This is a genomic window from Actinoalloteichus sp. AHMU CJ021 (assembly GCF_002895405.1).
Lineage (GTDB): Bacteria > Actinomycetota > Actinomycetes > Mycobacteriales > Pseudonocardiaceae > Actinoalloteichus_B > Actinoalloteichus_B caeruleus.
Window position 1 is genome coordinate 5,007,667 of record NZ_CP025990.1, and the last position, 922,746, is coordinate 5,930,412.

Annotated in this window: 703 protein-coding genes, 1 tRNA gene, 4 pseudogenes, 4 CRISPR repeat arrays and 3 riboswitches (1 of these 715 only partly in view); of the genes and pseudogenes, 422 read left to right on the forward strand and 286 right to left on the reverse strand. The window is 72.8% G+C overall.

The genetic code is table 11. The features are described from left to right. From C1701_RS21310 to secA2, 3 genes are all read right to left on the reverse strand, one after another. Window positions 1-434, reverse strand: partial view of a cytochrome P450 gene (locus C1701_RS21310; RefSeq protein WP_081715399.1) — the start only. Its footprint begins 913 nt before the window's first position; only the first 434 of its 1,347 coding nucleotides appear in the window; the start codon lies at window positions 432-434; its stop codon lies beyond the left edge, outside the window. Between the two features lie 122 nt (window positions 435-556). Beyond that, window positions 557-1,117: a GNAT family N-acetyltransferase gene (locus C1701_RS21315; protein ID WP_081715400.1), complete on the reverse strand. Its 561-nt coding sequence runs from the start codon at window positions 1,115-1,117 to the stop codon at window positions 557-559. Between the two features lie 72 nt (window positions 1,118-1,189). Further along, window positions 1,190-3,553 (reverse strand): accessory Sec system translocase SecA2, encoded by a 2,364-nt coding sequence (gene secA2, locus C1701_RS21320; protein WP_026418662.1) that lies wholly within the window; start codon window positions 3,551-3,553, stop codon window positions 1,190-1,192. A 426-nt stretch (window positions 3,554-3,979) separates the two neighbouring features. Between secA2 and C1701_RS21325 the strand changes: the two genes are divergently transcribed. Together C1701_RS21325 and C1701_RS21330 are read left to right on the forward strand one after the other, a co-directional pair. Then, entirely contained in the window at window positions 3,980-4,504 is a 525-nt protein-coding gene (locus C1701_RS21325; protein WP_245588775.1) for a GNAT family N-acetyltransferase, read from the forward strand. Window positions 4,505-4,706: 202 nt separating this feature from the next. Next, window positions 4,707-5,831 (forward strand): hypothetical protein, encoded by a 1,125-nt coding sequence (locus C1701_RS21330; protein ID WP_103056498.1) that lies wholly within the window; start codon window positions 4,707-4,709, stop codon window positions 5,829-5,831. A 190-nt stretch (window positions 5,832-6,021) separates the two neighbouring features. Here the strand turns inward: C1701_RS21330 and C1701_RS21335 are convergent, their stop codons facing one another. From C1701_RS21335 to C1701_RS21390, 12 genes are all read right to left on the reverse strand, one after another. Continuing rightward, complete coding sequence (locus C1701_RS21335) at window positions 6,022-6,645, reverse strand: nucleotidyltransferase domain-containing protein (RefSeq protein WP_030106110.1); 624 nt, start codon at window positions 6,643-6,645, stop codon at window positions 6,022-6,024. Window positions 6,646-6,714: 69 nt separating this feature from the next. After that, window positions 6,715-8,601 (reverse strand): hypothetical protein, encoded by a 1,887-nt coding sequence (locus tag C1701_RS21340; protein ID WP_026418666.1) that lies wholly within the window; start codon window positions 8,599-8,601, stop codon window positions 6,715-6,717. A gap of 537 nt (window positions 8,602-9,138) precedes the next feature. Then, window positions 9,139-10,101: an aldo/keto reductase gene (locus C1701_RS21345; RefSeq protein ID WP_337661869.1), complete on the reverse strand. Its 963-nt coding sequence runs from the start codon at window positions 10,099-10,101 to the stop codon at window positions 9,139-9,141. A 7-nt stretch (window positions 10,102-10,108) separates the two neighbouring features. After that, the gene (locus C1701_RS21350) at window positions 10,109-11,308 is read right to left on the reverse strand and encodes a glycosyltransferase family 4 protein (RefSeq protein ID WP_103056499.1); all 1,200 of its coding nucleotides are present in this window, start codon (window positions 11,306-11,308) and stop codon (window positions 10,109-10,111) included. Continuing rightward, window positions 11,305-12,486 carry a lysylphosphatidylglycerol synthase domain-containing protein gene (locus C1701_RS21355; protein WP_337661870.1) on the reverse strand — a complete coding sequence of 394 codons (1,182 nt, stop codon included), beginning with the start codon at window positions 12,484-12,486 and terminating at the stop codon, window positions 11,305-11,307. Before C1701_RS21355 ends, C1701_RS21350 begins: the two co-directional genes overlap by 4 nt. Further along, entirely contained in the window at window positions 12,483-13,568 is a 1,086-nt protein-coding gene (locus C1701_RS27765; RefSeq protein WP_337661871.1) for an endonuclease/exonuclease/phosphatase family protein, read from the reverse strand. The genes C1701_RS21355 and C1701_RS27765 overlap by 4 nt, the downstream gene beginning before the upstream one ends. After that, the gene (locus C1701_RS21360; protein ID WP_103056501.1) at window positions 13,561-14,592 is read right to left on the reverse strand and encodes a glycosyltransferase; all 1,032 of its coding nucleotides are present in this window, start codon (window positions 14,590-14,592) and stop codon (window positions 13,561-13,563) included. Before C1701_RS21360 ends, C1701_RS27765 begins: the two co-directional genes overlap by 8 nt. Window positions 14,593-14,666: 74 nt before the next feature. Further along, window positions 14,667-15,683: a UbiA prenyltransferase family protein gene (locus tag C1701_RS21365; RefSeq protein ID WP_051313909.1), complete on the reverse strand. Its 1,017-nt coding sequence runs from the start codon at window positions 15,681-15,683 to the stop codon at window positions 14,667-14,669. Between the two features lie 195 nt (window positions 15,684-15,878). Further along, entirely contained in the window at window positions 15,879-16,997 is a 1,119-nt protein-coding gene (locus tag C1701_RS21370; protein ID WP_030106101.1) for an NAD-dependent epimerase/dehydratase family protein, read from the reverse strand. Between the two features lie 885 nt (window positions 16,998-17,882). Further along, on the reverse strand, window positions 17,883-19,058 hold the full coding sequence (locus C1701_RS21380) for a lysylphosphatidylglycerol synthase domain-containing protein (RefSeq protein WP_103056503.1): 1,176 nt from the start codon (window positions 19,056-19,058) through the stop codon (window positions 17,883-17,885). A 1,496-nt stretch (window positions 19,059-20,554) separates the two neighbouring features. Continuing rightward, window positions 20,555-20,758: a cold-shock protein gene (locus C1701_RS21385; RefSeq protein WP_016698275.1), complete on the reverse strand. Its 204-nt coding sequence runs from the start codon at window positions 20,756-20,758 to the stop codon at window positions 20,555-20,557. A 296-nt stretch (window positions 20,759-21,054) separates the two neighbouring features. Then, window positions 21,055-24,513 (reverse strand): lamin tail domain-containing protein, encoded by a 3,459-nt coding sequence (locus C1701_RS21390; protein WP_103056504.1) that lies wholly within the window; start codon window positions 24,511-24,513, stop codon window positions 21,055-21,057. A 224-nt stretch (window positions 24,514-24,737) separates the two neighbouring features. Here C1701_RS21390 and C1701_RS21395 point away from each other — a divergent pair, with 224 nt between their 5' ends. The 13 genes from C1701_RS21395 (at window position 24,738) to C1701_RS27770 (ending at window position 38,119) form a co-directional block, all read left to right on the forward strand. Next, complete coding sequence (locus tag C1701_RS21395) at window positions 24,738-25,073, forward strand: hypothetical protein (RefSeq protein ID WP_051313911.1); 336 nt, start codon at window positions 24,738-24,740, stop codon at window positions 25,071-25,073. Between the two features lie 517 nt (window positions 25,074-25,590). Next, window positions 25,591-26,589, forward strand: coding sequence for a substrate-binding domain-containing protein (locus C1701_RS21400; protein WP_030106098.1), 999 nt, complete (start codon window positions 25,591-25,593; stop codon window positions 26,587-26,589). 49 nt (window positions 26,590-26,638) lie between these two features. After that, window positions 26,639-28,156 (forward strand): sugar ABC transporter ATP-binding protein, encoded by a 1,518-nt coding sequence (locus tag C1701_RS21405; protein ID WP_030106097.1) that lies wholly within the window; start codon window positions 26,639-26,641, stop codon window positions 28,154-28,156. Next, entirely contained in the window at window positions 28,156-29,178 is a 1,023-nt protein-coding gene (locus C1701_RS21410; protein ID WP_026418675.1) for an ABC transporter permease, read from the forward strand. The genes C1701_RS21405 and C1701_RS21410 overlap by 1 nt, the downstream gene beginning before the upstream one ends. A 46-nt stretch (window positions 29,179-29,224) precedes the next feature. Continuing rightward, the gene (locus C1701_RS21415; protein ID WP_026418676.1) at window positions 29,225-30,310 is read left to right on the forward strand and encodes a zinc-dependent alcohol dehydrogenase family protein; all 1,086 of its coding nucleotides are present in this window, start codon (window positions 29,225-29,227) and stop codon (window positions 30,308-30,310) included. Next, window positions 30,307-31,617 carry a DUF4380 domain-containing protein gene (locus C1701_RS21420; protein WP_051313912.1) on the forward strand — a complete coding sequence of 437 codons (1,311 nt, stop codon included), beginning with the start codon at window positions 30,307-30,309 and terminating at the stop codon, window positions 31,615-31,617. Before C1701_RS21415 ends, C1701_RS21420 begins: the two co-directional genes overlap by 4 nt. A 69-nt stretch (window positions 31,618-31,686) precedes the next feature. After that, entirely contained in the window at window positions 31,687-32,475 is a 789-nt protein-coding gene (locus tag C1701_RS21425; RefSeq protein ID WP_051313948.1) for an SDR family NAD(P)-dependent oxidoreductase, read from the forward strand. A 46-nt stretch (window positions 32,476-32,521) separates the two neighbouring features. Further along, complete coding sequence (locus tag C1701_RS21430) at window positions 32,522-33,337, forward strand: FadR/GntR family transcriptional regulator (protein WP_026418678.1); 816 nt, start codon at window positions 32,522-32,524, stop codon at window positions 33,335-33,337. Continuing rightward, on the forward strand, window positions 33,334-34,479 hold the full coding sequence (dgoD, locus tag C1701_RS21435) for a galactonate dehydratase (RefSeq protein WP_026418679.1): 1,146 nt from the start codon (window positions 33,334-33,336) through the stop codon (window positions 34,477-34,479). The genes C1701_RS21430 and dgoD overlap by 4 nt, the downstream gene beginning before the upstream one ends. A 65-nt stretch (window positions 34,480-34,544) precedes the next feature. Further along, complete coding sequence (locus C1701_RS21440) at window positions 34,545-35,192, forward strand: bifunctional 4-hydroxy-2-oxoglutarate aldolase/2-dehydro-3-deoxy-phosphogluconate aldolase (protein ID WP_026418680.1); 648 nt, start codon at window positions 34,545-34,547, stop codon at window positions 35,190-35,192. After that, complete coding sequence (locus C1701_RS21445) at window positions 35,189-36,133, forward strand: sugar kinase (protein ID WP_026418681.1); 945 nt, start codon at window positions 35,189-35,191, stop codon at window positions 36,131-36,133. The genes C1701_RS21440 and C1701_RS21445 overlap by 4 nt, the downstream gene beginning before the upstream one ends. Before the next feature lie 552 nt (window positions 36,134-36,685). Beyond that, complete coding sequence (locus tag C1701_RS21450; RefSeq protein WP_030106089.1) at window positions 36,686-37,726, forward strand: polyprenyl synthetase family protein; 1,041 nt, start codon at window positions 36,686-36,688, stop codon at window positions 37,724-37,726. Window positions 37,727-37,966: 240 nt separating this feature from the next. Next, window positions 37,967-38,119 carry a hypothetical protein gene (locus C1701_RS27770; RefSeq protein WP_337661872.1) on the forward strand — a complete coding sequence of 51 codons (153 nt, stop codon included), beginning with the start codon at window positions 37,967-37,969 and terminating at the stop codon, window positions 38,117-38,119. A gap of 203 nt (window positions 38,120-38,322) precedes the next feature. Here C1701_RS27770 and C1701_RS21455 read toward each other — a convergent pair whose 3' ends face one another. The 4 genes from C1701_RS21455 to C1701_RS21470 all read right to left on the reverse strand — a co-directional run bounded on the left by C1701_RS21455 (window position 38,323) and on the right by C1701_RS21470 (window position 42,573). After that, entirely contained in the window at window positions 38,323-38,652 is a 330-nt protein-coding gene (locus C1701_RS21455; protein WP_026418683.1) for an FKBP-type peptidyl-prolyl cis-trans isomerase, read from the reverse strand. 132 nt (window positions 38,653-38,784) lie between these two features. Beyond that, window positions 38,785-39,825 (reverse strand): MBL fold metallo-hydrolase, encoded by a 1,041-nt coding sequence (locus C1701_RS21460; protein WP_337661873.1) that lies wholly within the window; start codon window positions 39,823-39,825, stop codon window positions 38,785-38,787. A gap of 422 nt (window positions 39,826-40,247) precedes the next feature. After that, the gene (locus C1701_RS21465) at window positions 40,248-41,447 is read right to left on the reverse strand and encodes a cytochrome P450 family protein (protein WP_103056506.1); all 1,200 of its coding nucleotides are present in this window, start codon (window positions 41,445-41,447) and stop codon (window positions 40,248-40,250) included. An 85-nt stretch (window positions 41,448-41,532) separates the two neighbouring features. Next, entirely contained in the window at window positions 41,533-42,573 is a 1,041-nt protein-coding gene (locus C1701_RS21470; protein ID WP_026418685.1) for a LacI family DNA-binding transcriptional regulator, read from the reverse strand. 455 nt (window positions 42,574-43,028) lie between these two features. Here C1701_RS21470 and C1701_RS21475 point away from each other — a divergent pair, with 455 nt between their 5' ends. After that, the gene (locus tag C1701_RS21475) at window positions 43,029-43,334 is read left to right on the forward strand and encodes an HPr family phosphocarrier protein (RefSeq protein WP_026418686.1); all 306 of its coding nucleotides are present in this window, start codon (window positions 43,029-43,031) and stop codon (window positions 43,332-43,334) included. 132 nt (window positions 43,335-43,466) lie between these two features. Here C1701_RS21475 and C1701_RS21480 read toward each other — a convergent pair whose 3' ends face one another. Both C1701_RS21480 and C1701_RS21485 read right to left on the reverse strand, forming a co-directional pair. Next, window positions 43,467-43,934, reverse strand: coding sequence for an STAS domain-containing protein (locus C1701_RS21480; protein WP_051313913.1), 468 nt, complete (start codon window positions 43,932-43,934; stop codon window positions 43,467-43,469). Between the two features lie 284 nt (window positions 43,935-44,218). Next, on the reverse strand, window positions 44,219-45,148 hold the full coding sequence (locus C1701_RS21485; protein ID WP_035292028.1) for a glycosyltransferase family 9 protein: 930 nt from the start codon (window positions 45,146-45,148) through the stop codon (window positions 44,219-44,221). Between the two features lie 349 nt (window positions 45,149-45,497). Between C1701_RS21485 and C1701_RS21490 the strand changes: the two genes are divergently transcribed. From C1701_RS21490 to C1701_RS21535, 10 genes and pseudogenes are all read left to right on the forward strand, one after another. Next, window positions 45,498-46,190: a D-glycero-alpha-D-manno-heptose-1,7-bisphosphate 7-phosphatase gene (locus C1701_RS21490; RefSeq protein WP_026418687.1), complete on the forward strand. Its 693-nt coding sequence runs from the start codon at window positions 45,498-45,500 to the stop codon at window positions 46,188-46,190. Between the two features lie 89 nt (window positions 46,191-46,279). Further along, entirely contained in the window at window positions 46,280-47,335 is a 1,056-nt protein-coding gene (locus C1701_RS21495) for a glycosyltransferase (RefSeq protein ID WP_337662310.1), read from the forward strand. Between the two features lie 39 nt (window positions 47,336-47,374). Then, window positions 47,375-48,604, forward strand: a complete 1,230-nt coding sequence (locus tag C1701_RS21500; RefSeq protein ID WP_030106080.1) for a glycosyltransferase — start codon at window positions 47,375-47,377, stop codon at window positions 48,602-48,604. Between the two features lie 125 nt (window positions 48,605-48,729). After that, window positions 48,730-49,251: pseudogene (locus tag C1701_RS27775) on the forward strand (D-sedoheptulose-7-phosphate isomerase); the annotation flags it as partial. Between the two features lie 347 nt (window positions 49,252-49,598). After that, window positions 49,599-51,005, forward strand: a complete 1,407-nt coding sequence (locus tag C1701_RS21510) for a PfkB family carbohydrate kinase (protein WP_337661874.1) — start codon at window positions 49,599-49,601, stop codon at window positions 51,003-51,005. A gap of 146 nt (window positions 51,006-51,151) precedes the next feature. Continuing rightward, entirely contained in the window at window positions 51,152-51,907 is a 756-nt protein-coding gene (locus C1701_RS21515) for an SDR family oxidoreductase (RefSeq protein ID WP_103056509.1), read from the forward strand. A 137-nt stretch (window positions 51,908-52,044) separates the two neighbouring features. Further along, entirely contained in the window at window positions 52,045-53,115 is a 1,071-nt protein-coding gene (locus C1701_RS21520; RefSeq protein ID WP_337661875.1) for a glycosyltransferase family 9 protein, read from the forward strand. After that, complete coding sequence (locus tag C1701_RS21525) at window positions 53,108-53,950, forward strand: SDR family oxidoreductase (protein ID WP_051313917.1); 843 nt, start codon at window positions 53,108-53,110, stop codon at window positions 53,948-53,950. Before C1701_RS21520 ends, C1701_RS21525 begins: the two co-directional genes overlap by 8 nt. Window positions 53,951-54,085: 135 nt before the next feature. Next, a complete protein-coding gene (locus C1701_RS21530) occupies window positions 54,086-55,267 on the forward strand; it encodes an alcohol dehydrogenase catalytic domain-containing protein (RefSeq protein ID WP_026418690.1) in 1,182 nt (393 codons plus the stop codon). A gap of 29 nt (window positions 55,268-55,296) precedes the next feature. Next, window positions 55,297-55,911 (forward strand): flavodoxin family protein, encoded by a 615-nt coding sequence (locus tag C1701_RS21535; RefSeq protein WP_103056511.1) that lies wholly within the window; start codon window positions 55,297-55,299, stop codon window positions 55,909-55,911. A gap of 155 nt (window positions 55,912-56,066) precedes the next feature. Here C1701_RS21535 and C1701_RS27780 read toward each other — a convergent pair whose 3' ends face one another. Beyond that, a complete protein-coding gene (locus C1701_RS27780; RefSeq protein WP_156038503.1) occupies window positions 56,067-56,213 on the reverse strand; it encodes a hypothetical protein in 147 nt (48 codons plus the stop codon). Window positions 56,214-56,285: 72 nt separating this feature from the next. Between C1701_RS27780 and C1701_RS21540 the strand changes: the two genes are divergently transcribed. Next, entirely contained in the window at window positions 56,286-56,681 is a 396-nt protein-coding gene (locus C1701_RS21540; RefSeq protein WP_155886111.1) for a hypothetical protein, read from the forward strand. Here C1701_RS21540 and C1701_RS21545 read toward each other — a convergent pair. Then, entirely contained in the window at window positions 56,573-57,850 is a 1,278-nt protein-coding gene (locus C1701_RS21545) for a glycosyltransferase family 9 protein (RefSeq protein WP_211256616.1), read from the reverse strand. The two genes, C1701_RS21540 and C1701_RS21545, sit on opposite strands and share 109 nt — an antisense overlap. Window positions 57,851-58,014: 164 nt before the next feature. On the opposite strand from C1701_RS21545, the gene C1701_RS21550 reads away from it, so the two are divergent. The 3 genes from C1701_RS21550 to C1701_RS21560 all read left to right on the forward strand — a co-directional run bounded on the left by C1701_RS21550 (window position 58,015) and on the right by C1701_RS21560 (window position 62,075). Beyond that, window positions 58,015-59,478: an aldehyde dehydrogenase family protein gene (locus tag C1701_RS21550; protein ID WP_103056512.1), complete on the forward strand. Its 1,464-nt coding sequence runs from the start codon at window positions 58,015-58,017 to the stop codon at window positions 59,476-59,478. A gap of 180 nt (window positions 59,479-59,658) precedes the next feature. After that, window positions 59,659-61,158 carry a D-glycero-beta-D-manno-heptose 1-phosphate adenylyltransferase gene (gene rfaE2 / locus C1701_RS21555; RefSeq protein ID WP_051713092.1) on the forward strand — a complete coding sequence of 500 codons (1,500 nt, stop codon included), beginning with the start codon at window positions 59,659-59,661 and terminating at the stop codon, window positions 61,156-61,158. Beyond that, the gene (locus C1701_RS21560; protein ID WP_081715407.1) at window positions 61,158-62,075 is read left to right on the forward strand and encodes a glycosyltransferase family A protein; all 918 of its coding nucleotides are present in this window, start codon (window positions 61,158-61,160) and stop codon (window positions 62,073-62,075) included. The genes rfaE2 and C1701_RS21560 overlap by 1 nt, the downstream gene beginning before the upstream one ends. A 781-nt stretch (window positions 62,076-62,856) precedes the next feature. Here the strand turns inward: C1701_RS21560 and C1701_RS21565 are convergent. From C1701_RS21565 to C1701_RS21580, 4 genes are all read right to left on the reverse strand, one after another. After that, window positions 62,857-63,738: a Rieske 2Fe-2S domain-containing protein gene (locus C1701_RS21565; protein WP_035292030.1), complete on the reverse strand. Its 882-nt coding sequence runs from the start codon at window positions 63,736-63,738 to the stop codon at window positions 62,857-62,859. Window positions 63,739-63,832: 94 nt separating this feature from the next. Beyond that, window positions 63,833-64,027 carry a DUF2795 domain-containing protein gene (locus tag C1701_RS21570; protein ID WP_016698370.1) on the reverse strand — a complete coding sequence of 65 codons (195 nt, stop codon included), beginning with the start codon at window positions 64,025-64,027 and terminating at the stop codon, window positions 63,833-63,835. Between the two features lie 172 nt (window positions 64,028-64,199). Next, window positions 64,200-65,348 carry a glycosyltransferase family 9 protein gene (locus tag C1701_RS21575; RefSeq protein WP_211237523.1) on the reverse strand — a complete coding sequence of 383 codons (1,149 nt, stop codon included), beginning with the start codon at window positions 65,346-65,348 and terminating at the stop codon, window positions 64,200-64,202. Further along, on the reverse strand, window positions 65,345-66,526 hold the full coding sequence (locus C1701_RS21580) for a glycosyltransferase (protein ID WP_337661876.1): 1,182 nt from the start codon (window positions 66,524-66,526) through the stop codon (window positions 65,345-65,347). Before C1701_RS21580 ends, C1701_RS21575 begins: the two co-directional genes overlap by 4 nt. A gap of 406 nt (window positions 66,527-66,932) precedes the next feature. On the opposite strand from C1701_RS21580, the gene C1701_RS21585 reads away from it, so the two are divergent. The 3 genes from C1701_RS21585 to C1701_RS21595 all read left to right on the forward strand — a co-directional run bounded on the left by C1701_RS21585 (window position 66,933) and on the right by C1701_RS21595 (window position 70,019). Continuing rightward, a complete protein-coding gene (locus C1701_RS21585; protein WP_103057139.1) occupies window positions 66,933-67,592 on the forward strand; it encodes a UdgX family uracil-DNA binding protein in 660 nt (219 codons plus the stop codon). A 97-nt stretch (window positions 67,593-67,689) separates the two neighbouring features. After that, window positions 67,690-68,979 (forward strand): zinc-dependent alcohol dehydrogenase, encoded by a 1,290-nt coding sequence (locus tag C1701_RS21590; RefSeq protein WP_103056514.1) that lies wholly within the window; start codon window positions 67,690-67,692, stop codon window positions 68,977-68,979. Then, window positions 68,976-70,019 carry an NAD-dependent epimerase/dehydratase family protein gene (locus C1701_RS21595; protein ID WP_026418697.1) on the forward strand — a complete coding sequence of 348 codons (1,044 nt, stop codon included), beginning with the start codon at window positions 68,976-68,978 and terminating at the stop codon, window positions 70,017-70,019. Before C1701_RS21590 ends, C1701_RS21595 begins: the two co-directional genes overlap by 4 nt. A gap of 106 nt (window positions 70,020-70,125) precedes the next feature. Here C1701_RS21595 and C1701_RS21600 read toward each other — a convergent pair whose 3' ends face one another. From C1701_RS21600 to sigK, 4 genes are all read right to left on the reverse strand, one after another. Then, window positions 70,126-70,602 (reverse strand): SRPBCC family protein, encoded by a 477-nt coding sequence (locus C1701_RS21600; protein ID WP_026418698.1) that lies wholly within the window; start codon window positions 70,600-70,602, stop codon window positions 70,126-70,128. Window positions 70,603-70,883: 281 nt separating this feature from the next. Next, window positions 70,884-71,528, reverse strand: coding sequence for a hypothetical protein (locus C1701_RS21605; RefSeq protein WP_051313919.1), 645 nt, complete (start codon window positions 71,526-71,528; stop codon window positions 70,884-70,886). Window positions 71,529-71,758: 230 nt separating this feature from the next. Then, window positions 71,759-72,523 carry an anti-sigma factor domain-containing protein gene (locus tag C1701_RS21610; protein ID WP_026418700.1) on the reverse strand — a complete coding sequence of 255 codons (765 nt, stop codon included), beginning with the start codon at window positions 72,521-72,523 and terminating at the stop codon, window positions 71,759-71,761. Next, on the reverse strand, window positions 72,523-73,134 hold the full coding sequence (sigK, locus tag C1701_RS21615; protein ID WP_103057141.1) for an ECF RNA polymerase sigma factor SigK: 612 nt from the start codon (window positions 73,132-73,134) through the stop codon (window positions 72,523-72,525). Before sigK ends, C1701_RS21610 begins: the two co-directional genes overlap by 1 nt. 546 nt (window positions 73,135-73,680) lie before the next feature. On the opposite strand from sigK, the gene C1701_RS21620 reads away from it, so the two are divergent. From C1701_RS21620 to C1701_RS21645, 6 genes are read left to right on the forward strand one after another with little or no spacing between them, the layout of a single operon-like run. Then, window positions 73,681-75,288: an ABC transporter substrate-binding protein gene (locus C1701_RS21620; RefSeq protein WP_026418701.1), complete on the forward strand. Its 1,608-nt coding sequence runs from the start codon at window positions 73,681-73,683 to the stop codon at window positions 75,286-75,288. 5 nt (window positions 75,289-75,293) lie between these two features. Beyond that, the gene (locus C1701_RS21625) at window positions 75,294-76,256 is read left to right on the forward strand and encodes an ABC transporter permease (protein WP_026418702.1); all 963 of its coding nucleotides are present in this window, start codon (window positions 75,294-75,296) and stop codon (window positions 76,254-76,256) included. After that, entirely contained in the window at window positions 76,253-77,137 is an 885-nt protein-coding gene (locus C1701_RS21630) for an ABC transporter permease (protein WP_026418703.1), read from the forward strand. Before C1701_RS21625 ends, C1701_RS21630 begins: the two co-directional genes overlap by 4 nt. After that, window positions 77,134-78,957, forward strand: coding sequence for a dipeptide ABC transporter ATP-binding protein (locus C1701_RS21635; protein WP_103056516.1), 1,824 nt, complete (start codon window positions 77,134-77,136; stop codon window positions 78,955-78,957). Before C1701_RS21630 ends, C1701_RS21635 begins: the two co-directional genes overlap by 4 nt. Continuing rightward, window positions 78,954-80,978, forward strand: a complete 2,025-nt coding sequence (locus C1701_RS21640; protein ID WP_026418705.1) for a CocE/NonD family hydrolase — start codon at window positions 78,954-78,956, stop codon at window positions 80,976-80,978. The genes C1701_RS21635 and C1701_RS21640 overlap by 4 nt, the downstream gene beginning before the upstream one ends. Further along, complete coding sequence (locus C1701_RS21645) at window positions 80,975-81,898, forward strand: TetR/AcrR family transcriptional regulator (RefSeq protein ID WP_245588778.1); 924 nt, start codon at window positions 80,975-80,977, stop codon at window positions 81,896-81,898. The genes C1701_RS21640 and C1701_RS21645 overlap by 4 nt, the downstream gene beginning before the upstream one ends. Before the next feature lie 588 nt (window positions 81,899-82,486). On the opposite strand, the gene C1701_RS21650 is transcribed toward C1701_RS21645, so the two are convergent. From C1701_RS21650 to C1701_RS21660, 3 genes are read right to left on the reverse strand one after another with little or no spacing between them, the layout of a single operon-like run. Beyond that, window positions 82,487-82,879 (reverse strand): hypothetical protein, encoded by a 393-nt coding sequence (locus tag C1701_RS21650; protein ID WP_156038500.1) that lies wholly within the window; start codon window positions 82,877-82,879, stop codon window positions 82,487-82,489. Next, complete coding sequence (locus C1701_RS21655) at window positions 82,876-83,316, reverse strand: hypothetical protein (protein WP_155886115.1); 441 nt, start codon at window positions 83,314-83,316, stop codon at window positions 82,876-82,878. Before C1701_RS21655 ends, C1701_RS21650 begins: the two co-directional genes overlap by 4 nt. 29 nt (window positions 83,317-83,345) lie before the next feature. After that, on the reverse strand, window positions 83,346-83,531 hold the full coding sequence (locus C1701_RS21660; RefSeq protein WP_026418709.1) for a hypothetical protein: 186 nt from the start codon (window positions 83,529-83,531) through the stop codon (window positions 83,346-83,348). Window positions 83,532-83,843: 312 nt separating this feature from the next. Here C1701_RS21660 and C1701_RS21665 point away from each other — a divergent pair, with 312 nt between their 5' ends. Together C1701_RS21665 and C1701_RS21670 are read left to right on the forward strand one after the other, a co-directional pair. Then, entirely contained in the window at window positions 83,844-84,710 is an 867-nt protein-coding gene (locus tag C1701_RS21665; protein ID WP_103056517.1) for a helix-turn-helix domain-containing protein, read from the forward strand. Then, window positions 84,688-84,870: a DUF397 domain-containing protein gene (locus C1701_RS21670; protein WP_081715410.1), complete on the forward strand. Its 183-nt coding sequence runs from the start codon at window positions 84,688-84,690 to the stop codon at window positions 84,868-84,870. The genes C1701_RS21665 and C1701_RS21670 overlap by 23 nt, the downstream gene beginning before the upstream one ends. Window positions 84,871-84,930: 60 nt before the next feature. Here the strand turns inward: C1701_RS21670 and C1701_RS21675 are convergent, their stop codons facing one another. Both C1701_RS21675 and C1701_RS27785 read right to left on the reverse strand, forming a co-directional pair. Beyond that, window positions 84,931-85,245 carry a hypothetical protein gene (locus C1701_RS21675; RefSeq protein WP_035292033.1) on the reverse strand — a complete coding sequence of 105 codons (315 nt, stop codon included), beginning with the start codon at window positions 85,243-85,245 and terminating at the stop codon, window positions 84,931-84,933. Between the two features lie 5 nt (window positions 85,246-85,250). Further along, window positions 85,251-85,940: a hypothetical protein gene (locus tag C1701_RS27785; RefSeq protein ID WP_155886116.1), complete on the reverse strand. Its 690-nt coding sequence runs from the start codon at window positions 85,938-85,940 to the stop codon at window positions 85,251-85,253. A 465-nt stretch (window positions 85,941-86,405) separates the two neighbouring features. Between C1701_RS27785 and C1701_RS21680 the strand changes: the two genes are divergently transcribed. Then, window positions 86,406-86,543 carry a TetR family transcriptional regulator C-terminal domain-containing protein gene (locus C1701_RS21680; protein WP_337661877.1) on the forward strand — a complete coding sequence of 46 codons (138 nt, stop codon included), beginning with the start codon at window positions 86,406-86,408 and terminating at the stop codon, window positions 86,541-86,543. A 46-nt stretch (window positions 86,544-86,589) separates the two neighbouring features. Here the strand turns inward: C1701_RS21680 and C1701_RS21685 are convergent, their stop codons facing one another. Continuing rightward, window positions 86,590-87,075 (reverse strand): MarR family winged helix-turn-helix transcriptional regulator, encoded by a 486-nt coding sequence (locus tag C1701_RS21685; protein ID WP_026418711.1) that lies wholly within the window; start codon window positions 87,073-87,075, stop codon window positions 86,590-86,592. Window positions 87,076-87,151: 76 nt separating this feature from the next. Between C1701_RS21685 and C1701_RS21690 the strand changes: the two genes are divergently transcribed. Then, on the forward strand, window positions 87,152-88,645 hold the full coding sequence (locus C1701_RS21690; protein WP_103056519.1) for an MFS transporter: 1,494 nt from the start codon (window positions 87,152-87,154) through the stop codon (window positions 88,643-88,645). A gap of 306 nt (window positions 88,646-88,951) precedes the next feature. After that, window positions 88,952-89,338: a hypothetical protein gene (locus C1701_RS21695; RefSeq protein ID WP_030106049.1), complete on the forward strand. Its 387-nt coding sequence runs from the start codon at window positions 88,952-88,954 to the stop codon at window positions 89,336-89,338. A gap of 310 nt (window positions 89,339-89,648) precedes the next feature. Here the strand turns inward: C1701_RS21695 and C1701_RS21700 are convergent, their stop codons facing one another. Further along, window positions 89,649-90,518 carry a DUF72 domain-containing protein gene (locus tag C1701_RS21700; RefSeq protein ID WP_103056520.1) on the reverse strand — a complete coding sequence of 290 codons (870 nt, stop codon included), beginning with the start codon at window positions 90,516-90,518 and terminating at the stop codon, window positions 89,649-89,651. Window positions 90,519-90,828: 310 nt separating this feature from the next. Between C1701_RS21700 and C1701_RS21705 the strand changes: the two genes are divergently transcribed. Both C1701_RS21705 and C1701_RS21710 read left to right on the forward strand, forming a co-directional pair. Beyond that, the gene (locus C1701_RS21705) at window positions 90,829-91,644 is read left to right on the forward strand and encodes a ThuA domain-containing protein (RefSeq protein ID WP_245588780.1); all 816 of its coding nucleotides are present in this window, start codon (window positions 90,829-90,831) and stop codon (window positions 91,642-91,644) included. After that, a complete protein-coding gene (locus C1701_RS21710; protein WP_103056521.1) occupies window positions 91,629-92,744 on the forward strand; it encodes a Gfo/Idh/MocA family protein in 1,116 nt (371 codons plus the stop codon). The genes C1701_RS21705 and C1701_RS21710 overlap by 16 nt, the downstream gene beginning before the upstream one ends. Before the next feature lie 17 nt (window positions 92,745-92,761). Here the strand turns inward: C1701_RS21710 and C1701_RS21715 are convergent, their stop codons facing one another. Continuing rightward, complete coding sequence (locus C1701_RS21715) at window positions 92,762-93,724, reverse strand: glycosyl hydrolase (RefSeq protein WP_026418716.1); 963 nt, start codon at window positions 93,722-93,724, stop codon at window positions 92,762-92,764. 509 nt (window positions 93,725-94,233) lie between these two features. On the opposite strand from C1701_RS21715, the gene C1701_RS21720 reads away from it, so the two are divergent. Continuing rightward, on the forward strand, window positions 94,234-95,508 hold the full coding sequence (locus C1701_RS21720) for an ABC transporter substrate-binding protein (RefSeq protein WP_026418717.1): 1,275 nt from the start codon (window positions 94,234-94,236) through the stop codon (window positions 95,506-95,508). An 81-nt stretch (window positions 95,509-95,589) separates the two neighbouring features. Then, window positions 95,590-96,894, forward strand: a complete 1,305-nt coding sequence (locus C1701_RS21725) for an alpha-L-fucosidase (protein ID WP_103056522.1) — start codon at window positions 95,590-95,592, stop codon at window positions 96,892-96,894. A 65-nt stretch (window positions 96,895-96,959) separates the two neighbouring features. Here C1701_RS21725 and C1701_RS21730 read toward each other — a convergent pair whose 3' ends face one another. After that, window positions 96,960-98,402: a glutamate decarboxylase gene (locus C1701_RS21730; protein ID WP_103056523.1), complete on the reverse strand. Its 1,443-nt coding sequence runs from the start codon at window positions 98,400-98,402 to the stop codon at window positions 96,960-96,962. Between the two features lie 77 nt (window positions 98,403-98,479). After that, on the reverse strand, window positions 98,480-100,783 hold the full coding sequence (locus tag C1701_RS21735) for a SulP family inorganic anion transporter (protein ID WP_026418719.1): 2,304 nt from the start codon (window positions 100,781-100,783) through the stop codon (window positions 98,480-98,482). Between the two features lie 678 nt (window positions 100,784-101,461). On the opposite strand from C1701_RS21735, the gene C1701_RS21740 reads away from it, so the two are divergent. The 3 genes from C1701_RS21740 to C1701_RS21750 all read left to right on the forward strand — a co-directional run bounded on the left by C1701_RS21740 (window position 101,462) and on the right by C1701_RS21750 (window position 105,497). Then, on the forward strand, window positions 101,462-102,187 hold the full coding sequence (locus C1701_RS21740; protein WP_337662312.1) for a DedA family protein: 726 nt from the start codon (window positions 101,462-101,464) through the stop codon (window positions 102,185-102,187). 464 nt (window positions 102,188-102,651) lie between these two features. Continuing rightward, complete coding sequence (locus C1701_RS21745) at window positions 102,652-104,700, forward strand: transglycosylase domain-containing protein (RefSeq protein WP_245588781.1); 2,049 nt, start codon at window positions 102,652-102,654, stop codon at window positions 104,698-104,700. A 305-nt stretch (window positions 104,701-105,005) separates the two neighbouring features. Continuing rightward, window positions 105,006-105,497, forward strand: coding sequence for an ATP-binding protein (locus tag C1701_RS21750; protein ID WP_051313922.1), 492 nt, complete (start codon window positions 105,006-105,008; stop codon window positions 105,495-105,497). A 309-nt stretch (window positions 105,498-105,806) separates the two neighbouring features. Here C1701_RS21750 and C1701_RS21755 read toward each other — a convergent pair whose 3' ends face one another. The 4 genes from C1701_RS21755 to C1701_RS21770 form a co-directional block, all read right to left on the reverse strand. Next, window positions 105,807-106,202, reverse strand: a complete 396-nt coding sequence (locus C1701_RS21755; RefSeq protein ID WP_103056525.1) for an STAS domain-containing protein — start codon at window positions 106,200-106,202, stop codon at window positions 105,807-105,809. Window positions 106,203-106,332: 130 nt separating this feature from the next. Then, window positions 106,333-108,072, reverse strand: coding sequence for a PP2C family protein-serine/threonine phosphatase (locus C1701_RS21760; RefSeq protein WP_051313923.1), 1,740 nt, complete (start codon window positions 108,070-108,072; stop codon window positions 106,333-106,335). A 143-nt stretch (window positions 108,073-108,215) separates the two neighbouring features. Beyond that, window positions 108,216-108,644 (reverse strand): STAS domain-containing protein, encoded by a 429-nt coding sequence (locus tag C1701_RS21765; RefSeq protein WP_211237524.1) that lies wholly within the window; start codon window positions 108,642-108,644, stop codon window positions 108,216-108,218. A 576-nt stretch (window positions 108,645-109,220) separates the two neighbouring features. Then, window positions 109,221-110,621, reverse strand: coding sequence for a pentapeptide repeat-containing protein (locus C1701_RS21770; protein WP_051713050.1), 1,401 nt, complete (start codon window positions 110,619-110,621; stop codon window positions 109,221-109,223). Window positions 110,622-112,107: 1,486 nt separating this feature from the next. Between C1701_RS21770 and C1701_RS21775 the strand changes: the two genes are divergently transcribed. The 3 genes from C1701_RS21775 (at window position 112,108) to C1701_RS21785 (ending at window position 114,050) form a co-directional block, all read left to right on the forward strand. Further along, a complete protein-coding gene (locus tag C1701_RS21775; RefSeq protein WP_337661878.1) occupies window positions 112,108-112,962 on the forward strand; it encodes a M23 family metallopeptidase in 855 nt (284 codons plus the stop codon). A 249-nt stretch (window positions 112,963-113,211) separates the two neighbouring features. After that, window positions 113,212-113,709 (forward strand): hypothetical protein, encoded by a 498-nt coding sequence (locus C1701_RS21780; protein WP_051313926.1) that lies wholly within the window; start codon window positions 113,212-113,214, stop codon window positions 113,707-113,709. Beyond that, window positions 113,706-114,050 carry a DUF3817 domain-containing protein gene (locus tag C1701_RS21785; protein ID WP_026418723.1) on the forward strand — a complete coding sequence of 115 codons (345 nt, stop codon included), beginning with the start codon at window positions 113,706-113,708 and terminating at the stop codon, window positions 114,048-114,050. Before C1701_RS21780 ends, C1701_RS21785 begins: the two co-directional genes overlap by 4 nt. Before the next feature lie 109 nt (window positions 114,051-114,159). On the opposite strand, the gene C1701_RS21790 is transcribed toward C1701_RS21785, so the two are convergent. Continuing rightward, on the reverse strand, window positions 114,160-115,353 hold the full coding sequence (locus tag C1701_RS21790) for a glycosyltransferase (protein WP_162183673.1): 1,194 nt from the start codon (window positions 115,351-115,353) through the stop codon (window positions 114,160-114,162). Window positions 115,354-116,119: 766 nt separating this feature from the next. Between C1701_RS21790 and C1701_RS21795 the strand changes: the two genes are divergently transcribed. Then, a complete protein-coding gene (locus C1701_RS21795) occupies window positions 116,120-116,836 on the forward strand; it encodes a M50 family metallopeptidase (RefSeq protein WP_026418725.1) in 717 nt (238 codons plus the stop codon). 438 nt (window positions 116,837-117,274) lie between these two features. Then, window positions 117,275-118,876 (forward strand): glutamine-hydrolyzing GMP synthase, encoded by a 1,602-nt coding sequence (guaA, locus tag C1701_RS21800; protein WP_103056527.1) that lies wholly within the window; start codon window positions 117,275-117,277, stop codon window positions 118,874-118,876. Between the two features lie 89 nt (window positions 118,877-118,965). Here the strand turns inward: guaA and C1701_RS21805 are convergent, their stop codons facing one another. Then, entirely contained in the window at window positions 118,966-119,301 is a 336-nt protein-coding gene (locus C1701_RS21805; protein ID WP_016701163.1) for a hypothetical protein, read from the reverse strand. Window positions 119,302-119,907: 606 nt separating this feature from the next. Between C1701_RS21805 and C1701_RS21810 the strand changes: the two genes are divergently transcribed. Further along, window positions 119,908-121,434, forward strand: a complete 1,527-nt coding sequence (locus C1701_RS21810; protein WP_337661879.1) for a putative glycoside hydrolase — start codon at window positions 119,908-119,910, stop codon at window positions 121,432-121,434. Window positions 121,435-122,291: 857 nt separating this feature from the next. Here the strand turns inward: C1701_RS21810 and C1701_RS21815 are convergent. Together C1701_RS21815 and C1701_RS21820 are read right to left on the reverse strand one after the other, a co-directional pair. Further along, window positions 122,292-123,020 (reverse strand): PIG-L deacetylase family protein, encoded by a 729-nt coding sequence (locus tag C1701_RS21815; RefSeq protein WP_026418728.1) that lies wholly within the window; start codon window positions 123,018-123,020, stop codon window positions 122,292-122,294. 96 nt (window positions 123,021-123,116) lie between these two features. After that, entirely contained in the window at window positions 123,117-123,689 is a 573-nt protein-coding gene (locus tag C1701_RS21820; protein WP_030105600.1) for a type 1 glutamine amidotransferase domain-containing protein, read from the reverse strand. Between the two features lie 189 nt (window positions 123,690-123,878). Between C1701_RS21820 and C1701_RS21825 the strand changes: the two genes are divergently transcribed. The 5 genes from C1701_RS21825 (at window position 123,879) to C1701_RS21845 (ending at window position 129,657) form a co-directional block, all read left to right on the forward strand. Continuing rightward, complete coding sequence (locus C1701_RS21825) at window positions 123,879-125,777, forward strand: hypothetical protein (protein ID WP_103056529.1); 1,899 nt, start codon at window positions 123,879-123,881, stop codon at window positions 125,775-125,777. Window positions 125,778-126,047: 270 nt separating this feature from the next. Beyond that, on the forward strand, window positions 126,048-126,305 hold the full coding sequence (locus tag C1701_RS21830; RefSeq protein ID WP_026418730.1) for a hypothetical protein: 258 nt from the start codon (window positions 126,048-126,050) through the stop codon (window positions 126,303-126,305). 262 nt (window positions 126,306-126,567) lie between these two features. Next, window positions 126,568-127,908, forward strand: coding sequence for an MFS transporter (locus tag C1701_RS21835; protein ID WP_026418731.1), 1,341 nt, complete (start codon window positions 126,568-126,570; stop codon window positions 127,906-127,908). Window positions 127,909-128,071: 163 nt separating this feature from the next. After that, window positions 128,072-128,830, forward strand: a complete 759-nt coding sequence (locus C1701_RS21840) for a hypothetical protein (RefSeq protein ID WP_337661880.1) — start codon at window positions 128,072-128,074, stop codon at window positions 128,828-128,830. 530 nt (window positions 128,831-129,360) lie between these two features. Continuing rightward, window positions 129,361-129,657 carry an iron-sulfur cluster biosynthesis protein gene (locus C1701_RS21845; RefSeq protein WP_026418733.1) on the forward strand — a complete coding sequence of 99 codons (297 nt, stop codon included), beginning with the start codon at window positions 129,361-129,363 and terminating at the stop codon, window positions 129,655-129,657. 57 nt (window positions 129,658-129,714) lie between these two features. On the opposite strand, the gene C1701_RS21850 is transcribed toward C1701_RS21845, so the two are convergent. Then, window positions 129,715-130,221, reverse strand: coding sequence for a MarR family winged helix-turn-helix transcriptional regulator (locus C1701_RS21850; RefSeq protein WP_051313927.1), 507 nt, complete (start codon window positions 130,219-130,221; stop codon window positions 129,715-129,717). 136 nt (window positions 130,222-130,357) lie between these two features. Between C1701_RS21850 and C1701_RS21855 the strand changes: the two genes are divergently transcribed. Both C1701_RS21855 and C1701_RS21860 read left to right on the forward strand, forming a co-directional pair. Continuing rightward, window positions 130,358-133,522, forward strand: a complete 3,165-nt coding sequence (locus C1701_RS21855) for an efflux RND transporter permease subunit (RefSeq protein WP_103056531.1) — start codon at window positions 130,358-130,360, stop codon at window positions 133,520-133,522. Between the two features lie 297 nt (window positions 133,523-133,819). After that, window positions 133,820-134,707 carry a hypothetical protein gene (locus tag C1701_RS21860; RefSeq protein WP_155886120.1) on the forward strand — a complete coding sequence of 296 codons (888 nt, stop codon included), beginning with the start codon at window positions 133,820-133,822 and terminating at the stop codon, window positions 134,705-134,707. 274 nt (window positions 134,708-134,981) lie between these two features. On the opposite strand, the gene C1701_RS21865 is transcribed toward C1701_RS21860, so the two are convergent. Next, a complete protein-coding gene (locus tag C1701_RS21865) occupies window positions 134,982-135,821 on the reverse strand; it encodes an isoprenyl transferase (protein ID WP_051313930.1) in 840 nt (279 codons plus the stop codon). 419 nt (window positions 135,822-136,240) lie between these two features. Between C1701_RS21865 and C1701_RS21870 the strand changes: the two genes are divergently transcribed. Together C1701_RS21870 and C1701_RS21875 are read left to right on the forward strand one after the other, a co-directional pair. After that, window positions 136,241-138,064, forward strand: a complete 1,824-nt coding sequence (locus tag C1701_RS21870) for a P-loop domain-containing protein (RefSeq protein WP_051313931.1) — start codon at window positions 136,241-136,243, stop codon at window positions 138,062-138,064. 170 nt (window positions 138,065-138,234) lie between these two features. After that, window positions 138,235-138,885, forward strand: a complete 651-nt coding sequence (locus tag C1701_RS21875; RefSeq protein ID WP_103056532.1) for a hypothetical protein — start codon at window positions 138,235-138,237, stop codon at window positions 138,883-138,885. Between the two features lie 161 nt (window positions 138,886-139,046). On the opposite strand, the gene C1701_RS21880 is transcribed toward C1701_RS21875, so the two are convergent. Together C1701_RS21880 and C1701_RS21885 are read right to left on the reverse strand one after the other, a co-directional pair. Then, a complete protein-coding gene (locus C1701_RS21880; RefSeq protein ID WP_016700898.1) occupies window positions 139,047-140,126 on the reverse strand; it encodes a ribonucleotide-diphosphate reductase subunit beta in 1,080 nt (359 codons plus the stop codon). Window positions 140,127-140,220: 94 nt separating this feature from the next. Next, entirely contained in the window at window positions 140,221-142,773 is a 2,553-nt protein-coding gene (locus C1701_RS21885) for a ribonucleoside-diphosphate reductase subunit alpha (protein ID WP_337662313.1), read from the reverse strand. Between the two features lie 161 nt (window positions 142,774-142,934). After that, window positions 142,935-143,193: riboswitch (cobalamin riboswitch) on the reverse strand. A 215-nt stretch (window positions 143,194-143,408) separates the two neighbouring features. Here C1701_RS21885 and C1701_RS21890 point away from each other — a divergent pair. Genes C1701_RS21890 through C1701_RS21905 form a run of 4 tightly spaced genes read left to right on the forward strand, consistent with a single transcriptional unit; the run spans window position 143,409 to window position 147,203 of the window. Beyond that, window positions 143,409-144,473 (forward strand): metal ABC transporter solute-binding protein, Zn/Mn family, encoded by a 1,065-nt coding sequence (locus C1701_RS21890; protein ID WP_081715416.1) that lies wholly within the window; start codon window positions 143,409-143,411, stop codon window positions 144,471-144,473. Continuing rightward, window positions 144,470-145,345: a metal ABC transporter ATP-binding protein gene (locus C1701_RS21895; RefSeq protein WP_443098130.1), complete on the forward strand. Its 876-nt coding sequence runs from the start codon at window positions 144,470-144,472 to the stop codon at window positions 145,343-145,345. Before C1701_RS21890 ends, C1701_RS21895 begins: the two co-directional genes overlap by 4 nt. Next, window positions 145,342-146,280, forward strand: coding sequence for a metal ABC transporter permease (locus C1701_RS21900; protein ID WP_103056533.1), 939 nt, complete (start codon window positions 145,342-145,344; stop codon window positions 146,278-146,280). Before C1701_RS21895 ends, C1701_RS21900 begins: the two co-directional genes overlap by 4 nt. Next, window positions 146,277-147,203, forward strand: coding sequence for a metal ABC transporter permease (locus C1701_RS21905; RefSeq protein ID WP_103056534.1), 927 nt, complete (start codon window positions 146,277-146,279; stop codon window positions 147,201-147,203). Before C1701_RS21900 ends, C1701_RS21905 begins: the two co-directional genes overlap by 4 nt. Window positions 147,204-147,221: 18 nt before the next feature. Here the strand turns inward: C1701_RS21905 and C1701_RS21910 are convergent, their stop codons facing one another. Then, complete coding sequence (locus tag C1701_RS21910; protein WP_026418741.1) at window positions 147,222-147,764, reverse strand: acyl-CoA thioesterase; 543 nt, start codon at window positions 147,762-147,764, stop codon at window positions 147,222-147,224. Window positions 147,765-147,875: 111 nt separating this feature from the next. After that, window positions 147,876-148,129: riboswitch (cobalamin riboswitch) on the forward strand. A 135-nt stretch (window positions 148,130-148,264) separates the two neighbouring features. Between C1701_RS21910 and metE the strand changes: the two genes are divergently transcribed. From metE to C1701_RS21945, 7 genes are all read left to right on the forward strand, one after another. Beyond that, window positions 148,265-150,589 carry a 5-methyltetrahydropteroyltriglutamate--homocysteine S-methyltransferase gene (metE, locus tag C1701_RS21915; protein ID WP_103056535.1) on the forward strand — a complete coding sequence of 775 codons (2,325 nt, stop codon included), beginning with the start codon at window positions 148,265-148,267 and terminating at the stop codon, window positions 150,587-150,589. A 152-nt stretch (window positions 150,590-150,741) separates the two neighbouring features. Continuing rightward, window positions 150,742-151,827, forward strand: coding sequence for an S-(hydroxymethyl)mycothiol dehydrogenase (locus tag C1701_RS21920; RefSeq protein ID WP_035292035.1), 1,086 nt, complete (start codon window positions 150,742-150,744; stop codon window positions 151,825-151,827). Next, window positions 151,827-152,456, forward strand: coding sequence for an MBL fold metallo-hydrolase (locus C1701_RS21925; protein ID WP_026418744.1), 630 nt, complete (start codon window positions 151,827-151,829; stop codon window positions 152,454-152,456). The genes C1701_RS21920 and C1701_RS21925 overlap by 1 nt, the downstream gene beginning before the upstream one ends. Before the next feature lie 729 nt (window positions 152,457-153,185). Next, window positions 153,186-153,650: a helix-turn-helix domain-containing protein gene (locus tag C1701_RS21930; protein ID WP_030226867.1), complete on the forward strand. Its 465-nt coding sequence runs from the start codon at window positions 153,186-153,188 to the stop codon at window positions 153,648-153,650. Window positions 153,651-154,123: 473 nt separating this feature from the next. Beyond that, window positions 154,124-154,696 (forward strand): hypothetical protein, encoded by a 573-nt coding sequence (locus C1701_RS21935; protein WP_211237525.1) that lies wholly within the window; start codon window positions 154,124-154,126, stop codon window positions 154,694-154,696. After that, window positions 154,697-155,965: an MAB_1171c family putative transporter gene (locus C1701_RS21940; RefSeq protein WP_026418746.1), complete on the forward strand. Its 1,269-nt coding sequence runs from the start codon at window positions 154,697-154,699 to the stop codon at window positions 155,963-155,965. Between the two features lie 5 nt (window positions 155,966-155,970). After that, window positions 155,971-157,323 carry a cytochrome P450 family protein gene (locus tag C1701_RS21945; RefSeq protein ID WP_248783889.1) on the forward strand — a complete coding sequence of 451 codons (1,353 nt, stop codon included), beginning with the start codon at window positions 155,971-155,973 and terminating at the stop codon, window positions 157,321-157,323. A gap of 94 nt (window positions 157,324-157,417) precedes the next feature. Here the strand turns inward: C1701_RS21945 and C1701_RS21950 are convergent, their stop codons facing one another. Next, window positions 157,418-158,032, reverse strand: a complete 615-nt coding sequence (locus tag C1701_RS21950) for a superoxide dismutase (protein ID WP_026418747.1) — start codon at window positions 158,030-158,032, stop codon at window positions 157,418-157,420. Between the two features lie 351 nt (window positions 158,033-158,383). Between C1701_RS21950 and C1701_RS21955 the strand changes: the two genes are divergently transcribed. The 9 genes from C1701_RS21955 (at window position 158,384) to C1701_RS21995 (ending at window position 167,344) form a co-directional block, all read left to right on the forward strand. Beyond that, window positions 158,384-158,593, forward strand: coding sequence for a hypothetical protein (locus C1701_RS21955; protein ID WP_026418748.1), 210 nt, complete (start codon window positions 158,384-158,386; stop codon window positions 158,591-158,593). Between the two features lie 92 nt (window positions 158,594-158,685). Next, window positions 158,686-159,384 (forward strand): CDP-alcohol phosphatidyltransferase family protein, encoded by a 699-nt coding sequence (locus tag C1701_RS21960; RefSeq protein WP_245588795.1) that lies wholly within the window; start codon window positions 158,686-158,688, stop codon window positions 159,382-159,384. A gap of 66 nt (window positions 159,385-159,450) precedes the next feature. Continuing rightward, the gene (gcvH, locus tag C1701_RS21965; protein ID WP_026418750.1) at window positions 159,451-159,840 is read left to right on the forward strand and encodes a glycine cleavage system protein GcvH; all 390 of its coding nucleotides are present in this window, start codon (window positions 159,451-159,453) and stop codon (window positions 159,838-159,840) included. Between the two features lie 147 nt (window positions 159,841-159,987). Then, the gene (gene garA, locus C1701_RS21970; protein ID WP_026418751.1) at window positions 159,988-160,449 is read left to right on the forward strand and encodes a glycogen accumulation regulator GarA; all 462 of its coding nucleotides are present in this window, start codon (window positions 159,988-159,990) and stop codon (window positions 160,447-160,449) included. Next, window positions 160,446-161,153, forward strand: a complete 708-nt coding sequence (gene ftsR, locus C1701_RS21975) for a transcriptional regulator FtsR (RefSeq protein WP_026418752.1) — start codon at window positions 160,446-160,448, stop codon at window positions 161,151-161,153. Before garA ends, ftsR begins: the two co-directional genes overlap by 4 nt. Window positions 161,154-161,303: 150 nt before the next feature. Beyond that, complete coding sequence (locus C1701_RS21980) at window positions 161,304-161,780, forward strand: bifunctional nuclease family protein (RefSeq protein ID WP_016698100.1); 477 nt, start codon at window positions 161,304-161,306, stop codon at window positions 161,778-161,780. Window positions 161,781-162,106: 326 nt separating this feature from the next. Then, window positions 162,107-162,670 carry a MerR family transcriptional regulator gene (locus C1701_RS21985; RefSeq protein WP_026418753.1) on the forward strand — a complete coding sequence of 188 codons (564 nt, stop codon included), beginning with the start codon at window positions 162,107-162,109 and terminating at the stop codon, window positions 162,668-162,670. A 188-nt stretch (window positions 162,671-162,858) separates the two neighbouring features. Further along, a riboswitch (glycine riboswitch) is annotated at window positions 162,859-162,955 on the forward strand. 191 nt (window positions 162,956-163,146) lie between these two features. Then, window positions 163,147-166,068, forward strand: a complete 2,922-nt coding sequence (gcvP, locus tag C1701_RS21990; protein ID WP_103057146.1) for an aminomethyl-transferring glycine dehydrogenase — start codon at window positions 163,147-163,149, stop codon at window positions 166,066-166,068. A 25-nt stretch (window positions 166,069-166,093) separates the two neighbouring features. After that, complete coding sequence (locus C1701_RS21995; protein WP_103056536.1) at window positions 166,094-167,344, forward strand: aminoacyl--tRNA ligase-related protein; 1,251 nt, start codon at window positions 166,094-166,096, stop codon at window positions 167,342-167,344. A gap of 73 nt (window positions 167,345-167,417) precedes the next feature. Here C1701_RS21995 and C1701_RS22000 read toward each other — a convergent pair whose 3' ends face one another. The 3 genes from C1701_RS22000 to C1701_RS22010 form a co-directional block, all read right to left on the reverse strand. Continuing rightward, on the reverse strand, window positions 167,418-168,623 hold the full coding sequence (locus C1701_RS22000) for a substrate-binding domain-containing protein (protein ID WP_051313935.1): 1,206 nt from the start codon (window positions 168,621-168,623) through the stop codon (window positions 167,418-167,420). Between the two features lie 317 nt (window positions 168,624-168,940). Then, window positions 168,941-169,987: a hemolysin family protein gene (locus tag C1701_RS22005; protein ID WP_026418756.1), complete on the reverse strand. Its 1,047-nt coding sequence runs from the start codon at window positions 169,985-169,987 to the stop codon at window positions 168,941-168,943. After that, complete coding sequence (locus C1701_RS22010; protein WP_026418757.1) at window positions 169,984-171,351, reverse strand: hemolysin family protein; 1,368 nt, start codon at window positions 171,349-171,351, stop codon at window positions 169,984-169,986. Before C1701_RS22010 ends, C1701_RS22005 begins: the two co-directional genes overlap by 4 nt. A 353-nt stretch (window positions 171,352-171,704) precedes the next feature. Here C1701_RS22010 and C1701_RS22015 point away from each other — a divergent pair, with 353 nt between their 5' ends. Beyond that, on the forward strand, window positions 171,705-173,177 hold the full coding sequence (locus C1701_RS22015; protein ID WP_026418758.1) for a peptide MFS transporter: 1,473 nt from the start codon (window positions 171,705-171,707) through the stop codon (window positions 173,175-173,177). Window positions 173,178-173,219: 42 nt separating this feature from the next. On the opposite strand, the gene C1701_RS22020 is transcribed toward C1701_RS22015, so the two are convergent. Next, the gene (locus C1701_RS22020) at window positions 173,220-173,816 is read right to left on the reverse strand and encodes a TetR/AcrR family transcriptional regulator (RefSeq protein ID WP_026418759.1); all 597 of its coding nucleotides are present in this window, start codon (window positions 173,814-173,816) and stop codon (window positions 173,220-173,222) included. A gap of 155 nt (window positions 173,817-173,971) precedes the next feature. Between C1701_RS22020 and C1701_RS22025 the strand changes: the two genes are divergently transcribed. The 4 genes from C1701_RS22025 to egtD are packed head-to-tail and all read left to right on the forward strand — an operon-like array spanning window position 173,972 to window position 178,350. Further along, a complete protein-coding gene (locus C1701_RS22025; protein ID WP_030105998.1) occupies window positions 173,972-175,237 on the forward strand; it encodes a glutamate-cysteine ligase family protein in 1,266 nt (421 codons plus the stop codon). Window positions 175,238-175,253: 16 nt separating this feature from the next. Then, window positions 175,254-176,612, forward strand: coding sequence for an ergothioneine biosynthesis protein EgtB (gene egtB / locus C1701_RS22030; RefSeq protein ID WP_051713044.1), 1,359 nt, complete (start codon window positions 175,254-175,256; stop codon window positions 176,610-176,612). A gap of 2 nt (window positions 176,613-176,614) precedes the next feature. Further along, window positions 176,615-177,382, forward strand: a complete 768-nt coding sequence (gene egtC, locus C1701_RS22035; RefSeq protein WP_026418762.1) for an ergothioneine biosynthesis protein EgtC — start codon at window positions 176,615-176,617, stop codon at window positions 177,380-177,382. Continuing rightward, the gene (egtD, locus tag C1701_RS22040; protein WP_026418763.1) at window positions 177,379-178,350 is read left to right on the forward strand and encodes an L-histidine N(alpha)-methyltransferase; all 972 of its coding nucleotides are present in this window, start codon (window positions 177,379-177,381) and stop codon (window positions 178,348-178,350) included. Before egtC ends, egtD begins: the two co-directional genes overlap by 4 nt. A gap of 90 nt (window positions 178,351-178,440) precedes the next feature. Here the strand turns inward: egtD and C1701_RS22045 are convergent, their stop codons facing one another. Both C1701_RS22045 and C1701_RS22055 read right to left on the reverse strand, forming a co-directional pair. Next, complete coding sequence (locus tag C1701_RS22045; protein WP_026418764.1) at window positions 178,441-179,148, reverse strand: HNH endonuclease family protein; 708 nt, start codon at window positions 179,146-179,148, stop codon at window positions 178,441-178,443. 332 nt (window positions 179,149-179,480) lie between these two features. Then, entirely contained in the window at window positions 179,481-180,200 is a 720-nt protein-coding gene (locus C1701_RS22055; RefSeq protein ID WP_103056538.1) for a sulfite exporter TauE/SafE family protein, read from the reverse strand. A 585-nt stretch (window positions 180,201-180,785) separates the two neighbouring features. Between C1701_RS22055 and dacB the strand changes: the two genes are divergently transcribed. Next, window positions 180,786-182,384: a D-alanyl-D-alanine carboxypeptidase/D-alanyl-D-alanine endopeptidase gene (gene dacB / locus C1701_RS22060; RefSeq protein ID WP_026418767.1), complete on the forward strand. Its 1,599-nt coding sequence runs from the start codon at window positions 180,786-180,788 to the stop codon at window positions 182,382-182,384. A 133-nt stretch (window positions 182,385-182,517) separates the two neighbouring features. On the opposite strand, the gene C1701_RS22065 is transcribed toward dacB, so the two are convergent. The 3 genes from C1701_RS22065 to C1701_RS22075 all read right to left on the reverse strand — a co-directional run bounded on the left by C1701_RS22065 (window position 182,518) and on the right by C1701_RS22075 (window position 187,386). Continuing rightward, window positions 182,518-185,319, reverse strand: coding sequence for an aconitate hydratase (locus C1701_RS22065; RefSeq protein WP_030106003.1), 2,802 nt, complete (start codon window positions 185,317-185,319; stop codon window positions 182,518-182,520). A 194-nt stretch (window positions 185,320-185,513) separates the two neighbouring features. Further along, window positions 185,514-186,959, reverse strand: coding sequence for a hypothetical protein (locus C1701_RS22070; protein ID WP_035292037.1), 1,446 nt, complete (start codon window positions 186,957-186,959; stop codon window positions 185,514-185,516). Window position 186,960: 1 nt separating this feature from the next. Beyond that, window positions 186,961-187,386, reverse strand: coding sequence for a hypothetical protein (locus C1701_RS22075; RefSeq protein ID WP_155886124.1), 426 nt, complete (start codon window positions 187,384-187,386; stop codon window positions 186,961-186,963). A 211-nt stretch (window positions 187,387-187,597) separates the two neighbouring features. On the opposite strand from C1701_RS22075, the gene C1701_RS22080 reads away from it, so the two are divergent. The 11 genes from C1701_RS22080 to C1701_RS22130 all read left to right on the forward strand — a co-directional run bounded on the left by C1701_RS22080 (window position 187,598) and on the right by C1701_RS22130 (window position 200,934). Next, a complete protein-coding gene (locus C1701_RS22080; protein ID WP_103056539.1) occupies window positions 187,598-188,998 on the forward strand; it encodes an NlpC/P60 family protein in 1,401 nt (466 codons plus the stop codon). A 740-nt stretch (window positions 188,999-189,738) separates the two neighbouring features. Next, window positions 189,739-190,149 (forward strand): VOC family protein, encoded by a 411-nt coding sequence (locus tag C1701_RS22085; RefSeq protein WP_026418771.1) that lies wholly within the window; start codon window positions 189,739-189,741, stop codon window positions 190,147-190,149. A gap of 352 nt (window positions 190,150-190,501) precedes the next feature. Then, window positions 190,502-192,892, forward strand: a complete 2,391-nt coding sequence (locus C1701_RS22090) for an ATP-binding cassette domain-containing protein (RefSeq protein WP_026418772.1) — start codon at window positions 190,502-190,504, stop codon at window positions 192,890-192,892. Between the two features lie 79 nt (window positions 192,893-192,971). Next, window positions 192,972-193,325: a hypothetical protein gene (locus C1701_RS22095; RefSeq protein ID WP_026418773.1), complete on the forward strand. Its 354-nt coding sequence runs from the start codon at window positions 192,972-192,974 to the stop codon at window positions 193,323-193,325. Between the two features lie 433 nt (window positions 193,326-193,758). Beyond that, complete coding sequence (gene mobA / locus C1701_RS22100; protein ID WP_030226842.1) at window positions 193,759-194,352, forward strand: molybdenum cofactor guanylyltransferase; 594 nt, start codon at window positions 193,759-193,761, stop codon at window positions 194,350-194,352. 855 nt (window positions 194,353-195,207) lie between these two features. After that, a complete protein-coding gene (locus tag C1701_RS22105) occupies window positions 195,208-196,203 on the forward strand; it encodes an AAA family ATPase (protein ID WP_245588797.1) in 996 nt (331 codons plus the stop codon). After that, entirely contained in the window at window positions 196,200-197,153 is a 954-nt protein-coding gene (locus tag C1701_RS22110) for a DUF58 domain-containing protein (protein ID WP_026418775.1), read from the forward strand. Before C1701_RS22105 ends, C1701_RS22110 begins: the two co-directional genes overlap by 4 nt. A gap of 8 nt (window positions 197,154-197,161) precedes the next feature. After that, entirely contained in the window at window positions 197,162-198,124 is a 963-nt protein-coding gene (locus C1701_RS22115) for a VWA domain-containing protein (RefSeq protein ID WP_026418776.1), read from the forward strand. 142 nt (window positions 198,125-198,266) lie between these two features. Then, window positions 198,267-198,971: a 3-oxoacyl-[acyl-carrier-protein] reductase gene (gene fabG / locus C1701_RS22120; RefSeq protein WP_026418777.1), complete on the forward strand. Its 705-nt coding sequence runs from the start codon at window positions 198,267-198,269 to the stop codon at window positions 198,969-198,971. Between the two features lie 49 nt (window positions 198,972-199,020). Then, window positions 199,021-199,788 (forward strand): enoyl-ACP reductase FabI, encoded by a 768-nt coding sequence (fabI, locus tag C1701_RS22125; protein ID WP_026418778.1) that lies wholly within the window; start codon window positions 199,021-199,023, stop codon window positions 199,786-199,788. Between the two features lie 99 nt (window positions 199,789-199,887). Next, complete coding sequence (locus C1701_RS22130; RefSeq protein WP_026418779.1) at window positions 199,888-200,934, forward strand: ferrochelatase; 1,047 nt, start codon at window positions 199,888-199,890, stop codon at window positions 200,932-200,934. 167 nt (window positions 200,935-201,101) lie between these two features. On the opposite strand, the gene C1701_RS22135 is transcribed toward C1701_RS22130, so the two are convergent. Then, window positions 201,102-201,962, reverse strand: coding sequence for a hypothetical protein (locus tag C1701_RS22135; protein WP_155886125.1), 861 nt, complete (start codon window positions 201,960-201,962; stop codon window positions 201,102-201,104). A 156-nt stretch (window positions 201,963-202,118) separates the two neighbouring features. Continuing rightward, window positions 202,119-202,913: a hypothetical protein gene (locus C1701_RS22140; RefSeq protein ID WP_103056540.1), complete on the reverse strand. Its 795-nt coding sequence runs from the start codon at window positions 202,911-202,913 to the stop codon at window positions 202,119-202,121. A gap of 118 nt (window positions 202,914-203,031) precedes the next feature. Between C1701_RS22140 and C1701_RS22145 the strand changes: the two genes are divergently transcribed. From C1701_RS22145 to C1701_RS22165, 5 genes are all read left to right on the forward strand, one after another. Continuing rightward, the gene (locus C1701_RS22145; RefSeq protein WP_103057147.1) at window positions 203,032-203,874 is read left to right on the forward strand and encodes a DUF3097 family protein; all 843 of its coding nucleotides are present in this window, start codon (window positions 203,032-203,034) and stop codon (window positions 203,872-203,874) included. A gap of 90 nt (window positions 203,875-203,964) precedes the next feature. Then, window positions 203,965-204,408, forward strand: coding sequence for an NfeD family protein (locus C1701_RS22150; protein ID WP_026418783.1), 444 nt, complete (start codon window positions 203,965-203,967; stop codon window positions 204,406-204,408). Window positions 204,409-204,460: 52 nt separating this feature from the next. After that, a complete protein-coding gene (locus tag C1701_RS22155) occupies window positions 204,461-205,714 on the forward strand; it encodes an SPFH domain-containing protein (protein WP_026418784.1) in 1,254 nt (417 codons plus the stop codon). A gap of 263 nt (window positions 205,715-205,977) precedes the next feature. Continuing rightward, on the forward strand, window positions 205,978-206,406 hold the full coding sequence (locus C1701_RS22160) for a hypothetical protein (RefSeq protein ID WP_026418785.1): 429 nt from the start codon (window positions 205,978-205,980) through the stop codon (window positions 206,404-206,406). Window positions 206,407-206,495: 89 nt separating this feature from the next. Further along, the gene (locus tag C1701_RS22165; RefSeq protein ID WP_248783890.1) at window positions 206,496-207,926 is read left to right on the forward strand and encodes an aldehyde dehydrogenase family protein; all 1,431 of its coding nucleotides are present in this window, start codon (window positions 206,496-206,498) and stop codon (window positions 207,924-207,926) included. Window positions 207,927-208,035: 109 nt separating this feature from the next. On the opposite strand, the gene C1701_RS22170 is transcribed toward C1701_RS22165, so the two are convergent. Together C1701_RS22170 and C1701_RS22175 are read right to left on the reverse strand one after the other, a co-directional pair. After that, window positions 208,036-209,403 (reverse strand): amidase, encoded by a 1,368-nt coding sequence (locus C1701_RS22170; RefSeq protein WP_051313957.1) that lies wholly within the window; start codon window positions 209,401-209,403, stop codon window positions 208,036-208,038. 45 nt (window positions 209,404-209,448) lie between these two features. Then, window positions 209,449-210,426, reverse strand: a complete 978-nt coding sequence (locus C1701_RS22175; protein WP_026418788.1) for a D-2-hydroxyacid dehydrogenase — start codon at window positions 210,424-210,426, stop codon at window positions 209,449-209,451. Between the two features lie 257 nt (window positions 210,427-210,683). Between C1701_RS22175 and C1701_RS22180 the strand changes: the two genes are divergently transcribed. The 4 genes from C1701_RS22180 (at window position 210,684) to C1701_RS22195 (ending at window position 213,547) form a co-directional block, all read left to right on the forward strand. Then, entirely contained in the window at window positions 210,684-211,178 is a 495-nt protein-coding gene (locus C1701_RS22180) for a DUF3830 family protein (protein WP_026418789.1), read from the forward strand. Window positions 211,179-211,191: 13 nt separating this feature from the next. Next, entirely contained in the window at window positions 211,192-211,950 is a 759-nt protein-coding gene (locus tag C1701_RS22185; protein WP_026418790.1) for a maleate cis-trans isomerase family protein, read from the forward strand. Window positions 211,951-212,095: 145 nt separating this feature from the next. Further along, entirely contained in the window at window positions 212,096-212,824 is a 729-nt protein-coding gene (locus tag C1701_RS22190; RefSeq protein ID WP_026418791.1) for a maleate cis-trans isomerase family protein, read from the forward strand. 42 nt (window positions 212,825-212,866) lie between these two features. After that, entirely contained in the window at window positions 212,867-213,547 is a 681-nt protein-coding gene (locus C1701_RS22195; RefSeq protein WP_026418792.1) for a GntR family transcriptional regulator, read from the forward strand. A 165-nt stretch (window positions 213,548-213,712) separates the two neighbouring features. Here the strand turns inward: C1701_RS22195 and C1701_RS22200 are convergent, their stop codons facing one another. After that, on the reverse strand, window positions 213,713-215,203 hold the full coding sequence (locus C1701_RS22200) for an NAD-dependent succinate-semialdehyde dehydrogenase (protein WP_026418793.1): 1,491 nt from the start codon (window positions 215,201-215,203) through the stop codon (window positions 213,713-213,715). Between the two features lie 94 nt (window positions 215,204-215,297). On the opposite strand from C1701_RS22200, the gene C1701_RS22205 reads away from it, so the two are divergent. The 8 genes from C1701_RS22205 (at window position 215,298) to C1701_RS27795 (ending at window position 227,572) form a co-directional block, all read left to right on the forward strand. Continuing rightward, window positions 215,298-216,554 carry an aspartate aminotransferase family protein gene (locus C1701_RS22205; RefSeq protein ID WP_026418794.1) on the forward strand — a complete coding sequence of 419 codons (1,257 nt, stop codon included), beginning with the start codon at window positions 215,298-215,300 and terminating at the stop codon, window positions 216,552-216,554. Between the two features lie 238 nt (window positions 216,555-216,792). Continuing rightward, complete coding sequence (locus tag C1701_RS22210; protein WP_051313941.1) at window positions 216,793-218,160, forward strand: hypothetical protein; 1,368 nt, start codon at window positions 216,793-216,795, stop codon at window positions 218,158-218,160. Continuing rightward, on the forward strand, window positions 218,157-219,176 hold the full coding sequence (locus tag C1701_RS22215; protein WP_103056541.1) for a glutamate ABC transporter substrate-binding protein: 1,020 nt from the start codon (window positions 218,157-218,159) through the stop codon (window positions 219,174-219,176). Before C1701_RS22210 ends, C1701_RS22215 begins: the two co-directional genes overlap by 4 nt. 109 nt (window positions 219,177-219,285) lie before the next feature. Next, window positions 219,286-221,880: a serine/threonine-protein kinase gene (locus tag C1701_RS22220; RefSeq protein WP_103056542.1), complete on the forward strand. Its 2,595-nt coding sequence runs from the start codon at window positions 219,286-219,288 to the stop codon at window positions 221,878-221,880. Window positions 221,881-222,014: 134 nt separating this feature from the next. Then, window positions 222,015-223,076: a protein phosphatase 2C domain-containing protein gene (locus C1701_RS22225; protein ID WP_051313942.1), complete on the forward strand. Its 1,062-nt coding sequence runs from the start codon at window positions 222,015-222,017 to the stop codon at window positions 223,074-223,076. An 11-nt stretch (window positions 223,077-223,087) separates the two neighbouring features. After that, the gene (locus tag C1701_RS22230; protein WP_035292039.1) at window positions 223,088-224,419 is read left to right on the forward strand and encodes a vWA domain-containing protein; all 1,332 of its coding nucleotides are present in this window, start codon (window positions 223,088-223,090) and stop codon (window positions 224,417-224,419) included. A 346-nt stretch (window positions 224,420-224,765) separates the two neighbouring features. Further along, complete coding sequence (locus tag C1701_RS27790; protein ID WP_162147301.1) at window positions 224,766-225,158, forward strand: FHA domain-containing protein; 393 nt, start codon at window positions 224,766-224,768, stop codon at window positions 225,156-225,158. Window positions 225,159-225,319: 161 nt separating this feature from the next. After that, entirely contained in the window at window positions 225,320-227,572 is a 2,253-nt protein-coding gene (locus C1701_RS27795) for a serine/threonine-protein kinase (RefSeq protein ID WP_337661881.1), read from the forward strand. Window positions 227,573-227,655: 83 nt separating this feature from the next. Here the strand turns inward: C1701_RS27795 and C1701_RS22245 are convergent, their stop codons facing one another. The 3 genes from C1701_RS22245 to C1701_RS22255 form a co-directional block, all read right to left on the reverse strand. After that, a complete protein-coding gene (locus C1701_RS22245; protein WP_103056544.1) occupies window positions 227,656-228,282 on the reverse strand; it encodes a uridine kinase in 627 nt (208 codons plus the stop codon). Window positions 228,283-228,381: 99 nt separating this feature from the next. Next, entirely contained in the window at window positions 228,382-229,353 is a 972-nt protein-coding gene (locus C1701_RS22250) for a quinone oxidoreductase family protein (protein ID WP_026418799.1), read from the reverse strand. 67 nt (window positions 229,354-229,420) lie between these two features. After that, window positions 229,421-231,049: a DUF885 domain-containing protein gene (locus C1701_RS22255; RefSeq protein WP_026418800.1), complete on the reverse strand. Its 1,629-nt coding sequence runs from the start codon at window positions 231,047-231,049 to the stop codon at window positions 229,421-229,423. 112 nt (window positions 231,050-231,161) lie between these two features. On the opposite strand from C1701_RS22255, the gene C1701_RS22260 reads away from it, so the two are divergent. Then, the gene (locus tag C1701_RS22260) at window positions 231,162-231,476 is read left to right on the forward strand and encodes a hypothetical protein (RefSeq protein ID WP_026418801.1); all 315 of its coding nucleotides are present in this window, start codon (window positions 231,162-231,164) and stop codon (window positions 231,474-231,476) included. Continuing rightward, on the forward strand, window positions 231,473-232,360 hold the full coding sequence (locus C1701_RS22265) for an ATP-grasp domain-containing protein (protein ID WP_103056545.1): 888 nt from the start codon (window positions 231,473-231,475) through the stop codon (window positions 232,358-232,360). Before C1701_RS22260 ends, C1701_RS22265 begins: the two co-directional genes overlap by 4 nt. A gap of 93 nt (window positions 232,361-232,453) precedes the next feature. Here the strand turns inward: C1701_RS22265 and C1701_RS22270 are convergent, their stop codons facing one another. Beyond that, window positions 232,454-232,882, reverse strand: a complete 429-nt coding sequence (locus C1701_RS22270) for a hypothetical protein (RefSeq protein WP_026418803.1) — start codon at window positions 232,880-232,882, stop codon at window positions 232,454-232,456. A 128-nt stretch (window positions 232,883-233,010) separates the two neighbouring features. On the opposite strand from C1701_RS22270, the gene C1701_RS22275 reads away from it, so the two are divergent. Continuing rightward, window positions 233,011-233,490: a GbsR/MarR family transcriptional regulator gene (locus tag C1701_RS22275; protein WP_026418804.1), complete on the forward strand. Its 480-nt coding sequence runs from the start codon at window positions 233,011-233,013 to the stop codon at window positions 233,488-233,490. Window positions 233,491-233,510: 20 nt separating this feature from the next. Here the strand turns inward: C1701_RS22275 and C1701_RS22280 are convergent, their stop codons facing one another. From C1701_RS22280 to mptB, 4 genes are read right to left on the reverse strand one after another with little or no spacing between them, the layout of a single operon-like run. Further along, complete coding sequence (locus C1701_RS22280) at window positions 233,511-234,524, reverse strand: COX15/CtaA family protein (protein ID WP_103056546.1); 1,014 nt, start codon at window positions 234,522-234,524, stop codon at window positions 233,511-233,513. Between the two features lie 25 nt (window positions 234,525-234,549). Beyond that, window positions 234,550-235,347: an ABC transporter permease gene (locus C1701_RS22285; RefSeq protein WP_026418806.1), complete on the reverse strand. Its 798-nt coding sequence runs from the start codon at window positions 235,345-235,347 to the stop codon at window positions 234,550-234,552. Next, window positions 235,344-236,276 carry an ABC transporter ATP-binding protein gene (locus tag C1701_RS22290; protein WP_026418807.1) on the reverse strand — a complete coding sequence of 311 codons (933 nt, stop codon included), beginning with the start codon at window positions 236,274-236,276 and terminating at the stop codon, window positions 235,344-235,346. The genes C1701_RS22285 and C1701_RS22290 overlap by 4 nt, the downstream gene beginning before the upstream one ends. Before the next feature lie 23 nt (window positions 236,277-236,299). Continuing rightward, window positions 236,300-237,934 (reverse strand): polyprenol phosphomannose-dependent alpha 1,6 mannosyltransferase MptB, encoded by a 1,635-nt coding sequence (gene mptB, locus C1701_RS22295; RefSeq protein WP_026418808.1) that lies wholly within the window; start codon window positions 237,932-237,934, stop codon window positions 236,300-236,302. A gap of 202 nt (window positions 237,935-238,136) precedes the next feature. Between mptB and C1701_RS22300 the strand changes: the two genes are divergently transcribed. The 8 genes from C1701_RS22300 to C1701_RS22335 all read left to right on the forward strand — a co-directional run bounded on the left by C1701_RS22300 (window position 238,137) and on the right by C1701_RS22335 (window position 245,031). After that, the gene (locus tag C1701_RS22300; RefSeq protein ID WP_026418809.1) at window positions 238,137-238,874 is read left to right on the forward strand and encodes a helix-turn-helix transcriptional regulator; all 738 of its coding nucleotides are present in this window, start codon (window positions 238,137-238,139) and stop codon (window positions 238,872-238,874) included. A gap of 105 nt (window positions 238,875-238,979) precedes the next feature. Then, on the forward strand, window positions 238,980-240,434 hold the full coding sequence (gene sufB, locus C1701_RS22305) for a Fe-S cluster assembly protein SufB (protein WP_026418810.1): 1,455 nt from the start codon (window positions 238,980-238,982) through the stop codon (window positions 240,432-240,434). Between the two features lies 1 nt (window position 240,435). Then, window positions 240,436-241,629, forward strand: coding sequence for a Fe-S cluster assembly protein SufD (sufD, locus tag C1701_RS22310; protein WP_337661882.1), 1,194 nt, complete (start codon window positions 240,436-240,438; stop codon window positions 241,627-241,629). Next, entirely contained in the window at window positions 241,626-241,952 is a 327-nt protein-coding gene (locus tag C1701_RS22315) for a Rieske (2Fe-2S) protein (RefSeq protein WP_026418812.1), read from the forward strand. The genes sufD and C1701_RS22315 overlap by 4 nt, the downstream gene beginning before the upstream one ends. Before the next feature lie 71 nt (window positions 241,953-242,023). Then, entirely contained in the window at window positions 242,024-242,794 is a 771-nt protein-coding gene (sufC, locus tag C1701_RS22320; protein ID WP_026418813.1) for a Fe-S cluster assembly ATPase SufC, read from the forward strand. Window positions 242,795-242,855: 61 nt separating this feature from the next. Continuing rightward, on the forward strand, window positions 242,856-244,133 hold the full coding sequence (locus C1701_RS22325; RefSeq protein ID WP_026418814.1) for a cysteine desulfurase: 1,278 nt from the start codon (window positions 242,856-242,858) through the stop codon (window positions 244,131-244,133). Between the two features lie 11 nt (window positions 244,134-244,144). Next, window positions 244,145-244,615, forward strand: a complete 471-nt coding sequence (gene sufU, locus C1701_RS22330; RefSeq protein ID WP_026418815.1) for a Fe-S cluster assembly sulfur transfer protein SufU — start codon at window positions 244,145-244,147, stop codon at window positions 244,613-244,615. Then, window positions 244,612-245,031 (forward strand): metal-sulfur cluster assembly factor, encoded by a 420-nt coding sequence (locus tag C1701_RS22335; protein ID WP_026418816.1) that lies wholly within the window; start codon window positions 244,612-244,614, stop codon window positions 245,029-245,031. Before sufU ends, C1701_RS22335 begins: the two co-directional genes overlap by 4 nt. A 64-nt stretch (window positions 245,032-245,095) precedes the next feature. On the opposite strand, the gene C1701_RS22340 is transcribed toward C1701_RS22335, so the two are convergent. From C1701_RS22340 to C1701_RS22350, 3 genes are all read right to left on the reverse strand, one after another. Continuing rightward, on the reverse strand, window positions 245,096-246,874 hold the full coding sequence (locus tag C1701_RS22340) for an ABC transporter ATP-binding protein (protein ID WP_103056547.1): 1,779 nt from the start codon (window positions 246,872-246,874) through the stop codon (window positions 245,096-245,098). A 258-nt stretch (window positions 246,875-247,132) separates the two neighbouring features. Then, window positions 247,133-248,299, reverse strand: a complete 1,167-nt coding sequence (locus C1701_RS22345; protein ID WP_035292041.1) for a lycopene cyclase family protein — start codon at window positions 248,297-248,299, stop codon at window positions 247,133-247,135. Between the two features lie 159 nt (window positions 248,300-248,458). Then, window positions 248,459-249,688 (reverse strand): right-handed parallel beta-helix repeat-containing protein, encoded by a 1,230-nt coding sequence (locus C1701_RS22350; protein WP_030105260.1) that lies wholly within the window; start codon window positions 249,686-249,688, stop codon window positions 248,459-248,461. A 259-nt stretch (window positions 249,689-249,947) separates the two neighbouring features. On the opposite strand from C1701_RS22350, the gene C1701_RS22355 reads away from it, so the two are divergent. From C1701_RS22355 to C1701_RS22375, 5 genes are all read left to right on the forward strand, one after another. Further along, window positions 249,948-251,513, forward strand: coding sequence for a deoxyguanosinetriphosphate triphosphohydrolase family protein (locus C1701_RS22355; protein WP_030226790.1), 1,566 nt, complete (start codon window positions 249,948-249,950; stop codon window positions 251,511-251,513). Between the two features lie 374 nt (window positions 251,514-251,887). Next, complete coding sequence (locus C1701_RS22360; protein WP_026418820.1) at window positions 251,888-252,559, forward strand: acVLRF1 family peptidyl-tRNA hydrolase; 672 nt, start codon at window positions 251,888-251,890, stop codon at window positions 252,557-252,559. 141 nt (window positions 252,560-252,700) lie between these two features. Then, window positions 252,701-254,329 carry an ABC-F family ATP-binding cassette domain-containing protein gene (locus C1701_RS22365; protein ID WP_026418821.1) on the forward strand — a complete coding sequence of 543 codons (1,629 nt, stop codon included), beginning with the start codon at window positions 252,701-252,703 and terminating at the stop codon, window positions 254,327-254,329. 182 nt (window positions 254,330-254,511) lie between these two features. Next, entirely contained in the window at window positions 254,512-254,721 is a 210-nt protein-coding gene (locus C1701_RS22370; RefSeq protein ID WP_016699280.1) for a helix-turn-helix domain-containing protein, read from the forward strand. Window positions 254,722-254,955: 234 nt separating this feature from the next. Further along, complete coding sequence (locus C1701_RS22375) at window positions 254,956-255,789, forward strand: phosphotransferase (protein ID WP_103056548.1); 834 nt, start codon at window positions 254,956-254,958, stop codon at window positions 255,787-255,789. A 58-nt stretch (window positions 255,790-255,847) separates the two neighbouring features. On the opposite strand, the gene C1701_RS22380 is transcribed toward C1701_RS22375, so the two are convergent. After that, window positions 255,848-256,579, reverse strand: coding sequence for a 3-keto-disaccharide hydrolase (locus tag C1701_RS22380; protein WP_026418823.1), 732 nt, complete (start codon window positions 256,577-256,579; stop codon window positions 255,848-255,850). 109 nt (window positions 256,580-256,688) lie between these two features. Next, the gene (locus tag C1701_RS22385; protein ID WP_337661883.1) at window positions 256,689-260,894 is read right to left on the reverse strand and encodes a PQQ-dependent sugar dehydrogenase; all 4,206 of its coding nucleotides are present in this window, start codon (window positions 260,892-260,894) and stop codon (window positions 256,689-256,691) included. Window positions 260,895-261,313: 419 nt separating this feature from the next. Between C1701_RS22385 and C1701_RS22390 the strand changes: the two genes are divergently transcribed. Then, complete coding sequence (locus tag C1701_RS22390) at window positions 261,314-261,922, forward strand: TetR/AcrR family transcriptional regulator (RefSeq protein ID WP_026418825.1); 609 nt, start codon at window positions 261,314-261,316, stop codon at window positions 261,920-261,922. A 54-nt stretch (window positions 261,923-261,976) separates the two neighbouring features. Here the strand turns inward: C1701_RS22390 and secD are convergent, their stop codons facing one another. Together secD and C1701_RS22400 are read right to left on the reverse strand one after the other, a co-directional pair. Continuing rightward, window positions 261,977-264,325: a protein translocase subunit SecD gene (secD, locus tag C1701_RS22395; RefSeq protein WP_026418826.1), complete on the reverse strand. Its 2,349-nt coding sequence runs from the start codon at window positions 264,323-264,325 to the stop codon at window positions 261,977-261,979. Between the two features lie 90 nt (window positions 264,326-264,415). Further along, window positions 264,416-264,859: a hypothetical protein gene (locus C1701_RS22400; RefSeq protein WP_026418827.1), complete on the reverse strand. Its 444-nt coding sequence runs from the start codon at window positions 264,857-264,859 to the stop codon at window positions 264,416-264,418. A gap of 232 nt (window positions 264,860-265,091) precedes the next feature. Here C1701_RS22400 and C1701_RS22405 point away from each other — a divergent pair, with 232 nt between their 5' ends. Continuing rightward, on the forward strand, window positions 265,092-268,400 hold the full coding sequence (locus tag C1701_RS22405) for a UvrD-helicase domain-containing protein (protein ID WP_103056550.1): 3,309 nt from the start codon (window positions 265,092-265,094) through the stop codon (window positions 268,398-268,400). On the opposite strand, the gene C1701_RS22410 is transcribed toward C1701_RS22405, so the two are convergent. Continuing rightward, window positions 268,382-268,942 (reverse strand): GNAT family N-acetyltransferase, encoded by a 561-nt coding sequence (locus C1701_RS22410; protein ID WP_026418829.1) that lies wholly within the window; start codon window positions 268,940-268,942, stop codon window positions 268,382-268,384. The two genes, C1701_RS22405 and C1701_RS22410, sit on opposite strands and share 19 nt — an antisense overlap. 446 nt (window positions 268,943-269,388) lie before the next feature. Between C1701_RS22410 and C1701_RS22415 the strand changes: the two genes are divergently transcribed. The 4 genes from C1701_RS22415 (at window position 269,389) to C1701_RS22430 (ending at window position 271,438) form a co-directional block, all read left to right on the forward strand. Then, complete coding sequence (locus C1701_RS22415) at window positions 269,389-269,592, forward strand: cold-shock protein (protein WP_026418830.1); 204 nt, start codon at window positions 269,389-269,391, stop codon at window positions 269,590-269,592. 112 nt (window positions 269,593-269,704) lie between these two features. Continuing rightward, on the forward strand, window positions 269,705-270,136 hold the full coding sequence (locus C1701_RS22420; RefSeq protein WP_156038808.1) for a hypothetical protein: 432 nt from the start codon (window positions 269,705-269,707) through the stop codon (window positions 270,134-270,136). Between the two features lie 261 nt (window positions 270,137-270,397). Further along, entirely contained in the window at window positions 270,398-270,961 is a 564-nt protein-coding gene (locus C1701_RS22425) for a TIGR03086 family metal-binding protein (protein WP_026418832.1), read from the forward strand. A 39-nt stretch (window positions 270,962-271,000) separates the two neighbouring features. After that, window positions 271,001-271,438, forward strand: a complete 438-nt coding sequence (locus tag C1701_RS22430) for an ester cyclase (protein ID WP_026419822.1) — start codon at window positions 271,001-271,003, stop codon at window positions 271,436-271,438. Window positions 271,439-271,520: 82 nt separating this feature from the next. Here C1701_RS22430 and C1701_RS22435 read toward each other — a convergent pair whose 3' ends face one another. Both C1701_RS22435 and C1701_RS22440 read right to left on the reverse strand, forming a co-directional pair. After that, window positions 271,521-272,450 (reverse strand): S66 peptidase family protein, encoded by a 930-nt coding sequence (locus C1701_RS22435; protein WP_103056551.1) that lies wholly within the window; start codon window positions 272,448-272,450, stop codon window positions 271,521-271,523. Beyond that, a complete protein-coding gene (locus C1701_RS22440) occupies window positions 272,447-274,426 on the reverse strand; it encodes a S9 family peptidase (protein WP_103056552.1) in 1,980 nt (659 codons plus the stop codon). Before C1701_RS22440 ends, C1701_RS22435 begins: the two co-directional genes overlap by 4 nt. A gap of 118 nt (window positions 274,427-274,544) precedes the next feature. On the opposite strand from C1701_RS22440, the gene C1701_RS22445 reads away from it, so the two are divergent. Then, a complete protein-coding gene (locus tag C1701_RS22445; protein ID WP_026066394.1) occupies window positions 274,545-275,123 on the forward strand; it encodes a DUF3090 domain-containing protein in 579 nt (192 codons plus the stop codon). A 14-nt stretch (window positions 275,124-275,137) separates the two neighbouring features. Continuing rightward, window positions 275,138-275,932 carry an SCO1664 family protein gene (locus C1701_RS22450; RefSeq protein ID WP_026419819.1) on the forward strand — a complete coding sequence of 265 codons (795 nt, stop codon included), beginning with the start codon at window positions 275,138-275,140 and terminating at the stop codon, window positions 275,930-275,932. Window positions 275,933-276,003: 71 nt separating this feature from the next. Here the strand turns inward: C1701_RS22450 and C1701_RS22455 are convergent, their stop codons facing one another. After that, window positions 276,004-276,504, reverse strand: coding sequence for a MarR family winged helix-turn-helix transcriptional regulator (locus C1701_RS22455; RefSeq protein WP_081715599.1), 501 nt, complete (start codon window positions 276,502-276,504; stop codon window positions 276,004-276,006). A 206-nt stretch (window positions 276,505-276,710) separates the two neighbouring features. Here C1701_RS22455 and C1701_RS22460 point away from each other — a divergent pair, with 206 nt between their 5' ends. Next, window positions 276,711-278,897 (forward strand): MMPL family transporter, encoded by a 2,187-nt coding sequence (locus C1701_RS22460; protein ID WP_051314196.1) that lies wholly within the window; start codon window positions 276,711-276,713, stop codon window positions 278,895-278,897. 128 nt (window positions 278,898-279,025) lie between these two features. Then, complete coding sequence (mshC, locus tag C1701_RS22465; protein ID WP_103056553.1) at window positions 279,026-280,270, forward strand: cysteine--1-D-myo-inosityl 2-amino-2-deoxy-alpha-D-glucopyranoside ligase; 1,245 nt, start codon at window positions 279,026-279,028, stop codon at window positions 280,268-280,270. Window positions 280,271-280,291: 21 nt separating this feature from the next. On the opposite strand, the gene C1701_RS22470 is transcribed toward mshC, so the two are convergent. Further along, window positions 280,292-280,951 (reverse strand): SanA/YdcF family protein, encoded by a 660-nt coding sequence (locus C1701_RS22470; protein WP_337661884.1) that lies wholly within the window; start codon window positions 280,949-280,951, stop codon window positions 280,292-280,294. A gap of 256 nt (window positions 280,952-281,207) precedes the next feature. Continuing rightward, complete coding sequence (locus tag C1701_RS22475; protein WP_026419816.1) at window positions 281,208-282,104, reverse strand: PAC2 family protein; 897 nt, start codon at window positions 282,102-282,104, stop codon at window positions 281,208-281,210. A 49-nt stretch (window positions 282,105-282,153) separates the two neighbouring features. Here C1701_RS22475 and metH point away from each other — a divergent pair, with 49 nt between their 5' ends. Both metH and C1701_RS22485 read left to right on the forward strand, forming a co-directional pair. After that, the gene (gene metH / locus C1701_RS22480; protein WP_026419815.1) at window positions 282,154-285,714 is read left to right on the forward strand and encodes a methionine synthase; all 3,561 of its coding nucleotides are present in this window, start codon (window positions 282,154-282,156) and stop codon (window positions 285,712-285,714) included. Between the two features lie 57 nt (window positions 285,715-285,771). Further along, window positions 285,772-286,452 (forward strand): HAD family hydrolase, encoded by a 681-nt coding sequence (locus C1701_RS22485; protein WP_026419814.1) that lies wholly within the window; start codon window positions 285,772-285,774, stop codon window positions 286,450-286,452. A gap of 6 nt (window positions 286,453-286,458) precedes the next feature. Here the strand turns inward: C1701_RS22485 and C1701_RS22490 are convergent, their stop codons facing one another. Then, the gene (locus tag C1701_RS22490; RefSeq protein ID WP_103056555.1) at window positions 286,459-286,854 is read right to left on the reverse strand and encodes a GNAT family N-acetyltransferase; all 396 of its coding nucleotides are present in this window, start codon (window positions 286,852-286,854) and stop codon (window positions 286,459-286,461) included. Window positions 286,855-287,190: 336 nt separating this feature from the next. On the opposite strand from C1701_RS22490, the gene C1701_RS22500 reads away from it, so the two are divergent. Then, entirely contained in the window at window positions 287,191-287,454 is a 264-nt protein-coding gene (locus tag C1701_RS22500; RefSeq protein WP_016698532.1) for a phosphoribosyl-ATP diphosphatase, read from the forward strand. A 19-nt stretch (window positions 287,455-287,473) separates the two neighbouring features. Beyond that, complete coding sequence (hisG, locus tag C1701_RS22505; RefSeq protein WP_026419812.1) at window positions 287,474-288,319, forward strand: ATP phosphoribosyltransferase; 846 nt, start codon at window positions 287,474-287,476, stop codon at window positions 288,317-288,319. 22 nt (window positions 288,320-288,341) lie between these two features. On the opposite strand, the gene C1701_RS22510 is transcribed toward hisG, so the two are convergent. Next, window positions 288,342-289,271 (reverse strand): RecB family exonuclease, encoded by a 930-nt coding sequence (locus C1701_RS22510; RefSeq protein ID WP_337661885.1) that lies wholly within the window; start codon window positions 289,269-289,271, stop codon window positions 288,342-288,344. Between the two features lie 113 nt (window positions 289,272-289,384). Between C1701_RS22510 and C1701_RS22515 the strand changes: the two genes are divergently transcribed. Both C1701_RS22515 and C1701_RS22520 read left to right on the forward strand, forming a co-directional pair. Continuing rightward, the gene (locus C1701_RS22515) at window positions 289,385-290,530 is read left to right on the forward strand and encodes a M50 family metallopeptidase (RefSeq protein ID WP_245588893.1); all 1,146 of its coding nucleotides are present in this window, start codon (window positions 289,385-289,387) and stop codon (window positions 290,528-290,530) included. Between the two features lie 195 nt (window positions 290,531-290,725). Further along, complete coding sequence (locus tag C1701_RS22520; RefSeq protein ID WP_026419809.1) at window positions 290,726-291,556, forward strand: tRNA (adenine-N1)-methyltransferase; 831 nt, start codon at window positions 290,726-290,728, stop codon at window positions 291,554-291,556. Window positions 291,557-291,568: 12 nt separating this feature from the next. Here C1701_RS22520 and C1701_RS22525 read toward each other — a convergent pair whose 3' ends face one another. Then, window positions 291,569-292,114: a hypothetical protein gene (locus C1701_RS22525; protein ID WP_026419808.1), complete on the reverse strand. Its 546-nt coding sequence runs from the start codon at window positions 292,112-292,114 to the stop codon at window positions 291,569-291,571. 96 nt (window positions 292,115-292,210) lie between these two features. On the opposite strand from C1701_RS22525, the gene C1701_RS22530 reads away from it, so the two are divergent. Next, the gene (locus tag C1701_RS22530) at window positions 292,211-292,546 is read left to right on the forward strand and encodes a hypothetical protein (protein ID WP_155886218.1); all 336 of its coding nucleotides are present in this window, start codon (window positions 292,211-292,213) and stop codon (window positions 292,544-292,546) included. 190 nt (window positions 292,547-292,736) lie between these two features. On the opposite strand, the gene C1701_RS22535 is transcribed toward C1701_RS22530, so the two are convergent. Beyond that, window positions 292,737-293,657, reverse strand: coding sequence for an Rv0361 family membrane protein (locus C1701_RS22535; RefSeq protein WP_103056557.1), 921 nt, complete (start codon window positions 293,655-293,657; stop codon window positions 292,737-292,739). Between the two features lie 280 nt (window positions 293,658-293,937). Between C1701_RS22535 and arc the strand changes: the two genes are divergently transcribed. The 3 genes from arc (at window position 293,938) to C1701_RS22550 (ending at window position 298,123) form a co-directional block, all read left to right on the forward strand. Continuing rightward, complete coding sequence (gene arc / locus C1701_RS22540; RefSeq protein ID WP_026419805.1) at window positions 293,938-295,734, forward strand: proteasome ATPase; 1,797 nt, start codon at window positions 293,938-293,940, stop codon at window positions 295,732-295,734. An 835-nt stretch (window positions 295,735-296,569) separates the two neighbouring features. After that, window positions 296,570-297,112, forward strand: coding sequence for a DUF3558 family protein (locus C1701_RS22545; RefSeq protein ID WP_026419804.1), 543 nt, complete (start codon window positions 296,570-296,572; stop codon window positions 297,110-297,112). Window positions 297,113-297,157: 45 nt separating this feature from the next. After that, complete coding sequence (locus C1701_RS22550) at window positions 297,158-298,123, forward strand: aldo/keto reductase (RefSeq protein ID WP_030226756.1); 966 nt, start codon at window positions 297,158-297,160, stop codon at window positions 298,121-298,123. Window positions 298,124-298,129: 6 nt separating this feature from the next. On the opposite strand, the gene C1701_RS22555 is transcribed toward C1701_RS22550, so the two are convergent. Next, window positions 298,130-298,672, reverse strand: a complete 543-nt coding sequence (locus C1701_RS22555; protein ID WP_026419802.1) for an NUDIX hydrolase — start codon at window positions 298,670-298,672, stop codon at window positions 298,130-298,132. Window positions 298,673-298,873: 201 nt separating this feature from the next. Between C1701_RS22555 and dop the strand changes: the two genes are divergently transcribed. From dop to prcA, 4 genes are all read left to right on the forward strand, one after another. Next, on the forward strand, window positions 298,874-300,373 hold the full coding sequence (gene dop / locus C1701_RS22560; RefSeq protein ID WP_026419801.1) for a depupylase/deamidase Dop: 1,500 nt from the start codon (window positions 298,874-298,876) through the stop codon (window positions 300,371-300,373). A 96-nt stretch (window positions 300,374-300,469) separates the two neighbouring features. Next, the gene (locus C1701_RS22565) at window positions 300,470-300,664 is read left to right on the forward strand and encodes a ubiquitin-like protein Pup (protein ID WP_016697490.1); all 195 of its coding nucleotides are present in this window, start codon (window positions 300,470-300,472) and stop codon (window positions 300,662-300,664) included. A 54-nt stretch (window positions 300,665-300,718) separates the two neighbouring features. Continuing rightward, window positions 300,719-301,567, forward strand: a complete 849-nt coding sequence (gene prcB, locus C1701_RS22570; protein ID WP_026419800.1) for a proteasome subunit beta — start codon at window positions 300,719-300,721, stop codon at window positions 301,565-301,567. Between the two features lie 58 nt (window positions 301,568-301,625). Continuing rightward, complete coding sequence (prcA, locus tag C1701_RS22575; RefSeq protein WP_026419799.1) at window positions 301,626-302,384, forward strand: proteasome subunit alpha; 759 nt, start codon at window positions 301,626-301,628, stop codon at window positions 302,382-302,384. A gap of 24 nt (window positions 302,385-302,408) precedes the next feature. On the opposite strand, the gene C1701_RS22580 is transcribed toward prcA, so the two are convergent. The 3 genes from C1701_RS22580 to C1701_RS22590 form a co-directional block, all read right to left on the reverse strand. After that, complete coding sequence (locus C1701_RS22580) at window positions 302,409-302,846, reverse strand: universal stress protein (RefSeq protein WP_026419798.1); 438 nt, start codon at window positions 302,844-302,846, stop codon at window positions 302,409-302,411. A 36-nt stretch (window positions 302,847-302,882) separates the two neighbouring features. After that, complete coding sequence (locus C1701_RS22585; RefSeq protein WP_162147325.1) at window positions 302,883-303,029, reverse strand: hypothetical protein; 147 nt, start codon at window positions 303,027-303,029, stop codon at window positions 302,883-302,885. A 191-nt stretch (window positions 303,030-303,220) separates the two neighbouring features. Then, window positions 303,221-304,726 carry a bifunctional phosphatase PAP2/diacylglycerol kinase family protein gene (locus tag C1701_RS22590; RefSeq protein ID WP_026419796.1) on the reverse strand — a complete coding sequence of 502 codons (1,506 nt, stop codon included), beginning with the start codon at window positions 304,724-304,726 and terminating at the stop codon, window positions 303,221-303,223. A 66-nt stretch (window positions 304,727-304,792) separates the two neighbouring features. On the opposite strand from C1701_RS22590, the gene pafA reads away from it, so the two are divergent. The 9 genes from pafA to C1701_RS22635 all read left to right on the forward strand — a co-directional run bounded on the left by pafA (window position 304,793) and on the right by C1701_RS22635 (window position 314,436). Beyond that, window positions 304,793-306,151 carry a Pup--protein ligase gene (gene pafA / locus C1701_RS22595; RefSeq protein ID WP_026419795.1) on the forward strand — a complete coding sequence of 453 codons (1,359 nt, stop codon included), beginning with the start codon at window positions 304,793-304,795 and terminating at the stop codon, window positions 306,149-306,151. Window positions 306,152-306,240: 89 nt separating this feature from the next. After that, window positions 306,241-307,221 carry a helix-turn-helix transcriptional regulator gene (locus C1701_RS22600; protein WP_026419794.1) on the forward strand — a complete coding sequence of 327 codons (981 nt, stop codon included), beginning with the start codon at window positions 306,241-306,243 and terminating at the stop codon, window positions 307,219-307,221. Next, complete coding sequence (locus tag C1701_RS22605; protein ID WP_026419793.1) at window positions 307,218-308,192, forward strand: helix-turn-helix transcriptional regulator; 975 nt, start codon at window positions 307,218-307,220, stop codon at window positions 308,190-308,192. The genes C1701_RS22600 and C1701_RS22605 overlap by 4 nt, the downstream gene beginning before the upstream one ends. A gap of 23 nt (window positions 308,193-308,215) precedes the next feature. Next, on the forward strand, window positions 308,216-308,467 hold the full coding sequence (locus C1701_RS22610; protein WP_245588892.1) for a hypothetical protein: 252 nt from the start codon (window positions 308,216-308,218) through the stop codon (window positions 308,465-308,467). A 59-nt stretch (window positions 308,468-308,526) separates the two neighbouring features. After that, entirely contained in the window at window positions 308,527-308,835 is a 309-nt protein-coding gene (tatA, locus tag C1701_RS22615) for a Sec-independent protein translocase subunit TatA (RefSeq protein WP_026419792.1), read from the forward strand. Window positions 308,836-308,871: 36 nt separating this feature from the next. Beyond that, window positions 308,872-311,655 carry a DEAD/DEAH box helicase gene (locus C1701_RS22620; protein WP_026419791.1) on the forward strand — a complete coding sequence of 928 codons (2,784 nt, stop codon included), beginning with the start codon at window positions 308,872-308,874 and terminating at the stop codon, window positions 311,653-311,655. A gap of 191 nt (window positions 311,656-311,846) precedes the next feature. Then, entirely contained in the window at window positions 311,847-312,527 is a 681-nt protein-coding gene (locus C1701_RS22625; RefSeq protein WP_030105313.1) for a DUF4333 domain-containing protein, read from the forward strand. A gap of 161 nt (window positions 312,528-312,688) precedes the next feature. Next, window positions 312,689-313,900, forward strand: coding sequence for a GNAT family N-acetyltransferase (locus tag C1701_RS22630; protein WP_026419789.1), 1,212 nt, complete (start codon window positions 312,689-312,691; stop codon window positions 313,898-313,900). A 158-nt stretch (window positions 313,901-314,058) separates the two neighbouring features. Continuing rightward, window positions 314,059-314,436 carry a phage holin family protein gene (locus C1701_RS22635; RefSeq protein WP_026419788.1) on the forward strand — a complete coding sequence of 126 codons (378 nt, stop codon included), beginning with the start codon at window positions 314,059-314,061 and terminating at the stop codon, window positions 314,434-314,436. A gap of 58 nt (window positions 314,437-314,494) precedes the next feature. Here C1701_RS22635 and C1701_RS22640 read toward each other — a convergent pair whose 3' ends face one another. Beyond that, on the reverse strand, window positions 314,495-315,442 hold the full coding sequence (locus C1701_RS22640; RefSeq protein WP_103056560.1) for a 5'-3' exonuclease: 948 nt from the start codon (window positions 315,440-315,442) through the stop codon (window positions 314,495-314,497). Between the two features lie 164 nt (window positions 315,443-315,606). Between C1701_RS22640 and C1701_RS22645 the strand changes: the two genes are divergently transcribed. Both C1701_RS22645 and C1701_RS22650 read left to right on the forward strand, forming a co-directional pair. Beyond that, on the forward strand, window positions 315,607-316,761 hold the full coding sequence (locus C1701_RS22645) for a M24 family metallopeptidase (RefSeq protein WP_026419786.1): 1,155 nt from the start codon (window positions 315,607-315,609) through the stop codon (window positions 316,759-316,761). Further along, window positions 316,758-317,210, forward strand: coding sequence for an Lrp/AsnC family transcriptional regulator (locus tag C1701_RS22650; RefSeq protein ID WP_016697474.1), 453 nt, complete (start codon window positions 316,758-316,760; stop codon window positions 317,208-317,210). The genes C1701_RS22645 and C1701_RS22650 overlap by 4 nt, the downstream gene beginning before the upstream one ends. Window positions 317,211-317,344: 134 nt before the next feature. Here the strand turns inward: C1701_RS22650 and C1701_RS22655 are convergent, their stop codons facing one another. From C1701_RS22655 to C1701_RS22675, 5 genes are all read right to left on the reverse strand, one after another. Continuing rightward, window positions 317,345-318,418, reverse strand: a complete 1,074-nt coding sequence (locus tag C1701_RS22655) for a GDSL-type esterase/lipase family protein (protein ID WP_026419785.1) — start codon at window positions 318,416-318,418, stop codon at window positions 317,345-317,347. A gap of 54 nt (window positions 318,419-318,472) precedes the next feature. After that, window positions 318,473-319,192 carry an ABC transporter ATP-binding protein gene (locus C1701_RS22660; protein ID WP_026419784.1) on the reverse strand — a complete coding sequence of 240 codons (720 nt, stop codon included), beginning with the start codon at window positions 319,190-319,192 and terminating at the stop codon, window positions 318,473-318,475. Next, window positions 319,189-319,911: an ABC transporter ATP-binding protein gene (locus C1701_RS22665; RefSeq protein ID WP_103056561.1), complete on the reverse strand. Its 723-nt coding sequence runs from the start codon at window positions 319,909-319,911 to the stop codon at window positions 319,189-319,191. Before C1701_RS22665 ends, C1701_RS22660 begins: the two co-directional genes overlap by 4 nt. Next, window positions 319,904-322,537, reverse strand: coding sequence for an ABC transporter permease (locus C1701_RS22670; protein ID WP_337661886.1), 2,634 nt, complete (start codon window positions 322,535-322,537; stop codon window positions 319,904-319,906). Before C1701_RS22670 ends, C1701_RS22665 begins: the two co-directional genes overlap by 8 nt. Window positions 322,538-322,644: 107 nt before the next feature. After that, entirely contained in the window at window positions 322,645-324,078 is a 1,434-nt protein-coding gene (locus C1701_RS22675) for a lysine 2,3-aminomutase (RefSeq protein ID WP_026419782.1), read from the reverse strand. A 192-nt stretch (window positions 324,079-324,270) separates the two neighbouring features. Between C1701_RS22675 and C1701_RS22680 the strand changes: the two genes are divergently transcribed. The 5 genes from C1701_RS22680 (at window position 324,271) to C1701_RS22700 (ending at window position 329,998) form a co-directional block, all read left to right on the forward strand. After that, a complete protein-coding gene (locus tag C1701_RS22680; RefSeq protein ID WP_051314193.1) occupies window positions 324,271-324,804 on the forward strand; it encodes an FxsA family protein in 534 nt (177 codons plus the stop codon). A gap of 79 nt (window positions 324,805-324,883) precedes the next feature. Beyond that, window positions 324,884-326,530: an amidohydrolase gene (locus C1701_RS22685; protein ID WP_103056563.1), complete on the forward strand. Its 1,647-nt coding sequence runs from the start codon at window positions 324,884-324,886 to the stop codon at window positions 326,528-326,530. A 191-nt stretch (window positions 326,531-326,721) separates the two neighbouring features. Beyond that, window positions 326,722-327,351 carry a DUF1707 SHOCT-like domain-containing protein gene (locus tag C1701_RS22690; protein ID WP_026419780.1) on the forward strand — a complete coding sequence of 210 codons (630 nt, stop codon included), beginning with the start codon at window positions 326,722-326,724 and terminating at the stop codon, window positions 327,349-327,351. 75 nt (window positions 327,352-327,426) lie between these two features. Further along, on the forward strand, window positions 327,427-329,148 hold the full coding sequence (lnt, locus tag C1701_RS22695; RefSeq protein WP_337661887.1) for an apolipoprotein N-acyltransferase: 1,722 nt from the start codon (window positions 327,427-327,429) through the stop codon (window positions 329,146-329,148). A 52-nt stretch (window positions 329,149-329,200) separates the two neighbouring features. After that, window positions 329,201-329,998: a polyprenol monophosphomannose synthase gene (locus C1701_RS22700; protein WP_026419779.1), complete on the forward strand. Its 798-nt coding sequence runs from the start codon at window positions 329,201-329,203 to the stop codon at window positions 329,996-329,998. 111 nt (window positions 329,999-330,109) lie between these two features. On the opposite strand, the gene C1701_RS22705 is transcribed toward C1701_RS22700, so the two are convergent. Further along, window positions 330,110-330,454, reverse strand: coding sequence for an RNA polymerase-binding protein RbpA (locus tag C1701_RS22705; protein ID WP_016700176.1), 345 nt, complete (start codon window positions 330,452-330,454; stop codon window positions 330,110-330,112). A gap of 240 nt (window positions 330,455-330,694) precedes the next feature. Then, window positions 330,695-331,456: a thymidine kinase gene (locus C1701_RS22710; protein ID WP_026419778.1), complete on the reverse strand. Its 762-nt coding sequence runs from the start codon at window positions 331,454-331,456 to the stop codon at window positions 330,695-330,697. A gap of 106 nt (window positions 331,457-331,562) precedes the next feature. Here C1701_RS22710 and C1701_RS22715 point away from each other — a divergent pair, with 106 nt between their 5' ends. From C1701_RS22715 to C1701_RS22725, 3 genes are all read left to right on the forward strand, one after another. Continuing rightward, on the forward strand, window positions 331,563-331,925 hold the full coding sequence (locus C1701_RS22715) for a hypothetical protein (protein ID WP_026419777.1): 363 nt from the start codon (window positions 331,563-331,565) through the stop codon (window positions 331,923-331,925). A gap of 114 nt (window positions 331,926-332,039) precedes the next feature. After that, window positions 332,040-333,995: a putative bifunctional diguanylate cyclase/phosphodiesterase gene (locus tag C1701_RS22720; protein WP_026419776.1), complete on the forward strand. Its 1,956-nt coding sequence runs from the start codon at window positions 332,040-332,042 to the stop codon at window positions 333,993-333,995. Between the two features lie 86 nt (window positions 333,996-334,081). Next, complete coding sequence (locus tag C1701_RS22725; protein WP_026419775.1) at window positions 334,082-334,741, forward strand: VOC family protein; 660 nt, start codon at window positions 334,082-334,084, stop codon at window positions 334,739-334,741. A gap of 278 nt (window positions 334,742-335,019) precedes the next feature. Here the strand turns inward: C1701_RS22725 and C1701_RS22730 are convergent, their stop codons facing one another. Then, window positions 335,020-336,069: a tyrosine-type recombinase/integrase gene (locus C1701_RS22730; RefSeq protein ID WP_081715597.1), complete on the reverse strand. Its 1,050-nt coding sequence runs from the start codon at window positions 336,067-336,069 to the stop codon at window positions 335,020-335,022. A 109-nt stretch (window positions 336,070-336,178) separates the two neighbouring features. Beyond that, window positions 336,179-336,409, reverse strand: a complete 231-nt coding sequence (locus tag C1701_RS22735; protein WP_026419774.1) for a hypothetical protein — start codon at window positions 336,407-336,409, stop codon at window positions 336,179-336,181. Window positions 336,410-336,588: 179 nt separating this feature from the next. On the opposite strand from C1701_RS22735, the gene C1701_RS22740 reads away from it, so the two are divergent. From C1701_RS22740 to C1701_RS22750, 3 genes are all read left to right on the forward strand, one after another. Next, complete coding sequence (locus C1701_RS22740; protein WP_026419773.1) at window positions 336,589-337,728, forward strand: sensor histidine kinase; 1,140 nt, start codon at window positions 336,589-336,591, stop codon at window positions 337,726-337,728. Then, window positions 337,725-338,411 carry a response regulator transcription factor gene (locus tag C1701_RS22745; RefSeq protein WP_035292773.1) on the forward strand — a complete coding sequence of 229 codons (687 nt, stop codon included), beginning with the start codon at window positions 337,725-337,727 and terminating at the stop codon, window positions 338,409-338,411. Before C1701_RS22740 ends, C1701_RS22745 begins: the two co-directional genes overlap by 4 nt. Before the next feature lie 218 nt (window positions 338,412-338,629). Continuing rightward, entirely contained in the window at window positions 338,630-340,282 is a 1,653-nt protein-coding gene (locus C1701_RS22750; RefSeq protein ID WP_103056564.1) for an NAD-dependent malic enzyme, read from the forward strand. Window positions 340,283-340,327: 45 nt separating this feature from the next. Here C1701_RS22750 and C1701_RS22755 read toward each other — a convergent pair whose 3' ends face one another. From C1701_RS22755 to C1701_RS22770, 3 genes and pseudogenes are all read right to left on the reverse strand, one after another. Further along, on the reverse strand, window positions 340,328-340,963 hold the full coding sequence (locus C1701_RS22755; protein WP_026419770.1) for a DNA-3-methyladenine glycosylase I: 636 nt from the start codon (window positions 340,961-340,963) through the stop codon (window positions 340,328-340,330). 1,047 nt (window positions 340,964-342,010) lie between these two features. Then, the gene (locus C1701_RS22765; RefSeq protein ID WP_051314191.1) at window positions 342,011-343,477 is read right to left on the reverse strand and encodes a hypothetical protein; all 1,467 of its coding nucleotides are present in this window, start codon (window positions 343,475-343,477) and stop codon (window positions 342,011-342,013) included. Window positions 343,478-343,998: 521 nt separating this feature from the next. Continuing rightward, window positions 343,999-344,355: pseudogene (locus C1701_RS22770) on the reverse strand (transposase); the annotation flags it as partial. A gap of 1,001 nt (window positions 344,356-345,356) precedes the next feature. Here C1701_RS22770 and C1701_RS22775 point away from each other — a divergent pair. The 5 genes from C1701_RS22775 (at window position 345,357) to C1701_RS22795 (ending at window position 360,601) form a co-directional block, all read left to right on the forward strand. Continuing rightward, a complete protein-coding gene (locus tag C1701_RS22775) occupies window positions 345,357-354,731 on the forward strand; it encodes a non-ribosomal peptide synthetase/type I polyketide synthase (RefSeq protein ID WP_103056565.1) in 9,375 nt (3,124 codons plus the stop codon). Then, a complete protein-coding gene (locus C1701_RS22780) occupies window positions 354,721-356,388 on the forward strand; it encodes a phytoene desaturase family protein (RefSeq protein ID WP_026419766.1) in 1,668 nt (555 codons plus the stop codon). The genes C1701_RS22775 and C1701_RS22780 overlap by 11 nt, the downstream gene beginning before the upstream one ends. A gap of 32 nt (window positions 356,389-356,420) precedes the next feature. Then, entirely contained in the window at window positions 356,421-358,145 is a 1,725-nt protein-coding gene (locus tag C1701_RS22785; RefSeq protein ID WP_030105330.1) for a phytoene desaturase family protein, read from the forward strand. After that, window positions 358,142-359,197, forward strand: coding sequence for an MDR family NADP-dependent oxidoreductase (locus C1701_RS22790; protein ID WP_026419764.1), 1,056 nt, complete (start codon window positions 358,142-358,144; stop codon window positions 359,195-359,197). The genes C1701_RS22785 and C1701_RS22790 overlap by 4 nt, the downstream gene beginning before the upstream one ends. Window positions 359,198-359,806: 609 nt before the next feature. Then, on the forward strand, window positions 359,807-360,601 hold the full coding sequence (locus C1701_RS22795) for an SDR family NAD(P)-dependent oxidoreductase (protein WP_103057153.1): 795 nt from the start codon (window positions 359,807-359,809) through the stop codon (window positions 360,599-360,601). A gap of 85 nt (window positions 360,602-360,686) precedes the next feature. On the opposite strand, the gene C1701_RS22800 is transcribed toward C1701_RS22795, so the two are convergent. Then, window positions 360,687-361,586 (reverse strand): LysR family transcriptional regulator, encoded by a 900-nt coding sequence (locus C1701_RS22800; RefSeq protein WP_026419762.1) that lies wholly within the window; start codon window positions 361,584-361,586, stop codon window positions 360,687-360,689. An 89-nt stretch (window positions 361,587-361,675) separates the two neighbouring features. On the opposite strand from C1701_RS22800, the gene C1701_RS22805 reads away from it, so the two are divergent. The 9 genes from C1701_RS22805 (at window position 361,676) to C1701_RS22845 (ending at window position 372,278) form a co-directional block, all read left to right on the forward strand. Next, window positions 361,676-362,671 (forward strand): YeiH family protein, encoded by a 996-nt coding sequence (locus tag C1701_RS22805; protein WP_372493003.1) that lies wholly within the window; start codon window positions 361,676-361,678, stop codon window positions 362,669-362,671. Between the two features lie 558 nt (window positions 362,672-363,229). Next, window positions 363,230-363,931 (forward strand): phosphoadenylyl-sulfate reductase, encoded by a 702-nt coding sequence (locus tag C1701_RS22810; RefSeq protein ID WP_035292695.1) that lies wholly within the window; start codon window positions 363,230-363,232, stop codon window positions 363,929-363,931. A gap of 9 nt (window positions 363,932-363,940) precedes the next feature. Then, on the forward strand, window positions 363,941-364,882 hold the full coding sequence (cysD, locus tag C1701_RS22815; protein WP_103056567.1) for a sulfate adenylyltransferase subunit CysD: 942 nt from the start codon (window positions 363,941-363,943) through the stop codon (window positions 364,880-364,882). Then, on the forward strand, window positions 364,882-366,204 hold the full coding sequence (locus C1701_RS22820; protein ID WP_103056568.1) for a sulfate adenylyltransferase subunit 1: 1,323 nt from the start codon (window positions 364,882-364,884) through the stop codon (window positions 366,202-366,204). Before cysD ends, C1701_RS22820 begins: the two co-directional genes overlap by 1 nt. Next, window positions 366,201-367,274: an ABC transporter substrate-binding protein gene (locus C1701_RS22825; RefSeq protein ID WP_103056569.1), complete on the forward strand. Its 1,074-nt coding sequence runs from the start codon at window positions 366,201-366,203 to the stop codon at window positions 367,272-367,274. Before C1701_RS22820 ends, C1701_RS22825 begins: the two co-directional genes overlap by 4 nt. A gap of 86 nt (window positions 367,275-367,360) precedes the next feature. Continuing rightward, window positions 367,361-368,176, forward strand: coding sequence for an ABC transporter ATP-binding protein (locus C1701_RS22830; RefSeq protein WP_026420701.1), 816 nt, complete (start codon window positions 367,361-367,363; stop codon window positions 368,174-368,176). Next, entirely contained in the window at window positions 368,163-369,056 is an 894-nt protein-coding gene (locus C1701_RS22835; protein ID WP_103056570.1) for an ABC transporter permease, read from the forward strand. Before C1701_RS22830 ends, C1701_RS22835 begins: the two co-directional genes overlap by 14 nt. A 309-nt stretch (window positions 369,057-369,365) precedes the next feature. Then, a complete protein-coding gene (locus tag C1701_RS22840) occupies window positions 369,366-371,159 on the forward strand; it encodes a thiamine pyrophosphate-requiring protein (protein WP_026420699.1) in 1,794 nt (597 codons plus the stop codon). A gap of 198 nt (window positions 371,160-371,357) precedes the next feature. After that, complete coding sequence (locus tag C1701_RS22845; protein WP_103056571.1) at window positions 371,358-372,278, forward strand: alpha/beta fold hydrolase; 921 nt, start codon at window positions 371,358-371,360, stop codon at window positions 372,276-372,278. Window positions 372,279-372,309: 31 nt separating this feature from the next. On the opposite strand, the gene C1701_RS22850 is transcribed toward C1701_RS22845, so the two are convergent. Next, complete coding sequence (locus C1701_RS22850; RefSeq protein ID WP_051314410.1) at window positions 372,310-372,879, reverse strand: hypothetical protein; 570 nt, start codon at window positions 372,877-372,879, stop codon at window positions 372,310-372,312. A 436-nt stretch (window positions 372,880-373,315) separates the two neighbouring features. Here C1701_RS22850 and C1701_RS22855 point away from each other — a divergent pair, with 436 nt between their 5' ends. Then, complete coding sequence (locus tag C1701_RS22855) at window positions 373,316-373,780, forward strand: Zeta toxin (protein ID WP_245588986.1); 465 nt, start codon at window positions 373,316-373,318, stop codon at window positions 373,778-373,780. Window positions 373,781-374,778: 998 nt separating this feature from the next. Here the strand turns inward: C1701_RS22855 and C1701_RS22860 are convergent. From C1701_RS22860 to C1701_RS22870, 3 genes are all read right to left on the reverse strand, one after another. After that, window positions 374,779-375,723, reverse strand: coding sequence for a ribokinase (locus C1701_RS22860; protein ID WP_103057154.1), 945 nt, complete (start codon window positions 375,721-375,723; stop codon window positions 374,779-374,781). Window positions 375,724-375,849: 126 nt separating this feature from the next. After that, the gene (gene htpG / locus C1701_RS22865) at window positions 375,850-377,763 is read right to left on the reverse strand and encodes a molecular chaperone HtpG (protein ID WP_026420695.1); all 1,914 of its coding nucleotides are present in this window, start codon (window positions 377,761-377,763) and stop codon (window positions 375,850-375,852) included. Between the two features lie 159 nt (window positions 377,764-377,922). After that, a complete protein-coding gene (locus C1701_RS22870; RefSeq protein WP_103056572.1) occupies window positions 377,923-379,071 on the reverse strand; it encodes a TetR/AcrR family transcriptional regulator in 1,149 nt (382 codons plus the stop codon). A gap of 278 nt (window positions 379,072-379,349) precedes the next feature. Between C1701_RS22870 and clpX the strand changes: the two genes are divergently transcribed. Further along, a complete protein-coding gene (gene clpX, locus C1701_RS22875) occupies window positions 379,350-380,666 on the forward strand; it encodes an ATP-dependent Clp protease ATP-binding subunit ClpX (RefSeq protein WP_026420694.1) in 1,317 nt (438 codons plus the stop codon). Window positions 380,667-380,705: 39 nt separating this feature from the next. Here clpX and C1701_RS22880 read toward each other — a convergent pair whose 3' ends face one another. Further along, window positions 380,706-382,424, reverse strand: a complete 1,719-nt coding sequence (locus C1701_RS22880; protein WP_051314406.1) for an IlvD/Edd family dehydratase — start codon at window positions 382,422-382,424, stop codon at window positions 380,706-380,708. Window positions 382,425-382,597: 173 nt separating this feature from the next. Between C1701_RS22880 and C1701_RS22885 the strand changes: the two genes are divergently transcribed. Further along, window positions 382,598-383,617: a zinc-dependent alcohol dehydrogenase gene (locus C1701_RS22885; RefSeq protein ID WP_026420692.1), complete on the forward strand. Its 1,020-nt coding sequence runs from the start codon at window positions 382,598-382,600 to the stop codon at window positions 383,615-383,617. Window positions 383,618-383,638: 21 nt separating this feature from the next. Here C1701_RS22885 and C1701_RS22890 read toward each other — a convergent pair whose 3' ends face one another. The 5 genes from C1701_RS22890 to C1701_RS22910 all read right to left on the reverse strand — a co-directional run bounded on the left by C1701_RS22890 (window position 383,639) and on the right by C1701_RS22910 (window position 393,099). Beyond that, the gene (locus C1701_RS22890; protein WP_337661888.1) at window positions 383,639-384,394 is read right to left on the reverse strand and encodes a thioesterase II family protein; all 756 of its coding nucleotides are present in this window, start codon (window positions 384,392-384,394) and stop codon (window positions 383,639-383,641) included. 2 nt (window positions 384,395-384,396) lie between these two features. Beyond that, the gene (locus C1701_RS22895) at window positions 384,397-385,128 is read right to left on the reverse strand and encodes an FMN-binding negative transcriptional regulator (RefSeq protein ID WP_103056574.1); all 732 of its coding nucleotides are present in this window, start codon (window positions 385,126-385,128) and stop codon (window positions 384,397-384,399) included. Between the two features lie 68 nt (window positions 385,129-385,196). Continuing rightward, a complete protein-coding gene (locus C1701_RS22900) occupies window positions 385,197-386,501 on the reverse strand; it encodes a lysine N(6)-hydroxylase/L-ornithine N(5)-oxygenase family protein (RefSeq protein ID WP_035293191.1) in 1,305 nt (434 codons plus the stop codon). A 362-nt stretch (window positions 386,502-386,863) separates the two neighbouring features. Beyond that, window positions 386,864-391,894, reverse strand: coding sequence for a non-ribosomal peptide synthetase (locus C1701_RS22905; RefSeq protein ID WP_103056575.1), 5,031 nt, complete (start codon window positions 391,892-391,894; stop codon window positions 386,864-386,866). An 11-nt stretch (window positions 391,895-391,905) separates the two neighbouring features. Further along, window positions 391,906-393,099, reverse strand: a complete 1,194-nt coding sequence (locus C1701_RS22910; RefSeq protein ID WP_051314402.1) for a cytochrome P450 — start codon at window positions 393,097-393,099, stop codon at window positions 391,906-391,908. A 470-nt stretch (window positions 393,100-393,569) separates the two neighbouring features. Here C1701_RS22910 and C1701_RS22915 point away from each other — a divergent pair, with 470 nt between their 5' ends. Genes C1701_RS22915 through C1701_RS27800 form a run of 3 tightly spaced genes read left to right on the forward strand, consistent with a single transcriptional unit; the run spans window position 393,570 to window position 399,422 of the window. Continuing rightward, the gene (locus C1701_RS22915) at window positions 393,570-396,701 is read left to right on the forward strand and encodes a non-ribosomal peptide synthetase (RefSeq protein ID WP_026420689.1); all 3,132 of its coding nucleotides are present in this window, start codon (window positions 393,570-393,572) and stop codon (window positions 396,699-396,701) included. 7 nt (window positions 396,702-396,708) lie between these two features. Beyond that, window positions 396,709-399,153, forward strand: a complete 2,445-nt coding sequence (locus tag C1701_RS22920) for a class I adenylate-forming enzyme family protein (RefSeq protein ID WP_337661889.1) — start codon at window positions 396,709-396,711, stop codon at window positions 399,151-399,153. After that, window positions 399,150-399,422 carry an acyl carrier protein gene (locus tag C1701_RS27800; RefSeq protein WP_035293188.1) on the forward strand — a complete coding sequence of 91 codons (273 nt, stop codon included), beginning with the start codon at window positions 399,150-399,152 and terminating at the stop codon, window positions 399,420-399,422. Before C1701_RS22920 ends, C1701_RS27800 begins: the two co-directional genes overlap by 4 nt. A gap of 364 nt (window positions 399,423-399,786) precedes the next feature. On the opposite strand, the gene C1701_RS22930 is transcribed toward C1701_RS27800, so the two are convergent. Beyond that, a complete protein-coding gene (locus tag C1701_RS22930) occupies window positions 399,787-400,866 on the reverse strand; it encodes a beta family protein (protein ID WP_337661890.1) in 1,080 nt (359 codons plus the stop codon). A 276-nt stretch (window positions 400,867-401,142) separates the two neighbouring features. Then, entirely contained in the window at window positions 401,143-404,340 is a 3,198-nt protein-coding gene (locus C1701_RS22935; protein WP_051314400.1) for a non-ribosomal peptide synthetase, read from the reverse strand. Window positions 404,341-404,788: 448 nt separating this feature from the next. Between C1701_RS22935 and C1701_RS22940 the strand changes: the two genes are divergently transcribed. Together C1701_RS22940 and hutH are read left to right on the forward strand one after the other, a co-directional pair. Further along, window positions 404,789-406,279: a condensation domain-containing protein gene (locus C1701_RS22940; RefSeq protein ID WP_103056578.1), complete on the forward strand. Its 1,491-nt coding sequence runs from the start codon at window positions 404,789-404,791 to the stop codon at window positions 406,277-406,279. 85 nt (window positions 406,280-406,364) lie between these two features. After that, window positions 406,365-407,900 carry a histidine ammonia-lyase gene (hutH, locus tag C1701_RS22945; protein WP_026420684.1) on the forward strand — a complete coding sequence of 512 codons (1,536 nt, stop codon included), beginning with the start codon at window positions 406,365-406,367 and terminating at the stop codon, window positions 407,898-407,900. 197 nt (window positions 407,901-408,097) lie between these two features. On the opposite strand, the gene C1701_RS22950 is transcribed toward hutH, so the two are convergent. Together C1701_RS22950 and C1701_RS22955 are read right to left on the reverse strand one after the other, a co-directional pair. Continuing rightward, the gene (locus C1701_RS22950) at window positions 408,098-408,763 is read right to left on the reverse strand and encodes an LmbU family transcriptional regulator (protein ID WP_337661891.1); all 666 of its coding nucleotides are present in this window, start codon (window positions 408,761-408,763) and stop codon (window positions 408,098-408,100) included. Window positions 408,764-408,994: 231 nt separating this feature from the next. Beyond that, a complete protein-coding gene (locus C1701_RS22955; protein WP_026420683.1) occupies window positions 408,995-410,251 on the reverse strand; it encodes an MFS transporter in 1,257 nt (418 codons plus the stop codon). A 562-nt stretch (window positions 410,252-410,813) separates the two neighbouring features. Between C1701_RS22955 and C1701_RS22960 the strand changes: the two genes are divergently transcribed. Next, on the forward strand, window positions 410,814-411,647 hold the full coding sequence (locus tag C1701_RS22960) for an arylamine N-acetyltransferase family protein (RefSeq protein ID WP_026420682.1): 834 nt from the start codon (window positions 410,814-410,816) through the stop codon (window positions 411,645-411,647). A 437-nt stretch (window positions 411,648-412,084) separates the two neighbouring features. After that, window positions 412,085-412,987 carry an aminoglycoside phosphotransferase family protein gene (locus tag C1701_RS22970; RefSeq protein WP_103056580.1) on the forward strand — a complete coding sequence of 301 codons (903 nt, stop codon included), beginning with the start codon at window positions 412,085-412,087 and terminating at the stop codon, window positions 412,985-412,987. Between the two features lie 74 nt (window positions 412,988-413,061). Here the strand turns inward: C1701_RS22970 and C1701_RS22975 are convergent, their stop codons facing one another. Beyond that, the gene (locus C1701_RS22975) at window positions 413,062-413,895 is read right to left on the reverse strand and encodes a helix-turn-helix transcriptional regulator (protein WP_026420679.1); all 834 of its coding nucleotides are present in this window, start codon (window positions 413,893-413,895) and stop codon (window positions 413,062-413,064) included. Window positions 413,896-414,046: 151 nt separating this feature from the next. On the opposite strand from C1701_RS22975, the gene C1701_RS22980 reads away from it, so the two are divergent. Together C1701_RS22980 and C1701_RS22985 are read left to right on the forward strand one after the other, a co-directional pair. Next, entirely contained in the window at window positions 414,047-414,313 is a 267-nt protein-coding gene (locus C1701_RS22980; protein WP_026420678.1) for an Atu4866 domain-containing protein, read from the forward strand. Beyond that, window positions 414,310-415,044 (forward strand): SDR family oxidoreductase, encoded by a 735-nt coding sequence (locus C1701_RS22985; protein ID WP_103056581.1) that lies wholly within the window; start codon window positions 414,310-414,312, stop codon window positions 415,042-415,044. Before C1701_RS22980 ends, C1701_RS22985 begins: the two co-directional genes overlap by 4 nt. A gap of 120 nt (window positions 415,045-415,164) precedes the next feature. On the opposite strand, the gene C1701_RS22990 is transcribed toward C1701_RS22985, so the two are convergent. Further along, on the reverse strand, window positions 415,165-415,737 hold the full coding sequence (locus C1701_RS22990; protein ID WP_026420676.1) for a TetR/AcrR family transcriptional regulator: 573 nt from the start codon (window positions 415,735-415,737) through the stop codon (window positions 415,165-415,167). A 102-nt stretch (window positions 415,738-415,839) separates the two neighbouring features. Here C1701_RS22990 and C1701_RS22995 point away from each other — a divergent pair, with 102 nt between their 5' ends. The 3 genes from C1701_RS22995 (at window position 415,840) to C1701_RS23005 (ending at window position 420,053) form a co-directional block, all read left to right on the forward strand. Continuing rightward, a complete protein-coding gene (locus tag C1701_RS22995) occupies window positions 415,840-416,277 on the forward strand; it encodes a DoxX family protein (RefSeq protein ID WP_026420675.1) in 438 nt (145 codons plus the stop codon). 585 nt (window positions 416,278-416,862) lie between these two features. After that, entirely contained in the window at window positions 416,863-419,355 is a 2,493-nt protein-coding gene (locus C1701_RS23000; RefSeq protein WP_162147344.1) for a glycoside hydrolase family 95 protein, read from the forward strand. Window positions 419,356-419,546: 191 nt separating this feature from the next. After that, window positions 419,547-420,053: a GNAT family N-acetyltransferase gene (locus C1701_RS23005; RefSeq protein ID WP_245588983.1), complete on the forward strand. Its 507-nt coding sequence runs from the start codon at window positions 419,547-419,549 to the stop codon at window positions 420,051-420,053. Between the two features lie 133 nt (window positions 420,054-420,186). Here C1701_RS23005 and C1701_RS23010 read toward each other — a convergent pair whose 3' ends face one another. Both C1701_RS23010 and C1701_RS23015 read right to left on the reverse strand, forming a co-directional pair. Then, entirely contained in the window at window positions 420,187-422,730 is a 2,544-nt protein-coding gene (locus C1701_RS23010; RefSeq protein WP_103057157.1) for an alpha-L-arabinofuranosidase C-terminal domain-containing protein, read from the reverse strand. Window positions 422,731-422,808: 78 nt separating this feature from the next. Continuing rightward, complete coding sequence (locus C1701_RS23015; RefSeq protein ID WP_337661892.1) at window positions 422,809-425,799, reverse strand: family 43 glycosylhydrolase; 2,991 nt, start codon at window positions 425,797-425,799, stop codon at window positions 422,809-422,811. A 469-nt stretch (window positions 425,800-426,268) separates the two neighbouring features. On the opposite strand from C1701_RS23015, the gene C1701_RS23020 reads away from it, so the two are divergent. Continuing rightward, on the forward strand, window positions 426,269-427,255 hold the full coding sequence (locus C1701_RS23020; RefSeq protein WP_103057159.1) for a LacI family DNA-binding transcriptional regulator: 987 nt from the start codon (window positions 426,269-426,271) through the stop codon (window positions 427,253-427,255). A gap of 78 nt (window positions 427,256-427,333) precedes the next feature. On the opposite strand, the gene C1701_RS23025 is transcribed toward C1701_RS23020, so the two are convergent. After that, complete coding sequence (locus tag C1701_RS23025) at window positions 427,334-427,891, reverse strand: TIGR03086 family metal-binding protein (RefSeq protein WP_026420671.1); 558 nt, start codon at window positions 427,889-427,891, stop codon at window positions 427,334-427,336. Between the two features lie 487 nt (window positions 427,892-428,378). On the opposite strand from C1701_RS23025, the gene C1701_RS23030 reads away from it, so the two are divergent. The 7 genes from C1701_RS23030 to cas2 are packed head-to-tail and all read left to right on the forward strand — an operon-like array spanning window position 428,379 to window position 435,986. Further along, complete coding sequence (locus tag C1701_RS23030; RefSeq protein ID WP_103056582.1) at window positions 428,379-430,610, forward strand: CRISPR-associated helicase/endonuclease Cas3; 2,232 nt, start codon at window positions 428,379-428,381, stop codon at window positions 430,608-430,610. Beyond that, a complete protein-coding gene (gene cas5c, locus C1701_RS23035) occupies window positions 430,607-431,290 on the forward strand; it encodes a type I-C CRISPR-associated protein Cas5c (protein WP_245588981.1) in 684 nt (227 codons plus the stop codon). Before C1701_RS23030 ends, cas5c begins: the two co-directional genes overlap by 4 nt. Continuing rightward, window positions 431,290-433,065 carry a type I-C CRISPR-associated protein Cas8c/Csd1 gene (gene cas8c / locus C1701_RS23040; protein ID WP_103056583.1) on the forward strand — a complete coding sequence of 592 codons (1,776 nt, stop codon included), beginning with the start codon at window positions 431,290-431,292 and terminating at the stop codon, window positions 433,063-433,065. The genes cas5c and cas8c overlap by 1 nt, the downstream gene beginning before the upstream one ends. A 57-nt stretch (window positions 433,066-433,122) precedes the next feature. After that, window positions 433,123-434,022 carry a type I-C CRISPR-associated protein Cas7/Csd2 gene (gene cas7c, locus C1701_RS23045; protein WP_026420667.1) on the forward strand — a complete coding sequence of 300 codons (900 nt, stop codon included), beginning with the start codon at window positions 433,123-433,125 and terminating at the stop codon, window positions 434,020-434,022. Window positions 434,023-434,026: 4 nt separating this feature from the next. Next, window positions 434,027-434,683 carry a CRISPR-associated protein Cas4 gene (gene cas4 / locus C1701_RS23050; RefSeq protein ID WP_103057160.1) on the forward strand — a complete coding sequence of 219 codons (657 nt, stop codon included), beginning with the start codon at window positions 434,027-434,029 and terminating at the stop codon, window positions 434,681-434,683. Continuing rightward, window positions 434,676-435,692, forward strand: a complete 1,017-nt coding sequence (gene cas1 / locus C1701_RS23055; protein ID WP_026420665.1) for a CRISPR-associated endonuclease Cas1 — start codon at window positions 434,676-434,678, stop codon at window positions 435,690-435,692. Before cas4 ends, cas1 begins: the two co-directional genes overlap by 8 nt. A gap of 3 nt (window positions 435,693-435,695) precedes the next feature. Further along, complete coding sequence (cas2, locus tag C1701_RS23060; RefSeq protein WP_016696754.1) at window positions 435,696-435,986, forward strand: CRISPR-associated endonuclease Cas2; 291 nt, start codon at window positions 435,696-435,698, stop codon at window positions 435,984-435,986. Window positions 435,987-436,236: 250 nt separating this feature from the next. Further along, a CRISPR array of direct repeats spans window positions 436,237-437,672; the repeat unit is 37 nt; unit sequence GTTGCACCGGGCCTCCGGGCCCGGTGAGGATCGCAAC. A gap of 140 nt (window positions 437,673-437,812) precedes the next feature. Here the strand turns inward: cas2 and C1701_RS23065 are convergent. From C1701_RS23065 to C1701_RS23075, 3 genes are all read right to left on the reverse strand, one after another. Beyond that, complete coding sequence (locus C1701_RS23065) at window positions 437,813-438,028, reverse strand: hypothetical protein (protein ID WP_103056584.1); 216 nt, start codon at window positions 438,026-438,028, stop codon at window positions 437,813-437,815. Next, on the reverse strand, window positions 438,025-438,249 hold the full coding sequence (locus C1701_RS23070; RefSeq protein ID WP_103056585.1) for a hypothetical protein: 225 nt from the start codon (window positions 438,247-438,249) through the stop codon (window positions 438,025-438,027). Before C1701_RS23070 ends, C1701_RS23065 begins: the two co-directional genes overlap by 4 nt. A 139-nt stretch (window positions 438,250-438,388) precedes the next feature. Continuing rightward, on the reverse strand, window positions 438,389-438,796 hold the full coding sequence (locus C1701_RS23075; protein ID WP_103056586.1) for a hypothetical protein: 408 nt from the start codon (window positions 438,794-438,796) through the stop codon (window positions 438,389-438,391). Between the two features lie 584 nt (window positions 438,797-439,380). Here C1701_RS23075 and C1701_RS23085 point away from each other — a divergent pair. The 3 genes from C1701_RS23085 to C1701_RS23095 all read left to right on the forward strand — a co-directional run bounded on the left by C1701_RS23085 (window position 439,381) and on the right by C1701_RS23095 (window position 440,883). Further along, window positions 439,381-440,274, forward strand: a complete 894-nt coding sequence (locus C1701_RS23085; RefSeq protein WP_026420660.1) for a helix-turn-helix domain-containing protein — start codon at window positions 439,381-439,383, stop codon at window positions 440,272-440,274. Then, window positions 440,271-440,462 (forward strand): DUF397 domain-containing protein, encoded by a 192-nt coding sequence (locus tag C1701_RS23090; protein WP_443098131.1) that lies wholly within the window; start codon window positions 440,271-440,273, stop codon window positions 440,460-440,462. The genes C1701_RS23085 and C1701_RS23090 overlap by 4 nt, the downstream gene beginning before the upstream one ends. Before the next feature lie 229 nt (window positions 440,463-440,691). Continuing rightward, window positions 440,692-440,883 carry a DUF397 domain-containing protein gene (locus tag C1701_RS23095; RefSeq protein ID WP_026420658.1) on the forward strand — a complete coding sequence of 64 codons (192 nt, stop codon included), beginning with the start codon at window positions 440,692-440,694 and terminating at the stop codon, window positions 440,881-440,883. 370 nt (window positions 440,884-441,253) lie between these two features. Here C1701_RS23095 and serS read toward each other — a convergent pair whose 3' ends face one another. The 3 genes from serS to C1701_RS23110 all read right to left on the reverse strand — a co-directional run bounded on the left by serS (window position 441,254) and on the right by C1701_RS23110 (window position 447,569). After that, window positions 441,254-442,540: a serine--tRNA ligase gene (serS, locus tag C1701_RS23100; protein ID WP_026420657.1), complete on the reverse strand. Its 1,287-nt coding sequence runs from the start codon at window positions 442,538-442,540 to the stop codon at window positions 441,254-441,256. Window positions 442,541-442,873: 333 nt separating this feature from the next. Next, entirely contained in the window at window positions 442,874-443,662 is a 789-nt protein-coding gene (locus C1701_RS23105) for an alpha/beta fold hydrolase (RefSeq protein ID WP_026420656.1), read from the reverse strand. A 313-nt stretch (window positions 443,663-443,975) separates the two neighbouring features. Continuing rightward, the gene (locus C1701_RS23110; RefSeq protein ID WP_026420655.1) at window positions 443,976-447,569 is read right to left on the reverse strand and encodes an ATP-binding protein; all 3,594 of its coding nucleotides are present in this window, start codon (window positions 447,567-447,569) and stop codon (window positions 443,976-443,978) included. A gap of 195 nt (window positions 447,570-447,764) precedes the next feature. On the opposite strand from C1701_RS23110, the gene C1701_RS23115 reads away from it, so the two are divergent. Then, window positions 447,765-448,652 (forward strand): NAD(P)-dependent oxidoreductase, encoded by an 888-nt coding sequence (locus C1701_RS23115; RefSeq protein WP_026420654.1) that lies wholly within the window; start codon window positions 447,765-447,767, stop codon window positions 448,650-448,652. 51 nt (window positions 448,653-448,703) lie between these two features. On the opposite strand, the gene C1701_RS23120 is transcribed toward C1701_RS23115, so the two are convergent. Next, on the reverse strand, window positions 448,704-449,963 hold the full coding sequence (locus C1701_RS23120) for a phosphatase PAP2 family protein (protein ID WP_103056589.1): 1,260 nt from the start codon (window positions 449,961-449,963) through the stop codon (window positions 448,704-448,706). A gap of 457 nt (window positions 449,964-450,420) precedes the next feature. Beyond that, window positions 450,421-450,687 (reverse strand): hypothetical protein, encoded by a 267-nt coding sequence (locus tag C1701_RS23125; protein ID WP_103056590.1) that lies wholly within the window; start codon window positions 450,685-450,687, stop codon window positions 450,421-450,423. A 688-nt stretch (window positions 450,688-451,375) separates the two neighbouring features. On the opposite strand from C1701_RS23125, the gene C1701_RS23130 reads away from it, so the two are divergent. Beyond that, window positions 451,376-452,281: an alpha/beta hydrolase gene (locus C1701_RS23130; protein ID WP_245588980.1), complete on the forward strand. Its 906-nt coding sequence runs from the start codon at window positions 451,376-451,378 to the stop codon at window positions 452,279-452,281. Between the two features lie 1,135 nt (window positions 452,282-453,416). Further along, the gene (locus C1701_RS23135) at window positions 453,417-454,058 is read left to right on the forward strand and encodes a helix-turn-helix transcriptional regulator (RefSeq protein WP_337661894.1); all 642 of its coding nucleotides are present in this window, start codon (window positions 453,417-453,419) and stop codon (window positions 454,056-454,058) included. Between the two features lie 51 nt (window positions 454,059-454,109). Here the strand turns inward: C1701_RS23135 and C1701_RS27805 are convergent, their stop codons facing one another. Then, a complete protein-coding gene (locus tag C1701_RS27805) occupies window positions 454,110-455,069 on the reverse strand; it encodes a glycosyltransferase family A protein (RefSeq protein ID WP_051314393.1) in 960 nt (319 codons plus the stop codon). Between the two features lie 180 nt (window positions 455,070-455,249). Here C1701_RS27805 and C1701_RS23145 point away from each other — a divergent pair, with 180 nt between their 5' ends. Beyond that, window positions 455,250-455,945, forward strand: coding sequence for an HAD-IA family hydrolase (locus tag C1701_RS23145; protein WP_337661895.1), 696 nt, complete (start codon window positions 455,250-455,252; stop codon window positions 455,943-455,945). A gap of 10 nt (window positions 455,946-455,955) precedes the next feature. After that, window positions 455,956-456,762 (forward strand): amino acid kinase family protein, encoded by an 807-nt coding sequence (locus C1701_RS23150; protein WP_026420650.1) that lies wholly within the window; start codon window positions 455,956-455,958, stop codon window positions 456,760-456,762. A 234-nt stretch (window positions 456,763-456,996) separates the two neighbouring features. Here the strand turns inward: C1701_RS23150 and C1701_RS23155 are convergent, their stop codons facing one another. From C1701_RS23155 to aepX, 10 genes are all read right to left on the reverse strand, one after another. Then, window positions 456,997-457,704 carry a thymidylate kinase gene (locus C1701_RS23155; protein ID WP_103056593.1) on the reverse strand — a complete coding sequence of 236 codons (708 nt, stop codon included), beginning with the start codon at window positions 457,702-457,704 and terminating at the stop codon, window positions 456,997-456,999. A 14-nt stretch (window positions 457,705-457,718) separates the two neighbouring features. Next, complete coding sequence (locus C1701_RS23160) at window positions 457,719-458,492, reverse strand: maleylpyruvate isomerase family mycothiol-dependent enzyme (protein WP_103056594.1); 774 nt, start codon at window positions 458,490-458,492, stop codon at window positions 457,719-457,721. A 417-nt stretch (window positions 458,493-458,909) separates the two neighbouring features. Beyond that, complete coding sequence (locus C1701_RS23165) at window positions 458,910-460,211, reverse strand: MFS transporter (protein WP_051314391.1); 1,302 nt, start codon at window positions 460,209-460,211, stop codon at window positions 458,910-458,912. Beyond that, entirely contained in the window at window positions 460,211-461,788 is a 1,578-nt protein-coding gene (locus C1701_RS23170) for a nucleotidyltransferase family protein (RefSeq protein WP_337661896.1), read from the reverse strand. The genes C1701_RS23165 and C1701_RS23170 overlap by 1 nt, the downstream gene beginning before the upstream one ends. Before the next feature lie 84 nt (window positions 461,789-461,872). Further along, window positions 461,873-462,994: an iron-containing alcohol dehydrogenase gene (locus tag C1701_RS23175; RefSeq protein WP_016699876.1), complete on the reverse strand. Its 1,122-nt coding sequence runs from the start codon at window positions 462,992-462,994 to the stop codon at window positions 461,873-461,875. A gap of 1 nt (window position 462,995) precedes the next feature. Further along, window positions 462,996-464,228: a phosphoglycerate kinase gene (gene pgk / locus C1701_RS23180; protein ID WP_103056596.1), complete on the reverse strand. Its 1,233-nt coding sequence runs from the start codon at window positions 464,226-464,228 to the stop codon at window positions 462,996-462,998. After that, window positions 464,225-465,325 (reverse strand): N-acetyl-gamma-glutamyl-phosphate reductase, encoded by a 1,101-nt coding sequence (argC, locus tag C1701_RS23185; RefSeq protein WP_026420646.1) that lies wholly within the window; start codon window positions 465,323-465,325, stop codon window positions 464,225-464,227. Before argC ends, pgk begins: the two co-directional genes overlap by 4 nt. A gap of 7 nt (window positions 465,326-465,332) precedes the next feature. Beyond that, entirely contained in the window at window positions 465,333-466,370 is a 1,038-nt protein-coding gene (locus C1701_RS23190; RefSeq protein WP_337661897.1) for a zinc-dependent alcohol dehydrogenase, read from the reverse strand. Further along, window positions 466,367-467,386, reverse strand: coding sequence for an NAD(P)-dependent oxidoreductase (locus C1701_RS23195; RefSeq protein WP_026420644.1), 1,020 nt, complete (start codon window positions 467,384-467,386; stop codon window positions 466,367-466,369). The genes C1701_RS23190 and C1701_RS23195 overlap by 4 nt, the downstream gene beginning before the upstream one ends. 12 nt (window positions 467,387-467,398) lie before the next feature. Continuing rightward, complete coding sequence (gene aepX / locus C1701_RS23200) at window positions 467,399-468,211, reverse strand: phosphoenolpyruvate mutase (RefSeq protein ID WP_026420643.1); 813 nt, start codon at window positions 468,209-468,211, stop codon at window positions 467,399-467,401. A 386-nt stretch (window positions 468,212-468,597) separates the two neighbouring features. Here aepX and C1701_RS23205 point away from each other — a divergent pair, with 386 nt between their 5' ends. Continuing rightward, window positions 468,598-469,779: a pyridoxal-phosphate-dependent aminotransferase family protein gene (locus C1701_RS23205; RefSeq protein ID WP_103056597.1), complete on the forward strand. Its 1,182-nt coding sequence runs from the start codon at window positions 468,598-468,600 to the stop codon at window positions 469,777-469,779. A gap of 29 nt (window positions 469,780-469,808) precedes the next feature. Further along, on the forward strand, window positions 469,809-472,046 hold the full coding sequence (locus C1701_RS23210) for an FAD/NAD(P)-binding protein (protein WP_026420641.1): 2,238 nt from the start codon (window positions 469,809-469,811) through the stop codon (window positions 472,044-472,046). Between the two features lie 663 nt (window positions 472,047-472,709). On the opposite strand, the gene C1701_RS27810 is transcribed toward C1701_RS23210, so the two are convergent. Next, window positions 472,710-473,120 (reverse strand): peptidase inhibitor family I36 protein, encoded by a 411-nt coding sequence (locus tag C1701_RS27810; protein WP_337661898.1) that lies wholly within the window; start codon window positions 473,118-473,120, stop codon window positions 472,710-472,712. Window positions 473,121-473,578: 458 nt separating this feature from the next. Beyond that, a complete protein-coding gene (gene phzG, locus C1701_RS23220; RefSeq protein WP_103056599.1) occupies window positions 473,579-474,247 on the reverse strand; it encodes a phenazine biosynthesis FMN-dependent oxidase PhzG in 669 nt (222 codons plus the stop codon). Between the two features lie 543 nt (window positions 474,248-474,790). Between phzG and C1701_RS23225 the strand changes: the two genes are divergently transcribed. Further along, a complete protein-coding gene (locus C1701_RS23225; protein ID WP_103056600.1) occupies window positions 474,791-476,197 on the forward strand; it encodes an NAD(P)/FAD-dependent oxidoreductase in 1,407 nt (468 codons plus the stop codon). A gap of 29 nt (window positions 476,198-476,226) precedes the next feature. On the opposite strand, the gene C1701_RS27815 is transcribed toward C1701_RS23225, so the two are convergent. The 3 genes from C1701_RS27815 to C1701_RS23240 form a co-directional block, all read right to left on the reverse strand. Continuing rightward, on the reverse strand, window positions 476,227-476,982 hold the full coding sequence (locus tag C1701_RS27815; RefSeq protein ID WP_337661899.1) for a metallophosphoesterase: 756 nt from the start codon (window positions 476,980-476,982) through the stop codon (window positions 476,227-476,229). A 563-nt stretch (window positions 476,983-477,545) separates the two neighbouring features. Next, the gene (locus C1701_RS23235) at window positions 477,546-478,763 is read right to left on the reverse strand and encodes a M20 metallopeptidase family protein (RefSeq protein ID WP_026420636.1); all 1,218 of its coding nucleotides are present in this window, start codon (window positions 478,761-478,763) and stop codon (window positions 477,546-477,548) included. A gap of 301 nt (window positions 478,764-479,064) precedes the next feature. Then, window positions 479,065-480,063 (reverse strand): aldo/keto reductase, encoded by a 999-nt coding sequence (locus tag C1701_RS23240; RefSeq protein ID WP_030227238.1) that lies wholly within the window; start codon window positions 480,061-480,063, stop codon window positions 479,065-479,067. Between the two features lie 201 nt (window positions 480,064-480,264). Between C1701_RS23240 and C1701_RS23245 the strand changes: the two genes are divergently transcribed. Further along, on the forward strand, window positions 480,265-481,089 hold the full coding sequence (locus tag C1701_RS23245; protein ID WP_103056602.1) for a helix-turn-helix domain-containing protein: 825 nt from the start codon (window positions 480,265-480,267) through the stop codon (window positions 481,087-481,089). Between the two features lie 303 nt (window positions 481,090-481,392). Here the strand turns inward: C1701_RS23245 and C1701_RS23250 are convergent, their stop codons facing one another. Then, on the reverse strand, window positions 481,393-482,085 hold the full coding sequence (locus C1701_RS23250; protein ID WP_103056603.1) for an O-methyltransferase: 693 nt from the start codon (window positions 482,083-482,085) through the stop codon (window positions 481,393-481,395). 507 nt (window positions 482,086-482,592) lie between these two features. Then, window positions 482,593-483,540: an SDR family NAD(P)-dependent oxidoreductase gene (locus C1701_RS23255; RefSeq protein ID WP_103056604.1), complete on the reverse strand. Its 948-nt coding sequence runs from the start codon at window positions 483,538-483,540 to the stop codon at window positions 482,593-482,595. An 843-nt stretch (window positions 483,541-484,383) separates the two neighbouring features. On the opposite strand from C1701_RS23255, the gene C1701_RS23260 reads away from it, so the two are divergent. Both C1701_RS23260 and C1701_RS23265 read left to right on the forward strand, forming a co-directional pair. Then, the gene (locus C1701_RS23260; protein WP_103056605.1) at window positions 484,384-485,952 is read left to right on the forward strand and encodes a molybdopterin-dependent oxidoreductase; all 1,569 of its coding nucleotides are present in this window, start codon (window positions 484,384-484,386) and stop codon (window positions 485,950-485,952) included. 97 nt (window positions 485,953-486,049) lie between these two features. Next, window positions 486,050-486,745: a fasciclin domain-containing protein gene (locus C1701_RS23265; RefSeq protein WP_030106157.1), complete on the forward strand. Its 696-nt coding sequence runs from the start codon at window positions 486,050-486,052 to the stop codon at window positions 486,743-486,745. 120 nt (window positions 486,746-486,865) lie between these two features. On the opposite strand, the gene aztD is transcribed toward C1701_RS23265, so the two are convergent. From aztD to aztB, 4 genes are all read right to left on the reverse strand, one after another. Further along, a complete protein-coding gene (gene aztD / locus C1701_RS23270) occupies window positions 486,866-488,065 on the reverse strand; it encodes a zinc metallochaperone AztD (protein ID WP_026420627.1) in 1,200 nt (399 codons plus the stop codon). A 73-nt stretch (window positions 488,066-488,138) separates the two neighbouring features. Then, window positions 488,139-489,089 (reverse strand): zinc ABC transporter substrate-binding protein AztC, encoded by a 951-nt coding sequence (aztC, locus tag C1701_RS23275; protein ID WP_026420626.1) that lies wholly within the window; start codon window positions 489,087-489,089, stop codon window positions 488,139-488,141. After that, on the reverse strand, window positions 489,086-490,321 hold the full coding sequence (locus C1701_RS23280) for a hypothetical protein (protein WP_103056606.1): 1,236 nt from the start codon (window positions 490,319-490,321) through the stop codon (window positions 489,086-489,088). Before C1701_RS23280 ends, aztC begins: the two co-directional genes overlap by 4 nt. Beyond that, a complete protein-coding gene (gene aztB, locus C1701_RS23285) occupies window positions 490,318-491,187 on the reverse strand; it encodes a zinc ABC transporter permease AztB (protein ID WP_026420624.1) in 870 nt (289 codons plus the stop codon). Before aztB ends, C1701_RS23280 begins: the two co-directional genes overlap by 4 nt. Window positions 491,188-491,239: 52 nt before the next feature. Here aztB and aztA point away from each other — a divergent pair, with 52 nt between their 5' ends. Continuing rightward, complete coding sequence (aztA, locus tag C1701_RS23290; protein WP_030106160.1) at window positions 491,240-491,983, forward strand: zinc ABC transporter ATP-binding protein AztA; 744 nt, start codon at window positions 491,240-491,242, stop codon at window positions 491,981-491,983. A 567-nt stretch (window positions 491,984-492,550) separates the two neighbouring features. Here aztA and C1701_RS23295 read toward each other — a convergent pair. From C1701_RS23295 to C1701_RS23325, 7 genes are all read right to left on the reverse strand, one after another. Continuing rightward, the gene (locus C1701_RS23295) at window positions 492,551-493,768 is read right to left on the reverse strand and encodes a M50 family metallopeptidase (RefSeq protein ID WP_026420622.1); all 1,218 of its coding nucleotides are present in this window, start codon (window positions 493,766-493,768) and stop codon (window positions 492,551-492,553) included. 160 nt (window positions 493,769-493,928) lie between these two features. Then, window positions 493,929-495,065, reverse strand: coding sequence for a mandelate racemase/muconate lactonizing enzyme family protein (locus C1701_RS23300; RefSeq protein WP_026420621.1), 1,137 nt, complete (start codon window positions 495,063-495,065; stop codon window positions 493,929-493,931). A gap of 13 nt (window positions 495,066-495,078) precedes the next feature. After that, window positions 495,079-496,002, reverse strand: a complete 924-nt coding sequence (locus tag C1701_RS23305) for a dihydrodipicolinate synthase family protein (protein ID WP_030227248.1) — start codon at window positions 496,000-496,002, stop codon at window positions 495,079-495,081. Between the two features lie 8 nt (window positions 496,003-496,010). Continuing rightward, window positions 496,011-497,375, reverse strand: coding sequence for an MFS transporter (locus C1701_RS23310; protein ID WP_051314387.1), 1,365 nt, complete (start codon window positions 497,373-497,375; stop codon window positions 496,011-496,013). 111 nt (window positions 497,376-497,486) lie between these two features. Then, a complete protein-coding gene (locus tag C1701_RS23315) occupies window positions 497,487-498,143 on the reverse strand; it encodes a GntR family transcriptional regulator (RefSeq protein ID WP_335334192.1) in 657 nt (218 codons plus the stop codon). Window positions 498,144-498,404: 261 nt separating this feature from the next. Further along, window positions 498,405-500,006, reverse strand: coding sequence for a hypothetical protein (locus tag C1701_RS23320; protein WP_103056608.1), 1,602 nt, complete (start codon window positions 500,004-500,006; stop codon window positions 498,405-498,407). Beyond that, window positions 500,003-501,817 carry a flavin-containing monooxygenase gene (locus tag C1701_RS23325; RefSeq protein ID WP_103056609.1) on the reverse strand — a complete coding sequence of 605 codons (1,815 nt, stop codon included), beginning with the start codon at window positions 501,815-501,817 and terminating at the stop codon, window positions 500,003-500,005. Before C1701_RS23325 ends, C1701_RS23320 begins: the two co-directional genes overlap by 4 nt. A gap of 161 nt (window positions 501,818-501,978) precedes the next feature. Here C1701_RS23325 and C1701_RS23330 point away from each other — a divergent pair, with 161 nt between their 5' ends. From C1701_RS23330 to C1701_RS23340, 3 genes and pseudogenes are all read left to right on the forward strand, one after another. Next, window positions 501,979-502,278 carry a hypothetical protein gene (locus C1701_RS23330; RefSeq protein WP_337661901.1) on the forward strand — a complete coding sequence of 100 codons (300 nt, stop codon included), beginning with the start codon at window positions 501,979-501,981 and terminating at the stop codon, window positions 502,276-502,278. Between the two features lie 663 nt (window positions 502,279-502,941). After that, window positions 502,942-504,045: an HAD-IIIC family phosphatase gene (locus C1701_RS23335; protein WP_103056611.1), complete on the forward strand. Its 1,104-nt coding sequence runs from the start codon at window positions 502,942-502,944 to the stop codon at window positions 504,043-504,045. Between the two features lie 282 nt (window positions 504,046-504,327). Continuing rightward, a pseudogene (locus C1701_RS23340) lies at window positions 504,328-504,981 on the forward strand (IS110 family transposase); the annotation flags it as partial. A 673-nt stretch (window positions 504,982-505,654) separates the two neighbouring features. Here the strand turns inward: C1701_RS23340 and C1701_RS23355 are convergent. Then, complete coding sequence (locus tag C1701_RS23355) at window positions 505,655-506,362, reverse strand: NAD(P)-binding protein (protein WP_337661902.1); 708 nt, start codon at window positions 506,360-506,362, stop codon at window positions 505,655-505,657. A gap of 161 nt (window positions 506,363-506,523) precedes the next feature. On the opposite strand from C1701_RS23355, the gene C1701_RS23360 reads away from it, so the two are divergent. Then, window positions 506,524-507,537: an SDR family NAD(P)-dependent oxidoreductase gene (locus C1701_RS23360; RefSeq protein ID WP_103056612.1), complete on the forward strand. Its 1,014-nt coding sequence runs from the start codon at window positions 506,524-506,526 to the stop codon at window positions 507,535-507,537. 18 nt (window positions 507,538-507,555) lie between these two features. Continuing rightward, the gene (locus tag C1701_RS23365; protein WP_030106170.1) at window positions 507,556-508,500 is read left to right on the forward strand and encodes an alpha/beta hydrolase; all 945 of its coding nucleotides are present in this window, start codon (window positions 507,556-507,558) and stop codon (window positions 508,498-508,500) included. Window positions 508,501-509,226: 726 nt separating this feature from the next. On the opposite strand, the gene fxlM is transcribed toward C1701_RS23365, so the two are convergent. After that, complete coding sequence (gene fxlM, locus C1701_RS23370; protein WP_103056613.1) at window positions 509,227-510,453, reverse strand: methyltransferase, FxLD system; 1,227 nt, start codon at window positions 510,451-510,453, stop codon at window positions 509,227-509,229. Window positions 510,454-511,170: 717 nt separating this feature from the next. Here fxlM and C1701_RS23375 point away from each other — a divergent pair. The 3 genes from C1701_RS23375 to C1701_RS23385 all read left to right on the forward strand — a co-directional run bounded on the left by C1701_RS23375 (window position 511,171) and on the right by C1701_RS23385 (window position 513,389). Beyond that, a complete protein-coding gene (locus C1701_RS23375) occupies window positions 511,171-512,193 on the forward strand; it encodes a helix-turn-helix domain-containing protein (RefSeq protein WP_337661903.1) in 1,023 nt (340 codons plus the stop codon). Between the two features lie 55 nt (window positions 512,194-512,248). Beyond that, window positions 512,249-512,485 (forward strand): hypothetical protein, encoded by a 237-nt coding sequence (locus C1701_RS23380; protein ID WP_103056615.1) that lies wholly within the window; start codon window positions 512,249-512,251, stop codon window positions 512,483-512,485. A 73-nt stretch (window positions 512,486-512,558) separates the two neighbouring features. Continuing rightward, the gene (locus C1701_RS23385) at window positions 512,559-513,389 is read left to right on the forward strand and encodes a phosphotransferase enzyme family protein (RefSeq protein ID WP_337661904.1); all 831 of its coding nucleotides are present in this window, start codon (window positions 512,559-512,561) and stop codon (window positions 513,387-513,389) included. A 137-nt stretch (window positions 513,390-513,526) separates the two neighbouring features. Here the strand turns inward: C1701_RS23385 and C1701_RS23390 are convergent, their stop codons facing one another. The 4 genes from C1701_RS23390 to C1701_RS23405 are packed head-to-tail and all read right to left on the reverse strand — an operon-like array spanning window position 513,527 to window position 531,525. Beyond that, window positions 513,527-514,102: a GNAT family N-acetyltransferase gene (locus C1701_RS23390; protein WP_051713191.1), complete on the reverse strand. Its 576-nt coding sequence runs from the start codon at window positions 514,100-514,102 to the stop codon at window positions 513,527-513,529. Between the two features lie 7 nt (window positions 514,103-514,109). Continuing rightward, window positions 514,110-515,030, reverse strand: a complete 921-nt coding sequence (locus tag C1701_RS23395) for a class I SAM-dependent methyltransferase (protein ID WP_103056616.1) — start codon at window positions 515,028-515,030, stop codon at window positions 514,110-514,112. Further along, window positions 515,027-520,792, reverse strand: coding sequence for a non-ribosomal peptide synthetase (locus C1701_RS23400; RefSeq protein ID WP_103056617.1), 5,766 nt, complete (start codon window positions 520,790-520,792; stop codon window positions 515,027-515,029). The genes C1701_RS23395 and C1701_RS23400 overlap by 4 nt, the downstream gene beginning before the upstream one ends. Continuing rightward, window positions 520,789-531,525 (reverse strand): non-ribosomal peptide synthetase, encoded by a 10,737-nt coding sequence (locus tag C1701_RS23405; protein ID WP_103056618.1) that lies wholly within the window; start codon window positions 531,523-531,525, stop codon window positions 520,789-520,791. Before C1701_RS23405 ends, C1701_RS23400 begins: the two co-directional genes overlap by 4 nt. 130 nt (window positions 531,526-531,655) lie before the next feature. Between C1701_RS23405 and hppD the strand changes: the two genes are divergently transcribed. Both hppD and C1701_RS23415 read left to right on the forward strand, forming a co-directional pair. Beyond that, the gene (gene hppD / locus C1701_RS23410; protein WP_030106185.1) at window positions 531,656-532,708 is read left to right on the forward strand and encodes a 4-hydroxyphenylpyruvate dioxygenase; all 1,053 of its coding nucleotides are present in this window, start codon (window positions 531,656-531,658) and stop codon (window positions 532,706-532,708) included. 40 nt (window positions 532,709-532,748) lie between these two features. Further along, entirely contained in the window at window positions 532,749-534,068 is a 1,320-nt protein-coding gene (locus tag C1701_RS23415) for an aminotransferase-like domain-containing protein (protein ID WP_026420606.1), read from the forward strand. Window positions 534,069-534,101: 33 nt separating this feature from the next. Here the strand turns inward: C1701_RS23415 and C1701_RS23420 are convergent, their stop codons facing one another. Next, on the reverse strand, window positions 534,102-535,364 hold the full coding sequence (locus tag C1701_RS23420) for an MFS transporter (protein WP_337661905.1): 1,263 nt from the start codon (window positions 535,362-535,364) through the stop codon (window positions 534,102-534,104). 84 nt (window positions 535,365-535,448) lie between these two features. On the opposite strand from C1701_RS23420, the gene C1701_RS23425 reads away from it, so the two are divergent. Further along, window positions 535,449-535,685 (forward strand): MbtH family protein, encoded by a 237-nt coding sequence (locus tag C1701_RS23425; RefSeq protein ID WP_211237626.1) that lies wholly within the window; start codon window positions 535,449-535,451, stop codon window positions 535,683-535,685. After that, window positions 535,682-536,689, forward strand: a complete 1,008-nt coding sequence (locus C1701_RS23430; protein WP_245588973.1) for a 1-aminocyclopropane-1-carboxylate deaminase/D-cysteine desulfhydrase — start codon at window positions 535,682-535,684, stop codon at window positions 536,687-536,689. The genes C1701_RS23425 and C1701_RS23430 overlap by 4 nt, the downstream gene beginning before the upstream one ends. 888 nt (window positions 536,690-537,577) lie before the next feature. Here the strand turns inward: C1701_RS23430 and C1701_RS23435 are convergent. From C1701_RS23435 to C1701_RS23455, 5 genes are all read right to left on the reverse strand, one after another. Continuing rightward, window positions 537,578-538,774, reverse strand: coding sequence for a cytochrome P450 (locus C1701_RS23435; RefSeq protein ID WP_103056619.1), 1,197 nt, complete (start codon window positions 538,772-538,774; stop codon window positions 537,578-537,580). Window positions 538,775-539,220: 446 nt separating this feature from the next. Continuing rightward, window positions 539,221-540,897, reverse strand: coding sequence for an AfsR/SARP family transcriptional regulator (locus tag C1701_RS23440; RefSeq protein WP_245588972.1), 1,677 nt, complete (start codon window positions 540,895-540,897; stop codon window positions 539,221-539,223). A gap of 50 nt (window positions 540,898-540,947) precedes the next feature. Beyond that, window positions 540,948-542,054: an alpha-hydroxy acid oxidase gene (locus C1701_RS23445; RefSeq protein ID WP_103056620.1), complete on the reverse strand. Its 1,107-nt coding sequence runs from the start codon at window positions 542,052-542,054 to the stop codon at window positions 540,948-540,950. A 1,461-nt stretch (window positions 542,055-543,515) separates the two neighbouring features. Next, window positions 543,516-544,109 (reverse strand): TetR/AcrR family transcriptional regulator, encoded by a 594-nt coding sequence (locus tag C1701_RS23450; protein WP_026420599.1) that lies wholly within the window; start codon window positions 544,107-544,109, stop codon window positions 543,516-543,518. 39 nt (window positions 544,110-544,148) lie between these two features. Continuing rightward, entirely contained in the window at window positions 544,149-544,736 is a 588-nt protein-coding gene (locus tag C1701_RS23455) for a GNAT family N-acetyltransferase (RefSeq protein WP_337661906.1), read from the reverse strand. 1,422 nt (window positions 544,737-546,158) lie between these two features. Between C1701_RS23455 and C1701_RS23460 the strand changes: the two genes are divergently transcribed. The 5 genes from C1701_RS23460 (at window position 546,159) to C1701_RS23480 (ending at window position 556,209) form a co-directional block, all read left to right on the forward strand. Next, window positions 546,159-546,983: an SDR family NAD(P)-dependent oxidoreductase gene (locus tag C1701_RS23460; RefSeq protein WP_211237625.1), complete on the forward strand. Its 825-nt coding sequence runs from the start codon at window positions 546,159-546,161 to the stop codon at window positions 546,981-546,983. Between the two features lie 22 nt (window positions 546,984-547,005). Next, on the forward strand, window positions 547,006-548,358 hold the full coding sequence (locus C1701_RS23465) for an acyltransferase domain-containing protein (protein ID WP_103056622.1): 1,353 nt from the start codon (window positions 547,006-547,008) through the stop codon (window positions 548,356-548,358). Next, the gene (locus C1701_RS23470) at window positions 548,355-554,009 is read left to right on the forward strand and encodes an SDR family oxidoreductase (RefSeq protein WP_337661907.1); all 5,655 of its coding nucleotides are present in this window, start codon (window positions 548,355-548,357) and stop codon (window positions 554,007-554,009) included. Before C1701_RS23465 ends, C1701_RS23470 begins: the two co-directional genes overlap by 4 nt. Further along, window positions 553,993-555,732, forward strand: coding sequence for an acyl-CoA dehydrogenase family protein (locus C1701_RS23475; RefSeq protein WP_051314382.1), 1,740 nt, complete (start codon window positions 553,993-553,995; stop codon window positions 555,730-555,732). Before C1701_RS23470 ends, C1701_RS23475 begins: the two co-directional genes overlap by 17 nt. A 105-nt stretch (window positions 555,733-555,837) precedes the next feature. After that, window positions 555,838-556,209 (forward strand): helix-turn-helix domain-containing protein, encoded by a 372-nt coding sequence (locus C1701_RS23480; protein ID WP_103056624.1) that lies wholly within the window; start codon window positions 555,838-555,840, stop codon window positions 556,207-556,209. Window positions 556,210-556,254: 45 nt separating this feature from the next. Here C1701_RS23480 and C1701_RS23485 read toward each other — a convergent pair whose 3' ends face one another. Beyond that, window positions 556,255-556,662: a hypothetical protein gene (locus C1701_RS23485; protein ID WP_051314381.1), complete on the reverse strand. Its 408-nt coding sequence runs from the start codon at window positions 556,660-556,662 to the stop codon at window positions 556,255-556,257. Window positions 556,663-556,901: 239 nt separating this feature from the next. Here C1701_RS23485 and C1701_RS23490 point away from each other — a divergent pair, with 239 nt between their 5' ends. Next, a complete protein-coding gene (locus C1701_RS23490; RefSeq protein WP_026420596.1) occupies window positions 556,902-557,717 on the forward strand; it encodes a TIGR03619 family F420-dependent LLM class oxidoreductase in 816 nt (271 codons plus the stop codon). 218 nt (window positions 557,718-557,935) lie between these two features. Here the strand turns inward: C1701_RS23490 and C1701_RS23495 are convergent, their stop codons facing one another. Beyond that, entirely contained in the window at window positions 557,936-559,486 is a 1,551-nt protein-coding gene (locus tag C1701_RS23495; RefSeq protein WP_337661908.1) for an MFS transporter, read from the reverse strand. 130 nt (window positions 559,487-559,616) lie between these two features. Between C1701_RS23495 and C1701_RS23500 the strand changes: the two genes are divergently transcribed. After that, window positions 559,617-560,009, forward strand: coding sequence for a MerR family transcriptional regulator (locus C1701_RS23500; protein WP_103056625.1), 393 nt, complete (start codon window positions 559,617-559,619; stop codon window positions 560,007-560,009). Window positions 560,010-560,732: 723 nt separating this feature from the next. Here the strand turns inward: C1701_RS23500 and C1701_RS23510 are convergent. Continuing rightward, complete coding sequence (locus C1701_RS23510) at window positions 560,733-561,065, reverse strand: hypothetical protein (protein ID WP_030106203.1); 333 nt, start codon at window positions 561,063-561,065, stop codon at window positions 560,733-560,735. A 263-nt stretch (window positions 561,066-561,328) separates the two neighbouring features. On the opposite strand from C1701_RS23510, the gene tenA reads away from it, so the two are divergent. Together tenA and C1701_RS23520 are read left to right on the forward strand one after the other, a co-directional pair. Then, a complete protein-coding gene (tenA, locus tag C1701_RS23515) occupies window positions 561,329-562,042 on the forward strand; it encodes a thiaminase II (RefSeq protein ID WP_103056626.1) in 714 nt (237 codons plus the stop codon). A 247-nt stretch (window positions 562,043-562,289) separates the two neighbouring features. Then, the gene (locus tag C1701_RS23520) at window positions 562,290-563,054 is read left to right on the forward strand and encodes an SDR family NAD(P)-dependent oxidoreductase (protein ID WP_103056627.1); all 765 of its coding nucleotides are present in this window, start codon (window positions 562,290-562,292) and stop codon (window positions 563,052-563,054) included. A gap of 495 nt (window positions 563,055-563,549) precedes the next feature. Here the strand turns inward: C1701_RS23520 and C1701_RS23525 are convergent, their stop codons facing one another. Continuing rightward, window positions 563,550-564,557, reverse strand: a complete 1,008-nt coding sequence (locus C1701_RS23525) for a GlxA family transcriptional regulator (RefSeq protein WP_026420590.1) — start codon at window positions 564,555-564,557, stop codon at window positions 563,550-563,552. Between the two features lie 403 nt (window positions 564,558-564,960). On the opposite strand from C1701_RS23525, the gene C1701_RS23530 reads away from it, so the two are divergent. After that, on the forward strand, window positions 564,961-566,238 hold the full coding sequence (locus tag C1701_RS23530; protein ID WP_030106208.1) for an MFS transporter: 1,278 nt from the start codon (window positions 564,961-564,963) through the stop codon (window positions 566,236-566,238). A 156-nt stretch (window positions 566,239-566,394) separates the two neighbouring features. Beyond that, a CRISPR array of direct repeats spans window positions 566,395-566,971; the repeat unit is 29 nt; unit sequence CGGCTCACCCCCGCTCGCGCGGGGCAGAC. A 224-nt stretch (window positions 566,972-567,195) separates the two neighbouring features. Here C1701_RS23530 and C1701_RS23535 read toward each other — a convergent pair. The 6 genes from C1701_RS23535 to C1701_RS23565 all read right to left on the reverse strand — a co-directional run bounded on the left by C1701_RS23535 (window position 567,196) and on the right by C1701_RS23565 (window position 573,055). After that, window positions 567,196-567,969, reverse strand: coding sequence for a 5-formyltetrahydrofolate cyclo-ligase (locus tag C1701_RS23535; protein ID WP_103056628.1), 774 nt, complete (start codon window positions 567,967-567,969; stop codon window positions 567,196-567,198). Window positions 567,970-569,055: 1,086 nt separating this feature from the next. After that, window positions 569,056-569,568 (reverse strand): AAA family ATPase, encoded by a 513-nt coding sequence (locus tag C1701_RS23545; RefSeq protein WP_081893579.1) that lies wholly within the window; start codon window positions 569,566-569,568, stop codon window positions 569,056-569,058. Between the two features lie 243 nt (window positions 569,569-569,811). Continuing rightward, on the reverse strand, window positions 569,812-570,204 hold the full coding sequence (locus tag C1701_RS23550; RefSeq protein WP_035293198.1) for a MerR family transcriptional regulator: 393 nt from the start codon (window positions 570,202-570,204) through the stop codon (window positions 569,812-569,814). 42 nt (window positions 570,205-570,246) lie between these two features. Then, window positions 570,247-570,759, reverse strand: coding sequence for a nitroreductase/quinone reductase family protein (locus C1701_RS23555; RefSeq protein WP_026420587.1), 513 nt, complete (start codon window positions 570,757-570,759; stop codon window positions 570,247-570,249). A 545-nt stretch (window positions 570,760-571,304) separates the two neighbouring features. After that, complete coding sequence (locus tag C1701_RS23560; RefSeq protein WP_103056629.1) at window positions 571,305-571,910, reverse strand: response regulator transcription factor; 606 nt, start codon at window positions 571,908-571,910, stop codon at window positions 571,305-571,307. Next, window positions 571,907-573,055 (reverse strand): sensor histidine kinase, encoded by a 1,149-nt coding sequence (locus C1701_RS23565; protein WP_051713204.1) that lies wholly within the window; start codon window positions 573,053-573,055, stop codon window positions 571,907-571,909. Before C1701_RS23565 ends, C1701_RS23560 begins: the two co-directional genes overlap by 4 nt. Window positions 573,056-573,442: 387 nt before the next feature. On the opposite strand from C1701_RS23565, the gene C1701_RS23570 reads away from it, so the two are divergent. Then, complete coding sequence (locus C1701_RS23570) at window positions 573,443-573,976, forward strand: hypothetical protein (protein WP_272500002.1); 534 nt, start codon at window positions 573,443-573,445, stop codon at window positions 573,974-573,976. A 162-nt stretch (window positions 573,977-574,138) separates the two neighbouring features. Here C1701_RS23570 and C1701_RS23575 read toward each other — a convergent pair whose 3' ends face one another. After that, window positions 574,139-576,616, reverse strand: coding sequence for a DNA gyrase/topoisomerase IV subunit A (locus C1701_RS23575; protein WP_026420584.1), 2,478 nt, complete (start codon window positions 576,614-576,616; stop codon window positions 574,139-574,141). Window positions 576,617-576,695: 79 nt separating this feature from the next. Further along, window positions 576,696-578,759 (reverse strand): DNA gyrase/topoisomerase IV subunit B, encoded by a 2,064-nt coding sequence (locus tag C1701_RS23580; protein ID WP_026420583.1) that lies wholly within the window; start codon window positions 578,757-578,759, stop codon window positions 576,696-576,698. Window positions 578,760-579,130: 371 nt separating this feature from the next. Between C1701_RS23580 and C1701_RS23585 the strand changes: the two genes are divergently transcribed. Continuing rightward, entirely contained in the window at window positions 579,131-579,865 is a 735-nt protein-coding gene (locus C1701_RS23585) for a TetR/AcrR family transcriptional regulator (protein ID WP_051314377.1), read from the forward strand. A gap of 10 nt (window positions 579,866-579,875) precedes the next feature. Further along, window positions 579,876-582,728, forward strand: a complete 2,853-nt coding sequence (locus tag C1701_RS23590; protein WP_103056631.1) for a PEP/pyruvate-binding domain-containing protein — start codon at window positions 579,876-579,878, stop codon at window positions 582,726-582,728. Between the two features lie 170 nt (window positions 582,729-582,898). Here the strand turns inward: C1701_RS23590 and C1701_RS23595 are convergent, their stop codons facing one another. From C1701_RS23595 to C1701_RS23615, 5 genes and pseudogenes are all read right to left on the reverse strand, one after another. Then, the gene (locus C1701_RS23595) at window positions 582,899-583,873 is read right to left on the reverse strand and encodes a helix-turn-helix transcriptional regulator (protein WP_103056632.1); all 975 of its coding nucleotides are present in this window, start codon (window positions 583,871-583,873) and stop codon (window positions 582,899-582,901) included. A gap of 874 nt (window positions 583,874-584,747) precedes the next feature. Further along, on the reverse strand, window positions 584,748-585,599 hold the full coding sequence (locus tag C1701_RS23600) for an IS3 family transposase (protein ID WP_081715524.1): 852 nt from the start codon (window positions 585,597-585,599) through the stop codon (window positions 584,748-584,750). A 35-nt stretch (window positions 585,600-585,634) separates the two neighbouring features. Beyond that, window positions 585,635-585,967: a transposase gene (locus C1701_RS23605; protein WP_030106222.1), complete on the reverse strand. Its 333-nt coding sequence runs from the start codon at window positions 585,965-585,967 to the stop codon at window positions 585,635-585,637. Between the two features lie 68 nt (window positions 585,968-586,035). Beyond that, window positions 586,036-586,675: direct repeats of the CRISPR family, unit length 28 nt; unit sequence GTCGTCCCCGCGCACGCGGGGCTGTTCC. A 273-nt stretch (window positions 586,676-586,948) separates the two neighbouring features. Further along, window positions 586,949-587,179 (reverse strand): annotated as a pseudogene (locus tag C1701_RS28245) (hydroxyurea phosphotransferase); the annotation flags it as partial. Between the two features lie 121 nt (window positions 587,180-587,300). Further along, on the reverse strand, window positions 587,301-588,119 hold the full coding sequence (locus C1701_RS23615; protein WP_026418185.1) for a hypothetical protein: 819 nt from the start codon (window positions 588,117-588,119) through the stop codon (window positions 587,301-587,303). A 161-nt stretch (window positions 588,120-588,280) separates the two neighbouring features. On the opposite strand from C1701_RS23615, the gene C1701_RS23620 reads away from it, so the two are divergent. From C1701_RS23620 to C1701_RS23630, 3 genes are read left to right on the forward strand one after another with little or no spacing between them, the layout of a single operon-like run. After that, window positions 588,281-590,062: a carbon starvation CstA family protein gene (locus tag C1701_RS23620; RefSeq protein ID WP_103056633.1), complete on the forward strand. Its 1,782-nt coding sequence runs from the start codon at window positions 588,281-588,283 to the stop codon at window positions 590,060-590,062. Next, window positions 590,059-590,424 (forward strand): cory-CC-star protein, encoded by a 366-nt coding sequence (locus C1701_RS23625; protein ID WP_245588736.1) that lies wholly within the window; start codon window positions 590,059-590,061, stop codon window positions 590,422-590,424. Before C1701_RS23620 ends, C1701_RS23625 begins: the two co-directional genes overlap by 4 nt. Beyond that, window positions 590,415-591,308, forward strand: coding sequence for an ArsA family ATPase (locus C1701_RS23630; protein WP_103056634.1), 894 nt, complete (start codon window positions 590,415-590,417; stop codon window positions 591,306-591,308). The genes C1701_RS23625 and C1701_RS23630 overlap by 10 nt, the downstream gene beginning before the upstream one ends. A gap of 136 nt (window positions 591,309-591,444) precedes the next feature. On the opposite strand, the gene C1701_RS23635 is transcribed toward C1701_RS23630, so the two are convergent. The 3 genes from C1701_RS23635 to C1701_RS23645 all read right to left on the reverse strand — a co-directional run bounded on the left by C1701_RS23635 (window position 591,445) and on the right by C1701_RS23645 (window position 594,970). Beyond that, a complete protein-coding gene (locus tag C1701_RS23635) occupies window positions 591,445-592,503 on the reverse strand; it encodes a phosphatidylinositol-specific phospholipase C domain-containing protein (protein WP_051713209.1) in 1,059 nt (352 codons plus the stop codon). A 375-nt stretch (window positions 592,504-592,878) separates the two neighbouring features. After that, window positions 592,879-593,214: a CRISPR direct-repeat array (repeat unit 29 nt; unit sequence GGTCGTCCCCGCGCACGCGGGGCTGTTCC). 336 nt (window positions 593,215-593,550) lie between these two features. Then, window positions 593,551-593,979, reverse strand: a complete 429-nt coding sequence (locus C1701_RS23640) for a pyridoxamine 5'-phosphate oxidase family protein (RefSeq protein WP_103056635.1) — start codon at window positions 593,977-593,979, stop codon at window positions 593,551-593,553. A gap of 154 nt (window positions 593,980-594,133) precedes the next feature. Continuing rightward, entirely contained in the window at window positions 594,134-594,970 is an 837-nt protein-coding gene (locus C1701_RS23645; protein ID WP_026418180.1) for an NAD(P)H-binding protein, read from the reverse strand. 80 nt (window positions 594,971-595,050) lie between these two features. Between C1701_RS23645 and C1701_RS23650 the strand changes: the two genes are divergently transcribed. Beyond that, window positions 595,051-596,049 carry an AraC family transcriptional regulator gene (locus C1701_RS23650; protein ID WP_026418179.1) on the forward strand — a complete coding sequence of 333 codons (999 nt, stop codon included), beginning with the start codon at window positions 595,051-595,053 and terminating at the stop codon, window positions 596,047-596,049. 6 nt (window positions 596,050-596,055) lie between these two features. Here the strand turns inward: C1701_RS23650 and C1701_RS23655 are convergent, their stop codons facing one another. After that, on the reverse strand, window positions 596,056-596,298 hold the full coding sequence (locus C1701_RS23655; RefSeq protein ID WP_103056636.1) for a hypothetical protein: 243 nt from the start codon (window positions 596,296-596,298) through the stop codon (window positions 596,056-596,058). A 477-nt stretch (window positions 596,299-596,775) separates the two neighbouring features. Between C1701_RS23655 and C1701_RS23665 the strand changes: the two genes are divergently transcribed. The 4 genes from C1701_RS23665 to C1701_RS23680 all read left to right on the forward strand — a co-directional run bounded on the left by C1701_RS23665 (window position 596,776) and on the right by C1701_RS23680 (window position 601,515). Further along, window positions 596,776-597,576, forward strand: coding sequence for a hypothetical protein (locus tag C1701_RS23665; RefSeq protein ID WP_211256624.1), 801 nt, complete (start codon window positions 596,776-596,778; stop codon window positions 597,574-597,576). Between the two features lie 292 nt (window positions 597,577-597,868). Next, entirely contained in the window at window positions 597,869-599,509 is a 1,641-nt protein-coding gene (locus C1701_RS23670) for a sugar ABC transporter ATP-binding protein (protein WP_103056638.1), read from the forward strand. Continuing rightward, a complete protein-coding gene (locus C1701_RS23675; protein WP_103056639.1) occupies window positions 599,506-600,516 on the forward strand; it encodes an ABC transporter permease in 1,011 nt (336 codons plus the stop codon). The genes C1701_RS23670 and C1701_RS23675 overlap by 4 nt, the downstream gene beginning before the upstream one ends. Before the next feature lie 45 nt (window positions 600,517-600,561). Beyond that, on the forward strand, window positions 600,562-601,515 hold the full coding sequence (locus tag C1701_RS23680; RefSeq protein ID WP_026418175.1) for an ABC transporter substrate-binding protein: 954 nt from the start codon (window positions 600,562-600,564) through the stop codon (window positions 601,513-601,515). Window positions 601,516-601,980: 465 nt separating this feature from the next. Here the strand turns inward: C1701_RS23680 and C1701_RS23685 are convergent, their stop codons facing one another. Further along, window positions 601,981-603,648 (reverse strand): hypothetical protein, encoded by a 1,668-nt coding sequence (locus C1701_RS23685; protein WP_337661909.1) that lies wholly within the window; start codon window positions 603,646-603,648, stop codon window positions 601,981-601,983. An 846-nt stretch (window positions 603,649-604,494) separates the two neighbouring features. Between C1701_RS23685 and C1701_RS27820 the strand changes: the two genes are divergently transcribed. From C1701_RS27820 to C1701_RS27830, 6 genes are all read left to right on the forward strand, one after another. After that, window positions 604,495-604,833, forward strand: coding sequence for a hypothetical protein (locus C1701_RS27820; RefSeq protein WP_337661910.1), 339 nt, complete (start codon window positions 604,495-604,497; stop codon window positions 604,831-604,833). 362 nt (window positions 604,834-605,195) lie between these two features. Further along, the gene (locus tag C1701_RS23695; RefSeq protein ID WP_103056642.1) at window positions 605,196-606,989 is read left to right on the forward strand and encodes a non-ribosomal peptide synthetase; all 1,794 of its coding nucleotides are present in this window, start codon (window positions 605,196-605,198) and stop codon (window positions 606,987-606,989) included. Window positions 606,990-607,012: 23 nt separating this feature from the next. After that, a complete protein-coding gene (locus tag C1701_RS27825; RefSeq protein WP_337661911.1) occupies window positions 607,013-613,723 on the forward strand; it encodes an amino acid adenylation domain-containing protein in 6,711 nt (2,236 codons plus the stop codon). Further along, the gene (locus C1701_RS23740; protein ID WP_337661912.1) at window positions 613,720-625,824 is read left to right on the forward strand and encodes an amino acid adenylation domain-containing protein; all 12,105 of its coding nucleotides are present in this window, start codon (window positions 613,720-613,722) and stop codon (window positions 625,822-625,824) included. The genes C1701_RS27825 and C1701_RS23740 overlap by 4 nt, the downstream gene beginning before the upstream one ends. Window positions 625,825-626,045: 221 nt before the next feature. Next, the gene (locus C1701_RS23745) at window positions 626,046-626,483 is read left to right on the forward strand and encodes a nitroreductase family deazaflavin-dependent oxidoreductase (RefSeq protein ID WP_026418173.1); all 438 of its coding nucleotides are present in this window, start codon (window positions 626,046-626,048) and stop codon (window positions 626,481-626,483) included. Between the two features lie 260 nt (window positions 626,484-626,743). After that, a complete protein-coding gene (locus C1701_RS27830; RefSeq protein WP_026418172.1) occupies window positions 626,744-626,950 on the forward strand; it encodes a hypothetical protein in 207 nt (68 codons plus the stop codon). A 504-nt stretch (window positions 626,951-627,454) separates the two neighbouring features. On the opposite strand, the gene C1701_RS23755 is transcribed toward C1701_RS27830, so the two are convergent. From C1701_RS23755 to C1701_RS23765, 3 genes are read right to left on the reverse strand one after another with little or no spacing between them, the layout of a single operon-like run. Next, the gene (locus C1701_RS23755; protein ID WP_337661913.1) at window positions 627,455-628,405 is read right to left on the reverse strand and encodes a hypothetical protein; all 951 of its coding nucleotides are present in this window, start codon (window positions 628,403-628,405) and stop codon (window positions 627,455-627,457) included. Further along, window positions 628,402-629,781, reverse strand: a complete 1,380-nt coding sequence (locus C1701_RS23760; RefSeq protein WP_337661914.1) for a hypothetical protein — start codon at window positions 629,779-629,781, stop codon at window positions 628,402-628,404. Before C1701_RS23760 ends, C1701_RS23755 begins: the two co-directional genes overlap by 4 nt. After that, window positions 629,774-630,079, reverse strand: a complete 306-nt coding sequence (locus C1701_RS23765) for a DUF6403 family protein (RefSeq protein ID WP_026418169.1) — start codon at window positions 630,077-630,079, stop codon at window positions 629,774-629,776. Before C1701_RS23765 ends, C1701_RS23760 begins: the two co-directional genes overlap by 8 nt. 377 nt (window positions 630,080-630,456) lie before the next feature. Between C1701_RS23765 and C1701_RS23770 the strand changes: the two genes are divergently transcribed. Beyond that, window positions 630,457-630,783, forward strand: a complete 327-nt coding sequence (locus C1701_RS23770; protein WP_035291667.1) for an ArsR/SmtB family transcription factor — start codon at window positions 630,457-630,459, stop codon at window positions 630,781-630,783. Window positions 630,784-631,015: 232 nt separating this feature from the next. On the opposite strand, the gene C1701_RS23775 is transcribed toward C1701_RS23770, so the two are convergent. Continuing rightward, the gene (locus tag C1701_RS23775; RefSeq protein WP_103056648.1) at window positions 631,016-631,396 is read right to left on the reverse strand and encodes a GatB/YqeY domain-containing protein; all 381 of its coding nucleotides are present in this window, start codon (window positions 631,394-631,396) and stop codon (window positions 631,016-631,018) included. Window positions 631,397-631,497: 101 nt separating this feature from the next. Between C1701_RS23775 and C1701_RS23780 the strand changes: the two genes are divergently transcribed. From C1701_RS23780 to C1701_RS23790, 3 genes are all read left to right on the forward strand, one after another. Beyond that, window positions 631,498-632,151, forward strand: a complete 654-nt coding sequence (locus tag C1701_RS23780) for a TetR/AcrR family transcriptional regulator (RefSeq protein ID WP_051313745.1) — start codon at window positions 631,498-631,500, stop codon at window positions 632,149-632,151. A gap of 151 nt (window positions 632,152-632,302) precedes the next feature. After that, window positions 632,303-633,808 carry a carboxylesterase/lipase family protein gene (locus tag C1701_RS23785; RefSeq protein WP_103056649.1) on the forward strand — a complete coding sequence of 502 codons (1,506 nt, stop codon included), beginning with the start codon at window positions 632,303-632,305 and terminating at the stop codon, window positions 633,806-633,808. A 379-nt stretch (window positions 633,809-634,187) separates the two neighbouring features. Further along, window positions 634,188-636,110 (forward strand): S9 family peptidase, encoded by a 1,923-nt coding sequence (locus C1701_RS23790; protein WP_103057165.1) that lies wholly within the window; start codon window positions 634,188-634,190, stop codon window positions 636,108-636,110. Between the two features lie 418 nt (window positions 636,111-636,528). Here the strand turns inward: C1701_RS23790 and C1701_RS23795 are convergent, their stop codons facing one another. The 3 genes from C1701_RS23795 to kdgD all read right to left on the reverse strand — a co-directional run bounded on the left by C1701_RS23795 (window position 636,529) and on the right by kdgD (window position 639,861). Continuing rightward, window positions 636,529-637,482: a 2-hydroxyacid dehydrogenase gene (locus C1701_RS23795; RefSeq protein ID WP_030228106.1), complete on the reverse strand. Its 954-nt coding sequence runs from the start codon at window positions 637,480-637,482 to the stop codon at window positions 636,529-636,531. A gap of 62 nt (window positions 637,483-637,544) precedes the next feature. Further along, window positions 637,545-638,870 carry an enolase C-terminal domain-like protein gene (locus tag C1701_RS23800; RefSeq protein WP_245588735.1) on the reverse strand — a complete coding sequence of 442 codons (1,326 nt, stop codon included), beginning with the start codon at window positions 638,868-638,870 and terminating at the stop codon, window positions 637,545-637,547. 70 nt (window positions 638,871-638,940) lie between these two features. Beyond that, a complete protein-coding gene (kdgD, locus tag C1701_RS23805) occupies window positions 638,941-639,861 on the reverse strand; it encodes a 5-dehydro-4-deoxyglucarate dehydratase (protein ID WP_026418163.1) in 921 nt (306 codons plus the stop codon). Between the two features lie 104 nt (window positions 639,862-639,965). Between kdgD and C1701_RS23810 the strand changes: the two genes are divergently transcribed. The 7 genes from C1701_RS23810 to C1701_RS23840 all read left to right on the forward strand — a co-directional run bounded on the left by C1701_RS23810 (window position 639,966) and on the right by C1701_RS23840 (window position 647,271). Beyond that, window positions 639,966-640,871: a LysR family transcriptional regulator gene (locus C1701_RS23810; RefSeq protein ID WP_103056650.1), complete on the forward strand. Its 906-nt coding sequence runs from the start codon at window positions 639,966-639,968 to the stop codon at window positions 640,869-640,871. 146 nt (window positions 640,872-641,017) lie between these two features. Next, window positions 641,018-642,601 carry an ABC transporter substrate-binding protein gene (locus C1701_RS23815; protein ID WP_103056651.1) on the forward strand — a complete coding sequence of 528 codons (1,584 nt, stop codon included), beginning with the start codon at window positions 641,018-641,020 and terminating at the stop codon, window positions 642,599-642,601. A 1-nt stretch (window position 642,602) separates the two neighbouring features. Continuing rightward, window positions 642,603-643,532 (forward strand): ABC transporter permease, encoded by a 930-nt coding sequence (locus C1701_RS23820; RefSeq protein ID WP_026418160.1) that lies wholly within the window; start codon window positions 642,603-642,605, stop codon window positions 643,530-643,532. 14 nt (window positions 643,533-643,546) lie between these two features. Beyond that, the gene (locus C1701_RS23825; protein ID WP_103056652.1) at window positions 643,547-644,506 is read left to right on the forward strand and encodes an ABC transporter permease; all 960 of its coding nucleotides are present in this window, start codon (window positions 643,547-643,549) and stop codon (window positions 644,504-644,506) included. Then, complete coding sequence (locus C1701_RS23830) at window positions 644,503-645,528, forward strand: ABC transporter ATP-binding protein (protein WP_026418159.1); 1,026 nt, start codon at window positions 644,503-644,505, stop codon at window positions 645,526-645,528. Before C1701_RS23825 ends, C1701_RS23830 begins: the two co-directional genes overlap by 4 nt. Further along, window positions 645,521-646,558, forward strand: a complete 1,038-nt coding sequence (locus C1701_RS23835; protein WP_337661915.1) for an ABC transporter ATP-binding protein — start codon at window positions 645,521-645,523, stop codon at window positions 646,556-646,558. Before C1701_RS23830 ends, C1701_RS23835 begins: the two co-directional genes overlap by 8 nt. Beyond that, entirely contained in the window at window positions 646,555-647,271 is a 717-nt protein-coding gene (locus C1701_RS23840) for a sulfite exporter TauE/SafE family protein (RefSeq protein WP_103057166.1), read from the forward strand. The genes C1701_RS23835 and C1701_RS23840 overlap by 4 nt, the downstream gene beginning before the upstream one ends. Before the next feature lie 233 nt (window positions 647,272-647,504). On the opposite strand, the gene C1701_RS23845 is transcribed toward C1701_RS23840, so the two are convergent. The 4 genes from C1701_RS23845 to C1701_RS23860 form a co-directional block, all read right to left on the reverse strand. Beyond that, window positions 647,505-648,710, reverse strand: a complete 1,206-nt coding sequence (locus C1701_RS23845; protein WP_103056654.1) for an erythromycin esterase family protein — start codon at window positions 648,708-648,710, stop codon at window positions 647,505-647,507. 423 nt (window positions 648,711-649,133) lie between these two features. Then, window positions 649,134-650,135: a 2-hydroxyacid dehydrogenase gene (locus tag C1701_RS23850; RefSeq protein WP_103056655.1), complete on the reverse strand. Its 1,002-nt coding sequence runs from the start codon at window positions 650,133-650,135 to the stop codon at window positions 649,134-649,136. Window positions 650,136-650,188: 53 nt separating this feature from the next. Then, window positions 650,189-651,475 (reverse strand): enolase C-terminal domain-like protein, encoded by a 1,287-nt coding sequence (locus C1701_RS23855; protein WP_030106251.1) that lies wholly within the window; start codon window positions 651,473-651,475, stop codon window positions 650,189-650,191. Between the two features lie 134 nt (window positions 651,476-651,609). Further along, window positions 651,610-652,461 (reverse strand): IclR family transcriptional regulator, encoded by an 852-nt coding sequence (locus C1701_RS23860; protein WP_051313741.1) that lies wholly within the window; start codon window positions 652,459-652,461, stop codon window positions 651,610-651,612. 606 nt (window positions 652,462-653,067) lie between these two features. Here C1701_RS23860 and C1701_RS23865 point away from each other — a divergent pair. After that, window positions 653,068-653,625: a dihydrofolate reductase family protein gene (locus C1701_RS23865; RefSeq protein ID WP_103056656.1), complete on the forward strand. Its 558-nt coding sequence runs from the start codon at window positions 653,068-653,070 to the stop codon at window positions 653,623-653,625. A gap of 147 nt (window positions 653,626-653,772) precedes the next feature. Here the strand turns inward: C1701_RS23865 and C1701_RS23870 are convergent, their stop codons facing one another. Then, window positions 653,773-654,525: a LysR family transcriptional regulator substrate-binding protein gene (locus C1701_RS23870; protein ID WP_103056657.1), complete on the reverse strand. Its 753-nt coding sequence runs from the start codon at window positions 654,523-654,525 to the stop codon at window positions 653,773-653,775. 58 nt (window positions 654,526-654,583) lie between these two features. Between C1701_RS23870 and C1701_RS23875 the strand changes: the two genes are divergently transcribed. Beyond that, on the forward strand, window positions 654,584-654,973 hold the full coding sequence (locus tag C1701_RS23875; protein WP_103056658.1) for a DUF5997 family protein: 390 nt from the start codon (window positions 654,584-654,586) through the stop codon (window positions 654,971-654,973). A 154-nt stretch (window positions 654,974-655,127) separates the two neighbouring features. Next, entirely contained in the window at window positions 655,128-657,779 is a 2,652-nt protein-coding gene (locus C1701_RS23880; RefSeq protein ID WP_337661916.1) for a molybdopterin-dependent oxidoreductase, read from the forward strand. Window positions 657,780-658,280: 501 nt separating this feature from the next. Here the strand turns inward: C1701_RS23880 and C1701_RS23885 are convergent. Both C1701_RS23885 and C1701_RS23890 read right to left on the reverse strand, forming a co-directional pair. Further along, entirely contained in the window at window positions 658,281-658,748 is a 468-nt protein-coding gene (locus C1701_RS23885) for a VOC family protein (protein WP_337661917.1), read from the reverse strand. 103 nt (window positions 658,749-658,851) lie between these two features. Continuing rightward, entirely contained in the window at window positions 658,852-659,433 is a 582-nt protein-coding gene (locus C1701_RS23890; protein WP_337661918.1) for a GNAT family N-acetyltransferase, read from the reverse strand. Window positions 659,434-659,734: 301 nt separating this feature from the next. On the opposite strand from C1701_RS23890, the gene C1701_RS23895 reads away from it, so the two are divergent. The 7 genes from C1701_RS23895 to C1701_RS23930 all read left to right on the forward strand — a co-directional run bounded on the left by C1701_RS23895 (window position 659,735) and on the right by C1701_RS23930 (window position 672,208). After that, window positions 659,735-661,789 carry a penicillin acylase family protein gene (locus C1701_RS23895; protein WP_337661919.1) on the forward strand — a complete coding sequence of 685 codons (2,055 nt, stop codon included), beginning with the start codon at window positions 659,735-659,737 and terminating at the stop codon, window positions 661,787-661,789. Between the two features lie 104 nt (window positions 661,790-661,893). Further along, a complete protein-coding gene (locus C1701_RS23900; protein ID WP_103056662.1) occupies window positions 661,894-663,486 on the forward strand; it encodes a pyridoxal phosphate-dependent decarboxylase family protein in 1,593 nt (530 codons plus the stop codon). A gap of 277 nt (window positions 663,487-663,763) precedes the next feature. Further along, window positions 663,764-664,339, forward strand: coding sequence for a GNAT family N-acetyltransferase (locus tag C1701_RS23905; protein WP_103056663.1), 576 nt, complete (start codon window positions 663,764-663,766; stop codon window positions 664,337-664,339). Continuing rightward, window positions 664,336-666,126: an IucA/IucC family protein gene (locus tag C1701_RS23910; RefSeq protein WP_103056664.1), complete on the forward strand. Its 1,791-nt coding sequence runs from the start codon at window positions 664,336-664,338 to the stop codon at window positions 666,124-666,126. Before C1701_RS23905 ends, C1701_RS23910 begins: the two co-directional genes overlap by 4 nt. 200 nt (window positions 666,127-666,326) lie before the next feature. Then, window positions 666,327-668,219, forward strand: coding sequence for an ATP-binding cassette domain-containing protein (locus C1701_RS23920; protein WP_103056665.1), 1,893 nt, complete (start codon window positions 666,327-666,329; stop codon window positions 668,217-668,219). Beyond that, window positions 668,216-670,000: an ABC transporter ATP-binding protein gene (locus C1701_RS23925; protein ID WP_103056666.1), complete on the forward strand. Its 1,785-nt coding sequence runs from the start codon at window positions 668,216-668,218 to the stop codon at window positions 669,998-670,000. Before C1701_RS23920 ends, C1701_RS23925 begins: the two co-directional genes overlap by 4 nt. 381 nt (window positions 670,001-670,381) lie before the next feature. Then, window positions 670,382-672,208, forward strand: coding sequence for a condensation domain-containing protein (locus tag C1701_RS23930; protein WP_103056667.1), 1,827 nt, complete (start codon window positions 670,382-670,384; stop codon window positions 672,206-672,208). A 116-nt stretch (window positions 672,209-672,324) separates the two neighbouring features. On the opposite strand, the gene C1701_RS23935 is transcribed toward C1701_RS23930, so the two are convergent. Then, window positions 672,325-673,599 carry a decarboxylase gene (locus C1701_RS23935; protein ID WP_103057168.1) on the reverse strand — a complete coding sequence of 425 codons (1,275 nt, stop codon included), beginning with the start codon at window positions 673,597-673,599 and terminating at the stop codon, window positions 672,325-672,327. A gap of 140 nt (window positions 673,600-673,739) precedes the next feature. Here C1701_RS23935 and C1701_RS23940 point away from each other — a divergent pair, with 140 nt between their 5' ends. The 6 genes from C1701_RS23940 (at window position 673,740) to C1701_RS23965 (ending at window position 679,679) form a co-directional block, all read left to right on the forward strand. After that, a complete protein-coding gene (locus tag C1701_RS23940) occupies window positions 673,740-674,687 on the forward strand; it encodes a nucleoside-diphosphate kinase (protein ID WP_030106277.1) in 948 nt (315 codons plus the stop codon). 524 nt (window positions 674,688-675,211) lie between these two features. Then, window positions 675,212-676,273 (forward strand): radical SAM protein, encoded by a 1,062-nt coding sequence (locus tag C1701_RS23945; protein WP_162147288.1) that lies wholly within the window; start codon window positions 675,212-675,214, stop codon window positions 676,271-676,273. A gap of 74 nt (window positions 676,274-676,347) precedes the next feature. Continuing rightward, window positions 676,348-677,139: a hypothetical protein gene (locus C1701_RS23950; RefSeq protein WP_103056668.1), complete on the forward strand. Its 792-nt coding sequence runs from the start codon at window positions 676,348-676,350 to the stop codon at window positions 677,137-677,139. Continuing rightward, complete coding sequence (locus C1701_RS23955; protein ID WP_103056669.1) at window positions 677,136-678,866, forward strand: carbamoyltransferase family protein; 1,731 nt, start codon at window positions 677,136-677,138, stop codon at window positions 678,864-678,866. Before C1701_RS23950 ends, C1701_RS23955 begins: the two co-directional genes overlap by 4 nt. Then, a complete protein-coding gene (locus C1701_RS23960) occupies window positions 678,856-679,233 on the forward strand; it encodes a hypothetical protein (protein ID WP_103056670.1) in 378 nt (125 codons plus the stop codon). The genes C1701_RS23955 and C1701_RS23960 overlap by 11 nt, the downstream gene beginning before the upstream one ends. Further along, a complete protein-coding gene (locus C1701_RS23965) occupies window positions 679,230-679,679 on the forward strand; it encodes an NUDIX domain-containing protein (protein ID WP_051713400.1) in 450 nt (149 codons plus the stop codon). The genes C1701_RS23960 and C1701_RS23965 overlap by 4 nt, the downstream gene beginning before the upstream one ends. Window positions 679,680-679,682: 3 nt before the next feature. Here the strand turns inward: C1701_RS23965 and C1701_RS23970 are convergent, their stop codons facing one another. The 3 genes from C1701_RS23970 to C1701_RS23980 are packed head-to-tail and all read right to left on the reverse strand — an operon-like array spanning window position 679,683 to window position 685,972. After that, the gene (locus C1701_RS23970) at window positions 679,683-681,959 is read right to left on the reverse strand and encodes an FkbM family methyltransferase (protein WP_337661920.1); all 2,277 of its coding nucleotides are present in this window, start codon (window positions 681,957-681,959) and stop codon (window positions 679,683-679,685) included. A gap of 31 nt (window positions 681,960-681,990) precedes the next feature. Further along, on the reverse strand, window positions 681,991-684,087 hold the full coding sequence (locus C1701_RS23975) for an HAD-IIIC family phosphatase (RefSeq protein ID WP_103056672.1): 2,097 nt from the start codon (window positions 684,085-684,087) through the stop codon (window positions 681,991-681,993). Continuing rightward, a complete protein-coding gene (locus C1701_RS23980; RefSeq protein WP_103056673.1) occupies window positions 684,080-685,972 on the reverse strand; it encodes a hypothetical protein in 1,893 nt (630 codons plus the stop codon). Before C1701_RS23980 ends, C1701_RS23975 begins: the two co-directional genes overlap by 8 nt. 365 nt (window positions 685,973-686,337) lie before the next feature. Here C1701_RS23980 and C1701_RS23985 point away from each other — a divergent pair, with 365 nt between their 5' ends. Beyond that, window positions 686,338-687,024 (forward strand): histidine phosphatase family protein, encoded by a 687-nt coding sequence (locus tag C1701_RS23985; RefSeq protein ID WP_337661921.1) that lies wholly within the window; start codon window positions 686,338-686,340, stop codon window positions 687,022-687,024. Here C1701_RS23985 and C1701_RS23990 read toward each other — a convergent pair. Then, window positions 686,973-688,121: a nucleotidyltransferase family protein gene (locus C1701_RS23990; protein ID WP_103056675.1), complete on the reverse strand. Its 1,149-nt coding sequence runs from the start codon at window positions 688,119-688,121 to the stop codon at window positions 686,973-686,975. The genes C1701_RS23985 and C1701_RS23990 overlap by 52 nt on opposite strands. Window positions 688,122-688,801: 680 nt before the next feature. On the opposite strand from C1701_RS23990, the gene C1701_RS23995 reads away from it, so the two are divergent. Further along, window positions 688,802-690,256 carry a class I adenylate-forming enzyme family protein gene (locus tag C1701_RS23995; protein ID WP_337661922.1) on the forward strand — a complete coding sequence of 485 codons (1,455 nt, stop codon included), beginning with the start codon at window positions 688,802-688,804 and terminating at the stop codon, window positions 690,254-690,256. Window positions 690,257-690,596: 340 nt separating this feature from the next. Here C1701_RS23995 and C1701_RS24000 read toward each other — a convergent pair. The 5 genes from C1701_RS24000 to C1701_RS27835 form a co-directional block, all read right to left on the reverse strand. Beyond that, a tRNA-Leu gene (locus tag C1701_RS24000) sits at window positions 690,597-690,670 on the reverse strand. Between the two features lie 300 nt (window positions 690,671-690,970). After that, window positions 690,971-692,185, reverse strand: coding sequence for a cytochrome P450 (locus tag C1701_RS24005; protein ID WP_103056676.1), 1,215 nt, complete (start codon window positions 692,183-692,185; stop codon window positions 690,971-690,973). Window positions 692,186-692,567: 382 nt separating this feature from the next. Next, a complete protein-coding gene (locus C1701_RS24010; RefSeq protein WP_026418129.1) occupies window positions 692,568-693,785 on the reverse strand; it encodes a cytochrome P450 in 1,218 nt (405 codons plus the stop codon). 46 nt (window positions 693,786-693,831) lie between these two features. Next, window positions 693,832-695,085, reverse strand: a complete 1,254-nt coding sequence (locus tag C1701_RS24015; protein ID WP_245588733.1) for a cytochrome P450 — start codon at window positions 695,083-695,085, stop codon at window positions 693,832-693,834. A 14-nt stretch (window positions 695,086-695,099) separates the two neighbouring features. Beyond that, complete coding sequence (locus C1701_RS27835; RefSeq protein WP_051313724.1) at window positions 695,100-695,828, reverse strand: methyltransferase domain-containing protein; 729 nt, start codon at window positions 695,826-695,828, stop codon at window positions 695,100-695,102. Between the two features lie 582 nt (window positions 695,829-696,410). On the opposite strand from C1701_RS27835, the gene C1701_RS24025 reads away from it, so the two are divergent. Then, complete coding sequence (locus C1701_RS24025; RefSeq protein ID WP_051313722.1) at window positions 696,411-697,193, forward strand: class I SAM-dependent methyltransferase; 783 nt, start codon at window positions 696,411-696,413, stop codon at window positions 697,191-697,193. 35 nt (window positions 697,194-697,228) lie between these two features. Here C1701_RS24025 and C1701_RS24030 read toward each other — a convergent pair whose 3' ends face one another. Genes C1701_RS24030 through C1701_RS24045 form a run of 4 tightly spaced genes read right to left on the reverse strand, consistent with a single transcriptional unit; the run spans window position 697,229 to window position 702,503 of the window. Next, window positions 697,229-698,260: a methyltransferase gene (locus tag C1701_RS24030; protein ID WP_337661923.1), complete on the reverse strand. Its 1,032-nt coding sequence runs from the start codon at window positions 698,258-698,260 to the stop codon at window positions 697,229-697,231. A gap of 47 nt (window positions 698,261-698,307) precedes the next feature. Then, a complete protein-coding gene (locus C1701_RS24035; protein ID WP_030106296.1) occupies window positions 698,308-699,999 on the reverse strand; it encodes a hypothetical protein in 1,692 nt (563 codons plus the stop codon). 20 nt (window positions 700,000-700,019) lie between these two features. Continuing rightward, window positions 700,020-700,964 (reverse strand): DUF3830 family protein, encoded by a 945-nt coding sequence (locus tag C1701_RS24040; protein ID WP_103056679.1) that lies wholly within the window; start codon window positions 700,962-700,964, stop codon window positions 700,020-700,022. Window positions 700,965-700,994: 30 nt separating this feature from the next. Further along, complete coding sequence (locus C1701_RS24045; protein WP_337661924.1) at window positions 700,995-702,503, reverse strand: class I adenylate-forming enzyme family protein; 1,509 nt, start codon at window positions 702,501-702,503, stop codon at window positions 700,995-700,997. 436 nt (window positions 702,504-702,939) lie between these two features. Between C1701_RS24045 and C1701_RS24050 the strand changes: the two genes are divergently transcribed. The 8 genes from C1701_RS24050 (at window position 702,940) to C1701_RS24085 (ending at window position 711,686) form a co-directional block, all read left to right on the forward strand. Next, a complete protein-coding gene (locus C1701_RS24050) occupies window positions 702,940-703,554 on the forward strand; it encodes an ANTAR domain-containing response regulator (RefSeq protein ID WP_026418122.1) in 615 nt (204 codons plus the stop codon). A 262-nt stretch (window positions 703,555-703,816) separates the two neighbouring features. Next, window positions 703,817-705,034, forward strand: coding sequence for a branched-chain amino acid ABC transporter substrate-binding protein (locus C1701_RS24055; RefSeq protein WP_026418121.1), 1,218 nt, complete (start codon window positions 703,817-703,819; stop codon window positions 705,032-705,034). A gap of 105 nt (window positions 705,035-705,139) precedes the next feature. Next, window positions 705,140-706,150, forward strand: coding sequence for a branched-chain amino acid ABC transporter permease (locus C1701_RS24060; protein ID WP_026418120.1), 1,011 nt, complete (start codon window positions 705,140-705,142; stop codon window positions 706,148-706,150). Then, complete coding sequence (locus C1701_RS24065; RefSeq protein ID WP_026418119.1) at window positions 706,147-707,298, forward strand: branched-chain amino acid ABC transporter permease; 1,152 nt, start codon at window positions 706,147-706,149, stop codon at window positions 707,296-707,298. The genes C1701_RS24060 and C1701_RS24065 overlap by 4 nt, the downstream gene beginning before the upstream one ends. A gap of 26 nt (window positions 707,299-707,324) precedes the next feature. Then, window positions 707,325-708,248, forward strand: coding sequence for an ABC transporter ATP-binding protein (locus tag C1701_RS24070; RefSeq protein WP_103057170.1), 924 nt, complete (start codon window positions 707,325-707,327; stop codon window positions 708,246-708,248). Next, window positions 708,235-708,948 carry an ABC transporter ATP-binding protein gene (locus tag C1701_RS24075; RefSeq protein ID WP_103056681.1) on the forward strand — a complete coding sequence of 238 codons (714 nt, stop codon included), beginning with the start codon at window positions 708,235-708,237 and terminating at the stop codon, window positions 708,946-708,948. Before C1701_RS24070 ends, C1701_RS24075 begins: the two co-directional genes overlap by 14 nt. A gap of 157 nt (window positions 708,949-709,105) precedes the next feature. After that, window positions 709,106-710,464: a cryptochrome/photolyase family protein gene (locus tag C1701_RS24080; RefSeq protein WP_026418116.1), complete on the forward strand. Its 1,359-nt coding sequence runs from the start codon at window positions 709,106-709,108 to the stop codon at window positions 710,462-710,464. Between the two features lie 178 nt (window positions 710,465-710,642). Next, window positions 710,643-711,686 (forward strand): DUF5914 domain-containing protein, encoded by a 1,044-nt coding sequence (locus C1701_RS24085; RefSeq protein ID WP_337661925.1) that lies wholly within the window; start codon window positions 710,643-710,645, stop codon window positions 711,684-711,686. On the opposite strand, the gene C1701_RS24090 is transcribed toward C1701_RS24085, so the two are convergent. The 3 genes from C1701_RS24090 to crtI are packed head-to-tail and all read right to left on the reverse strand — an operon-like array spanning window position 711,650 to window position 716,047. Beyond that, the gene (locus C1701_RS24090) at window positions 711,650-713,362 is read right to left on the reverse strand and encodes an FAD-dependent oxidoreductase (protein ID WP_443098132.1); all 1,713 of its coding nucleotides are present in this window, start codon (window positions 713,360-713,362) and stop codon (window positions 711,650-711,652) included. The genes C1701_RS24085 and C1701_RS24090 overlap by 37 nt on opposite strands. A 28-nt stretch (window positions 713,363-713,390) precedes the next feature. Then, window positions 713,391-714,458, reverse strand: coding sequence for a phytoene/squalene synthase family protein (locus C1701_RS24095; protein ID WP_030105627.1), 1,068 nt, complete (start codon window positions 714,456-714,458; stop codon window positions 713,391-713,393). Beyond that, window positions 714,455-716,047 (reverse strand): phytoene desaturase family protein, encoded by a 1,593-nt coding sequence (crtI, locus tag C1701_RS24100; RefSeq protein ID WP_081715334.1) that lies wholly within the window; start codon window positions 716,045-716,047, stop codon window positions 714,455-714,457. The genes C1701_RS24095 and crtI overlap by 4 nt, the downstream gene beginning before the upstream one ends. Before the next feature lie 673 nt (window positions 716,048-716,720). Between crtI and C1701_RS24105 the strand changes: the two genes are divergently transcribed. From C1701_RS24105 to C1701_RS24135, 8 genes are all read left to right on the forward strand, one after another. Further along, window positions 716,721-717,680, forward strand: a complete 960-nt coding sequence (locus tag C1701_RS24105) for an NBR1-Ig-like domain-containing protein (protein ID WP_051313718.1) — start codon at window positions 716,721-716,723, stop codon at window positions 717,678-717,680. Between the two features lie 227 nt (window positions 717,681-717,907). Further along, complete coding sequence (locus C1701_RS27840; protein ID WP_155886066.1) at window positions 717,908-718,138, forward strand: hypothetical protein; 231 nt, start codon at window positions 717,908-717,910, stop codon at window positions 718,136-718,138. 971 nt (window positions 718,139-719,109) lie between these two features. Then, entirely contained in the window at window positions 719,110-722,028 is a 2,919-nt protein-coding gene (locus tag C1701_RS24110) for a glycoside hydrolase family 3 C-terminal domain-containing protein (RefSeq protein ID WP_103056682.1), read from the forward strand. 172 nt (window positions 722,029-722,200) lie between these two features. After that, entirely contained in the window at window positions 722,201-723,214 is a 1,014-nt protein-coding gene (locus C1701_RS24115; protein ID WP_103056683.1) for a LacI family DNA-binding transcriptional regulator, read from the forward strand. A gap of 145 nt (window positions 723,215-723,359) precedes the next feature. Next, window positions 723,360-725,009: an extracellular solute-binding protein gene (locus tag C1701_RS24120; RefSeq protein WP_026418112.1), complete on the forward strand. Its 1,650-nt coding sequence runs from the start codon at window positions 723,360-723,362 to the stop codon at window positions 725,007-725,009. An 11-nt stretch (window positions 725,010-725,020) separates the two neighbouring features. After that, window positions 725,021-725,986, forward strand: coding sequence for an ABC transporter permease (locus C1701_RS24125; RefSeq protein WP_026418111.1), 966 nt, complete (start codon window positions 725,021-725,023; stop codon window positions 725,984-725,986). After that, window positions 725,983-726,921: a carbohydrate ABC transporter permease gene (locus C1701_RS24130; protein WP_030105634.1), complete on the forward strand. Its 939-nt coding sequence runs from the start codon at window positions 725,983-725,985 to the stop codon at window positions 726,919-726,921. Before C1701_RS24125 ends, C1701_RS24130 begins: the two co-directional genes overlap by 4 nt. Window positions 726,922-726,939: 18 nt before the next feature. Continuing rightward, complete coding sequence (locus C1701_RS24135; protein WP_103056684.1) at window positions 726,940-728,964, forward strand: beta-galactosidase; 2,025 nt, start codon at window positions 726,940-726,942, stop codon at window positions 728,962-728,964. On the opposite strand, the gene C1701_RS24140 is transcribed toward C1701_RS24135, so the two are convergent. Then, the gene (locus tag C1701_RS24140) at window positions 728,957-729,583 is read right to left on the reverse strand and encodes an RNA polymerase sigma factor (RefSeq protein WP_026418108.1); all 627 of its coding nucleotides are present in this window, start codon (window positions 729,581-729,583) and stop codon (window positions 728,957-728,959) included. The genes C1701_RS24135 and C1701_RS24140 overlap by 8 nt on opposite strands. 707 nt (window positions 729,584-730,290) lie before the next feature. On the opposite strand from C1701_RS24140, the gene C1701_RS24145 reads away from it, so the two are divergent. From C1701_RS24145 to C1701_RS24180, 8 genes are all read left to right on the forward strand, one after another. Further along, window positions 730,291-731,577 (forward strand): FAD-dependent oxidoreductase, encoded by a 1,287-nt coding sequence (locus tag C1701_RS24145; protein WP_337661927.1) that lies wholly within the window; start codon window positions 730,291-730,293, stop codon window positions 731,575-731,577. A 32-nt stretch (window positions 731,578-731,609) separates the two neighbouring features. Further along, window positions 731,610-731,918, forward strand: a complete 309-nt coding sequence (locus tag C1701_RS24150) for an acyl carrier protein (protein ID WP_051313714.1) — start codon at window positions 731,610-731,612, stop codon at window positions 731,916-731,918. Further along, a complete protein-coding gene (locus C1701_RS24155; protein ID WP_103056686.1) occupies window positions 731,902-732,810 on the forward strand; it encodes a hypothetical protein in 909 nt (302 codons plus the stop codon). Before C1701_RS24150 ends, C1701_RS24155 begins: the two co-directional genes overlap by 17 nt. Beyond that, complete coding sequence (locus tag C1701_RS24160) at window positions 732,807-739,253, forward strand: type I polyketide synthase (RefSeq protein ID WP_103056687.1); 6,447 nt, start codon at window positions 732,807-732,809, stop codon at window positions 739,251-739,253. Before C1701_RS24155 ends, C1701_RS24160 begins: the two co-directional genes overlap by 4 nt. A gap of 67 nt (window positions 739,254-739,320) precedes the next feature. Further along, window positions 739,321-746,793 (forward strand): type I polyketide synthase, encoded by a 7,473-nt coding sequence (locus C1701_RS24165; RefSeq protein ID WP_103056688.1) that lies wholly within the window; start codon window positions 739,321-739,323, stop codon window positions 746,791-746,793. Continuing rightward, window positions 746,790-748,400 carry a PfaD family polyunsaturated fatty acid/polyketide biosynthesis protein gene (locus C1701_RS24170; RefSeq protein ID WP_051313710.1) on the forward strand — a complete coding sequence of 537 codons (1,611 nt, stop codon included), beginning with the start codon at window positions 746,790-746,792 and terminating at the stop codon, window positions 748,398-748,400. The genes C1701_RS24165 and C1701_RS24170 overlap by 4 nt, the downstream gene beginning before the upstream one ends. 149 nt (window positions 748,401-748,549) lie before the next feature. Beyond that, the gene (locus C1701_RS24175; RefSeq protein ID WP_337661928.1) at window positions 748,550-750,220 is read left to right on the forward strand and encodes an acyl-CoA dehydrogenase family protein; all 1,671 of its coding nucleotides are present in this window, start codon (window positions 748,550-748,552) and stop codon (window positions 750,218-750,220) included. Window positions 750,221-750,665: 445 nt separating this feature from the next. Next, window positions 750,666-751,085, forward strand: a complete 420-nt coding sequence (locus C1701_RS24180; RefSeq protein ID WP_026418103.1) for a CBS domain-containing protein — start codon at window positions 750,666-750,668, stop codon at window positions 751,083-751,085. 1,549 nt (window positions 751,086-752,634) lie between these two features. Here C1701_RS24180 and C1701_RS24185 read toward each other — a convergent pair. Further along, a complete protein-coding gene (locus C1701_RS24185; protein ID WP_026418102.1) occupies window positions 752,635-754,965 on the reverse strand; it encodes an ATP-binding protein in 2,331 nt (776 codons plus the stop codon). A gap of 91 nt (window positions 754,966-755,056) precedes the next feature. Beyond that, window positions 755,057-756,049 carry a YncE family protein gene (locus tag C1701_RS24190; RefSeq protein WP_051313708.1) on the reverse strand — a complete coding sequence of 331 codons (993 nt, stop codon included), beginning with the start codon at window positions 756,047-756,049 and terminating at the stop codon, window positions 755,057-755,059. Between the two features lie 1,070 nt (window positions 756,050-757,119). On the opposite strand from C1701_RS24190, the gene C1701_RS24195 reads away from it, so the two are divergent. From C1701_RS24195 to C1701_RS24205, 3 genes are all read left to right on the forward strand, one after another. Further along, window positions 757,120-758,355 carry a YcaO-like family protein gene (locus tag C1701_RS24195; RefSeq protein ID WP_026418100.1) on the forward strand — a complete coding sequence of 412 codons (1,236 nt, stop codon included), beginning with the start codon at window positions 757,120-757,122 and terminating at the stop codon, window positions 758,353-758,355. A 573-nt stretch (window positions 758,356-758,928) separates the two neighbouring features. Beyond that, window positions 758,929-759,903 (forward strand): Gfo/Idh/MocA family protein, encoded by a 975-nt coding sequence (locus C1701_RS24200; RefSeq protein ID WP_051313706.1) that lies wholly within the window; start codon window positions 758,929-758,931, stop codon window positions 759,901-759,903. Next, entirely contained in the window at window positions 759,893-760,978 is a 1,086-nt protein-coding gene (locus tag C1701_RS24205; RefSeq protein ID WP_026418099.1) for a zinc-dependent alcohol dehydrogenase, read from the forward strand. Before C1701_RS24200 ends, C1701_RS24205 begins: the two co-directional genes overlap by 11 nt. Before the next feature lie 241 nt (window positions 760,979-761,219). Here the strand turns inward: C1701_RS24205 and C1701_RS24210 are convergent, their stop codons facing one another. Beyond that, a complete protein-coding gene (locus C1701_RS24210) occupies window positions 761,220-763,526 on the reverse strand; it encodes a HelD family protein (protein ID WP_026418098.1) in 2,307 nt (768 codons plus the stop codon). A gap of 248 nt (window positions 763,527-763,774) precedes the next feature. Here C1701_RS24210 and C1701_RS24215 point away from each other — a divergent pair, with 248 nt between their 5' ends. From C1701_RS24215 to C1701_RS24225, 3 genes are all read left to right on the forward strand, one after another. Beyond that, window positions 763,775-764,185, forward strand: a complete 411-nt coding sequence (locus tag C1701_RS24215; protein ID WP_026418097.1) for a DUF2267 domain-containing protein — start codon at window positions 763,775-763,777, stop codon at window positions 764,183-764,185. A gap of 126 nt (window positions 764,186-764,311) precedes the next feature. Then, on the forward strand, window positions 764,312-764,980 hold the full coding sequence (locus C1701_RS24220) for a GOLPH3/VPS74 family protein (protein ID WP_051313704.1): 669 nt from the start codon (window positions 764,312-764,314) through the stop codon (window positions 764,978-764,980). 235 nt (window positions 764,981-765,215) lie between these two features. Beyond that, a complete protein-coding gene (locus C1701_RS24225) occupies window positions 765,216-767,723 on the forward strand; it encodes a DEAD/DEAH box helicase (protein ID WP_030105660.1) in 2,508 nt (835 codons plus the stop codon). Window positions 767,724-767,908: 185 nt separating this feature from the next. On the opposite strand, the gene C1701_RS24230 is transcribed toward C1701_RS24225, so the two are convergent. After that, entirely contained in the window at window positions 767,909-768,628 is a 720-nt protein-coding gene (locus C1701_RS24230) for a GntR family transcriptional regulator (protein WP_248783864.1), read from the reverse strand. Between the two features lie 128 nt (window positions 768,629-768,756). On the opposite strand from C1701_RS24230, the gene C1701_RS24235 reads away from it, so the two are divergent. The 7 genes from C1701_RS24235 to C1701_RS24265 all read left to right on the forward strand — a co-directional run bounded on the left by C1701_RS24235 (window position 768,757) and on the right by C1701_RS24265 (window position 775,688). Then, window positions 768,757-769,590, forward strand: a complete 834-nt coding sequence (locus C1701_RS24235; RefSeq protein ID WP_337661929.1) for a sugar phosphate isomerase/epimerase family protein — start codon at window positions 768,757-768,759, stop codon at window positions 769,588-769,590. A gap of 57 nt (window positions 769,591-769,647) precedes the next feature. Further along, on the forward strand, window positions 769,648-770,415 hold the full coding sequence (locus C1701_RS24240) for an SDR family NAD(P)-dependent oxidoreductase (protein ID WP_026418092.1): 768 nt from the start codon (window positions 769,648-769,650) through the stop codon (window positions 770,413-770,415). A 134-nt stretch (window positions 770,416-770,549) separates the two neighbouring features. Next, the gene (locus C1701_RS24245) at window positions 770,550-771,584 is read left to right on the forward strand and encodes a TRAP transporter substrate-binding protein (protein ID WP_211237478.1); all 1,035 of its coding nucleotides are present in this window, start codon (window positions 770,550-770,552) and stop codon (window positions 771,582-771,584) included. Next, entirely contained in the window at window positions 771,577-772,179 is a 603-nt protein-coding gene (locus C1701_RS24250) for a TRAP transporter small permease (protein WP_026418090.1), read from the forward strand. The genes C1701_RS24245 and C1701_RS24250 overlap by 8 nt, the downstream gene beginning before the upstream one ends. Then, entirely contained in the window at window positions 772,176-773,447 is a 1,272-nt protein-coding gene (locus tag C1701_RS24255) for a TRAP transporter large permease (protein WP_051313701.1), read from the forward strand. The genes C1701_RS24250 and C1701_RS24255 overlap by 4 nt, the downstream gene beginning before the upstream one ends. 19 nt (window positions 773,448-773,466) lie before the next feature. Beyond that, complete coding sequence (locus C1701_RS24260; protein WP_103056691.1) at window positions 773,467-775,215, forward strand: dihydroxyacetone kinase family protein; 1,749 nt, start codon at window positions 773,467-773,469, stop codon at window positions 775,213-775,215. Continuing rightward, entirely contained in the window at window positions 775,212-775,688 is a 477-nt protein-coding gene (locus C1701_RS24265) for a ribose-5-phosphate isomerase (protein ID WP_026418087.1), read from the forward strand. Before C1701_RS24260 ends, C1701_RS24265 begins: the two co-directional genes overlap by 4 nt. A 76-nt stretch (window positions 775,689-775,764) precedes the next feature. On the opposite strand, the gene C1701_RS24270 is transcribed toward C1701_RS24265, so the two are convergent. Together C1701_RS24270 and C1701_RS24275 are read right to left on the reverse strand one after the other, a co-directional pair. Further along, window positions 775,765-777,636, reverse strand: a complete 1,872-nt coding sequence (locus tag C1701_RS24270; RefSeq protein ID WP_103056692.1) for a hypothetical protein — start codon at window positions 777,634-777,636, stop codon at window positions 775,765-775,767. Between the two features lie 138 nt (window positions 777,637-777,774). Further along, entirely contained in the window at window positions 777,775-778,005 is a 231-nt protein-coding gene (locus tag C1701_RS24275; RefSeq protein WP_155886064.1) for a hypothetical protein, read from the reverse strand. A gap of 377 nt (window positions 778,006-778,382) precedes the next feature. On the opposite strand from C1701_RS24275, the gene C1701_RS24280 reads away from it, so the two are divergent. From C1701_RS24280 to C1701_RS24305, 6 genes are all read left to right on the forward strand, one after another. Then, entirely contained in the window at window positions 778,383-779,999 is a 1,617-nt protein-coding gene (locus C1701_RS24280; RefSeq protein WP_103056693.1) for an N-acyl-D-amino-acid deacylase family protein, read from the forward strand. 477 nt (window positions 780,000-780,476) lie between these two features. Next, a complete protein-coding gene (locus tag C1701_RS24285) occupies window positions 780,477-781,676 on the forward strand; it encodes a lactonase family protein (RefSeq protein ID WP_103056694.1) in 1,200 nt (399 codons plus the stop codon). 241 nt (window positions 781,677-781,917) lie between these two features. Further along, the gene (locus C1701_RS24290; RefSeq protein ID WP_030228041.1) at window positions 781,918-783,210 is read left to right on the forward strand and encodes an extracellular solute-binding protein; all 1,293 of its coding nucleotides are present in this window, start codon (window positions 781,918-781,920) and stop codon (window positions 783,208-783,210) included. Window positions 783,211-783,212: 2 nt separating this feature from the next. Beyond that, window positions 783,213-784,184, forward strand: coding sequence for a carbohydrate ABC transporter permease (locus C1701_RS24295; RefSeq protein ID WP_337661930.1), 972 nt, complete (start codon window positions 783,213-783,215; stop codon window positions 784,182-784,184). Further along, the gene (locus tag C1701_RS24300) at window positions 784,181-785,062 is read left to right on the forward strand and encodes a carbohydrate ABC transporter permease (RefSeq protein WP_030105672.1); all 882 of its coding nucleotides are present in this window, start codon (window positions 784,181-784,183) and stop codon (window positions 785,060-785,062) included. The genes C1701_RS24295 and C1701_RS24300 overlap by 4 nt, the downstream gene beginning before the upstream one ends. Before the next feature lie 5 nt (window positions 785,063-785,067). Then, complete coding sequence (locus C1701_RS24305; RefSeq protein ID WP_035291728.1) at window positions 785,068-786,651, forward strand: beta-N-acetylhexosaminidase; 1,584 nt, start codon at window positions 785,068-785,070, stop codon at window positions 786,649-786,651. A 63-nt stretch (window positions 786,652-786,714) separates the two neighbouring features. Here C1701_RS24305 and C1701_RS24310 read toward each other — a convergent pair whose 3' ends face one another. Together C1701_RS24310 and C1701_RS24315 are read right to left on the reverse strand one after the other, a co-directional pair. Further along, a complete protein-coding gene (locus C1701_RS24310; RefSeq protein WP_030228035.1) occupies window positions 786,715-787,206 on the reverse strand; it encodes a peptidylprolyl isomerase in 492 nt (163 codons plus the stop codon). Window positions 787,207-787,438: 232 nt separating this feature from the next. Further along, complete coding sequence (locus tag C1701_RS24315; RefSeq protein ID WP_016701301.1) at window positions 787,439-788,326, reverse strand: helix-turn-helix domain-containing protein; 888 nt, start codon at window positions 788,324-788,326, stop codon at window positions 787,439-787,441. Window positions 788,327-788,709: 383 nt separating this feature from the next. Between C1701_RS24315 and C1701_RS24320 the strand changes: the two genes are divergently transcribed. The 3 genes from C1701_RS24320 (at window position 788,710) to C1701_RS24330 (ending at window position 793,825) form a co-directional block, all read left to right on the forward strand. After that, window positions 788,710-789,675 (forward strand): hypothetical protein, encoded by a 966-nt coding sequence (locus C1701_RS24320; RefSeq protein ID WP_026418077.1) that lies wholly within the window; start codon window positions 788,710-788,712, stop codon window positions 789,673-789,675. Window positions 789,676-790,070: 395 nt separating this feature from the next. Continuing rightward, window positions 790,071-791,099 (forward strand): CobW family GTP-binding protein, encoded by a 1,029-nt coding sequence (locus C1701_RS24325; RefSeq protein WP_026418076.1) that lies wholly within the window; start codon window positions 790,071-790,073, stop codon window positions 791,097-791,099. A gap of 425 nt (window positions 791,100-791,524) precedes the next feature. Continuing rightward, the gene (locus C1701_RS24330; protein WP_337661931.1) at window positions 791,525-793,825 is read left to right on the forward strand and encodes a xyloglucanase; all 2,301 of its coding nucleotides are present in this window, start codon (window positions 791,525-791,527) and stop codon (window positions 793,823-793,825) included. Window positions 793,826-794,130: 305 nt separating this feature from the next. On the opposite strand, the gene C1701_RS24335 is transcribed toward C1701_RS24330, so the two are convergent. Then, entirely contained in the window at window positions 794,131-794,796 is a 666-nt protein-coding gene (locus tag C1701_RS24335) for an HAD family hydrolase (protein WP_337661932.1), read from the reverse strand. Between the two features lie 82 nt (window positions 794,797-794,878). Between C1701_RS24335 and C1701_RS27845 the strand changes: the two genes are divergently transcribed. The 17 genes from C1701_RS27845 to C1701_RS24420 all read left to right on the forward strand — a co-directional run bounded on the left by C1701_RS27845 (window position 794,879) and on the right by C1701_RS24420 (window position 812,358). Then, the gene (locus C1701_RS27845) at window positions 794,879-795,541 is read left to right on the forward strand and encodes a TetR/AcrR family transcriptional regulator (protein WP_051713378.1); all 663 of its coding nucleotides are present in this window, start codon (window positions 794,879-794,881) and stop codon (window positions 795,539-795,541) included. Between the two features lie 572 nt (window positions 795,542-796,113). After that, window positions 796,114-796,482 carry a hypothetical protein gene (locus C1701_RS24345; RefSeq protein WP_030105685.1) on the forward strand — a complete coding sequence of 123 codons (369 nt, stop codon included), beginning with the start codon at window positions 796,114-796,116 and terminating at the stop codon, window positions 796,480-796,482. Further along, on the forward strand, window positions 796,479-796,778 hold the full coding sequence (locus C1701_RS24350; RefSeq protein ID WP_016698267.1) for a hypothetical protein: 300 nt from the start codon (window positions 796,479-796,481) through the stop codon (window positions 796,776-796,778). Before C1701_RS24345 ends, C1701_RS24350 begins: the two co-directional genes overlap by 4 nt. A 249-nt stretch (window positions 796,779-797,027) precedes the next feature. Beyond that, window positions 797,028-797,387 carry a hypothetical protein gene (locus tag C1701_RS24355; RefSeq protein WP_016698266.1) on the forward strand — a complete coding sequence of 120 codons (360 nt, stop codon included), beginning with the start codon at window positions 797,028-797,030 and terminating at the stop codon, window positions 797,385-797,387. Then, entirely contained in the window at window positions 797,384-797,689 is a 306-nt protein-coding gene (locus C1701_RS24360) for a hypothetical protein (protein ID WP_030105686.1), read from the forward strand. The genes C1701_RS24355 and C1701_RS24360 overlap by 4 nt, the downstream gene beginning before the upstream one ends. A 491-nt stretch (window positions 797,690-798,180) precedes the next feature. Continuing rightward, on the forward strand, window positions 798,181-798,735 hold the full coding sequence (locus C1701_RS24365) for a hypothetical protein (protein ID WP_103056696.1): 555 nt from the start codon (window positions 798,181-798,183) through the stop codon (window positions 798,733-798,735). Window positions 798,736-799,443: 708 nt separating this feature from the next. Then, window positions 799,444-800,766: a cytosine permease gene (codB, locus tag C1701_RS24370; protein ID WP_337661933.1), complete on the forward strand. Its 1,323-nt coding sequence runs from the start codon at window positions 799,444-799,446 to the stop codon at window positions 800,764-800,766. A gap of 49 nt (window positions 800,767-800,815) precedes the next feature. Continuing rightward, a complete protein-coding gene (locus C1701_RS24375) occupies window positions 800,816-802,339 on the forward strand; it encodes an amidohydrolase family protein (RefSeq protein WP_103056698.1) in 1,524 nt (507 codons plus the stop codon). A gap of 179 nt (window positions 802,340-802,518) precedes the next feature. Then, entirely contained in the window at window positions 802,519-803,181 is a 663-nt protein-coding gene (locus C1701_RS24380) for a lytic polysaccharide monooxygenase (RefSeq protein ID WP_026418074.1), read from the forward strand. A 49-nt stretch (window positions 803,182-803,230) separates the two neighbouring features. After that, on the forward strand, window positions 803,231-803,878 hold the full coding sequence (locus C1701_RS24385) for a hypothetical protein (RefSeq protein WP_103056699.1): 648 nt from the start codon (window positions 803,231-803,233) through the stop codon (window positions 803,876-803,878). 804 nt (window positions 803,879-804,682) lie between these two features. Beyond that, entirely contained in the window at window positions 804,683-805,045 is a 363-nt protein-coding gene (locus C1701_RS24390) for an ArsR/SmtB family transcription factor (protein WP_211215291.1), read from the forward strand. Beyond that, window positions 805,042-805,275, forward strand: a complete 234-nt coding sequence (locus C1701_RS24395) for a hypothetical protein (protein WP_016698257.1) — start codon at window positions 805,042-805,044, stop codon at window positions 805,273-805,275. The genes C1701_RS24390 and C1701_RS24395 overlap by 4 nt, the downstream gene beginning before the upstream one ends. Further along, on the forward strand, window positions 805,272-806,018 hold the full coding sequence (locus C1701_RS24400; RefSeq protein WP_337661934.1) for a sensor domain-containing protein: 747 nt from the start codon (window positions 805,272-805,274) through the stop codon (window positions 806,016-806,018). The genes C1701_RS24395 and C1701_RS24400 overlap by 4 nt, the downstream gene beginning before the upstream one ends. 456 nt (window positions 806,019-806,474) lie before the next feature. After that, a complete protein-coding gene (locus tag C1701_RS24405; protein WP_026418072.1) occupies window positions 806,475-807,554 on the forward strand; it encodes a fatty acid desaturase family protein in 1,080 nt (359 codons plus the stop codon). A gap of 136 nt (window positions 807,555-807,690) precedes the next feature. Next, window positions 807,691-808,725, forward strand: a complete 1,035-nt coding sequence (locus C1701_RS24410; RefSeq protein ID WP_026418071.1) for a TRM11 family SAM-dependent methyltransferase — start codon at window positions 807,691-807,693, stop codon at window positions 808,723-808,725. A 437-nt stretch (window positions 808,726-809,162) separates the two neighbouring features. After that, complete coding sequence (locus C1701_RS24415; RefSeq protein ID WP_337661935.1) at window positions 809,163-811,112, forward strand: rhamnogalacturonan lyase; 1,950 nt, start codon at window positions 809,163-809,165, stop codon at window positions 811,110-811,112. A gap of 355 nt (window positions 811,113-811,467) precedes the next feature. Further along, complete coding sequence (locus C1701_RS24420) at window positions 811,468-812,358, forward strand: aminoglycoside phosphotransferase family protein (protein ID WP_337661936.1); 891 nt, start codon at window positions 811,468-811,470, stop codon at window positions 812,356-812,358. A 199-nt stretch (window positions 812,359-812,557) separates the two neighbouring features. Here C1701_RS24420 and C1701_RS24425 read toward each other — a convergent pair whose 3' ends face one another. Together C1701_RS24425 and C1701_RS24430 are read right to left on the reverse strand one after the other, a co-directional pair. Continuing rightward, window positions 812,558-812,896, reverse strand: a complete 339-nt coding sequence (locus C1701_RS24425; RefSeq protein WP_026418069.1) for a DUF3140 domain-containing protein — start codon at window positions 812,894-812,896, stop codon at window positions 812,558-812,560. A 122-nt stretch (window positions 812,897-813,018) separates the two neighbouring features. Beyond that, window positions 813,019-813,390, reverse strand: coding sequence for a DoxX family protein (locus C1701_RS24430; RefSeq protein ID WP_026418068.1), 372 nt, complete (start codon window positions 813,388-813,390; stop codon window positions 813,019-813,021). 799 nt (window positions 813,391-814,189) lie between these two features. On the opposite strand from C1701_RS24430, the gene C1701_RS24435 reads away from it, so the two are divergent. Then, on the forward strand, window positions 814,190-814,540 hold the full coding sequence (locus C1701_RS24435) for a hypothetical protein (RefSeq protein ID WP_026418067.1): 351 nt from the start codon (window positions 814,190-814,192) through the stop codon (window positions 814,538-814,540). 40 nt (window positions 814,541-814,580) lie between these two features. On the opposite strand, the gene C1701_RS24440 is transcribed toward C1701_RS24435, so the two are convergent. Then, window positions 814,581-815,573 carry a LysR substrate-binding domain-containing protein gene (locus C1701_RS24440; RefSeq protein WP_030228277.1) on the reverse strand — a complete coding sequence of 331 codons (993 nt, stop codon included), beginning with the start codon at window positions 815,571-815,573 and terminating at the stop codon, window positions 814,581-814,583. Window positions 815,574-815,618: 45 nt separating this feature from the next. Between C1701_RS24440 and C1701_RS24445 the strand changes: the two genes are divergently transcribed. Continuing rightward, window positions 815,619-816,986, forward strand: a complete 1,368-nt coding sequence (locus C1701_RS24445; RefSeq protein WP_162147282.1) for an MFS transporter — start codon at window positions 815,619-815,621, stop codon at window positions 816,984-816,986. A 187-nt stretch (window positions 816,987-817,173) separates the two neighbouring features. Here the strand turns inward: C1701_RS24445 and C1701_RS24450 are convergent, their stop codons facing one another. Further along, entirely contained in the window at window positions 817,174-817,740 is a 567-nt protein-coding gene (locus C1701_RS24450; RefSeq protein ID WP_103056703.1) for a PadR family transcriptional regulator, read from the reverse strand. A 54-nt stretch (window positions 817,741-817,794) separates the two neighbouring features. Here C1701_RS24450 and C1701_RS24455 point away from each other — a divergent pair, with 54 nt between their 5' ends. From C1701_RS24455 to C1701_RS27855, 4 genes are all read left to right on the forward strand, one after another. Beyond that, complete coding sequence (locus tag C1701_RS24455) at window positions 817,795-818,043, forward strand: hypothetical protein (RefSeq protein ID WP_337661937.1); 249 nt, start codon at window positions 817,795-817,797, stop codon at window positions 818,041-818,043. 118 nt (window positions 818,044-818,161) lie between these two features. Next, window positions 818,162-820,636, forward strand: a complete 2,475-nt coding sequence (gene uvrA / locus C1701_RS24460) for an excinuclease ABC subunit UvrA (RefSeq protein ID WP_443098167.1) — start codon at window positions 818,162-818,164, stop codon at window positions 820,634-820,636. Between the two features lie 31 nt (window positions 820,637-820,667). Continuing rightward, window positions 820,668-821,285, forward strand: coding sequence for an aminoglycoside phosphotransferase family protein (locus C1701_RS27850; RefSeq protein WP_308208820.1), 618 nt, complete (start codon window positions 820,668-820,670; stop codon window positions 821,283-821,285). Further along, window positions 821,171-821,614 carry a phosphotransferase gene (locus C1701_RS27855; RefSeq protein WP_308208821.1) on the forward strand — a complete coding sequence of 148 codons (444 nt, stop codon included), beginning with the start codon at window positions 821,171-821,173 and terminating at the stop codon, window positions 821,612-821,614. Before C1701_RS27850 ends, C1701_RS27855 begins: the two co-directional genes overlap by 115 nt. A 145-nt stretch (window positions 821,615-821,759) precedes the next feature. On the opposite strand, the gene C1701_RS24470 is transcribed toward C1701_RS27855, so the two are convergent. Then, window positions 821,760-822,485: an SDR family NAD(P)-dependent oxidoreductase gene (locus C1701_RS24470; protein ID WP_211237476.1), complete on the reverse strand. Its 726-nt coding sequence runs from the start codon at window positions 822,483-822,485 to the stop codon at window positions 821,760-821,762. Window positions 822,486-822,514: 29 nt separating this feature from the next. Here C1701_RS24470 and C1701_RS24475 point away from each other — a divergent pair, with 29 nt between their 5' ends. After that, entirely contained in the window at window positions 822,515-823,141 is a 627-nt protein-coding gene (locus tag C1701_RS24475) for a MarR family winged helix-turn-helix transcriptional regulator (RefSeq protein WP_103056705.1), read from the forward strand. 39 nt (window positions 823,142-823,180) lie between these two features. On the opposite strand, the gene C1701_RS24480 is transcribed toward C1701_RS24475, so the two are convergent. From C1701_RS24480 to C1701_RS24495, 4 genes are all read right to left on the reverse strand, one after another. Further along, entirely contained in the window at window positions 823,181-824,425 is a 1,245-nt protein-coding gene (locus tag C1701_RS24480) for a DNA sulfur modification protein DndB (protein WP_103056706.1), read from the reverse strand. Window positions 824,426-824,616: 191 nt separating this feature from the next. Next, window positions 824,617-825,405: a TetR/AcrR family transcriptional regulator gene (locus C1701_RS24485; RefSeq protein WP_030106950.1), complete on the reverse strand. Its 789-nt coding sequence runs from the start codon at window positions 825,403-825,405 to the stop codon at window positions 824,617-824,619. A gap of 37 nt (window positions 825,406-825,442) precedes the next feature. Then, on the reverse strand, window positions 825,443-827,317 hold the full coding sequence (locus C1701_RS24490) for an ABC transporter ATP-binding protein (RefSeq protein WP_337662314.1): 1,875 nt from the start codon (window positions 827,315-827,317) through the stop codon (window positions 825,443-825,445). A gap of 31 nt (window positions 827,318-827,348) precedes the next feature. Next, window positions 827,349-828,887, reverse strand: a complete 1,539-nt coding sequence (locus C1701_RS24495; protein ID WP_103056708.1) for an MFS transporter — start codon at window positions 828,885-828,887, stop codon at window positions 827,349-827,351. A gap of 104 nt (window positions 828,888-828,991) precedes the next feature. Between C1701_RS24495 and soxR the strand changes: the two genes are divergently transcribed. Then, window positions 828,992-829,495: a redox-sensitive transcriptional activator SoxR gene (gene soxR, locus C1701_RS24500; protein WP_272481004.1), complete on the forward strand. Its 504-nt coding sequence runs from the start codon at window positions 828,992-828,994 to the stop codon at window positions 829,493-829,495. Between the two features lie 249 nt (window positions 829,496-829,744). Here the strand turns inward: soxR and C1701_RS24505 are convergent, their stop codons facing one another. The 3 genes from C1701_RS24505 to C1701_RS24515 form a co-directional block, all read right to left on the reverse strand. Beyond that, window positions 829,745-830,539: a putative protein N(5)-glutamine methyltransferase gene (locus C1701_RS24505; RefSeq protein WP_030106943.1), complete on the reverse strand. Its 795-nt coding sequence runs from the start codon at window positions 830,537-830,539 to the stop codon at window positions 829,745-829,747. A 375-nt stretch (window positions 830,540-830,914) separates the two neighbouring features. Continuing rightward, window positions 830,915-831,760 (reverse strand): pentapeptide repeat-containing protein, encoded by an 846-nt coding sequence (locus C1701_RS24510; protein WP_026418056.1) that lies wholly within the window; start codon window positions 831,758-831,760, stop codon window positions 830,915-830,917. Window positions 831,761-831,887: 127 nt separating this feature from the next. Next, the gene (locus C1701_RS24515; protein ID WP_016697946.1) at window positions 831,888-832,727 is read right to left on the reverse strand and encodes a nitroreductase/quinone reductase family protein; all 840 of its coding nucleotides are present in this window, start codon (window positions 832,725-832,727) and stop codon (window positions 831,888-831,890) included. Window positions 832,728-833,301: 574 nt separating this feature from the next. On the opposite strand from C1701_RS24515, the gene C1701_RS24520 reads away from it, so the two are divergent. Beyond that, the gene (locus tag C1701_RS24520) at window positions 833,302-833,853 is read left to right on the forward strand and encodes a DinB family protein (protein WP_016697945.1); all 552 of its coding nucleotides are present in this window, start codon (window positions 833,302-833,304) and stop codon (window positions 833,851-833,853) included. Window positions 833,854-833,878: 25 nt separating this feature from the next. Here C1701_RS24520 and C1701_RS24525 read toward each other — a convergent pair whose 3' ends face one another. After that, entirely contained in the window at window positions 833,879-834,637 is a 759-nt protein-coding gene (locus C1701_RS24525; protein ID WP_030106939.1) for an SDR family NAD(P)-dependent oxidoreductase, read from the reverse strand. Window positions 834,638-834,698: 61 nt separating this feature from the next. Here C1701_RS24525 and C1701_RS24530 point away from each other — a divergent pair, with 61 nt between their 5' ends. The 4 genes from C1701_RS24530 (at window position 834,699) to C1701_RS24545 (ending at window position 838,123) form a co-directional block, all read left to right on the forward strand. After that, window positions 834,699-835,160 (forward strand): MarR family winged helix-turn-helix transcriptional regulator, encoded by a 462-nt coding sequence (locus C1701_RS24530; RefSeq protein ID WP_030106938.1) that lies wholly within the window; start codon window positions 834,699-834,701, stop codon window positions 835,158-835,160. 160 nt (window positions 835,161-835,320) lie between these two features. Beyond that, window positions 835,321-835,707 (forward strand): VOC family protein, encoded by a 387-nt coding sequence (locus C1701_RS24535; protein ID WP_016697942.1) that lies wholly within the window; start codon window positions 835,321-835,323, stop codon window positions 835,705-835,707. A 679-nt stretch (window positions 835,708-836,386) separates the two neighbouring features. Then, complete coding sequence (locus C1701_RS24540; protein ID WP_103056709.1) at window positions 836,387-836,746, forward strand: hypothetical protein; 360 nt, start codon at window positions 836,387-836,389, stop codon at window positions 836,744-836,746. Between the two features lie 162 nt (window positions 836,747-836,908). Further along, window positions 836,909-838,123, forward strand: coding sequence for a GDSL-type esterase/lipase family protein (locus C1701_RS24545; protein ID WP_103056710.1), 1,215 nt, complete (start codon window positions 836,909-836,911; stop codon window positions 838,121-838,123). Window positions 838,124-838,288: 165 nt separating this feature from the next. Here C1701_RS24545 and C1701_RS24550 read toward each other — a convergent pair whose 3' ends face one another. Further along, complete coding sequence (locus C1701_RS24550; protein WP_051713440.1) at window positions 838,289-838,864, reverse strand: helix-turn-helix domain-containing protein; 576 nt, start codon at window positions 838,862-838,864, stop codon at window positions 838,289-838,291. A gap of 169 nt (window positions 838,865-839,033) precedes the next feature. On the opposite strand from C1701_RS24550, the gene def reads away from it, so the two are divergent. Continuing rightward, window positions 839,034-839,633, forward strand: a complete 600-nt coding sequence (def, locus tag C1701_RS24555) for a peptide deformylase (RefSeq protein ID WP_016697937.1) — start codon at window positions 839,034-839,036, stop codon at window positions 839,631-839,633. A gap of 263 nt (window positions 839,634-839,896) precedes the next feature. Here the strand turns inward: def and C1701_RS24560 are convergent, their stop codons facing one another. Then, window positions 839,897-840,523, reverse strand: a complete 627-nt coding sequence (locus tag C1701_RS24560) for an NAD(P)-dependent oxidoreductase (RefSeq protein WP_103056711.1) — start codon at window positions 840,521-840,523, stop codon at window positions 839,897-839,899. Further along, window positions 840,520-841,446 carry an EamA family transporter gene (locus C1701_RS24565; RefSeq protein WP_081895392.1) on the reverse strand — a complete coding sequence of 309 codons (927 nt, stop codon included), beginning with the start codon at window positions 841,444-841,446 and terminating at the stop codon, window positions 840,520-840,522. The genes C1701_RS24560 and C1701_RS24565 overlap by 4 nt, the downstream gene beginning before the upstream one ends. Window positions 841,447-841,514: 68 nt before the next feature. Here C1701_RS24565 and C1701_RS24570 point away from each other — a divergent pair, with 68 nt between their 5' ends. Beyond that, the gene (locus C1701_RS24570) at window positions 841,515-842,405 is read left to right on the forward strand and encodes a LysR family transcriptional regulator (RefSeq protein WP_103057175.1); all 891 of its coding nucleotides are present in this window, start codon (window positions 841,515-841,517) and stop codon (window positions 842,403-842,405) included. A 122-nt stretch (window positions 842,406-842,527) separates the two neighbouring features. Here C1701_RS24570 and C1701_RS24575 read toward each other — a convergent pair whose 3' ends face one another. The 6 genes from C1701_RS24575 to C1701_RS24600 all read right to left on the reverse strand — a co-directional run bounded on the left by C1701_RS24575 (window position 842,528) and on the right by C1701_RS24600 (window position 848,663). Beyond that, the gene (locus C1701_RS24575; RefSeq protein WP_026418049.1) at window positions 842,528-843,076 is read right to left on the reverse strand and encodes a GNAT family N-acetyltransferase; all 549 of its coding nucleotides are present in this window, start codon (window positions 843,074-843,076) and stop codon (window positions 842,528-842,530) included. Window positions 843,077-843,246: 170 nt separating this feature from the next. Continuing rightward, window positions 843,247-843,546 carry a hypothetical protein gene (locus C1701_RS24580; RefSeq protein ID WP_026418048.1) on the reverse strand — a complete coding sequence of 100 codons (300 nt, stop codon included), beginning with the start codon at window positions 843,544-843,546 and terminating at the stop codon, window positions 843,247-843,249. 449 nt (window positions 843,547-843,995) lie between these two features. After that, on the reverse strand, window positions 843,996-844,403 hold the full coding sequence (locus C1701_RS24585; protein WP_026418047.1) for a YciI family protein: 408 nt from the start codon (window positions 844,401-844,403) through the stop codon (window positions 843,996-843,998). Between the two features lie 1,436 nt (window positions 844,404-845,839). Further along, window positions 845,840-846,610, reverse strand: coding sequence for an SDR family NAD(P)-dependent oxidoreductase (locus C1701_RS24590; protein WP_026418046.1), 771 nt, complete (start codon window positions 846,608-846,610; stop codon window positions 845,840-845,842). A 133-nt stretch (window positions 846,611-846,743) separates the two neighbouring features. After that, window positions 846,744-847,856: a winged helix DNA-binding domain-containing protein gene (locus C1701_RS24595; RefSeq protein WP_103056712.1), complete on the reverse strand. Its 1,113-nt coding sequence runs from the start codon at window positions 847,854-847,856 to the stop codon at window positions 846,744-846,746. 195 nt (window positions 847,857-848,051) lie between these two features. Then, window positions 848,052-848,663 carry a DinB family protein gene (locus tag C1701_RS24600; protein WP_372492946.1) on the reverse strand — a complete coding sequence of 204 codons (612 nt, stop codon included), beginning with the start codon at window positions 848,661-848,663 and terminating at the stop codon, window positions 848,052-848,054. Between the two features lie 63 nt (window positions 848,664-848,726). On the opposite strand from C1701_RS24600, the gene C1701_RS24605 reads away from it, so the two are divergent. From C1701_RS24605 to C1701_RS24620, 4 genes are all read left to right on the forward strand, one after another. Beyond that, entirely contained in the window at window positions 848,727-849,716 is a 990-nt protein-coding gene (locus C1701_RS24605; RefSeq protein WP_026418043.1) for a WYL domain-containing protein, read from the forward strand. Window positions 849,717-849,967: 251 nt separating this feature from the next. Beyond that, the gene (locus C1701_RS24610) at window positions 849,968-851,026 is read left to right on the forward strand and encodes an NAD(P)/FAD-dependent oxidoreductase (protein WP_103056713.1); all 1,059 of its coding nucleotides are present in this window, start codon (window positions 849,968-849,970) and stop codon (window positions 851,024-851,026) included. Between the two features lie 147 nt (window positions 851,027-851,173). Further along, a complete protein-coding gene (locus C1701_RS24615) occupies window positions 851,174-851,809 on the forward strand; it encodes a class I SAM-dependent methyltransferase (RefSeq protein ID WP_026418041.1) in 636 nt (211 codons plus the stop codon). A 287-nt stretch (window positions 851,810-852,096) separates the two neighbouring features. Further along, on the forward strand, window positions 852,097-853,734 hold the full coding sequence (locus C1701_RS24620; RefSeq protein WP_103056714.1) for an ABC-F family ATP-binding cassette domain-containing protein: 1,638 nt from the start codon (window positions 852,097-852,099) through the stop codon (window positions 853,732-853,734). 391 nt (window positions 853,735-854,125) lie between these two features. On the opposite strand, the gene C1701_RS27860 is transcribed toward C1701_RS24620, so the two are convergent. Together C1701_RS27860 and C1701_RS24625 are read right to left on the reverse strand one after the other, a co-directional pair. Continuing rightward, window positions 854,126-854,299 (reverse strand): hypothetical protein, encoded by a 174-nt coding sequence (locus C1701_RS27860; RefSeq protein ID WP_169731683.1) that lies wholly within the window; start codon window positions 854,297-854,299, stop codon window positions 854,126-854,128. Between the two features lie 251 nt (window positions 854,300-854,550). Next, window positions 854,551-854,868, reverse strand: a complete 318-nt coding sequence (locus tag C1701_RS24625; protein WP_245588730.1) for an STAS domain-containing protein — start codon at window positions 854,866-854,868, stop codon at window positions 854,551-854,553. A gap of 372 nt (window positions 854,869-855,240) precedes the next feature. Here C1701_RS24625 and C1701_RS24630 point away from each other — a divergent pair, with 372 nt between their 5' ends. After that, on the forward strand, window positions 855,241-856,026 hold the full coding sequence (locus C1701_RS24630) for a GAF and ANTAR domain-containing protein (RefSeq protein ID WP_103056715.1): 786 nt from the start codon (window positions 855,241-855,243) through the stop codon (window positions 856,024-856,026). Window positions 856,027-856,095: 69 nt separating this feature from the next. Here the strand turns inward: C1701_RS24630 and C1701_RS24635 are convergent, their stop codons facing one another. Further along, complete coding sequence (locus tag C1701_RS24635; protein WP_035291711.1) at window positions 856,096-856,998, reverse strand: DMT family transporter; 903 nt, start codon at window positions 856,996-856,998, stop codon at window positions 856,096-856,098. A gap of 137 nt (window positions 856,999-857,135) precedes the next feature. On the opposite strand from C1701_RS24635, the gene C1701_RS24640 reads away from it, so the two are divergent. After that, complete coding sequence (locus C1701_RS24640; RefSeq protein ID WP_026418038.1) at window positions 857,136-858,050, forward strand: LysR family transcriptional regulator; 915 nt, start codon at window positions 857,136-857,138, stop codon at window positions 858,048-858,050. A 116-nt stretch (window positions 858,051-858,166) separates the two neighbouring features. Here the strand turns inward: C1701_RS24640 and C1701_RS27865 are convergent, their stop codons facing one another. From C1701_RS27865 to C1701_RS24650, 3 genes are all read right to left on the reverse strand, one after another. Continuing rightward, window positions 858,167-858,463 (reverse strand): alpha/beta hydrolase-fold protein, encoded by a 297-nt coding sequence (locus C1701_RS27865; protein WP_337661939.1) that lies wholly within the window; start codon window positions 858,461-858,463, stop codon window positions 858,167-858,169. After that, entirely contained in the window at window positions 858,354-859,106 is a 753-nt protein-coding gene (locus tag C1701_RS24645; RefSeq protein WP_337661940.1) for an alpha/beta hydrolase, read from the reverse strand. Before C1701_RS24645 ends, C1701_RS27865 begins: the two co-directional genes overlap by 110 nt. Before the next feature lie 304 nt (window positions 859,107-859,410). Further along, window positions 859,411-860,334, reverse strand: a complete 924-nt coding sequence (locus tag C1701_RS24650; protein ID WP_051313765.1) for a helix-turn-helix domain-containing protein — start codon at window positions 860,332-860,334, stop codon at window positions 859,411-859,413. 166 nt (window positions 860,335-860,500) lie between these two features. On the opposite strand from C1701_RS24650, the gene C1701_RS24655 reads away from it, so the two are divergent. After that, entirely contained in the window at window positions 860,501-861,277 is a 777-nt protein-coding gene (locus tag C1701_RS24655; RefSeq protein ID WP_103056716.1) for an NAD(P)H-dependent oxidoreductase, read from the forward strand. A gap of 337 nt (window positions 861,278-861,614) precedes the next feature. Here C1701_RS24655 and C1701_RS24660 read toward each other — a convergent pair whose 3' ends face one another. Further along, window positions 861,615-862,193, reverse strand: a complete 579-nt coding sequence (locus C1701_RS24660; protein ID WP_026418034.1) for a sugar O-acetyltransferase — start codon at window positions 862,191-862,193, stop codon at window positions 861,615-861,617. A gap of 221 nt (window positions 862,194-862,414) precedes the next feature. Between C1701_RS24660 and C1701_RS24665 the strand changes: the two genes are divergently transcribed. The 4 genes from C1701_RS24665 to C1701_RS24680 all read left to right on the forward strand — a co-directional run bounded on the left by C1701_RS24665 (window position 862,415) and on the right by C1701_RS24680 (window position 866,228). Next, the gene (locus tag C1701_RS24665) at window positions 862,415-862,573 is read left to right on the forward strand and encodes a hypothetical protein (RefSeq protein ID WP_417853764.1); all 159 of its coding nucleotides are present in this window, start codon (window positions 862,415-862,417) and stop codon (window positions 862,571-862,573) included. Window positions 862,574-863,012: 439 nt separating this feature from the next. Next, entirely contained in the window at window positions 863,013-864,092 is a 1,080-nt protein-coding gene (locus tag C1701_RS24670) for a tyrosine-type recombinase/integrase (RefSeq protein ID WP_103056717.1), read from the forward strand. Window positions 864,093-864,238: 146 nt separating this feature from the next. Then, window positions 864,239-865,441: an ATP synthase F0 subunit B gene (locus C1701_RS24675; RefSeq protein ID WP_337661941.1), complete on the forward strand. Its 1,203-nt coding sequence runs from the start codon at window positions 864,239-864,241 to the stop codon at window positions 865,439-865,441. Window positions 865,442-865,598: 157 nt separating this feature from the next. After that, the gene (locus tag C1701_RS24680) at window positions 865,599-866,228 is read left to right on the forward strand and encodes a YigZ family protein (RefSeq protein ID WP_051313685.1); all 630 of its coding nucleotides are present in this window, start codon (window positions 865,599-865,601) and stop codon (window positions 866,226-866,228) included. A 66-nt stretch (window positions 866,229-866,294) separates the two neighbouring features. On the opposite strand, the gene C1701_RS24685 is transcribed toward C1701_RS24680, so the two are convergent. Together C1701_RS24685 and C1701_RS24690 are read right to left on the reverse strand one after the other, a co-directional pair. Beyond that, window positions 866,295-867,122, reverse strand: a complete 828-nt coding sequence (locus C1701_RS24685) for a M55 family metallopeptidase (RefSeq protein WP_026418031.1) — start codon at window positions 867,120-867,122, stop codon at window positions 866,295-866,297. Between the two features lie 110 nt (window positions 867,123-867,232). Beyond that, complete coding sequence (locus C1701_RS24690) at window positions 867,233-868,519, reverse strand: M20/M25/M40 family metallo-hydrolase (RefSeq protein WP_026418030.1); 1,287 nt, start codon at window positions 868,517-868,519, stop codon at window positions 867,233-867,235. A 185-nt stretch (window positions 868,520-868,704) separates the two neighbouring features. Here C1701_RS24690 and C1701_RS24695 point away from each other — a divergent pair, with 185 nt between their 5' ends. From C1701_RS24695 to C1701_RS24710, 4 genes are all read left to right on the forward strand, one after another. Beyond that, entirely contained in the window at window positions 868,705-870,528 is a 1,824-nt protein-coding gene (locus C1701_RS24695) for an ABC transporter substrate-binding protein (RefSeq protein WP_245588728.1), read from the forward strand. Window positions 870,529-870,532: 4 nt separating this feature from the next. After that, window positions 870,533-871,585, forward strand: coding sequence for an ABC transporter permease (locus C1701_RS24700; RefSeq protein ID WP_026418028.1), 1,053 nt, complete (start codon window positions 870,533-870,535; stop codon window positions 871,583-871,585). Continuing rightward, complete coding sequence (locus tag C1701_RS24705; protein WP_103056718.1) at window positions 871,582-872,484, forward strand: ABC transporter permease; 903 nt, start codon at window positions 871,582-871,584, stop codon at window positions 872,482-872,484. Before C1701_RS24700 ends, C1701_RS24705 begins: the two co-directional genes overlap by 4 nt. Before the next feature lie 109 nt (window positions 872,485-872,593). Further along, window positions 872,594-874,309 carry a dipeptide ABC transporter ATP-binding protein gene (locus C1701_RS24710; protein WP_030228331.1) on the forward strand — a complete coding sequence of 572 codons (1,716 nt, stop codon included), beginning with the start codon at window positions 872,594-872,596 and terminating at the stop codon, window positions 874,307-874,309. A 112-nt stretch (window positions 874,310-874,421) separates the two neighbouring features. Here the strand turns inward: C1701_RS24710 and C1701_RS24715 are convergent, their stop codons facing one another. After that, window positions 874,422-874,964 carry an acyl-CoA thioesterase gene (locus C1701_RS24715; protein WP_026418026.1) on the reverse strand — a complete coding sequence of 181 codons (543 nt, stop codon included), beginning with the start codon at window positions 874,962-874,964 and terminating at the stop codon, window positions 874,422-874,424. Window positions 874,965-875,179: 215 nt separating this feature from the next. On the opposite strand from C1701_RS24715, the gene C1701_RS24720 reads away from it, so the two are divergent. The 5 genes from C1701_RS24720 (at window position 875,180) to C1701_RS24740 (ending at window position 879,922) form a co-directional block, all read left to right on the forward strand. Further along, a complete protein-coding gene (locus C1701_RS24720) occupies window positions 875,180-876,130 on the forward strand; it encodes a sigma-70 family RNA polymerase sigma factor (protein WP_030228334.1) in 951 nt (316 codons plus the stop codon). 145 nt (window positions 876,131-876,275) lie between these two features. Next, window positions 876,276-876,836: a dihydrofolate reductase family protein gene (locus C1701_RS24725; RefSeq protein ID WP_026418024.1), complete on the forward strand. Its 561-nt coding sequence runs from the start codon at window positions 876,276-876,278 to the stop codon at window positions 876,834-876,836. Between the two features lie 52 nt (window positions 876,837-876,888). After that, the gene (locus tag C1701_RS24730; RefSeq protein WP_103056719.1) at window positions 876,889-877,677 is read left to right on the forward strand and encodes a serine hydrolase domain-containing protein; all 789 of its coding nucleotides are present in this window, start codon (window positions 876,889-876,891) and stop codon (window positions 877,675-877,677) included. Between the two features lie 6 nt (window positions 877,678-877,683). Beyond that, the gene (locus tag C1701_RS24735; RefSeq protein ID WP_103056720.1) at window positions 877,684-878,826 is read left to right on the forward strand and encodes a serine hydrolase; all 1,143 of its coding nucleotides are present in this window, start codon (window positions 877,684-877,686) and stop codon (window positions 878,824-878,826) included. A gap of 661 nt (window positions 878,827-879,487) precedes the next feature. Next, a complete protein-coding gene (locus C1701_RS24740; RefSeq protein WP_103056721.1) occupies window positions 879,488-879,922 on the forward strand; it encodes a lactococcin 972 family bacteriocin in 435 nt (144 codons plus the stop codon). A gap of 1,210 nt (window positions 879,923-881,132) precedes the next feature. Here C1701_RS24740 and C1701_RS24745 read toward each other — a convergent pair. Together C1701_RS24745 and C1701_RS24750 are read right to left on the reverse strand one after the other, a co-directional pair. Beyond that, window positions 881,133-882,587 (reverse strand): phytoene desaturase family protein, encoded by a 1,455-nt coding sequence (locus tag C1701_RS24745; RefSeq protein ID WP_026418022.1) that lies wholly within the window; start codon window positions 882,585-882,587, stop codon window positions 881,133-881,135. A gap of 214 nt (window positions 882,588-882,801) precedes the next feature. Further along, entirely contained in the window at window positions 882,802-884,439 is a 1,638-nt protein-coding gene (locus C1701_RS24750; protein WP_103056722.1) for a carboxylesterase/lipase family protein, read from the reverse strand. A 1,421-nt stretch (window positions 884,440-885,860) separates the two neighbouring features. Between C1701_RS24750 and C1701_RS24755 the strand changes: the two genes are divergently transcribed. Continuing rightward, window positions 885,861-886,409 (forward strand): GNAT family N-acetyltransferase, encoded by a 549-nt coding sequence (locus C1701_RS24755; protein WP_081715327.1) that lies wholly within the window; start codon window positions 885,861-885,863, stop codon window positions 886,407-886,409. Between the two features lie 73 nt (window positions 886,410-886,482). On the opposite strand, the gene C1701_RS24760 is transcribed toward C1701_RS24755, so the two are convergent. Then, window positions 886,483-886,956 (reverse strand): OsmC family protein, encoded by a 474-nt coding sequence (locus C1701_RS24760; RefSeq protein WP_026418021.1) that lies wholly within the window; start codon window positions 886,954-886,956, stop codon window positions 886,483-886,485. Between the two features lie 221 nt (window positions 886,957-887,177). Between C1701_RS24760 and C1701_RS24770 the strand changes: the two genes are divergently transcribed. Continuing rightward, complete coding sequence (locus C1701_RS24770; protein ID WP_155886058.1) at window positions 887,178-887,516, forward strand: hypothetical protein; 339 nt, start codon at window positions 887,178-887,180, stop codon at window positions 887,514-887,516. Window positions 887,517-887,969: 453 nt separating this feature from the next. Next, a complete protein-coding gene (locus C1701_RS24775) occupies window positions 887,970-888,878 on the forward strand; it encodes a class I SAM-dependent methyltransferase (RefSeq protein ID WP_081715306.1) in 909 nt (302 codons plus the stop codon). Between the two features lie 29 nt (window positions 888,879-888,907). Here C1701_RS24775 and C1701_RS24780 read toward each other — a convergent pair whose 3' ends face one another. The 6 genes from C1701_RS24780 to C1701_RS24805 all read right to left on the reverse strand — a co-directional run bounded on the left by C1701_RS24780 (window position 888,908) and on the right by C1701_RS24805 (window position 897,529). Then, entirely contained in the window at window positions 888,908-889,534 is a 627-nt protein-coding gene (locus C1701_RS24780) for a helix-turn-helix domain-containing protein (RefSeq protein ID WP_035291632.1), read from the reverse strand. 40 nt (window positions 889,535-889,574) lie between these two features. Further along, on the reverse strand, window positions 889,575-890,732 hold the full coding sequence (locus C1701_RS24785; RefSeq protein WP_103056723.1) for a CapA family protein: 1,158 nt from the start codon (window positions 890,730-890,732) through the stop codon (window positions 889,575-889,577). Between the two features lie 29 nt (window positions 890,733-890,761). Then, window positions 890,762-892,084 (reverse strand): phosphoribosyltransferase family protein, encoded by a 1,323-nt coding sequence (locus C1701_RS24790; RefSeq protein WP_103056724.1) that lies wholly within the window; start codon window positions 892,082-892,084, stop codon window positions 890,762-890,764. Window positions 892,085-892,235: 151 nt separating this feature from the next. Beyond that, window positions 892,236-893,966, reverse strand: a complete 1,731-nt coding sequence (polX, locus tag C1701_RS24795; RefSeq protein ID WP_103056725.1) for a DNA polymerase/3'-5' exonuclease PolX — start codon at window positions 893,964-893,966, stop codon at window positions 892,236-892,238. A gap of 62 nt (window positions 893,967-894,028) precedes the next feature. Beyond that, the gene (gene guaD, locus C1701_RS24800) at window positions 894,029-895,408 is read right to left on the reverse strand and encodes a guanine deaminase (protein WP_081715305.1); all 1,380 of its coding nucleotides are present in this window, start codon (window positions 895,406-895,408) and stop codon (window positions 894,029-894,031) included. A gap of 267 nt (window positions 895,409-895,675) precedes the next feature. Further along, window positions 895,676-897,529 (reverse strand): N-6 DNA methylase, encoded by a 1,854-nt coding sequence (locus tag C1701_RS24805; RefSeq protein WP_103056726.1) that lies wholly within the window; start codon window positions 897,527-897,529, stop codon window positions 895,676-895,678. A gap of 83 nt (window positions 897,530-897,612) precedes the next feature. Between C1701_RS24805 and C1701_RS24810 the strand changes: the two genes are divergently transcribed. Together C1701_RS24810 and C1701_RS24815 are read left to right on the forward strand one after the other, a co-directional pair. Beyond that, window positions 897,613-898,494 carry a PP2C family protein-serine/threonine phosphatase gene (locus C1701_RS24810; RefSeq protein ID WP_103056727.1) on the forward strand — a complete coding sequence of 294 codons (882 nt, stop codon included), beginning with the start codon at window positions 897,613-897,615 and terminating at the stop codon, window positions 898,492-898,494. A 322-nt stretch (window positions 898,495-898,816) separates the two neighbouring features. Beyond that, on the forward strand, window positions 898,817-899,188 hold the full coding sequence (locus tag C1701_RS24815) for a DUF488 domain-containing protein (protein ID WP_026418014.1): 372 nt from the start codon (window positions 898,817-898,819) through the stop codon (window positions 899,186-899,188). Between the two features lie 133 nt (window positions 899,189-899,321). On the opposite strand, the gene C1701_RS24820 is transcribed toward C1701_RS24815, so the two are convergent. After that, window positions 899,322-900,782, reverse strand: a complete 1,461-nt coding sequence (locus C1701_RS24820; RefSeq protein ID WP_103056728.1) for a four-carbon acid sugar kinase family protein — start codon at window positions 900,780-900,782, stop codon at window positions 899,322-899,324. 288 nt (window positions 900,783-901,070) lie between these two features. Between C1701_RS24820 and C1701_RS24825 the strand changes: the two genes are divergently transcribed. The 16 genes from C1701_RS24825 to C1701_RS24900 all read left to right on the forward strand — a co-directional run bounded on the left by C1701_RS24825 (window position 901,071) and on the right by C1701_RS24900 (window position 920,209). Continuing rightward, entirely contained in the window at window positions 901,071-902,246 is a 1,176-nt protein-coding gene (locus C1701_RS24825) for a cytochrome P450 (protein ID WP_051313674.1), read from the forward strand. Window positions 902,247-902,719: 473 nt separating this feature from the next. Next, the gene (locus tag C1701_RS24830; RefSeq protein ID WP_026418011.1) at window positions 902,720-903,325 is read left to right on the forward strand and encodes a hypothetical protein; all 606 of its coding nucleotides are present in this window, start codon (window positions 902,720-902,722) and stop codon (window positions 903,323-903,325) included. Window positions 903,326-903,507: 182 nt separating this feature from the next. Beyond that, window positions 903,508-904,539, forward strand: coding sequence for a BMP family ABC transporter substrate-binding protein (locus C1701_RS24835; protein ID WP_030107397.1), 1,032 nt, complete (start codon window positions 903,508-903,510; stop codon window positions 904,537-904,539). A gap of 32 nt (window positions 904,540-904,571) precedes the next feature. After that, the gene (locus C1701_RS24840; protein ID WP_103056729.1) at window positions 904,572-906,119 is read left to right on the forward strand and encodes an ABC transporter ATP-binding protein; all 1,548 of its coding nucleotides are present in this window, start codon (window positions 904,572-904,574) and stop codon (window positions 906,117-906,119) included. Beyond that, window positions 906,116-907,189 carry an ABC transporter permease gene (locus C1701_RS24845; RefSeq protein WP_081715302.1) on the forward strand — a complete coding sequence of 358 codons (1,074 nt, stop codon included), beginning with the start codon at window positions 906,116-906,118 and terminating at the stop codon, window positions 907,187-907,189. Before C1701_RS24840 ends, C1701_RS24845 begins: the two co-directional genes overlap by 4 nt. Beyond that, window positions 907,186-908,100 carry an ABC transporter permease gene (locus C1701_RS24850; RefSeq protein ID WP_026418008.1) on the forward strand — a complete coding sequence of 305 codons (915 nt, stop codon included), beginning with the start codon at window positions 907,186-907,188 and terminating at the stop codon, window positions 908,098-908,100. The genes C1701_RS24845 and C1701_RS24850 overlap by 4 nt, the downstream gene beginning before the upstream one ends. Beyond that, complete coding sequence (locus C1701_RS24855) at window positions 908,097-908,846, forward strand: nucleoside phosphorylase (protein ID WP_026418007.1); 750 nt, start codon at window positions 908,097-908,099, stop codon at window positions 908,844-908,846. Before C1701_RS24850 ends, C1701_RS24855 begins: the two co-directional genes overlap by 4 nt. Beyond that, complete coding sequence (locus C1701_RS24860; RefSeq protein ID WP_026418006.1) at window positions 908,843-910,048, forward strand: acyl-CoA dehydrogenase family protein; 1,206 nt, start codon at window positions 908,843-908,845, stop codon at window positions 910,046-910,048. Before C1701_RS24855 ends, C1701_RS24860 begins: the two co-directional genes overlap by 4 nt. A 10-nt stretch (window positions 910,049-910,058) precedes the next feature. After that, window positions 910,059-911,207, forward strand: a complete 1,149-nt coding sequence (locus C1701_RS24865) for a methylthioribose-1-phosphate isomerase (protein WP_337661942.1) — start codon at window positions 910,059-910,061, stop codon at window positions 911,205-911,207. Then, window positions 911,204-911,929 (forward strand): acireductone synthase, encoded by a 726-nt coding sequence (gene mtnC / locus C1701_RS24870; protein WP_103056730.1) that lies wholly within the window; start codon window positions 911,204-911,206, stop codon window positions 911,927-911,929. Before C1701_RS24865 ends, mtnC begins: the two co-directional genes overlap by 4 nt. Continuing rightward, on the forward strand, window positions 911,922-912,605 hold the full coding sequence (gene mtnB, locus C1701_RS24875) for a methylthioribulose 1-phosphate dehydratase (RefSeq protein WP_051713510.1): 684 nt from the start codon (window positions 911,922-911,924) through the stop codon (window positions 912,603-912,605). Before mtnC ends, mtnB begins: the two co-directional genes overlap by 8 nt. Next, window positions 912,602-913,180 carry a 1,2-dihydroxy-3-keto-5-methylthiopentene dioxygenase gene (locus C1701_RS24880; protein WP_026418002.1) on the forward strand — a complete coding sequence of 193 codons (579 nt, stop codon included), beginning with the start codon at window positions 912,602-912,604 and terminating at the stop codon, window positions 913,178-913,180. The genes mtnB and C1701_RS24880 overlap by 4 nt, the downstream gene beginning before the upstream one ends. A gap of 142 nt (window positions 913,181-913,322) precedes the next feature. Then, complete coding sequence (locus tag C1701_RS24885) at window positions 913,323-915,161, forward strand: beta-L-arabinofuranosidase domain-containing protein (RefSeq protein WP_035291629.1); 1,839 nt, start codon at window positions 913,323-913,325, stop codon at window positions 915,159-915,161. 932 nt (window positions 915,162-916,093) lie between these two features. Beyond that, a complete protein-coding gene (locus tag C1701_RS24890) occupies window positions 916,094-917,485 on the forward strand; it encodes a glycoside hydrolase family 6 protein (protein ID WP_026418000.1) in 1,392 nt (463 codons plus the stop codon). A 176-nt stretch (window positions 917,486-917,661) separates the two neighbouring features. After that, window positions 917,662-917,850, forward strand: a complete 189-nt coding sequence (locus tag C1701_RS24895) for a hypothetical protein (RefSeq protein ID WP_026417999.1) — start codon at window positions 917,662-917,664, stop codon at window positions 917,848-917,850. Window positions 917,851-917,887: 37 nt separating this feature from the next. After that, window positions 917,888-920,209 (forward strand): heavy metal translocating P-type ATPase, encoded by a 2,322-nt coding sequence (locus C1701_RS24900; protein ID WP_103056731.1) that lies wholly within the window; start codon window positions 917,888-917,890, stop codon window positions 920,207-920,209. Window positions 920,210-921,176: 967 nt separating this feature from the next. On the opposite strand, the gene C1701_RS24905 is transcribed toward C1701_RS24900, so the two are convergent. Continuing rightward, entirely contained in the window at window positions 921,177-922,565 is a 1,389-nt protein-coding gene (locus C1701_RS24905; RefSeq protein ID WP_103056732.1) for an endo-1,4-beta-xylanase, read from the reverse strand. Window positions 922,566-922,746 lie beyond the last annotated feature (181 nt).

The following is a 922,746-nucleotide window of genomic DNA, read 5'->3' on the forward strand; positions in this document are numbered from 1 at the left end:
GCCCGCCGGAACGTGGCGTACACGTCGACGACCTGCCCGGGCCGCCAGTCCGCCACCGCCTCGTCCGCGCTGGCGGCCATGGTGGTGACGTATCGCGCGACCTGGCGGTGGTGCATCGCCGGCGCGACGAGGCGTCGCCGGCGGCGGTGCTCGGCGCCGTCGCTGACGATCAGCGCGGTGGGCCCGTCCACCGGCACGAGGCTCTGGAAGGCCTCCCGCCACCGGAACAGGTGTGAGTTCGCGAAGACGAACCGGTTGGCCTCGGGGCCGAGGAGGAAGGCGACGTCGCGCGACCCCACCCGCAGGCGGGTGACGGGACCGCGCCTGGCGCGCAGCGCCAACAACGCGTCGCCGGGGCGGTAGCGCACCGTGCGGTTCCGGAACCGCCACACCGTGTGCCGCGTCCCGGACCTCTGGAGGACTCCCCCCGACATCCGCGCCTCCCTGCCGCCGCCACCAGGACGCCGAGGTTAGCGATCAAGGCGGCCAGCGGGAAGGGAACGAGCCGCGCACCCTGGTCGGCGGGCCGGGACCGGGTCCAGCCGTGGCCGACCTGTCACGGGACCGCCCGATCCGCCGTTCCCCGGCCGACCGGGGCCGTGACGGCTGGCTCGTCGGAGACCCGGCGGGTCAGGACCTGGCCGGGCCAGCCGTTCCGTTCGAAGCGGTGGGACGGGGTGAACCCGGTGCTCCGGTAGTAGTCCACGAGCGCGCCCCCGCCACCGGCCCAGCAGTCCACCCGGACCAGGTCGATCCCCCGGTCGCGGGCCTGCCCGACGGCGTGGTCGAGCAGGGCCCGCCCCAACCCCCGAGGAGCCGACTCGCGGTCGGTGATCAGCAGGTGCACGTACAGCTCGCGTTCCTCCACCGGCTCCACGTACTCCGGCGGCACCTCCCTGGTCGACAGCGCCCCGGTCGGTGTTCCGCCGGTCTCCGCGATGAGCAACCCACCCGCCGTGGCGATGCCCCGGAGCCGGTCCACCGCCTCCGGCCGCTCGGACCAGGGCACGCTGCCCCACTGGGCCTCCCGCCCTCGGGCGGTCAACCAGCGGACGGCCCCGTCGAACAGGGTGAGCAGCACGGGCAGGTCCCGTTCGGTGCCCTCCCGAACCAGCATGGCGTCTCCTCCTCGCGGGCGTGCTTCGAGGTCACCCGAGTCCGACCAGGACGCGGGGCATCAAAGCGGCGGTCAGTCCTCGTCGTCCGCGCGTCCGCGCCGGCCGTCCAACATGCGCCTGATCCCCCGGAACGCCCGGTCGAGCTCGGAACCGAACGGGTTGTCCTGGACCAGGTACGTCCAGGTCGCGGTGGGCCGCACCAGGCCGGCGTCGTCGAGGTCGATGCCCTCGGCGGTGATCGTCGCCTCCTCGAAGGTCCTGGCGGCCCGCTCGTCGACCTCGCCGAGCAGGTCCCTGAACGCGGGGATCGCCGCCCGGTGGTACTCGTCCAGCGGGTTCTGCTTGCCCAGGGCGTGCAGGTGGATGCTCTCCCGGAGGTCGCTGAGGAACGCCAGGTGCTCGACCCAGCAGCGGTCCAGGTGGAAGAGGGTGATGCGGCGGGCCACGGAGACGAGGACCTCCTCGTCGATCTCGGCGCTCAGCTCCCGGTAGCGGTCGGGGCAGCGCCGTTCCAGCTCCCGCAGCGCGGTGTCGGTGCCGAGCAGCAGTTCGCGCCGTTCGTCGAGGATCGCCCGGTGGCGCTCCGACAGCCGGCTGTAGCGGAACGTGTTGCTGTGGATCTCCAGCAGCGCGGCGTCGGCGACCCGCTGGGCGTGGTCCAGCAGCCGTTCCGCCGCCAGCCCCGTGACCTGACCGTCCTCCTCGGTGGTGGTGGGCAGCCGGGCGTCCGGGGCGTGTCGGACGACGAGGTCGTCCTCCAGGCTGCTGAAGAAGATGGACCGGCCGGGGTCGCCCTGCCGGCCGGCGCGGCCCCGCAGCTGCTCGTCCAACCGGCGGGAGACGTGCCGGTTGGTGCCGACGACGCAGAGGCCGCCGAGGTCCTTGACCTTCTCGTGGTCGGCCTGGTCGGACCCGCCCAGCCGGATGTCGGTGCCCCGCCCGGCCATCTGGGTGGACACCGTCACCGCCCCCAACGCGCCGGCCTCCGCGATGATCGCGGCCTCGGCCGCGTCGTTCTTGGCGTTGAGGACCACGCAGTCCACGCCGGCGCGTTCGAGCAGTTTCGCCAGGTGCTCGGACTCGGCCACGTCCATCGTCCCGATCAGGACGGGTTGGCCCGTCTCGTGGGTCCGCGCGATGTAGTCGACGATCGCGGCCTCCTTGTCGGCGATCGTGGCGTAGACGCGACTCGGTTCGTCCACCCGGACGCAGGGCCGGTTGGGCGGGATGATCGACACCCCGAGGTCGTAGAAGGTCCTGAGCTGCTCGTCCGCGGCCCGCGCGGTCCCCGTCATCCCGCAGACGGTGGGGTAGCGGCTGATCAGCGCCTGCACGGTCATGGTGTCCAGCACCTCACCGGTGTCGCTGACCGCGAGCCCCTCCTTGGCCTCCACGGCGGCCTGGAGGCCGTCCGGCCAGCGCTGGAGCTCGGCGACCCTGCCCCGCGACTCGTTGATCAGCTGGACCCGGCCGTCCCGCACCAGGTAGTGCACGTCCCTGCGCAACAGCACCCTGGCGTGCAGGGCCACGTTCACCTGGGACAACGTGGTGCCCACGTGTTCCTCCGAGTACAGGTCGACCCCGCCGAGGGCGTCCTCGACGGCCGCGGCCCCCTTCTCGGTGAGGAACACGTTCCGGTCATCCTCGTCGGTGCGGTAGTGCAGGTCCGGCTTCAACGCCCGCACGAGGTCGGTGATGATGCTGTCCGGGGCGGCTCCGGCGGTCGACCCGGCCAGCACCAGGGGGACCCTGGCCTCGTCGACGAGCACGGAGTCCGCCTCGTCGACCAGCGCCACCTGCGGCGCGGGCACGATCGGGTCGGTCCCCAACCGGTCCCGCAGCACGTCGAACCCGAACTCGCTGACGGCGGCGTAGGTGACGTCGGCCGCGTAGGCGGCCTCCCGTTCCTCGGGGGTCGAGGTGGAGGAGATCCACGCCACGCTCAACCCGAAGGCCTCGTACAGCGGCGCCATCCACTCCGCGTCCCGGCGGGCCAGGTAGTCGTTGACGGAGATCACGTGCACCTGCCGTCCCCGCAGCGCGAACGCCGTCGCGCCGATGGCGCCGGCCAGCGTCTTGCCCTCGCCGGTGAGCATCTCCACGACGTCCCCCGCGAACATTCGCGCGGCCGCCAGCAGCTGGACGTCGAAGGCGGGCATGTCCAACCGGCGCCTGCTCACCTCCCTGGCCAGGGCGAGGAAGCGCACCAGCTCGTCGCGGTCGAAGGTCGCCGTGCTCCCGGCCCCGTCGTCCCCGTCGACCGGTCGGTGCCGACGCGACAGTGCCGCGAGCCGTTCGGCGAGGTCCGACTCGGTGAGCTCCCGGTACTCACCCTCCAGCTTCGCGGCCGTGGCGACCACCGCCCGGGAACGCGAGAAGGCCCGCCGCCGCGAACCACCAAGCACCTTCCAGAACGCACTGCTCAGTCGGCCCATGCCGCCTTCCTCGGAGCACACCCGTGGGAATTCCTGTTGAATGCCCGTTTCACTCAGATCCCACCATGCCTGACCGGATGAGTCGATGGGGCCAGGGGCATCCCGGCCGCCTTCCGCCGCGCAGCGCTCCGGGGGACCGGGAGCTGGTGGTGCGCGGCCGTTCCGGGAGGGTGGTGGCACCGGGGAAGCGGGCGTTCCCGGGACGGGAGCGCCCGCCTGTGGCCCCGGCCAGGGCCGGGGGTGTGGGCTGGGACGCGGCGGCCATGCCCGCGTTCGCGTCCCCTTCCGGGCAGGCCCGCACGGCCTCGACGCTTCGCCGGCACCGCTACCCGGGTGGCGGTGCCGGCAGCCGGCCCCTCCCCGAACGTGAAAGGAAATCGTCTTTCTCCTCGGCGCGACGTCTGGTTCGCTGGAGGAGTGGGTGACGTGATCAGCTCGGAACGACTTGACCTGGTTCCACTCGACGCGGAGGCGCTGTCGCTGGTGGTGGTCGGCGACGTCCCCGGGCTGGAGCGGGCCCTGGGCGTGGTGGTGCCGCCGGAGTGGCCCGCCACCGTGCCCGCCCGCCTCCGGTTGGACCAGCTCGCCGAGGACCCCGCCGAACTGCCCTGGCTGGTGCGGGCGATGGTCGACCGGGACGAGCGGCGGATCGTCGGGGTGACCGGTTTCCACGGGCGGCCGGACGACCGGGGGCGGGCGGAGGTGGGCTACGAGGTGCTGCCCGGGGACCGCCGTCGCGGCTACGCGCGGGAGGCGGTCCTCGCCCTCGCGGACTGGGCCAACGCCAGCGGTGCCGCGTTGACCTGCGTGGCCAGTGTCGCGCCCACGAACGAGGAGTCCCTGTCGCTGGTCCGTTCGCTGGGCTTCCGCCAGGTCGGTGAACGCCTCGACCCGGTCGACGGAGTCGAACTCGTGTTCGAGCGCGGCCTGCCGTTCTCCCTCGACCCCTGACGAGACGCAGCCGCTCCAGCAGCCCCGCCGCTCCGCCTCCGGGTGGGCGGGAGGCCGTCACCCCCGGCCGCAACCGGGCCACGGGCTCATCGGACCAGTCGCACCCCGGTGCCGCGCCCGGGCGCCTCCCTCGGATCTTGACCTCGACCGCGGTCGAGGTGTCAGGCTCGTCCCTCCCCGACCACCCGACGAAGGGCGAGCCGTGACGACCCCGTTCCCCCCGACCAGCGCACCGGCCGGTGATCCGCCGTTCCGCGTGTTGTCGGATCCCGCCGACCTGCCCGCCGTCCCCGAGGAGGTCCCGCCGACCGACGCCCAGGCCTGGTGCTCCTTCGTGGTGTGGGTCCCCGACCGCCTCCCCACCGGGTGCGTGGCCCGGGCGGGCACGCTGCGCCGGGAGGCGCCCCCGGGCCGCCCCGACGGCAGCGACGTCGGCAGGTCCCCCTGGTCGCGCGCCAACCCCTGCGCCTACCGGTTCGAGGTGGTCGGCGAGGGCCGGCGCCTGCGCGTGAAGCAGTTCCTCTACGACTGGGCCGTGCCCGCCCTCGACCACCCGAGCCTCTGGCGCAGCCGAACCTCCGCGCGACCGTTGGACGGGCGGCACGTGCTGTGGTTCGGGGTCGACTACCTCGGCAACAGGGGGACCTCGGCGCGGTTGGGGCGGACCATGGTCGAGCTGTCCGTCCTGGACGGCGAGTTCACCGAGGAGGAGCTCCTCGACCTGCACCGCTCGCTGCGACCAGCGGACGCCGACGCCCCGTCCCGGCTCGCCGCCGTTCCCTTCGCGGAACTGAGCTACTGGGCCCGGCACCACGACGTCGAGATGGTCGTCGTCCCGACCGGGATCTGGCGGTTCGACCGGGACGGGGACACCGCGCACGAAGGGGACTGGGTGACGCCGCCCCACCACGCGGCGCTGCTGGGCGCCCTCGGTCTCCCGGAGCGCCTTGGTGGCCTGGCGGTGGACAGCGCCGCCCGCTTCACCAACGCCGAGGGCCGCACCGAGGTCGAGGTCCTCTACAGCGGCGGCCCCGACCGTGGACGGGAGCTGCGCCTGGTCGCGCAGCGCACCGGGCGGGGGCGGCTGGTCGTACCACCCCGGCCCTCCGCGCACGAGTGGGCCACGCGGACGACCACGACCCTGCGGGGGACCACGGTATGGCTCGGCTGGATCGACGAGGACCACGGCCCCTTCGACTGCGTGGGGCGCGCGGCCAACGGTGTCGAGTTCCGGCTGGTCAGCGGCAGTGGGGTGGGCCTGGACCGCCGCTGGTTCGAGTCGGCGTCGACCGAGCTGCTCGCCGGGTGGGATCCACCAGCGCGCTGAGACGCCGGTGCCACCGGCCACGCGGTGCCAGCCCGGCCAGCGCCCCTCCGTCCCGTCCCGCGTCCCGGGCCTCGCCGGGCGGGAGTCCCGAGGTGGTCCCGGGGGAGGGGGCGGTCGGGCCGTACCGACCCGCCGGCCACGGGGCGGTTACCGGATCACCGGGAGAGGGGCCCCACCCGTCACCGGTGCCTCATCCCCGCCGGGGAGAAGGCCCCTCGTCGTCCAGCCTGGTCCGCCACGGGTGGTCGGCACCGAGGTGGTTCCGGAGCCAGGTCCGTCGCCCCTCGTCCAGTCGGGGCAGCACCGCGGCGAAGTCGATCTCGTCGCGGTGCCGGGGAGCCGCCGCCTTGTAGTAGAGCTGCACCTCCGGCGCCAGCACCGGCACCCCCGTCGCGGTCCGCCAGCCGAGCCCGGCCACCGGGCGGCGCACCCGGGGATCCCGGCGGGAGACCCACTCCCCGCCGACGCGTTCGTCGACCATCAGCTGGAGGCGCCAGGGAGCCGAAGCCGTCGGGCGGCACCAGATGTCGTGCACCCGTGTCGGGAGGGGCTCGCCAGGCTCCCAGCGCCGCAGGGTGCCTGGCGGGTCGGCGGCCCACAGCTCCCAGTCGGCGAGGGCGAGCCGGAAGGCCGCGACGTCCGGCCGCAACACGACGACGTCGACGTCGGAGTGCGCGCGGACCGGCCGGCCCACCGCGAGTTCGACGGCGTGCCCGCCGGCCACCCACCACGGGGCGGCGACCTCGGCCAGCAGGGCGGCCACCTCCGGAACACCGAGCGGGTCCCACCGTCCCAGGTCATCCTCCGCGATCACCTCCCCAGCCTGCCACCTCCCGTGAACCCCCGAGGTCCACCAGAGGGCTCAGGCCGGCTGGTCGGAGTCCTAGTTGGTCCGCTTGCTGGGCAGGTGGCGTCCGATGTACCCGACGTAGACCCGGCCGGAGTGCGCCGTGTCGTCGAGGTAGTGCAGGCGTGGGCTGGTCATCCCCTGCTTGGTGATCTTGAAATGGGCGCCCATGAAGGCCCTGCCCTCCGGGCGGACCTCGACGGGTACCGGGAAGGTGCGGGCCGAACTGAAGTACTGGTTGTTCTGCACGTCGTTCGTCTCGTTGTGCGCGTGGCGGTTCGCGGAGACGCCCCGACAGCCCCGGGGCAGGTCGCGCAGGTATCCGGCGACGTCCCGCTCGCACCGGCCCTCGGCGCTGGCCGCGGCGTAGTCCTCCAGCGCGACCAGGGCGGCCCAGATCTTGCCCACCCACACGCACAGGGTGTCCTTGTCCGCGAGGGCCCGGGTGATCTGCTGGTCCCCGGTGAAGGCGACGTGCGCCAGCTTGTCGAGGTGTTCGAAGAGCTCCTCGTAGGTGTGCGGTCGGGCGTCGTCGTCGCCGGACGGGGGCTCCAGGTGGGACACCCGGGCGTCCCGCGCCCACAGGGCGAGGGTCCGGCGCAGCCGGGTCTCGACCGTCAGCAGTTCCTCGGCGGTCTCCGCGTGCTCCAGCTGCTCGTCCTCCCAGCCCCGTCGGAGCAGGTCGCGCTCCTCACGCAGCCGGTCGATCTCGGAGGTCCGCTCCCGCAGGCGTTCCGCGATCAACTCGCGCGTCGACCGGGCGTGCCGGGCGGCGGAACCGAGCGACCCGAGCGCGGTCAGGGACTCCACCGTCACCTCCGCGCTGCCCGTGGCGGCGAGCAGGGCCTCGGTCAGGGCGGTCCACCGTGCCCGGTCGACGAGCACCCCCTCCGGTGCCGGCTCGTCCCGGGGGGTGCCGGTGGGCTCGCCGGCCTCCTCCGGGACCGGCTCGCTCCCGTGGTCGTCGGGGGCGGTTCGGGCCGGTGGCGGCACCGCCGGGCGGGCGGGGGCTGCCGGTGATCCGTCGCCGGACAGGCCCGCGACGACCAGGCTGTCCATCTCCTCCTCGAGCGCGCGGTGCGCCCGGAGCACCGCGCCCGGGAGCGGGGAGTTCTCCGCGACCTCCCGCGCCTTCCACCCCAGGATCCTGGCGTTCTCGCGATCGTCGGACTCCACGATCCGCGACAGCCCCAGCAACCGGTGCTGCCGGGCGCCGACGCGGTCGGTCAGGTCAAGACCTGGGCGGTAGCTGCGCAGGCTCCAGGGCGGGACGGCGTAGGCGGGGCCGGCGTCCCGGTTGAACGCCTCGGTCGCCGCCGGATCGAGCACGTAGGTGGTCGCGAGCCCCGTGGTCTGGTTGAGGAGCCGACCGGCCAGGCCCTCCCACCGGGCGAACTCCACGTCGTCACCCCCGGACGATCCGGCGAGGATCGCCAGTCCCCGTCGCCCCGGGTCAGCCAGGACGGTGAGCAGCCAGTCGGTGTCGTCGACACCGACGCGGGCGGGCGCGGGGCGCAGGGTGTGCGCGCCGTCGCGGACGTCCAGCACCTCGGTGAGGGCGGTGGCCAACCGGGGTGTTCCGGTCCACACGCGGCGGTCGCTGGTTCCTCGCGGTCCGGGGGACTCGACGTCGAGCCACAGCCACGGTCGGTCCCGCTCCCGCCTGGGCACCGCGACGGTCAGCTGCGTGACCCAGCCGCGTGGCTCCCGGATCCGAGCCCGCACCTGGTGGGAGCCGTCCCGTAACCGCCGTTCGAGCAGAGCTCCCTCCACGTCCCGTTCCAGGCGCACCGACCGCCCGGGGGTCAGCGCGTCGGCCTCGTAGCCCTTGCCGCGCAACCAGGAACGCAACTGGCCGAGCACGATTCTGACGAGGTGGTCTCGGTCGCCGTGGACTTCGCCGAACATGCGGTACCCGAGCATGGCTCCTCCGGACGGGATCGCGGCTGGACCGGTCGGACGCCGTGAAGTGCCCGGGCGCGCTGCTCTCGCCGCACCCCTCGTCGGCGGCGGGGGACACCGGACCGAGGGGTGGCTGAGCTGTCGGACGGAGGGTGCGGAGTTGGACGGGCGGGGCCTGGAGCACGGGAACAGCGGAACGGGGAGTGCGCGGCGTTCGGCCGGGTGGTCCAGCCTAGCGCGCCCACCACCGGGGCCGCGGCGGTTCCTGGCCGAGGATTCCTTGGTTGACCAGCCAGTTCGTCGAGCGGACGTCCTTCGAGGATCGGGGCGAGCGGCGGAGGGACCCCGGGAGAGCCCTCGCCCCCGTCAGGTGAACGGCGGCCGACCACCCCGCCCCCGGAAGTCGCCCTGCCGATCCGCTGGTGCCCGGCCCCGCCCCGCCCCGGACACGTCCGGAGCTGCTCCGCTCGCGGGCGTGGCCACCGGAGCGGGAGGTCGGCGCCAGCCGCCGACCTCCCGGCCAGGGCGGACGGTCGGTGCCGCCACCCGAGGAGGAACTCAGGCGGCGTCCAAGGCGGCTCGGACCTCCTCGGGCAGCACCAGCTGGGCGCCGTCCAGCGCCTCGTCGAGCTGGGCGACCGCGCTCACCCCCACGATGGGCGTGACCACCGGATCACCGGACGACATCCAGGCAAGGACGACCTGGTTGACGGTGGCCCCGACGGCGTCCGCCGCGTCGCGGAGCGCCCTGAGACGCCGTGCGGAGGCCGCGCCCCGGTACTCCGGCGCCAGCGGGGTGTCCGGCCGGGTGTAGGCACCCGAGAGCAGGGGGGAGTAGCCGACCAGGTTGAGGCCTTCCGCGCTGGCGTGCGCCAGGTCCTCGCCGTCGAACGCCCGCTGCGGACCGAAGGGGACCGAACGGTCCGGGACGAGGTAGGTGTACCGCTGCTGGAGGTGGGAGCACCGGGGCCAGCCGTGCCGGGCGGCCAGCTCCAGCGCGGCCACCGTCCGCTCGCGGCGGTGGTTGCTCAACCCGATGTGGGACACCTGACCGGCGGCGACCAGTTCCGCGAACGCGCCCAGCGTTTCCTCCAGGTCGGTCGACTCGTCCTCCACGTGCGCGTAGAGGAGATCCACGGAGTCGGTGCGCAGCCGCTCGGCGCTGCGCTCGAACTGCTCGCGGATGACGGCAGCCGACAGGCCCTCCGCCTGCTCCGGCCACGGCGCCCCGAGGGTGGCCGGCCGCGAGCCGACCTTGGTCGCCACCACCATCTCCTGGTGCGCTCCTCGGTCGGACAGCCACCGGCCCAGCACGGCCTCCGACTCGTCGCCGGTACCGCCGTCCGCCCAGAAGCAGTAGCAGTTCGCGGTGTCGAGGTGGCGGCCTCCCCGTTCGGCGAACCGATCGAGGATCTCCCGCGAGCGGTTCTCGTCGACCCGGGTGCCGAAGTACATGGTCCCCAACCACGGTCCGGGAGCCTCGGGGCCACGGGTGGGGTTGTCGCCGATGGGGTTCGTCACGGTGTTCTCACGACCTCGTCTCGTGTCGGTCAGCTTGGTGGGCGGGAGGTTCCCGCCGGCCCTCGACGGCGGGGGGTAGCAGGGAACGGAACAGGTTCTCGTAGCGGTCGAGGCAGCTCTCGACCCCGAACTCCTGGCGCGCCCGGTCGCGGCCCGCCTCCCGGATCGCCGTGTCCCAGGTGAGGGTCGATCGGAGGGCGTCCCGCAACGCCGGGACGTCGCGGGGCGGCACGATCTCGCCCATCCCGGTCGCCAACACCGGGAAGCGGCCGCCGGGGAGGTCGGTGGTCACCGAGGGCACCCCGCACATCATCGCCTCCGCCTGCGCGATGCCGAAGGACTCGGCGACCGAGGGCAGGGCGAACACGTCCACGGAGGAGTAGAAGTCGTTGATCTCCCGCCCGCGCAGCAGGCCCAGCACGCGGATGCGGTCGTCCCTCGCCGCCGCCGCCCGGACCATGTCGATCACGCTGCCACCGGCGACGGTCTCGTAGTCCCCGCCCAACAGCAGGCGCGCGTCGGGGTCCTCGATCTCACCGAAGGCCCGCACCAGGTACTCCAGGCCCTTGTCGGGAACCATCCTGCCGAGGAACCCGATGTGCGGGCCGGTGGTCTCCCGGTACCCGGGCTCACCGCCGGACCTGTCCAGGCACGGAGCGGGGATCGCGGTGAGTCGGGCGTCGGTCAGCGTCGGCCACTGCTCCGAGTGCCTCGCCTGGTCCTCGCTGTTCACCACGACCGCCGTCGAGCGGCGCAGCGCGGTGCGCACCGACCGGCGCACCACCCCCGTCGCGATCCTGTTGACCAGGCCGGGTGGCAACCACAGGTCGATGTGGTAGGTGCTGACCACCGGGACCCGGAGCCGGGGGACCAGGACCGCCGCCGACTCCAACATGGGCAGGTGCAGGTGCAGGACGCGCGAGCGACGCGCCACCCGCCGCACGGTGGAGGCGAAGGACGGGCTGACCGTGCCCCGGCCCACCGTGGCCACCACCGGTGTCCGGTGGACGTCCACACCCCCCAACCGCTCCCGCGTCGGCAGCGCCGGGTCGTGGCGGGCGGCGACGACGGCGACCCGCCACCCCCGCTCGGCGAGCCCCTCGGCGACCACTCTGGCCACCTCGGTCAACCCGCTGACGTAGGGCGCGTAGTAGTTGACCGCCACGCACAGGTCGTAGTCGACGGCCGGCGACGGAGCTGAGGTCACGAGGCATCACTTCCCGAGGAGGAGATCGAGGGGGGAACGCGGCCGGCGGAGGGGACCGCGACCACGGGGGACGGCGTCCGCCTCGCCCGCCGGCGCCCCGACCAGGAGCTGTGGGCGAAGAGCGTGACATCCGCCAGAGCGAGGAGCAGCCGGCTGATGGTCGCCACCACCACCGCCGCCGGCACCGGGAGGCACGTGCTCAACATGAGGACCAGCACGCCCTCCCGGACCCCGAGGCCGTCGGGCACGAGGAAGGCCAGGCTGCCCGCCACCATCGCCAGGGCGAACCCGCCGACCGAGGGCAGCACGGCGGCCGCCGGGTCCGCTCCGAGCCCGACCGCGAGCACCCACACGTGCGCGCCGGTCACCAACCAGGACAACACGCACAACCACACCGAACGGCGGAGCGGGGCCAGTGGTACCGGCGCGAGCCGGGCGCGCACCGCCGGAACGCTGGTGGCCAGGCGCGTCGCCAGCCGGAGCAGCCACGGGGTCAGCAGCAGCACCAGGACCGCGCAGGCGACGGCGCCGAACACCAGCCACTCGTCCTCCCACCGGGCCGCCGCCACCGGCAGGGCGACCCCGGCCCCGGTCGCCACCGACACGGCCAGGTACACGCCGAAGGCCGCCGTGATCTGCGCCGCCCTGATCCCGAGCCCGGCCGCGAGCTGGGCCTGGAGCACCACCGACCACATCACCCCCGGTACGTACTTCCCAATCGCGCCGGCCGCGAACAGCCGAACCGCGTCACGCGCGGACACGGGACCAGCCAGCGCCACCAGCGGTGCCCGCCACGACAGGGCGGTCACCACGACCCCGAGCACCACGGGCACGAACGCGGCGGCCAACAACCCGGGGTGGAGCGCGCCGAGCGCGGCCCCCAGCTCGTCGCGTTGCTCCACGATGCCGTGCCCGACGAACACGGCGGCGGCCAGCAGGATCCCCACCGTCACCGTGGTCCGCAGCCAGCGCAGGCCCGCCAGTCTGGTGACGGTGGCGAGCAGCGACGCCACCAGCGTCCTCGGCCCCTCGTCGTGCCGGGCGGGCGCACTGGCGCCGACGGCGGGACCTCCGGGCCCCGCCCCGTCCGTCTCCCGCTGGGGGTGTGGTGCCGACGCGACGGCGGCGCCGTCAGCCTCGAACCCGGCGATGTCCCGGGCGTCGCGGTACCCGCTCACCGGTCCCCTCCTACCGAGATGCGCGCGATCTGCACGGAGTGGTCGGACAGGCCCGCCGGGTCCTCCAGCCGGTAGTCGTGGGCCACGACGCCGTTGCGGACGAACATCCAGTCCAACCGCCACAGCCGGAGCGCGGAGCTCAGGTCCCAGGACACCGGGTGCACCGAGGACCCCGCGTCCGCGGCGTCCTGGCCGAGGTCGCGGATCCGGCGCAGGTCGCCCATGGCCGGGGTGGTGTTGAGGTCACCCCCGATCACCCCGGGGCGTTCGTCCCGGGTCGCACTCGCCCGCAGCGCGTCGTAGGCGGCGACCCGCCGCTCGTCGCGGGCACGCAGCGTCCGGTAGAACTCGCCGGACAACGGGCTCAACGTCGGGTCCATCTGGGCCCGCACGTGCACGTTGTAGGTGGACAACGCGGCACCTCCCGGAGCGGCCACGTCCACCCGGAGGACGTCGCGGTGACCGACGGCGGGCACGTCGAGGACGGGGAGCCGGGACAGCGTGACCAGGTGGCCCCTGATCACGATGTCGTAGTCGGGGAAGCGTGCCTCCAACGCCGCCTCCTCGTCGATCGACACGATGCGGCCGTCCACGAAGTCCAGGTACTCCTGGAGGAGGTAGACGTCGGCGTCGAGATCACGCAGGTGCTGGTAGAAGTCATCGGAGTCGTCGGTGCGATCCCAGTACTCGGTGTTCCAGGACACCACCGTCACGGTCGGGCCGGCCGGGTCCCCGGGGCCGGGCGTCAGCACCCCCAGGGTCAGACCGCTCTGCGGCACCGCCGCGACCAGGCCGACGAGGGCCACCGCGAGCAGCCGCCAGCCGCCCCGTACCAGGGGCACCGCGAGCGCGAGCGACGCCGAACCGACCAGGTAGGCGATCGGCGGCACCACCGAGAAGGCCAGCCAGACGTGCCACCGGCCGGACACCACGAGGTTGAGCAGCACGAAGGCCGTCCAACCGCAGGCCGAGACGCCAACCAGCGTTCGGAGGACGTGCCGCGCCCGCCCACCCCCGCCCGCGTCCGGCCCGCCGCCGCCCGGTGGCGGGCCCGGGTTCCGCGTCAGCACCGCGTCAGCCACCAGCCACCCCCTCACGCAGCGCATGGCTCACCGGCCGCTCGCCCGCCGGCCGGTAGCGCCGGCGGAAACCACGGGAGGTCACCCAGCGCAGGACCCCGCACCCGGCGGCGGCCGCGGTGGTCACGTTCATCAGCCAGTGCAGCGGTACCACCGCCGCCAGGAACCGGGCACCACCGTGGCCGAGGGCGGCGCGGAACAGCGCGCGATCGCAGAACGCGAACGCGGTGAACAGGGCCAGCGGAACCGCGGCGCCCGGCCACCCCAGGAACAGCGGGAGCGGGGCGGAGGCCAGGGACAGCGCGGCCGATCCGACCGCCACCGGCCGGTAGGCCGTGTCCCGGGTCGACGGCCGCGCCCCACCCGGCCGGGCGAAGAGGGCCACCAGCGGCACCGACCGCGTGAACTGCTTGCGCAGCAGGACACCGAGCCGGTCGTCGTCATCGTGCCGGCCCAGGACCTCGGGGCTCAGCACGATCCGGGACACCTCGGCCATCCGCGCCCCGTACTCGACGTCCTCGGTGGAGCGGAGGTTCTCGTCCAGCGGTCCGACCTGGTCGAACACCGACCGGCGGATGGCCCCGAGCGAGAAGAACGCAGCCCGCACGTCCCCGGCGCACCGACGACGCCACAGGTGCCCGTGGAACACCTTGTACCGCTCGACGGCACCGTCGTCGACCAGCGGCACCGAGTCGTAGATGCCGCACACCGACCCGACGTCGGGTTCCCGGCGCAGCAGCTCCACCGCCGTGGCCAGCGCGTCCGACGCCAGTTCGACGTCCGAGTCGAGGAAGAAGAGCACCTCCCCCCGGCTGGCCGCCACACCGGTGTTCCGCGCCGCCGACACCCCCTGGTTTGGGGTGCGGATGACCCGGCAGTCGAACCGGCTCGCCACCGCCACCGAGTCGTCGGTGCTGCCGTCGTCGACGACCAGCACCTCCACCCGGGGGTAGGTCTGCCCGAGGACCGCCTGGAGGCAGCGGCCGAGGGTGCGCGCGTAGTTGAAGTTGGGGATGATGACCGACACCAACGGCGTCCAGTCCGGTGCGCCCCGCCCTGGATCGGGGGCGGCTCCTCCCGGCGGCGCGACCCGCCCGGCGCTCACAGGGCACCCGCCACGACGAGCACCGCCAGCCACAGGCCGGCGTTGACGACGGTCGGCACGTCCCGGAACAGGTCGGATCCCGGGTCGCCGCCGGTCCGCCGCACCGTGACGAGCTGGAGGTACCGGAAGACCGCGAAGGCCGCCAGCGGGAAGGTGAGGACCACCAGCGCCGAGGCCGCGGCGGTCGGACCGAACCCGACGAAGTTCGCGTAGCTGAGCAGCGCCGCGGCGAGCGTGACGACGATGACGTGGTCGAGGAACGTCACCGAGTAGCTGGCCAGGGTGGGGCGGTGCGCCAGCGCGGCCGGGTCACGTTCGACCAGGGTCAGCTCGTGGCGGCGTTTCCCCACCGCCAACAGCAGGCACGCGCAGTACACGCAGATCATCAGCCAGGGGTCGATGGCGGCGCCGACCGCCAGCGAACCGGCCACCGCCCGCAGGACGAACCCGGTGGCCACCACGGAGACGTCGACGAGCGGGCGGTTCTTGAGCACCAGGCAGTAGGCGAGGTTCAGGGCCAGGTAGCCGCCGATCACCAGGGACACCGCCCACGGGAGCAGCAGCGACCAGAGGACCATCGCGGCGCACCCCGCCGCGATGAGGAACCACGCGGTCGCGGTGCTGACCCGGCCGCTGGCGAGCGGGCGGTTCCTCTTCACCGGGTGCAGCCGGTCGGCCTCCCTGTCCCGCAGGTCGTTGAGCACGTAGACGGTGGAGGACGCCGCGACGAAGGCCAGCACCGTCGCGAGGAGCGGCCAGAGTCCGGGCAGGACGGCGGCGGGTGCGGTCAGCAGTGGGGGGAGCACCACCACGACGTTCTTCACCCACTGCTTGGGCCGGACCAGGCGGAACAGGTCCCGGGGCCCGGCGCGCCCCGATCTCGCCGGGGCCAGCGGTGCGCTCCCCCTGGCGGAGGCGTCGCCGGTCGGGGGCGGGGTGGAGGGCGGATCGACGTCCCCGGGTCGGGGAGCGGGCAGCGTCGGGGTCTGGTTGGTCTCCAGTGCGTGGTCCACGCGGTTCCTCTCGTCCGGTTGTCCAGTCCCCCACCGGAGGTGGGCGGTCCGGGGCTGGCCTCGGTCGCGCGGCATCGTCGCCGGGCGAGGGAGCGGTGTTCGGGAGCCGATCAGGGGTTGGCGGAGCAGCACGCGGCGCACCGGTCCGGGGAGTCCGGCCGGCGTGCCGGTGAGGCCCCCGTTCGGGGGGTGAGATCAGAAGAAGGCCTTGGCCAGGCGCAGCGCGCCCTGCTTCCACGGGTCCCGGTGGGTCCGCCCGGTGCGTGTGACGGCGTGGTCGGTGGCCCGTCCGCGCCACCACTCGTAGGTGCGCAGCAGGGTCTCCCCGTTGCTGTACCGGGGTTCGAACCCGAGCACCCGGCTCGCCCGGCTGGTGTCCACGTAGGAGTCCCGGACGAGTTTGTGCACCAACCGCTTGTAGACGGGGGAGAGGCGGAGCGCCGCCAGCCCTCGGAGCACGGCGACCGCCGGCAGCACCGGCACACCGACGACCCGCCCGCCGTGCCCGGCCGCGTCCAGCACGCCCTGGAAATCCTCCCGCAACGTGCCGAACCTCGTGGCACCAACATTGAACGTGTCGTTCACCGTGGCGTCCGGCATTCGTAACGTCGCGCGCACCACCGCGCAGAGATCGTCGACATCCAGCATTTGGGCCCGTTTTCGCCCTCCTGCTGGGAGTGGAAATGACCGGCCCTCGTCCGCCCATTCGAAGAGCATGGAAAACAGGCCGAGACGTTCCTCCCCGAGAAAGGTTTTCGGGCGCAGGACCGGTGCGCACAACCCGGAATCCCGTTCTCGCTCGACCAGGATCTCCGCCGCCCTTTTCGCCTCGCTGTAGGGGTCGACGGGGCGGCACGGGTAGTCCTCGGGAGTGGGGCAGTCCTTCGGTAGCCCATACACCGCGGTCGACGACACGTGCACCAGTCGGGGGACACCGGCGGCCCGGACGGCGCGGAGCACCGAGTCCGTGCCGTCGACGTCGACGGACCTGATCTCGGACGCGCGGTGGCTCGGGAGCGCCGCCGCCGCGTGCACCACCGCATCAGCTCCGCTGAAAATCCTGGTCAGCGTGGTGGTGTCCCGAATGTCCGCCGTGTGGAATGTCGCGCGGTCCCGGGTCCGGGCCGGTGCTGGGCGCAGGTCGACCCCCACCCACCGCACCTCGGGCCAGTCCTGCGCGACCAACGCCGTCCCGAGCATCCCCGCCGCCCCGGTGACGACGACGCGCCGGGGTTCCGCGGCGGCCCCCGGTTCCCGGGCCCCCCGCGTCCCCACCTCGGCGGAGGAGTTCTTCTCCGTGTGTCCCGACATCATGTGCCCTCCAGCTTTCCGGACGTGCTCCCGCCACGTCGGACAGCCCGAAGGGGTTGGCAGCGCCGCCAACTCGCCGAATCCGGGGTGTCCGAAAAAGGGAGACGGTGATCGGCGGCGGTGCCGTCTGGAATGTTCCGGACGGACACTAACCAGTGCTGAATGCGGGTGCAAGGAGTTTCCGTCGGCGGTCCGGAATTGCGCGGTTGGGATGAGTTGGGTGGCCTCCGGAACGCCTACTCGAGGGGGCCGAAGGGTCGATCGATCCTTAAGTGCCGCTGACGCCATCCGGCGGACACCCGCGGCGGCCGGACCCGTCGATCGAGGGGAAGCGCGCCGGAGCGGCCCCCTGGCGCGGTGCCTGGCGCCGGCAGGGCGGCGGTCCTCCCCGGCGGCTCGCGCCGGGGGCGCCACATCCCCGGTCGGGTGTGGCCGGCTGGTCATGTCCCGCCCGCACCACAGGGCAGCCGTGATCTGCTGGGCTCCGTCGCCCGTCGCCCGTGCAGCATCAGGACCGTCACACCGGTAGCGGGTCCTCCGACGCGGGAGCGCGGACGGCGGGCCCCCGCCCTTCCCGAGCCGGTGCCGTGGAGCCGGCGGGCGCGGCGCGACCCCGAACGTGCCGCCGGACGATCAGGGCTGGGCGGGACGGGTTGGTGACCGGGGCCGGGCGCCGGGGGCCCGCTCCGGCGGCGGGTGACGCGACGGCGCGGGCGACCAGGCCCACCGAACCGCCCCGCCGAACCCGGCGGAACACCGGTCCCGGCCGCGTGGTGCGGGCCCACCTGGTCGAGGGCGGGTCACCGCCGACCCGCTCCGACTCGCCGCGCGGGACAGGGACGGGTGAGCGACGCGGTTCCGGTCGCGTCGCCGGAGGACCCGCCAGGCTCAGGGCGAGGTCCCCACCGTCGCCGGCCGGCTGGGCAGGGCACCCCGCCGGGCATCCCGCCGGACGGACCAGCTGCCCCACAGGAAGAACACCACGTCCGCGAGGACCAACAACACCCGGCTGGCGGTGGCCACCACGACCGCCGCACCGAGCGGCAGACAGGTGGTGAGGAGCGCGACCAGCACCCCTTCGCGGATGCCGAGGCCGTCGGGAACGACGAAGGCGATGTTGCCGGCCACCGTCGCCAGCGCGAAACCACCCACGGCTGGCAGCACCGCCTCGACGGGATCGGCTCCCAACCCGACGGTCAACACCCAGAGGTGCGCGCCCGTGACCAACCAGAACAGCGCGCAGATCCACACGCCTCGGCGGAGCGGGGCCACCGCCACCGGCACCAGCCTGGACCGCAGTGGGCGGAGCCGGGCGGCCCACCGCAGGCAGAGGGCCAGCGACCACGGGATGAGCACGAGGGCCGCCGCCGCACCCGCCAGCCCCCCGAGCAACACCAGCACCCCGCCGTCGAACATCAGCGCGGACACGGGGAGCGCCACCAGGATCCCGGCGGTCAGCGAGACCATGAGGAACGCGCCGAAGGCGGCGGTGAGGTGCGTGGCGGTGACGCGGTGGCGTGCGGCCAGCGAGGCCTGGAGCACCACCGACCACACCAGGCCGGGCACGTACTTGCCCAACACCCCCACCGAGTACAACCGAACGGTGTCCCGCGCTCCGAGCGGGGTGGACAGCGCCTGGAGGGGTTCACGCCACGCCAACGCCATCAGGGCCACACCGAGCAGGGCCGGGAGGAAGGAGAGCAGCAGGACCAGGGGGCTGAGGTCGCGCGCCGCGTCCCCGATCTCACCACGCTGGTCCCACAGCCCCCGCGTCACGATCACGGCGGCGGTGACGAGGATCGCGAGGGTGATCGTCGCGCGGACCCAGGGGAGCGCGACGAGCCGCCGCAGGGTGTGGGCCGCGTGACGCGCCCTCCCGGCTGGCGCGCGCGCCTCCTCCTGGCCGGGGGCAGCCGTGTCCGGCCCGGCCCCGTCGTTCGACGGCGTCGCCGGTGCCCCGCCTCGCTGGTCCTGAGCTGGTTCGCCCTCCGGAGCCACGCGAACGGCGGTGCCGGCGGCCGGTTCGCGGTCCGGCGAGACCGGTTCCTTGGTCTTCTCGGTCATCGGTGCTCCTCCAACGCCACGGTGGCCGACCGCCCACCGTGGTCCGACGGTCCTGCGGTGCGGATCGGGTTGAACGCACGGAACTCACCTGGGATGCGCCGCCCCGGTCGCGGCCGCCGACCCGGGGGCACGGGCGAGCCGGGGACGGGAGGCGGGCCTGCTCGCCAGCGGCCTGACCGTCGAACTCGGGGGCGGAACCGTCTCCTCGCGGAGGAACCGGGCCGGGCCGGCCGTTGGAGGAGGGCCACGAACCGGGACGAGGTCGCCTCGCGGACGTCTCGGCAGTGCTCGGCCCGTGCCCGGTGCCGGTGGCGGCACCTCTCACGGGCGGAGTGGGACCGGCCGCGCGGTGTGCCGCGCCACGGCGAGGAGGTGGACTCGTCCGGCGGCCCACCAGCAGAGAGAACACAACCGGTCGCTCCTCGCCGAGAAACGTCCCCGCACCCGGACCGGTGCGTGAGAACAGGATTGTTTCGCTTCCCACCAGTTTTCTCGGCGGTCGCCTCTTCGGAACTCTACGACTTCCGCGCGGGAAGGAGGTAGTCCTCGTCCTGGTGGTGGGAGTGTCACGGTCGGTGGACGTGGGGGGAGGCCGGACCGCTGGCCGGGGATGGGGTGATCGGGGAAGGCCCATGCCCCCTGTCGCGTGGATGTTCGCCCAGGTTAGAGTCTTGCCGTGTCCGTCGAGGCCTTCGTGACCCGCCACCGGGAGCGCCTCCCGCCGCCGGCGGGAGGCGCGACACGAGCCGCCAGGTGGTGACCCGGAGTGACGGAGTGGGCGTCGTCGTGCCCGGCGAAATGAGACGGGAAATGTGTCGTCCGGACGGGTGAAATAGTAGAACGGGGGCTGGCGGGAACGCCGCCGTTGTTCCTTCTTTCGGAGGAGAGAACTGGCGGCCGGGTGCATATCGTGTTCGTTTTCCCCGCGCTCCGGGGTCGGATCGGGACGTGGCCGGTGAATCACGTGGTCGCACCTGGTCGGCGTGCCGGGACCGGTGGCGGACCACGCGTCCTCGTGCCGCCAGGGGTCGAGGTCGTCCGCGCGGTCCCCGGGGATCGTCCCGGCACGGTGGAGGTGGTGCCAGCACCACGTCCGGTCGCCCCCTCCGCGACGCGGACGCCGGGGAGCGGCGTCGTCGGACCGGATCCGGTGTCGGCACGAGCCGTCTCACCCGAGGCCGACCGCCCCGCCCCCGGGGCCGGGACTGGCGGTCCACGGGCCGGGCTGGGCGCTCGCGATCACCACGCGCGAAGGCCACCGGCCGTGGGGACCCGTTCCGGGACGGGCCCGGCACCCCCCGGCCGCCTCTCGTCCCCGGGCCTGGCGCGGGGCACGGACGCCCCGAGGCCGGACGACGGCAGGTGGCCCGAGCTCAGGCGGGCTCGGGGCGAACGAGGAGCAGTCGCGGGGCGGGGATGCGGCTACGAGGTCCCCGGACACGGCGAGGGCGCGCTCCCCCGGGGGGAAACGCGCCCTCGCCGTCGTTGACGAAGCCTCAGATGACGCTCACGCCGGTGGCCTGCGGGCCGCGCGTGCCCTGGCCGACCTCGAAGCTGACCCGCTGGTTCTCCTCCAGGGTGCGGAAGCCGTTGCCCTGGATCTCCGAGTAGTGCACGAAGACGTCGGGACCGCCGTCCTCGGGGGCGATGAAGCCGAAGCCCTTCTCGGAGTTGAACCACTTCACGGTGCCCTGAGCCATGCCTGTCTCCTCTGTGGATGGCGTGTACGTGTCGCCGCCGGTGCCGCGACCCGGGTCGTCTCAGACGGGAGCGTTCCCCGACTCTGCCTTGAGGAAAACCACATGCCCACCACGACGTTTCGCGAGCGCGTCACACGAACACAAAACGACGACCGACGACAGTGAATCACATCCACCTCCCGACCGCCCGTCGATCACCTCGCGTGTCGGCCTCCCGGCGGTCCGGGAACCGCGCCGCCGGGAGGCGCGGACGGGGGCTCCCCGGTGGCCGGGGAGCCCCCACTCGCCTCTCCGGGTCAGCGCCCGCCGCTGGTGGTGAACCCGCGGACCGCGGAGCGGGCCGTCACGCCCTCGGCGTCGCTCACCTCGGCGAACCAGGCGTAGCGGGTGCCCTCTCGCAGCCCGCTCCACTCCAGGGCCGCCTCCCGCCCCGACTCGGTGGGGACGGTGCCGATCTCCGCCACGGGCCTGAGCAGCCCGAGACCGGTGGTCTCCACCTTCCTGGGGGTCAGGAGGTCGACGTCCAGCACGAACTCGTCGTCGGCGTCGCCGTAGCGGCCCTCGCCGTCGTACTCCCACGAGTTGTGCTCGCCCAGCGACGGGGAGTAGGTGTTCACCGCCATCCGCCCGGCGTCGGCGTCGAACTGGAGCAGGCGCAGGAACCCGGTCCTGCGCTGCCCGTCCACCTCGAACGCCTGGTAGTCGGCGAGCATCTCGACCACGGTCCGGTCACCATCGCCGACCTCGTGCTGGACGACGGTGGACACGCCGTGGAAGTGGCCGGACAGCACCAGGAACACGTTGTCGTGCGGTTCGACGAGCTCGTCCCAGAAGACGTCGCCCTGGGCGGTCCACCGCCCGTTCTCCCGGGTGGCGCGCTCGCCCTCCGGCCGCAGGTACTCGTGGGTGCCGAGGATGACGTTGTGGTCCGGGTGCGCCTCGATGACCCGACGGGCCCAGGCGATCTCCTCCGGGTCGGCGAAGTAGCCGACGCTGAGCATCAGGAAGTCCAGCCCGCCGGCCTCGACGAGGTCGTAGTGGCTGCTGTTGTCGCCCTCGCGCCACGACCCACCCCACCACGGCTTGTCCTCGTAGCGGTCCGGCCCGAAGTACTCGTTGTACAGGTCGTTGGTCAGGCCCCACTTGTTGTCGTGGTTGCCGGGCAGGATGCCGTTGGGCAGGCCCGCGTCGTCGAGCAGCCGCTGAGCGTCGGAGGCGAACTCGAACTCGTGGCGGGCCCGTTCCTCGCGGTCGACGCCGCGGATCCAGGTCTCGATGATGTCGCCGGTGTGGAACGAGTAGTCGATCTTCCTGGCCTCCTGGTTGGCCACCAGCCAGGAGTTGATCGCCGTGTAGGCCTCGCGGAAGTCCTCGGCGAGGAACTGGGTGTCCGTGACGTGCGCGACGGAGAAGTCGTACTCGTGGGGGTTGGCGAACTCCTGGTTCGGCTCCTCCGAGCCACCGAAGGACTCACCGGTCCGGGGGCCGTCCTGCACGAGCAGGTTCACCGTCCGGCCCCGGACCATGCTCGACACGTCAACCCGGCCCAGCAGGCCGATCTCCTCCCCGTCGACGCCAGCCCCCGCGTCCAACAGCGTCCACTGCCCGGCGCGGTGGTCCCACGCCCTCAGCTGGAGCTCGTTGCGGCCGCTGGAACGCCCCGACCAGCTCACGTGGAACTCCGGGACGTCCCGGAGGTGTTCGCCGACGACCAGTTCGAAGCGCTGGAAGGGGAAGTCACCGGAGCGGTCCTCGCTCACCAGCGGTTCGGCACCGGGAGCCCCGGGGACGTGCGGACGTCCCACCCGCTCCTCCCCAGGAACCCGGAGGACGCTCGGGGGAGCCTCGGACGTGGCGCCGGTGAAGGACTTGGTGGCCGAGTCCACCACCGGGATTACCGGGGCGCCCCGGAAGGAGACCCGCATCGTGTCGCCGTTGGGGTGGTGCACCCGGCTCGTCAGCTCCGCGTCCCGGTCCACGACCGCGCCATCCGCCGGTCCGCCCAGCTCGGGCGTCCAGGGCCGGGCCCGGGTGTCCAGCTCCACCGGCTCCAGATCGGCCGGGTCGGGCACCGCCGGGTCCCGGGGCTCCGGGGTCACCAACTCGCCCGGAGTGCGGGGCGCCTTGGCGAAGTCGGCGACGTTGTCCCCGGTCGAGCGCGCCCGCTGGTAGCTCTCCCCCTCGGAGGTCAGCAGCGAGTTGTGCAGGGCCAACCCGAGCACGCAGGGGCTGGTGACGTCCTGGTACCCGAAGTCGGCGGTGCGGACGTAGGCACCGGCGGCGTCGACCAGCCGCTCGTCCGCGTCCTGGAGCCACACGCCGTAACCGTCGTCGTTCAGGCTCGTCGGGTAGGTGGTGTCGGCGACGTCGGCGAGCTCCGAGCCGGCGCGGGCGGCCAGGAAGGTCTCACCGGGGGCGAGGGTCGTGCCCGCCGGGGCGGTGAACTGCGGCGTGGTGACCCGACGCCCGGTGCCGGCGCAGCGGTGCAGCGACCACCCGTCGATGCTCACCGGCTCGTCACCGTAGTTCGCGATCTCGACGAAGTCGTCGTTCGTGCCACCCGGACCGGCGTTGGCGAACTCGCTGATGCGCACCGGGCCGAACTCGAAGGGCTCCTCGACCAGGTCCTCCGGGTCGTGGATGACCAGCTCGCCGGGTGTGCGGGGTGCCTTGACGAAGTCCGCCCGGTTGTCCCCGGTGGAGCGGTGGCGCTGGTAGCTCTCGCCGTACCCGTAGTCGAGGGTGTTCGGCAGGCGTTCGCCCTGGGCGCAGGCGCTGTCCAGGTGGTCGTAGACCGACACCGCGTCGACGATGGCACCGTCGGCGTCCTCCAGCAGCGCGCCGAAGCCGGCGTCGTTGAAGCTGACGCCGTAGCGCGCGTCCGGGTCCTCCACCGTCGACGCCGAGCCGGCCCGGCTGATCACGTAGGTCTCGCCCGGTTGGAGGACCTTCTCGGGCAGCGGGTCCAGCTGGCGGGTGCCGGCGTCCCGGCGGCCCGTGGCGGTGCACCGGTAGAAGCTCCAGCCGGTGATGTCCACGGGCTCGTCCCCGAAGTTGGCGAGCTCGACGAAGTCGTCGTTGGTGCCGCCGGGCCCTCCGTTGGCGACCTCGCTGAACAGGACGTCACCCGGGCGCGCCCCCTCGTCGGGAGTGGTCGCGTTCGGCGCTCCGGGTGTGCGGCGGGCGGCGATGAAGTCGGCGGCGTTGTTCCCGGTGGAGGACACCCGCTGCCAGCTCTGCGCCCGCTTGTAGTCGAGCGTGTTCGGGATGTTGGCGCCCTGGGCGCAGTCGCTGTGCACGTGCGCGGGGTAGACGCCGACCGAGTCCACCATGCGGTGCTCGGCGTCCTCCAGGTACACGCCGAACCCGTTGTTGTTGAAGCTGACGTCGTACCGGGCGTCCGGGTCCTCGATGGTGCTGGCGTTGCCCGACCGGGTGATGAGGTAACTCTCGCCGGGGGCCAGTCGGACGCCGTCGAGCGGCGGCACCTGCGGGCTGCTCACGTGCGCGCCCTCCCCGGAGCAGCGGAACACCCACCACCCGGTGAGATCGGCCTCGGCGTCGCCGTAGTTCGTCAGTTCGAGGAAGTCGTCGTTCGTCCCTCCGGGGCCCCCGTTGGCGAGTTCGCTGATCCGGACGTCCGGCGTGCCGCCGGCGCTGGCCTGCTCACCAGGGGCGATGACGACCAGGGGGATCGCCAGCGCGGCGGCCAGTGCCGCCGGTAGTGGTCGTGGAACTCCGAGCCGGCGGCTCATGTGTGCTCCCTTGGCTGCGGAAGTGCGCCGGCCCGTGTCGGCGGCGCGCTGACAGCTGCCAACCCTCGACAGCCCGGGTGAACCGTGGCGCGGTGGTCGTTGATCAGGTGGTGAACGGCCGGCTAACACTCACGCGGTTCACACATCGGATCGGCGGTGGCACCGGTCGGGTGAGCGGTGGCCCCCGCCGTTCGGGGCGGTGGGGGAGGGGCCATCCTGGGGAGGTGACGGGATGGACGCCGGAGACCGACCAGTTGGGTGCGTTGCTCGCGGGGACCGCCGAGCGGGCACGCGCGGGGTTCCACCGCCGGAACGGGCGGCTCGGAGCGTCCTCGACGGTGCACGCGGTGCGGCTCCAGCGGTGGGTCGGTGGTGTCGAGGTCCCCGCTCCCGCCTGCCACGTGGGGAGCGGGACCTGGGACTTCACCACCTTCCACCCGACGGGGGACGGGGTGACGTGTCGGCGCTGCCGGCGGTCCGGCGCGGTCGGGGTCACCGATCTCGTGTCCCGTTCGGCCCGGCAGCTGAGCTTCGACGACGCCCAGGACTCCCTCTTCTGAGACGCCCCGCCCCCGGCCCTCCGGAGGGGGCGCGGACGGGGTGCCGCGCCGGACGAGCCCCGGCGGCGCTCGCCGTCGACTCCTGGCGCTCCCGCCGTGCGCCCGCCGCGGCGGACCAGCTGAGCGCGCGCTCCCCGTCGTGGCGGAGACCTCGGACCGTGGGGACGCCCCGCCCTCGGGGGCGCCGGGACGCGTTCCAGGGCTGCGGTGCCCCCGGTGTCCCGACCTGGCGGTCGAGGGCGAGCCGGCCCGCCGATCGGGTGTCCACCGCGCGCCGCGGCGCCCCATCGTCCGCGCGCGGTCGGCGGACGCGGGTTCCACGACGCCGGATGACGTCGGGCCCAGCCGGCGGACCTCGGACCCGGCCGCCGCTCGCCGCTGTCGGTGACTGATCCACGACCTGCGGTGACAGTATTAATTAATTAGTATTTTTTCTTGACCTGGTGTCCGTTGGCGGCCAATACTTCCCCGCAACCGTGGCACCGGGGCCGCGGACGCGAGGTTCGAAGGAGAGCCGATGACGACGATCGCGAGGGGCCGCCGACGGACGGTGTCCGCACTGGTCGCCCTGCTCGCCGCGACGCTGGCCCTGGCGGGCTGCGGCACCAGGATCGGGGAGGGCGGCCGCTTCGGTGTCGTCTACATGGACGCCCAGGGCTACTACGCCGGGGTCCGCAAGGGCATGCAGGACGAGGCCGCCGAGGCGGGTCGCAGCATCCAGCTCCTGGAGCTCAACGCGCAGGGTGACGCCTCCCGCGAGAGCACCTTCGTCGACACCGTGAGCTCCGCCAAGGTCGACGCGCTGGTCCTCTCGCCGGTGTCCGAGACGGCCTCCATCCCCGCCATCCGGCTCGCGCACCGCAGCGGCGTGCCGGTCATCTGCTACAACACCTGCATCGCCGAGGAAGCGGCCCAGGAGTACGTCACCGCCTTCATCCTCGGTGACCCCGTCGAGTTCGGCCGGCTCCTCGGTGACGCCGCCGCCGACCACTTCCTCGCCGAGGGCATCACCGCCCCCAAGATCGGCGTCGTCAACTGCGAACAGGTCGAGGTCTGCGTCCAACGCCGCCTCGGCTTCGAGGAAGCCCTCTTCGCGAAGGTCCCCGACGCCGAGATCGTGGCCAACCAGCAGGGCTCCACCATCGACGAGGCAGTCAACGTCGCCGAGCGGATCCTCACCGCGCACCCGGACCTCGACGCGTTCTTCGGCCAGGCCGGCGGCGCGACGCTCGGGGCGATCCGCGCCGTGCAGGCCAGGAACAAGGTCGGCCAGACCGTCGTCTTCGGCGGCGACATGTCCACCGAGGCCGCCAACGCCCTGGTGGACCACAGCATCCTCAAGGGCAACGTCGACATCTCCGGCATCGCCGTCGGCCGGATGGCCGCCGAGACCGCGCAGCGCGTCCTCGCCGGCGACGAACCGGAGGAGTTCGTCCTCCCCGCGCCGATCGAGCTGTACACCACCCCGGAGGACGGCCAGGAGTGGCTGGAGAACCACCCGGACGGGCTGCCCTGACCCGGACCCCCAGTCCTTCCCCGCCTCTCGCCAGAGATCGGAGCACGTGGTGACCGACAACGACGTCCTCGCCGCCCAGGCGAGCAACGTGACCAAGGAGTACCCGGGAGTGCGCGCCCTCGCCGGCGCGGACTTCGAGATCCGGGCCGGCGAGGTCCGAGCGCTGCTCGGCCGGAACGGCGCCGGCAAGTCCACCCTGATCCGCATGCTGTCCGGTGTGGACGTCCCCGACTCCGGGGACGTGCGCATCGGCGGCACCCCGCTGGGCGACGGCGGCGTCCGCCGCGCCGCCGAACTCGGGGTGTCCACCGTCTACCAGGAACTCAGTCTCGTCCCCTGGATGACCGTCGCCGAGAACCTGTTCCTCGGCGCCTGGCCGCGCCGGGGCGGTCGCGTCGACTACGAGGGGATGCGCCGCGAGGCCTCGGCGGTCTTCGCCGAACTCGACCTGCGGATCGACCCCGACCGGATGGTCGCGACCCTCTCCCTCGCCGAACAGCAGCTCGTGGAGATCGCACGCGGGGTGCGCGGCCAACCCGGGGTGCTCATCCTCGACGAACCCACCTCCGCGCTGGCGGTCAACGAGGTCGAGATGGTCCTCGACGTCGTCCGCCGCATCGCCGGCCGGGGCGTCGCCGTCGTGTACGTGAGCCACCGGCTGGACGAGATCCGCCAGGTCGCGCACAGCATCACCGTGATGCGCGACGGCCGCACCGTCGAAACCGTCCCCGCGCGCGACGCCACCACCGAACAGATCGTCGGCCTGATGCTCGGAGGCGAGACCAGCGCGGCGGAACGGCCCGCGACCAGGACCATCGACCGCAACCGCACCCCGCTGCTCAGCATCCGGGACCTCGTCGTACCACCCAAGATCGAGTCGGTGTCCCTCGACCTGCACGCGGGGGAGGTCCTCGGGATCGGCGGCCTGCTCGGCGCCGGCCGCAGCGAGCTGCTCCGGGCGATCGCCGGGTTCGACCCGCCCCACTCGGGTGCGGTCGAGGTCGAGGGCCGCCGTGTCGACCGCCCCTCCGCCCGGCGCATGAAGGAACTGGGAGTCGGGCTCACCCCGGAGAACCGGAAGGCGGAGGGCATCGTCCCCCTGCTCGGAGTCGACGAGAACATGGTGATGTCCGACTTCCGGGCGGTCTCCCGGGGACCGGCCGTCTCACCGTCCCGGGTCCGCGCCGCCGCCACCGCGCTCGTGGAACGGCTCTCGGTGAAGACCGCGCGCCCCGAGACGCCGATCACCAACCTCAGCGGGGGCAACCAGCAGAAGGCCGTCATCGGCCGGTGGCTGCACGCCGGGAGCCGCATCCTGCTGCTCGACGAACCCACCCGAGGCGTCGACGTCGAGGCCAAGGCCCAGATCTACCGGCTGGTACGCGAACTGGCCGCCGCCGGAGCCGGAGTGCTCTTCGTCTCCGGAGAACTCGAGGAACTTCCCCTGGTGTGCGACCGGGTCGTCGCCCTGCACGGCGGCCGCATCCGCGCGGAGTTCAGCGGACCCGACATCACCCTGGACAACATCCTGGCCGCCACGATGGCCGTGGAAAGTGTGGAGCACTGATGACCACGTCTTCGCAACAGACCCAGCCCGGCACCGCCGCGTCCCCCTCGGCCTCCCCCTCAGCCGGCACCGCCCGGCGCCGACGGCTGAACGAGATCGGCCTGCTCGCCGCGATCGTCCTGCTCTACGTCGTCCTCGGCAGCACCGCCTCCGGCTTCCTGTCGCTGGACAACCAGCTCGGCATGCTCCGCGACGCCGCCACCATCGGCATCGCCGCCTGGGGTGTCACCCTCGTCATCATCGCCGGCGAGATCGACATCAGCATCGGACCGGCGGTGGCGTTCTCCTCCGTGCTCGTCGCCAAGGGCGCCACGGCGTGGGGACTGGGCAGCTGGGGCGGCATCGCCCTCACCCTCGCGCTCGGCCTCGCCTGGGGTGCGCTCGCCGGGTGGCTCGTCGCCAGGTTCACCGTGCCCTCCTTCATCGCCACCCTCGGCCTGTGGAGCGTGCTCGGCGGGCTCGGGCTCTACCTCACCGACGCCCTGCCCGTCGCCCTGCCCGACAACGGGCTGTTCCGCACGCTCGGCGGGACGGTGCTGGGACTGCCCACCTCCGCGCTGGTGATGCTCGTCCTCTTCGCGGTCTTCGCCTACGTCGCCCGCTACACCGCCTACGGCCGCTCGATCTACGCCACCGGCGGCAACGCCGCCGCCGCCCGGCTGGCCGGCATCAACACCGGCCGCGTCAAGATCGCGCTGTTCGCCACCACCGGCCTGCTCTCGGCCATCACCGGCATCCTGCTGGCGGCCCGGCTCGGTTCCGGGAACGGCGGCGCGGCCGCCGGCCTGGAGTTCGACGTGATCGCCGCCGTCGTCATCGGCGGCACCCTGTTGGCCGGCGGCCGGGGAAGCCTGCTGGGCACCCTGCTCGGCGTCGCCTTCATCACCGTCATCGCCAACGGCCTGGTGCTGCTGGGCGTCGACTCCTTCTTCCAGAACGTCGTCCGAGGCGTGATCATCGTCGGCGCGGTCCTGGTCAACGTCGCCATCAGCAACCGGGACCGGGCGGTCCGCACCGTATGACCCCGACGACCACCAGAACCCGGTCACGAGCCGAACGGAGACCGACATGACCGCGCCAGCCACCACCCCCGCCACCATGCGCGGTGTCTACCTGCCAGGCGACTCCACCGCCGTGGTCCGGGAACTGCCGGTACCCAGTCCCGGCCCCGGGCAGCTGCTGCTGCGCGTGGGAGCCTCCGGGATCTGCGGCAGCGACATCGGCTACATCTACCGGGAGCACAAGACCCACCGGGGCCAGGACGGACCCGCCTACCGGGGAGTCGTCACCGGGCACGAACCCAGCGGCACGGTCGTGGCCGCCGGACCCGGCTGCCGCGACTTCGGCGTCGGCGACCGGGTGATCGTCTACCACATCGCCGGCTGCGGGCTGTGCGACAACTGCCGGCTCGGCTACCAGATCAGCTGCACCGCGGACTCCCGCGCCGCCTACGGGTGGCAACGCGACGGCGGTAACGCCGACTACCTGCTGGTCGAGGAATCCACCTGCGTCCACCTGCCCGACGAGCTCTCCCACGTCGACGGCGCCCTGATCGCCTGCGGTTTCGGCACCGCCTACGAGGGCCTGCGCCGGGTGGCCGTCAGCGGGGAGGACGACCTCCTCGTCGTCGGCCTGGGACCGGTCGGCCTCGCGGCCGGGATGATCGCCAGGGGCATGGGCGCCCGCCGGGTGATCGGCGTCGAACCGTCGCCGGCGCGACGGGCCTGGGCCAACACCCTCGGCGTCTTCGACGCCACCGCCGAACCGGAGCAGGCGGCCACCGTCGTCGCCGGGCTCACCGGCGGCAGGGGGGCGAGCACCGGGATCGACTGCTCCGGCAGCCGCCCCGGCAGGTCCACCGTCATCGACAACGCGGCCGAGTGGGGACGCGTGTCGTTGGTCGGGGAGGGCGGCACCCTGGAGACGGAGGTGTCCGACGCGCTGCTCCACAAGCAGTTGACCCTCTACGCGTCCTGGGTGACCTCCGTGCCGGTCATGGCCCAGCTCGCCAGGAACCTCGTGCGTTGGGGGCTCCGCCCCGAGGCCGTGGTCTCGGACCGGTTCCCCCTCGCCGACGCCGACGCCGCGTACCGGCTCGCCGCCGGCAACAGCAGGGGCAAGGTGGTCCTGGTGGCGGACGGGGACGACCGGTGACGGCCGGGCGGGGCGACACCACGCCACCACCCCCGGACACCGCGCGCGTCGAACACGACGCCTCGGGGCCGGTTCCGCTGTGCCACCTGGACAACGGACTGGTCAGGGTGACCCTGGCCCCCACCCTCGGCGGCCGGGTGCTCTCGGTCCGCGTCGACGGCCGCGAGCACCTGTACCACAACCCCCGGCTGCTCGACGAGGACCTGCGGCCCAGGGACGGCGTCCGCCTCACCCCCACCGCCGGGCCCATGTCGGCCTGGAACAACGTCGGAGGCGACAAGACGTGGCCGGCCCCGCAGGGGTGGGACGGCCCCGACCAGTGGGCCGGACCGCCGGACCCGGTCCTCGACTCCGGCGCCTACCGGCTGACCACCCGGGTCGAGGACGGCGAGGCCATCGCCACCATGACCAGCGACCCGGACCCCCGAACCGGGCTCCGCTCGACCCGCACCGTGCGGCTGCCGGCCGGCACCACCGGCTACCGGCTCGACCTGGAGTTCCACAACGTGTCCGACCGGCGGGTGCGGTGGGGGCTGTGGAACGTCACCCAACTCGTCGGGCACCCGCCGGCCGAGGCCGGGCCGGAGGCCGGCGTGTACGTGGGCCTCGCCGGGTCGGGGCGGCCCACCACGGTGGACCTCGTCGCCGGTACCGCCAACCCCGAGGTCCGCCACGACGGCCGGACCGCACTCGTCCCCGCGCAGGACGTGGTGGGCAAGGTCGGCTTCCCCGACGCCGCCGGATGGCTGGCGCACGTCGCCGCCCACGGCACCCTCACCCAGCGGTTCCCCGTCTGGGAGGAGGCCGAGTACCCGGACGGCGGCTCCCGGGTCGAGGTCTGGCTGGAACACCCCCTGGACCGGCCCCTCGACCACCTGGGCGGCCTCCAACCCCGGGACCGGGTCGTCGAGTGCGAGGCACTGGGCCCCTTCACCTGGCTGGACCCCGGCGACCGCGCCAGCCTGCCCGTCGACGTGCGCTTCGGTGCCACCCGGGACGCCGTCACCTCGGTGACCGACGCCGGGTACTGGACGCGCCCGCTCGGGCTCGTCGCCGACCCCGGCACGGGACGGTGGCGGCTCACCGGGGTGTTCGTCCCCGACAGCGTCGGCGCCCTCCGGGCCACCTGCCACGACGGCGGCGGCACCGAGATCGCGGTGGTGGACCACGACGGGCAGCGGCCCGGCCGGCCCGCGACGCTCCCCGAACTCCCCGAGCTGCCCCCGGCGGCCACCGAGATCCGGCTCTCGGTGCTGCGGCGGGCGGACGCGACGCCGGTCGACGTCGGAGTGGTCCGCCGTGGGTGAGAGGGTCGATCGACAACCAACACCGGCCCGGCGAGGACGGGCGGGTTTCCGAAGGACGAGGTGGGACAGGTGAACAGCACACCCCAGGAGGGCACCCCCCGTGCCGGGGAGTCCCGGTTCGCCGGCCGCACGGCGGTCGTCACCGGCGCGGCCTCGGGGATCGGGGCCGCCACCGCGCGCCGCCTCGCCCAGGAGGGCGCCGCCGTCGCCCTGCTGGACGTCGACGACCGGGTGCACGACGTCGCGGCCGCCATCCGCGACGACGGTGGGCGGGCGCTGGGCCTGCGCAGCGACGTCGCGGACGAGGACGCCTGGGACCACGCCGTGACCACAACCCGCCAGTCGTTCGGCCCGATCGGCGTCCTGGTCAGCAACGCCTATACCGTCGACGTCCGGGCCGCCCACGAGATGAGCCGCCAGTCCTGGGACCAGCAGCTCGCCGTCAACCTCACGGGTACCTTCCTCGGAGTCCGGGCCTGCCTGGGAGACCTGCGCGCCCAGCGGGGCGCGGTGGTCCTCACCTCCTCGGTGCACGCCGTCGTCGGACTGCCGGGGAGGCCGGCCTACGCCGCCACCAAGGGCGGGTTGACCTCGCTCGGGCGGCAGCTCGCCGTCGAGTACGGACCCGAGGTGCGCGTGACCTGGGTCCTGCCCGGACCCATCCTGACGGCGGCGTGGGACGAGGTGTCCGAGGAGGACAGGGTTCGCAGCGTCGAGCAGACCGTCACCCGCCGCTTCGGGACCCCGGAGGAGGTGGCCGCCGGCATCGCGTTCCTCGCGTCACCGGACGCCTCCTACGTCACCGGGACGGGACTGGTGGTCGACGGCGGGTGGACGGCCTTCAAGGCCTCCGCCTGACGGCGGCGGCCCGAACACGCGCCGGGACGACTGGAGGACGAGAAGGATGGCCGCCTACATCGGGCGCGGAGTGCACGGGAACACCGTCGAGCTGCTCGGCGTGCGGATCGTCTCCGGCGAACTCGCCGAAGGCGAGACGATCGACCTCGCCGGCCTCAGCGGCGAGCTGGACCTGAGCCTGACCGCGCTGCGGGAGGCGCTGAAGGTCCTGGCGGCCAAGGGCCTGGTGGACGCCAGGCAGCGCCGGGGAACCTTCGTGCGTCCCCGGGCCACCTGGAACCTCCTCGACGTCGACGTCATCCGCTGGCAGTTCGCCGCGGGAGCCGCCACCGCCTTCCTCCAGGACCTCGCCGAGGTGCGGACGGTCGTCGAACCCGCCGCCGCCCGGTTCGCGGCGCTGCGGAGACAGGAGGCGGACCTCGCCGCGCTCGACGAGGCCCTGCTCGCGATGGCCCGCGCCGTCGGCGGGGACCCCTCGGCCGCGGCCGCCGCCGACCTCGCCTGGCACCGGGCCCTCCTGGTCGCCACCCACAACGAGATGCTCATCCGGATGGAGATCTTCATCGAACCGGGGCTGTCCGAACGCGACCGGCTGGTGCACGGCGCCGCCGAGGACGACCCGGTGCCCAGCCACCAGGCCGTCGTCGACGCGATCCGGCTCGGCGACGCGGACGCGGCGGAACGGGCCATGCGGGACCTCCTGGAGAAGTCCGCGTCGGACCTGCGCCGGGTCACCGACGGCCGGTTCGCCGGCGCCGAGCACGACGGGCACCCCCCGGAGGAGCCCTCGACCCCCGAGCCCCGGGACGCGGGGACCCCGTCCTCCCGGCACGCCGACGACCACATGAAGGAGCTGTCGTGAAGATCACCCGGGTGGAGACCTTCCTCGTCGCCCCCCGCTGGCTGTTCTGCCGCGTGGAGACGGACGAGGGCATCGTCGGCTGGGGCGAACCCGTGGTGGAGGGACGAGCCCACACCGTGCGCACCGCCGTCCACGAACTGGCCGAACTGCTCGTGGGCGAGGACCCCCTGCGGATCGAGGACCACTGGCAGCGCATGACCAAGGGAGCCTTCTACCGGGGTGGCCCCGTGCTCTCCAGCGCCGTGGCCGGCCTCGACCAGGCACTGTGGGACATCGCGGGCAAGGCCTTCGACGCCCCGGTCCACCAGCTGCTCGGCGGCCCGGTCCGGGACCGCGTCCGTGTCTACGGCTGGGTGGGCGGAGACGAACCGACGGAGATCGCCGAGGCCATCGCCGCCCAGGTGGAGGCCGGTCTGACCGCCGTCAAGATGAACGGCAGCGGCCGGATGAGCCGGGCCGGCACCGTCGCCGAGATCGACGGCGTACTCGCCCGGTTGGCGGCCGCCCGGGAGGTCCTCGGCCCCCACCGCGACGTCGCGGTCGACTTCCACGGCCGGTTCACCGCCGCCACCGCCCGCCGGGTGATCCCACTCCTCGCCGACGCCCACCCCATGTTCGTCGAGGAACCGGTCCTGCCGGAGCACACCCACCTCCTCGGTGACCTCGTCCGGTCGAGCTCGGTCCCGATCGCCTGCGGCGAACGGCTGTACTCGCGGCACGAGTTCCTGCCAGCCCTCCAGGCGGGCATCGCCGTGGCCCAACCGGACCTCTCCCACGCCGGCGGCATCTCCGAGGTCCGGCGCATCGGCTCGCTCGCCGAGGTCTACGACGCGCAACTGGCCCCGCACTGCCCCCTCGGTCCGATCGCCCTCGCCGCCAGCCTCCAGATCGCCTTCGCCACCCCGAACTTCCTCATCCAGGAGCAGAGCCTGGGCATCCACTACAACGTCGGCGCGGAACTCCTCGACTACGTGGTGGACCGGGAGATGTTCCGCTTCGTCGACGGCCACCTCCCCCGCCCCACCCGGCCCGGGCTGGGGGTGCTGGTGGACGAGGACGCGGTACGGCGGGCCGACGAACTGGGCCACGAGTGGCGGTCGCCGACCTGGCGGCACGACGACGGCTCCTTCGCCGAATGGTGATCCCCCCGCCCGGCCGGGAAGCTCCGGACGGGCACGCACCACCCACAGACACCAGGAGACGCAGCATGAACCTTCTCGACCGCCTCGCCGAGGAGCGAGTGGTGGCGATCGTGCGCGGTCGCGACCCCGAGGCCGCCTACCGCGCCGTCCGAATCCTGTGGGAGGAGGGAATCGACCTGGTCGAGGTGTCCCTCACCGGCGCCGACGCGCTCGCGGTGATCGAACGCCTCGCCCAGGCGCGTGCCGGCCAGGCCGCGCTCGGAGCCGGCACCATCCTCTCCGAGCAGGACGCGCGGCGGGCCCGGGACGCGGGAGCCACCTTCGCCGTCACCCCGGCCATCGGGCCGGGCACGGCCACCGCCATCGAACTCGGCCTGCCCACCCTGGTCGGCGCGCTCACGCCCACCGAGGTGTACACCGCCGTCCAGGCCGGAGCCAGCGCGGTGAAGCTGTTCCCCGCCAGCCACGGCGGCGGACCCGACTACCTGAAGGCGTTGCGGGACCCCTTCCCCTCGGTGCCGTTCGTCCCGGTCGGTGGCGTCGACGTCGACGCCGCGCGCCGCTATCTGCGACTCGGGGCCCTCGCCGTGGGCGTGGGTTCCCCCCTCCTCGCCGGCGCCGCCGACGGGGCCGACCCGGCCGAGATGCGGGTACGCGCCCAGGCCTTCCGGGCGCTGGCCCGCGAGCACGACCAGGGCGGTGGACCCGCATGACCGAGGTCATCACCCTCGGCGAGACCATGGCGGCGCTCCGGGGCACCGGGCCGATGCGCCTCGGCGGAGACATGCGGCTCTCCGTCGCGGGAGCCGAGTCCAACGTCGCCATCGGGCTGTCCCGCCTCGGGCACGCCACCCGTTGGGTGGGCCGGGTGGGCGCCGACCAGCCCGGCGAGCTCGTCACCCGAACGCTGCGGGCGGAGGGCGTCGACGTCACCTCGGTCGTGGTCGACCCGGACGCCCCCACCGGGCTCATCCTGTTCGAACCGCGCGTCGCCGACGTCGTTCGGGTGAACTACTACCGCAGCGGCTCGGCCGGGTCCCGCCTGAACCCGGGGGACCTCGTGCCCGCGCTCACCTCGGGGGCCCGGCTGCTGCACGTCACCGGCATCACCTGCGCCCTGGGACCGGAGCCGCTGGCGGCGGTCCGCCGCGCCGTCGACCACGCCAGGGCCTCCGGGTGGACCGTCTCCCTCGACGTGAACTTCCGCTCCCGCCTCTGGACCGCCGACGAGGCCACCGAGGTCCTGGCCCCGCTGGCCGAACGGGCGGACGTGGTGATCGCCTCCGACGACGAGCTCCCCCTCGTCGCCGCCGGGGCGGGCGACACGGTCGATGCCGCCCAGCGGCTGCTCGGCGCCGGGGTGTCCGAGGTCGTCGTCAAACTCGGAGCCGACGGCGCCCACCTGCACCACCGGGGAGGGACCGAGCGGGTCGCGGCGGTCCGGGTGCCCGTCGTCGACACCGTGGGAGCCGGCGACGCCTTCAGCGCCGGGTACCTCTCGGCCCGCCTCGACGGGCTCGACGCCCCCGAGCGACTCCACCGGGCGGTGCTGCTGGGCGCGTTCGCCGTGGCCAGCGCCGGGGACTGGGAGGGACTGCCCACCAGGTCCGAGCTGCCCCTGCTCGACCTCGCACCCGGCAGCACCGTGCGCTGAGCTGGGCCTCGCCCGACACCTCGCCCGTGCCAGCCGGCCAGTCGGAGCACGGCACCCGCCAGCATCGTCCCGCCGGTGGCAGTGGCACCCGGGGCACCACCGGTGAACCGGAGCCACCCCGACCGTCGACGCGGTCCGCCCCGCCCGGTGGGTGGCCCGAGTCCCCCGGACCCCGGTCACGCCCGGCCCGCTGGTGCCACGGGGACCCACCCCGAGCAGGGGACCTGCTCCGGTCGGGCACCCGGCCCGTTCGGACTACCCGCCACCACCTTGGCGGGCGCCGTCCGGCCCACTGTGGTTTCTTCTGACCGTGGGAGGCTCCTGGTCCGGTCGGCCGGCGGCTCCTCCCGAGGGCCGGGACCGACGAGGACGGACGCTGTCGTCGAGGGCGACGACCCCACCGTTTCCGCACCGTCGGGTCACCCCGCCCACCGGGTTCCCGGCCCCACCGGCGGTCACGGTCAGCGAGAATCGACCCGGGCGGGCGCCGGGTGCCGGCGGCACCGACGGGGCGAAGCAGACGGCAGCGAGGCTGAAGGCAGGTGTCGGAGGATGGCCGTGCGGGACGTGGTGGCCGGAGAACGTTCGCGTCGTGACGTGATGGCCTGGGGCAGGGAGGCCGTCGAACCCGAACTGAGAGCAGCGGTCGACACCCTCCCCGAGACCCTCAGACGGGTGGCGGGATTCCACTTCGGCTGGTCCGACGCGCAGGGCCGTCCCACCCGGGCCGGCGCGGGCAAGTCGGTGCGCTCCGCGCTCACCCTGCTGTGCTCGGAGGCGGTCGGTGGCACGGCTGCCCACGCGACCACGGCGGCCACCTCGGTGGAACTCGTCCACAACTTCTCGCTGCTGCACGACGACGTCATGGATGGCGACACGGTGCGGCGACACCGCCCGGCCGCCTGGCGACTGTTCGGCGTCAACCTCGCGATCCTCACCGGCGACGCGCTCCTCACCCTGGCACTGGACCTCCTCACCGTCAGCGACCGACCCGAGGCGCGTCAGGGCGGTCGCCTGCTCGGCGCCGCCGTCCGCGAACTCGTGCACGGGCAGAGCCTGGACCTCGACTTCGAACACCGCCGGACCGTCGAGCTCGACCAGTGCGTGCGCATGTCCGAGGGCAAGACCGCCGCGCTCCTCGGTGCCGCCAGCGGACTCGGAGCGCTCTTCGGCGGTGGTGACCACGACCAGGTGGACCGGCTGCGCCTGTTCGGGGAACGGGTCGGCCTCGCGTTCCAGTTCGCCGACGACCTGCTCGGCATCTGGGGAGATCCGGAGGTCACTGGCAAGCCCGTGCACTCCGACCTGCGGAGCCGGAAGAAGTCGTTGCCGGTCGCCGCGGCACTCACCTCCGCCACCCCGCCCGGCGACGAACTGGCCGCGCTGTACGAGCGGCCGGGGGAACTCGCCGACGCCGAGGTGACCAGGGCCGCCGAGCTGGTCGAACTCGCCGGAGGGCGCGAGCACTGCCGGGAACGGATCGACGCCCTCCTCGCGGAAGGGCTGGGCCACCTCGACGACGCCGCCGTCGACGCCTCGGCAGCGCGGGACCTGGCCGGACTCGCCCAGCTGCTCGCCCGTCGCGACCACTGATCCGCCCCCGGCCGCCGGCGGGGACGGAGGTCCCCGGCCCGCCGTCGCGGGCCGAGTGACGGGAAGGCGGCCGCGACGAGGTCGTCACCCCGTTCCCGAACACGGGACGCCGGCACGTGCCCGCCAGCGAGCGGACGCTGGGGCCGGCGTCTCAGAACCAGGAACCCCGTCTCCGCAACCCCTCCGCCACGCGGCACGTCCCGAGGCGCCGTAACCCACCTGTTCGAGCACATGCGGCCGGTGCTCGACGACCCGCGGCGGGGCTGCGGTACCCGGGCCCTTCTCGCGGCGGTGGCCGAGCGGCGGGTGGCCCTGGACGATCGCGCCAGGTCGATGCTGGACAGTGCCAGCCAGCCGCACCACCAGCTGGCGGAGGTACGCGGCGGGCTCTGACCTCGACGTGTGGGCGGTAAGGCTGGTTCGTGCTTCGTGCTTCGTGCTTCGTGCTTCGTGCAGCTGGCAGGCGGCGGGGCGTGATTCGCGCACGACCGGCGGACGCGCACGATCGGACGTGCTGGGGCCCGAGCTGGGAAATCGTGCGCTCCCCAGGCCGGGAAGGGGCGCCGGTGCGGTTCCACCAGCGCCCCCGCTCGGCGTCAGCTGACGGCCAACAGCTCCACCTCGAACAGAAGGGTCGCGTTCTGCGGGATGATCGGGGGCACTCCGCGCGCCCCGTACCCGAGGTGCGGCGGGATCTCCAGCTTGCGGACCCCACCCACCTTCATGCCCGCCACACCCTGCTCCCAGCCGCTGATGACCTGGCCGGCGCCCAACCCGAAGGTGAAGCCCTCGCCCCGGTCACGGGAGGAGTCGAACTTCGACCCGTTGGTCAGGGTGCCGACGTAGTGCACCGTGACGGAGTCACCGGCCTTCGCCTCCGCCCCGTCGCCGATCTTGACGTCCTCGATGCCCAGTTCCGCGCTCATCATCGTCCTCTCACCGTGGTTCCGGGAGCGCACCCTATCGAGGACGCCTACCCGCCCTCCGCGCGATGGGGCTGACCTGGTGGGGGAGAGGTGGCCCAGGAGCGTCCCTCGGGCCGGTGATCGACGCGTCTGTCAGGGGCGTCCGTCCTGCGGTCGGACGGCGACCGTGCCGGAGGGACCACTGCCGCCCGTCGAGCCGTCAGCGGCTGTTCCCGTGGCGCGCCGGAAACGGGACGCGTCGTAGCGGGCCATCGCGTCGAACATCGCGATCTTCCCGGTCAGCGGCCGGTCCGGGTCGAACTCGTGGTAGAGCCGGTCCACGGTCACCACGACGCGTTCCGGTAGCAGCCAGTGGGCGAACTCGCCGAGGTCGATGTCGGCGGCGGCCTCCTCCGGTGGCATCCCGTGGTCGAAGCGCTCCCGGGTCTCGCGGCGCACGTGCTCCAGGTAGGACCGGACGGCCACTACTCCCGCCGCGTCGGTGAGCGGGCCGTGACCCGGCACGATGTGCTTCGGCTGGAGCCCGAGCACCCGGTCCAGGGCGGCGATCCAGTTGTCGATCGGGCCGTCCCACATGATCGGGGTGACTCCCACGAAGAGGATGTCCCCGGTGAAGACCGTGTCCGAGGCCGGCACGTGGACCAGGAGGTCCCCCGAGGTGTGGGCGGGGCCCACTTCCAGGAGGTCGACGGTGGTGCCGCCCAGGTCGAGGTTGAGCCGGCCGGTGAAGGTGTCCGTCGGGAGCCTGACGCCGGTGTCGGCGAACGCGAAGGCGCCGAACGCGCGTCGGACGTAGTCCCTGGTGGGGCGCGGCAGTTCGGCCTGGACCAGGTTCGCCAGCACGTCGGGGGTGAGGCCCCGCATCTCGGTCGCCGCCGCCGAGGTGGCCACGATGTCGACGGAGGAGGGCAACACGTGGTTGCCGTACCAGTGGTCACCATCGCCGTGGGTGTTGACGGCGAGGCGGAGGGGAGCTTCCTCGGTCAGGGGCCGCAGGGCGTCCAGCATGGCGTGGGTGAGCCGGGCGTCGAAGGAGGTGTCGACGAGCAGCGACGCCTCCGCGCCCCTGACCAGGCCGGAGTTCGCCCACCCCCAGCCGCCGTCGGGTGGGAGGTAGGCGTGCACCTGGTCGGTCAGCGCGCGCACCTTCGCCGGGTTCCCGGGGCCCTCCACGCCCAGCCGCTCCTCTCGTCGTCCGCCCGGGGCGCGGCTGGCCCGGGCGCGGGCCAGCCGCCGGGAGCGGCGGTCGGTCCGGGCTGGCCCGGGGCGATCTCGTCACGTCCCGCGAGATCACGTTACCGTGCGTCACTTCGCGTCCCCGGCTCGCGCCGTCCTACGCCACATCGCTGCCGGTGCCTGACCGATGGCCGTCGGACGGCACGCGGTACCGGGCCGGCGACGACCTGCCGCCCGCCCGGAAGCGTGACCGACCTGGGGGCACGGTCCCCTGCCCCGGCGCGCGGCATCGCCGCCGTGACCGACCGGGCGTCCCGCGCCCGCGCGGACCAGCCGGGACGACCTCGGCCCCTCGGCCGAGGCGCGGCCGCCGGTACCGGCGTCGCGCGGGGGCACGGCGCGCCGGCCGTACCGGTGGCTCAGAACAGCACGGGGAGCGCGGCCAGTCCCCGACTGCGGTGGGAGGGACGCCACACCAGCTCCTCCTCGGCAACGGCCAACCGCAGGTCCGGGAACCGCTGGAACAGCGTAATGAAGGCGATCTCCATCTCCAGCCTGGCCAGTGCCGCCCCCACGCAGAAGTGCGGCCCCCGCCCGAACGTGAGGTGCCGGCCGGCATCATCCCGGTGAATGTCGAACTCGTCGGGGTCGGAGAAGACGGCCGGGTCGCGGTTGGCCGCGCTGACGCCGAGCAGCACGGTCTGCCCGGCCGGCACCGCCACGCCGGCGACGTCCAGGTCCCGCAGGGGGAACCGCCGGATCGCGAACTGCGCGGGTGGCTCGTAGCGGAGGACCTCCTCGACGGCGGCGGGAACCAGGCCGGGATCGGCGCGCAGCGCGACGAGCTGTTCCGGGTGGTCGAGCAGCGCGTGCACCCCGTTGCCGATGGCGTGCACCGTGTTCTCGAACCCCGCGAAGAACATCGCGAAGGCCAGCGAGGTCAGTTCGTCCTCGGTCAGCCTGTCCTCGCCGTCCCGCGCGGTCACCAACGCGGACAGCAGGTCGTCGCCGGGGGCGCGCCGGCGTTCGGCGACCGCGTCGGCGAGGAACCGCACCATCGCGGCGACGGACCTCCCCGCGGCGGCCGGGTCGTCGGGGTCGGGGACGAAGAGGCTCTCCATCCACCCGCGCATCGCCGCCGTGTCCGCTCCCCGGACTCCCAACAGCTCGCAGATCACCAGCACGGGGAGGGGCGCGGTGAAGGCGGTGACCAGGTCCACCGGCCCCTGAGCCGGGAAGCGGTCGAGGAGCCCCTCGGCGATCCTGGTCACCAGGGGACGCATGGCCGCCACCCGACGCGGGGTGAACTCGCCGGCCACCAGCGCCCTGATCCGGGTGTGGTCCGGCGGGTCCATGTTCAACAGGTTGCGGTCCAGCGCGGGTGGCAGGCGGAAACCGGTGTACCCGTCTCGGGAGTTGGCCTTGTCGAGGGAGAGCGCCGGGTCGGCGAGTCCGGATCGGACCAGCTCGTGCTCCAGCACCAGCCAAGCGTGCGTTCCGTCGGGAAGCTCGGTGTGCCGTACCGGGCACCGTTCCCGGAGGTCGCGGAACACGGGGTGCGGGTCACGCGGGCAGGCGGCGTCGAAGGGGCCGCCGCGGTGGGGGGACTCGGTGCTCACTCGGGCCTCCGTGGTGCGGGACGGGAACGCTGGCGACGTTACCGCCCGTGTTCGGTCCTGCCCGGCCCCGGTCGGCGGCGGCCGTTCACCGGCGGGAGGCGGTGCGGCGTCGGCGTGGACCTCGGCTGGACTCCCGGACCACGAGTTCGGGTGTGAAGACCACGTGGTGGTGTTCGTGGTCCCGGGACGTGTCCGCCTCGGCGAGGACGAGTTGGGCCGCGGTCCTCCCGATGAGGTGGCGGGGCTGTCGCACCGAGGTGAGCGGGACGGCGGCCGCGGCGGCGAAGTCGATGTCGTCGTAACCCACGATCGCCACCTCCTCCGGGACCCGAGCGCCGCCTCGTACCAGGGCCTGGAGAGCGCCCAACGCGAGCAGGTCGTTCGCGCAGAAGACCGCGGTGGGGCGGACCGGCCTGGCCAGCAGCTGTTCGCCGGCGCGCAGTCCGGAGGCGACGTCGAGGGTGGGCATGACGATGGTCTCCAGCAGCTCGGGGTCCCGCCCGGCCCGCAGCACGGCGTCCACCGCTCCCCGGTGGCGCTCCGCCGCCTGGTGGACGTGGGCGGGACCGTTGACCATCACCACCCGCTCGTGGCCCTCCGCCAGCAGGTGGGTGACGGCGAGCTCACCGCCGGTCCTGTCGTCCACCGCCACCGAGCAGGTGTCCTCCAACCGCGCCGGGTGGTCCAACAGCACCACGGACACCCCGCGCCGGCGCAGCCCGTCCACCGCCTCCAGCGAGTTCGTCGCCGGCGTGATCAGCACGCCGTGCACGCGTTGTTCCGCCAGGAGTTCCACGTGCCTGGCCTCCCGGGTGGCCGAACCGGCGCTGTTGCACAGGATCACGGCGTGACCGGCCTCGCTCGCGGCCTCCTCGACACCCCGGGCGACGTCGGTGAAGAACGGGTTGGAGACGTCCAGGACGACAAGACCGATCGCCCTGGGCCGGCCGGACCGGAGCTGCCGTGCCGACTCGTTGCGGACGAACCCCAGTTCCTCGATGGCGGCGAGAACCCGTTCGCGGGTCGCGGTGGCGACCACCTCGGGGCGGTTGAGCACGTTGGACACGGTCGCCAGGGACACCTTCGCGCGCGCGGCGACGTCGCGGATGCTGACGCGAGCGCTCACCGTTGCCTCCAAGACGGGCCTCGACGGGGGGGTCGGTTCCCGACCTCCCCTGCTGCTGAGCTGGGAGACCATAACCCACGGGTGGGCTGGCGAGCGGAGGTCGCCGGTCCGTTCCCCCGACCGGTGGTTCCCGGATCCCGACACGCACGGCGGGATCCCCGTGGGTGCCGCCCCGTTCGTCGCCGCGCGCGGGGTCGCGCGAGCCGGGGGCGGTGCGAGCCGGGGGCGGCGCTGGCACCGCCGAGCCGCGCCGAGTGGTGGCGGGACGACGGCGCTCCGCTGTGGGGGGATCGCGGGAACCAGCGGGGGTCGGGGCGAGTCCACCGCCCGGTCGGCCCGCTCGGAGGACGTGGATCTCGACGCGACCGGGTCGCCCTCGGTAGCCTCGCAGGCGCGCACCGTGGCGCCACTCGTCCCGGGCGTGTTCCTCATGCTGTCGGGAGAGGGAGAGCCCCGTGTACGCACGTCGAGTCGTCGTCGCGGCGAGTGTCGGACTGCACGCGCGCCCAGCGGCGTTGGTGGCGAGGAGAGCGGCCGAGCAGGGCGCGGCGGTGTCGATCGCGAAGGTGGTCGACGGCACGCCGGGCGACGCGGTGAGCGCGGCGAGCATGCTCGGGTTGATGACGCTGGCCGCCGGGCACGGGGACGAGGTGGAGCTCAGTGCCGACGGCGACGGGGCACGGGAAGCGGTGGACGCGCTCGCGGCGGTGATCGAACTCGACCCGGACGCCGAGGAGGCCGCCGTTCAACAGCCCTCCTGACCCCGGACGAGGTGGCGGTTCGCGCCGGGCCGACCGCCCGTCGGGTGCGCGGTCCCGGAACACGGGGTCGGGTGCTCCCGACCGGAGCGGGGCCGCCGTCACCCGGCCCAGGCGCACGGAGGAAGGGCTGGTTCAGCGCGTCGGGTGGCGGGGTTCGGCGATCGCGGCGGCGACGCTGTCGTAGACGGGCAGCACGTCGCCGACGTCGGCGGCGCGCAGGACGCGGGGCACGGTGCTCCGGTTCGAGACCACCCGCAGTTCGATGTGCTGGTGCTCGGCCGTGTCCTGCGCCGTCATCAGCGCGCTGACGCCCCGCGCTCCGAAGAACGTCACACCGGACAGGTCGAGGACGACGACGGGGTGACCGCCCCCCAGGTGCGGCAGTATCCCCTGGCGCAGCGCGGGCGCGCTGACCATGTCCACCTCGCCGTGGAAGTGGAGGACGATCGGATGCCCGTCGCCGGGCCTGGCGGTTCGGGCGTCGTGTTCGACGGTGAGCGAGAGCTGCTCCTCGCCGGGGCCGGGGGTGCGTGGCCGTGGCCGTCCAGGGCCGCGCGGGCGGCAGTTCGTCACTGGGGCACGGCCGGAGACGTTGGTCATGGAAACCTCCCGTCCTCGCCGTTCACTCGTTCTGCTGGAACGGGGCCCGCGGGGACTCGTCATGTCCTGCCGGTGAACGGCTCGACGTTGACTGGCTTTCGCGCCGACGAGACGCGCTGGCAACTGCGGGGAGCATCGTGTGCGTCCCTTGTGACTCCACCGTACGGGCAGTGTCACGCCAACGCACTCACCTCCACGGGGACATCCATCGCGACAAGTGACTACTTGCTGCGCGAAATGGGGGGCGCGGGTAATCACAACAGGTGATATCCGCTGCCGTTTTCTCAGTCGATCAGTTGCTCTGCGAGAGCATGCAGGACGGCGGGCACCGTCACCCCGAGCAGCGCGGGATCCGGCACGGCGCGGAACGGGTCGCCGCGCCGCGGCCCGTCAGCGGACAGGGCCCGGTGGGGGCCGTTCGCCGGCGGTCCCCACCGGCTGGCGGGGACCGGGCCGAACAGCACCGTCGAGGGCACCCCGAACGCGTAGCTCAGGTGCGCGGTCCCGGTGTCCCCGCAGAGCACGTGCCGAGCGTGGGCCACCAGGCGCATCAGGTCGTCGAGGCCGGTCCGGCCGGCGAGGTCGCGCTCCGGAGGGAGCCCAGCCAGCGCCGCCACCCGCGCGGTGAGGGGCCGCTCGGCCTCCGTCCCGGTCAGTACGACCCGTTCCCCCCGGTCGCGCAGCCACCGGGCGACGGCGGCGAACCTCTCCGCCGGCCACCGTTTGCTCGGGTAGGCGGCCCCTGGGTGGACGACCACCGTGCCCGGCGCCGGCCCCGGGTGTTCCGGGTCCGACAAGTGGAGATCCGTCCCGTCCGCCGCGATGCCGTGCTCCCGGAGCAGACGGCACCACCGCTCCCGCTCCGGCATGTCCTCCACCCACTCCGGCCCCGGCCATCCGGGGCCCCGGTGCCCGATCCGTCGCGCCGGCGACAGCGCGGCCAGGAGCTCGGAACTCCTCGGGCCGGCCCCGTGCAGGTTCACGGCGGTGTCCGGGGCGCACGGGGGCAGCGGGCCGTCCAGGTCGCGGACGGGCAGCAGGTCGATCCCGCCGATGCGGTCCACCAGGGGGCGCAGCTCGGGCGGCGCGGCGAGCACGACCCGGTGGTCGGGAAAGGCGGTCCGCAGCGCCCGCAGCGCCGGGACGGCCACCAGCGCGTCACCGAGCTTCAGCGCCCGCAGGGCCAGCACCCAGGGTTTCTCGGACACCATCATCCTCCTCGGACCGAACCTCGGGGCCGCAGGGTCGTCGCCCGCAGCCGCGTGACCTGGCCCGCCACGGCTGGTCGCCTCAGCCACCCGCCGCCGGCGGGTCTCCAGGGTCCCCCCACCGGTCACCGGGCGCCGCCCGGTCGGCGCGCCGGCGGCGGTGGCGGGTCGCCGCCCGGCGGCCGGCTGGCCGACACCGCCCGCAGTCCCCTCGGACGGGCTACCCGACGGGCGGGGACGTCCCCGCGCAGGTCAGCAGGGTCATCGCCCACGTCGCCGCTCCGCGGTGCGGCTACGGCGAGTAGTAGGAGGAGAAGCAGCGTTTACCGATCAGCCCCCCGGTAAGCCGGTTCTCGTGAACTCCTCGAGCACCACGCCACGTCCGCGTCCGACCGCACCGGCCGCGGTGTTGTTCGACCGGGACGGCACCCTCGTCGAGGACGTCCCCTACAACGGGGACCCGGCGGCCGTCCGGTTGCGGCCCGGCGCCGAGCACGTGGTCCGGGCCCTCCGCGATCGGGGGATACCCGTGGGGCTGGTGACAAACCAGTCGGGGATCGGCCGTGGGGTGCTGAGCTGGCGGCAGGTCCGCGCGGTCAACGCGCGCGTCTCGGCACTGGTGGGCGGGCTCGACACCGTGCAGGTGTGCCCGCACCGACCGGACGAACGCTGCGACTGCCGCAAACCGCGCCCCGGGCTGGTGCTGGCGGCGGCGGAACGGTTGGGCGTTCCGGCATCGGAGACGTGGCTCGTCGGCGACATCGAGTCCGACGTGCTCGCGGTGCGCGCGGTCGGCGGAACCGGGGTGCTGGTGCCCAACGGGAGGACCAGGGCGGTGGAGGTCCGGCGGGCGCCGTGCGTCGCGGACGACCTGCGCCACGCGCTGCGGATGCTCCTGGACGGAGCCCCCCGGCGCCGTGCGGTCGGGGTGCCGGCGCCCTCCCACGTCCCGCGCCTCCCGTCCCACTCCGCGCGGGAGCCCGCGCGGCTCCGGAGGACGCCGCCGGCGGTGGACGACCGGATCCGGCCGACGGGAGGTACCTCGTGAGCGCCACCGCGCCCCCCACCTCGACCGCGCGCCCACCGGAGGTCGCCTCCCCCCGCGCGCCGGTGGTGGGCGAGGCGGCGGCCCGTCCGCTGCGGGTGCTCGTCTGGCACGTGCACGGCTCGTGGACCACCGCTTTCGTCCAGGGGCGTCACCACGTCCTGCTGCCCCGGACACCCGACCCGGGCCCGTGGGGTCTGGGCCGGGCCGACCGGGACTGGCCCGAGCGCGCCGTGGAGGTCCCGGTCCAGGACCTCCACGGCCAGGACGTCGACGTCGTCGTCCTGCAACGGCCCGAGGAACTCGAACTCGCCGCCCGGTGGCTCGGCAGGGAACCCGGGCGGGACGTGCCGGCCGTCTACGTGGAGCACAACACGCCCCGCCACCACGTCCCCGACACCCGGCACCCGCTGGCCGACCGCACCGACATCCCGATCGCCCACGTCACGCACTTCAACCGGCTCCTCTGGGACAGCGGGCGCGCCCCCACCCTCGTCGTCGAGCACGGCGTCCCCGACCCGGGGCACCGGTACAGCGGTGAACTGGACGCGGCCGCCGTCGTCGTGAACGAACCGGTGCGACGAGGCCGGGTCACCGGAACGGACCTGCTTGCGGACTTCGCCCGGACGATCCCGCTGCACGTGTTCGGCCTCGGTACGACCACCCTCCCGGACCACCTGGGTGTGGCACCGGACCGGTTGCGGGCCCTGGGCGACGTCCGGGAGCCGAGGCTCCACGAGGAGATGGCCCGCCGCCGCCTCTACCTGCACCCGCCCCGCTGGACCTCGCTGGGCCTGGCGTTGATCGAGGCCATGCTGCTGGGCCTGCCCGTGGTGGGCTTCGCCTGCACGGAGGCCGTCGAGGTGGTCCCCCCGACAGCAGGGGTCCTGTCCACCCGGCCCGACGTCCTGGCGGATGCCGTACGACGTCTGCGCGCCGACCCGGAACTCGCCCGCGCCCTCGGTGCCGGCGCCCGGCGGACGGCGCTGGCCCGGTTCGGGGTGGACGCGTTCACCCGGGACTGGGACCGGGTGCTGGGGGCGGCGGTGGCCGAGGGCCCGCGACGACCACGGCGGAGCGGTCCGCGCACCTGCGCCGGCTCCACCACGGACAGCGGGACGACGGTCCACGCCCCACCGGCCGGGTGAGGGTGCCACGAGGGAGGACCTGGGAGGAGGGAGTCTCGGATGCGGATCTCGATGGTCTCGGAACACGCCAGCCCACTGGCCGTGCCGGGCGAGGAGGACTGCGGGGGGCAGAACGTGCACGTCGCGGAGCTGTCCTCGGCACTGGTCCGGCAGGGGCACGAGGTGCGGGTCTACACGCGGCGGGACTCACCCGACCAGCCCTGCCGTGTCACCACCGACCACGGGGTGGAGGTGGTGCACCTCCCCGCTGGTCCCCCCGAGCCGCTGCCGAGGGACGACCTGCTCCCGCACATGGGTGAGTTCGCCGACCACCTGCTCGCCGAGCTGACCCTGACCAGGCCCGACGTCGTCCACGCCCATTTCTGGACCTCAGGGCTCGCCAGCCTGCTGGCCTGCCGGGGACTGGGCATCCCGGTGGCCCAGACCTTCCACGCGCTCGGCCACGTCAAGCGGCGCCACCAGGGCAGCCGGGACACCAGCCCACCGCAGCGCCTGCGGCTGGAGCGGATGATCGCGCGGGACAGCGCGCTGGTGGTGGCCAGCTGCTCCGACGAGGTGCACGAACTCGGAGCGCTCGGCATCCGCCGCACCAAGGTCGCGATCGTGCCCTGCGGAGTCGACACCACCGGTTTCCACCCCGACGGGCGGGTGGCCGACCGGAGCGAGCTGCACCGGGTCGTCACCGTGGGCAGGCTCATCCCCCGCAAGGGCTTCGACCTGCTCATCGCGGCGTTGCGGGCGGTGCCGAACACCGAGCTCCTGATCGCCGGCGGGCCCGACGAGGACCAGCTGGCGCACGACGAGGAAGCGAACAGGTTGCGGTCGTGCGCCGTCCGGGGCGGGGTCGCCGACCGGGTCCACCTGCTCGGACGCGTCCCCCGCGAGGACATGCCCGCGCTGCTCCGGTCGGCCGACATCGTCGCCTGCACGCCCTGGTACGAGCCCTTCGGCATCGTCCCGCTGGAGGCGATGGCCTGCGGTGTCCCCGTGGTGGCCTCGGCCGTCGGAGGACTGCTGGACACCATCGTCGACGGGGTCACCGGGCAGCTCGTGCCCCCCAAGAACCCGCGCGCTCTCGCCACCGCGCTCCGGGGCCTGCTCAACCAGCCCGCCCGGCGGCACGCGCTGGGCCTCGCCGGTTTCGACCGCGCGTTCTCCCGCTACTCCTGGGACCGCGTCGCCTACGACACCGTGCTGGCCTACCAGCGACTGGCGCCCCCGCCGCCCCCGGCGTCCCTGATCACCCCGGCCGTGGAAGGAGCGACATGAGACACCGCATCGCCCCCCACGACGTACCCGAGCGTCGCCTCCCGGTACCCGCGCCGGGCACCGACCCCGCCGAGGACGCCTGGCGCCACACGGGGCACCACCACCTCGACCAGCTCTCCGAGACCCTGTGCGCGCTGCGGGCCGAGCTCCCCACCCTGGTCCGCTGGGGCCAGCGGCTCGCCGAGCTGCTCCCCGCCGGGCACCGGTTGCTCGCCGCGGGGAACGGCGGCAGCGCCGCCGAGGCCCAGCACCTCACGGCCGAGCTCGTGGGGCGCTTCGACGGCGACCGCCGGGCCTACTCGGCCCTCGCGCTGCACGCCGAGACCTCCAGCGTCACCGCCATCGGCAACGACTACGGCTACGGGGACGTCTTCGCCCGCCAGGTGGAGGCGCACGCCCGCCGCGGGGACGTCCTGCTGCTGCTCTCCACCAGCGGGCGCAGCGAGAACCTGTTGCGGGCCACCGGAACCGCGCGTCGACTGGGCGTCCTGACCTGGGCGGTCACCGGGGCGCTCCCCAACCCGCTGGCCGGCCTCGCCGACGAGACCCTCTCCCTGCCCGGCACCTGTTCCAGCGTGCAGGAGGCCCACCTGGTGGCCGTCCACCTGCTGTGCGTGATGTTCGAGCGGGCACTACCGGCCACCGCGACCGCACCGCGCGCCGACGCGGGGAACCCCCGTGCGCCGAGGCCGCCAAGCCCCCCACCCACCCCGGCCGGGCCGTCCCAGGAGACCGCGTCACGGCACGGGTCGCCGGCGCCGGACGAGCGGGTCCACGCCGGGACGGCGGACACGACCGCCCCGGCCCGGGACCCGCGACCACGGCGCCCCACCGACGGCCACCTCACCGGGGCACGGCGGAGAGGGGGCGCGGGTGACCAGGCGGAGGCCGGTGCCCGGCCGTTCCCGCCCGGGACCGACCACGGTGCCCGCGAGACCGGCGGGGGAGGGCAGCCGAGGGCCCGGCGCCCACGGCAGGGGGAAGGACACCGCCCGTGACCGGCGGCCCGGGGATCGTGGTCGTCGGCGACGCACTGCTCGACGTTGACGTGAGCGGGCCGGTGGGGCGGATCTGCCCGGACGGACCCGCGCCGGTGCTCGACGTGCGAGCCGAGCAGGAGCGTCCGGGCGGGGCGGCCCTGGCGGCGCTGTTGGCGGCCCGGAGTGGGGCCACCGTCGTGCTCGCCACCTCCCTCACCGACGACGAGGCCGGCCGGCGTCTCCGGGCGCTCCTGCGGGACCACCTGCGGCTGGTCACCTGCCCTGGCCCCTCGACCGTGGTCAAGACGAGGTTCCGCTCGGCGGGGCACCCGATGCTGCGGGCGGACCGGGGAGGTGAGGGACCCCCGCCCCGCGCCACCTCGGACCTGCTCGACGCGGTCTCCTCCGCCGAAGCGGTCCTCGTCTCCGACTACGGGCGGGGCGTGGCCGGCGATCCCCGCCTCCGGGAGGTGCTCACCGCCCGGGCCCGGCGCGTGCCCGTCGTGTGGGACCCCCACCCGAGGGGCGCGGACCCGGTGGAGGGCCTGCGCCTGATCACCCCGAACGCCACCGAGGCCGGGGTGCCGGAGGCGGACGCCACCGGCGTCGAACGCCGAGCCCGCCTGCTGCGCGACCGGTGGCGGGCCGACGCCGTGGTGATCACCGCTGGCGAGCGGGGGGCGATCCTCGACCACGGCGCGAACAGCCCGCTCACCGTGCCCGCACCTCGGCTCGCGGTGCCCGACCCGTGCGGCGCCGGAGACGCCTTCGCCGCCGAGGCCACCGCCGCGCTGGCGGGTGGGGCCGCCGTCGACGACGCCGTGACCACCGCGGTCGGTCGTGCCGCCGCGTTCCTCGAGGCCGGCGGCGCCACCGCGGTCGGTCGGCTCCGGGCCCCCGGACCGCCCGGCGGGGACGTGCGGGAACGGATCGCCTCGGTCCGGGCGGCCGGCGGGACGGTGGTGGTCGCCAGCGGATGTTTCGACCTGCTCCACACCGGGCACCTGCGCACCCTCACGGCGGCCAGGGCCCTCGGCGACCTCCTCGTCGTGTGCCTGAACTCCGACGAGTCGGTCCGGCGGCTCAAGGGCCCGGGACGACCCGTCAACACCGAACACGACCGCGCCGAGATGGTCGCCTCCCTGTCCTGCGTGGACTGCGTCGAGGTGTTCGCGGAGGACACCCCGGAACGCCTGTTGCTCGAACTCCGGCCGGACGTCGTGGTCAAGGGCGCCGACTACGACCTCACACGCCTGCCGGAGGCGGACCTGGTGCGCCGGTGGGGCGGACGGATCGCGCTGGTCCCCTACCACCCCGGGCGTTCCACCACCGGGCTGGCCGCGCAGCTGGGAGCCGCCCACCGGGAGGCGAGCCCGCTCCCGGACCGCCGCCACCGACCGAGGACCCCCGAGCCCGGTTGAGCGACCACCGGTGTCCCGACGACCCGGGGGCCGGCTCGCCCGACCTCCCCCGGGCAGCGGACCACCGAGTCCGCCACGCCCCCGTGGCGGCCGACGACAACGCGTTCGCGCCCGGCGCGCGAACCCGGTCACGAAGGAGCCCCGCGATGACCACCTCGACCGTGCCAGCCAGCGAACCCGACCACGTGGCACCCCGGCTGACCTCCCCGGGACGGGTGCTGGTCACCGGCGGCAGCTCCGGGCTCGGGGCCGCCGTGGCGCGGGCCGTCGCCCACGCCGGCGGACACGCGTTGGTCCTCGACCGCGTCACGCCCCCGGAGCCCGACCGACCCGGCGGGAGGCGGGACTTCGTCCACGCGGACCTGGCCGACACCGAAGCCGCCCAACGAGCCGTCGTGGAACTCGCCCGGCGAGCCGGAGGTCTGGACAGCGTCGTCTGCGCGGCCGGCGTCGACCGGTGCGGTGCGCTGGAGGACGTCCCCACCGACGAGTGGGAACGGGTCGTGCGCGTCAACCTGTTCGGCACCGCCGCGGTCTGCCGGGCTGCCGTGCCCGCGTTGCGCCGTGCCCGGGGGCGGATCGTCACGGTGGCCTCCACCCTCGGCCTGCGCGCGGTGTCCGACGCCACCGCCTACTGCGCGTCGAAGTTCGGAGTGGTCGGGTTCACCCGGGCGCTCGCCGCCGAACTCGCCGGCGCGGTCGGGGTCACCCTCGTCGTGCCCGGCGGGATGCGCACCCGCTTCTTCGACGACAGGGAGGAGCGGTACCGGCCCGCCGACGACAGCCGGCTGAACCCCCCGGAGCACGTGGCGGACGCGGTGTTGTTCGCGCTGCGGCAGCCCGCCGGCTGTGAGATCAGGGAACTGATGGTCTCGCACTCCGAGGAGGGCTCGTGGCCGTGACCGGAGCGTCGCCGGACCACGGTCGGCCGCCGGACCGGGGCGGCCACCGGGGTGGCCGGCACGGCCCAGAGCGGTCGGCGCGCGGCGCCAGGGGACCTCGGACGGCCCCTCCCCGCGAACGGGGCCCCAGGGTGCTGGTGGCCAGGCTGGACAGTGACGGCGACGTGCTCCTCGCCGGCCCCGCCGTGCGGGCCGTCGCCGCCGGCGCGAGCCACCTGACGCTGCTGTGCGGGCCGGCGGGCGAACGGGCGGCCCGCCAGCTCCCCGGGGTCGACGACGTGCTCCGCTGGCGGTGCCCGTGGATCGACGCCGACCCGCCCCCGGTGCGCGGCCCCGACGTCGACGGCCTGGTGTCCCGGCTCGCCGGCCTCCACCTCGACTCGGCCGTGGTCCTCACCTCCTTCCACCAGTCCGCGCTGCCGCTGGCGCTCCTCCTGCGGCTGGCGGGAGTTCCCCGCATCGCCGCGGCGTCCACCGACTACGCCGGCACGCTGCTCGACGTCCGGTTGCGCCCCGGCGAGGACTTCCCGGAGGACCTCCCGGAACCGGAACGCGCCCTGCTGGTCGCCGACGCCGCCGGGTTCCCGCTCCCCGGAGGCGACGACGGGCGCCTCGCGGTGCTCCCCCCACCGCCGGTGCGCGCGCTGGTCGACTCCGATCCCTACGTCGTCATGCACCCGGGAGCGTCCGCCCCGGCCCGCCGGTGGCCGAGCTGGCACTGGCGGGAGGCGGCCCGCCGGCTCGCCCTGCGGGGCCACCGGGTGGTGGTGACCGGCGGCCCCGGCGAGATCCGGCTGACGCGGGAGGTCGCCGGCGACCACGCCACCGACCTGGGCGGACGGACGTCGTTCCCGCAGCTGTCCGGGCTGGTCCTCGGCGCCTCCGCCGTGGTGGTCGGCAACACCGGGCCGGCGCACCTGGCCGCCGCGCACGGCACCCCCGTGGTCTCGCTGTTCGCCCCCGTCGTGCCGGCCCGCCGGTGGGCGCCCTACCGGGTGCCCACGGTCCTGCTCGGCGACCAACGCGCCCCCTGCGCCGGGAGCCGGGCACGCCACTGCCCGGTGCCGGGGCACCCGTGCCTGTCGGACGTCGCCCCCGAGGACGTGGTCCGCGCGGTCCAACGGCTGGTCGGACGGCCGACCCACCAGGTTTCCCCACGAGCCGGTGTTGCGCGGCCGGACCCGCGGGTACCCGGGGGGCATGACTGATCCGGGATCCGACACAGCAACCCGAGACTCCGACCAGTGGCCCGACCTGCCGAGGACCGCGATCGTCACGGGTGGCGACTCCGGTATCGGCCGCTCGATCGCGGTCAGCCTCGCCGGTGGCGGCCTCGACGTGGGCATCACCTACCACTCGGACGCCGAACGCGCCCGGCACGCGGTCAAGGAGATCGAGGGCAGGGGGAGCCGTGCGCTGGCCAGGCAGACCGACCTGTCCGAGCTACCCGACGCCGCCTCGGTGGTCGACGAGCTCGCCGACGAACTGGGCGGAGTGGACATTCTGGTCAACAACGCCGGCGTGGGTTCGGACGCGCTCGGGGTCGACACGAGCTACGAGAAGTGGCGGCAGGTCACCTCGGTCAACCTCGACGCCGTGTTCCTGTGCTCGCAGCGGGCCGCCCGCAGGATGATCGACGCCGGCCACGGCGGGCGGATCATCAACATCACCAGCATCCACGAACACCTGCCCCGCACCGGCTTCGCGCCCTACGCGGCGGCGAAGGGCGGGGCGGGGCAGCTCACCCGGGTCCTGGCGCTGGAACTGGCCAGGCACGGGATCACGGTCAACGCGGTGGCTCCCGGCGAGATCAGCACCGGCATGAACGACCAGGAGGGGGTGGACCCGGCCGAGCAGCCCAGGCCCGGCGTCCCCCTCGGCCGGCCGGGCGCGGCCGACGAGGTCGCGGCGGCGGTGGCGTTCCTCGCCACCCCCGCCGCCTCCTACATCACCGGGGTCTCCCTGCTCGTGGACGGCGGGCTCGCGCTCATGGGGCCGGAGGCGGGCCTGCGGCTGCCCAGCGACGAGTGGCGGGACGGCTGACCCGCGCACCCGGGAACGACCTCGGCCCTCCCGGCGACCGGTGGCGTCCCCGACCGCGCGGCAGGGAACCGCGCGGGCCAGGCGAGACACCCAGCAGTACGACGAGTAGCGCGAAGAGACGAGGTGGACGTACCGATGAAGGCCGTCGTGTGGCACGCACCCGGTGAGATCGCGGTGGAACAGGTGCCCGACGCGCGGATCCAGGAGCCGACCGACGCCGTCGTCAGGCTGACCGTCAGCGCGATCTGCGGAACGGACCTGCACATGGTGCGGGGCAGCCTGCCCGGGATGCGCCCCGGCACGATCCTCGGGCACGAGGGCGTCGGCGTGGTCGAGGAGGTCGGCCCCGAGGTCCGCAACTTCCGACCGGGAGACCGGGTCGTGATCCCCTCCACGCTGTGCTGCGGCACCTGCTCCTACTGCCGCGCCGGCTACACCGCGCAGTGCGACCGGGCCAACCCGCAGGGCGCCCTCGCGGGCACCTCGTTCTTCGGCGGGCCGGAGATGACCGGCCCGGTCGACGGGCTCCAGGCCGAGTACGCCCGCATCCCCTTCGCCCACGTCAACCTGGTGGCCCTTCCCGACGAGGTGACCGACGAACAGGCCATCGTGGTCAGCGACGTCTACCCGACGGCGTGGTTCGGCGCCCTGCTCGCCGAGGTGTCCCCGGGGGACGACGTCGCCGTGTTCGGCTGCGGCCCGGTGGGACAGCTGGCCATCACCTCCGCCCAGCAACAGGGCGCCAACCGCGTCCTCGCCGTCGACCACGTCGCCTCCCGGCTGGAGATGGCGCGGTCCCAGCACGCCGAGACCGTCGACTTCGACACCGAGGACCCCGTCGAGACCATCCGCCAGCTGACCGGCGGAATCGGCGTGGACCGGGTCATCGACGCGGTGGGCGTGGACGCAGAGGCCCCGGCGTGGGCCGCGCCCGAGGGGTTCCCCGAACAGCGGCGGGAGATCACCGAGCCGGGCGTCGAGGGAGGGGACCAGCTGCCGCCCATCGCCCCGAGCCAGGCCTCGGAGTGGGCGGTGCGGGCGGTGGCCAAGGCCGGGACGGTGGGGGTCGTCGGGGTCTACCCACCCACGATGGACCGCTGGCCGATCGGTACGGCGATGAACCGCAACCTCACCGTGAAACTCGGCAACTGCAACCACCGAACGCACATCCCGGAGTTGCTGCGCATGGTCCGGTCCGGCGTCGTCGACCCCCTCGCCTCGGTCACCCAACTCACCGACTGGGACGGCGTCATCCGCTCCTACCACACCTTCGACGACAAGGAACCCGGCTGGGTGAAGGTCGCGGTCGCAGTCTGACGGAAGAGCGAACCGATACGAGACGGGAAGTGGTCAGCGTGCGTGCCGTGGTGTTGAGCTGCACCCTGAAGCGGTCCCCGGCGAAGTCGAACACCGAACTGCTCACCTCCGTGGTGGTGGACGAACTCCGGGAACGCGACGTCGACGTGGAGCAGATCCGCGTCGTCGACCGCGAGGTCCCGCGCGGGGTCGAGACGGACCTCGGCGGAGCCGACGAGTGGCCGGAGATCCACCGCCGGTTGCTGGAGTCGGAGATCCTCATCGTCGCCACCCCGACCTGGCTCGGCCAGCCGTCCTCGGTGTCCCGCCAGGTCCTGGAACGGATGGACTCGATGATGTCCGAGACCGACGACGCGGGTCTCCCGGTGGCCTACAACAGGGTGGCCGGTGTGGTCGTCACCGGCAACGAGGACGGAGCGCACCACGTCATCAGCGAGACGAACGGTGCCCTCATCGACGTGGGGTACACCGTGCCAGGGCAGTCCTGGACCTACTGGAACATGGGGCCCGGACCGGGCCCCAACTACCCGGACGTCGACCACGGGCACCAGTGGGCACACCGCACGGGGCGCATGATGGCCTCCAACCTGGTGGCCGTCGCCCGCGCCCTCCAGCAGGCGCCGATCCCCGTGCCGCCGAGCTGACGCGCCGCGCCGGTCCGCCCCCCGCCGCGTCGGACCCGGGTGGGCCGCGTCCGGCGTCGGTGGCGGCGCGGCCGGGAGTGGTTCCTCCCCGCCGCCGTGCGGGGGTCGGAGCTGGGGCGCCCGAGTCCGTCGGGTTGGGCAGGGCGGCCAGCGCGCTAGCTCGCGGTGCGACCGGCCGCGTTCGCGCGAACGATGTCCGCGCCGACCACCCCGTCCCACCGGCCGATGAGGGCACCACCGACGAGCCGGCGACCTCCCCGGTCCCGCTGGGCGACCATCCGCACCGCCAGCCAACCGCCCACGGCTCACCCCGGGCGGTCACACGTTGTAGTGGAAGTTGACGGTGGGTGTTCGAGTGCTGGCAGGCTGCCAGGATGACGACGACACACCACCTCGCGCTCCGGGTCGCGCTCGGCGCGCTGATCTCGGCGGCCGCCCTGCTCGACCGCCCCCTGCTGCCCGATCAGGGGCCCGCACCCGTCGACGGGCCGTCCCCACCGGCCGTCGCGACCTGGCACGGCCCCGCCGACGCGGGCGAGCACGATGCGGTGGATCGCCAGGGCGCACGCCCCACCTCGGCGCCCGCGACCGGCGGCCCCCCGCTCCTCGTCGACGGCCCCAGGACTCCCTGGCGGCTCTGCGGCGACAGCCACCACGGCCGCTACGCGTTCTCCCCGGCCGGGAAGCCGCTGCGGTGCGCGCCCACCCCCGAGGTCCACGACGCGCCCGGCGACGAGTGGCGCTGGCAGCCGGTTCCCCGACTTCCCTGACGGTCGCGCGATCCGCCCCGGTCCGAGCCCGTCGGACCCCCCAGGAGCTCCCGCACGTCCGCCAGCACCTCGACGACCGGCACGTCGCCCACCATCGAGAACTCGTGCGCGCAGCGGGCGCCTTCCGGTCCGGCCGCGAGCACCCCGCACCGGGGGCAGCGGGTGAACCAGCTGAAGTGCACCGGATGTCGTGCCCGTCCCAACGCGGCCGCGTTGATCACGTTGCACGCCTGGAAGATCCCGACGGTGGCGGTGCCCACGGCCTGCGCCACGTGCCGGGGGCCGCTGTCGTTGGCGAGGACCACCCGCGCCGACGCCAGCACCCCGACCATGCCGGACAGGTCCAGCGTCCCGGGGAACTCCCGGACCTGTTCCCGGAGCCCAGCCGGGAGCCGGTCACGTGCCAGTCGCGCGGTGCCGCGCACCAGCGCCTCCTCGTTCGACGATCCCAGGACGACGGCTCCCGCGCCGTCCCGCACCACCCGTTCGACGACCTCCGCGAACAGGGGTGGAGGCCAGCGGCGTCGAGGGTCCGTCGCGCCCGGGTGGACGACCAGCAGCGGTTCCGGCAGCCCGGACAGGGCGCTCGCCGCCCGGTCCCGGTCGCCGTCGGTGACGGGCAGCGCGGGGTCCACGACGACGGGCGGGGCACCGGCGAGGCCGACCACCTCCAGGTGGCGCAGCACCTCGTGCTGGTAGTAGCGGTAGGGGATCGTCCGTTCCAGCGGTTCGGCGTCGGGAGTCGCCGTCCCCACGGTGTGCCGGGCCCCTGTCCGCAGCAGGAAGGGGTTGGACCAACGCCCGCCGCCGTGCAACTGCGCTCCGAGGTCGAGGCGGAGCGCGGCCACCGAGGCGAGGAACGCCCCCTGGTCGACCCCGTCGTCCGGTTGGCCGGGCGTCGGTTCGTGCACCCCGTGGGCCCGAGGCAGCGGCAGGCAGCGGTCCACGGGGCCGGGGCGACCGGCCAGCAGCGCCCGGTGCGCTCCGGTGCCGAGCAGGACCAGTTCCGCTTCCGGGTAGGCCGCTCGCAATGCGACGAGCGCCGGCATCACGAACATCAGGTCGCCGATGCCCCCGCCCCGCAGCACGCCGATGCGCCCCACGTCCGGCCAGCGCCCCCCGGCCGGGCCGATCGGCGGCAACGCCGGTCCCGCGTCGTGTTCCCCCACGCCTGCCCCCTCCGGCCGAGTGACGTCCCCACCGAGGACTGCCCGACGGGCGCTGGGAGAAACGGCGGCCACCCCGCCGGTCACCACACGGAGGACGAGGAGGAGCAGCAGGAATGACCCCGACCGGCCCGGGTATCCGGCCAGCGACGGAGAGGAGGTGCCCCATGACGGAGCAGCTGGTGGGCGTCGACGGCGTGCGCGCCGCCACCCCCGAGCCCGCGGCGGACGGGACGGCCCCGGTGATCGAGGTGACCGACCCGGTCACCGGGACCCCGTTCGGCCGACTGGTCATGTCCAGTCCCGAGGAGGTGCGCGACGCGGTCGGTCTCGCCCACCGCCACCAGCCCGCGTGGGCCGCCACCCCGCCCGCCAGGCGGGGCCGCCTCCTCCACGAGATGGCCGAGGAGGTCCGCGCCTCGGCGAACCGGCTGGCCCGGCTGAACACGGCCGAGACCGGTCGACCGTTCTCCCAGGCCCTCGACGGGGTGCTGGCGGGAGCCGCCACACTCGACCAGTACGCCGAACTCGCACCGGTGCGCGGTGGCCGCGCCCTGCTCGGGGACGTGGCGGCCACCGACCTGATGGTGCCCGAACCTCGGGGCGTGGTCGCCGTCCTCACCCCGTGGAACGAACCCGTCGCGGTGGCCTGCGGGCTGATCGGCGCGGCCCTGGCGACGGGGAACACGGTCTGCTTCAAGCCGAGCGAACGGGCACCGCACCTGGGGCGGGCACTCGGCCAGGTGCTGTGCGCGCCGCTCCCGAGCGGCGTCCTGGTGCGGGTGACCGGCGACGGGCGGGTGGGGGCCGCCCTGGTCGAGGACCCCCGGGTGGACCTGATCGCCCACGTCGGTTCCACCGCGGCCGGCCGCCGCGTCCTGGCCGCCGCGGCCGTGCGGGGCGCGGCGGTGCTCGCGGAGAACGGGGGCAACGACCCGCTGCTGGTCGACTCCGACGTCGACCCGGTGTGGGCCGCCGGACAGGCGGCGATCGGGGCGTTCACCAACAGCGGGCAGATCTGCACCGCCGTCGAACGCGTCTACGTGCACCGGGCGGTCGCCGACCGCTTCGTGGCCGCGCTGGTCGACCAGGCCCGCCGGTACCGGGCCCGGCCACGCGACACCTCCGAGGTCGAACTGGGCCCGCTGGTCGACGTCCGGCACCGGGCGCACGTGCACGGCCACGTCACCCAGGCACTCGACGCCGGCGCCGAGGTCGGGTGCGGCGGCGTCATCCCACCCGGCCCGGGTTCCTCCTACCCGGCGACGGTGCTCACCGGCTGCCGACCCGAGATGGCGGTGTTCCAGGAGGAGACGTTCGGGCCCGTGGCCCCCGTGCGGGTGGTCGACAGTTTCGACCAGGCCCTGGCGGAGGCCGCCGTCGACCGCTACGGACTCGCCGCGACGGTGCTCACCGGGTCGATGGCCCACGCCCAGCGCGCCTGGCGGGAACTGCCCGTGGGCACGGTGAAGGTCAACGACGTGTTCGGTGGCGCCCCCGGGGGAGCGGCGCAACCCCGCCGGGACAGCGGCAACGGGTTCGGCTTCGGCCCGGAACTGCTCGACGAGATGACCAGGGTCAAGGTCGTGCACCTGGGCCTGCCCGGCGGCGTGGCGAACCCGGACCCCTGAACCTCGTCCACACCACCCGGCCAACGGCGCCCGCGCCAGCGGGCCGACCGAGGCCGGGGGTGAGGTGACCGGTCAGCAGCGGCTGGAGGGGCGCCGGCCCGGCGTCCTCCCGCCGTGATCGGCTGCCCGGGCACCGGGCGGGGACGGTGCGCGGCGGACATCACGACCAGGAGGTGGGAGATGCTGTGGGGCCAGGAACCCGACACGACGTTGACGGTGGGACCCACCACGCCCGGCCTGCTGGCCGGCCGGCGACCGAGGGTCCTCGTCCTCGGGGACGTCCTGGTGGACGTCTGGCTGTCCGGGACTTCCCGTCGTCTCTGCCGGGAGGCTCCCGCCCCGGTCGTCGAGGTCGAACGGACGACCACGGCACCCGGCGGCGCCGGGAACACGGCGGCGAACCTCGCGGCCCTCGGGGCGGCCGCCACCCTCCTGGCCGTCACCGGGGACGACCCCGCCGGGCGGGCGCTGCGCGCGGCACTCACCGACCGGGGCGTGAACGTGCGGGACCTGGTGTCCGCGCCTGGCGGGCGCACGATGACGAAGTCCCGACTGATCTGCGGTGACCAGCTGCTCGCCCGTTTCGACGACGGCGACCAGGCCGACCCTCCCGCCGCGACGACCCGGGAACTCGCCAGTCTCCTCGCCGACCTGGTCCCGGACCACGACGCGCTCCTGGTCTGCGACTACGGCCTCGGCGTCGCCGGTCCACCGCTCCGCGACGCCGTCGCCGCCCTCCGGGAGGAGGTCCCGCTGCTCATCGTGGACTCCCACGACCCGGCGGAGTGGGCGGCCACCCGTCCGGACGTGGTCACCCCGAACGCCCAGGAGGCGGCGTCCCTGCTGGGCGCGGGCGGGCGGGGCCGGCGGCTCGCGCACCTCCAGCGCCACCGGGACCGCATCCTCCGCCGCACCGGCGCCGGCGCCGTGGTCGTGACCCTGGACCGGGACGGCTCCGTGCTGTTCAGCCACACCCATCCGGAGCACCGGACGTGGGCCAGGCCGGTACCCGACTGCCGGGCCGCGGGAGCCGGCGACACCTACGTCGCCGCGTTGACGGCCGGGCTCGCCAGCGGCCTGCCCCTGACCGGTGGCATGGAGCTCGCCCAGGCCGCGGCCGACGTGGTGGTCGCCCAGCCGGGGACCTGCGTGTGCGGGCCCGACCAGCTCGCCAGCCGGCTCGGGGACCGCGAGGGGGAGCCCGTGGGGCGGGAGCAGTTGGCGGCGGTCGTGCGCCGGCACCGCGACACCGGTCGGCGCATCGTGTTCACCAACGGCTGTTTCGACGTGCTGCACCGGGGACACCTCGCCTACCTGGCCCAGGCCAAGCAACTGGGGGACGTGCTCGTGGTCGCGGTCAACTCCGACGCGAGCGTGGCCAGGCTGAAGGGACCCGATCGCCCGGTGAACCCGGAGAACGACCGGGCCGCCGTGGTGGCCGGGCTGAGCTGCGTCGACCACGTGACGGTCTTCGACGGCGACACCCCGGTGGAACTCCTGCGCCTGCTCCGCCCGGACGTGTACGCCAAGGGGGGTGACTACACCCCCGAGATGCTGCCCGAGACGCCGGTCGTGCGGGGGTACGGCGGCGAGGTCCGGCTTCTCGACTACGTCCCGGACCGGTCCACCACCGCGCTGATCACCCGGATCCGGGCCAACGCGGACCGAGTGGTGGACTGATGGGCGCACCGCTGCCGAGGGCGGGTGCTCCCCGCCCGCGCGACCTGCCGGAACCGGCGGCACACCGGAGCACGCTCGACGTCCTGATCCCCACCAGGAACCGGCCAACCGAACTCGCGGTCACCCTGGCCGGCCTCGGTGCGCAGGACGATGACGACCGCTTCGGGATCATCGTGTCCGACCAGTCCGACGGGACCGCCTCCTACGACACCCCCGCCGCCCGTGCCGTGCTCCGCACCCTCCACCACCGGGGCCATGCCGTCCGGCTGGGTCGCCACCTGCCCCGGCGGGGGTTGGCCGAACACCGGCAGGCGCTCCTGGACGCGTCCGGCGCGGACCTCGTGCTCTGCCTCGACGACGACGTGTGGCTGGCGCCCGGCACGATCGCCCGGCTCCGCCGGGCACTGGCCGCGCTGGGGTGCGGTTTCGTCGGCAACGCCGTCGTGGGCATGTCCCACGTCGCCGACCGGCGACCGGCGGAGTGGGAGCCCTACGAGGAATGGCCGGGACGACCCGTACCCGAGGCGGTGGGGCCGGGCAGCCCCGCGATGGCCAGGTGGACCCTGCACAACGCCGCCAATCCGCTGCACCTGGCCGAACACGTGTTGACGGGCGCGGAGGACTGGCGGGCGTACAAGGTGGCCTGGGTGTCCGGCTGCGTCCTCTACGACCGCCTCGCGTTGGTCGCCTGCGGGGGCTACGACTTCTGGTCGGACCTCCCCGTCGAACACGCGGGGGAGGACGTCGCCGCCCAGTGGCGGGTGATGCGGCGGTTCGGCGGGGCGGGCGTCCTGCCTTCCGGTGCGGTGCACCTGGAGTCGCCCACCACGGTCCCCGACCGGGAGGCGCAGGCCACCGCCCTCCCGGAGTTCCACCGTGCCGGCGACGAGGCCGGGAGCGGGCGTGACCCCCGCTGAGGGCTCGGCAGGGGAGTCGGGCGCGATGTTGACGACTGGCTTCTCCGGCGTCGAACTCCTGGGGCTCCCAGACCGGGCACGAGCGACCGGTGGTCCCATCCTCGGTGTCTCGGTGTCTCGGTGTCTCGGTGTCTCGGTGTCTCGGTGTCTCGGTGTCTCGGTGATTCGGTGACGTGACTGGCTGGCGGCGCGGACGCGGCGGGTCCGGGCCGGGCGCCGACCCGGGGTGGAGGCGTCACATCCCCGACCCGGCTCGGCGAACCGGCTGGTCGGACCGCGGCGGCTCCGTCGCCGGGCTCCCGGACCCGAACGGGCCGCCGCCAACCCGGGCGCTGCCAGTGGACCGCCCCACCCGTGCGTCCCGTCTCGGGCGGACCCGGTGTCACCGTCGGCCAGGCGCGGAAGCGGCAGGTGAACGCCCGTCGGACCGGGATTCCGGGACCGAACCGGCCCCCGTCCCGATCGGGACCGGTCGTACCGGTCGCGACCCACCTACCGCTGGGCGGCGGTCCCGCTTCACCGCCGGTCCCGCTCAGGCCCAGAGGAGCTGCCGAACGGCGACGACCTGGCGCCGAGCCGTTCTCGAGGTCCGGGGCCGCCCGGACAGGTGCCGGGGGAGTCGTCGATGCGGCGGATGTCGGGTCCCCCCGGGGCACTCCCGTCCCCGGTGCGGGGACCCGAGGGCGGACGCCTGGCCTCGGGTGCCGTCCACGAGCGGCCGACACCTCCGCACGTCGGTGGAGACGGGGGACGCCGGAGCGGAACCCGCCGGCCGGGAGGTTCAGCTCGCCGGGACGCCCGCGTAGGTGCGGGCCCGGGCCTCCACCCGGCCCGCCCGCACCCGGCTGATCAGCCGTGGCTGCGGCGCGGTCGCCGGCCCCCGCATGACCTCACCGTCGGAGAGGCGGAAGGTGCTGCCGTGCCACGGGCACACCAGGCAGCGGTGCCCGGCCACCTCCTCCACCTCCCCCTCGTGCAGGGGAGCGGAGAGGTGGCTGCACGCGTCGTGCAACACCACCACGTCCGAACCGCTGCGCAGCACGACGACCTTGACGTTGCCGGCGTCCCGGACCTCGGGGCGCCCCTCGCTGAAGTCGTCCAGCGGGCCGAGGTCGCACCAGTCGTTGGGGCCCCGGTGCGCCGCGTCCTCGGCGTGGTTGGGGCCCAGCGCCTGCCGGAACGACAACTCGCCGCCCAGCGTCGCCCCGGCGAGCAGGAAGAGCATGCCCACGCCGCCGGAGACCGAACCCGTGCGACCGGACCGGTCGCGGCGGGCCACGAACGACACGAGGTAGCAGGCGAGCCCGGCGGTGTTTAACAGCGCGTGCACCGTGCCGGTCCGCTGCTGCTCCTCGTGGGCGTCGGACCAGTCGGCCCAACCGCTCACCGCCGCGGGCATCGCGCTGGCGATCCCGGTGCCGACCAACACCCGCGCCGCCCGGCTCCCCGGCGTGGTGACGTCCAGCACGGCGGCCGAGAGGAAGCACCCGACGGGGAGCTGGACCATCGCGGGGTGCACCGGGTGGCCGAGCCAGACACCGTGGAGGGCGTCCTTCACGCTCCCCTCGGGCAGCACCCGCGTGACGACGCGGTGGATGCGGGAGTTCACCCTGTCCAGCCACTTCTGCTCCGCGATCCGGTCGGTGATTCGTGACAGCCTCATCTCACTCCTCCGCTGGGTGTCCCGGACTGCGCACGGGAAGGGGCATCAGCCGCCTGACACCCCAGCCGCGCCCCTTGGGGCGATCGTCGTGACGTCACACCTTGGAGAACGCCTCGCTCACGGCGTTCGGCCCGTCGAAGGTGCGGTCCTTGGGCAGCTTGCGCAGGCCGGACAGGATGTTCTCGTCTGCTCCGTGCTGTTGCGCGTGCTCGACGATCTGGTCGGTGCTCGCCGGGTAGTCCAGGTCCTTCAGCGACTTCTGCATCTGGATCGGGTTGGCGCTGGCCATGATCCGTCCCTCCTCCGGTGCCGGTCCGGACGGCGGTCCCACCGCCGCCGAGGTCCGGATGGACCTCCCTCCCGGGATGCCACGTGACGGCGCGGTGAAACGCCGAGCTGCCGCCCCGGGCACCCGCGCGCACGGCACGCCGGCCCGCGACGAGGCCCGTCCCGGCCGCCCCTCACCCGGCCGCCCCCGTGGCACGCTCCACCGCGAGGAGGACATCGGAGACGTCCAGGGCCGCCATGCACGCCGGACCGTGGGGCGACAACGGGCAGGCGGCCGACCACCAACAACCCTGCTCGGTGATCGCGGTGGGTCTGCGGTGGTCGCACCCGGGGAGGCCCTGGAGGTCGGAACCCGATGGGGAGACGAGCACCCGCCCGTCCTCCCCGTCTCGCCCGGGACGGGCCGACGCGCCGGTGGCGCGGGTACCCGCGCCACCGCCCCCGACCTGCCCCACCCCCCGTCGGCCAGCCTCGTGCGGTGAACCGGGTCCCGGCCCGAACCCGTACCGCGGCGTCGAGGTCGGCCCGAACAGCCCCACGACCCGCACTCCGAGTGAGGCGGCCAGCCGGGTTGGTCCCGTGTCGCCGCCGACGACCACCCCACCGCGACGCCCGACCTCGGCGTAGGTCGCGGCCAGCGCCCGGAGGTCCCCTCGGGGCAGCGGGGACGCCCCCCTCGGCACCGGTCCCCCGTCGGCGACGGCCAGCACCGGGGTGCCCGCCGCGCGCAGGGCGGCGGCGAGGGCGTCCCAGCTCGGACCCGGCCAGCGCTTGACGGCCATGCCGGCTCCCGTCACCAGGACGACCGGCGCCCGCCGCACGTGCGCCGGCACCACGCGCCCCAGCAGCTCCGCGCCGAGGAGGCGCTCGGTCGAGGTGAGGCGGACATGCCCAGGGCAGTCCAGGTCCTCGGTCCCGATCAGCCCCTCGTCGCGCAGGATCCGCAGGTAGCGGTCACCGACGCGTTCGTCGGGCGGCGGGTGGCGCCACAGGTCGGTCACCGCCCTGGCGCCGAAGCGCTCGATGAGGTCGGGGATGCCGTCGTAGCGGGTGGAGCTGACCACCAGGTCCGGGTCGACCCGTGCCAGCGACCGCTGGACGGCCTCGCGCTCACCGCCCCCGCCCCGCCGTTCCGGAACCAGGACCGCCGTCACCGCCTCGTCCGCCTCCACCAGCGAGTCCCCTGGCCGGTGGGTGAGCAGGTGCACCTCCGCCCCGGGGTGGTTCCTGGCCAGTGCGTGCACGGAGGGCAGGAGCATGAGCAGGTCCCCGAGACCGCCGAGCAGGTCGACCACCAGGATGCGCCGGTAGGTGCCGCTCACGACCACTCCCGCAGCACCGCCCGGTACACGCTGTGGTGTTCGGCGGCGATCACCGGCCAGTCGCGGCGACCCACCACCTGGCGGGCCCGGTCCGCCACACGTCGACGCAGGTCGGGGTCGGCCAGTACCCGGTGCACCGCCTCGCGGAGCGCCTCGGCGCTGCGGGTGGAGGGCGCCACCACCGTCGTCTCGCCGTCCACCAGGTCGGGATCGGGCGGGTCCGCTCCGGTCACCACCGTCGGCGTTCCGTGCGACATGGCCGCGAGGACGGCGCCGCTCTTGGTGGTGGCGCCCCCGGTGAACGGGAAGATCGCGGCGTCCGCCGCGCGCAGCAGGTCCGACACCCGCTCCTCCGGTTGGTACCCGGTGAAGGTCACGGCGTCGCCCACGCCCCGCCGCTGGGTGAGCTCGACCAGGTCGTCGTGGAACGCCCGCGCCTCCGGCTCGGGCAGGGCGCAGGAGACGAAGCCGCCGGCCACGCACAGGTGCAGCCCCGGGTGGGCGGCGCGGAGCGGTGGCAGCGCGTCGATCAGGTAGCGCAGGCCCTTGACCGGGTGGACGAACCCGAAGAACACGATCAGCGGGGCGTCCGCGCGCAGGCCCAACCCGGCGCGCACGCGGACCCGGGGATCGCCTTCCGGTCGTCCTACCGCGACGTTCGCGGCGAGCGGCACCACGTGCGGGGCCAGCCCCCACCGCCGTGCCACGACGCTGGCGTGCCCGGCGTTGGTGGTCAGGAGCGCCCGGCTCCTCGGAACCAGCCGCCCGGTTTCCCGGCACCACCAGCCTCGGGCCTCAGCCAGCCGCCAGAGGGCCCGGGGGAGTACCGCTGGCGGGTCCCAGGAACCGTACTCGTGCAGGGTGGTGACCAGGGGCACGCCTCGGGGCACCACCAGTGGCAGCAGGCCGGAGAGGCGGGAGAAGCCGTAGGCGGACGGCGCGAACTGGAGGTGCACCACGTCCGGAGCCCACCGGGCCAGCCGGCGGCGCAACGCGCGCAGCTCGTCCCACCGGCGGCCCGGCCCCTGCCCCGGGTGGAGGGACACCGGTGCCAGGTCCGCCGCGACCCCGGCGTCGGTCAGCGCGGGCAGCAGGTGGTGGACGTAGTCCGCGACCCCGTCCCGGTCCGCCGCCGTCGTCCCGCACACCATTGCCACCCTGGGCTGGTCAGCCGCCACCCCGCACCTCCGCGTTCCGCCCGGTATCCAGGGCGGGTGCCCCGACCCGCTCCCGGTAGCCGGGTGCCCGCCGGCCGCGGGTGCATGCCGGTTCGGCTGGGCCGCCACCGTGGCGGGGGAGGGTGGAGGTGTGCCCTGGCTGACCGCGTCCCGGCTGGCGCGGGGGACCGCCCGGTCGCGGGGTGCGCCGCGACGCCGGGCCGGACGGCCTGGGTACGCGCTGGCGGGGGCGGCGACGCGACCGCGCGGGAGGGCAGGCCTCCCGCGAGAGGTTCGGAGGAGACCGGGCCGTGAACGGTGCCCGGCGGCGGGGCACCCGGAGGGGAACGGCGTTCCGTCCGAGGACGTCCGCGCAGCCGTCCAAGCAGGGAGCCTGCTCGGCGCGGCGAGACGAGGTGACGTGATCATGCCCGCTGAGCACACCGACGCCACCCCCTTCGTGCCGGCCCGGGCCGGACTGCCCGGACTGCGGCGGGCGGCCACGGCCTGCCGGGGCTGCGACCTCTACCGGGACGCCACGCAGGTCGTGTTCGGCCGGGGGCCGGCCACCGCCGAGGTCGTCCTGGTGGGCGAACAGCCGGGCGACCGGGAGGACATCGAGGGCACCCCGTTCGTCGGCCCCGCGGGCCGCGTGCTCGACCGAGGTCTCCGGGAGGCCGGGATCGACCGGGACCGCGCGTACCTCACCAACGCGGTCAAGCACTTCGGGTTCACCCGTGGCGGCACGGGCAAGCCCCGCCTGCACCGCCAGCCCAACCGCACCGAACGCGTCGCCTGCCGCCCCTGGCTGCTGGCGGAACTCGCAGTCGTTCGCCCCCGACTGGTGGTGGCATTGGGGGCCGTGGCGGCGAAGTCCCTGCTGGGCGACTCGTTCCGGGTGACCCGGCACCGGGGCGAACCCCAGCGTTTCCCCGCCGGGGAACTCGGTCCGCGAAGGAGCGCGCCCGACCACCTGATCGCCACCGTCCACCCGTCGGCCGTGCTGCGGGCGAGGGACCGCGAGGACGCCTACGCGGGCTTCCTCGCTGACCTCACGGCAGCGGCGGACCTGCTGCGCCGGGTCTGACCGAGCGGGTCGGGCCCGGCCGGGCCACGTTTCGCGGCGTGGCGTCCGGGTAGGGGGACAGTGCGGAGGTTCACGGACGCTGGGCGGAAGGGGAAGGATGCGCGCGCTCACCTGGCACGGCCCCCGGTCGGTGCACGTCGACACCGTGGCGGACCCGACCATCGAGCAGCCGACGGACGCAATCATCCGGGTCACGGCGAGCGGGCTGTGCGGCTCGGACCTCCACCTCTACGAGCACGGCCTCGCGTTGGCGGTGAAACCCGGGGACATCCTGGGTCACGAGCCGATGGGCGTGGTCGAGGAGGTGGGGAGGTCGGTCCACCACATCCGGCCGGGGGACCGGGTGGTGGTGCCGTTCAACATCTCCTGCGGCGAGTGCTTCATGTGCCGGCGCCAGCTGTTCGCGCAGTGCGAGACGACGCAGAACCTGGGGGGCCGGAAGGGCGCATCGCTGTTCGGCTACACCCACCTCTACGGTGGGGTCCCCGGAGCGCAGGCCGAGTACCTGCGGGTTCCCCAGGCCCACTTCGGGCCCATCCGGGTACCCGAAGGGGTCCCAGACGAGGCGCTGGCGCTCCTCTCCGACGTGCTGCCCACGTCCTGGCAGGCCGTCGAGTACGCCGACGTCCCCCGAGGGGGCAGCCTCGCGGTCTTCGGCCTCGGCCCCATCGGACAGATGAGCGCCCGGATCGCCCTGCACCGGGGCGCGGGTCGGGTCCTCGCCGTCGACCCGTACCCCGACCGGCGCGCGTTCGCCGCCAGGGCGGGGATCGAGACGATCGATCCCCAGGACGGTGACCCGGTGGAACAGATCCGGGCCGGGACGGCCGGCCGCGGCGCCGACTCGGTGATCGACGCGGTGGGAATGGACTCGGAGGGGTCGGTCGTCGACCGGGTCACCCAGATCCTCAAGACGAAGCCCGACCGGTTGCACGCCCTGCACCAGTCCCTCGGAGCGGTGCGCCGGGGCGGCACCGTCTCGGTCAGCGGCGTGTACGCGGCGTGGATGCCGCGTTTCCCCCTGGGCGACCTGTTCGACCGCAACGTCACCCTGCGCTGGGGCCAGGCCCACGTCCGCGCGTGGACCGACACGTTGCTGGACGTGTTGCGGGACGGTGACCCCCTGGGGGCCGCCGAACTCGTCTCCCACCAGGTCCCGCTGCGGGACGCCCCCGAGTACTACGCGGCCTTCGCGAAGAAGCGTCCCGGCGTGCGGAAGGTGCTGTTGCGGCCGCACGGCCACCGAGGTTGGGCGTCGGGGGCGCGGGACGGGGACCGGGCGGTCCCCCGGGGCGGCCCCTCCCGCCGCCCAGGCCTCGGGGCGGGGTCCCCCGCGCGGGAGACGGGACCCACGAGCACGCAGCCCGGTGAGGAGGAGCCGTCGTGAGGATCGTCGTGGTCGGAGCCTCGGGGAACGTGGGGACGGCCGTGCTCGGTCGGCTGGCCCGCGACTACCCGCGGGCCGAACTGGTCGGGGTGAGCAGGCGGACGCCACCCCCCGCCCCGCCCTACCAGGGTGTCGGCTGGCACGAGATCGACATCGGCTCGGAGGACAGCACCCCACGTCTGGTCGAGGTGTTGCGGGGCGCGGACAGCGTCGTGCTCCTCGCCTGGCTGATCCAACCGAGCCACGACGAGCTCGCCCTGCACCGCACGAACGTCGAAGGCAGCAGGCGGGTCGCCGAGGCGTGCGTCCGAGCCGGCGTGCCCCACCTCGTGTACCTGTCCTCGGTGGGCGCGTACTCACCGGGTCCCAAACGTCGGGCGGTGGGGGAGGACTGGCCCACCGGGGGTGTCGCCGCGTCCTCCTACAGCCGGGACAAGGCGGCCGTCGAGGCCCTGCTGGACGAACTGGGTCGCCGTGAGCCAGGGCTCACCATCACCCGGTTCCGGCCGGGCCTGATCCTGCAACGGCGGGCCGCCGTCGAGATCGCCGGCTACTTCATCGGCCCACTGGTCCCCCGGTCGGTGTACCGGGGGGTGCGGCGGGGAAAGCTGCCCGTGCTACCGATGCCCTCCGAACTGACCCTCCAGTTCGTCCACACCGAGGATGTGGCCAGCGCGGTGTCGTTGGCCATCGGTCAGCGGGCGGCGGGGGCGTTCAACCTGGCCGCCGATCCGCCGATGCCGCCGGCCGAGCTGGCCCGCCTCCTCCACGCCAGGCACGTGCCGGTCGCGCCCTGGCTCGTCCGGGCCGCCGCGAGGGTGAGTTGGGCACTGCGCCTCCAGCCGACCTCGCCGGGCTGGGTGGACCTGGCCCGGTGGTGCCCGGTGCTGGACACGTCCAGAGCGTGGACGGAGCTGGGCTGGCGTCCGGAGCACGACGCGAGGGCGACCGTGCTGGAACTGCTGGAAGGGCTCGAAGCTGGTCGCGACCACCCGAGTCCCGCGCTGCGGTCGGGGCGGGGAACCGTCAACTCGACCTGACCCGCATCCTTCGCCACCCCGGCCGCGATCGGCGGCCGGTTCGACGTCCACGAGGCGGTCACGCACGTCCCCGGCCGGGCACGCCCCGACCTGGGGCCGGTCCGCGTCAGGGCAGGGTGGGCAGGATCTCCGCGAGCCGGCGCAGCGACTGGGCGGCTCCGTCGACCATGCCCACGCGGAGCATCGCGTCCCGTGCCTCCCTGCTGTCGAACCGGGAGACCGTGGTGACCGTGGTCCTCCCGTCCGCCTCCTCGAAGGTCACGGTGTCGACCAGGACCTCACCGGGCGCGCCCTCGAACTCGAAGGTGGAAACGATGCGTTCCGGGACGACGATCTCCTGGTACTCGCCGTGGAAGGCGTAGTCGTTCCCGTCGGGGTCGTGTTCGACGAAGCGGTAGGAACCGCCCGGCCGGAAGTCCAGCTCGCAGTCCATCGGGTTCCCGCGCGCCCACCAGCGCCGCAGGTGCTCGCAGCTGCCGTGCGCGGCGAAGACGCGGTCCCGGGGCGCGTCGAAGGTCCGGCTCATAGTGATCTCGACGTCCGACGGAGTGCTCACCGCCAACTCGCCAGCGTGCTCGGTCATCGTCGTCCTCCTCGTCCTCCACGGATCGGGGTGCTGGCCGCCGTTCGGCGGACCCCGGTCCCGTCTCCTCTGGTGCGCGTGTCCGTCGGCGGTCGTCGGCCCCCCGCTCGACCTCGCGCCGGCGGCGAGCGGGAACGTCCCGAAGGCCTCCGCCCACCGGGCGGCACGCGACCGGCCGCCGCGGCGCCTCCCTCGGCGCGGCACCCGCGCCGGGTCGGACGCACGCGCGCCGACCCACGGCCGCCCCGGTCGACCGGCGGGCCGGCGGCGGGGGAGACCTGTCAGGCCGTCGCCGTGGCGGAGCCGCGCCGACGTGCCCGCAGGCACCTCACCAGTTCCTCCCCGTAGGGCAGTGCGATCAGACCGAGGATGGCCCCACCGACCCCGGCCAGGTAGCGGGGCGGCAGCGACGGGCGCTTCAACCGGAGCGTCCAGGCCCGGCGGTCCCGGGCACCCCGCGCCAGCGCCTGGATCTGCTCCCAGTGCAGGCAGGCCAGCGCTCCACCAGCCATGAACGGCATGGCCTCCAGGAAACTGTGGACGTGCTGCTCGACGGGCCGGACCTCCCGCCCGCTCTCCTCCGCCGTCGTGACATCCCACAACGCGGTGGCCTCGTGCGCGAGGATCGCGGCCACGATGATCGTCAGCACGAGGGGGTTGACCTCGCACACCAGGGCGATGGCGATCGGCACGCCGACCTCGGTCATCATCAGGGCGTGGATCAGCGACTCCTGGACCCCGGCGGTGTGCTCGATGTCGGTGCGCCGGTGTAGCGCCCAGTCGAGCAAGCCGGGGACGAACCAGGCGGGGAGGAGCCCGTACACCAGGTAGCGCAGGGTCGCGGTCTCGACGTCCCGCGCTCGCTCGGGTACGCGTCGGCTCGGTCCCAGTACCGCTGACCGGAGCCGGGACAACGGTGCGCGCATGCGCTCCTCCTCCGCTCGGACCACCGGCCGGCGGTGAAGTCTCCCGGGGCCGCCACCGTGCTCCGGGTACCCGAGCGCCCCGGGGGCAAACGAGCCAGCGCCGCGCACCCGGGGTGGTGCGGCGAGTCGCGCCGGCGGTCCGGGCCCGTGCGTGCGGCCCGGACCGCCCGCCGCGCGGGGGCGCGGCGGATCCGCCCTCGTCCCTCCCGGACGAGCCGTCGTCCGGCCCGTCAACCGCTCAGGGAGAGCACCATCACCGGATCCGTGGTGGGTTGGCGTGACCCGCCCGCCGGCTCGACGGTCACCCCGATCCGTTCGGCCCCGTCCAGACCCTTCACCAGCACCACGGGTCCCTCCCCGTCGTCGAGCATCCCCGCCGGCCTGGCGTGCTGGTCGTCGATCAGCCACAGCTGGTAGCCGTGGTCGGCCGGCGCGTCCGGCATGCCCGACACCAGGAGGACGGCCCGGTCGGCCTCCCGGGAGACGACGGCGGTGGCCGTACCCCCACCCTCGCTCTCCCCACTGACCACCCTGGTGTCCTCGGAGGCCAACAGGTCGGACAGCGCCGGCCCCGCCTCTCCGGCGAGCTCCTCCCGGAGCGTGTCCCGCTCCTCGCGCAGCTGGATGGCCTGCCCGCCCAGCACGCCGGCCAGCACCGCGGTCGCGGCGGCCAGCGCGAGCGCCGAGCGCACCACCCACCGCCGACCCGCACCAGAACGCACGTCCGGGGCGGGGGCCCCGGCCCGTGTCCCGTCGTCCACCAGCGGGGGTTCCTGGCGGACCGTGGCGACCTCGGCCATGACCCGCTCGCGCAGGCCGGGGCACGGGGTGGTCGGCAGCGCCCCCGCCACCCGCGCCGCCGTCGCCCGCAGTTCCCGCACCTCCTGCGCGCACACCGGGCAGGCCGCGAGGTGCTCCTCGAACGCCGTCCGCTCCTCGCCGGTGACCGCGTTGAGCGCGTAGGCGCCCGTCAACGAATGGATGTCCACGCTCACTATCCCACCCCCAGGCAGTCACGCAGCCGGATCAGGGCGTCCCGCATCCGGGTCTTGACCGTCCCCAACGGCGCCCCGAGGAGCTCCGCCACCTGCCGGTAGGTGTGCCCCCGGTAGAAGGCGAGCAGCACCGACTCCCGCTGGAGGCTCGTCAACGTGGAGACGCAGCGCCGCACCTGCGCCTGTTCCAGCCGGATCGCGACGGTCTCCGCGACCTCGTCGAAGGGCCGCCGTTCGTCGAGCCGGCCCACCCTCGACTCCCGGTCCGTCGCGGACTGCTCGGAGCGGACCCGGTCCACCGCCCGCCGGTGGGCCATCGTCAGGGCCCAGGTCGTCGCGGACCCCAGTGCCGGGTCGTACCGGGGTGCCGTGCGCCACAGCTCGACCAGGACCTCCTGCGCGACCTCCTCGGACTGGGCCGGATCGCGCAGCACCGTCCGCACCAGGGACAGCACGGGGCCGGAGAGGAGGTCGAACAGCTGCCCGAAGGCGGTCTCGTCCCCTCTGGCGACCCGCACCATCAGCTGCTCCGCGGTGGGGGCGTCCTGGTCCGGCCGGCCCGCCCCGTCCTGCTCCGGGGGCCGGCCGGCCCGTTCCGTCCACTCAGCCATGACCACCTTCATCGTCGAGCCGACTCGTCACGTCCGTCCTTCGGTGCGGCGAGCCGCGCGGATTGGCCGTCCACCCCGGCCGTGACACCGTGATCCGGACGTTCCCGGCGGTGGACGACCGTGGACGGTCGACCGCCGGCCGCCGATCGATCGTCCCAAGCCCCGCCCCCGGCGGATCACCGTGACGGGCCGAACTCCCTCCGTCGCCAGGGCAGTGTTTCCCGTCACTACCGGCGGGAAGCCGTAACGGTCCTGCCCGCCGGTTCTCAGGGCCTTCGCCGCGCCGGGGCCCACCGGGCGGTGGTGTGGGCCGACTCCCCGGCACGAACAGCGGTTTCCTCCCGCTTCGAGGTGACCCGTGTCGGTGCGTGAGGCGGTCGTGAGGCCCTCGATCCGAGGGCCCGTCCGCCTCGTCTCCGCCCGGGTCTCCACGGGGCCGGGGGCTTGGTCTCCTCGCGGTGTCTGTCTATCGTGCAGCGGTCCAACTCAATCGCTCAGTGAACGAATAAGGGCGAGACGAGGCACCCAGCCAGGGCGAGGAGGAAGATGCGCCACGGCAGCACCAGCGTCCGACCACCCGGGGGGATCAGCCGCCGCTCCCTGCTCGCCGGCGGGCTGGGCGCCCTCGGGGCCACCTGGCTGGCCGCGGGGTGCTCCTCGTCCGGACCAGCCTCCCGCGCCCTCCCCGTGGAGGCGGCGACCGGCGACCCGGCCAGCGGAGGGGTGCTGCGCATCGCGCGGCCCCCGGCCTCCGACGCCGAGACGCTGGACCCGGCGAGCGCGCTCTCCGCCTACGAGTACCTCGGCGCCGTCTACAACAGGTTGACCAGGATCGGGGAGGACGGCTCCGTCGTCGCCGACCTCGCGGAGGGCTGGGAACCGTCCCCGGACGGCACCCGGTGGACCTTCGCCCTGCGCCGCGGCGTGACCTTCCACGACGGCAGGCCCTTCACCTCCGCCGACGCCCGCTACACGCTGCGGCACCTGCTGGACCCGGACGTGGCATCGCCGCAGGCCGGGGTCCTGGCGCCGATGCTCGAACCGGGCGGGATCCACACCCCGGACCCCCACACGCTCGTGGTCGACCTCACCCGGCCCAACGCCGAGTTCCCGAGCCTGCTGACCTCGTACAACTGCTACGTCATCCCGGACGGCAGCGCCGAGGCCGGCGGGCGGCACATCGGCGAGACCGGGGTCGGGACCGGCCCGTTCCGACTGGAGTCCTTCACCCCCGCCGGCCGGGGCCGGGTGGTGGCCAACCCCGAGTACTGGGAGGGGCGGCCGGTGCTCGACGAGATCGAGTTCTACGCCATCCCGGACACCCAGGCCCGGTCGAACGCGCTGCTCGCCGGCCAGGTGCACCTCCTCTCCCAGACCAACCTGGACTTCGCCACGGCACGCGTCATCAACGCCTCCGACCGGGCGACCATCGCCCGGTCGGTGAACTCGCAGTGGTACGGCCTCCCGATGCTGTGCACCGCCGAGCCCTTCACCGATCCGTCGGTCCGGCAGGCGATGAAGCTCGCCTACGACCCCCAGGCCGTGCTCGACGTCGCCCTCCAGGGAGCCGGGGTCATCGGGAACGACAACCCCGTACCCCCCGAGGAGCCCTACTGGACCGACTACCGCGTCGAACGGGACCCCGAGCACGCGCGTTTCCTGCTCCGCCGAGCCGGGCTGGAAGGCCTTCGCCTCGACCTGCACACCTCCGCCTACGACCCGGTCTTCACGCCGATGGCGTTGGCGTTCCGGGACTCGGTGCGGGAGGCCGGGATCACCCTCGACGTCCGGACCGCGGCCGCCGAGTCGTACTTCTCCCAGATCTGGATGCAGAAACCACTGATGGCGACCTACTGGTACACCGGCCGGCCCATCGAACAACTCCTCAACCAGATCTTCCGAGGTGGTTCGAGCTACAACGAGACGGCCTGGGCCGACGACCGCTTCGACGGGCTCCTCGACGAGGCCAGGGGGGAGATGGACGCCGACCGCCGCCGGATGCTCTACCAGGACGCCCAGCGGTACGTGGTCGACCACGGTGGCTCGATCACCCCGGTGTTCGCCGACCGCCTGGTGGGTCTCTCCCGTGACGTCCTCAACTACCGGGAGCACGGGTTCGAGTTCGACTACCTCAACATCGGGCTGCGGAGGTGACCGGCATGCTGTCCTTCGTCGCCAGACGACTGTTCTCCGCGCTGCTGACCATCGCGCTGTCCTCCGTGCTCATCTTCCTCGCGCTCCAGGCCCTCCCCGGCGACGTCGCCAGCCAGATCCTGGGGCGGGACGCGACCCCCGAGGCGGTGGCGACGCTGCGGGAGCAGCTCGACCTCGACCAACCCGCCTGGCAGCGCTACCTCGAGTGGGTCGGGGGCGCCGTCACCGGGGACCTCGGCACCTCCCTCGCCTCGGGGGAGCCGGTGGCGGCGGAGGTGGGCCTGCACCTGCGCAACACCCTGCTCATCGCCGTGGTCACCATCCTCGTCGCGGTCACGCTGTCGGTGGTGCTCGGCGTGCTCGCCGGCCTCTACCGCGACCGCTGGCCCGACACGCTGATCTCCGGGCTCAGCCTCGTCGGCATGAGCGTGCCCGAGTTCGTGGTGGCGACCCTGCTGGTCCTGGCGCTGTCCATCACCGTGCCGGTGCTGCCCGCCGTGGTGCTCGACGGGCCATCGGCCAGCATCGGGGAGCTGCTCCCCGCCGTCTGGTTGCCCGCCGCCGCCCTCGGCGTCGCGATGACCGCCTACATCGTCCGCATGGCACGCACCAGCGTGATCGACGTGATGGCCGGGGAGTTCGTCACGACGGCCACCCTCAAGGGGCTCGGGCGCTGGCGGGTGGTGACCCGGCACGCCCTGCCCAGCGCGCTGCTGCCGACGCTGAACGTGATCGCCATGAACATCGCCTGGCTGGTCGGGGGTGTCGTCGTCGTGGAGAACGTCTTCAACTACCCGGGGGTGGGCAGTCTGATGCTCCAGGCGGTGCACAACCGCGACCTGCCGATGTTGCAGGCGATCGCGCTGATCAGCGCCACCGTCTACGTGCTGTGCAACCTCGCCGCCGACCTCGGCGCGATGGCGCTCAACCCGAAACTGCGGAGCAGGGAGCAGGTGGGGCTGCGATGAGCGGGACTGGTACCGACACGACCGGGCGGCGAGGAACGCTCACCGGTCTCCTGGGAGCGTTGCGGGGTTCGACCACGGCGTGGGTGGGCCTGGCGCTGGTCGCGGCGCACCTGCTGGTCGCCCTCCTCGCCCCGCTGGTCGCCCCCCACTCCCCGGTGGAGAACGACCCGGCCAACGCCCTCGCCGGGCCTGGCTGGGCGCACTGGGCCGGCACCGACCAGTACGGACGTGACGTCCTCAGCCGCGTGCTGCACGGCGGGCGCTACGCCCTGATGGTGTCCTTCGGGGCCACCGTCCTCGCCGTGGCCCTGGGCACCGTGATCGGTTGCGTGGTGGCGTTGCGCGGGGGTTGGTTGGACAACCTGGTGATGCGGGTGATGGACGCCGTGCTGTCCATCCCGCCGGTCCTGGCCCTGCTGGTGGTCGTGACCGTGCTGGGGGCGGGCCCGCTGGTCATCGTCCTCGCCGTCAGCCTCGTCTACACGCCGGCGGTCACCCGCGTCGTCCGGGCCGCCGCCCAGGGGGTGGCCCCCAGCGACTACGTCACCGCGGCCAGGGTCCGGGGCGAACGGACGACGTCGATCCTGTTCCGGGAGGTGCTGCCCAACATCGTCGACGTGGTCTGCGTCGAGTTCGCCATGCGGGCCTCCTGGGTGATCCTGCTGATCAGCTCGCTGTCCTTCCTGGGCTTCGGCGCGAACCCGCCGACGCCGGACTGGGGGCTGATGGTCGCGGAGAACAGGACGGCGATCACCGTGGTGCCGATGGCGAGCCTGGCGCCGATCATCGCGCTGGCGACCCTGGTCATCGGGTTGAACCTGGCGGCAGACGGGTTGTCCAAGGCTTGGGGAGTCGACCGGGTGCGGAAGGGGCGCGCATGACCGAGCGGGAAGCGACCGGCGGGGCGCCGGTCGTCGAGATCACCGGGCTGACCGTGTCCTACCGCTCCGCGGGCCGGGACGTGGTCGTCGCCAACGAGGTCGACCTGGCGGTGCGCGCCAACGAGACGGTGGCCGTGGTGGGGGAGTCGGGGTCGGGGAAGTCGACCGTGGCCGGCACCGTGCTCGGCCACCTGCGGCACGGTTCGCGACTCGCCGGCGGCCGGGTGCTGGTCGACGGGCAGGACGTGTTCGCCCTGCCGCCCCGGCAGCTCCGCGCCCTGCGGGGCGGGACCGTCGCGATGGTGGCGCAGAACGCGGGACAGGCGCTCACCCCGTCGATGCGGGTGGGACGCCAGGTCGCCGAAGCGCTGCGGGGCCGGGGGCTGGACCGCCGCGCGTTGGACGCCGCCGTGGTCGAGCTGCTCGACCAGGTACGACTGCCCAACCCGGCGGAGCTGGCCCGGCGGTACCCGCACCAGCTCTCCGGCGGCCAACAGCAGCGGGTGGCGATCGCGATGGCCGTGGCCGCGCGCCCCCGCGCGCTCGTGCTCGACGAGCCCACCACCGGACTGGACGTCGTCACCCAGGGCGGGATCCTCCGCCTGCTCGACACGCTGAGCTCCGAACTGGGCCTGGCGACGGTCCTGGTGAGTCATGATCTCGGGGTGGTGGCGAGCATGGCGGACCGGGTGCTGGTGATGCGCCGGGGTGAGGTCGTGGAGGAAGCCGACACCGAGCGGCTGTTCGCCGACCCGCGCCACCCCTACACCCGGACCCTGCTGGCGAGCGTCCCCAGGATCACCGACGGGGGTCTCGTCGAGGTGGGCGAGGACGGCGGCCGCACCGTGCGGCGGCGCGAGCCGGTGGCGGACGCACCACCCGTCGTCTCCCTGCGGGACGTCCGCATCGGGTACGGGAGGCGCCGGCGCACCCGCCGAGCCCACGCGGAACCCCGCCCCGCCGTCGACGGGGTCTCCCTGGAGCTGCGCCGTGGCGAGGTGCTGGCGCTGGTGGGTGAGTCGGGCAGTGGGAAGACCACCCTGGCCTGGTCGCTGGCCGGCCTGCGCCCCCCGAGCGAGGGCGAGATGCGGTACACCGACCACGGGCGGTCCGACGACCTCGCCCAGCCCGCCGCCCGCCGGGCCACCGACCTGCGCCGCCGGGTGCAGCTGGTCTTCCAGAACGCCGACACCGCGCTCAACCCGCGTCGGCGCGTCGCCGAGGCGGTTCGGCGTCCACTCCGGATGTTCGGCCTGGCGCGTGGCCGCCGGGAACTGGACGAGCGGACCCGAGGGCTGGTCGCGGACGTCCACCTGGACCCGGCCCTGACCGAACGGCTGCCGGCCCAGCTCTCCGGCGGCCAACGGCAGCGCGTCGGCATCGCCCGGGCACTGGCGGGCGAACCGGACGTCGTGATCGCGGACGAGATCACCACCGCGCTCGACGTGTCCGTGCAGGCCTCGATCCTCGCCCTCCTCGACGACCTCCGGGCGCGACGGCGGCTGGCCTGCCTGTTCATCAGCCACGACCTGGCCGTGGTGCGGGGCATCGCCGACCGCGTCGTCGTCCTCCGGCACGGTGTCGTCGTCGAGGAGGGCCCCACCGAAGCGGTCTTCGCTGGCCCCAACCACCCGTACACCAGCACACTGCTCGCCGCCGCGCTCGAACCCGACCCGACCTCGGCCCGCCGACGGGCCGAGAACCGGGACGCGCCACCAGTCCAGTGGGCCGATGACGCGGCCGACGGGGCGGTGTGGGAAGAACTAGGGGCAGGCCACCGAATCCGGCGGTGGCGGGAGGTCGGCAAGGAGGACCGGTGAGATACCGCGAGGAGTTCGCCCGTGACGTCGAGGTCGAGGACACCTGGATCCCGATGCGGGACGGCACGCGGTTGCACGCCCGCATCTGGCGTCCCGTGGACGCGGTCGACCGGCCGGTCCCGGCGCTGCTGGAGTACCTGCCCTACCGCAAGGGGGACTGGACGGCCCCCCGGGACGCCCAGCGCCACCCCTGGTACGCCGGCCACGGCTACGCCTCGGTGCGGGTGGACCTGCGGGGCAGTGGCAACTCCGAGGGCGTGATGCGGGACGAGTACTCCGAACAGGAACTGGCCGACGGCGTCGACGTCGTCCACTGGCTCGCCGAGCAGCCGTGGTCCACGGGGCGGGTCGGCATGTTCGGGATCTCCTGGGGCGGCTTCAACTCCCTCCAGGTCGCGGCGCTGCGTCCCGAACCGCTCAAGGCCGTCGTGACCGTCTGCTCCACCGACGACCGCTACGACAACGACGTGCACTACGTCGGCGGCGCCGTCCTCGGCATCGACATGCTGGCGTGGGCGGGCACGATGTTGGCCTTCACCTCCCGCCCGCCGGACCCGGCCGCCGTCGGGGACCGGTGGCTGCCGATGTGGCGGGAACGGCTCGACGCGCTGGAGCCGTTCCTGCACACCTGGTTGGCCCACCAGCAGCGGGACGACTACTGGCGGCACGGCAGCGTCTGCGAGGACTACTCGGCCATCGACGCCGCCGTCCTCGCCGTCGGCGGCTGGGCGGACCCCTACCGCGACACGGTGCTCCGGCTCGTCGAACACCTCGACGCCCCCGTTCGGGGCATCATCGGCCCCTGGGCGCACCGCTACCCGGACATCGAACTGCCGCCAGGACCCGCCATCGGGTTCCTGCAGGAGACCCTGAGGTGGTGGGACCACTGGCTCAAGGGCGAGGACAACGGCGCGATGGACACGCCGCCGCTGCGCACCTGGATGCAGGAACCCGTCCCACCACGAACCAGCTACCCGGAGCGGCCGGGGCGGTGGGTTGGTGACCCCAGCTGGCCCTCCCCCTCCGTGAACTGGCAGACCCGCCCGTTCGCGGGGGACCTGCGGGGACCGGCCACGATGGGCGACGGGCGCGTCGTCATCTCCAGCCCCCAGCACACCGGGGTGGACGCCGGTCGCTACTTCCCGTTCGGCAACGCCACCGACCTGCCACCCGACCAGCGGGAGGAGGACGGCCGGTCGACCTGCTTCGACTCGGCCCCCCTGACCGAGCGGCTGGAGATCCTCGGGCGGGCCAGGGTGCGGCTCCGCATGGACTGCGACGTCACCAGGGCCAACGTGATCGTCCGGCTCTGCGACGTCGCCCCCGACGGGTCCTCCACCCTCATCAGCCGGGGCGTGCTGAACCTGGCGAGCCGGGACGGCCGGGACCGGGCGGTGCCCTGGCACCCCGGGACGAAGGAGGACGTGGAGGTCGAGCTGACCGCCACCGGGTACGCCGTTCCCGCCGAGCACCGCCTGCGGGTCGCGGTGTCCACCGCGTACTGGCCCTGGGTCTGGCCCCAGCCCACCAGCCCGGTGCTGCGGGTACGAGCCCAGGACAGCGCGCTGCTGCTGCCCGTGCGGGACCCGGGGGCCGACGCGGGTGCCGCCCCGATCGAGTTCGAGGAGCCGGAGCAGGCGCCGCCGCTGCCCGTGCGGTCCGGTCTCACGCCGGATCGCCCGGAGCGGGTCGTCCGCCACGACGTCGCCACCGGCGAGTGGACCCTCCAGGTGGACCCCAACTACGGGGGTTCGCGGACCTTCCCCGACGGGATGGAGTACTCGGAGAGCGCCCTGGAGACCTACCGCATCCGGGCGGACGACCCCCTCTCCGCCTCCGCCACCTCGACGTGGACCATCCGGTTGCGGCGGGAGGACTGGGACGTGCGGATCGACACGAAGTCCGACCTGCGGGCCACGGCGGACGAGTTCGTCCTGGAGAGCCGGGTCACCGCCGTCGCCGACGGCGAGACGGTCAGCGACCGCACCTGGCACCGCCGACTCCCGAGGACCTCGGGTTGAGCGCAGGGTTCCCGGGGTCCGCGACCTCCGAGGTCGCGGACCCCGCCCAGGATCACGCGGACGGCGACCTCCCGACGCCGGGAGCCGGGCGGGCGTCGCCGCCCCCCGCCGCCCGGGTCTCCGAACCGCGAACCGGCGCCGGGTCGGAGACTCCCGCCCGGGACGGGGCGGTGGACGGGGGATCTCCCGAGGACGGTGCCGAGGCGGGTCGGGACGGGCAGCCGACGATGGCCACCGACACCGGGGTGGCCGTGGCGGAGACCCCTCCCGGGGAGCAGCCGAGGGCGCGGCGAGGACGCCGGGCGGTCACCCCGGCTACCAGGACCCGCCAGCCCACCGAGGTGCGCCGCCGACTCGTGCTGGAGGCGGCGCTCCCGCTCATCGGCGAACGCGGCCTGGCCGGGATCGGCATCCGTGACATCGCCAGGGCGGCCGGTGTCTCGGTCGGCACGGTCACCTACCACTTCCACAGCGTGCGGGAGATCCTGTCCGAGGCGATCGCCCTGGAGATCGAGCAGTACTACGATCCGGTGCTCGCCGAGGCGCGTCGCAGCAGGTCCGCCGTCGAGGGGTTGCGCGGGCTCGTCGAGGCGGCCTTCACCGAGGACACCGCTCGGCACTGGCGGTTGTGGTTCGACTACTGGAGCGCCGGCCGGCACGACGACGCCTTCGCCGACCGCCAGTCCGGCCGGTACGACCGGTGGCATGCCCAGATCCTGGAGTTGATCCGGCGTGGGGTCGCCGAGGGGGAGTTCGGCTGCCCGGACCCGGAGGAGTCCGCCGTCCACCTCGTGGCGCTGATCGACGGTCTCGCGCTGCAACGGTTGCGGCAGGCGCCGCCGCTGAGCGCCGAGCGGGCCCGGCGGCACCTCCACCGGTTCGTCGAGACCGAGCTGCGCCTCCGGCCCACGGGGGACTGAGGGGACACCCCGTGCCGGGCCGGGCTCCGTGCGCTGAGCGCGGGCCACGGCAGGCTTCTCGCGAGTGCGTGCGACACCCAGGGGCGCGGTGAAACGCACAGGATGGGCCAGCGGATCGACCACCGCGTTCCCTTGCGAGACGGCGGCCGGGACGTACCGTCGCCTTGACCTGACCAACCCGTCCCCGGCCGGTGAACATCTCTCGGCGGGTTCGGGCGCTGGTGGTCGCGGCGACCGTGGCGCCCACCCGGGACGTGCTCCCGGCGGCACAGTGGCTCGTGGACGGGGAGGCAGTATGACCGCGCTCGCCGGTTCCCTTCCCCGACCGCTCTCTGACGACGTCTCGACCGGGCGGATCCGCGCCCACCAGCAGCACGCGGACAGCGTGGTCACCCTGTACCGGCGCCCGCGCCCGCCCGACGATGAGAAGGTGGCCGCGCTGGTGACGATGCACCGACGTGGATGTGTCCGATGGGCGCGCAGCATCCAGGTGCGACGGTACGGCGGACGAAGTCCGGCCGGGACCGACTGGGCGCATGGAGGAATCCCCGTATCCAGTATCAACTGGATACGGGGATTCCTCCTGCTCTATTCCTGGAACTCGAAGTAATCCAGGATGATCATCAGCAGCGGTGTCAGCCGGCCCACCAGCGCACGCCCTCCTTCGGTGAGCTGGTGGCGCCGCAACACTGGCGCCCCGGGGGCAGGGCTGGCGCGGGCCACGCCCCGCAGCAGCAGGTGACGACGCTGGAGGTGCTTGCGGATTGCCTCCCACGCCGGGTGGGACAGCCCCACCTGGTGGCGTACCGCGCTGGCCGTGGTGGGGCCGTCGGCGACGATCTCCAGCACGGCCGCGCCGGCCACGGTCAGCCCGTGCACCCGGCAGGCCGTGGCGGTCAGCACCGTGACCGGCGCCGACCGGTCGAGGCGTCCCGCGAGGACGGCGTGGGTGAGCCGGGTGGCGGGCGCGTACGGGCTCACCACGGTTCCCCCTCCCTGTTGTGGGGGAACCAGCAGGCCAGGCAGAACTCCACCCCGGGGGTGAGCAGGCTGAGGAGTTCGGTATCGGCTGCTGGTGCCCGGATGCCGCATTCCGTCCACACGTCGACGTCGGTGCGTTCCCGCGTCAGGTGAGCCGCCGTGTATCCGGGCACGACCAGCGCCGCGAACAGGTCAGGTTTCATGATCTGCGCACAGTGCCCGCAGGGCTGGTACGGGATCTCGTCTGGTCGTTCCTCGTGGCCCACGACGACCGCGTGTCCGCAGACGGTGTGGACGGTAGTACCGGTGAGGTGTTCGCCGTAGGTGCCGATTACCAGGTGCCGCCACCACAACCAGCCGGCAGGTGGTCGCGCGTCGATCCGCCAGACCGGTGGCAGACTCCCCGGCCCCACGAATCGGTGTACATGTCCATTCATTGAGCGTCCCCCGACAACGGTCAACAGGATCAGGCGGCCAGGGCCGCCAGGATGGCCAGAACCGTGACCGCGGCCAGCAGGGCCAGGGCGACCACGCGCGCCACCGTGGCGATACGCCGACGGCGCCGACGACGTCGCTGCGCCTCGAAGGCACGCACCGCGAGGAGGTCGCGTGCCCGTGCGGTGTCAGCGAGGTCCCCGCCGTGACCGGTCACCGGGTACCCCCACCCGTCAGCGAGCGGAAGCTTCGCGTCGCGGGGTCGTACTCGACAGCTCGGTGCTTGTCAGGCTCCGGTGGCAAGCCTCGTTCCGCGAGCCACGCCGCGCCCCGCAACAACAGGGCTACGCCCATCCCCGACACGACCAGCCAGACCAACGCCCACATAGCGGCCCCTTCTGCCGTTTGGCTGCTGTATCCGATACAGCTCCACTGTCCACGTAAGAGTTGCTGTGTCTCACACATCGCGTCTAGTGCCCAGTCGAGTGAACTGTTACTGGTACGTATGTCGATCCACTAGGCTGCTGCCATGTCACGGACACTGCGAACACCCGTCGCGCGGGCGCTGGGAGCAGCCATCGGCCGAGCGCGCACGGAAGCAGGCGTTGGAGTTCGCGAACTTGCGCGCCTCGCGGGGAAGAACGGGGCGTGGGTGAACCGCCTCGAACGCGGTGAGGTCGAGTTCTCAGAAGAGATCCTGAACGAGCTCGCGGACCTCCTGGAAGTCTCCCTTGATGTCAAGAGGCGGTGGCTTGACCGTTTCGCCGACCTGCGCGTCAGCCCGTGGACTCCCAGCGCGGCGATTGATGACGAGCTGTCCGCGTTGATCTCGTACGAAGTCGAGGCAGACCACATCGTTAACGTCAGCTCGTACATTCCGGGCCTACTGCAAACTCGCGACTACGCTACGGCTGTCATCACTGCCGACGACGAAGCATCAAACATAGGCGATCTGCTCTACATTAGGGCTGGTCGGCAAGGTGTGCTCACCGGGCGGCGTGCTCCCCGCTACACCGCATTCTTGGATGAAGCGGCACTTGCGCGCCCTGCTGGCTCAAGTGAGGTCATGTCCGATCAAATCCGGTACATGCTTCGCGTATCGGAAGAGCCAAACATCACTGTGAGAATTATCTCATTTTCAGCGGGATGCTATCTCGGTCAGATCAGCCCGTTTATGCTCCTGACGTTTCCCGAGAACGAAACATCTCCGCTAGTCTACCTGGAGAACCTGCGTACGGCGTCATGGCTGGACCGGGAGCGCGACACGGAAATTTTCGTGCGAGCAGTCGAAAAGCTGCACACCATCGCGCTCAACGTCGACGAAAGCAATGACGTCCTGCTCAAGTACCAGGCGAAGTATGATGAGGAGAGTCATGGGCATCAAAACTTGGCGTAAGTCGAGTCGGAGCGGCGACAGTGGGCAGTGTGTTGAGGTAGGCCGCGCCGCCGACCTCGCGGCCGTCCGCGACACCAAGAACCGTGACGGCGGAATGCTGGTCGTCGACCGTGACACGTTCGCGGCCTTCCTCTCGGCAGTGAAGTCCGGCCGCCTGTAACCAGTCTCCAACGAGCCCTCGATCAGCGTCACACCTGGTCGGGGGCTCGTTCCACGTCGTTCACGAGAACCACGCGATATCGCCGAAGTCGACTTCGCGCCCGTTCTCCTCGTACTCCCGGGTCTCGCGTTCAATACGCGCCGCTGATTCCTCCGGTGTGCTATCCCAAGCCGCGAAGCCGTCTTCGCGGAGGTCGCCGGCGGTGATCTTGCCCTCGCGAACGAGTTGGGCCGCTATACGACCCGCCCGACTGATCAGATGCTTGTACTCCTTCCCTCCGAAGTGAACCATGATCCCGATGACGTCTGTCATCATGACGTAGTCATACCGGGTGAGATCGCACACCGACTCACGGACCTCGTGGTCAATATCCATCAATATCAATCTTTCGTTGCAACGTGTACTTTGAACACGTTCTGATCTGCATCTCGAACGTCGAGAGTGGGTTCATCCTTCGTTGTTGCCGAGGTGTATCGATACCCAATCCTAGTACCGTCCGAGTCTATGGTCATAATCCCGTTGTACCCGGGAACATCGATCCTACGAGCCCCCCGGGAGAGGGAATCGAATATGTCACGCACTTCCTTGGCGCTATCGACTTCGCGCACCACCGTGCGTCGTCCTCGCGGGGAAAGCCGCCCGATCCCCTCGCCTTCGTTCCTCGCGTACTCGCTCGCGGTCTTCCCTCGCCACGTTCCCACCGTCGGCGGCGCGGCCAGTGGCGCCGCGTCCGTAGGAGCGGTCGGCGCGGCCGGTGGAACTACGGACGTAGGGCTGGGCGGGGGTGTTACCGGCCCTGAGTGGTTTCCGCCTGCGATGGTGTCGAGGTAGTGGCGGATCAGGTCGGCGGACCGGCCGAACGCGGCGTACGCCTGCTTCAGTGGCTGGGCCGCGTCGGCGGCGGCCTTCACCGTCCACACCACGTCGTGGTGCGCTGAAGCTAAGAGGAGTTGGGCAGAGAGTTGGCAGCCCCGTTCCGCCCTGTCGAGCGCCGCGACCAGGTCGCGTTGGGCTTCCTCGATTTCCAGGAGGGCCGTGCGTGCCTGGGCGACGACGTCGGCGACGGACACTGAGCACCCCCACAAAGCGATTGCGGACAGTGATGGACCGTAGCAACAGGTGATGGCCTGGGGGTGCGAACGGCCTTGTTCGGTGTGGGGGAGGACCGTTCGAGGGGCAGCACGGTGACGAGCAAGCGCGGGAACCGCGAGAACCCGTCAGCGGAACCCGGCTTACTTCATGCCGTTGGACCAGGCGGTCTGGCGCTCCACGACCGCACTGGAGATGAGTCTCCAGGTTCCGTCGACGACAAGGGGGGTGGTCCACGTCGAGGTGCCCATCGGGTTGCTCGCTCCCGTCGGGGCGCGTCGGTGGATGTCCGAGTCGCGGTCCTCCGAGGTGCGAAGGGGCGAAGGAGGACGTGGAGGTCGGGCTGACCGCCACCGGGTACACCGTCCCCGCCGGGCACCGCCTGTGGGGCGCGGTGTCCACCGCCCGAGGGGGAGTTCGGCTGTGCGGACCTGGAGGAGTCCGCCGTGCACCAGGTGGCGTTGATCGACGGTCTCGCGCTCCAGTGGCTGCGGCAGGCGCCGCCGCTGACCGCTGAGCAGGCCCGGCGGCACCTGCACCGGATCGTCGAGACCGAGCTTCGCCTCCGGCCCACGGGGGACTGAGCGCGGGCGGCCTCGTCCCCCGCGAGCGCGACCCGGCGGGGCGGGATCAGCGCCCCGTGGGCGGTTGGCCCGTCAGGTGCTCGGTCACGACGGCGTTGGCGCGGCGGGTGAAGTCGAGCAGCAGTCGCGCCTCGGTGTCGTCGTAGCCGGCGATGAGTTCTCGGTAGGCGCTGCTGAGGCTGTCCAGCGCCGCGACGACCCGGTCGTACGGTCCGCCCCGCACGATCTCGACGATCACCCGTCGCCGGTCCGAGGTGTCGCGGCGCCGGGTGACGAAACCGCCCCGCTCCAGGCGGTCCACCGCCGCCGTGATCGCCCCGCCTCGCGACAGGCCGATGCGCTCGGCGAGCTGGCCGGCCGACATGGCGCCCTCCTTGTCGAGCACGCCAAGGCACCCGACGTCGGTGATGCTGATGCCGACGCGGTTGGCCACATCCAGATGGAAGAGCACGGCGCGCATCGCCTGTTCGCGCAACGCGTCGTACAGGGCGTCGGTGCGCCCGTTCTCGGTCTGGCCGCTGTCCGGGCTCATACCCCTCCTTTGTCTCTACTTTAGAGATGCTCTATTTTCGTTCTTCTCGGAGCGGACCTGTACTGGAGGGTGGATCATGTCAAACACCGCGAGATCGTCGTCGCCGCCGCGCGGCCGGTGGGCCGCGTTCGCGGTCGTCCTCGTCGCGGTCTTCATGGACCTCGTGGACGGCACGATGGTGAGCGTGGTCCTGCCCCGCGTCCAGGCCGACCTCCAGGCGACGGACGCGGAGGTCCAGTGGATCGTCGCCGCCTACCTGTTGGCCTTCGCGTTGGGCATGATCCCCGGCGGACGCCTGGGAGACGTCCACGGGCGCCGGCGAGTCTTCCTCGTCGGCACCGCCCTGTTCGTGCTCTCCTCGGTCGTGTGCGGCGCGGCGGCGTCCGGTGGCGTCCTGGTCGCCGGCAGGGTCGCGCAGGGATTGGGCGCGGCGCTGATGGTTCCGCAGGCGATGGCGCTGATCGTGCAGGTCTTCGGACCGGAGGAGCGACCCCGCGCCTTCGTCGTGTACGGAGCGGTGCTCAGCCTCGCCAACGTCGGAGGTCCACTCCTCGGGGCGCTGTTCCTGCACGTCGACCCGCTTGGCCTCGGGTGGAGGGGGCTGTTCTACGTCAACGTGCCCATCGGGCTGCTCGCCCTCCTCGGAGCGCTCCGCTGGATGCCGGAGTCGCGGTCCTCCGAGGTGCGACGCGTCGACCTGCTCGGGCTCGCCCTCCTCGTGGCCGCCACCTCGGCGGTGATGGTGCCGCTCGTGCAGGGGCGTGAGGCCGGCTGGCCCTGGTGGACGGTGGCCCTCGCGGTCCTGGCGGTGCCCCTGTTCGCCGCCTTCCACCGCAGCCAGCGGCGGCGGGGCCTCGGTGAGGACGCGCTGGTGCCGCCCGCGCTGCTGCGGCGCCGTTCCTTCACTGTCGGACTCGTCGTGATGTTCGCCGTCTACTCGGTCCTCTCCTCCCTGTTCGTCGTCCTGCACTACGCGCTCCAACTCGGCCTGGGCTGGACGCCGATGGGAGCCGCCCTGGTCGTCGTCGGGTTCCCCCTGGGCGTCCTCGCGACGACCAGCATTGCCCAGCGGTACGTCCAGGTCGCCGGACGCCGACTGGTCCAGGTCGGGCTGTCGGTCATCTGCCTCGCCACCGCCGGGCTGGCACTGGCGCTCGGGGACGTGGCCCGCTCCGGCGGGGCCTGGACCATCGCCCTGCCGATCGCGGTGATGGGCCTGGGAATGGGCCTGTGCGTCTCGATCCTCACCAGCATTGCCCTCGTCGAGGTGCCCGCCCGCCACGCCGGAGCCGGCTCCGGCGTGGCGAACGCGGTGTTGCAGTGCGGAGGTGCCTTCGGGGTGGCGGTGGTCGGAACCCTCTACTTCGGACTCCTGACCGCTGGCTCCGCGACCGCCTCCGACCACCTGGGTGCGGCCGCCGCCGCGCTCGGGTACCACCTGGTCGTCCTGGTGGTCTCGCTCGCGCTGACCCCGTTCCTCCCGCGTTCCGCCGTGGCCTCGGCCGAAGGAGCGGAGGAGGTGCCGCCCGTGACGGAGCGCTCCGCCACGGGTGACCGGCCGACGCGGTAGGGGTGGCGGGCGTCACCCAGCTCCAGGCCCAGGCCGTCCACCATCCATCACCCACACCTTCCCGCCGGGGTCATCGGGTGCGCTCCTTGGGCACGGGACGTGGTTCCCACGAGGACACCCCATTGATCCGTTCGGACCAGTGCGTACTGGTCCGAACGGAGTGAATTCGTCGTTGATCAGGAATTGTCGGACTCGGGAAGCATGATTCGGCGCATCACGGGTACCAAAGCAATCGACAGTTCGGCGACCACGATATCCGGGCTCTTTCCGGGGGTGTCGAAGAACGGCTCAGTCACGGAGGTCACGGTGGGCGGTCTCGTCAATCTCGTTTTCTGGTCCATCACGGGCGGCGTCCTGTTCCTGATGGCTGAGCGTGCCCTCGTGGGCGCCGCCCGCGACGCCGGCGGCGCGGCCGCCGGGCGGGCGGGAGCGGACGCCGGTTCCGCCGTCGCGGGCGGTGGAACGCCGGTGGCGGAGCCGAACGAGAACCCGCGTGACGGGCTGGCGCGACCCGGGGCGTCCGCCGCCGCGCGGTCCACGACACGGGGATACCGGCCCGTTTCGGCTGCTCGGCGGGGTTCGTCCCGCCCTGGGGGGTCCGTCAGGACCCGGCGCCGCCGGTCCACCGAGCGGCGGACCGACCCCCGCGCGCTGCTGGCGGTGGAGACCGGGGTGCTGCGACGGGCAGCCTGACCCGTACCGCGTGGTTCCGCCGAACGGGAACCTGTCGGTTCGGCCCGTTAGGGTGACCGGAACAGGCGGGCGGAACAATTCCGCTGGATTCGGGGGAATGCGAAGAAGTGCTGGCTCCGGATTCTCCGGGTGCTGGTGCGGAGATCGTCCCGTCGTTGGTCGTGGGAAATGGGCGCGGTCGGTCTCGGCTGCTCCGACCCGCCGCGAGCACGGGGGGTGGTGGAGTACCGACCGGGGCCGCGGGGCGCGCCGGGAACCCCGCCGTCGGGGTGGTCACGCCGGGCGGTGCGCGCGGGCCCGCCCTACCGGGTCAGCCGCCCACCAGCAGGTGCGACAGCTGCTGGGCGTTCGTGTGGGCGTAGTCGGCGTGGCAGTTGTTCATCACGACGTGGGTGCGGTCCGCCCGCTGGGCGAGGTCGGTGATGCGAGGCGCCCACTCGGCCAGCTCCGGACCGCTGTAGTGGTAGCCGAACCGTTCCTGGACGTCGCGGCTGGTCCACTTCTCCGAGTGGCCGTGGAACCGGACGACCGCGAGGTCGGCGGTGGCCGCCAGCACCGGGGGGATCGAGTTCGGATAGCCCTGGGGCATGTCCACGCAGACGTAGGGCAACGCGTGGTCGCTGAGGAACCCGAGGGTCTCCCGCTGGTTGGCCTCCGACATCCAGGTGTGGTTGCGGAACTCGACGCAGACCGGGACCGGAGCGCACCGGCGCTGGCATTCGAGCAGGTACTGCTTGTTCCGACGTCCGATCGGGAACCACTGCGGGAACTGGAAGAGCAGCCCGCCCAACTTCCCGGCGTCGAGCAGCGGTGTCAGGGCCGACAGGAACCGTTCCCACACCGACTCCACGAGTCCGGGGTCGGCGTCCCGCTGGTAGAGGTTCCTCGACCCCTCGGGTCGCAGGTCCTTCGGCAGGGCCGAGGGTTTCGTCGGGTGGTGGGTCAGCAGGGAGAACGCCTTGACCGTGAAGGTGAAGTCGGCGGGAGTGCGCTCCGCCCAGAGCCGGGCGGTGTTCTCGGCCGGCGAGGCGTAGTAGGTCGAGTCGACCTCCACCAGGGGGAACCGCGAGGCGTAGTAGCGGAGCCGGTCCTCGGCGGTCCGGGCCTCGGGCGGGTACCAGTCGGTGGCCAGCAGGGTGGGATCGGTCCACCCCGCCGTACCCACCAGGATCTCGCCCACGCCCCGAACGGTAGTCCCGGGCTCCGAGGGCGGCAGCCCAGCGCTCGGTGACCAGCTCGAACGGCCGGCCGCCCCGGCCCGCGATGGTGTTCCCACCCGTGGTCCGCCCCACCTCGCCCCGGGCGGGACGGCCAGTCCGGGACGGGCGACCATCGGCTGGCGACCTCGGCGCCCAGAGCGGCGTCACCACCGCCGCTCGGCGGTTCGCGGGGCGTCCCCCGCGAACCGGGCGGCCCCATCGCGGCGCGGACGCGTTCTGGCAGACTGGTTGACTGGGTGGTAACCGCTTCCACGCCCGGGAACCCGCGCGTTGCGCGAGGACGCGGTCGCGGCGGCGCACCCGACGGGCACGGCGACCGGACACGACGAGGTGAGGATTCTTCGTGCGACACACCCCGACGACAACGTCAGACAGCCCGCGAGGGGCGCGGTCCGCGTCGACGGGGGGCACGCGGTGAGCGGGCCCGACCACCGCCGACGGGCGCTCGTGGTGCGGGGCGGGTGGCCCGGGCACGAGCCGCGAGCCGCCACCGACCTCTTCCTGCCGTTCCTGCGCGGCAACGGCTTCGACGTCGACACCCTCGACTCCCTCGACGTCTACACCGACGACGAGCGGATGGCGGCCACCGACCTGGTGGTGCAGTGCTGGACCATGGGCGAGGCCACCGAGGACCAGGTCCGGGGCCTGGCCGACGCGGTCCGCGCCGGAACCGGTCTCGCCGGCTGGCACGGCGGGATCATCGACGCGTTCCGGGGCAGCATCGACTACCAGCGCCTCACCGGTGGCCAGTTCCTGTGGCACGCCCCGGGGCTGACCGACTTCGAGGTCACCGTGCGGCCCGACCACGCCCACCACCCCGTCGTCGCCGGCCACCACCGGCTGCGCCTGCACTCCGAGCAGTACTGGGTCGCCACCGACTCCCACAACGAGGTGCTCGCCGAGACCGTGCTGCCCGCCGGACCCGACACCCCGTGGGACCAGCCGGTCACGATGCCCGCGATCTGGACCCGCACGTGGGGGAGTGGCCGGGTCTTCGTCTCCACGCTCGGCCACCACCTGCCGGACCTCACCGACCCAGCCGTACGAGACATCACGGGAAGGGGGCTGCTGTGGGCCGCCCGTTGAACATCGGCATCATCGGAGCCGGCACGATCAGCCGGCGGTACGCGCGCACCATCGCCGACCGTCCCGAGTTGAACCTGACGGCCGTCGCCGACCTCGTCGAGGACCGGGCGACCGAGCTCGCCGCCGCGTACCCACCCGCCACCGCCCGATCCGTGGGCGAACTGCTGAGCAGTGAGGACGTGGACGTGGTGGTCAACCTGACCATCCCCGCCGCGCACACCGGGGTCAGCATGGCCGCGCTCCGGGCGGGCAAGCACGTCTACGTGGAGAAGCCGCTCGCCCTGGACGTGGCCGAGGCGGGGGCGGTGCTGGACTTCGCGGAGGGGCGGGGACTGCGGGTCGCCTGCGCGCCGGACACCGTGCTGGGCACCGGGTTCCAGACCGCACGCCACCTGTTGGACGCCGGCGCCGTCGGCGACGCCGTCGCCGCCACCGCGTTCTGGACCTCACCGGGACACGAGACCTGGCACCCCGACCCCGCCTTCTACTACCAGCCCGGCGCCGGACCCCTCTTCGACATGGGGCCCTACTACCTCACCGCGCTGATCAGCCTCCTCGGCCCGGTCGAGCAGGTGTTCGGGGCGGGGAGCCGCGCCACCGACACCCGCACGGTGGGCAGCGGCCCCCGGCAGGGGGACCGCGTCCCGGTCGAGGTGGACACCCACGTCTCCGCGTTGCTGCGCCACGAGTCCGGCCTGGTCAGCACCCTGATGGTGAGCTTCGACGTCGCCGCGTCCCGGCTGCCGAGGATCGAGGTGTACGGCACGGCCGGAACCCTGTCCGTCCCCGACCCGAACGCCTTCGACGGCAGCTGCGAACTGTGGCGGTCGGGGTCGGACGGCTGGGTCGAACAGCACCCCCAGGCCGGGGCACCGGACACCGAACGCGGTTACGGGCTGGTCGACCTCGCCGACGCGCTGGCCCACGACCGCGAACACCGGGCCAGCGGGCGGCTCGCGTTGCACGTCCTCGACGTCATGCGCTCGGTGCTCACCTCGAACGAGACGGGGTCGGGGGTCCGGGTCGCCAGCACCTGCGCCCGGCCCCCGGCGCTCCCGCTCCAGACCACCACCGACGGCGGTCTCGTCGGAACGACCTGACCGGGGCCGCGTGGTGGTCAGCCGGGCAACTGGCCACCACGCGACTCCACGGTGCGGGCCGCGTCCAGGGTGAGGGAGAACGGCGCGTCGCGGTCACAGGTCAGCCGACCGTCCACCACCCTGAGCTCGGCGACCTGCACCCGTGCCCGGCGCTCTCCGCCGGGCTCGGTGAAGTACACGAGGAAGGCCCGTTCCCCCTGCGTGATCGCGACCGCGTGGTGCCCCAGCCCGTCGTCGCCGTCCCGCACCCCCGGCCGGTCCAGGATCGGTTCGTCCTGGAGTTCCCAGGCGGTGAGGTCATCCGACCGGTAGACGGACAGACCGGACCAGAAGTCGTTGATCATCCAGTGGCTGCCGGCGAACGAGAAGACCGTGGGCCCCTCCTGCGGGCGGTCGGTGATCACCGGGCCGACCGTCGTCCAGTCGAACAGGTCAGGCGAGTCCGCCGCGTGGATGTGGCTGTCGTCCGCCTCGTCCTTGAACCACATGCGCCAGCCGCCCCCCGGTAGCGGGGCGACAGCGGCGTCGATCACCTTCCTGCTGGACAGGTCGAGTTCCGAACGGAACTCCCAGCTCCACAGGTCCGACGACGTGTAGTGCAGGATCAGCCGCTCGCCGACCCAGTCCGTGGGCACGCCCCGGACGTAGGAGACGAACATGTGGTACTGGCCCTCGTGCCAGACCACCTCGGGCGCCCAGTACGTGTTGCGCCCCCGCTCGAAGGCGAGGCCCTCGGCGACCCCCCGGTACAGCCAGGTCGCGCCCCCGTCCGAACTCGTCGCCACCCCGATGTCCGTGCCGTGCACCCAGGCGAAGCCCTCCACGTCGGCGGTAGCCCGCCGCTGCGTGTAGAACATCCACCACTCCCCGGTCGCGCGGTGGTGGATCAACGTGGGGTCGGTGGCGCCGTCGTACACGGGATCCCGGTACAGCGGAGCTCGGACGACCTCGTCCCTGGTCGGTGCGGTTCCGGCACTCACGTCGAGATTCCCTCCCTGTTCGGGGCCCGCCGCGACCCGTCCACGGCGGTGCGCCCCGGGGGCGGCCGCGGGTCCCCGGCCCGACGCTCCTCGCCGGCCGACGGGTGGCCCGGCGCCACCCTAGGCGATCGCCCGCCGCCCGCCGGGGAACCGTCCCGCTGGCACCCTCCCCGCCGCCGCACCGGTCCCCAGGGCATCCGACAGGCCCGCTGACCAGGCCGTTCGACCACCAGACCACCGGAGCGGCCGGCGACCGCCCGCCCGGAGGGGCGCGGGCGCCCGACCCCGCCGGCCCACGGGGGCCACGGGGATTGGCCGGGAAGGGCCAGACATCCGATGACAGGGCGGGCCGGCCGGGAGAACCACCCATACTCGGTCAACCAGATCCCGCGTACGACGCGCTCACGGCCGGGAACGGGCACGACGGCCGCACCGGCGGGCGCCGATCTCGGCGGGCCCCGACCCCGCGCCGTGGGGTGGCGGGAAGGGAAGCCAGGAAGGACAGCAACATGCGCAGACGTTGGCCTCTCGCCGTCGCCGCGGCGGCTGCGGTCGCGGTGGCCGGGTGTGGATCGCAGGACGGCGGCGACGGTGACGTCACCCTCCGCTTCGTCTACTGGGGCAACGACGACCGTGCCCAGGCGACGAACGAGGCGATCGCCCTGTTCGAGGAACGCCACCCGAACATCAGGGTGGAGAGCTCCTTCTCGTCCTTCGAGAACCACTTCCAGAAGCTGTCCACCGAGGTCGCCGGGGGCAACGCCCCGGACATCGTGCAGATGGACTACCGGTACCTGCGGGAGTACGCGGACCGGGGGGTGCTGCTCGACCTCGCCAGCGGCGAGGCGGGGGAGAACCTCGCGACCGAGGACATCCCCGACGAGCTGCTGGCCTCCGGTCAGCTCGACGGTCAGCTCTTCGGGATCCCCATGGCGCAGAACACCCAGGTCCTCATCTACGACAGCGAACTCTGGGAGGACGCCGGGGTCACGCCGGAGGACGGCTGGACCTGGGACGACTTCCACGCCGCTGCCCTCGCGATCAGCGAGGGCAGCGACGCGGAGCCCTCCGTGTTCGGCACCTCCGACTTCGGCGGCGCCGAGGACTGGTTCGAGGTGTGGCTGCGGCAGCAGGGCAAGGAGCTGTTCACCGACGACGGGCAGATCGGCTACGACGGCGAGGACCTCGCCGAGTTCTGGGAGCTCGCCGCCGAGTTCCGCGAGTCGGGTGCCGCCACCCCGCCGGAGATCAGCACCGGCATGGACGGCTCGATCGCCACCAGCCCGATGGGCAAGAACCGGTCCGCCTCGGAGTTCGGCTACGACAGCGGGTTCACCTCCTACGAGCAGACCCTGGGCCGCCCGATGGGCCTGGCCCCGTTCCCCTCCTCCGGTGACGAGCTCGGGCAGTACGCGAAGCCGTCCATGCTCGCCTCGGTGGCCGCGAACACCGACCACCCCGCCGAGGCGGCCCTGTTCGTCGACTTCATGATCAACGATGTCGACGCGGGCCTCATCCAGGGCACCACGCGGGGGATGCCGGTCAACGCCGAGGTCCGCGAGGCCGTCGGTGGTGAGTTGGAGGGCGCCGAGCTCGCGGTGTTCACCTTCGAGGAGGAGATCGCCGACCAGCTCGCCACCGCACCCCCGCCGCCCCCGCCGGGTGAGGGCGCCGTCAAGCGGGACTTCCAGCGCGTCAACGACGACGTCGCCTTCGGCCGCCTCACCGTCGAGGAGGGCGTCGAGCGCTTCCTCACCGACGCGAAACGACAACTGGGCGGTTGATCCACCGGCCGTGGTCGACGTCCGAGCCGACCAGCGCACGCGCACCCGGGGATGGGCGACCCCACGAGGAAGGACACCGGAATGACCGACGCCGTCGCGGCCCGGACCGCCTGGTTCACCGAAGCCCGGTTCGGCCTCTTCGTGCACTGGGGCCTCTACTCCCTCGCCGCCAGGCACGAGTGGGTCAAACTGCGGGAACACCTCGACGACGAGCACTACGACCGGTACTTCCGCCACTTCCGGGGCGACCGCTACGACCCGGCTCGCTGGGCGCGTGACGCCCGGCGAGCCGGTATGCGGTACGCGATCCTGACCAGCAAGCACCACGAGGGCTTCTGCCTGTGGGACTCCACCCACACCGACTACAAGGTGACGAACACACCCGCTGGCCGGGACGTGCTGGCCGAGTTCGTCGACGCCTTCCGGGCCGAGGGCCTGCGCGTCGGCTTCTACTACTCGCTGATCGACTGGCACCACCCCGACTACCCCTGGGACGGCATGCACCCCCGTTGGGAACGCGGGGGCGACAACCACGAGGGCGATCTCGACTCCTACGTCGACTACCTGCACGCCCAGGTCCGGGAACTGGTGACCGCCCACCGGCCGGACGTGTTGTGGTTCGACTTCTCCTTCCCCGAGCCGGCTTCCGGCCTGGACAACGGCAAGGGACGCGACCACTGGCGGTCGGCGGACCTCGTCGCGATGGTGCGGGAACTCGCACCCGCCACGCTCGTCAACGACCGCCTCGACCTCCCCGGATCCGCCGACTTCCTCACCCCCGAGGAACGGTCCCCGCACGACGACCTCGCCGAGCGGGGACTCCCCTGGGAGACCTGCCGCACCCTCAACGGGTCCTGGGGCTACGCGCCAGGCTTCCAGCAGTGGCTCGACGCCGGCCAGGTGATCCGGGTGCTGGTGGACGGCGTCGCGAAGAACGGCAACCTGCTCCTCAACGTCGGCCCGACCGCCCGGGGCGAGTTCGAACCCCGGGCCAGGGCCCTCCTCGCCGAGGTCGGTGACTGGCTGGAGGTCCACTCCGACGCCATCCACGGGGCCGGGCCGTCGCGGTTCCCCACCCCGGACGACTGCCGCCTCACCCAGCGCGGCGACCGGCTCTACCTGCACCTCTTCGCCTGGCCCTCCGGGCAGGTGGTGTTGCCGGGACTCGCGGGGCACCTCGAGTACGCCGCCTTCCTGCACGACGGCGCGGAGGTGGAGTTCACCGAGATCCGCGACTGGCGGCCCGACGTCCCGCACCGGGTGGCCCCCGGTCCGGAGGGGTCCGTGGTGCTGCGGTTGCCCACCGTTCGCCCCGAACAGGAGGTACCCGTCGTCGAACTCGTGCTCGTCGACCCCGGGCACGGAACAGCCTCGCCGGCCGACTGACGGCCGGGCAACGGGGAGGGGAGCGGCCGGGCACTCGGGGTGACTCCGCCGCACCCGACAACACCTCAGCCCGGCGAACGCCGAGGCCGAGGGTGGGCGGCACCGGACCGGGTCGCGCCGTGGTCGAAACCGCCGGCCTCCGGCCCCCGCACCGGACCGGTCTGACGGCGCAGCCGAGGCAACGCCCGCCGGAGATCGGCCAGGAAGAGGTCCGAGAGGTCCCTGGTGAAACCGTTGCGCACCACGACCCGGAGCACGGACAGGTCGGTGCGATCCGGTGGGAAGGTGTACGCCGGCACCAGCCAGCCGGACTCCCGCAGCGCCGCGGCCACGTCGAACACGCTGTACCCCGTGACGTCCTCGCGGAGGCACCACGTGAGGACCGGCAGCTGGCTGCCGTCGCTGACCAGGCGGAACGGCCCCAGGTCCGCCACCGCTGCCGCGAGCCGGGTGGCCACCTCCCGGCAGTACAGCTGCACGCGGCGGTAACCGGTCACGCCGAGCCGGAGGAAGTTGTAGTACTGCGCCACGACCTGCGCTCCCGGCCGGGAGAAGTTCAACGCGAAGGTGGGCATGTCGCCACCCAGGTAGTTCACCCGGAACACCAGGTCCTCCGGGAGCGCTGACGGTTCCCGCCACACCACCCAGCCCACGCCCGGGTACACCAACCCGTACTTGTGGCCGGAGGTGTTGATCGAGGCGACCCGGGACAACCGGAAGTCCCACCGCAGGTCCGGGTCGCAGAAGGGGGCCACCATGCCACCCGAGGCCGCGTCCACGTGCACCGGGACGTCGAGGCCGGCGCGCCCCTCCAGCTCGTCCAACGCCCGGCAGATGTCCTCGACGGGTTCGTAACTGCCGTCGAAGGTCGACCCGAGGACGCCGACCACGCCGATCGTGTGGTCGTCGCAGCGGGCCACCGCCTCCTCCGGGGACAGGTGGAACCGGGCGCCCGACATCGGCACCACCCTCGGTTCGACGTCCCAGTAGTTGGCGAACTTGTCCCAGCAGACCTGGACGTTGGCACCCATCACCAGGTTCGGGCGCTCCGTCGACGCGCCCGCCGCCCGCCGGCGGTGCTGCCACCGGCGTTTCAACGCCAGCCCGGCGAGCATGCAGGCCTCACTCGACCCCGTCGTCGAACATCCGACGGCCCGACGCGGGTCCGGGGCGTTCCACAGCCGGGACAGCATGTGGACGCACCGCTCCTCCAACTCGGCGGTCCTCGGGTACTCGTCCTTGTCGACCACGTTGCGGTCGGAGCACAACGCGATGAGCTCGTCCGCCTCCTCGTCCATCCAGGTCGTGACGAAGGTGGCCAGGTTCAGGCGCGCGTTGCCGTCCAACATCAGCTCGTCGCGCACCACCTGGTAGGCCACCCGGGGCGGGAGTCCCCGGTGCGGCAGGGCGTGCCGGGGAACCCGCGTCGGCTCCTGGGTGAACACCGGGTTCACCGACACCTCGTCGTCGCCGTCGGGCCGGTCGCCGGAGAGCGGTCCACGCGCCATGCCCGCACCGTACTGACGGGGTGGCGGTCCGGCAGGCTGATCAGCCTGCCGGACCGCCACGTCCACCGCCCGCGCACTCACCCCGCGCCGTCGGCCAGGGGCAGTGCCGCCTCTCCCTCGTCCGGGACTCGCAGCTCCCCGGTCCCGGGGTCCACCAGGTAGACCTTCGCCTCGGAGATGTCGAAGTAGAGACCGACCAGCCGCAGCCGGCCCTCGGTGACCGCATCCCGCACGCACGGGTAGGTCATCAGGTTCGCCAGCTGCTGCACGACGTTGCGCACCGCCAGCGACCGCTGGCACGCCGGTTCCGGCTCGGACAGGTCGTCGGCCGGCGCCGGCGGTGGGGGGACCACCAGCGGTTCGGCGTGGGCGAGCCAGTTCGACAGGTGGCTGTCCCCCTCGGTCCCGCCCCGCGCGACCGCGTTCATCGCCCCGCAGTGCGAGTGCCCGCACACCGTGATCGAGTCGACGGCCAGGGCCTGCACCGCGTACTCGACGGCGGCCCCGACCGAGGCGTCCCCGGGGGCGCCGCACGGCGGTACCAGGTTGCCCACGTTCCGGACCGTGAACAGGTCGCCCGGCCCGCTGGTGGTGATCACGTTGGGGACGACGCGGGAGTCCGCGCAGCAGAGGAAGAGCTGGCTGGGGCGCTGACCATTGGTCGCCAACTCCGCGAGGTAGGGGCGGACGAGAGGAGCGGAGTGCCGTTCGAACTCCCGCATCCCCAGGATCATCGGGTCCTCCCCGCGTTCCCGCTGCCGGGGGATCGCCGAGCGGGCCGGGTGCTGCCAGTGCCGCCAGGAGGCCAGCCACTGCGGCACGACGTGCGCGGGGCTCTTGCGCCGGCGGGGCCGCGCCCCGTCGGAGACGTGCTGGTACCACACACCGGTGGTCTCCTCGACCCGGACCGTTCCCCCCTGGCGCTCGTACTCGCGCCGCCACTCGTGCAGGGCGTCGAAGGCCGCGTGGTCCATGAAGTCGATGTGCAGTTCGACCGTGACCGATCCGCCGGGCGGGATGGCCCGCAGCCGCTCGGTCAACCCGGCGGCCCCGAGGAACACCATCGACCCCTGGACCCGCACCAGCCACTCACCGGAGCCCCGGTCGCGGACCTCCACCCGCTGGTGGGCGAGGCGGTACAGGCTCACGAGCACCGCCACCGCGATCCCGAGCAGCACACCGTAGAGCAGGTCGATGAACACCACGCCGAGCATCGTGGTGGCGTAGACGGGGAACTCCCGGTGCCGCCACAGCAGCCGTATCTGCGCGACGTTCACGAGCTTGGCGCCGACGACGACCAGCACGGCCGCGAGCGCCGCCATCGGGATCAGCTCGAGCGTGTCGGTCAGGAACAGGACGAAGACACCGATCCAGACCCCGTGCATCACCGCCGAAGCCCTGGTGCGCGCTCCAGCCGCCACGTTCGTGGTGCTCCGCACGATCACCTGGGTGACAGGCAACCCGCCGAGCGAGCCCGAGACCATGTTCGCGGTGCCCTGCGCGACCAGTTCCCTGTTCAGGTTCGCCCGTGGCCCCGAGTGCATCCGGTCGACCGCGACCGCGGCCAACAACGACTCCACGCTGGCGACGAGCGCCAGGGTGAGCACCGCCAGGACGATGGCCCCGACCGGTCCGGCCGGCATCTCGGGCAGCGCGAGCTCCCCGAGGGGGTCCTCCGGAAGCGCGACCCGGTCGACGTCGAGACCGAGCGCCCAGGCAGTGATCGTCGCCCCGAGCACCGCGACCAGGGCCGCCGGTACCGCCTTCACCCGCCGCAGCCGAGGCCAGCCCAGCATCAGACCGATGGTGAGCCCACCGATGACGACCGTGGGCAGGTGCGCGTTGGCGAGGTTCGGTACGAAGGCACGGAGGTTGTCGAGGGCGCCCGTCCGAGCCTCGGCCCCGAGGACCAGCTGGAACTGGCCGATCAGGATCGTCAGCCCGATGCCGGCGAGCATGCCGTGCACCACCGCCGGCGAGAGGGCCAACGCCACGCCCGCGACGCGGCTCAGCCCGAGTACCACCTGGAGGATGCCCGCGGCGACGACGATCCCGGTGGTCGCGGCCCAGCCGAACTGTTCGATGAAGCCGGCCACGATCACGACCAGGCCGGCGGCCGGTCCGCTCACCCCGAGCGGGGCTCCGCTGAGCGCGCCACCCACGACCCCGCCGACCACGGCGGCGACCAGCCCCGCCATCAGCGGCGCGCCGGTGGCCACGGCGATGCCCAGGGACAGGGGGAGCGCCACCAGGAACACCACCAGGGATGCCGGGAGGTCGTGTCGCGCCAGTGACGCGAGCCGGCCGGGTGAGGGGGCCCCTGGCGGGTCGACCGCGGTGCGTTCCCCGCCGTGCGGGTGGGACTCGTCGCGTTTCTGCATGGGAGACGTCCTTCGGTGTCATCACTGAGTGCGTCCGTTCGGGCACTCGTCGTGTTCGGTGGTGGAGGTGCGGCGTCGTCCGGAGCGCGGACCACGCTCCGGTGAGGTCCTGGGTGGGTGCGTCCTCCTCGCGCGACGACGGGCGTGGAGGGGAGGGGCGGGCCGGGTGGGCGCGGTGGTCCGGGACCGGTCGAACTCGCTCGGGGGACCGGCGGAGGTGCTGGTGACGCCGTGCCGTGCCGGACGAGTCAGGAGCCGGGGAGGGCCCGTCAGGCCGCCGGCCCGCCTAACCGGCGGCCGGGAGGTCTGGGGGAGTGGCGACGGACGAGCGCGCTCCTCATGGTCACCTCCACTGCTCCAGCGGCACGAAGGAGTGAGTCCAACTGCCGCCACCGGCTAGTTACATCTTGACCAAATTGGGCCTTCAAGACAAAACGAATCAACCAGTCGGGTTAAAGATTTTCCGCCGGATGCACAGCGTGGTGGCGCAACCCGAACGCGGGACTCACGTCCTACCAGTGAGGATGAGTAGACGAGCGGGTCACCTGCCCCAGGCTGACCTGGCCTGGTCGGACGTGCGCCCGACGGGCTTCCCGGGAGCGACCCGCGACAGTGGTCCGGCCGCCGGGCCTCGAACGCGACTGAACGGGAGCGATGCTGGTGGCAGCGGTGAGCGAGATGCTGGACGCCCTTGCCGATCTGCCCAGGCCCGCCGTCATCGCGGCCGCCGGCCTGCTCGTCCTCGCGGAGTGCACCCTCGGGCTCGGCTTCCTCGTGCCCGGGGAGACCGGCCTGCTGGTCGCCTCCACGACCGCGCGCGACGCCTGGACCTTCGTGATCCTCTGCCTCGTCGTCACGGTCTGCGCCGCCACCGGGGACTCCATCGGTTACTGGCTGGGACGGCGCTACGGGGTTCGGCTCCGGGAGAGCCGCCTGGTGCGTCGCATCGGCCTCCAGCACTGGGACCGCGCGGCCGAACTGCTCCGGCGGCATGGCGGCGGAGCGGTGTTCGCCGCCCGGTTCCTCCCCGTGGTGCGCACCCTCACCCCGGCCTCCGCCGGCGCCGCCGGCCTTCCCTACGCGCGGTTCCTGCCGGCGTCGATCTCGGGCGCCGCCTGCTGGGCGCTCCTGCACGTCTCGATCGGTGCCGCCGCCGGCGCCTCCGCCGAGTACCTCGAACGCAAGCTCGGCGTCGCGAGCTGGTTCGTCTTCGGCGCGATCGTGCTCGCCGCCGTGGTCGTCACCATCGTCAGGAAGCGCCGGAGCGCGGCGCGGGAACGCCTCCCCGAAGCCGACCCGGCGGAGGCCGTGCTGGTGGGGAAACCGGCCGGCATGGCCCCGGTCTCCGACGGACCACGCGAGCACACCGCAGGCGAACCGGACGACGCCGCCCCCCGCGGGTGACCCCACCTGGCAGCCGAGCACCGGTCCCGGCTGGGCCTCGGGCGTTCCCGCTCGCCTGCCCGGCGGAGGAGTCCCCCGGAAGTGGTCGTTCAACCCCCGACTGAGCTAACGTCAGTCAGACGTGCGGTACCGGATCATGCGGTGCGGACGGGGCTGCCCGGTCGGTTGGACCGGGCCATCGGAGTTCGAGAGCCACATCACGCGCCGGCGCGCAACGTCGACACCGGTGCGAACGTCCTCCTCCCAGGAGGAGGACAGCCGGCCGGCGCCAGTGCGCTGGCCGACCCGGCGCCGGAACCTCGTCGAACGCCTCCGTCCATCACCGGTCCTCTCGTGAGAGAGCGTGTCGCGAATCGTGTGGGTGAGCCGTCCTCGCTCGCCCCGTGGAAGGGGTTGTTCCTGCCGTGATCCTGGCTCGGGCGAAAGGCGCCTCCAAGCTGCTGGGTCTCTGTCTGATAGCCGGAGTGCTCCTCGCCGCCGTCTTCTTCCCCGCGGCAGCCGGCTTCGGCGCGGTGTCCAACCAGGCGGCCGACACCGTGAGCGGAACGTCGGCGGAGATGGAGAGCGCGGAACCCGCGGTGGTGACCACCGTGACCGACCGCGACGACAATCCGATCGCCTACCTGTACCACCAGAACCGGGTGATGGTGGGGCCCGACGAGATCTCCGACGAGATGAAGGCCGCCATCATCGCCGTGGAGGACCACCGGTTCTTCGACCACGACGGCGTCGACTGGCAGGCGACCTTCCGGGTGGCCGTCCAGAACCAGTTCGCCGGCCGCATCGAGGGCGGCGGGTCGACCCTGACCCAGCAGTACGTGAAGAACTACCTCGCCTTCATCGTGGGTGACGGTGACGAGGAGGCCTTCGGGGAGGCCACCGAGGCCACGATGGCCAGGAAGCTGCGCGAGGCCCGCATCGCCCTGGACATCGAGAAGCGCATGACCAAGGACGAGATCCTGACGGGCTACCTGAACATCGTGCCCTTCGGGAACGAGACCTACGGGGTGCACCAGGCAGCGCGCACCTACTTCGACACCACACCCGACCAGCTCAACCTGCCGCAGGCCGCGCTGCTCGCCGCCGTGGTGAACGCGCCGAGCGTGCTGAACCCCGGCCGGAATCCAGAGGACGCCCAGCGTCGCCGCAACCTCGTGCTCAATCGCATGGGTGACGAGGGCATGCTCGGGGAGACCGTTGAGGACAGCCGCCGGGTCGCCGAGGAGGCCAAGCAGGAGCCCCTCGGTGTGATCAACCCGCTCAACCGCCTGCCCAACGGCTGCGTCGGCCACGGCAACGGTGACGTCAACGGCTTCTTCTGCTCCTACGTGATGAACTACCTGCGCGAACACGGGTTCGACGACGAGGACCTCAAGCGCAACGGCTACACGATCAAGACGACGTTGGACCCGGTGGCGACGCAGGCGGCCAAGGCCGCGGCCGAGCAGGAGGTCGGCAAGACCACCCCGGGCGTCGCCAACGTGATGGCCGTCGTCGAACCGGGGCGGGAGTCGCACAAGGTGCGGGCGCTGGTCGCCAACCGCGACTACGGCGTCGACCCGGACCGGGGGCAGACGAGCTGGGACCTGCCCAGCGCGGTGATGCCCTTCGGCACGGGGTCCACGTACAAGATCTTCACCGCCGCCGCCGGTCTCGAACAGGGCTACAAGATCCACCAGGAGTTCGACTCCCCGGAGTCCCACACCTCGTCGGTGTACCGCAACGGCAACAACCCCTACGTCGTCACCGGCGGCATGGACCGCAGGGTCTCCCTCCAGGACTCCCTCGCCTTCTCCCCCAACACCACCTTCGTGCAGATGTCCGAGGAGATCGGGCTGGACAGCGTGGTGGACATGGCCTACCGGTTGGGGCTGCGCAAGGGCATGGACGGGGTCAACCACAACGGCACCGGCATCGACCCGGACTCGGACGACCCCCGGGTGAGCATGCCCCAGCGGGACTTCCTCAAGCAGAACAACATGGGCGCCTTCACCCTCGGCTTCACCCCGACCAGCGTGCTGGAACTGGCCAACGTCAGCGCCACCCTCACCAGCGGCGGCGTGTGGTGCCCGCCTTCCCCGATCGAAGCCATCACCGACAAGCACGGCAACCCGGTCGAGATCGAGGAACAGCCGTGCGAGCAGGCCGTCGACGAGGGCCTGGCCAACTCGATGGTCGTCGCCCTGAGCAAGGACGACACGGTGGGCACGGCGGCGAACGCCGCCAACGCCACCGGCTGGAACCGGCCCGCGATCGGCAAGACCGGCACCACCCAGGGACACCGCTCCGCCGCCTTCACCGGAGCCACCCCCCAGATGGCCGGTGCCGTGCTCATCTTCGGCGACGGCGCCTCGCCCCAGCCGATCTGCAGTGGCCCGCCGGTCACCGAATGCGGTGTCGGGAACATCTACGGGGGTCACGCACCCGCCAGGACCTGGTTCCGCGCGATGAACGTCATCCTGGAGGGAACCGAGGTCGCGGCACTACCGCAGGCTGATCCTCGCCACCTCTGACCTCTTCGGAGGAGAACGTCGGGCCTGCCGGGCGAATGCGCCCTCCGACCCGCGAGGCCCGGGTGGCCGTCCACCGGAAATGAGAGGATGGCCACCCGGTCGCCGGGCCCGAACCCCGCCGACCGGGCGAAACGTCCGCACACCCCCGCACGGTCCCCTTGACGGAATCGAGATGATTCACGCGTGCCCACTCGGGTAACCGGGGAGGGTAAGGGGAGAGTTGTCCGCGCGCAGCGCGTCCGACGGGTGGATGCGACCGGGTCACCCCTGCCGCGGGGGGAACAGAAGCAGGCGAGGAGGAAGCGGTGATCGGCGATGACACGGGAACGCGGCAGGGGACTCCGCTGGAACTGCGTCCTGACCACGCCACCCCGGAACGGGGTGCCGGTGCCGACGGAGGACCCGAACCGCTGCGGATGGTCGCCGCCGCCGAGGCAGCGGCCTTAGTGCACGTCCGCCGCACGCTGCGTTCCTGGCTGTCCGGGGCGGGAGTCGACGAGGACAGCTCGGAGTGCCTCCAGCTGGCCGCCTACGAAGCGCTGGCCAACGCCGCCTCGCACGCCTACCCGGAGGACGACGGCGGGTCGGTGTCCATGCGCGCCTGGGTGGATGGCCAGGTGGTCCACGTGGAGGTCGCCGACCACGGAACATGGCGCCCGCCGCCCGCCGACCCGGGAAGCCGGGGGCGGGGTCTCCTGCTGATGGAACGGTGCGTCGACCAGGTCGAGCTCAGTCGCACGGCGTCCGGGACCAGGGTAGGGCTGAGCAGGGCCGTCACGCTGCACTCGACGAGCTGAGGACCGGGGCGGCACCGGCCCCGCGTGGCCACCGGTGGCTCCGGCCGCCCCCGCCGGTACGCCGGGTGGCGCTCGCGAGGGCACGCGCGCTCCAGGCCGTCCGGGCGTGGCGACGAGGACGAGCCCTCAGGAACTGCCGGTCGCCTTCCCCCGGGCCCGACCGGACTCCGGAGGGGGAACGGGGGCTTCGCGGGCCGCACTCGGGTCGCCGGGCGGCTCCTCGACGCCAAGCCGAGCCCACGCGAAGCCGAGCCGGGGTTCGGGTGGCGCCGGCTGGCGCCGGTGCCTACTGGCGGGCCCCGCCGGTGCCTACTGTCGGGCCCCGTCGACGAACCGGAAGATGGTGTGCAGGCCCGTGATGCGCATGACCCGCGAGGCGTGGCGGTTCATCGCCGCCAACACGACCTCCCCGCCCCGGGGCTGCACCAACCTCCGGGCGCGGACGAGACTGCTCAGGCAGGCGGAGTCCAGGAAGGTGACCTCGGCGAAGTCCAGGGTGAATCCCGTCGCGCCCGAGGCGAGCAACTGGTCCACCACCGTGTCCAGCTGCGGCGCCGAATAGTGGTCCACCTCGCCGGACAGGCGGATGAACCCCACGTTCTCCGAGTCCAGCGTTCCCCGGGCGATCTCCGTCTCCGCGAGGACGTCGCAGTCGTGCTGTCCCGACTCGTCGGGCGGCTTTCTCTCGGCGGGATGACCTGTCATCGGCTGTTCTCCGGTGTTCGTACTGCTGCCTGGGTCCGCTGCTCCGGCGGCGTTCCGCCTGTCGAGGACAGCCTCCCAACGTGTTCCCCGTCGGGGACCTGGCCAAACCTACGGGTTGGTGTGTGGCGCGTCACTCCGACGGGTGAGTTCCCGCGTCCTCGGCCGTCCCCGGCGGCGCGCCGACCGATGCCGCCTGGATGACGAGGATCGCGATGTCGTCGTGGTCGTTGCCGTGCAGGAACTCGAAGACCCGTTGCTGCACCCGGTTGGCGACCGCCTGCGCCTGGAGGCCGCCGCACGTCGCCAGTTCCTCCTGGAGGCGTTCCTCCTCGAACATCTCCCCGGACTCGTCACGGGCCTCGGTCACGCCGTCGGTGTAGAGCAGCAGCGACTCGCCCGGGGCCAACTCCGTCTCCGTCTCGAGGAAGGACGCCTCGTCCAGGGCGCCCACGAGCATCCCGGCGGTCTCCAGCGACTCCACGGTCCCGTCCCGGCGCAGGACCAACGGCCGGGGGTGGCCCCCGTTGGCGAGCCTGATCCGGGCGCCACCGCCCTCGACAGTCGTCATCGCCCCGGTCACCACCGTGGCGAACCTGCCGTCGCCCGCCTGGAGCATGACCCGGTTCAGCAGCTCCAGCCTGGCCGCCGGCCCCGCGGACACGAGGGAGGCGGTCCGCAGGGACTGCCGGACCTGACCGGTGAGCACCGCCGCGTCCACCCCCTTGCCGCAGACATCACCGAGGGAGAACGTCCACCGACCGCCGCCCGGCTCCTCGTGGACGTCGAGGAAGTCCCCACCGATCCTGGTCGCCTCGGCGGAGGCGCGGTAGGCCGAGCCCAGTGACAGCCCCGGCGGTTCGGGGAGGGCGGGCGGCAACAGAGCCGACCGCAGCGACTCCGCGATCCTGGAGCGCTCCGAGTGCACCCTGGCCCCCTCCAGCGCTGTCGACACGCGTTGCGCGTAATCCCTGAGCAGGATCCGGTCGTGCCGGCTCATCCCGGGAGCGGTCGCCATCGCCAGCACGCCGTGGACGTCGGTGCCCGCCGTCAGCGGGAGGAGCATGATCTCGTCGTCCGTGTCGTCGGGCGGGCCCTGGGCCGGCAGTGACCGCGCGGCGGGAACGTCGGGCAGCAGCTCGGCCAGGAGCTCCTTGTCCTGCTCCCCGGGGTTGCCCGCCGGGTCGCCGAGGGGTTCCGCCGTGGGGTCCGAGACGGCGGAGAGGCGGCGCAGCACCGAGGTGTGTCGGGTCCGGCGGAGCGTGACCCCGTCCTGGCTGGCCGTCGCCACCATCGCGGCGGCTCCGTCGCTCATCGCCGCCGCGCAGTGCTCGGCGATGCGGCCCACGGGGAGCCGTGCGGCCAGCGACAGCACCCGACCAGGGCTCAGGGTGCCGGCGAGGGCCGCGCTGGCGTGGGCGAGGAAGGACTTCCGCCGACGCTCCGCCAGCAACGCGTTCTCCCGGTCCCGTTCCGCGGTGACGTCCCGGACGTACCAGGCGGTCAGGCCGGCGGCCAGCGCCGCGCTCCGGCCCAGCAGCTCGTGGTCCCGGTGGGTCGCGCAGAAATCGCGGCGCCCCTCGGCGAGCGCCTCTCGGAGGGCGGGCACGGCGGACTCGTCCAGGCGGGAACCGGGGAGCACTTCCGGGAGGAGCTCGCTCGCCAGTGGGTTCAACCGGCGGACGACGTTCTGGTCGTCCACGATCAGGATCGCGTCCGTGCACCCGGCGAGGAGGACGTCGAGGGCGCCCGTCGGCAGCAACAGCGCTTCGACCTCCGGATAGGCTCCGTCGTGGTGACTCGCGGGCTCCGGGAGTCGGGAGCGGTCCTCAGTCGTGGCCGCGCCGTTAACGCTGTCGCGAGACACCATCATGGTGGGTGGGCTCCTCCCGTCGAACCCCGAGCCTAGCCACACCCACCGTGTGTTGCTCGTAGGCCCGCGCGACCCGTCGCCGCGCCGCGTCCGACCGGTGGTGACGTCCGACCGGTCGGACGTGCGTCACGGCTTCGGCGACGTCACTCCGAGGGGATGCCGAAGGACTCCTGGGCGCGTTCCACGGTGGGGTGGATGGAGAGGACCCGGTCGAGCCCGGTCACCTCGAGGGGCCGCACGACGGTGCGGGAGTCGGCGACCAACGCGAACCCCGCCGTGGCGGGTGCCTCGTGGCGATGGGCGTCGACGAGGGCGGCGAGGCCGCTCGACCCCAGGAAGTCCACCCGGTCCAGGTCGAGGATGACGCGGTGGCCCGCGTCGAGCAGACCGAGGAGTTCCTCCCGCAGGCGGGGAGCGGTGAGCATGTCGATCTCGCCGCTGGCCCGCACCACAACGCCACCCGCCCCGCAGGGTTCGGTGGCGAGGGTGAAGTGCGTGTGCTCGTCCTCGGAGGTACCGGGCTGGCTGGCCTGCCCCAGAGCATCCCGCTCCGCGCGATCATGCATGGTCATCGTCCGTCCGTATCCCTTCCGACCGGTGGCGGCGGTTCGTCGCCGGAGCCGTCCGGAACAGGCGGGGGCGACCGCCACCCGGAGGGTGAGCGGGGCGCCGAATCCGCTGGTTCCGGAGCGGCTCAGGCTGCCGGACCAGCCACAGGGGGCCGTGCCGGGCCTGATCAACTGAGCTACCGCTGCCCACCGTATGTGGAAAATCGATCTTCCGACAAGTCGTGCGGGTGCATGTATACCGCCTGCCGTATCGACGCCTCGGACGTGGCTCGAGCCGGTGGCTCGGCCCCTCGGCCTCGGTGGACGGCGGTGGGCACCCGGTCCTCGGACCCAACCATCCCCACGCGGGCGGAGCAACCGCAGGCGCTATGGCGCCCGACACGTCCGCCGCCGAGGGGCGGTCGACACTCCTCACCCCCGGCGGTGTCCTCGGGCACCGCCGGCTCGGCGACCCACCCGGCGCTGGGCACGCTCGGGCCGGGGAGAGGCGGGCTCCCGGGACGCCGAGGCGACGGGTGGGCATCTCCGGTCCCACGTGGGCCGGCCTCCCGGTGCCGGCGGTGACCCGGCCCTCGGTCGCTAGGGCGTCGAACCGGGGTCACCGGAGCCGGGCTCGGCACCGGTGTCACCGTCGACCAGGCCGGTCGCCACTCGGCCAGGCCCCACCGGTGACGTCGGGGCGGCCTCGGCGAGTTCGAGATTGCCCACCAGCGAGTCCGTCTCCCGGACCCGCCAGCCGGGCGGCCAGGTGCGGTGCGTGGTGTCCGAGGGGCGCCGGACCAGGGAGGCGCGGAGGTCGATGTCGGGTTGCGGCAGTTCGGCCGCCCCGTGGAACTCCACCTCGCGGAACCTGGCCTCACCGGCGAAGAGGGCACCGCCGAACCTGGCGGCCCCGCGGAACTCGCTGCCGGTGAACTTCGTCTGACCGGCGAACTGGGCGTGCAGGAACCACGCGTCGCCGTCGAACCGGGACTCCTTGAACCGAGTCTCACCGAGGAACCGCGCGTTCAGGAACCAGGCCGGGGACAGGAAGCGCGAGTTCTCGAACCAGGCGTGGCCGTCGAAGGTGGCGTCGACGAACCACGCGGGCCCCTCGAAGGTCGCTCCGGCGAACCAGGCGAAGCCGGAGAACCTCGCCCCGGAGAGGCGCGCCGTGCGCGGTCGACAACCGGTGAGGTCCAGATCGACCAACACGGCATGGCTGAGGTCGACATCGATGTCGGGCCAGAAGGTCGCAGCCGGCCTCCCCGAGGCGTCCTCCGCCGGCCTGAGGTGGTTCGCCAGGACACGTTGCACCGCCATGCGGACCTGGAGCTCCTCCCTCGCCGCCAGCTCCCGGTCCGAGGGGTAGGGCCGGTCCGACCGCAGCTGGGGCGGCACGGCGAACGGCATGCGCAGGTACCCGCACAGGACGTCGACCACGGTCTGCCGCTGGTCCGGGTAGCACTGCCCCAGCTGGTCCAGCGCGTACACGCCCGCCATGCGGACGGGCGCCCGTTCGCTGCCGAGCTGGTTGGCCCCGAGCCCGTACAACTCGGTGACCGCCCGCCGGTCCGCCAGCGCCGGGCGGGGGGAGATCCGCCCGAACCTGCTCGTCGTCGGACGGGAGGAGTCGGGACCGGGGAGCACGACCTCCTCCCCGTCTCGCTGACGGTGCGGCTGAGAGGGCGCCCTCCTCGCCGAGCCGGGCACCGTCGGAGCCGCCTCCCGGGGGCGCCCGCCCTGAGCGGACCACCTGCCCACGAGGTGGACCGCGCCGACCAGGGCGCCGCACAGCGCTGTCAACGCGGCCGCGCTGGCCGCGGCCCGGACCGCCTCGAGGCGCAGGCGGAGGCGATCCGGCTCACCCACGTCGTGGGACAACCACAGGAAGAGGACGGGACCCAGGACGAGCAGGGCGAAGGAGGGCCACACGACGAGTCGCAGCCATCGCCTGGTCGTCCGGTCGGTGGCCGGTCGCCCGGGGCCCGCTGTGATCATGACCCCGTATGCTCGCGTGCCGCGAGCAGGATGGGAAAGCCCCGGACGAGTCATTCCCCGGTTACCGTCCGTGCGTCGGAGCCCGACACGCCGTCACGGGGGACCCCGTCCGGAGGTGGGAACCGCGCGGGTGCCGCGCGCCCGCCGCGCAGCCCCGGGATTCCGCCTCCACGGGTCCGCGTCGGACAGGAGGGCGACGGTGGCCTCCGGCTACCCGGCGGGCGTCACGAGACGGCGGCTGCGGACGGGAACCACCTCGTGGGGGGCCGTGCGGTCCCGCTCGGCCGACGCCGGGTGGACCCGAGTGCCATCGGCACCGTGATGGTGCGGCCGTCGCCGATCCGACCGACCCGACCGGCGAGGTGATCACGGTCCGTGATCACGTGCGGGATTCGGTAAGGGGAAAAAGGGGGATCGGTGGACGGCCGTGTCCCGGTCTACCATGGACGGAAGCACAGTGGACCCTTTTCCCGGCTCACGTGATCTCGTCGTGTGGTGGACGGGGAGAAGAAGGTGTTCGCGTCGCGGGAAAATGGGGGATTGCGAATCGTCCGGTCCCGAGATCCTCATCGGCGGTCCCCGGTTCCACGCGAGATCCCGGTTCGTCACCCCGTGACCCGCGCGGTGGGGGCGGGGGCGGCGGCGGGGTGCCCGTCCTTCGGTTGGCTCGCTGGTGCCTGATGGCGGAGCGCTCGACTGGGCCGCGTCCTGGTGGCGTCGTGGCCGCCGTCACGACGTGACCCGGTGGGTCCGAGGTCCTGCTGGTCCAGGGGCTTCAACCTGGTGGGCCACCCACCTCGGGGCGGCTGTCCGAGGGCCCCGAGACGGCGGTTCGGCGGGTGCCCGGAGCGGGTCCAGGGCTCGGGTGAGCGCCGTCACTCGGGCTGCCGACTGGTTGTGGGGGTGGGCGCCTCGGCGGAGGTGGATGACGCCGCTGCCAGCCGTGATGGGTGGTTCCCGAGATCGCGGGCCGAGGCGTCGGATGCCGCTGGCGCCGGTGGTCGGGGGTGTTGTCGGGGGGTGCGGAATATCCGGGCGAAGGTGGCGGTTTTGTCCTGCGGCTGGCGGTTGAATGCGCAAGAGATCGCGCATAGTGACCATTTGGCTATTTCGATCATGGTGAATGGGTGCGGCGTCACCCACACTTGCATTGATTTTGCTTTTTTGGTTACGGTCAGTCAGTACGTCACGGTTCGGTCACGGCGTATGGACGTGCAAGGGATGACAGATCGGTCTCCCTTCCGGGATCCCCCGCCCGAGTCCGAGTGGCCGAGCCTCCCCCGAGACGGACGAAAGGTCATCTATGGCTCGGCATCGCTCCCTGAGCGGTCACCATCCCTCGCCGGCTCTGCTGGAGGCACTGGCTCGGTCCTCCCGTCACGGCCGCGCAGCACATCGTCTGCCGCAGCTCCCGCTGCGGGAAGGCCACAAGTCCGCGGTAGCGGGCGCGTTGGCCGGGGCGTTCTTCCTCGCGGGAGGCCCGCTGGTGGCAGGCTCCGGCGTCGCCCTCGGCGACTCCGGCGTTGACACCGACGGCCGGCTGCCCGCGCTGGAGGTCCTGCCGATCCATCGGCAGGTCGACCAGCAGGAGGAAGCCGCCAAGCTCCAGAAGAACGAGGAACTCCAGGCCAAGCTGGCCGCCGCCGAACAGGCGGCCCAGGAGGCCGTCGAGCGCCGGGCGGCTGAGCAGGCTGCTGCCGAGCAGGCTGCTGCCGAGCAGGCCGCTGCCGAGCAGGCTGCGGCTGAGCAGGCCGCCGTCGAGCAGGCTGCGGCTGAGCAGGCCGCTGCTGAGCAGGCCGCTGCTGAGCAGGCTGCTGCCGAGCAGGCTGCGGCTGAGCAGGCCGCTGCTGAGCAGGCCGCTGCTGAGCAGGCCGCTGCTGAGCAGGCTGCGGCTGAGCAGGCTGCGGCTGAGCAGGCCGCGGCTGAGCAGGCTGCTGCCGAGCAGGCCGCGGCGAACGTCCAGTTCGTCAAGCCGGCCGAGGGGCGTTTCACCTCCGGCTTCGGCGCCCGGTGGGGCACCACGCACTACGGTGTCGACATCGCCAACTCGATCGGAACCCCGATCTACTCCACCACCTCCGGCACGGTGATCAGCTCCGGGCCGGCCAGTGGCTTCGGCCTGTGGGTCCGGGTGCAGCACGACGACGGGACCATCACCGTCTACGGCCACATCGACCAGTCCCTGGTCAGCGTCGGCCAGCGGGTGGGTGTCGGCGAGCAGATCGCGACCATGGGCAACCGTGGTCAGTCCACCGGCCCGCACCTGCACTTCGAGGTGCACGTCAACGGACAGAAGATCGACCCGCAGCCCTGGCTGGCGGAGCGGGGGATCTCGCTCTGACAGGTAGCGCCAGCGGACCGGCGGCCCGGTTCTCCCGGAAGGGGGGACCGGGCCGTTCGCCGTCCGCGCGCCGAACGCCCACCCCACCCGTCCCGGACGAGCTGGGACCGGCCTTCCGGCGGTGTTCACCCATCACCGTGTCGTCGGCGCGTCCCCTGGTCGTCGCCCCAGCACTCCCGGGGCGACCCGGACCACGACTGGCGCATACCGGCTCGCACCGGCACCCGACCGGAGTGCTAGCGTCCAGGCGTGCGTGACCTGCTGCTACGACCTCGGTGGCTGGTGTTGCACCTGCTGACCCTGGTGATCGTCCTGGCGTCGTTCCGGCTCGGCTGGTGGCAGTGGGACCGGTTCCAGTCGATCGACGGACGCGGCCTGAACCTCGGTTACACGGTGCTCTGGCCCTTCATCGGCGTCTTCACCGCGTACGTGTGGTGGCGCCTGCTGCGCATGGAGGCCGAGCGTGCCGACCCGGCGTCGCCCCAGCTCCCAGTGGTCCTCGAGGACGGCGGTGAACGGGCCGACGAGGCCGAGGGCACGGCCCCGTCGCCCCGCGTCTCGGCGAGGGCCGCCGCCGCCGAGGCGCAGCTCGCCAGGCTCCGATCCGGCTCCGAACCACGCACGCACGAGAACGACCGACCAGCACAGGACCACGAGGCCGGGCTGACCGAGTACAACGAGTACCTGGCGGCCCTGCGTCGAGCGGACGAACGACCGGGCTCCCCTGCCCAGATGGAGGCGACGTGACCTCGGTGGACAAGCAGCCGCAGACCTTCACCGTCCCGATGGGCGCGCTGACCCGGTTCAGGGTCCTCGCCTTCGTGACCGGGGTCTGCCTGTTGATCCTCGTGCTCGTGGCGATGCCCCTCCGCTACCTCGCGGAACACGACCTGGTGATGACCATCATCGGGCCGGTGCACGGGTTCGCCTACATGGTCTACCTGGTGTTCGCCTTCGATCTCGCGATGAAGTGCCGGTGGTCCATCAAGGGGACCGTGCTCGTCCTCCTCGCCGGCACCGTCCCCTTCTTCTCCTTCGTCGCCGAGCGGAAGGTGACCACCCGGCTGAAGGCCGGCGAGCGCATCTGAGGGTCCCCCGTCGAGCCACCAGCCCCGAACCGGACGGTCGGCCCGGGGCCGACCGCCCGGCGAGGGCGATCACGGCTCGCCACGGTCACGAACTCCCCACTCCACCCGGTCAGTCGGCGAGGACGTGCCGGTAGATGTCCACCATCGTCGAGGCGTAGCTGGCCGTCGTGTGCGCTGCCGCCCGCTCCCTGGCCCGCGCCCCGATGGCGGCGGACCGCTCCGGCGCTCGGAGCAGGTCCACGGTCCGGTCGGCGAAGGCGTCCGGGGACGGCTCGGTCAGTTCGAAGGCATTGGCGACCGCGTTGGAGGTGTGCAGCGCGGGGTCGACCAGAACGGCCGGCCGGCCAGCGAGCGCGGCCTCCTGGAGGACCAGGCCCTGGGTGTCGCTCTGGGAGGGGAAGGCGAACACGTCGCAGGCCGCGTAGGCGGCGGCGACCTCGTCCGCCGGCTGCTCACCGAGCACGTGCGTGCGGTCCGCGATGCCATGCCGCTTCAACATCCGACGTAGTTCGCGTTTCTGGTACACCGCGCCCACCAGGACCAGGCGCGCGTCGGGCAGCTCCGCCGCCACGCGCTCGAAGGCCGGCACCAGCAGGTCGACGCCCTTCTCCCGGTTCACCCTGCCCACGAAGAGCACCACCGGAGCGCGCTCGGGAATGCTCCACCGCCGCCGGAAGTCGGCAGCGGCGTCCGCGTCGAGGGACGGCCTGCTCACGGCGGCGGGCGCCACGAACATCCGGTCCTCCGGTACCGACAGGGTCGTGCGCTCCAGGATGGCCGGAGTGGGGACGACGACGGCACCGGCGTCCTCGAGCAGCAGCTCGTTCACGGCGTCGATCAGCGCCCGCTTGGCGTTCCGGCCACGCCCCACCTTGGGGACGGGGCGGTCCAGCCTCCGCGCGTACATCCGCAGCATCAACCGGAGCGCGGCGCTCGGCGCCCGGTACGCCTCGGCGTAGGCGTGCAGGTCCGTGTGGTAGGTGTGCACCACCGGCACACCCAACCTGCGGGCCGTCATGATCCCCAACAGCCCGGCCGGGCCGGGGGTGTGGACGTGGACGACGTCCGGTGCCCAGCCGGCCAGCTGGTCCACGTGCGCCGCTCTCGGCAGCACCAGCCGCAGGGCCGCGACACCGCAGGGAACCGAGTCCAGGGTCAGCACACCGCGTTCCGAACCCTGGGACGGGTGGTGGGGTACGACGAGCACGCTCTGGTGGCCCTGGTCGACGAGACTTCCGAGCAGCGTGCGCGTGGAGGTGACGATGCCGTCGCGTCGCGGGAGGTTGGTGTCGCTGAAGTGCATGACCCGCACCGGGGCCGGTTTGGCCTCCGGACGCAGGCGGCGAACCGGCTTGGGCACCGGCCGCGGCCGGGCGGGGCGCGGCGTCGGTCGAGTGGTGCCGGTCGGGTTGCCTGGTTGGGAACTGTCCATGATCCCCTCGGTGCGCGGGTCGTCTCGGTAGAGCCTGCGGTCGGGCGACCGTGGGCCACGGCGAGGACGACGTGGGACCCCTGCCGTTCCGCACCTGCCCCGGGAGCCGTCGGCGTGACGTCGCGTGGGTAGGCGGGCGCCGCTTTGCGCCGCTGTCGGGAGCAGGGTAGACGGCCGCTGTTCCCGTCGGGGTCTGCTGGTCGTGGTCGCAGCAGGACAGTGACACATCGGCGGCGGGCGAATCAATCGCCCGTCCGCCATTTCAGGGTCATCTCAGGGATGTCTAAGGGATTTGGTCCGCCGGTCACCCTCCGGTAACCTGCCGTGTGCCCGTCGTCGCGGAGAGTTGTCGGCGGGGTGGTGCCAGCCCGTGCCCTCCGCGCTCCTCGGGTACCGGACGTGGTCGGGCAGGGGGCCGTCCCGGGGCGGGCCGGCCCGCCCGGTCCGCCGTCCCGCGCCCTCGGCGGCTCCGGGTCAGCGCCCAGCCGGGTCGTGGACCACCGCGTAGCCGTCCCCCGCGCGCACCGTGCGATGTCGGTCGGAGCGCCGCGGCCGTCCCCCCGGCCCCCGGTCCCACCCCGGACCGCCGACGTGGCGGCGTATGGAATCTTGGGACGGCTCCGGTTGGGGAGCGCGGATGCCGCATGTGGAAGCTGGAGCGTCGGTGGACCTACTTCTCGAGCGAACCGTCGAATCCGGGATGGCGCTCGTCGCCGCCGCCGGACTGGTCGCGTTGGCCAGCGTCCTGCACCGGGGGAGTTGGCGCCTCCTCCGCAACGTCGTGACCATCGTCCACGAGGGCGGTCACGCGATCGTGGCGCTGCTGACCGGTCGACGGCTCGCCGGGATCAGGTTGCACTCCGACACCTCGGGCGTGACGGTGTCGGTGGGACGGCCCCGAGGGCCGGGCATGATCGCCACCCTCGTGGCCGGGTACCCGGCACCGTCCCTCCTGGGGCTGCTCGCCGCCTACCTCGTCACCAACGGGATGACCCGGGGGCTGCTGATCGGCTCCGTCGTCGTGCTGGCCGCGATGCTGCTCGCCATCCGCAACCCGTTCGGCGTGCTCTCGGTACTGCTGACCGGGGCGGTCATCTTCCTGGTCGCCTGGTTCGCCGCCGTCGAGGTCCAGGAGGCGTTCGGTCTCCTGTTCGCATGGTTCCTGCTGTTCGCCGGTGTGCGCCCCGTGCGGGAGCTCGGGAGGATGCGCAACCGCCCGGACACCCGCGACTCCGACGCGCACCAGCTCGCCCGGCTCACCGCCGCGGGCCCGTTGATGTGGATCGTGGTGTTCCTCCTCATCAACCTCTCCGCGCTCGTCGTCGGCGGCGGTCTCCTGCTCGGCCTGCTCTGAGGTCCGGGACGAGGAGGGCGACGGTGGACCGGAGGACACCCGCCGGCCCTCCCGCCGACGCGTCGGCCCGGCGGCTACTGGTCGGAGGTGGCGAGGTCACGGGGCACCGCTGGTAGCGGGATCCCCGGGGCGATCGGGCGGAACCGCGGCCGCCACGGCACCGGGGCCGCCGGCTGTCGGCCGGTCCGCACCCGGAGCGGGGTGTGAGCATTCCCGGGCGGTAACCTGCCTCACCCGCTCGTCATGCCGGTGGCCGTCGAACGCGGCGGGAGGTCGGACCAGCCGCCCCGTGCCCTGGCGAAAGGGGACCAGGGCCGTCGGAGCGGTGGGGCGGAGGGGCACCGCTGACCCCGCCGGACGGCCCACTGCGGAGTGCTACCGTTGCCACCGGTTCAGGAGCAGGGCCGTTAGCGGGTTTGCCGAGTAGCAGGAGTTGGAATGCAATCGGGTCTTGGTGCCCAGCGGTCGCTGGCCTACAACCGCCCGTCCGCCTCAGTGAACGAGGCCGTCGTCGTCCTCGACTTCGGATCCCAGTACAGCCTGTTGATCGCGCGCCGCCTGCGCGAACTGGGTGTGTACTGCGAGTTGCTGCCGGCGGACAGCTCGAAGGAGCGTATCGCCGAGCTGGCCCCGAAGGGAATCATCCTCTCCGGTGGGCCGCAGAGCGTGTACGACGCCGGTGCTCCCGGCCTGAGCGAGGCCGTCCGGTCGGCAGGGGTGCCGGTCCTCGGCATCTGCTACGGCGCGCAGCTCATCGCCTACCACCAGGACGGTCGCGTCGAGGCGGCGGAGCGGCGTGAGTTCGGCCGCTCGACGGTCAAGGTGTTGGAGGACAACCTCCTCTTCGAGGGGATCGGCGAGTCGCTGGAGGTGTGGATGAGCCACACCGACCACATCCTCGAGCCCCCGCCGGGTCACCGGGTTGTCGCCCGCAGCGAGGGTGGGCTGATCGCCGCGATGAGCGACGGCGCGCGTTACTGGGGCGTGCAGTTCCACCCGGAGGTGGCCCACACCCCCCTCGGTCGCACGATCCTGGAGAACTTCGTCCGGCGGATCTGCGGCTGCGTCGAGCAGTGGTCGACCACCTCCTTCGTCGACGAGACCGTGGAGTGGCTGCGCGAGCGCATCGGTGACCGGCGCGCGATCTGCGCCCTGTCCGGTGGAGTGGACTCCGGGGTGGCCGCGGCGCTGGCCGCCCGTGCGGTGGGCGACCAGTTGACGTGCGTCTTCGTGGACAACGGCCTGCTGAGGCAGAACGAGGCCGACCAGTGCATGGCGGTGTTCGCCGAACACCTCGACATGAAGGTGCTCAAGGTCGACGCCTCCCAGAAGTTCCTCGAGGCGCTCGACGGGGTCACCGACCCGGAGGAGAAGCGCCGCCGGATCGGCCGCTGCTTCATGGAGGTCTTCGAGGAGGTCGCCCCGAGCCTCGAGGGGGCTGACTACTTCATCCAGGGGACGACCTACCCGGACGTCATCGAGAGCGCCGGCGACTCGGGCCGGCACTCGGCGGCCGCTACGAAGATCAAGACCCACCACAACGTGGGCGGCCTCCCCGACACGATGAAGCTGGAGCTGCTCGACCCGCTGTCCTTCCTCTTCAAGGACGAGGTGCGCGCGGCGGGCCGGGTCCTCGGTCTCCCCGAGCAGATCGTCGACCGGCATCCCTTCCCGGGCCCCGGCCTGGCGGTCCGCATGACCGGCGCCGTCACCCCGGAGCGGTTGGAGCGGCTGCGCCGGTCCGACGAGATCTTCATCTCCGAGCTGCGGTCCGCGGGCCTGTACCAGCAGACGGCGCAGGCCCTGGTCGTGCTCACCTCGGACAAGAGCGTGGGCGTGCTGGGCGACTTCCGCACCTACGAGGACGTCGTCGCCCTGCGCGCCGTCGACACCGAGGACTGGATGACGGCCGACTGGTCCCGGCTGCCCTACGACTTCCTCGCCAGGGTCAGCAACCGGATCGTGAACGAGGTCCCCGGCGTCAACCGGGTCGTCTACGACATCAGCAGCAAGCCCCCGGCGACCGTCGAGTGGGAGTGAGCGCCGCACCCGCGTCCTGAGGAGCGGGCCCGGACACGAACGGAGCCGGGGCGGTCGATCCGCCCCGGCTCCTGCTGTCCGCCGGCCGCCTAGTTGCTCGGTCGCTGTTCTCTGGTCCGGAGGGCCAGTGGCGCACCCGCCAGGTCCTCCTCGTTGCACAACAACTTGAGGTCGTAGTAGGGCGCGCCCTCGCTGTCGTCGTAGTCGAGGTGGACGGCGATGACGTCCACCGGTTCGCCCAGCCACTCCTGGGTCTGCCGCAGCCAGGCCGCGGACCGTTCCAGTGCCGAGGGCAGATCGTCGTCGCGGAACTGCACCGGACGGTAGGGAACTCCCTGAACCTGGTCCCTGGTGTCAAACGGACGCGGAAGTCCGGTGGCCACGCCCGCGTCGTCAAGGTCGAGTCGGATGGTTTCCTCACTCACAGTCGAAGACTCCCGCAGCGACAGGCCGGATGCAACTCTCCTGCGGCTTTCGCCCCTGGTCCGGGTGTTCGATCGGGCGCGCGGCGGGGCTCGTCGGGCGGGTCGTCACGGGCGGTGTCACCACCACGACCAGGAGACCTGTTCGGAGCGTGGCGCCACGAAGCCAGACAGTGAGGTAACGAGGCTCTCTGTCGGGTGATTGACATTTGATCATTCAGGTGCACTACGCACGTGGTGATCACCAGTGGTGATCGCTCGGTCGACGCTGCCCTGTCGCTCCGGGCTGCCGGCCGCAGGGCTGTCGCCTCCAGACCGACGAGGCCCGGAACCACGACACTCGCGCGGAAAGCGCAGTTCAGAAGCCCACTTCTCCGCGCTGCGCGCTGCGAGCACTCCGGCTAGCCTCGGGCTCGTCCGGTCACTGTCGGCAGCGGGGTCGTCATGTTTCGTCGTCGCACTGCTTCCCCCGGCAGGGGTCACGCCACCGGGTGGGCGCGCGGAGTCGGGGCCACCCGGGTGGCGCTCGTCGCGGCCTTGGTTCAGGCCGCGCTCGCGGGCACGGGAACGGCCCCGGGAGCGACCACGGTTCGCACCCCGCCCGCCGTCATGTCCTCCCACAGCGCGGGCGCCGGCTCCGCATCCACGCTCCCGGGACCGCCCGCGGCCCCCGAGCCCCCGGCCCCCTCCGAACCGGACGGCGATGCCGGACCCGACGACCTGACCGCCCCGGGTACCGAGAGCGAGGGCTCGGCCTGGACAGGGAGCCCGGAGCTCCCGCCCGACTGGCCGTGGGGCGACGAGTGGCGCCCCCCGTCGACGAACGACGTGGAGGCGAACGGGCACGGAACGGCGAGCGACCGACCGACCACGGTCGACGCGGCGGCTCTCACGGCCATGCCGGTTCCCGCCTTCCCGTTCCTGCCGATCGCGCGACCGGTGATCAGCATCCCGGAGCCGGTCGAGGTCGGTGGTCCCTCCGAACCGTTCACCCTCACCGGCAGGGTCAGCGGGGCCACCGCGCTCACCGTGCAACGCGTACCGGTCGCGCTGGCGGCGGACGGGACCTTCGCCGTCGACTTCCCGGCCCCACCTCCCGCCATCGAGGTCGTCGCCCGAGGGGTCACCGGTCACGTCACCGAACGACGGGTCGTGGTCGACGTGCGGTACCCGGCTGGCCGGGCGGTGCACGTCGGAGCGTCGGCCTGGGCCCGCGCCCCGGTCCGCGACGAGATCCTGCGCCTGGCGGAGGAGGGGTGGATCGACACCGTCCAGCTGGACGTGAAGGACGAGTACGGGTGGGTCGCCCACGCGACTGGCGTTCCGCTCGCCCGGGAGATCGGCGCCGTGCGGGAACGCTACGACGTCGCCAACACCCTGGACCTGCTGCACGCCGCCGGCGTGCGCGTGGCGGGGAGGATCGTGACGTTCCGCGACCCGGTGCTCGCCGGGTGGTCCTGGGAGCGGGGAGAACCGGACCGGGTGGTGCGCTCCCGGGACGGGACGGCCTGGGGCGCCGGCTACGGCGGGCCGGTGTTCACGAACTTCGCGAACCCCGAGGTGCGGCAGTACAACATCGACCTCGCGGTGGAGGCGGCCGAGCTCGGATTCGACGACGTCGTGTTCGACGAGGTGCGCCGCCCGCACGGCGCTCTCGACCTCCTGTGGTTCCCCGGGCTCGCGGGCTCCCCGGAACAGGGGGTGGCCGAGTTCCTCCGCGACGCCAGGAACGCGGTGCGGCCCTACGGCGCGTACGTGGGAGCCGCGGTGCACGGGGTGGCGGCCACCCGCCCCACGGAGGTGGCCCAGGACATCCCCGCGATCGGCGGCCAGGTCGACTTCGTCGCGCCGATCCTGTTCCCCTCGAGCTGGGGCCCGGGGGAGTACGGGATCGCGCGGCCCGAATCGCAGCCCCACGAGATCACCAGCCGAGCGCTCGCTGACGTCGTCCGACTGCTGGCGGGATCCGGGGCCCAGGTCGTGCCGTGGCTCCAGGACTTCTCGGTGGGGGCCGACTTCGGACCGGACGAGGTCCGTGCCCAGATCCGAGCCGCCGAGGAGGCCAAGGCCCCCGGTTACCTGCTCTGGAACCCCGGGGGCAGGTACCAGGCGGAGACGTGGGACGGCACGGGATGAAAAATTCTCGGAACCCTGTAATACGGAGGGGGTCTGTGGCGACCCACGGGTGGGCTGGTTGTTGATGCGTTCGGCACCCATCCCGGTCCTGCGGGAGCCACCCGGGCTTTCCGCTCACTTACGGTATTACACAAGGATTGGGGTGCGACGGCGATGCGTGCTTTCAAGAGGTGGTTCGTCAGATTCCTGCACGACCTGGATCGCGGTGGGGACGTCATGCGTGGGGTGACTCCCCGCGTCTGAGGCCGCCGTGCGTCACGGGCCGCGGGGCGTCGACGACCCGCGGCCGGTGCGCCGCCCGCTCCACCCGCGGCGGCGCGCCCCGCGGCCCGAACCCGTCCTCCGTCAGGTGTTTTGCCGTCGGTGGGCCGGTGGGGAGCGTTCTGCGTCCCACCGGACGAGGGGCACCGCCGGCTCCGCGTCCGGGCCCCACGCCCCCGGGGGCCGCTCTCCCGTCCTGGGGTGCGGAACGGGGCGCGTTGGTAACGCCCCGGGAGCGCGGCGGCCGGTGCCCGGAGCGGATATACCGTCCCTTTCGGGGGCATACCCCGCCACCCGTGTGAATTGCGGGTGGAAATCCAGTCACGCGCCGTGCGTGTTTCATCCGTCCACCGCGACCGAATAAACGGGCGAACCCCCGAATGGCAGGGATGGACCGCCGAATGGCGGGTGCGGCCCGTTTCCGTCCCGTCACGGTGAGCGCCGTTCCTCACGACTGCCGAGGCTCCCACCAGCTACCAGCTACCAGCTACCAGCGCCCGGCCCCACCCCTCCCGCTCGCCGCTCCGGCACACGAACGGTCAGGCCCCGCGCGCACGGTCGAGCACCCGGGCTCCTCCGGCGCACGACCCGCCCGTTCACCCGAAGACGACCTCGTAGTTCCGCAGCAGGCGTTCGACCATCGTGGGGGCGAGCGCCGGGGCGGCTGCGCCCGGATCGAGGGGTCTCAGCTGGCTCTCGTAGGCGGCGGCCGCGTGCCGCTTGGCCTCCACCACCCCGGTGCGGAGCGTGATCCGCCGTGCCCGGTGCCACGGGACGCGCGGGTCGTCGGGGCTGGCCCAGTGCCACATCCAGATCGGGTACTCCCACAGGCGCGCCCCGGTGCGTTCACAGGCCTCCGCGCTCGCGCGGCCGACGGCCTCGTGGTCCGGGTGACCATCCCCCCGCCAGGTGGCGAAGCACCACTGCCCGGGACGGAGCAGGCCCTCCAGTTCCTTGGTCAGGCTCTTCTCGTCCACCGCGCCGTCCAGCTGCCCCAGGGTGCGCACCGCGCTGTCCCGCAGCCCCAGCCTCCGCAGGGCCTGCGCGCTCTCGAATCGCCGCATGATCGCGAGTTGCGCCGGGGAGTAGGCCCCAGCCCCGGGGTGTGCCGCGTCGCCGTCGGTGACGGCCACGACCTGCGCACCGCCCAGCACCGTCATCACGCCACCCACCCCGAACACCTCGTCGTCGGGGTGCGGGGCCACCACCACCGGTGTGAGCGCGACGCCCGCCGCCTCGAGGTCCAGTTCCGGCCACTCCCGTGGCGCGGCCCACCCGCGCCACACGTCTTCCGAGGTGCCCTCTCCCGAGATGCTCACCGACATCGCTCGGGCCTCCTTCCGGCGCCGCCGCGCGGCGCCGAGCGCCGGAACCGGGACGGGCGTGGCGCTCCGTGCCCCCGGTCCCGACGGCGGTTCGGGTCAGACGCTCCGTCGCTGACCCTCGTGCCTGCCCTCGGCGAACTCCTCCACGATCTTCGCCGAGAACGCGGGGAGGTCGTCGGGCTTCCGGCTGGTGACCAGACCCTGGTCGGTGACCACCTCCTGGTCCACCCAGGTGGCACCGGCATTGCGCAGGTCGGTCTGGAGGCTCGGCCAGGACGTCACCGTTCGACCACGCACGACGTCGGCCTCGATCAGCGTCCAGGGTGCGTGGCAGATCGCGCCCACCGGCTTGCCCTCCGAGAAGAACTGCCTGGTGAAGGCGACGGCCCCGGCATGGGTCCGCAGGAAGTCGGGATTGGCGACCCCGCCGGGCAGGACCAGGGCGTCGTAGTCGGCGCTGCTCACGTCGTCGACCACCCGGTCGACCGGGAACGTGTCCGCCTTGTCCAGGTGGTTGAAGCCCTGGATGGTGCCCTGCTGGGTCGACACCAGTTCGGGCTGACCCCCAGCCGACCGCACGGCCTCCCACGGTTCGGTGAGTTCCACCTGTTCCACGCCTTCCGGCGCCACCAGGAACGCGATCTTCTGCCCTGTCAACTCGGCTGCCACTGTCCCTCCTCCGATCTCGGTGCGGAGCGGTGCCGTGCCCACCGCCCCCGCTGTGCCTGTCGGCTTCCCGGCGGTCGTGGTGCCAAAACGTGCCTCCTCGCGCCAGGATCACCCGGTTGGACAGAGCCCGTCACGGCCGCGTCACGGCGGCACACCCGTGGCGCAACAAAGCGCGCCCACGCTGGCGCCATGAGCGAATCGACCACGGGTCCGGTGTCGGGCGACGGCGTGAGCGGTGTGGCCGGCCCCTGCCACCGGGCGCACGGCCCGACCGGGAGCTGGCGGGGCTGGGTGGCGGAAGTGGTGGAGCTGGCGGCCCTGTTCCTCGCCGCGGGCGCCGTCCACCTGCTGGCCACCGGAGTCGGTCACCTGGAGTTCGGCGCCGGCCTGCTCGTCGCCTTCGGGGTTCTCCTCGTCGTCGCGGCACTCGTCCACCGCTGGTGGACGCACCGCAGGGCGGACGTCACGGGTTCCGCGCCGGCCGGTGCCCCCGCCGCCGGGCCCGGCGGCGTCGAGTCGAACCCGGTGGTCGAGGACGTGCCCGGCGGGACGTGCCCGGTCGAGGACGGTCCCCTCGCGCCGGCCGGTCGCCTCTGGCGCATCCGGACCCGCGTCGACGACGCTCCCGGCGGCCTCGCCCTCCTGACCGCCCATCTCGCCCAACTCGAGGTGAACATCCGTTCGATGCAGGTGCACCCGGAGGTCGGAGGTGCCGTGGACGAGTTCCTGGCGACCGTGCCCGACCAGGTGACGGAGACCGAACTCGCCGAGGCCGTCACGCGGGCTGGGGGCGGGGGGACCCACCTCGCGGTCGCCGACGTCCACGACCTCGCGGACACCACCACCCGGGTGCTCACCGTGGCGACGGGTCTGCTGGCGGACCGGGGAACGCTCCCCGCCGCTCTCGCCCGCCTCGCCGCCACCGGCGAACCCCACCACTCGGCGACGGCCCCGGCTGGCTGCGCCCCGGACACCGTTTCCGGGACCCGGATGTGCCTCCGGGCGCCCACCGGGGGAGTGTTCGTCCTGACCCGCCCCGGGATCGCGTTCACCCCGGTGGAGTTCGCGCGTTGCCGCGCGCTCGTGGGGCTCGCCGCCGCGCTGCCCGCACCCCCCGGAACCACCGAGGCCGCCGAGGTCCTGGCTCCCGAGGAGCGCGCACAGCCAGGGCAGCGGGTGGGACGGCCCCCCGACCACCGGACCGCCGCGCCGGAACCGCCGCGACCGCCAGCGACGACCCTCCCCGCCCAGGTCGCCCTCGCGCCAGGGGAGAGCACGGGCGGCGGAGACGGTGCCGCGCGGCGGAAGGCCCCCGAGCACCCGGCGGAAGCGGGGGAGCGCTGGCCGGAGTGGGCACCACCGGCGCCCGCGTCGCCGCCGGCGGCCGGCGTCGGGGTCATCGCTCCCTTCGACTTCGCGCTCGACCGCGAGCTGTGGCGTTGGGCCCCGCCCGAGGTGTCCCTCTACCTCACGAGACTGCCCTACGTGCCGATGCCGGTCACGAACGAACTCGCGTCCGCGCTCACCCGGCCGTCACCGCTCCGGGGTGCGGTGCGGGACGTGCTCGTGCCCGAACCCGAGGCACTCGTCTACGCCTGCGCGTCGGCGAGCTTCGTCAACGGCAGGGCGGGGGAACGGGAGCTCCGGGCCACCATGCGGGAGGCGGGTGCTCCCAGCGCCGTCACCTCCTCGGGAGCCCTCGCCGAGGCGCTGGCCGCGCTGGGCGCGCGACGTGTCGCGGTCGTGACCCCCTACATCGACGAGGTGACCGAGCGGCTGCACCGGTTCCTCGCCGAGCACGGCGTCAGCGTGGTCGGCAGCACGGGCCTGGGCCTGGTCCACCGGATCTGGGACCTCACCTACGCCGAGGTGGAGCGGGCCGTCCTCGACGTGGACGGCGCGAAGGCGGAGGCGGTTTTCGTCAGTTGCACGAACGTGCGCACCTACGACCTGATCGCTCCCCTGGAGCGGAAGCTGGGGAAACCCGTGATCACCGCGAACCAGGTGTCGATGTGGGCGGGACTGCGGAGGGTCGGGCGGCACGCGGTCGGAACCGGCCAGTCGCTCCTCGAACTGCCGGGAGCGTGACACGAGGCGCCGCACGCCGGGGTGCGCCGGTCCGGCTGGGGAGTGGGCACCAGCGGGGCCCTCCGTTCCCCTGAACGGGCAGGGCGCGGGGCACGGAGTAAGGTCCCCTCCCCATCGGTAGCACGATGATCAGGTCCCGTTCGTCACGAGGTGCTGCCTGGGCGATTGCCCACTAGTGTGTCGCCCACCACCACTATCGGGGCTTGTCGGCTACCGATCAGCTCTGGCCAGCACCAGCCCCTGATCCCCGGCACGGAAAGCGACCCCGACGTGAGTGACAGCCACAGCAGTCTGACGATGCACCCCACCACCGTGGCCGCCATCGTGCGGTTCGCCGAGCGAGAGCAGGTGACCTACAGCGAGGCCTTGCGCCGCCTCGTCTCCTACGGCAGCCGGATGCATCACGTCCAGGTCAACGGCGGACAGGTCGTGTTGCGCCGACCCGACGCCACCGAGGAGGTCCTGCCCGCGCTGACCTCGGACGCCCCCTGGCCCTTCCTGGACGAACCCCGGCGGGAGACCGGCTAAGGCCGGCGGCACGAGGGCGCGCCCCTCGTCGACGGGCGGTGCGGCCCTCACACCGCCCACCCGGCCCGGACCGAGCGCGCGGGGTCACCTCCCGGACCGCGTCCGCCCGTACGGGCGGCGCCACGCCAGCGAGCCGAGCAGGTCGGGCCTGCCCCGGTCCCCTCGAGGGGCGTGCTCCGGCCCATCTTCGCTCGTTCGAGCGGCAGGTTGACCCGTTCGCGGATGGAAGCGGTGGTCCCCCGCTGGATAACGTCGTGGCGAGATGGACATCGCGGAGACCACCACCGGGGGCGCGGGCGCTCATCCCGGCGCCGGCCGGCCGCCCGCCGCCAGGCTGGCCGCCGCCAGTTTCGTGGGCACCGCCCTCGAGTTCTTCGACTTCTACGCGTACGGCCTCGCCGCCGCCCTGGTGCTGGACCAGGTGTTCTTCCCCGCCCTCGATCCGGTCGCCGGCACGTTGGCGTCCTTCTCGACCTTCGCGGTGGCGTTCCTCGCCCGTCCACTGGGCGCTGTCCTGTTCGGACACCTCGGGGACCGGCTTGGGCGCCGGAACACCCTCGTGGCGTCGCTGGTGGTGATGGGAGCAGCGACGCTGGCCATCGGTCTGCTCCCCGGCTACGCCGAGCTGGGCGTGGTGGCGCCGGCACTGCTGGTCCTCCTCCGCTTCGTCCAGGGGCTGGGAGTGGGCGGCGAGTGGGGCGGTGCCGCCCTGCTGGCGACCGAACACGCCCCTCCCGGACGGCGCGGGCGGTACGCCCTGTTCACCCAGCTGGGGCCGCCGGCGGGTTTCCTCCTCGCCAACGCCGCCTTCCTCGTGCTGGACGGCGTCCTGGCCCCCTCCGCCTTCGTGACGTGGGGATGGCGGGTCCCGTTCCTGGTCAGCGCGGTCCTGGTCCTGGTCGGACTGTACGTCCGGCTCCGCATCCCCGAGCCGCCGACGTTCCGGCGCGCGGCCGTTCCCGCGCGGAGGTCCCCGCTGGGGGCGCTGTTGCGGGGGCAACCGCGCCAGCTCCTGCTGGGGGCGGGGGTGATGGTGGTGCAGTACACGCTGTTCTACCTCGCCACGGCGTACTGCCTCAGCTACGGGACCTCGGTCCTCGGGATGGACCGGGGGCTCCTCCTGGCGTTGACGATGGCGGCGGTGGCGGGTCTGGCGATCATGACGGCCCTCGCCGCCCTGGCGTCGGACCGCTGGGGGCGGAGGCCCGTCCTGGTCTGCGCCTGCGTGGTGAGCGCCGGGTGGGCCCTGGTGTTCTTCCCGCTCTTCGACACGGCCGACCCGACCCTCGTCGCGCTCGCGTTGGTCGGCGCGTTGCTGGCGATGGGACTGGGGTACGGCCCGATGGGCGCCCACCTGCCCGAGCTGTTCGACGCGACGCACCGCTACACCGGAGCCGCGCTCGCCTACAGCCTGGGTGGCGTCCTCGGTGGTGCTCTCACCCCGCTGATCGCGGTGCGGCTCCAGGCGTCGATCGGGAGTGGGGCGGTGGGCGCGTACCTGGTGTGCGTCGCGCTCGTGAGCCTCGGGTGCGCGCTGGCGTCGCGCGACACCGGTTCGCGGTCAGGCGGCGCGGACCCGATGTCCGCTGCCGCCCCCTCGTGAGGCGGGGCCCACCCGTTCGTCCCGGGTGCGGGACGCGGGGCCACCGCCACCCGTTCGCCCGGGGGACCTGCCCGGACGGCGGACGCGACGTGGCGGCGAAGGTCGGAGAATGGCGGAGGATCGGATCCGCCGCGACGGACGCGAGCTCGGAGGACTGAGGCTGATGACGGCACGGGAACCGGTCGAGAAGGCGCGGTCGTCGGACATCGATCGCGCGGGGCAGGGGCGCGGGGCGGACGAGGGGCGGTGGAACACCGCCGGCGAGGCCGGCACCCCGTGTTCGCCACGTCAGCAACGGGCCGTCCTGCTCGCGGCGGCGGAACTGCGGTCGATGATCGACCGCGTGTTGGAGCCGGCGCCCACGACGGTGGCGGCGCGGGGGCTGCCGGGGGCGGCCGAGTGCCCCGGGCCCTCGGTGCTCCAGGCCCTCTCCGACCCGCTGGGGGAGCGGATGGCGGGCCTCACCGGTGATCGGGACGCCTCGGCGCTGCTGCGGCGGCGGTTCCGGGAGGTCCAGCTCTGCGAGAGCGTCGGAGCGACCGAACTGGCCCTGGTCGGTCTCCGCCGGCTGTTGGCCGCGCTGTTGCAGATCGTTTTGGACGACCGGGGTGCGTTGCCCGACCTCGGCGTCCCACCACCGCACGTGCCCGTCGGGGACCACGACCTGACCACGTTGGTCTCGGCCTGCCGGCACCAGGGCTGGCTGGACCTGGACGCGGGCACCATCCTCGGGTGCCTGGGTGAACGGACCCACCCCGGCGGGCAAACGCTGTCGTCGGGGAGCCTGCCAACGCGGGCCGAGCTGGGCGAGGGGTGGGTGATGGTGGGCAAGGTCGTCGACCAGCTGGAGGACGCCCTGCCGCCGGTCCCTCCCACTCGGCGGGGCGTGCCACGGGACGTGGTGGAGGGGAGCGCTCGGTAGACGGCGCGACGTCCGGTCCACGGCCGCCCGACCGGTGAGCGGCCCTGGCGGGTGGCGTCGTGGCGGGGGCGGGTGTGGAGCGCGACCCCGTCGCCGTCCGATGCCTCCGGGACGGGGAGCCGTGCGATGGCGGTGGGTCCTCGGGAGGACGCGAACGCCGGGGGCGGGATGGGCCGAGGGGCGGCCCGCGGTGCCAGCCCGAACACGCGCGTGCCGGGAACGGTCGGGCGTGCCGCTGTCCGACCCACCCCGCGTCCGCGCTCAGGCGTCGCACCAGGCCACGGCGGTGAGTCGGCCCACGAGCCGGTCGCCCTGGTCGTCGTGCGGGTACCGGCCGCCGCGAGGCCCCAGGGCTCGGCGCCCGCCCGCCCCGGACCCGGGAGCCACGTCTCGACGAGGCGGCCGTGGTCGACGTCGGGCGACTGCCTCGCCGCGGGCCCGGCGACGTGCCGGAACGCGCGCCGCATCCGTCTGGACTACGGTGGCGGCGGTACGGAGACAGCCCGCCGTCGATCCGGGAGGAACGCAGGATGCTCGCCGTCACCGACGCCGCAGCCGAGGCGATCAACGATCTCAGGAACGCCGAAGGACAGCCAGACACCAGCGGTCTGCGCTTCGACGTGGACTCCGAGAACGAGGAGGGCGCCGCTCTCGCGGTCTCGCTGTGCAGTGAACCCGACCAGGAGGACCAGGTGGTGGGCTCCGGGCCCGGGGCGCGGGTCTTCCTGTCGCCGGGCGCCGTGGACTACCTCAGGGACAAGGTCCTCGACGTGCAGCCGGACGAGGACGGGGAGATGGCGTTCGCGCTGCTCGACCAGCAGACGTGAGCCGGTGGGGCGGCCCCGCGGTGACGCCTGGCCGCCCCACGATCCGCACCACGGCGGTCACCGCCGGTCGTGAGGCGTGTCCGCCTCCTCGTCGGCGGCTCCCGCCGCCGCGACCTCCTCGCGCCCGACCCGGGCGAAGGCCAGCTCGCGCAGCCGCAGCAGGACCCGGGCCAGGTCCCGCAGGTCCCCTTCCCCCAGGTCCACCAGGAGCGTCCGCAGGGACGCCGTGCCGCTGTCCTGGAGTTCGGCGACCAGCGCGTCACCGTCGGACGTGGGCAGCACGTGTCGAACGCGGCGGTCGTCGCGGTCCGGGCGACGAACGACCAGACCCTGCGTCTCCAACCGGTCGACCAGGCCGGTCACCGTGGCGGAGCTGACCCGGAGCAGCCGGCTCAGCTCCTGGCTCGAACAGCCCCGTCGGACGACCAGGAAGACCAGCGTCCGGAGCTGCTGCATCGTCAGGTTGACCTGGAGCAACGGCGATTCCACGACGCCGAAGGTCTGCTGGATGTCACGTAGGGCGTCCACCACCCGGTCGAGCAGGAGTTCTCTCTCCGCAGCCACCGGTTCTCCTCGATCCGCTCGCACCGGCGGTCCGCCGGGCAACGGCAGACGCTAGCAGCGGACCCCGATCGGGTGAATCGTTAGCCTCAGGCAGAATGTTTGGCCGAGGCTAACGAACCTTGGTGGGGAGTCGTTCATGAAGCTGGCCAAGCTGAGTCTGGCCAACCGTGCCCTGGTCGCACTGATCGCGGTCGTCGCGGCGGTGGCCGGGGCCTTCGCCGTCCTATCGCTGAAGCAGGAACTCCTGCCGCCGATGGAGTTACCGGCTGCGGCCGTGATCGCGCCGTACCCCGGCGCCTCACCCGACCTCGTCGAGGACCAGGTGACGCGGCCCATCGAGACGGCCGTCAGGGGCACGCAGGGCGTGTCGGAACTGACCTCGGTGTCGACGGAGAACCTGGCCACCATCCAGGTCCAGTTCGACTTCGGCACCTCGATCGGCGACGCCGTCAACGAGATGCAGCGCGCGGTCAACCGCCTCCAGTTGCCCGAGGACGTCGACCCCACGGTCGTCGCCGGGAGCACCGACATGCTGCCAGCCCTGGTGTTGGCCGCGACCTCCGACAACGACTCCGAGTGGCTCGCCGAGCGGTTGGACACCGTCGTCGTGCCCGACATCGAGTCCGTCAGCGGGGTCCGCGAGGCCAGCGTCAGCGGGGCGCGGACGACCACCGTCACCATCACACCGGACCAGGCCGCACTGGGCAGGGCGGGGCTCGCCCCCACCGCCATCTCCGACGCGCTCCAGGCCAACGGGACACCGTTCCCCGCCGGCGCGGTCACCGACGGCGACCGGAGCCTCACGGTGCAGACGGGTGAGCGGCTGACCTCCGTCGAGGAGCTGGCCGAGCTGCCCCTCACCCCCGGTCAGGACGCCCCGGGGGCCGGAACGCCGGTGCGGCTGGGGGACGTCGCCGAGATCACCGAGACCGAGGACGCCGCCACCTCCCTGACCCGCACCAACGGCTCGGACAGCCTCGGGATCACCGTCACCCTGACCCCGGAGGGCAACACGGTCGAGGTCTCCCGGGCCGTGCAGGACCTGCTCCCCGAACTGGAGCGGGCGCTGGGCGAGGGCACCGAACTGACCGTCGTCTTCGACCAGGCGCCCTTCGTCGAGCGGTCCATCGAGGGGCTCACCACCGAGGGCGCGTTGGGACTCGTCTTCGCGATCCTCGTCATCCTGCTGTTCCTGTTCTCCTTCCGCTCCACCATCGTCACGGCGGTGTCCATCCCGCTGTCGCTGGTGGTCGCGCTCCTCTCCATGTGGGCCGGCGGTCTCTCCCTGAACATGCTCACGCTGGGAGCCCTGACCATCTCGGTCGGCCGGGTCGTGGACGACTCGATCGTCGTCCTGGAGAACATCAAACGACATCTCTCCTACACGGCGGACCGACGACGCGCCGTGCTCGACGGCGTCCGCGAGGTCGCCGGCGCGATCACCGCGTCCACCCTGACCACCGTCGCCGTCTTCCTGCCCATCGCCTTCGCCGGTGGGATCGTCGGCGAACTGTTCAGCGCCTTCGCCTTCACCAGCGCGGTCGCGCTGCTGGGTTCCCTGCTCGTGGCGCTGACCATCATCCCGGTCCTGGCGTACTGGTTCCTGCGGTCCGAGGTCGGCGACCGGGGTGAGGGCGGTACCGAGGAGGACGACGAGGCCCGGGACGAGATCGAGGCCGCCGCGGCCGAACGGGAACGTCGGTCGTGGTTGCAGCGGGTCTACCTGCCGGTCCTGCGGTTCGTCACGATCCGGCGGTGGGTCACCGTCGGGATCGCCGCCCTGGTCCTCGTCGGCACCGTCGCGATGGTCCCCAGGCTGGAGACGAACTTCCTCGACGCGTCCGGCCAGAACACGCTCAGCCTCCAGCAGGAGATGCCGGCGGGAACCAGCCTGGAGGCCACGGACGCCGCCGCCCGGCAGGTCGAGGAGGTCCTCGCTGACATCCCGGAGATCAGCACCTACCAGGTCACCGTGGGCGGGGGTACTGGCATGGCCGCCCTGTTCGGCGGTGGCGGCTCCGACGCGGCCAGCTTCTCGCTCACCCTCGACGAGGACGCCGACGCCACCGAGGTGGAGGGCACGGTCCGGGACCGGGTCGCCGGGCTCGGCGACGTCGGGGAGATCACGGTCGGTGCCGGTGGTGGTGGCTTCAACACCAGCCAGCTCCAGGTGAACGTCCAGGCGTCCAACCAGGACGACCTCCTCACCGCCTCGGACCTCGTCCGGGAGACGGTGGAGGGCGTCGACGACGTCACCGACGTCACCAGCGACCTGAGCGAGTCCGTCCCGAGGGTCCGGGTCGCGGTGGACCGCGAGGCCGCCGCCGCGCTCGGCCTGTCGGAGGGCGCGATCGGGCAGCTGGTCGCGCAGACCTTCCGGGGCGCCCCGGTCGGCGAGCTGACCATCGGCGAGGAACGCCGGGACGTCGTCCTGCGCACCGTCGAGGCCCCCGCCACTCCCGAGGAGGTTCGTGAGCTGGCGTTGCCGACGCCGGCCGGCCCGGTGCGGTTGGCCGAGGTCGCGGAGGTCTCCGAGATCGAGGGACCGGTGCAGCTCAAGCGGATCGACGGCGCCAGGAGCGCCACCGTGACGGCCACCGCGACCTCGCAGAACATCGGCGCCACCAGCGCCGAACTGAGCCGGGCCCTCGACGGCATCGACCTCCCGGCCGGCGCCTCCTACTCACTCGGCGGGGTGACGGCCGATCAGGACGACGCCTTCGCCGACCTCCAACTGGCCCTGCTCCTGGCGGTGGCGATCGTCTTCATCATCATGGTCGGCACCTTCCGGAGCCTGGTGCAACCGCTCATCCTGCTCGTATCGGTGCCCTTCGCCGCCACGGGTGCCGTCGGCCTCCTGTTGGTCACCGGCACCGCGCTCGGCGTGCCGGCCCTGATCGGCATGCTGATGCTGATCGGCATCGTGGTCACGAACGCGATCGTCCTGATCGACCTCATCAACCAGTACCGCGACCGGGGGATGGGCGTTCGGGAGGCCGTGATGGAGGGCGGCCGCCGCCGACTCCGGCCGATCCTCATGACGGCAGCGGCCACCATCTTCGCCCTGGTGCCGATGGCCCTCGGCATCACCGGCGACGGCGGCTTCATCTCGCGGCCGTTGGCCCTGGTGGTCATCGGCGGACTGGTCACGTCGACGCTGCTGACGCTGGCCCTGGTCCCCGCGCTCTACACGATCGTGGAGAACGGTCGGGAGCGGATCGCGAGTCGCGCCGAGCGGCGGCGCGACCGTGGGGAGTCGGGCGGCGAAGCCACCACCGAGGGGGCGGCGCCGACCGAGTGACGGGCCGGGACGGCCGGTGCGGCGGGGCGGGGCTCGGGGGCTCCGCCCCGCCGTCGTGCGGGGAGCGCCGCGCTCCGGACCCGCCAGCCGCCAGCCGGCGTACGGCTCGCCGCCGTTCGGGGGGTTTCCGGACGAACTCGCGGGAAAGTCCCCACCGGGGAACCCCCCTCGCTAGCGTCTGACCTGGTGGCACCATCGTCCAGCTGATGGGGGTGCGCGGTGCGACGACGCTCGAAACTGGCGGGTTGGCGGCACCGCGAGCCAGGGCCTCGTCGGCGCGTTCGAGCCGGGTGGGTCGTGGGAGTGGCGACCGTGGTCGTGGTGCCCCTCGTGCTGGCGGTGGTGACCGAGCAGTACGCGTCGTGGCTGGCGCTGCGCCAGGCCGGCGAACAGGAGGTCGCCGCGCAGCGCGCCGTCGAGGAGGCCGAGGAACAGGCGGAGTCAGCCCGGCCGCCGCTGGCCGTCGAGGTGCGCCAGCTCGGCCCGGACGACTGGAGCTGGGCTTTCGAGGACGCCCTCGACGCGGATGAACTCGCCCAGGCCGGTGAGCTGCTGAGCAGGAAGGTGGGCGGCACCCCCGAGGAGAGCGGGGACGCCGACGAGGCGATGCGGCGGCTGGGTGGTCTCCGCCTCGACGAGGCGAAGGTGGACGGGGACTGGGTCCCCGTGTCCAAGCACCACATCACCCTGGTCGGGCAGCGCAGGGACCCCGTGCTGGTCCGAGGGCTGGAGGTGCGGGTGGTGGATCGAGCGGAGCCGCCCGCCGGAACCCTGCTGGCGACGGTCGGGCAGGGGGCCAACGACGTCCACCCCGTCCTGGTCGACCTCGACTCCTCGGACCTCCGCCTCCACACGGTTCACCCCGCCCCCGGCACCCCGCCCGACCTGCGGCCACTCGCCCCCTACCTGGACAGGTACACCCTCGACCTGGCGGAACACGAGCAGCACGGCTTCGAACTGTTCGTCGTGTCCCGCACCTGCTGGTGCCGGTGGGAACTGGTCATCGAGGCGGTCGTGGACGACCAGGAGGAAACGGTCGTGGTCCGGTCGGACGGAACCACGTCCGGGGCGCCGTTCGAGACGATCCCCTGGGACGTCGACTGGTCCTACGGGCCCGTCGTCGACGGGGTGCGTCGGGGCGGGGCGTTCCACGGCTACGACATGCGGAACTGGACGCCGTTCTAGCCAGGGCTGGGCAGCGGTGCCCCGGGCGCACCCGACCGCGTCCTGCGGGCCGGGCACAACCGGGGCATCCGTGGCGCCGCCCCGACGTCCCTCGCCAACGGCCGCACCGGCGGACGTGACCGGGCGGTGCGAGGGCTGGTGATCGCCTGGCGGTTCCTGGTCGGTACGCCAGGAGACCTCGTGCGGACGCCGCCGGACGGGGCGCGGGGCGGCGGGAGGGCGTGGCCGCGACGGCGGGCGGCGGAACTCGGCCGCCGCGCGAGAGGGTGACGCCTCAGTGGATGGAGCCGAGGGAGGGGAAGCGACCGGCGACCTGACGGCGGTCGGCGAAGGACCGCAGCGCGCGCAGGAAGTCGACGTAGCGCAGCGCGGGCCAGTAGCAGTCGGCGAAGTGCAGGTCGGCCTCGGCGGACTGCCAGAGCAGGAAACCGGAGATCCGCTGTTCGCCGGAGGTTCGGATGATGATCTCCGGGTCCGGCTGGGCCTGCGTGTAGAGGTGCTCGGAGATCAGGGCCGGGTTGACCTCCTCGGCGAGTTCGCGCATCCCCCGGCCGGTGGCGGCGTGCTCCAGCATCAGGGAGCGCACGGCGTCCACGATCTCCTGGCGGCCGCCGTACCCGATCGCGGCGTTGACCTGGGCACCCGATCGCCGGCCCTGGGTGCGGGCGGCCGCCGTCTTCAGGTTGCGGGCCATGTCCCCGGGCAGCATGTCGAGGGTGCCGATGATCTCCACCGGCCACGGGTTGCCGTCGGCCGCGAGGTCGTTCACCACGCCCTCGATGATCTCCATCAGCGGCTTCAGCTCCTCCGGTCCCCGGTTGAGGTTCTCCGTCGAGAGCAGGTAGAGCGTGACGTGCCGGATCCCCTGCTCGTCACACCACCGCAGAAGGGTCTTGATCTTCTCGGCCCCCGCGCGGTGCCCGTCGACGGTGCTCAGACCGACCGATTTCGCCCACCGCCGGTTCCCGTCCACCACGAAACCGATGTGCCGAGGGCGCGGCCGGCCCGCGAGTTGACCGGACAGACGTTTCGCGTAACGCGAATAGATGGCGTCGCGGAGTCTGGTTCGCAATGTCGCTTTCCTGCCGAGTGCGGACGCAGTCCTGAGTGGCATGGCTCAGAACAGTAGCAGTGTGGAATTCGTCTCCCTCGGGAACCCCTTTCGTCCTTCCTTCGTACATCACCGCTGGTGGCCCTGGCTGTCGCTGGTGACGAACCGCACCCCCGCCGAGTGGGCGATGTCATCCCGACGACGGTCGAGGGCGCCCGGGGCGAGCCTCAACAAGGGAGGACGTGCGAGGGGGTGGCGAGGTTGCGTCGGTTTTCGTGAAATTTCCGGAACGGGGAGGAAGATCGTGTCTCCGGCTGCTCTCGGTAACTTTCACTCGCAATTCACACCGTTCGACGTCGGCGCGCTTCCGGGTCCCGGTGCGACGATTCACCACTCAATCACGAAATGATCTCGAAGGAGCCCGGAGTGCTCGGGACCCGCCAGGAGGGACAGCTCGCCGCCGCTGTGGTAGGACATGCGCGATGAGCAGGGAACGCGCTACGGGAGATGGACGCCGCCGCCAGGGACCACCCGGTCGAGGACGCTGGTCCCGACCGGGTGGCGGAGGCGGCCCGACCGGTTCGTCGGGACCGTCCCGGGGTGGTCCGCCTCCCACCCCGGGGTCGGGCGGTCCGAGGGGAACCTCGCACGAGCTGGCGGACCTCCTGGCGGAGAGTCACGGCAGCGGATACGGCCGCTACCGGGCCGCCGAGGGGGAGTGGGACTTCGGGTGGTTCCGGCTGACGCTGGTGCGGGCGCAGTCCGACCCCTACGCGCCGCCCAGCCGGCTGCTGGTGCGAGTCCCCGCCTCGGAGACCCACTACCCCGAGGAGAGCTGGCGCGGCCCCGCCCGCTCCCGCGCGCTGGCCACCCTCCTCCTCCGCCACCTGCGGGACGGGGTGCGGGGCACGCCCCTGCACGTCGACGCCGGGGGGCAGGAGGTCCTCGACCGCAGTGCCGGCCAGGTCGTCGATGGCGAACTCGTGCTCCGCCTCGCGGTCGACCTGCCCGGCCACGGCCGCCGGATCGACGGGCACGGCGCCAGGGACGCGCTCTGCCGCCGGCTCCCCGCCGCCCTGGAGACCCTGCGGTGGTCCGCGCTGCCCCACGACGAGGTGCTGCGCGCGGTCGAGACCGTGGAGGACGCCGTCTGGCTCCGGGACCGCCTGCCCGAACTCGGGCTGGTCGCCTTCGTCGCCGACGGCGCGGTGCTGCCCCGGCGCAGCGGCGTCGACGACCGACCACTCGCCGACGCGGTGCCCTTCCAGGCCCCGCCCGAGCTGTCCCGCACCGTCACCCTGCCCAACAGGGGCGAGGTGACCGGGCTCGGAGTGCCCAGCGGCATCACCGTCGTGGTCGGCGGCGGCTACCACGGCAAGTCGACGCTGCTCCGGGCGGTCGAGCGCGGCGTGTACGACCACCTGCCCGGCGACGGTCGGGAGCTCGTCGTCGCCCGCGCGGACACCGTCAAGGTGCGGGCCGAGGACGGCCGGTCCGTGCGCCGCCTCGACGTCAGCGCCTTCGTCGCCCACCTGCCCACCGGAGCCCCGACCAACGACTTCAGCACCGACAACGCCTCCGGGTCCACCTCCCAGGCAGCGGCCACGGTGGAGGCGCTGGAGGCGGGCGCCGGAGCACTGCTCATCGACGAGGACACCGCCGCCACCAACATCATGATCCGGGACGCCCGGATGCAGGCGTTGGTCGCCAAGGACAAGGAGCCGTTGACGCCCTTCATCGACCTCGTGCGGCCGTTGCACCGGGAGCACGGGGTGTCGACCATGCTGGTGATGGGCGGGTCGGGCGACTACCTCGACGTGGCCGACCACGTGGTGATGATGGACGCCTACCGGCCCCACGAGGTGACCGGGCGGGCCAGGGAACTGGCCCATCTGAGCACCGGCCGGCGCCAGGAGGCCACCGGGTTCCCGCTGCCCGGGGCCCGTGTCGTGGACCCGGCCTCGGTGAACCCGGAGGCCAGGGGCAAACGCCGGTTGAAGGCACGCGGCCTCGACGCGCTGGTCTTCGGCGAGGACGAGATCGACCTGCGCTCCGTCGAGCAGTTCGTGGACCCGGCCCAGCTCGTCGGGGTCGGTCTCGCGCTCGACGCGGCCGTGCGCCGGGGCTTCCTCGACGGGTCGCGCACCGTGGCGGAGGCGCTGCTGCTCGTGGAGCGGGAGCTGCTCGCCGGCGGCCCGGCGGAGCTGGGCCCGCGGCACCTGGGTGACTTCGCCGTCCCGCGCCGCTTCGAGGTGGCCGCCGCGCTGGGCCGCCTCCGCGCACTGCGGATCGTCTCCCCCCGCTGAGGCGCGACCCGGTATCCGCCGCCAAGCCCGGTCCCGAGGCGCGGGCGGCCCCCGGGGCCGGGCACGGAGCCGGAACGGCGGTGCCGGTGGCCGCCGTTCGGCCGTGTCCCCGGCGGGCTCCGGTCAGTAGCGTCGACCGGTGCGCCGTCGACGGCGCGGCAGGGGGAGACGTGTCCGAGAACGAGGAACTCGGGTCGCGGGGGGCGTCGGTGCCGCCCGGGGCGCGTGGAGCGGTGGGACCACCGCGCGGGCGGCGGGACCGACCACGGCTGGGCTGGGCGGTGCTCGCCGTGGCGGCGGCGAGTTCCCTCGTCGCGGCCGACTGGCCGGGCACTCCCACCGGCCACGGTCCGTTGCTGGCGGGGGGTGGCGTCGATGCCGAGCCGCATGCACGGGACTGCCTGCCTCCGGACGAGCGGACGCGCACGTCGACGACCAACGCCGGACCGGTCACCAACGAGGGCAGCGGTCCGGTCACCGTCACCGGGGTGTCGTTGGTCAATCCCGTGGAGATGGGTCTGGTCGAGGCGGTGTTCGTCCCCGAGGAGGGGCCGGTGAACGGAGCCGTCTACCCGCCTCCTCCGGACGAAGCTGGGGAGGGGTGGCCTGATCGGGTGGTGGCGCCGGGGGCGGTGCTGGGGCCGGGGGAGGAGTGGTGGTTCGCCGTGGGGTTGCGGAGTGAGGGGCCGAGGGCGGCGACCGAGCGGATCAGGATCGACTACGAGGACGCGGACGGGCGGGCGTACTACGCGCTGACCGGGACCTCGGTCGCCATGCGGGAGCAGTGCATCGGCGTGGAGATCGACTGGCCGGACTGGTGACGCCCGCTCGCGACATCATCCCCGCTGGGGGCTGATCGGCCCCGACATGACGAATCCCCGGACCCGTGCGTCGGGTCCGGGGATTCGCCCTCGCGGGCAGCCAGGCCGCCGGTCGTGCCGCGCGCCCCGTCAGGGGCCGGGGACCTCGACCCGGCGGGCGATCAGTCCCAGTCGAGGGCGGCGCCGCTCTGGTACTCGGTGACCCGGGTCTCGAAGAAGTTCTTCTCCTTCGTCAGGTCCATCATCTCCGACATCCACGGGAACGGGTTGTCCGTCTCCGGGAACACCGGCTCCAGGCCCAGCTGGGCGCAGCGGCGGTTGGTGATGAAGTGCATGTACTGCTCGCAGGACTCGGCGTTGATGCCGAGGATGCCCCGGGGCATGGTGTCGCGGCCGTAGGCGACCTCCAGGTCGCAGGCCTCCCGCAGCATCCCGCGCACCTCCTCCTGGAACTCCTCGCTCCACAGGTGCGGGTTCTCGATCTTGATCTGGTTGATCGCGTCGATGCCGAAGTTCAGGTGGATCGACTCGTCGCGCAGGATGTACTGGTACTGCTCGGCGATGCCGATCATCTTGTGCTGGCGGCCCAGCGAGAGGATCTGCGCGAAGCCGGTGTAGAACCACATGCCCTCGAAGATCACGTAGAACGCGACGAGGTCCCGCAGGAAGGCCTGGTCGGCCTCGTGGGTCCCGGTGCGGAACTCCGGGTCCTCCAGGTTCTGCGTGTAGTTCAGCGCCCAGGCGGCCTTGTCGGTGATCGAGGGCACCTCGCGGTACATGTTGAACAACTCGCCCTCGTCGAGGCCGAGGCTCTCGCAGATGTACTGGAAGGTGTGGGTGTGCACCGCCTCCTCGAAGGCCTGGCGCAGCAGGTACTGCCGGCACTCCGGGTTGGTGAGGTGCCGGTAGACGGCCAGCACGATGTTGTTGGCCACGAGCGACTCGGAGGTGGCGAAGAAGCCGAGGTTGCGCTTGATGAGGCGGCGCTCGTCGTCGGTGAGGCCGTTCGGCGACTTCCACAGCGCGATGTCGGCCTGCATGGACACCTCGGTGGGCATCCAGTGGTTGTTGCAGCCGGCCAGGTACTTCTCCCACGCCCAGTGGTACTTCAGCGGCAGCAGCTGGTTGACGTCGGCGCGGGCGTTGATCATCGCCTTGTCGTCGACGCTGACGCGCTCGGCGTCGCGGACGATCTCACCGAGACCGGTGGTGTCGGTCGAGGGCGATTCGGTGTTGGTCACGTCCTGGTCCTTTCCAGAGTTCGGTGGGGGAGCGCGGTGGGCGCTGGAGCGGGGCCGCCGGCGATGTCGGTACGGCGGCCCCACCCGCCAGTCGTCACTGGCAGGCCTCGCACTCCTGGTCCTCCACGGAGCACGCCGCGCCGTCGGCGTCCTGGGGCTTCGCGGGAGCGGCCGGCGCGGGGGCGGCGGCCGGGGCGGCCGAGGCCGAGGGCAGGTTCGGCGACACCGCGTTGAGCTTGCCGTCCGTGCCGCGCAGGGTGCTCTTCTCCACCGCGGTGGCCGCGCGGGACCGCAGGTAGTAGGTGGTCTTCAGGCCGCTGCGCCAGGCCAGCCGGTACAGGGCGTCCAGCTTGCGGCCGCTGGGGGCGTCGAGGTACAGGTTCAGCGACTGGGCCTGGTCGATCCACTTCTGCCGGCGGGAGGCGGCCAGCACCAGCCAGGACGGGTCCACCTCGAAGGCGGTCGCGTAGAGCGCCTTGAGGTCGGCGGGCACCCGGTCGATCTGGCCGAGGCTGCCGTCGTAGCGCTTGAGATCGCTGATCATGTCCTCGTCCCACAGCCCCCGCTCCTTGAGGTCGTGGACCAGGTGCGGGTTGACCACGGTGAAGTCACCGGACATGTTGGACTTGACGAACAGGTTGCGGTACAGCGGCTCGATGGACTGGCCGACGCCGCAGATGTTGGAGATCGTCGCGGTGGGGGCGATGGCCATCACGTTGGAGTTGCGCATTCCCTTGGCCCGCACCCGCTCGCGCAGGGTGTCCCAGTCCAGCCGGGTGGTGCGGTCGACCTCGAAGTTCTCGCCGCCCCGGGCCTGGGCGACCAGTTCCAGGGAGTCGATCGGCAGGATGCCCCGGCTCCACAGCGAGCCCTCGAAGGACTCGTAGCTGCCGCGCTCCTCCGCGAGGTCGCTGGACGCGGAGATCGCGTAGTAGCTGATCGCCTCCATCGTCTCGTCGGCGAACTCGACGGCGGCCTGGGACGACATCGGCAGCCGCAGCGTGAACAGCGCGTCCTGGAAGCCCATCAGGCCCAGCCCGACCGGCCGGTGCCGCAGGTTGGAGGTCCGGGCCTCGGGGATGGTGTAGAAGTTCACGTCGATGACGTTGTCGAGCATCCGCACGGCGGTGCGCACGGTGCGCTCCAGGCGGGCCTGGTCGACCCGGGGGACGCCGTCGCCGTCCGGCCGGATGTGGTTGGCCAGGTTGACCGATCCCAGGTTGCAGACCGCGACCTCCTCGGCGGAGGTGTTCAGCGTGATCTCGGTGCACAGGTTCGAGGAGTGCACCACGCCCACGTGCTGCTGCGGCGAGCGCAGGTTGCAGGGGTCCTTGAAGGTGATCCACGGGTGCCCGGTCTCGAAGAGCATCGTGAGCATCCGCCGCCACAGGTCGACGGCGCGGATGCGGCGGTACACCTGGATCTCGCCGTTGTCGGCGGCCGCCTCGTAGGCCAGGTAACGCTCCTCGAAGGCGGGGCCGGAGAGTTCGTGGAGGTCGGCGACCTCGTCCGGGGAGAACAGCGTCCACTGCTCGTTGGCGGCCACCCGGCGCATGAACAGGTCCGGCACCCAGTTCGCGGTGTTCATGTCGTGGGTGCGGCGGCGGTCGTCACCGGTGTTCTTGCGGAGGTCGAGGAACTCCTCGATGTCGATGTGCCAGGTCTCCAGGTAGGCGCAGACCGCGCCCTTGCGCTTGCCGCCCTGGTTGACGGCGACGGCGGTGTCGTTGGCGATCTTCAGGAAGGGGACGACGCCCTGGGACTGGCCGTTGGTGCCCTTGATGTGGGCGCCCATCCCCCGGACCGGGGTCCAGTCGTTGCCGAGCCCGCCGGCGTACTTCGACAGCAGCGCGTTGTTGCGGATGCCGTGGAAGATCCCGCTGAGGTCGTCGGCCACCGTCGTCAGGAAGCAGGAGGACAGCTGCGGGCGGGTGGTGCCGGAGTTGAACAGCGTGGGCGTGGAGCACATGAAGTCGAAGGACGACAGCAGCTCGTAGAACTGGATCGCCTTGCCCTCGCGGTCGTCCTCCCGCAGCGCCAGCCCCATCGCGACGCGCATGAAGAAGGCCTGCGGCAGCTCGAAGCGAACGCCGCGGTGGTGCTGGAGGTAGCGGTCGTAGAGGGTCTGGAGACCCAGGAACTGGAAGTCGAGGTCACGCTCGGGGCGCAGCGCGCGGCCGAGGCGGTCCAGGTCGAACTCGGCCAGTTCCGGGGCGAGCAGCTCGTGCTCGATCCCCCGGTGGACGAAGGCGGCGAAGGTCTCGGCGTAGCGTTCGGCCATTTCGGACTGGCTGGCCTGCTGGCCGGGTCCGAACAGGAACTCCAGTGCCTCGCGGCGGAGCTTGTCCAGCAGGAGGCGGGCGCTGACCAGCGAGTACTGCGGCTCGTTCTCCACCAGTGTCCGGGCGGCCATGATCTGCGCGGTCTCGAACTCGGCCGAGGTGATCCCGGGGTAGAGGTTGCGGACGGTCTCCTCCACCACGACCCGCTCGCTGACCCCGTCGAGACCGGCGCAGGCCTCGGCGACCACCAGCCGGAGGCGGTCGGCGTCGAGTGGCACCACCTGTCCCTGGGGGTCCCGCACGGTGAGACCGGGAGGGACCGAGGGGCCGGGTTCTGCGGCGGGGGTGGGGGACTGGCTGGCCAGTACGGTCACGACGCTCTCCTCGCGTGCTCGGCTGCGGTGACTTGCGGAGGGCGCGACGCGCGGGCATCGCGGACGGCCGTGCCCCAGACACGGTTCCGTCCCGCGAGACTGCCCGCCCGGCCCACCCTCGAAGCCGTCCGAACGACAGCGCACCCCTGGTGTCGGTGCGCGTGCTGACGGCAGGTCTTCGGACTCGTGGGCGCTCCGGCCGCCGTTGGCCGGCTTCTACTGGCCGTCGCTTCCCGGCGCCCTGGCCGGGCTCCAGTGCTTCTCGAGGCACCCGGTCCCCAGGGTTGGGCGCCATCGGACGGCGGTCGTTCCCACTCACCGCTGCGGGGCAGTTCCGGACTCGCACCGGATTCCCTCTTGCCTCGGTCGGCCCGTCGTCGGGCCTCCCGAACCATCAGCGGCCAAGAGACTACATGTTGGGGTTCGTGCCTCGCGCACCCCCAATATGGTGGCGTGTTGCCGGTTGTGATGCGTTATATTCCCGGCTGCCTCATAACCGGGTACGGTGACTTTGGGTGTGGATCTTCATGACTGCGAGTAGCGATTCGCTGGTCACGTGCGCGCGCGACACGGTGTCCCCGATGGGTTGACCAGCGGGCGTAATGATAATGATTTTCAACTAGGGTGTGGGGTTGTCGGCGGCGGTGATCGCCGCCGGCCAGCACGACCGGGAGGACATCGTGCCCGACGAACGACCAGGCTCCGCCACCGACCGGAGGTCGGCCCGACGCCGCCGCGCCAGGGTGATCCTGATCACCACCCTTGTCGCCGTGGTGGCCACGATCGGGTTGATCGTGTTCGCCCTGCGGCCCACCGACGACACCACCGCGAGAGCCACCGGTGACGAGGCCGGCCTCCGCGTCGTCGCCACCACCAACTTCCTCACCGACACCGTCCGGCGGATCGGCGGCGAACACGTCGACGTCGCGGGACTGATGGGCCCCGGAGTGGACCCCCACCTCTTCCAGGCCAGGGCCGGGCACCTCCACCAGCTCCGCGAGGCCGACCTCGTCCTCTCCGTGGGACTGCACCTGGAGGGCAACCTCCAGACCGTCCTCGACGGGCTCGGGGACACCGCGGTCGTCAGGGTCGCGGAGAGCATCCCGGAGTCGGAACTGCTCGCCGCCCCCGACACCGAGCCGGGGGACGGCGAGTTCGACCCGCACGTGTGGTTCGACGTCAGCCTCTGGTCGAGGGTGGTCGAAGGGATCAGGGACGCCCTGGTGGCCGAGGACCCCGAGCGCGCGACCGCCTACCGGGACGCCGCCGACGAGTACCTCGTCGAGCTCGCCGACCTCGACGAGGAGGTCCGGGACCGCCTCGCCGAGATCCCCGAACAGCGGCGCGTCCTGGTCACCTCGCACGACGCCTTCCGCTACCTCGGTCGTGCCTACGACGTCCAGGTCGAGGCGATCCAGGGGATCTCCACGGTGGACGAGGCCACCACGGCCGACATCGACCGCGTCGCGGCGCTGATCGCCGAACGGGGAGTGCGCGCCGTCTTCGTCGAGTCGAGCGTGTCCGGGCAGAGCCTGGAGGCCGTGCTCGCCGCGGCCGGCAGCAGGGGCGCCGAGGTGACCGTGGGCGGCGAGCTCTTCTCGGACGCGGCGGGAGCGGAGGGCACCCCGGAGGGCACGTACGTGGGGATGGTGCGCGCCAACGTCGACCAGCTCGTCGAGGGGCTGCGGTGATCCCGGTCGGGGGCGGGACCCCGGGCGGTCAGCCGGTCAGTCACCAGGGGTCCGCCCTCACCGCGACCGACGTCCGCGCCGGGTACGGCGGCGCGGACGTGCTGGACGGGGTCACCCTGCGGGTACCGGCGGGTCGGCTCGCCGCCGTGGTGGGACCCAACGGGGCCGGCAAGTCCACCCTGGTCAGGGCGGCGCTCGGGCTCGTCCGGTCCAGCGGGCGCTTCACCCTGCTCGACGACACGCTCCGCGCGGTCCGTCGACGCGTCGCCTACGTCCCGCAACGCGACGCCGTCACCAGGGACTTCCCGATCACGGCCGGCCAGGTGGTCGAGATGGGGCGCTACCCCCGGCGCGGCTGGTTCCGTCGACTCACCGAGGAGGACGACGCCGCAGTCGAGGGAGCGCTGCGGCGCACCGGTGTGCTCGACCTGGCCGACCGCCCCCTCGACGAACTGTCCGGTGGGCAACGCCAACGTGTCTTCCTCGCCAGGGCGCTGGCCCAGCGGGCCGACCTCCTCGTGCTGGACGAACCCTTCGCCGGGGTGGACGCCCGCACCGAGGCCGCACTGCTCGACCTGCTCACCGAGCTCTGCCGCGACGAGGGGCGCTCGGTGATCGCGGTGCACCACGACCTCCGCACGGTGCGCGAGCGCTTCGACCACGCCGTGCTGCTCGCTGGTCGGGTCCTCGCCGACGGTGCGCCCGCCGAGGTGCTCCGCCCGGAGCTGCTGGAGCACGCCTACGGCCTCGCCCCGCTGCGCGAGGAGACCGACCAGCCGGGCGCGCGCGCCCCCGCCGGCGTGGCCGCGACCGACCCCCCGGACGGACCGGGGTGGACCCCGGTGACGACAGACGGGGGCCAGGACCGGTGAACTGGCTGATCACCTCGCTGCCCCTGCCCTACCCGGAGGCGGTCGTCGCGGTGGGGGCGGCCGTCATCGGACTGGTCGCGGGTGCGCTGGGTCCCCTGGCGGTCCTGCGGGGCAGGAGCATGTTCGGGGACGCGATGAGCCATGGCACCCTGCCGGGGGTCGTCCTGGGCTTCGTGGTGGCCGGCACCAAGAACCTGCCGCTGATGCTGTTGGGTGCCGGGCTGACCGCGGCCCTGGCCGCGCTGGCCGTGATCGGCCTCGAACGGTACGCGGGCAGCCGCCCGGACGTCGCCATCGGAGTGGTGCTCTCCGCCGCGTTCACCACCGGGATCGTGCTGCTCACCGCGCTGGCCGGCACCGGGAACGCGGGCCAGAGCGGACTCTCCGACTACCTCTTCGGCCAGCCCGCCGGCATGGTGGAACGGGACGTCGTCCTGACCCTCGTGGTAGGGGGGTGCGCTCTGCTGGCGGTCGCCGTCTGGTTCCGCGTGCTGCGCACCGCCGCCTTCGACCCGGGATTCGCCGCCGTCGCGGGGGTGCCCCGCTGGGCCGTGGAGGCGGCCAGCACGGTCCTGCTCGCGGTGGCGATCGTCCTCGGCGTGCGCACGGTCGGCGCGGTGCTCATGGTCGCGCTGCTCGTGGCCCCCGCCGTCGCCGCCCGGCAACTCACCACCCGGCTCGGTGCCCTGCTGACCCTGTCCGCCGCCGTCGGGGCGACGAGCGGAGCCGCCGGAGCGCTCCTCGCCGGACGAGCCGAACTGCCGGCCGGCCCGGTCATCGTGCTGCTGGCCACGTCCGCCGCCGTGCTCGCCGTGCTGTTCGCGCCTCGTCGCGGGGTACTGGTCCGGACCCGCCGGCCCCGTGCCGCCGGCTCGACTCCCCGCGCCCCGCACGATCCGGGGGCGCGGTCCCGAGTGACGGGAGGCGCCCGGTGACCTCCGACGACCTGGTCATCGTCCTGACCGCCGGCCTGCTGGCCACGTCGTGCGGCCTGCTCGGGACCTTCCTGGTGCTGCGCGGACGCGCACTGCTGCCCGACGCGGTCAGCCACGCGGTGCTGCCGGGGATCGTGGGCGTCTACCTGGTGACCGGGGGCCGGGACACGATCGCCATGCTGCTCGGCGCGACCCTCTTCGGCGTGGTCTGCGTGCTCGCCTTCCAGGCGCTCCGCCGCAGCGGGATCGTCGCCTCCGACGCCGCCATCGCGCTCGTCTTCCCCGCGCTGTTCTCGCTGGGCGTGCTGGGCGTCAGCCAGTACACCTCCGGGGTCCACCTCGACCTCGACTCGACCATCTACGGCGAGCTGACCTTCGCGCCGCTGCGCACCCTGGACCTCGGGGGCACCCAGGTGCCCCGGTCCCTGCTGATCACCGGTGCCGCCGCCGTCGTCGTCCTGGCCGTCGTCGTCCTGTTCTGGCGTCCGCTCGTGCTCACGAGTTTCGACCCCGAGTTCGCCGAGGCCACCGGAATCAGGGTGCGGCTCGTCGAACGGGGGCTGTTGGTGCTGGTCGCGGCCGTGGCCGTGACCGCGTTCGAGAGCATCGGAGCCATCCTGGTCGTGACGTTCTTCGTCGTCCCCTCGGCCACGGCCCAGCTGGTCGCCCGGCGGCTCGACAGCATGCTCGGCATCGCCGTCGCCGTGGGCTGGGTGAGCGCGCTGCTCGGGCAGCGGGCCGCCGTGCGCCTGGACAGCTCGGTGGCCGGCTCGATCGGACTGGCCGCGGTCGGGCTCTTCGTGGTGGCCCTGGTGTTCGCCCCGCGACGGGGTCTGCTGTGGCGGCGGCGCGGACGGGTCCCCCGCGACAGCCCGACCCGCCGCTCCGGGACGAGCGCGGGCCCCACTGCCCGACGGGGCTAGGGGAGCGGCCGGCCGGGATCAGCCGCCGTTCGGGTTCCTCGGGTTGTCCGTGCGGTGCTGGCGGATCGCCTCCCGCCGGGCCAGGCGGTGCTGGCGGCGGATCTCGGCCTCCGCCCACCGCCGGCGGTCATCGGGCGTCACCGGCGTCAGCGGGGGCACCGGACGCGGCCGGTTCTCGGCGTCGACCGCCACGAACACGAGGTAGGCACTCGCCACGTGGGTCGCCGGGACGGACTCGTTCCACCGTTCCGCCACCACGCGCACCCCGACCTCCATCGAGGTGCGGCCCGTCCAGTTCACCTGGGCGCTGGCGTGGACGAGATCCCCCACCTTCACCGGCACCAGGAACAGCATCTCGTCCATGAAGACCGTCAGGGCCGTGCCACCGGAGTGCCGGCCGGCGCACGCGGCCGCCACGTCGTCGACGAACTTCATGATCACGCCGCCGTGCACCGTGCCGTAGAGGTTCGTGTCGGAGCCGGTCATGATCTGGCTGAGCGTGGTCGCCGCCGCGGAGTTGGGCTTGCCGGGAAGGGGTGTGCCGGGCGTGTCGGAGGGCATGCCCCGAGCCTAGGTCCCCGCTCATCCCCCACGCCCGCCGACCGTCGGCCCAGCTCACGAGCCCGACCGTCCACCATGTGCGACACCGGCCGAACGGGTCGGTTTTCTCGCTACGATGCGGCCGCTGGTGGTTCGCGAGGCCCCGAGGGGTCGGACGGAGCAAGAGGGAACCCGGTGCGAGTCCGGGACTGCCCCCGCAGCGGTGAGCGGGAACGAACGCCGTCCCCGTCCCGGTCGTGAGACCAGGACGGGAAGAGCACTGGACACCCCCGACGGGGCGCCTGGGAAGCGACGGCCAGTAGGGGCCGACCAGCACGGTCGGCGTGCCCGCGAGTCCGAAGACCTGCCACCGGCGTGCGCGTCGCCCGGCGCGCACCGGTCCGGACCCGGTGGGAGGCACGACCGTCTGCCCCAGGCGCCCGCCTGGCGCGCGGCTCCACGGCCGCGCGGGAACACCGCCTCCCCGGCCGGACGTGGTACGAGCTCGCGAGGAGAGAGCAGTGACCGACGTTCCGACCACCCCCCGCCCCGCCCCGACCCCGTTGGGCTCGACCGTGCTCGGCTACCCCAGGATCGGCCGCGACCGTGAACTCAAGCGCGCCGTCGAGGCGTACTGGGCCGGGCGGATCGACCAGGACGAACTCCGCCGGGTCGGCGCGAGCATCCGGTCCGAGACGTGGACCGGCCTGCTGGAGGCAGGCCTCGGCTCCGTCCCCGGCAACACCTTCTCCTACTACGACCAGGTCCTCGACACCGCCGTCATGCTCGGCGCGGTCCCGGACCGTTTCCGGCGGCTCGGTCTCGACCCGCTCGACACCTACTTCGCCGCCGCTCGGGGACGTGGCGACGCGGCCCCCCTCGAGATGACGAAGTGGTTCGACACCAACTACCACTACCTCGTCCCCGAACTGGGCCCCGACACCGAGTTCTCGCTGTCGGACGACAAACCGGTCGCCGAGTACCGGGAGGCCAGGGCGCTGGGGGTGACCACCAGGCCGGTGGTGCTCGGGCCCGTGACCTTCCTGCTGCTGGCGAAGCGCGCCGAGGACGCGCCGGAGGACTTCACCCCGCTGAGCCTCCTCGACCGGCTGCTGCCCGTCTACGAGCGGCTGCTGACCGAGCTCGGCGAGGCGGGTGTCGAGTGGGTGCAGCTGGACGAGCCCGCCTTCGCGGCCGACCGCTCCGAGGGCGACCTGGCCGCACTCCGCGCCGCCTACGACCGGCTCTCCGCCGTAGCCAACCGCCCGGCGCTGCTGGTCGCCGGCTACTACGGCGACCTCGGCCCCGCGCTGGGCGTGCTCGCCGACACCGGGGTGGAGGCCGTGGCCGTCGACCTGGTGGCCGGCCCCGCCTCCGTGGACGACCTGACCGGGCTGAGCGGCCTGCGGACCAAGACCGTCCTCGCCGGCGTCGTCGACGGCCGCAACATCTGGCGCACCGACCTGGACGCCGCGCTGGGCGCCTGCGCCACCCTGCTGGGGGTGGCCGGCTCGGTGCACGTCTCCAGCTCGGCACCGCTGCTGCACGTGCCCTACGACGTCCGTCGCGAGACGCGCATCGACCCCACCGTCCGCTCCTGGCTGGCCTTCGCGGAGCAGAAGGTCGCCGAGGTCGTCCTGCTCGAGCGCGCGCTCACCGGCGGGACGGGGGAGGTCGCCGAGGAACTGGCCGGCGCCCGGGAGGTCCTGGCCGGCCGGTCCAGCGCCGCCGGTCGCAACCACCAGGTCCGGGCCCAGATCGACGCGTTGCGGCCCGAGCACCGGACCCGGGGCGACTACGAGGTCCGCGCCAAGGCCCAGCAGGACAAGCTGGGGCTGCCGCCGCTGGCGACCACCACCATCGGCTCCTTCCCGCAGACCGACGACATCCGCAGGGCGCGCGCGCTGCGCCGGGCCGGCCGCCTCTCCGAGGACGAGTACCGCCGTCGGATGCGGATCGAGATCGAGCGGGTCATCCGCTTCCAGGAGGACATCGGCCTGGACGTGCTCGTCCACGGTGAGCCGGAACGCAACGACATGGTGCAGTACTTCGCCGAGCACCTCGACGGGTTCGCCGCCACCGAGCACGGCTGGGTGCAGTCCTACGGTTCCCGGTGCGTGCGACCCCCGATCCTGCACGGGGACGTCAGCCGTCCCGCCCCGATCACGGTCGACTGGAGTTCCTACGCCCAGAGCCTGACCGACCGCCCGGTCAAGGGAATGCTCACCGGACCGGTGACCATCCTGGCCTGGTCCTTCGTCCGGGACGACCAACCGCTCGCGGACACCGCCGCCCAGGTGGCGCTGGCGCTGCGCGGGGAGGTCCGCGATCTCGAGGCCGCCGGTCTGCGGGTCATCCAGGTCGACGAACCGGCGCTGCGGGAACTCCTGCCGTTGCGCGCCGCCGACCGTGCCGCGTACCTGTCGTGGGCCGTGGACGCCTTCCGCCTGGCGACCGCGGGGGTCTCGGACGGCACCCAGATCCACACCCACCTCTGCTACTCGGAGTTCGGGGACGTCATCGAGGCGATCGACGGGCTGGACGCCGACGTCACCACCATCGAGGCCGCCCGATCGCGGATGGAGGTCCTGGCGGACCTGCACGAGATCGGGTACCGACGCGGCGTCGGTCCGGGCGTGTACGACATCCACTCGCCCCGGGTCCCCGCGGTCGAGGAGGTCACCGGCCTCGTGGAGGCGGCGCTCGCCGCCGTCCCAGGGCAGCGGTTGTGGATCAACCCGGACTGCGGGCTCAAGACCCGTGGCTACCCGGAGGTCGAGCCGGCGTTGCGCGCGTTGGTGAGCGCCAGCGCGACCGCGCGCGCCGCGCTGGCCGGCGCCGAGTGACGGACTGACGGGGGACGGCCGGCAGGTGGCCGGCGAGTGCGCACCACCAGAACGTGGCGGTGGCGCTCGTCGGCCACGTCCAGCAGGATCTACCTCTGGCCGTGGCCGCCCGTCCCGGGCGGCCGAGCACCACACGAGGGAGGTCCGGTCCGTTGCCGCACGAGGTTCGCGGAGTCGTGTCCAGGAGCAAGGACGCGCCCGTCACGGTGGAGACGATCGTGGTACCCGACCCGGGGCCCGGGGAGGCGGTGGTCCGCGTCCTGGCCTGCGGGGTCTGCCACACCGACCTGCACTACCGCCAGGGCGGGATCAACGACGAGTTCCCCTTCCTGCTCGGGCACGAGGCCGCCGGCGTCGTGGAGGAGGTCGGCGAGGGCGTCACCGACCTCCGGCCGGGGGACTACGTGGTGCTGAACTGGCGCGCGGTGTGCGGGAAGTGCCGCGCCTGTCGGCGAGGCCGCCCCTGGTACTGCTTCGACACGCACAACGCGGCCAGGAAGATGACCCTGGCCGACGGAACACCGCTCACCCCGGCGCTGGGCATCGGGGCCTTCGCCGAGAAGACCCTGGTGCACGCCGGGCAGTGCACCAAGGTCGACCCCGCCGCCGAACCGGCCGTCGCGGGCCTGCTGGGCTGCGGCGTGATGGCCGGCATCGGGGCCGCCATCAACACCGGATCGGTCGGCCGGGGCGACAGCGTGGCGGTGATCGGGTGCGGGGGCGTTGGCGACGCCGCGATCGCCGGGAGCAGGCTCGCCGGGGCGTCGACGATCATCGCCGTCGACATCGACGAGCGGAAGTTGGAGACGGCGCGCCGGTTCGGCGCCACCCACACCGTGGCCGCGCGTGAGGTCGACGTCGTGGAGCGCGTCCGCGAGCTGACCAACGGCTTCGGCGCGGACGTCGTCATCGACGCCGTCGGGCGGCCCGAGACCTTCCGCCAGGCCTTCTACGCCCGTGACCTGGCCGGAACCGTCGTCCTGGTGGGGGTGCCCACTCCGGAGATGACCATCGAACTGCCGCTGCTGGACGTCTTCTCCCGGGGCGGGGCGGTGAAGTCCTCCTGGTACGGCGACTGCCTGCCCGACCGGGACTTCCCCATGCTCATCGACCTGTACCTCCAGGGACGGCTGAACCTCGCCGACTTCGTCACCGAGCGGATCTCGCTCGACGACGTGGAGGAGGCGTTCGAGAGGATGCACCACGGCGACGTGCTGCGCTCGGTGGTGATGCTCTGATGGCCGCCTCGATCGAACGTGTGGTGACCTCGGGCACCTTCAGCCTGGACGGTCAGGACTTCGACGTGGACAACAACGTCTGGCTCGTGGGCGACGACCGCGAGGTGCTGGTCGTCGACCCGGCGCACGACGCGCGGGCGGTGCTGGCCGCGGTGGGCGACCGCTCGGTCGTGGCCGTCGCCTGCACCCACGGGCACAACGACCACGTCAACGCCGCGGTCGAGGTCGCCTCGGCGACCGGCGCTCCTGTGCTGATCAACCCGGAGGACCGCCACCTCTGGGATGTCGCGCACCCCGGCCGGGCACCCGATGGTGAGCTGGTGGACGGTGCCGAGCTCACCGTGGCCGGTCTGACCCTGCGGGTGTTGGCCACGCCCGGTCACAGCTGGGGTTCGGTCAGCCTGCACGTGCCCGAGCTGACCGCGGTCCTGACCGGTGACACCCTGTTCCAGGGCGGCCCCGGTGCCACCGGACGGTCCTTCTCCGATTTCCCGACGATCATCGCCTCGATCCGGGACCGCCTGCTGACGTTGCCGGCGGAGACCGTCGTCCACACCGGGCACGGGGACACCACGACGATCGGAGCGGAGGCCCCGCACCTCCAGGAGTGGATTGACCGGGGGCACTGACCTCCGGCCCGTCACCCGGGTGGCCCTCGGGGTGACGAACGGGCGGTCCGACCGGCCAGCGCGCCCTCGGCGAGGGGTGGTCGGTCGGAACCGCCCGTCGGCCCGATCCCCCTCCCGCCGACGTGGCCCCGTCACCGCCAGGGGAGCTCCGCGCCTCCGACGGGAGCCCGCCCACTCATCCGGTCCGGCTCCGGCGCCCCCGAGTTCCCTCGGGTCCCCGCCCGCGACGTCGGGAGCCGGCGGGCGGGTTCACGGCTCCTGGCCCCTGGCGGGACCGTCCCTGCCAGCGGTGCGCCGGCTCCCCGGTGTGTGGGGACGCCGGACGTGGCGGCGACGGGAGACGGAGAGAGCGGGGAAGCGGAGCCGTGCCATCGCGATCCTCGCCGGCCGTGGGCCGGCTGGCGGTAGGCTGTGGTCGTTCGGGCTCGCGGTGTCAACACCCAGTGCCGGGATCGGCGAGAACGGGGTGTGGACGAGGGATTTGCCCACCACCTGGGTGCCTCCCCTGCGCCCAAGTGGTGGACTGCCCCCCAGCCCCCAGACAAGGAAGACCGGTGCCCCCTCGGCATTTCCACTCCACTGAAAGTGGATCGGAGGATGCTTTCAGGACAGTTGAGTCGTTCCTCGCCGCGAGTCTAAGGTGAGAGCGGAGTCCGTTTCAACCCACGTGAAGAGATTGCTCCGTTGGGGTCGTTGTGAGTCTAAGTCGGGGGGACTGAGAGGGTGGCGATGGCCGAGGCGGAGAAGCCCGAGACGCGCACACTGGCCGGCAAGCTGAACCACCTCTTCGCCCGCGTGCACCCGCCGGGACAGGGGGAGTACAGCAACGAGCACGTCGCCGCCGCGATCCGCGAACGTGGGGTGAACATCTCCCAGAGCTACATCTGGGCGCTCCGGAAGGGACGGTCGGACAACCCCACCAAGCGGCACCTGGAGGCGCTCGCCGAGTTCTTCGGAGTCCACGTCGGCTACTTCTTCGACGACGCGCTCGCGCACCGTGTCGACGCCCAACTCGACCTCGTCAACGCCCTGCGCGACGCCAACGTCCGGGACGTCGCCCTCCGCACCATGCAGCTCGACGACGACGCACGACGCTCGGTGGCCCGGATCGTGGAGGAGATCAGCCAGATGCGGGCCGCTGGGCGGACGCCCCCACCCGCCACGGCGTCCGACACCGACGACCCACGTCGCTGAGCCCGGGACCGGGGCAGGGGCGCGGTCCCACTCCCCGCTCCCTCCTGCCAGCCGTCCCACTTCCCGGCGTCCACCGGGGCGGGCAGGTCGGGACTCGTCCGCGCGCCGCGCCGCGCTTCGCTGCTCCAGGCGGAGATCCGTCGTTCGGCCGAACGGTGGTGCCCCGGGTTGGGGGGATGTCGGGCTCGCTCCGGACGGCATAATGATCGGCGGGTCCCCCGCCAGCCCGCCACGTCGGTCACCCGCGCGGTGCGCACCGCGGTTGACCCGCCGCTGGTGGTCCTACACCCGGGGTGCCCCGCCGTCCGCCGGGCCAGCGGCCACCCGTGGTGTGGCGGCCAGGGGAACCACGGGTCCGGCCCGGACACGGTCACGAGCCGTGCCGCCCGCCCTCGAGGAGCACCGGGAGGGAAGGGAACGTGGTCGGTGACCAGCGGACGCGGACGACGCGGCAACCCCTGGCGTGCCTACGGATGGCACGCCCGCACGCGCCGCCGTTGACGAGGGAGGTGGCCACCTCGGTGCACTACCACGACCTGCGCCGGCGCTGTGAGGAACGGGTGCGTCAGCTCGACCGGAGCGCGGGGATCCCCCGCCCGTTCGACCTCACCGTGTTCCTCGACCGGCTCGCCCACCACCGAGGGCGCCCCATCACGCTGCACCCCAGCGACCACGTCGCGGGCCGGGCGTGCGGGATGTGGCTCGATCTCGGCGACATGGACGTGATCGCCCACGCCCGGACGACCCCCCTCCACGTGTGGCACATCGTGCTGCACGAGGTGGGGCACATGATCTCCGACCACGCCGGGGCGCACCTGCTGGACCGCGACTTCCTCCGCGCGCTGGCCCCGGACCTCGATCCGGACGTGGTCGTGAGGACCTTAGGGCGTTCCTCCTACTCCGCGGTGGAGGAACAGGAGGCCGAGATGATCGCCTCGCTCATCCTGGGGCGGGCGGGCGCACCACCCAGGCGCTCCCACCGATCGGACACCTCGCCGGACATCGCCCAGGCCGCGGACCGAGCCGAAGACATCTTTGGGGTGTGAATGGTCACCGCACTGTTCCTGACCGTCTCGCTGCTCGTCTCCCTCGCCGCGGCCTTCCGGGCGGTGCGCAACCTGAGACGGGGCCCTGGCGGGAACCCGGGCAGGTGGGCGCTCGTCGGCGTGCTGGGTTCACTGGGGTTCGCCTTCCTCGTCCTCGCCCCCGCGACGCAGGCCGTGCTCGCCGGCATCTACCCCAACATCGGCCGGTTGCTGTCCAACCTCGGGACCCTCGCCGCCGCCTTCTCCGCGGTGATGCTGCTGCTGTACCTCGCTCACCCGCCCGAGGAGGCACGCCGACGGGCCCCCCGCCGGTTCCTGGTGTTCGCGGTCGCCGAACTCGCGCTCCTCGTCCTGTTCCTCGCCGCCGACATCCCCGAGTCCCGGGGGCTGTTCGGCGAGTACTACTCGACCCACCCGACACTCGCCGGCTACGTCCTCGTCTACTCCGCCTACCTGGGCGCCGTCCTGGTCGACCTCGCCTGGCTGGGGTTGAGGTACTCGAACGCCACGGGCGGGAGCCTGCGCATCGGACTCCGGGTCCTCGCCGTCGGCTGCGTCCTGGGACTCTCGTACGTCGCGGAGAAGCTGTACAGCACGACGCGCGCCGCGTTGGAGGGGCCCGAAACCGGGTCGGAGTCCTACTGCGTCACGCCGTTCGACAACTTCGGCTGCGCGATGTCGGTCGGGATGCCGGCGGCGTCCGTGCTGGTCATGACCGTCGGGCTGCTGCTGCCCGCCGTCGCCCCGATCATCAACCGGCTCGTCAGGGCTCCGGGGGAGTGGCGCGCCTACCGTGAGCTGCGCCCGCTGTGGGCGGCGCTGTACGAGGCCGTGCCGGAGATCGCGCTGACCTCCCCCGACGCCGTCAAGGGCGACTACGGCCGGCGCGACGTGGGCATGCGCCTCTACCGCCGCGTCATCGAGATCCGGGACGGTGTGCTCGCGCTCCGGCCCTATCGGGACCCCTCCGTCGCCGAACAGGTGGGCGGCGCGGGCCGCGCGGCCGGTCTCACGGGAGAGGACCTCGCCGCCACCGTCGAGGCGGCGGTGATCAGCGCGGCCATCGCCGGCGCCCGGTCCGGCCGGCCGGTCGACCCCGGTGGTGGCGACTCGGCCTCCCCCGACCCCGGGCCGGAGACCGCCCTACCGCCTGACCTGGCCAGCGAGACCGCCTTCCTGCGTCGGGTCTCGGTCGCCTTCGTCTCCTCGGCGCTGGTGCGGCCCCACCGGGGCGAGCGCGCCTCCGACGACGTGCCCTCGGGGGCCTGATCGGCATGGCGGCAGCAGGGGAGCACCACCCGGACGTCCCGAAGCCCGGCCAGGGGGCGGACGGCCCGGCCGAGCGCCCGATCGGGGCGGGTTGTCCCTCGGCGGCGGCACGGCGGGCACCAGACCAGCCGCCCACCGGGGACGAGGACGGGCCCGACCTCTTCCAGGACGAGTGGTTCCGCGACCCCCACCCCACCTACGCCCGCCTGCGGGCCGAGTGCCCGGTGCGCCAGGTCAGGTCCCCCGGGGGCCACGAGGCCTGGATCGTCCTCGGGTACGCCGAGGCCCGGGAGGCCCTGGCCGACGGCAGGATCAGCAAGGACGTGCGCGCCGCGGGCCACATCTTCGCGAGGAGCGGCCGGCGCAGGGACCTCGCCCCGGCCGTCAGCCAGACCATGCTGGCCACCGACCCACCGGACCACACACGGCTCCGGGGCCTGGCCAGGGCGGCCTTCACACCGGCGGCGGTCCACCGCCTGCGCCCGAGGATCCGGGCCATCGCCGAGGGACTGGCCGAGTCGATGGCGGCCGAGGCCGGCCCGGTGGACCTCGTCGAGCGTTTCGCGCTGCCCCTGCCGGTGACCGTCATCTGCGAACTGCTCGCCGTCCCCGAGGCCGACCGCGCGGCGCTCGGCGCGTGGTCCTCGCGGCTTTTCCTCGCCGGGCAGCCCGAGGTGATCGACGAGGCGTCCCACCAACTCGCGGACTACCTGTCCGAACTGGTCGAACGGCGTCGCCGCCAACCCGGCGACGACCTGCTCTCCGAGCTGATCGCCGCCCGGGACGCGGGCGACCGGCTCAGCGAGGGCGAACTCGTCTCGCTGGCGGCCCTGCTGCTGATCGCCGGCCACGAGACCACCACGAACCTGCTGGGTACCGCCGTGCTCTCCCTGCTCACCCATCCCGAGCAGCTCGCCTGGCTGCGCGCGGACCTCGCTCGGCTGCCGGCCGCGGTCGAGGAGCTCCTGCGGCACGACGGTCCGGTGAACGTCGCCACCTTCCGGTTCACCACCGAACCGGTGCGGCTCGCGGGGGTCGACCTGCCGGCCGACGCCGTCGTGATGGTCTCGCTCGGTGCCGCCGACCGGGACCCGTCCCGTTTCCCCGAGCCCGACCGGCTGGACCTCCGCCGACGGAGCGCGGGCCACCTGGCCTTCGGGCACGGCATCCACTACTGCCTCGGAGCGCCGCTGGCGCGGGCCGAGGCCGAGATCGGTCTGGGGGTGCTGCTGAGGCGGTTTCCCGGGCTCCGGCTGGCCGGGCCCCCCGAGGAGGTCGGGTGGCGCCGGAGCAGGCTCATGCGGGGCCCGGAGAGCCTGTTCGTGTTGACCCGGGCCGAGGCGGGCACGGCACCCTGACCGGCTCGGTACCACCGACCGCGTCCTCGGGCAACGCGCCCACGTGGCGGGGCGGACCGGCTCAGTGGCGGCCCGCCCCACCCCGCTGGTCGGATCAACCGATCTTGACGCCCCGGGCGGCGGTGAACCGCTGCGTCACGTCGGCCCAGTTGACGATGTTCCAGAACGCCTTGACGTAGTCCGCCTTGACGTTGCGGTACTGCAGGTAGAAGGCGTGCTCCCACATGTCGAGCATGAGCAGCGGGTACGAGCCGGCGGCCAGGTTGCCCTGGTGGTCGTAGAGCTGCTCGAGGATCAGCCGCTGCCCCAGCGAGTCCCAGGCCAGGATCGACCAGCCGGAGCCCTGGATGCCCAGCGCGTTCGCCGTGAAGTGCGCCCGGAACCCGTCGAAGGAACCGAAGAACTCGTCGATGGCCGCGCCCAGCTCGCCGTCCGGCTTGTCACCACCGTCGGGGGACAGGTTCGGCCAGAAGACGGAGTGGTTCACGTGACCGGCGAGGTTGAACGCGAGGTTCTTCTGGAGCAGGTTGGCCGAGCCCAGGTCGTTCTTGTCCCGGGCCTCCGCCATGCGCTCCAACGCGTCGTTGGCGCCCTTGACGTAGGTCGCGTGGTGCTTGTCGTGGTGCAGCTCCATGATCTCGCCGGAGATGTGCGGTTCCAGCGCCCCGAAGTCGTAGGGCAGATCGGGCAGCGTGTATGGCGTGGTCACAGGTCCCACCTCATGTCGGGCAACGGTCAACACGGAAACCCGGGCGTCGGCACCGACGGTGTCGCCACCCGGCTCTCGTAAAGCTACCGCCGGAAGATCGGGCGAGCAGGCGGAGGGGCTGGGCCACGCGACCGTTCGTCGGTCGGCCCGGACGACGAACGGTGCCATCGGGACGCGCGGCCGGTCAGCCCGGCACCACCGGTCCGCGCTGCTCGGCGAGCTGCTCCGGCCGGTCGGCTCGCCGCGAGGCAGAAGAACGTGAGAAGCGCTTGCCTCTGTCCGAGAATCTGGATCAGGGAGCTAACGCGGCACGCCGTGGTGCCGACAGTCCTGATGGAGGTGCGACCGCGCATGAGCGTTGACATGGCCGTGGGAACCGAGACGACGTCCGACACCCCGCCGACCACCCCCTTCACCGTCGTGTGGAGTAGGGGCCACGCGTACGTCCTCGAGGACGCCCCGGGCCGGGCCCGTTGGGTCGGCGTGGACGACAGGGGGCGTGCCCTGACCCTCACCAACGCGCAGCTCCAGCGGCGCGGTTGGAGCCGCACGAGCTCCTGACGGGAGCACTCGGCGCCCCAGTCAGGCCGGTGTGTAAGGCTTGACCTGGGGCGCGAGGGGGCAAGCGGCCCTGGGACCAGGACGTGAATGGGGTGGCGATGGGGCCCGAGGGCAGGCCGAACGAGCAGGGGGCACCGGACGGCTTCCTCAGCGCGCAGCTGGGAGACACCAGCTGGACGGCGATCAAACAGGACCGGATCCTCACGGTCCCGAACCTGTTGAGCTTCCTGCGGCTCGCCGGGGTGCCGGTCTTCCTCTGGCTGCTCCTCGTCCCGCGCGCGGACGTCGCCGCGCTCCTGATCCTGGTGCTCAGCGGTATCACCGACTGGCTCGACGGGAAGCTGGCCAGATGGCTGGACCAGTCGAGCCGGTTGGGCGCCATGCTCGACCCGGCGGTCGACCGGTTGTACATCGCGGCCACCCTGGTGGCCTTCGCGATCCGGGACATCGTGCCGCTCTGGCTGGTCCTGGTCCTCTTCGCCAGGGAGATCGTCCTCGGTCTCGCCCTGCTCGTCCTCCGACACCACGGGTTCGGGCCCTACGAGGTCCACTACCTCGGCAAGGCGGCGACGTTCTGCCTGCTCTACGCGTTCCCGCTCCTCCTGTTGGCGCAGGGGACCTCCACCGTCAGCCTCATCGCGCAGCCGGTGGCGTACGCGTTCACGGTCTGGGGCTGCGCGCTGTACCTGTGGTCCGGGCTGCTGTACCTCTGGCAGGGCGCGCGGGCCGTCCTCGGGAGCGGGGCCGCGGCGGGGACCCGCCCCGAGACCAGCGGGGTCAGCTCCGAGTAGGGGGGAGTTCCGCCGGCACCGGCTCCTTGGCAGGATGAGCCCAGCGAACCAGTGATCGGAGGAGAGATGTCGGCGGTTCCGGAAGAGTTGCGCTATACCCAGGAGCACGAGTGGGTGGCGATCCAGGAGTCCGGCACGGTGCGGATCGGCATCACGGACTACGCGCAGCGCCAGCTCGGGGACGTGGTGTTCACCCAGCTGCCGGAGCCGGGCCAGCGCTTCGCGACCGGCGATACGATCGGGGAGGTCGAGTCGACCAAGTCCGTCTCCGAGATCTACATGCCCCTTGCCGGCGAGGTCCTGACTCGGAACACTGGGTTGGAAGATCAACCGGAGTCCCTGAACGAGGACCCGTACGGGGACGGGTGGATGATCGAGGTGCGGCCGGACGACCCGAGCGAGCTCGAGGGTCTGCTGGACGCGGGTGAGTACGCCAAGCTGGCCGACAACGGCTGAGCGGGCGTGGGAACTGTACGAGAGGGATTGGCGCCGGTTCCCGGTCGCCAATGTTCATGACCACGGGAGTCGGGCCACGTGCGTTGGTGGCGGCAGGGTAGTTTGAGATCGGCTTTGGATCGCCTAACCAGCAGGAGGAGAGCTCAGGTGAGCACCAACGACGGGCCCGGCACTCCGCCGGAGCGGTCCCCGGAACAGACCTCGGTCTTCCGCGCGGACTTCCTCAACGAGGTGGAGCCTTCCGACTCCCCCGCGGCGGAGCCCGCGGTCTCGGGGGTCGACGCTCTTCCGACGGGTTCCGCGTTGCTGGTGGTCAAGAGGGGCCCGAACGCCGGGTCCCGCTTCCTGCTCGACAGGGAGACCACCAGTGCGGGGCGTCACCCGGACAGCGACATCTTCCTCGACGACGTGACGGTGTCCCGCCGTCACGCCGAGTTCCGCCGTGAGGGCGACGAGTTCGTCGTCGTCGACGTCGGCAGCCTGAACGGGACCTACGTCAACCGGGAGCCCGTGGACACCGCGGTGCTCGCCAACGGCGACGAGGTCCAGATCGGCAAGTTCCGGCTCGTCTTCCTGACCGGTCCGATCGGGGGCCAGGAGGAGCGGTGACCCCGGCCGGGCGGCCCGGACACGAGGCGATCAGCGTCGGGGCGGTGCTCACCGAGCTCCGTCCCGACTTCCCCGACCTGTCGCTGGCCAGGGTTCTCTTCCTGGTGTCGGAGGGCTTGGTATCGCCCTCCGAGTCCCGGTCCGGGTCACCCGTCTTCACGTCGGACGACATCGCGCGCCTCCGCCTGGTGCTCGCCGCTCAGCGGGACCAGGGGTTGCCCCTGAGCTGGATCCGCGATCGACTCGAGGCCGACCCGCGCTGGAGCGGTCGGAGCGAGGAGCGCCCGGACCCGTGCCCGGGCGATGCGGCGGAGGACGCTGGTCGCGCGGCCCGGCTGACCCGGGAGGAGATGCTCGCCGCCGCCGGCATCGACGAGGTCATGCTGGTCGAGCTCGAACACTACGGACTGGTCCGGTCGGGAGCTGTCGGCTTCTTCGACCGGGACGCCGTGCGGATCGCGCGCCTGGTGCGGCACGCCGCCGACTACGGTCTGGAGCCGAGGCACCTCCGAGCCCTGCGGACGTCCGCCGACCGGCAGGTAGCGTTGATGGCGCAGGCCGTCGCCCCACCGCAGAGGCCGTCCGACCGCGATCCCCACGCCGGCCTCCGGGCGGAGGAGAGGCTGCGGGAGCTGTCCGCCCTCTCGGCGACCCTCTACGAGCTGCTCCTGCGGTCGAGCGTCCGGAGTACCGGTGGTTGGTGAGCGGACGGCGGCCATAAGGATGGTTGCCGAGTTGACACGAAGAATCACGAGCGTAGTGAGCCCGAGGCGGGTAGCGTCGATGCTGTCAGTGCGCCATCCTCGATTGTGTGATGTCCGCTCGACGTGGTTCGCGGGAGGAGGGGAGGCCCGATGAGCAGCGAGATGCGTGTGGTCGGCGTACGGGTGGAACTACCCGCCAACACACCGATCCTCCTGCTGCGCGAGGTCGAGGGTGAGCGCTACCTGCCGATCTGGATCGGCTCGGTGGAGGCCACCGCGATCGCCCTCGAACAGCAGGGTGTTCGGCCTCCACGTCCCCTGACGCACGACCTCCTCAAGGACGTGATCGGCGCGCTGGGCCGGGAGCTCGAGCAGGTGCGGATCACCGACATGCGCGAGGGCACCTTCTACGCGGAGCTCGTCTTCGACGGCGACGTCCGGGTGTCGGCCCGTCCGAGCGACTCGGTCGCACTGGCCCTCCGGGTCGGGGTTCCCATCCACGCCGACGAGGAGGTCCTCTCCGAGGCCGGCCTGATGATCCCGGACGAGCAGGAGGACGAGGTCGAGAAGTTCCGCGAGTTCCTCGACTCCGTCTCGCCGGAGGACTTCCGGGGCGCCGACACCTAGCCCTCGCGCCCGCGTCACCCGCCACGGACGGCGAGCGCCGCGACGGCGGGGTCGATTCCGCTGAAGGATGCTTGTTCAGTCAATCGGGTGATCATGGTGCCCCTCGAGTTGCGGCCCCCGAGCACCCCCACCAAGGTCGAACGTAAATTCAGCGTGTGGAGTTCTCCGCGCGTCGCGTTGACCTGTTCGCACGCCAGTCCTACCGTCATCCAGGACGAGGCGCACCCGTGGTGCCACCTCAGGTGCATACTCAGATGTCCGGTGGTCCGGATCGACCACCAGGGCGACGTTCGTCGGTCTCGGGACCGCACGAGGAGGAGGCAGGCGTGGTCGAGGATTCGCCCATCCAGACAACTCCGGGTGAGCAGGGCGCCTTGTTCCCGGACTCGCTGCTGCCGGACGAACTGGTCGGCTACCGGGGCGCCGCCGCCTGCCAGATCGCGGGCATCACCTACCGCCAGCTCGACTACTGGGCGCGGACCGGTCTGGTGGGGCCCTCCATCCGCAGCGCCCACGGTTCCGGCAGCCAGCGGTTGTACTCCTTCAAGGACCTCCTGGTCCTCAAGGTCGTCAAGCGGCTGCTCGACACCGGGGTGTCCCTGCAGAACATCCGGGTGGCGGTGGAACACCTCCGAAAACGAGGTGTCCGGGACCTCGCGAGGATCACGTTGTTCAGCGATGGCACCACCGTGTACGAGTGCACGTCGCCCGAGGAGGTCGTCGACCTCCTGCAGGGTGGGCAGGGCGTGTTCGGCATCGCCGTGAGCGGAGCGATGCGGGAGATCAGCGGAACGATCCACGAGTTCCCCGCCGAACGCGCCGACGGTATGGAGATCCAGGAGGACCACGTCGACGAGCTCTCCCGACGGCGAGCCCAGCGCACTGGTTGAGCCGCGCGTCGCGGCAGGGCGCCCGGCGGGCCGGATGACGGCTCGGTATCCCCGGAGCGGCCCGAGGTGACCACGCCGGGTGACCCCGGCGCCGCGTCGGAGGGGCGGCCGAGGTCCAGTGCGCGGGACGATCCGCACGGGCAGGGGCGGGCGCGCCACGGCCGGGTAGGCTGACGCGTGTAGTCGTAGGACTCCACGCGGGAGAGTCCGCACCGCATGCCGGTGCGGCGCCGAAGGAGCAACTTTCCCCGGAACCTCTCAGGCAGCCAGGACCGCGTGGACGAGACACCTCTGGAAAGAGGGTGGGTGAGCGGGCGGGTTCCGACCCGGCGTTGACCAGCCCCGCCGACGGTGCAAGTCCGGTGCTGGTGGACCGGGCGAAGCTCTCAGGCACCCGCGCGCCGGGTAGCGACAGAGGGGGAGCCCTCGCCATCCTGCCCGGAGGCGGGAAGCCCGACGACTACCGAGGTCCGGTCATGACGACGTCAGAGCACGCCCTCCGCCCCACACCAGCCCTCTCCGAGTTGGAGCGAGCCACGCCGTTCGCCGACCGCCACATCGGCCCGGACGACGCGGGACTGGCCCGGATGCTGTCGGTCGTCGGGGTCGGCTCGCTCGAGGAGCTCGCCGACCGCGCGGTGCCGGCGGACATCCGCGACGACAGCCCGGCCGTGGGGCTCGAACGGCCGCTGTCCGAGCACGAGGTCCTCGCGGAGCTGCGCGGCCTGGCGGCCAGGAACCGGCCGATGGTCCAGATGATCGGTCTCGGATACCACTCCACGATCACCCCGCCGGTGATCCGGCGGAACGTGCTGGAGAACCCGGCCTGGTACACCGCCTACACCCCCTACCAGCCCGAGATCTCGCAGGGGCGGCTGGAGGCCCTGCTCAACTTCCAGACCGTGGTGGCCGACCTCACCGCCCTGCCCGTCGCCAACGCCTCGATGCTCGACGAGTCCACCTCCGCCGCCGAGGCCATGACCCTGCTGCGCCGGGCCGGCCGGTCCCGGTCCGACCGGTTCCTGGTGGACGCGGACACCCTCCCCCAGACCGTGGAGGTGCTGCGGACCCGGGCCGAACCCCTCGGGATCGAGCTGGAACTCGTGGAGCTGGGCGGCGACGCGGCCCTGCCCGAGGGGGACTTCTTCGGTCTCCTGCTCGCCTACCCTGGCGCCTCGGGCCGGGTCGTCGACCTCGAGGCCGTCGTCGAGGCCGCCCACGAGCGCGGCGCCCTGGTCGCGGCCGCCACCGACCTGCTGGCGTTGACCCTGCTCCGCCCGCCGGGTGAGTTCGGGGTGGACGCGGTGGTGGGCTCGACCCAGCGTTTCGGGGTGCCCCTCGGTTTCGGCGGGCCGCACGCGGCGTTCCTCTCCGTCCGGGAAGGGCTCCAACGGCAGCTGCCCGGGAGGCTGGTGGGGGTCAGCGTCGACGCGGACGGCGCCACGGCGTACCGCTTGGCCCTCCAGACCAGGGAACAGCACATCCGCCGCGAGAAGGCCACCAGCAACATCTGCACCGCCCAGGTGCTGCTGGCCGTGGTGGCCGCGATGTACGCCGTCCACCACGGAGCGGAGGGCCTGCGCACCATCGCGCTGCGCACGCACCGGATGGCCGTGGTGCTGGCCGAGGGGCTGCGGCGGGCCGGGCTCCGCGTGGTCCACGACCACTTCTTCGACACCGTCGTCGTGGAGGTGCCGGGTCGCGCGGAGCGGGTGGTGGCCGCCGCACGCGACCTCGGCGTCAACCTTCGGCTCGTCGACGCCGACCACGTCGGCGTGTCCTGCGGGGAGGACACCACCCGCGGCCACCTCGACCTCGTCTGGCGAGCGTTCGGGTCGGACGCCTCCGTGCCGTCCGACCCGCGGCCCGACGTCGACGACCTGGACCGGCGGACACCGGACGCGGTCCCGGACGGGCTGCGCCGTACCAGCGGCTACCTCACCCACCCGGTCTTCGAGGCGCACCGGTCGGAGACCGCGCTGCTGCGCTACCTGCGCCGACTCGCGGACTCGGACCTGGCCCTCGACCGCACGATGATCCCGCTCGGTTCCTGCACCATGAAGCTGAACGCGACCGCCGAGATGGAACCCATCACGTGGCCCGAGTTCGCCGGGCTGCACCCCTTCGCCCCCGCATCCGACGCCGCCGGGCTGCTGTCCGTGGTCGAGGACCTGGAACGGTGGCTGGCCGAGATCACCGGGTACGACGCGGTGAGCCTCCAGCCCAACGCCGGGAGCCAAGGCGAGTTCGCCGGACTGCTGGCGATCCGCGCCTACCACCGCGACCGGGGCGAGCCGCACCGCGACGTCTGCCTGATCCCCGCGAGCGCCCACGGGACCAACGCCGCGAGCGCGGTGATGGCGGGCATGCGCGTCGTGGTGGTCCGCTGCGACGAGTCCGGGAACGTCGACCTCCCGGACCTGCGCCGGCTCGTCGGGGAACACCGCCACGACCTGGCCGCCATCATGATCACCTACCCCTCGACCCACGGCGTCTACGAGGACACCGTCCGCGAGGTGTGCGCCGAGGTGCACGACGCCGGCGGACAGGTCTACGTCGACGGGGCCAACCTGAACGCGTTGATCGGCCTGGCCCGCCCGGGCCGGTTCGGTGCCGATGTCTCCCACCTGAACCTGCACAAGACGTTCTGCATCCCGCACGGCGGAGGTGGACCGGGAGTGGGGCCGGTCGGCGTCCGGGCGCACCTGGCGCCCTTCCTGCCCAACCACCCCCTCCAACCGGCGGCCGGACCGGCGACCGGGGTCGGGCCGATCAGCGCGGCGCCCTGGGGGAGCGCCTCCATCCTGCCGATCTCCTGGGCCTACGTGCGGATGATGGGCGCCGAGGGGTTGCGACGGGCCACCCTCACCGCCGTCGCCGCCGCGAACTACGTCGCTGCTCGGCTGTCGCCCCACTACCCGGTGCTCTACACGGGCGCGGGTGGCCACGTGGCCCACGAGTGCATCCTCGACCTGCGTGAGCTGACCAGGACGACCGGGGTGACGGTCGACGACGTCGCCAAGCGCCTCGCCGACTACGGCCTGCACGCCCCCACGATGTCCTTCCCGGTCGCCGGGACCCTCATGGTCGAGCCGACCGAGAGCGAGGACCTGGCGGAGCTCGACCGCTTCTGCGACGCGATGATCGCCATCAGGGGGGAGATCGACCGGGTCGGTTCCGGGGAGTGGCCGGCCGAGGACAACCCGTTGCGCAACGCGCCCCACACCGCGGCCTCCCTGGCCGGGGACTGGCGGCACCCCTACGAGCGGGAGCTCGCCGCGTTCCCCACCGGCCGCCACCGGGACAAGGTGTGGCCCCCGGTGCGGCGGATCGACGGTGCCCGTGGCGACCGCAACCTCGTCTGCTCCTGCCCGCCGCTGTCCGCCTACCAGGACTGAGCGGACCGGTCGTCGGGACAAACGGGTGTACGACCCCGGTGAACTGTTGGATCCGGCCGCTGGCGCGTCGTGGCGGCTGGCGCGCCGCGGCTGGTTGGTGGACCGAGCGGCGCTGCGCGCCCTGGTCGTGAAGCGGGACGAGGCGGTCCGGCGGGCGGCGGTGTCGGCGGACCGCCGGACCCGGGTGTCGGCCCGGGTCCGCGCCGCCGCTCGGGCCGGGGCCGACCTCGCCGCCCTCCGCTCCGAGGCGCGCGGGCTGAAGGAAGGGGAACGGGCGGCGCGAAGTGCGGCGCTGGCGGCGTCGGAGCGCCTCGCCGCGTTCCTGCTCGACGTGCCCGCGACTCCTGACGACCGGGTGCCCGACGGCGCCACCGAGGAGTGCGCGGTCGAGCTCCGCCGCTGGAGCGCGCCCGGTGCGGGTCTTCGGGCAGAGACGACCACGGCCGAGCGGCCCGGCGGCCGAACACCAGCCGATCCGGGCCGCACGAGCGTGACCAGGGCTCGCCTCGAACGGGTGGTCGGCGGGTTCCTGCTCGACCTGCACGGCACTCGCCACGGCTACGACGAGGTGTCCCTGCCGCTCCTCGTGGAGCCCGAGATGAGCCACCGGGGGCCCCGGGGACCCGCCGCGCCGGCCTCGCTGGTGGGCCTGACCTCCGCACAGTGGACGCGGTACGTCGCACCGGGCGGGGACATCGGGATGACGCTGGTCCACGCCGGGCGGAGCCTGCCGGTCGAGCGGCTGCCCCTCGCCCACGTCGCGCTGAGCCCCCAGCTGGGGGTGGACGACCTCCGCTCCCCCGGGGGCGGAGGAGCGAGCCAGCCCGGCGTGGGGCAGACCACGACCGTCGACCTGCTCCGCGTCTGCCTACCGGAGCGCCTCGACGTGGAGTTCCGCCGGCTGGTCGCCCATGCCGAGGAGTGCCTCCGACACCTGGAGCTGTCCCACCGGGTCCTGCTGGTGCCCGCCGGTGATCTCGGTTTCGCCGCGCGGCGGGCGGTCCGCATCCAGGTCTGGTCGCCGCGCCGTCGCCGCTACCACGACCTGACCACCATCTCCGACTGCGGCACCTTCCTGGCCCGGCGGACGAACACCAGGGTCAGGCCGCGCGAGGGCGGCCGCCAGTACGCCGGCATCGTGCACGGGGCGGCACTCCCCGTGGGGCCGACCGTGACGGCCCTCCTCGAGCAGCACGGGCGGACCGACGGTCTCGTGCGGGTGCCGGCCGCGCTCGTGGGCGGGCTGGTGGGGCGTCGGCTGCTCGCGGTCGTCTGACGGGGTCGAACGGCCAGGTCTGGACGCCCGGCGGGCGTCTCCGGTGGGGAGTGCCCGGCCCACGGCCGAGGGGTCAGGTACCCAGCAGTTCCCGCCACCGCGCTGTCACCGCGCCCGTCACCGCGCGCTCGGCGGGTTCGAGCGTGTCCATGGGCGTGGTCCAGGACAACCCGGGGGAGGGGTCCGGGTAGGCGGTCACCGAGGCCACCCGGAACCCGGCCTGGGCGAGGAAGCGTTGTGACGTTCGTTCGGTGAGGAAGTCCCCGAACCGTTGGGCCGCGCGCAGGGTCGCGGTGTCGCCGCTGGCGTCCTTCACCGACACCAACGGGAACTGCACGGACGGGGTGGGAGCCAGCGGCAGGCCCACGATGGCCTCGGGCGGCGCGTCCGCCCCGTCCTTGCCCACGTTGCGCCGGTAGAGGTCGACCTCGGCGACCGGGACCGCGGCGAGCGAGCCGGTGAGGGGCGTGTCCGCGCCGTCCATCATCTGGAGGGCCTCCCGGCCCGTGCTGGGCACGTCGGCGGGTTGCCCTCCGGCCACCGCCGCCAGGTGCTGCTGGGCGCTCGCCCCGTCGAGGACGTCCTCGGTGACCGGGCCGGACTCGGACCCGCTGCTCGTCGCCAGCACGGCCTGGAGCGCGAGCTGGCTGGCGCGGTTCATCGCCGGGTCGGGCACGGCCAGGGAGAAGGTGCCCCACTCCGCGCGCTGCACACCGCCCCAACCGGTGGCGAGGGCCATCCCCGCGACGGTCTCCCAGGTCGCCTCGCCCTCCTGGAGGGCGGCCGCGCCGGCGGCCGGCACGGCGAGCAGGACCGGGCTGCTCGCGACGATCTGCGGCTGCGATCCGAGGACGGCGTTGTTCTCGCTGGCCAGGCGGTCCGTCCAGACCGTGGAGTCGGGGATCCAGGCGGCGGGCCGAGGCCCCGCCAGCTCCTCGTCCCACTCCTCGCCGGTGAGCCCGTCGACGACGGCGGCGGATGACGCGGTGTGCACCTCGGCCCGCACGCAGTGGTTCTGCACGCGCGGCGAGGAGGCGTTCCACTGCTCGGCCGCTGCGGTGACCGGTTCGGTCATGCTCGCCGTGACGGTGACGGGCAGGACCAGCTCACCCGCCGAACAGTTCTCCGCCTCGGCGTCGGCACGCCGGTCGACCATGTCGCTGAGCGCGCCGTAGCCGATGACGCCCAAGACGGAGACCACCACGAGACCGAGGACGAACAACGGCCAACCGGCGATCTTCCGTCGGAAGCCGAGTCCAGTTCCGCGATGTCGCGCCATTAAGTGTCCTCTCTAGCCACCTGTTCGTGTCAGATGGCTTCAAAAGGTAACGAAAATTGCGTGGCTGATTCCACGAAGCCGCACTGGTTCCCGAAGACCTTAGCCCATGAGAGGCAAGGGACGTGTTAATCCGGTTGCGCAACGTTAACCCCGGCGGGCGGCAGTCGGGTAATGGTTACCCGGCGGGCGCCGCGCCCGCCGCGTCGGCTCACTCCCGGGGGGCAGCGGTGAGCCTCGCGCGTGGCACCGGGGGTCATGACGACCCGGACAGGCGGGAGGGGGGTGGCGAGAGCCACCCCCCTCCCGGTCGCGCACTGTCAGTGAGCACCCACGTGCATCGCGTCGCGCACGGTGCCGACGTACTCCTCCAACAGATCCTCCAGTGCCACCACACCCAACAGGCGACCGTCCTTGTCGACCGCCCTCGCCAGGTGGCTCTGCGCCCGGCGGAGCGTGGTCAGGGCGTCGTCGAGACGGTCCTCGGCGGACACGACCGGCAGGCCCCGGACGCGGCTGGCCGCGACCGGGGTCGACGGGTCGGCGCCGGCCTGGTCCAACACGTCCTTCACGTGCAGGTAACCGGCGAGACCCCCCTCGTCGTCGAGGATGGGGAAGCGGGAGAAGCCCGTGGTGGACACCACCCGCTCCACGTCCCCCACGGTCGGGTTCCGGGGAAGCGTCGTCAGCTCACCGGTCGGTACGAGCACCTCCGCCACCGTGCGCTCGGCGGACGACAGGGTCTTGGCCAGCCGACGGTGCTCCGAGTCGTCCAGGAGGCCCTCCTTGCGCGACTCGGTGATCAGCAGCGCCAACTCGTCCGAGGTGTAGGCCGAGCCCAGCTCGTCCTTCGGTTCGACCTTCGCCAGCCGCAGCACCCCGTTCGCCGCGACGTTGAACAGGGAGATCAGCGGCTTGGTCAGCCGGACGAAGAGGACGTGCGGCGGCACCAGCCACAGCGCCAGGCGCTCCGGCGTGGCGATGGCCAGGTTCTTCGGGACCATCTCACCTATCAGCAGGTGCGCCAGGCCCACCAGGGACAACGCGATGATGAACGCGATGGTGTGGAGCAGGAACGCCGGGATCGCGAGTGGGCCCAGCGCCCGTTCGATCATCACCGCGACCGCCGGCTCGCCGAGCCGGCCCAGCGCCAGTGAACAGATGGTGATGCCCAGCTGAGCACCGGCCAGCATCAGCGACGCGTTCTTCCCCGCGTCCAGCACCACCCGCGCTCGGGTGGTGCCCTGTTCGAGCATGGCCTCCAGGCGGTCCCGGCGGGAGGACAGCAGGGAGAACTCGGCGCCGACGAAGAAGGCGTTCAGCGCCAGCAACACGACGATCAGCGTGATCGCGACCCAACCGCTCACCGTGCGACCTCCTCACGGGCCGAAACGGCCCCCTCCAGCGCCGGGGTTCGCGCCGCCTCCGTCCGCACCACCCGCACCTCGGCGATGCGGTGGCGGTCCATCCGGGTGACCGTCAGCTGCCAGCCCTCGACGGCGATGTCGTCGTCCACGGAGGGGATCCGGCCGAGCCTGTCGAGGACGAACCCGGCCAGGGTCTCGTAGTCGCCCTCGGGCAACACCAGGCCGGTGGCCTCGGCGAGCTCGTCGTCCCGGAGCAGGCCCGAGATCAGCCAGCTCTCCTCGCCCAGCGGGCGAACGGCCGGGACCTCGCGCCGGTCGTGCTCGTCCCGCACGTCACCGACGATCTCCTCGATGACGTCCTCCACGGTCACCAGGCCGGCGCTGCCGCCGTACTCGTCGACGACCATCGCCAGCTGGAGCCCCGAACCACGCAGCCGGTTCAGGAGGGTGTCACCGTCCAGCGAGTCCGGAACGGTGGGAACCGGCCTGGCCAGGGACGACACCCGGATCCTGCCTCGCTCGGCCGCCGGGATCCCGAAGGCCTGCTTGACGTGCACCACGCCGCGCACGTCGTCGAGGTCGACACCGTGCACGGGGAAGCGGGAGTACCCGGTCCGCCGGCCCAGCTCGACGAGCTCGTCCACCGTGGCGTCCGGCCCGAGGGAGGCGATGCGGACGCGGGGGGTCATCAGGTCACCGGCGGTGCGCTCGCCGAACCGCAGTGACCTGCCCAGCAACGCCGCCGTACCGGCGTCGAGGGTGCCCTGGGCGGCGCTGGCCCGCACGATGGAGCTGATCTCCTCCGGGGAACGCGCCGAGCGCAGCTCCTCGATGGGTTCGACCCCCAGCTTGCGGACCAGCCAGTTCGCCGCGTTGTTGCTGCCGTCGATCACCCAACGGAAGATCCGGGTGAACGCCGAGTAGACGCCGACGACCGCGCGGGCGGTGGCCAGCGGACGGGAGATGGCCAGGTTCTTCGGGACCATTTCCCCGAAGATCATGGACAGGGAGGTGGCCAGGAAGAGCGCGATGGCCAGTGACAGGCCGCCCACGAGGCCTTCTGGCATCCCGAGCGCGCTCAGGCCGGGGCTGATCAGCTGGGCGATGGCCGGCTCGGCCATGTACCCGGTGACCAGGGTCGTGATGGTGATGCCCAGCTGGGCACCGGAGAGCTGGAAGGACAGCGTGCGGTGGGCCTGCTGCACGTTGCGCGCCCGGCGGTCGCCGACCTGCCGCACGTGCGTGTCGACCGTGCTCCGCTCCAGCGTGGTCAGGGAGAACTCGGCGGCGACGCAGACGAAGGTGCCCGCGGTGATCACGACAACGCCGAGGAGAAGGAGAACGCTGATCAGTACGTCGTTCATCGGACACCCCGGAAGGGGGCGGCCGGGCTGGGACAGCCGGGTTGGTGACCCGGCTTGCTACTGCTACCGGGTGAGTCGGCTTCCGGCACGGAAGTCATCACTCCTCAGTATTCGAGTTGGTGTTAAACGCAGCCAGTGTAAGGGTGAACGGGCGGAAACTGGACGCCCTGCCCGCCGGATCGTGGCGCATTTCCCCTCCTCAGGAGGTTGCGGGCCGCACGTTCCGTGATTTCGCCCACTGTCCGTCACCGCCCGTGTCGCCCTCGTTCCGAGTTGTGCCCGACCGCGCGTCACCGCACGGTGGGGAGGCCGGAGCGGCGTCCGTCCGGGTGGACCGGCGGGGGAGGTGCGCGGTGACCGGGAGCGACGGCGGGAAGTCGGACGGCGGCTTCTTCGGGCAACCACGGGGCCTGGCCACCCTCTTCTTCACCGAGATGTGGGAGCGCTTCTCCTTCTACGGCATGCGGGCGATCCTCGCCTACTACCTCTACTACTCGGCCGTCGACGGCGGCCTGGGCATGCCGCGTTCGTCGGCGTTGGCTCTGGTCGCCGCCTACGGGTCCGCGGTCTACATGGCCAGCGTCGCCGGTGCCTGGGTGGCCGACCGGCTGCTCGGCACGCAACGAGCGGTGCTCTACGGCGGGGTGCTCATCATGTGCGGGCACATCACGCTCGCGATCGTTCCCGGGATGGCGGGGGTGGCGGGTGGGCTCGGCCTGATCATCGTCGGGACCGGACTGCTGAAGTCCAACGTCACCGCCATCGTCGGCACGCTCTACCAGGTGGGTGACCAGCGCAAGGACGCCGGTTTCTCGCTGTTCTACATGGGCATCAACCTGGGGAGCTTCGTCGCGCCGCTGCTCACCGGGCTGGCGGCGAGCAGGGCGGACTTCCACCTCGGTTTCGGGCTTGCCGCGATCGGCATGGCCCTGGGCCTCGTCCAGTACGTGCTCGGCCGGAAGCACCTCGGGCAGGCCAGCCAGGAGCCCACCAACCCGCTCGAACCCGCGGAGCGGCGGTGGCTGCTGCCCCGGCTCGGCCTCGCGGCGCTGGCCGCGGCGGGGGTGCTCGCGGTGCTCGCCCTCGGCGGCTGGCTGACCTCCGGCCGCGTCGTCAACCTGTTGAGCCTGCTGTCGGTGCTGCTGCCCGTCGGCTACTTCTGGGTCATGCTGCGCAGCCGGCGCCTGGACCGGGTCGAGCGCGACCGGGTCCTCGCCTTCGTGCCCCTGTTCGTGGCCAGCGTCATGTTCTGGACGCTCTTCGAGCAGCAGTCCACCGTGATCGCGGCCTTCGCCGACAGCAGGGTCGACCGCGACCTCCTCGGTTTCGAGATCCCGCCCAGCTGGTTCCAGTCCGTCAACCCCGTCGCCATCCTCCTGCTGGCGCCGCTGTTCGCCCTGCTGTGGACCAGGCTGGGCGCACGGCAGCCCGGGACGCCCACCAAGTTCTCCGGCGGTCTCGTCCTGGTCGGGGTGTCGTTCCTGGTCATGATGCTGGCCAGCGCGACCCTGCCCGAGGAGGGCGCCAACCCGCTCTGGCTGGCCGGAGCCCTGGTCGTCATGACCTGCGGGGAGTTGCTGCTCTCCCCGGTGGGGCTGTCCGTCAGCACCTCGCTGGCACCCCGGGCCTTCGCCGCGCAGATGGTGGGGCTCTTCATGCTGTCGGTGGCCGCCGGTTCGGGTGTCGGTGCCCAGCTGGTCCGGCTGTACTCCCCGGAGTCCGAGTTGCTCTACTTCGGCGTGCTCGGGCTGGTGGCGGTGCTGCTCGGCGTGTCCCTGGTCCTGGCCGCCCCGCTGATCCGGCGCCGGATGCACGGCGTGCGCTGAAGCCGGGCACGTCGTCGGGGCCGACCACCACCGACCCGGTCGTCACGCCCTGGCGCTGTGCCGCCGCACCGACTCCTCGACCAGGTCGAGCACCGGCTCGAGGTCGTCGGCGGGCAGACCCATCGCCAGGTGCGAGACCAGCCCCTCCAGGACCAGCTCCAGGTAGCTGGTGAGCACGTCGATGTCGACGTCGTCGCGCAGCTTGCCCGCCGCGCGCTGCCGGGCCAGCCGCTCGCGGGTGGCGACGGTCAACTCCTTCGACCGCTCGGCCCACCGCGCCCGGAAGTCCGGGTCGGTGCGGAGGCGGCGGGAGACCTCCAGCCGCGTACCCAGCAGGTAGGAGGGGTGCGCGTCGCCCTCGACGTCCGGCGGGGCCGCGATCAGGTTGCGCATCACCTGCACCAGGCCCTGCTCCGCCACCACCTCGGCCATCCGGTGCGCGTCGTCCTCGGCGAGGGCGAGGAACAACGACTCCTTGTCCTTGAAGTGGTGGAAGATCGCGCCTCGGGACAGCCCGGTCGCCTCCTCCAACCTGCGGACCGTGGCCCCCTCGTATCCGTGACGGGCGAAGCACGCCCGCGACCCGTACAGGATCTGGCGGCGGCGCGCGTCGAGGTGGTCCTGGCTGACCCGTGGCATGGGGAGATCGTCGCAGTCGACGACATCGAGGTCCAACCAGCCGGTACCTCCGCCGGCGCGTCCTCGGTCACACCGCCCCGGCTCGCTGACGGGGATGCGCGCTCCGCGGATGAGGTGTAGTTTCGGTAGTCGTCCGACTACCTGGGGTGATGTCGATGGCGTCCACGCGGAACCCGCGGGATGTGGTCAGCAGCGCACGTCCGGCCGGAAACGTCGAGTCCGCCAGGATTCGCAGCCGCGTGGAGGCCGAGGCCTATGTCGCCTCCGTCTGCTTCAAGCACGGCCCACCGCGGCTGGCGGGAGTCGAGCTCGAATGGACGGTCCACCACCACGACGATCCCACCCGGCCCGTACGCGCGGAGCACCTCGCGCTGGCCCTGGGTCCGCACGCCCCACCCTCACTGGTACCGGACAGCCCCCACGTCCCCCTCGCCGCTCGGTCGGTCGTCACCGTCGAGCCCGGCGGGCAGGTGGAGATCTCCACGGCGCCGAGGACGGCCGCCTCCGACCTGATCGCGGCCACCTCCGCCGACATCGACCAGCTCCGCCGCCTGCTGGCGGCGGTCGGCCTCGAACTCGGGAGCCAGGGGACCGACCCGCACCGTCCGGTGCGGCGCCTCCTGCGCACCCCGCGCTACGCGGCCATGGAGACGAACTTCAACCGCCGGGGACCGGCGGGGCTCACCATGATGTGCAGCACGGCCGGCCTCCAGGTGTGCCTGGACGCCGGGGAGGGCGGGCAGGTGGCCGCCAGGTGGGCGGCGGTCCACGCGCTGGGTCCCGTCTTCCTCGCCGCGTTCGCCAACTCGCCGACCCTGAGCGGGATCCGCAGCGGGTGGGCCTCCACCAGGATGCTGACCCTGTACAACACCGACCCACCCCGCACCCGCCCCGGCGGCCCGTCCGCCGACCCGGGCGCAGCCTGGGCGCGGAGGGCCTTGGAGACCCCGGTGTTGTGCGTCCGGGAGCGGGAGGAGCCGTGGCCGACGCCGATCGGCGTCACCTTCGGCGACTGGATCGACGGCGCGCTCCACCGGAGGCCCACGTTCGAGGACCTCGACTACCACCTGACGATGCTCTTCACCCCGGTCCGACCGCGCGGCTACCTGGAGATCCGCTACCTCGACATCCAGCCGGACGAGGACTGGGTGGTCCCGGCCGCCCTGGTCCTCGCCCTGTTCGCGCGGGATCGCACCGTCGACCGGCTGCTGGAACTCACCGAACCCGCTCGCGGCCGCTGGTTGACCGCGGCCTGCCAGGGCCTGCACGACCCGGTGCTGGCCAGGACCGCCACGTCCGTCCTCACCCTGGCCCTCCAGGGCCTGCGTGACCTCGGTCTGCCGCCACCGGTCCTCGACCACGTCGTGCGGCGCACCGACCAGCTCGTCCACACCCGGGTACCCCGGGTGCTCGGCGCCTGACCGGAGGTGACGACCCATGTCCTTCTCCCCACCCGGCACCAGCGTGGGACCTGACCGCCGAGACGAGGACGCCCTGCGCGACCGGGTCGCGCGGGAGCTCGACCGGGCACGCCGGCGCACCCGGTACCTGACCGAGGCCGTCGACGACGGTGACCTCCGCCGGCAGCACTCGCCCCTGATGTCCCCCCTGGTGTGGGACCTCGCCCACGTGGGCAGCCAGGAGGAGCTGTGGCTGGTCCGCGACGTCGGGGGTCGCGTCCCCCTCCGACCCGACATCGACGACCTCTACGATGCGTTCCGCCACGCGAGGGCGGACCGACCGGCCCTGCCGCTCCTCTCCCCGGTGGAGGCCAGGGGGTACGTGGCTTCGGTGCGGGCCAAGGTGTTGGACGTCCTGGCCGGCGTTCCGCTGCGGGGGCGTCGCCTGGTCGCCGACGGCTTCGCGTTCGGCATGATCGTGCAGCACGAGCAGCAGCACGACGAGACGATGCTGGCCACCCACCAACTCCGGAGCGGCGAGCCGGTGCTGACCGCACCGCCGGTGCCCGGTCCCTCCGTGCCGCCTGGTCCGGACGAGGTGCTGGTCCCGGCGGGGACGTTCACGATGGGCACGTCGGTGGAGCCGTGGGCGCTGGACAACGAACGGCCGGGGCACCCGGTGCGCGTGCCCGCCTTCCACCTGGACACGAAGGCCGTCACCAACGCCCGTTTCGTCGAGTTCATCGAGGACGGCGGCTACGAGCGGCCCGAGTTGTGGAGCGAGGAGGGGTGGGCGGCGTGCCTCGCGTCCGCACTGCGCGCGCCCCTGTTCTGGCGGCGGGACGGCGACGGGCGGTGGTGGCGGCGGGTGTTCGGCCGTTGGGAACCGGTGTCCCCCGAGGAGCCGGTGGTGCACGTGTCGTTCCACGAGGCCGAGGCGTTCGCGACCTGGTGCGGCAGGAGGTTGCCCACCGAGGCCGAATGGGAGAGGGCCGCGCGGTTCGACCCGAGGAGCGGGGAGACCCGCCGCTACCCCTGGGGCGACGAGGCACCCACCGACCGGCACGCCAACCTCGGCCAACGGCACCTGCGCCCGGCCCCCGCCGGGGCGTTCCCGGCCGGGACGTCGCCACTGGGCGTCCACCAACTGCTCGGCGACGTGTGGGAGTGGACCAGCACCCCGTTCCGGGGTTACCCGGGGTTCGCGGCCTTCCCGTACCGCGAGTACTCCGAGGTGTTCTTCGGCGAGGAGTACCGCGTGCTGCGGGGCGGCAGCTTCGGCACCGACCACGCCGTCGCCAGGGCCACCTTCCGCAACTGGGACTACCCGGGGCGGCGGCAGATCTTCGCCGGGTTCCGCTGCGCGCGGGACGCCAGCCCCGAGGAGGTGGACTGACCGTGTGCCGACACCTGGCCTACCTGGGGCCGGCCATCCCGCTGCACGACGTGGTGGTCGCGGCGAAGCACTCCCTGTACCGGCAGTCGTGGGCGCCCCGCGACATGCGCGGTGGCGGCACCGTCAACGCCGACGGTTTCGGTGTCGGCTGGTACCCGAGCGTGCCGGGGCCGCCCGTCCGGTACCGGCGCGCCGGGGCGATCTGGGCCGACCCCGGGTTCGCCGAGCTGGCCGGCGGGCTGTCCGCCGGGGCGGTGCTCGCGGCGATCCGCTCGGCGACCACCGGGATGGCACCGGGAGAGGCGGCGTGCGCCCCCTTCCGCATCGACCGGTGGCTGTTCAGCCTGAACGGCCGCATCGCCGGCTGGCCGGACTCGGTCAACGCCCTCGCCGCCACCCTTCCCCCGGCCACGCTGGCCGCCCTGCCCGCCGCCACCGACACGGCCCTGCTGTGCGCGTTGCTGGCGCGACGGCTCCACGCGGGCGAACGACCACCGGAGGCCGTCGCCGACCTCGTGACCACCGTCCTCGACCTCGCCCCCGAATCCCGGCTCAACCTGCTCCTCATCGACGGCACCAGCGTCGTCGCCACCACCTGGACCCATTCGTTGTGGGTCAGGCACGACCTCGGCCACCAGCTGACGATCGCCTCCGAACCGACCTGTGAGGAGCCCACCTGGCAGCAGGTCCCGGACGGCTCGCTCATCCAGGGCAACCTGCACCACCTGCGGGTCGAACCGTTGGCACCGGCAGGGGCGGTGATCTCGTGAGGAGCCCCGTCTTCGACGTCCGCCTCGACGAGCGGGCGGCAGCCGAGGCGTTGCGCGCCGACGTGCGGGTGGGGCTCACCGACGTCCCCCGGTGGATCTCACCGACGTGGTTGTACGACAGCCGGGGCAGCGAGCTGTTCGACGAGATCACCCAGTTGCCGGAGTACTACCCGACCAGGGCCGAGCGCGCGGTCCTGCGGCGGGCGGCACCCGAGATCGCGGTGTCGGCCAGGGCGAACACCCTCGTGGAGCTGGGATCGGGTTCCGCGGACAAGACCCGCCTCCTGTTGGACGCGATGACCGCCCTCGGCGACCTGCGCAGGTACGTGCCCGTCGACATCTCGATGTCGGCACTCCGCCAGTCCAGCACCGAGATCGCCGCCGACTACCCGGAGCTGGACGTGCACGGGGTGCTCGGCGACTTCACCCGCGAACTCGGCCCGCTGCCGGCCGAGGGGTCCCGCCTCGTGGCGTTCCTCGGGGGGACGGTGGGCAACCTCGACCCGGACCAGCGCCGGCTCTTCTACCGCACGGTGCGGTCCCACCTGCGGACCGGCGAGTGGCTGCTGGTCGGCGCGGACCTGGTGAAGGACCCGGCGACGCTGCTGCGGGCCTACGACGACCCGGCGGGAGTCACGGCCGAGTTCGACCGCAACGTGCTCCGCGTCCTCAACCGGGAACTCGACGGCGACTTCGACGTCGACGCCTTCGAGCACGTGGCCCGGTGGGACCCCCAGGAGGAGTGGATCGAGATGCGGCTGCGCGCCCGACGTCCGCTCCGCGTCCGGTTGGGCGCCCTGGACCTGACCCTCGACCTGGCCGGGGGAGAGGAGATCCGGACGGAGATCTCGGCGAAGTTCCGACCGGAGCGGGTGCGGTCCGAGCTGGCGGACGTCGGGTTCGCGGTGAACGCCGAGTGGACGGATCCGGAGCACGGTTTCACGGTGTTCCTGGCCGCCGCGACCTGAGCGGCGCTGGGCGCGGTTCCGGTCGCACGTCGTCGACGCCGTGCCGGCGACACGCGCGGTCCGGGGCGGGGAACGTCGCGGACCGTTCGGTCAGCAGTGGTCCAGCATCTCCAGCAGCGCCGCTCGTTCCGGCTCGGTCACGGTCAGCTCCCAGTGGTGCTTGACCGCGATCCAGTCCTGGGCGTAGGTGCACCAGTACCCGGTGGCCGGCGGCTTCCACTGGTCCGGGGTCTGGTCGCCCTTCGCCCGGTTCGAGGAGGCCGACACGGCGATCAGCTGCGGGGTGTCGAGGTCGTTGGCGAACCGCTCGCGCCGCTCGTCGTCCCACTCGTCCGCGCCGCTGCGCCACCCGGCGGCGAGTGGTACCACGTGGTCGATGTCCAGGTCCGAGGCGTCGTCGAACTCCTCGTCGTCGTACACGCTGTGCCAGGTGCCGGACTGCGAGCGGCACTCCTCGTCGGTGACGACGTCGACCCCGTCGCGGACCAGCACGGTCTCCCTGGTGTTGCAGTTGTCGCCCTGGCTGATCCAGTGCCGGAAGCGGTCCCGCGAGTACCCGCGCATCGGGCGTTCGGCGGCGATCTCCAGCTCGTCGAGCAGGGCGGCCGCGCCGTCGGCGTCTCCCGGGGTGGGAGCACCCTGGCCCGACCCGATCTCCTGTTCCTGGTCGTCGAGGAACGGCAGGTGGTCGCGGGCGACGTACCCCACCACCACGAGGGCCACCGCCACCAGGGTGATGAGCACGGACCGCACCGTGGTGTTCTGCTGCTTGCCGCCGGAACGGGACTGTCCTGTCATCCTCGCCTCACCCAGAGCGGGCCGTGGTGCCGAGCCCGAATGTGCACTGCCTGCCGGAGATCAGCCTATCGGGGGCTCAGGGGACCGATCACTTGCCTGATGAGGTGATTTCTGGTGACGGGCGAGCGGCCGGGCGCGGTCACCGGTCCCGCCGGCACCGGAGGGCGCGTTCCCGTGTTCCGGCGGTGGCACCGGGAACCGACGTCCGGTGTGGAGGCCGGTGCGGGGGCGGTGCCGGACCGCCGACGTCGGCGTCCGGCCGACCGGGGCGGCCAGCGCTCACCACGGCCCGATCGGTGGGCGTGCCCCTGACCAGGACGGGCCCCTGGCGGTCACCAGAACAGGCTGCGGGCGATCAACAGCACGGCGCTGAAGGCGGTGACACCCAGGAGAGCGCGGCGGAGGAGACCGGCGTCGACCACCCGCCGCAGCGGACCCGACAGGGCGAAGCCCGCCAGGAGGAAGGGCAGCAACGCGGCGGCGGCGACCAACTCCGTCGTGCCGACCTGACCGCCGACGGCGAGTGCCAGGACGGACAAGGTCGAGCCGAGGCAGAAGTACGCGCCCATCGTGGCGCGCACCTTCGGCCCTTTCTCCCGTTGGTACAGCAAGGCCACCGGAGGACCCCCGATCGAGGAGGCGGTACCGAAGACGCCACCCGCGGTGCCGGCCACCAGCAGCGCCCCACGAGTCGGGCTGGGACGCCAGGAGAGGACGGAGAGGACGACGCACACCAGCACTGACACGCCCACCACCACGGAGAACTCGCGCTGCGGCAACCAGACGACCGCCCAGACCCCGACAGCCGTGCCCGCCGCCCGACCGATCATCGCCCAACCCACGCCGCCCCAGTCGGTCGAGCGGTGCTCGCGGACGAGGGTCATGGCGGCGTGCAGCGTCCCCACCACGAGGAGGGGGACCGGTACCAACTCGGGAGCGATCATGATCAGGAACGGCGCGGCCAACAGGTTCATGCCGAGACCGACCGCTCCCTGGATGGTCGCCCCGACCATGACGATCAGACCTGCCACGAACAGGGCGGCCAGCGACATCGTTCCTCCCGAACTCAGGTGAAGCCCCTTCCCGGCAGCCAGGTGTGGCGTGCCCACGCCACACGATGTTCCGGCTCGTGGAAGGGTGCTTCCGTCACATGACCGCCTGCGGGCCGGCGCAACCCTAACGTGTGGTGCCCGGTGGGAACAGCCCGTTGAGGCGGACCGGGGGCGGACTCGGGGCCGCGCCCACCCGCCGCGCGGTACCACCTCCTCCGCCGGCTGACCCGAGCACCGGGTGACGACACTGGCAGCCCCGGCCAGGACCGGGAGCGAACCCCTCGGTGACCAGCGCGGAGGTGGCCAGCTGGGGTGGTGGGCCCCGGCCTGTCCGCTGGGCGGGCACCGAGATCGGCGGGGACGACGGGCTCGCGGGCCGACCCCGACCCCGTGGTGGGTGTGGCGGAGGACACCGCGCCGTCCCGTCGCCCGATATCGCCAGCGAACACCGCCCACGGCCACCGGCGGGCGACGGGTCACCCTGGCGCGTCACGGAGCCGCCCACCTGGACGTTGACCTTGGTTCTTCCGGCTGGCTACGCTTTTTCGGCTCGTCGGGGGCTCACGCACACTCGTGGAGGCAGCGATGGCCAGACGACCGACCTCACTCCTGGCGCTCGGGATCAGCCTCGTGCTGCTCGCCGGGGCTGCCGTCACCGCGACCGCCTCGTCCGACCCCACCGGCCGCGCCGCCCTCACCGCCGACCTCGACCGCATCCTCGACGATCCCCGGCTCGCGGGAGCGCGGACCGCGGTGGTGGTGCGGTCCGCGGAGACCGGTGAGACCCTGTACGACCGGGGCGGCTCCGACCTGCTGCTCCCCGCCTCCAACGGCAAGCTGCTCACCGCGGCGGCCGCGCTGTCCGCGCTGGGCCCCGACCACCGGTTCACGACCAGCCTGCACGCCGCCTCCCCGCCCAGGGGAGGCGCCCTCCCTGGCGACCTCCACCTCCGGGGGACCGGCGACCCGACCATGTTGGCCGAGGACTACGCGGAACTCGCCGAACGGCTGGTCGAGGCAGGGGTGCGGGTCGTGCGCGGCGACCTGGTGGCCGACGACACCTGGTTCGACGAGGTCCCGTTGGGGGTTGGCTGGTCCTGGGACGACGAGCCGTACTACTACTCGGCGCAGATCTCCGCGCTCACCGTCGCGCCGGACACCGACTACGACTCCGGGACCGTCGTCGTGCGCGTCGTGCCGGGCGACCAGCCCGGCGACCCGACGACCGTGGAGGTGGTACCCCCGACCGACCACGTCCGGGTCGTCAACCAGTCCACCACCGCGATGGCGGAGGACGCGGCCGGCTTCGCGGTGGAACGGCGACGGGGCGGCAACGACATCGTCGTGCGGGGCTCGCTGGCGGCGGGTTCCGGCCCGGTGGAGCGGTACAGCACCGTCGACGACCCCACCGGGTACGCGGCGGACGTGCTCCGGAGCGCTCTCGACGAGGCGGGGATCAGGGTGAACGGCGGGATCCGCCGTGGCGCGACGCCGGAGGACGCCGTTCAGCTCGCGGTCCGCGAGTCGATGCCGCTGCGGGAACTGCTGGTGCCCTTCATGAAGCTGAGCAACAACGGCCACGCCGAGATCCTCGTGAAGACCCTGGGGGCCGAGCTCCGGGGTTCCGGGACCTGGGCGGCCGGCACCGAGGTCCTCTCCGAGGAGCTGGCCGAGCTGGGCCTGCCCGCTGGCGGCTACCGGATGGTCGACGGATCGGGCCTGTCCCGGATGGACATGGTGACCGCCGGCCAGCTCGCCGACCTCCTCGTCCAGGCGCGCGAGGAGCCCTGGTTCGAGGTGTTCCTGGCGTCGCTACCGGTGGCCGGCGATCCCGACCGCCTGGTCGGGGGCACGCTGCGGTCGCGGATGGCCGGCACGGAGGCGGAGGGCAACGTGCTGGCCAAGACCGGTTCCCTGACCGGCGTGACGGGGCTGTCGGGGTACGTCACCGCCACCGACGGCCAACCGTTGGTGTTCTCGATCCTGTCCAACAACTACCTCTCGCCCAGCCCGCGCGACGTCGAGGACGCCGTCGCGGTCCGGCTGGCGGAGTACCGGGGCGCGGAGGACCGGCCACTGCCCATGTCGCGTGCCACCGGCGCTCCGGTGTCGCCCTCGGACGACCCCGCGACCGGCGTCGACGAGTCCGTCCTCGAGTGCTCCTGGGTACCGGCTGGCTGCTGACACCCAGCGGGTGCGCCACGCACCAGCACCGGACCGCCGTCGGGGTCGTCGGCACGGGCCCGGCGATACGAGAACGGCGCGGTGACCGCCCGGGTTCGGGGGTCACCGCGCCGCCGCGCTCGGCACGCCTGGATCAGCCGCGCACCATCTTCCGCAGCACGTACTGCATGATGCCGCCGTTGCGGTAGTAGTCCGCCTCGCCCGGGGTGTCGATCCGGACCACGGCGTCGAACTCGACCCGCTGCCCGTCCTCCCCGGTGGCGGTCACCCGGACGGTCCTGGGGGTGGAACCGTCGTTCAGCTCCGTCACCCCGCTGATGTCGAAGGTCTCGACACCGGACAACCCGAGCGACTCCACGCTCTCGCCCTCCGGGAACTGGAGCGGGAGCACCCCCATCCCGATCAGGTTCGACCGGTGGATGCGCTCGAAGGACTCCGCGATGACCGCGCGGACGCCCAGCAGCGACGTGCCCTTGGCCGCCCAGTCGCGGGAGGACCCGGATCCGTACTCCTTGCCCGCCAGGATGACCAGCGGCACGCCCGCCTCGGCGTAGGCCACGGAGGCGTCGTAGATCGTGGTCTGCTCACCGCCGGCCAGGAAGTTCCTCGTGAAGCCGCCCTGGACGTCGTCGAGGAGCAGGTTCCGCAGCCGGATGTTGGCGAAGGTCCCCCGGATCATCACCTCGTGGTTGCCACGACGGGAACCGTAGGAGTTGAAGTCCTTGCGCTCGACACCGTGCTCCCGCAGGTAGCGACCGGCGGGGGAGTCGGCCTTGATGGCACCGGCCGGCGAGATGTGGTCGGTGGTGACCGAGTCGCCGAGCCGGGCCAGCACGCGGGCACCGGCGATGTCGGTGACGGCCTCGGGCTCCATGCCCATGCCCTCGAAGTACGGGGGGCGGCGGACGTAGGTGGAGTCGGCGTCCCACTCGAAGGTCTTGCCCTCGGGGGTGGGCAGCGAACGCCAGCGGTCGTCACCGGCGAACACGTCGGAGTAGCCCTCGCTGAAGCCCTCCGCCGAGATCGCCGAGCCGATGACCTCCTGGACCTCCTGCGGGGAGGGCCAGATGTCCGACAGGTACACCGGCTCGCCGTTCTGGTCGGTGCCCAGCGGTTCGGTGCTCAGGTCGAGGTCCATCGAGCCGGCCAGCGCGTAGGCCACCACCAGCGGCGGGCTGGCCAGGTAGTTCATCTTGACGTCCGGGTTGATCCGGCCCTCGAAGTTGCGGTTGCCGGAGAGGACGGAGACCACGGCGAGGTCGGCGTCGTTCACCGCCGTCGAGATCTCCTCCTGGAGCGGCCCGGAGTTGCCGATGCAGGTGGTGCAGCCGTAACCGACCAGGTTGAAGCCGAGCTTCTCCAGGTAGGGCAGGAGCCCCGCCCGCTCGTAGTAGTCCATGACGACCTTGGAGCCGGGGGCGAGGGTCGTCTTCACCCACGGCTTGGAGGACAGGCCCCGCTCGACGGCCTTCCTGGCCAGCAGCGCCGCCCCGATCATCACCGAGGGGTTCGAGGTGTTGGTGCACGAGGTGATCGCGGCGATCGCCACCGCGCCGTGGTCGAGCTCGAAGGTGCCGGCCTCGGTGGTGACCCTGGTCGGACGGCTGGGACGCCCGGCGGCGCCGTTCGCCGCGGACAGCACGGTCCGGGGCTTGCCGCCCTCGTCATCCGCGTGGGCGTAGGTGGGCGAGTCGCTGGCTGGGAAGGACTCCTCCACGGCCTCGTCCACGACGGACTCACCGGGGCTGACGTACTCGCCGATGGTGTTGCGGAACGCCTGCTTGGCCGCGGCCAGCTCGATCCTGTCCTGGGGGCGCTTCGGGCCGGCGATGGAGGGCACGACGGTGCCCAGGTCCAGCTCCAGGGTCTCGGAGTACAGCGGCTCGGCGTCGGGGTCGTGCCAGAGCCCCTGCTCCTTGGCGTAGGCCTCGACGAGCGCGACCTGCTCGGCGGACCGACCGGTCAGCTTGAGGTAGTCGATGGTCTCCCCGTCGACGGGGAAGATGGCGCACGTCGACCCGAACTCGGGGCTCATGTTCCCGATGGTCGCGCGGTTCGCGAGCGGCACCGCGCCCACGCCCGACCCGTAGAACTCGACGAACTTGCCGACGACACCGTGTTCCCGCAGCATCTCGGTGATCGTCAGCACCAGGTCCGTCGCGGTCGTGCCCGAGGGCAGTTCGCCGTGCAGCTTGAACCCCACCACCCGGGGGATCAGCATCGAGACCGGCTGGCCGAGCATCGCGGCCTCGGCCTCGATCCCGCCGACGCCCCAGCCCAGCACGCCGATGCCGTTCACCATCGTCGTGTGGCTGTCGGTGCCCACCAGCGTGTCCGGGTAGGCCTGCCCGCCACGGGTCATCACGACCCGGGCCAGGTGCTCGATGTTCACCTGGTGCACGATGCCGGTTCCCGGCGGGACCACCTTGAACTCGTCGAACGCGCTCTGGCCCCAGCGCAGGAACTGGTAGCGCTCGCGGTTGCGCTGGTACTCCAGGTCCACGTTGCGCTCGAAGGCGTCCGGGCTGCCGAAGATGTCCGCGATCACCGAGTGGTCGATGACCAGCTCGGCCGGGGCCAGCGGGTTCACCTTGCTGGGGTCACCGCCGAGCTGGGCGACGGCCTCCCGCATGGTGGCCAGGTCCACCACGCAGGGGACGCCGGTGAAGTCCTGCATGATCACCCGGGCCGGGGTGAACTGGATCTCGGTCGACGGGTCGGCCTTGGGGTCCCAGTTCACCAGCGCCCGCACGTGGTCGGCCGTGATGTTCTGGCCGTCCTCGGTGCGGAGCAGGTTCTCCAACAGGATCTTCAGGCTGAACGGGAGTCGGTCGGCTCCGGGCAGCGCGCTCAGTCGGAACACCTCGTGGGAGGCGTCGCCGACGGTGAGCGTGCCGCGCGCGCCGAAGCTGTCCTGGCTCGCAGGTGCGGTCACGTCAAACACTCCATCTCGCGACGGTGCAAGGTCAGTTCGGGAGACGGGTCAAGTCTGGCCCAGCCGGTTCTGCCGTGCCGATCGACCTCGCCGCAGCACAAACAGTACGCTTGTCCTTTTTTGGTTTTCAAGGCGGGGTGCGGTTTCCGGGTCGAGGTACCACCACGTCACGGAGCGGTTCGCGGGCGACCGGATCAGCGCGGGGCCGTCGCCAGCAGCGCGTCGATGTCCTCGGGCTCCACGCTGCTCAACACGACCGCCATCAGGTCGATCCCGGTGCGGAACGGGCTGACGTACCACTCGCCGTCCACCTCGACCGTCACGATCCCCGCCCCCAGCACGTTCTCGGCGAGACGCTCGATGAACGGCAACGCCTCCTGCGGGAACGCGGGGTCCTGCGACAGGCTCATCCGGGCCTGTTCCACCGGGCACAGCCGTTCCGAGCCCTGCGGTCCGGTGGCCTGGAGGCAGTCGCCATCCCGCTGGATCGACACCTGCTCGCCGTTCACCTCCAGGGACACGTGGTCGAGGGAGACCCGCGTCCCACCCGTCACGTCGGTGGTCGACGTGTTCAGCTCCACCAGGCGCGCCCCCGTCGGCTCGGTCTGCCCCACCGCCTCCAGCAGGAGCGGGCCGAGGTCGTGGACCACGGCCATCTCGTCGGGAGGCAGCAGTTCCACCAACCGGCGAACATCCACGTCCAACGCCGCCGTCACCAGCTGCTCGACGGCCGCCTCGGGGGAGTCAGCCCCGACGGCCGGGACGGAGTCCCTCGGCCACCCCATGCCCGACTCCCGCAGCGCGAAGTCCGCCACGGTGTAGAACATGCTCGGGTACCACTCGCCGTCGACCTGGATGGTCGCGATCCGCAGCGGCTGGCCGGTCTCCGGCAGGCTGGCCAGGTCGATGGTCTCGCTTTCGGCCGTGGTGTCCGGGAGCTCGGGCATGACGTCCAGGACCTTGTCCGAGAAGGGCATGTCCTCGGGCGACGCGCTCTCCAGGGTGAGCGTCCCGGAGGACACCGAGTTGATGACGAGGTGCTCGTTCACCCGTTCCTCGGCCGCCTCGTCGAACGCCAGACCCTCGAGTGAGCCATTGAAGCTCAGCGCGGCGGGGTCGGCGGACTCGTCGAAGATCCCGATCCGGGTCAACTCCCCGGTCATGATCTCGAAGTAGTCGGCGCTCAGCCTGGCCTCCGCCGGTGCGAGCGACTCGAGGAGGCCGACGGCGTCCTCCTGCTCGACGGCCGTGAGCAGCCGACTCGCCGCGCTGGCCGGATCAGCCTCACCGGACGCCGCGGCGGAACCGTTGCCGAAGGCGAAGTAGCTGCCCACGGCCGCCGCGCCCACCGCGACCACACCGACCAGCGAACCGACGAGCAGGCCGGTGCGCCGGTTCTTCGCCGGCGGTGGCTGACCGGGGCCGCCGGGAAAACCACCGGGGCCGCCGGGCGGTAACTGCCCCGGGTAGGGCTGACCCTGCTGCGGGTACTGGTAACCCTGCGGCGGCTGCGGGTGGCCGCCACCGTGTGGCGGGGTTCCCGGGGGCGGCCCAGCCGGCCCAGGGGCGTACGGGGCATGCTGGTCCGGGCCGGGCTGCTCAGGCTGCCACGGGTTTCCGGGTCCCGGTGGGTAGGTCACGTCACTTCTCCTGTTGCCGATGGAACGTCGTCCGGTGGACGACGAGCGCGCCGAGGCTGCCGATGAGGACCACGACCGCCCCCAGTGCGGTCGTGACGGGGCCGAGGGCCATGACCGTGATCAGGCCGGCGCTGGTGATCCCTTGGACGCTCGCGATGACCCCCACGGTTCCCGCGAGGAGCGAGAAAACCACGCCGAGCGCCGCACCCGTCCTCGACCACCCCGCCAGGTGCAGCAGCAGGATCGCCGCCGCAAGGGGGACCAGCATCGGCCACCCGGGGAGCAGGTACTCCACCGGAGTGCCCTCCACCAGGCCGAACCGGCGCAGCACTCCCACGGTCTGGTGGCTGTCCCGGTACGTCGAGCCGGACCTCAACCACGGCAGGAACGTGCCCACCACCGCCACGACCAGTCCGGCACCACTCACCACCGAGGCGGTCCTCCCGGCCTTCGCACGCACGGACGCAGTCTCGCAGCTCACCCGGACGGGCGAAACGACTCCGGCGGTCGGAGCTGGAACCACCCCGAGATGAGCAGCGGTTCTCCTGCGCCCGGCGTGATGTACGTGACTGGTGGGACAGCTGCGACGAATGGCCACTCCTGATGCCCTGGTGCACAGTTGCTCACGCGATGGCGAGGTGTCCGGGGCGACCCACCGCGACGCGCACGACGGTGGTGAGTGCCCGGGCTGGTCGGCGGGGGTGAGCACGGTGCGGGCACGTGAACCGGTACGAGGACTGCTCGTCGGTGGCCTGGGCGCGCTGCTCACGGTCGGCCTCGCCGGATCGTCCCTGGCCGCACCGCCGCCCAACCCCTCGGACTCCGACATCGACGGCCAACGGGCGGAAGTCGACGCGAACGCGGCCAGAGTCGGGCGCCTCACCGGCCGGCTGGCCGAGGTCGAGGCGCGACTGGATGCCGTGCTCACCGAGGTGGCGCTGCGCCGCGAGGACGCGAGCCGAGCACAGGTGGACCTCGACAGGGCGCGGTGGCGCCACCAGGAGGCGGAGGACAGGGCCGCCGAGGCCGCCGAGGCCGCGCGTGACGTGGGAGACCGGCTGGCCGCGCTGCGGACCGACATGGACTCCTTCGCCTCCGAGAGCTACCAGGGCGGCGGGGCCGTCAACTCCCTCGGCGCCTACCTCGGCGCCAGCAGCCCCAAGGACCTGCTGGACCGCGCGCAGTACCTGGACGCCGTCGGCGAGAGCCACCAGGCCGCGATGGAGGAGCTGCAGCACGTCAGCACCGACAAGGCCAACAAGGACGCCGCGGCCCGCGACACGCTGCGCGAGGCGCGGGCCAGCGCCGACGCCGCCCTCGAGGCGGAACGGGCCGCGGACACCGCCTACCGGGCCGCCCGTGAGGCCGAGGACGAACACCGGTCGCTCGCCGCCGAGATCGAACGAGAACGCGAGGAGGTCCAGGAGGAACTGGACGCGGCTCGCGACCGGGTCGACGGACTGGAACGGCAGCGGCGCCAGTACGAGCGGTGGCGTCAGGAGGAGGACGACCGGCTGGCCGCGCTCCAGGTCAACCCCCAGCAGGTCGACCCGGGCGCCCTCGCCCCTGGCGAAACCCACCCCGCGCCGAGCCTTCCCGCTCCACCCGCCGACGCCGACGCCGCGATCGAGACGGTGGTGCGCCGCGCCCTGGCCCAGGTGGGAGTGCCCTACTCCTGGGGAGGGGGCAACGCGAACGGGCCCACGCTCGGGGTCCGCGACGGCGGGGTCGCCGACACCCACGGGGACTACCGGAAGGTCGGCTTCGACTGTTCGGGGCTCATGCTCTACGCCTACGCCGGTATCGGGGTGGCCATCCCCAAGTACAGCGGCTACCAGTACGAGGCCGGCCGGCGGGTGCCCCTCGCCGAGAAGCGACGCGGTGACCTCGTGTTCTGGGCGACCGGCGGCAGGATCTACCACGTCGCCCTGTACCTCGGCGACGGCCTGATCGTCGAGGCGCCCTACTCCGGCGGCCACGTCAGGGTCACCCCGATGCGCTACGGGGGCGTCGTGCCACACGCCGTTCGCCTCGTCTGAGCGGGCGCGCCCGCGCTGACGTCCTCGGCCCACGCGCGCCGTCGGCTACCCCGGACCACGGGCGGGAACCCGGGGTGCGCGGCCCGGGGAGGTGTGCCGCCGTGCCCGACGGCGTGGCGTTCGCCCTTGCCGACGTCCAGGCCGAGGAACACCCCGAAACCGCTGTTCATCCACCATGCCGTTCGTTCGTCGCGGGTGGTCGCCGGTCGAGCCTCGATGGCCGGCACCCACGTGACGACGGGACCTACCGTGCTGGTGGCCGTGTCCCTTGCAGCGGTCCTTCGACGCCACCAGGTCCGGTGACACCACCCCCGGACGATGGGTTCGACCGGGGGCGTCAGTCATGCCGGGCCTGGCGACCATGACTCCTTGATCAGGAGCTACGGAAAAGGTAACGGGGGAGCGGGGGCGGTCCCTCCGGCGAGGCGAGGAACGGCACCGAGCGGTACTGGTCCCGGCCCTTCGGCGGTGGGACGAGCGGTGATCCTCGGGCCGGACGTCCCCCTCCCAGCCCTCCGCGCCGAGGCCAGGAGGCACCAGGACCCAGGCCGGTGGGGAACCCTGCCACCGGCCGCGTCACCAACCGGTGCCGCGTCGTCAGGCGCGAGCAGTGCCGGCCAGCCACCCGCACGGCACCACCCACCGCTTCCCGACCCCGGGCGCGGACGTCACCAGCAGCGGCACCGGTCCGGTCAGGAACCGAGAAGCGGGGGTGCCGAGCCGCATCTAGCCTGGCCGACATGGACGTCACCATCCACGCCAGCTTCCTCCCGCACACCGATCCCGACGCCTCCCTCGTCTTCTACCGTGACGTCCTCGGCTTCGAGGTCCGGAACGACGTCGGGTACGGGGGGATGCGGTGGATCACGGTCGGCCCCACCGGCCAGCCCGGCACGTCCATCGTCCTCCAACCCCCGGCCGCCGACCCCGGTGTCACGGACTCGGAGCGGCGCGCGATCACCGAGATGATGGCCAAGGGGACCTACGCCGGCATCCTCCTGGCCACCCAGGACCTGGACGGCACCTTCCACCGGCTGCGCGAGGCGGACGCCGACATCGTCCAGGACCCGGTGGAACAGCCGTACGGGATTCGGGATGGTGCCGTCCGCGATCCCTCGGGCAACCTGCTCCGCATCCAGGAACTGCGCTGATCCGCCCAGCGCCCGGGGCCGCCGCGCCACGTGGGACGACCGGGCCTCCTCGGGCGCCGACCGCCGCCGTCGCCGTTCCGGGCTCGGCCGCTGTCAGCAGGCCCGACCACCCGGCACCGGGGCGCCGGTCAGGTTTCGGGTGCGCGGGGCGCCGGCACTGGCGCTCCGACCCCGGGGCGCGGACCGGCTGCCGGGGACTCCGCCCGGGGCGTCCCCGTTCCCCGTTCCCCGCGAACCGCACCGACCGCGAACGGCACGTGCCCGTCGTCCTCCGACGTCCCCGGCGCGGGCGGCGCCCGACCGCGAACGGCGGACCCCGACGACCGCACCCCACCAGGGGAGGGAGACCACGATGAGCAGGGCCGCGAGGACGGGTTCCCCCTCGTCCGCCGGACTGGCCGCCGACAGCCACGACGTGTTGCGCGTGCACGGTGCCCGGGAGAACAACCTTCGGGACATCAGCGTGGAGATCCCGAAACGTCGGCTGACGGTGTTCACCGGCGTCTCCGGATCGGGCAAGAGCTCGCTTGTGTTCGGCACGATCGCGGCGGAGTCCCAGCGGTTGATCAACGAGACCTACAGCGCCTTCGTCCAGGGGTTCATACCGGCCCTCGCGAGACCCGAGGTCGACGTCCTGGAAGGGTTGACGACGGCCATCATCGTCGACCAGCAACGGCTCGGGTCGGACCCGCGCTCCACCGTCGGCACCGTCACCGACGTCCACGCGATGCTGCGCGTCCTCTTCAGCCGGCTCGGCCAACCCCACGTCGGCTCGCCGAACGCCTTCTCCTTCAACGTGCCCTCGGTCCGCGCCCACGGCGCGATCACCGTCGAGCGCGGAGCGAGCCGGACCGTCAGGCAGACCTTCTCCCGCACCGGGGGCATGTGCCCGCGCTGCGAGGGCAGGGGAACGGTCTCGGACCTCGATCTCACCCAGCTCTTCGACGACTCCAAATCCCTCGCCGAGGGCGCGCTGACCATCCCGGGCTGGAAATCGGACAGCCTGTGGACCGTCCGCGTCTACGCCGAGTCCGGCCTCCTCGACCCGAACAAGCCGATCCGGGAGTACACGCGCGGGGAGATGGACGCCTTCCTCCACCACGAACCGACCAAGGTCAGGGTCGAGGGTGTCAACCTGACCTACGAGGGACTCATCCCCAAAGTGCGCAAGTCCTTCCTCGCGAAGGACCGGGAGGCCATGCAGCCGCACATCCGGGCCTTCGTGGACCGGGCGGTCACCTTCGCCACCTGCCCCGACTGCGACGGCACCAGGCTGGCCGAGGCGGCCCGGTCGTCCAGGATCCAGGGGAGGAACATCGCCGACGTCTGCGCGCTCCAGATCAGCGACCTCGCCGAGTGGGTCCGCGGCCTCGACGAACCCTCCGTGGCGCCGCTGCTGGACGCGATGGGGCGCACCCTCGACTCGTTCGTGGAGATCGGCCTGGGCTACCTCTCCCTGGACAGGCCCTCGGGAACCCTGTCGGGTGGTGAGGCGCAACGGGTCAAGATGATCCGGCACCTCGGCTCCTCGCTCACCGACGTCACCTACGTCTTCGACGAACCCACCACCGGCCTGCACCCCCACGACATCCAACGCATGAACGACCTGCTGCGGCGACTCCGGGACAAGGGCAACACGGTGCTGGTCGTGGAGCACGAGCCGGAGACCATCGCGATCGCCGACCACGTGGTCGACCTCGGTCCCGGAGCCGGCGGCGCGGGCGGCACGGTCTGCTTCGAGGGCACGGTCGAGGGCCTCCGGTCCAGCGGCACCACGACGGGACGGCACCTGGACGACCGGGTCTCCGTCAAGGAGGTGGTGCGCACGCCCACCGGGAGGTTGGAGGTGCGGGGGGCCACCAGGCACAACCTCCGGGACGTCGACGTCGACATCCCACTCGGCGTGCTGGTCGTCGTCACCGGCGTCGCCGGTTCGGGGAAGAGCTCGCTGGTGCACGGGTCGCTCCCCGCCGACGTCCAGGCGGTGTCCATCGACCAGACCCCCATCAGGGGCTCCCGCCGGAGCAACCCGGCGACCTACACCGGCCTGCTCGACCCGGTACGCAAGGCCTTCGCGAAGGCCAACGGGGTGCGGCCGGGGCTGTTCAGCGCCAACTCCGAAGGGGCCTGCCCGAACTGCGGTGGCGCGGGTGTCGTCTACACCGACCTCGGGATGATGGCCGGTGTCGCCACCACCTGCGAGGAATGCGAGGGCAGGCGCTTCCAGGCCTCGGTGTTGGAGCACCGACTCGGAGGGCGCGACATCAGCGAGGTGCTCGGGATGTCGGTCTCCGAGGCGGAGGAGTTCCTCGGTGCCGGCGAAGCGCGGGTGCCGGCGGCGCACACCACCCTCGAACGCCTCGTGGACGTGGGCCTGGGGTACCTGCGGCTCGGACAGCCACTGACCACGCTGTCCGGTGGTGAACGCCAACGCCTCAAGCTCGCCACCCGCATGGCGGAGAAGGGCGGTGCCTACGTCCTCGACGAACCCACCGCCGGCCTGCACCTCGCCGACGTGGAACGACTCCTCGGCCTGCTCGACCGGCTCGTCGACTCCGGGAAGTCGGTCATCGTCGTGGAGCACCACCAGGCCGTGATGGCGCACGCCGACTGGATCATCGACCTCGGGCCGGGTGCCGGGCACGACGGCGGCCGGGTCGTGTTCGAAGGGACCCCCGCCAGCCTCGTCGCGGCGCGGTCCACGCTGACCGGCCGACACCTGGCGGCCTACGCGGGCGCCTGACCGGCAGAGGGCTCGACCGGTGGTCGCGTCGATCTGGGTAGGGTGGGGACGACCGCACAAGATGGATCGGGGTACGCGGATGCGTCGTGGAGGGGTTCGGATCAGGCGGGTCGTCGACCGGGTCAACACCTGTGCCGTCGCCCAGCGCGAGTCGCCCCGGTGGGGCCATTGGGTCCGCCGCTACCTGACCACCGTCACCTACACCGGCCGCCGTTCGGGCCGCAGCTTCACGATCCCGGTCGCCTACCGACGCCGAGGCGAGTACGTGCGCATCCCGGTCAAGCTGCCGGACGCCAAGAACTGGTGGCGCAACTTCACGGGCACCGGCGGGCCGCTGAGCCTGGAACTCGACGGTGCCCCGCGCGCCGGGCACGCCGTGGCGTGCCGGGACGAGCGCGGGCGGGTCACGGTCATCGTCCGGTTGCGCGACTGAGCGCACGGGCGGCGGGGAGCCGTCGCCGGAGTCCGACGTGGCCGGTGGCTGACGCCCCGCACCACGGCCACCCCTTTCCTCCCTCGCGCCTCCGCACCCGCGGCGCACCGCTGCCCCATCGGGCCATCGGCCGTTCGGCCCGGGTGCCGACACTGGCGGGGGCTGAGTTCCGACCCGGCGCCGGTGCCCGGCCCGTCGTGCACCCGCTCGCCGCGTCCCCGGTCCCGGCCCCACGGGAGGTGGCGCCCGGGCACCTCGCGGTCGACAACCGAGCAGGGGCGGGGGATCGTGAGGCGGCAAGCCCCGCCCAAGCGATCGGGAACACCTGCCAGGGACGCCTCCCCACCAGGGAGGCGAGGTGCCGGAGGGCCCGGACCCGACGGCGGAGCGCACCGGCCGACCGGGTGAGGACGGCCCGAACCAGGAGGGCACCGTGACGAGCGCAGCTCCCGTCCAGCACGCGCTGGTCCTCGCCGGCGGGGGTTCCCGCCGTTTCGGGGGAGGCGACAAGACCACGCTGCGGGTGGGCGGGGCCACGTTGCTGGACCGCGTCCTGGGTGCCGTACCCACCGGCACCGACACGGTCGTGGTCGGACCGGAACGTCCCACCGGCGCGGTGGTCCGCTGGACCCGCGAACGGCCCCCGGGCGGCGGGCCGGTCGCCGGGATCGCCGCCGGCCTCCACCTGCTGCCTCCCGCCGACTCCCGCCCCGGGATCCCCCTCGTGGCCCTCCTCGCCGCGGACCACCCCTTCCTCACCCCGGGCACCCTGCACCGGTTGGCGGTGGCGCTGGTGGGGACGACCGGCAGCGGCGCCGTGCTCGTCGATGACGCGGGACGCAGGCAGTGGCTGGTGAGCCTGTGGCGGCTGGACGCCCTGCGCTCGGCGGTCCCCGAGGATCCCGCGCACGCCGCCCTGCGGTCCACCCTGGGCGCGCTGCCGGCCGTCGACGTGCCCTCGGTCGGTGCCGAGGCGTTCGACGTGGACGACAGGGAGGCGGCCGCGCGGGCCGACGAACTGGCCTGAGCGGCCACCCATCCGTTCTGGCGTGAGCGGCCAGCCGTCCGTCCTGGCGGGAACCGGTCCGGTCGACAGCCTCCACTCCGCCCGCACCGCCGCCCACCGGCCACCCGCCCCCCGGTGTCGCGGACGCACGGCGGGCCCCTGGTGGCCGCCCCTGACCGAGGCATCCACCCCCATGCGCCAGCCCGCCTGCCATCCTCACCGGTGCCAAGGCGCTGCCTGGTCACGGAGCCAGGACCGACCGCGCGGCGGGGTGGATCGGACCGTGCCCGTCGCCGAGTACGAGCTGCCCGGACCCGGCAGCGAGCCCCACGGGATCGCGGGTGGGGGCGGACGGGGCGCCGTGAGTGGCCCGTGGAGAGCGGATCGCCAGCTCGGGTCGGGTGCGCGGAGCCAGGCGGTGGCTGACGAGGAGGAGCGAAGGGGCGCGTCTCGCTGACGGCCGGGGCGCGGCGCCGTGCCGCGGCCCGGCGCGAGGACCCGCCCCCCGGCTCGCGCCGGGACCACGTCCGAGGGCGCCGTGACCAGTTGACCGCGGCCACACCCCTGTTCGGGTTAGCTGTCCGCACTCGCCGACGTGTCGAGTCCGCAGCGGTCCACGGGGGTTCGGCGATACGGTGGTGCCCGTCGTCCGGCGGTCCGCCGGGGTGGTCCGGTCGCCTCGGCGGGGGCGGGGGTCACCCCAGCCCGCGGATGCCGGACACCGAGGCACCACGAGACGTTTTGTCGCAGGAGGTAGGCAGAGTGACCGAGGGCGGGCAGGCCGGCACGGACCAGGGGGGCCAGGCGTCCGGTTACCAGACCGTGGACAGTCACCCGGCCAGCACTCCGGCACAGGACGCCGGGGTCCTCGAACGGATGGTGTTCGAGATCAAGCGGGTGATCGTTGGCCAGGATCGACTGGTCGAGCGGATACTGGTCGGGATGCTGGCCAGGGGCCACATCCTGCTCGAGGGTGTGCCCGGTGTCGCCAAGACGCTGGCAGTGGAGACCGTCGCCCGCGTCATCGGAGGTTCCTACTCCCGCCTCCAGTTCACCCCCGACCTCGTCCCCGCCGACATCCTCGGCACCCGGATCTACCGGCAGGGGAAGGAAGCCTTCGACGTCGAACTCGGTCCCGTCGTCGCGAACTTCGTACTGGCCGACGAGATCAACCGCGCCCCGGCGAAGGTGCAGTCGGCCCTGCTGGAGGTGATGGCCGAGCACCACGTCTCCCTCGGCGGTCGGACCTTCGACATGCCCCAGCCCTTCCTCGTGCTGGCGACGCAGAACCCGATCGAGAACGAGGGGGTCTACCCCCTGCCTGAGGCCCAACGGGACCGCTTCCTGTTCAAGGTGCAGGTCGAGTACCCCAGCCCGGAGGAGGAACGCGAGATCGTCTACCGGATGGGCGTCCGGACCCCGGAACCCCAGCAGGTCGTCGACCCGCGCGAACTCAGCAGGCTCCAGGACGTCGCGAGCCAGGTCTTCGTGCACCACTCGTTGGTCGACTACGTCGTGCGCCTGGTGGTGGCCACGCGCACCCCTGCCGAACACGGTCTCGCCGACGTCGCAGACTGGATCGCCTACGGCGCGTCCCCCCGAGCCACCCTGGGACTGGTCGCGGCCGCGCGCGCGCTGGCGTTGTTGCGGGGCCGGGACTACGTGCTCCCGCAGGACGTGGTGGACATCGCGCCCGACGTGCTCCGACACCGGTTGGTCCTCTCCTACGACGCTCTCGCCGACAACGTGCCCGTGGACCACGTGGTCTCCCGCGTGCTCCAGACCGTTCCGCTGCCGCAGGTCTCCGCCCGCCCGCAGCAGCCGAGCATGCCGGCACCCGTCGTGCACAACCCCGCCCACCCGCTGCCGTGACCGGAGTTCGGACCACGCCCGACCAGCCCCGACCCGCCTGGGCGCCTCCGACCACGCGGCCGGGGCGGCCCGAGGCGGCACTGCGGTCACTCGAACTCGTGGTTCGGAGGAGGCTGGACGGGCTGCTCCAGGGCAACCACCTCGGCCTGCTGCCCGGGCCGGGCAGCGAGCCCGGCGACGCCCGGGTCTACCAGGTGGGGGACGACGTCCGGCTGATGGACTGGGCGGTCACCGCGCGGACGACGGAACCCCACATCCGGGACACCGCCGCCGACCGGGAGCTGGAGACCTGGCTGGTGATGGACCTCTCGGCCAGCCTCGACTTCGGCACCGTGAACTGCGAGAAGCGGGACCTCGCGGTGGCCGCCGCCTCCGCCCTGGCCTACCTCACCAGGAACGGGGCCAACCGGGTCGGGGCGGTGATCTCCACCGGTGACCGGACGCGTCGGCTCCCCCCGGGGAGCGGGCTGCCACACCTCAGGTCCCTGATCAAGGAGATCGCCGACACCCCTCGGGCGGAGCAGGGTGTTCGGGGCGACCTCGGGGCGGCACTGGAACAACTTCGCAGGCCGAGGCGCAGGCGGGGCCTGGTGGTGGTGATCTCGGACTTCCTCGGCCCCCTGGACTGGGTCCGTCCCCTGCGGGCGCTGGGAGCCCGGCACCAGCTGCTGTCGGTCGAGGTGCTGGACCGCCGTGACCTCGAACTCCCCGACGTGGGAACGGTCGTCCTCGCCGACCCGGAGACGGGGCGGCAGCGTGAGGTGGAGACCACCCCGAGGCTCCGCCGGGACTTCGCCGCCGCCGCCTCGGCCCACCGGGCCGAGGTCGGACGGGAACTGCGGCGCGCCGGCGGCGCGCAGCTCACCCTCCGCACCGACTCCGACTGGATCGCCGACATCGTGCGGTTCGTCGTGACGCGCAAACGACAGTGGTCAGGGGGTACGCGCTGATGCCGAGCCTGGCGTTCGGTGGTTTCGCCACGCCATGGTGGTTCCTGCTCCTGCTCGGGGTGGCCGCGCTGGCGGTTGGCTACCTGCTGGCGATGCGCCGCCGACGACGGGACGCCCTGCGCTTCGCCAACCTGGAGCTGCTCGACAGGGTCGCCCCGCCCACCCCGGGATGGCGGCGCCACACCCCCTCGGGCCTGCTCGGCGTCGCCCTCGTGCTCCTCACGGTCGGTCTGGCCGGCCCGACCACCGAGGACCGCGTTCCCCGGAACCGGGCCACCGTGATGCTCGCGATCGACGTGTCGCTGTCGATGCAGGCCACCGACATCGAGCCGAGCCGGTTGGAGGCGGCCCAGGACGCCGCCGCCGAGTTCGTCGAGGGCATGACCCCCGGGGTCAACGTCGGGCTGGTGTCCTTCGCCGGGTCAGCCACGGTCCTGGTGCCGCCCACCGTCAACCGGGACACCGTGGTCCAGGCGATCCAGGGGCTGCGGCTGGCCGAGGCCACCGCGACCGGGGAGGCCATCACCGCCTCCCTGGCGGCCATCGAGTCCTTCGGGGCCATCGTGAGCGGTGCCGAGGGGCCACCACCCGCCCGCATCGTGCTGATGACCGACGGGAAGCGGACCGTGGGCAAGCTGGAGTTGGACGCGGCCGAGGAGGCTGCCGAGGCCGAGGTGCCGATCTCCACCATCTCCTTCGGCACCGACTCCGGTCGGGTGGAGATCCAGGGGCAGGAGATCGACGTCCCGGTCGACGACGTCATGATGGAGCAGATCGCCGAGATCTCCGGCGGCGAGTTCTACAAGGCGGCCAGCGCCGAGGAGCTCCACCGCGTGTACGACACGCTCGGTGAGCAGATCGGTTACGAACTCCAGCAGGTCGACGCCTCCAAGCCCTGGTTCGTGCTGGGCACCGTCGTCGCGGTGCTCGCCGGGACCTCATCCCTGCTGATCACCAGGCGTGGCATCTGACCCGAGCCGGCCCCCACCCCCGCACAAGTGGCCGACGAACGGGGAATCAGCGCATTCCTTGTAGGACGCCGCATGTCGGCCGGCGGGAGGCGTCCCATAGCGTTGCGTCCAGTCTCGCTCCATCGGCTCGCAGGAGGACGTCTTGGCACGGTCGGTTCTGGTCACCGGAGGAAACCGCGGCATCGGCCTGGCGATCGCCCAGGCCTTCGCGGCGCAGGGCGACAGGGTCGCCGTGACCCACCGGGGCAGCGACGTCCCCGAGGGACTGCTCGGGGTGAAGTGCGACGTCACCGATGCCGCCCAGGTGGAGGCGGCCTTCGCCGAGATCAAGGAGCAGCACGGTCCGGTGGAGGTGCTGGTCGCCAACGCCGGGATCACCGACGACACCCTGCTGCTCCGCATGAGTGAGGACCAGTTCGCCCGGGTCCTCGACGCGAACCTGACCGGCAGCTACCGGGTGGCCAAGCACGCGGCGAGCGCCATGCTCAGGAAGCGGTGGGGCCGGATGGTCTTCATCTCGTCGGTGGTGGGGCTGACCGGTTCCGCCGGCCAGGTGAACTACGCGGCGAGCAAGGCCGGTCTGGTCGGGATGGCCCGCTCCATCGCCAGGGAACTGGGTTCCCGGAACATCACCGCGAACGTGGTCGCGCCGGGATTCGTGGCCACCGACATGACCGACCAGCTCCCGGAGAAGCGGCGTGAGGAGATCCTCGGCCAGGTCCCGCTGGGCCGGTACGCCACCTCGGAGGAGGTCGCCGCGGCGGTGACCTGGCTCGCCTCGGACTCCGCCGCCTACGTCACCGGCGCGGTCATCCCCGTCGACGGCGGCCTCGGCATGGGGCACTGACCCTCCCCGACCACCACTCCAAGCACAGCAACCAGGAAGGACGACACAGGTGACCGGACTGCTGGAGGGCAAGCGCCTCCTGATCACGGGTGTGATCACCGACTCCTCGATCGGTTTCCACGTCGCGAGGAAGGCGCAGGAGGAGGGCGCGACGGTGGTGCTGACCGGTTACGGCCGGCTCAGCCTCGTCGAGCGCATCGCCGGTCGACTGCCCACGCCGGCGCCCGTGGTCGAACTCGACGTCACGGACCAGGAGCACCTCGCCACCCTCGCCGAGCGGGTGGGACAGCACGTGGACGGGCTGGACGGCGTGCTCCACTCCATCGGGTACGCCCCGCCGTCCTGCCTGGGAGGTGGCTTCCTCGACGCGCCGTGGGAGGACGTCGCCACGGCCATGCACACCTCGGCCTACTCGCTGAAGTCCCTGACGACCGCGCTGATGCCGCTGCTCGCCGAGCGGAGCTCCGTCGTGGGGATGGACTTCGACGCCAGGCAGGCCTGGCCCGTCTACGACTGGATGGGCGTCGCCAAGGCGGCGTTGGAGTCCACCAACCGCTACCTGGCGCGGGACCTCGGCGGGAGGGGGGTCCGGGTCAACCTCGTCTCCGCCGGACCGCTGAAGACGATGGCCGCGAAGTCCATCCCCGGTTTCGAGGGCCTGGCCGACGCCTGGACGAGCCGCGCCCCCCTCGGCTGGGACGTCACCGACCCCGAGCCGGTGGCCCGCACGGTGTGCGCGATGCTCTCGGACTGGCTGCCCAGCACCACCGGTTCCATCGTGATGGCTGACGGCGGCTTCCACGCGGTCGGCGTCTGACGCACCGCCAGCCACGGCCCGCCGAGGGGCTTATGGCCGCCGCCACAGCCGGTGCCACCCCCTGCCGCCGAGAACCGGGCAGCGGAGTAGAAAAGGCACGTGAGCTACGACGCCGTGCTGCTGCTGTCCTTCGGCGGGCCGGAAGGCCCTGAGGATGTCCGCCCGTTCCTGGAGAACGTGACGCGAGGACGCGGGGTCCCGCCGGAACGGCTTGACGACGTCGCCGAGCACTACCTGCACTTCGGCGGGGTCTCGCCGCTGAACCAGCTGAACCGCGACATCATCGACCGCGTTCGGATCGAGCTCGACCGCCAGGGACTCGACCTCCCGGTGTACTTCGGCAACCGCAACTGGGAACCGATGGTCGAGGACACCGTCGCGCGGATGGCCGCCGACGGTGTTCGACGGGCCCTCGTCTTCGCCACCAGCGCCTACGGCGGGTACTCGGCGTGCCGGCAGTACGACGAGGACATCGAGCGCGCCAGGAACGCGGTGGGCGAGCGGGCCCCGGAACTGGTCAAGCTACGCCAGTTCTTCGACCACCCGCTGTTCGTCGCCGCCAACGCCGACGCGGTGCGTGCGGCGCTGGAGGAGATCCCCGAGGAACGACGCGCCTCGGCCAGGGTGATCTACACCGCCCACTCGGTGCCCACGGCCGCCGACGCCGTGGCCGGCCCCGCCTCCGAGGGCGGGCACCGCTACTCGCGGCAGGTGGCCGAGGCGGCCCGCCTGGTCTCGGCCGAACTCGGAGCCACCGAGTACGACGTGGTCTGGCAGTCCAGGTCCGGCCCGCCGCAGGTCCCGTGGCTGGAACCCGACGTCGTCGACCACATCGAGACCCTCGACCCGGCCGAGGTGCCGGCCGTGGTGGTCTCCCCGATCGGGTTCGTCAGCGACCACCTGGAGATCCTGTGGGACCTGGACGAGGAGGCGAGGGAGGCCGCCGAGGAACGCGGGATCGGGTTCGCCCGCGCCGCGACGGCGGGAGCTGACCGCCGCTTCGCCGAACTCGTCGTGGAGTTGGTGCGCGAGCACGTGTCCGACGCGCCGAGACGCAAGCTGTCCGAGTTGGTCTCCGGCGGGTGCACCGTGAACGGGGCACCCTGCGCGGTGGGCTGCTGCGAACGGGTGGGCGCCCACCGCTGAGGCGGACGCGGCGGGCCTCGGCGGGCGGTGCGGCCGAGGTGAGCGGAGGCTGAGCGCCCCCGGCCACCGGGGGTGTTCCGGTTGCGGCCGCCCACGGGGGCGACGGCGAGGACCGGCGGACCCCGCGTACGCCGGTGCGGGCACTCGGGGGACACCGAAGGGGAGCGTCAGTTCTCGACGACGGGCTCCATGCCGAGGATCCGGCTGCGGAACATGTAGCACAGGACGAGGGCGATGGTGCCCAACGTCTCGGTGTCCTCCGCGACCCGGTCCAGATCAGACCGGACCCGGTCGGGTTCACCGTTGGCCATGTCCCGGATCGCCCGCCCGGCCAGCAGCAGCGCGCGTCGGCGCGAGTCCTCCACCAGCTCCGGGTTCGTCGTGGCGGTGTCCAGCTCGGCCGTCATCGTGCCCGCCGAGCCCTCCTTCGTCTCGATCACCCGCGCGGTGACCTGGGAGCCGGGGGGCAGCCGGGAACCGAGGACCCGCGCGAGCAGGGTGATGGCCCGTCGTAGCCGGTCGGGACCCGTCAGCAGGACCCCCGCGGCCCGGGCGCCCTCCGACCCGTCGCCGTGCCACATCCTGCTGATCACGACGAGCAGGTCCTCCAGAACCGCCTGGTCCTCCTCCCCCCGGGGGATCACCGCGAGCCAGTCGAGCAGCACCAGGTAGTGGGAGGGGACCGCGAGCGGGGAGATCGTGCTGTCGACGATGCGTGCCACGGTCGAGCTGATCGCCGACTGCGCCTCGGCCGGCCAGGCCGCCACGGCCTCACAGATCCGGTGGGCCGCGTCGGTGTCACCCGCCACCGTCGCCTGGAAGAGCTGGCCGACGGCCTGCATGGTCAGTTCCCGGCTCGGATCGTCCTGGGCCGGGGCCGGCACCTGGATGCCACCCGCCTCGTCGTGCGGAGCGAACCGCACGATCGTCGTCGTCCACTGGCGGAGGAGCGCCCCGAGGCTCCCCGCCGCGCGCACCTCGTGCACGACGCGGTCGAGCTGTTCGGGATCCCGGGATCTGATCGCCACGATCGCTCGATCCGACCAGTCCGCGAGCTTCGCCTTCTCTCCGCCGCCTTGTCGCACGCGGTCATCCTCTCGCACGTCGGCGAAGTCCCGCGACTCCGCCTGCCAGCACCGCCGGGTACGGGTGGCCCTGGTCGTCGACCACCCCCGGTCCGGTCGTCAGTGTCGGGCCGCGCGGTCGCCGAGGACCCGTGCCGCGTCGTCCACGGCGGTCATCCGGGCGGCGCGGACCGCGTTGAAGATGGGACGCAACGCCTCGTCGCGGGCGCGGGCCGCCGAAGCCGACAACGCTCCCCCCGGAGCGTCCCTGCTGGCGACGTCCAGGATCGCCGCCACCTCGGCGGACCGTTCCAGCACGCGCAGCGCGCGCTGCGGCATCGCCTCCGGCCACTCAGGACGGGGCGTGTTGGCCAGGGCCGCGGCGATCTCCTCGCGCACGCCGGGGCGTTTCCGGGCGACGCCCAGCTCGGTGAGCGCGGTCGCCGCCTGCCGCATCGCCGCGGCCAGACCGTGCTCGGCCTCACCGATGGGGTGCAGGGGTGTCGGTGGCATCTCGGGGAGTTCGTGGACGCTCCAGCGCATCAGCCCCTCCGGCCCCGGCCGGGGGACCAGACCGATGCCCGCCTCCGGAAGCACGACGGCTTCCCCCGCGAGCAGCGCGGCCTCGCTGAACGGGCCAGGACCGCCGAGACCGCGCACGTCACCCGCGACGGGGAGGACGAGGCGCGCGTTCGTCTCGGGACAGCGCCGCAGAGCGGCGAGCAGCATGGCGAGACCGGTCGGACCGTCGTTGGGGCCGGGCAGGTCCAGGGTCGCGGCGGTCTGGTCGTCAGCCGCTCGTACCTCGTGGGCTTCGGCCCAGATGTTCAGGGCATCAAGCACATCATCGGCGGCGGCCGAACCGCGCAGCCAGGCGGATGTCCAGATGACCATCGTCGCACTCGGGGATGGCACGGCGCACGAGAGTACTCGGTCGGGTGGCCAGACGTCGAAGGGCCACCACCAGTCCGCTCCCGCCGCCGGGACCCGCCCGGAACACCCGGGGCGCCACCTCCGGTTACCGTTGTCGACCATGCCGTTCGGAAACCCGGGCCTGCCCGGCCTCGACCCCCATCGGCCACGTCGGTCCGTACCGGAGCTGCCCGTCGAGGAGGGCCTGGTGGTGGAGGACCCGGTGAGCGGGTTCTGCGGCGCCGTCGTGAGGGTGGACGGCGGCGGCGTGGTGCTGGAGGACCGGCACGGCCGCCGCCGTGTGTTCCCACTGCGCGCGGCGGGCTTCCTGCACGAGGGACGTCCCGTGACCCTGGTGCGCCCGCGCCCGGCCGCTGCCCCCGTGCCGGCGGCGTCCCGCTCCGCGTCCGGTTCGACCAGGGTCGACGGGTTGCGGGCCCGGGTGGCGAGGGCGAGCCGGCTCTGGGTCGAGGGAACGCACGACGCCGAGCTGGTGGAACGGGTGTGGGGGCACGACCTGCGGGTGGAGGGGGTGGTCGTGGAGCCCCTCGGCGGCGTCGACCACCTCGCCGACCGCCTGGTGGAGTTCGCCCCGGGGCCCGGCCGCCGGGTCGGCGTGCTGGTGGACCACCTCGTCGAGGGCAGCAAGGAGTCCCGGCTGGTCGCCGAGCTCTCCTCGCTCCCGGGCAGCGACCACGTCCTGGTGACGGGTCACCCGTACGTGGATGTGTGGCAGGCCGTGCGCCCCACGTCGGTGGGGGTGACCGCGTGGCCGGAGGTGCCCAGGGGGCGCGAGTGGAAGGAGGGGGTGTGCGCCGCACTCGGTTGGTCGGACGCCGCCTCGGGCTGGCGCCGGGTGCTGACCGGGGTCGACAGCTTCCGTGACCTGGAGACGCCGCTCATCAACGCCGTGGAACGCCTCATCGACTTCGTCACCGAACCGGACGCCGAGCGCGCCGGCTGAGGCCTCCGGACGGCGCAACCCCTGTCGCCCCTCGTGCACCGGCCCCCGCTTCCTGACCCGGAACCGGGCGCTGTCTGCCACCATGGAGGCATGGCGGCGCTGCTGTGGGTCATCGCGGGAACGGTGCTCATCATCGCCGAGGTGCTGTCCGGGGAGTTCGTCCTCGTCATGCTCGGCCTGGCCGCGCTCGCCGCGGCGGCCTCGGCGGGGCTGGGCCTGCCGCTGTGGGTCGACGTCGTGGTCTTCACCGTCGTCTCGCTGGGGCTGGTCACCCTCGCCAGACCCGCGTTGAAGCGCCGGATGCGGGTGGGTGACGAGGTCAGGATGCACACCGACGCCCTGATCGGAGGCAAGGCGACGGTGGTGGCCACGACCGACTCCCAGGACGGGCGGGTGCGGATCGCCGGGGAGGTGTGGTCCGCCCGCAGTTTCGACGAGACCCAGGTCCTGGAGGAGGGGCAGGAGGTCGTCGTGCTCGACATCAGGGGAGCGACCGCCGTGGTGTGGCGGGAACCGTGGGAACTGCCCTCCTGACCGGTTCCCACCAGGGGACCTCCCCGCTCGTTGACAAGAAAGGTGGACACTGATGACGTCAGTGATCGTGCTGGCGGTCGTGGTGTTGTTGGTCATCACGATCGTCGCCAAGGCCGTCCTGGTGATCCCGCAGGCGACCGCGGCGGTCATCGAGCGGCTGGGCCGGTTCCGCACGGTCGCGGCTCCGGGGCTGAACTTCCTCGTACCCTTCTTCGACCGGGTGCGGGCCCGGATCGACCTGAGGGAACAGGTCGTGTCGTTCCCGCCGCAACCCGTGATCACCGAGGACAACCTGACGGTGTCGATCGACACCGTCGTCTACTTCCAGGTCACCGAGCCCCGGGCCGCCGTCTACGAGATCTCCAACTACATCGTCGGTGTCGAGCAGTTGACGACCACGACGCTGCGCAACGTCGTGGGCGGGATGAGCCTGGAGCAGACGCTGACGTCCCGCGACCAGATCAACAGCCAGCTGCGGGGTGTCCTCGACGAGGCCACCGGGAGGTGGGGCATCCGGGTGGCGCGGGTGGAGCTGAAGGCGATCGACCCGCCGCCCTCCATCCAGGACTCGATGGAGAAGCAGATGCGCGCCGACCGGGAGAAGCGCGCCATGATCCTCACGGCCGAGGGTGAGCGGGAGTCGGCCATCAAGACCGCCGAGGGGCAGAAGCAGTCCCAGATCCTCGCGGCGGAGGGGTCCAAGCAGGCGGCGATCCTCGGCGCCGAGGGCGAGCGGCAGTCGGCGATCCTGCGCGCCCAGGGTGAGCGCGCCGCCCGGTACCTCCAGGCGCAGGGGCAGGCCAAGGCGATCGAGAAGGTGTTCGCCGCGGTGAAGGCGGGGAAGCCGACTCCCGAGCTGCTCGCCTACCAGTACCTGCAGACCCTCCCGCAGATGGCGCAGGGCGACGCCAACAAGGTGTGGGTGATCCCCAGCGACTTCAACAAGTCGTTGGAGGGTTTCGCCCGGATGCTCGGCGCGCCGGGCGAGGACGGGGTCTTCCGCTACGAGCCGCCCACCGAGGAGGTCCCCGAGTCCCGCCCCGAGGCGGAGGACGAGGCCGTGGCCGCCTGGTTCGACACCTCGACCGACCCCAAGGTCGCCGAGGCGGTCCGAGCCGCCGAGGAGGTCGCCCGCAAGGAGGTCCCCGGCCCCGTCGCCGGACTGCGGGGACCGGGGGACAGCCCCTCCCCCTCGGCCACGCCGTCCGCCGGGGCAGCCGGCCGGGCGCTCGGGCAGGCGGCGCCCCAGCCCCCCGTTCCCGGGGCCGCGTCGGAGAAGACCACCGAGCCGGAGCGGCGGGACTGAGCCGACCGGCCGGCGGGTGATCCGTCGGTCAGTGTCTAGCTCGGCGACCCGTCTTTCGGGTTGGAAAGCTCCGATCTTGTGGACCGACCACCGTTCTCATCGCGGAACAATCGGGAAACAGTTGCGCAGCGTGGCAGGGTCCCCCGGCGATGCTTCAGCGTCCGGGGGACCCCTCGCGGCCATTGATTACGGTCAGCGACTCGCTGCGCTGCGTGGGTGGGAGTGTGCACAAGCCGATCAGGAAAGGGACTAATGTCGGCACCATGGATTCCTCCACGCACAGCGAACGGACGACGGGCAGGGTCGGGCGCTACAAGTCCACTTCTCGTGAGGTTCCCACGCGTGCTGGAGCACGGCGGGGAGCCACCACAGGCGACCGCCACGACGCGGTGCCGCCCGCCGAGATCGCGCAGGAGGTGGGGGAGGCCGCCCGCCAGCTGGGAGACCAGCTCGGCGACCCGAGCGCCCCGCACACCCTGGCGGACGTGGAGCGCATCGTCGAAGGCCTGACCGGTGCCGTCGCCGGTGCCGCCGTGGGCCTGGACGGGCTCACCCACTGGCTGCGCAGCACCGGATACGGTGGAGACCTCTCCGGGCACGCCAGCGCGGTCGCCGAGCGCCTCGCCCATGCCGGGGACGACCTGGCGATCTTCGCGGAGGCGGTGCGGAAGGCCGCCGGCGGAACGGAGTAGGAGGGCCCGTCCGCACGGACGGGGCGCGGGCCCGGACGACGCGACACGTGCCTGAGGCGGGTGTGGGCCCGCGTGCGGAGGGGTGTGCGGTGGAACTCCCAGCGAGTGTGGCCAACTTCGTCGCCGGCCAGCCGACCGGTGTCGAGGGAACCGAGCGGACCACGCTGGTGGACCCGAGCAGCGGAACCGAGTTCGGGTCGGCGCCCATCAGCCGGTGGAACGACGTGGACACGGCCATGCGCCGTGCCGAGAACGCCCACACCGGGTGGGCCGCGACCACTCCCCACGAACGGCAGCGCGCTCTCCTGCGCTGGGCCGACCTGGTGGAGGGAGCGGCCGACGAGTTCGTCGCGGCCGAGTGCGCGAACACGGGCAAGCCGGCGCGGCAGGTCGCCGAACGAGAACTCCCCCTCGCCGTCGAGCACATCAGGTTCTTCGCCGGAGCGTCCCGCGTCCTCGACGGCGTCGCCGCCGGCGAGTACCAGCGGGGGCACTCCTCCCTGCTGCGCAGCGAGCCCCTCGGCGTCTGCGCGCACATGATGCCGCACAGCCACCCGATGTTCCTGGCCGCGGCGGGCGTGGCCCCCGCGCTGGCCGCCGGCAACGCGGTGGTCCTCAAACCCGCGGAGACGACCCCGCTGACCAGTGTGATGCTGGCCGAGCGCGCCGCCGAGGCACTGCCGCCCGGGGTTCTGAACGTGATCTGCGGGGATCGGGACACCGGACGGGCCATGGTGGCGCACGAGGTCCCCCGCCTGGTGTCGCTGACCGGCGCCGTGCGGTCCGGCATGGAGGTGGCGGGCTCGGCCGCCGCGGACCTCAAGCGCGTCCACCTGCGGCTGGGTGGGAAGGCACCAGCCCTGGTGTTCGGCGATGTGGACGTTCCCCTGGTCGCGGGCGAGCTGGCGAGGGCGGCCTTCGCCAACGCGGGGCAGGACTGCCTGGCGGCCGCCCGCGTCCTGGTGGCCGACGAGGTCTACGACGAGCTGGTCGCGGCGTTCGTCCACGAGGTGCGGGGCCTGCGGGTTGGTCCGCCCAGCGACCGGGACGCCTTCTACGGGCCGCTGAACAACGAGAACCAGGTGGAGCAGGTCGAAGGGGTGCTCGACCGCCTCCCCGAGCACGCGACGATCCTCACGGGAGGAGTTCGTTCCGACCAGCCGGGGTACTTCTTCGAGCCCACGGTCATCGCCGGCGTCGACCAGGACGACGAGACCGTGCAGAACGAGATCTTCGGTCCGGTCGTCACCCTCCAGCGGTTCACCGACGTCGACCAGGCGGTGGGGTGGGCCAACGGCGTCCGGTACGGCGGGGCGGCGAGCGTGTGGACTCGCGACCACGCCAGGGCGGTGCGCCTGTCGGGCCTGCTCTCCTTCGGATGCGTCTGGATCAACAACCACGGCAGCGTGGTGGCCGAGATGCCGCAGAGCGGGTTCCGCCACTCCGGGCACGGCACCGGGATCTCCCGTCACGGTCTGGACGACTACACCCGGTTCAAGCACGTGATGAGCCGCCTCTGACCCGAGGGGAGCGCCGCGCGGGCACCGTCACGCCGCCACGTCGGTGGCCCCGCGCGGGCCGGGCGGAGCGGGCGCTCGGGCCCACCCCGCCCGCCGGCCCCGGCGCGGCTCAGAGCAGCGGTGGGCGGCGGTCCCGCCAGGGGCGCGCCCGTTCGAAGGCGTGGCACGCGGCGAGCACCCGGTGATCGGTGTACCGGCCGCCCACCACCTGGAGACCCACCGGCAGCCCGCCGGAGGTGACACCGCACGGGATGCTGGCCGCCGGCTGCTGGGTCATGTTGAACGGGTAGGTGAACTGGCACCAGCTCGTCCACCGGTCACCCGGCCAACCGGGCGGGACCTCCCGACCCGCCTCGAACGGCGGAATGGGCATGGTGGGCGTCAACAACAGGTCGAAGCGTTCGTGGAACCGGCCCATCAGCGCGCCCATGGCCGCGCGGCGCGCGTTCGCGGTGAGGTAGTCACCGGCGGAGAAGGACGCTCCCAGTTCGGTGATCTCCCGCAGCCCGGGGTCGAGTTCGGCGCGCTGCTCCGGGGTGAGGTGCTCGACGGACTTGGCGGCGCCGGCGAACCACAGGGTGTGGAACTCGGCGACGGGGTCGGTGAAACCCGGGTCCACCTCCTCCACCTCGGCTCCCAGCTCCTCGAACACGCGGGCGGCCTCCGCGACCACGGCGGCGACCTCCGGGTCCACCCGCACGTACCCGAGGGTCGGGCTGAAGGCGATCCGGAGCCCGGAGACACCGGAGTCGAGGTTCCCCAGGAAGGACGCGGCCGGTGGGGGCACCGTCGACCAGTCCCTCGGGTCGGGACGGGCGATCACGTCGAGCAGCAGGGCGGAGTCCGCGACGCTGGTGGTCATCGGGCCGACGTGCGCCAGCGACCCGAACGGGCTCTGGGGGTGGTGCGGGACCCAGCCGTAGGTGGGCTTGTGGGCGAAGACCCCGCAGAAACTGGCGGGGATGCGGACCGAGCCACCGCCGTCGGTGCCCACGGTCAGCGGAGCCATCCCGAGCGCCACGGCGGCGGCCCCGCCTCCGCTCGATCCTCCCGCCGTGCGCCCGGTGTCCCAGGGGTTGCGCGTCACTCCGTGGAGGGGGCCGTCGGTGACCCCCTTCCAGGCCAGTTCGGGCGTCGTCGTCTTCCCGACCAGCACCGCGCCCTGTTCCCGGAGGCGGGCGACGCTGGGACCGTCCTCGGTCCAGGACTGCGCGGGGGAGACGCTCCGCGATCCGCGCAGGGTGGGCCACCCCGCTGTGAGCAGCACGTCCTTGATCGAGGTGGGCACACCGTCGACCAGGCCCTCCGGCGCGCCCCGCGCCCAGCGTTCGGTGGACTCCTTGGCAGCCCTGGTGGCGTGTTCGGGATCCACCAGGCAGAACGCGTTGACCTCGGGATCCACCTGCTCGATCCGCTCCAGCACCGCCGCGGTGGCCTCGGCCGGGGACAGCTCCCCGTTCCGGAAGGCGGAGAGCATCTCCACCGCGGTCAGATCCGCCGCACTACCCACCACTGACCTCCATCAAGACGTCGAGACGTACCCGAGTCGCTTGTCGACGACGTTGAGCGGCTCCCGTCCACCGAGGACGCGCCGCAGGTTGTCGCCGAACAGCTCGACCAGTTCGTCCCGCCATCCCACCACGTCCCCGGACATGTGGGGAGAGACGATCACCGACGGGGCCGACCACAGCGGGGAGTCCTCGGGGAGCGGTTCCTCCTCGAAGACGTCGAGGGCCGCGCCGCCGATCGTCCCGGCGGCCACCGCCTCCTCCAGCGCTCGCTGGTCCACCAGCGGGCCGCGCCCCACGTTCACCAGCACGCCCTCGGGACCGAGCGCGGCCAGTTCCCGCGCGCCCACCAGTCCCCGGGTGGCCTTGGTCAGCGGGGCGGCGAGCACGAGGTGGTCGGCGTCGGGCAACAGGGTCGCGAGTTCGCTCGACGGGTGCACCTGACCGAGGTCGGGGTCGGAGTCCCTCCCCGTCCGCCCGACACCGGTCACGGCGACCCCGGCCGAGGTGAGGGACCGTCCGATGGCTCGTCCGATCGGGCCAGTGCCCACCACGACGGCGTGGCTACCGGCCAACCGGCGGGTCTCCCGGTGCCGCCACCTCCGTTCTCCCTGGAACCGGAGGGTGCTCGGCAGGTCCTTGGCGAAGGCGAGCAGCAGACCGAGGACGTACTCGGCCATGGGCTGGTCGAAGACCCCCCGGGAGTTGGTGAGCAGGACGTCGCTGTCGACCAGGGCGGGGAACATCATGCGGTCCACCCCCGCGCTGGCCGTGTGGACCCAGCGCAGCCGATCGGCACGGGGCCAGCTCTCCGCCAGCGCGTCGGAGTTGAAGTCCCAGACGAAGAGCACGTCGGTGCCGGGCAGCAGTTCGGCCAGCTCCGCCGGTCCGCCGGCCGCCCGGACCTCGGCCACCAGCGGGCGGACCGGCGCGAGGTCGGGTGGGGCGTCCGCCCCGTGCAGGACCGTGATGACCGGTGGGTGCGGAGACATGCGGCGTGACCCCCTCGCTTCGGCTGCCGGTGCCGGCCGCGACCGTCGACGGAGAGCGTTCGTCCGTTCGCCGTAAAGAGCCGACATGTCGGCGGTAGCCATTGACACGCTAGGAACCGCTCGTAGGATTGTCAACAATCCGCACAGGCACCACGGGGTACACCGCAACGGGCACGCGGAGACCACGACGAGACAACGCCGGTCGTCGCGCACCACCTCCCAACCAGGTCCAGTCTCCACCGCCCGGAGGTTCCGGTATGCCGAAGTACATGTCGATCGAGCTCGCGAAGCGCGGAGTGTCCTGCGTCGCCGAACTGCTCGAGAAGGACGCCCCCCGAACCTGCGCGGCCGTCTGGGAGGCGCTGCCCCAGGCCGGGGACGTCCACCACGCGAAGTACGCGCGCAACGAGGTCTACACGATGGTGCCCCACTTCGCCGAGGTGGAGCCGGGACTGGAGAACCCGACGGTCACGCCGATCCCCGGTGACGTCGTGTACTTCGCCTTCCCCGGCGGCATGCTCGACCGGGACTTCAAGGAGGAGAAGGGCATCGGGCACCTGCCAGGGGTGATCGACCTCGCGATCTTCTACGGGCGGAACAACCTGCTGCTCAACGGTGACGTGGGCTGGGTCCCCGGCAACGTGTACGCCACCATCGTCGAGGGGCTCCCGTTGATGGCCGAGGCGTGCCACGACGTGTGGAGATCCGGCAGCGTCGGCGAGCGGCTCATCTACCGGCGTCACGCGGGCTGATGGTGGGTCCGAAGTGCCGCCCGAGGGTCTCGGGGCTGTCGGCGGTCCATTCCTGCACGACGGGATCGGCGTCGTCGCCCCCTTCGATTTCGCGCTCGACCGCGAGTTGTGGCGGTGGGTCCCTCCCGAGGCGACCCTCCACCTGACCCGGGTGCCGTTCGTCCCGGTCCCGGTGACGGTGGAGATGGCCACGATGATCAGTGACGAGGAGGCCGTCCACCGCGCCGCGCGTGACCTGCTCGCCCCCGAGCCGAAGGTGTTGGCCTACGCCTGCACCTCGGGCAGTTTCGTCAACGGGGCGCGGGGGGAGCACGCCCTGACGTCGATCATGCTCGAGGCCGGCGCCCCGGCGGCCGTCACCGCCTCCGGGGCGCTGGTCGAGGCGCTGTCCGTGCTCGGGGTGACCCGCCTCGCGGTCGCCACCCCCTACGTGGACAGCATCAACGAACGCCTGGTCTCGTTCCTGGGCGAGTTCGGCGTGCGCGCCGTGTCCTGCCAGGGGCTCGGGTTGCTGGGCCAGATCTGGAAGGTCTCCTACCAGGAGGTCGTCGAGATCGTCCGGCTCGTCGACCGCCCGGACGCCGAAGCCGTCTTCGTCAGCTGCACCAACGTGCCCACCTACGACGTGATCCCCCTGTTGGAGCGCCTCCTCGGCAAACCCGTGCTGACGGCCAACCAGGTGACCATGTGGGGAGCTCTCCGCCTGTTGGGGCGGAGCGCGGCGGCCGAGGACCAGCGGTTGATCCGTTCCAGTCACATGTCGGCCGCCTGAACCGGGCGACCCATCACCACGAAGTGTAGGATTGTCGACAATTCCCGAGGTTGGCGTCGTTCCGCCAGGAGCGGCGCCGTGGGTGTCGGCAGCTGGAGACCACCGTCGCCCGGAGGGGCGCGTCGAGACAACCGGAGGTGCGTTCGTGACCGTGACGGTCGGCATTCTCTACCCGGGTTACAGCGCGGAGGACGACTACCCGAGGCTGGAGGGCCAGCTCGGAGGTGGGGTGCGGCTTCCCCTGGTGCACACCCTGATGCGCGAGGACGCCCACCGTGTCGACGCCCTGCTCGACGTCGGCGGCGAGGACGTCCTCGCGGACGGTGCCGCCGCGCTCGCGGGGCACGCGCCCGACGCGGTGGTGTGGGCCTGCACGTCCGGGAGTTTCGTCTTCGGGTGGGAGGGGGCCCACACGCAGGTGGAGAAGCTCGCCGCCGCGGCGGGCGTACCCGCGTCCAGCACCTCCTTCGCGTTCGTCCGGGCAGCCAGGGCCCTGGGGGTGAGCCGCGTCGCCGTGGCCGCGACCTACCCCGCCGACGTCGCCGAGCGGTTCGTGGAGTTCCTCGGTCGAGCCGGCATCCGGGCGCTCACCCTCACGAGCAGGGGCATCGTGACGGCGGCCGAGGTGGGGACGCTGGGGGAGGACGACGTCCTCGATTTCGTGGCGGCCAACGACCACGTCGACGCCGAGGCCGTCCTGGTCCCCGACACCGCCCTGCACACCGCGAGCCTGCTGGACCGGCTGGACGAGCGGCTCGGGAAGCCCGTGCTCACCGCCAACCAGGTGAGCGTGTGGGAAGGACTGCGGTTGGCCGGGCGGACGGCCACCGCCGGGCTGGGGGCGCTGTCCAGACCCCAGCCCGTCACTGAGTGAGGCCGGGCGGGGACGACCGCCCGGTGGGGAGGAGAGGGTGACGTGGTCAGCCTGACGGAGGACACGACACCGGGCGGAATCGCGCCACTCGCGCGCAGGTCCACGGCGGAGATCGTCGCGGAACGGCTGCGGGAGGCCATCATGCACGGCGGGCTCCCGCCGGGCAGTCAACTGGGTGAGATCGACCTGGCCAACCGGCTGGGCGTGAGCCGTGGGCCGCTGCGCGAGGCCATGCAGCGGCTGGTGCAGGAGGGCCTGCTGCGCAGCGAACCGCACCGGGGCCTCTTCGTCAGCACCCTGGACGAGGAGGAGATCCGCGACGTCTACACGGCAAGGCTCGCGGTGGAGGGCGCGGCCTGCCAGCTCATCATGCGGGGCGACCGCGCCCTCGCCGTGTCGGAGCTGACCTCCGCCCACCAGCGGATGGTGGCCGCCGCTGCCGCCGACGACCGGATCGCCTTCAGTGATGCCGACCAACTGTTCCACCAGCGCCTGGTCGCCGTGTCGGGCAGTCAGCGGCTGGAGCGCATGGCGCAGACCCTCCTGGTGGAGACCAGGATGTGCCTCACCGCGCTCCAGGAGACCTACCGGCCTTCCGGGGACACCGTCGAGGAACACCGCCTCCTGGTGGACGCCATCGAACAGGGGGACGAACGGCTGCTGCTGGAGCGGCTGGAAGCGCACATGACCGAGGCGGTGGAGCGCCTGACGAGCGCCTCCTGAGGTCCGTCCGAGGTCCGGCCGGCGCCGCTTGAGCGTTCGGCTCCGTGCGGCGCGCGGCCGGGCCCGGCCCCCGGGCGCGCACCGGCGGTGGTGCCGGGCGGACCTACCGCCAGGAGGGCCACGCGGAGGTGGGACGGCCGGCGGGATGGCCTCCCGAGCGGAGCCTCAGAAGCCGATGTTCACCAGCTTCGTCTCCAGGAACTCGTCGATGCCGGTGTGACCGCCCTCGCGTCCGACGCCCGAGTGCTTGATCCCGCCGAAGGGCGCCGCCGGGTTGGACACCAGGCCCTGGTTCAGACCCACCATGCCGGTCTCCAGGCCCTCGGCCATGCGCAGGCCCCTGGCGAGGTCCCGGGTGTAGACGTAGCTGACGAGGCCGTACTCCGTGTTGTTCGCGGCTGACAACGCCTCCTCCTCGGTGTCGAACGCCGAGATCGGGGCGACCGGGCCGAAGATCTCCTCCGACGACATCCGGGCCTCCCACGGCACGTCCTGCAACACCGTCGGCGTGAAGAAGTGACCGCCGCGCAGTCGTTCGTCGGTGGGCACGTCACCTCCCACCACGACCCGGGCCCCGCGGTCCACGGCGTCCCGCACCAGGGTGCGGACCTTCTCCTGCGCCCGGGCATCGATCAACGGACCGACCTGGGTGCTGTCCTCCACACCGGGACCGAGGCGGAGCGCGCTCATCCGCTCGGCCAGCCGCCGCCCGAACTCCTCGGCGACGCCCCGCTGGGCGTAGATGCGGTTGGCCGCGGTGCAGGCCTCGCCCATGTTGCGCATCTTGGCGGTCATCGCGCCGTCCACCGCCGCGTCGAGGTCGGCGTCGTCGAAGACGACGAACGGGGCGTTGCCACCCAGTTCCATCGACACCCGCAGGACCTGCTGCGCGGACTGCTCGATGAGCCGCCGCCCCACGGCGGTGGAACCGGTGAAGGAGATCTTCCGCGCCCTCGGGTCGCGGATGAGCGGTTCGACCACACCGCCCGCGTCCGTCGCCGGCACCACGTTGAGCACCCCGGGGGGCAGCCCCGCGTCCTTGAGGATGCCCGCGAGGGCGAGCATCGACAGCGGGGTCTGGTGCGCGGGTTTGATCACCATGGTGCAGCCGGCGGCGATGGCGGGGCCGATCTTCCTCGTCCCCATCGCCATCGGGAAGTTCCACGGCGTGACGAAGAGGCAGGGGCCGACCGGTTGGCGCATGACCAGGAAACGGCTGGCCCCGTTGGGGGCGACCTGGTAGCCGCCGTCGATGCGGACCGCCTCCTCGGAGAACCAGCGGAAGAACTCCGCCGCGTAGGCGATCTCGCCGCGCGCGTCGGCGAGGGGCTTGCCGTTCTCCCTCGTCATCAGCACGGCGAGCTCGTCCTGGCGGCGCATGAGCTCCTCGAACGCCCGGCGCAGGATCTCCCCGCGCTCCCTGGGCGGGTGGGCCGCCCAGGAGGCCTGCGCGGCGACGGCGGCGTCGAGGGCCGCGGTCCCGTCCGAGGGCGAGGCGTCCGCCACCTCGCAGAGGAGTTCCCCGCTCGCCGGGTCCCGGACCTCGAAGGTGGCCCCGCCCGTGGCCGGCACCCACTCGCCGTCGATGAACAGGTCCTTCGGGGTGTGGGCGAGGAGATCGCCCCGTGCGGTGGCGTGCTGCTGGGTACCGGTCATGATCCCGACCTTCCCTCCGCGGGTGTGGACATGCAACCGCTGGGATGGTTGCATGGACGATGATTGTCGACAATCCTACAGTGGGAGTGCGATCATGGCCCAGCTCTCTCCTCAGCTCAAGCAGGCCACTCCGGTGCGAGCCGTCCGAGGTTCCGGGGTGTACCTCTACGACGCGGAGGACCGGACCTACCTGGACTTCACCTCCGGAATCGGCGTTGTCAACACCGGGCACTGCCACCCCCGGGTGGTCGAGGCCGCGCAGCGCCAGGTCGGGAAGCTCATCCACGGCCAGTACACGACGGTGCTGCACGAACCGCTGCTCGAACTCACCGAACGGCTCGGCGAGGTCCTCCCTGCGGGGCTGGACTCGGTCTTCTACCTCAACTCCGGGAGCGAGGCCGTCGAGGCCTCGGTACGCCTGGCACGGCACGTGACGGGCCGGCAGAACATCGTGGTCTTCCAGGGCGGGTTCCACGGGAGGACGATGGGAGCGGCGGCCCTCACGACCGCCGGGACCAAGTTCCGCGCCGGCCTGGGCCCGCTGATGCCGGGGGCGGCCGTCTCGCCCTACCCCTTCGCCTACCGCTACGGCTGGTCGGAGGAGCAGGCGGTGGAGTTCGCCCTCCGCGAGCTGGACTACCTGCTCCGGACCGTCAGCGCACCCGCGGACACCGCCGCCTTCATGGTCGAACCGGTCCTCGGCGAAGGCGGCTACGTGCCGGCCCCGGCGGGGTTCCTGGCCGGACTGCGCCAGCGGGCCGACGAACACGGTGTCCTGCTCATCCTCGACGAGGTCCAGACGGGCTTCGGCCGCACCGGCCGGTTCTGGGGCCACGAGCACCACGGCGGGGTCCGCGCGGACATCCTCATCACCGCGAAAGGCCTCGCCAGCGGCTTCCCGCTCTCGGCCATCGCCGCGCCGGCGGAACTGATGAGCCAGGCGTGGCCGGGCTCGCAGGGGGGCACCTACGGCGGCAACGCGGTCGCCTGCGCCGCCGCGATCGCCACCCTGGAGGTGATCCGGAGCGAGGCCCTCGTCGAGAACGCCGAGGAGATGGGACGCCGGCTGCTGGAGGGGACCAGGAAGATCGCGGTCGACCACGCCACCATCGGCGACGTCCGGGGCCTCGGCCTCATGATCGGTGTCGAGTTCACCGGCGCCGACGGCGAGCCCCGGCCCGACCTGGCGCAGCGGGCGCACAAGGAGGCCGCGGACCGGGGACTGCTCCTCCTCACCTGCGGCGCCCACGGCAACACGGTACGGATGATCCCGCCGCTGGTCGTCAACGCCGAGCAGGTGGACGACGCCCTCACCCGGTGGCAGGAGGCGGTCCAGGCGGCCACCTCCTGAGGTGTCCACACCGGATGGCCGCCGGTGAAGTCCCGAGTGTCCACGGAATTGATCCAAACCGGTGTGGCCCATGACACCGCTCGGTATTGTCGCGACTACGACGCGAGAGGGTTCCAGTTCGTGAGGATGTGAGTGCGGTGGTGTGGTCTGCGCGGCGTCCGGCGGGGTCCGGCGAGCTTCCGGTGGACCAGCGGACCCCACCCGCTCAACCCGCTCGGCCGGGGCGAGGTGGGGCACGGTGACCGGACCGGCGACGCCGGTCACCTCCCCACGTCCCGCTCGCCGGCTCCGACGCCGCCGATCGCGTGGGGCGTTCAGCGGGTGGCACACCACACCGGGACGCCTGTCGCTCATCGCCGTGGGCCTCGTCGTCGCCAGTGTCCTCGCCGGCCTGGTCGGGGCGATCGGGGCGCACCGCAAGGCGGTGGCGCTCGACGAACTCGTCACGAGGAGCGAGCCCCTCAGCGTCGCCGCCCAGGACCTCTACGCGGCGCTCTCCGACGCGGACGCGACGGCGGCGACCTCGTTCCTCACCGGCGGCACGGAGCCGGCCGAGGTGCGTGACCGGTACTCGCTGAACATCGCCCGGGCGGCCGCGGCCCTCACCCGGGCGGCGCACGGCGTGGACGCGGCCGGAGCGGACGCCGCTCCGGTGACCCGCCTGGCCGCCCAGTTACCGATCTACGCCGGCCTGGTCGAGACGGCACGGGCGAACCACCGCCAGGGGAACCCGGTCGGAGCCGCCTACCTCCGGTTGGCCTCGGGTGGGCTGATGCAACAGGACATGCTGCCCGAGGCCCGGGAGCTGTACCAGGGGGAGTCGGCGGCGGTCTCGGCCGACCGGGAACGCGCCGCCGCGCCACCGGTGGCGGAGGTGACGTCCGGACTGGTGCTCCTGGCCGGGCTCGTCGGTGCCCAGCTGTACCTCCACCGCCGGACGCGGCGGGTGTTCAACATCGGGCTCGTCGGCGCGACCCTGGCCGCCGTCGCCTGGCTGGGGTGGTTGGTGCTGTCCCACCTCAGTGTGGCCGGGCACCTGGAGGACAGCAGGGTGCACGGCTCCGACCAGGTCAACGTGCTGGCCAGCGCCCGGATCGCCGCCCTGGAGGCACGGACCGGGGAGACCCTCGTCCTCGTCGCCCAGGGGACGGGGCAGGAGTACGAGGAGGACTTCGACACCGCCTTCGCCCACCTGTTGGGTGAGGACGGGAACAGCGGCTTGTTGGGGCGGGCCAGGGAGATGGCCACGGACGACCGGGTGCGGCACTCCGTCGAGGAGGCGACGAGGGCGGCGCGTTCCTGGCTGCGGGGCTACGGGGTCGCCCGGGACCACGACCGGCGCGGCGAGTACGACGAGGCGGTGGCGGTGACGGTGGGCCACGGCACCACCTCGGGGGACGGGACCGGCGGGACCGGGGCGGACTTCGGCAGCGTCGAACGCGGCCTCCATGACGCCGTCGAGGTGACCCGCGACGAGTTCGCCGTCCGCGCCGCCCAGGCGCAGTCCCTGCTCCCCGGCCAGGTCCCCGCCGCACTCGTGCTCGCCGCGCTCGTCGCCACGGGATCCGCCGTCGGGATCGGACAGCGGGTGAGGGAGTACCGATGACCAGGAGACGCGTTCTCGCGATCGCGGCGGTGGCCGGGCTGCTCACCTCCTGCGCGGCCACCCCGTCCGCGCTGCCCTCCCCACCCGCCTCCGTCGAGGCGCCGGTTCCCGTCGGGGCCAGCCAGGTCACGAGCCTGCCACCGGCGCCCGAGATCGACACGGACTGCGATCCCACCCGGAGCTTCCGGCCCACCCCCGTCCTCCCGGCGCCGGGCCAGATGCCGCCCGGGTCCACCATGGCGCGCATCGTGGAGGACGGGTTCCTGCGTGCCGGCGTCGACCAGACGACCAACCTGATGGGCTACCGCGACCCGGCGACCAACCGCATCGACGGCTTCGACATCGAGATGGTGCGGGAGATCGCCAGAGCGCTGTTCGGAACGGACGACGTCGACGACCGCATCAAGTGGGTGACCATCACCTCCGACCAGCGGACCAAGGTGCTCGTCGAGCCGGAGGAGGGTAGCGAGGAAGCGGACCAGCCCCAGGTCGACATCGTCGTCCGCACCATGACGGCGACCTGCGAACGGTGGCAGGAGGTGCTGTTCTCCACCACCTACCTCCTCGCCCGGCAGCGGATCGTCGTACCGCAGGACAACGAGGACATCACCGGCAAGGAGGACCTGGCGGGGCACCGGGTCTGCTCGGCCACCGCGTCCACCTCGCTGCGCCGACTGGTGGAACTGCGGGACGGACCGCTGGTCACCGCCGTGCCGCACTGGTCCGACTGCCTGGTGATGCTGCAACGACAGCAGGTGGACGCGGTGTCCACCGACGACACCATCCTGGCCGGGATGGTGGCCCAGGACCCGAACCTGAAGGTCGTGGGCGAGCCCTTCTCGTCCGAGCCCTACGGGATGGCGTTCAACCGCGAGGCGGAGGACTTCGTCCGCTTCGCGAACGGAGTGTTGGAGCGGATGCGGGCCGACGGCACCTGGCAGCGCCTGTACGACGACTGGCTCGCCGGCCCCCTCGGACGGGTCTCCCCACCTCCCGAGCCCCGGTACCGGGACTGACCGTGCCCACCCCAGGAGGTCGTGCGATGCCTCTTCCCCGTGAGACCGGCCCAGCCAGCGGTCGGTGGTTCCACCGCAACCCGGCCGGCCACCGCCGGTGGAGCCACCGATGACGCCCGCGCTCACCGGCGATTGCCCCAGACCGGGGTGCGGCGGCCGGGTTCGGGAGGGCTACTGCGACCGTTGCGGGCACGCCACCGCGACATCGGGGGACCAGCGGACCTCCCTCACCGGCCGGTTGACGCCCGTCGAGGACGTCCCCGAACGGGGAGACCGCCCCTCCCGGGTGTCCGCCCGGCTGGACGCCGTGGAGCCCGCGCCACCCCGGCCACCCCTGGGCAGGGGGGCGGAGCGCTCCGCGCCGGCGGGGGGAGCGCGACCGGCACCGCCCGGTCAGGCCGGGGTGAGCCGGGTACCACCCGCGGCGGTGGGAGCCGCGCCACCCGCCGAGAACACACCCGCACCGCAGGTACCCGAACCCCCGCGAGCGGCCCCCCAGGGGGCATCCGCCCGGCCCGGTGACTCGGCGAAGGGCGTGGACCGCACGGTGCTCACCGCCCTCGCGGGAACCCCCGAACGGACGGGGCGCGGGACACGACCGACGCCGGCCGGGCAAGGCCCGGCGGCCGGCTCCGACCGGACCTCCACCCGCACCAGCGGACGCGGGCTGCTGGGCGGTGGCCTCGTCGAGGTACCCCAGGTGCCGCCGCGTGACCCCAGCGCGGCCGTCCTCCTCGACCCGGAGGTGCCCGAGTCCGGCAGGTTCTGCAGCGACAGCCGGTGCGAGAAGCCGGTGGGCCGAGGCAGGGGCGGCCGGCCGGGGCGGACCGAGGGGTACTGCCCGCACTGCGGGGCCCGGTTCTCCTTCACCCCCAAACTCGCGCGGGGCGACGTGGTCGCCGGCCAGTACGAGGTCCTCGGCCCGATCGCCCGTGGGGGCTTCGGCTGGGTGTACCTGGCCAGGGACCGCAACGTCAACGGCAGGTGGGTGGCGCTCAAGGGCCTGCTGAACAGCGAGGGCGCCGACGCGATGGAGTCCCAGCTCAACGAACAGCGCTCACTCTCCGAGGTCCAGCACCCCAACATCGTGCACATCCTCAACGTCGTGCGGCACCCGCCCCCGGCTCCGACCGGTGCGGGGGAGACCTCCGGTTACATCGTCATGGAGTACGTGGACGGCCCCTCCCTGCGGGAACTCCTCGACCAGCGGCGATCCGCCCAGGGGCGGTCCGCCACGCTCCCCCTGGAACAGGCGATCGCCTACGTGCTGGAGATCCTGCCCGCCCTCGGCTACCTCCATGACCACGGGTGGGTCTACTGCGACCTGAAACCCGACAACGTCATCCACACCCCCGACCAGGTCAAACTCATCGACATGGGCGGGGCGCTTCGCCTGGACCAGCGCTACGAGGCCTTCTACGGCACGGTCGGGTACCAGGCCCCGGAGATCGCCCGGCTCGGCCCCTCCGTGGAGTCCGACCTCTACACCGTCGGTCGGCTGCTGGCTGTGCTGTCCTTCCCGTTCCCCGGCTACAACCAGGAACACCGGGAGAGCCTCCCGGACCCCGGAACCGTTCCCCTGCTCGTGGAGTTCGAGTCCTTCGACCGCCTCCTCCGCCGTGCCTGCCACCCCGACCGGACGCGGCGGTTCCGCGACGCCGGGGAGATGGCCGAGCAACTGCGCGCCGTGTTGCGCGAGGTGCTGGCGCTCCGGGGGCGACAGCCCCCACCAGGGCGCTCGTCGCTCTTCACCCACGAACGCGGGGTCATCGGCGGCGACCGGGGCCGGGACATCGCGCTGACGACGACCCCACCCGAGCCCGCCGAGGTCACCCGCCTCCTCCCGGTGACGCTGGTCGACCCCGACGACCCGGCGGCCGGCTTCCTCGCCGGCGTCCGGGACGCCACTCCCGCGCAGCTGCGCGCGGCGCCGGTGTGGACGGCGGAGGTCGGGCTGCGCCTCGTGCGGGCGCACCTGGAGGAGGGCGATCCCGACGGGGCCCGGCGAGAGCTCGGCGAGCTGACCGGTCTCGCCGACCAGGACTGGCGGCCGTCCTGGTACGAGGGCGTGGCCGCGCTGCTCGCCGGGCGCACCGGCGAGGCCCGAGACCACTTCGACCGGGTGTACGCGCGCGTACCGGGCGAGACGGCCCCCAAGCTCGCCCTCGCGCTCGCCGACGAGGCGGACGGGGCCATCCAGCAGGCCGAACGTCGCTACCGGCAGGTTTGGAAAGGGGACCACACCTATGTCAGCGCCGCCTTCGGCCTGGCCCGGGTACTGCTCGTCCAGCACGACTACCCCCGGGCGGTCGCCGTGCTGGAGTCCGTCCCGGAAACCTCCAGCCAGTACCTGGGTGCGCGGGTCGCGGCTGTCAGCGCCCGCGTCGGCGGGCGATCGCCGCACCAGGTGCGGTCGGAGGACCTCATGGCGGCGGCCGAGCGCCTGGCCACCCTCCCCCTGGACACCGAACGGCGCCTCAGACTGGTCGTCACCGTCCTGCTGGCCGCCCGCGCGTGGTGGGCGACCCAGCCGGCCGGCGCCCCGCGTCCGGGACCGATCTTCGGGCGGGAGTTCCGGGACCACTCCCTGCGGCTCGGACTGGAGGAGGCCTACCGCGGTCTGGCCAGGACCATCGACGACCGGGCGGAACGCATCGCCCTGGTGGACCTGGCCAACGCCGTGCGACCGAGAACTCTCGTGTGACCACCCCCGCCGAGCGCGATGACGAGGCAGGATGACGACCCTCGGCCGCCCGGTGCGGCGCCACACGACAGACCAGCAGAAGGGAGGCCGGGCCGCTGACTCGGTGCCCGTGCCGAGGCCCGCCCGCACACCCGATGAACGAACAGCTTTCACTGCGACCCGCCCGCGACGGCCTGGGCCCGCACTGCCCGCGGTGCGACTCGCCAGGGGAGCCGGGCGACCGGTTCTGCGAGGCCTGCGGAGCGGACCTCGTCGTCCAGGAGGCCCAGGCAGCGCTCTGCCCCGACTGCGGGGCGGAGGTGGAGGTGACGACCACCCACGTCGACACCGCCGGCCAGTGCGCCGCCTGCGCCCGCCGCACCCTGGCGGCGCCCCCGGACCGGATGGAACTGGACCTGGGGACCGTCGTCGGCGTGAGCGACCGGGGCCTGCGGCACCGCCGCAACGAGGACGCCCTGGCGCTGCGGGTGCTGTGCGGCACCGACGACGAGCCGCTCGCGGCCGTGGCGGTGGTGTGCGACGGCGTGTCGTCCTCGTCCACCCCGGAGGACGCGTCCAGGACCGCCGCCTACACCGCGGCGGAACTCCTCGCCGAAGCCGCGCGGGACGACCTGGACGCGATGACGGCGACGCGGAGCGCCGTGCGTTCGGCCGTCGAGGCGGTCAGCGCCCTCCGCGTCGGTGACGACCCGGAACCGCCGTCCTGCACCTACGTCTCCGCCGTCGTCACGCCCAGCGAGGTGACCGTCGGCTGGATCGGCGACAGCCGCGCCTACTGGCTCGCCGCTCCCGAACCCACCGGCCAGCCCTCCGGCACGCCCTCCTCCCGGTTGACCACGGACCACTCCTGGGCGCAGCAGATGGTCGACCTGGGGCAGCTCAGCGAGGAGGAGGCGCAGGCGGACCGCCGGGCCAACGCGCTCTGCCGGTGGGTGGGAGCGGACTGCGACGGCCGGCCCCCCAACCTCGCGGCGATCCGCCCGACCGCCCCCGGCTGGGTGCTGCTGTGCAGCGACGGCATGTGGCACTACCTCAGGGAGGCCGACGACCTGGCCCGGCTGGTGGCCGTCTTCGACGACCCCCTGGACGCCGCCCGGGCGCTGACCAGGCTGGCCCTCGACGGCGGCGGCCACGACAACATCACGGTGGCGCTCGTCCCGTTCCCGCTTCGCGAGACCACGAGCCCACGCGGCTGAGAGGGGGTTCGATGGTGCGGCAGGTCAGCTTCACGCTGGAGGTCGACCACAACCGTTTCGTGTCGGAGCGCGCGTCCGAGGCGCACCTGGCGATCACGGTGACCGGCCACCACCCCGTCAGGGAGGACGGAGAACCGGGCGAGCCACCGGACGGCGGCACCCGTGCGTCGGAAGAGGGGACGCTCTCCGAGGTCCTGCTGGTCGACTGCTCCTCCTCGATGCGCTTCCCCGCGACCACGATGCCCGAGACCAGGCGCGCGGCCGTCGCAGCCGTGGACCTGCTGCCCGAGGGCGCGAGGTTCGCGGTCGTCGCCGGGACGACCACCGCCAGGGTCGTGTACCCGGAGACCGGTGGGCTCGCCGTCAGCAGCGCGCGGACCCGGCGGGAGGCCGCCACCGCGATCGGTGGGCTGACGCCCGACGGGGGCACCGCGATGGGCAGGTGGTTGCGGGCGGCCAACGACCTCTTCGCCGACCTCCCGGGCCCTCGCCACGCCATCCTCCTCACCGACGGCCTCAACCAGGGCGAGTCCCTGCGGGAACTGGCGGCCGCGTTGGAGGAGTGCCGGGGGCGGTTCGTCTGCGACTGCCGTGGGGTCGGCACCGGCTGGCGGGTGGACGAACTGCGGTCCATCACCACCGCGCTCCTGGGCACGGTCGACATCGTGGCCGATCCCGAGGACCTGGCCGCCGACTTCCGCTCGACCGTGGCGGCCGCCGTCGCCCGGGTGCAACCAGCCGTGGCCCTGCGGGTGTGGACACCGGAGCTGACCCGGCCGCGGTTCCTCCGGCAGGTGCACCCGGAGGTGCGCTCCCTCGAAGGCGTTCAAGTCCCGGGCGCGCCGCAGGACCTCGACCACCCCACCGGCAGCTGGGGCGCGGAGAGCCGCACGTACCACCTCTGCGTGGAGATCCCGCCGCTGCGGGTCGGGGAGGAGGTGCTCGTCGCCCGCCTCACCGTCGTCCAGGAGGACGGCGGTCCTCCCCTCGGCGCGCCCGTGCTGGTCACGGTGACCGGGAGCGCCGATGTCGACCGGGTGGCCCGCGTCGACCCGGTGCTGGCCCATTACACCGGCCAGACCGACCTCGCGGAGGCCGTCCGCACCGGACTGGACGCCCGCCGCCGTGGGGACACCGAACTGGCCACCGCCATGCTCCAGCGAGCGGTGGCACTGGCCACCGAGTCCGGTCACGAGGAGACCGCCGAGCTGCTCGCCGAGGTGGTGGAGGTCGTGGACGAGAGGAGCGGGACCATCCGGCTGCGCGCGCGGGTCGCCCGCGAGGCCGAGATGGCCCTCGACGCGCGGTCGACCAGGACCCTCCGGCTGGGACGCCCGCGATGACCTCGACCGCGGCATCCCGGACCACGTGCGCCGTCCGGCGGGCGGCGTGAACCCGGCCGGACGTGCCGGCGACCCCGAGCGCGTCGTGGACGGGGCGGGATGCTCCTCACCGGAGCGTGCCGCGCGGGAGCGGCGGTCCCCGGGCACCGCCCTCGCACCGGAACCCGGCCTCGGTCCGCCCACCGCGTGCCGGACCGGGACCGACGCCGCGGTGGGGGCGGCGTGCCCCCGGTGCGGCTGTCCGAGGGTGGGCCGGTTCTGCGAGGAGTGCGGACACGACTGCGAGGGGCCGGCCGGGGGCCGCGCGGACGGCTCAGGGCCGCTGGCTGGTGGGCCTCGCAACTGGGTGGCGCTCGTCACCGTCGACCCCCGGTACTTCGCCGGTGTCCTGGCGGAGGCGGGCAGTGCCGGTGAGCGGTTGCGGCTCCCCTCGGAGCGCCCCCGACGGCGCTACCCGCTCGCCGGCGACCGGGTGCGGATCGGCCGCGCCAGCCGGTCCGCACCCGAACCACCCGCGATCGACCTGGGCGTCCCACCCGAGGACCCGGGCGTCTCCCGGGAACACGCGGTGCTGCTTCGCGGGGCGGAGGGCGGCTGGTCGGTGGTGGACCTCGACTCGGCGAACGGCACGATGCTGGACAGCGGTCTGGTGCTCCGGCCGCACGTCCCACACCCGATAGGGGAGGGGACCCGGGTGCACCTGGGAGCCTGGACGACGATCGAACTGAGAACGTGGTGAGGCACCTGGCAAGATCATCAACGCGTCGGGCGCCGTGGGGGTTCCGCACCGGCGCGGGCGGAGCGCGTCCTATCGTGTCAGGGGTACTCGGTGATCTCGGCGGGGCGCCGCGCCGGGCGGACACCTCGGCCTGATCGATACCGGTGGAGAGGACAACTTCGGTGGACTCCGTCATTGACGTCGGCAGCGGCTTCCTGGACTGGTTGTACGGGATGTTCGGCGTCAACCTCCTGCCCGGTGACTGGGTGTGGTCCGCGATGATCACCGGTGTCGGCATGAGCCTGCTCGTCACGGCCGGTGCCGCCTTCGTCGCCCTGCTCCGCAAGGGGATCGGCAACCGCTACACAGCCCCCGTCGTCCTGGTGCTGGTCACCGTCGGGGTGGGCACCAGCTTCCTCCTGCCCTACGTGCTGGCCACCTCGAACGTGCGGCTGGTCCATCCCGCCTCCAGCAGCTTCTTCGGCCTGTCCGGGACGGTCTCGGAGGAGGTGTTCGGCCCGGACCAGGCGTTGTGGACCCGGGCACTGGCGATCCTCGTCCTGGTCCTGCTGCCCCTGCTGCTGCTCGGCCTGGTCGCCTGGCAGGGCAGGCTGGCCGCGCGACGCGGACCGGCGTGGCCCGGTCGGATGTTCTGGATGCCCTTCCTCCTGCTGGTGTTGCTGCTCGGCGGCGAACCCGCCGGAGTGGTGGCCAGCCTCTGGATCGGTTCCCTGCCCGCCGCGGTGGCCGGTGTCATCGTGGTCGCACTGCTCGGCTCCCCACCCCGCGCCGTCATCGAGCGCTCCGAACGGTCCCGCGACTGGGACCACGACCGGGACGGCGCCCGGGACCGGCGGGACCTCGACCCCGACGACCGCTACGCGGCGCAGGCCCTCGCGGGGCGGGAGGCGGAGGAGGCCCGCCAGATCCAGGCCCGCCAGCAGGAACTCGACCAGCGGGAGCGCGCTCAGCAGCTGCGGCAGCGGGAGCTGGACCAGCGGGAACGGGAGGTTCGGCTGGCCGCGATGAACCCGCAGCCATCCCAGTCCTCCCAGTACCCCGCCACCCAGGTCGACTCGCGGGCCGCTGAGGGCTCCGGCACGGGCGAGCAGCCCGCGCCCGAGCGGGCCTCGGGGTCCTCCGAGCTGGCCAACACGCCCGGTCCGCTGCCCTTCCCGGTGGCCGGGGCGGTGGCGGCGACGCCAGGGGCGGGGGACACCGCGCAGGCCACCGAGGTCGCGCCCGCGCTGTTCGGCGCCGGGCACGGCGCCAGCAGGAGCCAGGGACGGTTCCAGCGCATCCGGCAGCTCGGCAAGGGCGGGTTCGGATCCGTCTGGTTGGCGATGGACACCAGCCTGAACCGGATGGTGGCCGTGAAGATCGCCCACGCGCCCGATGCCGAGGGCGAGGAGCGGATGATCCGGGAGGCGCGGGCCCTCGCCGCCGTGCGGCATCCCAACTGCGTCCGGATCTACGACATCGTCAACGACCTCGGCGACGGCAGCGACGGTCTTGCCCTCGTCATGGAGTACCTCGAGGGTGACGCGCTCTCCGACGTCGTCCGCGAGAACACCCTCGACGACGTGGCCGCGGCGCGGCTCTGGGCCAGCATGGCCGAGGCCTTGGGGGCGGCGCACGAGAAGGGGTTGCTGCACCGCGACATCAAGCCGGCGAACATCCTGGTCGACCAGGCGGGCGTCGCGCACCTCATCGACTTCGGCATCGCCCGCAGCAGCGGCGACAGCAGCCTCACCGCCACCGGGATGATGGTGGGCACTCCCGACTACATCGCCCCCGAGGTGGCGCGCGGCGGGGACGCCACCCCCGCCTCCGACGCCTGGCAGTTGGCCGCCACGGTCAGCTACGCGCTCACCGCGAACCCGCCCAGGGGCTACCGGGAGAACGCGATGGCCTCCCTCATGGCGGCCGCGCACGACCCGGAACTGGTGCACCTGCCCGAGCACAGCGTGCATCGGCAGCTGCTCCTCGCCGCGCTGGACCAGGACCCGGCGCGGCGTCCCCCGCTCCCGGTGATCGTCCGCGAACTCGGCGGGTGGCTCGGACGGGCCGGGCTGAGCAACGAGGGACCGGTGACCCGGCGCATCACCCCGGACGACCCCGACCGCACCCAGGTGCACCGGCCCGGCCACACCGAGGCGGGTCGGGCGCCGGCGAGTGGCCAGCACCCGCCGTTCCCCCCGCCGGGAGGGCAGCACCAGTCCGGCAACCAGCCGCCGCCCCCGCAGCAACCCCCGGGGCAGCAACCCCCGGGGCAGCCACCGTTCCCCGGTCAGCAGCAGTCCCGGCCGTTCCCACCGCCCGGCCACCGGCAGCCGCCGCCCACCCGGCACCAGCCGCCGCCCCCGCCCCCCGGTCAGCAGCCCGGCCGAGGCGGCACCCGTCGGATGAACCTGGACGACGAGAACTGGGGCTGAGCGCCGCCCCTGGCAGGCCCGCCAGTCGCCACCGGCGACTGCCACCCCCGGAACCCGTCGCGAGCAGGACGGGGGCGGTGCGGTCAGCGCTCGAGGACGGCCGGGCGGTCGGGGTGGTCGACCCGGACGACGACGTCGGCCACCTCCCGAGGAGCGACCTCGCGCTCGTACCGGTCGAACGCCGGCAGGGTCCAGCCGCGCTCGGCGGTGGTGCGGCGGCGCAACGCCGGCTCGGAGAGCCACAGGTGCACGGCGAGATCCCACGGCAGGCCGTGACCGAGCAGCAGCCCACCGCTGACCAGCAGCACGGTGCCCTCGTCGACCCGGACCCGGCTCGCCCGGGCCGAACGGTCCGAGGCGGCGTCCCAGAGGCGGGGCAGCGCGCGGCCGTCACCGTCCGGTCCCAACGGGGTGAGCACCTCCCGCCGCAGCGCCCCCACGTCCGTCCAGTCCTCGTAGTAGGCGTCGGGGTTGGTGCGCCCCCGTTCCAGCCGGAGGGCGGCGGGACGCGGGAAGTCGTCCGCGCTGACCGCGAAGACCTCCCGCCCCCTCCGGCGGAGCCGGCCGACCAGCGCCGTCGCGAGGTCGCCCGGCTCCGCCGCCGGCGCCCCGTCCACCACGACCCGGGGTCGGGGCGAGGTCGGCAGCCCGGCGATCCGCTCGGCGATCCGTTCGGCCAGCCGGTCCGGGCTGAGCGGTGTCATGCGCATGGTCCGACCTCGCCGAGGTGACCAGGCGCGGCGGTCGGTCGGGCACGGCCCTGGCGCCCTCCGTCCCGCCGCCGGCTGCCCGGGTGGGCGAGGACGTGGTCACGCCGGGAGCAGCAGCAGCTTCCCACTGGTCCGCCTCGCCTCCAGGTCCTCGTGCGCCGCGCGCGCGTCGCGGAGCGGGTAGCGGCCTCCGATCCGCAGATCGAGCCGCCCCGAGGTGATCAGGTCGAACAGCTCCCTCGCCCGCCACTCCAGTTCCGCCCGGTCGGCGATGTGGTGGGCCAGGGTGGGCCTGGTGACGAACAGGCTGCCACCCGAGTTCAACCGTTGGAGGTCGAACGGGGGGACCTGCCCGCTCGAACCGCCGAAGAGCACCAGCATCCCCCGGGGCCGCAGGCTGGCCAGGCTCGCGTCGAAGGTGTCCCTCCCGACCCCGTCGTAGACGACGTCGACGCCGGCGCCGTCGGTGAGCCGTCGAACCTCCTCGGCCACGTCGGCGTCGGTGTAGCGGATGATCTCGTCGGCTCCCGCGGTCCTGGCGAGGTGTTCCTTCTCATCCGTCGACACGGTGCCCAGGACACGGGCCCCCCGGGCCTTGGCGAGCTGGACGAGGAGCAGACCCACCCCGCCGGCCGCCGCGTGGACGAGGACGGTGTCGCCGTGCCCCACCGGTCTGGTGGAGGCGACCAGGTAGTGGGCGGTCATCCCCTGGAGGGGCATCGCGGCGGCCTGCTCGTCGCTGACAGCGTCGGGGACGAGCACCGCCCCGTCGGCCGGCACCGCGACGCGCTCGGCGTAGCTACCCGAGGTCTGCGCCCAGGCGACGCGGTCCCCGGGGGAGAAGCGGGTCACGCCGGAGCCCACCGCCGCCACCGTGCCAGCCCCTTCCAGGCCGGGCACGAAGGGGACCTCCATCCGGTACACCCCGGAGCGCTGGTAGGTGTCGATGAAGTTCACGCCCGCCGCTCCGAGCTCGACGAGCACCTCGCCGGGTGCTGGTTCGGGATCGGGCAGCTCCACCGGGGCCAGTACCTCGGGGCCGCCGGTCTCCCTCACCTGGATCGCCCGCATGTCGTCTCCTCCCGCTGGGGTGTTCGTCGGTTCGCGTGGCCCTCATTGGATCATCGTGGTGGCGGTGTCACCCGCCCAGCGCCACCCGGCGGGCCAGGCCCAGGGGGAGCGCGCCGGAGCCGGCGATCGTGTCGTGGAAGGCCTTCAGGTCGCCCCGGCCGGCGGCCAGGTAGTCGGCCCGGATGTCCTCGATCTCCAGGCAACCCGTCAGGTAGGAGGGAGCCTGCGTCGGCCACGAGCAGTAGCGCGAGACCTCACCCACCGCCGTGTCCTCGGTGAGGGAGGCCTTGGTGCTCATGAACTCCCTGGCCTGCTCGACGGTCATGTCACCGGCGTGCAGGGCGGTGTCCACGACGATGCGGGCCGCCCGGAACAACCGCGCCTCCAGGTGCCCGAGTTCGTGGGCGGGGTTGGTGAAGTACCCCTGCTCGCGCATCATCGTCTCGACGTAGAGCGCCCAGCCCTCGCTGAAGTACGAGGTGCGGAACGTCTTTCTGACCCGACGGGGGTTGCCGGCCATCCAGGAGAGGTGCCAGTGGTGACCGGGGTAGGCCTCGTGCACGGCGATGGTGGGCATCTGTGCCCGGGCGTTGGTCTGGAGGCGCTGGATGATCTGCTCCTCCGAGTACCCGTCCGGGGTGTGGGGGACGAAGAAGTGGCCGGTGCGGGAGTCCGTCAGCGGCGGTGGGGACATGTAGGAGGCGACGGAGAGGATCGCCCGCTGGAAGGCCGGCGCGGGGACCACCTCGCAGTGCTCCCCCTCGGCGAAGGTGACCAGGTCCCGTTCGGCGACGAACCGCCGGGCGCGGGCGGTCTCGGCCGCGTACTCGTCCCGCATCGCCTCGAGGGTCGGGGGGTAGTCCTGCTGGAGCCTGGTCATCACGGCGTGCCAGTCCTCCGACCCGCCGGGGACGCTCCGGGCCAGTTCGCGCATCTCCTCGTCGAGCGCCGCGTAGGCGGCCTTGCCCCGCTCGTGCAGTTCGGCTGCCCCGTACCCGAGGAGCTCCTTCTCGACGAGCAACCGGGAGTAGCGGTCCTCGCCCAGCCGCCAGTCGCCGTTGGCCCGTCGCCCGAACTCCTCGAGGAAGTCGACGACCGCGTCGAAGGCGGCCGCCGCCGGTTCGGCGGCGGTGGCGACCTTGTCACGCAGGCCGGGGTCGGAGACCAGGCCGGGCAGGGTCCCGGTGACGAACGACCGACCTGTCCGCGCCTGCCGCAGGCCGCGTTCCACGAGCAGTGGGGCGGCCAGGTCCGAGTCGAGGTTCAGCCGGCAGGCGGTGAGCACCGCCGGGACCTCGGCGAGCTTGCGGATGGTGTGCTCGACGAGCTCCGGTTCCGGCAGGAGCTTCTGGAGGAACGGGTAGAACAGCCCGCGGAAGACGGGGCCGACGTAGACGGCGGGGTCGCGGCGCCAGGCCGGCCACTCCTCCTCGACGCGGGCGCCCCGCAGGACGGCGAGCACCAGGTCGCGGTCGATCCGCGACTCGTGGTCGAGTCCGTTGTCGACCACGGACTCGAAGGTGCGCAACCAGTCCGCGTTGCCCGAGCGCGTGGCCACCAGTGCCGACTCGGAGTAGTCACCGAGGGTGTGGAGGTGCTCGACCGAGCCGAGCAGGCCGGCGTGCACCGGGTTGCGGTCGTAGTACCAGGCCAGGTAGTCGTCGAGGACGGTGGTGAAGGAGGGAGTCGCGGTCACGCCAGCACGATAGTCGTTTGTCTTGCTAACAACCAGGGGAGTGGGCCCCACGGCACCGATATCCAGCGACACGTGGGTTTTCCCGCCCGCCGCGAACTCCTAGGGTGGGGGCATGAGTGAGGACACCACGCACCCTCCCGTGCGGGGCGCCGACCAGAAGGCGTTGCGCCGTTTCGTCCGCCGGCATGACGGAGCGGCACGGGCCGTCATCAGCCCGCTCGGCCGCCCCGGTGCGCGGATCTGCCTGGTGGGCGGGGACGGGGCGCTCGGTGACCTCGTGGTGCGCGACGACGAGACCGCCCGGCGGCTGTGCGCCTCGGTTCCCGGTGTCGAGATCAGCGACTGGGACCAGCCCACCGTGGCGGCGCTGGCGATCGGGCCGGAGCACCGGCGCCGGATGGCCGGTCCCCGCGCTCGCGGCCGGTGAGGCGGCCCGGTTCCTCCTCCGGCGGCCGGGTGGTGCTGGTGACCTGCGCCGAGCTTCCCGGAGGGGACGCTGACGACGCCGAGCTGGTGACGGCCCTGGGTGAGGTCGGTGTCTCGGCCCGCTGGGCGGCCTGGGGCTTCGAGGCGACCGACGACGAGGCGGTCGTGCTCCGGTCGCCCTGGGACTACACCTGGCGGCGGGCCGAGTTCCTGGAATGGTGCTCCTCGGTTCCCACCCTGCTCAACCCCGTCCGGGCGGTGCGGTGGAACACCGACAAGCGCTACCTGGTGGAGTTGTCGCACGCCGGGCTCCCGGTGGTACCCACCCAGCTGGTGGCACCCGGGGAGCCAGCGGACTGGCCGGGCGGGGAGGTCGTCGTCAAGCCCTCGGTGGGGGCCGGCGCCCGGGGCGCCGGACGGTTCGGTCCCGAGGAGCGCTCGGCGGCACAGGCCTGGCTCGCCGAACTGCACGCCAGCGGCGCGACCGCCGTCGTGCAGCCCTACCAGCACGAGGTGGACCGCCGGGGCGAGTACGCGTTGGTGTTCCTCGGTGGCCAGTACTCGCACGCCTTCGCCAAACCCGCCCTGCTCACCGGGCCCGCCGCCAGGGACGCCGGGCTGTCGGTGGACGAACAGGGGCTGACGCCGGCAGCGCCGACGGGCAGGTGGCGACGGGTCGCCGAGGACTGCGTCGACCTGGCAGCCGACCTCCTGGGCATGTCCAGATCGGACCTGCTCTACGCCCGGGTCGACCTCGTCGGGGGAGACGGGGGTGACCCGGTGTTGTTGGAGCTGGAGGTCACCGAACCCACCCTGGGGTTCGGCGCGGCCGATCCCGCCGCCGTCGCCCGCTTCGCCTCCGCCGTGCGCAACCGGGTCCGGTGAGGACCGAGGCCGGCGGCCGTGGCGGGACCCGGCACCAGCCACCACTGGCGTCGCTCCACCGGGCGGGGCGCGGGTGCCCCCACCGCGGTCGGCTCAGGGCATCGCGGCCCGCAGCCGCAGCAGACTGGGGTCGCTGATGGGTTCGTCGAGGTCGCCGCAGAACGCCGCGACGGCCCGGGTCCTCGGGTCGGCCACCAGTAACGTCCTGATGCGCCGCCAGGAGATCAGGTTCGGGTGGTCGAACTCCTCGCACGCCTCGGCGGGGGTGAGCAGCTCGATCGCCTGGTCGAGGTCCGCCAGCTCCAGGGGGTAGCTCCCGCTGCCGGAGACGTGCCCGCAGACGGTGGCCAGCACCACCGCGGCCAGCTGGTGGGTACCGACGTTCACCACCGGGAAGTCGACGTCGTCCCAGATCGACACGCCCACGCCGAACGCGGCTGGCGCCGTCCAGCCGGGAATGGCCGCTTCCATCCGTTCCCGTGCGCTCCGGACCTCGTCCGGAGTGCTCCAGCGCTCTGTCATCGTCGGCTCCCGTGAGTGCGGCCCGTGGCGGACCGGTGCGGTGATCGGCCCGCCTGATTGATCGATCGAGAGTCAGCAGCTACCGTACTTTCAGTGGTCAGTGAAACCAACCGGCAGAGGCTGATGCCATGACCGACAGAGGTAGCTACTCGACACCGAGCGCCAACTGGATCGAGCAGGTCGCAGCATTCTACGTCGAGGAGGGGATGCCCCTGATCGCCGGCCGCATCCTGGGGTACCTCCTCATCTGCGACCCGCCCGAGCGGACGGCCGCCGAACTCTCCGCCGCCCTCGACGCGAGCAGCGGTTCGGTCAGCACCAACATCCGGCTGTTGGTCCGGGCCGGCGTCGTGAGCAAGACGACCCGGCGGGGCAAGGAGGCCGCCCTCTACCGGGTGGAGGAGAGCCGGTGGCCGGACTTCGTGCAGGGCCGCTTCGACCGCGTGCGCGGCGCGCGGGACCTCACGGCGGCGGGACTGCGGCTGCTGTCCGGCGACTCGGAACGCGCCGCCCGGCTCCGAACGGTCAACCAGTTCTACGAGTGGCTCGCCGACCAGCTCCCCGAGCTGTGGGAGCAGTGGTCGAGGGACCGCCCCCGCCGACGCTGACCGCGCCCGCCGCCCCGTGCTCAGTCGGAGCTTCCCGCGCCGACCGGCTCCCGGGGAGTGGCGGCCGAGCCGTCCGAGGCCCGCCCTCGGGTGGAGAAGGGGACCGGCGCGCGGCCCCGGTCACGCAGGGTGGTCCAGAACCACGCGACGACCACCACCGTCGCGCCGGCGCCCAGCACGTGCAGCGCCACCAGCACCTCGGGAACGCCCGTCCAGTACTGGACCATCCCGACCGTCCCCTGGGCGAGTACGACGCCCACCACCCACCAGAACCCGCGCCACATCCGCGCCGGCGCCGAGACCGCCCGCATCGTGAACCCGAGGGCGATGAGCATGCCCAGGAAGAGGAACAGGAACTCGGCGTGGACCTGCGCCAGGTTGGCGACCGGCAGCTCCAGGCGAGGCGTGTCGATGTCCCCCGAGTGCGGTCCGGCCGCCGTGACGAGCGTGCCGGTGACCAGCAGCCCCGCCAGGACGATGTTCATCGTGAGCACCAGTCCGCGCACCGCGCCGGGCACGAGCGGACGTTCCTCCTGGTCGCCCTCGGTGCTCGCCCGCACCAGGAGCACCGCCAGCCAGACCAGCAACGAGGATCCGAGGAAGTGCAGGGCGACCGTCCACCACCGCAGCTCCATCAGCACCGTGATGCCGCCCATGATCCCCTGCGCCAGGGTGCCGAGCGGCATCGCCAGCGCGAGCAGCACCAGTCGACGCCGCCGAGGGCGGGTGATCAGAGCCAGGAACAGGCAGGCCAGCGAGACGAAGCCCACCACGCCGGTCAGCAACCGGTTGCCGAACTCGATCCACTGGTTGAGGGTGTCGTACTCGGGGTGCGCGACGGGGACGAGACTTCCGGGGAAGCAGTTCGGCCAGGTGGGGCAGCCCAGCCCCGACCCGGTGACCCTCACCACCGAACCGGTGACCGCGATCCCCGCGTGGGTCACCACGGCGGCGATCGCGAACGCGCGCATCAGCCGGGGACTCGGCGAGGAGAAGCGGTCCAGGAAACGGACGAGAAAGGCGGGAAGCGACACGCCGCAATGCTAGGCCGGGCCCCGCTCAGGTCAGTCGGGTGGTACGCACTGCCGAGACGCCCGCCACTGTCGCCCAACCGAGCAGCACCACCAACGGCGCCCACCCGGGGAAGGCACCCTCGCGCAGCACCGACTCCATCCCCTCGGCCAGCGCCGACGACGGGAGCAGGCGCACCACGGCGGCCAACCCGTCGGGAAGGCTGTCCACCGGGAGGACCACTCCTCCCGCGAGGAGCAGCACGAACCACACCGCGTTGGCGATCGCCAGCACCGCCTCGGCCCGCAGCGCCCCGCCGACCAGCACGCCAAGCGCGCCGAACGCGGCCACCCCGAGCAGGAGCAGGCACACGCCGCCGGCGACGCCCGCCAGGGAGGGCGTCCACCCCAGGAAGGCGGCCACCACGCCGAGCAGCAGCAGCTGGACCGCGACGATCGCCAGGTTGGCGAGCACCCGGGCGGCCACCAGCGACCACCGGGGCAGCGCGGTCGCCGCCAGGCGTTTGAGCACGCCGTAGCGGCGGTCGAACCCGAGCATGATGGCCTGCCCGGTGAAGGCGGTGGAGATCACCGCGAGCGCGAACACGCGGGGGGCCACCGAGTCCACCCTCGGCTCGTCGATGGGCAGCAGCGGGAGGGTGCTCAGGCCGATGAGCAGCGCCATCGGGATGATCATCGTGAGCAGGAGCTGCTCGGCGTGGCGCAGGTTGAGCAGCAGCTCGGTCCTGGCCTGGGTGAACAGCATCCGCGACACGCGCCCGCGCCCGGGTGACGGGGTGAACGTGCCCGGCGCGAAACGGGACTCCGGCGAGAGCACGTCGGTCACGAGCGGAGCTCCCGTCCGGTCAGTTCGAGGAAGACGTCTTCCAGGCTCCTGGTCGCCACCCGCATGTCCTGGGCGTAGGCCTCGTGGCGCGCGCACCACGCCGTCACGGTGGAGGCCACCTGGGGTGTGATCGTCCCGCGCACCACGTAGGTGCCGGGTCGGGGTTCGCTGACCACGCACCCGGCGGGCAGCGCGCCGGCCAGCACGTCGGTGTCCAGACCGGGGCGGGTGCGGAACCGCAGCTGCTGGTCGTCGGTCGCGGTCAGCTCGGACGGGCTGCCCCGCGCGACCACGGCGCCGTGGTCGACGATCACGACCTGGTCCGCCAGCTCCTCGGCCTCGTCCATCAGGTGGGTCGTCAGCAGCACGCTGACGCCGTCCGCCCGCAGGGCCGCGACGAGTTCCCACACGAGCAGCCTGCTCTGCGGGTCCATCCCGGCCGTTGGCTCGTCGAGGAACACCAGTTCCGGGCGTCCGACGAGGGCGCAGGCCAGGGAAAGGCGCTGCTTCTGGCCACCCGAGAGCCGCTTGTAGCGGGTTCGGCGGGCGCCCTCGAGCCCGAGCACCCGCAACAGCCAGTCGACGTCCAGCGGGGCGGCGGCGCAGGCGGCGACCAGCCGCAGCATCTCCTCCGCCCCGACGCCCGGGTAGGCGCCACCGCCCTGCGGCATGATGCCGACCCTCGGGCGCAGGCGGGGGGCGTCGGCGACCGGGTCGAGCCCCAGGACGCGCACCGATCCGCCGTCCGGGCGGAGGAAACCCTCGCAGATCTCGACGGTGGTCGTCTTGCCCGCGCCGTTGGGGCCGAGCAGCGCGAGCACCTGACCCCGGGGAAGAGTGAGGTCGAGCCCGTTCACCGCTACCGTCGTCCGGTAACGCTTCACCAGGCCCCGGACCTGGACAGCGGGTTCGTCGGCGGTGGGGCTCACGACGGTTGAGCCTAACCGCAGGGTCATCGGCCGGGCGGCGCCGGGTGGAACAGCCGCTCAGCCTTCGGGATGCGGCCGCGCACCAGCAGCAGCGGCAGGATGAGGGTGACCAGTGCGGCCAGGATGGCGAATTGCGGCACGTACAGGCGGTGGTCGAACGCCGACCCCGGCGGGAACACCGCGCAGGCCACCAGGGCCGACAGCCAGGTCGCGGAGAGCCGGAACCGCAGCCGGGTGCTGGACGCGGCCAGCGGGAGAGCGGCCCACAGCAGGTACCAGGGGTGGAGGACGGGGCCGAGCAGCATGACCGCGCCCAGCCCGGCGCCGAGCCCGACCATCGGTTCCATCCTGCCCCGGAAGGACACCCACAGCAGGCGGCCGCAGACACCGGCGGCGGCGGCGTACCCGAGCGCCCTGGCCAGGGCCAGGATGGCGTCGGTGTGGTTGCCGAGTCCGAGCAGGATGCCGAGGCCGGCACTGGTCTGGCTCACCGCGGTGACCGGGGAGAGCCAGCTGCGGACCATCCCGGGGGTGCTCAGCGCCTCGATCCAGCCGAAGCCCAGGCCGCTGCCCAGCGACGCGGCCACCACCACGGTCGCGAACACCGCCAGCATCCAGGCCGCGGTGCGCAGCAGGTCGCTGATCCGGCCACCGGCCCGGCGGGCCAGCGCGGCGCCGAGGAACCCGAGCGCGAGCGCGGCGGGGAGCTTGACCATGGCGGCGGTGGCCACGATGACGGTGCCGAGCAGGGCGGACCGGGCCAGCGCGAGTTCGAACCCGGCGAGCATCAGACCGATCGCGAGCGCCTCGTTGTGGATGCCGCTGACCAGGTGGAACAGGACGAGCGGGTTGGCGGCCCCCAGCCACAGCGCGTAGGTGGGCTGGACGCCGCACCGCCGCGCGAGGCGGGGCAGCGCCCAGACGATCATGGCGAACCCCGCGAGGGCGAGCACCCGGTGCAGCAGGATCCCGGGGATGACGTTGTCGCCGCCCACGATCATCGTGATGCCGCGGGACAGGATGAGGAAGAGCGGCTGGTAGGGGGCCGGGGTCTCGCGCCAGATGTTGGTGACGCCCCGGGTCAGCGGGTCGTCCACCCCGAGGGCGTCGGCCGGTCCCAGTTCGTAGGGGTTCATGCCCCGCACGGCGATCTCGCTCTGCGCGAGGTAGCTGTAGACGTCCCGGCTGAACATCGGTGGGGCCACGACGAAGGGCAGCGCCCACATCACCATGGTGCGGTCCATCTGGGAACGGGAGATCAGCCTCCGCCGGCGTGGGGCGGCCAGTCTGCCCAGCCACAGCCAGGCGAGCACCACCATCAACATCCCGGTGAAGGTGCAGGCCAACGCGACGGTGGGCATCCGGGTCATCAGGCCGAGCACACGGACGCCGGGGAGCGGGTTGATCACCGGGGCGGCCCCGGCGCCGAGCGCCCCGACACCCATCAGCAGTGCTCCGACGGTGCCGAAGCGCCGGACGACGTCGAGTTGGCGTCGTTCGGCGTCGTTCAGGGGCTCCGGGTCCGTCAGCGGCTCGGCGCGGGTCGCGGTGGGGGTGGTGGTGCGGGCGCCCGCACCACCCCGGTCCGGGTGCCGATCCGGCCTGGTGTGATCTTCGTCTTCGGTCGGCTGGCCCCCGACCGTCTCGCCCGCCGCCACGAGACGGAAGAGTATCTGCCGGCCCCGGGCCCCGGTGCCGGTACGGCCCCGATCGGGTATTTTGCCCGGTTGACCAGCCGAGACGGTGTTCCGCCCCGCCGGGGACCGCGGAGGGCGACCAGCCGTGGGCGTGATGTGGATCACGTGATCGCCGTGAGGTTTTGCGTGTCCGGGGGAAATACGTAACCTGTGTGTTGTGAAATTGGCGGGACAGGCCACCGAGGGGTGCGGTGACGCGGAGGGCGACCAGCTCGCCTCCGAGGCGCCGCAACCCATCGACGGTCGGGCCCGCCAGTCGGTGGCGCGGGTCCTGCTGGAGCAGGGGCCGCGCACCGCCGCGGCGATCGCCGAGCAGCTCGGCGTCAGCGCGGTCGCGGTGCGACGACACCTCGACGCGCTGCTCGCCGAGGGCCACGCCTCCAGCCGGGAGGCGCCCAGGCCCGCCGGCTCACGCCGTCGTGGCCGCCCGGCCCGGCTGTTCCAGCTCACCGAGCGGGGACGGGCGCAGTTCGGGCACGCCTACGACGACCTGGCGGTCGCCGCGCTGCGCTTCCTCGCCGAACAGGGCGGGGAACGGGCGGTCCGGCTGTTCGCGGAGCGCCGTGTCGCGGCGCTCGTCGAACGGCACCGGGACGCGGTTGTCGCCGAACCGGACGTCGCGGCGAGGGCGGAGGCGCTGGCCGCGGCGCTGAGCAGGGAGGGCTACTCTTCCTCGACCCGCCGGGTCGGGACAGGGGAGCAGCTCTGCCAGCACCACTGCCCCGTGGCGCACGTCGCCGCGGAGTTCCCGCAGCTGTGCGAGGCGGAGACCGCGGTGTTCGCCGACCTGCTCGGAACCCACGTGCAGCGCCTCGCCACGATCGCCAGGGGTGACGCGGCCTGCACGACCCACGTGCCGGTCAACCCCACCCCGGGCGACCGGAACGACGATCGACAATGACCGCGAGCTCGCCCGTCCGGGCGAGGCGCGGAACCCGAACAGTGATCCGGCGCGTTCGGCGCGTCCGGGCATGACAGCCCCGATCCGGGACGGAGGGGAATCCGTATGACTGCCGCTGCCGAGCAGCGCACACCCACCACGCAGACGGAGCCGCTGAGCCAGGAGGAGACCCTGGCGACTCTGGGCAACTACGAGTACGGCTGGGCCGACTCCGACGTGGCGGGTGCCAGCGCGCGGCGTGGCCTGAACGAGGACGTCGTTCGGGACATCTCCGCCAAGAAGAACGAGCCGGACTGGATGCTGGAGACCCGGCTGAAAGCGCTGCGGCTCTTCGAGCGCAAGCCGATGCCGAACTGGGGAGCCGACCTCTCCGGCATCGACTTCGACACCATCAAGTACTTCGTGCGCTCCACCGAGCAGCAGGCCACCAGCTGGGAGGACCTGCCCGAGGACATCAAGAACACCTACGACAAGCTGGGCATCCCCGAGGCGGAGAAGCAGCGGCTGGTCGCGGGTGTCGCCGCGCAGTACGAGTCCGAGGTCGTCTACCACAAGATCCGGGAGGACCTGGAGGCCCAGGGCGTCCTCTTCCTGGACACCGACACCGGCCTGCGGGAGCACCCCGAGCTGTTCCGCGAGTACTTCGGCTCCGTCATCCCGGCGGGCGACAACAAGTTCTCCGCGCTGAACACCTCCGTGTGGTCCGGCGGCTCCTTCATCTACGTGCCCAAGGGCGTCCAGGTCGACATCCCGCTCCAGGCCTACTTCCGGATCAACACGGAGAACATGGGCCAGTTCGAGCGGACGTTGATCATCGTCGACGAGGACGCCTACGTCCACTACGTCGAGGGCTGCACCGCGCCGATCTACAAGTCCGACTCGCTGCACTCGGCGGTCGTCGAGATCATCGTGAAGAAGGGCGCCCGCTGCCGGTACACGACCATCCAGAACTGGTCGAACAACGTCTACAACCTGGTCACCAAGCGCGCCAAGGCCGAAGAGGGCGCGACCATGGAGTGGGTCGACGGCAACATCGGCTCCAAGGTGACCATGAAGTACCCGTCGGTCTTCCTGATGGGGGAGCACGCCAAGGGCGAGGTGCTGTCCATCGCCTTCGCCGGTGAGGGCCAGCACCAGGACGCCGGCGCGAAGATGGAGCACCTCGCGCCGCACACCTCGTCCACCATCGTCTCCAAGTCGGTGGCCCGGGGCGGCGGGCGGACCTCCTACCGGGGTCTGGTGAAGGTCGCCAAGCGCGCCCACCACTCCAAGTCCACCGTGAAGTGCGACGCGCTGCTCGTGGACACCATCAGCCGGTCCGACACCTACCCCTACGTCGACGTGCGTGAGGACGACGTCGTCATGGGGCACGAGGCGACCGTGTCCAAGGTCAGCGACGACCAGTTGTTCTACCTGATGTCGCGTGGGCTGACCGAGGACGAGGCCATGGCGATGATCGTGCGCGGCTTCGTGGAGCCGATCGCCCGCGAGCTGCCCATGGAGTACGCCCTCGAACTGAACCGACTGATCGAGCTGCAGATGGAAGGGGCCGTCGGCTGAGATGGCTGCACCACTGGACACCACCCCGGCCCAGCACGGGCTGACCGACCACTCGCACGGAGGACCGGTGATCCCGCAGTCCTCGCGGGGCGAGCGCTTCACCTCCTACGAGGTCGACGCGTTCGAGGTCCCCGGGGGCCGCGAGGAGGACTGGCGGTTCACGCCGCTGAAGCGACTGCGCGGGCTGCACGACGGCTCGGCCACCGCCACCGGCTCGTTCGCCGTCGCCGTGGACAGCGGCGTGGAGGGCGTGACGGTGGAGACCGTCGGCCGGGAGGACGAGCGGCTGGGAGCGGCGGGCGTGCCCGCCGACCGGGTCGCCGCGCAGGCCTGGTCCTCCTTCATCGAGGCCACCGTGGTCACCGTGGCCGCCGACACCAGGCCCGAGGGGCCCGTCCACGTCACGGTCACCGGTCCCGGCCAGGGCACCACCGCCTACGGCCACGTCCAGGTCCGGGCGGAGCGGTTCGCCGACGCCGTGGTGGTGCTGGACTACCGGGGCGCGGGCACCGTCGCCGACAACGTCGAGTTCGTCGTCGGGGAGTCGGCCCGGCTCTCCGTGGTCACCGTGCACGACTGGGACGACGACGCCGTCCACGTCGGCGCCCAGCACTCGGCTGTCGGCCGGGACGCGACCCTGCGGCACCTCTCCGTCACCCTCGGCGGGGACCTGGTCCGGGTGTCCTCCACGGTGAACTACCGCGAGCGGGGAGGCGACGCCGAACTGCTCGGCCTGTACTTCGCCGACGCGGGGCAGCACCTGGAACACCGCCTGCTGGTGGACCACTCGGTCCCGAACTGCCGGAGCAACGTCCTCTACAAGGGCGCGCTCCAGGGTGAGGGCGCCCACACCGTCTGGATCGGTGACGTGCTGATCCAGGCGGCGGCCGAGGGCACCGAGACGTTCGAACTGAACCGGAACCTCATCCTCACCGACGGCGCCCGCGCCGACTCCGTGCCCAACCTGGAGATCGAGACCGGGGAGATCGAGGGGGCGGGGCACGCCAGCGCCACCGGCCGGTTCGACGACGAGCAGCTCTTCTACCTCCAGGCCAGGGGCATCCCCGAGGACGTCGCCCGCCGGCTGGTCGTCCGAGGGTTCTTCGGCGAGATCCTGCAGAAGATCACGGTCCCCGAGGTCAGGGAACGCCTCGAGGCCGCGATCGACGCCGAACTGGCGGCGGTCGGCGCGTGACCCACACGCCGGTGTGCCCGCTGGCGGACCTCGACGAGGGACGTCCCGTCGCGGTGTCCGTGGCGGGCACACCCGTGGTACTGGTCAGGCGGGGCGACGACGTGCACGCGTTGCTGGACCGGTGCAGCCACGCCGAGGTGCCCCTGTCCCAGGGCGAGGTCACCGGTGACGGCCTTGAGTGCTGGTTGCACGGAGCCTGCTTCGACCTGCGGACCGGGGAACCCTCCGGCCCGCCGGCCAGCGAGCCGGTCCCGGTGTACGCCGTGGAGGTCCGGGACGGACACGTCCACGTCGCCACCGAGCCGGTCGGAAGTCCCGACTAGTACCCGCCGCGCCGTCTCCCGCCGGCCCCCACCCCCAAGCCACCCGTCAACACCAGGAGAACGAACACACCATGGCCACCCTCGAAATCAAGGACCTGCACGTCTCGGTCAGGACCGACGACGCCGCCAAGGAGATCCTCCGGGGCGTCAACCTGACGGTGAACTCCGGCGAGACGCACGCGATCATGGGTCCGAACGGATCGGGCAAGTCGACCCTCGCCTACGCGATCGCCGGCCACCCCAAGTACGAGGTCACCTCCGGTTCGGTGCTGCTCGACGGTGAGGAACTGCTGGAGCTCGAGGTCGACGAGCGGGCCCGCGCCGGGCTCTTCCTCGCCATGCAGTACCCGGTCGAGGTCCCCGGCGTCTCGATGTCGAACTTCCTGCGGACCGCCGCGACCGCCGCGCGGGGCGAGGCCCCGCAGGTGCGCCACTGGGTCAAGGAGGTCAAGCAGGCGATGGCCGACCTCGACATCGACCCGTCGTTCGCCGAGCGCAGCGTGAACGAGAACTTCTCCGGCGGTGAGAAGAAGCGGCACGAGATCCTCCAGCTGGACCTGCTCAAGCCGAAGTTCGCCGTGCTCGACGAGACCGACTCCGGTCTCGACGTGGACGCGCTGCGGGTGGTGTCCGAGGGCGTCAACCGCTACACCGCGAACAAGGACAAGGGAGTGCTGCTGATCACGCACTACACCCGCATCCTCAAGCACATCACCCCGGACTTCGTGCACGTCTTCGCGGGCGGCCGGGTCGTCGAGTCGGGCGGTGCCGAGCTGGCGACCCAGCTGGAGGAAGAGGGCTACGTGCGCTTCACCGGTGCCAAGGAGTCGGCGGCGGTCTGAGCCGGCGGGAACAGCGGCGCGAGGCGAGGATCATGCGAGCAGTGGAAGGAGGCGGCGGGCGATGACATCGACGGCGACGCCGCTGGACATCGTGACAATCAAGGCCGACTTCCCGATCCTCGCCCGCACGGTGCGGGACGGCAAGCGGCTCGTGTACCTGGACTCGGGCGCCACCGCGCAGCGCCCGACCCAGGTGCTCGACGCCGAGCGCGCCTTCCTGGAGACCTCCAACGCGGCGGTGCACCGGGGAGCGCACCAGCTCGCCGAGGAGGCCACCGACGCCTACGAGAGCGCCCGCGCCCGCGTGGCCCGGTTCGTCGGCGCCCGGCCCGAGGAGGTGGTGTTCACCAAGAACGCCACCGAGGGGCTGAACCTGGTGGCGTACGCGATGAGCAACGCCGCCACCGGCGGCCCCGAGGCGGAGCGGTTCCGGGTGGGGCCCGGTGATGAGATCGTCGTCACCGAGATGGAACACCACGCCAACCTGGTGCCCTGGCAGCAGCTGTGCCAGCGCACCGGCGCCACCCTCCGCTGGTTCGGGGTGACGGACGAGGGCCGGCTCGACCTCGGTGACCTCGACGAACTCGTCACCGAGCGCACCAGGGTGGTGGCGTTCACGCACCAGTCGAACGTCCTGGGCACCGTCAACCCCGTGGCCGCGCTCGTCGACCGGGCCCGCCAGGTGGGTGCGTTGACCGTGGTCGACGCCTGCCAGTCCGTTCCGCACCTGCCGGTCGACCTCGCCGGGCTCGGCGTCGACTTCGCGGTGTTCTCCGGGCACAAGATGCTGGGCCCCTCCGGGGTCGGCGTCCTCTACGGCCGGAGCGAGCTGCTGGAGTCCCTGCCCCCGTTCGTCACCGGGGGATCCATGATCGAGATGGTGCGGATGGAAGGGTCCACCTTCGCGCCGCCACCGCAACGGTTCGAGGCCGGCGTGCCGATGACCTCCCAGGCGGTGGGTCTCGGTGCCGCGGTCGACTACCTCTCGGTGGTCGGGATGGAACGGATCGCCGCCCACGAGCACCTGCTCACCGAGGCAGCGCTGTCCGCGCTCTCCGAGGTCCCCGGTGTCAGCATCGTGGGTCCCACCAGCATGGTCGACCGGGGCGGCGCGGTGTCGTTCACCGTCGACGGGGTGCACCCGCACGACGCGGGGCAGGTGCTCGACAGCCTGGGGGTGGCCGTGCGCGTCGGACACCACTGCGCCTGGCCGTTGCACCGTAGGATGGCCGTTCCCGCGACGGTGCGGGCCACGTTCTATCTCTACAACGACCTTGACGACGTGACGACGCTGGTGGAGGGCGTCCGGGAGGCACAGCGCTTCTTCGGGACGGCCTAGGGGAGCTCGGGATGCAGTTGGACCAGATGTACCAGGAGATCATCCTGGACCACTACAAGAACCCCCACGGCCGAGGTCTGCGTGAGCCCTTCGACGCGGAGTCCCACCAGATCAACCCGGTGTGCGGTGACGAGGTCAGCCTGCGGGTCAACCTCGACGGCGCGGCCGGGACGGATCCGTCGGCGACGGTCGTCGACGTGTCCTACGACGGGCAGGGCTGCTCGATCAGCCAGGCGGCGACCTCCGTGCTCACCGATCTGGTCATCGGCCGCACCGTCCGGGACGCCTTCGACGTGCACGCCGCGTTCGTCGAGTTGATGCAGGGACGTGGGCAGGTGGAACCTGATGAGGACGTACTGGGGGACGGCATCGCGTTCGCCGGGGTGGCCAAGTACCCGGCGCGGGTCAAGTGCGCCCTGCTCGGGTGGATGGCCTTCAAGGACGCGGTGTCCCGTTCGACCGGCAAGGAGGAGACACGATGAGCGACGCCCAGGCTGAGCAGGCGGTGGGGGGCGCGTCCACCGAGGACCGGAGCGCGGCCTCGCTGCCCGAGCCGCCAGCCCCCCGCGCCGACCTTCCCTCGGTCGAGGACCTCGAGGAGGCCATGCGCGACGTGGTCGACCCGGAGCTCGGCATCAACGTCGTCGACCTCGGCCTGCTCTACGGCGTGCAGGTGGGGGAGGACAACGTCGCCACCCTCGACATGACGCTGACCTCGGCGGCCTGCCCGCTCACCGACGTCATCGAGGACCAGGCCAGGGCCGCCCTGACCAGCGGGCCTGGTGGCGGTCTGGTGAGCGACATCCGGATCAACTGGGTGTGGATGCCGCCATGGGGGCCGGAGAAGATCACCGACGACGGCCGCGAGCAGCTGCGGGCGCTCGGCTTCACCGTCTGATCCGCGACCCTCGGCACGGCCGGCGCGCCCATCGGGCGGCCGGCCGTGCCGCGTTCGTGGTCCCTCAGCGGTCGGCCGTCGCGAACTGGGCGGCGGCGAGATCGGCGTAGAGGCCGTTCTGGGCCACCAACTCCTCGTGGGTGCCCACGGCCGCCACCCGCCCGGCGTCGAGGACGACGATGCGGTCGGCCGAGACCACCGTGGAGAGCCGGTGCGCGACCACGATGACGGTCGTCGTCCGGACGATCTCGTCGATGGTCTCCCGGAGGGCGAGCTCGTTGGCCGCGTCCAGCTGGGAGGTGGCCTCGTCGAGGAGGAGCAGCCGAGGACCTCGGAGCAGCGCCCGAGCGATCGCGACCCGCTGCCGTTCCCCGCCGGAGAGCGTGGTGCCCCGATGCCCGACCACCGTGTCCAGCCCGTCCGGCAGTCGGTTGACCAGCGCGTCCAACCGGGACTTGGCGACCGCGTCGGCCACCGCCGCGTCGTCCGCGTCCGGTGCTCCCAACATCAGGTTCTGGCGGAGGGTGCCGGCCAGGACCGGCGTGTCCTGCTCGACGTAGCCGATGCTGGCGCGAAGGTCGCTCAGCGGCCAGTCCCTGACGTCGCGGTCGTCGACCATGACGCGTCCCGACTCCGCCTCGTGGAAGCGCTCCAACAGCGCGAAGACCGTTGACTTGCCCGCCCCCGACGGGCCGACGAGTGCCGTGAGGCCCCGAGCGGGGACGGTGAAGCTCACGCCGCGGTGCACGGGATCCGGGGCGTCGGGGTAGCGGAAGACCACGTCCTCCAGCCGGACGGTGGCGGGTTCCGAGGTGCGTGCCGGGGCGCCGGCGGGGCTCTCCTCCACCGGCATGGCCTCGACCTCGTTGATCCTGCCGACCGCGGCCAGTCCCACCTGTGCCTGGGCCGCCGCGTTGAGCAGCAGGGAGATCGGCCCCATCAGGTAGAAGAGGTAGAGCAGGAACGCCACCAGGGTGGCGACGTCGCTGGCGCCGGAGGCGACCCGCATCCCGCCCATGCCCAGCACCGCCAGGAAGGCGACCTGCACGGACAGCCCCGAGGCGGTGCCCGCGATGGCCTGCCACAACGCGGCCGTCACCCCCTCCCGCCATGCCGTGCGCGCCGCCCGCTGGATCGAGGCGAGTTCCCGGTGTTCCGCCCCTGAGGCCTTGACGGTGCGGAACGCGCCCAGCACCCGCTCCAACTCGGCGCCCATCCGTCCCACGGACTCCTGGGACCGCGTCATCGCCTGCTTGATCCGGGGCAGCACCACCCACTGCACGAGACCGACGAACACGAACACCAGCAGGGTCACCCCGAGCAGCACGAGGTCGAGGACGGCCATCAGCACGATCACCGCGACGAGGGTGAGCGAGCCGGTCAGGCCGTCGACCAGCGACCGGGTGGTGACCTCGCGCAGGAGGACCGTGTCCGAGGTGACCCGGGACATCAGATCACCCGGCGCGGTCCGCTCGTAGGCGGAGACCCGCAGTCGCAGGAGCCGGTCGACGACACGTCCCCGCGCGGAGAGCACCACCGACTCGGCCGTCCTCCCCAGCACGTACTCGCCGACGGCCCCGACGATCGCTCCCGCCACCAACAGGCAGGTGAGCAGCAGCAGGATGTCGCCGATCTCCTCGCCCGTTCCCAACGCCGCGACCAGCGACTGGGCCGCGAGCGGTTGCGCCAGCCCGGCCGCGCTGCTGACCAGGCTCAGCAGACCAGCCCCGATCAGGGTGGCCCGGTGCGGCCTCGCGTGGGAGAGGAGCGTGCGCCAGGGGCCTCGGTCCCCGCCGCTCCCCTCCGGTTCCGCTGCGGTTCCGGCGTGTCTCGGTCTCGTCACGGAGTCTCCCCAGTGGTCAGCCTCGGCGCGGTCGCGTCCGCGTCCCCGCCGCTGGAGGAGACGGGTGACGTCAGGAGCGGCCGGGCGTGGGGACCACGGTCGGCGGAGAACGTGCCCGGGGGCGGGCGTGGCGTCGACGTCCTGCAGCGGAGGGGTGCGCCTCGCCACCACCAACGTGTGAGGGGCGACAAGCGTTCCGTGACCGCCCTGGGGGCGGGCGTGCGCCGGACCTCCGGTCGTCCCGTGCCTGGCCGGGGCTCAGGGCCTGGCGAGCATGGTGCCCAGCACCAGCCTGGCCCGCAGGTCGGGAGTCGCCGGCCCGAACAGGGCCAGCATCGCCGACATGGTGCCCACCAGGTCGTGCCGGGAGGACAGGTAGGCGGTGCGCAGCTCCGCCGGCAGCCCGAAGAACGCTTCGAAGAACCTGCTGGTCTGCCGGGGGGACAGCCCCAGCAGCGCCTCGCGTCCCCGCGTCCGCAGGGCGTGGACCATCCGCGCCGCGGGTGGCCAGAGCACACCGTGCGCCCCCGCGACCGCCGCTCGGGGGCCGGGCGCCCAGTGCCGGGCCAACGCGCGGGCGGTGGGCGCGGCGGAGGCGAGGGCCGCCGCGACGCCGTAACCGCTGGCCGGGTGCAACATGCCAGCGGCGGAGCCGAACCGCAGCACCCGCCGGGGGGCGGGGCGGGGCGCGCTCATGTCGATCCACACCCGTTCGCTGGCCTGCGCGGCGGACACCCGCACGCCGTGCCGGCGCAGCCGGGCGTGCAGCAGCTCCCGCAGCGTCACGATCGGCAGTCCGGGGCGGCGGACGAGTGAGGTCTCCTCGACGAGCACCCTGCCGTCGCCCAACGGAACGCAATAGCAGAACGTCGCCGTCGCGGAACCCGGCACCGGCGGCCGCCAGTCCATCATCACGGCCTCGTCGGGAGCCACCAGGCGTCGGGCCTCCTCCTCGGGGAGGACGAGCCCGAACGCGGTCTGCGCCGGCACCTCACCTCGTTCCCGGGACGAGCTGCCGGTCGCGTCCACCAGGACCGTGGTGCGCAGTCGTTCGCCACCGGCGAGCCGGAGCCGTGACCCGCCAGGACCGTGCTCGGCGCCGACGGCGCGTCCCCGCACCAGGGTGACGGAGTCCCGCCGCAGCTCCCCGGCGAGCGCCGCGTTGTCCAGGACGCAGTACTCCCGGTCGGTCCACCACCGCTGGGTGGCGGCGGCCACCCGCACGCGGGGCGACCGGGAACGCACGGCGCGCCGGCGGACATCCGCCGGGAGTTCGTCGGCGAAACAGGCGTAGGTGGGACGCCAGGGACGCCGGGGGAACGGGGCTACGAGTGCGGTGGCGAACCCTTCGTCCGCGCAGGCGGCGGCCAACGCCGTTCCCGCCGGCCCGGACCCCACGATCGTCACGTCGAACTGCCGGGACATGCGTGTGATTCCACCAGGTTCGACGCGGGTTCGCAGATCAGGAGGTGGCGGGAGCGTCCCACCAGAGGCCAGTCCTGGGAACACCGCCGTTCCGCTGGAACCGGGGTCGGCCCTGGTGGGGGCCGTCGCGACGTGGCGGTCGTCCTTCCCCGCTCCGGTTCAGAACCGGGCGCCGATCGGCGAACCGTCGGCGGGCACGAGGAAGTCGGAGCTGGGTACTGAGCCGTCCGGAGACCGGGGGCCGGTGAGGATCGCCGGGTCCACGCTGAGCAGGTCCGCCGCCGTCCAGTCCTGCCCGCCGCTCCACGAGTTGCCCGTCCCCGACGGTGTTCCCCGCGACACCGAGCTGGCGTTGCCGACCGCGAGGTTGCCGATCAGCACCGCTGGCGACCGGCGGAGGTCGAACCCGTTGCCGCCGTTGCGGTAGGCGGTCGAGCGCTCCACCCGGTGCGCCCCGGGGTTGCCGTTGTCCTCGAAACCGTCGACGGCGTTGTCGAAGGCGATGCTGTTCCGCACCTGGTGGCCCACGGCCGGGGCGGGGGATCCGCCTCCGAGCTTGAACCCGTTGCCGTCGCCCTCGAAGTCAGGGAACCCCCACCGGTTCTCCCCGTTGCCCCACGCCACGCTGTCCTCGATCGTGATGGGCGATTCGAACATCCACGCGTCGAACCCGTCGTCGGCGTTGTTCCAGAGCCGGGCGCCCCGCACCACGTTGCCCTCGCCCCGGCCCTCCTTGATGGCCAGCCCGTCGGCGCTCTCCCCGTTCTTCCTGGGGTCGTGGTTGCCGTACGAGTCCAGGTCGAGGATAAGGTTGCGGCTCGACTCGCCCTGGAGTTGGAACCCGCTCTCGTAGTTGTCCCTGGTCACCAGGTTGGCGAAGACGTTGTCATCGCAGTCGGAGCAGTAGATCCCGTAGGGGCCCCGGATGATCTCCAGGTCCGTGATGTGCCAGTGGGATGCCTCCTGGTGGATGGCGCCCCGTTCCGGTCGCGGGATGCTCCCCCCGATCGGGGTGTGCGAGGCGGGGAGCCCGTCGCCGTCGATGACGGCGTGCTCACCCGGGTAGCTGGTCAGGGTGATCGGGGCGTCGGGGGTGCCGTCGCGGTCGATGGTGATGTTCGTCGTCAGCCGGTACACGCCCTCGCGGACGGCGATGACGTCGCCCGGTCCGGCGAGTTCGACGGCCCGGTGGATCGTCGCCAGCGGAGCGGCCACGGTTCCCGGCGCGTCGTCGTCACCGTCGGTGGCGACGACCAGGGTGGGTTCGCTCGTCGGGAGCGGGGTGAGCGCCGGGCCGTCCGGTGCCGGCGGCGAGTGGGTCAACCCGCCGGCGGCCACCGCGGTGAGGACGGCGATCGTGGGCGCGACACGACGTGCGTGCGGAATCATCGGGGTCTCCTCGTCGACGATGACGGGCGGGGACGGTCCCGGTACCCGGTGCGGAGGTCCGGGGAGTGCGCCGATTCTCTGCCCCGTCAGTGCCACCGGGTACCGCCGGCCGCTGTCCGGTAGTGGTCAGCGGGTGCGCACCGTGAGCCCACCGTGGACCTGGGCGGTGAGGAGCCTTCGGGGGGAAGGCGGTGTGGCGCGCGGGGGCGCGTGCGGTGTTGGCACCGGTGCGGACCGCGCCGGTACTACGGTCGGGGGCGTGACGAGCCACTCCGAAGTCAGGGCGGTCCGCCGCGGCGGGCACGCCACCCGTGGTGCCGCCGAACTCGCCAGCAGCCCGTTCCGGGTCGACCGGGACCGGGTCGCCAGCTCCCCCTCGTTCGCCCGCCTCGGCGCGGTCACCCAGGTCGTCAGCTCCACGGGCAGCGGCCTGCTGGTGCACAACCGGCTGACGCACAGCCTGAAGGTCGCCCAGGTGGCCAGGGGCATCGCCGAACGGATCCACGCCGACGCGCGCCAGCACGCCGCCGTCGACCGGCTCGGCGGCCTGGACCTGGACGTGGTGGAGGCCGCTTCTCTCGCCCACGACCTGGGACACCCGCCGTTCGGTCACCTGGGCGAACAGGTGCTGGACCGGCTGGCCCGGCACCGGTTCGGCCTGCCCGACGGGTTCGAGGGCAACGCCCAGACCTTCCGCATCGTCACCACCACCGACGCCGGTGGGTTGCTGACCCCGGGCCTGGACCTCACCGCGGCGGTCCGGGCAGCCCTGCTCAAGTACCCGTGGACCCGGCTCTCCTCCCCGCGACCGCACCCCCGGACGATGCGGGTCCCGCCCCGGGGGGCCGCCGAACCACCCGACGCACCCGGCACCGGGTCGGCCAAGTTCTGCGTGTACGTGAGCGAGCTGGACGACCTCCTCCAAGCCCGCGCGCCGTTCCTGGGTCGGATCGACGACTGGCAGCAGACCGTCGAAGCGTCCGTGATGGACACCGCCGACGACATCGCCTACGCCATCCACGACCTGGACGACTTCTACCGGCTGGGGGTGCTCCAGCACGCCACCGTCGCCGCCGAGCTCGGTGGGTGGCTGGCCTCGGCGACGGAACTGGCGGGTCTGAGCGAGGCGGACCTGGGCGGGCACAGCCGCCAGCCCGGCCGTTCCGTCGAGGAACTGCGGCGGAGGTTGCACGCCAAGGACTCCTGGGTCGTCGACGACGAGGCCTTCGCGATGGCGGTCTCCCGGGTGCGGAAGGAGGTCGTGGACGGCCTGCTCGCCGCGCCCTACGACGGATCGGTCGAATCGGAGCAGGCGGTGGCGGCCTTCTCCTCGCGGTGGTCCTCCCGGTTGGTCGACGGTGTCCGGGTCGTCGAGGAACCAGCGGTCCGCCGTGGACACGTGACGCTCGCCGCCGAGCAGTGGCACGAGGTGCAGGTCCTCAAGTTCGTCCACCGGCGCTTCGTGCTGCTGCGGCCCGACCTGGCCATGCACCAACGGGGGCAGGCCCGGCTCCTGACCCGTCTCGTGGAGGCGCTGGACCAGTGGCTCAGCGACCGGTTGGAGGCGGACCGCCTTCCCCGCCGGCTGCATGACCTGGTCGAGCTGGCGACGGTTGAGTACGAGGACCTGGCCAGGACCTCACCGGAGGTGCTCGTCGGGGCCACCGGTGACGAACCCAGGGGCCCCGACGCCGTGCGCGGCCTGGCCAGGGGGCGGGCCGTGGTCGACTTCGTCGCCGCGCTGGGCGATGGCCAGGTGCCCGCGCTGATGGACGCGTTGTCCGGTCGTTCCAGCAGGCTGTGGACCGAGACCTTCGTGCTCTGAGGCGGGTGGGCATCGACGGGAGCCGCGTGACCCGCCCCGCCCTCGGTGGGACGCGCACGCGGGGACGTCCCGATCCAGCGCCGGCGCGGGTGGTCGGCCGCTCGGTGGCGCCCCTGCCGGCGGCGGCCGCACCCGGAGCGGATCGGCTCCGACATCGCACCCGCCGCCACGTCGGCGGCGTCCCGCCGGCCTAGGCTCGGTCGCGTGATCCGCCCTGCCGTGTTCCCTCGCACTCCGCACGCGGCGAACGCCGCGCCTCCCGCTGTCCCCCGGCGAGTCCGGAGGTCGCCGCGCGCGCTCACGGGACGGGGGGACCCGGGCTGGCCGGCCGGCCCACCGCCGTCCTGGTCCCGGCGAGGGGCGGAGGTCCGGGGATGAGCAGGGTGCGCCAGGTCGCCGGCGGTGGCCGCGCGGTCGAGGTGTCCCCGGAACGCCTCGGGGGCTGGTTCCTCCGGTTCTCGGAGCGGCACGGCGGGGTGACGGGAACGGAGGTCACCGCCAGGGAGGTGCGGGTCGTGGGCGCGGACGGGGCCACCGCCACGGTGCTGGTGCCTTTCCAACCGCTGGTCGCGGGGCACGGCCGGTACCCGGGGCTCGAGGTGGGGCCGCTCGTGGACCACGCGCTCGCCCCGAGGTCGATCGGCCTGGTCCTGGTCCGGCTGGGCGGTCACAGCGTCGGCGTCGTCGAGAACGGCGCCGTGGTCGTCTCACGGACCGGACGACGGCAGGTGCACGGCCGCAACAAGGCCGGCGGGTGGTCCCAGCAGCGGTTCGCCCGCCGCCGGGAGGGGCAGGCGCGACTGGCGCTCGACGCGGCCGCCGACACCGTCGCCGAGGTGCTCGTGCCCCGGCTGGCCGCCCTGTCCGCCGTCGTGCTCGGCGGCGACCGCCAGGCCCTCGACGCCCTCCGGGCCGACCGCCGGCTCGCCGGGGTGTTCGCGCTGGCCGAGGACCGGGTGCTCGACGTGGGCGAACCCCGCCGCACGGTGCTCGACGAGGCCGCGCGGCGCGCGCGGGACGTGGAGATCGTGGTCAGGGACAGGTGATCGCCGCGGCGGCGGGCAGCGAAATCGGCTTGCCGTCGGCCCGTACACTCGGCATGTGGTCGGCATGGTGCGGGCAGCGGGCCCGGTCATGGTGATGACGGTTGGTGTGTGCGCTCGACCACGTTCGCATCGGAGTTTTTCTTGATCTCTGCGACAGACCTTGAACTGCGCGCTGGTTCGCGGATCCTGCTGGCCGACGCCACCCTGCGGGTGCAGCCGGGCGACCGGATCGGGCTGGTGGGACGCAACGGCGCTGGCAAGACGACCACCCTGCGGGTGCTGGCGGGCGAGGGGTTGCCCTACGCCGGCGAGGTCCGGCGGTCCGAGGAGCTGGGCTACCTCCCGCAGGACCCCCGGGAGGGTGACCTCTCCGTGGCCGCCAAGGACCGCGTCCTGTCGGCCAGGGGGTTGGACGAGCTGCTCAGGGAGATGGACAAGGCGCAGACCGCGATGGCGGAGCTGGTGGACGACGCGCAACGCGACTCCGCCGTCCGCCGGTACGGGCGGCTCGAGGAGCGCTTCTCCGCGCTCGGCGGGTACGCGGCGGAGAGCGAGGCGGCCCGGATCTGTTCCAACCTGGGACTGGCGGACCGGGTGCTCGACCAGCCGCTGCGCACCCTCTCCGGCGGCCAGCGCCGCCGGGTCGAGCTGGCCCGGATCCTCTTCGCCGCTTCCGAGGCCGGGGTGAACGGGCGGTCCACCACGACGCTGCTGCTCGACGAACCGACCAACCACCTCGACGCGGACTCGATCGGCTGGCTGCGGGACTTCCTCAAGGCGCACTCCGGTGGGCTGGTGGTCATCAGCCACGACGTCGACCTGCTGGCCGCCGTGGTCAACAAGGTCTGGTTCCTGGACGCCACCCGGAGCGAGGTCGACGTCTACAACATGGAGTGGCGTCGGTACCTGGACGCGCGGGCCGCCGACGAGAAGCGGCGCCGCCGGGAGCGCGCCAACGCGGAGAAGAAGGCCGGCGCGTTGATGGCGCAGGCCGACAAGATGCGGGCTAAGGCGACGAAGGCGGTCGCCGCCCAGAACATGGCCCGCCGCGCCGAGAAGCTGCTGGCCGGGCTCGACGAGCAGCGGGTCGCCGACAAGGTGGCCCGGATCGTCTTTCCCAAGCCGGCGGCCTGTGGTCGCACCCCGCTGACCGCGGAGAACCTGAGCAAGTCCTACGGTTCCCTGGAGATCTTCACCGGCGTGGACCTGGCGATCGACCGCGGCTCCCGGGTGGTGGTGCTGGGGCTGAACGGCGCGGGCAAGACGACGCTGCTCAGGTTGCTGGGGGGGATGGAGCCCGCCGATGCCGGCTCGGTGGTGGCCGGGCACGGCCTGCGCCTGGGTTACTACGCGCAGGAACACGAGACCCTCGACCACGAGGCCAGTGTGTGGTCGAACATCCGGTCGGCGGCGCCCGACACGCCGGAGCAGCAGCTGCGGAGCCTGCTCGGCGCGTTCCTGTTCACCGGGGAGCAGCTCGACCAGCCGGCGGGCACTCTCTCCGGTGGCGAGAAGACCCGGCTGGCCCTCGCGGGACTGGTGTCCAGCGCGGCCAACGTCCTCCTCCTCGACGAGCCCACGAACAACCTCGACCCCGCCAGCCGGGAGCAGGTGCTCGACGCGCTCCGCAGCTACCAGGGTGCCGTGGTCCTCGTGACCCACGACCCGGGCGCCGTGGAGGCGCTGGAACCGGAACGGGTGATTTTGCTTCCGGATGGTACCGAGGATCACTGGTCCGAGGAGTATCTGGACCTCGTGCAGTTGGCGTAGTGTGATCCCGCCGAATGGCGGTCTACGCAGGTTGCGGGCGTGTGACGTGACCCGTCGTCGCGGCGGGAACACTTTGCGATGTTTTCCCATGATCGCCTGGCATTAACGCTGTTGGTGTTCGATCATTGCGGCGACAGGGGCCCGGGAGCGGCCCGACCTGCTCGGACGGAAGGCGGGACAAGGTGGCTGACCTGAAGAAGGGCGCCCGCATCACCGGCGCCGCACGGGACAAGCTTGCGAGCGACCTCAAGAGGAAGTACGAGAAGGGCGCGAGCATTCGCGCCCTGGCCGAATCGACGGGCCGTTCCTACGGCTTCGTGCATCGCGTGCTCAGCGAGTCCGGTGTGCAGCTCCGCGGTCGTGGCGGTGCGACCAGGAGCAAGAAGAAGTAGGCGATGCCCCCAGGTGACGTCGCGGCTAGGCCTCCCGCCCGCGTGTCCGGACACCCCGGAACGCGGGCGGGCCCGCGTCCGGCCTCGGAAGCGGGGCGTCCTCGGTCCAGGTGAACCGCCGTCACCCACGACCAGCCAGCCCGGCTGGACCCCGCCGTCACGAGAACGCCCCGCCACCCCCTTCCCGGCGGACCGGTCGCCAGCGATCATGGTCGGAACAGCTGGCCGAACGGGATGACGGCCGCTCCGGTGCTCCTCGCGTCGGGCCGCCCTCCCCCGTCGAGGGAGCGGGAGGGCACCGTGGAGGAACCGTTGCCGGGCGGGAACGCCGACGCCGGACAGGTGGTGCGGGTCGGGGACACCGTGCGTCGGCCGGGGAGGCCGTGGACCCCGGCGGTACTGGCCCTGCTGGCTCACCTGCGTGATCGAGGCCTGTCGTGGGTGCCCGAACCGCTGGGGGTCGACGAGCGGGGGCGGTCCGTCCTGCGCTACCTGCCCGGGGACAACCCGTTCCCCGCAGGTCTCTCCGCCTTCGCCACCGACTCCGCCGCCCACCGCGTCGGCGCGATGATCCGCGATCTGCACGACGCGGTCGCCGACTTCGTGCCACCAGTCGACGCGCGCTGGCAGGTGCTGTACCCGCACGCGGGGAACGAGATCATCGCCCACCAGGACCTGGCGCCCTACAACGTGCTGGTCCACGGCGACGAGTGGTACCTGATCGACTGGGACGCCGCCGCGCCCGGTGACCGGCTCTGGGACCTCGCCTACGCCCTGCGGGGTTTCGTCCCGTTGAGCGGGGACGGCGCGTGGGAACCGGGCGGTACCGAGCGGCGGCTGCGGCTGGTGGTGGACGGGTACGGCGCCACCGGCCCGGAACGGGAGCTCCTGGCCGGCCTGGTGGTCGAGCGGGTGAGATCGATGGCCGAACTCCTCCGGGAGGGGTGGCGGCACGGCCGGCAGCCCTGGGCGCGGATGTACGCCGAGGGCCACGGGCCGTACTGGGCGGCGGAGGCCGGGTTCGCCGCCGCACGCGTCGAGACCTGGCGGAGGGCGCTCCTCGCGTGAGCGGCGTCCCCCGCCAGGTCAGCTCCCGCCCCGGGTCAGCCCGCTCGGCGGCGCCCGATCAGCGGCAGGACTCGACCAGCCAGATGTCGCGGAACTGCGTCCGGGTGTCCGGGTCGTGGTTCTGGAGCCCGATGTGCCCGACGGTCCCCCGGTCCGGGTCGTCACTGGTGAAGTCGTTCACCAGCTCTCCGTTGAGGTAGACCCGGTAGCGCTCGCCCTCGACGCGCAGCGCGTACCGGTTCCACTCGCCGACCGGCCTGGACGGGTGGGAGGTGGCGTCCTGCTGGTTGTAGATCGCTCCCGTCTTCTGCGGGTCGCCGCCGGGGTTGTCGTTGATCTGCACCTCGTACCCGTGGTCGACGGCGACCCAGGGGTCGTCACCCGGGTCGGGGAAGCGCAGGAAGACACCGGAGTTGTCGGTCTCGGCCGTCACCCTCCAGTCGAGGAACAGGGTGTAGTCGCCGAACGGGGCGCGGTCATACCACAGCAGACCCATCCCGTCCCGGGTCTGGAGCGTGCCGTCCACGACGTCGAAGCCGCCCGGACCGGCCTGCGACCAGCCCTCCAGCGTCTCACCGTCCCACAGGCGGGTGATGCCGTGCCCGGGCAGGCCGCCGGGCAGGCCCGCGCAGCGCAGGGCACGGGGCACGTCCCGCGCCGAGGCTTCCGCCGCTTCCGGAACCGGGGTGTCCTGGGTGGAGGGGTCCGAGGAGGTCGGGGTGGGTCCGGCGAGGACACCGGGGGTCACCAGGGCGAGGCCGGCGACGACGGCCGAGATGAGTGCGCGCATGACGTTCCCTTCTCCGTGTTGTCGGCATGGGGTGCCGGAGGGGGGGGGGGGGCGGCACGCGCCGCCCCCCTCCGGACCGAGGGCCGTCCGAGCTGGTCGGTCGGTGCGATCAGTCGCGTCGACCGATGTCGGACGAGACCGCGGCGTGGATGACCCGGGCCCGTTCCGCGGTGTCGAGCAGCCCCTCCGCCGCGAGGTCGGCGGTCAGCTGGCGGACGTGGGCGACGAACACGGCGTGGCCCGACCACTCCCTCGTCTCGTCCACCAGGTCGTTGACGGTGCACCCGTCATCCCTGACCCGGTTGGGGACGCCGCTGTCCTGGCCGGCGTGGACGGTCTCCCGGAGATCCGAGCCGGGGCAGGCGTCGTGGCGGATCACGAAGGAGAGCTCCGCCTCCGCCGACACCGCGCCCCCCGCCGTCCGCGAGCGGTAGCCCAGGACGTGTTCGCCCTCCTCCTCGCTGGTCAACGGTTCGGAGTAGGTGCTCCAGTCGCCGTCACCCCACCGGTACTCGATCTCGGTGCCCTCGCCGCCCTCCTCCACGGAGAGGGTGGCGGTGACGGGGGAGTGGTAGGTGCCCTCCCAGTCGCCGTGCGGGTCACCGTTGGGCTCGGCCGGGTCCAACGCCGCGGTGATGGCCGGGGCGCCGGGCGGCTGCTCGTCCTCACCCAACGGCTTGATCCGCAGGTTCCGGAAGCGCAGCTGCGAGTCGGCGTTCTCGACGCCGATGTGACCGCTCAGCCCCCGGCTGCCGTCACCGGTGTACTCGGTGACGATCCGGTCGTTCAGCGTCACCGTGTACTGCTGGTCGACCACCTCGATCTCGAAGGTGTTCCAACCCCCGTACGGCGGATTGGCGGTCAGGTACTTCGCCGCCATGTAGCCGTTGATGGAGCCGGTCCGGTTGATGGCGTCGTCGACCCGGTCGAGGATCGCCACCTCGTAGCCCTGGTCCGAGGGCACCGAGAGGTCGCCCCGAGGGTCGGGGAAACGCTGGTAGAGACCCGAGTTCGCGCTGACGCTGTAGGTCTCGTACTCGGCCTCCAGCACGTAGTCGTCGAACTCCCGTTCGGCGTACCAGAGGATGCCCCGGGGGCCGTGCGGGCGCAGCGTGCCGTCCTCGTCGACGGTGAACCCGCCGCCGCCCAACTGCTCCCAACCGGCGAGGCTCTTCCCGTCGTAGAGGTTGAGGAAGCCGTCCTCGTCGGCCACCACCTGCCAGCTGGCGGCCGCCGTGGCCGTGGACAGGTCGGTGCGCAGGTTCAGGATGTCGGTGCCGTCCGCGCCACCGGTCACGAGGGTGTCCCCGCCCCGGACGCAGCCGCCCCCGTAGCCGAGGCAGGCCACCACCCTCTCCTCCGAGGTGACCGTGCTCGCGTAGTCCAGGGTGACGGTGCCGTCCTCGTCCGGTGTGCCCACCGTGCGTTCCACCAGCAGGTGGGGGACCCCCTCGTCCTGCCCCGGGGGGAGGGGGCTGGCCGGGGACCGCCGGTAGACCTCCAGGGTGACCTCCGCGTCGCGGGCCTCCTCGCTGACCGTCGCGGTCACCGTGTGGGTGTCGTCGGTGGTCAGCTCGGCCTCGGCGGGGTCGACGTCCAGCGTTCCCGTGACCGCGTCGTGCACGGTCACCTCCACGGTGTCGGTCGCCCGCACCACCCCGTCCGGGTCGGTGACCGTCACCGTCGCCGTGTGCTCACCGGTCTCGGTGTAGGTGTGCTCCACGGCATCCCCGGACGCGGTGGCACCGTCGCCGAAGTCCCACTCGAAGGACGAGCCCTCCGGCAGCGCCTCGCCCTCCGCGGTGAAGGCCACGTCCAGCGGTGCCGGGCCGCGGTCGACGTCACCCACGGCCTCGACGTGCCGAGGTCCGGCCGCCCCGAGGCCCTGGAACGAGATGTGGTCGAGGTCGAACAGGTTCGAGCCCTCTCCCGCGAAGACGAGGAACAGTTCGTGCGTGCCCCCGGGGTCGGTCAGTTCCACCGGGTCGAGGTCGACGAACTCGCCGTCGCCCGAGGGCACCGGCAGCGTCGCGACCAGCTCCCCGTCCGGCGCGCCGAGGCGCAGCTCGACGGCACCCTCCGCGTCACCGGTGGCGACCCGCAGGTTGACCCCGTCGATGTTGAGCAGGTTCATCGGGCGGTAGGAGATCCAGTCGCCCGGGTCGATCTCGGTGACGACCTGACCGCCCTCGGCGCCCTCCCGGTCGCCGACGCTGATCCCCTCGGACGAGGAGAAGTGCTGCGCCTGCTTGGTCTTGGGCTGGAGGATGATCTCCTGCTCGCTCGTCGTCGAGCCCACGCCTTCCGAACCCCGGTCCGAGTAGCTGGTCCGCGCCACCCAGAACAGGTTCGCGTCACCGCTGTGCGAGCCGGACTCGGGGGAGAACACGCCCTGGCAGTTCTGGAAGTTGTCCTGCGGGTGGGCGTGCGTGTCGTGCCCGAGCGCCGTCTGCGTGGTCACCTCCGTGCAGGAGATGCCGTCGCCGATCGACCCGTCCTCGACGTCGTCGACCTCGACGCGGTACGCGATCTGGTCCTCCCAGTCGAACATGCTGCCGTCGGGAGGCGTCGAGAAGCGGACGTCGGGCGCGTTGTTGCCGATGGTGATCGTGATGCGTTGCACCGTCTCGCGACCGGCGGTGTTGCTGACCGTCAGCTTGGCGTGGTAGATGCCGTTCTCGGCGTAGGTGTGCCGCGCGGTCGGCCCCTCGGCGTCGTCCACGCCGTCACCCTCGAAGTCCCAGGCGAAGGTCAGCTCACCGCCGTTGGGATCCGTGCTCCGGCTGGCGTCGAAGGACACCGGCAGCGGGGCCTCACCGGAGGTCTGGTCGACGCTCAGCTCCACGGCCGGCGACTGGACGCCCTGGGTGTGGTCGATGCGGTACAGGCCGGCGTAGGTGCCCGGCGTGAAGAACCCACCGCCGTACTCGAGGACGTAGAGCGAGCCCTCCGGCCCGAACTCCATGTCCATCGGCTGGTTGAAGTCGAGCTCCTCGAGGAACGGCGTCATCGACTCGTACTCGCCGGACTCGTCGAACCGGACGTCGGCGACGAAATTGCGGGAGTATTCGTAGAAGAAGTGGGCGCCGTCGAAGGACTCGGGGAACTTCGTGTTCGACTCGAGGTCGGGGTCGTAGCGGTAGACGGGGCCGCCCATGGCGGTATTGCCGCCCTCGCAGGGCAGCTCGGGGAATTCGTCCGAGCAGCCGTAGGAGTACCAGACGTCCGCCGCCGTGGCCGGGGGGAGCTCGGCGAGGCCCGTGTTGTTCGGCGAGTCGTTGACCAGGTTGGCGCAGTCGAAGGTCTCACCCGACTGACCGTTGGTGAAGTCGTAGTCCACGTAGGGGGTGTTGTTCCCCATGCAGTACGGCCAGCCGCCGTTGCCGGGCCCGTCCATCAGGTAGACCTCGTCGAAGGCCTCCGGACCGCGTTCCGGGTGCGCGTCCCGCGCGTCCGGGCCCACGACGCCGAGGAAGATCCGCCCGGTCTCCTGGTCGACGCTGAAGCGGAAGGGGTTGCGCAGGCCCATGTAGTAGATCTCCGGGCGTGTCCCCTCGGTCCCCTCCTCGAAGAGGTTGCCCTCGGGGATGGTGTACCCGCCGTCGTCCTGGACCGTGATCCGCAGCAGCTTGCCGCGCAGGTCGTTGGTGTTGCCGGAGGAGCGCTGCGCGTCGAAGGGTTCCCGTCCCTCCCGCTCGTCGATCGGGGTGTACCCGTCGGACGCCCAGGAGTTGGTGTTGTCCCCGGTGGAGAGGTAGAGGTTGCCCTCCGCGTCGAAGTCGATGTCGCCACCGACGTGGCAGCACAGGTCCCGCTGGGTCGGCACCTCCAGGATGACCTGCTCGCTGGCGAGGTCGAGGGTGTTGCCGTCCAGTTGGAAGCGGGAGAGGACGTTGCGCGGTTGCGGGTCCGGCGGGGCGTAGTAGGTGTACACCCAGCCGTTGTCCTCGAAGTCCGGATCGAGGGCGATGCCCTGGAGCCCGTCCTCCTCACCGGCGTAGACCTCGATGTGGCCGGCGGTCGTCACGTTGTACGAGTTGGGGTCGAAGATCTTGATGGTGCCCCGGCGGTCGGTCATGAGCACCCGGCCGTCCGGTGCCACGGCCAGGGCCATCGGCTCCCCGACGTCCTCGGTGAGCTGGATCTTCTCGAAGTCCCCGTCGACGGCCGCGTACGGCCGGAGCGTCGCCGTCGAGCTGACGTGGACGGCGTCGTCGGGATCGTCCGGTTGGGCCGCTGCCGGCGGACCGGCGAGCGGGAGCAGCAGCGCGGCCGCGGCGAACGCGGTCACCGCACGGCGGCGTGACAATGACATGCTTCGTCCTTTCCAGACAGGGCACAGCCAGGGGTGTGTTCTCCCCGCCGCCACGGAGAACACCCTTCCGCCCTCGCGGGGTGAATGCTAGGAGTCCCGGTGGGAAAAAGCACGGGGTTAATTTTCGCCCATTGCTGTGCTATGGAAGTGGCGATCCTCTGCCATGTGAGTGAGGGCGGGTCTCTCAATTCCGTCACTGTGCGTGGTTCGCGGGCTCGGTGATCCGTGGAATTAGACGATTCGGGTTCGGCGGATTGTTCTCCTTTCGGGTTCGTCCATTGCGCGAACAAAGGAAAATCGCCGACCCCGGTCACTCGGCCGATCGGTTCGCGACACGTGCGGGTCCTCCGGGTACCTCGGGCCCGCCCGGCGTGCGGGTATCTTCCGGGCGAGGACGACCGACGGGAGCTGAACCCGGTATGGGGCGACGTGGGGAACGCCGGGAGCTGCTGGCGGAGGCCGCGATCGAGGTGCTGGCCGCCGTCGGTGGGCGAGGGCTGACACATCGGGCGGTGGATCGTGAGGCGCGCGTCCCGGAGGGGACGACGAAGAACTACTTCCCCTCCAGGGAATCCCTCCTCGCGGCCATCGCCGACCACCTGGCGGAGGACCACAGGGCCGCCGTCGCCAGCCTGCGCAGGCACACCCCCGAGTCGGTGACCGCCGGCCAGCTCGACGCCCTGTACCGGGGCATGTTGCGGCGTTCCACCGGCGTGGGCCGGTCCCGGCTCCTCGCGTTGCTCGAGCTCTACCTGGAGTCGATCCGCCGGCCCAGCGTCCGCGACGCGTTGGGTTCGATGGCCCTGGCGAATACCGACGCGACCATCGCCCTGCACGAGAGCGCGGGCCGGCGCCTGACCCGGGCCCAGGCCGGCCGCCTCGACGCCTACCTGCTGGGGCTCTCCCTGCTGCTGCTCGCGCTGCCCGCCGACGTGCTGCGCGGCGCGGGCCTGGACCCGGCGCCGCTGCCGACCGACGCCATCAGCGACGGGCCGGAACGTGACGGCGGGCCCGGCTCACCGAGGTGAACCGGGCCCGCCAACCACCGCCCCCGGGGCGCGCACCGCGACCCGGGGGAACCGTCACACCACGGCGCCGGTGCTGTTCTCGTCGCGACGCTTCTTCTTCTTGGGACGCGCCGCGCCCGGCCACCTCGTGTCGAGTAGCACGGCGAACGGCGACGCCACGGTGATCGTGGTGACGTTCCCGACGAAGCTGCCGACGATCACCGCGAGGGCGAAGTCGACCAGTGAGCCACCGCCCAGGAAGAGCAGCGCGCCGAGCACCGCGAACACACCGATGCCGGTGTTGATCGTCCTCGGCATCGTCTGGAGGATCGCCAGCCCCGCCACCCGGAAGAACGGGTCCTTCGGGTGCGAGGCGCGCAGCTCCCGGACCCGGTCGAAGACCACGACCGAGTCGTTCACCGAGTAGCCGATCACCGTCAGCATCGACGCGATGAACACGCCGTCGACCAGCCGGCCCGTCCAGGCGAAGAACCCGAGCAGGAAGAGGATGTCCGCCGCCAGACCGGCCATCACGGCAACCGCCAGCCGCCAGTCGAAGCGGAAGGACAGGTAGATCACCTGCACGAGCACCGCCAACAGGAAGGCGAGGATCGCCTGGTTCCGCAGCTCGTTGCCCATGCTGGGGCCGATCAGGTCGGACCTGAGCTGTTCCACCTCACCGCCGGCCGCCGTGCTGACCGCGTCGGCGATCCGGCCGACCTCGGACTCGTCCAGGGGAACGGTGCGCACCGAGATGCCGTTGTCGTCGGTGCTCGACACCTGCGCGTCGGGGAACCCGGCTGCCGCCAGCTCGGAGCGGACGTCGCCGAGATCGACCTCCTCCGACGAGGAGTACTCCAGGTACCTGCCACCGGTGTACTCGACACCGAGGTTGAGCCCGCGCACGGCCAGCCCGAGGCCCACGACGAGCAGCACGACCAGCGATCCCACCAGCCAGCGGCGGTGCCGCCGGTAGAAGTCGGGCGACCGCCGCTCGAACCACTGGCGGACCCGACCGATGCTGGCGATACCGCTGATCGCGGGCTTCCTCGCCACCACACCCCGGAAGGTGAGCTGCTGCAGGACCCGGCTGAGCACGAAGGCGCTGAACATCGAGACCGCGACACCGACGCTGAGGGTGACGCCGAAGCCCCGCACCGGGCCAGCGGCCAGGGCGAACAGCAGCGCCGCCGCCAACAGGGTGGTGATGTTGGAGTCCGCGATCGCGGTGAGCGCGCCCCGGAACCCGCCCGTCACGGCGTTCTGCATCCGGCGGACCGGGGACTTGGTGCCCGCTCCCGCCGCGTACTCCTCCCGGGACCGTTCGTAGATCAGCACGTTCGCGTCCATCGCCATACCGATGGCGAGAACGAAACCCGCCAACCCGGGGAGGGTGAACGTCGCGCCGATCGCGAGCATCAGCCCGTAGGCGATCGCCGTGTACCCGGCGAGCGCGATGGTGGCGATGAGACCGGCCATCCGGTACACGACCAACAGGAAGAGACCGGTCAGCGCGACACCGATGATCGAGGCCATCACGCTGGCGTCGATCGCGTCCTGCCCCAGGGTGGGGCCGACGGTCCGCTGCTCCACGACCTCGACCTGGACGGGCAGCGCGCCGTCGCTGATCAGCAGGGCCAGCTGGTTGGACTCCTCCTCGGTGAAGTCACCGGTGATCTGCGTGGTCCCCCCGGTGATACCGACGTTGCAGCGCACGTCCGGCGTCACCTGGGGAGCGGAGATGATCTCGTTGTCCAGGACGATGGCCACCCGCCGCGCGGGGTCACCGTTGGGCGCGCACGCGGCCTGGCCCGTGATGTCCGCCCACCCGCGGCCGTCGTGGAAGTCGAGGGAGACGTGCCAGCCGAGCCCCTGCTGGCCGTCCAGCCTGGCGGTGGCCCGGTTGATGGCCTCACCGGTCATCGCGGCCGGCGCGAGCTGGAGCCGCTGGCCGCTCTCGTCGGGCAGCACCAGTTCACCGGTCTGCTCCTGGTCGGAGTCCCCCTCCGGGGGGGTCGACTCCTCCGGAGGAGCCAGGCCGACGACGGGGTGGATCGTCAACTGGGCGGTCCGGCCGATCGTCTCCAGGGCCTCCTCAGGGTCCTGGACGCCCGGCATCTCCACGACGATGCGGTTGGAGCCGGACCGGATCAGGTTCGGTTCGGCCACTCCGAGGGAGTCGACGCGGCGGCGCAGCACCTCCAGCGTCTGGTCCATCGTCTCGTCGTCCAGGGTGCCCCCGGGGGCCTCCTCGGCCTCCAGGGTGATCTGGGTGCCGCCCTGGAGATCGAGTCCGAGCCGGGGCTCGGTCGTGAGCAGCATGGTCCCCGCGCCGAGCAGCACGAGGAGGGCGAGCAGTCCTCGGAGGAGGAGCGAACGTTGGTCCGAGGAGCGGGTCGAGCGGGTGGAGCGGGGTGGTGGCACGGTGTGGTCTCCACTGCGGTGGGCGCACGACGGCTGGTGTCGCCACGTGCTGGGGTGACGGGGGCGGCGGTCGCCGTCCCTCCGGACGCCTCAGTGCCGTGCCACCCCGGGCGGTCCCCGGCCGGTGCTCATGCCGTCCGCGCCGGGACGGGCCGGAACCCGCGGCGGGGACAGACGGGGGAGGTGGGCGGTGAACGGAGCCCGACCCAGTAGCGGAGCGCCACCGTCCAGCACGGCGGGATCACGGGTGGGCCCGGTCTCCCCGACCGCCTGGTGGGCGAACGCGGCGAACGCGGCGAACGCGGCGCGGGCGGGCACCGGTCCGCCGGACCCGGTCCGGGTCGCGCGAGGGCCGGTCCGTTCGTGCTGGTTGGCCGGGTCCGCGCGCAGCGCGTGCGACACGCCGCCGGCCGGGCCGGTCCCGCCCGCGCCGGGCCGGGCGGCGGCGGGGGCCGCCAGTCCCACCAGCGTGCACAGCGCACCCACGAGCACCATGCCCGACCACGACAGGAAGCGGCCCGGGCGTGCGCTCATGCGTGCTCCCTGGGTCGCCGTCAGTGGTCGCGCGGAGTGTATCGGGACCACGGGGGGTGTCCAGTAAGCCGGAAGGACCCTTCGCGTGCCGTCCACCGCACGGCCGTTGGGGTCGGGACGCCCTCGCGAGCCACCGCCCGCGCCATCACCCGGAGCGACCAGTCGGGACCGACAGCGATCTCCCGCCGGACGCGCCCGTCGCGTGGATGACGGGGCATGACAAGATCCACCAGTGCGCTTCTTCGCCGATCTGCACATCCATTCCAAGTACTCGCGGGCCTGTAGCCGCGACTGCGACCTCGAGAACCTGGCATGGTGGGCCCGGCGCAAGGGCCTCCACCTCGTCGGGACCGGCGACTTCACACATCCTCGCTGGTTCGAGCACCTCCGGGACACCCTCGAACCCGCCGAACCCGGGCTCTTCCGCATCAGGCCGGACCTGGACCGGGACATCCTCCGCCGCCTGCCGGCCTCCTGTTCCTCGCCGGTCCGATTCCAGCTGTCGGTGGAGATCTCCACCATCTACAAGGCGGGCGAGCTGACCCGCAAGGTCCACCACCTGGTGTACATGCCCGACTTCGCCGCGGCTGAGGAGTTCAACCGCCGGCTGGGCAGGATCGGCAACCTCGGTTCCGACGGGAGGCCCATCCTGGGCCTGGACTCGCGGGACCTGCTGGAGATCGCGCTGGAGAGCGGCGACGGCGCCTACCTGGTGCCAGCCCACGTGTGGACGCCCTGGTTCGCGGTGCTGGGCTCCAAGTCGGGGTTCGACACGGTGGACGAGTGCTACCGGGACCTCGCGCCGCACGTCTTCGCCCTGGAGACCGGCCTCTCCAGCGATCCCGCCATGAACTGGACGGTCTCGGGACTGGACCGCTTCCAGCTCGTCAGTAACTCCGACGCGCACTCGCCTCCCATGCTCGGACGGGAGGCCACCGTCTTCGACACCGAACTGGACTACCACGCGGTGCGCCGCGCCATGGAGACGGGCGACGGACTCGCCGGCACCGTCGAGTTCTTCCCCGACGAGGGCAAGTACCACCTGGACGGACACCGCAAGTGCGGGGTCCGGTGGACACCCGACCAGACCAGGGAGCACGGCGGGACGTGCGGTGTCTGCGGTCGGCCCGTCATGGTCGGCGTGTCGAACCGGGTCGCCCAGCTCGCCGACCGGCCGGCCGGGCACCGGCCGGAGAGGGCGACGCCCTTCCGGAGCCTGGTCCCCCTGCCGGAGATCATGGGGGAACTGCTCGGCGTCGGGCCCAAGAGCAAACGGGTGCTCGGCGAGATCGCGGAACTCACCGGCCTGTACGGACCGGAACTCGCCATCCTCGACGAGGTGCCCGTCGACGAGCTGTCCGCGCGGTCGACCCTGCTCGGTGAGGCCATCGCCAGGCTGCGCCGAGGCGAGGTGATCCGTGACGGTGGCTACGACGGCGAGTACGGGGTCATCCGGCTCTTCGAACCCGGCGAGCTCCGGCGCGACCGGGAACGGCACACCCCCGCCCTCTTCGACGCCGAGCCGACCCCCGCCCCCGTGCGGGCGAGGCCGGGAACCGTGCCCGGTGGAGCCCACGCGGCGACCACCGCCGGGGCCCCCGGTGTTCGGGGAGGGGCGTCGACCCCGCAGCCGACCACCGCCGCCGCGCCGGACGGCGCCGTGGAGGGGACCCCCGTGGCGGCGGAACAGTCCGACGGCCCACTGGCGGGGCTGGACCCGGACCAGCTCCGCGCCGCCGGTGCCCCGGCGGGACCCCTGCTCATCGTCGCCGGTCCGGGAACCGGCAAGACCCGCACCCTGACCCGCCGCATCGCCCACCTGTGCGCGCGGGGCGTACCACCCGAACGAGTCCTCGCGATCACCTTCACCAGGAGGGCTGCCGAGGAGATGGCGGAGCGGTTGGCCGACCTCGTCGGCGACGCGGCCCGCGCCATGGCGGTGACCACGTTCCACTCGTGGGGTCTCCGGCTGCTCCGCGAGTTCCCGCAGCGGTTCGGGCTCACCCCCGACTTCGCCGTCGCCTCCGAGCAACGACGACTCGAGGTGGTCGGCACCCTCACCGGAGACGCCCGCGGCGCGCGGGCCGTGCTGGGCGAGCTCTCCCGTCTCCGGAGGTCCGGGTGCGTGCCGACGGGCACCGCCGCCGTCACTCCGGGCGAGGACGGTGCCGGGACGCCCCCCGAGGTCGGCGCGCCCAGCGGGGAGCCGGATCCGGAGCTGGTGGAGCTCGCGACCCGCTACCTGGGGGTGCTGCGCTCCCACGACCTCGTCGACCTCGATGACCTGGTCGCCCTGCCCACCGAGCTGCTGGAGTCCGACGCCGACCTGCGCTCCCTGGTCCGTGCCCGGCATCCGTGGGTCTCGGTCGACGAGTACCAGGACGTCGACGAGGTGCAGTACCGCCTGCTGCGGGCGCTGGTGCCCCCCGAGGGGAACCTGACCGCGATCGGTGATCCGGACCAGGCCATCTACTCCTTCCGGGGGGCCGATGTGCGCTTCTTCCTCCGGTTCCAGGAGGACTTCCCCGGTGCGAACACCGTGTCGCTGACCAGGAACTACCGCTCCAACCGGCACATCGTCGCCGGGGCGCTCCAGGCGATCGCCCCGACCACGCTGGTCCCCGGACGAGCCCTGCTCCCCTCGGCGGCGCTCCCCGCGACGAGGATCGGCCTGCACCAGGCCGGGGACGAGCGCGCCGAGGCCTCCTTCGTGGCCAGGACCATCGATGCCCTCCTCGGTGGTTCGTCGTTCCACTCGCTCGACTCCGGGCGGGCCTCCGGTGAGGGCGACGAGGGGCTGGGCTTCTCCGACATCGCGGTGCTCTACCGCACCGACGCCCAGGCCTCGGCCGTGGTCGAGGCGCTCACCGTCGCCGGCGTCCCCTTCCAGAAGCGGTCGCACGACCGGTTGCGGGAACGGCCCGGCGTCGCCGAGCTGGTGGCCGAACTGCGGTACGTCCCGCCAGCTCCCCCAGGCGGCGGAGGCCCGGTGACCGTGCTCGACCGGCTGCGGCGCGCGGCCGACCGGCTGGCCGCTCGCGTCCCGGTGGGTGAGCGCGCCGAGCGGCTGGTCCTGCTCGACACGGCGGTCGACCTGCTGCGAGGACTGGCCGCACGCTGCGGGGCGGACCTGGATCGCTTCCGGGACGAACTGGCACTCGGAGTGGAGGTCGACACGCTCGACCCGAGGGCCGACCGGGTCGCGTTGCTCACCCTGCACGCCGCGAAGGGGCTCGAGTTCCCCGTCGTGTTCCTCGTCGGATGTGAGGACGGGCTGTTGCCCCACCGCCTTCCCGGCACACCACCGGGGGAGCAGGACCCGGCGGCGCTCGCGGAGGAACGACGGCTGTTCTTCGTGGGCATGACCCGGGCCCAACGCCACCTCTACCTGAGTTCGGCCGCGAACCGGTTCCGCCACGGCGCCAGCCGGCCAGGGGTGCCCTCGCCCTTCCTGTCCGCCCTCGACGGTGGGGTGTACCAACGCATCGGGCAGGCTGGCCCGAAGGCCAGCCGGCCGGCGCGTCAGCTCCGACTGCTCTGATCGCCGCGAACGGGGGCTGCCTCGCCCCCGGCCAGGCTCTTCTCGAACCAGTGGTCGGAGTACGGGGCGTTCGAGTAGGCCGGGATCTCCCGGAACCCCCGGCTCGTGTAGAGCGAGCGCGCCTCGACGAGATCGGCACGGGTGTCGAGTCTCATCCGGGTGGCGCCGAGATCCCGGGCCGCGTCCTCCGCGGCCGAGAGCAGCCGCGCGCCCAGGCCCCGTCCCCGGTGGTCGGGCAGGACGAACAGGCGTGTGAGTTCCGCGGTCAGCGGGTCGAGCACCCGGACCCCGACGCACCCGGCCGTCGTCCCCGCCCACCGGGCGAGGAGGAACTCGCCGTGCGGGGGAGTGAGGTCGTCGCTGGGCTCGTCGGCGAGTGCCGTCTCCCATTCGGCGGTGGTGGCGGGACGACCCCGCCGGACCAGGAAGTAGCGGTCGACGATGTCCCGATAGTAGGTGCGCGACACGGCCACCGATTCGGCCGCCCGGACGTCCTGCGGCTGGATGACCCACCGTGCGGGGCCGGCGGGAACGCTGCTCATGCCGTCATTCTCGCGCCTCGCCGGCGCCGAGGGGAGATCACCCCGCACCGGCTCCCGCCAGGGGGCCTGGCCAGCCCCGACGGGGGCCGATCGCCGCGCTGGCACGCGGTGGGCCGGTCCTCGCCACGCCCGACTCGCGGGTCGTGGTCGATCGAACCGGATGGTGGCCTCGCGGACCCTTCTCCGCAGGTCGGACTGGCCCTCACCCCGTACGGTGACGACGCCGCGCCCACAGATTCCCCCGTTAGGCCGCTACCCGTCACGGAGCCGCGTGCTAACCTTGCACTCGGTTGCTGTTGCAGTTCCTCGCATGTTCTTGGACGCCCGCGGAGCCACATTGCGGGCGTTTTTTGTACGTGGGCCCCGGTCCATGACGGGGGACGGTCACAACCAGGGAGCCGCGCAGTGCGGTTCTCGATAACGTCCCTCACAAGGAGACACAGTTCATGGCTCAGGGCACCGTCAAGTGGTTCAACTCGGAGAAGGGCTTCGGCTTCATCGCCCAGGACGGGGGACCGGACGTGTTCGTCCACTACTCCTCCATTGACACCCAGGGGTTCCGCACGCTGGAGGAGAACCAGCGCGTGGAGTTCGACATCACCCAGGGGACCAAGGGCCCGCAGGCCGAGCGCGTCCGTCCGCTGAGCTGAGGTGTGACCACCGTGTGCCCCGGCGAGTCTCCACTCGCCGGGGCACACGTCTACTGATGGTCGTCCGTCGTAGGGTCGTGGTGTGCGTCGGGAGAGTCACCAGGGGAGTGCTGTGAAACGCAGGATGGATCTGGGAGCGGTTCGTTTTCGACTCCGCGTGACCTGGCACCGCAAGGTGATGCTCACGCTCACGGGATCCACGCCTCGGAGCTGCCGGGTGGATGTCGGCCTGCACCAGGTCGTCGTGCGAGCGGGGCGGTTCTTCCGCACCGCGTTCCCGCTCGGCGCCGTGCAGGCGGTGCGGGTACTGCCGCACCACAAGGCACCCGGGGCGGACATGCGCTCCCGGGACGGCGTGCGCCTGCTGGGTGCGCGGACCTCGGTGGTGCAGATCCTCCTGGAGGCTCCGGCGCACGCCCGGCGCCTCGGCCGGCGGGTGGCGGTACGTCGGCTCACCCTCTCCGTGGACGACCCCGGGCTGCTCAAGACGGTGTTGAGCAACCGGGGCAACCGGTGGCGGCGCCAGGAGTGGTCCGCCAACTGAGACGGGGTGGGCTGACCCGCGCCTCGGGCTCCCCCAGGGGTGCGGCGAACACGGCTCGTCCCGCCTCGCGCGTACCGTCCAGCGCGCCTCCTGCCCGCCCAGCCCTTCGGTCGCGGTGGCCTTCCCCCGGCATCGGCCGGGGGGTTGCGGCCCTCCGGCCCCGGGTAGCCCTGGTGCGAGGTCCCGCCACTGGCGGGCCGTCGCGTCGACGGTGCGGGCCGGGCGCGGGACGACGAGGACCGGGGCGAGGGGAGACGGCTCATGGACCTGCTCACGGCGCACGGCAGGGCGATGGCGGAGTTCGACCGACGGGTCCGGCAGGTGACCCCCGACCAGTGGACCAACGCCACTCCCTGCACGGAGTGGACGGTGCGGGACCTGGTGAACCACATCGTCACCGAGCAGCGGTGGGCACCGGTCCTGCTCTCCGGGGCCACCGTCGCGGAGGTCGGGGACCGCTTCGACGGGGACCAGCTCGGTCCCGATCCCGTGGCGTCCTGGGCGGAGGCCTCGGCCGCCGCCCGCGAGGCCTTCCGCCGGCCCGGGGTGCTGGAGGGGCGGGTGAGCGTCAGCTCCGGATACCTCCCGGCGAGTGAGTACGGCTGGCAGATGACCTCCGACCTCGCGATCCACGCGTGGGACCTGGCCAAGGGGATCGGTGTCGACACGACCTTGGACTCCGGGTTGGTCGAGGCGGTGGACGACGTCATCCGTCCCGAGATCGACGACTGGGACGCCGCCGGCATCTACGCGCCCCCGGTGCCCGTGTCCCAGGCATCGGATCCCCAGGCGCAGCTCCTCGGACTTGTCGGACGTCACCCCTAGCATCGCCGTGGAACGCGGACGACGGGAAGGAACGCGCCAGTGGAGACGACGGATCTCGCGATGCGCTACGACCGGTGGCTGACCGGGTTGTGGCAGGCCCCACCGGAGCGGATGGCCGGGTTGGCGCGGGAACTGTTCACCGAGGACGCGGTGGGGCACTGGTCCCGGGGCGACGCCCACGGCCCCGAGGGCATCGCGGCGAACGTCCGCGAGACGACGGCGTTGTTCGACGAGGTCAGGACGGAGCTCCTGGTCGGCCCCGTCGTCGACGGGGCGCTGGTGTCCGCGGTCTGGCGCTTCTCCGGACGCGTGCGGGCCGGGGTTCCTGGCGTGACCGCCGAGCCGGGTGGCCTCGTCACCTTCACGGGCGCGGACATGTTCCGGGCCGTCGGCACCCGGTTCGCCGAGTACTGGCCGCACGGTGACGCGTTGAGCTGCCTGTCCCAGCTGGGGCTGGTCCGGATGACGACGCCCTGATCCGGGCCGGGCTCGCCTCACCGTCCGGTTCGGCCGCGCTGGTCCGCCTCGGGCGGGGTTCGCCTGCTGGACGGCTTCGGGATCAGGGAGGGGACAGCAGCGTCAGCACGCCGACGTCGGCGTCGAGGCTCACCGGTACGTTCAACGGAACGGTCACCTGGTCGGCGCAGTGCCCGAAGCCCACCTCCCACGCCACCGGGACGCCCAGCGGTTCCAGTCGGTCGGCGAGGACGTCCCGCACCCGCTCCGGCGGGTCGCACCGCTCCCAGGACCCGAGCGCCACTCCCGCCACCGCGTCGAACCACCCCGCCGCGAGGAGCTGGGTGAGCATTCCGTCGAGGCGGTAGGGCTCCTCGTCGATGTCCTCCAACAGCGCGATCGCGCCGTCCGGGGGCCGGGGGACGTCGGGTCGGTCGAGGCTGGCCGCGAGCAGGCTGAGCGTCCCGCCCCAGCTGGTACCGCTGGCCCGGCCACCCCGGATCGGCATCCCGGAGCCCCGGCCGAGTGGGCCCAGCTCGTCGGGGGCGAACAGGACCTGGTGGAGGTGTTCCCGCGCGGCCGGCTGGTCCACGAAGTAGGTGCTGCCGACCATCGGGCCGAAGAGCGAGGCGACCGGGAGGCGGGCGCCCAGCGCGGCGTGCAGCGCGGTGATGTCGCTCGACCCCACGAGCAGGCGGGGCGTGTGGCCCTCGACCCGGTCCCAGTCGAGATGGCTCAGGGTGCGGGCCGAGCCGTAGCCGCCGCGGGCGCAGAGGACGGCGCGGACGCCGCGGGCGGACAGCGCCCAGGTGAGGTCGTCGGCCCGCTGGGCGTCGTCGCCGGCGAGGTAGTCCAGCACCGGGTGGCGGCGCAGGACGTGCCGGCCGAGCGAGACCTCCAGTCCCCAGTCCCGGAGCGTCGTCAGCCCCCGGTCCAGGGTCTCCTCGGCCACCGGGCCGGCCGGTGCCACCACGGCGACGCGGTCGCCGGGCCGCAGTGGCCGGTGCGGCCAGGTCCTCCCGTCGGCCGTCACCGCTGGATCTCCAGCTCCGGGACGTCGGCCGCCTCGAATCCGAGGACCTGCCCGTAGAAGGACAGTTCGGCCTGGAGGACGGCGCGGATGGTGTCCGCCCGGCGGAACCCGTGCTGTTCCCCGGCGAAGGCGAGGTAGGCGTGCGGCACGCCGTGCTCGGCCAGGGCGGCGACGAAGCGCTCGCACTGGTCGGCGGGGCAGATCTCGTCCTCCAGTCCCTGGAGGACCAGCAGCGGGGCCAGCATCTCCTGCACCCGGTTGACCGGTGCCCGTTGCCGGTACCGTTCCCGCTGCTCGGGGTAGGGCCCGACCAGGCCGTCCAGGTAGCGGGACTCGAAGTCGTGGGTCCCCCCGTTCGCCCACCCCTCGAGGTCGAGGACGGGGTACATCGCGGTCCCGCAGCGGTAGGTGTCGACGCAGGTGAGGGAGGAGGCCGTGGTCCACCCGCCCGCGCTGCCACCCCGGATCGCGATCCGGTCGGGGTCGGCGATGCCCTCCGCCCCCAGCGCCCGGGCCACGGTCGCGCAGTCGCCGACGTCGACGACGCCCCAGTTCTCGCGGAGCCGTTCCCGGAACTCACGCCCGTAGCCGGTGGACCCGCCGTAGTTCACCGCGACGACCCCGATGCCCCGGCTGGTGAAGTAGGCGAAGTCGATGTCCAGCACCGGCGAGACCCGGCCGGTCGGCCCACCGTGCGCGTGGACCAGGAACGGGGGGAGTTCGTTGTCCGCCGCGGCGAAGTCGGGGTTGCGGGGGCGGTAGAGGTAGGCGGGGATCCGCTCGCCGTCCGGACCGGTGAAGGTCCGTTCCTCCGGTACCGGCAGGTACCGCTCGTCGGGCAGGGTGCCCGGTGTCGCGGTGAACCGCCGCACGCGTCCGGAATCCGGGTCGACCGCGACCACCGCCCGTCCGTGCCGGGGTCCGGCGGCGACGCCGAGGACCTCCCCGGTGCGGACCGCGAGCGTCGGCCCCCAACTGGGCAGTGAGCTCCCCACGTCCACGGGGAGACCGGTCAGTTCTCCCGTGTCCGAGTCCAGCAGGGCGAGCGCACCGGACCGCAGCACCGCGAAGCGGCCGTCCCCGAGGTCGGCGAACCAGCGGGCCCCGACCTGCCAGAGCGGGCCGCCCAGCTCCTCCCGGACGGAGCCCAGGTTCTTGCGGGTGCCGTCCAGTTCCACTCGGAAGAGGTTCCACCAGCCGTCCGGGTCGGTGGAGACGGTCAGCGCGTCGGCGGACGCCCACTCCGCCTGGCACACGGACTCCCCGTCGTCACCGCACAGGACCCGGTGCTCCGACAGCTCGCCGGACTCGTCGATGTCCGCGACGCACAGCTCAGTGCCGTCCCAGGGCATGGCAGGGTGGTTCCAGCCGATCCAGGCGGCGTGACGCCCGTCCGGGCTGGGGCGTGCCCCGGTCATGAAGTGGTGGCTGGCCGCGAGGACGCGGACGCCGCCCGGATCCTCACCCGCGGCGCCCGTGACCGGAAGGGCCACCAGGTCGCGGCGGATGTCCGTCCGGCCCTCCCCGGTGACCTCCTCCCGGACGCACCACACCTCGTCGCCCCCGGGACCCGCCGCCAGGTCGCCGTACCGGAACCCGTGTTCGATCTCGGGTGCCGGGGAGATCGCCCGGGGTTCGGCGGCGGGATCGTCCAGCTCGAGGAGGTAGACGCGCTGGTCGGCCCAGTGCGTGAAGGCGAGCAGATCGCGACCGTCCCGTTCGAACACCACCCAGGGCCGGCCGCCGTACTCGTGCAGCCGGTTGCGCACGTTCCACGGCGCACCGAGCACTTCGCGGGCGTCGCCCGGCGTGTTCGCTCTCAGCAGAGCGACCCGGCCGCCCTCGGCGGGACGGCTCTCCGTCCACCACACCTGCTCCCGGTGGGTGTCGGCGAGCAGCGGACCACCGCCGGCCGCCGCGGCATCGTCCGCGCTGATCGGAGAGGTCCAGGTGCCGTAGCGGGAGATCGTTACCACATTCGGACCTTATCCCGGAGTGGCCGGGGAGGGGGAGAAGCTGAAAGCGTGTTGATTGATCAGCATGTGGGGGAGGGCGCTGCCGTCCGAATCCCGGTGGCCTAGTGTCGGAGGTGTCATGGCTCGTGTCATTCACGTATTCCGTCAGCCCGACCGCTTCGTAGCAGGCACGGTCGGGCAGCCCGGCGAACGCATGTTCTACCTCCAGGCGTCCGAGGACGTCAGGCAGATCAGCGTTCAGCTGGAGAAGCAGCAGGTGTCGGTGCTCGCCGAGCGCATCAGCGCGCTCCTGGAGGAGGTGGTCCGCCGCTTCGACGCGGAGGTACCGCCGGACGCTCCCGAGGAGTCCATCGACACGGAACCCCTCGAGGTGCCGGTGGAGGAGGAGTTCCGCGTCGGCACCATGGGGTTGGGTTGGGACGCCGAGACCCACGCCGTCGTGATCGAGTTGTTGGCGATCACGGAGGAGGAGGTCGACGAGTCCGTGGTACTCGACGACACCGAGGAGGGGCCGGACGCCGTCCGGGTGTTCCTCACCCCTCTCCAGGCCAGGGCGTTCGCGGCCCGGGCGGAGCGAGTGGTGAACGCGGGGCGGAAGCCCTGCCCGCTCTGCGGGGAGCCCCTCGACCCGGCCGGTCACATCTGCCCGAGGCAGAACGGCTACCGACGGGGCGACCCGGCGCTGCCGGGGTTGTAGAACGGCTCGGCGAGGTGGGGGTTGACGAGGCCGACGCCCTGGCACTGCTGGAGCGGGGTGACCTCGAGGTGCGCGGCCGGATGGTCGACGCCTCGAACGCCACGCTCTTCTGCGAGGTCAGCGCGGACGGCGTGACGGCGAGTTGCGTCTACAAGCCGGTACGGGGCGAGCGCGCCCTGTGGGACTTCCCCGACGGGACGCTGGCCGGCCGGGAGGTGGCCACCTACCTGCTCTCCCGGGCGGCGGGCTGGGACCTGGTGCCACCGACCGTGCTGCGGGAGGGGCCGCTGGGCCCCGGCATGGCGCAGCTGTGGATCGAGACCACCCCCGAGGACGCCCTCGTGGACGTCGTGCCCCCCGACCGGCTGCCGGAGGGATGGCGGGCGGTGCTCCACGCCCACGATCGCTTCGGTGACCCCGCCGTGCTCGCCCACGCCGACCACCCCCGGCTGCGCACGATGGCGGTGTTGGACATCGTGGCGAACAACGCCGACCGCAAGGGTGGTCACGTGTTGCGGGCCACCGACGGCGCCGTCTACGGGGTCGACCACGGGATCTGCCTGAACACGGAGCACAAGCTGCGCAGCGTGTTGTGGGGTTGGGTCGGGGAGCCGCTGTCGGAGGAGGTGCGGGAGGACCTCCGGCGCCTGGGCTCGCTCCTCGACGGGAGCCTCGCCCCCACGCTGGGCACGCACCTGACCCGCAAGGAGGTCCTCGCGGTGGGACGGCGGACGGCGCAGCTGCTCGCGGCCCCGGTCTTCCCCGGGCCCAGCGGTGACTGGCCGCCCATCCCGTGGCCGGTGTTCTGAGCGTCACCGCGCCCGCCGCTGCCGATGGGTGAGCGGGGGGCCTGGCGTCGCGAGCCGGTGCCCCTCGTCGGTCAGCCGTGTCCGGATCCGCTGGCTGGCCGGCCGGGGAGGTCCGGATCCCCGGTGGGCTCGGGGTCCGGTGGGAGTGGCGGCGGGGTGCCCGCCCCGCCGAGCGCGCCGATCAGGCGGAGCAGTTGGTCCCGGAACGTCTGGTAGTCCGCCAGCCCTCGGAGCACGGCGGGGTCCGACCGCTCGGCCTCCAGCGCCTCCTCGTGCACCGCCAGCCCTTGCGCGGTGGGTGTCACCAGCATCCGCCGCCGATCCCGTTGGTCGGCGGCCACGCGCACGTACCCCGCGCGGCGCAGTCCCTCCACGGTCCTGCTCATCGTCTGGTCGGTGACCTTGCACCGGCGGGCCAGTGGTCGTTGGGGGGACGGGCCGTCCTCACTGAGCACGTGGAGGGCGATCAGGCCGGCGTGTGTGAGTCCCCGCGTGCGGAGGTACTCCTCCCAGGAGCTCTCCACCAGCCGCGCGGCGACCGAGAGCAGCCGTCCCGTTGGCCAGCTCGACACCGCGCCACCCGGATCGTCAGGGGGACCATCCGGCGAGGGTGGTGTGTGGGGCGTCACGTTCACGGACCTCCAGATCTGAATTGTTCAGCTAGCTGAGTAATACTTCCGGTCGTACTGGTCGGCGGCCGGAGGGCGCACACGTCCCGCCGCCGAACGCCCAAGCCTACGAAGCCCGACGACGGGCGGACGGGATGAGTGAGACGCCGATGAGCCCGGCAGGACCCACCAGGCCCTCCCATGACGAGCGGACGACTCGGAGAACCCGACTGCGCTGGTTGCTCCCCGCGTTGCTGATCCTGGGCTGGCTCGGGGTCGTCACGATCGCCGGCCCCTACGGTGGTCGGCTCTCCGAGGTGCAGCAGAACGACTCGGCCGCGTTCCTCCCCGAGACCGCCGAGTCCACCGAGGTGGCCGCGTTCCAGCGGGAGATCTCCGGCGACCAGCCCCTGCCGGCGGTGGTGGTCGCCGAACGTGACGGGCGGCTGACCGACGCCGACCTGGCCTTCCTCGGTGAGCGGTCCGAGGAGATCGCCGTCATGGACGGGGTCGACGCGCCACCCAGCCCACCCATCCCCTCCGAGGACGGCCACGCGGCTCGCCTGTTCGTCCCCCTGGCCAACGGCGGCGACGCCGAGCCGAAGGAGGTGGTCGAGGACATCCGACGGCTGCTGGCCGAGGACCGCCCGGACGGGCTGGACATCCACCTCACCGGACCCGCGGGCATCATCGCCGACCTCACCGCCGCCTTCGCCGGCATCGACGGCCTCCTGTTGCTGGTCGCCGCCGGCGTCGTGGCGGTGATCCTCGTCATCGTCTACCGCAGTCCCCTGCTCCCGCTGACCGTGCTCGTGTCGTCCACCTTCGCACTCGTGGTCGCGGTCGTCGTCGTCTACTTCCTCGCGACGAACGGGTGGGTCACCCTCAACGGCCAGAGCCAGGGCATCCTGTTCATCCTCGTCTTCGGCGCCGCGACGGACTACGCCCTGCTGCTCGTCGCCCGCTACCGGGAGGAACTGGGCTCCACCGAATCCACCTGGACGGCGATGCGCCGAGCGTGGCGCGCCACCGTCGAGCCCGTGCTCGCCTCGGCCGGGACCGTCATCGCCGGACTGCTCTGCCTGCTGTTCAGCGACCTCAGCTCGAACAGCAGCCTCGGTCCCGTCGCCGCGGTGGGCATCGCGGCCTCGGTCCTGGCCGCGCTGACCTTCCTCCCGGCCGCGCTCGTCCTCCTCGGGCGCCGGGCCTTCTGGCCCTTCCGGCCCGAGGCCGGTGCCATCGGCCGCCGAGGACTCTGGCAGCGCATCGCCGACATGGTGGCCGCCCGGCCGAGGCGTTTCTGGGTCGGGACGACGCTCGTGCTGCTGGTGGGCGCCGCCTTCATGCCCCAGCTCCGCGCCACCGGGACCTCCGAGACCGAGGTCTTCCTGACCAGCGTCGAGTCCGTCGCAGGCGAGGAGGCGCTGGCCAGGCACTTCCCCGGCGGGTCCGGGCTCCCCACGGTCGTCGTGACCGAGGCGGACCGGCTGGACGAGGTGCTCGCGGCGACCGAGTCCGTCGACGGCGTCTCCGAGGTCTCGGTACTCGGCGCGACGGACCCGTCGGCGCCGCCCTCGGGTCCCCCGGCGGACGGGCCGGCCGATCCGGTGGTCCTCGACGGGCGCGCCGCCGTGGAGGCCGTGCTGGACCACCCCGTCGACAGCGACGCCGCGGTGGACACCGTCCGGGAGCTGCGGGAGGTCCTCGCGGGGGTCGAGGGCGCCAACGCGCTCGTCGGCGGCCCGACCGCCAGCCAACTGGACACCCAGGAGACCGCCACCCGCGACCTCGTGGTGATCGTGCCGATCGTGCTGGTCGTGATCTTCGCGATCCTCGCCCTGCTGCTGCGGGCCCTCCTCGCCCCGTTGCTGCTCATCGCGACCGTGGTCCTCTCGCTGGCGGCGACCCTCGGCGTCGGGGCGCTGCTGTTCAACCACGTCCTCGACTTCCCCGGGGCCGACCCCTCGGTGCCCCTCTTCGCGTTCGTGTTCCTGGTGGCCCTGGGCATCGACTACAACATCTTCCTGATGACCCGGGTCCGGGAGGAGTCCGTGACCAAGGGCACCCGCGTCGGCACGGTTCGCGGACTCGCCGTCACCGGGGGAGTCATCACCTCCGCGGGACTCGTGCTCGCGGCGACCTTCTCGGCCCTGGTGGTGATCCCCCTGCTCTTCCTGGCGCAGCTGGCGTTCCTCGTCGCCTTCGGAGTGCTGGTCGACACCCTGTTGGTCCGGTCGCTGCTGGTGCCGGCGCTCACGCTCGACATCGGCAGCCGGGTCTGGTGGCCCTCCCGGCTGGCCAGCGGGCGAACGGAGGAGGCCGCCCCCGAGCCCGCTCCGACAGGGGAACAGGGCTGACCCACTCCCCGATCCCGGCGGCCCGGCGGTCACGTAACGTCACGACCGCTGGGCCGCCCGCGTCCGCCGACCGGCCGAGTGCGCACCACCGCCGCCGCCGGTCGGCGGAAGTCCTTACAGTCGGTTCCATGCAACCTTGGGCTACCACCCCGGTCCCGCGAACCCCGGGAACCCCGCGGCCGCTCCGCCTGTTCGACACCGCCTCCCAGGAGGTGCGCCCCACCGCCCCGGGGAGGACGGCCGGGCTCTACGTCTGCGGCATCACCCCCTACGACGCGACCCACCTCGGCCACGCCGCCACCTACCTGACCTTCGACCTCGTCAACCGGGTCTGGCGGGACAACGGCATCGACGTGACGTACGTGCAGAACGTCACCGACGTGGACGACCCGCTGCTGGAGCGCGCCGAACGCGACGGCGAGGACTGGGTGGTGCTCGGGCTGCGGGAGACGGCCCTGTTCCGGGAGGACATGGAGGCACTGCGAGTCCTGCCCCCCGCCCACTTCGTCGGCGCCGTGGAGGCGGTACCCGAGGTCGTGGAGGTGGTGGCCAAGCTGCTGGCCGACGGGGCCGCCTACCGGGCGGACGATCCCGAGTACCCGGACATCTACTTCGACCACCTCGCCACCGGCCGCTTCGGCTACGAGTCGAACTACGACGAGGTGACCATGGGCACGTTGTTCGCCGAGCGCGGGGGGGACCCCGACCGCCCCGGCAAGCGGCACCCGTTGGACGCGCTGCTCTGGCGCGCGGCGCGGCCGGGCGAACCCGCCTGGGACACCGAGCTGGGCCGTGGCCGCCCTGGATGGCACGTCGAGTGCTCCGCCATCGCCCTGAACCGGCTGGGCATGGGTTTCGACGTGCAGGGAGGGGGGTCGGACCTCGTCTTCCCGCACCACGAGTTCAGCGCCGCCCACGCCGAGGCCCTGACCGGGGAACACCCGTTCGCCCGCCACTACTGCCACACCGGCATGATCGGCCTCGACGGGGAGAAGATGTCGAAGTCCAAGGGCAACCTGGTCTTCGTCTCCCGGTTGCGCGCCGACGGGGTCGACTCCCGGGCCGTCCGGCTCGCGCTGCTGGCGGAGCACTACCGGTCCGACCGGTCCTGGACAGCCGACCTGCTGGCGGAGGCCGAGGCCAGGCTCGACCGGTGGCGCCGCGCGGTCGCCCTCGACGCCGGGCCCGGGGCCGGGGACACCCTCGACCGAGTGCGCACCTACCTCTCCGACGACCTCGACACACCGGCCGCGTTCGCGGCGCTGGACTCCTGGGCCGCCGAGGCCGCGGCGGGCGCGGGTGACGACCGGGACGCCCCCGGCCTCGTCGCCACCGCCGTGGACGCGCTCCTCGGGGTCGACCTCCGCGCCTGAGGGCCGCTGGGCTCCGGGCGGTCAGTAGCCGCGGCCGCCCGGAGCCGCCGCCTCCCACCCCTCGGGGGCCTCCGTGACGGCGGGGGCCTTGCGCAGCACGCCCTGGAGCATCGACGAGCCGTTGGCGAGGGTCTCCCGGAGCCTGCCGACCCTCGTGCCGCCCGGGTTGTCCCGCGCCGAGTCGTGCCCGACCCCCCACGCGTCGATGCCGGCGGCCCGGCACAGCGCCACCGCCCTCGGCAGGTGGAAGGACTGCGAGACGACGACGGCCTCCGACACCCCGAACACGTCGCTGGCCCGGACGCAGGAATCCCAGGTGGACAGGCCATCCGGGTCGAGCACCATGTCCCGCTCGCTCACCCCCAGCCGTGCCAGGTAGGCCCGCATCGTCCCCGGTTCGTCGTAACCGTCGGGCCCGGTGCTCCCCGAGAGCAGCAGGACGTCAACCCGACCCGACAGGTAGAGCCGCGCGGCCACGTCGAGGCGGCCGGCCAGCAACCGAGTGGGCCGTCCGTCCTCCCGCACACCAGCCCCCAGGACCAGCGCCACCGGCGCGGGTGGGACGTCCTCCGGTCCGCCGATGTGGCCGTGGCTGGAGCCGTGGGCCCAGACCGCCGGCACCCCGATCGTGACGACCGCCGTGATCGCACCGGCCACCAGCCAGCGTCGAGCGCGTCCCACCACGTCCTCCGTTCGTCGGCGGTCCCCGCACGGACAGACGCGTGGGGCGGCGGCGGGTTCCCTCGGCGCCCGGCGGGGTGCCATCCACCGCCGCGTCCACGCGGCCCTCCGGGCGCTGATCGCGGTCCCCTCGCCGCGGGTGGGCGTCGAGGGGGCTGGGGCGGCCAGCGCGGGTGCGTCGACCGCGTGCCCGGGTGTGGCACCTGGGCCGTCCGCGGTGCCGCGGGGCCGGTGGCCGGCGTCGCCGGCCGGGAGGTCAGCCGCCCTTGCTGGGCCCACCCCACCCGCCGCGGTGGCGGCGCTGGAGGTACCGCTCGAACTCGGCCGCGATGACCTCCCCGTTCGCCTCGGTGAGCGTGATCTCGTCCCCGCGCTCCTCCAACGCGCGGACGTAGTTCTTCACGTCCTCGTCCTCGTCGGCCATCTCGCTGACCGTCTCCTCCCATTCGGCGGACTGCTCGGGCAGGGTCCCGACCGGGACCTCGATGTCGAGCGCGTCCTCCACCCGCCGCAGGAGCGCCAGGGTCGTCTTCGGGGAGGGGGGCTGTGAGACGTAGTGCGGCACCGCGGCCCAGAACGACACCGCGGGGATGCCGGCCCGCACGCAGTAGTCGTGGAACACGCCCAGCACGCCGGTCGCCCCCTCGTAGCGGGAGCGGTCGAGCCCGAACCGGCTGGCGGACTCGGCGTCGTAGGCCGTTCCGGTGACCGGCACGGGCCGGGTGTGCGCCGTGTCCGCGAGCAGCGAACCCATCGTGACGACGGTGCTGATCCCGAGTCTCTCGATCACCGACACCAGTTCGGCGCAGAACCTGCGCCACCTGATGTTCGGCTCGATACCGTGCAGCAGTACCACGTCGTGGGACACCCCGGGGGGCCGGCAGACCGTGAAACGCGTGGTCGGCCACTCGACGCGTCGTGTTACACCATCGACCAGAGATAGAGTGGGCCTGGTCACAGTGAAGTCGTAGTACTCCTCGGGATCGAGTTCCGTCAGCGGGCTCGCGTCCCAGCTCAACTGGAGGTGCTCGATCGCGGCACTCGCGGCGTCACCTGCGTCGTTCCAGCCCTCGAATGCGGCCACCAGGACGGGATCGGTCAGCTTGGGCAGAGCGGGATTCGACTCGTCGGCGCCAGGATCGGGGTGGGTCACCGCGCCAGCCTACGGCCAACGGACGTGTTGGCAATCGTAGGCTGGTCCCATGTCGGACCGCGCGGTATCGCCCTTGCTCGCCGCCCTCCGTGACCGTGTCGTGGTGGCGGACGGCGCGATGGGCACGATGCTCCAGTCCTGGCCCCTCACCCTCGACGACTTCTCCGGCCTCGAAGGCTGCAACGAGATCCTCAACGTCACCCGCCCGGACGTCGTGCGCGCGGTGCACCGGGGCTACCTCGAAGCCGGAGCGGACGCGGTCGAGACCAACACCTTCGGCGCCAACCTCGCCAACCTCGCCGAGTACGACATCACCGACCGGATCCACGAACTCGCCCTCGCCGGGGCGCGGCTGGCCAGGCAGGAGGCCGACGCCTTCAGCGAGACGGGCCGCCCCAGGTTCGTCCTCGGCTCGGTCGGCCCCGGGACCAAGCTGCCCACGCTCGGCCACGCCCGGTACGAGGTGCTGCGGGACGCCTACCAGCGGCAGGCCGCTGGCATGCTCGCCGGCGGGATCGACGCGGTCCTGGTCGAGACCTGCCAGGACCTCCTCCAGACCAAGGCCGCGATCATCGGAGCACGACGCGCGATGGACGCCGAGGGGATCACCGTGCCGGTGATCGCCCAGGTCACCGTGGAGACCACCGGCACCATGCTGCTCGGTACCGAGATCAACGCTGCCCTCGCCGCCCTGGAACCGCTGGGTATCGACCTGATCGGCCTGAACTGCGCGACCGGCCCAGCCGAGATGAGCGAACACCTGCGCCAGCTGGCGCGGCACTCCCGCATCCCGCTCTCGGTCATGCCCAACGCGGGGCTACCCGAACTCGGACCCAACGGCGCCGTGTACCCGCTCGGCCCGGAGGCGTTGGCCGAGGCCCTGGCCGGTTTCGTTCGCGAGTTCGGGGTCGGCCTGGTCGGCGGCTGCTGCGGTACCACGGGCGACCACATCTCCGCCGTGGTCGACGCGGTGCGCGACCTGCGGCCGGCCGACCGCGCGCCGCGCCCGGAGGCGGGGGTGGCCTCCCTGTACCAGGCGGTCCCCTTCCGGCAGGACGCCAGCGTCCTGATGGTCGGGGAGCGCACCAACGCCAACGGGTCCAAGGCCTTCCGCGAGGCCATGCTCGCCGAGAAGTACGAGGACTGCGTCGAGATCGCCCGCACCCAGACCCGGGAGGGCGCCCACCTCATCGACCTGTGCGTCGACTACGTCGGGCGGGACGGCGTCCAGGACATGACCGAGTTGGCGGGGCGCCTGGCCACCGCGTCGACCCTGCCGATCATGCTCGACTCCACCGAGCCGGAGGTGCTCCGCGCCGGCCTGGAGTGCCTGGGTGGGCGCTGCGCGGTCAACTCGGTCAACTACGAGGACGGCGACGGACCGGACTCGCGGTTCCAACGCATCATGCGGCTGGTCGCCGAGCACGGTGCCGCCGTCGTCGCCCTCTGCATCGACGAGGAGGGGCAGGCCCGCACCGCGGAGTGGAAGGTTCGCGTCGCCAGCCGGCTCATCGAGGACCTGACGGCCAACTGGGGCATGCGCGTCGGGGACATCATCGTCGACTGCCTCACCTTCCCCATCTCCACCGGGCAGGAGGAGGTGCGCCGGGACGCCATCGAGACGATCGAGGCGATCCGGGAGCTCAAGCGGCGCTACCCGGAGGTGCAGACCACCCTCGGCGTCTCCAACGTCTCCTTCGGTCTGAACGCCGCCGCCCGGCAGGTGCTCAACTCGGTGTTCCTGCACGAATGCGTCGAGGCGGGCCTGGACACCGCGATCGTGCACGCCAGCAAGATCCTGCCGATGGCTCGGATCCCCGACGAACACCGCGAGGTCGCCCTCGACCTGGTCTACGACCGGCGGCGGCCCGACTACGACCCGCTCCAGCGCCTGATGGCCCTCTTCGAGGGGGCTACCGCCTCCTCCACCCGTGCCTCCCGGGCGGAGGAACTGGCCGCGCTGCCGCTCTTCGAGCGCCTGGAGCGGCGCATCGTCGACGGTGAGCGCAACGGCCTGGAGGACGACCTCGACCTCGCCCTCGCGGAACGGCCGGCGCTGCGCATCATCAACGACACCCTGTTGGCGGGGATGAAGACCGTCGGGGAGCTCTTCGGCTCCGGCCAGATGCAACTCCCGTTCGTGCTCCAGTCGGCCGAGGTCATGAAGACCGCGGTCGCGCACCTGGAACCGCACATGGAGAAGGCCGACGAGGGTGGCAAGGGGCGCATCGTGCTCGCCACGGTCAAGGGGGACGTCCACGACATCGGCAAGAACCTCGTGGACATCATCCTGTCCAACAACGGCTACGAGGTCGTCAACCTCGGCATCAAGCAGCCCATCACCGCCATCCTCGACGCCGCCAGCGAACACCGCGCCGACGCCATCGGCATGTCCGGGCTCCTCGTCAAGTCCACGGTCATCATGAAGGAGAACCTGGAGGAGATGAACACCCGCGGCGTCGCCACCCGGTGGCCCGTGCTGCTGGGCGGAGCCGCCCTCACCCGGTCCTACGTCGAGAACGACCTCTCGGAGGTCTACCGGGGCGACGTGCGCTACGCGCGGGACGCCTTCGAGGGTCTCCGGCTGATGGACGCCATCATGGACCGCAAACGGGGTGGGACGGCCGTCGTCGACGAGGCGGAACAGGCGAGGATCGCCGAGCGGAAGGCCCGGCACGAACGGTCCCGCCGGATCGCCGAGGCCCGCAGGGCCAAGGCGGAGGCGGAGGAGGCGCAGGAGCCGACCGGGCGATCGGACGTGGCCACCGACGTCCCGCTGCCCACCGCGCCCTTCTGGGGCAGCCGGATCGTCAAGGGCATCCCGCTGGCCGACTACTCGGCCCTGCTCGACGAGCGGGCCACCTTCTTCGGGCAGTGGGGCCTGCGGGGCACCAAGGGCGCGGCCGGCCCGAGCTACGAGGAGCTGGTGGAGACCGAGGGACGGCCGAGGTTACGGTACTGGCTCGACCGGCTCTCCACGGAGAACATCCTGCAACACGCCGCCGTCGTCTACGGCTACTTCCCCTGCGTGGCCGAGGACGAGGACCTCGTGGTGCTCGCCGGACCAGACCCGGCCTCGCCCGAGGTCTGCCGCTTCACGTTCCCCCGGCAACGGCGGGACCGCCGGCTGTGCCTCGCGGACTTCTTCCGCCCCCGTGAGCTGGCGGCCAGCTCGGGACGGGTGGACGTCCTGCCCCTCACCCTGGTCACGATGGGCCAGCCCATCGCCGACTTCGCCAACGAGCTGTTCGCCGCCAACGCCTACCGCGACTACCTGGAGGTCCACGGGCTGGGCGTGCAGCTCACCGAGGCGTTGGCGGAGTTCTGGCACCAGCGCATCCGCCAGGAGCTGACCTGGGCCGACGGCAGGAGCGTGGCGGCCGAGGACCCGAGCGACGTCACCGAGTTCTTCCGGCTCGGATACCGGGGAGCCCGGTTCTCCCTCGGTTACGGCGCCTGCCCGAACCTGGAGGACCGCGCGAAGATCGCGGCCCTCCTGGAGCCGGAGCGGATCGGGGTCACCCTGTCCGAGGAGTTCCAACTGCACCCGGAGCAGTCGACGGACGCGCTCGTCGCGCACCATCCCGAAGCCAAGTACTTCAACGCCTGAGCGAAGCGCTCCCCGCCAGGGAGAACGAGGAGGAATTCCGTGAGTTCACCGTCCCAGATGGACGGCGCCAGCCGCCTGCCCGCCGCCGTGCTGTGGGACATGGACGGCACGCTGCTCGACTCCGAGAAGCTGTGGAGCATCGCCCTGGAGGAACGCGCCCAGGAGCTCGGTGGCCAGCTCAGCGCGGAGACCAGGGCGGCGATGGTCGGGTCGAACCTGACCAGGAGCATGGGGCTGCTGCTGGCGGACCTCGGACTGCCCGTCACGCCGGAGGCCACCGAGGCGAACGCGGCCTGGGTGATCGACCGGATGCGGGAGCTGTTCCGCACCCGGCTGCTCTGGCGGCCCGGAGCGGAGGACGCCCTCGCCGCCATCCACGCCTCGGGTGTCCCGATGGGGCTGGTGACCTCCACCGTCCGCACGGTCGCCGAGGTGCCCCTGGAGAACATCGGCTGGCACCACTTCAAGGCGGTCGTGTTCGGCGACGAGGTCACCCACAACAAGCCCCACCCCGACCCCTACCTGCGGGCCGCGCGCCTGCTGGGCGTCGACCCGGTCGAGGCGGTCGCCGTGGAGGACTCGCCGGCCGGTGTCGCCTCCGCCGTGGCGGCGGGGTGCACGGTACTGGTGGTGCCCTGCGAGGTCGACGTGGAACCGGGTGAGCGGCGAGTGCACCGCGCTTCGCTGGAGGGAGTGGACATCGAGGCGCTGGCGGACGTGCTGGCGGGTCGTGGCTGACGAGGGCTACAACGCCACCAACCCGGCGGAGGTGGGGGCGAAGCCGCAGCTCGACAGGTAGAAGCGCGCCAGGTCCGCCTCGAAGTCGACGTGCACCCACTGGCACCCCGACGAGCGGGCCCCGATGACGGCGGCGCGCACCAGGCCGGTGCCAACGCCGGCGTGGCGGTGGTCGACCGCGACCACCGTGTCCAGCAGGAAGGCGTGCCGGCCCCCGTCCCAGGCCACGTTCACGAAACCCACCAGGCGGTCGTGGTCGTGCGCGGTCACCCAGCCCAGGCTGTGCCGTTGGAGCCGTTCCGCCCAGCAGTCCGCCCGGCCGTCCGTGCCGAAGCCCTCCGCGTGCAGGGCGCGCAGCTCCTCGTCGCGCACCGGGGCGCGCCACCGGAAGTCGATCGGCACGACACGGAGTGTAGCCACGAGGGCCGCGGGGGGCACCACCCCAACCCGGTCCCCGCCCCGCCCCACCGGCGTCCCGCGTTCGACGCGGCCACCGTGCTCGACCGACCGGGTGCCCCGGGGGATGGACGTGCCGCCGGTCGCCCGGGCCGCCCCCGAGGTCGGCGTGTTCGCCGGAGGGGACGGGATGGTGGCGGCGGGACGAGGACCGGGACCGGGCCCGCACCCGGCGGAGGACGGGCTACCGACCCCGCTCCGGTGGTCCCCGCGCGGCGGCGACGGGCGGAACGACGCACCGATGACACCCACGGGCGGGAGGAAGTGCGAGGATGACACACCGTGAAGACGTTCGACCAGCTGTTCGCGCAGCTCACGGAGAGGGCGGCGGAACGCCCTGAGGGATCGGGAACGGTCGCCGCGCTCGACGCGGGCGTGCACGCGCAGGGCAAGAAGGTTCTCGAGGAAGCCGGGGAGGTGTGGATCGCGGCCGAGCACGAGTCGGACGAGCGCCTGGCCGAGGAGATCTCCCAGCTGCTCTACCGCGTCCAGGTGCTCATGCTCGGTCGCGGGCTGAGCACCGAGGACGTGTACCGCCACCTGTAAACCGAGCAGGAGACCCCGCATGCTGCGCGTCGCCATTCCCAACAAGGGCTCGCTGGCCGAGTCCGCCGCCGAGATGCTGGCCGAGGCCGGTTACCGCCGCCGCCAGGGCCCGAAGGACCTGACGGTCATCGACCCCACCAACGAGGTCGAGTTCTTCTTCCTCCGCCCCAAGGACATCGCGATCTACGTCGGAGCCGGCACCCTGGACATGGGGATCACCGGACGGGACCTCGCCCTGGACTCCGGTGCGCCGGTGCGCGAGCGGCTGGCCCTGGGCTTCGGCAAGTCCACCTTCCGCTTCGCCGCCCCGGCGGGGGCCGACTGGAAGGTGGAGGACCTGCACGGCCGGCGTGTCGCCACGTCCTACCCCCGGCTGGTGCGCGACCACCTCGCCGAAAGGGACATCGAGGCCGAGGTGATCCGACTCGACGGGGCCGTGGAGATCTCGGTGCAACTGGAGGTCGCGGACGCGGTCGCCGACGTCGTCGAGACCGGGACCTCCCTCCGCCAGCACGGCCTGGTCGCCTTCGGGGACCCGATCTGCGTGTCGGAGGCCGTCCTGCTGGAGGGTGAGTCCGCGCGGGACAGCCAGGACCGGGCCCAACTGGCCGCCCGGCTGCGGGGGGTGGCCCGAGCCCAGCAGTACCTGATGCTGGACTACAACTGCCCCGACCACCTGCTGTCGGCGGCGGTGGCCCTCACCCCCGGCCTGGAGTCACCCACGGTCTCCCCGTTGGCCGAGGAACGCTGGAACGCCGTGCGGGCCATGGTGCCCCGCAAGGATGCCAACAGCGTGATGGACCAGCTCTCCTCGCTCGGGGCCCGAGCGATCCTGGCCTCGGACATCCGTTTCTGCCGCCTCTAGGCCCGCGGCCGCGGCCCACGCGTCAGTCAACCCTGCCCAACGCGGTCTCCCCGCCCTCCCCGGCCAACGCCGACGGTTCCGGCCAGCCGGGGTAGGGCGGGGGAGTACCGCCGAAGGCGGGACAGCGCGCCCGGTGGTCGCACCAGTCGCACAGCCGGCTCGGGTTCGGCGGGAAGTCGCCGGTGCGACCCGCGCGGAGGATCGCCTGCCAGATCGCGTCCACCGTCCGCTCGAAGCGGCGGAGCTCCGCCTCGTCCGGCGTGTAGACGAGTGCCTGCCGGTCGGCCAGGTACATCAGCTTCAGCTGGGCCGGGACCACGCCCCGGAGCCGCCACAGCGCGAGGGCGTAGAACTTCATCTGGAACAGTGCCTTGGCCTCCCCGATCTGGCGAGGCGCCGCACCCGTCTTGTAGTCGACCACCCGGATCTCCCCGGTGGGAGCCACGTCCAGCCGGTCGAGGTAGCCCCGGATGAGGACCCCGGACTCGAGCTCCGTCTCCACGAGCAACTCGCAGGCCTCCGGCTGGAAACGGGTCGGGTCCTCCAGGGTGAAGTAGCCGCCCAGTAGCTTCTCGGCGGTCGCCAGCCAGCCCGTGAGTTCCGGGTCCTCCGCACCACCGAAGAGCTGGTCGAGCAGTTCCGGCTGCTCCTCGACCACCTCCTTCCAGGCGGGTTCGACCAGTTCACGTGCCCGTTCCTCGGTGCGCTGCTCGGGCGGGAGCGCGAACAGCCGCTCCAACACCGCGTGCACGACGGTGCCCCGCACCTGGGCCTTGCTGGGCTTCTCGGGTATCCGGTCGACCGCCCGAAGCCGGTACAGCAGGGGGCACTGCTTGAAGTCGCTCGCGCGCGACGGCGACAGCGCCGGGCGTCGCCGAGCTCGGGACCCACCGCCCGCCGTGCCAGCATCGCCGGGGGGCTGTCGGGGGTTGGTGACTACCGCGTCCGCCATGACCCGGCACTGTAGGCCACCCCGGCGACGGTTCGGTGGGGCGCTCCGCACGGTGCGCGGCGCGTCCGGCCTGGCACACTGCCGCAACACCGTCGGCGTTCTAGGCTTCGTCAGTGCCCGCTTCGATCCGCTGGACCCCCGCGACCGGCCACGAAGGCGGCCTGGTGGTCGCGCGTGTCCGTGGGGTTCCGGTGCTGCTCGCGCCCTCGTGGTGGTTCATCTCCCTGCTCATCGTCGTGCTCTACACGCCCCTGGTGCGCATGATGCTGCCCGGCGTCGGTCTCCTGGGGGGAGCGTTGCTCGCGGCGACCTTCACCGTGCTGCTCGGTGTCTCCGTGCTGCTCCACGAGCTCGGCCACTGCCTGGTCGCGCTGCGGATGGGGATGCCGGTGCGACGGGTGCGCCTCCAGTTCCTCGGTGGCGTGGCCGAACTGGTCAGGACCCCCTCCCGGGCGCGGCAGGAGGGCCTGATCGCGGCCGCCGGTCCGGCGGTCTCGGTGCTGCTCGCGCTGCTGTCGGCGGCGCTCCTGCTGGTGGTCGAGCCCCGGACCGTCCTGTGGTTGCTCGTGGTCCAGATCACGGTCGCCAACGCCGCGGTCGGGGTGTTCAACCTGCTGCCCGGCCTCCCGCTGGACGGCGGCCGGGTTCTGCGGTCCCTCGTGTGGGGGCTGACCGGGCGTCGCTCGGCCGGCACCCGCGCCGCGGCCGTCGGTGGGGTGCTGGTGACCATCGCCCTGGCCTGGTGGGCGATCGTGGGGCTCCTCGCCGCCAGCGAGGACCGGTGGCTGCGGCTGGGTGTGTGCGTGGTCATGATGTGGTTCATCGGGGTCGGCGTCGTCGCGGAGCTCGGCAGCGAGAACCGGCGCAACTGGCCACCCGGTCTGCGGCTGGCGGACATCGTCCGCCCGGTCCTCCAACTCCCCGCGGAGAGCCCCGTCTCCGACGCGCTGGCCGCGTCCGCGGGAAGAGGGGTGGTACTGGTCCGGGCCGACGGCATGGCGGTGGGCCTGCTCGACCTGACCGCCGCCGAGAACCTCTCCCGGCAGGCCCCCGTCACGCCGGCCGAACAGGCAGCGGAACCGATCTCCGCCGAGAACGTCCTGCTCGACTCCGAACAGGGTGAGGACATCGTGGAACGCGTGTTCTCCAGCGCGTCCTGGCAGTTCCTCGTCGTCGACGGTGAGGGCCGGCCCTCCGCCGTGCTGCACCGGGACGAACTGCGCAACGCGTTGCTGAGCCATCGGGGCAACACCGCCTGAGCCAGGGGGCCGGTGGTGGACGACGCGGTCCCCCGCCGCCAGGAGGGCGGGCACCTCCGAGGGTCACGTCCGGTGGCCGGGTACCGCGACCCGGGCAGCCGGTGGGGCGTTGGAGCCGTCTGCCAGGATCGACGTCCGACCAGGCGGGTTCAGCCCGCCCTCGGAACACCACGTCGAGCAGGAGGTTCAACGCCCGTGAGCACCCCCAGCGGCCCCTTCCGGGAGGGCGACCGCGTGCAGCTGACCGACCCCAAGGGACGGCGCTACACGATCGTCCTCGAGGCGGGCAAGGAGTACCACACCCACCGGGGGGCACTCGCGCACGACAAGATCATCGGCCAGCCCGAGGGGACGGTGGTCGGTTCGGGCGGTGGGACCAGCTTCCTCGCGCTGAGGCCCCTGCTGTCCGACTACGTGCTCTCCATGCCCCGAGGGGCACAGGTGATCTACCCCAAGGACGCGGCGCAGATCGTGATGTGGGGTGACATCTTCCCCGGCGCCCGTGTGCTGGAGGCCGGCGCCGGGTCGGGTGCCCTGAGCTGCTCCCTGCTGCGAGCGGTGGGGCCGGCGGGCAGTGTGCTCTCCTACGAGGTGCGGGAGGACCACGCGGAGCACGCGGCGCGCAACGTGGAGCGGTTCTTCGGCGAGCGTCCCGCGAACTGGCGGCTGCGGGTGGCTGACCTGAAGGAACACCAGGACGAGCAGGTCGACCGGGTGGTGTTGGACATGCTCGCGCCCTGGGAGGCACTGGACACGGTGGCCGACAACCTCGTGCCCGGTGGGGTGCTCGTCGTCTACGTCGCCACGGTCACCCAGCTCTCCCGGATCACCGAGGCCCTGCGCGAGCAGCAGAGGTGGACCGAACCGGAGTCCTGGGAGACGATCCAGCGCCCCTGGCACGTGGTGGGGTTGGCGGTACGGCCCGAACACCGCATGATCGGGCATACCGCCTTCCTGCTCACCACACGCCGCCTGGCGGACGGGGTCACCCCCCTGCGGCAGCAGCGGCGACCCAGCAAGGGCTGAGCTCGCGGCCGCTCACCGGGCGGGCGGGACCTCCTCGTCGTCGAGGAGGCGGATGTCGCACATCTTCCACCCGTTCTCCTCGACGAACCACACCCCGATGCGGGCCGTGGTCGGGAACCCGGCCAACTCCGGGGGCAGGTTCGACAGGTGCTGCCGGAAGATGGCCTGCGCCTCCACCTCGCTCATGACGGCGGCCGCCTCGAACTCGTAGCTGGCCTCCACCTGCTCCAGGGCGGCGGCCACCTCAGGGGGGACAGGGACACCCAGGGCGGCGGCCGGGTCCAGGCGCTCGATGGCGTCGTCGAAGTACTCCGCCCTGGACGTGCAGGTGTGGGCGAGCAGGGTCTGCCGGTCGTCCGCGCTCATCGCCGTGACGAGGGAACGGGCGACCTCATCGATGTCGGTGCTCGTACGGCCCCCGCCGGCCGGGGGTTCCGCGTCGGTGCCGTCCTGCCCGAGCGGTGGTTCGTCACCCCCGGCGTCCTGGCCGGTCGTCGGGGCGCCGTCGCCAGTGGCGGAGGGGGTGTCGTCGTCCCCCGTCAGCACGAGGACCAGCACGACGGCCAGGACGATGACGAGTACCCCACCGCCTCCGAGGACCCACGGCAGCGGGCTCTTCTTCGGCGGACCACCCGGGCCGGGCGGCGGGTAGCCGTGCGGTGGGCCGTAGTGCGGGTACTGCTGCCCGCCGGGTCCCTGCTGCGGCCAGCCGCCGACCGGGGTGGCCTGCGGCTGCCGGGGCCATCCACCGGTGGGGTCCCCGGCCTGCGGTGGCGGGGGCTGCTGCGGCCAGCCGCCCGTGGGAGGACCCTGCTGCGGCCAGCCGCCGCTCGGCGGGCCCGGGTGCGGCTGCTGGCCGTGGGGCCCCGGCGGCCCGCCGTGGGGTCCGGGCTGCTGTGGCGGGACGGACATCTGCTCTTCTCCTCCGGGAGGCGGCTGTTCTCCGCGATCGGCGACTCGGTGCGCGTCGCCGCGCACAACGCAACCTAGCGGTGACGGCAGGTGCTCAGGAGCGATCTCCCCGTGAAGGGTCGGATGACGCCGGACACGTCCGACACGGCCGGCTGGCGCGCCCCGCCGGGCTCTCAGGTCGTCGGAACGGCGGAAGGCCGCGACGCGGGAACGTCGCGGCCTTCGCGGGAGGGCTCCGGGTGGGGGCGGACGAACCCGCCCCACCGCCTCAGTAGTCCAGGTTGTTCAGCTCGTCGAGGTGCCGCTGCATCTCCTCGAGCTCCCGCTGGAGCTCGGGGTCGCCGAAGTCGGGGATGTCCAGGTTGTCGAGGTCACCCATGTCCAGGCTGCCCGGGTCGAAGTCGGGGGTGTCCAGGTCGCCCGGATCCGTGTCGGGGACGTTCGGCGTGCCGGGCGTGCTGTCCTCGGTCGGCTCCGGTACCCCGCACAGGAGCCAGGCGTCGTCCTCCTTGGTGAGGGGGGCGCTCAGCTCCATGTCGCTGAGCATCTCCATCATCGGGGCGGCGTCCGCGCCCACCCCGGAGATGTTCAGGGTGACGATCGCCCTCGCGTTGGTCTCGTCGACCTCCTCGACGCGCACCAGCGACCACTCCGCTGTGGCGTTCGCGAGTTCCGGCGGCACATCCGCGTTCTGCGAGGGATCGAGGTCGGTGATGATGGTCTCGATCTGCTCGCGGTGCGCGCCGCAGCTCAGGTCCGCGAGCCGCTGCGTGTCGTTGTCGTTCATCGCGGCGACCGCGCTCTCCGCGACCGCCTGCGGGGTGCTGTTCGACCCGCCGCCGCCCAGGACGATGACGAGGACGACGACCAGCCCGACGACGAGGACACCGCCGCCGGCGAGGATCCAGGGCAGCGGGCTCTTCTTCTGGGGGCCGCCGGGACCCTGCGGTCCACCCGGGCCTGGCTGGGCGGGGAACCCGCCGCTGGGCGGCCCGAACGGGGGCTGTCCGCCGGGCGGGGGCCCGTAGGGGCCCTGCGGCCCCGGCTGGCCCTGCGGAGGCATACCGCCCTGGGGCCAGCCGCCCTGCTGCCCTGGCTGGCCCTGGGGCGGCATACCGCCGGGGGGCGGCTGCTGGCCCCAGCCGGGCTGCCCGCCGTAGGGGTCGGGCTGGTTGGGCGGGACGGACATGGTTACTCCTTGCGACACTGGACCACTGGGGGCGACGGGCGGCCGAGCCGCCGCGTCGGCGGGGTGCGACGTCCCAGGGCGATCCGAAGTCCACCGGATCGGAGGAAGAACGTGCGCAGCACGCTACCCGCCAGCGATCGACCTCGGGGTGGGAACGGGAGAACTCGTCCCCGGGGTGGCGGAGAGTGACGCAAGGGACACCCGCCCGGTCCGTGGATCATTACCAACCGGGCTGATCGCCGGTACCGTGGACTCCACCAGTACGGGAGGAGGTGCCGAGATGGACCATGACCGTCCCGGCAGCCAGCCTGAGCCAGGCGGCACACGGCAGACCGACGGTGAAGATGTCGAGTTGACGGCGCAGATCCGATTCCTGGAAGACGAGGTGGCGCTGCTGCGCCGCAAACTGACCGAGTCACCTCGCCACAACCAGTTGTTGGAGCAGCGGCTGGCCGAGGCGTCCAACCGCATCAACCAGTTGACCGAACGCAACGCCAAGCTGGTGGACACCCTGAAGGAGGCCCGAGGGCAGCTGCTCGCCCTCCGTGAGGAGGTCGACCGGCTGGCGCAGCCGCCGAGCGGCTACGGAGTGTTCCTCCGGGCCTACGAGGACGGCACCGTCGACGTCTTCACCGCGAGCCGCCGGATGCGCGTGGCGGTCTCACCGGCGGTGGAGGCCGCCGAACTCAGCCTGGGGCAGACCGTCCGGCTGAACGAGGCCCTCACCGTGGTGGAAGCCGGTGAGTTCGAACGCACCGGTGAGCTCTGCACCCTCCGCGAGGTCCTGGTGGAGGAGCAGGAGGGGCTGCCCCGACGGGCTCTCGTCGTCGGGCACACCGACGAGGAACGGGTGGTCTGGCTTTCCACCCCGCTGGCCGAGTCGAAGCTCAAGTCCGGTGACTCCCTGCTGGTGGACGGCAAGGCGGGTTACGCCTACGAGCGCGTTCCCAAGGCCGAGGTGGAGGACCTCGTCCTGGAGGAGGTCCCCGACGTCCGCTACGAGGACATCGGCGGTCTGGGACGTCAGATCGAGCAGATCCGCGATGCCGTCGAGCTGCCGTTCCTGCACGCCGGCCTCTTCCACGAGTACGAACTGCGCCCCCCGAAGGGCGTCCTGCTGTACGGACCTCCCGGGTGCGGGAAGACCCTGATCGCGAAGGCCGTCGCCAACTCGCTCGCCAAGCAGGTCGTGGTGGCGCAGGGCGGGGAGGCCGGGCAGGCGAAGTCCTACTTCCTCAACATCAAGGGGCCCGAGCTCCTCAACAAGTTCGTGGGGGAGACGGAGCGCCACATCCGGCTGATCTTCCAACGCGCCAGGGAGAAGGCGTCCGAGGGCACCCCCGTGATCGTCTTCTTCGACGAGATGGACTCGATCTTCCGCACCAGGGGGAGCGGGGTCTCCTCGGATGTCGAGACGACCATCGTGCCGCAGCTGCTGAGCGAGATCGACGGGGTCGAGGGACTGGAGAACGTGATCGTGATCGGTGCCTCCAACCGGGAGGACATGATCGATCCCGCCATCCTGCGGCCCGGGCGGTTGGATGTGAAGATCAAGATCGAGCGGCCCGACGCCGAGGCGGCGCAGGACATCTTCTCCAAGTACCTGACGCCGAGCCTGCCCATCCACGCCGACGACCTCGCCGAGTTCCAGGGGGACAAGGCGGCGTGCATCGACGCCATGATCCAGCACACCGTGGAGCGCATGTACGCGGAGAGCGACGAGAACCGCTTCCTCGAGGTCACCTACGCCAACGGTGACAAGGAGGTCCTCTACTTCCGCGACTTCAACTCGGGAGCGATGATCCAGAACATCGTCGACCGGTCGAAGAAGGCGGCCATCAAGTCCGTGCTGGAGACCAAGCAGCCCGGGCTCCGCGTCCAGCACCTGTTGGACGCGATCGTCGACGAGTTCGCCGAGAACGAGGACCTGCCCAACACCACCAACCCGGACGACTGGGCACGCATCTCGGGCAAGAAGGGTGAGCGCATCGTCTACATCCGCACGCTGGTGACCGGGAAGAACCAGGACGCCGGCCGGGCGATCGACACCGCGACCAACACCGGTCAGTACCTCTGAGGAACCTCCGGGGTCGAACGACCCGTGACCTGGGGCCTCCGGCCGTCGCCGGGGGCCCCAGGCGTTCGTCGGGAGCCCCGGGCGTTCGTCGGGGCCCGCCGAGGTGGTGGGAACGGTTCCTGGCGCCGCTGCCGGGTCCACACGACGGGCGTCCACGGGCTCGGGGGAGGGGCCGGGGCGCCAAGGGCACTCACGGGCCCGAGGGGGGAGGGGCGAGCCCGCCGTCCCCCATGTCGGCGGGGACGGGAACACCGCGCGTGGGGGACCGGTCCGCTGGTGGCCGCGCGCGTCCAGTCCCCGGCCGTGAGCACCAGCGGGGTCCACGGGGTGGTGCGCACCCGGGGTCCGACCGTGCGGAGCACCGTTGAGCCCGAGGGGCGGCGTCGGTGGCGTCTCCCGTGCCGGCGCTCCCGCCTTCTTGTTCTTGCCGAACGAAAATTTCCGGACCTGGTGAATGGTTGGCGTTGAATTCGGCAACCGCGAAAACCTTTCGCCCACGGTCGGCGGGATTGTTGGCGCCAACCCGCCAAAATCCGATAGTGCTCACCCATAAGGGTGATCAACATCACGGATAGTGGAGGTGAATATGTTCCTCCACTGGCACCTTCTGTCAGGATGCGCCATTGATGCGGCCAAAGGGTGAGGTCGGTCGTGACGCAATGCCGCAACGCGGTGCGGCGACGCAATCGTTCACCCATCCGTGGTTCCCAGCTGGTCACCGTCCGGCCGGCGGTGCGTTGCCTTCGCGACGGGACCCACGGTGGCACGGCCGTGGAACCCGCCCGGGGCGCCGGCCCCGGAGGGACACCGACCAACCCGTGAGGAGTCCACACCGATGCCAGGTTCACCCAGGTCCGTCGTCATCCCGGCGGCCTCCGCCGGGCTGCTGCTGCTCACCCTGGCCGCCTGCGGACAGGAGGAACCGGTGGACGCGGGCAGTGGCCCGACCACCAGAACCACCCTCGAAGCCGCGCAGGAGCGACTGGGCAACGCGGTCAGGAGCAGCTGCGAGAGCCAGCCCGGGGCCGTCCAGCAACTGATGGCGGACCCGAGCCCCAACTACAGCACCAACCGGGCGCAGGGGCCCACGTGCACGTGGTCAGCCGGTTCCCGGCAGCGCGTCGTCATCACCGCCGTGACCTCCGAGCCCTACTCCCAGTGGCGTGCCACCAACGAGCTGCTGGTGGGGGAGGGGACCGGTTTCCAGGTCAGGGGGCACGACGCCACCTGGGCCCCGGGCAGTGGCGAGGAGGGAGGCTGCCTCGTCGTCGTCGACGTGGACGACACGGCGCTGACGATCCAGTTCGGGGGGGTCGAGGACGCCGACTGCGCGGGAGCGCGGAACCTGGCCGACCAGGTGCTCGGGAACCTGGACTGATGCCGTCGCCAGCCCCACTCCGATCCCCCCGGTAATGTCACCCGGATGGATAAGTCCCAACCGGTCGACGATGCCGGGATCCGGAGGCTTGGCCTCGGGCTCGCGGCGCTGGGTCGACCGGCCTACATCAACCAAGGGGGAGCGGACGCCCTGCCGGCGGAGCGCACGGTGGAGGCGATGCGGCGGAACTGCCACGACGTGCTGGACGCCGCGTACGCGGCTGGCGTCCGGTGGGTTGACACGGCCCGCTCCTACGGCCTCGCGGAGGACTTCCTCGCGGACTGGCTCGCGGACCGGGGGCACCGTGACCTGACGGTGTCCAGCAAGTGGGGGTACACCTACGTGGGCGAGTGGCGTGTCGACGCCGAGGTCCACGAGGTGAAGGAGCACAGCGCCGAGCGGTTCGACGAGCAGTCGCGGGAAAGCCGCGACCGGCTCGGGGATGCGCTGGGCGTCTACCAGGTGCATTCGCTGACGCCCGACAGCCCGCTGTTCGACGACCGGGCACTGCTGGGGCGGCTGGCCGAGCTGGCCGGAGGTGGTACCCGGATCGGGTTCTCCACCTCCGGCCCACGCCAGTCGGAGACCATCGAGCGCGCGGTGGAGCTGGAGGTCGACGGCGAGCGGCTGTTCGCGACGGTGCAGTCCACCTGGAACCTGCTGGAGCCCTCGGTCGGTCCGGCGTTGGCCGCGGCCTCGGAGGCGGGCCTGCGGGTGCTGGTCAAGGAGCCGCTGGCCAACGGGCGGCTGGTCGTCGACGCGCCTGACCTGATCCGCGTCGGAGCCGAACGAGCCGGAGTGGGCCCGGACGCCGTCGCGATCGCGGCGGCGCTGGCGCAGCCGTGGGCGGACACCGTCCTGCTCGGGCCGGCCAACGTCGAGCAGCTCAGGCGGAACCTGCTCGCTGTCGGCGTCCCGTTGCTCCCCGCCGAGAGGTCGGCGATGGTCGCGACCCTGGCCGAGCCAGCCGAGCGGTACTGGCGACGCCGGTCCGCGTTGCCCTGGCACTGACCTCCCTCACGTCCCCAGACCACCCGCGGCGGAGCGTCGGAACCACTCCCGAACCAGCAGCCGGCTGTCCGGCACCAGGGGCCATCCGGGGTCGACGCTCCGCCGCCGCAACTCCTCCAACGGCATCCACCAGCCCGACGCGATCTCCTCGGGCTGGTGCCGCACCTCACCGCCCCACCGCGCCTCGAAGAGGTGGGTGCGCACCCGGAGCCCCGGCCCCTCGTAGGAACCGACGAGGACGGGCCGCAGCGGCACTCCGACCACCCCCAGCTCCTCCGCGAGTTCACGGCGCGCGCAGTCGGCGGGGTCCTCGCCCGCGTCCACCACGCCCCCGGCGAAGCAGTCCAGCCCTCCGGGGAAGATGTCCTTGGTGTCGGTGCGCCGGTGTACGTATGCCTGGTCGCCGCCGGGCGAGAGCAGCAGGACCGCTCCGCACCCGTGCCACAGGTTCTCCGCCCTGACCCGCCTCCTGGGGGCGCTGCCCACGACCGTGCCGTCGGCGTCGTAGACGGCGACCAGTTCGTCTCCCCGGGAGACCGGTTCACCCATATCCCCAGCCTCGCACGACGACACCACCGGGCCGAGCACCACCACAGCTGTGGTGGTATTCCACCACCCATGTGGTGGTTCGGCTGGTCGGAGCGGATCCACCCGACGAGGCGAGGACGGAGAGTGTCCGTCCGGTCACTCTTTCAAGTGTCGCGCTCATGATCAAGCCGAGAAAGGTCCCGAAGCCGTAGGCTGAAACCCATGCGGCGGATCATGGGAACCGAAGTCGAATACGGGATCACGGTGCCGGGTGAGAGCACCGCCAACCCCGTTCTCACTTCCACCCAGGTGGTGCTGGCCTACGCGGCGGCCGCCGACATCCCCCGGTCCCGCCGAGCGCGGTGGGACTACGAGGTGGAGTCCCCGCTGCGGGACGCCCGTGGCTTCGACCTGGGAGGGCCGAGCCTGCCCGCCACCGACCACGAGGGCGACGACCTCGGCGCGGCCAACGTCATCCTCACCAACGGCGCGCGGCTCTACGTCGACCACGCCCACCCCGAGTACTCCACGCCGGAGGTCACCAACGCCAGGGACGCGGTGATCTGGGACAAGGCGGGGGAGCGGGTGATGGAGGAGGCGGCCATGCGGGCCGCCACCGTTCCGGGACAACCGCACATCCAGCTGTACAAGAACAACATCGACAACAAGGGCGCCAGCTACGGCAGCCACGAGAACTACCTGATGGCGCGCGGCACGCCCTTCACCTCGGTGATCTCCGGCCTGATCCCCTTCTTCGCCTCCCGCCAGGTGGTGTGCGGGTCGGGGCGGGTCGGGCTGGGCGCGTCCGGCGACGGCGCGGGGTTCCAGCTGTCCCAGCGGGCCGACTACATCGAGGTCGAGGTCGGGCTGGAGACCACCCTCAAGCGGGGCATCATCAACACCCGCGACGAGCCCCACGCCGACGCCGACAAGTACCGGCGCCTGCACGTGATCATCGGTGACGCGAACCTGGCCGAGTACTCCACCTACCTGAAGCTGGGCAGCACGGCACTGGTCCTGGACATGATCGAATCTGGCCACCGCTTCGACGACCTGCGGCTCGGCGACCCGGTGCGGGCCGTGCACACCATCAGCCACGACCCCTCGCTCCGCGCGACCGTCCCGCTCGCCAACGGGCGGCGTTTCACCGGGCTCGACCTCCAGTGGGCGTACCACGAACGCGCCGTCCGGCACGCCGAGTCCGAGGGCGTCGACCAGGAGTCCGCCCACGTCCTCCAGACCTGGGGCGAGGTGCTGAACAGGCTCAGCCGGGACCCGGCGGAGTGCGCGGACATGCTCGACTGGCCGGCGAAGCTCCGGCTGTTGGAGGGGTACCGCGCCCGGGACAACCTCGGGTGGGCGTCCTCCCGCCTGCACATGATCGACCTCCAGTACTCCGACGTCCGGCTGTCCAAGGGGCTCTACAACCGGCTGGTCGCGCGGGGCTCGATGCGGCGGCTCGTCGACGAGGAGGAGGTGCGGGCGGCGATCACGCTGCCCCCGGAGGACACCAGGGCCTACTTCCGCGGCCAGTGCATGGAGCGGTACCCGGCCCAGATCTCGGCGGCCTCCTGGGACTCGGTGATCTTCGACCTCGGCAGGGAGTCCCTGGTGCGCATCCCCACCCTGGAGCCGCTGCGAGGGACGAAAGCCCACGTCGGCCACCTGCTTGAGGCCTCGTCCAGCGCTGAGGAACTCGTCGATTCGCTGACCCGGAGGTAGCGGGACCACCCCGGTCGGCCGCTCGGCGGGACGACGGACGCCCCGCCAACTGGGTAATCTTGGGACACGGGCAACGCCCTGACATCGGGAGGACTGATGGCACAGGAACACGCGCAGAAGCACGGCGGTGGCGACGGGGACGACGAGGCTCAGGAAGCCACGACCGCGGGCCAGGAGCGGCGCGAACAGCTTGGCGAGGACGTCGACACCATCCTGGACGAGATCGACGACGTCCTGGAGGAGAACGCCGAGGACTTCGTGCGAGCCTACGTCCAGAAGGGCGGCCAGTAGGCCGTCGGCACCGCCCGCCGTACCCGTCACGCCGACCCAGGAGTACACCGCCTCATGGAGAACCCGACAGCCCGCGCCCACTCGGGCGCGGCCCTGCCGAACGCCTACTTCGCTCCCGGATCATCCTTCGTCGACTTCGTGCGGGCGGCCGCGCCCGAACTGCTGCCCGGAAACCGGGCGATGCCAGAAGGGCAGGTCGGGCACCCGCCGCACGGCACGACCGTGGTGGCGTTGAAGTACCGGGGCGGAGTGCTGCTGGCGGGTGACCGGCGGGCCACCGCGGGCAACCTCATCGTGCAACGGGACATCGAGAAGGTCTTCACCGCGGACGCCTACTCCGCGGTGGCCATCGCGGGGACGGCCGGCATCGCGCTGGAACTCGTCCGCCTGTTCACGGTGGAGCTCCAGCACTACGAGAAGATCCACGGGGTGTCGCTCTCGTTGGAGGGCAAGGCCAACCAGCTGTCGAACATGATCCGTGGCAACCTCGAGCTGGCGATGGCCGGACTGGCCGTCGTACCGCTGTTCGTCGGGATCGACGTCGACTCGAACGGGACGGAGTGGCCGGGCCGGATCTTCAACTACGACGTGACCGGGGGCCGCTACGAGGAGCACGGCTCCTACCACGCCGTCGGTTCGGGCTCCCTGTTCGCCAAGTCGGCGCTGAAGAAGCGCCACGAGCGGGACGTGGACGAGGACACCGCGATCCGCAACGCCGTGGAGGCGCTGTACGACGCGGCGGACGACGACACGGCCACCGGCCACCCGGACCTCGCGAGGAAGATCTACCCGGTCATCGTCACCATCACCCCGGAGCACGGCGCGGTCCGGCTGACCGACGAGCGGGCCGCCTCGGTGGCGGAGTCCGTCGTCGCCGGTCGCCGGGACAACCCGGGCGGCTGAGCCCGGCGAACGACGACCCAGCCCAGCCAGACCCTCTCATCCCGCCGGGAGCTCCCACGTGACTCTGCCCTTCTACACCTCGCCAGAACAGCTGATGCGCGAGCGCTCCGACCTGGCCCGCAAGGGCATCGCCAGGGGCAGGAGCGTCGTCGTCCTCACCTACTCCGACGGGGTGCTCTTCGTCGCGGACAACCCGTCCAACACGCTGCACAAGGTCTCGGAGATCTACGACCGGATCGGGTTCGCCGCCGTCGGCCGCTACCCGGAGTTCGACAGCCTCCGGGTCGCCGGCATCCGGCACGCGGACCTCACCGGGTACGCCTACGACCGGAAGGACGTCTCGGGTCAGACGCTGGCCAACGTCTACGCGAAGGCGCTCGACGCCGTCTTCACGGAGCGGGTGAAGCCCTACGAGGTCGAGGTCTGCGTCGCCGAGGTCGGCTCCTCGCAGGAGAACGACAAGATGTTCCGCCTGTCCTACGACGGGTCGATCGACGACGAGTCCCGCTTCGTGGTGATGGGCGGCCAGGCCGACACCATCCGGGGTGTCCTCCGGGAGGACTACCAGGAGGGTCTGGAGCTGGCCGCTGCCCTGCGGCTGGCCGTACGGGCCCTCGGCGCCGAGGTCGGGACGGGCTCGGGGAGCGGGGGCGCCGCGGCGCCGAAGCGCGAGATCTCCGTCAACCAGCTGGAGGTGGCGGTGCTGGAGCGGTTCCGACCGAACCGGGCCTTCCGGCGGATCCCCACCGCCACCCTGGCGACGCTGGTCGAGGAACGGTCGAGCGAGGACGCGCCGGACGGTCCCGCCGCCGAGTAGCGGCGCCCGAGGTTCGACGCCCGATCACCGCACCACCAGGACCGGGCATTCGGCCGCGCGGACGCACTGCGCGGCCACCGAGCCCAGCATCAGCCGGCCGCCCCGGCCCCGGTGGCCGAGAACCAGCAGACTGGCGGTCGCGGACGCCGCCAGGAGGACGGTGACGGCGCGCCCCCGGGGCGCGCCCACCGTGACCTCCTCAGCCTCACCCAGGCAGTCCGCCACGACCCGGACGGTGTGCTCGCGCATCCACCCGGCGTACTCGTCGAGGCTGGGAACCGTCGCGGGCGGCAGGCCCGGGGGGCGTGACGCGCTCCGCAGCGTCCAGGCCCGCAGGACGTGCAGCGGAGCGGAACGGCACTTCGCTTCGTCGGCCGCGGCCCGGAGCGCGACCAGCGACGGCCGCGACCCGTCCAGGCCGACGACCACCGGCCCTTCGAAGCTCCCCGAGGACGAGTCCATACGGTCCCATCGAACCCGAAGGAAGGGCCGCTGTCGTCATCCGATCAGGTCGACTGCCGGCGACGGCCAGTAGCCGGTCCCGGTCCGGTCCACCGGCAGGGCGGCGGCCCCGGCCGGGGCGGGCGGCGAGGCCGGGGCGTCCTCCGCGCCACCGCCGACCTTCCCCCACCCACGGCGCCGCACGGCCGCTCCGGGCGGGGTCGGGGCGCACGAGCGCCCACCGGCCCGCACGGCGGCGCCCAGCACCACCCGACCCGGCTCGCGATCCCCCTCCGCGGGAAGCCGGCGACATCCCCCGCGTCCGTCGCGAGCGGGCCGGGACGAGCGAGGCGGTCGGGCGGGCGGCGGCCCCGCCCGACCACGGCGGTGCTGGTTCAACCACGCCACTCGTCCCGTTCCGGCCAGTGGTAGACGCGCAGCGCACGGGGCCGGGTGGTGAACCGGAACCAGCGTCCCGCTGGTGCCACCTCCCCGTCGACCGCGAGCCTGGTCCGGTCGTCGACCAGGTCTACCTCGAAACGCGGCCGCTCCTGCTGCACGTACGTGCGGCTGTGGTGCAACGCGCCCGTCAGGGCCGCCCCCAGGAACCGCAGCCGTGAGAACGGCACGTCGGCGCGGACGTAGCGGACATCGAGCAGCCCGTCGTCCATCCGCTGGCGGTTCATCGGGGCGAAACCGCGGGGTTCGTACACCCCGTTCCCGACGAAGAGGAGCCAGACGGCGCGTTCCCGGCCGTCGATCCGCACCCGGATCGGCTCCGCCTCCCGCAGCACGCGGACGAGTGCCGCCGCTCCCGCCAACCACCGGCCCCAGCGGGGCTCCCACCGCTCCCGGTACCGGACCAGATCCGGGTAACCGCCGAGGCTCGCCGTGTTCACGAACCACCGGCACCCCGCCCCGTCGCCGTCCACGGTCCCGATGTCCACCTCGATGGCCAAGCCCTCCTCGGTGGCCAACGCGGAACTCCCGGGCGACCCCGCGGCCACGTCCCGCGCGAAGTGGTTCAACGTCCCCGTGGGGATGACCACCAGCGGCAGGCCCCGCTCGGCGGCCACGGTCGCGACCGCGGCGACGGTGCCGTCACCGCCGGCCACGCCGAGCGCGCGCACCGGCTCCGCGCTGCCGGCCACGGCCTCCTCGACGTGCCGCCTCAGGTCGGTGGCCTCGTCGTCCGGCGGGGACAGGATCCGGGCCGACGGCCAGGACTCGGACACCAGATCGGTCGGATCGGCACCACCCGACCCGGAGCCGGGGTTGGCCAGGACCAGCAGCCCCTCGCCGTCGGAGAGCGGGGTGGCCCGCACCGGGGACCGCCGGATCGCGGGCCCGCCGTTCGTCAGCGGCCACCACCGCCGCGTCGCCAGCGCCACCCCACCGCCGAGCAGCGCGCCGAAGACGACATCGCTGGGCCAGTGGACACCGGTGTGCACCCGCGAGTACGCGACCGCCGCACCGAGGGGCGCGACGACCGGGAGGGCTTTCGGCGCCTCCATGCCCACGGCCGTGACGAAGGCCGCAGCCGAGGCGGCGTGGCCGGACGGGAACGACGAGGAGACGGGTGGAGCCGCGTAACGCCGCTCCGCCGAGATCAGGTCCGTCGCGGGCCGCCTCCGGGGCACCAACGGCTTCCCGACGAGGTTCGCGGTGAAGCTCGCTCCGGCGATCGAGATCACGGCGCGGTACGCGGCACGCCGCGTCACACCTTCGCGTGACGCCAGTAGGGCGGCGATCCCGAACCAGAGCAGGCTGTGGTTCGCGGCGGTGCCCAGGCCCCTGAACACCGCGTCAGCTCTGGTCGCCGGTAGTCGGCCGCTCGCGCGCACCAGTCTCCCGTCCAGCCGGTTCGTCCGTCTCAGAGCCTCGGACACCCACTTTCGCATCACCAGAAGCTAGCGCCCCCCGAATGGATCACGGAGGGAGCGGGCGGAGTCGCTTACTGTGGAGCCATGCAGCGGCGGATTTTCGGTATCGAAACCGAGTTCGGGGTGACCTGCACCTTTCACGGGCAGCGCCGGTTGTCGCCGGACGAGGTCGCGAGGTATTTGTTCCGCCGGGTGGTCTCCTGGGGCCGCTCGTCCAACGTCTTCCTGCGCAACGGCTCCCGCCTGTACCTCGACGTCGGATCCCATCCCGAGTACGCGACCGCCGAGTGCGACGAACTCATCCAGCTGGTCACCCACGACAAGGCCGGGGAGCGGGTCCTGGAGGACCTGCTGGTCGACGCCGAACGCCGGCTCGCGGAGGAGGGCATCGGCGGGGACATCTTCCTGTTCAAGAACAACACCGACTCGGCCGGCAACTCCTACGGGTGCCACGAGAACTACCTGGTCGCCAGGGCGGGCGAGTTCGCGAGGATCGCCGACGTCCTGCTGCCGTTCCTCGTGACGCGCCAGCTCATCAGCGGGGCGGGGAAGGTCCTCCAGACCCCCAGGGGCGCGGTGTACTGCCTGTCGCAGCGGGCCGAGCACATCTGGGAAGGGGTTTCGAGCGCGACCACCCGCTCGCGGCCGATCATCAACACCAGGGACGAGCCGCACGCCGACGCCGAACGCTACCGGCGGCTGCACGTCATCGTTGGTGACTCGAACATGTCCGAGGTCACGACGCTGCTCAAGGTCGGCACCACCAACCTGGTGCTGGAGATGATCGAGGCGGGCGTCCAGTTCCGCGACTTCACGCTGGACAACCCGATCCGCGCCATCCGGGAGATCAGCCACGACCTCACCGGTCAGCGGGGCGTTCGGCTCGCCGGCGGCCGGGAGGCCTCGGCGCTGGAGATCCAGCGGGACTACCACCAGCGCGCCACCGAGTACCTGCGGGAGCGCGGCAGCGACGCCACTCTCGACCGGGTGATGGAGCTCTGGGACCGCACGCTGCGCGCCGTGGAGACCCAGGACTTCAGCCTGATCGACCGGGAGGTCGACTGGGCGATCAAACACCGGCTGTTGCAGCGCTACCGCGAGAAGCACCAGATCGGCCTGTCCAACCCGCGACTGGCGCAGATCGACCTGGCCTACCACGACATCCGGAGGGGCCGGGGGCTGTTCGACCTCCTCCAGCGCAAGGCACTGGTCGAGCGGGCGACCGACGACGGCGAGATCGAGGCCGCCAAGGACACCCCTCCCCAGTCGACGAGGGCCAAGCTCCGGGGCGACTTCATCTCCGCCGCGCAGAACGCCGGTCGGGACTTCACGGTGGACTGGGTGCACCTCAAGCTGAACGACCAGGCCCAGCGCACCGTGCTGTGCAAGGACCCGTTCCGCGCGGTGGACGAGCGGGTGGAGCGCCTCATCTCGTCGTTGTGACCACTCCCCGGTGCGGGCACCGCCCGCGCGGATGATGTTCCCCCCGGCCTCCCGGAGGGCGGGCGGGGCGGGGCCGCTAGGGTGCGGTGGTGTCCTCCGCACGTGCCGAACGCCTGGTCAACCTGGTGCTCTGTCTGTTGTCCTCCCGTCAGTACCTGACCGCGGACCGCATCCGCGGCATCGTCCCCGGGTACGCGACGGCCCCCAGCAGCGAGGCCTTCTTCCGCATGTTCGAACGGGACAAGGCCGAGTTGCGGGACCTCGGCATCCCCGTGGAGACCGGGCGCAACTCGGTCTTCGACAACACCGAGGGGTATCGGATCACGCGCCCCGACTACGAACTCGGTGAGATCGACCTCGAGGCCGACGAGGCCGCGGCGGTGGGACTCGCGGTCCGGTTGTGGGAGTCCCCGGAGTTCTCCCAGGCCGCGCACGGGGCGCTGCTCAAGTTACGGGCCGCCGGGGTCGAGCTGGACCTGAGCGTGGGGGCCGCCGTCGAACCGAAGGTGCGCATCGCCGAGCCCGCCTTCGACGCCCTGCGCGCGGCGGTGGAGAACGGCCAGGTCGTCACCTTCCGGCACCGCCGTTCCTCGGAGCCGGAGCCGGACGCCCGGCTGCGCACGGTGGAACCCTGGGGAGTGGTCTCCTGGCGAGGCCGCTGGTACCTGGTCGGCCATGACCGGGACCGGGGTGCGACCCGCTGCTTCCGGCTCTCCCGCATCGTCGGCGCTGTTCGCGCCGTCGGCGAACCGGGAGCCGTTCACCGACCGAGCGACGCCGACCTGCTCAGGATCGTCGCCGGCAGCGCCGACCCCGCTCCCGCACCGGAACCGGCAGTGCTCTGGATCGCGGCGGACCGGGCGCACGGTCTCCGCCGGCACGCCACCACCGTCGGCGGCCGCGAGGTGGGTGGGACACCGGGTGACGTCGTCGAGATCGAGTTCCGGTCCCTCTCCTCGGCGGCGGACTGGATCGCCGGCTACGCCCCCGACGTGCTGGTGATCGAGCCGGCCGGCCTGGCCGACGCCGTCGCCGCGGTGCTCGGTGGAATCGTGGAGGAGACCCGATGAGCAACGCGTCCTCGCAGCGGCTCGCCCGACTGCTCGCCCTCGTCCCCTACCTGTTGGCCCGCCCTGGGATCCTGGTCGAGGAGGCCGCCCGGGATTTCGGGGTGACCCCGAAACAGCTGCGCAAGGACCTGGAGCTGCTGTGGATGTGCGGGCTCCCCGGCTACGGACCGGGTGACCTGATCGACCTGTCGTTCGACGACGAGACGGTGACCGTCTCCTTCGACGCCGGCATGGACCGTCCCCTGCGGCTCACCGCCACCGAGGCGACCTCGTTGCTGGTGGCGCTGCGCGCCCTCGCCGACACGCCCGGGGTGACGGACACCGAGGCGGTCAGCCGAGCCGTCGCCAAGATCGAGGACGCGGTGGGCCAGGCCCAGCCCAGCGGCGTCGTGATCGGGTTGGGCGGGCGACCAGGCGTCGCCGAGACGGTCCAGCGCACGGTGACGAGGGCCGTGGACGAGGGCCGGGCCCTCCGCATCCGCTACTACACGGCGTCCCGCGACGCCATCACCACTCGCGTGGTGGACCCGAAGCGGGTCCTCCTGATGGACGGGCACAGCTACCTGGACGCCTGGTGCCGGCAGGCCGAAGCGACCCGGTTGTTCCGGCTGGACCGGGTCGACGAGGCCGTGCTGCTCGACGAGCCAGCCCGCACCCCGGAGGAGGCGGAACCCGTGGACGTCGCGGGCGGGGCGTTCCGCGCCACGCCGGACCAGGAGACGGCGGTGCTCGAACTGACCCAGGACGCCCGCTGGGTCAGCGAGTACTACCCGACGGACGAACGCACCGAACTGCCCGACGGGCGGCTGCGGGTGCGGCTCCGCTACTCGGACCGCTCCTGGGTCGTCCGACTGGTGCTGGGCCTGGGCGGCCGGGCCAGGGTCGTCGAGCCGCTGCCGTTGGGCGCCGAGATCGCCGAACGCGCCGAGCGGGCGCTCCGGCTGGCCGATGAGCTGGCCGACGCCCGCTGAGTGGAGCTCGCTACCGTGTCCCGGTGATCATCGAAAGCTCGCACGTGGTTCTCGCGGTCGTCCTCGCCGTCGTCGCCGTCGCGCTCGTCGTGCTCGCCGTCGCGGTGCGCCGTGCGCTGCGTGCCGCTCGTCGGACCAGTGCCGCGCGGAGCCGGCTGTCCGCGCGGTTCGCTGACCGGGGTGGTCTGCTCCGGGCGCGGACGGCGGCGCTGAAGGTGGCCGTGGCGGAGCGGCGCGGGACGTCGAACACGCGGGGGAGCCGGCGGGAAGCGTAGGCGGATCACACCCGGTCCGGGAGTACCCTGCCAGTGACCCCGAAACGTGGGAGAGGACCATGCCCAATATCGGTACCGCCGAGATCCTGATCATCGCCGTCGTGCTCGTCCTGCTGTTCGGTGCCACGAAGCTGCCGGCGATGGCCAGGTCCCTCGGCCAGTCGGCGCGCATCCTCAAGGCCGAGGTCAAGGGCATGAAGCGGGACGGGGAGCCGCGGGACGGGACGGAGGCCCCGCAGTCCGCCCCCGCCGCCCCCGTGGCCCCCGCCGTCGCGCCGGCCCCGCCGGCCGGCCCCGCGAACACCCTGGCGAACCAGGCCGATGGAGCACCGGCGGCCAACCCCGGCCAACAGGCCCCGCCCTCCTGATCCCCGTTCGTCCGGGGTATGTGAAAGCCTGGGAGCGTGGCCCGACGCCCCGCATCCCAGCACGCCCCGCTCGACCCCGCGCAGCGGTACGCCGCCGCGCGCCAGCGTGCGGCGCATCCCAAGCTCACCGACTTCCTGGGTGAGCTCTCCTTCGAGCTCGACCCGTTCCAGCGAACCGCCTGCCAGGCCCTGGAGGTGGGGCACGGGGTTCTGGTGTGCGCGCCCACCGGGGCCGGCAAGACCGTGGTGGGGGAGTTCGCGGTGCACCTGGCGTTGGGCGAGGGCCGCAAGTGCTTCTACACGACGCCGATCAAGGCGTTGTCCAACCAGAAGTACGCCGACCTCACCGCTCGGTACGGCCCGGACCGCGTGGGCCTGCTCACCGGGGACACCGCCATCAACGGCGACGCTCCCGTGGTGGTGATGACGACCGAGGTGCTGCGGAACATGCTGTACGCGGGTTCCACCACCCTCGAGGGCCTCGACTACGTCGTGATGGACGAGGTCCACTACCTCGCGGACCGCTTCCGGGGCGCGGTGTGGGAGGAGGTCATCCTGCACCTGCCGGAACACGTCCGCCTCGTCTCGCTGTCCGCCACGGTCAGCAACGCCGAGGAGTTCGGTGAGTGGCTGGTGGAGGTCCGGGGAGACACCACGGTCGTCGTCGACGAGCACCGCCCGGTGCCGCTGTGGCAGCACATGATGGTGGGCAACCGGCTGCTGGACCTCTTCGGCGGCGAGTCCGGTGGCGAACTCCGGGTCAACCCCCGGCTGCTGCAGCAGTTGGAGAGGGTGGACCGACTCGAGTTCCCACTCCGCCGCCCGCGCCGGGGCCCCCGGGACCGGGGACGGGACGCCCAGCGGCCACCGGAGAGCCGGTACCGCCCCCCGGGGCGGCCGGAGATCGTGCGCCGGCTCGACGACGCCGCCCTCCTGCCGGCGATCCTGTTCGTCTTCAGCCGGGCCGGTTGCGACGCGGCCGTCGGGCAGTGCGTGCGCTCGGGCCTGCGGTTGACCTCGGAGGACGAGGCCGAGGAGATCCGGCGGATCGTCGACCTGAAGACGGCGGACCTGCCGGACACCGACCTGGGCGTGCTGGGCTTCTGGGAATGGCGGGAGGCGCTGGAGCGCGGGATCGCCAGCCACCACGCCGGCCTGCTGCCGGCCTTCAAGGAGACCGTGGAGGAGCTGTTCGTCCGGGGCCTGGTGCGGGCGGTCTTCGCCACCGAGACCCTCGCGCTGGGCATCAACATGCCCGCCAGGACGGTGGTGCTGGAGAAGCTCGTCAAGTTCAACGGTGAGACGCACGCCGACCTCACGCCCGGTGAGTACACGCAGCTGACCGGTCGCGCCGGGCGGCGGGGGATCGACGTCGAGGGGCACGCGGTCGTCGTCTGGCAGCCGGGGATGGATCCACGGCAGGTGGGAGGGCTGGCCTCGACGCGGACCTACCCCCTGCGCTCGTCCTTCCGGCCCGCCTACAACATGGCCGTGAACCTCGTCCACCGCGTGGGCACGCCGGCCGCGCGCGAACTGCTCGAACAGTCCTTCGCCCAGTTCCAGGCAGACCGGTCGGTGGTGGGGCTGTCCCGCAAGATCGAGCGGTCGGAGGAGGCGCTGGCGGGGTACCGGGAATCGGCCACCTGCCACCTGGGCGATTTCGGCGAGTACTTCGACCTGAGGCGCAAGATCTCCGCGCGGGAGAAGGCGCTGGCACGGCAGAACACCGCCAGCCGCCGGGCCGCCGCGGCCGCCTCACTCGAACGGCTGCGCAAGGGTGACGTCATCGCGGTGCCCTCGGGGCGCCGCTCCGGACTCGCGGTCGTGGTGGACCCCGGGCTCAGCCCGATCAACGAGCCCCGGCCCCTCGTGGTGACCGAGGACAGGTGGGCCGGGCGGCTCTCCGTGGCCGACTTCCCCGCGCCGGTCGAGGCCCTCGGCCGGCTCCGACTGCCCAAGCACGTGGACGTGCGCTCGCCCCGTTCGCGGCGTGACCTGGCCTCCACCATCCGCAACACGGGCATCGACGTCCCACCCCGGAGCCGGCGTCGGGCGGGCGTAGACGACGATGACGAGCTCAACGCGCTGCGCCGTGCCCTGCGGGCCCATCCCTGCCACGGCTGCGACCAGCGGGAGGACCACGCGCGGTGGGCCGAACGCCACGAGCGGCTGAGCCGGGAGGTCCACCAGCTGCGGGGGAAGGTCGCCGGCACGACCCACTCGTTGGTGCGCACCTTCGACCGGATCCGCTCGTTGTTGCGCGCGCTGGGGTACCTCGACGGCGACGGGGCGGAGGAACGGCTCACCGAACACGGCCGTCGGCTCTCCCGCCTCTACAGCGAGTCCGACCTGCTGGCCGCCGAGTGCCTGCGCCGGGACATCTGGCGGGACCTCGAACCGGCGGAGCTCGCCGCCGTCGTCTCCGCGCTGGTGTACGAGTCCCGCCGGGAGGGAGCCGTGGTCGGCCCGCTGCCCGCCGGTCCCATCACCGAGGCCCTGACCCGTACCAGCCAGATCTGGGCCGAGGTCGAGGACCGGGAACGCCAGCACCGGTTGGACCGGACCCGGGAACCCGACCCGGGGTTCGCCTGGCCGGTGTTCCGGTGGGCGCGGGGTGAGTCGCTCGAACGCGTCCTGACCGCCGCCGCGTCGGCGGGGCAGGAACTCTCCGCCGGCGACTTCGTGCGGTGGTGCCGGCAGGTGGTGGACCTCCTGGACCAGTTGCGGGACGTCGTGGGCGCCGGGAACCCGGTCGGGGCGGCGGCGGGGAGGGCGGTCCGTGCCGTGCGACGAGGTGTCGTCGCCATGGGTTCGGTGTGAGCCCACTCCCCGGGGTGACCTCCGGGGCACTCCGGTCCGTGACCGGGTCCCTCGGCGGTCCGGTGTCACAAGCTGAGCTACCACCACCCGAAGAAGACCTGATGGGAGCTATGGTTTGATCGGCGTCCACCGGTTCCGGTGTCCCGAAGCCGGCGCGCCCACGAACACGCACGCTCACGCCGGAGGCCAACATGACCAGCCCGTACGGACCGTCCGGGGGCAACGACCCGCACCAACAGTGGGGGCAGCCCCAGGGCTACCCGGGAACCCCCGCCGGTGGGACGCCGGAACAGTCGGCCGGTTACGGGCAGTACGGCCAGCAACCCGGTTACGGGCAGTACGGCCAGCAGCAGTACGGGGCGCAGCCCGGGTACGGTGACCCGGCGGCACAGCAGGGTTACGGGCAGTACGGCCAGCAACCCGGCTACGGCGACCCGTCCCAGCAGGGGGCCTACGGGCAGTACGGGCAGCAGTACCCGCAGCAGCAACAGTACGGCCAGCAGTACGGGCAGTACGGGCAGCAGTACGGCGGTTACCCGCCCCCCGGGCAGAACAAGAAGTCCGCACTGCCCTGGATCGTCAGCGGCGGGATCGCCGTGGTGCTGGGCGGGGTCGCCGTCCTCGGGTTCGTCTGGCCGGGCTGGTTCAACTCCAAGGTCTTCGACTCCGACGCCATGGCCGGCGAGGTCCAGCGGATCCTCACCGACACGTGGGGCATCGGCGACGTGTCGGGGGTGAGTTGTCCCAGTGACCAACCCCTGGAGGCCGGCCACAGCTTCCAGTGCGAGGCGACCATCGGCGGGAACCCCGTGCAGGTCGACATCCAGGTGAAGAACGAGGACGGCGACTACGAGGTCGTCCAGCCCTCCTGATCTCCGGTGCCCCGGCGGGCGCGGCCGGCGGCGGGGTCCCACCGGCTCCGACGCCGAGCCGTCGCCCGGGCATCCGCCGGTGTGGGCCGTCGCGGTGGTCGGGGGCGGACCGAGGGGAAAAACACGTCGCGTCCCGGGCTCGCCCCGGGCAGGATCGCCCCATGACCCGCTTTGACGTCGAGCCCGTTCCCGTCAGCCGGATCCGGGAGACCAACGAGCTGTTCCGCACGGCGCTGCACGCGCCGGTCTCCTCCGACGAGAAGTGGGAACTCGCGGCCCGCTCCTACCAGACCGGGCGGACCTGGGGAGTCCTCGACGAGGGTGAGTACGTGGGGACGGCGAGCTCGTTCGGTGCCCTGTTACGGGTCCCCGGTGGCGCGGAAGTGCCGATGGCGGCGGTCAGCAGGGTGGCGGTGCGCGCCGACCACACCCGGCGCGGCATCCTCACCGAGCTGATGCGCACCCAGCTCACCGACGCGGCCCGGCGGGGCGAGCCGACGGCGACCCTGCGGGCCAGCGAGACCGCCATCTACGGTCGCTTCGGCTACGGCGTCGCGGACCGGAGCCGTTCGGTCCAGGTGCGGGCGGACCGGGCCCGGATCGGTGACCTCGGTGGGGAGGGCACGGTCCGGCTGCTCCGGACCGACCAGCTGGCCACTGCGCCCCCCGAGATCTACGCCGGTTTCGGTCCGTACCGGACCGGCATGATCAGTCGCCCGGCCGAGTGGTGGGTGCCCAGGGTGGAGATGCCCCTGAAGGACGGCCGGAACCTGCGGGGAGCCGTCCACACCGGCTCCGCCGGCCACCGGGACGGCTACGTGCTGTACGAGGTGAAGGTCCCGGACGATGCGGGCTTCGACGGCGCCGTCCTCACCATCCACGACCTGCACGCGCCGGAGCCGGCGGTGCGGCGGCGGCTGTGGCGCTTCCTCCTGACGACTGACCTGGTGGGCACGGTCGAGATGCACACCGCACCCGTGGACGAGCCCCTGGAGTGGTGGGTCGGCGACCCCCGGGCGGTGCGCACCAAGGGGATCGAGGACGCGACGTGGCTGCGTCTCACCGACGTGCCGGCAGCGCTGGCGGCCCGGTCGTACGGGAACGCCGAGCCGGTCGTCCTCGAGGTGCGTGACTCCCTGCTGCCGGACAACTCCGGCTGCTACCGGGTGACGGCCGAGGGAGCCGCCCGCACGGACGCCGACCCGGACCTCCGGCTCTCCTCGGCGGCCCTCGCCGCCCTGTACCAGGGGGATGTCCGTGTCTCGGTGCTCGCCACCGCTGGCCTCGTGGAGGTGCTGGACGGCGCCGCGCTCGCGAGGGCGGACGTGCTGTTGGGGGCCGAGGAGACCCCCTGGTGCGGTACCTACTTCTGACCGGCCCGGGTGGGAGGTCGCCGCTCACCGGGTCGGGCGTCGGTCGGGGCTCCGTCCGGGAACTCCCGGCAGCTGCCCCGCGGCGTCGGCTACGGTAGCCGCGAAGACGATCGCGGCCGGGGGGTCGCGGAGCCGAGCCGAGAACGGGGTGCGTCACGGTGGTCCTGATCCTGCACGTCCTGATCACCGCCGTCGCGGTGTGGGCGACGACCCTGCTCCCCGGCGTGCAACTGGAGGGCGGGACCACCGGGGCGCGGCTGGGGACGCTGTTGGTGGTGGCGGTCATCGTCGGTCTGGTCAACGCGGTGCTCAAGCCGGTCGCGAAGACGGTGGGGTGCCTGTTCTACCTGCTCACGTTCGGCCTGATCGGCCTGGTGGTGAACGGCCTCCTCTTCATGTTCGCCAGTTGGATCGCGCAGCAGTTCGGACTGCCCTTCTCGGTCTCGAACTTCTGGTCGGCGGTGCTCGCCGGGCTCATCGTGTCCATCGTGTCCGCCGTGCTGTACAGCGTCACCAGGAAGGTCATCAAGTCCTGAACGCCCCCGACACCGAACTCCGGGCAGCGACCGCCCCGGGTGCGGGGCGGTCCCGGGGCTACCGGAGCGCGGCCGCCAGCCGATCCACCGACCGGCGCAGCCCCCACCGCCGCCCGAGTTCCACCAGCCGCTCGGGGTCGGAAGGGCTGTCCGGGACGGCGGAGTCGCGGTCGGTCAGCAGCGGAGCGTCCCGCACGACCCGCACCACGCGGGTGGCGCGGGCGAGGTAGTCCCCGGCGTCGACCAACGCGGCCCTGGCCCGGGGTGGGACGCGGGAGTCCCCGGCGCCGGCCGCCGCCTGCAGCTCCTCGACGGTGCCGAACGTGGAGATGAGCCGGGCGGCGGTCTTCTCGCCGATCCCGGGAACACCGGGCAGGCCGTCGGAGGGGTCGCCGCGCAGCACCGACATGGCCTCGTAGGCCGGTCCCGCGATCTCGACCGGGAGCTGGTAGCGCTCGGCGATCTCCGAGGGGCCGAAGAGTTCGGCCTTCGCCCAGCCGCGTCCGAGGTAGAGCACGCCCGTCGGCGTGGGTTCGGTACGGACGAGTTGGAAGAGGTCGCGGTCTCCCGTGACGATCTCCACCGGGTCGGCGCGTTCGCCGGCGGCCCAGGTGCCGATGACATCGTCGGCCTCGTGCCCGGCCGACTGGCTCGTCGCCAGTCCGGCGGCGGCCAGGACGTCGAGGATGATCTCGACCTGCGGCGCCAGCGTGTCCGGCACCTCCTCCGCGTCCGAGGAGCCCTCCGCGACGCGGTGCGTCTTGTACGAGGGGAGGGCCTCCACGCGGAACGCCGGCCGCCAGTCGGCGTCGAGGCACGCCACGAAGCGCCGGGGCCGCCGGTCGGTGAGGATGCGGGCGACGGTGTCGGTGAACCCACGGACGGCGTTGACCGGGGTGCCGTCTGGCGCGGTCAGGGACTCCGGCAGGGCGTGGAACGACCGGAACCACAGGCTGGCGGAGTCCAACAACACGAGTGGACCGTCGACGAGCCGACTACCGGACACCGCGAACTCCTCACCGCCGAACGGGACCGGGCGGAACCAGGGTGGTGGCCCGTCGCCTTCGTGACAGGGCCACCCTAGCCGCCCGGTGTGACGGACCGCCGAGCGTGACCGGACCGGTCGGTCGTCCTCCCCGCCGCCCCCGGCGCGTCGCTACGCTGTCGGCCATGGTCTCGCCCTCATCGTCTCCCCTGACCGAACCGCGGCTGTTCAGGGACCGCCTCTCGCGCGTGGCCGAGGCCGCGCGGCACGCCGACGTGGACGCGCTGCTCGTCGCGCCAGGCTCCGACCTCCGGTACCTCCTCGGAATCGACAGCGGATCGTTCGAGCGGCTGACGGCGCTCGTCGTCCCCTCGGCCCCAGGACGACGCCCCGCCCTGGTGACCCCCAAGCTGGAGGAGCCGGGGTTCGCCGCACTCGACACCACGGCCCTCGGCCTGGACCTGGTGACGTGGTTCGACGGCGAGAGCCCGTACGACCTGGTCCTGGAGCTCGTGACCAGGGCGGGCGCCCCGGCCCGGCTCGCCGTCGGTGACTCGATGACGGCGCAACACGTGCTCGGGCTGCGGGCCGCCGCGCCGGGCGTCGAGCAGGTCCTCGCCGGAGCGGTCATCCGCCAGATCAGGATGCGCAAGTCCCCCGAGGAGATCGAGGCCCTCGCCGAGGCCGGCGCGGCCATCGACCGGGTGCACGCCAGGATGGCCGAGTGGCTTCGCCCCGGGCGGAGCGAGGCGGAGGTGGGCGCGGACATCGCCGCCGCCATCGTCGCCGAGGGGCACGCCGAGGCGGAGTTCGTGATCGTGGGTTCCGGTCCCAACGGCGCCAGCCCGCACCACGAGCTCTCCGACCGGGTGATCCAGCCCGGCGACGTGGTGGTCGTCGACATCGGGGGCCCGACCCCGGCCGGGTACAACTCGGACTGCACCCGCACCTACGCGGTCGGCGAGCCAGCCGACGCCGACGTGCGCGAGGTGTACGCGGTGCTGGAGCGCGCCCAGCGTGCCGCCGTCGACGCCGTGCGGCCGGGGGTCACCGCGGAGTCGGTCGACGCGGCGGCCCGTGAGGTGATCAGCGCCGCCGGCTACGGCGAGTTCTTCGTGCACCGCACCGGCCACGGCATCGGCCTGGACGTCCACGAGGAGCCCTACATCGTCGGGGGCAACGGCGACGTGCTCGAACCGGGCACGACCTTCAGCGTGGAGCCGGGGATCTACTTCCCCGGCAGGTGGGGCGCCAGGATCGAGGACATCGTCGTGGTGACCGAGACCGGGGTGCGCCGGCTGAACACCGGACCCCGGGCGTTGACGGTGCTCTCGACGTGAGCGCCCAACTGGAACCCATCGACAGGTCCATCCTCCGCGAGCTCGCGTCGAACGGCCGGTGCAGCTTCACCGATCTCGCGGACCGGGTGGGGCTGAGCGTGTCCGCCGTGCACCAGCGGGTGCGCCGGCTGGAACAACGGGGGGTGCTGCGGGGGTACTCGGCGCGGTTGGACGGCGAGCAGGTCGGCCTGCCGCTGACCGCCTTCATCTCGCTCACCCCCATCGACCCGGCCGCTCCCGACGACTACCCGCAGCGCCTCCAACACCTGCCGCAGATCGAGTCGTGCTACTCGGTGGCGGGGGAGGAGTCGTACATCCTGCGGGTCAGGGTCGCCTCACCGGTCGGGCTCGAGGACCTGCTGCGCCAGATCCGCGAGGCGGCGAAGGTCGCGACCCGCACCACCGTGGTGCTGTCGACGCCCTTCGAGAACCGACCGCCCGCGGTCTGATCCCTCCCGTGGGCGGCCACCGTCCCGGCCCCATCCCGACACGGATGGGGCCGGGGTCTCCGGGGGCGAGATCCTCGGGGTGGGAAGGATGGCCGCCGCGCCTCGAGGTCGGCCCGGGGAGCGGGGCCGGCCGCTCAGCGGTCGTCGATCACCCGGTCGTCGGGCACCACCGTGAGCCGACCGTCGGGTCCTGCGACGCAGGCCGCGGACCGGGCGCCGTCGGCCAGGAAGTCGGTCAGGCAGCGCCCGAACTCGGCGTGCCCCTCGGCGTTGGGGTGGAATGACTCCTGGATGGCGTGCGGAGCCCGGTGGTCGTCCCCGAGGCCGTCCCAGTCGATCGTGAGCCGGGTGAACCACTCCTCGCCGTCGTCCCGGGAACAGGCCTCGCGGTCGAGGCCGGCCTGGGAGAGGTCGAGGAACCGGACCCGCGCCTGCCGGGCCACCTCGGCCAGGCCGTCGGACAGGGCGCGCACCGCGTCCCGCTGCATCCAGCTGGTGTCGCTCTCCCGGAAGGGGCAGCCGGCGAGGCCCCGCAGACCCGGGATGACCCTGGTGCCGATCGGGGAGGCGTAGGACTGGAGCACGAGTTCGTAGCTGGCGTCCGGATAGCCGTGCTCCCGCATGACCTCCCTGATGTCGGCGAGCGCGGAGCGCACCTTCGGCGCCATCTCGGCGACCCTGTCCTCCCAACTCGGGGACAGGGTCTCGCCGCAGTGACCGCCGTCCTGCTCGAACCAGGCGCGCACGCAGTGCCCGAGCACGTCCGAGAAGCGCGGGTCGTCGTTGGCGCCGACCGCCACGACGATCGCGGCGACCCGGTACTCGCCGGCCAGTTCCCGGAGCTGTTCCGCCTGGGAACCCTCCGTGTTGTGCACGGCGTCGCCCAGCCCCACGTGTTCGGCGCGGGCGCCGGAGCACGCGAGGTTCACCGTGCGGTCCACGCCGGGCACCCGCAGCTGGTGCACGGTGGCGTGGCTGGACCGGTGACACCAGTTGTCGTCCTCGCCGTCGGTGCCGGGTGCGTAGTCGCCCGCGCCCTCACCGGACATCGTGGAGTCGCCGAGGGCGACGACGACTCCCGGCGCGTCCCAGGGCGGTTCCGGCAGCACCGGGAGCGGCCGGTCGGACACGACCAGCAGCAGGGGGAGGGCGATCATCAGCAGGACGAGGAACAGGGACACCGGGCGGAACGGGGCGGGCGGGCGCATCCTGGACAGTTTATGTGCCCTTCCGTCCGGTTCGGGAGGAAATAAGGAGCCCACTCATCCGGTCTCCACCCTCCCGGCCGGGGCCGGGACGAGCCCGTCCGCCCCGACGAGACCGGGGACGAGACGTCCCTCGGAGAGCACCAGGCAGCGGTCCGCCACCGCGTGCACCTCGTCGTCGTGGGTCGCCACGAGCACGGCGGTGCCCTCGTCCGCCGCCGCTCGCAGCGCGACGAGCACAGTGGACAGGCTCGCGTGATCCAGGTGGGCGGTGGGCTCGTCGGCCAACAGCACCGCCGGACGCACCGCGAGCGCCCGTGCCAGGGCGACCCGCTGCCGCTGGCCGAACGACACCTGGAGCGGGTACCTGTCGGCCAGGGCGGCCACGCCCAGGCCTCCCAGCAGCGAGTCCACCCGGTCCGCCACCTCCTCGGGAGTGCGCGTGGTGAGCATCCGAAGCGGCAGCGCGACGTTCTCCGCCAGCGTCAACTCCTCCGACAGCCCCATCGTCTGCGGGAGCACCGCGAGGCTGGTCCACGGTGTCAGCGGGGTGACCTCGTCCCCCAACACCTCGACGGAACCGGAGTCCGGTCTGTCGAAGGCGGCCAGCAGGGTGAAGAGGGTGCTCTTGCCCGAGCCGGAGGGACCGGACACCGTCACGACCTCCCCCGCGGCGACGTCGAGGTCGAGACCGTCGAGGACCTCGATCCGGCCGCCGCCCTGGTTGAAGCCCCGTCCCAGGCCCCGTACCCGGAGCCGTGCCTCCGCCACCGTCATGTCGTTCCCTCCTTCGCGGCCCCCGAGTGGAGGTGGCCGTCGCGGATGCGCACGACCCGGGGCCCCAGTTCGAGCAGCCTCGGGTCGTGGGAGGCCACCACCAGGGTGACCCCGAGCCCGTGCAGTTGGGTCAGCGTCTCCACTACCAGCTCCGCGGAGCGGTGGTCGAGCTGGGAGGTGGGTTCGTCGGCGAGGACGACGTCCGCGCCCGCTCCCACCGCGCAGGCGAGCGCGAGCCGCTGCTGTTGGCCACCGGAGAGCGCCTGCGTGGGCCAGGAGCCGGTCCCGCCGAGTCCCATCCGTTCCAGCAGGGCGGGCCCGGGGTCCTCCCGGCCGGCGAGCTGCGCCCGCGCCCGCAGGTTCTCCGCCACGCTGAGGTAGTCGAAGAGGTTGTCGCCGGGGTTCTGGTAGACGAGGGTGACCTGCCTGGAACGGAGACGGCGGAGCTCGGCGTTGCCGGCCCGGGTGACGTCGCGCCCGAGGACGTGGACCGAACCCGCCGCCGGGCGGGACACCAGGGCCAGCACCCGCAACAGGGTGGATTTCCCCGAACCCGAGGGGCCGGCGAGGATCACGAACTCGCCTCGGGAGACGGCCAGGTCGACGCCGCTGAGGACGGGAACCCGGGTCAGCTGCGTGGAGTAGGAGACGTCCACGCCCCGCAGGCGGAGCGCGGGTCCCTCCCCTGAGGGCGCCGGCGTCGTCATCTGCTCACTCACGGATCAGCTCTCCCACTCGGGCGGTGCGCACCGCGCGCACGGCCAGCCAGGTGGCCGCACCCACCACCGCGAGGGTGGCGACCAGGAGGACGGACAGGAACAGCACGGGGACGGGCGCCGCCGGAACCGGCACCAGGCGGGGCGCCGGGTCGAGCTGGCTCGCGGCGAGTTGGGCCGCGCCCCACCCGACGGCGGCGCCGACCAGGGCCGCGAGACCGCCGATCGTGCCCAGTTCCACCAGGTAGCTGGCGACGAGCGTCCTCGGCCGGACCCCCATCCGGAGGGACAGCGCGCCGGACAGCGCGTTCTGACGGCGGCGCACCTCGATCGCCAGCAGCAGGGAGGTGATGGCCAGCACGGCGAGCACGGTGCCGAGCACGGTGATGAACCCGAACGTCCACTCCATGGTGAGGAACGGCAGGCCGTCCAGGGACGAGGTCCGCTCCACGGACTGGATGGTCCACCCGCCCCCGGCCTGGATGCGGTCGACGACCTCGGCGGCGGGCAGCGCCGACAGCACGGTCCAGGTGTTCACCCGGAACCCGCTCGGGACGGTGTCCCGGGCGACCACGTAGGTGGGGGAGGTGACCCCGGGGAACCCGGTGACCTCGCCCACGGTGCTCAGCACCAGGCCGCTGCCCGCCCGCAGCTGGTCACCCCCGGGCGCGCCGGCCACGCGGACGGCGGGCACGGCGGCGTCGCCGGGTCCTCGGTCCGCTTCCCCTGCGCGCAACGCCGACAGGGCCTCGTCCACGGCGGAGGCGATGCGCCGGTCACCCAGCCAGCCTCCCCGGTGGAAGGTGTCCGGCTCGACGACGAGGACCGTGACCTCGCGCGATGGGTCGGCGATCGAGGTCGTGCTGCGACCGACCAGGGTGCTCCGCTCGGCGATGGAGGCGGGTACCGCCTGGTCGGCGTTGACGGTGGTGTTGCCCACGTCCACCGCGCTCTCACCGCCGACGAGCACACCGGACTTGGCGTCGAATGCGTCCCGCTGGGCACCGACGATGCCCCCGCCCACGGCGAGCACCCCCACGGCGAGCAACGCGAGGGCGGTGACCCCCACGGCCGTCCCGCCGGAGGCCGCCAGCCGGCGTATCCCGAACTGGAACGCCGGGCGCCGCCAGGCGCTGAGCCGGTGGGAGCGGACCAACGACCACCCGAGGCCCCGAGCGGTCAGACCGGCGAGCGTGACCACCACCAGCAGCGGGAACGCCAGCGCCACCGGGTCGACGCGGGGCAGCACCTCACCGGACTCGACCGTCAGCGCCCCCTCGGCGAGCCGGAGACCGGACCACACGGCGAGGGCCCCGGTGGCGAGCTCCCACGGGACCAGCCGCAGCCGGCTCACCGCCCGCGAACGGGCCCGAGGGGCGGTCTGGAAGAGCTGGTGCGCGCGGACCGCGACCGTGGCGACCAGCACCGCGAGCGATGCGACGACCAGCCCCCCGACGGCGAGCGCCGCGTCGACGAGGACTCCGTCCCGCAGCACGAGCGACGGTGCGTACAGGCCGCGCGCGAGGGTGGCCAGGGCCAGGCCGGCGGCCGAACCGACCAGGACGGGGAGTCCGAGTTCCAGCAGCGCCCTGGTGCCGAGGGCGAGGGGGGAGGCCCCGTGCGTCCAGAGCAGCCTGGCCTCCCTCGTGCGGCGCTGGAGCCACTGGACCGCCACGGCGGCCATGCCCGCCAGACCCACCAGGAGGCTGACCACGGTCAGGGGAAGCACCGCCAGGGTGACGGTGCGGCTGGACTCGTCGGCCAACTGGAGCGAACGCTCGAGGTAGACGCCCCTGCTGACGAAGTCCTCACGGGCCAGCTCGGCGGAGAGGTCGTCGACCACCGCCCGTGACCGGTCGTGGAGCGCGGCCGCCTCCTCGGGGGTCGAGGGGGCGTCGACCGGGAACCGCAGCGTCGTGGTGAAGGTCGCGTGGGAGACGTCCTCCCACTGGACCGCCAGTTCGTCGACGACGGCCGGCGGCGGCTGGAGGGAGGAGAGCACGTCCCGGTCCGGCACGAGGACGGGAGGAGCGCTCTGCCACTCGCTGTCCATCGGGCCGGGGACGACGAGCTTCTCCTCGCTGCACCAGTAGCCCTCCCCGGTCCGCTCCAGGTCCTCGTAGACGGCGGTGACCGGTGGCAGCTCGCCGAGCCCGGCCTGCCGGGGCCGGTCGCCGAGGTCCGCGCCGGTGAGCTCGGCCAGCGATTCGGGGATCCAGATCCCGTCCGTGCCGCCGCCGCGCACCACCGTCACCTGCTCGGCGAGCCCGTCGCGGTAGGCGAGCTTCGCCCGACCGGAGGACTCGCCGAAGTCCAGCATGAGGACGCCGCTGTACAGGCCGGCGACCACACCGTCGTCGAACCCGTGGTCGGCCGCCGACCGCTGGGCCAGTGAGGCGGCCTCGACGCTCCCGTCGAAGCGCATCGGGACCAGCTCGACGGCGGGGCCTCGCAGGTGGGGGCAGAACCGGCTCACGTTGTAGTCGACGGCCGCCGTGCGCACGCTGGACACGTGCAGCACGGCGGCGGTCGCCACGAACGCCAGGACCAGGCCCGCGAACAGGGCGACCAGGAGGCTCGACGGTTGTCCCCACGCCACCAGGGGCGCCCGTCTCCACGGCAGCTTCACGCGCGCAGAGTGACATACGTTACTCCGTGCGAGTAGGGATTACCGCGAAAAGGTCATCCCTTCGTAACGCGGGGGAAGGTCGTGCCGGCGACGGGGCCGGGCCGGGGTCACTGGTCGGCCCACCACCGCTGTCCCCGCTCGTCGAGCGTGTAGATCGGGTCGTAGTACGGGTAACGCCTGGTGAGGGCGTCCGGATCCTCCGCCTCGATGCCGGTCCGGTAGTTCTTCGTCCAGTAGGACACCCCGTGCTCGTGGTCGTACTCGGCGAGCTGGTGCACCCACCGCTTCCCGACGTAGGGCACATCGCAGATCAGCCTCGGGGTGGCGTAGCCGGGCAGGTAACCCATGATGGCGTGCTGGAGGCGCTGCGCCTCCCACACCGCCAGCCGCCAGTGCTCGGCGTTGGGGATCATGTCGCACATGTAGAAGTAGTAGGGGAGCACGCCGGCTTCGCCCTGGAGGGCGAAGCACAGGTCGAGCAGCGCCTCCGCGCTGTCGTTCACGCCCCGCATCAGCACGCCCTGGTTACGGACGTCCCGCACCCCCACGGCGAGTGCCGTCCTGGCTGCCTCCGCGACGAGCGGGGTCACGGAGTTCACGTGGTTGACGTGGGTGTGGATGGCCAGGTTGACACCCCGCCGCGCCGCCGTCCTTGCGACCCGCTCCAGCCCTTCCACGACCTTCGGCTGGAGCCAGTGCTGGGGAAGCCCCGCCAGCGCCTTGCTCGCGAGCCGCACGTCCCGGACGGTCTCGATCTCCAGCAGCCGCATGAGGAAGCTCTCCAGCTGGTGCCACGGCATGTTGGCGACGTCTCCGCCGGAGACCACCACGTCGCGGACACCCGGGGTCTCCCGCAGGTACTGGATCATCCGGTCCTGCCGGTCGACGGGCTTGAGCCCCAGCCTGAGTTTGTCGACCTGGGGAGTGGAGTTGCCGACCAGGTCCATCCGCGTGCAGTGCCCGCAGTACTGCGGGCAGGTGGACAGCATCTCGGCGAGGACCTTGGTGGGGTACCGGTGGGTGAGCCCCTCGACCACCCACATCTCCGCCTCGTGCAGGGAGTCCCTGGAGGAGTGCGGGTGGCTCGGCCACACGGGGTGGCGGTCCGAGCGCACGGGAAGCATGTAGCGGCGCACCGGGTCGGCCAGGAAGGCGTCGGTGAAGGCCTCGGGATCGGTGGTCTCCTCCCGCGCCATCGTGTTGAGCATCTGCGGTGGGAGGAGCATGGACATGGTCGCCATCTCGCGGTGGTCCGCGTCGAGGTCCTCGTAGAAGCGCTCGGTCAGCAGGTCGCCCACCACCCGGCGCAGCTGGCGGATGTTGCGCACGCAGTTGACCCGTTGCCACTGGGCGTCCCGCCACTGCTCGGCCGTGACGTCCCGCCAGCCGGGGAAGCGTCGCCAGTCGGGCTCAACCAATTCCCGCCGCACGTACTCGTAGGGCTGTTCGGCCCGGCCACCCTCTCCGAGGTGGCCGTCGGTGTCGCCCCGGCCTTTCCCAAGATCGTCGCGCTGGCGGGCGATGGCTTCCTGGACAGTCATACTTGGCCTCCAGAATCGGTTCGACCGTAAAAACATCCTTACACACCCGGTCAACTCGGGAAATATTTCGCGTTCTGTGGGTGCGTTAGGCTGGTGTGAGACCGAGGTCCGCGAGGTGTCGGGAGCATTACGGCCCTCCTGTCCGTTGTCGAGACAGCCGTGTAACCGACTCGTGTGGGGAGTGCCCAGCCCGTGCCTTTCCTGCTCCTGGCCATCCTCGAAATCGCCACCCTGATCCTGGTGGGCAACGCCATCGGCGTGCTGCCCACGCTGCTGCTCGTCGTGGCGGGCAGCATTGGTGGCGGGCTGCTCCTGCGCCACGAGAGCACCAAGGCGGTCACCGCCGTCCAGGAGGCCGTCCGCCGCAAGGCGCCACCGGAGGGCGGTGCGAGCGCGACAGCCATCCTCGCCGCGATCATGCTGCTCGTCCCGGGCCTGCTGACCTCGTTCCTCGGCCTGGTGCTGCTCCTGCCGCCGGTGCGGGCCGTCTTCCGTCGCCGACTGCTCTCGCGCCGTGTCCGTTTCGCCCAGAACGCTGTGCGGTTCGCCAGCCGCACCGGCCACCACGGCGCCTCGGAAGGAGTGGTCGAGGGCGAGGTCGTCGACGTCGACGACTCGCACGGGCGGGCACGCCCCGCGGGTGGGGCTGGTGGACCCGAGTCCCCACGACGGCCCGGCGAGGACCCGCCGCAGGACCCCCGGGAACTGCCCGGTGGCGCCACCTGACACCCCTCGGGGGCGATGTCGGCCACTTCGGGACGGGAGCCGGGACAAGCGGCCCACCGCCACCCGGCAGACTGCACCCGTGACCCCCACGTACCACCGCCCCACCACCCTGCTGCGCGGCGGACGCATCCACTCACCCGCCAGCCCGGACGCGACCGCGATGGCGATCGTCGACGACACCGTCGTCTGGGTGGGCCACGACGCGGCGGCGATGGCCCTGTACGGGGACGACGCCGAGATCATCGACCTGGCGGGCGCCTTCGTGGCCCCGGCCTTCGTCGACGCGCACGTGCACGCCACCGCCACCGGGCTGCTGCTCCAAGGGCTCGACCTCACCGGCTGCCGTTCTCTCCCCGAGGTGCTCGACGCGCTCGCCCGCTACCGGGCCGACCACCCCGGTGAGGTGATCTGGGGGCACGGCTGGGACGAGACGTCCTGGCCGGAGCGCCGCGTGCCGAGCCGAGCGGAGATCGACGCCGCCTGCGCCGGCGCGCCGGTGTACCTCTCCCGGATCGACGTGCACTCGGCGCTGGTCTCGACCGCGATGCTCGACGCGGCCCCCTCGGCACGCACCAGCGCCGGCTACCACCCCACCGGCCCGCTGACGACCGAGGCGCACCACCTGGTCCGCCGGGTGGCGCAGGACAGCCTCACCCCCGCGCAGCGGCACCGCGCCCAGCTGGCGTTCCTCCGGCACGCCGCGTCCCGGGGGATCGCCGCGGTCCACGAGTGCGCGGGCCCCGACATCTCCTCCCCAGCCGACCTCACCGAACTCCTGGGCCTGTCGCTGGAACCCGACCTGCCCGACCTGGTCGGCTACTGGGGCGAGCTGGACGGGCTGGGCGCCGCACGGGAACTCGGCGCGGCCGGCCTCGCCGGGGACCTCTTCGTCGACGGCGCCCTCGGCTCCAGGACCGCGCACCTCCACTCCTGGTACGCGGACGCGGAGCACAACGGGCTGAGCTACCTCGACGCCGACCAGATTGCCAGGCATCTCGTCGCGTGCAGCAGGCACGGGCTCCAGGCCGGATTCCACGTCATCGGGGACGCCGCGACCAGCGCGGTCGTCCGGGGGTTCGAGTTGGCGGAGGACGTCCTCGGGTTGCCCGCGCTCGTGGCCGGACGGCACCGGCTCGAACACCTCGAGATGGTGGACGCCCACCAGGCTGCCCAACTGGCCCGGTGGGGCGTGGTGGCCTCCATGCAGCCGAACTTCGACGCCGCCTGGGGCGGCTCGGAGGGCATGTACGCGGCGCGGCTGGGCGCGGAGCGCGCCGCCGGCCTCAACCCCTTCGCGATGCTCGCGGCGGCCGGGGTGACCCTCGCGTTCGGCTCCGACACGCCGGTCACCCCGGTGGACCCCTGGTCGGCGGTGCGGGCCGCGGTCCACCACCGCACCCCTGGCTCCGGCATCTCCCCCCGGGCGGCGTTCACCGCGCACACGCGGGGGGGCTGGCGGGCGGCCGGGCAGGCCGACGACCTCCTCGGCACGCTGGTACCCGGGGCGCCGGCCACCTACGCCGTCTGGGAGGCGGGTGAGCTCGTCGGTCCCGCCACCGACTCCCGGGTCGCCCGCTGGTCGACCGACCCCCGGTCGCGGGTCCCGAGGCTGCCTCGGCTCGACGCGGAGGCCGAACTGCCCCGGTGCCTGCGCACGGTCCTGCGGGGACAGGTGATCTACGACCACGAATCGGCCGGGGACGCGACGCTGGACGCGGTCGGGTAGCGGTTCGACAGGCCGCCTCGCGGCACCGGCCGGACACCGGTCCCGCCGCCCCGAGGTCGGGCGTGGTGCCCGTCGAACCCCGTCCTCCGGCCTCCGTCAACCGGGTGATGGACCACCCGACCGAGCGAGGAGTGCGGTGTCTCGGATGAGGGCGCACGGTGGACGGTGAGCACGCCGTAAGCTCACCAACCATGGACGGCCCCGATCGGACGCCCGAGATCCGCGTCTCGGACAAGGAACGCAACGACATCGCCAGCCTGCTCAACGACGCCGTCGGTGAAGGACGCATCACCCTGGACGAGTACACCGAACGGGTGGGACAGGCCTACGCGGCCACCACTCGCGGTGAGCTCGACGTCCTCATCGCGGACCTGCCGGTCGCCCGCTCCGTGATGGGCGAGGGCGGTCCGTCCCCGGTGCCGGTCGCCGCTCCCGGTACCGAGGTCGACCAGCCCGAGGGCAAGCGCAAGTGGCGGATGGCGATCATGGGTGGCGACTCCATCAAGGGGCGGTGGCGTGTCCGCCGCCGTCAGGGCTTCTTCGCCCTGATGGGTGGGGACGAGATCGACATGCGCGACGCCCAGCTGGACGCGCCCGTGGTGGAGCTCGTGCTCGTCTCGATCATGGGCGGCCACACCGTGGTCGTGCCGAAGGGGGTCCGGGTCGAGCACGAGGGCGGGTTCAACCTGATGGGTGGCACCGACATCAAGATCGACGAGTCCGCCGTGCACCCGCATTCTCCGACCGTGCGCATCCGCTCCTACTCCTTCATGGGCGGCAACGAGATCAAGAACCCCAAGGAGAAGAAGAAAAAGAAGTGACCGGCCGGCGCGGGTCCTCCCGCACCCGACCGACCGCCCCGACGGCCGGCGGCCTCCCGTCCGTAGGCTGTCCGGGTGGTGTCTGAAGCCCTCGACGCGCCGGACGTTCCCGGGCGTTCCCCTCGCCAGGACCGCCGGTCACCCGTGCCGGGGTTGGTGGCGCGGTTGCTGGCCGTGGCGGGCGCCGGGGCCGTCTGGTACGCGGGGTTCCCGCCCCGGGACCTGTGGTGGCTCGCGCCGATCGCCTTCGCGGTCCTCTTCGCCGTCGTGTCCGGGCGTACCGCCCGTGCGGGCGCCGGGTACGGCCTGGTCTTCGGGCTCGGCTTTTTCCTGCCCCTGCTCACCTGGATCGGCGAGTACGTCGACGTCGGTGTCCTCGCGTGGGTGGTGCTCGCACTCCTGCAGGCGCTGTTCGTGGGGCTCGCCGGCGCCGGGATCGCCCTGGTGTCCCGGCTACCCGCCGCGCCCCTGTGGGCCGCCGCGTTGTGGGTCGCCGGTGAGGCGTTGCGCTCCCGCATCCCCTTCGGCGGGTTCCCGTGGGGGAAGGTGGCCTTCGGGCAGCCGGAGGGGGTGTTCCTCCCCCTGGTCTCACTCGGGGGAACCGCCTTCCTCGGGTTCGCTGTCGTCCTCTGCGGTTTCGGGCTCGGGGGCCTGCTGAGGCTCGGCGCCACCCACCTCGCCGCTCGCCGGACCCGGCGGGGCGACGGCACCGTTCCGGCTTCCCGGTCGGCCGCGCCCCTCGCCCGGCGCGCCGCCCCCCTCGTGGCCCTGGCCGCGCTCCCCCCGTTGGCCGGCGGGGTGGCCGGCGCGTTGGCCGGTGCCGCTCCCGCCGACGGCACGGTGACGGCCGCCGTCATCCAGGGCAACGTCCCCCGGATGGGCCTGGACTTCGTCAGCCAACGTCGGGCGGTGCTGGACAACCACGCCGAGCGGACCCGGTTGCTCGCCGAGGACGTGGCGGCGGGACGAACGGCCCAACCCGATCTCGTCGTGTGGCCGGAGAACGCCTCCGACATCGACCCGGTGCGCAACGCCGACGCCTACCAGATCATCGAGGCGGCGGTCTCGGCGGTCGGGGCGCCGACGCTCGTCGGAACGCAGGAGGCCCCGAGCGTGGGGGACCTGCACAACACCGCCCTGCTCTGGCTCCCCGGGCAGGGGCCGGTCGACTCGTACCGGAAGCGGGAGATCCAGCCGTTCGGCGAGCGGATGCCGATGCGCTGGTTCGTGCGCCTGTTCAGCGAGGACGTCGACCGGGTCCAGCGGGAGTTCCAACCGGGGGACGAGGCCGTGTCCTTCGCGATGGGGCCGGCCTCCGTCGGCGTCGCGACCTGCTGGGAGATCGCCTTCGACGACCGGGTCACGAGCACCGTCGGGAGCGGAGCGCAGATCCTGGCCGTTCCCAGCAACAACGCCACCTTCGGGTTCACCGAGATGACCGACCAGCAACTGGCGATGTCGCGGGTACGGGCGGTGGAGCACGACCGGGCGGTGCTGCTGCCGGCCACCAGTGGTGTGAGCGCGATCATCATGCCGGATGGCCGCGTGGTCCAGCGAAGTGAGATGTTCACCTCGACGGCGCTGGTCGAGGAGGTGCCGCTACGGTCGACCACTACGCTAGCGACCCGTCTCGGTGCGATTCCGGAGTGGGCGCTGGTGGCGACCGCCCTGGCCGCACTGGGATGGGTCGCCGTCCTGGGACGTCGCGCGCGAGGCGTGCGTCCCGCCCCGGAGTCCGCCGCCGCGCCGTCGTCCGCCGCGACCGCGCGGTCCGACGCCGGGCAGTCGGACGGCTGACCGCGAAGCACACGACGTTGCCGGCCGCACTGGGACCGGCGAGGAGGAACGGATGGCCGGAGAAGCCGACACCCCCGAGGACCGCCCGAGCAGCGTCGGCGCGGTACTGGTGGTGATCCCCACCTACAACGAGCGGGAGAACCTGGGCCCGATCGTGACGAGACTGCACGCGGCGGTGCCGGCGGCGCACGTTCTCGTGGTGGACGACGGCAGCCCGGACGGCACGGGGGAGCTCGCCGACGAGCTGGCGGCCGCCGACGAGCGGATCCACGTCCTGCACCGCACCGCCAAGGCGGGGCTGGGCGCGGCCTACGTCGCGGGCTTCAGCTGGGCGTTGGAGCGCGCCTACGACGTCGTGGTCGAGATGGACGCCGACGGTTCCCACGCCCCCGAGGAGCTGCCCCGGCTGCTGGACGCGCTGGGCAACGACCAGATCGGTGCCGACCTGGTCATCGGCTCCCGGTACGTGGCGGGCGGCAGCCTGGTGAACTGGCCGTGGCACCGCGAGTGGCTCTCGCGGGGGGCCAACATCTACGCGAAGCTGGCGCTCGGCGCGAAGGTGTCGGACATGACCGGCGGCTACCGCGCCTTCCGCCGCGAGGTGCTCCAGAAGATCAAGCTGCACAACGTCGCCTCCCAGGGCTACTGCTTCCAGATCGACCTGGCGTGGCGGGCGATCGAGGCCGGTTTCCAGGTGGTGGAGGTGCCCATCACCTTCACCGACCGGGAGGTCGGCACGTCCAAGATGAGTGGTTCGATCGTGCGCGAGGCCCTCATCAGGGTCACCAAGTGGGGGCTGCGGAGGCGAGGGACGCAGCTGCGCGCCCTGGCCACCGGCAAGCGCGCCTGACGGCCCCGGCCGAGCGGAGGTGACTCCGCGCACGAGGAAAGGCCGCCCGGGAGTTTCCCGGGCGGCCGGCGACGGTGTCAGGATCGACGTCCTCGTGGGGCGGCGTGGGCCTCAGGCGGAGCGGGTGCGGCGTCCGCGCAGCTCCTCCAGCCGCTCCGAGAGCAGTTCCTCCAGCTCGGGGATGGTGCGGCGCTCCAGGAGCATGTCCCAGTGCGTCCGGGCGGGCTTGGCCTTCTTGGGTTCCGGCTCGCTGCCGTCGATCATCTTCGACTCGCTGCCGTGCAGCCGGCATTCCCAGTTCCCCGGAACCTCGGCGTCATCCGAGAAGGGCACCTCGAAGTCGTGTCCCTTGGGGCAGGCGTACCGCACCGTACGGCGCGGTGCGAGGTCGTGGTTGCGGTCGGTCTCGTAGCTGACCGCTCCGAGCCGGCTGCCACGCAGAACGCGGTCGGCCATGACGGTGTCCTTTCGCTCGGTCCGAGGCTGGCGCCCCGGTCAACGTGCTCACCGAGTGCAACGACTTTCGCGTCGCCGTCGTTCCCGGTTTGGCCTAACTGGTTGCCCACGGTGACGTGTTTCACGCATCAACGAAGACTTCCTCCATAGGGATGCAGTCGTCTGCCGTTCGTGACGCGTTATCCGCCTTGTGACTACCATGACCACTCGAATGGGTGATAGTGCCAGAGTGGCACGCTATCAAGCCAGTGTGAGTTGTCCGTGCGCCGCGGGGATGGGACCCAGATCACCGGATCGGAAGTGTCGGCGGCACAACACTTGATAACGCACAGTAGTCGTGGCCTCGTTGTTGGGACCGCCCTCCTCCTCGGAGGGGGAGCCGTCACCCGCTGTGGTGTCCGCCACGAGCACGGTGTCGCCCGCCCGCACGAGTGAACCGTTCACCACCCTGCCGTTGAACCGTCCGGGGGAACCGCACCAGCAGAGCACCTCGACCTGCACCGCCTGCAGCTCGTCGGCCACCTCGAAGAGCCGCTGGGCCCCCGGGAACAGCCTGCCGCGGAAGTCGGTCGCGATGCCGAAGCAGTAGACGTCCAGGTGCGCCAGGTCGGCCAGCTCCGCGAGTTGCTCGACCTGGCCCTCGTTCAGGAACTGCGCCTCGTCGACGATCAGGTAGTCGACCCGGCGGCCCGCCGCCCACTGCGCGCGCACCAGACCCCGGACGTCGGTCGTCTCGTCCAACTCGATGGCCTGCCTGGCCAGCCCGATCCTCGTCGAGATGCGCGGGCTGCCGGACCGGTCGAAACGCACCAGCAGCAGACCGACCCGCCCCTGCCTCGCGTGGTTGTGGTCGATCTGGAGTGCCAGCGTCGACTTCCCGCAGTCCATCGGACCGTAGAAGAAGCGGAGGCGGCCGGGGACCGTCGCGGCCCGGCGGCCGGACTCGGCCGGGACGGCGGACAGCGCGTCGGTCGGATCGGCGGCGTCGGCAGGGGTAGTCACGGGCGTCGACCCTATCGGCCGCCCGTGTGGACGGGTCAGGCCGCGCGGTCGTGCGCTCCGGTGTGCCGACACCCTGTTCCGAACGTGCTCGACTACGGTCGGCACCGTGGAAGGACCGCCCGAGACCACCCGCGTCGTCGCCCGGCGCGGCGAACCCAGGCACTGCGGCTGGTGCGGACGGTCCCTGGAACCAGCCGGCCGAACCGGCCGACCCCGGCGCTACTGCGGCCAGGCCTGCCGGCAACGCGCCTACGAACGGCGGTCGGCGGTCCAGCGAGGCAGGCTCCCCGAGGACTCCGTGGTGCTTTCGGCTGAGGAGGTGGCCGACCTCCAGGACAGGATATTCCAGCTCAGATGCGCCGCTGAGGACGTCGCCACCGGCGTGGAGGACGGCGCGGACCTCGGCGAACTCCGAACGCTGGCCACCGAACTGGTCGTCACCGCCCGGCGGCTCGAGCGGCTCCGCTGAGCGACACATGCCAGCGACCGCTTGCCGAGCGCGCCCCTCCGCCGCGACCATTGCTCCAGTAGGGCGGTTTACAAGGAGGGAAGGGTGACAGGAGACGACTCCGTTCAACACACTGTGTTGCACCATACGGACGTCGGATTTGCCATCACCGACTCACGTGGCCGGCTGCGCTGGGTCAACCCGGCGATGGCCGAGCTGCTGGGCATCGACGAGGCCCACGCGCGGGGCCGGTCCCTGCCCGCCCTCCTGCCCGCGGCCTGGGAGGGGGCGGAGGGCACGTCCACCGTCCAGCGGCTCACCACGACCAACAGGGGAGTCCGCTGGTTGGAGATCAACTGGCACCCGCTGCCGCCCAGCGACGCGCACCTGTGCCGCGTCGTCGACCTGACCGGCTCGCGACAGGAGGAGCTCGAGGTCGGCTCCGAGACCACCCGCCGGTCCCCGGAACGCAGCCGGATGGGCAACTGGGAGTGGGTCATCGCCGAGGACCGGGTGGTGTGGTCGGAGGGCATGCGGGAGATGTCCGGCTACCCGGCCGACGCCGAGATCGACTACGACGCCTTCATGCGCATGATCCACCCCGACGACGTCGCGCTGGTGACCAGGGTGCTCACCCGCTCGCTGGGCACCGGGGAGCCCTTCACCTACATCCACCGCGCTCGGGGCGCGGACGCGACGGATGTCCGGGTCTTCGAGTGCTTCGGGGAGGTGATCACCGACGATGACGGGAAGCCGGTGCGGCTCGTCGGCAGCGCCCACGACATCACCCAGGCGCACGAGGTGCACCACGAACTGCGCAGGATGGCCGAGGAGGACCCGCTCACCGGGCTGCCGAACCGCCGGGCCCTGACGGCGAGGCTGGAGCGGGAGATCGCCTCCGGTGCGCGGGGAGCGCTGGTCGTCATCGACCTCGACAACTTCAAGGACGTCAACGACCTCCGGGGCCACATGGTCGGTGACCGGGTGATGTGCGCCCTGGCGACCGCCCTGCGCAACCGCCTGCCGGAGAACCACTACCTCGGGCGGCTCGGTGGTGACGAGTTCGCCGTCGTGATGCCCGGGGTGGACCAGGCGCTGGCCAAACGGACGGCCCAGCAGCTGGCCGCGGCCGTGGCCACGATCCCGGTCGCCGTCGCCGGGGTCACCATCAGGGTCACGGTGAGCACGGGCGTCGCCCCGTTCGACTCCGGACCCACCTGGGAGGCCGTGCTGGCCAACGCCGACCTGGCCCTCTACGCCTCGAAGGGCGCCGGCCGGAACCGTGTCACGGTCTACGACCCGGGGCACTACGCCGACACCGCGAAGCGGGTGGCCGTGCTGGAACGGCTGCGCACCGCCCTGACCGACGGTCACCTGGCGCTGCACGGGATGCCGATGGTCGACCTCCGCACCGGCCGAACCCTCGGCTACGAGCTGCTGCTCCGCCTGGAGGACGATCTCCTGCCCCGGCTGGGCCCCGGCGACTTCCTGCCCGACGCGGAACGGACCGATCTCATCCTGAACATCGACCGCTGGGTGCTCGGACAGGCCGTCGACACGCTCGCGGCGCACCCGGACCCCGGGCTGCGGCTGGACGTCAACGTCTCGGGGCGCACCCTCGACGACGAGGAGTTCGGCGACTTCGTCCTCGACCGGATCCGGAGCAGTGACGTCCCGCCCGGCCGACTCGGCCTGGAGATCACCGAGACCGCGGCGCTCACCAACCTCGACGCCGCACGACACCTCGCCACCCGGCTGCGGGAGGCCGGCTGTCGCATCACGCTGGACGACTTCGGGTCCGGATTCGGCTCCTTCGTCCACCTCAAGCACCTGCCGATCACGGGACTGAAGATCGACGGTGAGTTCGTCCGTGGTATCGATCGGAGTACCACCGACTCCGTTCTAGTGACAGGGATCATGGAGATCGCCAACGGCCTCGGGCTGACCACCGTCGCGGAGTGGGTCGAACGCCCCTCCCAGGTCAACGCACTCACCAGGCTGGGTGTCGAGGTGGCTCAGGGCTTCCACCTCGGGAAGCCGAAACCACTGTCCGCGATCGTGTTACGGCCGAACGGAGTATTGCCGCGTTAGGGGTGGCGCATCAGGATCAACTGACCGCACCGACGACCCGCGGAACCTGCCATCCGCGTGCTCTGCCCCACGGGAGAACCGCCGAAGTGAACACCGCAGTGCCCGTCCGGGGCATCCGCCGGTTCGAACTGCTCACCGCCTCCCCGGAGGCGTCCGTCGAGTTCCACGCCGCGCTCCACGACTGGGTGCTGCTCTCCCGGGACGGCGGAGTCCAGAGCTGCTGGGTGGGCGACCGGCTGGCCGCCACCATCCGCTTCCCCGAACACGGCGAATCCCTGGGCTGGCGGGTGATCTTCGGGACCGGTCCGCAGGCCGAGGAGCCCTCGGCCTCCCAGCACCCCTCCGCCGTCGTCGAACCAGGCCGGGTGGCGCACGGGCCGTGGGCGCCGGCTCCCCGCTCCGGTGAGCCCTGCTGGGCCGAACTCGCCGCGGCGAGCGCCGACGAGCGCTGGACGTCGGCAGTCGGCTGGGAAATGGCCGAGGGGGCCTACACGCTCGAGGGCAGGGCGGTGTCCGGTCGCCGTCCGGTACCGGAGACCTCCCCGGAGGCGGGGGAGTGGACCTGCTGCCTGGCCACCGACGACCTCAGCAGGACGCTCGACCGCGTCCGGGACCTGGGCGGGACCGTGCTGGGGGAGGACTCCACCAACCCGCTGGGGCGCGCGGTGACCGTCGCCGACCCCGACGGCGCCCGCTACGCCCTGGTGGAACAACCGGGCGGCTGGGGTGGCGCGCTCGCCACGTGACGGCCCGGGGAACGCGGGCCGCACCACGGCCCGCGACGGCGGCGGACCGCGCCCACCCGTCCTCCGCTCCCGGGCGGTCGCCGCGAACCCGAGGACGGGGGAGCTCCGGGTTCGCGTGCCGACCGGGCCGGGTGCTCGGTTCCGGAGCGGGTGCGCGGTCACCTCACCCCGCGCACCAGGGCCGCCGGCACCGCCAAGCACCCGCGTCCCCGATCGGACGGGCGGACGCCGACGCGGCGTGCCAGGGAGTGGTCCGGGCCGGCCCGTGCCCGCCGAACTCACTCCGCGTCGGGTCGCCCCGCCAGCTCGGACGCCCGTCCCGACGGGGAGCAGCCGGAGCTGTCCGCCTCCGACCGCTCGGTGGCCTCGGCCACCGCGGCCAGCGCCCGGTAGGTGCGGTTGCTGGCCGCGGCCGCGCGCTGCTCCCTTCCCGTGGCCTCGATGTAGTTCTGGCTGGTCGCCAGGCTGGCGTGCCCCAGCAACGCCATGATCTCGGAGGCATTGGCGCCGTCCTCGGCGAGCCTCGTGGCGAAGGTGTGTCGAAGCGCGTGCAGGCTCGCGCCGGAGGGCACCCTGTCGTGCAGGCCCGCCCACCGGAAGCAGGACTTCACCAGGTACTCGAGGGCGCCCCGACCGATCGGCTCCCCGCGCTGGTCCACCAGCAGCGCCGCCGAACGGCGCTGCCGGCGGTGCGGGAACCGCGTCCGGCAGGACGCCAGGTAGCGTTCGATCACCCGCTCCAGCGGCCCTTCGATGGGGATCGACCGTTCGCGGCTCCCCTTGCCCCGGACGTGCAGCCGTCGTTCCCCGGGACGCCCCACCACCGAGTCCAGGGTGAGCTCCCGCATCTCCCCGGCGCGCAGCCCGGTGACCAGGCCGAGGGACAGCACCAGGACGTCCCGCTCCGGCCACGGCCGGCGCGCCCGGCGCGCGCCGGCCGCCACCGCGCGCAACAACTGCTCCGGGGTCCCCTCACCGCGCAGCGGCTTGGGGGACAGCGGCGGGGTGCGCGGCCGGTCGATGGCCGCCATCGGATTGCCCGGGAGGATGCCCTCCGCCACGCAGAAGGTGAGGAACTGGTTCCAGGTGGACCACGCCCGCAGCACCGAACTCTTGGCGTGGGTGTCGGCGAAGCGGCCGAAGGCGGCGCGCAGCGCCTCCGCGTTGGCCCCCTCGATTCCGAGGTCCGCCACGGCGACCGCGTGCTCCTCGGCGAGCAGGCGGGTGATGCCAGCCAGGTCCCGCCGGTAGGCGGCCGTGGTGTGCGGTGAGTCCTTCCGGGGCCGCCTGGCCGTGAAGAACGCCTCCTGTGCCCGTAGCAACCGCATACCGATCTTGATACACCGCCGGCGATGAGCTCGCCGATGACCGGGGGGCGCGATGGTGACCAGGCGGGATGGGGCGGCCGGCCCCACCCCGCGACGGGACGGTCGCCCGTCAGCCCCTGCCCAGCCGGTCCGAGAGGACCATCAGGACGACCCCGAGCACGGAGACGGTCAGGTTCGCGTACACCTCCACGCCCGAGAAGGCCTCGAACCGTTCGAACACCTCGCGGTTGAGCCCGTTCAGCAGGAAACCCAGGATCGGCTGCGCCGCGAGGTGGTCGATCGTGCCGCTGATCCCCATGAGCGTCAGGAGGAACCCAGCCGCTCCCATCAACTTCGCCATGCCGGCACGCTAGCCACGGCGCGGCCCCGGGCGCCTCGGTCCGAGGGAGCGACCCTCCGGACGGAGGTGTCGACAGGGAGCCCCCACCTCCGTCGAAGGTCCCGCCCAGCACCGACTTCGGTATCGCGAACCCGGCCGAGGCGCCTCGGCCGTCGCCGGGGCTCCTAGGCTCACACCCCATGACCGCGGTGAGACGCTGGCGCCGAGGGCGTCGGGACTGGCTGGTCGATCTCGGGCTCTTCCTGGCCGCGGCCACCTACGGGCTCTGGACGGCGGCCCTCTACCGGCAGGACCCCACGATGCCGGGCTGGCTGTCCGCGACCGACCAGCTCCTGGGGGTGGCGGGGTGCGCGGTCCTGTGGTGGCGTCGATCCTGGCCAACGCCCATCGCGGTGGGCTTGGTCGTCACCGCCACCGTCGCGGAGACCGCGGCCGGTGCGATGGTCGCGGCGCTCTTCTCGCTGGCCGTCCGTCGCCCACCCCGGGTGGCCGTCGCCGTCCTCCTGCTCAGCCTCCTCTCGGCAGCCGTGTCGGTGGGGTGGCGCCCCGAACCGCCCGAGGGACGCCCGCTCGTCCTCCTGCTGGGAGTTGCGGTGCACTCCGCCGCCACCGCCTGGGGTATCACGGTGCGACAGCGCCGGTCGCTGTTCCAGTCGTTGCGCACCCGCGCCGAGCAGGCCGAGGCCGAGGCCGAGCTGCTCGCGGAGCGGGCCCGCCGGTCGAGCCGGGACGAGATCGCCAGGGAGATCCACGACGTGCTGGGGCACCGGTTGTCGCTGCTGAGCCTCCACGCCGGCGCCCTGGAGTACCGGGCGGACGCGACCCCGGAGGAGACGCGGCAGGCGGTGGGGGTCATCAGGAGCAGCGCCCACCAGGCCCTCCAGGACCTGCGGGAGGTGATCGGCGTGCTGCGCGCCCCGGAACCGGACCGCCCCCAACCCTCCTTCACCGACCTGCCCGCGCTGGTGGCGGAATCGAGCGCCGGCGGGGTCGACATCCGGTACCACGGCGAGGTGGTCGGCGCGGTGCCCGGCTCACTGGGCAGGACCGCGTACCGCATCGTGCGGGAGGCGGTGACCAACGCCCGCAAACACGCCCCGGGAGCCAGCGTCGTGGTGCGGGCCAGCGGCCGCGCGGAGGACGGGCTCACCCTCGACGTCGTCGATTCCGGGGGAGTGGCCCACTCGGCGGTGCCCGGGTCGGGCCAGGGCCTGCTGGGACTCCGCGAACGGGTCCGCCTCGCGGGCGGCGACCTTGAGCACGGCCCCCGGCCCGAGGGCGGGTGGCGACTGCGGGCCTGGCTACCGTGGCCGACATGACCGGTGTCCGGGTCCTGCTCGTCGACGATGACCCCCTCGTCCTGGCCGCGCTGACGATGATGTTGAAGGGCGCGGAGGGCATCGCCGTCGTCGGCCAGGCCGCCAACGGCCAGGAGGCGCTGCGGGCGGTGACGACCACCCCGGTCGACGTCGTGCTGATGGACATCCGGATGCCGGCGATGGACGGGCTGAGCGCCACCGAGGCGATCCGGGCACGCCCCTCGCCGCCGGAGATCATCGTGTTGACCACCTTCGACGCCGACCGGCACGTGCACCGGGCACTGTCAGCCGGCGCGGTCGGTTTCCTGCTCAAGGACACCCCGCCGGACCACCTCGTCGACGCGATCCGTCGCGCCGCCTCCGGCGACCCGGTGCTCTCCCCGTCGGTGCTGCGGGGGCTCATCCGGCGCTCCGTCGGCCCCGAGAACGGTGCGCGGTCCCGCCGTGCGGAGGAGGCGCGCGGGAGACTCGCCCCGTTGGCCGAGCGGGAACGCCAGGTGGCGCTGGAGGTCGGGCGGGGTCTGTCGAACGCCGACATCGCCCGCGCCCTCCACCTCAGCGTTCCCACCGTCAAGACCCACGTGTCAGCCGCGCTCGCCCGCCTCGGTCTGACCAACCGCGTCCAGCTGGCACTGCTGGTGCGGGAGGCGGAGCTGGACCAGCCCGACCCCGACCCCGGCTGACCAGCCTCGACGCGACCCCGTCGGGCCGGCGACCCGCGCCCGGGAACGGGAACGGGATCCGCTCCCACCTACCCGGCTCGGCCCGGCCAGAACCGCCCCGAGGGCCGCACCCCGGTCGGGACACCCGGCCACCGGGGGAGCGAGCGCCGCCCGCCGCGCATGCGCCACGGCCCCGGGAAGGCGATGATGCGGACACGGCCGGCCGGGAGGGGAAGCGGATGACCGAGGTACCGGAGGTCCTGCGGGATGCCCTCACCAACCAGGGCACGGCGTTCTCCCGGGCGGACCGGGAACGGCTCGGTCTCGTCGGCTGGCTGCCCGACGCGGTGCTCACCCTCGACCAGCAGGCGCGACGCGCCTACGAGCAGTGCCGAGCCCAGCCGGACGACCTCGCGGCGAACCTGTACCTCGAACAGCTGCGCGACCGGAACGAGGTGCTCTACCACCGGCTGCTCACCGAGCACCTCACCGAGCTGCTGCCCATCGTCTACGACCCCACCGTCGGCCAGGCGGTCCGCCACTACAGCCACGAGTACCGGTCCCCCCGTGGCGTCTACCTGTCGATCGACCACCCCGAGGACATCGGTCCAGCCCTCGACACGCGGGGGTTGGGACCCGAGGACGTCGACCTGCTGGTGGTCACCGACTCGGAGGAGATCCTGGGCATCGGCGACTGGGGCGTGCACGGCGTGCGGCTGGCCGTCGGGAAGCTCTCGGTGTACACGGCGGCGGCCGGCGTGCACCCCGCGCGGTGCCTGCCGGTGGTGCTGGACGTCGGCACCAACAACCAGGCCCTCCTCAACGACCCCCTCTACTTGGGGGCCAGGCACAGCAGGGTGACCGGCGAACGTTACGACGACTTCGTGGCTGCCTTCCTCGACGCGGTCGCCGACAGGTACCCGCACGCGTTGGTGCACCTGGAGGACTTCGGACCGGGCAACGCCCGGCGGCTGTTGGAGGCGTACGGGGACACCCGCCGCGTGTTCAACGACGACCTCCAGGGCACGGGGGCGATCACCCTGGCGGCGGTGATGAGCGCGCTCCGCGTCACCGGCACCCCCTTCCGCGACCAGCGGGTGGTGGTGTTCGGCGCCGGGACCGCCGGGGTCGGCATCGCCGACCAGCTGCGCGACGCCATGATCCGGGACGGGCTGAGCCGGGAGCAGGCGACCTGCCGGGTGTGGCTGGTGGACCGCCAGGGGCTGCTCGTGTCCGACATGCGGGAGCTGCGCGACTACCAACGGGACTACGCCCGGCCGCCCGATGAGGTGGCCGGCTGGGGCAACGGCGCGATCGACCTGTTCTCCACCGTGCGGCACGTGCACCCCACGATCCTCGTGGGCACGTCCACGGCGGCGGGGGCCTTCGACGAACGGGTCGTCGCCGCGATGGCCCAGCACACCGAGCGCCCCGTTATCCTCCCGCTGTCCAACCCGACCGAGCGCGCGGAGGCGAAGCCCTCGGACCTGCTGTCCTGGACCGGTGGACGAGCCCTGACCGCGACGGGCGTTCCCGTCGACCCGGTCGACCTCCGGGGCACCCGGTACGTGATAGCCCAGGCCAACAACGCCCTGCTCTACCCGGGCCTCGGGCTCGGCGTCATCGTCGCCCGCGCCGAACGCGTGACCTCGGGCATGCTGCTCGCGGCGGCGGAGGCGGTGGCGGGGCAGGTCGAGGAGGTGGGACCAGGAACGCCACTGCTGCCCCCGGTCCGCGACCTCCGCGCGTCCTCGGCCACCGTCGCCGCGGCCGTCGTCCGCCAGGCCGCGCAGGACGGCGTCGCCGGGCGGGAACCGGACGACGTCGTCCAGGCCGTCCAGGACGCGATGTGGTGGCCGGAGTACCCCGGGCCGGACGCCGGCCGGGCGTGAGCTCGGGCCGGACGCCGGCGCCACTCGCGCCTTCCGCGAGCCCGGTCAGCCCGAGGGCCACACCCCGGAGGTCCCCCGCCGGTGACAGCCCACGAGGTGGGTGTCGATCATGCCGACCGCCTCCATCAGCGCGTGCGTCGTGGTGGGCCCGACGAAGGCGAAACCGAGCCGTCGCAGCGCCGTCGACAGGGCGGTGGACTCCGGGCTGGTGGTCGGCACCTCCGCCGTGGAACGCGGTTCCGGTGTCCGCTCCGGCTGGAACGACCAGAGGAACGAGTCCAGTCCGCCCTCCGCCCGCAGATTGAGGACGGCGACGGCGTTCGTCCGAGCCGCCTCGATCTTCCGGCGGTTGCGGACGATCGCCGCGTTGGTCATCAGGCGTTCCACGTCCTCGTCGGTGAAGGCGGCGACCTTCTCCGGGACGAAGTCGCAGAACGCCTGCCGGAAGGCGGCGCGCTTGTTCAGGATCGTCAACCAGGACAGCCCGGCCTGGAATCCCTCGAGGGTGATCCGTTCGTACAGCTCCTGCTCCCCGCGTACCGGCAACCCCCACTCGGTGTCGTGGTAGTGCCTGTTCACCGGGTGTGAGGCCGCCCAGACGCAGCGCCGCAGCCCGTCCTCACCGAGTGCGGCCTCCTGCCCGGCCCTGGTGGGGTCCGGTGGGGTGGGTGTGTCCGGCATCGGTGTCGTGCTCCCTCTCGTCTCGTGGGTTCTGGTCGTGCGCCCGCTGCCAGGGCAGCCCCGTCACGCGGGGCGTTGTCGAGGCGCCCACCTCGCGGGCCGCTGTCGGGGTCGGCGGCGCCGGGGAGGGTTCGCGGCACCGCGGGGTGGGGGAGGCGGACGGCCCACCCAGGACCAGGAGGCCACCGGACCCACACGGTGTCGACGTGCGGTCCGCTCCGCCGGGAGACGACCGGGTCGAGGACGCGCTCGTCCCCCCGGTGCGTGCCCATCCGCGCGGCGGCGTCGCGGTGGTCCACCACCACCGCGTCCGGTCGGTAGCGGTCGACGACGGCTGGCGCCGCGGTGGCGGTGAGCGCCTCGCGACCCGGGCCGGCGCGAGCCAGCCGGGAGGCGCGGGCACGGGTCCGCCTCCAGCGTCCTCGGCGGCGCGCGTGTCGCGGTGGGGCCGCCAGTGCCGGCCGAGGCGCACCGACGTCCGACCACCACCGGGGAGCGTCGCCGCGTGGAGCGGCCCCGGGCCCCGGGCCGACTCCCGGCAGGCGGCGACCAGGCGTTGCCGCCTGTGCGGGTCGAGCCAAGCCGGCACCGGCACCGCGCCCGAGGCGAGTTCGCGTCGGGCGGCGGGAAACAGGGCGCGCACCGAACTCCTCCACCAGGTCGTCCCCCGGCCCTGGGGCGGGCCGACGTCGACCGCACAGTAGCCGCGCCGCCCGACAACCCGTCGGGCAGCACCGGCACGGACCGTGATCGCGACGGTGCGGGCGGCGGCCCCAGCGGCGGGGTCCGGGTGCCGCCAGCGGGCGCCACCGGTGCGCCGTCCGTGTCCGTGCCCGTCCCACCAGGGGCGGGGTTCGCGGGTGTACCGGGCGGGGCGTGCTCGGCGACGCGGGCGTTCCGCCGCCGCGGGGCGGCCGCTCCGGTCCGTTCGAGGCGGGACGGTGCCGGCACGCGGTGGTCGGGACGCGGCGTGGCCGGTCCTGCCTCAGACGGCCGTAGCGAGCGCTCGCGAACGACCCGGTGGTCCGCCCCCGGGTGACCAGCCGCTCACCGGTGACTGCCGGGGCCGGACCGGTGAGCACCCGCTCCGACGGGAGAGGGCCGGAGGGAGTCCGCCATCTCCCGCACCAGCTCGCGCCAGGGAGCCGACGGGAACAACGCCCGCACGGCCTCGTGGTTCCTCCGCAGTGCCTCCACCGCGTCCCGGTCACCGGCCCGCGCCCCGGCCATCCACCGGGACAGCGCCGCCGCCGCGCCACGCGGTTCCGCCGGGTCGGCCACGACGCAGGTGACCCGCCCCTGGTAGACGGACTCGAAGGCGTCGTAGTCGGTGACGGCGCAGGGCACGTCGGCGAGCGCGGCCAGCGCCGGCCCCAGCCCCACCGTCTCGACGTCGGGCAGGTTGGGGGTGAACAGCACGGCGCCGCCGGTGGCCCGGCAGATCCTCAGCAGGTCGATCTCGTCCAGCCGCCAACGGTCGTCCTCCCGGTGACTGGTGAGCGGCACGCCGTCGAGGAAGCGAACGGAACCGGTGACGTCGAGGGCGCGGACGTGGTCGAGGACCTCGGCGGCGTAGGGCGGGTCCTCCTCCACGCTCCCGAAGACCAGCAACGCCGGGTCCGGATCGCCCGCGTCCCTCGCCGTGCGCAGCATCTCGGCGAAGACGGAGACGGCGATCTCCACGCCCTTGACCCGGAACAGGCGGACGGGTACCAGGACGACCGGCTGCCGGTCGGTCAGCCCGTTGTCGACGAGGAACTCCCGGTGGCGCGCGTCCAGCTCCGGGGACTCGGGCAGGACCGGGAGCACGTTGGGGGTGACCCGGGGTCGCGATGCCGTGGGGTAGCCGGCGGCCTCCTCGGCGAGGCCCTCGGTGACCACCGCCCACCGGTCGCTCGGGAGCCCTCCCGGCACCGGCGTCAGGCTGTTCGGCGCGGGTGGGTAGAAGCGCGCATCCCCCTCGGGGATGGCGCAGCTGCCGAAGAGGTCGTGGTCCCAGTAGAGGACACCGCCGGGCCTCCCGTCCCGCCAGTAGCGGGCGGCCGCCCGTCGGAGCGCCAGGTTCACCGGCACCGCGTCCGAGAGCGTCAGGTTGACCGCGATCACCCAGTCGATGTCGTGGTCGGACAACCACCTCGTGAAGTGCTCCTCGTAGGGGCGCGCGAGGCGGTCGATCCGCTCGCGCAGCCGTCGGGTCTCGACTTCGGAGAGGGTGGCGGCCCGTGCGACGGCGAGGCGGATCTCCGTCAGCTCCGCCATCAGGCTGGTGCGTTCCTGGTCCACCGGTACGGCGTCGGTGACCGTGAGCCAGTGGGGGTAGCGGGAACCAGCCATGCCCCTCGGGAAGTAGTCGGCCTTGTCCGCCCGCCACGAATAGCCGAGGTCGGCGGCCACCGGGGTGTGCAGCACGCCGTCGTCGACGGCGTGGTCCACGACGTTCCGGAAGACGGTGAGCAGTCCGCTCACCGGGAGGCCGTCACCCGACACCAGACCCCACCGCATCATCGAGCCCACGCACCGCCGTTCCTCGTCAGGGACTCTCCGGCGGCGGCGGCCCCCGAACGTCCTCCCCTCCCGGACCCCGGTCCTCGGTCCGCGTCGTGTTCTCCGGTCGAGCACGACGGATTCGAGGCTAACGCTGGTAAACGACGATGACAATGGCGCTCAGGTGAGCGCATTTCGAGGAGGTGGCGCAGGGAATGCCGATGTCTCACGTGGTCGGTCCCGTTCCTGGCCGGAGCCGCGAGGATTCTCGAGCGAGTCGTGGAATCCGGTTTAGGAGTCCAGGTAGTGCCAGGGAGTGGAGAGGGGAGGCGTGTCGCCAATCGAGACGAGCCGTGAACGACGAGTGGGTGCGGGGGAGCGCGGGTTCCCGGTCCGCGAGCGTGGCGGAAGGTCACGGTGACGGGGTGTCGGGAGCGGGGCGCTGAGGTGAATTCCGTAATACCGTCGGCGCCTCGGATGGTGCTCGGGTCCCTCCCGGCTGCCTCGGCTCATTTCATGACCAGCAGTTCGTTTTCCGCTCGTGCCGGGAGTCGGGCGGCCGCCGCCGTGAGCACGCTCCGTGCCCAGACGCGCTCCGCCTGGTCCAGTCCTCCTCGTCGTACGGCGCCCTGGAGGCGCTGCCACACCCCGGCGTTCGACCACTCCTGGAAGCGGCGGTGGGCGGTGGGTGCGGACACGGAGAAGGACGCCGGGAGGTCGCGCCAGGCGCAGCCGCTGGTCAGGACGAACACGATCGCCGTGAGGACGGCCCGCTCGTTGACCCGGGCCCGCCCGCCGCCCTGTGGCCGAGGTCTCGGGGTGGGCAGCGTCGGTTCGACCAGCTCCCACAGCCAGTCGGGTACCAGGCGTCGGGCCAGGTCTCCTGGTGCGGCCTTGGTGTCACGCACGTTCACGGGCACTCCTGACGTCAGTGGGTGGGCGCGGTGGTGGGGGAGCGTGGCGGGCGGGGCGATCTCGCCGGGTCCAGGCCGGGCGGGGCTGGGGCACCGGGAGGGAGCCGGTGCCGGACGCCGGCGCACGACGGTGTGCGGGCAGGTCGGACCCGCGCGCCGCCGAGACCCGTCGGAGGGTCGACCGGTGGACGCGCGGTACGGCTGATCATGGCCCCGTTCGGGGTAACCGTACGTGGTCGCTGGTCCTGTGGGACAGCCGCCGCCCGGGTGATGGAACGGCGTCAGCGGATCGTGGCTGCCGACGGGTCGCGGACTGGGGATTTGGAGGGTCAGGATGTGAGGGTGCTTCGTATTCTTTGGGTGTCCGCTCGCCGAATGTGGCGGAGAATTCGGGAATAATGGCAGGTGTGGGATGGTGCCAATTGAGATGTCCCCTGCGGTTGGCTAAACGGTGCCGACGTCCGGGGTCGTGATTGTCGACCGAGCAATAACATACCCCCCTGCTCCCCCTAATGGGTGCATTGTTGAAGATTGCGTATAGCCCAATTGTGCAGCCGGTTGCTCGTGTGGGAGTATGCCTGCGCGGAAATGGTTCACATGGTCCGTAACTCGCAGGGAGTAGTAGCGCGCCGAACCAGTGGCAAACGAGTGTTGGTCAGTTTCCTACCTGATCTCCCATGTGACGCGTCGGAGGCTCACGTCTTCGCGCGGTGCTGTGGGGCACCTGGGAGTGATGGCGCCGCGACCGCTGCGCCTCCGGAGTCCTTGCTTCGGAACGCAAGCTCCTTCGACGTCGAAGGCGGTCACCGGCGTTCCGTGTACCCGTTTCGCGTCCTGCCCACAGCGTGTTCGAGGTCCCGGCGCCACTGACCGTGGTCGGCCGCCGGTGCCGGTGACCTTGTCCGGCCGCCCGGCCAACAGCGCGGGCAGCCCACGCCCACTCTTCCCCGGCGCCGTCACGAGGTAACACGGCGCCACGACCCGAGGACTTCACGGTGACGGATTTAGGTAACGCCCCAACCGGCGACAGGATCGCGATCATCGGTATCGGTTGCCGGCTGCCCGGCGGCGCTTCCGACTACCGGACGTTCTGGCAGAACCTCCTGGCCGGCAAGGACTGCATCACCGACACCCCGGCCGACCGGTACGACGTGCGGACGCTCGGCAGCCGCGACAAGGCCAAGCCCGGACGCCTGGTCGGCGGCCGAGGTGGGTACATCGACGGCTTCGACGAGTTCGACCCCGCCTTCTTCGGGATCAGCCCGCGTGAGGCCGAGCACATGGACCCCCAGCAGCGGAAGCTGCTGGAGGTGTCCTGGGAGGCGCTCGAGGACGGCGGGCAACGCCCCGGTGAACTCGCCGGCCGCGACATCGGTGTCTTCGTCGGTGCCTTCACCCTCGACTACAAGATCCTCCAGTTCGCCGACCTCAGCTTCGAGACCCTCGCGGCCCACACCGCGACCGGCACGATGATGACGATGGTGTCGAACCGGATCTCCTACTGCTTCGACTTCCGGGGACCCAGCGTCTCGATCGACACCGCGTGCAGCTCCTCGCTGGTCGCGGTGCACCTGGCCTGCCAGAGCCTGCGCCGGGGTGAGACCGAGCTCGCGCTGGCCGGCGGCACCCTGCTGCACCTCACCCCGCAGTACACCATCGCGGAGACCAAGGGCGGGTTCCTGTCGCCGGACGGCCGGTCCCGCACCTTCGACGCGTCGGCCAACGGCTACGTCCGTGCCGAGGGAGTCGGAGTGGTCGCGCTCAAGCTCCTCGACGAGGCGATCCGGGACGGCGACCCCATCCACGCCGTCATCACAGCCAGCGGTGTCAACCAGGACGGCCGGACCAACGGCATCACGGTCCCCAACCCGGACGCCCAGGTCAGCCTCATCGAACGGGTCTGCGCGGACGCGGGCATCCAACCGGGCGACCTCCAGTACATGGAGGCCCACGGCACCTCCACCCCCGTGGGTGACCCGATCGAGGCCAACGCGCTCGGCCGCGCCCTCGCCGTCGGGCGGGCACCCGGAACGCGCTGCTACGTCGGCTCGGTCAAGACGAACATCGGGCACACGGAGTCCGCCGCCGGGATCGCCGGCCTCATCAAGACGGTGCTGTGCCTGGAGAACCGGACGATCCCGCCGCACATCAACCTGGACCAGGTCAACCCGGCCATCGACCTCGACTCCCTGCCCTACGAGATCCCCACCTCGGTCACCGACTGGCCCGAGCACGAGGGGCCGGCCCGCGCCGGGGTCAACTCCTTCGGCTTCGGCGGCACCAACGCCCACGTCCTGCTCGAGGAGGCACCGGTCCGCGCGTCCGGTGTGGAGCGTTCCACGCCCGGGGAGTTCGGCATCCTGCCCCTGACCGCCCGTGACCCCGAGGCGCTGCCCGAGCTCGCCGCGAACATCCGGGCCGAACTCGCGCGTGACCACGAACCCGTCAGCCTCGCCGACCTCGGCCACACCCTCGCCCGCCGCCGCCAGCACCTGGAGCACCGCCTGTCGGTCGTCTACTCGTCCCGGGAGTCCCTCCAGGACCGCCTCGCCGAGTTCGCCAGGGGCGAGGCGCACCCACACCTGCTCGTCGACCAGTGCCGGGACGCGGGGGACCGCCGGTTGGCCTGGGTGTTCACCGGCATGGGACCGCAGTGGTGGGCGATGGGCCGCCAGCTCTTCGAGTCGGAGCCGGTGTACCGCGAGGCCGTGGAACGGTGTGACGCCGCGCTCCGGCTGTTCGCCGACTGGTCGTTGATCGAGGAGATGAACGCCAGCGAGTCCGACTCCCAGATGGCCGAGACCTGGATGGCGCAGCCGGCGAACTTCGCGGTCCAGGTCGGGTTGGCGGCCCTCTGGAGATCCCGGGGAGTCCACCCCGACGCGATCGTCGGCCACAGCACCGGGGAGATCGCCGCCTTCCACGAGGCCGGCGTCTACACCCTGGAGGACGCGGCGCGGGTCGCCGTGCACCGGTCCCGGCTCCAGCAGAAGCTGGTCGGGACCGGCACGATGCTCGCCGTCAGCCTGGCCGAGGAGGAGGCCGCCCGCCGGGTCGCCCCCTACGGCGACCGGGTCTCGATCGCCGCCGTCAACAGCCCGACCGGGATGACCCTGGCCGGCGACCAGGACGCGCTGGCCGAACTGGCCGGCGCGCTGCGGGACGAGCAGATCTTCGCGAAGTTCCTCACCGTCCGGGTGCCCTACCACAGCGCTCGCATGGACCCGATCAAGGAGGACCTCCTCTCCTCCCTCTCCGAGCTCGACCCGCGCCCTGCCCAGCTCCCGCTCTACCTGACCGGCGAGGAGGGACGGGCTCACGGCACGGAACTCGACGGCGGCTACTGGTGGAAGAACGTCCGCGACAGCGTCCGGTTCCGGGCCGCCGTCGACCGGATGGCCGCCGACGGGTACAGCGTGTTCCTGGAGGTCGGGCCGCACCCGGTCCTCGCCCACTCCATCAGGGAATGCCTCGGCGAGCACGGGGTGGACGGCCGCACGATCCCCTCGATCCGACGGCAGGAGGGCGAGGTCGAGCGGTTCACCCAGTCACTCGCCGCGCTGCACAACCTGGGCGTGGCCATCGACTGGGCGACGATCCACCCCACCGGGTCCACCGTGGCCCTGCCCCGCTACCCCTGGCGGCGCGACCGCTACTGGGTGGAACCGGAACCGGTCCGCCAGATCCGGCTCGGCGAGGTCGACCACCCGCTGCTCGGCCGCCGCACCGGCAACGCCGAGCCGACCTGGGAGGCGCGGCTCGACGTCGAGACCATGCCCTATCTGGACGACCACCGCATCCAGGGCAACGCGTTGTTCCCCGCCGCCGGCTACGTCGAGATGGCGCACCAGGCGGTCCGCGCGCTGACGGGAGGGGCGCGGGCCACCGTCGCGGACGTCGAGCTCCGCAAGGCCCTCTTCCTGCCCGACTCCGAGGTGCGCACCGTCCAGTTCTCCCTCTCCTCCTCCGGCGCCGAGTTCCGGATCGCGACGGTCGCCGACGCCGGAGCGGAACCCACCGTGCACGCCACCGGGGTGGTCCGGGCCGGCCAGCGTCGACGCCTCAGCTCCACCCTGGACGTCGACCTCGTCCGCGACCGGGCGAGCCGGCACCTGGACGCCACGGCGTGCTACACGGGACTGGCCGAGGCCGGCTACCACTACGGCCCTGCCTTCCAGGGCATCGAGGAGGTGTGGATCGGGTCCGGGGAGGCCCTCGCCCGGATCCGGCCGACCCGGGACCTGGGCGCGGACGCCGAGGACCACCATCTGCACCCGGTCCTGCTCGACTCCTGCTTCCAGACGCTGCTCACCCCCTTCGTGCTGGGCGCGGAGGCCGAACGGCTCGACACCGGGATCAGACTGCCCCTCTCCATCGGCGAGGTCCGCGTCGACCCGGTGGGTGACCGTGCGCTGTGGGCGCACGCGCGGCTGGGCGTCGGTGACGGTGACGAGCTCATCGGCGACATCGACCTCTACACCGAGGACGGCACCCCGCTCGGCCGCGTCAGCGACTTCCGGGCCGCCGACGTCGAGAAGGCCTCCACCGCCGTCAGCGTCTCCACGATCGACGGGTGGCTGGCCACCCCCACCTGGGTCGAGGCCCCGTGGGAGCACGACCGGACCGCCGACACCCCAGCGGCGCCGGGGAACTGGCTGATCCTCGCGGACCGGGGTGGGCTGGGCGAGGCCCTGGCCGCCCTGGTCACCGGGCGGGGCGGGCGAGCGCACCTGGTGCGACCCGGGCCGGGTTACACGCTGGGCGCCGAGCGACCGGAGTCGACCGTCGCCCCCGGATCCCGGACCGACCTGCGCGCGTTGCTGGCCGACACCGCCGCCGACGGCGGCTTCGACACCGTCGTCCACCTGTGGAACCTCGACCTGCCCCACCTCGCCGACACCGGCCGGGAGGACCTCGCCGAGCACACCAGCCTCGGTGCCTACACCCTCCTCGCTCTCGCCCAGGCCCTGACGGACGAGGGGGCCTCCGCCCGCCTCCACGTGGTCACCCGGGGCACTCAGGCCGTACGCGCCGACGAGGCCGTCGAGCCGCTGGGCGCGCCTTCCTGGGGCGTGGCACGGGTCCTCTGGTACCAGGAGCTCGTCGACAACCGGGGCAAGCTGGTCGATCTCGACCCGGGCGCCCAGCACACCGGGCCGGACCTCCACGCCGAGGCCGAGGCCCTGCTGCGGGAACTCGCGGTCGACGACGAGCACGAGGTCGCGTTGCGCGGCGACCAGCGGCACACCAACCGGCTCCGCCCGCCCGAGAACCTGACCCGGCCGCTGCCGCCCCGGCTCCGCGCCGACGGCAGCTACCTGGTCACCGGCGCGTTCGGCGCGCTCGGGCGCCTGCTGTGCCGGACCCTGGTCCGCCGGGGGGCGCGCCGGCTCGTCCTCGTGGCCAGGAGGACGCTGCCCGACCGGTCCCGCTGGAGCGAACTGGACCCGTCCACCCGCGAGGCCGAGACCGTCCGGTTCGTGCGCGAGCTGGAGGCGCTGGGCGCCCAGCCGGTCATCGCCCCCGTCGACGTGACGGACGAGGACGCGCTGTCGTCCTGGCTGGTCGAGCACCGCCGGAGCGGCGCCCCGCCCATCCGCGGTGTCTTCCACCTCGCCGGTCACGTCCGGGACACCCTCCTGCCCGAGATGGACCGGGACACCTTCGACGCGGTGCACGACCCCAAGGTCGTGGGCGGCTACCTGCTGCACAAGCACCTGCTCGACGACCCCGTCGAACACTTCGTCCTGTTCGCCTCGATCGCCTCGCTGCTCACCACGGCCGGGCAGAGCAACTACGCGGCCGGCAACGCCTTCCTCGACGCGCTCGCGCACCACCGGCGCGCCCAGGGGCTCCCCGCGCTCAGCGTCGACTGGGGGCCGTGGGCCACGGGCATGATCGAGGAACTCGGCCTGATCGAGCACTACCGGGTCAGCCGGGGGATGAGTTCCCTCGCCCCCGAGGCCGGGATGGCCGTCCTGGAGAGGGTCCTCGGTCTGGACCAGGCCCAGCTGCTGGTCGCCACGGTGGTGGACTGGCCGGTGTTCCTCGCCTGGTACACGACGCCACCGCCCCTGGTCGCCGACCTGGCCGCGTCCGGAGGCGCCGGAGCCACCGCCGGGACCAGCAGCTTCCTCGACGAGTTCCGCGCCGCGGACGAGGAGCTGCGGCGTGATCTGCTCGGTGCCCGCTTCACCGAGATCACCTCCTCGGTGCTGCGGGTGCGCTCCGACCAGGTGGAACCCGACTCGAGCCTGAACACGTTGGGGCTGGACTCGCTGCTGGCGATGGAGTTGCGCACCCGACTGCACACGGAGCTCGGTGTCGCGTTGCCGGTGGTGGCCCTGCTCAGCAGCTCACCGATCGAGGAACTGCTCGACGGCCTGCACACGCAGGTCCGCGACCTCGTCGCCGAGGACGGCGACCAGGGCCCGGATGCCACCGTCATCGAGGTGTACCAGGACGAGGGCGAGTACCCCCTCACGCAGAACCAGAAGGCGCTGTGGTTCCTCAAGCAGCTGCACCCCGACGGTTTCGCCTACAACATCGGCGGTGCCGTGGAGGTCCGCACCGAGCTCGAACCGGAACTCATGTTCGAGGCGGTCCGGGCGCTGATCGACCGGCATCCCAGCCTGCGCACGAACTTCCTGCTGCGGGACGGGCAGGCCGTCCAGCGGGTCTCCCCGCGCGCGGAGGCCGACGTCGCCCTGTTCGACGTGGCCGACACGGCGTGGCCCGAGATCTACCAGATGATCATCGACGAGTACCGCAGGCCCTACGACCTGGAGCGGGATCCGCTGGTCCGGTTCCGCCTGTTCCGCCGAGGGCCGGACCGCTGGCTGATCATGAAGGCCGTCCACCACATCATCTCGGACGCGATCTCCACCTTCACCTTCATCGAGGAGCTCCTCGCCACCTACGAGACGATGCGGGCCACCGGGCGGAGCACGGCCGACCCCGAGCTGCTCGCGGCGGCCGGGTTGGCCCCGGTCGGCGCCCGGTACCTCGACTTCCTGAACTGGCAGAACCGGTTCCTGGCGAGCGCGGACGCGCGCCGGATGCGCGAGTACTGGCTCAACCACCTGCCGGCCGAGGTACCGATCCTGAACCTGCCCACCGACAAGCCCCGGCCACCGGTGCAGACCCACAACGGCGCCTCGGAGTTCTTCACGCTCGACGAGGACCTCACCGCCCGGGTGCACGCACTGGCTCGGGAGCACAACGTCACGGTCTTCGTGGTGCTCATCGCCGCCTACTACCTGCTGCTCCAGCGCCACTCCGGGCAGGACGAGGTGATCGTCGGCAGCCCGGTCACCGGGCGGACCGAGCAGCAGTTCTCCTCCGTCTACGGGTACTTCGTCAACCCGCTGCCGCTGCACGTCGACCTCGGGGGCGAGCCCTCCGTCACCGAACTCCTGGACCGGGTCCGCGGCACGGTCCTCAACGGACTCGACAACCAGGAGTACCCCTTCGTGCTGCTGGTGGACGAGCTCGGTCTCCAGCACGACCCCAGCCGCTCCGCCGTGTTCCAGGCGATGTTCATCCTCCTCGTCCACCGGGTGGCCACCGAGAAGTACGGCTACCGACTCGACTACATCGACCTCCCCGAGGAGGAGGGACAGTTCGACCTCACCCTCTCCGCCTACGAGGACGAGGCCGAGCACCGCTTCCACTGCGTCTTCAAGTACAACACCGACCTCTTCCTCCCCAGGACCATGCGGCGACTGGCGGAGCACTACGTCAACCTGCTGACCGGGCTGACCTCGGCGGCGCCCGCCGAGCCGGTCGACCGGCTGCCGCTGTTGGGTACCGAGGAACGAGCGGAGATCCTCGACGGCTGGAGCGGGGCGAACCGGATCGAGGCGGCCGCCCGCCGCCCGGTCCACGACCTCATCGCCGAGGCGGCGGCCAGGACGCCCGACGCCGTCGCGGTCTCCCTGCCCGTCGAGGACGGCCCCAGCCAGCACCTGCGGTACGGGGAACTGATGCGGAGGGCCGACGAGATCGCCGGCCACCTGCGGGCCAGGGGAGCGCGCCCCGGAGCGGTGGTCGCGCTCTGCCAGGAGAAGTCACCCGAGCTGATCTGCACCGTCCTGGCCGTGCTCCGCACCGGCGCCGCCTACCTGCCCCTCGACCCCGGGTACCCGGCCGAGCGCCTCGACTACATGGTCAGCACGGCCTCCGCCGCGCTGGTCGTCGCCGACCCGCCGGTCCGCGACCGGCTCACCGCGCTGCCCTGCGCGGTGGTCACCCTCGACGAGCTCGCCGCCGACCCCGACCCCGGGTTCGTGCCGGCACCGGTCGACCTCGACTCGCCGGCCTACGTCATCTACACCTCCGGATCCACCGGCAGGCCCAAGGCGGTGCGGGTCAGCCACCGCAACCTCGCCTCGGTCCAGGAGGCCTGGCGCACCGAGTACCGGCTCGACGACGAGGTGCGGGTGCACCTCCAGATGGCCAGCTTCTCCTTCGACGTCTTCACCGGTGACCTCGTCCGCGCCCTCTGCTCCGGCGGAACCCTGGTGCTGGTGGACCGCGACCTGCTGTTCGACACGGCACGTCTGCACCGGACGATCCTCGCCGAGCGGGTGGACTGCGGCGAGTTCGTCCCCGCGGTCGTGCGGACCCTGGCGACCTACTGCGAGAACGAGGGGGAGCGGCTCGACTCCCTCCGCCTGCTGGTCGTCGGTTCCGACGCCTGGAAGGTCGAGGAGTACCAGCGGCTGCGGAACCTGTGCGGGCCCAGCACCCGCCTGGTGAACTCCTACGGGCTGAGCGAGACCACCATCGACAGCGCCTACTTCGAGGGTTCGGTGGACCACCTCGAACCCGGGCAGATGGTCCCGATCGGACGGCCGTTGCCCGGCAGCGAGCTGTACATCCTGGACGAGCGCGGCGAACCGACCCCCGCGGGGGTGCCGGGTGAGCTGTGGATCGGCGGCGAGGGCGTGTCCGACGGCTACGTCGGTGACCCGGAGCAGACCGACGCGCGCTTCGTCACCCGGGTGCTCGGCACGGCACCGGACGCCCCGGCGCTGCGGCTGTACCGCACCGGCGACCTCGCCCGCTGGGACACGGCTGGGGGGGTGGAACTGCTCGGCAGGGTCGACAACCAGGTCAAGGTGCACGGTCACCGCATCGAGACCGGCGAGATCGAGTCCCGGCTCACCTCGTGGGACGGGCTGTCCGAGGCCGTGGTCACCGTGCGCGCGGACGGCCGGGGGGAGAACGTCCTCTGCGCCTACTGCGTCGCCGTGCCCGACGTCGGGTTCGACCGGCGCGAGCTGCGCAGGCACCTCGCCGAGTACCTGCCCACCTTCATGATCCCCACCCACCTCGTCGAGCTGGACGCGCTGCCCCTCACCCCCAACGGGAAGGTCGACATCGCCGCCCTCCCGGCCCCGGACGGCGCCGACGACGAACAGCCCTACGAGCCCCCCACCACCCTGTACGAGGTCAGGATGGCCGCGCACTGGGAAGCACTGCTCGGCGTGGAGCGGGTCGGCCTCCACCACGACTTCTTCGAACTGGGCGGCGGGTCGATCAAGCTGATCGAACTGATCTACCACCTCCAGAACGAGTTCGCGGTCAGCATCCCCGTGAGCCAGCTCTTCCGGGTCACGACCCTGCACGGCATGGCCAGCGCGGTGCAGGACATCGTGACGGGTCGGACCGAGGGAGCGCTGCCCTACCTGCGGTTCAACCCCGACCGGGACGACACCGTCTTCTGCTTCCCACCGGCCGGCGGGCACGGTCTGGTCTACCGGCAGTTCGCGGCCCAGCTCGACGAGTACCGGCTCGTGGCCTTCAACTACCTCACCGGGGACGACAAGGTGGGTCGCTACGCCGACCTGGTCGAGTCCCTGCGGGAGGAGGGCCAGCTGCTCCTCCTGGGGTACTCCCTCGGCGGGAACCTCGCCTACGAGGTGGCCAGGGAACTGGAGGCCCGGGGCCGCGTGGTGCGGGAGGTGGTGATCCTCGACTCGCACCGGCTGACCGAGACCTTCGAACTGGCCGAGGAACACCTGGCGGTCTTCCAGGAGGAGCTCAGCGACCACCTGAGGCGGCACACCGGTTCCGACATCGTGAGCAAGGAGACGATGAGCCAGGCCAGGGACTACCTGGAGTTCTCCAGCCGCACCCCCAACACCGGCACGATCGTCGCCCCGATCACCCTCGTCTCGGACCAGGACCGCGTGGACTCCTACGCGGCCACCGCCCCGGGCAGCTGGTACGGCGGCTCCAGGACCCGCACCACCGTGCTGCGCGGATCGGGCACGCACGCGGAGATGCTCGACCAGGAGCACGCCGAGGCCAACGCCGACCTGCTGCGCGTCCTGCTGGCCGGGGGTGTCGTCGATGCCGCGTGAGAGGCGACCGGTGTGGGAACGCCGCGATCCCGTGCCAGGCGAACCGCCCCGGGTGATCATCATCGGCGCGGGTGTCAGCGGGATGGCGACCGGCTGCTACGGCCAGATGAGTGGCCTGGAGACCCGGATCTTCGAGAAGCACGTCCTGCCGGGCGGTTGTTGCACCGCCTGGGCCCGCGAGGGCTACGTCTTCGACTACTGCATCGAGTGGTTGATCGGAACGGCGCCGGGCAACGACGCCAACCAGGTGTGGCGGGAACTCGGGGCGCTGGACGGCAAGACCATCACCAACTTCGAGATGTTCAACCGGGTCGTCGACGAGGACGGGCGGGAGGTCATCTTCTACAACGACCCGGACCGCCTCGAACGGCACCTCACCGAGCTGTCCCCGGTGGACGCGCCGCTGATCCGGTCCTTCTGCCGGGACCTGCGGCGGTTCACCGAGTTCGAGCTGTACCCCTTCCTCACGCCGCCGCCCCTCCGGACCCTGCGGGAGCGGCTCCGGACCCTGCGCACCGTGCTTCCCCGCTTCCGGCTGTTCTGGCGGACCGCGGCGACGCAGATGCACACCTTCGCCGACCGGTTCCAGGACCCGTTGTTGCGCCGTGCGTTCCGCAACATCTTCTTCCAGGACCCCGAGACGTTCCCGGTGCTGCCGTTCCTGTTCAACATGGCCAGCGCCTACCACCAGAACGCGGGGTTCCCCCAGGGCGGCTCGCTGGGCCTGGCGCGTTCCATCGAGGACCGCTACACCGGTCTGGGCGGGCGGATCGACTACCGGAGCCGGGTGGAGCGCGTCCTGGTCGAGGACGGCCGGGCGGTCGGAGTGGAGCTGAAGGGAGGTGAGCGGCACTACGCCGACCACGTCGTCTCGGCCTGCGACGGGCAGACGACGATCTACCAGCTGCTCGGCGGCGAGTACACCAGCCCCCGGGTCGAGCGCCTCTACGACGAACTGATCGACCGGCCGGGGATCCTGTTCCCCGCGGTGGTGTCGGCCTTCGTCGGGGTGGACGGCGAGTTCGACGCGGCCGACCCGCACAGCTCCACCTATCTGCTCAGCGACCAGGAGGCGGAGCGGCTGCCCGGGGCCCTCCAACCCAGCCTGGTCGTGCAGCTGCGCTCGCACTACTCGGAGGGATTCGCGCCACCGGGCAAGTCGGTCATCCACTGCACCTACTTCAGCGACTTCCACTACTGGGCCGAGCTGCGGAGCACCGACCGGAAGGCCTACTGGGCCAGGAAGCGCGAACTCGCCGACTTCGTGCGCACGGTGCTCGTGGACCGCCTGCCGCACCTGCGGGACCGGATCGAACTCGTGGACATCGCCTCGCCCGCGACGACGCTGCGCTACACCGGGAACCACGTCGGCAGCATCCTCGCGTGGAAGGCGTTCTCCGACGCGGAGGACGTCGCCAACGAGCTGATCGCGAAGGACCGGATGCGACTGCCCGGTCTGGCGAACTTCTGGATGACCGGGCAGTGGGTGGGAATGGGGGGGCTGATCCGGGCCGCCTCCACGGGCCGGTTCGTCACCCAGTACCTCTGCGCCGAGCTGGGGCTGGGGTTCCGGGCCGAGGAGAGCGCCAACGTCGAGCCGTGGCATCCCGACCGCCTCGGTTCCCTGCCCCAACTCGACCAACGGCCCGTGCGGTAGCCAGGCGCCGGTGAACCAAGGAGCCACCACGCATGCCCAGCCCAGAGCACACACGAAAGACGATGATCATCATCGGCGCGGGCCTCGGCGGTCTGTCCACGGGGTGCTACGCGCAGATGAACGGCTACGAGTCCCGGATATTCGAGATGCACGAGATCCCCGGTGGGTGCTGCACCGCCTGGGACCGAGGGAACTACACCCTCGACTGCTGCATCAGCTGGTTGCTCGGCAACGGCCCCGGCAACGAGATGCACCAGATCTGGTTGGAGCTCGGCGCCCTCCAGGGCAAGGAGATGCGCCACTTCGACGTCTTCAACATCGTCCGGGGCCGGGACGGCCGAGCGGTCTACTTCTACTCCGACCCCGACCGGTTGGAGGCCCACCTGCTGGAGCTCTCCCCTGGGGACGCCCGGCTGATCCGGGACTTCTGCCACGGACTGCGCAGGTTCCGCAAGGCCATCAACGTGTACCCGTTCCTGAAACCGGTCGGGTTGATGACGACCTGGCAGAAGTTGCGCATGTTCGCCTCCTTCGCCCCCTACTTCAACACGGTCCGCAAGTCCATCTCCGTGCTGATGTCGGACTACTCGTCGAAGTTCAGGGACCCCCTGCTGCGCGAGGCCTTCAACTTCATCCTCTACGAGCGGCACCCCGCCTTCCCGGTGTTGCCGTTCTACTTCCAGCTCGCCTCCCACGCCAACCAGTCCGCCGGGGTGCCCGAGGGCGGGTCCCTCGGGTTGGCGACCTCCATCGAACAGCGGTACCGCCGGCTGGGTGGCACGGTCAACTACAACGCGAAGGTCGAGGAGATCCTCGTCGAGAACGACACCGCGGTGGGCGTCCGACTCAGCGACGGGCGGGAGGAACGGGCCGACATCGTGGTCTCCGCCGCCGACGGCCACACCACGATGACCAAGTTCCTCAAGGGGCGCTACCTGAACGAGGAGTACCGGCAGCTCTACACCGACACGATCACCAAACCCGGCATGGTCTTCCCCGGGTACTTCACCCTGTTCCTCGGTCTCCGGCGGCCCTTCCCTGAGGGCGACCCGTGCACGACGTACCTGTTGGAGGACGAGGAGGCGAAGGACCTCCTCGGCATCCGCCACGCCAGCATCAACGTGCAGTTCCGGAGCCGGCACTACCCGGAGTTGTCCCCGGAGGAGACCAGCGTCGTCTACGCCACGTACTTCTGCGACATCGAGCCGTGGCGGGAGATCGCGGAGGGGCCGGCGCAACAGGTGCGCGTCCGCCGAGGGGAGGAGCTGCACACCCTCCCGGTCCGCCGGGGGCGCGAGTACCACCAGGCCAAACGCCGGGTTCGGGACGCCATCACCCGCTTCCTGGAGGAGCGGTACCCGGGTCTCACCGAGGCGGTGGCCGTCCGCGACATGTCCACCCCGCTCACCCAGGTCCGGTACACGGGCAACTACGACGGGACGGTCCTCGGGTGGCAGCCGTTCGTGGACAGCGGCGAGACGCTGGAGGAACTGGTGAAGAAGTACGGGCCCGGGCTCCCCGGGCTGCGCAACTTCTACCAGTCCGGGGTGTGGGCGACCACGGGCGGCCTGATCCGCGCTGGAGCGGCGGGACGGCACGTCATGCAGTTCGTGTGCCGGGACGACGGCCGGGAGTTCACCGCGAGCGTCGACGAGTCGGCGCCCCCACCGACCCATGTGGTCATTCCCGTTGGACCGGCGGCCGCGCCCGCCGCGGCGCCGAATACCGAGATCACCATGACAGGGAGTGTGCGTTGAAGGTCGAGAAGTGGGTGGTTCGCGAGCACGTCGAGGGTGTCCCCGACGTCGGACGGGTCTACGAGAAGGTCGTCGAGGAGGTGGACGTCCGCCTCCGGGACCACGAGATGCTGCTGCGGACCCTGTACGTCTCGGTGGACCCCTACCTGCAAGGGATCGCGCTGGACACCCCGGTGGGCAACCACATGGGCGCCGACTCCGTGATGGAGGTCGTGGAGGCCGGGCCCCGCGCACCGCACCGGGTGGGGGACCTGGTGCAGGGGTTCGGGGGCTGGCGCAGCCACCTCGTCAGTGACGGTGCGGCCGAGCTGTGGCAGACCGGGACGTTCCCGATGGTGTTCCCCGACTACCGGCGGCTGGACCCAGCCTGGTATGACGAGACCCTTCCGCTGTCCACCGCCCTGGGCGTGCTCGGCGGGCCGGGCATGACGGCCTGGGGGATCATGAACAGGTTCATGACCGTCTCACCGGGCCAGACCATGGTCGTCAGCGGTGCCTCGGGGTCCGTCGGATCGCTGGTGGGGCAGCTCGCGAAGCGGGCCGGAGCCCGGGTGGTGGGCACGACGAGTTCGCCCGAGAAGACCGACTACCTGCGGGAGCTCGGGTTCGACGAGGTGGTCCACTACAGCCAGGGCGATGACGCCGAGTCGGTGCGCGCCGCCCTGGCGGCGGCGGCGCCCGACGGGGTCGACCGGTACGTGGACTGCCTCGGCGGCAACGTCACCGACGCGGTCTTCGACCAGCTGAACGTCTACAGCCAGGTCGCGGTGTGCTGGCAGTGGGCGGCGCAGATCGCCAACGAGCACGTGGGACCCCGTCTTCTGCCGTACATCATGTTCCCCCGCACCACCATCCGAGGGATCTTCTCGTTGGAATGGTTCACCGACGAGAACTGGGCCGCGCTGCACGAGGAACTGGGCGGGCTGGTGCGCCGGGGCGAGATCACCTACCACCAGACCGTCCGGCACGGTTTCGACGAGATCCCCGCCGCCTACCGGAGCCTCTACGTCGACCGGGACGTGAACCGGGGCAAGGTCCTCGTCGAGCTCTGAACCGGCGCCGGGGCCCGGCTCGCCTGGTCCGGGCGCCGGCCGGTCGTGCCCGTTCGGGCGGGCCTCGGCCGTCGCGGGGTGACCAGGATCTCGGGGCGGCTGGTCCTGGACTCGTCCCGGGGGCGCGACCGGCCTGAGCCTGGCGGGCCGTGCGTCCCGCCCCCACTCGGCGGGAGCCGCCGAGTGGGGGATCGTCCTCGGTCGAGATCCCGACCGGCGGTGTGGGCGCGGCGGGACCCGGCGGATCCTCGTGGCGTCGTGCGGCAGGGCGTCCGGTTCCGCGTCGTTCGGGACCGCGCGTTGGCCGGGCGGCCCGGCCAACGCGGCCGCCCTTCCGGCATCCGCGAGTCGGCGACGCCGGAGGCCCGGAGCTTCCTTCTTCCTTGTGCTCGCCGTCGCTTCAGTGCCAACCGAATTCAAGCTTCGAGCGCTCCCGCGAAGCCGATGCCACCCCCACGCGCTCAGCCACCCTCCGGCGCCCTCCCGCAGCGGCTCCCCGTCCCGGCGGCAGCTCCCACCCGCCCCTCGTCGGGCGCTGCGGAGAGGAGGAGGAACCCGCAGCATGGATGCCGAACCCTGGACCCCGGGATGCCGGAACGAGGTGCGGTGATGAGGCTTGACCTGACCGGCCGGACCGCGCTGGTCACGGGCTCCACGCAGGGGATCGGGGCCGCGATCGCCGTGGGCCTGGCCCAGGCCGGGGCGCGGGTCGCGGTCAACGGGCGGCGACCCGGCACGGTGGCCGAGGCGGCGGACCGGGTCCGAACCGAGGTACCCGGTGCCGACGTGGTGCCCGCTCCCGCTGACGTGACCACCCCCGAGGGAGCGGCCGCGCTCACCGAACTGCTGCCCGAGGTGGACATCCTCGTCAACAACCTCGGCGTCTTCGGAGCCCAGCCGGCTCTGGAGATCAGTGACGCCGAGTGGCGCGGGTACTTCGACACCAACGTGCTGAGCGGCGTGAGGCTCACCCGGTCCTGTCTGCCGGGGATGATGCGGCGGGGGTGGGGGCGGGTGCTCCACGTCGCCAGTGATTCGGCCATCGTGATCCCCGAGGAGATGATCCACTACGGCGTGTCCAAGACCGCCCTGCTCGGGGTGGCGCGGGGTTTCGCCAAGGCGGCCGCCGGCAGCGGAGTCACGGTGAACTCGGTGATCGCCGGTCCCACGCGCACTCGGGGCGTCGAGGAACTCGTGCGGCAACTGGTGGGCCCGGACGTCCCCTGGGAGCAGGCCCAGCGCGCCTTCATGCGGGACCACCGGCCCCAGTCCCTGTTGCGCAGGCTGATCGAACCGGCGGAGATCGCGAACATGGTCGTCTACCTGAGTTCGCCGCTGGCGAGCGCGACGACGGGAGCCGCGGTGCGGGTGGACGGCGGCTACGTGGACTCGATCGTCCCCTGAACGGCGGTCGACCGGGGGGCGGGGCGGCTCATCGGGACACCGGTTCCACAGGGGTGGCCCGAACCGGCCGCTCCCGAGGACGCCGTCACCGCGCCGAGCGGGTCGCGGCGAGGAGATCCGCCGCCGGCCCGAACAGGCGACGCCCCCGGGGCCACACGGCGCGCAGCGCGCGCCGGAGGTCGAGATCGGCCACGGCCACCTGGACGAGGCGCCCGTCCGCCAGATCGGCCCGGACCGCCAGCTCGCTGATCACGGCGGGGCCGGCTCCCGCCACCACCGCCCCACGTACCGCCGTCGCGGAACCGAGTTCCACCAGCGCGGTCGCGGCCGGAACACCCGCCCGGCGCAGCTCGTGGTCGAGGGTCTCCCGCGTGCCGGACCCGTGCTCCCGCAGCACCAGAGGGGTGGCGGACAGTTCGGCCACGGCGAGCGGTTCGGGCCGATCCGCCCAGTCGTGCCCAGGGGTGACGACGACGACCAGTCGGTCCTGCGCGACGACGCGGGTGGCGAGACCAGGCGGGGTTCTCGGCGTCTCGACGAAGCCCAGGTCGACCTCGCCGGCATGGACCGTCTCGATGACCTGCTCACTGTTGATGACCTGCAGACCGACGTAGAGCTGAGGGCGGTGTCGGCGGAGTTCACCGATCCACGCGGGGACCAGGTGCTCGGCCAGGGTCATGCTCGCCGCGACCCGTAACTCCGCGTCCCGTTTGGCGCGCAGGGCGTCGGCGCCGGTGGCCAGCGCCGCCATCTCGTCGAGCACCCGTCGTGACCACCCCGCCACCAGCACGCCGTCCGGTGTCAGGGTGGAGCCCCGCCGCGTCCGGTCGACCAGGACCAGACCGAGGAGCCGTTCCAGCGCGGAGAGCCGCTTGCTCGCCGAGGGCTGTGCGACGCCGAGTTCGGTCGCGGCGCGTCCGAGGCTGCCCAGTTCCGCGATGAGCACCAGCAGGCGGAGGGAGTCGGGGTCGGGCAGGCGGGTCATGCCCACAGGGTATGAGTAGGCAGCCAGCTGATCACTACCGCGCCGTGCCGGTGGCGCTGAGGATCGGAGGTGTGAGTTCCGACCAGCGGTTGTCCCGTGAGTCCGGTCGAGGTGGCCGCCAGCTCGTGCCTGGTCTGCTGCTGGCGGTGGTTGGGGTCCTGGTGGCCTTCGGCTTCCACCTGGTGCTGCCGGCGGTGGGTGTGCTCACGGCCGCGGTCGTCCTGGGCGTGTTGGTGCGCAACGCCGGGTTGGTGCCGGTTTCCGCCGGACCAGGCCTCACGGTGGCCGCCAAGCGGGTGCTGCGGGTGGGTGTGGTGCTGTTGGGGCTCCAGCTCGCGCTGCCCGAGGTCCTGCGGCTGGGCGCCGGGACCCTGCTGGCCGTCGTGGTCACCGTCACCGTCGGGTTCCTCGGTACCGTCGCGCTCGCGCGGCTGCTCGGGGTGGGGCGAGGTCTGGGGCTGCTGGTGGCCACCGGCTTCTCCATCTGCGGAGCGTCGGCGATCGCGGCGGTGGAGGGGGTGGTGCGGCGGGAGGACGAGGAGGTCGCCACGGCGGTGGCCCTGGTGACCCTGTACGGGAGTCTGGCGATCCTGGCCGTGCCGTTGCTGGGGCCGCCCCTGGGGCTGTCGGGTGTGGAACTGGGCGCCTGGGCAGGTCTGGGGGTGCACGAGGTGGCGCAGGTGGTGGCGGCGGCGTCCCCCGCTGGAGCGGCCGCCGTCACGACCGCGACACTGGTCAAGCTGAGTCGCGTGGTCCTGTTGGCTCCGGTGGTCGCCGCCGTCGGACTCGTCGAGCGCCGGCGGGAACCGGCTGGGTCGAGCGGGCGCGCTCCGTTGGTGCCGCCCTTCGTGCTGGCCTTCCTGGTCATGGTGGGGTTGCGGGCGGCCGGGGTGGTCCCGGACGCCCTGCTGGAGCTGGCCGAGGGGCTGACGACGTTGCTCCTGGCCGCCGCCCTGTTCGCCCTGGGCACCGGGGTGCGTGTCCGGGCGCTCGTGCGGGCGGGCGGCCGCGCGGTGGTTCTCGGATTCCTGTCGACCCTGCTCATCGCCGGCACCGCCTACCTGATGGTCAGGTTCGTCGTCTGATTCCCGATGGCACGAAACCCGGCCGGTGAATGGCGGCCCCGATGGCTCCTGGTGGTCGGCAGCGGAGATAAGACGGCGCCTCCGCCCGCGTTCCGAATCCTTGTTCATATACTCCGAACGGAGCATTGGGACAAGTTTCCCTCCTGGGATAACACGGAGGAAACACTGTTAATTCTTACGCGTTGGGTTCGGTTGTGTTCAGCGGTGGTGAACGAAGGGGTTAGTACTGGTGTATGTCCTGGTTGGAGGGGTGCTCGACATTTCGGTTAGGAAGTTGTCCAGGGCCGTTCCCGCTGCGTTGTCCGGACCAGGGGGAAGTGCGCCATCGGGTGGACAGCAAACGTTTGGTAGCGGATTGTCGTGAATGAATCACTGGGTTGGACTAGTGTCAGGATGTTGAATGGGGCGCTACTGTCTCCCTGTTCGCGGATGTGGTTGGAGTGAAATTCTCCCCGCCTGCTCCCCGGGATTGTTCGAGTCGGTGACGACGTCGTTCCCGGTGGTGTGCCCACATTCCCCGTGAATCACGAAAACGTTCATCCTCGGCAGTGAGGGACCATGCCAGTGAGAACGAAGGACGAACTGCGCGCACGTGTGGAGGCCGACGCGGCCTCGCTCGCCGACGCGTCGGCCGACGAAGTGCTCGAGTGGACCGCGAACACGTTCGGCGAACGGTGGATCGTCGCGTCGAACATGCAGGACGCCGTCCTGGTCGACCTGGCCGTCCGGCACCGCCCCACCGTCGATGTCCTGTTCCTCGACACCGGTTACCACTTCCCGGAGACGATCGGGACGCGCGACGCCGTCGCCGCCGTCTACCCCGGCATCCGCCTCGTGAACGCGGTGCCGGCCCGGACCGTGGCCGAACAGGACGCCGAGCTCGGCCCCGCCCTGCACGACCGCGACCCGGACCGCTGTTGCGCGCTGCGCAAGGTCGCGCCGCTACGCGCGGTCCTGTCGGGCTACGAGGCCTGGGTGACCGGAATGCGTCGGGTGGACGCGACCACGCGGTCCGCCATCCCCGTCGTCTCCTGGGACCAGGGCAACGGCCTGGTCAAGGTCAACCCCATCGCGGCGTGGTCGGACGACCAGTTCGAGGACTACGTCGACCGGTACGGCGTGCTGAGGAATCCACTGGTGGGGGAGGGCTACCCCTCCATCGGGTGCGCGCCGTGCACGGCCCGCCCGGCGCCGGGGGCGGACCCGCGCAGTGGCCGTTGGTCCGGCAGAGGAAAGACCGAGTGCGGTCTCCACACGTGAGGAGTCGAGATGACCATCCACGCGACAACCCCCGCGGGTGGGGGTGCGGCCGAGTCCCGGACGGCACCCGCTCCGCGCGCGCTCGAGTCGGAGGCGATCCACGTCTTCCGGGAGGTCGCGGGTGAGTTCGACCGGCCGGTGATCCTGTTCTCCGGTGGGAAGGACTCCACGCTGCTCGTCTGGTTGGCGATCAAGGCGTTCTGGCCGGCGCCGGTGCCCTTCCCGCTGCTGCACGTCGACACCGGGCACAACTTCCCCGAGGTCCTGGAGTTCCGGGACCGCCTGGTCGCCGAGCACGGCCTGCGGCTGGTCGTCGCCGAGGTCGAGCACTGGCTGGCCGACGGCCGACTGGTCGAACGCCCCGACGGCACCCGCAACCCGCTCCAGACGGTGCCGTTGCTGGACAGCATCGCCGAGCACCGGTTCGACGCGGTCTTCGGCGGGGGCCGCCGGGACGAGGAGCGGGCCAGGGCGAAGGAGCGGGTCTTCAGCCTGCGCAACTCCTTCGGCCAGTGGGAGCCCCGCCGGCAGCGCCCGGAGTTGTGGAACCTGTACAACGGTCGCCACCAGCCCGGGGAGCACGTCCGGGTGTTCCCGCTGTCGAACTGGACCGAACTCGACGTCTGGGCCTACATCGCGCGGGAGGGCGTGCCGCTGCCCTCGCTGTACTTCGCCCACGAGCGGGAGGTGTTCGCCCGCGACGGGATGTTGCTGACCAGTGGGCCGTGGGGTGGGCCTCGGGACGGTGAGGCCGTCCGCCGCGCCACGGTCCGCTACCGCACCGTCGGTGACGGTTCCTGCACGGGGGCGGTGGAGTCCACCGCCTCGACGGTGGACGAGGTGATCGACGAGGTCGCGGCCAGCCGGTTGACCGAGCGCGGGGCGACCCGCGCCGACGACCGGCTCTCCGAGGCCGCCATGGAGGACCGCAAGAAGGAGGGGTACTTCTGATGGGCCAACTTCTCAGGCTGGCGACGGCGGGAAGCGTGGACGACGGCAAGTCCACCCTCGTCGGGAGGTTGCTCTACGACACCAAGTCGGTGCTGGCTGACCAGCTCGACGCGGTGCACCGGGCGAGCGTGGACCGGGGCCTGGCGACGCCGGACCTGTCCCTGCTGGTCGACGGGCTGCGCTCCGAGCGGGAGCAGGGCATCACCATCGACGTCGCCTACCGCTACTTCGCCACGCCCCGCCGGTCCTTCGTCCTGGCCGACACCCCCGGTCACGTGCAGTACACCCGCAACACCGTGACCGGTGCGTCCACGGCCCAGCTGGCGGTCCTGCTGGTGGACACCCGCAAGGGGGTCGTGGAACAGACGCGTCGGCACGCCGCCGTCCTGGCCCTGCTCGGCGTGCCCCGGCTGGTGCTGGCGGTGAACAAGATCGACCTGGTCGACTACCACGAGCAGACGTTCGCGCTGATCGCCAAGGATTTCACCGCGCACGCGGCCGCCCTGGGGTACCAGGACGCCGACGTGCTGAGCGTTCCGGTGTCGGCGCTGGTCGGTGACAATGTCGTCGACCGCTCCGACCGCACCCCGTGGTACCAGGGGCCCACGTTGTTGGAGCACCTGGAGACGGTTCCCGCCGAGGAGGAGCGGCCGAACGCGCCGTTCAGGTTCCCCGTCCAGTACGTGATCCGGCCACGGACCCCCGAGCACCCGGACTACCGGGGTTACGCGGGCCAGGTGGCGGCCGGTTCGGTGGCCGCCGGCGACGAGGTCCTGGTCCTCCCGGGCGGCCAGCGGTGCAGGGTGGACCGGGTCCACACCGCGGACGGGGACGTTCCCCGCGCGGTGGCCGGCGAGTCGGTGACGGTGTTGTTGTCCGAGGATGTCGACATCGCTCGTGGCGACCTGTTCGTCGCCGTCGACCGGCCGCCCCGCCTGACCGACGAACTCGACGCGACGGTGTGCTGGCTCGCCGACCAGCCGTTGCGCCCGGGCGCGAGAGTGTTGGTCAAGCACGGTACCCGGACGGTGCACGCCCTGGTGGCCGATCTGCTCGCCCGGTTCGACGAGCAGCGGCTGGAGAGCACGGCCGATCCGGATTCGGTCCGCCTGAACGAGATCGCCCGGGTCCGTGTCCGGACCGCGCGTCCGCTCGCCGTGGACGACTACCGCGCATGCCGGCGCACGGGCGCCTTCCTGGTCATGGACCCCGTCGACGGGTCGACCCTGGCGGCGGGGCTGGTGGGGAGCCCGTTGCCGCTGCCCGGCCACGCACGGCCGGCGGGACGGGGTGAGCCGGTCGACGGCGTCGGGTCGTCATGAACCGGGTCCCGGTCGGCTGGTGGCGGGCGTGGGGCGTGCTCCTGCTGGTGACGGCGGTGGCGTGTGGCGCGTGTGCTCGGGCGGCCTCCACCCCGTCCTCGGTGGGGGACGAGGGCCCGGCGGCGGAGTTGCGGATCGGTTACTTCCCGAACGTCACGCACGCTCCCGCGTTGCTCGGCGTCGGCGGTGGCTTCCTCGAACGCGAGCTGGGCCGCACCGAGTTGGTCCCGCAGACCTTCAATGCCGGGCCTGGTCTGGTCAACGCCCTGCTGGGTGGGTCGGTGGACCTGGCGTTCCTCGGTTCCGGTCCGGCGATCAACGCCTACGCCAAGTCCGAGGGAGAGGTCCGGTTGGTGGCCGGCGCGGTGTCGGGCGGTGCGCGACTGGTGGTGCGGGAGGGCATCGACACCGCGGTCGAGCTGCGGGGGCGGACCCTGGCGGTCCCCCAGGTGGTCGGGACGCAGGACATCGCGCTCCGCAAGTGGCTGGGCTCGGAGGGGTTGGGGGTGGGTGACGGAGCGGGGGAGGTGCGGATCGCCCAGCTGGCCAATCCGCAGACGTTGGACGCGTTCCGCGAGGGGCGGATCGACGGCGGATGGCTGCCGGAGCCGTGGGCGTCCCGACTGGTGGTGACGGGTGGGGCGAGGGTGTTGGTCGACGAGCGGGACCTGTGGCCGGGGGGACGTTTCCCCAGCACGGTGGTCGTGGTGCGGGACGAGTTCGCCCGGCGCCACCCGGACACCGTGGTCGCTGCCCTGCGGGGTGTGCTCGCCGCCATCGAGTGGGCCGGGACCAGGCCAGGGGAGGCGCTCACGCTGCTCCAGGACACGGTTGCCGCGCTCACCGGCGGTGAACTGCCCGAGGTGGTGGTGGCCGAGGCCCTGGAGGCCGTCGAGATGACGGTCGACCCGCTGCCCGAGCTCCTGCCGGAACTCGCGGCCGACTCCGTCGCGGCCGGTGTCCTCCGGGACGACGTCGACCTCGACGGGTTCGTCGACCTGACCCTGGTGGAGCGGGCGGCGGCGGGGCCGGCGGCCACGTCCTCCGTCGGTACCGACGGAGGTGGCTGACCGGGTTTCCCGTCACCGAGCACTGCCGTTGCGCCCCTCCGCCGTACTCGTCCCGCCATCGGTTCCGGGACATCGAGGAGTTGACGATGACTGCCACAGCTCAGCTCACCCCGAACGTCCGCGTTCCCCACGCGGTGCGACTCACTGGCGTCCGCAAGACCTTCAGCCGGGGAGCTGATTCCGTTCCGGTGCTCGACGGGGTGGACCTCGAGGTCGGTCCCGGGGAGTTCGTCTGCCTGCTCGGAGCATCCGGGTGCGGCAAGAGCACGATGCTGAACCTGGTCGCCGGCCTGGACGTCCCGACCGAGGGAACGATCAGCCCGGGCTGGCGCCGACCGGCCATGATGTTCCAGGACGCGGCCCTGTTGCCGTGGTTGACGGCGGCGCGCAACGTGGAGCTTCCGCTGCGGCTGGCCGGGGTGGGACGGGCGCGACGTCGGGCGCGGGCCGAGGAACTCCTCGGCCTCGTGCGGCTGTCGGGTGTCGGGGGCCGGCGTCCCCACGAGTTGTCGGGCGGTATGCGGCAGCGGGTGTCACTGGCCAGGGCGCTCGCGTCGATCGACACGCCGCCACCGGCCGGGGCCGGTGAGATGGGGCCGGGCGGTGCCGGGTGCCCGCTGCTGCTGATGGACGAGCCGTTCGCGGCGCTCGACGCCATCACCAGGGATGTCCTCCAGTCGGAGTTGCTCCGGGTGTGGCGGGCCAACGGGATGGCCGTGCTGTTCGTCACCCACGACGTGCAGGAGGCCGTGCGGTTGGGGCAGCGGGTCGTGCTGCTCTCGTCCCGGCCGGGTCGGGTGCACCAGGAGTGGCGGACGGCGGACGTGACCGACAGGGACGGGCTGATCCGTGACATCACCGGCCGGCTGCGGGAGGTGATCAGCGCCCATGCAACGGTCTGAACCGGACCCGACCGGAACCTCGACCCGATCGGGTGAGGGCGATGTCGGGGCCGGGTTGGACGCCCTGGACATGCCCGTGGCGGAGCGGCGGTCGAGGACGCGGCTGGCGGCGGTGCTTCCCCCGCTGGTGGCGTTGCTGGCCCTCGTCGTTCTGTGGCAGGCGCTCTGGGCGACCGCCTGGTTGCCCGAGTACCGGTTGCCCGCGCCGCTCGCCGTGTGGGAGGTCTTCTGGGCCCTGGTGGAGGACGGCCAGGTGTGGGGCATCCTGTGGACGTCGGTGCACCGCGCCGTGCTGGGGTTCGCGGTCGGAATCCTGATCGCGACCCCGTTGGGGCTGCTCGTGGCTCGGGTGCGGTTGGTGCGGGCGGCGATCGGTCCGCTGCTGATCGGTCTGCAGAGCCTGCCCTCGGTGGCGTGGGTTCCGGCGGCCGTCCTGTGGTTCGGCCTCACCGACGCCGCCATCTACTTCGTCGTGCTGTTGGGGTCGGTGCCCTCCATCGCCAACGGTCTCGTGTCGGGAATCGACCAGATCGACCCCGCCCTCCCCCGAGTGGGCCGCGTGTTGGGCGCCCGGCGACTGGCCGCCGCACGGCACGTCCTGCTCCCGGCGGCGCTTCCCGGGTACCTGGGCGGTCTGAAACAGGGGTGGGCCTTCTCCTGGCGATCGTTGATGGCCGCCGAGCTCATCGCGATCTCGCCGCAGCTGGGGGTCGGGTTGGGCACGTACCTCAGCCAGGGGCAGGCGTTCAACGACATGCCGGTGGTGATCGCGGCGATCCTGCTGATCCTGTTGGTGGGCATGGGGATCGAACTGCTCGTCTTCCGCCCGGTGGAGCGGTCGGTGCTGCGGGCACGGGGCCTGGCGGGTGGTCTGGGGTGAGGGGGGCGGAGTCGTCGCCGTGGCCCTGCCGCCGGGGCCGGGCCGAACGTTCCCGCGAGGGCGGGCAGGTGTGAGCCGGAGGCTGGTGGGTAGTCCTCGGGCACGGGTGGCGGTCGCTCCGCGTCGCGGAGAGCGCGGGCCGGGGACACCTGGCGGAGTGGTCGCGCCCGCCCTCGGTGTTCCGGACCGACCGGCGGCTCTCCTCCCCGGTGGGTGGTGCTCCTGGCCCAGTCGTCGGGGTATGAGCGCCGGAACGACCAGCCGCGCCCCTATCGCACGGAGTCCGGGAACGACAGGAAAGGGTGTGGCATGAGCGAGACCGTGGGTGACTACCTGGTTCGGCGGCTGCGGGACTGGGGGGTGCGGCAGGTCTTCGCCTATCCGGGGGATGGCATCAACGGCATCGTCGCCGCCTTCGGCCGGGCTGACAACCAGCCCCGCTTCGTGCAGGCACGCCACGAGGAGATGTCCGCCTTCCAGGCCGTGGGGTACGCCAAGTTCAGCGGCCAGGTCGGTGTGTGCCTGGCGACCTCGGGGCCCGGGGCGATCCACCTGCTCAACGGCCTCTACGACGCCAAGCTCGACCACGTCCCGGTGGTGGCCATCGTCGGGCAGACCGACCGCAGCGCGATGGGCGGCAGCTACCAGCAGGAGGTCGACCTCCAGACGTTGTTCAAGGACGTGGCCAGCGAGTACCTGGTGGAGGTCAACGTCGCCGAGCAGTTGCCCAACGCCCTGGACCGGGCCATCAGGGCGGCCGAGGCGTCGCGTTCCCCCACGGCGCTGATCGTCCCCGGTGACCTCCAGGAGGAGGAGTACACCCCGCCCCGGCACGAGTTCAAACAGGTCCCGTCGAGCCCGCCCAGCCACGTCCGGTCGGCGGTGTCGGCGCCGGAGAGCGACATCGCCGCCGCGGCCGAGGTGCTCAACGCGGGGGAGCGGGTGGCGATCCTGGTCGGGCAGGGCGCCAGGAACGCCGCCGCCGAGGTCCGCGAGGTCGCCGACCTCACCGGGGCCGGAGTGGCCAAGGCCCTGTTGGGCAAGGACGTCCTGCCCGACGACCTGCCCTACGTGACGGGCGCGATCGGCCTGTTGGGGACGCGGCCGAGCTACGAGATGATGCGGGACTGCGACACGCTGCTGATCGTCGGTTCCAACTTCCCGTACTCCCAGTTCCTCCCGAAGTACGGGCAGGCCAGGGGCGTGCAGATCGACATCGACGGCCGCTTCATCGGGATGCGGTACCCGACCGAGGTCAACCTGGTCGGCGACGCCGCCACCACCCTGCGCGCGTTGGCGCCCCTGTTGCGGCGACGCGAGGACTCCGGGTGGCGGGGGACCATCGAGAGGAACGTGGCCGACTGGTGGACCACGGTGGACCGGCAGGCCGCCGTTCCGGCCAGGCCCGTCAATCCGATGCGGGTGGTCTCCGAGCTGTCCAGGCGCCTGCCCGACAACGCGATCGTCACCGCCGACTCCGGCTCGGCCGCCAACTGGTACGCCCGCAACCTGCGGATCCGCGGTGACGTCCGGGGTTCGCTGTCCGGGACCCTGGCGACGATGGGGCCGGGGGTCCCCTACGCGATCGGCGCGAAGTTCGCCCATCCCGAGCGGCCGGTCGTGGCGCTCGTCGGGGACGGGGCGATGCAGATGAACGGCCTGGCCGAACTCATCACGATCGCCCGGTACCGGAACCTGTGGTCGGACCAGCGTTGCGTCATCTGCGTCTTCCACAACAACGACCTGAACCAGGTGACCTGGGAGCTGCGCGCGATGGGGGGTGCCCCGAAGTTCGAGGAGTCGCAGACCCTGCCGGACGTCGACTACGCGGCCTTCGCCCGTTCGCTCGGGTTGACGGCGATCACCGTGGACGATCCGGAGGACCTCGGAGCGGCGTGGGACCGGGCCCTGAGCGCGGCCACCCCGACCGTGCTCGACGTCCACTGCGACCCGGAGGTGCCGCCGATCCCGCCGCACGCCACCGCCGAGCAGGTGCGGTCGGTGACGGAGGCCGTGCTGAAGGGAGACCCGGAGGCCTTCCACATGATCGCGCAGGGGCTGCGGACCAAGGCGCAGGAGTTGCTTCCCGGGCAGCGGGGCTGAGGCGGATCGCCAGCCGGTCCTGGTGGGGTGGGACCGCCCCAGGCCCGTGGTCGGCGGCCCGTGGGATGGGCCGCCGATCGAAGCGGGGAGGGCGCCGGCCGGGTGCCGGAGCGGCCCGGACAGTATCCCACACCGGGTCCCGCCGCTCGGCGGTGTTGGGCGCTGGAGCGCGGCACGGCACCCGTTAGGGTCCCGCGCATGGCAGCGGAGAACGGCACCTTCGTCCACTCCGGTCCGGTCCGCCTGTGGACCAGGCGGGTCGGTGACGTGGAGCATCCCCCCGTGCTGCTGGTGATGGGGACCTCGGCGTCGTCGGTGCTGTGGCCGCCGGAGCTGGTGGACCGGCTCCTCGCCGCCGGTTGCCAGGTAGTCCTCTTCGACCACCGGGACACCGGGCTGTCCGACACGGTGGACTTCGAGCGCGATCCCTACACCGTCGCCGACATGGCGGGTGACTGCCTCGCCGTCCTGGACGCCTTCGGCATCGCGTCGGCCCACGTGGTGGGGATGTCGCTCGGGGGGACCATCTGCCAGTGGCTGGCCGTGCACCGCCCTGACCGGGTCCGCGGCCTGACGGCGGTCATGACGTCCCCGCTGGGGGAGGACCCGGAATCGGCCTGGCGGCGGGCGTTGGCGGGCCAGGATCCCGATCCGGGGGCGCTTCCCCCGCCCGCGCCCCGGTTCCTGCGCCATCTCGCCGCTCGCGCCGAGACCGGGGGCGAGACGCGTGCGGATCGCGTCGAGTCCGCCACCGAGACGTGGCGGGTCCTCCACGGGGAGGTGCTCCCCTTCGACGAGGCCGAGGCACGTCGGGTGTCGGCCCTCGGGTATGACCGGGACCGCGACCCGAACTCCGGGGACAACCACGCGCTGGCGGGGCGGATGACCGAGGACCGGCGGGTGGACCTGTCCCGGATCGCCGCGCCGACCCTGGTCGTGCACGGCACCGAGGACCCCGTTCACGCGGTGGAGCACGGCCTGCGGCTGGCGGCGTTGATCCCCGGCGCGCGGCTGCGCGTCGTACCGGGGATGGGGCACGGGCTGTTCTCCCCGGGACTGCCGACGACCGTGGCTGATCTGGTGGCCGGACACGTCGCTGACGTCGAGCGCCTCGGCTGAGCCGGAGCCGCCGTGGTGGGAGCGGCGGGGCTCAACCCGTCGGGGTCGGCGGGGGCGGCGCGGACCGTTCCTGGGCGGGTGGCCAGCCTGCGAGCACCTCCCGGGCCACCTCGGGGACGGACCGACCCGTGGTGTCGACCACCACCGTGTCGGGTCGGCCGGTGCGTCGTCGGATGGTCTCCACCTGGCGTGCGGTGCGGACCAGTTGCTCCTCGGCGCCGGACCCCACCTCGCGGCGGAGGACGCGGTCGGCCAGGGTCGACTCGTCCGCGGTGAGGCGAGCGACGGTGAAGGCGGCTCCGGGAACGGCGTGGGCGATCCAGGGCAGTTCCGAGGCGATGTCGGCGAAGACCCCGGTGAGGACGAGGCGGCTGTGACCGGCGGCGGCGAAGTTCCCCCAGATCGCCGCGAGGTTGCTGCCGGCCAGGCCGGCGCCGGGTGAGTCCGGTGGGGGCTGGGGGTGGACGCGGTCCAGTTCGTCGGTGTCGATCAGGGCGTGCGGCACGTCGCGGGCGGCGAGCAGGCGACCGATCTCGTAGGCGGTCGTCGTCTTGCCCACCCCGGCCGGTCCGCGGAGCACGAGGACGTGAACGGGTTCCACGTCCGGGATTCTGCCGGTGGCGGGAGGGTTGGGGCCATCGGATATCGCCGTGGTCCGCGCGGCCGGGATGGGAGCCCACCGTGTTCCCCGGGGAGAGGGTGCGGGCGGTGGTTGGGTGGCGGAGCGCCCGTCAGCGGTGAGGTGGGGCTGGAGATCGCGGTTCCCCGGAACCGGTCCGAAGGGCGGCAGCCGTGAGCCGCTCGTGGGCTGGGACGCGGGTGGCGGAACGGGTGACGCGGGGCGCCGGGGGAACGGGACCGCGCGGCCGGAGGGAACATGATCGACACCACTCCGGGGTGGGGAACATTCGGGTGGATTCGGCCGTTCTGTGGCCATGCGTCCTGCCAGTCCTGAATTGACCGAATTTCACGCGGTTCTCACGCGGAATGATCTCGTTGTGGTCGCGGGACTGCCAGGAGCCGGAAAGAGCACATTGTTGCGGAACGCCGAGAACACCGTCGGCGCGGTCATTCTCGACTCGGACCAGATGCGGAGCTGGCTGGGGACGACCCTGCCCTCGTGGGTCGGCTACCGTTGGTACCGGCCGCTGGTGCATCTCTGCCACCACGCCCGCATCGCGGTGTTCTGCGCGCTCAGCGCGCACCCGGTGGTCGCGCACGAGCCGGCCACCCGGATCAGCACCCGGGTGGTGCTGCTCCTCGTGGGTGCGCTGACGGGACGGACCTGTCATTTCGTGTGGGTGACCGCACGGGTGGGGGAGGCATTGGAGGGGCAGCGGGCGCGAGGTCGGGTCCTGGGGCGGCCGTCCTTCGCGCACCACGTGCGCCGGGCCCGGCGGGTGGAGCGGGCGTTGTTGGGGGGTCGCATCCGGGGATGGCGGTCGGTCACCGTGCTCCGGAGGCCGGACACCGGTGCCCGGCTCGTCCTGCGGAGGCGGTGACCGCACCGCTGGTCGCACCCTCGACCCTGGGTCTTCCTCGTCCCGTTCGGTTCGGGGAGCAGCCGGGTCAGCGCGGCCAACCGGCCGTGGGCGGGCGTTCGCGTCGTCTCGCGGTGACCCGTGCGCTGGGGGGCCCAGCACCCGGCCCAGCACCCACTCGTCGTTCGAGGTGAGCACGGCCCCCGTGCGGCACCGGAGGTCCGGGGGCCGTGGCGGGCGGAGCCCACCCCTCGGCCAGCGCGGAGGGGGCGGTCCAGCCGGCCGTGGAGTCCCCTGGTGCTCCGCGCGGGCGCGCCGTGGCGTCCCCAGGGGCGGGTCGGTGAGGTGAGGACGATCGCCTCAGGCCGACGCCGACGCCGACGCCGACGCCGACGCCGACGCCGACGCCGACGGGGTCGAGGGCGTCGAGGGCGTCGAGGGCCAGCGGGCGGTCGAGCAGGGCCGCCACGTCCGCCCCTGGAGGCGCCGCTCGGGAAGGACCCCGGTGCGGGGAGTCGAGTGCGGCGACCAGCTTCCTGAGGCCCTCGTCCAACACCACGTCCAGCGGGTCCGTCGGGAATCGAAGTAGTGGTGGAAGGAGGTCCTGCTCCTGCCGAGGGAACGGATGATTCGATTCAGGTATCATATTCGTAGCACGATTCCGGGAATTCCTGTTCGACGGTGGTCAGCAATCGTGGTCGCCGGTCCGGCGGTACGGATCCTTGTTTTCCCGGCGCGCGGCCGCGGGTTGGATTCGGGTGTGGACCGGCTGGTCCCCACCGGCTTCCCCTGCCTATCGGTCGGGTGTGGACCGCGTTGCCTGCCCGCCCCGGCGCGCCCCCCCGGCTGGTGACCGCCTCGTGGCCCGCGCCGGGTCTCGGACGGCACCGGCTCCTTCGACGGCCCCCGTACCTCGGCAGCGGGGGTGGTCGACGGGGCCGACGTCCCAGCCGGCCGACGTCCCAGCCGGCCGGCGTTCGGCCGTGCCCCGGGGGAAGCCGGCTGTCCCCGCTTCCCGCTCAGGTCGGGCCGAGTTCGGCGGAACGGGCGAACGACGGCTGCGCGCCGGGCCTGGTCACCGAGAGGGCCGCGGCGCGCACGGCGGTCCGCGCGGCGTCGATCAGCGACGCGCCAGCGGCCAGCCGTGCCACCAGCGCCCCCGCGAAGGCGTCGCCCGCTCCGGTCGAGTCCACGGCCCGCACCGGGGGAGCGGGCACCATGATCGGTTCCGCGTCCCGCTCCGCGACCACGGCCCCCGCCGGGCCGAGCGTCACCACCGCGGAACGCGGCCCGAGGGCCAGCAGGTCACGGGCGGTTCGCCGCGCCCGCACCGAGGGCGGTCCGGTCGCCTCGGCGCCGGGGGGACCGGGCAGTGCGGCGGCGAGCAGGTGGGACGCCTCGTGTTCGTTGACGATCAACGGGTCGAGGGCACCCAGGACCTCACCACCGAGGTCGGCGACGGGGGAGAGGTTGACCACGACCCGCACCCCGGCCTCGGTGGCCACCCGCACGGCCCGCCGCACGGCGGGGAGCGGCACCTCCAGGGAACAGGTGAGCACCGTCGCCGTGGCGATCCGGTGCGAGGCCGCGTCCACGTCGGCCTCGGAGACCGAGGAGTTCGCCCCCGGTGCCACGACGATCGAGTTCTCCCCGTCCGCCGTGACGGTGATGTAGGCGACGCCGGTGGGCCGCTCGTCGTCGCGCACCAGGTCGGTACCGACGCCGGCGTCCCGCAGTGACGCGCGCAGCAGGTCACCGTGCTGGTCCGTGCCCACGGCGGCGAGGAGGGACACCCGGCCGCCCAACCTGGCCGCGGCCACCGCCAGGTTGGCCCCCTTCCCCCCGGGGGCCACCGTGGTGTCCGAGCCGAGCACGGTCTCGCCCGGGCCGGGACGGCGGTCCACGGTGACCACCAGGTCCGCGTTGGCCGAACCGACGACCAGGACACCACCACGCTCGTCCACCAGCGCCCCCTCGCGCTCTCGATCGATCGCTCGGCCGTCGTCACCGGGCGCCACCGTGACCCCGTCCCCCGCCGGACCGGCACGGTGCCCGGCCCGGGACGGGAACCCCGCCCCGGGCCGGCGGGGTCACAGTCCGCTGGCCAACCGGTCGGCCAGCAGGCGGGTGAAGCGCGGCGGGTCGCTCAGCTCGCCGCCCTCCGCGAGCAGCGCCATGCCGTAGAGCAACTCGGCCGTCTCGGCGATCCCCTCGTCGTCAGCCCGCTCCTCGTGCGCCTTGCGCAGCCCGCTGACCAGCGGGTGCGCCGGGTTGAGCTCCAGGATCCGCTTGGTGTGCGGAACGTCCTGGCCCATCGCCCGGTAGAGCTTCTCCAGCTCGGGCGTGACGTCGTGCTCGTCCCCGACGAGGCAGGCGGGGGAGGTGGTCAACCTCGAGGACAGCCGCACCTCCTTGAGGTTGTCCTCCATCAACGTGCCCATCCAGGACAGCAGGGCGGCGAACTCCTCCGCGCGCTGGTCCCGCTCGCTGTCGCCGCTCTCCTCGTCGTCCTCGGCCTTCAGGTCGGCCTGGCCCTTGGCGACGGACCGGAACTTCCTGCCGTCGAACTCGCCGACGGCATCCACCCACATCTCGTCGACGGCGTCGGTCAGCATCAGCACCTCCAGGCCCTTGGCCTGGAAGCCCTCCAGATGGGGGGAGTTCTCGATGACCGACCGGGTCCGACCGGTCAGGTAGTAGATCTCCTCCTGACCGTCCTTCATCCGCTCGACGTACTCGCGCAGCGAGGTGGTGGCCTCGGCGTCGTTCGTCGAATGGAAGGAGACGACGTCGAGGATCGCGTCCCGGTTCGCCGCGTCGTTGAGCAGCCCCTCCTTGACGACCGACCCGAACTCCTTCCAGAAGGTGCGGTACTTCTCGGGTTCCTCCGCCATCATGGTCTTCAGCGCGCCGAGGACGCGCTTGACCAGGCGGCGGCGCATCAACTGGATCTGGCGGTCCTGCTGGAGGATTTCCCTGGAGACGTTGAGCGAGAGGTCCTGGGCGTCGACGACGCCCTTGACGAAGCGCAGGTACTCGGGGAGCAGCGCCTCGCAGTCGCCCATGATGAAGACGCGCTTGACGTAGAGCTGGAGGCCGCGTCGTCCCTCCCGCATGAACAGGTCCATGGGGGCGCGGGAGGGCAGGAACAGCAGGGCCTGGTACTCGAAGGTCCCCTCGGCCTTGACGCTGATGGTGTCGAGGGGGTCGCTCCAGTCGTGGGTGAGGTGCTTGTAGAACTCGGAGTACTCGGCCTCGCTGACCTCGTCGCTCGACCGGGCCCACAGCGCCTTGCGCGAGTTGATGGTGGTGGGCTCGGGCTCGGCGCCCTCCTCCGCGCCGGGCGGCACGACGTCCATGCGGATGGGCCAGGTGATGAAGTCGGAGTAGCGGCGGACGATCTCCTTGACCTTCCAGTCCGCGGCGTAGTCGTGGAGCGCGTTCTCCTCGTCCACGGGCTTGAGGTGCAGCGTCATGGTCGTGCCCTGCGGCGCCTCGTCGACCGACTCCAGGGTGTAGGTGCCCTCGCCGGTGGACTCCCAGCGGGTGCCGACGGTCTCGCCGGCGCGACGACTCACGACGGTGACCCGGTCGGCGACCATGAAGCAGGAGTAGAAGCCGACTCCGAACTGGCCGATCAGTTCCTCGGAGGCGTTGGCGTCCCGCGTCTCCCGCAGTTTCCTCAGGAACTCGGCGGTGCCGGACTTCGCGATGGTGCCGAGGTTCTCCACGAGTTCGTCACGCGACATCCCGATCCCGTTGTCGCGCACGGTGAGGGTGCGTTGTTCCCCGTCGGTGGAGAGGTGGATGTGCAGGTCCTCGGTGTCGACGTCCAGGTCCTTGTCGGCGTAGGACGCGAGACGCAGCTTGTCGAGCGCGTCGGACGAGTTCGAGATCAGCTCGCGCAGGAAGATGTCCTTGCTTGAGTAGATGGAGTGCACCATCAGTTGCAGGAGCTGGCGAGTCTCGGCCTGGAACTCGAGGGTTTCCGTTTGCGTGTTCACTGGTTTCCTTTCAGGAAGGCCGCACCGCGGCCGAGGGTACGACCACCGTCGCCCCGGCACCAGGGTGCCCGGCCGGGGAGGTGTGACCGGGGCTGCCGTCGGGTGCGCGCCGGGAGCCGACGTCCTCTCGGACGGCCCGGTCGGGCGGTCTCGTCATCGTCAACCCGGGTGGCGGGACGGTCCCGGGGCGTCGTTCACGGCGGAGGTCCAGGCCGCCGCCACCGCCTGACCGGCGCCGAACCCCTCCGCGCTCGCCAGGACGCGGCCGTCCCGGACGAGGGCCGCCCGTTCCGTGGTGTCGCTGACCCCGTCGTCGCCCAGCTCGGCAGCGAGGGCGGCCGCGCCGGCGCAGATCACCCGGAGCCGGGGCCACGCGGCGCGGGGGAAGGACGAGCGGAGCAGGGTGCCCAGGCGGGTCACGGTGAGCCGGGCGAGCGGTCCCAACTCCGCCGGCTCCCCGGTGACGACGCCGACCGTGACCGGCGTGCCGGCCGGTGCCGTGCGGACGGCGGCCTCCACCGTGGCCAGCCGGTGCAGGCCCAGCACCAGCACCACACCGTCCTCAACCCGGGCCGGTTCCCCCCGGACCGCGTCCATGCCCACTGGGTACGCCCACGGGCGGTCGGCCGGCGTGGCCGGCGGGGGGTCCGAGGTCACGGTGATGCCCCGGTCGAGCCCCAGGTCGGGGAGGCGTTCGCAGGCGCGCACGATCGCGAAGGGTTCGACGTACCCCGGTGCCGTCGAGGCCAGCTGGCCCGCCCCGTGCAGGAGGGTGAGGGCGGTTTCCGCGAGGCCCACCAGATCGCGGGCCGGCGAGCCGGGAGGGTGGAGGTTCTCCAACGCCAAGCCGAGCAGGAGCGCGTCGAGTTTGGTCAACTGGGCGAAGGGAATCCGGGCGTGTTCGTCGGCCAGGATCTCCGGGAGCAGGTCCATGCTCAGCCGGGCGCCGTCGTACCGCTGGTCGGTGGCCAGCGGCAACCCGCCGACCCAGGCCCTGGCGAAGGCGCTGAGCGCCTGCCCGGCGGAGGTCGCGGTGTCGGGGCCGTGGCCGGGGTGCGTGGAGGGGGCCTCCCCCGGGGGGACCACCGCCCGTCCCGCCCGCTCCGCCTCGTGGGCCAGCACGGCGAAGTACAGGGCTCGTTTGCCGGGGAAGTTCGAGTAGATGGCGCCGCGGGTCAGGCGGGCGCGGGCGGCGATGCTGTCGATCTTGGCGTCGCGGAACCCCCGGTCGGTGAACTCCGTCCGAGCCGCGTCCAGCACGCGGGCGCGGTTGCGTTGCCGCGTCTCCGCCCTGGTGAGCCGGCCCATCATCCACCTCGCTTCCGTCGCCGCTCAAGATACCGCCACCGTGTATATGATCGGATCATCTGACTGTGGCCGCCGCCCCGTGGAGTTCGCCATGACCAGCGTGGGTCGCGCCACGCCACCCCGTCCACCCGTCCCCGGCCCCGGGGTGTGGAGACCCGTGTTCCGCCAGCCCGCCGCCCTCCGGCGGTGCGGCTCGAACCCCCGGGAACCCGTCGGGCGCCTCGGCCGGCGTCCCCCGTGTTCCCTTCCGCCAGCACCCGGTGAGGAGACGTTTTCGAGTGACACGTATCGGTGACGGCGGCGGTCCGCTGCGGTGTTCGTTCTGCGGGAAGAGAGGGGAGCAGGTCAGACGGTTGATCGCGGGCGCGGTCGGCGTGCGGATCTGCGACGAGTGCGTGGGCCTGTGTCGCGAGCTCCTGGCCGAGGAGATCAGCAGGTCCCCCGAGGAAACGCCCTCGGCGCCGCTGACCGAGTTACCCCGCCCCCGTGACATCCACGCCTTCCTCGACGAGTACGTGGTGGGGCAGGACGCGGCGAAAAGGGCACTGGCGGTGGCCGTCTACAACCACTACAAGCGGGTGCTGCGCCCGGAGGGGGAACCGGGCCGGCACTCCACCTCCCGGGAGGCCGTCGAACTCGGGAAGTCCAACGTCCTGCTGATCGGCCCAACCGGTTCCGGGAAGACCCACCTCGTCCAAACCCTCGCCCGGGTCCTGGACGTGCCCTGCGCCATCACCGACGCCACCGCCCTCACCGAGGCCGGCTACGTGGGTGAGGACGTGGAGAACATCATCCTGCGGTTGCTCCAGGCCGCCGACCACGACGTCAGCCGGGCGGAGAAGGGCATCATCTACGTCGACGAGATCGACAAGGTAGCCCGCCGGGGGGACAGCCAGAACGCGGCGAGGGACGTGTCCGGTGAAGGGGTGCAGCAGGCACTGCTCAAGCTCCTGGAGGGCACCGTCGCGAACGTGTCCCCGCAGGGGGGCCGCAAGCACCCGCAACAGGAGTACGTGCAGGTGGACACCACCAACGTGCTCTTCGTCCTCGGTGGAGCCTTCGCCGGTCTGGAGCACATCGTCGAGCAGCGGTCGGGACACCGGGGGATCGGGTTCGGCGCGGTCCTGCGCGGCGCCCAGGACCGGGAGCGCGACCGGGAGGCGGCGTTGCTCGACGTGCTGCCCGAGGACCTGGTGCGGTTCGGCCTCATCCCCGAGTTCGTCGGCCGGGTACCCGTCGTGACCACGCTGCGGCCCCTGGACCGGGCGGCGCTGGTGCGGATACTCACCGAGCCCCGCAACGCCCTGATCCCCCAGTACCAGAAGCTGTTCCGGATGGACGGTGCGGAACTGGAGTTCACCGGGGCCGCCGTCGAGGCGGTGGCCGACCAGGCCCTGCTCCGGGGGACGGGGGCCCGCGCCACCCGCGCCGTGCTGGAGGAGGTCCTGCTCACCAGCATGTACGCGGTGCCCAGCCGGGGGGACGTGGCCAAGGTCGTGGTCAACGAGGACGCCGTGCGGCACGGGGTCGATCCGGTGATCGTGCCCAGGCAGCGACCCCAGCGGCGTCGACAGCGCCGCGACCGGTCGGCCTGAGCACGGGGGCGGCCGCGCCGGTGCCGCGTGGCGGCGCGGTCAGTGGGACTCCCTGTGCACGGTCGAACCGCTCGAACCGGTGAGGAAGTCCAGGTCGGCGCCCCGGTCGGCCTGTTGCACGTGGTCGACGTACAGCCGTTCCCACCCCCGGGTGGGGCGGGCGTAGGCGTCGGTGGTGGCCGGGGGCGGTTGGCGTCGGCGCAGCTCCTCGGCGGGCACGTCCAGCCGCAGCTCGCGGCGGGGGAGGTCGAGGACCACCGGGTCCCCGGTCCGGACGAGGGACAGCGGCCCGCCCGCCGCCGCCTCCGGGGCGACGTGCAACACCACGGTGCCGTAGGCGGTGCCGCTCATCCGGCCGTCGCAGATCCGCACCATGTCCCGCACACCGCGTTCCAACAGCTTCCTCGGCAGCGGCATGTTGGCCACCTCCGGCATCCCGGGGTAGCCGCGCGGCCCGCACCCCCGCAGCACCAGCACCGAGTCGGCGTCCACCTCCAGATCGGGGTCGTCGATCCGGGCACGCAGGTCCTCGACGGACTCGAACACCACGGCGGGACCCCGATGGCGCAGCAGCTCGGGGGAGGCCGCCGCCGGTTTGATGATCGCCCCGTCCGGCGCGAGGTTCCCGCGCAGCACGGCGATCCCGGCGGACGGTCGCAGCGGGGCGGAGCGGTCCCGGACGACCTCCGGGTCCCACCGGGGGGCCTCGGCCACCAGGTCGACCAGCGGCGGGCCGGTGACCGTCAGGGCTGTCGGGTCCAGCAGGTCGCTGACCTCCCGCAACACGGCCAGCAGACCACCGGCCCGGTGCAGGTCCTCCATGAGGAACCGGCCGGCGGGTTGGAGGTCCACCAGCAGCGGGACGTCGGAACCGATGCGGTCGAAGTCGTCCAGGGTCAGCTCCACGCCCACCCTGCCGGCGATGGCCAGCAGGTGCACGACGGCGTTGGTGGAGCCGCCCACGGCCGCCAGGGCGACGATCGCGTTGTGGAACGAGGCCCGGGTGAGCAGGGTGCTGGGACGCCGGTCGAGGGCGACGAGGTCCACGGCCAGGCGCCCGCTCCGGTTGGCCTCGGCCAGTAACCTGCTGTCGGGGGCCGGTGTGCCGGCGAGACCGGGCACGACCATTCCGAGGGCCTCGGCGACCAGCGCCATCGTCGACGCGGTTCCCATCGTGTTGCAGTGCCCCCGACTGCGGATCATCGCCGACTCCGACGCGGTGAACTCCGCCGAGGAGAGGGTGCCCGCCCGCACCTCCTCGCTCAGCCGCCAGACGTCCGTGCCGCAGCCGAGGGGGCGGCCGCGGAAGGTGCCGGTCAGCATGGGGCCGCCCGGCACCACGACGGCGGGCAGGTCCACCGAGGCCGCTGCCATCAGCAGGGCCGGGATCGTCTTGTCGCAACCACCGAGCAGGACCACGCCGTCGACCGGGTTGGCGCGCAGCATCTCCTCCGCCGCCATCGCGGCCAGGTTCCGCCACAGCATCGCGGTGGGCCGCACCTGGGTCTCACCGATCGACATCACGGGCAGGTCCAGGGCTATCCCCCCGGCCTGGTGCACGCCGTCCCGCACCGCCCCGGCGACCTCGTCCAGGTGGGAGTTGCACGGAGTCAGGTCCGAGGCCGTGTTGGCGATGGCGAGGTGGGGCCGGCCGGAGAACGCGTCGGCGGGCAGGCCCCGCCGCATCCAGGCCCGGTGGATGTAGGCGTTGCGGTCCACGCCCGCGTACCACTGGTCACTACGCAGCTCACGAGTCACGGTTGGGGTCCCGTCGTCGGCTGTGCGGTCCTGCGTGCTGCCGGGGCGCCGACGCTAGCAGAGCAGGCCACGGTCCGGGAACCCGTCGCCACGCACCGTGCACCCCGGGGGCTGGCCCGGGACCGGGGCCGCCTCGTACCGTGGGTGCCGGTGCTCCCGGGGAACGGAGGCGCATGAGAGCGTTCGTGGTCGTCAGACCGGGCGCGGCCGTGGTCCGCGAGGTCGACCCGCCAGTCGCCGTGCCCGGGGAGGTGCTGGTGGACGTCTCCCGGGTCGGGGTGTGCGGAACCGACGTCGAGTTCTTCACCGGGGAGATGCAGTACCTGCGGGACGGGCACGCCCACTACCCCCTCCGGCTCGGCCACGAGTGGACGGGCACGGTGGCCGCCGTCGGCACCGGTGTCGACGAGGCATGGGTGGGACGGCGGGTGGTCGGCGACACCATGCTGGGTTGCCGCGCCTGCGACCGGTGTCGGCGCGGCCGCCGGCACGTCTGCGACCGGCGCGTCGAGGTGGGCATCCGAGGAGGCCGGGACGGAGCGCTCGCCGAACGGCTCGCGGTTCCCGCCGACTCGCTGCACGCCGTCCCGGACGCGGTGGACGACACCGCCGCCGCGCTGGTGGAACCCGGTGGGAACGCCCTGCGCGCGGTGCTGGCGGCACGTCTGGCCCCCGGGGACCGACTGCTGGTGCTGGGACCGGGGACCATCGGGCTGCTGGTCGCGATGTTCGCCCGGGCCGAGGGAGCCGAGGTCCACGTGCTGGGACTCCCGGGCGCGGCGTTGGACTTCGCCGCCGAACTCGGTGTCGCCGAGCCCCACACCCGTGACGCGCTCCCGCCGCTGACCTTCCACGCCGTGGTCGACGCGTCGAACGACCCCGCCCTGCCGGCGCTGGCCGTGGACCTCGTCGAACCAGGGGGCCGCGTCGTCTACGTGGGCCTGGCCGGCGCGCCGAGCCTGGTCGACACCCGCGCGCTCACGCTGCGGGACGTCACGGCGGTCGGGGTGCTCAGCGCCTCCCCGGCGTTGGCCGCGACGATCGACCGCTACGCCAGCGGGAGCGTGGACCCCCGACCGTTGGTGGCGGCGACCGTCCCGCTCGGCGGGGTGGCGGGCGTGCTGGGCGGCCGACGTCCACCAGGGGCGCTCGGGGGCCCCAAGATCCAGGTCGACCCCCGCCTCCCCGGCTGACCGGAGCCCCTGGCCGTGTCCTCACCGCCGGTCGAGTTCGGCCCGGATCGCGTCCCCGATCGCCGTCACCCGTTCCTCGGTCACGGTGTGCCCGCCAGGCCAGAGGCACACCCGGCACCGGACGTCGGTCCGCCGCGCCCACCCGCGCAGCCCGTCCACGGTGCACAGGGGGTCGTCCTCGCCGCCGACCGCGAGGACCGGGACTCGGAGCAGGTCGAACGAGGGACGGTAGGACACGCACAGTTCCAGGTCGGCCCGCAGGATCTCCAGGACGATCTCGCGGAGTTCCGGAGTCCTCACCACGAGGTCCGTCGAGGGGCCGGGTGGGAGCCAGGTGCGCAGCACCTCCTCATCCGGCAGCCGGGCGAGGTCCGGCCCCTCGGCCAGCGGTCCGCGTCCCTCGGCCTCGGACCACCCGGACACCACCAACAGTTCGGGTTGCCTCGTCCCGTCCCGGTGGGCGGCCGCGGCCATCTCCGCGGCGAGGAAACCGCCCATGCTGTGGCCGAACAGGACGTGCGGGCGGTCCAGCTCGTCGGCGAGCTCGGCCCGGAGCATCCTCACCAGCTCGGCCGCGTCCGAGGGCATCGGTCGGGAGAACAGGTTCTCCCGACCGGGCAGCTGAACCGGACGGACCCGCAGTCCGGGACCGAGCGCCGTCGGCCAGGAACGGTAGGTGGACGCGCCGGCACCCGCCTGCGGGAGGCAGAACACCGGCAGCGCGTCGTCGGTGTCGTCCTCGACCGACGGCAGGAAGGGGTTGCGGGGTGCTGGCACGGTCAGTGCTCCCCTCGGATGGCGTCAGCCGGCGGGAACATCCGTGCTGCGGACTGGGCGGGGCAGCCGGGAACACCGCCGGCGGCGTCGGGGGGGAAGCGCCGCATCAGCTCGGCGACGGCCCGCTGGTGTGGCGGCGCTCCCGGGGAGGTGAAGGCGGCCAACACCCCCTGCCGGGCGTGCCCGGGCTGTTCCTGGCCGAGTTTGAACATGCCCTCGACGGTGCCGACGTCCACCCGGAAGGCGCTGACACCGGGCAGCAGCTGCTCGAAGTAGTCCAACGAGCCGGTCATGTCCCAACCCGCGCCGAACCTGCGCTCGTAGAGCAGGGCGGTGGAGCGGACCACGTGGCGGGTGTCCTCCGTGCTGTCGAGCGGAGTGAGGTGACCGTGGACGTGCACGGAGGTGAAGTTCCAGGTGGGCGCGGCTGTGTCCCGCCCGTAGTGGGCGGGGGAGACGTAACTGTGGGGTCCGGTGAAGGTGAGCAGGCACGCGCCGCCACCCGCGAGGGCGTCCCGGTGCGGGTTCAGGCGGTTGAGATGCCCGAGGATCGTCAGGTCCGCCGGATCAGGGACGTCTCGCCCGGCGTCCGCGTCCGCGGCGAGCAGGACCGGGACGTGCGTGGCGAACAGGGCGCCGTCCGCGTGGGACACGAGGGTGGCCAGGGGAAAGGACCTGATCAACTCAACGAGGGGACGGGTGTCAGCCGCCCGGTACTGGTGGGGCACGAACATCGGTGGGCTCCTGGTCGGCGGACGCGGGCTGGGCGGGCCGTCCCCGAGGGACGCGGGGTCGGGCCGGGTCAACGCGACACGAGGGCGCGGGTGATCTCACCGCTGCGGACCGCGAGGTTGGACAACAGAGTCGAGGAGAGACCGTGGCTGTGTTCGGTACCGCCCTGGAGGTAGATGCCGGCCCGCACCGTCTCGGTGGTGGTGATCCGGTAGTCCCGCTCCACCCTCGGCCAGCCGTTCGCGTCCAGTTTGCACAGCGCGGCGAGCTCCCCGAGTGGACGCAGTGCGTCCCGGGGGCGGTAGCCGGTGGCGAGGACGACGACGTCGCACCTGCGGTTGGTGACCCGGCCGTCGGCCAGGGACCGCACCGCCACCGACACCTCGTCGTCCCCCTCCTCGGTCGCCACGACCCGCGACAGCCGTTCGAACAACAGCCGGGGCTCTCCGGCGACCCGTTCCTGGTAGGACCGCCGGTACAGCTCGTTGATCAGGCCCCCGTCCACCGCCGAGTAGTTGGTGCCGGCGTGGGTCCTCAGGAGGTTCTCCCGCGCGGGGAGCGCGGCTTCGAAGAACTCGTCCACACCGGCCGGGTCGAACAGCTGGTTCACGAACGGACTGTCGTCGGCCGGGGCGAAACCGTAGCGGGAACACACCGACCGCACCGTCGCCGTGGGGAAGGCATCGTGCAGGTGCGCCATCACCTCGGCGGCGCTCTGCCCTGCCCCCACCACCACGAAGCGGGGCCTGCTGGGAAGCAGTTCCCGGACCCCGTCCAGCCGGTGCAGCAGTTCGGAGCTGTGCCAGACCCGGTCGGACGGGGTGATGCCCTGGGGGAGCACCGGTTCGAGGCCGGGGGCGAGCACCACGTTGCGGGTCCGCACCCTCCGCGTCGCGCCAACGCCGCCGTGGGCGGCCACCACGTCGAAGGCGACCACGTCCGGCCCCTCGTTCACGGGGAGCACGTCCACCACCTCGTGGCCGTAGTGGACGGAGCCGGTGAAACGACCGGCCACCCATTCCAGGTAGTCGTGGTACTCCCGTCGGGACGGGAAGAAACTCTGGTGGTTGACGAAGTCGACGAGACGGTTCCTGTCGTGCAGGTAGGAAACGAAACCGAAGGAGCTCCGGGGATTGCGCAGGGTTACCAGGTCCTTGAGGAAGGACACCTGGAGCGTGGTGTCCGGCAACAGCATTCCCCGGTGCCAACCGAAAACAGGTTGACGTTCCAGGAATTGGGCTCGCAACCGCGTTTTCGGTGGTGCGGTCTCGTTGTGTTCGGCGATCGCCACGGCCAGGGCGAGGTTCGAGGGTCCGAAGCCCACTCCGACCACGTCACTGACCTGGTTCCCGTCGACCGGGACCGAGCCGTACATCGTGATTCCCTCCGTTGCTCGTCCGGTGGGTGCGAAGTCGTCGCACGGTGTGCGGGGGCAGGGGTTCCCAATTCCCCGATCCGTTCCACCGCTGGGGCGGGACCGTTTTCCGTCGTCCCGCCGGCGGGACGGGACGAGTGGTCCCGGGTCGGTTCAACGTCGAATCCAGTATCGGCGGTGAATTGGTCCCTCGGCCACGGGCGGGACCGACGATTCGCTGTGCCGGGCCCGGGTACGGTCGCACGGGCCGGGTGCGGACGCGTCCAGTGGCCCTCCGCCTCGCCGGCCCCACCCGGCGTCTCTGCTCGGGATGCGGACCGTGGCGGTAGGCCGGTCCTCGCGGGAGGGGGAGCCGGGCTGGCTCAGGCGGCACGGTCGTCGTCACCGCCCGTCACGCGGAGCAGGGCCGCGAGACCGGCGGCGGTGGTCGTCCCGAACAACGAGCGCAGTGGAACCGTCACGCCGACCAGGTCGGCCAACCTCGCGGCGACCTGGGGAACGAGCAGCGAGTGACCGCCGACGGCGAAGAAGTCGTCCTCGCCGTCCAGGTCGTCTCGACCGAGGACCTCGCGCCACGCGGCGAGCACGGCGGAGAGCCATCGGTCGGACTCGGCCGAGGTACGGGTCCGACCGCCGTGCCGAGGCCGGGGATCCGGGAGCCGCCGCCTCTCCAGCTTCCCGCTCGACGTCGTCGGCAACGCCTCGACCACCTCGAAGTACGAGGGAACGAGGGGGCGGGGCAGTCGTTCCCGCAACAGCGCCACCAGGTCGTGCTCGGCAGGAGGGCGGTCGGCGACGATCCAGGCGACCAGCACCGGTCCCGTCGACGAGCCCAGTTCCCGCAGCCCGACGGCCGCCGCCCGCACGTCGGGGTGCCGCACCAGCTGCGCCTCGACCTCCCCTGGTTCGACCCGCCAGCCCCGCACCTTGAGCTGGTCGTCCCGCCGGCCCGCGAGGGTCACCGACCCGTCGGCTCGGCGCACCCCCAGGTCCCCCGTCCGGTACAGCCGTGACCCGGGGGGCCCGAACGGGGCGGGCAGGAACCGCGCCGCCGTCAACCCGGGGGAGCCCCGGTAGCCCCTGGCCAACCCGGCTCCCGAGACGAAGATCTCCCCGACACAGCCTTCTGGCACTGGTCGCAGCCGCTCGTCGAGCACGTGGACCCCGGTGTGCCAGATCGGGACACCCCCCGAGGTGGGCCCAGCGGGCACCACCTGGGCGGCCACGCTGTCGCCGCTGGCCTCCGACATGCCGTAGAGATCCAGCAGCCGGGCCCGGGGCAAGACCTCGGTGAACCTCCTCACGAGCTCGGGACGCAGCGGTTCACCGCTGCTGATCCACAGCTCGCAACAGGACAGCCCGCCCCTGGCGGGGTGTTCCAGCAGCGCGGACAGCAGGCTGGGTACCACGGTGATCCGCCGGACGGAGTGCCGCCGCACCAGGTCGATCAGGGCCGTGACGTCCTCGGCCTCGTCATCGGTGGCCAGCACCACCCGCCCACCGTGCGCGAGTGGTCCGAGCAGTTCCGTCAGCCCGTCGGCGAACCCGATGGAACTCTTCGCGCACACGGGAACGTCCTGGCTCCACGGGTGCGCGGAGTGGAACCACGCCAACCGGTTGGTGAGCCCGCCGTGCGGACCCACCACCGCCTTGGGGCGGCCGGTCGACCCCGAGGTGTGCAGCAGGTAGGCCGCCGACTCCCGGCTGAGATGAGCCGGCGGGAGGCCGTCCTCGTCGGAGGCGGCGGGCACTCCCTCCGCCACGGCGCCGTCGACGACGATGGTGGTGGCCCCGGGAGCGCCCGGGACCGGCCAGCGGGGGTCCGAGGAGGTGAGGACCACGTCGGGTTCGATGTCGGACAGCAGCAGGGCGAGCCGCTCCTCGGGGGCGCGCAGGTCCAGTGGCATGGCGACCCCGCCGGCGCGGAACACCGCCAGCAGCGCGGCGACCATGTCGGGAGAACGGGGCAACGCGACCGCCACCACACGCTCGTCGGCGATGCCGGCGCCGCGCAGCATCCGGGTCAGGACGCGGACGAGGTCCTCCAACTCGGCGTAGGTGGTGGTGGTACCGCCGCACACCAGGGCGACCTCATCCGGCCGCAGCCGGGCCTGGTCGGCGACGAGGTCGGGCAGCGGACGCCAGGGCCCCTCGACGGGCGTCGCCGCGCGCCACTCGCGTCGCACGTCGTCGGGGCCGACGAGGAGGTCGGCGAGCGGCCGTTCCGGTTCGGTGGCGGCCGCGCGGAGCAGGTGGAGGAAGTCCTCGGCGATGCCGACGACGGTGGACTCGTCGAACAACGCGGCCGAGTAACCGAAACCGCAGCTGAGCCGCCCGTTGGACTTGACGATGCTCAGCGACAGGTCGAACTTCGACGGTGGCGCCACGCCGGCGAACCCGTCGATATCCAGTCCCGGGATGATCCCGGTCGTGTCGTCCTCGTGCTGGAGCTGGAACATCACCTGGAACACCGGGTGGTGCGTCAGGTCGCCGCCGGTGGCGAGCTCCTCCACCAGGCGTTCGAAGGGCAGGTCCTGGTGGGACTGCCCGTCGACGGCGACCTTGCGCACCCGGGCGAGCGCCTCGAGGAAACTTCCAGCCCTCGAGGAGGTCCAGCGCAGGGGTACCGGGTTGATGAACAACCCGACGAGGTCCGTCAACCGGGGGTCGGGGCGCCGGTCGAAGGGCACACCGACCACGATGTCCTCCCGGCGGTCCGCCGACCGCTGGGACAGGACCGCTCCGAAGGCGGTGAGGGTCGTCATGAACAGCGTGGCGTGCGCCCGCCTGCCCAGCTCCTCCAACGCCGATGTCAGCTCGGCGTTCACGACCAGTTCGAACTCGCCGTCCGAGCCCTCCCGCAGGTCGTGGTCGGGGTGGCGGGGGCGGTCGCTGACCAGTTCGAGCACCGGCGGCGCATCTCGCAGGTGCTCCCGCCAGTACCTCAGGTGCCCGGCCATCGCTGGGGAGGCCGTGGACCGCCGTTGCCAGACGGCGAAGTCCCCGTACTGCACCGGTACCGGTGCTGGTTCCTCCGTCCCGGGGGCGGCCTGGTAGTACTCGGCCAGCTCCCGGCGCAGCACGCCCAGCGAGGTCCCGTCGGAGATGATGTGGTGCAGAACGACGCACAGGACATGGTCCCGTTCGCCCAACCGGACCAGCGTGTGGCGCACGAGCGGTCCCGTCGCCAGGTCGAAGGGGCGGAGTTGTTCGCCGCCGACGATCCGCCGCGCCGCCTCGACGCGGTCGCCGTCGGCGGTGCTGACGTCCACCACCGGCAGCTGGACTGCCCACGGTGGCAGCACGCGTTGGTGGGGAACCCCGGCCTCGTCGGGGAACACCGTGCGCAGCGCCTCGTGGCGGGCCAGGGACGTGGAGAGCGCGGAGCGGAGCCGGTCGAGTTCCAGGGGGCCACGCAGGCGCAGGGACAGCATGTTGTTGTACATCGCGCTGTCGGGGAACATCCTGCCGAGGAACCACATGCGCTCCTGCGCGTGGGACAGCGGTGTGGGCTCCCCAGGATCCCTGGGACGCAGCTCGACCAGAGGGGGCACATCACCGACCGGTGCCTCGCCGACCCGCCGGACCCGGGCCGCCAGCTCCCGGACCGTGGGGAAGTCGAACAGCGCCCGCAGGGGCAGCTCGACGTCGAGGGCCTGCCGCAGGCGGTGCACGACCTGCGCCAACAGCAACGAGTGCCCGCCCAGCGCGAAGAAGTCGTCGCCGGGCGCGATCTCGTCCCGACCGAGGACGGCCCGCCACACCTCGATGATGGTGCGTTCGACTTCGTCCGGTGGGGCGGCCTCCGCCGGAACCACCACCTCCTCGGGGGCCGGCAGCCGGCGCCGGTCGACCTTGCCGTTGGCCGACAACGGCAGCTCGGGCAGGACGACGACGTGGCGGGGCACCATGTGCGCGGGAAGCCGTTCCCGCAGGTACGCGCGCAGCGTGTCCGGTGTCGCCGCCAGCTCCGGCCCGCCGGCGGCGACCAGGTACAGGGCCAGTGAGGGGTCATCGGTGTCCAGGTCGCGGGCGACCACCACCGCCTCGTCCACGTCGCCGCGCTCCCGGACGAGCGACTCGATCTCCGCCGGCTCCACGCGGTAGCCGTGCAGTTTGATCTGGAAGTCGGCCCGACCCAGGAACTCCAGGGTGCCGTCCGCGCGCCACCGCCCCAGGTCGCCCGTGCGGTACATCCGCGCCCCCGGTCGAGGGGAGTACGGGTCGGCGACGAAGGTGCGGGCCGTCAGGTCGGGGCGGCCGAGGTAGCCGCGGGCCAGCGGTGGACCACCGACGTGGATGACGCCGACCACGCCCACGGGGGCCAGGTTGAGGTCCCGGTCCAGGACGTAGATCCGCGATCGGGACACCGGGGTGGAGACCGAGGAGACCTCCGGCCCGACCACCACCTCGGCGGACGTCGACCGGGGGCAGGTGACGACGTTGACCTCGGTCGAGCCGTAGTGGTTGTCCAACACGGCTTCCGGCAACCCGGCGAACAGCTCGCGCACGGCGGGCGTCACCACTTGGCGGTCCCCGGTCGTGATCACCTCGCGCAGGGAGGCGACCCCCTCCGGCGCGGCGCGGGTGTACCGGGCGAGCTGGTCGAGTGCGACCACCGGGAGCAGGACCCGTTCGATGCGGTGCCGGTGGATGAGCCCGGCCACCTCTGCGATGTCGAAGCGCTGCTCGTCGTCGGCGACGATCACGTGACCCCCGGTGCTCCAGGTCGCCCACAGCTCGTAGCAGCCCACGTCGGAGGTGATGGGGAAGTAGTGCAGGACCCGGGAGCCGTGCCGGTACTGGGCGCGACTCCACTCCATCAGGTTGACCTGCGGCAGGTGTTGCATCGCGATTCCCTTGGGCCGCCCGGTGGAGCCCGACGTGTAGATCACGTACAGCAGCGAGTCCGGACCGGCGCCGCGGACCACCGGAGTTCCGGGCGCCGTCGACAGTGCCTCCAGGTCGAGTGGTGCGGTCGGCGCGTCCGTCGACGACCGCACCAGCCGTTCCGTCTCCGGCTGGTGCAACACCAGGTCCGGTCGTGCGTCGGTGAGGACGAACCGGAGGCGGTCGGCGGGGTGGTCGGGGTCGAGGGGCAGGTATCCGGCGCCCGCCTTGGCCACTCCCAACACCGCGACCGCCATCTCCACGCCGCGACGGGTGCAGACCCCGACGAGCCGTTCCGGCCCGACGCCCTGGTCCCGCAGCGTGTGCGCGAGGCGGGTGGCCAGCGTGTCCAGCTCCCGGTAACTGAGGACCCTGCCGCGCGCCTCCAGGGCCGGGGCGTCCGGAGTGGCGGCGACGTGGTGGTCGTACCAGTCCAGCACGGTGCGGGTGCTCGCGGCGGTGCCGGGGGTGGAGGGAGGGGGCTGCTTCGTCGCGTGGACCATGACGTCCTCTCTCAGGAGGCGGAGAAGGTGACCGGGAGTTCGCGGGGGCCGCGCAGCATGGGACCGAGGGTCCAGGCGATGTCTTCGGGCGGCACCGCCAACGTGAGGTACGGCAGGCGCCGGAACAGCACCCGCAGCGCGGTTTCCGCCTCCAACCGGGCCAGTTGGGCCCCGATGCAGCTGTGGACACCGTGCCCGAAACCCAGGTGCCCGCCGTCCGACCGGTCGGGCAGGAACGCGTCCGGCTCGCCGAACCTCGCCGGGTCCCTGTTGGCGCCCGCGAAGGAGATCACCACCCGGTCGCCAGGCTCGATGACCGCCCCACCCACTTCGAGGCGTTCGACCGCGTAGCGGTGCACCGAGGACTGGATGGGGGAGTCGATCCGCAGGGTTTCGTCGACCACCGCCCGCAGCGCCCGGGAGTCGGCGAGGACAGCCGGTTCCCGGTACTCGGGCCGGGTCAACAACCGCAGGACCGCCGAACCCAGCAGGGGGACGGTCGTGGTGTGGCCGGCGCCCAGCAGCACGTACACGAGGCCGTGCAGTTCCTCCTCGGAACGCAGCCGCCCCTCGTCGAGCTGGTCCAGCAGGTGGCTGAGCAGGTCCGCGCCCCGGTGGTGCCGCTTGTACCCGATGAGCGCGGCCACGTAGTCGGCGGTCTGCTTCACCGCGTCCGGGTCGTCCGCGCCGTTCAGGTCGCTGCGCATGAACAGGTCCATGACGACCTCCGGGGGGCGCCGTTCCCTTGGAGGGATCCCGAGCACCTCGTGGATCACCGCCACCGGCACCGGCAACGTGTAGCCGGGCACCAGGTCCGTCTCCCCGGCCCGCTCCATCGCGTCGACGGCCCGCGAACAGATCCGTTCGATGGCTGGCTGGTGCGCGGCCAGCGCCCGGGGCGTGAACGCGGAGGCCAGGGACCGCCGGAGCCGGGTGTGGTCCGGGGCGTCGATCCCCAACAGGTTCCCCGCCACCGGAGTGCCATCCTCCGGTGGCGCGGGGTCGGTGTTGCTCAGGCGCTCGTCGGTGAGCAGCGCCCTGCCCACCTCGTAGGAGGTGACGAACCACAGCGGGGCGGTTCCCCCCGAGGCGGGCACACTGCTGACCGGCATCTCCCGCCGCAGCCAGGCCAGGTTCGGGTAGGGGTCTGGATCGCCGGGGGCGGTGCTGCTCTCCCGCTCCCCGGAACCGTTGATCGCAGCCATCAGCTCGTCCTGTTCGCTCGTGCTGTCGTCGGGCCCGCGCGGGTGTCCGAACCGTTCCGGGAAACCGTCCGCGTGAATGCGCGAACCGGTCCGGCGGAAAACGCTACGGCTCCCGGAACGCCGCTCCCAATATCGCGGCGAAGGGAATTCGTATCCGGGTCGCGAACGGCGGACGGCGGGCGATGGTCGGTGTCACGCCGACGACGGTCCTGGTGGAAGCCTTGCCCGTCCCGCCGGCGGGACACCGCCGGGCCCGCCCGCCGGTGGTCAGGGGCACGGGAAAACGTGCCGTTCCCGCACTGTCGGCGCCGCTGAATTGCTGGGTAGCATCGGCCGCTGTCGATCCGCGAATAGCGCGGTCCCCGTGCCGTGGGGAGGTTCCGTTGGGCGAACACGCGTCGCGGGAGATTCGCGGTGCGCCGCCGGTCGGCACACCGCAGTCCCGTTCCCCGTCGGCGGTGCGCCGACCGATGTCGGTGGTGCAGCAGGGAGTGTGGCGCGCGCACCAACTCGAACCCGACGACCCTCGGTACACGGTGGCGGCGACGCTCACCGTGCGCGGCGGCCCCGACCCCGAGCTGTTCGCGGAGGCGCTGCGGGTCGTGTTCCGTGCGGCCGACTCGCTCCACGTGCGCGTCGAGGAGGACGGCGACGGCCCCTGGCTGGTTCCCGTCGACCCCGCCCGGTGGTCCCCGGACGTCGTCGACCTCTCCGACGAGACCGACCCCGCCGAGGCGACCCGGTCCTTCGTCGCCGCCGATCTCGCCCGGCCATTCGACCCCGAGACCGGTCCCCCGTTCGCCGAGACCCTGGTCGTGGCGGGCACTGGCACCGTCACCTGGTACCACCGAGCGCACCACCTGGTGCTCGACGCCACCGGTTTCGAACTGCTGCGGGAGGGCACCGAGGCCGTGTACGACGCGCTGCTCACCGGCCGCCCCCTCCCGCCGACCGCCTTCCCCGACGCGGCACGGCTGTCCGAAGCCGACATCCGATACCGCCGCTCGCGGGACCACGACCGGGACAGGCGGTACTGGACGAGCCGGTTCGCCGATCGCCCCCGTGCCGTCGGCGTCACCGCCGGTGCGGGTCGGGCGGCGGGGCGACCCCCGCGCGCCAGCACGGCGCTCCCCCCGAGCTGGAGGAACGCAGCTGGCTCCGACCTCCGGGCCGGGCCAGCCCTGTTCGTCGCGGCGACCGCCGCCTACCTGCACCGGCTCACGGGAGCGGAGGACGTGGTCCTGCGCCTGCCGATGACGGGCCGGCTGGACCCGGCCACCGCCGCGGTCCCGGGTATGGCCGCCACCGTCGTCCCGCTCCGGCTGACCGTCGGCCCGGACACGTCCTTCCGCGAACTGGAGAGCACCGCGGCCAACGAGATCCTCCGCGCGACCAGGCACCAGCGTTACGGATTGGAGGAACTGCGACGGGAACTGGGGGTCGTCCACTCGGGACGGCTCCAGGGCGGAGCGATGCTCAACATCCTGCCGTTCAACCCCGCCCCCTCCTTCGGGCCCCACCCCGCCGAGCTGGAGGCACTGGCCAACGGTCCCGTCGAGGACCTCACGATCTCGGTGCGGCCCACCGCGGACGGTGGGTTCACCCTCGACGTGGACCTCCCGCCCATCGGGTTCACCGACGAGGACGTGGCAGCCCACCGCACCCGCCTCGTGGGGCTGCTCGCCCAGCTGACCACCCACCCCGACCTGCCGTTGGCCGAGGCGGACCGACCGCCCCCGGACCTTCCGGACCCGCTCGCGGAGACGCCCCTCCCCGCAGGCGGGCCGTCCACCGTCCTGTCGGTGTTCGCGGCGACCGCCCGCCGGCTGCCCGGGCAGATCGCGGTCCGGGACGCGCGCACCAGCCTCACCTACTCCGCGTTGGACACCGCCTCCCGGCGACTGGCCGCGTCGCTCCTCGACCAGCGCCTGGACCCTGAGGACGTGGTCGCGGTCGTCCTCCCCCGCACGGTCAGCTGGTGCGTGGCGCTGCTCGCGGTACTGCGCGCCGGCGGCACCGCCCTGTCCCTTCCCGCCGAGGACGACCCCGACCAGCTGCGGGAGGCCATCCAGGAGCTGGGCGCACGACACCTGCTGACCACCGAGGAGCTGCTGCCCGGAGTCGAGCGGACGACGTCGGTGTTGCGGCTGGCGCACGACGGCGCCCCCACCCCGCCCCACGTCCACACCCGACCGTCGTCGGCGCCGGCACGGCAGGCCGCCCTCGACGCCCCCCGCATACCCCCTCGACGGGCGGCCTACCTGATCAGGACCTCGGGCTCCACCGGGCGGCCCAAGGGAGTCGTCGTGGAACACCGGTCGCTGGCGGCGCTGGCCGAGCGCCACCACGTGGCCCTGGGCGCCGGCGAACCCGGGAGGCGGCACCGCGTCGCCCACACCGCGCCGGTGAGCTTCGACGCCGCACTCGACCCGCTGGTGTTCATGATGGTCGGGCACGAACTCGTCATGGTCGACGACGCCACCCGACGGGATCCCGACCGGCTGGTCGACCTCCTCCGCGGCCGGCGGTGCGACGTCCTGTCCACCACCCCCTCCTACTTCCGGCAACTGCTGGCCGCCGGGGTGCTCGACGAACCCGACCTGGCCCTGGTCCTGCTCGGCGGGGAAGCGGTCGACCAGGCGTTGTGGACCCGGCTGCGCGCCACCCCTGGGGTGCGGGCGTGGAACCTGTACGGCCCCTCCGAGTGCACCGTCGACGCGATGGTGGCCGACACCTCGGACAGCGCCCTGGTCACTCTGGGGGGCACCGTCCCCGGATCCCACGGGTACGTGCTGGACGGGCGGCTCCGCCGGCTCGGCCCTGGGTCCACCGGTGAGCTGTACCTCGCCGGTGCCTGCCTGGCGCGCGGGTACCTCGGACGCGCGGGCCTGACCGCCGAGCGGTTCGTGGCGGACCCGTGGGGAGCGCCGGGCGATCGGATGTACCGGACGGGAGACCTGGTGTCCTGGACCCCCTCCGGGGTGTTGTCCTTCCTGGGCCGAGCCGACGACCAGGTCAAGATCCGTGGGGCCAGGGTCGAACTCGGCGCCGTCGAACGAACGTTGCTGCGGCACCCCTCGGTGCGGGAGGCGGCGGCCACCACCCGGCCCGACGCGCAGGGCGACGCCGCGTTGGTGGCCTTCGTCGTCCTCGAGACCCCCGGCGGATCGTCGTCCGGGGGCACCGGAGAGGCGAGCACGCCGCCCACCGCGGCCGAGTTGCGGACCTGGCTCACCAGGACGCTCCCCGAACACCACGTCCCGTCCCGCCTCGTCCCGTTGTCGGCCCTGCCCACCACGAGCCGGGGGAAGCTCGACCGGAACGCCCTCGCCGAGATCCCCCTGGAGCAGCAGGAACGCCCGGTCGAGCCCACCAGCGAACTGGAGGCGGTGCTGTGCGGTCTGTTCGCCGATGCCCTGTCCCTACCCGCCGTCGGAGTGCACGACGACTTCTTCCTGCTCGGAGGGCACTCGCTTCTCGCGAACCGGTTGCTGCGGGGCATCCGACGGCGGCTCGGCGTCCGCTGCACGATGCGGGCGGTGTTCGACACCCCGACGGTGGCCGGGCTGCTCGGACGTCCCGAGTTCCAGGATGCGAGGTGACCACGGCATGACCGACGACCACGCGCACCCGGCCCCCGCCCCGCCCGGCCCGACGTCACCACGCACCGACCACGCCGCCGCGGGCACGCCGTCGACACCACCGACCCTGCGGGCCTGCCTCGACCTCCTCCCAGCCGGGCTGCCGCTGGTGGACGGCCGCTCCGCCGGCGAGATCCGGGCCGACGCCGACCGGGCCGCCCAGCTGTTCACCGAGGCCGGCGTGCGGGGGAGGGTGACGGGGCTGCGCGTGCCCAACGGAGCCCCGTGGCTGGTGGCGTTGCTGGGCCTGCTCGACGCCGGAGCGGTACCGCTGCTCGTCGCGGCCGACACCCCCGTGCCGGAACTGGAACGCGTCCTGCGGCGCGCCGGTGGCGACCGTTGGGTGCGGGCGGTGGACGGCGTCGGTCGCCCGGAGCTGGAGACGACCAGCTCCGCCGGGCCGGGCGGGCCGGGGTCGACGACCACAACACCCCCGCCGCTGCTGATCAACACCTCCGGCTCGACCGGGACCCCCAAGAGCGTCGCCCGAGGTCAACGGTCCCTGCTGGTCGAGGCCGCGCACTACCGGGACCGCTTCGGGGTGCGTCGCGGTGACGTCCTGCTGCTCCCGCTGCCTCTACCGCACGCCTACGCCCTGAGCTGGTTGGCCTGCGGGCTCCTCGTCGGCACCGACATCCGCCTGCCCGCGCCGACGGCGCTGCGCGCGGTGGACTCCGCGCTGCGGACCGAGGCCACGGTGGCCGCCCTGGTTCCCTCCGTGTCCCGGCTGCTCCTCGCCAGGGCCGGCGGCCGTCCCGCTCCGGACTCCGCGCCGCTGCGCGTCGCCGCCCTCGGAGCCGGAGCGGTGGACGCCTCGCTGGCCCGCGACTTCCCCGCCACCTACGGTGTCGGGCTGTCCCGGGTGTACGGGTCGACCGAGACGGGGGTGATCGCCACCGCGCCTCCCCACGTGCCCCCGCTGACCGTGGGCGTCCCGGTGCCAGGGACGGTGACGCGGATACTCGACGCCGGGGGCCAACCCGTTCCCCCCGGTGTGGAAGGCACCCTGTCGGTGCGGATGGATCACCTCGACGGATGGGTGGACACCGGGGACGTGGTCGTCGGCGACGACCACGGCGTGCTGACCGTGCTGGGGCGGCGGTCGACGGCGATCCGCCGAGGGGACCGCTGGGTGTCCCCCGTCGAGATCGAGGGCGTCCTGCGGGAACACCCCGAGGTGGTGGAAGCCCGTGTCACCGGTTTGCGGATCGGCGAGGCCGGGGACAACGCGGTGCTCGCCGAGGTCGAGACGACCGGTCCGGTCGCCGTCGACCCGGCGGAGCTGATGCGGTTCGCCCGGGCCCGGCTCACCCCCTACAAGCTGCCCAGCGAGATCCGCCCCGTGACCAGCCTGCCCCGGGCGTCGTCCGGGAAGGTCCTGGCCCGGCCCCGGTACCGGCCGGCGGAGCCGGCTGCCCTGCTCGCCGCGGCCAGCGCGCACCGGGTCTCCGACGTCGTGTTCGCGCTCGCGCGCTCCGGCCTCCTCGACGTGCTCGACGGCACCCGGGACGCCTTGGAGGTCGCCGCCGACACCGGGCTGCCGCCCGTCGAGGTGGAGGCGCTGCTCACCACGGCGGCCGAACTGGGACTGCTGCTCAGGGGGCCGGCCGAGGGCGGGCCGCCGCCGGGTTCCACCGGAGCGCTGGGGACGGCGATCGACGAGGAACGCCGCCGCCGCGCCGCACCGGACCTCCCCACGGCGGTGGCCCCACCACCCGGGGCGGACGCGCCGGCGGTCCAGGCGGCACGTCGGATGTCCTCGTTGCGCCGCGCCGTCCTGCTCGGCACCGCGCGGGACCGGGGCCGGCGAGCACTGGCCCGGGCCGCGCCACCCCCTGCCGCCCGGGTGTTGGAGGTCAGCGCCGACGGACCGCACTGCCTCACCACGCTCCTGGCGCACGACCCCCGGGCGTCGGGTGTGCTGGTGGACCTGGCGGCCGCCGTCGACGTCTCCGCCGTCCCCGGCCGGATCACCGTCGTCCACGAGTTCCCGGTGCCCACCGCCCCGACGCGGTGCGCGGACGAGGACTCCGTGGCAGCCGCCGACGGCTCGCGGGTCGTGGCGGGCCCGGAGGTGCGGGCGATGCGCTTCGACCTCTGCGTCGTCCGGGACGCCGTGCACCTGCCCGGGCCGGGGTCCGACGTCGCCGCGCTGCTCGCCGTGCTGCGCCCGGGCGGGACGCTGCTGGTCGACGACCTGTTCACGGAGGACCTGGGCCACGACGGCGGGGCGGCGGTGGACCGCGTCGCCAGCGGCGAGACGGCGTGGGCCAGCGCCCAGGACCTGGCGACGGGCCTGCGCCGCCTGGGGGCCGTCGAGGTGCGGGTCGGCGGCGACCACGGCGGTCCGTGCCAGGTCGTCGCCCGTGCCCCCGCCACTCCCACCGGCCCGACGGAAGGACGCCCCGAGTGAACCACGACCACGACCACCTCGAGGATTCCCTGCGGGACCTCCTGGTGTCCACCCTGGAACTCGGCGGGGCACGCGACAGCGTGCCCGGGCGGGGGCTGCTCGACACCCTCGGCCTGGACTCCGTGTCCTGCGTGCGGTTCCTCCTGGCCGTGGAACGCGAGTTCGACATCGAGATCGGTGACGACGACCTCACCCCCCAACTGGTCGACGACCTCACCGTCCTGGCCGACTACGTGCGGACCCGGACCTCGCCGTCGAACACCCGGTGACCCGCCCAGCGGCGGTGACGGCGCCGGTGATCTCCCGGAGGACGTCGGCACGGAGGCGGCGTCTGGTCGTCCTCCCCTGGTCGCCGGGGTGCGCGCCCGCCGCGTGAGTGCGCACGGCGCCGGCCACGCCGGGGTGCCCTGGAGGGAAGCGCCACTCCCGACGAGGCCGCGAGGCAGCCGTCGCCCAGCACATGATCAGCAGCACCCGGTGGCACCTGCCCGAGGGGGACTCGACGGACTCGTCGCCACGACCGGGCCGGGGCAGGGGCCTCCGCCCGTGGACGAGGCCAGGCCCCTCGCGCCGTCGCCGCACCGGGACGGGCGCCAGGGCACGTGGAGGTACACGGGGCTCCCAGCGTGGTCCTCATCGGACGGGCGCACCGGGCGGGCGGTGGGACAGCTGGGCGAGGTGGTGGGAGGTCGCGTAGGCGATCCACGACTGCGCGGTACCCACCGAGATCCGAGGATCGGTCCGGCACCGGTGGAGGCACCGGTCGCCCCAGGAGAAGCCCGGTCCCGCGTAGTCCCGGTGCCCGACCACGTCCTCGGCGACCTCCCGGAAGTAGCGGGCCGAGGCCCCGCTCGGGACCACGCGTCCTGTCCTGCCCGGCACCCGGCGGGCGACGGTCAGCCGGTGCCGGAGCAGCGTGTAGTGCAGGTAAGGGTTCGGTGGAGCCTGGGGGGACGGCTTGGAGAAGGAGGGTGCGGGGTGGACGGCGCCGTAGTCGCCGTACCGCAACGGGAACCCGAGCTCGGGGTGGACCTGCTCCCACAGGTCCACCTCGGCCAGGGGGCGAACCACCCGGTCGTGCCCGCTCCGCTGCCGTGGTGTCGACCCGGCCAACAACGTCATCGAGCCCAGCGGGACCTCGCCCGCTACCCACCGCCCCAGCGAGACCACGCTCCGGACCCGCCAGGGTTCCACCCGTTCCACGAAACCCTCGTCGAGGACGAGGTGCAGCCCACCGGTGGGCAGCCCGAGGCTGGTGCTGAGAGCGCGCAGCCGGGCCACCAGCCACGCCGGGTCGTGCTGGGAGGCGGAGCGGCAGCGCACCGCCACCGGCCGCGCCTGGTGCTCCAGCAGGTTCCGAACGTGCCGCCGCTCGCGGTCGTCGGCCGTCGCCGCCACGACGGGGAGGAGGGGAGGGGCGTCGTGCCTGATCAGCCCCAGCGTGTCCTCGATGCGCCGTTCGAGTTCGCCGAGCGGGTCGCCGAACCGGGCGAGGGCGCTGTCCGGCCCCAGGTGGGTGGGGTCGATCCACAACGGACGGCCGTCCCACGCCGCCCGCTTGGCCGCGTCGACGAGCCCCGCCACCTGCCCGCCGTCCCGGCTGAGCTCCACCAGGATGTCGACCGGCCTTCCGGTCGTCGGTGTTTCCCGCAGTGCCCGAAGCTCCGCCTTCCTGCATTTCACCGCGAGCACCGCGCCCGCTCCGGCCGTCACGAGGGGACGGCGGTGTCGCACCCACCGGGCGGTGCGGCCACGCCCGAGCACGGTGGCGGATCCTGGGAGTGACGACGTCGTTCACCCACGCCCGCGTCCTCTCCCGGCCCTCCCGGCATGGGCCGCGATCGTCAGCTCTGGTTCCTGCCCTGGCTTCCAGGTTCCCAGGTGGACGCTTCGACCTCGATCGGCCGAACGGGTGCGCCGGGGCATGACATGGCATCGCTGGACGCTGGACGCTGGTCGCCGGGCGCGGGGGCTACCCGGCCGGGTCCGTCACGTCCCCGCCTCGGCGGTGAGTTCCGCCAGGACCCTCGCGCGCACCGCCGCCGCCTGCGACGCCACCGTCCGGTGGTCGAACACGTCGCGGACCGTCAGGTCCACGTCGAAGATCTCCCCGAGGCGGGCGGCGAGGCGGGCGGCGGCCAACGAGTGCCCGCCGAGGGCGAAGAAGTCGTCGTGCACCCCCGGGGGCGCGGAGGTGAGGACCTCCGCCCAACACCCCGCGATCAGTTCCTCACCCTCGTCCCGGGGAGGCACGGACTCCACCACCGCGGTGGCGGGTTCGGGCAGGCGGGAGCGGTCCACCTTGCCGCTGCTCGTCATCGGCATGGTGTCCACGGGCAGGATGACGGTGGGCACCAGGTGTTCGGGCAGCCGGGCGCGGGCGTGCTCCGCGAGCTCCGCCACGGCGACGTCCCGCCGAAGTTCGACGTGGGCGACGAGGACGTCACCCCGACCGGAGGCTCCGACGACGGCCATCCGGACAGCGGGGTGCGCCAGCAGCACGGCCTCCACCTCGCCCGGCTCGATCCGGAACCCCCGCACCTTGACCTGCCGGTCGGTGCGGCCGTGGAACCGGAGTTCCCGACCCCACCAGCTGACCCGGTCTCCCGTGCGGTACATCCGTCCCCCGCTGGGCCCGAACGGGTCGGCGACGAACCGGGCCGCCGTGCCCGTCGGGTTGGCGACATAGCCCCGGGCCACCCCCGAGCCGCCCAGGTACAGCTCGCCGGGCGTCCCGTCGGGAACCGGGCGGAGCCACCGGTCGAGCACGTAGCACCGCACACCGGGAACGGGAGCGCCGATGGTCGTCTCGCCCCAGGGGGCCCGCAGGGCGCCACCGGCGGTGGCGACCACGGTGTTCTCGGTCGGCCCGTAGTGGTTGACGACCTCGATGTCGGCGCCCCTCGCCTCCCGTGCGTGCAGGACGTCGCCGCCGGTCAGGAGCCGGCGCAGCCCTCCCCGGGTCAGTACCGGGTGGTCGAGCAGGGCCTCCGCCAGCGGGGTGGGCGCGAACGCCGAGGTGACGCCACGGTCGGCGAGGTACGCGGCGAGCAGGTCGGGTCTGGCGAGCACGTCGTTCGGGGGCACCTCCAAGGCCGCTCCGGCGACGAGCGCGGGCCAGATCTCCCAGGCAGCGGCGTCGAAGGACACGCGGGCGAGTTGCGCGGTGCGCTCCCCTGGCCGGGGGCGGTACCGGTGCAGGTGCCACCGCACGAGACCGCCGAGGGTGCGGTGGGAGACCGCCACCCCCTTGGGGTGGCCCGTGGATCCGGAGGTGTAGACGACGTAGGCCAGGCAGTCGGGGTGCCCCACCTCGGACACGGCTGGCAGGGGAGGGGCGGCGACCTCGGCCGCCTCCCCGTCCGGGTCAACGACGACACCGGCGGCGTCGACCGCCACCACCGGTGTCGTGGGGAACCGGTCGGCGGTCGCGAGGTCGGTGACCACGCTCGTCGCGCCCGCGTCGGCGAGGACGTGGCGCAGGCGGGCCGACGGTAGTGCGGGGTCCAGCGGGACGTACGCGCCGCCCGCGCGCAGCACCCCGACGAGGGCGGTGACGAACGCGGCTCCCCGGGGCAGGCACACGGCCACCACCCGCTCCGGTGCGGTACCGAGGGCGGCGAGCCGTCGCGCCACCCGTTCGGCCCGTGCGGCCAGCAGCCGGTACGTCAGCTCCACACCACCCGCCGACACCGCCACCCGGTCCGGGTGGCGGGCCGCCGCGCGCGCGACGAGGGCGGTGACCGTGCCCTCAACGGCACCCTCGGGGTCCGGTGCGGAACCCGCGCATCCACGCTCGAGCAGTTCCCGCCGCTCCGGCTCGTCGAGCAGCGGGATGCGCGACAGCGGGAGGGTCGGGTTGCCCAACGCCGCGACCAACAGCCGCGAGTAGCGTTCGGCGAACCGGCGTGCCCAAGCCCTGGTGAACACGCCCGTGTCGTGGACGACACCGACCGACAACCCCTGGTCGGTGTACCGCAGGTGCGTCTCCAACTCGAAGTGGGCGGCGACCACGGGCGGCGGCAGCAGGGTCGTGTCACACCCGGGGAGGCGGAGCCCGCCCCCACCGGTGTCCGACCGTTCGTCGGTGACGTCGAACCAGTGGCGGAACAACGGGTTGTCCTCCCCGGACCGTTCCAGTCCGAGCCCTGCCACCACCTCGTCGAAGGGGAGTCCCTGGTGGTCGTGGGCGTCGAGCACCCCGTCACGCACCCGCGCGGACAACTCCACCAGCGACGGGTCCCCCGCCAAGCTGGTCCGGATCGCCACCGTGTTCACGAAGCACCCGAGGGTGTCCTCGACATCCGGGTCGAGCCGGCCGTCCGCGGCCGTGCCGACCACCACGTCCTCGACACCCCCCAACCACCCGAGGAGGAACGACTGCACCGCCATGCCCACGGCGAACGGAGTCACGCGGTGCCGCCGTGCGAACTCCGCCAACGCCGCGTCGAGGGCAGGTGGGAGCGGGAGGACCACCTCGGCCCCCGCCGGTCCGTCCGCCCGGCGGGACGCCACGTCCGGGGTGAGGCTGAGCACCGCGGCACCGCTCAGTTCCTCCCGCCAGTACGCGAGGTCCTCCGCGTCGTCCTCGGTGTCGCGGGCGGCGGCCTCCCGGGCCGCGTGCTCGAGGTACCCGACCCCGGCCGGCGGGAGCTCAGCTCCTCCGCCCCGCGCGGCGGCGTAGCCGGCGGAGAGCTCCGCCTCCAGGGTCGGCCTCGACCCGCCGTCGAAAACCAGGTGGTGTGCCGCGAACAGCAGCAGGGCGCGTGTGTCCGTCAGCCTGTACAGGACGACCCGGACGAGGGGCCCCGTGAGCGGGTCGAACGGGGCGGCGACCTCGTCCAGGACCCGGCGCCGGGCCTCACCCCGAGCGTCGCCGGTGCCCCGCAGATCCGCCACCTCCAACCGGACCGCCTCGGCCGGCCCGAGCCGTTGACCCGGCCAGCCCCCGTTCATGGTGATCCGGATCCGGAGCACCTCCTGCCGGGACGCCAGCGAGCGCACCGCCTCGGCCAGCGCCGGGACGTCGAGCTCCCCGGTGATCTCGTACAGCGCGGGCACGGTATAGGCGTCGCCCAGGCCGAGCTGGTGCAGGAACCACAGCCGCCGTTGCGCCGACGACAACGGGAAGACCGTGCCCTCGGCCGCCGTGTCCGTCGGCCGACAGGTCGTTGTGTCCTCTGTCACGGGATACCTCGAGAAGACGTGGGCCTCACCCGGGAGCGAACACGGGTTCGGCCGGAAAGCGAGGATTCCCGCGGTGCTCGGGTGTGGACGGACGGGGGAAACGTGCTCAGCCTACGAATGTCCCCCCTGCCCCCGGAACGGCGAGCAACCGCGACTTCCCGCTCAGCCGCGCCCCCGGGGGACTCCGAGAACCGCGAGTCGTCCCGCCGGCGGGACAGGACGGAATGGCCATCCTGTCCAGCGACAACGACGTCGGGTCGTCGGACGGACCTCGGCGCGTCCCCGCTGGTCGGCCTGGCGGCCGCTGGCGTGGGGAAAAGGCTCCTTCCCACCATTTCCAGCATCGGAGAATCCGCCCGGTGCTTCCTATGCTGGCCCGGATGGTGGCTTTCCGGCGCGCGGCGCGGAAGGAACACCGGGAGCGCGATGGGAATGAGGAGCCTCGGACGTGAACCAAGCGCAGGAATCCGGAAACGCGACCAGCACCGCCGGAACCGTCGAGGAACTGCTCCAGCGCCGAATGGCGGGACGGGCACGGCGCGAACGGACCAGTATCGGGTCCGTCACGCGGGCCGACCCTCCGCGGCTCTCCTACGAACAGCGGCGGTTGTGGTTCCTCGACGGGCTGGTTCCCGGCAGCGTCGCCTACACGGTGCCCAGCGTCACCCGGTTCCGGGGCCCGTTGGACCTGCCCGCGCTCCAGTCGGCGGTCGCGGCGGTGGTGGCACGGCACGAGGCGTTGCGCGCCCGGTTCGACGAGGCGGCGGGCGAACCCTTCCACCGCGTCGACGAGGACGGCGGAACGGAGTTCACCGTCGAGGACGTCGGCGGGCACCCCGATCCGGAACGCCGTGCCAGGGAACTGCTCGCCGACGACCACGACGTCCCCTTCGACCTGCGGACCGGGCCCCTGCTGCGCACGCGGGTGCTGCGGCTCGCCCCCGAGGACCACGTGGTGTCCACCGTGTTCCACCACATCGTCTTCGACCGCGACTCGCTGGCGATCTGGAACGCGGAACTCGCCGAGGCCTACACCGCCCACCGGGCCGGACGGTCACCGGACCTGCCGCCGCTGCCGGCGCAGTTCGCGGACTTCGCCGCTTGGCAACGCCAGACGTTGACGGAGGAGCGGATCGAGGGTTCTCTGCGGCACTGGGTGTCCCGCCTGACCGGAATCCCCACCGTGCTCGAACTTCCCGCCGACCGCCCGCGCCCCGACCTGCCCTCGCACCGCGCAGGCGCACTCGACTTCGTGGTGCCCGGGGAGGTGTCGGACCGGGTGCGCGCGCTCGCCGAACGCCGGGGTACCACCGTGTTCACCGTCACCCTGGCCGCCTGCCACGTCCTGCTCGGCCGCTACACCGGTCTGTCCCACGTCCTGACGGGTTATCCGAGCAACGGTCGGACCGAGGTCGAACTGGAAGGCATGATCGGGTTCTTCGCCAACTCCCTGCCCGCCCACGGCGACCTCTCCGGGGACCCCACTTTCGAGGTCCTGCTGGACCGGACGCACGACGCCCTGCTCGACGGCCACCAACACCGTGCCGTTCCCTTCGACCGCCTGGTCGACCGGCTCGTCCCCATCCGGGACCTCAGCCGCAACCCGCTGGTCCAGGTCTGGTTCGACGTGGCGACCGGGGGCGGGGGGACGACGGCGTCCCTGCCCGGTGTCGAGGCGACCAGCTTCGACGTGGGCTCCTCCCACACCCGGTTCGACGTCGAGATCCACGTGGAGGACCACCGGCCAGCCCCGTTGGAGGGCCGCGTCTTCTACGCCCAGGACCTGTTCGAACCCGAGACCGTGCGCCGTCTCCTGCACCACTACACCGTGCTGCTGGCGTCGTTGGTCACCGAACCGGGCAGGCGGATCTCCCGCGCTGAGCTGTTCGACCGGGCGGAACGGGAACGTCTGCTCGCCTGGGGGGCCGCCCCGGTCTGACCAGGCGGGTCAGGTCGAGCCCGCGGGGCAGGAGACGCGGCCGTAGGGGAACGGCAAGCACACCACGACCAGGAAAGGGGACAGCGTGGAACCGGTGTTGGTCGGCGGGTCGGTCCTGACCGAGCGCGATGTCGTCGGCGTCGCCAGGTCCGGGCGGCGAGTGGCCTTCGCGCCAGGGACGGAGGAACGCGTCCGGCAGGGGCGCCGCCGACTCACCGACGCCGAACACGCCTACGGGGTCGCTACCGGACTGGGAGCCCTGGCCGGCACCCCCGTGCCCGCAGCGGACCGGGCCCGGGCCCAGCACCACGCGATCCGGTCCCATGCCGCCGGGGCGGGCGCCGAGGTCGAACGGGACGTCGTGCGGGCGCTGATGCTGCTCCGGCTGCGGACGCTGGCGTCGGGCCGCACCGGGGTGCGCCCGGCGATCGCCGTCGCCCTGGCCGACCTCCTCAACGCCGACCTGACTCCGGTGGTCCGCGAGTACGGCAGCCTCGGCTGCTCGGGAGACCTGGCGCCGCTCGCGCACGTCGCGCTCGCCCTCGTCGGCGAGGGAACGGTGCGGGATGAGAAGGGGGTCGAGCTGCCGGCCCGGGAGGCGCTGCGTGGCGCGGGCCTGCGACCCGTCGAACCGAGGGAGAAGGAAGGCCTGTCACTGATCAACGGCACCGAGGGCATGTTGGGACAGTTGTGCCTGTCCAACACCGATCTCTCCCTCCTGCTGTCCACCGCGGACCTCGCCGCCGCGATGACGGTCGAGGCACTCCTCGGCTCCCCCGATCCCTTCGACGAGGCGGTGCAGACGCTGCGACCACACCCCGGCCAGCGCGAGTCCGCTGAGAACCTGCGGTGGCTGCTCGCCGGGTCGGCCCTGACCGCTCCACCGACGGGCCCCGGGCAGGCCACCGCCACCGTGCAGGACGCCTACTCCCTGCGGTGTTGGCCCCAGGTGGCCGGCTCCGCCAGGGACACGCTGGGGCACGCCCGGCTGGTCGCCGACCGTGAACTCGCCGCGGTCGTGGACAACCCGGTCCTGGTGGGCGACGGACGTCTGCTGTCGAACGGGAACTTCCACGGAGCCCCGATCGCGCACGTGCTCGACTTCCTCGCCGTCGTCGTCGCCGACGTGGCCAGCATCAGCGAACGACGCACCGACAGGCTGCTCGACCCGGCGCGGAACAGGGAACTGCCGGCGTTCCTCGCGCACGAGCCGGGGATCGACTCCGGGCACATGATCGCGCAGTACACCCAGGCCGCGGTGGTCGCCGAGCTCAAGCGGCTCGCCGTTCCGGCCAGCGTCGACTCCCTGCCCACCAGTGGAATGCAGGAGGACCACGTGTCGATGGGGTGGGGGGCCGCCCGCAAGCTGCGTCGAGCGGTGGAGGGACTGCGCCTCGTGCTCGGCGTGGAGATCCTCGTCGCGGCCCGGGCCCTGGACCTGCGGGGCCGGTCCCTGCTCGCCCCGGCGACCTCGGCGGTGGTGGCGGCTCTGCGCGGGCACGTGGCCGGGCCGGGTCCCGACCGGTTCCTGGCACCCGAGATCGAGGCGGCCACGGCCCTGGTCGCGGAGGGAACCCTGGTGGGCGTGGCCGCCGAGGCAGTGGGCCGTCCCCTCCACTGAGGCACGGACGCTCCGGGGCTGTTCCCGACGCGACGCCCCAGGGCGCCGGACCCGGGCACGGTGACCGGTCCGCGCGCGGCTCGGTCCCTCGCCCGTGCGCTGCCCGGCGGTCCTGGGCCCGGCTCGGCCGAGCCCAGGACGCGAACGTACCGGGTGCGGATCCCGTACCGCGTGCGGACCGGGTGGCGACCGCTCGGTCAGCCGACCGTGCTGCCGTCGACGGTCTGGGCGCCGCTGGCGTCCCCACTGGGCAGCTCCCGCCCCGCCGCCTGGTCGAGGACCGCGGCTATCCACTTCTCCAGGTCACTGCTGGCCCGGGCGGCGGCCTCCTCCCAAGCCCTCCGTTGTGTGGGGTCGGCCTTCACCGCGATCCGCGCCGCACTGGCCTTCCTCGTCCCTGGAGTGGTGCTCCGCGCGGCCCGCAGCCGGTTGCGGAGCTGGTTGCGTGACCACGAATGGCGCGCCGCCCGTTCCAACCACCGGTCCTGTTCCTCCGGGGGGAGCGCGGCCACCTCGGCATGATGCTGGAAACTGAGATCGGTGCGGCGCCGGTGGGTGGGGAACTTCCCCGCGACCCAGGCGTAGTTGCGAAGCGTCTGGTAGTCCAGATCAGTCTCCACAATGGCGCGGTGATACCGGTCCGGGTACTTCACCTGGCCGTAGAGTAGCCAGTCCCCCAACCACCACGACGAGGATTCCGCCACCGCGAAGATCCGTCGACCTATTCGTACCCACTCGTCGATGCCGATGTGGTCGTCCAACGCGAGAAAGGTCCGCCACCCGTGCGCCTTCCGCCGGGGTGGGTCCTGCGGGGTCAGTTCTCCTGTCGTCGCGGTCAGTTCCGAGTCTGGCACTGTCGTCACGGCGTCCATCCGTTCCCTCACGATTTCCGGGCGTTCGGTTGACTCCCCCCGCATTCCGCGGTTCCGGTTGTTCCTGTTTCCCTGTTGGCCCCACGTCGTGGGGACGCGTCGTTCGTCCTCCTTCTCCGTCGCCGGTCGCCTGTCGCCGGCACCCCCGAGGACGGTCAGGGGCGTCGTCGACCGCTCGGTCAGGACCGAGCGTGTGCTGTGCGGGGAATGGCCCTCGACCGATCAGTGGTCGCGGGCGAGTCTGGTGGTCGATCTGCCGACGAGGAGGACGATGCCGAACGCCCCGAGCGCCGTCAGCACGAACGGTATGCGGGGTGCGTCCTCGACGGTCAGGAAGCGTTCCGCGAACGCGACGACCACGCCCCCACCGACCATGCCGAAGGCCGCGACGCCCCAGGAGGCGGTCCGGGCGGCCGCGTTCACCCGGCCCAGGATCTCGGAGGGCGTGATGCGCTGCCGGATGGAGATGACCGCCACCGAGTAGGTCAGGACGAACGCGCTCGACACCAGGTAGGCGGCCATCGCCACCGGCACGACGGGGAACAGCGCCATCAGCAGGAAACAGCAACCGGCGCCGAGCAGGCTGAGCATGGGCATCGAGCCTCGCGGCAGCCGCGCCGCGAGCCAGCCGCTGAGCTGTCCCCCTGTCACGCCCCCGACGGCGGTGGCGACCATGAGCAGGCCGAACCCGACCGATCCCAGGGCCAACGTGTTCTGTGCGAACAGCACCTGGGTGGACAACACCATCGAGTACAGGCCGTTGAAGACGACCGTGCCGAGCACCAGTCGGCGCAGCAGCGGGTCCCGCCAGATCGTGGTGACCCCCACCCCGATGTCGCGCCAGGCCGGGCGTTCGGCCGCGCGGCGTCCCTCGGCGGCGGCCAGGCGGCGTTCGCGCCGGCTGAGGACGGCCAGCAACATCGCTGAGACGGCGGTGGCCAGGGCGTTGAGCAGGAGCGGAACGGCGAGACCGAGGGTGATCACGAAACCACCGACCGGGCGGCCGATGAACTCCTGCGCGGAGATCTCCGCCGTCCGCAGGTGTCCGTTGGCCCGTTCCAGGTTGTCCCTGCTCACGAGGGCCGGAACGGCGCTCTCGGCCGCGGTGTCGTAGAGGACCTCCATCATGCCCAGGCCGAACGCGATCAGGGTGAGGACGGGGATCGTGACCAGGTCGGTGGCCATCAACGCCGCGAGGACCGCCCACAGCACCACCCGGGTGCCGTTGGCCACGAGCATCAGGTCGAGCCGGGGGAACCGGTCCACCAGGACACCCGCCGGAAGGGCCAGCAACAACCAGGGCGCTCGTCCCGCGCTGGCCACCAGCGTGATGAGTACCGGATTGTCGGTGAGGTGGGTGGCGATCCAGGGCAGCGCGATCATGGCGATGCCGTCGGTGAGGTTCGACGTGAATGAGGCTGACCAGAAGTTCCAGAAGCGACGGCCTAACGAGCGTGACGGTCCCGTGGCTACTGGCATGAGCGGATGCTAACACGCTGGATCATCCACAGTGGTCCGCGAATGTTCGACGCGAACTCCGTCAAATTGCGTACTCCGGCCCTCGCATTGCGCGCTCAGGGCGTGTTCGGTGGTTGTCAATGCTTTGTCAGGACGGTGGACGCGCCAGTCGTGTTCGGCCCGCTGATCCCGGCAGTGTGGGTTCCGCGAGGGGCCGGTGCTGGTCGAATTCGTATCTCCTCCCCGTTGTTGGTTGCGCTGTTCCGAATCGGGTCGCCGGTGCTGGCCGAAATCGGGGGGAGCCACGGATCGGGCCTTCGAGGAAGGAGGAGCATTCCGTGTGGGTGAATGGGCGACGCCGTTCGGCGCAGTGACGTCCGGCTGTGCTGGGCCGTCCGGAGGTGTGCGTTGCTCCGCGGGGCCACCCCTCATGTGGCGGCGTTGGCCCGTCCTGGTCGTCCACCTCGTGTCCGACCCGAACGCCAGGGTCGGCCGCTCTGTCCGCGCCTCCTGGGCGGGATGGGCCCTCGGCCGCGAGCGGGGAGTTGACCTGAACCATAGTTGAGGGTGAAGGGTTCGCGGTATGACCACCGAGCCGAACGACCTGTGGCACACCGCCGAGCTGGACCTCGACGCCTACCTCGCGCGGATCGGGCAGCCAGCCGCCGAACCGTCACCCACCGCGCTGGCCGCGCTCCACGAGGCCCACGTCAGCACCATCCCCTTCGAGAACGTCGAACCCCTGCTGGGCGGGGCGCCGGCCCTCGACCTGCCCTCGATCACCGACAAACTCGTCCACCGCCGGCGAGGCGGCTACTGCTTCGAACACGCCCTGCTCTTCGCCGCCGCCCTCGACCGCCTCGGCTACTCGGTCACCCGGCTGGTGGCCCGGGTTCCCGCCCTCGACCGGGGGCCCAGGACACACCTGTCGCTGGCCGTCCGGTTCGGCCACACCACGTACCTGGCGGAGGTCGGTTTCGGTGCCGGGGTGCTGCGACCCCTGCCGTTGCGGCACGGCACCGTGGTCGACCAGGGCGGCTGGCCACAGCGGATCACCCGCGAGCAGGGCATGTGGGTCCTCAGCAAGAAGACGGCCGAGGGCTGGGAGTCGATGCACGCGCTCGACGACACGCCGCAACTGCCCATCGACTACGTGGTCGCCAACCACTACACCGCCACCCACCCGAAGTCCCCGTTCACCTACCGCCTGGTCGTGATGCGCACCGAGGCGGGGAGGACGCGGCAGCTCGTCGGTGACCGGTACACCGTGGAGACCCCCGACGGGACCCGCGAGGAACGCCGGATCGGGCCCGACGAACTCGACGAGCTCCTCCGGGAACTGGACGTGGTGTTGGAACCCGAGGAGTTGGCGGGGGTCGTGGAACGCTACGCCGGCCCTGGCGACGTCGAGGACTGAGACGCCCCGGCCACGCCCCGGTCCTCCACGTCCTCGCCGAACCAGCCGCGCGCGGCCGCGGAGGTCACCCCGCCGCGAGGACTGGAGGCCGCCCTGCCCGGCCGTGCACCGCCGGCGCCTCCAGGGCTGACCCCGCGCCGGATCCGCCACGCCTGGATGCCGCCCACGCCGCCGGAGTCCACCGTGGTCTCGCCCGCCCGCCCGGTCGGCGTCTCCGGTCGACGCTGGGCCAGCCACGTCGGGGAGCCGTCCGACGACCGCTCCGACCCGGCCTCAGCCACTCAGGACCGCGGGAGGACCTTTCCGGCCACCTTGAGCCCCGGAAGGGAGCGGCTTCCGCCTCGTTGACCGCCCACCGGGACGGCGCCGCGCTCCCACTCCGGGCTCCGCCCCTCGCCGTGGCCCCGGGGGAGCGCGGGCCGGTACAGTGACCCGGCATGACCGCCCCCGAGGTCGAGATCACCGAGGAGCTGGTCCGGGACCTGCTGCGGGAGCAGCACCCGGATCTCGCGGGGCTGGCCATCAGCGAGGTGGCGGGTGGGTGGGGCAACCAGATGTGGCGGCTCGGGGACCACCTGGCCGTGCGCCTACCGCGCACCCGGGGTGCCCCGGCCCTCCTGCGCGAGGAGTGCCGGTGGCTGCCCGAGCTGGCCCCGCGCCTGCCGCTCCCGGTCCCCGAACCCGTGCGCACCGGGGAGCCGTCCGCGCGGTTCCCGAAGCCCTGGGCCGTCATGACCTGGGTTCCAGGGGAGCCACTCGACCGCACCTCCCTCCGCTCCGGCGGCCAGGCGGCCGACACCCTGGCCGGCTTCCTCCGGGCACTCCACGTGGCGGCGCCAGCGGACGGGCCGACCAACGCGGACCGCGGCGGCCACCCCAGGGAGCACGCGGACGGCTTCGACCACTTCTTCCGCGTCGTCGTCCCCGACGACCTCGCCGCCGACGTCCGGGCCGTCTGGGAGGACGCCGTGGCGGCGCCGGAGTGGGATGGCCCGCCGCTCTGGGTCCACGGCGACCTCCACCCCGCGAACGTCGTCGTCGCCGACGGCGCCCTCGCGGGTGTCATCGACTTCGGTGACCTGTTCTCCGGCGATCCGGCGTGGGACCTCGCGGCCGCCTGGGTCCTCCTCCCCGCCGGCGCCGCCGCGCCCTTCTTCGACGCCTACGCACGGGCGGACGAGGGGACGATCCGGCGCGCCCGGGGGTTGGCCGCCCTGAAGGGCCTGTTCCTCATGCTCATGGGCCAGAACGGCGACCGGGGCCTTCCTGGCGGCAAGCCGACGTGGGGGCCCGCCGGCCGGGCGGCACTCGACCGTGTGCTGCGCGACGCCCTGACGTAGGATGACGCGGCGCCCGCCCCCGCGCCCTGCCCGGGCGTCCCGTGGTGACGGCGGTCGCGGGGAGGTGGCCGGGATCAGCCGTCCCCGACCCGGCTCGTGGCGCTCAGCGTGCCCAACAGGGCCAGCGCCCTGGCACTCGGGCTCCCCGGCTCGGCGTGGTAGATCACCAACTGCTGCCCCGGGGCGCCCCGCACGTCGAAGGACTCGTAGGACAGGGTGAGCGCCCCCACCTCCGGGTGCTGGAAGTCCTTGGCATCCCGGGTCTTGCCCCGCACCGAGTGGCCCGCCCACAGCTCGCGGAAGACGTCGCTGCCCGCGCTCAGCTCCCGCACCAGGTCCGCCAACGCCACCGACCCCGGTTCGTGCCCGGCTCCCTCCCGCAGGCTCGCCACCGTGGCCTGCGCCACCCACCGCCAGCGGGGGTAGAAGCGCGGAGCGGCCGGGTCGAGGAACACCACCCTGGCCAGGTTGTCCACCACCCCGAACGGCGAGTACAGGGCGTCGGCCAGCGCGTTGCGGGCCAGCACGTCCAGGCGGCGTCCGAGGACGAGGGCCGGTGTCCCCGGATAGCCGTCCAACAGTGCCCGCAGGGTGGGGCTCACCACCTCCACGGCCGGCCGGACCTCGGTCGGGGGAGCGCCGCCCGCCAACCGGTACAGGTGGTCGCGGGCGTCCTCGTCCAGGTCGAGGGCCCGGCTCAGCGCGTCGAGCACCTGCCCCGACGGGTGGCGTTCCCGGCCCTGCTCCAGTCGCGTGTAGTAGTCGACGTTCACCCCGGCCAGGACGGCGACCTCCTCGCGCCGCAGCCCCGGGACGCGGCGCTGCCCGCTGAACACCACCGCGGCGTCCTCCGGACGACGACGCGAGCGGCGCGCCCGGAGGAACTCACCCAGACCCTCGGCACCCATGTGCCCGAGCCTAGGGCGGTGTGCCCGCCGCCTGCCTGGGTGTGGCACACCCAGGCACGCCCCGACCGGCCCCGGCGAGCCCTGCCCGGCCCGCCGCCACCTCGACAGGGTGGGGGAGGAAGAACGGACCAACGACGAGGGAGACGAGGGGATGGACACCAGCGCATCCCGCGAGGACGTCGACGTGGTGGGCACGTGGGTCACCGCCGACGGCCACATCCGCCAGGAACTGCGGCCCGACGGCCGCTACGACGAGGCGCGGGGATCACGGCGCAGCGCCTACACCGGCAGCTACACCGTGACCGGGAACCACCTCGACTACGTGGACGACACCGGGTTCACCGCGACCGGCGACATCCGGGACGGCGTCCTCCACCACGAGCACCTGGTGCTGTACCGCGAAGGAGGGGCCGCATGACCGGCCAGGCGAAGGTGGTGCTGGTCACCGGGGCCAGCAGCGGCATCGGGGAGGCCACCGCGCGGCGGTTGGCCGCCGACGGGCACCGGGTGCTGCTCGGAGCCCGGCGCACCGACCGGCTCGACCGGATCGTCCGCGAGATCGAGGAGGCCGGCGGCGTCGCACGCGGGCACCGGGTGGACGTCACCGACCTCGACGAGGTCCGCGCGTTCGTGGACGCGGCGCTGGCCGAGTTCGGCCGGGTCGACGTCCTGGTGAACAACGCCGGCGTGATGCCCTTGTCGCCGTTGGAGGCGCTGCGGGTCGACGAGTGGAACCGCATGATCGACGTCAACGTGCGGGGCGTGCTGCACGGCATCGCCGCCGCCCTGCCGGTGATGCGCCGGCAGGGGGCCGGGCACGTCGTCACCATCGCCTCGGTCGGCGCGCACGAGGTCGTGCCCACCGGCGCGGTCTACTGCGGTACGAAGTTCGCCGTCCGCGCCATCGCCGAGGGGCTGCGGCAGGAGTCCGGGGGAGACATCCGGGTCAGCGTCATCTCCCCCGGGGTCACCGAGTCGGAACTGGCCGAGAGCATCTCCGACCCGAGGGCCAGGGCCGACATGGACGTCTACCGGTCGGTGGCCCTGCCGGCCGAGGCGATCGCCGCCGCGATCGCGTTCGCCGTGGACCAGCCCGCCGAGGTCGACGTGAACGAGATCGTGGTGCGGCCCGCCGCCAGCGTGAACTGAGGCGGTGGGCAGGACCGGTCGGTCCTGGTCGGCGCGCGGCGGTGGCGCCGCGAGGCCCGGCCAGGGCTGGTCCGCTGTCCACGGTGGCCGTCGTGGTCCTCCGCCGCGAGGGGGAGGGGATCAGCGGGTGAGCACCCCCGCGACGGCGCGGGCCAACTCGTCGGGGTCGGCGTCCGGGTGGGACCGCCCGGGCAACGCCCCGGACGACCAGAGGGTCGCGAAGCCGTGCACGAGCGACCAGGCGGCGACCGCCCCCGTCCGGGGGTCCTCCGCCAGGACGCCCCCCGCCGTGGTGGCCACCGCGGCGTGCAGGACATCCCCGGCCCGGTCCCGGGCGGCGGTGAGCACGGGGTCGGCCTCGGGCAGCAGGTCCGGCCGGAACATCGTCGCGAAGTGCGCGGGGTGGTCGAGGGCGAACCGCACGTAGGCCACGCCGACCTCGACGAGGCTCCCGGTGGTCTCGGTGGCGGCGCGCAGGCGGTCGGCCAACAGGTCGAAGCCCTCGGCGGCGACGGCCGCCAGCAACCCGGGTTTGTCGCCGAAGTGGTGCGCGGGGGCCGCGTGCGAGACGCCGGTGCGGCGGGCGAGTTCGCGCAGGCTCGCCGAGGCCGGCCCCACCTCGGCGATGAGGGGGACGGCCTGGTCGAGCAGCGCCCGGCGCAGGTCGCCGTGGTGGTAGGAGGACGAACTCACGGTCCCCACGCTACGTCACCGACGCACCCCGGATCTAGCCGTTGACAAGTTCATCCGTCCGGGGGAATCTTGTCGGTGGAAAGATTCGGTGAGGGGGAACTGATGGCTCCGACGGTGTGCCTGTTCGCGACCTGGCTGGTGGCCCGGCTGGTCGGTCTGCTCGGTGTGGAGGCGGTCGGCGACTGGCAGTCGTCCCTGCGGGTCGGGGTGGCGGCGATGTTCGTCCTCACCGGACTCGCGCACTTCGGGCCGGCGCGCCGGGACATGATCGCGATGGTGCCGCCCCGCCTGCCCCGAGCCCCGCTGCTGGTGACCGTCACCGGGGTGCTGGAGCTCGCCGGGGCCGTCGGCCTGCTGGTGCCCGCGACCTCCACGGCCGCCGGGATCTGCCTCGCGCTGCTGCTCGTCGTGATGTTCCCGGCGAACGTGCACGCGGCCAGGAGCGGCGGCGAGTTCCGGGGCCGACCGGCCACCCCGCTCGGGGTCCGGACCGTCCTCCAACTGGTCTTCCTCGCCGCCGTGCTGGCCAGCACCGCCTAGTCGGACCCGGCCGACTGGCCGGGCCGCCCCACCAGTGCCACCGCCCCGCCGAGCAGCGCCGACAGGCCGACCAGGAAGTGGTCGACGTCCTCCGGCCGCGATCGCGTCGACACCCAGCTCCGGTGTCGCGGCCACCGTCCACGAGCGGTCGCCCCGTCGGACGCCGTCTGGCCAGCGCAGCGCGGAACCGACGGCCGACGCCTCCACCGCCGGGACGGGACCCGGATCGATGCGCGACGCGACCTCGACGATGTCCAGTTCCGCGATGGCGCGGTGGGGGTGCCGGTGCACCTCCAGGTGTCCCGGCAGCCCGTAGCGCTCGGCGAGGGCCGTGGGCGACGGTGCACCGGTCGTCGCCCGAGTGCCCCGTGCCCACGCCGGAACACCTACCGCCACCCGGGCGTTCGCCCCCCACGTCGGAACGATCCGAGGGGATTGGTCCAGCGGGCCTCGGCCCGGCGAACGTCCCGGTAATCGGACGAATGCGGCGAACGGGGCGATCACCTCGCCGCTGGCACTGGTGTTCCGAGCCGCCACTGGGCAGCCTGGGGGGTGATCTCGTGCTGTCACGACCAGGAGGTGCTCGTGTCCGGTGACCACGACAGGGCCGCGGATACCGAACTGCGCTACGACGCTCCCGCCCGCCGGTGGACAGAAGCGCTCCCGGTCGGCAACGGCCGACTCGGCGCGATGGTCTTCGGCGGGACCGCGACCGAGCGGCTCCAGATCAACGACGACACCTGCTGGTCGGGGGCACCCCACCAGCGCACCGGCCGGGAACTCGCCTCGGGCGACGGACCGGCCCTGCTCGCCGAGGCCCGATCCCACCTCGCCGCCGGCCAGGTCCGGGACGCCGAACGCACCCTGTCCCAACTCCAGTTCGGCAACACCCAGGCCTACCAGCCCCTGGTCGACGTCCGGCTGACCCAGCTCGACCCGACCGGACACCCCCTACCCGAACCCGACCAGGGCAGCTACGGCCGATGTCTCGACCTCGCGCACGCACTGGCCAGCCACCACTTCACCCGGGACGTCGTGCGGCACCACCAGGAGGTGTGGGCGAGCGCCGCCGACCAGGTCCTCGTCCTGCACCGCGTCGCCAGCGCGCCCCACACCACGCGGGTGGCACTCGACAGCCCCCACGTGGCCGCCTCGGTCCGGTTCCACGGTCACGACCTGCCCGGCATCGCGGGAGCCGACGCCCACGTGCCGATGCCGTCCCGCCCCCTCCAGGGCGGGGACGACCCGGGCGATCCCCGCCGCTACCCCGAACAGGGCGGAACGGTCACCGCGCTCGTCGGAGCCCGGCTGCTCACCGACGGCACCGTCACCGTGGACGGTGACGGCCTGCTGGTGCGCGACGCCACCGACCTGGTGCTGCTGCTCGCCACGGCGACGGACTACGTCGACCCGTCCACCAGCCCGCACGGGGACCTCGACACCCTGCGGTCCGACCTGGACGCACGCCTCGACGCGCACCTGCGGCGGGTGCGCGACGACGGGGGACCCGCCGCCCTCCGCGACGCCCACTCCCGCGACCACCGCCGGCTGTTCGACCGGGTCCGACTGCGCCTCGCGTCCTCCGGCGGGGACGAGGAACCCACCACCCACTCCGCCGACATCCCGACCGACGAGCGGCTGCGCCGGCACGCGGCCGGGGAGCCGGACCCCGGCCTGGCCGCCCTGGCCTTCCACTTCGGCCGCTACCTGCTGATCGCGTCCTCCCGACCCGGCTCACTGCCCAGCAACCTCCAGGGCATCTGGAACGACCACCTCGCCCCGCCGTGGCGCGCCAACTACACCACCAACATCAACCTGGAGATGAACTACTGGCCCGCCGAGGTCACCAACCTCGCCGAATGCCACCAACCGCTCCTCGACTGGCTGGAACACCTGCGGCGGCGGGGGACCGGCGTCGCGGGCCACGTCTACGGCCTCCCCGGCTGGACGGCGCACCACAACTCCGACGCCTGGGCCTTCGCCGACGCCGTCGGAGAGGGAGCCGACGACCCGGCCTGGTCGTTCTGGCCGTTGGGCGCGGCCTGGCTGTGCCTCCAGGTCTGGGACCACTACGACTTCACCAGGGACCGGGAGTTCCTCACCACCGCCGGCTGGCCCCTCGTCCGATCCGCCACCGAGTTCGTCCTGGCCTGGCTGGTCGAGAACCCCGACGGCACCCTCGGCACCGCACCGGCCACCTCCCCGGAGAACCGCTACCTGGCCGGCGACGGGGAGTCCGCCGCCGTCGCCACCTCCACCACCTCCGACCTGGGCCTCATCCACAACATCCTCACCGCCGGACTGCGGATGGCCACCGCCCTCGGCGACGAGGCCACCGCCGAGGACCAGGACTGGATCCGGCGGGCCCGCGCCGCCCTCCGGCGCCTGCCCGGCGAACGCGTCGGCCCCGACGGTCGCCTCGCCGAGTGGTCGACCGACGTGACCGACGCCGAACCGGGACACCGCCACACCAGCCACCTGGTCGGGGTGTTCCCGGGAACCCGCATCGACCCGGAACGCACCCCGACCCTGGCCGCCGCCGCCCTGCGGACGCTGGACGGCCGGGGACCCGACTCGACGGGCTGGGCACTGGCCTGGCGGATCGCGTTGCGCGCGCGCCTGCGGGACGCCGCCGGGGCGGCGGACCTGCTGCGCCGCTACCTCACCCCGCTGCGGGAGGACGCCCCAGACACCCCGACGACCTCGGTGCCCGGCGGCGTCTACCCGAACCTGTTCTGCGCGCACCCCCCGTTCCAGATCGACGGGAACCTCGGTGTCACCGCCGGCGTCGCCGAGCTCCTCCTCCAGTCCCACCTGACCTCCGAGGAGCTGACCGTCGTGGACCTGTTACCCGCGCTGCCCGCCGCCTGGGGCAGCGGCGAGTTCACCGGGCTCCGGGCCAGGGGAGCGGTCACCGTCGAGGCGTCCTGGCGGGACGGCCGACTCGTCCGGGCCGCCGTGGTCTGCGACGCCGACCGCCGCGTCCTGGTCCGCTGGCCGGAGGGACAGGTGGTGATCGACCTGGTCGCGGGCCGGAGCACCGAGGTCACCCCGGCCGAGGACGTCCCGGCGCCCTAACGGCGTCGGTCCGACGGGCTCCCCGGCGCCGGGCATCCCCACCCCACGCGGCGGGGATGCCCGGCGAAACCCGGGGCCACCACCCCACCACGGCGACCACGGCGACCACTCCCGGTGCCCGCCCCCGATCCGGCGTCGATCCGCCCACGACGGAGGTTCGGCACCCGCCCCGAAGTCGGTAGCGTGCCGCCGTGGACGACTACCCGCCGATGGCCACGCACCTGGAGACCGACCGCCTCTCCCTGCGCCCCTGGGCGGAGGGAGACGCCGAGGAGTACCGGGCGCTCATCACCGAACGCGGAACGGGCACCCCCGGGGTCGAGGAGTGCCGCGACCGCATCCGGCGCCTCCTCGACACCACCCGCCGGACCGGTCTCGCACTGCTCACCGTGCGCCTCCACGGCCAGGACGACCTGCTCGGCTACTGCGGCTTGATCGTCGGGCGCGCCACCCGCGAGGAACCCGAGATCGCCTACGAGCTGTTCCGCCGGGCCCACGGCCGCGGCTACGCCACGGAGGCGGGGCGGGCGGTGCTCACCCAGGCCACCGCAACCGGTCGCGGCCGGCTGTGGTCGACGGTGCGCGCCTGGAACGCGCCCTCCCTGCGCGTGCTGGCCAAACTCGGCTTCCACCGCGACCACGTCGACCCCGACGACGGGCGCGGTGAGCTGGTCTGGCTCACCCGCCCCCTGCCCTGACCGGGTACCCGGCGCGGACGCCCCCACCATGACCGCGCACCACGCCGCCGGCACACCGACGGCTTTCGGACCCGGCCCGGCTGACGCCAGCGGAGCGCCAGCCGGACCGGGACCCGCGCGGACCAGCGACGGTTCAGATCCTCGCCCGGATCCGCAGGAACGTGATCGAGTGCGGCGGGAAGGTGTGCGTGAACTCCGGGCCCACCCCGCGCACCACCGACTCCTCGGGCCGGATCGGCTGCTCCTCCGCCGTGTTCACCGCGTCCGGATCACCCCGCAGCGTCGTGACCCTCGCCGTCCGACCCACCGGGGCACCGCCGAGGTCGATCTCGGTGCGCGCGGCCGAGGCCTGCGCGTTCACCACCTTCACGATCAGCTCACCGGCCTGCTCGTCGTAGGTGACGACCTGCCGGAACGGTTCGGCGACCTGGTCGTCGGTGAAGGACCCCCAGAGCTCGCCGTCGAGGAACAGGGACACCTCCCGGCCCCGCACCTCCACCCGGGCCTCGTACTCCCGCCCGGTCTCGATCCGCGTCGGCCGCTCCACCATCGTCGACTTGCCGCCGTCCACGGACCGCTCCACCGCCGAGGTGGTGTTGTTCCACCCGCCCAGGTTCCACCAGTAGTGGTTGCCGGTGTCCCGCACGCCGAACGCGATGAGGAACCCCTCCTGACCGCCGAGCTTGGTGGCGGTCACCTCCAGGTCGTAGTCGCGCCACTCCGGGTCACCGGCCACCACCAGGGTGTCCTCCGCCGAGGTGTCGCGCTGCACGTAGGCGCCGTCCTCGACGGCCCACTCGCCCCGGCCGTCCGGGTGGCTCCAGTGGCCGTCCCCGGCCGAGAAGTCGTCGGCGAACAGCACCTCCCCGTCGGCGGAGGTCACCCGGACGTCGTCGTAGGCGGCGCTGGTGGCCCAGGTCGACAGCCCCACCGCCCCGGTGATCGGTTCGGTGAGCACCGGGGTGCCGCTGGCCTCGCTGGGCACCACCCGGTCACCCACGTTGGTCATGAACAGCTTCTGCGTCTCGTAACTGGTCGACCCCCACGACCGGTGGTTGTCGAACCAGATCAGGTCCGGGCTCCACTGCACGTAGTCCACGTTGGCCAGCAGCGGCGCGTAGGAGGCCATCCGCACGATGTCGGCGTTGCGTTCCAACCCGGTCATGAACGCCGCCTCGGCCAGCGAGTTGCGGAACCGGTTGTCCTGCGAGGCGTACTCGCCGAGGAACACCTCCGGGCCCTGCCGGTCGTAGGAGTCGTAGCGGTCGTTGTTCTCCAGGAACCACGTCGGGCTGTTGTAGTAGTGCTCGTCGACCATCTCCACACCGGCCTCGCGGTTGAGCTCCCACAACCGGTCGAAGGTCGCGCCGGCCGAACTGGGGCCGGAGTTGCCGACCACCACGATCTCCGGGTACTCCGCCTCGATCGCGTCCCGGAACTGGACGAAACGTTCGAAGAACTCCTCCGGCAGGTTCTCCTCGTTGCCCACGGCGAGGTGGGTCATCCCGAACGGCTCCGGGTGCCCCATCTCCGCGCGCAGCGACCCCCACTCGGAGTCGGCGGGTCCGTTGGCGAACTCGACGAGGTCGAGGGTGTCCTGGATGTGCCGGGCCAGCAGTTCGGGGTCGTCGGTCGCCTGGTTCTGCCCGCAGCCGGTGACCAGCGCCGGCACCACCGGCAGCGGGGTCGCCCCGATGTCCTCGGCGAACTGGAAGTACTCGAAGTAGCCGAGCCCGTAGGACTGGTTGTAGCCCCAGAAGTTCTTGTTGGTGGCGCGTTCCTCCACCGGGCCCACGGTGTCCTTCCACTGGTAGGAGCGGGCCCTGGGGTAGTCGGGTCCCTCGTACCCGTAGTGGCTGCCGGTGTTCACCAGGCACCCGCCGGGGAACCGCAGGAAACCGGGTTCCAGGTCGGCGATCTTCTCCGCGAGGTCGCGGCGCAGGCCGTTGGGCCGGTGCATGAAGGTGTCCTGCGGGAAGAGCGACACCATGTCCAGCCGCAGGGTGCCCGCCCCGCCACCGGCCACGGTCAACCGTCCCGTGGTGCTGTCGGCCTCCGCCGTCACCGTGCCCGTGTACCGGGTCCACTCATCGCCGGCGACCTCCAGCCGCAGCGGCTCGGCCAGCGCGGCACCACCGGCGTCGGTGAGGCGGACGGTCAGCGGGGTGCCGCCCGGCGCGTCGGTGCGCGCCCACACCGAGAAGTCGTAGCCGGCGTCCTCGCGGACCGCGATGCCCGTGTTGTACCCGGAGTTGGTGACCCCGAAGGCCGCGTCCGCCCCGCCGGCGCCGGCCAGCTCCAGCCGCAGGTGGCGGCGGTTGCGTTCGTTCATCCGGTGCTCGTCGTCCACCACCTCGGCGGTGCCGGCACCGCCGGCCAGGGAGACCGGGGTCCACGCGGTCAGCCCCGTGTAGGAGGGGTGGTCCACCGGGTCGTACTCGAAGGAGCGGTTCTGGACCAGCTCCGCGTACAACCCGCCGTCGGCGGCCCGGTTGATGTCCTCGTAGAAGATCCCGTACATGTGGTCGGCGATCTCCGGGCCGTCCCCGCGCGGATCCACCCGCAACGTGTAGTCGGTCGCGTCCTGGGCCTCGGCGTCGAGGGGAACCGTGATCACCGTGGCCGCCGCGACGGCGGCGCACAGCGCCAGGGGTAGATGTCGGCGTGCTCGTGCCATGCGTGCTCCCAAGGGGTTGGAGGAGGAGGGCAGCCCGCACCGCCGGTCCGCGCACGGACCGGTGGGCACGGGGAGGGCTCAGTCGTCGTCCGGCGCGCAGCGCCCCGGCGTCCCGGCGCAACCAGGGAGGTCGAGCGGGGTGGCCACCGACGGCACCGGAACGGGGTGCGGCGCCACCCCCTCCAGCGTCGGGACCACCGGCTCAGCCAGGCCGTCCGCGCCGAAGGTGAGCCGGTCCAGCGTCGTCTCCCGGTGCGTGCCGTCGCCGTCGGGAACCGCGAACCGGTGGTAGGCGATGTACCAGTCGTCGGTACCGGGGACCCGCAGCACCGAGTTGTGCCCCGTCCCGAGGATCCCCTGCGCCGGGTCCCCGCTCAGGATCACGCCGTGGCTGGTGAACGGCCCCAGTGGGCTGTCCGCCGTCGCGTACCCCACCCGGTAGTCCGGGCTGCGGGTGTCGTCGATGGAGTAGGTCAGGTGGTAGGTGTCCCCCCGCCGCACCACGAACAGCCCCTCCCGGAACTCGTCCAGGCCCGACAGCCGGCGCACCGAGGAGGGGTCGAAGGACACCATGTCCTCGTTCAACGGCACCACGAACGGCGCGCCGTTGCCCCAGTACAGGTAGGCCTGCCCGTCCTCGTCGACGAAGGCAGCCGGATCGATGGCCTGGCCCACCCCACCCGGGTTCGCCGACACCAGCGGAGCCCCCACGTCCTCGAACGGGCCCAGCGGGGAGTCCGCGACGGCGACCCCGACCTGCTGCGCGGCCGTGAAGTAGAAGTAGTAGCGGCCGTCGCGTTCGGTGATCGTCGGCGCCCACGCGTTGCGGTCGGCCCAGGGCACGTCGGTCCCCAGGTCGAGGATCACGCCGTGGTCGGTCCAGTTCACCAGGTCCTTCGAGGAGAACACGCTGAACGTCGTGGAACCCCACCCCGGGAAGCCGTCCGTGGTCGGGTACAGGTAGTAGGTGTCGCCGAACACCGCGATGTCGGGATCGGCGTGGTAGCCGGGCAGCACCGGGGTCCGCAGTTCCCGGGCCACCACCGTCCAGTCCCGGCTCGCCCCCGAGGGCGAGGTCACGGTGTAGGTCAGCGGTTCCCGCAGGTCCACCCGACGCCGCCCGTCCGGGGAGACGCGCGCCCCCGGAGCCAGCTCGAGGACCGGCGACAGCCACTGGCGCCGGGTCCCCGGCTCCACCGGCAGCGTCACCGTGGCACCCACCGGGTCGATCACCGCCGGCACCGCCAACTCCGGCAGATCCACCCCCCGGATCACGGTGCCGTTGCGGGACAACCCGGCGACCTCCTCCGGGCTCAGGGCGCGGTTGTGCAACCGCACGTCCCGCAGCCGACCGGTGAGGTGGTGGTCGGCGGAGTACTGCGAGCGCCCCAGGTAGTTGGCCGTGGTGCGTCCGCCGCCGATGTCACCGGGGCGGATGGTGATCCCCTCGTTCCTGGCGACCTCCACCCCGTCGAGGTAGAGGACGGCCGTGCCGCCGTCCACCGTGTGCGTCAGGTGCCGCCAACCGCCCCGGGGCAGACCGCGCTCCGCCGCCACCTGCTGCTCCGTGGACCAGTCCCCGGTGGCCAGCGCCGCGCGTAGCCCGCTGTCCTCGGTGCCTCCGGTGGCGAAGAGGTAGCCGTCGCCCACCCCGGCCCGGTCCGTGTTGCCGAAGCCGTAGAGGAAGTAGGGCGTCGGCTGCGCCGGGTCGACCCACACGTCGGCGCTCACGGTCACCGCGTCCAGCCCGGACAGCAGGTGGTCGGGCAGTGCGACGTGGCCGTCGGTGCCCCCGAACTCCAGCGCGTCCCCGACCCACCGCACGTCGCCGTGAAGCGTCCCGTGGTAGCCGTGCCCGGAGACGTCGACCGCCCGCGACCCGGCCTCGGGTTCACCGGCGGCACCGTCCAACGGCCAGTGCGCCACCAGCCCGGACTCGTCCGCCTCGACGGGCGGCACCGGTCCGCCGGCGAGCCGGTCGTGCTCGGCCTGGGTGAGGGGGATGACCGAACCGTGCCGGGCGCCCGGCGGGAGGCGGTAGTCGCTGGACATGGTCCAGCGCCCGGAGTCGAGGTCCGTGGTCTCGAAGGGCACGTACCCCCGGCCGCCGAACTCGTCGATGAACAGGTGCCAGCGGTCCCCGGAGTTCGCCCGGAACACCGCCGGCCCCTCGCCGCGCTCGACGCCGGGGGAGTCCTCGCTGGCCCGGCCGACGCAGTCGGCGACGAAGTCCCACGAGGTGGAGGTCAGTTCCGTCGACCGCTCGGCCACCAGGAACTTGGCGCACGGCGACGAGGAGTCGGGGTCGCGCTCGTCCTTGGTGAACCGGTGGTAGACGCCCTCGTGCTCGATGACGGCCGAGTCGATGACCGAGTGGCCCGGGTCGTGCCACACCTGGGCCTCGCTGAAGGAGACGAAGTCCCGGGTCGTGGCGTACATCATCCGGTTGTGGCTCGTCCCGGTGTGGTCCGGGTCGTCCTCGGCGTACAGCTTGGACGCCCAGAACACCACGTAGGCGTCCAGCTCCTCGCTCCAGTGCGCCTTCGGGGCCCAGGTGTTGCCGGCGTTGGGCGGCGACACCTCGACCGACCGCTGCTCGGACCAGCTCACCAGGTCCGTGGACTCCCACACCATGATGGAGCGGCTGCCGTGCCGCTGCGCGCCGTCCCAGTCCCCGTTGCCGTGGATGCGCAGGTCGGTGGCGATCAGGTAGAAGCGGTCGCCCTCGGGGGAGCGGATCAGGAACGGGTCCCGGACCCCCTCGTCGCCGAGCGTGGAGCTCAGCACGGGCTGTCCGTCGTTGAGTTCGTCCCAGCGCAGCGGGTCGTTCCCCCGGCTGAGCGCCAAGTACACCTGCTCACCGTCGGGCCGGCCCTCGCCGGTGAAGTAGGCGAAGAGGTAGCCGGCGTAGGGCTCGGCCGCGGCTTCCGGCTCGGGGGGAGCCGGGTGCGGCGTCGCCGTCGCGGTTTCGGACCAGAGGGAGGCCGCGACCAGCGCCGGGGTGAGGGCGGCGGCGACCAGTGCGGCGAGTCGGTGGCGGGCGGGGCGGGGGCGTCGTCCGTGGGGCATCGTTGTCCCGTTCGTGTCGAGTCCCGGCGAGCGGCTGAACCAACGGATGTGAGCGCTAACACAGAGTCGGTGACGAGGACGTTACGGAGTGCGACGTCCTGTGGTCAAGAGGCCACCCAGGCGGCGACGAGCGGGCGGCCGTGGACCTCGTCATCCGGCACCTCGCCCTGACGGACGTGCTCGCCACGACGCCCGAGCCAGCCCGGCGCGAGGACGGGCACCGCCCCGCCACCTCCACACCGTCCACCCGCGACACATGCACCGACGCCAGCCCGCAGCCCAGGGCAGCGCCGCCCCACCCCGGCCGCGCGGCGCCACCCCCACCCGTTCGCGCACCCGGCGTCAGCCCTCCGGGCCACGGCCGGAACCGGCCACGCGGGGCTAGCATGATCACGTGGCGCTCCGAGCGGAGACGAGGCTGCCAGTGGACGACACGCCCGTGCGCGGACGACCGGCGCGGCACCCCGCGATGACCGACGTGGCCCGACTCGCCGGCGTCTCCCACCAGACCGTCTCCCGTGTCCTCAACGGACACCCCCACGTCCGCGAGCAGACCCGGCTCCGCGTCCGCGCCGCCATCGACGAACTCGGCTACCGCCCCAACCGCGCCGCCCGAGCGCTGGCCACCGGCCGGTCGCAGGTCATCGGCGTGGTCGCGCAGCACAGCACCCTCTACGGCCCGGCCTCGCTGCTCGCCGCGCTGGAACTCGCCTCCGACACCGCCGGGTTCGCCGTGCGGGTCCGCCGGGTCAGGGCGCTGGACCGCGCGAACATCCTCGACGCCGTGGACCGCCTCCGCGACGACCAGGTGGCGGGCATCGTCGTCATCGCCCCCACCCTCTCCGCCAGCGAGGCGCTGGCCGCCATCCCCACCGACGTGCCCCTGGTCACCGTCGACGGCGACCCCGACCGGGCCACCGCCCTCGTCACCGTCGACCAGGTGTCCGGCGCCCACCAGGCCACCCGCCACCTGCTCGACATCGGACACCGCACCGTCTGGCACGTCTCCGGCCCACCGGACTGGTTCGACAGCGCCGGCCGCGTCGAGGGCTGGCGGCGTGCCCTGGAACGGAGCGGCGCGGAGGTGCCGCCCGTGGTGGCCGCCGACTGGAGCGCCGCAGCCGGCTACCACGCCGGCCAGGCGCTCGCCCGGATGCCCGAGGTGACGGCCGTCTTCGCCGCCAACGACCACCTCGCGCTCGGCGTCCTCCGCGCGATGCACGAACGCGGCCGCCGGGTGCCCACCGACGTCAGCATCGTCGGCTTCGACGACGTCCCGGAGGCCGCCTACTTCACCCCGCCGCTGACCACCGTCCGCCCCGACTTCGACGCGGTCGCCGGGGACGCGCTCGGGCTCCTCCTGGCCCAGATCGAGGACGGAGAGGTCAGCGTGGCGCGCCGGACGCGGGAACCGGCCCTCGTCCGGCGGGACAGCGTCACCGCACCACCCGGGTAGCCGCTGGCGGCGGGCCGGGGAGGGCTGAGTCGACCCGCGCCGGGGCGGCTGGGCCTGTCAATTCGCCCCGCGCCCGGCTCAGGCGGTCCGGCCGAGGAGCGCCAGGATGCGGGTCTGCTCGTTCACCTCGCCCACCACCGGCACCGGCGGCTGGCACACCCCCTCCGAGTAGAGGGTGTCGCCCATCCGCTCCATGAAACCGGCCACCATCTCCAGGTTCTCCGGAGGGATCGTGGTGTTCCCCCCGGTGGCCTTCGCGATGTCCCAGGCGTGCACCACCAGGTCAAAGCAGTAGAACGCCCCGATCGTCGCCGCCAGGGTGCTCCGTCCGAACGGCGTGTCATGGGCGCGGTTGGCCCGCATCGGGTCGTCCAGCACGTCCTGCACCGCGTCCCGCGTGTGCTCCCAGGCGCCGAGCGGCGCGGTCTCCACGGTGGGCCCGGCCGGGACCTGGATGCCCACCTTGCGCAGCACCGAGTTCTGCGTGTCCACCACGTGCGCGAGCACGTCCCGCGCCGTCCATCCGACGCACGGCGACTGCGACTCCCAGCCGCTCGCCGGCACGGCACGAACCCGCTCGGTGAAGGTGGCGGCGAGTCGCCGGTACAGGCCCCCGGTGGTGTTGTCGTTGCTCATGCGGCGATTCTCCCTGCCGCACCACGAGGCTGATCACCCACGGCCACCACGGTGCTGGGGGCCCTGCCGGGCAGTGGTCCTGTGGAGCGGGAGGGTCGCGCCACCGTTGAACCGGGCGGGCCGGTGGGGCCAGTGGCCGGGCGGCGGCCAGCCCGCATCCCGTGGCGCGGATCGCGTCAACCCCACGCGGCGTTCCCTGCCGCCACCCGCGAAGGCGGGTCGGCTTCGCGTCGGGAGAACTTCACCCCACCGGATAAACATGGTGCGATCCGGGTGAATGGCTGATGAAGAATCGCTCGTTGTGTGATCAAGATACTAGTGCGAAAGAGTGGGCGGCGAATCACCGACCAGGTGCGAGGTAGTGCCGATGGTCTGTCCTGCCTTGCTCTGTTCAGGTGAAAATATCGCAGCGGATGTCTTTTCTGTCGGGCGCGAACTCTAAAGTCGCGCCGACCTCAACGAGAGCTGCCCCGACAGGAAATTCGTGATGAATCAACTATGGGCGCACAGTCGCAACGACAAGGGCGAACGGCACACCCTGCGAGACCACCTGATCTCAACCGGTGAGCTCGCGGCACGCTTCGCCGAGCCCTTCGGCGCCGCGCCGCTGGCCCGCGCCCTGGGGCTCTTCCACGACGCGGGGAAGGCCAGCTGCTCCTGGCAGAAAGCCCTGCTGGCGGTGGAGGGGCAGGACCGCCGGACCGGGGTCCCGCACAAGGAGTTCGGCGCGGTGGCCCTGCGCGGCCCCGCCCACGTCGCCGCCCTCGCGGTGCTCGGCCACCACGGAGGCCTCACGCGGCCATCGGACCTGTCCGACCTGCCCGACTTACCCGCCGAGGACTCGGAAACCCTGCGTCGTTTCCTCGACGCGGTACCCGAAGCCAAGGACTTCCTCTCCGGCGGCAACCTCATTCCCGAAAACTGGCGCCGTTGCCAGTCCACCGCCGAGGTCGGCATTCGCCTGGTGTTCTCCGCGCTCGTCGACGCCGACCGACTCGACACCGGCGCGCACAGGGCGGGGACCGAGCCCACGGTCCGGCCCGCCCCCGACATGGAACAGCTCTGGAAACGGTACGACCAGGAACGGGTGAACGTCCTCGCGAAGCGCGCCGCGAGCGGGAAACGCGCCGATCCGGTCGTCGACGCGGCCCGCGAACAGGTCTACCAGGACGCGGTGCGCGCCGCCGAGCGGCCGGGCGGCCTGTTCAGGATGGCCGCGCCCACCGGGTCGGCCAAGACGATGGCCGCCGGGGCCTTCGCCCTGCGGCACGCCGCCCTGCACGGCAAGTCGCGGGTCATCGTCGCCGTCCCGTTCACCACGATCACCGAGCAGAACGCGGGCCAATACCGGGAGCTGCTCGGCGCCGATGTGGTGCTCGAACACCACTCCTCGGTGGACCTGGACACCGCGCCCCGCTGGTACCGGCCGGCGGCGGAGAACTGGGACGCCGACTTCATCGTGACCACCACCGTCCAGCTGTTCGACTCGCTGTTCGGCCGCAAACCCGAGCGGTCCCGCAAACTCCACCGCCTGGCGAACTCGGTCATCGTCCTCGACGAGGTCCAGGCCCTCCCGCTGAGCCTGCTCACCCCGATCCTCGACGTGCTGCGGGTCCTCGCCGAGGAGTTCGGCACCACGGTGGTGCTCAGTTCCGCCACCCAACCGGCCTTCCAATCGTTGCCCGTGTGGAAGGACTTCCCGGTCACCGACATCGTCCCCGACCCCACACGGCTCTTCGACGACCTCCGCAGGGTCCGCTACGAGTGGTGGTGCGACCCCCGCCCCACCCTGGCCGAGGTCGCCGAGGCAGCCCTCGACGAACGGCAGTGCCTCGTGGTCGTCAACACCACGGGCAACGCCCGCACCGTCTACCGGCACGCCAACCCCGACGAGACGTCCCCACACGTCCTGCACCTGTCGGCACGGATGTGCGGGGCCCACCGGCAGCAGGTGCTCCACGACGCCAACCGCCGCCTGAACGCCGACGAGCCCATCCTCCTGGTCTCCACCCAGCTCATCGAGGCCGGCGTCGACATCGACTTCCCGGTCGTCTACCGCGTGCTCGCCGGCGCCGACGCCGTCCAACAGGCCGCCGGCCGCGCCAACCGGGAGGGCGTGCTGGGCCGGGAGGGCGGCCGGGTCGTCATCGTCGTCCCCGAGGACGGCGGCTATCCCGGCGCCGAGTACCGGGCCCTCGCCGAACAGACCAGCGTCCACTTCTGGGCGGGCCAGGACCCCGACCGGCTGGACGCGCTCGACCGCTACTACCGGGGCGTGTACTCGGCGCTGAACCTGGCAGACAACCGCCGCGCGAACGCCGTGCAGCGCGGGCGGGCCGCGTTCGACTACCAGTCGGTGGCCGAGGGCCCGCTTCTCGACGCGGGCGGCGCTGGGACGGCCAGGGACCGGGAACTCGCGTTCCGCATGATCGACGAGGACACCGTCCCCGTCGTCGTCGACTTCCACGGCAAGAACAAGGACCACAAGGGAGAGGGACCGCGCCTGGCGGAACGCCTGCGCTCGTCGACGAACCCGACCCCGCGGGACTTCCGCGGGGTTCAACCCTATGTGGTCCCACTGCCCCGGGCGTTGCTCAACCGCCCCGACATCCGAGCGATCTGCCGTCCCGTCGTCGGCGACCTGCACGAATGGGCTGGCGACTACCACGAGGCGTACGGCATCGACACGACCGACATCGTTCAGGAGGAAGTGTGGTGAAACCGAGTTCCCCGCGCGAGGAGTGGGACCCGGTGGTGGTGCAGGTGTGGGGCGACGCGGCCCTGTTCACCCGCCCCGAACTCAAGGTCGAACGGGTCACCTACCCGGTGATGACGCCCAGCGCGGCCGTGGGCGTGCTGGAGGCGATCTTCTGGAAACCGGAGTTCGACTGGCGGGTGACGGCGATCGAGGTGCTGCGCCCGGTCCGGCAGTTCACCCAGCGCCGCAACGAGACCAGCGACCTGCCGCCGTTGGCGGAGGCCGCGAAGGGTGAGCGCCGCGTCGATACCGCCGCCCACCGGGTCCAACGCTTCGCGCTGTGCCTGAAGGACGTCGCCTACCGCATCCACGCCCAGGTCGAACTCCGACCGCACGCCACCCACCGGGCGGAGGCCTACCGCGACCAGTTCCGGCGCCGAGTGCGGCGGGGCGCCTGCTTCCACCAGCCCTATCTGGGCACCCGCGAGTTCTCCGCCTACTTCGGCCTGCCCGACGACACCCCCGCCGTCGAGACCTACACCGAGGACCTCGGGCTCATGATCCACAGCATCGACCACTCCACCGAACCCCCCACGACGCACTGGTTCCACGCCGAGGTCGTACGGGGACGGATGAACGTCCCGCCCTCCGGGGTGGCGGTGCCCCGGGCCACCCCGGTCGGCGTGGGCGGAGGTGCCTGATGCTGGTCAAACGCCTGGTCGACCATGCCCAGCGCCAGGGGACGAGCAAGCCGTTCCACCGGGAACGGGAGCTGCACTGGCAACTGGAGATCAGCACCGCCGGCCGCCCACCTCTCCTCACCCGGGTCACCGACCCGGCGGCGACGAGGCCGGGGCGGGGGGTGAGCCGCCAGGTCCCCGCCGTCGTCCGCACCGTGGGCATCTCCCCGAACCTCGCGGCCGACGACATCCAGTACGTGCTCGGCTGGGCCGACGAGAAGACGAAACCCGAACGGGCCGCGAGCTGCCACGCGGCCTTCGTCGACCTGGTCACCCGCTGGGCCGCCGACCCGGCGGCCCAGGACGACACCCTCGCCCAGGCGGTGGCCGCCTTCTACCAGCAGAACGGGCCGCACGGGGTCGCGGAACCAGAGGGCTGGACGTCCAAGCAGGGCGTATTGCTCGTCGTCGACGGTGTCCCGGCCACCGAGGCGCCCTCAGTGGTGCCGTACTGGTCCACCGAAGTCGCCCGACGCAAGGCCGGTGGCGCCGCCACCGGGCTGTGCCTGTCCTGCGGCACCGTCGCTCCGCTGGTCGACACCGTCCCCGGCAAGGTGCCGAAGAAGCTCGTCCCCGGCGCCTCCAACGACGCTGCCCTGGTCAGCGTCAACGAACGGGTCTTCGGCTACCAGCTGACGACCGGCCTCACCCACACCCCGCTGTGCATGGTGTGCGCCGACAGCATGACCACCGGGCTGGTGGCCGTGCTCTCCAGCGACCACACCTCCAGCTACGCCCGACAGGACAGCAAACTCGCCTGGTGGTACAGCGGCCCACCCGAGACCGACTGGATGGCCCAGCTTGAACAACCCGACCCGAGCGCCGTCTCCCGGCTCCTCACCTCCCCACACGAGGGGAAGGCGGTCGCCAACGGGGGGAAGGACCTGACCCGCTTCCACGCCCTCACCGTCAGCGGCAACATCGCCCGCATCATGGTGCGGGACTGGGTCGAGATGCCCCTGCCCGAACTCGAACGGAACATCAGGTCCTGGTTCGAGGACATCGAGATCGTCCGGGCACGTGGCCACGACCGCCCCCTCCGGCTGTGGACGCTCGTGCTGGCCACTGGCCGGTGGCAGCCCAAGCTCAAGGCCTACGCCGAGATGGGCAGCAAGTCCTCCCGCCGGCCCGAGCGGCTGCACCGACAGCTCGTCGCGACCGCGTTGCGGAACACCCCACCACCCCCGGAACTCCGCCACCACCTGCTGGCGCGCATCACCAACGACGGACGAGTGGACGCCTACCGGGCGGCGCTGCTCCGCCTCTCCCTCGTCCGCCAGTACGGAAAGGACCACGTCATGCCCGGTCTCGACGAGACCAACACCGACCCCGCGTACCTGTGCGGGCGGATCTTCACCCTCCTCCAGCGCATCCAGCGCACCGCGTTGGGCGATGTCAACACCAGCTTCGCCGACCGCCACTTCGCCGGCGCCCTGAGCAAGCCGGACCAGGCGGTAACAACCGGCGTGCGGGAGGCGCAGCCCTGGTTGAAGAAGTTGTGGCGCGACAAGACCAAACGCGGCCTGTCGGTCCGCCTCGACCGGGAGCTGGCCAGGATGACCACACTGCTTGAGGCCGTGGCGCTCCCCGCCCGCTTCACCACCGCCCAGCAGAGCTGTTTCGTCCTCGGCTACTACCACCAGAAGGCCAGGTACGACGAGGAGATGCTCGCCGCGTTGGAGAAGAAGAACAAGGAGGCGGAAGGCGGGCCCGACGCCGAGCCCGACACCCCCTGAGCGTTCCCAGCCCAACCCGGCCCCGATCCACCTGACGAACCCACTGGCAGGAGAACCATGAGCAACGCCGTACCCGCACACCTCGACCCCACCGTGCGGCACGACATCGTCTTCTACTTCGACGTCACCGACGGCAACCCGAACGGCGACCCCGACTCCGGCAACCGGCCACGCCTGGACCTGGACACCCAGCACGGCCTGGTGACCGACGTCGCGCTCAAGCGGAAGATCCGCAACACCCTGGCGTTGGCTGGCGACGGCGACCCCCGCTACGGGATCTTCGTCGAGGCGGGCCACGCCCTGAACACCAGGCTCCTGGAAGCCGCGAGCGCCAACGGCGCCGAGGAGGAGAAGATCAGCACCGAGCAGGTCACCAACACTCGTGCCTGGCTGGCGAACCGCTACGTCGACATCCGCCTCTTCGGCGCGGTGCTCTCCACGGGCAGCAAGGTCACCAAGCGGCTCGGCCAGATCTACGGTCCGCTCCAGGTGACGATGGCGCGCAGCGCCGACCCGGTGAGCCCGGTCGACCACGCGATCACCCGCGTCACCCAGACGAAGAAGGAGGACATCGACAAGGGGGAGAGCACCGAGATGGGCGGCAAGTGGACCGTCCCCTACGGCCTCTACCGCGCCGAGCTGTACTACTCGGCGGCCCGGGGCAGGCAGACCGGCGTGGACAGCCGTGACCTGGAGCTGCTGTACCGGTCGATGACGATGATGTTCGACCACGACCGCTCCGCGACGCGCGGCCGGCTCGCCCCGCGAGGTCTCCACGTGTTCAGCCACCAGGACGCCTTCGGGAACGCCCCCGCCCACACCCTGTGCGAGCGCGTGGTGGCCGAGCGGACCGAGCCGGACAACCCGCTCCCGCCGAGGTCGTTCACCGACTACAAGCTGCGCGTCGACTCCGCGGCACTGCCCGACGGTGTCACCCTGACCACGGTGCTCGGCTGACGTGATGGGGTCCTCACACTCGGAAGGGGCCGGGCCGAGGCCCGGCCCCGAACCCAGCGTCACCCTCGGAGGGTTGGAGCACTACGCCTACTGCCCCCGGCAGGCGGCGTTGATCCACGTCGAGCAGTACTTCGAGGATGATGCGGCCACGACCAGGGGTTCGCTGCACCACGAGGTCGTCGACCGCGGCGACACCACCAGGAACCGTCGCGGTGTGCGCCAGTGGAACTCGCTGCCGGTGCGCAGCACGCGGCTGGGCATCCACGGGGTCTGCGACACGGTCGAGTTCGGGCCGGACGGTCCGGTGCCGGTGGAGCACAAGTCCGGTGGCTACCGGCCTGGGGGACCGGCCGACGTGCAGGTCGCCGGCCAGGTGTTGTGCCTCCGGGAGATGTTCGGGGCGGAGGTGCCCCACGGGGTCGTCTTCGCCGGGCAACGCCGTCGGCGGCACGTCGTCGAGGTCGACGCCGCCCTGGAACGCCGGGTGGTTGACACGGCCGAGCGACTGCGCGAGCTGATCACCACCGGGACCACGCCGCCCCCCGTGCACGACAGCCGCTGCCGCCGGTGTTCCCTCCGGCCCGGGTGCGTGCCCGAGCTGCGCGCGGCATCGCCCTGGGACCCTTTCACACCACGTCCGTTGGGAGAGTGGGATGACTGAAGCACTGAGGACCCTGTTCATCTCGACCCCGGGCACGAGCTTGGGGTTGGACGGCGACGCGGTGCGGATCACCAGCCCCGACAGGCCCGGCCGGCACCTGCAACCCCTGGTTCGACTCGACCACCTGGTGGTCAACAAGGGGGTGCACGTCTCCGAGGACCTGTTCCACCGGTGCTCGGAGGACGGCCGGTCAGTCACCTGGTTGAGTCAGAACGGCAAGCTGCTCACCAGGACCTCCGGCCGGCAGACCGGCGGGGCGCGGCTCCGCATCGAGCAGGTCCGGGCCTACGACGACCCTGCCCGCCGACTGGCCCTGGCCCGCGCGTTCGTGGCCGGCAAACTGCACAACTACCGCCAACTGGTGCTGCGCATCGCGCGGGACAGGCAGGGCGGTGATCGGGAGTTGCTGCGGGATATCGCCGCCGACCACGCCGCCACGTTGCCACGCCTGCGGGAAGCCGACGACCTGGACACGATCCGGGGTCTGGAGGGCAGCGCCGCGCGGCGGTACTTCCAGGCGATGGGCGTGCTGATCCCGGGGGCGAACCCGGGGCGGACCCGTCGTCCACCCACGGATCCCGTCAACTGCGCGCTGTCCTTCGGCTACACGATGCTGGAGGTCGCCACCAGGGGAGCGGTCGACGAGGTCGGGCTCGACCCGTTCATCGGGTACCTGCACGACGTGCGGCCAGGCAAGGCGTCGTTGTCCCTGGACCTCATGGAGGAGTTCAGGACGATGCTGGTGGACCGCCTCGTCATCACGCTGTTCAACAAGAAGCAGCTGAGCGAGCGGGACATGGAGACCCTGCCCGGAGGGGAGGTCAGGTTCACGGAGGAGGGACGGAAAGCGTTCCTCTCCCACTGGTCCACGGCGCGGGACCGGATGTGGCACCACCCGGTCCTGGACCGGGAGGTTCCCGCGTCCACCCTGCCGCTGCTCCAGGCGCGGTTGTTGGCCCGGCACCTCCGAGGTGACACGCCGACCTACACCCCGTGGTCGGCGGGCTGAGGGGTGGAGTTGCTGATCAGCTACGACGTTGAGACCGCTACTCGGGAGGGTCAGCGGCGGCTGCGCAGGGTGGCGAAGATCTGCGAGGGCTACGGGCACCGGGTGCAGAAGTCCGTCTTCGAGGTGGTGTGCCGGCCGCAGGACTGGGTGTTGATGAAGCACCGCCTGGCGGAGGTGATCAACTCCGAGCGGGACAGCATCCGTGTCTACCACCTCGACCGAGGTTCGTTCTCCCGCGCGGAGCACATGGGGGCATCGCGGCTGGCGCCGCACGAATCGCCTCTGGTGTACTGACGGTGCTTTCCGGAGACTGGACAGGAAGGGCAGTCGTGCCAGGGAATTCCGCTGGTTCACTCGCAGGCCGGCCGAGCCGGCCCCAGGGTGGTGCGGATCCGCGCCGTGTGCGGTGTGGAGTTCGCGCGGATCGGAAGCGTCACACGACACGCCTGGACTCTCCTAAGCAAATCCCGGGCGTGTCGTCATCTTTGTCTGGTTTGCGGGAAGCTCGTCGCAACACGAAATGGGAAAACCGCTGTTCACGCAGGTTGCACCGGGCCTCCGGGCCCGGTGAGGATCGCAACACCGGGCCCCCCCCGGTCAGGTCGAGGCGGACCAGGGGCGTTGCACCGGGCCTCCGGGCCCGGTGAGGATCGCAACCGCTCCAAGGACCCCGGAGAGTTGGGGAGAACGCTCGTTGCACCGGGCCTCCGGGCCCGGTGAGGATCGCAACGCGACGATCACGTCCGCCTCGCCGCGTCTGGGCGAGTGTTGCACCGGGCCTCCGGGCCCGGTGAGGATCGCAACTTCGACAACCAACCCATAGTGCTTCTCCTTCTCAGGTTGCACCGGGCCTCCGGGCCCGGTGAGGATCGCAACGCCGGCGTTGAACGGCGGTCGCGGGACGCCAGCGATGGTTGCACCGGGCCTCCGGGCCCGGTGAGGATCGCAACTCCGGACGGATGTGCAGCATCCGCTCGGGGCTGATCCGGTTGCACCGGGCCTCCGGGCCCGGTGAGGATCGCAACGTGTCGCGGTACGACGGTGGCGAGGCAGACATCCTGTTGCACCGGGCCTCCGGGCCCGGTGAGGATCGCAACTACCTCCGCCAGCTGCTCACCCTGCCCGTGTGGCTGGGTTGCACCGGGCCTCCGGGCCCGGTGAGGATCGCAACGGGGCCGGGGCGGCGGCGGTGGCGGTCCGGGGCGTCGTTGCACCGGGCCTCCGGGCCCGGTGAGGATCGCAACCCCACGCGCAGGCGTCGGCCGCGACCGCGCTGGCCCGGTTGCACCGGGCCTCCGGGCCCGGTGAGGATCGCAACTGGGACCTCGGCTCCCCCGGCCCTGGGTCCGGCGCGGGTTGCACCGGGCCTCCGGGCCCGGTGAGGATCGCAACACATTCGCCGATGCTTGTTCCCGCCGACCGTCGGTCGTTGCACCGGGCCTCCGGGCCCGGTGAGGATCGCAACCGTTCTCAGGGCTACACGGAGGTGGTCGCGGGACAGCGTTGCACCGGGCCTCCGGGCCCGGTGAGGATCGCAACCACCGCAAGGCAGTGGCGGCGGGCAACGCCGCCATGTTGCACCGGGCCTCCGGGCCCGGTGAGGATCGCAACGGCGGCCACCGCCATGAGGGATTCGGCCGCGTGGCCGTTGCACCGGGCCTCCGGGCCCGGTGAGGATCGCAACATCGTGTCGGCACCCGAAACGGACCGGGAGTTTCTCCAAGTTGCACCGGGCCTCCGGGCCCGGTGAGGATCGCAACCACAGGGATAGGGCCACGTGCGGGACCTCCGAACAGGTTGCACCGGGCCTCCGGGCTCGGTGAGGATCGCAACACCACGGACGTCGCGGAGATCAGGGACTGGCTGTCCGGTTGCACCGGGCCTCCGGGCCCGGTGAGGATCGCAACCGGGCCTGTGCACGGTCTCGTGCGCACCCGTAGATCGTTGCACCGGGCCTCCGGGCCCGGTGAGGATCGCAACCCACTGATGCTGCCTTGGTGACTGCCAGGGGCGCGCGTTGCGCCGGTCCTTTTCCTAACGGGACTGCGAGGCGCCGGGGCGCCCTCCGAAGGGCACGACCCGGAGCCTCGCGTGTTCCTTCGTGCGGATCGTCGTAGGCGTCAGAACCCGTCTGCTGCTCTCGCGATGAACTCTCCCGCCTCCTTCGGCGGGGTGAGCTGCGGGTCAGCAGGGAATGCGGCCGAGCAGGCGGCAGGTAGGACGCACACGAACTGATCACCACCCACCACCACGGTCACCGCTTTCCCGCCCAAGGCGGGCAAGGTGCTGACCATCAGCGATGCCACGGGTTCCGGCCCAGGCACGATCGCCGTCACGACCGCTTCCCCGTCCGCCACCAGCAGGGCACCCGCGACCCGTGGGCCTGCATCACCGGCAGGCCCACGGGTTCCTCGGGCGCGTGCTCGGGGCGCAGGACAACGCCGAGCCGGCTGGTCTCCACCAGCACGGACACCGGCCCACACCGGGCGGGCATCCATCCGATGATCCGTCCCAGCGCGTTCCCCGGCACGAGAAGCACCGGCTCCGATGTGGTCACCGCGCACCATGCCTCAGGTAGGGCCGTATCCGGCTGGAACGACGGGGGAGGACGAAGGCACGGACTCGGCAGGACCGTGCTGGCGGAATGCGGGGAAGCATCGTGGTCACCGACTCCGCCACATCGACCGGGTTCACGCTCACCACCCCCGCCGGCATCGTCCGGCTGCCTCGTCCAGCACCCGTGCCAACTGACGCACCGGGCGGGGACCCAGCAGTAGCGGCCACCCCCACCCATTGCCGGCCAGCGCCAGCCGGGCGCCTCCAGTACCCGTGCCGGGGACGGCGAGGGACGTCACCGCCAGGCGCAACACTGAGGACCCGACGTGCAGGGGGATCGCGAGATTCCGGCGATGGAGCAGGGCTGCGGAGAACTGTCGGGCGGCGTGCGGCGCCACCAGACCGACGGTGCCGGCGGCGAGCAGGACCGCCGCCGACTCGTCAGCGGTGAGGGTGAGCACGACGGTCGTGGGTTGTCCGGTGGGTGCCACTGCGGCGACGCTGGCTCGCCAGGCGTCTCGGGGCAGGGTGCGGTGGGGACTGGTCACGGGCTGGGCTCCGTCCAGATGGGAAGGACTCCGGTCAGGGCCGGGATGGGGGCGGTGGCTGCGGGATCGGGGGGAGGTGCCACCGCCCCCGGCCGTCGCCCGCGCGGGGCGGGCGACGACCGTTCCCGGTGCGCGGCGGCGGGGCGCACCGTCGCCGCGCGGTGCCGGCCCCCGAGGGGAGGTGGGGCCGGACGGTGGAAGGGGGCGGCGGTGGTGTCGGGGTCCGCCGCCCCCGGCCGGGCGCGCCTCGGGGAGTCGGGCGGCGCGTCCGGCCTGTCCTGGGCTCGCGTCGCGAGCAGTACGGCTACGGGGATCGGGTGAGTGGGTCGGGAGGAGTTGTGTGGAGGTGTGGCAACCGCGTGCCGTGGCTTCTCGCGGTGCCGGTTCTCGCGTTCGAAGAGGACCGCAGCCGCCACCATCAGTGCCGCGGGTCCCAGCGTGACCACGATGGCGAATACCGGAGTGTTGACGGCCTGCCACATGCAGTAACCTCCTGATGTGCGAACCGAAAATGGTTCGCGAACCAGCCTTGGTTCTGTGTCCAGCCTGGAGCGTGGTGGCGGAGGTGGCAAGCGCTCGATTGGATGAATGACATCGAGGCCTGGCTGACTACTCTGTGGTGCATGGCCCGTACCAACCTGACGCCCTTGTCCCGGGCGCTCGGCGACGCCATCCGAAAGCAGCGGACAGCTTCGGGCCTCACCGTTCGCGCGCTGGCGGACAAGATGGGGTTACGCCATACCGCGATTGTCAGGCTCGAAGGCGGTACCAGGCGGGCACCGTTGGATGAGTTGGCCGCGCTGCTCGGCACGGTGGGGACTCCGCCCGACGAGCGTGACCGCATCATGGCGATGGCACGGGATGTCGACCGCGATACGTGGTCCACGAGCGGCGGGAGCGGCGCCACGGCGCAGCTTGCGACCCTGGTGCGTTACGAGCGTGAAGCCATCGCACTCACCGAGGCGAACGCACTGCTCGTTCCCGGGCTGCTACAGGTGGAGCCCTACATCCGCTCAGTGATGGAGGGGCTCCCACCTGACGTCATCGACGCCCGCACTTACTACAGAATCGGCCGCCAGCAAATCTTGACCAGAGCTGAGCCACCCAAGATGCTCGCACTGATCGACGAGGCAGTGCTCGCCAGGACCATCGGCGGCCCTGCTGTCATGGCCCATCAGATGGACCACCTCGTATCGCTGGTGGACGCAGGAAATGTGGAGGTGCGGGTTATCCCACTCGCCGCCGGGAGCGCGGCCATGATGGCGTCGGGTTGGATGCTCGTCGAGTTGCCAGACGGTCCGCCAGTGGTCCATCTGGACCATGCGCAGGCAGGCACGATGCTCCATACACGACGCGATGTGGCCGCGTTTGAGCAGGCGCGGGATACGATCATCGCAGCTACCCTCAACCCAGAAGCTTCTCGCCAGATGATTACCCGTTACGCACAGTCCTATCGAAGCACTCAGAGCGAGGAATGATGACCACCATTCTTACAGGTTGGCGCAAGTCGACCCGCAGCGATAACCAGTCCAATTGTGTTGAGATTGGTGGAGCGCCGGGCTTGGCTGGTATCCGGGACAGCAAGAACCGGGGCGGTGGTGTTCTGGTCGTTGATCGTCAGGTCTTCGCGGCGTTCATCGACGCTGTGAAGCGCGATCGTCTCTGATCCCGACGTTCCGGGCGCGCCTTCGTGCTCCTCGGGCCCGAACCTCGTCCTGCTCCCGGTGTCCGTCATCCCGGCCGGGGGGGGGGGACGATCCCGACCGACAAGGCCGGTTGGTGAGCCCGTTCGAGCGTCGGCGGATGGCGTCAGGGGCGCTGCCGGGTTCCCGAGAACTGGGGATCCCCACCGGGACTGTTCCGCGCTACGGAGACCAGTACGAAGGGCAGGCAGCATGACCGCACAGGAACTCCTCGGCTGGCGGAAGGCACGAGCGAGCGGCCCGCAAGGGGACTGCATCGAGGTGGGTGGGGCGCCGGGCTTGGCTGGGATTCGGGACAGCAAGAACCGGGGCGGTGGTGTTCTGGTCGTTGATCGTCAGGTCTTCACGGCGTTCATCGACGCGGTGAAGCGCGACCGTCTCTGACCCCGCGAACGACGTTCTCGGCGCGGCCCTCGCACTCCTCGTGCGGGGGCCGCATCCCGTTCCGCCTCCTGGCCAGCCGTCCCGAGCGGACGGGAAGGACGGGAGGAACGGGAAGGTTGCGCTCGCTGCCGACGCCGTGCTGCCGGGCCGGGAGAGGCGTCGTGGTCCTCAGGATTCGGCGGTTCCCGGTGCTGCGACGCGCCGAGCGCTATGGCGGGCCTGGGTCCCACGCCGCCCGTCGAGCTGTCCCCGAGGTCCGTCGGCACGGAGGTCCATCAGCCCGGCTACTCGGCCCGGGGTGGGCGGTGCCCGGTAGGAATGCGAACGGGGTGTGGACGGTGAACCCGTCCACACCCCGTCTCGGCCGTTGTCAGCGCGTGGGGCGCACCAGGCGGTCGGTGCCCACGCGGTCCCGCAGCACCTCGGGCACCAGCACCGAACCGTCCTCCTGCTGGAACTGCTCCAGGATGGCGGGCATCAGCCGGCTGGTGGCCAGGGCGGACCCGTTCAGGGTGTGCACGAACTGGGTCTGCTTCGCCTGCGGCGCGCGGAAGCGGATGTTCGCCCGCCGGGCCTGGTAGTCGCCGGCCCAGGACACCGACGACACCTCCTTGTAGCCGTTGGCGTGCGGCATCCACACCTCGATGTCGAAGGTCCTGCGCATCGTGGCGCTGGTGTCACCAGCGGCGAGCTTCGACGTCCGGAAGTGCAGGCCCAGCCCGCGCACCAGTGCCTCGGCGGCGTCGACCATCGACTCGAAGGCCTCGGCGGCGCCGTCCGGGGTGGTGAACTGGAACAGCTCGACCTTGTTGAACTGGTGTCCGCGCACCGTGCCACGCTCGTCGGAGTGGGTGCCGGCCTTCTCCCGGCGGTAGCAGGGCGTGTAGGCGAAGACCCGGCGGGGGAGCTCCGCCTCGGTGAAGATCTCGTCCTGGTGGGCGGCGAGGAGCGCGGTCTCGGAGGTCGGCAGCAGGAATTGCGGGCGGTCCGACACCGGGTTGGCGATGTGGTAGACGTCGTCGCTGAACTTGGGGAACTGCCCTGCGGCGAAGCCGGCGCTCTCCAACAGCATGTGCGGCGGCAGGACGAAGGTGTAGCCGGCGGCGTTGTGCTGGTCGATGAACCAGTTCAGCAGCGCCCATTCCAGACGGGCGCCGTAGCCGGTGTACATCCAGTAGCCGGAGCCGCCGAGTTTGGTTCCCCGGTCGAAGTCGACCAGCCCGTACTCCTTGGCGACCACGGTGTGGTCGATGAAGTCCCCCAGGGCCGGCTTCTCGCCCCACACCCGCAGGACCTCGTTGTTCTCCTTGCCGCCCGGCACGACGTCGTCGGCGGGCATGTTCGGCAGGCCGGCCATCTCCTGGCGGAGTTCCGCGCCGACGTTCTCCAGCTCGCTCTCGAGGGCGAGCAACGCCGCCTTGGTGTCCGGGGGCGGGGGCAGGGGCTCGCTCGACTCGCGCTTGGCCTTCGCGTAGGCGCGTGAGGCCTCCTTGCGCTTGCGACGCTCCTCCTCGATCCGCTGGAGCAGCTGACGGCGCCGCGCGTCGAGGTCGACGATCGCGGACAGGGACCGATCCACCTCGGAGCTGTCGAGTCGTTTCGACAGGGCGGCCGCGACGGCCTCCCGCTCACGGCGGATCAGGTCCAGATCAAGCATGGCGTTCCTTCGTCAGCTCAGGTGCGAGAGTGCGTGAACTCGCCTTCAGGTGGCGGAAGCGGACCAACCGGGCTCCCTACCATGTCGAACGATCGGAAAGTCTAACGGGAACACCGCTCAGGTCCGGCGGCGGGTTGAGACCGGGTACCCGATCACCGGCAGGGTGGTTGACCTCGGCCAACGCCGTGGTCCAGGCTTCGCGTGGCTGGCGTCCGCCGCCGCGCTGGGGCCCCCGAGTGACGGGGCCGGCGGCAGGCGGTGCCGGGTTGCCCCGGACTCCGGGCGGGTCGGTCTCGCGGCCCGACGGATCCGGCTGGCGCGTCCGCTGGTGGCTCAGTCCAGCGGGTTCTGGGCGAGGAAGTCGAGGACGGTGTCGCTGGCGGCGGGGCGGGCCTCCAGGTGGACCCCGTGCCGGGCTCCGTCGAAGATCCGGACCCGGGCGTCGGGGACGCGTCCGGCGATGCGGTGCGCGTTCTCGGGTGGGGTGAGGGCGTCGTCGCCGCCGTGCAACACCAGGGTGGGAGCGGTGATCCGGGGGAGCAGGTCCCATCCTCGGTGGTCGGTGCTGGCGATGAAGTGGCGGCGCTGCGACCGCCGGGAGTTCGACGGGGTCACGCTCTCCACCAGCTCCGCGTGGTCCCGGACCCAGTCCGGGGTGAAGAACAGTTCGGTCAACGCGGCCCGTCCGGCCGGGGTGGACACCGTTCGCAGTGCCTCGTTCGCGGCCTCGGACCGGGGGACCTCCTCGGTTCCGCCGGGGCCGGTGGCGGCGAGGACGAGCGCGCCGATCCGGTCGGGGGCGAGGGTGGCCAGGACCTGCGCGATCCTCCCGCCCATGGAGAACCCGTAGACGTGGGCCCGGTCGATGCCCTGGGCGGTGAGCACGGCGAGGGCGTCCCGGGCGAACAGGGCGGTGGAGTAGTCGGTTTCGGCGCCGTCCTCGCTGCGGCCGGTGCCCCGGTTGTCCATCAGGATGACGCGGTGCCGGGCCGCCAGGTCCGTGGCCAGCGGGCCCCACATGCGGGAGTCGAGGGACTGGCCGGGCAGCAGCAGCACGGGGTCGCCGTCCCCGTCGCCGTCGTACCAGATGCGGGCGCCGTCAGCCGTCGTCGCGTGAGCCACGTCGGGACAAGGTACACGGCCGCACCCGTGTTCCCGGTGGCCCGGGAGGAACGGGAACGGCCCGGCGCCGGGCGGGAACACCGACCGCCTTGCGCGAGGTGGGGGCCGTGACGTCGGCTGGACGGGCGCCCGGAGGGGCTGGTGTGGACGGGGGCCGGGCCGTCCGAGCGGTGGACGGGGTTCGCTGGTGACCCTCACGTGCTGACCGCGCTGGTCCACCAGCGGCTGTGGACGCGGACGTCCGTCCGAAGGCGGGCCACGCGGGCACCGACGGGATCGACCCGAAGGCCGGGCTGCGGTGGGGGAGCCGGACTCAGGTGGCGCCTGGTGGGGAGTCGCCGAGCACGGCGTCCAGGTCCCGCAGGGCGTCCGCGCCGGCCACCGCAACCCAGGACGTTCCCGCGTCGAACTCGGCGGCGAACCGGTCGGGGCCCAGGGCTCCCCTGGCCCGGGTGGTGATGCGGTCCACGTCGAGGCGCTCCGCCGCCGGGAGGGGCGTGCCGATTCCGGCGCGCAGGCCGGTGGCCACGCCGAGCAGGCGCGCCGCCCGGGTGGCGTTGCCGGCGAGGGAGTGCCCGCCGGCCAGGCCCTCCAGGGCGAGCGCGGTGGCCCGGGGGTCGACCAGCCGCCTGGCGGTGGTGAGCCCCTCGTCGTGGAGGCGGAGCGCGGTGACCGCGTCGCCGCGCTGTTCGGCGACGAAGCCGAGTTCGGCGAGGATCAGGGTGCTCGCCGGTTCGAAACTCGTCGTGCGGTGCCAGTCCGCCAGGTCGAGCAGCAGGCGTTCGGCCTCGTCCCAGCGGCCTTCCCGGCGCGCCCCCAGCGCCAGGCCCGTCTCCGCGTACAGCCGGCCCGGGGTGAAGTCCTGTTCCAGCGCGACGGTCCTGGCCCGTTCGTGGAGGTCCCTGGCGCGGGTGTGGTCGCCGGTGAGCAGGGCGATCCGGCCCAGCCAGGACAGCTGGTAGGAGACCTCAGGCCACAGCCGGAGCCCCTCGGCGCCGCGCAACCCCTCCTGGTGCAGGCGTTCGGCGCGGGGGTAGTCGCCGGCCAGCTCGGCCAGGGCGCCGAGCACGAACGCGCCCTGGAGCTGCCCCCAGCGGTCGCCGAGCCCCCGGAAGAGTTCACGGCTGCGGGTGGCGGCGGCGTGGGAGGCGGGGAAGTCGCCCCGGCCCATCCGCTGGTTGGCCCGGTCGGCGAGGGCGGCCGCCACACCCCAGGTGTCGCCCCGCGCCTCGATCAGGGTGAGCGCCCGGTCGGTGAGCTGGCTGCCGGCGACCAGGTCGCCCAGGGTGGAGGTCACGTAGCCGAGGAACCACAGCGCCCGGCCCCGGGCGAGGAGCGCGCTGCCCGTCGTCGCCGGGTCCTCGGAGGACACGGCCGGTGCGGCTTGCCCCGCCGGGTCGGCGTCCCCTGGTGGGCCGGCCGGCACGGCTCGACCGGCCGGGTCGGCCTCGCCTGACGGGCCGGCCGGTGGTAGCGGTGCGGGGCGGCGGGTGCCGTCGGCCCGGTGCGCGGGGTCAGGGCGGGCGGGTGCGGTGCCCGCCGGCGCGGGCGGTGCTGGTTCGGGGTGAACGCGGGCCCAGCCGGGGCGGAGCCCGGGGTCGACGGGGTGCCCGTCGAGGTCGAGCAGGCCGGCCAGCCAGGCCGACGCGGTCTCCCCGGCGGGGTGGTGGTCCGCTCCGGGCACGGCCAGCGCGGCCCGCAGCGAGCGTCGGGCCTCCGCCGTGCGCCCCCGGAGGAACCAGGACCAGACCAGGGAGGTGACCAGGCGCAGCGCGGTGTCGACGTCCCCGCAGCTGGTGGCGGTGTCCAGGGCGTGGCGGAGGTTCGCCGTCTCCGCGTCGAGCCGGTGCAACCACCGGCGCTGCTCCGGGCCACGTACCCCGTCGTCGGCCCGTTCGGCCAGGCCCAGGTAGTGGGCGGCGTGCCGGCGGCGCACCGCGTCGAGCTCGCCGGCCTCGGCGAGCCGGTCGCGCCCGTAGGCGGCCACCGACTCCAGCAGCCGGTACCGGGGGAGTCCGGTGCCGCCGTCGACGGGGGTGACCAGGGACCGGTCCACCAGGGTGGTGAGCAGGTCGACGACCTCCTCGCGGGCGACGGTGCCCCCGGGGCCCACGTCCTCGGCGGCGGCCAGGTCGAACCCGTCGCGGTGGACGGCGAGTCGGCGGAGCAGGAGGCGTTCCGGCTCGCTCAGCGGTTCCCAACTCCAGTCGAGGGTGGCGCGGAGCGTGCGCTGCCGGTCGGGTGCGTCGCGTGGGCCCCGGGTGAGCAGCCGGAACCGGTCGTCGAGGCGGCGCAGCAGTTCCTCGGGGCCGAGTGCGCGAATCCGGGCGGCGGCCAGTTCGAGCGCGAGGGGGATGCCGTCGAGCCGGGTCGCGACGGCCGCCAGGGCGCGGGCGTTGCCGTCGGTCAGGGCGAAGCCGGGCGTGGTGTCGGCGGCGCGGTCGACGAGGAGGCGCACCGCGTCGCTCCGTTCGGCCCCGGCGCGGACCTCGATCTCGGCGGCCGGGGCGCTGGCCGGGGCGGGCAGGCTGAGCGGGGGGACCGGCCACACCCGTTCCCCGGCGAGCCCGAGCGGTTCCTGGCTGGTGGCCAGGACGCGCAGCGAGGGCACCCGGGCCAGCAGCAGCGCGGCGAGGTCGGCGACGGCGGCGACCAACCGTTCGCAGTTGTCCACCACCAGCAGCCAGTCGCGGTGGTGCAGCGCCGCCGCCAGCCGTTCGCCGGTGCGCGGGTGGTGGGGCTCGTCGGAGGCGCCGCCGAGGACGTCGCGCAGTCCGAGAGCCGAGGCCACCGCCTCGGCCACCCGGTCCACCGGGTCCCCGTGATCAGGGCCGGGAGCGTCCAACCCGGCCAGTTCGACCAGCCGGGCGGTGACGGGTGCCTCGGTGTCGGGGTCCTCGGCGGGTGCGGCGGGTGGCGGTCCGCTGGTGGGGTGGACCGGCGGCGGGTGGTCGGGGTGCTGGGTGGACAGTCGGCGGGCCACCTCGATCGCCAGCCGGGTCTTCCCGACCCCGCCCGGTCCGGTCAGGGTGACCAGGCGCTGCTGGCGGAGGACGGCGACGAGCTCCGCGACCGCCGCCTCCCGACCCACCAGGGTGGTCAGCGCGGTCGGGAGGGGCGCCGCCGTGCCCGCCGCCGGCGCGGGTGGGGAGGGCGCGGCGAGCGCGGGGTCCTGCCGGAGGATCGCCCGGTGCAGCGCGGCCACCGGTGGGCTCGGGTCCACGCCGAGTTCCTCCCGCAGGCGGTGCCGCAGCTCCTCGTAACCCGCCAACGCCTCCGCCTGCCTGCCGGCCCGGTAGAGGGCGATCAGGTGCCGTTCGCGGAGCCGTTCCCGAATGGGGTGGCGGGCGACCGTCGGCGTGAGTTCGACGGCGAGCCCGGCGTGGTCGCCGAGCCGGAGCCGGGCCTCGGCCCACTCCTCCGTCGCGACCAGCCGTTCCTCCTCCCACACCGACGCCGCCGCCACGGCGGCGGGTTCCGCCGCCAGGTCCGCCAAAGCCGGCCCCCGCCACACCGCCAGCGCCTCCCCGAGCCGGCCGGCGCGGACCTCGGGGTCCCTGGCCGCCCGGGCCTCGGCGACCAGGCCCCGGAACCGCCGCAGGTCCAGGTCGGACCCGGCGACGGCCAACAGGTAGCCGGGGGGTTGGCGGACGACGAGGGCCCCCGCCCCGGGCTCCGCCCGGTCCAGGGCGCGGCGCAGCTGGGACACCTTGGTCTGGACGGTGTTCACCGGGTTGCCCGGGGGGCGGCCACGCCACAGCCGCTCGACGAGCGCGCTGGTCGGCACCGGCCGGCCCTCGCCGAGCAGGAGCACCGCGAGCAGGAGCCGGACCTTCGCCTCCGGCACGGTCACCGCCGTGCCCGCGTCCGTCCACACCGCCAGTGGCCCCAACACCCCGAATCGCACCAGCGGACCCTAGCCGTCGTCCCCGTCACGACCGGGTCGTGCGCGCACCCGGGGGAAACCGTGCGCGTGGGCGACGAGGGTGGTCGTCGAACCGGGGAGGGCATGGCTCCACCAGGACCACCCGGGTGCGGTGTGGACGGACGAGGCACACCGCCCTCCCCGGCGCCGACACGACGAACGACAAGGACGAGGACCATGAGTGACGAGCGGAGCACGCCAGCCCCGGTGACCCTGATCGGGCTGGGCCCGATGGGGCGGGCGATGGTGCGGAGCCTGCTGCGCGCGGGGCATCCGGTGACCGTGTGGAACCGCACGGCGAGCAGGGCCGACGAGCTGGTGGCCGAGGGGGCGACGCTGGCGGCCAGCCCGGCGGAGGCCGTCGCGGCCAGCGAGGTCGTCGTGCTGAGCCTGACCGACTACCAGGCCATGTACGAGGTGCTGGCGTCGGCGACCGGCGCCCTGGCGGGGCGGACCCTGGTGAACCTGAGTTCGGACACCCCGGAGGTGACCAGGGAGGCCGCCCGCTGGGCGGAGGGCCACGGCGCGCGGTTCCTGACCGGTGGGGTCATGGTTCCGGCAGTGATGGTCGGCACCGACGCCTGCTACGTCTACTACAGCGGCGAGCGGGACGTCGTCGACCGGCACCGCTCGACGCTGGCCGTCATCGGGGAACCCCGGTACGTCGGGCAGGACCCGGCCGCCGCCCAGCTGTTCTACCAGGCCCAGTTGGCGGTGTTCCTCACCGCGCTGGCCGGGCTCCTCCAGGGCACCGCGATGGTGCGCTCCGCCGGGGTGAGCGCCGCCGACTTCGTCCCCCAGGCGTTCGGGACGTTGACCCAGCTCCCGGCGATGGTCGCCGGGACGGACGAGGAACTCGACTCCGGTTCGTACCCGGGAGACCAGAGCACGGCGACGATGATGGGCGCCACCGCCGACCACATCCTCCGGACGAGCGCCGCGCTGGGCCTCGACCTCGCGCTGCCCGGCGCCGTGCACTCCCTGTACGAGCGGGCGATCGCCGCCGGTCACGGCGGGGACAACTGGACGAGCCTGTTCGAGATCGTCCGAGGCACCTCGGCCTGAGCGGCAGCAGCGGCGGCGTCGGGCGCCCCGTGGCCTGGGGGAGGGGCCCGGTCAGCGGACGGTGGGGAACCTCGTGGTGGGCTCCTCACCCCACTCGGGCGGCGGCTGCTGGCCGCCCGGCGGGCGACCGGGTGGGGGACCGTCGACCACGCGACCCTCGCGCGGGGGGCCGCCGTCCCCGGGCCGCCCGCCGCGGGGCTGGCCGCCTTCCACCGGGCGCCCGTCCCGCTGCGGTCCACCGGGCCGGCGCTCACCCCGGCCGGGCTCGCCGGGCTGACCGCGTCGACCATCAGGTCGTCCGCCCGGTGCCCGGTCACGGCCCGGGCGGACGACCGGCAGGTGCACGGTGTCGGCCTCGGAGTCCTCGACGGCGGGCCGCCGGGGGGCCGGGCGGCCCAGCGCCTCGGTCACGGCCTCCTCCGGTCCGGGCGGTGGGGTGCGCAGGGCGGTGGTGGGCGCCGCCGACCCCGCGGGGGTGCGCAGCGCGGTGGTCGGCGCTTCGGGCGCGGGCTGGGCGGGGAGCGCGGTGGTGGCGTCCTCGTCGGCCGGTGGCCTGGGCATCGCCGTCGTCGGGGCGGCCGGGGGCGGCACCGACGACACCGGCCGTGGCGGGGTCGGCTCGGTGTGCTCGCGGGACGCCGGCGCATCGCCGGCACCGGCCGCCTCCTCGGCGGGAGAGGGGGACACGGCGGCGGGCACCGGCCCGGTGGCCACCGCCCACCGCAGCGCCGGCACCCCCGCCGCCCAGTCGGTCAGCTTGCCCATCGGCGCGACGCCGAACCGCATGACCAGGTAGGCGACGAGCGTGCCCAGCACCAGTCCGGCGATCACGTCGTGCGGGTAGTGCGCGCCGACGAACACCCGGGAGAACGCGGTCACCACGGCGGAGACCAGCACCCAGGTCGCCACCCGTCGCCAGGCCATCGCCAACCCGACCGCCGCCGCCGTGGCGAAGGTGGTGTGGTTGCTGGGGAACGAGTAGTCGCCGATGGGATCGCAGGCCACGATCATGACCACGTCGATCGACTGGCAGGGTCTCTCCTGCCCGACCCCGGTCTTGATCGCCTCGCTCACCAGGTAGGAGAGGGCCGTCGCCGCGAGGGCGAGCAGGGCCAGCGGCAGAGCCCGGCCCCCGGCCCCCCTGGCCCGCCACCAGTTCAGCAGGAGCAGCACGACCAGCATGATCGGCAGCCCGTCGGTGATGATCTCGGAGGCGAGGTGCACCCAGTCCGGCGTTCCGGACGCGAACTCGACCAGCCCCCGGTACAGGCTCGCGCTGATGCCGGGGACGCCGTCAGGGGTCTGTGCCATGCGTGTCCGTTGTCCAATCTCGGTCGGGCGGCGGTCCGCGCTACCGGCGGGGGCGTGGAACGGGGCGGGTGCGGGACCCGGCCGATGATCTTGACACAGTCGTGGGTGCCGTCTCGGCGGGCGGGGTTCTGGTGCTCCTCGTTCTCCGGGGGACGCGTGTCGTCGTCCCGACGTTGCCCGCCCCGTGCGGTGCCTGGGGCCGCCGGCCCGGGCCGCCGACCTCTCCTCCCAGGATCTCGCGCTTGCCGGATCGGTGGTCGGCGGGGTCGCCCAGCGTGAGCGGGCTGGCGGGCCGCCGCCCTCGTGGGTGCCAATCCCGTCGCACGGACGGGGGTGGGCGGACGGCCCGTGGTGTCCGCAGGGGAGGCCGAGGTGCGGCGGCCGTCTCCCCTCCGCCGCGCGCCGCACCTGGCGGGGGGGGGGATGCTCGGCCCGGGCCGCCGCACCGGTGAGGGGATCAGTGCTGGGCGTCGGCGAGGGTCAACAACAGCGAGAACGTGAGGTTCCCGGTCGCCAGGAGTCCGCCGAGCACGGCGGTCCAGTCGACCCGGTACTCCCGCCCGGTGAGGGCCGACAGGACGGCGCACGCCAGTGCCGAACCCGCACTGACCAGGGAACCGACCGGGAACACCCAGCTGGCCACGGCGAGACCCAGCGCCACCGGGCCCAGCCAGGCCCCGCGCCCGGGGCGTTGCCCGGCCGGCCGTACCCGGGTTGCTCCCACGATCCGGCCCCCTCCACCTGCGGTTCCCCGCGCCCGGTTGGAGCGGGGTGGACGTCCTCGGCGCCCCACCGTGGCGTCCCGGGCGGGGAGCACGGCGGGCGGAGGCGTGCGTCTCGCGGTCGGTCCGGCGAGCGTCGTCGCGAGTGTCCGCCGCCGGGGATGGGGTCGCGGTGAGGGCACGCGTGCTCCTCGGCCGATGACCTCCACCGGGTGGTGGGTTCCGCCATTCCGGGGGGTGGGTGCGGGTGCCGGCCCGGCGGTGTGATCGGCGATCGGCGGGACGACGACACCCGAGTGGCCGGCCGGTGGCGGAGCCGGGGGCGAGCGGTTCCGCGCTTCCACGGCCCCCGCCGGGCGGGCCACCGCCGTCCACCGCACCGGCTCCCAGGGGCGGCGCGTGTCCCCGTCCGGACGTCGGCCTCGTGGCCAGGGTGTGGGGCGAGGCCGGTGGGAGCGGCCCGCTCCCGTGCGGCACCGCCGGGTAGTCCGGGCCCGCCGGGGAGCCGGCGTGTCGGTGTGCCGCCGCGTCCCGGGAAGGGGACCGTGCCCCCGGCGAACCCGGCGAACCCGGCGAACCCGGCGAACCCGGCGAACCCGGCGAACCCGGGGACCCGTGGGGCGGGCGGGGCCGGAGCATGATGGAGGCCGACGTGCTTGTTCGGCGCCGACCACCGGGACGACCGGTGCGGTGCCAGCCCCGGAAGGTGACGGGAAGGGGACCGCGATGGCCGTGGACTGGCGGGACTACGACCGGGACGAGTTGGCTCGGCAGTACTCGCCGAGCTCCCGGGTGGACGACATCGGGCCCTACCTCGCCGACTACGCCCGCCGCAGCGACGAGGCCCGCCGGGACCTGGTGGTCCACCGCGACCTCAGCTACGGGACCGACCCCGAACAGGCCTTCGACTACTTCCCCGCATCCAGGGCGGGCGCGCCGCTGCACGTGTTCGTCCACGGCGGGTACTGGCAGGAACTCAGCCGGCACGACTCGGCCTTCCCCGCCCTCGACCTCGTCCCGGCGGGCGCCGCCTTCGTGGCACTCGGATACGGGCTCGCCCCGGCCCACGACCTCGCCGAGATCGTCGCCTCGGTCAGCCTCGGCATCCGTCGCCTCTGCCAGCACCGGTCCGAGCTCCCGGGGACCCCCTCGGAGGTCCACCTGAGCGGGACCTCGGCCGGGGCGCACCTGGTGGCCAGCGCCCTGCTCGACGTCGAGGGCTGGCGGCGCGACGGTCTCGACCCCTCGCGGGACGTCGCCAGCGCCACCCTCCTCAGTGGCGTGTACGAGCTGGAGCCGTTGCGCCACACCTACGTCAACGACGCCCTGGGCCTGGACGCGGCGGCCGCGGCCGCGCACAGCCCGCTCCTGGCCCTCCGCTCGCCGCTCCCGCCCCTCCTCGTCGCCCTCGGTCGGAACGAGACGGAGGAGTTCGGCCGGCAACACCGGGAGTTCGTCGACCGCGCCCGCGCCGTGGGCACCGAGGTCACCGACGTCGTGGTGCCCGGGCGCGACCACTTCGACCTCCCCCTCGACCTCGGCCGGCGGGGCACGGTCGTCGGGGACGCGGTGCGGCGGCGGATGCGGTTGGGCTGAGCCGGACCGGCGAGCGGTGCTCCGCTCGGGTGGCGCGGAGTCGCGTCGTACCGGGGGCGGCGGATCGGCCCCCGGGGCGCACCGCTTCCGGCGCCGTGGAGCGGGCCCCGCACCGGCCCCGGTCGCGCCAGGGCGGCCTGGGTGTCGCCCTGCCGGATCGAGGCACGGATGGCGGGTGGGGTCGGGGTCGGGTGGACCTGGCCGGGTCCGGTCCTGCCGCCCGCCACCGGGAACCGCCGCCAACCGGAACCCCTCCGCCGGCCGCCATGCCACCCGGCCGCCGCCTCGGGAGGTGATCGGCGCCGCGCGGATTCGCCAGAAGCCCCGGGATCTCGCCCGCGCACCGTCGACGCGGGCCCGCTGGGCGCCTCGGTGGGGGCGATGGTGGATCGCGGCACCACGGCGCGGAGCGGGGGCGGTGTCATCCGCCGCCCGGCGTCCCCGGCGGGGCGTGTGGGCGTGGAACGGCTCGGGACCGGGGGCCAGGGCGCGGCGAGGTGGTGGTGTGGAGTTCGGTGGCTGGTTCCCGTCCGCCATGTGACGCAGCCCTCATGCGGACGGCTCCGCCGAACGGCCCACGCCGGCCGGTGGCGGGGCGAGCGGGCGGGGGCCGGACGGCGGTAGGGCTGCGGAGAGCGCGGATGGGCCGTTGTGGTCAACCTTCGACGCCATCGGGGCCACGCCAGGGTGGTCCGTTCGTTCGACCACCGGCCGAGGAGCGTGAGCCAGCGGTGCCGGCGGTGGGGAACCGCCGATCCGCGCGTCGGAGTGCGAAAATTGGCACCCATCATTTGTCCAGATGAAACAATAAATTTAGCGCATATCTAATCTTGACGTTTGGGAGCGCTCCCACTTACGCTCGGGCGGCCGTGTGGCGGCACGGATCGGAGGTGGCGACCAGCGGACTTCCAGCACATTCAAGACCCTCGCGATGCGTGGTTCACCCCTGGGTGAGCCGTCCTCTGGAACCGGTTCGGCGTTCTGCGGTCAGGGTGTTGACGTGACTGGCCATGCGGACCCGGCGACGTTGCTGGGAGGCGGGATTCGTTCGACGACCGCATTGGTGCTGACCGGGGCGAGGGGGAAAGTGGTGACCGTGGTTCTTCCTGACGGTAGGGTTGCTGTTCTTGAGGGCTTGAGTCCGAAAACCGAATTCACCGTCGAAATCCGGGACCTGCTCGCCAGGTACCTCCGGACGAGCGACCGGGAGAGGTGGGGAACCGAGGTCGGGGCAGTGGTCTCGGAGGTCCTGCCACCCCTGCGCGAATTCGTCCTCCGAGGGCGGCCCATCCCGCCCGGGGTGCTCCGCCGCATCGAGATCACCTCGGACGGGCTGGTCGAGGCCGGGGTGCCCCGGGGAGAACTCGCCGACGTCAGTCGCCGTGTCGCCGCCCGAGGAGCGGGGCGGCTCATCCACCGGGGCGGGGGAGGCCCCCGGCGGTTCGTCACCGAGATCTGCAGCCGAGTGGTGGTCGCCATCCACGACGTCATGTGGGCCATCCTCGGTGGTCGGGCGCACCCGCCGGCGCCAGCCCCGCGCCGGCCGGAACTCCGCGAGGTCGACGGCCTGGAGCTGCGCATCCTCGCGATGGTCGCCCGAGGGTTCTCCACGGTGGAGACCGCGAAGGCGCTGCACTACAGCCGCCAGGCGGTCAGTTACCACCTCGGGCGGTTGATGGCCCGCTTCGACGCCCCCAACCGCACCGCCCTCGTCGCCGCCGCCTACGAACACGGCCTGCTCCCCCGAGGAGCCGCCGGCCGAAGCCGGCGGTACTGAGCGGGACCCGACCGGCCGCGAGGGGGCGGCCGGTCGGGCTCCACCCCCGCCTCAGGCGGGGAGGACCGCTCCTCCGCAGTGCGCGAGCGCCCGACTGACCGCCGCGAGGTCGGCGCACCCCTCGCCGGCCATCGTCTCGGCCAGCCTGTCGTGGAACCGCGACAGCAGCGCCGCCGCCTCGACCTCGTCCACCCGGCCCCTGGCCAGGGCCGTGGCCAGCGCTCTGGTGAACCCGTCCGCCGTCACCTGCGCCGAAGCCCAGTAGAACGCCGCGCCCACCGCCGCCCGTGTCGCCGAGCCCGCCGTCGTCGACGGCACCCGGTACCCCGCCTCGGTGTCCCGGAGGAACGCGAAACCCGTCCCGGACGCGGACATGCGCAGCCACGTGTGGTCGTCCTCGGCGACGTGGGTGGCGGGGAACGGGCACCGCGTCGCCAGGTCGATCCGCGTCGAGACGGTGGAGGTCAGGCTCGTGTAGCCGAGTTCGGTGCCGATCCTGATCCAGGCGTCCGGTCCCTCCGGCGGCCCCTCGCGGTGCGAGTCGAGGATCTCCCGGATCGACGGGGTGACCCGCTCCTCGGGGACCGGTCGGCCGTGCTCGTCGATGACGGTGAAACCCGAGTACACGAAGTCGACGGTGGGCCGCTCGGCGAAGACGCGGCGGGTCCTGCGGAGCCGGTGCGGGTGGGCGAGGTCGTCGGCGTCGAGGAACAACACGAACGGGGCTCCCCTTGCCGCCGCCCAGGACACGCCCCGGTTGCGGGCCGCCCCCGGCCCGCCGGTCGTCTCCGCGCGGAGCACGACGAGGCGCTCCGGATCCCCCGCCCGAACCGCCTCCAACCGCCGCCCCACGTCCGGGTCCGGGGAGGCGTCGTCCACGATGACCGCTCGCCAGTCGCGGTCGCTCTGCGTGAACAGGCTGGCGACGGTGCGTTCCAGATACTCCCAGGACTCGTCGGACCGGGCGTGGTGCGGGATGACGAAAACCGGGCTCGCGCCGAGGTCGACCATTTCCGATGCTCCCGAAATACCTGTTTCCTGGGGGTGGGAGCACAACCTACGGGTACTCGGTGTTCCGCTGTCAAACAACGTTAACAGAAGCTCTAACCTTCGCCTTCGGCTGCCCTTTCCCGCTGCCGGCCGACCTATGGTGGGGCGATCGCCGGTTGAACCGCCCCAGAAGGAGGAATCGTGACGCACCGAATCTGGGAAATGACCGGTGTCGATGCCATTCTGTTCGACCTTGACGGTGTCCTGGTGAATTCGGCGCGCGCGATCGACCTCGCGATGCGGCGCTGGGCCGTCGAGCGCGGGCTGGACCCCGACACCATCGCGTCGTTGGCCCACGGCCGCCGTGACGAGGACCTGGTCCGCTTGGCCGCCCCCCACCTGGACGTGGACCCGGAGGTCGACCGCATCGCCGAACTGGACTTCGAGGTCATGGACCAGGTCACCGCCATCCCCGGCGCCTCGGCGCTCATCGGGCTGCTGCCACCCCTGCGGTGGGCGGTGGTCACCTCAGGGGCGGCCTCGATCGCGTCCGCGCGACTCGCCGCCGCGGGCCTGTCCCGCCCACCCGTGGTGGTGACCGCCGAGCAGGTCGCGAAGGGCAAACCCGACCCGGAGGGATACCTGCTGGCCGCCGAGCGACTGGGTGTGGAACCCACCCGCTGCGTCGTCCTCGAGGACGCCCCCGTCGGGTGGGACGCCGCGACGGCGGCCGGGATGAGGTGCGTCGGCGTCGGCTGGGAACTCGCCCGGTCGCGACCGGAACTGGCCGCCTGGGTCGAGGACCTGAGCCCCGTCCGCGTCACGGAGGAACCGTCCGGCCTGCGGTTGACGGGTAGGTCGCCGGCACCGGCGACCGCCGGACGGGCGGAGGACTGAGGAGGCCGTGGTGGATGACGTGGTCGACCTGCTGGTGGTGAAGGTGGGCGGGAGCCTGGTCTCGGAGAAGGCCCGGCGCGACCACCTGGACCACGACGCCCTGGCGGGGTACGCGGCGCAGATCGCGGACCTGCACGCCGCCGCCCCCGGGCGCGTGGTCCTCGTCGTGGGCGGCGGATCCATCGGGCACGGGGCCGTGCGGCACCTCGACGCCGACGACCCCCTCGCCCCGTTGCCCCTCACCCGTGCGACCTTCGACGTCAAGTGGTCGTGGGTGCGGGCGTTGCGGGACCTCGGCTCGCGGTGCTTCCCCGTCCAGGTCGCCGCCATCTGCGTGCTCGGCCCCCGGGGGCCGGAGGTCAGCTTCGGGACCGTGCGACGCCTGCTCGACCACGGCATCCTCCCGGTGCTGGCCGGTGACAGCGTGCTCTGCGCCGACGGTGCGCTGCGGGTGTTCGGCAGCGACCACGTCCCGGCCGTGGCCGTGCGTGGCACGCCGGGTCGGACGCGGGTCGCCGTGCTCACCGACGTCCCGGGAGTGCTGGCTGGCGGTCCCGGCAGCCAGGAGGTGATCCCGGAGATCACGCCGGGGTCCTCGGCCGAGGCGTTCCGGCGGATCTGGCCGGCGGCGGCGCACGACACCAGCGGATCGATGGGGGGCAAGCTGACGGCGCTCCTCGACCACGCCCGCGACGGCGCCGAGTGCTTCGTGCTTCGAGGCGATCCGACGGCGCCGGACCTGCGGTTCCTGCTCGAAGGGCGCGGCAGGTGGCCCGACGTGCCGCACACCCGGATCGTCGCCGACACCACCGGTTGAGCCGTCCCGTCAGGTGATCACCGGGCGCGGACGCGTGTCCTCCCGGGACGGGTGCGACGCCGGTGCCGACGCGGCGCGCGAAGCGGAGGCACCCCCGACGGCGAGGGGGCCGGGCCGGCCCTGGCCATCACCCGGTGGGGAAGGGCTTCTCGAAGGATCCGACGACAGCCCCGGGAAGGCGGATTGGTGGGGCACCGCCCACGGGCGACGGCACCCCACCCGAGCGGGGCGACCTCAACGGACCGCGTCCACCGCCTTCGCCGAACCCGTCGCGCGAGCCGACCGCACCGCCGTGACCACGCGGTCCACCACGGTGTCCAACGGCAGGGTGGCGTCCACCTCGACCCATCCGTGACGGGCCGACCACTCGTCCAGCAGCGACAGGATCGCGCCCTGGTGGCGCAGGAAGTTGTCCCGCCCGCAGTCGGGGTCCATGCCGCACTCGTAGGGCACCAGGTCGTGTTCCTTCCGCCGCCACGCGGCCTCGGGCTCCAACCGGAGGTAGAGCACGAGGTCCGGCACGGGCAGCCCGGCGACGACCGACTCCACCCAGCCCCGGTCCATGCCGTAGACGATCTCGCTGGCGGCGTGCTTCATCCAGTAACCGTCCAGCACACCGACGGCCTCGTCGACGGCCTCGTCGACGGCCTCGTCGACGGCCTCGTCGCCGGCCGGGGGCTGGCTCCGTTCGCCGAGCAGGGCCATGCCGATCGACCACATCAGGAACAGGAACCGGGGCGGATTGGGCATCTCGGCGACGCACAGCCGCAGGTCGGACACCGGCGGCCGGAGGAACCGGGTGGCCGGGTAGTCGGGGTTGTCGACGATGCGCCACCGTTCGACGAGCTGCGCGGGTTCACCCGCCTCGACGAGCCGGTCGACCGCCAACGAGGTCACCGTCGACTTCCCCGCGCCGTCGCTTCCCACAACCGCGATGATCATCGTTTCTCCTGCCGTCAGTTCCAGGGGGTGAGCGTGGGTGGCCCCTCCGGGCGGTCGGCGCGCAGCGAGGGCGCGTCCCGACCCGCCAGCCAGGCGGCCAGATCGGTGGCGGTCCCCGTCACGGTGACCGGGTCCCCATCGCCGTACGACCAGGTCCGCCCGCCGTCCGAGGGCACCAGTCGCACCGCGACGCCCTCGGGGAGCCGCCAGGTCATGAACTCCACCAGGTGGTCGGTGAACGCGGGCGGCCACTCGCTCGTCCGGTACCCGCAGTCGAGGTCCACGAGGTGGATCTCCACCTCACGCCACACGGCGAGGGCGGTTCCGGCGAGGTCCCCGTCCCGGTAGCGGACCGGCCGGGCCCAGTCCTGGGGGGACACCCGGTCCCAGGCCGCCAGCAGCCGCCGCAGGCCGGTCGCCAGCGTGTCCCGCACCTCCCGGTCGGTCCCTCGTGCGGCCGCCTCGATCGCGGCGTCCCTGCCCGGACGACCCGCGTCGTAGACGTCGACGAGTTCGTCGCGCAGCGCGTGCTCGGCCTGCCGTCCCATCGCCGAGGTGAGCTGGCCGAGGTGGACCAGGACGTGGGCCCGTGACCACCCGGGGAGCGCGCTCGGGGCCCGCAGGTCCGCGTCGGACCAGCCCTCGCTGAGCGCGATCAGGAGTTCGGCCCGCCGCCGCAGCCACGGGACCAGCGCCGAGGGCTCACCGTCGCGCGGGGGGTGGACCTGGCCGTCGGGCGGGGCGGGCCGGGTGGAGGGGCGTTCGGCGGACGGGCCGGTCGTGGTCATGGGTTCTCCCTGGTCGGTCGGGGATGCGGGGCGCGGGTCCTGGGGAGGGACGAGGTGGCGCGCGGTCCTCGTCGCCCCCTCGCCCCGATCCCCGTTCCCGGGGCGCCAATCTCGCACGAGCCTGGACCGGGCTCCGAGCCAGCCCGGGCTCGGCCGTCCAGAGTGGCCGGTGCGGCCATGTCCCCGTCGTCGCCGAGGAGGACCGCCCGGCGAACCGGTGCCGTTCGTCGCCGACCGCACGCCCGCGCGGCACGGTCCCCGTGGCACCGCCGGACCAGCCGGGTGGGGCGACCGACGGCGTCGCGCCCTCCGGTCGCCAGCCGTCGGCTGGGCAGGAGCGGACCGGCTGCCGCATCCGCCCCCCGGGCTCCGAGGACCAGCAGTGGATGTCGGGGACACCGGGGCCCGGGTGGCGCGTCATCCCGGGTCCGCCGGGTGGCGGGCCGGCGCGGCGGGCCGCCCCCGTCCGCGGCCGGGGGACCGCGTCGCCGAGTCCGCATCGGGCTGTCCTCCGTCGTCCGCGCCAGGGGGGTCCGCGCCATCGGAGGAGGCGGTGGGTCGGCGGCCCACCAGCAGGAGCACCGTCGCCAGCGCGCAGAAGCCCACGGCGATCAGGAACACGGCGGGGCTGTACCCCGGGACCACCAGCGGTGCGAGGATGCCGACGGTGGAACCGACCTGCACCAGCGCGGTGTACAGCGCGGCCCCGCCGCCCATGCCCGACGCCAGCGCCTCCCCCAGGATCACCAGACCGATGCTCTGGAAGCCGGCCGCGAACACCGCGTAGACCACCTGGGACAGGACCAGGACGGGGTAGCCGGCGTCGACGACGATCATGAGGAACGACGCGAGCCCGACGAGCGAGACCACGACCAGCGCGGGTCTGCTGCCGAACCGGTCGCTGGCGGCGGCGATCGGCACGAGGACCGCGAACTCCACGACGGCGGTCACCGCGAACAGCGCGGACACCCCGCTGGAACCGATCCCCGCGTCGTTGGCGTACAACGGCAGGTACACGCCCCGCAGGCTGTCGGCGGCCCGCAGCGACAACACCGCGATCGCCGCCGTCACCACCAGCGCCCGGGAGGGACGCCACCGGGCCCCGGCCGCCGCCGGACCGACCTGGTCCGCCTGCCGCTCGGGAGCCGGCCGTCCGGACAGCGGGAGCCAGGCGACGGCCACGTTGAGCAACGCCAGGCCGACCGCCACCCCCACCGGCCCCAGCAGCGGGCTGGTGGTGACCCGTTCCGCCTCGGCGGCCACCGCGAACACCCCGAGGCCGGCGACGTACCCGGCGACGTACCGGATGCGCAGGGAGCTGACCGTCCGCGCCACCGAACGCGACGAGTAGTGGTGCGCCATCGCCACGTACTGCGGGTACACCAGGCTCATCGCCATCACGGCCATGCCCGCCGGGTAGCGGGCCGCCGTCTCGGCGGTCACCGCCAGCGCGACCAGGCCCAGGGCGGAGACCCCGGCGCTGCCCGCCACCGCCCACCGGGAGGAACCGCGGCGCAGCACCCGGCCGACGGTCAGGTTCAGCACGGCGGCGGCCAGGGCGTTGAGCACGAAGAACAACGCGATCTCGCCCTTGCCCGCTCCACGGTCGGCCAGGAACAGGGGGAGGGCGACGCTCACCAGGCCGGTGAAGGTCGCGTTGGCGAGCAGCCCGATCCCCACCGCCGCCGGCAGCGCGCGCCCGACGCGGGTCCCGCGCATCAGGCCGGTCCGACGTCCAGCCGCAGCGGGAGGATCGCGGCGCCGTCCGTCTCGGCCCACCCGAGGCGTTGCCGGCGGATCCCCGCCAGCAGGACCATCCCCCGGCCCGGCCCCGGACAGCCGCCCAACCGCCGCCACGGGATCCGCACCCGCAGCACGTCCCGGCCACCGGTGCGCTCCGCCGAGCGGCCGACCGGTTCGGTGTCCGCCGGGGAGGTCAGCGAGTAGTCGTCGAACCGGAGCTCGCCGGTCGCGGCGGTGTGGAAGAACTCGAAGCGGTGGTCGCCGAAGTTCAGCGACAACGCGGTCATGTGGCCGTCGGCCGCGGCGGGGGTGGACAGCACCACCGACAGCGCCCCGTCGTCGGCCGACAGCTCACCGACGACGTCGAAGGGCCCGGTCCGGCCAGGGCGGAACACGCTGCGGTCCAGGTCGGTGGACGTCCCGGCGCCCACGCTGATCCTCGTCGGCTCCGAGGAGCGCGGCACGGCGACGGTGGAGCCCCCGATCGCCGCCAGCACCTCTTCGTGCTCCCGGGTGCGGACGACGAGCTCAGCCGGCCGCCAACCGGGGTCGACGAGGAACCCCTCCACACCGTCCCACCACAGGTCCACGGGGAAGAACCGGTCCGAGGGCGCGGGCAGGGAGCAGCCCGGGGGCACCGGGTCCCGGCCCAGCAGGTCGACGGAGAGCGCGCGGACGAAGGACACCACGTCCTCGGCGCCGAACCGCGTGACCAGCTCGGCGAACACGGCGACGTCGAACCCTGGGAGCGCGCACATGTCGGCGACGGCGGCGATCTCGTCGAGGCGCACGGTGCCCAGCGGCACCGGGAGGACCGCGCGGATGTAGTCGCCGTAGAGGTGGCACGCCTGCACCACCACCGCCGCCTCCGGGCGCAGCACGCGGGGCGCACCCGGCATCCCGGTGCCCTCCACCAGGTGGTCGACCAGGTCGCCGTGCAGGATCCGGTGTTCCCCCAACGTCTCGTGGTGCACCCACTGACCGGGGTGGGCTCGTGGGTCGCAGTCCTCCGGCGTCGTCCTGGTGCGCCACCTGGGCACCGGGTAGTAGGAGTGCACCTCGACCATGCCGTGTTCCGGAGCGACCAGTCGCGCGTACTCGTCGAGGATCTCCCGAGGGCCCTTCGGCACCAGGCCGAACCGGTCGGCCGAGGTGACGAAGCCGGCCGGGTCTGCGACGACGACGTCGAGGTCGCCGCTGTGGCGCACCGCGCGTTCCTCGCCGGTCAACGCGAGCAGGGTGAACCCCTTGAGGGGGACCATCGAGCGGGAGCGGTCCCGGCCCGCGGTGGCCTCGTCGAGGACCGTCGCCAACGCGGCCCGCCGGTCCATCGCGGCCCGGATCCCGGCCAGCCGGTCGGTGAGCGCCGAGACCAGGTCCGGTGGCACGCGCACCGACTCGACCCGCACCCGATGCAGGAACCGGGCGTCGAGCCGGTGCGCGTGCAGCGCATGGGCGAAGGCGGTCGTGTCGACGTCATCGAGGGTGGGACGCGGTACGTCCCCGCCGGCCGACCAGGCCAGCGCGTCCACGAGGGAATTCCCGGAGCTCACCGTCGCAGCGTTCCCCGGCGGGGCGGACGCGGTCAATTGGTGCGGTGAGGTGTTGGAGAATCGCTCAATGTTCGTGGAGCCCGACTACAGCGACGCGGCGTAGAGTTCCTCGACCAGGGTGGCGTCGGGCCGGTCGATCGGATCGTTGGCCAGGTTTCCCGAAACCCCCGAGACGAGGGAGTCCAGATCGGATTTCCGGAATCCGTGGTCGGTGAGCCGGGACGAGATACCGATTCTCCTGGTGAGTTCGCCGACGGCGTCGGGAACCGAATCCGCCGCCACGAACCGGGCCAACCGGTCGAACCGTTCCGGGGCGTGCGAATAGGCGCGTTCCATCCAGGCCGGGTACACGCAGGCCAGTCCTCGGCCGTGCGAGATGTCCACCCGGGGCACCGCCCCCATGCCCTGTTGCAGCCGGTGCGGCAGGCAGGTGCTCGCCGTGGCGACGTTGCACCCGCCGAGCAGCGAGGCCAACGCGAGCCCCTCCCGCACCTCCGGGCCGGTCTCACCGGCCACCGCCCTCGGCAGGTGTTCGGTGATCAGCTCCACCGCCGCCTCGGCGAACCGGTCACTGATCGGGTTGGCCCGGCGGGCGACGTAGCTCTCCACCGCGTGGGCGAGGGCGTCGAACCCGGAGTCGGCCACGACGGCGGTGGGGGCGCTGACGAGGAGGTCGGGGTCGACGATCGCGGAGACGGGGAAGAGGTCGTCGCCCCGGACACCCGACCGGAAGGAGACGGCCTCGTCGGTGATGATCGCGCCCTTGGTCACCTCGGAACCGCTGCCGGCGGTCGTGGGGACCGCCACCACGGGCAGGCTCCCCGGGGTCCTGGGCAGCACCGACCCGATCAGCGGGCGGACCGAGGTGTGCGGGACGGTGACCGCCGCGGCCTTCGCCGCGTCCAACGCGCTGCCCCCACCGAGACCGACGACCACCTCGCACTTCTCCCGCCTGGCCAGCCGCGCCGCCGCGTCCACCTCCGCCGCCAGGGGGTTGGGGGAGACCCCGTCGAACAGCACCACCGACACCCCGGCCGAGGTGAGGCTGTGCAGGGCGCGGTCCAGCACCCCGTGTCGGCGCATGGCCGTCCGGCCGCACACCAGCAGGGCCTGGCGGCCGTGCGCCGAAGTGATCTCCCCCAGTTCGGCCAACCGGCCCCTGCCGAAGGCCACGGAGGTCGGCACCAGGTGGTCGAAGGTCAGCATCTCATCTCCCGTCGTCGTCGTCCCGCAGCGCGTCGAGCACCGCGCAACCGCCCTCGGCCAGGTACCGCAGCGCCGAGCCGCCGCCCGTCGACGTCGGCCCGGACCAGGGGAGCTCGGCCACCGTGTCCCCGCCCAGCAGCACCACGTCGTCCCGAGCTCCGGCGAGCCGGGTCAACACCTGGTCGCTGGCCCGCCGGTGCCCGGCCCGGTAGGCGCTGGGGGGACCCGCGACCACCGCGCGCCCCCCGCCCCCCACGAGCCGGTCCAGGGCGGCGAGCGCCCAGGGCAGCACCGTGAAGTCGACGACGGCGTACCCCGGGGGCACGCCGTCGGCCGGGCGGCGCGGGTCGAGCCGCAGCCAGCGGGCTTCGCCGTACCCCCCGGAACCGTCGGGCCGGGCCACCGCGACCTCCTCGGGCAGGTGCAGAGCGTCGGGGGCGGCCGCCGCCAACACCTCGGCGGCGACCTCCACCGCACGGGCGGGGGAGTCGCCGAGCACCGACTCGGCCACCGGGTGGCCCCGCGCGGCCAGCAGGCAGTTCAGCACGGCCCCGCCGGGGATGACCAGGTCGTAGGCGCTGCCCAGCCGGCGGAGGCCGACCTCCACCTTCTCCTGCTTGCGCCCGCCCACGACGGCCACCGAGAACCGGGTGGGATCGCGGCCAGCCCACGGTCCGAGCAGCGTGAGCTCCCGGACCAGGCTGTCGGCGGCCCAGCCGGGCAGCAGACCGAGGAGGCCGGTGGTGGAGGCGTGGCGGCGGTGCGCCTTGGAGAACCCACCCATCGCCACCCGCTCCCCGAGCGCGGCGAACTCCACGGCCAGGTCCGGGTCGTTCCGCTCCTCGCCGGCGTGCAGCCGCGTGTTGCCGAAGAGCGCGATCTCCCCGTCCCGGAGCGCCGCGGCCGCCGCCCGCGCCTCGGGGCCGGTCGACCAGGGCAGGTACCGCACCGGGCAGCCCAACCGGCCGCCCAGGTAGGTGGCGAGGTCACCGAGGTGCCGGGCGCTGCCGTCCGCGTGCCGGCCCTGGTGGGTCAGCAGGGCGACCCGGGCGCCGGCCCCGCTCAGCCGAGCCAGGTCCGCCAGTTCGGTGTCGACCCGGCCCAGGCCGCCCGGCCCGTCGGCGACGTTGAAACCGGCTGAGAAGATCCACCGTTGACCGGCGGCGAGCGGTTCGTCCGCCAGCAGGCGCACCCCGGCGAGCCCCGGTGGGATCGCGGAGGCCCCCGAGGTCACGGCGCGTACGCCCGGAGCCCGGTGGTGTCCGGCAGCCCCACCATCACGTTCATGTTCTGCACGGCGGACCCCGCCGCCCCCTTGCCCAGGTTGTCGATCACCGACACCACCTTGATCACCGACCGCGCCGGGTCGTGGTCGACGCCGAGGTGGCAGTAGTTGGTGCCGACCACGTTGGACAACCTCGGGTAGGCGCCGTACTCCTTGGCGTTGGCGCCTCCCCGCTTCTCCAGGTCGTTGACCAGCACGAAGTGTTCCCCGGAGTGGTCGGAGCCGTACCGGCCCAGGTACCGCGCGGTCAGCGCCTCCCGGCTCAGCCCGTCGCGGTGCTCGGGTGGGACGAGGACGGTGATCTGGGCCAGGATGCCGCGCGCGAAGGCGCCGTGCGCCGTGCTCATGACCACGTCGACCGGTCCACCCGCCAGGCGCCCCAGGTGGAGCTCGAGCTCCCCGCTGTGCCGGTGGCCCTCCAGGCTGTAGGGCAGCATCGACCCGAACACCTCGGCGTGGTGCAGGTCCCGGGTGGGTTTGGCGCTCGCCCCGGTGGTCCCGTTGACCGCGTGGACGTGGACGGAGCCGGCGGACCCGAGCAGTCCCTCCTCGGCCAGGGGCAGCAACCCCAGCAGCACCGAGATGACGTAGCACCCCGGGTTCGCCACCAGGCGGGCCTCGGGGAGGCGGTCGCGAACCAGTTCCGTCACCCCGAACACCGCCTCGGGCAGCAGCTCCGGGCTGCTGTGCGGGCGGGCGTAGATCCGTTCGTACAGCGCCGGGTCCGGGAACCGGAAGTCGGCGCTGAGGTCGACGACTCGGGTACCCCGGCGCAGCAGTTCGGGTGCCATCCCCATCGCCTCGCCCGCCGGGACGCAGAGGAACACGACGTCCAGCGCACCGGCCCGTTCGACCAGGGCGTCGAGGTGGACGAACTCCAACCCGCTGCCCAGCAGGTTCGGGTGGACGGCCGCGAACGACCGCGTGGTGTCCCTGGCGGCGGGGACGATCTCACCGACCTCGGGGTGGCCCAGCAGCAGCCGGCACAGTTCCCGTCCCGCCCAGCCGGTGGCCCCGACGACCCCGACCCGCAGCCTGCCTGTCACCGCGACATCACCCTTCCCTCGTCCCTGTCCTGATCACGACCTTGCCGACGGTCCCGTCCGCCCGGTCCGCCAACGCGAACGCCTCCGCCGCCTCCGCCAGCTCGACGGTGTGGGTGACCAGTGCGCGGGGATCGACCAGTCCCCGCTCCACCCAACCGATGACCTCGGCGAAGTCCTCGGGCGTGGACAGCGCGGACCCGGTCACGGTGAGTTCCCGGCGGACGAGCGCGTTGGCGTCGACCGCCGCCGGGCCGGGGAAGTAGCTCACCACCACGACCTGCCCACCCGGCCTGGTCATCGCCGCGGCCTGGTCCAGCACTCCCGGGTGGCCGGAGGCGACGAAGGTGACACCGGCCGGGCCGGCGCGTTCCGCTACGGCCGCCTGGTCCTCCTCGGCCGCGTCCACGTAGCGGTCCGCGCCCACCGCCCGCGCGAGCCGTCCCTTGGCGGGGCCCAGGTCCACGCAGGTCACCGTCGCCCGCCACGACCGGCGCACGGCCAGCACGCAGGCCAGGCCGATCGACCCGGAGCCCAGGACCGCCACCGACGGGTCGGGACGCGCGAGACCGACCGCGTGCCGGCCGATCGTCAGCGGCTCGACCAGGGCGCCCGCCACCGGGTCGACGTGCTCGGCGAGCCGGAAGGTCATGTTCTCCCGCAGCACGACGTACTCGGCGAGGGAACCCTCCCAGCCCCGGTGGCTCAGGTTCGCGCGGTCGGAACACAGGTGCGCCGCCCCGCCCCGGCACGCCGCGCACCGGTCGCACGGGGAGAAGGCGGCGGAACAGACCAGATCCCCCGGGGCGAAGCCGGTCACCTGGGCACCGACCTGTTCGACCACCCCGCAGAGCTCGTGCCCGAGCACGACGGGGGCGGTCTTGTAGGGGTGCGTGCCCCGGTAGGCGGCGAGGTCGGAGCCGCACACACCGCTGGCGAGCACGCGGACCAACAGCTCCGCCGGGCCCATCGCCGGGATAGGGACCCTGCGGTTGCGGATGCTCCGCACCCCGTCGAGCACGGCGGCCCTCATGGTCGCCGTGGTCACCCGGGGACCCCGCCGCCCGCGGTGACGGCCGCCCCGGCCGGCAACGCCCCGGGCGCTGTTCCCCCGAACTCCTCGGTGGCCAGTTCCACCACCCGCTGACCGATGCGTTCCTGGGTGTCCACCGTCATCGCCCCGATGTGCGGGGTGATGACCACGTTGTCCAGTTCCCGCAGGAGCGTGCGGCCCTCACCGGCGGGCACGTCGGTCGCCGCGCCCGCGAGGCGGCCCGCCCGCAGGGCGTCGACGAGGTGGTCCTCGTCCACCACCCCGGCCCGCGCCACGTTGACGAGCACGGCGTCCCGGCGCATCATCGCCAGCTCCGCCGCCCCGATCAGCCCCCGGGTGTCCTCGGTCAGGGGCAGGGCGAGGCAGACCACGTCCGAGGTGGCCAGCAGCTCGGGCAGTTCGGTGAGGACCACGCCCAGCTCGGCCAGCTCGGCGGCCCGACGCGGACCGGGGCGGCCGACCGTCCCCAGCCGCCGCATGCCGAAACCCGCCCCGATGCGGGCGATCCGGGACCCGATGGCGCCGACCCCGACGATGCCGAGCGTCCGCCCACCCAGCTCCACCCCGAGCAGGTCGTCCTTGCGCCACGCGCCACCCCTGACCTGCCGGTCGGCCAGGGCCACCCGCCGCACCACCCCCAGCAGCAGGCCGAAGGCCAGCTCGGCGACCGCCTGCGCCGAGGCGTTCGGGATGTTGACCACCCGGACACCGGCGAGTTCCGCGGCGACCATGTCGATGTTGTCGGTCCCGACCCCGGCGCGGATCACCAGGCGCAGCGACGGCGCCGCGGCGAAGACGGCGGCCGGGAGCCGGACGCCGCTGCGGAGGACGACGACGTGGGCGTCGCCGACCAGTTCCCGCAGCACGTCGGGTTCGGGTCGCAGGCGGACGACGACGGTGAAGTCCTCCCGGAGCCGTCGGATCGCGCTGTCCGCGATCGGGTCGAGCACGAGGACGGTGGGGCGGGGCCCACCACCGCCGTGGTCGTCGGGAGCTGTGGGCACGGTCATGGTGGCCTCCCCTCAGACGCGGTACGCGCGCCGTTCGGCCTCGTCGATCTCGGAGTACTCCATCAACTCGAACACCTCCGCGAGGGAGGCCAGCTCGCTCTCGGTGCGGTGCACGCTCTGCTTGGCGAAGATCTCCCGGCACACGCGGCGCATGGCGCTGACCGCCGCCCGCATGCTGTGGTTGGCCCAGATCACCGCCGACACGCCGGCGGCCTGGAACTCCGATGACGGCGTGCTCGCGTAGGTCGTCGGCGCGATGACCAGCGGGAGGCGCTCCCCCCACTCACGGCAGAAGTCCAGGATCTCGGTGGCGTCGGACCGCCGGGAGTGGATGAAGATCGCGTCGGCACCCGCCTCGTGGTAGGCGTGGGCCCGGTCGAGGGCCTCCGGCAGACCCCGGCCGGCGATCAACGCCTCCACCCGCGCCACCAGCACGAAGTCCGAACTCCGCTGGGAGTCCTTGCAGGCCCGGATCTTCGCCGTGAAGTCGCTGACCTCGGCGAGGGTGTGGGAGTCGCCGACGAAGGAGTTCATCTTGGGGAAGATCTTGTCCTCGAGGCACACCCCGGCGACGCCGAGGCGTTCGGCCTTGGCCACGAACCGCCTGGCGGTGTTGAAGTTGCCGTAGCCGGTGTCGCCGTCCACGACGATCGGGACGGTCGTCGCCTCCACCATCGCCTCCACCACGCCGAGCAGCTGCGACCAGGACGCCTCGTCGCTGTCCCGCACCCCCAGCGCCGTGGACATCGACAGGCCCGACGCCCAGATGGCCTGGAAACCCTCGACCTCCGCGATTCTCGCGGAGAGCCCGTCGTGGGCTTCCATGAGATACGTCAGTTCCTTTTCCCGAATCATCGTCCGCAGTCGCGAAGCGCGACTCGACGTCCCGGTGTCCGTTCCGTTTTCCCGCACGCTCGTCATAGTCCTTCTCGCAGCCGCCGTCACGACGGCACCGGGTGGCGCCGACGCCGTACTCGTCTGATTCCGATTTCCGTCAACGGGATCGAGAAGGAATGTATGCCAGCTCGGTGGTTGGTGGATCAACATCTCGCGGAACGGTTTAGAAGGAGGTCCAACAGGTGTGGTGATCCCACGACGCGCGCTGGCAGAGTGGCCCTGCCGTCGAAGGGCGCCCAGTTCCCGACGGCGATCACCCCCCGGGAGTTCCGAACGGCCCACACCGGGACACGTCGCCCGCACGGAGGAAACCGATGACCGTCCGCGCCACCGAGACCCCGGCCACCGCGGCCACCGCCAGGACCACCCCGCCGCCGCACCAGGTGTTGCTGAACCCCGGCCCGGTCAACGTCCACGACCGGGTGCGCGCGGCCCTGGCCTACCCCGACGTCTGCCATCGGGAGCCGGAGGCCGCGGAGCTGCTCGACGCCGTGCGGGCCAAGGCCACGGCGGTCTGCGGCGGGGACGAACGCCACACCAGCGTCCTGCTCGCGGGTTCCGGGACGGCCGCGCTCGAAGCGGTCATCTCCTCGGTGGTACCCGAGGGCGGAACCCTGCTCGTCCCGCACAACGGGCACTACGCCGAGCGGGTCGCCAGCATCGCCGAGGCGCACCGGATCCCCGTGCGGCGGCTCGAGTTCGGCTGGGGCCAGCCGATCGACCTGGCCGCCGTCGACGCCGCCCTGGCCGAGGACGCCACGATCAGCCACGTCGGACTGGTCCACCACGAGACCAGCACCGGGATGCTGAACCCGCTGGCCGAACTGGGGGAGATCGTCGCCCGCCACGACCGGTCCCTGATCGTCGACGCCATCAGCACCCTGGGCGCGGAACCGCTCGACGTGGTCGCCGACCACGTCGACTGGTGCGTCGGGACGGCCAACAAGTGCCTGGAAGGGCTGCCGGGCACCAGCTTCGTGTGCGCCCCCCGGTCGTCGCTCGACGGGCTGTCCGAGGTGCGCCCCCGCACCTACTACCTGGACCTGCGCGCCCACCACGTCGCGCAGGACCGGGACCGGGCGCCGCTGTTCACCCCGGCCGTCCAGGCGCTGTACGCCTTGGACGTCGCCCTGGACCTGACCCTGGAGGAAACGGTCGCCGTGCGGTCCCGGCGCTACCGGGAGCGCGCCGACCGGGTGCGGACGCACCTCGCCCGCCACGGGTTCGAACCCCTCGTGCCCGACGGGCACCGCGCCAGCTCGGTCACCGTCTTCCGGCTGCCCGACGGCGTCGAGTACCAGCACCTGCACGACCGGCTCAAGGCCGACGGCTTCGTCATCTACGGCTGCCCGCCGCGCCTGGGGCGCGTCTGCCGCATCGCGACCATGGGGCAGCTCACCACCGACCAGATCAGCGCGTTCCTCGCCGCCTTCGACGCGGCCCTGGACGCGCCGCACCCGACCGGCGCCGCGACGCCGTCGACGTCGCGCGCCTGAGCGGACGTCTCGAACAAGGAGGACGCGACATGCGCAAGGTCCGACTCGCGGTGGTCGGTGCGGGACCCACCTGCACCTACGTGGTGGAACGGCTCGCCGCCACCCTCCCCGACCTGGCCGACGAGCTGGCGCTCGACATCCACGTCTTCGACCGGGGTGGGCGGTTCGGGGCGGGAGCCGTGCACAGCGACACCCAGCCGGAGACGAGCTTCCTGAACCGCATCGTCGGCCAGGTCGCCTTCGCCGCGGACGAGAGCGTGCTCGACGCGGGACCCCTGCTGGAGCCGAGCCTGCGGCCCACGCTGTACGAGTGGTGCCGGCGCCGCTTCGACGAGACCGGGGACCCCGTGTTCGACGTGACGAAGGAGGACTGGCCCAAGCGGTACGTCCACGGCCTCGCCCTGCGTGAGGTCTTCGGCTGGTATGTCGACATCCTGCGGGCACAGCCCCACGTGGACGTGCACCTCCACCAGGCGGAGGTGCTCGACGTCACCGAGCGGGGCGAGCGGCTGGAGGTCGAGGTCCGCGCCGTCGACGACGACGGGGGTCCCGGCTCCTCCGAGGTGGTCACCGTCGACTCGGTGCTCTTCCTGACCGGCCACTCCTGGAACGACGCCTCCCGCATCGCCCGGCTGCGACCGCTGCTGCGGTTCGCCGAGGACCACGACGTCGAACTCGTCCCCACCGCCTACCCGCTGGAGGACACCCTCACCGAGCGGGTCGCGCCGCCGGGCAGCGCGGTCGGCTGCGCGGGAATGGGGTTGACCACGATCGACGTCATCCTCTGGCTGACGGAGGGCAGGGGCGGGCGCTTCGACAGGACCGAGGGGCGCCTCACCTACCAGCCCTCCGGGAGGGAACCCGCGACGATCGTCCCGGTCAGCGAGGCCGGGCTGTTCACCTTCGCCCGGCCCTACAACGCCAAGCAGGTCGACCTGGAGCGGTTCGAGCACCGAGGCGTCTTCCTCACCGAGTCCGCCGTCGACCGGCTCCGGGCCAGCGTCGGCCGTCCCACCTCGGTGGGCCTGACGGGAGCGCAGCGGCAGCTCGACTTCACCGAACACCTCTTCCCGCTGGTGCTGCTGGAGATGGCGCACCTGTACTACGTGACCCTGCTCGGTCCCGACGTCGGTCGTCGCCTCGCCGAGGCCGTCGGACCGACAGTGGACACCGCCCTGGACAACCCGGCCGGACCGCGCACCCCGGAAGCGCTGTTGGACCCGGTCTCCTCCGTCCTCGGGGCGGCGGTGACGCTCATCGACGGGGTGCTCCAGGGGACGGTGCCGCACGTGGAGGCGCGCGCCGCCACCGACGGCTGGTCCCTCGACGCGGCCCTGTCCCGTTTCCTCGAGGTCACGGTGGGACCGGTGGCCCGGGACGCCCTGCTGGCCAGGGTGGACGACCCGGCCGGCCTGGCCGAGGAGTTCGCTCGGGCCCGCCGGCCGTGGGGTCACCAGCCGCTGCTGTCGGACAACCTCTTCGACTGGCGGTCGACCATCTCCCCGGTGCCGCCGGCGGACCGCACCTCGCCGGAGCGCTACCAGGCGGCCGTGGTGGAGTTCATGCGCCGCGACCACCTGTGGGCGGAGCAGGACAACCTGACCAACCCGGCGAAGGCCGCGGCGGACGGGGTGTGGCGCGACCTGCGGCCGGTGCTGGGGTACGCCGTCGACTACGGTGGTCTGACCGCCGCCTCCCACCGCGAGTTCCTCACCGTCTACATGCGGCACCACAACCGGCTGGCCAACGGCGCGGCCCTCGAGGTGATGGAGAAGATCCTCGCACTGGTCGAGTGCGGGATCGTGGACGTCTCGGTCGGCCCGGACGTGACGGTCGCGGGAGGGCCCGGCGGCCGGTTCCAGGTGAACGGCCCCCACACGGGCGCGGTCCGCGAACTCGACGTCCTGGTCGACGCCCGGGTGCACTCCTTCGACCCGGAACTGGACACCGCACCGCTGTACCGGCGGCTCCTCGACCGGGGGCTGGTGAGGAAGTGGCGCAACCCCGCCGAGGATGGGGACCACTTCGAACCGGGCGGTCTCGACCTCACCGTCGACTTCCACCCGGTGCGACGGGACGGGACGGTCGACCGGCGGTTGACGTTCCTCGGGCCACCCAGCGAAGGCGTCATGTTCTTCCAGCTCGGCGCGCTGCGCCCGCATCACAACCACCACGTGATGCGGGACGTGCTGACCTGGCTGCGGGAGTTCCTGCCCCGGGGTGGCGCACCCGTGGCCGAGGAGGACGTCGCGACACCGGTCGGCTGACCCAGTGCTGGCGGGCCCGCGTCCTCCGCCGGGGGCGGGCCGGGGCGGCCTGGTTGACCTTCCGGCCCCGCCAAGCCGGAGCGCGGGGCGGGGTCCGGAGTGCCGGCGGCCCCGAGGTGGGGTCGCCGATGGTCACGGCGAGGAGGAACGAGCGGGGGAGCGGTTCCCCGCCGCGCGGGGGCGCTGGCCGAGGCGGGCGCTCCGGGGCGGTCGGGTCCGCTCCCCTCGGCGGCGTCCGCGATGTCCTCCGTCGGGTGCGGCCCGGGGGTGGACGCACGCCGTGGCCGGTCCGGTGCGGCGCACCCGGCGGATCAGGCGGGGTCCGCCATCCCAGAGACGCCGGACCTCCCCTCCCCGGGCGGGTGGGTGGTCGATGTCGACGGCGAGCACGAGAGCCTGGCCGAGGGGCAAGCCATCGGGCAGTGGCGGATCGCCCCGGCCGGGCGCGTGGCGGTCGGGGAACGCCCTGGGCGGAGCCGCCGACGTTCCTCGGGGCGTCCTCGTCCCGCATGCCCGGCACGGGCGTCGCGCGAGGTCGGGCATCGGGAGGGGGAGCGAGCCGACCGCCGACCGCACGGCGAGCGCGGGGCGCCGGGTGGGAGCCGTGGGGACTCCCACCCGGCGCCACTCGGGTGCTGGCCGACGACTCGGGCGGGGCTGGGCTCAGTGCACCAGGACGCTGTTCGCCGGGAAGTCCACCGACGACAGGCTCGACCCGCCGCGGACGGGGAGCTGGGCCCCGGTGCAGTCGGTGCCCTCGAACAGGACCGCCTGCCGGCCGTGCGTGTTGACGGCCGACCGGATGCGATCCCCCCACCCGTGCTCGACCAGGTCCACGCACGCGCCCGCGTCCGTGTTCCACGCCATCGCCGTGAACCGGGTCCCCTGGAAGCCCGTCTCGTCCCAGGCGCAGAACGTCCCGCTGAACTCGCAGGCTCCGGTGGTGCTCGAAACCACGGCCGTCGGAGTGCCCCCGGGCGCGGCGGCGGCCACCCCGGACGCGACGGCCGAACCCACGACGACCGTGGCGACACCGATCGCGGTGGTCAACGACCTTCTCGCGGACTTCCTCACGAAACACCTCCACACGAAAGGGGTAGAAAAGGAAACGGGACCACCGGTGGTTCCTCGTCGAGGACGGAACCATTGTCCGGCGGAAATCCCCTGCCCAAAACCTAGGAAAACCGGGGAGGTGGAACAAGTGATTCGATTACCCCTTAGAGGGGCGACTAGTGGTCGTGAATTCCGGATGACGGGGAGGTGTCCTCCTCCCGTGCCCGGTCCGCGCTGGGCCGCGCCCGCTCCGGGGCCGGGACGCGGGGGCGACCCGGTGGTGGCGTGGCTGACGCGTCCGTCCGCCGGGCCGTGGGACTGGTCACCCCGCAGCGGAACCCGGCGGCCCGCGCGGCGGTCGATGACGCGACAGAGGCGTCGGGCGAGGGGCCAGGCAGGTCCGGACGGCCGGCGACGAGGTCACCTCCGAGGAGGTGACCTCAGGACCTGCCCGTTCCCGCCGCTGTCCCGCCCGCGCGTCAGGGCTGGAGGCGGCGGTGCGACCACCCGCCGTTCTCCCGGGAGTAGGAGAGGCGGCGGTGCAACCTGCTCGCCTTCCCCTGCCAGAACTCGATCTCGGTGGGCAGGAGGCGGTAGCCACCCCACCCCGCCGGCCGGGGCAGCGCGTTACCGGCCTCGATCAGCTCCTGGGCCCGGGTGTGCAGCTCGCCCTCCGCCGCCAGCGGAGCGCTCTGCGCGGACACGACCGTGGTGGCCTGCGCCGCGAGCGGCCGTTCCGCGAACAGCTCGTCGGACCGCGCGGCCGGGAGGGCCTCGACCGGACCCGCCAGCGTGATCTGCTGGAGGGACTCCCGCCAGTAGAAGTTCATCGACGCCCACGGCTGGACGGCGAGATCCCGCCCCTTCCTGCTGCCGGTGTGGCTGGTGAACACCAGGCCACCGTCGACGACCTCCTTGATGAGGACCACCCTGCTCGACGGGCGTCCCGCAGCGTCGACCGTGGCCAGTGACACGGCGAGCGGTTCCCGAACCCGGTACTCCTCGGCCAGCGCGATCCACCGGCGCAACAGGACGAACGGATCCGCTGGCGGTACGTCGAACTCGGGGAGGACGAGGCTCTCGTCGCCGCTCAGGGTGTTCGCGGGGCGGGACTCCTCGACCCGGCCCGCCTGGGTGGTGTCACTCACCGATCGCCTCCCGCACTCGTCGCACCGGCACCCGGTGCGTTTCCCGAATCCGCATGATCGCACGAGCGGGTGATGCGGGGAAAAGGGGCGGGTGCCGTCGGGAGTGGGCGCCAGAATGGTTCGCGGAAACACTTCCGGTCGGGTCGGACGGCGGTTCCGGGGAATCGGGTGCTCAGCGGCCGCCCCCGGGTGGTGGTGGCCGAACGGGGTTCCGGAGGGTGCCGCCGCGGCACTCGGGGTATCCCGTCGAACCGCCTTAGAAATTCCTCCAAAAAAGAGCAACGGAATCCGCCTACCATTCGGGAGGCGGCGCCCGCTGGTCCTCGGCGGGACTCGGCCGCCACGACTCCGACCACCGCCCCTCCCGCCGCTCGTCGGACGGAGGGGCGCCGCTCCTCGTCCCGCCCCCGGCCCGGCCGCCCGCTCACCCGAGCGGTCGACCTCCGGGCCGGGGCGCCGACGACGGGCGGACCGCGACCTGGGAGGCCGAGACCACGGTTTCCCGGCCACGACAACGCCACTCCGGAGAACGGGAGATCGACTGTGCGCGAGAAGACCCAGGTGCTGGTGATCGGCGGTGGACCCGCCGGATCGACGACGGCGACCCTGCTCGCCCGGGAGGGCGTGGAGGTGACCGTGCTCGAGCGCGAACGCTTCCCGCGCTACCACATCGGCGAGTCACTCCCGGTGTCGGTGCTCAGGATCCTCGACCTGCTCGGCGCTCGGGAGAAGGTGGACGCGGCCGGTTTCGTCCGCAAGCACGGCTCCTACTTCGAGTGGGGGGACGAGAAGTGGGACCTCCCCTTCAGCCACCTCGACGGCATCGACAAGTACAGCTGGCAGGTGGAGCGTTCGGAGTTCGACAAGATCCTCCTCGACCACTCGCGCAGCGTGGGGGCACGCGTCATCGAGGAGGCCTCCGTCCGGGATGTCCAGTTCGACGGCGACCGGGCCGTCGCCGCCCGCTACCGGGTGGGTGGCGAGGAGCGGCACGTCGACTTCGACTTCGTCGTCGACGCCTCGGGCCGCGCCGGCGTGCTGTCCCGGCAGCGGTTCAGGAACCGTCGCTTCCACGAGGTCTTCAAGAACATCGGCGTGTGGTCCTACTGGAAGGGCGCCAAGGACCTCGGGCGCGGCCCGAGGGGCGCGGTGGCGGTGTGCTCGGCGCCGGGCGGCTGGTTCTGGCTGATCCCGCTCAGCGGAGGCGTCCTCAACGTCGGCTACGTGTCCGCGAAGACCTGGTTCGACGACCAACGCGCCCGGCACCCCGACCTGAGGTCGCTCTACCTCGCCGCCGTCGAGCAGTGCCCGTTGGCGGTGGAGGTGTTGGCGGGCGCCGAGATGGGGGAGGAGATCAAGGTCGAGACGGACTACTCCTACGTCGCCGACAGCTTCTGCGGGCCCGGGTACCTGCTGGCCGGGGACGCCGCCTGCTTCCTGGACCCGCTGCTGTCCACCGGCGTCCACCTCGCCAACTTCAGCGGCCTCGTCGGCGCGGCCAGCATCGGCAGCGTGCTGCGCGGTGAGGTCGCCGAACCCGACGCCCTGCGCTTCTACGAACAGGTCTACCGCCACTCCTACCAGCGGCTCCTCGTTCTGGTGTCCCTCTTCTACGAGGCGCATCGGGCCAGCGACGACCATTTCTACAACGCCCAGACCCTCACCCGGGCCGAACGCAACGGTCTGCGGCTGCACGACGCCTTCCTCAACATCGTCGCCGGGGTCGAGGACCTGGCCGACGCGAGTTCCGACCAGGCCTACGAGTTCATCGCCAACCGGTTCACCGGACGCGACGGTGGGTCGGCGAACCCGCTGACCCACCACAACACGTCCAAGGACAACCCGCCGATGGCCCCCGACGAGGCGGTCGCCGGTCTCTACCTGGTCCAGGAGCCCCGCCTGGGTCTCCGGCCCGCGAACCTCCCCGTCGGGACGTCCACCGCCCGCTGAACGGGCCGAGGAGGGGGCACGCTCGGCCCTCAGCCCAGAACCCGGAAGTGGGTGGTGAGGTGCCGGCCGGTGAGCAGGTGGAGGGCGAGCGCCGGAGGCGCCTCCGAGGTCACCACCGCGTCGTCCCCGGGCCGGGACTCGAAGGGGAGCACCAGGGTGGACGCCACGCCGGGTCCGAGCAGCACCGGCACTCCCGCGACGGTGCTCGCCCCAGCCGTGTGAGCGTGCCCGACCAGCACCGCGACGACGGCGGGATGCCGGGACAGGACCTCACCGAAGGGTGCGGAGTCCGCGAGGGCCACGCCGTCCACGAAGGGGTGGCCCACCGGGACCGGCGGGTGGTGTGTCGCGACCACCGTGGGTGTCGCGCCGGCCCCCGGGTCCGCCAACGTGCGGTCCAGCCAGGACAGCCCCTCGGCGCCGAGCGCCCCGCCCACCTCGCCCGGCACGGTCGTGTCCAGCAGCACGAACCGGACCCCGCCGAGGACGACGCACCGGTGCGGCGAGTCGGACGAGGCCCCCGCCTCGTCGCCCAGCGCGGCGGACAGGGCCGAGGGGTCGTCGTGGTTGCCGGGCAGCGCCAACACGGGGGCGGTACCGGCGAACAGGGCCAGGACCTCCTCGTAGTCCTCCCGGCGGCCGGAGTCCACGATGTCCCCGCACAGCAGGACCACGTCGACCGGCCGGGTGAGGCCCCGCAGGTAGCGGGTGACCCGGGCGACCCGCTCCGCGCGTTCCGCGCTCCCGTCGACGTGCGGATCGCTGACATGGGCGATGACGAACACGGGTCCTCCTCGCTGTTCCACCCCGCGCCACACGGGAGAGGCCCAGCAGGACCAGCACCCACCTGACCCGGGCGTCCTGCCACGGACGGTACGCGGCGCCGCGCGCGGCGGACCAGGACCGGACGCCCCAGGAGGTCGGATGTGGACGATCCTCTCAACCCCCGGCGGCACCAGGTCCGGACCGGGCGTCCGGAGCCCGCGTTCCGCGTCCTCGCGGGGAGAGCCCGGAGCCGGCGCGTGGGTGGATCCGTCACGACTCCGCCGGTCCCGTGGCGAGCGCACGCCGTCCGCGGTGGGCGAACACCTCGGCCCACCCACCCCGACGGGCGGTCCGCCGCGTCCGGAGCCGACCGCACGACGAGCGCCCGGGAACTGTGCCGGGAAACGAGGGGGACGCGACCTCCGCCGTCCTGCTCCCGGGGCTGCGCGGGCGTCGGGAGCAGCAGCGCGCACCGGCCATCCGGAGGGACTTCGGCGCCGGGCACGTGCTCCCTCCCGCACCCCCCGGCGGAGCCCTGACGGCGCGGCGGACACCCCTCGACGTCCGCCGGACCGCGCCCGGATCAGCCAGCCCCGCCCTCCTCCCGCTCCCGGTGCAGGCGGTCGCGTGCCAGCGTGGCCAGGAACAGTGCCTGGTCGGCGAGGACCCCGTCGTCGAACACCGCGCGCGGGGAGTGGTTGCTCGCCGGCCGCCCACCGGGATCGGCCGGCGCGGCCCCCAGGAACCCGTAGGAGCCCGGGACCCGGCCCAGCACCCGGGAGAAGTCCTCCGAGCCCGTCAGCGGGTTGTCGAGGTGCCGGTACCGGTCCGCCCCGAAGAGACCGACCGCCGTCCGCGCGTAGAACTCGGCCTCACCGGCGTCGTTGACCGTCGCGGGCAGGACCTCCTCGAAGGTGACGTCGGCGGTCAGACCGTGCCCGACGGCGATGCTCCTGACCAGCTCGGGCAGCTCCCTGCCCAGCCGCGCGGCATTGTCGGCGCTGAACCAGCGGACACCGGCCCGCAGCCGGGCCGAGTCGGGGATGATGTTGGGCGCGGTACCGCCGTGGAACTCCCCGACGGTCACCACGACCGGGTCGAACACGTCGAACCGGCGGGTGACGAGGGTCTGGAGCGCCGTGACGACCTCGGCTCCGACCTGGATCGGATCCAGGGCGTGGTGCGGGCGGGAAGCGTGCCCGCCGCTGCCCCGGACCGTGACGTCCAACCGGCCGAACGCCGCCATCATCGGCCCCGGCCGGCTCGTCAGCACCCCGCGCGGCATGTCGGCCGCCACGTGCACCCCGTAGGCCGCCACCGGTTCCGCGCCGGCGGCGGTCAGCACACCCTCGTCGAGCATGACGCCCGCGCCGTCGTAGCCCTCCTCGCCCGGCTGGAACATGAACACGACCGTCCCGGGGAGGGAATCCCGGACCCCGGCGAGCAGCCGGGCCGCGCCGACCAGTGCGGCCGTGTGCAGGTCGTGGCCGCAGGCGTGCATCGCCCCGTTGGTCGAGGCGAAGGTCAGCCCGGTCAGCTCGTCCAGCGGAAGCGCGTCCATGTCGCCGCGCAGCAGGACCACCGGACCGGGACGGCCGCCACGCAGGACCGCGACGACCGACCCCAGCCGCTCCCCGGTGGTGATCTCCAGCCCCAGCCCGTCCACCGCGTCGAGGACCCGCCGCTGGGTGCGCGGCAGGTCCAGGCCCACCTCGGGGTCCGCGTGCAGGGCCCGTCGCAACCCGATCAGGTCCCGGGCCAGTGCGTCGTCGACGACCAGCCGCCTCGGAGTGGGTGTCATCAGTGCCTCCGGTTCCGTCGCGCCCCCCGTTCCCCCACCCTTCCACCGAGGACCGGCGGCGAGAAGCACGGGGCACGACGGCGTACCCGTGACCGGCGGATGGGCCGCGAGCACCGCGCGGTCCGGGCCGCGCTGGCGGCCAGCCGCCCCCGGGGACGGCGGACCGGACGCCGGCGCGCCCCGGGAGCGGGCAGGGCCTCGTGCGGGGTCGACTCCTCGGACGCGCCCAGCCGCGCCCCGACGTCCGATACCGGATACCGGATACCGGACGGATGCCGGATAGCGGCCGGCGGTCAGCCGGTCACCTGTCGCCAGCCGGTTGCGAGCCGGTCCACCGCGGCCTTCCCCCGACGGCGGGCGCGGTGTTCCCGAAGACGAACGGGTCGGTCTCGCACTGGCTGATGAAGTCGGTGGGGAAACCGGCCTCGAACCCGGTCGCCGCCTCCAGGCGGTCGACCACGTCGTCGGGCAGCACGAGGTCCACGGCGCCGAGGCTGTTCGCCAGTTGGTCCGCGTCGCGGACCCCGACGATGGGCAGCACCGGGGCCCGCCGCCGCGTCCAGGCGAGCGCCACCTGGGCGGCGGAGACGCCGAGTTCCCCGGCGACCGCCCACACGGCCTCGGCGACGGGGCGATCCTTCGCCGACAGCGACTCCGGGGCGGCCCGCGTCGAGGTGCCCGTCAACGCGCCCCCACCCAACGGCGCCCACGCCGTCACGCTCATGCCGAACGCCTCGGCCATCGGCAGCAGTTCCCGTTCCGCGTCCCGCCAGATCAGGCTGTAGGGGACCTGGAGACCAGCGAACGGGGTCCAACCCCGCCAGTCCGCCAGGGTGTTCGCCTGGGCGACCAGCCAGGCCGGGGCGTCCGACACCCCCACGTAGAGCACCTTGCCGGCCCGGACGACGTCGTCCAGGGCCCGCATCGTCTCCTCGATCGGCGTGTGCCGGTCCCAAACGTGCACCCAGTAGACGTCGACGTGGTCGGTGCGCAACCGTCGCAGGCTCCGCTCCAGGGAACCCACCAGGTTCTTCCGGTGGTTCCCCGAGGCGTTCGGATCGTCCCGGTCGTGGGAGACCGTGTACTTGGTGCCCAGGACGAAGCGGTCGCGGTCGGTGAGCACCGCACCCAGCAGATCCTCGCTCCTGCCGTAGCAGGAGGCCGTGTCGACGAAGTTGCCGCCCGCCTCGGCGTAGGTGTCCAGGACCCGCCGCAGCTCCCGCTCGTCGTCGAGGATCATCGTCCCGAGGACGACCTCGGAGACGCGCAGTCCGGTCCGCCCGAACAGTCGGTACCGCATGGTCACCGCCACCTCCTCGACCTCGGCGGTGCGATCGGACGGGGAGCTCGTGCGTGCTCCTCGGCTGTGCGGGACCGCCGCGGCTTGCGTGGTCCTTCGTGGAAATCGTTCATCCCACACACCCTGGCCTGGGGATCCGGCGTGAGGGAGACCCTCCCAGGGCCCCGCTACGGCCCGCTGGCGACCCTAGGATGAAGCGTTATGCCCGAGAACGTTCTGGGGGCCTTCCTGCGGGCCCGCCGTGAGGCCACCGCACCCACCACCGCCGGCATCTCCCCGGGCGGGAGACGACGCACCCCCGGTCTGCGCCGAGCCGAACTCGCGGATCTCGCGGGTATCAGCGTCGAGTACCTGACCAGGTTGGAGCGGGGGCGCGACCGGCATCCCTCCGTTCCGGTGCTGCGGGCGCTCGCCGACGCGCTGCGGTTGTCCCCGGAGGAACACGCGCACCTGCACCGGTTGGCGAAGTCGAGTGACATGGCGTGCGCCCGGACGCCGAGCCCAGCCACCCCGCCCCCGCCGGTCGCGCCGGTCCGCCCGACGCTCCTCGCCCTGCTCGACCAGCTCGAACCGGCGCCGGCCCTCGTCCTGGACGCGCGGACCACCGTCCTCGCCCACACCGCCGGCTTCCGGGAGCTGGTCGCGTCGACCGGGCTGCTCGACGACCCCCGACCGAACCTGGTCCGATACCTTTTCACCGACCCCCGGGCCAGGCTGACCTATCCGGACTGGCCGGTGGTCGCGGACGCCCGGGTGGCCGCGTTGCGCGCCTCAGCCGACCTCGGCGACCAGGACACCGCCGCGCTGGTCGGGGACCTCGCGGCCACCGTCGGCGCGGAGTTCGCCGAGCGGTACGCGGCGTCGGCGGGTCTGCCGAGCGCGACCGGCACCGAACGGTGGAGGATCGGCGGCCACGAGATCACGATGGCCTACGAACGCCTGTCCCTGCCCGGTACCGGCCAGTCGCTGCTCGTCTACCTCCCGGACCCGGCGGCGGTGGAGCGGGAGGACCACCCCGCGGCGTAGCGCCAGGCGAGCTCGGGCCGCGGCGCTCGGGGCCGTCGGTGGCCGAAGAGGGAGGGCACGGCGTGCTGCACGGCTAGGTGCCGGATGCGACCGGCGGTGTCGTCCACGGCGGCCCCCGATACCTGTCCTGGTCGCCGGCTGGCTCTCCGTTCTGATGGCACCTCCAGCTGCTCGGGCGACCAGTCGGATGTCGCGAGGACCAGGTCCGGTCCACTCGGGACCTCCGGCCGGCGGACCTGGCCGCACGGGGGCCGCCCGCCGCGCGGTGACTCCTCACGCGGAGCACGGCGGGGTCCTCGGAGGTCAGGCGACGCGCAGTGACAGCTCGTTGCCCCGACCCCCGTCGACGGGGACGGTCAGGGTCAGGTACCCGCCGAGGGCGTCCCGCACGTGCTCGCGGTAGTCGGTCACCGCGTCCAGCGCGTTCTCCGCGATGACGAGCGCGCCGGGTCGCAGACGCGGTTCCACCAGCCGCAGGACGGGCAGGTAGAGGGAGAAGGCGCCATCCAGCAGCACCAGGTCGACTGGCCCACCGAGGTCGTCGCGCAGCGTCTCCAACGCGTCTCCGATGCGGAACTCCACCAGGTCGTCCAGGCCCGCCTCGGAGACGTTCCTCCGTGCGTAGGCCGCCTTGCCGGGTTCCAGCTCGGTGGTGATCAGGCGTCCGCCCCCGTTGTCCCGCAGCGCCGCGGCCAGGTACAGCGCCGAGACGCCGAAGGACGTGCCGTACTCGACCACCCGCCTCGCGCCGGCGATCCTGGCGCAGACGTAGAGGAACTGCCCGAAGGTGGGGGAGACGCAGAAGTAGTTGTCGGCGTACCGGCGGTACAACGCCCGGTAGTCCCGGCCCTCCTCCTCGAGGGTTCGCCGGATCAGGTCCTCCTCGGACAGATCCCCACCGGAGAGGCCGTCGATCAGAGGCTTGTCCGCGGCGTCCGCTTCCCGGTGCAGGCGGCTGAGGACCTGGGCGACGCGGGCGGACGTCAGTGAGTTCATCGAGGCTCCTTCGTCGACTGTGCGGGTGGCGGAGGCGGGCGGGCCGCCGGTGCGGTGGCCGGGTACGCAGCAGGAGCGAGCGGGTGCCCTGACCCGCTCGTCCGTGGTCCGCGTGCCCGCGCCCGGGTCTCGTCGAGCCGCCCGTCCGGCCGGCGACGACGGGTCTCCGCGCGTACCGCGCGTGGTGGGCGGTGGTGTGCCGACCGCCTCGTTGGCACCTCACTGGTCAGACGATTCCGCGACACGCTCGTCGGCTCCTGGTACCGACGTCGACGGGAGCTGGGGGCCGCTCACGGGTGCGCGGGCGGGTCGGCTGGTTCCGGTCCCCGCGCCGCCGCCCCGGCTCCCGTGGACCCGAGGTGTGCGTCCGTGGAGGGGGCGCGAGCCCTGCACGCCGTGTGCCGGGCCGGGCGGGCCCAACCGGGGGCTCGTGGCCCGCGGTCGCGGTCCCTCCACGGCCTGGCGGCGGTGCCCTCCGCGCTCATCGCCCGCGCCGTGCACCCGAGGTCACAGCGGCGGGATGCGCATCGGTCGACCCGCCGCCACACCGCCGTCGACGGGGATCGAGACCCCCGTCAGGTAGGAGAAGTCCTCGGAGGCGATCGCGAGCACGGCGGAGGCGATGTCCTCCGGCGTGGCGATCCGCCCGAGGCCGTCCACGTTGAGCTGGCCCAGGCCCACCTTCGCCTGTTCCCAGAGCGCGTCGTCGAGCCCGGGTGGCCGGATCATCGCGGTGTCGGTGATGCCGGGGAGGATCGCGTTCACCCGGATCCCGGCGCCGCCGTACTCCAGGGCCGCGGAGCGGACCAACGCCTCCTGGGCGCGTTTGCTCGCCTGGTAGGCCGAGAGTTCGGGGCGGCCCACGACCGAACCGACCGAGGAGTTCACGATGATGTGCCCACCGCCGTGGGCGATCATCGGGGGCAACTGCGCCCGCATCGCCAGGAAGGTCCCCCTGGTGTTGGTGTTCATCGTGTCGTCCCACTGCTCGAGGGTCATCTCGTGCAGCGGCGCGGTGTGTTGCACACCGGCGTTGTTGAAGGCGATGTCGGGCGGTCCGAGGTTCTCGATCGCGCGGTCGACGAAGGCCTGCGTGGAGTCGGCGTCGCGTACGTCGGCCCGCAGGTAGACGGCGTGGCCCCCGGCTCGGCGGATGCGTCGTTCCACCGCGCGGCCGTGGGACTCCCGGCGTCCGCAGAACGCCACCCGCGCGCCCTCGGCGGCGAAGGCGGCGCAGGTCGCCTCGCCGATCCCGGAGGTGCCGCCGGTGACGAGGACAACCTTGCCCCGGAAGCGCCCCCGTCGGCCCGTGGCGGTGCCGCTGCCGGCGGCGTTCGCCGAGCCGGCGCCGAGCATTCCCAGTCCGAGCGCTCCGGCCCCCGCCGCGGCTCCCAGGATCGCGCGCCTGCTGTGGGTGGCGGCACCCGTGGTGCGGGAGGTGTGCGTGCTGGTCATGGTCCTCCGGTTCCTGTGGCCTGGTCGCGGGGCTGGTGCGGACGGGTCCAGCGCGGACTCGGACGCACCGAAAGAAACGCGACTAATTGCTCGCAAAAAAATACGAGGATTGGCTCGTGAAGTCAAGGGGTCCGTGGAGCGGCACGACCCCGCCCCCGTCACCGACCGGTGGGCCGAGGGGCGACCAGCCCGCCACCCCCGGCGTCGGGTCCGCGCGATCCCGCCGGCCACCGGCTGGGACGGCGGCGGAGGCCGGCCTTCCCGCGGGGGCCACCATGTTCCGTTCCCTCCCCGGTCCACGGTCGGCCTCGCACCGGCAACGGATGCCACCCCCGCCCGCCGGGACCCGGGGACAGGACCAGGCCGGTACCCACCGAGCCGGCGGGAGGCCGCGACACGTCGTCCACTCAGGACGTTGCCGAGCGGGACCGCGGCGGACGGCAGGCCACCACACGCCCCGCCCCGAGCATCGGTGACTGGCCGGAGCCGCCCGGGTGGGCGAGGCACCCCACGGTCGGACCGCTCCCGCCGACCAGCACCGCCGCCGGCGACCGGGTGGGAGGACCGCCCCGGCGGGCGGGCGGGTGACTCGGTCCGGACCCGGTGGCACCCGACCGGGCAGGCCACCCGGAACGTGGACCCCGACCAGATCGCCCCGCACGGTCCCGCGCTCCCGCACCGGAGTCCTCCGCGCCGCCCACCCCCCGGCAGCTGCCCGGAGGCGGGCGAGTCGACCCAGTGGCGCTCCGAGGTCCTCGCCGCCCGCCGGGGTCCAGTGCGCACGGACGCGCGGTGAACCGGGAGCAGGGCAACCCCCGGGCACCTCCGCCCCGAAGAAGGGGCATGAGGGACCACGAGAGCGTCCACCCACCCCCGCGAGGAACGTCCTGCCTGACCGGGCTGCTGGCCGTGGCGGCCGCGCTCGGTGCCGGTCACCTGCTGGCCGGGCTCACCGGTTCGCCCGGGTCCTCGCCCTTCCTCGCCGTCGGGAACTCCGCCATCGACCTGGCGCCGGAACCCGTGAAGGACTTCGCGATCGCCGCCTTCGGCGAGGCGAACAAGACCGCGTTGCTGGTCGGGATGGGCGTGGTCCTCGCGGTGCTCGGCGCCGCCGGCGGCCTGGCCTCGCGCGGCGGCCCACTCCCTGGCCTCATCCTGGTCGGGCTCGGGGGGACGGCCGGGGCCCTCGCCACACTGGCCCGACCCGACCTGCCCACCTGGGCCGTGGCCGTGCCGCTCTCGTCGACCGTGGTGGGTGGCGTGGTCTTCGCGCTGCTCTGGTCGGCCTCCCGCCCGCGCGGTCCCCGGAAGGACACCGGGGAGGACCCGGCCCTGACCGGGACCGGTGCGGGCCTGGGGCGCCGGCGGCTCCTGGTGTCCACCGGCGCGGTCGCGTTGGGCTCGGCGACGGCCACGCTGGGCGGTCAGGCGCTGACCGGTCGAGGCGGGCTGGAGGAGTCCCGACGCGCGGTCACCGCCCGCCTCCCGCCCCCCTCGCCGCCACCGGGCGGCGCCGACTTCGTCGACCAGGGGACCCCGACGTTCATCACGGCCAACGACGACTTCTACCGGGTCGACACCGCGCTGCGCGTGCCGGCCCTTCGCGCGGAGGACTGGCGGCTGCGCGTCCACGGGCTGGTCGAGCGGGAACTGTCCCTGAACTTCGACGACCTGCTCCGCCGACCCTGGCGGACCGAGACGATCACCATGACCTGCGTCTCCAACGAGGTCGGCGGACCCTACGTCTCGACGGCCGAGTTCGTCGGCGTTCCCCTGCGGGACCTCCTGCGGGAGGCGGGAGTCCGGGCGGGGGCCGAGCGGGTGTTCGGCACCAGCGTGGACGGGTACACCGCCGCGACCCCGGTGGAGACCCTGCTCGATCCCGACCGGGTGGCCCTGCTCGCCTTCGGGATGAACGGGGAGGCCCTGCCACCCGAGCACGGCTTCCCCGTTCGCATGGTCACCGCCGGCCTGTACGGCTACGTGTCCGCCACCAAGTGGCTGGTCGACCTCGAGCTGACCACGGGCGACCGCCGCACCTACTGGGAGGAGCGGGGCTGGGCCGAACGAGCGCCGATCAAGACGCAGTCCCGCATCGACTCGCCCCGGGGGTTCGAGACGCTCCCCGCCGGCAGGACCACCGTCGTCGGGGTCGCCTGGGCCCAGACCACGGGAATCGACTCGGTCGAGGTGCGGGTGGACGACGGGCCGTGGCAACCGGCGACCCTGGCCCGGGAGGTCAACCCGGACACCTGGCGGATGTGGCGGGCCGAGGTCCACCTCGTTCCCGGTGGCCACCGCATCTCCTGCCGGGCCACCGACCGCGACGGCCACACCCAGACCGAGGAACGGGTCGGCACCGTGCCCGACGGGGCGACGGGCTGGCATGCCGTCGTCTGCACCGCCGAGTGACCGCGCGGAAGAAATTCACGATCCGGGGCAATACCTCCGGCCGCACGTACCGAAGACCCCATGAAGTCCCAGAAAGAGACCGAGGAGGAACGATCCGATGAGGACCACGCGACGCACCGCCCTGGCTGGCGGCATCACCGCCTCGGCCCTGCTGCTCGCCGCCTGCGCCAACGGCGAGGAGGAAGCCCAGGACCCCGGGCCGGGAACGGACGGGGGCACGGTGACCAGCGCGCCGGAGCGACCGGAGGAGGACACCTCGCCGGAGGACGGGATGGCCGGTGACGGGGTGACCACGGCCGCCGACGTCTACGGGCCCGGCTGTGACCAGGTCCCCACCGACCCGGAGGACCCGGGGTCGGTCGAGGGCATGATCGACGACCCGGTGGGCACCGCCGCCAGCAACAACCCGCTGCTGACCAACCTGACGGCGGCCGTCGAGGCGGCCGGGCTCGGGGACACCCTCAACGACACCGGCGCCAGCTACACGGTCTTCGCGCCCGCCGACCCGGCCTTCGACGCGATCCCCGAGGACGAGCTGACCGCGTTGCTGACCGACCCGGACCGGGCGGACGACCTCACCGGCGTGCTGACCTACCACGTCGTCCCGGAGCGGTTGGACGCCGACGGCGTCGCCGAGTGGGGAACCCTCGACACCGTGCAGGGCGGCCAGCTCACGGTCGAGGGCTCGGGCGAGGACCTGACCGTCAACGGGGCCAGCGTGCTGTGCGGGAACATCCCGACCGCCAACGCCACGGTGTTCGTCGTCGACGAGGTGCTCATGCCCCAGGAGTGACCTCCGGCCAGGACGGCCTGGCGGGGGGCTGGTGACCACGCGGGACGGGGTGACCACCGGGACCGGCGGCGGTCGGTGCGCGACCGACCGCCGCCGAACCCCGGACCGGGTCGACCCGGATCAGCTCAGGGTGCCGCTGAGCTCGTTGGGGGCCGAGGGCAGCGACCCGGTCGCCGTGATCTCACCGGACTCGAGGTCCACGGCGTGGATCTCGGTGGCGCTGGGGTCGGTGACGAACGCCGTGCCACCTCGGACGAAGATCGCCGGGCGCGGCTGCTGCCACTCCAGCGGCTCCTCCCACTCGTCGATCACCGGGATGGTGTTGACGACCTCGGCGGTCTCCGGGTCGACGACGTGGATCGCGCCGTCGGTACCCAGGACGAGGGCCTCGCCCTCCGGGCCCCGGGCCAGGGAGCGGAAGGTGTAGCTGGTGCCCAGCTCGACGAGCTCCACGCTCGCGTCCTCGGTGTCGATCAGGGAGATCTGGGTGGGGCGTTCCAGCTCCGCGTCCGGGTCCTGCTTGTAGTCACCCAGGGTGATGCTCGACTCCTCGGAGCCGGCCTGGTTGCCGATGCGCCCGTAGTCGGTGGGGCTGTCCACCTTGGTGATCTCACCGTCGCGGTAGATCAGCACACCGGTCTCACAGCCGATCACCACCGCCTCGTCCCGCGCGGTGGCCTCACCGTGCACACCGGGGCAGTCCTCGTTGCGGGCGATCTCCTCGCCGTCGCCGTCGAGCACGACGATGCCGGGGCGTTCGTCCTCGTTGCCCAGGGTGGTCACCAGTTCGCCGGTGGACAGCTCGACCGCCACGCCGTGGTGCGGCTCCGGGGTCGTGTGGGTGTCCGCCTCGGGCAGCGAGTCGCCGAGGGAGTCGGTGTCGAAGATCAGCACCTCACCGGAACCGTCGAAGAACAGCACCGTCCTGCCCGCGTGGCGCACCACGTGACCGGGCTTGGGGCCCTCGAACTCCAGGTCCGTCAGCTCCGGCGTGGCCGCGTCCAGCACCTGGAAACCGGAGGACGTGGACACGAAGAGGTGGCGGTCGTCGCCGGCGGGGTTCAACCGGTTGAACCCGTCCAGGGCGATGTCCTCGACGACCTCCAGGGTCGTCGGGTCCAGCACGTAGAGGCCGCCGTCGTAGGTGGTGACGATGGGGTCGACGACCGAGGGCGTGGCTGCACCGGTCGACGCCTCGGCGTCGGTCGCCTCGTCGTTCTCGGTGGACCCGCCGCACGCGCTGAGGGTCAGCGCGGCGGCGAGGGCCGGCACGGCCAGTGCTCTCACACGTCCGGCCGGGGTGCGTGGGGAGGTTCGCATCTGTGTTCGCTCTCTGTTCTCGTTCGGTGTTCCCGGGCCGGCGGTCACCGGCCCGGTGCGGTGTCATGGGTGGTCAGAGCTGCCCGAGCAACCCCTGGGAGATCGAGTCGGTGTTGGCGCGCATCATGTCCAGGTAGGTCTCCGCCCCCTCGCCCTCCGCGCTCAGCGATTCGGAGAAGAGCGGGACCACCGCCACGTCCAGACCCGCGTGGTCGGCCAGGACCTGGGCGAGGCGGTCCGGCTGGGAGGAGTCGGCGAAGATCGCCGGCACCCCGGCGTCCCGCACCGCTCCGGCGAGGGACTCCAGGTCGGAGGCGCTGGGGGAGGCGAGTGTCGTCCCGCTGGGGATCACCGCGCCGACGACCTCGAAGTCGTAGCGTTCGGCGAGGTAGCCGAACACGTGGTGGTTGGTGACCAGCTGCCGCCGGTCGACCGGGATCTCGGCGAAGCGTTCCGCCATCTCCTCGTGCAGCGCCTCGAGCTCGGCACGGTAGGCGTCCGCGTTGGCCCGCACGGCCTCCTCGTCGACGCCGTCGACGTGCTCGACGACGCGGTCGGTGATCTCCTCGACCACCGCCACGACGCGCACCGGATCCGTCCAGAAGTGCGGGTCGGGTTCCCCCCGCGACTCGTCCGAGGTGTAGTCGATCGGGTCGGCGTGGTCACCCGCGGAGACGACCGGCACCCCGGACTCCTCGGCGGCCGCGACGTGGCGGAGCATCCCCTCCTCCAGGCCGAGGCCGTTGTGCACGAGCAGCCCGGCCCGCTCGACCAGAGCCGCCTCCCGGGCCGAGATCCCGAAGGAGTGAGGGTCGGCGTTGGGCCGCATCAGCACGGTCACCTCGGCCTGGTCACCGATGATGTTGCGGGTGATGTCGCCCAGGATGTTGGTGGTGACCACGACCTCGCCGTGGTCGGCGTCGGCGGTGGAGCACCCGGTGGCCGCCACCACGAGTCCGGTGGCCAGCGCGAGCAGGGAACCGGCGAGTCGGTGTGCGCGGGGGCGCGCGCCTCGGCCGCTCATCGTCCCGTCTCCACCATGTGGCTGGCCAGCCCCGGCACCTCGAGGGTGCGGGCGACCCGCAGGTCGTCGTTGTAGTCGATCTCGTGGATCTCACCGGAGGTCGGGTCGTTGACGTAGGCCCTGGTGGTGTCGACCTCGATGACCGGGGCCGGTGTCCCGGCCGCGGCCCCCGGCTCCAGCAGGGACACCGCGGCGGTCTCCTCACCGGTGTCCGGGTCGAGCCCCCGCAGCACACCGTCGGCGGTGAGGACGAGGACGGCGGATCCCTCGCCGGCCGTGTTGGCGGCCACGACGGGTTCGGTGGTCGCCCAGTGCCGCCACGTCCGTTCGGTGACGTCGAGGAGCCAGCCCCCCGCATCCCCTGCGGTGCCGACCAGCGTCGTGCTGCCAGGGCGGTGGCGGAAGGTGCTGATCCGCTCCCCGTCCTCGACCGGCTCCGGGTAGGCGATCAGTTCCCCGTCGAAACGGCCGTCGTCCTCGGTGACCAGCAGCGCGCCGTCGGCGCAGCCGAAGACCACGCCCCGGCGGGTCAGCGCCTGCCCGCGCGGGTCCTCGCAGGTCACGTCGAGGGTCGACACCGCTTCCCCGTCACGGTCCCGGATCTCGACGGTGCCGTCACCGGCTCCACCGCCGGCCGGCGCCAGCAGGTGCTCCCGGTAGGGGACCGTGGCGGAGGTGCCCGCCACCGGGACCTCCTCGACGCGGGGGACCACCGTCCCGCCGTCGAGTTCGGCCCGGTCGAGCACCAGCGTGCGACCGTCGGCGGAGGAGACCGCGGTCACCACGGGATCGCTGAAGGCGTCGGTGAGCTCCACGCCGTCGACGGTGCCGACGTCCCGGACCTCGGCCCGGTAGTAGTGCACGTGGTCCCCGTGGTCGACCATCCAGGAACCGCTGTCGATGACGTGGACCGCGTCGTCGGCACCGGCGACGTAGCCGAAGCGGCCGTCGCCGGCGATGTCCTCGACCCCCTCGACCTGGCCGACCTCGTGGACCTCCTCGTCGATGAGGTCGAGGACCCTGACCCCTCCGGTCTCCGCGTCCGCGATGACCAGCCGGGACTGCGCCTCGGCGGTCTCCTCCGCGCCTTCGACGTAGCCGTGGGGCACGTCCTCCTCGACGGTGGCCGGGCTCTCCGCCGGTGTCGTGCTGCCGCAGGCCGCGATCAGGACGGACACCGACGCGAGCCCAGCCGCGAGCCGGGCGGCCCGCGTGTGCTGTTGCCGTGTCACGGTTGGTACTCGGTCCTTTCGTGGTGGTCGTTCGGGGACGGCTCGGCACGGGGCGCGCGCCGGACGAGGCGGGCGGCGAGTGCCGAGAGGAAGAAGAGCAGGACGGCGGCGGCGACGATGGTCGCTCCGGCGGCCGTCCCGAAGTGCCAGGACACCAGCAGCCCCACGACGTTCGCGGTGACGCCGAGCGCGGCGGCACCGGCCATGATCGCCGGCACTCGCCTCGCCCACAGCGCGGCCGCCGCCGGCGGCGCGATGAGGAGTCCGAAGACCAGCAGGGTGCCCACCACGTGGAACGACGCGACGATCGCGAGCGTCACCAGGCCCAGCAGCAACCCCTCCGCCAGGCGTGGCCGCAGCCCCAGGGTGTGCGCTTTGCGGGGGTCGAAGGTCAGGGCGAGGAACGCCCGGTACCCGAGTGCCGAGACCAGGCCGGCGACGGCCAGGGCCACCGCGAGACCCACGAGGTCGCCGTCGCGGACGGCCAGGACGTCCCCGAAGAGGAACCCGGTCAGGTCGACGGCGAAGGACCGGGAGTGCGAGACGATGATCACGCCCGTCGAGAGCATGCCGACGAAGAGCATCCCGATCGCGGTGTCCCGGGAGATGCGGCGGGTTCGTCCCAGCGCGTTCACCCCCAGCGCCATCACTCCCGCGCTCAGCGCGGCCCCGATCAGGGGACTCCCACCGAGCAGTGAGGCCAGGGCGACGCCGGGGAGCATCCCGTGCGACATCGCGTCCCCGAGGAACGCCATGCCGCGCAACACCACCCAGGTGCCCACGAGCGCGCACACCAGCGAGACGAGCACGCCCGCCACCAGAGCCCGCTGCACGAAGGCCACCTCGAACGGCAGCAGAATGTCCATGGCGACGCACCTTATAGTGATAACCATTTTCATCAAACCGGGAAGGGGTGCCATGAGCGATTCAGTGCCAGGGATCACAGTCCGTGAGGTCTCGGCCGGGTACGGCCCCGTTCGAGTGCTCGACCAGGTCACGGCCGAGATTCCCCACCGACGAGTGACCGCCATCCTGGGACCCAACGGCGCGGGCAAGTCGTCGCTGCTCAACGTGATCGCCGGCACCCTGCCGGCCACCTCGGGCACCATCCTGGGCCTGGGCCCGCGCCCACCCGCCTACGTGCCGCAGCGCAGCGAGGTCTCGGACGCGTTGCCCATCACCGTGCGTGCCACCGTCGCGATGGGGCGGTGGGCGCACCGGGGCCCGTGGCGCCGCCTCACCCGAGCCGACCGGGCCGTCATCGACGACTGCCTCGCCGAACTCGGCATCTCCGACCTCGCCGAGCGGCAGCTCGGCGCGGTCTCGGGCGGCCAACGGCAGCGCGCCCTGGTCGCCCAGGGACTCGCCCAGCAGGCCGACCTGCTGCTGTTGGACGAACCCGCCGCCGGCCTCGACCTGAGCGCGCGGTCCCTCATCGACGAGGCGCTGCGCGGGGCGCGGGACCGGGGGACGACGGTCGTGCGGGTCACCCACGACCTCGAGGCCGCCCGCGAGGCCGACCACTGCGTCCTGCTGCGCGAGGGCCGGGTGATGGCGCAGGGCGACCCGGCCACCGTGCTCGACGCCGACACCATCAGCCTGGCCTGGAACGTGCCCACCCCCGGGCGGCCCGCCGCCCGCCGGGGCACCCCCGCCGGCTGAGGACGACGCGGCATCGCGGTCGGTCGAACCGGTGCCCGCCCGGCCGCGCCACCGGCCTCCCACCCGGTCCGCGTCGCGGGTTCCCGTCCGTGGAGTCCCGGCACTCCCCACCGCGCATGGGGAGCGCATGCCGGCGCCGTCGGCCCCGGGAACCCGGGACGGCGGCGGGCGTCCCCGGCCCGACGGGCGCGGCGAGCGGGGGCGCCGGGAGGGAGGACGCGGCGCTGGGGGACCACCACGGCACCGCCCGCCAGCGTCGACCGCGATCGGCGGGGGGGGGGCGGGGGGCGTGACGGCCCCCGGGGCGGGACCGGTTCTCCGACGTCGCGCGGAGGAGCCGCCGGCGTGCGCCCACGTCCGACCGCCGGTGCCACGGGGACCGCCCCACCCGCTCCCGCCCGACCGAACCCGACACCGCTCCGGTGCCGCCCGCCCCTCGGACCCCTGGCGCCAGCCCGGTCACCGACTCCCCGAGGTACCCGACGTCGCCACCGGCACCGCCCACCGCGTTCCCCGGCGGCCGGCCCGCCACCAACCGCCGTGCCGACGTCCCCGGCCCCGCCGAAGTCAGAACAACCGGACGGGGTTGACGATGTCGGCCGTGACGGTCAACACCATCACCACGGCGCCGATCAGGACCAGCACCAGAGTCACCCCGGTCAGCCGGTTGTAGTCGACGGGACCCCCGGCCGCCCTGCCTCGAAGCCCGCGCACCACGTCCCGGACCCGCTCGTACCAGCCGACGGCGATGTGGCCGCCGTCCAGCGGCAGCAGCGGCAGCAGGTTGAAGACACCCATGAAGAAGTTCAGGCTCGCCAACAGGATCAGGAACAACGGCCACAGGCCGTGCTGGACGGCCTCCCCGCCGATGCGGCTGGCCCCGACCACGCTGATCGGCGTCTCCGGGTCCCGCTCATCCCCGAAGATCGCCGACACCACCGCCGGGATCCGCTGGGGGAACTCGACGAGCCGGTGGAAGGTCTGCACCACCATGTCACCGGTGAACGCGGCGGTACCCGGGATGGCGGCCACCGGCCCGTACTCGAACTGGCGGACGAAGGAGACGCCGATCGTGCCCGTCGTCCGGATCTCCGGCTCCGCTTCCCCCGGCACCGCCACCGGCCGCTCGACCTGGCGCACGTCCACCGTCACGGGCCGCGTCCCGCCGTCGCGTTCGACCTCCAACCGGGTCGGACCGGACGAGCCCTGGACCGCGACCATGACCTCCGCGTAGGTGAGGGTCGTGACTCCGTCCACCGAGACGATCCGGTCACCGGGGCGGAGGCCCGCCTCCCGGGCGGGCGCGGCGTCACCAGCCTCGCAGCGGGGGTCGCTGACTTCTTCCGGGGTCGTCGCGTCCCGCACGCAGGAGGCGACGGACTCCACCTGGGGAACGCCGGCGACGTTCGGCAGGCCCATCGTCGTGGCCATCAGGTAGAGGATCAGGAAACCGAGGCCGAACTGCATGACCGAACCGGCGGCCATCACCACCGTCCGCTTCCAGACGGGGAACCGCCACATCGCGCGGGGGGCCTCCTCCGGGGTGACCTCGTCGAGCGAGGTCATCCCGGCGATCTCGCAGAAACCCCCCAGGGGGATCGCCTTCAGGCCGTACTGGGTGTGACCCCGTCGGAACGAGAAGATCGTCGGCCCGAAACCGACGAAGTACCGGCGAACCCGCATCCCGAAGGCGCGAGCGGTCCACATGTGACCCGCTTCGTGCAGGGAGACGGAGAACCAGAAGCACAGGACGAACAACACGACGCCGAGAACGTACGCGAGCACCCGAGGGCCCTCCTGACCTGGAGCGGCGCGACCTCCGGGATCGTACCGAGCACCGCCCCGATCCGCCCGTGCGACGCCCGGCGCCGTCGGAGACCGCCACCGCGCCGCTCGCCCCTCGGGCGGGCCGGGCGCGGCCACACCCGACCCGCGCCGGCACGCCTCACATGTAGGCGGTGGACCCGTCCGGGCGGTTCGGCACCCGGCGGACCCAGTGCACGTGGTCGTCCCGCAGCAGCGCCTCCTCGTCGATCTCCACTCCCCAGCCGGGGCGGTCCGGGCGGAGCTCCAGGTGCCCGTCGACCGGGACGTACGGGTCCGGGCACCACCGCACCTCGTCCGGTTTGTACTCCAGGACGGAGAAGTTCGGCGTCGCCGCCGCGAAGTGCACGTTCGCGGCGGTGGCCAACGGGCCCATCGGGTTGTGCGGCGCCAACGGCACGTAGTGCGCCTCGGTGATCGCCGCGATCTTGCGCATCTGGGTCAGCCCACCCACGACGCAGATGTCCGGCTGGGCGATGTCGACTCCCTGCGCGGCGCACAGGGCGAGGAACTCGTGCGGCGTGTACAGCGACTCCCCGGTCGCGAGCGGAACCGACATGCGCGACCGCAACCGAGCCCACGCGGGGATGTGTTCCGGGCGCAGGGGTTCCTCCAGGAACAGCGGGTCGTTCGGGGCGAGCGCCGCCGCCAGCCGCTCCGCCCGCGCCGGCTCCCACACGCACGCGTGCGCGTCGAACGCGAACTCCCACTGGTCGGGGTGGGACTCCCTGACCTGTCCGAAGTACTCGCCCAGCTCCCGGCACACCACCCCCCACCTGTTGGTGTGGATGTCCGCGCGGTACGGGCTGAGCTTGAAGGCCGTCACCCCGTACCGCTCGTGGGCCTCCGCGGTGCGCTCACGCAGCTCGGGCAGGTCCGGTGCCGAGTACAGGCCGGCGTACACCCGGACCCGGTCCCGCACGGCGCCGCCCAGCAACTGGTACACCGGGAGCCCGGCGGCCTTGCCCGCGATGTCCCACAGGGCGTGGTCGATGGCCGCGATCGCCGCGAGACCCAGCGCGCCGGGCGGGAACCGGGATGACTGCAACAGCAGCTCGTTGACGTAGGACGTCCGGCGCGGGTCCACGCCCCGGATCTGGTCGAACAGGTAGTCGAGCAGCGGCGGGAAGGCGTGGTCCGGGCCGTGGTTGTACGTCTCGGCCCAGCCGTGGATCCCGGCGTCGGTACCGATGCGGACGAGCAGGCGGGGCCGGTCACCGACCCGCTGCATGTAGGTGTCGAGCGTCGTGACGCGCATGACGTCCCCTCCCTCAGGCGGCGTCGCCGCTGGTCAGGCCCGGCCAGTCCGCGACCGCGCTGGTGACGGCGGCCGCGACGTCCTCGGGGAGCTGGCGGCTCGGTGGCCGCACGTCGCGGCGGCACAGCCCCGCCTGGGCCATGGCCTCCTTCACGACCGAGACGTTGTCGGCCGACCCGTCCCGGGACCGCAGCTCCTCGAACCGGCGGATGCGACGCCACTGCGCGGCGACCGACGCGGCGTCACCGGCGCGCAGGCCGGCCAACATCGCCAACGACACCGCCGGCGACACGTTGACCAGGCCCGAGGTGAAGGCCCGGGCGCCCGCCTGCCAGTAGGCGGGCGCGTACGGTTCGGCGAGACCGGCGATCCACAACAGGTCGTCCCGGCCGACGTCGGCGAGGGTGCCCGCGAAGTGCGCCGGGTCCGGCACCGAGTACTTCAACCCGACCAGGTTCGGCGCCCCCTCGGCCAGGGACCTGATCGCCTCCCCGGTGATCCTCGGGCTGCGGACGTAGGGCAGCACGCCGATCTCGGGCACCGCCGAGGCGACGGCGGCGTTGTAGCCGGCCCAGCCGGTGGGGGAGAGGTAGGGGTGGGCCGGTTCGTGCACCATGACGGCGTCCGCCCCGGCGTCCCGGGCGTGCCGGGCGTCCTCGCGGGCGGTGCGCAGGTCGAAGCCCACCCCGGCCACGACGGTGGCCCGGTCGCCGGCCGCCTCCACGGTCACCTCCACCGCGCGCCGCCGTTCCGCCGGGCTCAGCGCGTAGAACTCGCCGGTGTTGCCGTTGACGGTGAGGGCCGTGATCCCGTGGTCCACCAGGCGTCGGGTCAACGTGGCGAGCAAGGGCCAGTCCACCTCGCCCTCGCCGTCGAAGGGGGTGATGGGGATGGCGACGACGGTCGCGAGGCGGTCGGTCAGGTCCTGGGGGTGCATGGTCGTCCTCACGGGGTCGCTTCCGGAGCGGCCGGGCGGGAGTCGCCCTGGTCGAAGGTCATGACGGGTTTGATGCGGACGCACAGGCCGTAGATGAGGGCGCTCACCAGGCTGCTGACGCCCGCGAAGATCATTGGGCCGAGGTAGGAGTTGTTGGACACCGCCAGGAAGAAGCCGATGGCGATCGGGCTGATGATGTTGCCCAGCTGGGAACCGAAGTTCTGGAAGCCGGCGATGGATCCCACGACGTCCGGGGACGGCGCGACCTCCGACGGCAGGCTGAGGATCGCGGCGCCGGCGAACGAGTGAGCCGCGTTGCTCAGGGTCAGCAGGGCCATCACGGCCGCCGTGCTCTCCACGAACGGGGTGAAGGCGATGCAGGCGCTCAGCGCCAGCCCGGTGATGATCGGGAGCTTGCGCGCCAGGTTCGTCGACATGCCGCTGGCGAGCATCCGGTCCGACACCACCCCACCGAGGACGGTGGCGCCGACCGCCACCAGCGGAGGGATCGCTCCCACGAGACCGAACTCGGCCTCCGAGAGCCCCCTGTCCTGGAGCAGGTAGCTGGGGTACCAGGTGAGGAAGAACGCGCCGGCCAGCGAGCGGAAGACGTAACCGAAGGTCAGCGCCCACACCTGCCCGTCGCGCAGCAGGTCGGTCCAGGGCGCCGCCGCCCGCTCGGCATGGTCGGGAACCATCTCGGCCTGGTCGGAGCGGATGTGCGCGAGCTCGGCGGCGTTGACCCTCGGATGGTCCTCGGGGGACCGGTACACCTTCAACCAGCCGAGGATCCACAGGGCGCCCACGCCACCGATGACCACGAAGACGGCCCGCCAGCCGGCGACGACGGCCAGACCGGTGACGACCGGCACCGACAGCGCCACCCCGATCTGCTGGCCCATGTCGAAGATGCTCGAGGCGAACGCCCGTTCCCGTCGGGGGAACCACTTCGACACGACGGTGACGTTCGCCGGCTGCACCGGGGCCTCGCCGATGCCGAGTCCGAGCCGGAAGACGATGATGCTGGCCGCCCCCTGGGCGACGGCGGTCAGCGCGGTCCAGATCGACCACCAGCCCACCGCGATCGGGTACACCAGGCGGGGGCCGAGGCGGTCGAGCAACCAGCCCGAGGGGATCTGGAAGAGCGCGTAGGTCCAGAAGAAGGACGACAGCAGCACACCCTGGATCGCGGGACTGATCTCGAACTCGCGGGAGATGAACGGGAGGGCGACGCTCAACGCCGACCGGTCGAGGTAGGCGATGGTCAGGCCGAGCGCGGAGAACCCGACGATCGTCCATCGCATGTTGCTGCGCCGACGCGCGGCGGGCTCGCGGTTGGCGGCCGCCGGCGACGGTGTGTCACCATGAAGCATCGTTGCTCCTCTGAGTGGCGATGTCGCGTTCCCCGTCGTGCGGAACGCGTGACTCCTGACGGTGTGGCCCGGAAACCTGGCAGTGGACGGGCCACACCGCGTGGTGTGTGGTCAGCGTGGTTGGAGACCACCCTCCTCCCGGGGCAGTGCGTCGACGAAGTCCTGGATGTGCCGGGCGGTCAGTTCGGCCGCCGTGGCCGCGTCGCCACGGGTGGCCGCGTCGAGGATCGCCGCGTGCTCCTCCGCTTCGGACTCCCAGGAGGACCGCCGCGCCCAGGCCGACACCGACACCAGCGCGGTCTGGTCTCGCAGTCCGTCGAGCGTCGTGACGAGCAGGGGGTTGCCGCACCGGGCGTAGAGCCCCCGGTGGAAGTCGCGGTTGGCGATGCTGCGTTCGGCGTCGCCGGCGGCGGTCCGAGCCCGTTCCAGGGCCGCCGCGGCCTCGGAGAGGTCGCCGCCGGCGAGGACGGAGCGGCGCACCGCCTCGGGTTCGAGCAGCAGTCGCATGTCGTAGACGGCCACCGCGTCGGCGTGGGACATCCTCGCCACCGTGGCGCCCCGGTAGGGGCTGAGGACGACCAGACCGGAGCCGTGCAGTGTCTTGAGCGCCTCGCGGACCGGTGTCTTGGAGACGCCCAGCCGTTCGGCCAGTTCCTGCTCGACCAACGCGGTGCCCGGTGTGAGGCTGCCGTCGAGGATGGCCGACTTGATGACGCCGAGCACGTGCTCCGTGCGCGACGGGATCATCTCGGGTCTCCGCGCGGTCACCGGCGGCCGTCCTCGATCGTCATGGCGGGTAGTATATGAGATATGATCGCCCGGTCAAGGGGTTCTACCAGCGCTTTTCTTGGAGTGATCCCCGCGTTCGGTCGGCGCTGAGGGGTTGGTGAACCCCTCAGCCGGCCGGTGGGCGGCGAAACCGGGCGGCGGAACAACGCACCCCGCCGCCCAGCCCAGCCCCCGAGGGGACGCACCGAGTGCCGGCGGTCCCGACCGCCCTTCGTCGCACCGCCCCGTGCCCGGCCCGTGTCACCGCGCGACGAGTTTCAGCACCCCGCCCTCCCCGTTGGCCGCCAGGTAGACGGCCCCGTCCGGGCCGACGGCGAGACCGGCGAAGGGCCGGGGAACCCCCGGCATCCCGGCGGCTGCCAGCGCCGGCGGCGTGCGGGCGGAACCGGGCGGCGCGCCCACGGCCAGGTCCGCCACCTCCACCGCGACCTCCCCCGTGTCCGGGTCGACCGCGATGAGCCGTCGCCGGCCGACCTCCACCACCAGCAGGTCGTCACCGCGCACCGCGAGACCCTGCGGCAGGTCCAGTCCCTCGGCCACGGGCACCGCGACACCGTCGTCGACGCGGTGCAGGACGCCGGTGGCCTCGTCGGTGACGTAGCAGTGCCCCCGCCCGTCGACGGCGACGTCGACGGGCCGCTCCAGTCCCGCCACGAGCACGGCGACGGTGTCCCGCTCGTCGATGACCACCACCCGGCCGCGTCCGGACTCGGCGACGAGGACGGCCCCGTCGGCCCGCGCGGCCAGCCCCACCGGGGCGTCCAACCCTTCGACCCGCGTCCGCGACGAGCCGGTGGCGGGGTCGTGGGTCCGCAGTTCGCCGAACTCGGAGGTCAGGTGGAGCAGGCCCCGCGCGTCGCAGGTCAGGCCGTGGGTGAACGGCAGCAGCTCCCGGGTGGTCACCGCCCCCTCGTCCTCGACCGACGCCAGCCGGTAGTGGTCCCCGAGGTGCACCCGGCCGCCCAGGTCGACGGTGACGCCGAACGGCCCGTCCAGCCCACGGGGCACGATCTCCCGTGACCGGCCGTCGGGCCGCAACTCGGCGATGCCGCCGCTCGCGTAACTGGACACGTACATGCGGCCCTCGCCGTCGAAGGCGGCGTTGTCCAACCCGACGATGCCACTGGGCACCACCGAGCGTTCACCGGCTCCCCACCCGCTGACGCGGGTGACGACGCCGGCCGCGCCCATCGACAGGACGAGCAGGTCCCCGGCCGGGTCGAACCGCACCGCCACCGGGTTGTCCACGTCCTCCGCCACGAGTTCCGGGCCGCCACCGTCGACGGGGACCCGGAACACCTCGCCGCTGAGCATGTGCGGGTAGTACAGGCACCCGTCCGGGCCGAGCTGCATCGCGTTGCCCATGGCCAGGTCGTCGGCCAGCACCACGGGTGCACCGCCGGTGGGGAACAGCTCCAGCAGCCTGCCGCCCGGGCGCATCTCGTTGACGAACAGCCGGTCGCCCACGACGGCGATCCCGTTGGGCAGGACGACGTCGTCGGCGACGAGCGCGTACTCCCCCTCCGGGCTCCGGCGCCACACCCGGCCCGGTACGAGGTCGGTGACGTAGAGGGAACCGTCCGGCCCGAACGCGAGGTCGTCCGGCGACTGGATCGGACCGCCGGCGGGAACGACCGTGTCGACCTCACCCGAGGCGAGGTCGACCGCGCTGATGACGCCGGCCAGGAACTGCGCCACGTACAACCGGCCGTCCGGGCCGAACGTCACACCGTTGGAGCCCCACAGCCGGTTCGGCCCGGCGAGCCGCCGCACGTCCCAGCGTGCGCCGCCCACCGGGTCGCGTGGGGTGCCGTACCTGCTCGCCCCCGGAGCCCCGGTCACGGGGAGACCGCCAGCACGTCGTCCATGCCGCCCTCGTCCCGCCACCGGCGGAGCAGGCGGTGGAAGGCGACCGGCCCGTCGGCGTAGGTCTCGCCTCGGGGGCGTGGGCGGCCCTCGTTGTTGTAGTAGCCGGGGGTGCACTCGGACTGGAACCGGAACTGGTCGGGGGCGTTCCTCCTGAGGCCGTCGACCCAGGCGGCCTCGGCCTCGGCGGTCGGTTCCACGACGACGACACCCCGTCGACGGGCCTCCGCCACCACCTCGGCGATATGGGTGGCCTGCTCGTCGAGGACGTGCACGAAGTTGACCGAGGAGGCGTTCTGGAGCGGACCGAGGTGGAAGAGGTTCGGGAACCCGTGGCTGTAGAAGCCGTGCAGGGTGCGCGGACCCTCGCGCCAGTACTCCAGCAGGGCCAGCCCGTCCCTCCCGTGCACGGGCAGCCGGCCGCGCAGCACGTCGGACATCCCCACCTCGAAACCGGTGGCGAAGACGACGCAGTCGACCTCGTACTCGCGGTCGCCGACCACTACCCCGGACTCGGTGAGCCGTTCCACCCCGCCGTGGTCGGCGGTGTCGACCAGGGTGACGTTCTCCCTGTTGAAGGTCGCCAGGTACTCGTCGCTGAACGTCGGCCGCTTGCACAGGTACCGGTACCAGGGTTTGAGCGCCTCGGCCGTCGTCGGGTCGTCGATCTCGGCCGCCACGCGGGCCCGGATCTCGTTCATCTTCTGGAAGTCGGCGATCTCGTCCACCGCCTCGCGTTCCTCCGGGGAGAGGCCGGTGCGCGCGTTGGTGGGGATCAGCTTCTGGAGGAGCCGCGCGCTGGAGGTCCACCCGTCGCCGACCAGGTCCTCCTCGACGCGTTCCCCGCTGACCACCGCGAGGAAGTTGTCCCGGCGTCGCCGCTGCCAGCCTGGGGCGAGCGTCCGCGCCCAGTCGGGGTCGGTGCGGCGGTTCCCCCGCGTGTCCACCGAGGACGGGGTTCGTTGGAAGACGTACAGGTGCCGGGCGTCGCGTCCCAGGTGGGGGACCACCTGGATGGCGGTGGCGCCGGTGCCGATGAGGGCGACGCGTTTGTCGGCGAGGCCGACCAGGCCGCCGTCGGCGCTGCCACCGGTGTAGTCGTAGTCCCACCTGCTGGTGTGGAAGGTGTGGCCCCGGAAGGTGTCGATGCCGGGGATGCCGGGCAGCTTCGGCTGGTCGAGCGTTCCGCTGGAGACGACCACGTGCCGAGCCCGGATGCGGTCCTCGCGGTCGGTCCCCACGACCCACTCCTCGGCCCGCTCGTCCCACCGGAGTTCCCGGACGGCGGTGCGGAAGCAGGCGTCCCGGTAGAGGTCGTACGTCCGGGCGATGTCCTGGGCGTGGCGGAGGATCTCCGCTCCCGGCGAGTACTTCCACTCGGGGACGGTCCCGATCTCCTCCAACAGGGGCAGGTACACGTAGGACTCGATGTCGCAGTGGATGCCCGGGTAGCGGTTCCAGTACCACGTCCCGCCGAAGTCACCGCCCTTCTCGATCACGCGGATCCGCTCGACGCCTACCTGGCGGAGCCGGCTGGCCGCCAGCAGTCCGCCGAAGCCGCCGCCGACGACCACCACGTCCACCTGGTCGGTGAGGGGGGACCTGGGGGGCTCGGGTTCCGCGTAGGGGTCCTCCGCGTAGTAGCCGAAGCGGCCCTCCGGCCGCTGGTGGTGGAGCCTGCCGTCCGTGCGGAGGCGGCGGTCCCGTTCCTCGCGGTACTTCGCGCGGAGGGCGTCGGGATCGAAGCCCAGCTCGTCCGGGATGGTCGGGGTGCCGGAGGTGGACATGCGTGCCTTTCGTCGCGGTGATCACCACTGGGATCCAGGAAACCCATCCCCACCCATTAAGTCAAGCGAGTGATTTAATGGTGGGCGGTGCGCGGTTCGTCCGTTCTCGACCGTTCCACCACCAGCTCACCACGACACCTCGACCGCCGGGAGGCCGACGAATGAGCGACCCAACCCCTGTGCTGACCGCCGACACCCCGGTCGGCCAGTGGCTCACCCACCCCGTGGGCGGGCCCCTGCTCAGAGACCTGCTCAGCCAGGGGGGAGTGGACGAGGACGCCCTGGCGGCCGTCCGGCAGATCCCGCTCGGCCACCTCGTCGCCCTGAGCCGGGGCCGCCTGCCGCAGGACGCGGTGGACGACCTCGTCACCAGGGCCGGCGCGCGTCGCCGCGCCTGCCCGCCGGTAGAGGGTGAACGGGAGAACACTGAGGGCCCGGCGGGCTGTCCTCCTGCCGGCTGACCGCCGTCGTCCTCGCGGTTCGTACTCGGCATGTACAGCGTGGTCCTGGTGAGCGTGCTGACCCGCGAGACCCTCCAGCCGGCCACCGCTGTGAATATCCTGCTGTTCACCGGGTCAACTCCCTCGCCGTGATCACCGTCGTCGCGCCGCCGGGGACTCGTCCGATCGACTGGGCCGTGGTCGTCCTCACGCAGTGGGCGCCACGATCGGGGCTGCGCTGCGGCCGGGGCCGGCGGCGGTTCCCACCCGTCCCTGCTGCGGGGGCTGACCCCTCGTTGGAGGCATCTCGGTCCTCAGCACGGTCTTCTTCTGGCCGGACCCCCGCCTGAACTTCAGCCACCAGGGCCCGTGATCCCACCATCCACCGGCCGAGCCCAGCGCGACGTCGGAACGGACGACGGTCGCCGTACCGCTCGAGGGGCGGCGGGGCACGGGAGGGCCAGGCCACCCTGACGGTCACGGGGCTCGCGCGGGCAGGGCGGCGAAGAAGACCCCCGGCGTCGCGGTACCAGGATCGGACTGGATGGGACCGGCCGCGCGGCCAGGGCATGAGGCATGGCCGAAGGCCCTGGAGGACGCCGGCTGGTTCAGCGACACTGGCCCCGGCTCCACGTCTCGACGTGGAGCCGGGACGTGCACCTCCCCGCGGCGGAAGGACGACCGGTGAGCGAGAACGGCACCACGGTCAAGTGCCTGGTCTGGGACCTGGACAACACGCTGTGGCGGGGCATCCTGCTGGAGGACGGGGATGTCTCCGTCAGCGGTGAGATCCTCGAGGTGGTCCAGGCACTCGACGCACGGGGGATCCTCCAAGCGGTCGCCAGCAAGAACGACCACGACCACGCGTGGGCACGACTGGAGCGGCTCGGTATCGCCGAGTATTTCGTCCTCGCCGTGATCGGTTGGGGGCCCAAGTCGCGGTCGGTGCGGTCGATCGCGGAGCGGCTGAACTTCGCCCACCACACCATCGCCTTCGTCGACGACCAGCCAACTGAACGCGCCGAGGTCGCCTTCCACCTGCCCGACGTCCGGTGCTACCCCGCCGAGGAGGCAACCAGCTTCCCCGCGCTGTCCGAGTTCACCCCGAGGTCGACCACCGTGGACTCCGCACGGCGGCGAGCGATGGTCCAGGCCCAGTTCCGCCGGGAGGCAGAACGTTCCGAGTTCGCCGGGCCTGACGTGGAATTCCTGCGCACCCTCGACCTCGACCTCCGGCTGTGCCGGGCCACCGAGAGCGAGCTTAGCCGCGTCGAGGAGCTGACCCTGCGCACCAGCCAGATGAACGCCACCGGAGTCCACTACTCGGACGAGTCCCTGCGCGACCTGCTCGACGACGAGAACCACGACGTGCTGGTGGCCACCCTCAGCGACCGTTTCGGTACCCACGGGGCGATCAGCGTCGTGCTACTGGAACGCCATCTCACCGCCTGGCACCTGAAACTGCTTGCTACCTCCTGTCGAGTGGTCTCATTCGGTGTGGGCGGCGTGATCCTCAACTGGATCGAGGACCAGGCCGCCCAGAACGGGGCGCACCTAGTCGCCGATTTCCGGCGCACCGAGCGGAACCGCATGATGGAGGTCGCCTACCGCTTCGCGGGTTTCGACAACCAGGATTGCGCTTGCCGAGCGGAGATCGGCCCGTCGGCGACCGAGGGCGTTCGCCAACTGCACCTGCGGGCCGCGCGGCGCGAATCTCCCGACACACTCCGGCTCACCGCTCCCGATCTGGCGCACCGCCCGGGTGAGGCGGTTACTCCGCTCTGGTGAGCGGGTCGGCCAGTACGCGATGACCAGCACCGCCCGGCCGTCGGTGTGCACCTGCTCCGGTACCCGCACCGGCGGTGGGAGGTCCGCCATGGCCCGGTACGCTGTGGTCACCACGTCCCGCATGACTCACGCCCCAGCCGAATCCATGATCCGGGGGTGGTGTCAGCAGACCTGGTGGCACCGAGGACCGCTGACAGGGGACACGACCACCATGGTAGGTCTCGTCGTCACGGGGTGCCGGCGCTCGACCGGTGAGCATCCACAACGAACGACGGAACCCGCATGACCAGCAACGTCGGCGTGTTCCTCGGTCTCGACGTCGGGAAGACCTCCCACCACGCCGTGGGGCTGGGCCCCACCGGTCAACGGCTGCACGACCGGCCACTACCCAACATCGAACCCCGACTCCGGGGCCCTGTTCGACACACTCGCCGCCAACGGACCGCTGCTGGTCGTGGTCGACCAGCCCGCCACGATCGGCGCGCTCCCCGTCACCGTCCCCCAAGCGCGCGGCCACCAGGTCACCTCCCCGCCCGGCCTGGCCACCCGCCGCATCACCGACCTCGACCCCGGGCGGGCCACGACCGATGCGGGGGACGTTTTCATCATCGCCGATGCCGCCCGCTCACCGCCTCACACGCCGCGCCTGGTCGACATCGGTGACGACACCCTGGCCGAGCTGGCGGTGCTGGTCAGGTTCGACGACGACCTGGCCGGGAGGCCACCCGCGTGGCCAATCGTATCCGTGGCCCGCTCACCGGTTTCCACCCCGCTCGCGAACTCGTGATCAGCCCGAGGATCAGTCACATGGCGGTGCTGGAGATCCTCTCTCGTCGCGGCGGCCCCACCGGTATCAGCCAGGCCGGACGACGCACGCTCGTCACCATCGCCCAGGCCCACGCCCCTCGCCTGGGGGACAGGCTGGGCCCCGCGATCCTGGACCCGCTGGACCCGCTGGACCCGCTGGACCCGCTGGACCCGCTGGACCCGCTGGACCCGCTGGACCCGCTGGACCCGCGGGACGCGCTGGACCCGCTGGACCCGCTGGACCCGCGGGACGCGCTGGACGCGCTGGACCCGCTGGACGTGCTGGACGCGCAAACCGTCACCGTTCCCGGTGCCGCTGCCGTGGACACCGTGCTGCCCCGGCTGGCCGGCAGCCTGAAGACCGTCCTTGCGGCGCCGCGCGCGGCTGGCCACCGAGGTCGAAGGGTTCCTTGATGCGCACCCTCTTGCCGGGGTCCTGACCAAATAACACGCGAACGAGCCCGAAGGTGATCATGATTTCTGCTCGGTTCGGGCTCGCTCTCCAGTTCGTGTTCCGCCGACGCCTGGCGATACCTGGGGCCTGGAGCCTGCCAGCTAAGACCGTGCTGCGGCGGAACACGACCGGTGGTGGCCCGGACGGGACGCCTTGTCCTGACCATGGCCCTGGAGTCCTTCATTGAGACCGGCGGACCATACCTGTCCGGGCCGCGGTCACGCCTGCTGATCAAGGATGTCGCTCGTGGCTCGAGCCCGTCCGCACCGCCTACACCTTGCTTCTCGGGAGCCTGGGAGCTCTGGCATCAAGACCGGAGTCGTGCGGATCGCTGGGATCGTGATCGGCTCAATCGCAGGGAAGGCCACAGAGCCTCGTTATTAGGGCGCCGCACGTTCTCGTGTCGATGCCGGGGATGCCGGGGATGCCGGGCAGCTTCGGCTGGTCGAGCGTTCCGCTGGAGACGACCACGTGCCGAGCCCGGATGCGGTCCTCGCGGTCGGTCCCCACGACCCACTCCTCGGCCCGCTCGTCCCACCGGAGTTCCCGGACGGCGGTGCGGAAGCAGGCGTCCCGGTAGAGGTCGTACGTCCGGGCGATGTCCTGGGCGTGGCGGAGGATCTCCGCTCCCGGCGAGTACTTCCACTCGGGGACGGTCCCGATCTCCTCCAACAGGGGCAGGTACACGTAGGACTCGATGTCGCAGTGGATGCCCGGGTAGCGGTTCCAGTACCACGTCCCGCCGAAGTCACCGCCCTTCTCGATCACGCGGATCCGCTCGACGCCTACCTGGCGGAGCCGGCTGGCCGCCAGCAGTCCGCCGAAGCCGCCGCCGACGACCACCACGTCCACCTGGTCGGTGAGGGGGGACCTGGGGGGCTCGGGTTCCGCGTAGGGGTCCTCCGCGTAGTAGCCGAAGCGGCCCTCCGGCCGCTGGTGGTGGAGCCTGCCGTCCGTGCGGAGGCGGCGGTCCCGTTCCTCGCGGTACTTCGCGCGGAGGGCGTCGGGATCGAAGCCCAGCTCGTCCGGGATGGTCGGGGTGCCGGAGGTGGACATGCGTGCCTTTCGTCGCGGTGATCACCACTGGGATCCAGGAAACCCATCCCCACCCATTAAGTCAAGCGAGTGATTTAATGGTGGGCGGTGCGCGGTTCGTCCGTTCTCGACCGTTCCACCACCAGCTCACCACGACACCTCGACCGCCGGGAGGCCGACGAATGAGCGACCCAACCCCTGTGCTGACCGCCGACACCCCGGTCGGCCAGTGGCTCACCCACCCCGTGGGCGGGCCCCTGCTCAGAGACCTGCTCAGCCAGGGGGGAGTGGACGAGGACGCCCTGGCGGCCGTCCGGCAGATCCCGCTCGGCCACCTCGTCGCCCTGAGCCGGGGCCGCCTGCCGCAGGACGCGGTGGACGACCTCGTCACCAGGGCCGGTGGGGAACCCACCCCGCCGCCCGGCCCTGCCGGCGGGACCCCGCACGCCGCGTCCAGCCGCTTCGACGGCAGGACCGTCATCGTGACCGGCGCCGCCTCCGGCATCGGCCGGGCCACGGCGGCCCGCGTCCTCGCCGAGGGCGGGCGGGTCGTGGCCGTGGACATCGCCGGCGGCGGCCTGGAGACCCTCGCCGCCGAGGCCGCCTCCGACCGGCTCCACACCGTCGTCGCCGACATCACCGACCGCACCGACGTCGACCGGGTCGTCGACGCCGCCGGCACCCGGATCGACGGCCTGGCCAACGTCGCCGGCGTGCTCGACGACTTCTCCCCGGCGCACGAGGTCACGGACGACACCTGGCGCCGCTGCTTCGACGTCAACGTCGACGGCACCCTCAACCTCGTCCGCGCCGTCATCCCCGCGATGCTCCGGGCCGGCGCGGGCAGCATCGTCAACGTGGCCTCCGAAGCGGCCCTGCGCGGCTCCACCGCCGGCGTCGCCTACACCGCCTCCAAACACGCCGTCGTCGGGCTCACCCGCAGCTGCGCCGTCATGTACGGCCCTCACGGCATCCGCGTCAACGCCGTCGCCCCCGGTGGCGTGGCCACCGGAATGGCGCCACCCGTCAACCAGTCCGAGTTCGGCGCCCACCGCATCCACGACCTGCTGCGCTCCATGCCGCCGGTCGCCCTCCCCGCGCGGCTCGCCGCCCCCATCACCTTCCTGCTCAGCGAGGACGGCGCGAACGTCAACGGAGTGGTACTGCCCTCCGACGGCGGCTGGTCCGCGCAGTAGACCTGGCAGGATGCCGCCGTGGACCTCTCCTCCATCGCCCCGGAACTCCGCTCCCACGTCCGCCGCATGCCCCGGCTGCCGTTACGCCAGCGGTGGGCCCGCCGGCTGGTCCGCGCGGCGGGCGCCACCCTGCCCGCACCCCCGGAGGTAGCGGGCACCAGCCCGCGACGACCGGCCGACGCGGCCCCCGGCGTCCGCGTCCACCGCCCCCACCAGGTCCGCTCGGACGCCGCCCTGCTGTGGATCCACGGCGGTGGGCTGGTGATCGGTTCGGCGGCACAGGACGACCGGTTCTGCGCGGAGACCGCCAGGGACCTGGGCATCACCGTCGTCGCCGCCGAGTACCGCCTCGCCCCCGAGCACCGCCACCCGGCGGCCCTCGACGACTGCCACGCCGCCTGGACCTGGGTGCGTGACCACGCCGACGAGCTCGGCGTCGACACGGCCAGGATCGCCGTCGGAGGGCAGAGCGCCGGGGGCGGACTCGCCGCCGCGCTGGTCCAGCGACTCCACGACCTCGACCAGGGACGCCCCGCCGCCCAGTGGTTGCTGTGCCCCATGCTCGACGACCGGACGGCCGCGCGGCGCCACCTCGACTCCCTCCGCCACGCGGTCTGGGACAACCGGCTGAACCGCTTCGGCTGGCGTTCGTACCTCGGCGTCGAACCCGGCGCACCCGACGTCCCGCCAGGAGCCGTACCCGCCCGGCGGGCGGACCTGCGTGGACTACCTGCCACCTGGATCGGCGTCGGGGACGTCGACCTCTTCCACACCGAGAACCGGGTGTACGCGCGGCGGCTGCGGGCGGCCGGGGTCGACACCACCACGCACGTCGTTCGGGGCGCGCCCCACGGATTCGAGTCGTGGGCAGCGGAGACCCGCATCGCCCGGGAGTTCCTAGCGGAGGCCCGAACGTGGCTCGACCAGCGCCTACACCGCACGGGGGCCGGCGCGCTCCGATGACGGGCGCGCCGGGGGAGCACGGCCACGAAAAGGCGTGACGCCCGTCCACCGGGTCGCCGACGACCACCACCCGGGGTCCGGGGCCCTCGCAGACCGGCCCCCGCTCCGGCAGGACCGGATCGAGCCGTCAACAGCGAATGCCGGCCTACCCTGCGACCGTCCCCCGGACCACGGCCGGCGCGCCACCAGGTCGGTCCACGGCGGCGCCCCGAGGGCGAGCCGGAGGGCGTCGGGCGCAAGGGTGGCGGTCGAGAACGCGTCGGCCGTCGACACCAGCACCCCGCGTCGCGCCACCAGGTGGGCGTTCTCGCCGTCGCGGCCCCCCGGGGACAGCGGCAACCACGCCGAAGCACGACCCCGGGTGCGCGTGCGCCCTGCGCTCCCGGCGCATCCGCTCCCTCGCGTCGAGGTGCGCGCCGTCGACGTCGCACGGCACGGGTACCACCTGGAGGGGATGCGTCGTCGCGAGCAGCCGGATGCCGGACACGTCAGGGAGTCCACCGCGAGACCATCAGCGGGGCGGATGAGCGCGCGCGGCACGGCGTCGAGCCAGTGCCACGTGCGGTCAGGGGACCAGGCCGGCGAGGCCGTCCGCGACGAGTCCCACCCGCCGTCACCGCCGTGCCTGGTCATCTCCTCCGCGCCCGCGCGGGAGGCGGTTCACGGCCGGGCGCGTGGGCGCGGACGGAGAAGGGCAGGAGGTCGACGCGAAGACCATCCGGCACCTCACCGGGGTGGATCGTCGTAGGTGAGGACGAACCTGCTGTGCGTCTTGTCGATGGCGGTGCCCGCCAGCTCGCTGTCCGGGGCGCCGGCCGGGTGGACGGTCAACGTCGGGGAGTGCCGGTGCCGGTCGGGTGCCCAGGCCCGGATCTCGCCGCACAGGTGTTCGGTCAGTTCGGCGGCGGCCGGCCCGTGGCCGATGACGCCCAACTCGCAGCGCGCCTCGTCCGCGATGGTGACGCGGCGGAGGGTCAGGTAGGCCAGCGTGCCGTCGTCGACCAGGGCCATCCGCCAGTACCCCGGTACCGGGTCGCACACCTCGGGTGGGACGTCACCGGTGACCCCGAGTCGGCACACTCGCGGATCGGTGGCGGTCAGCCGCAGCCAGAGGTCCTCGTGGGACTCCTGTCGGCCGAGGGTGACATCGGACCAGGTGGTGACGCGAGGTTGATCGAGCACACCCAGCAGCGCGTCGGGCCGCACGTCCTGGTCGCGGTCCCAATGGAGGGTGACCAGCCCGTCGGAGGTGATGGCGCCACTGAGCTCTCCCTCACCGTCGCCGACCAAGTACACGAATCCGCACAGGACCAGTGAATCGGAGACCAGACGATCACCGGTGCGGGTGAAAGCGACGCTCCGCCCCTGACCCCGCCACCGCAGCGGGGCGACCAGCCGCCCTCCTGGCGCGAGCTGCTGCCACCAGGGCGCGGGAAGGTCCCACGGCGAGACCGTGGCGATCATCCGGTCGTACGGAGCGTGTTCGGGGTAGCCCAACACGCCGTCACCAGTGACGACGTGAACGCCACCGAAACCGGTGTCGGCCAGCGCCCGTGACGCCCTGGCCGCGACGTCCGGGTTGATGTCCACCGTGGTCACCAGGTCGGCGCGTCCGGTCAACTGGGCGAGCAGGCAGGCGTTGTACCCGGTGCCGGCCCCGATCTCCAGGACGCGGTGGCCCGGCTGGACGTCCAGCTGGTCGAGCATCCCCGCGACCAGCCACGGAGCGGACGCGCAGGACAACGAACGGCCGTTGTCGAACCGGTGGGTGACCACCGCTCGGTACGGGTGGTAGGCGAGTTCCAGGTCGGCGTCCGGCAGGAACCGGTGGCGGGGTGTGTCGCGGAGTACCCGTTCCACCTCGCCGCGCTCCGCCCATCCGCCCGCGCGGACCTTGGCGACCATCTCCGCGCGCAGCGACTCCGGCGACAGGGTGGTGGTGTCGGTTTCCAACGCTTCTCCTCGTGGTCTCGGCCGTCGGGATGGTGGGGGAGCGTCCGCGCGGCGTCATGGCTCCTCGGCAGGGCCACCAGGGCGAGTAAGTCCGCGTTGGCGATCGGGATGCTGGCCGGCGGTGGTACTCGGGCAGGTGCTTCCCGGTGCCGAAGTGGTCGACAGTCAACTGGGGAGTGGCCGTCGAGTTCAAGTGCGTTCAGCGGGTACCGGCGCGGGCATTCCGATGATGACCTGCGTTGATCGGTGTCCCTCGTGTCGTCGAATCCTTCTTTGGAGTGACTGTCCGCCCGCTTCCGTCGGTATTCGACCAACCGTGCCGAGCGTGGGGGAAACCCGTGATCGACCCGATTCGAGTGGGCCTGGTCGAGCAGCCGGAACCAGGGCGAAGCCATGGCGTCCCTGTTGCGCCAATCAGGCGTCGATGAGGCGTCGATGAGGCGACGACCCCGTTGAACTGCGAAAACTCCATGCTCAACGGTCGCGGTTCGAGCGGGTGCGGCCGGTGGCCGAGGATCGGTCCCGGCCGGTGGCCCGTTATTCTGGTCCCGGAATGAGGAGGGTCGGATGAATGTCAACGGGTGAGTGCGGGAATGCCATCGAGGTGGGGTTCGAGAGGGTGATCGGCTTCGGGAATCATTTCCGTGACCGGAAGACGTCATGGCCGCGCACTCCCCGCGGTCGCCGGCCGGATCCCACCGGGGTGAGGTGAGCGGCGTGGGCGACAGGCGTGCGGGATTCACGGCCCGACGTAAGGCGAGGGGCTTCACCCAGGAAGGGCTGGCCACGGCGGTCGGGGTGGAGTTCTCCACTGTCGGGCGCTGGGAACGCGGTTCGCTGACACCCCAACCGTGGCGGAGGGCCCGGATCGCGAAGGCACTGGGGGTCTCGCTCGACGACCTGGCCACGCTCCTCGGCGAGGATCCGGCCGACGGCTCGCAGGGCCTGTCACGGGGTGGGACGGGGCGAGCGCCCTCCGGCCGCACCCCGGACGCCCTCCTTCCAGCCTCGGGCTCGCCGATGTCCGCGATGAGCGACACTGGTGGACCGGCCGAACGAGGCGACGGGCCCCCGGTGCCGGCCGGGCACCTCGGGTCCCTCACCGTGACCGTGCCGCCGCCACGGCGGATAGGACGCTCCGAGGTCGAGCAGGTCAAGCTGATGACCAGCACCCTGGCCACCAGCGAGAACCTCTACGGCGGAGGCATGGCTGGGGAAGCGGGCGCGGCGCACCTGAGGTGGGCCAGCCAGCTGCTGGACGCCCAGGCCAGCACCGCCGTACGTGCGGGGATCTTCGAGGCCGTCGGCAACCTCGCGGGAGTCGTCGCGTTCTCCGCCTTCGACGTCGGGAACCACGACGCCGCGACCCGGTGCTTCCGGTTCGGCCTGTGGTGCGCTGAGCAGGGCGGCTGCTGGGAGCTGCGTGCCGCGACCCTCGCTGACCTGGCCCGTCAGGCCATCTACCTCGGCAACGTGGACGAGGCACTGTCCTCGATCGAGTTCGCCCAGGTGCGAGCTGACCGGCTGACGGCCACCGCACGAGCCATGATCGGCAACGTCCGCGCCCGCTTGCTGGCGGTGCTGGGGCGTGACGATGAAGCCCGAGCGGAGGTGGACCGCGCCGACGCGCACTTCGCGGAACGGCAGCCGGAGGCGGACCGGCCCTGGCTGGTCTACTACGACGAGGCCGAACACGCCGGCAGCAGCGCGGGCGCTGACCTCGCTCGCTCTCGCCGCTAACCGGCCGGGGGAGGCGGCGGACCGGCTGAGAACCGCGATCCAACTGCACAGCGACGTGTACCGGCGTTCGCGGGCGTTCTCCAGGGCGCGGCTGGCGACCCTGCACATGGCGGTCGGGGATCCGCTCGAAGCCGCCCTCGTCGGCCGGCGCGCTGTCGAGGACGCCAGGATGTTGCACTCGCGGCGGATGGACGAGGAGCTCGCCACGCTGGTCCGAGCGTGTCAGCGGCACCGTGCGATACCGGAGGTGGCGGAACTCGTGGAACTCCTGACCCACCCCACCGATGACTGAGGCGAACGGCGCTGCGCTCCCATCAGCGCGGAACTCCCGAGCGGTGCTGGAAGCAGCGGGTGAACGAGCAGGCGTGTCGACCACGGACGCGACGCTGATCCGGGACGGGATGAACGTCCTCTACCGGTTGGCCGGCGGTGTGGTGGCACGGATCGGACCGGCGGGGTCCCACCTCGTCGCCGAACGCCACCTCCGCGCTTCGCGCTGGTTGGCCGATCGCGGCGTTCCCGTCGTCCGCACCGTCGACGGTGTCGAACAGCCCACGTCCGTGGGAGGTCGACCTGTCACCTGGTGGATGCGGCTACCCGAGCACCGCCCCGCCACTCCGGCCGAACTCGGCGCGACGCTGCGGCGGCTCCACCGGCTGGATCTCCCCGAGGCGGGCGTGTTTCCCACCGTCGACCCCCTGGAGGGAGTACGTGCCGCATTCGACGGCGAGACCCTCCTGGCCGAGGGAGATCGGGACCTGCTGCGCGATCTCGCGGACCGACTGCGCGTCGAGTACCGGGCCTTGGCGCCCCATCTCCCGCTCCGGCTCATCCACGGTCACCCCTGGCAGGGCAACGTCGTGGTTCCCCTGGGAGGCGGTGATCCCGTGCTGCTGGACCTCGACCAGATGGGGGTCGGCCCCCCGGAGTGGGACCTGGTTTCCCTGGCCGTGGACCACACCGACTTCGCGCGGATCACCGACGCCGAGTACCGGGCGTTCGTCGCGGCCTATGGCGGTGACGACATGACCACGTGGTCCGGGTACCGCACCCTGGCCACGATCCGAGAACTGCGGTGGGCGACGTTCGTCCTGGGCAAGGCGCGGGCGAGCCCGGAAGCGGCCGCCGAGGCGCGGCACCGGGTGGCGTGCCTGACGGGGAAGGTCGAGCGACCGTGGACGTGGTCGGCGTTCTGACCTGATACGCCGTCCGTCCGTCCGAACGGGCGCGGCACCGATCCGCCCACGGCGCCTCGTGACCCAGTGGCAAGGGTGGTGTCTACCAGCACCTCGCGGTTCCCTCCGCCACCCGGCGCCCCGGGGTGGCTTGTCCGCTAACGCCCCGCTCTCCGGTGGTAGTCGGCCGCCAGCAGCCCGAACAGGAGGTCGTCGGCCCATTCGTCGCGGACCCAGGTGTTGGCCCGCCGTAGCCCTTCCCGTTCGAATCCGAGGCGGTCGAGCAGCCGGGCGGAGGCGTCGTTGCGGGGGTCGCATTCGGCTGACACCCGGTGCAGGCAGCGGTCGACGAACAGGTGCTCCAGCATGCGACCGACGGCCTCGGTGGCGTAGCCGCGACCGTGGTGGGGCGCGGCGAGGGTGAAGCCGAGGTCGGCCTGCATCCCGTTCTCGTGCAGGTTCACGCCGAGGTCGCCGATCAGGGCGCCGTCCAGGGAGATGGCGTAGGGGAACCAGCCGGGCCGGTCGGGGGCGTCGTGCCGGTAGCGGGCGATGGTCTCCGCCGCCCGTTCGACGGTCAGCGGTGTCTCCCAGGCCTGGTAGCGGGCGATGGCCGGGTCCGAGCGGTACGCGGCGAGCGCCGCCGCGTCCCCTGGCTGGAACCGCCGGAGGACCAGGCGCGGGCTGACCAGCCACGGCCCCGTCCGCTGGCTGGGAAGTTCCGACGGGGTCACGGCCTCCTCACCCCCGCTTGCGCAGCACGTAGCACTGGAACAGCGCGTGCCCGGACGGGGTGGCCGCGCTCCGCTGGAGTACCTCCAGCCCCGACATCTCGCACCACGGCGCGCTGATGAGGATCGGGGTGTGGCCGAGCAGGACGACGAGCCCGCCGTCCCGGCACGCGCTCACCGCCGCCGCCATCAGCTCGTGGGCCTGCGCCGTGCCCACGACGAACGCGTTCAGGTGGCGGCAGATCACCAGGTCGGCGCTGCCCGGGCGAACGGCCGGTCTGATGCTGTCGCCGCAGTGGGTCTCGTCCACCCGGGACCGCGCGTAGGCGGCCATCTGGGGGCTGAGGTCCTGGCCGATCGTGCGGGTCCCGGGAACCCGTCGTTGGACGGCCTGGAGGAACGCCCCGGTCGAGCAGGCGGCGTCGTAGGCGACGCCGCCCCGGAACCCGAGTTCGACGAGCCGGTCCGGCACGGAGTCGCGCAGCACCGACTCGGCGTGGTCGAGTTCGCGGGCGAACTCCTCGGTGAGTTCCCAGCCGTCCGGGTCGAACTCGGCCGCCGCGTCGCGGACCCGGTCGCCGAGCTGGGCGAAGGGGTAGTACAGCTCGGCTCCCGGGTCGGCCACGGCCGCCGCGAACAGCGCCGTCCGCTCGGCCTCGTCCACCGGCCGGTGGAACACGGCGACGTGGTCCTCGGCGACCTGTTCCCGCTCCACCACCCCCAGCAGCATGTCCGCCTGGACCAGGCAGCCCTTGAGGCGTTCGGCGGGTTCCCCGTCCCGGTCGGGGCCGGGGTAGGCGGCCTCGGTCTTGCGGCCGACCAGCCGCAGCCCGGACACCTGGAGGTAGAACAGGTCGTACGGTTTGCCCTCGGCGTAGGTCTCGACGACGCGCTCCGGTGCGCGTTCCGCCGCTCCCGTCAGTGTGATCACCGGGTTCCCTCCAGTGCGTCGCGGATGGCCGTGGCCGTGCCGCGCAGGTGGTCGTCGTCGAACAGCAACTCGTGCCGGCCGGGTACCGAGGTCACGACCAGGCCGGGGAACAGGGCGCGGTCCCAGCCGCGCGGCCGGGTCGCGGCGGGGTCCTCCCCGCCGGCCACCAGCAGGGCCACCCGGTCCGGGTAGGCGGGTTGCGGGTACCGGGAGGCCAGGTCGCCGTTGTGCTCCAACTCCCCTGCGAGGTCGACGCCCTCCGGGGAGTCGGCGTCCACGCCCAGCTCGGCCAACCGCTCCCGAATGCCGTCCCGCGCGTCACCGGCCGGGGTGACGGCGTTCAGGTTGTGGCTGTCGATGAGGAGCAGGTCGGTGACCGCGTCGCCGTGGGCCCGCATCTGCCGGGCCATCTCCAACGCGACCACCCCGCCGAAGGACCACCCGCCGAGGTGGAAGGGGCCTTCGGGTTCGAGGGTGCGCACCCACTCGACGTAGCGGGTGGCCATGTCGGCGAGGGTGGCGAACCGGTTGCCGGGTTGGCCGAACCGGGGGTCGGAGATGACGTGCAGCCGCCATTCCGGCAGCAGCGGGGCCAGCCCGTGGTAGGGCAGGGCCAGGCCCTCCCCGGGGTGCACCAGGAACAACGCGCCGCCGGTGGCGTCGGGGTTGAGGGTCTGGACGTGGCGGGACCCCGAACCGGCCACCGGTGCCAGCAGCTGTTCGGCAAGGCCGGCGACGGTGCCGGCCTTGAGGATCTGGGGGACGTCGCAGCGCACGCCCTCGGGCAGGTTCTCCCGCAGCACCCGCAGCAGCCGCACCACCAGCAGGGAATGTCCGCCGAGGTCGAAGAAGTCGTCGTGGGCGCCGATCCCGGTGACGCCCAGCACCTCCTCCCAGCAGCGGGCGATGAGCACTTCCAGTTCGGTGGACGGCGGGCGGGACGCCTCGGCCACCGCCGTCGACGCACCGGCACCGGCCAGGTCGGCGAGGCGACGCTGGTCGACCTTGCCGTTGGCGGTCAGCGGCAGCTCGTCGAGCACGGAGATCCCACCGACCATCCAGTCGGGCAGCCGCTGGCCCAACCACCGGCGCAGCTCGCCGGGGTCCACCTCGGCGTCGGCTCGGGGAACGGCGAAGGTGACCAGGGTGCCCTGGTGGGCGACGGTGACGGCCTGCCGGACGGCCGGGTGCGCCTCGGCGGTGCGGTCGACCTCGGCGGGTTCGACGCGGTGCCCGCGCACCTTCACCTGGCGGTCCTGCCGGCCGAGGAACTCCAGCTCCCCGGTGGGCAGCCACCGCGCCCGGTCGCCGGTGCGGTAGAGCCGGCCGTCCCCGAAGGGGTTCGCGGGGAAGGCGCGGGTGGTCAACTCCTCGTCGCCCAGGTACCCCGCGCCCACGGCGATCCCAGCGATGGCCAGTTCGCCGGCGCAGCCGGGCGGCACCTCCCGCAGGTGGGCGTCGACGACGTGCGCGGTGGTGCCGGCGATGGCGCGCCCGATCGGCACGCGGTCGCCCCGCCCGTCCTCCGCGACGCAGGTGTGGTGGGTGACGCTGATGGACGCCTCGGTCGGCCCGTAGGCCTGGTGCAACCGGGCCCCGAGCCCCGAGTCGTGGAACGCGCGGACCAGGGCGGGGGTGACGGCCTCGCCGCCGGAGAGGACGTGCCGCAGCCCGGAGCAGTCGACGGCCTTGGGGCCGTCGAGGAACGCGGCCAGCAGGGTCGGGAGGAAGTGCGCGACCGACACCCGTTCGGCGACGACCAGTTCCGCGAGCCGGTCGGTGTCCAACACGGCCTCGGGCGGGGCGACCACCACGGTTCCACCGTGGGCCAGCGGGAAGAACACCTCCCACAGCGCGATGTCGAAGGCCGTTCCTGCGGTGGCCAGCACCCGGGGCGGCTCCTCGGTGGGGAAGGCCGTGCCCGACCAGAGCACCCGGTTCACCAGGCCGGCCTGGGGCACCAGGACTCCCTTGGGGGTGCCGGTGGAGCCGGAGGTGTAGACGACGGCGGCGTCCCGGTCCGGGTCGGTCGCCCGGGGCGGGGACGGGGGTTCCTCGCTCGCCTCGGTGAGGGTGCCGTCGGGGTGGACGACGGGCCACGCGGCGAACCCGGCCGGGTCCAGGTCGGTCAGGACCGCCGCCAGGCCCGCGTCGGCGGCGATGGTCCGGCGCCGGGCCGCCGGGTGGTCGGGGTCGAGCAGCACCGGCACCGCGCCGTGCTGGCGCAGTGCCAGCAGCGCGGTGACGAAGGCCGTCGACCGCCCCAGGCAGACACCGACGAGCTGCCCGCGTTCCACGCCGGCCGCCGCGATCCGGTCGGCGAGGGCGGTGGTGCGGGCACCCAGCTCGGCGTGGGTGAGGACCGCGCCGTCGGTCACGACGGCCGGTGCGTCCGGAGTGGTCTCCCGGTGCGGGACGACCAGGTCGAGCAGGGACGTGGCCCCGGGCGGCCCCGAGGTGGCGGTGGGGGTGGCGTTCCAGCTCGCGACGAGGGCGCGGTCGGCCTCGGGCAGCACGTCGAGTTCCCGCAGCCGCGCGTCGGGGCGGCGGCACAGCTGCTCCATGAGCAGCTGGAAGGTGGCGATCAGCCGGTCCACCTCGGCCGAGGTGAAGTGGGTGGTGTCGTAGTTGAAGTGGAAGGCGAGCTTCTCCAGGGGGAGCACGATCAGGCCGATGGGGTACTCGGTCTTCTCCTGGGCGTGCAGGTCGATGACCTGGATGCTCAGCTCGTCGTCACCGGGGAGGTTGTCCTCGGGGTAGTTCTCGAAGGCCACCAGGCTGTCGAACACGTGCCCGCCCGACAGCTTGGTCCCCCCGGCCCAGGACTTGATCTGGGCGAGCGGCACGTGGCCCTGGGCGGCGGTGGTGGCCAGGTCGCCGTGGATGGCGGACAGCAGCTCGGTGACGGTCCGGTCCGGGTCGAGCCGGATGCGCAGCGGGATCGTGTTGATGAACAACCCGACCATGTGCTCGGACCCGGCCAGTTCGGGTGGCCGGCCGGCGATGGTGAGGCCGTGCACCACGTCCTCCGCCCCGTTCCGCAACGCCAGCAGCATGCTCCACGCGGCCTGGGTGATCGCGTTCGACGTGACGCCGTAGTCGCGGGAGGCCTCGGCCACCAGCGCGGTCAGTGACTCGCTGAACTCGTGGACGACGGTGTGGAACAGGCCCTCCTGGTCGGCGGGGGCCTCGGAGAACGGGGTGGGGGCCAGGTCGGCCAGGTACTCCCGCCAAAAGCGTTCCGCGCCGTCGCCCCGGGCCGTCTTGGCCCGGATCCAGCCGACGTAGTCCCGGTAGGGCCGGCACGGGGCCAGCCGGGGTTCGCGGCTGTGCGCCAGCTCCTCGTAGATCCGGAACATGTCGCCCCAGATCAGCGACAGGCACCAGCCGTCGAGCAGGATGTGGTGGTGGCTCCACAGCAGGTAGTGGCTGCCGGTGCCGCGCCGGACCAGGGTGAGCCGGTACAGCGGGCAGGTGTCCAGGCCCAGGCCCGTCTCCCGGTCGTTGACCAGCAGGCGCTCCAACAGGCCGGCGTGTTCCTCCGGGGCGTGGGTGGTCCAGTCGAGCACCGTCCACGGCGGTTCCACATCGGAGCGCACGTACTGGAGGGGTTCGGTCAGCTCCTCCCAGACGAACCCGGTGCGCAGGATCTCGTAGCGGTCGGCGACCCGCCGCCAGGCCTCCCGCAGCGCGTCCTCGTCGACCTCGCCGACCAGTTCCAGCACGTTCTGGTTGAAGTAGGCGTCGGAGTCCGGCCAGTACAGGCCCCGGAACAACATGCCCGCCTGCATGGGGGCCAGCGGGTAGACGTCGACGACACCGGGCCGGGAGCGCACCGCGTCCAGCTGGTCCTGGTCGATCCCGGCGAACAGCGCGTCCTCACCGGGTTCGGCCATGGGCTGCTCGATGGCGGGGGCGTCCGAGGCCCGGTCCGCCGAGGCGGCCATCGCGCGGACGGTGCGGTCGGCGAAGATGTGCGCGACCTCCAACCGGATGCCCTGCCGTTGGGCGCGGGCGGCCAGCCGCATGCTGGAGACCGAGTCCCCGCCCGAGCGGAAGAAGTCGTCGTCGACACCGGGTTCCCCGCCACCGACCAGTTCGGCCCACAGGCTGGCGATGGCCCGCTCGGTGGGCGTCTCGGGCGGGGCGGAGGTCCGCTGCCCGGCGGTCGTCTCGGGCAGGGCGGCCCGGTCGACCTTGCCGGAGTTCGTCAGCGGCAGGGCGTCCAACCACACCAGCTCCCCGGGGACCTGGTAGGCGGGAAGCGCGGCGGTCAGCCCCGCCAGCACCCGCGCCGACGCCCGCGCCGGTCCGCCTCCCGCGTCGGGGTGACCGGAGACGAAGGCGACCAGCCGGCGGGAGGCCTCCCCGCCGCGCAGCACCACGGCGGCCTGCCGGACCAGGTCGGACTCCAGCAGGGCCGCCTCGATCTCGCCCAGCTCGATGCGGTAGCCGCGCAGCTTCACCTGGCCGTCCCGGCGGCCCAGGTACTCCACGACGCCGTCCGGTCCGAACCGGGCCCGGTCCCCGGTGCGGTAGAGGCGGTCACCGGGACCGCCGAAGGGGTCGGGCACGAACCGCTCGGCGGTGAGACCCGGCCGGCCGAGGTAGCCGACCGCCACCGCCTGCCCGCCGATGCACAGCTCGCCCTCCGCGCCCACCGGCAGCGGGTTCAGGTCCTCGTCGAGGACGTGGACGCGGGTGTTGTCGACCGGGGTGCCGATGGGCACGAACGGCCGGTCGTCGTCGGCCCGCACCGGCCAGTGGGTGACGTCGATGGTGGCCTCGGTGGGGCCGTAGAGGTTGTGCAGGGCGCAGTGCGGGAGCCGCCGGGTGAACTCGGCGGCGACCGGTTTGGGCAGGGCCTCGCCGCTGGAGATCGCCACCCGGAGCGACCCGGCCCGCTCGACGTCGGCCACGTCGAGGAACGCGGGCACCAGCGACGGCACGAAGTGCAGCATGGTCACGGCCTCGTCCCGGACCAGGCGCACCATCGCCGTGGCGTCCCGCCGCGCCGGCTCGGGAGTGATGACCAGTCGTGCGCCGCTGATCAGCGGCAACAACTGCTCCCACACCGAGACGTCGAAGCTGAACGAGGTCTTGTGCAGGACGACGTCGTCGGGTCCGACGTCGTACCGGTCGCGCATCCACAACAGGCGGTTGACCAGGCCGCGGTGGTTCACCGCGACGCCCTTGGGCCGGCCGGTGGACCCGGACGTGTAGATGACGTAGGCGAGCAGGTCGGCGCCGGGGAAGTCGACCTGGGCGCCGCCGCCCTCACCGGACCAGCCGTCCGAGCACACCAGGGTCGGCCCCCCGTAGCCCAGCCCGTCGAGGCGGTCGGTGGTGTCGGTGACGAGAGCGGCCGCGCCGGCGTCGCCGAGCAGGAACCCCAGGCGCTGGGCGGGAAGCTCCGGGTCCAGCGGGAGGTAGGCGGCACCCGCGTACAGCACGCCGAGGACGGCGGTGATCCGCTCGGGGGAGGGGGGCAGGGCGATGGCCACCACGTCGCCGGGACGCACCCCCAGCCCGGCCAGCCGCGCCGCCACCCCGCCGGCCGCCACGTCCAGTTCGGCGTAGGTGACCGTGCGGCCCTCGAAGGTGACGGCGGGCCGCGCACCGTGTTCGGCCGCCCGCTGCCGCACGAGCTCGTGGATGCCCACCTCGGTGGGGAAGGCGCGGACCGTGTCGTTCCACTCGGCCACTCTCGCTGCGGTGTCGTCGGCGTCGTCGGCGAACAGGTCGCTCACGCGCAGGGTCACGGGTTCTCTCCTCCGTCAGGGTCGCCGCCGCGGGCGATCCGCTCCAGCAGGCGGGCCAGGTGGCGGACCAGTCCGGTCGCCTCGGCCGGGGTCAGCGCGTGGGGCTGGTAGGTCAGTTCGAAGGTCAGCCGGTCTCCCGGCAGGACGGTCAGGGACACGGCGAACTCGGTGCTCTCCACGGCGCGGACGACCCGCAGCGCCCCGTGCCCGCCGAGGGGCTGCCCGGTGCGGTCGCCCGGGTAGTTCTCGAACACCACGATCGAGTCGAACAGCGCGTCACCGGCGCCCGCCCAGGCGCGGATGCGGCCGAGCGGGTGCGCGGCGTGCTCGTAGGTCTCGACCAGGTTCCGCTGGACCTGGCGGAACAGCGCGGGCAGCTCGGCGTCCTCCGCGAACCGCACCCGCAGGGGCAGCGTGTTCAGGCACAGCCCGACGAGCCGTTCCGACCGGGGGATCTCGTCGGGCCGCAGGGACATCACGACCCCGAACAGCAGGTCCCGGCTCGCGCAGCGCTGTCCCAACAGCAGCGACCACGCGGCCAGCACCACCGAGTGCAGGGTGGCCCGGCCGCGTTCCGCCACCCGGGTCAGGGACCGGGTCGCCTCCCGGGACATCTCGGCGGTGACCAGGGTCGCCGTTCCCGCGCCCTGGGCGCCGGCACGCCCGATCCTGGTGGGTTGGGCGCCGGCCAGCGCCTCCCGCCAGAAGCGGGCCCCGGCCTCCTCGTCCCGGGTGGCCAGCCACCCGAGGTAGGCGTCGTAGCCGGGTCGGGCGGGCGGTGCCCAGGCACGGCCGTTCGCCTCGGCCTCGTAGGCGGAGGCGACGTCGGCGAGCACCAACGGCAGGCTCCACCCGTCGAGCAGGATGTGGTGGTGGCTCCACAGCAGCCAGCGGCCGGCGCGGCCCCCGTCGATCCAGTGCCAGCGCTGCTGACCGGGCGTGGACAGGTCGAAGGGTTCGGCCCGGTCGGCGTCCAGCACGGTGCCCGGCCCGGCTCCCGGTAGGGCGTGGAGACGCCAGTCCACGGGCGGCGGGGGCCCGATGACCTGCACGGGTTCGTCCAGGCCCGCGCTGGCGAACGCCGCGCGGAACACGTCGGTGTGGTCGACCACCCGTTGCCAGGCAGCCCGCAGCACGGCCTGGTCGACGTCGCCGTCCACCGCGAACAGGAGCTGCGTGTGGTAGGCGGTTGACCCGGGCCGGGCCAGATGCCAGGCCAACATGCCCTGCTGCGCCGGTGCCAGTGGCAGGAGCGCCCGGGTTCCGGGGCGGGTGGTCAGGACGGCGCGCAGGTCCTCGACCGGCAGGGCGACGGCCGGGAAGTCGGCGGGGACGGCGGCGACGCCGACCGGTCCGTCCAGTGCCGACACCAGGTCGAGCAGCGCCGCCAGCAGCTCCTCCGCCAGCGACCGGACCGCCGCCGGCGTGAACCGGCCCGGGTCGTGGAACCACTCGGTCCACAGACCGCGGTCGTCCAGGCCGGACACCAGCTCCAGGCCGGGGGGCACGGCGTGCTCTGGGGCGGCGTCGTCCCCGACGGTCTGCCGTTCCGCCCTGGTGAACAGCCCCGCGCCGCGCGGTCCGGTCGTGGAACCGAGGTGGTTGACGACCAGCTCCGGTTCGGGTTCGGCGCCGGCGCGCAGGAGTCCGTAGCCGACGCCCTCGTCCGGGACGCCGGCCAGCGTCTCGCGCACGTGGCGCAGCGTCTCCAGGGGGTCGTCGGTGTGGACGTCGAAGGCCACCGGGTGCACGCTGGTGAGCCACCCGACCGTCCCGGTCAGGTCGGGCCAGCCCGGTGGCCCGGACCGTCCGTGCGTCTCGCGGAGCACCGCCACCCGGGGTTCCCCGGTCCACCGGGCGACGACACGGGCCAGGGCCGCCAGCAGGATCTCGTCCACCCGTAGCCGGTGTCGGGTGGCCGCCGCGAGCAGTGCCCCGCTGGCCGTCGGGGGCAGGGCGGCCCGCAGCGGGGTGCCGCTGGCTCCCTCGGCGCCCTGTCCCGGTGCGGAGGGCAGGTCGGGCAGGCCGGGCAGGTCGGCCAGGGTCCGGCGCCAGTGCTCGCGTTGGGCGGGGGTGTCCACGCTGGTGACGAGGGCGGGGCGCAGGCGGGCGAGGTCCTCGAACGACGTCGGCGGCGTGGGCAGGGTGACCGGTTCGCCTCGGGCCACCTGCCGGTAGGCGGTGTCCAGGTCGGAGAGCACGGTCTCCCAGGAGGCGTGGTCCACCGCCAGGTGGTGGGCCACCAGCAGGACGGCCTGTCGGCCGTCCACGCCCTCACCGACGAGGGCGGCCAGGGTGGGGCCGTCCTCGACGTTCATCGCCGTGTGCACCGGGCCGGCCAGTTCCGTGATGGTGCGCGGTCCGATCGGGACGTCGGCCCGCACCACCAGCGCCAGTTCGTCGGAGGGTGGGGCGAGCACGCCGTGGTCCTGCCAGCGTCCCTCCGCCCACACCGCGCGCAGCCGGAACGCGTCGTGGTGGGCCGCGACGGCCCGCAACGCCGCCAGCAGCAGCGCCGGGTCGACCGGCTCGGCCGGTTCCGCCAGCACCGCCTGGTTGAGGTGCCCGGTGTGGCGGGGGAGGCCGGCGAGGAACCGGCGTTGGGCCGGGGTCAGCCACAACCGGCCAGCCCCGGGCGGCGGTGCCGCCGGGACGGCGGCGGTGGCGGCGGATGGCAGCGGCACGGCGCTGGCGGCCAGCTCGGCCAGTGACGCCGTCCGCAACACCTGGGACAGGTCCACCCGCCAGCCGGCGGCGCGGGCCTGGGCCACCACCCGGATCGCGCTCACCGAGTCCCCGCCGAGGTCGAAGAAGTTGGCGTCCCGGCTGATCACCGCCTCGGCGGTCCCGGGCAGGACCCGCGCCCAGATGGCCGCGAGGTCCCGTTCGGGCGCGGTCTCCGCCCCGTCCACCACGGCCGTGGTGGACGCGGTGGTGGACGCCGGGTCGGGCAGGGCTGCGACGTCGAGCTTCCCGGTGGCTCCGACCGGGAGTTCCCGGAGGACCACCAGGTGCGCGGGCACCATCGCCCGGGGCAGCCGGTCCCGCAGCCGCCGCCGCACCTCGGCGCACAGCCGCTCGGGATCCGCGGTCGGGTCGGCGGGCACCAGGTATCCGACCAGGGCGGTGACGCCCCCGGGGTCGGCGTGGGGCAGGACAGCGCAGTCCACGACCCGGGGATCGGCGGTGAGCGCCACCTCCACCTCGTGGGGTTCGACGCGGACACCGGCGATCTTCACCTGGCGGTCGACCCGGCCGACGAACTCCAGGCCCCCGTCGGGGTGGTGGCGGGCCAGGTCGCCCGTGCGGTAGGCGCGGGCGCCGGGAACGCCGGCGTGCGGGTCGGGGACGAAGCGGTCCGCCGTCGCCGCCGGGCCGCCCAGGTAGCCCCGGGCGAGGACCGCACCGCCGATGACCAGCTCGCCGACGACACCCACCGGCACCGGCTGGCCCTCCGGGTCGAGGACGTACACCCGGGCGTTCGGCAGGGCCTCCCCCAACGGGACCCGGTCGGGGGGCGGATCGCCGGGGCCCCGCCAGTGGGTGGCGATGATCGAGGCCTCGGTGGGCCCGTAGGTGTGGTGCAGGACCGCCGAGGTCCGCTCGGCGAACCGGGCTGGCAGGCTCGGGGAGAGGCGTTCCCCGCCGCACAGCACGTGCCGCAGGGACGGCGCGACGGGTTCCCGCAGGTAGTGCTCGAGCAGGGTGGGTACCAGGTGCAGCACCGCGACCCGTTCGGCGGCCACCAGGTCGGCGATGGCGCCGACGTCCCCGTGGCGGTCCTGGTCGAGCACCACCAGCCGACCACCGTTGGCCAGGGGGTGGAACATCTCCCACAGGGAGATGTCGAACCCGACGGCCGCGACCTGGGCCACGGCCTCCCCGGGCCGCGTCGGGTAGGCCAGCCGGGACCACAGCAGCTGGTTGGCCAGCCCGCGTTGCGTGCACTGCACGCCCTTGGGTGCCCCGGTGGACCCGGAGGTGTAGGTGACGTAGGCCAGCTGGTCGGGTTCCGGCCGCCGGACCGGCACGGCTTCGCCCGGGCGCAGGTCCTCGACGCGCAACGTCGGCAGGCCCTCGCCGGCGCAGTCCCCGGCGCCGTCGCTGATCACGGCGTGCGCGCCGCAGTCGGCGAGGATCGCCCGGTGCCGCTCGACCGGTTGCTCCGGGTCCAGGGGGACGTGGACGCCGCCCGCCCTCCAGATGCCCAGCACCACGGCCGGCAGTTCCGCCCGGCGCCCGATCCTGGTCGCCACCGGCCCCTCCACCGGGATCCCCCGGCCGCGCAGCCAGGCGGCGACGCCGTCCGCGAGGGCGTCGAGCTCGCGGTAGGTGAGGGAACGGGTCGACGTGGTCACCGCCGTCGCGTCCGGTGTGGCCGCCACCCACCGTTCGACCAGGCCGAGCACCTCGGTGGGCCGGTCCGGCAGGGTCCGCTGGTTCGGTGCGGCCAGCAGCCGCCGTCGTTCCCGGTCGTCCACCAGGTCCAACGCGGCCACCGGCCTCCCCGGGGCCTCGGCCGCGTTGGCGAGCAGCCGCGCCAGGGTGGCGGCCAACCCGTCCACCCCGGCCTGGCCCACCAGGTCGGCCGCCGCGCGGATCTCGATGTCCACCGCACCCGGGGTGACGCGCGCGGTGATCTCCAGGTCGAAGGCCCCCAGCAGGGGTGTTCGGGGCACCGTCGTCGCCGTGGCCCCGCCGAACGCCGCCGTCTCCGGAACGGCCTCGTCGTCCACGTCGAACACGACCTGGGTCAGGCCCCGGTCGGCGCGGGACAGCTCCCGCACGATCCGCTGCGTCGGGACCGAGCCGTGCGCGAAGGCGTCGCGCGCCGCGTCCCGGGTCCGGGACACCTGGAGCGCGAACGGCTCCGCCGGGTCGATGTCCGCCCGGATCGGCAGCACGTTGACCAGGGGACCGACCAGGGCGGCCCGGGTGTCGTCGCCCCGGTCGGCCACCGGCGCACCGACGACGACGTCACGTTGTCCGCAGATCCGCGACAACCAGACCCGCACCCCCGCCAGCAGCGTGACGAACGGGGTGGCGTTCGCGTGCCTGCCCACCTCGGCGAGGGCGTGGGCGGCGCGGGGCGGCAGGCTCACCCGGGCGATGGTCCGGTCGGGGCCGAGGGTGGCCGGCCGCCCCCGGTCGGTGGGGAGGTCGAGCCGTTCCGGCGCCCCGCGCAGGGTGTCGGACCAGAACGCCAGCCCCTCCGCGTCCGGGAGCGCGTCCCGGTCGGCCGCCGCCCACGCCAGGAAGCTCGGTGCCGGGGCCAGCGACACCGCCCGGTGTTCGACCTCGGCCGTGTAGGACTCGGCCAGTTCGCGGACCAGGAGCCGCGCCGACCAGCCGTCCCCGGCGACGTGGTGCAGCACGACGACCAGCGCGTGGTCCTCCGGGCCCAGGCGCAGCAGGGTCCAGTGGACCGGGGGTGCGGAGGCGAGGTCGAAGGGTTCGGCGACCAACTCGTCCACCCGTCGGTCGAGTTCGGCCCCGGTCGCCTCGGACAGGGCCAGCGGCGGGCCGCAGTCGGTGGCCCGCCAGACCGGGCCGTCCTCACCCTCGGCGAGCAGGCTGCGCAGCAGGTCGTGGCGGGTGGCCAACGCCGAGGTCGCCGCCGTCAGGGCCGGAACCGACAGCGGCCCCGCCAGCCGCAGCACCACCGGCAGGTGGAAGGTGCCCTCGCCGGTCGTGGTGGCCTGCGCCCAGATCCCCAGCTGTGTCCACGACAGCGGAGCCGAGCTCACCGGGGCGGCGGGCACCGGGCCGGCTCCTCCCGGGGTGCGCTCGTCCGCCCACGGCGCCAGTGACTCGATGGTCGGGTTGTCGAACAGGTCCGGCATCCGCAGCCCCGGGTAGCCCAGCGCGTGCATGCGGCGCACCAGGTCCATCGCCAGCAGCGAATGCCCGCCCAGGGCGAAGAAGTTGTCGGCCAGCCCGACCCGGGGCACTCCCAGCAGCTCCGCCCACAGCGCGGCCACCGCGCGCTCCCGGTCGGTCCTCGGTTCCCGGGAACTGGCGCCGGGCTCGGGCCCGGCGGGAACCGCCAGCGCCGCCCGGTCCACCTTCCCGGCGGCCGTCCTCGGCAGCGGCGAGTCGTGCACCCGGATCACCGAGGGCACCATGAAGGGGGGCAACCGGCCGGCCAGGTGCGCGCGGACCGCGTCCGAGTCCACTGTGGACGAGACGGCGACGTGCGCGGCGAGGACATCGCCCCGGACGACGACGGCCGCCTCCGCCACCCCGGGGTGGGCCGCCAGCGCCGTCTCCACCTCGTCCAGCTCGACGCGGTAACCGCGCAGTTTGACCTGCCTGTCGGCGCGGCTGACGAAGTGCAGCACCCCGGCCTCCACCCGGGCCAGGTCCCCGGTGCGGTACATCCGCCGCCCGTCCCCGGTGAAGGGGTCGGGGAGGAACCGCTCGGCGGTCAGCCCCGGGCGGCCGACGTAACCCCGCGCCAGGCCGGTGCCCGCCAGGTACAGCTCGGCGACCACCCCGTCGGGCACGGGCGCCAGGTAGCGGTCCAGCAGGTAGGCCCGGGTGTTCGACGTGGGCGCTCCGATGGGGACCCCGCCGGCCTCGGCCAGCTCGGCGGCGGTGGCGCCGACCGTGACCTCGGTGGGGCCGTAGGCGTTGACCAACCGGACGTCGCGCACCAGCCGGTGCCAGCGGTCGACGGCGGCCCGCCCCACCTGCTGGCCGCCGATCGCGACCAGCCGCAGCGCCGGCGGCAGCACCAGCCCTTCTTCGCCCAGGGCGTCCACCAGGCGCTCCCAGTAGCCGGTGGGCAGGTTCGCCACGGTCGTCGCGGTCCGCTCGCAGTGGGCGAGCAGCGCTCGCACCGAGGTGACCGACTCGTCGTCCCGCAGCACCACGGTCGCGCCGGCCACCAACGTCGGGAACACCTCCTCGACCAGCACGTCGAAGGTGACCGCGCAGAACTGGAGCGCCCGATCGGCGGGGGAAAGGCCGTACTCCCGCACCGCCCACCGGACGTGGTCGGCGAGGGCGCCGTGTTCGACCACCACCCCCTTGGGCTCACCGGTCGACCCCGAGGTGAACAGGACGTACGCGGGATCACCCGGTGCGGGTTCCGGTCGCCCCGGGTGCCGCGGCGTGCCCTCCTCCGCGACCGGGATGTCGCCAGGGTGGAGCACGGCGACGTCGGCTCGGGCGAACCGGTCGACGTCGGCGGTGACGAGCAGGCGGGCACCGCTCGTCCTGAGCTGACCGGTGACGCGGTCGTCGGGGTCCTCCGGCGACAGCGGCAGGAACGCGCACCGCGCGACCAGCACGCCGAGGAGCACGGCCACCAGGTCCGCAGACCGGGGCAGGCACACGCCGACCACGTCACCCCGGGTGGCCCCCGACGCGACGAGCCGGGCCGCGACGGCGTCGGCGTGCCGGACGAGGCCGGCGAAGTCGACCGTCCGGGCACCGTCGAGCACAGCGGGTGCGCGGGGGGCGCGGGCGGCCGCCGCCCGGACGAGCCCCACCACCCCCTCCGCCGGCGGTTCGACGGGGCCGGCTATCCCCGGCGGGACGGGGGTGTCGGTCAACCGGAGCCGGCCCACCCGAACACCGGGGTCGGCGAGGACGTCACCGAGCAGGGCGGTGAGGCCGTCGGCGAGGATCTCGGCGGCCGGCGCGTCCAGCACGTCGTGGTTGAACTCCAGCTCCAGGTCGACGCCGTCGGGCACGGCCCTGGCGATCAGGGTGAGGTCGAAGGCGGTGGTCCGCGACGGTGGGCGCAGCGCCTCCGCCGCCACCCCGGGCAGTGCCACGGGCACGCCGAGGGAGTCCTCCCACACCACCATGTACCGCATCAACGGGTGGTGCCCGCTGTCCCGGCGGCGACCGAGCAGGCCGGCCAGCCGTTCGACGGGCACCGCCTGGTGTTCGTGGGCGGCCGGCACCGCCTCCCGGCACTGGTCCAGCACCTCGGTGAAGCGCGGGTCGCCGCGCAGGTCGGCCCGCAGCGGCAGCGTGTTGACCAGCATGGTCACCGCGGTGTCGGCGCCAGGCAGTCCCCGATCGGCCACCGGAGCGGCGACGACCACGTCATCGGCCCCGGAGAAGCGGTGGACCAGCACCTGGAACGCCGCCAGCAGCACCATGAACGGCGTCACCCCGCGCGCGGAGCACAGCGCGCGCAGCGCCTCGGCCCGGTCGGGCGGGAGCACCCGGATCGCGCGGCCGGCCCGGTGCCCGCCGTCCACCCGGTGCCGGGGTCCGACCGTGAGGTCGACGTCGAGGGTCGCCCCGTCGAGGCGGTCCCGCCAGAACCCCAGATCCCGTTCCGCGCGTGCGGAGTCGACCCCCGGTGTCACCAGCGCCGGGTTCGTCGGCGGGTCGAGGCGCGGAGCGCGGTCCTCGACGGCCGAGGCGTACAGCTCCCGCAGCTCCTCGGCGACCAGGCGCATGGACCACCGGTCGATGACCAGGTGGTGCAGTACGAGCAGGAAGACGAGGTCGTCGTCGCCCAGCCGCAGCAGCCGCGCCCGCACCAGTGGGGGCCGGTCCAGGTCGAACGGCTGGGCCAGCGCCTCGTCGCCGGCCGCCACCACGCGCGCGTTCCGCTGCTCGGGGGACAGCCCGCGCAGGTCCTCCACGTGGAGGGGCACCGGCGCGGCGTCGGCCACCAGCAGCCGGGCCGGCCCGTCGTCGCGGGCGGGGGAGGAGCGCAGCACGGGGTGCCGGCGGGTCAACGCGTCCAGTGCCCAGCGCAGCGCCGCCTCGTCGACGGTGCCCCGCCACCGGGTGGGCACCGCGACGCCGAACAGGCCGGGGCCGCCGAGGAACTCCTCCTCGAACAGGATCCGCGCCTGGCCGGGGGACAGCGGCAACTCCGTCGGCTCCACGGACGCCGCCGGATCCTCCCCGTCGTCCGCCGTCCGGGCCTCGATGTCGGGGGTTCTCGCCTCCTCGACCCGGCGGGCCAGCGCGGCGACGGTGCGGGCGCGCAGCACGTCGGCCATCGACAGCCGCACCCCGTACCGGCGCCACACGGCCGCCACGATCCTGGTGGCGGTCAACGAGTCCCCGCCCAGGGCGAGGAAGTCGTCGGAGACCCCGACCCGGGGCAGGTCGAGCAGGTCGGCCCACACACCGGCCAGGTCGCGTTCCAGCCCGGTCGCCGCCGCGCCGTTCGCGTCGCAGCCGCCGACGTCGGGGACCCCGCCGCTGGCCGGGGCCTCGGGCAACGCCGCGTAGTCGATCTTCCCGTTGGCGGTGAGGGGGAAGCGGTCCACGCTCACCCATCGGGTGGGGATGACCGCCTCCGGGAGCCGGTCGGCCAGGTGCGCGCGCAGCGCGGCGGGTTCGGCGCCGCCCTGGAGGTAGGCGACGACACGGTCACCGGTGGGTCCACCGACCAGACGGACCGCCGCCCGGGACACCGAGGGATGCTGGTGCAGCAGCGACTCGACCTCGGCCGGGTCCACCCGGTGGCCGCGCACCTTGAACTCCGCGTCCACCCGTCCGAGGAACTCGATCCTGCCGTCGTCCAACCACCGGACGCGGTCCCCGGTGCGGTACACCCGCCCGCCGCCGGCCGGGTCCAGACCGAGCCAGTCGGGCAGGAACCGGGCCGCGGTCTCCGCCGGACCGCCCAGGTACCCCCTGGCCAGCGGAGCACCGGCCACCACCAGCTCCCCGGGCACGCCGGCCGGCACCCGCCGGCCCTCGGGGTCCACGACGGCCACCGAGCAGTTGTGCATGGGCCGGCCCAACGGCATCCGGGACGCGCCGTCGACCGGGCTGGCCTCGTCGTGCAGCACGGTGATCGTGGTCTCCGTCGGACCGTAGGCGTGGACGAGGACGGTGCCCGACCGGTCCAACAGCCGGTCGCGCAGCGACGGGGGGACGCGCTCACCGCCGCACACCGCCAGGCGCAGCCCCCGCGTCGCGTGCTCGTCCGCCCCGGAGAGCAGTTCGTCCAACACCGAGGGCACCAGGTGCGCGACCGTGACCTGGTGGGCCCTCATCAGCTCCGGCAGGTAGGGGACGATGCCGTGCACCCGGTGTTCGGCGACCACCAGCCTCGCCCCGGCCACGAGCCCGGCCAGCAACTCCCACACCGCGATGTCGAACCCGGGGGAAGCCGTGGCCAGCAGCACGTCCCGGGGCCCCAGCGGGTACGCCTCCTGCCACCACGCCATGCGGTTGGCCAGGGCTCCGTGCGGGACCAGCACTCCCTTGGGCCGGCCGGTCGACCCCGACGTGTACATGAGGTAGGCGGCCAGCGCCGGGTGGGGGTCCGGCCACGGCCCCCGGTCGCCGTCGCCGATCCGCTCGGCTCCGCTCCCGCCGTCGAGGGCCTCGTCGACCCGGAGCACGGGCCCGTCGACCCCGGGGGAGGAGGCGGACGTCAGGGTCACGACCGGACGCGCGTCGGCGACCACCGCCGCCCGCCGACCCGAGGGCCACCTCGGGTCGAGGGGCAGGTACACCCCGCCGGCCCGGACCACCGCCAGGCAGGCGACCAGCACGTCGAGCCCGTCCTCGGCCAGCACGGCAACGGGCCGTTCCGGCCCCACCCCGAGCGCCCGCAGCCGGCGGGCCAGCGCGGCCGACCGGGACCCCAGGTCGGAGTAGGACAGCTGGCGGTCCCCGCGCACCGCGGCCACCCGGTCGCCGTTCTCGGCCAGGGCCGTCGCGACCCGCCGCCACCACCGGCCCGGGTCGTGATCGACCCGGGCACCCCGTTCCCAGTGCCGCCTGAGTTCCGCCATAGTCGCCTCAGGCTAGGAACGGTGTTTATCGGATCCTTATCAGATCCGTTCTCCGGGGAAAACCGATCGATAAGGGAGAGGGATACAAAAAGCGGACGCACACGCACGGGTCTCCCGCTGGAGGATGGCAATGGCGACAGAACGAGAAGGCGCCTTCGAGGACATGTCCCTCGACCACGTGGTGTTCCATGTCGGCGACGCGCACCAGGCCGCCGCGGAACTCGTCGACCGGTACGGGTTGGCGGTGCTCGACGCGTCCGAGGACACCTCCGCCCGGTCGGTGGTGGTCGGCGGCGGCGGTGACATCAGCCTCGTCTTCACCGAGGCCGTCACCGAGGACCACCCGGCCGCCGCCTACGTCAGGGCCCACGGCGACGGGGTCGCCGACATCGCGCTCGGGGTCCGTGACGTCCGCGCCGCCTACGACGAGGCGGTCCGCCGGGGAGCTCGGCCGGTGTCCGCCCCCAGCGAGGACGGCGGCCGCGTCGTCGCCACCATCATGGGTTTCGGCGACGTCACGCACACCTTCGTGCCACGAGGGAGCGCCCCGGCCGCGGCGGGCGGCGCGGACCCGGCACCCGCCAAGACGGGGGTGTACGCGCTGGACCACTTCGCGGTGTGCGTCGAACCCGGGCAGCTGGCCGCGACCGTCCGGTTCTACGAGGACGTCCTGGACTTCCGCATGACCTTCGAGGAGCAGATCGTCGTCGGCGCGCAGTCGATGAACTCCCAGGTGGTGCAGAGCACCTCCAACGCGGTGACCCTCACCATCATCGAACCCGACACCTCCCGGAACCCCGGGCAGATCGACGACTTCCTCAAACGGCACGGCGGTTCGGGCGTGCAGCACATCGCCTTCGTCACCGACCACATCACCGACTCGATCCGCCAGCTCCGCGACCGGGGTGTCGAGTTCCTCACCACACCGGCCGCCTACTACGAGGCGTTGACCGACCGCATCGCACTGACCAGGTACCCGGTGGCCGAACTCGGTGAACTGCACATCCTCGTCGACGAGGACCAGGGCGGGAAGCTGTACCAGATCTTCACCCGGTCCACCCACCCGCGGGGCACCTTCTTCATGGAGGTGATCGAACGGGCGGGCGCGCGGACGTTCGGTTCCGGCAACATCAAGGCCCTGTACGCGGCCGTCGAGGCCGAACTGAGCAGGCAACCGCGCTGAGCACCCCGCCGCCCTCCCCCCGCGCCCGCCCCGGAAGGGGATGCTGATGGAACCGCTGCGCCTGGCGGACCTGCACGGTTCGCTGGCCGACCCGGTGCTGGCCGCCATGGAGTTCCTCAACGAGGTCGCCAACCGGTACCCGGAGGCCGTGTCCTTCGCCCCCGGTCGGCCCTACGAGGAGTTCTTCGACGTCGACGACCTGCACCACCACCTGCGCACCTTCCACCGGTACCTCGTCGAGGACCGGGGGATGGACGACGCGGGCGCCCGCCGGACGCTGTTCCAGTACGGCCGCACCAAGGGCGTCATCCACGAGTTGATCGCCCGCAACCTCGCCGAGGACGAGGGGGTGCGCGTCGACCCGGAGGCGGTGGTGGTCACCGTCGGGGCCCAGGAGGCGATGCTGCTCGCCCTGCGCGCACTACGCGCCGACCACCGGGACGTGCTGCTGGCCGTGTCACCGGTGTACGTGGGCATCACGGGCGCGGCGAGGCTGGTGGAGATGCCGGTGCTGCCGGTGCGGGACGGCGAGGCCGGGGTCGATCTCGACGACCTGGTGGCGGTGGTCCGGCGGGCGCGCCGGGAGGGGCTGCGGCCGCGCGGCCTCTACGTGGTCCCCGACTTCGCGAACCCGTCCGGGGCCTGCCTGGACCTCGCGACGCGGCGGGAACTGATCCGCACCGCCGAACGGGAGGACCTGCTGGTCCTGGAGGACAACCCCTACCGCCTGTTCGGGTCGGCAGACGAACGACCGCCCACGCTGCGGGCGCTCGGCGGGAACCGGGTGATCTCGTTGGGTTCCTACGCCAAGACCGGGTTCCCCGGCGCCCGCGTGGGTTACGCCGTCGCCGACCAGCCGGTCGACGTCGGCGGCGGGCGCACCGTCCCGTTGGCCGACCAGCTGTCCAGGCTCAAGAGCATGGTCACCGTCAACACCCCGCCGGTCGCCCAGGCGGTGATCGGCGGACTGCTCCTCGACCACGGCCTCAGCCTCGTGAAGGCCAACACCCGGGAGATCGAGGTGTACCGCCGCAACCGGGACCTGGTGCTCGACGGTCTCGCCGCCCGGCTTCCCCGGGCGGCGGAGCTGGGGGTGAGCTGGAACCGGCCCAGCGGGGGCTTCTTCATCGTCGTGACCGTGCCGTTCCCGGTGGACGACGCCCTGCTGGAGCGGTCCGCGCGCGAACACCGCGTGCTGTGGACGCCGATGCACCACTTCTACGGGGACGGCAGGCCGTTGCCGCACCTGCGGCTGTCGGTGAGCCTGCTGACCCCCGAGCGGATCGAGGACGGGCTGGACCGCCTGGCCGCGTTCCTCACCGAACACGCCGAGGCGGCCCGCGCGGGAGGCGGTCGCTGACCGGGCGCACCCGGGGTCGGCGGCGGTACCCGCTCAGGCCGCCGCCGACTCCCGGCGCGTCCCGTGGGCACGCGCCCCGCCCACCGCCAGCCACGCCACCGCGCAGCAGGCGACGAGCACCGGCCAGGGCCACACCGCCCCCCGCGCCAGCAGGCTGGTGAACAGCACTGGCGCCACCACCATCGCCACACCCCAGGACATCTGGTGCACCCCGAGGTAGCGGCCCCGCATCTCCTCCGGCGCCAGGCGCGCCGCGAACGCGGAACTCGTCGGCGCGAAGAGCAGCTCCGCCGAGGTGAACACCACGATCCCGAGGAACAGCATGACCAGGGCCGCCGGTGGCGGCAGCAGGGCCGACGCCCCCAGCACGAGGAAGGACACCGCCCACAGCACCGAGGCCAACCGGAGCACGCCCGTCTCGGCCCGCTTCTCGGTCCACCGGACCACCGGCGGCTGGGCCACGACCACCAGCACCGTGTTGACGGTGTACAACGCTCCCGGCAGCCACGCGTGGGCCGGCATCGTCACCCCCACGAAGGCGGGCACCAACAGGATGATCGCGTACACGGCGACCACGAAGAACGCGTTGGCCACCACCAACAGCGTGAACGGGCGGTCCCGCAGCACCCGCAGGTACCCGCCGGTCGCCCGGGGCCGCGCCACCGCCGCGCGCCGACCCGCCAGGGCGTGGGCCTTGGGCCAGGTCCCGATGAGCAGGGCCACGAACAGGTAGATGACCGCGTTGGTCACCGCCAGCGCGTGGTACCCGATGTCACCGAACCCGACGACCGCCGCGGCGATCATCGCCCCCACACCCAGCGAGGCGTTGCGGGCCGACCGGATCAGCCCGAACCACCTCGGCTGCTGTTCGATCCCCACCAGGGACACCACCAGGGTTCCCTGGGCGGGCAACCAGGCGCCGTCGGCCCAGTAGATCAACGCCGCCGCCAGCACCAGCTGCCACGGCGTCTCCACCCACAGGTAGGACACGAAACCGAGGCAGCGCAGCAGGTTGCAGCCCACGATCACGGCCGGCGCGCCGAACCGGTCCACCAGCGGACCGCTCAACACCCCGGCCGGAACCCCCGCGAGCGCGGCGATCGACAGCGCGGTACCGATGGCGACCAGGCCGAGGTCGGTGACGGCCAGGAAGTACGGAATGGTGAAGGGCAGGAACATGCCACTGCCGAGGCTTTCCACCCCCGCCGAGCCCGCGAGCCGACCCAGTCCCCGCAGCCGAGGGAATCCGAACCGTTCCGCGCTCCGGGAAATCACCACGGCCGGCAGGATATCCACCGGAAAACAATGTTGACAATGATAACGAAACGAAAAGACGCGTCGTTAGGATGCCGGGAAAAACGTCTGCGCGGAGGTAGTGGCGTGCTGGGAGAAAACGAGGACACCGCCGAGTTCGAGGTCGTCGTCAACGACGAGGAACAGTATTCCGTGTGGCCGGTCGGACGGGAGGTCCCGGCCGGGTGGCGTGCCGTGGGCCAGCGGGGTCCGAAACGGCACTGCCTGGCCTGGATCGACGAGAACTGGACGGACATGCGGCCGCGCGCCCTCCGCGCGGCGCTCGCGGGCACCGGCACCGCCGGGACGGGAGAGCCGGCTTGACCGGACCCACCGGCCCACCGCGTGTCCCGCTGATCACCGCCCCGACCCGCGTCCAGCGGATCACCGGTGTGGCCCGCCGTCCGATCCACCTCAAACGCGACGACGAGAACTCGCCGGTCTTCGGTGGCTGCAAGACCAGGGCGCTGGAGTTCGTCCTGGGGGCCGCGTTGGCCGAGGGAGCGACCGCGGTGCTCACCGCGGGCACCGCCGGCTCCAACCACGTCGCCGCGACGGCCCTGCACGCGGCCGGTCTCGGGCTTCCGGTCACCGCGTTGGTGCTGCCCCAGGAACCCGGCCCGCTGGTGTCCCGGAACCTGCGGCTGGCGCTGGGCGCCGGGGCACGACTGGAACCGGTGCCACCAGGGGTGTCGGTGCACCCGGACCGGCGGCGACACCGCGAGGCAGTCGAGGAACTCCGCGCGGGCGGCGCGCGGCCCTTCGTCATCCCCTTCGGGGGAGCGGCCCCGGTGGCCGGGAGAGCGCACGCCCTGGCCGGCCGGGAACTCGGCGAGCAGGCGCGCGCCCTGGCCCTGCCCGAACCGCTGCGGGTGTACCTGCCGGCCGCGTCCACCCTCACCGCGGCGGGGATCGCCGCCGGACTGGCGAGCACCGGCCTGTCGTTCCAGGTCACGGCCGTGGACGTGGTGGGGGACGCGTCGGTGACCGGACCGGGGTTGGTGGAGCGCGCCCGGGAGGCCGCCGCCGCCCTCGGTGTCGCCCGCGACCAGGTGCGACCCGAGCATCTCCGACACGTCGACGGGTACTCCGACGCGCCCTACGGGGTGCCGGGCGCCCAGGCGGGGCGCGCCGCCGACCTGCTGCGGGAGGCGGCCGGGGTGGAGGTCGACGAGTGCTACGGGGCGAAGGCGTTCGCCCGCCTCCTCGCCGAGGTCGACTCCGACGAACCGGGGACCCACCTGTTCTGGCACACCGGCAACACCCGGTCCGCCCTGGACGTGCCGTCGCGACCCCTGCCCCCCGAACTGGCCCACCACGACCGTTGACCCCCATCGGAGCCGCACGCGGGGGTCGCCGGCCACCGACCTCACCCTGGCGGCGCGGCCCGCCCGAACCCGACCCCGGGGCTGCCCACCCCCTCCCGGCGCGCCGAACGCGCCCGCCGAGGAACGTCCCCCGCCCCGACGAGCGCGGTCACCGGCACGGGCAGCACCGCCGGCACCGGGCCGCCGGCGGGGCGGGACCCACCCGCCGCCCCGCGCGGGTCCCCGTCGCCGGGAGGCCGCGGCTGGCCGCCGCCCGGTCGCCGTCCACCACGGGCGGCCGCGCCCTGTGGCGCGGGAGCGCGGCCGGTAGCACGCGGCCGGCCCGGGCGGCCAGGCCGGCCCGGCCGCGTCCTGACCGGGGGAGTGGGTCAGGCGCGCGGTGCCGAACCGGAACCCGCCGAGCCGCGCCTCGAACGGAACGCCGACCTGGTCCCCACGGGGGCCAGGCTGGCCGCGCGGGATGGGCTGGACGGGCCTCCCGGCGCGGTCCGGGTCAACCCGGACCGCGCGTTCGTGGCCGGGGCCTCCGGAAGTCCATCGCCGTGCCGAGGCCGGCCGCCGAACATCCCGACCGGTTCCCGCTCGGTCGCCGGCCGGCCACCAGGGCGGCCGGCGGCGGCACGTCCCCTCACGGTCGCATCCCGGCGCTGTCGATCCACGGTGGCCGGGGCGCGCCGAGGCCATGACCAGCCAACCGCGCGCGCCGGACACCGGGCGGGAACCCCGCCCCACGGGCCCCCACCGTTCGCGTCCCACCGCCGCGCGAGCGGGGCGGACGAGCTCCACCACAGGAGCCGCCCGCGACCCGACCCGTGCGGTCGGGGTGACCAGCCGTCGGGAACTCGGGTGAAGACCGTTCCCGACGTGCTGGTCACCAGTCGGAGCTGATCACCAGGTCACCGGGAGCCGCTGGGGCGATCGCAGCAGCGTCCCCTCCTTCCAGGGGACGTCCTCGGCGGAGGTGACCAGCCGCAGGTCCGGGAAGCGGGTCAACAACGACGACAGCGCGACCTGGAGCTCTCCCCGCGCCAGCTGAGCGCCGAGGCAGACGTGCACCCCGCCGCCGAAGGCCAGGTGCGGGTTGGTCTCCCTGGTCAGGTCGAGGACCTCGGGGTCGGAGAACACCCTGTCGTCGCGGTTGGCCGAGTTGGTGCTGGCCACCACCGCCTCGCCCGCGCGGACCAGGACCTCGCCCAGTTGGACGTCCTCGGTGGCGATGCGGGCGAACGCGCCACCGGATCCCAGCGGGATGTAGCGCAGGAGTTCCTCCACCGCCGAGGGAACCAGCTCCGGGCGTTCCCTGAGCATCGCCCACTGCTCGGGCCGCGACAGCAGCAGGTAGACGGAGCTGGCGAACTGGCTCGCGGTGGACTCGTGCCCGCCGACCAGCAGGGTGATGCCGGTCTGCCGCAACTCCTGCTCGGTGAGCCGGTCGTCCTCGTGGGCGGCGACCAGGACGCTCATCAGGTCGTCCCCGGGCTCCCGCCTGCGCTGCTCGGCCAGTTCGCCCAGGTACTCCTCCAGGCCGGCACGCGCCGCCCTGACCTCCTCCCGCGTGTGGGCCGTGGTGGACAGCACCATCGCCGAGAAGTCGCGGAACCGGTGGTGTTCCTCCGGGGGCACGCCGAGCATCTGGGAGATGACCGACACCGGCAGGGGGAGCGCCAGGCTCTCGACCAGGTCCGAGGGCGGACCGGTGCGCTCGATCTCGTCCAACAGGCCGTCCACGATCTCCTGGGTGCGGGGGCGGAACTCGCGGACCCGCCGCGCGGTGAAGCCCCGCGCGATCAGTTTCCGCAACCTGCTGTGCTCGGGTGGGTCCATGCTCAGGATCGAGCCCGTGGGCGCCGCCTCCGGCGTCACCCGGGGGGTGTCCTCCCGCCCGGCCGCGCGGGCCCGGCTGAACCTCGGGTCGGAGAGCACGGTCCTGACGTCGGAGTAGCGGGTCACCAACCAGCACTCGTCGCCGAAGGGCAACCGCACCCGCATCGCCGGCTGCTCCGCGCGCGACCGCGCGTAGCCGGGATGGATGTCCAGGCGCACCGGGTCACCGAAGGGGTAGGAATGGGTGTCAACTGTGGTCACGAGCACTCCTCGTCAGTTCGGGGAGGGAGCCGTCGGGCCCTCTCCGGGTGGTGGTCGGCGAACCGGCGGTCGGGGAGCCCCGCCGGGGACCCTGATCACCGCTGGGGTGGTGGCCGGTCGGGACGCGGGGGCACGGCGGGGGTCGCGTTCCCGTTCCTCGGGGCGGACGAGCCGGCGGCGCACGGCCCGCGAGCCGTCGGAGGCGGCCCCCGTGGGTGGCGGGCACCGGGCCCGGCCGCCGCCGCGCCGCTCGGGAGCCGGGAACCGCGAGGCCGAGGAGCCCGCCGGGCCGTACGCGACCCGGGACCGAGCCCCGCCTCCGGTGACCCGTTGTGTGTGTGGAGGTGCGAGCACCGCCCGCTCGGGGCGGGGCAGCAGGCCGGGATCGCGGATGCGCGCGCCAGAACCGAGTTCCTCGTGCTCATCGGACAGGGGACAGCCGCCCGTCAGTGGCCCACGCCGTCGGCGAGCCAGCTCGCGGCTCCGCTCGGGGCGGGGGTCCTCGTCCGGGTGCCCCGCTCCATCGGGTCGCCGACGGAGTGCACGGGTCGTCCGACGCCGGGCAGCGGTGGGCGACCCGCACGGGGAACGGGAGCGGCCGAGCGCTGCCGGCAGTCCCGCGCGCACCCGCCGTCGCCGGCCGTCCACACGCCCCGGTGGCGCAGTTCGCGCACCATCCTGGGCACGTCCCAGTGCGGCCGGCCCGCCAGGTGCGCCGCGGCGGCCAGCAGCGTCCCGGGAAGTCGCTCGCACAGTTCGACGAGCTGGGCGACGGCGTCCGGGTCCCGGGACACCCGTCGCGGTCCCACGATGCCCCTGACCAGGTCGACGGCCTCGTGCCGTCGCAGGCCACCCAGCCAGAGCGGGACCGTCCCGCACCGGGCGACCAGTTCGCGCAGCGGGTCGCGGGAGGTCACCAGCACGTGGCAGGTGGCGCTGTTCGGCATCAGCGGCCACACCTGGGCGGCGTTCCGCGCGTCGTCGAGCACCAGCAGCATCCGCCGGTCGGCGACCAGGGTCCGGAACAGCGCGGGCCGCTCCTCCCGGCTCGGTACCCGCTCGGGGGGAACACCGAGCGAGTGGAGGAGGTGGGAGAGGGCCGTGTACGGGTCGGCCGGGGACCGGTGCGCGTCGTGGCCGCTCAGGTCGACGAAGAGCTGCCCGTCGGGGAACAGTTCGGCGTTGCGGGCGCCCCACCACACGGCCAGCGCGGTCTTGCCCACCCCACCGGCGCCCACCAGCAACCCGAGCGGTGGCACCCCGTCCCGGCCAGCCCTGCTCCCCAGGCGGTCCAGCGCGGCCACGGCCTCGTCCCGTCCGACGAAGGCCCGTGTCGCGGCGGGAAGCTGCGCCGGCGGGCGGTCGACCGGGGGGCCGTCCTCGTCCCGCAGGATGCGTTCGTGCAGGCGTCGCAGCTCGACGCTGGGTTCCAGGCCCAGCTCCTCGACCGACCGCCGCCGCCACCGGACGAAGGTCTCCAGGGCCGCGACGCGGTGCCCCGACCGGTACTGCGCCATCATCAGCAGCCCGTGCAGGCGGTCCCGGAGCGGGTGCCGTTCGACCGCCTCGGCGAGTCCGGCGACGAGTGCCCCCTGCTCTCCCAGACCGAGTCGGAGTTCCGCCTGTTCCTCGTAGGCGGCGAGGATCCTCTCCTCCAGCTGCGCCGCGGCCTGTTCGGGCACGACCCCGCCGACGTTGGACAGCACGGGTCCGCGTCGCAGCGCCAACGCCTCGTCGTAGCGGCGCACCGCCTGGGCCGCGTCGCCCGCGCGCGCCCTGGCGTCGGCCACCAACTCCTCGAACACCAGGGTGTCGATGCGGTGTTCGCCCGGGTGCAGGACGTACCCCGGTGCGGCCGTCTCGATGAGGGTGCCGTGCACCCCGCACGAGCGGAACGTCTTCCGCAACGCGGACACGCAGATGGCGACCTGGGTGCGGCTGCTCGACGGTGGTCTCGCTCCCCACACCGTCTCCACCAGGCTGTCGACCGACACGACCCGGCCGGCGTTGAGCAGCAGCATCGTCAACACGATCCGCTGACGGGGACCCCCGATCCGGACCTGACCACCTGCCGCGTGCACCTCCAGGGGCCCCAGCATGCGGAAATCCAACGTCGTGGACATCGAGCCTCCGAATCGCAGTACGACGGTGCCGTTCGGAACCGAGGCGGTCGTCAGGACGGGTCGGACCGGACTTGCGTGGCCAGCCGCCCGGCGTCGGCGAGGTCGGCGCACCCGGCGAGGAGCAGGGCCTGCTCCAGCTCCAGCCGCAGCAGGTCGAGCACGCGGGTCACGCCGCGCTGCCCGTCGGCGGCGAGTCCCCACAGGACCGGTCTGCCGAGGAGCGCACCCCGGGCGCCGAGCGCCAGCACCCGCACCAAGTCCGACCCGCCGCGGATGCCGCTGTCGACCAGCACCTCCACCGCGTCCCCGACCGCCTCGACCACCCGGGGCAGTGCGACGGCGGTGGGGGGCGCCCCGTCGAACTGCCGTCCGCCGTGGTTGGACACCACCACGGCGGACGCGCCCAGGTCGGCGCAGCGCGCCGCGTCCCTGGGGTCCAGGACTCCCTTGACCACGAGGGGAAGACGGCAGCGGCCGCGCAGCCACTCCAGGTCGCGCCATCCCAGGGTCGGGTCGAAGGCCAGCGCGGTGTGGTCCGCCACCGCCGAGGAACCCGCTCGGCCGACGTGCGCGTGGCTCGTAGGCCCGGTGTCCAGGTGCGCGGCCCGCACCGAGCTGGGCAGCGCGAAGCCGTTGCGCACGTCCCGCGCCCGACGCCCCATGACGGGGACGTCGACGGTGATGACCAGAGCCTGGCAGCCGGCGTCCTCCGCGCGGTCCAGCAGTTCCTCGACCAGGCCCCTGTCCCGCAGCCAGTACAGCTGGAACCAGAGCGCCGCGCCGGTCTCGGCCAGCTCCTCGACGGTTCGGCTGCTCAGGGTGCTGACCGTGAAGGGCACTCCTCGGGCGGCGGCCGCGCGGGCCGCCGCCAGTTCCCCCTCCGGGTGGAGCAGGCACTGGTAGGCCATCGGGGCCACCGCGACCGGCAACCTGGCCGCCGTCCCGACGAGCGACGCGCTGGTGTCGGTGGAGTCGATGCCCGTGAGGACCCTTGGGACGACGTGGGTGGCGTCGAGGGCGGCCCGGTTGGCCGCGAGCGTGCGTTCCATGCCGCTGCCGCCGGCGACGAAGTCGCGGACCTCCGGTGCCAGGAGCGCTGCCGCGGCTCGTTCCACGTCAGCGAGGTCGACGGCCTCCCGGGGGCGCGGCGCCGTCACGGGTGGGAACTTCTCGGCGGGACTCCTGGAACGGCGGCGGGAGCGCGAACCCCCCGGCGGCCGCCGGCCGCCGTCGGACGAGCGACCCGGTCGGGGTCGGGTTCACGACGGTCGGTCGCCAGTCCGTCGGACATGGGTGTCCTCACCATTCCCCCATCCGCCCCGAGAACGCGTGTGTGTTCAGGGCATGGTTTCTTCCCGCGCCGATGTGGTTGGTCGGTGCGGCTGACTACGAACGAAGAGCTGGTGGTCGGCGCATTCGTGCGGCGATTCGGTGAAACCGTTGAAACGCTAACCAGGGCGGCAAAACCTGTCAAGGGTCGGAAGGCGCGGGTTTATTTCGCGCCGGCTGATCGGCCTGGGTCGTCCCGTTACTCGTTTTCGGGTCGGGTGAAGATCAGGGGGGCGTGTGACCGGAGTGGGTCGAGTGCGGCGAAACCGGTGGTGAAGCGCAATGCCGCCGGTGTTCCGACGTGGCCGGAAGGGGAGTTCGTGCCGGACGCCGTTCGTCGTCGACGAGCGAAGTCAGTCGGCGTGGAACGGGAATCGTGGGGCTGAACGTCGTAGTGTTCCCGGGTGTTTCCGGGGGTTCGACTGGTTCCGATGTCCCAGTCGCCGTACGCCCGGTGGGCAGAGCGCCCTCGCGCGTGTGCGGTCGCTCCGCCGGACCGGAACGGCGTCTCGTCGCCACCGCCCCTCCTGGCGTCGCGCTGACCGCTGGTCAGTGGGCCATGCCGGTGCCGTACCCGGGTTGGGGCAGGTGGGGGGCCTGGAGTGCCGGTGGCGGGCACCGAGGGGCGTGGGTGCGGGGTGGTGGTCCGCCCGCGACGTCCGGTTCAGGTCCGTGTGTGGCGCCGCCGGCGGACGAGGCGAACTCCGGGCCGGCTCCGACCGTTCGCTCAGGCCGGTCGGTCGGGGGAGCGGGCGGCGCGAGCCCGTCCCGCCGTTCACTCCCGTCCGGGCCGCACCGGTTGGCGGACCAGGGACGAGCACCGAGGCGGAGTCCCCGTCCGCCAGGTGGCGCGGCGCCCTGTCATACCACGCCCGCCACGGAGCACCGCCGGTCGGTGAACGGGCGGAGCTCCCGGGTGAACATTCACGGGCTGTTCTCCGCCGGGTGTAACGGCGACTTCCCTTTGTCCGATGCGCATTCCATTCCGCATTCGTACCGGGGCTCGGCGTCCGAAACGGCGGCTGCCGGAAAACCGGTCCCGCCCGCCAGAGTCCTCGCCCCACCTGCTCCCACGGATACCCACCCCGAGGATGTCATCACGCACCCGATGCCGCGGTGTGCCGCACCCGGATCGACGGCGTCGCGCGCCCATTCGACTCCGCTGTCGGGAACGGGTGCGCGCCCACCGTCTCGTCGTCGCGGGCGACTCGTACCCGGAACGCCGTGGAACGCGGGCCGGACCGCTCGCCGGGGTGTCGGGATGGGGTGGCGCCACGGCGGCGGCGTTCTCAGCACACCAGGGAGTTGACGATCGTCGAGCTCGCGACCGTCAGCTCCGCGCCGAGGGAAACCTTCATCATCGCGAGACCACCGAGCGTCGCGAGGTAGGCGACCGCGAGTTCGCGCGGCGGGCCGGGGCGGAACCCGCCTTCGCGCTGCCCCCGTTCGACGAGGTCGACGAGGGCGTCGAGCAGCGCGACGTGCTCCTCCATGAGGCTCCCCGTCGAGGGAGGGCGCACCGGCAACGCCACCGCGTGGTTCATCAGCGTGGAGAACTCGGCGAAGCCCTCCTCGCGGGCCACCGCCGACAGGAAGTCCTCGGTGAAGCGGGTGAGCACCCGCTCGGGCGGATCCTCCGCCCGCAGCCGCCGGGCCGCGTCGCGCAGTCCGTCGGTGGCCTGACGGACCAGCGCGTCGAAGAGCTCGTCCTTGGACGGGTAGTGCCGGTAGATCAGCCCCGTGCTGATGCCGGCCTCGCGGGCGATGTCCCGCACGCTGGTGGCCGCGAACCCGTGCCGGGTGAACAGGGCGGTGGCGGCGGTGTGCACCCTGGCCAGGGTCGCGGACCGCATCGCCTCGTACTGGGCGCTGGGGCGGGGCACGCTTCCTCCTTCCGGGTCGGGGGACCAGTGCGACACCCGTCACCGGCGTTCCCACTCCATCGACACGTAGTGGTTGATGCCGCTGAACCTCGTGTGCTTCACCGGTATCCGCCGGTACTCCACGAAGCCGAGCTTCCGGTACAGGCGCAGGGCCGCGACGTTGGTGTCGGCAATGTACTCGAGCACGTAGCGGCGGTGGCCGGACACCCGCATGAGGTGGGTCAACAGCGCGGTGGCCACGCCCTTGCCCTGGTGCGCCGCGGCCGTCCCGACGTACTCGAGGGACGCCGTGTCCGCCGGCAGGTCGAGGGTCTTGCCGAACTCCCTGCTGAGCACGGCCGCGCCGATGGTGCCCTTCACCAACCCCAGCTGCCGGACGAACTGGCGCCTGTCCGGGCGGACGCTCTGCTGGCGGCCGTCGGTCAGCGCGGTGATGCCGGCGGGTTGGCCGTCCACGACGGCGAGGTGGAAGTGCTCCGGGGCCATCATCGGCTCGAACAACGCCGCCAGCCGCTTCGGGTCCTTCGAGAAGTACGTGAAGTCGGCGCCGAAGGCGTCCACGTAGACCTCCGTGACGGCGCGGCGGTGCTCAGCCCCGAAGTCGCGTGCGGGGATGACCTCGATCATCGGTGTCCTTCCGTGGGAGTGGGGCGACCGCTGTCGTCCCAGGTCATGGCGGCCATCATAGGGTGAACTTCTGTTCATTCTATGTTGCGGGTGGCGGGTGGGCGCCGCCGGGTGGTTCGAGGAGGTCGCTCGCCAGCCCGCGCGCCTCGGGGCGAACGGGATCAGCGCCCCCGCCCGCGTCCGTGCCGGCTCGCCGGTCACATCCCCGGCTGCTGGTGCCCGCATCCGCGGAGCCGGTGCCGCTCACGGGCCCGGAACTCCTCGACGCGTCGGCGGGTCGCCGCGCTCGCGCCAACCGGAGACGAGGAGGCGGAAAGGCCGGTCGAATCCGGGCGGCCTTGGCCTTGGCGCGGGAGACCGGAGCCCGCGAACGTTCTCGCTCGTCGGAAAGGGACCGTGTTCCGGGAACTCGTTCTCCTCGCGTCCGCGACGTCGGAATGGCCACGAAGAACGGGGACGAGCCGGGCTGTGGTCACCGATGGCGGCGAGCGAGGAGTTCGGCGAACCCAGGCCGGACGAGCACCGGAAAAGGCGCCCCGTGCTTCGCCGCGACCGGTGGAGGAGCACCGCGTCGGGGAGCACCAGCAAGGCGCGGCGTCACCACTGACCGTCGGGCACAGCACTGACGCATGGCGGAATGCCACCACCCTGGTCGACATGGCACCGCGCCGCCCAGACCGCCCCGCCACCTGGTCCGCCGATGCCTCGAGCCGGGGGCTCCTCGCCGTCCCGGCGCACGCTGCCGCCCCGCCCGACCGGCATATCCGGGCCGAGAACGACGACACCAGCCCCGCCCCCGGTGCTCCACCCGCCGCTGGTCGCCGCCCGCTCACCAGAAGCCCCGGTTCGGCGCACCACGTCCCGCGCCGGGCGCCCGCCCGCTGGTACCGGGACGAGCGGCCTCCGCCACCAGTGGCCCCGAACGGCCACGAAGGACTCGAAAGGGAAGGGAGATCACTCCGTCCGACCAATGTTTCCCCGAAAACGGCGCCCGCTGGCAGCGGAACGTGAGAAGAATAACGGCGGTCGCCGCTGTCCGGGGTATGGCAATTCGCGCGGAAATCACTCCGTCGGCCTGGTTCCAAGGTACTGGGACGAGCGAATCGACCGGGTGCCTCCCCTATTCCGCGCGAAAAACGGCCACCCCAATGGGGGTACACAGGTCGGGGGAGAACGTGTGAGATACCAAACATCCACCCGATTTCCCGACAAACGGGGTCACCCAGCAGGAACCCGCGCACCCGGCCGGGGACGCCGGCGGAAACCCCGACTCCCGGAAACGCGCCCACCGGTCGCCCAGCGCCGTCGGCCGTGTCCGCACATCCCATTCCCCACTGTCACCGCGCGGTTCGCGACCGTCGAACGACGACGTCGAATCCGGCGGCGTGCACCACGCCGCGCGTACCCAGCAGAGGAGAAGCGATGCCCCCCGCAATGGACCTGTTCGGACTGCGAGGCAGGACAGCACTGGTGACCGGAGCCTCCCGAGGCATCGGAGCGGCGGTCGCCACCGGCCTCGCCGCCGCCGGGGCGGACGTCGCGCTCGTGGCACGGGACACCACCCGGTTGGAGGCCGTCGCCGACCAGGTGGAGAACCTCGGGCGCCGAGCACTCGTCCTCACCTGCGACGTCACCGACCTCGACCAGATCAGGGCGGCCGAGAGGACCACCCTCGCCGAGTTCGGCGCACCCGACATCCTGGTCAACAACGCGGGAGGGATGAGCCACGCCGGTCCGTTCCTGGATCTGGAACCCGACGACTGGAGCCAGGTGCTGCGCCTCAACCTGGAATCCCTCGTCTGGGTCACCCACACCTTCGGTCGTCACCTGGTCGAGCGAGGCAGCGGCTCGGTCATCAACGTGTCGTCCATCGCCGGGGTGAACGGCATCCCCCTGCTCTCCCACTACGGCGCGACGAAGGCCGCGGTCATCTCGTTGACCCGGACCCTGGCGGCGGAGTGGGGGCCCGCCGGCGTGCGGGTCAACGCCGTGGCCCCCGGCTGGACGCGCACCGACCTGACCACGACCTTCTTCGCCGATCCCGACGCCGCGCAGGGCCTGCTGTCGGCGGTGCCCGCCGGCCGGCTCGAGGACCCGGAGGACATGGTCGGCACCGTCGTCTACCTCGCCGGCGACGCCTCCCGCACGGTCACCGGCACCGTGGTGGTCGCGGACAACGGCACGGCCTCCTACGTCGGCGGCCCCCAGCTGCTCCGCTTCCTCGACCTCGGTCGCCTCCCCGTCTGACCACGCATCCGAAGGACTTGCCGTGTCCGAACGCTCCGTCTTCCTCTTCCCCGGTCTCGGCGCCTACTCGCCCGGCGCCCTCCGCCGGGCACGGCGCTCCCACCCCCAGGTGGACGCCACCTTCCAGGAGATCGACGCCGCCGCCGTGCTGGCCGGCGCGCCACCGGTGTCGACCACGCTGTTCGACGGGGAACCCCGATCGATCCGCCAGCTGCTCGCCGAACCCGCCGAAGTGCTCCAACTCGCCATCTTCGGCATCTCCGTCGCCGTGCACCGCGTCCTCACCGAACGCGGAGCACGTCCTCACCTGCTCGTGGGCCACAGCTTCGGTGAGATGGCCGCGCTCGTGGCGGCCGGTGCCTTCAGCCTCGCCGACGGTGTCACCCTGGTGTGCGCCAGAGCCGCGGCGCTGCGCCCCTGGGAAGGCCGGGGCGCCATGACCGCCGTGGGCATGGACCAGGAATCAGCCGGCCACGTCCCCGGTGTGCTCGACGAACCCGAGCTGGTCGTCGCCTGCCTGAACGCACCCCGGCAGACCGTCCTCGCCGGGCCCCCGACCGCGCTGGACCGAGTGGAACGACTCGCCGAGGTGCTCGACGTCCCCCACGCCCGGCTGCACCTGCCCTACGCCTCCCACCACCCCACGATGCGGCCCGCCGTCGCCGACTTCGTGGCCAGGATGGCCGACGCCCGGCAGCTCCCCCTCCAGGCGGCCGTCCACTCGCCCGTGCACGGCCGCCGGTACACCGACGACGACGACCTCAAACAGGCATTGGCCGAGTGCCTGGTACTGCCGGTGCGGTTCACCGACACCGTGCGGTCCCTGCACTCCAGGGGCTACACGACCTACGTCGAGAGCGGGGCCCTCAACACGTTGACCAGGTGCGTCGAACACACCGTTCCCGGGGTGCGCACCACCGCCCCGCTCCTCGACCCCGAGGAGGAGGACGCCGGCCTGCGCGCCGCGCTCACCTCCGTGGCCCGGCCGCGCGCCACACCGATCCAGGCCGAGGAGGAGCCGGTCCCGTCCCACCCCGCCCCGGCGCGGGAACCGGAGCCGACGGACGTCCGCCCCGCCGCCGCTCCGCCCGGCCTGGTCCCGCCCCCGGTCGGCGCCGCTCCGGACCGGGAACACCTGGTGGTGGAGCTTCGAGCGCTCTACGCCGAGACCCTGGAGTACCCGCCCGAGCTGCTCACCGAGGACGCGCTGCTGGAGGCCGAACTCGGGGTGGACTCGTTGAAGCAGACCTCCCTCCTGGGCCGGGTCGCGGACCGGTTCGGCCTGCCCGCCGGGGCCGCGGAGCTCCCGGTCTGGGAACTGCCCACCCTGCGGCACGTCGCCGACCACGTCGCCGCCGCCAAGGCACGCCGGTGAGCGCCGCCGCCACGGAGTTCGCCGACCGGGTCGTGGTCGTCACCGGAGGAGCACGAGGTGTCGGCCGGGCGATCTCCTCGGCCTTCGCCCGCCGAGGCGCGCACGTCGTCGTCAACTACTTCCACGCCACGGCGGAGGCACCGCGCCTGGTCGAGGAGCTGACCGCCGCCGGGGCCTCGGTGGAGGCGCTACGCGCCTCCGTGGCCCGTCCCGACCAGGTCGAGCGCCTGTTCGACGAGGTGGAGCGCCGCCACGGCGGCGTGGACGTGCTGGTCAACAACGCGGCGTCGGGAGCGTTGCTACCCCTGGACCAGCTGCACGACACGCACTGGCAGCGGGCGGTGGACACCAACCTGCGGGGCACCCTGCGGTGTTCGAACCGGGCCGCGCCGCTGATCGCGCGTCGCGGCGGCGGTTCCATCGTGAACCTGTCCTCGATCGGCGCCTCCCAGGTGATCGGGAACTACGCGACGGTGGGTACCACGAAGGCCGCCGTCGAAGCGCTGACCCGCTACCTGGCCGTGGAGTTCGCCCCGCACGGCATCCGCGTCAACACCGCCTCGGGAGGCCTGCTCGACGGCACCGTGGCCGGCCTGTTCCCCGACGCGCGCCGGCTCGCCGACCGCGTCCGCGCCGCCACCCCGTTGGGCCGGCGGCTGGGCCGGGAGGAGGAACTGGCAGAACTGGTGGTCTTCCTGGCCTCGCCCGCCGCCTCCTGGATCACCGGGCAGACCGTCGTCGCCGACGGAGGGCTCTCCCTCGGCGCCGCCGTCCTCGGCGCGGAACCGCTCGCCGCGCCCCCGCCGCCGGCCGAGCCGCCCCGGCACGACCCGCCCGCCAGGGCGGACGCCGCGCTCGGAACACCACCAGCCCGGACTGGGGGCACCGCGCGTCCCACCACCACCCGGGCCCGCGCCGACGACGACGCGCGGATCGCCGTGGTCGGTAGCGGCGTCGTGACCCCCGGGGCCGACGACCCGGAACGACTGTGGACCGTGCTGTCCGACGGGCGGAACGTGTTCCGTCGGCCGGTGCTCTTCGACGTCGAGTCCTTCTACTCCCACGACCCCGCCGCCGAGGACCGCACCTACTCGCCGCGTTCCGGCTTCATCACCGACTTCCGCCCCCACCCCCGACTGGCCGCCGAACTCGCGGACGGCTCGCACCAGTCGCGGGAGGCCACGACGCTCTGGCTGCGGCACTGCCTGCACACCGCCCTGGACGGGGTGCGCCGGGGGGTGGCGGACCGCTGCCTCGCCGCCTTCGGCTACACCGCCGACGGCAGCCAGGACCTCGAGACGCACCTGGTGCTGGCCGGGTACCTCCACCGGCTCGGCCCCCGGACCCCGGCCCCGGTCGTCCAGGCGCTCCGGCGCCGCTACGACCGGCTCGGCCAACCAGCGCACGAGTTCCTGCCCCACCGCGTCGGCAGGAACGCCGTCACCGGGATCCTGCCCGACGACACCGAAGTGCTCATGGTCGACACCGCCTGCTCCTCCTCCCTCTACGCCCTGGACCTCGGGGTGAAGGCACTGCGCGCGGGCGAGGTCGACCTGGCCGTGTGCGGTGGTGCCTTCGCCTACACCGCGCGTGACCTCGTGTTGTTCTCCAAGCTCCAGGGGCTGTCCCGCTCGGGCACCGTCCGCTGCTTCGACCGCGCCGCCGACGGGGTGCTGTTCTCCGACGGTGCCGGGGTGGTGGTGTTGAAACGCCTCGCCAGGGCGCGGGCGGACGGGGACCGGGTCCTCGGCGTCGTCGAGGGGTTGGGCCTGGCCGGGGACGGGCGGGGCAAGGCCATCTACGCGCCCAACGCCGCCGGGCAGGCCCTCGCCCTGCGCCGTGCCTACCGGGCCGCCCGGGTCGACCCGGCGGACGTCGGCTGGGTCATCGCCCACGCCACCGGCACCCGGGCGGGGGACAGCACCGAACTGGCCGCTCTCCGGGAGGTCGCCGGGGACGGCGGCTCCGCGCTGCTGTCCTCCAACAAGGCGGTGGTCGGCCACACCGGTTGGGCCGCCGGCGTGGTCTCGGTGTGCCAGGCGCTCACCGGTCTCGCCCGGGGCGAGGCACCCGCGCAGCCCTACCTGGTCGACCCCATCGACGCCGTCCGCGACAGCCGCTTCCACCCGCCCGCCGCCAGCTCCGACCGGGCGCTGGCCGCCGGGAGGGACGGCGTCCGCCGGGTCGCCGTCTCCTCCTTCGGGTTCGGCGGCACCGACTCCCACCTGATCCTCGCCGAGGACGCCGAGGACGCCGAGGACGCCGAGGACAGGCGGGCCGTGCCCCCACCACCGGAGGACATCGTGGTCCTCGGCTGGGCCAGCGACCTGCCCGGCGACCACGGCGACGCCTGGCTGCGGGGCACCGGCTCCCCACCCGCCACGACCTTCGGGGAGGACTACCCGCTCCCCGGGTGGCGGGAGGTCCGGCTGCCCCCGGCCACGCTGCGCGGAATGGACCGCACCCAGATCATGGTGCTCCGAGCGGCGGCCGCGCTGCCCACACCCGTCCAGGCGGCCCTCGACACCGCCGGCGACACCACCGGAGTGGTCATCGGCCACCTGGGGCCCACCCGCCGAGCCGTGCACCACGCCCTGCGCTGCTACCTGGGCGACGTGGACCGCGCACTGGCCGGCTGCCCCGACCACTCGGCCCGCGAACGCGACGACGCCCTCGACCGGCTCGGCCACGAGGTGCGCGCACTGGTCCCCGCCGCCACCGAGGACTCCTTCCCCGGCATCATGCCCAACATCATCGCCTCGCGGCTCGCCTCGGACCGAAACTTCCGGGGACTGGCCGTGACCGTCGACGGCGGCCCGGACTCCGCGCTCGACGCCCTGCGCACCGCCGAACGCTACCTGCGGCACGGCGACCTCGACTTCGCCGTGGTGGGCGCGGTCAACGGCAACAGCACCGAGGAGCTGCGCCGCGTGCTGGAATCGGCGGGGGAGTCGGACACCCCGGCCGAGGGCGCCTTCCTGGTGGTCCTCGCCAGGGAGTCCACCGCACGCAGCCACGCACTGCCAGCGTTGGCCCGGCTGCGGACGAGGTTCGGCGCCGCCGACCCGAGCGGCGCACCCCGCCAACACCCACCCTTGGCCGGTTCCGGTCGCACCTACCTGGGCGCCGACCCGCTGGTGGCGCTGGTCGCTCACCTGAGCCGAGGTGGCGGAACCACCACCATCTCCTCCCAGGCCGGGATGGGGCCGCGACTCGACGTCACCAGCCCGAACCCACCAGCACCACCCCCGGTACCCGCCCCGGACACCGAGCCAGCCGCGACGGGCGGCCCGACGCCCCGGGCCCCGCTGACCAGGGTGACCTGCCAGCTCGACGTGGCCCCGCCCCGCCGGGTGCGCCGCCCGCTGCCCGCGCTGCCCGGAGGAAGCCTGGTGGTGTGCTCCCACGCCGACCTGGTCCCCAGTTCCGCGTTGCCAGCGGACGCCACCGTGGTCGTCGCCCCACGGCCGGCGCCCGCCGGCGACCAGCCCACCACCGAGGCACTCGCCGGTCTGCTCCCCGAGACGCGGACCTTCGACCACGTGCGGGTCCTCGTCAGGGTCGGCGCCACCGACGCCCCACCGGCCGACCTGTCCACCCTGGACCAGCTCCGCGCCACCCACGACCTGGCGTTCCTCGCCGCGCGGCGCTGGCGCGGACGGCCGAACTCCTCCTACGCGGTACTGCTGGCCGACGCGCTCGGCGGCGACGCCCTCCACCCGGGAACCGGCCCCTTCACCGGGCTGGTCAAGGCCCTGGCCAGGGAGATGCCGCGGGCGACCGCGTTCGCCGTCGCCACCGACTCGCGGGACCCGGTCGCGGCCCTCGACCTCCTCGCGCTGGAGTCGGCCCGGGCCCACGACCTCGCGGTCGTCGCGCACTCCGCCGGCCGGCGCCGGGAGTACCGGCTCCTGCCCGCCACCGGACCAGCCCCCGCCGGCGGTGCCCTGCCACCCGGCGGGGTGATCGTGGCCGCCGGCGGCACCCGGGGCCTCACCGCGCGGCTGCTCACGCGGCTGGCCGTCGAGACCGCGCCGGCCGCCGTGTACCTGTTCGGCCGCAACGCCCCCGGCGGCGCCGCCCCACCCGACCGGGCCGCGTTCCTCACCCGGCGCCGTGACGAGGAACCCACCGCGCCGGTGGCCAGGCTCGTCGCCGAGCGCGACCGGCTCGTCGCCGCCGCCACCACCGCCCGCACCGTCCGCGAGCTGGCCGACCACCTCCCCGGCGGCCGCGTCCACTTCGTCTCCTGCGACCTCACCGACCCCGACCAGACCAGGGATGCCGTGCGACGCGTCCTCGCCGCGCACGGAGGGGTCGACCTGCTCCTCAACGCCGCCGGCCGCCACAGCGGAGGACGCGTCGCCACCACCTCCCCGCGCACCGCCCGCGCCGTCCGCGACACCAAACTCCTCGCCTACCTGAACCTGCGCGCCGCCTTCGCCGAGCACCCCCCGGCCCGTTGGCTCAACCTCGGATCCCTGCTGGCGGTCCTCGGTTGGCCGGGGGAGGCCGACTACTGCGCCGCCAACGACGTGCTCAACGCCACCGCCCTGTGGCGCGCGGCCTGCCTCGACGGCGGTGAGACCACCATCGCCTCCCCCCTGTGGGACGAGTCGGGTTTCGCCGCCGAACCCGTCGTCCTCGGCCTCCTCCGACGGCAGGGCGCGCTCACCGGGGTGTCCGACCAGGAGGGCACCGACCTGGTCCTCGACGAGCTCCGACGCGGCCTGCCCACGCCCCTGGTCACCCACCTGGGCACCGCCGAACGCCGGCTGCTCGCCACCAGCCGCCGCCACACCGTCGAGGTGGCCCCGGACGGGGACGGCCCCCTGACGTGGCGGTTCGACCCGGAACTCGACGACTACTTCCGCCGGCACCGGCTGCACGGCGCGCCCACCCTGCCCGGAGCCTGGGTCGCCGAGATCGCGCTCGCCGCGACCGGCCGCCCCCACCCGGCCGGGCACCCGCTCGTCATCACCAACCTGCGGTTCCCCGCACCCCTCACCCTCCCCGCCACGACCGGCCGCGCCGTCGCGGTGCGGGTGGACCGGACCGGCGACGGCCTCCGGGTCCGACTGCGCGCCGACGTCGTCGCCCACGGGCAGGTCCTGCGGCGGGACCGGCTGCACGCCGAGGCCACGATCGGCACCGCCGACCACGCCCCCCAGCCCGCGACGACCACGCCGCCGGCTGCCGTGGGCACCGCGACCCGGTTCCGGTACGGAGGGGAGGGCCCCGTCGCGCTCGACCCGCCCTTCGCCTCCCTCACCGACGTCCACACCGGACCCGGGTGGGCGCGGGCCACGTTCCGGCCCCACCTCGACCCGTGGGCCGAACGCCTCGCCGGACTGCGCCTGCCCGTGCTGCTCCTCGACGCCCTCCTCCAGTGCTGCCTCCTCGCCGACCGCGTGCCCGGCGAGGGCACCGGCCTACCCGTCCCGGCCGGCGTCGACCGGATCGAGGTGCGCACCGAGGCCAACGACACCGCGCTGCTCGACGCGCACCCCGACGGCGTGCGCGTCCACGCCACCACGGGAGGGGGAGCGGCCGCCTTCGGCGCGGACGGCCGCCCACTGGCGCTGGTGCGGGGAGTGTCCACGCCGAGGAGGACCCACAGGGAGGAGAGCCGCGATGCGGATCGAGGATGACCCCGAGTTCCGGGCACTGCTGGTCGCGTTGTCCCAGCACGAGGTCTTCCACGACCGCCCAGGACTGGACCACCAGCGGCGCTGCGCCCTGACCTACGACCGGCTGCGGGTCGTCGGCGAGCACCTGCCCCCGGGCAGTGAACTCCTGGCACGACCGCGCCGGCTGTTCATGGCCTTGGAGTGGGCCGCCGTCACCGACCCCCCGCTGTTCCTCGCCCTCACCCTCCACGTGTGCCTGAGCCTGGGCGCCGTCGTCGAGTTCGGCGGGGACCGGGCACGGCGGCACGTGCGCGACCTCGACGAGATGCGCGCCTTCGGCGCCCTGCTGGTCACCGAGGTCGGGCGGGGCAACAGCCACCTCGGCATCCGCACCGTCGCCGACCACGACCCCGCCACCGGGGGTTTCGTGCTCACCACACCCGACGAGACCGCCAGGAAGTTCATGCCGAACGTGGGGCTGCCCGGAGTGCCGAAGACCGGAGTCGTCTACGCACGGCTCCGCGGGGGCGGGCGGGACCACGGCGTGTTCCCCTTCGTCGCGCCCATCCGCACCGCCGAGGGCACCCCCGAGGGCGTCCACGTGGTCCCACTCCCCGAGGCGCCGCTGCTACCCCTGGACTACGCCCTCATCCAGTTCGACGCCCTGCGGCTGCCCCGGGACGCGCTGCTCTCCGACGACGCCCACCTCGACGACGCCGGTGTGCCGCAGGATCCCCTCGGCGGCGGACAACGGCGTCTCCGCCGGTCCCTCGACATCCGGCATGGCGCCTGGGTCGCCTCGGCGGCGGCCCTGGCCGCCGTGACCAGGGCGAGCGTCGTCAACGCGCTCCGCCACAACCGGCACCGGACCACCGCCTCACCCCTCACCGTCGAACGGCCGGTCCTCGACCACCGCGCCCACCGGCGTCCCCTCGCCCTCGCGCTGGCCGACTCCTACGCGTTGACCCGACTGGTGGACCGGGTCAAGACCGCCTGGTCCGGGGGAGCGCGGGCCGACGCGGACGACCCCGCCTGGCGGCCCGGACCCGGGCTGAACCGCACCTGCGGGCTGGTCAAGGCCACCGCCAGCGCCCTGGCCGCGCGGGTCATCGGCGAGTGCGGACTGCGGTGCGGGGCGCACGGCATGTTCCGCCCCGGCCGGTGGGTGGAGTACCAGGGGCTCGCGCACATGCTGGGCCCGGCGGCCGGGGACGGCTACCTGATCACCCTGGAAGCGGCGCGTGCCCTCGCCGGGGGAGACCACTACGCGCCACCGCCCGCGCAGGGCCCCACCGGGCCCCCGACCACCCCGACCTCCTGGACGGCGCTGGTCGCCGCCCGGGAACGGTCGTTGCACGAGCGGTTGACCAGCGAGCTGGGGGTGGCACGGCGACACGGCCAGTCCGGGTTCGACGCGTGGAACGATCGGAGCCCGCTCGGCGTGGACCTCGCCGAAGCCCACGCGGCCACCCTGCTGGTGGAATCCGCCCTCGCCCCGCCGGACCGGTCCGTCCCGGCCCGCGCCGCCCGACTGGCCGCGACCCTCGGCGCCCTGCACGCCTCGAAAGTCCTGCTCCGCCACGCCGACTTCTACCTCACCGAGGGCCTGCTCACCCCGGAGGCGCTGCGCGGACTCGCCGGCGGGGAGCACGCGCTGGTCGACCAGGCCGTGGCCGACCTCGACGCCGTGCCGGACCTCCTCGACCTCCCACCCGGGTCGGCCGGGCCATCCGAGCCCCGGTGAACCCCGCCCACCGGCCGGGGAGAGCCGCACCGTTACCCGCCCCGTCCCGGCACGCTCCGCGTCGGTACTCCCCGCCGCCCGCCCCACCGGGAAGGAGCCTCGCGCATGAACCCGTCGCCGTCCGAGGACACCGGGCCCCGCGCCCTGGGCGTGGCCGAACTGGTCCGGCTCGCCGAACTCCACCAGGAGGAGGCGTGCCGCCTCCTGGCCCAGGTCCGGGAACTCGTGCGGTGCCGCGACGCCATCGACGGCCCCCACCGCGCCGGACCCGAGCGGGTCCGCTGGGCACGGCTGACCGACCGCGAACGGGAGGTGGCGGATCTACTCGTCCGGGGAATGCCCAACCGCACGATCGCCCAGGTGTTGGGCATCTCGGAACGCACCGTGAAGAACCACCTCTACGTGATCTACCACAAGCTGGGCGTCACCGGGCGGACCCAGGCCGTGATCGTGCTCCTCGGGGGGCCACCCGGCTGACCGCGTCGCTCGGTGGGGCGGACGTCCGAGCGGCCCCCGTGACCCCTACCTGGGCTGGGGCGACCAGCGGCGGATCGCGTCCAGCGTCGTCTCCGGGGAGGTGTTGAAGCAGAACCTGACCCCAGGAACGAGGTCGATCAGCAGGTTCAGGATCCGTTCGAAGAGCACGGTCTGCTCGGGATCCAACCGCACGCCCCCACCGATCACCACCAGGTCGAAGTGGCGCCCCGCCACCTCCTCGCGGATCCGCCGCTCGGCCTCCTCCGGGTCAGCGCTGACCAGGCAGGTGGTGTTGTCGATGCCCTCCCGTCTCAGCGCTTCCTGCCCCGACGCGATCCTGGCCGCCAGGGCCTCGTGGTCGAGGTCCGGGTGCCCCGACAGGTCCACCGCGTCGGGTCGCAGCCCGACCGTCAACACCACCGGTTCCCGCTCCGCCTGCCCACCATTCGTCATGCGGCACCACCCTCCGTCGTCCTGTTCTCCACTGTGAACCTATCCGGCGGTGCCCGACCACCGGGTCGCGGAACATCGCCCCGCCGCCGGAGACGTTGTCCCGCACCCTCTCCGGGCGCGGCCGGTGCACCGTCCTCACCCCAACGGTCCAGTCGATCCCGGCCAACCGGACCACCCAGCTCCCGCCACCCCGCGCGATCAGCGGAATACCCGGCCGAGGCGGATCGTTGTCCCTCCCCATGAGACTTGAGGTCGTCCTGCCCGACGAGTCACCGACCATGCCCGCGCGGCGGATCGCGGAACTGGCACGTGCCGCCGAGGACCTCGACTACGACACCGCCTGGCTCCCCGACCACATCCTGCCGCCCGACGAGTACGGGGCCGTCTTCGGCGGCGTGTACGAGCCGTTGGTGACGATCGGCCACCTCAGCGCCGCCACCCGACGGCTCCGGCTGGGCACCTCGGTCCTCGTCGTGCCACTGCGGGACCCGTTCGTGCTGGCCAAACAGGTCGCGACACTGCACCACCTCTCGGAGGGACGGTTCGTCCTCGGCGTCGGCGTGGGGTGGAACGAGCAGGAGTTCCAGGCCGTCGGCGCCGAGTACCCCCGGCGGGGAGCGATCACCGACGACACCCTGGACCTGCTCCGGCACCTCCTCGCCGGCGGCGCCGCGCCCTACCGGGGACGGCGGTACTCCTTCGACGTCGGCGTCTTCGAACCGGTGCCGGCGGGTCCCGTCCCACTGATGGTGGGCGGCAACAGCGACGCCGCCCTGCGCCGGGCCGCGCGCCACGGGGACAGCTGGCAGGGCCTGCCCACCTCGCCGCCGGTGTTCGCCGAGCGTGCCTCCGCCCTCGCGGCCCTCGCCGGCGACCGCCACGTCACGCCCACCCTGCGGATCGGGTGGGACGGTGGCGGGCCCGTCGAGCGGACGGTCGACGACCTGCTCGCCTACCGGGAAGCCGGAGCGGAGGCGGTCGCCGTCCACTTCGGAGACCATGAGGGATTCGCCCAGCGGATGGAGGAACTGCGCCGCGCCCTGGACACCCTCTGACGCCCGGAGCGGGCGCCGACGTGCCAGCGGCGCCCGCCCGGTCAGCCGCGCCTCCCGTTCCTCAGCCACGGGTCCCCCGGCATCGCATCGAGGACTGAAGCTGGTCGTCCGGAAACCGGTTCGCCCCTCGCGCCGCGGCGACCGCCCCGGCGCGCGTACCCGGCGTGGCAGCGCACCACCCACCACCCGCTCGGCGCACCCGCCGCCCCGGTGCCCACTCACTCGGCCCGCGCGCCAGCGGCGTGGTCGCCGGGAGTCGTGGACCGGGCTGGCCGGAGGAAGCGGAGTGCCAGCGCACCCCCGACCACCAGGAGGACCGCGCTCACCGTGGCCGCCAGGCGCATCCCGTCAGCGAAGGCCATCCGCGCCGCGTCGAGCAGCGACGTGCCGACCTCCGGGGGAAGGTCCTGGGCGAGCGCCACCGCGTTGCCCACCGTCCGCGACGCCTCCTGGAGGTGCTCGACGGCCACACCGCCCGAGGCGTCGGACAACACGCGGGACGAGTACGTCGCCGAGGCCACCGTCCCGATGAACGCCATCCCGCCGGCCAGGCCGAACTCCGCGCCGCTCTCCGCGACACCGGCGGCCATGCCGGCCCGCCCGCGAGGCGCCGAACCAACGATCAGATCGGTCATCAGCGCGAGGGTTGGCGTGACACCGACGTAGAGGACGGTGAAACCCAGCACCGTCGAGCCAAGGTCCAGGTGGTGTGAGGTCACGGCCAGGGCTGTCGCCCCAACCGCCGCCGCGAACAGGCCAGTCGCCACGACCGGCGCCGCTGAGGAGTGGCGGACCAGCCTCGGCGCGAGCAACGTCGCGCCGATTCCCAGCAGCACCGACGGCAACGTCCACAGCCCGGCCTCGAAGGGGGAGAGGCCGAGGACCGACTGGAGGTACTGCATGACGAGCAACTGACTTCCCGCCATCGCGGCCACCGCGAGCAGTTGGGCGACGAACCCCGCGCTGAACGGCGCACGGCGGAACAGCCGCAGGTCCAGCAACGGGTCCCGCGTCCTCAGCTGACGCCACCCGAACAGGCAACCCAGGACCAGGCCCGCCGCGATCCATCCCAGCGGCTCCCAGCCGCCCCGGCTGGCCAGTTCCTTGACGCCGTAGACGAACGACAGCACCGAGGCCAGCAGCGCCGTCGCGGAAGCCAGGTCGAAGCGCCCCGGCAACCGTTCCGCACTCTCCGGGAGCACGAAAGGGCCGACGACCAGCAGCAGCACCATCACCGGAACGCCAACGAGGAAGACCGCGCCCCACCAGAGGAATTCCAGGACGAGCCCGCCCACGAGCGGACCCACCGCCTCACCCGAGGTGAAAGCCGTCATCCACACCGCCACCGCGAAGGTGCGCCTCGCCGGAGTCCGGAACACGTCGGTCAGGACGGCCAGCGTCGACGGCATCAGGGTGGCACCCGCGACCCCCAGCAGGGCCCGTGCGGCGATGAGCAGCTCGGCGCTGGATGAGAAAGCCGCCAACACCGAGACCACCGCGAAGGCCGCGGCACCGACCATCAGCAGCCGCCGTCGGCCGATCCTGTCGCCCAGCGCGCCCATCACCAGCAGGAAGCCGGCCACCACGAAGCCGTAGACATCGAGTATCCAGAGCAGCTGCGTGCCGGTGGGGTCCAGGTCCGCGCTGAGGGCCGGTACCGCCAGGTGCAGCACGGTGATGTCCATCGCCAGCACCAGGGTCGGTAGGGACAGGACGGCCAACGCCGCCCATTCCCGCCGCCCCAGTCCGCGCGTGCCCGTTCCGTCCACCGCTCTCCTCCATCACTCGCCGGGGCCCGGTCCGCGCCACCCGCCCGGACCGCCATCCGATGCCCCAACCGGAGCACGCGAGGACGGTAGAGTCTGACGTGGACGTGAGAGTCAAGGAGGACGAGCGACCGTGAGGATCGGTGAGTTGTCACGCCGTGCGGGTGTGAGCGTGCGCGCGCTGCGCTACTACGAGGAACAGGGACTCCTGCGCCCACGACGCCGGCCCAGCGGCTACCGCGAGTTCGGCGACGGCGACGTCGCGCTCGTCGCGCGGATCCAGGCACTGATCTCCGCCGGGTTGAACACCCAGCACATCGCCGAGGTCCTGCACTGCTTCGACGAGGGCGGCGCGGGAAGCGTCCCCACTCCGACCTGTGCCGAGATGGTCGAGGAACTCGCCGAGGCACGTGCCCGCATGCGAAACCGCATCGAGGACCTCAGCACGTCGGTGGAACTCCTGACCGCCATCATCGACGCGGCCCCCGAGGAGCACCAGGATTCACCGGCCGCCATCGGCGCATGAAGCGTCTCCCCGGAGGACCGGCACCGACGGGCCCAGCCGTCGCCCGTCACCCGACTCCAGCCCACGCCGCCACTCCCGGTTGGGCGCCTGTCCCCAGGACCACTCCACCGGCGGTCCCTCCCCGGGAGAGCGGGTCGCCCGCTGGCGCCGCCGCTGGTCGTACCACTGGTCGCGCAGCGGCCAGGGGGAGAACGGACCGAGCTCGCACCCCCAACCCCCCGACCCGGACCAGCCTCGACACGGACGTCGACTCCCGTCGCCAGCCCGATCCGTCGCTGCCCAACCCAACCGCGCACGGGGTCACGCCTCCCGGTCATCGTCCTGACCTGCTGGCGGAACGGGCCCGCTCCAGAGAACGGCCGAGGACGTCAGGGCGGAGGCACCGGTGGTCACAGCGGCCGAGGTCCAGGTCGCGGCGGTCCCGTCGCGGCTGACGGGCACCGAGCACGGGCGGCCGACCCCGGGGCGACGACTCCGCTCCGCAGCGGTCAGCCGCGCCGCCAGCAGGCCGTTGCCCACCCCCTGTGGCGTGACCTGCGCGGCGGGAAGCGGCACGAGGTCAGCACGACGGGTAGGTCTCAGCGTGCCACCGGAACACCCACGCCGGGTCTCCCGTCAGGCGACCACGCGGTCCCGCGGCTGAGCCCCGAGACGCCACGGCCCTCCCCGGTCCGCGCGAGCCCGCCCCGGCGGGAAGGCCATTCGCCCGCCGGACCGTCCGGATCAGACGGTCGACTCCTCCCGGCTGGCGGGCGTCTCCCCGGCTCGGGCGGTGCAGGTGCGCACCCACAGCTCCCACCCGTTCAGGGCCTGGGAGCAGTTCCACCCCGTCCACCGCCCCGCCTGGGCACCGCTGCTGCCCGCCCAGTCGCAGAAGCTCTTGCTGCTGTGCCCCTCGCTCTGCTTCCAGTAGGGGGTGCAGCTCGCCACCTCGACGACCGACGCCGGGGAACAGACGTCCGCCGGGATCGTGGCCGCCGAGACGGCGGGAGCAACGGACACCACGGCGCCGCCCACGGCGGCGGCCAGCAGAAGTCCCCGGACGGTCGCGCGCATTCGGGTGGTTCCCTTCGTCAGCGGTGCTACTCCTCCAGACCCTGCCCGGGCGGGCCACGCCCGGGAACCGCCGAACGGCCACCTCCCGGGGCCGCCTTCGGCGGAGCCGACCGGACACCGGGGGGACGCGGGCCCACCGCCGTGTGAACGCCGAGCCACCGACGGCGCGCCTCCGAGATCCCGGCGCCCCGCCTCCTCGAATCCACCCAGGTCATCGAGACGTTCGGATGACAGGAACGGCGAGGCCTGGCAGCGTGCCGGGTATGACCGGATTCTCCGCGCGCCTGTGGAACGAGACCGCCGCCCTGCAACGGGAGATGACGCTGCTCCCGTTCAACGTCGAACTCGCCGAGGGCACCCTCTCCCGGGACCGTTTCCACTTCTACCTCGCCCAGGACGCCCGGTACCTGGTGGGGTTCGGACGGGCACTGGCCGCCGCCGCGGCCCGCGCACCGGACGTCGACGACGTCGCCTTCCTCGCCGGAGCCGCCCGGGAGGCCATCGAGGTGGAACGCGCACTCCACGCCGGCTACTTCGCCCGCTACGGGCTGGGCCAGGACGACCTGGACCGCATCGAGACCTCCCCGACGTGCCTCGCCTACACCTCGTACCTGGCCGCGCTGGCCACCACCGGCTCGTTCGGTGAACTGGTGGCCGGCCTGCTGCCCTGCTTCTGGGTCTACCACGAGGTCGGCACCGACATCGTCCGCCGCCAGCGCACCGGGCCGCCCCGGATCACCGACCACCCCTACCAGGCGTGGATCGACACCTACGCGGACGAGGAGTTCGGGCGGGCCGTCGCCCGCTGCCGGCAGGCCGTGGACCGCGCGGCCGCGTCGGCCGGCGCCGCCGAACGGGCCGCCATGACGAGGGCCTTCACCCGCGCCTCCGAGTACGAGTGGCTGTTCTGGGACAGCGCCTACCGGTGCGAGCAGTGGCCCACCCGGCGGTTCCTCCCCACCCCGGGTGAGCGGTGAGCATCGCGCCCGGTGCTGGTCGCCCCCTGCCCGGACCGAGTCCGCAGTGGAGCCGGCGGTCTCCCCACCGTCAGCGGTCCCGCCGGTGATTTCCGACGGGACCAGCCACCCGGAGCGGCCACGCACCGGAACCCGACGCCCACCGCCCGGCGCCGCCCACGCGGGAAGGCCCACCCGTCGCAGCCCTTCCACGGCGCGAGACGGTTACCGTGCTCCTCACGAAGATCCATTCCGGGAGGAGCGGGCGATGACAGCACGGTTCGACGGGAACGTCGTGGTGGTCACGGGAGCCGGCCAGGGCATCGGCGCGGCCATCGCGCGGTCCTTCGCCGAACAGGGCGCGACCGTCGTCGTCACCGACATCCGGGCCGACACCGCCACCACCACCGCCATCGAGATCAACGCCGCCACCGGGGCCACCGTCCTGGCCCGACCGCTGGACGTCACCCGCTCCGCCGAGGTCGCCGCCCTCGCCGACCAGGTCGTCGCCGAACACGGCCGGGTCGACGTCCTGGTCAACAACGCCGGCATCGTCCTGGGCGCCGCCAGCTTCGACTACGACGACGACACCTGGAACCGCACCCTCGCCGTGAACCTCTCCGGACCGTTCTATACGGCCAGGGAGTTCGGCCGGCGAATGCGTGGCAGGGGAGGGGCGATCGTCAACGTGTCCTCGGTGGCGGCGCTCCGCGCCCCCCGAGCCGACCCGCACATCGGCTACGACGCCACCAAGGCCGGTGTCATCGCGCTGACCCGCTCGCTCGCCGCCGAATGGGCACCGGAGGGCATCCGGGTCAACGCGGTCGCCCCCGGCTACACCAACACCGACATCCTCAAGGCCGTCGGCAGCGAGAACCCCGAGGTGGTGGCCGGCTGGCGGAGCCACATCCCACAGGGACGGCTGGCCGAACCGGTCGAGATCGCCCAGGCGGTCCGTTTCCTCGCCTCCACCGAGGCCAGCGCGGTCACCGGACACGTCCTCGTCGCCGACGGCGGCTACAGCACCTGGTGAGGCACCCCCCGCCGCGTCCCGTGCCCACCCCCCCCGCCGCGTCCCGTGCCCACCCCCCCGGGCGGGCACGACGTCAGGGGCGGTCCTCCCACCAACCAGGACCGGTCGACGGGTGACCGCGCTCCGGGCGCACGGTCCACCGACACCCTCGACGTGATCCACGGGAACGCCGACCCCTCCGGCTCACCGACGGCGGCACACGGGACAGGCGGAGGCGGGCCGCGGCGACACCGGGCCCGGGAGACCGGGGGACGTGACCTCGCCCGGTCGCGCTACCAGGCATCCACGAGGCGAACCCGCCAGGAAGGACACCTCCTCCCGACACCGGCGCCCCACACCCCGTCGCGCGACCCAGGTCGCCAGCCGGAGGGACGGCACCTCCTCCACCCACCGCCTCGGTACGGCGACGCCGAGCACAACCCCACCGCGCCCCCACCCGCGAACCGCCGGCGCCGGCGGCCGGCGCGGGAACGCGCGGGATCCCTGACCGGCGGATCAGCGGGTCGTGCCGGCTGGGGGAGTGAAGGTGCGGCGGTAGGCCAGCGGACTGACGCCGATGGCCGCGTTCAGGTGCGCGCGCAACGACGCGGCACTCCCCAGACCGGCCTCGGCGGCGACCCGGTCCACCGGAAGGCTCGTCGTCTCCAACAACTGCCGCGCATGCGAGACCCGCTGCTGGATCAACCAGGCCCCCGGCGGAAGCCCGGTCTCCGCCCGGAACCGGCGGCTGAAGGTGCGCACGCTCATCGAGGCGTGTTCGGCCAGCGCGGCCACGTCCAGCGGGTCCGCGAGGCGGCGCGACGCCCACTCCTGGGTGGCCGCCGTGCTGCCCTCCCCGGTCTCCGGCAACGGGCGTTCGATGAACTGCGACTGCCCGCCCTCCCGCCAGGGCGGGACGACGCAGGAGCGCGCGGCCAGGTTGCTCACGGCCGTGCCGTGGTCGGAACGAACGACGTGCAGGCACAGATCCACGCCCGCCCCCAACCCCGCTGAGGTCAGCACGTCCCCGTCGTCGACGAAGAGCACGTCCTCGTCCAGCTCCACCCGGGGGTGGAGCCGGCGGAAGGCGTCGACGTGCGCCCAGTGCGTGGCGGCGCGCCGCCCGTCGAGCAGACCCGCCGCGGCCAACACGAAAGCGCCCGTGCAGATCGACATGATCCTGGCACCAGGAGGAATCCGTGCCAGCGCCTCGGCGATCTCGGGAGTGAGGACCCCGTCCACCCTCGGCCCCCTCGCCCGCGTACCCGGGACGATCACCGTCTGGGCGTCCTCCAACGCTTCGGGACCGTGGTCCAGCACCGCCGTGTACCCCGACTCCACCCGGACCGGTCGGCGATCCACCCCGCAGACCCGCACGTCGTACAGGTCCCGCTCGCCGCGCTTCGCCGCGCCGAAGATCTGCGGCGGGATCGACAGGTCGTACCCGACCACCTCGTCGATCGCCAACACCACCACCCGGTGCGGTTCCCCATGCCGTTCCCGCGACCCCGGATCACCACGCATGGCCGAATCCTGACACATGTCGTCCTTCCCGCCACTCGCAGGCGACCGCCCGGCACGCGAGGCTGTACCGGTGCACGCGACCGCTGATCCAGCACCCCGGCTCCTCACCGCCCTACGCCTTCGCGTCCCTCCCGACCAGTACGTCGCGCCGGGATCCTCCGTCGCGCTCGTCAGCGCCGCCGCGCCCCGACCACCACCGATGTCCTCATCGCACCGCCACCCGAGAAGCCCGCCCCGTCTTCGAGGAACCAGCCGTGGGACGGTCCTCGCCCGGACCGGAGCGGCGTCGAAGTCGGGTGAGGAGCCCCGCTCCTGACGAGCCGGTTCCCGGTGGGGGCCGGCGGAACGGGACGGACGGGAACCAGCGGCGTCGTCGGATGCCACCCGAAGGAGGAGATCGACGGTGACAGTTCCGGAGGCCCAGGACAGCGCGACGGCGCCGTTACCGGGGGAAGCGGACCGCCACCAGGTGCACCGGCGCACGCTCCGGGCCGTGGTCGCCAGCCAGGTCCTCGGCGGCGCCGGGCTGGCAGCGGGTGTCACCGTCGGAGCACTGCTGGCCGAGGAGATGCTGGGCTCGGACCGGCTGGCCGGTCTGCCGGCCGCGTTGTTCACCCTTGGGTCCGCACTGGCCGCCTTCCTGGTCGGGCGGTGCGTCCAGCGGTGGGGCCGCCGCGTCGGCGCGGGCCTCGGGTTCGCCGCCGGCGGGCTCGGCGCGGCCGGGGTGGTCGTCGCCTCGGCCACCGGCTCCGTTCCACTGCTGTTCGTGTCCCTGTTCGTCTACGGCTCCGGCACCGCGACCAACCTCCAGGCCCGGTACGCCGGCACCGACCTCGCGCCCCCGTCCCGCCGGGGAGCGGCGATCAGCGTGGCGATGGTGTCCACCACGCTCGGCGCGGTCGCCGGCCCGAACCTCGTCGACCCGCTCGGACGGTTCGCGACGACCCTGGGGCTTCCCGGGCTGGCCGGGCCGTTCCTCCTCGCCGCCGTCGCCTACCCGGTGGCCGGGCTCGTCCTGTTCGTCCTGCTGCGCCCGGACCCGTACCTGCTCGCCCGCGCCCTCCACGAGGCCGAACGCGCGCGGGACGACACGAGGTCGCCAGGGGTGCCGAAACCACGGGTGGGCGCTTACGTGGGGGCGGCCGTCATGGTCCTCACCCAGATCGCCATGGTCGCGATCATGACGATGACCCCGGTGCACATGCGCGCCCACCACCACGACCTCTCCGCCGTGGGGCTCGTCATCGGCCTGCACGTGGGGGCGATGTACCTGCCTTCACTGGTCACCGGAATGCTGGTCGACAGGGTGGGCAGAACCCGGATGGCGGCCGCCTCGGGAGTGACCCTCCTGGCCGCCGGAGTGGTCGCCGCGCTCGCCCCAGGGGACTCGCTCGGCCCGCTGATCCTCGCACTGGTCCTGCTCGGGCTAGGGTGGAACTTCGGGCTGATCTCGGGCACCGCGCTGGTCGTCGACGCGACCGTCCCGGAGAACCGGCCGCGAACCCAGGGGAGCATTGACGTGCTCGTCTCCCTCGCCGGAGCGGGCGGCGGCGCGATGTCCGGTGTGGTGATGGCGACCGGCGGCTACGAAGTCCTCTCCCTCGCCGGCGGCCTCCTCGCCCTCCTGCTGGTGCCCGTCCTGCTCTGGGCGGCCAGAAGGGACCGGGAAGTGACGTCCTGATCGACCACGTGGACCCCGTGTTGGGGAGTGGGGGAGGGCGCCCGAGCCCTGAGCCCGACCAGCGAACAGGTTTCGTCCGCACGCGAGCTTCGCTGGCGGCGCACGCTCAGGCCGGAGCCCGTCGGACGCCCCGCACTCCCGGAAGCCGGCGGAGCCCGGCTCACCCCCGCTCGCGCGGGGCAGACCCCTGCGCGGCCGCCGTGTGCCATGCCACCGCCGGCTCACCCCCGCTCGCGCGGGGCAGACCGGATGTCCGCGACGGCGGCCTCGCGGGATGTCGGCTCACCCCCGCTCGCGCGGGGCAGACGTCAGTTCCTCTTACGGGAGGTCCTCCCGAATCGGCTCACCCCCGCTCGCGCGGGGCAGACTGCGTCATCCTCGGCAGGTCAGTAGCGAACCGCGGCTCACCCCCGCTCGCGCGGGGCAGACGCGGCGCGCGTGCGTATGCGTATCAACGGCACCGGCTCACCCCCGCTCGCGCGGGGCAGACCGGCCGATATCGCGGAATTGGCACACCAGTGCCGGCTCACCCCCGCTCGCGCGGGGCAGACCGGCCGATATCGCGGAATTGGCACACCAGTGCCGGCTCACCCCCGCTCGCGCGGGGCAGACCGGCCGATATCGCGGAATTGGCACACCAGTGCCGGCTCACCCCCGCTCGCGCGGGGCAGACCGCTCATGAGGGATCGCGGGACCGAGGTCGGCGGCTCACCCCCGCTCGCGCGGGGCAGACCCTTCCCGACCTGCACTGATGTTAGCGCGTGACCATTTTGTGATTTTCTGTTGGTGTGGCTCCGCGAAGTCGTACGAACGGGGTAGGTCCCGCTGCTCGCCCCAGCGCAGGACGACCAGCTTCGTCGCGGCTCAGCAGGCCAACCGCGATGCGTTTGCGCGCCTGCGTCACGTTCCCCTCGGCCAGGGAGCCGACACGCTTCTCCTCGTCGGTCATGGGCGTTCTCATCCGTGGCCCGGTCGGTGTCCGTCGCCCGGGCCAGCGGGGCGGCTCCGTCGGTCCGAGGCGCGCCGTCGCAGCACCGGGATGGCGGCGATCTTCTCGGCGGGAAGCCGCTCCCACATCAGGCCCGCCGGGCGTCGCCTCGGGCCGCATTCGATCACCTGCTCGGGGGTGACGATCAGGTCCACGCTGAAGTCGTGGTCCGACTCGGGAAGGTCCTCGTCGACGACCTGGAGGGCATGCACGGTGGTCGCGATCACGGTTTCGGGGCCGATCCGCCCCGCTTCCCGCAGCAGCGCCACCTCCAGGTCCGAATAACCTGCTCCCTTGCCCAGGTGGACCCCACGCCGGTTCACCGCGACACTGCCGCAGACCACCAGGTCGACGGGCCGGACCTCGTCCACGTCCACCGTGGGGGCGAGGGCGATGGCACGGTGGCTGTCGGCTGCCTGTTCTGGGGGCACCTCGAGTTGTGCGGGGTCGAGCAGGCAGAAGGGGCGTTCCCGCGCCAGCTTCGGAACAGCCATGTACACGAGCTTGCCGTCCCGGAGAGCGCGAGCGCGCACGGCACGCTGGGCCTTGTCGGGCACGGTCTTGATGACGTGGGCGGACTTCCACACGGGCAGTTCCGCGAGGCGGTCGGCGGCGGCCCCAGCGGAGATGAAGTTCGGGATCCGGCCGTGCACGTCGGGGTCGTGCACGGCCGCGGCCGCCGCCAGGCGGTCCCACACGTGGGCACGTGCCTTGTCCTTCAGGTCCTCCAGCGGGTCAGCCATTCACTCTGCTCCTCATCCGAAGGTCACCTTCGGGCTCGATCGGCGACTACGGCCGGGCTCGTTTGGACGGTGGTCGTCGGTCCCTCAACTCGAGCCCTTGGGGGAGGCGTCTTCAGCATCATGCGGTGAGTTGTCCAGTGTGGTTTTTCGGGCTGGTAAGGTGTGTGACCACAGACTAGGTGGCGATCCATTTTCCGTGGTAGTAGCATAATCAATGCCCGGCCGGGTGTGGCTATACGGTCCACGTCCCTGTCTTCACCTCGTGGGAGTTCGATTGCACCGGATCGAAAGCGTAGTGCGTGTCGAGTATTTCGGATTCATGCTCATGGACAGCAGTTGCGATCTGGGGACTACGTTCCACCGGGAACCCGACACGGTGCCGCCCATCATGGAAGTCTGCGAGAGGGGAATTTATTTCAGAAGTCCGGCAAATTACCACGAGCCAAGGGTGGTTGTTGACATAGTCGGGGCTCCGCTGGGCGCAAACCGCATAGGCCTGACGCCGGGTTCGTGGGGGGTGTTCGAATCCCCATCGGGTTGCGTGATACTCACCTGTATCATGCCATCCCCAACAGATATCTCCTTCCGTTTGCCCTGGCGTGGGAAAACCGTCTATCGGGCACTTCATTCCAACCCTTTGTCCCTTACTGAAGAGACGGTTACCAAGGCGAACGAACGCACGGAGGTTTTCGGAATTACATTGTGGCCAGCCCGGGGAGCGTAACCGGGTTCGTGATGAGTCCTGGGTTTTCTCAGTGGTACTCGCCCGTGTAGCGAGCCATCGGCGCGGCACGACCGTCTCACTGTTCGTTGTCCAAACCGCGCATGGTCGGGCGACGGACGCAGGAGCGCGAGTACGGCGGCGTGGTAGATCGCCTGGATGGTGGGGATGGTGTTCAGGCGGATTCGTTCGTCGGTGCCGTGTAGGCCGACGTAGTCGACGCCGAAGCCCGCGGTGGCGGGGATGTTCAGGCCGGCGAGGTAGTTGCCGGGGCCGCAGGAGGTCGATGGTGCGCAGCAGGGCGTTGGCCAGGACGCTGTTCGGCGAGATCAACAGCGATGAGGTCCCGTTGCGGCTGAACGAGTTCACGCTCCTCGGCTCGGTTTGGGCAGGCGCAGGTTGGCGCAGATGAAGTCCAATCTGGCGGTGGCGGAGTCGGGGGCGACGAACACCGGTTCGTAGCCGGCGTCGTAGTAGCCCTGCACGATCAGCGCGTGGACGCGGCGGATCTCGCGGTCCTTGGCCCAGACAATGTCGTCGGGGTCCTCGAAGGTGTCCAGCGGATCGAGCACGAAGATCGCGTCGTAGCGGTAACGCCGGGTCGCCTCCTCCAACTCGGTGGTGGGCTTGAGTCCGAAGAAGCCTTCCCAGCCGTAGCCGTCGGGGATGCCGCGGTTGTAGAACCTGGTTCCCCGGGTGTGCGCGGTGTACTCGGCGCATTTCTTTGTGGCGCGGCTGGTCGCCCTGGACGAGTCGGTCCGGAGCTGCCCGGAGTTCAGCGACCTGTCGCGCGGCGGGTATGACCTTGACTGGGTTGACCTTCGGGGAGCTGATCTCGCGTCGATCGACTTGGAACCGACCGCGTTGAAGGAGTTCATCCTGGCCAACCGGGACGCCCTGCTGATCGAGGCGGGGGTAGCCGCCTGAACCTCGAATCGGCGAAAGGCCGTAGCCGACTCACCGCCGGGCAGGTCGTGAACGCACCTCGCGTGGCCGCTGCGTGCAGACGGCTCAGTCCGCGCTGTGACCGCACCGAAGCGGTGGTGCGTCGGCTGCTTCTGCGTTGAGCTCGATCTCCCCCGTTGGGAGTCTCTCGTCTTACTCACCTGGTGCCAGGCGAGCTAGGAGGGTAGCTGAGCGCGGAGGTGTTCGGTCTGTTCGGCAAGTGCGGCGTGAAGGTGCTGGAGGGTGTCGATCCTGGTTCGCAGGATCTTCAGGCGTTGTTCGTAGACCTCGAGCGCCGGCGCGCAGGGGGTCGCGTCGAGGCTGGGCGAGCGAACACAGGAGCCGAACTGCTTGATGTCATCGATGGAGAGCCCGGCGTTGAGCAGACGGCGGATGTTGTTGACCACAGGCACGACGTCGGGGGCGTAGCGGCGGTAACCGTTGTGTTCACGGTCGGAGACGATCAGCCCGCGTTGCTCGTAGTAGCGCAGGGAGCGGGTGCTGGTGGCCGTGCGGCGCGCGAGCTCGCCGATACGTAGCCAGTCGCGCTGGTCGACAGCTGAAACCATGCGCTCCATTCTGCTCGGTCACGGACAGCCTCGTCGCCGCGATCACGATGCTCCGTGGGCTCGCATGGCGGCCGGGCTTGGGATCGGGTCGAGGACGACGACCGGGATCCGCCGGCGGGCGGTCTTCTCGAAGTCGGCGAATGCGGGGACGAGGCGAGCCTGCTCGACCCAGATGTCCTCGCGCTCCTCCCCCTGGACCACACGGGCGATGGCCCCCGTGACGTCGGAGCCGACCTCGACGACTACCTCGGGGTTCCGCACGATGTTGTGGTACCAGGCTGGTGGTCGCGGGCTCCCGCCGAAGGTAGCGAAGACAGCGAACGCGTCGCGCACCGCCTGGTACATCAGCGGGCTCGTGCGTCGACGGCCGGTCACCGCACCGATGTGGTTGACGAGGATGATCGGGACGCTCTGCCTCGGATCGAAGCTGGGCAGCGGAGGTGGGATCGGACGTCCCTCAGCCAGGTCTTTCTCGGTGCTCCACCGCACGAAGCCGGCGTTCGATCGGAACTCCGACACGATTCGGCGGTTCCAGTCCTGGATGTCGTCGGGCATGACGGCACGTTAGAACCCTGACATCAGCGACAAGGTCAAGCCACCCGCCACACTGACCTTCGGTCGAGGCTCAACTGGCTGCCGGCGGTAACGCGAACGCCGGTGCAACGGGTTCCGGGACCAGGTCCAACGCGAGTGCGGTTGACGACCTGCCGTTTCGCCACTGGCGCTTCGTCGTCGGGTGCCCGTGGGCAACCGCACGAGGACGGTCCGGGCGCACGGTTCCGACTCCTCGCCCTCGCCCGTCCGGGAGGCCGCCGTGGCCGGTGAGGTGCCCCGCCGAATCGGTCACGGTCATGGGAGGACGGACGGTTGGTTCACCGTCCGCCTGATCGCATCCGGCGCCCGCCGCGCCAGCACCGCCCGGGCGGCGTTCGGGCAGGTGCCCGGCCACCTGTTCCCGCCCGCTGCCGGGCTGGTCGATGCGTACGCCGACCAGCCGGTCCACACCAAGCACGACGACGGCACCCGCCCCGGGGCGTGCGGACATCAGTGGAGTGCCGCGACGTCGCCGCGTCCCCCTGGGCAGGAGCGCACAACCCCGCCTACAGCCAGTCGTGTTCGCGGGCGTAGCGGGCCGCGTCGTGCCGGGTGTTCGTGTGCGTCTTCTGGATGGCGCTGGAGAGGTAGTTGCGGACCGTCCCGGGCGCCAGGTGCAGGATCTTCGCCATGTCCTTGACCGAGTAGCCGTCACCCGCGACCCGCAGCACGTCCCGTTCCCGCTCGGTCAGTGGGCAGTCGTCGATGAGGGCCTGCGCGGAGATGTTCGCGTCGACGTACCGACCGCCGGCGGCGACCTCCGCGACGGCGGAGGCGATGAGTGACGCCTCGGAGTCCTTCCCGAGGAAGCCGCGCACCCCCAACCGCAGGGCGCTCCGAAGGGTCCCCGGCCGGGCGTACCGGGTCAGCATGAGCACGGCCTGCCCCGGTGCCTGGTTGAGGATGCGTTCCGCCGCGTGCAGCCCGTCCAGCTCGGGCATCTCCAGGTCGAGGACCGCCACGTCGGGTCGCAGCCGTTCGAAGGCGGCGACGGCCTCGGTCCCCGTCCCCGCCTCGGCGACGACGTCGATGTCGCCCTCCAAGGGCAGCAGGGTGGCCAGGGCGGAGCGGATCAGCCGTTCGTCGTCGGCCAGGAGCACGGTGATCGTCATCGTGCCTCCGTCGGGAAGGTGACCGTCAGGGTGTGGACGCCGCCGTCGCGGTCGGCGGTCAGGGTGCCGCCGACCGCGCGAACGCGGTCGGCGAGGGTGGCCAGGCCCCGCAGGGGAGCGGCGTCCTTGATGTCGGCACCGTCGTTGCGCACGCTGAGGGTGTCGGCGCTCGAGGTGATCGTCACCTCGCCGGGCCTGGCGTGGCGCAGGACGTTCGTCGTCGCCTCCCGCAGGGCGAGGGCGAAGTGCGCCTCGTGCGGGCCGGGGTCGTCCTCGGTCCGGTCCACCCGTGTCGTGATGCCCGCCGCGCGGAAGAGTTCGACGGCGTTGGACAGCTCGGTGGAGAAGACGAGCGCGTGGGTGGAGTTGGCGAGTTGCCGTGCCTGCCCGATCGTGTCCGCCACGAGGCGTTGGATCACCTCAAGCTCCTGACGAGTGCGTTCCGGATCCGTGTGCTGGAGTTTGGCCGCCACGGCGGCCTTGAGCTTGATGACGTGCAAGGTGTGGCCCTGGATGTCGTGCAGGTCCGCGGCGAAGCGGTTGCGCTCCCGCAGGATCGACAGCTCGCGTTCGTGGTCCTTCTCGCGTTCCAGCAGGTCGAACAGCCGGTCCTGGGTGTGCGACTCGACGAGGGCCACGATCCACACCGACCCGGTGATCGACATCATGACCACCAGTTGGTAGACGCCGCCGGAGTTCCCGCTGAGCAGGGCCGTCGCCCAGGTCAGGGCCGCGATCCCGAGGCACGCGAGCAGGGTGAGAACGAGCCGGTCGCGGGGCCGGTGGGCGATCCACACCCCGGCGGTGATCGCGAGGCCGGTGGAGCCCGTGAAATTGGAGTAGGTCAGCGAGGTGACCACCAGGGCGAGGACTCCGAGGAGTCCCGACCCGGCCAGGAGCAGCGGGTTCGGGGGGCGGTCCCAGCCTCGGAACAGCAGCGCCGTCGACAGGGCCAGGCTGGGGATCGCGACGAGCGCGGTCCACCACACCGTGGTCGTCACCAGTCCGGCCCCCGCCATCACCACGATCGAGATGACGAAGGACCGAATCTCCCGCTGTCGTATCGTCTGCCGCGCCGCCACCGACGCCTCGGGGGCGGGGGCCGTGTCCTTCCCGCCGTGCGGCGACGGGTCCCTCCTCGTCACTCCGGTGATCCTTCCCGAGGAGCCTGTTCCCCGCTGTTCGTCCGCCTCGCCCCGTTGGCTGGCGGCGGTCCGGCTCCCGACAGGTGACCACGTCGACCAGTGTGCGCGACGGCCGGGCCTGGTGCGCTGGGGACGGCGGGCGGCCGCCGACAAGGTGCTGGGCGACCTCGACCACACCGCCGTCCAGGAACCGACCCGGGACGGCCCGGCGTTCCCTCCACCCCGCCAGGACAGCGCACCCAGGTGTCGTCCCACCAGTGACACCGCGTCATGTCGGAGAGGTGACGTCGCGGCCCTACGCCCGGCCGGCCGCACGACGAACACTCGGGGAGCGAGGTACGGCGGCCCCTCCCGGGCGGCCACCACCTCGCGGCACCGTACCCCAGCATGACAGGAGACCCGCCTACCGTGGAGAGCAACTTCATCACCGACCTCTTCGCCCAACTGGCCGAGTTCGCGGCGGGCGCCGAGACCTGGCAGCAGGTCGGCGTGTTGCTGATCGCCGGTGCGATCCCCTTCATCGAGTCCTACCTGGGGAGTTTCCTCGGAGTGCTCGTCGGCGTGCCCGCCGGCCTCGCGGTCCCGGCGGCGATCCTCGGGAACGTGATCGTCACCTTCGCGCTCATCGCGCTCGCGAGCAAGGCCCGGGTCGCCGCGACCCGCCGGCGGGGCAACGGCGGCGGTGGTGGCGCGGACGCCCCGCGCCGCAAGCAGAAGATCGCCAAGTACCTCGACCGGTTCGGCGTCCCCGGGGTGTGCCTCCTCGGGCCGATCGTGGTGGCGAGCCAGATCACCGCCCCCGCTCTCGTCGCCCTCGGCGCCACCAAACGCAGCGTCTACGTCTGGCAGGCGGTCGCGATCGTCGCCTGGGGCGTGCTGTTCGGCTTCTTCGGTGACCTCGCCGCCGGCTGGTTCATGTGAGGCACGGGTGAGGGCGTTCGCGTCGGGGGCGGACGTCCTCACCCCGGGGTGCCGCCACCGCGCCGGTGGCGGCACCCGTGCCCGGCCCGCGCGACCGGTCAACCGGCACCGCGCGGGCCGGGCGCGTTCCACCCCGGACGGGGGGGCGACCCCGGCGAACGCTCAGTCGCGTTCGAGGAGGTAACCGACCACCACGGGAATCTCGGCGGGTGCGCCGGTACCGTCGCGCCGCTCGTCGGGATCGGGCAGTTCCACGGGCGTCCCGTTCCCGGTCGACGGGGCCGGACGCGCCCCCACCCACGCGGTGGACAGCTCCGACTCGGTGGCGAGGAACCGCTGCGCCCGCACCCCGGCGGTGGCGCGGCCCTTCGCCGGGTACTCGCCGAACGGGGTCACCTTCACCGTCTCCCCGGTCGCCGTGATCACCACCGGTTCACCGTCCTCGGCCACCGCGCCGAAGAAGACCACCCTGGCGTCGCCCTTCACGTTGATGCCGGCCATGCCCCCACCCCGCAACCCCTGCGGGCGCACCAGCGTCGCCGAGTAGCGCAGCAGGGCGGCGTCGGAGGAGACGAACACCAGGGACTCCTGGCCGTCGGCCAACCACGTCACCCCGACCACCTCGTCGCCCTCGCGCAGCGCGATCAGCTCGAACTCGTCGGCCCGGACCGGCCACTCCGGCGAACACACCTTCACCACGCCCTGCCTGGTGCCCAGGGCCAGGCCGGGGGAGTCCCCGATCTGGTCGCCCAGCGGGGCGAGCCCCAGCACGCGTTCCCCGGGCGCGAGGGACACCAGTTCCCGCACCGGCATCCCCCCGCGCAGGGAGACGATGCCCGACTGCTGCGGCAACACCGGCAACGGGAGCACGTCCGTCTTGATGCCCCGGCCGTGGCTGGTGACCAGCACGACCTGCCCTCGGGCCGTGGAGTCGACCACGGCGGCGACCGCGTCGTGCCGGACCCGCCCGTTGCGGCGGCGGGCCTCCGCGGCCTCCTCCGACGCCGCGGCCGTCCGGGACACCAACCCGGTGGCGGAGAGGATGACCTGGCACGGGTCGTCGGCGATCTCCAGCGGACCGGCCGGCTTCGACGCCGCCAACACCTCCTTGAGGTCCCCGTCGATCAGCGTGGTGCGCCGCTCGGTGGGGAACTCCTTCGCGATGCGCCCCAGCTCGGTCGACACCAGCCTCCGCAGGACGGCCTCGTCGTCGAGGATCCGGGACAGCTCCGCGATCTCCCCGGTCAACCGCTCCCGCTCCTCCTCCAGCTCCACCTTGTCGTACTTGGTCAGCCGGCGCAGCGGGGTGTCGAGGATGTAGGTCGCCTGGATCTCGGAGAGGTCGAAGCGGGCGATCAGACCTTCTTTCGCGGCCTTCGCGTCGTCACTCTCCCGGATCAGGCGGATGACCCGGTCGATGTCGACCAGGGCCCGGATCAGGCCCTCCACCAGGTGCAACCGGTCGGATCGCTTGCGGCGGCGGAACGTGGTCCGCCGTCGCACCACCTCGAACCGGTGGGCCAGGAACACCTCCAGCAGTTCCTTCAGACCCAGCGTCCGGGGCTCGCCGTCGACGAGGACGAGGTTGTTGATCCCGAAGGACTGCTCCAACGGGGTGAGGCGGTAGAGGTCGGCCAACAGCGCCTGCGGGTTCACGCCCACCTTGCACTCGATGACCAGCCGGGTGCCGTTCTCCCGGTCGGTGAGGTCCTTGACGTCGGCGACCCCGGTGAGCCGCTTCGACTTGTTCACCTCGTCGGTGATCTTCTCGATGATCTTCTCCGGCCCCACGCCGTAGGGGAGCTCGGTGACGGTGATGGCCTGCCGACCCCGGCTGCCCGGCAGCGGACCCGTCTCCACCTTGGCCCGCATCCGCACCACACCACGGCCCGTCTCGTAGGCCTTGCGGACCTCGTCGAGGCCCAACAGCATGCCCCCCGTGGGCAGGTCCGGGCCGGGCACGAACTCCATCAGCTTGTCCAGGGGGGCGTCCGGGTGCCGGATCAACCACCGGGCCGCCGCGACGACCTCGCCGAGGTTGTGCGGGATCATGTTCGTCGCCATGCCGACCGCGATCCCCGAGGTGCCGTTGACCAGCAGGTTCGGGAACGCCGCCGGCAGCGCGGCCGGCTCCTCCAACGACCCGTCGTAGTTGGGCCGGAAGTCGACGGTGTCCTCACCGAGCTCGGCGACCAGCTGCAGCGCCGCCGGCGACATCCGCGCCTCGGTGTACCGACTGGCCGCGGGCCCGTCGTCGGGGGAACCGAAGTTGCCGTGCCCGTCGACCAGGGGCACGTTCATGGAGAAGTCCTGCGCCAACCGCACCATCGCGTCGTAGATCGCGGTGTCACCGTGCGGGTGGTACTTGCCCATCACGTCCCCGACCACCCGGGAGGACTTCACGTAGGCGTGGGTGGGCCGGTACCCCTGCTCGTGCATCGAGAACAGGATGCGGCGGTGCACCGGCTTGAGGCCGTCCCGGGCGTCGGGCAACGCCCGCGAGTGGATCACCGAGTACGCGTACTCCAGGTAGGAGTCCTCGATCTCGGTGTGCACCGGGTTGTCCACGACATGTCTGCCCGGCTGGTCGAAGGCGGTCGGGTCCACCTTGGTCTGCGCGCTGCCCTTCCGGCGTGCCATTGCTCAGCTTCTCCTTGGCGAGGTGGGGTCATGCCCCGAGTCGGTGTCCGCGCGCGGAGGGCGCGCGGAGGGGAGTGGCTCAGACGTCGATCGCCGCCCGGTCGACCCGGGCGGCCGAGCGCACCAGCCAGGCGCGACGCGGCTCGACCTTCTCCCCCATGAGCAGGTCGAGGGCCTCGTCCGCGGCGGCGGCGTCAGCCTCGGCGAGGGTAATGCGGCGCACCGACCGGGTGGCCGGGTTCATCGTCGTCTCCCACAGCTCGTCGGCGTCCATCTCACCGAGGCCCTTGAACCGGGGGACCGGGGTGACCACCTGTTTCCCCGCCTTCTCCAGCCGGGCCACGGTGCTCTCCATCTCCCGCTGGGTGAAGGTGAAGTGCGTCTGCGGCTTCCGTCCCCGCGTGGTGATCTTGTGCAGCGGCGGCATCGCCGCGTACAACCGGCCGTCCTCGATGACCGGCCGCAGGTACTTCGCGAACAGCGTGATGAGCAGGGTGCGGATGTGGGAGCCGTCGACGTCGGCGTCGGCCATCAGGATGACCCGGCCGTACCGCATCGCGGAGAGGTCGAAGGTCCGGCCCGAGCCGGCGCCCAGCACCTGCACGATGGAGGCGATCTCGGCGTTGCGCAGCGTGTCGGCCAGGCTGGCCTTCTGAACGTTGAGGATCTTGCCCCGCAGCGGCAGCAACGCCTGGTACTCCGAAACCCGGGCCAACCGGGCGGAACCGAGGGCGCTGTCCCCCTCCACCAGGAACAGTTCGCTGCGGGCGACCCCCGTGGTGCGGCAGTCCACCAGCTTCGCCGGCATCGCCGCGCCCTCCAACGCGGTCTTGCGGCGCGCGGCGTCCTTCTGCTGCTTCTGGGTGAGCCGCACCCGGGAGGCGTCGACGATCTTCTGCAGGACGGTCTTGGCCTCGACCTTGGTCCTGCGGTCCTCGGTCCACTCCCGCAGGTGCGCCTCGACCACGGCCTGCACGACCTTGGTGATCCCGGCGGTGGACAGCTCGTCCTTGGTCTGCGAGGTGAACTGCGGCTCGGGGATGCGCACGTGGATGACCGCCGTCATCCCCTCCAGCACGTCCTCGAGGGTGGGCGGTTCCTCCTTCGCCCGCAGCAGCCCCCGGGTGCGGGCGATCGCCGCGTGCAGCGCCTTCACCGCCGCCCGCTCGAACCCCTTGCGGTGGGTGCCACCGTGCACGTTGCGGATGGTGTTGGTGAAGCACTCCACGGTCCGCTCGTACCCGGTGCCCCAGCGGAAGGCCACCTCCACCTCGGCGCGTCGTGGCACGTTGGACTGCATCACGCCGTTCTCGTCGGCGGCGTTCTCCTTGTAGGTGCCCTCACCCGAGACCACCAGCGTGCCCGACACCGCCCGATCACCGGTGGGCGCCAGGAAGTCCACCATGTCGGGCAGGCCGTTGGGGAAGTGGAAGGTCTCCTCGCTGATGCTGTCCTCGGTGGCCGTGCGCAGCACGTAGGTGACACCGGGCACCAGGAAGGCGGTGTTCCGCAGTTTCGACCGCACCCCCTCCACGTCCAACGCGGCGCCGGTCTCGAAGTAGCGGGCGTCGTGCCAGTACCGGATCGAGGTGCCGGTGGTCTCGTCCCGCTTCATCTTCCCCGTGACGTGCAGGCCGGACCGCGGCGTGAACTTGGCCCGCGCCCCGGGGCCGTCGAACACGCCGGGGGCGCCGTGCGCGAAGGACATCTGGTGGACCAGGCCGTCCCGGCGCACCGTCACGTCGAACCGGTGGGACAGGGCGTTCACCGCGGAGGCGCCGACACCGTGCAGGCCACCGGAGGTCTTGTACCCGGAACCACCGAACTTGCCGCCCGCGTGCAGCCGGGTGAGGACCAGCTCCACCCCGGAGATCCCGGACTTGGCGTGCACCCCGGTGGGGATCCCCCTGCCGTCGTCGTCGACCTGGACGCTGCCGTCGGCGTGCAGGGTGACGACGATGCGGGTGGCGTACCCGGCCACACCCTCGTCGGTCGAGTTGTCCACGACCTCGCTGAAGAGGTGGTTGATGCCCCTGCTGTCGGTCGATCCGATGTACATGCCAGGGCGTTTGCGGACCGCCTCCAGGCCCTCCAGATGCGTGAGGTCGTCGGCCCCGTAGATGGTTTCAGCTGACGCAGTCACAGGGTCGTTCTCCCGAATCGTGGCCGATGGACGTGCCCGCGGACGGAGTCGTCGCGAACTGGCGGATCACCGTACTGGACCATACCGACGGCAAGGAGAGCTCTTCGCCTTCGGCTCTGACCTGGTGGTTGTCCGAAATGACTCCGCGTCGACGGAGACGACTGGCGACGGTGGGACCAGCCGGTGCGGGGTCCCGCGAGACCACGTGGTATCGCCCTCGGTCACGGCTCGCGACCCGGGGTGATCGGCACTCTCGGTGAGCACCGTCACGGGAGGGCGTTCCACGCCCGGAGCCCTCCCCGGCATCCCCGGCGAGGGGTGTACCGTCGATCATGACCAGATGAACGATTTTGGTCATAAGGTTCGGAGGGGTGCGGGTGGCGAGTGACGAACGGGACGACGCGGCGGCGAGCGGGGACACCCGCCGGGACCGGGCCGGGCGGATCCTGGACGCCGCCTCCGCCCTCACCCTGCGCTGGGGCTACCAGAAAACGACGATCGACGACATCGCCCGCGCGGCCGGCGTCGCCAAGGGCACCATCTACCTGCACTGGAAGAGCCGGGACGCGCTCTTCCTCGCGCTGCTCCGCCGGGAACGGGCCCTCGCCGCCACCGAGATCCGCGACCTCGCCGCCCAGGACCCCGCCGGTCACACCCTGCGGGGAGTGCTCGTCCACTCCTACCGGGTCGTCGCCCGCCGGCCCCTGCTCCTCGCCGTCCTCACCCGCGACCGGGACGTCCTCGGCCGCCTGCTCACCACCGGAGCCCCGACCGCAAGACCACCGCTGTCCGTCGGTTTCCCCCGCTACCTGGAGCACCTGCGCGCCGGCGGCTGGGTCCGCACGGACCAGACGCTTGCGGCCCAACTGTCCCTGGGCACCGCCACGATCTACGGCTTCCTGCTCACCAGGCCACTCATGCCGGACGAGTTCGCCGTCACCGACGACGACGCCGCCGAACTGGTCGCCGACACCGTGTGCCGGGCGCTGGACCGGGGCAGCCCGCTCGGCGACACCGAGACCGAGGGCGTGGCGGCCGCCTCCGCCGCCTACCTCGCCGAGGCGGCCCGCTTCACCATCGAACGCTACGAGAACGAGGTGGCCTGACCCAGGCCGGATGAGGAGCCCACTGGTGGACAACGAGGTCACCCACCCCTTCGTCCTCCCGCTCGGCGCTGGCGGGGCGGACCTCGCCCTCGTCGGCGGGAAGGGAGCGTCCCTGGACCGCCTGGTCAGCGCCGGACTCCCCGTCCCCGCCGGCTTCCACGTCACCACCACCGCCTACCGCGCCGCCCACGGCGATCACCCTCGACCGCCTCGGAGGCCGGGGACGGGAGCCGGCCTGGCGGAACCGGGAGCGACCAGGGCGGGAACCGCCGACCCCGGACCGTGGCCGGTTCCCCCCGAGGTCGCCGACGCCGTCACCGCCGCCTACCGCGAGCTCGGCCCCGACGCCCCACCCGTCGCCGTCCGCTCCTCCGCCACGGCCGAGGACCTGCCCGAACTGTCCTTCGCCGGCCAGCAGGACACCTTCCTCAACGTGCGGGGCGAACGGGACCTCCTCCACGCGCTCACCCGTTGCTGGGCCTCCCTGTGGACACCCCGGGCCGTCGCCTACCGGGAGCGGCACGACGTCGACCCGGCCACCGTCGCCATGGCCGTCGTGGTGCAACTCCTCGTCCCCGCCCGCGCCGCCGGCGTGCTGTTCACCGCCAACCCGCTCACCGGCAGCCGCGACGAACTGGTCATCAACGCCTCCTGGGGGCTGGGGGAGTCGGTGGTGTCCGGCCAGGTCAACCCCGACACCGTCATCGTCGACCAGCGCACCGGGCGAACCAGCCACCACACGACCAGCGCCAAGACCGTCCGCACCGTCCCCGCCGACGGCGGCGTCCGCGAGGAGGCCGTCGACGACCACCTCGTCCACGCCCCCGTGCTCACCGAGCAGGACATCACCCGGCTCGCCGACCTCGGACGGCGCGTCGACGCGCTCCACGAACGCCCCAGCGACGTCGAGTGGGCGCTCGACGACAGCGGAACCCCCCACCTGCTCCAGGCCCGCCCCATCACCGGACTACCCGCACCCCGGTTACCCGCCACCGGCCAGCACACCACCCCCGCCAGGCCGCCCTCCTCCGCTCCACCCGAGGACACCACCACGAGGACGCCCGCCGAGGGCCGCCCACCCGCCACCAGCCCCCCACGACCGCGCCACCACCGGGGCAGCGGCACCGCCAGCCGGCGTGAGGAGTGGAACGACAGCCGGCTCGGCGACTACCTCTGGACGAACGGAAACCTCGGCGAGGCCATCCCCAGCGTCATGACCCCCGCCACCTGGTCCTTCGTCCAGGTCTTCATGCTGCGCACCATGGGCATCCCCTCCTGCCAGGGGCACCCCACCTGGGGGAACATCGGCGGCCGCTTCTACCTGAACCTCTCCACCAGCCTGTCCCTCGGCACGGCGTTCGGCCGTACCGTGGACCAGATGGCCGACACCGTCTCCGCCGTGTTCGGCCGAATCCCACCCGGAACACCCGTCCCCGTCATCCCGCTGCGCCGCTGGGCGACCCTGCGGGAGCTCGTACCGCTGGTCACCGCCTTCCGCCTTCGGCTCCGCATCGCCCACCGCCGCCTTGCGTCCTACCTGGACACCGCCGCCGACCGTTGCGCCGCGCTCCGCGCCCGAGCCCGCACCGCCCCCACCCCAGACGCGCTCCTCCGGCTGTGGCGAACCGAACTGTGGCCCTACTGCCTGGAAACCTTCGACATGATGAGCGCCGCCGCCCGGGGACGCGGCGGCGGCAACCGGCTCGTCAAGGTCCGCCAGCGCCTCGCCGAACAGGTCGGAGAAGCCGACGCCAACGCCCTGACCACCGGAATCGCACACGGCGCCCCCCTGGCGAGCCTCGGCCCCCTGCTCGGCCTCGCCAGCGTCGCCAACGGCGACACCAGCCCCGAGGACCACATCCGCCAGTGGGGACACCGCTGCCCCGACGAGTTCGAGATCTCCCTGCCCCGGCCTGCCGAGGACCCCACCTGGCTCGACCACCAACTCGCCGCGTTCCGCGACTCCCGCACCGACGTCCACGCCATGCTCACCCAACGCCGAGCGGAACACGAGCAGGCGTGGGCCCGCTACCAGCGCGACCACCCCCGGCACGTCACGCGGACCCGCCGCGAACTGCGCTCCTGGGCCCGGCTCGTCCACGACCGCGAAGCCACCCGCTCCGAGGTCAACCGGGCGTTCTGGGCGATCCGCGAGGTCGTCCTCCGCGCCGGCGAACTGACCGGGCACGGCCACGACCTGTTCCTCCTCGAACGGCACGAGATCGAACGGGTACTGGCCGGCGACGACCGACCCCTCGCGGCCGTGCCGGCCCGCCGCGACGCCTACGAGCGGTACCGGGCACTGCCGAACTACCCGACCCTCATCCGAGGCCCCTTCGACCCCGAACGGTGGGCGGCCGACCCGAGGCGCCGCACCGACCTGTACGACGCGGCCACCGCCCCGTCCTCACCCGAACATCCCGAACCCGCGAACCACCACTCCCGAACCGCCGGAGCGCCACGACCGGCGGCCACGACACCGGAACCCGAGCGGAAGCCCGCCCCGAACCCGATCACCGGTTTCCCCGGCGCCGTCGGCACCGTGGAAGGCGTCGCACGCGTCGTCACCTCCGTGGACGACGCCCAGGACCTGCGGGCGGGCGAGGTGCTGGTCACCACCGCCACCAACGTCGGCTGGACACCACTGTTCCCCCGGGCGGCCGCCGTGGTCACCGACGTCGGCGCCCCGCTCTCCCACGCCGCGATCGTCGCCAGGGAACTCGGCATCCCCGCCGTGGTCGGATGCGGGAACGCCACCATGCGCATCCGCACCGGCGACCGGCTGCGCGTCCACGGCGAACGCGGCGAGGTCCACCTGATCGACCCGCCGACCGAGGGCGGCGCCCCACCCACCGGGGCCTAGCGGAGCGCGGTGCGGTCACCCGGCCGACGGCGGCCCGCCGCCCCGAGCCCGCCCCAGGCGAGCCATGCGCGAGGCGCGGTGTGGGAGGCCCGCGTGCGACGTGGACGATGCCGCACCGCCGGCGAGCCGTGGTCGACACGCCGCTGGCAGCGCGCCACCGGCACGGGCCGTCACGGGGCAACGGGGGCCGACGTGCTCGCCAACCCCAGCCTGGAAGCGAAGCTCGCACACGCCGACCGCACCTCCTCGGGCTCCTCCACCGTGAACTCGACATCCAGGAAGGCGAGGTTCAACACCAACCACTGCCAGGACTCCACGGCCAGGACCGCCCGGGTCCGGTCCGGCCGGACGGCGAGGAACTCCACCTGCTGGTGGCGCAGCACATCCGCGACCGCAGCCACCGGGGCCTCCACGGTCACCACGACGCGGAGCGGGGACCGGTGCGTGGTCCAGTGCGGATAGCCCACCCCATCGTCCGGAGGGAGCGGACGAGGCGCGAACGAGGCCTCCTCGACGCGCGGCTCCGATATCCGGTCCATGCGGAACACCCGCCAGTCCCGCCGGCCAGCGTCCCAGGCCAACAGGTACCAGCGCATCAGCTGGTGCATCCGCCGGTGGGGCTCGACCCTGCGGGTGGAGACCACGCCGGCGGCGTCGGTGTAGTCGAAGGTGAGGACTCGGCACCGCTGAAGCGCCGCCCCCACGAGGTCAGCCGAGTCCCCACCCGTGCCCGTGCGCCAACCTGGTTCCCCCGCCGCGTCGACGTCGCCTGGGAGGCAGTGCTCGGTGGTTCGGGTCGCCGGGTGCTGGGTGAGCTGGTCGAGCGCACGCCTGCCGGTGGCAGCGAGGGGTTCGCCGCCGTTCTCGGAGAGCGCGTGATCCGCCGCCTCGGCGGCGGGCGGACCGTCCGCTCCGGCCACGGCCCCGGGGATGGGCGGTACGGTGTTCCCGCCGGGCATGCGGTAGTAGCCGCCAGGGCCGGGTTGCGCGTCCACCTCGTACCCGTAGCCACGGAGCCGCTCGACGTCCCGGCGAATCGTCCGCTGATCGACCTCCAGGAGTCGGGCGAGTTCCTCGCCGGAGACGGGTTGCCCGTTCCGCAGGGCTGCCAGCAGAGCGAGGGAACGCTGGGTCACATCGGCCACGAGCCCCAGTGTTGCCGAATTCAGGGCAGTTCCTGACCTGAATTCGGGATCGGATGGTCTGCGGACGTCGGAGGGCCGCCGTTATCTGTGGTCCGCGCCGCCGAACGACGGGCCGCTCCGGTCGCGTGCGTCGGTGGTCGTGCCGGCCTGTCTCCGTGGTTCGCCGTACGAAGGGGCGAGAACTCGCAGGTCGGGGATTGTGCGGGGGAGTGGGTGACCGCAGGGGAGGGCGGGAGCGGCCGTTGTCGTGGATTTTCCACCAGGCATGGCGTGATGTGGTGGAAGACGGGAATTGCGGACAGTTTCGTGCTCGTGGGCGCCGCGTGGTCGAGCGGAGCGGATGTCCTCGCGGTCGCGAGAGGACGACGGCAGGCCGTGGGGACGCCTGGTGGAGTCGTTAAGGGCCTGCTGGAGGGCTGTGGCGGGTGGACGGGATACTGTGGGCAGGGAGGATCTGCGGGATGCGGGAGACCGTCGGGAAAGTGAATGAGAATCGGTCGTGTCGCTCGTAACGCCGCAGGTCAAGAAGTGTCGTCCCCGCGCACGCGGGGCTGTTCCGGCCTTCGAGTTCTCCGAAGCCGATCTGACGAAGTCGTCCCCGCGCACGCGGGGCTGTTCCGCCCCCGAAGAACGACCCCAGCAGCAAGCCCCCGTCGTCCCCGCGCACGCGGGGCTGTTCCACAGCCATTGTGGCCAGCTTCGAACTGATCGGGGTCGTCCCCGCGCACGCGGGGCTGTTCCGTCGCACTCGTGATGCATCGGCGCTCCGGTGAGCGTCGTCCCCGCGCACGCGGGGCTGTTCCCGCCGCGTCCGTCACCGTGTCTGGACCGCCCCGGTGGTGTTGGAGGCCGTGCCTCCCACGCTCGTGTGCGTTCAGACCGCTGTGGCCTGTCGCCAGTGTCGTTCCTCGTACTCCAACGGTGGCCTATTCCCACACCAACTATGCAGCCTGTGGTGATTGTACCAGTGAATCCACTCCGCAGTAGCAGCGCGGACGTCCGCAACCCCCTTCCACGGGCCTTTCCGGTAAATCAGCTCCTTCTTGTACAACGCGTTGACCGACTCCGCCAGCGCATTATCGTAGGAATCACCCCGACGCCCAACCGACCGCGCGATCCCCGACCGGCTCAACCGCTGACTGTAACGCAACGCCGTGTACTGCACCCCCCGGTCGGAATGAGCCACCAAACCAGGAGACAGACGACTCCTCCGCGCCCACAGCGCCATATCCAACGCATCCAACGCCAGCGACGTATCAGCGGTATCCGACACCTGCCACCCCACAATCGCCCGCGAGAACGCGTCCACGACCAACGCCGAATACACGAACCGACTCTCCCCGAGCCGAACGTAGGTCAGATCCGTGACCCACAACCGGTTCGGCCTCGGTGCCCGGAACACCCGCTCGACCAGGTCACCGGGCTGGCCCTCGACCTGCCCGGGCAGCATCGACCGCGGCCGGCGGGACCGGGTGACCAGCCCGGTCATGGCCTCGGACCGCATCAGCCGTTCCACGGTGCAGCGGCCCACGGTCACGCCTTGGCGGTGCAGTGCCGCCCAGACCTTGCGTGCCCCGTAGAGCCGGTGCGAGTCCTCCCAAATCCGGCGGATCACCGCAACGAGTTCCCGGTCGCGGCGGTGCCGGGCGGAGGGGTTCGTCCGTCGGTTGCGAATCGCGTAGTAGGTGGACACGCTCAGCCCTACTGTGCGGCAGGATACTTCCACGGGGAACCGGTCCCGGTGGTGGTCGACGAACTCGGTCAGCTCGGTGGGCGGGGGTCCATCTCCCGGGCGAAAAAAGCCGAGGCAGCCTTGAGGATTTCGTTGGATCGGCGGAGTTCGGCGTTTTCCCGTTCCAGCCGTGCGATCCGGTCCCGGTCCGACTCCCCGGTATTCGTGGAGTCCGCCGAGCCGGTGTGGGTGCTGGGTTCACCGCTGCGGACCCAGTACCGCAAGGCCTCGGGGTGCACTCCGAGTTGGTCGGCTACCCGGGCGATGGCTCCACGTCCGGGTCCCCACTGCCCCTCCAGTTCACGGACCATCTCCACCGCGCGTCGCCGCAACTCCTGGGGGTATTTCTTCGCGGAACCCATGCTCCTCATCCTTCCTGGGGTGCAGGGCCTCCAACAAACCCAGTACGGTCCAGTCCGCCGACCCCGTGGTCGTCCCCGCGCACGCGGGGCTGTTCCTCCGACCGCCTATGGGTTCCCCCGTGGTGCCCTGTCGTCCCCGCGCACGCGGGGCTGTTCCGTTCCCACACCAGGTCGGGGCCGGATACGAGATGTCGTCCCCGCGCACGCGGGGCTGTTCCCAGCGCGGCGGCGTCCAGGCGGCGGCCCATCGCGTCGTCCCCGCGCACGCGGGGCTGTTCCGGTGGATCAGCCCGCCGACAACAACCCCGCCGAGTCGTCCCCGCGCACGCGGGGCTGTTCCGCCAGTCCCGGTCTGCGTCGGCGCTGCCGGCGCGTCGTCCCCGCGCACGCGGGGCTGTTCCGCCCGCCCGGCTGCGGGCCTTCTCCCTCGAGAAGTCGTCCCCGCGCACGCGGGGCTGTTCCCGGACTGGCATCACCGACAGAACAGGGGCCGGGGGTCGTCCCCGCGCACGCGGGGCTGTTCCGTGCACACAGGTCTATGTCGGGGGAGCGCGGGTGTCGTCCCCGCGCACGCGGGGCTGTTCCTACCTGTGGCTGCGGCCAACGTGGATCGCCGCCGTCGTCCCCGCGCACGCGGGGCTGTTCCCGCTGACATGGCCACGCGGAGTGAAACCGCACCGTCGTCCCCGCGCACGCGGGGCTGTTCCCGCGAAAACGGATTCTGGGAAGACACCGACGTTGTCGTCCCCGCGCAACGGGGCTGTTCCGTCCCGGGGGTGGTTGCACCCGGGAGTCTGCCGGTCGTCCCCGCGCACGCGGGGCTGTTCCCGTCCGGGACGCCCAGGGCGTGATCCGCTCCGGCGTCGTCCCCGCGCACGCGGGGCTGTTCCTGGACCACATCGGCCACAAAAATCACTACATAGTGTCGTCCCCGCGCACGCGGGGCTGCTCCTCACGTGACGAGCGCGACCGACCTCTTGGAGGTGGAGGAATTCGGTGTGCGGCGGGGGTGCCGTCCCCCCGGAGCACGGGTAACACCAGGGAGGCGGCTCCCGAGGTCGCGTCGCCGTCCCGCCTCAGCTCCCAGCGGTCCAACGACTGGGTGACCAGCTCGGGAAGCGCGGCCAGCCAGTCCCTGCCGGCCTCGCCGAAGGCCCGCGCGTACGAGACGACGAGGGGTTCTGGGACGTGCACCGCTTCTCGCGCGCTCATGATGGTTCCTTCGCAGGCGGTAGTTCGTCCCGGGTCCGTCCGACCGGAACGATCAGTATCGGTGGAAGGCCGCTCACGCAACGTGGCGGCGGGTGGCCTCGGCCGTGTCACGCGCCCCGGGTCAGCAGGGCACGTCGAGCCTGCGTTCCAGTTCCGCCATTCCGGCCCGGCACTCCCTGGCCAGCGCGCGGTGCCCCTGGAACCGGCCGAGGATCCCGAAGGGCCGCACCGACGCCACGGGGCCACCGACCGAGTGCTCCACCCGCAGCCGGTTCCCGACGAGCGTGCCCGCCCGGTGCCACCGTTCCCACCGTTCGTAGTCGGGGCTGTGGTGGTGGCCGAACACGAAGGCGGGCTCCCCGACCCCCGGCGTGCGGTTCGGGTCCTCCGCCAGGGCGAGTTCGCCGCCGGGCTCCGCCGCCCAGTCCCCGGCCGACACCACGTCCACCCGGGGAGCGCGGGCCTCGGCGTCCGCCTCCCGCACCAGCAGCGCGTCCCGCTGGTCCCGGCGGGGCGGGAGTTCCCGCACCTCCGGGTCCCCGTCGACGCTGACGATCACCCGCGCCACCCACCACCAGTTCTCCCGGCGGGAGAGCAGGCTGTCCGCGCGCAGGCGGGTCGGCGGGTACTTCACCATCTCCTGGTGCAGCAGGTGTTCGACGTACTCGGCGCCCTCCAGGTCGTGCTCCACGCGCACCGCACCGACGGCGACCATCCCCGGCGCGGGTTCACCCTCCTGACCCGGGCGGCCTGGCACGCAGAACGCCACCCGCCGGCCCGTGAGGTCGTCCGCCTCGGCGAGTCGCGACAACGGCAGCGCCACGCAGGGCCGCCCCTCCCGGGACAGTGGGATCACGGCGGCGCCGGTGGGACCGGACGCGCCCAACCAGCACAGCTCACCGGTGCCCGCGCGAGCCCACCTCTCCGCGAAATCGCTCATCCCGCTCCTCCTGGCGCTCCACCGTTCCGGTGAACGCTTCCGTTGTCAACAATTCGCTCGTCGGTTCTTACCAACCGGCCGATCATTCGGTAGCTTCTGGTACTCGCGCCGGTCGGACAACGGAGAACGCACCGGCAGAGTGGCACAGGAGGTCGCTGCGGATGCCCGCGATCGTGGTCATGCTCGCCGTCATCGCGGTTTTCGCGGTGGCCTACCGCTACTACTCGGCGTACCTGGCGCGCCGCGTCTACGTGCTGAACCCCCGGTACGTGACACCGGCCCACCGTTACACCGACGGAATCGACTTCGTCCCGACCAGCCGGCACATCGTGTTCAGCCACCACTTCATCTCGGTGGCCGGTGCCGCTCCGATCGTCGGCCCCGCCGTCGGCGTCTACTGGGGGTGGGGGCCGGCGCTGGTCTGGGTGGTGGTCGGGTCCATCTTCGCCGCCGGTGTGCACGACTTCGGCGCGCTCGTCGTCTCGGTCCGGCACCGCGCCCGCAGCATCGGCGCCCTCGCCGGTGAGGTGATCAGCAAACGGGCGCGGGGGCTGTTCCTGCTCATCATCTTCTTCCTGCTGACCCTGGTGAACGCGGTGTTCTCCGTGGTCATGGCGAACCTGTTCATCGCCAACCCGGCCTCGGTGCTGCCTATCCTGGTGGAGATCCCGCTGGCCATCGCCGTCGGCCAGTACATCTACCGCACCAGGACGGCCGCGCTCGTCCCCTCCATCATCGCGCTGCTCGTGGTCTACGCGATGATCCCGTTGGGCTTGCTCGTGCCGATCAGCCTCGACCCGGTGGCCTCAGCGCTGGGCACGGACGCCCGGACGCTCTGGATCATCTTCATCTTCCTCTACGCGTTCGCCGCGTCCCGGCTGCCGGTGTGGATGCTGCTCCAGCCCCGCGACTACATCAACCAGCACCAGCTGGTGATCGCGCTGGTCATCATCCTGCTGGGGATGGGCATCGGCCTGAACCGCATCGTCGCCCCGGTCGTGAACGACGTGCCGGCCGACTCGCCCCCCTGGTTCCCGTTGCTGTTCGTCACGATCGCCTGCGGAGCCATCTCCGGATTCCACAGCCTGGTCGCATCCGGGACCACGGCGAAACAGATCAACAAGGAAACCGACGCCCGGTTCGTCGGTTACACCTCGGCACTTGGCGAGGGCGGCTTGGCGGTCTGTTCCATCCTCGCCTGCACCGCCGGGATCGCGGCCACCACCATCGAGTGGAACGCGTTGTTCTCCGACTTCTCCACCGCTTCCGGTGGGGCCACCGACAACTTCGTCAACGGAGTCGCGAACTTCGCCTCCAACCTGGGAATCCCGCTGGAGGTCGGCGTCGTCTTCGCCGCCGTGGTCGTCATCAGCTTCGCGGCGACCACGATGGACACCGGTGTCCGGCTCCAGCGCTACATCGTCCAGGAGATCGCCGAGATCGTCCGCTTCCGCCCGCTGGCCCGGAGTCTGACCTGGTCGTCGCTGGTGGCGGTCGTGGTGCCCCTGGCACTGGCGCTGGCACCCGGCGACCTCGCGTTCGGGACGCTGTGGCAGCTGTTCGGCACCACCAACCAGCTCACCGCCGGTCTCGCCCTGGCCGTCATCGCCGTGTGGGTGACCAAGAAGCGGCGCAACCCGCTGGCCGTCCTCATCCCCCTGGTGTTCCTGCTGGTGATGACGTCGTGGGCACTGATCATCAACCTCATCGACTTCGTCCAGGCCGGGGAGTGGCTGCTCGCGCCGCTGGACGCCGTGATCTTCGTCCTCGCGATCTGGCTGATCATCGAGGCCAGCCTCGCGTTGCGCTCGGCCTGGGCCTCACGGGGCCTGCCGCCGGAGGACGACGAGGACGAGGACGTCGACGCGGCGGCGGTCACCTCGGGTGAGACCACGGCCGAGCAGCCGGCCGGCCGGACCCCGACCGACACCGACGAACGATGAGCGGCGCCGCGTCGGACGAACCCGACGGCCGTTCGCGGCCGGTGGGCGACGACGCGGCGGGGACCACGCGGCGGCGCCGACCGGCCTCCGGGCCGGTCGGCGACCGCATCCGAGCCGGCCTGCGGGCGGTGGCCGAGTTCCACGAAGCCTGGTTCACCGCCCGGTGGCGGTCCACGCTCCGCCGGGAGGCCCGCGACCAGCAGGACACGATGCGGGCGCTGATGCTCCTCGACACCCTCGGCGTGGACAGCCCCGTCGCCTACGAGACGCTCGAACTGGTCCCGTTCCTGCTGGCGGACATGCACGAGTGGCACGTACGGATGGGCCGCGACGAGTACGACGGACCCGGAGGATGCTGTTGACCCGTCCCATCACCTTCTTCGCGGGCAAGGGCGGGGTGGGCAAGACGACGATGGCCGCCGCCCACGCCCTCGCCTCGGCCGACGCCGGACACCGCACCCTGGTCATCTCCACCGACCCCGCCCATTCGCTCGGGGACGCCTTCGAGACCACCCTCGGTGACCGGCCACGTCGACTCGGACCAACCCTGTGGGCGGCCGAACCCGACGGGGATGCGGCGGTGCGCCGCCGGGTGCGCCAGGTCGAGGACGACGCGGCCGCCGCGCTGCCCCGTAGGATCATGCCGGCCGTGCGGCGCCACCTCGGGCACGCCGCCACCGGGCCGGGCATGGCCGAGTCCGCGCTGACCGACGTGCTGACCGGCTACCTGGAGGACGTGCCCGGCGAATGGGACCGGCTGGTCGTCGACAGCGCCCCCACCGGACACCTGCTCCGCATGATCGACCTGCCCTCGCTGCTGGCCCCGTGGATCCAGGGCCTGGCCAGGCAGCGGGAACGCGTTGTGGCCGCCGACCGCTTCGCCGAAGCCGTGGTCGGCGACCGTGAACCCGAGCGGGACCCGCTGTTGGAACGACTGCACGACCGGCGACGTCGCCTCGAACGCGCCGCCGAGCGCCTGCGGACCGACGCCGAGGTCCGCCTCGTGCTCGTCCCACGCCGCATGGTGCTCGCCGAGACGGAACGGGCGGCCGACGCCCTCGTGGAGGGCGGTTTCACCCTGGGAACCCTGGTGGTCAACCAGATCCCCGAGGACGTGGACGTGTCCCTGCTCCGCCGGATCGAGGCACGCTTCGCCACGCCCGGCGCGGTCCGCTGCGGCCTGGCCGCGTCGGAACCGACGGGTCTGACCCGGCTCCGGGAACTCGCGGTCCCCACAGCTCGGTAACGCCGGCCCGGAACCGGCGAACGCGCACCCGGCGGCACACCGCGCGGCGCGGTGCGCGCCGGGAGGACGCGCGTGGGGGCGGGGCCTGCCCCGGGACATCGGCCGGGACAGGCCCCGCTCGGGAGGGGCGAGGGCCTCAGCCCTGCCCGCGCTGTGCCACCGCCGACAGCACCCCGGGGTCCCGCCAGTCGCTGGAGACGATGCTGGCGTGTTCACCGGCCAACAGGTGCAGCCGGTCCCGCGCCTCCTGCTCGGTGGGGTGGTTGGCGTCGATCGCCGGCGCGACGGAGTGGGAGTTCGTCATCAGCAGGACGTAGTTCCGCTCGTGGTACCAGGCGGTGTCCACCTCGGGGCGCACGTAGGTGGTGGCATTGCCGTCGAAGAACACGAACCACGGGCGGAGCGACTCGTCCTCGTAGCGCTCCCGGGGATCACCGGCCTCCGCACCCAACACCGCCGGGAACGCCTGAGCCTGCTCGATGCGCCCCTCGGCGGCCAGGTCGCGCAGGTGCCGGGAGTACTCCTCGTCAGTCCACAGGTCGTCGAACGGGTTGCCCTGCTCGAAAGTGCCCGGGATCAGCTCGAACACCACCTTGCCGGCCAGCGTGTCCCGGCTGGGCCAGTTCCCGGCCAGCGCCGCCTCGTCGAGCGTCGCGAACCGGGACCCGTCCGGACGGGTCAGCAGGTCCACCGGACGGAACACGCCGTCGCCCAGGGTGTCGGCCACCAGCGCGTCGAACGCGGCCGGGCCGAGACCACCCCGGTCGTGGAAGCCGTCCTTGAACTCCACTTTGAAGACGATCGGCCGGTGGCCCGGGTTGCTCTCCTGCCAGGCGCGGATGTCGCGGAGGCAGGCGGGCAGGTCCTGGTTGCGGGGGCCGTCGCGCAGACCGTCGGCGTGGGTGGCGCCGACGCAGTTGTTCCGCTGGCCGATCAGGTCGTGGCTGACCCTCCAGCGGCCGAAGAGTTCGTCGGTCCAGACGTCGATCTCCAACATCCCCGCGCCGGAGTCGAGCCCGTCGGCGAAGTAGGGGAAGGCGCTCTGTTCGTAGGCGTTGTGCACGCCGACCGAGGTGGTGGCGGGGAACATCGCGGCCTGGGGTGCGGCCGAGGGAGAGGACTGCGCGAGGGCGGGGGTGGCCGCCACTGTCAGGAGCAGGGGTACCACTGCCAACAGGGGAGCACGGCGTCGCATGAGGCCTCCACGAGCTGCGGAAGAACTGCGTTGTCCGATGTGTCCGAACAACGAGGACACCTCACCCTAGGATTTCGTGAGTAATTTTCGCGAGCCTCCAGCGCAACGGAACATGACGGTGAGGTGACCGACGGTGATGCGTGCGCGGATCGGCGATCCGCCGTTCCCGGGTCGGCGGGAACGGCGGATGACGCGTGCCGAGCTGACGGCGTCCGGAGGGGATCCGACCGCTGGGTGGGCGGGGGAGGGGCCAGAACGCCGGGCGAGTGCGGCGGCGGGCATACTCGGGACGAGGAGGTTTGTGGTGCTGCGGGAGACGCCGAGGAAAGTGAACGAGAATCGGCAGGGCCGCCCGTAAACCCCCAGGTCAGGAAGCGTCGTCCCCGCGCACGCGGGGCTGTTCCCTCACCCAACAGGGGGACTCGTGTATCAGCCTGGTCGTCCCCGCGCACGCGGGGCTGTTCCCTCGACCTCGGCTGCGGGGAGATCGGCCTCCCGGTCGTCCCCGCGCACGCGGGGCTGTTCCAGCGGCCCGGTCGGAGCTGCACACTCCGGACCGGGTCGTCCCCGCGCACGCGGGGCTGTTCCCGGTTCCGGCCCTCCACTCAGGCCGGCCTCGCCGGTCGTCCCCGCGCACGCGGGGCTGTTCCGATGGCCCAAATGCTGGACGTTCCGCCTAGGGCGTCGTCCCCGCGTACGCGGGGCTGTTCCTCTCCGTCAGGGTCGAAGACATTCCGCTCGGGCTGGCGGAGCGCCGCCCGCCGCCGGCCTCGGCCCCCGTGCGGGATGGGGCTCCGTCGACGGTGGGTCGGCGGAGCCCCAGGTGGTGGCCCCACGAGGGCGATCCGGTACACACGGGGCACATGATGTACGTCCACGAGGACCTTCCCGCTCACCGCTCGATCCGGGCGGCGCCGAGGAAAGCCCCCGTCATCCCCCGCTGGCCGGTCGTGGCCGTTCGAGGAGGTAAGACGGCATCCCTCCCGAATCCGCTGGAAACCAGGTGGACGCGGAGGGGGCGGTTCCTCCCGAAGACGCTTCCGCGCGTCAGAGTGGAAATCGGCGAACGGTCTCGGGGTGGATGACGAGGCGGACCTGCTCATCCGACATCATCCCGGCGAGTTCCTCGGCGCGGCCCGGGTCGTTGAGGTCCCAGTACCGGGCGGCGAGCCGGGAGCACAGCTCGAGGGCTCCGTCGGGCACCACCTCCACTCGGCCGGCGACCGACACCCAGCGTTCGCTTTCCCCCACGGGGGAGCCGACGACGAGCGAGGCGCGCGGGTCGCGGCGGATGCGGCGCACCTTCGGGGAGTCGGGGCCGGTGAACAGCTGAATGGTGCCCTCGGCGGTGGCCTCGAACCACACGGGCCGGGGCTGCGGCGGGAGCGGTCCGGCCGCCACCGTCAGGAAACCGTGCAGGGGACGGCTGAGGAACTCGAGGTCCTCGGGCGTCAGGGAGCTGGGGGTGGTGCTCATCCTGGTCCTTTCCGGTGGGTGGGAGGCGGCTGCTGGAGGCATCGTCGGGTCGAGGGCGGTTGGCCTCGGGGTGAGCCACCCGAGGTGGTGGGCGAACGGCCGGGATGCCGCCGGGAGTGCGTCACCCCGGCGGTGACCGCCGTCGGCGGGTGGATCACGGCCGCCAGGCTCCCGCCGCGGCGGCCCGCACGACGTAGTCCTCGAAGGTTCGGGGCGCCCGGCCCAGGAGGGCGGCGAGGTCCTCCGTTGGGGAGGCGAGCGCTCCGCGTTCCATCATCACGAACATCTCGGCGACGTGGTCGGCGTCGTCCTGGCTCAGGCCCTGTTCCACGAGTGTCGCGGCGTACTCGGTGGGGGAGATCCGCCGGTAGGTGATGGGCCGCCCGGACGCCCGGGCGATCAGGTCGACGGCCTCCGGGTACGTGAGCGCACGCGGCCCGGTCAGTTCGTGGACGCCTCCGGCGTGCCGGCCGGGTTCGGTGAGCACCGTGACGGCCGCGTCGGCGACGTCCTCGACGTCGATGATCGGGTCGGGGACCGCGCCGGCCGGGAGCGCCAGTTCCCCTGCGACCAACGGGGCGTGGAAGAGGTCCTCGCTGAAGTTCTGCGCGAAGTTCGACGGCCGCAACACGGTCCACTCCAGCGCGGAGCCGCGCACGGCCTCCTCGGCCGACAGCATGTCCAGCCCGAAGGTGGAGTCGCCCCAGTCGTCGGCTCCGCGCCCGGAGAGCAGGACCAGCCTCCGCACTCCGGCGGCCTCGGCCTGGGCGACGAACTCGTGCACCGGGCCCGGAACGGTCGGGGCCACGACGTAGGCGGCGTCCACGCCCTCGAGGACGGCGCCCCAGTCGTCGGGGTCGGACCAGTCGAAGCGGGGCTGGGTCGACCGGGAGGCGGCCCGGACCGGGATGCCGCGGAGTCGGAGGCGGGCGAGGATCCGTCGGCCGGTCTTGCCGGTCGCGCCGAGGACGAGGGTGGTGTCGTTTCTCATGAGGTCAGTGAACCGCGCCGAACTGGACGATTCCATAGGTGGAGCGCCGGATCGCCTGTGTGTTCGTCTAGGCTGGCGGGGTGGACGCGTTCAGTGATCTGTTGCGCGGGGTGCGGGCCCACGGCTCGTTGGTCGGGAGTTCGACCCACACCCCGCCGTGGGCGTTGCACTTCGTCGACGGTGCGCCGCTCACCCTGTGCACCGTCCTCACGGGTGGCGGCTGGATCGTGCCGGAGGACGGTGCCCCGGAGCCCCTCCGCGCCCGCGAGACGATCATCGTGCGCGGCCCCGGGACGTTCAGCTTCGTGGACGAGGTGGGTACCTCGGCCGAACCGATCCCGTGCGGGGAACTCTGCGCTACCCCCGAGGAGGGTGGGACCAGGCATCGGCGTGGCTGGCACGATCCGGGCTCCCCCGAGCCGGGACGGGAGTCGACGACGCTGATCGTCGGCGCCTACCCGGTGCGCGGCGAGATCAGCCGCCGGCTCCTGGAGGCGTTGCCCGGAGTGCTGCGGGTGTGCGCGGGGGGAACGGGAGACCCCGTCCTGGACCACCTCGCCGCCGAGGTCGCCGTCGACGCGCCCGGCCAACAGGTGGTGCTCGACCGGCTGCTGGACTGGATGTTGGTGTGCACGCTGCGCGAGTGGTTCGACCGCCCGGGCGGTGAACCCCCCGCGTGGTGGGCGGCCCAGCACGACGCGGTGGTGGGTGGCGCGCTGCGCCTGCTGCACGGCGAACCGGCCGCGCCCTGGACGGTCGCCGCGCTGGCCGCGCGCATCGGGGTGTCGCGGTCGACCCTGGCGAAGCGGTTCGCCGACCTGGTGGGCGAGCCGCCGCTGACCTACCTGACCCGGTGGCGGATGACGCTCGCGGCGGATCTCCTGGCCGAGCGGGGGTCGGACACCCTGGAGGAGATCGCGCACGCCGTCGGCTACTCCGACGCGTTCGGGTTCAGCGCCGCCTTCAAACGGGTGCGTGGCGTGAGCCCGAGCGAGTTCCGTCGCGCCGCGACCACGTTGGACCCGGCGCCGGTGGGGTTCGTGCCGGCCGGCACCATCCCGGTCGGCGGGCACGTCTGAGCCAGGTCACCCCGTTCTCGGCCAGACCGGCGGCGGGGCGGCCATCCCACGGCCGCCGAACCGGGCCCGCCAGGCGGCCGCCAGTCCCGCCGCCAGCCGCTGCGCGTGGCGCGGGTCGAGCAGGTATGCGCGCAACGCCTCGGTGGTCCGGCCGGCGGTCTGGGCGTGCACCTCGGCCAGCGCACCCCGGGCGGTGGCCGCGCCGGTCCCGGGTCGGGTGCGCCCCGCGTGGTGGCCAGCTCGAAACACCGGGGGAAGTACAGGTCCTGCGGGTGCCCCTCGGTGATCCGTTCCTCCCGCCGCACCCGTTTGACCAGGACGAACCAGGCGGCGGTGTCCCGCAACCGGTCGGCCGCGGCCTGCAGCGGGGCCGTCACCAACGCCGCTCCGTCCTCGGTGACCACCGGGCCCGCGCACTCCGGGTGGAGCGCCGGTCGGATCACCAGCGGGTCGAGCACCAGTTTCACGGTGCGGCTCAGCGGTCCGCCCCGGGGACCGCTCAACGCCTCCACCCCGTGGAGACCCCGCCACACCTCGTCGAGCACGGCCGCCCTCGGCCGGCGACCATCCATCTCGTGGCGGCTGTCTCTCCTGGTGGGGGTGCCTTCACCGGTGGGCATGGCACCAGGTTAAGGATGGGATCGTCACCGAGGACCTGGGACCGGTAGGGCCGCCGCCGGACCTAGCGTCGGCGGCGACATCCGGTGAGACCACGAAGGACACGCCATGATCCGCACCGCCCTCCGTTCCCTGGCCCTGCTGGCGCTGCTCGGCTCCGCCGGCTACTACCTGTGGTTCGGTCTGACGAACCAGGGCGACGACGACCTCCCGGGCATGAGCTGGGTCGGCCCCCAGATGGTGCCGCTGATGATCGCGCTGCCCGCGACGATCATGATCTTCAGCTTCACCGGTCACGGCGTGATGACCGCACTGACCGGGCGCAACAGCGCCGCCTTCCGCCGGGGACAGCTCGGTGTCGGCACCGTCGTCGGCACCAGTCCCACGGGCGCCACCGTCAACGACCAGCCGGAGCTGCGCATCGACCTGACCGTCCGCACCGCCGACGGTCTCCAGTTCGCCTCCCACGCGAGGATGGTGGTCCCGGTGACCGAGGTGGCCGCCCTCCGCCCCGGCGCCGTGGTCCCCGTCCGGTACGTGCCCGGTCGGATCGACCGGGTGGAACTCGACCTGTCCGGGGACGCCGCCCGCGCGCAGGACGTGATGAACCAGATCGCCCTCCAGCAGGGGACCCTGGACCCCGGACGGTTGGAGGTCGCCAAGCGCGGCACCCCCGCGCAGGGGCTGGTGCGGGCCCTGGAGGTGCCCGGTGAGATCCGCGACGGGCAGGCCCGGCTGGACATCACCCTCCTGGTCACCCGACCGGACGGAACGACCTTCGAGACCAGGGTGGAGAAGTTCGTGCCGCCCCACATGGTGGCCCACGTGCAGGTCGGGCGGATCGTCGCCGTCCGGTACCTGCCGGAGGACGAGTCCCGTCTCGTGCTCAGCCTGCCCGTCAACGGGTGACGCACCGGCTCCCCGCCGGCCCCCGGGCGTCGGCTCCCCGAGGGCGGACCGGACACGGATCGGACAAGCCGGCCGCGCGACCGGCGCGGACGTCCTCGGCGCCTTGACGGCCGAGAAATCCGATCCCTAGTGTCCAGAGTTGACTCCGAGCACGGACCGGACCGCCTCGACACCGCCCACCGGGCGGGGCCCGAGCGCGCCGGTTCCGCCCGGGGCCGGACCAGCACCACGGGAGCGCGGTCACCACCCCCGGCGGACCGGCGCCCCCGAAACGGGAAGCGAGGTCGGCGACGTGGGTGGGACGACGCACTCCTCGACCGACCCGTTCCCCCCGTTGCTGGACGTCTCCGACGTCACCAGGAGCTTCCCCGGCGTGCGGGCGCTGTCCGGGATGCGGCTGGACCTCCGACACGGCGAGGTCCTCGCCCTGGTCGGGGAGAACGGTGCCGGCAAGTCCACGCTGATGCGCCTGCTCTCCGGCGTCGACCAGCCCGACACCGGGCGGTTCCTCCTCGACGGGCGGGAGATCCGCCCCAGCGGGCCGGGGCACGCGCGGTCCCTGGGCATCGGGATCATCCACCAGGAGTTCTCGCTCGTGCCGGACCTGACCGTCGCACAGAACCTGTTCCTCGGACGGGAACCGAGGCGGTGGCGATGGTTCGTCGACCGCCGGGCCCTCGACCGGCGGGCGGCGGAACTCGTCGCCGAACTCGGCCTGCCCCTCGACCCCGACGCTCCCGTCGCCACCCTGTCAGTGGCCCACCAGCAGTTGGTGGAGATCGCCAGGGCGTTGTCCCACCGGCCCCGGGTGCTCATCATGGACGAGCCGACGGCCGCGTTGGACGCCGACGAGGTCGAGACCCTCCACGCGCTCATCCGACGGTTCCAGGGCCCGAACACCGGCGTCATCTACATCTCCCACCGAATGGACGAGATCCGCCGGGTCGCCGACCGGATCACCGTCATCCGCGACGGCCGGTACGTGGCGACGCGAGCCGTGTCCACCACCAGCACCGACGAGGTCGTCTCGTTGATGGTCGGCCGCGCCGTCGCCACCTCGACGGCACCCGCTCCCACCCGGGTAGCCCGACGACCCGGGCCCGTGGTGCTCAGCGTGCGCGGGCTGAGCACCCGGGGTCTCCTCCGCGACGTCAGCTTCGACCTCCACGAGGGGGAGATCCTCGGCTTCGCCGGCCTGATGGGTGCCGGGCGCACCGAGACCGCGCGGGCACTGGTCGGCGCCGACCCCAGCACCGGCGGCACGGTCGAGGTGCGCGGGCGGCCGGCGCGCATCCGCAACCCGGCCGAGGCCGCCGCCCTCGGCGTCGGCTACCTCTCCGAGGACCGGAAACGTTACGGGCTGCTGCTCGACCACGACGTCGGCACCAACATCACCCTCGCCGCGTTGGCGAGCCGCTTCGCCACCGCCGGCGTCGTCCGCCGCCGCGCCGCCCGCACCGCCGCCCAGGGGTACGTGCGGGCCCTCGGCGTCCGCACCCCGTCCCTGGACCGGCCGGTCCGGAACCTCTCCGGCGGCAACCAGCAGAAGGTGGTCCTCGCCCGCTGGCTCGCCAGGGACTGCGACGTGCTCATCGTCGACGAACCCACCCGAGGCGTCGACGTCGGAGCCAAGGAGGAGATCCACCAGCTCCTCGAGGGGCTGGCCAACGACGGCACCTCGGTCATCGTCATCTCCTCCGAACTGCCCGAGGTACTGCGCCTGTCGGACCGGGTCGTGGTGATGAGCGAGGGCCGGGTGACGGGGATCCTCCCGGCGGCGGAGGCGAGTCAGGAGGCCATCATGCGCTACGCGACGCTGCGACCGGAGAACACCGGCACACCCCCGCCGGACCGCGACGCGCCGGGGGACCAGTACCGGGCCGGCGCCCCCGACCCGACCGCGCCCGAGCACGGACGGGAGGCTCGGCCGTGACCGCCACCGACACGACCGACACCGTCGACCACCCGGCGCGGCGCGGCGGCCTCGCGGGTGCCGCCCGTGCCCGCCTCCAACAGCTCCTCGCCCTCGCCAGCCTCCTCGTCATCGGGGCCTTCTTCTCCGTCGCCAGCCCCTTCTTCCTCACCTACGGCAACTTCACGGCGATCCTGTTCTCCACCGTCGTCATCGGCACCCTCGCCGTCGGCACCACCCTGGTGATCGTCAGCGGAGGCATCGACCTCTCCCTGGGCACGGGCATGGCGTTGTGCGCCGTCGTGGCCGGGGTGCTCATGGTCGATCTCGGACTGCCCCTGGCGGTGGGCGTCCCCGCCGCGATCCTCTTCGGCGGCCTGATCGGCCTCGTCAACGGCCTCAACGTCACCCTGCTGGGCATCCCCCCGTTCATCGCGACCCTCGCGATGATGCTCGTCGCCGGTGGGCTGGCCCTGGTGCTGTCCAACAGCGCGCCGATCTACTTCACCGACGTCCCCGGCTACCTGGACATCTCCACCGGCAACCTCGTCCCCGGCGTCGACTTCCCCAACGCCGTCCTCATCCTGCTCGTCGCGGCGGTCGTCGCCGGACTCGTCCTCAGCAGGACCGTCCTGGGACGGCACACCTACTCGGTGGGCAGCAACGAGGCGGCCACCGCCCTGTCCGGGGTGGACGTCCGCCGGGTGAAGATCGCCGTGTACGTCCTCGCCGGCCTGTTCACCGGGTTGGCCGGCATCCTCATCTCCGCCCGCCTCGGCTCCGCCCAGCCCGCCACCGGCATGGGGTACGAGTTGCAGGCCATCGCCGCGGTCGTCATCGGCGGCACCTCGCTGTCCGGCGGGCGCGGTTCGGTGGTCGGCACGCTGATCGGCGCCCTCATCATCTCCGTGCTCAACAACGGGCTCCAGATCATGTCCATCCCGCAGGAGTGGCAGAACGTCATCCTCGGCTGCGTGATCCTCGTGGCCGTCTACGCCGACATGCTGCGCCGCCGACGGCAGGGTTGAGCGGGCGGTGGTCGTCACCGCCCACGGAAGGGAAGGGAGCGCGGGATGCGCGGGATCAGGCCGCTCGCGGTGCTCGGAGCGCTCGCCGTCGCGCTCACCGGCTGCGGACCGGGGTGGGGCCACGACCCCGACCTGCCGCACATCGCCATCGTCTCGAAGGGATTCCAACACCAGTTCTGGCAGGCCGTGAAACGCGGCGCGGAGGAGGAGGCCGAACGGCGGGGCGCCGGTGTCACCTTCATGGGGCCACCCACCGAACAGGACGTCGAGGCCCAGCTGAACATGCTCACCAACGCCATCGCCCGCCAACCCGACGCCATCGGCCTGGCCGCGTTGGACAGCCGCGCCACCGAACCCCTGCTCCGGCAGGCCGAGGAGGCGGGCATCCCGGTGATCGCCTTCGACTCCGGGGTGGACAGCGAGATCCCCAGGACCACCGTGGCCACCGACAACCGGGCGGCGGCCGCCCTCGCCGCCGAACACCTCGCCGGCCTGCTCGGTGGCACGGGAACCGTGGGGCTGGTCGTGCACGACCAGACCAGCGGGTCCGGGGTGGACCGGCGGGACGGCTTCCTGGACTGGATGCGGGCCAACGCCCCCGGCATCACCGTGCTCGACCCCCAGTACGGCGGCGGTGACCAGCTCGTCTCGGCCGACATCACCAAGGCCGTCCTCGCCGCGAACCCCGACCTCGACGGCCTGTACGCCTCCAACGAGGGCTCCGCGGTCGGGGTGCTCCGAGGCGTCGCCGAAAGCGGCCACGAGGACCTGGTCGTCGTCGGGTTCGACTCGGGGCGCGCCCAGCTCGACGCCGTCCGCGACGGCACCCTCGCCGGCGCCGTCACCCAGGACCCCATCGACATGGGTCGACGACTCGTCCTGGCCGGGTTGGCGGCGATGGACGGCGAGGAGCTCCCTGCCACCGTGGACACGGGTTTCCACTGGTACGACGCGCGCACGGTGGACGACCCGGCCCTGGCCGGCGTCCTCTACCAGTAGCGCCGGTCCCGCCGGGCGGGACGGCACCCGTCACCCGGCCACCCGTGCGGCCCGGGCGGAACCCGGGAACGGTCACCCACCCGGCCGAGGTGGGGAGGTGCCAGGAGGAGGGGGACGGCCGTCGTCCCACCAGGGCGGGGCCGTTGCTCCGTCGCGCACCCGAACCGAGGACCGGCGCGGGCCGGAACGGAGGTGAGGGGCCCATCCACGTGGGGACACCTCACCGGTAACAGCAGGGGCCCGGCCGGGGCCGAGCCGCCAGCCCGTGGCCGGGGAACCCCGCCTGCCCCACCGTCCCCCCGTGACCGTCCGCGATCGGCGTGCCCAGCCCAAGCAGGCGGCCGGCAGGGGGCGACAGCGCGCAGCCCGAGGGGACGCCAGAGCTGACCAGAGGCCGGACGCCGGCACGCCACCACGGGCGAGGGGAACGCCGGTCGGCGGACCAGGCGCGGAGATCCGAGGAGGTCACGACCGGTGCAACGGACCGTCCACGCCGAGGCTCCGCAGGTTCCGCGCGACCTGCCTCCGCAGGACACCGCTGGCCGAGGGCAGCCGGCGCTCCAGTTCGCGGACCGACATCTCCTGGTAGACGAAGTGGTCCAAGCCCCCCTCCGGCGCGGAGTGCAGGTCCTCCATCGCCTGCCGCGCCAGGCCGGCCGCCACGATGTCCACCTCCTCCATCGACCCCGGCCACCCGAGCTCGGAGGGCACCAGGTCCGGCAGCCGGGACACCAACGGTTCGCAACCGGGGAAGCGGTGCGGGTCCGCCACGATCTTCTCCCCGTTCCTCCCGTAGACCACGGCGACGCCCCGCCAGACCGACCACCCCACCACCTCCGACCACGCGACGCTCTGCCACCGGCCCAGTGCGTTGCGGTGGCAGAGCCGGTCGGCCCCCTCCACCAGCAGCTCCCGGTCCTGCCCCGGCGGGCAACCACCGGTCGCCTCGAAGCGCGCCCCTCCCTCCGGGGGGAGCGAGGTGGGGATCACGTGTTCCACCCCCGGCAACGCCAGCTCCACACCGTCGGGTACCACCACCAGGGCCGACCGCATCGCGGTCCGCAGCGCCGCCGCCACCTGCTCCGGTCTGACCCGGGCGCGGCTGCGCTCGTCGCAGCCGTCCGAACCGGTCACCCCGAACAGCGCCAGGTGGGCACGGCGGAACACCCGGGACGCGGCACGTTCGGTGTCCCGGTGCCCGGCGTCGGACCGCCGGCGCCGTTCGAGCAGCGCCGTCAGCTCGTCCTGGTCGGGTCCCGCCGCGGCGAGTTCGGTGAGCGCGGCCCAGACGGCACCGGCGGCCCGCGCGGAGGCGTCGTGCTCGCAGAACAGGTCGATCGCGACGTGCACGGTGTCCGAGGAGAGCATCGTCTGGCCCAGGATGCGGTCCTGACCGTCCCACCGGTCGACCAGGCTCTCCTGCACGGGGTGGAGCCGAAGGTCCAGCACGTCCTGGGTGACCGCCCACACCGCGTCGAGCGTCCCGGGCAACATCACGCCCACCCCGGAGTAGGGGGGCGGCCCGCCGGAGAACCACTCCGCCGAGGACCGCTGGTTCGGCGTGATGGCGGGCCGTCGCGGGGCCGCGCCAGGGGGGAGCGGTAGTCGCATCGCTCCGTCCAGGACGGGAGTGGTGATCGCGCAGACGGCGTTGCCCGCCACGAAGTAACGGGCCAGGTGTTCCCGCACCTCCCGTGGCGTGAACCGGTCCAACGGGATGTCGTCGGCCCAGTACGCGGCCCCGATGCCCGTGGACCCGTAGTCGTGGCGCAGCAGGGCCGCCGTCGGGCGGGGCACGTCCAGCCAGCCGGCCGCGCCCCGGTCCGAGAGCACGTTCTCGATGAGGTCCTCCGGCGGGTCGGCCAGCAGCTCGCACACCTCGTCGAGCTGGGCGCACACCTCGGCGCGGGCCCCGGTGGCCGCGAAGACGACCGTGTCCAGGGTGGAGCCCGACCAACTGGTCGGCACGAAGAAACCGGTGACGCGTTGCACCATCGACACCACCACCGACGTCAGGCCCGCATGCCGCAGGCCCTCGTCACGGAGGCCGACACGGAAGAGCAGGAAACCGGACACCTCGCCCGAGCCCTCCTGCCAGAACACGGGGACGCCGTTGACGTGACTCTCTCCCACGTTCAGAGGCTATCGACCACAAACGGGTGACGGGGAGTGCTCAGGGACCTGACATTCCGGCGAACTTCGCCCCCCACCCCGGAACGAGCCGACCGCGTCACCCGTTCGGCCCTGGCGTCTCCTCGCGGGAAGTGAACCCCAGCCCGGGAGCGTGCGGCGCGGACGACGGCCCGCCCCTTCACCTGATGAGTGCCGAACCACCCGCTGAGGCTCAAGGACACCTTCCCGTTACCTGACACGTGAAGGTCTCGATGAAGATCGGATGCTTGGCCCAGGGGGTAGTTCCCAAGCTCGAACGACCAGACCGGTAGGGACCGATGCCCGCACTCAGCTGTGGCCTTCAGTCTGAAGTTGTAGATCGGTGCCCCCTGCCCGGGGCTGGTTGTTCGTCCCTGCGTTCCGCTGATGCCTGGCGGTACCTCAGTCCTGGAGCCCTTGTCCAAGAGCGCGCCGACGCCGGTGGTGGCGATCGGGGTACGCCTCGGGCGCCACCACCTCGTTGATCACGTTGGGCTCGTGGTTCGAGCCCGTCCGTGCGGAGGAGCCCCGGCAAGCCGGAAGCCCTGGAGCTCTGAGTCGGGACCGGTGGACGCGCGGATAGCTGGAATCACGAACGGCTGAATCGGAGGTCGGGCAGCAGAGCCTCGTTATTAGGGCGCCGCGCGTTGTCGCCTGGTTTGACCTGCGCAAAGAAGTGAACTGGGAGGGAAGCGCACCAGTGAGGGTGTTGTATGAAATTGACTGAACCGAGGATCACCACGACTTCGCCCTGGTCGACGTCGACGGCGGCCTGATCGCCAAGAAAAGCTCGACGACTCCGCCACCGACTCCGCCGAGCTGCTGGTCATGCTCACCACCGCTGGTGACGATCCGGCCAAGCCGATCCCGGTGGCGATCGAGACCCCACGTGGTCTGCTGGTTGCCGCACTGCGCCAAACCGGGAGGCAGATCCATGCGATCAATCCGATGGCCGCGGCCCGCTACCGCGAGCGCCATACCGTCGCCCGTGAGAAGTCAGTTCGAGCACGTCGGCGCGATGAGCTGGCCAACATCCTTCGCGTCGACGCCCACGCCCGCCAGCTACTCGCTGCTGACAACGAGCTCGCCCAGCCGGCATCCCGAGCCGGCTCAGGAGGTGGTAACCGCTTGACGAACCCATGGGGACACCCCCTGCCCGCTCCATGACTGGCCAGCGGCGGTCACCACCCGGTCGGCCCGGATCCGTGCGAAGGCGCGCCGCCGGACGACCTGAGGGTTCGGGCAGTGCCGAAAGCGCTGTCCCAGTGGCCCTCGTCGCCATAGCGTTGTGAGCACCGACGGATGTTGGGAGCGAGCGGTGACGATCACGGCACGACGCGAGCTGGTACACGTCGAGGCACCGCGCGTCGAGAGGGAGCGAGACGCGTTCGCGCACCGCGCGGGGAGCGGCCTGACCACCCGAGACCGGGGACACCGACGCGGAGCGTCGGCGGGGTGGCTCGGACCGGCGCCGGGCGGGCACGCCACCCGCCCGCAGCAGGTGGGACGGCCGCGCCGAGGGCGCCTCGATGTCTGAAACCCTCGCCGCGTTCCGCGCCCGGGTGCCGTCGCGGCCGCACCATCCCGCACTCGTCTCGGAGGGAACGACCCTCACCTACCGCGAACTCGACCAGGCCAGCTCGGTCCTCGCCGGCCGGCTCGCGTGGGCGGGAGCCCGCCCCGGCACCACCGTCGTGCTGAACCTACCCCAGGGGCTCGCCGTTCTCGTCGGGATGATCGCGACCCTGCGCTGTGGTGCGACCTGGGTCGTCGTCGAACCGGGCCAACCCGGTGCGCGGCTGGACGCCGTGCTCACGTCCACCGACCAGCCCGTCGCCGTCGTCCTCCACGAGGGGCGTGACGACCCACCACCCGCGGTCACGGTCTCCTCGGGCGGCGCGCCGTTCGTCCTCGCCTACCACCGCCCGCCCGAACCGGGGAGCGAACCCCTCGTGGAACCAGTCCACGCGGCGCCGGCGCACCTCGCCTACGTGGTGCTCACCTCCGGCACGACCGGGGTCCCCAAGGCCATCGCGATCAGCCGGAGGAACCTGGACACCTGCGTCGCCGGTCGAACCCGCTTCTACGGGCAGACACCGGTGTTCCTGCCGGCGATGTCGGTGTCCTTCGACGGTGTCCTCGGGGTCCTCTTCGCGACCCTCGCGGTCGGTGGCACGGTGGTCCTGCCCGGCGGGCGGGAACTCGTCAACGCCAGGGCGGTGGCGCGGCTCGCCGCCACGCACCTCGTCACCCACCTGTACGCGGTGCCCTCCTACTACCAGGCCCTGCTCGACCACGCCCAGGAGCTCCCGGCCACCCTCCACCGCACCGTACTGGGCGGCGAGGTCCTACCTCCCACGCTGGTCGACAGGCACCAGGCGGCTCTTCCCAGGACCGGCCTCGTCAACGAGTACGGGCCCTCCGAGGCGACCGTGTCCAGCACCGCCCACCGGGTGGAGGAGCCGACCCCCGCGCGGGTCCCCGTCGGACGTCCCTTCTCCACCGTTGAGGTACAGGTCCTCGACAGCGGCCTCCAGCCCACGCCCCGGGAGCAGGTGGGGGAGTTGTACATCCAGGGTGAACAGGTCGGCCGCGGCTACGTCGGGGCGGCGGCCGCGACCGCCGAACGGTTCGTCGCGGACCCCTACCGCCCCGGTTCGCGGATGTACCGGACCGGGGACCTCGCGTCCGTCCGGGCCGACGGAGCCCTGGAGTTCCACGGGCGCACCGATCACCAGGTCAAGGTCCGGGGAATCCGCATCGAGCTCGTCGAGGTCGACCACGTGGTGCAGCGGCACCCCGGTGTGCGGCAGGCCGTGGTCGTCCACTCGGTCGAGATCGGGTTGGTCGCCTTCGTGGTGCCCACCGACCCGCAGTCCCCGCCCTCGCCGGACGAGCTGCGCGCCCACTGCGCGCGCCACCTGGTCGTCCAGGCGGTGCCCGCCCGGTTCGTCCGGCTCGACCACGTCCCCACCACCCACACCGGCAAGGCCGACCGCTCGGCGTTGGCATCCCGGGCGGGGGAGCCGGACACGGGCGCGGACTGGTCGGGGTGGAACGAACTCGAACAGGCGGTGGCCGAGGAGTGGGCCGCCGTCCTGCGCCACTCCGACGCCGGGTTGCGCGACGCGTTCTGGCAGTCGGGCGGCACCTCGCTGAAGTTGGTGGAGCTGCACGAGCGGTTCGAGGCGCGGTGGCCGGGTGCGCTGCGGATCGGTGAACTCTTCGACCTGCACACGATCGAGGACCAGGCCTCGGCGATCCGCGACCGGCGTCACGCGGGGGACGACCCCCCGCCCGGCGACTTCCGGATCGAGGTGTGACCTCCGACGAAAGGACAGCCACCATGACCGGGCCAGTGATCGCGGTCATCGGCATCGGCGTCCGCTACCCCCACGCCGAGACCGTCGAGGAGTTCCGCGCGAACCTCCTCGCGGGTCGCGACTCGGTGCGCCCGATACCGACCCGCCGGGTCGAGGCGGCGGGCGGCCGGCCAGACCGGACCCTGCCCATGGGGTGGTTGCCCGACGTCGACCTGTTCGATCACGCGTTCTTCGGGCTGTCACGCCGCGAGGCGGAGCTGATGGACCCGCAGCACCGGCTGGCGTGCCGCCTCACCCAGGCGGCACTCGACGACGCCGGCTACGCACCCTCCCTCCTGCGGTCGACCAGCACCGCGGTCATCTTCAGCACACCGTCACCCGACTACCAGCTCCTCGTGCCGCAGCGGGGAACGCTCGCGATGACCGGGACCTGGCCGGGTGGGCTGCCCGCGAGGATCGCGCACCGCTTCGGGCTGGCCGGCCCGTGCTACGGGGTGGACACCGGCTGCAACGGTTCCCTCGTCGCCGTCCACCACGCCCGCCGGGAACTCGCGGCCGGCGACGCCGACTACGCCCTCATCGGAGGGGTGAACCTGCGGACGGTTCCTCCTGAGGCCGGTGACCTGGCCGGGTTCCCCGAGATCATGTCCCCCGCCGGCCGGTGCCGGGCGTTCGACGAGGCCGCCAACGGGACGGTCGGAGGCGAGGGCGGCGCGGTCCTGTTGCTCACCACTCTCGACCGCGCCCTGGCCGAGGGCGCCCGGATCCACGCCCTGCTCACCGGTACGGCCGTGCGGCACAACGGGCACCACGCCGCTACCATCAGCACACCGAGCGCCAGCGCGCAGGCCGAGGTCATCACGGCCGCCTGGCGGAACGCCGGTCTCGACGTCGCGGACGCGGACTACGTGGAGGCACACGGTTCCGGAACGAGGTTGGGGGACGCCGTCGAGGTGGAGGGCCTGGCGCTGGCCCGAGCCGGTCGAGCCCCACGGCTGCCCGTCGGGTCGGTCAAGACCAACATCGGGCACCTGGACAACGCGGCCGGCGTCACCGGACTGGTGAAAACCATCCTCGGCGTCGCCCACGGCGAACTGTACCCCTCACTGCACTTCACCCGGCCACCCCGCGAGGTCGACCTCGACGCGGCCGACCTCGAGGTCGTCACCTCCACGCGCCCCTGGCCCCAACGGCCCGACCACCGGCCCCGACGAGCCGGAGTCAGCTCGTTCAGCCTGGGCGGGTTGAACGCGCACTGCGTGGTGGAACAGGCACCGTCCCGCCCGGCCCCCTCGCCGTTCCCCCCGGAACCGGTGGTCGTCGGTGTGTCCGCCCGCACCACCGCCGCCCTCCGCCGGCTTTCGGCTCGACTCGCCGGCGCCCTGCGGGGACGGGCGGCCTCGCTCACCGACGTGGCCTTCACCCTCAACGAGGGGCGCGACCACCACCTTCACCGCATCGCCGTGCGGGCGGACACCACTTCCCAGCTCGTCGAGGCCCTGGAGCGGTGTGCCCTTGGTGAGCTCCCCGTACCCACACCCGCCGCCGGGCCGCCGAGGCTGCTCGTATCGATGTCCGGTGACTCCGCGCTGGACGCGCCGGAGGGAGCGGTGCCGGCACTGCCCCCGGAACTTCCCCTGACCGGACCCGTCGCTGACCACATCGCACGTCAGCTCGCCGCCTACCGGCGGTTGGCCTCGATCGTGCCCGTCGACGGGATCCTCGCGTCCGGGACGTCCCGCTACCTCGCGCGCTGGTTGCAGGGGGACCTCAGCGCCGAGGACACCGCGCTCCTCGCCACCGGCGACGCACCCGCCCCGCCCGCTGACCCCGCACGGCTGACCGAGGCCTCTCGCCAGCTGGTCACCGAGCGCGCCACCGTCGTGGTGGACCTCGGTGCCGGTGGTGACATCGGTGCCGTCCTGGCCACTTCGGGCAACATCCCCCTCGTCACCGTGGACCGGGCCGACGACGTGTCCGACGCGGTCAGCCTGCTCTACCAGTGGGGAGTCCCGGTCACCTGGGCGGCCCTGCGCCCGGCGTGGCAGCCGAGGAGGGTGCCGCTGCCCGGGCACCCCCTCACCGAGGTCCGCTGTTGGGTGGGAGGTGGGGCCACCAGCGACGTCACGGCGCCAGCCGAGGAGGCGCCCGGTGGTGCCCCCTCCCCGGGAACGAGCACCCCGCCCCCCGCCGGTTCCGACAGCGGCACCCCGGCTGCGGTCACCGCGCCGGAGGCGGTACCGGCCGGGGCGGCCAGCGGTGGGACGGGGCCGAGGGGGACCGCCGTCGCGGCCCGCCCCACCAGCCCCAGTCCACCCGACACGCCGGTGTCCTCCCACGCGCCCCGACCCGGCGGCTCCCCCGCCGCCGGTACGCGGTCCGCCCCGTCGCCCGCGTCAACCAGCAGCGACCAGCCGGCCATGGCCCCGGGCGACGTCGGCGAGGTGGTCCGCGAGGTGCTGGGGGAAGCCCTCGGCGAACCCGACCCCGCTCCCGACGCCGACTTCTTCGACCTCGGCGGCAACTCGGTCATCGGGATCCAGCTGGTCAACGACCTCAACGCCCGCCTGGCGGTCGACCTGCGACTGATCGACGTGTACGAGCACCGCACCCTGCCCGAACTGGCCGCGCACGTCACCCGGCTGGTCGTCGAGCGCGAACCCGCCATGCCAGCCGGCCTCCCGCCGATCACACCGGCGACCGGGGAACCGGTCCTCTCCTTCGGGCAGGAACGCATGTGGTTCCACCACCAGTGGGACCCCGGCACCACCCTCTACAACCTGGGCTCCCGCATGCGGGTGCGGGGCCGCTTCGACCTCGAGGCGTGGCGCGCCGCGCTCAACGACTTCGCCGAACGGCACCAGACCATCCGGTCGAACTTCGTCGAGGACGGCGGCGGTCTCCGCGTCGTGATCCGCCCCGACCTCGGGGACTTCCTCCGCCTCGTGGACCTCTCCGAGGACCCCGACGCCGCGACCACCGCCCGCCGGCTCGCCGCCGAGCACACCAGCCGGCCCTTCGACCTCGCCACCGACGCTCTCTACCGGGTGCTCGTCCTGCGTTTCGCCGCCGACGACCACCTCGTGGTCAATTCCATGCACCACGCGGTCAACGATGGGCACGCGCCCACCATCAGCCGGAACGAGATCACCGAGCTCTACGCCGCCCGAGTGGAAGGGCGGCCGCACCGCCTCCCGCCCCTGCCGCTCCAGTACCACGACTACGCGCGGTGGCAGCGCGACCTCGTCGCCGGTCCGCTGCTGGCCGGACAGCGGGACTTCTGGCGGCGCACCCTCGCCGACGCGCCCGTGCTGGACCTCCCCACCGACCTTCCGAGACCGGCGACCACCAACTTCCGGGGCGACTACCTGGTCACCCACCTCCCCCCAGACCTCGCACGCCGGGTCCGAACCACCGCCACGGAGGCCGGCGCCACCCCTTACGTCGTGCTGCTCGCGGTGTTGAACCTGCTGCTGGCACGGCGAGGGGGCGCCCGTGACATCGTCATCGCCACTCCCAGCGCCGGACGGAACCGCCCCGAACTGTGGAGCCTGCTCGGCTTCTTCAACAACACCCTGCTGCTGCGCACCGACCTCTCCGACGACCCGGACCTGCCCGAACTCGTCGACCGGGTACGCGAGGTGGTGTTGGCCGCCGTGGAGAACGAGGACCTGCCCTTCGACGCCGTCGTGCGCGAGGTCGCACCCCACCGCGACCCGAGCCGCAACACGCTGTTCGACGTCATGTACACCCACCAGGTGCTGCCGGAGCTGGACGCCCTGCAACAGGGCGATCCGAGCATCACCCTCGAGTACTCCGGCGACCACGACTTCCCCGGCATGCCGGAGGGAGCCATCGTCTGCGACCTGTCCTTCGCGACGCTGGAGCACGCCGACCGGGAGGAGATCGACCTCGTCGTCGCCTACCGCACACAGCTGTTCTACCGCTCCACGGCTCAGGGACTGGCCGAGGCCTACCTGGAGCTGCTCGCGGAGGTGCTGCCCGCCGGCCCGGCCCACGAGGACGCCACGCCACCCCGTCCAGCGCGACAGGTGGGAGGCGATCGCCCCGAGAACGCCGCGGCCAACCCGCCGGAACGAGCCGACGCGACACCCGTCCCGACCTCTGAGCGGGGAGGCGGTTGGTTCCTGCCCGACCGGGTAGCCCAGTGGGCCCGCCGCACCCCGGCCGCGGCCGCCCTGGTCCACGACGACCTCGTCGTGGACCACGCGGAACTCCACGACCGGGTCACCCGGCTCGCCCACCTCCTCGTCGCCCGCGGTGTGCGGCCCGAGGACCGGGTCGCCCTGCTGGTGCCCCGCGGCGTCGACCTCGTGGTCGGCCGGCTCGCGACGTTGCTCGCAGGCGCCGTCCACCTGCCGCTCGACCCCGACCACCCCGTCGAGCGACGGGCGGTCGTCCTCGCCGACGCCGCACCGGTGCTGGTCGTCACGACCGGCCCGCTGGCCACCACACTGCCCCCCGGCGCGCCGGTGCTCAGGCTGGACCACCCGGACACCGAGGCTGCGCTGGCCGGACCCCCCGACTCCACCCTGCCCGCCCACCCGCCGAGCCCGGACGCTGCCGCCTACGTCATGTACACCTCCGGGTCCACGGGACGCCCGAAGGGCGTCGTCGTGCCACACTCGGCCCTCGCCACCGTCCTGCGCTTCTGCCAGGACACCCGCTTCCCCCGCCACGGCAGGTACCGGGTGGCCACCACCGCGTCCACGTCCTTCGACATCTCGTGGGACGGGCCCCTGTGGCTTGCCGGGGGGCACGAGGTGCACGTCATCGGCGACACCGAGCGGCGGGACCCGCACGCCCTCGTCTCCTACGTCGAACGGCACCGCGTCGACTGCCTCAACATCACACCCACCCACTGCCGGGAACTCCTGGCCGCCGGACTGCTCGACCCCGAGCGCGCCTACCGGCCGCGCCTGGTGGTGCTCTGCGGTGAGCCGGTGCCCAAGCCCCTGTGGACCGCGCTGCGGCGGGCCACCCCGCACACGGAGGTCCTCAACTCCTACGGCATCACGGAATGCGGCGTGGAGAACCTGGTGACACCGCTCTCCGACTGGGAGGAACCCGCGTTGGGTGACCCCGCCGCCGACACCGGGATCCACCTGCTCGGCGGGACACTGGCGCCCGGTGACCACGGCGAGCTCCACGTCACCGGATCCTGCCTGGCCAGGGGGTACCTCGGACGACCGGCGCTGACCGCGCAACGGTTCGTCGCGAACCCCTTCGGGCCACCCGGCACTCGGATGTATCGCACCGGGGACCTCGCCATGCGGGACCACCGGGGGCGGTTCGTCAGCCGAGGCCGCACCGACGGCCAGGTGAAGCTGCGTGGGGTCCGCATCGAACTGGGGGAGATCGAGTCCGCGCTGGAGGACCACACCGGGGTCGAGCAGGCCGCGGTCGTGCTGACCCGGGGCACCCACCCGATGCTGGTCGCCTCGGTTGTCGGAACCGCATCCCCCGAGCAGCTCCGCGCCCACCTCGCCAACCGCCTCCCGAGGGCGATGCTGCCGGCCCGGATCCAGACCGTGGACCGACTGCCCCGAACCGTCAGCGGGAAGACCGACCGGGCAGCGCTGGCCGCCCACGAGAGACCTGGCGCCACCGGCGACGCCGGTCGGTGTGACGAGGGCGTTCCGCCAGCGCCTGGCGGAACCGGACCCGGCTCTGTCCAGGGGAGCACGGAGGTCCCCGCTCGCCGGCCAGGAACGGACCACCTGCCCGGACCGCACGTCGGTCGCGCGGACCAACGACCCACCCCGTCACGCCCCGATGTGGACGAGCTGCGTGAGCTGTTCGGGGAGATGTTGGAACGCGGGCCTGTCCGGGCCGACGACGACTTCTTCGACCTAGGCGGGCATTCGCTGCTCGCGGCGCGACTCGTGCGACGCGTCAGCGCCCAAACCGGACACGAACTGCCGGTCATAACCCTTTTCGACGCGTCGACCCCGGCCCGGCTGGCCGCCCGGTTGGCCCAGCCCGCGCGACCCGCCGAGCGCCCCGTCGTGTTACCACTCCGCACCGGGGGCGGCACCGCGCCCCTGATCTGCGTGCACCCGGCCGGCGGGACCGGCACGCTGTACTCTCCGCTGGTTCCGCACCTGCACCGCGACAGGCCGGTGAGTGCCCTGCAGTCCCGGCACCAGGGTTCGGCAGTCCTCGAGTCCACCGGCTCCCTCATCGAACTGGCCGCTGACTACCGGGGTGAGATCCAGGCCCACCAACCCCACGGCCCATACCACCTGCTGGGCTGGTCCTTCGGTGGTGTCCTCGCCCACGAGATCGCAGTCCAGCTTCAGCGGGAGGGCCACCAGGTGGCGACGCTGGCCCTGTTCGACGCCTATCCCGACGACGGAGCCGTCCCGGCACTCACGACCGACCAACTGCGGGAGGCCCTGCGCGACATCCGGCACTTCGCCGAGGACGAACTCGACTTGGTCGCCCCTGTCATCCAGCACCACCAGGCCATGACCAGGGCGCACACCCCCGGGGTCTTCGACGGGAACGTCCTGTTCCTCCATGCCACCGAGGGACGTCCCGAAGGTGCCCCCCACCCCTCGGTCTGGGCACCCCACGTCAGCGGCGATCTCGTCACCCACGAGTTGCAGTGCACCCACCAGGGCCTGACCCGCCCGGACATCCTCCCCCGGGTCGCTCGGCTCCTGGACGGTTGGGCCCGATCGACCAGCGGGGAGGGTTCGGCCCGGTGACCTTCCTCGAACTCACCGCGTCCCAGCGGGGGCTGTGGCTCGACCACCAGGTGCGGCCGGGCAGCCCCCGCCTCAACGGGGCCGAGTACGTGGAGATCGATGGCCCGGTGGACCACCAGCTGCTCGACCGCGCGGTACGCGGCGTGGTGGCCACCACCGAATGCCTCCGGATCAGCATCGTCTTCGACGGCGACCGACCCGGTCAGCGTGTCGACGACCTCGACGACTGGCCGTTCCCCCTGGTCGACGTGAGCGGGCACCCTGACCCGGAGCGTGCCGCCACGGCCTGGATCGATGACGAACTGGCCCGCCCCGCCGACCTGGAACGGGGTCCCCTGTTCTCCCAGGCCCTGATCCGGCTCGCCCCCGACCGGCACCGCTGGTGCCTCCGCATGCACCACCTCCTGTCGGACGGTTTCACCATCGACCTGGTGATCCGGAGGGTCGCCGAGGCCTACACCGCGCTCGCCGCCGGCGACGCCGCACCCGACCACCCCGTGGAACCCCTCAGTGAACTCCTCGCCGAGGAACAGGCCTACCGGTCGTCACCGGAGTGGGAACGGGACCGCCAGTACTGGGCAGCGGAACTGGCGGCACGGCCTGAACCCCCGCTGCTGGGCAGCGCTGGTCCGGCACCGCGCCCGCCGTCCTGCGAGGAGGAGGACGGTACCCCAGCCGGGCCCGTTTTCCTGCGGTGCGGCGGTCACCTGCCGTGGGACCGCGCGGAGCGCCTGCGGGCGCCGGGCAAACGGACCCTGACGAGGCTCGCCGGCGTCGCCGTGGCCACCGCCGCCCTCTACCTGCACCGCATGACGGGCTCCCAGGACATCCTTCTGGGAGTCACGTTCACCGGACGCCGGGGACGCGCCGCGCGCCGCGTCCCCGGCATGATGTCCACCGTCCTGCCGGTGCGACTGACCGTCCGGCCCGGGCTTACCTGGGGTGACCTGACCAACCAGGTCTCGGCCAAGATCTTCGGGGCACTGCGGCACCAGCGGTACCGTTACGAGGACATCCGTGCGGACCAGGGCCTGGCCGGCACCACTGATCCGTTGGTCGGGCCACTGGTCAACATCATCTCCGGTGACCCGGACACCTCCTTCGCTGGGCTCCCCACCCGGGTCATCACCCCGTCGCACGGCCCGGTCGACCACTTCTCGTTCGTGGTGTACGACCGCGCGGACCCGGCGGGGATGCGCGTCAACGCCGACGCCAACCCCGCACACCTGGCGCCGGCCGACGTGGCTCGGCACCACGCCCGGTACCTCCGGCTGCTCGGCGAACTGGCCGACGCGGAACCCACCCACAAGCTCGGCAGCGTCGACGTGCTGCTCCCCGAGGAAAGCGCCCGGCTCCGCCCGCCGTCGAGTGGCCGCGGGGGCCGGGACAGCACCACCGTGCGGGGGAACCTGGTCGAGCGGGTCCTGGACCAGGTCAGGCTGCGAGCGGACGCCGTGGCGGTGCGGTTCGGCGACCAGGTGGTGACCTACCGGGACCTCGATGTCCGCTCAGCCGTGCTCGCCCACCGGCTCACCCGTGCGGGAGCGGGCCCGGAACGGTTCGTCGCGATCGTGATGCCCCGCTCCGCCGACCTGGTGGTGGCGCTGTTCGCAGTACTCCGAACGGGAGCGGCCTACCAGTCCATCGACCCGGAGCTCCCGCCCACCCGGGTAGCGCTCCTCCTGGCCGACAGCGACCCGGTGCTCCTGCTCACCGACTCCGAACACGCGGCTCCACTCCCGCCGGGGCCACCGGTGGTCCTTCTCGACAACTTCGGGGACGACGGCCCGCCGCCCGGCCAGCCGGGGGAGCCCTCCGGCCTCCCCGCTCCGCCGCACCCAGCCACTCCCGCCTACCTCATCCACACGTCCGGCTCCACGGGGAGGCCCAAGGGCGTCGTGGTCACGCACCACAACGCCGTCCGGCTCTTCGACGCCACCCGGTCCTGGCTGCGGCCCGGTCCCTCCGACGTGTGGACCCTGTTCCACTCCACGTCCTTCGACTTCTCCGTCTGGGAGTTGTGGGGAGCGCTTCTGCACGGCGGCCAGCTCGTCGTCGTCCCGCACGAACAGACCCGGTCCCCCTCCGACTTCCACGACCTGCTCCGCCGCGAACGGGTGACCGTCCTCAGCCAGACACCCACCGCGCTGGCGCAGCTCACCGCTGCGGTTGCCGAAGACTCCGCGTTGCCGGACAGCCTTCGGACCGTCGTGCTCGGCGGCGAGGCTCTGGAGCCGGGGCACGTCGACGCCTGGTCCCGCGTCGCACCAGCCGGCTGCGTGCTGGTGAACATGTACGGCATCACCGAGACGACCGTCCACGTCACCCATGCCCCGGTCGAACGGGACGTGTCCCTCGGGGAACCGCTCGACGACCTCCGGCTGTACCTGTTGGACCCGGCGCTCCAGCCGGTGGCGGACGGGGTTCCCGGCGAGCTGTACGTGGGCGGCCCCGGTGTCGCCCGCGGCTACCTCGGGCGGCCCTCGTTGACCGCTAGCCGCTTCGTCGCCGACCCGTACGGCCCTCCTGGGGCGCGGCTCTACCGCTCAGGCGACCTGGCCCGGCGAGGCCCCGACGACGCGCTCCAGTTCGCCGGGCGAGCGGACGACCAGGTGAAGATCCGGGGTTTCCGCATCGAGCCCGGGGAGGTCGCGGCCGAGGTCACCCGCCACCCGGACGTCGTCCAGGCTGTCGTCGTCGTGGATTCCGGTCCACGCCGTTCCCCGCGCCTGGTCTGCTACGTGGTGCCCCGACCCGGAAGCCGGTGGGATCCGCCCGCGCTCCGCCGACACCTCACCGACCTGCTCCCCGAACATGCCGTCCCCTCCGCCTACGTCGTTCTCGACGCGCTCCCCGTCACCGGCAACGGGAAACTCGACCGTGCCGCGCTACCTGCCCCGGGGCCCCGGCCGGCGGACGGGAGCGGCCGCGCACCGGCAGGGTGGGCCGAGCGGATCCTCTGCCAGCTCGCCGCCGAAGTCCTCGACGTCCCGGTCATCGGAGCCGACCAGGACTTCTTCGCCCAGGGTGGGGACAGCGTCATGGCGGTGAGGCTGGTGAGCCGGGCTCGCACCCTCGGGCTGCGGCTGAGCCCGGCGCAGGTGTTCCGGCACCGCACCGTCGCAGCACTCGCCGCCGTCGCCGCACCCGTCCCCCCGGACACCGCCGGCGGCACCGGCGACGGGGCCGGCAGCCCCCCGGGACCGGAGGTCCCGCCGGCGGAACGGGCCAGCCTGGGAATACCAGCGGGGCGGCCGATACCGATGTCCCCGCTCCAGAACGGACTGCTCGCCCAGGCGCTGCGGGACGGGTCCGACGACGCCTACACCTCGCAGCTGCTGGTCGACCTCGACGGGCCGCTCGCCCCCGAGCGTTGGCGGCGGCACGTCACCAGGCTGGTGCGTCGCCACCCCGGACTCCTCGCCGGCTTCTGGAACACGAGCATCGGACCCGTCCAGGTCCCGGTGGACTCCGACCCGCCGTGGCGGGAGGTCGACCTGGAAGGGCTACCCGACTCGGCCGTCGACGAGCTGGCCATCCAGGACCGTGCCGCCGGTTTCCGCCTCGACCGGCCACCGCTGCTGCGGGCGGCCCTCGCCCGGCGCGCTCCCGACCACCACACCTTCGTCCTCACCGCACACCACATCCTGCTCGACGCCTGGTCAGTGGGAGTGCTGCTCGACGAACTCCGCGCACTGTGGACCGGGGAGGAACTCCCCCCTGCCCCCGACCCCGCGGAGGCCGTTCAGCCCCTCGGTGATGAGGACCTGCGGGCCGCTCGCGAGGCGTGGCGGGTGGCTCTGGCGGCGTTCCCAGGGCCCACCCGGCTCACACCACCAGCGAACCGAGCGGACCTGTCCGTCCCCCCGGCACGGGTGGACACGGTGCTCCCGGACCAGCTCAGCGCGGCGCTCGACGCCGTCGCACGCGATCACGGAGTCACCCCCAACACAGTGGTGCAGGCCGCCGTCGGCCTGCTCCTCGTCCGTCTCACCGGCCGCCGTGACGTGGTGTTCGGCACCGTCGTCGCCGGTCGCTCGGCCGAGGCTGCCGACATCGAACGGCGGGTCGGGCTGTTCGCGAACACGGTGCCCGTCCGGATCCGGACCAGCCCGGAGGAGACCCTGTCCGACCTCCTCGTGCGCGTCCAGGACGAACAGTCCCGGCTGGTCACCCACCACTCACTCGGACTCGCGGAGATCCAACGCCTCGCTGGGCACGAGGAACTCTTCGACCTCCTCGTCGCCTTCGAGAACCAGCCCGCCCCGCTGTTCGGCGGCCACGACCTGGGTGGCGGGCTGACCATGGCACACCGGGACACCGTGGACGGCAGCCACTACGCGTTGTCCCTCATGGTGGTGCCCGGACCGAGGACACTGCTGCGGTGGGCCTACCGCCCCCCGCACACCGCGAGGAGCGTCGCCCTGCTCGCCGACCGGCTCACCGGGCTGCTCCACACGATCGTCCGGGAACCAGGACGGCGGGTAGGCCGCACGGACGTCCTCCTCCCCGAGGACCCCCCACTGCCGACCGGTGTGGCGCGGCGCGACCGGCCCACCACCGCGGCCGAGGCCTTCGAACGACAGGCGGCGCGCACACCCCACGCCGTCGCGTTGCGCTGCGGAACACGGGAGTTGACCTACGCCGAGCTGAACTCGGCGGCGAACCGGACCGCCAGGGCGCTGCTCGAAGCCGGCGTCGGCCCCGACCGCCTGGTCGCGCTCCCCGCGAGCCGGTCGACCGAGTTCGTCGTCGTGCTGCTCGCCGTGTGGAAGGCCGGAGGCGCCTACCTGCCGCTCGACCCGGCCCAACCCCGGGAACGCACCACCCGCGTCCTCGACGACACCCGGCCGCACCTGGTCCTCGGCGGCGCCCACGAGTTCCCCGTCCCCGCCGACCTCCCCGACCATGACGTGCGGTCCGACGAACGGCGCACCCCGCCCCATCCCGACCACCTCGCCTACGCGATCCACACCTCGGGCTCCACCGGCAGCCCCAAGGGTGTCCTCGTGCCCCACCGCGGCCTGGTCGCCCTCGCCGAGGGCGCGATCACCCGCACCGGCGTCGGCCCGGGGAGCCGTGTCCTCCAGTTCGCCTCGGCGATCTTCGACGCTTCCGTCTACGAGCTCGCCACGGCCCTGCTCAGCGGAGCGGTACTGGTCCTGGCGCCCCAGGAGGAGCTCCTCCCCGGGGCACCGCTGTCAACCCTACTGCGTGCCCAACGAATCACCCACCTGGTGGCACCACCCTCCGCGCTCGCCGCCCTGGAACCAACGGACGTCCCGCCGGACCTGACCGTCGTCCTCGCCGGGGAGGCGCCCTCCTCGGCCCTCGTCGCGCGCTGGCCCGACCACAGGCTCCACAACGGCTACGGCCCCACGGAGGCCACCGTCTGCGCGACGCTCAGCGAGCGGCTGGTACCCGGAACGGGCGTGCCTCCGCTGGGGCCTCCCATGCCCGACGTGCGGCTCCGCGTTCTCGACGTCGACCTGAGGCCGGTCCCGCCCGGCGTGACCGGGGAGCTGTACCTGGCCGGTGGGGGAGTGGCCCGGGGATACCAGGGACTTCCAGACACCACCGCCCACCGTTTCGTCGCCGACCCCGACGGCCCGCCCGGGACCCGCATGTACCGGACCGGTGACCTGGTGGCCCGGGGGCGTGACGGCGGGCTGACCTTCGTCGGTCGTTCCGACGACCAGGTGCAGATCCGGGGCTTCCGCGTCGAGCCAGGGGAGGCCGCCGCCGTGCTGCGCCGGCACGACGAGGTCGCCGACGCCGTCGTCCTCGCCAGGACGAACCAGCGCGACGAGGTGGAACTCGTCGCCTACCTGGCCCCCCGAGGGAGCGGAACCCCTGACCTCGGCCGGATCAGGACGTGGGCGGCCTCCCAGCTACCGGCGCATCTCGTCCCCGCCGCCCTCCTCGTCGTCCCTGCTCTCCCCGTCGGCCCCACCGGCAAGGTCGACCGGGCCGCACTGGTCGCCACGCCCGAACCGTCCTCCGAGACCCGCGCGCCCACCACCGAGGACAACCCGCGCGTCGCGGTGCTGCGGGACATCTTCGCCGAGGTGCTCGGCGTGCGGCACGTGGGCGCGCACGACGACTTCTTCGTCCTGGGCGGGCATTCGCTGCTCGTCGCCAGGGTGACGGGTGTCCTCCGCGCCAGGCTGGGCGTCGAGGTCGAGTTGCGGGAGCTGTTCGAGGCCAGGACCCCGGCAGCGCTGGCCGCCCGGCTACCCGGCGCACCACCCGCCCTCGACCCACCACGCCGCGCCACCCGCCCGGAGCGGGTGCCGTTGTCCCCGGCGCAGCGTCGACTGTGGACCAGAACCCGGTTGGACGGCTCCAGCTCGGCCTACCACATCCCGCTCGCGGTGCGGCTGACCGGCGGCCTCGATTCCCGAGCGCTGAGCCACGCGGTGGACGACCTCCTCGACCGCCACGAAAGCCTCCGGACCCGCTTCCCGGACGAGGACGGATCACCCTGGCAGGACGTCGTGCCCGCCGAGCGGGCACGGGGTGCGCTGTCGGCCGTGCCCGTCGCAGTGCCAGCCCTCCCCGGGGCGCTGGCCGCTGAGACCGAACGTCCCTTCGACCTGGCCACCGATCTCCCCTTCCGAGCCGTGCTGTTCACACTCCTGCCGTGGAACGACGCCGAACGCGGCACCAACGCCGGGGACGACCCCGGCGGCGCGGCCGCAACCGGCGCGCCGAACAACGCCGCAGCTGGTCAGGCAACCAGCCCCGAGGAGGCGGAGGGCAGCGGAGGAGACCACGTCCTGCTCCTCATCCTGCACCACCTCGTCGGCGATGCGTGGTCGCTGGACAGGCTGTCCGCCGACCTCACCACCGCCTACACGGCCCGCCGCGCCGGTCGCCGGCCCGACTGGAAGCCCCTGCCCCTCGACTACGCCGACTACGGCCAGTGGCACCGGGAGGTGCTCGGCGACCCGAACGACGAGACCTCCGTCCTCGGCCGGCAGCTCGCCTACTGGCGCACCCGGCTGGCCGGCATCCCCGGCGAAACCCCGCTGCCCACCGACCGCGCCCGGCCAGCGCGCGCCGCCGGGCGCGGTGACGTGGTGCGGTTCCCCGCCGATCCGACCCGTGGTGCCGAGGTTCGGGCTCTGGCGCTGGCCACCGGGACATCCCCGTTCCTGGTGCTGCACGCGGTGTGGGTCACCCTCCTCACCCGGCTGGGCGCCGGTCCCGACGTGGTCATGGGCACCGCGACGGCCGGTCGGGGGCACGAGGAACTCCAGGACCTGGTGGGTTTCTTCGTGAACACCGTCGTGCTGCGGGTCGACGCCTCCGGCGACCCCACGTTCCGGGACGTGCTGCACCGGGTCCGAACCGCCGACCTGGACGCGTTCGCGCACCAGGACCTGCCCTTCGACCAGCTGGTCGAAGCCCTGGACCCCGTGCGCTCGCTGTCGTGCCACCCCCTGTTCCAGGTGGCGCTCGCCGTGCACGAGAAGCCCGACGTGACACTCGAGCTGCCCGGCCTGCAGGTCACCGAGGTACCGGTGCCCACCACGACCGCCAAGTTCGACCTCTCGATCGCCTGGCACGTCGCGGACGGCAGCGGCGGAATCGAGTACGACACGGCGCTGTTCGACCGGCGAACCGTGACCGATCTGGCCTCCCGGTTCCAGACCCTCCTCCGCTCCGTGTGCCGCGACCCGGACCAACCCGTCAGCCGCCTCGACCTCCGCACCAGCCAGGAACGGGACCAGCCGGCCGTGCTCCGGGGAACCGAACCCGCCGGCCCCGACCCACGATCTCTGGTGCACGACCTCGTCGCCGCGCGCGCCGCCGCCGACCCGAACGGCATCGCCGTGTCCGGGTCAGGCGGGGCCCTCACCCGGGCCGAGCTGGACGCCCGCGCCAACGCGCTCGCACACCGGCTCCTCGCGCACGGCGTCACGCCGGGGGCGGTGGTCACCGTTCACCTACCCAGGACGCCTGAACTGGTCGTCACGCTGTTGGCGGTCCTGCGTGCGGGCGCCGCCTACCTGCCCACCGAACCCCACGACCCACCCGGACGCCGCCGGGCGCTCGCCGAACGGGCCGGGAGCGTCCTACTGGTCACCGACCGGGCGAACGGGGAGGCCACCGCCACCGGCGGGCCGCCCGTGCTCCTAGTGGACGGTCCGGACGACGAGACGTGGCCGACCACCCCACCCCAGGTCGCCGGTCACCCCGACCAGACGGCCTACGTGCTGCACACCTCCGGGTCCACAGGATTCCCCAAGGGAGTAGCCGTCAGCCACCGGGCCGTCACCGACCTCGTGACCGACCCGTGTTGGGACGGAGGAGAAGCCGGAGCGACCCTGCTGCACAGCTCGCTGTCCTTCGACGCCGCCACCCTCGAACTGTGGCTGCCCCTGACCAGCGGGGGACGGTTGGTCCTCGCGCCCCCCGGCCGTTTGGACCCGGCCACGCTCGGCGACCTGGTCGCCGCCCACGGACTCCAGCTGCTGTGGCTGTCCTCCGGGGTGTTCTCCCTCGTGGCGCAGGAGAACCCGAAGTGGCTCTCCGGGCTGCGCCGGGTGTGGACCGGGGGAGACGTCGTGCCTCCCCACTCGGTCCGCCGGGTACTGCGGCACTGCCCGGACCTCACCGTCCTCCACGTGTACGGCCCCACCGAGACCACCACGGCGGTGCTCACCGAACCCGTCACCACGGCCGAGGCCGTCGGGGACCCGCTGCCGCTGGGCACACCCACCAACGGCAGCCGGGTCGCCGTTGTCGACGACCGCCTCCGCCCCGTCGCCGCCAACACCGTTGGTGAGCTCGTCATCGGCGGGACCGGAGTGGCGCACGGCTACGCGGGCCTCGCCGCCCGCACCGCGGAGCGTTTCGTCGCGGACCCGTTCGGCCCGCCCGGATCCCGGATGTTCCGCACCGGCGACCTCGTGCGCTGGAGGCGTTCGGGAACGGTGGAGTTCGTTGGACGGCACGACAGCCAGCTGAAGATCCGGGGTTTCCGGGTCGAGCCCGGCGAGGTCGAGGCCGTCCTCACCAGCCACCCGGACGTCCGGCAAGCGGTGGTGGTCGCCGGCCCAGACCGGCGGTCGCTGATCGCCTACCACGTGCCGGCCGCAGGGCGGTCCGCCTCGGTGGAGGAGCTGCGGGCACTGGTCGCGACCCACCTCCCCGAACACATGGCCCCGGCATCCCATGTGCCCCTCGCCGCGCTGCCCCTGACGGCCAACGGCAAGATCGACCGGGCCGCACTCCCCGAACCCTCGCCGGCGGTGGTCCGCGCCACGCCGGCGCGGCCGCCGGCGAACCGGGCGGAACGGGTCCTGCTCGAGCTGTTCACCGACCTGCTCGGCGTCGACGACCTCGGGGTCGACGACGGGTTCCTCCAGTCCGGTGGGGACAGCATCATGGCCATCCAACTGGCCAGCAGGGCGAGGACGGCTGGGCTGGCGCTCTCCCCGAAGGACGTGTTCCAGCACGGCACCCCCGCCAGGCTCTCGCGGATCGCGGGTGTCGTAGCGGCCCGGAGCGGTTCCGATGAAGGGATCGGCACCATGCCCGCCACCCCGGTCCTGCGGTGGTGGCAGCACCTGGGCGGCCCCCTGCGCGCCTTCACCCAGGCCCTGCTGCTCGTCACTCCAGCCGAGGCGACCGAGGCGGACCTGGCCCGGGCGGTGCGCAGCGTGTACGACCACCACCCCGCGCTCCGGCTGCGGACCCGACCGGACGGCCAGCTGGAAACCATGTCCGTCGGGCAGCCCCCAACCCTCCGGCGGATCGGTGCTCGACGCTCCACGTCCAGCACCCTGGTGGACCAGGTTCGACGGGCGGCCCGTGCCGACCAGGGAGCCCTGGACCCCGACCAGGGCGACCTCGTACGGGTCACCTGGTTCGACCGAGGGCCACGACCGGGGCGCCTGCTGATCACCGTGCACCACCTCGCCGTCGACGCCTTGTCCTGGCGCATCCTGCACGAGGACCTGCGCCTCGCCTGGGAGGCCGCCACCCAGGGCACCGCCGCCCCGCTCGCTCCCGCGACCACCAGCCTCCGGACCTGGGCCCACCAGCTCGCCGACCGCGCCGCGCATCACGCGACCGACGACGAGCTGGCGAGGTGGCGCGCCGAACTGGAACCGGGGCCGAGCCCCGAATGGCTGGCCGCGCTGGACCCGAGCCGGGACACCCACCGCACCGCGCGGAGCCACAGCCTCGTCCTTCCCCCGCAGGAGACCACCGCGTTGCTGACCACGGTGCCCGGTCACGCGCGGATCGGCGTCGACGACGTGCTCCTCACCGCCCTGGCACTCGCGACCGGAGGCGTGACCGTTGACGTCGAACGCCACGGTCGACCAGACGACGCCGGCCTGGACAACACGGTCGGCTGGTTCACCAGCCTCCACCCGCTGCGGACGGGAACCGTCGACGCCTCCGACCCCACCGCTGTCCTCCGCACCGTGCGGCGCCGCCTGCACTCCGTCCCCGACCAGGGGATCAGCTACGGCGTACTGCGCCATCTGGCTCGGTCCGAGGACCTCCACGACACCGCCACCCCGGTGATCGGCTTCAACTACCTGGGCCGCCTCGACACGCTCTCCGACCAGGGCCGCTGGTCACTCGCACCCGAATCCGGAGTCCTCGACACCGGAATGCCCGATGACGCCCCCTTCGCGCACGCCCTCGAGATCAGCGCGGTCGTCCTGCCAGGACCGGAACTCCAGATCACGTTCACCTGGCCGGACCGGGTGGCCGACGCGGCGGACATCGCGCGGCTGGCGGCCCGCTGGCGGGACGCCGTCGACCGCCTCATCACGGAGGTGGGACGGCCCGACGTCAGCACCGCCGTCCCCGAGGACTTCCCCCTGGTCGAGCTGACACCCGCCGACCTGTCGGGCATCGTCGCCGCCGTCGGCCCCCCGACTGACGTCCTGCCCCTGTCGCCACTGCAACAGGGAATGCTCTTCCACCTCCAGCTCGCCGTCCTCCGGCCCGACGCGACCGACGTCTACACCACCCGGATGGCGCTCGACCTGGCCGGCCCCCTGGACGTGGACCGCCTCCGACGCGCCGCCGACGCCGTTCTGGCCCGCCACCCCAACCTCACCGCCGGCTTCCTCCACCGAGGTCTGGCACAACCCGTGGCGGTCATCGTCGAGAGCTCACGCACCTCCGCGCCCTGGACCCTCGCCGCGCCGAGCGACGAGGAGCCGCCCTTCGACCCGGCCACCCCGCCGCTGCTGCGCTTCGCGCTGGAGCGCCGGGCGGAGGACGACCACCGGTTGACCCTCACCAACCACCACATCCTCTTCGACGGGTGGTCCCTGCCCCTCATCCTGCGCGACCTGTTCCAGCACTACGCGGGCCGGCCTCCCGAGCCCGCGGCCGCCTACCGCGACTACCTCGTGTGGCTGGCCGACCGGGACCGCTCCGCGAGCGAGGCGGCCTGGTCCGCTGAGCTGCGCGACGTCCAGCCGACGCTGCTCACCGGAGCCCCGCCCGGGCGCGAGGCACGCCGAGCACCAGCCCGCGTTCCCGTGGACTGCTCGGTGGAGCTGACACGGTCACTGCGGGCCAGGGCCCGGCGGGACGGCCTGACCCCGAGCACGTTGGTCCGCGCCGCCTGGGCCGACCTGCTCGGCGAACTCACCGGACAGGCCGAGGTGGTGTTCGGCGCGGTCGTGTCCGGCAGACCACCCGACCTGCCCGGCGTGGAGACGATGGTGGGCCTGTTCGCCACGACCGTCCCGGTGCGGGCCCGGGTCGGCGCTGATCCCGCTGTTCTCCAGGACGACCAGGCGCGGCTCGAAGCACACCACCACGTCGACCTGGGGACCATCCAACGGCTCGCCGGAGTCGGCGACCTGTTCGACACGCTCGTCGCCTTCGAGAACTACCCCGTGGCCGCCGGCGCGCTCCAACCACCCCCGAACACCGGCCTACGCGTGACCGGGCTGTCGGGTGTGGATGCGACGCACTACCCGCTGGCCCTCGTGGTCTCCCCGGGCGAGGCCCTGCGCGGCAGGCTGGAGTTCCAGCCCGGTCTGCTCACCGAACCGGAGGTCCTGCGGATCCGCGACCGCCTCCTGGAGTTGCTGGCGGCCCTGGGTGACGGCTGAGACGGTTCCTCGGGTGAGGTGCGGATCACCCCAGCGTCCGGTACCACCGGCTCGCCGCCGGGACCAGCGCGTCCCGACGTGGGGTACACGGCCCGCTCGGCCGGTCACGCGGTCGACGGCGGACTCGGGGAACAGGACGGGTGCTCGCGGTTGTTGTCACCGGTGTGACGACGGTGCTCGGGCCGAAGTGCCCGCACCACTCCCGTGGAGAGGACGACGCGATGCCCCTGAGTGGAGTGTACGAGCCCAGCCCCGAGAAGTGGGTCCGCGACCAGGTCGAGCTGTACGAGGGCTCCGGGGGCACCGAGGGGACCACGCTCCGGGGGATGCCGGTGGTCGTGCTGACGACGAAGGGCAGGCGCTCCGGCCGGCTGCGCAAGTCGCCGCTGATGCGAGTGGAACACGAGGGCGCCTACGCCGCCGTCGCCTCGCTCGGCGGCGCGCCGAAGCACCCGGTGTGGTACCACAACGTGCTCGCCCACCCCACGGTGGAACTCCAGGACGGGCCGGTCCGCCGCGAGTACAAGGCGCGCGAGGTGACCGGCGAGGAGAAGGCGACCTGGTGGGAGCGGGCCGTGGCCGCCTACCCGGACTACACGGACTACCAGGAGCGCACTGATCGGGAGATCCCGGTCTTCGTCCTCGAACCCGTCGACTGACACGGTCGACCCGGTCCGGTCCCGGACGGCGCGGGCACCGGGAACGGACCGGCGGCCGTCCGGGGCCGCCGAGGTGGGGGTGCCCTCCCTGGTTGAGGACACATCGGAATCCGGGGTGCCCGCACGCGCAACCTCCGCGCATCGTCCCCGCGGATTCCCCGAGGCGTCCTCGTGGCTCGCACGGGGCTGAGCGGCGGTGGGAGGGCCTCCCTCGTGATCGACAGGCCGCACGCCGAGGTCCAGCCGCGGTACCTGGAGGGGTGCCGCCCTTCGTCCGCCAGTACATCACCGGGCGGGACCGGCCCCAGGTGGACCGCATCACGGGTTTCGGCCCGGCGCTCGCCGTCGACCAGCGCCGGCCCAACCGCGACACCCGGTTCACCGTCGCGACCCTGACCGGAGTGGACGGCTACCTCGGCCTGCTCCACTCGCGGCTGCCCGCGCTCGCCGGCCCGACGACGGGGTGACCTCACCACCGCGCATGTCGACCGCCGCTCCCCGGAGGGGCGCCGTTCGGAGTGCCACGGCATGGGCGGCCTCGCGAGGGCACGCCCGGCGGGCGCGTGGCGCTTCGCGGGTCGAACCCGTCCCCGGGGGCCGGCGCGGACCACCGGTCATCCGGCCGAGACCCCACCCGGCGGAGCGGGGCTGGCGGCGGTGCCGGAGACCGTGCCGGCCCGGGCACCGGTACCGGCCACCCCACCTGGACGACCGGCGGGGACCGGGTCCGAGCACCAGGACCACACCCGCCATCCCCCGAGGTGCGCGGCCTTCACGCGTGCCGGGTGATTCCTCGGGGGCTCGCACCCCGTCGAGCGCCCCCAGCACGGGGCGACGCACCCAGCCCCCGGGTGTCGACGTGTCCGCCGACGCCACCTGCCACGGGTCTGCCTCGTCGCGCCGGGTGGTGGCGGGCCCCCGCCGACGCCCGTCAGGGGCCACAGTCGGCGGGCCGGCGGGTTCGGCGAGTGTCAACGACCTCGGGCGATCTCACGTTCCAGGTGGCCGCACCGGCGGCTGAGCTCGTCCACCCGGGAGGCGAGGTCCCGGCTTGTGTTCTCGCCGCGCGCGTCCGCCTCCGCGATCCGGCGGAGCAGCACCGCGTAGTCCGAGGCGATGGCGCGGTACCGGTTGGCGATCCTCCCGCGCCGGCTGCGTTCCGGTGCCAGGTCGGACCTGCGGGGAGCGGGAATGCGGCCGTCGAGGTCGATGATCCGCTGGGCGAGCACGGCCGCGTTCGCGCTCAGCGCACTGCGCTTGTCCCGCGCCGCGTCCCGACGTCGCTGACGTCTGGCCGCGAGCCGGCCAGCGCGCAGGGACATCAGGTACACGCCGGTCGACCCGACGACCACCGCGCTCAGTGCTGCCGCCGCGACCAGGTAGCGGGGCAACGACGGGCTGATCGCCCGCGCGCCGTCCGGCACCGTACCCGACTTCACGAGCTGGTCGTAGTTGACCGCCACCACCTTGAGCGCTTCCAGGGGCTGGTCCACGAACTGCCCCACCCCCGTGGCGATTCGCATCTCCGCGACGAAATTCTTGCCGAACCCCTCGCCGTCCCCGTCGGGCAGCAGGGCGCACCCGTAGTGGTCGAACTTCTCCCCGTCCGCGTCCGGGCTGAGGAACAGCACGACGTTGCCGTTGGCGGCGCCCCTGACGCTCCCGCAGGCGGCGCGCATGTCCGCCTCCGGTTCGAGGAGGGCCACCACCACGCGTCGGTTGCCGAGGATGCGTTCGGCCCGCTCCTGGTCGAGGTCGTAGCCGGGCGCCGCGTACACCGACGAGGTGCGCACCTGCCTCGCCACGGGGCTCGCGATGTCCCCGGCGCCGGCGGACCACAGGGCCCACCCGGCCAGGCCGAGGCATGCGAGCAGCGCGAGGCCGAAGGGGGTGCCGAGGAAGGTGCCGAGCCGCTTCATCATGCGAGCCTGCCCTGGAGGTAGACGTTCGGGCGGTAGTCCGTGCGGCCCACCGCGCGGGCCGTGTCGTCGAGTTCGGCCTCCGCCTGGGTGAGCAGCGTCTGCACGTGCTGGTCCGGCAGCTTGTCGTCCAGGGCCTTCCTCGCCCCTTCCAGGGCGGTCAGGCCCCGCGTCAGCGATGCGTTCCCGTCACGACCGGTCAGCGCCGACACCTCGATGGCCAGCGCGGTCAGGCCGGCGAGCCGGGCCGCCGAGTGCCCCCGCTGGTACTTCCTCGGGCGGGTCACCGGTCGCAGCACGGACCGCACCGACAGCCCGAGGAACACCAGGACGCAGGCGGCGAAGATCCACGGCAGCGCTGGCAGCGTCACCCGGAGCGGATCGAAGGGCTGGTAGGGGAGTGGGCGGTCGAACAGGCCCGCGTAGCGGACGTCGGTCACCCGGTTCAGGTAGGCGTGCAGCACGTTGTGCTGCGGGTAGTCGTACCTGCTCAGCCGTTCCGTGAGCTGCCCGTAGAGGCCGGCCGCGACGACCTGGGCGAACTCCTCCTGATCGGGACCGTGGTACTCGACCCACGCCCCGTACATGACGACGATCGGGCGGCCCGGGAACTCCGCCGCCAGCGCCGGGCCGTACTCCGGCACCGGCTGGCCCCACTCCTGCTGGGGGAAGACCGCGTAGAGGGCGTCCCCGTCGGGGAACGCCGTGGCGGTCGCCTCGGGGAGGGAGTCCATCGTGCTGCCCTCGGCGGTGTGCAGCCCGGTCTCCCGCAGGTCCGCCGTGACCGGGCCGAGCTCCTCCGCCGTCGGTTCGCGCCAGGCGATGCCGTCGCCGTCCTCGCCGTCCTCGCCGTCCTCGTTCTCCTCGTCCCGCAGCTCTCGGAGGAGGCGGGTGACCAGGCTGGTGACGTCCCCGGTGCCGAACACCTCCCGCCAGCCGTCGAAGTCGTTGGGAACGACCTGGAAGAAGCCGCCGGTGACCTCGGTGCCGATGACCCTGACCGTGGCGTTCTCGACGTCCCGGACCCGTCCTCGCTCGTCCTCGTCGAGGCCGGGTGGGGCGATGAGGACCCGGGAGTCGGTGCCGCCGATCTCCGCCCGAACCCGGTCCTCGTCGATGTGGGCGACCGAGCCGGGAAGGCGGACGATGTGGTCGTCCGCCACCATCCGCGTCATCTCCTCCACGGAGGGGACCGTCGCGTCGCTCAGCTCCCCGGCGTCTCCCTCGGGGACGGGGTCTGAGGAGGAGGGGGACTGCCCGTAACTGACGTCGATGGTGCGGCCCTGGACCACGAGGAAGATCGTGAGGACCACCACGGCGACACCGAGCGCGCCCCAACGCAACCATTCGGACCACGCACGCGCTGGGCGATCAGTCACCGGACGCCTCCCGCCACAGCCGGTCCGCGCGCCGCGCGTACTCGGCCGTCGTCGCCGCGGCATCCGGGCCGCCCCGGTCGGCCGCGATGAGCTCCGCCCTGGCCAGCAGTCGCTCGGCCTCCTCGACGCGAACGGGGGTGGCGTCCCGGCTGACCGTGGCGCGGGCGATCTCCGTCCGCGCGGTCGACCACGCGGTTCGGCGGCGGAGGGCGCGGGCCCTCCGCTGGGGTAAGAGCGTCGCGCCGACGCCCGCCGCCACGAGCACGATGGTGCCCGCGATCCAGATGAGCCAGTGCATGCGGGCCACTCCCGGTAGTGAGGAAGACGGACGAGGCGCGTGTCGCGTATCCGGATTCTGCCCGATGACCTCGGCGTTTCGGGCGGGATCGTGCGCTGTCACCGTTGGTGACCGGGGAGTCGGGGAACAGTGATCGTCCGAGGTGGACGCGGAGCCTCCCGTGCGTCGAGGGGCGACCTGGTTCGTGGCGTGGCGCGGATCGGTTCGTGCTCGGCCGAGGTGCTGGACCTCCTCGTCACCGGCCCAGGGGAACCGTCGGCGCGAGGTCCGAGCCGGGACCGGTCGCCCGTCCCTCCGGCGGAGCGGCGGTGTCGTCCGGGTGGCCCGGATGCCCATCGCCGTTGATTGATGTCGGGCGGGCGGCGGATACTGGCCGCGTGCACGCCTTCGACGTCCTTGGTGATCCGGTCCGGCGCCGGATCCTCGAGCTGCTCGCCGACGGGGAACTCCCCGCCGGCGCCGTCGGGGCGGTCGTGCAGCGCGAGTTCGGCATCTCCCAGCCCGGCGTGTCCCAGCACCTGCGGGTGCTGCGGGAGAACGGATTCGCCACCGTCCGGGCGGAGGGGGTCCGACGGCTGTACTCGGTCGACCCCGAGCCCCTGCGCCAGATCGACGACTGGCTCGACCGGTACCGCCACTTCTGGCACCAGCGCCTGGACGCGCTGGGCACCGAGCTGGCCCGGGGACGCCGCGAGCGCGACTAGGGCAGCGGTTCCGTGGACCCCCGACCGCGAGCGTCCGCCGCGGCGAGCGGCCTGGCGGTCACCGGCCCGCCGAGTGGTGGCGCTACCCACGGGGGTGAGGGGCCCGGCGTTCTCGGCCCTGCCGGCCGGGTGCTGGCCACGGGAGTGGGCGGGCCGGGGGCCAACCGATCCGCCGCCCCTCCTGACGAGCGCCGCGTCGTGCGGAACGGGAGTTCGCGGTGCGCCCTCCTCCTCAGCTGGTCGCCGACAGGTGGTGCTGGATCACCTCGGCCTCCGCGTGGAGGCGGTCGGCGTGCTCGTGCCGCCCCCCGCGCTGGTACTCCGCGGCCGCCTCCCGCCGTTCCCGTACCTCGTTCTCCACGATCGTCCGCTCCTCGGCGGCGGTGAGCTGACGGCGGTCCACCTCCGTCGAGCCCGCACCCGCGGTCGTTCCGGCGACGTGTTCACTCGTGACCGAGTCGGGTGCGACGCCAGGCCCGCTCGGCGCCGAGGGTGGGAGAGGGGCGGCCCCGGCGTTGTCGATGGCTGCCAGCGCGGAGCGGAGCGCGGCGATCGCGACCCGGTCGCGGGCCTTGAGGGCGGTGCTGAGGGCGTCGCGCAGCGTCGAGCGCACGGGTGGCTCCCTTCCGGGGACGTGGGCTCGGCCTCCGTATCGGCACCTGACCGGCACCGGCCCCAACGAGCCCTGTTTCGATACGAGCATATGATAAACACGTGCCACGCATCGTCGATCATGACCAGCGCCGCGCCCAGATCGCCCTGGCGTTCCAGCGCCTGCTCGCCGCCGAGGGGATCGCGGGGGTGTCCTTCTCCAGGGTCGCGGCCGAAGCCGGTGTCTCCGTCGGGTTGATCCAGCACTACTTCAGCGGGAAGGAGGCCCTGCTGCGCTACGCCTACGACGACGCGACGAGCCGACTCGGGCAACGCGTGCGACAACGGGTGCGCTCCCTGGAGGCCGCCGGGAGACCCGTTCGGGAGGTGCTGGTCGACAGCCTCGTCGAGCTGTTGCCGCTCGACGAGGAACGTCAGGTCGAGTACCGCGTCCGGAGTGCGCTGTGGTTCCAGGCCACGCACCACCCCGGCCTCGCCGAGGTGGCCAGGAGGTCGGGTGGTGACCTCCTCCGCCATGTCACGGACGTCGTCGTCGACGGGGTGCGCCGGGGCGAGGTGGGCACCACGCTGGACCCCGAGCTCGCCGCCCGCGCGGTACTGGCGACCGTGCGGGGGCTGGCGGACCAGGTCGCGTTCTCGGGTGCCGACGCCTTCCCGGCGCGGGACGTGCTGCGCTCGGTCGTCGTCCGGGTGATCGCCGGTCCGGAGGGTGACCCTCGCGGGACGGCGGGAGGTGGATCGGGGGTCCCGGGATGACGGCCACCGGCGGCATGTGCTTGCATGACAATATGTTCGTATTGTTCAGGCTTGGTTCGGTGGAGGGTGCTCCGCGTGGTGGAACACCCCGGGCCGGCCATCCCCTCCCGGTCGGCGGGGCCCGTCCCGCCGTGACGAAGGAGCACCGGAGATGACCGAGCACGTCCTGGTCCACCTGAGCACGGGCCCCGTGCGCGGCCGCCGGCTCGACGGGCACTCCTCGTTCCACGCCCTTCCCTACGCCGCGCCGCCGCTCGCGGAGCTGCGGTGGCGTGCCCCCCGCCCGATAACCCCCTGGACCGAGGTCCGCGACGCCACGCGGCCGGCGTCGCCGGCCCCGCAGGTGGCGCGGTCCTTCGCCGAGGCCCCCTCCCTCGACGAGGACTGCCTGACGCTGGACGTCACCGCACCCGACGGGGCGGACGGGCGCCCGGTGATCGTCTGGCTGCACGGGGGCGGGGGCACCAACGGAGGCGTGGCCGGCCGTGACGCCCACCGACTGGCCGTCACCGGGGACGTCGTGGTCGTCACGCCGCAGTACCGGCTCGGGGTGTTCGGGTGCTTCGGCCATCCGGGACTCCGGGACGGTGGGACCTTCGGTCTGCTCGACCAGCAGGCCGCGCTGCGCTGGGTGCGGGACGAGATCGGCCGGTTCGGCGGCGACCCGGGCAACGTGACGCTGGCGGGCGAGTCCTACGGGGCCCTGATGATCGCCGCGCACCTCGTGTCACCCGCGTCCGAGGGGCTGTTCCACCGCGCGGTCCTCCAGAGCCCGTTCGCCGTGCTGGGCACCACCACCCCGGCCAACGTCCTGATCCCCGGGGTCCCGGCCCTCCCGTCGCGCTGGACCGGGGCCGAGGACCTCGACCAGCTGGGAGCGGCAGTCGCCCTCGACCGGGGCTGGGTCGAGCCGGGCAGCTCGCCGGACTCCGCGCTCGACCAGCTGCGGCGCGTTCCGGTCGCCGAGCTGCTCACCGTCTCGGACGCCTTCATCCGACCGGCGTTCGGCAGCGCCACCCTCCCGGAGTCACCGGCGACCGCCCTGCCCGCCGGGCGCTTCCACCGGGTGCCGCTGCTGGTGGGGGCCGCCCGTGACGAGGCCCGTTTCTTCGTCGGCGTGTTCGCCGACCTCGTCGGCAGCCCGGTCACCGCCGACCGTTTCCCGGCCCTGCTGGCCGAGGCGTTCGGGGACGCGGCGGCGGAGGTCGCGCGACGGTACCCGCCGGAGCGCTACCCGACACCGGGCCTGGCCTGGGCGCGGATCAGCACCGACCGCGCCTGGGCGTGGCCGACCTGGGAACTGGGCCGTGCCGTCGCGGCCCACGCCCCGACGTGGTTCTACGAGTTCGCCGACCAGGACGCGCCCCCGCTGGTGCCGGTCCCGGACTTCCCGCTCGGCGCCTACCACGCGGCGGAGCTGGCCTACCAGTTCGACATCGCCGGTGCTCCCGCGCTGACCGGGGAGCAGCGGGCCTTCGCCGAACGGATGAACCGGTACTGGGCCACCTTCGCCACCCGGGGCGACCCGACCCACCCGGACCTGCCGCCGTGGCCCGACCACTCCGCCGGGCACGTCCAGTCCCTCGCGCCCGACCGGATCGGCGGCGTCGACTACGCCGCCGACCACCAGCTCGACTTCTGGGCGCGCATGCCCTGAGTCGTTCGCGGCCGACCCTCGGTTCCTGGGCGCCCGTCGTCGCCCGCGCCGGGCGGTCGGCCACCCCTGGGGCCTGGCGTCGGGGGAACGGTCGGCGGTCGTGCCACCGGACCGCCCACCAGGACACGCGGTCGCCGGACTCCGACCGGCGGGCGGGGGCGGCTGGCGTCGCCGGGTGCGTCGCTCGGCCGGGTCCCGGGTGGGGAGGTGCTGGGGTCGATCAGGGAGGAGCCCCCGTCGGGGTGCGGCGTTCGAGCCGGGCGCACCCGTCCACATCGGCACGAGGTGTGATGCGGAGCACCCGGCATGGGCTTGAGCCGGACGCGGCGGCACGGTTGTGGATGGAGGTACCAGCACCGCGATCTTCGGAGGTGGAATCGTGACACCCGGGCCCGACCTGATCACCGTCGAGGAGTTCTTCGCCCCACCCGCCCGCATCGATGCCCGGATCTCCCCGGACGGTAGGACGGTCGCCTACCGCGCACCGTGGCGGGACCGGCTCAACGTGTTCGCCCGTGACCTCGACGGCGACTGGCCCGACACCGACGACCCGGACGACCCGACGGTCCGGCGCCTCACCTCCGACGACCACCGCAGCATCGACACCTTCTTCTGGAGCGCCGACTCCCGCTACCTGCTCTACCTCCAGGACTCCGACGGCGACGAGAACCACCACCTGCACCGCGTGGACCCGGCCCACCCGGAGGAACCCGCGGTCGACCTCACCCCGTTCCCCGGTGCGCGCGTGCTCAACACGCAGTGCTGTGACGATCGGCCCGCGTCGGTCTTCGTCCAGATCAACGCTCGCCGCCCCGACCTGGTCGACCTGCACGAGCTCGACCTGGACACCGGCCGGCTGACCCCGCTCGCCGAGAACCCCGGTGACGTCCTCGGCTGGCTGCGCACGTCGACGGGACGAATCCTGGCCTTCGGCATGGCCGAGGACGGAACACACCTGCTCTGGGAGCGCGATGGTGGGGAGTTCCGCCTGATCAGCCGGTTCTCCGGTCTCGACCACCTCTTCGGGCCCTTCCCCCAGGTCCCCACCCCGGACGGGGCGGGGTTGTGGATCGGTTCCGCCCGTGGCTCGGACCGCACCCGGCTGGTCCGGCTGGACCTGGACACCGGTGAGGAGACGGGGGTGGACAGCCACCCGCTGTTCGACCTGGACACCCCCCGCCCCGAGGCCGATCCCCGTTTCCCGTCCTCGCTGATCGTTCACCCGGCCACCGGGGAGTTGCTCGGCGTCCGCTACCTGGGCGAGCGGCAGGAGATCCACGCCCTCGCCCCGCACTTCGCCGAGGTCCTGCCCCGGCTGGCGGAGCTGTCCGATGGCGACCTCGCCCACGTGTCGTGCGACGACGCGGGGCAGCGGTGGGTCGTGGACTTCACCCATGACCGCGAGCACCGGGCCACCTGGTCCTACGACCACGCCACCGGCACCGCCCGGCGCCTGTTCCGCCCCTACCCGCACCTCGACCCCACCCGGTTGGCGCCGATGGCGCCTGTCTCCGTGCGTTCCCGCGACGGTGTGGACCTGCCCTGCCACCTGACGCTGCCGGTGGGGGTGGAGCGCAGCGACCTGCCGACCGTGGTGCTGCTGCACGGTGGGCCCTGGTACCGCGACTGCTGGGGCTACGACCCCGAGGTCCAGTTCCTGGCCAACCGGGGTTACGCGGTGCTGCAGGTCAACTTCCGGGGCTCGACCGGATATGGCAAGGCGTTCACGCGGGCCGCGATCGGGGAGTTCGCCGGTCGCATGCACGATGACGTTCTCGACGCCGTGGACTGGGCGATCGCGCGGGGGTACACCGATCGCGACCGGGTCGCGATCTACGGCTGCTCCTACGGGGGGTACGCGGCACTGGTGGGAGCGGCGTTCACCCCGGACCGCTTCGCCGCCGCGATCAGCTACACCGGGATGTCCGACCTGGTCGAGCTCGTCAGGGGGGTCGTGCCCTTCGCCCGGCGGAGCGTGCGGAACTCGTTCATCCGGTACATCGGCGACCCGGACGATCCGGAGCAGGTCGCCGACATGACCGCCCGCTCGCCCATCGACCGGGTCGACGACATCACCGCACCGGTGCTGCTCATCCACGGAGCGAACGACGTCAGGGTCGACCGTGGTCACGCCGACCGGGTCGCCGAGGCGTTGCGTGCCAGAGGGGCTGAGGTGGAGTACCTGCTCAACGAACGCGAGGGGCACTGGTTCGTCAACCCGGACAGCAACATCGAGCTCTACCGCACCCTGGAGCGGTTCCTGGCCCGTCACCTCGGGGGGCGTGCCGCGAGAGGGGGCTGACCCGTGCCCTACTGGTTCTCGACGGGGGCGGCGGTCCACGACCGCGCGGGCCACGATCACCCGGCACCCGTCCGAGGAGCGCACCCGGCTGTTTCCGCCCGTCCTGGTGCGCGCCGGCCGTCCCGGTGTGCTCGGCTGTCCGGGCAGGGGTGCCGCTGGGTGTGGCCTACGGGATCTGGGTAGCCGCTGGCGCCGCCTTGGTCGCGTGACGGGGGTGGTCGGCCTCGTCCACCACACCCCGACGACACCGGCGTCGGAACGGGCCGTGGACAAGCGGCGGTCCGCCCGCCCGGGACCGTGGCCCCCGGTGTCGCGGCGGGACGTGGGGCCTTCGGGGTGACGTGGGTTATCCCGGGCAGGTCACACCCTCCCCAGGGCGCCCTCCCGCCTCGACACCGCCCAGCTGGGCCGGGAACGCCTAGGGCACGGGCGTGACCAGCGAGCCGGTCGTCATGAACGACCGCAGGTTCCGGAAGGCGAGGTCGCCCATGGCCTCCCTGGTCTCCCGGGTCGCGCTGGCGATGTGGGGCAGCAGCACCACCGAGTCCAGGTCGAGCAGGGGAGCGGGCACGTGCGGCTCGTCGGCGAACACGTCCAGCGCGGCGCCGCCCAACCGCCCCGAGACCAGCGCCTCCACCAGGGCCGGCTCGTCCACCACCGAACCCCGGGAGACGTTCACCAGGAACCCGCGCGGCCCCAGGGCGTCCAGGACCTCGGCCGAGACCAGCCCGCTGCTCCCGGAGCCCCCCGAGGTGGTCACCACCAGGGCGTCCACTCCCGCCGCCAGGTCGGTGGCCGAGCCGGCGTAGCGGTAGGAGCACCCGGCCACCCGGCGCCGCGAGTGGTAGGCGAGTTCCACGCCGAACCCCTCGAGCCGGGTCGCCACCGCCCGCCCGATGCGGCCCAGGCCCAGGATCCCCACCCGGGTACCGCTGACCCTGGTCGTCAGGGGGAAACACCCGGGCGTCCACTCACCCCGGCGCACGTAGCGGTCGGCGGCGGACAGCCGGCGCATCACGTCGATCAACGCGCCGACGGCGAGGTCCGCCACGCAGTCGGTGAGCACGTCCGGCGTGTTGCTGACGTCCACTCCCCGGGAGCGGGCGTGGGCGACGTCGGTCGTCTCGTAGCCGACTCCGAAGTGCACGATCGCGCCGAGCCGGGGCAGCGCGTCCACCAGGTCACGGGAGGCACCGACCCGGGCACTGGTCACCACGGCCGCGACCTCGTCGCCGTGGTCGGCGAGCCAGGCCCGGGCGTCAGGCCGTTCGTGCAGCCGGACCGTGCGGTGGTGGGACTCCAACGCCGCCTCGAGGGTGGGCAGCAGCGGGCAGACCTGGAGGACGACGCGGCCCTCCGGTGGTGAGGTCATCGCAACTCCTGGTCGCAGGGGGGCGGCGCTCCGGTTCGCCGTGGTGCCGGCGTCGGACCGTTCTACCCGGCGGCGGGCCGCCGGTCGAGCGCGGGCCGCCCCGGGTCGAAGCACCAGCCCGGGACGAGGTACCGCATCGGTGTGACGTCGTCCCGGGCGCCGAGGCCTTCCGCGCGGTACAGCTCGTGCGCCGCCTCCACCTCGTCGAGGTCCAGCTGGACCCCGAGCCCGGGGCGGTCCGGCACCACGAGGTGCCCGTCGACCAGCGGGACCGGATCGGTCGTCAGCCGCTGACCGTCCTGCCAGATCCAGTGCGTGTCGATGGCGGTGATCTCGCCGGGCGCGGCGGCCGCGACGTGGGTGAACATCGCCAGGGAGACGTCGAAGTGGTTGTTGGAGTGCGACCCCCACGTCAGACCCCATTCCTGGCAGAGCTGGGCCACCCGCACCGATCCGCGCATCGTCCAGAAGTGCGGGTCGGCCAGCGGGATGTCCACGGAGTCCGACCGCACGGCGTGGCCCAGTTCCCGCCAGTCCGTGGCGACCATGTTGGTCGCGGTGCGCAGGCCGGTCGCCCGCCGGAACTCGGCGAGCACCTCCCGACCCGAGTACCCGCGCTCCGCGCCGCAGGGATCCTCCGCGTAGGCCAGGACGTCCCGCAGGCGGCGGCCCCTGCTGACCGCGTCCGCGAGGGACCACCCGCCGTTGGGGTCCAACGTCAGGCGGGCGTCCGGGAACCGCTCGGCCAACGCCAGCAGGACGTCAACCTCCTCGTCCCCCGGCAGGACGCCGCCCTTGAGCTTGAAGTGGGTCATCCCGTACCGGGCGGACACCGCCTCCGCCTGCGCGACGATGCCGGCCGCGTCGAGGGCGGGCCGGTCACGAACCTCGAACCACGGGTCACCGGTGGGGTCGCCGTGCCGGTAGGGCAGGTCGGTGCGGGTGCGGTCACCGACGAAGAAGAGGTACCCGAGCGTCTCGACCCGGTCCCGCTGCCGACCGTCGCCGAGGAGCGCCGCCACCGGCAGGTCGAGGTACTGGCCGAGGAGGTCCAGCAACGCGGCCTCGATCGCGGTGCGCACGTGCACCGCGACCCGCAGGTCGAAGGTCTGACCGCCGCGTCCCGGCCCGTCGAGCCCGCCGAAGCGGTCGCCGACCGCCCGGGTCGTGGCCAGGTGGTCCGCGACCCGGCTGCCCACGACCAGGTCACGGGCCTCCTCCAGCGTCGTGGTGATCGCGGGACCACCCGGCACCTCGCCCACCCCGGTGCGACCGTCACCATCGGTCAGCACCACCAGGTTCCGGGTGAAGTAGGGCCCGTGGGCGCCACTCAGGTTCAGCAGCATGCTGTCCCGACCGGCCACGGGCACCACGCGGTAGCCGGTCACCACCGGCACCGACCCGACCGGCGTCACCGGACGCCGCCCGGGGCGCCGGCGACGGCGGCCCCCTGGGTGATCACCGAACGACCACCCGGTCCACGAGCCGGGCGAGCTCGTCCCGCTCGGCGTCGGTGAGGTCGGTCAGCGGCGGTCGGACCGGACCGGCCGGGTGCCCGACGACCGAGAGCCCCGCCTTGACGATCGACACCGCGTACCCGGCCCGCCGGTTCCGGATGTCGAGGTAGGGCAGGACGAACTCGGCGAGCCGGCGGTACACCTCCTCGGCTCGCCGCGCCCGCACGGCATGGTAGAAGTCCAGCGCGAACTCGGGCAGGAAGTTGAAGATCGCCGAGGAGTAGGTGGTGACCCCCATCTCCAGGTAGGGCAGCGCGTAGGTCTCGGCGGTCGGCAGGCCGCCGACCGACAACAGGCGGTCGCCCAGCCTCGCGTGGATGCGGGTCATCAGGTCGATGTCGCCGACGCCGTCCTTGAACCCCACGAAGTTCGGGCAGTCCGCCGCCAGTTGCTGGACCGCGTCGAAACCGAAGGCCGCGTTGGCCCGGTGGTAGACCACCACCCCCAGGTCGGTCGCCGCGCACACGGCCCTGACGTGCGCGACGAGTCCCTCCTGGGAGACCTCCGTCAGGTAGGGCGGCAGCAGGAACACGCCGTGCGCGCCGGCGGCCTCGGCGTCCCTGGCCATCGCCACCGCCTGCGCGGTGCCGTAACCAGCCGGTGCGACCACGGGTTTGCCGTCCGGCGCCGAGGCGACGGCCGCCCGGACGACACGACCCACCTCCTCGGGGGTGAGCGCGAAGAACTCTCCGGTGCCACCGGCCGCGAACACCCCGGAGGTCTCGTACTCGCCCTGCCGGGACACGTGGTCCCGGTAGGCGTCCTCGTCGAAGGAGAGATCCGGCCGCGCGTGCGTGACGGGGAAGGAGAGCAGTCCCGAGCCGAGGGTCGACCTCAGCTCCTCGGGGGCGAACAGGGTCATCGTCGACTCCAGGCTCGAAGGGCTGACCCGAGGGTAGGATTCGCGCCGATACCTGTCCAAGTCGAATGTGGCATGTGACGATACCTTCCTGGTATGGAGGCGCGATGTCCCCCCGGTTCACCCTCGACCAGCTGCGGGGATTCGTCGCGGTCGCCGAGGAGCTGCACTTCGGGAGGGCGGCGGCGCGGCTGAACATGACGCAGCCGCCGTTGAGCCGCCAGATCCGCAAGCTGGAACACGCCCTGGACGTCCAGCTGTTCACCCGGGACGCCAGGGCCGTTGGCCTGACACCGGCCGGGGAGGTCCTCCTCGTCGACGCCCGCCGGATGCTCGGCCTGGCCAGCTCCGCCCCCCTGGCCGCGCGGAACGCCGCTCGGGGAACGGCGGGGAACCTCCACATCGGGTTCACCGCGGTGTCGGCCACCACGGTGCTCGGGTCCTGGATCAAGACCATCGGCGCCCACCTGCCCGACGTCGAGCTGACCCTCACCGAGATGGTGAGCAGGGACCAGGTCGACGCGCTGCTCGGCGGGCGGTTGCACCTCGGCCTCGCCAGGGGAGTCCCGGCATCGGAGCTGATCAGCGCCCGCTGCGTCCACGTGGAGAGCCTCGTCCTGGCCTGTCCCCGAGGCCATCCCCTCAGCGTGCTGGGACGTCCCCCGACGCTGGCCGACATCGGCCGGCACGACGTGGTCACCTATGCGCCGGTGGACGCCCGTTACCTGTACGAACTGGTCGTCAGCGTGTTCCACGACGCGCACGTCGAACCCCGCTACGTCCAGCAGGTCGGGCAGGTCAACAGCTTGTTGGCGCTGGTCGACGCCGGGCTCGGCGTGGGCGTCGTGCCCAGGTCCGCCGCGCGGCTGCGCCTGCCCAACCTGGAGTTCACCGAGATCGACGGACTGGCGCCGGACGTCGTGCGCACCCACTGCCTCTGGCGGACCGAGCACGCCAGCCCCGCGTTGCGCGCCCTGCTGTCCCTGCCGGAGACCCGCGACGTGACCTCTTGACGCCCCGCAACGGCCCACTTACCGTCTGCGTCTACAAATGCAGACCGGATCCGCGTTCATAGACGAACGGCACGGCGCATTCCCGCCCGCGCACCCCGCGCCGGGCCGCGGCTTCCGGACGCGACCGTCCGACCATCGGAGAGACAATGCCGTCTTCCGTTCCTCTCCCGCGCGGCACCCGTTCCCCCGCATCCGTCGTCGTGCCGCTGGCCGTCGCGATCCTCGCAGCCACCTCGTGCGCCGTCGCGAACAGCGGTGGAGGCGGGGACACCGGGGACGCCGGCGACACGCTCCGGATCGTCCTGGCCCAGGAACCTCCCACGCTCGAACCCTGCGAGGCCTCCCTGACCGACACCGGTGTGGTGGTCCGGTCCAACATCAGCGAACCCCTCATCGAGCGTGATCCCACGACGGGGGAGCTGGAACCCCTGCTCGCCACCACCTGGCGGCAGCGGACTCCCACCACGTGGGAACTCGACCTCCGCCCCGACGTCACCTTCCACGACGGGACGACCATGACCTCGGAGGACGCCGCCTTCTCCATCGATCGGGCGGTGAACTCGGACCTGGCGTGCAACGTGGACGGCTACGTCTTCGGGGACGAGCGCCTCGAACTCGAGGTCGTCGATGAGCACCGCCTGGCGGTCACGACCACCGACCCCGACCCGATCCTGCCGCTGAGGCTCAGCTTCATCGAGGTCGTCCCCCGCACCACCAGCACCGAGGCGAAGGTGCGGGAACCGGTCGGGACCGGCCCCTACCTGATCGAGCGGTGGGAGACCGGGGTGTCCATCTCCCTGCGCCGCAACGACGACTACTGGGGGGAGCCGCCCGCCTACCCCCGGGCCAGGTACGTGTGGCGGTCGGAACCCAGCGTGCGCGCCGCCATGATCAACAACGGGGAGGCGGACCTCTCGACCGCCCTCAATCCCGAGGACGCGACCGAGGACAACTCGGTGGCCTACCCCAACAACGAGACCACCGCCCTGCGGCTCGACGGCCGGGAGGCGCCGCTCGACGACATCCGCGTCCGCAGGGCGATCGGGTTGGCGATCGACCGGCGGGCCATCGTGGACACCCTCTTCGACGGACTCGCCGACCCGGCCGCGCAACTCGTCCCCGACGGGGTCGTCGGGCACAACCCGGACCTGCCGATCGACCCGCCGGACCCGGACCGGGCCCGGGCCCTGATCGCCGAGGCCGCCGCCGACGGGGTACCCGTGGACCGGCGCATCACCCTCATCGCGCGAAACGCCCAGTTCCCGCGGGTCGCCGAGACCGCGGAGGCGATCCAGTACCAGCTGGCCTCGGTCGGGCTCGACGTGCGCATCCAGATGGCCGACACCGCCGCCCACCTCGAGTACCAGCTGCGCCCCTTCCCCGAGGACGTCGGCCCGGTCGCGCTGCTCGTCATGCACGGCAACCAGGCCGGCGACGCCGCCTTCACCACCAGCCAGTACCTGCTCAGCGACGGACCCCAGTCGACCTTCGGCAGCCCCGAACTCGACCAGCTGATCTCCGAGGCCGGCGAGCTGTCCGACGACGCGCGGCAGGAGGCCTTCGCCGCGATCTTCGCCCACCAGAACGACACCCTCGTCCAGTACACGCACCTCGCGCACATGCGCGGGCTGCTCGGCCGGTCCCCGTCGATCCACTACGAACCGAACGCGGCCACCGGCGACGAACTCCGCCTCGCCGAGGTCCGCCCCGCACGTGAGGAGGCACGCTGACATGCTGACGTTCCTGCGGCGCCGCGTCGTCTCCAGCGCCATCCCCCTCGTCTTCGTCGTCCTCGGCGTGTTCTGCCTCGCGCGCCTGACCGGCAACCCGGTCAACCTCTACCTGCCTTTGAGCGCGACCCCCGAACAACGCGCCGAGTTCGCGGCCGCCCACGGTTTCGACCAGCCGATCGTCACCCAGCTCGCCGACTACCTGACCTCCCTGCTGGTCCTCGACTTCGGCGAGTCGCTGCGGACCGGGCAACCCGCCGCCGAGATGGTGCTGGCCGCCTTCCCCGCGACACTCCAACTGGCCGGCGTGACCATGCTCATCGCGATCGCCGGCGCCGTCCTGCTCGGCTGCGCCGCGGCCTACCGGCCGAACTCGCTGGCCGACCGGGTGGCCAGCATCCTGTCGATGACCGCCGCGTCCATCCCGGACTTCTGGTTCGCGATCATGGGCGTGCTCGTCTTCGGGGTGACGCTCGAATGGCTTCCCACCTCCGGCGTCAGCGGCGGCCCGGAGGTGTGGATCCTGCCGATCGCGACGCTGCTCATCCGCCCCTTCGGCGTACTCGTCCAGGTCGTCCGGGGCGCGATGGTCACCGCGCTGGCCGCGCCTTACACCAAGGTGGCCCGGAGCAAGGGGGCGAGCGAGAAGCGCGTGGTGTTCGGGCACGCCCTCCGCAACGCCGCGATGCCGGCCCTCACCGTCGCCGGCGACCTGACCATCGGACTCGTCAACGGCGCCGTCGTCGTCGAGACCATCTTCGGGTGGCCCGGCATCGGCAAGCTCATGATCGACTCCATCCTGCAACGAGACTTCGCCGTCCTCCAGGCCGCGGTGCTGATCACCGCGCTGACCATCTTCGCGTTGAACATCCTGATCGACGTCTGCTACGCGCTGCTCGACTCGCGCGTCCGCCAGACCGTGCCGGCCTGAGCCGAGGAGGCGCCATGACCACCACACCGGGAGGACGACGTCGGCGGAACCCGTCCGGCGCGCGCACCGGCCCACCGCGTTGGTGGACCCTGCTCGGCGGCGACCGGGTCGCGGTCTGCGCGGCCGTCGTGCTCACCCTGGTCCTCCTGACCGCGCTGCTCGGCCCGCTGCTGATCGGCGACCGGGCCATCCGCCAGGACCTCGACGCCTCACTGCGCCCACCCTCCCTCGACCACGGGTTCTTCGGGCTGCTGGGGACCGACGTCCTGGGGCGCAGCGTGCTCGCCCGCCTCATCGAAGCCGCGGGGACCACGCTGTCCGTCGCCGTGCCCGCCGTGCTGTGCTCACTGGTCGTCGGGTCGGCCGTCGGCATGTGGGCCGGCTACCACGGCGGCCGGCGGGAGAGCGTCGCCATGCGGGTCGCCGACGTCATCCTGAGCTTCCCGTCCCTGCTGTTGGCCGTGGTCGTGCTCTACGTGTTCGAACCCAGCGTCGCCAACCTGGTGCTGATCCTCGCCATCGCCCGCGTCCCCATCTACCTGCGCACCGCGCGGGCCGAGTCGGCCGAGATCAGAAGCAGGCTGTTCGTCGACGCGGCCCGCACCTTCGGCACCCGCTCCGGAGCGACGATCATGCGGCACATCCTGCCGATCGTCCTGCCGACGCTGCTCACCGTCGCGACGCTGGACTTCTGCTTCGTGATGCTCACCGAATCCTCGCTGAGCTTCCTCGGCATCGGGATCCAACCACCGGAGGTCAGCTGGGGGCTGATGGTCGCCCAGGGGCGTCAGTACCTCCAGACCGCCTGGTGGATCGCGGTGCTCCCCGGCGTCGCCATCGTCATGACCACCGTCTCGGCCACCATCCTCGCCGCCTGGGCGCGCCTGGCCACCGACCCCGCCCAGCGCTGGCGGCTCACCCTGCCCCGAGGGCGCCGCCGGCGGCCCGCCACCACCGGAGAGGGCACCCCATGACCCCGACCACCGCCCCGCCCGCCCGCCAACCGGAACCCGGCGCACCGCCACCCGCGTTGCGGGTCGAGGGCCTCACCGTCGACCTGACCACACCGACCGGCGAGCTGCGCGCCGTCGACGGAGTCGGCTTCAGCGTCCACAAGGGGCGAACGCTCGCCCTACTCGGGGAGTCCGGCTGCGGCAAGTCCATGACCGCTCAGGCGGTGGTGGGCCTCCTCGACCCCGTCGCCCGCGTGACCGGCGGCACCGCCCACGTCAACGGGACCGAGGTCCTGGGGCTCAGCCGCTCCCAGCGCGCCAGGCTCGCCGGGCCCGTCCTGTCCATCGTCTTCCAGGACGCGCTCACCGCCATGAACCCGGTGCGGACCGTGGGCGCCCAACTCGCCGAACCCTTCCGCATCCACCGAGGACTCTCCCGGCGGGCGGCACGGGAGCGGGCCGTCGAACTGATGGACGGCGTCGGCATCCCCGAACCCCGGGCCAGAGCCCGGTCCTACCCGCACCAGTTCTCGGGGGGGATGCGCCAACGCCTGCTCATCGCGATGGCGGTGGCCCTGGAACCCGACGTCCTCATCGCGGACGAACCGACCACGGCCCTGGACGTCACCGTGCAGGCCCAGGTGATGGAACTCCTCGCCGACCTCCAGGCCCGGCAGGGCATGGCCCTCGTCCTCATCACCCACGACCTCGCCGTCGTCGCCGAACACGCCGACGAGGTAGCCGTCATGTACGCCGGGCACGTCGTGGAGACCGGACCGGTCACCGAGGTGTTCACCCACCCCCGCCACCCCTACACGCGGGGGCTGCTCGACTCCGTGCCCGAGCGGGCCGCGAAGGGGCGACCGCTGCACGCCGTGCCCGGCAGCCCACCGGAGCTGGGCTCCATCCCCACCGGCTGCGTGTTCCAGAGCCGTTGCCCGCTCGCCGCCGACGTCTGCGCCGCCGAGCGCCCCCGACCGCGTCCCACCGGACCGTCCCGCGCGGCGGCCTGCCACCGTTCCGAGGAGCTCGCCAGTGACTGACGTGTCCCCACCCTCGGACCAGCCCGCCCCGCTGCTGGCGGCGACCGGCCTGCGCAAGTCGTTCCGCGTCGCGAGGAACAGGACCGGGAACGCGCGCCTGACCGCGCTCGACGGCGTCGACCTGCGGGTCGAACGGGGCCGCACCCTCGGTCTCGTCGGCGAGTCCGGCTGTGGCAAGTCGACCCTGGCCCGCGTCCTGCTGTTGCTGGAACGGCCCGACGAGGGCACCCTCCGCTTCGACGGCATCGACCCGCTCACCCTGCGCGGCCGCGCCCTGCGCGCCTGGCGGCGCCGCGTCCAGATGGTCTTCCAGGACCCCTTCGCCTCCCTGAACGCCCGGATGACGGCGGCGGAGATCATCGCCGAGCCGTGGCGCAGCCACCGCGACATCGCCCCCGAGGGCGCTCGCCGGGACACCAGGGTGCGCGAGCTGCTCGACCTCGTCGGCCTGCGCCCAGGGGACGCCCACCGCTATCCCACCGAGTTCTCCGGCGGGCAACGGCAACGCATCGGCATCGCCCGCGCGCTGGCCCTCGGCCCCGACCTGATCGTCTGCGACGAACCGGTGTCCGCGCTGGACCTCTCCGTGCAGGCGCAGGTGCTGAACCTGCTCGCCGACCTCCAACGCGAGTTGGGGGTGTCCTACCTGTTCATCTCCCACGACCTCTCCGTCGTCCGCCACGTCGCCGACCGGGTCTCGGTGATGTACCTGGGCAGGGTCGTCGAACACGGGCCGGCCGAGGAGGTCCTCGACCGCCCGGTCCACCCCTACACCTCGGCGCTGGTGTCCTCCGCCCCGTCCCTCGACCTCACCGGCGACGGCCGGCGGCGGACCGTGCTCCAAGGGGAGATCCCGTCTCCGATGGACCCGCCATCGGGTTGCCGGTTCCGCACCCGCTGCCCCCGGGCGACGACGGTGTGCGCGGAGGCGGAACCACCGCCGGCCACCCGGTCCGGTGCCCCGAGTGGCACCGGAGATCACCGGGGGTGGTGCCACCACCCGCTGGGACCCACCCCGGCTCCGCCATGAGCGGCGCGGAGTTCTGGCTGCTCAGCGCGGTCGTCCTCCTCGGAGCGCTCGCCCAGGCCTCGATCGGGTTCGGACTGGGCCTGCTCGCCGCCCCGGTGGTGGCCCTGGTCGATCCCACACTCGTGCCCGTCACCCTGATCCTGCTCGCGACCGGGGTGACCGCCACCGTCCTGGTGCTGGACCGGCAACACGTCGACCTGCGGGGGACCGGCATCGCCCTCGGCGGCCGGGTCGTGGGAACGGTGGCGGGTGCCGCCCTGGTCGCCGCGTTGCCCGCCCGGGCGCTGGCGGTCGCCGTGGGAGTGGTCGTCCTGCTCGGGGTGGTCGCCACCGCCGGGGGCCTCACGCCACGCCCCACCACCCGGGCCGTCGCCCTCGCGGGCGCGGTCTCCGGTCTGATGGGCACCGCCACGTCCATCGGGGGGCCGCCGATGGCGATGGTCTGGCAGGGGATGGCCGGCCCCCGTCTGCGAGGCACGATGAGCGGGTTCTTCCTCGTGGGTTCCCTGCTCAGCCTCGCCGCCCTCGCCGTCGCCGGCAACGTCGAGATCACCACCCTCCAGCACACCCTGTGGCTGCTGCCCGCCGCCCTGGCCGGGGTGCTCCTCGCCCGCCGCGTCTCCAGAGCCCTCGACAGCCGACGTTCCCGCACCGCCGCGATGGCGCTGGCCAGCATCGGTGCCGTGGTCCTGATCGGCCAACAGGTGCTCTGACCAGGCCATCCACCACAGCTGTTCCGGTCAGGGCTGGCGCTGTCCGGGAACCGGGCGGCGGGGTTGGTCGCGGCCGGTCGTCTGGTCGCGGGGCGCCGGTGACGAGGCGAGTCGCCCTGTCGAGGACGAAGCTGCGCCCCCGGCCACCCGGGGTGCCCGCGCTGCCCGCCCTACCTGACGAGGGGCCTCGCCTCCGAGGCACAGCCGTGAGCGGTCACCGCGACCGGGGCGCCTCAGATGTCCCGGACGAAGATGATGGCGTCGGTCTGGTCGGTGGTGGCCGGGTCGAGCGGGAAGTAGGTGTGGTCAGCCGGGACGCGTGGCGCTGGTTCCCGGTCGAGAGCCGAGGCGAGACGGGCGGGATCGACGACGGTGCGGGCGTCGGGGAGGGTCGACAACAGCCCTTCGAGGCTGTCGGGCCGGGGAACGTCGGAGCCCCGGGTGCCGAAGGCGGTGGCGGTGAAGGCGTACTGGTCGCCGAGGCGTGCGGCGGTGATCGAGCCGGCGCTCCACCACTCCAGCGTTCGGCCCGCGAGAGACCCCCAGCCCTCCGGCAGCAGCCAGCGGCTCCTGTCCTTCTGCAGGTGGCGGTTGTGGGCGTAGGCGAGAGTGGGGCCGCGAAGGGACTCGCGGTCGACGAGGGCGAGGAGGTTGTCAGCCATCATCGTCTCGCGCAGGCACATCAGTGTGCCGACGCGGGTGGGCGTGGTGTCTGCCATGCCCGCGTGGTAGCGCAGGAGTCCGGACGCGGCGCGGGCGCGCAGGCCGGCGCGCCACCAGTCGTCGTGGGAGCCAGCCGTCGTAAGGTGGGGCGCGTGCGCGGTGAGCAGCACGCCCAGGTCGTCCGCGATCAGGCGCAGTTCCTGGGCTTCGGGGGTGCGGCCGACGGACCGCGTGGGATCGGTGGTGGCGGCCGGGTTGGTCCAGTCCTCGTCGGGACCGAGCAGCTCGTCGAGCGTCTCGCGGCTGTGGGCCAGGTCGAGATGGGAGGCGAGGTAGTCGTGCAGCGCGGTGAGAGCTGGGCGGGGGCTGGCGGCGCCGGTCATCTCCACGGGCCCGTCGAAGCCGTAGAAGCGGACCCGTTCGTGCGGCGGCCGTCTTTCGTTGTGGGCTCGCAGCCAGCGCACGAGCTCGCGGTTGGCGGGTGAGTCACCGAGGCCGTGGCTGAAGCCCCGGCTCATCGCGTCGTCGAGGGTGCCGGTGCCGTCGGTGACGTACGCGTCCGCGACCAGGGCGGCCAGGCAGTCGCTCTCGACTGCGATGGAGCGGTAGCCCTCGTGTTCGACGAGGTGGCGGAAGAGCTCGTTGCGCAGCTCGGGGAAGACCTCGACACCGTGGGTGGGCTCGCCGAGGCCGAGCAGGCGGGTGGTGGGCGGCAGGAGCGCGGTGAGGGAAGTCCCGGTGACGGGCTGGGTCGCGTTCCGGATCAGAACTGCCATGCGTTCGACCTTATCGTTGAACGACAGGTGTGGACTTCGGCCGCATTTCCCCTGGCGTCGTGCCGAATACCCTCAAAGCGGTCGCGGCCCATCGATCCGGTCCCGACACCGGCGAGCCGGGCTGGCTCGGCCGTGTGCGGTGGTGTCGGACTCCCGTGCGGGTTCCCGATCACCCGGCCAGCCGAACACGCGCCGCCCCCGGATGAGGTCGGCCGCCCAGCGACGACCAGGCCGGCGCTGGGGCGGGCGCGACTGGCCCGACCCGCCCTCCCGCCATCCGGCTGCCCGGGCACGTCCGGGATCGGAGAGCCCTACCGGGACACCTTCCCCGGCATCACTGTGGCGCCGCGTCGCTCCGGGGTCTTCTCACCCGGGGTCCGAAGGCGGTGGCGGCGTCCCTCGGCCGCCGGGCGCGGCCCCCGATCAGGAGGGCCACGGCCGGACGCCAGCTCGCACGACGTTCTCCAACGGATGACCACTGGAGAGGCGGCCGATGTTCGCCGCGATGTCGCGGGCGCGGCCGGCGAAGGTCTCCAGGGTGTGGCCCGAATGGTGCGGGGTCATCACGACGTTGTCGAGCGCGTCGAAGGGCCGCGAGTAGCCCCGGGCGCCCAGCCCGTCCTTCGGGTGGCCCCACCAGACGTCCAGCGCGGCACCGCCGATGCGCCGTTCCGCCAGCGCCTCGTACAGCGCGTCCTCGTCGATGATCGGCCCCCGCGACACGTTGACCAGCACCGCGTCCGGGCGCATCGCCGCCAGCTCCGCCGCACCCACCAGCCCCCGGGTCTCCGCCGACAGCGGGACGGTCAGGACGACCAGGTCCGAGGACGCCAACAGGTCCGGCAGGCGGTCCTGGCCGTCGACCCGGTCCACCACCACCCCCGGCGGAACCGGGGCACGCGGGTCGCGCCGCACGGCCCGCACCCGCATCCCCAGGGCGCTGGCCGCCCTGGCGACCGCACCCCCGATCTCACCCATGCCCACCAGGCCCACCGTCCGCCCGGCGAGGGTGCCCCCCAGGGGGACCGCCGGGTCGAGCGCGACCGACTCCCACCGACCGGCCCGCAGTGACCGGTCGGCGCGCGGCACCCGGCGGAACAGCATGATCGCGGCCATCACCACGTACTCGGCGATCGACCGGCCGTGGTGGAAGGTGTTGCACACGTGGACCGCCGGGGCCAGCGCGTCCAGCGCGACCCGGTCCACCCCCGCCCCGGTCACGTGCACCAGCCGCAGGGCGGGGGCGGCCCCGGCCATCTCCGCCGACACCCGGGAGGCCACCAGCACCTCGGCGTCATCGAGGCGGGAGATGACCTCCTCGTCCGGCCGGCCCACCAGGAACTCCCAGTCGTGGCCGTCGCTCCCGCCCCGGGTCAGCTCGTCCCGGAACCTGTCGATGATGGGGTCGGTGAGCACGATCCGCATCGGACGGACTCCTCCCGTGTCGCGCGTGCCCGAGCCCCGGTGGCCGTCGCCGGTCACCAGCGGGGCGCGGTCGGGTCGAACGCGGGCTCGAAACGGCGCAGGTACCCGGTGTCGTCCCGCTCCCGGATGCCGCAGGACAGGTAGCGCTCGTGGAGCCGGGCCAGCGCGTCGCGGTCGAGTTCCACGCCCAGCCCGGGAGCGGTCGGTACCGGGACCGCTCCCGCCTCGAAGCGCAGCGCGCCCGGTACGACCACGTCGTCCTCGGGGTGTTTCCACGGCCAGTGCGTGTCGCACGCGTAGGTGAGGTTCGGCGTGGCCGCCGCGAGGTGGGTCATCGCGGCGAGGCTGATGCCCAGGTGCGAGTTCGAGTGCATCGACAGCCCGAGCGCGAACGTGTCGCAGATCCCCGCCAACGTCCTGGAGCGGTGCAGACCACCCCAGAAGTGGTGGTCGGAGAGGACCACGCCCACCGCCGAACGGGCGACGGCGGGCCTGACGTGGTCGAAGGCGACGACGCACATGTTCGTCGCCAGCGGAGTCGACACCGCCTCGGCGACCCTGGCCATGCCCTCGATGCCCGTGGTCGGGTCCTCCAGGTACTCGATGACGCCGTCGAGTTCGCGGCCGACGCGGATGGCGGTCTCCACGCTCCAGGCACCGTTGGGGTCGACCCGCAGCGGGTGGTCCGGGAAGGCCTCCCGCAGGGCGTGGATCGCGGCGACCTCCTCCTCGGGCGGGAACACGCCGCCCTTGAGCTTGATCGCGCCGAACCCGTACTCGTCGACCATGCGGCGGGCCTGCGCGACGATCTGGTCCGGGGTGAGCGCCTCACCCCAGTGGTCCGGCTCGGCCCCCGGGTGCCCGGCCCACTTGTAGAAGAGGTAGGCGCTGTAGTCGACCCGGTCGCGGACCGCTCCGCCCAACAGGTCGCTCACGGGTCGGCCGAGCGCCTTGCCCTGGATGTCCAGGCACGCCACCTCGAAGGGGGAGAGCACCCGGTCGGCGGTGCTGCTGCCGGTGACCATGCCGCTCATCCCGTGGCCACGCGTGCCGTGGTCCCCGGCCACCACCGCCCGCACCCGGCGAGCCAGCTCGTTGAGGTGCCAGACGTCGACGCCCACGAGAGCGGCACCGGCGAGGCGCAGCCGGTCGAGGTGCCCGGCGTCGCCGTAGGTCTCGCCCAACCCGGTCAGGCCCGAGTCCGTCAGGACCTCGATGACCGCGCGCAGCGCGAACGGTTCGTGGACCCCGACCGTGTTGAGCAGGGGCAGGTCCCGGAAGGCGACCGGGGTGATCCGCACCTCCCGGATGCGGTGCTCCATCATGGCCGCGTCGCGCATCCTGTTCCTCCGGCTGTACGGCCGACCCGGGGCCGGCGAACGGCGGGTACCGACGCAGCCTAACCGCCGATTGTCCACATGGGTAGACGCGATCCACGGGGGAAGACGCCAGGTGGTGGGGTGCCCCCGTCCCGTCAGGCGCTGCCCAGCGAGCCCAGCTCGGCGGTCAATGCCGCGTGCTCGATCCGCTCCCGCGCCCGGAACATCGCGGCGACGATGTCGGCCTCACGGGCCGGGGTGAGCCGGGCCACCGGCACCGAGGCGCTGATCGCGTCGCTCGCCGGTGTCGAGTAGCGCAGCGGCATCGCGAAGCAGTGCAGGCCCAGGCTGTTCTCCTGCCGGTCGATCGCATACCCCCGTTCACGCGCGGCCGCGAGGTCGCGTTCGAGGGCGGCCCGGTCCGTGCGCGTGTGCTCGGTCAACGCGGTCAGTTCGGCCGGCAGGTGCTCCGCGAGCTCGGGGGCGGGCAGTTCCGCCAGCAGGGCCTTGCCCAGGGCGGTCGAGTAGGCCGGCAGTCGGCGACCGACCCGGCTGTGCGGCCGCAGGTACTGGCTCGACGCCCGGGTCACCAGGTACACCACGTCCTCGCCCGCCAGCCGCCCGAAGTGGAACGTCTCGTCGAGGAGTTCGCCCAGCGAGTCCAGCACCGGTTTGGCGACCCGCACGTGGGCGTCGGTGTCCAGGTAGGTGGTGCCCGCGAGGAGGGCGCGGATGCCGATGGCGTACAGCGCCCCCGAGGCGTCGGTGCGCACCCAGCCGTGCTTCACCAGCGTCCGCAGCAGGGCGTGGCAGCTGCTCCGGGGCATTCCCAGCGCCTCGCTGAGTTCCCGGAGCCGAGCCGGGCGGTTCTGGCGCGCGGCGAGGAGTTCCAGGAGCTCGAGGGTGCGTGCCGCCGACTTCACCTCCCGGACGCCCCCGCTCCGCTCCGGCGCCCCGGGCGCGTCGCCCTCGCCGCCGCGTCCGGGCACGCCGGTGTGGTCTGACATCGGAGCCTCCTCGCCCATTCGCGTCCGATCTGGACATCCGGCGACCGTCGGACGCAGCCGGTAACGCTACCGGGAGCCGCCCGCGGAGTCGGCCGCGCGGGCGCTGGGCCGGTGGGGGTGGTTGGCCGGGGTTGAACCCTGGCGGGTCGTGGTCCCGCCCCGGGAGGGGAGGCGGTCCACACGCGGACTACTGGGGCTCGTGGTCACTGCCCCGAGGTCGTCCCGGCGGCGGGGTCAGGTGTCCGGTCGGTGGCCATGACGGCGTGCGGGCCGCCACGCCTGCCCGCTCTCCTCGAGGTCAGGAGACGGTGAACGCCGGGTTCGAGGCCCTTCGGTGGTGGAGGCGGCGGAACACCGGCGGGATGGGAGGGAGTGAGCGCAAGGGACGACCTGCCGAGGGGAACTCCGAGCCCAGCGGCCGCGGCGCTGGCCACCCGATGCGAGTGTGTTTATCGCAAGTGTTAGCTTGCTTTTTGCAAGTGACGATGCGGGGGCTTCGTGCGGTACGGCATCCCCGGTGGCGGCGCGACCGGGCTCCGCCACCGGGGCGCCGGGTGCCGCGCCGGCTGGGCGTCCCCCGCCCCGACGAGGGTGGAGTGGTGAGTGATGGGCAGGATCGTGGTGACGGAGTTCCTCACCCTGGACGGCAGGATGAGCGGCCCCGGCAATGACCAGAGCTGGGTGACCGAGACGTTCGACGGCGACATGGACGAGGAGACACTCGCCCAACAACGCACCGTGGACCTGATCCTGCTCGGCAGGGTCACGTACCAGGAGCTGGCTGGCTACTGGCCGACCGTGCGCACCGACCACCCCGAGATCACCCGGCACATGAACGACACCCCGAAGGCCGTGGTGTCGACGACCCTCGACCGCGCGCCGTGGGGTGGTCACGCTCCCGCTCGTGTCCTCACCGACCTGCGGCGGGAGACCGTCGCCGCCGTGAAGCGCGAGGTGGCGGGTGACATCGCGGTCATCGGCAGCGCCAGCGTCGTCGCGGAACTCGCCGCCCTGGACCTCGTCGACGAGTACAAACTCATGCTGCACCCCGTCGTCCTCGGTGCCGGCGCACCGCTGTTCGAGAACCTCGACCGACGGCGGTTCACGCACACGAGGACCCGCGCTCTCGCCAACGGGGTCGTGGTCCTGCACTACGCGGCCTGACCGGCCAACCGCGACGCCGAACATCGAAGCCCGAGGGTTCCACGACCAGACGGCGCCGGTGACGTCCCGGTGGCCGGGCCGGGCGATCGACGACGCCGAGGTGGCGGAGCGGGTCCCCGGCGGATCGCCGTTCGCGGGTGCCCGAGATCAGCGACGGCGACCGCGACGGCCCGACGCGCGGGGTGCCCGGCGGGGACCTCCGCCCTTCCGGTTGCCGGCCGCCGGCGTCCGGCGTTCCCGACGATCGGTCGTGCCGCGTTCCCGCTTCGCCGGGGCCGGCTCCGCCTGGGGCACCCCCCGGCTGCTGTTGACGGTGCGCCCGCGCACGACCCCGATGAACCGCTCCATCAGATCGGTGGTCTCGACGTCCAACCACACCAACGCCACCCCCGACTCGGGTGCGTCGGAGACCGGGCGCCAGGTCAGGTCCTTGCGGTGGTGGAGACGGGCGAGTGACTGGGGGACGACGAGGAGGCCGGCGCCGGCCGCCACGCGCTCGAACGCGCCCGCGGTGGTCGCCGGCCGCTCACCCGCGACCCGCCCCGGTGGGCGTTCCCACTCCAGCACGTCGTCCTGGGGGTGCAGCAGGACCTCGTCGGCCAGGTCCTCGCTCGACACCACCTCGGCGGCGGCCACGAAGTGCTCCTTCGGCACGACCACCACCGAGGTCTCCGAGTACAGGGGGATCGCGTGCAGGCCGGTGCGGTCGATGGGCAACCGGGTGACGGCCGCGTCCGCCCCGCCGTCCCGCACCAGTCCCACGGCGTCCGGGACGTCGACGGGGAGCACGGCCAGGGTGACTTCGGGGAAGCGTTCCTCCCAGATCCGCGCCCACTTGCCCGGGGTGACTCCCGGTACGTGCGCCAGTCTGAACGAGTGAGGTGCCTCCGGTCCTGCCACGGCGCCAGGTTACCGGGCGTGACCGCGCTCGCCCCAGGCGCTCGTTATCCTGGCGGGTATGACGGCACGGAAGACCCCGCAGACGATGAAGCCCGCCACCGCGGCGAAGAAGCTGGGGGTCTACCTCGACGCGACCCCAGCCGAGTTCCAGGAGGGGGTCGTCTCGCGGGACGAGCTGAACGCGCTCCAGGCCGATCCGCCGGACTGGCTGCGTGACCTGCGGCGCGACGGACCGCACCCCCGGCCCGTGGTGGCCGCCCGGCTCGGCGTCTCCATCAGCGGCCTCGCCAGGGCCGGGATCACCGACGCGCTCACCACGGCGGACATCAACCAGCTCAGGGCCGACAACCCCGACTGGCTCCAGCGGGAACGGGAGATCCGGGCCGAGACCCGGATGGAGGAGCAGCGCCTGCGGGAGCGGGACGCCGAGGACGGCTCCCGCCGCTGACCACCGGCCGGCACCGGCGCGAGCTGGGGCATCACCGGCCGCGCGGCACCGTCGTCGTGCGCGTTCGTCGAGCGGGTAGGGCCGGTCCCTCGACGGCCCGACCCGACCGGGGCAGTGCCTGCGCACCTACCTGCGCGAGCGGGGCCTACTCGGGGTGAGGAAGGGGTGCGACGCCGGCGACTGCGGAGCCTGCACCGTGCACGTGGACGGGGTTCCGGTGCACTCGTGCGTGTTCCCGGCGTTCCGCGCCGTCGGTCGGCGGGTCACCACGATCGAGGGCCTGGCGCGCGACGGGCACCCCCACCCGGTCCAGCGGCGGTTCCTCGACGCGCAGGGGTTCCAGTGCGGCTTCTGCACCCCCGGGTTCGTCATGACCGCCGCCGGCCTGGACACCGCCGCCGGGCTCGCGGGAACCCCACCGGAGGAGCTGCGCCGCCTGTTCAAGGGCAACCTGTGCCGCTGCACCGGCTACCGGGCCATCGAGGACGCGCTGCGCGGCGTCCGGCACGTCGAACGCCCCCAGGCCGGGACGGCCGTCGGTCGAAGCCCCGGGGCACCGGCCGGACCGGGGATCGTGACGGGGACGGCCCGCTACACCCTGGACCTGGACGTGCCCGGACTGCTGCACATGAAGCTGCTGCGCTCCCCGCACGCCCACGCCCGCGTCCTGGCGATCGACACCCACGAGGCGCTCCGGGTTCCCGGCGTGCGCCTGGTGCTCACCCACGAGGACGCGCCACCCCGGCTGTACTCCTCCGCCCTGCACGAATCCGTCGACGACGACCCCGCCGACACCCGGTTGCTCGACGACGTCGTTCGACACGTCGGCCAGCGCGTCGCCGCCGTGGTCGCCGACACCGTGTCCGCCGCCGAGGAGGGCTGCCGCCGCCTCGCCGTGACCTACGAGGTGCTGCCCGCCGTGACCGACCTGGAAGCCGCCACCGCACCCGGCGCGCCCGTCGTGCACGACAAGGACCCCGTGACCAGTCGGATCGCCCGGCCACGGGACAACGTGGTGGCCGAGCTGCACGCCGGGGTCGGCGACGTCGACGCCGGACTGAGGTCGGCGGACGCGGTGTACGAGAACACCTTCCACACCCGGCGCGTGCAACACGCGAGCCTGGAGACCCACGGCGCGATCGGCTGGCTCGACGCCGATCCCGCCACCGGCGCGGAGCGACTGGTGATCCGGTCCAGCACCCAGGCGCCGTTCCTGACCCGCCGCGCGCTGTGCGCGCTGTTCGACCTGCCCCCGGACCGGGTCCGCGTCGTCACGGCCAGGCTCGGCGGCGGTTTCGGCGGCAAACAGGAGATGCTCGTCGAGGACGTGGTGGCCCTCGCGGTGCTGAGGTCGCGCGCCCCGGTCAGCCTCGAGTTCACCCGCGCCGAGCAGTTCACCGCCGCCACCACCCGCCACCCGTTCACCGTCACCGTCACGGCCGGGGCCCGCCACGACGGCACCCTCACCGCGCTGAAGCTGCACGTGGTGGCCGACACCGGCGCCTACGGCAACCACGGCCCCGGCGTGCTCCTCCACGGCTGCGGCGAGTCGGTGGCCCTCTACCGGTGCCCCAACAAGCGGACCGACGCCCGCTCCGTCTACACCCACACCGTGCCTTCCGGGGCCTTCCGGGGCTACGGGCTCGGGCAGGTCACCTTCGCCGTCGAGTCCGCACTGGACGAGCTGGCCCGGCGCCTGCGCCTCGACCCGCTCACGCTGCGCGAACGCAACCTCATCCGGCCCGGCGACGACCTGGTCGCTCCCGGCGACACCGAACACGATCTCCACCTCGGCGGCTACGGTCTCGACCAGTGCCTCCGCGTCGTCCGCGCCGCCGGGAGCTCCCCAGCCGAGCCGGCACCCCCGGGGTGGCTCGTCGGGGACGGCGCCGCCGTCGCGATGATCGCCACCATCCCCCCGCGCGGGCACCTCGCCGATGCGGCGCTCACCCTGCTGCCCGACGGCACCTTCGCGCTCGCCGTCGGCACCGCCGAGTTCGGCAACGGCACCACCACGGTGCACCGCCAGATCGCCGCGACCGCGCTGGGCACCACGGTGGACCGGGTCACCGTGCACCAGTCCGACACCGCGCTGGTCGGGCACGACACCGGAGCGTTCGGATCCACCGGCACCGTCGTCGCCGGCGCGGCCGTCCTGCGGGCGGCCCGCGCCCTCGTGGACACCCTCCTCGACGCGGCCGCCACGTTCCACGCGCTGGACCGGGCGCGCTGCCGCCTCACCGACGGCGCCGTCGTGTGCGCGGGTGACCGCGTCCCGCTCGAAGGGCTCCACGCCGCCGCGCTCGCCGCCGGCACCAGCCTGACGGCCACCGGCCATTCCCGGGGGACACCCCGTTCGGTGTCGTTCAACGCCCACTGGTTCCGCGTCGCGGTGAACCCGGACACCGGAGAGATCCGCATCCTGCGCAGCGTCCACGCGGCCGACGCCGGCACCGTGGTCAACCCGCTCCAGTGCCGGGGGCAGGTCGAGGGTGGAGTGGCCCAGGCGCTGGGCGCCACCCGGTCCGAGGAGATCCGCCTCGACCCCACCGGGGCCGTCACCACCACCGCGCTGCGCGGCTACCGCATCCCCACCTTCGCCGACACCCCTCGCACCGAGGTCCACTTCGCGGTCACCACCGACGACCTCGGGCCCTTCGGGGCGAAGTCCGTGAGCGAGAGCCCGTTCGTCCCGGTGGCACCCGCGTTCGCCAACGCCGTGCGCGACGCGACCGGCGTTCGCTTCACCACGCTGCCACTCACCCCGGACCGCGTCTGGTCGGGCTTGCGCGACCAAGGCCGGTGACCCGGCCCCACCCCAGCGGCCGCCCGCACGGTTCGCCGCCCGCGAGCCCTCCACCAGACCCCGGCGACGAGCGTCCCGGGCGGCGGGTCGCATCCGGGCCCTCGGGCCTCGACGCATCGGGAACCGCCCCACGGGAACCACCCGGGCCGTGGCGGGGGAGCCGGCCGCCAGGCGCTCCCCGGCCCGCCCGGTCGTCCCCGGACAGGCCCCCCACGGCGCCCACCCGCCCCCGGGTCCGGTGTTTCCCGGGAGCGGTCGCGGAAGGGGCGACGGGGAACGGCGCGCGGCAGACCCGGACCCCGGCGGAAGCCCCGGCGCCGCTCACCTCACCTCCGTGTCCGAGTCGGGCGAGCGCCCGCGCGAGGCGACGTCCACCCCGAGGACCGGCCTCGTCGCGGAGAGCCGTCGACCGCCCTCGGCACCAGGCCGCACCACATCCATGCACCCCCGCGCCCCGGCCACCTCGTCCCGGGTGGAACACGCGCGGCGCGGGGGAGCGGGTCAGGCCACCCGGGAGTTCAGGAAACCGTCCCAACCCTCGTCGAACGTCGCCCGGTCGGCGATCTCGAACCGTTGCCCGGTCGGACCGGTGAAGTAGGCGAACCCCCACGGCCCACCGTCGTCGTCGAGGCCGACGACCTCCTCGGTGAACCCCAGGTCGCGCAACCGGTCCAGGTCGGACGCGAAGTCCTGGGCCCAGTACCCCAGGTGGTGCACCCCACCCCCCGCCCCGTTCGAGAACGGGGTGCCCGGCGTCGCCTGGATGAGCTCGAAGTGCGGCGCCTCGAGCGAGTAGACCACCGGGAACTCGACCTCGCGGTCGACCCCGCCGTACCGGAGCCCCATCTCGAACTCGACAGGAGTCGTCCAGCGAGCCCCGGACAACGCGGTGAGGTGCCTGGCCGCCGCGTCGAGGTCGTCGACGACGTAGCCGAAGTGGTAGAAGTCGCGTGGACGGAGAATGCTCACGTGGTTCCCGCCTACTCGTCCGCTGATCCGAGCCGGGCGACGAACCGCCACGCGTCGCCACCCTCGGTGACCATTCCCTTCGTACCGGTGGTTCCCGGGCCTGTCAACGCTGGTCGGCTCCGAGGTCCAACACCGCGAGACGCGCCGTCTTGTCCGCCATCCGGAGTTCGGGACCGAGGTCGAAACCGTTGCGCCGCAGCAGGTCGAGGACCTTGGCGTTGCGGGCGTCCGGTTCGGCCACCACCCGACGAACGGCCGGGTCGCGCGACACGAAGGCCACCACGGCCGCGAGGAGGGCGGAGGTGAAACCCCGCTCCGGGTCACCAGCCGGGGGGCCGCTGAACAGGTGGAACCCGATGTCCCCCCGCCGCACCTCGTAGTAGTCGCCCATCGGGTCCTCGGCTGGCTCGTAGGTCTGCACCAGACCCACCGGCACGCCGCGTCGGCGCGCGAGGAAGGCGTGGTGCGTCGGCAGGGAGTCCACGTACCGGTAGGCGTCCAGGACCTCCGCGCGGCTCAGGCCGGTCATCCCCCAGAAACGGGCGCGGTCCTGTGTCACCCACCGATGGACCAGGTCGACGTCCGCCGCCGGGACGAGCGGGTGCAGCGCGATCAGTCCGAGGGCACCCGCGTCGAACTCGAACACCGGGCCGGCGGGATGAGGGCGGGACTCGTCGGTTCTCACGTCACTCCTCGCTGGTCCGCGCAGCGTGGGAAGTCGCGCACGGCGACCGTGCCGATCCGGCAAGTTACCATGATCCGGCGGCCCGGTAGGAGGGTTCGGGAGCCCGCCGTCCACCCGGGACGTCGTGGCGATCCCGGCCGGAACCTGGTAGCCCAGCGCCCGCGCGGGCGACCAGCGGCCGCCCTCGGGCTCGGGCCACACGCGTCGGTCACCGGGGACCCGCCTCGTCCCACCCGACGCGGACGAGGCCGAACCCACCTGGCGGTGGCAGAGCGGCCACCGCGACGGACGGGAGGCGGACGTGCGCGATGACCCGGACGGCGTGCTGCGGGACGACTGGGGCGTACCGCACCTCGTGGCCCGCGATCCCGACGACCTCGCGCACCTCCAGGGAGTCGTGACCGCGCGGGACCGGGCCTGGCAGCTCGAGGTGGAGCGGCACCGCGCGCAGGGCACCACCGCGGCCTTCCTCGGACCGGCCGCCCTCGACTGGGACCGGTTCGCACGGCGGGCCCGCCTGGCCGACACCGCGAAGCGGTGCCTGCGGGCGCTCGACCCCGGCACCGCCCGGTGGCTCGGGCGGTACGTGGCCGGCGTCAACGCCGGGCTCGCCGAAGGAGCCCGCACCGCCCCCGAGTTCGACATCGTCGGCGTGCGCCCCGGGCGGTGGCGGACGTGGACACCGTTGGCGGTGTGGCTGTCGCACCACATCCTCTTCGCGGCCTTCCCGGCCAAGCTGTGGCGGACCGAGGCGTCCCGCCTGCTCGGCGCCGCCGGGGTCGAGGTCCTCGCCGCGGACGCGCCGGGCACGGCGGGCAGCAACGGGTGGTTGGTGACCTCGGAGCACACCGCGACCGGTTCCGCGCTCCTCGCCGGGGACCCCCACCGGTACGCGGAGGACCCCGGCATGTACCAGCAGATCGGGCTGGCCTGCCCCGACTACGACGTGGTCGGGTTCGCCGTTCCCGGGGTACCGGGCATCCCGCACTTCGGCCACACGGGAGGGGTGGCGTGGGCGATCACGAACGCGATGGCCGACTGCCAGGACCTGTACGCGGAGCGCCTGCGCCGGCGGGGGAGCGGCGTCGAGGCGCTCGGCCCGAGGGGCTGGCGCCCCGCCCCGGCGCACCGGGAGGCGCTGCGGGTGGCGGGCGGCCCCGACGAGTTCGTCGAGGTGGTGGAGACCGCGCGCGGCCCCGTCGTCGTCGGCGGGCCGGACGAGCCGGTGGCGCTGAGCCTGCGGTACCCGCCGAGGGCGTTGGCCGACGCCGGATTCGCCGCGCTACCCGCGCTGCTCGCCGCGCGGACGGTCGCCGACGTCGACCGGGCCCTGGACCGCTGGGTGGAACCGGTCAACGTGGTGCTCGCCGCCGACATCGCGGGCGGCACACTGCACCGGGTCGCCGGGGCCGTGCCCGACCGGGACGAGACCAACGGTTGGCGGGTGGTACCCGCCGACGATCCCCGGTACGCGTGGCAGGGCTGGCGGCCCCTGCCCCGGTCCGAGGTCGGCGGCGTGGCCGTGATGGCCAACGAACGCGGGCTCGCGGCACCGCTGGGCGTCGAGTTCGCAGCCCCCCACCGGCACCGCCGGATCACCGAACTCCTGGGGCGAGCGGGTGACTGGACCGCCGAGGAGCTGGGCGCCGTGCACCACGACACCCTGCTCGCCACGGCGGCCCCGCTGATCGCCCTGGCCGCCGACCTGCCCGGTCTGGGAGCGGAGGCGACCTCGCTGGTGCGGCGGCTGGCCGCGTGGGACCGGCGGATGGAGGTCGACAGCCGTGTGGCCGTCGAGTTCGCCGACGTCCGCTCCGAGGTGGTGCGTGGGCTGGTCGCCCACCCCGCGCTGCGGGCGCTCGCCGTGCCCCTGCCCTACCCGGAGGTGTTCCAGCCGTGGCTGGACCCGGTGCCCCGCACCGCCTACGCGCTCACGTCCGTCCTCGCCGGTGGTCTGCTCGACGGACGGGACCTGATCGCGATCCTGCGGGCCGCCGTGGACTCGGTCGCGACGACGGCGGCGCCCCCGGGACTGACCTGGGGCGACCGGCACCGCTTCGCGCCGTGGCGGGCGTTGCCCGACCGATGTGCCACGCCGCCGCAGGGCGTCGGAGGCGACCACGACTGCGTGCTGGCCACCTCGAGCGTCCCCGGTTCGACCCACGCGTTCACCCGCGCGCCCGTCGCCCGGTTCGTCTGGGACCTCGCCCGACGCGAGGACAGCCACTGGGTCGTGCCGTTCGGAGCGGCGGGCAGGACCGACCACCCCCACCACCACGACCAGTTCCCGCTCTGGGCGCGGGGTGACCTGGTTCGGGTCGGGGATCCACTGGCGCGGTCGAGGCCATCGGAGTGACCATCGGCGACGAGGCGCGGGCCGAATCGCCCCTGGAGATCCGCGACCACCGTGTTACTCTCCGAAACTGGTGATCACCAGCACCGAACTCCGGGAGGCGTGGCATGGCCGTGGTCGAACCGCCATCGCCGCCCATGTTACCCGGTCAGGGAACCGCCTCCGCGCGGAGGGCAGCCCGCGCCCACCTGCTGCACAACGAGACGGTCGAGCACTACCGCCAGGTGCTCTCGGAGGGGATCGACCAGGTGGCGCGCACCGTGGCGGACGCGCGGCGGCCCTGCACCGGGATCTCCCCGGACGAACTCGACTCCGTCGTGTCCTCGGTGGACCTCGACCGGCCACTGGCCGACACCACCGCCGCCCTCGACGAGCTGGTGGACGTCTACCTGCGGGACGCGATCTTCTACCACCACCCCCGGTACCTCGCGCACCTCAACAGCCCGGTCGCGATTCCCGCCCTCCTCGCCGAAGTGGTGCTCAGCGCCCTCAACTCCTCACTCGACACCTGGGACCAGAGCGCCGGGGCCACCCTGATCGAACGCCGCCTGGTCGACTGGACGGCCCGCAGGATCGGCTTCGACGACCGAGCCGACGGGGTCTTCACCAGCGGAGGAACGCAGTCCAACCTCCAGGGGCTGCTGCTCGCCAGGGAGGAACTGCTCGCCGGGCTGGGCGCTGGCACCGATCGGCACGGGCAGTGGCCCCGGCTGCGCGTCCTGGTCTCGGAGGTCGGGCACTTCAGCGTGCGCAAGGCCGCCAGGCTGCTCGGCCTCGGACCGGGCGCGGTGCTGCCCGTTCCCACCGACCGGTCCTGGCGGATGTCGCCCACCGCCCTGGCACGGGAACTGGACCGCTGCCGGCGACGCGGCGAGCACGTGGTCGCGGTCGTCGCGACCGCCGGCACCACCGACTTCGGCAGTATCGACCCGTTGCCCGAGATCGCCGCCCGGTGCGCCGACGCCGGGGTCTGGCTGCACGTCGACGCCGCCTACGGGGGCGGCCTGCTGCTCTCACGCACCCGGTCCCACCTGCTCACCGGGATCGACCGTGCCGACTCGGTCACCATCGACTTCCACAAGACGTTCTTCCAACCCGTCAGCTCCAGCGCGCTCGTCGTCCGCGACGGAACCGCGCTCCGGCACGCCACCGACCGCGCCGACTACCTGAACCCGCGCTGGATGGCGGATCGGGACATCCCCAACCAGGTCGACAAGAGCCTGCAGACGACCCGCCGCTTCGACGCGCTCAAACTCTGGCTGACCTTGCGCGTCACCGGAGCGGACCAGCTCGGCGAGCTGGTCGACGAGCTGGTCGAGCGCACCTCCGAGGCGTGGCGAGCGCTCAGCGCCGACCCCCGGTTCGAGGTGGTGACGCGGTCACCACTGAGCACCGTCGTGTTCCGCCACCTCCCCGAGGGAGCGGACCCGGAGCTGGTGGACGAGGCGAACCTGCACGCCCGCGAGGCCCTCGCCGGTACCGGCGACGCCGTCGTCGCGGCCACCCGGGTGCGCGGCCGCCACTACCTGAAACTCACGCTGCTCAACCCGCGCACCACCGTCGAGGACATCACGCGGCTCGCCGAGCTGGTCGCCGAACACGCGGGTGACCACGTCCGGGCTCACCACGCGGACACCGCCCCCGACACCGCGGAACGGAGAGCGGCATGCCCGTCCATGACGTCGTCACCGTCCGCCTGAACCACCGATCCTCCCGCCCGGTCGAGTCCCACCACCGGGCCGGGACGGCCCTCGACCGTGCCCGCCCCGAGCGGATCCCGCGACCGTCGGCACCACCACCGGGGAGGAGCCGACCAGCGCCGCGCCCGCCGGCCCCGGCCGCCGGTGACCCGGGGCCCCTGACGTCCGCTCGCCCCGCCCCACCCCGCCACGGGCGGGCCGCCCACCCGCCGGTGCCACGCCCGCACGGGAGGACGACCGCGCTCCCCGCGTACCCCGTCCACCTCGGGGCCGGACCGTGACCGAGATCCGCTACCGCCGGGTGCACCCGGAGTTGGGCGAGTTCGCGCTCCGCGACCTCGACCCCGACGCCGACGCCCCGTTGCTCCACCGCTGGGTCACCCACCCCAAGGCGCGGTTCTGGTTGATGGGCGACTGGGACGTCGCGGCCGTCGCGGCCGAGTACCGGCGTATCACCGCCCACCCGCACCACGACGCGTTCCTCGGGCTGTGGCGGGGAGAACCGGCGTTCCTGGCGGAACGGTACGACCCGACCAGGGTGGAACTGCGCGGCCTGTACCCCGCCCAGGACGGTGACGTCGGCATGCACTTCCTGTGCGCCCCCACCGACCGCCCGGTGCGCGGTTTCAGCCACGCCGTGATCAGCACGGTGATGTGCTGGCTCTTCGACGACCCGGCGACCCGGCGGGTGGTGGTCGAACCGGACGTCCGCAACACGGCGGTGCAAGCCCTCAACGCGGCCGTCGGTTTCGCCGCGCGAGGCCCGGTCGTCAAACCCGAGAAGGTCGCCCTGTTGAGCACGTGCACCCGGGACGGCTTCCGGGACGGCACCCGGATGACGGAGGTGCCGTGACCCCGGACGAGTCGGTCGCCCACCTGACCCCCACGTCGTGGGACCTGGCGAGTCGCGCGCTGCTGGCCAAGGCCCTCGGCGAGTTCGCGCACGAACGGCTGCTGCGCCCACGGCCAACCGGGGACGGCTCGACCTACCTGGTGCGCGGCGACGACCCCTCGGTGGAGTACCGGTTCACCGCGTCCGTGCTGGCCCTCGACCACTGGGTGGTGGACGCGGCGAGTGTGGTCCGCCACCAGGGTGGAGCCGAAACCCCCCTGGACGCGCTCGGCTTCTTCCTCGACTTCCGGAGCGCCCTCGACCTCGACGGCGAACCGCTCCCCACCTACCTGGAGGAGATCAGCGCGACCCTCGCCGCCGCCGCGTTCCGGCTCGCCACCCCTGCCCCCGGCGCCGCGGAACTGAGCCGCGCCGCTTTCCAGACCATCGAGGCGAACCTCCCCGAGGGCCACCCCGCCTTCGTCGCCAACAGCGGCCGGATCGGCTTCGGCGTCGACGGCCAGCACCGCTACACCCCGGAGAGCGCCCGACCGACACGGCTCGTGTGGCTGGCCGCCCATCGCGATCACTGCACCTTCCGCTGTTCCGGGCACCTCGACTACGACGCGCTGGTGTCGGCCGAACTCGACGACCGGACCCGCGCGTCGTTCGCCGCGGTGCTGGGCGGGCTGGGCCTCGACCCCGACGACTACCTGCTGCTGCCCGTGCACCCGTGGCAGTGGTGGCACCGCGTGTCGGTGACCTTCGCCGCCGAGCTCGGCGCCCGCAGGCTGGTGTGCCTGGGGGAGGGGCCGGACGAGTACCAGCCCCAACAGTCGGTGCGCACCTGGTTCAACGTGACGAACCCGCGACGGCACTACGTCAAGACCGCCCTGTCCGTGGTCAACATGGGGTTCGTGCGCGGGCTGTCGGCCGCCTACATGGCCGCCACCCCGGCGATCAACGACTGGGTCGCCGACCTCATCGCCGGCGACGAACTGCTGGTGTCGACCAGGGTGTCGATCCTCCGGGAGCTGGCCTCCGTCGGCTACCACCACCGCCACCTCGACGCCGCGACCGAACGCACCTCCCCGTACCGGAAGATGCTCGCCGCGTTGTGGCGGGAGAGCCCGGTACCCACGCTCGAACCGGGCAGGCGGCTGAGCTCCATGGCCGCACTGCTGCACGTCGACCGTGACGGCCACGCCCTCGCCGCCGCGCTCATCGAGGAGTCCGGCCTGCCCCCGGCCGAGTGGTTGCGCCGGTACCTGGACGCCTACCTGGTCCCGCTGCTGCACTGCTTCTACGCCCACGGGCTGGCGTTCATGCCGCACGGCGAGAACGTGATCCTCGTGCTGTCCGGCGGAGTCGTGGAACGGGTCATCCACAAGGACATCGCCGAGGAGGTCGTCGTGATGGACCCCGACGCGCCCCTTCCCGACGAGGTCGCCCGCGTGTACGCGGACGTGCCGGAACACATGAGACTGCTCTCCATCCTGTCGGACGTGTTCGACGGGTTCCTCCGTTTCCTCAGCGCGGTCCTGCACACCCGTGGCGTGCTCGACGAGGACGCGTTCTGGCGCACCGTCGGCGAGTGCGCGGCGGACTACGTGCGGGCCGTCCCGCACCTCGCCGACCGCGTCCGCCGCTACGACCTGTTCGCCGACGAGTTCGCGTTGTCCTGCCTGAACCGCCTCCAACTCCGCGACACCCGCCAGATGGTCGACCTCGCGGATCCGACCGCGGCGTTGCGGCTGGTCGGGACACTCCGCAACCCCATCGCGCCGTACCGCCCGGCCGGGTGCTGAGTGCGCGCCGTTCCCGCCCCGGGCACCGGGGCCACCGCCGACCACGCGCCACGAGGCAGTCGCGGCGCCCCGGGCTCCCGGCCCGGGGACCGAGCGACGACCGGGGCGAACCGGGGAGGCAGGTCCGAACGGGGCACCGTCGGCGGCCTGGTTCCACGAGGGGTTCGTGGACCCGGCGAACCCGACCAGGACCGGGATCGGTGACGTCCACCGTGGTGAAGGGTGCCCGGACCGCGACGGCGCGCTGGCGGATGTTGGCGGTCGAACGGTTCCGCCTCCTCGCGCTCCTCCACGGCGATCGTGGACCGCTGGCGGTCCTGTTGTCGTCGCACACGGCCGCCGCCCTCGCGCCCGCCGCGATCGCGCTGTGCGGCGGCTGGCTGGTCTCCCGGATCAGTGACGTCAGCGCCCTCGGCGCCCCACCGTCCACCCTGGCGCTGCCACTCACCGCCATCGCCGCGTTGCTGCTGGTGGAACAGGCCGCGCTGTCCGTCCGGGGTGACGTCGAGTTCCTGGTCGCGGGCCGGATCGACGGCCGGATCCGGGGCGAGGTGCGGCGGCTGGCCACCCGTCCGCTCGGAGTGGAGCACCTGGCGAGGACGGACGTCGCCGCCCTGGTGTCCCGGGCGTCGGACATCGGGCACGGGGCGCGGCGCAGCCCCGGCCGGGCGGCCACGGGCCAGCTCACCCTCACCTTCCGGCTGGTCGCCGCCCTCGCCAGCGCGGCCGTCGTCGCCCAGGTCTCACCACCCCTCGCCGCGGGCCTGCTGCTCGCGTCGCTGCTGATGCGCGCGACCATCCGACGCCAGTGGTTGCGGCTGGCCCACGCCGACACCGAGAGGCAACCCCACCTGGATCGCGTCCGCTACTGGGACCGCCTCGGCTCGCAGGGCGCCGCGGCCAAGGAGATCCGGCTGTTCGGGCTCTCCCGCTGGCTCACCTCGGTCCGAGTCGACGAGGAGCGCCGCTGGTCCGAACCCCTGCGCGCCCTGCGGCTGTCGATCCTCTCCCGCCAGCACTGGATCTACCTGCTCGGCTTCGGAGCCGGCGCCGCGGCCCTGCTGGTACCCGGGCTCACGGTGCTGGGCACGGACCTCCCGCACAGCGCCCTGTTCTCCTGCGTCGTCGCCGCGTTCGCGGTCCTGCAGATGGGGGCGATGGGGATCGAGGCGTTCGACATCGAGTACGGCCGGGCGGCGGTGGGAGCCCTCGACTCGCTGCGCGCCCGGTTCCCCACCGACCAGGAACACCCGGCGCCGACTCCCGACACGGCGGTCCCGAGCCCGCCCCGGATCCAGGTCCGCGACCTGACGTTCACCTACCCCGGAGGCGAGGAGAAGGTCTTCGACGGCCTCGACCTCGACATCCGCCCCGGTGAGGTCCTCGCCGTCGTCGGGCGCAACGGCGCCGGCAAGACCACCCTGATCACGATGCTCGGCGGGCTGATCGAGCCGGATGCGGGAGTGGTGTCCGTGGGGGGCACCCCCCTCCCCGCTCTGGACCCCACCCACTGGCGCCGGCGGATCGCCGTCGTGTTCCAGAGCGCCAACCGCTACCCGCTGACCCTCGCCGACAACATCGCCCTCGGCGCGCCCGAGCACCGCGACGACCGGGCCGGGATCACGCGGGTGGCCGCCGCGACCGGCGTGGACGCCATCGCGCGTGCGCTGCCCCTCGGCCTGGACACCCCGATGTCCCGGGACCTCACGGACGGCCGGGACCTGTCCGGCGGCCAGTGGCAGAAGGTCGCCCTCGCCAGGGCGATGTTCGCCGTCCACCACGGCCGGGACCTGCTCATGCTCGACGAACCGACCGCCCACCTCGACGTGCGCACCGAGATCGACTTCCACCGCCAGGTCAGGGACCTCGCGCGGGGGGTCAGCGTGCTGATCGTCTCGCACCGGATGTCCACGGTGCGGCACGCCGACCGCATCGTGCTGTTGCGGGACGGGCGGGTCGCCGAGGAGGGCAGCCACGACGAACTGCTGGCGCTCGGCGGCGAGTACCACGACTTCCACCGCCTCCAGACCGCACGGTTCGCCGAGAACCCCCCATCGACCGCCGGCAACGACGCGGAGGGGGTCGGCACATGACGACGCGGTGGGCCGTCTGGCGGCATCTCGTCACGCTCCACTGGCGGGCGCACCGCCGCGTCGTGCTCCTCATCGCCCTCCTCGCGCCGTTGGAAGCCGCCAGCTTCGCGCTGGTCTCGGTCGCCCAACGGCACCTGGCCGACTCGGCCACGAACGGGGTGCTCGCCGGGGTGCTCGCCGCGGCGCTGCTCGGCGGCCTGGGAAACCTGGTCATCAGCGGGGTGCTGCGCACCAAGGCGAACCTCCAGGCCGACGTCGTCGAGCGCGTCGACGCTCTCGTCAGCGCCGAGGTCCTGCGGACCGTGACGGCGGTGCCGACGATCGAACACCTCGAACGCACCGACTACCTCGATCGGCTCTCGCTGCTGCTCCGGGGGACCAGGTCACTGGCGTTCGCTCCCTGGCAACTCGTCACCTTCGCCACGGTGGCCGTCCAGGTGGGGCTGTCCTGCTGGTTGCTGTTCGGCGTCCACCCGGCGCTGGTCCTCCTGGTGCTTTTCGCCGTGCCGCCCGTCTGGGCGGTCCACCGCGCGCAGCGCCCGGTCCGGGCGGCCGCGACCGCCACGGCGGAACTGCGCAGGCACGACGCCCGGCTGCACGGCATGGCGACCAGCCACCACAGCGCGCGGGAACTCCGGCTCGCGGGAGCCGTCGACGTCGTCGCCGCGAGTGCCGACCGAGCGTGGGACGCGGCGTTGGACACCGCGTACCGGGCCAGGTCGCGGGGTCTCGGGTGGAAACTCGGTGGCTGGGCGATCCACACCCTGGGGTACCTCGCCGCGTTGGGCCTCGTCGCCTGGCTGGTCGTGGGCGGCCACGCCACCCTCGGGGACCTCATCCTCTTCATCACCCTCGCTGGCCAGCTCCGGGCGCAGCTCGCCCAGGCCGCGGACCAGTTCGACGGTTTCGCCGAGGCGCTGCACTGCGGCGAGCAGTACCTGTGGCTGCGCCGGTACTCCGCCGAGCACGAAGCCACCGGGACCGTCGAGCTCCCGTCGTCCCCGTCGGGGGGAATCCGGCTGCGGGACGTCGGCTTCACCTATCCGGGCACCGAGGAGCCGGTGCTCTCCGGGGTGACGGTGGACATCCCGCAGGGGAGCACCGTCGCCGTCGTCGGGGACAACGGCGCCGGCAAGACGACCCTCGTCAAACTCCTCACCGGCATGTACCGGCCCACCACCGGGGCCATCTCCGTCGGCGGCGTCGACCTGGACGAGACCGCGCCGGCGCGCTGGCGGGACCGCGTCACGGCGGCCTTCCAGGACGGCGCCGAGTTCGCCCTCCCCGCGGGTCGGGCGATCGGGGTCGGCCGCGTCGAGCACCTCGACGACCGGGAGGCCGTCGAGCGGGCCGTCGACAGGGCGGGGGCGGGCGAGCTGGTCCTGACCCTGCCGCGCGGGCTCGACACCCAGCTCGGCGCCGTGTACGACGGCCTCGAACTGTCCGGTGGGCAGTGGCAGCAGCTCGCCCTCGCCCGCGCGATGATGCGCCCGGACGCCGCGCTCACCTTCCTCGACGAACCGACGGCCGCCCTGGACCCGCGGATCGAGCACCAGCTGTACGAGCGGATGGCGCGGCACGTCGGCGTTGCCGGCGGGGCCGGCACCACCATCCTCATCACCCACCGGTTCTCCACGACGCGCATGGCCGACCACATCCTCGTCCTGGCCGGCGGCCGCGTCGTCGAGCAGGGACGACACCGGGATCTGATGGCTCGGGACGGCGTCTACGCCACGCTCTACCGCGCCCAGCTGGGCGCGTACGGAGTGACCCACGAGTAGGCGTGCCCCGCCCCGGGCCCCGCCCCGGCACCGGGCGCCGCGTACCAGCGGAACCGGTCGCGGGCGGGCGGCCGCCTCGACCCGTCGGCCCACCCGCACCCGGGCGGCGGATCGGACAGCCGCTTCGGGGGCGCCGGGGGCGCCGGCCGCGGTGCGCCCGCGATGGAGGGCGACCCGCCGCCGTACCGCTTGACACGCCGGGACGGGCGCCGCTACCAATGGGCTCGGGTCGCGGTGACCGACACGACGGACAGCACGGGGGCATCCGTGGAGAGTGCGACACCCGTTCCCGGTCAGCCCGTGCCAGCGACGGGTCCACGAAGGGCCGACCCGCGCGACGCGTTCCCCCTCACGTCCGGCCAGGCCTCGGCGTGGACGAACATGGAAGGCCTGGAACCCGTCCACCTCGCCCGGTCCCGGTGGTGGGCCGTCCCGACCGCGCTGACCGACGAGCTCGTCGAGACGACCGTCCGGTTCGTCCTGTCCCGGCACGAGGCACTGCGAACGCGCCTCGTCGGCGACACCGAGCGGGGGGTGCGGCAGGTGGTCGACCCGGTGGACGAGGACGTCGTGCGCGCACGGCCCGACCTCGTGCTCGACGAGAGCGCCCCCCAGGGCTTCCAGTCCGGACTCGACCAGCTGGCCCACCAGCCCTTCGACCTCCACGAGGAGTGGCCGGTCCGGTGGTTCCTCGGCCGCCGGTCCTCCGGCGACCACGTGCTCGTCGCCGTGGTGCACCATTTCGTGGCCGGGTTCCAGGGGTGCGCCGTCCTCGACCACGAGATCCCCGTCGTCCTCGACAACCTGGCCAGCGGGCGGGCGCCCTCGGCGGGGCTACCCGAGGCGAGGGGGCCACGTCAGTGGTGGGCGGAGGAGGACAGCCCCCGGGGTCGGCGGCTCGACGCCAGGGCACGCGAACACGTGCGGCGGGTACTGCGCGACCTGCCCAGCACGCCCTTCCCCGTGGCCGCCAACCTCCGAGGCGCCAGCGACCCGCGAGCGGCCCGCCGCGTCGGCGTCACCCTGACCTCGCCCGCCGTCGACGGCTGCCTCTCCTGGCTGTCCCAGGAGTGGGGCGTCCCCCACTCCGCCGTCCTCCTGGCGGCCGTCTCCCGCGCCCTCGCCCACGACCTGGTCGACGAGTCGGCGCTCGCCTGGCAGGTGTTCGGTGACCGCGCGGGACCGCTCACCGGGTCATCCTCCGTCTGCTACGAACCCGTGACGACGCTGCTGCCCGCCTCCGGGCTCGCACCGGACGGTGACCTGCTCGCGGCGTCCTCGGAGCTGTACCGGAGGCTCCTCGTGTCCCTGCGCGCGCGGGCGTTCGGCGACCGCATGATCGACGAGGAGGCCCACCACGTCTCGCGGACCCGGGGTGTCCGGGTGGAGACACCGTTCTGGTTCAACTTCGTGGACAGCCGTGGTCGCCGGGCCGTCGCACCCCAGGACCTCACCGATCCCGCCGACGAGCTCCGACGCGGCACCGGGTTCGACGAGTACGAGGGGGACCGCACCCCGGGAGACGACTTCCTGCTCTACGTGTGGCGCGAGCCCGGGCAGCTGCGCATCGGCGTCTACGCCCACGAACGGTACGCCGACGTCGCCGCCCTCCGCGCCGTGCTCGCCCGCTGCGCCGCGCTCCTGCACCGCGCCGCCGTCCCGTCCGCGACGGCGGCGAGCGGCGGACCGGACCGGCGGCGGACCGCCTCGCCCCGCTGGACCCGGCTGGACGGTGGTCGCTGGACCGCCCCGGACGTGGTGCGTGCCGTGCTGGCCTCGCTGGTGGGAGTCGAGTCCGTGGACGTCCGCCTCGTGGCGGGGGACCGAGGTACGCGCCTCCACGCCCACCTCACGACGTCCACCGCCCACTCCGTCGACGCGGTGCGCACGGCCGCCCTGGGCATGCTGGACGTGCCCGGGTTCGCCGTGCCCGACGAGATCACCCTCAGCCGGGGCCGAGCGGCGCCGAGGGAGGACGGCCCGGAGAGGGCACCCGCCCTGCGTGACCTGGTCGAGATCGTCGGTCGTCTGTGCGGACTGCCGGCGGTCGATCCGCGCCTGAGCTACCTGGCGGCGGGCGGCGCTGCCCGCCACCTCCCGTCGATCCTGCGCGGGCTCGGAGCACGAGGTTGGGACGGCTTGTCCTGGCAGGACCTCTGCTCGCACCGGTCGTTGGAGTCCCTCGCCATCGCCTTGCGGCGGAAATGAGTCCCGGCGGACGCTGGGGCACCATCCCCTGCCCGCCGCGCGCCGTGCCGCCACCGGCGAGGTACCGCACCGTCGGATCGGCCGCGGTAGCCCGCCGAGCGGCACCGCGGCGGAGGTCACGCCTCCCCCGCCTCCCCGTCCGCGACGGGCAGCGACTCGTGGATCAGCCTCGCCCGGGTCGCGGCGACCACCGCGCCCCCGTCGACGACGACCTCGGCGGGAACCGGCCGGCTGAGGAACGCCAGGAGGCTCGCCGAGAGCCCGTAGGCCCCGACGTTGGGGATGGACAGCAGGCCACCCACGCCCACCTCGGGAACGGCCACTCCGCGCCCGAGGACGTCGGCCGGGGTGCACAACGGCCCGACCAGCGAGGCGGTGGTGGTGGGCGCGCCGGCGGGTTCGGGGGTGATGCCCGCCCGGGCCAACCGACCGAGCCCCGACATGCCCCCGAGGTGGTTGATCCCAGCGTCCACCACCACGAACACCTGGCCCCTGCTGGTCTTGACGTCCCGCACCGTGACGGCCAGCAGACCGCTGTCACCGACCAGGTAACGGCCCGACTCGAAGGCGACCTCGACCCGGCCGGCGCGCCACCCCGGGAACCGTGCGTCGAGGTCCTCCTCCAGCGCCTGGCGGAGGGCCGGGTAGGTCGGACGCGCGCCCGGCCCGCCGTACGGCGCGGCGAACCCGCCACCGAGATCCACCACTCCCATCGGGAACCCGAGGTCATCGCGCAGCCGCGCGGCGAGGGCGATGCTGGACCGGAACGCCGCGATCAGGCTGGCCTCGTCCCTGGCGTTGCTCAGGGGGTAGAGGTGGACCCCGACGAGGCGGGCACCCGGCACGGCGAGGAACTCCCCGGGGGCGGCCCGGACCCGCGCCTCGTCCACGCCGAACTGCGATGCCGCTCCCGTCATCCGCAGGCCCGTCGTACCGGCGGCGGTTCCGTTGACGCGCAACAGGACGAACGCCTCGGTGCCGAGGGCCCGCGCGGCGCTTCCGAGGCGGTGCAGCTCGGCGGCCGACTCCGCGGAGAAGCGACGTACCCCGGCCGACAGCGCGTGGTGGATCTCGTCGTCGGTCTTGCCCGGGCCGGTGTACAGGCAGTCGGCAGGGGAGAACCCGCGGTCCAAGGCGGTGTCCAGCTCGCCACGGGAACTGGTCTCGGCGCGGCAGCCGGCGGCGGCCAGGGCGGCGGCCAGGGCGGGATGCGGATTCGCTTTCAACGAGTAGTAGAGGACGGAGGGCTCCGGGAGCACCGACCGCAGATCAGCGTGGGCGCGGCGGACGGAGTCGAGGCGGTACACGTAGAGCGGACTGCCGTACCTCCGGACGAGGGAGTCGAGTTCGGCCGGGCCGGCCTGGTCAGGTGCGGCGGAACGTGCGCGCATGGATCCGAGCCCTCCTGCCGGGAACCGGCGGGCGGAGGCCCCGCCGACGAGGCCGTTGGCGGGTCCCAGCATGGCAGAATGCGTGATCATGTCGAGACTCGCTTCCGGGAGCCCCGGGGCGGGAAGGGACGCGGAATCCGATGTCGTCACCCACGGATTGGTCGGCACTGACCACACTGCCCGCGAAGGTGGCGGCCTATGCGGACGAGATCTACTTCCGTGAGACCTGGGACGAGTTGTCCGAGCTCGTCGACCGGGTTCCGGACCTCCTCAACGGCGCCGTGACCGTGCTCTTCAAGCCAGATGCGGTGGTCGGCCGCCGGATCGCGACGTGCCTCGACTTCCTCGCCGAACACGGGTTCCGCCCGGTCGCGGCGAGAACCCTCGACTTCACCAGGCACATGACCCGGGAGATCTGGCGTTTCCAGGGCAACGCGGCCACCCTGGACAGGTTCCGGGTGATCGACGCGTTGATGAGCGCCACCCCCTGCCTGCTCGTCGTGTTCCGCAACGGCGGTTCCTCCTCGAACCCCCCGGCGACCGTGCGGCTGCGCAACCTGAAGGGCAACGGCTACCGGGGCAAGAAGCAGCCCAACGGTCTGCGCCGCGTCGCGTCCAGCCCGCTCCCGATGTTGAGCCTGATCCACTCGCCCGACGAGCCGATCGACATGATCCGCGAGCTCGGGATCGTCCTCGACGTGGACGCCCGACGGGAGCTCCTCACCAGCGTCGCCGCGACCTGGGACGGCGATGCCACGGAGGTGGTGCGGGCCCTGGCCGACGGGCTCCACGCCGCCCACCCCGCCGTCACCCTCGATCCGGACGCGGCCAGGGAGGCCGTGCTCGGTGCGCTGCGGGACAGCGCGGAGGACGACCTGACGCGGTCGGCCCAACTCGTCAAGGCCCTGGAGACCGGCGCCGACCCGGACCTGACCTGGCCCGAGCTGGTGGGTGCCCTGAACGATCTCCCGGTCCCGGTCCCGAGGTGGGATCTGATCATGGTGGCCTCGATGGTGTTGCGGATGAACCTCCCCGGCGTCGCTCCCCACATCCCTTCCGACGGGTCCTCCGAATGGGTCAGGCGGTGACACCTGAGGACGGACCAACGGCGACGGTGCCAGGTCGGTCGCGGCATCGGATCGCGACCGACCGCCGACCCCCGGCCGTTCCCTCCTGACCTGGTGGCACGGCGGCCCGCCCGGGCCCGCCGTCGTGGTGGTGGCCGCGCGCCCGTTCCGCCATTACGACCAGAGTGAATTCCCCCGCTTCGCGGAACGGAACGCGGTTCGATATCGCCCGAAATCAGGGTTTTGGTAGGAGTTTCCGGAGTGGGTTGCGCCAGGTGGCGCCGGTAAGCACGCGCCACCGTTCCACAAGGCGAAACGTACTGGTCCCGGTGCCTGTCCACCCGAAGTGCGCCCATTGGTGGAAGTCGAATAGGTAAAACCACTGACATGGGTTGTTCGGGTAGCTACTCGGTGTTAGCGTTGATCGCACGTGCTTGATCGTTCCGCGGCACTGGACCCAACACCCACACTCTAGGGGATTCCGCATGAAGGTGATGGATGGGCGTTCAGCGCCGGGACGGCGGAGCTGGAACCTGAGAATCGGCTTGACGTCTCGGTGCAATATTCGCTGCAAGTACTGCCTCCCCGCTGGGCCGCAGGGAGTCATCACCCAGGCGAATCTGCAGGAGCTCATCGAAGTGCAGCGGGCCGCCCACGAGGTCGGAATCCGGCGGGTGCATTACACGGGCGGTGAGCCCACCGTCCGGCGTGACTTCGTCGATATCCTCCGCTCCGCCAAGGAGATCGGGTTCACCCAGCAGATCGTGACGACCAACGGCTACCGGCTGCACCGGTTCATCGACGAGGCCGTCGACGCGGGGCTCACCCGGGTGATCGTCAGCCTCGACACGCTGGAGGAACAGCAGAACGCGTTCCTCACCCGGGCGCAGTTCTTCAACGACACGGTCAAGAGCATCGAGGAGTCCGTCCGGAAGTTGCCCACCCTCACCAAGATCAGTTGTGTCACGATGCGCTCCACCCTCAAGGAACTGCCGAAGTTCGTCGATTTCGCGCACGACCTGAACAATCAGGGTCACGAGGGAAAGCTGGCCATCAAGCTGAACCAGTTCTTCCCCAGCAACCCGGCGCAGCTGTCCGACGAGGGTGAGGACTTCTGGCGGAACGAGTTCGTCGACGAGGAGCAGATCCTCGCGACGCTCAGGGACATCGGTGAACTGAAGCCGATCCCCAGATCATCCATCGAGGGTGACAACCCCAGCTACAACTACTACGAGATCGGCGACTCCGGTGTTCGCGTCGCGGTGCTGGCGATGTTCACCTGGGACTACCCGTGCGGCGGCTGCAAGAAACTGCGCATCAGTCCCCAGGGGCTCGCCACGATCTGCATCAGCCAGAAGAACCCCCCGGTGCTCTGGGGCATGAGCTACGAGGAGAAGCTGGCGACGATCCGCCAGCTCACCGACTACCGGGACGGTCCGCGGTTCGACGTGGACTTCCCCGACCGCCGGCACTACCGACCCCAGCTCGGTGAACTGCGGTTCGACAAGGTCGTGGGCCCCCAGAAACAGATCGTCCACTTCCGCGAGATCCTCACCAGGGACCAGCTCGAAGCCCAACGGGCGAGTGAGGCCGAGGCAGGCGATTGATGGACCGCGTCTGCTTTGGCACGAGCACCTTCGTGGCAGGGCGGCTGTCGCCCGGGAAGGACTCTGAGCCTGGGGTGACGGCTCTCGTCCGGGCCCTCTCCGACGGTCTGGACTGGGTGCACACCAATCCCGCGCTGGGCACCCAGTGGGCGGTCCGCACCGCGTGGGAACGCGCGGACCGCCCACCACTGAGGCACGCGGTCAAGGTCGAGAGCCCGATCGCCCCGGGGCCGGCGCCGCGATCAGCCGCGCGCCGGAGCGTCGAGCGATCGCTCCACGCCCTGGAGGTGTCGCGGGTCCACGCCGCCGTCCTCGAGATCGACCTCAAGGGCACCGAGGACCTGGGGGCGCTGTCCGACCCGGCGCGGGTGCGCGCGTTCTACGCCCAGGCGTCGGAGGAGGTGCTGGCGACGGGCGACGTGGCGGAGGCCTTCGCCTACTGCCACTCGCCCCAGCACCTGGCGGCCGCGTTGGCGGTCGAGTCCGTGACGGGAGTGGCCGCGCAGTTCTCGCCGGCCGAAACCTGGCCACGGCGGTTCTTCCCCGAACTCAGGAGCCGCCGCCTGCCGTTCCTGGGCATGGCACCGCTGTGGCGCGGGCGACTGACCGCGCGCGCCGGCCCAGGCGGTCCACCCGCGACGACTCCACTGGCCTGGGTGCTCAACCACACCGACGTCAGCAGGGCCGTGGTCACCGTGTCGTCCGTCGACCACTGGGAAGGGGTGCTCGCGGCGACCCGGGAACGCTATGACCCAGCCCGGGAACGGGGCCACTTCGAGGCCTGGGGGCTGGACTGGCCACCCGATCCCCTCACCGGCGGTGCCGCCGCGGCGGACGCCCCGGTAGAGGGAGGGGCGCGGCGGTGACCGCGGTCCTGGGCCTGAACTTCGGCACCCACGACTCGGCGGCCAGTCTCGTCGTCGACGGGCGGGTGCTCGCCGCGGCCGAGGAGGAGCGGTTCACCAGGGTCAAGCAGACCAAGGTCTTCCCCGAACGCGCGGTGGAGTTCTGCCTGGAAGCCGCGGGGCTGCGCCTGGCGGACCTCACCCGGGTCGCCTACTTCGTCGACCCCCGGCTCCAACTCCTGCTGCCCGTGACGAACGCGCGGCACACGTTCCCGCTCTCGCTGGGCAGCCTGCGGTCGGACCTGGCCAAGTTCGACAAGCGGCGCACCACCCTCCGCCAGGCGCGGCGCCGGGTGCGCCCGGTGCCGGTGACGCCGGTGCGCCACCACGTCGCCCACGCCGCGAGCGCCTTCCTGGTGTCCTCGTTCGAGGAGGCCACGGTCATCACCCTGGACGGTCGAGGGGAGTACGAGACCGCCTGCGTCTACGCGGCCGGCCGCCGTCTCGACCGCAGGCACGCCGTGACCTACCCCCATTCGATCGGCTACTTCTACAGCATGCTGACCCGTTTCCTCGGGTTCCGGCCGCAACGGGACGAGTACAAGGTGATGGGGCTGGCGGCGCACGGCGGCCCCGACCTGGTGCCGGCGATGCGCCGGCTCGTCAGCATGGACACCGCCACGGGACGTCTGCGGCTCGACCTGGACTACTTCGACCACCACCGCCGTCCCAGCCACCGCCGGGGACTGTTCGGCAGTCGGATGGTCGACGCGTTCGGGCCCCCGCGAACGGCTGACCAGGCCCTGACCGACCGTCACCGCGCCATCGCCCACGCCACCCAGCGGGTGCTCGAGGAGGTCGTGCTCGGCTACGCCACCCACGCCCGGCGGATCACCCGGAGCCGGAAGCTCTGCCTGGCCGGCGGCGTGGCGCTCAACGCGCTGGCGAACCAGCGGATCATCGAGTCGGACCTGTTCGACGAGGTGTTCATCCAACCCGCCGCCAACGACGCCGGCACCAGCCTCGGTGGCGCGCTCCACCTGTCCGACCGGGTTCGGCCGACCGGGGGAAACCACAGCACGCTGCTCGGCCCCCGGTTCTCCGACGACGACATCGGCCAGGCCCTGGCGCGCGCCCGGGCGGCCGGCGAGCTGCCCGAGACGCGCTTCGCGGTCGCCGCCGTCCCCGACAGGTACCGCGCCGCCGCGGAGCTGCTGCGCGACGACCACGTCCTCGGCTGGTTCCAGGACAGGATGGAGTTCGGTCCCCGGGCACTGGGCTCCCGATCGATCATCGCCTCCCCCGCCGAGGCCGGCATGACCGCGCGGATCAACGCGCTCATCAAGCAGCGGGAGGAGTTCCGCCCCCTCGCGCCCGTGGTACGCGCCGAGGACGCCGCCGACTACTTCGAACTGCACCCCGCGGGGACCCGCGTGTACCCCTACATGCTCGCCACCGCCCGAGTACGCCCCGGCCTGGCGAACCGCATCCCCTCGGCCGTGCACGTGGACGGGACGGCCCGGCTGCAGATCGCCGACGCCCGGGACTACCCGCACTTCCACCAGCTGCTCACCGAGTTCCACGACCTGACCGGCACCCCCGTGCTCATCAACACCTCGTTCAACGGCCCGGACGAACCCATCGTCCGGACCCCCGGCGACGCCATCCGCAGCTTCGTCCGGCTGGGCCTCGACGCCCTGGTCATGGGCTCCTGGCTGGTGACGAGGAACGACCCCGGTGCGCGGTGACCGCGCGACGGCGGTGGTGGCGGTCATCGTCCCGCTCTCCACGAGCGACGGGACGCGGGAGCGCCTCAACGCCCGAGCCCGGGAGGTCGGGCTGCGGGAGGTCGACGCGGTCGCGGTCCGACTGAACCGGGTGGCCATCGAGATCCTGCTCCGAGAGCAGCTCACCACGACCACGGCCCGGGAGTCCGTCATCCCCCGGTTGCTCGCCCGGCGGGTCCTCCTGGTGTGGCTGCGTCCCACGGCGGGCGCCGACCACCAGCGGGCGTGGGAGGTGTTGGCGGCCGAACCCGGCGCCGTGGCCGCCGCCCTGGTCCCCGACGAGGTCAGGACGTGGGTCACCCGTGCACTGGAAGGTGGAGGAACATGAGCTCGGAACGACAACGCGCCCTCGTGGACGTGCGCGTCCTCGCCCTCCGGGACGAGGACGTGCTGCTGATCCAACTCACCGGCGGCAGCTTCACCGGGCACTGGAACCTGCCCGGCGGACACGTGCTGCCGGGCGAGAACGTGGTCAGCGCGGCCGTCCGGGAGCTGCGGGAGGAGGTGGGGCTGCGGACCAGTCCGACCGACCTCGTCTTCAGCAGCGTCACCCACCACCGGCCACCGACCCGGTCGGAGAAGGTGACCTTCACCTTCCTCACCCGGCGGTTCGACGGGCAGGCGTACGCGGCCGAACCGGACAGGGCCGCCCTCGTGCGGTGGGTTCCCCGCGCCGACCCCCCGCAGCCGCTGATGCCGCAGGCGGAAGCGTCCCTGCGGCTCTTCCTCGACCAGGGACGTTTCGACACCACCGGCCTGGACGGCCCGGTCTGACGATCAGCGACCCGGCCCGCGCACGCCGAGGTACGCCCGCGCGACCACCCTCGCGAGCGCCGCGAAGAAGACGTCGTCGTCCCCGCCGTCGGAGTCCCGCCGCTCCTCGACGACCTCGCCGGGGCCGATCACCCGCGTCCCCGGGACGGCGGCCACCTCGGCCGCCAGCCCCGAGCGGGACCGCCGGGCCCCCTCCCGCTCGCCGTCCCAGCCCGTCGCGGTCGGCGACGGGCACAGCGCGACCACGCAGGGCGAACCGGTGCGGGACCGCAGCGCCGCCACGGCCCGCGCCAGCCCGGACACGCGTCGACGGGACGGACCGATCCCGTCGGGCGCCGCCAGACGCGGTGGGGGGCCGTCGACCCGGCGGTCCGGCCGGCGCGCGAAGACGGTGAGCAGCGGCGTGCCACGCAGCGGGTCCTCCTGCGGATCGACGAGGACGTCGAATCCACGACTCCGCAACGACGCGGCGACGACGGAGGCGTCCCCGTCGTGAACCTCCATGACCACCTGCCGGATGCGGCCCCAGTGCCGGTCCTCGATCCCGCCGAGGACCGGGACCTCGGAACCCTCCGTGTCGACCTTCAGCAGATCGACCCGATCGACACCCGTCTCGTCGAGCACGGCGGACAGGGACGTGGTGGGGACGTCGTGGACGCTGGACACCAAGCGGTCCCGCGACAGCCGGTCGACGATCGGACCGATGTCGACCGAGCTGGACCCCACCCGCGCGCGGACGGCGTTCTCGACGACCGTGCGGATGGTCCGCGCGTCGCGCCGCGCGTCCGCGTCGAAGCCGGAGAAGACCGTCGAGTTGCGGTAGAAGGTGAAGGGCAGGACCTGGTCCCTGTCGGAGATCCCATGGTTGAAGACCTGGCTGCCGGGGCAGTGCCGCGCGCAGTTCTCCCGCAACGCGGCGAAGGCCGGCGCGGCGGGCTCGAACGCGTACACCCGGACGTCGGGACAGCACTGGTGCGCGAACAGGGTGAACATGCCGATGTTGGCGCCGACGTCGAAGACGGTGTCGCCCGGGCGCAGGGTGACGCCGTGCCGGAGGTAGGCGTTGCGGACGAAGATCTCGTCGTAGAGGTACTCGGTCTCGTAGTCGTGCAGGTGCAGGATCTCGCCGACCCCGGGCAGGGAGAACCGCCTCCCGGGCGCCTCCTCCTCACCGGCCCTCCCGTCCTCCTCACCGCCCGGGCCGACGAGCAGGACACCGCTGTCACCGCGACGGGAGTCGAGGGGACCGCCGGGGGCGGTCAGCTCGGACACCGTCCCGGGCTCGGGGTGGACCACGACCCGCACCGCGACGCCGGCCGCCGCCAGCTCCGCTTCGAGTCGCGCGGCGAGCGGAGCGGCGGGGAACGTGGACGCCACGGCAAGCGTCGGCACCCGCGCCCGGTCGGGGTCCACGGTGGTGCCGCGCCGGGTGGCGAGTCCGGAGCGGAGCGGGCGCAGCCGGGCACCGGTGACCTCGATGACCCGCCGCCCGTCGGGGCCCAGCAGGACGGCGTCGCCGACGACCACGTCACCGCCGTCACCGCCGCCCCGCACCCGCGCGTACACCTGGTCGCCGTCCGCCGGCGCACCGTGGAACGACACCCGATCACAGCCGACCCACACGAAGGCCCCGCCGTCCAGGCCAGCCGACGCCACGACCTGGATCGCGGCGTCGAGGAACATCGGACCGGCCCACCAGGAAGGCACCTCGGCGGCGCCGTGGCAAGCACCGACCGCCGCGACCGCCTCGCCGCCCCGCCGCCACAGGTGCCTGACCAGCTGGAAGGCCGGCCCGTAGTCGTTGCCGGCCGCGCGGAGGCCCGAGTAGAACCCGTCGCCGGCCGTGCCACCCCCCATGCCCCGCAGGCAGCTCGGACGGCCGGCGACGTCGAGCGGACGCGTTGTCCCGCCTCGTGCCGCGCACCGGACAGTGGCGTGGGTCCAACGCCTCCCGCTCCCACTCGTCACCGACGCGGTGTGACCGCCGTCCTGGTCGGACGTCAGCGCGGTCCGGAGGCGCCGGGCACCGACCCGGGGGAGGGGGCACACCCGCTCGAAGCGGACGTCGACCAGCGCCGACGGCCGATCACCCGTCGCGGCGGCCACGGCGGCCGAGGCCATCTCGACGACGGCCGCGCCAGGCAGGACCACCGCCCCGCCCACCCGGTGGTCGGCGAGGAACGGGAACGCGTCGGCGGAGAGGTCGACCGTCCACGCGCCGCACTCGGCGGAAGCCTCGACGCGGCTCGGGTGCCCCAGCAGCGGCCCACCCGGCGTCATCGGGGCGACACCGCCCCCGCCGGGCACGGCGTCACTCGATCCATGGAACGCCTTCCTCGTCGGAGAGCACCGCACCGGCGGTGTCCGGTCGCCGGATCATCGAGAGCAGGTCGGCGACGGTCGGAGGATCGTCGAGCAGCGGGTCGACGGGGAGCTCGACGCCGAACTCGTCGTAGACCCGCGCCACGAGTTGCACGAACTCCAGCGACCCCCCACCCAGCGCGCGGAAGTTCCCGTCGATCCCGTCCGGTGGCAACTGGAGGATCTCCGTCCAGATCCGGACCACGGCGCGCTCGTCGTCCGGCACGGTGTCGGCGGGAACGGTGTCGGCCCACAGCTCGGCACCGAGGGCCTCGCGGATCCCGTCGGCCGTCGTCAACCCTGGTGGCATGTCCCCGGGGTCGTCCCAGAACCACGGGAGGCCCACCGGTGGTCTGGCCTCCGGTGCGGGCTTCGGTCCGGGCGGGGCGAGCGGGGCTCCGGTCGGCGGCGCACCGTCCGGGTCGAACCGGACGTGGGCGGCGGCCGACGCCCCGAGGACGTAGCCGGAGCAACCGGTGTCCGGGTGCGGAACGGCGACCTCGGACAGGAACCGCCGCGCCGGCAGGTTCCGGGGGGTGTCCGCGAAGCTGAGACGCACCTCGTCGAGGCCACGGGCGAGCGCCACCTCACCGAGGTGCGCGAGCATGCGGTGTTCGACCCCGCGCCCCAGCGCCCGGCAGCTGAGCAGGAAACCGGTGACCGAAAGGACCGTGCCCTCGGTCGAGAACAGCATCAGACCCACCGTGCCGTAGCCGCCGAACCGGTCACGGACGTCGACGACCCGACCGCCGGTCGGGCACGCGGTCAGCTCGGCCGCGCCCCACCGCCGCCCGCTGAGGGTGAACTGGGTGGTGCGGCGGGTCAACTCGAGTATGCGGGGGAGGTCAGCCGGCCCTGGCGGTCGGATCGTCACCTCGAGGCCCAGGCGGTCGAGGAAGTCGGCCAGGGACGTGGCCGAGCGGTCCCGCAGCTCCCGGCGCCGGTCGTCCTGCCGGTACCACTCGGTCCGGCGGCTCCCCTCGGCCGTGGGCCGACCGATGTCCAACGGCCAGCAGTGCCGCAGCGTCCGCAGCGCCCCCTCGGCCTCCGGTGGGAGGCCGACGGTGCGGACCTCCGGGTGGCGCGCGCGGACCTCGGCGCACTCCACCCGGCTGTCGTCGACGAACACGACCGTGTCCAGCCCCAGACCGAGGTCCGCCGCCAGCTCGGCGACCGTCACCGACTTCGGTGACCAGTCGGCTCGGACGCGCACGAAGTCGTCCCGCCGGAGCACCATCCCCGGGACGGTGGTGAACGCGCGTTCGACGTCGCGCCGGTCGTTCTTGCTGCACAGGCACAGCAAGCGGCCGGCCCGCCGTTGCTCGACCAGGAACCGGTGCACTTCCCGCCGAGCGGGTCCGACCTCCACACCGGACACGCCGTCCTCGCCCAGGACGCCGTCCCACAGCGTGCCGTCGCCATCCACGACCAGCACCTTCGGCTCCACCACGCGGCCGAGGTACCACCGCCGCACCAGCGTCGTCCCCAGGGCGGCGAAGAACTCCGGCGTGTAGGGGATGTGCCCCAACTCGTCGGTGAGACCGTCGTCCACCCGGGACACCCGGTACCGGTCGAGGACCTCGTCCCGCCCGACGTGGGTGACGTTCTCCGCTCGAGGACAGCGTCGGAACAGCACCTCCTCGGCCACGGTCAACGACCGCGCCCGCGCCGGATCGGCCAGGGCCGGGGGCGACGGTGGGCAGCTGACGACGAGGAACGCGCTGTCCGGCGCGTGGCGGGCGGCCGCGTCGACCGCCGCGCCCAACTCCTCGGCGACAACCCCGGCCGCCTCGTCGTCGCCGGCGGGGAGGAAGTCCTCCCACCGGACCAGGACCGCCACCACCTCCGGGCACCTCCCGGAGCGCACCAGCTGGAGTTCCTGGAACACCTGGCCGTAGGCACCCCACGCCAGCTCGACATCGACCCCGAGCCGCCGGCCCCAGAACTCCAGCGCCGTGCGCACCGGGGTGGCCGTGAACGACGAGACCACCAGCATCCGCAGCGCGTCGTCCCCGGCCGCGCCACCACCGGGCACCGGTTCAGCCATCGCCGGGCCTTCCCGACGCGGCCACCGTGAACCGCCAGGTGGGGCCCCAGTCGCTCCAACAACCCCAGTGGTTGCGCGACCGGACCCGCCAGTAGTAGGTGACGCCGCGGCGCAGGAAGCTGCGGGCCACCTTCCACCGGGATTCCGCCGCGAAGACCAGGCGGTCGAAGTTCGGCGAGACCGGCAGGAGGAAGTCCGGCCGAGTGCTGACCACGACGTGGTGGTCGGCGACCTCGTCCGGCACCGCGTTCACCCAGGTGAGCTCGGTCAACTCCGGCAGTGCCACGACGGCACCGTCCGGCGGCCAGCTCGCCTCGACCGGCGCGGCCGGCGGCGCCGACTCCGTGCTCTCGTTCCACCCGTGCGAGACGCGCAACCGCATCCCCCCGCGCTGCCCGCCCACCCCGTCCGTCCGGACCGCGACCTCGTTGCGGCCGACCGACAACGCCGGCAGCGCCGTCTGGCTCATCTGGAGATCCGACTCGAGCCGCACCGACTGGAGACCGACGGCGTCCGGCCGTTCCAACGTTCCGAAGGTGAAACGCACGTAGTAGGAGTAGATCGCCGGCGAGGTCAGCGGATCCAACACCGGGCTGACGTCCGCCGCGACGTCGAGGACACCTGGCCCCTCGCCCACCCAGACACGTTCCCAGGAGGCGCCGACGCAGACGGCCACCTCGCAGTACCCCTCGGTGCCCAGGACGAACCGGCCCAGCACCCTGCCACCGACGATCGGGTAGGGGCTCTCCACCTTCCACGTCACCGACGCGGGTTGACCGGCCAGGACGGCGCACAGCCCCTGGAACCGCGCGCCCGGGGACGACATCGCGGTGTTGACCTCCTGCACGATGCCGTCCCGGTACACCCGGTCGCGCAACGGGGGCGAGTACCGCAACAGGCCGTTGGCCAACCGGTAGGGCACCCCCGGGGCCCGACGCGGGTTCCTGCCGTACCGGTACCTGCCCTCGTGCCGCCAGCGGTAGACCAGTTCCTCACCCGGCCGCAGGCGCAGGTCCATCCGGTGCGTCCACTGCTCCACCGGGACCTGGTACGGGGGGAAGTGCTCCCGGTAGAGCAGGATGAACGCGCCCTTGCAGTCCCGCGCCGCGAAACCGTGGGCGTGGGTGCGCAGGACCAGCGCCGGATCCCGGTGGATGTCCTCGTAGGAGGCCACGGTCTCGTTGTCCCGGCGGAGGAAGAAGGTACGCGCCTCGGGATCGAAGTAGTGGTAGGAGCCGTCGTACTCGATCTCCGCGCCCCCGTGCTGGTCGTAGGGGCCCTCCAGGGGAGCCGCGGCGAGCAGCCGGGCTGGCAGCCCGGCCCGGCGGGCCATGATGACCAGGTTGGCCGCGGAGAGGATGCACCCGCTCGGGTAGTAGCAGTTCACGGCCTTGATCGGATCGGCGCGTTCCCGGAACGTGTTGGAACCCGGTGCCGCGTCGGGGTCGGGAACGACCTCGTCCACCCGCAGGTCGTTGTTGTGGGCCTGCACGTCGATCCGGCTGAAGAACCGGAACAGCGCGAACGCCTTCTCGCGATCACTCATGCCGGGCCGCAGGATCGAGTCGAGGAGGTCCTCGGCGGTGTGCCACTGACGTCTGCCGTTGATGACCACGCGGGGGTTGACGACGTCGGTGCCCCCGATGTTCTCCAGCCGCAGGAACCGGTCGGGCTGGAACCTCGGCGCCTCCATCATGGTTTTCTCGTTGTTCGTCGTGACGTAGGCGGCGGAGTTGAAACCGTCGAGCGTCCCACCGAGGGTGATCTCGTACTCCGCGACGGGCGTCGTGACGGTCCGGACGGCGACCTGGTCGGCGGCCGGCTCCCCGCCGTGCTGGGAGGGGGCCACGACCGGACCGGCGTCGAGCTTCCCACCAGAGGTCATCCGTCCTCCGTCCGTTGCCTCGTCCACCCGCCCGAACCGGGCCGCCGGAAGCGCGCGGTCGCGCTGGGTGGTCAGGCGACCACAGGCTACGTTCGTCGAAGGCCACGCTCCCCGTCAAGACGCGGGCGAGATCCGCGAGGGGAGGGCCGCCCGTCCCCTGCTCCCTCCGGACCAGGCCACGCCGCCCCTCCCGGCCCCGCCGGCCCGGCGGGCCGCGCTTGTCCCGACCGGGCACTCGGCCGACCGGGCACCAGCCGAGGGGGCGATCGCGCCATATCGCCGAAGGACCGTCGGGCACGGCCCTCGCCAACCGGGCACTGGTTGACAACCCGGTGCCGGACGGCGCCGGTGCTACCGTCGCGGTCGTGGACGACGACGCTCCCACGGAACTGTTGTTGATTCGCCACGCCCGCCCCCAGCGCGCGGCGGCCGACCAGGGCGTGACCGACCCCGCCCTCACCGAACTCGGGACCCGCCAGGCGGAGCTGATGGCCGAGGCGCTCGCGGAACACCCGATCTCGGTGATCTACTCCAGCCCGCTGCGGCGCGCCGTCGACACCGCCCGGCCGCTGGCCGACCGGCTCCGACTGCCCATCACCACCAGGGACGACCTCGCCGAATTCGACTTCGGACTTGACGGTGCCCCGACCGCCGCCGGCGCCGTCGAACCCCGGTGGCGGGCGTGGGCTCGTCGCCTCGCCACCCAACGAGACGACCCGGACCTCGCCGCCTTCCGGCTCCGCGTGGCGGCGGCCATGACGGCGATCGCCAGGGAACACCCCTCGGCCTCCGTCGCCGTCGTCTGCCACACCGGCGTGATCAACGCCTACGTCGCCGCCGTCCGGGGCACCGAGGACACCTTCGTCCACCGGCTGGGGCACACCTCGGTCAGCCGCGTGCTCGTACCCCGGCTCGGAACACCCGTCGTCCGCACGGTGAACGAGGCGGACCACCTCCCTCCCCGGCGGGACCACGCCGGAGCGGGAACCGGCCCTCCCGATCAGGGCGCCGAGGACACCGGGGCGGCGGGAGCCGGGGCGAACAGCCCCTGACGGTCCCGGGCGTGGAGGCGTTCCCGCATCGTCCCCGTCCAGACCAGGCCGCGCCCACCCTTGGCCCGCGCGCTCGCCAACCAGCCCTCCGAGACGGCACCGGCCACCCCGAGTTCCTCGGCCATCGACGTGCCGAAGGTGCGGTCGGTGTGCACCAGGACCCAGCCCAGCAGGGCCCCCAGGTCGTAGCGGACCACCACCTCCGGAAGCCCCGCCAGGATGTCGGCGTGGTCGGCGCGCCACAGCCGCAGCAGGTCCGCGAACTTCAGGAGCCGGTCGTTCCCCCGCTCGACACTCGCCTCGAACCAGGACTCGCGGAACAGGTGCAGCGCGGTGAACAGGAACTGGAACCGGGGCGCCAGCGTGGGCAGTTCCACCTCACCCGCGAGGGCGCGGACCGGCACCAGGACGCCCAGGACATCGTCCATGTCCACCTGGTGGTCGCTGGCGGCCCACGTCAGGGAGTTCGCGAAGTCCACGGCGATGACGCCGCCGTCCTCGTCCACCCTGAGGTAGTGCGGCAGGTGGTCGGGGCTCAACCGGTAGGTCAGCTGGATGTCCCTGGGCAGCGGCGCGATCCGGTGTTCCCGCCAGTCGTAGAGACCGTTCACGTAGCCGGCCTCGGTCATGATCCGCGACACCACCTCCCGGTGCCTGGGGTGGATCATGAGGTCGACATCCGACATCCGCCGGCACCCGCGACCGCCGTACACGGTCGGTTCGAGAGCCGCGCCCTTGGTCACCGCCACCGGAACGCCCGCCTCCCCGAGCAAACGGCACACCGACCCGGCCACCCGTGCCAGGGTCGCGTTCCGGCGCCGGCTCGCCATCAGCGCGCCCACGAGTTCGGACCGCAGCGAGGGGTGGACGAGGTCCGCGACCTCCTCATCCCGCAACGAGTCCGCGAGGACCGGCAACAGGCGGTGGCGCATCGCCTGCTCCACGAGCTCGCCCCCGTGGACACCCCCGCGCAGCAGGCGGAGGAACATCGCGCGCCGATGCCCCTCCAAGGGGCCGGGGCACAGGAGTTCCAGCAACGCCCATTCCGGACCCAGGTCCAGCGTGGGAAACCACGGGGCACGCGCCATCGTCGTCATCTCCTCGGACGCCTGAACGGAATTCGCGGCACATCCGCCTCAGGACCGGTAGCGGGATGGTGGGGAACGCTCGCGATGAGTCGACCGGCGACCCTAAGTGATCTCGCGGTGACTGTCAATGAAGGATCCGCCGGAGGGTTGACCAGCGCACGTCGTCCCCAACCCGCCTGCCCCGCGAGTGGGGAACCCTGCGAGTAGGTGCGCTCGCCATTGGCCGAACGCACCACGAGGAACATTCCTCCTCCGACCGGCGAGCCCACCGAGCGACCCACGGAGAACGCCCGAACCAAGGCGGGCGAGATCACGAATGGGGAACTCCGCACCGGCGAACCGGACCCCCGCCCCGGATTCCCGACACCCCCACCACGGCAGGCGTCCCGTCCGACGGTGCCCTGAACCCCGAACGGACCGGGACAAGGCCACGGCGGGCACGATCCCCGCGCCCGCTCCGGCGTCGAGCCCGCTGTCCGCGCCACCCCCGCATCGCGAGCCGGTCCCGTCACCGCACAGTCGAACCTCCCTGGACACGGACGATCCGCCGAAGCCGCCGAACCGGTCGCCCCTCCCACCCGGCGGCGGGGAGGCTGCCGGCCGCGACCGCTCCGCCAGGGGAACAGCCACCCCCAAGAGACCCCACGACCGGGGGCCGACCCCCTCGAAAAGCCGGTACCGTCCACCCGGTGACCGTGACTGGGCAGGACACCGGCCCGCTGCACACCCTCGTCGACACCGCGGCGGCGCGGTGGCCGACCGCCAGCGCCGTGCACGACGTGGACGGCACGTGGACCTACGCCGAGCTGGCGGCGGCCAGCCGCGAGTACGCGGACCACCTGGTCCGCTCGGGAGCACGCCCCGGGGACCGGGTCGCGATCAGGGCCAGCGCGCGGGCGTGGGTACTCGCCGCCCTCTACGCGTGCTCCCGGGCCGGCGTCGCCGCCGTGCTCCTCAACCCGGAGGCCCCACCCCAGCGACTCGAGCGGATCACCTCCGACGCGGAGCCGACACTGGTCCTGACCGAACCTCCCCCCACCACCGGTGGCCCGCGCCGACCACCCACGCCGCCCCGCGCCCCGGACCCCGACACCGCCGCCATCCTGCTCTACACCTCCGGGAGCACCTCCGAACCGAAGGCCGTCGTCTGCCCCCACCGCGCGGTCATGTTCGCCGTGCGCGCGATCGGCAACACCCTCGGGTACCGAGCGGACGACGTCATCCTGTGCCGGCTGCCGTTGTCCTTCGACTACGGCCTCTACCAGGCACTCCTGGCCGCCCGGGTGGGCGCGGCGGTGGTGCTGCGCGGGCCAGGCGACGACGCCGGCCTGCTCGCGACCATCCGCCGCCACGAGGTCACCGTCGTCCCGGTCGTGCCCCCGCTGGCCGCCGTGCTCACCCGGCTCGGCCGGCGCGCCCCCGCGCCCAGCGTTCGCCTGCTGACCAACACGGGCCAGGAGCTGACCCCGACGGGCATCGAGGACCTCCGGCGGACCTTCCCGACCGCCGCCGTGCGACTGATGTACGGCATCACCGAATGCAAACGGGTCACCATCGCCGAGGCCGACAGCGACCTGGTCCGGCCCGGTTCGCTCGGAACCCCGCTACCCGGGACGTCGGTGTCGATCCTGGACCCGGCTGGCCGGCCGGTGCCGGCCGGGACCGAGGGTGAGATCGTCGTCTCCGGGCCGCACGTCATGGCCGGCTACTGGCGTGACGAACCGCTGACCACGAGGACGTTCGGCCAGGACCCGCGCACGGGAGAACGCCTCCTGCGCACCGGCGACCACGGCCGTCTCGACAGCGACGGCCACCTGTACTTCCACGGCCGCCGGGACGACATCTTCAAGCAACGCGGCGTGCGCACCAGCGCCGCCGAGATCGAGGCGGCGGCGCGTCAGGTCCCCGAGGTCACCGACGCCGTGGTGGTGCCCCCGGCGGGCGGCCGGGACGCGGTCCTGTTCGCCGTGACGGAGCTGGGGAGCCACCAGGTCCTGCGGGAACTGCGGCGGTTCCTCGAAGCCGCCAAGGTACCCGCCACGTGCCGCACCCTCCCGGCGTTCCCGGTGGCCGGCACCGGTAAGACCGACCGCGCGGCCCTCCGCGCCCTGGCGGCCGAACGGGAGACCGCCTGCGACACCTGACCCCGCCGCCCCAGGCGAGCACCGTTCCCGAACGTCACGAGGACACCCTGGCGTCGTCTGGCTCGCACTCGGATCCGCCGCGTCGAGCGGGCCGAGGAGACCGGCCTCGCTGGGCCGAGATCGACGGGCGAGTCCGTGCGCGCGGCAGGGCTTCCCGGGAGGAGCGCGGAAGTACCAGCACGGGCTGCCGAACCGCCCGACGACGGCCGGCGGAGCGGCTGCTCGAGCACGCGGTCGACCGCCGAACAGGTGCCGCCACCGGACACGCCTACCGCCGACGCCAAGCGGCCCCTGACCAGAACATGCTGGTCAGGGGCCGTATCGCCCGGCGAAAGGCGAGTGCCCCCGGTGCGACTCGAACGCACACTGGACGGATTTTGAGTCCGCTGCCTCTGCCGATTGGGCTACGGGGGCGTTGCTGCCCTTACTTTAGCCAACCGCGCTCACCGGGACGCAACGGGTCCCCTTTGCCGGGACCAGCCACCGCCCGGCCCCGGCGGCCGACGCGGAACCGCTGTTCACGGTGCTCCAGCTCGACGGCGGAGCGCCGGGACGCGGTGAGCCACGCTCCGGCCGCTCGGATCGTGACCCGGCGGCGCTGGCCAAGGTCAGGACGTCGGGAGGAGGTACGCGGCGCGGCGGTGGCGGCCCGCATCCCGGGAGGCGGACCGGCTCGCGTCGCGGGGACGTGGCGACCGGGCGCGTGGCCCGGCCTCACCACGACACCCGCAGCTCGGTCGGCCCCCGCATCACCAGCCCCCGCCGCCACGGCACCTCCTCGGCCGGGCCGGCCAGCCGCAGGGTCGGGAACCGTCTGACGAGTTCGCCGAGGGCGATCTGCAGCTCCACCTTCGCCAGCTGCGCGCCGATGCAGTGGTGGGGCCCGTGGCCGAACGCGACGTGCGGGTTGTGCCGCCGAGTCAGGTCCAGGCGCTCCGGGTCCTCGAACACCCGCTCGTCCCGGTTCGCCGCCGACGTCGAGGTGAACACCGCCTCACCGGCCTTGACCAGCCCGCCCGCGATCTCCACGTCCACCTTCGCCACCCTGGGCAGCGTGACGCCGTTGACCAGTGGCACGAACCGCAACAGTTCGTCCACCGCCCGGGGGATGAGTTCGGGCTGGTCGACCAGCTGTTCCCAGCGCGAGCGGTCCGAGAGCAACAGGAAGCAGGAGTTGCCTATCTGGTTGGCCGTCGTCTCGTGGCCCGCGATCAGCAGGACGAGCGCGAACATGACCAGTTCGTCCTCGGAGAGCCGGTCCGCCTCGCCCGGCACGGTGGTGTCCCTGGCCGCCACCAGATCCGCCAGGAGATCGTCGTGGCGGTGGACGCGATGCCGTTCCACCAGGTGGGCGAAGTACGCCTTCATCTCCGCGAGCGACGCCGCCGCCTGCTCGGCGGTGTACGCGGTGGTCGAGAGGACGGCGTCCGACCACGGGAGGAAGTTCGCCCGGTCCTCGTAGGGAACCCCGAGGATCTCGCAGATCACCTGCACCGGGAACGGGAGGCCCAGCGCCGTGACGAGGTCGGCGGGCGGCCCCGTGCGCTCCACCGCGTCCAGGAGGTCCGAGGCGATCCTGGTGGCCCGGGGGCGGAACGACTCCAGGCGGGCGGGGCTGAACGCCGGTGCCGCCAACCGGCGGAGCCGGCTGTGGTCCGGTGGGTCCAGGCCGGCGATCGTGTCGTCCGGCCTGCCCACGGCGGTCATCCGGGGAACCGAGTCGCCGGCGGCGGCCGCCGCGCTGAACCGGGGGTCGGCCAGGACGGTGCGCACGTCCTCGTAGCGGGTGACCAACCAGCCCTCACCGCCGAAGGGCATGCGGATCCTGGCGAGCGGTCGTTCGCGGCGGAGCCGCCCGAAGAGCGGGTCGATCTCGATCCCGTCGATCTCGGACAGGCCGAAGACCATGTCCGTGGTCGTGTCCGTCATCTCTCGTCCGTTCGTCGATCAACAGGGTCCGTGCGCCCGCCACTCGCGGGTGCGCCGTCGGATCGGAGGTCCGCTCCAACGCGTCTCCCCGGGACGTCCGGGCTGGGCCGCCCCCGGTGGACCGGGGGCGGGACCGATCCGGTCCAGCACGCCTCTCGGTCGCCCGTGGGCCGCGCGGCCCGCCGCCTCGCCCGCCTGCCACGAGGCGCGGACCGCAGGTCGTGCCCGGGCCTGGCGCACCTCCCAGCCAGGGGCGGGGCGGGGCACCTCGGGCGGCGGGACACCCGGGACCACCGGCCCGACCAGCGCCCGGGGTGGATCCGGGGCGGGGGCGCGAGCATCGCGGCAGGGTCCTGGCCCACCGTCCCGGCCGCCGTCGGTATCACCACGTGACGCGCAGCTCGACCGGCCCCCGCATGACCAACCCACTCCGCCACCTGACCTCCTCGGGCGGGTCCGCCAACCGCAGCGCGGGGAACGTGCGCAGCAGTTCGCCCAGGGCGATTCGCAGTTCCATCCTGGCGAGGTGCGCGCCAAGGCAGTAGTGCGGCCCGTAGCCGAAGGCCAGGTGCGGATTGCGCTGGCGGAGCAGGTCGAGCTCATCGGCCCTGTCGAAGAACCGCTCGTCCCGGTTGGCCGCCGCCGTCGAGGCGAACACCGCCTCGCCCGCCCGGATGACACCCCCCGCCACCTCGACGTCCTCCGTCGCGACGCGGGGGAGGATCACCCCGTTGACGAGCGGCACGTAGCGGAGCAGCTCCTCCACGGCCTTGGGGAGCAGTTCGGGACGCCGCTGGAGGAGCTCCCACCGGTGGCGGTCCCGCAGCAGGAGGAAGCAGGAGTCCCCGATCTGGTTCACGGACGTCTCGTGACCGGCGATCAGCAGCACCGAGGCGAACATCACCAGTTCGTCCTCGCTGAGCTGGTCGCTCTCCCCGGGGCCGGGTGTGGCGTCGCGGGCGGCGACGAGGTCGGCGAGCAGGTCGTCGTGCGGGGCGCGTCGGCGTTCGGCGATGAGGTGGCGGAAGTACTCCTTCATCTCCTCCAACGCCACGACGGCCTCCTCGGGGGAGTGCGCCGTCGTGGCCAGGATCGTGTCGGACCAGGGCAGGAACCGCGCGCGGTCCTCGTAGGGGACGCCGAGCATCTCGCAGATGACCAGCACCGGGAACGGGAGCGCCAACCCCTGCACGACGTCTCCGGGTGGCCCGGCCTCGCGCAGCGCGTCGAGCAGCTCGGTGGCGATCCGCACTGCCTGGGGGCGGAAGGACTCGAGGCGGGACACGGTGAAGGCCGGGGTGGCGAGTCGGCGCAACCGCGTGTGCTCGGGCGGATCGAGCCCAGCGAGGGTGTCGACCGGTTTCCCCACCGCCGTCATGCGGGGAACGTTGTCGTTGGCCGCCGCCACCGCGCTGAAGCGGGGGTCCGACAGCACCAGCTTCACGTCCTCGTACCGGGTGACCAACCAGCCCTCGTCCCCGTAGAGCAGTTTGATCCGGCTCAGCGGCCGTTCACGTCGGGCCATCGCGAAGTGGGGGTCGATCTCGAGGGCGTCCATCTCCTCGAGGAAGCACACCCCCGACGCGTCTTCCTGACTCATCGTCTCGTCTCCTGGTCGGAACGGATGCGGAGGAACGTCGCGGTGCTCACCACGAGACGGCGAGCGCGGTCGGCCCGCGCGCCACCAGACCGGTGCGCCAGGGCACGTCGTCCCTGGGCGTGGCCAGCCGCAGCGAGGGGAGCACCCGGATCAGCTCGGTCAGTGCCACCTGGAGTTCGAGGCGGGCGAGGTGCGCCCCGAGGCAGTAGTGGGGCCCGTGCCCGAAGGCCACGTGCTGGTTGTGGACCCGGGTCGGGTCGAAGGTGTCGGGGTCGTCGAAGATCCGCTCGTCGCGGTTCGCCGAGGGGATGGAGACGAACACCGCCTCACCGGCCCGGATCGTGCCGCCCGCGACCTCGACGTCGCTGACCGCCACCCTGGGCAGCGTCACCCCGTTGATCAGCGGCACGAACCGCAGCAACTCCTCCACGGCCCGGGTGACGAGTCGCGGGTGCGCCACCAGCTGCTCCCACCGGGAACGCCGTTCCAACAGCAGGAAACAGGAAGCGCCGATCTGGTTGATCGAGGTCTCGTAACCGGCGATGAGCAGCAGGACCGCGAACATCACCAGCTCCTCCTCGCTGAGCTGGTCGGACCCTCCCGGCTCCGGCGTGGCGTCGCGGGCGGCGACGAGGTCGGCGAGCAGGTCGTCGTACGGGGCGCGTCGGCGTTCGGCGATGAGGTGGCGGAAGTACTCCTTCATCTCCTCCAACGCCTGGGCTGACTCGGCGCCGCTGAGCCCTGTCGTGGAGAGCACGGCCTCCGACCAGGGCACGAAGCGGGAGTGGTCCTCGTAGGGAACGCCGAGGACCGTGCAGATCAACCGGACGGGGAACGGGAGGGCGAAGTGCCGTACGAAGTCGGCGGGTCGCCCGGCGTCCACCAACTCGGTCAGGGTGTCCACGGCGATACGGGTGGCCAGCGGCCGGAAGGTCGCGATGCGGCTCGCCCGGAACGTGGGCGCGGCGAGCCGGCGGAGCCGGGTGTGTTCCGGTGGGTCGAGGCCGGCGATGGTCTCCGGGGGCCGGCCCGCCACCACCGTCATCCGGGGTACCTGGTCGCTGGCGGCGGCGGCCGCGCTGAACGCCGGGTGGGTCATCACGGTGCGCACGTCCTGGTAACGGCTGACCAGCCAGCCCTCCCCGCCGTGGGGGAGCCGGATCCGGCTCAGCGGGTGCTCCCGCCGGAACAGCGCGAACAGCGGATCGCTGTCGAGGGCCGGGACCTCGTTGAGGGTGAAGACCGGACCGGTCGGGTCCGGTGAGCGCGGGACACCCTCCACCTCGGCTCCGCCCGCCACGGAGCCCTCCGAGCTCACCGTCGCCCGGCCACGAGGTAGGTGAACGGGTACTCGAAGTAGGAGCCGTCGGGCAGCCGCATGGTGGAACGTCCCGTCAGTTCCTCGGCGGCCACCACCGCCCAGCCGGTGTCCTCGTACAGGGCTCGCAGGCTCGGCGAGTCCAGCTCCGTCGGCCGCAGGCCGCTGCGGGCGACCGCGGCCATCCCCGGTGGCGGGGCGGCGAACTTCCCGAGCATCTCCTCCACGGCGTCGGAGAAGGCCGGGGTGATCTCGATGTCGAAGACCCGCCCCCGTCGGCCGGTGAGCGTCGCCAGTGTCGTCAGGGCGGCGGGCCAGTCGGCCGGGTCCATCGCGTGCAGCACCCCGCGCAGGTGGACGTTGGCCTCACCGACCGTGGCGCGCAACCTCGCCGCGGCCTCCACGTCGGTGGCGTCGAGGACGTCGAACGACAGACCGGGACGGGCCCGGCCGCGCGCGGCGGCGATCGCCGCCGGGGAGACGTCCACGCCCACGACCACCGGGTAGTGCCTGGCGAGGTGGTCGGTCAGGAGACCGTCGCCGCACCCGAGGTCGACCAGGGGGAGCTCGGGAGCGAGGTGGTCGAGCATGACGGGGAGGTAGGGAGCCATCTCGGCACCCGAACCGAAGTGCCAGGGCGGGCTGGGAGTGCCGGCGTCGCTGGTGACGTCCCGCCAGTAACGTTCCCAGTTGACCCCGTTGTTTCGGCCGGAATCCAGAATCACGTGCGGTCTCCTCGTGCGGAACGGTGCGCGCTGATCGCGGCCGCCGGAACGGGCCACGGGGAAGCAGGTGGCGCGGGCCCGGTTTTCTGTGGTGGGTGCTGGTGCGTCCACGAACCGGGTGGTCAGGAATGGCGACATCGGAAATGCGGAGTCGTGGGCCGGTGGTGGAATCCATGACGTGAACCGCTGAATAGAGATATACCAACGTCGGTGACCCGTCGGCAAGAACGAGTGGGTGGCAGGGTGGCTGTTTCCCCCATCCGAGTAGGGTGAATTGGCTGATGGGCGGGTGGTCGCTCGCCCGGTGCGCTTCGTGAACCCGGCCTCGCTGATCGGGTGAACGGCCGTTCCTGACTCCTGGGATGACGTGTTCCGTTGTTCCGCGTCGTTTTCCGCGCGGTCGTGGGGTTCGGGATAATCCTGAACGGGGGGCTTTCCGCTCCGTCGGTTGGAGCAGTGCGGGAGGTCGTGTCGGCACGGTCGGTGAGAGCCGTCCACCGGGCGGGACGCTTCCGTCGCCCGAATTCCGGAATCGGAGCTCGAGGAGACCACGGAGCCCCCGTCGGGGAATAGCATTCCGGTATGCACACCGACCGGCAGCTGGTGGCGGACGAGTACTACGGGACCACCAGGATCCTGCGGGCACGCCAACGCCTTTTCGACTTCCAGCGGCCTCGGTTCGACCTCCACGACGACGTCGCCTCCGTGGTCGCCACCGCGCCGGGACCCGTCATCGACGTGGGGTGCGGGAACGGTCTGCTGCGCGCCCGGCTCGCCGCCCGCAGACCCGACCTGGACCTCTTCGGTGTCGATGTCTCCACCGGCATGGCGCCCGACGTGGTCGGGGACGTCCAGGCGTTCCCGGTCGCCGACGGCGCGGCCGGCGCCGTGGTGGCCATGCACATGCTCTACCACGTGCCCGACATCGTGACGGCGGTCCGGGAGATGGCCCGAGCCCTGCGGCCCGACGGCATCGCGGTGGCCACCACCAACGACTCGAGCTCGCTGACCGAGCTGTACACGCTGGCCGACCACGCGTTCGCCGACGTCGGCGGCGGGCCCGTCCCGCCTCGGCCGGACGCGCGGTTCGGCCTGCACCACGCGCACCTCCTGGCGGCCGCCTTCGGGGAGGTGGCGGTACGGCGACGCGCGTACACGGTCGTCTGCGACGAGCTCGAACCCCTGCTCGGGTACCTGGACTCCCTGCGTCCCGCGTGGCGTCACCTGCTCCCGGCCGACGCTGTCTGGGAGGACTTCCTCACCGCCGCGGAGGGCAGGCTGCGAGCCGTCCTCGCGGGCGGGCACTTCACCGACCACGGCGAGGCCGGCATGATCATCGGGCGGTTGCCCCGCCGGGCCGGGTGAGCGTCCGCGAACGCCCTCCCGGCCGGTGGCGTCGACTACCGGCGAACCACCTCGAGGACGCACTCGGTGTCGGGGCGGACCCCGTGCCGGGCGCGTAGCAGCAATCCGGCTCGGTCGAGGAGAGCCGAGTACTCGTGCTCGGTGCGTTGACGTCCGCCGCACATCGCCGCCATCCACACGTCCAACGCGGGGATCACCGGGGTGCGGTCCCGAGCCGAGGGAACGAAGCCGATCACCAGCAGCCGGGCGCCCTCCCGCAGCACGGGGACGAGCGATCGGAGCAGGGAGACCGCGTCCTCGTCGTCGAGGCACGGCAGCACGTGGCACAACAGGTAGACGTCCCCGTCCTGGGGGAGGACCTCGCCGTCGGGCAGGCGGCAGCGGGAACGCACCCCCGACCGCCGCAGCTCCTCGGCGACCTGCTCCCGAGCCGCCGTGGGCACGCCGACCAGCGTCCCCACGAGGTGCGGTTGGGCGGCGAGCAGCGCCGTGAGGAGGCGCGCGCCCCCCGCGCCCACGTCGACCACGTGGCGCGCTGAGGGGAGATCCACCGAGGCCGGGACGAGTTCCGCGGCGACGCTGGCCCCCATCGCCCGCCCCACCGCGCCGGCCAGGGTCGGCGCCTGCGCGAGGTGGTCGAACACGGACGAGCCGTGCACCGCCGCGAAGGCGGACTCCCCGGTGCGCAGGGTGTGCTCGGCGGCGGACCACGCGGCCAACACCGGGGCCGTGTTCGCCAGTTCGAGGAGACCACCCAGCGATCCCGGCCCCTCCGCCAGCAGTTCTCCCGTGTCCGACAGGGCGAAGTGGTGTGGTGGGTCCTCCACGAACACGCCAGCCGCCTCTCCGGCGCGCAGGAACCGCGACAGCGTCGTCGGATCGGTCCCGGTCCGGTGGGCGAGTTCGTCGACGGAGGGCCGGTCCCTGGCCATCTCCCGGACGACGCCCGCCCTGACCAGAGCGGCGAGTGCCTGTCCCAGGCATCCCGCGGCGAAGAACCGGGCGAGCCGCAACGCCGTGGACGAGTCGGGAACCTGGGCTGGGCACGGGCGGGGGGATGCGGTCACCTCGAACTCCTCGGGGTGTCGGTCCTGGAGGGCCGGCGGGTGCCGGCTCACTCCGGGACGTGGCGGAGGCGGAGGCCGGCGAGGGGACCGGTGCGGGAGGTGACGGAGCGGTCGAACTCCGCCTTGGCGGTGGCCATCCGGTCCGCGATCGCCGCGACGGTCACCTCGTCGTGGTGGGGCGAGTTGGGGAGCAGGCGCAGCGCCGACAGCGGATGGCCGTGCGCGCCGTGCGTGAACGCGGGCAGGAATCCCAGCACGATCGGCGCGGCGACCTCGTGCTGGGGGTCCAGCCCAGCCAGGCGCTGGTAGAGGGCCTGCGTGTAACGGTTGGCGTCGTCGACGAGCAGGGGTTCCGCCCGGCCCAGTTCCGCGAAGGTGGCCGGGCCCCCCGGCGCCACCGGCCAGAACACCGACGCCATCCCGGGGCTCGTGGGGTTCACCAGTTCGTAGCCGAACTCCGGGAGGTGCGCGCGGAACACGTTGTTCATCGCGGTGACGTGGGCGAGGTGGACCCGGAACCCGGTCCTCCCCACGCTGTGGAGCGCGGCGAAGGCCGCGAGGATTCCCGCCGCGCCCCGGGAGTGCTCGATGGTGTGGTGCAGTACCAGGTTGCCGCCCCACGGCCGCCACTCGGCGGTGTGCGGGTCCTCGTGCAGGGTGTGCAGCTCGGCGGCGTTCCTGGCCAGGAAGGCACTGGAGGGGTAGGGGCAGAAGCCGGCCTTGTGGAAGTCGGCCGTCATCGAGTCCGCCCAGGCCGCCTCCGCGACGAGGTCGCTGACCTCGCGGAGGGCGGCGAGCGTCACCGGGTCGATCTCCAACGGGTTGCCGGGGAAGTCGTAGTCGCGGAAGAACAACCACGGCCAGCCGTGCGCGGTGTCGAAGTGCAGGTAAGGCCGGTAGGGCAGCGAACCGCTCAGACTGCTCAGGCCGGCGGCGACCAGGCCGACCGGATCGATGGTGTGGTCCATGATGCTCCCGCCGGAGAGCACCACGCAGGCCACCGGAGTTCCCCGTGCGACCAGGTCGGCCACCGTGGTGAGGACCCGCTCGGCGGTGGTCGCCCGGTCCCGTCCCGGTGCCGGCACGCGCACGCACGCCTCCGAACCCAGCCCGAGGAGAGCGCACACCGGCTCCACGCTGTCGTGGTTGTGCTCGGTCGTGACCACCACCGGCGCGGCCCCACCGGCCAGCCCGCGCCGGCCGGACTCGGGCAGGCACCGGTTCAGCCCGATCCGGACGGCGTACATCAGACCGGCCTTGCCGCCGAAGGAGAAGGTGCCGCCCGCGTCGTCGCGTGGCCAGCCAGCCAGGTCGGCGAGCTGTCGGACCAGCTGGCGTTCGATCTCGAGCGTGCCACCGGCCAGGAGGTCCCACAGCGCGTTGGGGGTGTAGAGCTGGGCCAGCGTGGCCGCGGTCACCGCGTCGAACAGCGGGACCGGGAAGATGTTGAACAGGTTGCCGGGGGCGTGGGCGCGCAGTTGCGCGCCCAGCCCGGCGGTCACCCCGCGCAACACCAGGTCGGGGTCGGACATGTGCTCGGGCACCGCCTCGAAGTCCCGCAGCCAGCCGAGGTCGGGAGGAGCCGTGCCCAGCCAGGCACCGTCGGGATGGGAGGGCACGGCCAGCGTGCGGAGCGCGTGGCTGAGCCGTTCGGGAAGCTGACCTCGGTTGTGCTCCGTGGGATGCAGCGTGCGGTGACGCAGTTCGGTCAGCGTCTCGACGAATTCCCTGCTGGGCATGGCTGACTCCTTCGACCGGATCAGACGGTCGCGTAGGCGTGGTCGGCGCCGGCTCGCCAGGGAAAGAAGTGCAGGTTCCAGGTGTTCAGGACGTTGGCGTACAGCGCGAGCGCGTTGATCAGGGCGAAGTACTCGTCACGCGTCTCCACGCCGGGCAGCGTGTCCAGGACGCGTTGGGTGAAGTCCCACAAGGTGTTGAGCCCGGTGTAGCCGAGGAACTCGGCGGGCGTCTTGATCAGCATCGGTGTGATGCGGAGGAGGTCGGTGAGGGAGATGTCGGTGGTGCGGGACATCGTCACCAGGCCGTTGAGGGCGGAGTAGCCCAGCGGCCGCACCTCGCCGTTGAGGAAGACGAGGGTGGAGAAGTACTGGTCGTAACTACCGGCGCGGCTGGCGATCCGCCCCTCGTGCATGGCGACGATCTCCTGGGGTGGATCGATCCACACCCGCGCGACCTCGTCGTGGATCTCCTCCACCAGTTTCTGCACGGCGGGGGAGTCCACCGGGGCGGTGCGCGGGAGCACGAAGTTCCGCACGTCCTCCCCCTTGCGCCGGACCCGGACCTCGATCACCTGCTTGCTGCTCCACGCCGCCTCCCAGCAGGCGCGGCCGGCGGCGCGCAAGGCCTCGACGTCCTCCGGTACCACGTGCCCGACCGGGGCGGCGGGGAGGTACTCGCTGAGCGGCCCGTACTTGACGGCGAGGTGTTGCAGCTGGGAGAGGAACACCGTTCCGTCCGGGGACTTCGTCCGGTCCTCCTTGTACTCGGCGCGGGTGTAGACGAGCTGGTGGTGGGGAACGAGGTGGTAGAGGTGGTTCCCGGATACCAGTGCGTGATTCTGGAGGCTGTTGTACGGGAGCAGTTCGTTCCACAGCAGATCCGCCAGCCGCGGATTGCGTTCCTCGTTCAGGTCGGCGGTGACGGTGATTCCGGGCTGCACCCATTCGATCTCGATCTGCCGCATGCTGTTCCTTTCGTCCGGTTGGTCGTGGGATCAGTGGGAGGGGGGGTCGGGGGCGAACAGGGCGCGTAATGCCGACTTGTCCGGTTTTCCCCCGTCGGTGAGTGGAATGGTGTCGACGAATCGGATGAGGCGGGGTACGTGTGGTTCACCGAGTTGCGCCTCGACGTGTTCGCGGAGCTCGTCGGCGTCCGCGGTTCCGCTCGCGAGGACGACCGCCGCGCAGACCCGCTCACCTCGGTCGACGTCGGGAAGGCCTACGACCCCGGCCTGGAGGACCTTCGGGTGGTGGCAGAGGACGTCCTCCACCCGACGGGAGTAGACGTTGTACGCCTCGACGATGATGAGGTCCTTGGCGCGGTCGAGGATGCGGAGCAGGTCCGCCTCGGAGAGGTGGCCCAGGTCACCGGTGCGGACCCACCCGTCCACCAGCACCTCGCCCGTCCGGGCCGGATCGGCGTGGTACCCGCTCATCGTCATCGGGGAGCGGACCCAGATCTCGCCGACCACCCCCGGCGGGACGACCGCGCCCGAGGTGTCCCGGATCTCCACCTCGACTCCCGGGAGCAGCCGACCGGCGTGGTCCAGCAGCTCGGGGTGCCCGTGGTCCTCGGGCAGGAGCGCGCACACGAACCCGGTCTCCTGGGTGCCGTAGTTCTGCATGAGGCGGGGGCCGAGCCGGCGCAGGGCGGCGGACGTGCGGGCTGGCACGGCGGGGGCCCCTCCGTAGACGGCGAGTCGCAGGGCCGTGAGGTCGAAGTGGTCGAGGTCGGGGTGCTCCGCGAGCTGGTAGAGCGAGCTGGGCGCGGTGAACAGGTGGGTGATGCGTTCCCGCTCCAGCAGCGCGAGCGTCGCCAGGGGGTCGAGGTCCTCCCGCAGCACCACCACCCCGCCGCAGGCGAGGATCCACTGGGCGAGCTCTCCGCCCAGGTCGGAGAGCGGGATGGCCACCAGGAAGCGCCAGGGTGGCGGTCCGTACATGGCGCGGGCCACGTCGAGGCACGCCGCCATGGCGGTGGTGCCGTGGACGACGCCCTTGGGGCTGCCGGTCGTCCCGCTGGTGTAGGCCAGCGACGCCGGCCTGTCGAGCGCGGCGGGGAGCGTGGGAGCGTCGGCCACGGCGGCGGCGGCGAGTGCGGCCAGGTCCTCGCCGAGAGCGGAGGGACCCAGCGAGAGGACGCGGGGCACCGACGCGCGGCGGAGCAGTTCGGTGGCGCGCTCCTCGCGCTGCTGGTCGTGGACGAGCACCTCCGGCGCCGCGTGGGCGAGGCACGCCGCGTGCACGGTGGGGGAGAACATCGGGCGCAGGCCGACGTAGCAGCCCCCCGCCCATTGGACCGCGAGCCGGAGGAGGACGGCCTCCGGCGTGTTCCCGTGCAGGCAGGCGACCCGGACTCCGGGGCCCACTCCGAACCGCGCGAGGACCGCGGCCATACCGGCGACCAGACGATGGGTTTCGGCGCCATTCAGCGACCGGTTCTCGGAAACGAGGACGTCGTCCTGGGGGGCGATTCCGGCTAAGACCCGTCGCACGTAGTCCACCAGTTCCTCCGACGTTGGTTCCGGGGGGATCGGGTTGCGCCACAACGACGATTCCGAAAGGCGAACGGAGGCGCAATGAGCGATACTCGATATTTCGGTGACGGAGACCCGATGGAACCAAGGAATACTCGCCAGGGGCGAAATCGGAATACGCAACGCCATCTTCCGTTCCCTCTCGCCGAGCATCGGACACGACCGTGGGTCACGGAACCGGCTGTTTGCTCGGGGTATTCCCGTGTGGGGGTCGCCGCTTTTCCTGAACGGTTGACCGTCAACCCGTCCGGGGGACCCGCGTCGCCCGACAGTGAGGCCTCTCACCACGCGGGCGCTACCGGGTTGAGGGCCCCCACCGGGTAGGATTCGACATTCAGTCACGGTGGGCCACTCGCTGCCGGCCCACCTGCCGCAGTAGCCGACACCAACCAGGAGGAGCCCGGTGACCGAGCCGGCTGCCGAGGCCCGGACCGAGGCCCCGAACACCAGCGCCCGCCGTGTGGTCGTGGCCGAGGACGAAGCCCTCATCCGTCTTGACCTCGTCGAGATGCTTCGTGAGGAGAACTACGACGTCGTCGGCGAGGCCGTCGACGGGCAGGAGGCCGTCGAGCTGGCCAACGAGCTCCAGCCCGACCTGGTCATCCTCGACGTCAAGATGCCCCGGATGGACGGTATCGAGGCCGCGTCCCTGATCGTCGGCGACCGGGTCGCCCCCGTGGTGATCCTCACGGCCTTCAGCCAGCGCGACCTCGTGGAGCGGGCGCGGGACGCGGGGGCGATGGCCTACCTGGTCAAGCCCTTCGCCAAGCGTGACCTCATCCCGGCCATCGAGCTCGCCATGTCCCGTTTCGCCGAGGTCCGGGCGCTGGAGGGTGAGGTGGCCGACCTCCAGGAGCGGTTGGAGGCGCGCAAGGTGGTGGAACGGGCCAAGGGCCTGTTGATGAAGAACCAGTCGCTGAGCGAGCCCGAGGCGTTCCGATGGATCCAGCGCACCGCGATGGACCGGCGGACCACGATGAAGGCGGTCGCGGAGGCGGTACTGGAAACCCTCAGCTGATCCAGACGTCATCCCGACGTCATGCCTTGACACGTCGCGGTCACATGTCCACCCGGGTGGCGGTGCGCGATCCCATTCCTAGGGAAAAGTTCCCCCTTTCGGAGCCCAGAAGAGCGACATGCGTCACGATGTGGCTACGGCCACGTGACCAGTATGGGCAACGTGCCACGATCGGACTACGGTCCGTGCCTAACTCATCGTTCCGAGGAGCGGAACGACGCCCACGACTGCTGCTCGTGGGCGGGTTCACGTGGAGGCACGGGTGTCGAAAAACGGTCGCTTACGGATCCTGGCAGTCGCGGCGACGGCGTCGCTGACGCTCGCCGGGTGCGCGCAGGGCGGGAACGAGGAACCGGCGGAGGGGGGCGCCGCGACCAACGACAGCGCCGCCGCCGCCCCTGACGCCCCCACCGATGCCGTCCTGCCGGCGGGGGACGGCACCGGCGAGTGCGAGGACGGCGTCAGCATCGCCTACATCGGCACCATCGCTGGCCAGAACGCGGCCCTCGGCGTCGCGATCCTCAACGGTGTCCGCCTCGCCGTCGAGGAGCACAACGAGGCCAACGCGGGCTGCCAGGTGACGCTCAAGGAGTTCGACACCGAGGGCAGCCCCGACCGGGCGTCCGGTGTGGTCACCCAGGCCATCAACGACGACTCCATCCTGGGCGTGGTCGGGCTGCCCTTCTCCGGCGAGTCCGACGCGGCCGGGCAGTCGTTCCACGAGGCCGGCCTGGTCACGATCAGCCCGTCCGCCACCGACCCGGCGCTGTCCCAGAACGGCTGGGACACCTTCTTCCGCGGGCTGGGCAACGACGCGCAGCAGGGTCCGGCCGCCGCCACCTTCATCGGGGAGGACCTCGGCGCCGAGAGCGTCTGCGTCGTCAACGACGACTCCTCCTACGGAATCGGCCTGGCTCGCGAGGTGCGGGAAGCCCTCGGTGACGCGGTCGTGTGCACCGAGGAGGTGAAGACGAACCAGCGGGAGTTCTCCGCGGTCGTCGGCACGATCGAGGCCTCCGGCCCGGATGCCGTCTTCTACGCCGGCTACTACACCGAGGCCGCGCCCTTCGCGCAGCAGCTGTTCGCCCGGGGGCTTCAGACCACCCTCGTGGCTCCCGACGGCGTGCGCGACGACCAGTTCGTGCAGAACGCCGTGGGTGCCGCCGAGGGCGTCTACCTGACCTGCCCGTGCGTCCCGGCCGACGGCTTCGGTGACTTCTTCGACGCCTTCACCGAGTTGGCCGGCACCGAACCGTCCACCTACTCCGCCGAGGGCTACGACGCCACGACCGTCCTGCTGCGCGCGCTGGACGAGGGGCTGTCCACCCGCGAGGAGGTCCTCGAGTACGTGCGCGACTACGACGCGCCCGGTCTCACCAAGCACTTCAAGTGGGACGAGGACGGCGAGCTGACCGACACCCCGGTCTGGGTCTACCAGGTCGAGGACGGCGAGATCGTTCGGGACCGCGAGATCGGCTGAGCGGCGCCAGCGGCGGACGGCCAGCGTGCGCCGCGCGTTGGCCGTACCTCGCCTGCCCGACCGACTGACGGTGAACCGGCGATCTCGCGAGAAACGAGTATCTGAGTGATCGGCAACCTTCCGACGGTCCTCGCTCAGGGTGGCGTGGACTGGATCAGCTTCGACATCGGTCGCCTGGTCGACCAGTTCTGGTACAACACGGTGAACGGCCTCGCCTACGGCAGCATCTACTCCCTGGTCGCTGTCGGCTACACCCTGGTGTACGGAGTGCTCAAACTCATCAACTTCGCGCACTCCGAGGTCTTCATCGTGGGCGCGTTCGGCGCCTACTTCACCTTCCAGTTCCTCGGTTACGAGTCCGGTGGCATCGCCCAGGCTCCACTGGTCGAGACGATCGTGAACCTCATCCTGGCGCTGGCCGTCGCGATGATCTGCTCGGGGCTCGTCGCGCTCACCCTCGAACGGGTGGCCTACCGACCACTGCGCAGGAAGAAGGCGCCTCGCCTGGTCTTCCTCATCACCGCGGTCGGCGCGTCCTTCGCGATCCAGCAGGCCATCATGCTGTGGCGCAACCCGAACCCGGAGCTGGCGATCCAGCTGATCGCCCCGCGGCCCCTGTTCGAGGTGTTCGGGGTGTCGGTGACGAACATCCAGCTGACGGTGTTCCTCGCCGCGCTGGTGCTCCTGCTGATCGCCGACTCCTTCATCAACCGCACGCGGCTGGGGCGGGGCATCCGCGCCGTCGCGCAGGACCCGGACACGGCGACCCTGATGGGCGTCAACAAGGAACGCGTCATCATGCTCACCTTCATCATCGGTGGGCTGCTCGCCGGAGCCGCGGCCCTGTTCTACATCATGCAGATCCCGCAGGGAGTGGTGTACAACGGTGGCTTCCTCCTGGGCATCAAGGCCTTCACCGCGGCCGTGCTGGGCGGCATCGGCAACCTGCGCGGGGCGCTGCTCGGTGGCTTCCTGCTCGGGGTCTTCGAGAACTACGGCCAGTCGCTGTTGGGCGGTCAGTGGCGCGACGTGGTGGCCTTCGTCGTGCTGATCGTGATCCTGATGTTCCGCCCCACCGGGATCCTCGGTGAGTCGCTAGGAAAGGCCCGGGTATGAGCGCGCACCACTTCCGCAGCGGGACCGCGACGAAGGTGCCGTTCGGCCAACGAATCCGTGACTGGTGGAACGGGCTGAGCCGGTTCCACCAGTGGGCGATCATCATCCCGGTGGTGGTGCTCGTCTACCTGATGCCGTTCCTCAACTTCTTCCCCATCACCACCGAACCGGGCACCGACTTCGAGCTCGCCCTGTTCAACACCGCCCGCATCGTGCTGATCGCCATCGGGCTCAACGTCGTCGTCGGGCAGGCGGGCCTGCTCGACCTGGGCTACGTCGGCTTCTTCGCGATCGGCGCCTACGTCGCGGCGCTCATGACCAGCCGCGACTCCGCACTCTACGCCGAGTACCCGTGGCTGCTCGTCGTGGTGGTCGGCATCGCGGTGACGATGGTGTCCGGTGTCATCATCGGCACACCGACACTGCGGCTGCGCGGTGACTACCTGGCGATCGTGACACTCGGCTTCGGGGAGATCGTCCGGCTGCTCGCCGACAACATCCCTGCGCTGCGGGGCAACGTGGGCTTCCGCAACCTGGAACGGCCGCCGGGGGAGTGGTCCGACGGGACCCGCATCTTCACCCAGGGCGACGGGATCCCCTGGTACTGGCTGACCGTCACCGCCATCATCGCCGTGCTCATCCTCGTCGGGAACCTGGAACGCAGCCGGGTCGGCCGCGCGTGGGTGGCCATCCGGGAGGACGAGGACGCGGCCGAGATCATGGGGGTGCCCACCTTCCGCTTCAAGGTGTGGGCCTTCGTCATCGGCGCCGCCATCGGCGGCCTGTCCGGTGTCCTGTACGCGGGGCAGCTCGGCTTCGTCAACAACGCCAGGTTCGACGTGGTCACCTCGGTGCTGTTCCTCGCCGCGGTCATCCTCGGCGGGTCCGGCAACAAGGTCGGGGTGATCCTGGGGGCCATCGTCATCGCCTACACGCCGGAGCGGTTCCAGGTGGTGTCCGAGTACCGCTACCTGATCTTCGGGCTGGCGTTGATCGTCCTGATGATCTTCCGCCCCCAGGGGCTGCTCGGCGCCCGCCAGCGGCTGTTGGCACGAGGAAGGCAGGCGTACAAACGCCTGGTGGGCAAACCGGAGCCCGTGTCGACGGAAAGCCCCATGAAGGACTCGGGCAAGGGGACGGGAGCATGACGACCACCAGCGGTTCCACACCCGAGATGCGCCACCACCTCGACGACCCCGGGACCGACCAGCCAGGCGGTCTCGTCGGTGAGGTCGCGCGGATGAGCGCGGAGGAACGGGCCGAGCACGAGGCGGAAGTGGCGGACGTCGTCGCGCCGGACCGGGACATCGAGGTCGAGGTCGGCGAGACCCTGCTCGAGATGAGGGACGTCACCCTCAGCTTCGGCGGGCTCGTCGCCCTCGACTCGGTGTCCTTCTCCATCCGACGCGGGGAGATCCTCGGCCTCATCGGACCGAACGGGGCGGGCAAGACCACCTGCTTCAACGCGATGACCGGCGTCTACCGCCCCTCCTCGGGGGACGTGCTGCTCGAGGGCCGGCCCCTGGGGCGGCTCAAGAAGTCGCAGATCACCCGGCGAGGCATCGCCAGGACCTTCCAGAACATCAGGCTCTTCGGCGAGATGACCGCGCTGGAGAACGTGGTCGTGGGCACCGACGCCCGCCACCGCACCGGCGTGCTCGGCGCGCTGCTCCGGTTGCCCCGCCACCACCGGGAGGAACGCGAGGGCGTCGAGCGGGCGATGGCGTTGCTGGAGTTCGTCGGCATCGCCGACCGGGCCGCCGACAAGGCGAAGAACCTGCCCTACGGCTACCAGCGGCGCCTGGAGATCGCCAGGGCGCTGGCCACCGAGCCGAAGCTCCTGTGCCTCGACGAGCCGGCCGCCGGGTTCAACCCGGCGGAGAAGGAGGAGCTCATGGGGCTCATCCGCGAGATCCGGGACGACGGGTACACCGTGCTGCTCATCGACCACGACATGAAACTGGTCATGGGCGTCACGGACCGGCTGGTCGTGCTCGAGTTCGGCAAGAAGATCGCCGACGGTCGCCCCGCCGAGGTCCGGGAGGACCCCGCGGTCATCGCCGCCTACCTGGGGGTTCCTGACGATGACGTTGCTTGAGATCTCCGACGTGTCCGTGTACTACGGACGGATCCGCGCGCTGAGCGGTCTCTCCCTCACCGTGGAGGAGGGGGAGGTGGTCACCCTCATCGGGGCCAACGGAGCGGGCAAGACCACCACCATGCGGACCGTCTCCGGTCTGCTGCCGGTCACCTCCGGCAGCATCACCTTCGAGGGCGACGACATCACCCGCCTCCGCGCCGACCTGCGGGTGGTGCGGGGGATCTGCCAGTCCCCGGAGGGACGGGCGATCTTCCCCGGCATGACGGTCCAGGAGAACCTGGACATGGGCTGCTACACCCGCAAGGACCGCGCGGCGATCGCCGAGGACTACGAGCGCGTGTTCAGCCTGTTCCCCCGGCTCGAGGAACGCCGCACGCAGGTCGGCGGCACCATGTCCGGGGGCGAGCAGCAGATGTTGGCGCTCGGCCGCGCGTTGATGGCCCGACCCAGGCTGCTGTTGCTCGACGAACCGTCGATGGGGCTCGCCCCGCAGTTCATCCAGCAGATCTTCCGCATCATCACGGAGATCAACGAACAGGGGACCACCGTCCTGCTCGTGGAACAGAACGCGCAGCAGGCCCTCAGCCGGGCGCACCGCGCGTACATCCTCGACGCCGGTGAGATCACCAGGACGGGCACCGGGGCGGAACTCCTCGCCGACCCGAGCATCAAGGACGCCTACCTGGGCGTCGGCTGACCGACGCCGTGAGGCGGGTCGTGCCCCACGTCCCGCCTCACACCTCCGGGTGAAACAGCCGTGGCCCGGCGCCCCTGCCTGGCCGGCGGGGAGACCGACCGACAGGCTGGCGGAACGTCCCGGCCCGCCGGTCGGGCCCCCGTCGCCTGGAGGATCCTTGCCCACCGCCGTCGCGCTCCTCACCCGTGATCTCCGCGTGCATGACAACCCGGTGCTGGGCGCCGCGGCCTCGGCCGACCACGCGGTACCCGTCTTCGTGCTCGACGACGTGATCCTCCGAGGAGGTCACCGGAGCCCGAACCGGGTCGCCTTCCTGCTGGACTGCCTGCGGGACCTCCGACGCGAGCTCCGGGAGCTCGGTGGCGACCTGCTCATCACCCGGGGCGACCCGGTCCGGGAGGTGGTCGGGCTGGCCGAGCGGTTCGACGCCGCCACGGTGCACGTCGCGGCGGACGTCAGCGCCTACGCGACCGGTCGGGCGCGTCGCCTGTCCAAGGCCCTGTCGGGTGCCGGCCGTGAACTCGTCGTGCACGACACCGTCGTCACCGTCGCGGCTCCCGGTGAGCTGGCACCCCAGAGCCGTGACCACTTCGCGGTGTTCACCCCCTACTTCCGGCACTGGCGGGAGCACCACACCCGCGGTCTCCACCCCGCGCCGAAGGCGCTCCGACTCCCCCCGCTGCGACCGGGTGGCATCCCGGGGAGGGCGGACCTCGTCGACGGAGACGTCTCGCCCTCCCTGCCCACGGGTGGGGAGTCGGAGGGCCGTCGCCTGCTGGACGACTGGCTGGACGACGGGGTCCACCACTACGCCAGCGACCAGGACCGGTTGGCGCGCGACGGGACGTCCCGGCTGTCGGCCTACCTCCACTTCGGCTGCGTGTCCCCCACCGAGATCGCCCAGCGGGTCGGGGAGTCGGACGGCGAGCGGGCGTTCCTCCGGCAGCTGGCCTGGCGGGACTTCCACCACCAGGTCCTCGCCGCGCGTCCCGGATCGGCCTGGAACGACTACCGCACCCGGAACGACCACTGGCGCACCGACCACGAGGAGCTGGCCGCCTGGCGGGACGGGCGCACCGGAGTTCCCCTCGTCGACGCGGGCATGCGGCAGCTGGCCACCGAGGGGTGGATGCACAACCGGGCTCGTCTGGTCACCGCCAGTTTCCTCACCAAGTCGCTCTACCTGGACTGGAGGGAGGGCGCACGGCACTTCCTCCGGCTCCTCGTCGACGGGGACATCGCCAACAACAACATGAACTGGCAGTGGGTGGCGGGTACCGGCACCGACACGCGCCCCAACCGGGTGCTGAACCCGACCCGCCAGGCCGAGCGGTACGACCCGGACGGCGCCTACGTCCGCCGGTACGTGCCCGAGCTCGCGGACCTGGCACCTCCCGAGATCCACGAGCCCTGGCGGTTGGGCGAGGAGGAACTGCGGCGTCGCGACTACCCCCCACCCCTGGTCGACCTGATGGACGCCGCCCGGCGGTTCCGCGCGGCGCGCGGCAAGGACTGAGCCACCCCGGCGGCCACCGACCGGCACCGCCCGAGGAGACGGCGGCCACGGACCGGGATCACCCGGGGGTGCTCACCCGGCGGGAGGTCGAGAAGCGCGGGAAGATCCGGACGCGCCTACAGTCGAGTCGGCCGGGTCCCCGGTGGACACCGGGGCCAGATCTCCCCAGGTGAACGAGGTGAACACTGTCGTGGTCGGTACGTCGCCGCGAGCCGGGTCGTGGCTGTCCAGAATCCCCCTCCGCCGTCTGCGCGCCCCCAGGTGGGCCGAGCAGGAGGGCACGTGGCGCGGCGCCAGGCCCTCGGTGATCGAGTCCGCGCTGAAACGGGCGCTCGCCCGGCCCTCGGGCAACTGGTTCGTGCTCGGCGCGAGCCGGGAGATCGCCCTCGGTGGCGCTCCGCTGGGCCGGACGATCGGCGGGGTGGAGGTCGTCTGCTGGCGAACCCAGGACGGGCGGTTGCGCGCCGGTCCCGGTAGCTGCCCCCACCTGGGCGCTCCGCTGTCCGAAGCGGTCGTGCACTGCGGGGAACTGGTGTGCCGGTGGCACGGCCTGCGGTTGGGCGCGGGCGGAGCGCCCGGCTGGCAGCCCTACCCGGCCCACGACGACGGGGTGCTCGCCTGGGTCCGCCTCGACGAGGTGGGCGGTGAGGCTCCGCTCCCGGAACCCGTCGTCCCCCGCCGGCCCCCGGCGGCCGGCGCGATCGCCGCCGTCACCACGGTGGTGGGCCGCTGCGAACCACAGGACGTGATCGCCAACCGGCTCGACCCGTGGCACGGGGCGTGGTTCCACCCGTACTCCTTCGCGAACCTGCGGGTGCTCGACGCCCCCGTCGACGCCGACCCGGAGGACCCGGAGTCCGACCGGTTCGACGTGGAGGTGTCGTTCCGGTTGTCCCGGCAGATCGGCGTACCGGTCAAGGCCACCTTCACCTGCCCGGGACCGAGGACCATCGTCATGCGGATCACCGAGGGGGAGGGGAGGGGCAGCGTCGTGGAGACGCATGCCACGCCCTGGGCACCGGACGGCGCCGGTCACCCGAGGACGGCGGTGATCGAGGCGACGGTGGCCAGCTCGGACCGGCGGGGCTTCGCGGTGGCGCGCCGCCTCACCCCGCTCGTCCGCCCACTCATGAACATGACGGCGCGTCGGCTGTGGCGGGACGACATGGACTACGCCGAACGCCGCTACGAGCTGCGTTCCACCGGCCGTTGGCCCGGTTGACCGGCGGGAACCTCCCGCACCGGCACCGCCGCGTCCCGTGCGACCTCCGCCCTGGCGGGCGCGGCGGTCCGGTGCCGTCGCGGCGCGGGACGCACGTACTCCAGGCGGTCGAGCAGGGGCCACCGGCCCCCCTGGGGGACGCTCCACAGGTCGTGGCCGTGAACACCCCATTCGCCGAGCAGCACGTTCGCCGCCATGAACCCGCTGGTGGCGGCCCGCTCCATGAGCGCGACCGGCAGGTCGACCCGGGTGAGGTCCCCCGCCACGGTCACGAACGGGTCCGGGGTGCGCACCGGTGGCCGGTCCGTGAAGCCACCCGGGGGGAACAGGGGGCAGTCGTCCCGGATCTCGTGGCGTTCGTCCACCACGCCCGCCGCCCCGGTCTCCGGGTAGACCCGTCGGAGCTCGCCGAGCACGCCCTGCCTGAGCCGCTCGACGTCGGGCTCGCCCCGCAGAGCGTAGGAGTGCAGTTCCACCACCGAGCCACCGGTACGGCGGGACCAGTCCCTGGCGGTGCGTTCGTAGCGTTCGAGCACGCTGATGTTGTCCAGGCACCCGAAACCGCTGGTGCACAGGAACGGTGCCCGGGCCGGGTGGACCGGGCGGTCCAGCCAGAACCGGGAGACGAGGAAGGGGGGCGCGGTCCGCAACCGCCCGACGCGCCGCCGCCAGTCGTCGTCTCCCAGGTCGGGGGACGAGTCGACGACCGCGCGAAGGCCCCGCACGTCGAGCGCGAGGACGACCCCGTCGACCTCGGTCCTTTCCGGCGGTTCCGTGCCCGTGCGGTGGACGACCGCCAACCGCCGGGTGCCGCCCCGTTCCACCCGCTCCACCGAGGTCCCGGTGCGGACCGAGGCCCCGCACCGGCGCAGGTGCGCCGCGAGCGGGTCCCACAGCGCTCGCGAGAAGCAGTCGTCGGCGACGTCGAACACCAGGCCCTCGCTGGATCCCAGGAAGTAGATGTGGAACATGGTGGCCAGTTCGGCCGCCGACAGCTGGGTCGGCTCGGCGAAGAAGCTCCGCGAGAAGACCTCGAACGCCAGGTGCCGCGCCCTCCTGGGGAAGCGGATCTGGGCGAGGAAGGCGTCGGCGTCCAGGTCGTCCAACTGCCCGTAGGTGCGGGGCACCCGCACCTGGCCCAGCGGTATCGCGGCCCTGGTGCCCAACCGCGCCAGGTCACCGAAGGTGAAGCTGGGGCTGTGGGCCACGAACGCCAGGGCGTTCCACGGCGGGGTCCTGGGCAACCGGGCGAAGCTGTCGCGGAACCCCTCCCGGTGGAGCAGCGGGTAGTCCTCGACCGGGCGCAGCCGCGCCAGCGCGGGGTCGGCCCGGCGCAGGAGCCCCCGCAGGTTGTAGTACTGGCGGAAGAACGCGTGGAAGCCCCGGTTCATGCCGGCGACCGAACCGTCCGCCAGCGTGGTGGTCCAGCCGGCGACCCGGCCCCCCAGCTCTGGTTCCCGTTCCAGCAGCCGCACCTCGACACCGCGTTCGGACAGCGCGGCCGCTGCGGCCAGGCCGGCGATCCCGCCACCCACCACCGCGACCCGGGGCCGCTGGCGGAGATGACCGGTGTCCGGGTACCCGGGCGGGGCCTCGTACCGCGTCGCCTTCCTGTCCCGTCCTGGACGGCCTGTCACGGGTGGGGTCACGTGTCGCCTCCGAGTCACTGCCGACATCCAGCCTGGGCACCCCGGTCGTCGACCGTCACACGCCGGTCGGCGACCCGGTGCTCCGTGACGAACCTTGCCGCCTCACCGGTACCCGCGCCTGTTCTGGGGAGGGCGGGAGCGAGGGAGCCGGTCCACCCGACCGGCCACCGGAACCGGCTGACCGGGCGGCGCGGGCGGCGACCCTGACCAGGAGGGATCTCCCCATCCCGGTGAGACCGACCGCCAGTCGTCGTCGACGGGTCACCCGCGCCCGGCCGGAGAACACGTCGTGGTCACGGTCCTCGATGCGGTCAAGGATTTCGCCGTACAGGGTGAATGCCGCCGCCACGCAGGGCCGGGACACGGGGTCGAGCATCGCGATGCCCGGCTGGGCGAACCGGTACACCGCCCTGGTCCTGCTGACCTGGTCGGCCAACGCCCGGCGCACCTGCCGGTCCGGCCAGCCCCGAGCCCGGCACCACACCAGCCGGTCGCGGTCCACACCGAACTCCGCCAGCTCGTCCTCGGGGAGGTAGACACGGCCCCGGTCCAGGTCCTCCCCGACGTCGCGCAGGAAGTTGGTCAGCTGGAAAGCCGTGCCCAGGGCGGCGGCGTGGGGAGCGGCCTCCTCCCGGGGGACCACCGTGCCCAGCACCGGCAGGACCTGGAGGCCGATGACGTCGGCCGAGCCCCGGACGTAGACGGACAGCGCCCGGCGGGTCGGGTACCTGTCGACGGTGAGGTCCATCCGCATGGACCGCATGAAGTCGCGGAAGTAGGACGTGTCGATCCGGTAGCGCCGGACCACGTCGACCACGGCGGCCAGGACGGGGTGTTCGCTGCGCCCGGATCGGAACCCCGTCACCAGGTCCGCCTCCAACGCGGACAGCTCCGCCGCCCTGGCCGCCTGGTCCCGCATCCCCTCCAGGTCGTCGACGACGTCGTCCACCAGCCGGGCGAAGCCGTAGAGCGCGTGCACCGCGGGCCGTCGGGCCGGTTCCAACAGCCGGGTGGCGAGGTAGTAGGTCCGTCCGTGCGCCGCGTGCAGCTCCCGGCAGCGCTGGTACGCCCGGTGCAGACCCGGGTCCGTCACACCGGCGGCGACCAGTTCCCTCCGGGTCACGGGATCGGGCCCCGGGCCGGCAGGGTGTCCGGTGCGGTGCGGGGGCCGGTGTCGGTTGGGCCCGTCCGCGCCCGTGCCGAACGGGGCACGGACCCGCCTGGTGCGCGTCGCGAGCCGAGCCCGGTGATGCGGGCGGCGGCGAGTTTGCCGGACACCAACACCGTCGGGATGCCGACCCCGGGCGTGGTGCCGGCCCCCGCGAGGACGACGTTGTCGAGTCCACGAGGCAGGTTCCCCGGTCGGAAGGGCCCGGTCTGGGCGAAGGTGTGCGCCGCGCTGAAGGGGGAACCGTCGAGGAGCCCCCGGTCGGCCCAGTGCGACGGGGTGTGCACCTGCCGTGCCTCCAGGGAGCCCCCGAACCCGGGCAGGTGGCGCCGTTCGATCACCTGGATCATCTCCTCCGCGTAGGCCGGGCCGATGCGGTCCCAGTCCAGGCGGCCGGTGCGCAGGTTCGGGCAGGGCGCGAGGAGGTAGCAGAGCTCCCGCCCGGGCGGCGCGAGCGAGGGGTCGGTCGCGGTCGGTCTCGTCAACAGCAACGACGGGTCGCTCATCAACCTGCCCTTGTTGACGATCTCGTCGAAGGTGCCCGCCCAGGACTCACCGAAGGAGATCGTGTGGTGGCCGAGGTCGGCCCACGAACCGGTGGAACCGGCGTGGACGACGACGGCGGACGGCGAGGCCCGCAGCGGCACGGGACGCCGGGGCGTCCGGCCGAGCAGGCGGTAGCTGACCGGCAGGTCGGGGGTGAGGACCACCGCGTCGCACGGGATGAGTTCCCCGTCGGCGGTGCGGACCCCGGTGGCCCGCCCCCCCGACCTCACCAGTTCGGCGACCTCGGCCCCGTAGCGGAACGAGGCACCGCACTCCGCCGCCACCTGGGCGTACCTCCTCGGTACCTGCCACATCCCCCCTCGGGGGAAGTAGACGCCGGCGACGGTGTCCATGTACCCGATGACCCCGTACACGGCCAGGGCCTGTCGCGGCTGGACACCGGCGTAGAGCGCCTGGAAGGAGAACACCCGCCGCAGGCGGGGGTCGCGCAGGAAACGGCCCACCGCGCGGTCCAACCTGCCGAAGGCGCCGAGCCCGACCAGCCGGGCGAGCTGGGGGGTGCACAGGTCCAGCGGTGAGTCGAAGTTCGCGTCGATGAAGTCGTCGTACTCGGCGCGGTAGAGGTCGGTCAGCCATCGGCGGAGCCGGCGGTAGCCGGCGGCCTCGACCGGACCGGCGAACTCGCGGACGGCCTGCTCCATCCTGTCACCGTCGGTGTGCACGTCGAGCACGCTGCCGTCGGCGAACCTCGCCTGGTAGGCGGGGTCGAGCCGAACGAGGTCCAGCACGGACTCCAACGGGCGCCCGACGGCCGCGAGGGGCTCGGCCACCAGGTCGGGCATCGTCAACACGGTGGGCCCGGTGTCCATCCGGTACCCGTCGATCTCGGCCAACCCCATGCGCCCACCGGGCAGCGGGTCCCGCTCGACCACGGTCACGCGCCGGCCGGCGCCCAGCAGGTGCAGGGTGGCGGAGAGGCCGGCGAGGCCGGCGCCCACGACGACCACATGGTCCGTGCGTCCCGGAACGGTCCGCATCACGCCTCCTCGTTCCGCGCGGTCCGGTTCCGCGTGGTCCATCCGGTCGACCAGCCCCAACGCGTCCTGCCCGCCGCGCCGAGGCACCGGCGGGCCCACCCGGGTCTGCCGACGCCGCGCGCCGAGGGAGCGGTCGTGCGCCCGTTCGCGGTGCGCGGGGGAGCCGGGTCCGCGAGCCGAGCCGCGGCGGGGCGTGGTCGGCGAGCGGGCCGGGTGACCGCGCGGGAGGCCGAGGGAACGGCCCTCGGCAGGTGCCGGCGGTCCCGCCTGGATACGGCCGAGATCATGGACCGCCCTCTCCGGTGTCGGTTGCGCCCTGCCGCAACCATGCTCGTTCCAGCACCGGCGATCGGCAACTCGTGCCGTCGACCGTCCGGTGCCCCCGGGTATCTTGCCCCGCCGCCCATCCGGCGCGAACATCGGTCGTTCCCGTCGACGGGCCCCTCGCCCTCCCGGAGGCCCCGGTCCTGGCCCGCCCGCCGGAACAGCGGAGCCGGTCCGCCTCCGGCGTTCGTCCGCCAGGACCCCGACCGGGTGGTACGGGTGCGGAATCGGGTGATCAACCAGCGGGTGCGCCGAACAGCGGAGACCAGGTCTGCAAGATGTCAGCCGGACGCCCGCCGGAGGCACCTGGCGGGACACTGTGGACAGTGGAGCGGGTGATCACGCACCGATGGCCAAACGTGGACGCAAACCGCGCACCCCGGACCCGAACGCCGGACCGGTCGCGGAGTTCGCGGCACGGCTCTGGGAGCTCAAGCAGCGCGCCGGTGATCCGTCCTTCGAGGCGATGAGCGGCCGGCTCGGGGCGGTGGCCTGCAAGTCCTCGTTGTCGGCGGCCGCCCGAGGCCGGGAACTGCCCTCCTGGGAGACCACCTGGGAGTTCGTTCGCTGCCTCGCCGTCGGAGTCCTGGAACGCGACGCCGAGGAGGTGCTCACCGAGTGGCGCGGCCGTTGGGAACGCGCTCGGGCCCGGCTCGACGGCCTGGACGAGGAGCCAGCGTGCGAGCCCCCGGTACTGGGGGCGGCCGCCCTGCGCGTTCCCGACCGCCGGGCCACCGGCCAGGCCGTACCCGCCCGCACGGCCGTGCCGCAGGAGGCACCGTCCCCGCCGACGCGCTGGCTACCCAGCTGGGCGCCCCGCCGCACGACCTGGGCGCTGCGCGCCGGGGCGCTGCTGGGGATCGAGATCACCACGACGACCTTCCCCTCGGCTGGTGCGGGGACCCCGGGCCTGGAGGCGGTGGTGCGCGACCCGTTGAGCACGACCCGACGACTCGTGCCAGGCGACGACTCCGAGCTCCGGAGGGACGTGAACTACCCGGACGGCACGACCGTGCACCGGGGCGAGGACTTCGTGAAGATCTGGGAACTCGCGAACACCGGGAGCGTCTTCTGGCGGCACCGCTACCTCCAGCGCCTCGGCCCGGACGACCCGGACTCGTGCCAGGCGCCCCGGCGCGTTCCGATCCCACCCACCGCACCCGGCGAGACGGCTCTGGTCAGCGTGCCGATGCGAGCGCCCTGGTCCCTCGGGCACAGCCTGACGGAATGGAAGATGACCGACGCCGACGGGAATTTCTTCCTCCCGGACGGTCTACCGGTGCACGTGTACGTCATCGTCGTTCCCTGATCCGATCTCGACGCCGGTGCGTCCGCACCCGATGAGCGAGGCGTCCGGGGGGTGGGGCTGGCGGTACCGCCGAAATGACCACCGACCACGGACGAACCGTGGACATTTCCCGCTTGTGGTGTCCACCACGCCTCCAGCACGATGGCCGCGAGCCGGTCCCGCCCGGCGAGAGCGGAAGGAGACGGGACACCGTGCCGCGAGGAAGTCGGAAGGGCACTGGACGGGCCGTGCGTGGGCGAACGGGCAGCGGTGGCTGGCGTGCCCCAGGTGGGGCCGTCGCGGGCCCTGTCTACACGGGCACGGTGCGCGCGCTCGCCGTCGACCTGCTGCTGTACGGTTCGGCCGCGACCGAGAACGCCGCCTTCGCGGTGTGGCTGCCCGTCGGAGCCCGCCTCCTCGCCCGCCGGTTCCGGGCCGCTCCGGGCAGGTCCGGTCTGCTGTTCGTTCGAGAGCGCTGACGGTCCGGGATACCGAGCGGCGCGCGTCCGGTCGGTCGGCGGCCCGCGCCCCGGACCATTCGAGGGACCCGGCAACGGGGCCGCGGTCGCGATTTCGCGCGGAGTCGCTCGCCGGGTACACCGCTTTTCATTCGTGATGATTTCGTGATCCAATCTCGGGGTTGGGTCGCACGTTCCGTGCGGGACCCAGAACCGGTGTGAACGCCAATGGGATCGGCGAACTCCCCGCCGGGGGTGCCCGATTCGGAAAAGCAGGGAAATCCGATTCGGAAAGGCAGGGGGATTCCGATTCGGAAAGCTGGTGGGGTAGGTGGTCCCGGCACGGGGAACCGAGCTCGTCCCATCACGCGCCGGTCGAACCGCGCTCCGCGCGCTCGCCCCCACCACGGCGATCCGGCGACGTGGCTCCGCGCGGGGCAGGGGACGTCCCCGTCGCCGAGGCGGTCCCGGCGGGACACGACGTTCGTCCCCGGGCAGGTCACGACTCGGGTGGGGCGTGCGCACGGCGGCGGGCCCCGAGCCCGACCCCTGGCCAGTGTGGCGCCGGGGTTGGCCCGATCCGGCCGTGCGCCGGTACCGCCGTGCCCGGCGGGGCCGCGGCGCTGTCGTCGAACGAGGAGGGCCGGTCGGAGCAGTGCGGCCCGCCGCGCCGGGACGGTCACTGGGCCGGGCGGCGCAGTGCCGGCACCTCCGCCGTGCGCGAGCGCGGCACGGTAGTCCGCGAGTTCCCGAAGTCAACGAGGCCGCCCAACCGGCCGGGGGAATTGCGGGACGACTCTTGACGGCCTCGCCCGGTTGTGCCAGTTTCATGCCGATCGAATTCGCGAATCCGCCGGAGTAGCGGTGGAATCGAAGCGCTTCGAATTCGTTCGACAGGGTATTCGTCGAATGTTCGACTGGTGGGCGCCTCATCCGCCGGAACCAGTGGGCGTGGAACGACGCGGACGCGACGGAGCGGACGGAGGTCAGGAGTGGCTGCCAACGAACGGCGCGACCCGGAACCGGTCGGCGGCGAATCTCGGGCCTACCTCGACCCGGAGCTCCCGATCCCGGTGAGGGTGGACGACCTGCTCGGTCGACTGGACCTCCGCACCCGGATCGCCCTGCTCCACCAGGTCCAACCCGCCGTGCCCGAGCTGGGCATGGCCGAGTTCCGCACCGGTGGTGAGGTGCTGCACGGCCTGGCCTGGCTCGGGCCGGCGACCGTCTTCCCCCAGGCGGTCGGGCTGGGCGCGACCTGGAACCCCGAACTGGTCGAGCGGATCGGTTCCGCCGTGGGCGACGAGGTTCGCGGCTTCCACCACGACAACCCGGACCGGGGCGGCGGGCTCAACGTCTGGGCACCCGTCGTCAACCCGTTGCGCGACCCGAGGTGGGGGCGCAACGAGGAGGGGTACGCGGAGGACCCGCTGCTCACCGGAACACTGGCCACCGCCTACGCGGCGGGGCTGCGGGGCCACCACCCCCGGTACTGGAGGACGGCGCCCACGCTCAAGCACTTCCTCGGGTACAACAACGAGACCGACCGGGACACCACCTCGTCCGACCTGCGTCCCCGTGTGCTCCACGAGTACGAGCTGCCGGCTTTCGAGATCCCGCTGCGGGCCGGTGCGGCGGTGGCGGTGATGCCCTCCTACAACCTGGTCAACGGGCGGCCCGCCCACCTCTCACCCCTGATCAACGACACCCTCCGCGAGTGGGCGGGCCCGGGACTGGCCGTGTTCAGCGACGCCTACGCACCCTCCAACATCGCCGGGTCCCAGGGGTACCTGCCCGATCACCCCGCGGGGTTCGCGGCCGCGCTCCGCGCCGGGGTGGACAGCTTCACCGAGCACGACCGCGACTCCGACCACACCATCCAGCAGCTGAGCACCGCCCTCGACCGCGGGCTGATCACCGAGGACGACGTGGACACCGCGGTCCGCCGCCTGCTGGCCGTCCGGTTCCGGCTCGGGGAGTTCGACCCGCCCGAGCACAACCCCTACGCGGGGCTCACCTCGGAGGTCATCAACCGCCCCTCCCACCGCGACCTCGCGGCGGAGGCCGCGCGCCAGGCGCTCGTCCTGCTCAGGAACGAGGACGAGACCCTCCCACTGGACCGCGACCGGATCCGCCGCCTGGCGGTCATCGGGTGGCACGCGGACACGCTCTTCGAGGACTGGTACAGCGGAACCCTGCCCTACCGGATCACACCGTCGGCCGGGATCGAGGCCGCCTTCGACGGCGAGGTGACCACCGTGGAGGCGGTGGACCGGGTCGCGCTCCGCGCCGCGGATGGCCGGGAGGTACGCGCCGACCCGACGGGCACGTCCCCGCTGCGGCTCGCGGTGGCGACGGAGACCGCGCGGTCGGACGAGGCCCTGTTCGACCTGTTCGACTGGGGCAACGAGGCGGTGACCCTCCGGGCCGTGGCCAACGCGCGGTACGTCGCCGCCCATCCGGACGGCCACCTCCTCAACGACCGGGTCACGCCGGGAGAGTGGGTCGTCCGGGAGACCTTCGAGCTCCGGGCCGGGCCGGGAGGAACCCGTCGCCTGCGGAACCGGGCACTCGACAGGTGGGTCCGGTGCGATCCCGACGGCGTGCTCACCGCCGACGGGGAGGACGAGCAGGAGGCGACCGCGTTCCTGGTGGATGTCGTCGACTCCGGTGCCCGGCGGGCGGAGGGCGCCGCCGCCGCCTCGGACGTCGCGATCGTCGTGCTCGGCAACGACCCGCACATCAACGGTCGCGAGACCGAGGACCGCCCCGACATCGAGCTCCCTCCCGTTCAGGAGGACCTGCTCCGGCGGGTGGTGGGAGCCAACCCCCGCACGGTGTTGGTCGTCGTCAGCGGCTACCCGATGGCCATCCCGTGGGCTGACGAACGGGTGCCGGCGATCCTCTGGACGGCGCACGGCGGGCAGGAGCAGGGGACCGCGTTGGGGGAGGTGCTCTTCGGTGACCACTCGCCGGGAGGGCGACTGCCCCAGACCTGGTACCGGAGCACCCGGGACCTGCCCGACCCGTTCGACTACGACATCATCAGCGCGGCCAGCACCTACCTGTACCACCGGGGAGAGCCGCTCTACCCCTTCGGGCACGGGCTGTCCTACACCAGCTTCGACTACGGACCGCTGCGCGCCGACACCTCGACCCTCGCCCCGGACGCGGTGGTCACGCTGAGCGTCGAGGTCACCAACAGCGGCGACCGCGACGGTGACGAGGTGGTGCAGCTCTACTCCCGCCACCTGACGTCGTGCTGGCGCCAACCCCGGCGACGCCTCCGGGGCTTCCGCCGGCTGCGCCTGCGGGCCGGCGAGCGCCGCACCGTCGAGTTCGTGGTCGCCGCGCAGGAGCTCGCCACCTGGAACACCGCGTCGGACCGGTGGACCGTCGAACACGCCGAGCACGAGTTCTCCGTGGGAGCGTCCTCGGCGGACCAGCGGGCCACCACCTCCCTGCTCGTCCTGGGAGAGCGTGTCCCACCGCGCGTGCTGCACGGTCGCTGGACGGCTGCGGACTCCTTCGACGACCAGGGCGGTGTCCACCTGGTGCCGGACACGCCGCTCTCGGGCACCGCCGTCGCGGGACGGGACGGGGCCTGGCTGGCCTTCCACCGGGTCTCGTTCCCCGCCGGCCGACATCGGATCACCGTGCGGGCGTCCACCCCGGAGACCGGCGGTCGACCGGGGGTGGCCGGGGCGAGGATCGAGTTCCGCCCCGGGGTCGGCGGTGCGCCGGCCGTGCCGCTCACCGTGCCCCCCGGTAGCCGGGACGCGGTCCTGGACGCCGAGGTCGAGACGGACGCCGGCGTGGCGGAACTGCGGATCGTCTTCACGGACGGCGACGCGGTGGTCCACGCGCTGCTGCTCGAACTCCTGCCCCCGGAGGAGGACGAGGCCGCTTGAGGCGCGGAACGCCCCGCCCGGCGTCGCGCCAGTCCCCCGGCCAGCCACTCGCTCCCTCGTTCGACCTGCTCGGATAGGCCAGACGTCGGATTGTTCCCGACAGGGGAGATCCGTAACGTCCTGGCAATCGAATCGCTTCAATGTGATTTGGCTCACCACCAATGGAGGTGTCGTGGTCACGATCGCGGACGTGGCGAAACACGCCGGAGTCGCCCCGAGCACGGTGTCCTACGTGCTCACCGGCAGGCGGGCGATCTCCGCGCGGACCCGGGCGAAGGTCCGGGACAGCATCGAACTCCTGGGCTACCACCCCCACGCCGGCGCTCGTTCCCTCGCGAGCAACCGCGCCAACGTGGTGGCCCTGGTCCTGCCGCTGCGCACCGGGGTCAACGTGCCGGTGGCGATGCGCTTCGTCCTGTCGGTCGTCACCGCCGCCAGGGAGCGGGACCAGGACGTGCTCCTGGTGACCGGCGACCAGGGGGTCTCGGGCATCAACCGGATCTCCGCCAGCGCGATGGCGGACGGACTCGTCGTGATGGACGTGGAGATGCACGACGAACGCGTCCCACTGCTGCGCGACCTTCCCCAGCCCTCGGTCCTCATCGGATTCCCCGCCGACGCCACCGGGTTGACCTGCGTGGACCTCGACTTCTCCTCGGCGGGGACGCTCTGCGTCGACCACCTCGCCGACCTCGGGCACCGGGAGGTCGCCCTCCTCGGCGCCCCCCGCGCCGTCTACGAACGGGACACCGGTTTCGCCCACCGCACGATGGCCGGCTTCACCAACGCGGCGCTGCGCCGAGGAGTCCACGCCACCACCCGGTCCTGCGAGACCGATCCGGCCGAGGTCACGCGCACGGTCGCGGCGCTGCTCGCCGAACGCCCCGGGCTCACCGCGGTCGTCGTGCACAACGAGTCCGCCATCAGCCCGCTGCTCGCCGCGCTCCGCACCGGGGGACGACGTGTCCCCGAGGACGTCTCGGTGGTGGCCATCTGCCCCGACGAGGTCACCGACCGCGTCTTCCCACCGCTGACCTCGGTGCAGATCCCGACCGAGGACCTCGGCCAGCGAGCCGTCGAACTGCTCATGGCGAAACTCGCCAGGCAGGGCGTCGCCCCCGCCACCCTGCTCACCCCCCGGCTGGTCGAACGCGGCAGCTGCGGCCGCGCCCCCCTACCCGGCTAGCCGCCCGCGACACCGGCGACTCCCGCCCGACGACCTCCCCTCGGGCACTCCTCCCGGTGTCCGCCCACCGACCCGCCCGCCGCGTGATCCGACCCGCCCCGGCAACCGGACCCGGCCCACGCCGGCACAGCCCGAAAGGCCCACGATGAGACGCACACCGCACCACACCTGGAGCCGCCGCTCCTTCCTCTCCGCCCTCGGAGCGGGAGCCGCCCTCGCTGCGACCAGCCCGCTGCTCACCGCCTGCGGATCCCGCCCGGGGGCATCCCCCACCGGAGCCGTCTCCGACCCCGACGCGATGGGCGCGGTGCTCCCCAACCACGTGCCCGTCGAGTTCGTCGCCCCGGATCTCCCCGGCAGGCTCGGTGCCGCTCCCGGCTACCTGAGCTACCCGGCCCAACTGGTCCGGGGTGTACCCGACGCACCCGGCACGGGCGGCGAGGTCACCGCGATGACCCCGGCCTTCTGGCCCATCCCCCCGGCGGACAACGACTACTACGACGCGGTCAACGAGCGGCTCGGCGCCCGGGTGCGGTTCAACATCGTCAACGGCAGCGACTACGCCGCGAAGCTGAACGCCATGTTCGCCGGCGACCAGCTCCCGGAGCTCACCGTCATCCCGGACTGGGACGTGCCACCCCGCTTCGGTGAGGCGGTCGGCACCGTCTTCGCCGACCTCACCGAGCACCTCGCGGGCGACGCCGTCGAGAAGTACCCGATGTTGGCGAACCTGCCGACCCGGGCCTGGGCCTACTGCGTACGTGGCAACCGGCTCTTCGGAGTCCCGACGCCCGCCGAGCTCTTCGCCGTCACCAGCTTCTACCGCCACGACCTGTTCGAGGAGCTGGGGCTCGCCCCGCCCACGACGGCGGACGAGCTCCGCGCCCTGTGCGAGCAGATCACCGACCCCAACCGCAACCGCTGGGCCTGCGGGAACCTCTTCCTGGACGTCAAGCGCATGTTCGGGGTGGTACCCGGCTGGAGCCGGGAGAGCTCCGGACGGCTCGTCAACGAGGCCGAGACCGAGGGGTTCCGCGAGGCGCTCACCTTCATGCGGGCCCTCTTCGCCGACGGCCACGTGCACCCCACGGTCGCCGGGAGCAACACCGGGCAGGAGAAGGAGCTGTTCGAGAACGGCAGCATGCTCATGATGGTCGACGGGCTCGGTTCCTGGCACGAGGCGCTGGCCCGGCAGCTCCCCGGCAACCCCGCCTTCGACATGCGGCCGATACCGCCCTTCTCCCACGACGGCGGGGACCCCGTCTACTTCACCGAGGAGGGCGCCAGCATCGCCACCTTCATCAGGGGCGACCTGGAACCCGAACGGATCGAGGAGCTGCTCGGCATCCTCAACTTCTGCGCCGCGCCCATCGGCACCGAGGAGCACTACCTCGTCAACTACGGGGTCGAGGGCGTGCACAGCGAGCGGGGCGAGGGAGGTTCACCCCAGCTCAACGCGAAGGGGAGCCGGGAGGTCACCTTCACCTACGGGTTCCTGGGCGCTCCGCCGCCCTCGATCGCCCAGGCCCAGTACCCCGGCTACGTCCAGGCGCGCTACGACTGGGAGGTCGCGGCGGCCCAGTACAAGGTGTCCAAGATCGACGAGGGGCTGCACATCGAGGAGCCTCCCCGGCTCACCAGCCTCGAACAGCGGCTCGACGACCAGATCCAGGACCTGCTGCGCGGCCGAACCCCGCTCGACCAGCTCGACTCCATCATGGACCGGTGGCGTTCCGACGGTGGTGACGAGCTGCGCGAGTTCTACGACGACGCCCTCAGCGACGTCGGACGCTGAGCGGACCGACCATGGACTCCGACACCACGGCGACGCGGTCCTCCGCCTCACCGAGGGAGCGGCGCCGAGCCGACCGCCGGCGCCGCCTCCGCCGGGACTGGCCCCTGCTGCTCATGACCGCGCCGGCGATCCTCGTCCTTGGCGCGTTCCACTACCTGCCGCTGCTGGGCAACGTCATCGCCTTCCAGGACTACTCGCCGTTCGTGGGCATCCTCAACAGCCCGTTCGTCGGTTTCGACAACTTCCAGCGGCTGTTCGGGGACCCGGCGTTCTGGAACGCCACCCTGAACACGCTCTACATCACCGCGTTCCAGCTCGTGTTCTACTTCCCGGTACCGATCCTGCTGGCCCTGTTGGTGAACAGCCTCCTCAGCGCGCGGATCCGCCTGTTCATCCAGAGCGTCGTCTACCTGCCCCACTTCTTCTCCTGGGTGTTGGTGATCACGCTCTTCCAGCAGATGCTCGGCGGAGCCGGAGCGCTGAACACCTTCCTGCGACAACAGGGGCTGACGCCGTTCGACGTGATGACGAACCCCGACACCTTCGTCCTCCTGGTGACGGCGGAGGGCATCTGGAAGGACGCCGGCTGGGGGATGATCATCTTCCTGGCCGCGCTGAGCACGGTGAACCAGAACCTCTACGAGGCGGCCGCCGTCGACGGCGCCGGCAGGTGGCGGCGCATGTGGCACGTCACCCTCCCCGCGCTCGTCCCCGTCATCGTGCTGCTGCTGATCATGCGCCTCGGCGACGCCCTGTCCGTCGGCTTCGAGCAGTTCCTGCTGCAACGGGGCGCGGTGGGCGCGGACGCCTCCGAGGTGCTCGACACCTACGTCTACTACGAGGGCGTGGTCAACGGGGACTTCGCCTACGCCGGCGCCGCCGGCCTGTTCAAGGGCGTCGTCGGGCTGCTGCTCGTCCTCGGCGCGAACAAGGTGGCCCATCTGCTGGGTGAGGAAGGGGTGTACTCCCGACGATGACCGTCGTGTCCGAACCCACCGCCGCTCGACGCGGACCCCGTCGGGCCGGCCGCGCGGCCTGGGAGGAGGAACCCGGGCCCCTCGGCAAGGCCGCCAAGGCGGTCCTCGTCGCCGCCATCGCGCTGGCCGTCCTCTTCCCCCTCTACGTGGTGGTGCTGACCAGCCTGTCCCCCCAGGAGGCGATCACGAGGGCCGGCGGGCTCGTCCTCGTCCCCGATGGCCTCAGCCTCGCCGCCTACCAGGAGATCCTCTCCGGTGGGGTCGTGACGAGGTCGGTGCTCGTGAGCACCGGGGTGACCCTCGTCGGAACGCTGTTCAGCACCACCCTGACCATCCTCGCCGCCTACGGCCTGTCCCGGCGGGACTCCTACGCGCACCGGCCCCTGCTGTTCCTGGTGCTGTTGACCTTCCTGTTCGGACCGGGCCTCATCCCCACCTACCTGACCGTGCAGGCATTCGGGCTGTTGGACAGCTACGCCTCGCTGATCCTGCCCACGGCCGTGGCCGCCTTCAACCTGATCGTGCTCCGCTCGTTCTTCATGAACATCCCGCAGGAGATCATGGACAGCGCCCGCATCGACGGGGCCAGCGAGTTCCGCATCCTCGGGACGATCGTGCTGCCGCTGTCCAAGGCGGTCACCGCGGTGATCGCACTCTTCTACGGTGTCGGGTACTGGAACGCGTTCTTCAACGCCTTCCTGTTCCTCGACGACAACCGGAAGTGGCCGCTCCAGCTGATCCTGCGCACCTACGTCCTGGAGGGCATACCCATCCCCGGGGCCGGGCCGACCGACACCGTCGCCGGCGGTCCCGTCCCCACCCTGGCCGTCAAGATGGCGGTCGTCGTCATCGCGGTGCTCCCGGTGCTCCTGGTCTACCCCTTCGTGCAGAAGCACTTCACCAAGGGCGTGATCATCGGAGCGGTCAAGGGCTGACGAGAGGAACGGAGGACCATGCCAGGACTGGCGAAGCTCACCCGGGGCCGCCTCGCCTACGGGGGCGACTACAACCCCGAGCAGTGGCCCGAGGCGGTGTGGGCCGAGGACGTCGCGTTGATGCGCGAGGCCGGTGTGACCGTCGTGACCGTCGGCGTCTTCGCCTGGTCCTGGTTGGAACCGAGCCCAGGGGCGCGGGAGTTCGGCTGGCTGGACCGGGTCCTCGACCTGCTGCACGAGGGCGGCGTCGCCGTCAACCTGGCCACCCCGACCGCCACCCCGCCACCCTGGATGGCGCACCGCCATCCCGAGACCGTCCAGGTCGCCCAGGACGGCCGCCGGATGGCCGTCGGGTCCCGGAACCACTTCTGCCCCTCATCCCCGACCTACCGCCGGTACGCCGAAGCCATCGTGCGCGACCTCGCCGACCGCTACGCCGACCACCCGGCGCTGCGGATGTGGCACGCGAACAACGAGTACTGCGAGACCTGCCACTGCGACGTCTCCGCCCAGCACTTCCGGCGGTGGCTCAGAACCAGGTACGCCGACGACCTGGACGCCCTGAACGCCGCGTGGACGACCGCGTTCTGGAGCCAACGCTACGGGGACTGGGACGAGATCGGGACACCCCGGGACACGACCTACCTGCGGAATCCCGCCCAGCAGCTGGACTTCCGGCGGTTCTCCTCCGACGCCCTGCTGGAGTGCTTCACCCTGGAGCGCGACCTGCTGAGGCGGCGAACCCCCGACGTTCCGATCACCACCAACTTCCCCGGCCTGGCCACCTGGGTACCGGTCGACTACCGGCGGTTCGCGGCCGAGGAGGATGTCGTCTCCCTCGACTGGTACCCGGACCCGGGCGACGAGAACGCCCACGTGTCCTCGGCGCTGGCCTTCGACCTCATGCGCTCGCTCGCCGGGGGCCGGCCGTGGGCACTGATGGAGCAGGCCGCCGCAGCGATCAACTGGCGCGGTCGCAACCCCACCAAACCCGGCGGCCTGACCCGCGTCCAGTCACTCCAGGCCGTGGCTCGCGGAGCCGACGTGGTGTGCTTCTTCCAGTGGCGCGCCTCGACCGGGGGAGCGGAGAAGTTCCACTCCGGCATGGTGCCGCACAGCGGCCCCGACAGTCGGATCTTCACCGAGATCCGCGACCTCGGAGCCGACCTCGCGCGGCTGTCGGAGGTCGTGGGGCAGACCGAACGGGCCCGGGTCGCCTGCGTCCTGAGCTGGGAGAGCTGGTGGGCGGCGAGCCAGGAGGCGCACCCGTCCAACGATCTCGACGTCCTCGACCAGCTCCACCGCTACTACGAACCGCTGAACCGGTTGGGGCTGACGGTCGATGTCGTCGCCCCGGACGCCGATCTCACGGCGTACGCCCTGGTCGTCGTGCCCAACCTGTACCTCGTCCGCGACGACGAGGCACGCGCGATCGTCGACTACACGCGGTCGGGAGGGCACGTCGTCCTCGGCTTCTTCTCCGGGATCGTGGACGAGTTCGACCGGGTCCGGACAGGGGGGTACCCCGCGCCGTTCCTCGACCTGCTCGGCCTCCGCGTCGAGGAGTTCTGCCCCCAACCGGAGGGCACCCGGGTGCGGTGCGCCTCGGCCGAGTTCGGCGACTTCTCCTCGGATCTCTGGGTCGACCGGACGAGACCGACCACCGCCGAGCCGGTGGCGGCGGTCCGGGGTGGGGAGCTCGACGGTGTGCCCGTCATCCTCCGCAACCGGCACGGGACCGGTCTCGCCTGGTACGTCGGCACCCGTCCGGACCAGGAGACCCTGCGGCGCCTGGTGGCGGCGGCCTGTGCGCGGGCCGGGGTGGACGCGCCCGCCGGCCCCTTGCCCCCCGGCGTGGAGGTCGTCCGACGGGCCGGCCTGCTCTTCCTGCTCAACCACCGGGACCGCCCGGCCGAGATCACCGTGGCCGGCTCGTGGCGGGACGTGCTCACGGGCGCCGGGTTCGACGACCGGATCTCCCTGCCCGGGCACGGAGCCCTGGTGCTCCGCCCCAACAGGGGACGGAACCGGCACCTCAGGTGAGCACCCCCTGGAGATCGTCGATCAGATCCCGCATGCGTTGGAGGAGACGGCGACGGGTGGGGCCGATGGAGCCACGGGGGATCGCGAGCGTGCGACTGATCTCGTCGTAGTGCAGCGGCGGGTCCGCGATGAGCAGGCTGAGCAGCGCCTGGTGCTGTTCCGGCAGGCTCTGGAAGGCGAGGTGGACCTGGGAGTGCTCCGCGTGCAGCAGGGCGCTCTCCTCGGGGGTGGCCTGGCCGTCGGTCCGGCCCTCCAGGAACGACGCGGTTCCGAAGGGGATCTGCCGACCACGACGCGCGAGGAGGGTCAGCGACTCCCGCCGGGAGGCGGTCACCAGCCACGCCCCCAGCTTCTCCGGCTGCCGGATCGAGTCCAGGTGCTCCACCGCGCGGAGCCAGGTCAGCTGGCAGACGTCCTCGCAGTCCGGTCTGGACAGCCCGTGGGACCGCGCCACCGTCCACACCACAGGGCTGAACCGGCAGATCACCTCCGACCAGGCGAGACGATCTCCCGCCCTGCAACGCCGCACCAACCTTTCGATGCTCTCCTCGTCACCCTTCTTCGGCTCCTTCCGGGGGACGGAATGGACGCCGTACCCGTCGCGGTCACTGGTACTCATAGACGGAGCCCCCAACGCTTCACACCAACGGGAGAACATTAGCCGATCAGCCCATCGACACGTCCCCACGGTGGGACGGTGTACGTTTCGTGCGGAAAGGGCCGCGCCGCGCCCCGGGTGAAACCACGGGCCGGTCCTCGGCCCGGGAAGTTCACCTGATGGGTGGGTGGTGTCGGGATTGCGCGGGGTCAGTGATCATCCTTCGGGGGCTCATCCGCGCCGTTTGATGAATCTCACCCGAAAGCCTGACGGGCAGTGCGTCGCGGCGAACTTCCGGCGGCCGGAACGAGCGCGGGAATTCGCGCGTCAATGGTGTCACCTCATTCCGGCGGGTGAAGTTCGTCGCGTGAAGCCACTTCCCCCGGTGCTCTGCGTAACGAGGTTATGGTGGCTGGTTGAGTGGCGGTGGTGAGACGGGGGAGCGGAAGTAGGAACGGGTACACGGCGTGATACTCCCAGGTGGGGATGGGTGAGGCAGCGGTGCTCGGACGCCGTTCCCGCCTCCCGGCCGGCCCGCGGGCCGTCGGGTTCCCGATGCCGGTTCCGCCCATCCCCGGCCGGTCGCTCCCGATCGGGACCCGACCCACGGGACGGAGGAATTTCCGCGTCCGATGTGTATCCAGTGGGGACTCCCGCTGGTCTGTGTACGTGGCGGGTGCGGTGAGAACCGTGCGAAGGCGAACCGAACGGCGGTGCGGATGGCGAAGGTGGCGATTGTTGGCGGCGGGGCGGCCGGAATTTCGACCGCCTATCGGTTGCGCGGCCACGCGCACATCACCCTTTTCGAGGCCACCCCGCACCTCGGTGGGCACGCGCGCACCGTCGACGTATTCGAAAACGGCGAGCGTCGCGGTCTCGACGTGGGATTCGTGGTGTACAACGAGGCCAGCTATCCGAAGTACTCCGCCTTCCTCGCCGAACTGGGCGTCGACTCCCATGTCGCCTCCCTGAGCATGTGCCGGTTCGTCAGGGGCACCGGCGAGGCCGTGCTCGTCGACGAGCCGGACCCGGAACAGCGCCCGGGCGACTGGGCCGCGGCGTGGGAGGAGTCCGACAGGTTCCTCCGGGAGGCACCCCGGCACCTGGTGCGGGGCGCGGCTGACCTGCCGCTCGGCCACTACCTCGACCAGCACGGCTACGGCGCTCCCTTCCGCCGGGGGCCAGCCGTGCTGCTCGCCTGCGCGGCCTGGTCCCTGCCGCCCGAGGTGATCTGGGACGCGCCCACCTCGGCCGTCCTCGCGCTCAGCCTCGCCCACGGGGGGCACGGACTCGGCGCGGAGGGAGCGAGGTGGCGCACGGTGGTGGGGGGAAGCGGCACCTACGTGGCGGCGGCCCGGCGCGCGCTGGAGGACGCCGGGGTCCAACTCAGGACGGAGTGCCCGGTGCGGGCCGTCCGGCCCGACGGCGACGGCGTCGACCTCACCACCGACGGCCCCGCCGAGCGGTTCGACGCCGTCGTGCTCGCCACGCACGCGGACCAGGCGCTCGGCCTCCTCGCCGCTCCGCTGCCCGCCGTCGAGGTACTGGGTGCCGTGCGGTATCGCGACAGCAGGGTCGTCCTCCACCAGGACCCCGCGGAGATGCCGGCGGACCGCCGCCAGTGGCGAGCGCTGAACTTCGCCGTCCCGCCCGCCGGCGAGGCCCCCGCCCCGGCCCGGGCCTCGTGGGCCACCTACCACCTCAACGCGCTCCAGCGCTTCCGCGCGGAGAACGACTACTTCCTCAGCATGGACCCGGTGGGCACTCCGGACCCGGTCCTGGCGGAGTTCCGGTTCCGCCACCCGGTGGTCGACACCCGGCTGCGGAACCTGCAACAGGACGACACCCGCCGCCTGGTCAACCGGGACAGCAGGGTGCTGCTCGCCGGTTCCTACCTGCACGCCCGCCGGGTCGGGCCGGACAACCTCGCGTCCCATGAGGCCGCCCACGAATCCGGGCTCGACGCGGCGGAGGCCGCCCTGCGCCTCCTGGCCCGCTCCCCGCAACGCGCCTGACGCGCCACCACACCAGATTGGACAACCCCGGCATGACAGCACCCCACGAGACCGGTGACGAGCACGCTCCCACCACGGTCGCCCCGGACGCGGACACGATCCGCGAGTGGCTCGTCACCCAGGTCGCGGCCAGGACCGGCGTCCCGACCTCCGAGGTGGACGTCGACCAGTTCCTCGACGAGTTCCAGCTCGACTCCACCGAAGCCCTGGTACTCGCCGGTGAACTCGAGAACTGGCTCGGCGTCGAGGTCAGCCCGACCGCGCTCTGGTACCACCCGACCATCGCGAGGCTCGCGCGGCACCTCGCGGCGAGCGGGATCGGGAATGACGCCGGCACCTGACACGCGGCCGCTGCTCCGCCAGCTCGCGCGAGGCCCGGCGGAACGCCGCGCCGCACTCATCCATCCGGGAGGCCTCCCCGCCACCCACTACCGTCCACTGGCCGCGGCCCTCGCGGCCCACGGCACCCCCTACCTGGTGGACCTCGACGCGCTGCCCCAGTTCGTGTTCGCCGCCAGGCACGGCGGGGACACCGACCTGTCCGGGCTCGTGGACACCGTCACCGAGGTGCTGGACGCCCACCACCTCCTCGACCAGCGCACCACCCTCGGTGGCTGGTCGGGCGGCGGAACCCTCGCCTGCGCGATCGCGACGGGCCTCCCCCCACCCCGGCGACCCGGTCGACTGGTCCTCCTGGACAGCCTGCCACCGTGGTCGGGCACGGGGGCCGACAGCATCGAGGACACGGCGGCGCTGTTGCCCGAGTTCGGCCGGTACCTCGCCGCCCGCGCGGGAGTGCCGGCGCCGGACCCCGGTGCCATCCGCCCGGCGCCGCCCCCCGGTCAGGAGCAGGCCAACTCCCACGACCAGTGGTTGTGGGGGTTCCGCCAGGCAGCCCTGGCCGTCGGCGCCCTCGACGAGGGTGTCGGCCTCCCGGGGCTCCGCAAGGTGTTCCAGTCCTACCGGTGGGGCCTGCTGCGCAACCGCCGGCTCGGCTCCGGCGCGGCCCCGGGCACGGTGACCATGCCCACGACCCTGATCCGCGCCCGCGACTCGATCATCCCCGACGACGACGTCCCGGGGTGGCGGGCGGTTCCCCACCTCCGCACGGTCGTCGTACCCGGGAACCACTACACGATGCTCACCGAGCCGGCCAGCGTCGAGCTGATCTCCGCCGAGCTGGCCGAGGACACCCCCGCCGTCCGCGACCCCCTCCGATTGGGACCACGATGACCCCGCAGACGAACACCGGCGCCGCCGACGGCCGGATCGCCATCATCGGCCTCGGTGGCCTGTTCCCCGGCGCGAGGAACGTCCACGAGTACTGGACCAACATCGTGCACGGCGTCGACTGCCTCACCGAGGTCCCGGAGACCCACTGGCGGATCGAGGACTACTACGACCCCGACCCCACCGCCCCCGACAAGACGTACGCCCGCCGAGGCGGGTTCGTGCCCACCATCGACTTCGACCCCCTCTACTACGGGCTGCCCCCGACCACGCTGGGTGTCACCGGCGTGCTCCAACTCCTCAGCCTCGTGGTCGCCCGGCAGACCCTGGCCGACGCGGGTACCGCCTCCGCCAGCTGGTACGACCCGTCCCGCACCGGCGTCATCCTGGGCGTGACCGGTTCCAACTCCCTCACCCAGCCGCTCTCGGCCCGGTTGCAGACCCCGGTCCTCAAGGAGGTCGTCCGCAGCTGCGGGCTCACCGAGACCGACGCCGAGGAGATCGCGGCGAAGTTCACCGCCGCCTTCGCGCCCTGGGAGGAGAACTCCTTCCCCGGGATGCTCGGCAACGTCGTGGCGGGGCGGATCGCCAACCGGTTCGACCTCGGCGCGACCAACTGCACCGTCGACGCCGCCTGCGCCAGTTCCCTGGCCGCGCTCCGGATGGCCGTGGCGGAACTCGCGTCCGGGCGCGCCGACCTGATGCTCAGCGGTGGGTGCGACGCCGAGAACACCATCCTGATGTACCTGTGCTTCTCGAAGACGCCCGCGCTGTCCAGGCGCGAACGGGTGCGGCCCTTCGACGAGGAGGCCGACGGGACGCTCATCGGGGAGGGCCTCGGCATGCTCGCCCTCAAGCGCCTGGCCGACGCCGAGCGCGACGGGGACCGGATCTACGCCGTGCTCGACGCCGTCGGCAGCTCCAGTGACGGGCGGTACACCAGCATCTACGCCCCGAGGGCCTCGGGACAGGTCGTGGCGCTCCGCCGCGCCTACCAGGAGGCGGGGTTCGGCCCAGAACAGGTCGGGCTGCTGGAGTGCCACGGCACCGGGACGGTCGTGGGGGACCTCACCGAACTCACCGCGCTGCGCCAGGTCTTCGAGGAGGCGGGAGCGCCGGCGGGAGCCACCGCGATCGGCAGCGTCAAGTCACAGATCGGCCACACCAAGGCCGCGGCCGGCGCGGCCTCCCTCATCAAGGTCGCCCTGGCCCTCCACCAGCGCGTCCTCCCCCCGACCATCAACGTCGACACGCCCCGCCGGGACGCGGACCTGGACTCGTCACCCTTCCACGTCAACACCCGGGCGAGACCCTGGCTGACGACCCCGTACCACCCCCGGCGGCGAGCCGGGGTGTCCGCCTTCGGCTTCGGTGGCACCAACTTCCACTGCCTCCTCGAGGAACACCGGGACGACGTCGACACGAACGACCCCCGCCTCGCGGCCCCCGTGCTGCACCGCGCGTACCAGGTCCACGGGTGGCACGCTCCGACGGTCACCGAACTCCTCCTCGGACTCGACGTCCCCGGTGCCCCTCCGGAGCTGACCGAGCCCGTCCCCGACGAACACCCGAGGATCACCGCGGTGGCCAGGGACGAGGCCGAGTTGGAGACCCTCCGCCAGCTCGCGCTCTCCACGTTGCGGCGCGACCCCGAGGTCGGCGGGTTCGAGCTGCCCGAAGGGATCTGGTTCGCCGCCCGCGCGCGCCCCGCCCGACGGACGGCGGCCCTGTTCGCGGGACAGGGCAGCCAGTACGTGGGCATGGGCCGCACGGCGGTGCTCGCCCTCCCCCCGCTGCGTGCCGCCTTCGACGAGGCCGAACGCCACGCCGCCGGGCTCGGTGCCGCCGTCTTCCCCCCACCGGCGTTCGACCAGGACGACGAGGCCCGGCAGGAGACCGCGCTCCGCGCCACCGACCGCGCCCAACCCGCCATCGGGGCACTGTCCCTCGGCCAGTACCGGTACGTCCGTGAACTCGGCTTCCGGCCGGACACCGCCCTCGGGCACAGCTTCGGCGAACTCACCGCGCTCTGGAGCGCGGGCAGCCTCTCGGACGAGGACTTCCTCCGGCTCGCCGTGGCCCGGGGGCGGGCCATGACGGCGGCCGGGACCCACCGCGACGCTCAGGAGGAGTCCTCGGAGGAGCGGCACGAGCCAGCGGGGGACCCGGGCGCGATGGCGGCGGTCGGGTGCGGCGCCGACCGGCTGACCACCCTGCTGGCCGGGCACGACGATGTCGTCCTGTGCAACGACAACGCCCCCGACCAGGTGGTCGTTGGCGGCGGCACGGACTCCGTGCGGCGGTTCGTCGACGCCTGCCGTGCCGAGGGCGTCGGGGCGAGGGTGCTCCCGGTCGCCGCGGCGTTCCACACCCCGCGCATGCGCGCGGCGGAGCCGGCCTTCGCCTCGGCCGTCGCCGACGTCGACCTCACCACCCCGGCGTTCCCGGTGCGCAGCACCACCCTCGGTGCCGAGTACGGATCAGACCCGCTGCGCGACGCCCGCATCCTGGTCGACCAGCTCACCGGCCCGGTGTCGTTCGGCCCGAGGGTCGAGGAACTCCACGAGGAGGGTGTCCGGGTCTTCGTCGAGTTCGGACCGGGTCGGGTCCTGTCGGGACTGGTCCGCCGCCTACTGACCGGGCGCGCCGACGTCGAGGTCCTGACCTGCGACCCCGGGCCGCACGGCGACGCCGACCGCTCGCTCAAGCAACTCGTCGCCCGCCTGATCGTGCTCGGCCACCCGCTGACCCACCCCAACCGTCACGCGGCCGCACCGCCGCGCGACGAGGAGAAACCGAAGATGAGCATTCCCATGAACGGCGCGAACCACGTCCCGGCGGACCGGCGCGAACGCTACCGCCAGGCGCTCCGCGAGGGGTACCGGATCCCGGAGGCGGCGGCCCCGGCCGGCGGCCCCACCACCCCCGAGGACGTCCCGCCCCGGCTTGCGGCCCCCGACGAGCCCCACGTCCCCACGCGCCCGGGGCCCGCCGGTGCCAGCCCGGCCCCCCGGCCCCTCGGGGGAGACGGCGCGCTCACGGAACTCGCCGCGCGGCACCTGGCGCTGCACGACGACTACCTGACGAGCCAGCTCCGCGTCGCCGAGCAGCTCGCCGGGCTGCTGCACGCGCACGGACGCGGGGAGACCCCGCCCGACGTGCTGGCCGGGATCGGCGCGGTGACCGACACCGCGCTGGCCATCGGGCGGAGCCACGTGCGGGCCAGCGAGACCCTGCGTGCCCTGGCCGAGCTCGGCGCGGTGCCCGGCGGGGCGCTACCCCCGACCTCCGGGGACCGGGCCGTCCTGGTGCCCGCGCCCGCACCGGGACCGGCCGTGGGGGAACCGGGCGAGACCGGGGGCACCGGAGGCGGCAGCGGTGATGTCGTGCCCCTGTCCCCTGCCCGGGCCTCCACACCGGACACGGCACCCGTGGCCCAGCCGATCACGGCGGAACCCGTCGTGGTGGGTGCGGGTGAGGTGTCGGTGGTGCCGTCCCGGGACGAGGTGCGTCGGGTGTTGGTGGAGGTGGTGGCGGAGCGGACGGGGTATCCGGTGGAGATGGTCGATCCGTCGATGGATGTGGAGGCGGATCTGGGGGTGGACTCGATCAAGCGGGTCGAGGTGGTGGGGGCGTTGCGGGAGCGGTGGCCTGGTTTGGGTGGGGTGGGTTTGGAGGAGTTGGGGGAGTCGCGGACGTTGGATGACCTCGTGGACGTCCTCGTCCCCGACCACGCCCCCGATCCCTCGGTCTCGGCTCGTCAGGACGCCAGGGAACCGGTCGTGGTGGGTGCGGGTGGGGTGTCGGTGGTGCCGTCCCGGGACGAGGTGCGTCGGGTGTTGGTGGAGGTGGTGGCGGAGCGGACGGGGTATCCGGTGGAGATGGTCGATCCGTCGATGGATGTGGAGGCGGATCTGGGGGTGGACTCGATCAAGCGGGTCGAGGTGGTGGGGGCGTTGCGGGAGCGGTGGCCTGGTTTGGGTGGGGTGGGTTTGGAGGAGTTGGGGGAGTCGCGGACGTTGGATGACCTCGTGGACGTCCTCGTCCCCGACCACGCCCCCGACCCTGTCCCCGAATCCGTCGGGATCGCTCCTCCCGCGCCAGCCGAGGAGGTGGCGGCCGACCCAAAAGGTGAGGGCGGTCCCGCCGTCGGGCGGCGGTGGGCCCGCCCGGTGGAACTGCCGCCTCCCGACGTCGCTGTCGATGCCTACCGGGCCACGCCGACCGCGTTGCTCGCCGGTGCTCTCACCGAGGACCACGCCAGGTGCTTCGCCGAAGCGCTCACCTCCGAAGGGTGGACGATCGGTGAGGAGGACACCGACGACGGCACCCCCCTCGACCTCGTCGTCTACCTCGCGCCTCGCCCCGCCGACCTCTCCGACGCGCGGGACGCGCTGCTGGCCGGTCTGATGCTGGCGGCGAGGAACCTGGGACGCCTGGCCGGGCGTCCCGACGGACACCGGACGACCTTCCTCTGCGTGACCAGGACCGACGGTCAGCTCGGCTACACCGGGACCGACCTCGCCGGCGCCGCCCTCGGCGGCCTCGCCGGCCTGGTGCGCACCGCGGCACTCGAACACCCCGCCCTCTTCGCCAGGATCGTCGACCTCGACGCCCGACTCGCCCCCGAGCGGGCGGCGAGGCTGCTCGTGCGGGAACTCCGGGACGCGGAGACCGACCTCCACGACGTCGGGTGGGACGCGGCCGGCGTCCGGCGCACGATCGGTCTCACCGACCAGGAGGAGCGCCAGGGACTGCTGCCCCTGCCCGCCGGGACGGCGGGACAGGAACCGGGCGTCGAGGACCTCTTCGTGGTCACCGGAGGCGGGCGGGGCATCACCGCGGCCTGCGCGGTCGGCCTGGCACGGACCCACCAGCCGGGACTCATCCTGCTCGGCAGGTCACGTCTCGAACCCGACCCCCCGTGGGCGGTGGGGGTCGAGGACATCGACCTGCGTACCGCCGCGGCGCGGGCCCTCGCCGCCTCCGGCGGCCGGCCCACTCCGCCCGAGGTCGAGAGGGAGCGCCGGCGGGTACTCGCCGGACGGGAGATCCGCCGCACCCTCTCCGACGCCGAAGCCGCCGGATCGCACGCCGAGTACGTGGCCGTCGACATCACGGACCCGGTCGCCACGGCACGGGCCCTCGAGCCGTACCAGCGACGGGTGACCGGGGTGGTGCACGGGGCAGGCGTACTGGCCGACCGCCGCCTGGTGGACAAGCGCGCCAGCGAGATGACCGAGGTCCTGGACGTCAAGATCACCGGCCTGCGGAACGTGCTCGACGCCCTCGACACCGACCACCTCCGCCACCTGCTGCTCTTCTCCTCCGTGGCCGGCCTGTTCGGCAACCCGGGCCAGGCGGACTACGCCACCGCCAACGAGGCCCTCAACCGGCTGGCGTGCGCGGTCCGCCGCCACCACCCCGCGACCACCGTCCAGTCGGTCAACTGGGGAGCCTGGGAGGGGGGCATGGTCACCCCCGAGGTGGCGCGGCTCTTCACGGCCCGAGGCGTACCGCTCATCCCCGAGGACACGGGCGTCGCCCGCTTCGTCGAGCAGTTCCGCCCGGACCGCGCCTCGGACCTGGTGTGCGCGGTGGGACCGGACATGCCGCTCGCGCCGATCACCCCGGTCCGGGCACCGACGACGACGGTCGAGCGGTCCCTCCGCCCCCTCGTCGACGAACCGGTCGTGTCCGACCACCGCATCGGCGGGGCCGTCGTGCTGCCCGTGACCTTCGCCCTGGGCCTCGTGCTGAACGTCGCGCGGCGGCTGCGGCCAGAACTCCCGGTGCGGCAGGTCACCGACTTCACCGTCCTCAGCGGGGTCCGGTGGGCCGACGACGATCCACCGGCGCTCCGCGCCACCGCCACCGGGACGGCCGACGGGCTCCAGGTCCTCGTCTCCACCCCGGACGGTCGCCCCAGATACCGCGCGCTCCTCCCCACACCGCCGGAGCGGCCCGCGCTGCCGGCCAGGCTCAGCGGACTGCCCACACCGGGAAGCGGGCGGGGAGCGGCGGAACACTACTCCGACGGCACCCTGTTCCACGGGCCGGAGCTCCGCGGCCTGCGACGCGTCCTCACCGAGGACCCCAGGCTCGTGCTGGAATGCCAGCTCACGGACGTGCCGGTGGCGGCCCGCTCCTACCACGCGGCGAACTACTCGCCGGTGCTGGCGGACCTGCTCCTCCAGGCGGCGCTGCTCCGAGCCCGGCTCGCCACCGGGCTGCCGGCGCTCCCCACCGGCATCGGCACCGTGGAACTCCACGGGCCCCTGCCGGACGACACCCCGTTCCTCGTCGTCGTCGACGGGATGACCGGGGGCGGCAACCCCCGCTGCACGGTGTCCGCCGTGACGCCGGCAGGAGGACTCCTCCTGCGGTTCACCGACGTCCTGGTCGTCCCGCACGCCGGGCTCCAGGACCAGTTCGCGAGCTCGTGAGGAGTCGACGGCCATCCCGACCGCGACATCCCACCGGGGCGACGGCCCCGTCCCCACGGAGGTTCCCATGCCCCACACCGCCGGGTCGTCTCGCATGACCGGGCAGGAGATCGCCGTCGTCGGGATGGCGTGCCTGCTGCCCGGTGCCCGGAACCCCGACGAGCTGTGGCGGCTCCTCACCTCGGGGGGCAGCGCCGTCACCCCCGCCGACGCGACCCGCTTCGGCACCTCGGCCGACGTCCCCGGTGGGTGGGGCGATCCCGACCACCACCTGGTGACCACCCTGGGCGGCTGGGTGGCCGACCCACCGCTGGACCTGGGCGGGCTCCACCTCCCCGAGGACCAGCTGGCCAAGGAGGACAGGGTCGTGCGATGGCCGCTCGCCGTGGCCCGCGCGGCGCTGCGGGACGCGGGCGTCGATCACCGTGACCGGAGTGCCGTCGAGCGGACCGGTCTGGTGCTGGGCAACTACGCGTTCCCCACCGCGCACTCGGTGCGGGCCCGGCGGCCCCTGATCGAGCACGCCGTGGCCCACGGCCTGCACCAGGCGGGTCTGGGCGGACCAGCACCCGAGCTGGCGGCCCCCCGACCGCCCGAGGACCTCCCCGGGGACGCGCGGCCCCTCGGCCAGCCCGCCACCGTCCTGGCCAGCGCCCTCGGACTCGGCGGGCCCCGCCTCGGCCTGGACGCGGCCTGCGCCTCCGCCCTCTACGGGGTGGCGCTCGCCCGTGACTACCTGCTCACCGGATCCGCCGACACCATGCTGGCCGGTGCCGTCTGCGTCCCGGACGAACTCCTGCTCCAGCTGTCCTTCTCCGACCTGGGCGCCTACCCGCGTCCCCCAGCCCGCAGCCAACCCTTCGACGCGGAGTCCGAGGGCATCGTCACCGGCCAGGGCGCCGGGGCGCTGGTGCTGCGGCGCCTCGAGGACGCCGTCCGCGACGGCGACCGCGTGTTGGCGGTGCTGGAATCCGTCGGGCTGGCCGGCGACGGGGCGGGCCGCCATCCGCTCCGCCCCCGGGTGGAGGGGCAGCTCGCCGCCTACCACGCCGCCTACGCCCAGGGGCCGGACCCGACCACCGTGGACTACCTGGAGTGCCACGCCACCGGAACACCGCTGGGGGACCGCACTGAGCTGTCGGGCATCGCCGCGTTCTTCGGCGGGGCTGGTCGGCTACCCGACATCGGCTCCGTGAAGGGGCAACTCGGCCACCTCCTCACCGTCGCCGGCTTCAGCAGCCTCGCGAAGGTGATCCTGGCGTTGCGGCACGACTGGCTCCCGCCCACACCGGGAGTCGGTCGGCTTCGCCGACCGGTCGACGCCGAGGCGGTCGCCGACCGCGTGCTGCGCGTGGGACGCCCCTGGCCCGCCGGGGACCGACCCCGTCGCGCCGCCGTCTCCGCCTTCGGCTTCGGGGGGATCAACGCCCACCTCGTGCTCCGCGACCACCTCCCGGTCCCCTCCCCGCGAACGCGGGCGCAGCCCGCGGCGGGGGACACCGCCGGCCGGACCAGCGCGTTGACCAGGGCGATGACCACGGCAGAGGTCACCAGCACCACCCGGCTGGGGCCGGAGGAGGACCACGACGCCCAGCCCACCACCCGTGCCGCCGCCCCCGAACCGGCTCGCACTCGGACCGACCACGAAGCGGGCGGGACACCCGCCACCGAGACCGGCACCCGTCCGCGACCGGGTACGCGACCGTCCCGGACCGGCTCCGAGGCCCTCCCGCCGCTCGGCATCACCGGGCTCGGCATCCGCCTCGGCGAACTCGACGACGTCCGACACCTCGACGCCGTGCTCCGCGACGTCCCCAGGCCGGGGCGCCCGGCCTCGACCGACCACGGGAGGCCCGGCCGCGACCTGCCCGCGCCCGACCCGGCCTACCGCGTCCCGCCGGGAGACCTGCGCAACGCCAACCCGCAACACCTCGCCGCGTTCGCCGCGGCGGACCAGGCGCTCGACGACGCCGGCTACCCGCGCTGCGTCCCCGGCCGCCGCCCCGAGCCGCGCCGGGTCGCGGTCATCGGTGTCCTCGACCTGGAGCCGGACGCCCACCGGCACCGGGATCGGTTCGACATCGGCGCCCGCGTCCGCGCCGAATGCCACCGGGCCGGTGTCGCCCCGCCACCAGCCCAGCTCGACGAGCTGGAACGCGCCGTGCGGGATGCCGTCCACGAGCCGCTCAGCGTGAACGAGGTCCTCAGCTACGTCGGCAGCGTGGTGGTCAGCCGCATCGCCGCCTCCCGGAACCTGACGGGGCCGGCCTTCACCCTCTCCGGCGACGACACGGCCGGCGCGCGGGCGGTGGAGGTCGCCGCGCTGCTGCTGCGCGATCCCTCGGTGGAGGCCGTCCTGCTCGTCGGTGTGGACCTCGCGGGCGACGCCCGCCCCGCCGGTGACCCCGCTCCCGCCGGTGACCCCGCTCCCGCCGGGGAACCCGCTCCCGCCGGGGAACCCGCTCCCGGCGGTGACCCCGCTCCCGGCGCGTCCGCCGTCGACGGGGCGGCGGCGGTCGTGCTCGTCCGGGCGGATGACGAGGCGACCCACCACTACGCGGTGATCCGGTCGGTGGCCGTACGGCACCCGGGCGAGCCAACCGAACAGCAGGGCAGGGCGACCTCGGACGCGGCGGAGTCGGCACTCGGCGCCGCCGGCGTCCCCGCCGGGGAGATCGATCACGTCGAGCTCGGCGGCTGGACGCAACGGGACCGGACGGTTGAGGCCAGGGGCCTGTCGACGGTGCTCGGGGCCGGACGGCCCGCCGTGGGGGCCCTCGGACCCGTGACCGGCGTCGCGCCCCACGCGATGACCATCGCGGCCCTCGTCAAACTGGCCTGGTGCCTGCACCGCGCCGAGCTCCCGGCCGCTCCGGGCGGTCTGGGCGGCGTGCCCGGCACGGGATTCGTCGTCCCGGGACGCGCCCGCCCCTGGCTCCCGACCCGGCGAGGTGGTCGCCGGCTGGCCAGCCTGAGCGTGCCGGACCGGGGAACGGGCGCGGCGCACCTCGTGCTCGCCGACAGCGAACGGCCCCGTCCCCGGCCCGCGGTCGAGTGGCGGGACCGGGGCGGGCGGATCCTGCTGCGGCTCACCGGTGACACCCCCGAGGAACTCGTGGCCCACGCCGTCGAGTGCCGGAGGCGGCTGGCCGGGGGAACGCCCCCGAGGGACGTGGCCCACACCGCCACCAGCCTGCCCGCCCGGCGTCACCGGGCGGTCCTGGTGGCCGTCGACGCCCAGTCGCTCCTCGCCGAGTTGCTGGCGGCCGAGCGGGACCTGCCCACGGTGCTCGCGTCCGGTGGCGAGTGGGCCACCCCCTCGGGGAGTTACGCCACCGCACGTCCCATCGGACCGGCTCCGGTCGCGTTCGTCTACCCCGGGGCGTTCACCAGCTACCCGGGGCTCGGGCACGAGCTGTTCCGCATGTTCCCGCGCCTGCGGCAGCGGTTCGAGCGGGAGGCCGGGGAACCCAGGGCGGCGTTCCGGACCGAGCTGCTGTTCCCGGTGGCCGAACACCCGTTGACCAGGGAGGAGCTCCTCCGGCACGAGGTCGACCTGCTCGCCGACATCCCCTCCATGCTCGTGGTCGGGACGAACATGGCGGTGCTGCACACCCAACTGCTGCGTGACGAGCTCGGGCTGACCCCCGACGGGGGGATCGGCTACAGCCTCGGGGAGAGCAGCATGCTCTTCGCCACCGGGGTGTGGGACCACACCGCACGGGACGACGACTCGCTGACGAGGACCACGCTGTTCCGGGACGGGCTGCGGGGACGCAAACGGCTCGTCCGCGACCAGTGGGAGCTGGACGACGCCGTCGCCGACGACGAGATCTGGTCCACCCACGTCCTGCTGACCCGGGCGGACCGGGTGCGGGAACACCTCGCCGGGCTGGACCGGGTGTTCCTCACCCACGTCAACTCGCCCACCGAGGTCGTGGTGGCGGGCGACCCCCGCCAGTGCCGGCTGCTGGTCGAGCGGGTGGGTGCCTCCTCGGCGAGGGCGCCAGCCAACCACGTGATGCACTGCCCGCTCGTCGCCGCCGCGTCCGACGAGCTGGCCGCGCTCAACACCTATCCGCTGGGGGAGGTCCCGCCGGGCATCAGGTTGTTCGGGACGGGGGAGAGCGGGCCACTCCGGCTGGAGGCCGGTGACGCGGCCTCCCACGGCAGGCGGATCGCGGGCGGCCTGGCGGAGACGGTCGACTTCGCCGGGCTGACGGAAAGCGCCCACGCCGAGGGTTTCCGCTACTTCGTCGAGGTCGGCCCCGGGGCCACCTGCACGCGGTGGGTGTCGGCGACGCTGGCCGGGCGGGAGCACCTGGCCGTGTCGGTGGACCGGCGCGGTGCCCCGGCTGGCGCGGCGATCGCCGCGGCGGTGGCCAGGCTGGCCGCTCACGGCGTTCCCGTCCGCCTCGACGCCCTCACCGGCGGGCCCTCCGGGCCGATCCCCGTCGAGCGCCCCACCGGGTGGCCGGAGCGGGTGCGGCGGCAGCGGACACCACTGGTCGACCGGATCGCCCGCGCGGCCCGACCCGTGCTCGCCGCCCCGGGACCGGCTCCGGTGCGGGACTCGCCGCGCCCCGCCGAGGGGGCACTCGATCGGGTGGTGCCGGTTCCGGGGCGCCCCGACCACCGCACACCCGTCAAGCACTCGTCGGCTGGCGACGATGAGATCAGCATGGAGCGGACGCCCTTCGTGCAGCTTCCCGACCCGACCGCGCTCCACCCGACGGCCGGGCCGTCGTCGGGCGTCCCGTCCAGGGTGGAGTGCCCGCCGTCCCCCTCGATCCGGCCGGACGTCGAGCCCCGGGCCCACCTCCTGGGAGCACTGGCGGCCCAGGTCGCCGAGGCACACCGCGCCGCGCTGCGGACGCAGGGCAGTCTCCAGACCTTGGCGTTGCTCGCCCTGACCACCCGGCAGGACGGCGGATCACCGACGCACCCGCTGGCCGGGTCCGCCCACACCGGACCACCGGCCCTCACCCTCGCCGCCCCGGGTTCGGCGGGTCCGGCGACGGAACGGATGACCACGCCGGTACCGGCCGGTCCCGGCGCGGTGGGCGAGTCCCCTCCCGGCCCTCCGCGTTCGCCCCGTCCGACGTCACCAGGGCGCGCCGGCGGCGCCCCGGTGTGGACCCAGGAGGACCTCGTCACCTTCGCCGAGGGCCGGCTCCAGGACCTCTTCGGACCCGCGCACGTCGAGGCGGACACCTACCGCCGCCGCCTCCGGCTGCCGGCCAGGCCCTACCTGCTCATCAGCCGGGTGACCTCGGTCGACGCGACCCCCGGCGCGCTGCGCCCCTGCGGGATCACCACCGAGTACGACGTTCCCGAGGACGGCCCCTTCACCGTCGATGGCAGCCTGAGCTGCGCGGTGGCCATCGAGGCCGGTCAGGGCACCCTGCTCCTGTTGTCCCTTCTCGGGGCGGACGCCCTCAACCGGGGTGAACGTGGCTACCGGCTCCTCGACAGCACCGTCGTCTTCCACGACCGGCTGCCCCGTGCCGGCCAGACCCTCCGGTACGAGATCACCGTCGACCGGTTCGTGCGCGACGGGAAGACGCTGCTGTTCTCCTTCCACTACCAGTGCTTCTCCGGTGACACCCTCGTGCTCGAACTGCTCAGGGCGACGGCGGGCTTCTTCCTGGACGCCGAACTCGACGGTTCGACGGGACTGTCCGCCCAGGCGCTGCGCCGGGCACTGTCGCCACCCGGCGAGCGCGGGTGGTTCAAGCCGATCGCCCGGACCGACCGACGTTCCCTGTCCCGGCGGGAGCTGGAACGGCTCTCCACCCCGGGCGGCGCGGCCGAGGTCCTCGGCGCGGAGTGGGACCAGGGCGGGGCCAACCCGTCGGTCCGGTTGCCCGGGCCCGACCTGCTGCTCCTCGACGAGGTCACCTCGATCGACCGGACCGGCGGCAGCAGGGGCCTGGGCGAGATCAGGGCGGTGCTCCGCCACCGCCCCGACTCCTGGTACTTCGCCGCCCACTTCCCGGACGACCCCGTGCTCCCCGGGTCCCTGATCACCGAGGCCGCCGTGCAGGTAGCGCAGGTGTACGCGCTCGTCCTCGGCCTGCACCTGGTCCTGCCCGACGCGGAGTTCCAACCGGTTCCGGGGCTCGAGACGACCGTCAGCTGCCGGGGTCAGGTCACCCCCGGGTCTCCTCCCTTGCACTACCGGGTGGACGTGACGACCCTGACCCTGCTGCCCCGACCGACCGTGGTCGCCGACGTCGTGCTGACCGTGGCCGACCGGGTCGTCGGGGTCATCCGAGACCTCGGGATCCGACTGAGGGAGAAGCCGGGGACCCCGTACCGCCCGGAGCGGGGCGGGCGCCCCACCGCGTTCCTCGGCCGTCGGAACGCCCTCGGTGAACCGGCGATGATCAACGAACTGCACCTCGCGCACGCCGCGCGCGGTGACCTGGCCACCGCGATGGGCCCGGAGTTCGAGGTGCACCGGGGGCGCGGGGCGCCCCACATCCCCAACGGGGACTTCCAGTTCGTCGACCGGGTGATGGCCCTGGAGGGGGTCAGGGGCGCCTTCACCCCGGGTTCCCGGATGCGCACCGAGTACGACTCACCCCGCGACGCCTGGTACTACCAGGACGGTGCCACCGCCGACCTGCCCCACTGCGTGTGCATGGAGACCGCCCTCCAGGCCGCCATCCTGCTCGGCTACTACCTGGGCGCGACGTTGGGGAGCCCGGACGCGGAGCTGTCCATCCGCAACCTGGACGGTGAGGCGACCCTCGTCGCCGACGTCGACACGCGTGGTCGCACCATCAGCCACTCCACGGAGTTGCTCTCCCACGAGGAGACGCCCGGTGCCGTCCTCCAGTCCTTCCGGTTTGAGCTCTCGGTCGAGGGGACCGTCTTCTACTCGGGGCGGTCCCTGTTCGGCTACTTCACGCGGGAGGCCCTCGCCCGCCAGGTGGGACTCGACTCGGGCCGCCACGTCCGGAGTTGGCTCGACACCCAGGACGCCTCCCAGGTCCGTCCCCGCTGGGTTCCGGTGCCCGACGCGAGCGCCGACACCCTCCGAGCCGGGGCGGGACGGCTGAGCCCGCTGGAGGGCATCGAGGTCGTCGACGGGGGAGGAGCCCACGGACGTGGCTACCTCCGAGGGCGCCGACCGGTCAGCCCCGACGACTGGTACTTCTCCCGGCACTTCCACCGGGATCCGGTGATGCCGGGCTCCCTCGGCGTGGAGACCGTCCTCCAGGGCCTGCGCGTCTTCGTCCTGGACTCCGGTCTGACCGCCGGCATGCGGTCTCCCCGGTTCACCCTCCCGGTGGGGCGGACGTCGTCCTGGAAGTACCGGGGCCAGGTCCTCCCCCAGGACCGGGAACTCCTGTTCGACGCGCACATCAAGGACGTGCGTCGGCTGCCTGGTCGTCTCCAGGTGGTGGCCGACGCGAGCGTGTGGAAGCCCGGGCTGCGGATCTACGAACTCACCGACGTCACCGTCGAGGTTCGGGAACCGGACGTCCGGGTCAGCACGGCCGGTGAACCTCCTGAGGAAGGACGAGCATGACGCAGTCCGCGACCGGTGAGCACCGGTCTCCGGATGGGACCGAGACGAGGTCGGACTCCGCCGGGATCTACCAGGTCCTGGCCCGGTTGGAGGAGCCGTGCTTCGTGGTGTCCACGGAGTCCGGGTACGCCCTCACCTCGGTGCGGCCCGCCTCGGGGGTGGTCGCCGCCCACGGTCCGCTGCCGCCGAGCGAACTCGGCTCGGCGGCCTTCCGCGCCACCTACGGACTCCGCTACCCGCTGATGGCGGGAGCGATGGCCGGGGGTATCGGCTCCGAGGAGCTGGTCGTGGAACTGGCGCGTTCCGGGAGCCTCGGGTCGTTCGGAGCGGCAGGGCTGCCGCCCGAGCGGATCGAGCGGGCGCTCACCCGGTTCGAACGGGAGATCCCGGGGCTGCCCTTCGCCTGCAACCTCATCCACAGCCCGAGCGAGAGCGGCCTCGAACGCGCCTGCGTCGAGCTCTACCTCGCCAGGGGCGTGCGCTGCGTCGAGGCCTCGGCGTTCCTGGAACTCACGACGAACGTCGTCCGCTACCGGGTGGCCGGCCTGAGCCGGGGCGCGAACGGTGAGGTGGTGGTCGGCAACCGGGTGATCGCCAAGGTGTCCCGCCCGGAGGTCGCCCGCCGGTTCCTCTCGCCGCCGCCCACGGAGAAGGTGCGCGAGTTGCTCGACCGGGGTCTGGTCACGCGGGAGCAGGCCGAACTGGCCCGGGTCGTTCCGATGGCCGACGACATCACCGTGGAGGCGGACTCGGGTGGCCACACGGACCGCCGGCCGCTGCTGGCGCTCTTCCCGATCTTCCACCGGCTGCGCAACCGCGTCCGTGCCGACCAGCGGCTGGCGACGGGCACCAGGCTGGGCGCGGCCGGCGGCCTCGGCACGCCGGAAGCGGTGGCCGCCGCGTTCACCCTGGGAGCCGACTACGTGGTCACCGGCTCCGTCAACCAGGCCTGCGTGGAGTCGGGTACCTCGGCGCGGGTGCGCCGGCTCCTGTGCACCGCCGATGTCGCCGACTGCACGATGGCCCCGGCCGCCGACATGTTCGAACTCGGCGTGGAGCTCCAGGTGCTGCGCAGGGGCACGATGTTCGCCCAGCGCGCCAGACGGCTCTCCGAGCTCTACCGGGCCTACTCGGGTCTGCACGAGCTTCCCAGCGCGGAGCGGTCCATGTTGGAGAAGCAGGTGCTCCGCCGGTCGGTGGACGAGGTCTGGCGGGAGGTGGTCGAGTACTTCTCCGCGCGCGACCCGGCGCAGGTGGAACGCGCGGGCAACGACCCCAAGCGGAAGATGGCGCTGGTCTTCCGCTGGTACCTGGGACTGACGTCCCGGTGGGCCGTCGAGGGCCGGCAGGAACGGGCCATCGACTACCAGATCTGGTGCGGCCCCTCGATGGGTGCCTTCAACGACTGGGTGCGGGGGACCTACCTCTCCGCGCCCGAGAACCGCCGGGTGGCCGAGGTGTCCTGGCACCTGCTGCGGGGCGCGGCGTTCAGCACCCGGGTCGCCCAGCTCGCCGCCGCCGGGGTTCGGTTGCCGGTGGGATGCCGCGACTACCGTCCCGCCCCCGTCCTGAACCGCCGGTCCCCGGAAGGGGCGGTGGCGCGGTGATCCCCGGCAAGGGCACCCGTGCGGTGGGCGGTCCGGTCGCGGTCGGGACGCCAGGTGCGGCACTGGCCAGGCGGCACCTCCCGGCGAGCGAGCTCGAAGCGAGGCTCGGGGCCGCAGGTGATCCGGCGAACCCGGCGGGGTTCGGTGGCATGGTCGCGAGGGACGCCGCTGGTGCGCCGCCGGTCGGTCTCGCCGCCCTCGCGGGCGGTCCGTTGCGGCGGGTGTTCGCGCCCCGCGACGACAGCGAACGACTGGACCTCGACCAGGCCCTGCTGGTGGTGCGGGTGGCGGCCCGCCGGGACGTCACCGTCATGCCCGCCACCATGTTCAACATCACGGCCGTGACGCAGGTCCTCCTCGCCGGTCGACCGGACCAGCGGGCCCGGGTCCTGGCTGTGACCGAGGCGGGCGGGGCGCTGGGCTTCGCCGGCCTCGAGGAGGAGACGGCGGGTCTGTTCGCCACCCGCTGCCAGCTCGGGAGGGAGGGGAGCGGTCACCGGCTCGACGGCGGCAAGTGGCTCGTCGGGCTGGGGGAGGACCCCGACGGGCTCGTCGTCCTGTGCCACGACGGTGGGCGGGGGCCGGCGGCCTTCTCCCTGGTCCTGCTGGATCAGGAGTCGGCGCGTGCCACGCGGTCCCCCTCGGACAGCCGTGCTTCCGGGTTCCGGGGAGTCAGCTTCGGGAGGTTCCACTTCGCCGGGCTGCCCGTGCGCGCCGACCAACTCGTCGGTGGGCAGGGGGAGGGCATGGAGATCACCCTCCGTTCCCTTCAGGTGGTGCGGCTGGTCAGCCTCGCCGCGAACCTGGCCGGCTGCGACACCGCTCTGCGGTTGGCCTGGGGGTACGCCGTGGGCGGCGCGGATCGACGGCTCCAGACCGGCCCGGACGCGGTGAACCGCCAGGATCTGGCGGTGGCCACGACGGCGCTGGCCGTCGCCGACCTCGTCTCGGCTGTCGCGGTCCGGGCGGCCCAGGTGGTGCCGGGCTGGGCCGCCACCGGTGCGGCGCTGGCCAAACGCCTGGTGGGCGAGTTGACCTCGGAGGCGGTGGCCCGTTGCTCGGACGTCCTCGGGATGCGGGGGCTGCTGACCGACGGGCCGTTGCGTGCCTTCGACGTGGTGCGGCGTGACCTGGCCGTCGCCCGCTACGTCGACACCTCACCGCAGGACCTGGTGCGGGAGCTCGGTACCCGGCTGGACGCGGCGCACCGCGTCGGAGGAGCCGGGCGGCCGGCCGACACCGGACTGGTGCCGCGCGTCTGCGCCCTGGACGGTGACCTCCCGCCCTTCGGGCTCGCCGCGTTCACCCTCGCCTCGGCCCGTCCCGACCCGCTGGTGCCCGCACTGCTCGAGGTGGCGCCCACCATCCAGGCCGGTCTCACCGAGCTGGGGGACTCGGGCCGGGACGCCCTCACCGCGCTGACGGCGCTGCTCACCGAACTCGGTGCAGAGGGCCGGGGAACCGACGACCGGGAGGCCGCACCCGGGAGCACCGCGAGCCGGGTCGACAGGCACTGCGCGCTGTGGGCCGGGGCGGCGGTGACCCTGACCTGGTGGCACAACCGGGGGCTCCCCCTGTTCGGGTTGCCTCCCGGGTCGGTCGACTGGGTCGCTCCCGCCCTCAACCTGGTGCTGGACTGCGCCCGAGGTGGCCGGTTCCGGCTCGACGCGAGGTCGGCGGAACAGGCACTGGTGGTCGCTCGCGCCCTCCTCGACGGCGACCGCCTGGTGTCGGCGGTGGCGCTGCCCCTCGTCGAGAGGGGGGCGGTGACGCGCGGGGACGCAGCCGAACGCCTCGCGGCCGCCGTGCCCCAGAGGTGACGGCCCGGGCCGGTGGGCAGCGGGCCACGGTGGCACTCGGGGGAGCGCCGGGCACCGGGACCGCCGCCGTTCGGCGGCCGGAACGGCGAGCGGAGCGCCACCGTGCCCTGGTCACTCCCCGGCGGCCGCCCGACCCCTCCGCCAGGGCGGCCAGCCCGAGCGGGCGGTGACACCGGTCGACGAGACGGCAGGGCCCGTCCCGCCGGGAACGGCGCGTGGAGGAGGCTCCACCCTTCCCGGCCGGTGGCCCGGCGACGACACCGTGCCGACCCTTCGGTCGCTGGCTGGTGGCCAGGCACGCCGCCTGGCCGTACGCGGTCCTCGCCACGGTCCCGGATCGGCGAGGCTCCGGTGCCCCGCTCCCGTCGCGCCGAGGTGTGGGATCTCGTTCACGGGTACCCGACAGGAGGGCAGGGGACGTTCGAAGGACGAAGGGAGCGGGATCGTGACGACCGCGAGGGAGATCATGACACCGGGCGCGCGCTGTGTCTCCACCGAGGAGAGCGTGCGGGACGCGGCCAACCGGCTGGCGGAACTCGATGTCGGAGCACTACCGATCTGCGGTAACGACAACAGGTTGAAGGGCGTGATCACCGATCGGGACATCGTGGTGCGGGTGCTCGCGCAGGGCAAGGATCCGCGCGCGGTCCACGTGGGGGAACTCGCGCAGGGCGAGGCGGTCACCGTCGGGGCCGACGACGACTCGCACGAGATCCTCCGCACCATGACCCGGCACCGGGTCAGGCGGCTGCCCGTGATCGACGGCCACACCCTGGTCGGCATGGTGTCCCAGGCGGATGTGGCCCGGTCGCTCGACGACGCGGAGGTGGGCGAGCTGGTGGCGGCGCTCTCGGCCGACGGTTGAGCGGGCGGACAGCGTTCGTCCGCTCCCGTTCGCTGAGCGGCATCGCCGGTCGTCGCCTTCGAGCCGCCCAGCGCGGAGCGGTGGCGGCGACGTCCGCACCGGGTGCGGGGGTCCAGGCGTTCCCACACCCGGTGCCACCCGCCGATCTCCGCCCGTTCCCACCGGAGGCGCCCGCCGACGCGCTCGCCGGTCCCGGCTGACCTCGGCCGCCCAGGCTCCTCACGGAACCGGCGATGCGCTCCTCGGTTTCGGGGTCCCACCGAGCCCGCTCCACCGCCCGCCGCGTGTCGCCCACGTCACCCGGCACGTGGCGCCGCGCGCCGCCGAGGCGTGAGCACGCGGCGCCACCCGGCTGGGCGGCGCCTCCGCGGCCGCACCGGTTCCGCGCTCCGCGACGGGGCGCACCGATCCGCGTTCGCTCCGAGCGCTCTCCGCGCACGGGAAGCCACCACCGGGCCATCGTGGGGTGGCCCGCCGGCTGGCGGCGGAATGGCGCCCGCCGGGTGGGGCGCGGTGTCCCGAGCCCAGCCGGAGCCATCGAAGGAGGCTCCGGGCCGACGGCTGGCGAGTTCGCGCGCCGTCACACTCGCGGCGCGCGTTCCGCGGGACGGCCACCGCGTCGGGTTCGATCCACGACGAGGCGACCACGGTCCGCTCAGCCCGTCGAAGAGGAGGGCGCGCCGCCACCCCGCCCCGTGACCGCGTCGAGCCGGTGGTCCGGCCCTCACTCCCGCACCACGCGTCCAGCTCCGCACCAGCAACCGCTCAGGCGAGGCGAGGAGACTCGGCGTGGATCGCGCGCGGCCTGGACCGCGCACCCGCCCTCACCCAGTGGACGAGCCAGACCGGCGGCGACAGCGAGTCACCGAGGTCTCACCCAAACAGGTGAGACTGACCGGTGGTGACGCGGTCAGACCGCCCCACGTCTCCCACTATCCGTAGCCATCTCCGTAGTTTCCCCGCTGTCCTCGGCGCGTGTCCGCGAGAAGGTGGAACACGTCGACGAGCAGCGGCTGGCCCACCCCGACAGCGGTCAGCGAGACGGGAGCCCGTCGCGGTCGCGGAACGACAGAAGCCGGTTCATTCTTGCGCCAGACGACGGCGTAGGGGAGGGGAGCCTTCCGATGCACGTGGACTCCACCACACAGCCGTGCCCCCGGTGTGTGGGGCCCACAGTCCTGGTCACCGACCGCTCCGGCCGCCGCTGGCTGCACGTCGGCACCTGGCAGCCCCACTGCGGCCAACCCTCGTGGGTCAGGGCGAGCGAGCACTCCGCGACCCCCGCCGGCGCCCGGTGACCAACCGGCGACTTGGGTACCCGGCCCGCGTCCCGCACGAACGATGAGCCCCGCCGGTCGCGCCACGGCCGGTTGACTTCCCACCCTCCGAACCCCGAACCGCCCCGCCCCGCTGGTGCGCTCCCCCCGACAGAGCACCAGCCCGCCGGTTCCCCCGACGCCCGGACCCCGACCCGAGGCGTTCCGGCGGCCGGGCGGGCCGCGCCGCCGCCAGCGGCGCGCCGGGACGACCGGGGGCGTCCGGTGCCTGGCTACCCGGACGCCCCCGGCCCATCACCGCCGTGGGAGCGCTCCGCCACCCAGGAGGCGATCTGCGTCCTCGACCGGAATCCCAGCTTGCCGAGGATGTGCTCGACGTGCGTCTCAGCGGTCCGCCTGCTGATCACCAGCCGCTCGGCGACCGCCCGGTTCGACAGGCCCTCCGCCACCAGCCGCGCCACCTCCCACTCCCGCCTGGTGAGGACGACCGGGTCGCGCCCCGACTCGCGCCGGGCGCGCTGCCGTCCCAAGGCGTAGTCCACCGCCTCGGCGAGGTCGAAGCGCTCGCCGCGCGCGGCGGCGGCGTCGAACCGCCGGGAGCCCAACGCCGCGAACGACCTCTCCTCGCACTCGCGGTGCCACCGCACGTACGGGGCGAGTTCGAAGAGGTAGACCCCCAACGGGCGCCACAGCCGCCTGCTCGCGCCCAACAGGACCGCGGCCCGCTGGTGCTCCCCGCGCGCCGCCGCCACCCAGGCCAGCAGCTCCAACGAGTGGACGATGCCGAGGACGTCGCCGAAACCCTGCTTGATCTCCACGCAGCGGCGGATGTCGTCCGAGATCGAGGCCAGCTCCCCGGAAGCCCACTGGGCGAGGGCCTTCACCCACAGTGACCAGGACAGGCACCACTCGTCGCCGTGCTCGTCGGAGAGGCGAATCGCCTCCTCGCACAGCCGCACCGCCTGACCGGCGTCCCCCGCGAGCAGGGAGGTCACCGCGAGGTTCGGCAGGGACATGACCGTCAGCCCCGGCCACCGGCCGTCCGCGCGCCCGTCCTGGACGGCACGGGCCAGGTGCTCCTCGGCGATCTGGAGGCGCTCGTCCAACATCGCGCTGGTGCCGACCGAGTGGTCGACGTAGTGCAGGGCGTCGGCGTCCCCCGACTCCCGGGCCTCCTCGGCGGCACGCCAGGCACGGGCGAAACCGGTCGCGGTCTCACCCTGCATCGCGGTGACCATCCCGGCGATGGACAACGCGTGGATCCGGTCGTGGCTCGGCGTCTCGTCCTCGGCGAGGAGGCTGTCCAGCCAGTGGCGACCGTCCCGGAGCTGGCCTCGGGCGATCCAGAAGAACGCCAGGACCGCGGCCAGCCGTTGACCGGTCCTGGCCTCGCCGGGCTCGGTGCGGCAGAAGTCCAGCGCGGCCCACAGGTTGAACTGGTCAGCGCCGAGCTTCGCGATCCGGTCCCGTTGCCCGGGGCCGAACCACTCCTCGGCGTCCCGGCTGACCACCCCCAGGTAGTGGTCGCGGTGACGTCGCCGGAGGCTTCGGAGCCGGGGCCCGTCCAGGTGCTCCCGACCGAACTCGCGGATCGACTCCAGCAGCCGGTACCTGGCCTCGGCGCCGCCCGTGCTCCACTCCCGGCTCAGCACGGAGCGGTCGACCAGGCCCGCGAGCGCGCCGAACACCTCTTCCCGGGGGAGGCCGTCCCCCGAGCACACCTCCTCGGCCGACCTGAGCTCGAACGCCCCCGCGAAGACGGAGAGCCGGGCCCACAGCTCCCGTTCCCGGTCGTCGCAGAGGTCGTAGCTCCACTCGATCGCCGCCCGCAAGGTCTGGTGACGAGGCAACGCCGAGCGGTCCCCACCGGTCAGCAAGGCGTACCGGTCCTCCAACCTGGCCAGCACCTGGTGCACCGAGAGGGTGCGCATCCGCCCGGCCGCCAGCTCGATGGCCAGCGGCAGGCCGTCGAGCTGGCGGCACAGCCGCACCACCGCGTCCCGGTTGCCCTCGTCGACCCGGAATCCGGGGAGGACGGCGGCCGCGCGCTGTTCGAACAACAGGACCGCCTCCCGCTGACCGGCCCCCGCCCGGCCCGAACGGGGGACGTCGAGCGGGGGAACCGGCCAGATGTGCTCACCCGCCACCCGCAGTGGCTCCCTGCTCGTCGCCAGCACGCGGACCTCGGGTGCCTCCGCCAGCACCTCCGCGACGAGGGTCCCGCACTCCTCGACGAACCGGTCGCAGCCGTCGAGGACCAACAGGAGCCGACGTCCCCGCAGATGGGACAGCAGGGCCTCCCGAGGGCTTCGCCCCGACTGGTCGAAGACGCCCAGTTCCGCGCTGACCTCGGTGTCCAACAGCGAGGCGTCGGTGAGCCGGTCGAGGTCGACCAGCCAACACCCGTCCGGGAACGCCCGTTGCAGCCGGCGCGCCACCGAGATGGCCAGCCTCGACTTCCCGACCCCGCCCACCCCGGTCAGGGTGACCAGCCGCGACGTGGCCAGCAGCTTCCTGACCTGGCTGACCGCCTGCCGCCGTCCCACGAAGCTCGTCGTGTCGTCGGGAACCCGGCCCGATCGCGGCAGCGCGGCGCTGCTCACCGTCTCCCCCGTCCACCGCACATGGCTGACCGCCCACCTCGTCCGTCCTGGTACTCCAGGGTGCGACAGGGTGGGGGTGCCCGCCACCGGCCTAGCCGCGTTGCCTCGGCAGCAACGCCGAGCAGTCCGGCTCCGTCCTGGTCGGGAAACCTCCGACGATCTCGCGCGCCTCGAGGTCGAGGACGCTGATCCTGTTGTCACCCATCTGGGAGATGTAGGCGATCGGCTGGTCGGGGTGGAAGGACACCGCCGACGGGGGGCCGGAGAGCGGGATCCGCTCGATCGGTCGGAGGTCCCCGGTCAGCAGGAGAACGCTGTTCCCGGCCACGTCGGTCATCAGCAGCTCGTCGTCGGACACCGTGTACACCCGCAGCGGGTCCCCCTCGACGCTCACGGACTCCCGGACCTCCAGGGTGTCGGCGTCCACCGCCACCAGCTCGGCGCTCCGCCGGGACCCGACGTACAGGGTGCGTTCGTCCTGGCTGAGGCAACTCCCCTCCGGCATCAGGCCCGGGTTCATCAACTCGGGACCCGCGGTCGGGTCCTGCGGGCGGACCAGGCTCACCGTGTGGGACAACAGGCCCGTCACGTACGCCCGACTGCCGTCCCGGGTGAGGGAGAACAGGTGCGTCTTCACTCCTCCGGTCGGCACCGCCCTGCTCGGCGCGGTGTCCCGCTCGGGCTCGTCGAAGCCGAGCAGGACGGCCGAGGACTCGCTCAGCGCCCACAACCGGTCCTCGGAGTCCAACCGGACACCGTGGATCCGGTGGAAGGGCTGCGTGTCGATGGTGCGGACCAACTCGCGGGCCACCAGGTCCACCACGCACACCGCGGAACCCCCGGCACCCGAGTCCGAGGACATCCGCACGCCGTAGTGGCCGACGTAGGCGAGACGCCGACGGGAGTCCACCACCATCTCGTGCGGAAACGCCGGAAGCTCGACGGTGCCTACCCGACGTCCCGTGCCCGTGTCGTAGAAGCTGAGCGCGTGGCTCCCCTTCTCGACCAGAACGAGGACGTCGTCGTCCGGGGACCCCCTCCCGGCGTCCGCCGTCGCTTCGACCCTGTCCAGCGCATCGAGCACAACTGCCTCCCACGAAGAGCACTCCCTGGAGGGGCACACTATGCGTAGACGAGCCGTGACCCAATGAACGACAGGGGAATTCGTCGGACCTTCCTCGGGACGACCCTGAGCGGCCGAGTCGCGGTCCCGAGCGGCCCGGCACGCACCGTCACCGGTGCCATACCGGTCTGCCGGGTTCGCCTTCCCACCGCGCTTTTCCGTTCCCCCGCGCACACGGGTCCCCTCCCGCTGATCCGTTGCGTACGGCCAGGTCAGGCCACCTGCCCATCCTCGGACGAGTTCGCGAGGATGTCGCGGGCGAAACGCAGGGGAAAAGTCCCCACCCCCGCGAACACGCCCGGGCGGCACGCACCGTGATGTCGCGGCCTACGGAACCGAGGGCCGACCGGAATCGAGGGACGGCGTGGTTTTCCCGGGGACCCGGCGGCGTGTCGCCGAATGCGCGCCACATCGCGCCGCCCCGCCGCCGGCGGGCCCCAGCCCGTTCTTCCCGCGAACGCCACTACTCCATGAGGTCGCATTGTCACGAAGTGCGTTGTTCTCGGCGCCGTGATCGGTGATAGTCGAGTTGTCCGGACCGGGTGATCCCGGTCGGCACGAATCCGGGGAGGGGAGGACTGGGATCCGGACCGCCGCCGGTATCGGGGCGGGGAGCCCCGTTCCACCTGGCGACCACCCCCCGGACGCGGTTTCGGCGTCGGCTTCCCCCGACCGGCTCCGACCGTTCGCACGGGCACGGCTCGGGGGAGGCGAACCGATGGACCACTTCCCACGGCAGGCGGCTATTCAGGACCAGGCGACAGCGGAACCCCGTGACCTCCGCCGGTGGCGACGTCCCACGACGTCCCCCGCGTCCCGGCGACGCGGGAGGGCAGGTCGTGGATTCCGCCCTGTGCTCGTCCCGGGTGCCTGTCACCCGCCGAACCCCGGGTCCGGCCCCACCCGTCCACCGACCGGACGAGGCACCGCCGTCCCCGCACGCGGCCCCTCCGATCATCTCGGACACCGGCGAGCGACGACGTACCTGGCGTTGACAGGCACGCAGCAGTACCGAATCCAGGAGGCAACCGATGACGACGGGTGAACCGACCACCACCGCTGCGGGACGCCTCGCACGACCCCGGCCGGTCTCGTGGCCGGTGCAGGTGTTCCGCCCCTTCCCCGACTGCGACAACGTGGTGTTCGCGCGTACCGCGGCGCGGACGGACGCGTTCGGACCGACCTCGGCGGCGGCGGGTGCTCCCGTGGTGATCGGCTCCGCCGCCGGGCCCTCCGCCGACGACGCGACGCCGAGAGCCCGCTCGGAACTGCTGGAGCGGATGCAGAACATCCTGTCCGCCCGGGTCGAGGAGCAGCGAGCGGACATCGTCGCCAGCTTCGACGAGCTGCGCAGGTCCGGCAGGCTGGCCCTCGACCCGCTCTCCTGGCCGGAGATCACCGATCCCGGCTGGCGGCAGTCCCTGATGCTGTGGGTGCGGGGTTTCTCCCTGATCGAGGGGGACGAGGTGTTGGTGCCAGCCTCGGCGGTCTTCCTCCGGCACCGTCCCCCACCCCAGTGCCGGGGCCTGCTGTTGGCCGGGTCACCGGGGTTGGCCGCCCACCAGGACCCGATCAGCGCCGTCCGGCACGCCGCGCTGGAGATCCTGGAGCGCGACCTACTGGCCCGGGCCTGGTACGACGGCGCGGAACGGATGGTGCTGCCCGACACCTTCGTCCCGGAGGATCTGCGACGGCCGATCAGCACCCTGGAGCTCCGCTGCACGGCCTTCCTGATCCCCGGTCCGGAGGGCAGCGGGTGCGTCGCCGTCGCGCTCACCGACGCGGAGGGCGGCCGGCAGAGCTTCGGCGCGAGGGCGGTCCCCACCCTCGACGACGAGAGCCTGGTCTCCGCGGTCGGGGTCGCCGTCTACGAGGCCCTGATGGTGCGGTGGAGCATGCGCACCGGCGCGGCGGCCGCGGCGCTCGCCGCCCTCCGGGGGCGGGCCGACCGGGCTCCGCTGGATCCGATCCAGCACTCGGTGCACGCCTACCACCACCAGAACTCCCTGGCCGTCCTCCTCGAGGGCAGCACCCCGTACGAGCCGGGCTGGATCGAGGAACTCGACCAGCCCGGGCCGGAGGTCACCTCGGTGCTGGCCGAGTACGGAGGGGACGACGTCGTGGCGGTACCCACCACGCTCGACCTGCCCATGAACCGCGACACGGTGGTGATGCGGGTGGTCGCGCCGGCCGTTCGTCGGCTGCCGGCGGACGAACGGACGGAGTCCGCGCTGCACCCGGACGCCCCGCCTCACCCGTTCGGGTGAGCAGGGGGCCGACGTGGGTCGGCTCCCGCACGACCTGCCGGACCGACCACCGGTGAGTGGTGGGCCAGCGGGTGGACCGGATGCTCCGACCGGGGACGGGCGCCGCCAGGGACCGGCCGAGGCGGGCCCGTCGAGGGGATCCTCCGTTCGACGGCTCGGGTCGTCGGCCGTCCGGAACACGACCTGCGCGGACGAACGGACCCCTCGGCTGGTCACGCACAGCTACCACGCCGCCGGGTCTTGACCAGCCCAGGTGACGCTCGGTTGACTGGCCCCACCGTCGACGACGCACGCGCACGGACGGCCGAGACGGGACCAGTGACGTGATGGAGCCGCGGTGGGTGCTAGTCGGTCCGTGCCCCTCGGCGGCCCCGTCGGCTGCGCCGCGCGCCCGGCGACGCGCCAGGGCGGGGAGTGGTGGCGGTGGACGCACCCAGAGCCGGCTCCGCGGCTCCCACCGCCACCAGGACGTCCGACGAGGAGGAGTCCCGCACCGCCGGCCCAGTCGACACGGTGACACCACGACCCCCAGCCCGGAGCGCGGCCACGGGCGCCGCGTGTGAGGAGGAAGCCATGACCGTCTCGGTGGGCATCATCGGAGCAGGGCACCTCGGCACCCGGCACGCGCTCAACCTGCTCGAACTCGACGAGGCCCGCGTGGTCGCCGTCGCCGACACCGACGTCGCCCGCGCGGCCGACCTCGCCAGACGCTGCGACGCCCAGGCCCACGTGGACTACCGGGCCCTGCTGGACGATCCGAGCCTGGACGCCGTCTACCTCTGCGTCCCAGCCCACGAGCACGGCGGCCCGGAGCTCGCCGTCCTGGAACGCTCCCTCGCGCTCTTCGTGGAGCGCCCGCTCGACGTGGACCTGAGCATCGCCGACCGCATCGCCGCCGAGGTGGACGCGCGCGGCGTCGTCACCGCGACCGGGTGCCGCTGGCGATACCTCGACACCGTCGAACGGGCGGCCGAGGTGCTCGCCGACAACCCGGCGCGGATGGTCATCGGCGGCTGGGCGGCACGCACCCACGAGACGGCGTGGTGGGAGGACCAGCGGCGCATGGGCGGTCAACTCATCGAACAGACGAACCAACTGGTCGACCTCTGCCGGCTCCTGGTCGGGGAGATCGCCCAGGCCTGGGCCGTCGGGCGACCGACCACGTGCCCCCCGGAACCCGACGCCGCCGACACCTCGGCGGTGTCCCTCCGGTTCGCCGGGGGAGCGGCGGGGAGCTTCGCCGCCACCCCCGCGCCGTCCCCCAACCCCCGCCCCGGTCTGCGCGTCGTCGCGGAAGGGCTCGCGCTCGACCTGCGCAGCACTCAGCTCCTCGTCGACCACGGTGGGCGGTGCGAGGTCCACGACGCCCAGGCCGACGCCGTGCTGCGCGCCGATCGCGACTTCGTCCGCGCCGTCGGAGGGGAGGAGAACCGGGTGCGCGCCCCCTACACCGAAACCCTGCGCAGCCACCGCGTCGCCGTGGCCGTGGCCGAGGCGACCCGGACCGGGGGTGCGGCCGACCTCAGGTGGCACGCCCATGCCCACTGAGTCCTGGCCGGTGAGGTCCCTGGGGGTGCGGGCACCGGGCGTGCCCGACTTCTTCGACTCCGTCGAGGCGGCGCTGGGACCGGAGGAGTTCTGGGTCCGAACCCTGTTCAGCGGCCTCTCCTCGGGCGCGGAGGCGTCGTTCGTCGACGGGACCCACCCCTACCTGACGCACGGTTGGCACCGGGAACACGGCGTGTTCGTCCCCGGCGAGGCGGCGGTGGGATACCCGATCAGCCGCCTGGGATTCATGGAGGTGGCCGAGGTCGTCGAGTCCCGCTCGCACGCGGTCCGACTGGGTGAGGTGCTGGCCATGTCCTACGGCCACCGCACCGGGCAGCGTTCCCGGCGGGACTACTTCTCGATGCCCGTGCCGCCGGACCTGGACCCCGTGCTGGGGATCTACCTGGCGAAACTGGGGCCGTTGTGCGCGAACGCGCTGCTGCACGCCGCGCCGGCTCCGGCGGCACGCCTGGGAGACGGGGTCCGGGACCGTGGCGTGCTGGTCACCGGCGCCGGCATGGTCGGCCTGCTGACCGCGCTCTTCGCCGCCCACCACGGCGCGGCCGTCGTCGTCGCCGACCGGGACCCGACCCGCCTGGCGGCGGCCCGTGGTCTCGGGCTGCCCACCGTCGACGAGGCGGAACTGCCTGCCTGGGAGTACTGCAAGAGCGCCTGGCGCCACAACACCGTCGAGCGGGGAGCCGACCTCGTCTTCCAGTGCCGGGGCACGGGGGAGAGCCTCGCCACCGCGCTCCGCTCGGTCCGCCCACAGGGCACGGTCATCGACCTCGCCACCTACCGCGACGGCCTGACCGACGTGGACCTCAGCCAGGAGTTCCACCACAACGGTCTGGTCCTCCGCGGCGTTCGCAGCGGCAGGTTGCCCGTGGGGACAGGGGCGGTGTGGGACCGTTCGAGACTGGCGGAGGAGACGGTGCGGTTGCTCCGCGCGCACGGTCCGGCGGTGCGGGAGCACGCGATCACCCACGTCGTCCCGTTCGCCCACGGCGTGGAGGCGCTGTCGGCGGTGGCGGACCGGCGGGTTCCGACCGTCCAGGTGGTGCTCGAGTTCTGACGCCGCGGGAGGGCGAACTCCCGGTGGCGACCGGTCAGGGCCTCGGGGCGGACGGCGTTGCTCGAGCCCCGGCCACCCCGTGCCCTCGGGTGGTGCCGCCCGCGCCCCGGGATCCGTGGGGCACGTTCCTCAGCTCAGTTCATCCACGTGCGTCACTTCAGTGCGAACCGAACCCATCCGTCCCGGCGACGACCCTCCCGCCACCCCGACCAACCCCCGACCCCGGTGTCGGGGATCGGCCTCAGCCCCGGGGGCGCAGCCCGGTCAGGCTGGGTGGGAGATCAGTGCTGTGCACCACCCCTAGCTGTTGGGTGGCCCTGGTGAGCGCGACGTAGAGGTCGTTCAGGCCCCGGGCCGAACCCGCGAGGATCTCGGCGGGCTCCACGACCAGCACGGCGTCGAACTCCAGGCCCTTCGCCTCACCCACCGTCAGGACCGTCACCCTGCTGGTCAGCGCCTCCGGGCCGCCCTCGCCGGTCGCCGCGTCCGGTACCACCGCGTGGACGGCGCTGCCCACCTCCGCCAGGAGCGCGGGCGGGGTCAGGACGGCGACCAGGCCGTCGCCGACCTCCTCCACCTGGGCCGCGGTCAGCGCCGCCACCCGCTCGGCCAGCTCGGCGCCGGGTACCCGGGTGCTCCACGGGTGGGAACCGGTCTCCCGGACCGAACTGGGTGCCTCCAACGCCGGGTCGATCGCGGTGAGGACCTCCGCCGCGACGGCCATGATCTCGACCGGAGTCCGGTAGTTCACGGTGAGCTGTTCCAGCCGCCACCGGTCGTTGACGTAGGGGTCCAGGACGGCTCCCCACGAGCTCGTACCGGCCGCGTCGCCGGTCTGGGCGACGTCCCCGACCAGTGTCATGGACTTGCTCGGGCAGCGGCGCATCAGCATCCGCCACGCCATGTCGGAGAGCTCCTGGGCCTCGTCGACCACGACGTGGCCGTAGGTCCAGGTCCGGTCGGCGGCGGCGCGTTCCGCGGTGGTCTCGAACCGCCGTTCCTCGTGGCGGTCGGCCAGCAGGCGCGCGTCGACGATGTCGGTGGCGCGCAGCAGCTCGGGGTCCAGCTCCTCCTCAAGCTCCAGGATCTCCAGGACGCCCTGGGCGTAGGCGAGTTCCCGCCGCCGCTGGCGCGCCTCCCGTTTCCTGGCGGCCCTGTCGTCCTTGCCGAGGAGTTCGGCCGCCTCGTCGAGCAGCGGGACGTCCGCCGGCGTCCAGCCCCCGGCCTTGGGCCGCAGCAGCATGGCCCGTTCCTCGTCGCTCAGCTTCGGCGTGGCACGCCGCAACCGGTCGGGTGAGGAGAACAGGTCGGAGAGGAGCCGCTGCGGGGTGAGGGTGGGCCAGAGCTCGTCCAGCGTCCTCCTCAGCTCGGTGTCCTCCTCCAACTCGGCCCTGATGTCGGTGAGGTCGCCCCGTTCGAGCAGGTGGCTGCCCAGCCGGTCGGCCATCTGCCTGGCGAGCGCGGCGATGACCTCGCGGACGAAGATCTCCTTCGCCTCGTTGTGCGGCCGGCGGGAGCGGCGGGCGCGGGTCCTGGCCTGCGTGACGATGGTCTTGTCCAGGACCACGGGCTCCATCTCCACGGTCAGCTCGACGGGCTGCCGGGGTACGAGCTGGCGGTCCTTGATCGCCTTGGCGACGACCTTGGCCATCTCCCCTCGGCCTTTGATCTCCGCGGCCTCGGGGGACTCGCGTCGGGTCGCGCTGATGCCGGGGTACAGCTCGGCCACCGTGGCCAGCAGCACGCCGGTCTCACCGAGCGAGGGCAGCACCTGCTCGATGTAGCGCAGGAAGGTGGGGTTGGGGCCGACGACGAGGGTGCCGCGCTTGGCGAGCTGGTCGCGGTAGGTGTAGAGCAGGTAGGCGGTGCGGTGCAGGGCGACGGCGGTCTTGCCGGTTCCCGGACCGCCCTGCACGACCAACACCCCGTTGCGCGAGGAACGGATGATGCGGTCCTGCTCCTGCTGGATGGTCGCGACGATGTCCTTCATCCGCCCCGTCCGGCTCTCGTCGAGCGCGGCGAAGAGCGTCGCCTCGGCGGTGAGCGAGGAGGAGGGCCGGTCGCCTCGTGCGGCCGTGACGTCCAGGACCTCGTCGTCGACCGCCTTTACCGTCCGCGCGACGGTGCGGATGTGCCGGCGCTTCAGCACACCCTCGGGGGAGGCGGCGGTGGCGGTGTAGAAGGGGCGAGCGGCGGGGGCGCGCCAGTCCATCAGGAGCGGGGCGTACTCGTTGCCCTCGTCGAACAGGCCCAACCGACCGATGTAGTTGCGCTCACCGGTGTCCAGGTCGAGCCGTCCGAAGCACAACCCGTCCTCGACCTCCCGGAACCGGGACAGCCGCTCCGCGTACATCCCCGCCGACACGTCGCGTTCCCAGCGTTCCTGCGGGTTCTCCGGGTCGTTCTCCCGCAGGACCGTGGCATGTTTGTCGGAGGCCTCGTAGCGGAGCGCGTCGAGTCGCCCGTAGAGCATGGACACGTAGTCCTGTTCCGCGCGGAGCTCGGCTTCCCTGCCGTCGGTGTCCGCGTGACGCGAGGTGCTTGACAACGGTCTCCGTCCCTTGCTAGTTTGTCAGGGCGTTGCCCTCAACGCTCCACTTCCTGCTGTGCAGGGTGTTGAATCTTAGCAGAGGGCGTCCACGCTTCGAACCTCGCTGTCATCCGCGTGTTCCGAATGACTCAACCTCCCTCCTCGCGTGCCCGTCGGAACGTCCACGGCGTCGTGCGGGTAATGCCCTGACGAGCCGGGTAACCCCCGACTGTTCGGACGGCGACACCAGGCAGGAGGTGGGGCGGATGCGACACGACGAGTTCATCGGCGCCGTGCAACACCGGGCGCGCCTGTCCAGTCGGGGGCAGGCCGAAGGTGTCACCCGGGCGACCCTGGAGACCCTGGGCGAACGGATACCCGAACCGCAGGCCGAACACCTGGCGGCCCAACTACCCCGGGAGATCGCGGTGAGCCTCCGCCGCACGATCACCATGGGGGGTGCCGGGTCGGGCGAGCGGTTCGACCTGGACGAGTTCACCCACCGGGTGGCCCGCCGCGCCGGGGTGGACCCGCCCAAGGCGGTCTACGACGCCCGGGTGGTGCTGGAGGTCCTCGGCGAGGCCACGCAGGGTGAGACGCTGCACCGCGTCCGCGACTCCCTGCCCGAGGAGATGCGTGGCCTCATCGACTCGGGGAGCAGCGGTCGGATGACCTGAGCGATGAGCCGCCTCGCGGCGGGTGAGCGGTCCCGTTCCCGCGTGGATGCTGGTTGAATGGTGCGCCATCGAACGAGGGTGCGCCGTCGACACCTCCGGCGCGGAGCACGAGGACGGGAGACGAGAGTGCCCAGACCGCGACTGCCGGAGACACTCCCCGGGCGCCTGTTGCTGGCATGCTGCGACATCCGGTCGAACCGGTTGGACAGCAGGCAGGTGGTTGGCTACCTGCTGCGCGCCGGGGCGCTCACCGAGCTCCTGCTGGCCGGCCGGCTCGTGGACTCCCGGGGACGCGCCTCGTGCCTGCGGGCCCAGGCCACCGGTGACCCGTTCCTGGACGGCGTCCTGCGGGAGATCGCCCAGGAGCGCCCGCGTGCCTGGAAGGCGTGGGTGCGTCGGCGGCCCCGCCCGGCGGTGGACGAGGTCGTGGGAGGGCTCGAGGAGCGCGGCTACCTGCGGCGTCGTCGCGAGTTCGCGCTGGGTGTCCTCCCCGTCGAACGGGTCGTCGTAGAGGACGGGGACACGGTGACCTCGCTGCGCCGTCGAGTCGTCGAGGTGCTGACGGGGACCGAACCCGTGGAGCGGGTGGACGCCCTCGACGCGGCGATGGTCTCGCTGCTGTCGGCGGGCTCCGTGACGTCGGTGGTGCCGCGCCGGGACAAGCGCCAGCACAAGCAACGCCTGGCGGCCCTCACCGAACGCAGTGGCGAGGCCGCGCCGGCACTGCGCACGGTGCTCGCGGACATCCAGGTGGCCGTCGCGACCGGTGCCGCGGTGGCCGTGCACGCGAGCTGAGTCGGGCCGACCAGGGGCGCGCCCTGGAGTGCGCCGCCTCCTTCAGTGCGCACGGTTGCTTCAGTGTCAAGTGAAACCAACTCCACGTCACCATCACCTCCCAACCCCGAGAACCATCCCGCACCCCCACAACCCACCCCGTCGGCCCGCACCAGGGGCGGCGGCCGCCGCGGGAGGAACCGGCCAGCACCCCGGTTCTCCCCGCCCTCCGAGACGAGGCACGATCCACATCACCATGAGACTCAACGACCTGCTGCCGAACGACCCCGACCCCGACACGCTCTTCGAGTCCTTCGCGACCTGGGCCTCCGAGCGGGGGACCGAGCTCTACCCGGCCCAGGAGGAAGCGCTCATCGAGGTCGTCTCCGGGGCGAACGTCATCCTGAACACCCCGACCGGGTCAGGCAAGAGCCTCGTCGCGGTCGGCGCCCACTTCACCGCGTTGGCCGGGGGCGTCCGCAGCTTCTACACCGCCCCGATCAAGGCTCTCGTCTCGGAGAAGTTCTTCGACCTGTGCGCGATCTTCGGGCCGGAGAACGTCGGCATGATGACCGGCGACAGCAGCGTGAACGCCGACGCGCCGATCATCTGCTGCACGGCGGAGATCCTCGCCAACATCGCCCTGCGGGACGGGGACCGCGCCGACGTCGGCCAGGTCGTGATGGACGAGTTCCACTTCTACTCCGAGCCGGACCGCGGGTGGGCCTGGCAGGTGCCCATCCTCGAGCTGCCCCAGGCCCAGTTCCTGCTGATGTCGGCCACCCTCGGCGACGTGAGCAGGTTCGAGGCGGACCTGACCAGGCGCACCGGCCGGCCGACGGCCGTGGTCGCCTCGGCGGAGCGTCCGGTGCCGCTGTTCTTCCGCTACGTGACGACCCCCCTGCACGAGACGATCAGCGAGCTGCTGTCCACCAACGACGCCCCCGTCTACGTGGTGCACTTCGCGCAGGCGGCGGCGCTGGAACGGGCGCAGTCGCTGATGAGCATCAACGTGTGCACCAAGGCGGAGAAGGCCGCGATCGCCGAGATGCTCGGAGGGTTCCGGTTCGCCCCCGGCTTCGGCAAGATCCTGTCGCGCCTGGTGCGGCACGGGATCGGCGTGCACCACGCGGGCATGCTGCCCAAGTACCGGCGGCTGGTGGAACAGCTGGCCCAGGCCGGCCTGCTCAAGGTCATCTGCGGCACGGACACGCTCGGCGTCGGCATCAACGTGCCCATCCGCACCGTCGTGTTCACCGCTCTGAGCAAGTACGACGGCGTGCGGACCAGGATCCTTCGCGCCCGCGAGTTCCACCAGATCGCGGGACGGGCGGGGCGAGCGGGTTACGACACGATCGGCACCGTGGTCGTCCAGGCGCCCGACCACGTCGTCGAGAACGAGAAGGCGCTGGCCAAGGCGGGCGACGATCCCAAGAAGCGGCGCAAGGTCGTGCGGAAGAAGCCGCCGGAGGGGTTCGTCACCTGGAGCGACGCGACCTTCAAGAAGTTGACCGAGGCGCAGCCCGAGCCGTTGCACTCCAGCTTCCAGGTCAGCCACTCGATGCTGCTCAACGTCATCGACCGCCCCGGTGACGCCTTCGCCGCGATGCGCAAGCTGCTGGAGGACAACCACGAGGACCGCCGTCGGCAGCTCCGCCACATCCGGCGGGCCATCGCGATCTACCGCGCCCTGCTCGCGGCCGGTGTCGTCGAACGGCTCGACGAGCCGGACGAGCACGGCCGGCGGGTCCGGTTGACCGTGGACCTCCAGTTCGACTTCGCCCTCAACCAGCCGCTGTCGCCCTTCGCGCTGGCCGCCATCGAGCTCCTCGACCGCGAGGCCCCCGGCTACGCGGTGGACGTGGTCTCGGTCATCGAGGCCACGCTCGACGACCCCCGGCAGGTGCTCTCGGCCCAGCAGTTCAAGGCCAGGGGAGAGGTGGTCGCGGAACTCAAGGCCGAGGGGGTCGAGTACGAGCAGCGGATGGAGCTGCTGGAGGAGGTCACCCACCCCAAGCCGCTCGCCGAGCTCCTCGACGCCGCCTTCACCACCTACCGTCGCGGGCACCCGTGGGTCGCCGACCACGAACTGTCCCCGAAGTCGGTGGCCAGGGACATGTACGAGCGCGGCATGGACTTCGCCGACTACGTCGCCTTCTACGGGCTCGCGCGCTCGGAGGGACTGGTCCTGCGGTATCTCGCCGACGTCTACAAGGCCCTGCGGCAGACCGTGCCGGAGGACGCCAAGACCGAGGAGCTCAACGACTTCGTGGAGTGGCTGGGGGAACTGGTCCGCCAGGTCGACTCCAGCCTGCTCGACGAGTGGGAACGGCTGGTCAACCCGGTCGAGGTGGGCGAGGCCGCCGCCCCGGTCGTCGAGCACACGGCGCCGCCGGTCACGGCGAACCGGAGGGCGTTCCGCGTGCTGGTGCGCAACGCGCTCTTCCGCCGGGTGGAACTCGCCGCCCGCCGCCGGTACCACGAGCTGGGCGAGCTCGACGGCGGCGCGGGGTGGACCGCCGAGGCCTGGCGGGACGCCCTCGAGCCCTACTTCGAGGAACACGACGAGATCGGCACCGGTCCCGACGCCCGGGGGCCGGCTCTGCTGGTCATCACCGAGGAACCCGGTCGGTGGCTGGTCCGGCAGATCTTCGACGACCCCGCCGGCGACCACGACTGGGGGATCAGCGCCGAGGTCGACCTGGCGGCCTCCGACGAGGAGGGAACGGCGGTCCTCACGGTGACCTCGGTCGACCAGCTCTGACCTGGTGACGGCGCCGCCTCCGGTGGGCGGCGCCGCACGACCGGGCCGCTCCGGCCCCGGTCTCCCTCGGGCCCCAGCCCGAGTGCGGCGGTCGTGTGGCCAGGTCACCAGGGTGTCCCGCCGGACGAGGGGTCCGGGCCGGGCCGTCCGCCCGCCCGTCGACGGGCGGCGCGGGGCAGGTCAGATCAGACGTCGAGCAGGGCGACGATGCGCTGGGCGGCGTCCATCATGTGTTCGCGCACGACCTCCCGCCCCCGGGCGGCGTCGCCCGCCTCGATGGCGTCGACGATCGGCTGGTGCCGGTTCCAGTCCATGTTGCGCAACGCCAGCTCGGGCCCAGCCCTGGTGATCGTGGCCCTGGTGAGGCCGGAGATGTGCGACCAGGACTGAGCGAGCGTGGAGTTCCCGGTGAGCTCGCACATCCGGGTGTGCAGGGCGAGGTCCGCCTCGGCGAGGTCGTCCAGGTCGTCACCGGCATCGCGGAGGTCGGCGAGAGCGGCGCGCAGTTCGCGGACGATCTCGGTCCTGTCGGGGGCGGAGCACAGCGTCTCGACCGCCAGGGCCTCCAGCGCCCCCCGGACCGCGAAGATGTCCATCACCTCGGACCGGGTGAGGGCACGGACGAGCAAACGGCCCCGTTCGTCGGCGGCCACCAGCCCCTCCTGCTCCAGGTGCCGCAGGGCCTCGCGCAACGTCCCCCTGGACACCGACAGCGCCTTGCTGAGCTCCGTCTCGATCAGGCGGGTGCCCGGGGCCAGCTGGCCGCTGCGGATCGCCTCCCGAAGTCGTCGCAGGCTCTGTTCGCGCAGCGTCTGTCGCTCGACCCCGGTCAGAGCTGGAACGTCCAGTGACACGTGTGCTTCTACCCCCTCGCGCCGATGAGCGATCTCAACCTTAGCGGACATGTTGGCATCAAATTTCGGTTGACTGTTGACGGTCGACAGAACGAGGACGTTTACTGTGCGCCACACGTCCGGGTGGAGGTAACTCAATGGTTCCAATGGAGGAGCCGGGCAGCAAACACGGTGCGTCAGTGACGTCCCCGAGGCTGGGCTGCTCGACGATCTCGTTCCGTCGCCGCGTGCTGCCGGAGGCCCTCGCGCTCATCGTCTCGCTCGGCATCGAGGGCATCGACCTGGGCGGCCTGCCCGGCGTGTGCGACCACGTGCCGACCCCGCTGGTCGACGAGGGGCCGGGCATCGCCGACGCCGTGCTCGCGAGCGGCCTGGCCACCTGGGGCCTGAACGTCGACCCCGGTCCGCTCAACGACCCCGCCCTGGACCACGACACGCTGGTCCGGCGGGCGACGCCGCTGGTCGAGCTCGCCTCCCGACTGGGCAGCCTGCTCATCGTCCCCTGCGGCGCCCAGTCCCGATCCCCCTTCACCACCGAGACCGAGGACCTCCGCCGGATCGCCGACAACCTCGCGGTCCTCGCCGACCTCTCCTCGGCCTCCGGGGTCCGCCTCGTCACCGAGGGCCTGCACCACTTCCGGTTCTGCCACTCCGAGGACCGCGCGCTGGCCCTGCTCGAGCTGGTACCCACCGAGGTCGCCGGCTTCGTCTACGACGTCAGCCACGTCGTGGCCAGCGGTACCGACGAGATCGCCTTCGCCGACCAGGTGGCGGACCGGACCGAGCACGTCCACCTGCGCGACGCCGTTCCCGAGACCGCCAGCGGCCCCGGCGACATCAACCTGAGCATCGGGCGAGGGCGCGCCGACTTCGCGCGACTCGTCGAGACGCTGGAGGGCCGGGGCTACCAGGGGCGGTACGTCCTCGAACTCGAGACCCACGACGTCGACGAGGCCGACCGGGTCCCGGTGGTCGCCCAGGCCCGGGACACCATCGCCGGCCTCCTCACCTGACCTCGGGCCCCCGGGCACCGCACGCGACAACGAGTGAACATTCGTAGGAGAAACACCGTGAGCCAGAACAGCACCCGCACCGCGATCATCACCGGCGCCGGTTCCGAGCGCGGAATCGGCCGGGAGACCGCCCGGCACCTGGCGGCCGCCGGCTTCGCCGTCGCCGTGCTGGACATCGACGGGGCCGCCGCCGCCCGCACCGCGACGCTGATCAGCGAGGAGTACGGGGTGCCCGCCGTCGGCGTCGCCGCCGACGTCACCGACCGGGGCGCTGTCGACCGTGCCATCACCGAAGTGGAGGACTCGGACCTGCCGCCGGTCGCCGCGCTGGTGAACAACGCCGGCATCACCCGGCCGACCCGGTTCCTCGACATCGACGACGCCGAGTGGGACCTGGTGTTCAAGGTGAACGTGACGGGGACCTACCTGGTCACGCAGCGGGTGCTGCCCGGGATGATCGAGCGGGGCTACGGCCGGATCGTCAACCTGTCCTCGGTCTCGGCGCAACGCGGCGGCGGCGTGTTCGGTGGCTCGCACTACTCGGCGGCCAAGGCCGCCGTGCTCGGCCTGACCAAGGCCCTCGCCCGGGAGGTCGGGCAGCACGGCGTCGTCGTCAACGCCGTCACCCCGGGCCTGATCGACACCGACATCACGGCCGGGGCGATGACGCCGGAGCGCAAGGCGCGGATCGTCGCCGACATCCCCGTGGGCCGCAACGGCCGCACCGAGGACGTCGCCGCCACCATCGCGTTCCTCGCGGGCGAGAACGTCGGCTACATCACCGGCGGCACCTTCGACATCAACGGTGGCTCGCACATCAACTGACCCACGCCGGTCCTCCCCGGTCCGCCGTCGGGCCCCGCGCCCGACCGACCCCGCCGCCGACGTCGCGGCTGACTTCCATCCAGCTGACCTCAGCGACATCTGACTCAGCGACACACAAGGAGGTGTGTGGCACGGTGCGAGCCACCCAGAAACCGAGCGCGAAGCGCTGGCGGCGGGCGCTGTGGGCGTTCCCGCTCGCGGCGGCGCTCCTGGCGAGCGGCTGCGGGGTCGGCGACGACTCCCGGCGCCTGCTGCTCGGGCACGGCGCGGCGCCTGGCAACCCACGCGCCGAAGCGGCCGAACGGTTCAGCCAGATCGTGGGCGAGAAGTCCTCGGAACGGCTCCGCGTCCAGGTCTTCGGCTCCGAACAGCTCGGCTCCGACTCGGAGATGATGGTGTCCATCGCCTCGGGCACCCTGGACATGACCGTCAACTCCCAGGGCCCGCTGGCCACCAGCGTCCCCGAGCTCACCCTCGTGGGCCTGCCCTTCCTCTTCGACACCCCCGAGCACGCCTACGAGGTGCTCGACGGCCCGGTCGGCGACGAGTTCGCCGAGATGGCCGAGGAGAAGGGCTACAAGGTCCTGGCCTGGTGGGACAACGGGATCCGCCACGTCACCAACAGCCGGCGCGCCGTCGAGGACTCCTCGGACCTGGCCGGGCTGAAGATCCGCACCCCGGACGACGGCATGACCATCGACATCTTCGGCACCCTCGGGGCCAACCCGACGCCGATGGCCTTCGGGGAGCTCTACCTGGGCTTGCGGCAGGGCGCCGTGGACGGCCAGGAGAACCCGCTGGTCAACATCGAGGCCTCGAACCTGCACGAGGTGCAGACCCACCTGACCCTCAGCGGGCACAAGTACGAGGTCACGCCCTTCGTGGTGAGCACGCAGACCTGGACGTCGCTGTCCGAGGAGGACCAGCGGCTGCTCCAGGACGCGGCGATCGAGGCTCGGGACCACCAGCGCCAGCTGATGGCCGAGCAGACCGACCGCATCCTCGCCGAGTTCCAGGACGCCATGCGGGTCACCGAGATCGACCGCGACGAGTTCCGCGCCGCGACGGACAGCGTGTACGAGCGCTGGGAGGAGCGGTACCCCGAGGTGTTCGAACGGCTGGTCCAGGCCGTGGAGGACACCCGTCCCAGCGAGGTGTCCCATGACTGAACAACCAGCCGGCGAGGGCCGGGAGGCGACCTCCCCCACCCCGGACGGCGACACGGCGACGCCACCCGGGCTGTTCGCGGAGGGCAGCGTCGAGGAGCGGGTCAACCGGGCCCTGACCATGGTCGGTTCCGCCATCGCCGTGGCCTCGATCAGCGTGATCGGTCTCGTGCTCGTCGTCGGGGTGGCGCTGCGGTACTTCATGAACAGCAGCGCCGACTACGCGACGGAACTCCCGACCTACCTGTTCCCGTGGTTGATCTCGGGCGGCGTCATCGCCGCCATGGGCCGGGGCGGTCACCTGGCCGTGGACTTCTTCGTGGCTCGCATGGCGCCGGCCCGTGCCCGGGTGGTCGACATCGCCGCCTGGGGGTTGTCCACGGTGGTGCTGATCATCCTGACCTTCGTCAGCCTGCGGCTGCTCGCCCCGCTCACCGCCCAGGTCACGCCGATCCTGGGGTGGCCGGTGGTCGGTAGTTTCGCCGGCTTCGCGCTGGCCGTCGTCGCGCTCACCGTGCAGTGCGGGTGCCGGCTGGTCTCCAGCATCCGGATCGGTCCGGTGCACGCCCAGGTCACCACCGCCGGAGGTGCCGCATGATCGAGGTGGGCATCGCCTTCCTGGTCTTCTTCGTCCTGCTCGCCGTGAGCGTCCCCGTGGCGTTCTCGATCCTCACCGCGACCGTCGTGGGGCTGTTGCTGATCGGCGACTTCCCCCTCCAGATCGTCGCCCAGACCGCGTTCTCGCCCAGCACCGACTTCATGCTGCTGGCGATCCCGTTCTTCATCCTCACCGGCGACCTGCTGGCGGGCGGGAAGCTCGGGCAACGGGCGATCGGGCTCGCCACCAGGGTCATCGGGCGGTTCCGGGGCGGCCTCGGCCACGCCTCGATCGCCACCAGCCTGGCGTTCTCGGGTGTGTCCGGTTCGGCCGTCGCCGACGCGTCCGGGCTCGGCAACGTCCTCATCCCCTGGACGAAGCGGGAGGGTTACCCGGCGCCGTTCGCGGCGGCCGTGAACTCCTCCACGTCCATCATCGGGGTCATCCTGCCCCCGTCCATCCCGCTGATCCTGTACGCCTCGGTCTCCGGTGCCTCGGTGGCCGCGCTGTTCATCGCCGGCATCGTGCCGGGCATCCTGCTGGCGTTGGCCTACGTGGTCGTCTGCTGGTGGGTGGCCTGGCGCAAGGACTACCCGCGCAAGAAGGTGAAGCTGAGCTGGAGCGGTGTCCTGAAGGACATCGTGGTCATCACCCCGGCCATCCTGCTGCCGATCATCCTGATCCGCGTGGTCCTCTTCGGTGGCATCGCCACGGTCACCGAGGTCGCGGTCCTGGCCGCGCTGTACGCGGTCCTCGTCCGGCTGGTGATCTACCGGGACCTCACCCTGCGGATGCTGACCAAGTCGTTGGTGAACACCGCCGCCGCCACCGGCGTGGTGATGCTGCTGATCATGGTCTCCTCGTCGCTGAGCTGGCTGCTCACCGTCGAGGAGGTACCGCCGAAGCTGGCGACCTTCTTCCTGGACAACGTCAGCAGCGCGGTCCTCATCCTGCTGATCATGAACGTGATCATGCTGGTCGTCGGGGCCTTCCTGGACATGTCGCCGGCCATCCTGCTGCTGACGCCGGTGCTGCTCCCGCTGGCAGCCGGTATCGGGCTCGACCCGGTCCACCTCGGCATCATCGTGGTCCTGAACCTGGCGATCGGCCTGTTCACCCCGCCGGTGGGTACCACGCTCTACATCTCCACCTCGATCGCGGGGATCAAGATCGAACGCACGGTCGTGGCGCTGGTCCCCTTCTACCTGGCGGCGCTCGCCGTCCTCGCGCTGGTCACCTACGTGCCCGCACTCATCATCACCCCGTGACCGGAGAGGAAGGATTTTCGTGACACGCCTGTTCAACGACCCAGCGAGCTTCGCGGAGGACGCGCTCGCCGGGTTCTGCGACCTCCACTCCGACCGGGTCCGCCCGGTGGAGGGCGGAGTGGTCCGCGCCTCGGACACCCCAGAGGGGAAGGTGGCGGTCGTCGTCGGCGGTGGCTCCGGGCACTACCCGGCGTTCTGCGGCGTCGTCGGCCCCGGTTTCGCCGACGGCGCCGTGGTCGGCAACGTCTTCACCTCGCCATCCGCCCAGCAGGCCTACGACGTCGCGCGGGCGGCCAACCGAGGAGGGGGCGTCCTCTTCAGCTACGGCAACTACGCGGGCGACGTGCTGAACTTCGGCGCCGCCCAGGAACGGTTGCGGGCGGAGGGTGTCGACACCCGCACCGTCGTCGTCACCGACGACATCGCCTCGGCCCAGCCGGGGGAGGAGACCCGCAGGCGCGGCATCGCCGGTGACTTCGTCGTCTTCAAGGTCGCCGGCGCCGCCGCCGAGGCGGGGTACTCCCTCGACGAGGTGGAACGGGTCGCCGCGGCGGCCAACGCCGCCACCCGCACGCTCGGCGTGGCCTTCGACGGGTGCACCCTGCCCGGTCAGGATGGCCAGCTGTTCACCGTCCCCGCCGGGAAGATGGGGCTAGGCCTGGGCATCCACGGCGAACCAGGCGTGTCCGAGGTGGACCTCCCCACGGCGTCGGAGCTCGCGGACACCTTCGTCGACGGGGTCCTCGCCGAGACACCCTCGGGTGCCGGGAACCGGGTGGGCGTCATCCTCAACGGACTGGGCCGCACCAAGTACGAGGAACTCTTCGTCGTGTGGACCCGGGTCGCCGCCCGGCTCAGGGCGGCCGGCCTGGAACTGGTCGACCCGGAGGTCGGGGAACTGGTCACCAGCCTCGACATGGCCGGTGCCTCGCTGACGCTGGTCTGGTTGGACGAGGAGCTCGAACGCCTGTGGCGGGCCCCCGCCGACAGTCCCGCCTACCGCAAGGGGACCGGCGAGGTCCCCCGCGCCCCGGCGGAGCTGTTCGCCGCCAACCGGCACGCCGACACCGGTCCCGGCGACCAGCCGCGAGGCACGGCGGTGCGGGCCACCCCCGAGTCGCGGGAGTTCGCCGGCACCGTGGTCGAGGTGCTCGAGGCGGTGCGCGCCGCGATCGAGGCGGCGGAGGACGAACTGGGTCGCATCGACGCCGTGGCCGGGGACGGTGACCACGGGCGGGGCATGGTCAAGGGCGTCACCGCCGCCGAGCCCGCCGCCCGCGCCGCCGTGGACCGCGGCGCCGGAGCCGCGTCCACGCTCGCCGAGGCGGGGGACGCCTGGGCGGCCCGTGCCGGGGGCACCTCGGGGGCGCTGTGGGGGGCCGGGCTCCGGGCCTTCGGTGCCGAGCTGGGGGACGACCGCGCCGTTGACCACGCCGCCGTCGTCGCCGGGGCGCGGGCGTTCCTGGAACGCGTCCGGCAACTGGGCGGGGCCGCCGTCGGTGACAAGACGATGCTCGACGCGCTGGTCCCGGCCGTGGAGGCCCTGGAGCGGAGCGGCGGTGCCGGGCGGGAGGCGTGGACGACCGCCGCGGCGGCGGCCACCCGCGCCGCCGAGGAGACGGCGAACCTGGTCCCCCGGGTCGGGCGGGCCAGGCCGTTGGCCGAACGCAGCGTGGGCACACCGGACGCCGGGGCCGTCTCGATGGCCCTCATCGTCCGAACCGTCGCGTCGATGGCGCGGACCGAGGGGGAAGGGAAACGGGCATGAGCGTGAACCCGGCGTGGAGGATCGTGGTCGGGGCGGACGACGCCGGCCTGGCCTACAAGGACGTGCTGAAGGAGGACCTGGCGGCCGACCCCCGGGTCGCGTCCGTGCGCGACGTGGGTGTCACCGAGGCGGACGGCACCGCCTACCCCAACATCGCCGTGGCGGCGGCCGAACTCGTCGCCCGGGGTGAGGCGGACCGGGCGCTGCTGGTGTGCGGCACCGGCCTCGGTGTCGCGATCAGCGCGAACAAGGTTCGCGGTATCAGGGCCGTCACCGCGCACGACAGCTTCTCGGTGGAGCGGTCCGTGCTGAGCAACGACGCCCAGGTGCTGACCTTCGGTCAACGGGTCGTCGGGTTGGAACTGGCCCGGCGGTTGGCCAGGGAGTGGTTGGGCTACCGGTTCGACCCGGCCTCCGCGTCGGCGGCCAAGGTCGCCGCGATCACCGACTACGAGGAGACCGGGAGCTGCTGACCACGTCATGGAAGGGGCGGCCGGCCCGGTGGGGCCGGCCGCCCCGGTGTTCGTGGTCCGGCGTGGTCGGGGCGGGTCACTCCGGTTCGTCGCGGCTGAGCAGGTGTTGGGTGAGCCAGGCCAGCCCTCGGTCCAGGCGTCGGAAGTAGGTGGCCCGGCTCAGGTGCAGTTGGCGGGCCACCGCGTGGTGTTCCTGGTGGCCCCGCAGGTAATAGGCCCGCAGGATCCGGCCGCACTGGGAGAGCACCGGGTCCTCGTGCTCGGCGAGGTCCCGGATCGAGGAGACGAGCTGGGACCGGAGTCCCTGGGGAGTCGGGTCGAGGGTCACCGCGAGCAGGGGGTTCCGCGCCAGTCCGGTGTCGTCGCGAAGGTGTTCCAGTGCCTGGCGTACCGCCCGGGTCCACCAGCGGCGGTCGGGCTCGTCCTGTCGGGGTGAGGTCAGGGCGGCCACCTTGTCGAGCCAGGCTGGTATTCCCTCCCAGGTGAAGCGTTCGTGGTAGAGCTTGGAGGCGCGGCCGCAGTCGTAGGGGTCGTGGCGGGTGTCTCCCCAGTAGTCGAACCCGAACGCCTGGACCAGATCCTGGTACTGCGGTGACGGGGTCGAGATCACCAGCCGTCCGCCGCTGATGCCCTCGGCGACGATGTGGCGGAGCAGGGCGGCGTGCGCCCCGGGGTGTTCGCAGACCGCCATGCCGGTGAAGACGCCTCCGCCGAGCATCCGAGTGGTGTGCTGCTGGGTCAGGGGTTCGATGACACCGAGCGCCTCGTCGGTGATCCGCGGCGTGTAGGTCATGCCCAAGGGGCGGTCGTCGGGCCCGCACACCAGGTGGAAACCGTCCGCCGTACTGGTCAACCAGCCGTCGAGCAGGCGCTCGCACCGCGCGGTCGCCACCCCGCGTCGGGCGGCCCACTGGCGCACCAGCTCGCCGATCCGGTCGTGGTCCCGGGGTGTGGCGCGCCGCACCCCGAACCCCTCTGCTCCCGGCGGGAACAGGGTCTCGCGCAGCAGCGGATGACCGGTGAGGAACAGGGCGTGTTCGGTCAGCGGACGCCGCGCCCCGCCCCGAGCCGAGTCCAACCGCCGGCGGTTGCGGGCGGCGGCCCTGGTCAGGGCCACCTGGTGGGCGACAGGGCGGCGCCACCGGTAGCTCAGGTCCAACAGCGTCCGGAACGGTTCCGCCACCGCCAGCCCCGAGGTGGTGGTGGTGACCAGGCTCAGGTCGGCCAGCGCGGAGAACCAGCCCTGCCCCCGCGGGCCCTCGACGAGTTCGCCGAGCAGTTCCTCGTCCCCGTGACCCACCACGGCCAGCGAGTCGAGGACGTCCCGAGCCCGGGAGGCCGCCCGCTCCCGTGCCAGCCGCCGCGACAGCTCCCGCAGCGCCCGGTCGGCCACCGCCCCCGGTGCCTCCGCGGGGACACCGGACAGCAGCGCCCGAGCCAGGCAGGCGGCCACCAGCGGGATCCCCCCGGCGAGGCCGGCCACCAGGTCCACCCCGGTTTCCAGGCCGAGAGCCCTGGCGTGGGACCGGATCTCCTCGTCGTTCCAGGGTGGGACCGGCACGGAGGTCAGCGGCCCGGCGGGGGACCGCGCCGGCAGCAGGGGGCGACGGCTGGTGACCACCACCCGTGGCGCGTCGGAGCCGGCGCGGTCCAGTTCCTCCCGGACGGTTCGGGCGAGGCCGGGTCCCTCATCACCGTCGACGTACACGACGGGCCGGGCCGAGCCCAGCGCGCGTCGGACACCGACCCGCGCCCCGGCCCGTCGTGCCTCGATGACCGGCTCGCCCCGTGCGAGGAACGCCAGCAGCGTGCTCTTGCCCACCCCCAGCGGGCCGACGAGCGCGACGACGTGCCCGGGCCCGGCGTGCGCGAGCGCCCCGGACACCGCCGCGAGCGCACGGGACTGCCCCGCGGTCGGCCGCGTCCCCTCCCCGTCCCCCCAGTCCACGTCGCGCCTCCCTCCCGAGCGCGGGTGCGCCGCTCAGCTCTGATGTAGCCGCTGAGGCCCGGATCCGAGGGCGGAACGGGTCGCGATCACACGAAGGGAGGCAGCGGCGGGCCCGGGCGAACCGGACCCGCCGGGCGATCAGGCCGCCTCGCACACGTAGACGTGCACCACCCGACCGTCGGAGTAGATGAAGTACCCGGCGTACCGGCAGCTCTGCGCCACCATGTCCGCCTCCGCCTCGTCCACCAGGACGACCTTCGTGCCCGCCGTGGCCGGCGCGGCCGAGGCCATCGCGGGCGCCTGCACCGCCAGCATTCCTCCCAGCGCCAGCACGCCGGCGACCACCGCGGTACGCAGTCGACGAATCATGGAAACCCCCTCGTGTCGCTCCCGGGCCGGCGGTTCCCACCGTCAGGGCCGCGAGGGTGGCACCGGACCAGGTCGTTGGTGCCCTGACATCCCTGACGTTAGGAGTCCCGGCGCCCCGTGGAGTCTCACGTGCGTCTCACCCCGTTCCGCTGGAACCCGGCACGCCGGCGGCCCCGCCGGCGTGCCGGTCGTGGTGGGACGCCGTTGACCAGATCGGCCGGTGACTGCTACCCACGGTGTGGGTCGCGTCGCGGCGGGCGATCACCCTGGACGGAGTGGGGCACCTCGGCGTCGGCCACGGCGACCGGTGGTCGGCCGCCCGCCCCGGTACGACCACCCGGCGCGGGCACCGGGGAACGGGAAGGACCGGGACACGTATGGAACTGGCCATCAGGGGCGCGCTGGTCCTCGACGGAACGGGAGCACCGGGCACGCGTGCGGACGTGCTCGTCCGCGACGGCCGCATCGTCGACATCGGACCACCGGGCCGGCTGACCGCATGCCGCCAGCTCGACGTCGACGGTCTGGTCCTGGCCCCGGGCTTCATCGACATGCACTCCCACTCCGACCTGCGCGTCCTCGCCGAGCCCGACCACCTGGCCAAGGTGTCGCAGGGCGTGACCCTGGAGGTCCTCGGGCAGGACGGCCTGTCCTACGCCCCGGTGGACGCCGAGGCCCTGGACGCGCTGCGGGTCCAGCTCGCCGGGTGGAACGGTGATCCGGCCGGTTTCGCCTGGACCTGGCGGTCGGTGGGTGAGTACCTGGACCGCCTCGACCGCGGTGTCGCCACCAACGTCGCCTACCTGGTCCCGCAGGGCACGTTGCGGATGCTGTGCGTGGGCCACGACGACCGGCCCGCCAGCCCCGCCGAGATCCACGACATGCGGCGGCTGCTCGACACCGCGCTGAGCGAGGGCGCCGTCGGGATGTCCTCCGGGCTCACCTACCCGCCCGGCATGTTCGCCAGCACCGACGAACTGGTCGCGCTCTGCGAGGTCGTCGCCCGCCACGGCGGCTACTACGCCCCCCACCACCGCGGTTACGGTGCCGGGGCACTGGAGGCCTACGCGGAGGTGATCGACATCGGAGCACGGGCCGGGTGCGCAGTGCACCTGACCCACGCGACGATGAACTTCGAGGTCAACCGGGGCCGCGCGGGGGAACTCCTGGCCCTGGTCGACCGGGCCCTCGCCTCGGGCCTCGACGTCAGCCTCGACACCTACCCGTACCGGGCCGGCAGCACCTCCCTGCACGCCCTGCTCCCCAGCTGGGCCGCGGCCGGCGGCGTGCACGCCATCCCGCACCTCCTCCGTGACGTCGAGCGGCGTGCCGCCGTCCTCCACGCGCTGGAGGTCGAGGGGTCCGACGGCTGCCACGGCGTCCCGGTCGACTGGGACACCATCGAGATCAACGGCGTCGCCGACACCGCCGCCCACGGTCACCTGGTGGGGCACACCGTCGCGGCCTCGGCGCGCGGGCTCGGTCGCCCCGCCGGCGAGCTGTACCTGGACGTCCTGCTCGCCGACCGACTGGGCACGACCTGCCTGATGCACGTCGGGCACGAGGACAACGTCCGGGAGATCATGCGCCACCCGAGGCACACGGTGGGCAGCGACGGCATCCTCGTGGGCGCGAGACCCCATCCGCGCGCCTGGGGCACGTTCCCCCGCCTGCTGGGCCGCTACGTCCGGGAATGGGGGGTGCTCGGGCTGGCGGAGTGCGTGGCCCGCATGACCGGCCGCGCCGCCGACCGGATCGGACTGCGCGACCGGGGCCGCATCCGGCGGGGGAACACCGCGGACCTCGTGCTCTTCGACCCCCGCACCGTGCTCGACGCGGCGACGTTCGCCCAACCCCGCACGCCCGCCGTGGGAATCCCCTGGGTGCTGGTCAACGGGGTCCCGGTCATCGCGGACGGCCGGCGCACCGACGCGCTCCCCGGCCGCGCCCTGCGGCGCGAGGGTGCTCTCGTGGTCGCGCGCGGGGGCAGCTGAACCGCCCCGATGCCCTGCCGGCACGGGTGCCGTGTCCGAGCCGACCCCCCGGGGGTGGGAGACCCGTCGGGTGGGGGACCGTCGGGTGCGGGCGGACGGGCGCGGGGTGCGCCGCCACGAGGGACGGGCGCCAGAGCGCGGGGAACGTGGCAGGGAACCCACCACCCCGTACCCGAGCGGGCGTCGTCACGGGCGGGCGTCGGGGACGGCGCGACGGCGGAGTACCAGGCCCACCCCGGCGCTCCACCAGGAGGAGGCGGGCCCGCCGACACCGAACGGCCCAGTCCGACAAGATGTCCGGTCGATTGCGCCGAAATGGTCTATACCACATCCTCGGTGCCCGTGCAGACTGGGTGGACCCGAGGCGGCGACCGCCGCCCGGCGAGGTGACACCAGGCCGTCCACCACCCGACCCATGACCACGGTCCGATCCGCGTACCGCTCACACCCGGCGCGACGACCAGGGAGGGGCGCACGATGTCCGCCGAAACCAACCGACGACGGTTCCTGCTGACGACGAGTGCCGCGGTCGGCGCGGCCCTCCTGCCCATCCACCACGGCGCGGCGGGAGCGGCGGCGGGAGCGTCCGCCCCGGCGGGCACCGGTGCCGACCCGACGCTGACCCCGGTCTACCTGGGAGGATTCTCCTGGACCCACCCGCCCGGCGGCGACCTGGAGATCGCCGGGTACGACCAGGGAACCGGTGAGCTGGCGCGGAGTTCCACCGTCGGCGGGGTCCCCGACCCCTCGTTCCTGGCCTTCTCCCCGAGCGGGCGTTTCCTCTACGCCACCAACGAACTCGTCCCCGAGGGCCGGGTCACCGCCCTGAGCCTGGCCAACCCACACCGGCCCACCGTGCTGAACTCCGAACCCACCCACGGCGCGGGACCCACCCACCTCAGCGTGACCTCGGACGGCCGGTTCCTGCTGACCGCCAACTACACCGACGGCTCCGTGGTGGTGCACCCGCTGGGAGCCGACGGGCGGCTCCGCCCGGCCACCCACCTCGTCCGCCACCCCGGCGGAACCCGAGACCCGCACGCCCACCAGATCCTCCCGGACCCCAGCGGCCGCTGGGTACTCGCGGTCGACCTCGGCGCCGACGCCGTGTTCGTCTACACCCTCGACGCCCGGGCGGGGCGACTGCGCGCGCACCAGCGGTGCGATCTGCCGCCGGGGACCGGGCCCCGTCACCTGGCCTTCCACCCCGACGGGCGACGCGCCTACCTGCTCGGCGAACTGGACTCGACGGTCACCGTGCTCGGGTGGGACGCCACCACCGGACGCATCACCCCTGGGGGGACGACCAGCACCCGGCACCCCACCGCGTCGGGCGACAACTTCCCGGCCGAGATCGCGGTGTCCGAGGACGGGCGGTTCGTCTACGCCTCCAACCGGGGAGACGACGACATCGCGGTGTTCGCCACCTCCACCCACGACACCCCCGGGCGCCATGCCCCCTCGCACGAGTCGCTGGCACTGCTCGGCAACACCCCCACCGGCGGAGCCTGGCCACGGCACTTCGCCCTCGACCCGGGCGAGCGCGCCCTCTACGTGGCCAACCAGGACTCGGGGACCGTCACCAGGCTCACCCGGGACGCCAGGACCGGGTTGTTGACCCACGGCACGCCAGCGCTGGCCGTCCCCGGAGTCTGCTTCCTCGCCTTCCACCCCTGACCCCGCCCACACGCGGCCGAGCCCACGAACCCGGAGCGCGCGGCCCAGTAACGGGTCCACGGGTCGTGGCCGTCCCAGCCCACCGCCCCCGGCCCCGCTCCCGGCGAGGCCCGTCCACCCGCACCCGCGCGAGGCGTCCCGCGTCCGTCCGCGTCACCGGAGCACCAGGGGGCCCACGGCTGGAGAACGGAGCCCACCCCGGCACCCAGCGCACCACCGAGTCGACTCCGACGGAGGACCCATGCCACGGAGAACACCCGCCCCGGCCGCCACGCTGTCCCTGCTGGTGCTGGCACTCGCCGCCTGCGGGCCACCCCAGGTCACCAGCGGCCTCGCGGAGGAGGACGACCTCACCGGCACCCTGCGGGTCTGGCTGTTCGACGAGGCCGACCGCGGCCCCAAGGAAGAGGTGGTGAACCGCGCGGTGGCCGAGTTCGAGGCGCAGTACGAGGATGTCGAGGTCGACGTCAGCTACCTCCAGGTCGACGCCAGGTCCGAGCGCTTCACGGGCGCCTTCAACGACCCCGCCAGCGCCCCGGACGTCGCCGAGTTCGGCAACACCGATCTCGCCGCCTACGTCGAGGCGAACGGGTTCGCCGACCTCACCGAGGCGTTGGCCACGTGGCCGGAGGCGCAGGACCTCCTCCCCTCCGTGCTGGACACGGCCACCGTCGACGGCCGGGTCTACGGCCTGCCCTGGTACACGGGGGCGCGGGCCCTGTACTACCGGACGGACGTCTTCGACGAGCTCGGCCTGGCACCGCCCCGCACCCTCACCGAGCTGCGCGACACCGCCAGGAGGATCAGGGCGGCCCGCCCCGAGCTGTACGGGATCGCGGTGGGCGGCAACTACCACTACGCCCTGATGCCGTTCCTCTGGGCCGTCGGCGGGGGCCTCGCCGAACAGCGGGACGGGACGTGGCGGGCCACCGTGGACAGCCCCGAATCCCGGGCGGGCGTGGACCTGTTCTCCTCCCTCCTCGCGCCCGACATCTGCCCGCCCGAGCAGTGCGCCATGCTCACGGGAACCCAGAGCGTGCAGGTCTTCGCCTCCGGTGCCGCGGCGATGACCATCGGCGGTGACTTCAACCGCGCGGCGGTCGACGCGGGCGAGGCGGCCGGTCGGTACGCGGTCGTCCCCCTGCCGGGCACCGAACCGGGCACCATCGCGCCGGCGTTCGCCGGCGGCAACCTCCTCGGGGTGCTCGGCTCCTCCCGCCGGTCCACCCTCGCCCGCGAGTTCGTCCAGCTCCTCGGCGGCAAGGAGTACCAGCGGGAGATGTACGCCGCCATGGGGAACCTGCCCACCTTCGCCGACCTGCAACGTGACCTCGCCGACGAGGACCCCGCCGTGCGACCGTTCGTGGAGACCCTGCGCGCCGGAACCCGTTTCGTGCCCCCCACCCCGGCCTGGGCGCGCATCGACGCGCAGGCGGTGCTGCCGACCATGGTGCAGCGCGTGGCCACCGGGGAGTCCGTGGACAGCGCGACGGCCGACGCCGCCGACGCCATGAACGTCGCCTTCGGGAGCTGACCATGCGGGTCCCGGCCACGACCACCGCTCCCGGCGACGCCCGTCCCCCAGGCGGTGGCGCACCACGACGCCGCCGGCGCCGGTCCTCCGACCTCAGGATCGCCCTGCTCTACCTGGCCCCCGCCGGGCTCGTGCTCGCCGCGATGCTGGCCTACCCCCTGTACCAACTCGGGGTCATCTCGCTGTTCGACTACGGGCAGGCCCAGGCCAGCGGGGGAGCACCGCTGGACTTCGTGGGCCTGGACAACTACACGCGGCTGCTCGGGGAGCCCCGCTTCTGGACCGTCCTCGTCCAGACCTGCGTCTTCGCCGCCGTGTGCGTGGTGGGCAGCCTCGCCGTCGGTATCGGGCTCGCCGTGCTCGCCAGCCGAGTCCGGGTCGTCCCCAGGATGGCGCTGTTCCTCGCCGCCCTCGGCGCATGGGCGACGCCGGCCGTCGCGGGGTCCACGGTGTGGCTCTTCCTGTTCGACCAGGACTTCGGCCTGGTGAACGAGGTGCTCGCGGGGATCGGCCTCGCGGGCATGGAGAACTTCTCCTGGACCTACGACCGCTACGTGGCCTTCGGGCTCGTCGCCGCGCAGGTCGTCTGGTGTTCGTTCCCGTTCGTCATGATCACCGTCTACGCCGGGATCCGGTCCATCCCGGCTGACGTCCTCGAGGCGGCCGCGCTGGACGGCGCCAGTCCGTGGCGGACCCTGCGCGGTGTCATCATCCCCATGCTGCGCGGCCTGCTGGTGGTGGCCACCATCCAGTCGATCATCTGGGACTTCAAGGTCTTCACCCAGATCTACGTGATGACCAACGGCGGCGGGGTCGCCGGTCGCAACCTGGTGCTCAACGTCTACGCCTACCAGGAGGCGTTCGCCGCGTCGAACTACGGTCTGGGCGCCGCGATCGGCGTGGTCATGACCGGCATCCTGCTACTGATCACCCTGGGCTACCTGCGGGCCCAGCGGGGGACGGAGGAGTCATGAGCACCGCGGCCCCCGGGCACCGCCGGAGACGTCTCCTCGCCCGTCCGGGGCGGACCCTGGCCGAGGTCCTCACCCTGCTCATCGCCCTCGTCGTCGCCTTCCCCCTGTACTGGATGGTGTTGTCGGCGGTCAAACACCCGGGGGAGATCCAGAGCAGCGCACCCCGCCCGTGGACCACCGCCCCCACCTGGGACAACTTCCGCCGGGTCCTCCAGGTCGAGGGCCTGGGCGGGTACCTCCTGAACAGCGTGGTCGTCGCCCTGGCCGTCGTGGTGCTCTCGCTGTTCCTGTCGTTCCTGGCCGCCGTCGCCCTCACCCGGTTCCGCTTCCGGGGCCGCACCGTGCTCGCCGTGATGCTGCTGGTGGCCCAGATGGTGCCGGTCGAGGCGCTGACGATCCCGCTGTTCTTCCTCATGCGCTCGGTCGGGGGCGTGGTACCGCAGCTGGGCCTGAACCACCTCGGCTCGCTGGTGCTGGTGCACCTGGCGTTCAGCCTGCCGTTCGCGATCTGGATGTTGCGGGGATTCGTCGCCGCGGTGCCGAGGGAACTGGAGGAAGCGGCCACCCTCGACGGGGCCAGCCGGTTCCGCTTCACGTGGCAGGTGCTCTTCCCGCTGGTCGCACCCGGCCTCGTCGCGATGAGCGTCCTGTCGTTCATCCACGCCTGGAACGACTTCCTCTTCGCCAGGACCTTCATCATCTCCGCCACGGAGAACCAGACCCTGCCGATGGCCATCCTGGTGTTCTTCTCCCCGGAGGGCAACGACTGGGGAGCGATCATGGCGGGTTCGACGCTGCTCACCATTCCCGTCCTGGTCTTCTTCGTCCTCGTGCAACGCCATCTGGTGTCGGGGCTCGCCGGCGCCGTGAAGGGGTGATCACGTTGTCCTTCGACGGTCTGCTGCCGCGTCCGGTGTCGGCGGTACCGACACCCGGCCGGTTCACCCTCGACACCTCCACCGCCCTGGTGGGGGACCGCGCCACCGCCGACACCGTGCGGTGGTTGCGGCGCCGACTCGGCGCGGCCACCGGGTTGCCGCTGAACTCCACCGGGAACGGCGGCTCGATCCGGTTCACCCTCGACCGGACGGTTCCCGGGCCCGCCGGCTACCGGATCGAACTCACCGAACGGCTCGTGACCGTCGCGGCCACCGACCCCGCCGGCGCCCACCACGCGGCGCAGACCCTGCGGCAGCTGCTCGGGCCCGCCGCCTTCCGCGCCGCGCCCACCGGTCCCCGCCACTGGTCGCTGCCCTGCGGCCGGATCGTGGACCGGCCCCGCTTCGGGTGGCGGGGATGTCTGCTCGACGTGGCCCGGCATTTCCTGCCCACCAGGGAGGTGCTCCGGTTCGTCGACCTGGCGGCCGCGCACAAGCTCAACGTCCTGCACCTGCACCTGACCGACGACCAGGGGTGGCGGTTGGAGGTTCCGCGCTACCCCCGGCTGACCGAGGTGGGTGGGTGGCGGCGGCGCTCCATGGTGGGACGCGGCACCCCGGACGCCTTCGACGACCGGCCGCACGGCGGTCACTACACCACCACCGACCTCCGGGAGATCGTCGCCTACGCGGCCGAACAGCACGTCATGGTGGTCCCCGAGGTCGACGTGCCGGGCCACAGCCAGGCCGCGATCGCGGCCTACCCCGAACTGGGCAACGAACAGAGCCGCCTGCTGGACGTGTGGCCGTCGTGGGGGGTCAATTCCAACATCCTCAACGCCTCCGACCACACGGTCGCGTTCTTCCGGGACGTCTTCGACCACGTGATGGAGGTGTTCCCCTCTCCCGTGGTGTGCCTGGGCGGGGACGAGGTGCCCACCGAGCAGTGGGACTACAGCCCGCTGGCCCGGCGCAGGGCGGCGGAACTCGGGCTCGCCCGGCCGGCCGACCTGCACGGGTGGTTCGTACGGCGGATGGTGGACCACCTGCACGACCGGGGACGGCGGGCACTCGGTTGGGACGAGATCCTGGACGGCCCCGACCTGCCCGCCGAGGCGGTGATCGGGTGCTGGCGGGGCGTCGAGACGGGCCACCGGGCGGCGGCGGCCGGGCATGACGTCCTGCTCTGCCCCGAACAGCACGTCTACCTCGACCACCGCCAGTCCGAACACCCCGACGAGCCCGTCCCGGTCGGCTTCCTGCGGACCCTGGCCGACGTCTACCGCTACGAACCGGTTCCACCGGGGACGCCGGACGCGGTGGCCGCGCGGGTGCTCGGAGCACAGGCCCAACTGTGGAGCGAGCACCTCGACTCGCCGCGCCGGGTCGACTACGCCGCCTTCCCCCGGCTCGCGGCCTTCGCCGAGGTCGTGTGGAGCCCCCGTGAGGCCCGCGAACCCGACGGGTTCGAACGGCGGCTCGCCGCGCACCACCTGCCCCGGCTCGACGCCCTGGGGGTGGAGTACCGGCCACTCACCGGGCCGCGTCCCTGGCAGACCCGGCCTGGCGTCGCCGGTCGGCCCCGCTGAGCCGGAACGACCGGCGCCCACGGTCCCGACCGGGCGGGCGTGGGCGCCGGTGGGGCGACCGGCTCAGGCGACGGAGGCCGTGGTGATCACCACGTCGGAGGTGGGCACGTTCTGGTGGCCGCCGGCGTTGCCCGTCGGCACCGCCGCGATCTGGTCCACCACGTCCTGGCCCTCGATGACCTTGCCGAACACGGCGTAGCCGAAGTCACGGCTGCCGTGGTTCAGGAAGTCGTTGTCGCTCAGGTTGATGAAGAACTGCGCGGTCGCGGAGTCGACGACCGACGTCCGGGCCATGGCGACGCTGTACCGCACGTTCTTCAGGCCGTTGTCGGCCTCGTTCTTGATCGGGTCGTTGGTCTTCTTCTGCTTGAGGCCGGGCTCGAAACCGCCACCCTGGATCATGAAACCGGGGATCACCCGGTGGAAGACCGTGCCGTCGTAGTGGCCGGCCTGGGCGTACGCCACGAAGTTCTTGACGGTGATGGGGGCGCGCTGCTCGTCGAGCTCCAGAACGATGTTGCCGTGCGAGGTGGAGAGGGTGACAGTCGTCGTCATGCCGACGATCGTATGTGCCGGCGGTTCGACCGTTCGTACGCGGTGCGCGGTCGGGTTGGACCATCGACGATCGTCCAGCGCACGGAGGAGGACGCCGTGTTCTACGCCCCTTCCCCCCGGGGCTCGTGGTGCGGCGGCCGACCGCGCGTGCGCCGACCGGACGGCGGGGCGCGGACACCGGCGGGTCCCCGACCCGACCTCGGCCACTCCCACGACCCGACCGGGAGTGCCCTCAGCCGTCCGGCGCCCGGGGGGTCAGGTGCGCCAGCCAGTCCAGTCCCCGCTCGCAGTGCTGCTGTTCCATCTCGTCGGCGTGACCCAGGACCAGTTCCCGGGACGCGTCGGGGGAGAGCGCCACCGCGTCCAGCGCGGGCAATGCCTCGACGTGGGGTCGGACCTGGGCCGGGTCGGTGAGGAAGGCATCGGAGAGGCAGTGCTCGAGGTGCACCACCGGGCCGCCGCGGGCGAACTCCAGGACCAGGCTCGGACCCCTGAGCGCCGGGTGCGCCCCGACATCCACCGGGATGACCCGGACCACGACGTTCGGCCTCGTCGCCATCCGGGCGAGATGCCGCAGTTGTCGAGCCATCGCCGCCGGCCCGCCGACCGGACGGCGCAACACCTGCTCGTCCACGAACGCCGTCAGCGTGACCGATTCACCCGACAGGATCGCCTGGCGTCCCACGAGCACCGCCACCCGGGCCTCGACCGCCTCCCGGTCCAGGCCGTCCAATCCGACGAGGGTCCTGGCGTACTCGGGGGTGCGCAGCAGCGCGGGCACCACCAGCACCGAGACGTCGACGATGCGGGTCGCCCGGCCCTCCAACTCGAGGAGGGCCGACACCCCGGCCGGCAGTGCCGGGTGCGCCGTCTCCCACCAGTTCGGGTACCGCGCCCTCCGGGCCTCCGCCACGAGTTCCGCGCGGGTCTCACCCGCGACACCCAACGCCGCCAGGATGGAGGCGACCTCGGTCTCGGTCGGGAGCCGCTTCGCGGTCTCGACGCGGCAGACCGTGGAGGGGCTCATCCCCACCAGTTCCGCCAGCCGCCGCGCACTGATGCCGGAACGCTCCCGGAGCTGGCGGAGGCGAGGGCCCAGCCCTCCCTGAGCGGTGCTCATAGCGATTGACCTTAGGGCGCCCCCCGCGCCTCCCGGCAACCACCCGTTCAGGGGGTGGGATTGGGCCGAGCGGGGTTTCGTGCCAGGTCCACACCAGCGCGACCCCACCCCCTCCAGCGTTGCCGCCCCTTTCCCGCGCCGACGACGCTTTCGGTGAGAAGGCGCGAAGTATGACACCTTCGGACGACAAAACCTGAACTTCAGGTCCTCAACTTTCCGATTCCGCTATACCGGGTCCGGTACACGACATTCGAGGCGACGGGCACCGTCCACCGTTCACCTCACGGTGGTGGCGGGCCGTGCGGACCGGCGGCGCCGCCCACGACCCGGGTTCGGGCCGCCGCACCGGGGCGCGGTGGCCCAGGTGACGGGAGCGGAGCGACATGCAGATCCTGGTGGTGGTGACGGGAGGCGTCGATCCGACCGCCGATCCGGTGGTGGTGGAACTCCTGCGCCGACAGGTCAGCGTGTTCCCGGTCGACGCCCGGGCGATGCTCACCGGAACGCCGTCCATACCCGGTGGCGATGGCTGCTCCCTCGCCGAGCCGACCTCACCCCAGCCCCGGCCGCTCGCCGAGGTGCGTTCGGTGTGGTGGCCGGCTCCCCGGCCGGGCCACCGCGACTGGCGGCGTCTGCCCCGGTGGTCGGCGAGGGTGACCGGGACGTGCCCGGAGCACGGGCAGACCTTCCTCCCCCGCGACACGGGAATCCGCTGGTGCAACCATCCACGGCGCGTCGCGGAGGCCGACCAGCTGCCCCGGCAGCTGGCCGCCGCGACGCGGTGCGGCCTGCGGGTTCCCGAGACGCTGATCACGAGCGACCCTGGCACCGCGGCGGCCTTCTGCTCCCTGCGCGCCGGGAGCGGAGTGGTCTACCGATCCGTTCCCGACGCCCCGGCGGCCCCGGGGTGCGCCCCGTGCGGACTGCCCGGAGCCAGCGCGGACGGCGCCGGCGGGCGGACGCGCACCCACCTGTTCCAGGCAGCCGTGCCCGCCGCGCGGTCCGTCCGGATCACCGTCGTCGGCCGACGCGCGTTCGGGGTGGCGGTGGACCACGAACCCGGCTTCGGTGGGCGGCACGACTGGCACCGACCAGCCCACCACCTCCCGTACCGACCGGTCACGGTCCCCGGCGACGTCGCCGCCGCCGTCGTGGAGATGGTCGACACCCTGGGTCTGACCTGCGCGGCCAGTGACTGGGCTGTGACGCCCGGCGGGCAGTGGTACTTCCTCGAACTCGACCCCACCTGGTCCGCGTCCTGGACGCTCGCCGACCAGGTCAGCCCCCTGGTCAGCGCGCTGGCGGACGCCCTGACCGACGAGTACGCCCCGGCCGGTGCGGGGCGGTGAGGGGCTGCCACGGGGACCTCGGGCCCATTTCCCCGCTCCCCGGACCACCGGGCGCACGCCGAACACCCCACGGCGTGGGTCCACACCACGAGCTGGTGCGGCTGCCGGCCGCGGGGAACACCCGGAACCGCGCGATGCCTCGACCGGTCGCGGGCGGCTGAGACACCCAGGACCAGGACGGGACACCGCCGCGGCTGGCCTGCCGGACGCGGGACCGGGGAGGGAACCGGTGCGGGCGCGCACGCCGCCGGGCCTCGGGCCGCTCACGGCGGCCGCTCGCGTGAGCCCCGTGCGAGGTGCTCGTCACCGCCCCACCCCGGCCGGTGGCGGGTCCGGCGGCGCCGCTACGATCGGCCGCCCACAGGCACATCCCGCGCCACCCGGGGAGAGGCACGATGGGCAGCGCTCGCATTCCGGTGGTGATCCTCGCCGGACACCTCGGAGCGGGGAAGACCACCCTGCTCAACCACCTGCTGGGCAACGCCGACGGGCTCCGGATCGGCGTGGTCGTCAACGACTTCGGCAGCGTCAACATCGACGCCATGAGCGTGGCCGGGCACGTGGACTCCACAGTGTCGCTCTCCAACGGCTGTCTCTGCTGCGCGGTCGACGCCAGCGGTCTCGACGACCTCCTCGGCCGGCTCGCCCGCCCATCGAGGCGACTGGACGTCATCGTCGTCGAGGCGAGCGGGCTCGCCGAACCGCGCGACCTGATCAGGCTCCTCCTGGCCAGCGACAACGACGCGATCACCTACGGCGGCCTGGTGGAGGTCGTCGACGCCGTCGAGTTCGAGCGGACCCGCGAGCGGCACCCCGAGGTGGACGCCCAGCTCAGAGTGGCCGACCTGGTGGTCCTCAACAAGGTCGACCGGCTGGCGGCTGACGACCGGCACCGGCTGACCGCCGTTCTCCGGGACATCGTCGAGGAGGTGCCCGTGGTGGCCACCACTCGCGGTCGGCTCGACCCCGGCCTCCTGTTCGACCGCCGCCTCCCCGCCCAGTCCGACTCGGTGCCGCGGCAACTGTCCTTCGACGAACTCCTGGCCGCGACCAGGCACGACCACGACCACCTCCACGAGCACTACGAGGCCGTGGACTTCGTGACCGACCAGGCCCTGCACCCCCGTCGGTTGATGGACTTCCTGGACGCACGCCCCACCGGGCTCTACCGCATCAAGGGATTCGTCCACTTCGGCGTCCCCGGCCACCGGGAGCGGTACACCGTGCACGCGGTGGGCAGCTTCCTCCGGTTCGAACCCACCCGGTGGCGCCGAGGTGAGGGCAGGACCAGCACCCTGGTCCTGATTGGCAGTGGCGTGGACCCGGAGGACATCCGAGCGCGCCTGCGGGCCTGCGAGGAGCCCGCCCCGCACGCGCTCCCCCCGGAGAGCATGCTCTGCGTGCTGCGCCACACCCAGCACTGAGGCCGGCCCGCCGGTTCGACGGTGTTCGGCACGCCGCTGTCGAACACGACGTTGACGGGAACGCGGAAACGCGGACCGACGTGGCGAGCAGGCCACCGGAATGCGACGGACGGGGGATTTTCGGAATACCCGTCCAGGGGTATCCCGGTGCTGGTCGACGGGCCGTCGAACTCCGCCTCCGACGGGTATTCGAGAGCCAGGTGAATTCGATCGCCGGTGCTGGGAAACGGTGGCGTCCGGATTTCGGGAGAATGGTTGACATTTCGTTTCCGTGTGTGTGAACCTTTCCCGACGCTGAATCGTCCCCGTTTGTTTCCTTGTTCTTGGCTCCGCTGTTCCGCCGCCGTCGCCGGGCCAGCGCGTCCCCACGCGCACTCCGGTGCCGCCGCGCGTGCGCGGGGCCGGTGTCCCCGGAAGGACAGCACATGCGAAGACACCTGGCGGGTGCGTTGGTGGTCGGGATGGTGGCCAGCACCCTGGTGGTGCCCTCCGGCACCGACACGGCACCCCGGGCCGAGGCGACGCCCCGGGCGTCCTACTCGTGGCGCAACGTCGAGATCGGTGGGGGCGGCTTCGTCCCCGGCATCATCTTCAACCAGACCGAGCCCGACCTGATCTACGCGCGCACCGACATCGGCGGTGCCTACCGGTGGAACGAGTCCACCCAGCGCTGGACGCCCCTGCTGGACTGGGTGGGGTGGGACGACTGGGGCTGGACGGGCGTGGCGAGCCTGGCCACCGATCCCGTCGACCCGGACCGCGTCTACCTCGCCGCCGGGACTTACACCAACGACTGGGACCCCAACAACGGTGCCATCCTCCGCTCGGCCGACCGGGGCGAGAGCTGGCAGGTCACCGAACTGCCCTTCAAACTCGGTGGGAACATGCCGGGGCGGGGGATGGGCGAACGCCTGGCGATCGACCCGAACGACAACCGGGTCCTGTACCTGGGGACGCCCAGCGGGAACGGGTTGTGGCGCAGTACCGACCAGGGCGTCAGCTGGTCGAAGGTCGCCAGTTTCCCGAACGCGGGCGACTACGCGCAGGACCCGGATGACCCGAGCGGGTACCTCAGCGACAACCAGGGCGTCGTCTGGGTGACCTTCGACGAGGGCACCGGCACCCCGGGGAGCCGCACCCAGCACATCTACGTCGGCGTCGCGGACAAGAACAACAACGTCTACCGCTCGACCGACGGCGGTACGACCTGGCAGCGACTACCGGGACAGCCCACCGGGTTCCTGCCCCACAAGGGAGTGCTCGACAGCGAGCACGGCTACCTCTACCTCGCGACCTCCGACACCGGAGGGCCCTACGACGGTGCGGCCGGCGACGTCTGGAAGTTCGACACCACGAGCGGGCACTGGACCCGGATCAGCCCGGTGCCCTCCGACTCCGACGACAACTACTTCGGCTACAGCGGGTTGACCATCGACCGGCGCAACCCGGAGACGCTCATGGTCACCGCCTACAGCTCGTGGTGGCCCGACACCCAGATCTGGCGGACCACCGATGGGGGAGGCACCTGGAGCCCGATCTGGGAGTGGGCCGACTACCCCACCCGCACCCCGCGCTACTCCCTGGACACCTCCTCCGCGCCCTGGTTGTCCTTCGGCCAGGACAACCCGGTACCGCCGGAGGTCTCCCCGAAGCTGGGCTGGATGACCGAGGCGCTGGAGATCGACCCGTTCGACTCGGACCGCATGATGTACGGGACCGGGGCCACCATCTACGGCACGGACAACCTGACGGCGTGGGACGTCGGGGGCCGTGTCGGTATCCGCCCGATGGTCTTCGGGCTGGAGGAGACGGCCGTCCTCGACCTCATCAGCCCCCCTGGTGGAGCTCCCCTGCTCAGTGGGATGCTCGACATCGGCGGTTTCCGGCACACCGATCTGGACCAGGTCCCCGCCATGATGCACACCACCCCCTTCATGAGCGCGGTACGCAGCCTGGACTTCGCCGAGCTCAACCCCTCCGTCGTCGTCAGGGTGGGCGACGTCGAGGACTCGGCGTCCTCCCACATCGGGATCTCCACCAACAACGGGCAGACCTGGTGGCAGGGCCAGCGACCGGCCGGCGTCACCGGCGGCGGCACGGTGGCGGTGGCCGCGAACGCCAGCAGCATCGTGTGGAGCCCGGAGGGAACGGGCGTGCACGTCTCGACCAGCTACGGCGGCAGCTGGCAACCGGCGAGGGGTATCCCCGCCGGGGCCACCGTGGAAGCCGACCGGGTCGATCCCGCCGTCTTCTACGGCTTCAGCGGCGGCACCTTCTACGTCAGCGTCGACGGGGGAGCGAGCTTCACCGCCACCAGTGCCAGCGGTCTGCCCAGCAGCGGAGACGTCCGGTTCAAGGCCGTGCCGGGGCGGGCGGGGGACCTGTGGCTCGCCGGGGGAGCACCGGGGCACTACGGCCTGTGGCGCTCCACCAACCAGGGCTCCAGCTTCAGCCGCGTCGCCGGAGTCGAGGAGGCCGACAACATCGGCTTCGGCCGGGCCGCGCCGGGGGAGGCGTACCCCGCGCTCTACTCCAGCGCGAAGGTCAACGGAGTTCGTGGCATCTACCGGTCCGACGACGCGGGAGGGACCTGGCTCCGGATCAACGACGACGACCACCAGTGGGCGTGGACGGGTGCGGCGATCACCGGCGACCCCCGTGTCCACGGTCGTGTCTACATCGCCACCAACGGTCGGGGCATCATCTACGGGGACCCCACCGGCTGAGCCGCACCGGGTCGGACCTGTCCCGCCGGCGGCCACCCGCGAGGGGACGGACCGGCTACCCAGGATCACGCGGACCGGGTCCCCGCACCCGCGGCGGACCCAGGTCCGGGCGGCGTCCCCTGCCCTCGTCGGCGGCTGACGCTCGGTGGCATGAGCGAGTCCGGAGCTCCAGCCGCCCGGTAGGGGTGTCCCACGGTGACGGCGGGAACGCGGACCACCCGCCACCCGGCGTCCCCTCAGGACGTGGACGGCGCTGACGGCAGTGGTCCGTCAGGCAGCACCGGCGGCCCCGGGGTGGTGCCGGGTCACCGCGCCCGGACGTCGATGCCGGCCGCCGCGTAGCGTTCCCGGGTGCGGCGGGTCGCCCCGACCAGCACCACCCGTGCCGCCAGGCGAGCGGCGGGCAGGTCGGTGTACGAGTCGGTGGTGAACACGGCCTCGTCGAGCGGAACCCCGCACTCCCGCAGGGCCTCGGCCTTGCGGGCGCCGACACGGTGGTCCGCGACCCGCTGCCCGGTGGGTCCCCCGGTGAGCCGTGAGGCGGAGAGCAGGTCGAACGGGATGTCGGCGGCCCGCAGCAACGCGGTCGCCAGGCGGTGTTCGCTGGCGGTGGCCACCACGACCCGGGTTCCCGCTCCGTGCTCGCGCCTGATGCGGTCGACCACCTCCGCGCGGAGCCACGTCGGGTCGCCCCCGATGCGCGCGCCCACCTCGTCCGCGAGCCGCTGGTATTCGGGAGTGGACAGCCCGCTGAGCGCGACCTCCGTGACCCGGCGCGCGGCGCGGCTCCGACGCTGCGCGTCGCCAGGGTGGAGCGTCAGGCGCAGCAGGGACGGAAACGCCCTGATCAGTCGTGGTGGTGACGCACGTAGGCGGTCGACGAGCAGCGCGGTGAAGGAGTCCCGCCGGGTGACGACGCCGTCGAGGTCGTAGCCGGCCACCTGGTCGCGAGCGGGTGGTGGGGGAGGCATCGACCATCCTTGGGTAATCACGTGATTCCTCATCGTACGCCGCGGCCCACCCCGGAAGGAATCGGTTGATAACCTCCGTGGTGTGCCCGCACCCACGCCGCGTCGGCTGCCGGCGGCCCGGCGCCGCGAACTGGTCATCACCGCGGCCCAGGAGGCCTTCGCGAACCACGGTTACGAGGGCACGAGCACCGACACCGTCGCTCGCCTCGCCGGGGTGAGCCAGGGGTACATCGTTCGCCTGTTCGGGACGAAGAAGGCGTTGTTCCAGCACGTCGTCGCCGCCAGCCTCGACCACGTCCGCGCCGCGCTCCGGCCCACCCCCGATTCCGGGCCGACCGCGAACCCGGCATCGGCGCGCACCCGTCAGGTCCTCGGTCGGGCCTACCTCCGGGCCATCGCGGAGAAACCGGCCACGTTGCTCGTCCTCCTCCGGCTGATCTCCTCCGGAACCGACCCAGACCTCGCGCGCCTCGCGCGGGAGACGCTGTCGAGCCTGCACCGGTCGCTCCGCGACGACGCGGGTCTCGGCCCTGGCGACGCTGCCCGGTTCCTGGCCAACGGGCTGCTCACCAGCGCGCTCGCCGCGACCGCGACCCGCCCCGAGGATGACGACCCGGATCTGCGCGAGCTCCTCGAGCACACGGTGGAGGACAACGTGGACGCCTACTCGCGGCTGCTCGCCCGAACACCGTCCACCACCACGGCCGCGCGGCGAGGGCCAACACGACCACCGGCCCCGCGCTGACCAGCTGGGAGCCCGCGGCGCGTGAACCGGGACGCCGTTCGCCGCGGAACGCGGGCTCCGCCCCGGGCCCCGCCACCTCCCGGGCCGTTCCGCCCCCCCACCGGCGGGCCGCCCGAGGTCGGCGAGCAGGGGGAGCCAGTCGGCGGCCGCGTGGAACCGAGCGGCTGGCACGGAGGCCCACCCCCGGGACGGTCGGCAGGACGGCCACCGGCGGTGACCGCGGGCGGGGGCCGCGCGCGGCGCGGACCGCCGCCCGGCTCAGTGGCGGCGAGCGGTGCCGGACACGCTCGGCGGACGAACGGCCCCGACGGCGCAACCCCACCCGAGTGATCCGACGGGTCGCGCGGAGCCCAAGCCGCCCGACCTGCCGTGCCACAGCGCTCCAGCGCACCGACGCCACCCGGACGCCGGGGTGGGCACCCCGCCCGCCCCGGCCCGGTCTCGCCGGGAACGGGGCGCGTTCCGAGCACGACGCACCCCTCACCCAACGCGGTCAGCCGCCCTGCGCCCCTCGGACCACCGACCTAGAGTCGTGGCGCGGAACGATTCTCCACTCATTGCCGAGAGGAGCAATGATCGTGGATGGCATGCACGTCGAACCCAGGTCCGCGACGAGTGACTCCGACAAGGTCGTGACATCGTCGCTCCTCATCACACAACCCCGGAAGAACACCATCATCGAGCTCTGCATGGCGCGATGGGTCACTTATCGCGCCGACATCTCGTCGCGCGCGAACCTGGCGATCACCGCGGTGCGAATCGTCAACCCCGATGGCACCACGGACCTGGACGAATTCGACGTGGACTCGGGCCCGAACGTCATCGTGCGCGAGAACGTCACCAGCGTCGTCGTCACGGCCCAGGTCAGCAACGCGCACGTTCGGGGACTGGTCAACCTGTTCTTCTGGCCCGTCGTCGTCCCCGCCGAGGAGCGAGCATGAGGTTCGGAGGCGGCGGAACGGGACCCCGGGCCACGGCCACCCACCTGGTCGTGCTCTACGACCCCTCGGACAACCGCGTCGTCCACCTCCACCAGGTGGTGGTGCTCGAAGGCGGCGAAACCGTCAGCAGGGAGGACGCCGAGCGGCATGCGGTGGACCAGGCACGGCTGCTGGGCCACGATCCCGAACGCCTGACCGGCCTCCACCTCGACACGCCCCTCCCCGACGAGCCCGGTGTGCTGCACGTGGGCGCCGGCGGCCGACTCGTCGCGATCCGGCCCGACGCGCAGCGATGACGGCGACGCGCCCCGGATCGCCGGGTCGCGCCGCGCGAGGAGCGACCACCCCCGGACTGGAGAGGCCGACGTCCGGCCGCACCCCGCAGGTCCTGACCGGGCGCACGGCGCCGCCAACCCGCCACCAACCCACTTCGAACTCCGGGAGCGCCGCACGGCCTCGGAGAACGAACGGCGTGCGAACGCGGAACCCACCTCGGAGTGCCCGAACCCACGAACGCGTAGCCGACGCGGAAAGGACAGGTGCCCATGGACGGGATGCTCGCTCGTACCTGGAGCATGACGAGCACTTCCAACACGGAACTGGGAGTGACGCTCCACGTCGAACAGCCACCCAGGAACACCATCGTCGAGATCTCCATGTCGAGGTGGATCACCTACCAGCCGGACATCACCTCTCACGCGAACATGGTCATCACGCACATCGACCGCATCAATCCCGACGGCACCGGAGCATCCGAGGAATACCCCGCCTCCGAGGGGAGGAACATGGTCGCGAGGAACGCGGTCACCACCATCCACCTCGCCGCGTTGGTCAGGAACGCCCACGCGCGGGCCCTGGCGAACGTGTTCCACTGGCCGATCATCACCCTCCGGGAGGCGAGATGACCGAGTTCGCCGTCGCCGGGGACGCACCCGCCGTCGCGCTCACCCACGTGGTGGCGCTCTACGACCCCTCGGACAACCGCGTCGTCCACCCGCACCACGTCGTCGTGCTCGAGGGCGCCAGGCGCATCACCCGGGAGGAGGCCGAGCGGGAGGCAGTGGACAAGGCGCGGGAGCTGGGCCGGGACACGGCGCGACTGCGCAGCCTCTACCTCGACACCCCACTACCGGAGGAACCCGGAGTGCCGCACGTGGACACCGCCACCGGTCGGGTGCTGGCGGTCCACGTCGAGGCGGCGCCGTAGGGGGCGACGCCGACGTCCCGGTCGGACGTGGGACGGGTCAACGGGCTGGGCCGTCCCCTCCCCGGCCAGCAGCCCCTCGTCCGCGAGGACGAAGCGGGCGGGACGACCGGGCAGCGCTGGTCCACCCGGGGACCTCCGAGGAGCGAGGGGGGTGGACGGGAGCGGGCGCTGCGCCCGCCGGGCGCGGTTCCCTGGTGCCGGAGCCGGCCTGGTGGGGAAGCACCTGCTGGTGCCGCCGTGGTGGACGCCGGCGTCGCGACCCGGACCGTTCCGCGCCCGGGGCTGGTGCCGTGGTCGTGAGTCCGTCTCGCCCCAGGAACGGGTCGGGCAGGCACCGTCAACCTGACCCCGCGCGCCAGGACGCGCGCACTCCGCGGGCGGTGCTCGCCGGGAGGCAACCCGGCCCCGGGGCCGTTCCGTCCTCCCACTGCCGGTGCCGGCGGTGTACGTCGGCGGCGGCCCCAGGACGTCCACGAGGAACGGGAGCGCACATGAGACCGAGCAGGCGGCACGGGGCAACGTTCCCTCGATGGGCGGCGGCGCTGTCCCTGGCGGTCACCGCGGCGGTGGCGGGTCCAACCCTCGCGGCGCAGGCCGCCGAACCGGCCGGCGGAGTCCGCGACATCGCCTGGCGGGACGCGGTCGTCCCGTTGCCCGCCATCGGCGCCTGTCCGGAGGCGCCGGTCTCCTTCACCGGGGGCACGGCCGAGACCCCCGGCCACGTCTACCGCTTCGCGCCGGGACACGAGGTCGCGTTCGCCGACGTCACCGCTGACGGCGTGGAGGACGCCCTCCTCATGATCGACTGCGGCCCCCGGAACTCCGAGTACTCCGGGTCGTTGGTCGCCGTCACGGTGGACGAGGAGGGGCAGCCGAGCCTACTGGGCACCGTTGCCGACGGACCGCACTGGATGCTCCGGCCCACCGACTTCGCCGTCGAGGACGGTGACGTCGTCGTCACGATGACCGACTGGTCGACCGAGACCACCTGGGTCGACCGCTACCGGTGGTCCGCGCGACTCGGCCACTTCGAACTGGTCGGGTAGGAGGCCCGCGCTGCCACCCCGCGCCGGACCGCCAGCCCGGGTGTGCCTGGCGGACGCCGAAGCCACCTCCCCTGGCGTGCCGGCGGGGGAGGTGGCGCGCGCCGGTCGCGACGGTCCGCCGCGGCCCCACTCACCTGGGCGGGCGACCACCTCGGCCGCTCGGAGTCACGCCGCGCACCAGCGAGGTGAGCCGAACGAGACCGGGCACATCGTCCCGACCCGCCGTCCGAGGCGGTGACGCCCCAGGCGAGGCCGGTGGTCGGAACCCCGCACCGCGCAACCCGGAACCTCGTGATCGGGTGGAAGGCGGGGCCGACACCGCGCGACAGGCGGGCGACCCGCTGGCGACCGCCACACGGAGAGCCGGATCGCCCGTGCCGCCGGCCGGCGATGGGGGAGGCCTTCCACCGCGCGGGACCTTCCGCCACCCCGACGAGGACCGAGGTCCCGCAGCCGGCGGCTCCACCGCGACTCGTTCGCCGGACCCCACCCGAGCCCACCAGGACCCGAGCCTGGTTCGGGCGCCCGAGCGAGCGGTGCGGTTGCTCACACCCCGGCTTCGTCATCTCCCCGTAACGCGGCACGGAGCCGCGTGAAACACCCACTTCCTACCGTCCCTTGCTCGTCAACGTGTGACGGAAAGTAGTGAAAGGGGGGGCCATGTCGCCACGGGCACCGCGGACGTTGGGCAACAAGGGTGATCAGGGGGTGGCCCAGGGTAGTCAGCCGGTGGTGGACCCCGACTACCCGCTCGCCCCGGTGCCGATGTCCGCCCGCCGAAGCCTGGGGTCGCTGCTGCTGATGCTGGTCAGCTTCACGTTCTTCGCACCCACGATGCTCGCGGGGGGCCAGATCGCGGGCGCCTTCCCGTTCGCGGAGTTCCTGGTGCTCAGCCTGACCGCCAGCGTCCTGCTCGGCTGCTACGTCGCGGTCATCGGGGTGATCTCCGCCAGGACCGGCCTGAGCACCGTGCTGCTCGCCCGCCGGGCCCTCGGTCTCGCCGGCGGCAAGTGGGCGTCGGTGCTGCTCGGCGGCACCCAGATCGGCTGGTTCGGCGTCACGGTCGCGCTGCTGGCCGACCTCGCGGGCAGGGCGCTCGGCTGGGAGAGCACCTGGGCCATCATGGTGGTCGCCGGGCTGCTGATGGGCACCACCGCCTACTTCGGATACCGGGGACTGGAGATCCTCAGCGCGATCGCCGTGCCCCTGATGTTCGTCCTGGCGTTCTGGGTCGTCGCTCGCGCCCTCGGCGACGCCGGCGGCTGGCACGGACTGCTCTCGATCGAACCGACCGCCGAGCTGGGCGTCGCCACCGCCCTCACCATCATGGTCGGCACCTTCGTCAGCGGAGGGACGCAGGTCGGCAACTGGACCCGCTTCGCGCGACGCCCCCGGCACGCCTTCGCCGCCGCGCTGGTGGCCTTCCTCGTCGCGCAGACCCTCATGCTGTTCTTCGGCGCCGTCGGCGCGGTCGTCTACGGCGAACCGGACTTCGCCGCCGTCCTGATCCAGCTCGACCTCCTCGTCCTCGGCCTGCTCCTGCTGGTCGCCAACCTCTGGACCACGAACGACAACGCCGCCTACGCGTTCGGCGTCGCCGGCGCGGAACTCTTCGGGGTGAACGACAAACGACCCTTCGTCATCGGCGGGGTCCTGCTCGGGATCCTGTTGGCTGTGACCGGTGTCTACGAGGCACTGGAGACCTTCCTCGTGGTCCTGGGGATCGTGATCCCCCCACTCGGGGGCGCCGTGATCGGCCAGTACTTCCTGGCCTGGCGCGGTCGCCTGCCCGCCGCCGTGGGAGGACGCGAGCCCGTGGTCCGGTGGAGTGGGCTCGGCGCCTATCTCGCCGGCACGCTGGTGGCGGCGGTCAGCAACGTGTACGAACTCGGCGTGCCGCCGCTCCAGGGCATCCTGGTCGCCGTCGTCGCGGCGCCGCTGCTGCACCGGGTACTGCCCGGACACCGAAGGGACGCCGCGTCACCGATGCCGACCCCGGCGGAGCGGGCCACCCCGGCCAGCACCAGCTGAGGACCAGCCGACGCCCGCTGGCCGCCCACGAGGAACAGGAGAACAACACGTGGGAACACTCATCCGCCACGCCTCGGTCATCACGATGGACGAGGTGACCGGGGCCCGGCCGATCACCACGAGCATCCGGATCAGCGATGACCTGATCTCCGAGATCGGACCGGACCTGGAACCACGACCGGACGAGAGGGTCATCGACGGCCGGGACCGGCTCGTCACCCCCGGACTGGTGAACGGGCACCTGCACTCGTGGGAGGCGCTGTTCAAGGGACGCTACGACAACCTGCCGCTCGAACTGTGGATGCTCTTCTCCTACCCGATCCTGGGGATCGGGGAACTTCCCGCCGACCTCGTCCGGCTGCGCACCCTGCTGGTGGCCATGGAGTCACTCCGGGCCGGCGTGACCTGCGTGGTCGACGACGTCCTGGAGACCCCGACCCAGAACGTCGACCAGCTGGCCGCCGTGTTCGACGCCTACGAGCTCGCCGGGATCCGGGCGAACGTGTCCGGGCACGTCATCAACAAACCCTTCGTCGACACCCTGCCCTTCGTGGAGGAGGTCCTCCGCCCCGACCTGCTCGACGAGGTCCGGGCGATCACGCCGCCCCGCACCGACGAGTACCTCGACTTCAGCAGGCGGGCCTTCGAACGGCACCACGAACGGGCCGGCGGCCGCCTCCGGTACATGGTGGCACCCTCCGGTCCCCAACGGTGCACCGACGACCTCCTCGTCGGCGCGGCGGAACTCGCGCGTGCCTGGAACGCCGAGTACCACATCCACGTCCTGGAGACCAAGGTCCAGGCCGTCACCGGCCGGGAGTTCCACGGCACCACCCTGGTGGAACACCTGCGCCGGATCGGCGCGCTGGGCCGGGAGACGACCTTGGCCCACGGCATCTGGTTGACCCGGTCCGACATCGAGATACTCGGGGCGGCCAACGCGTCGGTGTCCCACAACCCCATCTCCAACCTGAAGCTGGGATCGGGCATCGCTCCCTTCCGCGACCTGCTCGACGCGGGGGTGAACCTCGCGCTGGGCAGTGACGGAGCCTCCAGCAGCGACAGCCCGAGGATGCTCGACGTCGTCAAGGCGGCCGGGCTGCTGCACAAGGTCAGCGAACCGGACCACCACCGCTGGCCCAGCGTCGCCGAGGTGTTGCGCGCCGGCACCCTCGGCGGAGCGCGCAGCGCGCTCGTGGAGGACAGGACCGGATCGCTCGAGGTCGGCAAGCAGGCCGACCTGGTCATCTACGACCTGAACACCCTCTCGTTCACCCCGCGCAACGACCTCGCCGTGCACCTCGTCTACTCCGAGAACGGCTCGTCCATCGAGCAGGTCATGGTCGCGGGGGAGACCGTGGTCGAGAACGGACGGCTGACCAGGGTCGACGAGGACGCCGTGCTGGCCGAGCTGCGCCACTGGCTGCCCCGGGTGCGGGAGTGGCAGGAGGAGTGGGAGAGCGTGAACGCCGCCTTCGTCCCGGCGTTCACCGAGATCCACCGCCGCTGCGCGGCCACGCCGACGGGGGTGAACCGCTGGTCGGGTGACGAGGAGGCCTGGCTGATCGGGTGACGCGCCAGCGGGCGGGGGAAGTGGGGGCGCCGCGCCTCCCCCGCCCACCACCACCTCATCCCTCGCCGAGGGAGGCAGCCGGGTTGAGATGAACGGCGCTGTTCGGCCAGTCCACCGCTGCCTACACTCCGTTCCAGGGCGCGCGATCTTTGTCTGTCCAGCACAGAAATGAGCAGCGCATGAGAACGAGACGACGCAACGTCGCGTCGCTGGGCGTGGTCGGAGTGGCGCTGGCCCTTCTCGCCAGCACCCTCACGGCCGGTGTGGCGCACGCGCACGGAGGTATGACCGCACCGGCGACCCGGACCTACGTCTGCTTCGACGAAGGGCCGCAGACCCCCAGTTCGGACGCCTGCCGGGACGCGGTGGCGGAGGGCGGGACCCAGCCGCTCTGGGACTGGTTCGCCATCCTGATCCCCGACGCCGCCGGACGTCACCGCGAGATCATCCCCGACGGGGAGCTGTGCGCGGCGGGCACCGACAAGTACGCGGCCTACAACGCCGCCCGCCCGGACTGGCCGGCGACCACCCTGCGGTCCGGCGCCGACTACAACTTCCGCTACGCCGCCTGGGCGCCGCACCCCGGCACCTTCGAGCTGTACGTGACCAAGGACGGCTACGACCCCACCACCCCCCTGGCCTGGTCCGACCTCGAAGAGGAACCCTTCCTGGTCGCGACCGACCCGCCCAAGGAACACACCGACGGGAGCTGGTGGGACTCCTACCAGATGTACGGGCAGCTGCCGGAGGGCAAGACCGGGCGGCACATCATCTACTCGATCTGGCAGCGCTCGGACAGCCCCGAGGCCTTCTACAACTGTTCGGACGTCGTCTTCCAGTGAGCCGCGCGTGCCGACGGGAACACCGGACGGACAGGAAAGGGAGAACCGAGTGAATTCCAGCCTGCTCACCAGGGCACGGCTCGCCGCGACCGGGTCCTTGGCGGCGGTGGCCCTCGTCCTCGCCGGCTGCGGCGGAGGCGAGGATTCCGCCGAGGCCCCACCCCCCGCGAGCACCGAGCACGCGGCCCCCTCGGAGGAGGGTGGGGGACACGACGACCACGACCACGAGGCGGCGGAGGAGACCGGTGCCGCGGCGATGGGCCAGTCCTTCGACACCGCCCTCGAACTGGCGTCCTGGGTCGCCGAGGAAACCGGCGAGTGCGCCGACCCGACACCCGCCAACGAGGAGGAGTTCCGGGACTTCGTCGGACCCCTGCTGATCGGGCTGTACGAACCCTACGTGGGGGAGTGGGCCACCTGTGCCGTGCCGCCGCACGACAAACTCGGCCTGGTCATCTTCGACCCCGACCGCTTCACGGAGTTCCAGGAGTCCTGGCGTGACGCCGTCGAGGAGGGTGAGGTGCGGGGCAACCCGGACTGGTCCTTCGGCAACGGTTTCGCCGTGACCTCGGGGCCCACCGGGGCCGAGGAGATGGGGCTGCACTACCTCTGGTGCGCCCCCGTGGACATCGAGGACGCGCATCTCATCCCCGCCGACGCGGAGGGGTGCGACTTCGCCCACCACGGCCACCACTGAGCCGAGCCCCGCCCGACGCCATACCCACCCGCGTCGGGCGGGGACACCGGCAGGCCAAGCGGGTTGCCCCCGACGCGCGTCGCACCGGGCGGCAGGACCGCACCGAGCATCGGGGGGATCCGGGGCAAGGCCCCGCCAGCCCGCCCGGGTCGTCCTCCCACGGCACCACCGGTCCGGCGGTCGCGCGGGAAGCGCCGCTCCGTGGGCCCCGCCCGACCGGCACCCCGCCGACCGGTGATCCCGGGCGGGCGGAGCGGGACGGTCCCACCCTGACCAGCCCGGTACTCCGGCCACTCCCGCCCCGGTTCGCCGGCGGAACCCCGCCGCCCCAGCACGGGAGACCCGTCCAGATCGTCTCGGATGCCCCGTGCCGCCACGGCCCGGGGGCACGGGCGCGTCAGCACGCCCTCCACCCGTCGTCGCGGTGATACCCCTTTCGTGCCAGTGCGACGACCGGCGGACCCGGTGGCCAGTGGCCGGTGCCCGGAGGCCACGAACCCACCCCACCCTCGGAACTCCTGCCGCCATTCCCTGGCGGCCTGCCAGGCCCCATCCCCTCCGCCGTCGCGTCCCGGGCGGCAGGGGACATCCGCCGTCGCGACCCCACCCGGACCCGGCAGGGGAGGAGCGCGACCAGACCCGCCTCGCGGTGCGGTTCCAATCCACCCCGACAACCGTGGTTCCGGTCCCGCCGCTGCTCCCCGGGCGAGGGAGCACGCCGTTCCCCGGGGGACCCCGCGCACCCACGGTGGCACTTCACGTGTAATGTCACCCTGACAGGTGAAACTGGGGTAGTGGAGGGGGTTGCCTCTGAACAGCGCGGAACTGCTCGCGGTACTCGCGGCCCTCGGTCACGTCCAGCGCCTCCGCGTCATCGAGGAACTGGCGGCTGGTCGCGTGCACGTCAGCGAGCTGGCGAGGCGCCTGGGGTTGTCTCGTCCCCTGCTCTACATGCACCTCGAACGGCTGGAGAAGGCCGGGATCGTCACCGGTGCCCTGGAACTCTCAGCCGACGGCAAGGCGATGAAGTACTTCGAGCTGACGCCCTTCGAGTTTCGCCTCAACGTCGACACCGTCCGCCAGGCCCTGCGGGCCGACCAGGACGCGTCTCCCGGTACATCGGGCAACGAGGAAGGCCCTACGGACATGGAGGACACATCCACATGATCGGCGCTGTCATCGCCATCTCGATCGTGCTGATCGTCATCGGTGGGCTCTCGCTGAGCCTCGTCTCCTACTTCCGGTTGCAGCGCCACCGGGCGGACGCCGTGGCGATGGCCCACTACCGCAAGCTCGCGGAGGAAGCCGTCGCCAACCAGGCGATGCTCCGGGGGGAGCTCGCGGAGCTGGCGGCCAGGCTGGGAGCGGTCGAGAAACTGCTGCGGAGCGTGGAGTGAGCACGAATGAACCGACAGCGCCCGCGTCACCGGCGATGGCGCTGTTCACCCGAGAAAGCTGGTGGGCCCTCGCCTACCTGATCAGCTACCTGCCGATCGCCGTGGCCTTCATGGCCGTCGCACTGGTGAGCGTGATCGTCTCCTCCGTGCTCAGCATCTTCTGGCTCGGGTTCCCGCTGCTCCTCGGGGCCGCCCTGCTGATCAGGGGGATGGCGGAGGTGGAGCGGCGCCGGGCGTTCCTGGTTGCCCGGCGCGTCGAGAGCGCCTACCGGCCCGTCACCGCTCCCGGCATCATCAGCCAGATCAGGACCCGGTGGACCGACCCGGCCACGTTCCGGAACCTCGCCTACCTCCTGCCGCTGGCGCCCCTGCTGTTCGTCTTCGACCTCGTCGTCGCGGTCCTGTGGGTGATCCCGGTCGCCGGCATCACCCTGCCGTTGTGGTACTGGTCGATCCCCATCACCTTCGACGACGGCACCGTCGGCCACGGCATCATGATCGGATACGTGACGGGCCCCGAACACAACCTGTTCGACGGTGGCTTCGGGATCTGGGTCGGTGACCTGCCCACGGCGCTCCTGGTCATGGCCGTCTGCTTCATCGTGGCCACGATCACCGCACCGCTCATGGTCCGCGCGGCCAGGTCACACGCCGCGATCGCCCGATCCCTCCTCGGGCCAGCGGTCGACCCCCTGGAACCAGCCAGGCGAGTCCTGCGGTCACCAGGTCCGCTCAGCGGCTGACAACCAGGCCGCCCCAGCCGGAACACCACGCACCACGACCTGCCCCACTCACCCGCTGACGACCGTCCCCCGGCCGCACACCACACCACTGGCACCCCGGCCGGGGGACGACTCCTCAACCGAGTCCCTCAACTCACTCAAGGAAGGTCGAGATTCTATGACAGATCGACCACCGCGCCGATGCCGGCGACGACCGCGTTCGCCCGTGCGCGCCGTTGGCCTCCTCCGGCGACGCTGAGCCGCGTGCCTGGTCAACCAGGCATTTCTCCACGCACAGGCGCACCAGCGCCCACGTCCGGCGCCCGGTGCGACGTGCCCGATTTCACCCGACCGGCGGTCCACCCACGCCCGGTGACGCCCGTCGGCGCCACCGGGGAACGCCCGACCCCGGCCAGAGCCTCGACCGGTCCGCATCGGTGGACCGGCCCCGCACCCCTACCCAAGACAGGGATCCCCATGTCCTTCCCCGCAGCCGTCGAGGAGCCCCAGGACGCCTCCGACCGGCGCAGCGACTACAGCGTGCTCTCCCGCAGGATCCGGGACGCCGGGCTGATGCGTCGACGGCACGGCTACTACACCGCCGTCATCGCCACGAACGTGGCGCTCTACCTGGGAACCTGGGCCGTCTTCCCGTTCCTCGGCGACTCCTGGTACCAGTTGCTGACCGCGGTCGTCCTCGCCGTGCTGTCCACCCAGATCGCCTTCACCGGACACGAGGTCGGCCACCGCCAGATCTTCCGAGGCCGTCGGGCCTCCGAGGTCGCCGGCCTCACCCTCGGCAACCTCGGCATCGGCCTGGGCATCGGGTGGTGGGTGGACAAGCACAACCGGCACCACAGCCACCCCAACCACGTCGACCGGGACCCCGACATCGCCGAGGGAGCGCTGTCCTGGACCGAACAGCAGGTGGGCAAGACACGAGGACTCCGCCTGCTGTGGACCAGGTGGCAGGGCCGGCTCTTCTTCCCCCTGCTGCTACTCGCCGGGCTCAACCTGCACGTGTCCTCCTTCCGCGCACTGCCGACCCTGCCCCCGAGGCGGCGCTGGCTGGAGGGCGGCCTGCTCGTGGTCCACTTCGCCGCCTACCTCTCCGCGCTCTTCCTCGTCCTCTCGCCCGGCAAGGCCATCGCGTTCTTCTTCGTCCACAAGTGCCTGTTCGGCCTGTACATGGGATCGACGTTCGCCCCCAACCACAAGGGCATGCCCATCCTCCAACCCGGTGAGAAGATCGACTTCTTCCGCCGCCAGGTCCTCACCTCCCGCAACGTCACGGGTGGTCGGTTCCTGGAATGGGGGCTCGGCGGGCTCAACTACCAGATCGAGCACCACCTGTTCCCCAGCATGCCCCGACCCGCGTTGCGGCACGCCAGGCCCATCGTGATCGAGTTCTGCCAGGAACGGGGCGTCCCGTACCACGAGACCAACCTGATCCAGTCGTGGCGGGAGATCCTCACCTACCTCGACGAGGTCGGCAACTCCCGCGCCATCGAACGGGCCGTGCCCGCCGAACACCTCCAGCCGGCCCAACGCCGGTAGCGCCGCGCCCGGCACCGTCGACGGACACGTCGTTCGCCGGCGGTGCCGTCGCGTCCCGGGCGGGGGACGGGCTCCACCAGCCTTCAGTATCCTTGCGCGGTCCCGACGGAGTGAACCCTTGGTGGAACAGAAGCGCATGAGGCGTTACGGCATCCTGATCCTTCCCGCTGCGAACAAGGTCTACACCGGGGCGTCGGTGGAACTGACCAGGGCCGAACTCGCGGTCTTCGGTGACCGCCTGTTCCCCGGCCGCCTCACCGGCATCGATACCCGCCGCCTTGGCGGTGTGGACTACGTCACCTTCGACGCGGACGAGCTCTCGGAGGAGGACCTCAACCGCCTGGCGAACCTGTCCTCCCGCTACGCCCTCTTCGAACTGCGGGACGACCTGCTGCTCCCGCTGGACGCCCACCCCGAGGACCGCTTCGACGACGACCTCCTCACCATCCCGAAGTACGTGGGCAAGACCAACGAACTGTTCACGAAACTCCTGCTCAACGTCACCCTGCTCTCCTCCGACCTGGCCGCCGAGTGGGGACGGCGGAAGCTCCGCGTGCTCGACCCGCTCGCCGGGCGCGGCACCACCCTGAGCCAGGCCCTGACGTACGGCTTCGACGCGCTCGGCGTCGAAGCGGACGGCAAGCACGTCGACGCCTACGCGGCCTTCCTCCGCACCTGGCTCAAGCGCAAGCGCGTCAAGCACCACGCGGAGATCACCAGGATCCGACGCGACAAGAAGCAGATCGGCCGACGCCTCCACGCCGAGATCGGCGTCGACCGGGAGAGTTACAAGGCGGGGGAGCGGCTCACCCTCGACCTGGTGCACGCCGACACCCTGCGCGCGGCGGAGTTCTTCCCCGACCGGTCGGTGGACCTGATCGTCACCGACGCCCCCTACGGCGTGCAGCACGGCAGCAGGGACCGCACTGACGGCCTCACCCGCAGCCCGCTGGAACTCCTCAACGCCGCCGTCCCCGGGTGGTGCCGCCTCCTTCGCGCCGGTGGCGCGGTGGGGATCTCCTGGAACACGTACGGGGCCGGGCGGGACGAGATCGCGGCGATCCTGTCCGACAACGGGCTGCGGGTGTGCGACACCCCCGCCCACCACGGCTTCCGGCACCGGGTAGACCAGGCCATCACCCGGGACCTGATCGTCGCCACCAAAGCCTGACGCGTCGGACCCCCGTGCGGGTGGCGGGCTGGGACATGCCCACGCGGGGCGCGGCGCCCGTCGGGACCACCACGGGATCCGCGTGGACGCTCCGGTCGACGGCCGCTCCCCGCCGGCCGCACTCAACCAGGCCCTCGATGACCCCGGCCAGCGTCCCCGAGGGCCTGACCGGTAACGGCCAACAGCCCGTTCCGAGGTCACCCCGGACCCGCGGGGGCCCTGACCTGCGACAACACCGGTCGAACGGTGCCCGGCCGACCCGGTCACCCGCCCCGCGATCAGCTATCACTAGGTCGGGAAGCGGTTTCTCGGCAGATCCAGACGACGGCTCCCCGAACCCGTGACGACGCCGGGAACGGGACGCCGAACCGAGGAGAACCCAGGAACCGCCCGACACCGTGACAACCTGCCCCTGATCCGGGAAAGGGCCCAACGCAATGACGCGTGCACGAAGATCACTACTCGCGCTGGTGGCCGGAAGCGCCCTCGTGGTGTCCGCCGGCAGCGCCGCCGCACTCGACGACCCAGCCGGAGCGGACCGGTCGGCCGCACCGGCCGGCTCCGCCACGACCGGGGACGCCACCCCGGCGCGGCAGGCCGAACGCCTGGACCGGGGACTGCTGGCCGTCCCCACCGAGGACGGGGTCCTGGTGAGCTGGCGCCTGTTCGGCACCGACCCGCAGGACCTCGGCTTCCACCTGTTCCGCGACGGCCGGAAGATCAACCGCCAGCCCATCCGCTCCAGCACCAACTTCCTCGATCCCGACGGTGCCCCCGGGGCCACCTACGAGCTGCTGCCACTCGGCCAGGGTGGGCGCGCCGCGTCGGAGACCACCACCGCCCTGGACGAGGCGCACTTCGACATCCCGCTGAACAAGCCCGCGGGTGGCACGACCCCGGACGGGGGCGAGTTCGAGTACCGGATCAACGACGCCAGCGTCGGCGACCTCAACGGCGACGGCCAGTACGACATCGTCGTCAAGTGGGAGCCCACCAACGCGCAGGACAACTCCCGGTCCGGCTACACCGGTGAGGTGTTCCTCGACGCCTACACCCTCGAGGGCGAACAGCTCTGGCGGCTCGGGCTCGGACCCAACATCCGCGCCGGAGCGCACTACACGCAGTTCCTGGTGTACGACTTCGACGGTGACGGCCGCGCCGAGGTTGTCCTGCGCACCGCCGACGGCGCGGTGGACGGCATCGGGCAGGTGATCGGTGACCCCGACGCCGACTACCGCGAGTCCTCCGGCTACGTCCTCACCGGACCGGAGTTCCTGACCGTCTTCGACGGACTCACCGGTGAGGCGGTGGAAACCGTCGACTTCGAGCCGGCACGCGGCGACATCTGCCAGTGGGGTGACTGCTACGGCAACCGGGGTGACCGGTTCCTCGCCGCCGTCGCCTACCTGGACGGTGAACGCCCCAGCATCATGATGTCCAGGGGCTACTACGAGAAGACCGTGCTGGCCGCCTACGACTGGCGCGACGGGGAACTCACCCAGCGGTGGATCTTCGACAGCGACGAGCCGGGCAACGGCGCCTACGCCCAACAGGGCAACCACAACCTGAGCGTGGGCGACGTTGACGGCGACGGCCGTGACGAGATCGTGTTCGGCCAGATGACCATCGACGACGACGGCACCGGTCTCTACTCCACCGGGCTCGGCCACGGCGACGCCATGCACCTGGGCAACCTGGACCCGAGCCGGGACGGCCTGGAGGTCTTCGGAGTGCAGGAGAACTCCTCCGCGCCGTACGGCCTGGCGCTGCGCGACGCGGGCAGCGGCGAGGTCCTGTGGGGCGAGCACACCGGGCGGGACACCGGCCGGGGGACCGCCGGTGACATCGACCCCCGGTTCCCCGGAGCCGAGGCCTGGGCCATCGACGGGGAGTGGAACAGCCCGACCGGCTGGTTGGTCAGCGCCTCCGGCGAGCTCATCTCCAACAACATCCCCCCGGCGAACTTCGTCGTCTGGTGGGACGGTGACCTCGGCCGGGAGATCCTGGACCACGACTTCCGGGAGAGCGACCGCCGGGGAGTGGGCCGGATCGACAAGTGGGACTGGGAGACCGAGACCCTCGTCAACCTGCTCACGCCGACCGGGACCCAGTCGATCAACGACACCAAGGGCAATCCGAGCCTCCAGGCGGACATCCTCGGCGACTGGCGCGAGGAGGTGCTGTGGCCGACCGAGGACGACACGGCCCTCCGGGTCTACACGACCACGCACCCCACGGAGCACCGGATCCACACCCTGATGCACGACCCGGTGTACCGGCTCGGGGTGGCCTGGCAGAACGTCGCCTACAACCAGCCGCCGCACACCAGCTTCTTCCTGGGCTTCGACATGGAGACCCCGGACCAGCCCAACATCTACTACCCGTGACCCGTTGACCAGCGGTTCCGTGTCGGGGAGTCCCGGTGGGCTCCCCGACACGGGAGGTACCGCCCGGATCCGCCCCGTCAGTCGCACATCTCGTGCGGCACGGCGGACGAACACCGGTCCGAGTGGCACGGTGCGGTGGCGGCTCGGTCCTCGGGACCACCCGGAGCAGCGCGGTCGGTAGGGGAGTGGCAGCGGACCCCGAGGACCGAGCCGCAGGTGCTCCTCCTGGCCCCGGCGCGGCCCCGTGGGCGGTGCACCGCGGTGCTCTCGGATGCGCGTCCCGGACAGCGCGACACGGGGGAGGTGGGTGGGAGGTACCTGGCTGAGGTGTCCCCACCGGGCAAGGATGGTCAGCGTGATCGTTCCCGGTGAGTTCGCGGAGTGGCGCTCACGTGTCGACGGCGAGGAGGGCCGCAGCTGGGTGGCGGCGCTGCCCGAGCTGATCCGCCAGCTGTGCGTTGACTGGGGGCTGACCCTTGACGACACACCGCCGGAACATGGTGGTTCCGGCCTGGTGGTGATGGCGCACCGCCGGCACCAGGCCTGCGCGCTCAAACTGAGCTGGCCGACCGGCACCACCGCGGCCGAGGCGCGAGCACTGCGCACCTGGGATGGCGCCGGGGCCGTCCGGCTGCTCGGAGCCAGGCCGGATATCGGCGGGCTGCTGATGGAACGGCTGAACCAGCGGCGCAGCCTGCGCGGCCTTGGCCTGTGGGAGGCGGCCGAGGTGGCGGGCACGCTCCTGCGTCGCCTCGCGGTGCCGGCACCACCCGGGCTGCGCTCACTGGGCGAGATCGCCGACGACATGGTGGAGCGCCTCCCGTCTCGGCAGCGGACGCTGGGCGACCCCATTCCGCCGGCCTGGCTCGACACGGCGCGAGGCCTCGCCGCTGACCTCGGGGCGGAGGACCACGGCACGCTCATCCACGCCGACCTGCACTACGGCAACGTCCTGGCGGGCGAACGCGAGCCGTGGCTGGCGGTGGACCCTCGTCCGGTGCGGGGCCGCCCGGAGTTCTCCGTGCCCGAACTGTTGTGGACCAGGGCGGACGACGACGCCATCGGCTCTGATGCCGACCTGCGCCGCCTGCTGGCCATGCTCGTGGAGACCGGGGAGCTGGAGCCTCGCGCGGCGCACGGCTGGGCGGTGGCGCGGTGCGTGGACTACTGGCTGTGGGGCCTGGAGAACGGCCTCACCACGGACCCGGTCCGCTGCCATCGCGTCCTGGGCGCATTGCTCGGCTGAGTACCAGGGTCGCTGCTCCGCGGTCTCGAGTAGGCGATGGCGCGGTGAGTACCGCCACTGAGCGCCCAATTCGTCGACCGGATCCATCATTTCAGTGTTGGATGAATCCAACACTGAACCCCCGCACGAATCTCCCCACCACGCGGGGAGGAGATCCAGCATCCCTACCCCAGGCCTCCCACCGTCGACGAGGCCCGGCTCAGACGGGTTTCAGGGGATCGTGCCCGATCGACATCAGCCGGTGCCGCCAGCCCGACTGGCCGCTGGTGGGCTCCAGGTCGTCGCGGCGTTCGGCGTGGACTCGTTCCACGACCCGGCGCATGACATGGAGGTCGCCGTCCTCGAGGTCGGTCCTGCGCTTGTTGAGGATGCGCAGCACCTCCTGGCCGGTCGGCGTTCCCGACTGGTCAGGGAACTCCTCAGCGGTCTCCCCTGCCGATCTGGTCCGAAGCCACTCGCTGAGTTCACGGGAGGACATGTTCACCACCCGGTGGAATTCGTTCCAGAGGGCGTCGCTCTCGTGCGTGTGCTCGGCCATGATCGTCGGCCTCCTCCCGTGCACGGTGTGCTGCCGGCGCGGTCGCCACCACGCTCGGCACCGTTCACCGGGGGTGGTACCCGCCCGGGGTGGGAACGAATCCCACCTCGGGCGCCACGTGATCAGAAGGGCACCGGGCCGAAGCGGGTCCAGGCAACGACCCCGGCCATGACCAGCAGCAACAGGTTGATCGGCACTGGTTTGAACTTCCACCGCCTGCCGTGCACGACGATGGCCCCGATCATCAGCAGCACCACGCCGCACGCGGCGACGGGCGTCATCACGGTCAGGAAGTTGAGCAGGCCCGGCAGGATCAGGCCGGCGGCGGCCGCCACCTCGATCCCTCCGATGATCTTGACCTCCTGGCTGGAGAAATCCTCCGCCCACGGCATGTTCGCCAGTAGTAGCTCTTCCCGTTGGACGAGTTTCATCCCGCCGGAGATGAGAAGGATCAGCGCGAGTGGCACTTGCAGCGCCCAGATGACGTAGGTCAAGAAGGCTCCCGGGGCCGGGCCGCCCATCCGAGGAAGTCACTCGCGGGCGCCCGGAGCGCCTGGCCTTTCAGTGGCGGGCGGCGGAAGTGGGTGCAGTCGGTGGTGCCCCACCTGCCTGCCGCGCCATCGCGGCGGGATGTGGGACAAGTCTCGAGATCCTGCGAGGAACGGCGTTCGTCGCGCCCCGCACCACGGGGGGTGTGGTCGGCGACGACCTGTTGACACCCTACCGATCATGACCGCCTGAACGCACCTGGTTTCCCCGTGTGATCACTCGACTGTCGTAAGGGTTGGAGCCGCGGGGGTGGTGTTCACCGTGGGTTCGATCCGAACACCGCCGGCGCTACCCATCCCCGACGCCCCATTGAATTCATATTTGTCCGTTATTTCAGTGTCAATCAAAATCAACTCACCACCAACCAACAAACACCAACCGCCACGAAAAAGGCACCCCGACTACCAAGAGTCACTACCGGGGAGTATGGGTCGGAGCACCTGGAGCGGGACGCGGAGCCCTGTGCGTCCGCCGGGTGCCGCCCACTCGCCTGGTGGCCCCTCCGGAACGCGCCGGTACCTCCGCCGACGATCACACCCGCTCCCGTGCCCACTGATCGAAGCCCTGACGTGCGAAGATCCGGAGCACCCGTGGATGGGTGCTGTCCTCGTGGCGGCGGGGGGACCGTGCCATCGCGGGTGCTGGGCCCGCGGCGGGCCAGTGGGGGACGAGAGGGAACGAGGTGGAGGTGGACCTGCGGACGGGTGAGATACTGGCGGCCCCGTCAACTGATCGAGGTAACAGATGGTGTCCATGATCCTGTGGATCGTCGGCGCGACCGCGGTCGCCGCCGGGGTGCTCGTTCCGGTCATCCTGGGAGCGTCACGGCACCGGGAGGTTCGCTCGGCCAAGTCCGCCGCGCGCTCGGCGTACCGGCGGCTGGGCTTCCACGTCGAGACGCTGGGCGTCGGTGACGATGTCGTCGCCCGCCGTGCGTGGGAGGACGCGAGCGAGCGGTGGAGGGCGACTGGTGAGCTGCTCGCCAGGGCCACCACGGCGGAGGAGTGCGCGGCGGCCCGTGCGACGGCGATGGAAGGGCTGAAGCGCATCGACGACGCCAGGCGCCGGCTCGGTCTCGAGGCCGAAGGCAGCTGAGTTCTCCCACGCGGTGGTCGGGTTCCGGGGCGGAGCGGGGTCAGTGGGGGAGGTCCGAACTGACCGCCGAGGGGTGGTCAGCCGATCCCGCCAGCGGGCGGAGGTCGAGTCGCCGAACGACGGCCGTGATCGCGTCGAGGACACTGCTGATCACAGGGCGGTCCCGGCTCCCCAGTCGGGTGGCGGTGAGCACGCGGCGCGCCGGAGCCGGGTCCCCGGTCAGTCGGAGGCGGGACACCGGGTGGGTGCTGGGAAGTCCGGCGAGCTGGGGGACCAGGCAGACCCCGAAGCCCTGCGCGACGAGTGCGGTGGCCGTCTCCCACTCGTCGCTGCGGTGGGCGATCCGAGGGGAGAACCCGGCGGTCGCGCACGCGGCGAGCACGAGTTGGTGGTAGGTCGACCCTGGTTTGGAGACGATCCACTGTTCGTGCGCCACGTCGACGAGTCGCACCTCACCCGCGCCTGCCAGCGGGTGGTCCTGCGGGATCAGGAGGTCCAGGGCGTCGTCGAAGAGGGGACGTTGGTCGAAGCGGGGGTCACTGGGTGAGGGCGTGTCGGGTGTGGCCACGACGAGGGCGATGTCGGCCTCGCCGGAGAGCAGCAGGTCGAAGCATTCGGTGGGTTCCGCCTCGGTGATGCGGATGCCGAGGTTGGGGAAGCGTTCTCGGAGGGCGCCGGCGGCGCGGGGGAGGACGACCGCGGCCGCGGTGGAGAAACCGCAGATGCCGAGGGTGCCCGACGGTTCCTCGTCGTAGGCGTCGAGGGCGGCGCGTGCCCGTTCCCACTGGGCGAAGAGGATCTCCGCGTGGGCCAGGAGTGTGCGGCCGGCGGGGGTGATGCGGACGCCTCGTCCTCGGGGGCGGACGACGTCGGTTCCGAGTTCGGCGCTGAGGCTGCGGAGGGCCTGGGATACCGCCGATGGGGTGTAGTGCAGGGCGGTGGCCACCGCGTGGACGGTGCCGTGTCGGTCGAGTAGCTGCAGCATATGGAGTCGCCGGTCGATCATGTAGTGCAACTGTACGGATCGCTGCATCAACGTTTGCTTTTCGTCGCCTATCGAGTTGCGCACCCTGGGCGTGTGTCTCGATCTCGTGTGCTGTCCGGTCGGTGGTTCGGTGCGTCGCCGTGGTGGTCGGTGGGGAGCTGGCTGGGTGGTGATGCCTGGTGGCGGGGGTCCTCACGGGTGCCGGGGACGGTGCGGGGGCCCGGGGTGGGGGGCGGGACGGGTGCGCTGGTCGCTTCGGCCGCGGCGTTGTTGGTGCTGACGGCGGGGGCGAACATGGTGAGCCCGTTGTACCCGCTGTACCAGCGGGAGTTCGCGTTCTCGTCGTTGACGTCGACGGCGCTGTTCGCGACGTACTCGCTGGTGAGCGTGCCGGCGTTGGTCGTGTTCGGTGCGGCGGTGGAGCGGGTGGGGCCGCGGCGGTTGTTGTTGTGGGGGTTGGGTGTGTCGGCGGTGGCGTCGTTGCTGTTGGTGGGTGCGGAGGGGGTGGGTGCTCTTTTCGCGGGTCGGGTGCTGCACGGCCTGGCGTTGGGGGCGGGCACCGGGGCCGGGGTGGCGGTGGTGGTGGCGCGGTGTTCCTCGCCTGAGCGGGGGGCGTTGGTGGCGGGTGTGGTGTTCGTGGTGGGTGGGGCGGTGGGGCCGTTGGGCACTGGGTTGTTGGCTTCGTTCGCGCCGGCGCCGTTGTCGATGTCGTTCGCGGTGCATGTGGTGGCGACGGTGGTGGTGATGGGGCTGGTGCGCCGTCTCCCTGAGCGGTCGGGGCCGTTGCGGGGGTGGCGGTTGGCGTGGCCGAGGGTGCCCAGGGTGGTGCGGCGGTCGTTCGTGGTGGGCGGGGTGAACGGTTGGGTCGCCTGGGCGGTGGTGGGGTTGTTCCTGGCGCTGGTGCCGGACTTGTTGCGGAGTGAGTTCGGGGTGTCGAGTCCGGTGGTGTCGGGACTGGTGATCGGTGTGGTGATGGCGTGTTCCGCGGTGGCGCAGGTGATGACGCCGGGGTTGCGGCCGGTGGTGGCGCAGCGGGTGGGCGTGGTGTTGCTGGGGGGTGGGTTGGTGGGGTTGGCGTTGCCGGTGGCGGAGTCGGGGTTGTGGGTGTTGGGGGCCGCGGCGGTGGCGGCGGGGGTGGGGCACGGGTTCGTGTACTGGGGGGCGACGGCGGAGGTGGAGTCGGTGACTCCCCGGTCGGCCTCGGTGGAGACGACCTCGGCGTTGTACGTCCTGTTCTACCTGGGGGCGGGTGTGCCGGCGGTCGGGGTGGGGGCGTTGGCGTTGTGGGTGCCGTTGGAGGGGGCGGTGCGGTTGTTCGCGGTGGTGAGCGGGGTGGTGTTGGTGGTGGGGGTGGTGGCTGACCTGGTGTGGCGTGGTGGTTCGGAGGTGCGTGGCGGTGAGCGGGCGGTGGAGTGGTCGGCGCCGGTGGGGCGGGCCGTGTCGGTGGAGGAGGGGAGGTGAGTGGGATGCGGGCTCTGGTGATGCGGGTCAGGCGGTTCGTGGCGGAGTTGAACCGTTGTTACGAGGTGTCGCGGGGAAGGGATCCCTTCCGCGGGTCGTCGTAGTGCCGGGTGGATCGGCGGCCTGGGTGGGTGGGGAGGGCGGCGTGTGCCTGCGTGCCGGTCCGGTGTGCGTCCGCTCTCCCGCCTCAGGGTGGGGTGGTGTGGGTGTTGTCGTTGGTCATGGCGTAGGTGCCGGAGCGCAGTCGGTGCAGCAGTCCTTGGGTCCATTCGATGCCTCCGCGTGCGGTGTGTTCCCACAGGCGGGGTAGTTCGCGGAGGTGTTCGGTGCCGGGGGCCGTGCCGAGTTCGGCGAGTTTGGCCTTCTCGGTGCGTTCGGTTTCCAGGGTGCGGAGTCTTTCGATGAGGAGGGTGATGGCTTCCTCGCGGGTGAGGGCGGGGAGCAGGGCGAGTGCGGCTCCGAGGGTGTCGGGTCGGTGTTCTGGTCGTCGGAGGGCGTCGCGGAGCAGGCGGTGGAACTCCGTTTCTCCGGTGGTGGTGAGGGAGTAGTCGGTGCGTCCTGGGGTGTCTTTGGCGGGGGTGGCGATCATCAGCCCTTCCTTGGCGAACTGCCTGAGGGCGTGGTAGAGGGAGCCCCATTTGATGTTGGCCCATTCTTCGGCGCCCCAGGCGACCAGTTCCGCTCGTACTCGGTAGCCGTGTGCTGTTCCGCATTGGCGTACTACGCCGAGTACGAGGAGTCGTGTCGCTGACATGCCGTTCCGCTCTGCCGTTGTTCGAGGCCGGGCTCAGGTTAGAGGTTGGGTGTCGTGGTGGGGGGTGGCCACCCGGGTGTGGTCGAGGGGTTGGCTGAGGGCGCTCGCCGCACCTCGTTCGAGGAGATGTTCGCCCACGAGTCCGTGGTCTCGGTTGACTTCCTGACCATGCGCGAGGAGGAGATCGTCTGCCAGGCCGGTGGGCTGGTGCGTGGCGGGGGTTTCGGCTGGTGTCGCGGTGGTGTGGTGGGTGGCCGCGGGGACGGGTACTCAAGTTTGAGTATGCTCTCGGGGTCGTGGTGACGCCGTGCGGGGACCTGCCCCGTGTGCGTGTTCGGCCGCGTTCCGATCCCTGGTGGAGGAGTTTCCGATGACGATGTCCCATGCCCGTGACGTCCTGCCCGGCTCGGCCCGGGCGGTGTTGCCGGACACCCTGCGGGTGCGGGGGGCGCGGGTGCACAACCTGCGGGGGGTGGACCTCGACGTTCCGCACCGGGCGTTGGTGGTGTTCACCGGCGTGTCGGGGTCGGGGAAGTCCTCGTTGGCGTTCGACACGATCTACGCGGAGGCGCAACGGCGGCAGGTGCAGTCGATGTCGTCGTTCGCCCGGCAGTTCCTCGGTGAGATGAGTCGCCCGGACGTCGACCAGGTCGAGGGTCTGTGCTCGGCCGTCGCGGTGGATCAGCGGTCCTCGGCGTCGCGGAGTCCTCGGTCGACGGTGGGGACGGTGACCGAGGTGTACGACCTGATGCGGGTGTTGTGGGGGCGGGTGGGGGTGCCGCACTGCCCGAGGTGTGGGGAGGGGCTTGGCCGGGGGGATCGGGGGTGGGCGTGTCCGGCGGGGCACGAGGTGGGGTCGGTGGAGGTGGCGGGGCGGGCGTTCTCGTTCAACCTGCCGTTCGGGCAGTGCCCGGACTGCGCGGGGGTGGGTGTGGTGTTGGCGGGGGACGAGGGGTTGGTGGTGCCTGACCTGGAGTTGTCGGTGGTGGAGGGCGCGGTGGCTCCGTGGCGGGAGCGGTCGGGGGCGGGGTGTCGGGAGGCGGCGGTCGCGGTGGTGTCGGGGTGGGGGGTTCGGCCGGAGGCTCCGTGGCGGTCGTTGCCGCCGGGGTTGCGGGAGGTTCTGCTGCGGGGCCGTGAGGTGGCGGTGCCCGGGCGGTCGGAGGTGTTCACCGGGGTGCTGCCGTGGTTGGCCGAGCGGCAGCGGGCGGCGGCGGGGGGTTCCTTCCCGGGGCAGGTGTTCCTGCGTCCGGTGCCGTGCTCGTCCTGCGGGGGAGGGCGGTTGCGCGCCGAGCAGCGGGCGGTGCGGGTGGGTGGTCGGGGGATCACCGAGGTGAGCGCGTTGCCGGTCACCGGGTGCCGGGAGTTCTTCGCGGGGTTGGAGTTGGCGGAGCGGGAGCGGGTACTGGTCGAGCAGGCGGTGGAGGAGATCCTGGAGCGGTTGTCGCGCCTGGTGGAGGTGGGGTTGGGGTATCTGACGCTGGACCGCCCCGCGCGGACCCTGTCGACGGGTGAGGCGCAGCGTGTCCGGTTGGCGGGCCAGGTGGGGACGCGGTTGTTCGGGTTGTTGTACGTGTTGGACGAGCCGACGGCCGGGTTGCACCCGCAGGACGTGGAGGAGTTGGTGGGGACGCTGCGGGCGTTGCGGGACCGGGGCAACTCGGTGGTGGTGGTGGAGCACGACGCGCGGGTGATCGAGGCCGCGGACTGGGTGGTCGAGTTGGGGCCGGCCGCCGGCGAGCACGGTGGTCGGTTGCTGTTCTCGGGGCCGGTGGAGGCGCTGCGGTCCTCGGAGGAGTCGGTGACGGGCGGGTACCTCGCGGGCCGGTGGGGGCGGGGGTTGCCGGAGCGGCGTCGGGCCTCGGAGCCGGGGCGGGAGCTGGTGGTGCGGGGGGCTGTCGAGCACAACCTGGGGGGAGTGGACGTGGCGTTCCCGCTGGGGTGCGTGGTGGCGGTGAGCGGGGTGTCGGGTGCGGGCAAGTCGACGTTGGTGGATCAGATCCTGTACCGGGTGATCGACCGGGCGTTGGGGGGCGATGCTCCCCCGCCGGGGGCGCACGAGCGGGTGGAGGGGGTGGAGTTGGTGGACCGGGTGATCCGGGTCGACCAGTCCCCGATCGGCCGGTCGGCGCGGTCGACCCCGGCGACCTACACCGGCGTGTTGGACGCGGTGCGGACGTTGTTCGCGCGGACCGAGCGGGCGCGGCGGTGCGGGTTCACCCCGGGCCGTTTCTCGTTCAACTCGCCGGGGGGCCGGTGCGAGGAGTGTTCGGGGGAGGGGGTGGTGCGGGTGGAGATGCACTTCCTGCCGGACGTGTTCCTGCCGTGCGCGGAGTGCGGGGGGAGCCGGTATGACGCGGAGACGTTGTCGGTCACCTACCGGGGTCGCACGATCGCCGAGGTGCTGGCGATGACCGTGGAGGAGGCGGCCGAGTTCTTCCGGGAGGATCCGCCGGCGGTGCGCGGGCCCCTGCGGGTGCTGTGCGAGGTGGGGTTGGGGTATCTGCGGTTGGGGCAGGCGGGGACGACGTTGTCGGGTGGGGAGGCGCAGCGCGTGAAGCTCGCCGCCGAGCTGCACCGCCGGGCCGGCCGGCACACCGTGTACGTGTTGGACGAGCCGACGACCGGGTTGCACGCGCGGGACGTGGAGCGGCTGGTCGGGGTGTTGCACCGGTTGGTCGACCGGGGGCACACGGCGGTGGTGGTCTCGCACAGCATGGATGTGGTGCGGGCGGCGGACTGGGTGATCGACCTCGGCCCGGGTGGCGGGCGGGACGGCGGTCGGGTGGTGGCGGTGGGCACCCCGGAGGAGGTGGCGTCCGGTCGGGGGCACACCGCCCGGCACCTGCGGCGCGCGCTGGGGAAGGACGGAGTGCCGGGGGAAATTGGGGTGCGGTGACCGGGAGGTCGTGTCTACGGTCACCCGCCGTGTGAGCGGTGGTTCCCTGCCCGAGGCGACGACGGTGGCGCGGTTCGAGGCGGTGGTCGAGGACGAGGCGCGGTTGCGGCCCGGGGTGGTGGAGCTGTGCCGCCGGTTGGGGATCGGGGGTGAGCTGGTCCGGTTCGCCGACGGGTCTTTGCCGGTGTACGCGGTCGGGGAGGACCTGGTGCTCACGCTGTACCCCCCGGTCCACGCCGGGGAGGCGGCGGTGGAGGCCGGGGTCCTTGACCTGGTGGCGGGGCGGCTGCCGGTGGCGACTCCCCGGGTGCATCAGGTGGGAGTCCGTGACGGGTGGGCGTACGTGCTGATGAGCCGGTTGCGGGGCCGGCCGCTGGGTGAGGTGTGGCCAGCGCTGTCCCCGGCGGAACGCCGGTCGGTGGCCGCTCGGGTCGGGGGTGCGCTGGCCGCCCTGCACGAGGTGGACCACCGAGGTCTGGACGTGCTGGGCCGCCTTGCTGGGAGGAGTTCCTCGCCGCCCAGCGGGCGGGTTGCGTGCGGCGGCAGCGGTCTCGGGGGCTGCCGGAGGCCTGGGTGGAGCAGATCCCGGACTTCCTGGACGCGACCCCGGTGCCGGCGGGGCGGCCGGTGCTGCTGCACACCGAGGTGATGGCCGAGCACGTGCTGGTCCGCCCGGGGGCGGCGGGCTGGGAGGTGTCGGGGTTGTTCGATTTCGAACCGGCGATGCGGGGAGCCGCGGAGTACGAGTTCGCTGCGGTGGGGCTGTTCCTGACCCGGGGAGATGCGGGGGCGTTGGCGGCGCTGCTGGCCGGGTACGGGCTGGACCGGGCGGCGGTCGGGCCGGTGTTGTCCCGCCGGTTCCTGGCCTACGCGTTGCTGCACGTCTACAGCGACCTGAGCACCTACCTGCGGTTGTTGCCTGCTCCGGAGGAGCCGACCTTGGCCTCGGTGGCCGACCGGTGGTTCGGGGTGGACTGACCCGGCACCCCGGTCGACGAGGGATGCCGGGACGTCCGGTTCGACCACATCGGGCTCGGCCGGGGCCCGTCCTGGCGGGGTGGTGTCCGGTCGGGGAGCCGAGGCGGGGCGGCACGCGGTTCCGGTGGTGGTGTCGCGGTGGGGTTCAGCGTCCGAAGTGGGCGCCTCCGTTGACGTGGAGCACCTGGCCGGTGAGGTGACCTGCTCCGGGGGAGGCGAGGAATGCGCAGGTGGCGGCGATGTCGTCGGGCGCGCCGGCGCGGCCGGTGGCGGTGCGGGAGATCAGGGTGGCCCGTCGCTGGTCGCTGAGCCGGCCCCGGAAGAACTCGGTGTCCTCGATCAGTCCGGGGGAGACGAGGTTGGCGGTGATGCCGCGGGGCCCGAGGCGGGTGGCGACGTCGATGGTCCAGGCTTCCAGGGCTGCTTTGGAGGCTCCGTAGGAGCCGGCTCCGGTGCGGGCCGCGATCGACCCGACCATGATGACGCGGCCGTCGTCGGCGAGTCGCGGGGTGAGCGCGGTGGTGACCAGCACGGCGGAGAGCACGTTGGTCGCGAGGTTGGCCCGCCATTCCCGCGCCAGTCCGGTGAGGTCGTCCTTGTCGTGGGCGGGCAGGTCGAAGCCGACGTTGCCGCCGGCGTTGTTGATCAGGACGTCGACCCGGTCGGGCAGGGCGGGCAGGGCGGCGGTCACCGCGTCGGGGTCGCTGGCGTCGAAGGCGACCGCCCGGGCTCCGAGGGTGTTCGCGGCCTCGGTGAGCACGTCGGTTCGGCGTCCGGTGATGGTGACCGAGTCGCCCTGGGAGGCGAACCGGGCCGCCACGGCGAGTCCGATACCGGTACCGCCGCCGGTGACCACGATGTTGCGCACCACACAATCTCCTTTAGGTCTAAACTAGTGGGGTGGCTGACCGTACTCCCGAACACGACACCACCGCAACCAGCGCCGGACCGGCACGGGACGACTCGGGCGGCGAGGGACCCGCGTCCGGCGTGGACGCCGACGACACCGGACGAGCGGTCGACGAGGTCGACCTGATCGTCCGGGCGTGGCGGCGGGAACGCCCCGGCGCGCCGGTGGGCTCCATCGGCGTGATCACCAGGATCTGGCGGGTCGCGAAGCTGTTGGACGACGAGCGGCGGCGCACCATGGCCAGGCTCGGCATGGACGCCGCCACCCGGGACCTGTTGAGCACTCTGCGTCGGGCGGGGTCGCCCTACCAGCTGGCGCCCTCGGAGATCGCGCGGCGCGCGCTGGTCAGTCCGGGTGCGGTGTCCCAGCGGGTGGCCCGCGCGGAGGCGGCGGGGCTGGTGCGGCGCCGGCGGGAGGGGCCGGACGGGCGGGCGGTGCTGGTCGAGCTCACCTCGGAGGGGCACGAGGTGATCGGGGGCACGGTTGACGAACTGCTGCGTCACGAGGAGTCGTTGCTCTCCGGGCTCACCGACCAGCAGCGGGAGCACCTCGCCGACCTGCTCCGCGTCCTGCTCGCCGACCTCACCGGCCGTTTCGGTCCCGGCGGTGCGGGGTGAGCCGGCGGGTGGCCCGGGGATTCCCGCCGGCCCGGTGCCCTACAGGCCCGAGGGGCGGGTGCGGTACCAGCCGGAGATCACCCGCACCAGGTGGGCCAGGTTCTGGGTGCGCATCACCGGGGAGAATGCGTTGACCTCGAAGTCGGCGCTGGCCTCGGTGCCGCGCCAGATGCTGGTGGCCGACACCGGGGCGTTCATGTGCGGGTCCAGCGCGGTGAAGAAGGTGGTGACCTCCTCGTCGTTCGCCTCGTGCTCCTCGATGAGGGTGTGGTGGACGCCGGCGAGGACGCGCAGCATGCCGACGTGGCCCAGCAGCGACTGCGATCGCAGGTCGAGTGGGGTGAGGGTCCCTTCGGCCACGGCGCCGAGGTCCTTGAACCCGCCGGTCAGGCAGTCCAGGAAGCCGTGCACCAGCTCGACGAGGCTTTCGTCGGCGAGTTCGCGTTCGCGCTGCTTCCCGATGCGGCCCGCGACGCCGACGGCGACACCCCGGGTCAGGTCCGCCACGTGCTCGGCGCCCATGAGGTTGGGGTTCTTCCTGGTCATCCTGTCCTGTTCGAGATCCACCTTCCCTGTGAGGAGCGCGTGGTTCACGACACGGTCGAGGATGCGGTTGGCCACCTTGCTGCTGTCGAAACGAGCCCGCAGTGCGCTGGAGATCCCCTTGGCGTTGTCCGCGACGTCGACGAACATCTGCCGCGCGAGCACAGTGCTGGGTTCGACGTCAATGTCGACGCCGATGGATTCCGATTCGAGTCGGTCCAACTGGACGCGGAGTTTCTGGCGGGTGTTCTCGAGGGTGGCGAGCGTGTCCTTCCGGGTGGTGCGTCCGATCTCCCGGTCGATCTTCGTGATCTCGTCCCCGAGGCCCTTGATTCCCAGGTGCACTCCCAGGATTCGGTGTTGGCCGTCGATGGTCGACAGCGGGGAGAGCGCCCCTGTCGCCCAGGGGATGGTCAGGTACCCGATGTGGCCGTTGGTTCCCGCTGCCTCCTCGAAGGAGCAGCCGCCGTTGTCCCGGGCGAGCAGCGTGGGAGCCACCCAGGTCTCCTGCTGGCGGATGTCGTCACCGAACGCCTTCGCGTGGCGGCTGTCCACCTTGCGGTTGTCCGGGTCGGGTTCATCCGGGTTGGGAGTGGTCAGGATGACGTCCAGACTGGTCAGGGGAATTCGCGTGGAGTGGACCGTGCGGCCGCCCTGCGGGGATCGTTGGGCGACGAACGTGCTTTCACGGCGGGGTCCGCTGATTCGGTCGGGTTCGATTTCCCTGGTTCCCCCTGGTATGTCCCATGCCCCCGGTGGGGGTGGATTGGCGGACGATCAACCTACCGCAGGGGGAGGGGCGGGGAACAACCCCTGCCCGCGTGGAGCGGGTACCTCAGGAATTGACTGGTCACTCGACTGTCGCGGTATTCCGTCAGTGGCCACCGGGTGGTGAGCCGTGGGGTCGAGGTCTTCTCCCCGGGCCGACGGTCTCAGCGCGGGGTGGTCGCGCCGGGGTCGACGGTGCGGGTTCGCACGAGGGCCTCGATGCCGTCGAGGACGCGGAGCAGGCCGAACTCGAAGTCGTGCGCCGGGTCGTGCGGCGCGCGGTGGGCGGTGCCGGCGGCGGCTCCGACCCGGGCGGCCACCGGGAACCGGTCGGGGTCGAGGACCCGGGTGAGGTGGGGGGCGTGCGCGGCCCACCACTGCTCGTCGCTCATGCCGGACCGGTGTTCGGTCCGCGCCGCCTCCCACGCGGCCCGGGCGGCGGTGCGCACGTGCCCGAGGACGAGGGTGAGGACCGCGTCCATCTCGACGTCGGTGAGGCCGATGCCGTCCAGGGCGCGGAGTTCGTGGTCGTACTTGGCGATGGCGTGCGGGCCCAGCACGGCACGGCCGGTGGCGACCTGCGCCAACCAGCCGTGCCGCTGGTAGAGCTCCCAGTTGCGCCGGGCCACGGCCTCGAGGTGCCCCCGCCACCCGCCGGGGGCGGGGGCGGTGAGGTCGAGTTCCCCGTAGACGGCGTCGACCATGGCCTCGACGAGTTCGTCCTTGCCGGGCACGTAGGTGTAGAGGGACATCGTGCCCACTCCGAGCTGGTGGGCGACGCGGCGCATGGACAGCGCGGCCAGGCCCTCGGTGTCGGCGAGGTCGACGGCGGCGCGGACGATGTCCTCGACGTCGATGCCCTGCCGGCCCCGCCGGCCGGACGGGCCGCTGGTCCTCCAGAGCAGGGCGAGGCTGCGAGCCGGGTCGGCGGGGCCGGGGTTCTCGGGGGCCATGAGGCAGGGATCGTAGTCGTGCGCCGGGGCGGGCGGGTCAGGTGACCGGCGCGGTGGGGGAGGTGGCGAACTGGGTGCGGTGCAGTTCGGCGTAGCGGCCCCCGGCGGTGAGGAGTGCGTCGTGGGTGCCGCGTTCGACGATGCGGCCCTCCTCGACGACGAGGATGGTGTCGGCGGCGCGGACGGTGGACAGTCGGTGGGCGATGACCAGGCAGGTGCGGCCGGTGGTCGCTTCGGCCAGGGCGTCCTGGACGGCGGCCTCGGAGGTGGCGTCGAGGGCGGCGGTGGCCTCGTCGAGGATCACCAGGCGGGGGGCGGCCAGCAGCAGTCGGGCGATGGTCAACCGCTGGCGTTCTCCTCCGGAGAAGCGGTAGCCGCGTTCCCCGACCACGGTGTCCAGTCCGTCGGGTAAGTCGGCGACGAGGTCGGCCAGGCGGGCTCGGCGCAGCGCGTCCCACACCTCGGCGTCGGTGGCCGAGGGGCGGGGCAGGGTCAGGTTCGCGCGGATGGTGTCGTGGAAGAGGTGTCCGTCCTGGGTGACCATGCCGACGGTGTCGCGTAGGGAGGCGCTGGTGAGGTCTCGGACGTCGACGTCGTTGATCCGCACGGCCCCGGCGGTGACGTCGTGGAGGCGGGAGAGCAGGTGGGCGATGGTGGACTTGCCGGCGCCGGAGGAGCCGACGAGGGCCACCGTGGTGCCGGGTTCGATCCGGAAGGACACCGAGCGCAGCACGGGCTGGTTCTCCCGTGTGTCGAGGGTGGCGACGTCCTCCAGGGAGGCCAGGGAGACCCTGTCGGCCGTGGGGTAGGTGAAGTCGACGGAGTCGAACTCGACCGCCACCGGCCCGGGTGGGGTGTCGCGGGCGTCGGGGCGTTGCCGGATGAGCGGCACCAGGTCGAGGATCTCGAAGACGCGTTCGAACGCCACGATGGCCGTCGAGATCTCGATGCGGGCGCTGGCCAACGCGGTCAGCGGCGCGTAGAGGCGGGTCAGCAGCATCGCCAGTGCCACCACCGCGCCGGGTTCGAGTTGCCCGGTCAGGGCGGCGACGCCGCCGACGCCGTAGACCAGGGCCAGTGCCAGCGCCGAGACCAGGGTGAGGGCGGTGAGGAACACGTGTTGGACCATCGCCGAGCGGACGCCGATGTCCCGGACGCGGTCGGCGCGGCGGGCGAACTCCTCGGACTCCTGGTGGGGCCGGCCGAAGAGCTTGACCAGGGTCGCGCCGGGCGCGGAGAACCGTTCGGTCATCTGGGTGCCCATGGCGGCGTCGTGGGCGGCGGCCTCCCGGCGGAGCCGGGCGAGCCGGGTGCCCATCCGCTGGGCGGGCAGGACGAAGACGGGCAGGAGCAGCACGGCGAGCAGGGTGATCCGCCAGGAGATGCCGAGCATCACCACGAGGGTGAGGGCGAGGGTGACGAGGTTGCCCACGACTCCGGAGAGGGTGTCGCTGAAGGCGCGTTGGGCGCCGATGACGTCGTTGTTGAGCCGGCTGACCAGGGCGCCGGTGCGGGTGCGGGTGAAGAAGGCGAGGGGCATGCGTTGGACGTGGTCGAACACGGCGGTGCGCAGGTCCAGGATGAGGCCCTCGCCGAGGCGGGCGGACTGCCAGCGGGTGAGCAGTCCCAGGCCCGCCTCGGCCAGGGCGACCGCGGCGATGGTCAGGGCGACCCAGGCCACGGCGCTGGCCGGGCCTCCGGCGGTGATGGTGTCGACGACGCGGCCGGCCAGCACGGGGGTCACCACGGCGAGACTGGCGGTGATCACGCTGAGCAGGAGGAAGCCGGTGAGGAGACGCCGGTGGGGGTGGGCGAACCGGGCGATGCGGCGCAGGGTGTCGCGGGAGAGGGGGTGACGGCGGTGCTGGCCGTGCATCGCGTGGTGCAGTGAGGCCCACGCGGTCATGTCCATGCTCATGGTGTCTCCGAACGGGGTGGGGTGGTCAGGCCGCGTCGGCGGCGGTGTCGGCGGTCGGCGGGGTTCGCAGGGTCAGCACGACGGTGACGGCGACGGCGAGGGTCAGGGCGGTCCCGATGAGGGCCACCCCGTGGAAGGCGTCGGTGAACGCGGCTCGGGCCAGGCTGAGCAGGTCGCCGGCCAGCGGGGCGGGCAGGGCGTCGGCGAGGGCGGCCGCGGCGCCGAGGGTGTCCCCGGCGGCGGTGGCCGCGTCGGCTCCCAGGCCGCTCGGCAGGTCCGTCATCGCGCCCCGGTAGAGGGCGGTGCCGACGCTGCCCAGGACGGCGATGCCCAGGGCCGTGCCCAGTTCGCTCCCGGTCTCCGACAGCGCGGAGGCCGAGCCGACCCGCTGGGCGGGCACCGAGCTGAGGATGACGTCGGTGGTCAGGGTCAGCGTGGGGCCCAGCCCGAACTGGATGGCGGTGAACGCCGCGACCAGGACGGGTAGCCCGCCGTCGCTGTCGGTCCAGGTCAGGGTGATCAGGCCGGCCGCTCCGAGGGTGAGGCCGGCGGCCATCAGGACGGCGGGGCGGATCCAGCGCACCAGCAGCGGCGCGCACAGGGTGCCGACCACTCCGGCCGCGACGGCGGGCAGCATCCACAGGCCGGCGTCCAGGGGGGACAGGCCGAGGACGAGTTGCAGGTACTGGCCCTGGAAGAACATCACCCCCGACATGGCGAACACCGTGACGGTCTGGGCGAGAAGGGAGGCGGTGAAGGTGGTGTTGCGGAACAGTCCCAGGTCCAGCAGGGGGTGGGTCAGGGTGCGCTGTCGGCGGACGAAGACGACGCCGAGCACGCCGCCGGTGGCCAACCACACCAGGGACGTGCCGGTCGGGCCGTGTTCGGCGAGGTGTTTGATCCCGTACACGGCGGTGAGCACGGCGGTCAGGGACAGCAGGACGCTGATCAGGTCGAGGCCCGCGGCGCGTTCGCCCCGGGTCTCGGGCAGCAGGAAGGGGCCGGTGGCCAGGAGCAGGGCCATGACGGGCACGCCGAGGAGGAACACCGATCCCCACCAGAACTGGTGGAGGAGTATCCCGCCGACCACGGGGCCGAGCGCGGTACCGGCGGCGAAGCAGGTCATCCACACCGAGACGGCGAGGGTGCGTTGCCGGGGGTGGGTGAACAGGGTGCGGATGAGCGACAGGGTCGAGGGCATGAGGGTCGCGCCGGCCACGCCCAGCAGTGCCCGGCTGAGGATCAGGGTGAGGGCGGTGGGGGAGAACGCCGCGAGCACGGAGGCGACACCGAAGGCGGCCGAGCCGATCAACAGCAGGCGCCGCCGGCCGATGCGGTCGCCGAGGGTGCCCATCGTGATGAGCGTGCCGGCGATGAGGAACCCGTAGCTGTCGGTGATCCACAGCAGTTCGGTGCCGGTGGGCGCCAGGTCGGCGGTCAGCGCGGGCACGGCCAGGTGCAGCACCGTCATGTCCATCGCGATGAGCAGCGTGGGCAGCGCGAGGACCGCCAGGCCCAGCCACTGCCGGCGGCCGGCGCGGGGGCCGGTGTGTGTCGTGGTCATCGGAGTTCCTGTTCTCGGAGGGGGGCGCGGGTTCCTTGACCGGCGCCGCCCCGGAACGGTAGAACCTGAACCAATCTTCAGGTCAACTGCGCGTGGTGGGGGATGTGGTGACAGTGGAGGGTCCACGGTGGGACCAGGACGAGCTGACGGTGGGCCAGGTGGCCCGGCGGGCGGGGGTGGCGGTCAGCGCCCTGCACTTCTACGAGCGGCAGGGGCTGATCCGCTCCCGCCGGACCAGTGGCAACCAGCGGCGTTACCGGCGGGACACGCTGCGCCGGATCGCGCTCGTCCGGGTGGCCCAGCGGGTGGGCATCCCGTTGTCCGAGGTCGCCGAGGTGCTCGCGTTGTTGCCGGAGGGACGGACACCGAACCGGGAGGACTGGCAGCGGATCTCCGAGCGGTGGCACCACGAGCTCAGTGAGCGCATCCGGTACCTGGAGCAGTTGCGGGACGACTTCACCGACTGCGTCGGCTGCGGGTGCCTGTCGCTGGACCGGTGCGCCCTGGCCAATCCGAGGGATGTGTGCGGGCAGGAAGGCAGTGGTCCCCAGCGGCTGCGGGGGTGTTCGGTGTTCCCGGCGGGGTTGCGGGGACCGTCCGAGTGCTGAACGGCCGGGGCGGGGAGAGCGTGGAGTGGACCGCGCCCGGGAAGGGAACGGGGCCCGGTCGCCGGGGGCGGGGTCCGACGGGGCGCGGGGTGGCCGGGTGGGCGGGCCCCGGGGCGGCGCGCCCTGGTCCACGCCGTCCCCGGTGGCGCAGCGTCGGCGTTGACGGGCTCGGCCACCACCTGCCCGTGCCGGGCGGCGGACCGGAGGAGGTCACGGTCCCGCGCGGCGGGATCGCCGGGGCGGCGGGGCTCAGCGGGCGGGGGCGGAGCCGAGGACGACGGTGGCCGTCGCGTCCGGGGAGCGGGCGGCGGTGGCGTCGAGCCCGTCCGCCCGCAGGATGGCGACCGCGGGCCCGGCCTGCCGGTCGCTGGTCTCGACGAGCAGGTGACCGCCGGGGGACAACCACTCCTCGGCCCGCGCGCTGACCCGGCGCAGCAGGTCGAGGCCGTCGCCGCCGCCGTCGAGCGCGGCCCGGGCCTCGTGCAACCTGGCCTCCGGTGGGAGCAGGGCGATCTCCCGGGTCGGGACGTAGGGGACGTTGGCCAGCAGGACGTCCACGCGGCCGCGCAACCCGGCGGGCAGCGGGGCGTAGAGGTCCCCCAGGAACACCTGGCCGTCGAGGTCGGCGAGGTTGTCCCGGGCGCAGGACACGGCGGCGGGATCGATGTCGCTGGCGTGGACGCGGATCCCGGGACGCCGCGTGGCCAGGGCCAGTCCCAGCGCGCCCGACCCGCAGCACAGGTCCACCACGACGCTGCCGGGACCGGTCACCTCGGCGGCGCGGTCGACGAGGAACTCGGTGCGGCGTCGGGGGACGAACACGCCGGGGGCCACCCGCACGCGGCATCCGGCGAACTCGGCCCAGCCGAGCAGGTGTTCGAGGGGCAGGCCGGCGACCCGGCGGCGGAGGAGGGCGTCCAGGTGCGCCGGGGTGCGGGCGGCGTCTCGCAGCAGGCGGGCCTCGTCCTCGGCGAACACGCAGCCGGCCTCCCGCAGCGCGTCGACGACGGGATCGGAGGGGGGTGGGGTCGGCGTGTTCGGCACAGGGCGCCTCCGGTCTGCCGAGCGGGTGGGCCTCACCCCGCCGGACGCCGGCCCGGTCGGGCCACCGGCACTCGTCGAGTTGATCTTCGTGCGGGGGCAACTCTACTCCGGGGGTGGCCTCGGGCGGGCGCGTGTGGCGGGATGCCGACGCCGCCACCCCCGTGTCCTGGTGGGACGCGCGGGGCGGGGCCGTCGCCCCGGCGGGGCTGGCGGTCTCCCCGGCCCCGTCGAGGTCGGGGCGCCACTGGTCCTGCCCGGTGGCGGCCAGGGCGGGAGGCCGCCACCGCCACCTGGGCGGACCACCGCCGCCGGGACCACCGCCGCCGGGACCGCCGCCGGGCGGGCCCGGGGCCGGGACGCGGCCGCCCTCGGGTGTCAGCTGCGCTCGCGGTCCGCCCAGTGCGAGGGCCGTCGCAGACCGGCGGGGAGCCGGGTGGCCGCGTCGCCCCGGGCCGCGTCGAGCTGGGCCTGGATGAGGAACACGCCGTGCCGCAGGTCGGCGCCGGAGAGGTCCGCGTCCCGCAGGTCGGCGCCGAGCAGGTCCGCCCACCGCAGATCCGCGCCGCGCAGGTCCGCGGCGATCAGGTAGGCCCCCCGCAGGGTGGCGCCCCGCAGGTCCGCCCGCCGCAGCCGCGCCCCCATCAGGTCAGCGCCCCGGTGGTCGCGGCCGGCCACGGGTGCCTCGGCGCGGGCCAGGTCGCCGGCCCGCCCCAGCAGGGCACCGACCTCGGCTCGCAGCGCGGGCAGGTCCAGCCCCAGCAGGACCTCGGCGTCGGCGTCGGCCAGTGCGGTGGCCCGAGTGAGCACCGCGTCGAGGTCGGCGTGCACCGGGCGGGCGGCGGGCAGGGCCAGTGCGGCGGTGAGATACCAGCGCAGTTCGTTGAGCTGCCGCATCACCGGGAACACCGCGAACATGGGTCCGGCGACACCGGGGTCGCCCCGCCAGTCCCGCCCTCCGAAGGTGACCTGGGTGACCTGTTGGCCGGCTCCGAAGCAGTCGAAGACGGTGCACCCGGCGAACCCCCGGGGGCGGAGCTGGTCGTGGATGCCGCAGGCGTGGTCCTCCCGCAGGTGGGAGCACGGTTGGCCGGCGTCCTTGCTCACCGCGAAGTCCTGGGAGGCGGTGAAGGGGAGCGCGACGCAGCACAACCCGACGCACCGTTGGCAGTCCGCGCGCAGGGTCGTCTCGGCGGCGGGTCCAGGCGTTGGTGGCTCTGCCACGGATGTTCCCCTCTCCCCGGCCGGGTTCGGGAGGCCGGCGTGGTGTCGCGGGGGAGTCTGGCAGTCGCCGGGTGTCCGGTCGGGGGCGGGGCGTCCTCGGTGGCCTGCCCCCGACCGGCGCGGTGCCTCAGCTCAGGTGCGCGTCCAGGACGGGGATCAGGGTTTCCTCCTCGTAGTCCAGGTGGCCGAGCACCTCCCCGGTCAGCTGGTCCACCCGCTCCACCAGTTCGTCCCGGTCGAGGTCGGTGCGGTCCAGGACCGCCCGCAGTTCGGTGAGCGCGGCGGCGATCCGCTCGTGTTCCTCGTCCAACCGGTCCAGGACCGCACCCAACTCGGGGTGGCGGGCGCGCAGCGCCGGGAACAGGTGCTCGTCCTCCAACCGGTGGTGCGCGCCGAGCCCGGCGCACAGCGTCAGGCAGTTCATCCTCAGCTGGACCCCCAGGCCCGTGCCGGCCGAGGTGACCTCGGCGCGGACCAGGTCGAGTTCCCGGCGGAAGGCGTCGTGCACCATGCGCAGGCCCGCGCCGGGGGACGGCCAGGACGGCGGTCCGGGGAGTTCCCGCAGCGCCACCACGGGAATGGTGCGGGAGGTGTTCTCCTGGTACCGCGCCCATTCCGGGTCGGACTCGACGGCGCGGGCGAAGGCCGCGTCCCGTTCCGGGCCGCGCAGGACCTCGGCTTCCGCCTGGTAGGTGAACACCCCGTCCTCGACGGTCACCCGGGGGTGGGCGACGAGGTTGTGGAACCAGGCGGGGTGCCGGGGTGCTCCGCCGGCGGAGGCGATGACGAGGATGCGTTCTCCCCCGTCGGGCAGGTAGCCCAGGGGAACGGTGTGGGGGGCGCCGCTGCGCGCTCCGGTCGTGGTCAGCAGCAGGAGTCGGGTGCCGTCGACGGGGCCACCCACTCGGCCCTCGTTGGCGCGGAACTCCTCGATGATCGACGTCGTGACGTCAGGGGACGGGGACATGTGCGGTGTTCTCTCCCGGGGAGTCGAGGTGTGGCCGAGCGCCACACGGCAGGGGGCGGCCAGTGCGTGAACGCCCGACCCGGCGTGGCCTGGAGCGGCGGGGGGAGCCGGGTGGGGCGCGGGCGCGCGGTGTCGGTCCCGTGCGCGGGACGGGGGGAACGGCGCGCGGAGGGGTGGAGGATCGACGGCCACCGTGCGGGGACGACGGCGGGGGCCGGCGACGGAGAGGCGGGCGGAGCGCGCGCCCGCACCGTGCTCACGCCAGGGCCGGGAGCCCCACTCGTGATTGGCCCATGGCCGACCCGGCAGTCACGATCGTCACACTAGTAGATGATGGCGACCACTCAATCGGGTGGGCCGTTCCGGTGTGGGGTACTCGGAACGAGAAGGGATCGGGTGCTCCGGGGCGCCGTCCTGGGTCGGCTCGCGCGCCCAGCCCGAGCCGGCGTGGTGTCCGGGCGGGAGTGCTCACCACTCACCCCCCGGGCTGGCGGTCGCAGACGGCGCGGGGCGGAGGAGCTGGTCACGGGATATTCGGTGGTCGGGGTGGGCCGCCGGGTGGCACACTCCGCCGGTGCCGAGCCCGCGGGTCGACCTCCTCCTCCGTCAGCTGGACATCGCCTGGGCGTTGTTCTCCCACCACGTCCGCGATCTCGACGATGCCACCTGCCTGTGGGAACCCGATCCCCACTGCTGGACGGTGCGACCCGACGAGCGGGGCCGGTGGCTGCCCGACTGGCAGGTGCCCGAACCCGACCCCGTCCCGGCCCAGACCATCGGGTGGATCACCTGGCACCTCGGCTACTGGTGGACCACCACCCTGGAGCACTGCTTCGGCGCGGGTGCCCCGGAGCGCACCGACATCACCTGGCCGGGTGGCGCGGTGGAGACCGTCGCCTGGCTTGATGATCTCCACCAGCGGTGGCGGGCGGAACTGGGGCGGCTGACCGAGGAGGACCTGGAGGCGACCGACCGGGTCGAGGGCCTGCCCTGGGGCCGGGGGCTGCGCTTGGTCGACATCGCCGGCTGGGTCACGGTGGAGCTGACGAAGAACGTCGCCGAGGTGGGTGCGGTCCGGCATTTGTGCGCCCTGCGGTCGGCCCGGTCGACTTCCCCACCGGGGTGAGCCGCCTCCGGTGCCCTCCCGCCGCTCACCGGGTCAGACCGCGCCCGCCGGAGACCGAGACCACCTCCCCGTTGACGTGGCCGTTGGCGGCGGAGCCCAGGTAGACGACGGTGGCGGCGATGTCCTCCGGGTAGGAGAGCCGCCCGGTCGGGGTGCGCCCCGCCTCGGCGTCGATGACCGCCTGGCCGTGGTCGGGCAGGGAGCGGACCCGGTCGGTCAGGGTGAAGCCGGGGCGGACGACGTTGGTCAGGATCCCGTGTCGGGCCTCCCGGGCGGCCATCACCCGGGCCACGCCCTCCAGCGCCGCCTTGGCCGCGGGGTAGGCCACCGGCCCGGGCAGCGGTTGGTCGACCAGGTCGGTGGAGATCACCACGATGCGTCCCCATCCGGCGGCGCGCATGTCGGGGAGCGCCTCGTCGATTAGGGCGACGGTCCCGGTGGTGTTGGCGGCGAACGAGGCGGCGAGCGCGCCGGCGGTGTCGGCCTCGCGGGGCGGCCAGGACACGGCGTTGGCCACGAGGACCGTGACCGCTCCCAGGTCGCGGCGGATGCGCCGCGCCGCCCGCGTGATCGAGGCGGGGTCGGTGAGGTCGAGGTGGACGGCGAGGGCCGTTCCCCCCTCCTGCTCGATCGTCTCCACCAGGGCCCGCGCCTCGGTCTCCGCCTGGTACCAGGTGGCGGCGACCAGTGCTCCCTCGCGGGCGAGGGTCCTCGCGGTGGCGTGGCCGATGGCTCCGGAGGCTCCCGTGACGAGTGCGACGCGGCGGTCGAGTCCGAGGTCCATGCGCACCCCAATTAGTTAGTCGACTTATGGTTAGCCGACTATATACCGGTAGGATGCCGCGGTGGAACCGAGTGCGGCGATCCGGATCAACCGGACCCTGAACAAACTCAGCAAGCTCTACCGGGCCGCCAAGGCGCGGCGACTCGCCGAGCTCGGGCTGCATCCCGGCCAGGACGTGCTGCTGTGGATCCTCGCCAGGGAACGGCACGGCATGACCGTCTCGGAACTCGCCGCGCGCCTGGGCGTCGAACCGCCCACCGCCACCCGCAGCCTCGCCCGCCTGGAGGACGGCGGCTGGTTCCGCCGGGAACCGGTCGCCACCGACCGGCGGCAGGTCCGCATCGTGGTCACCGACGCCGGGCGAGCCCTCGTCCCCGAGATCGAACGGGCCTGGGCCGACCTCGCCGAGCACACCCTCGGTGACCTCGACCCGGCCGACCGGGAGACCGCCCTCACCGTCCTCGACCAGGCGACCAGCCGGCTGCGGAACCTCGTCGGGGATGCCGCGCTCACCGAGGACTGAACCCCGCGACACCCCGCGCCCCGCCGCCGTCCCGGAACCCCCAGCGGAACCCGGCGGGTCCGCGCGGCACCGCGAGGGCACGGCCGACACGGCGGAACACCACCAGAGGCCACCACGAACAGGACCGAACCTGACCTGATCCCCTCCTACCGTCCTCCCCATGACGACCACCACCCCCACCGAGGGCCTGCCCCGCTACGTCGCCGTGACCTTCGACTGCGCCGACCCGGCCGCCCTCGCCCGCTTCTACCACCAGGCACTGGGACTGCCGGTCATCCACTCCAGCGACCACTTCGTGCTCCTCGGTGTCCACGGTGGCCCGGACCTGGGCTTCACCCGCGTGGAGGACTACCAGCCGCCGACCTGGCCAGCACCCGCCCGGGGAAAGCAGGCCCACCTCGAGCTGGGCGTCGAGGACCTCGACGGCGCACGGGACCGGCTGGTCGCGCTGGGCGCGGTCGAGGCCGTGGACCAACCCGCGCCGGACCGGTGGCGCGTCCTGCTGGACCCCGCCGGCCACCCGTTCTGCCTGTCCACCCTCGTCTGAGCCCGGGCGGCCTTCTCCCCCCACACACCCGGAGAAGGCCGCCCACACACGCCCGACCCCGCGGACCACGCCCGAGGCGGACCAGTGGGAAGGGACACCCGCCCTGGCTGATCGTCGACGCCGTGCACCGCAACCACGGCGTCGACCCCGACCAGGGGACGGACGGGCGGGGTGGACGAACGCGGCCTGGCTCGCCGAGCGGCCCCTCATCCGGGTCGCCCCCCGGTCCGGCCTCCTCCGGGAGTCCCGGCTCACCGCCGTCCTCCCCGCCGAGGGCGGCGCCCCGGGGAGCGTGACGCCGGCACCCCGTTCGGCCACGAGCGGGTCCCCCCGGTGAACGCCCGGAGCAACCAGGAGGAGGCCCTGGCCCACCCGCACCGCCGACCAGCGGCCGCACCCGCGCCACCAGGTCGACTCGCACGCCCAGGCACTCCACCGGATCGACCCGGCGCCGGCCCGGCCCCCGCTCCCGCCCGCGTTCCCCGTCGACCCCCCGACTCGGCGGCGGTGGTGAGCGCCGGGTTCGACCGCCTGGCCGCCACCGGGCCGCTCACCCAGGACCAGGTCAGGGCACCGGAGGGCACGATGGACCGGTACCGGGCGGCCCTGCCGGCCGCTCTTCGCTGCTCGACCAGGGGGACCGGAGGCCGCGCGAGCCCCGTGGGGTCAGGGCGGCACGGTGTCCCCCTCGACGTCGAGTCCACGGTCCACGCTCCCGCGCGGGTCGCTCTTCGGGGTCGTCACGGTCGCCTTCTCCACCAGCACCCCGGGCGGGGGAGGCGGGAGGCCCGGCCCCGCGGGCGGCTACCGCGTTCACCCGCGAGATCCGCACCGTCCCGACGAGGTCGCCGTCCTGCTGGGAGACGCGGTCATACCCGAACCCGGTGTGGCCGAGCACGAACGCGCACCCGACACCGAGGGCACCCTCGCCCTGATGGAGCCCTGCCACCCGCTCACCGGGCTCGCCGCCGGGGACGGCCGCCTCGCCCCGCTCCCGGGGAACCCGGGATCACCCCTGGCGCGCCCGCGGATCGGGTGAGTGGGCGGGCGGCCCGGGGCGGTCGGGACGGGCGGTTCCGCCGCGCACCACCGGCACACACCGCCGACCGCCGCCCCGATCGGGTGAGGGAGGGTCGGTGCGGTCGGGGGAAGCACGGGAAACGGGGTGCCTCCCGGCGGCGGGTTTTGCCAGGGTGAGCGGATGAACCCCCAGCACGAACCGGTCCCGGCCGGGCACCACCACGCACCCGCGGCCCCCATCACCACACCGGTGACGGCGAGCCTGGTGCGCGGCGCCCTCGACCTGGAACACGGCCAGTACGGCCTGCTGCCCCACCGCCTCCCGGCCTGGGCCCGCGCCCAGATCCCCGACCAGCACCTGGGGCTGGCCGAGGCCAGGCCCGCCGGCGTCCGGCTGGCGTTCCGCACCCGCGCCACCACCCTGGAACTCGACGCGCACCGGACGACGACCCGCTACGCCGGGATGGCCGATCTCGCGCTCCCCGAGGGTGTTTACGACCTCGTCGTGGACGGCGGGCTGACCGCGCGGGGCGTCCTGTCCGGCGGTGACGTCCTGACCCTGGACCCCACCACCGGGGACACGAGCACCGTGCCCGGACCCGTGGGCACCGTCCGGTTCACCGACCTCCCCGACAGGGTCAAGGACGTCGAGATCTGGTTGCCGCACACCGAGATCACCCAACTCGTCGCGTTGCGCAGTGACGCGCCCCTCGACGCCAGCCCGGGACAGGGCCGCAGGGTGTGGCTGCACCACGGCAGCTCGATCAGCCACGGCTCCAACGCGGCCAGCCCCACCTCCACCTGGCCGGCCGTGGCCGCCTCCCTCGGCGGGGTGGACCTCGTCAACCTCGGATTCGGCGGTGGAGCGCTGCTGGACCCCTTCACCGCGCGCAGCATGCGGGACACCCCCGCCGACCTGATCAGCGTCAAGATCGGCATCAACCTCGTCAACGTCGACCTGATGCGACTGCGGGCCTTCACCCCGGCGGTGGACGGCTTCCTCGACACCCTGCGGGAGGGCCACCCGGGCATCCCCCTGCTGGTGATCTCCCCGCTGCTCTGCCCCCTGCACGAGGACACCCCCGGTCCCCTGGTGCCCGACTCGAGCTCGGGCACCCTGGCGTTCCGTGCCCTGGGTGACCCGGCCGAGCGGACCGCCGGCAAGCTCACGCTCACCGTGATCCGCGACGAACTCGCGCGCGTCGTCAGCCGCCGCGCGGCCCAGGACCCGCACCTGCACTACCTCGACGGGCTCGACCTCTACGGCAGGGGGGACGCCGAGGACCTCCCTCTGCCCGACGGTCTCCACCCGGACACCGCGACGCACCACCGGATCGGCGAGCGGTTCGCCGCCCGCGTCTTCGGAGCCCGCGGCCCCTTCGCCGCCGCCGGTTGACCCCGGCTATCCCGCCGGCGGCAGTGGTCGAGGGAGCCGAGGGGCGCGCGGGTGGTGGGCCGGCCGGGCCGGCCACGAGGCGACACCCCTCGACGACCCGACCGGTGGGGTCGCGCCCGCGTCACCGCGCCCCCGTGCCCACCGGCCGGTAGCGGGCCGAGCTGCTCAGCGCTCCTCGGGCAGCAGGGGGAGGAGCTGCACGAGGGCGGCCACCGGCACGCCCCCCGAGGGGCGGGAGGGGGAGGGACGGGCACGCTCCCGATACCTCGCCACGAGGCGGCGCATCGACGCGGCCAGCTCCGCCGCCTCCTCGGGACACAGGTGCAGGACGGCGGTGAACGACGCGGCGTCCGGTGTCGACGGCTCGGCCACCTCCCGGTGCCGCGACCCACCCGGGTCCTCCGCCGCCACCGCCACCCCGTCCTTCGACGGCAGGGTGGCGGTGCGCTTCGGGTGCGGGTCGGGATCCTCAGTCGGGCCCCAGCGCAACCGCCAGGGCCGGGCACGTCCGTCGTCGGAGGGCACCTCCTCGATGAGGCCGTGCCGGGCGAGCTGGCGGAGGTGGAAGGAGCAGACGCCGGAGCTGCGGCCCAGGCGGGCCCCGGCCTCGCTCGAGGTGAGACTGCCGTGCTCGGCGAGCAGGTCCAGCAGGGCGACCCGCACCGGGTGGTCGGGCAGGCTGCGCCGGGAGCGGCGCCTGCCCCCGCCTGGTGTGGAGGGAGACCTCGGATCAACGTCCATTTTGCAAAGTCTGCTACTTTGCAGAATGTTCGATCACGGCGGCCCCCCGCACGGTGGTGTCCCACGGGACGCGGAGGAGCCGCCCAGGGAGCAGGGAAGGCACCGGTGCACGATGGATGTCCAGGCAGGGGCGGCACGGGACCGACGAGTGCGACTGCGGGGAATCCCCGTGGACTCCTACCCCCGCGTTCCGCCCGAGGTCGAGCGGGGCGCGGTCCGTCGCATCACCGTGGTGGGTGAGGAGGTGCTGCGGCGCCCATGCCGTGAGGTCACCGAGTTCGGCACCGCCGCACTCGCCCAGCTGGTGGACGACATGTTCGCCACCAACCAGGCGGCCGAGGGCGCGGCCCTGGCCGCCAACCAGGTCGGCGTGGACCTGCGGGTGTTCGTGTGGGACATGACCGACGAGTGGGGGATCCGCCACGTCGGCCACATCCTCAACCCCGTCCTCGACGAGATCCCGGCCGACCAGCGGCGGCTGGTCGAGGAACCCGAGGGCTGCCTGTCGGTGCCCGGGCCCTACCGGGTGGTGGCCCGCCCCGACCGGGTGGTGGCCCGAGGCCAGGACCTGGACGGAAACCCCCTGGTCATCGAGGGCAGGGGCTACTTCGCCCGGTGTCTGCGCCACGAGACCGACCACCTCAACGGTCAGCTGTACCTGGACAGGCTGTCCGGGAGGGAACGGAAATCCGCTCTGCGGGAGATGGCCGCCTCCCAGGACCGGGTCTTCGCCCGACGGGCCGCCCTGGCCGCGGCGATGGGCAAATGAGGACAGCGCCGCCTCGCCCCCGGCCCGGCGCCCGCCGCGACCCGACCGGAACCCCCGGCGGAGAAGGGACACCGCCCCCGGTCGCTGGTCCTGGCACCCACCACCCAGCCCAGCGGGGTGGAGATGCGGCCCGTCGGGGAGAGCGGCCGACCACTCGTCCCGACGCGGACGGCGGCCGCGCCCCAACGGCCCGTCCCCGGTCCTACCGCGCGGAAGGTGCGGGCCGTGAACATCCGGGGCCACCTCCCGTGCGGCCGATCTCATCAGTAGGCCGCGGTGACCTGGCGATCCCCGCTGGGGTTCTCCAGTTCGTCCAGCACGGCCACCGCGAGGTCCTCCGCCGAGATCCGGGAAGTTCCATCGGCGGCCGTGACCAGTGTGGTGGTGCCACGCCGGTACTCACCGGTCCGACGGCCGGGTTCGAGCAACGCGGGCGGGCTCAGGTAGACCCAGTCGGCGGGGTGGACCCGGCAGGCGGCCAGCTGCGCGATGCTGGCGCCGGCGATGGCGCGCACGGCTGGCGGCACGTACCGCGCGTCGTCGAACACCAGGCCACCGGACGGCCCTCGCAGCGGAGCGGAACCGCCGATGACCAGGACACGGGCGCCGGTCGCCTCGGCGGCGTCCAGCAGCGCCGTGGTGGTCGCGGTGACGGTGTCCTCCGCACCCGGGGCGGGTCGGGTGGCGCCGACCACCGCGTCGGCACCCTCGAACACCCCGGTCATGCGGTCGACATCGGTCACATCGCCGTGCGTGATCTCCACCTGCGCGGGCAGGTGTTCGGGACGCGTCTCCCGGAACACGGCGGTGACGTGGTGGCCCCGCTCGACGGCTTCGGTCACGACACGGGAACCGGCCATCCCGGCGGCTCCGACCACGATGATCCTCATGAGGTGGTTTCCTTTCGCTTGACTGTCCGAACGAGGTTCGGGGTGGCCTGGCTCGCCACGATCGCGGCCAGGCAGAGCGCGAACCCGACCAGTTGGAGGGGGCCGAGGAGCTCACCGAGCAGGACCGCCCCCAGCAGGGCCGCCACCAGCGGCGAGAGCAGGGTGAGCACGGCGACCGAGGTCACCGGGAGTGCCGTGATGCCCCGGAACCACAGGATGTAGGCGAGGAGCCCGCCCGGCAGGCCCAGCCAGAGGTAGCCGAGCACGGCGGGGGTGTCGACCGGTGGCGGCGGGCCCTCGACCAGCAGCATGAGGGGTACCAGGAACAGACCACCGGCCGCGAGCTGCCAACCCGCGAACGCGGTCGCACCCACACCGGCCGGTCGTCCCCACCGTTTGGTCAACGTCACCCCGAACGCCATCGCCACCGCACCGCCCAGACCCGCGAGGAGCCCGACCGCGTCGAACACCGCGTCCGGACCGAGGACCACCAGGCCCACCCCCGCGACCCCCGCGACCCCCCACCCGATGCCCCGGACCGACGGGGCCTGCCGGAGCACCACCACCGCGAGGACCGCCACGACCAGCGGCTGGGCCGCGGCCAGGGTGGCGGCCACCCCGCCGGGAAGGCGCTCGGCGGCCACGAACAGCAGGGGGAGGAACACCCCGATGTTGAGCACCCCCAACACCGCCGCCCGCATCCACCACACCCCACGCGGCAGCGCGCGAGTGATCGCCAACGCGACCAGCCCAGCCGGCAGGGCGCGCACGACGCCCGCGAACAGCGGATGGCCCGGGGGCAGCAGTTCGGTGGTGACCACGTAGGTCGTCCCCCACACCGCGGGCGCGAACGCCGTCGTGACGACACCCGCGACACCGGCCGCCGCGGGCACCGTGATCAGGTTTCTCACGACGACCAGCATCACCGCCGACGATCAATGAGTCCAACACATGGTTGTCATGGCATTGATCGACGATCACGATGGATTTCGTGGAACTTCACCAACTGCGGTATGTGGTCGCCGTCGCCGAGACGAACAACTTCACTCGGGCCGCCGAGCGGTGCCTGGTCGTCCAGTCCGCGCTCAGCCACCAGATCGCCCGCCTCGAACGGGAACTCGGCGCCCGCCTCTTCGACCGCACCAGCCGACGCGTGCGCCTGACACCCGCCGGCGCGGCGTTCCTCCCCCTGGCCCGCCAGTGCCTCGACGCCGCGGAACGGGCCGCCGCCGAGGTCGCCGCGGCGGTCGGCCAGGTGCGGGGGCGCCTCACCGTCGGGGTGATCCCCACCGTCGCCGCGGTCGACATCCCAGCCGCCCTGCGGGCCTTCCGCCAGCGGTACCCCCACGTGCGGGTCGCCCTGCGGGTCGGGCCCAGCGAACACCTCGTCGACCAGGTCAGGAACGGCGAGATCGAGATCGGGTTCCTCGGGCTGCCGGTGACGTCCCGACCAGAGGGCGTCAGGGCGCGGCGACTGGCCCAGGACCGGTTGGTGGCGGTGGTCGCGCCCACCCACCCCCTGGCCCACGAGGCCGAGGTGGACCTGGCCCGACTGGGCGCCGAACCGTTCGTGGACCTCCCCGGGGGGACGGCGGGACGAGCGCAGTCCGACCAGGCGTTCGCCGCCGCCGGTGTCCACCGCGAGGTCGCCTTCGAGGTGACCACGGTGGACGTCATGATGGTGCGCCTGGTCCGCCAGAACCTCTGCGTGGCGCTGCTGCCCGCCCGCTACGCCCCCCACCTGTCGGGGGTGGTCACGGTCCCGGTCCGGGACGCTCCCACTCGGGTGGAGCACCTCATCTGGAACCAGGGGACCCTGACGCCGGCGGCGACGGCGTTCCTCGCGGAACTCGACATCACCTTCGACGGCGGGCGCGACTAGGCGCGGGCGCGTGCGGTCCGGCGCCAGCCCACCGTGCGCCACTCCTCGTTGGTGAGCCCACGGTGGTTCAGCTGGTCGGGGGTCCCGGGAGCTCAAGGACACCACCCGCCCCGCTGCCGAACTCACCCGGTCGACGCGCTCGGGGCACACGTCCCCAACCACTGCTCGGCACCGTACTCCTCGTACCGCTCCACCTCGGTGAACCCCAGCCGCAGCGCCAAGCGCCTGGCGCGGTCGTTGGCGGTCCGGGTGCGCAGCACCACCTGCTCGCCGGGCAGCGCGGCGGCGAACCAGGCGAGGACCGCCGCGCACGCCTCGGTGGCGTAGCCCCGCCCCCACACCTCGGGGAGGAACAGGTAACCGAGTTCGACCTTCCCGGTGATCGGGCGGACCTGGCCCCCGTGCTCGGCGTCGCGCCGGTCGAGCGTGACGACACCGATCATCGTCCCGCCCAGTTCGACCACGAAGGAACCGGGTCGCCGCCCGGGCACCTCGGGCACCGCGCGTTCGAGTTCGGCGTGCGGGCGGGACCCGCCGATGTGCGTACCCACCTCGGGCGAGGCGAAGAGCTCGACGAACCTCGCGCGGTCCCGGGCCTCGGACTCGCGGAGCACGAGCCGATCGGTCCTGATCGGGGCGGGCGGCCAGGTGACGGGTCCGAGCTCAGTCATCAGGTCACCCCAGAGACCGGGGCCCGCCAGGATCCCGGCGGCTGACGCGTCGCCCGACCGGCCCTGGCCGCTCCGGGTGAGACCGGAACCACCCGCGACGGGCACGGGTGCCAGGGCCACCCGGGACCTCTGGCTCCACGTGACGGCAGCACCTGCTGGGGGGTGGCCGGTCACTCCGTGACCAGCAGGCAGGCGTAGCCGAAGGTGTCCAGATCGTCGGCGTGCACGCCGCGCAGCCAGCAGTTGACTCGTTGCCCGGTACCCACCAGCGCGGGCTCGAACACGTTGTCGTCGCTGCCCGGCGGTCCCCAGTGGTCCCCGCCGGTCACCCGCGAGGTCGTGCGCGTCTCGTCCACGGTGAAGATGTCGGTGGCGTAGGCGTTGTCCCGGTCGAAGTCCACCAGGGAATCCACCATGCTCACCGAACACCACGCCAGGAACGGGCTGATGAACCCGATGTCGAGGGTCACGCTGGCCGAGCCACCGAGGCCCGGGGAGGGAGGGAGATCGGCAGCATCCCGTCCCAGGCGCCCACCGCGGCCTTCCCCCGGAACTCCTCGTCGGTCATGTCGGCTGGTGCCGTTGAACGCTGCCCAGCGGACCCGGTGCGTGTTCCGGGGAGTACCGAGAAGGTGAAGGGGTCGTGTCCTCGTCGGCCGCGACCGCGCCGGTCTGGATCGGGTCGACGTCGGAGGCACCGCAGCGGGGGCGGTCCATGAGCTTCACCGTCGCCGCGTGCCGGTGATGGGGGGTGAGCCCGGAGAACCGTTGGAAGCACGGCAACGCGGCCGAGGTGTGCGGGCAGAGCAGCTCGTCGGCGCAGGGGTGGTCGGCGAGCTAGCCGGAGCGGCGCAGGGAACCCGTTGCCCGGGCGCCCGGGAGGGCGCGGTCACCCTTGCCGACGAGTGTCGCCTCCGTATCACTCCGCGGTGGTCGGGGGCTCGGTCAGGAAGGGGCGCACCTCCAACCACTCGTGGATCGGTTCGCCACCCGCCCCCGGAGCCGCCGACAGCTCGCCGGCCAGTTCCAGTGCCCGTTCGTAGGTGTCGACATCGATCACCATCCACCCGGCGATCACGTCCTTGGTCTCGGCGAACGGGCCGTGGGTGACTGGTGGGCGCCCCGGCCCGTCGTAGCGGACGAAGGTGCCCTCGGGGGAGAGCGCCTGGGCGTCGACGAACTCGCCAGTGCTCCTGAGCCGATCGGCGAAGTCGTTCATGTACTGGACGTGAGCCTCGACCTCCTCCGGCGCCCACTGGGCCATGGGCACGTCGTTGACCGAGGCCGGTGCCCCTCGGTAGTGCTTGAGCAGCAGGTACTTGGCCATCGGGGTCTCCTTGTCGTGTTCCTCGCGGGGGCACGGAGTGTGGGCGTGCTCTCGGCCTCCCTGTCTACACCGCCGCACCGACGCCCCCGGTCGTCGATGCTCGGTCGGCGACCGGGGGATCGCGTCCACCGGATCAGCACCCTGGCACCCGGCGTCCGGGTCTCGGAACCGCGAGCCACGGGATAGCCGCCCCTCGGCGCGCGAGGGCACCCCCACAACCCGCTTACCGCACATAAGCGCGATTATGCGCGGTAATCGTCACGCGCTGACCTGCACACGGTATTTCGTATCGTTTGGTTGGTGACTACGAAACGAAACCAACGGAAAGGCGGGGGAAGAGTAGGGGCTCAGCGAAGGGGGCGGGGCGGTCGTCCCCGCGCGAGGACAACCCCCAAGTCCGCGCCGCCGGGTTCAGGGGCGCGGGTGCCTCGACGGTGACGTCGTGAACCCCGCGCCCCTGGGTCGAGGGGCGCCTGGGCGGGGTGGAGCAGGGATCTTCGCCGGCGTAGCCACACCGGGCTGTTCCGTCACGGTGACGTAAGAACGGCCGGCGGGTTCCCCCGCCCTGACCACGGATTCGCCCCGAGCGGTGGGGCAGCGGTAACGGTGCCCGTGGCGCCGCACACCGAGCGGGCCTGTCCCCTGCCATCCCGCCGGCCCTGGCCCAGGCGGACCTGGGCAGAGGTGGACCACCACGGGGTATGCGGGACGTTCTCCCGAGGAACCCCGGGGCGCCGGTCCTGGGCGCGACGGCCGCGCGCCTCACCCGAACCGGCGAGGGGCGCACCGGGAGCCGGTGGGCAGCCGAACAGCGTCCAGATCCGGGAAGGCGCGGGACCGTCGGCCTCACGCGGACGGTCCTCGGTCGCGGCGGCGTCCCCGAAGGGACCACGGTGAGGACTGGGACTGGACGGCAGCGGATCGGCGGGGAACCGCGCTCACGGCATCGCGCACGCCCCATGCGGCCGACGGGTCAACCCCACCACGAGAGGACCGGCTCCTGGTCGCACCGCGTGGCTCAGGGGACCCGCGGGAAACGACCGGCGCCGGCCGCCGGTGACGTGCCGTCCCCTGGGACGGCCACGGTCGGGCACCGACGGCCGCCGCGCGCCGGTCCGGGAAGCGTGAGCAGTCGAGGTGGCCAGGCGGAGAGGCCGCTCCAAGCCTGGTCGAGGGCCCTCACGGCCGATGAGCCGAAACCGGCTGTGGGTGTGCCCATCCGGTGCCGCCCAGGGCGGAGGGCCACGGCCGTCGGGGACCCGGCTTCCCCGCGCGCCGGCGGCCGTTCGTCTGGCTTGCCCCGCGGGCCGGTGCACCCCGCCGCCCCGGCCCACGTCTCCCACGGTCCACGGCGACAGCGGGGCTCCCGACCGGGCGGGCGGAACGCTGAGCTACCGGTCCCGGGCGTGCCGCCCCGCGGCGTACCGCGTGGGCGGTCAGCGGCTGGTGTACCCGGCGTCGGCGTGGATCACCGACCCGGTGACGTAGGAGGAGAGGTCGGAGGCCAGCCAGAGACTGGCCTGCGCCACCTCACGAGGTTGGCCGAAACGGCCCAGCAGGCTCAGCTGGGGTGCGTACTGCTCCTCGGTGAGGCCGAGCTGTTCCAGCGCGCCCCGCAGCATCGGGGTGTCGATCGCTCCCGGGGCGACCGCGTTCACCCGGATTCCGTGTGCGCCGTTCTCCAGGGCCGCCGTCTTGGTGAGGCCGTTGACGCCGTGCTTCGCGGCCACGTAGGCGGGGTTGTGGGGTTGGGGGCGGAAGCCGCTGACCGAGGAGATGTTGACGATGGAACCGCCCTCGCCCTGGCGGAGGAGCTGGCGGAGCTCCCACTTCATCGACAACGCGGTGCCCTTGAGGTCGACCGCCAGCACCCGGTCCCAGTACTGCTCGTCGAAGTCGGAGACAGGCTGGTCGTCGGGGGCCACGGCGGCGTTGTTCACGGCGACGTCCAGCCTCCCGTACCGCTCGACGGTCGCGGCGACCAGCGCCTGGACCTGGTCGCTGACGGCGACGTTGACCTGGTGGAACAGGGCACTGCCGCCCTCGGACTCGATGTCGGCGGCGACGGCCCTGCCCCGTTCCTCGTTCAGGTCGGCGACCACCACCCGGGCCCCGGCCTCGGCGAACAGCTTGGCGGTGGCCTCGCCCATGCCCATGGCCGCGCCGGTCACGATCGCGACCTTGCCTTCGAGAATGGGGAACGTCATCGGTGGTGTTCCTTCCGTCGTGGGTGCGTCCCGCACGCCGTCAACCCGGCTGACGGGTCGGTGTCGTCCGGTCGCAGCCAGTATCGGCACCGCACCGGGTTCCGCGCTGGACGGCGCGCGGGGTCGTTCTCCCTCAATCCGAGGTGGAGGCGATCCGCACGTCCTGGGTGTCGTGGTCGGAGAGGAACGACGCCAGCGCGCGGCCTTCCTCGACCACCGCGTCGCGGTCGACCGTGGACAGGGGCGACAACGGCGTGACGACCACGGTCGCGGAGTCGACGGTCCACGTCGCGCGGACGCGCCCGTCGACCAGGACGACGCGGGCTCCCTCGACGGACAGGCGGCGGTGGGCGGTGTCGATGATCCGGGTCCGGTCGTGGTAGCCCAGGATCGCGTTGTCGAAGGCGGGGAGGAACCGGACCGGGGCGGGCGTGTCGGGGTCCGGGCGGGGCGCGTCGGGCAGGTCGAGCAGTTCGCGGCCCCGTGCGTCCCGGAAGGAGACCAGTTCCTCGCGGATCGAGGCGACCGCCGCGGGCAGACCGGTCAGGCCGCACCAGGCCCGCAGGTCGGCCGAGGCCGCCGGCCCGAACGCGGCGAGGTACCGGCGGAGCAGCGCCGCGCCGACCGTGTCGGGCTCCCCCTCGGCGGGTGACTCGGCGGGCTCCCGGCCCAACCAGGAGGCGAGCGGGCGGTACCGTGCTCCGGCCCTCGTTCGCCACAGCCCGCGGGGCGGTATCTGCACCGTGGGGATGAGGGCGGCGACCAGCATCTCCCCCAGTGGTCGTGGGCCGACCCCGGGCCAGTCGTCGGCCACCGCGCGCGCCAGCTCCGACATCGACCGGGGCTCGCCGTCCGCCAGCACCGCGCGACCCGCCGCGGCGAGCGCGTCGAGGTCCACCCCGGTCAGCGCGTCGCGGTAGACACCCAGCACTCGTTGGCGCAGCATCCCGTCGTGGCGGCTGCGCCAGGCCAGCGCGTCCTCGGCGGTGAGGAGGTGGACGGTCCGGCGCATCAGGTGCGCCCGCACCACCCGGCGGCCGGTCAACGGCTCCGAGAGCGCGTCCGGGCGGAAGGCGCGGAGCCGCGACCAGAGCCCGACGAACGGTTCCTGCGGTTCCTGTGCCTGGAGCCCGCCCAGGTGGGCGACGGTGTCGAGGACCGGGAGGTGCGCGCGGTCGAGCAGGAGTTGCCTGGCCAGCGTCGCGCGGTTGAGCGCCCGGGTGTCGAGGACGGTCGTCGGGCTCATGGGGCGGCGTTCTCCTCGAGGTGCGGTGGGTGCGGTGGGTGCGCGGGGGAGGTGGCGGTGTCGTGCGCGACCGGGGCGGGGCGTGGAAAGGGGGTGGGAGCGGGCCCGGCCGCGACCGGGGTCGTCGTGCTGGGGAGCGGACCGACGCGGGCTGGGGCAGGGCCCGGAAGGGGACCGGGCACCGCCCCCGTCCGGTCAGCTCGAGGTCTGCCCGTCCAGCGTCTCCCGCAGGATGTCGGCGTGTCCGGCGTGCTGGGCGGTCTCGATGATCACGTGCGCCACCACCCGTCGGATGCTGTGCACCGTGCCGGGCTGGTGCCAGGGTGCCTCGGGCAGGGGGTGGGCGGTCGAGAGGTCGGGCACGCCGTTGATGATCTCCTCCGTGCGGGCGGCGACCTGCTCGTAGCGGGTGAGGATGCCGGCGAGGGTGTCCTGCGGCGACCACTGGAAGTCGTTCTGGTGGTCGATCATCCACTGGGGGAACTCACGTGCGGTGCCGGCGGCCACGTCGTCCCAGGTGACGCCCTCGGGCAGCTCGTAGCGCAGGGCCGACGGGCCGTGGAGCACGAAGTTCATCCACTCCTCCTCCGCGCTGGTCACGTGCTTGACGATTCCGCCCAGGCACAGCGCGCTGGCGGTGGGCCGTTCGGCGAGCTGCTGGTCGCTGAGCCCCTGGACGGTCGTGATCAGGGCGGCGCGGGCGGCGGCGAGCGCGTCGAGCAGGTCGGCCCGCTCGGTGTCGAGAGCGGCGGCGGGGGTGGTGGACACGGGGTCTCCGTCCTCGTGGTGGGTGTCGTTGACTGGCACGTCGCCCACGATGGCACCGGAAGAGGACAGGGTGTGTCCGCTTCTTCGGGCATGCTGGAAACCATGCCGACAACCTCGGCGAGGCTGCTGTCGTTGCTCTCGCTGCTCCAGACGCGTCGGGACTGGCCGGGTCCGGCGTTGGCCGAACGGCTGGGTGTCAGCCCGCGCACCGTGCGCCGGGACGTCGACCGCCTCCGGGAACTCGGCTATCCCATCGGCGCCGTGAAGGGGCCCGACGGGGGCTACCGGCTCGGGGCGGGCAGTGAGCTGCCGCCGTTGCTGTTCGACGACGAGCAGGCGGTCGCGTTGGCCATCGCGCTCCAGATCGCCACCGTGACGGGGGCGGGTATCGAGGAGGCCTCGGCGCGGGCGCTCACCACGGTGCGGCAGGTGCTGCCGGCCCGGTTGCGCCGTCGCATCGACACCTTCCCGTTCACCTCGGTGGAGCCACCGGCGCGGACGGGCGGCCGTGTCGCCAGCGCCGTGCTCGTGGCGCTCGGCGCCGCCGTCCACGCCAGGGAGGTGCTCCGGTTCGACTACGCCAGCCCGGTGGACCAGGGGGAGGGCGGCGTGGGCGGACCGCCTCGGCGGGTGGAGCCCCACCACCTGGTCGCCTGGGGTGGGCGCTGGTACCTGGTGGCCTGGGATCTGGATCGCGGGGACTGGCGGACCTTCCGCGCCGACCGGATCACCCCGCGCACCCCGACGGGGCCTCGATTCACCCCCAGGCCGTTACCGGGAGGTGGGGTGTCCGCCTTCGTGACCAGCCGGTTCCTCGGGGCGGGCGAGTCCGGTGACTGGCCCTGTCGTGGTGAGGTGATCCTCGATCTTCCCGCGTCGGCGGTGACCCGCCACTCGTGGGACGGGGTGGTGGAGGCCGTCGGCCCGGACCGCTGTCGCCTGGTCCTGGGTTCGTGGTCCTGGACGCGGCTGGCCGCCGAGATCGGTTCCTTCGACGTCGACCTGGAGATCGTCGGGCCGCGTGAGTTGCGGGAGGCTTTCGCGCGTCTGGCCCGCCGCTACTCGGCGGCGGTGTCGGCCTCCGGGGAGTGATCCGAGGGCCGAGGGCCAGGGCTGTGGTCGGGTTCGTCGCCCGGCGCCCCGGAAGGCCCGTGCCGGCATCCGACCTCGGTGTGGTCGTCGTGGTCCGGTGGGACGCCGTGTCCGTGGGGTGAGCGCGCCCGAGGTGGCTGTGGTGGCGTCACGGGTCCCCTCCGCGCACACCAATTTTTGCCATACCGGCAACAGGAGTTGGCGACATCGCGTCTCGGTCGGCACTCTCGTGTCGGAGAGGAGGTCCTGAGATGACCGAGAGGGAGAACGGCGCCCCGCAGGAGGGCCGGCGCGCGGGGCCCCGGTGGGACGTCGTCGTCATCGGCGGCGGGCCGGCGGGGCTGAGCGGCGCGCTGACCCTGGCCAGGGCGCGGCGTTCGGTGCTGGTGATCGACGACGGTCGGCCGCGCAACGCGCCGGCGGCCCACGCCCACAACTACCTGACCCGCGACGGCGCGGCACCGACTGAACTGCTGGACAGCGGTCGCGCCGAGGTCGCCTCCTACGGCGGGGAGTTCCTGACCGGGACCGTCGTGTCCGTCACCCGGGGCGGCGGCGGGGAGTTCCAGCTCACGACGGCGGACGGGACGGTGGTGGACAGCCGGCGGTTGCTGGTGGCCACCGGCCTGGTCGACGAACTGCCCCCGGTGCCCGGTCTTCGGGAGCGGTGGGGCCGGGAGGTGCTGCACTGCCCGTACTGCCACGGCTGGGAGGTGCGGGACCAGCGCATCGGGGTGCTGGCCACCGGGCCGATGGCGGTGCACGCGGCGCTGCTCTGGCGGCAGTGGAGCACCGACGTCACGCTGTTCGAGCACACCTGGGCCGGACCGACCCCCGAGGAGGCCGAGCAGCTCGCCGCACGTGGTGTCACCCGGGTGCGGGGAGAGGTCACCGGGGTGCGGCTGGAGGAGGACCGACTGGCCGGGGTCACCCTGGGTGGCGGCCGCCAGGTGGACTGCCAGGCGCTGGTGGTGTCGCCGCGTTTCGCGGCCCGTGCCGAGGTGCTCAGCGCTCTCGGACTGACCGCCGCCGACCAGGAGATGCGGGGCCACTCCATCGGAGCGCACGTACCGGCGGACCCCACGGGCGCCACCACCGTGCCGGGGGTGTGGGTGGCCGGCAACGTGACGAGCCTGGCCGACCAGATCGTCGGAGCCGCCGCCTCGGGCGTCCGCGCGGGGGCCCTGATCAACACCGACCTGGTCACCGAGGACACCGCCGAGGCCGTGCGGGCCTACGGCGGGTTCACCCCCCGCCGGGAACAGGAGGTCACCGACCGGGTCGTGGGTGGCGCGCGGCACGGCCTGTGACCCGGTGCCCGCGTCCCCGTTCCTGGGCCGCGCCCCGGCGCCGGCGTCCCGAGACCAGCCCGCCCGCCCCAGCCCACCGACGGGCTCCCCGGACGGAGCCGACGGCGGGAGACACGACGTCACCACCACCGCGACGAGGAGTCGACCATGTCCACTGCCGCCAGCCAGGACGAACAGTTCTGGAACGACCTCTACGACCGCTCGGACCGGATCTGGAGCGGCAGACCCAACGCCGCACTCGTGCGGGAGACCACTGACCTGAGCCCCGGCCACGCCCTGGACCTGGGGTGCGGTGAGGGAGGGGACGCCGTCTGGCTGGCCAGCCGGGGTTGGCGGGTCACCGCCACCGACATCTCCCGGGTGGCATTGGCCCGAACCCGGCGACACGCCGACGAGGCCGGCGTCGGCCACCTCGTCGACGACGAACACCACGACCTCGCGGTGTCCTTCCCCGCCGGGGAGTTCGACCTCGTCTCCGCGCAGTTCCTCCAGTCACCGAGGGAACTGCCCCGGGAACGGGTCCTGCGCAGGGCGGCGGCCGCGGTGCGACCGGGCGGGACGCTGCTGGTCGTCGGGCACGCCGCCGGCCCGTCCTGGGCCACGGGCGAGCACCAGGAGGTGAGGTTCCCGAGCGCGCGGGAGGTCCTGGACAGCCTGGCGCTGGCGGATCAGGAGTGGGAGGAGCTGCGCTGCGAGGAGTGGACCCGCGCCCAGGACGGCCCGGACGGCCAGCCCGGTGCCATGACCGACAGCATCGTCCGGGTCCGGCGGCGCCAGCGGTGACCAGGAGGTGGACAGCGTCGTCCGCCTCCCGCCGGTTTCCCCGCCGCCCTCGGTGCGCCTGGCCCCCGGAACTGGGTGGACACTGCTGCTACCGTGGCCGGGAGCAGTGTTCCCAGCAGGGGGAGACCGAACGTGGTGAGTGACGACGACATCTCCGGGTGAGCCCGGATGTGCCCTGGCCGCCGGCATCAGCGTGTGACGCCGCCGGGGCCGCCGTCGTCCCTTCCTCCTCCCGTTCCCGTCCCGCGCGTGCGGGGCCGGACGGTCCGAGCACCGCGAGGTATCCCATGTCCGATGCCGCCATCACCTGTTCCGACCTGTCCTTCGCCTGGCCCGACGGCACCACGGTCCTCCAGGGCCTGTCCTGCGCCCTCGGGGCCGGCCGCACCGGCCTGGTCGCACCCAACGGCGCCGGCAAGAGCACCCTCCTCCGCCTGATCGCCGGCGAGCAGCAGCCCACCGGGGGAAGCGTCACCACACGCGGCGTCGTCGGGTACCTCCCGCAGACGCTCCCGCTGTCCAGCGACCTGAGCGTCGCCGAGGTGCTGGGAGTGGCGCCACGGCTGGCCGCGCTCGCCGCGATCGAGGCCGGCGACACCCGCGAGGAGCTGTTCGACACCATCGGCGACGACTGGGACGTCCAGGACCGCACCCGCACCGAGCTGGACCGGCTCGGACTCCACGACGTCCGTCCCGAACACCGGCTGGGCACGCTCAGCGGGGGGCAGATCGTCTCCCTCGGCCTGGCGGCCCGGCTGCTGGCCCGCCCCGACGTCCTGCTGCTCGACGAACCCACCAACAACCTCGACCTGGCCGCCCGCCGCCGGCTGTCCGAGGTGCTCGCATCCTGGCAGGGATGCCTGGTCGTCGTCAGCCACGACCGGACGCTGCTGGACCAGATGGACCGCATCGCCGAACTGGACCGGGGTCGGCTCCGCTTCCACGGAGGGAACTTCACCTCCTACGAACAGGCTGTCCGCGCCGAACGGGAGACCGCCGAACGCGCCGTCCGCAGCGCCGAGCAGGAGGTCCGCCGGGAGAAGCGGGAGATGCAACAGGCCAGGGAGCGGGCCGAGCGGCGGGCCAGTACCGCGGCACGCAACCTGGGCAACGCGGGCCTGCCGAGGATCGTCGCGGGCGGGTTGAAGCGCGGCGCGCAGGAGTCGGCGGGCCGTGCCAGGGAGACCCACGCCGCCAGGGTGGCCGAGGCGAGGACGCGGTTGGAGGAGGCTGAACGCGCCGTCCGGGACGACCAGCGGATCTCCCTCGACCTGCCCGCGACGCACCTGCCCGCCGGGCGGACGGTGTTCCTCGGGCAGGGGCTCCGGGTGCGGCGTGGTGACCGTGACCTCTTCGGTGGCGACGGGGTCGACCTGGCCATCCGAGGCCCCGAACGGATCGCGCTGACCGGTGCCAACGCCTCGGGGAAGTCCACCCTGCTCCGTCTCGTCTCCGGCGAGTGGCGGCCGGACGAGGGGACGACCCGTCGGGTGGAGGGGCGGATCGCCGCGCTGTCGCAACGACTGGACCTGCTCGATCCCGACCGGACGGTGGCGGAGAACCTCGCCGCCTTCGCACCCGAGCTGCCGCCGTCGCGGCGGATGCACCTGCTCGCCCGGTTCCTGTTCCGGGACGGACGCGCCCAGCTACCGGTGGGCGCGCTCTCCGGTGGGGAGCGGCTCCGCGCCACGTTGGCCTGCGTCCTGTTCGCCGAGCCCGCTCCCCAGTTGCTGCTGCTCGACGAACCCACCAACAACCTGGACCTGGTCAGCGTCGGCCAGTTGGAGAGCGCGCTGAACGCCTACCAGAATGCGTTCGTCGTGGTCAGCCACGACGAACGGTTCCTCTCGGCGATCGGGGTCCAGCGTTGGCTGCGGTTGTCCGAGGGACGGCTGGTGGATGGACCCGGGCCCGAGGCGGAGTGAGGACGGTCGGGTCGAACGACGCGGCGGACCAGGCCTGGTGCGCCCGTCGAGGCCGGGCGCGCTTCGGAACCAGTGGTGGTCAGCACATCGCGCAGGCGGGTTGAACCGGGGATGCGCGGTGTACCCACGGCCAGCGTGCCTGGTGCCCCACCTGGTCCGGGCCCCCGGTCGCGGGTCAAGAACGCCGGGCGCGGCGGAGACGGCGGTGGGGCCGCGATACCCGGGCGGCAGGGTGCCGAGTACCGGCCCCCTGCCGGCGAGGTGACCTCGGTGCGGCCGGGTGGGTGACGGCCCGGCGTTGGGCACGGGGTCTCGTGCGACCAGGGCGGGGTCCCGAGCACCGGTACGAGCTTTCCTCACGACCCTTCGACCCGGAGTGGGAGGGGGAGACCTAGGCTTCGTCCTCCTCGACGGTGACGTACCCGCCGCCGTCGACGCTGAGCTGCCGGTGCGCGCGATTGAGGGCGTCCTGCCTGCTCCCACCGACGCGAGCGGTCTGCTGTCCTTCGGCGTTGGTGATCTGCCAGCCGCTGACCAGGTCCGGGGCGATGTGGCGTGTGTGCACTGCGAAAGTCCTTCCGGCTCGTTCGTCATGCCGCCGCGTCGCCCCGGAGGGGCGCGCGGGGTGTTGTCTCCCCCAGGGCCCCGCGTCATCGGAGCGGTTCATCCGGGGTCGACCGAGGGATGGGATGGGTCGGGAGGTTGGCGTGTGACGCGGGCACGGCGACCTCCCGGGGTAGCGGCCCCGTTCCCCCGGGGCCGCGTTGTCGGCCGCGCTCAAGGCCTGCCACCCGGCCCGAAGTGGTGGGTGTGGCGTCAGGGCATGGCGCGGGCGGCCTCCACACTGCCGAAGCAGGGCACGGTGTGGTGCAGGCCGGCGGCCGTCAGTGCCCGGTTCACGGCAGGGGTGCCGTCGACCAGGCACAGCGTGGTGCCCCGGTGCGTGGCGTAGCGGTGCGCGCACACCAGCAGTCGCAGAGCGTCCACACCCAGGAAACTGACCTTCCTGAGGTCGACGACGAGCCGGCTCGGCGTGGCGAGCAACCGCTGCCACATCAGATCCGCCAATCGCGGAGTCACAGCCGAGTCGAGGTCGCCGGAGACGGTGAGTACCGCGACTGCCTGATCGGTCACGTCCAGATGCGGTCGCGGCGCGGCGGAGGTCGACCGCGGCCGGTCAGGGTTGCCGCCGGGCGAAGGGGGATGGACGTCGTCGCGCTGGTGCGGGCGTAGCGGCATCGTCGGTCTCCTGTTCAACGTGGAGGAGGAGCCGTCCACCGTGCTCACCTACGGGTGGGCGCGGTGGCCGAGGAGATACACCGTGACGGCATCACCGACGGGTTCGAAACGGCGGGAACATATGCAGTCGCGGGCCTCTCGGGCTCTGCCAGCTGCTGCTCAACCAGCCACCATTGACCGTACGGCACTCGCGGACCCATGTCGAGGATTCGACCGGGTCGATCGGGGCCACAGGTGCCGGCACCGTCCCGGAGGAAGGAGTGCGCGATGAGTACCGAGCGTGAGGAGGAGCTGGCGGTCGCGCTGGCGCACATGGCGCGGAGCCTGCTGGCGGAGAACACCGTGCAGGACACACTGAACCGCGTCGTCGAACACGCGGTGGACCTGGTGGACGGCTGCGAACACGCCGGGATCCTCACCCTGCGTGTGGGCCACGGCGAGGACCGGCCACGGCAGGTGCGGACGCTGGCCGCCACCGATGACCTGGTCCGGCGGTCCGACCGGATCCAGGCCGAGCTGGACGAAGGCCCCTGTCTGGACGCGGCGAAGCACCGCGAGCAGGTCTACCGCATCGCGGATATGACCAGTGAGCAGCAGCGGTGGCCGCGCTACGCCCCTTGGGCCCAGGAGCTGGGTGTGGGCAGCATGATGGGCTTCCTGCTGTACACCGACGACGACGAACTCGGCTCGCTGGACCTCTACTCCCCCCGGCCGAACATGTTCACCGAGCGCTCCGAGTTGGTGGGCTGGATTCTGGCCTCCCACGCTGCCGTCGCCTTCTCCTCCGCCCGGCTGGGGGCACAACTGCACTCGGCCATCGGTACCCGTCAGCACATCGGTGAAGCGCTCGGCATCGTCATGGAACGCTACAAGATGACCGAGGACCAGGCGTTCGCCTTGATCAGGACACAGTCCCAACATCGCAACGTCAAGATTCGCGACCTCGCCGAGCGGATCGCCGCGACCGGGGAGATTCCCGGGGCGACCGAGACCTCCCCCTCTCCCACCCCACCCAGGGCCCGGCGGACGCGCGCGGGTGATGAGACCGGATGACCGTGGGGGCGAGCCCGCCGCCCACGGCTCGGGGTGACCGCGCCACGCGGCCCCAGCGGCCGGCCAGGATCACGACGACCCGCTCGACCCCGCGCGCGACCTCGTGGCGTGCGCCCGCGGCGGCGCGTGCCGCCGGGTCAGGGCCACCCCCACCAGCACGACCACCATCCCGAGCACGACGCGGACGTCCACCACCTCGGAGAGCACCACCGCCCCCAGGGACACCGAGACCACCGGGAGGAGGTACCCGACACTGGCCGTGGTCGTGGCGCCGACGTCCCCGATGAGCCGGAAGTTCAGGTAGAAGGTGAGCCCCGTGCTCAGCACGCCCAGTGCCACCACCGCGGCCCAGCCCGTCGCGGTCACCGACGGCGGGGACGCGGGCAGGCCGTCCACCAGCAGCAGGGGGATGCTCAGCCCGGTGGCCGCGAGGAGCTGCGCCGCCGAGAGGGCCAGCGGGCCCGAGCCGGTGCCGGTGAGGTGGCGGGCCATGTAGGTGAAGGCGACCGCGTAGCTGATCGCCGCGCCGAGCAGGGCGATCGCGCCGAGGCCGATGTCCACCGGTTGCCGCCACGGGGCGAGCAGCACCACCGTTCCCGCGAAACCGACGAGCAGGCCCGTCAGCCGCAGGGGGTGGGGGCGGCGTTCCATCCCCAGGACCAGTCCGAGCAGCAGGGACCACAACGGGGTCGTGGCGTTCACCACCCCGGCCGTCCCCGAATCCACGGTCCGCTGGCCCACGGCGATCAGCAGGAAGGGCACCGCGTTGCACCACAACGCCGCGACCGTGACCCGACCCCAGGTGGCCAGGTCGCGGGGCAGCCGTTGCCGGGCCAGCCCGGCCAGGAGCAGGAGCACCACCGCGCCCAACGCGCTGCGCAGCGTGGCGATCAAGGGTGGGGTCATGCCGCCCGCCAACGCCAGGTCGACCCAGAGGAACGCGGAACCCCACAGCAGGGCGAGCACGACCATCCGCCCCGCCACGCCCCTGGTTTCGCCCAGCACCGCCGACCTCCTCGACTCGACCACGTCCTGTCCCGTTGAAGCCTGCCCCGCCACATACGTAAGGACAAGCGAAAGGTTCAACAGGAACGCGTAAGCTGAGCTACATGTTGGACGTTCGTCGCCTCCAGACGTTGCGTGCCGTGATCACCACCGGGTCGATCACCTCGGCCGCCACGAACCTGGGTTACACCCCCTCCGCCGTGAGCCAGCAGATCGGGACCCTGGAACGGGAAACGGGCTCCGCTCTGCTGGAACGCGTGGGCCGGGGAGTGCGCCCCACCGCCGCCGGCCGGCTCCTCGCCGAGCACGCGGCGACGATCGGGAAGGGGATCTCCGAAGCCGAGGCCGCGTTGGCCGACCTCCGCGCCGGCCGCACCGGCAGCCTGACGATCCCCTACGTCGCCACGGCCGGGGCGAACCTGGTGGCACCAGCACTGGCGCGACTGCGGTCCACCCACCCCGGGATCGGCGTCACGCTCCGGACCAGTGCGGACCCCGTGCCCGAAGTGCTGCGGGGCGAGGCCGACCTCGGGGTGGCCGTCCGGTCCGCCGGGTGGAGCGGCACCCCACCCCACCTGGTGCCGCTGGCCGACGACCCCTACCGGCTCGTGCTCCCACCCGGCCACCGACTGGCCACCCGGGACGCGGTGCCCCTCTCCGAACTCGCCCACGAACCCTGGGTGGGCGCCGAACCGCCCGGCCCGTGCCGGGACGTCGTGCTCACCGCCTGCGCCGCGGCCGGGTTCACGCCGTCCCCGGTGGTGGACGGTGTGGACTACGCCACCGCCCAGGGTTTCGTCGCCGCGGGGCTCGGCGTGGCGCTGGTACCCGCCCTCGCCCTGCACGGCCCCCACCCCGGCGTGGTCGTCCGCGCGGTGCGCCACCCCGAGCCCGTGCGTCCCATCATCGCGGTGACCCGGCACGCCTCCGGGGAGCAACCGGCGGTGGAGGCGGCGCTCGCCGCGTTCCACGCCGCCGCCCGGGCCAGCCAGGTCACCCCGGAGGCACGAGGCACGTGACCGGGGACCGACCACGGCGAGGAAACCCGACGGCGCGCCCCACCCCGGATCCCACCCCGGGGCCGGAGCGCCACCTCCGACCGGCGCCCGCGACGGCCAGGGCGGGACACGCGCGGTCAGGCCCGGCGCAGCCGCGCCAGGATGCCCTCGAGGTCACGGGTGAACATGTCATGGCGGAAGAAGTGCCCACCCGGCGCCTCATGCGCCTCGTGCGGGATACCAGCACCATCCAACACGGCGCGGAACTCCCGTTGCCCGGCGAGCACCTGACCCTCGTTGACGGTGTCGAACCAGTTCACCGGGTCAGGGCTGCTCCCCGCCACCAGGAAAACCCGCTTGCCCCGGTAGCTCTCCACGCGTTCGACCGGGTTGTCCGCGCTGACCCGTGCCTCGTCCCACGGCACGCCGTACACGGTCCCGCCGGCCAGGTCCAACGCACCCGAGGACAGGTTGGCCCAGTGCACCACCAGCCCGGCTATCCCGACGCAGGCTCGCCGGACCGGAGTGGGAGCTCACCGACGCGAAGTGCCCGAAGTACTTCGCCGCGTACTTCAGGGCCCCGAACCCGCCCATCGAGAACCCGGCGACCCCACGCCCGTCGTACTCGGCGTAGGTGCGGAAGTGCGCGTCGATCCAGGGGAGGAGCTGGTGGATGTGGAAGTCCTCCCAGTTCCGAGGACCGGTGAGCGAACTGACCGGATTGGAGTACCACCCGGCGTGCCCGCCGTCGGGCATCACGACGATGATCGGCTTGCCCCGGGTCAGCTCCCGGATCCCCTCCCGGTCGAAGCTGATGAAGTCCTGGTCCAGGCCGCCACCGTGCAGCAGGTAGAGCACGGGGTAGGTGCGACCGCTGGTGTGGTAGTCCTCGGGCAACAGGACGTTGACCGCCGGGTTCCACCCGATCGCGTCGGTGGCGAACCGGTAGTACCACATGCGGGGGTCGTCCTCGCCGCGTTCCACGACGGTCAGCCCGTGACGCGCCACGGGTGACGCGGCGGCCGAGGCCACCGTGCCCCCCGCGCCAAGGGCCACCGCCGCGGTGACACCACCCACGGCTTTGAACAGAGTCCTGCGAGTGGGGCGAAAATCGCGCACGTGACCTCCTCGTGGAGAAGTGACCGATCCTGCGCTGGTGACAGGAGCGATTCACAGCGTGTCATCCGCCCGGTGCGTCCCGAGGGGTTTCGGGGAAAACACCCTGTGCTCACCCGAGCACCGATCGCGACGACGCGCCCGATCACGTGGCCGTGGGAGGGGTGGGAACACGCGCTCGCCGTGCGAGACGAACTGTCGGCACCGGCCCTCACCCGCATGGAGCGGCAGGCACCGAACGCGCCCCGCCCGGGACCACACCCCCTCAACTCCCCCGGAAGGTGCGGCGGTAGGCGTCGGGCGAGACGCCCACCACCGCCCGCAGGTGGTGGCGCAGCGCCGGCGCCGTTCCCAGCCCCACCGCCCTGGCCACCGCCTCCACCGGAAGGTCGGTGCGTTCCAACAGTTCACGGGCGCGTTCGACGCGCTGCCGCGTCAGCCACCGCGACGGTGAGGTCCCCACCTCCAGTCGGAACCTGCGGGTGAACGTCCGCACACTCATCGACACCCGCGCCGCGAGATCGGACAGGGCCAGGGGATCAGCGAGGTGGTCCAGCGCCCACTCCCGCGCCGGCCCGGTCCCACCCGCCGCCGGCCGGGTGACGGGGTTGGGCACGAACTGCGCCTGGCCTCCTTCCCGGTGCGGCGGCACCACGGTGGCCCTGGCGACCTCGTTGGCGACCGACGCCCCGTGGTCGGAGCGGATCATGTGCAGGCACAGGTCGATGCCGGCGGCCTCGCCGGCGGCGGTCAGCACGTCGCCGTTGTCGGTGTAGAGCACGTTCTCGTCCACCCGCACCCCCGGGTACACGCGCCGCAGGTGCGCCGCCGACTTCCAGTGGGTGGTGGCGACCCTGCCCTCGAGCAGTCCGACGGCGGCGAGCAGGAACGCCCCGGTGCAGACCGAGGCGATGCGCGTCCCAGGACGGGCCCGCGACAGCACCGGACCGTAGGCCGCGGCCAGCGCGGCCGGCTCCAGCCGCTCATCCTCCTCGTGGGAGGCGGGAACGATCAGCGTGTCGCAACGGGCCACCGCCTCGGGGCCGTGCTCGACCCGCACCTCGAAATCCGCGTCGCTGCGCAGGAACCCCGGAACGGCCGCGCAGGTCACCACCTCGTACAACGGGTCTCCGGTGGGGGAGCGGGCCTGCCGGAACAGCTGGTGCACGGCACCCAACTCGAGGGGCATCACGCCGTGGCGGACGAACACCGCGACGCGGATCGGTTCCGACGCGGCGGCAGTGGTGACGATGGCCCGAATCCTTCCCACTCTGGCCGGTGGACCGCTTGTCCCACCCTCGGCCGCCGACCATTCTCGCTGGCGGATGGACGCACGTCGAGACAGGAGATGACCGATGAAGGTGTTGTGGGTCTTCGCTCACCCCGAACCCGCCTCGCTCAGCGCCGCCCTGCGGGACGAGGGCCTCGCGGCGCTCACCGAGGACGGGCACGACCACCGCGTGTCCGACCTCTACGCGATGGGGTGGAAGGCCGTGGTGGACCGGGAGGACTTCCCCGGGGAGGCCCCGACGGACCGGTTGGTGATCACCCAGGCCTCCCGGCGGGGCTACCAGGGCGGCACGTTGAGCGAGGACATCCTGGCGGAGCAGGAGAAACTCGACTGGGCGGACGCGGTCGTGTTCCAGTTCCCGCTCTGGTGGTACGGCATGCCCGCCATCCTCAAGGGCTGGTTCGACCGGGTGTTCGTCAAGGGCTACGCCTACGGCGTCCGGGAGAACGGTTCCTCGGGGCGCACCCTGCGCTACGGGCAGGGACGGTTGTCGGGCAAGCGGGCACTGACGGTGGTGACGGTCGGCGGACCGGAACCCACCTTCGGACCCCGGGGCATCAACGGTCAACTCGACCACGTGTTGTTCCCGCTGCTGCACGGAACCCTCTGGTACACGGGGATGTCGGCGCTGCCGCCGGTGGCGGTCCACGGCGCGGACCGCCTCTCCGAGGAGGACTACGGGGTGGCGGCGCGGCGGGTGCGGGCAGCGGTGTCGACCCTCGCCGACACCGACCCGATCGCCTACCGCACCCAGAACGGGGGCGACTACGACGACCGCCTGGTCCTGCGCCCCCACCTCGCGGCGGGCCGGTCGGGCCTGTCGGTGCACGTCGCGGACTGAGCGGGATGGACGCGCCGGCCGGGGGCCGCCCGACGGGTGCGGGCAGTCCGGAGGCCCGTGGTGCGCCGGAGCTCGGCCACGTCCGTGGACGGGCCCGACCCGATGGACCGCGCCACCCCGGATGCCGACCGCCATGGCCGTCCTCGACCAGTGGGCATGACTCCGGACCCGCCGGCCCTCCGTCCCCGCTGGCACGCTGCCGGCACACCGCCCACGATCGGCGGCGGCCCCGCCTGCCCGCGGCGGACCGGGCAGACATGTGCCGGGGGCCCCGACCCCGCCGGGGCGCGCCGAGGAACCCGACGACCCTGGCGGAGACCCGACCGGCGATCGACGATCAGCCCGACGGGGTCGCCCCGGGCTCCAGGGACCGGATCACCCGGGCGGGGTTGCCCACCGCCACCACGTTCGCCGGCAGATCCCTGGTCACCACCGCGCCCGCGCCGACCACCGTGTTCTCCCCGATCGTCACCCCCGGGCAGACGATCACCCCGCCCCCGAGCCACACGTTGTCCCCGATCGTGATCGGTTCCGCCGACTCCCACCGCGCGCGCCGCCGCACCGGGTCCAGCGGGTGCGTCGGGGTCAACAGCTGCACGTTGGGGCCGATCTGCGTGTCGGATCCGATCGAGATGCGCGCGACGTCGAGCAGGACGACACCGAAGTTGATGAAGGTCCCCGCGCCGATCGTCACCTGGTACCCGTAGTCCAGGCCCAACGGAGGTCGGATCTCCACCCCGTCCCCGACCGCGCCGAGCAGCTCCTCCAGGATCGTCCGGCGCAGGGCGTCCTCGCCGGGGTGCGCGGTGTTGTACCGGTGGGACAGGTTCGCGGCCCGGCGGCGGTCGGCGTCGAGCTCGACGTCGTCAGCGAGGTAGGGCTCCCCGGCGAGCATGCGTTCCTTCTGGCTCGGCAACGCGGTGGTCCTTCCTTCTCCCGTGGACCCGGGGGCCCCGGGCACGCCACCCGATGATCTCGCGGTCCTCGGCGGCTGTCGACGGTGTCATCCCGCTGCCGCCGCACGCCGGCGGGGGAGACGGCCGCTCGGGCGACCCGAACAGCATCCGCTCCACCGACTCCCGGTGGTCTCCGGCGGGAATCGCGCCTGAGTGAGAACGCCCGCCGACCCCCGTCATCGTGAACGCCTGCTGTCCCGGCTACTCGGGGACCGACTTCACCGGTGTCAACGCGCCCCGGACCCCCGAGCAGGGCGCCGCGATCCCTCTCCGGCTCGCCCCCCTCCCCGACGACGGACCCCGGGGTGGTGTCGTCGACGACGACGGCGTCCCCTGGTGATCCGGACGGCGGGGCCGGGACAGGCGACGGGGAGATACCCTCACCCGGCCCGGAGTCGAGGTGCCACCACGACAGGCCCCGCCGAATCCGCGCTCCTGACCCGAGCCGGCGCGGGCGCGCCCGGTCGGCGACGCGGGCAGCCCGCCCGTGCTGCCGATCGGCTCCCGTGGGACCGACGTCAGACCCCGCGCCGCCATCCCGGACACCCCTGTCCCGCCCCCGGACCCCGCCGCACCGTCCCCACCGCGCGGCTTCGTATCCGCAGCCGCGCCCAGCGATGGGGCCCGGCGGCGGGGGAGCTGCCTCGCCACCGCCCGAACACCGCCCGGCGACGGTCCGGAACGGGCCATCCGACACCCCGCCCCGGACCGGCACACGCGGCCCCCGCGCTCCGCCGAACTGCCAGAATGATCAGGGGAGAGGAAGGGACGGTCCCGGCATGCGACTGGCACACCACGAACCCGGCACCCCGAGGACGACCACGATCGCCGGCGGGACGGCGCAGGTCGTCACCAGCTCCGGGCTCGGCGGTGACTCGACGTTGATCCTCACCGCCACCGCGCGCACCGGGCACAGCGTCGCCGCGCTCGTCTCCGCCTGGCTCGGTTCCTTCACCGAATCCCACGACACCCGCGCCGCCTACGGCCGGGACCTGCGGGAGTACCTGTCCTGGTGCGCGGCCCGGAGCCTCGACCCCCTCACCACGCGCCTGCCCGAAGTGCAGATGTACGCCACCGAACTCGCCGCCGCGCTCAACCCCCGCACCGGCCGCCCCTTCGCCGCCTCCACCCGCGCCAGGAAACTGGCCGCGGTCTCCAGCTGGTACACCTTCCTCGTCCGCGCCGGGGCGATCGACGCCAACCCCGCCCGGGACGCCGCCCGCCCCCGGTACGACCGCCGCCACTCGCCGACCTCCACCGTCACCGAACGGCAGGCCGCCGAGATGATCAACGTCAGCCGCCGCCACACCCACCGCACCCTCGGCACCCAGGGCGCCGCACTGGCGATGGTGCTGCTCATCGACCTGGGCATCCGCGTGTCCGAACTGTGCAACGCCAACCTGGGGGACCTGGGGCACCGCGACGGGCTGCGCACCCTGAGCATCCGCATGAAGGGCGGCAAGATCCGCACCCGACCGATCCCCGCCCAGCTGACGCCCCTGCTCGACTCCTACCTGGCCACTCGCCGCACCGCCGGTGTCACCGCCCCGCTCCTGGCCACCGTCGAAGGCCAGCGCGTCAACCGCCACCAGATTTACCGGCTGGTGCAACGCCTGGCCGCCGAAGCAGGGGTCCCCATGCCCGACCGCATCACCCCGCACTCCATGCGCCACGCCTTCAACACCATCGCCCGGGAACGCGGAGCCGCCCTGGAGGACCGCCGTGACGCGCTCGGCCACTCCTCCGCCGCCGTGACCCAGCTCTACGACCACGTCGCCCTCTCGGTGACCCGCGACCCCGCTCACCTGGTCGCCGCCGCCACCGCCGCCCCCGAGCCCACACCGCCCACCCCCGGCTGATCCCCACCCCGCCCGTCGACGCCAGGCGCCTCGGCGCACCGGCCCCGGACGCACCGCTGCCGCCGGGCACCCGCGTCCCGGGCGGGCACCGCGACCGACCGGCGCACCTCCCGCCGCCCCCCAACCGGGAATGCCAAGATACTGCGGTGTCCGACGACGCCCCGCCTCCGCACTCCGACACCGCACCCGACGCGCCAGCCCCGGGGGAACACCAGCCACCCGAGCACCCCACGACGACCAGCAGCGCCCTGCCCCAGCCCACCGGCACCTGCAACTACCCCGACTGCGGACGTCCGGTGTTCCGGGCCCCCGGCCCCGGACGGCCCTCCGAGTACTGCGACCGCCCCGACCACACCCGGTGGCGGGCCTGGCGGGAACGGCAACGACGCCAGGAACCCACCCCCGCCAACGTCACCGTGACGAAACCCGCTGGACCGGTCACCGCCGCCACCGAGAGGGCAGCGGACCTGCTCGACGAGTTCCGCACCCTGTCCCACCAACTGTCCAAGGTCCTCGCCGGCGCCGTCAGCGAACTGTCCACCATCTCCGACCCCGCCGCCAGCCAGGAACAGATCCAGCAGATCCAGGCCGAAGGCGCCCGCCGGATCGCCGAGGCCGAGACGGCGCTCCTCGTCGCCCAACGACAGCGCCGCGACGCCGACGACGCCCGCCGCGCCGCCGAACAGGCCACCGAGGACGCCATCGCCGCCGCGGAAGCCGCCGAAACCGAACGCACCACCGCACTCGCCGAACGCGACACCGCGCTCCGCGCCGCCGAACGGGACACCCGCCTGGCCCAGGAACAGGCGGAAGTCGCCCGCACCGAAGCCGAGGTCGCGATCGCCGCCGCACGCCGCGAGGCCACCGACAGCATCGAACAAGCCCGCGACCAGGCCGTTCGCCTCACCGAGGCCGCCCGCCGGCAGGCGGCGCAGGACATCGACGCCATCCGCCGCGCCGCCGCCGAGGACATCAGCGCCGAACGGGAACTGCGGGAACAGGCCGCGGTCCGCGCCGAACGCGCCGACACCCTGACCCGACACGCCGAACGCCAGGTCGACGAACTGCGCGCCGAACTCTCCCGCGCCCGGGAGGAGACCACGCGGCTCCGCGAACACCACACCCAGGAGATCGACCAGCTCAACCAGCTCCTGGCCGAGCGGCAACGGGCCGCCACCGACGCCGCCAACCAGGCCCGTGACCTCGCCGCCGAACGCCTCGCCGCCCTCGAAGCGATCCGCGACCAGGCCCTCACCCGCGCCGAACGCGCCGAACGCCACCTCGACCGGCTCCTCGCCGAGCGGGAACCCACTCACCCACCGCGCGCGGACACCCCCGCCCACGACTGATCACACCCCACCCGAGCAGCCCCCACCGGCGGCCCGCGACAACCCCGACACCGGCCGCACCGGACACGACCGGGTTAGAGTCACCACCGCCCACCCGACACGACCACCCACCCCGGCACCCGGACCGCCCCAGCGGCCAGAGGGAGGAAACGGCACCGTGCCCAACCCCGACCCCCTGCTGACCGTGGCCCACCCCCACGTGCACGAACTCGAGATCCGCCGCTCCCGGTTCCGTTGCCTGGTCGCCGAGGCCACCGACGAAACCACCGCCCGCGGCCTGGTCACCGACCAGCGCACCGCCCACCCCAAGGCCAACCACCACTGCGTCGCCTACGTCCTCGGGTCACACCGGGAGATCCAACGCTCCAGCGACGACGGAGAACCCGGCGGAACCGCCGGCGTCCCCATGCTCGACGTACTCCTGCGACGCGGCATGACCAACACCGTCGCGGTGGTGACCCGCTACTTCGGCGGCATCCGCCTGGGCGCCGGCGGCCTGGTCCGCGCCTACGGACAGGCGGTGTCCCAGACCCTCGACCTCGCCGGGACCGCCGTACTCCGCCCCTACCTGCGATGCCAGCTGCGCGCCGACTACGCCGACGCCGGCCTGCTCGAACACGAGATCCGCCAGACCAGCGGGGATCTGCGCACCGTCACCTACCAGGACCACGCCGAGTTCGAGGTGGACGTCCCGGAGACCGACCTGGATTCCTTCCGGCACTGGGCCAGCAGAACCGCCGGCGGCCGGGTCCACCTGCTGATCGGGCACCGCCACCACCGGCGGTGACCCACCTCGCCGACCCCGCCGGCATGGGGGAGCGGGCCCCGGACGGCACGCCACCAGGGCTCGCGCTCACCCGTAGATGCCCTGCACCGCCCCCGAGGCGATCGCCGTCACCACCTTGAAGCACTTCATCGCCTCGGTCATCGACTCGGCGGTGAACCCCACCCGCCGCACCGACACCTGCTCCACCGTCGGCACCACCGCCGCGGCCGCGGCCAGGTGCGCCGCGTCGAACTCGACCTCGACGCGATGCGCGGCCGGCGCCGGCTCACCCCGCCCCGCCCGGCCCATCCCGGCCTCCGCCGCGGCCCGCACGACCTCCGCCGCCCGCGCCGGCGGCAGGCAGATCGCCGCATACCGGCTCACGCACTCCTTCACCACCGCCACCTCAGCACCCGGCGCGTACTCGGCGGCGTCCTGGCAGGTCAGGTCGTCCCCGGTGACCGCGAGCACCGGAACCCCGTGCTCGGCGGCCAGCGCCGCGTTCAACCGGCCCTCACTGGCGAGCACCCCGTCCAACCAGACCCCGGTGATCGAGTTCTCCAGATAGGTGTGCGCCAACACCCCATCCACCCCGGCGGCCGCGTGGTAGCCGAGGAACACCACCCCGTCCACCCCGGAGTCCACGCCCTGCATCATCGACAGCGGCTTGTGCCGCCCCGTCAGCAACCGGGCCCGCACGTCCAACGACTCCAACAGCAGGTTCCGCTGCGAGGAATGCGCCTCGTTGACCAGCACGTCAACGGCGCCACCGGCGAACAGGCCCTCCACGCAGGCGTTCACGTCCCCGGTGAACATCGCCCGGAACCGCTGCCACTGCTCAGTGCCCGGAACCACGTCATCGGTCCACGTGACGCCGGTGGCACCTTCCATGTCGGCCGAGATCAGGATGCGCACCCGGCCACCCTAGTGATCACCCCCGGGCACGGGAACGCGACACCCACCCCCACCGCACCGAATTCCACCGTTCGGCGTGCTCCCCGCCCCCCACCTGCGTACGACGACGGTCAACACCCCAGGAGGAACCGGTCCAGAACACGCACCCCGAACTCCAAGCCCGCCACCGGCACCCGTTCGTCCACCCCGTGCGCCATGGCCCGGTAGTCGTACCCGGCCTCGGGTACCCGCAGCGGCGAGAACCCGTACCCGTGAATCCCCAACCTCGCGAACGCCTTCGCGTCCGTACCCCCACCCAGGCAGTACGGAACCACCACCGCCTCCGGGTCCTCCGCCCGCAACGCCGCCGCCATCGACTCGAACCACGGGGAGTCCACCGGAGACTCCACCGCCGGGTTGTACACCAACTGCTCCCGGCTCACCCCCGGCCCCAACAAACGGTCGACCGTCGCCAACAGGTCATCCCCCGACCCCGGCAACGCCCGCGCGTCCAACTCGGCCACCGCCGTCGAGGGGATCACGTTCACCTTGTACCCCGCCGACAACACCGTCGGCGTCACGCTGTTGCGCACCGTCGAGGCCACCAACGCCCCCGCCGCCCCCAACCGCTCCACCGTGCCCGGCACATCCCCCAGATCGCACCGCACCCCCAACGCCGACGACGTGCGCACCAGGAACTCCCGCACCGTCGGCGTCAGCTGGACCGGCCACTCGTACTCCGCCACCCGGTGCACCGCCGCCACCAACCGGCGCACCGCGTTCTCCTCGTTGCGCCGCGACCCGTGCCCGGCCCGCCCACTCGCCGTCACCCGCATGTGCGCCGTACCCCGCTCGGCCGTCCCCACCGGGTACAACCGCACCCCCTCCACCTCATGGCTGACACCGCCGCTCTCACTGATCCCCGCCGCGCACCCCTCGAACAACTGGGCGTGGTTCTTCACCAACCAGCCCGCGCCGAACTCGCCGTTGTCCTCCTCATCGGCCACGAACGCCACCACCACGTCCCGCCGCGGCCGCCGACCCTCCCGCGCCCACCCCGCCAACACCGACACCACCATCGCGCACATGTCCTTCATGTCCACCGCGCCACGACCCCACACGAACCCATCCCGGATCTCCCCGGCGAAGGGGTCCACCGACCACAACACCGGATCAGCCGGCACCACGTCCAGATGCCCGTGCACCAACAACCCCGGCGCGTCCCGGTCCTCACCCGGCACCCGCACCACCACGTTGCTCCGCCGCGGCGCCGACTCCAACACCACCGGCGCGTACCCCACATCGGTCAGCAGCCCCGCGACGAACTCCGCCGCCTCCCGCTCACCCTCGGCGTCACCACCACCCCGGTTGCTCGTGTCGAACCGGATGAGTCGCGCGCACAGTTCCGCCGGATCCACTCGCCCGCCGCCTTCCTGCCGGTCGCCCTGCGCCCAGGCTGGGCCCCGACCGGGCGGCCCGCAGCCCACCACGGCGAAGTACAGACGATCAGGTTACGTCTGGCTACACCTGGGCGACAGTCGTTGACTTCCCACTGTCTCTAGTGGTTTCTTCTCTTCACTCAGCGGATAGGGGACGGTACGGCATGAGTATGAGAAAGTGGGCTGTCGGGGTCGCGGCGGGAATGCTGGCGGTGACCACCGCCCCGGCCGTCGCACCCCTGGGCGCGCCCCAGGCCGACGCGCAGGACGACACCGGCGACCGCACCGTGCTGCGGCTCGGCGTCACCCAGAGCATCGACACGCTCAACCCGTTCGAGGCGATCATGGCGTCCTCGACCGAACTCATGCGCCTGACCTACGAGTCCCTCACCATGCCCAGCGCCGAGGACATGACCCCCACCGGGGCCCTCGCCGAATCCTGGGACACCTCCGACGACGACCTCACCTGGACCTACACCATCCGGGACGACATCACCTGGTCCGACGGGGAACCGGTGACCGCCGACGACATCGCGTTCACCTTCAACCTCATGATGGACGACCCCGACGCGCGCACCGCCAACGGCAGCTACGTCTCCACCTTCGAGTCCGTCGAGGCACCCGACCCGACCACCCTGGTCATCACCACCACCGAACCCCAGGCCACGATGCTCTCCCTGGACGTGCCCATCGTCCCCGAGCACATCTGGTCCCAGGTCGACGAGATCGCCGGCTACGGCAACGACACCATGCCCGTCGTGGGCAACGGCCCCTTCCTGATCACCGAGTACCGCGCCGAGGAGTTCGTCCGCCTCGAAGCCAACCCCGACTACTGGCGCGGACCCGCCGAGATCGACGAACTCCAGTTCCGCTTCTACCGCAACTCCGACGCCGCCGTGCAGGCACTGCGCAAGGGCGAGGTCGACCTCATCAACCGGCTCACCCCCGCCCAGTTCGACGCCCTCAGCGGCGAGGACGACATCGAGGTCAACCAGGCCCAGGGCCGCCGGTTCTACATGCTCTCCGTCAACGCCGGAGCCGCCACCGCCGACGGGGACCCCCTGGGCAACGGGCACCCCGCCCTCCAGGACATCGCCGTCCGCCAGGCCATCGCGCGAGCCCTCGACCGCGACGTCCTCGTCGACCGCGTCCTCGGCGGCTACGGCGAACCCGGAACCGGGTACGTGCCCCCCATCTTCGCCGACCTGCACTGGCAGCCCGAGGACGACCAGGCCTGGAACTTCGACCCCGGCGCCGCCAACGCCCAACTCGACAGCGCCGGCTACGAACGAGGCCCCGACGGCATCCGCGTCACCGAGGACGGCGACCGCCTCAGCTTCCGCCTCTACGGCCGCAGCGACCGCAACGCCGACACCCAGGCCGGCCAGTTCGTCCGCGACTGGCTCGCCGAGATCGGCATCGAGGTCGACCTCGAGATCATGTCCGGCAACCGGATGAACGAACTCCAGAAGGCCGGCGAGTTCGACATCGCCCTCAGCAGCTGGGCGGTCAACCCCGACCCCAACTACGTGCTGTCCATCCAAACCTGCGACCAGCGGCCCTCCGCCGCCGGCACCGGCGGCACCACCGAAAGCTTCTTCTGCCACGAGGAGTTCGACGAACTCCACGCCCAGCAACTCGCCGAGTTCGACCGCGAGACCCGCACCGAACTGATCCACCAGATGCAGCGGGTCATCCACGAGCAGTCCGCCACGATCATGCTCTACTACGAGAACGCCCTGGAGGCCTACCGGTCCGACCGGTTCACCGACTTCGGATACCAACCCGCCGACAGCGGCGTCATCCGCGAACAGCTCGGCTACTGGGGCTACTACGGAGCCACCCCGGCCACCAACCCCAACGCCTCCGCCTCCGGCACCAGCACCGGCCTGCTGCTCTCCGGCGGAGCCGCCGTCGTGATCATCGCCGTGGCCGCGGGCTGGTTCGTCACCCGCCGTCGCCGCGCCTCCGCCGACGACCGGGAGTGAACCGGTGAGTGACCTGCTGACACCCGGGAACCAACTCACCGAGGAGGCGGGGGAGGAGCAGCGGCCAGCCCGAGGCGGGCTGGCCCGCTACCTCGCCAGCAAACTCGCCGGAGCCCTGACCAGCCTCCTGCTGGTCGTCCTCCTCGGGTTCTTCCTGTTCCGGATGCTGCCCGGCGACCCGGTGCAGACCATGACCGCCGGCCGGGAGGTCACCGCCGAACAGATCGCCGAACTCCGCGAACGCCTCGGCCTGTCCGACCCCCTCTGGCGGCAGTTCCTCGACTACCTCGGCGGCCTCCTCCAAGGCGACTTCGGCGACTCCTTCCGCTACGGCCGCCCCGTCGGCGACATCATCCTCGAACGACTGGGCCCCACCATCCTGCTCGCCGGCACCGCCACCGTCCTGGCCATCCTCCTCGGACTGTGGCTCGGCGTCCGCAGCGCCTGGCGCCACGGCAGCCGCTTCGACCGCACCGCCACCGGCGTGGCCCTCACCCTGTGGTCCGTGCCCACCTTCTGGCTCGGCCTCATCGTGCTCATGGTCTTCGCCGTCGGCGTCGGCCCCCTGCCCGGGCTGTTCCCCACCGGAGGCATCCGCTCCATCGACCCGCCCCCCGGGCTCCTCCCCCAGGTCCTCGACGTCGCCCACCACCTCGTCCTGCCCTGCCTGACCATGGTCGCCGTCATCTTCGCCCAGTACCAGATGGTCATGAGGTCCTCCCTGCTGGAGGAGATGGGCTCCGACTACCTCACCACCGCCCGCGCCAAGGGACTCCGCGAGGACCTCGTCCGCCGACGCCACGCCGTCCCCAACGCCCTGCTGCCCTCGGTGACCCTCATCTTCCTCCACCTGGGCCTGGTCGTCTCCGGAGCCATCATGGTCGAAACCGTCTTCTCCTGGCCCGGCCTGGGCTACCTCATGGTCAACGCCCTCGAGTACCCCGACCTGCCCCTCATGCAGGGCACCTTCATCGTCCTGGCCGGAACGGTCATCGTCATGAACGTCCTCGCCGACGTCGTCTACCGGTTCCTCGACCCCAGGGTGCGTGCCGCATGACCACTCCCACCAGCACCCGGGCCCTCACCTGGCAACGCCGAGCCCGCGCCCTGCGCACCGGCTGGCGGTCCTTCCGCGCCCAGCGCGGCGCCGTCGCCGGCCTGGCCGTCCTGCTCACCATCGTCGCACTGGCCGTTCTCGCACCCGTGCTCACCGACGAGTCCCAACTGGGCGTCATCAACACCATGTCCAACCCGGCGCTGGCCCCACCCAGCGGCGAGTTCTGGCTGGGCACCGACGAGAACGGCCGCTCCGTGCTCCTGCTGACCTGGTGGGGAGCCCGGGTCTCCCTGCTCGTCGGCCTGGCCGCCACCCTGCTCTCGGTGTTCATCGGCACCTTCGTCGGCATCGTCTCCGCCCACTTCGGCGGCTGGCTCTCCGCCGTCCTGCTGCGCTTCACCGACTTCTTCCTCGTCCTGCCCTCCCTGGTCCTGGCCATCGCCCTGTCGACCGTGCTCTCCCGGGGAGTCGGCACCATCGTCCTGGCCATCGGCCTGACCGCCTGGCCCACCACGGCACGCCTCGTCCGCGCCCAGACCCTCACCGTCCAGGCCCGCCCCTACATCGAACGGTCCACCGCCCTGGGCGCCGGCCACGGCCACCTGATCGCCAAGCACATCCTGCCCGGCGTCCTCCCCCTCGTCTTCGCCAATACCACCCTGGCCGTGGCCAGCGCCGTCATCGCCGAATCCACCCTGTCCTTCCTCGGACTCGGCGACCCCACCCAGATCTCCTGGGGCTCGATGCTCAAGTTCGCGATGGACTCCGGCGCCGTCACCAACGGCGCCTGGTGGTACCTGCTGCCCCCCGGCCTGGGCATCGTCTGCGTCGTCCTCTCCTTCACCCTCTGCGGGCGAGGACTCGAGACCGTCCTCAACCCCAGACTGCGAGGACGATGACCCCCACACCGCCCGCCGCACCCCCGGCCGGGCACCCCCAACACACCACACGCCACACCGGACGGAGGGACAACGTGGTCGGCAGCAGCCGCGGGAACGGTGGACGAGGATGACGACACACGAACAGGACGGTGCCGACACCACGCCACGGCCACCACTACTGGACATGCGCCAGGTCACCGTCGACTACCAGTCCCGGCGAGGCACCGTGCCCGCCGTCCGCGGCGTCGACCTCACCGTCGACGCCGGCCAGACCCTCGGCCTGGCCGGCGAGTCCGGCTGCGGGAAGAGCACCCTGGCCATGTCCGTGCTCCGCCTCCTACCCCGATCCGCCCACCTCGGCGGCGACATCCTCCTCGACGGGGAGAACGTCCGCGAGATGAGCTGGGGACGACTCCGCGCCGTCCGCTGGGCCAGCGCCTCCGTGGTCTTCCAGGGCGCCATGCACGCCCTCAACCCGGTCCGCCCCATCGGCGAGCAGATCGCCGAGCCCCTCCGCCTGCACCGAGCCACCACCACCCCCGCCGCCGTCCGCACCCGCGTCAACGAACTCCTCGACCAGGTCGAACTCCCCGTCGCCCGCTCCACCGCCTACCCCCACGAACTCTCCGGCGGCCAACGCCAACGCGTCATGATCGCGATGGCCCTGGCCTGCTCACCCCGCCTCATCATCGCCGACGAACCCACCACCGCCCTCGACGTCATCGTCCAGGCCCAGGTCCTCGACCTCCTCAGCCGACTGGTCACCGAACGGCAACTCGGCCTGCTCATGATCAGCCACGACCTGTCCGTACTCGCCGCCTGCTGCCAACGCCTCGCGGTCATGTACCAGGGGCGCATCGTCGAGGAAGGGCCCTCCACCGACGTCGTCCGCACCCCCACCCACCCCCACAGCATCGCCCTCGCCGACGCCTTCCCCACCGTCGGCGACCCCGCCTCCCGCCTGGTCACCCCCCGCGACACCACCCCCGACACCCCCCCACTCCTGGAAGCCAGGGGAGTGTCCGTCACCTTCCCCAGCCGAGGCGGAACCACCACCCGCGCCGTGTCCGACGCCACCCTCGCCGTCCACCCCGACGAGATCGTCGCCCTGGTCGGCCAGTCCGGTTCCGGGAAGACCACCCTGGCCAGGACACTGCTCGGACTCCAACAACCCACCGCCGGCGAAGTCCGGTTCGACGGACGACGCCTACCCCGCTCCGCCCGGGCACTCCGCGCCTACCGCCGCCAGGCCCAACTCGTCCTCCAGGACCCCACCGGCGCGCTCAACCCCCGCCACAGCGTCTACGAGGCCGTCGCCGAAGGCCTCCGAATCCACCGCGTCCCCGGCGACGAGACCACCGCCGTCGCCGACGCCCTCAGCCAGGCGGAACTCCGACCCCCGGAGGAGTTCTTCACCGCACTGCCCCACGAACTCTCCGGCGGCCAACGCCAGCGGGTCGTCATCGCCGGCGCCCTCGCCCTCCGCCCCCGGCTGCTCATCGCCGACGAACCCGTCGCATCCCTCGACGCCTCCGTCCGAGGCGAGATCCTCGCCCTGCTCCTGGGGCTCCGCGTCGACCTCGGCCTGTCCACCCTGGTCATCACCCACGACCTCGGCCTGGCCTGGAACATCGCCGACCGGGTGATCGTCATGTACCAGGGACGCATCGTCGAGGAAGGAACCGTGGAACAGGTCCTCCTCGACCCACGCCACGAGTACACCCGCACCCTGCTGGCCGCCGTCCCCGAACCACTCACCGGCCGGGCCGGTGCCACCCCCGCCCCGACCAGCCCCAGCCGGCAGGAACCCACCGAGGACCCCTCCGAAGTCACCGGGGTCTGACCACGCACGCCACCCCAGCCGGCCACGGCCAGCACACCCCGCCCCCCGCGCCGACCAGCCCGGCGGCGGGGGAGGGGAGAGGCGAACCGGGCAGCCCACCCGGCCGACGGCCTCAGGCGTCGTCGACGACAGGGAACTCGGTGTCGACCCGGGTGTGCTCCGCCCACTCCCGCATCCACGCCGGCACCCGCAGCCGCTCGGGGAACCCACCCACCAGCTCGGCGAGTTCGTCATGGTCCACCGAACCCCCGGACCGCCGCAGGAACCGGCTGCGCACGACCGCCTGCGCGTAGACCGTCCGCCCCACGCAGAACGTCTGCTCCAGGTAGGCCCACCGGTCGTCGAAACCCACCACGCGCGTGTAGAGGTCGAACCGCTGCCCCAACCGCAGCGAACGGCGGTAGGTGATCGTCTGACCCGCCACCACCGGATACCACCCGGCCCGCACCAGCTTCTCCCAGAACCCCGACCGCACCATCAGATCCATCCGGCCCAGATCGAGGATCGACAGGTACTTCCCGTTGTTCATGTGCCGCAGCAGGTCCAGATCGGCCACCGTCACCCGGAACGGGGTCCTCGCCACGTCCCAAACGCTCAACCGCCGCCGCCGACGCATCCGCCACCGCAGCAACAACAACCGCAGGTACAGGTTCATCCGCCACCTCCGCCCAGCGGCGGCGCCACCGCCTCGCCCGGGCGAGGGAACCCACCCGAACCGCCGACACACCGCGAGAGCCCATGTCCGCGCGAACGCTACCAGCTACCTTCACGTTCGCGAACCCTCGAATCCGGACACACCCACGACCTGTCAGGGCAAGCGGTCACAGTGCCACCGACACCCGGACACCACCCACGGGAGCCCGACCACCCATGACCGCACCACCGACCCAGCCCACCGACCTCATCACCCGAGCCACCACCCACCACCGCGAACTCCTCGCCCACTGCTACCGCATGACCGGCTCCGCCCACGACGCCGAGGACCTCGTCCAGGAGACCTACCTCCGCGCCTGGCGAGCACACGACCAGTTCGAAGGACGCTGCTCACTCCGCACCTGGCTGTTCACCATCGCCACCCGCGTCTGCCTCACCGCCCTCGCCACCCGAGCGCGACGCCCCCTGCCCCTGGGCCTCGGCCAACCCCCCACCCACCCCGACGCCGACCTCCCCATCCCCGAAAACCCGCACTGGATCGAACCGCTTCCCGACCCCGCCGACCTCACCGCCACCCGCGACACCGTCCGACTCGCCTTCGCCGCCGCCCTCCAACACCTCCCACCCCGCCAACGCGCCGTCCTCCTCCTCCGCGACGTCCTCCACTGGCGGTCCGCCGAGGTCGCCACCACCCTCGGAACCACCACCGACGCCGTCAACAGCGCCCTCACCCGCGCCCGCACCCGCCTCCGTGACCTCGACTGCCACCCCGACCACCCCGCCGACCCACCCACCCCCCACCAACGCGATCTCCTCCGCCGCTACGTCGAGGCCATGACCGCCAAGGACATCCCCACCCTCATCACCCTGTTCACCGAAGACGCCGTCTGGGAGATGCCACCCCACCCGGTCTGGTACCAGGGGCCACACCACATCGCCCACCACCTCCAACACCGCTGCCCAGGCGGACCCGGCGACCTCCACCTCACCCCGACCCGCGCCAACGGCCAGCCCGCCTTCGCCCTCTACCTCCGACACCGGACCGGACGGTTCACCCCCTTCGCCATCCAGCTCCTCACCACCACCCACGCCGGCATCACCCACGCCGTGACCTTCCTCGACCCCACCCTCTTCCCCCTCTTCCGCCTCCCCGACCACCCCCGGTGACACCACGACGGCCACCCGCACGACCTGCCAGCCCGCCCCCACCCGGGGCAGGATCAAACCCGCACCGACCAGTTCCCCGTCCCCGGCTGGTCAACACCGGCAGGACCCAGACCACCCGCCACCACGACCAAGGGACGACATCACCATGAGGAAAGTCATCTACTCGCTGTCCGTCTCCCTCGACGGCTACATCCAGACCACCGACGGCCAGATCGACTGGTCCGCTCCCGACCCCGAACTCCACCAGTTCCACAACGCGCAGGAGGCCGAGACCGACACCCACCTCTACGGGCGGCGCCTCTACGAGGACATGGCCTCCTACTGGCCCACCGCCGCCACCCAACCCGACGCCACACCGGAGGTCGTCGAGTACGCCCGGATCTGGCGCGACACACCCAAGGTCGTCTTCTCCCGCACCCTCGACTCCGTCGACCACAACAGCACCCTCGTCCGCGACGACCTCCCCGGCACCATCGCCCGGCTGAAGGATCAGCCGGGCAAACACCTCTCCCTCGGGGGTGCGACCCTCGCCGCCAGCTTCTTCCGGCTCGGCCTGATCGACGAGTACCGCCTCTTCATCCACCCCGTCGTCCTCGGCGGCGGCACCCCGTACTTCCCCACCCACGACCACCGCACCGCCCTCCACCTCGCCGACTCCCACGTCTTCGGCTCCGGCGTCGTCTACCTCCGATACCGACCCGCCTGACACCACCGCACACGCGCGGCGGCGGGGGAGAGGCTCCGGCGAGGATGCGGCCATGATCACGCCACACCTCACCAGGTGCTTACCCCCCGCCCTGGTGGCCGCGACCCTGTGCGCCACGTTCCTCACCCCCACCGCCGCCGCACAACCCCACCCGCACCCGGCCCCCGACGCCGACCGAGCCACCGCGGTCATGGACGACCTCATCCCCACAGCCCTCGACGAACACCAGATCCCCGGCGCCGCCATCGCCCTTTCCCTCCCCAACCACCAGACCATCGCCGCCGGCTACGGCACCGCCAACCTCGCCACCGACACCCCCGTCGACGCCGAGACCACCGGGTTCTTCCTGGGATCGGTCGCGAAGGTCATCACCGCGACCGCGGTACTCCAACAGGTCGAACAGGGCACCCTCGACCTCGACACCGACGTCAACGACTACCTCTCGGACACCCCGGTCCACGACCCCTACCCGGATCACCCGCTCACCCTGCGCCACCTCCTCACCCACACCGCCGGATTCGACGCCACCCTCATCGGCGCCGGCGCCGCCACCGGAGAGGACGCCGTCCCCCTCGCCGAATACGTCGCCGACCAGCCCCGCCGCGTCCGCCCCCCCGGCGAGCTCGTCTCCTACGACAACTACGCCGTCGCCCTGGCCGGTCACGTCGTCGAGGTCGCGACCGGCCAATCCTTCCCCGACTACCTCGACACCCACGTCTTCCAACCGCTGGGCATGGACAACACGACCTTCGCCCAACCCACCCCACCACGCCTGAGCGACACCCTCGCCCACGGCTACCGGAACACCGACACCGGGCACACCCGCACCTACGGTCAGTAGGGCGGAATGACCCCCACCGGATCGGGCGCCATCAGCACCGCCACCGACATGTTCGCCTTCGGCCGAGCCCACCTTCCCCACGCCGAGAACCCCCTCCTCACCCCCGACACCACCCGACAGATGCAGGAACAACAGGCCGGCGACCCGCGCCTGCCCGGCATCGGCCACCTGTGGGAACTGCGCGACCACAACGGCCGCCGCCTCGTCACCAAGGCAGGCGACCTCCCCGGATTCCACACCAGCCTCACCCTGGTACCCGCCGAGGACACCGTCCTCTACCTCGCCTTCAACGGCGACGGCGATGACGGAGCCGCCAGCACCCTGACCACGACCCTCGCCAACAACATCATCGACGAGCTCTTCCCCCACGGCACCGAAGGAACCGAGGACCCGCCGGCCGCCGACCTTCCCACACCGGCCACCTTCACCGGCACCTTCCGCTCCAGCCGGGAATCACGGACCGAACCACACGGCGTCCAGGCCCTCATCGCCTCGGTGACCATCTCCCTCGCCGAGGACGGCCGCCTTCGCACCCAGGGCCCGCTCTCCCACAACGTCGACCCCGACGGCCAGACATGGACCCAGATCGCTCCCGGGCTCTTCCAGCAGGACGACGGCGCGGAACGCCTCGCTTTCCGTGAGGACGGCCGCCACCTACAGGTCGGCTCCGCGCCGATCGTCACCTTCGAACGCCTCGCCTGGTACGAGTCGCCCCAACCCCACCTGCTGATCATCGCGGTGGCCACGCTCCTGGCCCTGGCCACCGCCCTCGGCCTTCCGGCCGTCGCCCTCGTCCGCCGCCTCCGGCGACGGACGCCCCCCGCGCTCAACCGCGTGGCACGCGCCGGCAGGTGGGCCACCTGGCTCGCCTCATGCGCCCTGATCGGGGTACTCCTGGCGCTGGTCGCCCTGCTCGTCGACGGCTCCGCCATCAACGAGGTGCTGTTCCTGGGGAACTCGCTGGCACTCGCCCTGCTGCCGTGGATCGGCGGCGTCCTGGTCGTCGGTGTCGTCGCCTCCCTGGCCCTGGTGGCCACGGCGTGGTATCGACGCTGGTGGGGCGTGGGGGAGCGGTGCCACCACTCGGTCACCGTGCTGGCCCTGGTGGCGTTCGTCCTCGTCGGACACCACTACGGCATCCTCGGCTGAGCCCCGCCACACCCGGCGGGCGGGCGAGGACGGGTTCCTCACGAGCTGGTCGCCCGGACCGGTCCGAGGTGGAGCCGGTCAACACCGGTCTGGGACCGGACTCGGGTGAGTTCACGGCACGCCGGTCACCCGCCGCTGTGGGCCTCCTCTCGGCCCGTCCCCCTTCCTGCCGAATCGGACGGCAGCCACGCGGCGAGATCGAGATGTCGGTGCGGCGGGGGAGCGGTCGGTGACCGGGCCATGCCGCCACACCGTCGCGGCGCGGACCGTCAACCGGGTGTTCAGGGGTGGGACGGACGTGAGGAACGTACGGACGGCCGAAACGGGAGCCGGCGCTCCTCCGACTTCCCGAACTGACCTTGGTCCTGACCCGCCACCCGGCGTGGGTTCCGCCACCGTGGGCAAGTCGAGCAGCAGGAGGCACCAACCGGTTCGGTTCCTCTCCCACGCCCAGGCGGCGGTCGCACGACCGTGCCCGACGGCACCGTCGCGGGCCGAGCTGGCGACGTCTCGTTCAGCTGTCTGGTCCTCGCGGGTGCCGCGACAACGTCCGTTCGGCGGGACGCCCGGGACTCAGGTCTCCCTAGCCCGAAACGGCTGCACGAACCCGTCGAACACGAGGAGAACGAGGAGAACGAGGAGAACGAGAGGATTTCCGCGCATGATGGTGGTCGCCACCGGTATCGCCGCCGCCGTCGCCGGCACGGTCCTCACGACGGGCGCCGCCGCCGCCGAGAGCCCGAACTTGATCGCCGAGGAGCCCGGCATCCAGATCATCGCGCAAGGGCAGACGGCTGACGGCGGCTGGGTGGAGTACACCGGCGTGGGCGAGATCGTCGTCGACGGCACCAGCGACGGCGTCGGAGCGCGGGCGGTGGAGGAAGTCGGCGGTGGCATCTGGAGCTACGGTTCCACGCGGAACCTCGCCGGGCGGAAGGTCTGTTACTCGCAGTACCAGCATCAGACCGTCGCCCACGGATCTTCGGTGTCGATGAACGGCAAGGAGGACTCGGACTGGGTCGGGCCGGGAGCGGTGTCGAGTGCGCGGCTCACCGAGTACACCAATGCGACCTGCCACGCGTACTGGCGGAAGTGATGCGGCCGCCGGCGGCCGCACCCTGGCCGCCGGCGCCGGACGAGACGGGGTCCATTGCCGGTGACAACCCGCGCGCACCTGGTCACGGGGTGGTGCGCGGGCCGAGCGATTCCGACGACCGGGGCTTTCGTCCAGTCGTCGCCGAGGGGCCGGACGACCGTCGGCGGGCGGGGAGTGGCCAGCGGATCACTCACCGCGCCGGACCAGCATTACTTGACATAATGTACATTATCGGCGTTTTGTGGAACCGCTGGTGGAACCGTGCTAGGGACTCCGATCGCCCCGATATCCCGCGTCTCCCGTGCGCGGGTTCCGCCTGGACCCTGCCGGCCGTGGCACTCGCCGACGCGGCCCCCACGAGCGGCGACGCCGTCGTATTCGTCCCGCCGGCGAGGCGGTGGCCGGGTGGGCGGCACGACAGGCCGTGCCAGGCGCCGTCGCCCTCGGCTGCCGAGGACATGGCCCGTCCGTTCGCGGCCGAGGGCGACACCGTCGGCTGGTGCGCGGGTGACCACGGTCCGGGTGCGACGGTCGCCCGCTCGCCAGCCACGTCCGCGCCGGACCGGGCGGCGCGAGGCTGGCGAGCCACGTGCTGTCGCCTGAAGCCCGCCAGAGGCCCGGCGGGCGCACCGAGGCGGTCCCCCGAGGTGGGCCTTCGAGGCCGGACGGCGCGGGGTCACCCCCACCGCACCGCGGGCTTCGGAACCAGCCCCACTTTTCATGGATAATTGCGATTATCCATGAAAAGTGCCGGGACGGCGGTGCTCGTCCGCGTTGCCGCGAAGTCCGCCGTCCGCATCGGACAGGCATGCGGCGCGCGATCCCGGGACCGGCCCGCGTTTCGTCGCGGCCCCCGTGGTCCGGCTCCTCTCCCCTGCGAGGTGGACCATGACCGGCGGGTCCACCCCGCCCGTGGTGGTAACCGATCCCGCCGGTCCCCTCCCCGTCGGGCTGGCCGGGTCACCACCCGCCGCCGTCGCCCTCGTGGGCGGTCGCCGGGGCCACCGGAGGCCGGACGTGCTGGGGTGACGGCACCGGTGAGCGGGGGCGGCCCCTCCCCCACCCGCCCTGTCGGTCCGCGCCGCGAACCGTGGGGAGGCCCGCCGGGTGGTCGAGGACTCCCGGCCACTCGCGCGGGCGACCCCGCGCGGCGGCCCGTCGCCTCCCGCCCCGGGGAGGCCTGGGCCGGCGCGACCGGCGTCGCGGGTGATCAGTTCGGGCCGAGCGCCGGAGGCTGGTCGATCCCGAACTCGTGGCGGAGCACCCGCGACGCCGCGTGGTAGCCGCACATGCCGTGCACACCCGGGCCGGGCGGAGTGGCGGAGGAACACAGGTAGACGCCGGACAACGGGGTGCGGTAGGGGTCCCAGCGGGGGGCGGGCCGGAAGATGGCCTGCCACGGCGTCATGGCTCCCGCACCGATGTCCCCGCCCACGTAGTTGGGGTTGTACGCGGCCAGCGCGGCGGCGGGAACACCACGGGCGGCGATGATGGTGTCGGAGAAGCCGGGGGCGAAGCGTTCGATCTGCCGACGGACCCGGTCGACGGGGTCGCGGGTGTCACCGTGCGGGACGTGGCAGTAGGACCAGACCGGACGTCGGTCGGGGCGGCCGCGTGTCGGGTCGATCGTCAAGGGTTCGGACAGGAGGGTGAAGGGGCGGGCGACGTGGCGTCCGCGCGCGGTCATGGTTTCGATGTCCCACACCTCGTGCTGGTCGCCGCCGAGGTGGACGGTGCCCGCTCCTCGGGTGTCGGGGTCGGACCAGGGAACCGGGTCGGAGACGAGGAAGTCGACCTTGGCGGCGGCGGCACCGTACCGGAAGCGCTCGAGGCTCCTGCGGTAGCCCGCGGGCAGGGAGGGGCCGGCGATGTCGAGGACGCCGGCTGGGGCGAGGTCGAGCAGGACGGCGCGCGACGCGGCGAGCTGCCGGAGGTCGGTCACGCGGCTTCCGGTGTGGAGGGTGCCGCCGTGGGCTCGGAGGTCGTCCAGGAGCGCGTCGGTGATGCGGGCGGAGCCGCCCTCGACCAGGGGCCAGCCGGTGGTGTGCGCGAGGTGGCCGAGGAGGAGGGCGACCGCGGCGCCGGTGAGGCTGGGGAGCCGGCCGACGGTGTGGGCGGCGACGCCGGCCAGGAGGGCGGGCGCCGCTGGGTCGCGGAAGGCGTGGCGACCCAGTCGGGTGCCGTGGGTGAGGACGCGGGTGGGTAGCGGCAGGGCGGCGCGTGGTGCGGCGGGCAGGTGTCGTTGGTCGGCGAGGAGCAGGTCGCAGAGGTCGCCGCTGTGTCGGACGAGTGGGGTCATCAGGGATCGCCAGTGGGCTCCGTCGGGGCCGAGGCGGTCGCAGGTGCGGTCGAGGTCCCGGTAGGCCACGGCGGTGGGGGCGTTGTCGAGGGGGTGCGCGTAGCTGGTGTCGGGGGTGCGGAGGTGGACGCCGCGTGTGCTGAGGTCGAATTCGCGGAAGAAGCGGGAGGCGGCGGCCATGGGGTGCACGGCGGAGCACAGGTCGTGGATGGTGTCGCTGTCGAAGAGGGTGGTGGTGCGCAGTCCCCCGCCGGGGGTGTCGGCGGCTTCGTGGACCTCGACGTCGAGGCCGGCGCGGGCGAGGGTGACGGCGGCGGCCAGGCCGTTGGGGCCGGATCCGACGACGGAGACGTCGGGGGTGGGCATCGTGCCTCCGTGGGATGGGTGTCCTCGGTAGTGGTGTGGGGGCGGGGGTTGCGCTGGGGACTCTTCCACGGGGAGGGGGCGGGTGCGGGGAGGGCCACGCGGGGGTGGGGGTGCCCTCCCCTCCCCCGCTGGTGGGTGCCGGGCGGGTGTCCCCGGTTCCGGCCGGGGGTGGTGGGTGGGGGTGGCGGCACGGGTGTGACGGTGCCGGGCGGGGTCAGTCGAGGGTTGTGGGGGTGTCCTCCCGCCACAGGTGGCAGTGGTGGGTGGTGTGGGGGTCGGTCAGGCGGATCCCGGTGGGGCCGGGTGCCAGGGCCAGGGTGGCGGGGTGGGGGGACGAGGGGTGGAGGGCCGGCCAGGTGGGTGCGCCGGGGCTGTTGGGGTCGCCGTGTCGGGCGAACTGGGTCCAGTAGGTGACCATGTCGTGGGCCAGTCGCCGTTGTGCGGGGGTGAGCTGTTCGGTGACCCCGCCCCAGTCGAACAGGTAGCCGAGTTCGGATGCGTGGCTGGCGCCCAGGGGGACGTCGGGGCGGCGGGGGTGGCCGGGGTTGGGGGCGCCCGGGTCGGCGAACTCGTAGGTGTGGGTGGGGACGTGGTTGGCCCAGGCGCGCGCTTCGGTGAGGACGGGGCAGGCGACGGCGCGGGCGGTGTTGAGGGCGGCCCAGGCGGAGGCGGGGCTGGGGTGTGCTGGTGCGGGGTAGTGGGCGGCGACGGTGTCGGCGTGGGGGCCGAAGGTGTCGTGGAGCAGGTGGAGGTAGTCGTCGTTGTCGAAGCGGCCGTGCAGTGCCGAGGCGACTCCGGTCATCTCGTCCCGGGTGGTGCCGATGAGGACGGGGACCCGGTGGACGGCGGCCTGGTCGAGGGCGGTGGGGGGGGGGGGGGGGATGAGCGGGGTCCCGTACGCGGGTTGGGTGAAGTCGTCGTGGTGGGGTGTGAGTGCGGTGACGTCCAGGGAGCGGAGGCAGCGGAGGGGGTCGTCGTCGTGCTGGCATCCCAGGGCGGCGGTGGTGCGCTGGCCGGCTTCCTCGGTGCGGGTGAGGGAGCGCCAGGGCAGGTGTCCGGGATCTCCGGGGCCGAGTGCGTTGCGGGGGAAGATGGCGGAGCAGGAGCCGCTCTGGAGGATGGCCCGGTGGAAGAGGGAGCGCGCGGTGGGTGAGGTGAGGTGGGTGCAGACGCTCATGCCGCCGGCGGACTCCCCGGCGAGGGTGATGGTGGTGGGGTCGCCGCCGAAGGCGGCGATGTTGCGGCGGACCCAGGCCAGGGCGGCCTGTTGGTCGGCGAGGCCGAAGGTGCCGCTGCCGGGGAGTTCGGGGTGGCCGAAGAATCCGAGGGCGCCGAGGCGGTAGTTGAGGGTGACCACGACGAGGCCGTTGGCCGCGAGTGCGCGGGGGTCGTGGTCGCTGCCCGCGCCGGTGGTGAAGCCGCCGCCGTGGATCCACACCAGGACCGGTGCCGGGTGGTGGTGTGCGGTGGGGGGTGGGGTGGTGACGTTGAGGTGGAGGCAGTCCTCGGCGGTGCTGGCGGGGGTGCCGCCGAGGCCGGGGCCCTGGGCGCAGCGGGGGCCGGGGGTGGTGGCGTCCCGGGTGCCGGTCCAGGGTGGTGGTGGGTGGGGTGGCTGCCAGCGGAGGTCGCCGACGGGTGGGGCGGCATAGGGGATTCCGAGGAAGTCGCGGTGGTCGGTGTCGTGGTGTCCCTTGAGGAGCCCGGTGTCCACTCTGACCAGGGTTGGGTCCGGGGTGGGTGGTGGGTGGCCCGCGAGGGCGGCTGGGATGAGGAGTGCGAGGGCGACGGCGAGGGCGAGGGTGGTGGTCAGGGGGCGGTGTCGTGTGGTGTGGGGGTGGTGCGGGGGCCGCATGGGGTCACTCCGTTGTGGTCGTCCCGACCGCGACGTCGTGTGAGGGTGGCGGTGTCCGCCCGGCGGGGCGCGGGTGGCCTCGTCGGGTGCGGTGTCCGCTGTGCGGGTGGGTGGTCGCGGTCGGGTGGGCCGGTCCTCGGGCGGGCCGGCCGGTGGGTGGGACGGGTGTCGCCGCGTGTCCTGCGGCTGCTCCCCGGGTGGTCAGGGGGCGCTGCTGGGCGTGTGGCGACGGGTGGTTCGGGGTGGACGTGTGGTGCGCGTCGGGTCGCGTGGTGGTCGGGGCCGGCCGGTGCGCGGGGCTGCGCGGGATGGTCGGCGTGCGACGTGTGCCGGGCTTCCGGGTGGGTGCGCGGTGGTGGCCGTGGTGGGCGTCACCGGGTGCGCGCCGCGTTCCGTGGTGGTTGCCGGTTTTGGCGACGACGGGCGGCCGGGTCCAGGGACCGCCCGTGACAGGTTATCAACGGTCTGTGATCGACGCCAGGTCCGGTTGGTGGTGGGGTGGTGGGCCGGGCGGTGGATGGGAGTGGCGCTCGGGCTTGGGGTGTCCGGCGGTTGGCGTGGTGGCGGGGCGTGGGCGGTCCGAGCGGTCGTGGTTGGAGGGTTGGTGGCGTGTGGCGGGGTGCCACCGGGCGAAACGTGGCACCAACCTTCTAGTGGGTTGGCGTGGTGTGGGCGGGGGGAGTCGTGTGGCGGGCCGGTGGTGCGGGTGTGGTCGCCGGGGTCGTGTCGCCCGGTCGGAGGTGGTGGGAGGAGCGCGGTGGCCGTGCGGGCGCGTCGTGGGGCGGTGCGGTCCAGGTGGCTTCGCGGTGCGGTCCTGGGGTGGTGTGGTCGCGTGTGCGGTCCAGGCCGCCAGGTGCACGCGGTCGACTGCTCCCCTGGTTGGCGTAGCCGTGCGCGTCGCCCGAGGGGAAGTAGGCGGAGTTGCCGGTCTCCGGTGTCAGGGCTCGTCCGTCGGTGGTGAGTGTGCGGGTTCCTGACTCGATGAGCTCGAAGCCGTGGGAGGCGGGGAGTTCTCCCGTGTCGCCTCCGGGGGCAGGGGTGCCGTGGATCCGGTCGAAGTGGGTTCCGGGGGTTCGGGGGTGAGGATTCCCGGTGCCATCCCCCGGCCTCGTGGAGGTGGGCGTGGTCGCTGGCGGGGCGCGGGTACCACCGGGTCCTGTTCGGCCGCGGTGATCAGGGGGTGGTGGGGCGACGAGAGTCCGCCCGGCGGTCCGGGTCAGGACGACCACGGTGGGTGCCTTCTCGCCGCGTTCGACGGCGGGGAGCATGCTGGCGCTCACCGAAGGCGGCGGTGGCCAGGTCGTGCGGGGTCATGCCTCGTCCCGGCGGAGGCGTTGTACGCGGTGGGCGAGGCCACGCGGTTCCAGCACTACAGTGTTTTCGTGTCCGCTGTAGAGGAAAGTCCGGGGCGGGTTGGTGCCGTGCTAATCCGTCCCGCGCGTGTTGGTGACCTGGCCGAGGTGGCGGCGATCTTCGCCCATTACGTGACAGGCACGGTGAGCACCTTCGAGGAGGTGCCGCCCACGGTGGAGTGGTGGGGGCAGCGCCTGGCCGATGTCACCGGCCGGGGGCTGCCGTTCCTCGTCGCCGAGGTCGAGGGGGGTGTCGCGGGGTACGCCTATGCCGGGAGTTGGCGTGACAAGCCGGCCTATCGGCACACGGTGGAGGATTCGATCTACGTGCGTCCGGACCGTACGGGTCTGGGTATCGGGGGCGCGTTGTTGAGCCGGTTGCTCGGCGAGTGCGCCCGTGCGGGTGCGCGGCGGATGATCGCGGTGATCGCGGACTCCGGTGACGCGTCCTCCACGGAGTTGCACCGGCGGCATGGGTTCACCGAGGTGGGGCGGCTGGTGGGAGTGGGTTTCAAGCACGGCAGGTGGTGGGACACGGCGCTGTGGCAACGGCCGCTGGGGGTGGCCGGCTGGGGCGCTGGGCCTGGCGTGGGTGAGGTGTCGCGGCCAGGGGGCTGACGGTGCGGGGCCGGGTCGCGGTGGACCCGGCCCCTCCGTTCCGCTGGTGCGGTCCGTGTGGTGTGGCCGGTGCTCAGCTGGCGACGCGGATGGTCGGCTGGTGACGCACGGGGAAGTTGACCGAGTTCGCGATGAAGCAGTCGCGGTGCGCCGCGGCGTGCAGTTCCTCCGCCCGCTCGACCATGCTGGCGTCGGTGACGGTGACCACGGGGTTGAGGACGACCTCGACGAACCTGCCGCTGGAGACCCGTTCCATGCGCATCAGGCCGGTGGCGGCGTCCTCGTAGGAGGTGACCACCACCCCCTGGGTCGCGCACAGCGCCAGGTAGGTCAGGAGGTGGCATTCGGACAGCGCGCCGACGAGGAACTCCTCGGGGTTCCACCGGGACTGGTCACCGCGGAAGGAGGGATCCGCGCTTCCCTGGAGGACGGGCTTGCCCTCCACCACCAGGTCGTGGTCACGGGTGTAGGTGCGGTAGGACGAGGTGTCCTGTCCTGGCTGGGGGGTCCAGCGCACCGTGACCGCGTAGTGATGTTCCTTGCTCATCGTTCGTGTTCCTCCTCGCTCCCGTGTGTCAGGAGACGGTGGGCGACGGTACCGCTCGTCGGCGACGGGAACGTCCAGGTTTTGGTGGAGTGTCCGGCGTGGGTGTCGCTGGGGGTGCGCTGGACTCGGCGGGCGTGGCGCCGGGAGGGTGTCGTGGTTCCGCTGGGGGTCAGGTCCGTGCCTGGCGGTCGCGGCGGCGGTTCGTGGATCCTTCCGCCGAGGTGGGTGCTGCTGAGGTCGCGCACCGGTGGTGCGGGGTGCGCGCCCAGGTCGCCTCGTCCTCGGAGCTGGCCGTGCGGCGGGTGGGCGTCCCTGCTCCGCACCTGGTGTTGCGTGGCGCGCCGCGCGTGGTGTGGGCGGACGAGGGCGCCGAGGTCTTCCGGTTGTTTCGGTCCTGGCCGCTGCCCGGGGCCGGGAGGCCGGCCTGGCGGTGGGCGTTGGGGGCTTCCCGTGAGGTGGCGGCGCTGGGTGGTCTTCGGGTGCCGGTGCCGGTGGCGTGGTCGGTGTCGCGCGGTGATTTGTGCATCCGGTCGGGCGCCGGGGTGACCGGGACCCGGTAGCAGGGGACCCGTCGGTGCGTCGGGTGGCGTGGAGGACCTGGGTGCTCGTTCTTCTCGAGGCTGTTGGGGCCGCTGTTGGCCGTCGTCGGGAACCTTCCGGGGTTTTCGGCGAGGAGGGCGGGTGGGCTGGCCTGCCGGTCCTCCGCACCCCCCGGTTCGTGCTCCGCCCGCCAGGGGTGCGGGGTGGTCCCGTGGGCCCGGTGGTCCTCGGCTGTCCGGGTGGTGGCCGGAGTCAGGGGTGCGGATGGGGCGGCCGCTCCCCCGCCCGGGCGGGGGGCCCGTTCCCGTCGGGGTCCGGGGGCCCCGGCTGGTTCCCGCCCCACGCGCCCCGTGAGGTGGGCCCCTCCCTCTCGGGGGGTGGGCGGGGGCTCGGTGTCGCACGGTGGGGCGGAGGAACGGACGAAAGTCACCGTCGGGCGTCGTGGCGGGTGTGGGACCGGCAGGATGTGCCTCATGAGCCACCACCACCCGTCCCGGCCCACGCCCGAGTGCGACGGCACCTCGACGCCGGGCCCGCAGGACTGGGAGCAGCGTTCCCGAGAGCTCGAACGTGAGGCGGAGCTGGCCGTCCCGTGGGTCACCGCCGCCACCCGGTGGATCGCCGAGCTCGTGGGCCCCAACCTGGTGGAGTGGGTCCTCGACGTCGGGTCAGGGCCGGGAGTGCACACCGAGACCCTGGCGTTGACCTTCCCCACCGCCAGGGTGACCGCCGTGGACGGTGCGCCGGCTCTCCTGCGCCACGCCGAGGCGCGGGCGCGGCGGGCGGGGCTGTCGGAGCGGCTCGACGTCCACCACGCCGATCTGAACACGGACCTGGACCGTCTTCCGGTGGCGGACGTGATCTGGGCGAGTCGCGTCCTGCACCACGTGGCTGACCAGCCGCGCGCGGTGCGGTCGCTGGCGGGGCGTCTGCAGCCCGGGGGGTTGCTCGCGGTCGTCGAGGGAGGGCTGCCGATGCGGTTCCTGCCCGCGAGGTCCGGGCCGGGATCGGCCGGGTTCCCCTCGCGGTTGGACGCCCTGGTGTCGGAGGCCGTGGCCGAGGCGCTGGCGGGCCATCACGAGCCGGGCGGTCCGGGTCCGGTGACCGACTGGCCGGCGGAGCTGGCCGGGGCCGGGCTGGTGGGTACCCGGAGTCGGTCGTTCCTGTTGGACGTGCCCGCTCCGGCGCCCCCGGAGGTCCGCGAGTACGTGGTGGACCGGCTGGGCCGGGCGAGGGAGATGGCGGGCGGGGCGCTGGGCGCGCCGGACCGGGGGGCGTTGGACCGGTTGTTGGATCCCGAGGATCCGGAGGGGGTGGCGCGGCGGCCGGACCTGTTCCTGCTGTCCGCGGCCACCGTGCACGTCGGGTGGCGGGAGGCCTGAGGGGGCTGGGTCCGGTGGCGTGGCCGGCGTCAGTCGGGGTCGGCGGCGCGGGGGCGGGCACGGACGTGGACCCGCTCGCCTTGGCGGCCGAACAGGCTCAGCAGTTCGACGGGCCCCGAGCCGGTGCTGCCGAACCAGTGGGGCAGTCGGGTGTCGAACTCGGCGGCCTCACCGGCGCGCAGGACGACGTCGTGTTCGGCCAGCACCAGGCGCAGCCGGCCGCTGAGGACGTAGCACCATTCGTAGCCCTCGTGGGTTTTGGGGTCGGGTTCGGTCTGCGTCTCGGGGATGACGAACTTGTAGGCCTGGAGTCCGCCGGGTTGGCGGGTCAGCGGGATGACGGTCATCCCCCGGATCTGGCGGGGTCGGGTCCGGATGCGGGGGTCGCCGACCGGTGGGCTGCCCACCAGTTCGTCGATGGGTACCTGGTGGGCGCGGGCGATGGGGAGCAGGAGTTCCAGGCTGGGTCGTCGCCGTCCCGACTCCAGGCGGGACAGGGTGCTCACCGAGATGCCGGTGGCGGCTGACAGGGAGGACAGCGTCGCGCCGCGTTGTTGGCGCACCCTCCGCAGCCGGGGTCCCACCTCGGCGAGGACCGTCTCCAGTTCGTCGGGGGGTGAGGTCGGGTCGCTGTCGGGGTCCCCGGGTCCGCTCATGACCCGATTATGGCAGGGACGGCAACGTGGGTTGCCGTTGTCAGGCGGGGCCGGAGAGGAGTCCGCCGTCGTGGACCAGCCGTTCCCGGCCCGGGGGGCCGGTGTCGTCGAGGGCGCGTCGCACGTGGTCGCGGTCCGCGTGGGAGGCGAGGCGCAGCCGCAGTCGTTCGGATCTGAGCACGGCGACGCGGAGGCGGAGCAGGCGTCCGCTGTCGGGGTCGAGGTCGGGTAGGTAGGCGGCGCGCAGGTCGGGGCGGTAGGAGTCGTGCCCGGTGATGCCTTCGTAGTCGTTGATGAGGTCACCGCAGCCGTAGAGGACGAGGTGCCCTCGGTAGACCTCCCAGGCGCGCGGGTGGTGGGAGGAGTGGCCGTGGACGAGGTCCACTCCCCCGTCGATGAGGTGGTGGGCGAAGTCCACCTGCGCCGGGGGCACGGTGTACCCCCAGTTGCCGCCCCAGTGCACCGAGACGGCGGTGGTCGCGCCGGCGCGGCGGGCGGGGGCGAGGCGGGCGGCGAGGGTGTGGGCGGCGGTGGGTGAGAGGTCGGGGATCAGGTGCACGCCGGGTCGTGCCGGGTTGGCGGCCCAGGTGGCGGGGACGCCGCTGTCCGGGGTCGCGCAGCCCAGCACGGCCAGCGAGTTCCCGCCGGGCAGGAGGATCCGGTGGGGGCGGGCTGCGTGGTCGGCGTCGGTGCCCGCCCCCACGGTGGGCAGGCCGGCGTCGGTGAGGGCGCGCAGGGTGTCGAGCAGTCCGGGGTGGCCGAGGTCGAGGACGTGGTTGTTGGCCAGCGTGCACACGTCGGGGGCCAGCGCGGTCAGCACGGGGAGGTTGTCCGGGGACATCCGGTAGTGCAGGGCCTTGGCGGGGTCGAACGTGTCGGCCCTGGTGACGCTGGTTTCGAGGTTGATCAGCCGGGCGGCGGGCCGGAGTTCGGTGAGCAGGGCGAGCAGGTCGCCCCAGGGCCAGTCGTGGGGGGCGGGGGCGGGCAGCGGGCCGTGCGCGGCCTCGGCCAGCCGCAGGTAGTCGCGGGCGTCGCGGAGCCAGTCCTCGCGGATCTCGGGGGCGCCGGCGCCGGGGAGCAGCTGGTCGACGCCGCGTCCGGTCATGACGTCGCCGGCCAGGAACAGGGTGACCGGTGGGCCGCGGCGCGCGGCGCTGTCCCGGTCGTGTCCGGGGTGGGGGTGGTGGGCGGGGGTCATCGGGGAGGCCGCCGGCGGTGGGTGGGGTCTCAGGCGGGGTGGGTGAGGGCGGCCAGGTGGGTGGTGAACCAGCGGGTGGCGAGGTCGGCGACCTGGTCGAGCGCGCCGGGTTCCTCGAACAGGTGGGTGGCGGCGGGCACCACGGCCAAGTCGGCGGGGCCTCCGAGTCGGGTGTGGGCCTGCCGGTTGAGTTCGAGGACGATCTCGTCGGCTCCGCCGACGATGAGCAGGGTCGGTGCCCGGACGGCGGGGAGGTGGGGGCCGGCGAGGTCGGGGCGGCCGCCTCGGGAGACGACGGCGGCGATGTCGGCGTCCCGGTCGGACGCGGCCCACAACGCGGCGGCGGCACCGGTGCTGGCCCCGAAGTAGCCGATGGGCAGGCCGGCGGCCCGGGGGTGCTCCCGCGCCCAGGTGGTGGCGGCGCGGAGGCGGCTGGCGAGTAGGGGGATGTCGAAGACCCGCGCCCGGTCCCGTTCTTCCTCGGCGGTGAGCAGGTCGAACAGGAGGGTGCCCAGGTGCCCGGCGGTGAGGGCGTCGGCGACCCGCTGGTTGCGGGGGCTGCGGCGGCTGCTGCCGCTGCCGTGGGCGAAGATCACCAGGCCCAGGGGTTGGGCGGGCAGGTGGAGGTGCCCGGGGAGGGTGACGGTTCCGGCGGGCACGGTGACGTCCTGGTCGGCGGTGGTGCTGCTCGCCGGGGGGCCGGGTACGGAGGACGGCCCGGTGTGGTCGCGGGAGAGCAGGTCCACGACTTCGGCGTCGCTGGTCTGGTCGAAGTGCGCGTAGGCCTGGCCGACGGCCAGGAACATCGAGGGGGTTTCCAGGCAGATGAGGTCGTCGACCTCGTCCCGGAGGGCGTCCACGGCCTCGGGTGGGGCGACGGGGACGGCGAGGATGACCCGTCGGGCGCCGTGGGCTCGGACGACCTGGGCGGCGGCGCGGGCGGTGGAACCGGTCGCGATGCCGTCGTCGACGAGGATGGCGGTGCGACCGGTGAGGGGGGTGCGGGGGCGGTCGCCGCGGAACCGGGCGGCGCGGCTGTCGACCTGGGCGCGTTCCCGGCGTTCGACCTCGGCGAGGTGGATGGCGTCCACGCCCGCGCGCCGGCGGATGTGGTCGTTGATCACGCGGACGCCGTCCTCTCCGACGGCGCCCATGCCCAGTTCGGGTTGACCGGGTACTCCCAGTTTGCGGACGACGACGACGTCCAGGGGCCGGTGGAGGTGGGCGGCGACCTGGTGGGCCACCGGTACCCCGCCCCGGGGCAGTCCCAGGACCACCACGTCCTGGTCGGCGAGGGGCGTCAGGCGGTGCGCCAGGCGCTGGCCGGCGTCGGTTCGGTCGGTGAAGGGCATCGCTGCCTCCTCACGGGTGGTCGGGGAACCGCCCGCCTGTGAGGGCCGCACGGGGGCGGGGCGGATTGTCCGGTGTCGTGGTCCACGGTAGGCGGGGGTGGGGTGTCGGGGGCAGTGCGGAAGGTCCCGGCCCGGTGGGGTCGGGTGGTCGTCAGGGGGCGCGGCGCGGGTGGGGGGTGAGGAACTGGCGCAGCCGCTGCCAGGGGTAGGTGTTGATCACCTCGTCGGGGCCGACCCAGCCGCGTTGCGCGGTGCCCACGCCCAGCCGCACCTGGTCGAGGTGGGTCGCGGCGTGGGCGTCGCTGGCGACGGAGAAGCGGACGCCGAAGTCCCGGGCCCGGCGTGCGAGGTCGCCGTCGAGGTCCATGCGGTCGGGGAAGGAGTTGATCTCCAGGGCGGTGTCGTGGCGGGCCGCTTCGGCGAAGACGGCGTCCCAGTCGGCGTCGAGTGCCGGGCGGTGTCCGATCAGCCGGGTGGTGGGGTGGCCGAGCACGTTCACCAGTGGGTGCCGGACGGCGGCCAGCAGTCGGGCGGTGGTGTCGTGCCTGCTCTGCCGGAAGTGGGAGTGCACCGAGGCCACGCGGATGTCGAAACCGCGCAGGATGTCGTCGTCCCAGTCCAGGCCGCCGTCGGGTTGGATGTTCAGTTCGGTGCCGTGGAGCAGGTGGATGCCGGCGTCGCGGTCGAGCCGGCGGATCCGCCGGCGCTGCTCGAGTGCCTTCTCCGTGGTCATGCGCTGCATGCGCAGCAGGGGGGCGTGGTCGGTGATGGCGCAGTACTCGTGGCCGGCGGCCCGGGCGGCGCGCACCATCTCCTCCAGGGAGGCGACGCCGTCGGTGAGGTCGGTGTGGGTGTGGAGGTCACCGCGCAGGTCGCGGCGTCGCAGCAGGCGGGGTAGTTGGTGCCGTTGGGCGGCCTGGATCTCCCCGGTGTCCTCGCGCAGGGGTGGCGGTATCCAGTCGAGGCCGAGCCGTGCGTAGAGCTCCTCCTCGCTGTCGGCTCGGACCGGGCGTCGGGTGCGGGCCCGGAGCAGGCCGTACTCGGACAGGGTCAGGCCGGCGTGCACGGCGATCTCGCGGATGCGGATGTTGTGGGCCTGGGATCCGGTGAAGTACAGCAGTGCGGCTCCCCAGGCTCGGGGTGGGACGGCGCGGACGTCGATCTGGACGCCGTCTCGGGTGCGCACGGAGGTCTTGGTGCCTCCGCTGCCCAGGACGCGGTCGACGGCGGGCAGGGTGGTGACCGCGCGCATGACGGCGTCGGGGTCGGTGGTGGCGACCAGCAGGTCGAGGTCGCCGACGGTGTCGCGTCGGCGGCGGACGGAGCCGGCGACCTCGGCCCGCTGCGCTCCGGGCAGGGCGGTGAGCTGGCCGAGTGCCTGGTCGGCGAGATCCAGGGCGAGGGCGAGGGGGATGCGGTGCCCGGCTCGCTGGGTCTCGCGGAGGGCGGCGGTGAGGTTCTCCTCGGTGCGCGGCCCCCACCCCCGCAGGTCGCGCAGGTGTCCGTGCCGGAGGGCGTCGCGCAGTGCGGCGGTGGAGGTGATGCCCCGTTCCTGGAAGACCTGGTGGGCGCGGCGCGGGCCGAGCCCGGGGACGGCCAGGAGGGCCCGCAGGCCCGCGGGTACCTCGGCGCGGAGCGTGTCGAGTTCGGTGACGGTGCCCGTGTCGAGGTACTGCCTGATCTTGGTGGCGAGTTGGTCGCCGACGCCGGGGATGGCGCGCAGGCCGCGTCGGTCGAGGCCGGTGAGGTCGGCGGTGTGCCCCCGCACCGATCGGGCGGCGCGTTCGTAGGCCCGGATCTTGAACGGGTCGGCCCCCGAGATCGCCAGGAGTTCCGCGAACTCGGTGAGCATGTCCGCCACGGCCTCGTTGGAGCGGGGCATGCTTCGACGGTACGTCGGCGGGCCGGGCGGCGCGGGCGCGGCGGTTTCCCGGGCGTGACTGGTTACCGGGGGTGGCCGGGGCCCGTGGTCCGCGGGTGGTGGGGGCGGCCCAGCACGTAGGTGGCGGTGACGGCGCGGTCGTCGCCCAGGGTCATGAGGGCGAGGAGCCGCTCGGTCAGGGTCGTCGCCCGCCGGGTTCGGCGTCGCAGCACCGGGGTCGCCGCCCAGTCCAGGACGACGAAGTCGGCTTCCCGCCCGGGGTGGAGGTTTCCGATGGCCCCGTCCAGGCGCAGTGCCCGCGCGCCGCCGAGGGTCGCCAGGTAGAAGGCGCGGAGGGCGGACAGCGGGTGGCCGCGCAGGGCGGCGACGGCGTGGGCCGCGTTGAGGGTGACCAGCGGTGAGTAGCTGGTGCCGGCGCCGACGTCGGTGCCGATGCCCACCGGGATGCCGGCGGCCAGCGCCGAGGACAGGTCGAACAGGCCGCTGCCCAGGAAGAGGTTGGAGGTGGGGCAGTGCGCCACGGCGGTGCCGGTGCGGGCGAGCCGCCGCCGGTCGGTCGGGTCGATGTGGACGCAGTGGCCGAGGATGCTGCGGGGGCCGAGCAGTCCGTGGGCGTCGAACAGCGCGACAGGGGAATCGGTGCCGAACAGGTGGTTCACCAGCGCCACCTCCTCCTGGTTCTCGGCGGCGTGGCTTTGGATCCACAGGTCGGGAATCTCCCGGTGGAGGCGGGCGACCATCGTGAGCAGCGCCTCGGTCGAGGTCGGGGCGAAGCGGGGGGACAGCGCGTAGCCCAGGCGTCCTCGCCGGTGCCAGCGTTCGAGGAGGTCCCGGGTCTGGTGTTCGGCGGTGGCGAGGTCGGGGTCGCGGAGTCCGTCGGGGGCGTGGGGTGCGCGGTCCATGAGGACCTTGCCGCTGATCATGCGGAGGTCGCGGTCGAGCGCGGCGGAGAGGAAGCCGTCGACGGAGGCGGGGTGGGCGGTCGGGAAGACCCCGGCGGTGGTGGTGCCGGCGGCCAGCAGGGTGTCGAGGAGGAAGTCCGCTGCCCGCCGGGCGTGGTCGCGGTCGTCGAACTCGCGTTCCCTCGGGTACACGGTGGTGGTGAGCCAGTCCTGGAAGTCCTGGCCGGGGCCGGCGATGGCGTCGATCTGGCTGGAGTGGACGTGGGGGTCGACGAAGCCGGGCAGGATCAGGCCGCCCCGGTGGTCGACGTGGGGGGCGTGGCGGTGGCGTGAGGGCAGCGCCGTGGCCGGGCCGACCCAGTCGACGTGCCCGTCGGGGGTGACGACCAGGGCGCCCTCGGGGTGGTGTTCCGCGCTGCCGGGCGCCTCCTCGTCGCCGGGGTCGTCGAGGAAGTGCAGGATCTCACCGAGGAAGACGGTGGCGGTGTCCTCGGGTCCGGTGGGGGTGTGGTGGTCGGGGCGGGTGGTCGGCGGGTTCATGGTGCGGGTGGGGTCGGCCGGCGGCGCCGGGGGGCGCGGTGTGGGCGGGCGGGGGCGGGTTCCCGCGGTGGGATCACGGTGGCCTCCCGGATGGGTCGTGGGTGCGGGGTTCTCCGCCGGGGGCGGTGTCGGCGTGCCTCCCATCCTGCCCGGCTGGGCACCGTGGGGGCGGGTGGGACGGGTGCGTGGGCGGCCGGGAGGGGTCGCGGGCCGGTGCGCCGTCCCGCCGGCGGGCGCGACGGCGGGGAGGGCGCGGTGTCGGAGGTCTCAGCTGCCCTCGCCCGGTGGTCCCGCCCCGTCTGCCTCCCCGGGCTCCCCGGGCCGCAGGGAGCCCTCGAGGAGGCCGTCGACGCCCAGCCGGACCAGGGTGCGCCCCAGTTCCGCGGCCTGCCGTGCCTGGTCCTGGAGTTGGAGCAGCCGCAGGACCACGCGTCCGTAGGCGCGTTGCTCCTCGATGGGCAGGCGGGGGACCTGGGCGCGGCGCGGGTCGACGCGGCTGGCCCCGGGCAGGTGCCGGGCGGTGGCGGCCAGCAGGACCCCGGCGAGGAAGTGCGGGTCGATCTGGTCGGGGTCGACGCGGTAGCGGGTGAGCGGGGAGGCGAGGATCGCGGGGGTGTCGACGACGCGGACGGCGCCGAGTCCGGCGACCACGTCCCCGATGTCGACGCGGACGCAGCCGGGTTGCCATTCGGCGCGGTCGGAGGGGGGGCCGCCCTCGGCGAGGTCGGTGGCGGTCAGCACGGGTTCTCGTCCTGTTCCGGTGGTCAGCCGGGTGGGGGCGGTGCGGATGGTGACCAGGCCCGCCCTGGCGAGTTCGCCCAGGGTGGTCGGGGTGGGTGGGGGGTGGTCGGGGGTCGGGGTGGGCGTGAGGGCGGGGGCGGCCAGGGTCAGTGCTCGCAGCTGGTCGAGGGCGGAGTGGAAGCGGGCGCCGAGGTTCTGGTGGTGGCGGCCGAGGCGGTGGCTGGTGGGTCCGACGTCGACGGTCTCGTCGAGCAGGTCGACCACGGGGAGGGCGGCGGCACCCGGGGGGAGGTCGTCGTGGCGGCCGGTGTCGAAGCGGCGCCAGGCGGTGAGCACGTCGGTGGGATCGTCCCCTTCGGCGGCCATCAGCATCAGGTGGGAGGGCGGGGTGTCCCCGGGGTGGGGGCGGCGCAGCAGCCAGAGGTCGACGGCGGGCGCGGCGAGGGTGACGACGGCGCGCAGGGCTCCGGCGCGCAGCAGGTTCGCCCTGATCCTCCTGCCGGCCCGGCGGCCCGCGGCGGCGGGTGGCATGAGCACGGCGGCGTGCCCGGCGGGTCGCAGCCGGGCCAGGCAGTGTTGGACCCAGGCCAGTTCGGACTCGCTTCGGGGGGGGATCCCGTACTGCCACCGGGGGTCGGCGGTGAGGTGGGCGTGTCCCCAGGACCGTTCGTTGAAGGGGGGGTCGCAGACGACGGCGTCGGCGAGTTCGGTGGCGAGGTGGTCGTCGAGCAGGGTGTCGGCGGGGGCGATCCGGGCGTCGACGGTGTGCAGCCGCAGTCGGGACTCGGTGATCGAGGCCCGGGTCGGGTCGATGTCCTGGCCGAGGCGGCGGGCCGAGGGGGCGGTCATCAGGAGTGTGCCCAGTCCGCAGGCGGGGTCGAGTACCGTGCCCCTGCCGGCGTCGGTGAGGGTGACCATCAGGGTCGCCAGGTCGGGGGAGGTGAGGGCGAGCCGGCGGGAGTGGGTTTCGGCGTAGCGGGCGCAGACGAACTCGAACGCGGCGGCGGGTCCGCGTTGTTCGGCGAGTCGGATGAGCAGTCTGGCGGTGTCGGGGTCGTCGAGTTCGGGTCGGTCGATCTCCGCCCGGGGGGTCAGGGAGAGCAGGAACCGGCCGGTCGCGGCGACCCGGTCGCCGAGGGACAGGTCGTCTCCCAGGCGGAGGCGTTGCCAGACCCGGTCGGCCAGCGACACCTCGTAGGGTTTGCCGTTGCGGCGGAGCCAGTCCTCGACCTCCCGCAGGGAGAACAGGGGGCTGGAGGTGGTGCCGGCGATCGGTTGGGGGAAGTCCTCGTGTCGGCGCCGCCAGTTGCTGACCGCGGCCCGGCCGACGTCAACGAGACGAGCGATCTCCGCCGCGTTCACGGTGGCGTCCTGGCTCATTTCCCCCACCCTAGTTCACACTACGTTCACCGTCCACAACCTACTCGCTTGTGAACACGATCAACCAGTGATTTACTGCCTCCATGATGCACACGAAGCCCCTGCTGTTGCGGTACGCCGCGGGCTCCGATGTTGGCCAACGGCGGGCGGTGAACCAGGACTCGGCGTACGCGAGTCCTCGCCTGCTGGCGGTGGCCGACGGGATGGGTGGGCACGCGCACGGCGAGGTCGCGAGCTCGGTGGTGGTGGCCACCCTCGTCGAGCTCGACGGTTCCCTCGCCGCCTCCGATCCGGATCGGGGCCGTGCCCTGGACCTGCTGGCCGGTGGGGTGAGCTCCGCCGCCGAGCGGCTGACCGAGCTCGCCCAGCGGGACGAGGACCTGGCGGGGATGGGGACCACGCTGACCGCGCTGATGTGGGACGGTTCCCGCCTCGCGCTGGCGCACGTGGGGGACTCCCGGGGCTACCTGCTGCGGGGCGGGGTGCTCTACCAGATCACCCGTGACCACACCATGATCCAGAGCCTGCTGGACGAGGGGCGGCTGACCCCCGAGGAAGCCGCCGACCACCCGCGCCGCTCGGTGGTGATGCGGGCGTTGCAGAGCCACGGCTCGGCCGACCCGGACCTGTCCTCCCACGACGCGCAGGTGGGCGACCGCTACCTGCTGTGCTCCGACGGGCTGACGGCCGTGGTGAGCGCCGAGACGGTGCACGAGGTGCTCAGCACGGTCGAGGACCGCCAGGAGGCCATCCGGCAGCTGATCGACCTGGCGAACCGGGGCGGCGGACCGGACAACATCACCTGCGTGGTCGCCGACGTCGTGGAGTCCGAGCCGGACCCGCAGCCGCAGCCGGGCCTGGTGGTGGGCGCGGCCCAGGACCAGGGCGTGACCGCCGATCCGACGTCCGGGCCGGCCTGGTTGTCCCGGTGGACCGGGGAGGTCTTCCCCGCCGACGCGGACTGACCGCCAGCACCGGGTCCCCTGGCGGACCCGCAGGGCAGGCCGAGGCGGCCGATCATCCGACGACGAGCACGACCAGGACGTCACGCGTCCGCGCGCGCCGACCAGCACCGGCGGCGGGGCGGGCCTGGCCGTCCGTCCCCGACCGGCCTCGCTCCGCCTTCCCGGCCGAGGACCCCGCCCGCCTCCGCGCGGCCCGGCGGCGTCGACGGGTTTCCCGGGCCGGGCCCGGGCAATCCTGGCGGGTGAGGGCCCCGCGTGGGGCGGGCCCGCGCGGTCCGGTGGTACCCGGACCGAGCCCGGCGACGGTGACGGGAGCGGAGGAATGTCACACATCGGTTATCGGCGGGTGTACGAGGAGCCCCGGTTCCGTGACGGCGTGCGGGTGCTGGTCGACCGGGTGTGGCCGAGGGGAATGCGTCGCGAGGACGCCCACCTCGACGAGTGGTTGCGGGCGGTCGCTCCCTCCACGGAGTTGCGGCACTGGTACGGCCACGATCCCGACCGGTTCCCGGAGTTCCGCCGCCGCTACCTGCGGGAACTGCGGGAACCCGGGCGGCGGGACGCCGCGGGGCACCTCCAGGACCTGGCCAGGTCCGCTCCGGTGACGCTGCTGACGGCCAGCCGGGACCTCGACCACAGCCAGGCGGCGGTCCTGGCGGCCTGGCTGGCCGAGCACACCCCCGAATCGGCCTGAGCGGCCGCCGGGGGCTCCGCCCACCCCGGGTCGGCGGCCCGGCACCGCGGCACCCGAGGGACACCGCCGGGCGGACGAGGCGGTCGGCGCCCGGGGGCGGGACGCCGGTCGAGGGCGGTCCCGCCCGGGGCCACTACCCGCGGGCTGGGGGTGGAGCCACGCGGTGGACGACCTCCACCAGGGAACCCTCGTCCCCCACGTTGCCGGGGAACACGGTGTAGCGCGGGCCGGCGGGCCGCCCGTCGAGGTCGAGTGGTTGCCACAGCGAGACCGCCCCCGGCAGCAGGGAGCCCAGGACGCGGGCGCGTCGGACCCCGAGGCCGTGCACGGCGACCTCGTGGGAGGTGATGCCGCCCTTGGCGACCACGCAGGAGGGCGGGCACTCCCGCCGCACCGCGCGGACGACGGAGACCAGGGCCCGGGAGACGACCCGGGCGATGCGCAGGCTGTCGGCGGCGTCGACGCCGCGGCGCAGGGCTCGGGAGGTTTCCAGGAGGACGTCGTCACCGCGCCGCAACGCGCCCACGACCTGGCGGGCGGCCTCGTCCACCACGTCGTCCGGGGCGGTGAGCAGGGTGTCCACCGGGAGCGTGACGTCCACCAGCGGCCGGGCCGCGCGCAGCGCGGCGGTCTGGGCGGTGGTGAGCGCGGTGTGCGAGCCCACGACCACGAGCACCCCGCTCTCGCGTGGGACGGGGGCGGGCTGGAGGGGGGCCGCTGAGGGCAGTCCGGCCCGCACCCGGACGTAGGCCGGGCCGGTGCGGTACAGGAACCGGTGCCCGGCCCGTTCCAGTTCGGCCAGGGCCAGCGCGGTGACCTCCATGTCCTCGGCGGCGGCGGCGTCGAGGGCGACCACGGCCGGTGGGGACGAGGGGTTCCGGTCGGACAGCCGGCGGTCCAGGAGCGCGACCACCCCGGCCACTCCCCCCTGGCGGATGGTGGCGAGGTCGACGACGGTGACCTCCGCCGGGCTGATCCGGCCGCCGCTGCGCTCGGCCACCCACCCGGGCAGGTCCCCGGCGGTGAAGCCGAAGGTGGCGTCGCGGGAGAACTCGGTGCGCTCGGCCGGGGTCCACACCCCCTCCACGCGGACCAGGTGCTGGCCTCCGACGGTGACCCGGCCGGCCTCGTGGTAGGCGGGGCACAGGACGACGGCGTCGGTGGCTTCGCCGGTGGCCCGCTGCCAGGCGGCGGCGAGCGCGTCGGTCTCGACCGGGTAGTGGCCCCGCAGCGTGGAGTCGCCGCGGCTGAGCAGTCGGACGGTCACGCCGACGCTGGTCGCCGCCCTGGCGAGGGTGGTGGCGACCTCGGTGGCCACCCGGTGGGCCGCGTCGGGGTCCAGGGAACGGGAGTTGGTGAGCACGAAGAGCAGGCCGCGGGTTCGGGCGTGCCGTAGCCCCCAGCGCAGTTCGCGGTCCGACCAGGCCGTGACGAGGGGCACGTCGTGGACGGTTTGGGCGCCGGTGGGGTCGTCGTCGACGGCGACCAGGACGGTGCCGTCGCCCACGAGGCCCTCGGCGAGCCGCGGGAGGGCTCGGGGTTCACGGCGGGGTGGCGCGATCTCGTCGGCGGGAGGGTAGGCGGGAGTGCTCATCGCGGTGGGCGGCCGGGGCCGCTGCTCCTTTCCGGGGAGTCGGCGGGAACCCGATCCGACCACGGGACACCGCTCGGGTGCCAGGGCGGGGCGCCCCTGACGGTCCGTGCGCCCCTCCCCCAGGGACCGGGTGATGAACCCAGCGCACCGACACGGTCACGCACCGCTATCCTGATCACGGGGTGTGCCCGGATCGTCCCGCGTTGGCGACGGTGTGTGCCCGTCTCGTCCCGGTGCCTCACCGGTTCTCGTCCCTTCCGTCCGTCGTCACTGCCGAAGGAGGGCGCCGTGGCCGCCCCTGTCCAGCTGTCGTTCGAGCAACGCTGTCCCCTGCACGTGGCTCCCGGGCTGCGCGAGTTGCAGGCCACCGGGCCCATCCACCGCATCCGCACCGCCGTCGGCGACGACGCGTGGTTGGTGACCGGCTACACCGAGGTGCGCGCGCTGCTCGACGATCCCCGGGTGGGCCGGTCCCACCCCGATCCGGCCCGCGCGGCCCGCTCCGGGGACGCGGCGTTGCAGGGCGGTCCGATGGGCGAGTTCGCCAGCGAGGACTCCGACCACGCGCGGTTGCGGACGCTGATCCAACCCCACCTCTCCCCCGCCCGGCTCCGACCGTTCACCCCGCGCGTCGAGGCCCTGGTCGAGGAGTGCCTGGACCGGCTCGCCGCGGCGGGCCCGGGCCCGGTGGACTTCGCGCGGCTCGTGGCGGCGTGGCTGCCCACGGCCGTCATCTGCGCGCTGATCGGCGTGCCCGACGCCGACCGGGACCGATTCCGCGGTCACGCCCGGGCGATGGCCGACCTGCGGGACGCCGAGCGGTCCCGGCGGGGGATGGCGGAGCTGTTCGAGTACTGCCGGCGGCTGGTGGCGGTGAAACGGCGGACGCCGGGGGAGGACGTCGTCTCCCGCCTGCTCGCCCGGGACGGGGTGACCGACGAGGACGCGGCACGGGCCTGCGTGCTGCTGCTCTTCGGGGGCGAGGCCGCGGTGATGGCGATCGGGATCGGGGCCGTGCTGCTGCTCACCGACGCCGGCCAGCGGGAGGAGCTGCGGGCCCGGCCGGACCGGATGCCCGGCGCGGTCGAGGAGATGCTGCGCGGCATGGACAAGGGCGGGGACGGCGTGTCCCGGTACGCCCGGGCGGACCTGCGGGTGGGCGAGGTGGTGGTGCGGGCCGGGGACCTGTTGCTGCTCGATACCGGAGCGGCCAACCACGACGTCTCGGTGTACGCGGCACCCGACCGGTTCGATGTGGGTCGCCGCGACGCGCCGCACCTGTCGTTCGGGCACGGTTCCCGCTACTGCGCGGGGGCGCCGCTGGCCCGGGTGGAGCTGCGGGTGCTCTTCACCCGGCTGCTCGCCCGGTTCCCGGGGATGCGCCTGGCGGTGGACCCCGCGCGGTTGCGGGTGGAACGGGACGTGGTCGCCGGAGGCCTGGCGGAGTTGCCCGTGCTGCTGTGACCTGGCCGGTGCGGGCGCTGGGGGTGCGCGAAGCGGCCGCGCCCCCCGGGGTGTGTTCGCCCCGCCGTGGGGCCTTCGCCTCCTCCCGTGGTGGTGGGCCCGGCCCCGAGCGGCGCGTCGCCGGCCGGCTCCACTGTGCTCGGTGGGCTCGGGGTGGACGAATCCGAGGGCGGTGCCGGGACCGTCCCGGCTCCTCTAGTGGCCACGCCGGGGTCGTCGAGCCGAGCGGGGTCCCCCCCCGTTCGGGTGGCACTCCTCCGCCGGCTGTCTCGCTGGCTGGGACGAGGGGACGATCAGCGTGAGCTCCAACGGGTTCGATCGGGTGAGATCGCGGGCAGGGTGTGGACGTCCGGGTCCACCGCGATCGGGAGACGTGGTCGATGGGAGCTGGGCGGGACGAGGGTGGGGCACGCGATGCGGCGCGGGGGGCCCCGCACGAGGACGCGCCGAGCCGGCGGCGCGGGCGGTGGGGCGTGGCCACCGCCGTCGCGGTGGTGCTCGTCGCCGTCACGATCGGCGCCCTGGTGTGGGGAGGCCGGGGTGCGCGGGAGCCGGCCGCGGCCCCGAGTCCCGGCCCGGTCCCCTCAGCGTCGGAGCCGTCGGCGGAGGCGGGGGGCGGTTGCCCGAGCCGCCCGGAGCCCACCGACGAGTTCCTGGTGGCGGTCTGCGCCGAGGAGAACAGGCAGGGGCGCGGGCGGGCACTGGCCGCGGCGGCGGAGGACACCGGGTTCAGCATCGGGCTCGACGGTGCCGTGCCGACCGAGGGGTACATGGTGTCCTTCGGGGACGCTCCCGTGGTGGAGCTGCCCGGGTGGGTGCTGGGGCGGACCGGGGAACTGCGGCGGCGGGTGGAGGACTACCTGCTGGAGAACCGGTCCTTCTTCGCGGAGCGGACGGATGCCTACCTGGGCGGGTGGGTCAACCCGGAGACCGGGCGGCTGGTCATCGAGGTCTCCGAACGCCACCTCGACCGGGACGCCGCGGTGGCGGCGGGCGCCGAGCGGGACCAGATCGCCATCTACGACCTGGCCGAGGGCGCGGACATCCTGGTGGACCCGGCGCCGACGCCCGGGAGGTGAGCGTCGCCGACCCCGACCGCACCCCCGTCGTCCCATTCCCTGGGAAGGTCGTGGCCTTCGCCGCCGAGTTCTTCCCAGATCCTGGCACAGCCGACTAGCCTTCCCCCATTCGAGTGATGTACCTGCTCACCGACGGTGTCGGAACCCGCTGGGGTGGCGCCGTCACGGCACGAAGGACCGTGATGTCTCGTCCGCTGCGCCTCGCCACGCTCGCCGTCGTCACCTCGCTCACCGCGGTGGGCTGCAACGCGGCGTCCACCGACTCGGCGGGCTCCTCCGAGGACGGCCCGTCCTTCGTCCTGGTCACCCCCAACCCGGTCGGGGTCAACGACTTCCTCACCCTGTCGGTGCGGGGCGTCGAGGAGGCCGCCGACCAGCACCGTGGCAGCCACCGCACCTTCGAGAGCACCGACCCCGCCTCCCTCCAGCACAACGTCGCCGCCGCCGTCCGCGACCAACCCGACGTCGTCGTCGCCGTCGGCTTCAACTTCGCCGACGTCCTCGCCCAGGAAGCCGAACGGAACCCCGACCAGCAGTTCCTCTTCGTGGACTCCTGCACCGAGGACCCCTTCCCCAACGTCACCTGCGCCACCTTCCGCGAACACGAGGCCGCCTACCTCGCCGGGGCGCAGGCGGGCCTGCTCACCCAGACCGACAGGGTCGGCGCCGTCGTCGTCCTGGACTCCCCCCAGTTCCACCGGTTCTCCCTCCCCTTCGCCGACGGCGCCGCCCGCACCAACCCCGACGTCGAGTTCACCCAGTTGTTCATCGGCGGCCAGAACCCCTTCAACGACCCGGCCCGCGCCAAGGAACTCGCCGCGACCCTCGCTGGCTCCGGAGTGGACCACGTCATGGGCGCCGCCTCGGCCGCCGGGAACCTCGGCGTCTTCGAGGCCGCCGCCGACCACGGCATCCACGCCTTCGGCGTCGACTCCAACCAGTGCCCGGCCAGCCCCGGCCAGGTGGTCGACAACGTCGTCAAACGCACCGACGTGGTCATCGCCGACGGCATCGAGGCCATCCTGGCCGGCGACACCGGCGGGAACCGCTCCTACGGCCTGGCCGAGGAGGGCGTGTCCCTGAACGGGCTCCTCGACGACGTCGACGAGTCCGGCTGCGTCATCGCCGAGCACCCCGAGGTCGTCGAGCAGGTCCGCCAGCTGCACGACGAGATCGTCGCCGGCGACACCGTCGTCACCGACCCCGCCGCCTGAGCGGCCACGACGGCGGGAAAGGCCGAACACCGGTGACCAACACCGACAACGGGACGAACCACACCACGCCGCGCCCGGTCGTGCGACTGCGGGGCATCACGGTCCGCTACCCCGGCGTACTGGCCAACGACGGCGTCGACCTGGACCTCGCCGCCGGCGAGATCCACGCGCTGATGGGGGAGAACGGAGCCGGCAAGTCCACCCTGGCCTCCGTGCTCTACGGGGCGCGCCGCCCCGACACCGGCACCCTCGACCTGTTCGGCGCCCCCACCCGGCTGGCCAGCCCCGCCGACGCGATCGCGGCGGGCATCGGCATGGTCCACCAGCACTTCATGCTCTTCCCCGGCCTGACCGTGGCCGAGAACGTCGTCTACGGCGCGGAACCCCTCCACCGGTTCGGCGTGGTCGACCGCGCCGCCGCCCGCCGGGCGGTGGCCGACCTGGTGCGCCGCTACGGCCTGGACCTCGACCCCGACGCCCTGGTGCGCGACCTGCCCGTCGGGGTGCGGCAACGGGTGGAGATCCTCAAACTGCTCCACCGGGGCGCCCGCGTGCTCATCCTCGACGAACCGACGGCGGTGCTCACCCCCGGCGAGGCCGACCGGCTCTTCACCGTCCTGCGAGGCCTGGCCGCCGAAGGCCGCGCGGTGCTGCTGGTCACCCACAAACTCGGCGAGGTGCTCGCGGTCAGCCACCGGGTGACGGTGCTGCGCGACGGCCGACGCACCACGGTCCTGCGCACCGAGGAGACCACCGCCGGTGACCTGGCCGCCGCCATGACCGGCCGCGACCTCGACCTGGACGTGGTGCACCCCCCGGGGACCCCCGGCGAACCCGTGCTGGAGGTGCGGGAGCTCACCGTGTCCGGCCGGGGCACCAAACCAGCGGTGGACGCCGCGACGTTCACCGTGCGCGCCGGGGAGATCGTGGGTATCGCCGGTGTCGCCGGCAACGGGCAGGCCGAGCTGGTGGCCGCCGTGGTGGGTCTGCGCCGCGCACGGTCGGGCGTCGTGCGGTTGCGGGGCGAGGAGATCACCCATGCCCCGGTGGCCGACCGGCGCCGCCGGGGCCTGGCCTACCTGCCCGAGGACCGGGGCGAGGTGGGGGCCGCCGGGCAGGCCTCACTCGCCGACAACCTGGCGGCGGGGTTCCACCGCGGCCCGCTCCTCGGCCGGTTCGGGTTCCTCTCCCCCACCGCCCTGACCCGCCACGCCCGCCGGATCATCGACCGGTTCCGGGTGCGCACCCCCGACACGCGCACCCCGATCGCCGCGCTGTCCGGGGGCAACCAGCAGAAGGCCGTCCTGGGCCGCGAACTGGCGCACCAGGCCCCGCTGCTGGTCGCCGAGCAACCGACCCGGGGCGTGGACATCGGGGCCGTGCAGGCCATCCACGCCGAACTGGTGGCCTACCGGGACGCCGGCCACGCGGTGCTGCTGGTCTCGGCCGAACTCAGCGAGATCCGCGGTCTCTCCGACCGGGTCCTGGTCTGCTACGACGGGCGCGTCGTGGCCGAGTGGGACAGGGACGAGGCCACCGAACACCGCATCGGACTCGCCATGGCCGGGGAGGCCGGATGACCAGCCGCACCGCCGAGGCCACACCACCGGCCGGCACCGCCCGCCCGTCCCGCCTGCTCCGCACCCGAGGCGGGGTGGTCGCCCTGGCCGTCCTGACCGGCGTCGTCGTGGGCACCCTCGTCCTGGCCGGCACGGGAACCAACCCGCTGACCGCCTACGCCGCCCTGGCCACCGGGGCGTTCGGACCGGACAACCTCCCCGACACCCTCAGCTACGTCCTGCCGGTGCTGGGCATGGCCACCGCGCTCGCGATCCCCCTGCGCGCCGGCATGGTCAACCTCGGCGGCGAGGGCCAGCTGGTACTCGGAGCCGTCGGCGCCCTGGTCACCGGCCTGTTCAGCCCGCTGCCAGCACCCCTGACCGTGGTCGCGGCCCTGCTGGTGGGAACGCTGGCCGGGGCGTCCTACGCGGCGCTGGCCGCGCTGTGCGACAGCCACCTCGGGGTGCCCCTGCTGGTGAGTTCCCTGCTGCTGTCCTACCCGGCGATCTCCTTCGCCTCCTACCTGGTCCGGTTCCCCCTCGCCGACCCCGGCTCCAGCCTCCCGCAGAGCGAACGGCTGCCCGCCGGGGTGGCCCTGCCCACCCTCGGCGCCGGGCAGATCTCGGTCGGCCTGGTCGCCGTCCTGGCCGTGGTCGCCGCCTACACCGTGGTGGACCGCCGCACCCCCGCCGGGTACGAGGTGCGGATGACCGGGCTCGGCGCCCGGTTCGCCTCCTACGCCGGCATCGACCGGCCGCGCCTGACCGTGCGGGTCCTGGCCGCCTCCGGGGGCATCGCCGGCCTGGTGGGCGCCATCCTGGTGTTGGGGTTCCCGTTCCGCTTCATCGACGGGGCGCTGATCAGCCCCCAGTACACGTGGATCGGGCTGATGGCCGCGTTGCTGGCCGCCGCCCACCCCGTCGGCACCGCCGTCGCGGCGTTCTTCTTCGCCGCGCTGACCAGCGGCGCGTTCGAGATGGAACGGATCACCCAGGCGCCGCGCGAACTCACCGCCATCGTGCAGGCCCTGGTCATCATCGTGCTGGCCACCTCCACGGGCCTGCTGCGCGGCAAGGGAGGGCCCCGGTGACCATCGACCCCGCGTTGTTCTCGGCGGCGCTGCGCGCGCTGACCCCGATCCTGTTCGCAGCCCTGGCCGGGGCGTTGTGCCAGCGGGCCGGGATCTTCAACATCTCCCTGGAGGGGACGATGCTCGTGGGCTGCTTCGCCGGGGTGGCGGGCAGCTGGTTCACCGGCAACCCCTGGCTGGGCGTGGCGCTGGCCGTGGCCGCCTCGGCCGCGTTCTCCCTGGTGTTGGCGGTGGGATCGGTGTCGTTGGGCGGCGACGCCATCGTGATCTCGGTGGCGATGAACCTGCTGGCCGTCGGCCTCACCGCGTTCCTGCTGCGGACCGTTTTCGGCGCCCAGGGCAGCTTCAGCGACCCCGAGCTGCGCGGCCTCGACCGGGTGCGGCTGCCCCTGGTCGAGGAGATCCCCCTGCTCGGCCCCGTCCTCTCCGGACACTCCCCCCTGGTCTACGTCTCCTGGCTGGCGGTGGCCGTGACCGCCGTCCTGCTCTACCGGTGCCGGTGGGGGCTGCGGCTGCGCGGCCTGGGGGAGAACCCGGCGGCCGCGGCCAGCCTCGGCGTGCGGGTGACCCGCCAGCGGTACCTGGTGGTCGTGGCCGGCGGTGGCCTGTGCGGCCTGGGCGGAGCGCAACTGGCCCTGGGCAACGTCACGCTCTTCGCCGAGAATATGACCGCCGGCCGGGGGTGGATCGCGGTGGTCGCGGTGATGCTGGGGGCGGCGGCACCGGTCGGGGTGTTCCTCGCCGCGCTGCTGTTCGGGCTCGCCGAGGCCCTCGGTTTCCGGTTGCAGGGCCTGGGGCTGCCGCAACAGGCCACCGACGCGGCCCCCTACGTCGTCACCCTGATCGCCCTGTTCGTCTCCAGCCGGCGGCTGCGCCGGCGCGACCCCGTGGAAGGTGCGGTGGACCGATGACGGTCATCCTCCCCATCACGAAGATCCCCCGCGAGGGCCTGCCCACCCGGGCCCTGGTCGTCGGCGACCCCGCCCGCGCCGACGCCGTCGCCGCCCAGCTCGACGACGCCCAACTCCTCGGGGAGAACCGGGAGTACCGCAGCTACCGGGGCCGGTGGCGCGGCACCGACCTCGTCGTCTCCTCCCACGGCGTCGGCGGCCCCGGCGCGCTGTGCCTGTTCACCGAGCTCGCCGCCGCCGGGGTGCGCACCTACCTGCGGCTGGGCACCGCCGGATCGCTCACCGACACCGTCGGCGACGGTGACCTGGTGGTGGCCGAGGCCGCGGTCCGCGACGACGGCGTCACCCCGCAACTGGTGCCCGCCGAGTACCCCTCGTTCGCCACCCCCGAGGCGGTGCTGGCCCTGACCGCGGCGGCCCGCGAACACCGCCTGCGCCATCACCGGGGGCTGGTCTGGACACGGGCCGCGTTCTCCCCGGGAGTGCTCGAACTCCCCGTCCGCCAGTACCAGGCGGCCCGGGTCATCGCCATCGAGATGGAGCTGTCCACCCTGCTGGTCTTCGCCGCCCTGCGCGGGTTCACCGCCGGCGGCGCCCTGGTCATCGACGGCAACGCCTCCCAGGACAACGCCGACCCCACCCGCTACTCGCCGCACCGGGCCGTGGTGACCGAGGCCGTCCGGGCCTCCGTCGCGGTGGCCCTGGACGCGCTGGTCAGCCTCGACGTCGAGGAGGACCGGGCATGACGGGCGAGGACCACCCGGGCGCGGAGCCCGCGGCCACCCACTGGCTGGCGGTCGCCGACGAGGTCGCGCGCACCTTGGCCGGCGACGCCGTGGAGCGGGAACAGGCCAACGAACACCCGCTCCGGGAGGTCGCGTTGCTGCGGGACGCCGGCCTGCTGGCGCTGCTGGTCCCGGCCGAGGCGGGCGGCGCCGGCCACCAGTGGCCGTTGGCCCACCAGGTGCTGCGGCGGATCGCCGCCGCCGACGCCTCGGTGGGTCACCTGCTCGGCTACCACTGGTTCCAACTGTGGCGCACCCGGCTGTTCGACCGGCCCGACCTCACCGCACGACTGGAACGGAACACCGCCGAGGACCGGCTGTTCTGGGCGGGGGTCAGCAACCCCCGCGACGCGGCCCTGGCCCTCACCCCCACCGGGCGCGGGTGGCGGGTCACCGGGCGCAAGTCCTTCGCCACCGGGGCCAGCGTCGCCGACCGGCTCGTGGTCAGCGGCACCGAGGACACCAGCGGACGCAAGCTGACCTTCGTGACCGACGCCGCCGACCCTGGCATCCACTACCTCGGCGACTGGGACAACCTCGGGCAACGCCTCTCCGCCAGCGGCGGCGTCGAGTTCCGCGACGTCCTCGTCCACCCCGACGACGTCCTCGGCGCCCAACCGGAGGAGGACGGCGGCGCCGCGCACCGCCAGTCCCTGGCCCCCCTGGGTTTCCAGCTGCTGCTCAGCCAGCTCCACGTCGGCATCGCCCACGGCGCCCTGACCACGGCCGCCGGGTACACCACCGAACGCACCCGGGCCTGGTCGGCCTCCGGGGTGGAACGCGCCGTGGACGACCCGCACGTCCTCGCCGGCTACGGCGGCCTCACCGCCCGCGTCGAGGCCGCCGCCTGCCTGGTCGACACCGCCGCCGAGGCCTTCGACGCGGCCGCCGCCGCCGGGCAGGCCCTGGACGCCGCCACGCGCGGCCGGGCCGCGCTGCGGATCTCCCAGGCCAAGGTCGTCAGCACCGAGGTCGTCAACGCCGTCACCACCGAGGTGTTCGAGCTCACCGGGGCGCGGGCCACCGCCAACCGGTACGGCCTCGACCGGTTCTGGCGCAACGCCAGGACCATCACCTTGCACGACCCGGTCAAGTACAAGGCCGCCGAGATCGGCCGGCACCTGCTGACCGGCCACTACCCGCCGGTCACCGGATACAGCTGAGGAACGGGTGATGACAGCCACACCGCCGCCGGAACCCCCCGGCCTGCCCGAACCCACGGGCACCCCACCCCGCCCGCCGGGCACCGTCCCCGACCCCGAGGTCCTGCCCGTCCTCGCAGACAGCGTCCGCCTCGACGGCGACACCGTGCTGATCCTGGACCGCCGGTGCTTCCCCTTCGACCTCCGCTGGGTCCGCTGCGGCACCGTCGAGGAGGTCGCCCGCGCCATCGAGGACATGGTCACCCAGTCCTCCGGCCCCTACTTCGCCGCCCTGGGGGCGATGGTCCTGGCCGCCCGCGCCGCCCACCACCACCGGGACCCCGCCGCCGCCCGGGCCGACCTGACCGCCGCGGGGGCGCGCATCATCGCCGCCCGGGCCACCAACAACCACCTCGCCACCGCGGTCCGCGCCGTGGTGACCGAGGTCGACCGGGCGGGAACACCCACCGGATCGGCCCTGGTCGAGGCCGCCCTCACCGGAGCCAGGGCCGGCGACCGCCGCTACCGGGACCGCAGCCGCGCCCTCGGCGAACACACCGCCGCCCTGCTGCCCGACGGAGCCTCGGTCCTCACCCACTGCTGGGCCGACCTCTACCTGGTGGACACCGTCGCCGCCCTGGGCCGCCACGGCAAACGGGTCCGCTACTACTGCACCGAGACCCGCCCCTACCTCCAGGGCGCCCGCCTGACCGCCGAGACCCTCGCGGAGATGGGGGTCGACACCACCCTCATCACCGACGGGATGGGCGCCTCCGTCATCGCCACCGGCCAGATCACCCACCTGGTCACCGCCGCCGACCGGGTCACCATGGACGGCCACGTCATCAACAAGGTCGGCACCCTGCAACTGGCCACCGCCGCCCACGCCTACGCCGTGCCGTTCCTCGCGCAGGTCCAGGCCCCCGACCCGGCCGCCCCCACCGCCGCCGACGTCCCCATCGAACACCGGGACGGCACCGAGGTCCTGCACACCCTGGGCCGCCGCACCGCCAGCTCCCGGGTCCGCGGCCACTACCCGGCCTTCGACATCACCCCACCCCGGTTCGTGCGCACCGTGGTGACCGACCGGGGCCCCTTCGACCCGGCCCACCTGGCCGACTACCACGACGACACCCGGCCGGACCCCGCGCCGGCCCCCGACGAGGAGGCAACCCCGTGACCGACACCCTGACCGCCCGGTGGGTGGTGGTGGACATCGAGGGAACCCTGACCGCCACCAGCCAGGTCCACGTGGTCCTCTACGACTACGCCCGCCCCCGCCTGGGCCCCTGGATCGACGAGCACCCCGACGACGACCGGGTCACCGCCGCCGTCGCCGAGATCAAGGAGGACGCCGGACTGGCCGCCGACGCCTCCACCGAGGACGTCGTCTCCGTCCTGCACTCCTGGATGGACGCCGACCGCAAGGCCAGCCCGCTCAAGGAACTCCAGGGCCTGATCTGGGAACACGGCTACACCCACCGGGAACTCATCTCCACCTACTTCCCCGACGTCGTCCCCCAACTCCGGGCCTGGAAGACCGCCGGACTGGACCTGGCCGTGTTCTCCTCCGGCTCGGTCGCCGGCCAGATCGCCTCCTTCTCCCACACCACCGAAGGAGACCTGCGGGAACTGTTCGACCACCACTTCGACACCGTCAACGCCGGCCCCAAACGCGTCCCCACCTCCTACGCCGCCATCCGCGCCGCGCTCGGCTCCCCCGACCCCGCGCACCTGGTGTTCCTCTCCGACGTGCCCGCCGAACTCGACGGCGCCGCCGCGGACGGCTGGCACACCGTGGGACTGGCCCGCCCCGGCGAACCCTTCGCCGACGCCGACTTCGGCGCCCACCCGGTCGTCACCACCTTCGACGACGTGACGATCGAGCGAGCCGATGACTGACCCCGCACCCACCCCCACGGCCACCGAGGACCGGGACGCCGCGGGCACCGCCCTGGCCGCCGAGGCCGCCCGCTACGCCGACCTCGGCTGGATGCGCGGCACCTCCGGCAACCTCTCGGTCACCCTGGGACGCCACCCGCTGCGGCTGGCCGTCACCGCCAGCGGCCTGGACAAGGGCGAACTGACCCCCCACGACGTCGTCATCGTCGACGAACACGGCCACGCCACCCCCGACCAACCCGAACCGGTCCCCCGCCCCTCCGCCGAAGCCGGCCTCCACGCCCGCATCGCCCGGGTCGCCGGCGCCGGCGCCGTGGTCCACATCCACGTCCTGGCCGCCGTCCTGGCCGCCGAACGCTGGCCCGCCGGGGTGGCACTGCGCGACCTGGAGATGCTCAAGGGATTCGGCCGCCAGGCACACGACGACCTGGTCACCGTCCCGGTCGTCCCCAACAGCCAGGACATGCGCGTGCTCGGCGACGCCTTCGAGGACCGCTTCGACCCCGCCACCCCCGCCTTGCTGGTCGCCCGCCACGGCCTGTACGTGTGGGGAACGGACCTCGTCCAGGCCCGCCACCGCGCGGAGTGCCTGGAGTGGCTGTTGCGGTTCGTCCTGGCCGCCGACCTCGACCTCGGTGACCAACCGGACCCGCTGACGAGGAGGGCACGACGATGACACTGCTGACCGTGTGGCCCGAACAGGGACCCGACGCGGTGCTGCTGCGCACCGAGGACCCAACCGAGATCCGCCGGGTCCTGGCCGAACTGGGAGTCCGCTTCGACCGCTGGGAGGTGGTGCCGGGCCTCCCCGAGGAACCCACCTCCGCGCAGGTCCTGGCCGCCTACCGCGACCAGATCGAGGAGGTCATCTCCACCGAGGGCTACGTGCACGTCGACGCCATGCACATGACCCCCACCGACACCCCCGACTGGCGACGCCGCGCCGAGGAGGCCCGCGCCCGGTTCCGGTCCGAACACACCCACGACGACGACGAGGACCGCTTCTTCGCCCGCGGGTCGGGGGTCTTCTACCTCCACGTCGGCCACCGCGTCCACGCCGTGCTGTGCGAGGCCGGCGACCTGCTCAGCGTGCCCGCCAACACCACGCACTGGTTCGACATGGGCACGACCCCCGACTACGTGTCCATCCGCTTCTTCCACGACGAGCAGGGCTGGGTCGGTGACTTCGTGCCGAACTCCATCGCCGACCGGTTCCCGGGCCTCGACGAGATCCGGGCGACCCTCGGCTAGGGCCCGACGCGGTGCCGGCGCCCCCTCGGCCGGCACCGCACCCCCTCGGCTGGATCAGGCCAAGCGAGGCCCAGCCACTCGGCACGACACCGGCCACCGGCCAGGGTGGAGTCCTGCCGACCACTCGAGCCGGGGAGAGACCATGACCAGTCCCGTGCTGCCCTCCTCCGGAGTGCTCACCCCACTCGGACTGAACGAGGTCCAGCTCACCTCCGGGTTCTGGGCCCACCGCAGGGCGCTCAGCGCCCAGGTGACGCTCCCGCACTGCGCCGAACGCATGACCACCCTCGGCTGGATCGACAACTTCCGCGACGGAGGCCACCGCGGCCCCGACTTCGCCGACTCCGAGGTCCACAAACTCCTCGAAGCCGCCTCCTGGCACGGCGACGACGCCCTGGTCGAGCGGATCACGCCCCTGCTGGCCCGGGCCCAGCACGACGACGGCTACCTCAACACCCGCTGGTCGGGTCGCCGATACCAGAACCTGGAGTGGGGCCACGAGCTCTACTGCGCCGGCCACCTGATCCAGGCGAGCGTGGCCCGGGCCCGCCGCCACGGCGACGACCTCCTGGTGGAGGTGGGCCGACGCGCCGCCGACCACGTGTGCGCCCGCTTCCTGGAGGGCGACCAGGTGTGCGGGCACCCCGAGATCGAGATGGCCCTGGTGGAACTGTGCCGCCTCACCGGGGAGGAACGGTACCTGGAGATGGCCCGCCGGTTCGTCGAACGCCGAGGCCGCCCAGCGCTGGGCGACAGCGAACACGGCCGCGCCTACTTCCAGGACGACCAGCCCGTCCGCACCGCACCCGCCTTCCGGGGCCACGCCGTCCGCCAGCTCTACCTGGCATGCGGAGCGGTCGACGTGGCCGTGGAGACCGGTGACACCGCGCTGCTGGCGGCCGTGGAGGCGCAGTGGGAACGGACCGTGGCCCGCCGCACCTACCTCACCGGCGGCATGGGCTCCCGCCACCGGGACGAGGCCTTCGGTGAGGACTTCGAACTGCCGCCCGACCGGGCCTACGCCGAGACCTGCGCGGGCATCGCCTCGGTGATGCTGTGCTGGCGGTTGCTGCTGGCCACCGGCCACCCCCGCTACGCCGAACTGGCCGAACGGACCCTGTACAACGTGGTGGCGACCTCCCTGGCCTCCGACGGCCGGTCCTTCTTCTACGTCAACCCCCTCCAGGTGCGCACCCCGGGTGTGCCGGCCGGAGCCGACGAGGTCAGCTGGTGGGGCGGCAGCGCCCTGCGCGCCCCCTGGTTCAGCACCTCCTGCTGCCCGCCGAACATCGCCCGCACGCTGGGCGCCCTCCCCGGGTACCTCGCGACCCGGGACCGCCGGGGAGTGCAGCTGCACCAGTTCGCCTCCGCCGAGATCGACACCCGCCTGGTCGACGGGTCCCGGCTGCGGCTGAGCGTGCGGACCGACTACCCGGAGTCGGGAACGGTGCTGGTCCGGGTCGTGGACGCCCCGAGGGAGACCTGTCGGGTCTCCCTGCGGGTCCCGGTGTGGGCCGACGGCGCCTCGGTGTTCCACCCCGAGGGCGTGGTGCGGGCGGCCCCCGGGCTGGCGACGGTGGACCGGAGGTGGCGGCCGGGCGACGAGCTGCGCCTGGAACTGCCGATGACCCCCCGCTGGTCCTGGCCGGACCGGCGGATCGACGCGGTGCGTGACTGCGTCGCCGTCGAACGCGGGCCGCTGGTGTACTGCGCCGAGTCCCCGGGCGACGAACCGCCCCTGGCCGAGATCAGCGTGGACACCTCGGTCGATCCGGTCGAGCACGCGCGGGGCGGGGTGGTGGAGCTGTCGGTGGCGGGCCATCGCACCTCCCCGGCGGCGGAGTCCTGGCCCTACGGCGGCAGCCCGGCCCCCCGGTCGGTGCGGCCGCACCGGGTGCGGCTCGTCCCCTACCACCAGTGGGGCAACCGGGGGCCGGTGTCGATGCGGGTGTGGCTCCCGAGGTCCGGGCCGCTCGACTGAGGAGCGGGGACGCTGCCCGGCTCCGCTGCCCCCACCTCCCCGGCCCCGGTGCCGCGCCCGAAGCGTGGCCCTCGGGAGGCTTCCCACGGGGCGGCCGCGGCCGCGTGCCCCCGCCCCGGCCGTGTCGGTGCCCGAGCGGCCCGCTGGCCGGGCATCCCCGAGAACGTCCTCGGCGCGCCCCGCCGGTCATCGCCGGCCGGGCGCGCGCCGAGGAGGAGGCGCCGTCCGGCACCCGGGACGCCTCGGAGGGCGCTCGCCCACCCTCCCGGGCCGTGGGAGCGTTCCCAGAGTTCAGGAGACCGGGCGTTCGGTTCGACTCGGTCCCCCGGCGCGAGGTACGAGGTCCAACCGGACCACCGCCTGGGGAGCCGAGGTGCGCGACAGGAGCAGGCAGGCGGGGAGGGAACACCACCGGGGGGAGTCCCGCCCCCGCGACGCGGGGGCGGGCCCTTCGCGCTGGCCAGGAACGCCCGGCCCGCGAGTGGGGCCGATCGGCGGCCCGCGCCGGAGGCCAACCACCGCACTCCCGACGGGGGCGGTCGGAGTCAGAACGGGTCCGGCGAATGCCGCCGGCGCTCCCGCGAACAGAAGAGAACAGCGTGCTCCACCCATTCCGACGTGTTTTCCGCCGGATCCGTACCAGGCCGGGTCCAGTCGTCGGCGGCGAAGGCGAGAATCGACGTGCCGGTGGACGTCTCCGCAGGTCACAGGACCATCGGTCGTAATCAGATGTGCGGGTTCCCCGATTCGGAGGTGCCACCACCCCGCATCCGGGGGAATCCCCTGGGGCCGTCGATCGTGGCACCAGAAATATCGGCACCGAATGGTGAACGACTCTTTTCAGAGTGTTACCCCATTGGTACAGTCCCTCTCATGGGAGCGCTCCCAGAACTCGGACAAGGACGTCATGAGGGAACGACGAAGGAGCCCACATGAAGACTGACTCGGCACGGGGGGCGCGCGGCTCGCGCCTCCGCCGCGGACTCACCGCGGCATCCGCGCTCGCACTCACGTCGGGCCTGTTCGTGACCGGCGGAGCGGCCGGTGCCGACGACGCCAGCCCGCAACAGGCCAGGGTGGACAACCCCTACGTCGGCGCGGACGTCTACGTGAACCCGGAGTGGTCGGCCAACGCCGCCGCCGAACCGGGCGGCAGCGCCGTCGCCGACCAACCCACCGGTGTCTGGATGGACCGCATCGCGGCCATCGAGGGACCGGAGGGGAAGATGGGACTGCGCGAGCACCTCGACGAGGCGGTCAGCCAGGCCAACGGGCAGGACTTCGTCTTCCAGGTCGTCATCTACAACCTGCCCGGGCGGGACTGCGCGGCCGTGGCCTCCAGCGGCGAACTCGGCCCGAACGACCTGCCGCGCTACCAGTCCGAGTTCATCGACCCGATCGCCGAGATCCTCTCGGACCCGGCCTACGCCGACCTGCGCATCGTCACCACGATCGAGATCGACTCGCTGCCCAACCTGATCACCAACGTCACCCCGCGCCCGACCGCCACACCCGAGTGTGACGTGATGAAGGCCAACGGTGGCTACGTCGACGGCGTGGGCTACGCGCTCGCCCAGCTCGGCGCGATCCCCAACGTCTACAACTACATCGACGCCGGCCACCACGGCTGGATCGGCTGGGAGGACAACTTCGGCCCCTCCGCCGACCTGTTCTTCGAGGCCGCCAACGCCAACGGCGCCACCCCCGCCGACGTGCACGGCTTCATCGCCAACACTTCCAACTACAGCGCGTTGGTGGAGGAGAACTTCAGCATCACCGACGTGGTCAACGGCCAGCAGATCCGGGGCGAGTCCAGCTGGATCGACTGGAACAACTACGTCGACGAGCTGTCCTTCGCCCAGGGATTCCGCGAGCGCCTCGTGCAGGCCGGTTTCGACCCGGGAATCGGCATGCTCATCGACACCTCTCGCAACGGGTGGGGCGGCCCGAACCGGCCCACCGGCCCCGGGCCGCAGACCAGCGCCGAAGCCTACGTCGAAGGCGGCCGCTACGACCGCCGCATCCACATCGGCAACTGGTGCAACCAGGCCGGCGCCGGCCTCGGCGAGCGCCCGACCACCGCGCCCGAGCCGGGCATCGACGCCTACGTCTGGATGAAGCCCCCGGGCGAGTCCGACGGCTCCAGCGAGGAGATCCCCAACGACGAGGGCAAGAGCTTCGACCGGATGTGCGACCCCACCTACGAGGGCAACCCGCGCAACAACCACAACCCCTCCGGTGCCCTGGGCGACGCGCCGATCTCCGGCCACTGGTTCTCCGCCCAGTTCCAGGAGCTGCTGGCCAACGCCCACCCGCCGGTGTGACCCACACACCGCGACCCCCGGTCACGGCGGGAATGATCCCGCCTCCCTGACCTGATCACCCTCGGCGGGCCCGGTGCCAACGCACCGGGCCCGCCGCCGTACGCCCCGACCCCTGATACCCCCAGGGGGTATAGTCGGTGGGCGACCGCGAGCACCCGCACCCGTGGAGACCCACCATGACCACCCCAACCACCCCCTCCCGCGCCCTGCCCCCACCCCTGCGGCTGGCCGCCTTCGCCGCCGCGACCGCCCTGGTCTTCGCCGGTGGCCTCGGCCTCGGCCACACCCTCGGCGCCCCACCCGACCACGCCGAGCACCCGCCGGCCACCAGCCCGTCACCCCACGACGGCCACCCCCGGCACTGACCGGCACCCCGCAGGCCGCAGGAAGAGGACCACCACGATGACCACCAACACCCCACCCACCACGACCGGCGACCTCGAACTCGACATCGGCGGCATGACCTGCGCCTCCTGCGCCGCCCGGATCGAACGCCGGCTGAACAAGCTCGACGGCGTCGTCGCCACCGTCAACTACGCCACCGAACGCGCCCGCATCACCCACCCCGCGACCCTGCGCCCCCAGGACCTCATCGACCAGGTCGAACGCGCCGGCTACACCGCGACCCTCCCCGCACCCCCCGCCACCACCGACACCCAACGCGGCGACGACCCCACCGACCCCCTCACCCCCCTGCGGCACCGCCTCCTGATCTCCCTGCTGCTGTCGATCCCGGTCATCGCCATGGCGATGGTCCCCGCCCTCCAGTTCACCTACTGGCAATGGCTCTCCCTGACCCTGGCCGCCCCGGTCGTGGCCTACGGGGCCTGGCCCTTCCACCGGGCGGCCTGGATCAACCTCCGACACGCCACCGCCACCATGGACACCCTCATCTCCCTGGGCACCCTCGCCGCCCTGGGCTGGTCCGTGTACGCGCTGTTCCTGGGCACGGCCGGCACACCCGGCCTCACCCACCCCTTCGAACTCACCATCACCCGCGGCGACGGCGCCGCCCACATCTACCTCGAGGCCGCCGCCGGCGTCACCACCTTCATCCTGGCCGGCCGCTACCTGGAAGCCCGGTCCAAACGCCGCGCCGGACAAGCCCTGCGGGCCCTGCTGGAGATGGGCGCCCGTGAGGTCACCGTCCTGCACCACGGCCAGGAACGACGGATACCCATCGACGACCTCACCGTCGGCGACGAGTTCCTGGTCCGCCCCGGGGAGAAGATCGCCACCGACGGCACCGTCCTCGACGGCTCCTCGGCGATCGACGCCTCCCTGCTCACCGGCGAATCAGTGCCCGTCGAGGTCGGCCCCGGCGACACCGTCGTGGGCGCCACCATCAACTCCGGCGGCCGCATCGTCGTCCGCGCCACCCACGTCGGCGCCCACACCCAACTCGCCCAGATGGCCCGACTGGTCGAACAGGCGCAGAACGGCAAGGCAGCCGCGCAACGGCTCGCCGACCGCATCTCCGCCGTCTTCGTCCCCCTGGTCCTGCTGCTGGCCGCCGGCACCCTCGGGTTCTGGCTGGGAGCCGACGCCGGCGCGGCCGCCGCGTTCACCGCCGCCGTCGCCGTCCTGATCATCGCCTGCCCCTGCGCCCTGGGCCTGGCCACCCCGATGGCCCTGATGGTCGGCACGGGCCGAGGCGCCCAACTGGGCATCCTCATCCGAGGCCCCGAGGTACTGGAGTCCACCCGCCGCGTCGACACCGTCGTGCTCGACAAGACCGGCACCGTCACCACCGGCCAGATGACGCTGCGCGAGGTGATCCCCGCCGAAGGCGAAACCCGCCACACCGTCCTGCGCAGGGCCGCGGCCGTGGAACACGCCTCGGAACACCCCATCGCCCGCGCCGTGGCCACGGCCGCCACCGACGAACTCGGCGCACCACCCGCCGTCACGGACTTCCACGCCACCCCCGGCCTCGGAGTGTCCGGCCACGTCGAGGGCCACACCGTCCTCGTCGGACGCCCCGCCCTCCTCACCGACCACGGCTACCAGCTACCCGCCGAACTCGCCTCGGCCCGAGACCACGCCGAAGCACGCGGCGGCACCGTCGTCGCCGTCGCCTGGGACGGGCAGGCCCGAGGACTGCTGGTCGTCGCCGACGCGGTGCGCCCCACCTCCGCCCAAGCCGTCCAACGGCTCCGCCGCCTCGGGCTGTCCCCGGTCCTGCTCACCGGGGACAACAGGACCGTCGCCACCGCCGTCGCCCACGACGTCGGCATCACCGAGGTCATCGCCGAGGTCCTCCCCCAGGACAAGGTCGACGTCGTCCGCCGGCTCCAGCAGGAGGGCCGCGTAGTGGCCATGGTCGGCGACGGCGTGAACGACGCCGCCGCGCTGGCCCAGGCCGACCTCGGCCTGGCGATGGGCACCGGAACCGACGCCGCCATCGCCGCCAGCGACCTGACCCTGATGCGCGGCGACCTGCGAGCCGCCGCCGAAGCGGTGCGGCTGTCCCGCCGCACCCTGGGCACCATCCGGGGCAACCTGTTCTGGGCGTTCGCCTACAACGTGGCCGCGCTCCCCCTGGCCGCCGCCGGACTGCTCAACCCCATGCTCGCCGGCGCGGCGATGGCCTTCAGCTCGGTGTTCGTCGTGCTCAACAGCGCACGACTCCGCCGGTTCGCGCCCCTGCCCGACCACCCCTCCCCCGCCGGGACCGGCACGGCGAACACCACCACCCCCCAACCGGCGCGATCCGCATCCTGACCGCCACCCGGCCGCCCAGCCCCACACCCCCACATCCCCAGCACACCGACGCGGGTGCCGACGGCCGGGACACCCCGACCCGGCCCACCGCCGCATCCCGACAGCCCCGCAAGGCACTCCCCCGGGCCTCGAACCCGGCCGGCTCCTTACCGGCGACGCCGACCCCCCACGGCAGTTCGGTCACCTCCACCCGCAGGACCGAACACCACCCCCCTCAGTCAACGCCGACATCGCATCGTCCATCACGATCACCCGCGCATCCCACGACAGAGCCCGCGCGATCTCGACACACCGCTGATCCGCGATCGACAGCCCCCACCGGCCGCCACGGATCCAGATCCACCCCCAGCCAATCGAACAACCCCACGCCCGCGAACCACATCCGCCACCCAACAACCCACCGCCCGAACCACGCCCGCGAACCACCCATGAACACGTCCTCCGCGACCGCGGATCACCGGCGCGGCCCCGGACGACGCACCGCGATACCAGCGGAACACGCCTCCGCCAGACCAGAAGCACGCCACGCCACACCACCCCATCCACCCGCAACTGCCGACGACCGGCCGGCCCACACCCGCCGACACGGCCACCCCGTCGACTTCCGGCCCCGTTCCCGCCCACACACACACAAGGCGCGCACCCCCCGCGAACAACTCCACCCCCACCCCGAGCAAACGCCCACACCCACCCGACATACCCGCCGACCTCGAACAACGACACCACCACAACCGCCTCCCACACTCAGCCCCCGCCACGCCACTCACCGCCACGCCACTCACCGCCACGCCGCGCACCGCTCCCGCTCGACGCGGAAACGCGCCACACCAGGGTGTCCCGTCGAGCCTTTCCCCGCACCCAACACAACAAGATCCCCCAACCCCCACCACCCGGAACCCGAACACCCCGCACAACACGACGGCGGGGTACGGCCACCACACCGCACCCCGCCGGCACCCCAACGAACTCAGCCGTCACACCCCGCCGAATTCAACCGGAACGACACCGGAGCCTCATTGGACCCGGCATGACGCGCAGTGAACCCGACCGTGACCGAACCTCCCACCCCGATCGTCGCGTTCCACCCCTCATCCCTCGCACGAACCGCCGTGCCCTCCTGCGAGAACACCGCGTTCCACCCGTGATCAATCCGCTGCCCGGAAGGGAAATCCCACTCCAGGATCCACCCGCTCACCGGCCGACCCGACACGTTCGTCACCACGACCTCACCACTGAACCCCGTCGACCAGCTGTGCGTCACCCGATAACCCACACGACAACCCTCCACCGGCGCTCCACCACCACCGAACGCCTGGTGCACCGCGTCATAGGCGGGCTTGGGCCGCAGATCCTCATCGAAGAGCAACGCCGCCCCCTCCCCCGGGAAGTGGTCCGGGATCCACGAATACCGATCCGTGAAACCCCACGTCGTCACACTCACACACCGCGACACCGCCAGGCAGGCCTCCACCACCGCACGGTAGTCCTCCGCCTGCGTGGCCAACTTCTCCGCCGTCACCGGCAACCCCATCCGAATATCCAGCTCCGTGATCGCCACGTCCAACCCCAACGCCGCGAACCGCTCGATGTTCTCCCGGATCCCACCCGGCACCGCCCCCACGATCAGATGCCCCTGAAGACCCACCCCGTCCAACGGCACCCCCGCCGCCACCAGATCCCGCGCCAACTCGTACAACGCATCACTCTTCGCGTTCAGCCCCTCCACGTTGTAGTCATTGACGTACAACTTGGCCCCCGGATCAGCCTCCCGCGCCGCCCGCAACGCCGTCGCCACGTAATCCACACCGAACGCCCTGGTCCACAACGTGTCCCGCAACGAACCATCCTCGTTGAACGGCTCGTTCACCACATCCCACGCATACACCTCACCCCGGTAGTGACCAGCGACCTCCGCGATGTGGTGACGCATGATCCCGTCCAACTCCACCGCCGAGAAGTCCCCCTCGGTCAACCACCCCGGCAACTGGCTGTGCCACACCAACGTGTGGCCACGAACCTGCTGCCCCGCCGCCCTCGCCGCCTCCACGACGGCGTCCCCCCGCTCGAAACTGAACACACCACGCGCCGGCTCGGTCGCATCCCACTTCATGTCATTGCCCGGCGTGAGCATGTCGAACTCCCGCGCGGACACCGCCGCGTACTCACCGTCCCGCAGCTCCTCGACCGTGGCGGCGCTCCCGATGCGCACCCCACGCTCAGCGGCCAGATCACGCAACGGAACGTCCTGCGCGACCCCGACCCCCGCACGATCCCCGGCCCCGGCAACCACCACCGGCCCGGCCAACCCCAACCCCGCCGCCAACCCGACGACGACAAGTCCACGTACCCAAGGCATACCGCTCTCCTGACTTCTCGTGAGTACAGGTGCGCGCCCGGAACAGGAAGCTACCCCGCCCATACCCCCAGGTACAGACCTCCACACACCACCCACCCCAACTTCCCCCACCCCACCCCGCACCACCTACCCCGACCGGCCCAACCCCCACACGACCCCGGCCCAGTCCCCCTCCAACGGC

What these genes read in the sequence shown, in the direction of transcription:
- C1701_RS21315 (WP_081715400.1), bottom strand. Translation starts at nt 1,117, where the DNA reads ATGCTGGTTCGGGAGGGCACCGAACGGGACCTGCCCGTGCTGCTCACC.
- secA2 (WP_026418662.1), bottom strand. Translation starts at nt 3,553, where the DNA reads ATGGGCCGACTGAGCAGTGCGTTCTGGAAGGTGCTTGGTGGTTCGCGG.
- C1701_RS21340 (WP_026418666.1), bottom strand. Translation starts at nt 8,601, where the DNA reads ATGCTCGGGTACCGCATGTTCGGCGAAGTCCACGGCGACCGAGACCAC.
- C1701_RS21370 (WP_030106101.1), bottom strand. Translation starts at nt 16,997, where the DNA reads ATGATGTCGGGACACACGGAGAAGAACTCCTCCGCCGAGGTGGGGACG.
- C1701_RS21380 (WP_103056503.1), bottom strand. Translation starts at nt 19,058, where the DNA reads ATGACCGAGAAGACCAAGGAACCGGTCTCGCCGGACCGCGAACCGGCC.
- C1701_RS21385 (WP_016698275.1), bottom strand. Translation starts at nt 20,758, where the DNA reads ATGGCTCAGGGCACCGTGAAGTGGTTCAACTCCGAGAAGGGCTTCGGC.
- C1701_RS21390 (WP_103056504.1), bottom strand. Translation starts at nt 24,513, where the DNA reads ATGAGCCGCCGGCTCGGAGTTCCACGACCACTACCGGCGGCACTGGCC.
- C1701_RS21400 (WP_030106098.1), top strand. Translation starts at nt 25,591, where the DNA reads ATGACGACGATCGCGAGGGGCCGCCGACGGACGGTGTCCGCACTGGTC.
- C1701_RS21410 (WP_026418675.1), top strand. Translation starts at nt 28,156, where the DNA reads ATGACCACGTCTTCGCAACAGACCCAGCCCGGCACCGCCGCGTCCCCC.
- C1701_RS21415 (WP_026418676.1), top strand. Translation starts at nt 29,225, where the DNA reads ATGACCGCGCCAGCCACCACCCCCGCCACCATGCGCGGTGTCTACCTG.
- C1701_RS21430 (WP_026418678.1), top strand. Translation starts at nt 32,522, where the DNA reads ATGGCCGCCTACATCGGGCGCGGAGTGCACGGGAACACCGTCGAGCTG.
- C1701_RS21440 (WP_026418680.1), top strand. Translation starts at nt 34,545, where the DNA reads ATGAACCTTCTCGACCGCCTCGCCGAGGAGCGAGTGGTGGCGATCGTG.
- C1701_RS21445 (WP_026418681.1), top strand. Translation starts at nt 35,189, where the DNA reads ATGACCGAGGTCATCACCCTCGGCGAGACCATGGCGGCGCTCCGGGGC.
- C1701_RS21450 (WP_030106089.1), top strand. Translation starts at nt 36,686, where the DNA reads ATGGCCGTGCGGGACGTGGTGGCCGGAGAACGTTCGCGTCGTGACGTG.
- C1701_RS21455 (WP_026418683.1), bottom strand. Translation starts at nt 38,652, where the DNA reads ATGAGCGCGGAACTGGGCATCGAGGACGTCAAGATCGGCGACGGGGCG.
- C1701_RS21480 (WP_051313913.1), bottom strand. Translation starts at nt 43,934, where the DNA reads ATGACCAACGTCTCCGGCCGTGCCCCAGTGACGAACTGCCGCCCGCGC.
- C1701_RS21485 (WP_035292028.1), bottom strand. Translation starts at nt 45,148, where the DNA reads ATGATGGTGTCCGAGAAACCCTGGGTGCTGGCCCTGCGGGCGCTGAAG.
- C1701_RS21500 (WP_030106080.1), top strand. Translation starts at nt 47,375, where the DNA reads ATGCGGATCTCGATGGTCTCGGAACACGCCAGCCCACTGGCCGTGCCG.
- C1701_RS21515 (WP_103056509.1), top strand. Translation starts at nt 51,152, where the DNA reads ATGACCACCTCGACCGTGCCAGCCAGCGAACCCGACCACGTGGCACCC.
- C1701_RS21525 (WP_051313917.1), top strand. Translation starts at nt 53,108, where the DNA reads ATGACTGATCCGGGATCCGACACAGCAACCCGAGACTCCGACCAGTGG.
- C1701_RS21530 (WP_026418690.1), top strand. Translation starts at nt 54,086, where the DNA reads ATGAAGGCCGTCGTGTGGCACGCACCCGGTGAGATCGCGGTGGAACAG.
- C1701_RS21540 (WP_155886111.1), top strand. Translation starts at nt 56,286, where the DNA reads ATGACGACGACACACCACCTCGCGCTCCGGGTCGCGCTCGGCGCGCTG.
- C1701_RS21550 (WP_103056512.1), top strand. Translation starts at nt 58,015, where the DNA reads ATGACGGAGCAGCTGGTGGGCGTCGACGGCGTGCGCGCCGCCACCCCC.
- rfaE2 (WP_051713092.1), top strand. Translation starts at nt 59,659, where the DNA reads ATGCTGTGGGGCCAGGAACCCGACACGACGTTGACGGTGGGACCCACC.
- C1701_RS21560 (WP_081715407.1), top strand. Translation starts at nt 61,158, where the DNA reads ATGGGCGCACCGCTGCCGAGGGCGGGTGCTCCCCGCCCGCGCGACCTG.
- C1701_RS21565 (WP_035292030.1), bottom strand. Translation starts at nt 63,738, where the DNA reads ATGAGGCTGTCACGAATCACCGACCGGATCGCGGAGCAGAAGTGGCTG.
- C1701_RS21570 (WP_016698370.1), bottom strand. Translation starts at nt 64,027, where the DNA reads ATGGCCAGCGCCAACCCGATCCAGATGCAGAAGTCGCTGAAGGACCTG.
- C1701_RS21585 (WP_103057139.1), top strand. Translation starts at nt 66,933, where the DNA reads ATGCCCGCTGAGCACACCGACGCCACCCCCTTCGTGCCGGCCCGGGCC.
- C1701_RS21590 (WP_103056514.1), top strand. Translation starts at nt 67,690, where the DNA reads ATGCGCGCGCTCACCTGGCACGGCCCCCGGTCGGTGCACGTCGACACC.
- C1701_RS21600 (WP_026418698.1), bottom strand. Translation starts at nt 70,602, where the DNA reads ATGACCGAGCACGCTGGCGAGTTGGCGGTGAGCACTCCGTCGGACGTC.
- C1701_RS21605 (WP_051313919.1), bottom strand. Translation starts at nt 71,528, where the DNA reads ATGCGCGCACCGTTGTCCCGGCTCCGGTCAGCGGTACTGGGACCGAGC.
- sigK (WP_103057141.1), bottom strand. Translation starts at nt 73,134, where the DNA reads ATGGCTGAGTGGACGGAACGGGCCGGCCGGCCCCCGGAGCAGGACGGG.
- C1701_RS21620 (WP_026418701.1), top strand. Translation starts at nt 73,681, where the DNA reads ATGCGCCACGGCAGCACCAGCGTCCGACCACCCGGGGGGATCAGCCGC.
- C1701_RS21625 (WP_026418702.1), top strand. Translation starts at nt 75,294, where the DNA reads ATGCTGTCCTTCGTCGCCAGACGACTGTTCTCCGCGCTGCTGACCATC.
- C1701_RS21630 (WP_026418703.1), top strand. Translation starts at nt 76,253, where the DNA reads ATGAGCGGGACTGGTACCGACACGACCGGGCGGCGAGGAACGCTCACC.
- C1701_RS21635 (WP_103056516.1), top strand. Translation starts at nt 77,134, where the DNA reads ATGACCGAGCGGGAAGCGACCGGCGGGGCGCCGGTCGTCGAGATCACC.
- C1701_RS21655 (WP_155886115.1), bottom strand. Translation starts at nt 83,316, where the DNA reads ATGAATGGACATGTACACCGATTCGTGGGGCCGGGGAGTCTGCCACCG.
- C1701_RS21665 (WP_103056517.1), top strand. Translation starts at nt 83,844, where the DNA reads ATGTCACGGACACTGCGAACACCCGTCGCGCGGGCGCTGGGAGCAGCC.
- C1701_RS21670 (WP_081715410.1), top strand. Translation starts at nt 84,688, where the DNA reads ATGGGCATCAAAACTTGGCGTAAGTCGAGTCGGAGCGGCGACAGTGGG.
- C1701_RS21675 (WP_035292033.1), bottom strand. Translation starts at nt 85,245, where the DNA reads ATGGATATTGACCACGAGGTCCGTGAGTCGGTGTGCGATCTCACCCGG.
- C1701_RS21685 (WP_026418711.1), bottom strand. Translation starts at nt 87,075, where the DNA reads ATGAGCCCGGACAGCGGCCAGACCGAGAACGGGCGCACCGACGCCCTG.
- C1701_RS21690 (WP_103056519.1), top strand. Translation starts at nt 87,152, where the DNA reads ATGTCAAACACCGCGAGATCGTCGTCGCCGCCGCGCGGCCGGTGGGCC.
- C1701_RS21720 (WP_026418717.1), top strand. Translation starts at nt 94,234, where the DNA reads ATGCGCAGACGTTGGCCTCTCGCCGTCGCCGCGGCGGCTGCGGTCGCG.
- C1701_RS21725 (WP_103056522.1), top strand. Translation starts at nt 95,590, where the DNA reads ATGACCGACGCCGTCGCGGCCCGGACCGCCTGGTTCACCGAAGCCCGG.
- C1701_RS21730 (WP_103056523.1), bottom strand. Translation starts at nt 98,402, where the DNA reads ATGGCGCGTGGACCGCTCTCCGGCGACCGGCCCGACGGCGACGACGAG.
- C1701_RS21735 (WP_026418719.1), bottom strand. Translation starts at nt 100,783, where the DNA reads ATGCAGAAACGCGACGAGTCCCACCCGCACGGCGGGGAACGCACCGCG.
- C1701_RS21740 (WP_337662312.1), top strand. Translation starts at nt 101,462, where the DNA reads ATGCTGGACGCCCTTGCCGATCTGCCCAGGCCCGCCGTCATCGCGGCC.
- C1701_RS21755 (WP_103056525.1), bottom strand. Translation starts at nt 106,202, where the DNA reads ATGACAGGTCATCCCGCCGAGAGAAAGCCGCCCGACGAGTCGGGACAG.
- C1701_RS21760 (WP_051313923.1), bottom strand. Translation starts at nt 108,072, where the DNA reads ATGATGGTGTCTCGCGACAGCGTTAACGGCGCGGCCACGACTGAGGAC.
- C1701_RS21765 (WP_211237524.1), bottom strand. Translation starts at nt 108,644, where the DNA reads ATGACCATGCATGATCGCGCGGAGCGGGATGCTCTGGGGCAGGCCAGC.
- C1701_RS21770 (WP_051713050.1), bottom strand. Translation starts at nt 110,621, where the DNA reads ATGATCACAGCGGGCCCCGGGCGACCGGCCACCGACCGGACGACCAGG.
- C1701_RS21790 (WP_162183673.1), bottom strand. Translation starts at nt 115,353, where the DNA reads ATGCACTTCAGCGACACCAACCTCCCGCGACGCGACGGCATCGTCACC.
- C1701_RS21795 (WP_026418725.1), top strand. Translation starts at nt 116,120, where the DNA reads ATGCCGCATGTGGAAGCTGGAGCGTCGGTGGACCTACTTCTCGAGCGA.
- guaA (WP_103056527.1), top strand. Translation starts at nt 117,275, where the DNA reads ATGCAATCGGGTCTTGGTGCCCAGCGGTCGCTGGCCTACAACCGCCCG.
- C1701_RS21810 (WP_337661879.1), top strand. Translation starts at nt 119,908, where the DNA reads ATGTCCTCCCACAGCGCGGGCGCCGGCTCCGCATCCACGCTCCCGGGA.
- C1701_RS21815 (WP_026418728.1), bottom strand. Translation starts at nt 123,020, where the DNA reads ATGTCGGTGAGCATCTCGGGAGAGGGCACCTCGGAAGACGTGTGGCGC.
- C1701_RS21825 (WP_103056529.1), top strand. Translation starts at nt 123,879, where the DNA reads ATGAGCGAATCGACCACGGGTCCGGTGTCGGGCGACGGCGTGAGCGGT.
- C1701_RS21835 (WP_026418731.1), top strand. Translation starts at nt 126,568, where the DNA reads ATGGACATCGCGGAGACCACCACCGGGGGCGCGGGCGCTCATCCCGGC.
- C1701_RS21840 (WP_337661880.1), top strand. Translation starts at nt 128,072, where the DNA reads ATGACGGCACGGGAACCGGTCGAGAAGGCGCGGTCGTCGGACATCGAT.
- C1701_RS21845 (WP_026418733.1), top strand. Translation starts at nt 129,361, where the DNA reads ATGCTCGCCGTCACCGACGCCGCAGCCGAGGCGATCAACGATCTCAGG.
- C1701_RS21855 (WP_103056531.1), top strand. Translation starts at nt 130,358, where the DNA reads ATGAAGCTGGCCAAGCTGAGTCTGGCCAACCGTGCCCTGGTCGCACTG.
- C1701_RS21865 (WP_051313930.1), bottom strand. Translation starts at nt 135,821, where the DNA reads ATGCCACTCAGGACTGCGTCCGCACTCGGCAGGAAAGCGACATTGCGA.
- C1701_RS21870 (WP_051313931.1), top strand. Translation starts at nt 136,241, where the DNA reads ATGAGCAGGGAACGCGCTACGGGAGATGGACGCCGCCGCCAGGGACCA.
- C1701_RS21910 (WP_026418741.1), bottom strand. Translation starts at nt 147,764, where the DNA reads ATGCCCTCCGACACGCCCGGCACACCCCTTCCCGGCAAGCCCAACTCC.
- C1701_RS21925 (WP_026418744.1), top strand. Translation starts at nt 151,827, where the DNA reads ATGGCCGCCTCGATCGAACGTGTGGTGACCTCGGGCACCTTCAGCCTG.
- C1701_RS21930 (WP_030226867.1), top strand. Translation starts at nt 153,186, where the DNA reads ATGGCCGAGGCGGAGAAGCCCGAGACGCGCACACTGGCCGGCAAGCTG.
- C1701_RS21935 (WP_211237525.1), top strand. Translation starts at nt 154,124, where the DNA reads ATGGCACGCCCGCACGCGCCGCCGTTGACGAGGGAGGTGGCCACCTCG.
- C1701_RS21940 (WP_026418746.1), top strand. Translation starts at nt 154,697, where the DNA reads ATGGTCACCGCACTGTTCCTGACCGTCTCGCTGCTCGTCTCCCTCGCC.
- C1701_RS21945 (WP_248783889.1), top strand. Translation starts at nt 155,971, where the DNA reads ATGGCGGCAGCAGGGGAGCACCACCCGGACGTCCCGAAGCCCGGCCAG.
- C1701_RS21955 (WP_026418748.1), top strand. Translation starts at nt 158,384, where the DNA reads ATGAGCGTTGACATGGCCGTGGGAACCGAGACGACGTCCGACACCCCG.
- gcvH (WP_026418750.1), top strand. Translation starts at nt 159,451, where the DNA reads ATGTCGGCGGTTCCGGAAGAGTTGCGCTATACCCAGGAGCACGAGTGG.
- C1701_RS21980 (WP_016698100.1), top strand. Translation starts at nt 161,304, where the DNA reads ATGAGCAGCGAGATGCGTGTGGTCGGCGTACGGGTGGAACTACCCGCC.
- gcvP (WP_103057146.1), top strand. Translation starts at nt 163,147, where the DNA reads ATGACGACGTCAGAGCACGCCCTCCGCCCCACACCAGCCCTCTCCGAG.
- C1701_RS22000 (WP_051313935.1), bottom strand. Translation starts at nt 168,623, where the DNA reads ATGGCGCGACATCGCGGAACTGGACTCGGCTTCCGACGGAAGATCGCC.
- C1701_RS22010 (WP_026418757.1), bottom strand. Translation starts at nt 171,351, where the DNA reads ATGAACGACGTACTGATCAGCGTTCTCCTTCTCCTCGGCGTTGTCGTG.
- C1701_RS22020 (WP_026418759.1), bottom strand. Translation starts at nt 173,816, where the DNA reads ATGCCACGGGTCAGCCAGGACCACCTCGACGCGCGCCGCCGCCAGATC.
- C1701_RS22025 (WP_030105998.1), top strand. Translation starts at nt 173,972, where the DNA reads ATGGCGTCCACGCGGAACCCGCGGGATGTGGTCAGCAGCGCACGTCCG.
- egtB (WP_051713044.1), top strand. Translation starts at nt 175,254, where the DNA reads ATGTCCTTCTCCCCACCCGGCACCAGCGTGGGACCTGACCGCCGAGAC.
- C1701_RS22045 (WP_026418764.1), bottom strand. Translation starts at nt 179,148, where the DNA reads ATGACAGGACAGTCCCGTTCCGGCGGCAAGCAGCAGAACACCACGGTG.
- C1701_RS22055 (WP_103056538.1), bottom strand. Translation starts at nt 180,200, where the DNA reads ATGTCGCTGGCCGCCCTGTTCGTGGCAGGTCTGATCGTCATGGTCGGG.
- dacB (WP_026418767.1), top strand. Translation starts at nt 180,786, where the DNA reads ATGGCCAGACGACCGACCTCACTCCTGGCGCTCGGGATCAGCCTCGTG.
- C1701_RS22085 (WP_026418771.1), top strand. Translation starts at nt 189,739, where the DNA reads ATGGACGTCACCATCCACGCCAGCTTCCTCCCGCACACCGATCCCGAC.
- C1701_RS22090 (WP_026418772.1), top strand. Translation starts at nt 190,502, where the DNA reads ATGAGCAGGGCCGCGAGGACGGGTTCCCCCTCGTCCGCCGGACTGGCC.
- C1701_RS22095 (WP_026418773.1), top strand. Translation starts at nt 192,972, where the DNA reads ATGCGTCGTGGAGGGGTTCGGATCAGGCGGGTCGTCGACCGGGTCAAC.
- C1701_RS22105 (WP_245588797.1), top strand. Translation starts at nt 195,208, where the DNA reads ATGGTGTTCGAGATCAAGCGGGTGATCGTTGGCCAGGATCGACTGGTC.
- C1701_RS22145 (WP_103057147.1), top strand. Translation starts at nt 203,032, where the DNA reads ATGCCGTTCGGAAACCCGGGCCTGCCCGGCCTCGACCCCCATCGGCCA.
- C1701_RS22150 (WP_026418783.1), top strand. Translation starts at nt 203,965, where the DNA reads ATGGCGGCGCTGCTGTGGGTCATCGCGGGAACGGTGCTCATCATCGCC.
- C1701_RS22155 (WP_026418784.1), top strand. Translation starts at nt 204,461, where the DNA reads ATGACGTCAGTGATCGTGCTGGCGGTCGTGGTGTTGTTGGTCATCACG.
- C1701_RS22160 (WP_026418785.1), top strand. Translation starts at nt 205,978, where the DNA reads ATGGATTCCTCCACGCACAGCGAACGGACGACGGGCAGGGTCGGGCGC.
- C1701_RS22170 (WP_051313957.1), bottom strand. Translation starts at nt 209,403, where the DNA reads ATGCTCTCCGCCTTCCGGAACGGGGAGCTGTCCCCGGCCGAGGCCACC.
- C1701_RS22175 (WP_026418788.1), bottom strand. Translation starts at nt 210,426, where the DNA reads ATGTCTCCGCACCCACCGGTCATCACGGTCCTGCACGGGGCGGACGCC.
- C1701_RS22180 (WP_026418789.1), top strand. Translation starts at nt 210,684, where the DNA reads ATGCCGAAGTACATGTCGATCGAGCTCGCGAAGCGCGGAGTGTCCTGC.
- C1701_RS22200 (WP_026418793.1), bottom strand. Translation starts at nt 215,203, where the DNA reads ATGACCGGTACCCAGCAGCACGCCACCGCACGGGGCGATCTCCTCGCC.
- C1701_RS22205 (WP_026418794.1), top strand. Translation starts at nt 215,298, where the DNA reads ATGGCCCAGCTCTCTCCTCAGCTCAAGCAGGCCACTCCGGTGCGAGCC.
- C1701_RS22215 (WP_103056541.1), top strand. Translation starts at nt 218,157, where the DNA reads ATGACCAGGAGACGCGTTCTCGCGATCGCGGCGGTGGCCGGGCTGCTC.
- C1701_RS22220 (WP_103056542.1), top strand. Translation starts at nt 219,286, where the DNA reads ATGACGCCCGCGCTCACCGGCGATTGCCCCAGACCGGGGTGCGGCGGC.
- C1701_RS22225 (WP_051313942.1), top strand. Translation starts at nt 222,015, where the DNA reads ATGAACGAACAGCTTTCACTGCGACCCGCCCGCGACGGCCTGGGCCCG.
- C1701_RS22230 (WP_035292039.1), top strand. Translation starts at nt 223,088, where the DNA reads ATGGTGCGGCAGGTCAGCTTCACGCTGGAGGTCGACCACAACCGTTTC.
- C1701_RS22245 (WP_103056544.1), bottom strand. Translation starts at nt 228,282, where the DNA reads ATGCGCATGACACCGCTCAGCCCGGACCGGCTGGCCGAACGGATCGCC.
- C1701_RS22250 (WP_026418799.1), bottom strand. Translation starts at nt 229,353, where the DNA reads ATGCGGGCGATCCAGGTGAGGGAGACCGGCGGCCCCGAGGTACTGGCC.
- C1701_RS22260 (WP_026418801.1), top strand. Translation starts at nt 231,162, where the DNA reads ATGAGTGAGGACACCACGCACCCTCCCGTGCGGGGCGCCGACCAGAAG.
- C1701_RS22270 (WP_026418803.1), bottom strand. Translation starts at nt 232,882, where the DNA reads ATGACAGAGCGCTGGAGCACTCCGGACGAGGTCCGGAGCGCACGGGAA.
- C1701_RS22275 (WP_026418804.1), top strand. Translation starts at nt 233,011, where the DNA reads ATGACCGACAGAGGTAGCTACTCGACACCGAGCGCCAACTGGATCGAG.
- sufB (WP_026418810.1), top strand. Translation starts at nt 238,980, where the DNA reads ATGACTGCCGCTGCCGAGCAGCGCACACCCACCACGCAGACGGAGCCG.
- sufD (WP_337661882.1), top strand. Translation starts at nt 240,436, where the DNA reads ATGGCTGCACCACTGGACACCACCCCGGCCCAGCACGGGCTGACCGAC.
- sufC (WP_026418813.1), top strand. Translation starts at nt 242,024, where the DNA reads ATGGCCACCCTCGAAATCAAGGACCTGCACGTCTCGGTCAGGACCGAC.
- C1701_RS22325 (WP_026418814.1), top strand. Translation starts at nt 242,856, where the DNA reads ATGACATCGACGGCGACGCCGCTGGACATCGTGACAATCAAGGCCGAC.
- sufU (WP_026418815.1), top strand. Translation starts at nt 244,145, where the DNA reads ATGCAGTTGGACCAGATGTACCAGGAGATCATCCTGGACCACTACAAG.
- C1701_RS22335 (WP_026418816.1), top strand. Translation starts at nt 244,612, where the DNA reads ATGAGCGACGCCCAGGCTGAGCAGGCGGTGGGGGGCGCGTCCACCGAG.
- C1701_RS22345 (WP_035292041.1), bottom strand. Translation starts at nt 248,299, where the DNA reads ATGTCCCGGCAGTTCGACGTGACGATCGTGGGGTCCGGGCCGGCGGGA.
- C1701_RS22350 (WP_030105260.1), bottom strand. Translation starts at nt 249,688, where the DNA reads ATGATTCCGCACGCACGTCGTGTCGCGCCCACGATCGCCGTCCTCACC.
- C1701_RS22360 (WP_026418820.1), top strand. Translation starts at nt 251,888, where the DNA reads ATGAGCAGGGTGCGCCAGGTCGCCGGCGGTGGCCGCGCGGTCGAGGTG.
- C1701_RS22375 (WP_103056548.1), top strand. Translation starts at nt 254,956, where the DNA reads ATGACGGCCGCTCCGGTGCTCCTCGCGTCGGGCCGCCCTCCCCCGTCG.
- C1701_RS22380 (WP_026418823.1), bottom strand. Translation starts at nt 256,579, where the DNA reads ATGCGCGCACTCATCTCGGCCGTCGTCGCCGGCCTCGCCCTGGTGACC.
- C1701_RS22385 (WP_337661883.1), bottom strand. Translation starts at nt 260,894, where the DNA reads ATGTCATTGTCACGCCGCCGTGCGGTGACCGCGTTCGCCGCGGCCGCG.
- C1701_RS22390 (WP_026418825.1), top strand. Translation starts at nt 261,314, where the DNA reads ATGGGGCGACGTGGGGAACGCCGGGAGCTGCTGGCGGAGGCCGCGATC.
- C1701_RS22400 (WP_026418827.1), bottom strand. Translation starts at nt 264,859, where the DNA reads ATGAGCGCACGCCCGGGCCGCTTCCTGTCGTGGTCGGGCATGGTGCTC.
- C1701_RS22410 (WP_026418829.1), bottom strand. Translation starts at nt 268,942, where the DNA reads ATGAGCAGCGTTCCCGCCGGCCCCGCACGGTGGGTCATCCAGCCGCAG.
- C1701_RS22415 (WP_026418830.1), top strand. Translation starts at nt 269,389, where the DNA reads ATGGCTCAGGGCACCGTCAAGTGGTTCAACTCGGAGAAGGGCTTCGGC.
- C1701_RS22425 (WP_026418832.1), top strand. Translation starts at nt 270,398, where the DNA reads ATGGACCTGCTCACGGCGCACGGCAGGGCGATGGCGGAGTTCGACCGA.
- C1701_RS22445 (WP_026066394.1), top strand. Translation starts at nt 274,545, where the DNA reads ATGGCTCGTGTCATTCACGTATTCCGTCAGCCCGACCGCTTCGTAGCA.
- C1701_RS22460 (WP_051314196.1), top strand. Translation starts at nt 276,711, where the DNA reads ATGAGCCCGGCAGGACCCACCAGGCCCTCCCATGACGAGCGGACGACT.
- mshC (WP_103056553.1), top strand. Translation starts at nt 279,026, where the DNA reads ATGCAACCTTGGGCTACCACCCCGGTCCCGCGAACCCCGGGAACCCCG.
- metH (WP_026419815.1), top strand. Translation starts at nt 282,154, where the DNA reads ATGTCGGACCGCGCGGTATCGCCCTTGCTCGCCGCCCTCCGTGACCGT.
- C1701_RS22485 (WP_026419814.1), top strand. Translation starts at nt 285,772, where the DNA reads ATGGACGGCGCCAGCCGCCTGCCCGCCGCCGTGCTGTGGGACATGGAC.
- hisG (WP_026419812.1), top strand. Translation starts at nt 287,474, where the DNA reads ATGCTGCGCGTCGCCATTCCCAACAAGGGCTCGCTGGCCGAGTCCGCC.
- C1701_RS22510 (WP_337661885.1), bottom strand. Translation starts at nt 289,271, where the DNA reads ATGGCGGACGCGGTAGTCACCAACCCCCGACAGCCCCCCGGCGATGCT.
- C1701_RS22535 (WP_103056557.1), bottom strand. Translation starts at nt 293,657, where the DNA reads ATGTCCGTCCCGCCCAACCAGCCCGACCCCTACGGCGGGCAGCCCGGC.
- arc (WP_026419805.1), top strand. Translation starts at nt 293,938, where the DNA reads ATGGACCATGACCGTCCCGGCAGCCAGCCTGAGCCAGGCGGCACACGG.
- C1701_RS22545 (WP_026419804.1), top strand. Translation starts at nt 296,570, where the DNA reads ATGCCAGGTTCACCCAGGTCCGTCGTCATCCCGGCGGCCTCCGCCGGG.
- C1701_RS22550 (WP_030226756.1), top strand. Translation starts at nt 297,158, where the DNA reads ATGGATAAGTCCCAACCGGTCGACGATGCCGGGATCCGGAGGCTTGGC.
- C1701_RS22555 (WP_026419802.1), bottom strand. Translation starts at nt 298,672, where the DNA reads ATGGGTGAACCGGTCTCCCGGGGAGACGAACTGGTCGCCGTCTACGAC.
- dop (WP_026419801.1), top strand. Translation starts at nt 298,874, where the DNA reads ATGCGGCGGATCATGGGAACCGAAGTCGAATACGGGATCACGGTGCCG.
- C1701_RS22565 (WP_016697490.1), top strand. Translation starts at nt 300,470, where the DNA reads ATGGCACAGGAACACGCGCAGAAGCACGGCGGTGGCGACGGGGACGAC.
- prcB (WP_026419800.1), top strand. Translation starts at nt 300,719, where the DNA reads ATGGAGAACCCGACAGCCCGCGCCCACTCGGGCGCGGCCCTGCCGAAC.
- C1701_RS22580 (WP_026419798.1), bottom strand. Translation starts at nt 302,846, where the DNA reads ATGGACTCGTCCTCGGGGAGCTTCGAAGGGCCGGTGGTCGTCGGCCTG.
- C1701_RS22590 (WP_026419796.1), bottom strand. Translation starts at nt 304,726, where the DNA reads ATGCGAAAGTGGGTGTCCGAGGCTCTGAGACGGACGAACCGGCTGGAC.
- pafA (WP_026419795.1), top strand. Translation starts at nt 304,793, where the DNA reads ATGCAGCGGCGGATTTTCGGTATCGAAACCGAGTTCGGGGTGACCTGC.
- C1701_RS22605 (WP_026419793.1), top strand. Translation starts at nt 307,218, where the DNA reads ATGAGCAACGCGTCCTCGCAGCGGCTCGCCCGACTGCTCGCCCTCGTC.
- tatA (WP_026419792.1), top strand. Translation starts at nt 308,527, where the DNA reads ATGCCCAATATCGGTACCGCCGAGATCCTGATCATCGCCGTCGTGCTC.
- C1701_RS22625 (WP_030105313.1), top strand. Translation starts at nt 311,847, where the DNA reads ATGACCAGCCCGTACGGACCGTCCGGGGGCAACGACCCGCACCAACAG.
- C1701_RS22630 (WP_026419789.1), top strand. Translation starts at nt 312,689, where the DNA reads ATGACCCGCTTTGACGTCGAGCCCGTTCCCGTCAGCCGGATCCGGGAG.
- C1701_RS22645 (WP_026419786.1), top strand. Translation starts at nt 315,607, where the DNA reads ATGGTCTCGCCCTCATCGTCTCCCCTGACCGAACCGCGGCTGTTCAGG.
- C1701_RS22655 (WP_026419785.1), bottom strand. Translation starts at nt 318,418, where the DNA reads ATGCGCCCGCCCGCCCCGTTCCGCCCGGTGTCCCTGTTCCTCGTCCTG.
- C1701_RS22660 (WP_026419784.1), bottom strand. Translation starts at nt 319,192, where the DNA reads ATGACGGTGGCGGAGGCACGGCTCCGGGTACGGGGCCTGGGACGGGGC.
- C1701_RS22675 (WP_026419782.1), bottom strand. Translation starts at nt 324,078, where the DNA reads ATGACTGTCCAGGAAGCCATCGCCCGCCAGCGCGACGATCTTGGGAAA.
- C1701_RS22690 (WP_026419780.1), top strand. Translation starts at nt 326,722, where the DNA reads ATGGACGGCCCCGATCGGACGCCCGAGATCCGCGTCTCGGACAAGGAA.
- C1701_RS22700 (WP_026419779.1), top strand. Translation starts at nt 329,201, where the DNA reads ATGGCCGGAGAAGCCGACACCCCCGAGGACCGCCCGAGCAGCGTCGGC.
- C1701_RS22705 (WP_016700176.1), bottom strand. Translation starts at nt 330,454, where the DNA reads ATGGCCGACCGCGTTCTGCGTGGCAGCCGGCTCGGAGCGGTCAGCTAC.
- C1701_RS22730 (WP_081715597.1), bottom strand. Translation starts at nt 336,069, where the DNA reads ATGCGGTTGCTACGGGCACAGGAGGCGTTCTTCACGGCCAGGCGGCCC.
- C1701_RS22735 (WP_026419774.1), bottom strand. Translation starts at nt 336,409, where the DNA reads ATGGCGAAGTTGATGGGAGCGGCTGGGTTCCTCCTGACGCTCATGGGG.
- C1701_RS22740 (WP_026419773.1), top strand. Translation starts at nt 336,589, where the DNA reads ATGACCGCGGTGAGACGCTGGCGCCGAGGGCGTCGGGACTGGCTGGTC.
- C1701_RS22745 (WP_035292773.1), top strand. Translation starts at nt 337,725, where the DNA reads ATGACCGGTGTCCGGGTCCTGCTCGTCGACGATGACCCCCTCGTCCTG.
- C1701_RS22750 (WP_103056564.1), top strand. Translation starts at nt 338,630, where the DNA reads ATGACCGAGGTACCGGAGGTCCTGCGGGATGCCCTCACCAACCAGGGC.
- C1701_RS22755 (WP_026419770.1), bottom strand. Translation starts at nt 340,963, where the DNA reads ATGCCGGACACACCCACCCCACCGGACCCCACCAGGGCCGGGCAGGAG.
- C1701_RS22780 (WP_026419766.1), top strand. Translation starts at nt 354,721, where the DNA reads ATGCCGCGTGAGAGGCGACCGGTGTGGGAACGCCGCGATCCCGTGCCA.
- C1701_RS22785 (WP_030105330.1), top strand. Translation starts at nt 356,421, where the DNA reads ATGCCCAGCCCAGAGCACACACGAAAGACGATGATCATCATCGGCGCG.
- C1701_RS22795 (WP_103057153.1), top strand. Translation starts at nt 359,807, where the DNA reads ATGAGGCTTGACCTGACCGGCCGGACCGCGCTGGTCACGGGCTCCACG.
- C1701_RS22800 (WP_026419762.1), bottom strand. Translation starts at nt 361,586, where the DNA reads ATGACCCGCCTGCCCGACCCCGACTCCCTCCGCCTGCTGGTGCTCATC.
- C1701_RS22810 (WP_035292695.1), top strand. Translation starts at nt 363,230, where the DNA reads ATGCCAGTGAGAACGAAGGACGAACTGCGCGCACGTGTGGAGGCCGAC.
- cysD (WP_103056567.1), top strand. Translation starts at nt 363,941, where the DNA reads ATGACCATCCACGCGACAACCCCCGCGGGTGGGGGTGCGGCCGAGTCC.
- C1701_RS22820 (WP_103056568.1), top strand. Translation starts at nt 364,882, where the DNA reads ATGGGCCAACTTCTCAGGCTGGCGACGGCGGGAAGCGTGGACGACGGC.
- C1701_RS22825 (WP_103056569.1), top strand. Translation starts at nt 366,201, where the DNA reads ATGAACCGGGTCCCGGTCGGCTGGTGGCGGGCGTGGGGCGTGCTCCTG.
- C1701_RS22830 (WP_026420701.1), top strand. Translation starts at nt 367,361, where the DNA reads ATGACTGCCACAGCTCAGCTCACCCCGAACGTCCGCGTTCCCCACGCG.
- C1701_RS22835 (WP_103056570.1), top strand. Translation starts at nt 368,163, where the DNA reads ATGCAACGGTCTGAACCGGACCCGACCGGAACCTCGACCCGATCGGGT.
- C1701_RS22840 (WP_026420699.1), top strand. Translation starts at nt 369,366, where the DNA reads ATGAGCGAGACCGTGGGTGACTACCTGGTTCGGCGGCTGCGGGACTGG.
- C1701_RS22845 (WP_103056571.1), top strand. Translation starts at nt 371,358, where the DNA reads ATGGCAGCGGAGAACGGCACCTTCGTCCACTCCGGTCCGGTCCGCCTG.
- C1701_RS22870 (WP_103056572.1), bottom strand. Translation starts at nt 379,071, where the DNA reads ATGGGCCGGCTCACCAGGGCGGAGACGCGGCAACGCAACCGCGCCCGC.
- C1701_RS22885 (WP_026420692.1), top strand. Translation starts at nt 382,598, where the DNA reads ATGAGAGCGTTCGTGGTCGTCAGACCGGGCGCGGCCGTGGTCCGCGAG.
- C1701_RS22895 (WP_103056574.1), bottom strand. Translation starts at nt 385,128, where the DNA reads ATGTTCGTGCCCCACCAGTACCGGGCGGCTGACACCCGTCCCCTCGTT.
- C1701_RS22900 (WP_035293191.1), bottom strand. Translation starts at nt 386,501, where the DNA reads ATGTACGGCTCGGTCCCGGTCGACGGGAACCAGGTCAGTGACGTGGTC.
- C1701_RS22905 (WP_103056575.1), bottom strand. Translation starts at nt 391,894, where the DNA reads ATGGTCCACGCGACGAAGCAGCCCCCTCCCTCCACCCCCGGCACCGCC.
- C1701_RS22910 (WP_051314402.1), bottom strand. Translation starts at nt 393,099, where the DNA reads ATGGCTGCGATCAACGGTTCCGGGGAGCGGGAGAGCAGCACCGCCCCC.
- C1701_RS22915 (WP_026420689.1), top strand. Translation starts at nt 393,570, where the DNA reads ATGTCGGTGGTGCAGCAGGGAGTGTGGCGCGCGCACCAACTCGAACCC.
- C1701_RS22920 (WP_337661889.1), top strand. Translation starts at nt 396,709, where the DNA reads ATGACCGACGACCACGCGCACCCGGCCCCCGCCCCGCCCGGCCCGACG.
- C1701_RS22955 (WP_026420683.1), bottom strand. Translation starts at nt 410,251, where the DNA reads ATGCCAGTAGCCACGGGACCGTCACGCTCGTTAGGCCGTCGCTTCTGG.
- C1701_RS22960 (WP_026420682.1), top strand. Translation starts at nt 410,814, where the DNA reads ATGACCACCGAGCCGAACGACCTGTGGCACACCGCCGAGCTGGACCTC.
- C1701_RS22970 (WP_103056580.1), top strand. Translation starts at nt 412,085, where the DNA reads ATGACCGCCCCCGAGGTCGAGATCACCGAGGAGCTGGTCCGGGACCTG.
- C1701_RS22975 (WP_026420679.1), bottom strand. Translation starts at nt 413,895, where the DNA reads ATGGGTGCCGAGGGTCTGGGTGAGTTCCTCCGGGCGCGCCGCTCGCGT.
- C1701_RS22980 (WP_026420678.1), top strand. Translation starts at nt 414,047, where the DNA reads ATGGACACCAGCGCATCCCGCGAGGACGTCGACGTGGTGGGCACGTGG.
- C1701_RS22985 (WP_103056581.1), top strand. Translation starts at nt 414,310, where the DNA reads ATGACCGGCCAGGCGAAGGTGGTGCTGGTCACCGGGGCCAGCAGCGGC.
- C1701_RS22995 (WP_026420675.1), top strand. Translation starts at nt 415,840, where the DNA reads ATGGCTCCGACGGTGTGCCTGTTCGCGACCTGGCTGGTGGCCCGGCTG.
- C1701_RS23010 (WP_103057157.1), bottom strand. Translation starts at nt 422,730, where the DNA reads ATGGCACGAGCACGCCGACATCTACCCCTGGCGCTGTGCGCCGCCGTC.
- C1701_RS23015 (WP_337661892.1), bottom strand. Translation starts at nt 425,799, where the DNA reads ATGCCCCACGGACGACGCCCCCGCCCCGCCCGCCACCGACTCGCCGCA.
- C1701_RS23020 (WP_103057159.1), top strand. Translation starts at nt 426,269, where the DNA reads ATGACCGACGTGGCCCGACTCGCCGGCGTCTCCCACCAGACCGTCTCC.
- C1701_RS23025 (WP_026420671.1), bottom strand. Translation starts at nt 427,891, where the DNA reads ATGAGCAACGACAACACCACCGGGGGCCTGTACCGGCGACTCGCCGCC.
- C1701_RS23030 (WP_103056582.1), top strand. Translation starts at nt 428,379, where the DNA reads ATGAATCAACTATGGGCGCACAGTCGCAACGACAAGGGCGAACGGCAC.
- cas8c (WP_103056583.1), top strand. Translation starts at nt 431,290, where the DNA reads ATGCTGGTCAAACGCCTGGTCGACCATGCCCAGCGCCAGGGGACGAGC.
- cas7c (WP_026420667.1), top strand. Translation starts at nt 433,123, where the DNA reads ATGAGCAACGCCGTACCCGCACACCTCGACCCCACCGTGCGGCACGAC.
- cas4 (WP_103057160.1), top strand. Translation starts at nt 434,027, where the DNA reads ATGGGGTCCTCACACTCGGAAGGGGCCGGGCCGAGGCCCGGCCCCGAA.
- cas1 (WP_026420665.1), top strand. Translation starts at nt 434,676, where the DNA reads ATGACTGAAGCACTGAGGACCCTGTTCATCTCGACCCCGGGCACGAGC.
- C1701_RS23085 (WP_026420660.1), top strand. Translation starts at nt 439,381, where the DNA reads ATGAATGACATCGAGGCCTGGCTGACTACTCTGTGGTGCATGGCCCGT.
- C1701_RS23090 (WP_443098131.1), top strand. Translation starts at nt 440,271, where the DNA reads ATGATGACCACCATTCTTACAGGTTGGCGCAAGTCGACCCGCAGCGAT.
- C1701_RS23095 (WP_026420658.1), top strand. Translation starts at nt 440,692, where the DNA reads ATGACCGCACAGGAACTCCTCGGCTGGCGGAAGGCACGAGCGAGCGGC.
- serS (WP_026420657.1), bottom strand. Translation starts at nt 442,540, where the DNA reads ATGCTTGATCTGGACCTGATCCGCCGTGAGCGGGAGGCCGTCGCGGCC.
- C1701_RS23115 (WP_026420654.1), top strand. Translation starts at nt 447,765, where the DNA reads ATGAGTGACGAGCGGAGCACGCCAGCCCCGGTGACCCTGATCGGGCTG.
- C1701_RS23120 (WP_103056589.1), bottom strand. Translation starts at nt 449,963, where the DNA reads ATGGCACAGACCCCTGACGGCGTCCCCGGCATCAGCGCGAGCCTGTAC.
- C1701_RS27805 (WP_051314393.1), bottom strand. Translation starts at nt 455,069, where the DNA reads ATGGTCGACCTCGGCGCGAGCCCGGTTTTCGTCATCCCGCACCACGCC.
- C1701_RS23155 (WP_103056593.1), bottom strand. Translation starts at nt 457,704, where the DNA reads ATGATCATCGCGGTTGTGGGAAGCGACGGCGCGGGGAAGTCGACGGTG.
- C1701_RS23160 (WP_103056594.1), bottom strand. Translation starts at nt 458,492, where the DNA reads ATGACCACGACCGGCCCGTCCGCCGAACGCCCCTCCACCCGGCCCGCC.
- C1701_RS23165 (WP_051314391.1), bottom strand. Translation starts at nt 460,211, where the DNA reads ATGCGCGGGACCCGCGTCGGGCGCGCGCTGCCGGCGGCGGTGGGGATC.
- C1701_RS23175 (WP_016699876.1), bottom strand. Translation starts at nt 462,994, where the DNA reads ATGCTGACCTTCGACCACCTGGTGCCGACCTCCGTGGCCTTCGGCAGG.
- C1701_RS23195 (WP_026420644.1), bottom strand. Translation starts at nt 467,386, where the DNA reads ATGACCGTGCCCACAGCTCCCGACGACCACGGCGGTGGTGGGCCCCGC.
- aepX (WP_026420643.1), bottom strand. Translation starts at nt 468,211, where the DNA reads ATGGAAGCCCACGACGGGCTCTCCGCGAGAATCGCGGAGGTCGAGGGT.
- C1701_RS23205 (WP_103056597.1), top strand. Translation starts at nt 468,598, where the DNA reads ATGACCGTCCGCGCCACCGAGACCCCGGCCACCGCGGCCACCGCCAGG.
- C1701_RS23210 (WP_026420641.1), top strand. Translation starts at nt 469,809, where the DNA reads ATGCGCAAGGTCCGACTCGCGGTGGTCGGTGCGGGACCCACCTGCACC.
- C1701_RS23235 (WP_026420636.1), bottom strand. Translation starts at nt 478,763, where the DNA reads ATGACACCCACTCCGAGGCGGCTGGTCGTCGACGACGCACTGGCCCGG.
- C1701_RS23240 (WP_030227238.1), bottom strand. Translation starts at nt 480,063, where the DNA reads ATGCGGTACCGACTGTTCGGGCGGACCGGACTGCGCGTCTCCGAGGTC.
- C1701_RS23245 (WP_103056602.1), top strand. Translation starts at nt 480,265, where the DNA reads ATGCCCGAGAACGTTCTGGGGGCCTTCCTGCGGGCCCGCCGTGAGGCC.
- C1701_RS23250 (WP_103056603.1), bottom strand. Translation starts at nt 482,085, where the DNA reads ATGAACTCACTGACGTCCGCCCGCGTCGCCCAGGTCCTCAGCCGCCTG.
- C1701_RS23255 (WP_103056604.1), bottom strand. Translation starts at nt 483,540, where the DNA reads ATGACCAGCACGCACACCTCCCGCACCACGGGTGCCGCCACCCACAGC.
- C1701_RS23260 (WP_103056605.1), top strand. Translation starts at nt 484,384, where the DNA reads ATGAGGGACCACGAGAGCGTCCACCCACCCCCGCGAGGAACGTCCTGC.
- C1701_RS23265 (WP_030106157.1), top strand. Translation starts at nt 486,050, where the DNA reads ATGAGGACCACGCGACGCACCGCCCTGGCTGGCGGCATCACCGCCTCG.
- aztD (WP_026420627.1), bottom strand. Translation starts at nt 488,065, where the DNA reads ATGCGAACCTCCCCACGCACCCCGGCCGGACGTGTGAGAGCACTGGCC.
- aztC (WP_026420626.1), bottom strand. Translation starts at nt 489,089, where the DNA reads ATGAGCGGCCGAGGCGCGCGCCCCCGCGCACACCGACTCGCCGGTTCC.
- aztB (WP_026420624.1), bottom strand. Translation starts at nt 491,187, where the DNA reads ATGGACATTCTGCTGCCGTTCGAGGTGGCCTTCGTGCAGCGGGCTCTG.
- aztA (WP_030106160.1), top strand. Translation starts at nt 491,240, where the DNA reads ATGAGCGATTCAGTGCCAGGGATCACAGTCCGTGAGGTCTCGGCCGGG.
- C1701_RS23300 (WP_026420621.1), bottom strand. Translation starts at nt 495,065, where the DNA reads ATGCGCGTCACGACGCTCGACACCTACATGCAGCGGGTCGGTGACCGG.
- C1701_RS23305 (WP_030227248.1), bottom strand. Translation starts at nt 496,002, where the DNA reads ATGCACCCCCAGGACCTGACCGACCGCCTCGCGACCGTCGTCGCCATC.
- C1701_RS23310 (WP_051314387.1), bottom strand. Translation starts at nt 497,375, where the DNA reads ATGCTTCATGGTGACACACCGTCGCCGGCGGCCGCCAACCGCGAGCCC.
- C1701_RS23325 (WP_103056609.1), bottom strand. Translation starts at nt 501,817, where the DNA reads ATGTCCACCTCCGGCACCCCGACCATCCCGGACGAGCTGGGCTTCGAT.
- C1701_RS23330 (WP_337661901.1), top strand. Translation starts at nt 501,979, where the DNA reads ATGAGCGACCCAACCCCTGTGCTGACCGCCGACACCCCGGTCGGCCAG.
- C1701_RS23355 (WP_337661902.1), bottom strand. Translation starts at nt 506,362, where the DNA reads ATGTCCACCTCCGGCACCCCGACCATCCCGGACGAGCTGGGCTTCGAT.
- C1701_RS23360 (WP_103056612.1), top strand. Translation starts at nt 506,524, where the DNA reads ATGAGCGACCCAACCCCTGTGCTGACCGCCGACACCCCGGTCGGCCAG.
- C1701_RS23405 (WP_103056618.1), bottom strand. Translation starts at nt 531,525, where the DNA reads ATGGCGGAACTCAGGCGGCACTGGGAACGGGGTGCCCGGGTCGATCAC.
- hppD (WP_030106185.1), top strand. Translation starts at nt 531,656, where the DNA reads ATGGCGACAGAACGAGAAGGCGCCTTCGAGGACATGTCCCTCGACCAC.
- C1701_RS23415 (WP_026420606.1), top strand. Translation starts at nt 532,749, where the DNA reads ATGCTGATGGAACCGCTGCGCCTGGCGGACCTGCACGGTTCGCTGGCC.
- C1701_RS23440 (WP_245588972.1), bottom strand. Translation starts at nt 540,897, where the DNA reads ATGTCCACGACGTTGGATTTCCGCATGCTGGGGCCCCTGGAGGTGCAC.
- C1701_RS23455 (WP_337661906.1), bottom strand. Translation starts at nt 544,736, where the DNA reads ATGATCGAGGTCATCCCCGCACGCGACTTCGGGGCTGAGCACCGCCGC.
- C1701_RS23460 (WP_211237625.1), top strand. Translation starts at nt 546,159, where the DNA reads ATGCCCCCCGCAATGGACCTGTTCGGACTGCGAGGCAGGACAGCACTG.
- C1701_RS23475 (WP_051314382.1), top strand. Translation starts at nt 553,993, where the DNA reads ATGCGGATCGAGGATGACCCCGAGTTCCGGGCACTGCTGGTCGCGTTG.
- C1701_RS23480 (WP_103056624.1), top strand. Translation starts at nt 555,838, where the DNA reads ATGAACCCGTCGCCGTCCGAGGACACCGGGCCCCGCGCCCTGGGCGTG.
- C1701_RS23485 (WP_051314381.1), bottom strand. Translation starts at nt 556,662, where the DNA reads ATGACGAATGGTGGGCAGGCGGAGCGGGAACCGGTGGTGTTGACGGTC.
- C1701_RS23490 (WP_026420596.1), top strand. Translation starts at nt 556,902, where the DNA reads ATGAGACTTGAGGTCGTCCTGCCCGACGAGTCACCGACCATGCCCGCG.
- C1701_RS23510 (WP_030106203.1), bottom strand. Translation starts at nt 561,065, where the DNA reads ATGCGCGCGACCGTCCGGGGACTTCTGCTGGCCGCCGCCGTGGGCGGC.
- tenA (WP_103056626.1), top strand. Translation starts at nt 561,329, where the DNA reads ATGACCGGATTCTCCGCGCGCCTGTGGAACGAGACCGCCGCCCTGCAA.
- C1701_RS23520 (WP_103056627.1), top strand. Translation starts at nt 562,290, where the DNA reads ATGACAGCACGGTTCGACGGGAACGTCGTGGTGGTCACGGGAGCCGGC.
- C1701_RS23525 (WP_026420590.1), bottom strand. Translation starts at nt 564,557, where the DNA reads ATGCGTGGTGATCCGGGGTCGCGGGAACGGCATGGGGAACCGCACCGG.
- C1701_RS23535 (WP_103056628.1), bottom strand. Translation starts at nt 567,969, where the DNA reads ATGGCTGACCCGCTGGAGGACCTGAAGGACAAGGCACGTGCCCACGTG.
- C1701_RS23545 (WP_081893579.1), bottom strand. Translation starts at nt 569,568, where the DNA reads ATGAACTCCTTCAACGCGGTCGGTTCCAAGTCGATCGACGCGAGATCA.
- C1701_RS23550 (WP_035293198.1), bottom strand. Translation starts at nt 570,204, where the DNA reads ATGGTTTCAGCTGTCGACCAGCGCGACTGGCTACGTATCGGCGAGCTC.
- C1701_RS23555 (WP_026420587.1), bottom strand. Translation starts at nt 570,759, where the DNA reads ATGCCCGACGACATCCAGGACTGGAACCGCCGAATCGTGTCGGAGTTC.
- C1701_RS23560 (WP_103056629.1), bottom strand. Translation starts at nt 571,910, where the DNA reads ATGACGATCACCGTGCTCCTGGCCGACGACGAACGGCTGATCCGCTCC.
- C1701_RS23570 (WP_272500002.1), top strand. Translation starts at nt 573,443, where the DNA reads ATGACAGGAGACCCGCCTACCGTGGAGAGCAACTTCATCACCGACCTC.
- C1701_RS23575 (WP_026420584.1), bottom strand. Translation starts at nt 576,616, where the DNA reads ATGGCACGCCGGAAGGGCAGCGCGCAGACCAAGGTGGACCCGACCGCC.
- C1701_RS23590 (WP_103056631.1), top strand. Translation starts at nt 579,876, where the DNA reads ATGAGGAGCCCACTGGTGGACAACGAGGTCACCCACCCCTTCGTCCTC.
- C1701_RS23605 (WP_030106222.1), bottom strand. Translation starts at nt 585,967, where the DNA reads ATGGGTTCCGCGAAGAAATACCCCCAGGAGTTGCGGCGACGCGCGGTG.
- C1701_RS23615 (WP_026418185.1), bottom strand. Translation starts at nt 588,119, where the DNA reads ATGAGCGATTTCGCGGAGAGGTGGGCTCGCGCGGGCACCGGTGAGCTG.
- C1701_RS23620 (WP_103056633.1), top strand. Translation starts at nt 588,281, where the DNA reads ATGCCCGCGATCGTGGTCATGCTCGCCGTCATCGCGGTTTTCGCGGTG.
- C1701_RS23625 (WP_245588736.1), top strand. Translation starts at nt 590,059, where the DNA reads ATGAGCGGCGCCGCGTCGGACGAACCCGACGGCCGTTCGCGGCCGGTG.
- C1701_RS23630 (WP_103056634.1), top strand. Translation starts at nt 590,415, where the DNA reads ATGCTGTTGACCCGTCCCATCACCTTCTTCGCGGGCAAGGGCGGGGTG.
- C1701_RS23635 (WP_051713209.1), bottom strand. Translation starts at nt 592,503, where the DNA reads ATGCGACGCCGTGCTCCCCTGTTGGCAGTGGTACCCCTGCTCCTGACA.
- C1701_RS23640 (WP_103056635.1), bottom strand. Translation starts at nt 593,979, where the DNA reads ATGAGCACCACCCCCAGCTCCCTGACGCCCGAGGACCTCGAGTTCCTC.
- C1701_RS23645 (WP_026418180.1), bottom strand. Translation starts at nt 594,970, where the DNA reads ATGAGAAACGACACCACCCTCGTCCTCGGCGCGACCGGCAAGACCGGC.
- C1701_RS23665 (WP_211256624.1), top strand. Translation starts at nt 596,776, where the DNA reads ATGATCCGCACCGCCCTCCGTTCCCTGGCCCTGCTGGCGCTGCTCGGC.
- C1701_RS23680 (WP_026418175.1), top strand. Translation starts at nt 600,562, where the DNA reads ATGCGCGGGATCAGGCCGCTCGCGGTGCTCGGAGCGCTCGCCGTCGCG.
- C1701_RS27820 (WP_337661910.1), top strand. Translation starts at nt 604,495, where the DNA reads ATGCTCACCACCGCTGGTGACGATCCGGCCAAGCCGATCCCGGTGGCG.
- C1701_RS23695 (WP_103056642.1), top strand. Translation starts at nt 605,196, where the DNA reads ATGTCTGAAACCCTCGCCGCGTTCCGCGCCCGGGTGCCGTCGCGGCCG.
- C1701_RS27825 (WP_337661911.1), top strand. Translation starts at nt 607,013, where the DNA reads ATGACCGGGCCAGTGATCGCGGTCATCGGCATCGGCGTCCGCTACCCC.
- C1701_RS23745 (WP_026418173.1), top strand. Translation starts at nt 626,046, where the DNA reads ATGCCCCTGAGTGGAGTGTACGAGCCCAGCCCCGAGAAGTGGGTCCGC.
- C1701_RS23755 (WP_337661913.1), bottom strand. Translation starts at nt 628,405, where the DNA reads ATGATGAAGCGGCTCGGCACCTTCCTCGGCACCCCCTTCGGCCTCGCG.
- C1701_RS23765 (WP_026418169.1), bottom strand. Translation starts at nt 630,079, where the DNA reads ATGCACTGGCTCATCTGGATCGCGGGCACCATCGTGCTCGTGGCGGCG.
- C1701_RS23785 (WP_103056649.1), top strand. Translation starts at nt 632,303, where the DNA reads ATGACCGAGCACGTCCTGGTCCACCTGAGCACGGGCCCCGTGCGCGGC.
- C1701_RS23795 (WP_030228106.1), bottom strand. Translation starts at nt 637,482, where the DNA reads ATGACCTCACCACCGGAGGGCCGCGTCGTCCTCCAGGTCTGCCCGCTG.
- kdgD (WP_026418163.1), bottom strand. Translation starts at nt 639,861, where the DNA reads ATGACCCTGTTCGCCCCCGAGGAGCTGAGGTCGACCCTCGGCTCGGGA.
- C1701_RS23810 (WP_103056650.1), top strand. Translation starts at nt 639,966, where the DNA reads ATGTCCCCCCGGTTCACCCTCGACCAGCTGCGGGGATTCGTCGCGGTC.
- C1701_RS23815 (WP_103056651.1), top strand. Translation starts at nt 641,018, where the DNA reads ATGCCGTCTTCCGTTCCTCTCCCGCGCGGCACCCGTTCCCCCGCATCC.
- C1701_RS23820 (WP_026418160.1), top strand. Translation starts at nt 642,603, where the DNA reads ATGCTGACGTTCCTGCGGCGCCGCGTCGTCTCCAGCGCCATCCCCCTC.
- C1701_RS23825 (WP_103056652.1), top strand. Translation starts at nt 643,547, where the DNA reads ATGACCACCACACCGGGAGGACGACGTCGGCGGAACCCGTCCGGCGCG.
- C1701_RS23830 (WP_026418159.1), top strand. Translation starts at nt 644,503, where the DNA reads ATGACCCCGACCACCGCCCCGCCCGCCCGCCAACCGGAACCCGGCGCA.
- C1701_RS23840 (WP_103057166.1), top strand. Translation starts at nt 646,555, where the DNA reads ATGAGCGGCGCGGAGTTCTGGCTGCTCAGCGCGGTCGTCCTCCTCGGA.
- C1701_RS23845 (WP_103056654.1), bottom strand. Translation starts at nt 648,710, where the DNA reads ATGGCAGTTCTGATCCGGAACGCGACCCAGCCCGTCACCGGGACTTCC.
- C1701_RS23850 (WP_103056655.1), bottom strand. Translation starts at nt 650,135, where the DNA reads ATGCGGATCGTGCTCACCGACCCCATCATCGACAGGTTCCGGGACGAG.
- C1701_RS23855 (WP_030106251.1), bottom strand. Translation starts at nt 651,475, where the DNA reads ATGCGCGACGCGGCCATGATGGAGCACCGCATCCGGGAGGTGCGGATC.
- C1701_RS23860 (WP_051313741.1), bottom strand. Translation starts at nt 652,461, where the DNA reads ATGTCAGACCACACCGGCGTGCCCGGACGCGGCGGCGAGGGCGACGCG.
- C1701_RS23865 (WP_103056656.1), top strand. Translation starts at nt 653,068, where the DNA reads ATGGGCAGGATCGTGGTGACGGAGTTCCTCACCCTGGACGGCAGGATG.
- C1701_RS23875 (WP_103056658.1), top strand. Translation starts at nt 654,584, where the DNA reads ATGACGGCACGGAAGACCCCGCAGACGATGAAGCCCGCCACCGCGGCG.
- C1701_RS23900 (WP_103056662.1), top strand. Translation starts at nt 661,894, where the DNA reads ATGGCCGTGGTCGAACCGCCATCGCCGCCCATGTTACCCGGTCAGGGA.
- C1701_RS23925 (WP_103056666.1), top strand. Translation starts at nt 668,216, where the DNA reads ATGACGACGCGGTGGGCCGTCTGGCGGCATCTCGTCACGCTCCACTGG.
- C1701_RS23930 (WP_103056667.1), top strand. Translation starts at nt 670,382, where the DNA reads ATGGAAGGCCTGGAACCCGTCCACCTCGCCCGGTCCCGGTGGTGGGCC.
- C1701_RS23935 (WP_103057168.1), bottom strand. Translation starts at nt 673,599, where the DNA reads ATGCGCGCACGTTCCGCCGCACCTGACCAGGCCGGCCCGGCCGAACTC.
- C1701_RS23940 (WP_030106277.1), top strand. Translation starts at nt 673,740, where the DNA reads ATGTCGTCACCCACGGATTGGTCGGCACTGACCACACTGCCCGCGAAG.
- C1701_RS23965 (WP_051713400.1), top strand. Translation starts at nt 679,230, where the DNA reads ATGAGCTCGGAACGACAACGCGCCCTCGTGGACGTGCGCGTCCTCGCC.
- C1701_RS23970 (WP_337661920.1), bottom strand. Translation starts at nt 681,959, where the DNA reads ATGACGCCGGGTGGGCCGCTGCTGGGGCACCCGAGCCGCGTCGAGGCT.
- C1701_RS23975 (WP_103056672.1), bottom strand. Translation starts at nt 684,087, where the DNA reads ATGGCTGAACCGGTGCCCGGTGGTGGCGCGGCCGGGGACGACGCGCTG.
- C1701_RS23980 (WP_103056673.1), bottom strand. Translation starts at nt 685,972, where the DNA reads ATGACCTCTGGTGGGAAGCTCGACGCCGGTCCGGTCGTGGCCCCCTCC.
- C1701_RS23990 (WP_103056675.1), bottom strand. Translation starts at nt 688,121, where the DNA reads ATGACGACGATGGCGCGTGCCCCGTGGTTTCCCACGCTGGACCTGGGT.
- C1701_RS24005 (WP_103056676.1), bottom strand. Translation starts at nt 692,185, where the DNA reads ATGACGGACACGACCACGGACATGGTCTTCGGCCTGTCCGAGATCGAC.
- C1701_RS24010 (WP_026418129.1), bottom strand. Translation starts at nt 693,785, where the DNA reads ATGAGTCAGGAAGACGCGTCGGGGGTGTGCTTCCTCGAGGAGATGGAC.
- C1701_RS24025 (WP_051313722.1), top strand. Translation starts at nt 696,411, where the DNA reads ATGCACACCGACCGGCAGCTGGTGGCGGACGAGTACTACGGGACCACC.
- C1701_RS24035 (WP_030106296.1), bottom strand. Translation starts at nt 699,999, where the DNA reads ATGCCCAGCAGGGAATTCGTCGAGACGCTGACCGAACTGCGTCACCGC.
- C1701_RS24040 (WP_103056679.1), bottom strand. Translation starts at nt 700,964, where the DNA reads ATGCGGCAGATCGAGATCGAATGGGTGCAGCCCGGAATCACCGTCACC.
- C1701_RS24065 (WP_026418119.1), top strand. Translation starts at nt 706,147, where the DNA reads ATGAGCGCGCACCACTTCCGCAGCGGGACCGCGACGAAGGTGCCGTTC.
- C1701_RS24070 (WP_103057170.1), top strand. Translation starts at nt 707,325, where the DNA reads ATGCGCCACCACCTCGACGACCCCGGGACCGACCAGCCAGGCGGTCTC.
- C1701_RS24075 (WP_103056681.1), top strand. Translation starts at nt 708,235, where the DNA reads ATGACGTTGCTTGAGATCTCCGACGTGTCCGTGTACTACGGACGGATC.
- C1701_RS24090 (WP_443098132.1), bottom strand. Translation starts at nt 713,362, where the DNA reads ATGTCGGCAGTGACTCGGAGGCGACACGTGACCCCACCCGTGACAGGC.
- crtI (WP_081715334.1), bottom strand. Translation starts at nt 716,047, where the DNA reads ATGCGGACCGTTCCGGGACGCACGGACCATGTGGTCGTCGTGGGCGCC.
- C1701_RS24105 (WP_051313718.1), top strand. Translation starts at nt 716,721, where the DNA reads ATGGCCAAACGTGGACGCAAACCGCGCACCCCGGACCCGAACGCCGGA.
- C1701_RS24120 (WP_026418112.1), top strand. Translation starts at nt 723,360, where the DNA reads ATGAGACGCACACCGCACCACACCTGGAGCCGCCGCTCCTTCCTCTCC.
- C1701_RS24125 (WP_026418111.1), top strand. Translation starts at nt 725,021, where the DNA reads ATGGACTCCGACACCACGGCGACGCGGTCCTCCGCCTCACCGAGGGAG.
- C1701_RS24130 (WP_030105634.1), top strand. Translation starts at nt 725,983, where the DNA reads ATGACCGTCGTGTCCGAACCCACCGCCGCTCGACGCGGACCCCGTCGG.
- C1701_RS24135 (WP_103056684.1), top strand. Translation starts at nt 726,940, where the DNA reads ATGCCAGGACTGGCGAAGCTCACCCGGGGCCGCCTCGCCTACGGGGGC.
- C1701_RS24140 (WP_026418108.1), bottom strand. Translation starts at nt 729,583, where the DNA reads ATGAGTACCAGTGACCGCGACGGGTACGGCGTCCATTCCGTCCCCCGG.
- C1701_RS24150 (WP_051313714.1), top strand. Translation starts at nt 731,610, where the DNA reads ATGACAGCACCCCACGAGACCGGTGACGAGCACGCTCCCACCACGGTC.
- C1701_RS24155 (WP_103056686.1), top strand. Translation starts at nt 731,902, where the DNA reads ATGACGCCGGCACCTGACACGCGGCCGCTGCTCCGCCAGCTCGCGCGA.
- C1701_RS24160 (WP_103056687.1), top strand. Translation starts at nt 732,807, where the DNA reads ATGACCCCGCAGACGAACACCGGCGCCGCCGACGGCCGGATCGCCATC.
- C1701_RS24165 (WP_103056688.1), top strand. Translation starts at nt 739,321, where the DNA reads ATGCCCCACACCGCCGGGTCGTCTCGCATGACCGGGCAGGAGATCGCC.
- C1701_RS24170 (WP_051313710.1), top strand. Translation starts at nt 746,790, where the DNA reads ATGACGCAGTCCGCGACCGGTGAGCACCGGTCTCCGGATGGGACCGAG.
- C1701_RS24175 (WP_337661928.1), top strand. Translation starts at nt 748,550, where the DNA reads ATGGTCGCGAGGGACGCCGCTGGTGCGCCGCCGGTCGGTCTCGCCGCC.
- C1701_RS24195 (WP_026418100.1), top strand. Translation starts at nt 757,120, where the DNA reads ATGACGACGGGTGAACCGACCACCACCGCTGCGGGACGCCTCGCACGA.
- C1701_RS24200 (WP_051313706.1), top strand. Translation starts at nt 758,929, where the DNA reads ATGACCGTCTCGGTGGGCATCATCGGAGCAGGGCACCTCGGCACCCGG.
- C1701_RS24205 (WP_026418099.1), top strand. Translation starts at nt 759,893, where the DNA reads ATGCCCACTGAGTCCTGGCCGGTGAGGTCCCTGGGGGTGCGGGCACCG.
- C1701_RS24215 (WP_026418097.1), top strand. Translation starts at nt 763,775, where the DNA reads ATGCGACACGACGAGTTCATCGGCGCCGTGCAACACCGGGCGCGCCTG.
- C1701_RS24225 (WP_030105660.1), top strand. Translation starts at nt 765,216, where the DNA reads ATGAGACTCAACGACCTGCTGCCGAACGACCCCGACCCCGACACGCTC.
- C1701_RS24230 (WP_248783864.1), bottom strand. Translation starts at nt 768,628, where the DNA reads ATGTCCGCTAAGGTTGAGATCGCTCATCGGCGCGAGGGGGTAGAAGCA.
- C1701_RS24250 (WP_026418090.1), top strand. Translation starts at nt 771,577, where the DNA reads ATGACTGAACAACCAGCCGGCGAGGGCCGGGAGGCGACCTCCCCCACC.
- C1701_RS24255 (WP_051313701.1), top strand. Translation starts at nt 772,176, where the DNA reads ATGATCGAGGTGGGCATCGCCTTCCTGGTCTTCTTCGTCCTGCTCGCC.
- C1701_RS24265 (WP_026418087.1), top strand. Translation starts at nt 775,212, where the DNA reads ATGAGCGTGAACCCGGCGTGGAGGATCGTGGTCGGGGCGGACGACGCC.
- C1701_RS24275 (WP_155886064.1), bottom strand. Translation starts at nt 778,005, where the DNA reads ATGATTCGTCGACTGCGTACCGCGGTGGTCGCCGGCGTGCTGGCGCTG.
- C1701_RS24280 (WP_103056693.1), top strand. Translation starts at nt 778,383, where the DNA reads ATGGAACTGGCCATCAGGGGCGCGCTGGTCCTCGACGGAACGGGAGCA.
- C1701_RS24285 (WP_103056694.1), top strand. Translation starts at nt 780,477, where the DNA reads ATGTCCGCCGAAACCAACCGACGACGGTTCCTGCTGACGACGAGTGCC.
- C1701_RS24290 (WP_030228041.1), top strand. Translation starts at nt 781,918, where the DNA reads ATGCCACGGAGAACACCCGCCCCGGCCGCCACGCTGTCCCTGCTGGTG.
- C1701_RS24295 (WP_337661930.1), top strand. Translation starts at nt 783,213, where the DNA reads ATGCGGGTCCCGGCCACGACCACCGCTCCCGGCGACGCCCGTCCCCCA.
- C1701_RS24300 (WP_030105672.1), top strand. Translation starts at nt 784,181, where the DNA reads ATGAGCACCGCGGCCCCCGGGCACCGCCGGAGACGTCTCCTCGCCCGT.
- C1701_RS24310 (WP_030228035.1), bottom strand. Translation starts at nt 787,206, where the DNA reads ATGACGACGACTGTCACCCTCTCCACCTCGCACGGCAACATCGTTCTG.
- C1701_RS24315 (WP_016701301.1), bottom strand. Translation starts at nt 788,326, where the DNA reads ATGAGCACCGCTCAGGGAGGGCTGGGCCCTCGCCTCCGCCAGCTCCGG.
- C1701_RS24320 (WP_026418077.1), top strand. Translation starts at nt 788,710, where the DNA reads ATGCAGATCCTGGTGGTGGTGACGGGAGGCGTCGATCCGACCGCCGAT.
- C1701_RS24325 (WP_026418076.1), top strand. Translation starts at nt 790,071, where the DNA reads ATGGGCAGCGCTCGCATTCCGGTGGTGATCCTCGCCGGACACCTCGGA.
- C1701_RS24330 (WP_337661931.1), top strand. Translation starts at nt 791,525, where the DNA reads ATGCGAAGACACCTGGCGGGTGCGTTGGTGGTCGGGATGGTGGCCAGC.
- C1701_RS24335 (WP_337661932.1), bottom strand. Translation starts at nt 794,796, where the DNA reads ATGCCTCCCCCACCACCCGCTCGCGACCAGGTGGCCGGCTACGACCTC.
- C1701_RS24345 (WP_030105685.1), top strand. Translation starts at nt 796,114, where the DNA reads ATGATCGTGGATGGCATGCACGTCGAACCCAGGTCCGCGACGAGTGAC.
- C1701_RS24350 (WP_016698267.1), top strand. Translation starts at nt 796,479, where the DNA reads ATGAGGTTCGGAGGCGGCGGAACGGGACCCCGGGCCACGGCCACCCAC.
- C1701_RS24355 (WP_016698266.1), top strand. Translation starts at nt 797,028, where the DNA reads ATGGACGGGATGCTCGCTCGTACCTGGAGCATGACGAGCACTTCCAAC.
- C1701_RS24360 (WP_030105686.1), top strand. Translation starts at nt 797,384, where the DNA reads ATGACCGAGTTCGCCGTCGCCGGGGACGCACCCGCCGTCGCGCTCACC.
- C1701_RS24365 (WP_103056696.1), top strand. Translation starts at nt 798,181, where the DNA reads ATGAGACCGAGCAGGCGGCACGGGGCAACGTTCCCTCGATGGGCGGCG.
- C1701_RS24380 (WP_026418074.1), top strand. Translation starts at nt 802,519, where the DNA reads ATGAGAACGAGACGACGCAACGTCGCGTCGCTGGGCGTGGTCGGAGTG.
- C1701_RS24395 (WP_016698257.1), top strand. Translation starts at nt 805,042, where the DNA reads ATGATCGGCGCTGTCATCGCCATCTCGATCGTGCTGATCGTCATCGGT.
- C1701_RS24405 (WP_026418072.1), top strand. Translation starts at nt 806,475, where the DNA reads ATGTCCTTCCCCGCAGCCGTCGAGGAGCCCCAGGACGCCTCCGACCGG.
- C1701_RS24410 (WP_026418071.1), top strand. Translation starts at nt 807,691, where the DNA reads ATGAGGCGTTACGGCATCCTGATCCTTCCCGCTGCGAACAAGGTCTAC.
- C1701_RS24415 (WP_337661935.1), top strand. Translation starts at nt 809,163, where the DNA reads ATGACGCGTGCACGAAGATCACTACTCGCGCTGGTGGCCGGAAGCGCC.
- C1701_RS24425 (WP_026418069.1), bottom strand. Translation starts at nt 812,896, where the DNA reads ATGGCCGAGCACACGCACGAGAGCGACGCCCTCTGGAACGAATTCCAC.
- C1701_RS24435 (WP_026418067.1), top strand. Translation starts at nt 814,190, where the DNA reads ATGGTGTCCATGATCCTGTGGATCGTCGGCGCGACCGCGGTCGCCGCC.
- C1701_RS24440 (WP_030228277.1), bottom strand. Translation starts at nt 815,573, where the DNA reads ATGCAGCGATCCGTACAGTTGCACTACATGATCGACCGGCGACTCCAT.
- C1701_RS24450 (WP_103056703.1), bottom strand. Translation starts at nt 817,740, where the DNA reads ATGTCAGCGACACGACTCCTCGTACTCGGCGTAGTACGCCAATGCGGA.
- C1701_RS24485 (WP_030106950.1), bottom strand. Translation starts at nt 825,405, where the DNA reads ATGGCCCCCGAGAACCCCGGCCCCGCCGACCCGGCTCGCAGCCTCGCC.
- C1701_RS24490 (WP_337662314.1), bottom strand. Translation starts at nt 827,317, where the DNA reads ATGGACATGACCGCGTGGGCCTCACTGCACCACGCGATGCACGGCCAG.
- C1701_RS24495 (WP_103056708.1), bottom strand. Translation starts at nt 828,887, where the DNA reads ATGACCACGACACACACCGGCCCCCGCGCCGGCCGCCGGCAGTGGCTG.
- C1701_RS24515 (WP_016697946.1), bottom strand. Translation starts at nt 832,727, where the DNA reads ATGTCCCCGTCCCCTGACGTCACGACGTCGATCATCGAGGAGTTCCGC.
- C1701_RS24525 (WP_030106939.1), bottom strand. Translation starts at nt 834,637, where the DNA reads ATGGACCTCGGACTCGACCGCCGCGTCGCACTCGTCACGGGAGCCTCC.
- C1701_RS24535 (WP_016697942.1), top strand. Translation starts at nt 835,321, where the DNA reads ATGACGACCACCACCCCCACCGAGGGCCTGCCCCGCTACGTCGCCGTG.
- C1701_RS24545 (WP_103056710.1), top strand. Translation starts at nt 836,909, where the DNA reads ATGAACCCCCAGCACGAACCGGTCCCGGCCGGGCACCACCACGCACCC.
- C1701_RS24550 (WP_051713440.1), bottom strand. Translation starts at nt 838,864, where the DNA reads ATGGACGTTGATCCGAGGTCTCCCTCCACACCAGGCGGGGGCAGGCGC.
- C1701_RS24560 (WP_103056711.1), bottom strand. Translation starts at nt 840,523, where the DNA reads ATGAGGATCATCGTGGTCGGAGCCGCCGGGATGGCCGGTTCCCGTGTC.
- C1701_RS24565 (WP_081895392.1), bottom strand. Translation starts at nt 841,446, where the DNA reads ATGCTGGTCGTCGTGAGAAACCTGATCACGGTGCCCGCGGCGGCCGGT.
- C1701_RS24575 (WP_026418049.1), bottom strand. Translation starts at nt 843,076, where the DNA reads ATGACTGAGCTCGGACCCGTCACCTGGCCGCCCGCCCCGATCAGGACC.
- C1701_RS24585 (WP_026418047.1), bottom strand. Translation starts at nt 844,403, where the DNA reads ATGGCCAAGTACCTGCTGCTCAAGCACTACCGAGGGGCACCGGCCTCG.
- C1701_RS24590 (WP_026418046.1), bottom strand. Translation starts at nt 846,610, where the DNA reads ATGACGTTCCCCATTCTCGAAGGCAAGGTCGCGATCGTGACCGGCGCG.
- C1701_RS24595 (WP_103056712.1), bottom strand. Translation starts at nt 847,856, where the DNA reads ATGAGCCCGACGACCGTCCTCGACACCCGGGCGCTCAACCGCGCGACG.
- C1701_RS24605 (WP_026418043.1), top strand. Translation starts at nt 848,727, where the DNA reads ATGCCGACAACCTCGGCGAGGCTGCTGTCGTTGCTCTCGCTGCTCCAG.
- C1701_RS24610 (WP_103056713.1), top strand. Translation starts at nt 849,968, where the DNA reads ATGACCGAGAGGGAGAACGGCGCCCCGCAGGAGGGCCGGCGCGCGGGG.
- C1701_RS24615 (WP_026418041.1), top strand. Translation starts at nt 851,174, where the DNA reads ATGTCCACTGCCGCCAGCCAGGACGAACAGTTCTGGAACGACCTCTAC.
- C1701_RS24620 (WP_103056714.1), top strand. Translation starts at nt 852,097, where the DNA reads ATGTCCGATGCCGCCATCACCTGTTCCGACCTGTCCTTCGCCTGGCCC.
- C1701_RS24630 (WP_103056715.1), top strand. Translation starts at nt 855,241, where the DNA reads ATGAGTACCGAGCGTGAGGAGGAGCTGGCGGTCGCGCTGGCGCACATG.
- C1701_RS24635 (WP_035291711.1), bottom strand. Translation starts at nt 856,998, where the DNA reads ATGGTCGTGCTCGCCCTGCTGTGGGGTTCCGCGTTCCTCTGGGTCGAC.
- C1701_RS24640 (WP_026418038.1), top strand. Translation starts at nt 857,136, where the DNA reads ATGTTGGACGTTCGTCGCCTCCAGACGTTGCGTGCCGTGATCACCACC.
- C1701_RS24650 (WP_051313765.1), bottom strand. Translation starts at nt 860,334, where the DNA reads ATGCCCCTCGAGTTGGGTGCCGTGCACCAGCTGTTCCGGCAGGCCCGC.
- C1701_RS24655 (WP_103056716.1), top strand. Translation starts at nt 860,501, where the DNA reads ATGAAGGTGTTGTGGGTCTTCGCTCACCCCGAACCCGCCTCGCTCAGC.
- C1701_RS24670 (WP_103056717.1), top strand. Translation starts at nt 863,013, where the DNA reads ATGCGACTGGCACACCACGAACCCGGCACCCCGAGGACGACCACGATC.
- C1701_RS24695 (WP_245588728.1), top strand. Translation starts at nt 868,705, where the DNA reads ATGAGTATGAGAAAGTGGGCTGTCGGGGTCGCGGCGGGAATGCTGGCG.
- C1701_RS24705 (WP_103056718.1), top strand. Translation starts at nt 871,582, where the DNA reads ATGACCACTCCCACCAGCACCCGGGCCCTCACCTGGCAACGCCGAGCC.
- C1701_RS24710 (WP_030228331.1), top strand. Translation starts at nt 872,594, where the DNA reads ATGACGACACACGAACAGGACGGTGCCGACACCACGCCACGGCCACCA.
- C1701_RS24715 (WP_026418026.1), bottom strand. Translation starts at nt 874,964, where the DNA reads ATGAACCTGTACCTGCGGTTGTTGTTGCTGCGGTGGCGGATGCGTCGG.
- C1701_RS24720 (WP_030228334.1), top strand. Translation starts at nt 875,180, where the DNA reads ATGACCGCACCACCGACCCAGCCCACCGACCTCATCACCCGAGCCACC.
- C1701_RS24725 (WP_026418024.1), top strand. Translation starts at nt 876,276, where the DNA reads ATGAGGAAAGTCATCTACTCGCTGTCCGTCTCCCTCGACGGCTACATC.
- C1701_RS24730 (WP_103056719.1), top strand. Translation starts at nt 876,889, where the DNA reads ATGATCACGCCACACCTCACCAGGTGCTTACCCCCCGCCCTGGTGGCC.
- C1701_RS24735 (WP_103056720.1), top strand. Translation starts at nt 877,684, where the DNA reads ATGACCCCCACCGGATCGGGCGCCATCAGCACCGCCACCGACATGTTC.
- C1701_RS24740 (WP_103056721.1), top strand. Translation starts at nt 879,488, where the DNA reads ATGATGGTGGTCGCCACCGGTATCGCCGCCGCCGTCGCCGGCACGGTC.
- C1701_RS24745 (WP_026418022.1), bottom strand. Translation starts at nt 882,587, where the DNA reads ATGCCCACCCCCGACGTCTCCGTCGTCGGATCCGGCCCCAACGGCCTG.
- C1701_RS24750 (WP_103056722.1), bottom strand. Translation starts at nt 884,439, where the DNA reads ATGCGGCCCCCGCACCACCCCCACACCACACGACACCGCCCCCTGACC.
- C1701_RS24760 (WP_026418021.1), bottom strand. Translation starts at nt 886,956, where the DNA reads ATGAGCAAGGAACATCACTACGCGGTCACGGTGCGCTGGACCCCCCAG.
- C1701_RS24775 (WP_081715306.1), top strand. Translation starts at nt 887,970, where the DNA reads ATGAGCCACCACCACCCGTCCCGGCCCACGCCCGAGTGCGACGGCACC.
- C1701_RS24780 (WP_035291632.1), bottom strand. Translation starts at nt 889,534, where the DNA reads ATGAGCGGACCCGGGGACCCCGACAGCGACCCGACCTCACCCCCCGAC.
- C1701_RS24785 (WP_103056723.1), bottom strand. Translation starts at nt 890,732, where the DNA reads ATGACCCCCGCCCACCACCCCCACCCCGGACACGACCGGGACAGCGCC.
- C1701_RS24790 (WP_103056724.1), bottom strand. Translation starts at nt 892,084, where the DNA reads ATGCCCTTCACCGACCGAACCGACGCCGGCCAGCGCCTGGCGCACCGC.
- polX (WP_103056725.1), bottom strand. Translation starts at nt 893,966, where the DNA reads ATGCCCCGCTCCAACGAGGCCGTGGCGGACATGCTCACCGAGTTCGCG.
- guaD (WP_081715305.1), bottom strand. Translation starts at nt 895,408, where the DNA reads ATGAACCCGCCGACCACCCGCCCCGACCACCACACCCCCACCGGACCC.
- C1701_RS24805 (WP_103056726.1), bottom strand. Translation starts at nt 897,529, where the DNA reads ATGAGCCAGGACGCCACCGTGAACGCGGCGGAGATCGCTCGTCTCGTT.
- C1701_RS24810 (WP_103056727.1), top strand. Translation starts at nt 897,613, where the DNA reads ATGATGCACACGAAGCCCCTGCTGTTGCGGTACGCCGCGGGCTCCGAT.
- C1701_RS24815 (WP_026418014.1), top strand. Translation starts at nt 898,817, where the DNA reads ATGTCACACATCGGTTATCGGCGGGTGTACGAGGAGCCCCGGTTCCGT.
- C1701_RS24820 (WP_103056728.1), bottom strand. Translation starts at nt 900,782, where the DNA reads ATGAGCACTCCCGCCTACCCTCCCGCCGACGAGATCGCGCCACCCCGC.
- C1701_RS24835 (WP_030107397.1), top strand. Translation starts at nt 903,508, where the DNA reads ATGTCTCGTCCGCTGCGCCTCGCCACGCTCGCCGTCGTCACCTCGCTC.
- C1701_RS24845 (WP_081715302.1), top strand. Translation starts at nt 906,116, where the DNA reads ATGACCAGCCGCACCGCCGAGGCCACACCACCGGCCGGCACCGCCCGC.
- C1701_RS24855 (WP_026418007.1), top strand. Translation starts at nt 908,097, where the DNA reads ATGACGGTCATCCTCCCCATCACGAAGATCCCCCGCGAGGGCCTGCCC.
- C1701_RS24860 (WP_026418006.1), top strand. Translation starts at nt 908,843, where the DNA reads ATGACGGGCGAGGACCACCCGGGCGCGGAGCCCGCGGCCACCCACTGG.
- C1701_RS24865 (WP_337661942.1), top strand. Translation starts at nt 910,059, where the DNA reads ATGACAGCCACACCGCCGCCGGAACCCCCCGGCCTGCCCGAACCCACG.
- mtnB (WP_051713510.1), top strand. Translation starts at nt 911,922, where the DNA reads ATGACTGACCCCGCACCCACCCCCACGGCCACCGAGGACCGGGACGCC.
- C1701_RS24880 (WP_026418002.1), top strand. Translation starts at nt 912,602, where the DNA reads ATGACACTGCTGACCGTGTGGCCCGAACAGGGACCCGACGCGGTGCTG.
- C1701_RS24885 (WP_035291629.1), top strand. Translation starts at nt 913,323, where the DNA reads ATGACCAGTCCCGTGCTGCCCTCCTCCGGAGTGCTCACCCCACTCGGA.
- C1701_RS24890 (WP_026418000.1), top strand. Translation starts at nt 916,094, where the DNA reads ATGAAGACTGACTCGGCACGGGGGGCGCGCGGCTCGCGCCTCCGCCGC.
- C1701_RS24895 (WP_026417999.1), top strand. Translation starts at nt 917,662, where the DNA reads ATGACCACCCCAACCACCCCCTCCCGCGCCCTGCCCCCACCCCTGCGG.
- C1701_RS24900 (WP_103056731.1), top strand. Translation starts at nt 917,888, where the DNA reads ATGACCACCAACACCCCACCCACCACGACCGGCGACCTCGAACTCGAC.
- C1701_RS24905 (WP_103056732.1), bottom strand. Translation starts at nt 922,565, where the DNA reads ATGCCTTGGGTACGTGGACTTGTCGTCGTCGGGTTGGCGGCGGGGTTG.